The organism is Streptomyces sp. Tek67B01 (assembly GCF_055231995.1).
Genome location: NZ_JBUYUY010000001.1, coordinates 4,035,558 through 4,952,445 on the forward strand (window position 1 = coordinate 4,035,558; position 916,888 = coordinate 4,952,445).

Annotated in this window: 774 protein-coding genes, 19 tRNA genes, 6 rRNA genes, 1 other RNA gene, 11 pseudogenes and 2 riboswitches (2 of these 813 only partly in view); of the genes and pseudogenes, 479 read left to right on the forward strand and 332 right to left on the reverse strand. The window is 71.8% G+C overall.

Features of this window, described 5'->3' with window-relative positions; genetic code table 11:
• The 3 genes from ACV7NM_RS18195 to ACV7NM_RS18205 form a co-directional block, all read left to right on the forward strand.
• Positions 1-379, forward strand: the 3' portion of a protein-coding gene (locus tag ACV7NM_RS18195) for a BlaI/MecI/CopY family transcriptional regulator (protein WP_463411254.1). Its footprint begins 140 nt before the window's first position; the window shows 379 of its 519 coding nt (coding positions 141-519); the start codon falls outside the window, past its left edge; the stop codon is at positions 377-379.
• Positions 380-388: 9 nt separating this feature from the next.
• A complete protein-coding gene (locus tag ACV7NM_RS18200) occupies positions 389-919 on the forward strand; it encodes an amino-acid N-acetyltransferase (protein ID WP_463411255.1) in 531 nt (176 codons plus the stop codon).
• Between the two features lie 197 nt (positions 920-1,116).
• Complete coding sequence (locus ACV7NM_RS18205; RefSeq protein WP_463411256.1) at positions 1,117-1,452, forward strand: histone-like nucleoid-structuring protein Lsr2; 336 nt, start codon at positions 1,117-1,119, stop codon at positions 1,450-1,452.
• Here ACV7NM_RS18205 and ACV7NM_RS18210 read toward each other — a convergent pair.
• Entirely contained in the window at positions 1,434-2,039 is a 606-nt protein-coding gene (locus tag ACV7NM_RS18210; protein ID WP_463411257.1) for an SCO3374 family protein, read from the reverse strand. The genes ACV7NM_RS18205 and ACV7NM_RS18210 overlap by 19 nt on opposite strands.
• A 461-nt stretch (positions 2,040-2,500) precedes the next feature.
• Here ACV7NM_RS18210 and ACV7NM_RS18215 point away from each other — a divergent pair, with 461 nt between their 5' ends.
• Complete coding sequence (locus ACV7NM_RS18215) at positions 2,501-5,026, forward strand: ATP-dependent Clp protease ATP-binding subunit (protein WP_136216357.1); 2,526 nt, start codon at positions 2,501-2,503, stop codon at positions 5,024-5,026.
• Between the two features lie 414 nt (positions 5,027-5,440).
• The gene (locus ACV7NM_RS18220; RefSeq protein ID WP_463411258.1) at positions 5,441-6,055 is read left to right on the forward strand and encodes a M23 family metallopeptidase; all 615 of its coding nucleotides are present in this window, start codon (positions 5,441-5,443) and stop codon (positions 6,053-6,055) included.
• A gap of 64 nt (positions 6,056-6,119) precedes the next feature.
• Here the strand turns inward: ACV7NM_RS18220 and ACV7NM_RS18225 are convergent, their stop codons facing one another.
• From ACV7NM_RS18225 to ACV7NM_RS18250, 6 genes are all read right to left on the reverse strand, one after another.
• A complete protein-coding gene (locus ACV7NM_RS18225; RefSeq protein ID WP_463411259.1) occupies positions 6,120-7,301 on the reverse strand; it encodes a LamG domain-containing protein in 1,182 nt (393 codons plus the stop codon).
• Between the two features lie 69 nt (positions 7,302-7,370).
• Entirely contained in the window at positions 7,371-8,705 is a 1,335-nt protein-coding gene (gene cseC, locus ACV7NM_RS18230; RefSeq protein ID WP_463411260.1) for a two-component system sensor histidine kinase CseC, read from the reverse strand.
• A 13-nt stretch (positions 8,706-8,718) separates the two neighbouring features.
• Positions 8,719-9,426, reverse strand: coding sequence for a two-component system response regulator CseB (gene cseB / locus ACV7NM_RS18235; protein WP_463411261.1), 708 nt, complete (start codon positions 9,424-9,426; stop codon positions 8,719-8,721).
• Positions 9,427-9,439: 13 nt separating this feature from the next.
• Positions 9,440-10,081, reverse strand: a complete 642-nt coding sequence (locus tag ACV7NM_RS18240; protein WP_463413972.1) for a hypothetical protein — start codon at positions 10,079-10,081, stop codon at positions 9,440-9,442.
• 44 nt (positions 10,082-10,125) lie between these two features.
• The gene (locus ACV7NM_RS18245; RefSeq protein WP_136217549.1) at positions 10,126-10,686 is read right to left on the reverse strand and encodes a SigE family RNA polymerase sigma factor; all 561 of its coding nucleotides are present in this window, start codon (positions 10,684-10,686) and stop codon (positions 10,126-10,128) included.
• Between the two features lie 206 nt (positions 10,687-10,892).
• A complete protein-coding gene (locus tag ACV7NM_RS18250; RefSeq protein WP_463411262.1) occupies positions 10,893-11,798 on the reverse strand; it encodes an HhH-GPD family protein in 906 nt (301 codons plus the stop codon).
• A 328-nt stretch (positions 11,799-12,126) separates the two neighbouring features.
• On the opposite strand from ACV7NM_RS18250, the gene ACV7NM_RS18255 reads away from it, so the two are divergent.
• Positions 12,127-12,861 (forward strand): hypothetical protein, encoded by a 735-nt coding sequence (locus ACV7NM_RS18255; RefSeq protein WP_463411263.1) that lies wholly within the window; start codon positions 12,127-12,129, stop codon positions 12,859-12,861.
• Between the two features lie 57 nt (positions 12,862-12,918).
• Here the strand turns inward: ACV7NM_RS18255 and disA are convergent, their stop codons facing one another.
• Together disA and radA are read right to left on the reverse strand one after the other, a co-directional pair.
• Positions 12,919-14,043: a DNA integrity scanning diadenylate cyclase DisA gene (gene disA / locus ACV7NM_RS18260; protein ID WP_329196133.1), complete on the reverse strand. Its 1,125-nt coding sequence runs from the start codon at positions 14,041-14,043 to the stop codon at positions 12,919-12,921.
• Positions 14,044-14,217: 174 nt separating this feature from the next.
• On the reverse strand, positions 14,218-15,630 hold the full coding sequence (radA, locus tag ACV7NM_RS18265) for a DNA repair protein RadA (RefSeq protein WP_463411264.1): 1,413 nt from the start codon (positions 15,628-15,630) through the stop codon (positions 14,218-14,220).
• A gap of 147 nt (positions 15,631-15,777) precedes the next feature.
• On the opposite strand from radA, the gene ACV7NM_RS18270 reads away from it, so the two are divergent.
• Positions 15,778-17,505 (forward strand): BACON domain-containing protein, encoded by a 1,728-nt coding sequence (locus ACV7NM_RS18270; RefSeq protein ID WP_463411265.1) that lies wholly within the window; start codon positions 15,778-15,780, stop codon positions 17,503-17,505.
• Positions 17,506-17,520: 15 nt separating this feature from the next.
• Here the strand turns inward: ACV7NM_RS18270 and ACV7NM_RS18275 are convergent, their stop codons facing one another.
• Positions 17,521-18,330 carry a hypothetical protein gene (locus tag ACV7NM_RS18275; RefSeq protein ID WP_463411266.1) on the reverse strand — a complete coding sequence of 270 codons (810 nt, stop codon included), beginning with the start codon at positions 18,328-18,330 and terminating at the stop codon, positions 17,521-17,523.
• Positions 18,331-18,393: 63 nt separating this feature from the next.
• On the opposite strand from ACV7NM_RS18275, the gene ACV7NM_RS18280 reads away from it, so the two are divergent.
• The 4 genes from ACV7NM_RS18280 (at position 18,394) to ilvD (ending at position 23,736) form a co-directional block, all read left to right on the forward strand.
• A complete protein-coding gene (locus tag ACV7NM_RS18280) occupies positions 18,394-19,323 on the forward strand; it encodes a Ppx/GppA family phosphatase (RefSeq protein ID WP_463411267.1) in 930 nt (309 codons plus the stop codon).
• Between the two features lie 986 nt (positions 19,324-20,309).
• Positions 20,310-21,143: a sugar phosphate isomerase/epimerase family protein gene (locus ACV7NM_RS18285; RefSeq protein WP_463411268.1), complete on the forward strand. Its 834-nt coding sequence runs from the start codon at positions 20,310-20,312 to the stop codon at positions 21,141-21,143.
• Positions 21,140-21,760 (forward strand): TetR/AcrR family transcriptional regulator, encoded by a 621-nt coding sequence (locus ACV7NM_RS18290; RefSeq protein ID WP_463411269.1) that lies wholly within the window; start codon positions 21,140-21,142, stop codon positions 21,758-21,760. The genes ACV7NM_RS18285 and ACV7NM_RS18290 overlap by 4 nt, the downstream gene beginning before the upstream one ends.
• Before the next feature lie 125 nt (positions 21,761-21,885).
• Positions 21,886-23,736 carry a dihydroxy-acid dehydratase gene (ilvD, locus tag ACV7NM_RS18295; RefSeq protein ID WP_463411270.1) on the forward strand — a complete coding sequence of 617 codons (1,851 nt, stop codon included), beginning with the start codon at positions 21,886-21,888 and terminating at the stop codon, positions 23,734-23,736.
• Between the two features lie 46 nt (positions 23,737-23,782).
• Here ilvD and ACV7NM_RS18300 read toward each other — a convergent pair whose 3' ends face one another.
• Positions 23,783-26,005 (reverse strand): protein kinase domain-containing protein, encoded by a 2,223-nt coding sequence (locus ACV7NM_RS18300; RefSeq protein ID WP_463411271.1) that lies wholly within the window; start codon positions 26,003-26,005, stop codon positions 23,783-23,785.
• A gap of 106 nt (positions 26,006-26,111) precedes the next feature.
• Between ACV7NM_RS18300 and ACV7NM_RS18305 the strand changes: the two genes are divergently transcribed.
• The 5 genes from ACV7NM_RS18305 (at position 26,112) to proC (ending at position 29,501) form a co-directional block, all read left to right on the forward strand.
• Positions 26,112-26,411: a peptidase gene (locus tag ACV7NM_RS18305; protein ID WP_463411272.1), complete on the forward strand. Its 300-nt coding sequence runs from the start codon at positions 26,112-26,114 to the stop codon at positions 26,409-26,411.
• Between the two features lie 77 nt (positions 26,412-26,488).
• Positions 26,489-27,010, forward strand: a complete 522-nt coding sequence (locus ACV7NM_RS18310; protein WP_463411273.1) for a hypothetical protein — start codon at positions 26,489-26,491, stop codon at positions 27,008-27,010.
• A 75-nt stretch (positions 27,011-27,085) separates the two neighbouring features.
• Positions 27,086-27,880 (forward strand): ABC transporter ATP-binding protein, encoded by a 795-nt coding sequence (locus ACV7NM_RS18315; RefSeq protein ID WP_463411274.1) that lies wholly within the window; start codon positions 27,086-27,088, stop codon positions 27,878-27,880.
• The gene (locus ACV7NM_RS18320) at positions 27,877-28,614 is read left to right on the forward strand and encodes an ABC transporter permease (protein WP_463411275.1); all 738 of its coding nucleotides are present in this window, start codon (positions 27,877-27,879) and stop codon (positions 28,612-28,614) included. The genes ACV7NM_RS18315 and ACV7NM_RS18320 overlap by 4 nt, the downstream gene beginning before the upstream one ends.
• A gap of 77 nt (positions 28,615-28,691) precedes the next feature.
• Positions 28,692-29,501, forward strand: a complete 810-nt coding sequence (proC, locus tag ACV7NM_RS18325; protein ID WP_463411276.1) for a pyrroline-5-carboxylate reductase — start codon at positions 28,692-28,694, stop codon at positions 29,499-29,501.
• A 77-nt stretch (positions 29,502-29,578) separates the two neighbouring features.
• Here the strand turns inward: proC and trpS are convergent, their stop codons facing one another.
• Positions 29,579-30,577 (reverse strand): tryptophan--tRNA ligase, encoded by a 999-nt coding sequence (gene trpS / locus ACV7NM_RS18330; protein ID WP_463411277.1) that lies wholly within the window; start codon positions 30,575-30,577, stop codon positions 29,579-29,581.
• 914 nt (positions 30,578-31,491) lie between these two features.
• On the opposite strand from trpS, the gene ACV7NM_RS18335 reads away from it, so the two are divergent.
• From ACV7NM_RS18335 to ACV7NM_RS18385, 11 genes are all read left to right on the forward strand, one after another.
• Positions 31,492-33,016, forward strand: a 16S ribosomal RNA gene (locus ACV7NM_RS18335).
• Positions 33,017-33,299: 283 nt separating this feature from the next.
• Positions 33,300-36,423 (forward strand): 23S ribosomal RNA (locus tag ACV7NM_RS18340).
• A gap of 73 nt (positions 36,424-36,496) precedes the next feature.
• Positions 36,497-36,613, forward strand: a 5S ribosomal RNA gene (gene rrf, locus ACV7NM_RS18345).
• Together the 16S, 23S and 5S rRNA genes form the textbook arrangement of a ribosomal RNA operon.
• A gap of 159 nt (positions 36,614-36,772) precedes the next feature.
• A complete protein-coding gene (locus ACV7NM_RS18350; protein ID WP_463411278.1) occupies positions 36,773-37,426 on the forward strand; it encodes an HAD family hydrolase in 654 nt (217 codons plus the stop codon).
• Between the two features lie 115 nt (positions 37,427-37,541).
• The gene (locus ACV7NM_RS18355) at positions 37,542-38,789 is read left to right on the forward strand and encodes an MFS transporter (RefSeq protein WP_463411279.1); all 1,248 of its coding nucleotides are present in this window, start codon (positions 37,542-37,544) and stop codon (positions 38,787-38,789) included.
• Positions 38,761-39,909 carry an acetoin utilization protein AcuC gene (locus ACV7NM_RS18360; RefSeq protein WP_463413973.1) on the forward strand — a complete coding sequence of 383 codons (1,149 nt, stop codon included), beginning with the start codon at positions 38,761-38,763 and terminating at the stop codon, positions 39,907-39,909. Before ACV7NM_RS18355 ends, ACV7NM_RS18360 begins: the two co-directional genes overlap by 29 nt.
• 132 nt (positions 39,910-40,041) lie before the next feature.
• Positions 40,042-40,872 carry a phosphatase gene (locus ACV7NM_RS18365; RefSeq protein ID WP_463411280.1) on the forward strand — a complete coding sequence of 277 codons (831 nt, stop codon included), beginning with the start codon at positions 40,042-40,044 and terminating at the stop codon, positions 40,870-40,872.
• Between the two features lie 114 nt (positions 40,873-40,986).
• The gene (locus tag ACV7NM_RS18370; protein ID WP_008738568.1) at positions 40,987-41,196 is read left to right on the forward strand and encodes a helix-turn-helix domain-containing protein; all 210 of its coding nucleotides are present in this window, start codon (positions 40,987-40,989) and stop codon (positions 41,194-41,196) included.
• 140 nt (positions 41,197-41,336) lie between these two features.
• On the forward strand, positions 41,337-41,435 hold the full coding sequence (locus ACV7NM_RS18375) for a 30S ribosomal protein bS22 (RefSeq protein WP_003948845.1): 99 nt from the start codon (positions 41,337-41,339) through the stop codon (positions 41,433-41,435).
• Positions 41,436-41,530: 95 nt separating this feature from the next.
• The gene (locus ACV7NM_RS18380) at positions 41,531-42,604 is read left to right on the forward strand and encodes an NAD-dependent epimerase/dehydratase family protein (RefSeq protein ID WP_463411281.1); all 1,074 of its coding nucleotides are present in this window, start codon (positions 41,531-41,533) and stop codon (positions 42,602-42,604) included.
• Entirely contained in the window at positions 42,604-43,611 is a 1,008-nt protein-coding gene (locus ACV7NM_RS18385; protein ID WP_463411282.1) for a lysophospholipid acyltransferase family protein, read from the forward strand. Before ACV7NM_RS18380 ends, ACV7NM_RS18385 begins: the two co-directional genes overlap by 1 nt.
• An 81-nt stretch (positions 43,612-43,692) precedes the next feature.
• Here the strand turns inward: ACV7NM_RS18385 and ACV7NM_RS18390 are convergent, their stop codons facing one another.
• The 3 genes from ACV7NM_RS18390 to ACV7NM_RS18400 all read right to left on the reverse strand — a co-directional run bounded on the left by ACV7NM_RS18390 (position 43,693) and on the right by ACV7NM_RS18400 (position 47,291).
• Positions 43,693-44,898, reverse strand: a complete 1,206-nt coding sequence (locus ACV7NM_RS18390; protein ID WP_463411283.1) for a DUF5667 domain-containing protein — start codon at positions 44,896-44,898, stop codon at positions 43,693-43,695.
• Between the two features lie 256 nt (positions 44,899-45,154).
• Positions 45,155-45,964: an ECF subfamily RNA polymerase sigma factor, BldN family gene (locus tag ACV7NM_RS18395; RefSeq protein ID WP_463411284.1), complete on the reverse strand. Its 810-nt coding sequence runs from the start codon at positions 45,962-45,964 to the stop codon at positions 45,155-45,157.
• A 340-nt stretch (positions 45,965-46,304) separates the two neighbouring features.
• Positions 46,305-47,291 (reverse strand): HAD family hydrolase, encoded by a 987-nt coding sequence (locus tag ACV7NM_RS18400; RefSeq protein ID WP_463411285.1) that lies wholly within the window; start codon positions 47,289-47,291, stop codon positions 46,305-46,307.
• Positions 47,292-47,494: 203 nt separating this feature from the next.
• Between ACV7NM_RS18400 and ACV7NM_RS18405 the strand changes: the two genes are divergently transcribed.
• From ACV7NM_RS18405 to ACV7NM_RS18440, 8 genes are all read left to right on the forward strand, one after another.
• Positions 47,495-47,773, forward strand: coding sequence for a glutaredoxin family protein (locus tag ACV7NM_RS18405; protein WP_463411286.1), 279 nt, complete (start codon positions 47,495-47,497; stop codon positions 47,771-47,773).
• A 273-nt stretch (positions 47,774-48,046) separates the two neighbouring features.
• Positions 48,047-48,856: a redox-sensing transcriptional repressor Rex gene (locus ACV7NM_RS18410; protein WP_463411287.1), complete on the forward strand. Its 810-nt coding sequence runs from the start codon at positions 48,047-48,049 to the stop codon at positions 48,854-48,856.
• Positions 48,853-50,538 carry a glutamyl-tRNA reductase gene (locus ACV7NM_RS18415; RefSeq protein WP_463411288.1) on the forward strand — a complete coding sequence of 562 codons (1,686 nt, stop codon included), beginning with the start codon at positions 48,853-48,855 and terminating at the stop codon, positions 50,536-50,538. The genes ACV7NM_RS18410 and ACV7NM_RS18415 overlap by 4 nt, the downstream gene beginning before the upstream one ends.
• Positions 50,535-51,503: a hydroxymethylbilane synthase gene (gene hemC, locus ACV7NM_RS18420; protein ID WP_463411289.1), complete on the forward strand. Its 969-nt coding sequence runs from the start codon at positions 50,535-50,537 to the stop codon at positions 51,501-51,503. Before ACV7NM_RS18415 ends, hemC begins: the two co-directional genes overlap by 4 nt.
• Positions 51,500-53,167, forward strand: coding sequence for a bifunctional uroporphyrinogen-III C-methyltransferase/uroporphyrinogen-III synthase (locus ACV7NM_RS18425; RefSeq protein WP_463411290.1), 1,668 nt, complete (start codon positions 51,500-51,502; stop codon positions 53,165-53,167). Before hemC ends, ACV7NM_RS18425 begins: the two co-directional genes overlap by 4 nt.
• Positions 53,168-53,324: 157 nt before the next feature.
• Positions 53,325-54,326 (forward strand): porphobilinogen synthase, encoded by a 1,002-nt coding sequence (gene hemB, locus ACV7NM_RS18430; RefSeq protein ID WP_463411291.1) that lies wholly within the window; start codon positions 53,325-53,327, stop codon positions 54,324-54,326.
• A 129-nt stretch (positions 54,327-54,455) separates the two neighbouring features.
• Entirely contained in the window at positions 54,456-54,815 is a 360-nt protein-coding gene (locus ACV7NM_RS18435) for a hypothetical protein (protein ID WP_463411292.1), read from the forward strand.
• A gap of 84 nt (positions 54,816-54,899) precedes the next feature.
• Positions 54,900-55,172: a DUF1876 domain-containing protein gene (locus ACV7NM_RS18440; protein ID WP_389665602.1), complete on the forward strand. Its 273-nt coding sequence runs from the start codon at positions 54,900-54,902 to the stop codon at positions 55,170-55,172.
• Here the strand turns inward: ACV7NM_RS18440 and ACV7NM_RS18445 are convergent.
• Both ACV7NM_RS18445 and ACV7NM_RS18450 read right to left on the reverse strand, forming a co-directional pair.
• A complete protein-coding gene (locus ACV7NM_RS18445; RefSeq protein WP_463411293.1) occupies positions 55,154-55,336 on the reverse strand; it encodes a DUF397 domain-containing protein in 183 nt (60 codons plus the stop codon). The genes ACV7NM_RS18440 and ACV7NM_RS18445 overlap by 19 nt on opposite strands.
• A complete protein-coding gene (locus tag ACV7NM_RS18450; protein ID WP_463411294.1) occupies positions 55,333-56,118 on the reverse strand; it encodes a helix-turn-helix domain-containing protein in 786 nt (261 codons plus the stop codon). The genes ACV7NM_RS18445 and ACV7NM_RS18450 overlap by 4 nt, the downstream gene beginning before the upstream one ends.
• A gap of 151 nt (positions 56,119-56,269) precedes the next feature.
• Between ACV7NM_RS18450 and ACV7NM_RS18455 the strand changes: the two genes are divergently transcribed.
• Complete coding sequence (locus ACV7NM_RS18455) at positions 56,270-56,671, forward strand: ATP-binding protein (protein WP_463411295.1); 402 nt, start codon at positions 56,270-56,272, stop codon at positions 56,669-56,671.
• Here the strand turns inward: ACV7NM_RS18455 and ACV7NM_RS18460 are convergent.
• From ACV7NM_RS18460 to ACV7NM_RS18475, 4 genes are all read right to left on the reverse strand, one after another.
• Positions 56,668-57,141 (reverse strand): hypothetical protein, encoded by a 474-nt coding sequence (locus tag ACV7NM_RS18460; protein WP_463411296.1) that lies wholly within the window; start codon positions 57,139-57,141, stop codon positions 56,668-56,670. The genes ACV7NM_RS18455 and ACV7NM_RS18460 overlap by 4 nt on opposite strands.
• Positions 57,138-57,647, reverse strand: coding sequence for an RNA polymerase sigma factor (locus ACV7NM_RS18465; RefSeq protein ID WP_463411297.1), 510 nt, complete (start codon positions 57,645-57,647; stop codon positions 57,138-57,140). Before ACV7NM_RS18465 ends, ACV7NM_RS18460 begins: the two co-directional genes overlap by 4 nt.
• Positions 57,644-58,072 (reverse strand): DUF3995 domain-containing protein, encoded by a 429-nt coding sequence (locus tag ACV7NM_RS18470; RefSeq protein WP_463411298.1) that lies wholly within the window; start codon positions 58,070-58,072, stop codon positions 57,644-57,646. The genes ACV7NM_RS18465 and ACV7NM_RS18470 overlap by 4 nt, the downstream gene beginning before the upstream one ends.
• A 73-nt stretch (positions 58,073-58,145) precedes the next feature.
• Positions 58,146-59,060 (reverse strand): LysR family transcriptional regulator, encoded by a 915-nt coding sequence (locus tag ACV7NM_RS18475; protein WP_463411299.1) that lies wholly within the window; start codon positions 59,058-59,060, stop codon positions 58,146-58,148.
• Positions 59,061-59,130: 70 nt separating this feature from the next.
• Here ACV7NM_RS18475 and ACV7NM_RS18480 point away from each other — a divergent pair, with 70 nt between their 5' ends.
• Complete coding sequence (locus tag ACV7NM_RS18480) at positions 59,131-60,114, forward strand: NAD-dependent epimerase/dehydratase family protein (protein ID WP_463411300.1); 984 nt, start codon at positions 59,131-59,133, stop codon at positions 60,112-60,114.
• A gap of 18 nt (positions 60,115-60,132) precedes the next feature.
• Here the strand turns inward: ACV7NM_RS18480 and argS are convergent, their stop codons facing one another.
• A complete protein-coding gene (argS, locus tag ACV7NM_RS18485) occupies positions 60,133-61,914 on the reverse strand; it encodes an arginine--tRNA ligase (RefSeq protein ID WP_463411301.1) in 1,782 nt (593 codons plus the stop codon).
• Between the two features lie 181 nt (positions 61,915-62,095).
• Between argS and lysS the strand changes: the two genes are divergently transcribed.
• A complete protein-coding gene (gene lysS / locus ACV7NM_RS18490; RefSeq protein ID WP_463411302.1) occupies positions 62,096-63,823 on the forward strand; it encodes a lysine--tRNA ligase in 1,728 nt (575 codons plus the stop codon).
• A gap of 86 nt (positions 63,824-63,909) precedes the next feature.
• Here the strand turns inward: lysS and ACV7NM_RS18495 are convergent, their stop codons facing one another.
• The 3 genes from ACV7NM_RS18495 to ACV7NM_RS18505 all read right to left on the reverse strand — a co-directional run bounded on the left by ACV7NM_RS18495 (position 63,910) and on the right by ACV7NM_RS18505 (position 67,392).
• Entirely contained in the window at positions 63,910-65,268 is a 1,359-nt protein-coding gene (locus ACV7NM_RS18495; protein ID WP_463411303.1) for a DUF2637 domain-containing protein, read from the reverse strand.
• 217 nt (positions 65,269-65,485) lie between these two features.
• Positions 65,486-66,340, reverse strand: coding sequence for a DUF3558 family protein (locus ACV7NM_RS18500; RefSeq protein WP_463411304.1), 855 nt, complete (start codon positions 66,338-66,340; stop codon positions 65,486-65,488).
• A 194-nt stretch (positions 66,341-66,534) separates the two neighbouring features.
• Positions 66,535-67,392 carry a DUF3558 domain-containing protein gene (locus ACV7NM_RS18505; RefSeq protein ID WP_463411305.1) on the reverse strand — a complete coding sequence of 286 codons (858 nt, stop codon included), beginning with the start codon at positions 67,390-67,392 and terminating at the stop codon, positions 66,535-66,537.
• Positions 67,393-67,585: 193 nt separating this feature from the next.
• Here ACV7NM_RS18505 and ACV7NM_RS18510 point away from each other — a divergent pair, with 193 nt between their 5' ends.
• Positions 67,586-68,785 carry an RtcB family protein gene (locus tag ACV7NM_RS18510; RefSeq protein WP_463411306.1) on the forward strand — a complete coding sequence of 400 codons (1,200 nt, stop codon included), beginning with the start codon at positions 67,586-67,588 and terminating at the stop codon, positions 68,783-68,785.
• Between the two features lie 107 nt (positions 68,786-68,892).
• Here the strand turns inward: ACV7NM_RS18510 and ACV7NM_RS18515 are convergent, their stop codons facing one another.
• Positions 68,893-69,654, reverse strand: coding sequence for an SDR family NAD(P)-dependent oxidoreductase (locus ACV7NM_RS18515; RefSeq protein WP_463411307.1), 762 nt, complete (start codon positions 69,652-69,654; stop codon positions 68,893-68,895).
• Positions 69,655-69,827: 173 nt separating this feature from the next.
• Between ACV7NM_RS18515 and ACV7NM_RS18520 the strand changes: the two genes are divergently transcribed.
• Positions 69,828-70,343: a hypothetical protein gene (locus ACV7NM_RS18520; protein ID WP_463411308.1), complete on the forward strand. Its 516-nt coding sequence runs from the start codon at positions 69,828-69,830 to the stop codon at positions 70,341-70,343.
• Positions 70,344-70,411: 68 nt separating this feature from the next.
• On the opposite strand, the gene ACV7NM_RS18525 is transcribed toward ACV7NM_RS18520, so the two are convergent.
• Both ACV7NM_RS18525 and ACV7NM_RS18530 read right to left on the reverse strand, forming a co-directional pair.
• Complete coding sequence (locus tag ACV7NM_RS18525; protein WP_463411309.1) at positions 70,412-71,899, reverse strand: FAD-dependent oxidoreductase; 1,488 nt, start codon at positions 71,897-71,899, stop codon at positions 70,412-70,414.
• A gap of 21 nt (positions 71,900-71,920) precedes the next feature.
• Positions 71,921-72,679 (reverse strand): Mut7-C RNAse domain-containing protein, encoded by a 759-nt coding sequence (locus ACV7NM_RS18530; RefSeq protein ID WP_463411310.1) that lies wholly within the window; start codon positions 72,677-72,679, stop codon positions 71,921-71,923.
• Positions 72,680-72,932: 253 nt separating this feature from the next.
• Here ACV7NM_RS18530 and ACV7NM_RS18535 point away from each other — a divergent pair, with 253 nt between their 5' ends.
• Positions 72,933-73,958 (forward strand): serine hydrolase domain-containing protein, encoded by a 1,026-nt coding sequence (locus ACV7NM_RS18535; protein WP_463411311.1) that lies wholly within the window; start codon positions 72,933-72,935, stop codon positions 73,956-73,958.
• Between the two features lie 48 nt (positions 73,959-74,006).
• Here the strand turns inward: ACV7NM_RS18535 and ACV7NM_RS18540 are convergent, their stop codons facing one another.
• Positions 74,007-74,444, reverse strand: coding sequence for a hypothetical protein (locus ACV7NM_RS18540; RefSeq protein ID WP_136216611.1), 438 nt, complete (start codon positions 74,442-74,444; stop codon positions 74,007-74,009).
• Positions 74,445-74,739: 295 nt separating this feature from the next.
• Here ACV7NM_RS18540 and hemL point away from each other — a divergent pair, with 295 nt between their 5' ends.
• The 8 genes from hemL (at position 74,740) to ACV7NM_RS18580 (ending at position 83,746) form a co-directional block, all read left to right on the forward strand.
• On the forward strand, positions 74,740-76,062 hold the full coding sequence (gene hemL / locus ACV7NM_RS18545; protein ID WP_136216569.1) for a glutamate-1-semialdehyde 2,1-aminomutase: 1,323 nt from the start codon (positions 74,740-74,742) through the stop codon (positions 76,060-76,062).
• Positions 76,059-76,748: a histidine phosphatase family protein gene (locus tag ACV7NM_RS18550; protein ID WP_463411312.1), complete on the forward strand. Its 690-nt coding sequence runs from the start codon at positions 76,059-76,061 to the stop codon at positions 76,746-76,748. Before hemL ends, ACV7NM_RS18550 begins: the two co-directional genes overlap by 4 nt.
• A gap of 936 nt (positions 76,749-77,684) precedes the next feature.
• Positions 77,685-78,917: a polysaccharide deacetylase family protein gene (locus tag ACV7NM_RS18555; protein WP_463413974.1), complete on the forward strand. Its 1,233-nt coding sequence runs from the start codon at positions 77,685-77,687 to the stop codon at positions 78,915-78,917.
• Positions 78,918-78,983: 66 nt separating this feature from the next.
• On the forward strand, positions 78,984-79,616 hold the full coding sequence (locus tag ACV7NM_RS18560) for a TlpA family protein disulfide reductase (protein ID WP_463411313.1): 633 nt from the start codon (positions 78,984-78,986) through the stop codon (positions 79,614-79,616).
• Between the two features lie 4 nt (positions 79,617-79,620).
• On the forward strand, positions 79,621-80,400 hold the full coding sequence (locus ACV7NM_RS18565) for a cytochrome c biogenesis CcdA family protein (protein ID WP_463411314.1): 780 nt from the start codon (positions 79,621-79,623) through the stop codon (positions 80,398-80,400).
• 13 nt (positions 80,401-80,413) lie between these two features.
• Positions 80,414-82,141 (forward strand): cytochrome c biogenesis protein ResB, encoded by a 1,728-nt coding sequence (gene resB / locus ACV7NM_RS18570; RefSeq protein WP_463411315.1) that lies wholly within the window; start codon positions 80,414-80,416, stop codon positions 82,139-82,141.
• Positions 82,138-83,214 (forward strand): c-type cytochrome biogenesis protein CcsB, encoded by a 1,077-nt coding sequence (gene ccsB, locus ACV7NM_RS18575; RefSeq protein WP_463411316.1) that lies wholly within the window; start codon positions 82,138-82,140, stop codon positions 83,212-83,214. Before resB ends, ccsB begins: the two co-directional genes overlap by 4 nt.
• Positions 83,215-83,239: 25 nt before the next feature.
• A complete protein-coding gene (locus ACV7NM_RS18580) occupies positions 83,240-83,746 on the forward strand; it encodes an SRPBCC family protein (protein ID WP_463411317.1) in 507 nt (168 codons plus the stop codon).
• A 52-nt stretch (positions 83,747-83,798) separates the two neighbouring features.
• On the opposite strand, the gene ACV7NM_RS18585 is transcribed toward ACV7NM_RS18580, so the two are convergent.
• Complete coding sequence (locus ACV7NM_RS18585; RefSeq protein WP_463411318.1) at positions 83,799-84,119, reverse strand: PLD nuclease N-terminal domain-containing protein; 321 nt, start codon at positions 84,117-84,119, stop codon at positions 83,799-83,801.
• 90 nt (positions 84,120-84,209) lie between these two features.
• On the opposite strand from ACV7NM_RS18585, the gene ACV7NM_RS18590 reads away from it, so the two are divergent.
• The 3 genes from ACV7NM_RS18590 to mqnP are packed head-to-tail and all read left to right on the forward strand — an operon-like array spanning position 84,210 to position 87,063.
• Positions 84,210-85,667, forward strand: coding sequence for a menaquinone biosynthesis decarboxylase (locus tag ACV7NM_RS18590; protein WP_463411319.1), 1,458 nt, complete (start codon positions 84,210-84,212; stop codon positions 85,665-85,667).
• The gene (locus ACV7NM_RS18595; RefSeq protein ID WP_463411320.1) at positions 85,664-86,143 is read left to right on the forward strand and encodes a hypothetical protein; all 480 of its coding nucleotides are present in this window, start codon (positions 85,664-85,666) and stop codon (positions 86,141-86,143) included. The genes ACV7NM_RS18590 and ACV7NM_RS18595 overlap by 4 nt, the downstream gene beginning before the upstream one ends.
• Positions 86,140-87,063 (forward strand): menaquinone biosynthesis prenyltransferase MqnP, encoded by a 924-nt coding sequence (mqnP, locus tag ACV7NM_RS18600; protein ID WP_463411321.1) that lies wholly within the window; start codon positions 86,140-86,142, stop codon positions 87,061-87,063. The genes ACV7NM_RS18595 and mqnP overlap by 4 nt, the downstream gene beginning before the upstream one ends.
• Before the next feature lie 61 nt (positions 87,064-87,124).
• Here mqnP and ACV7NM_RS18605 read toward each other — a convergent pair whose 3' ends face one another.
• Positions 87,125-87,664, reverse strand: coding sequence for a rhomboid family intramembrane serine protease (locus tag ACV7NM_RS18605; RefSeq protein WP_463413975.1), 540 nt, complete (start codon positions 87,662-87,664; stop codon positions 87,125-87,127).
• Between the two features lie 193 nt (positions 87,665-87,857).
• On the opposite strand from ACV7NM_RS18605, the gene ACV7NM_RS18610 reads away from it, so the two are divergent.
• Positions 87,858-88,544 carry a UbiX family flavin prenyltransferase gene (locus tag ACV7NM_RS18610; protein ID WP_463411322.1) on the forward strand — a complete coding sequence of 229 codons (687 nt, stop codon included), beginning with the start codon at positions 87,858-87,860 and terminating at the stop codon, positions 88,542-88,544.
• Here the strand turns inward: ACV7NM_RS18610 and ACV7NM_RS18615 are convergent.
• On the reverse strand, positions 88,541-88,714 hold the full coding sequence (locus ACV7NM_RS18615; RefSeq protein WP_463414159.1) for a hypothetical protein: 174 nt from the start codon (positions 88,712-88,714) through the stop codon (positions 88,541-88,543). The genes ACV7NM_RS18610 and ACV7NM_RS18615 overlap by 4 nt on opposite strands.
• 84 nt (positions 88,715-88,798) lie before the next feature.
• On the opposite strand from ACV7NM_RS18615, the gene ACV7NM_RS18620 reads away from it, so the two are divergent.
• The 5 genes from ACV7NM_RS18620 to ACV7NM_RS18640 all read left to right on the forward strand — a co-directional run bounded on the left by ACV7NM_RS18620 (position 88,799) and on the right by ACV7NM_RS18640 (position 93,461).
• Entirely contained in the window at positions 88,799-89,254 is a 456-nt protein-coding gene (locus tag ACV7NM_RS18620) for an Lrp/AsnC family transcriptional regulator (RefSeq protein WP_073913168.1), read from the forward strand.
• Positions 89,255-89,362: 108 nt separating this feature from the next.
• Positions 89,363-90,526, forward strand: a complete 1,164-nt coding sequence (gene mqnE, locus ACV7NM_RS18625; RefSeq protein WP_463411323.1) for an aminofutalosine synthase MqnE — start codon at positions 89,363-89,365, stop codon at positions 90,524-90,526.
• A 155-nt stretch (positions 90,527-90,681) separates the two neighbouring features.
• Positions 90,682-91,206: an N-acetyltransferase family protein gene (locus tag ACV7NM_RS18630; protein ID WP_463411324.1), complete on the forward strand. Its 525-nt coding sequence runs from the start codon at positions 90,682-90,684 to the stop codon at positions 91,204-91,206.
• A gap of 109 nt (positions 91,207-91,315) precedes the next feature.
• Entirely contained in the window at positions 91,316-91,624 is a 309-nt protein-coding gene (locus ACV7NM_RS18635; protein WP_463411325.1) for a DUF4229 domain-containing protein, read from the forward strand.
• A gap of 499 nt (positions 91,625-92,123) precedes the next feature.
• Positions 92,124-93,461, forward strand: a complete 1,338-nt coding sequence (locus tag ACV7NM_RS18640) for a dicarboxylate/amino acid:cation symporter (protein ID WP_463411326.1) — start codon at positions 92,124-92,126, stop codon at positions 93,459-93,461.
• 97 nt (positions 93,462-93,558) lie between these two features.
• Here the strand turns inward: ACV7NM_RS18640 and ACV7NM_RS18645 are convergent, their stop codons facing one another.
• From ACV7NM_RS18645 to ACV7NM_RS18655, 3 genes and pseudogenes are all read right to left on the reverse strand, one after another.
• Positions 93,559-93,819, reverse strand: a complete 261-nt coding sequence (locus tag ACV7NM_RS18645) for a hypothetical protein (RefSeq protein ID WP_463411327.1) — start codon at positions 93,817-93,819, stop codon at positions 93,559-93,561.
• A gap of 59 nt (positions 93,820-93,878) precedes the next feature.
• Positions 93,879-94,064 carry a DUF397 domain-containing protein gene (locus ACV7NM_RS18650; RefSeq protein WP_463411328.1) on the reverse strand — a complete coding sequence of 62 codons (186 nt, stop codon included), beginning with the start codon at positions 94,062-94,064 and terminating at the stop codon, positions 93,879-93,881.
• A pseudogene (locus tag ACV7NM_RS18655) lies at positions 94,061-94,917 on the reverse strand (helix-turn-helix domain-containing protein). Before ACV7NM_RS18655 ends, ACV7NM_RS18650 begins: the two are co-directional and overlap by 4 nt.
• A 154-nt stretch (positions 94,918-95,071) precedes the next feature.
• Between ACV7NM_RS18655 and ACV7NM_RS18660 the strand changes: the two are divergent.
• Positions 95,072-95,523: pseudogene (locus ACV7NM_RS18660) on the forward strand (ATP-binding protein).
• Here ACV7NM_RS18660 and ACV7NM_RS18665 read toward each other — a convergent pair.
• A complete protein-coding gene (locus tag ACV7NM_RS18665; protein ID WP_463411329.1) occupies positions 95,468-95,848 on the reverse strand; it encodes a MerR family transcriptional regulator in 381 nt (126 codons plus the stop codon). The pseudogene ACV7NM_RS18660 and the gene ACV7NM_RS18665 sit on opposite strands and share 56 nt — an antisense overlap.
• A 140-nt stretch (positions 95,849-95,988) precedes the next feature.
• On the opposite strand from ACV7NM_RS18665, the gene ACV7NM_RS18670 reads away from it, so the two are divergent.
• The 4 genes from ACV7NM_RS18670 to ACV7NM_RS18685 all read left to right on the forward strand — a co-directional run bounded on the left by ACV7NM_RS18670 (position 95,989) and on the right by ACV7NM_RS18685 (position 100,497).
• Positions 95,989-96,654, forward strand: a complete 666-nt coding sequence (locus ACV7NM_RS18670) for a class II aldolase/adducin family protein (protein ID WP_463411330.1) — start codon at positions 95,989-95,991, stop codon at positions 96,652-96,654.
• Positions 96,651-97,121, forward strand: a complete 471-nt coding sequence (locus ACV7NM_RS18675; protein ID WP_463411331.1) for a carboxymuconolactone decarboxylase family protein — start codon at positions 96,651-96,653, stop codon at positions 97,119-97,121. Before ACV7NM_RS18670 ends, ACV7NM_RS18675 begins: the two co-directional genes overlap by 4 nt.
• A 356-nt stretch (positions 97,122-97,477) precedes the next feature.
• Complete coding sequence (locus tag ACV7NM_RS18680) at positions 97,478-98,419, forward strand: helix-turn-helix domain-containing protein (protein WP_463411332.1); 942 nt, start codon at positions 97,478-97,480, stop codon at positions 98,417-98,419.
• Positions 98,420-98,622: 203 nt separating this feature from the next.
• Positions 98,623-100,497 (forward strand): AMP-dependent synthetase/ligase, encoded by a 1,875-nt coding sequence (locus ACV7NM_RS18685; RefSeq protein ID WP_463411333.1) that lies wholly within the window; start codon positions 98,623-98,625, stop codon positions 100,495-100,497.
• 529 nt (positions 100,498-101,026) lie between these two features.
• On the opposite strand, the gene ACV7NM_RS18690 is transcribed toward ACV7NM_RS18685, so the two are convergent.
• Entirely contained in the window at positions 101,027-101,152 is a 126-nt protein-coding gene (locus ACV7NM_RS18690) for a hypothetical protein (protein ID WP_463413976.1), read from the reverse strand.
• Between the two features lie 65 nt (positions 101,153-101,217).
• On the opposite strand from ACV7NM_RS18690, the pseudogene ACV7NM_RS18695 reads away from it, so the two are divergent.
• Positions 101,218-101,565 (forward strand): annotated as a pseudogene (locus ACV7NM_RS18695) (AMP-dependent synthetase/ligase); the annotation flags it as partial.
• Positions 101,566-101,596: 31 nt separating this feature from the next.
• On the opposite strand, the gene ACV7NM_RS18700 reads toward ACV7NM_RS18695, so the two are convergent.
• Positions 101,597-102,799, reverse strand: a complete 1,203-nt coding sequence (locus tag ACV7NM_RS18700; protein ID WP_463411334.1) for an aminotransferase-like domain-containing protein — start codon at positions 102,797-102,799, stop codon at positions 101,597-101,599.
• A gap of 143 nt (positions 102,800-102,942) precedes the next feature.
• On the opposite strand from ACV7NM_RS18700, the gene ACV7NM_RS18705 reads away from it, so the two are divergent.
• The gene (locus ACV7NM_RS18705; protein WP_463411335.1) at positions 102,943-103,818 is read left to right on the forward strand and encodes a hypothetical protein; all 876 of its coding nucleotides are present in this window, start codon (positions 102,943-102,945) and stop codon (positions 103,816-103,818) included.
• 147 nt (positions 103,819-103,965) lie between these two features.
• Here ACV7NM_RS18705 and ACV7NM_RS18710 read toward each other — a convergent pair whose 3' ends face one another.
• The 3 genes from ACV7NM_RS18710 to ACV7NM_RS18720 all read right to left on the reverse strand — a co-directional run bounded on the left by ACV7NM_RS18710 (position 103,966) and on the right by ACV7NM_RS18720 (position 106,428).
• Entirely contained in the window at positions 103,966-104,178 is a 213-nt protein-coding gene (locus ACV7NM_RS18710) for a DUF397 domain-containing protein (RefSeq protein WP_136216547.1), read from the reverse strand.
• Between the two features lie 215 nt (positions 104,179-104,393).
• Positions 104,394-105,278, reverse strand: coding sequence for a helix-turn-helix domain-containing protein (locus tag ACV7NM_RS18715; RefSeq protein WP_136216546.1), 885 nt, complete (start codon positions 105,276-105,278; stop codon positions 104,394-104,396).
• A 382-nt stretch (positions 105,279-105,660) separates the two neighbouring features.
• On the reverse strand, positions 105,661-106,428 hold the full coding sequence (locus ACV7NM_RS18720; RefSeq protein ID WP_463411336.1) for a GOLPH3/VPS74 family protein: 768 nt from the start codon (positions 106,426-106,428) through the stop codon (positions 105,661-105,663).
• Between the two features lie 186 nt (positions 106,429-106,614).
• Between ACV7NM_RS18720 and ACV7NM_RS18725 the strand changes: the two genes are divergently transcribed.
• The 3 genes from ACV7NM_RS18725 to ACV7NM_RS18735 all read left to right on the forward strand — a co-directional run bounded on the left by ACV7NM_RS18725 (position 106,615) and on the right by ACV7NM_RS18735 (position 111,973).
• Positions 106,615-109,725 (forward strand): D-alanyl-D-alanine carboxypeptidase family protein, encoded by a 3,111-nt coding sequence (locus tag ACV7NM_RS18725; protein WP_463411337.1) that lies wholly within the window; start codon positions 106,615-106,617, stop codon positions 109,723-109,725.
• 245 nt (positions 109,726-109,970) lie between these two features.
• Positions 109,971-111,680, forward strand: a complete 1,710-nt coding sequence (locus tag ACV7NM_RS18730; RefSeq protein ID WP_463413977.1) for an MFS transporter — start codon at positions 109,971-109,973, stop codon at positions 111,678-111,680.
• 89 nt (positions 111,681-111,769) lie between these two features.
• Positions 111,770-111,973 (forward strand): hypothetical protein, encoded by a 204-nt coding sequence (locus tag ACV7NM_RS18735; RefSeq protein WP_463411338.1) that lies wholly within the window; start codon positions 111,770-111,772, stop codon positions 111,971-111,973.
• 84 nt (positions 111,974-112,057) lie between these two features.
• On the opposite strand, the gene ACV7NM_RS18740 is transcribed toward ACV7NM_RS18735, so the two are convergent.
• The 3 genes from ACV7NM_RS18740 to ACV7NM_RS18750 all read right to left on the reverse strand — a co-directional run bounded on the left by ACV7NM_RS18740 (position 112,058) and on the right by ACV7NM_RS18750 (position 115,935).
• Positions 112,058-112,130: transfer RNA gene (locus ACV7NM_RS18740), tRNA-Arg, on the reverse strand.
• A gap of 1,271 nt (positions 112,131-113,401) precedes the next feature.
• On the reverse strand, positions 113,402-113,905 hold the full coding sequence (locus ACV7NM_RS18745; protein WP_463411339.1) for a nucleoside deaminase: 504 nt from the start codon (positions 113,903-113,905) through the stop codon (positions 113,402-113,404).
• Between the two features lie 752 nt (positions 113,906-114,657).
• Complete coding sequence (locus tag ACV7NM_RS18750) at positions 114,658-115,935, reverse strand: M6 family metalloprotease domain-containing protein (RefSeq protein WP_463411340.1); 1,278 nt, start codon at positions 115,933-115,935, stop codon at positions 114,658-114,660.
• Positions 115,936-116,266: 331 nt separating this feature from the next.
• On the opposite strand from ACV7NM_RS18750, the gene ACV7NM_RS18755 reads away from it, so the two are divergent.
• The 4 genes from ACV7NM_RS18755 (at position 116,267) to ACV7NM_RS18770 (ending at position 121,026) form a co-directional block, all read left to right on the forward strand.
• Complete coding sequence (locus ACV7NM_RS18755; RefSeq protein WP_463411341.1) at positions 116,267-117,001, forward strand: TetR/AcrR family transcriptional regulator; 735 nt, start codon at positions 116,267-116,269, stop codon at positions 116,999-117,001.
• Positions 117,002-117,120: 119 nt separating this feature from the next.
• The gene (locus ACV7NM_RS18760; protein WP_463411342.1) at positions 117,121-118,653 is read left to right on the forward strand and encodes an MFS transporter; all 1,533 of its coding nucleotides are present in this window, start codon (positions 117,121-117,123) and stop codon (positions 118,651-118,653) included.
• A 167-nt stretch (positions 118,654-118,820) separates the two neighbouring features.
• Entirely contained in the window at positions 118,821-119,582 is a 762-nt protein-coding gene (locus ACV7NM_RS18765; protein WP_463413978.1) for a dioxygenase family protein, read from the forward strand.
• Between the two features lie 466 nt (positions 119,583-120,048).
• Positions 120,049-121,026: a sigma-70 family RNA polymerase sigma factor gene (locus tag ACV7NM_RS18770; protein ID WP_463411343.1), complete on the forward strand. Its 978-nt coding sequence runs from the start codon at positions 120,049-120,051 to the stop codon at positions 121,024-121,026.
• 186 nt (positions 121,027-121,212) lie between these two features.
• On the opposite strand, the gene ACV7NM_RS18775 is transcribed toward ACV7NM_RS18770, so the two are convergent.
• Positions 121,213-122,163: a helix-turn-helix transcriptional regulator gene (locus ACV7NM_RS18775; RefSeq protein ID WP_463411344.1), complete on the reverse strand. Its 951-nt coding sequence runs from the start codon at positions 122,161-122,163 to the stop codon at positions 121,213-121,215.
• A gap of 63 nt (positions 122,164-122,226) precedes the next feature.
• Here ACV7NM_RS18775 and ACV7NM_RS18780 point away from each other — a divergent pair, with 63 nt between their 5' ends.
• Positions 122,227-123,771, forward strand: a complete 1,545-nt coding sequence (locus ACV7NM_RS18780) for an MFS transporter (protein ID WP_463411345.1) — start codon at positions 122,227-122,229, stop codon at positions 123,769-123,771.
• Between the two features lie 118 nt (positions 123,772-123,889).
• Here ACV7NM_RS18780 and ACV7NM_RS18785 read toward each other — a convergent pair whose 3' ends face one another.
• Entirely contained in the window at positions 123,890-124,648 is a 759-nt protein-coding gene (locus ACV7NM_RS18785) for a DUF6227 family protein (RefSeq protein WP_463411346.1), read from the reverse strand.
• Between the two features lie 183 nt (positions 124,649-124,831).
• Here ACV7NM_RS18785 and ACV7NM_RS18790 point away from each other — a divergent pair, with 183 nt between their 5' ends.
• Positions 124,832-125,503 (forward strand): vitamin K epoxide reductase family protein, encoded by a 672-nt coding sequence (locus ACV7NM_RS18790; protein WP_463411347.1) that lies wholly within the window; start codon positions 124,832-124,834, stop codon positions 125,501-125,503.
• 155 nt (positions 125,504-125,658) lie between these two features.
• Here the strand turns inward: ACV7NM_RS18790 and ACV7NM_RS18795 are convergent, their stop codons facing one another.
• Positions 125,659-126,069, reverse strand: coding sequence for a rodlin (locus ACV7NM_RS18795; RefSeq protein WP_136217458.1), 411 nt, complete (start codon positions 126,067-126,069; stop codon positions 125,659-125,661).
• Positions 126,070-126,391: 322 nt separating this feature from the next.
• On the opposite strand from ACV7NM_RS18795, the gene ACV7NM_RS18800 reads away from it, so the two are divergent.
• Both ACV7NM_RS18800 and ACV7NM_RS18805 read left to right on the forward strand, forming a co-directional pair.
• Positions 126,392-126,856 (forward strand): hypothetical protein, encoded by a 465-nt coding sequence (locus ACV7NM_RS18800; RefSeq protein WP_463411348.1) that lies wholly within the window; start codon positions 126,392-126,394, stop codon positions 126,854-126,856.
• Positions 126,857-127,035: 179 nt separating this feature from the next.
• Entirely contained in the window at positions 127,036-127,278 is a 243-nt protein-coding gene (locus ACV7NM_RS18805; RefSeq protein WP_463411349.1) for a chaplin, read from the forward strand.
• 81 nt (positions 127,279-127,359) lie between these two features.
• Here ACV7NM_RS18805 and ACV7NM_RS18810 read toward each other — a convergent pair whose 3' ends face one another.
• From ACV7NM_RS18810 to ACV7NM_RS18825, 4 genes are all read right to left on the reverse strand, one after another.
• Positions 127,360-127,707, reverse strand: coding sequence for a hypothetical protein (locus ACV7NM_RS18810; protein ID WP_463411350.1), 348 nt, complete (start codon positions 127,705-127,707; stop codon positions 127,360-127,362).
• Positions 127,708-127,866: 159 nt separating this feature from the next.
• Positions 127,867-128,781, reverse strand: a complete 915-nt coding sequence (locus ACV7NM_RS18815) for a chaplin (RefSeq protein ID WP_463411351.1) — start codon at positions 128,779-128,781, stop codon at positions 127,867-127,869.
• A 122-nt stretch (positions 128,782-128,903) separates the two neighbouring features.
• Positions 128,904-129,137, reverse strand: a complete 234-nt coding sequence (locus tag ACV7NM_RS18820) for a chaplin (protein WP_136217442.1) — start codon at positions 129,135-129,137, stop codon at positions 128,904-128,906.
• 251 nt (positions 129,138-129,388) lie between these two features.
• A complete protein-coding gene (locus tag ACV7NM_RS18825) occupies positions 129,389-129,799 on the reverse strand; it encodes a rodlin (RefSeq protein ID WP_463411352.1) in 411 nt (136 codons plus the stop codon).
• A 371-nt stretch (positions 129,800-130,170) separates the two neighbouring features.
• On the opposite strand from ACV7NM_RS18825, the gene ACV7NM_RS18830 reads away from it, so the two are divergent.
• The 9 genes and pseudogenes from ACV7NM_RS18830 (at position 130,171) to ACV7NM_RS18870 (ending at position 141,758) form a co-directional block, all read left to right on the forward strand.
• Positions 130,171-131,292, forward strand: coding sequence for a DUF3344 domain-containing protein (locus ACV7NM_RS18830; protein WP_463411353.1), 1,122 nt, complete (start codon positions 130,171-130,173; stop codon positions 131,290-131,292).
• Positions 131,293-131,401: 109 nt separating this feature from the next.
• Entirely contained in the window at positions 131,402-132,598 is a 1,197-nt protein-coding gene (locus ACV7NM_RS18835; RefSeq protein ID WP_463413979.1) for a glycosyltransferase, read from the forward strand.
• Positions 132,595-134,100 carry a sugar transferase gene (locus ACV7NM_RS18840; protein ID WP_463411354.1) on the forward strand — a complete coding sequence of 502 codons (1,506 nt, stop codon included), beginning with the start codon at positions 132,595-132,597 and terminating at the stop codon, positions 134,098-134,100. The genes ACV7NM_RS18835 and ACV7NM_RS18840 overlap by 4 nt, the downstream gene beginning before the upstream one ends.
• 2 nt (positions 134,101-134,102) lie before the next feature.
• Positions 134,103-135,485, forward strand: coding sequence for an O-antigen ligase family protein (locus tag ACV7NM_RS18845; RefSeq protein ID WP_463411355.1), 1,383 nt, complete (start codon positions 134,103-134,105; stop codon positions 135,483-135,485).
• A gap of 98 nt (positions 135,486-135,583) precedes the next feature.
• Entirely contained in the window at positions 135,584-137,359 is a 1,776-nt protein-coding gene (murJ, locus tag ACV7NM_RS18850) for a murein biosynthesis integral membrane protein MurJ (RefSeq protein ID WP_463413980.1), read from the forward strand.
• A complete protein-coding gene (locus tag ACV7NM_RS18855; protein ID WP_463411356.1) occupies positions 137,349-138,125 on the forward strand; it encodes a polysaccharide deacetylase family protein in 777 nt (258 codons plus the stop codon). Before murJ ends, ACV7NM_RS18855 begins: the two co-directional genes overlap by 11 nt.
• Positions 138,122-139,231 (forward strand): annotated as a pseudogene (locus ACV7NM_RS18860) (glycosyltransferase); the annotation flags it as partial. The gene ACV7NM_RS18855 and the pseudogene ACV7NM_RS18860, both read left to right, overlap by 4 nt.
• Before the next feature lie 668 nt (positions 139,232-139,899).
• A complete protein-coding gene (locus ACV7NM_RS18865; RefSeq protein ID WP_463411357.1) occupies positions 139,900-140,619 on the forward strand; it encodes a YveK family protein in 720 nt (239 codons plus the stop codon).
• Positions 140,616-141,758 (forward strand): GNAT family N-acetyltransferase, encoded by a 1,143-nt coding sequence (locus ACV7NM_RS18870; protein WP_463411358.1) that lies wholly within the window; start codon positions 140,616-140,618, stop codon positions 141,756-141,758. Before ACV7NM_RS18865 ends, ACV7NM_RS18870 begins: the two co-directional genes overlap by 4 nt.
• A 59-nt stretch (positions 141,759-141,817) precedes the next feature.
• Here the strand turns inward: ACV7NM_RS18870 and ACV7NM_RS18875 are convergent, their stop codons facing one another.
• Positions 141,818-143,464 carry a glycoside hydrolase family 26 protein gene (locus ACV7NM_RS18875; protein ID WP_463411359.1) on the reverse strand — a complete coding sequence of 549 codons (1,647 nt, stop codon included), beginning with the start codon at positions 143,462-143,464 and terminating at the stop codon, positions 141,818-141,820.
• 293 nt (positions 143,465-143,757) lie between these two features.
• On the opposite strand from ACV7NM_RS18875, the gene ACV7NM_RS18880 reads away from it, so the two are divergent.
• The 4 genes from ACV7NM_RS18880 to ACV7NM_RS18895 all read left to right on the forward strand — a co-directional run bounded on the left by ACV7NM_RS18880 (position 143,758) and on the right by ACV7NM_RS18895 (position 149,164).
• On the forward strand, positions 143,758-145,053 hold the full coding sequence (locus ACV7NM_RS18880) for a carboxylate--amine ligase (protein WP_463411360.1): 1,296 nt from the start codon (positions 143,758-143,760) through the stop codon (positions 145,051-145,053).
• Positions 145,054-145,177: 124 nt separating this feature from the next.
• Positions 145,178-146,455 carry an NAD(P)-binding domain-containing protein gene (locus ACV7NM_RS18885; RefSeq protein WP_463411361.1) on the forward strand — a complete coding sequence of 426 codons (1,278 nt, stop codon included), beginning with the start codon at positions 145,178-145,180 and terminating at the stop codon, positions 146,453-146,455.
• A 359-nt stretch (positions 146,456-146,814) separates the two neighbouring features.
• Entirely contained in the window at positions 146,815-148,914 is a 2,100-nt protein-coding gene (locus tag ACV7NM_RS18890) for a SpoIIE family protein phosphatase (RefSeq protein WP_463411362.1), read from the forward strand.
• An 82-nt stretch (positions 148,915-148,996) separates the two neighbouring features.
• Entirely contained in the window at positions 148,997-149,164 is a 168-nt protein-coding gene (locus ACV7NM_RS18895) for a hypothetical protein (protein ID WP_463411363.1), read from the forward strand.
• A 108-nt stretch (positions 149,165-149,272) separates the two neighbouring features.
• On the opposite strand, the gene ACV7NM_RS18900 is transcribed toward ACV7NM_RS18895, so the two are convergent.
• Complete coding sequence (locus ACV7NM_RS18900; RefSeq protein ID WP_463411364.1) at positions 149,273-149,725, reverse strand: DUF6299 family protein; 453 nt, start codon at positions 149,723-149,725, stop codon at positions 149,273-149,275.
• Positions 149,726-149,886: 161 nt separating this feature from the next.
• Here ACV7NM_RS18900 and ACV7NM_RS18905 point away from each other — a divergent pair, with 161 nt between their 5' ends.
• A complete protein-coding gene (locus ACV7NM_RS18905) occupies positions 149,887-150,501 on the forward strand; it encodes a DUF4352 domain-containing protein (RefSeq protein ID WP_463411365.1) in 615 nt (204 codons plus the stop codon).
• A 68-nt stretch (positions 150,502-150,569) separates the two neighbouring features.
• Complete coding sequence (locus ACV7NM_RS18910; RefSeq protein ID WP_463411366.1) at positions 150,570-151,064, forward strand: DUF5949 family protein; 495 nt, start codon at positions 150,570-150,572, stop codon at positions 151,062-151,064.
• 135 nt (positions 151,065-151,199) lie between these two features.
• Here ACV7NM_RS18910 and ACV7NM_RS18915 read toward each other — a convergent pair whose 3' ends face one another.
• Together ACV7NM_RS18915 and ACV7NM_RS18920 are read right to left on the reverse strand one after the other, a co-directional pair.
• Positions 151,200-152,453, reverse strand: a complete 1,254-nt coding sequence (locus ACV7NM_RS18915) for a cytochrome P450 (protein ID WP_463411367.1) — start codon at positions 152,451-152,453, stop codon at positions 151,200-151,202.
• A 71-nt stretch (positions 152,454-152,524) separates the two neighbouring features.
• Complete coding sequence (locus ACV7NM_RS18920) at positions 152,525-153,679, reverse strand: low temperature requirement protein A (protein ID WP_463411368.1); 1,155 nt, start codon at positions 153,677-153,679, stop codon at positions 152,525-152,527.
• Positions 153,680-153,834: 155 nt separating this feature from the next.
• Between ACV7NM_RS18920 and ACV7NM_RS18925 the strand changes: the two are divergent.
• Both ACV7NM_RS18925 and ACV7NM_RS18930 read left to right on the forward strand, forming a co-directional pair.
• Positions 153,835-154,131 (forward strand): annotated as a pseudogene (locus ACV7NM_RS18925) (MFS transporter); the annotation flags it as partial.
• Positions 154,132-154,683: 552 nt separating this feature from the next.
• On the forward strand, positions 154,684-154,932 hold the full coding sequence (locus ACV7NM_RS18930; RefSeq protein ID WP_463411369.1) for a hypothetical protein: 249 nt from the start codon (positions 154,684-154,686) through the stop codon (positions 154,930-154,932).
• 10 nt (positions 154,933-154,942) lie between these two features.
• Here ACV7NM_RS18930 and mscL read toward each other — a convergent pair whose 3' ends face one another.
• From mscL to ACV7NM_RS18960, 6 genes are all read right to left on the reverse strand, one after another.
• Entirely contained in the window at positions 154,943-155,506 is a 564-nt protein-coding gene (gene mscL, locus ACV7NM_RS18935) for a large conductance mechanosensitive channel protein MscL (protein WP_463411370.1), read from the reverse strand.
• Between the two features lie 123 nt (positions 155,507-155,629).
• On the reverse strand, positions 155,630-156,148 hold the full coding sequence (locus tag ACV7NM_RS18940; RefSeq protein ID WP_463411371.1) for a hypothetical protein: 519 nt from the start codon (positions 156,146-156,148) through the stop codon (positions 155,630-155,632).
• Between the two features lie 144 nt (positions 156,149-156,292).
• Positions 156,293-157,126: an S-methyl-5'-thioadenosine phosphorylase gene (locus tag ACV7NM_RS18945; RefSeq protein WP_463411372.1), complete on the reverse strand. Its 834-nt coding sequence runs from the start codon at positions 157,124-157,126 to the stop codon at positions 156,293-156,295.
• A gap of 76 nt (positions 157,127-157,202) precedes the next feature.
• Positions 157,203-157,505: an FmdB family zinc ribbon protein gene (locus ACV7NM_RS18950; protein ID WP_463411373.1), complete on the reverse strand. Its 303-nt coding sequence runs from the start codon at positions 157,503-157,505 to the stop codon at positions 157,203-157,205.
• A 108-nt stretch (positions 157,506-157,613) separates the two neighbouring features.
• Positions 157,614-158,930, reverse strand: a complete 1,317-nt coding sequence (locus ACV7NM_RS18955) for an MFS transporter (protein ID WP_463411374.1) — start codon at positions 158,928-158,930, stop codon at positions 157,614-157,616.
• 401 nt (positions 158,931-159,331) lie between these two features.
• Positions 159,332-160,885, reverse strand: coding sequence for a potassium/proton antiporter (locus tag ACV7NM_RS18960; protein ID WP_463413981.1), 1,554 nt, complete (start codon positions 160,883-160,885; stop codon positions 159,332-159,334).
• Positions 160,886-161,070: 185 nt separating this feature from the next.
• Here ACV7NM_RS18960 and ACV7NM_RS18965 point away from each other — a divergent pair, with 185 nt between their 5' ends.
• Entirely contained in the window at positions 161,071-163,950 is a 2,880-nt protein-coding gene (locus ACV7NM_RS18965; RefSeq protein WP_463411375.1) for a penicillin acylase family protein, read from the forward strand.
• Between the two features lie 3 nt (positions 163,951-163,953).
• Here the strand turns inward: ACV7NM_RS18965 and ACV7NM_RS18970 are convergent, their stop codons facing one another.
• Positions 163,954-164,541 carry a 5-formyltetrahydrofolate cyclo-ligase gene (locus ACV7NM_RS18970; protein WP_463413982.1) on the reverse strand — a complete coding sequence of 196 codons (588 nt, stop codon included), beginning with the start codon at positions 164,539-164,541 and terminating at the stop codon, positions 163,954-163,956.
• A gap of 140 nt (positions 164,542-164,681) precedes the next feature.
• On the opposite strand from ACV7NM_RS18970, the gene galU reads away from it, so the two are divergent.
• From galU to ACV7NM_RS19005, 7 genes are all read left to right on the forward strand, one after another.
• Positions 164,682-165,584 carry a UTP--glucose-1-phosphate uridylyltransferase GalU gene (gene galU / locus ACV7NM_RS18975; protein ID WP_463411376.1) on the forward strand — a complete coding sequence of 301 codons (903 nt, stop codon included), beginning with the start codon at positions 164,682-164,684 and terminating at the stop codon, positions 165,582-165,584.
• A 4-nt stretch (positions 165,585-165,588) separates the two neighbouring features.
• On the forward strand, positions 165,589-166,926 hold the full coding sequence (gene glp, locus ACV7NM_RS18980; protein ID WP_463411377.1) for a molybdotransferase-like divisome protein Glp: 1,338 nt from the start codon (positions 165,589-165,591) through the stop codon (positions 166,924-166,926).
• A 74-nt stretch (positions 166,927-167,000) separates the two neighbouring features.
• Positions 167,001-167,513, forward strand: a complete 513-nt coding sequence (gene moaC, locus ACV7NM_RS18985) for a cyclic pyranopterin monophosphate synthase MoaC (RefSeq protein WP_453357683.1) — start codon at positions 167,001-167,003, stop codon at positions 167,511-167,513.
• 47 nt (positions 167,514-167,560) lie between these two features.
• Complete coding sequence (locus ACV7NM_RS18990) at positions 167,561-168,121, forward strand: MogA/MoaB family molybdenum cofactor biosynthesis protein (RefSeq protein ID WP_463413983.1); 561 nt, start codon at positions 167,561-167,563, stop codon at positions 168,119-168,121.
• 17 nt (positions 168,122-168,138) lie between these two features.
• Positions 168,139-168,828, forward strand: coding sequence for a GNAT family N-acetyltransferase (locus ACV7NM_RS18995; RefSeq protein ID WP_463411378.1), 690 nt, complete (start codon positions 168,139-168,141; stop codon positions 168,826-168,828).
• Between the two features lie 150 nt (positions 168,829-168,978).
• Positions 168,979-170,010 (forward strand): divisome protein SepX/GlpR, encoded by a 1,032-nt coding sequence (sepX, locus tag ACV7NM_RS19000; protein ID WP_463411379.1) that lies wholly within the window; start codon positions 168,979-168,981, stop codon positions 170,008-170,010.
• Between the two features lie 77 nt (positions 170,011-170,087).
• Positions 170,088-170,161 (forward strand) — tRNA-Ala (locus tag ACV7NM_RS19005).
• 117 nt (positions 170,162-170,278) lie between these two features.
• On the opposite strand, the gene ACV7NM_RS19010 is transcribed toward ACV7NM_RS19005, so the two are convergent.
• Positions 170,279-170,773 (reverse strand): GNAT family N-acetyltransferase, encoded by a 495-nt coding sequence (locus ACV7NM_RS19010; RefSeq protein WP_463411380.1) that lies wholly within the window; start codon positions 170,771-170,773, stop codon positions 170,279-170,281.
• 38 nt (positions 170,774-170,811) lie between these two features.
• Here ACV7NM_RS19010 and ACV7NM_RS19015 point away from each other — a divergent pair, with 38 nt between their 5' ends.
• A complete protein-coding gene (locus ACV7NM_RS19015) occupies positions 170,812-171,615 on the forward strand; it encodes an exodeoxyribonuclease III (RefSeq protein ID WP_463411381.1) in 804 nt (267 codons plus the stop codon).
• Here ACV7NM_RS19015 and ACV7NM_RS19020 read toward each other — a convergent pair.
• On the reverse strand, positions 171,597-172,271 hold the full coding sequence (locus ACV7NM_RS19020) for a MerR family transcriptional regulator (RefSeq protein ID WP_463411382.1): 675 nt from the start codon (positions 172,269-172,271) through the stop codon (positions 171,597-171,599). The two genes, ACV7NM_RS19015 and ACV7NM_RS19020, sit on opposite strands and share 19 nt — an antisense overlap.
• Positions 172,272-172,431: 160 nt before the next feature.
• Between ACV7NM_RS19020 and ACV7NM_RS19025 the strand changes: the two genes are divergently transcribed.
• The 4 genes from ACV7NM_RS19025 to ACV7NM_RS19040 all read left to right on the forward strand — a co-directional run bounded on the left by ACV7NM_RS19025 (position 172,432) and on the right by ACV7NM_RS19040 (position 176,163).
• Positions 172,432-174,027: a flavin-containing monooxygenase gene (locus tag ACV7NM_RS19025; protein ID WP_463413984.1), complete on the forward strand. Its 1,596-nt coding sequence runs from the start codon at positions 172,432-172,434 to the stop codon at positions 174,025-174,027.
• Complete coding sequence (locus tag ACV7NM_RS19030) at positions 174,024-175,007, forward strand: alpha/beta fold hydrolase (RefSeq protein ID WP_463411383.1); 984 nt, start codon at positions 174,024-174,026, stop codon at positions 175,005-175,007. Before ACV7NM_RS19025 ends, ACV7NM_RS19030 begins: the two co-directional genes overlap by 4 nt.
• The gene (locus tag ACV7NM_RS19035; protein WP_463411384.1) at positions 175,004-175,897 is read left to right on the forward strand and encodes an SDR family oxidoreductase; all 894 of its coding nucleotides are present in this window, start codon (positions 175,004-175,006) and stop codon (positions 175,895-175,897) included. The genes ACV7NM_RS19030 and ACV7NM_RS19035 overlap by 4 nt, the downstream gene beginning before the upstream one ends.
• Before the next feature lie 77 nt (positions 175,898-175,974).
• Positions 175,975-176,163 carry a hypothetical protein gene (locus ACV7NM_RS19040; protein WP_463411385.1) on the forward strand — a complete coding sequence of 63 codons (189 nt, stop codon included), beginning with the start codon at positions 175,975-175,977 and terminating at the stop codon, positions 176,161-176,163.
• A 79-nt stretch (positions 176,164-176,242) separates the two neighbouring features.
• Here the strand turns inward: ACV7NM_RS19040 and ACV7NM_RS19045 are convergent, their stop codons facing one another.
• Complete coding sequence (locus tag ACV7NM_RS19045) at positions 176,243-179,536, reverse strand: S41 family peptidase (RefSeq protein WP_463411386.1); 3,294 nt, start codon at positions 179,534-179,536, stop codon at positions 176,243-176,245.
• A gap of 152 nt (positions 179,537-179,688) precedes the next feature.
• Here ACV7NM_RS19045 and ACV7NM_RS19050 point away from each other — a divergent pair, with 152 nt between their 5' ends.
• Both ACV7NM_RS19050 and ACV7NM_RS19055 read left to right on the forward strand, forming a co-directional pair.
• The gene (locus ACV7NM_RS19050; RefSeq protein ID WP_463411387.1) at positions 179,689-180,279 is read left to right on the forward strand and encodes a TetR/AcrR family transcriptional regulator; all 591 of its coding nucleotides are present in this window, start codon (positions 179,689-179,691) and stop codon (positions 180,277-180,279) included.
• A 137-nt stretch (positions 180,280-180,416) separates the two neighbouring features.
• Positions 180,417-182,606, forward strand: coding sequence for an MMPL family transporter (locus ACV7NM_RS19055; RefSeq protein WP_463411388.1), 2,190 nt, complete (start codon positions 180,417-180,419; stop codon positions 182,604-182,606).
• Positions 182,607-182,699: 93 nt separating this feature from the next.
• Here the strand turns inward: ACV7NM_RS19055 and ACV7NM_RS19060 are convergent, their stop codons facing one another.
• Positions 182,700-183,086: an SsgA family sporulation/cell division regulator gene (locus ACV7NM_RS19060; RefSeq protein ID WP_463411389.1), complete on the reverse strand. Its 387-nt coding sequence runs from the start codon at positions 183,084-183,086 to the stop codon at positions 182,700-182,702.
• 181 nt (positions 183,087-183,267) lie between these two features.
• On the opposite strand from ACV7NM_RS19060, the gene ACV7NM_RS19065 reads away from it, so the two are divergent.
• Genes ACV7NM_RS19065 through ACV7NM_RS19080 form a run of 4 tightly spaced genes read left to right on the forward strand, consistent with a single transcriptional unit; the run spans position 183,268 to position 187,084 of the window.
• The gene (locus ACV7NM_RS19065) at positions 183,268-184,365 is read left to right on the forward strand and encodes an energy-coupling factor ABC transporter permease (RefSeq protein WP_463411390.1); all 1,098 of its coding nucleotides are present in this window, start codon (positions 183,268-183,270) and stop codon (positions 184,363-184,365) included.
• 1 nt (position 184,366) lies between these two features.
• Positions 184,367-185,128 carry a cobalt ECF transporter T component CbiQ gene (gene cbiQ, locus ACV7NM_RS19070; protein ID WP_463411391.1) on the forward strand — a complete coding sequence of 254 codons (762 nt, stop codon included), beginning with the start codon at positions 184,367-184,369 and terminating at the stop codon, positions 185,126-185,128.
• Positions 185,116-185,892, forward strand: coding sequence for an energy-coupling factor ABC transporter ATP-binding protein (locus ACV7NM_RS19075; RefSeq protein ID WP_463411392.1), 777 nt, complete (start codon positions 185,116-185,118; stop codon positions 185,890-185,892). Before cbiQ ends, ACV7NM_RS19075 begins: the two co-directional genes overlap by 13 nt.
• A gap of 28 nt (positions 185,893-185,920) precedes the next feature.
• Positions 185,921-187,084, forward strand: a complete 1,164-nt coding sequence (locus ACV7NM_RS19080) for a serine hydrolase domain-containing protein (protein WP_463411393.1) — start codon at positions 185,921-185,923, stop codon at positions 187,082-187,084.
• A 793-nt stretch (positions 187,085-187,877) separates the two neighbouring features.
• Here the strand turns inward: ACV7NM_RS19080 and ACV7NM_RS19085 are convergent.
• Positions 187,878-189,503 (reverse strand): penicillin-binding transpeptidase domain-containing protein, encoded by a 1,626-nt coding sequence (locus ACV7NM_RS19085; RefSeq protein WP_463411394.1) that lies wholly within the window; start codon positions 189,501-189,503, stop codon positions 187,878-187,880.
• A gap of 144 nt (positions 189,504-189,647) precedes the next feature.
• Positions 189,648-191,414 carry a dolichyl-phosphate-mannose--protein mannosyltransferase gene (locus ACV7NM_RS19090; RefSeq protein WP_463411395.1) on the reverse strand — a complete coding sequence of 589 codons (1,767 nt, stop codon included), beginning with the start codon at positions 191,412-191,414 and terminating at the stop codon, positions 189,648-189,650.
• Between the two features lie 78 nt (positions 191,415-191,492).
• Between ACV7NM_RS19090 and rsmI the strand changes: the two genes are divergently transcribed.
• The 12 genes from rsmI to ACV7NM_RS19150 all read left to right on the forward strand — a co-directional run bounded on the left by rsmI (position 191,493) and on the right by ACV7NM_RS19150 (position 206,422).
• Positions 191,493-192,389 (forward strand): 16S rRNA (cytidine(1402)-2'-O)-methyltransferase, encoded by an 897-nt coding sequence (gene rsmI, locus ACV7NM_RS19095; protein WP_463411396.1) that lies wholly within the window; start codon positions 191,493-191,495, stop codon positions 192,387-192,389.
• A 159-nt stretch (positions 192,390-192,548) separates the two neighbouring features.
• On the forward strand, positions 192,549-193,055 hold the full coding sequence (locus ACV7NM_RS19100) for a hypothetical protein (RefSeq protein ID WP_463411397.1): 507 nt from the start codon (positions 192,549-192,551) through the stop codon (positions 193,053-193,055).
• Between the two features lie 41 nt (positions 193,056-193,096).
• Positions 193,097-193,972, forward strand: a complete 876-nt coding sequence (locus ACV7NM_RS19105) for a TatD family hydrolase (RefSeq protein WP_463411398.1) — start codon at positions 193,097-193,099, stop codon at positions 193,970-193,972.
• Between the two features lie 727 nt (positions 193,973-194,699).
• Positions 194,700-195,875, forward strand: a complete 1,176-nt coding sequence (locus tag ACV7NM_RS19110) for a ubiquitin-like domain-containing protein (RefSeq protein ID WP_463413985.1) — start codon at positions 194,700-194,702, stop codon at positions 195,873-195,875.
• The gene (gene rsmA, locus ACV7NM_RS19115; protein WP_463411399.1) at positions 195,872-196,774 is read left to right on the forward strand and encodes a 16S rRNA (adenine(1518)-N(6)/adenine(1519)-N(6))-dimethyltransferase RsmA; all 903 of its coding nucleotides are present in this window, start codon (positions 195,872-195,874) and stop codon (positions 196,772-196,774) included. Before ACV7NM_RS19110 ends, rsmA begins: the two co-directional genes overlap by 4 nt.
• Positions 196,771-197,676 carry a 4-(cytidine 5'-diphospho)-2-C-methyl-D-erythritol kinase gene (locus ACV7NM_RS19120; RefSeq protein ID WP_463411400.1) on the forward strand — a complete coding sequence of 302 codons (906 nt, stop codon included), beginning with the start codon at positions 196,771-196,773 and terminating at the stop codon, positions 197,674-197,676. Before rsmA ends, ACV7NM_RS19120 begins: the two co-directional genes overlap by 4 nt.
• A gap of 78 nt (positions 197,677-197,754) precedes the next feature.
• On the forward strand, positions 197,755-199,551 hold the full coding sequence (locus tag ACV7NM_RS19125; protein WP_463411401.1) for an ABC-F family ATP-binding cassette domain-containing protein: 1,797 nt from the start codon (positions 197,755-197,757) through the stop codon (positions 199,549-199,551).
• 159 nt (positions 199,552-199,710) lie between these two features.
• Positions 199,711-201,393, forward strand: a complete 1,683-nt coding sequence (locus ACV7NM_RS19130) for an outer membrane protein assembly factor BamB family protein (protein WP_463411402.1) — start codon at positions 199,711-199,713, stop codon at positions 201,391-201,393.
• A 43-nt stretch (positions 201,394-201,436) separates the two neighbouring features.
• Entirely contained in the window at positions 201,437-203,182 is a 1,746-nt protein-coding gene (locus tag ACV7NM_RS19135; RefSeq protein WP_463411403.1) for an outer membrane protein assembly factor BamB family protein, read from the forward strand.
• A gap of 126 nt (positions 203,183-203,308) precedes the next feature.
• A complete protein-coding gene (locus tag ACV7NM_RS19140; RefSeq protein ID WP_463411404.1) occupies positions 203,309-204,001 on the forward strand; it encodes a response regulator transcription factor in 693 nt (230 codons plus the stop codon).
• 154 nt (positions 204,002-204,155) lie between these two features.
• On the forward strand, positions 204,156-205,115 hold the full coding sequence (gene galE / locus ACV7NM_RS19145) for a UDP-glucose 4-epimerase GalE (protein ID WP_463411405.1): 960 nt from the start codon (positions 204,156-204,158) through the stop codon (positions 205,113-205,115).
• Between the two features lie 533 nt (positions 205,116-205,648).
• Complete coding sequence (locus ACV7NM_RS19150) at positions 205,649-206,422, forward strand: LuxR C-terminal-related transcriptional regulator (protein ID WP_463411406.1); 774 nt, start codon at positions 205,649-205,651, stop codon at positions 206,420-206,422.
• Here the strand turns inward: ACV7NM_RS19150 and ACV7NM_RS19155 are convergent.
• Entirely contained in the window at positions 206,381-206,878 is a 498-nt protein-coding gene (locus ACV7NM_RS19155) for a MarR family winged helix-turn-helix transcriptional regulator (RefSeq protein ID WP_136213571.1), read from the reverse strand. The genes ACV7NM_RS19150 and ACV7NM_RS19155 overlap by 42 nt on opposite strands.
• 175 nt (positions 206,879-207,053) lie before the next feature.
• Between ACV7NM_RS19155 and ACV7NM_RS19160 the strand changes: the two genes are divergently transcribed.
• Complete coding sequence (locus ACV7NM_RS19160; RefSeq protein WP_463411407.1) at positions 207,054-207,911, forward strand: trans-aconitate 2-methyltransferase; 858 nt, start codon at positions 207,054-207,056, stop codon at positions 207,909-207,911.
• A 1-nt stretch (position 207,912) separates the two neighbouring features.
• Positions 207,913-208,275 (forward strand): VOC family protein, encoded by a 363-nt coding sequence (locus ACV7NM_RS19165; RefSeq protein ID WP_463411408.1) that lies wholly within the window; start codon positions 207,913-207,915, stop codon positions 208,273-208,275.
• Positions 208,276-208,352: 77 nt separating this feature from the next.
• Here ACV7NM_RS19165 and ACV7NM_RS19170 read toward each other — a convergent pair whose 3' ends face one another.
• On the reverse strand, positions 208,353-209,027 hold the full coding sequence (locus ACV7NM_RS19170; protein WP_463411409.1) for a TetR family transcriptional regulator: 675 nt from the start codon (positions 209,025-209,027) through the stop codon (positions 208,353-208,355).
• Positions 209,024-210,004 carry an acyl-CoA desaturase gene (locus tag ACV7NM_RS19175; protein WP_463411410.1) on the reverse strand — a complete coding sequence of 327 codons (981 nt, stop codon included), beginning with the start codon at positions 210,002-210,004 and terminating at the stop codon, positions 209,024-209,026. The genes ACV7NM_RS19170 and ACV7NM_RS19175 overlap by 4 nt, the downstream gene beginning before the upstream one ends.
• 347 nt (positions 210,005-210,351) lie before the next feature.
• On the opposite strand from ACV7NM_RS19175, the gene ppc reads away from it, so the two are divergent.
• Positions 210,352-213,045 (forward strand): phosphoenolpyruvate carboxylase, encoded by a 2,694-nt coding sequence (gene ppc / locus ACV7NM_RS19180; RefSeq protein WP_463413986.1) that lies wholly within the window; start codon positions 210,352-210,354, stop codon positions 213,043-213,045.
• A gap of 79 nt (positions 213,046-213,124) precedes the next feature.
• On the opposite strand, the gene pth is transcribed toward ppc, so the two are convergent.
• The 6 genes from pth to ACV7NM_RS19210 all read right to left on the reverse strand — a co-directional run bounded on the left by pth (position 213,125) and on the right by ACV7NM_RS19210 (position 218,260).
• A complete protein-coding gene (pth, locus tag ACV7NM_RS19185; protein ID WP_463411411.1) occupies positions 213,125-213,715 on the reverse strand; it encodes an aminoacyl-tRNA hydrolase in 591 nt (196 codons plus the stop codon).
• A 110-nt stretch (positions 213,716-213,825) separates the two neighbouring features.
• Entirely contained in the window at positions 213,826-214,410 is a 585-nt protein-coding gene (locus ACV7NM_RS19190) for a 50S ribosomal protein L25/general stress protein Ctc (protein WP_463411412.1), read from the reverse strand.
• A 213-nt stretch (positions 214,411-214,623) separates the two neighbouring features.
• Positions 214,624-215,601 carry a ribose-phosphate diphosphokinase gene (locus ACV7NM_RS19195; RefSeq protein WP_136213578.1) on the reverse strand — a complete coding sequence of 326 codons (978 nt, stop codon included), beginning with the start codon at positions 215,599-215,601 and terminating at the stop codon, positions 214,624-214,626.
• Positions 215,602-215,746: 145 nt separating this feature from the next.
• Positions 215,747-217,195, reverse strand: coding sequence for a bifunctional UDP-N-acetylglucosamine diphosphorylase/glucosamine-1-phosphate N-acetyltransferase GlmU (glmU, locus tag ACV7NM_RS19200; protein WP_463411413.1), 1,449 nt, complete (start codon positions 217,193-217,195; stop codon positions 215,747-215,749).
• A gap of 122 nt (positions 217,196-217,317) precedes the next feature.
• A tRNA-Gln gene (locus ACV7NM_RS19205) sits at positions 217,318-217,388 on the reverse strand.
• An 11-nt stretch (positions 217,389-217,399) separates the two neighbouring features.
• Positions 217,400-218,260: a hypothetical protein gene (locus ACV7NM_RS19210; RefSeq protein WP_463411414.1), complete on the reverse strand. Its 861-nt coding sequence runs from the start codon at positions 218,258-218,260 to the stop codon at positions 217,400-217,402.
• 131 nt (positions 218,261-218,391) lie between these two features.
• On the opposite strand from ACV7NM_RS19210, the gene ACV7NM_RS19215 reads away from it, so the two are divergent.
• Positions 218,392-219,639 carry a sensor histidine kinase gene (locus tag ACV7NM_RS19215; protein ID WP_463411415.1) on the forward strand — a complete coding sequence of 416 codons (1,248 nt, stop codon included), beginning with the start codon at positions 218,392-218,394 and terminating at the stop codon, positions 219,637-219,639.
• A gap of 87 nt (positions 219,640-219,726) precedes the next feature.
• On the opposite strand, the gene ACV7NM_RS19220 is transcribed toward ACV7NM_RS19215, so the two are convergent.
• On the reverse strand, positions 219,727-220,233 hold the full coding sequence (locus ACV7NM_RS19220) for an SUKH-3 domain-containing protein (protein ID WP_463411416.1): 507 nt from the start codon (positions 220,231-220,233) through the stop codon (positions 219,727-219,729).
• 5 nt (positions 220,234-220,238) lie between these two features.
• Entirely contained in the window at positions 220,239-220,769 is a 531-nt protein-coding gene (locus ACV7NM_RS19225) for a YwqJ-related putative deaminase (protein WP_463411417.1), read from the reverse strand.
• A gap of 228 nt (positions 220,770-220,997) precedes the next feature.
• Here ACV7NM_RS19225 and ACV7NM_RS19230 point away from each other — a divergent pair, with 228 nt between their 5' ends.
• The 3 genes from ACV7NM_RS19230 to ACV7NM_RS19240 all read left to right on the forward strand — a co-directional run bounded on the left by ACV7NM_RS19230 (position 220,998) and on the right by ACV7NM_RS19240 (position 225,531).
• Positions 220,998-221,993: an SMI1/KNR4 family protein gene (locus tag ACV7NM_RS19230; RefSeq protein ID WP_463411418.1), complete on the forward strand. Its 996-nt coding sequence runs from the start codon at positions 220,998-221,000 to the stop codon at positions 221,991-221,993.
• 7 nt (positions 221,994-222,000) lie between these two features.
• Positions 222,001-224,508 (forward strand): SUKH-4 family immunity protein, encoded by a 2,508-nt coding sequence (locus ACV7NM_RS19235; RefSeq protein WP_463411419.1) that lies wholly within the window; start codon positions 222,001-222,003, stop codon positions 224,506-224,508.
• 162 nt (positions 224,509-224,670) lie between these two features.
• A complete protein-coding gene (locus ACV7NM_RS19240) occupies positions 224,671-225,531 on the forward strand; it encodes a cellulose-binding protein (protein WP_463411420.1) in 861 nt (286 codons plus the stop codon).
• A 281-nt stretch (positions 225,532-225,812) separates the two neighbouring features.
• Here ACV7NM_RS19240 and ACV7NM_RS19245 read toward each other — a convergent pair whose 3' ends face one another.
• On the reverse strand, positions 225,813-226,709 hold the full coding sequence (locus ACV7NM_RS19245) for an alpha/beta fold hydrolase (RefSeq protein ID WP_463411421.1): 897 nt from the start codon (positions 226,707-226,709) through the stop codon (positions 225,813-225,815).
• Positions 226,710-226,789: 80 nt separating this feature from the next.
• Between ACV7NM_RS19245 and ACV7NM_RS19250 the strand changes: the two genes are divergently transcribed.
• Positions 226,790-227,356 carry a CGNR zinc finger domain-containing protein gene (locus ACV7NM_RS19250; protein WP_463411422.1) on the forward strand — a complete coding sequence of 189 codons (567 nt, stop codon included), beginning with the start codon at positions 226,790-226,792 and terminating at the stop codon, positions 227,354-227,356.
• Positions 227,357-227,372: 16 nt separating this feature from the next.
• On the opposite strand, the gene ACV7NM_RS19255 is transcribed toward ACV7NM_RS19250, so the two are convergent.
• Positions 227,373-228,335 carry a hypothetical protein gene (locus ACV7NM_RS19255; RefSeq protein ID WP_463411423.1) on the reverse strand — a complete coding sequence of 321 codons (963 nt, stop codon included), beginning with the start codon at positions 228,333-228,335 and terminating at the stop codon, positions 227,373-227,375.
• A gap of 140 nt (positions 228,336-228,475) precedes the next feature.
• The gene (locus tag ACV7NM_RS19260) at positions 228,476-230,146 is read right to left on the reverse strand and encodes an MFS transporter (RefSeq protein ID WP_463411424.1); all 1,671 of its coding nucleotides are present in this window, start codon (positions 230,144-230,146) and stop codon (positions 228,476-228,478) included.
• A 336-nt stretch (positions 230,147-230,482) separates the two neighbouring features.
• Here ACV7NM_RS19260 and ACV7NM_RS19265 point away from each other — a divergent pair, with 336 nt between their 5' ends.
• The gene (locus tag ACV7NM_RS19265; RefSeq protein WP_463411425.1) at positions 230,483-231,259 is read left to right on the forward strand and encodes an ABC transporter ATP-binding protein; all 777 of its coding nucleotides are present in this window, start codon (positions 230,483-230,485) and stop codon (positions 231,257-231,259) included.
• Positions 231,256-233,832, forward strand: coding sequence for an ABC transporter permease (locus ACV7NM_RS19270; protein WP_463411426.1), 2,577 nt, complete (start codon positions 231,256-231,258; stop codon positions 233,830-233,832). The genes ACV7NM_RS19265 and ACV7NM_RS19270 overlap by 4 nt, the downstream gene beginning before the upstream one ends.
• A 120-nt stretch (positions 233,833-233,952) precedes the next feature.
• Here the strand turns inward: ACV7NM_RS19270 and ACV7NM_RS19275 are convergent, their stop codons facing one another.
• Positions 233,953-235,440, reverse strand: a complete 1,488-nt coding sequence (locus ACV7NM_RS19275; protein WP_463411427.1) for a DUF2079 domain-containing protein — start codon at positions 235,438-235,440, stop codon at positions 233,953-233,955.
• 153 nt (positions 235,441-235,593) lie between these two features.
• Between ACV7NM_RS19275 and mfd the strand changes: the two genes are divergently transcribed.
• The 3 genes from mfd to ACV7NM_RS19290 all read left to right on the forward strand — a co-directional run bounded on the left by mfd (position 235,594) and on the right by ACV7NM_RS19290 (position 241,418).
• The gene (gene mfd, locus ACV7NM_RS19280) at positions 235,594-239,127 is read left to right on the forward strand and encodes a transcription-repair coupling factor (protein ID WP_463411428.1); all 3,534 of its coding nucleotides are present in this window, start codon (positions 235,594-235,596) and stop codon (positions 239,125-239,127) included.
• A 165-nt stretch (positions 239,128-239,292) separates the two neighbouring features.
• Positions 239,293-239,919, forward strand: a complete 627-nt coding sequence (locus ACV7NM_RS19285; RefSeq protein ID WP_463411429.1) for a hypothetical protein — start codon at positions 239,293-239,295, stop codon at positions 239,917-239,919.
• Positions 239,916-241,418 carry a protein kinase domain-containing protein gene (locus tag ACV7NM_RS19290; protein ID WP_463411430.1) on the forward strand — a complete coding sequence of 501 codons (1,503 nt, stop codon included), beginning with the start codon at positions 239,916-239,918 and terminating at the stop codon, positions 241,416-241,418. Before ACV7NM_RS19285 ends, ACV7NM_RS19290 begins: the two co-directional genes overlap by 4 nt.
• Before the next feature lie 16 nt (positions 241,419-241,434).
• Here ACV7NM_RS19290 and ACV7NM_RS19295 read toward each other — a convergent pair whose 3' ends face one another.
• Positions 241,435-243,804 (reverse strand): YfhO family protein, encoded by a 2,370-nt coding sequence (locus ACV7NM_RS19295; protein ID WP_463411431.1) that lies wholly within the window; start codon positions 243,802-243,804, stop codon positions 241,435-241,437.
• Between the two features lie 195 nt (positions 243,805-243,999).
• Between ACV7NM_RS19295 and ACV7NM_RS19300 the strand changes: the two genes are divergently transcribed.
• Positions 244,000-244,623 (forward strand): SurA N-terminal domain-containing protein, encoded by a 624-nt coding sequence (locus ACV7NM_RS19300; RefSeq protein ID WP_463411432.1) that lies wholly within the window; start codon positions 244,000-244,002, stop codon positions 244,621-244,623.
• Positions 244,624-244,683: 60 nt separating this feature from the next.
• Positions 244,684-245,700 (forward strand): nucleoside triphosphate pyrophosphohydrolase, encoded by a 1,017-nt coding sequence (locus tag ACV7NM_RS19305; RefSeq protein WP_463411433.1) that lies wholly within the window; start codon positions 244,684-244,686, stop codon positions 245,698-245,700.
• Between the two features lie 74 nt (positions 245,701-245,774).
• Here the strand turns inward: ACV7NM_RS19305 and ACV7NM_RS19310 are convergent, their stop codons facing one another.
• A complete protein-coding gene (locus ACV7NM_RS19310) occupies positions 245,775-246,983 on the reverse strand; it encodes a globin domain-containing protein (RefSeq protein ID WP_463411434.1) in 1,209 nt (402 codons plus the stop codon).
• A 130-nt stretch (positions 246,984-247,113) separates the two neighbouring features.
• On the opposite strand from ACV7NM_RS19310, the gene ACV7NM_RS19315 reads away from it, so the two are divergent.
• The 9 genes from ACV7NM_RS19315 to ACV7NM_RS19355 all read left to right on the forward strand — a co-directional run bounded on the left by ACV7NM_RS19315 (position 247,114) and on the right by ACV7NM_RS19355 (position 258,038).
• The gene (locus tag ACV7NM_RS19315) at positions 247,114-248,388 is read left to right on the forward strand and encodes a cytochrome P450 family protein (protein ID WP_463411435.1); all 1,275 of its coding nucleotides are present in this window, start codon (positions 247,114-247,116) and stop codon (positions 248,386-248,388) included.
• 114 nt (positions 248,389-248,502) lie between these two features.
• Positions 248,503-249,561 (forward strand): transglycosylase family protein, encoded by a 1,059-nt coding sequence (locus tag ACV7NM_RS19320; RefSeq protein WP_463411436.1) that lies wholly within the window; start codon positions 248,503-248,505, stop codon positions 249,559-249,561.
• A 276-nt stretch (positions 249,562-249,837) separates the two neighbouring features.
• Positions 249,838-250,009: riboswitch (cyclic di-AMP (ydaO/yuaA leader) on the forward strand.
• A gap of 3 nt (positions 250,010-250,012) precedes the next feature.
• Positions 250,013-250,735, forward strand: coding sequence for a transglycosylase family protein (locus tag ACV7NM_RS19325; RefSeq protein WP_463411437.1), 723 nt, complete (start codon positions 250,013-250,015; stop codon positions 250,733-250,735).
• 284 nt (positions 250,736-251,019) lie between these two features.
• The gene (gene eno / locus ACV7NM_RS19330) at positions 251,020-252,315 is read left to right on the forward strand and encodes a phosphopyruvate hydratase (RefSeq protein ID WP_463411438.1); all 1,296 of its coding nucleotides are present in this window, start codon (positions 251,020-251,022) and stop codon (positions 252,313-252,315) included.
• 163 nt (positions 252,316-252,478) lie between these two features.
• Positions 252,479-252,967, forward strand: coding sequence for an FtsB family cell division protein (locus tag ACV7NM_RS19335; protein WP_136213601.1), 489 nt, complete (start codon positions 252,479-252,481; stop codon positions 252,965-252,967).
• A gap of 57 nt (positions 252,968-253,024) precedes the next feature.
• On the forward strand, positions 253,025-253,564 hold the full coding sequence (locus tag ACV7NM_RS19340) for a DUF501 domain-containing protein (RefSeq protein ID WP_463411439.1): 540 nt from the start codon (positions 253,025-253,027) through the stop codon (positions 253,562-253,564).
• On the forward strand, positions 253,561-254,502 hold the full coding sequence (locus ACV7NM_RS19345) for a Ppx/GppA phosphatase family protein (RefSeq protein WP_463411440.1): 942 nt from the start codon (positions 253,561-253,563) through the stop codon (positions 254,500-254,502). Before ACV7NM_RS19340 ends, ACV7NM_RS19345 begins: the two co-directional genes overlap by 4 nt.
• Before the next feature lie 435 nt (positions 254,503-254,937).
• Positions 254,938-256,320, forward strand: coding sequence for an NAD(P)/FAD-dependent oxidoreductase (locus tag ACV7NM_RS19350; protein ID WP_463411441.1), 1,383 nt, complete (start codon positions 254,938-254,940; stop codon positions 256,318-256,320).
• Positions 256,321-256,643: 323 nt separating this feature from the next.
• Complete coding sequence (locus tag ACV7NM_RS19355) at positions 256,644-258,038, forward strand: class I SAM-dependent methyltransferase (protein WP_463411442.1); 1,395 nt, start codon at positions 256,644-256,646, stop codon at positions 258,036-258,038.
• 116 nt (positions 258,039-258,154) lie between these two features.
• Here ACV7NM_RS19355 and ACV7NM_RS19360 read toward each other — a convergent pair whose 3' ends face one another.
• Positions 258,155-260,707, reverse strand: a complete 2,553-nt coding sequence (locus ACV7NM_RS19360; RefSeq protein ID WP_463413987.1) for an ABC transporter permease — start codon at positions 260,705-260,707, stop codon at positions 258,155-258,157.
• 53 nt (positions 260,708-260,760) lie between these two features.
• Positions 260,761-261,522: an ABC transporter ATP-binding protein gene (locus ACV7NM_RS19365; protein WP_463413988.1), complete on the reverse strand. Its 762-nt coding sequence runs from the start codon at positions 261,520-261,522 to the stop codon at positions 260,761-260,763.
• Between the two features lie 451 nt (positions 261,523-261,973).
• Between ACV7NM_RS19365 and ACV7NM_RS19370 the strand changes: the two genes are divergently transcribed.
• Positions 261,974-262,058: transfer RNA gene (locus ACV7NM_RS19370), tRNA-Leu, on the forward strand.
• Positions 262,059-262,120: 62 nt separating this feature from the next.
• Here ACV7NM_RS19370 and ACV7NM_RS19375 read toward each other — a convergent pair.
• Together ACV7NM_RS19375 and ACV7NM_RS19380 are read right to left on the reverse strand one after the other, a co-directional pair.
• Positions 262,121-262,897, reverse strand: a complete 777-nt coding sequence (locus ACV7NM_RS19375) for a hypothetical protein (RefSeq protein WP_463411443.1) — start codon at positions 262,895-262,897, stop codon at positions 262,121-262,123.
• 72 nt (positions 262,898-262,969) lie between these two features.
• Positions 262,970-263,833, reverse strand: coding sequence for an immunity 49 family protein (locus ACV7NM_RS19380; protein ID WP_463413989.1), 864 nt, complete (start codon positions 263,831-263,833; stop codon positions 262,970-262,972).
• A 273-nt stretch (positions 263,834-264,106) separates the two neighbouring features.
• Here ACV7NM_RS19380 and ACV7NM_RS19385 point away from each other — a divergent pair, with 273 nt between their 5' ends.
• Complete coding sequence (locus ACV7NM_RS19385) at positions 264,107-264,259, forward strand: hypothetical protein (protein ID WP_463411444.1); 153 nt, start codon at positions 264,107-264,109, stop codon at positions 264,257-264,259.
• Positions 264,260-264,456: 197 nt separating this feature from the next.
• Here the strand turns inward: ACV7NM_RS19385 and ACV7NM_RS19390 are convergent, their stop codons facing one another.
• The 12 genes and pseudogenes from ACV7NM_RS19390 to ACV7NM_RS19445 form a co-directional block, all read right to left on the reverse strand.
• A complete protein-coding gene (locus tag ACV7NM_RS19390; protein ID WP_463411445.1) occupies positions 264,457-265,308 on the reverse strand; it encodes an immunity 49 family protein in 852 nt (283 codons plus the stop codon).
• Positions 265,309-265,384: 76 nt separating this feature from the next.
• A pseudogene (locus tag ACV7NM_RS19395) lies at positions 265,385-265,765 on the reverse strand (immunity 49 family protein); the annotation flags it as partial.
• Between the two features lie 320 nt (positions 265,766-266,085).
• Positions 266,086-266,859, reverse strand: a complete 774-nt coding sequence (locus ACV7NM_RS19400; protein WP_463411446.1) for a hypothetical protein — start codon at positions 266,857-266,859, stop codon at positions 266,086-266,088.
• Positions 266,856-269,324 (reverse strand): hypothetical protein, encoded by a 2,469-nt coding sequence (locus ACV7NM_RS19405; RefSeq protein ID WP_463411447.1) that lies wholly within the window; start codon positions 269,322-269,324, stop codon positions 266,856-266,858. Before ACV7NM_RS19405 ends, ACV7NM_RS19400 begins: the two co-directional genes overlap by 4 nt.
• Positions 269,321-269,761, reverse strand: a complete 441-nt coding sequence (locus ACV7NM_RS19410) for a DUF6507 family protein (protein WP_136213609.1) — start codon at positions 269,759-269,761, stop codon at positions 269,321-269,323. Before ACV7NM_RS19410 ends, ACV7NM_RS19405 begins: the two co-directional genes overlap by 4 nt.
• A gap of 33 nt (positions 269,762-269,794) precedes the next feature.
• A complete protein-coding gene (locus ACV7NM_RS19415; protein ID WP_136213610.1) occupies positions 269,795-270,106 on the reverse strand; it encodes a pore-forming ESAT-6 family protein in 312 nt (103 codons plus the stop codon).
• A 63-nt stretch (positions 270,107-270,169) separates the two neighbouring features.
• Positions 270,170-270,502: a hypothetical protein gene (locus ACV7NM_RS19420; RefSeq protein WP_463410678.1), complete on the reverse strand. Its 333-nt coding sequence runs from the start codon at positions 270,500-270,502 to the stop codon at positions 270,170-270,172.
• A 118-nt stretch (positions 270,503-270,620) separates the two neighbouring features.
• Entirely contained in the window at positions 270,621-272,039 is a 1,419-nt protein-coding gene (locus tag ACV7NM_RS19425; RefSeq protein ID WP_463411448.1) for a DUF6177 family protein, read from the reverse strand.
• Positions 272,040-272,120: 81 nt separating this feature from the next.
• Complete coding sequence (gene eccCa, locus ACV7NM_RS19430; protein WP_463411449.1) at positions 272,121-276,095, reverse strand: type VII secretion protein EccCa; 3,975 nt, start codon at positions 276,093-276,095, stop codon at positions 272,121-272,123.
• A gap of 58 nt (positions 276,096-276,153) precedes the next feature.
• Complete coding sequence (locus ACV7NM_RS19435; protein ID WP_463411450.1) at positions 276,154-277,536, reverse strand: MinD/ParA family ATP-binding protein; 1,383 nt, start codon at positions 277,534-277,536, stop codon at positions 276,154-276,156.
• 64 nt (positions 277,537-277,600) lie between these two features.
• Positions 277,601-278,956 (reverse strand): type VII secretion integral membrane protein EccD, encoded by a 1,356-nt coding sequence (gene eccD, locus ACV7NM_RS19440; protein ID WP_463411451.1) that lies wholly within the window; start codon positions 278,954-278,956, stop codon positions 277,601-277,603.
• Positions 278,957-279,156: 200 nt separating this feature from the next.
• Positions 279,157-279,480, reverse strand: a pseudogene (locus ACV7NM_RS19445) (hypothetical protein); the annotation flags it as partial.
• A 227-nt stretch (positions 279,481-279,707) separates the two neighbouring features.
• On the opposite strand from ACV7NM_RS19445, the gene ACV7NM_RS19450 reads away from it, so the two are divergent.
• Positions 279,708-280,556 (forward strand): Bax inhibitor-1/YccA family protein, encoded by an 849-nt coding sequence (locus ACV7NM_RS19450; RefSeq protein WP_463411452.1) that lies wholly within the window; start codon positions 279,708-279,710, stop codon positions 280,554-280,556.
• Between the two features lie 210 nt (positions 280,557-280,766).
• Here ACV7NM_RS19450 and ACV7NM_RS19455 read toward each other — a convergent pair whose 3' ends face one another.
• Positions 280,767-280,997, reverse strand: a complete 231-nt coding sequence (locus tag ACV7NM_RS19455) for a DUF4287 domain-containing protein (protein WP_136213617.1) — start codon at positions 280,995-280,997, stop codon at positions 280,767-280,769.
• A 98-nt stretch (positions 280,998-281,095) separates the two neighbouring features.
• On the opposite strand from ACV7NM_RS19455, the gene ACV7NM_RS19460 reads away from it, so the two are divergent.
• Positions 281,096-281,455, forward strand: coding sequence for a hypothetical protein (locus ACV7NM_RS19460; protein ID WP_463411453.1), 360 nt, complete (start codon positions 281,096-281,098; stop codon positions 281,453-281,455).
• Here the strand turns inward: ACV7NM_RS19460 and ACV7NM_RS19465 are convergent.
• The 3 genes from ACV7NM_RS19465 to ACV7NM_RS19475 form a co-directional block, all read right to left on the reverse strand.
• Positions 281,439-282,272: a hypothetical protein gene (locus ACV7NM_RS19465; protein ID WP_463413990.1), complete on the reverse strand. Its 834-nt coding sequence runs from the start codon at positions 282,270-282,272 to the stop codon at positions 281,439-281,441. The genes ACV7NM_RS19460 and ACV7NM_RS19465 overlap by 17 nt on opposite strands.
• Before the next feature lie 285 nt (positions 282,273-282,557).
• Positions 282,558-283,778 carry an acetyl-CoA C-acetyltransferase gene (locus tag ACV7NM_RS19470; protein ID WP_463411454.1) on the reverse strand — a complete coding sequence of 407 codons (1,221 nt, stop codon included), beginning with the start codon at positions 283,776-283,778 and terminating at the stop codon, positions 282,558-282,560.
• Between the two features lie 209 nt (positions 283,779-283,987).
• The gene (locus ACV7NM_RS19475) at positions 283,988-285,058 is read right to left on the reverse strand and encodes an SGNH/GDSL hydrolase family protein (protein ID WP_463411455.1); all 1,071 of its coding nucleotides are present in this window, start codon (positions 285,056-285,058) and stop codon (positions 283,988-283,990) included.
• Positions 285,059-285,188: 130 nt separating this feature from the next.
• Here ACV7NM_RS19475 and ACV7NM_RS19480 point away from each other — a divergent pair, with 130 nt between their 5' ends.
• Positions 285,189-286,574, forward strand: a complete 1,386-nt coding sequence (locus ACV7NM_RS19480; RefSeq protein WP_463413991.1) for a cystathionine beta-synthase — start codon at positions 285,189-285,191, stop codon at positions 286,572-286,574.
• Between the two features lie 527 nt (positions 286,575-287,101).
• Here the strand turns inward: ACV7NM_RS19480 and ACV7NM_RS19485 are convergent.
• Positions 287,102-287,497: a hypothetical protein gene (locus ACV7NM_RS19485; RefSeq protein WP_463411456.1), complete on the reverse strand. Its 396-nt coding sequence runs from the start codon at positions 287,495-287,497 to the stop codon at positions 287,102-287,104.
• Positions 287,498-287,642: 145 nt separating this feature from the next.
• Here ACV7NM_RS19485 and ACV7NM_RS19490 point away from each other — a divergent pair, with 145 nt between their 5' ends.
• Complete coding sequence (locus ACV7NM_RS19490; protein ID WP_463411457.1) at positions 287,643-288,485, forward strand: MurR/RpiR family transcriptional regulator; 843 nt, start codon at positions 287,643-287,645, stop codon at positions 288,483-288,485.
• Between the two features lie 77 nt (positions 288,486-288,562).
• Here ACV7NM_RS19490 and ACV7NM_RS19495 read toward each other — a convergent pair whose 3' ends face one another.
• Entirely contained in the window at positions 288,563-290,017 is a 1,455-nt protein-coding gene (locus ACV7NM_RS19495) for a type III PLP-dependent enzyme domain-containing protein (RefSeq protein ID WP_463411458.1), read from the reverse strand.
• A 104-nt stretch (positions 290,018-290,121) separates the two neighbouring features.
• Here ACV7NM_RS19495 and hutU point away from each other — a divergent pair, with 104 nt between their 5' ends.
• The 9 genes from hutU to ACV7NM_RS19540 all read left to right on the forward strand — a co-directional run bounded on the left by hutU (position 290,122) and on the right by ACV7NM_RS19540 (position 300,493).
• A complete protein-coding gene (gene hutU / locus ACV7NM_RS19500; RefSeq protein WP_463411459.1) occupies positions 290,122-291,786 on the forward strand; it encodes a urocanate hydratase in 1,665 nt (554 codons plus the stop codon).
• Between the two features lie 77 nt (positions 291,787-291,863).
• On the forward strand, positions 291,864-293,054 hold the full coding sequence (locus ACV7NM_RS19505; RefSeq protein WP_463413992.1) for an allantoate amidohydrolase: 1,191 nt from the start codon (positions 291,864-291,866) through the stop codon (positions 293,052-293,054).
• The gene (locus ACV7NM_RS19510) at positions 293,045-294,385 is read left to right on the forward strand and encodes a formimidoylglutamate deiminase (protein ID WP_463411460.1); all 1,341 of its coding nucleotides are present in this window, start codon (positions 293,045-293,047) and stop codon (positions 294,383-294,385) included. The genes ACV7NM_RS19505 and ACV7NM_RS19510 overlap by 10 nt, the downstream gene beginning before the upstream one ends.
• 17 nt (positions 294,386-294,402) lie before the next feature.
• Positions 294,403-295,578, forward strand: coding sequence for an imidazolonepropionase (gene hutI / locus ACV7NM_RS19515; RefSeq protein WP_463411461.1), 1,176 nt, complete (start codon positions 294,403-294,405; stop codon positions 295,576-295,578).
• 182 nt (positions 295,579-295,760) lie between these two features.
• Positions 295,761-296,453: an LPXTG cell wall anchor domain-containing protein gene (locus ACV7NM_RS19520; protein ID WP_463411462.1), complete on the forward strand. Its 693-nt coding sequence runs from the start codon at positions 295,761-295,763 to the stop codon at positions 296,451-296,453.
• A gap of 17 nt (positions 296,454-296,470) precedes the next feature.
• Complete coding sequence (locus ACV7NM_RS19525) at positions 296,471-297,550, forward strand: hypothetical protein (RefSeq protein WP_463411463.1); 1,080 nt, start codon at positions 296,471-296,473, stop codon at positions 297,548-297,550.
• A 13-nt stretch (positions 297,551-297,563) separates the two neighbouring features.
• The gene (locus tag ACV7NM_RS19530) at positions 297,564-298,673 is read left to right on the forward strand and encodes a hypothetical protein (protein WP_463411464.1); all 1,110 of its coding nucleotides are present in this window, start codon (positions 297,564-297,566) and stop codon (positions 298,671-298,673) included.
• Positions 298,674-298,687: 14 nt separating this feature from the next.
• Positions 298,688-300,016, forward strand: coding sequence for a hypothetical protein (locus ACV7NM_RS19535; RefSeq protein ID WP_463411465.1), 1,329 nt, complete (start codon positions 298,688-298,690; stop codon positions 300,014-300,016).
• Between the two features lie 249 nt (positions 300,017-300,265).
• A complete protein-coding gene (locus ACV7NM_RS19540) occupies positions 300,266-300,493 on the forward strand; it encodes a hypothetical protein (RefSeq protein ID WP_463411466.1) in 228 nt (75 codons plus the stop codon).
• An 81-nt stretch (positions 300,494-300,574) separates the two neighbouring features.
• Here ACV7NM_RS19540 and ACV7NM_RS19545 read toward each other — a convergent pair whose 3' ends face one another.
• Positions 300,575-302,101, reverse strand: coding sequence for a peptide MFS transporter (locus tag ACV7NM_RS19545; protein ID WP_463411467.1), 1,527 nt, complete (start codon positions 302,099-302,101; stop codon positions 300,575-300,577).
• Positions 302,102-302,602: 501 nt separating this feature from the next.
• Between ACV7NM_RS19545 and ACV7NM_RS19550 the strand changes: the two genes are divergently transcribed.
• Positions 302,603-303,280 carry a response regulator transcription factor gene (locus tag ACV7NM_RS19550; protein WP_136213631.1) on the forward strand — a complete coding sequence of 226 codons (678 nt, stop codon included), beginning with the start codon at positions 302,603-302,605 and terminating at the stop codon, positions 303,278-303,280.
• A 98-nt stretch (positions 303,281-303,378) separates the two neighbouring features.
• On the forward strand, positions 303,379-304,644 hold the full coding sequence (locus ACV7NM_RS19555; RefSeq protein WP_463411468.1) for an ATP-binding protein: 1,266 nt from the start codon (positions 303,379-303,381) through the stop codon (positions 304,642-304,644).
• 23 nt (positions 304,645-304,667) lie between these two features.
• On the opposite strand, the gene ACV7NM_RS19560 is transcribed toward ACV7NM_RS19555, so the two are convergent.
• Positions 304,668-305,213 carry a GtrA family protein gene (locus ACV7NM_RS19560; protein ID WP_463411469.1) on the reverse strand — a complete coding sequence of 182 codons (546 nt, stop codon included), beginning with the start codon at positions 305,211-305,213 and terminating at the stop codon, positions 304,668-304,670.
• Positions 305,214-305,485: 272 nt separating this feature from the next.
• On the opposite strand from ACV7NM_RS19560, the gene ACV7NM_RS19565 reads away from it, so the two are divergent.
• From ACV7NM_RS19565 to ACV7NM_RS19580, 4 genes are all read left to right on the forward strand, one after another.
• Positions 305,486-306,625, forward strand: a complete 1,140-nt coding sequence (locus ACV7NM_RS19565; protein WP_463411470.1) for a 5-(carboxyamino)imidazole ribonucleotide synthase — start codon at positions 305,486-305,488, stop codon at positions 306,623-306,625.
• Positions 306,622-307,170: a 5-(carboxyamino)imidazole ribonucleotide mutase gene (gene purE / locus ACV7NM_RS19570; protein ID WP_136213634.1), complete on the forward strand. Its 549-nt coding sequence runs from the start codon at positions 306,622-306,624 to the stop codon at positions 307,168-307,170. Before ACV7NM_RS19565 ends, purE begins: the two co-directional genes overlap by 4 nt.
• The gene (locus ACV7NM_RS19575; RefSeq protein WP_463411471.1) at positions 307,167-308,345 is read left to right on the forward strand and encodes a dipeptidase; all 1,179 of its coding nucleotides are present in this window, start codon (positions 307,167-307,169) and stop codon (positions 308,343-308,345) included. The genes purE and ACV7NM_RS19575 overlap by 4 nt, the downstream gene beginning before the upstream one ends.
• Positions 308,346-308,489: 144 nt before the next feature.
• A complete protein-coding gene (locus tag ACV7NM_RS19580; RefSeq protein WP_463411472.1) occupies positions 308,490-309,566 on the forward strand; it encodes a dipeptidase in 1,077 nt (358 codons plus the stop codon).
• Here ACV7NM_RS19580 and ACV7NM_RS19585 read toward each other — a convergent pair.
• Both ACV7NM_RS19585 and ACV7NM_RS19590 read right to left on the reverse strand, forming a co-directional pair.
• Positions 309,563-310,846, reverse strand: a complete 1,284-nt coding sequence (locus tag ACV7NM_RS19585) for a glycosyltransferase 87 family protein (protein WP_463411473.1) — start codon at positions 310,844-310,846, stop codon at positions 309,563-309,565. The two genes, ACV7NM_RS19580 and ACV7NM_RS19585, sit on opposite strands and share 4 nt — an antisense overlap.
• Before the next feature lie 216 nt (positions 310,847-311,062).
• A complete protein-coding gene (locus ACV7NM_RS19590; RefSeq protein ID WP_463411474.1) occupies positions 311,063-312,406 on the reverse strand; it encodes a UDP-glucose dehydrogenase family protein in 1,344 nt (447 codons plus the stop codon).
• Positions 312,407-312,646: 240 nt separating this feature from the next.
• Here ACV7NM_RS19590 and ACV7NM_RS19595 point away from each other — a divergent pair, with 240 nt between their 5' ends.
• The 5 genes from ACV7NM_RS19595 to ACV7NM_RS19615 all read left to right on the forward strand — a co-directional run bounded on the left by ACV7NM_RS19595 (position 312,647) and on the right by ACV7NM_RS19615 (position 318,536).
• Entirely contained in the window at positions 312,647-313,804 is a 1,158-nt protein-coding gene (locus tag ACV7NM_RS19595) for an acyl-CoA dehydrogenase family protein (protein ID WP_463411475.1), read from the forward strand.
• A 144-nt stretch (positions 313,805-313,948) separates the two neighbouring features.
• Complete coding sequence (locus ACV7NM_RS19600) at positions 313,949-314,614, forward strand: hypothetical protein (protein WP_463411476.1); 666 nt, start codon at positions 313,949-313,951, stop codon at positions 314,612-314,614.
• Positions 314,615-314,750: 136 nt separating this feature from the next.
• On the forward strand, positions 314,751-316,277 hold the full coding sequence (locus tag ACV7NM_RS19605; RefSeq protein WP_463413993.1) for an FG-GAP-like repeat-containing protein: 1,527 nt from the start codon (positions 314,751-314,753) through the stop codon (positions 316,275-316,277).
• Between the two features lie 345 nt (positions 316,278-316,622).
• Positions 316,623-317,705, forward strand: a complete 1,083-nt coding sequence (manB, locus tag ACV7NM_RS19610; protein ID WP_463411477.1) for a mannose-1-phosphate guanylyltransferase — start codon at positions 316,623-316,625, stop codon at positions 317,703-317,705.
• Between the two features lie 24 nt (positions 317,706-317,729).
• Positions 317,730-318,536 carry a polyprenol monophosphomannose synthase gene (locus ACV7NM_RS19615; protein WP_463411478.1) on the forward strand — a complete coding sequence of 269 codons (807 nt, stop codon included), beginning with the start codon at positions 317,730-317,732 and terminating at the stop codon, positions 318,534-318,536.
• An 87-nt stretch (positions 318,537-318,623) separates the two neighbouring features.
• Here ACV7NM_RS19615 and ACV7NM_RS19620 read toward each other — a convergent pair whose 3' ends face one another.
• Together ACV7NM_RS19620 and ACV7NM_RS19625 are read right to left on the reverse strand one after the other, a co-directional pair.
• Positions 318,624-319,760: an acyltransferase family protein gene (locus tag ACV7NM_RS19620; protein ID WP_463411479.1), complete on the reverse strand. Its 1,137-nt coding sequence runs from the start codon at positions 319,758-319,760 to the stop codon at positions 318,624-318,626.
• Positions 319,761-319,966: 206 nt separating this feature from the next.
• Positions 319,967-321,235: an LCP family protein gene (locus ACV7NM_RS19625; protein WP_463411480.1), complete on the reverse strand. Its 1,269-nt coding sequence runs from the start codon at positions 321,233-321,235 to the stop codon at positions 319,967-319,969.
• A 105-nt stretch (positions 321,236-321,340) separates the two neighbouring features.
• On the opposite strand from ACV7NM_RS19625, the gene ACV7NM_RS19630 reads away from it, so the two are divergent.
• From ACV7NM_RS19630 to ACV7NM_RS19655, 6 genes are all read left to right on the forward strand, one after another.
• Positions 321,341-321,877, forward strand: a complete 537-nt coding sequence (locus ACV7NM_RS19630) for an acyl-CoA thioesterase (protein WP_463411481.1) — start codon at positions 321,341-321,343, stop codon at positions 321,875-321,877.
• 190 nt (positions 321,878-322,067) lie between these two features.
• On the forward strand, positions 322,068-323,249 hold the full coding sequence (locus ACV7NM_RS19635; protein ID WP_463411482.1) for an acyltransferase family protein: 1,182 nt from the start codon (positions 322,068-322,070) through the stop codon (positions 323,247-323,249).
• Positions 323,250-323,395: 146 nt separating this feature from the next.
• Positions 323,396-324,910: a glycosyltransferase family 39 protein gene (locus ACV7NM_RS19640; RefSeq protein WP_463411483.1), complete on the forward strand. Its 1,515-nt coding sequence runs from the start codon at positions 323,396-323,398 to the stop codon at positions 324,908-324,910.
• A gap of 616 nt (positions 324,911-325,526) precedes the next feature.
• Positions 325,527-326,672: a transglycosylase family protein gene (locus ACV7NM_RS19645; protein ID WP_463411484.1), complete on the forward strand. Its 1,146-nt coding sequence runs from the start codon at positions 325,527-325,529 to the stop codon at positions 326,670-326,672.
• A 65-nt stretch (positions 326,673-326,737) separates the two neighbouring features.
• A complete protein-coding gene (locus ACV7NM_RS19650; RefSeq protein WP_463411485.1) occupies positions 326,738-328,150 on the forward strand; it encodes a hypothetical protein in 1,413 nt (470 codons plus the stop codon).
• A gap of 80 nt (positions 328,151-328,230) precedes the next feature.
• The gene (locus tag ACV7NM_RS19655; protein ID WP_463411486.1) at positions 328,231-329,871 is read left to right on the forward strand and encodes a GDSL-type esterase/lipase family protein; all 1,641 of its coding nucleotides are present in this window, start codon (positions 328,231-328,233) and stop codon (positions 329,869-329,871) included.
• 30 nt (positions 329,872-329,901) lie between these two features.
• Here ACV7NM_RS19655 and ACV7NM_RS19660 read toward each other — a convergent pair whose 3' ends face one another.
• Positions 329,902-331,476, reverse strand: coding sequence for an LCP family protein (locus ACV7NM_RS19660; protein ID WP_463411487.1), 1,575 nt, complete (start codon positions 331,474-331,476; stop codon positions 329,902-329,904).
• Positions 331,477-331,641: 165 nt separating this feature from the next.
• Here ACV7NM_RS19660 and ACV7NM_RS19665 point away from each other — a divergent pair, with 165 nt between their 5' ends.
• Positions 331,642-332,682, forward strand: coding sequence for a glycosyltransferase family 2 protein (locus ACV7NM_RS19665; RefSeq protein WP_463411488.1), 1,041 nt, complete (start codon positions 331,642-331,644; stop codon positions 332,680-332,682).
• Between the two features lie 121 nt (positions 332,683-332,803).
• On the opposite strand, the gene ACV7NM_RS19670 is transcribed toward ACV7NM_RS19665, so the two are convergent.
• From ACV7NM_RS19670 to ACV7NM_RS19685, 4 genes are all read right to left on the reverse strand, one after another.
• A complete protein-coding gene (locus ACV7NM_RS19670) occupies positions 332,804-334,348 on the reverse strand; it encodes an LCP family protein (RefSeq protein WP_463413994.1) in 1,545 nt (514 codons plus the stop codon).
• Positions 334,349-334,676: 328 nt separating this feature from the next.
• Positions 334,677-336,410 (reverse strand): LCP family protein, encoded by a 1,734-nt coding sequence (locus tag ACV7NM_RS19675; RefSeq protein WP_463411489.1) that lies wholly within the window; start codon positions 336,408-336,410, stop codon positions 334,677-334,679.
• A gap of 223 nt (positions 336,411-336,633) precedes the next feature.
• Entirely contained in the window at positions 336,634-337,848 is a 1,215-nt protein-coding gene (locus ACV7NM_RS19680) for an LCP family protein (protein ID WP_463411490.1), read from the reverse strand.
• A 159-nt stretch (positions 337,849-338,007) separates the two neighbouring features.
• Positions 338,008-338,757, reverse strand: a complete 750-nt coding sequence (locus tag ACV7NM_RS19685) for a TIGR03089 family protein (protein ID WP_463411491.1) — start codon at positions 338,755-338,757, stop codon at positions 338,008-338,010.
• 139 nt (positions 338,758-338,896) lie between these two features.
• On the opposite strand from ACV7NM_RS19685, the gene ACV7NM_RS19690 reads away from it, so the two are divergent.
• Positions 338,897-340,321, forward strand: coding sequence for a peptidoglycan recognition protein family protein (locus ACV7NM_RS19690; RefSeq protein WP_463411492.1), 1,425 nt, complete (start codon positions 338,897-338,899; stop codon positions 340,319-340,321).
• A 210-nt stretch (positions 340,322-340,531) separates the two neighbouring features.
• A complete protein-coding gene (locus ACV7NM_RS19695) occupies positions 340,532-341,527 on the forward strand; it encodes a DNA-3-methyladenine glycosylase family protein (protein WP_463411493.1) in 996 nt (331 codons plus the stop codon).
• A 73-nt stretch (positions 341,528-341,600) separates the two neighbouring features.
• On the opposite strand, the gene ACV7NM_RS19700 is transcribed toward ACV7NM_RS19695, so the two are convergent.
• Genes ACV7NM_RS19700 through ACV7NM_RS19710 form a run of 3 tightly spaced genes read right to left on the reverse strand, consistent with a single transcriptional unit; the run spans position 341,601 to position 344,500 of the window.
• On the reverse strand, positions 341,601-342,896 hold the full coding sequence (locus ACV7NM_RS19700) for a coenzyme F420-0:L-glutamate ligase (protein ID WP_463411494.1): 1,296 nt from the start codon (positions 342,894-342,896) through the stop codon (positions 341,601-341,603).
• Positions 342,893-343,852 carry a 2-phospho-L-lactate transferase gene (cofD, locus tag ACV7NM_RS19705; RefSeq protein ID WP_463411495.1) on the reverse strand — a complete coding sequence of 320 codons (960 nt, stop codon included), beginning with the start codon at positions 343,850-343,852 and terminating at the stop codon, positions 342,893-342,895. Before cofD ends, ACV7NM_RS19700 begins: the two co-directional genes overlap by 4 nt.
• A gap of 42 nt (positions 343,853-343,894) precedes the next feature.
• Positions 343,895-344,500 (reverse strand): cysteine dioxygenase, encoded by a 606-nt coding sequence (locus ACV7NM_RS19710; protein WP_463411496.1) that lies wholly within the window; start codon positions 344,498-344,500, stop codon positions 343,895-343,897.
• A 643-nt stretch (positions 344,501-345,143) separates the two neighbouring features.
• On the opposite strand from ACV7NM_RS19710, the gene ACV7NM_RS19715 reads away from it, so the two are divergent.
• From ACV7NM_RS19715 to ACV7NM_RS19725, 3 genes are all read left to right on the forward strand, one after another.
• Complete coding sequence (locus ACV7NM_RS19715) at positions 345,144-345,407, forward strand: WhiB family transcriptional regulator (RefSeq protein ID WP_003983763.1); 264 nt, start codon at positions 345,144-345,146, stop codon at positions 345,405-345,407.
• Positions 345,408-345,618: 211 nt separating this feature from the next.
• A complete protein-coding gene (locus ACV7NM_RS19720; RefSeq protein ID WP_463411497.1) occupies positions 345,619-349,275 on the forward strand; it encodes a glycosyltransferase family 2 protein in 3,657 nt (1,218 codons plus the stop codon).
• Entirely contained in the window at positions 349,272-350,744 is a 1,473-nt protein-coding gene (locus ACV7NM_RS19725) for a DUF5719 family protein (RefSeq protein WP_463411498.1), read from the forward strand. The genes ACV7NM_RS19720 and ACV7NM_RS19725 overlap by 4 nt, the downstream gene beginning before the upstream one ends.
• 31 nt (positions 350,745-350,775) lie before the next feature.
• Here ACV7NM_RS19725 and ACV7NM_RS19730 read toward each other — a convergent pair whose 3' ends face one another.
• A complete protein-coding gene (locus tag ACV7NM_RS19730) occupies positions 350,776-351,270 on the reverse strand; it encodes a metallopeptidase family protein (RefSeq protein ID WP_463411499.1) in 495 nt (164 codons plus the stop codon).
• Positions 351,271-351,442: 172 nt separating this feature from the next.
• Between ACV7NM_RS19730 and ACV7NM_RS19735 the strand changes: the two genes are divergently transcribed.
• From ACV7NM_RS19735 to ACV7NM_RS19770, 8 genes are all read left to right on the forward strand, one after another.
• Positions 351,443-351,817 (forward strand): DUF3499 domain-containing protein, encoded by a 375-nt coding sequence (locus ACV7NM_RS19735; protein WP_463411500.1) that lies wholly within the window; start codon positions 351,443-351,445, stop codon positions 351,815-351,817.
• 89 nt (positions 351,818-351,906) lie between these two features.
• Positions 351,907-353,277, forward strand: coding sequence for a phosphomannomutase/phosphoglucomutase (locus tag ACV7NM_RS19740; RefSeq protein WP_463411501.1), 1,371 nt, complete (start codon positions 351,907-351,909; stop codon positions 353,275-353,277).
• 115 nt (positions 353,278-353,392) lie between these two features.
• Positions 353,393-353,578: a Trm112 family protein gene (locus ACV7NM_RS19745; RefSeq protein ID WP_463411502.1), complete on the forward strand. Its 186-nt coding sequence runs from the start codon at positions 353,393-353,395 to the stop codon at positions 353,576-353,578.
• A 73-nt stretch (positions 353,579-353,651) separates the two neighbouring features.
• On the forward strand, positions 353,652-354,785 hold the full coding sequence (locus ACV7NM_RS19750; protein WP_463411503.1) for an SIS domain-containing protein: 1,134 nt from the start codon (positions 353,652-353,654) through the stop codon (positions 354,783-354,785).
• Positions 354,786-354,841: 56 nt separating this feature from the next.
• On the forward strand, positions 354,842-355,999 hold the full coding sequence (manA, locus tag ACV7NM_RS19755) for a mannose-6-phosphate isomerase, class I (protein WP_463411504.1): 1,158 nt from the start codon (positions 354,842-354,844) through the stop codon (positions 355,997-355,999).
• 95 nt (positions 356,000-356,094) lie between these two features.
• Positions 356,095-357,051, forward strand: coding sequence for a cation diffusion facilitator family transporter (locus ACV7NM_RS19760; RefSeq protein ID WP_463411505.1), 957 nt, complete (start codon positions 356,095-356,097; stop codon positions 357,049-357,051).
• Positions 357,052-357,319: 268 nt separating this feature from the next.
• Complete coding sequence (gene ahcY / locus ACV7NM_RS19765) at positions 357,320-358,756, forward strand: adenosylhomocysteinase (RefSeq protein WP_463411506.1); 1,437 nt, start codon at positions 357,320-357,322, stop codon at positions 358,754-358,756.
• A gap of 100 nt (positions 358,757-358,856) precedes the next feature.
• Positions 358,857-359,474 carry a hypothetical protein gene (locus ACV7NM_RS19770; protein ID WP_463411507.1) on the forward strand — a complete coding sequence of 206 codons (618 nt, stop codon included), beginning with the start codon at positions 358,857-358,859 and terminating at the stop codon, positions 359,472-359,474.
• Positions 359,475-359,521: 47 nt separating this feature from the next.
• Here the strand turns inward: ACV7NM_RS19770 and ACV7NM_RS19775 are convergent, their stop codons facing one another.
• Positions 359,522-360,472: an RDD family protein gene (locus ACV7NM_RS19775; RefSeq protein ID WP_463411508.1), complete on the reverse strand. Its 951-nt coding sequence runs from the start codon at positions 360,470-360,472 to the stop codon at positions 359,522-359,524.
• A gap of 134 nt (positions 360,473-360,606) precedes the next feature.
• Between ACV7NM_RS19775 and ACV7NM_RS19780 the strand changes: the two genes are divergently transcribed.
• From ACV7NM_RS19780 to rrf (ACV7NM_RS19795), 4 genes are all read left to right on the forward strand, one after another.
• On the forward strand, positions 360,607-361,614 hold the full coding sequence (locus ACV7NM_RS19780; protein WP_463411509.1) for a stage II sporulation protein M: 1,008 nt from the start codon (positions 360,607-360,609) through the stop codon (positions 361,612-361,614).
• Positions 361,615-362,221: 607 nt separating this feature from the next.
• Positions 362,222-363,746 (forward strand): 16S ribosomal RNA (locus ACV7NM_RS19785).
• Positions 363,747-364,029: 283 nt separating this feature from the next.
• A 23S ribosomal RNA gene (locus ACV7NM_RS19790) occupies positions 364,030-367,153 on the forward strand.
• A gap of 73 nt (positions 367,154-367,226) precedes the next feature.
• Positions 367,227-367,343 (forward strand): 5S ribosomal RNA (gene rrf / locus ACV7NM_RS19795).
• A gap of 96 nt (positions 367,344-367,439) precedes the next feature.
• On the opposite strand, the gene ACV7NM_RS19800 is transcribed toward rrf (ACV7NM_RS19795), so the two are convergent.
• From ACV7NM_RS19800 to ACV7NM_RS19825, 6 genes are all read right to left on the reverse strand, one after another.
• Positions 367,440-368,036 (reverse strand): Uma2 family endonuclease, encoded by a 597-nt coding sequence (locus ACV7NM_RS19800; protein WP_463411510.1) that lies wholly within the window; start codon positions 368,034-368,036, stop codon positions 367,440-367,442.
• Positions 368,037-368,098: 62 nt separating this feature from the next.
• A complete protein-coding gene (locus tag ACV7NM_RS19805; RefSeq protein WP_463411511.1) occupies positions 368,099-369,409 on the reverse strand; it encodes a DUF58 domain-containing protein in 1,311 nt (436 codons plus the stop codon).
• Entirely contained in the window at positions 369,409-370,371 is a 963-nt protein-coding gene (locus ACV7NM_RS19810; protein ID WP_463411512.1) for an AAA family ATPase, read from the reverse strand. Before ACV7NM_RS19810 ends, ACV7NM_RS19805 begins: the two co-directional genes overlap by 1 nt.
• Positions 370,368-371,603 carry a DUF4350 domain-containing protein gene (locus ACV7NM_RS19815; RefSeq protein WP_463411513.1) on the reverse strand — a complete coding sequence of 412 codons (1,236 nt, stop codon included), beginning with the start codon at positions 371,601-371,603 and terminating at the stop codon, positions 370,368-370,370. Before ACV7NM_RS19815 ends, ACV7NM_RS19810 begins: the two co-directional genes overlap by 4 nt.
• Positions 371,600-372,256 (reverse strand): DUF4129 domain-containing protein, encoded by a 657-nt coding sequence (locus ACV7NM_RS19820; RefSeq protein ID WP_463411514.1) that lies wholly within the window; start codon positions 372,254-372,256, stop codon positions 371,600-371,602. Before ACV7NM_RS19820 ends, ACV7NM_RS19815 begins: the two co-directional genes overlap by 4 nt.
• Positions 372,257-372,263: 7 nt before the next feature.
• Positions 372,264-373,568: a glycerophosphoryl diester phosphodiesterase membrane domain-containing protein gene (locus tag ACV7NM_RS19825; protein ID WP_463411515.1), complete on the reverse strand. Its 1,305-nt coding sequence runs from the start codon at positions 373,566-373,568 to the stop codon at positions 372,264-372,266.
• A gap of 233 nt (positions 373,569-373,801) precedes the next feature.
• Between ACV7NM_RS19825 and mtrA the strand changes: the two genes are divergently transcribed.
• From mtrA to ACV7NM_RS19855, 6 genes are all read left to right on the forward strand, one after another.
• On the forward strand, positions 373,802-374,491 hold the full coding sequence (mtrA, locus tag ACV7NM_RS19830) for a two-component system response regulator MtrA (RefSeq protein WP_189973359.1): 690 nt from the start codon (positions 373,802-373,804) through the stop codon (positions 374,489-374,491).
• 88 nt (positions 374,492-374,579) lie between these two features.
• Entirely contained in the window at positions 374,580-376,529 is a 1,950-nt protein-coding gene (gene mtrB / locus ACV7NM_RS19835) for an MtrAB system histidine kinase MtrB (protein ID WP_463413995.1), read from the forward strand.
• Positions 376,519-378,384 (forward strand): LpqB family beta-propeller domain-containing protein, encoded by a 1,866-nt coding sequence (locus tag ACV7NM_RS19840; protein ID WP_463411516.1) that lies wholly within the window; start codon positions 376,519-376,521, stop codon positions 378,382-378,384. Before mtrB ends, ACV7NM_RS19840 begins: the two co-directional genes overlap by 11 nt.
• Before the next feature lie 113 nt (positions 378,385-378,497).
• Positions 378,498-379,277 carry a ComF family protein gene (locus ACV7NM_RS19845; RefSeq protein WP_463411517.1) on the forward strand — a complete coding sequence of 260 codons (780 nt, stop codon included), beginning with the start codon at positions 378,498-378,500 and terminating at the stop codon, positions 379,275-379,277.
• A 384-nt stretch (positions 379,278-379,661) separates the two neighbouring features.
• Complete coding sequence (gene hpf, locus ACV7NM_RS19850) at positions 379,662-380,357, forward strand: ribosome hibernation-promoting factor, HPF/YfiA family (RefSeq protein WP_463413996.1); 696 nt, start codon at positions 379,662-379,664, stop codon at positions 380,355-380,357.
• Between the two features lie 227 nt (positions 380,358-380,584).
• Complete coding sequence (locus ACV7NM_RS19855) at positions 380,585-381,352, forward strand: response regulator (protein ID WP_463413997.1); 768 nt, start codon at positions 380,585-380,587, stop codon at positions 381,350-381,352.
• 24 nt (positions 381,353-381,376) lie between these two features.
• Here ACV7NM_RS19855 and ACV7NM_RS19860 read toward each other — a convergent pair whose 3' ends face one another.
• Together ACV7NM_RS19860 and ACV7NM_RS19865 are read right to left on the reverse strand one after the other, a co-directional pair.
• Positions 381,377-382,570 carry a winged helix-turn-helix domain-containing protein gene (locus ACV7NM_RS19860; protein ID WP_463411518.1) on the reverse strand — a complete coding sequence of 398 codons (1,194 nt, stop codon included), beginning with the start codon at positions 382,568-382,570 and terminating at the stop codon, positions 381,377-381,379.
• 9 nt (positions 382,571-382,579) lie between these two features.
• A complete protein-coding gene (locus ACV7NM_RS19865) occupies positions 382,580-383,161 on the reverse strand; it encodes a GNAT family N-acetyltransferase (protein ID WP_463411519.1) in 582 nt (193 codons plus the stop codon).
• Positions 383,162-383,387: 226 nt separating this feature from the next.
• On the opposite strand from ACV7NM_RS19865, the gene secA reads away from it, so the two are divergent.
• Positions 383,388-386,177: a preprotein translocase subunit SecA gene (gene secA / locus ACV7NM_RS19870; protein WP_463411520.1), complete on the forward strand. Its 2,790-nt coding sequence runs from the start codon at positions 383,388-383,390 to the stop codon at positions 386,175-386,177.
• A 384-nt stretch (positions 386,178-386,561) separates the two neighbouring features.
• Here the strand turns inward: secA and ACV7NM_RS19875 are convergent, their stop codons facing one another.
• Positions 386,562-386,954, reverse strand: coding sequence for an Rv3235 family protein (locus ACV7NM_RS19875; RefSeq protein ID WP_463411521.1), 393 nt, complete (start codon positions 386,952-386,954; stop codon positions 386,562-386,564).
• Positions 386,955-387,273: 319 nt separating this feature from the next.
• Here ACV7NM_RS19875 and ACV7NM_RS19880 point away from each other — a divergent pair, with 319 nt between their 5' ends.
• The 3 genes from ACV7NM_RS19880 to ACV7NM_RS19890 all read left to right on the forward strand — a co-directional run bounded on the left by ACV7NM_RS19880 (position 387,274) and on the right by ACV7NM_RS19890 (position 393,796).
• A complete protein-coding gene (locus ACV7NM_RS19880) occupies positions 387,274-387,774 on the forward strand; it encodes a DUF6912 family protein (protein WP_463411522.1) in 501 nt (166 codons plus the stop codon).
• Complete coding sequence (locus tag ACV7NM_RS19885; RefSeq protein ID WP_463411523.1) at positions 387,771-388,448, forward strand: HAD family hydrolase; 678 nt, start codon at positions 387,771-387,773, stop codon at positions 388,446-388,448. Before ACV7NM_RS19880 ends, ACV7NM_RS19885 begins: the two co-directional genes overlap by 4 nt.
• Positions 388,449-388,828: 380 nt before the next feature.
• Complete coding sequence (locus ACV7NM_RS19890; protein WP_463411524.1) at positions 388,829-393,796, forward strand: NAD-glutamate dehydrogenase; 4,968 nt, start codon at positions 388,829-388,831, stop codon at positions 393,794-393,796.
• Between the two features lie 127 nt (positions 393,797-393,923).
• Here the strand turns inward: ACV7NM_RS19890 and ACV7NM_RS19895 are convergent, their stop codons facing one another.
• Both ACV7NM_RS19895 and ACV7NM_RS19900 read right to left on the reverse strand, forming a co-directional pair.
• Complete coding sequence (locus tag ACV7NM_RS19895; protein ID WP_463411525.1) at positions 393,924-394,697, reverse strand: ABC transporter ATP-binding protein; 774 nt, start codon at positions 394,695-394,697, stop codon at positions 393,924-393,926.
• Positions 394,690-395,556 carry an ABC transporter permease gene (locus ACV7NM_RS19900; RefSeq protein WP_463411526.1) on the reverse strand — a complete coding sequence of 289 codons (867 nt, stop codon included), beginning with the start codon at positions 395,554-395,556 and terminating at the stop codon, positions 394,690-394,692. The genes ACV7NM_RS19895 and ACV7NM_RS19900 overlap by 8 nt, the downstream gene beginning before the upstream one ends.
• A gap of 189 nt (positions 395,557-395,745) precedes the next feature.
• Between ACV7NM_RS19900 and ACV7NM_RS19905 the strand changes: the two genes are divergently transcribed.
• Complete coding sequence (locus tag ACV7NM_RS19905) at positions 395,746-396,396, forward strand: TetR/AcrR family transcriptional regulator (protein WP_463411527.1); 651 nt, start codon at positions 395,746-395,748, stop codon at positions 396,394-396,396.
• Positions 396,397-396,435: 39 nt separating this feature from the next.
• Here the strand turns inward: ACV7NM_RS19905 and ACV7NM_RS19910 are convergent, their stop codons facing one another.
• From ACV7NM_RS19910 to ACV7NM_RS19925, 4 genes are all read right to left on the reverse strand, one after another.
• Entirely contained in the window at positions 396,436-397,302 is an 867-nt protein-coding gene (locus tag ACV7NM_RS19910; protein WP_463411528.1) for a carbohydrate ABC transporter permease, read from the reverse strand.
• Positions 397,299-398,612 carry a carbohydrate ABC transporter permease gene (locus ACV7NM_RS19915; protein WP_463411529.1) on the reverse strand — a complete coding sequence of 438 codons (1,314 nt, stop codon included), beginning with the start codon at positions 398,610-398,612 and terminating at the stop codon, positions 397,299-397,301. Before ACV7NM_RS19915 ends, ACV7NM_RS19910 begins: the two co-directional genes overlap by 4 nt.
• Before the next feature lie 4 nt (positions 398,613-398,616).
• The gene (locus tag ACV7NM_RS19920) at positions 398,617-400,017 is read right to left on the reverse strand and encodes an ABC transporter substrate-binding protein (protein ID WP_463411530.1); all 1,401 of its coding nucleotides are present in this window, start codon (positions 400,015-400,017) and stop codon (positions 398,617-398,619) included.
• 135 nt (positions 400,018-400,152) lie between these two features.
• Entirely contained in the window at positions 400,153-403,974 is a 3,822-nt protein-coding gene (locus tag ACV7NM_RS19925) for an FHA domain-containing protein (protein ID WP_463411531.1), read from the reverse strand.
• A 445-nt stretch (positions 403,975-404,419) separates the two neighbouring features.
• Here ACV7NM_RS19925 and ACV7NM_RS19930 point away from each other — a divergent pair, with 445 nt between their 5' ends.
• Complete coding sequence (locus ACV7NM_RS19930; protein ID WP_463411532.1) at positions 404,420-406,156, forward strand: serine/threonine-protein kinase; 1,737 nt, start codon at positions 404,420-404,422, stop codon at positions 406,154-406,156.
• A gap of 167 nt (positions 406,157-406,323) precedes the next feature.
• On the forward strand, positions 406,324-407,580 hold the full coding sequence (locus ACV7NM_RS19935) for a serine/threonine-protein kinase (protein WP_463411533.1): 1,257 nt from the start codon (positions 406,324-406,326) through the stop codon (positions 407,578-407,580).
• Positions 407,581-407,662: 82 nt separating this feature from the next.
• On the opposite strand, the gene ACV7NM_RS19940 is transcribed toward ACV7NM_RS19935, so the two are convergent.
• Positions 407,663-408,703, reverse strand: coding sequence for an isopenicillin N synthase family dioxygenase (locus ACV7NM_RS19940; protein WP_463411534.1), 1,041 nt, complete (start codon positions 408,701-408,703; stop codon positions 407,663-407,665).
• Between the two features lie 316 nt (positions 408,704-409,019).
• On the opposite strand from ACV7NM_RS19940, the gene prfB reads away from it, so the two are divergent.
• Positions 409,020-410,129 carry a peptide chain release factor 2 gene (gene prfB / locus ACV7NM_RS19945; RefSeq protein WP_463411535.1) on the forward strand — a complete coding sequence of 370 codons (1,110 nt, stop codon included), beginning with the start codon at positions 409,020-409,022 and terminating at the stop codon, positions 410,127-410,129.
• Positions 410,130-410,269: 140 nt separating this feature from the next.
• Here prfB and ACV7NM_RS19950 read toward each other — a convergent pair whose 3' ends face one another.
• Positions 410,270-410,458, reverse strand: a complete 189-nt coding sequence (locus ACV7NM_RS19950; protein WP_463411536.1) for a hypothetical protein — start codon at positions 410,456-410,458, stop codon at positions 410,270-410,272.
• A 222-nt stretch (positions 410,459-410,680) separates the two neighbouring features.
• Between ACV7NM_RS19950 and ftsE the strand changes: the two genes are divergently transcribed.
• From ftsE to ssrA, 5 genes are all read left to right on the forward strand, one after another.
• Entirely contained in the window at positions 410,681-411,370 is a 690-nt protein-coding gene (ftsE, locus tag ACV7NM_RS19955; protein ID WP_136214444.1) for a cell division ATP-binding protein FtsE, read from the forward strand.
• 9 nt (positions 411,371-411,379) lie between these two features.
• Complete coding sequence (ftsX, locus tag ACV7NM_RS19960; protein ID WP_463411537.1) at positions 411,380-412,363, forward strand: permease-like cell division protein FtsX; 984 nt, start codon at positions 411,380-411,382, stop codon at positions 412,361-412,363.
• An 87-nt stretch (positions 412,364-412,450) separates the two neighbouring features.
• Positions 412,451-413,638, forward strand: a complete 1,188-nt coding sequence (locus ACV7NM_RS19965; RefSeq protein WP_463411538.1) for a S41 family peptidase — start codon at positions 412,451-412,453, stop codon at positions 413,636-413,638.
• A gap of 18 nt (positions 413,639-413,656) precedes the next feature.
• The gene (smpB, locus tag ACV7NM_RS19970) at positions 413,657-414,142 is read left to right on the forward strand and encodes an SsrA-binding protein SmpB (RefSeq protein ID WP_463411539.1); all 486 of its coding nucleotides are present in this window, start codon (positions 413,657-413,659) and stop codon (positions 414,140-414,142) included.
• A 111-nt stretch (positions 414,143-414,253) separates the two neighbouring features.
• Positions 414,254-414,642: a transfer-messenger RNA gene (gene ssrA, locus ACV7NM_RS19975) on the forward strand.
• Between the two features lie 119 nt (positions 414,643-414,761).
• Here the strand turns inward: ssrA and ACV7NM_RS19980 are convergent.
• Positions 414,762-414,956, reverse strand: coding sequence for a type II toxin-antitoxin system Phd/YefM family antitoxin (locus ACV7NM_RS19980; protein WP_463411540.1), 195 nt, complete (start codon positions 414,954-414,956; stop codon positions 414,762-414,764).
• A gap of 81 nt (positions 414,957-415,037) precedes the next feature.
• The gene (locus tag ACV7NM_RS19985) at positions 415,038-416,294 is read right to left on the reverse strand and encodes an MFS transporter (RefSeq protein ID WP_463411541.1); all 1,257 of its coding nucleotides are present in this window, start codon (positions 416,292-416,294) and stop codon (positions 415,038-415,040) included.
• Positions 416,295-416,378: 84 nt separating this feature from the next.
• On the opposite strand from ACV7NM_RS19985, the gene ACV7NM_RS19990 reads away from it, so the two are divergent.
• The 8 genes from ACV7NM_RS19990 (at position 416,379) to ACV7NM_RS20025 (ending at position 426,426) form a co-directional block, all read left to right on the forward strand.
• A complete protein-coding gene (locus tag ACV7NM_RS19990; RefSeq protein WP_463411542.1) occupies positions 416,379-417,344 on the forward strand; it encodes a LysR family transcriptional regulator in 966 nt (321 codons plus the stop codon).
• Between the two features lie 96 nt (positions 417,345-417,440).
• Complete coding sequence (locus ACV7NM_RS19995; RefSeq protein ID WP_463411543.1) at positions 417,441-418,814, forward strand: nitrate/nitrite transporter; 1,374 nt, start codon at positions 417,441-417,443, stop codon at positions 418,812-418,814.
• A gap of 114 nt (positions 418,815-418,928) precedes the next feature.
• The gene (locus ACV7NM_RS20000) at positions 418,929-420,089 is read left to right on the forward strand and encodes a uroporphyrinogen-III synthase (protein WP_463411544.1); all 1,161 of its coding nucleotides are present in this window, start codon (positions 418,929-418,931) and stop codon (positions 420,087-420,089) included.
• 241 nt (positions 420,090-420,330) lie between these two features.
• Positions 420,331-420,855, forward strand: a complete 525-nt coding sequence (locus ACV7NM_RS20005) for a GNAT family N-acetyltransferase (RefSeq protein ID WP_463413998.1) — start codon at positions 420,331-420,333, stop codon at positions 420,853-420,855.
• Positions 420,856-420,918: 63 nt separating this feature from the next.
• Positions 420,919-421,488 carry a CGNR zinc finger domain-containing protein gene (locus ACV7NM_RS20010; RefSeq protein ID WP_463411545.1) on the forward strand — a complete coding sequence of 190 codons (570 nt, stop codon included), beginning with the start codon at positions 420,919-420,921 and terminating at the stop codon, positions 421,486-421,488.
• Positions 421,489-421,638: 150 nt separating this feature from the next.
• On the forward strand, positions 421,639-423,969 hold the full coding sequence (locus ACV7NM_RS20015) for a HelD family protein (RefSeq protein WP_463411546.1): 2,331 nt from the start codon (positions 421,639-421,641) through the stop codon (positions 423,967-423,969).
• A 443-nt stretch (positions 423,970-424,412) separates the two neighbouring features.
• Positions 424,413-425,837, forward strand: coding sequence for a malic enzyme-like NAD(P)-binding protein (locus ACV7NM_RS20020; protein ID WP_463411547.1), 1,425 nt, complete (start codon positions 424,413-424,415; stop codon positions 425,835-425,837).
• Between the two features lie 307 nt (positions 425,838-426,144).
• Complete coding sequence (locus tag ACV7NM_RS20025; RefSeq protein WP_214953953.1) at positions 426,145-426,426, forward strand: HU family DNA-binding protein; 282 nt, start codon at positions 426,145-426,147, stop codon at positions 426,424-426,426.
• Between the two features lie 138 nt (positions 426,427-426,564).
• Here ACV7NM_RS20025 and murA read toward each other — a convergent pair whose 3' ends face one another.
• The gene (murA, locus tag ACV7NM_RS20030) at positions 426,565-427,905 is read right to left on the reverse strand and encodes a UDP-N-acetylglucosamine 1-carboxyvinyltransferase (RefSeq protein ID WP_463411548.1); all 1,341 of its coding nucleotides are present in this window, start codon (positions 427,903-427,905) and stop codon (positions 426,565-426,567) included.
• A 351-nt stretch (positions 427,906-428,256) separates the two neighbouring features.
• On the opposite strand from murA, the gene ACV7NM_RS20035 reads away from it, so the two are divergent.
• The 12 genes from ACV7NM_RS20035 to ACV7NM_RS20090 all read left to right on the forward strand — a co-directional run bounded on the left by ACV7NM_RS20035 (position 428,257) and on the right by ACV7NM_RS20090 (position 443,368).
• Positions 428,257-428,817, forward strand: a complete 561-nt coding sequence (locus ACV7NM_RS20035; protein WP_463411549.1) for a YqgE/AlgH family protein — start codon at positions 428,257-428,259, stop codon at positions 428,815-428,817.
• Between the two features lie 29 nt (positions 428,818-428,846).
• Positions 428,847-429,131, forward strand: coding sequence for a DUF3039 domain-containing protein (locus ACV7NM_RS20040; RefSeq protein ID WP_007264396.1), 285 nt, complete (start codon positions 428,847-428,849; stop codon positions 429,129-429,131).
• Between the two features lie 253 nt (positions 429,132-429,384).
• Positions 429,385-431,010, forward strand: coding sequence for a beta-N-acetylhexosaminidase (locus ACV7NM_RS20045; RefSeq protein ID WP_463411550.1), 1,626 nt, complete (start codon positions 429,385-429,387; stop codon positions 431,008-431,010).
• Positions 431,011-431,317: 307 nt separating this feature from the next.
• Complete coding sequence (locus tag ACV7NM_RS20050) at positions 431,318-432,247, forward strand: FAD binding domain-containing protein (protein ID WP_463411551.1); 930 nt, start codon at positions 431,318-431,320, stop codon at positions 432,245-432,247.
• Positions 432,244-434,175: a (2Fe-2S)-binding protein gene (locus ACV7NM_RS20055; protein ID WP_463411552.1), complete on the forward strand. Its 1,932-nt coding sequence runs from the start codon at positions 432,244-432,246 to the stop codon at positions 434,173-434,175. The genes ACV7NM_RS20050 and ACV7NM_RS20055 overlap by 4 nt, the downstream gene beginning before the upstream one ends.
• The gene (locus ACV7NM_RS20060; RefSeq protein ID WP_463411553.1) at positions 434,172-436,508 is read left to right on the forward strand and encodes a xanthine dehydrogenase family protein molybdopterin-binding subunit; all 2,337 of its coding nucleotides are present in this window, start codon (positions 434,172-434,174) and stop codon (positions 436,506-436,508) included. The genes ACV7NM_RS20055 and ACV7NM_RS20060 overlap by 4 nt, the downstream gene beginning before the upstream one ends.
• A gap of 175 nt (positions 436,509-436,683) precedes the next feature.
• A complete protein-coding gene (locus tag ACV7NM_RS20065; protein ID WP_463411554.1) occupies positions 436,684-437,211 on the forward strand; it encodes a DUF2563 family protein in 528 nt (175 codons plus the stop codon).
• On the forward strand, positions 437,211-438,638 hold the full coding sequence (locus ACV7NM_RS20070; RefSeq protein ID WP_463411555.1) for a hypothetical protein: 1,428 nt from the start codon (positions 437,211-437,213) through the stop codon (positions 438,636-438,638). Before ACV7NM_RS20065 ends, ACV7NM_RS20070 begins: the two co-directional genes overlap by 1 nt.
• Positions 438,639-438,659: 21 nt before the next feature.
• Positions 438,660-439,826, forward strand: a complete 1,167-nt coding sequence (gene mycP / locus ACV7NM_RS20075) for a type VII secretion-associated serine protease mycosin (protein WP_463411556.1) — start codon at positions 438,660-438,662, stop codon at positions 439,824-439,826.
• 38 nt (positions 439,827-439,864) lie between these two features.
• On the forward strand, positions 439,865-440,287 hold the full coding sequence (locus ACV7NM_RS20080) for a hypothetical protein (RefSeq protein WP_463411557.1): 423 nt from the start codon (positions 439,865-439,867) through the stop codon (positions 440,285-440,287).
• A gap of 49 nt (positions 440,288-440,336) precedes the next feature.
• Positions 440,337-442,679, forward strand: a complete 2,343-nt coding sequence (locus tag ACV7NM_RS20085; RefSeq protein WP_463411558.1) for a hypothetical protein — start codon at positions 440,337-440,339, stop codon at positions 442,677-442,679.
• Positions 442,680-442,714: 35 nt separating this feature from the next.
• The gene (locus ACV7NM_RS20090) at positions 442,715-443,368 is read left to right on the forward strand and encodes a hypothetical protein (protein ID WP_463411559.1); all 654 of its coding nucleotides are present in this window, start codon (positions 442,715-442,717) and stop codon (positions 443,366-443,368) included.
• A 77-nt stretch (positions 443,369-443,445) separates the two neighbouring features.
• On the opposite strand, the gene ACV7NM_RS20095 is transcribed toward ACV7NM_RS20090, so the two are convergent.
• Positions 443,446-443,517: transfer RNA gene (locus ACV7NM_RS20095), tRNA-Cys, on the reverse strand.
• 180 nt (positions 443,518-443,697) lie between these two features.
• On the opposite strand from ACV7NM_RS20095, the gene ACV7NM_RS20100 reads away from it, so the two are divergent.
• The 4 genes from ACV7NM_RS20100 (at position 443,698) to ACV7NM_RS20115 (ending at position 449,384) form a co-directional block, all read left to right on the forward strand.
• Complete coding sequence (locus tag ACV7NM_RS20100; RefSeq protein WP_463411560.1) at positions 443,698-445,158, forward strand: MFS transporter; 1,461 nt, start codon at positions 443,698-443,700, stop codon at positions 445,156-445,158.
• A gap of 289 nt (positions 445,159-445,447) precedes the next feature.
• Complete coding sequence (locus ACV7NM_RS20105) at positions 445,448-447,232, forward strand: DEAD/DEAH box helicase (RefSeq protein ID WP_463411561.1); 1,785 nt, start codon at positions 445,448-445,450, stop codon at positions 447,230-447,232.
• A gap of 493 nt (positions 447,233-447,725) precedes the next feature.
• Positions 447,726-448,367: an IclR family transcriptional regulator gene (locus tag ACV7NM_RS20110; protein WP_463411562.1), complete on the forward strand. Its 642-nt coding sequence runs from the start codon at positions 447,726-447,728 to the stop codon at positions 448,365-448,367.
• Between the two features lie 219 nt (positions 448,368-448,586).
• A complete protein-coding gene (locus ACV7NM_RS20115; protein WP_463411563.1) occupies positions 448,587-449,384 on the forward strand; it encodes a YlbL family protein in 798 nt (265 codons plus the stop codon).
• On the opposite strand, the gene ACV7NM_RS20120 is transcribed toward ACV7NM_RS20115, so the two are convergent.
• The 3 genes from ACV7NM_RS20120 to ACV7NM_RS20130 all read right to left on the reverse strand — a co-directional run bounded on the left by ACV7NM_RS20120 (position 449,353) and on the right by ACV7NM_RS20130 (position 451,989).
• Positions 449,353-450,852, reverse strand: a complete 1,500-nt coding sequence (locus tag ACV7NM_RS20120; protein WP_463411564.1) for an MFS transporter — start codon at positions 450,850-450,852, stop codon at positions 449,353-449,355. The two genes, ACV7NM_RS20115 and ACV7NM_RS20120, sit on opposite strands and share 32 nt — an antisense overlap.
• Entirely contained in the window at positions 450,849-451,451 is a 603-nt protein-coding gene (locus ACV7NM_RS20125; protein WP_463411565.1) for an ArsR/SmtB family transcription factor, read from the reverse strand. The genes ACV7NM_RS20120 and ACV7NM_RS20125 overlap by 4 nt, the downstream gene beginning before the upstream one ends.
• A 67-nt stretch (positions 451,452-451,518) precedes the next feature.
• The gene (locus ACV7NM_RS20130; RefSeq protein WP_463411566.1) at positions 451,519-451,989 is read right to left on the reverse strand and encodes an Lrp/AsnC family transcriptional regulator; all 471 of its coding nucleotides are present in this window, start codon (positions 451,987-451,989) and stop codon (positions 451,519-451,521) included.
• A 133-nt stretch (positions 451,990-452,122) separates the two neighbouring features.
• Here ACV7NM_RS20130 and hppD point away from each other — a divergent pair, with 133 nt between their 5' ends.
• Positions 452,123-453,277, forward strand: a complete 1,155-nt coding sequence (gene hppD / locus ACV7NM_RS20135; protein WP_463411567.1) for a 4-hydroxyphenylpyruvate dioxygenase — start codon at positions 452,123-452,125, stop codon at positions 453,275-453,277.
• 126 nt (positions 453,278-453,403) lie between these two features.
• Here the strand turns inward: hppD and ACV7NM_RS20140 are convergent, their stop codons facing one another.
• Positions 453,404-454,915 (reverse strand): tetratricopeptide repeat protein, encoded by a 1,512-nt coding sequence (locus ACV7NM_RS20140; RefSeq protein WP_463411568.1) that lies wholly within the window; start codon positions 454,913-454,915, stop codon positions 453,404-453,406.
• 96 nt (positions 454,916-455,011) lie between these two features.
• Between ACV7NM_RS20140 and ACV7NM_RS20145 the strand changes: the two genes are divergently transcribed.
• Positions 455,012-456,505 (forward strand): FAD-binding oxidoreductase, encoded by a 1,494-nt coding sequence (locus tag ACV7NM_RS20145; protein ID WP_463411569.1) that lies wholly within the window; start codon positions 455,012-455,014, stop codon positions 456,503-456,505.
• 65 nt (positions 456,506-456,570) lie between these two features.
• On the opposite strand, the gene ACV7NM_RS20150 is transcribed toward ACV7NM_RS20145, so the two are convergent.
• Positions 456,571-457,050: an SsgA family sporulation/cell division regulator gene (locus ACV7NM_RS20150; protein WP_463411570.1), complete on the reverse strand. Its 480-nt coding sequence runs from the start codon at positions 457,048-457,050 to the stop codon at positions 456,571-456,573.
• Positions 457,051-457,322: 272 nt separating this feature from the next.
• On the opposite strand from ACV7NM_RS20150, the gene ACV7NM_RS20155 reads away from it, so the two are divergent.
• Positions 457,323-458,606, forward strand: coding sequence for an RDD family protein (locus ACV7NM_RS20155; protein ID WP_463411571.1), 1,284 nt, complete (start codon positions 457,323-457,325; stop codon positions 458,604-458,606).
• 68 nt (positions 458,607-458,674) lie between these two features.
• Positions 458,675-459,400 carry an RDD family protein gene (locus tag ACV7NM_RS20160; protein WP_463411572.1) on the forward strand — a complete coding sequence of 242 codons (726 nt, stop codon included), beginning with the start codon at positions 458,675-458,677 and terminating at the stop codon, positions 459,398-459,400.
• Between the two features lie 83 nt (positions 459,401-459,483).
• On the opposite strand, the gene ACV7NM_RS20165 is transcribed toward ACV7NM_RS20160, so the two are convergent.
• Positions 459,484-459,792, reverse strand: a complete 309-nt coding sequence (locus ACV7NM_RS20165; RefSeq protein WP_463411573.1) for a hypothetical protein — start codon at positions 459,790-459,792, stop codon at positions 459,484-459,486.
• Between the two features lie 434 nt (positions 459,793-460,226).
• On the opposite strand from ACV7NM_RS20165, the gene ACV7NM_RS20170 reads away from it, so the two are divergent.
• Positions 460,227-462,641 carry an immune inhibitor A domain-containing protein gene (locus ACV7NM_RS20170; protein WP_463411574.1) on the forward strand — a complete coding sequence of 805 codons (2,415 nt, stop codon included), beginning with the start codon at positions 460,227-460,229 and terminating at the stop codon, positions 462,639-462,641.
• Positions 462,642-462,754: 113 nt separating this feature from the next.
• Positions 462,755-463,060 (forward strand): hypothetical protein, encoded by a 306-nt coding sequence (locus ACV7NM_RS20175; protein ID WP_463411575.1) that lies wholly within the window; start codon positions 462,755-462,757, stop codon positions 463,058-463,060.
• Positions 463,061-463,078: 18 nt separating this feature from the next.
• On the opposite strand, the gene ACV7NM_RS20180 is transcribed toward ACV7NM_RS20175, so the two are convergent.
• The gene (locus ACV7NM_RS20180) at positions 463,079-463,681 is read right to left on the reverse strand and encodes an isochorismatase family protein (protein ID WP_463411576.1); all 603 of its coding nucleotides are present in this window, start codon (positions 463,679-463,681) and stop codon (positions 463,079-463,081) included.
• Positions 463,682-463,852: 171 nt separating this feature from the next.
• Complete coding sequence (locus tag ACV7NM_RS20185; RefSeq protein ID WP_463411577.1) at positions 463,853-465,181, reverse strand: nicotinate phosphoribosyltransferase; 1,329 nt, start codon at positions 465,179-465,181, stop codon at positions 463,853-463,855.
• 80 nt (positions 465,182-465,261) lie between these two features.
• Here ACV7NM_RS20185 and clpS point away from each other — a divergent pair, with 80 nt between their 5' ends.
• From clpS to ACV7NM_RS20220, 7 genes are all read left to right on the forward strand, one after another.
• Positions 465,262-465,576 carry an ATP-dependent Clp protease adapter ClpS gene (clpS, locus tag ACV7NM_RS20190; RefSeq protein ID WP_463411578.1) on the forward strand — a complete coding sequence of 105 codons (315 nt, stop codon included), beginning with the start codon at positions 465,262-465,264 and terminating at the stop codon, positions 465,574-465,576.
• Positions 465,573-466,184, forward strand: coding sequence for a DUF2017 domain-containing protein (locus ACV7NM_RS20195; protein ID WP_463413999.1), 612 nt, complete (start codon positions 465,573-465,575; stop codon positions 466,182-466,184). The genes clpS and ACV7NM_RS20195 overlap by 4 nt, the downstream gene beginning before the upstream one ends.
• Positions 466,185-466,509: 325 nt before the next feature.
• Positions 466,510-467,952, forward strand: a complete 1,443-nt coding sequence (locus tag ACV7NM_RS20200) for an amino acid permease (RefSeq protein ID WP_463411579.1) — start codon at positions 466,510-466,512, stop codon at positions 467,950-467,952.
• Between the two features lie 124 nt (positions 467,953-468,076).
• A complete protein-coding gene (locus ACV7NM_RS20205; protein ID WP_463411580.1) occupies positions 468,077-468,499 on the forward strand; it encodes a M67 family metallopeptidase in 423 nt (140 codons plus the stop codon).
• Between the two features lie 77 nt (positions 468,500-468,576).
• A complete protein-coding gene (locus tag ACV7NM_RS20210; RefSeq protein ID WP_329195557.1) occupies positions 468,577-468,687 on the forward strand; it encodes a putative leader peptide in 111 nt (36 codons plus the stop codon).
• A gap of 114 nt (positions 468,688-468,801) precedes the next feature.
• Positions 468,802-469,080: a MoaD/ThiS family protein gene (locus tag ACV7NM_RS20215; protein ID WP_463414000.1), complete on the forward strand. Its 279-nt coding sequence runs from the start codon at positions 468,802-468,804 to the stop codon at positions 469,078-469,080.
• The gene (locus tag ACV7NM_RS20220; protein ID WP_463411581.1) at positions 469,080-470,030 is read left to right on the forward strand and encodes a PLP-dependent cysteine synthase family protein; all 951 of its coding nucleotides are present in this window, start codon (positions 469,080-469,082) and stop codon (positions 470,028-470,030) included. Before ACV7NM_RS20215 ends, ACV7NM_RS20220 begins: the two co-directional genes overlap by 1 nt.
• A 296-nt stretch (positions 470,031-470,326) precedes the next feature.
• Here ACV7NM_RS20220 and ACV7NM_RS20225 read toward each other — a convergent pair whose 3' ends face one another.
• The gene (locus ACV7NM_RS20225) at positions 470,327-470,683 is read right to left on the reverse strand and encodes a DUF488 domain-containing protein (protein WP_463411582.1); all 357 of its coding nucleotides are present in this window, start codon (positions 470,681-470,683) and stop codon (positions 470,327-470,329) included.
• Between the two features lie 7 nt (positions 470,684-470,690).
• Complete coding sequence (locus ACV7NM_RS20230) at positions 470,691-471,098, reverse strand: hypothetical protein (protein ID WP_463411583.1); 408 nt, start codon at positions 471,096-471,098, stop codon at positions 470,691-470,693.
• Between the two features lie 195 nt (positions 471,099-471,293).
• Between ACV7NM_RS20230 and ACV7NM_RS20235 the strand changes: the two genes are divergently transcribed.
• A complete protein-coding gene (locus ACV7NM_RS20235; RefSeq protein WP_463411584.1) occupies positions 471,294-472,046 on the forward strand; it encodes an MBL fold metallo-hydrolase in 753 nt (250 codons plus the stop codon).
• 78 nt (positions 472,047-472,124) lie between these two features.
• Here ACV7NM_RS20235 and ACV7NM_RS20240 read toward each other — a convergent pair whose 3' ends face one another.
• Positions 472,125-473,381: a PTS transporter subunit EIIC gene (locus ACV7NM_RS20240; protein ID WP_463411585.1), complete on the reverse strand. Its 1,257-nt coding sequence runs from the start codon at positions 473,379-473,381 to the stop codon at positions 472,125-472,127.
• Positions 473,382-473,658: 277 nt separating this feature from the next.
• Complete coding sequence (locus ACV7NM_RS20245; RefSeq protein ID WP_463411586.1) at positions 473,659-474,960, reverse strand: PTS transporter subunit EIIC; 1,302 nt, start codon at positions 474,958-474,960, stop codon at positions 473,659-473,661.
• 254 nt (positions 474,961-475,214) lie between these two features.
• On the opposite strand from ACV7NM_RS20245, the gene ACV7NM_RS20250 reads away from it, so the two are divergent.
• The 4 genes from ACV7NM_RS20250 to rdgB all read left to right on the forward strand — a co-directional run bounded on the left by ACV7NM_RS20250 (position 475,215) and on the right by rdgB (position 477,531).
• Complete coding sequence (locus ACV7NM_RS20250; protein ID WP_463411587.1) at positions 475,215-475,448, forward strand: glucose PTS transporter subunit EIIB; 234 nt, start codon at positions 475,215-475,217, stop codon at positions 475,446-475,448.
• Positions 475,449-475,557: 109 nt separating this feature from the next.
• Positions 475,558-476,295: a ribonuclease PH gene (gene rph / locus ACV7NM_RS20255; protein WP_463411588.1), complete on the forward strand. Its 738-nt coding sequence runs from the start codon at positions 475,558-475,560 to the stop codon at positions 476,293-476,295.
• 152 nt (positions 476,296-476,447) lie between these two features.
• Positions 476,448-476,840: a hypothetical protein gene (locus tag ACV7NM_RS20260; RefSeq protein WP_463411589.1), complete on the forward strand. Its 393-nt coding sequence runs from the start codon at positions 476,448-476,450 to the stop codon at positions 476,838-476,840.
• Between the two features lie 88 nt (positions 476,841-476,928).
• Entirely contained in the window at positions 476,929-477,531 is a 603-nt protein-coding gene (gene rdgB, locus ACV7NM_RS20265; RefSeq protein ID WP_463411590.1) for an RdgB/HAM1 family non-canonical purine NTP pyrophosphatase, read from the forward strand.
• Between the two features lie 57 nt (positions 477,532-477,588).
• Here the strand turns inward: rdgB and ACV7NM_RS20270 are convergent.
• The 4 genes from ACV7NM_RS20270 to bcp form a co-directional block, all read right to left on the reverse strand.
• A tRNA-Leu gene (locus ACV7NM_RS20270) sits at positions 477,589-477,671 on the reverse strand.
• A gap of 52 nt (positions 477,672-477,723) precedes the next feature.
• The gene (locus ACV7NM_RS20275) at positions 477,724-478,206 is read right to left on the reverse strand and encodes an HNH endonuclease signature motif containing protein (protein WP_463411591.1); all 483 of its coding nucleotides are present in this window, start codon (positions 478,204-478,206) and stop codon (positions 477,724-477,726) included.
• The gene (locus tag ACV7NM_RS20280) at positions 478,203-478,850 is read right to left on the reverse strand and encodes an HNH endonuclease signature motif containing protein (RefSeq protein WP_463411592.1); all 648 of its coding nucleotides are present in this window, start codon (positions 478,848-478,850) and stop codon (positions 478,203-478,205) included. The genes ACV7NM_RS20275 and ACV7NM_RS20280 overlap by 4 nt, the downstream gene beginning before the upstream one ends.
• Before the next feature lie 141 nt (positions 478,851-478,991).
• Positions 478,992-479,459: a thioredoxin-dependent thiol peroxidase gene (bcp, locus tag ACV7NM_RS20285; RefSeq protein ID WP_463411593.1), complete on the reverse strand. Its 468-nt coding sequence runs from the start codon at positions 479,457-479,459 to the stop codon at positions 478,992-478,994.
• 139 nt (positions 479,460-479,598) lie between these two features.
• Here bcp and ACV7NM_RS20290 point away from each other — a divergent pair, with 139 nt between their 5' ends.
• From ACV7NM_RS20290 to ACV7NM_RS20300, 3 genes are all read left to right on the forward strand, one after another.
• Positions 479,599-479,919 (forward strand): DUF3618 domain-containing protein, encoded by a 321-nt coding sequence (locus ACV7NM_RS20290; RefSeq protein WP_463411594.1) that lies wholly within the window; start codon positions 479,599-479,601, stop codon positions 479,917-479,919.
• A gap of 52 nt (positions 479,920-479,971) precedes the next feature.
• Positions 479,972-480,316, forward strand: coding sequence for a GroES family chaperonin (locus ACV7NM_RS20295; RefSeq protein ID WP_361315292.1), 345 nt, complete (start codon positions 479,972-479,974; stop codon positions 480,314-480,316).
• A gap of 152 nt (positions 480,317-480,468) precedes the next feature.
• Positions 480,469-480,789: a DMT family transporter gene (locus ACV7NM_RS20300; RefSeq protein WP_463411595.1), complete on the forward strand. Its 321-nt coding sequence runs from the start codon at positions 480,469-480,471 to the stop codon at positions 480,787-480,789.
• Positions 480,790-480,799: 10 nt separating this feature from the next.
• On the opposite strand, the gene ACV7NM_RS20305 is transcribed toward ACV7NM_RS20300, so the two are convergent.
• Positions 480,800-483,265 (reverse strand): transglycosylase domain-containing protein, encoded by a 2,466-nt coding sequence (locus ACV7NM_RS20305; protein ID WP_463411596.1) that lies wholly within the window; start codon positions 483,263-483,265, stop codon positions 480,800-480,802.
• Between the two features lie 284 nt (positions 483,266-483,549).
• Here ACV7NM_RS20305 and ACV7NM_RS20310 point away from each other — a divergent pair, with 284 nt between their 5' ends.
• The 5 genes from ACV7NM_RS20310 to ACV7NM_RS20330 all read left to right on the forward strand — a co-directional run bounded on the left by ACV7NM_RS20310 (position 483,550) and on the right by ACV7NM_RS20330 (position 488,668).
• The gene (locus ACV7NM_RS20310; protein ID WP_463414001.1) at positions 483,550-484,365 is read left to right on the forward strand and encodes an ABC transporter permease; all 816 of its coding nucleotides are present in this window, start codon (positions 483,550-483,552) and stop codon (positions 484,363-484,365) included.
• A gap of 103 nt (positions 484,366-484,468) precedes the next feature.
• On the forward strand, positions 484,469-485,233 hold the full coding sequence (locus ACV7NM_RS20315) for an ABC transporter permease (protein WP_463414002.1): 765 nt from the start codon (positions 484,469-484,471) through the stop codon (positions 485,231-485,233).
• A 9-nt stretch (positions 485,234-485,242) separates the two neighbouring features.
• Entirely contained in the window at positions 485,243-486,223 is a 981-nt protein-coding gene (locus ACV7NM_RS20320) for an ABC transporter ATP-binding protein (RefSeq protein ID WP_463411597.1), read from the forward strand.
• Positions 486,224-486,330: 107 nt separating this feature from the next.
• Complete coding sequence (locus ACV7NM_RS20325) at positions 486,331-487,170, forward strand: DUF1707 SHOCT-like domain-containing protein (protein ID WP_463411598.1); 840 nt, start codon at positions 486,331-486,333, stop codon at positions 487,168-487,170.
• Positions 487,171-487,291: 121 nt separating this feature from the next.
• The gene (locus ACV7NM_RS20330) at positions 487,292-488,668 is read left to right on the forward strand and encodes a DUF445 domain-containing protein (RefSeq protein WP_463411599.1); all 1,377 of its coding nucleotides are present in this window, start codon (positions 487,292-487,294) and stop codon (positions 488,666-488,668) included.
• Positions 488,669-488,783: 115 nt separating this feature from the next.
• Here the strand turns inward: ACV7NM_RS20330 and ACV7NM_RS20335 are convergent, their stop codons facing one another.
• Positions 488,784-489,086, reverse strand: coding sequence for a hypothetical protein (locus ACV7NM_RS20335; RefSeq protein ID WP_463411600.1), 303 nt, complete (start codon positions 489,084-489,086; stop codon positions 488,784-488,786).
• A gap of 280 nt (positions 489,087-489,366) precedes the next feature.
• On the opposite strand from ACV7NM_RS20335, the gene ACV7NM_RS20340 reads away from it, so the two are divergent.
• From ACV7NM_RS20340 to ACV7NM_RS20350, 3 genes are read left to right on the forward strand one after another with little or no spacing between them, the layout of a single operon-like run.
• Positions 489,367-489,903 carry a GNAT family N-acetyltransferase gene (locus ACV7NM_RS20340; protein WP_463411601.1) on the forward strand — a complete coding sequence of 179 codons (537 nt, stop codon included), beginning with the start codon at positions 489,367-489,369 and terminating at the stop codon, positions 489,901-489,903.
• A gap of 40 nt (positions 489,904-489,943) precedes the next feature.
• On the forward strand, positions 489,944-490,945 hold the full coding sequence (locus ACV7NM_RS20345; protein ID WP_463411602.1) for a hypothetical protein: 1,002 nt from the start codon (positions 489,944-489,946) through the stop codon (positions 490,943-490,945).
• Between the two features lie 4 nt (positions 490,946-490,949).
• Positions 490,950-491,420: a very short patch repair endonuclease gene (locus tag ACV7NM_RS20350; protein WP_463411603.1), complete on the forward strand. Its 471-nt coding sequence runs from the start codon at positions 490,950-490,952 to the stop codon at positions 491,418-491,420.
• Here the strand turns inward: ACV7NM_RS20350 and ACV7NM_RS20355 are convergent.
• Entirely contained in the window at positions 491,381-492,391 is a 1,011-nt protein-coding gene (locus ACV7NM_RS20355; RefSeq protein ID WP_463411604.1) for an SEC-C domain-containing protein, read from the reverse strand. The two genes, ACV7NM_RS20350 and ACV7NM_RS20355, sit on opposite strands and share 40 nt — an antisense overlap.
• Positions 492,392-492,447: 56 nt before the next feature.
• Between ACV7NM_RS20355 and ACV7NM_RS20360 the strand changes: the two genes are divergently transcribed.
• The 4 genes from ACV7NM_RS20360 (at position 492,448) to ACV7NM_RS20375 (ending at position 495,698) form a co-directional block, all read left to right on the forward strand.
• Complete coding sequence (locus ACV7NM_RS20360) at positions 492,448-493,290, forward strand: class E sortase (RefSeq protein ID WP_463411605.1); 843 nt, start codon at positions 492,448-492,450, stop codon at positions 493,288-493,290.
• 171 nt (positions 493,291-493,461) lie between these two features.
• Entirely contained in the window at positions 493,462-493,767 is a 306-nt protein-coding gene (locus ACV7NM_RS20365; RefSeq protein WP_463411606.1) for a DUF6412 domain-containing protein, read from the forward strand.
• Between the two features lie 172 nt (positions 493,768-493,939).
• Positions 493,940-494,647 carry a YidC/Oxa1 family membrane protein insertase gene (locus ACV7NM_RS20370; RefSeq protein ID WP_463411607.1) on the forward strand — a complete coding sequence of 236 codons (708 nt, stop codon included), beginning with the start codon at positions 493,940-493,942 and terminating at the stop codon, positions 494,645-494,647.
• Positions 494,648-494,840: 193 nt separating this feature from the next.
• Positions 494,841-495,698: a fumarylacetoacetate hydrolase family protein gene (locus tag ACV7NM_RS20375; RefSeq protein ID WP_463411608.1), complete on the forward strand. Its 858-nt coding sequence runs from the start codon at positions 494,841-494,843 to the stop codon at positions 495,696-495,698.
• 132 nt (positions 495,699-495,830) lie between these two features.
• On the opposite strand, the gene ACV7NM_RS20380 is transcribed toward ACV7NM_RS20375, so the two are convergent.
• Positions 495,831-496,946 (reverse strand): Gfo/Idh/MocA family oxidoreductase, encoded by a 1,116-nt coding sequence (locus ACV7NM_RS20380; protein ID WP_463411609.1) that lies wholly within the window; start codon positions 496,944-496,946, stop codon positions 495,831-495,833.
• 50 nt (positions 496,947-496,996) lie between these two features.
• Here ACV7NM_RS20380 and ACV7NM_RS20385 point away from each other — a divergent pair, with 50 nt between their 5' ends.
• Both ACV7NM_RS20385 and ACV7NM_RS20390 read left to right on the forward strand, forming a co-directional pair.
• Positions 496,997-498,097, forward strand: a complete 1,101-nt coding sequence (locus ACV7NM_RS20385; RefSeq protein ID WP_463411610.1) for an ROK family transcriptional regulator — start codon at positions 496,997-496,999, stop codon at positions 498,095-498,097.
• Between the two features lie 440 nt (positions 498,098-498,537).
• The gene (locus ACV7NM_RS20390) at positions 498,538-499,308 is read left to right on the forward strand and encodes a hypothetical protein (RefSeq protein WP_463411611.1); all 771 of its coding nucleotides are present in this window, start codon (positions 498,538-498,540) and stop codon (positions 499,306-499,308) included.
• Between the two features lie 145 nt (positions 499,309-499,453).
• Here ACV7NM_RS20390 and ACV7NM_RS20395 read toward each other — a convergent pair whose 3' ends face one another.
• Positions 499,454-499,657 carry a hypothetical protein gene (locus ACV7NM_RS20395; RefSeq protein ID WP_463411612.1) on the reverse strand — a complete coding sequence of 68 codons (204 nt, stop codon included), beginning with the start codon at positions 499,655-499,657 and terminating at the stop codon, positions 499,454-499,456.
• A 1-nt stretch (position 499,658) separates the two neighbouring features.
• Here ACV7NM_RS20395 and ACV7NM_RS20400 point away from each other — a divergent pair, with 1 nt between their 5' ends.
• From ACV7NM_RS20400 to ACV7NM_RS20415, 4 genes are all read left to right on the forward strand, one after another.
• Positions 499,659-499,868, forward strand: coding sequence for a hypothetical protein (locus tag ACV7NM_RS20400; protein ID WP_463411613.1), 210 nt, complete (start codon positions 499,659-499,661; stop codon positions 499,866-499,868).
• A gap of 149 nt (positions 499,869-500,017) precedes the next feature.
• Complete coding sequence (locus ACV7NM_RS20405) at positions 500,018-500,797, forward strand: HAD-IIA family hydrolase (RefSeq protein WP_463411614.1); 780 nt, start codon at positions 500,018-500,020, stop codon at positions 500,795-500,797.
• 117 nt (positions 500,798-500,914) lie between these two features.
• Positions 500,915-501,517, forward strand: a complete 603-nt coding sequence (locus ACV7NM_RS20410; RefSeq protein WP_463411615.1) for a hypothetical protein — start codon at positions 500,915-500,917, stop codon at positions 501,515-501,517.
• Between the two features lie 10 nt (positions 501,518-501,527).
• A complete protein-coding gene (locus ACV7NM_RS20415; RefSeq protein WP_463411616.1) occupies positions 501,528-502,196 on the forward strand; it encodes a class F sortase in 669 nt (222 codons plus the stop codon).
• 55 nt (positions 502,197-502,251) lie between these two features.
• Here ACV7NM_RS20415 and ACV7NM_RS20420 read toward each other — a convergent pair.
• Positions 502,252-502,325: transfer RNA gene (locus ACV7NM_RS20420), tRNA-Lys, on the reverse strand.
• A gap of 186 nt (positions 502,326-502,511) precedes the next feature.
• On the opposite strand from ACV7NM_RS20420, the gene ACV7NM_RS20425 reads away from it, so the two are divergent.
• The 6 genes and pseudogenes from ACV7NM_RS20425 (at position 502,512) to ACV7NM_RS20450 (ending at position 510,313) form a co-directional block, all read left to right on the forward strand.
• Positions 502,512-504,116 (forward strand): peptidoglycan-binding protein, encoded by a 1,605-nt coding sequence (locus ACV7NM_RS20425; protein WP_463411617.1) that lies wholly within the window; start codon positions 502,512-502,514, stop codon positions 504,114-504,116.
• Positions 504,117-505,534: 1,418 nt separating this feature from the next.
• The gene (locus tag ACV7NM_RS20430; RefSeq protein ID WP_463411618.1) at positions 505,535-507,013 is read left to right on the forward strand and encodes an SPFH domain-containing protein; all 1,479 of its coding nucleotides are present in this window, start codon (positions 505,535-505,537) and stop codon (positions 507,011-507,013) included.
• Between the two features lie 213 nt (positions 507,014-507,226).
• Positions 507,227-507,817, forward strand: coding sequence for a lytic polysaccharide monooxygenase auxiliary activity family 9 protein (locus tag ACV7NM_RS20435; RefSeq protein WP_463414003.1), 591 nt, complete (start codon positions 507,227-507,229; stop codon positions 507,815-507,817).
• 26 nt (positions 507,818-507,843) lie between these two features.
• Positions 507,844-509,515: pseudogene (locus ACV7NM_RS20440) on the forward strand (AMP-binding protein).
• 49 nt (positions 509,516-509,564) lie between these two features.
• Positions 509,565-510,176 (forward strand): hypothetical protein, encoded by a 612-nt coding sequence (locus ACV7NM_RS20445; RefSeq protein ID WP_463411619.1) that lies wholly within the window; start codon positions 509,565-509,567, stop codon positions 510,174-510,176.
• A gap of 63 nt (positions 510,177-510,239) precedes the next feature.
• Positions 510,240-510,313, forward strand: a tRNA-Lys gene (locus tag ACV7NM_RS20450).
• Positions 510,314-510,451: 138 nt separating this feature from the next.
• Here the strand turns inward: ACV7NM_RS20450 and ACV7NM_RS20455 are convergent.
• Positions 510,452-511,210: an IclR family transcriptional regulator gene (locus tag ACV7NM_RS20455; RefSeq protein WP_463411620.1), complete on the reverse strand. Its 759-nt coding sequence runs from the start codon at positions 511,208-511,210 to the stop codon at positions 510,452-510,454.
• Positions 511,211-511,448: 238 nt separating this feature from the next.
• On the opposite strand from ACV7NM_RS20455, the gene ACV7NM_RS20460 reads away from it, so the two are divergent.
• Together ACV7NM_RS20460 and ACV7NM_RS20465 are read left to right on the forward strand one after the other, a co-directional pair.
• Complete coding sequence (locus ACV7NM_RS20460; RefSeq protein WP_463411621.1) at positions 511,449-512,651, forward strand: LLM class flavin-dependent oxidoreductase; 1,203 nt, start codon at positions 511,449-511,451, stop codon at positions 512,649-512,651.
• A gap of 253 nt (positions 512,652-512,904) precedes the next feature.
• On the forward strand, positions 512,905-514,599 hold the full coding sequence (locus ACV7NM_RS20465) for a glycosyl hydrolase family 18 protein (protein ID WP_463411622.1): 1,695 nt from the start codon (positions 512,905-512,907) through the stop codon (positions 514,597-514,599).
• 101 nt (positions 514,600-514,700) lie between these two features.
• Here the strand turns inward: ACV7NM_RS20465 and ACV7NM_RS20470 are convergent, their stop codons facing one another.
• Positions 514,701-516,458, reverse strand: coding sequence for a putative bifunctional diguanylate cyclase/phosphodiesterase (locus ACV7NM_RS20470; RefSeq protein ID WP_463411623.1), 1,758 nt, complete (start codon positions 516,456-516,458; stop codon positions 514,701-514,703).
• A 477-nt stretch (positions 516,459-516,935) separates the two neighbouring features.
• Here ACV7NM_RS20470 and ACV7NM_RS20475 point away from each other — a divergent pair, with 477 nt between their 5' ends.
• Positions 516,936-518,171: a M6 family metalloprotease domain-containing protein gene (locus ACV7NM_RS20475; RefSeq protein ID WP_463411624.1), complete on the forward strand. Its 1,236-nt coding sequence runs from the start codon at positions 516,936-516,938 to the stop codon at positions 518,169-518,171.
• A 100-nt stretch (positions 518,172-518,271) separates the two neighbouring features.
• On the opposite strand, the gene ACV7NM_RS20480 is transcribed toward ACV7NM_RS20475, so the two are convergent.
• The 7 genes from ACV7NM_RS20480 to ACV7NM_RS20510 all read right to left on the reverse strand — a co-directional run bounded on the left by ACV7NM_RS20480 (position 518,272) and on the right by ACV7NM_RS20510 (position 524,505).
• Positions 518,272-518,345: transfer RNA gene (locus tag ACV7NM_RS20480), tRNA-Lys, on the reverse strand.
• Complete coding sequence (locus tag ACV7NM_RS20485; protein ID WP_463411625.1) at positions 518,336-518,917, reverse strand: bifunctional DNA primase/polymerase; 582 nt, start codon at positions 518,915-518,917, stop codon at positions 518,336-518,338. The genes ACV7NM_RS20480 and ACV7NM_RS20485 overlap by 10 nt, the downstream gene beginning before the upstream one ends.
• A 178-nt stretch (positions 518,918-519,095) precedes the next feature.
• Positions 519,096-519,443 (reverse strand): hypothetical protein, encoded by a 348-nt coding sequence (locus ACV7NM_RS20490; RefSeq protein ID WP_463411626.1) that lies wholly within the window; start codon positions 519,441-519,443, stop codon positions 519,096-519,098.
• 156 nt (positions 519,444-519,599) lie between these two features.
• Complete coding sequence (locus ACV7NM_RS20495; protein ID WP_463411627.1) at positions 519,600-520,157, reverse strand: NADPH-dependent FMN reductase; 558 nt, start codon at positions 520,155-520,157, stop codon at positions 519,600-519,602.
• A gap of 264 nt (positions 520,158-520,421) precedes the next feature.
• The gene (locus ACV7NM_RS20500) at positions 520,422-521,753 is read right to left on the reverse strand and encodes an AAA domain-containing protein (RefSeq protein ID WP_463411628.1); all 1,332 of its coding nucleotides are present in this window, start codon (positions 521,751-521,753) and stop codon (positions 520,422-520,424) included.
• Entirely contained in the window at positions 521,750-523,318 is a 1,569-nt protein-coding gene (locus ACV7NM_RS20505) for a hypothetical protein (protein WP_463411629.1), read from the reverse strand. Before ACV7NM_RS20505 ends, ACV7NM_RS20500 begins: the two co-directional genes overlap by 4 nt.
• Complete coding sequence (locus ACV7NM_RS20510) at positions 523,306-524,505, reverse strand: hypothetical protein (protein WP_463411630.1); 1,200 nt, start codon at positions 524,503-524,505, stop codon at positions 523,306-523,308. Before ACV7NM_RS20510 ends, ACV7NM_RS20505 begins: the two co-directional genes overlap by 13 nt.
• Positions 524,506-524,706: 201 nt before the next feature.
• Between ACV7NM_RS20510 and ACV7NM_RS20515 the strand changes: the two genes are divergently transcribed.
• Positions 524,707-525,303, forward strand: a complete 597-nt coding sequence (locus tag ACV7NM_RS20515) for a histidine phosphatase family protein (protein WP_463411631.1) — start codon at positions 524,707-524,709, stop codon at positions 525,301-525,303.
• 166 nt (positions 525,304-525,469) lie between these two features.
• Here ACV7NM_RS20515 and ACV7NM_RS20520 read toward each other — a convergent pair whose 3' ends face one another.
• Complete coding sequence (locus tag ACV7NM_RS20520; protein WP_463411632.1) at positions 525,470-526,795, reverse strand: tetratricopeptide repeat protein; 1,326 nt, start codon at positions 526,793-526,795, stop codon at positions 525,470-525,472.
• Between the two features lie 244 nt (positions 526,796-527,039).
• On the opposite strand from ACV7NM_RS20520, the gene ACV7NM_RS20525 reads away from it, so the two are divergent.
• Positions 527,040-527,483, forward strand: coding sequence for a hypothetical protein (locus tag ACV7NM_RS20525; protein ID WP_463411633.1), 444 nt, complete (start codon positions 527,040-527,042; stop codon positions 527,481-527,483).
• Between the two features lie 76 nt (positions 527,484-527,559).
• Complete coding sequence (locus ACV7NM_RS20530) at positions 527,560-528,426, forward strand: spermidine synthase (protein ID WP_463411634.1); 867 nt, start codon at positions 527,560-527,562, stop codon at positions 528,424-528,426.
• A 16-nt stretch (positions 528,427-528,442) separates the two neighbouring features.
• On the opposite strand, the gene ACV7NM_RS20535 is transcribed toward ACV7NM_RS20530, so the two are convergent.
• Both ACV7NM_RS20535 and ACV7NM_RS20540 read right to left on the reverse strand, forming a co-directional pair.
• The gene (locus tag ACV7NM_RS20535; protein ID WP_463411635.1) at positions 528,443-529,945 is read right to left on the reverse strand and encodes a class I adenylate-forming enzyme family protein; all 1,503 of its coding nucleotides are present in this window, start codon (positions 529,943-529,945) and stop codon (positions 528,443-528,445) included.
• A gap of 46 nt (positions 529,946-529,991) precedes the next feature.
• Positions 529,992-530,540, reverse strand: a complete 549-nt coding sequence (locus tag ACV7NM_RS20540) for a hypothetical protein (protein ID WP_463411636.1) — start codon at positions 530,538-530,540, stop codon at positions 529,992-529,994.
• A 78-nt stretch (positions 530,541-530,618) separates the two neighbouring features.
• Here ACV7NM_RS20540 and ACV7NM_RS20545 point away from each other — a divergent pair, with 78 nt between their 5' ends.
• The 3 genes from ACV7NM_RS20545 to ACV7NM_RS20555 all read left to right on the forward strand — a co-directional run bounded on the left by ACV7NM_RS20545 (position 530,619) and on the right by ACV7NM_RS20555 (position 533,088).
• Positions 530,619-531,305, forward strand: coding sequence for a response regulator transcription factor (locus ACV7NM_RS20545; protein WP_463411637.1), 687 nt, complete (start codon positions 530,619-530,621; stop codon positions 531,303-531,305).
• A 10-nt stretch (positions 531,306-531,315) separates the two neighbouring features.
• Positions 531,316-532,692: a sensor histidine kinase gene (locus ACV7NM_RS20550; protein WP_463411638.1), complete on the forward strand. Its 1,377-nt coding sequence runs from the start codon at positions 531,316-531,318 to the stop codon at positions 532,690-532,692.
• 63 nt (positions 532,693-532,755) lie between these two features.
• On the forward strand, positions 532,756-533,088 hold the full coding sequence (locus ACV7NM_RS20555) for a DUF3303 family protein (protein ID WP_463411639.1): 333 nt from the start codon (positions 532,756-532,758) through the stop codon (positions 533,086-533,088).
• A gap of 74 nt (positions 533,089-533,162) precedes the next feature.
• On the opposite strand, the gene ACV7NM_RS20560 is transcribed toward ACV7NM_RS20555, so the two are convergent.
• From ACV7NM_RS20560 to ACV7NM_RS20575, 4 genes are read right to left on the reverse strand one after another with little or no spacing between them, the layout of a single operon-like run.
• Positions 533,163-534,491 carry a GH1 family beta-glucosidase gene (locus ACV7NM_RS20560; RefSeq protein ID WP_463411640.1) on the reverse strand — a complete coding sequence of 443 codons (1,329 nt, stop codon included), beginning with the start codon at positions 534,489-534,491 and terminating at the stop codon, positions 533,163-533,165.
• Positions 534,492-534,496: 5 nt separating this feature from the next.
• Complete coding sequence (locus tag ACV7NM_RS20565; protein WP_463414004.1) at positions 534,497-535,312, reverse strand: carbohydrate ABC transporter permease; 816 nt, start codon at positions 535,310-535,312, stop codon at positions 534,497-534,499.
• A 5-nt stretch (positions 535,313-535,317) separates the two neighbouring features.
• On the reverse strand, positions 535,318-536,271 hold the full coding sequence (locus ACV7NM_RS20570) for a carbohydrate ABC transporter permease (protein ID WP_463414005.1): 954 nt from the start codon (positions 536,269-536,271) through the stop codon (positions 535,318-535,320).
• 28 nt (positions 536,272-536,299) lie between these two features.
• Entirely contained in the window at positions 536,300-537,628 is a 1,329-nt protein-coding gene (locus ACV7NM_RS20575) for an ABC transporter substrate-binding protein (protein ID WP_463411641.1), read from the reverse strand.
• Positions 537,629-537,742: 114 nt separating this feature from the next.
• Between ACV7NM_RS20575 and ACV7NM_RS20580 the strand changes: the two genes are divergently transcribed.
• Complete coding sequence (locus ACV7NM_RS20580) at positions 537,743-538,768, forward strand: LacI family DNA-binding transcriptional regulator (RefSeq protein WP_463411642.1); 1,026 nt, start codon at positions 537,743-537,745, stop codon at positions 538,766-538,768.
• Positions 538,769-538,827: 59 nt separating this feature from the next.
• Here the strand turns inward: ACV7NM_RS20580 and ACV7NM_RS20585 are convergent.
• The 4 genes from ACV7NM_RS20585 to ACV7NM_RS20600 form a co-directional block, all read right to left on the reverse strand.
• Positions 538,828-538,900, reverse strand: a tRNA-His gene (locus tag ACV7NM_RS20585).
• Positions 538,901-539,037: 137 nt separating this feature from the next.
• Positions 539,038-539,640: an oligoribonuclease gene (orn, locus tag ACV7NM_RS20590; protein WP_190182571.1), complete on the reverse strand. Its 603-nt coding sequence runs from the start codon at positions 539,638-539,640 to the stop codon at positions 539,038-539,040.
• Between the two features lie 88 nt (positions 539,641-539,728).
• Positions 539,729-540,895, reverse strand: a complete 1,167-nt coding sequence (locus ACV7NM_RS20595) for a helix-turn-helix domain-containing protein (protein WP_136214349.1) — start codon at positions 540,893-540,895, stop codon at positions 539,729-539,731.
• Positions 540,896-541,271: 376 nt separating this feature from the next.
• Positions 541,272-541,592, reverse strand: a complete 321-nt coding sequence (locus ACV7NM_RS20600) for a hypothetical protein (protein WP_463411643.1) — start codon at positions 541,590-541,592, stop codon at positions 541,272-541,274.
• 426 nt (positions 541,593-542,018) lie between these two features.
• Here ACV7NM_RS20600 and ACV7NM_RS20605 point away from each other — a divergent pair, with 426 nt between their 5' ends.
• A complete protein-coding gene (locus tag ACV7NM_RS20605; RefSeq protein ID WP_463411644.1) occupies positions 542,019-542,549 on the forward strand; it encodes a universal stress protein in 531 nt (176 codons plus the stop codon).
• Between the two features lie 99 nt (positions 542,550-542,648).
• The gene (locus ACV7NM_RS20610) at positions 542,649-543,215 is read left to right on the forward strand and encodes an acetate uptake transporter (RefSeq protein ID WP_463411645.1); all 567 of its coding nucleotides are present in this window, start codon (positions 542,649-542,651) and stop codon (positions 543,213-543,215) included.
• Positions 543,216-543,315: 100 nt separating this feature from the next.
• Here the strand turns inward: ACV7NM_RS20610 and glmS are convergent, their stop codons facing one another.
• The 3 genes from glmS to ACV7NM_RS20625 form a co-directional block, all read right to left on the reverse strand.
• Positions 543,316-545,133 (reverse strand): glutamine--fructose-6-phosphate transaminase (isomerizing), encoded by a 1,818-nt coding sequence (gene glmS, locus ACV7NM_RS20615; protein ID WP_463411646.1) that lies wholly within the window; start codon positions 545,131-545,133, stop codon positions 543,316-543,318.
• Positions 545,134-545,195: 62 nt separating this feature from the next.
• Complete coding sequence (locus tag ACV7NM_RS20620) at positions 545,196-545,471, reverse strand: hypothetical protein (RefSeq protein ID WP_136214344.1); 276 nt, start codon at positions 545,469-545,471, stop codon at positions 545,196-545,198.
• 107 nt (positions 545,472-545,578) lie between these two features.
• Positions 545,579-546,499, reverse strand: coding sequence for a DUF4429 domain-containing protein (locus ACV7NM_RS20625; RefSeq protein WP_463411647.1), 921 nt, complete (start codon positions 546,497-546,499; stop codon positions 545,579-545,581).
• Between the two features lie 52 nt (positions 546,500-546,551).
• On the opposite strand from ACV7NM_RS20625, the gene ACV7NM_RS20630 reads away from it, so the two are divergent.
• The 7 genes from ACV7NM_RS20630 (at position 546,552) to ACV7NM_RS20660 (ending at position 553,106) form a co-directional block, all read left to right on the forward strand.
• Positions 546,552-548,141 carry a beta-N-acetylhexosaminidase gene (locus ACV7NM_RS20630; protein ID WP_463411648.1) on the forward strand — a complete coding sequence of 530 codons (1,590 nt, stop codon included), beginning with the start codon at positions 546,552-546,554 and terminating at the stop codon, positions 548,139-548,141.
• A gap of 98 nt (positions 548,142-548,239) precedes the next feature.
• A complete protein-coding gene (locus ACV7NM_RS20635) occupies positions 548,240-548,734 on the forward strand; it encodes a hypothetical protein (protein ID WP_463411649.1) in 495 nt (164 codons plus the stop codon).
• Complete coding sequence (locus tag ACV7NM_RS20640) at positions 548,731-549,366, forward strand: hypothetical protein (RefSeq protein ID WP_463411650.1); 636 nt, start codon at positions 548,731-548,733, stop codon at positions 549,364-549,366. The genes ACV7NM_RS20635 and ACV7NM_RS20640 overlap by 4 nt, the downstream gene beginning before the upstream one ends.
• Complete coding sequence (locus ACV7NM_RS20645; RefSeq protein ID WP_463411651.1) at positions 549,363-551,060, forward strand: putative T7SS-secreted protein; 1,698 nt, start codon at positions 549,363-549,365, stop codon at positions 551,058-551,060. Before ACV7NM_RS20640 ends, ACV7NM_RS20645 begins: the two co-directional genes overlap by 4 nt.
• A 22-nt stretch (positions 551,061-551,082) precedes the next feature.
• Positions 551,083-551,466 carry a hypothetical protein gene (locus ACV7NM_RS20650; RefSeq protein ID WP_463411652.1) on the forward strand — a complete coding sequence of 128 codons (384 nt, stop codon included), beginning with the start codon at positions 551,083-551,085 and terminating at the stop codon, positions 551,464-551,466.
• Between the two features lie 63 nt (positions 551,467-551,529).
• A complete protein-coding gene (locus ACV7NM_RS20655) occupies positions 551,530-552,663 on the forward strand; it encodes a YrhB domain-containing protein (RefSeq protein ID WP_463411653.1) in 1,134 nt (377 codons plus the stop codon).
• A gap of 23 nt (positions 552,664-552,686) precedes the next feature.
• Positions 552,687-553,106, forward strand: a complete 420-nt coding sequence (locus tag ACV7NM_RS20660) for a hypothetical protein (protein ID WP_463411654.1) — start codon at positions 552,687-552,689, stop codon at positions 553,104-553,106.
• A 63-nt stretch (positions 553,107-553,169) separates the two neighbouring features.
• On the opposite strand, the gene ACV7NM_RS20665 is transcribed toward ACV7NM_RS20660, so the two are convergent.
• The 10 genes from ACV7NM_RS20665 to ACV7NM_RS20710 form a co-directional block, all read right to left on the reverse strand.
• The gene (locus ACV7NM_RS20665; protein ID WP_463411655.1) at positions 553,170-554,951 is read right to left on the reverse strand and encodes an IucA/IucC family protein; all 1,782 of its coding nucleotides are present in this window, start codon (positions 554,949-554,951) and stop codon (positions 553,170-553,172) included.
• A complete protein-coding gene (locus ACV7NM_RS20670) occupies positions 554,948-555,526 on the reverse strand; it encodes a GNAT family N-acetyltransferase (protein ID WP_463411656.1) in 579 nt (192 codons plus the stop codon). The genes ACV7NM_RS20665 and ACV7NM_RS20670 overlap by 4 nt, the downstream gene beginning before the upstream one ends.
• A complete protein-coding gene (locus ACV7NM_RS20675) occupies positions 555,523-556,824 on the reverse strand; it encodes a lysine N(6)-hydroxylase/L-ornithine N(5)-oxygenase family protein (RefSeq protein WP_463411657.1) in 1,302 nt (433 codons plus the stop codon). Before ACV7NM_RS20675 ends, ACV7NM_RS20670 begins: the two co-directional genes overlap by 4 nt.
• Positions 556,808-558,298 (reverse strand): pyridoxal phosphate-dependent decarboxylase family protein, encoded by a 1,491-nt coding sequence (locus ACV7NM_RS20680; RefSeq protein ID WP_463411658.1) that lies wholly within the window; start codon positions 558,296-558,298, stop codon positions 556,808-556,810. Before ACV7NM_RS20680 ends, ACV7NM_RS20675 begins: the two co-directional genes overlap by 17 nt.
• A gap of 140 nt (positions 558,299-558,438) precedes the next feature.
• Positions 558,439-559,389 carry a siderophore-interacting protein gene (locus tag ACV7NM_RS20685; RefSeq protein ID WP_463411659.1) on the reverse strand — a complete coding sequence of 317 codons (951 nt, stop codon included), beginning with the start codon at positions 559,387-559,389 and terminating at the stop codon, positions 558,439-558,441.
• A gap of 49 nt (positions 559,390-559,438) precedes the next feature.
• Positions 559,439-560,479 carry an ABC transporter substrate-binding protein gene (locus ACV7NM_RS20690; RefSeq protein ID WP_463411660.1) on the reverse strand — a complete coding sequence of 347 codons (1,041 nt, stop codon included), beginning with the start codon at positions 560,477-560,479 and terminating at the stop codon, positions 559,439-559,441.
• Positions 560,480-560,628: 149 nt separating this feature from the next.
• Positions 560,629-561,789 (reverse strand): acyl-CoA dehydrogenase family protein, encoded by a 1,161-nt coding sequence (locus ACV7NM_RS20695; protein ID WP_463411661.1) that lies wholly within the window; start codon positions 561,787-561,789, stop codon positions 560,629-560,631.
• A gap of 8 nt (positions 561,790-561,797) precedes the next feature.
• Positions 561,798-562,715 (reverse strand): hydroxymethylglutaryl-CoA lyase, encoded by a 918-nt coding sequence (locus ACV7NM_RS20700; RefSeq protein ID WP_463414006.1) that lies wholly within the window; start codon positions 562,713-562,715, stop codon positions 561,798-561,800.
• Between the two features lie 11 nt (positions 562,716-562,726).
• Positions 562,727-564,814 (reverse strand): acetyl/propionyl/methylcrotonyl-CoA carboxylase subunit alpha, encoded by a 2,088-nt coding sequence (locus ACV7NM_RS20705; protein ID WP_463411662.1) that lies wholly within the window; start codon positions 564,812-564,814, stop codon positions 562,727-562,729.
• Between the two features lie 25 nt (positions 564,815-564,839).
• A complete protein-coding gene (locus tag ACV7NM_RS20710) occupies positions 564,840-566,471 on the reverse strand; it encodes a carboxyl transferase domain-containing protein (RefSeq protein WP_463411663.1) in 1,632 nt (543 codons plus the stop codon).
• Positions 566,472-566,583: 112 nt separating this feature from the next.
• Between ACV7NM_RS20710 and ACV7NM_RS20715 the strand changes: the two genes are divergently transcribed.
• Entirely contained in the window at positions 566,584-567,162 is a 579-nt protein-coding gene (locus ACV7NM_RS20715) for an SACE_7040 family transcriptional regulator (protein WP_463411664.1), read from the forward strand.
• A gap of 56 nt (positions 567,163-567,218) precedes the next feature.
• On the forward strand, positions 567,219-568,040 hold the full coding sequence (locus tag ACV7NM_RS20720; protein ID WP_463411665.1) for a phosphatase: 822 nt from the start codon (positions 567,219-567,221) through the stop codon (positions 568,038-568,040).
• A 113-nt stretch (positions 568,041-568,153) separates the two neighbouring features.
• Here ACV7NM_RS20720 and ACV7NM_RS20725 read toward each other — a convergent pair whose 3' ends face one another.
• Positions 568,154-569,002: an SDR family NAD(P)-dependent oxidoreductase gene (locus ACV7NM_RS20725; protein ID WP_463411666.1), complete on the reverse strand. Its 849-nt coding sequence runs from the start codon at positions 569,000-569,002 to the stop codon at positions 568,154-568,156.
• A gap of 102 nt (positions 569,003-569,104) precedes the next feature.
• On the opposite strand from ACV7NM_RS20725, the gene ACV7NM_RS20730 reads away from it, so the two are divergent.
• Positions 569,105-569,584 carry a MarR family winged helix-turn-helix transcriptional regulator gene (locus ACV7NM_RS20730; protein ID WP_463411667.1) on the forward strand — a complete coding sequence of 160 codons (480 nt, stop codon included), beginning with the start codon at positions 569,105-569,107 and terminating at the stop codon, positions 569,582-569,584.
• A 27-nt stretch (positions 569,585-569,611) separates the two neighbouring features.
• On the opposite strand, the gene ACV7NM_RS20735 is transcribed toward ACV7NM_RS20730, so the two are convergent.
• From ACV7NM_RS20735 to ACV7NM_RS20750, 4 genes are read right to left on the reverse strand one after another with little or no spacing between them, the layout of a single operon-like run.
• Positions 569,612-570,586: a cation diffusion facilitator family transporter gene (locus ACV7NM_RS20735; protein WP_463411668.1), complete on the reverse strand. Its 975-nt coding sequence runs from the start codon at positions 570,584-570,586 to the stop codon at positions 569,612-569,614.
• 19 nt (positions 570,587-570,605) lie between these two features.
• Positions 570,606-571,484 (reverse strand): acyl-CoA thioesterase, encoded by an 879-nt coding sequence (locus ACV7NM_RS20740; RefSeq protein ID WP_463411669.1) that lies wholly within the window; start codon positions 571,482-571,484, stop codon positions 570,606-570,608.
• A gap of 17 nt (positions 571,485-571,501) precedes the next feature.
• Complete coding sequence (locus ACV7NM_RS20745) at positions 571,502-572,659, reverse strand: acyl-CoA dehydrogenase family protein (RefSeq protein WP_463411670.1); 1,158 nt, start codon at positions 572,657-572,659, stop codon at positions 571,502-571,504.
• Between the two features lie 56 nt (positions 572,660-572,715).
• The gene (locus ACV7NM_RS20750; RefSeq protein WP_463411671.1) at positions 572,716-574,302 is read right to left on the reverse strand and encodes a helix-turn-helix domain-containing protein; all 1,587 of its coding nucleotides are present in this window, start codon (positions 574,300-574,302) and stop codon (positions 572,716-572,718) included.
• Positions 574,303-574,416: 114 nt separating this feature from the next.
• On the opposite strand from ACV7NM_RS20750, the gene speB reads away from it, so the two are divergent.
• The gene (speB, locus tag ACV7NM_RS20755) at positions 574,417-575,379 is read left to right on the forward strand and encodes an agmatinase (RefSeq protein ID WP_136216469.1); all 963 of its coding nucleotides are present in this window, start codon (positions 574,417-574,419) and stop codon (positions 575,377-575,379) included.
• 25 nt (positions 575,380-575,404) lie between these two features.
• Positions 575,405-577,072 carry a thiamine pyrophosphate-binding protein gene (locus tag ACV7NM_RS20760; RefSeq protein WP_463411672.1) on the forward strand — a complete coding sequence of 556 codons (1,668 nt, stop codon included), beginning with the start codon at positions 575,405-575,407 and terminating at the stop codon, positions 577,070-577,072.
• A 15-nt stretch (positions 577,073-577,087) separates the two neighbouring features.
• Here ACV7NM_RS20760 and ACV7NM_RS20765 read toward each other — a convergent pair whose 3' ends face one another.
• On the reverse strand, positions 577,088-577,360 hold the full coding sequence (locus ACV7NM_RS20765; protein ID WP_463411673.1) for a helix-turn-helix domain-containing protein: 273 nt from the start codon (positions 577,358-577,360) through the stop codon (positions 577,088-577,090).
• On the opposite strand from ACV7NM_RS20765, the gene ACV7NM_RS20770 reads away from it, so the two are divergent.
• The 4 genes from ACV7NM_RS20770 (at position 577,313) to ACV7NM_RS20785 (ending at position 584,061) form a co-directional block, all read left to right on the forward strand.
• Positions 577,313-578,014 carry a GntR family transcriptional regulator gene (locus ACV7NM_RS20770; protein ID WP_463414007.1) on the forward strand — a complete coding sequence of 234 codons (702 nt, stop codon included), beginning with the start codon at positions 577,313-577,315 and terminating at the stop codon, positions 578,012-578,014. The two genes, ACV7NM_RS20765 and ACV7NM_RS20770, sit on opposite strands and share 48 nt — an antisense overlap.
• A 123-nt stretch (positions 578,015-578,137) precedes the next feature.
• Positions 578,138-581,971: an ABC transporter ATP-binding protein gene (locus ACV7NM_RS20775; protein WP_463411674.1), complete on the forward strand. Its 3,834-nt coding sequence runs from the start codon at positions 578,138-578,140 to the stop codon at positions 581,969-581,971.
• A 146-nt stretch (positions 581,972-582,117) separates the two neighbouring features.
• Positions 582,118-582,537: a hypothetical protein gene (locus ACV7NM_RS20780; RefSeq protein ID WP_463411675.1), complete on the forward strand. Its 420-nt coding sequence runs from the start codon at positions 582,118-582,120 to the stop codon at positions 582,535-582,537.
• 90 nt (positions 582,538-582,627) lie between these two features.
• Complete coding sequence (locus ACV7NM_RS20785; protein ID WP_463411676.1) at positions 582,628-584,061, forward strand: S28 family serine protease; 1,434 nt, start codon at positions 582,628-582,630, stop codon at positions 584,059-584,061.
• Positions 584,062-584,135: 74 nt separating this feature from the next.
• Here the strand turns inward: ACV7NM_RS20785 and ACV7NM_RS20790 are convergent, their stop codons facing one another.
• Both ACV7NM_RS20790 and ACV7NM_RS20795 read right to left on the reverse strand, forming a co-directional pair.
• Positions 584,136-585,992: a glycoside hydrolase family 3 protein gene (locus ACV7NM_RS20790; protein ID WP_463411677.1), complete on the reverse strand. Its 1,857-nt coding sequence runs from the start codon at positions 585,990-585,992 to the stop codon at positions 584,136-584,138.
• A 10-nt stretch (positions 585,993-586,002) separates the two neighbouring features.
• On the reverse strand, positions 586,003-587,004 hold the full coding sequence (locus ACV7NM_RS20795) for a LysR substrate-binding domain-containing protein (RefSeq protein WP_463411678.1): 1,002 nt from the start codon (positions 587,002-587,004) through the stop codon (positions 586,003-586,005).
• Between the two features lie 105 nt (positions 587,005-587,109).
• Between ACV7NM_RS20795 and ACV7NM_RS20800 the strand changes: the two genes are divergently transcribed.
• The 3 genes from ACV7NM_RS20800 to ACV7NM_RS20810 all read left to right on the forward strand — a co-directional run bounded on the left by ACV7NM_RS20800 (position 587,110) and on the right by ACV7NM_RS20810 (position 592,078).
• Positions 587,110-588,081, forward strand: a complete 972-nt coding sequence (locus ACV7NM_RS20800) for an EamA family transporter (protein WP_463411679.1) — start codon at positions 587,110-587,112, stop codon at positions 588,079-588,081.
• Positions 588,082-588,362: 281 nt separating this feature from the next.
• The gene (gene recD2, locus ACV7NM_RS20805; protein ID WP_463411680.1) at positions 588,363-590,606 is read left to right on the forward strand and encodes an SF1B family DNA helicase RecD2; all 2,244 of its coding nucleotides are present in this window, start codon (positions 588,363-588,365) and stop codon (positions 590,604-590,606) included.
• Positions 590,607-590,788: 182 nt separating this feature from the next.
• Entirely contained in the window at positions 590,789-592,078 is a 1,290-nt protein-coding gene (locus ACV7NM_RS20810) for a citrate synthase (protein WP_136216460.1), read from the forward strand.
• Between the two features lie 403 nt (positions 592,079-592,481).
• Here the strand turns inward: ACV7NM_RS20810 and ACV7NM_RS20815 are convergent, their stop codons facing one another.
• From ACV7NM_RS20815 to ACV7NM_RS20835, 5 genes are all read right to left on the reverse strand, one after another.
• Positions 592,482-594,761, reverse strand: coding sequence for a heavy metal translocating P-type ATPase (locus ACV7NM_RS20815; protein WP_463411681.1), 2,280 nt, complete (start codon positions 594,759-594,761; stop codon positions 592,482-592,484).
• Positions 594,762-594,852: 91 nt separating this feature from the next.
• On the reverse strand, positions 594,853-595,086 hold the full coding sequence (locus ACV7NM_RS20820) for a heavy-metal-associated domain-containing protein (RefSeq protein ID WP_463411682.1): 234 nt from the start codon (positions 595,084-595,086) through the stop codon (positions 594,853-594,855).
• A 133-nt stretch (positions 595,087-595,219) separates the two neighbouring features.
• Complete coding sequence (locus tag ACV7NM_RS20825; RefSeq protein ID WP_136216457.1) at positions 595,220-595,420, reverse strand: helix-turn-helix transcriptional regulator; 201 nt, start codon at positions 595,418-595,420, stop codon at positions 595,220-595,222.
• Positions 595,421-595,710: 290 nt separating this feature from the next.
• Entirely contained in the window at positions 595,711-596,724 is a 1,014-nt protein-coding gene (locus ACV7NM_RS20830; protein ID WP_463411683.1) for a Gfo/Idh/MocA family protein, read from the reverse strand.
• Positions 596,725-596,781: 57 nt separating this feature from the next.
• Positions 596,782-597,750, reverse strand: a complete 969-nt coding sequence (locus tag ACV7NM_RS20835) for a sugar phosphate isomerase/epimerase family protein (protein ID WP_463411684.1) — start codon at positions 597,748-597,750, stop codon at positions 596,782-596,784.
• Positions 597,751-597,899: 149 nt separating this feature from the next.
• Here ACV7NM_RS20835 and iolC point away from each other — a divergent pair, with 149 nt between their 5' ends.
• From iolC to ACV7NM_RS20855, 4 genes are read left to right on the forward strand one after another with little or no spacing between them, the layout of a single operon-like run.
• Positions 597,900-598,811 (forward strand): 5-dehydro-2-deoxygluconokinase, encoded by a 912-nt coding sequence (gene iolC / locus ACV7NM_RS20840; RefSeq protein ID WP_463414008.1) that lies wholly within the window; start codon positions 597,900-597,902, stop codon positions 598,809-598,811.
• A gap of 20 nt (positions 598,812-598,831) precedes the next feature.
• The gene (iolB, locus tag ACV7NM_RS20845; protein WP_463414009.1) at positions 598,832-599,644 is read left to right on the forward strand and encodes a 5-deoxy-glucuronate isomerase; all 813 of its coding nucleotides are present in this window, start codon (positions 598,832-598,834) and stop codon (positions 599,642-599,644) included.
• Positions 599,641-601,518 carry a 3D-(3,5/4)-trihydroxycyclohexane-1,2-dione acylhydrolase (decyclizing) gene (gene iolD / locus ACV7NM_RS20850; protein ID WP_463411685.1) on the forward strand — a complete coding sequence of 626 codons (1,878 nt, stop codon included), beginning with the start codon at positions 599,641-599,643 and terminating at the stop codon, positions 601,516-601,518. The genes iolB and iolD overlap by 4 nt, the downstream gene beginning before the upstream one ends.
• Before the next feature lie 13 nt (positions 601,519-601,531).
• On the forward strand, positions 601,532-603,031 hold the full coding sequence (locus ACV7NM_RS20855) for a CoA-acylating methylmalonate-semialdehyde dehydrogenase (RefSeq protein ID WP_463411686.1): 1,500 nt from the start codon (positions 601,532-601,534) through the stop codon (positions 603,029-603,031).
• Between the two features lie 78 nt (positions 603,032-603,109).
• Here the strand turns inward: ACV7NM_RS20855 and ACV7NM_RS20860 are convergent, their stop codons facing one another.
• The 4 genes from ACV7NM_RS20860 to ACV7NM_RS20875 form a co-directional block, all read right to left on the reverse strand.
• Positions 603,110-604,144, reverse strand: coding sequence for a WxL protein peptidoglycan domain-containing protein (locus ACV7NM_RS20860; RefSeq protein WP_463411687.1), 1,035 nt, complete (start codon positions 604,142-604,144; stop codon positions 603,110-603,112).
• 86 nt (positions 604,145-604,230) lie between these two features.
• Positions 604,231-605,523, reverse strand: a complete 1,293-nt coding sequence (locus ACV7NM_RS20865) for a hypothetical protein (protein ID WP_463411688.1) — start codon at positions 605,521-605,523, stop codon at positions 604,231-604,233.
• Positions 605,524-605,731: 208 nt separating this feature from the next.
• A complete protein-coding gene (locus ACV7NM_RS20870) occupies positions 605,732-607,132 on the reverse strand; it encodes a S8 family peptidase (RefSeq protein ID WP_463411689.1) in 1,401 nt (466 codons plus the stop codon).
• Positions 607,133-607,888: 756 nt separating this feature from the next.
• Positions 607,889-608,590 (reverse strand): 4'-phosphopantetheinyl transferase family protein, encoded by a 702-nt coding sequence (locus tag ACV7NM_RS20875; protein WP_463411690.1) that lies wholly within the window; start codon positions 608,588-608,590, stop codon positions 607,889-607,891.
• Between the two features lie 90 nt (positions 608,591-608,680).
• On the opposite strand from ACV7NM_RS20875, the gene ACV7NM_RS20880 reads away from it, so the two are divergent.
• Complete coding sequence (locus tag ACV7NM_RS20880; RefSeq protein ID WP_463411691.1) at positions 608,681-609,451, forward strand: alpha/beta fold hydrolase; 771 nt, start codon at positions 608,681-608,683, stop codon at positions 609,449-609,451.
• A 72-nt stretch (positions 609,452-609,523) separates the two neighbouring features.
• Here ACV7NM_RS20880 and ACV7NM_RS20885 read toward each other — a convergent pair whose 3' ends face one another.
• On the reverse strand, positions 609,524-610,087 hold the full coding sequence (locus ACV7NM_RS20885; RefSeq protein ID WP_463411692.1) for a hypothetical protein: 564 nt from the start codon (positions 610,085-610,087) through the stop codon (positions 609,524-609,526).
• A 373-nt stretch (positions 610,088-610,460) separates the two neighbouring features.
• On the opposite strand from ACV7NM_RS20885, the pseudogene ACV7NM_RS20890 reads away from it, so the two are divergent.
• Positions 610,461-610,892, forward strand: a pseudogene (locus ACV7NM_RS20890) (phospholipase); the annotation flags it as partial.
• Between the two features lie 205 nt (positions 610,893-611,097).
• Here the strand turns inward: ACV7NM_RS20890 and ACV7NM_RS20895 are convergent.
• Positions 611,098-612,138 carry a hypothetical protein gene (locus tag ACV7NM_RS20895; RefSeq protein WP_463411693.1) on the reverse strand — a complete coding sequence of 347 codons (1,041 nt, stop codon included), beginning with the start codon at positions 612,136-612,138 and terminating at the stop codon, positions 611,098-611,100.
• A 266-nt stretch (positions 612,139-612,404) separates the two neighbouring features.
• Between ACV7NM_RS20895 and ACV7NM_RS20900 the strand changes: the two genes are divergently transcribed.
• A complete protein-coding gene (locus ACV7NM_RS20900) occupies positions 612,405-613,499 on the forward strand; it encodes a glycosyltransferase (RefSeq protein ID WP_463411694.1) in 1,095 nt (364 codons plus the stop codon).
• A gap of 38 nt (positions 613,500-613,537) precedes the next feature.
• Here ACV7NM_RS20900 and ACV7NM_RS20905 read toward each other — a convergent pair whose 3' ends face one another.
• Entirely contained in the window at positions 613,538-614,641 is a 1,104-nt protein-coding gene (locus tag ACV7NM_RS20905; RefSeq protein ID WP_463411695.1) for a DNA cytosine methyltransferase, read from the reverse strand.
• A 296-nt stretch (positions 614,642-614,937) separates the two neighbouring features.
• Positions 614,938-615,010: transfer RNA gene (locus ACV7NM_RS20910), tRNA-Arg, on the reverse strand.
• A gap of 332 nt (positions 615,011-615,342) precedes the next feature.
• Here ACV7NM_RS20910 and ACV7NM_RS20915 point away from each other — a divergent pair.
• The 5 genes from ACV7NM_RS20915 (at position 615,343) to ACV7NM_RS20935 (ending at position 622,593) form a co-directional block, all read left to right on the forward strand.
• Positions 615,343-616,950, forward strand: coding sequence for a dynamin family protein (locus ACV7NM_RS20915; RefSeq protein WP_463414010.1), 1,608 nt, complete (start codon positions 615,343-615,345; stop codon positions 616,948-616,950).
• Positions 616,951-616,954: 4 nt separating this feature from the next.
• Positions 616,955-618,772: a YfjP family GTPase gene (locus tag ACV7NM_RS20920; RefSeq protein WP_463411696.1), complete on the forward strand. Its 1,818-nt coding sequence runs from the start codon at positions 616,955-616,957 to the stop codon at positions 618,770-618,772.
• 99 nt (positions 618,773-618,871) lie between these two features.
• Positions 618,872-619,279, forward strand: coding sequence for a single-stranded DNA-binding protein (locus tag ACV7NM_RS20925; RefSeq protein WP_463411697.1), 408 nt, complete (start codon positions 618,872-618,874; stop codon positions 619,277-619,279).
• Positions 619,280-619,578: 299 nt separating this feature from the next.
• The gene (locus ACV7NM_RS20930; RefSeq protein ID WP_463411698.1) at positions 619,579-620,709 is read left to right on the forward strand and encodes a TQXA domain-containing protein; all 1,131 of its coding nucleotides are present in this window, start codon (positions 619,579-619,581) and stop codon (positions 620,707-620,709) included.
• A gap of 336 nt (positions 620,710-621,045) precedes the next feature.
• The gene (locus tag ACV7NM_RS20935) at positions 621,046-622,593 is read left to right on the forward strand and encodes a phosphatase PAP2 family protein (protein ID WP_463411699.1); all 1,548 of its coding nucleotides are present in this window, start codon (positions 621,046-621,048) and stop codon (positions 622,591-622,593) included.
• A 19-nt stretch (positions 622,594-622,612) separates the two neighbouring features.
• Here the strand turns inward: ACV7NM_RS20935 and ACV7NM_RS20940 are convergent, their stop codons facing one another.
• The gene (locus ACV7NM_RS20940) at positions 622,613-622,978 is read right to left on the reverse strand and encodes a hypothetical protein (protein WP_463411700.1); all 366 of its coding nucleotides are present in this window, start codon (positions 622,976-622,978) and stop codon (positions 622,613-622,615) included.
• A 115-nt stretch (positions 622,979-623,093) separates the two neighbouring features.
• On the opposite strand from ACV7NM_RS20940, the gene ettA reads away from it, so the two are divergent.
• The 3 genes from ettA to ACV7NM_RS20955 are packed head-to-tail and all read left to right on the forward strand — an operon-like array spanning position 623,094 to position 625,956.
• Positions 623,094-624,758: an energy-dependent translational throttle protein EttA gene (gene ettA, locus ACV7NM_RS20945; RefSeq protein ID WP_463411701.1), complete on the forward strand. Its 1,665-nt coding sequence runs from the start codon at positions 623,094-623,096 to the stop codon at positions 624,756-624,758.
• An 11-nt stretch (positions 624,759-624,769) separates the two neighbouring features.
• Positions 624,770-625,243 carry an acyl-CoA thioesterase gene (locus ACV7NM_RS20950; protein WP_463411702.1) on the forward strand — a complete coding sequence of 158 codons (474 nt, stop codon included), beginning with the start codon at positions 624,770-624,772 and terminating at the stop codon, positions 625,241-625,243.
• Entirely contained in the window at positions 625,240-625,956 is a 717-nt protein-coding gene (locus tag ACV7NM_RS20955; RefSeq protein WP_463411703.1) for a hypothetical protein, read from the forward strand. The genes ACV7NM_RS20950 and ACV7NM_RS20955 overlap by 4 nt, the downstream gene beginning before the upstream one ends.
• A 133-nt stretch (positions 625,957-626,089) precedes the next feature.
• On the opposite strand, the gene ACV7NM_RS20960 is transcribed toward ACV7NM_RS20955, so the two are convergent.
• On the reverse strand, positions 626,090-626,491 hold the full coding sequence (locus ACV7NM_RS20960) for a globin (protein ID WP_463411704.1): 402 nt from the start codon (positions 626,489-626,491) through the stop codon (positions 626,090-626,092).
• 126 nt (positions 626,492-626,617) lie between these two features.
• Here ACV7NM_RS20960 and ACV7NM_RS20965 point away from each other — a divergent pair, with 126 nt between their 5' ends.
• The gene (locus tag ACV7NM_RS20965; RefSeq protein ID WP_463411705.1) at positions 626,618-627,604 is read left to right on the forward strand and encodes a methyltransferase domain-containing protein; all 987 of its coding nucleotides are present in this window, start codon (positions 626,618-626,620) and stop codon (positions 627,602-627,604) included.
• 22 nt (positions 627,605-627,626) lie between these two features.
• Here the strand turns inward: ACV7NM_RS20965 and ACV7NM_RS20970 are convergent, their stop codons facing one another.
• The 14 genes from ACV7NM_RS20970 to ACV7NM_RS21035 form a co-directional block, all read right to left on the reverse strand.
• Positions 627,627-628,634, reverse strand: a complete 1,008-nt coding sequence (locus ACV7NM_RS20970; protein WP_463414011.1) for an FHA domain-containing protein — start codon at positions 628,632-628,634, stop codon at positions 627,627-627,629.
• A gap of 45 nt (positions 628,635-628,679) precedes the next feature.
• A complete protein-coding gene (locus ACV7NM_RS20975) occupies positions 628,680-630,008 on the reverse strand; it encodes a vWA domain-containing protein (RefSeq protein WP_463411706.1) in 1,329 nt (442 codons plus the stop codon).
• A gap of 36 nt (positions 630,009-630,044) precedes the next feature.
• A complete protein-coding gene (locus ACV7NM_RS20980) occupies positions 630,045-631,373 on the reverse strand; it encodes a PP2C family protein-serine/threonine phosphatase (protein ID WP_463414012.1) in 1,329 nt (442 codons plus the stop codon).
• 618 nt (positions 631,374-631,991) lie between these two features.
• Positions 631,992-634,688, reverse strand: coding sequence for a serine/threonine-protein kinase (locus tag ACV7NM_RS20985; protein ID WP_463411707.1), 2,697 nt, complete (start codon positions 634,686-634,688; stop codon positions 631,992-631,994).
• A complete protein-coding gene (locus ACV7NM_RS20990; protein WP_463414013.1) occupies positions 634,685-636,010 on the reverse strand; it encodes a hypothetical protein in 1,326 nt (441 codons plus the stop codon). Before ACV7NM_RS20990 ends, ACV7NM_RS20985 begins: the two co-directional genes overlap by 4 nt.
• An 88-nt stretch (positions 636,011-636,098) precedes the next feature.
• Complete coding sequence (locus ACV7NM_RS20995; protein ID WP_463414015.1) at positions 636,099-637,034, reverse strand: glutamate ABC transporter substrate-binding protein; 936 nt, start codon at positions 637,032-637,034, stop codon at positions 636,099-636,101.
• 137 nt (positions 637,035-637,171) lie between these two features.
• A complete protein-coding gene (locus tag ACV7NM_RS21000; protein WP_463411708.1) occupies positions 637,172-638,581 on the reverse strand; it encodes a hypothetical protein in 1,410 nt (469 codons plus the stop codon).
• A 240-nt stretch (positions 638,582-638,821) separates the two neighbouring features.
• Positions 638,822-639,940 (reverse strand): N-acetylglucosamine kinase, encoded by a 1,119-nt coding sequence (locus ACV7NM_RS21005; RefSeq protein WP_463411709.1) that lies wholly within the window; start codon positions 639,938-639,940, stop codon positions 638,822-638,824.
• Positions 639,931-641,211 carry a 6-phospho-beta-glucosidase gene (locus ACV7NM_RS21010; protein ID WP_463414016.1) on the reverse strand — a complete coding sequence of 427 codons (1,281 nt, stop codon included), beginning with the start codon at positions 641,209-641,211 and terminating at the stop codon, positions 639,931-639,933. Before ACV7NM_RS21010 ends, ACV7NM_RS21005 begins: the two co-directional genes overlap by 10 nt.
• 5 nt (positions 641,212-641,216) lie before the next feature.
• Entirely contained in the window at positions 641,217-642,128 is a 912-nt protein-coding gene (locus tag ACV7NM_RS21015) for a carbohydrate ABC transporter permease (protein ID WP_463414017.1), read from the reverse strand.
• A 7-nt stretch (positions 642,129-642,135) separates the two neighbouring features.
• A complete protein-coding gene (locus ACV7NM_RS21020) occupies positions 642,136-643,080 on the reverse strand; it encodes a carbohydrate ABC transporter permease (RefSeq protein ID WP_463411710.1) in 945 nt (314 codons plus the stop codon).
• Between the two features lie 5 nt (positions 643,081-643,085).
• On the reverse strand, positions 643,086-644,420 hold the full coding sequence (locus ACV7NM_RS21025) for an ABC transporter substrate-binding protein (RefSeq protein ID WP_463411711.1): 1,335 nt from the start codon (positions 644,418-644,420) through the stop codon (positions 643,086-643,088).
• A 108-nt stretch (positions 644,421-644,528) separates the two neighbouring features.
• Positions 644,529-645,812 (reverse strand): ROK family transcriptional regulator, encoded by a 1,284-nt coding sequence (locus ACV7NM_RS21030; protein WP_463411712.1) that lies wholly within the window; start codon positions 645,810-645,812, stop codon positions 644,529-644,531.
• Positions 645,813-645,932: 120 nt separating this feature from the next.
• Entirely contained in the window at positions 645,933-647,003 is a 1,071-nt protein-coding gene (locus ACV7NM_RS21035) for a mechanosensitive ion channel family protein (RefSeq protein ID WP_463411713.1), read from the reverse strand.
• A 260-nt stretch (positions 647,004-647,263) separates the two neighbouring features.
• On the opposite strand from ACV7NM_RS21035, the gene ACV7NM_RS21040 reads away from it, so the two are divergent.
• From ACV7NM_RS21040 to ACV7NM_RS21055, 4 genes are all read left to right on the forward strand, one after another.
• Positions 647,264-647,800: an HNH endonuclease gene (locus ACV7NM_RS21040; protein WP_136216423.1), complete on the forward strand. Its 537-nt coding sequence runs from the start codon at positions 647,264-647,266 to the stop codon at positions 647,798-647,800.
• A 981-nt stretch (positions 647,801-648,781) separates the two neighbouring features.
• Positions 648,782-649,009: a hypothetical protein gene (locus tag ACV7NM_RS21045; protein WP_463411714.1), complete on the forward strand. Its 228-nt coding sequence runs from the start codon at positions 648,782-648,784 to the stop codon at positions 649,007-649,009.
• A 30-nt stretch (positions 649,010-649,039) separates the two neighbouring features.
• A complete protein-coding gene (gene malQ / locus ACV7NM_RS21050; protein WP_463411715.1) occupies positions 649,040-651,076 on the forward strand; it encodes a 4-alpha-glucanotransferase in 2,037 nt (678 codons plus the stop codon).
• A gap of 20 nt (positions 651,077-651,096) precedes the next feature.
• Positions 651,097-651,336, forward strand: coding sequence for a hypothetical protein (locus tag ACV7NM_RS21055; protein ID WP_463411716.1), 240 nt, complete (start codon positions 651,097-651,099; stop codon positions 651,334-651,336).
• A 170-nt stretch (positions 651,337-651,506) separates the two neighbouring features.
• Here ACV7NM_RS21055 and ACV7NM_RS21060 read toward each other — a convergent pair whose 3' ends face one another.
• On the reverse strand, positions 651,507-652,004 hold the full coding sequence (locus tag ACV7NM_RS21060; protein ID WP_463411717.1) for a MarR family winged helix-turn-helix transcriptional regulator: 498 nt from the start codon (positions 652,002-652,004) through the stop codon (positions 651,507-651,509).
• A 140-nt stretch (positions 652,005-652,144) separates the two neighbouring features.
• Between ACV7NM_RS21060 and ACV7NM_RS21065 the strand changes: the two genes are divergently transcribed.
• The 3 genes from ACV7NM_RS21065 to ACV7NM_RS21075 are packed head-to-tail and all read left to right on the forward strand — an operon-like array spanning position 652,145 to position 655,018.
• Entirely contained in the window at positions 652,145-653,098 is a 954-nt protein-coding gene (locus ACV7NM_RS21065; protein ID WP_463411718.1) for an EamA family transporter, read from the forward strand.
• A gap of 41 nt (positions 653,099-653,139) precedes the next feature.
• Positions 653,140-654,090: a DMT family transporter gene (locus ACV7NM_RS21070; protein WP_463411719.1), complete on the forward strand. Its 951-nt coding sequence runs from the start codon at positions 653,140-653,142 to the stop codon at positions 654,088-654,090.
• A gap of 10 nt (positions 654,091-654,100) precedes the next feature.
• Positions 654,101-655,018, forward strand: coding sequence for a LysR family transcriptional regulator (locus tag ACV7NM_RS21075; RefSeq protein WP_463411720.1), 918 nt, complete (start codon positions 654,101-654,103; stop codon positions 655,016-655,018).
• A 154-nt stretch (positions 655,019-655,172) separates the two neighbouring features.
• Here the strand turns inward: ACV7NM_RS21075 and pepN (ACV7NM_RS21080) are convergent, their stop codons facing one another.
• The 5 genes from pepN (ACV7NM_RS21080) to pepN (ACV7NM_RS21100) all read right to left on the reverse strand — a co-directional run bounded on the left by pepN (ACV7NM_RS21080) (position 655,173) and on the right by pepN (ACV7NM_RS21100) (position 666,763).
• A complete protein-coding gene (gene pepN, locus ACV7NM_RS21080; RefSeq protein WP_463411721.1) occupies positions 655,173-657,770 on the reverse strand; it encodes an aminopeptidase N in 2,598 nt (865 codons plus the stop codon).
• 172 nt (positions 657,771-657,942) lie between these two features.
• Entirely contained in the window at positions 657,943-658,974 is a 1,032-nt protein-coding gene (locus tag ACV7NM_RS21085) for an aspartate-semialdehyde dehydrogenase (protein WP_463411722.1), read from the reverse strand.
• Positions 658,975-659,269: 295 nt separating this feature from the next.
• Positions 659,270-662,599, reverse strand: a complete 3,330-nt coding sequence (locus tag ACV7NM_RS21090; protein ID WP_463411723.1) for a S8 family serine peptidase — start codon at positions 662,597-662,599, stop codon at positions 659,270-659,272.
• Between the two features lie 472 nt (positions 662,600-663,071).
• On the reverse strand, positions 663,072-664,034 hold the full coding sequence (locus tag ACV7NM_RS21095; protein WP_463411724.1) for a hypothetical protein: 963 nt from the start codon (positions 664,032-664,034) through the stop codon (positions 663,072-663,074).
• 158 nt (positions 664,035-664,192) lie between these two features.
• Complete coding sequence (gene pepN / locus ACV7NM_RS21100; protein ID WP_463411725.1) at positions 664,193-666,763, reverse strand: aminopeptidase N; 2,571 nt, start codon at positions 666,761-666,763, stop codon at positions 664,193-664,195.
• A gap of 126 nt (positions 666,764-666,889) precedes the next feature.
• Between pepN (ACV7NM_RS21100) and ACV7NM_RS21105 the strand changes: the two genes are divergently transcribed.
• Complete coding sequence (locus ACV7NM_RS21105) at positions 666,890-667,537, forward strand: mycothiol-dependent nitroreductase Rv2466c family protein (RefSeq protein WP_463411726.1); 648 nt, start codon at positions 666,890-666,892, stop codon at positions 667,535-667,537.
• Positions 667,538-667,662: 125 nt separating this feature from the next.
• Here the strand turns inward: ACV7NM_RS21105 and ACV7NM_RS21110 are convergent, their stop codons facing one another.
• Both ACV7NM_RS21110 and ACV7NM_RS21115 read right to left on the reverse strand, forming a co-directional pair.
• Entirely contained in the window at positions 667,663-668,316 is a 654-nt protein-coding gene (locus ACV7NM_RS21110) for a superoxide dismutase (protein ID WP_463411727.1), read from the reverse strand.
• 173 nt (positions 668,317-668,489) lie between these two features.
• Positions 668,490-669,887 (reverse strand): amino acid permease, encoded by a 1,398-nt coding sequence (locus ACV7NM_RS21115; protein WP_463411728.1) that lies wholly within the window; start codon positions 669,885-669,887, stop codon positions 668,490-668,492.
• A 287-nt stretch (positions 669,888-670,174) separates the two neighbouring features.
• Between ACV7NM_RS21115 and ACV7NM_RS21120 the strand changes: the two genes are divergently transcribed.
• The gene (locus ACV7NM_RS21120) at positions 670,175-670,756 is read left to right on the forward strand and encodes a biotin transporter BioY (RefSeq protein WP_463411729.1); all 582 of its coding nucleotides are present in this window, start codon (positions 670,175-670,177) and stop codon (positions 670,754-670,756) included.
• 84 nt (positions 670,757-670,840) lie between these two features.
• On the opposite strand, the gene ACV7NM_RS21125 is transcribed toward ACV7NM_RS21120, so the two are convergent.
• Positions 670,841-672,286, reverse strand: coding sequence for an amino acid permease (locus ACV7NM_RS21125; protein WP_463411730.1), 1,446 nt, complete (start codon positions 672,284-672,286; stop codon positions 670,841-670,843).
• A 230-nt stretch (positions 672,287-672,516) separates the two neighbouring features.
• Here ACV7NM_RS21125 and ACV7NM_RS21130 point away from each other — a divergent pair, with 230 nt between their 5' ends.
• Together ACV7NM_RS21130 and ACV7NM_RS21135 are read left to right on the forward strand one after the other, a co-directional pair.
• Positions 672,517-673,002, forward strand: a complete 486-nt coding sequence (locus ACV7NM_RS21130) for a ribose-5-phosphate isomerase (RefSeq protein WP_463411731.1) — start codon at positions 672,517-672,519, stop codon at positions 673,000-673,002.
• A 154-nt stretch (positions 673,003-673,156) separates the two neighbouring features.
• The gene (locus tag ACV7NM_RS21135; RefSeq protein ID WP_463411732.1) at positions 673,157-673,963 is read left to right on the forward strand and encodes an Fpg/Nei family DNA glycosylase; all 807 of its coding nucleotides are present in this window, start codon (positions 673,157-673,159) and stop codon (positions 673,961-673,963) included.
• 13 nt (positions 673,964-673,976) lie between these two features.
• Here ACV7NM_RS21135 and ACV7NM_RS21140 read toward each other — a convergent pair whose 3' ends face one another.
• Positions 673,977-675,212 (reverse strand): GNAT family N-acetyltransferase, encoded by a 1,236-nt coding sequence (locus tag ACV7NM_RS21140; RefSeq protein WP_463411733.1) that lies wholly within the window; start codon positions 675,210-675,212, stop codon positions 673,977-673,979.
• Positions 675,213-675,329: 117 nt separating this feature from the next.
• Between ACV7NM_RS21140 and ACV7NM_RS21145 the strand changes: the two genes are divergently transcribed.
• From ACV7NM_RS21145 to ACV7NM_RS21160, 4 genes are all read left to right on the forward strand, one after another.
• Positions 675,330-676,472, forward strand: coding sequence for a SpoIIE family protein phosphatase (locus ACV7NM_RS21145; RefSeq protein WP_463411734.1), 1,143 nt, complete (start codon positions 675,330-675,332; stop codon positions 676,470-676,472).
• A gap of 555 nt (positions 676,473-677,027) precedes the next feature.
• Positions 677,028-678,413 carry a pyridoxal phosphate-dependent decarboxylase family protein gene (locus tag ACV7NM_RS21150; RefSeq protein WP_463411735.1) on the forward strand — a complete coding sequence of 462 codons (1,386 nt, stop codon included), beginning with the start codon at positions 677,028-677,030 and terminating at the stop codon, positions 678,411-678,413.
• A complete protein-coding gene (locus tag ACV7NM_RS21155; protein ID WP_463411736.1) occupies positions 678,410-678,865 on the forward strand; it encodes an HD domain-containing protein in 456 nt (151 codons plus the stop codon). Before ACV7NM_RS21150 ends, ACV7NM_RS21155 begins: the two co-directional genes overlap by 4 nt.
• A 166-nt stretch (positions 678,866-679,031) precedes the next feature.
• Entirely contained in the window at positions 679,032-679,226 is a 195-nt protein-coding gene (locus ACV7NM_RS21160; protein WP_136216973.1) for a hypothetical protein, read from the forward strand.
• A gap of 537 nt (positions 679,227-679,763) precedes the next feature.
• Here the strand turns inward: ACV7NM_RS21160 and ACV7NM_RS21165 are convergent.
• A tRNA-Gly gene (locus ACV7NM_RS21165) sits at positions 679,764-679,834 on the reverse strand.
• A gap of 178 nt (positions 679,835-680,012) precedes the next feature.
• Here ACV7NM_RS21165 and ACV7NM_RS21170 point away from each other — a divergent pair.
• The 5 genes from ACV7NM_RS21170 to clpX all read left to right on the forward strand — a co-directional run bounded on the left by ACV7NM_RS21170 (position 680,013) and on the right by clpX (position 684,764).
• Positions 680,013-680,089 (forward strand) — tRNA-Pro (locus tag ACV7NM_RS21170).
• Between the two features lie 211 nt (positions 680,090-680,300).
• Positions 680,301-681,695 carry a trigger factor gene (gene tig / locus ACV7NM_RS21175; protein ID WP_463411737.1) on the forward strand — a complete coding sequence of 465 codons (1,395 nt, stop codon included), beginning with the start codon at positions 680,301-680,303 and terminating at the stop codon, positions 681,693-681,695.
• Between the two features lie 287 nt (positions 681,696-681,982).
• Entirely contained in the window at positions 681,983-682,600 is a 618-nt protein-coding gene (locus ACV7NM_RS21180; protein ID WP_136216948.1) for an ATP-dependent Clp protease proteolytic subunit, read from the forward strand.
• Positions 682,601-682,648: 48 nt separating this feature from the next.
• Complete coding sequence (locus tag ACV7NM_RS21185; RefSeq protein ID WP_361310962.1) at positions 682,649-683,323, forward strand: ATP-dependent Clp protease proteolytic subunit; 675 nt, start codon at positions 682,649-682,651, stop codon at positions 683,321-683,323.
• 154 nt (positions 683,324-683,477) lie between these two features.
• Complete coding sequence (gene clpX / locus ACV7NM_RS21190; RefSeq protein ID WP_008738998.1) at positions 683,478-684,764, forward strand: ATP-dependent Clp protease ATP-binding subunit ClpX; 1,287 nt, start codon at positions 683,478-683,480, stop codon at positions 684,762-684,764.
• Between the two features lie 66 nt (positions 684,765-684,830).
• Here clpX and ACV7NM_RS21195 read toward each other — a convergent pair whose 3' ends face one another.
• On the reverse strand, positions 684,831-685,766 hold the full coding sequence (locus tag ACV7NM_RS21195; protein WP_463411738.1) for a hypothetical protein: 936 nt from the start codon (positions 685,764-685,766) through the stop codon (positions 684,831-684,833).
• A gap of 93 nt (positions 685,767-685,859) precedes the next feature.
• Positions 685,860-686,501 carry a hypothetical protein gene (locus tag ACV7NM_RS21200; RefSeq protein ID WP_463411739.1) on the reverse strand — a complete coding sequence of 214 codons (642 nt, stop codon included), beginning with the start codon at positions 686,499-686,501 and terminating at the stop codon, positions 685,860-685,862.
• 97 nt (positions 686,502-686,598) lie between these two features.
• Between ACV7NM_RS21200 and ACV7NM_RS21205 the strand changes: the two genes are divergently transcribed.
• A complete protein-coding gene (locus ACV7NM_RS21205) occupies positions 686,599-689,220 on the forward strand; it encodes a valine--tRNA ligase (RefSeq protein ID WP_463411740.1) in 2,622 nt (873 codons plus the stop codon).
• A 195-nt stretch (positions 689,221-689,415) separates the two neighbouring features.
• Positions 689,416-690,564, forward strand: coding sequence for a sensor histidine kinase (locus tag ACV7NM_RS21210; RefSeq protein WP_463411741.1), 1,149 nt, complete (start codon positions 689,416-689,418; stop codon positions 690,562-690,564).
• A 15-nt stretch (positions 690,565-690,579) separates the two neighbouring features.
• On the opposite strand, the gene ACV7NM_RS21215 is transcribed toward ACV7NM_RS21210, so the two are convergent.
• Positions 690,580-691,629 (reverse strand): rod shape-determining protein, encoded by a 1,050-nt coding sequence (locus ACV7NM_RS21215; RefSeq protein ID WP_463411742.1) that lies wholly within the window; start codon positions 691,627-691,629, stop codon positions 690,580-690,582.
• A 118-nt stretch (positions 691,630-691,747) separates the two neighbouring features.
• Here ACV7NM_RS21215 and folC point away from each other — a divergent pair, with 118 nt between their 5' ends.
• The 14 genes from folC (at position 691,748) to ACV7NM_RS21285 (ending at position 707,926) form a co-directional block, all read left to right on the forward strand.
• Positions 691,748-693,286, forward strand: a complete 1,539-nt coding sequence (folC, locus tag ACV7NM_RS21220; protein ID WP_463411743.1) for a bifunctional tetrahydrofolate synthase/dihydrofolate synthase — start codon at positions 691,748-691,750, stop codon at positions 693,284-693,286.
• Positions 693,287-693,289: 3 nt separating this feature from the next.
• Positions 693,290-693,640 carry a DUF4233 domain-containing protein gene (locus tag ACV7NM_RS21225; RefSeq protein WP_463411744.1) on the forward strand — a complete coding sequence of 117 codons (351 nt, stop codon included), beginning with the start codon at positions 693,290-693,292 and terminating at the stop codon, positions 693,638-693,640.
• A 62-nt stretch (positions 693,641-693,702) separates the two neighbouring features.
• On the forward strand, positions 693,703-694,113 hold the full coding sequence (gene ndk / locus ACV7NM_RS21230) for a nucleoside-diphosphate kinase (protein WP_463411745.1): 411 nt from the start codon (positions 693,703-693,705) through the stop codon (positions 694,111-694,113).
• 329 nt (positions 694,114-694,442) lie between these two features.
• Entirely contained in the window at positions 694,443-695,462 is a 1,020-nt protein-coding gene (locus ACV7NM_RS21235) for a rod shape-determining protein (RefSeq protein ID WP_008738981.1), read from the forward strand.
• 167 nt (positions 695,463-695,629) lie between these two features.
• Entirely contained in the window at positions 695,630-696,574 is a 945-nt protein-coding gene (gene mreC, locus ACV7NM_RS21240) for a rod shape-determining protein MreC (protein WP_463411746.1), read from the forward strand.
• Between the two features lie 13 nt (positions 696,575-696,587).
• On the forward strand, positions 696,588-697,283 hold the full coding sequence (gene mreD / locus ACV7NM_RS21245; protein WP_463411747.1) for a rod shape-determining protein MreD: 696 nt from the start codon (positions 696,588-696,590) through the stop codon (positions 697,281-697,283).
• Between the two features lie 13 nt (positions 697,284-697,296).
• Complete coding sequence (gene mrdA, locus ACV7NM_RS21250; RefSeq protein WP_463411748.1) at positions 697,297-699,474, forward strand: penicillin-binding protein 2; 2,178 nt, start codon at positions 697,297-697,299, stop codon at positions 699,472-699,474.
• Between the two features lie 7 nt (positions 699,475-699,481).
• Positions 699,482-700,684, forward strand: a complete 1,203-nt coding sequence (gene rodA, locus ACV7NM_RS21255) for a rod shape-determining protein RodA (RefSeq protein WP_463411749.1) — start codon at positions 699,482-699,484, stop codon at positions 700,682-700,684.
• 71 nt (positions 700,685-700,755) lie between these two features.
• Positions 700,756-702,408 (forward strand): CYTH and CHAD domain-containing protein, encoded by a 1,653-nt coding sequence (locus ACV7NM_RS21260; protein ID WP_463411750.1) that lies wholly within the window; start codon positions 700,756-700,758, stop codon positions 702,406-702,408.
• A gap of 74 nt (positions 702,409-702,482) precedes the next feature.
• Positions 702,483-704,408, forward strand: a complete 1,926-nt coding sequence (locus tag ACV7NM_RS21265) for a TIGR03960 family B12-binding radical SAM protein (RefSeq protein WP_463411751.1) — start codon at positions 702,483-702,485, stop codon at positions 704,406-704,408.
• A 567-nt stretch (positions 704,409-704,975) separates the two neighbouring features.
• Positions 704,976-705,500: a DUF6879 family protein gene (locus ACV7NM_RS21270; RefSeq protein WP_463411752.1), complete on the forward strand. Its 525-nt coding sequence runs from the start codon at positions 704,976-704,978 to the stop codon at positions 705,498-705,500.
• 18 nt (positions 705,501-705,518) lie between these two features.
• Positions 705,519-706,367 (forward strand): helix-turn-helix domain-containing protein, encoded by an 849-nt coding sequence (locus ACV7NM_RS21275; RefSeq protein WP_463411753.1) that lies wholly within the window; start codon positions 705,519-705,521, stop codon positions 706,365-706,367.
• Positions 706,368-707,156: 789 nt separating this feature from the next.
• Positions 707,157-707,381: a DUF397 domain-containing protein gene (locus tag ACV7NM_RS21280; protein WP_463411754.1), complete on the forward strand. Its 225-nt coding sequence runs from the start codon at positions 707,157-707,159 to the stop codon at positions 707,379-707,381.
• A gap of 80 nt (positions 707,382-707,461) precedes the next feature.
• Positions 707,462-707,926, forward strand: a complete 465-nt coding sequence (locus ACV7NM_RS21285; RefSeq protein WP_463411755.1) for a hypothetical protein — start codon at positions 707,462-707,464, stop codon at positions 707,924-707,926.
• 64 nt (positions 707,927-707,990) lie between these two features.
• Here the strand turns inward: ACV7NM_RS21285 and ACV7NM_RS21290 are convergent, their stop codons facing one another.
• Positions 707,991-708,824, reverse strand: a complete 834-nt coding sequence (locus ACV7NM_RS21290) for a recombinase family protein (protein WP_463411756.1) — start codon at positions 708,822-708,824, stop codon at positions 707,991-707,993.
• A 164-nt stretch (positions 708,825-708,988) separates the two neighbouring features.
• Here ACV7NM_RS21290 and ACV7NM_RS21295 point away from each other — a divergent pair, with 164 nt between their 5' ends.
• Together ACV7NM_RS21295 and ACV7NM_RS21300 are read left to right on the forward strand one after the other, a co-directional pair.
• Positions 708,989-709,579, forward strand: coding sequence for a hypothetical protein (locus tag ACV7NM_RS21295; RefSeq protein ID WP_463411757.1), 591 nt, complete (start codon positions 708,989-708,991; stop codon positions 709,577-709,579).
• 210 nt (positions 709,580-709,789) lie between these two features.
• Positions 709,790-710,353: a hypothetical protein gene (locus tag ACV7NM_RS21300; protein WP_463411758.1), complete on the forward strand. Its 564-nt coding sequence runs from the start codon at positions 709,790-709,792 to the stop codon at positions 710,351-710,353.
• Position 710,354: 1 nt separating this feature from the next.
• Here the strand turns inward: ACV7NM_RS21300 and ACV7NM_RS21305 are convergent, their stop codons facing one another.
• From ACV7NM_RS21305 to ACV7NM_RS21315, 3 genes are all read right to left on the reverse strand, one after another.
• Positions 710,355-710,957 (reverse strand): hypothetical protein, encoded by a 603-nt coding sequence (locus ACV7NM_RS21305; protein ID WP_463411759.1) that lies wholly within the window; start codon positions 710,955-710,957, stop codon positions 710,355-710,357.
• Between the two features lie 590 nt (positions 710,958-711,547).
• Entirely contained in the window at positions 711,548-711,907 is a 360-nt protein-coding gene (locus ACV7NM_RS21310; protein ID WP_463411760.1) for a hypothetical protein, read from the reverse strand.
• A 408-nt stretch (positions 711,908-712,315) separates the two neighbouring features.
• Complete coding sequence (locus tag ACV7NM_RS21315; protein WP_463411761.1) at positions 712,316-713,890, reverse strand: recombinase family protein; 1,575 nt, start codon at positions 713,888-713,890, stop codon at positions 712,316-712,318.
• A 218-nt stretch (positions 713,891-714,108) separates the two neighbouring features.
• Between ACV7NM_RS21315 and ACV7NM_RS21320 the strand changes: the two genes are divergently transcribed.
• From ACV7NM_RS21320 to galE (ACV7NM_RS21355), 8 genes are all read left to right on the forward strand, one after another.
• Positions 714,109-715,083, forward strand: a complete 975-nt coding sequence (locus ACV7NM_RS21320; RefSeq protein WP_463411762.1) for a hypothetical protein — start codon at positions 714,109-714,111, stop codon at positions 715,081-715,083.
• Between the two features lie 127 nt (positions 715,084-715,210).
• Positions 715,211-715,990, forward strand: a complete 780-nt coding sequence (locus ACV7NM_RS21325) for a TIGR03936 family radical SAM-associated protein (protein WP_463414018.1) — start codon at positions 715,211-715,213, stop codon at positions 715,988-715,990.
• Between the two features lie 233 nt (positions 715,991-716,223).
• On the forward strand, positions 716,224-720,231 hold the full coding sequence (locus ACV7NM_RS21330) for an Rne/Rng family ribonuclease (RefSeq protein ID WP_463411763.1): 4,008 nt from the start codon (positions 716,224-716,226) through the stop codon (positions 720,229-720,231).
• Between the two features lie 279 nt (positions 720,232-720,510).
• Complete coding sequence (gene rplU, locus ACV7NM_RS21335; protein WP_030159347.1) at positions 720,511-720,831, forward strand: 50S ribosomal protein L21; 321 nt, start codon at positions 720,511-720,513, stop codon at positions 720,829-720,831.
• A 13-nt stretch (positions 720,832-720,844) separates the two neighbouring features.
• Entirely contained in the window at positions 720,845-721,099 is a 255-nt protein-coding gene (gene rpmA / locus ACV7NM_RS21340) for a 50S ribosomal protein L27 (protein WP_048480572.1), read from the forward strand.
• Positions 721,100-721,278: 179 nt separating this feature from the next.
• The gene (gene obgE, locus ACV7NM_RS21345) at positions 721,279-722,724 is read left to right on the forward strand and encodes a GTPase ObgE (protein WP_463411764.1); all 1,446 of its coding nucleotides are present in this window, start codon (positions 721,279-721,281) and stop codon (positions 722,722-722,724) included.
• A 55-nt stretch (positions 722,725-722,779) separates the two neighbouring features.
• Complete coding sequence (locus tag ACV7NM_RS21350; RefSeq protein WP_463411765.1) at positions 722,780-724,399, forward strand: glycosyltransferase; 1,620 nt, start codon at positions 722,780-722,782, stop codon at positions 724,397-724,399.
• Between the two features lie 67 nt (positions 724,400-724,466).
• Complete coding sequence (galE, locus tag ACV7NM_RS21355) at positions 724,467-725,468, forward strand: UDP-glucose 4-epimerase GalE (protein ID WP_463411766.1); 1,002 nt, start codon at positions 724,467-724,469, stop codon at positions 725,466-725,468.
• Positions 725,469-725,537: 69 nt separating this feature from the next.
• Here galE (ACV7NM_RS21355) and ACV7NM_RS21360 read toward each other — a convergent pair whose 3' ends face one another.
• Positions 725,538-726,731: a glycosyltransferase gene (locus tag ACV7NM_RS21360; RefSeq protein ID WP_463411767.1), complete on the reverse strand. Its 1,194-nt coding sequence runs from the start codon at positions 726,729-726,731 to the stop codon at positions 725,538-725,540.
• A complete protein-coding gene (locus tag ACV7NM_RS21365) occupies positions 726,728-729,598 on the reverse strand; it encodes a bifunctional glycosyltransferase/CDP-glycerol:glycerophosphate glycerophosphotransferase (RefSeq protein ID WP_463411768.1) in 2,871 nt (956 codons plus the stop codon). The genes ACV7NM_RS21360 and ACV7NM_RS21365 overlap by 4 nt, the downstream gene beginning before the upstream one ends.
• A gap of 183 nt (positions 729,599-729,781) precedes the next feature.
• Here ACV7NM_RS21365 and ACV7NM_RS21370 point away from each other — a divergent pair, with 183 nt between their 5' ends.
• From ACV7NM_RS21370 to ACV7NM_RS21400, 7 genes are all read left to right on the forward strand, one after another.
• Entirely contained in the window at positions 729,782-730,777 is a 996-nt protein-coding gene (locus ACV7NM_RS21370; protein WP_463411769.1) for a glycosyltransferase family 2 protein, read from the forward strand.
• Positions 730,774-731,307, forward strand: a complete 534-nt coding sequence (locus tag ACV7NM_RS21375) for a GtrA family protein (RefSeq protein WP_463411770.1) — start codon at positions 730,774-730,776, stop codon at positions 731,305-731,307. The genes ACV7NM_RS21370 and ACV7NM_RS21375 overlap by 4 nt, the downstream gene beginning before the upstream one ends.
• Before the next feature lie 78 nt (positions 731,308-731,385).
• Entirely contained in the window at positions 731,386-732,513 is a 1,128-nt protein-coding gene (gene proB / locus ACV7NM_RS21380; protein WP_463411771.1) for a glutamate 5-kinase, read from the forward strand.
• Between the two features lie 96 nt (positions 732,514-732,609).
• Positions 732,610-733,020, forward strand: a complete 411-nt coding sequence (locus tag ACV7NM_RS21385) for a hypothetical protein (protein ID WP_463411772.1) — start codon at positions 732,610-732,612, stop codon at positions 733,018-733,020.
• A 797-nt stretch (positions 733,021-733,817) separates the two neighbouring features.
• Entirely contained in the window at positions 733,818-735,092 is a 1,275-nt protein-coding gene (locus tag ACV7NM_RS21390) for a glutamate-5-semialdehyde dehydrogenase (RefSeq protein ID WP_463411773.1), read from the forward strand.
• Positions 735,093-735,169: 77 nt separating this feature from the next.
• A complete protein-coding gene (locus ACV7NM_RS21395; protein ID WP_463411774.1) occupies positions 735,170-735,727 on the forward strand; it encodes an SCO2584 family spore wall biosynthesis protein in 558 nt (185 codons plus the stop codon).
• Positions 735,728-735,809: 82 nt separating this feature from the next.
• Positions 735,810-736,982, forward strand: a complete 1,173-nt coding sequence (locus tag ACV7NM_RS21400; protein ID WP_463411775.1) for an SCO2583 family membrane protein — start codon at positions 735,810-735,812, stop codon at positions 736,980-736,982.
• Here the strand turns inward: ACV7NM_RS21400 and ACV7NM_RS21405 are convergent.
• A complete protein-coding gene (locus ACV7NM_RS21405; RefSeq protein WP_463411776.1) occupies positions 736,979-738,127 on the reverse strand; it encodes a M48 family metallopeptidase in 1,149 nt (382 codons plus the stop codon). The genes ACV7NM_RS21400 and ACV7NM_RS21405 overlap by 4 nt on opposite strands.
• A gap of 150 nt (positions 738,128-738,277) precedes the next feature.
• Here ACV7NM_RS21405 and ACV7NM_RS21410 point away from each other — a divergent pair, with 150 nt between their 5' ends.
• The 14 genes and pseudogenes from ACV7NM_RS21410 (at position 738,278) to ACV7NM_RS21475 (ending at position 752,514) form a co-directional block, all read left to right on the forward strand.
• The gene (locus ACV7NM_RS21410; RefSeq protein WP_168714160.1) at positions 738,278-738,445 is read left to right on the forward strand and encodes a hypothetical protein; all 168 of its coding nucleotides are present in this window, start codon (positions 738,278-738,280) and stop codon (positions 738,443-738,445) included.
• A 128-nt stretch (positions 738,446-738,573) separates the two neighbouring features.
• A complete protein-coding gene (gene nadD, locus ACV7NM_RS21415; RefSeq protein WP_463411777.1) occupies positions 738,574-739,191 on the forward strand; it encodes a nicotinate-nucleotide adenylyltransferase in 618 nt (205 codons plus the stop codon).
• A 30-nt stretch (positions 739,192-739,221) separates the two neighbouring features.
• The gene (locus ACV7NM_RS21420; RefSeq protein WP_463411778.1) at positions 739,222-740,925 is read left to right on the forward strand and encodes an LCP family protein; all 1,704 of its coding nucleotides are present in this window, start codon (positions 739,222-739,224) and stop codon (positions 740,923-740,925) included.
• Positions 740,926-741,042: 117 nt separating this feature from the next.
• Positions 741,043-741,489 (forward strand): ribosome silencing factor, encoded by a 447-nt coding sequence (gene rsfS / locus ACV7NM_RS21425; RefSeq protein WP_136215683.1) that lies wholly within the window; start codon positions 741,043-741,045, stop codon positions 741,487-741,489.
• 116 nt (positions 741,490-741,605) lie between these two features.
• Positions 741,606-742,226 carry a histidine phosphatase family protein gene (locus tag ACV7NM_RS21430; protein ID WP_463414019.1) on the forward strand — a complete coding sequence of 207 codons (621 nt, stop codon included), beginning with the start codon at positions 741,606-741,608 and terminating at the stop codon, positions 742,224-742,226.
• Positions 742,227-742,338: 112 nt separating this feature from the next.
• Positions 742,339-742,411, forward strand: a tRNA-Ala gene (locus tag ACV7NM_RS21435).
• Between the two features lie 143 nt (positions 742,412-742,554).
• Positions 742,555-742,788, forward strand: a complete 234-nt coding sequence (locus ACV7NM_RS21440; RefSeq protein ID WP_136215681.1) for a hypothetical protein — start codon at positions 742,555-742,557, stop codon at positions 742,786-742,788.
• A 140-nt stretch (positions 742,789-742,928) separates the two neighbouring features.
• A tRNA-Ala gene (locus tag ACV7NM_RS21445) sits at positions 742,929-743,001 on the forward strand.
• Positions 743,002-743,251: 250 nt separating this feature from the next.
• Positions 743,252-746,122 carry a leucine--tRNA ligase gene (gene leuS / locus ACV7NM_RS21450; RefSeq protein ID WP_463411779.1) on the forward strand — a complete coding sequence of 957 codons (2,871 nt, stop codon included), beginning with the start codon at positions 743,252-743,254 and terminating at the stop codon, positions 746,120-746,122.
• A 189-nt stretch (positions 746,123-746,311) separates the two neighbouring features.
• Positions 746,312-747,025, forward strand: a complete 714-nt coding sequence (locus tag ACV7NM_RS21455) for a hypothetical protein (RefSeq protein ID WP_463411780.1) — start codon at positions 746,312-746,314, stop codon at positions 747,023-747,025.
• A gap of 132 nt (positions 747,026-747,157) precedes the next feature.
• Entirely contained in the window at positions 747,158-748,003 is an 846-nt protein-coding gene (locus ACV7NM_RS21460) for a DegV family protein (RefSeq protein ID WP_463411781.1), read from the forward strand.
• Positions 748,004-748,122: 119 nt separating this feature from the next.
• The gene (locus ACV7NM_RS21465) at positions 748,123-749,127 is read left to right on the forward strand and encodes a helix-hairpin-helix domain-containing protein (protein ID WP_463411782.1); all 1,005 of its coding nucleotides are present in this window, start codon (positions 748,123-748,125) and stop codon (positions 749,125-749,127) included.
• Positions 749,049-751,508: pseudogene (locus ACV7NM_RS21470) on the forward strand (ComEC/Rec2 family competence protein); the annotation flags it as partial. The gene ACV7NM_RS21465 and the pseudogene ACV7NM_RS21470, both read left to right, overlap by 79 nt.
• A gap of 124 nt (positions 751,509-751,632) precedes the next feature.
• The gene (locus ACV7NM_RS21475) at positions 751,633-752,514 is read left to right on the forward strand and encodes a YceI family protein (protein WP_463411783.1); all 882 of its coding nucleotides are present in this window, start codon (positions 751,633-751,635) and stop codon (positions 752,512-752,514) included.
• A 17-nt stretch (positions 752,515-752,531) separates the two neighbouring features.
• On the opposite strand, the gene ACV7NM_RS21480 is transcribed toward ACV7NM_RS21475, so the two are convergent.
• On the reverse strand, positions 752,532-752,774 hold the full coding sequence (locus ACV7NM_RS21480; RefSeq protein WP_463411784.1) for a hypothetical protein: 243 nt from the start codon (positions 752,772-752,774) through the stop codon (positions 752,532-752,534).
• Positions 752,775-752,853: 79 nt separating this feature from the next.
• On the opposite strand from ACV7NM_RS21480, the gene holA reads away from it, so the two are divergent.
• On the forward strand, positions 752,854-753,846 hold the full coding sequence (holA, locus tag ACV7NM_RS21485; protein WP_463411785.1) for a DNA polymerase III subunit delta: 993 nt from the start codon (positions 752,854-752,856) through the stop codon (positions 753,844-753,846).
• A 1,053-nt stretch (positions 753,847-754,899) separates the two neighbouring features.
• Here the strand turns inward: holA and rpsT are convergent.
• The gene (rpsT, locus tag ACV7NM_RS21490; RefSeq protein WP_030159297.1) at positions 754,900-755,166 is read right to left on the reverse strand and encodes a 30S ribosomal protein S20; all 267 of its coding nucleotides are present in this window, start codon (positions 755,164-755,166) and stop codon (positions 754,900-754,902) included.
• Between the two features lie 198 nt (positions 755,167-755,364).
• On the opposite strand from rpsT, the gene lepA reads away from it, so the two are divergent.
• The 3 genes from lepA to hemW all read left to right on the forward strand — a co-directional run bounded on the left by lepA (position 755,365) and on the right by hemW (position 760,621).
• Positions 755,365-757,230 carry a translation elongation factor 4 gene (gene lepA, locus ACV7NM_RS21495; protein WP_463411786.1) on the forward strand — a complete coding sequence of 622 codons (1,866 nt, stop codon included), beginning with the start codon at positions 755,365-755,367 and terminating at the stop codon, positions 757,228-757,230.
• A 239-nt stretch (positions 757,231-757,469) separates the two neighbouring features.
• Positions 757,470-759,356, forward strand: a complete 1,887-nt coding sequence (locus ACV7NM_RS21500) for an AMP-dependent synthetase/ligase (protein ID WP_463411787.1) — start codon at positions 757,470-757,472, stop codon at positions 759,354-759,356.
• A 32-nt stretch (positions 759,357-759,388) separates the two neighbouring features.
• Positions 759,389-760,621, forward strand: coding sequence for a radical SAM family heme chaperone HemW (gene hemW, locus ACV7NM_RS21505; RefSeq protein ID WP_463411788.1), 1,233 nt, complete (start codon positions 759,389-759,391; stop codon positions 760,619-760,621).
• 251 nt (positions 760,622-760,872) lie between these two features.
• Here hemW and ACV7NM_RS21510 read toward each other — a convergent pair whose 3' ends face one another.
• Positions 760,873-761,682 carry a DUF3097 domain-containing protein gene (locus ACV7NM_RS21510; protein WP_463411789.1) on the reverse strand — a complete coding sequence of 270 codons (810 nt, stop codon included), beginning with the start codon at positions 761,680-761,682 and terminating at the stop codon, positions 760,873-760,875.
• 28 nt (positions 761,683-761,710) lie between these two features.
• The gene (locus ACV7NM_RS21515; RefSeq protein WP_463411790.1) at positions 761,711-762,436 is read right to left on the reverse strand and encodes an MBL fold metallo-hydrolase; all 726 of its coding nucleotides are present in this window, start codon (positions 762,434-762,436) and stop codon (positions 761,711-761,713) included.
• A gap of 165 nt (positions 762,437-762,601) precedes the next feature.
• Here ACV7NM_RS21515 and hrcA point away from each other — a divergent pair, with 165 nt between their 5' ends.
• The 12 genes from hrcA to ACV7NM_RS21575 all read left to right on the forward strand — a co-directional run bounded on the left by hrcA (position 762,602) and on the right by ACV7NM_RS21575 (position 773,263).
• Positions 762,602-763,618 carry a heat-inducible transcriptional repressor HrcA gene (hrcA, locus tag ACV7NM_RS21520; protein ID WP_463411791.1) on the forward strand — a complete coding sequence of 339 codons (1,017 nt, stop codon included), beginning with the start codon at positions 762,602-762,604 and terminating at the stop codon, positions 763,616-763,618.
• Positions 763,619-764,758, forward strand: coding sequence for a molecular chaperone DnaJ (gene dnaJ / locus ACV7NM_RS21525; protein ID WP_463411792.1), 1,140 nt, complete (start codon positions 763,619-763,621; stop codon positions 764,756-764,758). It abuts the gene before it with no gap.
• 180 nt (positions 764,759-764,938) lie between these two features.
• Complete coding sequence (locus tag ACV7NM_RS21530) at positions 764,939-766,030, forward strand: nitronate monooxygenase (protein ID WP_463411793.1); 1,092 nt, start codon at positions 764,939-764,941, stop codon at positions 766,028-766,030.
• Positions 766,027-766,770: a 16S rRNA (uracil(1498)-N(3))-methyltransferase gene (locus ACV7NM_RS21535; RefSeq protein ID WP_463411794.1), complete on the forward strand. Its 744-nt coding sequence runs from the start codon at positions 766,027-766,029 to the stop codon at positions 766,768-766,770. Before ACV7NM_RS21530 ends, ACV7NM_RS21535 begins: the two co-directional genes overlap by 4 nt.
• A 126-nt stretch (positions 766,771-766,896) precedes the next feature.
• A complete protein-coding gene (locus ACV7NM_RS21540; protein ID WP_463411795.1) occupies positions 766,897-767,256 on the forward strand; it encodes a histidine triad nucleotide-binding protein in 360 nt (119 codons plus the stop codon).
• Between the two features lie 3 nt (positions 767,257-767,259).
• The gene (locus ACV7NM_RS21545; protein WP_463411796.1) at positions 767,260-768,165 is read left to right on the forward strand and encodes a ribonuclease Z; all 906 of its coding nucleotides are present in this window, start codon (positions 767,260-767,262) and stop codon (positions 768,163-768,165) included.
• 40 nt (positions 768,166-768,205) lie between these two features.
• On the forward strand, positions 768,206-769,426 hold the full coding sequence (locus ACV7NM_RS21550) for a PfkB family carbohydrate kinase (RefSeq protein WP_463411797.1): 1,221 nt from the start codon (positions 768,206-768,208) through the stop codon (positions 769,424-769,426).
• A gap of 188 nt (positions 769,427-769,614) precedes the next feature.
• Positions 769,615-770,673 (forward strand): PhoH family protein, encoded by a 1,059-nt coding sequence (locus ACV7NM_RS21555; protein WP_463411798.1) that lies wholly within the window; start codon positions 769,615-769,617, stop codon positions 770,671-770,673.
• A gap of 13 nt (positions 770,674-770,686) precedes the next feature.
• Positions 770,687-771,184, forward strand: coding sequence for an rRNA maturation RNase YbeY (gene ybeY / locus ACV7NM_RS21560; protein WP_463411799.1), 498 nt, complete (start codon positions 770,687-770,689; stop codon positions 771,182-771,184).
• A complete protein-coding gene (locus ACV7NM_RS21565; RefSeq protein WP_463411800.1) occupies positions 771,181-772,491 on the forward strand; it encodes a hemolysin family protein in 1,311 nt (436 codons plus the stop codon). Before ybeY ends, ACV7NM_RS21565 begins: the two co-directional genes overlap by 4 nt.
• Complete coding sequence (locus ACV7NM_RS21570) at positions 772,488-772,841, forward strand: MmcQ/YjbR family DNA-binding protein (protein WP_463411801.1); 354 nt, start codon at positions 772,488-772,490, stop codon at positions 772,839-772,841. The genes ACV7NM_RS21565 and ACV7NM_RS21570 overlap by 4 nt, the downstream gene beginning before the upstream one ends.
• A gap of 68 nt (positions 772,842-772,909) precedes the next feature.
• Positions 772,910-773,263 (forward strand): cytidine deaminase, encoded by a 354-nt coding sequence (locus ACV7NM_RS21575; RefSeq protein ID WP_463411802.1) that lies wholly within the window; start codon positions 772,910-772,912, stop codon positions 773,261-773,263.
• Positions 773,264-774,019: 756 nt separating this feature from the next.
• On the opposite strand, the gene ACV7NM_RS21580 is transcribed toward ACV7NM_RS21575, so the two are convergent.
• Positions 774,020-775,339 carry an MFS transporter gene (locus ACV7NM_RS21580; protein ID WP_463411803.1) on the reverse strand — a complete coding sequence of 440 codons (1,320 nt, stop codon included), beginning with the start codon at positions 775,337-775,339 and terminating at the stop codon, positions 774,020-774,022.
• A 71-nt stretch (positions 775,340-775,410) separates the two neighbouring features.
• Here ACV7NM_RS21580 and ACV7NM_RS21585 point away from each other — a divergent pair, with 71 nt between their 5' ends.
• Together ACV7NM_RS21585 and era are read left to right on the forward strand one after the other, a co-directional pair.
• Positions 775,411-776,460, forward strand: a complete 1,050-nt coding sequence (locus ACV7NM_RS21585; RefSeq protein WP_463411804.1) for a GlxA family transcriptional regulator — start codon at positions 775,411-775,413, stop codon at positions 776,458-776,460.
• A 607-nt stretch (positions 776,461-777,067) separates the two neighbouring features.
• Positions 777,068-778,018: a GTPase Era gene (gene era / locus ACV7NM_RS21590; protein WP_463411805.1), complete on the forward strand. Its 951-nt coding sequence runs from the start codon at positions 777,068-777,070 to the stop codon at positions 778,016-778,018.
• A gap of 100 nt (positions 778,019-778,118) precedes the next feature.
• Here era and ACV7NM_RS21595 read toward each other — a convergent pair whose 3' ends face one another.
• The 4 genes from ACV7NM_RS21595 to ACV7NM_RS21610 form a co-directional block, all read right to left on the reverse strand.
• Positions 778,119-778,820: an SAM-dependent methyltransferase gene (locus tag ACV7NM_RS21595; RefSeq protein ID WP_463411806.1), complete on the reverse strand. Its 702-nt coding sequence runs from the start codon at positions 778,818-778,820 to the stop codon at positions 778,119-778,121.
• 117 nt (positions 778,821-778,937) lie between these two features.
• Positions 778,938-779,759 carry a GNAT family N-acetyltransferase gene (locus ACV7NM_RS21600; protein WP_463411807.1) on the reverse strand — a complete coding sequence of 274 codons (822 nt, stop codon included), beginning with the start codon at positions 779,757-779,759 and terminating at the stop codon, positions 778,938-778,940.
• 56 nt (positions 779,760-779,815) lie between these two features.
• Positions 779,816-780,085: a protealysin inhibitor emfourin gene (locus ACV7NM_RS21605; protein ID WP_463411808.1), complete on the reverse strand. Its 270-nt coding sequence runs from the start codon at positions 780,083-780,085 to the stop codon at positions 779,816-779,818.
• Positions 780,086-780,095: 10 nt separating this feature from the next.
• Complete coding sequence (locus tag ACV7NM_RS21610; protein WP_463411809.1) at positions 780,096-781,160, reverse strand: M4 family metallopeptidase; 1,065 nt, start codon at positions 781,158-781,160, stop codon at positions 780,096-780,098.
• A gap of 376 nt (positions 781,161-781,536) precedes the next feature.
• On the opposite strand from ACV7NM_RS21610, the gene leuA reads away from it, so the two are divergent.
• From leuA to ACV7NM_RS21640, 6 genes are all read left to right on the forward strand, one after another.
• Complete coding sequence (gene leuA, locus ACV7NM_RS21615; RefSeq protein WP_463411810.1) at positions 781,537-783,300, forward strand: 2-isopropylmalate synthase; 1,764 nt, start codon at positions 781,537-781,539, stop codon at positions 783,298-783,300.
• A gap of 229 nt (positions 783,301-783,529) precedes the next feature.
• Positions 783,530-784,225, forward strand: coding sequence for a tellurite resistance TerB family protein (locus ACV7NM_RS21620; RefSeq protein WP_463411811.1), 696 nt, complete (start codon positions 783,530-783,532; stop codon positions 784,223-784,225).
• 499 nt (positions 784,226-784,724) lie between these two features.
• Entirely contained in the window at positions 784,725-786,341 is a 1,617-nt protein-coding gene (locus ACV7NM_RS21625) for a nucleobase:cation symporter-2 family protein (RefSeq protein WP_463411812.1), read from the forward strand.
• A 101-nt stretch (positions 786,342-786,442) separates the two neighbouring features.
• Complete coding sequence (gene recO / locus ACV7NM_RS21630) at positions 786,443-787,189, forward strand: DNA repair protein RecO (RefSeq protein WP_463411813.1); 747 nt, start codon at positions 786,443-786,445, stop codon at positions 787,187-787,189.
• An 11-nt stretch (positions 787,190-787,200) separates the two neighbouring features.
• The gene (locus ACV7NM_RS21635; RefSeq protein WP_463411814.1) at positions 787,201-788,025 is read left to right on the forward strand and encodes an isoprenyl transferase; all 825 of its coding nucleotides are present in this window, start codon (positions 787,201-787,203) and stop codon (positions 788,023-788,025) included.
• 75 nt (positions 788,026-788,100) lie between these two features.
• Complete coding sequence (locus ACV7NM_RS21640) at positions 788,101-788,628, forward strand: hypothetical protein (RefSeq protein ID WP_463411815.1); 528 nt, start codon at positions 788,101-788,103, stop codon at positions 788,626-788,628.
• 24 nt (positions 788,629-788,652) lie between these two features.
• On the opposite strand, the gene ACV7NM_RS21645 is transcribed toward ACV7NM_RS21640, so the two are convergent.
• From ACV7NM_RS21645 to ACV7NM_RS21660, 4 genes are read right to left on the reverse strand one after another with little or no spacing between them, the layout of a single operon-like run.
• Complete coding sequence (locus tag ACV7NM_RS21645; protein ID WP_463411816.1) at positions 788,653-789,075, reverse strand: Fur family transcriptional regulator; 423 nt, start codon at positions 789,073-789,075, stop codon at positions 788,653-788,655.
• A 50-nt stretch (positions 789,076-789,125) separates the two neighbouring features.
• Positions 789,126-789,992 carry a metal ABC transporter permease gene (locus ACV7NM_RS21650; protein ID WP_463411817.1) on the reverse strand — a complete coding sequence of 289 codons (867 nt, stop codon included), beginning with the start codon at positions 789,990-789,992 and terminating at the stop codon, positions 789,126-789,128.
• Positions 789,992-790,786, reverse strand: coding sequence for a metal ABC transporter ATP-binding protein (locus tag ACV7NM_RS21655; RefSeq protein ID WP_463411818.1), 795 nt, complete (start codon positions 790,784-790,786; stop codon positions 789,992-789,994). The genes ACV7NM_RS21650 and ACV7NM_RS21655 overlap by 1 nt, the downstream gene beginning before the upstream one ends.
• 32 nt (positions 790,787-790,818) lie before the next feature.
• Positions 790,819-791,784: a metal ABC transporter substrate-binding protein gene (locus ACV7NM_RS21660; RefSeq protein WP_463411819.1), complete on the reverse strand. Its 966-nt coding sequence runs from the start codon at positions 791,782-791,784 to the stop codon at positions 790,819-790,821.
• A 154-nt stretch (positions 791,785-791,938) separates the two neighbouring features.
• On the opposite strand from ACV7NM_RS21660, the gene ACV7NM_RS21665 reads away from it, so the two are divergent.
• A complete protein-coding gene (locus ACV7NM_RS21665) occupies positions 791,939-793,321 on the forward strand; it encodes a glycine--tRNA ligase (protein WP_136215641.1) in 1,383 nt (460 codons plus the stop codon).
• Between the two features lie 93 nt (positions 793,322-793,414).
• Here the strand turns inward: ACV7NM_RS21665 and ACV7NM_RS21670 are convergent, their stop codons facing one another.
• The 4 genes from ACV7NM_RS21670 to ACV7NM_RS21685 all read right to left on the reverse strand — a co-directional run bounded on the left by ACV7NM_RS21670 (position 793,415) and on the right by ACV7NM_RS21685 (position 797,519).
• Positions 793,415-794,128, reverse strand: a complete 714-nt coding sequence (locus ACV7NM_RS21670; protein ID WP_463411820.1) for a VC0807 family protein — start codon at positions 794,126-794,128, stop codon at positions 793,415-793,417.
• Positions 794,129-794,318: 190 nt separating this feature from the next.
• On the reverse strand, positions 794,319-794,912 hold the full coding sequence (locus ACV7NM_RS21675; protein WP_136215639.1) for a TetR/AcrR family transcriptional regulator: 594 nt from the start codon (positions 794,910-794,912) through the stop codon (positions 794,319-794,321).
• Positions 794,913-794,933: 21 nt separating this feature from the next.
• The gene (locus ACV7NM_RS21680) at positions 794,934-795,989 is read right to left on the reverse strand and encodes an aldo/keto reductase (RefSeq protein WP_463411821.1); all 1,056 of its coding nucleotides are present in this window, start codon (positions 795,987-795,989) and stop codon (positions 794,934-794,936) included.
• A 123-nt stretch (positions 795,990-796,112) separates the two neighbouring features.
• Positions 796,113-797,519 carry an MFS transporter gene (locus ACV7NM_RS21685; protein WP_463411822.1) on the reverse strand — a complete coding sequence of 469 codons (1,407 nt, stop codon included), beginning with the start codon at positions 797,517-797,519 and terminating at the stop codon, positions 796,113-796,115.
• A gap of 64 nt (positions 797,520-797,583) precedes the next feature.
• Between ACV7NM_RS21685 and dusB the strand changes: the two genes are divergently transcribed.
• The 4 genes from dusB (at position 797,584) to ACV7NM_RS21705 (ending at position 803,888) form a co-directional block, all read left to right on the forward strand.
• Positions 797,584-798,726, forward strand: a complete 1,143-nt coding sequence (dusB, locus tag ACV7NM_RS21690) for a tRNA dihydrouridine synthase DusB (protein WP_463411823.1) — start codon at positions 797,584-797,586, stop codon at positions 798,724-798,726.
• Between the two features lie 376 nt (positions 798,727-799,102).
• A complete protein-coding gene (gene ppdK / locus ACV7NM_RS21695; protein WP_463411824.1) occupies positions 799,103-801,811 on the forward strand; it encodes a pyruvate, phosphate dikinase in 2,709 nt (902 codons plus the stop codon).
• Positions 801,812-802,254: 443 nt separating this feature from the next.
• Entirely contained in the window at positions 802,255-803,307 is a 1,053-nt protein-coding gene (locus ACV7NM_RS21700; protein ID WP_463411825.1) for an ArsR/SmtB family transcription factor, read from the forward strand.
• 170 nt (positions 803,308-803,477) lie between these two features.
• A complete protein-coding gene (locus ACV7NM_RS21705) occupies positions 803,478-803,888 on the forward strand; it encodes a VOC family protein (RefSeq protein ID WP_463411826.1) in 411 nt (136 codons plus the stop codon).
• A gap of 22 nt (positions 803,889-803,910) precedes the next feature.
• Here ACV7NM_RS21705 and nirD read toward each other — a convergent pair whose 3' ends face one another.
• Genes nirD through ACV7NM_RS21720 form a run of 3 tightly spaced genes read right to left on the reverse strand, consistent with a single transcriptional unit; the run spans position 803,911 to position 808,087 of the window.
• Positions 803,911-804,249: a nitrite reductase small subunit NirD gene (gene nirD, locus ACV7NM_RS21710; protein WP_463411827.1), complete on the reverse strand. Its 339-nt coding sequence runs from the start codon at positions 804,247-804,249 to the stop codon at positions 803,911-803,913.
• Positions 804,246-806,834 (reverse strand): nitrite reductase large subunit NirB, encoded by a 2,589-nt coding sequence (gene nirB / locus ACV7NM_RS21715; protein WP_463411828.1) that lies wholly within the window; start codon positions 806,832-806,834, stop codon positions 804,246-804,248. Before nirB ends, nirD begins: the two co-directional genes overlap by 4 nt.
• A gap of 2 nt (positions 806,835-806,836) precedes the next feature.
• On the reverse strand, positions 806,837-808,087 hold the full coding sequence (locus ACV7NM_RS21720) for an NAD(P)/FAD-dependent oxidoreductase (protein WP_463411829.1): 1,251 nt from the start codon (positions 808,085-808,087) through the stop codon (positions 806,837-806,839).
• Positions 808,088-808,269: 182 nt separating this feature from the next.
• On the opposite strand from ACV7NM_RS21720, the gene ACV7NM_RS21725 reads away from it, so the two are divergent.
• Positions 808,270-809,046, forward strand: coding sequence for a sulfite exporter TauE/SafE family protein (locus ACV7NM_RS21725; protein ID WP_463411830.1), 777 nt, complete (start codon positions 808,270-808,272; stop codon positions 809,044-809,046).
• A gap of 26 nt (positions 809,047-809,072) precedes the next feature.
• On the opposite strand, the gene ACV7NM_RS21730 is transcribed toward ACV7NM_RS21725, so the two are convergent.
• A complete protein-coding gene (locus ACV7NM_RS21730) occupies positions 809,073-809,708 on the reverse strand; it encodes a class F sortase (protein WP_463411831.1) in 636 nt (211 codons plus the stop codon).
• A 130-nt stretch (positions 809,709-809,838) separates the two neighbouring features.
• Positions 809,839-810,381 carry a hypothetical protein gene (locus tag ACV7NM_RS21735; RefSeq protein WP_463411832.1) on the reverse strand — a complete coding sequence of 181 codons (543 nt, stop codon included), beginning with the start codon at positions 810,379-810,381 and terminating at the stop codon, positions 809,839-809,841.
• Positions 810,382-810,830: 449 nt separating this feature from the next.
• Between ACV7NM_RS21735 and ACV7NM_RS21740 the strand changes: the two genes are divergently transcribed.
• Positions 810,831-811,268, forward strand: coding sequence for a gamma-glutamylcyclotransferase family protein (locus ACV7NM_RS21740; RefSeq protein WP_463411833.1), 438 nt, complete (start codon positions 810,831-810,833; stop codon positions 811,266-811,268).
• Positions 811,269-811,296: 28 nt separating this feature from the next.
• Here the strand turns inward: ACV7NM_RS21740 and dnaG are convergent, their stop codons facing one another.
• The 4 genes from dnaG to ACV7NM_RS21760 form a co-directional block, all read right to left on the reverse strand.
• Complete coding sequence (gene dnaG / locus ACV7NM_RS21745; protein ID WP_463411834.1) at positions 811,297-813,195, reverse strand: DNA primase; 1,899 nt, start codon at positions 813,193-813,195, stop codon at positions 811,297-811,299.
• Between the two features lie 34 nt (positions 813,196-813,229).
• Positions 813,230-814,504 (reverse strand): NAD(P)/FAD-dependent oxidoreductase, encoded by a 1,275-nt coding sequence (locus tag ACV7NM_RS21750; RefSeq protein ID WP_463411835.1) that lies wholly within the window; start codon positions 814,502-814,504, stop codon positions 813,230-813,232.
• Positions 814,505-814,597: 93 nt separating this feature from the next.
• Positions 814,598-815,938 (reverse strand): deoxyguanosinetriphosphate triphosphohydrolase, encoded by a 1,341-nt coding sequence (locus ACV7NM_RS21755; protein ID WP_463411836.1) that lies wholly within the window; start codon positions 815,936-815,938, stop codon positions 814,598-814,600.
• A gap of 67 nt (positions 815,939-816,005) precedes the next feature.
• Positions 816,006-816,893: a sirohydrochlorin chelatase gene (locus ACV7NM_RS21760; RefSeq protein ID WP_463411837.1), complete on the reverse strand. Its 888-nt coding sequence runs from the start codon at positions 816,891-816,893 to the stop codon at positions 816,006-816,008.
• 182 nt (positions 816,894-817,075) lie between these two features.
• Between ACV7NM_RS21760 and ACV7NM_RS21765 the strand changes: the two genes are divergently transcribed.
• The 4 genes from ACV7NM_RS21765 to ACV7NM_RS21780 all read left to right on the forward strand — a co-directional run bounded on the left by ACV7NM_RS21765 (position 817,076) and on the right by ACV7NM_RS21780 (position 822,114).
• Positions 817,076-817,774: a SanA/YdcF family protein gene (locus ACV7NM_RS21765; RefSeq protein WP_463411838.1), complete on the forward strand. Its 699-nt coding sequence runs from the start codon at positions 817,076-817,078 to the stop codon at positions 817,772-817,774.
• Positions 817,775-817,815: 41 nt separating this feature from the next.
• A complete protein-coding gene (locus ACV7NM_RS21770) occupies positions 817,816-818,580 on the forward strand; it encodes a glucose 1-dehydrogenase (RefSeq protein ID WP_463411839.1) in 765 nt (254 codons plus the stop codon).
• 150 nt (positions 818,581-818,730) lie between these two features.
• Entirely contained in the window at positions 818,731-820,812 is a 2,082-nt protein-coding gene (locus ACV7NM_RS21775; protein WP_463411840.1) for a molybdopterin oxidoreductase family protein, read from the forward strand.
• Positions 820,813-820,986: 174 nt separating this feature from the next.
• Positions 820,987-822,114 carry an RNA polymerase sigma factor gene (locus ACV7NM_RS21780; RefSeq protein ID WP_463411841.1) on the forward strand — a complete coding sequence of 376 codons (1,128 nt, stop codon included), beginning with the start codon at positions 820,987-820,989 and terminating at the stop codon, positions 822,112-822,114.
• Positions 822,115-822,238: 124 nt separating this feature from the next.
• On the opposite strand, the gene ACV7NM_RS21785 is transcribed toward ACV7NM_RS21780, so the two are convergent.
• The 4 genes from ACV7NM_RS21785 to ACV7NM_RS21800 form a co-directional block, all read right to left on the reverse strand.
• Positions 822,239-824,161: an ABC transporter ATP-binding protein gene (locus ACV7NM_RS21785; protein ID WP_463411842.1), complete on the reverse strand. Its 1,923-nt coding sequence runs from the start codon at positions 824,159-824,161 to the stop codon at positions 822,239-822,241.
• Complete coding sequence (locus tag ACV7NM_RS21790) at positions 824,158-825,891, reverse strand: ABC transporter ATP-binding protein (protein WP_463411843.1); 1,734 nt, start codon at positions 825,889-825,891, stop codon at positions 824,158-824,160. Before ACV7NM_RS21790 ends, ACV7NM_RS21785 begins: the two co-directional genes overlap by 4 nt.
• Positions 825,892-826,011: 120 nt before the next feature.
• On the reverse strand, positions 826,012-827,475 hold the full coding sequence (locus ACV7NM_RS21795) for an FGGY family carbohydrate kinase (RefSeq protein ID WP_463411844.1): 1,464 nt from the start codon (positions 827,473-827,475) through the stop codon (positions 826,012-826,014).
• 121 nt (positions 827,476-827,596) lie between these two features.
• A complete protein-coding gene (locus ACV7NM_RS21800) occupies positions 827,597-827,899 on the reverse strand; it encodes a YtxH domain-containing protein (protein WP_463411845.1) in 303 nt (100 codons plus the stop codon).
• Positions 827,900-828,044: 145 nt separating this feature from the next.
• Between ACV7NM_RS21800 and ACV7NM_RS21805 the strand changes: the two genes are divergently transcribed.
• The 5 genes from ACV7NM_RS21805 (at position 828,045) to ACV7NM_RS21825 (ending at position 830,795) form a co-directional block, all read left to right on the forward strand.
• A tRNA-Asn gene (locus tag ACV7NM_RS21805) sits at positions 828,045-828,117 on the forward strand.
• Between the two features lie 5 nt (positions 828,118-828,122).
• A tRNA-Asn gene (locus tag ACV7NM_RS21810) sits at positions 828,123-828,195 on the forward strand.
• Between the two features lie 174 nt (positions 828,196-828,369).
• Positions 828,370-828,443: transfer RNA gene (locus ACV7NM_RS21815), tRNA-Ile, on the forward strand.
• Positions 828,444-829,566: 1,123 nt separating this feature from the next.
• Positions 829,567-829,980, forward strand: coding sequence for an SHOCT domain-containing protein (locus ACV7NM_RS21820; RefSeq protein ID WP_463411846.1), 414 nt, complete (start codon positions 829,567-829,569; stop codon positions 829,978-829,980).
• Between the two features lie 107 nt (positions 829,981-830,087).
• Positions 830,088-830,795: a GAP family protein gene (locus ACV7NM_RS21825; RefSeq protein ID WP_463411847.1), complete on the forward strand. Its 708-nt coding sequence runs from the start codon at positions 830,088-830,090 to the stop codon at positions 830,793-830,795.
• Positions 830,796-830,990: 195 nt separating this feature from the next.
• Here ACV7NM_RS21825 and ACV7NM_RS21830 read toward each other — a convergent pair whose 3' ends face one another.
• Positions 830,991-832,157 (reverse strand): carboxylate-amine ligase, encoded by a 1,167-nt coding sequence (locus ACV7NM_RS21830; RefSeq protein WP_463411848.1) that lies wholly within the window; start codon positions 832,155-832,157, stop codon positions 830,991-830,993.
• Between the two features lie 214 nt (positions 832,158-832,371).
• Between ACV7NM_RS21830 and ACV7NM_RS21835 the strand changes: the two genes are divergently transcribed.
• On the forward strand, positions 832,372-833,634 hold the full coding sequence (locus ACV7NM_RS21835; RefSeq protein WP_463411849.1) for an MFS transporter: 1,263 nt from the start codon (positions 832,372-832,374) through the stop codon (positions 833,632-833,634).
• A 48-nt stretch (positions 833,635-833,682) separates the two neighbouring features.
• Here ACV7NM_RS21835 and ACV7NM_RS21840 read toward each other — a convergent pair whose 3' ends face one another.
• The 3 genes from ACV7NM_RS21840 to ACV7NM_RS21850 all read right to left on the reverse strand — a co-directional run bounded on the left by ACV7NM_RS21840 (position 833,683) and on the right by ACV7NM_RS21850 (position 836,376).
• Positions 833,683-834,060 carry a hypothetical protein gene (locus ACV7NM_RS21840; RefSeq protein WP_463411850.1) on the reverse strand — a complete coding sequence of 126 codons (378 nt, stop codon included), beginning with the start codon at positions 834,058-834,060 and terminating at the stop codon, positions 833,683-833,685.
• Positions 834,061-834,146: 86 nt separating this feature from the next.
• Entirely contained in the window at positions 834,147-835,508 is a 1,362-nt protein-coding gene (locus ACV7NM_RS21845) for a carboxyl transferase domain-containing protein (protein WP_463411851.1), read from the reverse strand.
• A gap of 52 nt (positions 835,509-835,560) precedes the next feature.
• Positions 835,561-836,376 (reverse strand): LysE family transporter, encoded by an 816-nt coding sequence (locus ACV7NM_RS21850; protein WP_463411852.1) that lies wholly within the window; start codon positions 836,374-836,376, stop codon positions 835,561-835,563.
• Between the two features lie 69 nt (positions 836,377-836,445).
• Between ACV7NM_RS21850 and ACV7NM_RS21855 the strand changes: the two genes are divergently transcribed.
• Positions 836,446-836,880, forward strand: coding sequence for an Lrp/AsnC family transcriptional regulator (locus ACV7NM_RS21855; RefSeq protein ID WP_463411853.1), 435 nt, complete (start codon positions 836,446-836,448; stop codon positions 836,878-836,880).
• 42 nt (positions 836,881-836,922) lie between these two features.
• On the opposite strand, the gene ACV7NM_RS21860 is transcribed toward ACV7NM_RS21855, so the two are convergent.
• Entirely contained in the window at positions 836,923-838,536 is a 1,614-nt protein-coding gene (locus tag ACV7NM_RS21860; protein ID WP_463411854.1) for a sensor histidine kinase, read from the reverse strand.
• Complete coding sequence (locus ACV7NM_RS21865; RefSeq protein WP_136214205.1) at positions 838,533-839,570, reverse strand: rod shape-determining protein; 1,038 nt, start codon at positions 839,568-839,570, stop codon at positions 838,533-838,535. The genes ACV7NM_RS21860 and ACV7NM_RS21865 overlap by 4 nt, the downstream gene beginning before the upstream one ends.
• Before the next feature lie 223 nt (positions 839,571-839,793).
• On the opposite strand from ACV7NM_RS21865, the gene ACV7NM_RS21870 reads away from it, so the two are divergent.
• Positions 839,794-840,504 (forward strand): esterase/lipase family protein, encoded by a 711-nt coding sequence (locus ACV7NM_RS21870; protein WP_463411855.1) that lies wholly within the window; start codon positions 839,794-839,796, stop codon positions 840,502-840,504.
• An 18-nt stretch (positions 840,505-840,522) separates the two neighbouring features.
• Here ACV7NM_RS21870 and ACV7NM_RS21875 read toward each other — a convergent pair whose 3' ends face one another.
• Positions 840,523-841,116, reverse strand: a complete 594-nt coding sequence (locus tag ACV7NM_RS21875; protein ID WP_463411856.1) for a hypothetical protein — start codon at positions 841,114-841,116, stop codon at positions 840,523-840,525.
• Between the two features lie 78 nt (positions 841,117-841,194).
• Between ACV7NM_RS21875 and ACV7NM_RS21880 the strand changes: the two genes are divergently transcribed.
• On the forward strand, positions 841,195-842,151 hold the full coding sequence (locus tag ACV7NM_RS21880; RefSeq protein WP_463411857.1) for an SCO2400 family protein: 957 nt from the start codon (positions 841,195-841,197) through the stop codon (positions 842,149-842,151).
• A 6-nt stretch (positions 842,152-842,157) separates the two neighbouring features.
• On the opposite strand, the gene ACV7NM_RS21885 is transcribed toward ACV7NM_RS21880, so the two are convergent.
• Positions 842,158-842,580, reverse strand: a complete 423-nt coding sequence (locus tag ACV7NM_RS21885; RefSeq protein ID WP_136214201.1) for a MarR family winged helix-turn-helix transcriptional regulator — start codon at positions 842,578-842,580, stop codon at positions 842,158-842,160.
• 114 nt (positions 842,581-842,694) lie between these two features.
• Here ACV7NM_RS21885 and ACV7NM_RS21890 point away from each other — a divergent pair, with 114 nt between their 5' ends.
• From ACV7NM_RS21890 to ACV7NM_RS21900, 3 genes are all read left to right on the forward strand, one after another.
• Complete coding sequence (locus ACV7NM_RS21890; protein ID WP_463411858.1) at positions 842,695-843,717, forward strand: NADP-dependent oxidoreductase; 1,023 nt, start codon at positions 842,695-842,697, stop codon at positions 843,715-843,717.
• A 65-nt stretch (positions 843,718-843,782) separates the two neighbouring features.
• On the forward strand, positions 843,783-844,205 hold the full coding sequence (locus ACV7NM_RS21895; protein ID WP_463411859.1) for an organic hydroperoxide resistance protein: 423 nt from the start codon (positions 843,783-843,785) through the stop codon (positions 844,203-844,205).
• Between the two features lie 70 nt (positions 844,206-844,275).
• Positions 844,276-845,142: an EI24 domain-containing protein gene (locus ACV7NM_RS21900; RefSeq protein WP_463411860.1), complete on the forward strand. Its 867-nt coding sequence runs from the start codon at positions 844,276-844,278 to the stop codon at positions 845,140-845,142.
• Positions 845,143-845,178: 36 nt separating this feature from the next.
• On the opposite strand, the gene ACV7NM_RS21905 is transcribed toward ACV7NM_RS21900, so the two are convergent.
• Both ACV7NM_RS21905 and ACV7NM_RS21910 read right to left on the reverse strand, forming a co-directional pair.
• The gene (locus tag ACV7NM_RS21905) at positions 845,179-845,892 is read right to left on the reverse strand and encodes a carbon-nitrogen hydrolase family protein (protein WP_463411861.1); all 714 of its coding nucleotides are present in this window, start codon (positions 845,890-845,892) and stop codon (positions 845,179-845,181) included.
• Positions 845,893-845,977: 85 nt separating this feature from the next.
• The gene (locus ACV7NM_RS21910) at positions 845,978-846,559 is read right to left on the reverse strand and encodes a TetR/AcrR family transcriptional regulator (RefSeq protein WP_463411862.1); all 582 of its coding nucleotides are present in this window, start codon (positions 846,557-846,559) and stop codon (positions 845,978-845,980) included.
• Positions 846,560-846,735: 176 nt separating this feature from the next.
• Between ACV7NM_RS21910 and ACV7NM_RS21915 the strand changes: the two genes are divergently transcribed.
• The gene (locus tag ACV7NM_RS21915) at positions 846,736-849,189 is read left to right on the forward strand and encodes a beta-glucosidase (RefSeq protein WP_463411863.1); all 2,454 of its coding nucleotides are present in this window, start codon (positions 846,736-846,738) and stop codon (positions 849,187-849,189) included.
• A 111-nt stretch (positions 849,190-849,300) separates the two neighbouring features.
• On the opposite strand, the gene ACV7NM_RS21920 is transcribed toward ACV7NM_RS21915, so the two are convergent.
• Positions 849,301-850,197 (reverse strand): SGNH/GDSL hydrolase family protein, encoded by an 897-nt coding sequence (locus ACV7NM_RS21920; RefSeq protein ID WP_463411864.1) that lies wholly within the window; start codon positions 850,195-850,197, stop codon positions 849,301-849,303.
• 250 nt (positions 850,198-850,447) lie between these two features.
• Between ACV7NM_RS21920 and ACV7NM_RS21925 the strand changes: the two genes are divergently transcribed.
• Positions 850,448-850,942 (forward strand): DUF3145 domain-containing protein, encoded by a 495-nt coding sequence (locus ACV7NM_RS21925; protein ID WP_463411865.1) that lies wholly within the window; start codon positions 850,448-850,450, stop codon positions 850,940-850,942.
• Between the two features lie 59 nt (positions 850,943-851,001).
• Here ACV7NM_RS21925 and fabF read toward each other — a convergent pair whose 3' ends face one another.
• The 5 genes from fabF to ACV7NM_RS21950 form a co-directional block, all read right to left on the reverse strand.
• Positions 851,002-852,267 (reverse strand): beta-ketoacyl-ACP synthase II, encoded by a 1,266-nt coding sequence (fabF, locus tag ACV7NM_RS21930; RefSeq protein ID WP_463411866.1) that lies wholly within the window; start codon positions 852,265-852,267, stop codon positions 851,002-851,004.
• A gap of 81 nt (positions 852,268-852,348) precedes the next feature.
• Positions 852,349-852,597 (reverse strand): acyl carrier protein, encoded by a 249-nt coding sequence (locus tag ACV7NM_RS21935; protein ID WP_463411867.1) that lies wholly within the window; start codon positions 852,595-852,597, stop codon positions 852,349-852,351.
• 57 nt (positions 852,598-852,654) lie between these two features.
• Positions 852,655-853,659: a beta-ketoacyl-ACP synthase 3 gene (locus ACV7NM_RS21940; RefSeq protein WP_463411868.1), complete on the reverse strand. Its 1,005-nt coding sequence runs from the start codon at positions 853,657-853,659 to the stop codon at positions 852,655-852,657.
• Between the two features lie 19 nt (positions 853,660-853,678).
• The gene (locus tag ACV7NM_RS21945) at positions 853,679-854,596 is read right to left on the reverse strand and encodes an ACP S-malonyltransferase (protein WP_463414020.1); all 918 of its coding nucleotides are present in this window, start codon (positions 854,594-854,596) and stop codon (positions 853,679-853,681) included.
• An 89-nt stretch (positions 854,597-854,685) separates the two neighbouring features.
• Positions 854,686-855,855 carry a PucR family transcriptional regulator gene (locus tag ACV7NM_RS21950; protein WP_463414021.1) on the reverse strand — a complete coding sequence of 390 codons (1,170 nt, stop codon included), beginning with the start codon at positions 855,853-855,855 and terminating at the stop codon, positions 854,686-854,688.
• Positions 855,856-856,031: 176 nt separating this feature from the next.
• Here ACV7NM_RS21950 and ACV7NM_RS21955 point away from each other — a divergent pair, with 176 nt between their 5' ends.
• Complete coding sequence (locus ACV7NM_RS21955) at positions 856,032-856,688, forward strand: pirin family protein (protein ID WP_463411869.1); 657 nt, start codon at positions 856,032-856,034, stop codon at positions 856,686-856,688.
• 13 nt (positions 856,689-856,701) lie between these two features.
• On the opposite strand, the gene ACV7NM_RS21960 is transcribed toward ACV7NM_RS21955, so the two are convergent.
• Complete coding sequence (locus ACV7NM_RS21960; protein WP_463414023.1) at positions 856,702-857,514, reverse strand: serine hydrolase domain-containing protein; 813 nt, start codon at positions 857,512-857,514, stop codon at positions 856,702-856,704.
• A 70-nt stretch (positions 857,515-857,584) separates the two neighbouring features.
• Between ACV7NM_RS21960 and ACV7NM_RS21965 the strand changes: the two genes are divergently transcribed.
• A complete protein-coding gene (locus ACV7NM_RS21965) occupies positions 857,585-857,965 on the forward strand; it encodes a MerR family transcriptional regulator (RefSeq protein WP_463411870.1) in 381 nt (126 codons plus the stop codon).
• Positions 857,962-858,984 carry an aldo/keto reductase gene (locus tag ACV7NM_RS21970; RefSeq protein WP_463411871.1) on the forward strand — a complete coding sequence of 341 codons (1,023 nt, stop codon included), beginning with the start codon at positions 857,962-857,964 and terminating at the stop codon, positions 858,982-858,984. The genes ACV7NM_RS21965 and ACV7NM_RS21970 overlap by 4 nt, the downstream gene beginning before the upstream one ends.
• Positions 858,985-859,186: 202 nt before the next feature.
• Here the strand turns inward: ACV7NM_RS21970 and ACV7NM_RS21975 are convergent, their stop codons facing one another.
• The 3 genes from ACV7NM_RS21975 to ACV7NM_RS21985 form a co-directional block, all read right to left on the reverse strand.
• A complete protein-coding gene (locus ACV7NM_RS21975; protein WP_463411872.1) occupies positions 859,187-860,011 on the reverse strand; it encodes a DUF4429 domain-containing protein in 825 nt (274 codons plus the stop codon).
• Between the two features lie 76 nt (positions 860,012-860,087).
• Positions 860,088-861,254, reverse strand: a complete 1,167-nt coding sequence (locus tag ACV7NM_RS21980; protein ID WP_463414024.1) for an alpha/beta hydrolase — start codon at positions 861,252-861,254, stop codon at positions 860,088-860,090.
• Between the two features lie 220 nt (positions 861,255-861,474).
• Positions 861,475-862,128, reverse strand: a complete 654-nt coding sequence (locus ACV7NM_RS21985; protein WP_463411873.1) for a TetR/AcrR family transcriptional regulator — start codon at positions 862,126-862,128, stop codon at positions 861,475-861,477.
• Between the two features lie 142 nt (positions 862,129-862,270).
• Here ACV7NM_RS21985 and ACV7NM_RS21990 point away from each other — a divergent pair, with 142 nt between their 5' ends.
• Together ACV7NM_RS21990 and ACV7NM_RS21995 are read left to right on the forward strand one after the other, a co-directional pair.
• A complete protein-coding gene (locus ACV7NM_RS21990) occupies positions 862,271-863,878 on the forward strand; it encodes an MFS transporter (protein ID WP_463411874.1) in 1,608 nt (535 codons plus the stop codon).
• Positions 863,879-864,075: 197 nt separating this feature from the next.
• Positions 864,076-864,492: a peptidase inhibitor family I36 protein gene (locus ACV7NM_RS21995; RefSeq protein WP_463411875.1), complete on the forward strand. Its 417-nt coding sequence runs from the start codon at positions 864,076-864,078 to the stop codon at positions 864,490-864,492.
• Here the strand turns inward: ACV7NM_RS21995 and ACV7NM_RS22000 are convergent.
• Together ACV7NM_RS22000 and aceE are read right to left on the reverse strand one after the other, a co-directional pair.
• Positions 864,473-865,351, reverse strand: a complete 879-nt coding sequence (locus tag ACV7NM_RS22000) for a potassium channel family protein (protein WP_463411876.1) — start codon at positions 865,349-865,351, stop codon at positions 864,473-864,475. The two genes, ACV7NM_RS21995 and ACV7NM_RS22000, sit on opposite strands and share 20 nt — an antisense overlap.
• A gap of 70 nt (positions 865,352-865,421) precedes the next feature.
• Positions 865,422-868,154, reverse strand: a complete 2,733-nt coding sequence (aceE, locus tag ACV7NM_RS22005; RefSeq protein ID WP_463411877.1) for a pyruvate dehydrogenase (acetyl-transferring), homodimeric type — start codon at positions 868,152-868,154, stop codon at positions 865,422-865,424.
• A gap of 449 nt (positions 868,155-868,603) precedes the next feature.
• Between aceE and ACV7NM_RS22010 the strand changes: the two genes are divergently transcribed.
• The 6 genes from ACV7NM_RS22010 (at position 868,604) to ACV7NM_RS22035 (ending at position 873,224) form a co-directional block, all read left to right on the forward strand.
• On the forward strand, positions 868,604-869,029 hold the full coding sequence (locus tag ACV7NM_RS22010) for a DUF3052 domain-containing protein (RefSeq protein WP_030009300.1): 426 nt from the start codon (positions 868,604-868,606) through the stop codon (positions 869,027-869,029).
• A 170-nt stretch (positions 869,030-869,199) separates the two neighbouring features.
• Positions 869,200-869,658, forward strand: coding sequence for a peroxiredoxin (locus ACV7NM_RS22015; protein WP_463411878.1), 459 nt, complete (start codon positions 869,200-869,202; stop codon positions 869,656-869,658).
• A gap of 155 nt (positions 869,659-869,813) precedes the next feature.
• Positions 869,814-870,389, forward strand: coding sequence for a TerD family protein (locus tag ACV7NM_RS22020; RefSeq protein WP_136214179.1), 576 nt, complete (start codon positions 869,814-869,816; stop codon positions 870,387-870,389).
• 244 nt (positions 870,390-870,633) lie between these two features.
• Positions 870,634-871,209 carry a TerD family protein gene (locus ACV7NM_RS22025; RefSeq protein WP_136214178.1) on the forward strand — a complete coding sequence of 192 codons (576 nt, stop codon included), beginning with the start codon at positions 870,634-870,636 and terminating at the stop codon, positions 871,207-871,209.
• A gap of 25 nt (positions 871,210-871,234) precedes the next feature.
• Positions 871,235-872,353 (forward strand): DUF475 domain-containing protein, encoded by a 1,119-nt coding sequence (locus ACV7NM_RS22030; protein ID WP_401526675.1) that lies wholly within the window; start codon positions 871,235-871,237, stop codon positions 872,351-872,353.
• Between the two features lie 103 nt (positions 872,354-872,456).
• Entirely contained in the window at positions 872,457-873,224 is a 768-nt protein-coding gene (locus ACV7NM_RS22035) for a TerD family protein (protein WP_463411879.1), read from the forward strand.
• Between the two features lie 52 nt (positions 873,225-873,276).
• Here ACV7NM_RS22035 and ACV7NM_RS22040 read toward each other — a convergent pair whose 3' ends face one another.
• Positions 873,277-874,059: a TerD family protein gene (locus ACV7NM_RS22040; RefSeq protein ID WP_463414025.1), complete on the reverse strand. Its 783-nt coding sequence runs from the start codon at positions 874,057-874,059 to the stop codon at positions 873,277-873,279.
• 222 nt (positions 874,060-874,281) lie between these two features.
• Between ACV7NM_RS22040 and ACV7NM_RS22045 the strand changes: the two genes are divergently transcribed.
• The 4 genes from ACV7NM_RS22045 to ACV7NM_RS22060 all read left to right on the forward strand — a co-directional run bounded on the left by ACV7NM_RS22045 (position 874,282) and on the right by ACV7NM_RS22060 (position 879,705).
• Positions 874,282-875,448, forward strand: a complete 1,167-nt coding sequence (locus ACV7NM_RS22045; RefSeq protein ID WP_463411880.1) for an HpcH/HpaI aldolase/citrate lyase family protein — start codon at positions 874,282-874,284, stop codon at positions 875,446-875,448.
• Between the two features lie 125 nt (positions 875,449-875,573).
• A complete protein-coding gene (locus ACV7NM_RS22050; protein WP_463411881.1) occupies positions 875,574-878,222 on the forward strand; it encodes a phosphoribosyltransferase in 2,649 nt (882 codons plus the stop codon).
• On the forward strand, positions 878,219-879,049 hold the full coding sequence (locus tag ACV7NM_RS22055) for an HAD family hydrolase (protein WP_463411882.1): 831 nt from the start codon (positions 878,219-878,221) through the stop codon (positions 879,047-879,049). Before ACV7NM_RS22050 ends, ACV7NM_RS22055 begins: the two co-directional genes overlap by 4 nt.
• Positions 879,046-879,705 (forward strand): O-methyltransferase, encoded by a 660-nt coding sequence (locus ACV7NM_RS22060; RefSeq protein WP_463411883.1) that lies wholly within the window; start codon positions 879,046-879,048, stop codon positions 879,703-879,705. The genes ACV7NM_RS22055 and ACV7NM_RS22060 overlap by 4 nt, the downstream gene beginning before the upstream one ends.
• 102 nt (positions 879,706-879,807) lie before the next feature.
• Here the strand turns inward: ACV7NM_RS22060 and ACV7NM_RS22065 are convergent, their stop codons facing one another.
• The 3 genes from ACV7NM_RS22065 to ACV7NM_RS22075 form a co-directional block, all read right to left on the reverse strand.
• Positions 879,808-880,014: an FmdB family zinc ribbon protein gene (locus tag ACV7NM_RS22065; RefSeq protein WP_401526667.1), complete on the reverse strand. Its 207-nt coding sequence runs from the start codon at positions 880,012-880,014 to the stop codon at positions 879,808-879,810.
• Between the two features lie 115 nt (positions 880,015-880,129).
• Positions 880,130-880,723 (reverse strand): DUF4383 domain-containing protein, encoded by a 594-nt coding sequence (locus ACV7NM_RS22070; RefSeq protein ID WP_463411884.1) that lies wholly within the window; start codon positions 880,721-880,723, stop codon positions 880,130-880,132.
• 167 nt (positions 880,724-880,890) lie between these two features.
• Entirely contained in the window at positions 880,891-882,135 is a 1,245-nt protein-coding gene (locus ACV7NM_RS22075; RefSeq protein ID WP_463411885.1) for a hypothetical protein, read from the reverse strand.
• 105 nt (positions 882,136-882,240) lie between these two features.
• Between ACV7NM_RS22075 and ACV7NM_RS22080 the strand changes: the two genes are divergently transcribed.
• Together ACV7NM_RS22080 and ACV7NM_RS22085 are read left to right on the forward strand one after the other, a co-directional pair.
• A tRNA-Val gene (locus ACV7NM_RS22080) sits at positions 882,241-882,315 on the forward strand.
• A gap of 277 nt (positions 882,316-882,592) precedes the next feature.
• Positions 882,593-883,894: a restriction endonuclease gene (locus ACV7NM_RS22085; protein ID WP_463411886.1), complete on the forward strand. Its 1,302-nt coding sequence runs from the start codon at positions 882,593-882,595 to the stop codon at positions 883,892-883,894.
• 93 nt (positions 883,895-883,987) lie between these two features.
• On the opposite strand, the gene ACV7NM_RS22090 is transcribed toward ACV7NM_RS22085, so the two are convergent.
• Positions 883,988-884,593 carry a hypothetical protein gene (locus tag ACV7NM_RS22090; RefSeq protein ID WP_463411887.1) on the reverse strand — a complete coding sequence of 202 codons (606 nt, stop codon included), beginning with the start codon at positions 884,591-884,593 and terminating at the stop codon, positions 883,988-883,990.
• 144 nt (positions 884,594-884,737) lie between these two features.
• Here ACV7NM_RS22090 and ACV7NM_RS22095 point away from each other — a divergent pair, with 144 nt between their 5' ends.
• Positions 884,738-885,379 (forward strand): TRADD-N-associated membrane domain-containing protein, encoded by a 642-nt coding sequence (locus ACV7NM_RS22095; protein WP_463411888.1) that lies wholly within the window; start codon positions 884,738-884,740, stop codon positions 885,377-885,379.
• 93 nt (positions 885,380-885,472) lie between these two features.
• On the forward strand, positions 885,473-885,706 hold the full coding sequence (locus ACV7NM_RS22100; protein WP_463411889.1) for a DUF2277 domain-containing protein: 234 nt from the start codon (positions 885,473-885,475) through the stop codon (positions 885,704-885,706).
• A 60-nt stretch (positions 885,707-885,766) separates the two neighbouring features.
• On the opposite strand, the gene ACV7NM_RS22105 is transcribed toward ACV7NM_RS22100, so the two are convergent.
• From ACV7NM_RS22105 to ACV7NM_RS22120, 4 genes are all read right to left on the reverse strand, one after another.
• Entirely contained in the window at positions 885,767-886,261 is a 495-nt protein-coding gene (locus ACV7NM_RS22105) for a hypothetical protein (RefSeq protein WP_463411890.1), read from the reverse strand.
• A 351-nt stretch (positions 886,262-886,612) separates the two neighbouring features.
• The gene (locus ACV7NM_RS22110) at positions 886,613-887,245 is read right to left on the reverse strand and encodes a DedA family protein (RefSeq protein ID WP_463411891.1); all 633 of its coding nucleotides are present in this window, start codon (positions 887,243-887,245) and stop codon (positions 886,613-886,615) included.
• Positions 887,246-887,473: 228 nt separating this feature from the next.
• Positions 887,474-889,132 carry an alkaline phosphatase D family protein gene (locus ACV7NM_RS22115; protein WP_463411892.1) on the reverse strand — a complete coding sequence of 553 codons (1,659 nt, stop codon included), beginning with the start codon at positions 889,130-889,132 and terminating at the stop codon, positions 887,474-887,476.
• 160 nt (positions 889,133-889,292) lie between these two features.
• Positions 889,293-889,946, reverse strand: coding sequence for an HNH endonuclease family protein (locus ACV7NM_RS22120; RefSeq protein WP_463414026.1), 654 nt, complete (start codon positions 889,944-889,946; stop codon positions 889,293-889,295).
• A 497-nt stretch (positions 889,947-890,443) separates the two neighbouring features.
• Here ACV7NM_RS22120 and ACV7NM_RS22125 point away from each other — a divergent pair, with 497 nt between their 5' ends.
• Positions 890,444-891,025 (forward strand): TMEM165/GDT1 family protein, encoded by a 582-nt coding sequence (locus ACV7NM_RS22125; RefSeq protein ID WP_463411893.1) that lies wholly within the window; start codon positions 890,444-890,446, stop codon positions 891,023-891,025.
• Positions 891,026-891,255: 230 nt separating this feature from the next.
• On the opposite strand, the gene ACV7NM_RS22130 is transcribed toward ACV7NM_RS22125, so the two are convergent.
• Positions 891,256-891,951: an HAD-IA family hydrolase gene (locus tag ACV7NM_RS22130; protein WP_463411894.1), complete on the reverse strand. Its 696-nt coding sequence runs from the start codon at positions 891,949-891,951 to the stop codon at positions 891,256-891,258.
• A gap of 235 nt (positions 891,952-892,186) precedes the next feature.
• On the opposite strand from ACV7NM_RS22130, the pseudogene ACV7NM_RS22135 reads away from it, so the two are divergent.
• Positions 892,187-892,443 (forward strand): annotated as a pseudogene (locus tag ACV7NM_RS22135) (DUF5713 family protein); the annotation flags it as partial.
• Positions 892,444-892,483: 40 nt separating this feature from the next.
• Here ACV7NM_RS22135 and ACV7NM_RS22140 read toward each other — a convergent pair.
• On the reverse strand, positions 892,484-893,263 hold the full coding sequence (locus ACV7NM_RS22140; protein ID WP_463411895.1) for a peptidoglycan-binding domain-containing protein: 780 nt from the start codon (positions 893,261-893,263) through the stop codon (positions 892,484-892,486).
• Positions 893,264-893,629: 366 nt separating this feature from the next.
• On the opposite strand from ACV7NM_RS22140, the gene ACV7NM_RS22145 reads away from it, so the two are divergent.
• Positions 893,630-895,681, forward strand: a complete 2,052-nt coding sequence (locus ACV7NM_RS22145; RefSeq protein ID WP_463411896.1) for an MFS transporter — start codon at positions 893,630-893,632, stop codon at positions 895,679-895,681.
• 131 nt (positions 895,682-895,812) lie between these two features.
• Here ACV7NM_RS22145 and ACV7NM_RS22150 read toward each other — a convergent pair whose 3' ends face one another.
• A complete protein-coding gene (locus ACV7NM_RS22150; protein ID WP_463411897.1) occupies positions 895,813-896,361 on the reverse strand; it encodes a GNAT family N-acetyltransferase in 549 nt (182 codons plus the stop codon).
• A gap of 106 nt (positions 896,362-896,467) precedes the next feature.
• Here ACV7NM_RS22150 and ACV7NM_RS22155 point away from each other — a divergent pair, with 106 nt between their 5' ends.
• Complete coding sequence (locus ACV7NM_RS22155; protein ID WP_463411898.1) at positions 896,468-896,863, forward strand: nuclear transport factor 2 family protein; 396 nt, start codon at positions 896,468-896,470, stop codon at positions 896,861-896,863.
• 60 nt (positions 896,864-896,923) lie between these two features.
• On the opposite strand, the gene ACV7NM_RS22160 is transcribed toward ACV7NM_RS22155, so the two are convergent.
• Positions 896,924-897,259, reverse strand: a complete 336-nt coding sequence (locus ACV7NM_RS22160) for an antibiotic biosynthesis monooxygenase family protein (RefSeq protein WP_463411899.1) — start codon at positions 897,257-897,259, stop codon at positions 896,924-896,926.
• Positions 897,260-897,380: 121 nt separating this feature from the next.
• On the opposite strand from ACV7NM_RS22160, the gene ACV7NM_RS22165 reads away from it, so the two are divergent.
• Positions 897,381-899,423 carry a bifunctional glycosyltransferase 87/phosphatase PAP2 family protein gene (locus ACV7NM_RS22165; RefSeq protein ID WP_463411900.1) on the forward strand — a complete coding sequence of 681 codons (2,043 nt, stop codon included), beginning with the start codon at positions 897,381-897,383 and terminating at the stop codon, positions 899,421-899,423.
• Between the two features lie 206 nt (positions 899,424-899,629).
• Here the strand turns inward: ACV7NM_RS22165 and ACV7NM_RS22170 are convergent, their stop codons facing one another.
• On the reverse strand, positions 899,630-900,004 hold the full coding sequence (locus ACV7NM_RS22170) for a DUF6193 family natural product biosynthesis protein (RefSeq protein ID WP_463411901.1): 375 nt from the start codon (positions 900,002-900,004) through the stop codon (positions 899,630-899,632).
• A 159-nt stretch (positions 900,005-900,163) separates the two neighbouring features.
• Complete coding sequence (locus ACV7NM_RS22175) at positions 900,164-901,414, reverse strand: cytochrome P450 (protein WP_463411902.1); 1,251 nt, start codon at positions 901,412-901,414, stop codon at positions 900,164-900,166.
• A 244-nt stretch (positions 901,415-901,658) separates the two neighbouring features.
• On the opposite strand from ACV7NM_RS22175, the gene ACV7NM_RS22180 reads away from it, so the two are divergent.
• The gene (locus tag ACV7NM_RS22180) at positions 901,659-902,828 is read left to right on the forward strand and encodes a steroid 3-ketoacyl-CoA thiolase (protein WP_463411903.1); all 1,170 of its coding nucleotides are present in this window, start codon (positions 901,659-901,661) and stop codon (positions 902,826-902,828) included.
• 167 nt (positions 902,829-902,995) lie between these two features.
• Here ACV7NM_RS22180 and ACV7NM_RS22185 read toward each other — a convergent pair whose 3' ends face one another.
• The 7 genes from ACV7NM_RS22185 to ACV7NM_RS22215 form a co-directional block, all read right to left on the reverse strand.
• Positions 902,996-903,400 carry an aggregation-promoting factor C-terminal-like domain-containing protein gene (locus ACV7NM_RS22185; RefSeq protein WP_463411904.1) on the reverse strand — a complete coding sequence of 135 codons (405 nt, stop codon included), beginning with the start codon at positions 903,398-903,400 and terminating at the stop codon, positions 902,996-902,998.
• A gap of 390 nt (positions 903,401-903,790) precedes the next feature.
• Entirely contained in the window at positions 903,791-904,597 is an 807-nt protein-coding gene (locus ACV7NM_RS22190; protein ID WP_463411905.1) for an ECF transporter S component, read from the reverse strand.
• Positions 904,594-906,573 carry an ABC transporter ATP-binding protein gene (locus tag ACV7NM_RS22195; protein WP_463411906.1) on the reverse strand — a complete coding sequence of 660 codons (1,980 nt, stop codon included), beginning with the start codon at positions 906,571-906,573 and terminating at the stop codon, positions 904,594-904,596. Before ACV7NM_RS22195 ends, ACV7NM_RS22190 begins: the two co-directional genes overlap by 4 nt.
• Entirely contained in the window at positions 906,570-907,802 is a 1,233-nt protein-coding gene (locus ACV7NM_RS22200) for an energy-coupling factor transporter transmembrane protein EcfT (protein ID WP_463411907.1), read from the reverse strand. The genes ACV7NM_RS22195 and ACV7NM_RS22200 overlap by 4 nt, the downstream gene beginning before the upstream one ends.
• Positions 907,799-908,446, reverse strand: coding sequence for an SCO2322 family protein (locus ACV7NM_RS22205; RefSeq protein ID WP_463411908.1), 648 nt, complete (start codon positions 908,444-908,446; stop codon positions 907,799-907,801). The genes ACV7NM_RS22200 and ACV7NM_RS22205 overlap by 4 nt, the downstream gene beginning before the upstream one ends.
• Positions 908,446-909,696, reverse strand: coding sequence for a prenyltransferase/squalene oxidase repeat-containing protein (locus ACV7NM_RS22210; protein ID WP_463411909.1), 1,251 nt, complete (start codon positions 909,694-909,696; stop codon positions 908,446-908,448). Before ACV7NM_RS22210 ends, ACV7NM_RS22205 begins: the two co-directional genes overlap by 1 nt.
• 163 nt (positions 909,697-909,859) lie before the next feature.
• Positions 909,860-909,956, reverse strand: a riboswitch (cobalamin riboswitch).
• 117 nt (positions 909,957-910,073) lie between these two features.
• Positions 910,074-911,126 (reverse strand): MBL fold metallo-hydrolase, encoded by a 1,053-nt coding sequence (locus tag ACV7NM_RS22215; RefSeq protein ID WP_463411910.1) that lies wholly within the window; start codon positions 911,124-911,126, stop codon positions 910,074-910,076.
• Positions 911,127-911,335: 209 nt separating this feature from the next.
• On the opposite strand from ACV7NM_RS22215, the gene ACV7NM_RS22220 reads away from it, so the two are divergent.
• Entirely contained in the window at positions 911,336-912,808 is a 1,473-nt protein-coding gene (locus tag ACV7NM_RS22220; RefSeq protein ID WP_463411911.1) for an aldehyde dehydrogenase, read from the forward strand.
• Positions 912,808-913,041 carry a ferredoxin gene (locus ACV7NM_RS22225; RefSeq protein WP_463414027.1) on the forward strand — a complete coding sequence of 78 codons (234 nt, stop codon included), beginning with the start codon at positions 912,808-912,810 and terminating at the stop codon, positions 913,039-913,041. Before ACV7NM_RS22220 ends, ACV7NM_RS22225 begins: the two co-directional genes overlap by 1 nt.
• Before the next feature lie 503 nt (positions 913,042-913,544).
• Here the strand turns inward: ACV7NM_RS22225 and ACV7NM_RS22230 are convergent.
• Positions 913,545-914,168 (reverse strand): TetR family transcriptional regulator, encoded by a 624-nt coding sequence (locus tag ACV7NM_RS22230; RefSeq protein ID WP_463411912.1) that lies wholly within the window; start codon positions 914,166-914,168, stop codon positions 913,545-913,547.
• Between the two features lie 227 nt (positions 914,169-914,395).
• Between ACV7NM_RS22230 and ACV7NM_RS22235 the strand changes: the two genes are divergently transcribed.
• The 3 genes in view from ACV7NM_RS22235 to ACV7NM_RS22245 are tightly spaced (at most 54 nt apart) and all read left to right on the forward strand, a layout consistent with a single transcriptional unit that may run on beyond the window.
• Positions 914,396-915,706: a glycosyltransferase family 4 protein gene (locus ACV7NM_RS22235; protein ID WP_463411913.1), complete on the forward strand. Its 1,311-nt coding sequence runs from the start codon at positions 914,396-914,398 to the stop codon at positions 915,704-915,706.
• A 54-nt stretch (positions 915,707-915,760) separates the two neighbouring features.
• Entirely contained in the window at positions 915,761-916,495 is a 735-nt protein-coding gene (locus ACV7NM_RS22240; protein ID WP_136215595.1) for a class I SAM-dependent methyltransferase, read from the forward strand.
• Positions 916,492-916,888 carry the beginning of a prenyltransferase/squalene oxidase repeat-containing protein gene (locus ACV7NM_RS22245; RefSeq protein WP_463411914.1) on the forward strand. Its footprint extends 686 nt past the window's final position, so only the first 397 of its 1,083 coding nucleotides appear in the window; the start codon lies at positions 916,492-916,494; the stop codon falls past the right edge of the window. The genes ACV7NM_RS22240 and ACV7NM_RS22245 overlap by 4 nt, the downstream gene beginning before the upstream one ends.

Genomic DNA, 916,888 nt, shown 5'->3' on the forward strand with positions numbered 1-916,888 from the left:
GGACAATCTCCATCAGAAGGGCTGGGTGCGGCGGGAAGCCGAAGGCCGCGCCTATCGCTATACGGCGGTCTCCACCCGCGCCGCCTACTCGGCCGCACTGATGAACGAAGCGTGGTCGACCAGTGACAATCCCGCTGCCGCCCTCGTGGCCTTCTTCGGCATGATGTCCCAGGAACAGCGGGAAGCACTTCGCGACGCCGTACGGATCGTCGGCCACGACGACGAGGCACCCGCGGAAGTCCCGCAAGCCGCCGAAGCCGCGGAAGTCCCCCCAGCCGGCCAACCCGCCCAAGCCGCCGAAGCGGCCGAAGCGGCACCCGCGGAAGTGCCCGAAGCCGAAGGGCGGACCGGCGAGCGGCGGCCCGAGCCGGGGCGATAGCGTCGCCGCATGGGAGAGTTTTCCGCCGAAGACGCCAAAACAGTCACCATCCGCCGTGCGCGCACGGGCGATGTTCCCGCGCTGCGCCGCCTGCTCGACCAGTACGTGCAGCAGCGCATCCTGCTCGACAAAGCCCCTGTGGTCCTTTACGAGGACATCCAGGAGTTCTGGGTCGCGGAACGCGACTCCGACGGCCAGGTCGTCGGATGCGGCGCTCTCCACGTCATGTGGGAAGACCTCGCCGAGGTGCGCACTCTCGCGGTCGACCGCGCCTTGAAGGGCTCCGGCGTCGGGCATCGGGTGCTGGCGAAGTTGTTGGAGACCGCGCGCCGGCTCGGCGTGAGCCGGGTTTTCTGCCTCACCTTCGAAGTGGACTTCTTCGCGAAGCACGGCTTCGTCGAGATCGGCGAGACTCCGGTCGAGACCGATGTCTACATGGAGCTCCTGCGTTCCTATGACGAGGGCGTCGCCGAGTTCCTCGGTCTCGAACGAGTGAAGCCGAACACCTTGGGCAACAGTCGGATGCTTCTGCACCTCTGATCGGTGGGTGATCGGAGCGTGATCGGCGGGTGCTCGATCACAGCCGCTTTTACGGGCTCCGCAAGCCTGTGGCCTATGTCCGAATCGCGCACGTTTCCCGCTCCGCGGCGGTCCTGAACCTCACGACGGGGGTTTGTGTTTTCCCGGCAAAAGCGGTTTCCTTTCCGCGTACTGCATTTTCGATGAAAGGAAATCCGGTGGCACAGAAGGTTCAGGTCCTTCTTGTCGACGACCTCGACGGTGGCGAGGCGGACGAGACCGTGACGTTCGCTCTGGACGGCAAGACCTACGAGATCGACCTCACCGCCGCCAACGCTGAAAAGCTCCGCGGCCTGCTCGACCCTTACACCAAGAGCGGTCGCCGCACCGGTGGCCGTGCCGCCGCGGGCCGCGCCAAGGGCCGCACCGCCACGTCGTCCGGCAACCCGGACACCGCGGAGATCCGTGCCTGGGCGAAGGCGAAGGGCCTCACGGTCAACGACCGCGGTCGCGTCCCCGCCGAGATCCGCGAGGCCTACGAGAACCGCGGCTGACCCACGGCGCCGGCCCGGCCCGACAGGGTCGTACGCCGCCGCAGGCGCGTCCGGTGGCACTCCGTCGCCGCCGCGGCGACCAGGCGCACGAGATCGGGCCCGCCACCCTGCCCCGGACCGGGCAGGGCGGGCAGCGACGCCTCGCACCCCTGCTCGGGGGGCCGCAGCCACACCGCGGCCCCCCGAGGGTCGTGCGCGGCGGGCTGCCCGGGAGGTGCCGGGGCGGTGATCAGGCCACCCGCGCCGAGCGCGGTGAGGTCGAGTTCCACCCCACCCCATTCCAGCCAGTCCAGGAGCCCTTCCAGCTCCTCCGCGGTTCCCGGCGCCACGAGGAACCGCATCCGGTGGCCCTCGACGGCCACCGGCCCGGTGGCGACCCGGCGGCGCTGCACCCGCGCCCCCGCGTCGGCCGGCAGCTCCAGTACGTCGAAGGCGACCCCGGTGGCCAGCCGGGCGGGCGCCGCGCCCACGAGACTCCAGCCTGGTACGCGGGCGTACCAGGCGGCGGCCGGGTCCGCCTCGGGCGCGCTCCGGGGCGGTGGGACGGCGACGAGGCCGAGGGCTTTCCCGGCGGCGGTGAGTGCCATGTCCGGAGCAACTCCGGATTCGGCTTGGGGTTACGCGGTGCGTACGGAAGAATGCGGAACGTAAACAGCCGGCGCGTTCCGTGCCACATTCGACGACGGAAGTCTGTTCGCCCGTAGCGGAGGGACTCGTGTCCACCGGCATGGATCGTTCGTCCCCGGGGGTAAGACATTCCTAGTGGATAGGGGCGACACGCTGAGGTGGACGGCCTTCCGGGGGCTTCCGTTCGCCATCGGCGTACACGTGTGACGGGTATCTGCCTGGCCTGCGGGAACATCGTCTCGCACCATCGGGTTGGAGCAGTTGTCGGCTCTTACGGCCGGTTTCCCACAGAACGTGGGGGTGAGCCGCGGACGGATGTCGGCAGTTGGAATGAGCTGTCCCGCCCCGCGGGACTAGCATGCGGAAGGACAGGGCGGGGACCGACCCCGAACTGCCCGACCGCTCTGAGGAGCGATAAACGATGTTCGAGAGGTTCACCGACCGCGCGCGGCGGGTTGTCGTCCTGGCTCAGGAAGAAGCCCGGATGCTCAACCACAACTACATCGGCACCGAGCACATCCTCCTGGGCTTGATCCACGAGGGTGAGGGTGTCGCCGCTAAGGCCCTGGAGAGCCTCGGGATTTCGCTCGAGGCTGTTCGCCAGCAGGTTGAGGAGATCATCGGTCAGGGGCAGCAGGCCCCGTCCGGCCACATCCCCTTCACCCCGCGGGCGAAGAAGGTCTTGGAGCTCTCGCTCCGAGAGGCCCTCCAGCTCGGCCACAACTACATCGGCACCGAGCACATCCTGCTCGGCCTGATCCGCGAGGGCGAGGGCGTCGCCGCCCAGGTCCTCGTGAAGCTGGGCGCCGATCTGAACAGGGTCCGGCAGCAGGTCATCCAGCTGCTCTCCGGGTACTCCGGAGGCGGCAAGGAGTCGGCCACGGCAGGCGGCCCGGCCGAGGGGACCCCCTCGACCTCGCTCGTCCTCGACCAGTTCGGCCGCAACCTCACCCAGGCTGCCCGCGAATCCAAGCTCGACCCGGTCATCGGGCGCGAGAAGGAGATCGAGCGGGTCATGCAGGTGCTGTCCCGCCGGACCAAGAACAACCCGGTCCTCATCGGCGAGCCCGGCGTCGGCAAGACCGCCGTCGTCGAGGGCCTGGCCCAGGCCATCGTCAAGGGCGAGGTGCCCGAGACCCTCAAGGACAAGCACCTCTACACCCTCGACCTGGGCGCCCTGGTCGCCGGTTCCCGCTACCGCGGTGACTTCGAGGAGCGCCTCAAGAAGGTGCTGAAGGAGATCCGCACCCGCGGCGACATCATCCTGTTCATCGACGAGCTCCACACCCTCGTGGGTGCGGGCGCCGCCGAGGGAGCGATCGATGCCGCCAGCATCCTCAAGCCCATGCTGGCCCGTGGTGAGCTCCAGACCATCGGTGCCACGACGCTGGACGAGTACCGCAAGCACCTCGAGAAGGACGCGGCGCTGGAGCGCCGTTTCCAGCCGATCCAGGTGGCGGAGCCTTCCCTCCCCCACACGATCGAGATCCTCAAGGGCCTGCGCGACCGCTACGAGGCCCACCACCGCGTCTCCATCACGGACGAGGCCCTCGTGCAGGCGGCCACCCTCGCGGACCGCTACATCTCGGACCGCTTCCTGCCGGACAAGGCGATCGACCTGATCGACGAGGCCGGCTCCCGGATGCGCATCCGCCGGATGACCGCGCCGCCGGACCTCCGCGAGTTCGACGAGAAGATCGCGAACGTCCGTCGCGACAAGGAGTCGGCCATCGACTCCCAGGACTTCGAGAAGGCGGCCTCACTCCGTGATTCGGAGAAGCAGCTGCTGGCGGCGAAGGCCAAGCGCGAGAAGGAATGGAAGGCCGGCGACATGGACGTCGTCGCCGAGGTCGACGGCGAGCTCATCGCCGAAGTCCTCGCGACCGCGACCGGCATTCCCGTCTTCAAGCTGACCGAGGAGGAGTCCTCGCGACTCCTGCGCATGGAGGACGAGCTCCACCGTCGCGTCATCGGCCAGAAGGACGCCATCAAGGCCCTCTCGCAGGCGATCCGTCGTACCCGTGCGGGTCTGAAGGACCCGAAGCGTCCGGGTGGCTCGTTCATCTTCGCCGGCCCCTCGGGTGTCGGTAAGACCGAGCTCTCCAAGACGCTCGCCGAATTCCTCTTCGGCGACGAGGACGCGCTGATCTCCCTCGACATGTCGGAGTTCAGCGAGAAGCACACGGTTTCCCGTCTCTTCGGTTCGCCCCCCGGCTACGTGGGCTACGAAGAGGGCGGCCAGCTGACCGAGAAGGTCCGCCGGAAGCCGTTCTCCGTCGTCCTCTTCGACGAGGTCGAGAAGGCGCACCCGGATATCTTCAATTCCCTTCTCCAGATCCTGGAGGACGGTCGCCTGACCGACTCCCAGGGCCGGGTCGTGGACTTCAAGAACACGGTCATCATCATGACGACCAACCTGGGTACGCGGGACATCTCGAAGGGCTTCAACCTGGGCTTCGCGGCGCAGGGCGACACCAAGTCCGGATACGACCGGATGAAGGCGAAGGTCAACGAAGAGCTCAAGCAGCACTTCCGGCCCGAGTTCCTGAACCGTGTCGACGACACGGTCGTCTTCCACCAGCTCACGCAGGAAGACATCATCCAGATCGTCGACCTGATGATCGCCAAGGTGGACGAGCGCCTCAAGGACCGCGACATGGGCATCGAGCTCAGCGGCGAGGCGAAGCAGCTCCTGGCGAAGCGCGGTTACGACCCGATCATGGGTGCGCGCCCGCTGCGCCGGACCATCCAGCGCGAGATCGAGGACCTGCTGTCGGAGAAGATCCTCTTCGGCGAGCTGCGCCCCGGTCACATCGTGGTCGTCGGTGTGGAGGGTGAGGGCGAAGAGGCCAAGTTCACCTTCCGCGGCGAGGAGAAGACGGCTCTGCCGGACATGCCTCCGATCGAGGCGACGGGCTCCGGCCCGGACCTCTCCAAGGGCGCGTAGCACCGTCTGGCCATAGCGGTATCAAGGGCGGCCCCGGGATCGAAAGGTCCCGGGGCCGCCCTTTCGCGTGCCCGGGCATGAACTCGGCGCGCGTGCGTGGACCGATGCGCCCTGCCCCGGTCGGCCGGTCGTACGCGCCTCGCGGGCGGTGACAAGCCGCACAGGGCAAATCGGACCTCCTACCACCTTTCGTAGATCGAGTGTCCGTTTTGCCCACCGCTTCCCCCTGGTAGGGCACGGTCAACAGGCGCGGGGATCTTCGGTGCTTCTACGACCTTCGGTAGTAAAAGGGCGGTTTGGGGCAGGCCGGGGTGCCGGGTTACCAAAGTGGGCGAGCACCGCCCGGCACCCCTCGGCAGCCCCCGAGCGAGCCGGGCCGCTTGTTGCCCTGTTCCCGGCCCCGGAGGTCCCCACATGTCCGCGAAGCGCGTCAGCACCCGTCGTACCCGTCTCGCCCTCGTCGCCACCGGTCTCGGTGCGGCACTGGCTCTCGGGGCCGGGACGACCGCCGCCTTCGCCGACGAGGCCAACAGCGCCCTCACCGGTACCGCCGGGCTCGTGGCCGCCCAGGCGCAGGCCCAGACCCGGGCCGCCGCCGCGAAGCCGGCGCTCACCTGGCGCAAGCCGGTAGCGCGCTACACGCTCTCCGCGACCTTCGCCCAGGCCGGCGGCCTGTGGGCGCACAAGCACTCCGGTCAGGACTTCGCCTGCCCGATCGGCACCCCGGTGCACGCGGCGAGCGCGGGCGTGGTCGTGAAGGCCGGCCCCAATGGCGGCGGCGACGGCCCGGCGTACGGCAACGCCATCGTGATCCGGCACGCGAACAACACGTACTCGCAGTACGCGCACCTCTCGCGCATCCAGGTCAGGATCGGCCAGAAGGTCGCGATGGGCGCGCAGATCGGCCTGTCGGGCAACACCGGGAACTCCACGGGTCCCCACCTGCACTTCGAGATCCGCACGACCCCGAACTACGGCTCGGCCGTCAACCCGGTCGCCTTCCTGCGCAAGGTCGGCATCACCGTCTGAGTCCCGTTCCGCCCGGGCGGGGCGGCGGGGGAGGCCCCGCGCCGTCCCCACCCCGGGCGGGGGCTCAGTACAGGAGCCAGGAGGCCGTCGGGCGGGCCACCGGGTCGAGCTTGCCCGGCTTGAGGGCGTCGATGCGGTCCTGTGGCAGCGCCACGTCGTAGATCCGCAGGCTGTCCAGGGCGCCGTACCAGGGTGCCGTCCAGTTGTCCTGGTGGCGCGAGCGGCCGAGCTGGAGCGGGCCGGGCGCCGGGAAGACGGCGGAGGCCACCGACGCCTCGTCCTCCTTCTTGCCGTTCACGTACAGGGTGATCTTCTTCTTGGGCGCGTCGTAGGTCGCGGTCAGCTCTGAGAACGTCTTGTCCATCTTCGGGCTCACGCCGGAGACGGTCGTGGTGGTGTTCTCGGCGCCCTGGTCGCCGGTCTGCACGCGGAAGACCCAGGCCGGCTTGCCGTTCACCTCGTCCAAGCCCAGCTCGAAGGAGAACGACTTCTCGTTGCCCTGACTTATGGCGATCTGGCGTCCCTTGGGGAGCCGGTTCCAGACACGGGCCGAGACGGTGAAGCTCTTGGACGTGTCGACGACGCGCTGCTGGGACTCGGCGTAGGAGTTCGGGTTCCCCTTGAGGCGGACCTCGTAGCGCTTGTCGATGGGGAAGACCCCGGCGTCGGTGCCCATCTTGAGGTTGAACTTGCCGATCTGGTCCCGGATGGTCGTCTGGTCGCCCGGGACGGTCGGGGTGAGGTCGGTGGGCGCCTGGTTCTGAGAGGGGGAGGCGGCGGACGCCGAGGGATTGTCGGCGTCCTTCCGCGGTCCGTCGCCCTTGCCGTCACCCAGCAGCAGGAACGTTCCTCCGGTGGCGAGCAGCGCCACCACGGTCACCCCGCCCACGATCAGCCAGAGCCGCTTCTTGCGCCGCGCCGCCGCCGAACGGTCCGCGAGGGCGTCCCAGTCGGGCTGCGACGTCTGGGCCGGGATGGGCAGGGGCTGCTGCGGGGCGGGCTGCGGGGGCTGCGCCTGCTGGTAGGGGCCCTGCTGGTAGGGGCCCGGCGGGGGCTGCTGCGGGTAGCCGTACCCGCCCGTCTGCGGCGGACCGAAGCCGCCCGCCGCCTGGTGGCCGCCGGGAGCCCCGGGCGGGAAGCCGTAGCCGCCGGAGGCGGGAGTTCCCGGCGGGAACCCGTAGCCGCCGCTCCCCGGGGCGGGCTGCTCGGGCTGCGGGCTGCTGGGGGGATTCGTACCGTCGGTCATTCCACGGATGCTAAGACATGGGCCCCGCGGAGCGAACGCCCCCGTGTTCCGATCGGGAACCGATCCGGGTCAGGCGCCCCTGGTGCCCGGTCGCCCGGGCGGCAGGAGGATCGGGAAACTACCCGTCGCCGTCGGCGCGTGCTCCGGCAGCCACAGCACCGCCACCGCCCCGGCGGCCGCGCCCTCGCCCACCGCCCCGCCGCGCGCCGCCACGTTGCGGAACGTCAACCGGGCGCCCAGGACCCGCGCCTGGCCCTCCGCGATGGTCAGCCCCAGCCCGTGCCCGACCCCGGCCCGGTCCGTCGACCCCGTACGGAATCGGCTCGGTCCCTCGCGCAGCAGCGCCTCCGGGAAGCCCGGCCCGTGGTCCCGTACGCGGACGACCCGGCCCTCGATGTCGACCTGCACCGGGGGCCGCCCGTAACGTCCGGCGTTGGCCAGCAGGTTCCCCAGGATCCGCTCCAGCCGGCGCGGGTCGGTGCTGACGATCTCGTCCGCGACGACCCGTACGGCCGCCTCCGGCATCAGCGCCCTCACCCGCCGGGTCACGAACTCGCCCAGTGCCACGTCCTGGAGTTCGGCCCGCTCGGAGGCACTGTCCAGCCGGGCCACCTCCAACACGTCCTCGACCAGCGCGCGCATCGCCTGCGCCCGGTCGCGCACGAGTTCGGTCGGCCGACCCGAAGGCAGCAGTTCCGCCGCCGTGAGCAGACCGGTGACCGGGGTCCGCAGCTCGTGGGCGATATCGGCGGTCACCCGCCGCTCGGCCTCCACCCGCTGCTGGAGGGTGTCCGCCATGGCGTCCACCGCCCGCGCGAGGTCGTCCGTCTCGTCCCGTACGACGCCGCCCACCGCGTCCCGTACCCGTACGTCGGGATCACCGTGCGCCACCCGTTGCGCGGCGGCGGCCGCCTTGCGCAGCCGGCGCGAGATCTGCCCGCCGATGAGCACGCCGAGCGCCGAACCGGCGAGCACCACGGACACGGAGCCGACGACCAGTGCCCGGTCCAGGTCGCGCACCATGTTGGCGCTCTCGCGGAACTGGGTGTGCAGCGACACCACCTGGCCGTTGCCGAGCGGTACGGCGGCCCACACCTCCGGGAGCCCCCCCGGTTTCTCCTGGACGTACGTCCCCCGCCGCCCGCTGCGCGCCTTCTCGCGCAGCTCGGCGGGCAGGTCGGGGTCGTTGAGTTTGGCACCCATGGGGGGTTTGCGCCCGGCCTCGGCGTTGCGGGAGATGAACTGCACGCGGTCCAGCTGCACCTCGCGGGCGCTCTCCAACATCGACACGCGGGCGGCGCTGTGCACCACGAGGCTCAGCGCGACGGCGATCAGCGCGCCGACCGCGGCGACGGCGAGCGCGATCTTCCAGCGGATGCCGGTGCGCAGGGTGAACTGCTTCACTGCGTCGACCGTCTCATGCCTTGAGCTTGTATCCGAAGCCGCGGACCGTCTCGATCCGGTCCTGCCCGATCTTGGTGCGCAGGCGTTGGACGTGGACGTCCACGACGCGGGTGTCGCCGCCCCAGTCGTAGTCCCAGACCCGCTCCAACAGCCGGTCGCGCGAGAGGACGGTGCCGGGCGCGGAGGAGAACTCCAGCAGCAATCGCATCTCGGTGGGGGTCAGGGCCACGGGGGCGCCCCCCTTGCGCACCTCCATGCCCTCGGTGTCGACTTCCAGGTCGCCGAAGGCCAGGACGCCGCGCTCGCCGGAGTCCTCCTCGGACCCGGGACCACCGCCGTTCACCCCGTTGGCGTGCCCGAAGCGGCGCAGCACGGCGCGGATGCGGGCGACGAGGACGGAGCCGTCGAACGGCTTGGTGACGTAGTCGTCGGCCCCCGCCTCCAGGCCCAGGACGACGTCGATCGAGTCGGCGCGCGCGGACAGCATGATCACCGGGACGGTGGACTCGTCGCGGATGCGGCGGCACAGGCTCACGCCGTCCATGCCGGGCACCATCACGTCGAGCAGCGCGATGTCGGGGCGCTTCGCCCGGAAGGACTCCAGCCCGGCGAGGCCGTCGGGCACGGCGGTGACCACGAAACCGTCGCGTTCCAGCGCCAGCGTCGTGGCCTCGCGGATGACGTCGTCGTCCTCCACGAACAGCACATGGGTCTCGGCCATGCGGAGCCTCGCTTCAGTTCTTGGGTGTAACGGCCGGGGCGGGCTGGGTACCGCCGTCGACGTTGCTGTAGTCCGTGTGGACCCGGTCCTGCTCGGAGAACTTGTCCCCGGTCCACCGGTACGTGATCACGTCCTCGCCGGACGGGTAGGACAGCGCGTCGCTCTTCCCGTACACCGGCTTGGTGACCACGAGGTCGCCCCGGTCGATCTCCGCGTAGACGGGCGGCTGCTCGTCCGCGAACACATTCTCGTACGTCGCTCCCTCGGCGCGGTACACGTACGAGCCGCGCCCCAACGCGTCGGCGCACGACAGCACGTTCACCACGATGTCGACGACCGCGCCGCCGGTGACCTTCCCGTAACTGACGTCGACGGGGTACTCCTTGCCCGTGCAGGGCTTGAGGTCCCGCTTGACCTCTGGGCTGACCTTGGGGTCCGCCTTCAGCAGCGCGACCGGGTCCACCTTCGCGGCCGGCCGGCCCGAGGCCGCCGCGGAGGCCTCGGCGTGCGGGGACGCGGCCGAGCCGACCGGTCCGCCGGTGCGGGCCACGGTCTCGGTGCGGGCCGGGCCGCCGTCGCGCAGTCCCGTGCCGCCCGTGGCGCAACCGGCCGCGAGCAGCCCGGTGCCGACGAGGACGACCGTCCCCGCCGACATCAGCGCCAGCGGCCTTCTGCCGCCGGCTTCCTTGCCCTGGCCGTTCAGGCCGCGCACCGCTCCCGCCCCTCGTACCGCGCCGTGTGGTCGCCGCGCTCCAGCGCGCGCATGTCGAGGTCCCGGCTCTCCAGCTCCTGCCGGAGGCGGGCCAGTGCGCGGTGCAGGGTGCTCTTCACGGTTCCCGTCGACATGCCGAGCGCCGCCGCCGTCTCCTCGGTGCTCATCTGCTCCCAGTGTCGCAGCACCACGACGCTGCGCTGCTTGGGTGCCAGGACTTTGAGGATGTCCATCAGCAGGGCGCGGTCGGCACGCTGGTCGGAGCCGTCCTCGACGGAGGCGTCCGGGAGCTGCTCGGTGGGGACCTCGTCGAGCTTGCGGGCCCGCCACCACTCGGTACGGGTGTTGATCATGACGCGGCGCAGGTAGGCGTCGGCCAGCGCCTTGTCGGCGATGCCGTCCCAGCGGCCGTACGTACGCACCAGCGCGGTCTGGAGGAGGTCCTGGGCGTCGGTGGGGTCCGGGACGAGGCGCCGGGCGCTGCGCAGCAGCGCGTCCTGCCGGGTGCGTACGTACTCCTCGAATTCGAGTACCTCGCCGTGCGCCATCTCAGACCGCCTCCGTTCCGTCCAACCGTGCATCCGCTCGCTACGGTTCGAAGGTACGGAGGCGTTGTCACGGCATTGTGCGGGTCACCCTTCGGTGGGCGCACGGACACCCGTAGGTTGTGTAACAACGCCTTTGAGCTGCGGTTTCCGCCGCCTAAGCGGAGTCGCGGAGTCAACTTCGCGCGGCTCCGTGACCCGCTCGGGCGTCAGGTGCGCGGCAGCCGGTACATGCCCTGCGCGAGCGGCTCCACCAGCCCGTCGGAGACCAACCCGTCCAGCGCCCGCGCCCGCTGCACCGGTTCGTCCCACACGGTGTCGAGCACGGACTGCGGAACCGGGCCCACCGCCTCCCGGAGCACCGCGAGGAGCCTGCCGCGCACCTGGCGGTCCGTTCCGGCGTACGTCTGCCCCCGCCGCGGCGGCCCGTCGTGCGGCGGCTTCCCGGCGAGCAGCCACGCGCACTGCCCGGCCACCGGACAGCGGGCGCAGTCCGGGGACTTGGCCGTGCACACCAGCGCGCCGAGCTCCATCGAGGCCGCCGCCCAGCGCGCGGCGGTCGCCTCGTCGGCGGGCAGCAGGGCGCGGGCCAGGTGTCGTTCGGCGGCCGTGGTGGCGTTCGGCGGGTACTCGACGCCGGTCGTGGTGCGGGCGAGGACCCGGCGGACGTTGGTGTCCAGCACCGCGTGGCGCTGTCCGTACGCGAAGGAGGCCACCGCCGCCGCCGTGTACTCGCCGATCCCGGGCAGCGCGAGCAGTTGCGTGTGGTCCCGCGGTACGTCGCCCCCGTGCCGCTCCGTTATCGCGACGGCGGCGCCGTGCAGGCGCAGGGCCCGGCGCGGGTAGCCGAGCCGGCCCCAGGCCCGTACGGCCTCGCCGGGGGCGTCGGCGGCGAGGTCGGCGGGGCGGGGCCACCGGGCGAGCCACTGCTCGTACACCGGCAGGACCCGGCTGACCGGGGTCTGCTGGAGCATGAACTCGCTGACCATGACCCCCCAGGGGCCGGCCTCGGGGCGGCGCCAGGGCAGGTCGCGGGCGTGTTCGTCGAACCACGCGATCACGGGGGAGTGCAGCGCGTGGGAGACGTCGGGGGAGGGGGAGGTGGATGCAGTCATGGCACACGCATCCTGGCACGTTTCGCCCCCTTCGCGCCGGGCCCGGCACGGTGGACCGGCGGTTCCCGGAGCCGAAGGCCGTACCCGGCCGGGCGTGGCGGGCCCGCGATCACCCACCGTAGGCGTCACCCGCCGTGGGCCGGCCGCTCATATGGCCTGATCTTTGCGGCCGGATGGGGCCGGCAGGATGATCATCGGCAAAACAAGCCGGTTGCGCGGCATGTGGGGCGCTGATCGCGGTCCCCGTTCTCGTAAAGTTCCGTTCGTGGGATCACTGCGCAATCCGGTCGGGCCGCTTCCCTCCTCCATTTACTGGCGACGGAGGGCTGTGCTGGCGTCCGTCGCCGCGCTCCTCGCGCTCCTCGCCGTATGGACCGTCAGTTCCGGTGGGGGCAAGCCGGGTACGAACGGCGAGGGCAAGGGCGGCCCGCGTCCCGTCACCTCGATCACCCCCGGCCCCTCGGGCTCCGGCCCGGCGATCAGCCAGGCGCCGGGCGGCCGTGACCAGGGTTCCGGTTCCGGTGGAGGCGCCGGAACGGGTTCCGGTACGGGCGCCGGCGCCGGCGCGGGCAAGAACGGCGAGACCGGCGGCGGCGGTTCGGGCGACGGCGCCGGCGGATCGGGCGCCGGGGCACCGGTCCCCGCGGACGCCGCGCTGCCCGCGTGCGCGCCGAGCGTGGTGCAGTGGGAGGTCAAGAGCGTGAAGAACGAGTACGAGGCGAACGAGAAGCCCCGGCTCGAACTGATCGTCCGCAACGTGTCGGGTACCGCCTGCAAGGTCGGACTCGGCCCGAAACAGGCCGTCGTGACGATCACTCAGGCGAGCGGCAACAAGCCGGTCTGGTCGGGCGCGGACTGCCCGACGGGCGCGGGGAACGTCTTCTACCGGCTGCCGGCGCAGGGTGAGGCGAAGCAGTCGCTGGAGTGGGACCGCAAGCCGAGCGCCCCCGACCAGTGTCAGACGCCCCCGGCGGGTTCGGCGACCCCGGACACCTATGTGGTCGAGGTCAAGGCCCCGGGCATGCCGGTCGCCCGCACCTCGTTCGTCCTCAAGCAGGACTGAGCCGGCGGGAGGCGGCGCCGCAGCCGCCTCCCACGCCCACACGAGCGGTTCGAGTGCCTACACGTAGCGTTCGAGGATCGAGGACTCCGCCAGGCGGGACAGGCCCTCGCGGACGCTGCGCGCGCGGGCCTCGCCCACGCCGTCCACGGTCTGGAGGTCGTCCACGCTCGCGGCCAGCAGCTTCTGCAAGCCCCCGAAGTGCTCGACCAGCCGCTCGATGATCGCCCCCGGCAGCCGCGGCACCTTCGCCAGCAGCCGGTACCCGCGCGGCGACACCGCCGAGTCCAGGGTCTCCGGCGATCCGGTGTACCCGAGGGCCCGCGCGACGATCCCCAGCTCCAACAGCTCCGGGTGCGTCAGCGCGTCCAGCGCCGGCAGCGCCTCCTCCACCGTGCGGGAACGCTTCGCCGTCGGTTCCGGGACGTAGTCCCGGATCACCAACTCCCGTTCCTGCTCGATCCCGACCGTCAGCTCGTCCAACTGGAGCGACAGGAGCCGTCCGTCGGTGCCGAGTTCCACCACGTATTCGGCGATTTCCGTGGCAATACGGCGAACCATTTCCAGCCGCTGCGCGACCGCCGTCACGTCGCGCACCGTGACCAGGTCCTCGATCTCCAGCGCCGACAGCGTCCCCGCGACCTCGTCCAGCCGCAGCTTGTACCGCTCCAGCGTGGCCAGCGCCTGGTTCGCCCGGGACAGGATCGCCCCGGACTCCTCCAGGACCCGGCGCTCCCCGTCGACGTAGAGCGCGATCAGCCGCATCGACTGGGAGACGGACACGACGGGGAAACCGCACTGCTTCGAGACCCGGTCCGCGGTGCGGTGGCGGGTGCCGGTCTCCTCGGTCGGGATCGACGCGTCGGGGACCAGCTGCACGCCCGCCCGCAGGATCTTGGTGAGGTCCTTGTCGAGGATGAGGGCGCCGTCGAGCTTGCACAGCTCGCGCAGCCGGGTCGCGGTGAACTCCACGTCCAGCACGAAGCCTCCGGTGCACATCGCCTCGACCGACTTGTCCATCCCGAGGACGATGAGGCCGCCGGTGTTGCCGCGGACGATCCGTTCGAGGCCGTCACGCAGGGGCTGACCAGGTGCGACCGCGCTCAGCGAGGCACGCATCATGGCTTCCTGCCTGGAGCTCGCGCCCGACTTCCCGGATGCTGCTGCACCGTCCTTGGCTGCCACTGCACTCCTCCGGTCGCGGGTTGCGCCGCCTGCGTACGGCCGGGCGGACCAGCACAAAGTCTACCGGCGCGGTCTGTGCCTCCGCCGTGCCTTGTCCGGTATCGACGCGGAGGGCTTCCGGCGGGTGTCCCGGCGGGAGCCCGCGGACCGCGCTGCTCGGCCGCCCGGGCCGAGCTACTCGGCCGCCCGCTCCCGGACCGGCGTGCGGGACCGGCCGCGCGGCAGGACCCGTAGCGCGTCGCCCATGTCCGCGACCTCGATCACCTTCATGCCGGCCGGCACCTTCCCCGGATCGCCCGGGACCAGCGCGTGGGTGAACCCGAGCCGGTGGGCTTCCGCGAGGCGCCGCTGGACGCCGGTCACCCGCCGCACCTCGCCCGCGAGGCCGACCTCCCCGATCGCGACGAGGTTCTTCGGGAGCGGGACGTCGCTCGCCGCCGAGGCCAGCGCCAGCGCGATCGCCAGGTCCGCGGCCGGCTCGGTGAGCTTCACCCCGCCCACCGTGGCGCTGTAGATGTCCCGCTTGCCCAGAGCCGTGATCCGGCCGCGCTGCTCCAACACCGCCAGCATCATCGAGACGCGCGAGGTCTCCAGGCCCGAGGTGGTCCGGCGCGGCGAGGGGATCTGCGAGTCCACCGTCAGCGCCTGCACCTCGGCGACCAGCGGGCGCTTGCCCTCCAGCGTCACCGTCAGACAGGTCCCCGGCACCGCCTCCGCGCGGCGCGTCAGGAACAGCCCGCTCGGATCGGCGAGCCCGGTGATGCCCTCGTCGTGCAACTCGAAGCAGCCGACCTCGTCGGTGGCCCCGTAACGGTTCTTCACACCGCGCACCAGGCGCAGCCGTGCGTGCCGGTCGCCCTCGAAGCTCAGCACCACGTCCACCAGGTGCTCCAGCAGTCGGGGGCCGGCGATCGCGCCGTCCTTCGTGACGTGACCGACGAGCAGGGTCGACATCCCGCGCTCCTTGGAGGCCCGGATCAGCGCCCCGGCCACCTCGCGGACCTGCGCCATGCCGCCGGGCGCGCCGTCGATCTCGGGGGAGGCGACGGTCTGTACGGAGTCCAGGACCAGCAGCGACGGCTTGACCGCGTCCAGGTGTCCGAGGACGGCGGACAGATCGGTCTCCGCGGCGAGGTAGAGGTGGTCGTTGAGCGCGTTGATCCGGTCGGCCCGCAGGCGCACCTGGCTCGCGGACTCCTCACCCGTCACGTACAGGGTGCGGTGGTCGTCACTGGCCGCCTTCGCCGCGACGTCCAGCAGCAGCGTCGACTTCCCGACGCCCGGCTCGCCGGCCAGCAGCACGACGGCCCCCGGCACGAGCCCGCCGCCCAGGACCCGGTCCAACTCGTCGACGCCGGTGCTGCGGGCGGTCGCCGTACGGCCGTCGACCTGGGCGATCGGGACGGCGGGGGACGAGACCCGGCCGGCCGCGGTGGTCCGCACGGCGGGCGCGCCCGTCTCCTCGATGGTGCCCCACGCCTGGCACTCCGGGCACCGACCGAGCCATTTCGCGGTCGTCCAGCCGCACTCGGAGCAGCGGTAGGACGGCCGGTCCTTGGCGGATGAACGAGATGTACGGGCAGCCATGCGCACACCGTAGTCGCCGCCACCGACACCGCCGGTCGGTCGCCGCGTCAGGGGCGCTGTCAGCGCGAACCCGATCTGTTCACCCGTAAGGGCTAAAACCGCTGAAGGCTTCCGGACCGCCGGCGGCGCGCCGCCTACGGTCGCCGAGTGAACAGCAGCAACCAACCACAATCCCCGGCGCGCACCGGCGCACACCGGGCGCAGGGGCGCACGCCCTCCCGAGGACCCGAGCCGGCCCTCGCGGGCGAGCAGCCGCCCCCCTTCCGGCACGAGCCCTACCTCGACGGACTGTTCACCTACTGCCTGTCGGTGCTGTGTGACCACGACACCGCCACCGACGTGCTCGGTGACGTCCTCGCCGTCGCCGAGCGGTACCCCGGCCGGTGCCCCGACGAAGGGGACCGGCGCGCCTGGCTGTACGCCCTGGCCCGCTGGGGCTGCCTGACCCGGCTGGGCGAACAGCGGCGCACGCGCCAGGGGGCGCATTCCGCCCGGCGCACGCCGGAGCACACGGACGAAGAGCGTGCGCCCGAGGCATTGGACGTGAACGCCTACCGCCGTACCGAACTCGCCCGCCTCGCGTGGCCGGAAGCGGCCGGAACCACCCCCGAGCAGCGCGAGGCACTCGAACTCGCCGTCCGCCACCGTCTCGCCGTATCCGAACTGGCCGCCGTCCTCGGCACCCAGGCCGCCACCGCCCGGGAACTGCTCACCGGCGCCGCCTGCGAGGTGGAGCGCACCCGCGCCGCCCTCGCCGTCGTCGAGACCGGCAACTGTCCGGCCGTGTCCCGGCTCACCGGCGACGGCCAGGTATTGCTGTCCACCACCCTGCGCGCCGAGCTGGTGCGCCACGTCGACGACTGCCCGCGCTGCCGCCGGGTCGCCGAACGGGTGGGCGCCGCGTCCCCCTGGCCCGGCTCCGGCGGGGTCCACACCCCGGGCCTTCCCCTGGTCGCCGCCCCCCGCACCGCCGTCCACGCCGCGATGCTTCGCTCCGGCCGGCGCCGCCGGGGCGGCCCGGGCCCGCGCTTCGACCGCACCGGCTTCCCGATGGACCCCAAGGACCGCGCGGCCCGCCGCGACCGGCTCCGGGCGCGGGCGGTCACCACCACCGTCGTCGCCACCGTCGTCGCCGCGCCCGTCCTCGCGCTGTGGGCCGCGTACCGGGGCGCCCCCGACACCGGCGAACCCGTCGGGGGCAGCGCCGCCCGGATCTTCGCCGGCGAAGCGGACCTCCCGCCCGGGCACGTCGACGGCCACCCCCTCGCCGCCTACGAGAACGCGGGCAACACCGCCCACACCACCGGTGAGCCCGGCTTCGCGCGGGGCCCCGACGTCCCGGACGTCTCCGTCGAGGTGATCAGCCCCGGCGCGTCCGGCACCCCGGAGCAGGGGGGTCCGGGCACCCCGGGCCACATCGGCGTGACCGCCGCGACCCGCGGCGGCGCCACCCTGCTCACCCTCACCGCCTCCGGCGGCGCCCCGGTGGACTGGCGGCTGTGGTCGGACGCGCCGTGGCTCCGGGCGAGCCGGAGCGCGGGCACCCTGGCACCGGGAGAATCGGTCACCCTGTGGATCACCGTCGACACCGAGGCCCAGCCGGTCGGCCCCTGGACGGCCCGCGTCGGGATCGACCCCGACGGCGCGGTGGTCTCCGTACGGGGCCGCGGCCGCCCGGCGCCGACGCCCCCGCCGCCCACCCCGGACCCGACGCCGACCCCGACGCCGCCGAGCCCCACGCCCACTCCCACGCCGCCGTCCACCCCGGACCCGACGCCGACCCCGACGCCGCCGAGCCCCACGCCGACTCCGACGGCACCCGCAGGAACGGTTTCCCCGGACCCGGCCCCCGACCCCTCGGGTTCGGCGCCGTAGCGCGCGCCGGGGCCGCTACCGCGCCGCGGGCGGGTCCGCCGGGTGCGGCGCCATCGGCAGCAGCGACGCCAGCCGCGCCTCGCACAGCTTCACCAGCTCCGCGTACGCCGCCTCGCCCATCAGCTCCGTGAGCTCGGGCCGGTACGACACGTACACCGGCTCGCCGGCGCCGTGCGCGGAGGTGGCGGAGGTGCACCACCAGTGCAGGTCGTGGCCGCCCGGACCCCAGCCGCGCCGGTCGTACTCGCCGATCGACACCTGGAGCACCCGGGTGTCGTCGGGCCGCTCGATCCAGTCGTACGTACGCCGGATCGGCAGCTGCCAGCACACATCGGGCTTCGTCTCCAGTGGCTCCTGGCCGCTCTTGAGCGCGAGGATGTGCAGCGAGCAGCCCGCGCCGGCCGGGAAGCCGGGCCGGTTCAGGAAGATGCAGGCGCCGTCCCAGCGGCGCGTCTGCTTCTCCCCGTCGTCGTCCAGCTGCGTCCAGCCCGACTCGCTGCCGACGTCGTGGAACTGCCACAGCTCGGGCGTCAGCCGGGCCACGTGTCCGGCGACACGCTTCTCGTCGTCCTCGTCGGAGAAGTGCGCGCCGAGCGTGCAGCAGCCGTCGGAGGCCCGGCCGGTCTGGATGCCCTGGCAGCCGCTGCCGAAGATGCACGTCCAGCGGGAGGTCAGCCAGGTCAGGTCGCAGCGGAAGACCTGCTCGTCGTCGGCGGGGTCCGGGAACTCCACCCAGGCCCGGGGGAAGTCGATCCCCTTCTCGTCGGCCACGACCTTCGGCTTCTTGGGGGTCTTGGACATGTTGGCCTTCTTCGTATTTGGCACAAACCCAAGCCTAAGCGCCCCTTACCTCACCCATACGCGACGAGCCCAGTAGCGTTTCCGGTTATGAGACTCGGTGTCCTTGACGTGGGTTCGAACACGGTTCATCTGCTGGTGGTGGACGCGCATCCCGGCGCGCGTCCGTTGTCGGCGCACTCCCACAAGGTGGAGCTTCGGCTCGCGGAGCTGCTGGACGAGCGCGGCTCGGTCACGCCGGAGGGCATAGAACGGCTGGTGTCGGTGATCGGCGACGCGGTCGTGGCCGCCGAGGACAAGGGCTGCGAGGACGTGCTGCCGTTCGCGACGAGCGCGGTGCGGGAGGCGACGAACGCGGACGAGGTGCTGGCCCGGGTCAAGGCCGAGACCGGTGTCGACCTCCCCATCCTCAGCGGCGAGGACGAGGCACGCCTGACCTTCCTCGCGGTACGGCGGTGGTTCGGCTGGTCGGCGGGCAAGCTGCTGGTCCTGGACATCGGCGGGGGCTCGCTGGAGATCGCCTACGGCATCGACGAGGAACCCGACGCGGCGGTGTCCCTGCCGCTGGGCGCGGGCCGCCTCACCTCCGCGTGGCTGCCGGGCGACCCGCCGGCGCCTGCCGACGTGAAGGCGCTGCGCCGCCACGCGCGGGCGCGGATCGCCCGGACCGTCGGGGAGTTCAGCCGCTTCGGGACACCGAACCACGTGGTCGCGACGTCGAAGACCTTCAAGCAACTGGCCCGGATCGCGGGCGCGGCCCGTTCGGCGGAGGGGCTGTACGTACAGCGGTTCCTGACGCGCAAGGCGTTGGAGGAGTGGGTTCCGCGACTGGCGGCGATGACGACCGCCGAGCGCGCCGCCCTCCCGGGCGTCTCCGAGGGGCGGGCGCACCAACTGCTGGCGGGGGCGCTGGTGGCGGAGGGCGCGATGGACCTCTTCGGCGTGGACGAACTCGAAATCTGCCCCTGGGCCCTCCGCGAGGGCGTCATCCTCCGCCGCCTGGACCACCTCCCTACGTAAGGTTCCGGCGGCGGGCACAAGGACGATCCGGCCACCCGACCCCCGGGTGACCCGCCCCGCCGGCCCGGGCCCGGCGACCCGAGATCCCAGCCGCGGGGCTGGGACGCCCGGCCGGGGCCGCCCCGCCACGGCCCCAGCCGGCGCCCGAGCGCCCGGGCCGTGGGCGGGTCCGCCGCAGGCCGGAGCCCGCCACCCGCGGAGCGGAGGTGCTCGTGCCTTCGGCCGGGTGCCGGAGCGGGGGCCTTCGGGGTCGCATCCGCCCCGCCCGCCCGGGCCGCTTCCGGCGCCGCCGGTCTTCGAGCAGGGGTTTCCTGGATGGGCCCGGCGGGAGCGTGTCCGCGGGTTACCGCACGGCTCGACCCAGGCGACGACTCCGGTCGGCGTGTGAGCCGAAGGCCCGGCGGAGCCGGCTTCCTCGTGTCCGGCCGACCTGGCCCGGCCCGTAGCTCCGGCCGCATCGGTCGCGGGGGCCCCGAGGGTCGGTTCGCGTCCGGGCTCGCCCCCGACCCGGTCCCTCCGGTCCGGGCCCCTACCCTGCCCCTGCCGCGACTGTCTGTCCCTCCCCGGCTCGGTCATCGGGGTGGGTGGGCGGGCCGAGCCCCGGCCCGGCCCGGTCGGGGGCGGCCCCCGGGGGTCCGGGCGCGGCCCCGTGCCCGGGGCGCCCGGTCGGGGCCGGGTGCCCGAGCCCGCCACTCCCGCCCGATCCGGTCCGGTCGTGGGGGTGGTCCCCCGGGGGCCGGTTCGCGTCCGGGCGCGGTCCCGTGCCCGGGGCGCCGGGTCAGGCCGGGCCCCGCGGCATGCCACCCCCGCCGCAGGCGGCCCGCGCCGCCCGGCCGGTGGCCTTCGTACCCCGCCCTGGGGGCCGGTTCGCGTCCGGGCGCGGCCCCGTGCCCGGGGCGCTGGTCCGGCCGGGCCCCGTACCCCCGCTCCGCCCCGCGGCCCCCCACCCCGCCCGGCCTGGGCAGTGGCATCGGTAACCTGTCCCCGTGGCAAAACCACCCCGGACCCCGACTCCCAAGGTCGCCCTCTCCACTGCCTCCGTCTATCCGGAGTCCACGGCGACCGCCTTCGAGATCGCCGCGCGCCTCGGCTACGACGGCGTCGAGGTGATGGTCTGGACAGATCCGGTCAGTCAGGACGTCGACGCGCTGCGCCGCCTCTCCGACCGGCACGGCGTCCCGGTGCTCGCCATACACGCCCCCTGCCTGCTCATCACGCAGCGCGTGTGGTCCACCGACCCCTGGACCAAGCTCCGCCGCGCCCGCGCCGCCGCCGAGCGGCTCGGCGCGAGCACCGTCGTCGTGCACCCCCCGTTCCGCTGGCAGCGCCAGTACGCCCGCGACTTCGTCAGCGGCATCTGGCGCATGGCCGACGAGACCGACGTCCGCTTCGCCGTCGAGAACATGTACCCCTGGCGCTACCGCGACCGCGAGATGCTCGCGTACGCGCCCGAGTGGGACGTCACCAAGGACGACTACCGCCACTTCACCGTCGACCTCTCGCACACCGCGACCGCCCGCACCGACGCCGCCGCCATGGTCGACCGGATGGGCGACCGCCTCGCCCACATCCACCTCGCCGACGGCAACGGCTCCGCCAAGGACGAGCACCTCGTCCCCGGCCGCGGCACCCAGCCCTGCGCCGAACTGCTGGCCGGCCTGGCCCGTACGTCCTTCGACGGGCACGTGGTGATCGAGGTCAACACCCGCCGCGCCATGTCGTCCGCCGAGCGCGAGGCGGACCTCGCCGAGGCCCTCGCCTTCACCCGGGCCCACCTCGCGGCCGTCCCCGACGTGCCCAAGCCGGCCCGCCGCCCATGACCGAGCCCGCACCGCGCCGCCGCCGCGGCCCCGGCCGCCCCCGCCAGGACGAGGCCGACGAGGGGCCCGGCACCCAGGAGCGCATCCGCGTCGCGGCCCGCGCCGAGTTCGCGGCGCGCGGCTATGACAAGACCTCCGTACGCGGCGTCGCGAAGGCCGCCGGCGTGGACCCGGCGCTGGTGCACCACTACTTCGGGAGCAAGGACGACCTCTTCGCCGCCGCGATCGAGCTGAGCCTGGAGCCCGCCCTCGTCGTCCCGCAGATCCTCGGCGGCGGCCCCGAAGGCATCGGCGAACGCCTCGCCCGCTACTTCCTGGGCGTGTGGGAGAACCCCGTCACCCGGGTGCCGCTGCTCGCCGTCATCCGCTCGGCGCTCACCCACGAAGCGGCGGCGAAGGTGCTGCGCACGCTGATCCTGCGCCGGGTCCTGGAGCGGGTCGCGGCCGAGCTCAACGTGCCCGACCCCACCCTTCGCGCGGAACTCGCCGCCTCCCACATGGTCGGCATCGCGGTCCTGCGCTACGTCGTCCAGGTCGAGCCCCTCGCCTCCGCCGAACCGGAGTCCATCGTCGCCCTCGTAGCCCCCACGCTGCAGCGTTACCTGACCGAGGAGTGAGCCGCGCGTCCCGGCATCCGGACGCCTTGTCCGTATCCCGGGCGAGGGGCGTAGCCTCGTAACCGAGCCATATCCACAGTCGCGGAGGCGTGCGAGCGCCGCCGTACTCATGGGGAGTGAACCCGATGCCCGAGCTGAGGTCCCGCACCGTCACCCACGGCCGCAACATGGCAGGCGCACGCGCGCTGATGCGCGCCTCGGGCGTAGCGAGCGCGGACATCGGGAAGCCGATCATCGCGGTGGCCAACTCCTTCACCGAGTTCGTCCCCGGCCACACCCACCTGGCCCCGGTCGGCCGCATCGTCTCCGACGCCATCCTGGCCGCCGGCGCGATCCCGCGCGAGTTCAACACCATCGCGGTCGACGACGGCATCGCCATGGGCCACGCCGGCATGCTGTACTCCCTGCCGTCCCGCGACCTCATCGCGGACAGCGTCGAGTACATGGTCGAGGCCCACTGCGCCGACGCCCTGATCTGCATCTCCAACTGCGACAAGATCACCCCCGGCATGCTGATGGCCGCCATGCGCCTGAACATCCCGGTCGTCTTCGTCTCCGGCGGCCCGATGGAGGCCGGCCAGGCCACGCTCGTCGACGGCACCGTCCGCAAGCTCGACCTGATCGACGCCATGGTCGACGCCTCCAACGAGAACGTCTCCGACGAGGACGTGCTCCGCATCGAGGAGAACGCCTGCCCGACCTGCGGTTCCTGTTCGGGCATGTTCACCGCCAACTCGATGAACTGCCTCGCCGAGGCCATCGGTCTCGCCCTCCCCGGCAACGGTTCGGTCCTCGCGACGCACACCGCCCGCCGCGCCCTGTACGAGGACGCCGGCCGGACGATCGTGGAGATCACCAAGCGCTACTACGAGCAGGACGACGCGTCGGTCCTGCCGCGCAACATCGCCACCCGCGAGGCCTTCGAGAACGCCATGGCCCTCGACATCGCCATGGGCGGCTCCACGAACACGATCCTCCACCTCCTCGCCGCGGCGCAGGAAGCGGGCCTGGCCTACGACCTCAAGGACATCGACGCCGTCTCCCGCCGCGTCCCGTGCCTGTCCAAGGTCGCGCCGAACGTGGCGCCCGGCGGCACGTACTACATGGAGGACATCCACCGCGCCGGCGGCATCCCCGCCATTCTCGGCGAACTGCACCGCGGCGGCCTCCTCAACAAGGACGTCACCACCGTCCACTCCGAGAACCTCGAAGACTGGCTCGCCAAGTGGGACGCCCGCTCCGGCACGGCTTCCGACGAGGCCATGGAGCTGTGGCACGCGGCCCCTGGCTGCAAGCGCTCCGCGACCGCCTTCTCCCAGTCCGAGCGGTGGGAGACCCTCGACCTGGACGCCGAGGGCGGCTGCATCCGCTCCGTCCAGCACGCCTACTCCAAGGACGGCGGACTGGCCGTCCTGCGCGGCAACCTCGCGGAGGACGGCTGCGTGGTCAAGACGGCCGGCGTCGACGAGTCGATCTGGACCTTCGAAGGCCCGGCCGTGGTCTGCGAATCGCAGGACGAGGCCGTCGACAAGATCCTGCGCAAGGAGATCAAGGCGGGCGACGTCGTCGTCATCCGCTACGAGGGCCCGCGCGGCGGCCCCGGCATGCAGGAGATGCTCTACCCGACCTCCTTCCTCAAGGGCCGTGGCCTCGGCAAGGTCTGCGCGCTGGTGACCGACGGCCGCTTCTCGGGCGGCACCTCGGGCCTGTCCATCGGCCACGCCTCCCCGGAGGCGGCCTCGGGCGGCACCATCGCCCTGGTCGAGGACGGCGACCGAATCCGCATCGACATCCCCAACCGTTCGATCGAGCTGCTCGTCTCCGACGAGGAACTGGCGGCCCGCCGCGAGGCTTTGGGCGGCGTCTACGCCCCCAAGGACCGCGAGCGCAAGGTCTCGGCCGCGCTGCGCGCCTACGCCGCGATGGCCACGAGCGCCGACAAGGGCGCGGTCCGCGACGTGTCCCGCCTGGGCTGAGCCCCCGCCCCGTCCCCGCTCCACACCCGAACCCCGCCGGTCGTCCTCACCACCCGGCGGGGTTCGCCGCGTCCACGGCGAACACCGACCCGTCGGGCGCGGACGCGTACACCGCGCCGTCCGCGACGACGGGCGCGGGCAGCGACGCGGCGAAGGCGCCGGGGCTGGCGCCCATCCGCGGCCGGGTCTGCCCCACCAGCCGCCCGTCCGAGGCCCCCACCGCGAGCAGGCGCCCGTCCGGCGCGCTCAGGTAGACCCGCTCGCCGGCGACCGCCGGCCGGGACGCGACCGCCAATCCCGTCTCCAGCCGCCACCGCTCCCGCTCCGGGCCCACCGCGGTCAGCCCGCCCGCGGAACCCACGAGGTACACGACGCCGTCGGGGCCCGCCGTCGCCTGCGCCTCGTACAGGGGGACGGCCAGGGTGACCCGCCGCACCGAGCGCGTGGCCAGGTCCACGCGGACGACGGCGTCCGTCTTGCCCTGCGCGTCGTTGGCCAACAGGTACGCGCCGCCCTGCACGGTGGCGACCGGCTGGAGGAGCCCCGCCGTACGGAGCTGCCAGCGCACCGCCCCGTCGCCCGGGTCCACCGCCGCCACCTGGGTCCGCGAGCCGTCGGGTTCGCGCGTCGCCACGTACAGCGCGGACCGGCCCGACGCGTCGGCGCCGGTCCACCACACCGAGCCGGTCCCGCCGATCCGCCGGCTCCACTTCGGTGCGCCGGTCGCCGCGTCCAGCAGGGTCACGTTCCCGTCCGAACCGGCGGTCAGGACGTGCCCGGTCTCCGCGACCACCTGGGCCCCGCCGGGCAGGTTCCGCTGCCAGCGCCGCGCGCCGGTCGCCGGGTCCAGCGCCTGCAGTACGTCGCCGTCCGCCCCGGCGGTGAGTACGAGGCCGCCCGCGTAAAGGGGCGCCCGGGCGGATCCCGGCCCGGGTACCGCCTGCTCGGGGACCGTCCAACCGAGCGAGCCGTTCGCGGGATCCAGCCGGGCCGCCGCCAGCCCCTGCCCCGCGCAGTACAGCGCGACGGCCCCCCACGAGCACGCCCCGATCCGCTTCCCTCCGCCGGACCCGCCCAGGACCACCGACCAGGGCGCGAAGCCCTTCGCCGGACCGGCCTGTGCCTTCTTGGCGGCCGGTGAAGCGGGGGATTCCTCCCCCGTCGCGGAACCGAGGTAGCCGCCGACGGCGCCGCCCGCGAGCAGCACCACCAGCCCCACCGCCCACGCCGACCGGACCCGGCGGCGTGTCGGGCGGCCCGCGCCCGCGCCCCCGGGTACGGACCCATCGGCGGCCGGGGGAGGGTCGAGGCTCTCCCGCCGGTGCGTGTCGACGTCCGCACCCCCCGCCCCGGCGCCCCCCGCCCCGGCGCCCCGCGCCCCGAGGCCCCCCGCCCCGACGACCCCGGCGGCCCGGCACGGCTGCGGGGTGAACGTCTGGGTGTCCTCGCCCGTCGGGTAGGCCAGCTCCCGCATCCGCGCGATCAGCGCGTCGGCGGTCGGCCGCTCGGCCGGGTCCTTCGCCAGGCAGCGGGCGACCAGCGGGACGAGCGGCCCCGGCAACCCCGTCAGATCAGGCTCGCCGTGCACCACCTGATAGGCGACGAGATAGTGGCTGTCCGAGTCGAACGGACCGCGCCCGGTCGCCGCGTGCACCAGTACCGCCCCCAGCGCGAACAAGTCGGCGGCCGTGCCGACCTCGCGCGGCCGTTGGAACTGCTCCGGCGCCATGAACGGCGGCGTCCCGATCAGCTTGCCCGTCTCGGTCCGCAGGTCGCTGTCGGCGGGCCGCGAGATGCCGAAGTCGATGACCCGCACTCCGTCCGGGGCCATCAGTACGTTGCTGGGCTTGAGGTCCCGGTGCACCACCCCGGCCCGGTGGATGTCCCGCAGCGCCTCCGCCAGCCCGGCGGCGAGCCGCGTCAGCTCGGCGGGGTCCAGCACTCGTTCGCGTACCCGCTCGGAGAGCGTCGGCGCGTCGATGAACAGCGTTGCCATCCAAGGCCGTTCGGCATCGGGGTCGGCGTCCACCACCGGCGCGGTGAAGGCCCCGCTCACCCGCCGCGCGGCCGCGACCTCCTGCCGGAACCGCGCCCGGAACTCCGGGTCCACCGCGTGCTGCGCGTGCACCACCTTGACGGCGAGTTTCAGCCCCGAGCTGGAGGTGGCCAGGTGGACGACGCCCATGCCGCCGGAGCCGAGCACGGATTCGAGCCGGTAATGCCCGGCGTACTCGGGAAAGCCCGCGCAGTCCGCGCGCCGCGCATGCACCACTCACCACCCCCGCCGGAGCCTAGTCGATGGCCCGTGCGACCATCCAAGGGCTTGCCGCCCTGCGCGAGTTGCGCGGGGCAACACCCACGGGGGGAGTTTTCGCATGACGGCCCAGAACGATTCCAGCCAGGTCCAGAGCCTGTCCGGCTCCGGTTTCCCGACCTTTCCGGTAGCCCCGGGTTACCAGGTCAACGTCCGCACCGGCCCGGGTACCGGCTACTCGATCTCCCGGGTCCTGCCGCTCGGCGCGTACGTCTCCATCCACTGCCAGTGCGACGGCACCACGGTCTCCGGTCCTTACGGCACCACGGACATCTGGGACTGCGTCGGCAACGGCGAGTTCGTGTCGGACGCGTACGTGAAGACGGGCAGTGACGGGTACGTGGCCACCCGCTGCGGCTGACCCGCCGCGACCGTCCCACGGATCTGCCAGGTGAGACGCACCCGTCGGGTGCGTCTCCGGCTGGAATAATCGGCGGTGTGAGCGACGACCAGCGAGACCAGACCCCCACCGAGCCGGCCCCGACCGCCGCCGGACCGCGCCCCGAACCCCTCCGGTTCTTCGGCACGACCTGGGTCGAGCACGACGGCGGCTACGCCCTGCGCCGCGCCGGGGTCGCCGTCGGGTCCCTGGTCTCCGCCTTCGCCGCCGCGTACCTGCTGCGCTTCGCCTACGAGGGGCTGGAGATCGGCGACGTCGGCCCGTTCCTGAGCATCTCCGTCGTCGTCCTCTTCGCGATCGCCAGCGCCATCGCGTTCGTCAAGACCTGGGAGTCGTTCAGCCGCCGCCCCGGGCCGTCCTCCGACGAGGCCGCTCTCAAGGGCCTCAAGGCCATCGGTTTCATCGGCTCCCTCATCGCGTACTTCCTGCGCAGCCTGACCGAGGCCCCGGGCGAGAAGCTCGCCCGCGAGGAGTACGACAAGGCGCGCGCCGAGTTCGCCCGCCGCCGCGGCACCCGTACGGGCAACCCGGCCGCCCGTCGGCCCAAGCGCAAGAAGTAACAAGGCCACCCCCCCCAGCCGCCGTCCACCCGGCCCGGTTGACGCCCAGGCACCGCCAGGAGCATTATTCATCGCATGATGAATAAACCGCCCGACGACGGCGGTCCCGCCGTCCACGCCCAGCACCTCACCGTGCGCCGCGGAACCGGCCGCAACCCCCGCACCGTCCTGGACGACCTCGCCTTCGAGGTCCCCCGCGGCCGCATCACCGGCCTCCTCGGCCCCTCCGGCTGCGGCAAATCCACCCTCATGCGCGCCATCGTCGGCACCCAGGCCCACGTCACCGGCACCCTCGACGTCCTCGGCCGCCCCGCCGGCCACCCGGAGCTGCGCTCCCGCATCGGCTACGTCACCCAGGCACCCTCCGTCTACGACGACCTCACCGTCCGGCAGAACCTGGACTACTTCGCCGCCGTCCTCGACCCGGGTCGAGCGGCCACCGAACGCCGACGCGCCAACGTCACCCGCGCCATCGCCGACGTCGACCTCACCACCCACGCCACCGCTCTCGCCGGCAACCTCTCCGGAGGCCAGCGCAGCCGCGTCTCCCTGGCCGTCGCCCTGCTCGGCGCCCCCGAACTCCTGGTCCTCGACGAACCCACCGTCGGCCTCGACCCCGTCCTGCGCCGCGACCTGTGGAACCTCTTCCACGAGCTCACCGCCACCCGCGGCGCCACGCTCCTCGTCTCCTCCCACGTCATGGACGAGGCCGAGCGCTGCCACGACCTGCTCCTCATGCGCGAAGGCCGCATCCTCGCCCAGGACACCCCCGACGCGCTCCGCACCCGTACCCACTGCGCCACCGTCGAAGAAGCCTTCCTGCGCCTCGTCGACGAGGCCGACGCCCGAGCCAGGGAGCAGACCCGATGAACACCGCCCGCACCACCGCCACCGCCGGCCGCGTCCTGCGCCAGCTCGGCCACGACCCGCGCTCGATCGCACTGATGCTGCTGGTCCCCGTACTGATGCTGACGCTGCTCCGCTTCGTCTTCGACGGGAACGCACGCACCTTCGACAGCGTCGGGGCGTCCCTCCTCGGGATCTTCCCCCTCATCACCATGTTCCTGGTGACCTCCATCGCCACCTTGCGGGAACGCACCTCCGGCACCCTGGAGCGCCTCCTGGCCATGCCGCTCGGCAAGGGCGACCTCATCGCCGGCTACGCCCTCGCGTTCGGCGCCGTCGCCGTCGTCCAGTCCCTCCTCGCCACCGGCCTCGCCCTCTGGGTCCTCGGCCTGGACATCCTCGGCTCCCCCTGGCTGCTCCTGCTCGTGGCGCTCCTCGACGCGCTCCTCGGCACCGCCCTCGGCCTGTTCGTCTCCGCCTTCGCCGCCTCCGAGTTCCAGGCCGTCCAGTTCATGCCGGCGGTGATCTTCCCCCAGCTCCTGCTCTGCGGCCTCCTGGCGCCCCGCGCCACCATGCAACCCGTCCTGGAGGGCCTCTCCGACGTGCTGCCGATGTCCTACGCCGTCGACGGCATGACCCAGGTCCTCGGCCACACCGACATGACCGCCGACTTCGTCCGGGACGCCGTCATCGTCGCCGCCTGCGCCCTGCTCGTCCTCGCCCTCGGCGCGGCCACCCTGCGCCGCCGCACCCCTTAGGCCCTCCCGCGCTGACCACCCTGACCGCACTGCGGACACCAGGCCCCGCCGCCCCGCCCGGATGCAAGGATGAGGACATGACCCAGACAGTCGCCGTCCTCGGCACCGGAAAGATCGGCGAGGCCCTGCTCAGCGGGATGATCCGCGGCGGTTGGCCGGCCGGCAAGCTCCTCGTCACCGCCCGCCGTGCCGAACGGGCCGCGGAACTCCACGACCGCTACGGCGTCGAAGCCGTCAGCAACGCCGAGGCCGCGAAGCGCGCGGACACCCTCATCCTCACCGTCAAGCCGCAGGACATGGGCAAGCTCCTCGAAGAGCTCGCCCCGCACGTCCCCGCCGACCGCCTGGTCATCAGCGGCGCCGCCGGAGTCCCCACCTCCTTCTTCGAGGAACGGCTCGCCCCCGGCACGCCCGTCGTCCGCGTCATGACGAACACCCCCGCCCTCGTCGACGAGGCCATGTCCGTCATCTCCGCCGGCAGCCACGCCACCGCCGCGCACCTCGCCCACACCGAGGAGATCTTCGGCGGCGTCGGCAAGACCCTGCGCGTCCCCGAGTCCCAGCAGGACGCCGCGACCGCCCTCTCCGGCTCCGGCCCGGCCTACTTCTACTTCCTGGTCGAGGCCATGACGGACGCCGGCATCCTCCTCGGCCTGCCCCGCGCCCAGGCCCACGACCTGATCGTGCAGGCCGCGATCGGCGCCGCGGTGATGCTCCGCGACAGCGGCGAGCACCCCGTCAAACTGCGCGAGGCCGTCACCTCCCCGGCCGGCACGACCATCAACGCCATCGTCGAGCTGGAGAAGCACGGCGTGCGCGCGGCCCTGATCGCAGCCCTGGAAGCCGCCCGCGACCGCAGCCGCGAGCTCGCCTCCGGCAACAGCTGACGGCCGACGGCCGACAGCGGTACGGTCCCCGCCCCGGAGCGGGGACCACCGCCGCCTCCCCCGGAGAGCTCCGGCCTTCAGGGCTCCAGCAACCCGATGGCCCGGTATGCCCGGTCCACCACCGGCCGCGCCAGCCCGCGCGCCCGCTCCGCCCCGGCCCGCAACACCCGCTCCACCCAAGCGGGATCGGCCGCCAGCTCCGCGTGCCGAGCCTGCACCGGACGCAGCAGCTCGACCACGGCTTCGGCGACGTCCCGCTTGAGGGCCCCGTAACCTGTGTACTTCTCGGCCAGCACAGCCGGTTCGACGCCCGTACAGGCGGACAGCACGTCGAGCAGGTTCGCCACCCCCGGGCGCGTGGCCCGGTCGTAGACGACCCCGCCGTCCCCCCTGTCGGTGACCGCCCGCATCACCTTCTTGGTGATCACCGCCGGTTCGTCGAGCAGATAGACGATCCCCGCCCCGTTCTCGTGCGACTTCCCCATCTTGGACGTGGGGTCCTGGAGGTCCATGACCCGCGCGGCCACGGTGGGCAGCACCACCCGCGGCACCGTGAAGGTGTGCCCGTACCGCTGGTTGAACCGGACGGCCAGATCGCGCGCCAGCTCGACGTGTTGCCGCTGGTCCTCACCGACCGGCACCTCGGCCGTCTCGTACGCCAGGATGTCGGCGGCCATCAGCGCCGGATACGTCAGCAACGACAGCCGCACCCCGTCCCCGGCCGCCTGCGCCCTCGCCGCCTTCTCCTTGTACTGGATCATCCGCCGCATCTCACCGTCGCCGGCGGTGCACTCCAGCAGGTACGAGAGCCGGGTGTGCTCGTCCACGTGGCTCTGTACGAACAGCGTGCACTTGCGCTCGTCCAGCCCGGAGGCGAGGAACAGGGTGGCCGCCTGCCTGGTGAGCCGCCGCAGCCGCGCCGGATCGTGGTCGACGGTCAGCGCGTGCAGGTCCACCACGCAGAACAACGTGTCGTCCGGCTCCCCCTCGACCGCGACCCACTGCCGAACGGCGCCCAGGTAGTTACCCAGCGTCAGGTGCCCGCTCGGCTTGATCCCGCTGAAGATCCTCGTCATGTCCCGTCTCCCTGTGTGAGTGTCCGGTCGGCCGTGTGGCCGGCGGATCGGTGGCGCCGCGAGGGGCGACCGAGCCACTCCCAGGGGGAGAAACAGAAACGGCCGCCGAAGCGGCGGCCGTGAGCGCATGCGTGCTCGGGTACGGATCGGCCGCCGTCAGGCGGCCCACCAGCGAAGGTTGGGCGTGAGCGCATGCGTAGTCATGGGGGAGAGGCTAGCGGGAGAGCCGGCCCTCCCGCCAGGGTTGACACACCTGTGGCAGGTCCGTAAGGTTCTTCGAGTTGTCCGAAGTGAGCGCCGACCCCGGTCGGTCCCCGGACAGCCATCCCGCACTACACATTCGAACGAACGGCGCATTGTGTCGCCTTGTTTTCATGCGTATTTGCGAATGAGGAATCCGCGTCCGAGGACGCAGCCGCCGATTGGCTTCGGGGGCAGGGAATCCGCTACTGTCTCACTCGCCGCAAGGGCCCAACAGCCCACCCGGCACATCCCGCTGACCGGGAGTCAGGCCCGAAAGGATCTGATAGAGTCGGAATCGCCGGAAAGGGAAACGCGAAAGCGAAGAACTGGAAAGCGAACCCCGCTTCGACCGGGAATCGGACACGAGAGAGTCTGATAGAGTCGGAAACGCAAGAACAAAACGAAGAACAAAGGAAGCGCCCGGAGGAAAACCCGCGAGGGTGAGTACGAAGGAAGCGTCCGTTCCTTGAGAACTCAACAGCGTGCCAAAAATCAACGCCAGAAGTTGATACCCCGTCCATTTCGGTGGATGAGGTTCCTTTGAAAAAGTCCTGGCCCCGATTCGTTGGGGGCAGGCAATGAACACAGCGAGGACGTTGTGGTCGACCGGTCTTATTCCGACCTTGGTTGACCCGCTCTAAGTGTGTGTTTCACCCGATTACGGGTAAACATTCATGGAGAGTTTGATCCTGGCTCAGGACGAACGCTGGCGGCGTGCTTAACACATGCAAGTCGAACGATGAAGCCCTTCGGGGTGGATTAGTGGCGAACGGGTGAGTAACACGTGGGCAATCTGCCCTTCACTCTGGGACAAGCCCTGGAAACGGGGTCTAATACCGGATAATACTCCTGCCTGCATGGGCGGGGGTTGAAAGCTCCGGCGGTGAAGGATGAGCCCGCGGCCTATCAGCTTGTTGGTGGGGTAATGGCCCACCAAGGCGACGACGGGTAGCCGGCCTGAGAGGGCGACCGGCCACACTGGGACTGAGACACGGCCCAGACTCCTACGGGAGGCAGCAGTGGGGAATATTGCACAATGGGCGAAAGCCTGATGCAGCGACGCCGCGTGAGGGATGACGGCCTTCGGGTTGTAAACCTCTTTCAGCAGGGAAGAAGCGAAAGTGACGGTACCTGCAGAAGAAGCGCCGGCTAACTACGTGCCAGCAGCCGCGGTAATACGTAGGGCGCAAGCGTTGTCCGGAATTATTGGGCGTAAAGAGCTCGTAGGCGGCTTGTCACGTCGGATGTGAAAGCCCGAGGCTTAACCTCGGGTCTGCATTCGATACGGGCTAGCTAGAGTGTGGTAGGGGAGATCGGAATTCCTGGTGTAGCGGTGAAATGCGCAGATATCAGGAGGAACACCGGTGGCGAAGGCGGATCTCTGGGCCATTACTGACGCTGAGGAGCGAAAGCGTGGGGAGCGAACAGGATTAGATACCCTGGTAGTCCACGCCGTAAACGTTGGGAACTAGGTGTTGGCGACATTCCACGTCGTCGGTGCCGCAGCTAACGCATTAAGTTCCCCGCCTGGGGAGTACGGCCGCAAGGCTAAAACTCAAAGGAATTGACGGGGGCCCGCACAAGCAGCGGAGCATGTGGCTTAATTCGACGCAACGCGAAGAACCTTACCAAGGCTTGACATATACCGGAAAGCATTAGAGATAGTGCCCCCCTTGTGGTCGGTATACAGGTGGTGCATGGCTGTCGTCAGCTCGTGTCGTGAGATGTTGGGTTAAGTCCCGCAACGAGCGCAACCCTTGTCCTGTGTTGCCAGCATGCCCTTCGGGGTGATGGGGACTCACAGGAGACCGCCGGGGTCAACTCGGAGGAAGGTGGGGACGACGTCAAGTCATCATGCCCCTTATGTCTTGGGCTGCACACGTGCTACAATGGCCGGTACAATGAGCTGCGATACCGTGAGGTGGAGCGAATCTCAAAAAGCCGGTCTCAGTTCGGATTGGGGTCTGCAACTCGACCCCATGAAGTCGGAGTTGCTAGTAATCGCAGATCAGCATTGCTGCGGTGAATACGTTCCCGGGCCTTGTACACACCGCCCGTCACGTCACGAAAGTCGGTAACACCCGAAGCCGGTGGCCCAACCCGTAAGGGAGGGAGCTGTCGAAGGTGGGACTGGCGATTGGGACGAAGTCGTAACAAGGTAGCCGTACCGGAAGGTGCGGCTGGATCACCTCCTTTCTAAGGAGCACAGTACCGATTGCAGACAAATGTTCTGCACGGTCAGCTCATGGGTGGAACGTTGATTAGTTGGCACGGTTTCGGAAACTTCCTGTAAGTACTGCTTCGGCGTGGAACACAGTGACAGTGGACGGGATCGTGCTTGGCACGTTGTTGGGTGTCTGAGGGTACGGCCGTATGGCTGTCCTTCTGCGATGCCGGCCCCAGTGAACTTGTGCTTCGGTGCAGGGTGATGGGTGGCTGGTCGTTGCTTGAGAACTACACAGTGGACGCGAGCATCTGTGGCCAAGTTTTTAAGGGCGCACGGTGGATGCCTTGGCACCAGGAACCGATGAAGGACGTGAGAGGCCGCGATAGGCCCCGGGGAGCTGCCAACTGAGCTTTGATCCGGGGGTGTCCGAATGGGGAAACCCGGCAGTCGTCATGGGCTGTCACCCACTGCTGAACACATAGGCAGTGTGGAGGGAACGAGGGGAAGTGAAACATCTCAGTACCCTCAGGAAGAGAAAACAACCGTGATTCCGGGAGTAGTGGCGAGCGAAACCGGATGAGGCCAAACCGTATGCGTGTGATACCCGGCAGGGGTTGCGCATGCGGGGTTGTGGGAATTCTTTTGATCGGTCTGCCGGCCGGTCGGCGAGTCAGAAACCGTTGATGTAGTCGAAGGACATGCGAAAGGTCCGGCGTAGAGGGTAAGACCCCCGTAGACGAAACATCAGCGGCTTGCTTAAGAATCTCCCAAGTAGCACGGGGCCCGAGAAATCCCGTGTGAATCTGGCGGGACCACCCGCTAAGCCTAAATATTCCCTGGTGACCGATAGCGGATAGTACCGTGAGGGAATGGTGAAAAGTACCGCGGGAGCGGAGTGAAATAGTACCTGAAACCGTGTGCCTACAAGCCGTGGGAGCGTCGCGCATTGAGTTTACTCAATGCGTCGTGACTGCGTGCCTTTTGAAGAATGAGCCTGCGAGTTAGCGGTGTGTAGCGAGGTTAACCCGTGTGGGGAAGCCGTAGCGAAAGCGAGTCCGAATAGGGCGATTGAGTTGCACGCTCTAGACCCGAAGCGGAGTGATCTAGCCATGGGCAGGTTGAAGCGGAGGTAAGACTTCGTGGAGGACCGAACCCACCAGGGTTGAAAACCTGGGGGATGACCTGTGGTTAGGGGTGAAAGGCCAATCAAACTCCGTGATAGCTGGTTCTCCCCGAAATGCATTTAGGTGCAGCGTCGTGTGTTTCTTGCCGGAGGTAGAGCACTGGATAGGCGATGGGCCCTACCGGGTTACTGACCTTAGCCAAACTCCGAATGCCGGTAAGTGAGAGCACGGCAGTGAGACTGTGGGGGATAAGCTCCATGGTCGAGAGGGAAACAGCCCAGAGCATCGACTAAGGCCCCCAAGCGTACGCTAAGTGGGAAAGGATGTGGAGTCGCAGAGACAACCAGGAGGTTGGCTTAGAAGCAGCCACCCTTGAAAGAGTGCGTAATAGCTCACTGGTCAAGTGATTCCGCGCCGACAATGTAGCGGGGCTCAAGCGTACCGCCGAAGTCGTGTCATTGCAGCAATAAGCCCCAACGGGTGTTGTGATGGGTAGGGGAGCGTCGTGTGCCGGGTGAAGCAGCAGCGGAAGCTAGTTGTGGACGGTTCACGAGTGAGAATGCAGGCATGAGTAGCGATACACACGTGAGAAACGTGTGCGCCGATTGACTAAGGGTTCCTGGGTCAAGCTGATCTGCCCAGGGTAAGTCGGGACCTAAGGCGAGGCCGACAGGCGTAGTCGATGGACAACCGGTTGATATTCCGGTACCCGCTTTGAAACGCCCAATATCGAATCAGGCGATGCTAAGTCCGTGAAGCCGTTCCGGACCCTTCGGGGAAAGGAAAGTGGTGGAGCCGACGAACCAGACTTGTAGTAGGTAAGCGATGGGGTGACGCAGGAAGGTAGTCCAGCCCGGGCGGTGGTTGTCCCGGGGTAAGGGTGTAGGCCGAGGGGTAGGCAAATCCGTCCCTCTTTAAGGCTGAGACCTGATGCCGAGCCGATTGTGGTGAAGTGGATGATCCTATGCTGTCGAGAAAAGCCTCTAGCGAGTTTCATGGCGGCCCGTACCCTAAACCGACTCAGGTGGTCAGGTAGAGAATACCGAGGCGTTCGGGTGAACTATGGTTAAGGAACTCGGCAAAATGCCCCCGTAACTTCGGGAGAAGGGGGGCCATCACTGGTGAAGGAACTTGCTTCCTGAGCTGGGGGTGGCCGCAGAGACCAGCGAGAAGCGACTGTTTACTAAAAACACAGGTCCGTGCGAAGCCGTAAGGCGATGTATACGGACTGACGCCTGCCCGGTGCTGGAACGTTAAGGGGACCGGTTAGTGCGCTTTCGGGCGTGCGAAGCTGAGAACTTAAGCGCCAGTAAACGGCGGTGGTAACTATAACCATCCTAAGGTAGCGAAATTCCTTGTCGGGTAAGTTCCGACCTGCACGAATGGCGTAACGACTTCTCGACTGTCTCAACCATAGGCCCGGTGAAATTGCACTACGAGTAAAGATGCTCGTTTCGCGCAGCAGGACGGAAAGACCCCGGGACCTTTACTACAGTTTGATATTGGTGTTCGGTTCGGCTTGTGTAGGATAGGTGGGAGACTTTGAAGCCGTGACGCCAGTCATGGTGGAGTCGCCGTTGAAATACCACTCTGGTCGTGCTGGATGTCTAACCTCGGTCCGTGATCCGGATCAGGGACAGTGTCTGATGGGTAGTTTAACTGGGGCGGTTGCCTCCCAAAGGGTAACGGAGGCGCCCAAAGGTTCCCTCAGCCTGGTTGGCAATCAGGTGTTGAGTGTAAGTGCACAAGGGAGCTTGACTGTGAGACCGACGGGTCGAGCAGGGACGAAAGTCGGGACTAGTGATCCGGCGGTGGCTTGTGGAAGCGCCGTCGCTCAACGGATAAAAGGTACCCCGGGGATAACAGGCTGATCTTCCCCAAGAGTCCATATCGACGGGATGGTTTGGCACCTCGATGTCGGCTCGTCGCATCCTGGGGCTGGAGTCGGTCCCAAGGGTTGGGCTGTTCGCCCATTAAAGCGGTACGCGAGCTGGGTTTAGAACGTCGTGAGACAGTTCGGTCCCTATCCGCTGTGCGCGTAGGAATATTGAGAAGGGCTGTCCCTAGTACGAGAGGACCGGGACGGACGAACCTCTGGTGTGCCAGTTGTCCTGCCAAGGGCATGGCTGGTTGGCTACGTTCGGGAGGGATAACCGCTGAAAGCATCTAAGCGGGAAGCCTGCTTCGAGATGAGTATTCCCACCTCCTTGAGAGGGTAAGGCTCCCAGTAGACGACTGGGTTGATAGGCCAGATGTGGAAGCCCGGTAACGGGTGGAGCTGACTGGTACTAATAGGCCGAGGGCTTGTCCTCAGTTGCTCGCGTCCACTGTGTTAGTTCTGAAGTAACGACCGTGTTTTCATCCGGTTGGATATCTTCATAGTGTTTCGGTGGTCATAGCGTTAGGGAAACGCCCGGTTACATTCCGAACCCGGAAGCTAAGCCTTTCAGCGCCGATGGTACTGCAGGGGGGACCCTGTGGGAGAGTAGGACGCCGCCGAACAATCATTGTGGGAAAGCCCCGCACCTTATGGTGCGGGGCTTTTCTGCGTTCCGGACCCTTTTCGAGGCGACGGAAGCCACTCGGCCGTCCGCGAAACGTCCTACGGATGCGCGGCATGGGTCACGCAGCGGCCGAGCCCGCGACTCGTAGTGTGGTCGTATGGGCTATGACCTCGTCATCTTCGACAACGACGGCGTGCTGGTGGACAGCGAGCCGCTCGCCAATCGGATTCTCGCCGGGTACCTGACCGAGATCGGGCATCCGACCTCCTACGACGAGTCGCTCCGCGACTACATGGGCGGAGCCGTGCACCGGGTCCACGATCTCGTCGTGGAGCGGACCGGGCAGCGGTTGCCCGAGGACTTCGACGAGACGCTGCACTCCCGGACGTTCGAGGCGTTCGCGCGTGAGCTGCGACCCGTCCCCGGGGTGGAGGACGTGCTCGGGGCGCTCACCGCGCACGGGATCGCCTACTGTCTCGCGTCCTCCGGGAGCCATGAGCGCATCAGGGTCGGGCACCAGGCCGCCGGGATCGACGGGTGGTTCGAGGAAGAGTGGATCTTCAGCTCGCAGGACGTGGGCCGCGGCAAGCCCGCACCGGACCTGTTCCTGCACGCCGCCGACCGGATGGGCGTCGAGCCGGCGCGGTGCGTGGTCGTCGAGGACAGCCCGCTCGGGGTGGAGGCGGCCGTGGCCGCCGGGATGGACGTGTACGGGTTCACCGGGATGGTGCCCGCCGACCGGTTGGCCGGGGCGAAGGCCTGCTTCGGTGAGATGAAGGACCTGATCCGGTTGCTCGGCATCGAGGAGTGATCGGTGACCGGTTACCGGTGACTGGTAACCGATTGATCGGTGGGGATTGATCGGCGGGGGATTGGTGTGTGATCGCTCTACCCACCGGTAGCCGGTGCCCCTACGCTGAGCCGCCATGACAGATGACGTGCGGCTTCGCCGTGGCCGGTTGTCCCTGGGGTTCAGTTTCTTCGTGCAGGGCGTGACCTTCGCCCTGCTGGTGACGCGCATCCCCGCCATCCAGGACCAGTACGGGATATCCGACGGGCTGCTGCCCGCCTTCCTGGCCGCCGTGCCGATCCTCGCCGGAGTGGCCAGCGTGGCGACCGAGCACGTGGTGAAGCGGGTCGCGCCCAGCTTGGTCCTGCGCTGGGCCCAGCCGCTGGTGCTGCTCGCCCTCCTCGGGGTCGGGGCCGGCGGGCAGATGTGGCACGTGGCCCTGGCGCTCGGGGCGTTCGGGCTGTCGGTCGGGGCGCTCGACGCCTCCATGAACATGCTCGGGGTCAGTCTCCAGCGGACGTACGGCCGCAGCATCATGCTCGGGTTCCACGCCTCGTACAGCCTGGGCGGGATCGTCGGGGCCTCCGCCGCGTGGGCGGGGGCCCATTGGCATCTGGGGCTTTTCGTGAGTTACCTGCCGGCCGTCGTCCTGTTGCTGCCGGCGGCCTTGGCGGGCAGCCGGTTCTACGTGGACCAGGGCGGACCGGGGCCGGATGGGGAGACGGAGAAGGGCGGGGAAGCGGCCAAGGGCCTGGGGGTCGGCGGGTTCGGGCTGTTGCTGCCGCTGTGCCTGGTGATGGCGTGCGCGTACATCGGGGACTCGACCGTCTCCAACTGGAGCGCCAAGTACCTCCAGGACGTGCTGGGGAGTTCGGAACAGCTGGCGACGGTCCCGTACAACGTGTACATGGTGACCACTCTGCTGGGGCGGGCCGTCGGCGACCTTGGCGTGCGTCGTTTCGGGCCGGTCGCGGTGGTTCGGGCGGGGACGGTGGTCGCGGCCGGCGGGTTCGCGGTGGTGGCCGCCGCGCCCGGGGCGTGGACGGGGATGCTCGGATTCACGTTGCTGGGCATCGGGCTGTGCGTGATCGTGCCGCAGACCTTCGCGGCGGCCGGCCGCTTGTTCCCCGGGGCCTCGGACACGGCCATCGCCCGCCTGAACATCTTCAACTACGTGGGGTTCCTGGTCGGTTCGCCGCTGGTGGGCGGGATCGGGGACGCCTGGAGCTACCGGGGCGCGATGCTGGTGCCGATGGTGCTGGTGTTGGTGACGCTGTTCTATGCCCGTTCCTTCGGCGTCGGCGGCGCCCGATACGGTGTCGGGCATGAGCGGCGAGCCGGTGACCGGGCTGTTGATGTGGGACGAGGCGGTAACGAGGTATGACTTCGGACCGAGCCATCCGATGGACCCGGTGCGCCTGGCGCTGACCATGGGGCTGGTCCGGGCCTTCGGGCTGGATCGGGCCATGGAGGTGCGGGCGGCGCGCGCCGCGGGCGATTCGACGCTGCGGCTCGTGCACCGGGAGGACTACGTCGCCGCGGTGCGGGAGGTGTCGGCCGACCCCGGGGTGGCCGACGGTTCGTACGGGCTCGGGACCGTCGACGATCCGGCCTTCCGGGGGATGCACGAGGCGTCGGCGCTGATCGCCGGGCAGTCGGTGGCGGCGGCCGAGGCGATCTGGCGGGGGGAGGCCGGGCACGCCGTGAACTTCGCGGGCGGCCTGCACCACGCGATGCCGGGCGGCGCGGCCGGGTTCTGCGTGTACAACGACGCGGCGCTGGCGATCGCCCGGCTGCTGGAGCTGGGCGCCGAGCGCGTCGCGTACGTGGACGTGGACGTGCACCACGGGGACGGGGTGCAAGCCGCGTTCTGGGACGACCCGCGCGTGCTGACCGTGTCCCTGCACGAGCATCCGCGCACGCTCTTCCCGCAGACCGGATGGCCGCAGGAGACGGGCGGTCCGGCCGCCGAGGGCTCGGCGGCCAACGTCGCCCTGCCGGCGGGGACCGGGGACGAGGGCTGGCTGCGCGCCTTCCACGCGACGGTGCCGGAACTGCTCGCGGACTTCCGGCCCCAGGTGCTGGTGTCCCAGCACGGGGCCGACACGCACTTCGAGGACCCGCTGGCCCATCTGGCGGTGTCGCTGGACGCGCAGCGGGCCGTCCAGGAGGCGTGTCACCGGCTGGCGCACGAGCACGCGGACGGTCGGTGGCTCGCTCTGGGCGGGGGCGGCTACGCGGTGGTGGACGTCGTACCGCGCTCTTGGACCCACTTGGTGGGGATCGCCGCGCACCGGCCGGTCGATCCGGCCGAGGTCGTGCCGCAGGAGTGGCTGAGCGAGGTGTACGCGAGGACCCGGCAATCGGGTCCGGCGCGGATGACGGACGGCCGGACGGTCGAATGGCGGGGCTGGGAGGCGGGCTACGACCCGGCGGACGGTACGGATCAAGCCGTCCTGGCGACGCGGCGGGCGGTGTTCCCGTTGCGCGGGATGCTCGTGTAGGGGCGCGGGTCGCCCGGCGAGGGCGCGGGAGGCCCGGGGAGGGAGCTGTCGTGGCGAAGCATCGTTACGCCAACGGTGGGCCCGTTCGGCGGAATTGCCCATGCCCCGGGTTCCGTGCGGCAGCATCGGAGGGTGTTGAGCACCGGCGCGCTGCGTGCGCATCTGCTGGCTTCCCGGTTGGCCGGGCCCGTCGCCACCTCGCGTGAGGAGAGCCTGCGCAGTTACCGGCTGTTCGCGGCGGGTGATCCAAGGGTGCTGTTGGGGCTGGAGCCGCAGTGGCGTTGGGCGCAGGACGATCTGCTGCGGCTGATGGCGGAGCGGTGCGGGGTCTCGGCCGATCCGGCGCACGTCAGCGGGCCGGACGTGATCGATCCGGAGCGGACGCTGGCGGGGTTGGAGGCTTTCGCGGCGCGGCTGCGTCAGGCGGCGCGGCTGCGGTCGCCGGTGTTGTTGGGGACGGGGCATCCGCACCGGCTCCTGGACTTCTACGCCGGTTTGGCGTGGGCCCTGTCGGCGGCGGGCTGTGTTGTCCTCACCCCGGCGCAGGGGGTGCGTGTCGACATGGCGACCCGGTTCGGCGTACGGGCGCACCGCATCGATTACGTACGGGGGGTCGCACTGGTGCGGGAACCCGGCGCGCGGCCACCTGCGAGTGTCACCGGCGCGCACACCCATTCGCCGCTGCCGGTTCGGGTCGCCTTGGGGGCGTTGGCGGATGCCGGCGGGCCGTTGCCGGAATTGGTGGTGGGGGACCACGGGTGGGTCTGCGGTGCAGGTCAGTTGGGTGTGGATGCGATCGGGTTGGCGGATACGGACGATCCCGCGCTGTTCGTGGGGGAGGCCGAGGGACAGGTCGCGGTGACGGTTCCGGTTGACGACGGGGTGTCGGCGGACTTCTATGTGCCCCTCACTCGCTACGTCGTGGACCGGGCCGGTCTGCCGTGGCGTCAGGAGTGGCCGTAGCTCCTCTTCCCCACTCGTATCACACGCCCCTACTCTGGGGAGTGAGCGTGCGACGACGGGGCGTAACCGGAGGGGAAGCCGGTGCCCGTCATGCGCGGAAGGTCAAGGTGTGTCATGGCTGCTGGCGAGAGGCCTCTCAGTGAGGTTCAGTTCCTGACCGTGGCGGAGGTCGCCTCGGTGATGCGAGTGTCGAAGATGACCGTGTACCGCCTGGTGCACAACGGTCATCTGCCCGCCATTCGGGTGGGCCGGTCCTTCCGGGTCCCCGAGAACGCGGTGCACGAGTACCTCCGAGAGTCCTATGTGGGGGTGGAGTCGGCTTGAGATGACTCTCGGGTTGCCCTCGGATTACAAGCTCAGAGCTCGGGCGGGTAGGCTAGGCCGACGTAGGTCGTGTGGGCCCAGACGCCCCGCACCGATCCCCGCTGGCGCGGGGATGTTCCGAGAAGTGAGCGAGGGTAGTCGTGGGCTCTGTTATCAAGAAGCGGCGTAAGCGGATGGCCAAGAAGAAGCACCGCAAGCTGCTCAAGCGCACCCGCGTCCAGCGCCGTAACAAGAAGTAAACGGCAGCTGTACGTGTTCTCCGCAGCCCCTCCACCATCCTGGTGGAGGGGCTGCGGTGTAGCCGGGGGACTTCTTCGAGGGAGGCGCTGAACTCGTGGGCAAGGTCGTTCTCGTCACCGGGGCTGCCCGACAGTTGGGCAGCCGCTTCGTTCGCCGCATCCAGCGCGAGCCGGATGTCGAGCGGGTGATCGCGGTGGATTCGGTGGATCCCGCGCACCCGCTCGGTTCGGCCGAGTTCGTCCGTACGGACATCAGACAGTCGGCCATCGCCCGGGTGCTGGCCGAGCACGCCGTCGACACGGTGGTGCACCTCGCCGTGACGGGAGGCAGCGCGGGCAGTGGCGGTGCGCGCAGCACCGTGAAGGAAACGAACGTCATCGGGACGATGCAGCTGCTCGGGGCCTGCCAGAAGTCCCCGACGGTGCGGCGGCTCGTGGTGAAGTCCAGTACCAGTGTGTACGGGGGCACCTCGCGCGATCCGGCCGTCTTCACCGAGACCACGCAGCCGAAGTCGCTGGCGGCGGCCGGCTTCGCGAAGGACGCGGTGGAGGTCGAGGGGTACGTACGCGGGTTCGCGCGCAGGCGGCCGGACGTGGCGGTGTGCGTGCTGCGGTTCGCGAACATCTTGGGGCCGTACGCGGATTCGGCGCTGGCCGAGTACTTCTCCATCCCGGTGATGCCGACGGTGCTGGGGTACGACCCGCGCTTGCAGTTCGTCCACGAGGACGACGTGGTGGACGTGCTGCGGCTGGCGGCCGGCGAGCCCGAGCGTGGAAGGCTGAACAGCGGTACTTTCAACATCGCGGGTGACGGGGTGTTGCTGTTGTCGCAGTGTGCGCGGCGGCTGGGGCGGCCCACGGTGCCGTTGGTGATGCCCGCGGTGACGTGGGTGGGGTCGGCGCTGCGGGCGATCGGGGTGACGGAGTTCTCGCCCGAACAGATCCGGTTGCTGACGCACGGGCGGGTCGTGGAGACCACACAGATGAGGTCCACCCTAGGGTTCGAGCCGATGTACACGACGGCCGAGACGTTCGCGGACTTCGCGCGGAGCCGGGGGAGCGGGCTGTTGCCGCCGGAGCGGGTGGGGCGGGCCGTGGACCGGGTGGCCGGGATGGTGAACGTGGATCTGTCGGGTGTCGGGCCGGCGGCTGAGGGAGCGGAGCGATAGTGGCGGACGCGAAGGTCATCCCTTTCGACGAGGAGCGGCCGCGACGGCGGTCGCCGCGGCGGGTGCGGGTGGCTCCGCCGACCGGGGAGCCGGTGGCGCGGCCCGTGCCGGAGCGGGCCCAAGAGGCCGTGGAGGCAGTGGAGGCCGCCGCGCCCGGGGGGCGTTCGGGTGACTGGGACCGGCGGATCGCGGGTGGGCTGGCGTTCTTGCGCAGGCGGATCACCGGGGAGTACGAGGTCGACGACTTCGGCTACGACAAGGAGCTGACCGACCAGGTCCTGATGTCCTTGATGCGGCCGCTGTTCGACAAGTACTTCCGCGTCGAGGTCAAGGGCATCGAGAACATCCCCAAGGAGGGTGGTGCGCTGATCGTGGCGAACCACTCCGGGACGTTGCCGCTGGACGGGCTGATGCTCCAGGTGGCGGTGCACGACCACCATCCGGCGGAGCGGCACCTTCGGCTGCTGGCCGCGGACCTGGTCTTCATGCTGCCGGTGGTGAACGAGTTGGCGCGCAAAGCGGGTCACACGTTGGCCTGCTCCGAGGACGCGCAGCGGCTGCTGGAGGCCGGGGAGCTCGTCGGGGTGATGCCGGAGGGCTTCAAGGGGATCGGGAAGCCGTTCGGGGAGCGGTACAAGCTCCAGCGGTTCGGGCGCGGCGGGTTCGTGTCGACGGCGCTGCTGGCGCGGACGCCGATCGTGCCCTGTTCGATCGTGGGGGCGGAGGAGATCTACCCGATGGTCGGCAACGCGAAGACGCTGGCGCGGCTGCTGGGGGTGCCGTACTTCCCGGTGACTCCGACGTTCCCGTGGTTGGGGCCGCTCGGGCTGGTGCCGTTGCCGACGAAGTGGACGATCCAGTTCGGGGAGCCGATCTCCACGGAGGGGTATCCGGCGGAGGCGGCGGACGATCCGATGCTGATGTTCAACCTGACGGACCAGGTGCGGGAGCAGATACAGCACACCTTGTACCGGCTGCTCGTGCAGCGGCGGTCGGTCTTCTTCTAGATACGACCAGAGACGACTAGCGACGACGCGGACATGACGAAGCGGTGCCCGGCGGGATGGTCCGCCGGGCACCGCTTCGTGTTATTGCGTGTCCTCCGCCTTGAGGCCCAGGCCCGGGAGCAGGCCGGGCAGGAGGGGCGGGAGGGTGATGTCGGGCCGGGGCTGTTCCGGTGCCGCGCCCGAGGGAGGCGGCTCGGAGTGGCCGTCCGCCGGCGGGTGGAGCAGATCGCCGGTCCCGCCCAGGAGCCCGCCGGGTGTGGGGGGCTTGGAGGCCGCTGACGGGGGCGCGCTCGGGGGAGACGCCGCCGGGTGGCCTGCGGGGGGCTCGGACTGCTGCTTGCCGGGGGAGGCGCTGGGGTTCGCCTGGCCGCCCGTGGCACCTCGGGATTGCTCCGGTGGCTTGGGCAGCAGGTTCTGGATGGGCGCCACGTCTTCGTCTATGGCCCGGAAGACCGACTCGACCTCGCCCCCGACGTCGGTGAGCTGCGCCGGGAGCTTGTCCCGGAGCTTGCCCCACGCGTCGCGGTGGGAGCGGGAGAACGAGGACAGCATTTGCATCGGGCCGAGCGAGCCGTCCCGTTCGTAGGCCGCCTGGAGCAGCCGGTGGCCTTCCGCGGCGTCGTGGCTCATCCCTGCCAGGGCCCGGCGGATCGCGCCCAGGGACTCGTGGTCCAGGACGCCGGTCCGGCCGCGCTCCATGAGTCTGCGGGCCTCCGACAGCCGGTTCGAGGCCTGGTCGAGGTAGAGCACGCCCCGGTCCGAGTCCTCGTCGGCCATGCCCAGCTTGATGTCCTCCATGCCCCGCTTGACGGGGTAGAGGGAGTCACCGGGCAGGGCGTCGGTGCTGGCAGCGGCCACTCCGCCGAAGGCCCCCGCGGCCACACCCACGGTGAGGCCGCCCGCTGCGATGCCCTTGGACCAGCGGGAGCGGGGCCGCAATTTCCGGAGCGTGGTCGCCCGGTGGGCGCCGCGGCCGGTCCGCTGTTCGGGCACTTGAGGGTCCGGTGCGGCACCGCCCCCGGCCCTCTCCTCCATCACCAAGGCTTCCATGGCGGCGACGAGCTGTGCTCGTTGCACCACCTTGACCTCGGGGTCCAGCACCGGGCGCGGCATTCTCTCGCCGAGCACGTTCGCCAGGGCCAACAACCGGTCGTGGTCGGCAGATTCGGCAGGTGCCTCGGACTGCTCGGCCGCCGGGTCCGGTTCCGAAAGGTCGGACGGGGTCCGCTCCTCCAGGGCCTGGGCGAAGGCGTTCGCCCGCCGGTGCGGAGTCACGTTCGCGATCACTGGCGGCACCTCCTCTCGTCATGACGATCGACTCCCCCAGGTGTCCGGAAGGTTGCCTTCCTTGAGCACATCCACACTTTCGAGTGAGCGGCTTCGGGCAGGGCGTGTCCACAGGGAGCCTGCATTCCGCACAACGAGCGGCGCGGCACTTGGGTTACGGACGAAGGATGATCGGACCACAGCGGCATCGGAGTCATCAAGGGTGGCGGTGTCGGGGGCGGTGTCGGGAGGCGGTCAGCAGCTGGTCGGCGGGCGGTCAGCGGGCGTCGTCCGGGAGGAGGCGGGCCAGGGTGCGGACCGCCCGGTACTGGAGCGTTTTGATCGCCCCCTCGTTCTTGCCCATCACCCGGGCCGTCTCGGCGACCGAGAGGCCCTGCAAGAAGCGCAGGGTCACGCACTCCTGCTGCTGCGGGTTGAGTTTTCGCACGGCCTCCAGCAGGGCCGCGTTGGAGAGGGACTCCAGGACGGAGTCCTCGGGAGAGCGTTCCACCTCGTTGGCGTCCAGCATCTCGCCCGTGGTCACTTCCAGGCGGAAGCGGCTGGACTTGAAGTGGTCGGCGACCAGGTTGCGCGCGATCGTCACCAGCCAGGCCCCGAAGTCGCGGCCCTGCCAGGTGAAGGTGGAGATGCGGCGCAGCGCGCGCAGGAAGGTCTCGCTGGTGAGATCCTCCGCGGTCGCCTTGCCGCCGACGCGGTAGTAGATGTAGCGGTACACCGTGTCGCTGTACTGGTCGTAGAGCCGGCCGAAGGCGTCGGCCTCGCCGGCCTGGGCGCGTTCGACCAGGTCCATCATGCGGGCCTGGTCGCTGTCCGCGGTGGGGCGGCGGGCGGCGGGCGCGCTCGTGCCGGTGGCGGTGCCCGCACCGCTGGCGCGACCGCGTCTGCCCACCGTCGCCCCACCGTCGGTCAGGGCGTAGCAAGGACCGGCCGGGCCGAGGCCGGCAGGGACCGCGGCGGCGAGGGCGGGGACGGCGTACGCGGTGGGGACGAAGCCGCGCAGGTGGTCGAGGACCGTTGCGCGCAGCGTAGCCAGGCCCGAGGCGTCAACCCCGACAGGTGGGTACACGGGACTCCCAGAGGCAGAGCTTCCATCACGTGCAGTGCGGGACCGTTCACCCGTCGTGGCGACAGATGGTCGGTGGCATGCGTTTGAGGAGAATAACGCTTCGTACAGGCAGCACTACACCCAGTTGCTCAAATCACCGGTTCCGACACTTCTGTTGCGTACCGAGGGCATATTCAGTCGCAGTTGGTGATCGGTTCTTGATCGGTTGGATACGCGGAATGGGCGCTTCCATGGCGCTGCCCGACCGAGTCGGGCATGCCGGAGTGCCGCGCCGACGGCGCGGGTAGGGGTGCGTGATTGCGCGTGGGAGACCGCCCGGAGGGCGGTGGGCGCGGTGGGGCTACTTGCGGCGGCGGTGCAGGGCGATCGCCGCGACCGTGCCGCCCGCGATCGCGCCGACTCCGGCGGCCGCCGGGACGCCGACCTTCACGGCCTTGCGGCCGGTCCGATAGTCGCGCAGGCGCCAGTCGTGTTCCCGGGCATGCTTGCGCAGTTTTGTATCGGGATTGATCGCGTACGGATGCCCGACCAGTGACAGCATCGGGATGTCGTTGTGCGAATCGCTGTAGGCGGCGCAGTGTTCGAGATCGAGCCCCTCGGCGGCGGCCAGGGCGCGCACCGCCTCCGCCTTGGCGGGGCCGTGCAGCGGCTCGCCTACCAGGCGGCCGGTGTAGACGCCGTCGACGGACTCGGCGACCGTGCCCAGGGCGCCGGTGAGGCCGAGGCGGCGGGCGATGATCGTGGCGGTCTCGACGGGGGCGGCCGTGACCAGCCACACCTTCTGGCCGGCGTCGAGGTGGGCCTGGGCCAGGGCGCGGGTGCCCGGCCAGATCCGCTCGGCCATGTACTCGTCGTAGATCTCCTCGCCGATCGACATGAGTTCGCAGACCTTGTGGCCCTTGACGATGGAGAGCGCGCTGTCGCGGGCGTCCTGCATGTGCTCGGGGTCCTCGACGCCGGCGAGCCGGAACCAGGCCTGCTGCCAGGCGAAGCGGGCCAACTCGCGGCGGCGGAAGAACTCGCGCTTGTAGAGGCCGCGGCCGAAGTGGAAGATCGCGGCGCCCTGCATGACGGTGTTGTCGAGGTCGAAGAAGGCGGCGGCGAGGTCGTCGCCGCGAACGGGGAACTCGGGCTCGGCGGGCTTCTCGGGAGCCTTCTCGGCGGCCTTCTCCCGAGCCTTCCCCGGGGCTGCTTCCGGCCCTCGGGTGAGCGGTGGCGCCTCGTCCCGCGCGCTCTTGCGGGCGGCCTCGGCCGAGGCCTCGCCTGCCAGCACGCTCCGCGCGGTGGCGGAGCGCCTACGGGGGGTGAGCCATCCCAGAGCGGCCATGACGCGAGCATAGCCATTGTGTTCGGGAGTTCCCGAACCGGAGGGGAACGCGGGCGTGAACTCTGCGGAACGACCGCCTCCCCGCCGCTTCCCCGGCTGCCTTCCCCGCCGCTTCCCCTGCCGCTTTCCCCGACGCCTCCCCACCGCTTCCCCGGCCGTCCGCGGCGGTCCGCGGCGGTCGCGCGGCGCGGGACAATGACGGCATGAGTCCTCTGTTGCGCCGCAAGGAGAAGAAGCGCCCCGAGGAGCGGCTGGTCACGCTCATCGGGAAGCCGGGATGCCACTTGTGTGACGACGCCCAGGAGGTGGTGGAGAAGATCTGCGCCGAGACCGGGGCGCGGTGGGAGAAGAAGGACATCTCGCAGGACGCGGAGTTGTACCGGCTGCACTGGGAGCAGATCCCGGTGGTGTTGGTCGACGGCGAACAGCACACCTTCTGGAGGGTGAACCCCGAGCGTCTGCGGCGGGCGTTGGAGGGCTGACCGTCCGGACGGTTACCCTCATGGGCGATTTGTGGGGGCTCGGGTGTGTATCGATGAGGAGTGTGTACCGCTTTGTGCCCCTCCGTATTTGAACGGGTTCGGTCCGTTCCCGGTTCCGCCCCTTGGCGGCCGGACCGCGTGACCCCGGTCACTTTGGACGGACAAAGCGGACACAATCTTTGTGCACGCGTTCACAAAGACATAGCCTGCTTTCGACGGGGCGGTCTTGGGACAAGTGACCGCCTGCAGCCCCGCTCATCCCGCAGGAGCATCGTGGCAACTGGCCGAACTCACCGACCGGCGACCCGCAGCCGAGGTATTCCCGAGGCCACTGTCGCCAGGCTTCCGCTGTACTTGCGTGCCCTCACCGCGCTCTCCGAGCGATCGGTGCCCACGGTGTCCTCCGAAGAGCTCGCGGCCGCCGCCGGAGTCAACTCCGCCAAGCTCCGCAAGGACTTCTCCTACCTCGGCTCCTACGGCACGCGCGGGGTCGGCTACGACGTCGAGTACCTCGTCTACCAGATCTCCCGGGAACTCGGTCTGACCCAGGACTGGCCGGTCGTCATCGTCGGCATCGGCAACCTCGGCGCGGCCCTGGCCAACTACGGCGGTTTCGCCTCGCGCGGCTTCCGCGTCGCGGCGCTGATCGACGCCGACCCGGCGATGGCGGGCAAGCCCGTGGCCGGCATGCCCGTGCAGCACACCGATGAGCTGGAGAAGATCATCGAGGAGAACGGCGTCTCCATCGGGGTCATCGCCACTCCGGCGGGCGCGGCGCAGCAGGTGAGCGAGCGGCTCATCGCCGCCGGCGTCACATCCATCCTGAACTTCGCGCCGACCGTGCTGTCCGTGCCGGACGGCGTCGACGTGCGCAAGGTCGACCTGTCGATCGAGTTGCAGATCCTGGCGTTCCACGAGCAGCGCAAGGCCGGCGAGGAAGCGGCGGCCGCCGCTTCCGGGGCCGCCGAGAGCCCGGTGGCCGCCGCCGCGAACCCGGTGACCGCCGCCGCGGCCGCCGCCCCCTCTCCGACCGTCCGCAAGGGCGGTCCCGAGGGCGACGTCCCGGCGGTGATGCCGGCATGAGTCTGCTGGTCGTAGGGCTGAGCCACCGCAGCGCGCCGGTGAGCGTGCTGGAGCGGGCCTCGCTGTCCGCCGACGCCAAGGTCAAGCTGCTGCACGACACCCTCGCCGCCGAGCCGGCGACGGAGGCGACGGTGCTCGCCACCTGCAACCGCATCGAGCTGTACGCGGACGTGGACAAGTTCCACGCCGGTGTGGCCGAGCTGTCGACGTTGCTGGCGCAGCACAGCGGGGTGGCCCTGGAGGAGCTGACCCCGTACCTCTACGTGCACTACGAGGACCGGGCCGTGCACCACCTGTTCTCGGTGGCGTGCGGGCTGGACTCGATGGTGGTCGGCGAGGGCCAGATCCTCGGGCAGATCAAGGACGCGCTGGCGCTGGGGCAGGAGCAGCACACGGCGGGCCGGCTGATCAACGACCTGTTCCAGCAGGCGCTGCGGGTCGGCAAGCGGGCGCACTCGGAGACCGGGATCGACCGGGCCGGGCAGTCGCTGGTGACGTTCGGCCTGGAGCAGCTGTCGATGGGGACCGAGGTCTCCGCGTGGGCGACGGGCAAGCGGGCGCTGGTGATCGGCGCCGGTTCGATGTCGTCGCTGGCCGCGGCCACGCTGGCGCGGGTCGGTGTCGCCGAGATCGTCGTGGCGAACCGGACCGCGGAGCGCGCGGAGCGTTTGGCCGGGATTCTGGTTGCCTCGGGCACCGGGGTGGCGGCGCGGGCCGTTCCCATGGCTTCGGTCGCCGACGAACTGACGCGGGTCGACGTGGTCGTCTCCTGTACCGGGGCGACCGGGCTGGTGCTGACCGCCGACGACGTGCTCGCCGCCGTCTCCAGGGACGCCGCCCCCGACCCCGTGGCCCCCACCCTGCCCGCCGCCGTCGGCGCCGCCCCCGCCGGGCCGGACGTGGCCGGACTGGACCGGGACGTGCTCGCGCGGCTCGTGGCGGCCGCCGAGAGCGGGCGACGGCTCGCCGACGCCGGCGCCGTGCGGGTCCTCACCAGCGCTCCCGCCGAGGCGGACGAGTGCCCCGTGGGCCCCGACGGACGGTCCGCGCTGACCGGCGTGGACGCCAACTCCCTTGAACTGCACGGGACCTGGGCCGATCAGGGCGAGGCCGCCGCGCACCGGCAGCCCCGCAAGGGCGCCCGGAGCCAGGTCGACCTCCGGCCGGTCCGGCTGGCGCTGCTGGACCTGGCCATGCCGCGTGACGTCGACGCGGCCGCGCACCGGATTCCCGGCGTGCGGCTCGTCGACATCGAGTCGCTCGCCGAGGTCTCGGCGGACGCCCCGATGGCGGCCGACGTCGACGCGGTGCGCGCGATCGTCACCGAGGAAGTGGCGGCCTTCGGCGCGGCACAGCGGGCCGCGCACATCACGCCCACCGTCGTCGCGCTGCGCGCCATGGCCGCCGAGGTGGTGGCCATGGAAGTGGCGCGACTGGACGGACGCCTGCCGGATCTGGACGAGCGCCAGCGGGCAGAAGTGACGCAGACCGTGCGGCGCGTCGTGGACAAGCTCCTCCACGCGCCGACCGTGCGCGTCAAGCAGCTCGCGAGCGAGCCCGGCGGCGCCGGGTACGCGGAGGCGCTGCGTGAACTCTTCGACCTCGACCCTCAGACGGTGGCCTCCGTCAGCCGGGCGGACGCGGCCGATCCGAAGAACGACGACCCAGGACGGGCATCATGAACACACGTCCCGACCAGCCCCTCCGGCTTGGCACGCGACGCAGCAAGTTGGCCATGTCGCAGTCCGGGCACGTCGCCGAGGCGGTACGGGCGGTCACCGGCCGACCCGTCGAGCTCGTGGAGATCACGACCTACGGTGACGTGTCCCGGGAGCACCTCGCGCAGATCGGGGGCACCGGCGTATTCGTCACCGCGCTGCGCGACGCGCTGGCGCGGGGCGAGGTGGACTTCGCCGTCCACTCGCTCAAGGACCTGCCGACCACGCAGCCCGCGGAACTGGTGATCGCGGCCATGCCGAAGCGGGAGGACGCGCGGGACGCGCTCGTCGCCCGTGACGGCATGACCTTCGAGCAACTGCCCGACGGCGCGCGGATCGGTACCGGTTCGCCGCGCCGCACGGCGCAGCTGCACGCGTACGCCAAGAGCCTGGGCAAGGTCATCGAGACCGTGCCGATCCGCGGGAACGTCGACACCCGGATCGGGTACGTGCGCGCCGGTGAGCTCGACGCCGTCGTCCTGGCCGCCGCCGGTCTGAACCGGATCGGGCGCGGCGACGAAGCCACCGACCTGCTGTCCGTGGACAACGTGCTGCCCGCACCCGGCCAGGGAGCCCTGGCCGTGGAGTGCCTCGCGTCGGACACGGCCCTGATCGCCGCCCTCGCCGAACTCGACGACCCGTTCACCCGGGCCGCCGTGACCGCCGAGCGGTCCCTCCTCGCCGCCCTGGAGGCCGGATGCAGCGCCCCCGTGGGCGCGCTCGCCGACCTGCTGGCCGACGGGCAGATTGTCAATGAGATGCGCCTGCGCGGCGTCGTCGGAACCCTCGACGGCTCGACGCTGGTGCAGCTGTCCACCACCGGTCCCGTGCCCCAGTCTTACGACGAGGCCATGGCGCTCGGCCGCGAACTCGCGGACGAGATGCTGGCCAAGGGCGCGGCCGGTCTGATGGGGGAGCGATCGCTTTGAACCCCTCAAGTCCCACTCCCTCCGCTTTCGCGGCGGTCGCCGCCCACGGGCACGTCACGTTCCTGGGCGCCGGTCCCGGCGACCCGGGTCTGCTGACGCTGCGCGCCGTCGAGGCGCTCGCCTCGGCCGACGTGCTGATCGCGGAGCCCGAGGTGCTGGAGGTCGTCCGTACCCACGCGCGCGCCGGTGTCGACACGCCGCAGCTGACGGTACCTGACGCGATGTCAGCAGCCGCCGGGGTGCCGGTGATCCGCGACGCGACCAATCTTGTCATGGAGGCCGCGAGGGCCGGCAGGCGGGTCGTGCGTGCCGTCACCGGCGACCCCGGGCTGGACGGCAACGCGGCCGAGGAAATGCTCGTCTGCGCCACCGAGGGGATTCCCTTCGAGGTGGTGCCCGGTGTCGCGACCGCCGTCGGCGTGCCCGCGTACGCCGGTGTGCCGCTGCGCGGCCAGGGGGGCGCCGACGTGCGCTTCCTGGACGCGCGCACCGCCTCGGCGCGCTGCTGGAGCGAGGTCGGCGCGAGCGACGGTGTCCTCGTGGTCTCCGCGACGCTGGAGACGGTCTCGGCCGCCGCCGCCGAGCTGGTGGGCGCCGGACGCAAGCCCGACACCCCGCTGACGGTCACCGTGGCCGGTACGACGACCCGGCAGCGGACCTGGAGCGCGACGCTGGGTTCCATCGCTCAGGTCTTCAAGCAGGGCAAGGTGCTCCCCTCGCCCGAGGGCTCGCGCTCGGTCATAGCCGTGGTCGGCGAGCACGGCGCCACCGCGCGCCGCGAGGACCTGGCCTGGTTCGAGTCGAAGCCGCTGTTCGGCTGGCGGGTGCTCGTGCCGCGCACCAAGGAGCAGGCCGCCTCTCTCTCCGACCAACTGCGTTCGTACGGCGCGGTGCCGCACGAGGTGCCGACCATCGCCGTGGAGCCGCCGCGCACCCCGCAGCAGATGGAACGGGCCGTCAAGGGCCTGGTCACCGGCCGCTACGAGTGGATCGCGTTCACCTCCGTCAACGCCGTGAAGGCGGTGCGGGAGAAGTTCGAGGAGTACGGGCTCGACGCGCGCGCCTTCGCGGGCATCAAGGTCGCCGCGGTGGGCGAGCAGACGGCCGCCGCGCTGGTCGAGTTCGGTGTGAAGCCGGACCTGGTGCCGAGCGGCGAGCAGTCGGCCGCCGGGCTGCTGGAGGACTGGCCGCCGTACGACCCGGTCTTCGACCCGATCGACCGCGTCTTCCTGCCGCGCGCCGACATCGCGACCGAGACGCTGGTCGCGGGCCTGATAGAGCTCGGGTGGGAGGTCGACGACGTCACCGCCTACCGGACGGTGCGCGCGTCACCGCCGCCGGCGGACACGCGTGAGGCGATCAAGGGCGGCGGCTTCGACGCCGTTCTCTTCACCTCGTCCTCCACGGTGCGCAACCTCGTCGGGATCGCCGGCAAGCCGCACAACGTGACGGTGATCGCGTGCATCGGCCCGGCGACGGCCAAGACGGCGGAGGAGCACGGCCTGCGGGTCGACGTGCTCTCCCCCGAGCCGAGCGTGGGCAAGCTGGCGGAGGCCCTGGCCGAGTACGGGGCCGCGCGCCGCGAGGCGGCCAAGGAGGCCGGCGAGTCGGTGTACCGGCCGAGCGAGCGCCGCCCGGGCGCGCGCCGCCGCCGTACCACCTGACGGCGGGCAGCAGGTCCGACGGGGCCCGGACGCGACGCGTCCGGGCCCCGTGCCGTACCCGGGCGGGGCACGACGCGTGGTGCGGCGCGGGGGCGCGGGCGGGCACGGCCTACGCTGGATGCCGACTGTTCTCGATGCTCGAAGAGGCGACTAGAAGATGAGCACGTACGGATCCTTCCCCGGCTCGCGCCCCCGCCGGCTGCGCACCACCCCGGCGATGCGACGGATGGTCGCGGAGACCCGCCTGCACCCCTCGGACCTGATCCTCCCCGCCTTCGTGCGCGAGGGCATCACCGAGCCCCTGCCCATCTCGGCGATGCCGGGCGTGGTCCAGCACACCCGCGACACCCTGCGGAAGGCGGCCGTGGAGGCCGTCTCGGTCGGGGTCTCGGGGATCATGCTGTTCGGTGTCCCGGCGGACGAGAACAAGGACGCTCTGGGCACGGCGGGCACGGAGCCGGACGGCATCCTCCAGGTCGCGATCCGCGACGTGAAGGCCGAGGTGGGCGACGACCTGGTGATCATGTCCGACCTGTGCCTGGACGAGTACACCGACCACGGCCACTGCGGGGTCCTGGACGAGCACGGCCGCGTCGACAACGACGCGACGCTGGAGCGCTACGCCGAGATGGCGCAGGTGCAGGCCGACGCGGGTGTCCATGTGGTCGGGCCCAGCGGGATGATGGACGGCCAGGTCGGGGTGATCCGCGACGCGCTGGACGAGACCGGCCACGAGGACGTGTCGATCCTGGCGTACACGGCGAAGTACTCGTCGGCGTTCTACGGTCCCTTCCGCGAGGCCGTCGCCTCCTCCCTCCAGGGCGACCGCAAGACCTACCAGCAGGACCCGGCGAACGCGCGCGAGTCCCTGCGGGAGCTGGCGCTGGACCTTGAGGAGGGCGCCGACATGGTCATGGTCAAGCCCGCGGGCCCCTACCTGGACATCCTCTACCGGGTCGCGCAGGCGGTGGACGTGCCGGTGGCCGCGTACCAGATCAGTGGCGAGTACGCGATGGTCGAGGCGGCGGCCGAGAAGGGCTGGATCGACCGAGACCGGGCCGTCATGGAGACGCTGCTCGGCATCAAGCGGGCGGGCGCGGACACGATCCTCACGTACTGGGCGACCGAGGTCGCGCAGTGGCTGGGGCGCGAGCGCTGAGGCCGGGGCGGTAGGGGCGGGGCGGGGGTTCGAGGGCGGGGTCCCGGCCTCGCCGTCTGGGTGGGCCGGGCCGCCTCGATGAGTACGGGCACTCATGCGCCGGGGGCCGTGGGGTGGCTTGATGGGGGCATGACGCAGAACGCCACCGCCACCGGCACCGAACGCGACCGCCGCGCCTTCGTCGCGCCGCTGGTGACCACCCTGATCACGCTGCCCCTCGGCCTGGTGGCGCTGTTCTTCGCCGGCATGAGTCCGATGGCCTGCGACTCCTGCAACGGCGACGAGGCCCACCGTTTCGACGACAGCTTCGCCGCCGCCTTCACGGTGTTCCAGGTCGGGCTGGCCGTCACACTCGTGTTGCTGGTGACGGCCTGGGCGCTGCCCTGGCAGCGGCGCCACGCCGCGAAGCGCGTGGTCGTCGCCGCGCTCGCGCCCTCGGCCGTCGTCCTGGCGTGGGTCCTCTTCTACGGCATGGTCGACTGGCCGTAGGACCCCCGCCCGGCCGACTGGCCGCGGGCGCGGTGATGGGCGCACCCTGGGAGGGAAGAGGTCGACCTCTGGAGGTGATCCCTCATGGCCACGCTCGCCGGGTGGCATGTGGAACTGGAATTCACCGAGGAGGGCCACCGCACCAGCGCGGCAGCCCTGCTCAGGCTCATGGACGGCTCCGAACTGCGGGCGCACGGCTACGCCATGCGCCATCCGTCCGACACGGACCAGCTCCGCGTCGGTGAGGAGATCGCGGGCGCCCGGGCGCTCATGGATCTCGCGTCGCAGCTACTGGACAAGGCCCACACCGAGATCGACGCGGAGTCGGGCCGGCACTCCTACCCGCTGACCCAGTGAGCGAGGCGGGTCCACGAGGACGGTGAGAGGGTGAGGACGGGACCGTGCGGGACCTTCGAGTCCCGCACGTGCACCCGGTCGGCGGGGCAGGTGGCCATCTCGACGCACTGGCCGCCCTCGTCCCCGCTGTAGCTGGACTTGAACCACACGAGTTCGGTGCTCATCGCTCTCCCACCAGCCGGTCCAACAGGTCCTTTGTCCCTACGCAGTTCAGGGCCTGTGACCGCAGCATCGCATACTTCTGCGTGAGGATGCTGACCTCGTTGGGGTCCCGGACGAGGATGCTGCCGCGCTGGGTTTCCGAGTAGGCGAGGTGCTGGTGCTCGGGGGTTGCCAGCAGGGTGAACGGGCCGTTGAGACCCGCGTGGGCGGTGATGCCGAGGGGCAGCACCTGGACGGCGAAGGCCGGGCGGTCGGCGCAGGCCCGCAGGTGTCGGAGCTGGTCGCGGTGGACCTCGTCGCCGCCGATCCGGTCGCGCAGGGCCGCCTCCCAGATGACGAAGCTGAGGGTCGGCGGGGTCGGCCGGCGCAGTATCTCCTGGCGCTGGACGCGGCGGGCCGTCTGGAGCTCGATCCAGTCCTCGCCCGCGTACGGGACGCGGCAGCCGAGCACGGCGCGGGCGTACGCCTCGGTCTGGAGCAACCCCGGCACGGTCATCGTGTCGTACCAGGACAGCGCGAGGGCCTCCCGTTCGCGCTCCATGTACTCCTCGGCCCAGGCCGGGATGGTGTCGACCTCCGGCAGGCGGTTCGCCGCGACCGCCAGCAGACCGGGAAGCCCGAGGATGCGGTCCATCCGCTCGGCGACGTCCGGCATCAGGACGCGTCTGCCCTGCTCGATGGAGGCCAGGGTCTCGACGTCGATGACGACCAGTTCGGCCAGGGCACGCTGGGTCAGTCCTTTGGCTGCGCGGGCGGCGGCGACGAGCTCGCCGACCATCTTCATGGCCGTGGCGTTCGGCCGGACCCTTTTCCTTGGTGGCATGAAAGTGAACTCCCCACCTGAACGCGGTTGATGGTCGCGGCGACCCGTACTCAGTGAGGAGTACGGGTCGGTCGACTCCACGAACCTAGTCACGCAGCGCGACGCTCGTCAGGTGAACGTGACGAATGAACCCGCGCTGATGCGGGACCGGTTCTATCCGCGCAGCCGCCAAACCATCCGCGCCGCCAGGCGGTTCGCCGCCGCGACCCTCGACGCGTGGGGTGTCGTGGACCGCCTGGACGACGTGTTGCTGTGCGTGAGCGAGCTGGCCACCAACGCCCTCCTGCACGGTGTACCGCCCGGCCGGGGCTACCGCCTGCGGCTGCTGCGCTTCGGCGGGGTGGTCCGGGTGGAGGTGCACGACAGTGGCGGCGGCCGGCCGCGCGTCGCCGACCGGGACGCCGCCGCCGAGCGGGGGCGGGGGCTGTTGCTCGTCGCGGCCGTCGCCGACCGGTGGGGCGTCGGATTGCGCAGCCCCGGCAAGACGGTGTGGTGCGAACTGGACGTGTCCTAAGGGCACATCCGGTCGGGCTCGCCGAGTTCGGTGATCCGTCGTTCCAGGCGGGACATCGCCCGGGCCAGTTCGCCGGCCGTGCCCAGGGGGACGATCGCCGCGCGGCCCGGGACCCGCACTCCGCCCGTCAGGGCCACACGGGTGCCCCCGCCCGGTTCCGGGGCCGCCGCCATGCCGATGATCAGGAAGCGGCTCTGGAGCCAGCACCAGCCGGGGCGCAGGACCCCCCGGAAGTGGGCCCGCAACCCGTACTTGCTGCGGGCCAGCGCCTCCACCCGGTCGCCGCGCAGCCGCAGCACCCGTAGCGAGCGCATGTCCGGCTGGAAGCGGCCGAACTCGCCCTCCAGGTCCGCCATCACCGCCCAGACCGTCTCCGGGTCGGCGGCCAGCACCCGTTCGGCGACCCGCGCGCCCGGGACGCCGGCCGCCATCACCCGCAGCCGGGCGACCGTGTCGATCGCGTACGTCATGAGGACCACGCCTTCCGGAAACTCGTACGGGCCCGGTGCAGCCGGGACTTGGCGGTGCCGGGCGGTACCCCGAGGACGGCCGCGGCGGACTCCTCGTCCAGCCCCTCGACGTCCCGCAGCACCAGCACCGCGCGGTGGTCGGGGGACAGGCGGGCCAGCACGTCCTCGATGTCGGCGGCGAGTTGGGGGTCGCCGCGCTCGGGGACGTCGGCCAGTTCGGCGGGCCGGGCCCGGGTCGCGCGGCGGGCGGTGCGCACCGCCTCACGGACGGCGATGGCCCGCACCCAGCCGTACAGGGCCTCGGGGTCCCGCAGCGTCCTCAGCGCCCCGAAGACGGCGACGAGGGCCTCCTGAGTGGCGTCGGGCCCGTCCGTCAGGGCGATCGGGGCGCAGATCCGGGCGACGTACGGGGTGAGGTGGTCGAGGAGGTCGTGCATCGCGAGGGTGTTGCCGGCGCGGGCGGCCCGGGCGAGGGCGACTCCGCGCGCGCGTTCCTGCGGGGTCACCGGGCGCGTGCCAGGCGGACGGCGGCCCAGCCGAAGCCGAGGCAGGCGGGGGTGTAGAGGGCGAGGTTGAGTGCGTAGAAGGGCCCGGGTGGGCTGTCGATGACCTTGGTGGCCCATCCCAGGCCTGCGAGGCCGCGTACCGCGAGCCCGGCGGCGACCGCACCGGTCACGAGGCGGGTCGTCGGCCCGCCGCGGCGGTGGGTGTGGGCGAGGACGGCGGCGGCGCCGGTGAGGGTGAGGGCGGCGAGCGGCAGGACGACGGGCGGAGCGAAGGAGACCTCGGTGCCGAGGACGGCGAGGGAGAGCGCGTGCGCGTCGGGGGCGGGCCAGGTCCGGCCCGTGGCCCAGTACAGGTGGGCGAGGCCGTCCGCGGCCAGTAGGGCCGCGAGCGCGGCGCCCAGGCGGCGGCGGGTGGTGTCGTTCATGTGCTCCCCCTCGGTGTGCGTACCAACACCCTGGAGAGGAGCCGCCCGCGCGGAACGTTCCCTGTGTTCCGCGTCACATCGGGGGCTCGGTCGCCGCCGCTCGTTCCCGCAGGGCGCGGATCAAGGTGGCGATCTCCGGCTGGTCGCGGCGGTGGCCGATCGTGGCGACACCGATGTGCCGGGTCGGGGTCGGCGCCTCGACGGGGACGGCGAGCAGGCCCGGCACGCGCGGGGCGAGGGCGATGGAGGGGACCAACGAGAGGCCCAGGCCCGCGGCGACGAGGGAGCGGGCGAAGAAGTAGTCGGTCGTGGTGCCGTGCACCCGGGGGTCGAAGCCGGCGCGCTCGGCGTAACGGCGCAGGTATGCCTCGGTCTTCAGACAGCCGAGCACCCAGGGTTCGGCGGCCAGCTCGGCGAGGTCGAGCGCCTCGCGGGCCGCCAGCGGGTGCCCCTCGGGGAGGACGACGTAGAGGGGGTCCTCCATGAGGGGGGTCCACTCCAGGGATGGGCTCTGGCCCGGGCGCCCCGGCAGCGGGCCGTCGAAGTGGTAGGCGAGCGCGAGGTCCACGGCGCCCCGGCGGAGCAGGGCCAGGCTCTCCTCGGGCTCGCCCTCCCTGACGTGGACCACCGTGTCGGGGTGGGCCGCCGTCAGCTCGGCGAGGGCGGCGGGGAGCAGGAGCCTGCCGCCGCTGGTGAAGGTGGCGACGGTGAGCCGGGTGCGGCCGGTGCCGAGCCGGTCGACCTGCTGCTTGGCGTGGGCGAGTTCGGCGGCGACCGACTCGGCCGCGCCGAGCATGATCCGTCCGGCGGGGGTGAGGGTGACGCCGCGCGTGCTGCGCGCGACCACCCGCGCGCCGAGGCCGCGCTCCAAGGCGGCCATCTGTTGGGATACGGCCGAGGGGGTGAGGCGCAGGGCCGCTGCCGCCCGGTTGAAGCTGCCGTGCTCCGCCACCGCCCGCAGGACCCGGAGCCGCTGTACATCGATCAACAGTTTTCCTTTGCGGGCGTGCAGCAGGTGGGCACTTCTGCTGGTGACGGTACGTCTCCATGATGGCGGCATGATCAAGATCGGTACGCACAGGTTCGGTGCGCGCGAGTCCGGTACGCATCGGGTCCCGCAGCGCGTCTGCGTCATCGGCGGGAGCCGGTACTTCGGGAGGCTCCTGGTCGAGCTGCTCCACGCCGCCGGACACCGGGTCACGGTGATCAACCGAGGTTCCGTCCCGCCGCCCGACGGCGTCGAGCACCTCGTCGTGGACCGCGACGACGAGGCAGCCCTCACCGCCGCGCTCGCCTCCCGAGCCTTCGACGTGGTCGTCGACCAGGTCTGCTACACCCCCGTGCAGGCCGGGATCGCCGTCCGCGCCTTCTCCGGGCGCACCCGGCGGTACGTGATGACCTCCACGATCGAGGTGTACGACCCGGCGACCGCCGCGCCGGGCGCGGTGGCGACCCTCGCGCCCGGCACCCCCGTGCCGGAGGACCTCGTGGACCCGGCCGGCTGGCCGGTGCGGACGGACCTGCCCTGGCAGGACGCGGCCCACCGCGAGGCGCACTACGCCGAGGGCAAGCGCCAGGCGGAGGCGGTCTTCACCCGCGAGGGCCGGTTCGAGTTCGCTTGCGTGCGCAGCGCGCACGTACTCGGCGGCGGCGCGCGGGAGTTCACCGGGCGCCTGGCGCACTACGTCGAGCGGGTCGCCGGGGGCGGGGAGATCGCCGTGCACGCCGACGCGCTGCCCACGGTGTTCATCCACTACCGGGAGCTGGCGGAGCTGCTCCTGTGGGCGGCGACGGGCACCGGGTTCACCGGCGCGGTCAACGCCTGCTCCGACGGTCTGCTCGACGTGCGCGACCTGGTGGCCGTGATCGCCGGGCAGACCGGGCGGCGGCCCGTGTACCGGACCGTCGCGGCGGGCGGGGCGGCGAGCCCGTTCTCCTTCGAACGGCACTACGCCATGGGCAACGACAGGGCGCGGGAGCTGGGTTTCACCTTCTCCCGCACGGCCGACTGGCTGCCCGGAGTCGTCGCGGAAGCGCTCTGAGCGGCCCCCGGGGGCCGCTCAGAGGCGCTCGGGGGTGCGGATGCCCAGGAGCGCCATGCCCTTGGAGAGGGTGCGGGCGGTCAGGTCGCAGAGGAAGAGGCGGTTCTCCATCTGCTCGGCGGTGTCGGCCTTCAGGACCGGGCACTGGTCGAAGAAGGTCGAGTAGAGCGTCGCGAGCTGGAAGAGGAACGCCGCGACCTTGTGCGGGGCGTACTCGGCGGCCGCGTCCGCGATGACCTCGCCGAACTGGTCGATGTGCAGGCCCAAGGCGCGCTCGGCGGGGGCCAGCGCCAGCTCCGGGTGCGCGACCGGCCGGGTCTCGCCCGACTTGCGCAGGATCGAGCGGTTACGGGCGTACGCGTACTGGAGGTACACGGACGTGTCACCGGTCAGCGAGACCATCTGGTCGAGGTCGAACTTGTAGTCGCGGCCGGCGGAGGTGGACAGGTCCGCGTACTTGACCGCGCCGATGCCGACGTACCGGCCGTTGGAGACGATCTCCTCCTCGGTCAGGCCGACCTTCTCGCTCTTGTCGCGCACGACGGCCGTGGCCCGCTCGACGGCCTCGTCCAGCAGGTCCACGAGCCGGACGGTCTCGCCCTCACGGGTCTTGAACGGCTTGCCGTCCTTGCCCAGGACGGTGCCGAAGGCGAGCTGGACGGCCTTGACCCCGTCGTTCAGCCAGCCGGCGCGGCGGGCCGTCTCGAAGACCATCTTGAAGTGGAGCGACTGGCGGGCGTCCACCACGTAGATGAGGGTGTCGGCCTTGAGCTCGCCGACGCGGTTGCGGATCGCGGAGAGGTCGGTGGCGGCGTAGCCGAAGCCGCCGTCCGACTTCTGGACGATCAGGGGCGTCGGGTTGCCGTCCGGGCCCTTGTACTCGTCGAAGAAGACGCACAGCGCGCCGTTGGAGCGGACGGCGACGCCCGAGTCCTCCAGCAGCTTGCAGGTCTCGGCGAGCATGTCGTTGTAGCCGGACTCGCCCACGACGTCCGGGTCCTGGATGTCCATGTCCAGCTTGTCGAAGACGGAGTAGAAGTAGATCTTCGACTCGTCCACGAACCGCTGCCACAGGGCGAGGGTCTGCGGCTCCCCGGCCTGGAGGTCGACGACCCGGGCCCGGGCGCGCGTCTTGAACTCCTCGTCGGAGTCGAAGAGGGCGCGCGAGGCCTTGTAGAGGCGGTTGAGGTTGGACATGGCCTCCTCGCCGGAGACCTCCACGTCCCCGGCGGCGGCGTCGGCCTTGTGGTCCAGCTCGTGCGGGTGCTCCAGCAGGTACTGGATGAGCATGCCGAACTGGGTGCCCCAGTCGCCGATGTGGTGGCGACGGATGACTTTCTCGCCCGTGAACTCCAGGATCTCGACCATCGCGGCGCCGATGACGGCGGACCGCAGGTGGCCGACGTGCATCTCCTTGGCCACGTTGGGCTGCGCGTAGTCGATCACCGTGGTGCCGGCGTTCGCTGCGTGCGGGACGCCGAGGCGGTCGTCGGCGGCGCGGGCGGCCAGGGTCTCGATGATCGCCCGGTCGGTGATCGTGATGTTGAGGAAGCCCGGTCCGGAGACCTCAATCTCCTGGATCAGGTCGCCGGTGGGGATCGCGCCGACCACGTCCGCCGCCAGCTCGCGCGGGTTGGCCTTGGCCTTCTTCGCGAGCGCCAGGATGCCGTTGGCCTGGAAGTCGGCCCGGTCGCTACGTCGCAGCAGCGGGTCGGTGGCACCGGCCTCCGGCAGGGCGGAGGCGAGGGCGTCCGCGACGCGCTGGTTGACGGAGGAAGCGAGGGAAGGGACCGAGGCCATGAGCTGCCGTTCCTGTGAGGTCGCGCCCGGGGGCGCGCTGGGAGGTGAACTTGGGTGTTCCGACAAAGCCCGAGTATCCCACGGGAGGCCCTGCGGTTTCCCGGGAGAAAAGCAACCCCGGAGAGGCCTCTTCCGTCTGGGAGAATGGCGTAAGCCAGCATTCGAGATAGAAGGACGTGTCGTGGCTCAGAGCAGCACCGAGACCGACTGGGTCTCCCGTTTCGCGGACGAGGTCATCGCCGAGGCGGAGCGCCGAGCACCCGGCAAACCTGTCGTCGTCGCGTCCGGACTCTCCCCCTCCGGGCCGATCCACCTGGGCAACCTGCGCGAGGTCATGACCCCGCACCTGGTCGCCGACGAGATCCGCCGCCGGGGCATCGAGGTCCGGCACGTCCTGTCCTGGGACGACTACGACCGCTACCGCAAGGTGCCGGCAGGCGTCGAGGGCGTGGACGAGAGCTGGGCGCAGCACATCGGCAAGCCGCTGACCGCCGTCCCGGCCCCGGCCGGGTCCGCGTACGGCAGCTGGGCCGAGCACTTCAAGGCCGCGATGGTCGAGGCGCTGGCCGAGCTGGGCGTCGAGTACGACCCGATCAGCCAGACCGAGCAGTACACGAACGGTGTCTACCGCGAGCAGGTGCTGTTCGCGATGAAGCACCGCGGGGACATCGACGCCGTGCTCGACCAGTACCGCACGAAGCAGAAGCCGGGCGGCAAGAAGCCGCAGCAGAAGCCGGCGGACGCGGCCGAGCTGGAGGCGGCCGAGGGTTCGGGCGCCGCCGCCGAGGACGACGGCAGCGCCGAGGGCTCGGAGTACTTCCCGTACAAGCCGTACTGCGGCGCCTGCGGCAAGGACTTCACCAAGGTCACCTCGTACGACGACGCGACCACGGAGCTGACCTACGTCTGCACCGAGGACGAGTTCACCGAGACGGTCGCGCTCAACGAGTTCAACCGCGGCAAGCTGGTCTGGAAGGTCGACTGGCCCATGCGCTGGGCCTACGAGGGCGTCATCTTCGAGCCCTCCGGCGTCGACCACTCCTCGCCCGGTTCGTCGTTCCAGGTCGGCGGGCAGATCGTGCACATCTTCGGCGGCGAGCAGCCGATCGGACCGATGTACGCGTTCGTCGGCATCAGCGGCATGGCCAAGATGTCCTCCAGCAAGGGCGGGGTCCCGACCCCGGCCGACGCGCTGAAGATCATGGAGCCGCAGCTGCTGCGCTGGCTGTACGCGCGCCGCCGCCCCAACCAGTCCTTCAAGATCGCCTTCGACCAGGAGATCCAGCGGCTGTACGACGAGTGGGACAAGCTGGAGGCCAAGGTCGCCGACGGCTCCGTCCTGCCGGCCGACGCCGCCGCGCACACGCGCGCCGTGCGGACCGCCGCCGGAGAGCTGCCGCGCACCCCGCGCCCCATGCCCTACCGGACGCTCGCCTCGGTGGTCGACATCACCGCCGGGCACGACGAGCAGACGCTGCGCATCCTGTCCGACCTGGAGCCGGAGCGGCCCCTGGCCTCCCTGGACGAGGTGCGGCCGCGGCTGGACCGCGCCGAGAACTGGATCACCACCCAGGTCCCGGCCGACCAGCGGACCCTGGTGCGCGAGGAGCCGGACACCGAGCTGCTCGCCTCGCTGGACGACGAGGGCCGCGAGTCGCTGCGGCTGCTCCTGGAGGGGCTGGACTCGCACTGGTCGCTCGACGGGCTGACCACGCTGGTCTACGGCGTGCCGAAGGTGATGGCCGGGCTGGAGCCCGACGCGAAGCCCACGCCGGAGCTCAAGGTCGCGCAGCGCACGTTCTTCGCGCTGCTGTACCGGCTGCTGGTGACCCGGGAGACCGGGCCGCGCCTGCCCACGCTGCTGCTGGCGGTGGGGGCGGACCGGGTGCGCAAGCTGCTGGCGGCCTGAGCCGCGTAGCTTCGTAGGACGTGCGAAGGGCCCGTACCCCTGCTCTTGGGAGCTGGGTACGGGCCCTTCGGCGTGTCCGGGCGGGGTTACGCGATGTGCTCGTTCTCCAGGTCCCGCTGGTAGCGGAGCTTCAGCTCCGGCATCAGGCGGCGGATCATCGAGGCGCTGCGCGGGTGCACGATCCCGTGCCGGTCCGAGAGGTGTATGTCCACCTGCTCCGGGGTCGGGAACTGCGAGTACTCGTCGAGGAAGGCCCGGAAGACCTCGTAGGCGGCCTCCTCGAACTTCACCTCGTCGATCTCCGGGTCCGCGGCGATGTCGGAGTCCGGGGTGATGCCGGAGTTCGGGGCGTTCTGCGGGGCGGAGGCGTTCTGCGCGGCCTGCTCCTGCTGGTCCGGGCCGGCCGGGGCCATGACCGGGGTCGGCTCCAGGCCCTCGACGTACTGGGGGTTGTAGCCGCCCTCGTACGCCGCCTGGGGGGCCAAGGGCGCGGCGAACCAGGCGCTGTCGTGGGCCGCGGGCATGGCGGTCGGCTCCACCGCGAAGGGCAACTGCGCGGGGAGGGGGCCGGGGACCACCGGCTGGGGGGCGGGCTGGGGGGCCTGGGTGGTCTGGGCGGCGTGGGCGGCTTGCGCGGCCTGGGTGGTCGGGGTCGCGGGCCCGGCGGCTGCGGGGGCCGGTGTTCCGGGAGCCGCTTCGAGGGCGGGGGCGGCGGCCGGCGACTCCGCCCCGACCTCGGCCGGGGGCAGCAGCATCGGCTCGATGCCGGCGGCGGCGAGGCCCGTCGGGGCCGTCTGCGCGAGCGGCACCCCGATCCGGGCCAGGCGCAGCGGCATCAACGCCTCCACGGGGGCCTTGCGGCGCCAGGCGCGACCGTAGCGGGCCTGGAGGCGGGCCTGGTAGATCAGCCGGTCCTGCTCCATGCCGACCGCCTGCTCGTAGGAGCGCAGTTCCCACAGCTTCATCCGGCGCCACAGTTTGAAGGTGGGGACGGGGGAGAGCAGCCAGCGGGTGATCCGGACGCCCTCCATGTGCCGGTCGGCGGTGATGTCCGCGATCCGGCCGACCGCGTGCCGGGCCGCCTCCACGGTGACCACGAACAGGATCGGGATCACGGCGTGCATGCCGACGCCGAGCGGATCCGGCCACGCCGCCGCGCCGTTGAACGCGATGGTCGCGATGGTCAGCAGCCACGCCGTCTGGCGCAGCAGCGGGAACGGTATGCGGATCCAGGTCAGCAGCAGGTCGAGCGCCAGCAGCACGCAGATGCCGGCGTCGATGCCGATGGGGAAGACCAGCGAGAAGTTGCCGAAGCCCTTCTTCAAGGCCAGCGCGCGCACCGCGGAGTACGAACCCGCGAAACCGATGCCCGCGATGACCACGGCTCCGGCGACCACGACACCGATGAGTATCCGGTGCGTACGAGTCAGCTGCATCGCGGCCACCCGTGATCCCCTCCCCTTCGACGTGCTACGAGCTGCTGCCAGGACCTACGAGGAGCCCGGGCAGGCACAGAGTACGGGTGACTGGATGTCAGCCCCACCTCTGCCCCCGCTCCCGCCGATTCCCCCGTCCTGACGGGGCGCTTCCTGCCGTTTCCTACCGGTTTCCGGTGCTGCCGGCCTGCCGCTGCCCGCCTGGCGTCACCTACCGCCCGGTCGCCTACTGCTCAGGGGACTTCGAGGGCTCCGGGGACTTGGACTCCTGCGCCGACTGCGAAGGCGCCGGGGACTGCGGTGCCCCGCCCTGCGGCGCGCCCTGTCCGGAGGCCGGCTGGTCGGGCGCCGGCTGTCCGGTGCCCGCGGCCTCCACCGAGGCGGCCGTCTCCTTGGCGGCGGCGATGGCGTCCTGGAGCAGCTTGCCCTGGTCGGGGGCGGCGGCGCCCTCGTAGGCGGCCCCGTTGTAGTCGAGGGTGATCACGACGTTCTTGTCCCGTACGACGACGGTGGTGTTGAAGAAGTCGACGTCCTTCTTGACGCCGTAGACGATCGAGGTGCCCTGGTCGCCGATCCCGCCCGCCTGCTCCACCTTGACGTCGTGGGCGCCGTCGACCTTCTTCGCCGTCTCGACCTGCTTGTTGTACTGGTCCTCGGCGCGCTTGTTGCCGCTGCCGAGCGTGGCGTGGGAGTCGTAGCGGACCAGCGAGATCGACAGCCAGTGGTACTGCGAACCCTTGAGGCCGTCCTCGTCGAGGCCGTTCCAGGAGCAGCTGGCACGGCTGGAGAGGTCGTTCGACTTCGTCGCCGAGCCGTTCTTGTCCTTCGCCTTCGGCACGAGCGTGTCGATGGTCTTCGACTGGACGGCCTTGCAGGGCTCGGGCAGCGTGGCGAACGCCACCTTCTCCAGGGTGGGCGCCTTCTTCCCGCCCGGCTTGGAGGATGCGGAGGAATCGGACTTCTTGCCGTCCGAGCCCGAGGCCTTGCCGCCCGAATCGGAGGAACATCCGGCGACGGTGAGGATCACCGGGACGGCTGCGCAGGCGAGAACGCGGGTGAGGCGCGAGGCTGATCGGTGCATGGTTCCTTCAGTCGTTGGGGCCTTCTCACGGGCCTTTTCACGGGCCTTCGTGCGGGCCTTGCTGCGGCCCTGGTGCGGCCCTTGGTGTCGGCGCGTTGCGGGCGCGGGACTCGAACAACGGTAGCCCGCCCCGGCGCCCGGCCGCTGTGCGCGCCGTCACGCGGGCCGCGCGCGCCCCGTGGGGGCGCGTGCGGTCAGTCGTTGAACCGCTCGACGAGCGCCTGCGCCAACTGCCTGACCCTGTCCTGGGTTTCCACGCTGGAAGGGACGACGCCGGGCTGGGAGGGCTGGACGCTGTACTCGATGGTGACGATGACGTTCGAGGTGCGGAACACAGTGCGCACGGTGCGCGACTGCGGGGCGGTGGTGCCGGCCGGGCTCAGCTTGTCCTCGATGTAGGCCTCGTTGCCGAGCCCTTCCAGGACGCGGGAGCCGAGCTCGGGCCCGGCGGTGGGGGTGGGACTGGCGCTGGGACTGCCGGCGGGACTGTCGCCCGGGCTGCCGCCGGGGCTCGGGGGCGCGCCGGAGGCCCCGCCGGTCGCGGGGGACGCGGCCGGCGAGGAGGGCGTCGCCGAAGCCCCGGGGAAGGGCAGGTGCGCGTCGGTGAGTCGGCGCACGTACACCTGACGCGCCTTGTCGTCGTCGCTCGCGGTGGCCCGGTCGTAGGAGACCACCCGCTCGAAGCCGACGGACAACAGCCGGGTCTCGGAGGGCGTCTGAGCGGTCCAACGGCAGCCCACGCGCCGGTCCGCGTCGTAGGAGGCGTCCGCGGTCCCGGCGTAGAGCTGCTCGCGCTGTTCGTCGGTGAGGCTCTCGTCGGCGGGGAGCATGACCCGCAGCCGCTTGGCGTCGACGGCCTTGCAGGGCGCCGGGAGGTTGCGGTACTTCCCCGGCTGGGCGGGGGCGGCGGTGCTGCCGCCGGCCTTCGCGTCGGTGGTGGTCCCGGGTCCGCTCGACTCGGTGCACCCGGTGAGGCCGGTGACCCCGGCCACGAGCGCGGTGAGCATCGCGACACCTGGCAGGGCCCGCCCTCGTACCGCCTTGCGCTGCACGTCCCATGGCTCCCTTCGGCCGGCCGGCTGCCCGGCGGTCAGGAAATTGCTTTGCCGTGGCTGGGGCACGGCTGGACACAATGTCTATCGCACACGTTGGTGCCGGCGCCGGTTCCCTGCCCGCTATGGGGCCTTGAGCGAGGCTTTTTGCGTATTCCGACTTTCCTGTGCTTAACGGGGTTTTGAGGCTGTTATGTCGTATGTAGAGGTGCCCGGGGCGAAGGTCCCGATCCGGATGTGGACCGATCCCGCGTCGATCGAGGACCAGGCGATGCAGCAGTTGCGCAACGTCGCCACCCTCCCGTGGATCAAGGGCCTGGCCGTCATGCCGGACGTCCACTACGGCAAGGGCGCCACGGTCGGTTCGGTGATCGCGATGAAGGACGCCGTGTGCCCGGCGGCGGTGGGCGTCGACATCGGCTGCGGCATGTCGGCGGTGAAGACCTCCCTCACGGCGAACGACCTGCCGGGGGACCTGTCGGCGCTCCGGTCGAAGATCGAGCGGGCGATCCCGGTCGGGACGGGCCTCCACCGGGAACCGGTGGACCCGGCGCGGCTGTACGGGTTCGGGGTGAGGGAGAAGGCGTACGACGACCTGTGGCAGAGGTTCGACTACCTCACGGATTCGGTCAAATCCCGTCGCGAACGGGCCACGAAGCAGGTTGGAACCCTCGGAGGGGGAAACCACTTTGTCGAATTCTGTCTCGATGAGTCAGGTTCTGTCTGGCTGATGCTGCACTCGGGTTCGCGCAACATCGGCAACGAACTGGCCAACTTCCACATCGACGTGGCCCGCGGGCTCTCCCACAACGAGGGCCTGGTCGACCGGGACCTGGCCGTGTTCCTGGCGGCGACCCCGGAGATGGAGGCCTACCGCAACGACCTCTTCTGGGCGCAGGAGTACGCCAAGTTCAACCGCGCCGTGATGATGAGCCTGTTCAAGGAGGTCGTGCGCAAGGAGTTCCGCAAGGCCAAGGTCTCCTTCGAGCCGGAGATCAGCTGTCACCACAACTACGTGGCGGAGGAGCGGTACGACGGGATGGACCTGCTGGTCACGCGCAAGGGCGCGATCCGCGCCGGCAGCGGGGACTACGGGATCATCCCGGGTTCGATGGGGACGGGTTCCTACATCGTGAAGGGTCTCGGCAACGAGAAGTCCTTCAACTCCGCTTCGCACGGCGCCGGCCGGAAGATGAGCCGGACGGCGGCGAAGAGGCGGTTCTCGGCCCGGGACCTCGCGGAGCAGACCAAGGGCGTGGAGTGCCGCAAGGACTCAGGCGTGGTGGACGAGATCCCGGGCGCCTACAAGTCGATCGAGCAGGTCATCGACCAGCAGACGGACCTCGTCGCGGTGGTCGCCAAGCTCAAGCAGGTCATCTGCGTCAAGGGCTGAGGCCGCGCCGGCGCGCGAAGGGCGCCGGCGCCGTACGCGGCGGGGGCCGCCGGCTTTGGCCGGCGGCCCCCGGGTGCGTTCGCGGGCGCGGACTTCGACGGCAGGGCTCAGAGCTCGCGGTGGACCTTCGTGTTCGAGGCCTGGGCGCGGGGGCGGACCACCAGCAGGTCGATGTTGACGTGGCTGGGGCGGGTCACCGCCCAGGTGATGGTGTCGGCCACGTCGTCGGCGGACAGCGGGTGCGCGACACCCGCGTAGACCTTGTCGGCCTTCTCGGCGTCGCCACGGAAGCGGGTCTTCGCGAACTCCTCCGTCTTGACCATGCCGGGGGCGATCTCGATGACGCGGACGGGCTGCCCGACGATCTCCAGGCGGAGCGTCTCGGCGAGGACGCGGGCGCCGTTCTTGGCGGCCACGTAGCCGGCGCCGCCCTCGTACGTGGAGTGCCCGGCGGTGGAGGACAGGACGACCACCGTGCCGTCGCCCGAGGCGACCAGGGCCGGGAGGAGGGCCTGGGTGACGTTGAGCGTGCCGATGACGTTGACCTCGTACATCGTGCGCCAGTCGGCGGGGTCGCCGGTCGCGACGGGCTCGGCCCCGATGGCACCGCCGGCGTTGTTGACGAGCACGTCACAGCCCTGGAGGGAGGCCGCGAAGGCGTCCACGGCGGCGCGGTCGGTGACGTCGAGGGCGTGGGCGGTGGCCTGGTGCCCGGCGTCGGTGATCTCGGCGGCGAGGGCCTCGATGCGGTCCTTGCGGCGGGCGGTGAGGACGACGTGGTAACCGGCTGCCGCGAGCTGCCGGGCGGTGGCCGCGCCGATGCCGCTGCTCGCGCCGGTGACTACGGCGGTCCGGGTGGCGGGGCTCATGGGCGTGCTCCTCGTTCGTCGTTCGTTCGTACGGGCGATTACCGGCCAGCATAGGCGGATGACACGGCGGGGCCGGGTGGCCGCAGCGGGGAGCCGCGACCCGCCCTCGTTCGTGTGATGGTCCGACCGGCGGGTGTCCAGGCCGTCTAGCGTGCGCGCCGGAGGTGGTGGCGGTGCGCCGTGGTGCCGTACGGAGTGTGGTGGTGGCGGGCTTGCTGGTCGTGGGCGGTGCCTGGAACACGGGCGGTGCCTGGGGCGCCGGTGGCGCCTGGAGTGCGGGTGGCGCAGGGGCCCGGACGCTCGAGCCCGAGGCGGACGTCTCGTACCACGGCCGGGTCGCGCTGGACGAGGGGGAGCTACGCGTGTGGCTGGTCCCGCACAACGAGGGACCGAACGCGCTGGCCGACACCACGCTCCGGGTGCGGCTGTCGGAGGACCTCGCGGACCGGCAGGAGCCGGCCGAGGGCTGCGCGCGGGCGGGTCGGCGCGAGGTGGTCTGCGAGACCGGGCCCTTGCCCGCGCACGGGCAGGGCCGGCACATCGCGCTGGTCCTCGGGCTGCGGGAGCGGGTCGCGGAGGTGGTGGTGCGGGTCGACACGTTGTGGAACGGCGACGCCGCCGACCGCAACAGCGGCAACAACGAGCACACGGTGCTGGCGCTGGACACGGGGGACGCGTACGCCTTCTGACGCCGTGCGCCGGTGGGCCCGTGCGGTGGGCCGTGCGGTGGGCCGTGGGGGTGGGCCGCGCGGTGGGCCTACTCCTTCTTTCCCTGCGGCAGGAGCCAGGCCGCGACGGCGGACGCGGTCGTGGTGTCGTCGGCCCGCTCGGAACTCCAGGCGACGTACCCGTCGGGGCGTACGAGGACGGACGCCGTCCGCCGCCCGTCGGGCCAGTGGTGGTGGGCGAGCGGGCTGCCCGGCGGGGTGGGCCGGTCGGGAGGGGTGACGAGGACGAAGCCGCCGGTGCGCAGGGCCTCGTAGAGGCGCAGGCCGCCGGCGAGGGGCAGGTCGGGGGCGCGGCGGCCCGCGGTGGTCGGGCGGTGGGTGCCCGGCGGGGGCGGGTAGGCGATGCCGATGCCGGAGACCAGGCCGAGGGCGCGCTCCTGGGCGGGGTGGAACCGGGCGAGCAGCGCGGCGCCGAGGGCGCGGGCGGCGCGGCGGGCGGGGTCGCTGACCATGGCGGTGCGGACGAGGGCGCCGCTCGCGCGCAGGACGAGGCGGCCGACGGGGTGGCGCTCGCGGTGGTAGCTGTCGAGGAGGGCCTCGGGGTCGGGGCTGTGGCCGCCGAGGACGGAGGCGAGTTTCCAGGAGAGGTTGGCGGCGTCCTGGAGGCCGGTGTTCATGCCCATGCCACCGGCGGGGGAGTGGACGTGGGCGGCGTCCCCGGCGAGGAAGACGCGGCCGACGCGGTAATGGGGGACCTGGCGTTCGTCGCTGTGGAAGCGCGACATCCAGCGGGGGTCGTGCATGCCGTGGTCGGTGCCGAGGGCGGCGCGGGTGATGGTGCGCAGTTCTTCGAGGTCGACGGGGTCGGTGTCGGCGGCGCGGCCGTCGCGGTGCCAGGCGATGGCGCGGTACCAGCCGTCGCCGAAGGGGACGACGAGGGCGAAGGCGTCGTTGCTGCCGTTGACGGCGAGGAAGTCCTCGGGGGGCTCGGTCAGGCGTACGTCGGCCAGGACCATGGAGCGGACGACGGCTTGGCCGGGGAAGGGCAGGCCGAGGGCTCGGCGGACGGTGGAGCGGACGCCGTCGGTGCCGACGACGTGGCGGGCGGTCTGGCGCGCGGGGCCGGTGGGGGTGGTGATGTCGAGGGTGACGCTGTCGTCGTCCTGGTGGAGGCCGGTGACTTCCCAGTCGTATCGGATGACCGCCCCTGTGGACAGAGCTCGGCGCTCCAGCAGTTTCTCTGTCTCATATTGGGGGGTGATCAGTACGAAGGGGTAGCGGGAGCGCAGGCGTTGGAGGGAGAGGGCCATGCCACCGAAGGGGCGCAGGCGGTCGATTCGTCGGCCGGTGGAGACGAGTTGGTCGGCGAGGCCGCGCGCGTCGAGGAGTTCGAGGGTGCGGGCGTGGACGGCGAAGGCCCGGGTCAGATTGGCGGCGGTGCGGGGGCGTCGCTCGATGAGGGTGACGGAGAGACCGGCGGCGGCCAGGTCGCCGGCGAGCAGGAGCCCGGTGGGCCCGGCGCCCACAACGGCGACGTCGACAACGGCGTTGGGCGTGTGGTCCTCAGCGGCAGTCATGCCTCGGCAGTCTGCCGCAGATCAGGCGGCGGCGTCACCGTGGCCGAACTCGGCGAGGGCTTCGGAGACGATGCGCTCCAGGCGGGCGTGGTGGGCGCCGCGCCAGTACACGCGCTCGCAGTCGGTGCACTGGGCGAACACGTCGTAGGAGCGCTGCGTGCCGTGCTGGAGGCGGTCGCCCACGCTGTCCTTGTCGGCTTCGCGCAGAGGCCCGTTACAGGCTGTGCAGCGGGTCCAAGGCGCCAGGCGAGGGGCGAACCGGCTGAGTACGTCGCGCACTTGCTCGTCGGGGTTGTCGCTGTAGACGTAGGCGCCGGCGTAGATCTCGCGGCGGCGCAGGAGGCCGCGGTCGCGGGAGAGCAGGACGCGGTGCTCGGCGGCGGAGCGGGTGGCGAGGGCGGGGTCCCCGATGTCCTCGTTCTCGTAGGCGGCGTCGACACCGAGCAGGCGCAGGCGGCGGGCGAGCGTGCCGAGGTGGACGTCGAGGAGGAACCGGAGGGGGGTGGTGTCGTCGTCGCTCCGCCGCGGGACGCGCTGGGGGCGGTCGACGCCGAACACCTCGACCAGCTCGCCTGCTTGGGGCACGTACGAGACGGGCACCTCGTGCCCGTCCACGAGCAGCCGGCCGACTTCGGTGAGCGGAACGCCGGCGGACTCGACGACGTGCCCGAGGCTGGAGGCGCCGTCGGTCGCGGTGGGAACGCGTTCGGCGCGCCGACTGGGGGCGGCGAAGACGTGCAGTTCGGGCGCGAGGGTGAGCTGAATGCCGGGTCCGTTCACCCTGCCAGCATGCCATTCGCCTCCGGCGTCCCGGGGGGATTTTCGGCACCTGCCGGCCGGGACTCCCCGCCCCGCCCCGCCGGAGCGCCCCGCGTCGCTGAGCGGGCGGCCCGGAACGTCCTGGGGGCGTACGGGAACCACCCGCCCGAGGGACCCGGCGGACGGTCCGGCGCGGCAACGGGGCGGGCCGCGCCCGCTCTCGCCACGCTAAGCGCGGAGATCACCACCGCACGGCACCACCCCGGAGGCAGAGATGACCCAGGCCGTACCGTTCACGACCGCCGAGACCCACGGGCTGCGCGACGCGCTGGACGAGACCGTCGTCGCCCGCTCCACTCCCGGCGGGGTCATCGTCTGTGGAACGGCGGCGGGCGAGCGGACCGTGATCTCCGCCGGGGTGGTCTCCCCGTACACGAACCCCAAGGCCCCCGACGAGAACACCGTCTACGACCTGGCATCGCTGACGAAGGTCACCGCGACCTGGCCGCTCATCGGCCGCGCCGTCGCCGACGGGCTGCTCGACCTCGACACTCCGGTACGGGCGTACCTGCCGCCGATGGACGGCCACATGCCCAGCGGCGAAGCCACCGTGCGCCAGTTGCTGTCACACACCTCCGGCCTCCAGGCCGCAACCCGGCTCGACCTCTACGACCTCACCTCCCGGCCGCTGCACGAGCTGATCTGCCATGAGCTGATGGAGAACCTGCCCGGTACCCACCGCTACATCAACCGCGGTTACATCCTGCTCGGCCTGGCCCTCGCCCACATCGGCGGCCGCCCCCTCGACCGCGAGGCCGCGGACTTCTGGGCCGAGCTGGGCATGGGCCGTACCGGCTACGGCCCCGTCCCCCAGGCGCCCGACATCGCGCCGACCGAGCACCCCGACGGACACGACCGTCTCTGGGGCGTGGTGCACGACGAGAACGCGGCGACGATGGGCGGCGTCGCGGGCCACGCCGGGGTCTTCGCTCCGGCCGCCGACCTCGCCACGTACGCCGAACACCTGCTGGGCGGCCACGCGGGCCCGCTCTGCCGGTGGCTGCGCGAGAGCCTCGCCCCGCAGGCCGAGATCGAACCGGGTCTCTACCGAGGTCTGGGCTGGATCCTCGCCGCCGGGGGGACGGTGGCCTACCACCACGGCTTCACCGGAACGAGCCTCTACCTCGCCCCCGCGACCGGCCGCTACGTCGTCATCGTCACCAACGCCGTACACAACGGCGCCCCCCGCGTCCCGCTGGCCCCGCTGCGCGAACGCGCCCTCAAGACCCTGACGGGGTGAGGCCGGGCGTCACGGCCGGACGTCAGGGCCAGACGCGACGGCCGGACGTCACGGCCAGACGAGGCAGTACGCCTGGTGGCCCGCCTCGTGGAGGCGGTGGGAGAAGTCCTGCCATTCGTGCAGGAGCTGGTACACGTTGAACGCGTCGCTCGGGCCCCCGCGGTCCGGGACCGTGGACCAGATGAAGGCCGCCGCGCCGACCGACTCCTCGCCGACGCCGCGCAGCGGGTCGACCACCGTCATCGGGAGCTTGACCACGGCGTAGTCGGGGTGCAGGACGACCAGTTCCAGCGGGGGCACCTTGTGCAGGGGTATGCCTTCGATGCCGGTCAGGACCATGGCCGCCATGGTCTCCGGCTTGATCTTGGTGAACAGGCCGCCCATGCCCAACTCGTCGCCGCCGAGCTCCTCGGGCCGCATGGTGACGGGCACCCGCGCCGCCGTCGCGCCGTCCGGGGCGCCGAAGTACTTGTACGTCACCCCCATGCCACGTCCCTTGGGCGGGTCGTCCGGTGGGCGGACGGGTTCGGGTACCGCATCGGCGGCCTCGGTGCCGCGCCGCCGGTGCTTCCCGCGACGGCGGGCATCACGGGCGCGCTGCGGGTCCAGGCCGTCCGTACCCTCGCCCGGTCCACCACCGCGTTGCATATCTCCACCCGACTGGTATTGCCTGCCCCGGCCCCGCGGCCCCCGCCACGCAGCCTGATCATCATGGCAGTGACCTCCCCCGGGGCGGCGTGGTGAAACGCCCGTCCGCAAGTCCGTCGCGGCCTCTGAGACCATGGCTGGTGTGAGCTACCCGTATCCGTATGAAGCCCCAGTCTCGCAGAACCTGTTTACGCGCGCGTCCGTAGTGACGCCCGGCGGCGTGAACTCTCCCGTGCGCGCCTTCCGCGCCGTGGGGGGTACGCCCAGGTTCATGGTGTCTGGTACCGGTCCGTATCTGACCGATGCCGACGGCCGCGAGTACGTCGACCTGGTCTGCTCGTGGGGACCGATGATCCTCGGCCATTCCCACCCCGCCGTGATCGAGGCGGTCCAGGCCGCCGTCGCCCGCGGCACGTCCTTCGGTACGCCGGGCGAGGGCGAGGTCGCGCTCGCCGAGGAGATCGTCGCCCGCATCGAACCCGTCGAGCAGGTGCGTCTGGTGTCGTCCGGCACCGAGGCGACCATGTCGGCGATCCGGCTGGCCCGCGGTTTCACCGGCCGCGCCAAGGTCGTGAAGTTCGCGGGCTGCTACCACGGTCACGTCGACGCGCTGCTGGCCTCGGCCGGTTCCGGGCTCGCGACCTTCGCCCTCCCCGACACCCCGGGTGTCACGGGCGCGCAGGCCGGCGACACGATCGTGCTCCCCTACAACGACCTGGAGGCGGTCCGGGCGGCGTTCGCCGCGCACCCGGGCGAGATCGCCTGCGTGATCACGGAGGCCGCGCCCGGCAACATGGGCGTGGTCACCCCCGGCGAGGGCTTCAACCAGGGCCTGGCCGACCTGTGCCGGGAGAACGGCGCGCTGTACATCTCCGACGAGGTGATGACGGGCTTCCGCACCTCCCGCGCCGGCTGGTACGGCGTGGACGGGGTCAAGCCCGACCTGATGACCTTCGGCAAGGTCATGGGCGGCGGCTTCCCGGCCGCGGCGTTCGGCGGTCGCGCCGACGTGATGGGGCACCTGGCCCCGGCCGGCCCGGTCTATCAGGCGGGCACGCTCTCGGGTAACCCGGTCGCCACCGCCGCCGGTCTCGCGCAGCTGCGGCTGCTGGACGAGGCGGCGTACGAGAAGGTCGACGCGGTGTCGCGGCAGATCCAGGGTCTGGTCACCGAGGCGCTGACGAAGGAGGGTGTCGCGCACCGGCTGCAGACCGCCTCCAACATGTTCTCGGTGTTCTTCACCGAGGACGAGGTGAGGAACTACGACGACGCGAAGAAGCAGGACGCCTTCCGCTTCAACGGGTTCTTCCACTCGATGCTGGCTCAGGGCGTCTACCTGCCGCCGTCGGCGTTCGAGTCGTGGTTCGTGTCCACCGCCCACGACGAGCAGGCCGTCGAGCGCATCGCCGCCGCCCTGCCCGCCGCCGCCCGCGCCGCGGCGGAGGCCTCCGCATGAGCGGCGTCACGCGCGGTGAGATCACCGTCGTCCACCTGATGCGGCACGGCGAGGTGCACAACCCGGACGGGGTCCTCTACGGCCGCCGCTCCGGTTACCACCTCTCCGAGCTGGGCCGGCAGATGGCCGAGCGGGTCGCGGAGCACCTGCGGTCACGGGACATCACGTACGTCGTGTCCTCGCCGCTGGAGCGGGCGCAGGAGACGGCGGCTCCGGTCGCGAAGGCGCACGGCCTGGACCTGGCGACCGACGCGCGGCTGCTGGAGGCGGGGAACGTCTTCGAGGGCAAGACCTTCGGTGTCGGTGACGGGGCGCTGCGCAAGCCGGCGAACTGGAAGCACCTGACGAACCCGTTCAAGCCGTCCTGGGGCGAGCCGTACGTCGAGCAGGTCGTGCGGATGATGAGCGCGCTGGAGGCGGCGCGGGACGCGGCGCGCGGGCACGAGGCGGTGGCGGTGAGCCACCAGCTGCCGATCTGGATCGTGCGCAGCTTCGCGGAGAAGCGGCGGCTGTGGCACGACCCGCGCCGCCGGCAGTGCACGCTGGCGTCGCTGACCTCGTTCACGTTCCAGGGCGACGCGCTGGTGTCGGTGGGCTACAGCGAGCCGGCGCGGGACCTGGTTCCGGCGCATCTGCTGGCGGGGGCCAAGCCTGTGAAGGGCAAGTCGAAGGCCTTCGGCGCGTAGCCCCTGCCCGGCCGGCCCGGTACCGCGCACCCCGCCCGCCGCGGGGCCCGTCGCGGCCCGGCACCGTCCCGGTTCCGGGGCCGCGGGTCGGCCGGGCGCCGCAGTGCCGGCCCGCCGGTCGGCTTGGCGCCGCCGTTCCGGCGTCGCCTGCGTTCGAGGCGCGGGGCTTGGGGTGGCGCAGCGCGACACACGGGCCCCGGTTCCCGGCCCCGCCGCCCGCCTCGTCCCGCCGCCCGGCCCTGCATCGGCCCGGCTCCGGGTCCAGCCGTTCCGGCTCCGCCGATCGCCCGTCCCGCCGCCCGCCGGCCCGGCTACCCGCCGCCCGGCCACGCCGACCCGCCCCGCCCCGCCCCGCCCGGCCCTGCATCGGCCCGGCTCCGGGTCCAGCCGTTCCGGCTCCGCCGATCGCCCGTCCCGCCGCCCGGCGCCGTCCTGGTTCCCCGGCCCGCTGGCCCATCCGGCCGGGCCCGTCCCGTCCCGCCGCCCGGCACCGTCCGGGTTTCGGGCCCCGCCAGTCGGTCGGCGTCGCCCGCGTTCGAGGCGCGGGGCCCGGGGTGGTGCAGTGCGACACACGGACCCCGGTTCCCGGCCCCGCCGGTCGCCCGGCCCCGGCTCCCCACCCCGGGCGTCGCCACCCCGTCCCGGCCTGCCGCCCGGCTCCGCCACGCCGACCCGCTGGTCACCCGTCCCTGCGCGCGCCGGTCGTCCGTCCCGCCACGCGGCACCGTCCCGCTCCGCCTCGCCGCCCGTCCCGTCACGGCCCCGCCGGTCGCCCGGCCCGGCCCCGCCCCGGGCGTCGCCACCCCGCCCCGCCGGCGCCCGCGCGGCCTCGGATGTGCCAAGGATTGGCCTATTTTCGTACAAGTCACTCCATCGCAGCCGTGTCGCTCTCCCCCTCCGCCTGAATGTCGGTTTGTATGACATTTCATGAGCGATGTGCGCGACTTCAGCCGAAGGGCGTTGCTGGGCCTGGGACTTGGCGCCGTGACGGCCGGCATCGCCGGGTGTGGCGGCACGTCCGGTCCGGGCGGTGCGGGCGGTCCGGGGCCGGCGAGGCCCCGGGGCGGCGCCGAGCCCGACGCGCCCACCGTCAAGCCGATCGGCGACGGTTCCACCGCCGACACCGGTCCCCAGCCCCATCAGCCGGCGGCCCCCGTCCCGCTCCAGCCGGGCGAGATCCCGCCACAGTTCGTGGTGTTCAGCTGGGACGGCGCCGGCGAGGTCGGCAACGGTCTCTTCCCGCGCTTCCTGAAGGTCGCCAAGGACCACGGCGCGGCCATGACCTTCTTCCTCTCCGGGCTCTACCTGCTGCCCGAGTCCAAGAGGGACCTCTACCGGCCGCCCGGCAACCCCGTCGGCGCCTCCGACATCGGCTACCTGAACGACGACCACATCCGCGCCACCCTCACCCACGTGCGCCAGGCGTGGCTGGACGGCCACGAGATCGGCACCCACTTCAACGGCCACTTCTGCACCGGCTCCGGCTCCGTGGCCCACTGGAGCCCGGAGGACTGGCAGAGCGAGATCGACCAGGCCGTGTCGTTCGTCACCGACTGGCGGACCAACACCGGCTTCACCGACCTCCCCCCGCTGCCCTTCGACTACCGCAAGGAGCTGATCGGGGCCCGTACGCCCTGCCTGCTCGGCCAGGACAATCTGCTGCCCACCGCCCACAAGCTCGGCTGGCGCTACGACGCCTCCTCGCCCGGCGGCGAACAGCGGTGGCCGCGGAAGCGGGAGGGCCTGTGGGACCTGCCGCTGCAGTCGATGCCCTTCCCCGGGCACTCCTTCGAGGTGCTGTCGATGGACTACAACATCCTCGCGAACCAGTCCGTCAACACCACCCGGGGCGTTCCCGGCAACTACCCCGCCTGGCGCACCCAGGCCACCGCCGCCTATCTCGGCGGCTTCAAGCGGGCCTACGAGACCAACCGCGCGCCCCTGTTCATCGGAAATCATTTCGAGGACTGGAACGGCGGGATCTACATGGACGCCGTCGAGGAAGCCCTCAAGGGCATGTCGGACAAAAAGGACGTACGACTCGTGTCCTTCCGGCAGTTCGTCGACTGGCTCGACGTCCAGGACCCGCGCCTGCTCGCCAAACTGGGCGCCCTCACCGCCGGTCAGGAGCCGGCCGGTGGCTGGCGCACGTACCTCGTCTCCGGCTGACCAGCGGCTCGGTGCACGTCCGGGGGGCGCGGAAGATCCACAAATCGGTCATGCGAAACTTTTCACATGAGCCTTGGCCAAGCCCCCCGACGCCGCCGCTCGACCAGTGGCCGCGTCAGCCTGCTGACCGCGGTGACCCTCGCGAGCGCCCTGACCCTGACGGCGTGCGGCGATTCGGGCAGCAGCAAACCCTCCGGTTCCGCCGGCGGGAACTACGTCGCCGGCGCCGGCGGCATCTCCACCGTCGCCAAGGGCGAGCGCACCCAGGCGCCCAAGCTCGACGGCGAGACGGTCGACGGCAAGACGCTCGACACGACCACCCTCAAGGGCAAGGTCGTCGTCCTCAACGTCTGGGGCTCCTGGTGCCCGCCGTGCCGCGCCGAAGCCCCCTACTTCGCCAAGGTGTCGAAGGAGCTGGCGGACAGCGGCAAGGACGTCGCCTTCGTCGGGCTGAACATCAGGGACAACAGCAAGCAGAACGCCACCGCCTTCGAGGAGAACTTCGGGATCACCTACCCGAGCCTCTACGACCCCGACGGCCGGCTGATCCTCCGCTTCCCCAAGGGCACGCTGAACCCGCAGTCGATCCCCTCCACGGTCGTTCTCGACAAGGAGGGCAAGATCGCCGCCCGTACGCTGGTCGCGCTCAACGAGACCCAGCTGCGCTCGATGATCGAGCCGTTGCTCGCGGAGAAGTGACCCCGTGGTCACCGAGCTCCACCTCCTGGCCGCCGAGGCGACCGGCGTGAACACCACCGTCCTCAACGGGGCGCTGCTGCTCGCGCTGCCCCTCTCGCTGCTGGCCGGCCTGGTCTCCTTCTTCTCGCCGTGCGTGCTGCCCCTGGTCCCCGGCTACCTCTCCTACGTGACCGGGGTGGGCGGCGCCGACCTCGCCGACGCGCGGCGCGGTCGGATGCTGGCCGGGGCGAGCCTGTTCGTCCTCGGTTTCACGGCCGTCTTCGTCTCGACGGGCGCGCTCTTCGGCTACTTCGGGGACACCCTCGCCGAGAACAAGGACGTCATAGCGCGCGTCCTCGGCGGCCTGGTGATCCTGCTCGGCCTGTTCTTCATGGGGGCGATCCCCGGCCTGACGATGCGCGAGTTCCGCTTCCACAAGAAGCCGGCCGCCGGTCTCATCGGCGCGCCCCTGCTCGGCGTACTCTTCGGCGTCGGGTGGACCCCCTGTATGGGGCCCACCCTCGCCGCCGTCAACACGCTCTCCATCGACCAGGCGACCGCCGGCCGGGGCGCCCTGCTCACCACGGTGTTCTGCCTGGGACTCGGGGTGCCCTTCATCCTCACCGCTGTCGCCTTCCGCAAGGCGCTCGGCGCGTTCGGGTGGGTCAAGCGGCACTACGCGTGGGTGATGAGGATCGGCGGAGGGATGCTGATCGTCACAGGGCTGCTCCTCGTCACAGGTTGGTGGGGCACGCTCATCAGCGACATGCAGAGCTGGACCAACGGCTTCACGGTGGGGATCTGAGGACTACACGGACATGAGTACGACCGACAAGGCGCCCCCCGAGGCGTCCCAGCAGACCGAGGACGCCGCCGCCGGGGCGCAGCTGTCCACCGCCCCCCTGGAGGACGCCCCCGGCGCTCCCGTGGGGATCGGCGTGATCGGCTGGCTGCGCTGGTTCTGGCGCCAGCTCACCTCCATGCGGGTGGCGCTGATCCTGCTGTTCCTGCTCTCCCTCGCCTCCATTCCCGGCTCGCTCATCCCGCAGACCCAGGTCGACGCGATGAAGGTCGCCACCTGGAAGCGCGAACACGCCTCCTGGGTGACGGTCGCCGAGAAGCTCCAGCTGTTCGACGTGTACAGCTCGGTGTGGTTCTCCGCGATCTACCTGCTGCTGTTCGTCTCGCTGATCGGCTGCATCCTGCCCCGCTCCTGGCAGTTCGTGGGCCAGCTGCGCGGCCGGCCGCCCGGCGCGCCCAAGCGGCTCGACCGACTGCCCGCGTACACGACGTGGCGTACGGACAAGCCCGCCGACGAGGTCATCGCGGCGGCAGGGAAGGTGCTGGCGGGAAGCCGCTTCCGCACCGAGACGCGCACGGAGACGCGCACGGAGACGAGTGCGGAGCCGCGCGCCGGCTCCGTGGCGGGCGAGAAGGGCTACCTGCGCGAGGCCGGGAACCTGGTCTTCCACGTCGCCCTCATCGTGATGCTGGTGGCCTTCGCCTGGGGGCAGCTCTACAAGTCCGAGGGCGGCAAGCTCGTCCTGCGCGGCAAGGGCTTCTCCAACACGCTCACCCAGTACGACGACTTCAAGTCCGGGTCCTTCTTCACCCCCGACGACCTCCCGCCGTTCTCCTTCACCCTGGACCGGTTCGACGCCTCGTACGCGAAGACCGGCCCGCAGAAGGGCACCGCGCGCGACTTCAAGGCGCACGTCACCTTCCGCGACGGCGCGAACGGCGCACCGCACCAGCGCGAGATCGAGGTCAACAAGCCGTTGGAGGTCGACGGCTCCAAGGTCTACCTCCTGGGCCACGGCTACGCGCCGATCGTCTCGGTGACCGACCCCACCGGCAAGGTGATCTTCAAGGACGCGGTGCCGATGCTCCCGCAGGACTCCAACCTCACCTCCTCCGGCGCCATCAAGGTCACCGACGGCTACAAGGACAAGGACGGCAAGAAGGAGCAGCTCGGCTTCGGTGCCATGTTCGTGCCGACCTACGCGGGCGAGGGCAAGGGGACGATGTTCTCCCAGTTCCCCGACCTGGACTTCCCGGCGCTCATGTTGAGCGCCTGGCACGGCAGCCTCGGCGTGGACTCCGGTCTGCCGCAGAACGTCTACCAGCTCGACACGTCGAAGATGCAGATGTTCAAGGACGACTCCGGCCAGTTGTTCAAGCAGAAGATGCTGCCCGGGGAGACCATGACCCTGCCGGGCGGCGCGGGCACCGTGAAGTTCGAGGGCATCGAGCGCTGGGCCACCTTCTCGATCACCCACCAGCCCGGCAGCGGCCTCGCGCTCGCGGGCGCCATCGCCGCCATCGGCGGACTGGCCGGCTCCCTGTTCATCCAGCGCCGCCGGATCTGGGTCCGGGCGGTCACGGACGAGGACGGGGTGACCGTCGTGGAGATGGCCGGTCTCGGCCGCAGCGAGTCCACCAAGCTCCCCGAGGAGCTGGGAGCGCTCGCCGCCGCGCTCCACCAGCAGGCGCCCACGGCGCCCGACCAACCTGTCAAGGAAACCGTTGAAGGGGAGCGCGGATGACGCCGCTCGCAGCCGAGGCCAATGAGAACCTGGCCCAGATCAGCAACTACCTGGTCTATTCGTCGATGGCGGTCTACACGTTCGCCTTCCTCGCCCACATCGCCGAGTGGATCTTCGGCAGCCGCAGCAAGGTAGGCCGTACCGCCGCCGCGCTGACCGGGACCAAGGCCGCCGCCCCGGCGGTGCAGGTGCGCGGCAAGGGGGGCACCGCGGTCCTCGACCGGCCGCAGGTGGTCACCCGTTCCGCCGCCGGCACCCGTGACGTCCCGGACGGCCCCGGCGCCGCGGGCGGCACCGAGCAGGGCGACCTGTACGGGCGGATCGCGGTCTCGCTGACCGCGCTCGGCTTCCTCATCGAGGCGGCCGGTGTCGTCGCGCGCGCGACGTCCGTGAAGCGGGCCCCCTGGGGCAACATGTACGAGTTCTCGCTCACCTTCTCCACGGTGGCCGTCGCCGCGTACCTGATCCTGCTGCTGCTCAAGAAGAACGTCCGCTGGATGGGTCTGATCCTGGTCACGACCGTCCTGCTGGACCTGGGCATCGCCACCACCTGGCTGTACACGGCGAGCGACCAGCTGGTCCCGGCCCTGCACTCGTACTGGCTGTGGATCCACGTCTCCACCGCGATCATCTGCGGCGCGGTCTTCTACATCGGTGCGACGGGCACGCTGCTGTACCTGTTCCGCGACGGGTACGAAGCCCGGCTGGAGCGCGGCGAGCAGCCGGGCCGCTTCGCGACCTCGGTCATGGAGCGCCTGCCCTCGGCGGCCACGCTCGACAAGTTCTCCTACCGGATCAACGCGGCGTTCTTCCCGCTGTGGACGTTCACGATCATCGCGGGCGCGATCTGGGCGGGCGACGCCTGGGGCCGGTACTGGGGCTGGGACCCCAAGGAGGTCTGGTCCTTCGTGACGTGGGTGGCGTACGCCTGCTACCTGCACGCGCGGGCCACGGCGGGCTGGAAGGGCCGCAAGGCCGCCTACCTGGCGCTGTTCGCCTTCGCCTGCTGGATCTGGAACTACTACGGCGTGAACATCCTGCTCAACGGCAAGCACTCGTACGCGGGCGTCTGACCGGCGGTAGTGGGACGCTGGTGTCATGTCTCCCGTGAGCCATGGCACCAGCGAGAGCCCCGGTGGGGGCCGCCTGCTGATCCGCTTCGAGCCGCACTTGGCGCACTCCTACGAGGACCTCTGGCCCGCCCTGACCACGGCGGACGGGCTGAGCGGCTGGCTGGGCGAAGCGGACGTCCTGGAACGGCACCTCGACGGCGCCGTCACCCTGCGCCCCCTCGACGGCGGCCCGACGGCCTCGGGCCGGATCACGGCCTGGGACGTGGAGCGGGTCGTGGAGTACACGCTCGGCGGGCTCGGGCGGCTGCGCTTCCACCTGGAGCCGGTCGGTACGGACTCGACGGTGATCCGGTTCCTGAACGAGCGCGAGGGCCCGGGGCGCGAAGCCGGCGACCCCCTCGACGCCCTTGCGGACTGGCACCAGCACTTCGAGCTCCTCGAAGCCGCGCTGACGGACCCCACCGCGTGGACGCAGGCCCGCCGCGCCGAACTGCGCGACTCCTACGCGAGGCCCCTCACCGGACGGCGCTGAGCAGTCGCCCCCGAGCCGATCAGTCCCCCGAGCCGGTGAGTCCCCGAGCCGATCAGTCCTTGTCGGTGTCCTTGTCCCTGTCCCCGTTCTTGTCCGTGTTCTTGTCGTGCTCCTCGCGCAGGGACCGCAGGAACTCCGGGTTGTCGTCGGGCGCCACCCATTCGGTGCGGCGACCACGGCCGCCGCCGGCCGTGGTCCGGGTCCTGCCCGCGAACAACCACACCACCGGTCCGACGATCGAGAACAGCAGGATGATCAGCACCCACACCACCTTCGGCAGGTGCTTGACCTCCTCCTCCGGCGTGTTCAGGCAGTCGATGAAGGCGTAGATGGTCAGCGCGATGATCAGCAGGAACGGCAGGTAGCGCAGCACGGTGCGGGACCGACTCCCAGGCAGTGACGGCGGGCCCACGCGGAGCCCCGGTGACGTCCCCAGGGTAGTAGGTGACGGATACTGGGCCCCATGGCTTACGACGATCTCCGCTCGCTGCTCCGGGCTCTGGAGCGGGAGGGCGACCTCAAGCGCATCAAGGCCGAAGTCGACCCCTACTTGGAGGTCGGGGAGATCGTCGACAGAGTCAACAAGGCCGGTGGCCCCGCGCTTCTCTTCGAGAACGTCAAGGGCTCGGCCATGCCGCTCGCCATGAACGTCTTCGGGACCGACCGCCGGCTGCTCAAGGCCCTCGGCCTGAAGTCGTACGCGGAGATCAGCGACAAGATCGGCGGTCTCCTGAAGCCCGAGCTGCCCCAGGGCTTCATCGGCGTGCGCGAGGCGTTCGGCAAGCTCGGCTCGATGGTGCACGTGCCGCCGAAGAAGGTGAAGGGCGAGTCCGCCCCGGTCCAGGAGGTCGTCCTCACCGGCGACGACGTGGACCTCGACCGCCTCCCGGCCCTGTTCACCTGGCCCAAGGACGGCGGCTCCTTCTTCAACCTGGGCCTGACGCACACCAAGCACCCGGAGACGGGCGTGCGCAACCTCGGCCTCTACCGCCTCCAGCGCCACGACAAGCGCACCATCGGCATGCACTGGCAGATCCACAAGGACAGTCGCAACCACTACGCGGTCGCCGCCGCGCGCGGTGAGCGGCTGCCGGTCGCGATCGCCTTCGGCTGTCCGCCAGCGGTGACGTACGCGTCCACCGCGCCGCTGCCGGGCGACATCGACGAGTACCTCTTCGCCGGGTTCGTCGCGGGCAAGCGCATCGAGATGGTCGACTGCAAGACGGTCCCGCTCCAGGTGCCGGCCAACGCCGAAGTGGTCATCGAGGGTTGGCTGGAGCCGGGCGAGATGCTGCCGGAGGGGCCGTTCGGCGACCACACCGGCTTCTACACCCCGCAGGAACCCTTCCCGGCGCTGACGATCGACTGCGTGACGATGCGCAAGCGTCCGCTCCTCCAGTCGATCGTGGTGGGTCGCCCGCCGACCGAGGACGGGCCGCTGGGGCGGGCGACGGAACGCTTCTTCCTGCCCCTGCTCAAGATCATCGTCCCGGACATCGTGGACTACCACCTCCCCGAGTCGGGCGGCTTCCACAACTGCGCGATCGTCTCGATCGACAAGAAGTACCCCAAGCACGCCCAGAAGGTCATGCACGCCATCTGGGGCGCGCACATGATGTCGCTGACCAAGCTGATCATCGTGGTGGACAAGGACTGCGACGTCCACGACCTGCACGAGGTGTCCTGGCGGGCGCTCGGCAACACCGACTACAGCCGTGACCTCACCGTCGTCGAAGGTCCCGTGGACCACCTGGACCACGCCTCCTACCAGCAGTTCTGGGGCGGCAAGGCCGGCATCGACGCGACGAAGAAGCTGCCCGAGGAGGGCTACACCCGCGACGGCGGCTGGCCCGACATGGTGGAGTCCGACCCCGCGACGGCCGCCCTGGTCGACAGCCGCTGGAAGGAGTACGGCCTGTGAGCCCGATCGGCGTGAGCGGCCCCGAGCTCTTCATCGGCACCGACACGGCCTACGTGGCCTTGGTGCGGCCGCGGTTGGACCCCGCCGACCCGGAGGTCCGCGAGGCCGCCGAACAAGCGGGCGTCTCGGCGGAGGAGTTCGTGGGGCCCGGCAACGTCTGGGCGCTGATGTGGGAGGACGAGACCGGTGAGGGCGGCGGCTTCGAGCTGCCGGGCCTCAGGGACGCGGAGGCCGAGGACTTCGCCGCCCGCCTGCTGGCCGAGCTGTCCTTCGAGACCGGGCCGTTCATCGTCGGGGCGGGCGAGGTGCTGCGCCTCCAGGCCTACCCCGGAGAGGGTGGCGCGGACTGCCGTTTCCTGTCCACCATCACCCCGCCGGAGGGCGAGGAGCTGTCCCCGCTCACGCTGGAGATCCCGGCCGTGGACGCCGGCGCGCTGCGCGCCGATCTCGAAGACTTCCGCAGGAGCCTCGCATGATGACGACAGCCGACGGGGTGGTCGGTCCCGGCTCCGCGCCGCAGGCCCCGGGCAAGGTCAAGGCGTTCCTGCGGCTCGTGATGATCGAGCACTCGGTCTTCGCGCTGCCCTTCGCCTACATCGCCGCCCTGACCGCCATGTTCCGGCTCGACCAGACGATGCACTGGCTGAAGCTGCTGCTCGTCACGGTCTGCATGGTCGGCCTGCGGACCTTCGCGATGGCCGCCAACCGGATCATCGACCGCGAGATCGACGCCCGCAACCCCCGCACCGCCGGGCGCGAACTCGTCACCGGCGCGGTTTCCGTACGCTCCGCCTGGACGGGGGCCGGCGTGGCGCTGGCCGTGTTCCTGGGCTCGGCGGCGCTGCTGAACCCGCTGTGCCTGGCGCTCGCGCCGCTCGCCGTGCTCCCGATGGTGGTCTACCCGTACGGCAAGCGGTTCACGAACTTCCCCCACGCCATCCTCGGCCTGGCCCAGGCGATGGGTCCGATCGGGGCCTGGCTGGCCGTCACCGGCGAGTGGTCCTGGGACGCGGTGATCCTCGGCCTCGCCGTGGGTGTGTGGATCGGCGGCTTCGACCTGATCTTCGGCTGCCAGGACGTGGCCGCCGACCGCGCGGAGGGCGTGAAGTCGGTCCCGGCCCGCTTCGGCATTCCGGCGGCGCTGTGGGGCGCGCGCGGCGCGCACGTCGTGACCACCGGCCTGCTGGCCTGGTACGCGGTGGCCACGCACGCCGGGGTGTTCTTCTGGATCGGCCTGGTCATCGTCGTGGCCGCCTTCCTCTACGAGCACACGATCGTCACGCCGCACGACCTGTCCCGGCTGAACCGCGCCTTCTTCACGGTGAATGGTTTCATCGGGATCGCGCTCTTCGTGTGCGCCGTACTGGATCTCGCCGTGCGGGGCCTGACCCTCTAGCCGTCAGCTCGTCAGCTCGTCAGCTCGTCAGCCCGTCAGACGGCCAGGTACGGGCTGCCCGTCAGACGGCCAGGGCCGGTCGCTCCGGGCGGCGGAAGAGGAACGCCGTCGCCACGCCCGCGAGGAGTCCGAAGAGGTGCCCCTGCCAGCTGATCATCGAATCGGTGGGCAGGACGCCCGACAGGAACGTGGTGCCCCAGACGGCGGCGATGGCGAGCCCGACCACCACCCCCAGCGGTCGGCGTTCCACGAAGCCGCGCACCAGCAAGTACCCGAAGAGTCCGAAGATCAGGCCCGACGCGCCGGCGGTGACGGAGTGCGAAGGGGACGTCAGCCACACCGCGAAGCCGTCGGCCAGGATGATCACCGCCGACACCGCGAGGAAGCGGCGTATCCCGCCGAGGGCGGCGACGAAGCCCAGCACCAGCAGCGGGAGACTGTTGGACGCCACGTGGTCGAAGCCGAAGTGCAGGAACGGGGCCAGCGGTATCCCGCCCAGGCCGTCGCTCTCGCGGGCGGTGATCCCGTACGCGTCCAGCGCGTGCCCGGTGGCGTAGTCCACGGCCTCGATCACCCACAGCAGCGCGACCCAGCCCAGCATCAGCTTCGCGGCGGCCTTGGCCCGGTCGGCACGGCCCCATTCCCCGCCCGGCCGTACGGCCCGCTCCGCATGCCCTTCCCGCCCCGCGCGCACCTGCTCCACGGCGAACGCCCCCCGTCTTTCGTGTCCACCCCTTGAACGTCCGGGCACCTTACTCCGTGCCCGCTCGCGGTGGCCGGATAGTCTCGGAGTCATGACTGACGGCAAGCGCACCCCGTGGGTGGTCGGGGTTTCCGGGGCGTCCGGGACGCCGTACGCGGGGGCGGTGCTCCGGGGGCTTCTCGCGGCGGGCGAAAGCGTCGACCTGGTGGTGAGCCGGGCGTCGCGCCTCACCCTGCTGGACGAGACCGGCATCGCGTTCCGTGACGCGCACTGGCGCGAGGACCTCGCCCGGTGGCTGGAACGCGGCGCGGACGGCAAGCCGGGCAGTTTCGCGACGCCCGCGCTGGACGACGTGCGCCACTGGGGTGCGGGGGACCTGGCCGCCGGGCCGAGTTCGGGTTCGTACCCGGTGAAGGGGATGCTGATCGTGCCCGCGTCCACGGCGTGCGTCGCGGGCGTGGCGCTGGGACTTTCGAAGGACCTGCTCCAGCGCGTCGCGAGCGTGACGCTCAAGGAGCGGCGCCGGCTGGTGGTCGCGGTGCGGGAGACTCCGCTGAACGGTCAGACCTTGAAGCACTTGGTGGCGCTGGACGAGGCGGGCGCGGTCGTGCTGCCCGCCTCTCCGGCGTTCTACGCGGGTGCGACGCACATCCAGGATCTGGTGGACTTCGTCGCGGGGCGGGTGCTCGATGCGGCGGGTGTGCCGCACCGGCTGTACCGCAGGTGGGAGGGGGAGCTCGGACGTTCCCGTGCTCCCCGGGAGGCGAGCGGTGCTTAGCGCTTCTTGTCGGTGCGCGGCTTGCGCATCTTGTCGACGCGGTGCGCGGCGGACGGCTGGTCGGTGCGGGATCGGTTGGCCAGCTCCTGAAGCTGTCGCATGTGCGCGTAGGCCATCTCGATCGTGTACACGGTGAACCACTCCTGAAGATCGTCTTTGATCTGTTGCAAGTTTTCACAGGGAGTTGACCCCTGTGTGCCTTAGATTCTATACCTAGACTCGCAGAATCGCCGAATAATGGAAGGCTCCACGTAATGGACACGGTGGACAGGCAGCTCATCCAGGCACTCCGGGAAAACGGCCGTGCCTCGTACGCGGAGCTGGGCCGTCTCGTGGGCCTCTCCGGCCCCAGCGTCACCGACCGCATCAACCGTCTGGAGACGGCGGGCGTGATCACGGGCTACCGCGCGACCGTGGACGCGGCCTCGCTCGGTCTCGGCGTAACGGCGCTGATCGGCATCTCGCTCTCCGACGCCGCCGACCACGAAGACGTGGCCCGCCGGCTGCGCGACCTCGCCGAGATCGAGGACTGCTGGTTCATCGCCGGCGACGACTCCTTCATGTTGAAGGTGCGCGCCAGCGACGTGGACGGCCTGGAGAAGATCATCCGTAGGCTCTCCGGCACCAAGGGCGTCTCGCGCACCCGCACCACCATCGTGCTCTCCACGAAGTGGGAGAACCGGGTCGGGGAACTGCCCGAGGAGGGCTGAGAGTACGGTGGGTGGCGGTTGCGGCCACCCGGACCACGGGTCGAGGCGGCAACGCGCAGGGCACGGGCAGTGCAGGACAGATCAGGACAGGCAGAGGAGAGGACCGGCATGGACGCTGGGCTCAAGCGTGAGCTGGAGGAGAAGGTCCGTTCCGGCGAGCGGCTGACCCGTGAGGACGGCATCGCCCTCTACGAGTCCGACGACCTGGCCTGGCTGGGCGGCCTCGCCCACGAGGTGCGCACGCGCAAGAACGGTGACGTCGTCCACTTCAACGTCAACCGTCACCTCAACATGACCAACGTGTGCACCGCGTCCTGCGCGTACTGCTCGTTCCAGCGCAAGCCGGGCGAGAAGGACGCGTACACGATGCGCATCGAGGAGGCCGTCCGCCTGGCCAAGGCCATGGAGAACGAGAACCTCACCGAGCTGCACATCGTCAACGGCCTGCACCCGACCCTGCCGTGGCGCTACTACCCGCGCTCGCTCTCCGCCCTCAAGGAGGCGCTGCCGAACGTCTCGCTGAAGGCGTTCACGGCCACCGAGATCCACCACTTCGAGACGATCTCCGGCATGTCGGCCTCCGACATCCTGGACGAGCTGATCGAGGCCGGCCTGGAGTCGCTGACCGGCGGCGGCGCCGAGATCTTCGACTGGGAGGTCCGCCGGCACATCGTGGACCACCGCACCCACTGGGAAGACTGGTCGCGCATCCACCGCCTGGCGCACTCCAAGGGCCTCAAGACCCCCTCGACCATGCTCTACGGGCACATCGAGGAGCCGCGCCACCGCGTGGACCACGTGCTGCGGCTGCGCGAGCTCCAGGACGAGACCGGCGGCTTCCAGGTCTTCATCCCGCTGCGCTACCAGCACGACTTCGTGGACATGCAGGACGGCAAGGTCCGCAACAAGCTCCAGGCGCGCACGACGATGGCGACCGGGGCCGAGGCGCTCAAGACCTTCGCCGTCTCCCGGCTCCTCTTCGACAACGTGCCGCACGTGAAGGTCTTCTGGGTGATGCACGGCGTGCAGACCGCCCAACTCGCGCTCCAGCACGGCGCCGACGACATGGACGGCTCGGTCGTCGAGTACAAGATCACGCACGACGCCGACAACTACGGCACCCCGAACAAGCTGGGCCGTGACGACCTCCTGGAGCTCATCCGGGAAGCCGGTTTCCGCCCGGTCGAGCGCAACACGCGGTACGAGATCATCCGCGAGTACCCCGGCCCGGAAGCGGACCTGCGCGAGTCGCCGCAGGCGATGCGCGTCTGACGCTCCGCGCGCCGCACGACGGAGGCGAGCCCCGGTCCTGGTGGACCGGGGCTCGCGCCGTTCCGGGGAGGCGGAGGCGAAGGCGGAAGCGAAGGCGAAGGCGAAGGCGGGGAAAATGGTTGCCGAGCCACATAGGTAATAGATACTCTTCGGGTATGATCCTTACTTTCACCCTGGACCCCGTCGTCGATCCGGCCCTGCGCGACGGACTCCTCGACCTCTGGACGGAGGTCAGCAACGCGGGTGGCGCGGTCGGCTTCGTCCCGCCCGTCACCGCCGAGGACGTGCGGCCCGCGCTGGTCAAGCACCTCGTGGCGATGGCGGAGGGAAGCCACCGTCTGATCGTGGGCCACGACGGGGAGGGCCGGGTCGTCGCCGCCGCCGTCCTCGCCCTCAACCAACACCGGCTCATGCGGCACTGGGTCATGGCCTACACCGTGATGGTCGCCCCCGACCTCCAGGGCCGGGGCGCCGGCCGCGCCCTGATGGCGGCCGTCGCCGACGCCGCCCGCGCCCTGGACGGCATCGAGGCCGTCCGCCTGAGCTGCCGCGGCGGCCTCGGCTTGGAGCACTTCTACGCCGCCTGCGGCTACAAGGAGGTCGGCCGCGTCCCCGACGCCATCCGCGTCGGCCCCGGTGACGACCGCGACGACATCACGATGCTGCTCCCGCTGCACTGACGGCGGAGGGGCGCGGGGCCGGCGACCCCGGCGGACCGGAGCCGGGCCGCGGCGTGCTTCACTGGATGGGCACGTGCCGCCGTACGAAGACGAGAGAGAAGGGGTCACCGTGTCCCTCAAGCCGAGCGCGACGATCCGCTACACCGCGATGCGCCTGAGCATCTTCGTCGGGTGTCTGGTGCTCGTCGCCGTATTCGTCCGCCTGGGCTGGGTGCCCTCCGCGTTGGGCGACGCGAACTTCGCCTGGATCGTGCTCCTCGCCCTCGTCCTCTCCGCCCCGCTGTCCTTCGTGCTCCTGCGCAAGCAGCGCGACGAGATGTCCGCGCAGATCTCCGGACGCGTCGCGGGTGCGAAGCAGAAGCTCGCCGAGAACCGTGGCCAGGAGGACGCCGCCGACGACGCCGCCCGCGTCGGCTAGCGCGCCCCCGGGCCCGGCCCGGTTAGCTTCATCACACATCCAAACGCATCCGCGAACGCCCCAGCGACGGGAACACCACCCGTGCCGCTGGGGCGTTCGTGCGTACCGGCACGGCCATGGCCGCCACCTTGGCTCAAAGGGCGCCTTTGAGATTCTCAAAGGAGAAGTGTTAGCGTGTTCAACATGTTGACCACAGTTGCGCACCAGATGACCGCGAGCGTTCCGCTCGTGGCGCGCCTGCACGTCGACCTCTGCCGCCGCGTGTCCGCGGCCTGTTGCTGTTGTCGCTGACGCCGTCGCGGTAGACGTCGTCACGGTCGACGTCGCCGTCGCCCCGACCGACCCAGCAACGGTCCCGGCCGGCCTGGCACCTTCCGGGTGCTGCCGCACCGTGTCCCCACCGCGTTGTCACACCGCCGCAGGAACCTTTCGCCCCGTCCCTGCGCGTCCCCGATCCCCACGACTTCACGCGTCGTCCTCTACGCGTCACCCCCGGAGAGTGTCCGTGTCCGCCACCCCCCAGGCCCCGGCCCCCGCCGCCAAGGCCTCGTTCAAGTTCCCGTTCTGGGCCCAGATCGTCACCGGTCTCGCGCTCGGCGTGCTGTTCGGCTGGCTCGCCAAGAGCCAGGACATCAGCTGGCTGGGCACCACCCTGGAGAAAATCGGCGACATCTTCATCCAGCTGCTCAAGCTGGCCGTCGCCCCCCTCGTCTTCTTCGCGATCCTGGTGTCCATCACCAACCTGCGGAAGGTGAACAACGCCGCGCGCCTGGCCTCCCGCACCCTGCTCTGGTTCATGATCACCTCGCTGATCGCGGTCGGCATCGGCCTCGCCATCGGCCTGCTGACCAACCCGGGCGCCGGTACCGGGCTTACCCCGCAGGACGGCAAGCTGCCCAAGCACCACGGTTCGTGGATCGACTTCCTGACCGGCATCGTGCCGAAGGACATCATCACGCCGTTCACCGAGCTGAACGTCCTCCAGATCGTCTTCCTCGCCGCCGTCGCCGGTATCGCCGCCCTCAAGCTCGGCAGCAAGGCGCAGCCGGTCCTCACCCTCGCCGAGTCCGTTCTGGAGCTGCTCCAGAAGGCCCTGTGGTGGGTCATCCGCCTCGCGCCCATCGGCACCGTCGGGCTCATCGGCACCGCGATCGCCACGTACGGCTGGGACCTGATCGGCAAGTACGCGACCTTCACCGCGGACGTCTACATCGGCTCCGCCCTGGTGATGTTCGGCGTGTACCCGTTGCTCCTCGCGACGGTCGCCAAGGTCAACCCGCTCCAGTTCTTCAAGGGCGCCTGGCCGGCCATCCAGCTGGCCTTCGTCTCCCGCTCCTCGGTCGGCACCATGCCGGTCACCCAGAAGGTCACCGAACGCCTCGGCGTCCCCAGGGAGTACGCCTCCTTCGCCGTCCCGTTCGGCGCCACGACCAAGATGGACGGCTGCGCCGCGATCTACCCGGCGCTCGCGGCGATCTTCATCGCGCAGATCTTCGACGTCCAGCTGGGCATCAAGGAGTACCTGCTCATCGCGTTCGTGTCGGTGGTCGGTTCCGCCGCCACGGCGGGTCTGACCGGCGCCACGGTCATGCTGACGCTGACCCTCTCCACGCTCGGCCTGCCGCTGGAGGGCGTGGGCCTGCTGATGGCGATCGACCCGATCCTGGACATGATGCGCACCGCCACCAACGTGGCCGGCCAGGCCGTCGTCCCGGTCATCGTCTCGGCGCGCGAGGGAATCCTGGACAAGAAGGCCTACGCGGCCGCCTCGTCCTCCCCGCTCGAAGAAGTGACGCCGGAAGACCCGGCCCGCACCCCGGTGGCCGTCGCCGCCTGACGCCCCGTACGCACGAACACCGCGGCCCCCCGCCCCATAGGGCGGGGGGCCGCGGTGTTCGCCGTGGCCGAGAAAGTGGCCGAGACCGCGGTGCGGCTCAGGCGGTGAGCGCCCGGACGTAGGCGACGAGGCCGAGCGCGAGAGGCACGAGGTACCACCACCGGCTCATGGTGCGGCGGTACACCGGGAGGAGCGAGAGCAGCAGCCCGAGCAGGCTGACGCACAGCGCCGCGACGGTGCACGCCTCGATGTCGGCGCGGGTGTGGTCGTCGTGGGGCCCGTCGGGCCGCATGAGCAGGGCGATCCCGCAGAAGTACGCCGCCGCCAGGTAGACGAGCCCGAGCGGCACCCCGAGCACCCACCGCAGACACCCCTGGTCCTCGGGCAGGTCGACGACCTCGCGCCGCGCCGTCCGGCTCAGCGTGCGAAGGCCACGAACCCCGCCCAGGCGGCGGGGCCGAAGGCGAGGTGGGGGATGTCGGTGTCCTTGGAGTCCCGGACGAGGACGGCGGCGGGGGTGGCGGCGACCTCGACGCAGTCGTTGATGTCACTGCTGTCGCTGTAGCTGCTCTTGAACCATTGCAGCTCGGACTTGGGGATCATATTTCTCGCAGCAATTGCTCGATGAAGGCCCGGGATGCCCGTGGTGAGAGAGCCTGCGCCCGGATCATGCCATAGCGCAGCTCCAAGATCTGAAGCTGCCGCGGCTCGGATACCGGGCGGCCGTTGAACACGCCTTCAGAGCGTCCGACCGCCGTACCGTCACCGAACTTCAGCACCTGGATCAGGCCCCCCATCCCGGCGTGGTCATCGCAGTTGGTAGGCATCACCTGAATCGTGACGTTCCGCAACTGAGCTAATTCCAGTAGGCGTTCAAGCTGCCTACGCAGAACCATTGTGCCTCCGATGGTGCGCCGAAGGGTTACCTCTTCTTGGACGAAGCTGAGCGCAGGCGCCGGCACGCGCTCGAAGATCGACTGGCGTGCCAAACGCCCCGCCATGCCTCGCTCTACTTCTTCGTGTGACTGAGGAGGTTGCGCCATCTCGAACAGCGCCCGTGCGTAGCCGTCGGTCTGGAGCAGACCGTGCAGGTTGTGGTTGCCGTAGGCCGACAGCTCCACCGCCCGGGCCTCCAGCTTCGCCAGGTCCCGCACCTTCTTCGGGTACCGGACCTGCTCCGTTCCGGCTTCATCGCGCGGATCTTCCCGCACGCCCCCAACGCCTCGTCCGCCTTGTCCAGGTACTCCGGGCGCGGGATGCGCTTGCCCGACTCGACCTTGCGGACCAGGTCCTCCCCGTACCCGATCTCCACGCCCAGGTCCGAGGCCCGCTTCCCCGCCTGCTCCCGCCAGGTACGGAGCTGGCGGCCCAGCGCGGACAGGACCGCGACCCCCTGTTCGTCCTCGGGATCGACGTCCCAGCCGGCGTCTTCCGTACCGTCACTGTCCACGCCCATGCGCACTACCGCCGACGAGCCGATGTCCTCAACGCCCCCTACCCGGGGCAACGGTCCGGACCGACCGGACAGCACCGGACAACGTCCGGACAAACCCCGGACGCAAGGGCGTTGTGCCTTCTCACGCTACGCACGCACCGCCACGCTCTGTGAGGTGAACAGCGAACTCGCCGGAACCGCGCTCGACGCCCGGCACTATGACGTCCTCCTGTCCTCAACCCCCCGAGGGGCGCGCCTCGCCCGGCTGCTGGCCGTCGAGCAACTGCGCGGTTGGGGGCTGCCCTTGGACGCGCCCCGCGCCATCGTGGCCGAGCTCGCCGCGAACGCCGTCACCCACGGCCGGGTGCCGGGGCGGGGGTTCCGGCTGGAGCTGGTCGCGCGTCCGGGGCTCTTGCGGATCGAGGTGGCCGACACGCGGGTGACCGGCTGCCCGAGCTGCGCGCCCCCGGGCGGGGGCTGGTGCTGGTCGACGCGTACGCCGACCGGTGGGGCGTACGGGAAGGGCCCGCGCCCGGGAAGGTGGTGTGGGCGGAGGTCTCGTGGGCCGGGGCTAAGGCGACTGCGTCTCCCAGGCGGCCATCTGCTCGCGGAACTTGGGGCAGCTGACGATGTCCTCCTCGCCGCACTGCAAGGCGTGGACCAAGAGCTGATGGGCGTGGTCGAGGTCGATCATGCGCTGCTCGACCTCGGCGATCTTGGCGCGGATCATCGCCTGCCTGCGCGGTTGGTCCTCCTGGAACTCGCCGATCTCCGACAGGGTCAGCCCGGCCTGCTGGCACTTGCGCAGCACCACGATCCGTTGCGCGGCCTCCGGCGGGTAGCGCCGCTGCCCGCTCTGGCGCTCGGGCGTGGGCAGCAGGCCGTGGCGTTCCCAGAACCGGATGGCCGACGCCGGCACTCCGGTGATCTCCGCGAGCTGTCCGATGGTCATGCGCACGTAGCCACTCCTCCCGTTCCGGCTCGGTCCGGCCCTTCGACCGCTTGACTTGAACCTGAGTTTAAGTTGAAGAGTGGGGTGTGCGGGCACGGCGGCGATCGAGAGCCGCCGGCAGCGGACTTCGGAGGTGCCGGATGGCAACCACACAGGCGGCGAACGAGCGGGCTGACGAGCTGGTCGCGGCGGCGGAGACGCTCTTCGCGGCGGGGGTGATGTCCCACTCGGGGCACGCCAACCTCAGCGCCCGGCTCGACGCCGACAGCTTCCTGCTGACGCCGGGATTCGTCCGCGGGCTGCGGCCCGAGGACCTGGCGACCGTCAGCCTCGACGGCGAGATCCTGGAGGGCGAACTGCGGTCGGTCAGCACTGAGATCATCTCCATGCACAGTGCCGTCTACCGGGCCCGCCCGCAGGTGGGCGCTGTCATCCACACCCACTCGCCCTCCGCGACGGCCTTCGCCGTCGCGCACCGGCCGCTGCCGTGCCGGACCGAGCCCATGCTGCGCTTCGGGCAGCCCGAGGAGGTTCCGGTGGTGCCGTGGGGGCCGCGCGGGTCCGACGTATCCGTGCGCGGCATGGTCGACGTACTGGAACGGCGCCCCACGACCTCGGCGGCCCTGCTGGCCAACCACGGCCTCATCGTGTTCGGGTCGGACTCGGCGGCCACCGCCCACCTGGTGGTGGCCATCGAGGAGAGCGCCGAGGCGGAGCTCGCGGCGGCGGCGATCGGCGGGGCCGTGGACTTCCCCGAGGGCGCCCTGGCCGCCGTACGCGCCTCGATCGCCCGGGTCGCCTCATGACCGCCGACGCGACGGCCGACGACACGACGGGCGACGACACGACGGGCGACGGCGCGACGGGCTACGGCGCGCCGGGCGACGATGCCCTCGCCCGGCGCACCGAGGCGGTGCGCGCCCGTTACCGCTCCACCCTCGGGGGCGTTCCGGGCGGTGTGCAGGACCGACTGCGCCTGGCGCGGGACTTCGACCGGCTGCCCACCGAGGAGGCACTCGCGGCGCTGCGGCACATCGTGCTGACCGACAACCCGCTGGGCGCGCGCGTGCAGCAACTCGTCCACTTCGGTCAACTCCTTTCCCTGGGGCGGGAACACCCCGCCCGCATCCACGCCCAGGGCGCCCTCCACGCCGGCGCCACCGTCGCCGACCTCATCGGAGTCGCCGAGACGGCCCTCATCACCTCGGGCGTCCCGGCGTACGCCTTGGGTGCGGAGATCGTCATCGACCTCCTGGCGGCCACCGCCCCCTGACGCCCCCCGTGCCGGGGCGGGTCTGGTAAGGGGCGCGGTGCCGACCGGGGGGCAGGTCGGTGGGGTGGTTTGGGGGTAAATGTCGACAGGGGAGCGGGGGTGGTTCACCGGGTCGTCGTGGACCGGGACCCGGTGGCGTTAGTCCCTGTACTACCAATGACGAAGAGGGTGAATGACCCCCGACCAACCCTCCCGGCCTCCCATCGCTCGGATGGGTGAACTGTGCCAACTGGGCTGGATTTGGTGCGGGTTGCCTGGCATATGCTCATGCCGACAACCTCAGACATGAGACGGCCCCCGCCGGGACTGGCATCCCGGGCGAGGGCCTGACCAACTAGGAAGTAAACGGCTTCCCAATGGCTCTCACGCAGTCTAGTGCGCTGCCCCGCGCCGCAGCCCGGGTTACGCCCGGGAATCACCGGTCCGGCGTCATTCACGTCAAGTCCCGTCACCGCAACCGCTTCACGATCGTCGGCAACCACCTCTCCCAGCACGCGGGGCTGTCCGCCACGGCCATCGGCGTCGCGGTGTACATCCAGTCGCTGCGGGACGGCGCGCTCGTCGGCATCAAGGCGCTGGCCGCGCGCTTCCCCGAGGGGGAGATCCGGCTGGCCGCCGCACTGCGGGAGTTGGAGGAGTTCGGCTACGTCGAGCGGCGGGTCGTACGGCTCGACAGCGGGCGCATGGTCACCCGGACGTACTACTACGAACAGCCGGGCGCCGACCCGGACGAGGCCACGACACCCCGCCAGAGGCGCGTGCGGCCCGTCCCCGTCCCCGTCCCCGTGACGGAACGCGAGCCGGAACCGGGGCCGGAGCCCGCCCCGGAGCCCGTGGCCGAGCCCGTATGGGAATCCGGGGTGCCGGACCCCGAGGCCCAAGAGCCCGTCCCGGAGGCCGAGGAGCAGAACCCGCAGGCCGCTACCCCGCCCCACCCGGCCGCCCTCGACCTGTTGGCGGGCCTGCGCGCCCTCGATCCCGGAGTGCTCCTGTCCGAACGGGACATCCTGCGTCTCGCGCCCGGCACCTCCGCCTGGCTTGAGCGCGGGATCGCCCCCGAAGTCATCGCGCGGAAGTTGATCGCCGAACTCCCGGACCACATGCGCCACCCTGCGTCCGTCCTGGCCTACCGGCTCACCGCGATGCTCCCGCCGCCCCTCCCCGCGGTCCCGCCCGAGCAGTCGAACGGCCCCCGCCCCGACCCGTTGCAGAACTGCGACGGCTGCGAACGCGCCTTCCGCGCCCAGGAACCGGGCCACTGCCGCGACTGTAGGGTCACCGCCGCCGCCGCCGCGTAGGGCGAAGCGGCTCCCGGTCGACAGGTCCGCAGGGGCGGCGCACGCGTCGGCCTGCGCCCCCTCCCAGGTGCGTGACCTGCGTGCGCGCCCGGTGGAGGAGTCGTGTTCGCGGTGGTCAGGGCCTGTTCAGGGGGTGGCCGGCAGCTATTACTCACGCGTAGATTACCGGCGGTAACTCCGGAGTCGAGCCGAGGAGAACGCCCGTGCATCCCGAGCCGAAGCAGGCCGCGCCCAGACCGGCCGCGCCGAGACTGGTCGAGCCCGTCAAGACCGTGATCGACGGGGTGGTGCGGCAGGTCGCGGTGCCCGCGCTCGTCCGGCCGCCCGTGCGCGGATCGCTCGGAGACATCCCGTTCGACAACGCGGCCCATGCGCCCGGCGAGGCCGTACTCGCGCGCAAAGAGCCGGACGGCACCTGGCGTGACGTGAGCGCCGCCGAATTCGCGGCCCAGGTGCTGGCCGTAGCCAAGGGGCTGATCGCCGAGGGACTGCGCGCGGGGGACCGGCTCGCCATCATGGCGCGCACCACCTACGAGTGGACCCTCCTGGACTTCGCGGGCTGGGCGGCCGGATTGGTCACCGTGCCGATCTACCCGACCTCCTCTGCGGCCCAGGCCCGGTGGATCATCCATGACTCGGGGGCGGTGGCCTGCGCCGTCGAGGACACCACGCAGGCCCGCATCATCAGCGCCGAACGGGTGAACCTGCCCGGCCTCGCCCACCTGTGGGAGTTCGACACGGGTGCCGTGGCACGGCTCGTCAAGGCCGGGGAGCGCATCCCGGAGGCGCTGGTGCACGAGCGCAGGCGGGTCCGTACGCCACAGGACGTCGCGACCCTCGTCTACACGTCCGGGACCACCGGACGGCCGAAGGGGTGCGTGCTGACGCACGCGAACTTCTTCGCGGAGGTGGACAACGCGGTGGAGCTGTTGCACCCGGTGTTCCGCGCGGGCGGCGACGAACCCGCCTCCACCCTGCTGTTCCTCCCGCTGTCGCACGTCTTCGGGCGGATGGTCGCCGTGGGATGCATGCGGGCGCGGGTGAGGCTGGGCCACGCGCCGAGCATCCGTACGGAGGACCTGCTGGCGGACCTGGCCGGGTTCAGACCGACGTTCCTGCTGGCCATCCCGTACGTCCTGGAGAAGGTCTACAACACCGCGCGGGCGACGGCGGAGCAGATGGGCCGGGCGGCGTCCTTCGACCGGGCGGCGAGGATCGCCCGGAAATACGGGGAGAGCGGCGGGTCGGGGTGGGGGCTGCGGGCGGCGCGGGCCCTGTACGACCCGCTCGTGTACCGGCGCATCCGGGCGGCGCTGGGCGGACGCGTGCGGTACGTCCTCAGCGGCGGATCGCCGCTGGGGGCGAGGCTGTCGGCCTTCTACACCGGCGCCGGCGTGGAGGTCTTCGAGGGCTACGGCCTGACGGAGACGACGGCGGCCGCGACCGTTACGCCCCCGCTGAAGCCGAGGCTGGGCACGGTCGGGTGGCCGCTGCCGGGAACGGCGGTACGGATCGCGGACGACGGGGAGGTGCTGCTGTACGGGCCGCACGTCTTCGCGGGCTACTGGAACGGCGGGGCGGTGGAGCCGGGCGGCTGGTTCGCGACCGGCGACATCGGGGAGCTGGACGCGGACGGGTACCTGACGATCACCGGCCGCAAGAAGGACATGATCATCACCTCCGGGGGCAAGAACGTCGCCCCGGCGGTCCTTGAGGACGCGTTGCGGGCGCACCCCTTGGTGGCCCAGTGCCTGGTGGTCGGCGACAACCGGCCGTACGTCGCCGCGCTGATCACCCTGGACGGGGAGGGGTTGGCGCACTGGAGGCAGATACACAAGAAGGTCGGGGTGCCGGTCGGGGAACTGCTGGAGGACGAGGAACTGCGGGCGGACGTGCAGAGGGGCGTGGACGAGGCGAACGCGTTGGTGTCGCGGGCGGAGTCGATCCGCCGGTTCGCGCTGCTCGCGGGGGAGTTCACGGAGGAGCGGGGGCAGGTGACGCCGTCGTTGAAGCTGAGGCGGGGGGTCATCGTGCGGGAGTTCGCGTCGGAGATCGACGCGCTCTATCGGGGGCGGTAACCTGTCCGGCGCCCCGACGCCGGCGGCCCGTCCGGGGCGGCGCCCCATGCGGTCGCGGCGCTGCCCCGCCGGTGCGGAGCGGCGCGAGTGGCGCGCACCGGCGGGGCGGACGGTTCCGTACGCCTAGCAGTTGGGGTGGGTGGTGCGGCCCGCGAAACGGTCCGCGAGCTAGTTGCCCGCCTCCAGGGAGTGGGTGATGACCCGCTGACGTGCTCACCGACCCATACGGTGTCGAACTCGACGTCCGCGCCCCGCGCGCACCACTCGGACGCAGCTCGCGGCCGACGGCGTACGGGATCAACTCGTCGCCGAGCGCGTGGTACTGGTACACGGGCGCGGCCGGGGCGGTCCCGCCGAGCCTGCTCTGGCCGAGCCGGGCCCGCCAGTCGGGCTGGGCGAGCGGGTCGCGGGTGGTCAGGTCGGAGATCCGCATGAAGGAGCCGGCGATGGCGTCGATGGCGATACAGCCCTCGCGCAGGCCGTCGATTAGGGCCTTGCCCGCCGGGTTGAGGTAGGAATCGAGCTTCAGCTAGGGGAAGGCGCCGTCCTGCCCGGCGGCGGCCATGAAGATCAGGCCGGAGCCGTAGGAGCCGTTGTTGAAGTCGGCCACCTTCATCAGGTCGGCCGGGACACCGCCGGTCGCCGTGCCCTTCACCCGCAACTCGGGGGCGTAGGAACCCTGGGAAGAACATCACCCCGACCTAAGTCGAGTTCGCTCTCCAGGCCTCGCGGTACGTCTCGCGCGCGGTGTTGATCGGGGACCGCCGCCCCCATCCCGTGGCCCTGATCACCCTGGACGCGGACGAGGTCGCGGCCTGGGCGGCCCGGGAGGGCATCGCCCCGGACGCCCTGGGCCGGCCGGAGGAGCACCCGGCGGTACGGGCGCTGGGGGCGCGGGCCGTCGAGGAGGCCAACGCCGGCGTCTCCCGCCCGGCCCGGGTGCGGGCCTTCCGCCTGCTCCCCGAGGACTTCTCGGTCGAGGCGGGCACCTTGACGCCGACCCTGAAACTGCGGCGGGCGGTGGTGGCCGAGCGGTACGCCGCCGAGATCGAGAAGTTCTACGGCTGAGCGTGGAGCTGCTGAACGTGGAGCCGGGGGGCTAACGCAGGGCGCGGCCCAGCCGGCGCAGGCCCTCGGTGATCTCGGACGGGGTGTGCGTGACGAAGGACAGTCGCAGGGTGCGGTGGTCCGGGGTGCCGGTGTGGAAGGGCGCCCCGGGGACGTAGGCCACGTCGCGTGCGACGGCGGAGGTGAGGCGGGCCGTCGCGTCGTACCCGGCCGGCAGCCGGACCCAGACGAACATGCCGCCTTCCGGCCGGTTCCACTCCGAGCCCGGCGGGAGCGCCTCGGGCAGGCCGGCGATCAGCGCGTCCCGGCGGACGCGGTAGGCCTCGCGGACCGCGGCGACGTGGGCGTCCAGGTCCACCGAGGCCAGGTAGTGGGTCGCGGCCAACTGGTTCACCGTCGAGGTGTGCAGGTCGGCCGCCTGCTTGGCGACCACCACGGCCCGCAGCAGGGCCGCAGGGGCGCGGAGCCACCCCAACCGCAGGCCGGGCGCCATGACCTTGGAGAAGCTGCCGAGCAGGGCGGTACGGTCCTCCGCCCCGGGATGCGCGGCGAGCCACGGCTCGTGGGACCCCTCGTAGCGGAGTTCCCCGTACGGGTCGTCCTCCACCAGCCACAATCCGAGCCGCCCGGCGACTTCCGCGACGGCCTTGCGGCGGGCTCCGGGGAGGGTGCGGCCCGTCGGGTTCTGGAAGGTGGGGATCGTGTACAGCAGCTTGGGCCGCTCGCGCCGGACGATCTCCTCCAGGGCGTCCGGGAGGAGGCCGTCCTCGTCGCAGGGGAGGGGCACGACCCGCGCGCCGGCCAGGCCGAAGCCCTGGAGCGCCGCCAGGTAGGTCGGGTTCTCCACCAGGACCACGTCGCCCGGGTCCAGGAGGGCGTCGGCGAGCAGGGAGAGCGCCTGCTGGGAACCGGTGGTGACGCACACCTGGTCGGCGGTGGTCTCCAGCCCGCGGGCGGTGACCCGCGCGGCGATCGCGGCGCGGAACTCCGGCACGCCCTCGGTGGTCGAGTACTGCAGGGCCCGCGCGGCGGAGGTGCGATCGCAGAGGGTCGCGTCGAAGGCCGCGCGCAGACCGGCGGTGTCGAAGAGCCCGGGCGCCGGGTAGCCGCCGGCGAAGGAGACCACCTCGGGGCGGTCGGTGAGGGAGAGGATGTCGCGGATGGGCGAACCCCCCACCGAGGCGGTCCTGGCGGCGAAGGCGGGCAGCGGCAGGGCGGTGGCGGGAGCGGGCACGGGAGCTCCTTCGGGAGGCGGGTGCGCGCAGCCTAACCACGAAAGGTGCACAGGGCACCTACCTGTCCGCCGGGTGGACGGGAGGCGCGCGTACCGACGTCCGCCCCCTCCCCAACTGACGCTGCATCAGATAGACCGGTCCCATGACGACAGACGAGACATCGACGCGGCGGCAGCCGGGCGGCGAGGACGACACCCGGGTCGAGGAGTACGCGGCGCTCGCCGCGGCGGGACCGTACGGCGTCCGCCCCGGCCACGCGCTGATCACCATGGTCGAACCGCACCCGGGCCACGAGTTCGCGTACAACCGCTGGTACGAGGACGACCACTACTACGCCGGCGCCATGGCCATGCCCTGGATGTACGCGGGTCGCCGCTGGGTGGCCACCAGGGACCTCCAGGAGCTGCGCTACCCGGAGAAGTCGGCCGTCGCCCGGCCCGTCACGGCCGGCTGCTACCTGTCGACGTACTGGGTGACCGAAGGCCGCTACGACGAGCACATGAAGTGGACCGTCGGGATCAACAAGCGGCTGAACCGCGACGGCCGCGTCTACCAGGACCGTACGCACGTCTTCACGGCGTTCCAGGACCACGAGGCCACCGTCTACCGCGACGGCGCCGCCGGGCCGCGGGACTTCCACGCCCTCGACCACCCTTACGCCGGGCTGGTCCTCCAGGTCATCGATGCCGACGGCCCCGAGGAGCGGGCGCGGCTGCTGGAGTGGCTGCGCTCACAGGCCCTCCCGAAGCGGCTGGCGGGCGGCCCCGCGGCGATCGTGACGGTCTTCCGGCCGACGCCACTGCCGGGTGACCGGATGACGTACGTCAAACAGGTGGAGGGCCTCAACACCCGGTTGACGCTGCTGTGGTTCCTGGAGGCCGATCCCCGAAGCTGCTGGGACCGGTTCGAGGGGCTGGACACCGAGGTCGCGGAGGCAGGTCTGGGGCGGGTGGAACTGGTGGCGCCGTTCATCCCGACGGTGCCGGGGACGGACCGTTACGTGGACCGACTGCGCTGAGGGCGGCCGGGTCCGGAGCGACGTCGGGGGCGTGGCCGCTGCGGGCACGGCCGAGCCCCCTCGGCCAGGACGGCGACCGGTCGAGAGGGCTTCAATCTGCGGCCGTCATCGTGGTGCGGACGGTCGGGGCGGACGTCGTAGGCACGCTCAGACGAGGCGTCCCAGCCGTCCCTCGGTGACATCGGTGACGAAGGAGTTCCAGGACCCGGGCGCGAAGGTGAGGGACGGACCGTCCTGCACCTTCGAGTCGCGGACCGCGATGGCGTCCATGACGGGGGACTTGACTTCGACGCAGGCGCCGTTTCCGCCGGAGTAGGAGGACTTGGTCCAGTTTTCCGTAGCGCCCTGACGAATAGCCATGTTTCTCTCCGGTTCAGCGAGTAGTTCCGGGTCTCGCCAGCCATTACTCCGGCTGACGTGATCGACGCTACCTGCCCCGCCCGATGGCTGAAGTGGGCATTCACTCGACCGGGTGGCATATTCCATTCAGGCCTTCTGCGGTCGGGGAGTGACGGTGTACCGTACCGGCCCCTTCGCCACCCGCCCAACCCGTGGCGTGCCCGCTGCCTCCCGTTTTACTTCCCCTTGCCCGCATAGTGCTCGATGATCTCGGCGATGAACTGCCGTGTCTGGTCGACATTGAGCGCCTGGGCGCGCAGGTGCTCGTACATCACGCTGTACTTCTGAACGTCGTTCGCCTTCTCCAGGTACAAATCGCTCGTCACGCCCTCGATGTAGACCACCGTCGAGTCGGAGGCGTCCGGGAATTCCAGGATCGCGTACTGACCGTTGACGCCCGGATGGGCGCCCATCGAGAACGGCATCACCTGCACGGTGATGTACGGCTGTTCCGATTGCTCTATCAGGTATTCCAGCTGTCGGATCATCAACTGCGCGTCGCCCACGTGCCGGCGCAACGCAGCCTCGTCGATCACCGCCCACAGGCGCAGCGGCCCGACCTCCGGGTTGTTGTTGTCGGTCTCGGAGAGCCGCTTCTGGCGGTGCATGCGGACCTGGACGCGCTTGTCCACGTCGGCCGGTGCCGTCTCCGGGAGCGCGCCGCGGATCAGGGCCTGGGCGTACTCGGGGGTCTGGAGCAGGCCGGGGACCATCTGGGGCTCGTACGTGCGCAGACTGGCCGCGTCGGTCTCCAGGCCGATGTAGACGCTGTACGGGATGTCGCCGAAGGCGTGCCACCAGCCCTGCTGGCGCGAGTCCTTGGCCATCTGCATGAGGGAGTCGACGAGCCGGCGGTCCTCGACCTCGTACACGTCGCAAAGGTCACGGACGTCCCGCTGGCTGATGGAACGACGGCCGTTCTCCAGCCGGCTGATCTTGGACTGGGACACGAGCAGGCGCTCGGCGACCTGCTCGGCCGTCATGCCCTTGTCCTCGCGCAACTTGCGCAACTCCATGCCCAGTCGGCGGCGTCGGACGGTGGGATTGACATTGGACGCCACGTGGACGGCACCTCCGCCTTCTTCTTTGGATCTGTCTCTCTGCGTGTCTGATGTTCAGCAGACTGCCACCGAAGGGTGTGGCGGCGCTGGGGAACGGACCGGAAAGACAGAAGCGCGGGGCGGCGGGACCGGTGAACCGGCCCCGCCGCCCCGCGCACCGGCGGCTACCGAACCGGGCCTTTGGGGGGACGACCGGTTGCGGCAGTGGCGGTGTTGCGCTGCTGTGCGTGGTGCGTGCGTGGCGGCCCGCCGGTGGGTCAAGGGGTGTGGCGGGCTGCGGCGCGGGTGGTGTCTTTGGTGCGGGTGGTGCCTGTACTGCGTGCCGTGCGTGCCGTGCGTGCTGTCCGTTCGGTGCGTTCAGTGCGTTCCGTGCGTGCCGTGCTCAGTGCGCGGCCACCCGGGCCATCGCACCCGTACGGCGTGGCTGCATCGGTACGCCGCCGGCCCGGGCGGTGGGTGCCGCCGAGGTCGAGGACGAGGCCGTCGCCGACGCGGTGGCCGGGGCACGGTCGCGCCTCGGCTGTGCCGCCACCCCGTTCTGGACGTCCATGACGGCGTGCGCCACGAGACCGCCCATGGGGTCGTGCCGGATCAGGTCCCGCAGTCGGGATCTGGACGACCGCCCCTCGTTGCCGGGGTACAGGTGCTTGCCGAGTCCGACCGCGTGGGCCAGCGCGGCGAGCGCCGCGGTCCGCGGGTCCGGCGGTACGCCGGTGCGGATCGCACTGTCGAGCCGGGCACGGATCTCCCGGCTGATCGCCGTGTCCGTCGCCTGGTAGCGAGTCGTCGGCAGCACCCCGCACATCTGTCCCGCGACGGCATGCACCATGCCGCAACGCTCCAGGTGAGCGAGGTAAATCTGACGGAGCCCCAGCCGGGGTCCGCCGATCCAGTGAACGGCCCGGACCGGGCTGCCGCGCCTGCGCAGCAGTTCCAGTGCGGAGTCCAGAGTCGGATCTCCTGTCGGCCGTGGCATCACCACGGCGATACGATCCCCGTCAGGGGCTATCCGTCCTGCCAGAGCCAGCTCTACTAGCTGTGCCCCGGCCAGGCCGAGGTCGAGCGACTGCGGCTGCGCCGTGGTTCCCGTGGTCGGGTCCAAGGCGAGCAGCAGAAGCTCCTCCGGAATTGTTCTGCGGCTCCTGCCCATCCATGCCTCCCCGCGTGGATGAGTGACAGGGTGACGCCTCTCACATTCATCTGTCGAGAGCGCCTGGACGCTTTGTGGGGGAACCGGCAGCTATGTCGTTCTCGTCTAGCGGGTGGGCGATGCCCCCGAGACGGGACACTGTTAGACGGTTCGGACAGCGGCCGGACGGCGAACGAGGAGGAACTGGTGGCGGGCGAGTCCCCCGACAAGTCGGTTGATGAAGGTGCGTCGGGAACGGCGGAGTCCGCCGCGCCGTCTGCGGAACGGGACCCGAGGCTGTCGGTCCTGCGCCCGCGCGATGCGGGGTCCGGGGACCGGGACGCGTTGAAGGAAGCGGTCGCGGCGTGGGTCGCCACCAGCGCCTCCGACGGTTCGGCGGACTCGCGTTCGGGTGCGGGCTCGGAGTCGGGCGCGGAGTCGGATACGGGCTCGGGCTCGGAGTCGGGTACGGGCTCGGGGTCGGGTTCGCGTTCTGCCGCGTCCGAGGCTCCGGCCGACCGGGGGTCGGCGGCCCCCGAGGACGAGAAGTCGGGTTCCGCTTCGGCGCAGGACGAGCCGCAGCGCGCTTCGGGCGACAATGACCGTGATTCGGCCAAGGTGTCCCGCTCGGCGGAGTCGGGGAAAACGGCGTTCGGTGTGTCGAGGTCGGGCTCCGCTTCGGGTGCGGCTTCGCGGGCTGAGTCGCGTGGCGATGGGGCGGACTCGGCGGAGCGTCGGTCGGCCGGGCCGGAGGTCGAGGAGCCGAAGGGCGCCGCCTCCGGGAAGCCGTCGGCCCCCGCCGACCAGCGGACGACCGCCTTCGGAGTGGTGAAGCCGGGTTCGGGTTCCCCGACCGGGGACTCCGCGACCAAGGCGTCCGACGCCGCCGCGTCGGAGAAGCAGCCGGCCGCACCGGAGAAGCCGGTGACGGGCGCCGACAGCGAGCGCACCGCCGTCTTCCGCACGGTCGGGGCGGAGCGCGCTTCGGGCGACCGTGACCGTGATTCGGCCAAGGTGTCCCGCTCGGCGGAGTCGGGGAAGACGGCGTTCGGTGTGTCGAAGTCGGGCTCCGCTTCGGGTACGGCTGCGGACGCGGACGCGGCTTCGGGTGCGGCTTCGGGTGCGTCTTCGCGGGCTGAGTCGCGTGGCGATGGGGCGGACTCGGCGGAGCGTCGGTCGGCCGGGCCGGAGGTCGAGGAGCCGAAGGGCGCCGCCTCCGGGAAGCCGCCGGCCCCCGCCGACCAGCGGACGACCGCCTTCGGAGTCGTGAAGCCGGGTTCCGCTTCGGCCGCCGATGGTCGAGATTCGGCCAAGGCGCCGGCCGAGGAGCCGCGTACCGCCACCCCGACCGACCCGGCGCCGGGCGCGGACAGCGAGCGCACGGCCGTCTTCCGGGCGGTCAAGCCGGAGACCGCCGCGCCCGAGAAGCAGCCGGCCGCACCGGAGAAGTCGGCGCCGGTCGCCGACAGCGAGCGCACCGCCGTCTTCCGCACCGTCAAGCAGGACGCCGTCGCGCCGGAGAAGAAGCCGGCCGAGGAGTCGCGTACCCCCGAGAAGAAGCCCTCCGGGGACCCCCGTACCGCCCCGGGCAAGCCGGCGGCGGCCGATCCCGGCGGGGACAGTGAGCGCACGGCCGTCTTCAGGGCGGTCAAGCCGGGCACGGCCGCGCCCGAGAAGAAGCCGGCCGGGGAGCCGGACACCGCCACCCCCAAGACGAAGCCCTCCGGGGACGCCCGTACCCCCGCCCCCGAGAAGAAGCCCTCCGGGGACCCCCGCACCGCCCCGGGCAAGCCGGCGGCGGCCGATCCCGGCCGGGACAGTGAGCGCACGGCCGTCTTCCGGGCGGTCAAGCCGGGCACCGCCGCGCCCGAGAAGAAGCCGGCCGCACCCGGACCGCAGGGCCGCGGCAGCGCCTTCGTACCGCTGGGCGGCGACGGGCCCAAGCCTCCCGCGCCGGCCCCGCAGCCGACGGGCCGGCCCACCCGGCCTCAGCCCTCGCCGGACGCCGAGCGGACCACCCAGCAGCCGCTGCCCCCCAAGCCGCCGCTCGACATGCTGGCGGACCTCACCAACAACCCGCCCCCGCCGCCGACCCCCCTGCGCACCGCGCTCCGGCGGGTCAAGATCTACGCCCCGATCGTCGTGCTCCTCGCGGTGGTCCTGGCCGTCGTGCAGCTCGTACGCCCGCTGCCCGCGCCCCGGCTCGCCATGAGCGCGAAGGCCTCCTACACCTTCGACGGTGGCGCCCCCACCCTCCCGTGGCCGAAGGAGGGCCAGGGCTTCATGGCCGCGGCCGGCCTCGGCACCGTCGGCACCTTCGGCGAGCAGAAGCCGATCGCCATCGGCAGCGTGGCCAAGACCATGACGGCGTACGTGATCCTCAAGGACCACCCCCTCAAGCCCAAGGAAAAGGGCGCGATGATCGACGTCGACAAGACGGCGGTCGACGACGGTCGCAAGGAGTCCGAGGGCGAGTCGACGGTCACCACGTTGAGGGAAGGCGACAAGATCTCCGAGTACGACGCCCTCGCCGCGATCATGATCCCGTCCGCCAACAACGTGGCGCGCCTGCTCGCGCGCTGGGACTCCGGCGGTGACCAGGCGGCGTTCGTCAAGAAGATGAACGACGCCGCCCGGGACCTGGGCATGACCAACACCACCTACACGGACCCGTCGGGCCTGGACGCGACGACGGTCAGCACCGCCGAGGACCAGGTCAAGCTGGGTCTGAAGGTCGTCGAGATGCCGGAACTGCTCGCGATCACCAAGCTCCCGAACTGGACCGACCCCTACGGCAAGACCTGGCGGAACTACAACGACCTCGTCCCGTACAACGGCGCCGTCGGCATCAAGACCGGCTCCACCACCAAGGCCGGCGGCAACCTGCTCTTCGCCGCCGAGAAGAAGGTCGGCAAGACCAACCAGCTGATCGTCGGCGCGGTGCTCGGCCAGTACGGCGTCCCCATCCTCGGAACCGCCATCGCGGCCAGCAAGGACGTCATGATCGCCACGCAGAAGGCGCTGACGAACGCGACCGTGGTCAAGAAGGGCGATGTCGTCGGATACGTGGACGACGGGCTCGGCGGGCACACCCCGGTCGTCGCCACCGCCGACGTGCAGGCAGTCGGCTGGCCCTCCCTCACGATCACCGTGAAGCTGGGTGACGGCGGAGCCAAGCTGCCGGCGACCGCGAAGGCGGGGACCGAGGTCGGGGTGCTGACCGTGGGCGAGGGTGCCAGTCAGGTGAAGGTGCCGGTGGCGTTGCAGAGCGATCTCGTCGCGCCCGGCATCGGCAGCAAACTGACTCGCGTCGGCTGATCCGCCCCCGACCCGCGACCCGCGCAGGCGCCCCGGACGACCCCGGGGCGCCTGAGCGCGTCTGTGAATCCGGGCGCCGCGGGGAGCCGCGGGAGCCGGAGGGAGCCGTGGACCGGGAAGCTCGGACGGACCGGGAGGGCCGGAATGCGTGAACGCGACGGAAGAGGGCGTCGGCAGTGACCACCGCTGAGGAGTACCGGCGACCGGAGGGCGCCCGCGACACCGGACCGCGCGAAGCGACCGGCATGAGCCTGGCGCAGCGGCACCCGGTGGTCGTCGCCACCGTCCTCGCTGCCGTCCTGCACGTCGTCTGGTTCTTCTGCTTCGCCAACAGCGGCGGCGACCTCGCCGCGCAGGACGCGTGGGCGGAGTTCGTCGGCCGCCACCCCGACACGGCGTACAACCTCGCCTGGTACGGGGGCATGCACCCGGTCTCGTACAGCGTGGTCTCGCCGTACCTCATGCACGTGCTCGGCGTCCGCACCACGATGATGCTCGCCGGTACGGCCTCGGCGGGGTTGCTCGCGCTGATCCTGACCCGGTGCCGCGGCGCCGTGCGGCGTCCGCTGTGGCCCGCCCTGGCAGGGGTGTACGGGCTGCTGTGCAACGCCCTGTCCGGCCGTGTCACCTTCGGGCTCGGCGCCATGTTCGCGCTGGCCGCTGTCGCGGCCGTCTTCTGCTGGCCGCGCAAGTGGTCCCAGCGGCGCTGGGCCAAGGCCGCCGTCGCCGCCCCGCTCGCCGGGCTGGCCACCGCCTCCAGCCCGGTGGCCGGCCTCTTCCTCGGGGTGGTCGCGGCCGCGCTGTTCCTGAGCGGGCGGCGGCCGGGGGCGTACGCGCTGGGACTGGCGCCGGTGGCCGTGGTCGGATTGTCGGCCTGGCTGTTCCCCTTCTCGGGGACGCAGCCGATGAAGCTGGGTTCGGCCTGGCTGCCGTTCGTGTTCGGGCTGGCGATCCTGTTCCTGGTGCCGAAGGGGTGGAAGACGGTCCGGATCGCCTCGGCCGTGTACACGGTGGGGGTGTTCCTGACCTGGGCGATCGACTCCCAGGTGGGGTCGAACGTCACCCGTCTGGTGATGCTGTTCGGCGGGGCGGTGCTGCTCGCGGCGCTCCCGTACACGGTGCCGCGCTCGCGGCGCTGGTACGCGGTGGTCGTCGCCTTCGCCGGGCTGACGGCCTGGATCACCGCCAACAGCATCACCGACATCATCCGCACCACCCCGCTGGCCGCCTGGAACCGGGAGCTGGCACCGCTGGTCGACCAGCTCCAGAAGGTGGGCGCCGACCGGGGGCGGGTGGAGGTGGTCCCGGCCAGCAGCCACCGCGAGTCGTCGGCCTTCCCGTCGTACGTGAACCTCGCGCGCGGTTGGAACCGGCAGGCGGACCTGGAGCGCAACCCGATCTTCTACGACGACACCCTCACGGCCGACAGCTACCGGTCCTGGCTGGAGCGCTGGGCCGTGCACTACGTGGTGCTGCCCGCCGACAAACCCGACTCGGGCGGGGCGGACGAGGCGAAGCTCGTGCGGGAGGGGCTGCCGTACCTCCAGCAGGTGTGGGGCGACGCGAACTGGCAGCTGTACAAGGTGCTCGCCCCGACGGACCTGGTGGCCGGCCCCGCGACGGTGCTGCGGGCGGGCGCCGACCAGCTGGTCATCGAGGTGCGGGAGGCCGGGCGGGTCCTGGTGCGCATCCCGCACTCGCCCTGGCTGGGGCTCCTCGACGCGGCGGGCAAGGCGGTGCCGCCGCCGCAGGAGACCTTCGCGTCGAGGGCGGCGGCCACGACGCCCAAGCAGTACGCGAACTCGGCCGGCTGTCTGTTCAAGGCCCCGGTGGACGCCGACGGGGACGTCTGGACGGAACTGCTCGCCCCGGCGCCGGGGCAGTACCGGGTGGCGGCGAAGTACCAGCTGCCCCGGGGCACGCCGTGCCCGGAGGAACTCCTGCACGGCCCTTGATCGGCGTGCGCCGCCCCCCATACCTGCATACGATCCCGTTAGACCGATTGGCAGACCTATGGGGTGCTTCCCGAGGGAGTGACGACGGGATGAACAAACAGCACAAGCAGGACGTGCGGGCGGCGATCACGAAGGCCGCGGACCAGACCCACCTGCCCCGCACGCCGGGTCACGGCTTCGAGGGGCCGGTCCCGACCAAGGTCAAGGGCGGAGCGCACACGAAGGCGGCCCTCAAGCGTTCCGGCTCCCCCCAGGGCGACCGCATCGGCGAACGCAGCAAAGGCCTGAGCTGACGCCCGAGCCGCCCTCCCCTCGGGCCCGCGAAAACCCCGAAGGCCCCCCACCATCACCCGGCGGGGGGCCTTCTTCGGTTCACGTGCCCTCGGCAGGATTCGAACCTGCGACACCGGCTTTAGGAGAGCCGTGCTCTATCCCCTGAGCTACGAAGGCGGGGGCTTGACGAAACCGAGAGGAAGATCCCCAGTGGGGGGTTCGCCACCCTCGGCGAGTCAAACATGCTGATCAGCCGGCCCTGTCCGCGTGCCGGGTGAGATGTCCTGACGGATACATTCCCCGGCGTGCGCCCAGTAGCCAACTGGCCACCGACAGCCTAGCGGATCGTGTCGCACGGATGCGCCCCCATTGGCGCACGGTTCATCGGAAGTGGGTGGCCGAAGAGCCGCCTGTAGCCGGCGGTACAGGAACGGCGCGACGCGGCGGCCACTCGCAGGAGTCCTGGGGTGCGACTCCTGGCGCGACAGAGGGGGGCGATCGGGGCGAGGGCGACGGCGGGTGCCACCTGAGCGTCCCACCGAGGGACTGACCAGGCGGCCGCCGGGGTCGCGCCGGGGGCAGGCTCCCAGGGGGCTCCGTCGATCCGCAGACGCGAGTGGGCGGCGACGGCAAGTCGAGTGGCCTGCGGCCGACGTCGGCAAACTGCGCAACATCGCGAGTGCCTGGTGCGCGTTCGCCGGCGACATGGAAGACATGGCGGCAGCCGCCAACAAGGCGGCGCAGACGCTGATCCGAAGAGGAAACTCGACCGGGAATTGGAAATTGCCGGAAGCGTCATCGTCGCCGGTACGACCCTGGCGTTCTTGCGAAGCCGCTCTCACTCTCGGAGCCACCGAAGTCGCAGCGGCGGCCGCCACGGCCACCACCGTCGAGCTCGCCGCGACCGTGGGCGTGGCAGGAAAGGAGCTCAAACCACCCAACGCGCGGCACACCGTCTCGGGGTCGGCCGGTGGCGAGGTGAAAAAGGACAACTTCCCTCGACGACGGCACCGGCAGCCCCCTCTGGACCGCGAAGGGCAACCTGGTGGTGTGGGAGAGGGTCATCACGCAAATGGAATCCGCGTGGGCGCCATCGGGGTGGTACCCGGCCGACCTCTACCGGGAGCGGCTGGAAGCTCGCGACGAGCTGGACGGAATCGGTGTCCGCCTGCCTCGTGACGTCACCGAGCTGCTCGACGAGGCTTTGGAGCAGTTGGACAAGCGGTTTGTCGCTGCGACAGAGGATGACCCGTCAGGGAGCCTCCGCAGAGGACTGGCGGGAGAATCCGCAGAGCGTGCCGCGGTCGGATTGGTGGTGGAACCGCCACCCGAACCCCGCACCTTGGGAGCAAGACTGACTGACGGGGGCGGACGAACTCGGCTCGGCCTGTGCCCGTCGCCGTCGGGTACAGGCCGAGCCGCCGTCGGTCCTTTGCGCGTGGCGCCGGTCAGTAGTCGATGCGGTCCGACTTGGCCAGCCACGCGTCGAACGGCTGCGTACGGTTCGGCAGGTGCAACTGCTCGACCGACATCGGCCACATCGACGCGGGCGTCTTCTCGAACAGGTCGTAGAACTTGCGGTCGTCGAAACCGGCCACCGCGGCATCGTGCCGGTCGGCCGCGAAGACGATCCGGTCGACTCGCGCCCACAGCGCGGAGGAGAGGCACATCGGACAGGGCTCACAGGAGGTGACGAGGACACAGCCCGCGAGGGAGAAGTCGCCCAGTTCCTTGCAGGCGGCGCGCATCGCGCTCACCTCGGCGTGGGCCGTCGGGTCCAGGCTCGCGGTGACCTGGTTGTTGCCGAGCGCGACGATCTCGCCGTCCTTGGCGATCAGGGCGCCGAACGGACCGCCGCCGTTGGCCACGCTGTTCGTGGCCAGTCTGACGGCCTCTTCGATCCAGGCGTTCTCAAGGTCCTGGATGCTCGCTTCTTGGATGTGCGCGGTCACGTTCACTCCTCTTGGAGACGGTGGGGGTTTCCCGGTTGCGCCGCCCGTGCGGGGCACGCACCCGGGACAACAAGTGGCCCCCGCGGGGTGCCGCTTCGAGCTGAGCGCTCTCGGCGGCACCCGGGGAAGATCATCTGGGCTGGGTACCGACGGTGTGTTCCGGCGCGGCCGGGGAGTGGGGCAGGCTCGACCCCGTCGCGTTGCGGATGGCGTTCACGACCGCCGGCCTGGCGGAGATGCTGGGCGGTTCGCCGACACCCCACACGCCATTGGGAGAGCCCGGGGCGGCCCGCTCGACCCCGGCGACCCGCACGGCGTGTCGGCCGGTGCGGGGGTGCCGTCGTGGGGTCCAGCGGTGACGGCGGTACGCGGATCGGGGCAGGCGATCTCGACATTCCGACCGGATGACGTCCCGGTCACGGCTTTCTCCTTCCTTCGGCAAGAGGTCAGGAGAGCCGATGTCGTGACCGGCGATCCGGCACCACGCGACTTCCTCACGGAGCGTGGTGGCGGCGCGGACACGGCAAATACAATCCCCCGCTTGGTTGCGACTTGTGATGAGTACACAGGCAACGGGGGGGAGACAGGTAGGGGTGGAAGGTATGAAAACTCCGCCGGCTGAAACCGGCTCTTCGTAGACTTCTACGAGAGCCGGTTCGTCCTGGATGTCACCCCTGGTTGATACTCCAGATGCACCGCGTGATCAGGGCGGCGGAGGGGGAGGGGAGGTGGCGCCGCAGGGATGGCCGGTGCTACTTGCGCGTCACCCGGACCTTGAAGTTCCCGGTGCGCGGTTCGCCCACCACCGCGATGGTGACGCCCGCCTTCCCGTCGGTGAAGGTCTCGCCCGGCCGGTACGGCGCGTCCGACAGCTCCGAGTGGACGTTCGGCCGCCGTGTGCACCCCCCGCTGGCGCTCGTGCTGTCGGACACCGTCACCGGCCCGCGCCCGGTGTCCACCTGCGAGTCGACCTTGTAGATCAGTACGCCCGGCTTGCACACGGCCTCGTCGTTCCCGGCCTGCGTCCGCACCTCCACCGCGTACCCGCTGTTCTCCGTCAGCGGTACGAAGGTCAGCTTCATGCCGCCCTCCGCCCCCAGCGGCGTCAGCACCTGCTCCGTGACCCCGGCCTTGGCCGCACAGCCGATCTGGTCGCTGTCCAGCCAACCCAGCTTCCACTTGTGCCAGCCCAGCAGATCGTTGTTGGAGCCCCAGTCCTCGCTCATGATGTCCCAGTGCCCGACCGCGCCGCCCCCGTCGGAGGTGTACAGGTCCGGCAGCCCGAAGACGTGGCCGTTCTCGTGCGGCAGCACCCGGTAACCGGTCTCGCGGTAGGAGCCCGAGCCGTCGTCCTGTCGGCTGTACACGAAGGACGTGTTGGCGAGCGGGACCCCGTCGGCCATCGGCGCCTCGCCGTTGCCGGAGAACGTCACCGACAGGACGGTGTCCAGGGCGGAGGGCCCTGCGTTCGGCGTGACGAGTACGTTGATCAGGTCGTACCTGCTGAAGTCCACCTCGGAGTCGGCGGCCTGCGCGATGTGCTCGACCAGCTGCCGGTAGCCGGGTTCGTACGCGGACCCGCGCCCGATCCCGTACGCCGCGAACGGCATCGGCATCCTCAGCCAGTTCCGGATGGGCGCCTCGGCCCGGTAGGTGAGCCGGCCGTACGAGCTGGTCCGGAACCAGTCCGAGGTCTGGGGGAAGAACTCCGCCAGCCGGTCCATCGCCGAGCCCTCGCCCTTGGCGTCGGGGAAGTCGATCATCAGGTTCAAGGCCCGGACCTCGCCGGTCGACCGTGAGTAACCGGGCGGCGTCGGAATTCCCTCGGACATCTGGACGCCCATCGTGCTCGCGATCCGGCAGGGCGCGAGAGCGGAGTCGACGCTCGTGGCCGAGGGGCCGGCGGTCGAGTGGCCACGGCTGGATATCCCGGCGCCGGCGGTCGCCGTGACGCCGATGGCCAGCGCGGCGATGCCGACGTACGCGCAGGTGCGGCGTGGACTGCGTATCCGGTGGCGGGTCTGCGTCATGGAGCTCGCCTTCGGGCCGCGGCAGCCGGCCGGGCCCGGTCTGCTCTGTGCGCTCACCCTCCGACGGCTGCGGCGCGCCCGCGCGCCGGGCACGGCCAAACGGGAACACCGGGCCGCGATGGTGTGACCCGAGTCACACGTGCGAGTGAAATAACCGGGGAGTCGATCCCCGTTTGCACAGAGGTCCGCCAAACGGGGACGGCTTCCCCGTTTGGGGCAGCGCATCGAACCCCGACCACCACGTCCCCATGATCACCAGCCGACATGATCACGCCGGAGCGATCACGTCCCGACGATCAGTCCCCGAGTCCCGCGCCAAGGAGGCACCGCGATGAAGCGCCCCACCACCGCCACGGCGGCCCCGACCGCCCCCCGGGCGTCGGTGGACCTCACGGGCCCGGCGCCGCACCCGGCCCGGCCCGACGTCGACGGCAAGGGCGGGCGGCTCCCGCGCCCCCGCGCCGACGCCGTCCGCAACCGGGAGCGCATCCTGGCGGCGGCCCGGGAACTCTTCGTCGAGTTCGGCTCGGCCGCCCCCTTCGACGAGGTCGCCCGCAGGGCCGGCGTCGGCAACGCCACCCTCTATCGGCACTTTCCCGACCGGGCCGCGCTGGTGCACCACGTCGTGCTCTACGTCATGGACCGGGTCGTCCTCCACGCGGAGGAGGCCCTCGCCCGGGAGCCCGACGCCTTCGCCGCGCTGTGCCGGTTCACGCACGCGGCGGCGGACGAGCGGTTCGGCGCCCTGTGCCCGATGCTCTCCGCGGACTTCGACCACGACCACCCCGAACTCATCGCGGCGCGCGGCGCGTTGGCGGAAGCCATCGAGAGCCTGCTGGCCGCGGGCCAGGACGGCGGACTCGTCCGCACCGACATCGGCGTCGGTGACCTGATGGTCGCCCTCTCCCAACTCGGCCGCCCCCTCCCGGGGACCGGCTGCCCGGACGCGGACCGTTTCGTCCACCGTCATCTCCAGGTGTTCCTCGACGGGTTGCGTGCTCCGGCCCGCTCCGAGCTGCCGGGCGCCGCGACCACCCTGGACGACCTGCGGCGGACCGCCATGTGACGCCCCGAGCCCGGATCGCGGCGCCGTCGCCCCGAACGCCCCGGCGGCGGCCGCCCGTTGACTTCAAACATGCCTTCAGTAGCAATTCCGTCATTTCGCACAGTGAAGTGGGTACCCCCATGTCCAAAACAGCCGCGACACCTCCGTCGACCGCGGACCCCAGCCGCTGGAAGGCCCTCGTCTTCATAGCCCTGGCCCAGCTGATGGTCGTCCTCGACGCGACCATCGTGAACATCGCCCTCCCGTCCGCCCAGACCGACCTCGGCATCTCCGACGGCAACCGCCAGTGGGTCATCACCGCCTACGCGCTGGCCTTCGGCGGGCTCCTCCTCTTCGGCGGGCGCATCGCCGACAAGTGGGGTCGCAAGAAGACCTTCATCACCGGCCTCACGGGCTTCGCCCTGGCCTCCGCGCTCGGCGGCGCCGCCACCGGCGAGGCCATGATGCTGGGCGCCCGCGCGCTCCAGGGCGCCTTCGGCGCGTTGCTGGCGCCCGCCGCCCTCTCGCTGCTGGCCGTCATGTTCACCGACGCCAAGGAGCGGGCCAAGGCCTTCGGCATCTACGGCGCGATCGCGGGCGGCGGCGGCGCCGTCGGCCTCATCCTCGGAGGCTTCCTCACCGAGTACCTGAACTGGCGCTGGACGTTCTTCGTCAACATCCCGTTCGCGATCATCGCGGCCGCGGGTGCCTGGTTGGTCATCCGCGAGCCCGCCGGCGGACGCAACCGCGCCAGGCTCGACGTCCCCGGCGTGGTCCTGTCGACCCTCGGTCTGGTCTCGCTGGTCTACGGATTCACGCGCGCCGAGTCCGCGGGCTGGTCGGACGGTCTCACCGTGGCCATGTTCGTCTCCTCCGTGGTGCTGCTCGGCGGCTTCGTCCTCACCGAGCTCAAGGTGAAGTCCCCGCTGCTGCCGATGCGCGTCGTGCTGGACCGCAACCGCGGCGGCGTCTACCTCTCCCTCGGTCTGGCCGTCATCGCGATGTTCGGCCTGTTCCTCTTCCTCACCTACTACCTCCAGGTGGTGAAGGGCTTCTCACCCGTCAAGACCGGTTTCGCCTTCCTGCCGATGATCGCGGGCATGATCACGGGCTCCACCCAGATCGGCGCCCGTCTGATGACCCGTGTTCCGCCGCGGCTGCTGATGGGCCCCGGCTTCCTGCTCGCGGCGACCGGCATGCTCCTGCTCACCCAGTTGGAGGTCGGCTCCTCCTACCCGGCTCTGATCCTCCCGGCGCAGCTGCTGCTCGGCCTCGGCATGGGTTCGGCGTTCATGCCGGCGATGTCCCTGGCCACGCACGGGGTGAACCCGGCCGACGCCGGCGTCGCCTCCGCCATGGTGAACACCTCGCAGCAGGTGGGCGGCGCCATCGGTACCGCGCTGCTGAACACCATCGCCGCCTCGGCGACGACCGCGTACCTGACCGACCACGCGGCGCAGGCCGCCGCGGGCGGTGCGGCGGCGAAGCTGATCCAGGCGCAGGCCATGGTGCAGGGGTATTCCTCGGCCATCTGGTGGGCCGTCGGCATCCTGGTGACCAGCTCGCTCATCGCGTTCACGCTGATCAACACGGGCCGGCCCGGCTCGGGTGGTCCGGTGGCCTCGGGCGGCGGGGTCGCGGACGAGGTGAAGGTGCCGGTGCTCGCCCACTGACGGGCCCACACGCTGTGCGGGAATGACGGTCGACCCCGCTTCGTTCAAATTTGAACGAAGCGGGGTTAGTCTTTTCACGGGACCGCGTACGAGGACGTACGCCGGCCCCCCGCACCGGCCACGAGGAGCGCGCTGTGTCCACGAACACCACCCCGGCGACGGGCCGCATGCCCGCCCTGTACCTCAGCCACGGCGCCCCGCCGCTGGCCGACGACCCGATCTGGCCGGGCGAACTGGCCGCCTGGTCGGCCCGCCTGCCCCGCCCCCGCGCGATCCTGATGGTCTCCGCGCACTGGGAGGAGGCCCCGCTGGCCCTCGGGGCCACCGAGCCGGCCCCGCTCGTGTATGACTTCTGGGGCTTCCCCGAGCACTACTACCGGGTGCGCTACGACGCCCCGGGCGCCCCGGAGCTCGCCGCCTCGGTACGCAAACTGCTGCGGGCGCCCGGTACCCCCGTCCAGGACATCCCGGACCGGGGGCTCGATCACGGGGCGTACGTCCCGCTCGTGGAGATGTTCCCGGAGGCCGACATACCGGTGCTCCAGATATCCATGCCCACGCTGGACCCCGTGCGCCTCATGGGCATCGGCCGCACCCTCGCCCCTCTGCGGGACGAAGGCGTCCTCATCGTGGGCAGTGGCTTCTTCACGCACAACCTGGCCGCGCTGCGGCACGGCGGCGTGCCCGGCTGGTCGACGGAGTTCGACGCCTGGGGCCGCGAAGCGCTGGCCGCCGCCGATGTGGACGCCCTGCTCGACTTCGAGGCCAAGTCCCCGGCCGGCCGGCTGGCCCATCCCCGTACGGAGCACTTCGCGCCGCTCTTCGTCACCCTGGGCGCGGCGGAGGCCTCCGGCGACCTCACCACCCCCGCCACCTCCGTGGACGGCTTCTGGATGGGCCTGTCCAAGCGCTCCCTACAGTTCGGCTAGACCGGTTCCGGGTGAAACGGCCCGTTTGTCGCGTCTTCGGTCATTCACGGTCATTCGCTCACCAGTCCAGGCAACCGTGAGCCCGCCGGGGTCGTCCTCGCGGTTGGGAAGCACAGCCTGGGCGGCGCCGTCGTGGCGTGACGGGCGTCTCACGGGGCGCAGTGGTGGCGGATGTCCGTCAAAGCCAGGGAACGGCGTCGGCACCGGCCCTGACCTGCACCTCCGCCGGCTCATGCGGCGCCGCTCCGCGTCCCGTCGGCCGGGGACGACGGGGCAGGATACTGCAAGATCTGAAAAAAGAGCGGACCGCGTGGGAATTCTGTCCCGATTCCAGTCGTTGTTTCCTTCGGAAGCGGGCACTCGGGAGAGTGTCCGAAGGACGCGTCGACCGTGCCGCACCTCTCGCAGCCGAGGCGTCCGGCAGCCGCACCGCGACCGAAATCCATCGCATCGCAAGGGAGCACGCATGGCAACCCGCGCCGTCGCCCGCAGTCAGTCCACGGGCAGTGCCCGCGCCGCGGGCGGCGAGATCGCCGACCGCGACCTGGTCGGAATGTACCTGGACGAGATCGCGCGCACCCCCCTGCTCGACGCGGCCAAGGAAGTGGAGCTGTCGCAGATCATCGAGGCGGGCGTCTACGCCCGGCAGATCCTCGACGGCGCGATAGAGCCCGCCGGGGAGAGCCCCACGCGCGAGGAACTGGAAGCCCTGGCGGCCGAGGGAGAGCGCGCCAAGGAAGTCTTCATCCGTTCCAACCTCCGCCTGGTCGTCGCCGTCGCCCGCCGCTACCCGCGCAGCGGGCTCCCGCTGCTCGACCTGATCCAGGAGGGCAACGCGGGCCTGGTCCGCGCGGTCGAGAAGTTCGACTACACCAAGGGCTTCAAGTTCTCCACGTACGCCACGTGGTGGATCCGCCAGGCCATCACCCGCTCGATCGCCGACCAGTCCCGCACCATCCGTCTGCCCGTCCACCTGGTCGAGGAGCTCGGCCGCATCCGCCGCATCCAGCGCGAGTTCAACCGGCAGAACGGGCGCGACCCGGAGCACGCGGAGATCGCCGCCGAGTTGGACACGACGGAGAAGCGCGTAGGCGACGTACTGGACTGGGCGCGCGACCCGGTCAGCCTCAACATGGGCGTCGACGACGAGGGCGACACCCAGTTCGGGGACTTGCTGGAGGACACCTCCGCGATCTCCCCGGAGCAGTCCGTGCTCTCGCTGCTTCGCAGCGAGGAGCTGGAGGACCTGCTCGGCAAGCTCGACCAGCGCACCGCGTCGATCATCAAGATGCGGTACGGGATCGAGGACGGCCGCGAGCGCACGCTGACCGAGGTCGGCAAGCAGCACGGGCTGACCCGCGAGCGCATCCGGCAGATCGAGAAGCACGCGCTGCTGGAGCTGAAGCGGATGGCGCGTGACACCGGCTTCGACGCCGTGGCCTGATCGGCCCTCGGCGCGCGACGAAGCCCCCCGAACGAGCCCCCGGTGCCTATCCCCCCCAGGCGCCGGGGGCTCCCCGCTGTCCGGGACCGGCCGACCGGGACCACCCCGGCCCGGCTCCCATGAACCGGCATCCCCGCCCGGGGTCCGCCCCCACCCCCAGGCCCCCCGGGCCCGCCCCCCCGGGCCTCACGCCCCGGCGGGGCTCGACCTCACCAACCGCGCGGCCAGGACGCGGGCCGCCTCCGCGAGGGCCGGCGGAGTGTGGACCGTGAATTCCTCTCCCGTCAGGGCGAGCCGGGCCGCCAACCATTCCGGCGCGTCCCCGCTCTCGAACCGCACCCGGCAGCCCCCCGCCACCGGCACCTCGTTCCCCCGCAGCCAGCCCGGCAGCGCCTGCGCCGGCGCCGCGAAGGTCACCTCCACCGCGTACGTCTGCGCTCCCCGCAGCCCCCGCCGCACGAACTCGGCCGCGTCCACCGGCAGCGCCCGCGGGGTGAACCGCGCGCCCGTCGGGAACGGATCGCCGACCCGGTCCACCCGGAAGGTCCGCCAGTCGTCCCGCTCCAGGTCGTACGCGACCAGGTACCACCGGCTCCCCGTGCTCACCAGCCGGTAGGGCTCCACCAGCCGCCGGGACTCCGCCCCGTCCCGTGCCCGATAGGCGAACCGCAGCCTCTCCGGGCCCGCCACCGCCGCCGCCATGGTCGTCAGGGTCCGCGGGTCCACGCTCGCCCCGTCGCCGCGGGTCACCGCGACCGTGGCCGACTGCAACGCGCCCACCCGGCGCCGCAGCCGCGCCGGCAGCACCTGCTCCAGCTTCGCGAGGGCCCGTACGGAGGCCTCGTCGACCCCCTCGATCGCGTGCCCGGCCCCCGCCCGCAGGCCCACCGCGATCGCCACCGCCTCCTCGTCGTCCAGCAGCAGCGGTGGCATCGCCGCGCCCGCCACCAGCCGGTACCCGCCCTCCGACCCCAATGTGGCCTCGACCGGGTACCCCAGCTCGCGCAGCCGCTCGATGTCCCGCCGGATGGTGCGGGCACTCACCCGCAGCCGCTCGGCCAGCTCGCTGCCCGGCCATTCGCGCGGGGTCTGGAGCAGGGAGAGCAGGGTGAGCAGCCGGGCTGGAGTGTCGTTCATGAGAACCAGGCTGCCAGGGAAATAGGACACCAACTGACCTACATGGGGTCTAGGTTTCATCCCATGAGCACCGAGACAGCCCAGACATCGCCCGAAAGAGAGAACGGGCCCGTACGAGAAGAGCGGAACCACACCCTCGACGACGACACGAGCAGCAGCTCACCCGCCGACCGCCGCCGCTGGCTGGCGCTCGCCATCGTGATGACCGCGGCGTTCATGGACCTGGTGGACGTCACGATCGTCAACATCGCGATACCCAGCATGCGCGCGGACTTCGGCGCCTCCACGAGCGCGATCCAGTGGATCACCGCCGGGTACGCCCTCGCCTTCGCCGCCGGTCTGATCACGGGCGGCCGTCTCGGTGACATCTACGGCCGCAAGCGCCTCTTCCTCATCGGCATAGCCGGGTTCACCGCCGCCTCGGCGCTCTGCGGCATCGCCGCCAACCCCTCCGTGCTCGTCGCCTCCCGCATCCTCCAGGGCGGTATGGCGGCGATGATGGTGCCGCAGGTGCTGGCGATCATCCACGTCACCTTCCCGCCCCGAGAACGCGGCAAGGTCTTCGGCATGTTCGGCGCGATCGTCGGTCTCGGCGCGGTCTCCGGCCCGATGCTCGGCGCGCTGCTCACCGAGTGGAACCTGCTGGGCCTCGAATGGCGCCCGATCTTCCTGATCAACCTGCCCGTCGGCATCGCGGGTGTGATCCTGGGCGCCAAGTTCATCACCGAGTCCAAGGCTCCCAAGGCGCTGCGGCTCGACCTGATCGGCGTCGTGCTCGCCACGCTCGCCCTCGTCATGTTGATCTTCCCGCTGACGCACGGCCGGGAGAACGACTGGCCGCTGTGGGGCTTCGTCTGCATGGGCGCCGCGCCGTTCCTCTTCGTCGGCTTCATCGCCTACGAGAAGTACAAGATCCGCAAGGACGGCTCGCCGCTGGTGGAGCTCTCCCTCTTCTCGATCAAGAGCTTCGCGGGCGGCATCGCCGTCCAGCTCACCTTCGGCATCGCGACCGGCATCTTCTTCCTGGTCTGGACGCTCTACATGCAGATGGGCCTCGGCTGGACACCGCTGCGCGCGGGCACCACCGGCATCCCCTTCTCGATCGCCGTCTCGGCGGCCGCGGGCATGTCCGTCCAGAAGCTCGTACCGCGCTTCGGCCGCAAGGTGCTCCAGGCGGGCGCGCTGACCATGGCCGCGGGTCTGCTGCTCTACATCTGGGAGTCCTCCCACTACGGAATGGCGATCGCCTCCTGGCAGATGGCGGCGCCCCTCGTCGTCATGGGCATCGGCATGGGCCTGATCGTGGCCCCGCTCACCGACACGGTGCTCTCCCAGGTCCCGCGCGAGCACGCCGGGTCCGCCTCCGGCCTGATCAACACCACCGGGCAGATGGGCAACGCCCTGGGCCTGGGCCTGACGTCCGTCGTCTTCTTCGGCGTGATCGATGACGACATGGTCTACGGGGCCCCGTACGTGGAGGCCTTCCGCAGCGCGCTGTGGTGGGTGGTGGCGGTCCTGGTCGTGATCTTCGCGGTGATGTTCATGCTGCCGCGCAAGCAGGTCCCGATGGCCGAGCGCGAGGGCGCCGAGGTCGCCGAGGTCGTCTGAGCTGCATGCCCCTCGGGCGCGTCCGCCTCCCGGCGGGCGCGCCCGTTCGCGCTTTCCGAGGCCGGCCGGGCGTACGTTGCCTCCCGCGCCCGCGCCGCCGCACGCCCTCGCCGGTGCGTCAGCGGACCCGGGCGCGCAGCTCCATTGCCTCGCGCGCGGCTGCCTCGCTCTCGTACACCTCGCACATGTGGCGGCCGTCCGGCGTGGCCGTGTGCTCGACCTCCCACAGGCTCAGCTCGCTGCCGTCCACCAGCACGAACGCGTGCTCGTACAGGGTGAATCCGACGCCCCGCCCGTCCCACAGCCGCGGCCGTCCGCCGAACGCCTGGGTGATCTGGTGCGCGTACGCCGAGCGCAGGCGCAGCGCCACCCCCTCGCCGGGTCGGTCCGCGTTCTCCGCGCGCCGCAGGACCCGCCGGGCGTGGTCGGCGGACTGCTCCACCGTGTACTCGCGGTGCGGCGCGGGGGCCGGGTCCGCGAACAGGGCGCTCAGCGCGGCGGCCTCGTCCTGCGGCTCCGCCCCCGTGAGGTCGTCCCGCGCCGACTGCGCGGGGACCTCCCCGAAGACCCGGGCCACAGCCAGGCAGAGCTCGGACCGATCGGTGAACAGCTCGTGCCGCACGACCCGGTCGCCCTGCTGTCGGTAGACCAGTTCCCACAGGGATACCGCTCCTCCGTCGGCCAGGAGGTAGGTGTGCCGGTGGGTTTCCCGCCACAGTCCCGCCCTCGGGCTGTGGTGGGTGGTGTGCAGCGAAGAGCTGTGGGCGAGCGCCGTACGCAGTCGCCCGACCAGCCGGTCCGGCAGGTCGAAGGAGTTCAGGGCGCGGCCCAGGAGTCGATCGAGGTGGGCCTCGGTTGTCTCGTACGGATCGCTCAAGGTGGGTCTCCAGGCCGTCGCAGCTTGTCACTTCGCGGAAGCACAACGTAGCCCCTGGCACTGACATCACGTCCGGGATTCGTTAAAACGTCCGGGAAGTATCAGGGGTTCCCGCCATCCCTTCAGGTCAACTTGCGTACACCTGGGTACGGTTGGGCCCGGTCTGCGGTGGAGCGCGGGACTATGGGCCCCATGGCAACGAACGGCATGGCCCCCGACAGCACCACAACCGCCCCAGTGGACCTCCCCCGTCAACAGGACCGCTCCAGACGGGCCGAGGACGAACCCGCACGCGCCCCGAGGCGGTTGGCCTGGTTCCTGATCCTCACCGGAGCCGCCGGGGTGCTGGCCTCATGGGTGATCACCCTCGACAAGTTCCTCTTGCTGGAAGACCCGTCCTTCAAGCCCGCCTGCAGCCTCAACCCCGTGGTCTCCTGCGGCAGCGTCATGCTGAGCGAGCAGGCGCAGGCCTTCGGCTTCCCCAACCCGATGCTGGGCCTGGTCGCCTACGGGGTCGTCGTCTGCGTCGGCGCCGGCCTGCTCGCCGGCGCCCGCTACCGGGGTTGGTTCTGGCTCGGACTGAACGCCGGCATGCTCTTCGGCACCGGCTTCTGCACCTGGTTGATGGTGCAGTCCCTCTACGAGATCAACGCGCTCTGCCTGTGGTGCTGTCTGACCTGGGCGGCCACCCTGCTGATGTTCTGGGCGGTCACCGCGCACAACGTCACCGCGAGCGCGGCCCCCGGCCCGCTGCGGCGGTTCTTCGCCGAGTTCGGCTGGGCCCCGCCCGCCCTGCACCTGGGGATCATCGGGATGCTGATCCTCACGCGGTGGTGGGAGTTCTGGACGAGTTGAGGCCGAGGCCTCCCGGCCACGCACGAGGGCCCCGGCAGCTGGAGGCTGCCGGGGCCCTCGTCACGTCACACACCACGTCGACCGCGTCACCGCGTCGCTCCACGGGCACCGGGGCCCGGGCCGTACGGCCCGTCAGGACGCCGGGGGAACGCCGATCAGCTGCCGTTGGAGAGGTTGCCGGACAGGACCGGGATGTTGTCCAGGATGTGCGAGAGCGGCTCGTCGCCCTTGGCCTGGGTGGAGTTCTCGGTGCACTGCTGGTTCTGCGGGTTGGACAGGACGTTGATGTCCTGGACGCCGACGTTGATCAGGGCCAGGATCGACTGGGCGTTGACCTTGACCGGCAGGCCGATGCAGGGCTTGTTCAGCGTGCCCTGGACCAGGCCGAGCTGCGGGCTCATGGCGCCCTCGGTCTTCTGGTTGCCGTAGATCTGGGTGGCACCGTTGCCGTTGACGGTGTTGATCCCGTTGTCGTTGCCGATGGCCATGGCCGGGGCCGCGACAGCAGCGCCCGCGCCGACGGCAGCGGCGGTGACCGCGGCAGCAGTCATGATCTTCTTGAGCATCATTGGTCCTTTTGTCGCACGAGTGCCCGCTAGTGGAGCGCCCTGATCAACTGACTCCCCGGCGGGTTGGTTCCGCTGCTTCACTCAAACGGCCCGTTCGGCGGAGCGTGTTTACCCGGCCCGGGTGATGAGGCCCCGGACGTCTGCGCGAGATCCGTACGCAACGCGGACGGCGTGCCGGAGCGGGCGACCCGCGGGTGGGGGCCGTCCGGGGCGCCGCCGTCCGTGGCGCTCCGGTTGCGCTCCGTACAAGGTGTTCGCACGGTGGGTAAGGAGGGGGATCGCCCAGGTCCACTTCTGTGCCACCACTGTGAGGAAACCCATGCGCACGAAGCCGTTCCGCACCCGCGTCCTTGTCCCGTCGGCCCTCGCCGCCGTCATACTGGCCGGCGCGGCGGCCCCCGCGGGCGCCGCGGGCGGCGACAGTTCCGCCTCGCTCACGCGTCGAGTGGCGGCGGTTCAGCAGCAGATCCAGGGGATCGAGGCCCAGGCCGCGGCGGCCGGTCCGGTCGACGACCTCCTCGCCGGCCTGCTCAAGACGCTGCAGGACCTGCTCAAGTCGTTGACGGCCCTGCTGCCGGCAGGGGTGACGCTGCCGCCGATCGAGCTGCCGAAGCTCCCGACGCTGCCGGAGATCCCCGGGCTGCCGACCCTGCCGGTCACCACGCCCAAGAAGAACCCGTCCGTCTCCGTCCCCTCGGTCCCCGCCAATCCGGCGGCGGCGAGTCCGGTCAAGCCGTCGACCGACCTGGTCCCCGACATCCCCGACGTGCCCGACCTTCCCTGAGGGGCGCGAAGGGTCGTCGCCCGGCGGTGGAGTGCGGCCGTGACGCGGCGCGAGGTTACGACTATTGGGCTGAACAGGTCTGATCCCGTCCGTACCCGTGTCGTCGGGGAACCAGAACCGTTTCGCTCGATGTGAGCCCCGAGATCGGGGCAGGACGTCGAAGAGAAGGTGCACTTCCCATGAACTCTGCTGCCAAGAAGGCCGCCGTGGCCCTGGCCTCCGCTGGTCTCGCCGTGGCCGGTGCCGCGGGCGCCGCCTCCGCCGACGCCTCGGCCGAGGCTGCGGCCGTGGGTTCCCCCGGTGTCCTCTCGGGGAACCTGGTCCAGGTCCCGGTCCACGTTCCGATCAACCTCTGTGGTAACTCCGTCAACGTCATCGGCGCGCTGAACCCGGCGTTCGGCAACGTCTGCGTCAACGACTGACGTCGGCACATCCGACTGTGGGCGCCCCGGCCTCGCCGGTGGCGCCCACAGTCATGTCCGGACCGGGTCGGTCCGGTCGGCTCAGTTGGCCCCGCCGTTGAGGTGGACGCCGCCGAGCATCGGGGTCGCCTGGGCGGCGCCGTCCGCGAGCTTCATCACCTCGCCGGGAGCGTCGTTGCGGACCTTGTTGACCGTCTGAACGGTGCCGACGACCTTGCCCACGCTGTCGCCCTGCTCGGCCAGGGCGTTGCCCGCCGTCTGGGGGAGCGCCTCGGAGACGGGGTTGACCGCGTTCAGGGTCTCCGTCACCCCGCCCGTCAGGCTCATGGGCGGCAGCGCGGCCGGCGTCTGAGCCGCGAAGGCTGGAGCGGTGGCGGCGAGAGCGGCGACGGAGCCGGCGACGACAGCGGCGACCTTCGTGAACTTCATTTTTCGAAATCCTTTTCCAGCGGCGACCGTCGCGCCGCTTTCGGCCTGACTAACGAGTCCGGGTGGATACGGAAACGCGCGAGCGAACGACGCGACGGCCGGAGAATCCAAACAATGGATTCTCCGGCCGATATTTCTTCTGATTACCGGTATTGCCGGTCAGGCGGCACGCGAGCGCCGGTAGAGAATGGCGCCGCCCAGGACCAACGCCGCGGCGAGCGCCGCCGCGGCTCCGGGCCGGCCGGCTCCCGTGGCCGCCAGCTCCGGCGCCCGTACCTGTGGCTGGGCCACGACGGGCGCGGGCGCCGGGGCGGGTGCCGGGGCCGGTGCGGGGAGCACGTGGACGGGGACGTCGCCGGCGGGGGCGGCCGGCGGCTGGTCGGCGGGCCGGACCACCTCGGGTGCGGGCGCCGGAGCGGGCCGCTCCACGACCCGGCTGCCGTGCGGCGGGCCGGAACCCTCGTCCACCGGAGCGGGGAGGGTGTGCGGGGACTCGTCCACCGGAGCGGGGAGGGTGTGCGGCGCTTCCTCTACGGGACCGGGCGGTGCCGGGTGGGGGGCGGGGTGCGCGGCGCGGGGGTGGTCGTCGCACTCCTCCTCTTCCCGGCTCCCGCCGGTACCGGAGCCGCCGTAGCCGTCCTCGTGCGGGGCGGCGTGGCGGGGCGCGTGCGGGCGGGGCGCCTCCTCCTGCCGCTCCTCCTCGTGCTGTGGGCGGGGCAGCGCGTGGCGCCCCTGCCGCTCGTCGAGGTGGTGCTCGAAGGCCTTCGCGTGCTCGGGGCTCAGGTAGCGCCCGTAGTCGAAGTCGGAGTCAGATCCCGTGGTGGTGGCGCAGGTGTTCCCGAACGCCGGGTTGAGGGCCGCACCCCCGTCCACGCTGTTGCCGCAGACGTTCGGCGCGAAGGTGATCGGTACCGAGACGCTGTTGCCGGACGCCACACCCGGCGAGTGGGCGGCTTCGGCCATCGCTCCCGGGTACGCGTAGGCAGCGCCGGTGGCGATCGACAGCAGGCTGGAAGCGGCCGCCGCCGTGAGCACCCCCTTGCCCAGTACCTGTCGGCTCAGTACCTGTCGCATGGGCCCTTCCCTGTTCTACCGGCGCTCTCGCCGGTGCTGATTCGAAGCGGCCCCGGAGTGCACCGCCGTGCACTCCGAGGCCACTGACGAGGAGGTGTGCCCTTGCGGGCGCGCGCGCTCCGTCAGTCGTTGACGCAGACGTTGCCGAACGTGGGGTTCAGCAGCGCGATCACGTTGACGGTGTTGCCGCAGACGTTGACCGGGACGTGCACGGGGACCTGGACCAGGTTGCCCGAGAGGACACCCGGGGAGCCCACGGCCGCGCCCTCGGCACTCGCGTCGGCCATGGCGGGAGCGGCAGCACCGGCGGCCATCAGAACGCCGGCGGCCAGCACCACTGCCTTCTTGTACGTCATTTGTTTTCGATCCTTCCTGCAGAGGCGTATCCACTGCGAAATGAACAACGAGTGGCTTCGGAAAAAGAAACCGGATATTTCCCGGCGGGGCCGTTTATTTCACCCCGATGCCCGCCGCGCGACGTCCGGACGTCGAATTGTCCGCGTGGAATAGGCGGGGTCCGGGTCGGGCCGCGAAATAGCGGGCCCATAAGCGGCGGGGCCGCCGCGACCCGAAGGTGCGGCGGCCCCGTCCCCGGCGCGGGGCGCGGTCAGCTGCCGGCGGAGACGTTGCCGGAGAGGATCGGGATGTTGTCCAGGATGTGCGAGAGCGGCTCGTCGCCCTTGGCCTGGGTGGAGTTCTCGGTGCACTGCTGGTTCTGCGGGTTGGACAGGATCGGGACGTCCTGGACGCCGACGTTGACCAGGGCGAGGACCGACTGCACGTTGGCCTTGGCCGGCAGGGCGATGCAGGGCTTGTTGAACGAGCCCTGGATCAGGGCCATCTGCGGGCTCATGTTGCCGTAGGTGGCCTGGTTGCCGTAGATCTGCGAGGCGCCGTTGCCGTTGACGGTGTTGATGCCGTTGTCGTTGCCGATGGCCATCGCCTGCGGCGCCATGGCGGCACCAAGGCCCACGACGGAGGCGGCAACCGCTGCGCCGGCCACAAACTTCTTGATCATTGTCGTCCCTTTTTTGCAGGATTGCCCGTTACTTGGAGCACTCGGCTCAACGGCGCCGTCCCGGCTCGGGTTGCGTGTGTTCACCCGGATGCCGAAGTTTCGGCCGTCACGGTTGACGCCGGGCGTTGACCCGGTGATGTCGAACCCGGGGGTCGGGGGCGGTGACGGCGTGGACGTCGGGGTCGCACGCGTGCATCCGCTTTTCCCTTTCGGTTCGAACAATGGTGCACCCGCATAACGACCCGCCCGCTCCGAGGGTGCGTGTTATCGCCCAAAAGGCCGTACGAGCGAGTCCCGCGTGATTTCAGCCCTGATTTCTGACAAAGTTCACTCCTGTTTTGTCCCCTTGGTCGAAAATAGGAGGCAGGGTCATGGGTTCCCCCCGAAGAATCCTCGGTGCGCTCGGTCTTCTGTCCTGCCTCGTGCTTTCGGCGAACGTCCCCGCGGCCGGTGCCGCCGCCGCGCCGGCCGGGGCGACGGCCGCCGCGTTCAGGGAGCTGCCCAGCGTCCCGTTCACCCAGCGCTACCAGGCCGTGCAGCACGGCGGCCTCGTCCGTGCCTCCAACTCCTCGATCACCTGTCGCAAGGAGGAGGCCCCGCAGGCCGAGCCGTGTGCCGAGGTCAAGCGCGGCGCGGGTGGGGTCAACGGCGACTACGACATGTTCTACACGGAGGTCGACAAGGACCCCGACACCTACAACTCGACCCGTGCCGAGCTCAAGATCCCGCAGGGGGCGAAGGTCTCCTACGCGCGGTTGTACTGGGGCGGGAACCTGCGGGTGGGCGAGCAGAAACCGCCGGAGGACAGCGGCCGGGTGCTGGTCGCCGAACCGGGCGGCGCGTACAAGGAGGTGCTGGCCGACACCGTGGTGGGGCACCGCACCGACGCGGCGAGCGATGCCTACCAGGCCTCGGCGGACGTCACCCCGCTGGTCCGCAAGGGCGGCACGGGGATGTGGACGGTCGCCCAGCTGAACATCGCCATGGGCCGCTCGGAGGCGGGCGCCTGGGGTGGCTGGACGCTCGTCGCCGCGTACGAGCAACCGCAGGAACCGCTGCGCCGGGTGTCGCTGTGGGACGGCTTCGAGGGTCTGGCGGCGGGGGCGGCCAGGGAGGCCGCGCGGACGGTGGAGCTGGCGGGGCTGAACGCGCCGGCGGGGTCCGCGGGGCGGGTCGGGGTGGTCGCGTACGACGGGGACCGGGGAGTCCTCGGGGACTCGCTCACGGTGACCGCCGACAGTGGCCGCCGGGTCAGCATCAGTGATTCAGAAAATCCTTTTAATGATGTCATGAATTCCACCATCACGGAATTCGGTCAGGCGCCGTTCGTGCGACAGCCTGAATATATGAATAATCTCGGATACGACGCGGACGTGTTCGATCTGAGCCCCGCCCTGTCCGGTGGCGCCCGCAGTCTGGACTTCACGTTCACGGGCGAAAGTCAGGGCCAATTCCTCGGTGTGCTCTTCGTTCAGACAGACGCGCGCCGCTGAACGCAGGAGACCACTCCACGTGCCGACACATCGTTCGACAGCACAGTCCCCGCACCAGCCCCCGCACCCGCCCACCGAGCCGGTCACCGAGCCGGTCACCGTCCTCCACCTGGCCCAGCCCGTCGACGGCGGGGTCGCCCGGGTCGTCACCGACCTCGTGCGGGCCCAGTCCGCCGCCGGGCTGCGCGTCGTCGTCGGCTGCCCTGACGGCGGACCCCTGGGGGAGGCGGCCCGCGACGCCGGGGCCGAGGTCCACACCTGGCACGCGAGACGTTCCCCCGGACCGGCCCTGCCCGCCGAAGTCCTCGGCGCGCTACGGCTGGTGCGCCGCGTCCACCCCGACCTCCTGCACGCCCACAGCGCCAAGGCCGGCCTCGCCGGACGGCTCGCCGTGCGCGGTTCGCTGCCCACCGTCTTCCAGCCCCACGCCTGGTCCTTCGACGCCGTCGGCGGGGCCACCGCCGCACTCGCGCTGCGCTGGGAGCGGTTCGGGGCGCGCTGGGCCGACCGGGTGCTCTGCGTCAGCGAATCGGAGCGTCGTGCCGGGGAGTCGGAGGGCGTCACCGCCCGCTGGTCGGTGATCCGCAACGGCGTGGACCTCTCGCACTTCCGCCCCGGCCGAGCCGACCGGGACGAGGACCGGGCCCGCGCGCGCGCCGGACTGCCCGTGCCGGCCGCCTTCCGGGGCGACGGGCCGCTGGCCGTCTGCGTGGGACGGCTCTGCCCGCAGAAGGGACAGGACATCCTGCTCCGCGCCTGGTCGGAGGTGCTGGGGACGGTCCCGGACGCTCGGTTGGTCCTGGTCGGCGACGGCCCCGACGGCGAGGCACTGCGCCGCGCCGCGCCGTCCGGCGTGCACTTCGCGGGAACCGCCGCCGACATCCGACCGTGGCTTCGGGCCGCCGACATCGTTGTACTGCCGTCGCGGTGGGAAGGAATGGCGCTCGCCCCGCTCGAAGCCATGGCCTGCGGTCGTCCGGTCCTGGTCTCCGACGTCAGCGGTGCCCGGGAAAGCCTGCCGCCGGGCCAGGCACGGCTGTGTCTGGTGCCCGCGGAGGATCCGCCGGCGCTGGCCAAGGCCCTCGGACGGCTGCTCGCCGAGCCGCGGCTGCTCACCGAACTGGGGGAGCAGGCCCTGCGACACGCCCGGACCGAGTTCGACGTGCGGCGGACCGCGGACGCGGTCACCGGCCTCTACCACGAACTGCTGGGCAGGGCCGCCCCCTCGCCCCGCCCGGGGGACTCACCCCCCGGTTCAGCCGGAGGGACCCCCGAGCCCTTGAACATGGAGCGCATCAGCCGATGACGATGGACAGCGCACCCGCCCGGCACACCGGGCAGAGCGGCACGGGGCCCGCCGGCGGCACCACCGCCGTCCGCCGTGCCGTGACCGCCATCCACCCCCCGCGCCGGCCCAAGATCGATCAGGCCCGGCCCGCCGTCCGGCCGCAGCGGGCCCGGCGCGGCGACGGGAACCTCCCGCTGCTGACCGTCGACGCGCTGGCCGCCGTACTCACCACGGTGGCCCTACCCCGCCTGGACATCGGCGGTGCGCTCGCGGCTCCCCTCGCGGTCCTGGTCACCGCGCTGCACGCGCAGGCCGGGCTCTACCGGCCCCGGCTCGCGCCGTCCGCGTTGCGCGAACTGCCCGCATTGGCCGGGCGGGCCGCCGTGCTGTGGTGCGGCGCCGCCGCCGTCCTGGCCGCCGTCCGGCCGGAGGAGGCACTCGTATGGCAGGCACTGCTCGGCGCCCTGTGCCTGCAGACCGTACTGGCCTGCGCGGGGCGGGGGCTGGTCAACCAGCTCCGCCGCCGGGCGGCGGTGCGCAGACCCTGCTCCGCGCTGGTCGTCGGGCGCGGCGAGGGCGCCAGCGCCGTCGCCGCGGCCCTGCACGGCCGACGCGAGTACGGGCTGCGCCCGGTCGGGATCGCCGACACCGGCTCCGCGCCCGACGCCGAGAGCGGCGCGCTGCCCCTGCTGTGCACCCACGAGGACGTCCGGCGGGCCGTCATCCAGAACTCCGTCCGCCACGCGGTGTTCACCCGGCCGCCCGAGGCCGACGAACGCACCGCCTCGCTGGTCAGGCTCTTCCACGACCACGGCTGCCGGCTGTGGCTCGCCGATCCCGCCGGCACCGCCAAGGTCACCGGCATGCGGGTGGCCGAGCCCGCCGACCAGCTGTGGGGGTACGCCGTACAGCCCCTGCTACCGCGTCCCGCCCGGCCGCTGGAGCGGTACGCGAAACGGGTCATCGACTCCTCGCTCGCCGCGGTCGCTCTGTTGGCCGCCGCGCCCGTGATGGGCGCCTGCGCGCTGGCCGTACGGCTCTCCGACGGCCCGGGGGTGATCTTCCGCCAAGAGCGCGTCGGCCTGTACGGGCGGCCCTTCACCCTGCTGAAGTTCCGCACCCTGAGCGCCGACGCGCACGAGTCCGCCACCCGGTGGACCGTCGCCGGGGACCGCCGGATGAGCCCGATCGGCTCCTTCCTGCGCAAGTCCTCGCTGGACGAGCTGCCGCAGCTGTGGAACGTCGTACGGGGTGACATGAGCCTGGTGGGGCCGCGCCCCGAGCGGCCTTTCTTCGTCGCGAAGTTCGCCACCCTGCACCCCGGCTACGAGGCGCGGCACCGGATGCCGGTGGGGATCACCGGGCTCGCGCAGATCAACGGCCTGCGGGGGGACACCTCCATCGAGGACCGGGCCCGCTTCGACAACCACTACATCGACACCTGGTCGCTGTGGCAGGACCTGTGGATCCTGGCCCGGACCGCGGCCTCCTTCTTCCGTTTCCGGCTCGGAGGCAGCTGAGCATGACCCTCGCCGTATCGAACTCCCGCCCGCGGGGCCGCCCGTTCCCCTGGCAGCCGCTGCGCCGGCACTGGCCGCTGCTGCCGCTGGCCGCGACCGTCCTGATGCTGCTCGCCCCGCTGCCCGCGGGGGACGCGAGCACCTCCGGCAAGGTCGGGCCGGCCGACGCCGCCTCACTGCTGCTCGTGGCCGTCTGCGCGCTGCGGGCCCTGCGGGGCCGGGTGCGCCCGCTGAGCCCGCTGGGCGCCGTCGTCCTCGGGATGCCCGCGGTGGGGCTCGCGGTGGCGACGGTGACGGCCGGGGACCCGTACGCGGCCCTGCCCGGGTTCGTGCGCTACCTCCAGGTCTTCGTACTGGTCCCCGCGGCGATCGTGCTGCTGGTGCGGGACGCCGGGGAATTCCGCTTGGCGGCGGGGTGCTTCGTGGTCCTGGCGCTGGTCCAAGGAGCCTTGGGCGTCGTCCAGTTCGTCACCCACACCGGCGCCTCGTACCAGGGAGCCGACATCCGGGCGGTGGGGACCTTCGGCCCGGGCGACGTCATGGGCATGGCCACGGTCGTCGCGTACGGGCTGGTCGTGGCGACCGCCGCCGCCCTCGCGCCGGGACTGCCCGGGCGTGTCCGGCGGATCGCGGCCGGCTGCGCGGCGGGCCTGACGGTGCCGCTGGTGCTGTCGTTCAGCCGGGGCGCGTGGATCGCGACGGTCGGCGCGGCGGTCCTGGTGATGGTGCTGGCCGGTGTCCGGCGGGCGCTCAAGGTCGTGGTGGCTCTGGCGGCCGTGGGCGTGGTGCTGGTCGGCGGGTTCGGCGTCGGCTCCGAGATGGTCACCGAACGCCTGACCTCGATCACGCAGGTCTCCGACGCCCCCGACCAGTCGGTCACCGATCGGTACACGATGTGGGCCGCCGCCGAGTCGATGTGGCGGGAGCGGCCGGCCGCCGGGGTGGGCCTCAAGGGCTTCCCCGCCAACCGGGACGGCCACTCCTCGCTGGCGCTGTCCTCCGGCAGCGACACCGCCGGCGCCGGCCAGGCCTTCGTCAAGCAGCCGCTGCTGTCCCCGCACAACATGTACCTGCTGGTGTTGAGCGAGCAGGGACTGATCGGGCTGACCGCGCTGGCGGGCGGCTGGGCCGCGCTCGTCGTAGCGGGGCTGCGCCGGTACGCGGCCGGCGGTGAACACGGCGTGCGCGACTGCGGGCTGATCGCGGTCGGACTGCTCGTGTGGCAGCTGACCGACTTCCTGTACGCCGACATCGGGGGGCCGTCGACCGTGCTGACCGGAGTGATCATCGGACTCGCGGCGTGGTGGGCCCTGCCGTCCGGGACCGGGGGTGTCACCGCCGTGCTCCCGGCCCGGCCCGCCCCCGAGGGGCCGGCCGGCCGGTGACCGACACGACGCCGTGGCGGCCCGCGGCCGCGGCGACCGACCTCGCCGCGGCCGCGGGCCGTCCGCCGGAGCCGACGCCCCCGACGCCCCGCGCGCCCGTGCCTCCCGCCGAGCCGACCGGGGAGCGCGTCCGCCTGCCCAGGTCCGGCGGGACCGAGCCGGCGGCGACCGAGACGGACCCGGCGGCGCCGGGCGGCGCGGTCGGGAGCGACCCGGCGGGCGAGGCCGGCGGGCGGGAGGCGAGGCGCGGCGGGAGCGGACCGGCCCCCCTCGGACGGTTCCTGGCCAAGGCCGCCGCCGTCACCGCCGGACTCACCGCGGCGGGCGCGGTGTTCGGCCTCGTACGGGACCAGACCATCGCGCACCTCTTCGGCGCCGGCCACGACAGCGACGCCTTCCTCATCGCCTGGACCGTTCCCGAGATGGCCTCCACGCTGCTCATCGAGGACGCCATGGCACTGCTGATGGTGCCCGCGTTCAGCCACGCCCTGGCCCGCCGGGCCGCCAGCCGGGCCGGGCTCACCCGCAAGGAGGCCCGCAGCCAGGACCCCGTACGGCTGCTCGTCGGCGCCACCCTGCCCCGACTCGCCGTGTTCCTGGCCGCCGTCGCCTCCGTGCTCATCCTCGCCGCGCCGCTCGTGGTGAGCGTGCTCGCACCCGGTCTGCCCGATCCCGAACTCGCCGTCCAGTGCACCCGGATGACCGCACTCACGGTGCTCACCTTCGGGGTCGCCGGGTACTTCAGCGCCGCGCTGCGCGCACACCGCTCGTTCCTGCCACCCGCCGCGATCTACGTCTCGTACAACGTCGGCATCATCGGCACGATGATCGTGCTGCACGCCGTCTGGGGGGTGCGCGCGGCGGCCGCCGGAGTCGCCGTCGGCGGCGCGCTGATGGTCCTCGTCCAACTCCCCGCGTTCATCCGCAACGTGGGCTTCGGGCCCAACCGCGTCAAAGCGGCAATGCGCAGCCAGCGCGACCGGGACCGGCCGACGCTGATCGCCTTCGGACTGATCGCCCCCGTCATCTTCTTCGCCGTGTTCCGCCAGTCACAGGTGCTCGTGGAACGCTTCCTCGCCGCTTCCCTGCCGCCCGGCGCCATCTCGCACCTCAACTACGCGCAGAAGGTCGCGCAGATGCCGATGGTGCTGTCCCTGATGATCTGCACCGTCACCTTCCCCGTCGTCGCCCAGGCCATGGCGGGCGGCGAGCGCGAGAAGGCCCGCCGGCGCGTGGAGCAGGACCTGGCACTGGCCTCGCTCGCCGTCCTGATGGGCACCGCCCTCGTCATCGGGTACGCGCCCCAGATCATCCAGGTCCTCTTCGAGCGGGGCGCGTTCACCCACCTCGACACCGTGGCCACCGCCTCCGTCATGCGCGTCTACGGCCTCGGGCTGCTGGGCCACTGCCTCGTCGGGGCGCTGAGCAGGCCGTTCTTCTCCACCGACCGGCCCACCTGGTTCCCCGCGCTCGCGATGGGCGCGGGGCTCCTCGTCAACATCGTGGCCGGTGCCTTCGCCGTCGGCTGGTGGGGCACCTACGGCATCGCCGCCGCCAACGCCGCCGGCATCACCACCACCGCCGTACTCCTCCTCACCGGACTCGGCTCCCGGATCGTCCCCATCCAGGTCCGGCGGGTCGCCGTCAGCATCGGCCGGCTCGCCGTCGCCGCCTTCGCGGCCTGCGGCACCGGGTGGATCGCCGGACCGATGATCCCCGACCCGCTGCTCAGCGCCGCGCTCGGCTGCCTGCTCGTCCCCGCCATGTTCGGGGCCACGGGGATGGCCATGCGGGCCCTGGAGATCACCGCCCTGCCCGAACAGATCAGCCACCTCACCTCCCAGCTCACCCAGAGGTTCCGTCATGCCCGCTGACACCGACACGGCGCCCGTCGCCTCGGTGGTGCCCACCCGCCGGACCGCATCACCGTGGGTCCTGATGTACCACTCCGTCGCCGAGTTCACCGACCCCGCCGAGGACCCGTACGGGATCACCGTCACCCCGCGCGCCCTGGAGGCCCAACTGCTCTGGCTGCGCTCGCGGGGCCTGCGCGGGGTGTCCGTCGGCGAACTGCTCCGGGCCCGCGACGCCGGGCGTGACGCCGGACTCGTCGGGCTCACCTTCGACGACGGCTACACCGACTTCCTGACCCGGGCGCTGCCCCTGCTGCGCCGCTACGACTGCACTTCCACCCTGTTCGTGCTGCCCGGCCGGCTCGGCGTCGACAACGTGTGGGACCCGCTGGGACCGCGCAAGCCGCTGCTCACCGCCGAGGGCATCCGCGAAGTCGCCGCGTCGGGTCAGGAGATCGGCTCGCACGGGCTGCTGCACCAGGACCTCACCACCACGACCGACGACGTGCTCCAGCAGGAGCTGCGCGGCAGTCGGGAGTTGATCCGCGAGCTGACCGGGACCCTGCCAGAAGGGTTCTGCTACCCGTACGGGCACCTCGACGCCCGGGTCGTGGCGGCGACGGAGGCCGCCGGGTACGGGTACGCCTGCGCCATCGATCCCGGCCGACTCGCGGGACGCCACGCCATGCCGCGCACGCACGTCAGCCAGGCCGACGGCGGGGCCCGGCTGCGGGTCAAGCAGCTGCGCCACCAGGGCCGGCAGCTGGTGCGCGGGGTGCGGTGGTGAAGGCACTGCACGTCATCACGGGACTGGGCGTGGGCGGCGCCGAACAGCAACTGCGGTTGCTGCTGCGGCACATGCCGATGCGCTGCGACGTGCTGACGCTGACCAACCCGGGTCCGGTGGCCGAGGGGCTGCGGGCCGACGGGGTCCGGGTCGTGCACCTCGCCATGAACGGCAACCGGGACCTGGCCGCGCTGCCGAAGCTGGTCCGGTTCATCCGGCGCGGCCGCTACGACCTGGTCCACACGCACCTGTACCGGGCCTGCCTGTACGGGCGGCTCGCGGCCCGGCTCGCGGGGGTCCGGGCGATCGTCGCCACGGAACACTCCCTGGGCGCGGCCGAGATCGAGGGCCGGCCGTTGTCCGGCGGGGTACGGGCCCTGTACCTGGCCGGTGAACGGCTCGGCGCGGCGACGGTGGCCGTCTCGGAGACGGTGGCCGCCCGGCTGGAGGCCTGGGGGGTGCCGGCCGAGCGGGTGCACGTCGTACCGAACGGGATCGAAGCCGTCCGCTTCCGCTTCGACGAGGGCGTACGGCGCTCCACGCGGGTCCGGACCGGGCTGCCCGAGCGGGCGTTCGTGGTGGGCGGGGTGGGCCGGCTGGTGCCGGGGAAGCGGTTCGACGTACTGGTACGGGCCGTGGCCGCGCTGCCGGGAGCGCACCTGGTGCTGGTCGGGGACGGTCCGGAGCGGTCCGCGCTGCGGCGGCTGGCCGGGGAGCTCGGGGCGCAGGGCCGAGTCCACCTGCTGGGGGAGCGGGATCCGCTGGGGGACGGCTCGGACGGGCGCACGCCCGGGGTCGCGGCCCTGCTGGCGGCGATGGACGTGTTCGTCTCGCCGTCGCGGGAGGAGGCGTTCGGGCTGGCGGTGGTCGAGGCGCTGGCCGCCGGCCTGCCGGTACTGCACGTCACCTGCCCGGCGATCGACGACCTCCCGGCGGCGCAGGCGCCGGGGGCGCGGCGCATCGGCACGGGCACGGAGGGGCTGGTCGCGGCGCTGCGCGGCCACATGGAGGCGGGGGCGCGTCGTCTGCCGGTACCTCCGGTGGTGCGGCGGTACGACATCGCGCGCAGCGCGGAAGAACTCCTGGCCGTCTATGCGACGGCCCTGTCCCCCCGGGGCGCCGTGCCGGTCCCGGTGCCGGGCACCGCACAGGTCCCCGCGCCGGTCCTCCCGCCGGGCCCCGTGCCGGTCCCGGTGCCGGGCGCCGCAGAGGTCCCCGCGCCGGTCCTCCCGCCGGGCCCCGTGCCGGTCCCGGTGCCGGGCGCCGCAGAGGTCCCCGCGCCGGTCCTCCCGCCGGTCCCCGCGCCGGGCTCGGTGCCGGGCGCCGCACAGGTCCCCGCGCCGGTCCCCGCCCCAGGCCGCGGGCCGGGCGCCACGCCGCGATCGCCGGGGGAACTGGACGCGCCGGCGCCCGGTGGGTCGAACGGGCGGGGGGCCGGCTCTGGGCCGGATGCGCCGAACAGCGCCCCGCCCCCCGCGCAATCGCCGGTGGGACCCGGCTTGTCGCAGCTCGGTGGGTCGGACGGGCGGGGGGCCCGCCAGGAGCCGGGGGCGGCGGCCCGTCAGTGCGCCGGGGTCGCACCGGAGCCGCAGGCTCCGCAGTGCGCGGGCACGGGCCCCGAAGCGCCCGGCACCGTCCCCGCCGAAGCCCCCTGGCTCTCCGCGCCCGACCAGGGCAAGGGCGCCGGCGGACACGCCGGGTGAACAGTCCCCCCGCAAGGCTCCCCGTTGGGGGGCCGAAGGAAGTCCCCTCCACTCAGGAAGCGAGCACGCACATGGCCGACACCGCCGATCAGAAGAAGTCCGACCACCGCCGCAGGGTCCGGGTCCCGCGCCCGCCCGCCTGGTGGCCGTTGCCCGCCTGCGCGCTGCTGGGGCTGCTGGCGGGCGGGGCGTACGGGGTGCTCAAGGCGCCCGAGTACGCCGCCACCAGTTACGTCGTCGCCGTACCCAACGAGGCCACCGAGCCCGCCACCGCACTCGGCTTCGCCCAGGCTTACGCCCGCATCGCCACCAGCAGCTCCACCCTCGCCTACGCCCAGCCCCGCGCGGGAATCGGCGCCCGGCAACTGCGCACGCAGGTGCGCGCGGAGACCTCGCCCGACTCGCCGATGATCGCCATCACCGGCACCTCCAAGAGCCCGGCGGAGGCCGCCGACATCGCCAACGCGGTCGCCGACGCCCTCTCCCTGAGCAGCAATCAGGCCGCCAAGAACACCGGCGTACAGCTGATCCTGTTCAACCAGGCCGTCGCCCCGGCCGACCCCGCCTCGCCGTCCGCGCCCGTCAGTGGCGCCGTCGGCCTGTGCGCCGGCGGCCTGCTCGGCGGGTTGTGGCTGCTGGCCAAGCCCGCGCGGCGACGGCGCGGGACACCCGCCGCCGAGGTTGTCGGCGCCGGCGCCGAGGCCACCCCCGAGACCGTCGTGGAGGAGTACGCCTCGCTGCCCGCTCAGGGCGAGCCCACCCCGGTCAAGGAGAAGGAGCCCGTGCGATGACCTCGGGCTCCACGGGGGCCCTGGCGGTGACGCTGTGCCGCGATCCCCGGCAGTTCGCCGCGCTGGAGGAGCAGTGGAACCGACTCCTGCGCGCCTGCCCCACCGCCACCCCTTTCCAGAGCCACGCCTGGCTGCACTCCTGGTGGCTCTCCTACGGCCGTGAGGGAAGGCTTCGGCTGCTCCTCGTACGGCGGGGCGAGGAACTGGTCGGCGCGGCCGCCCTGACCCTCGTACACCGGCCGCTGCCGCTGCTGGTGCCGCTCGGCGGCGGGATCACCGACTACTTCGACATGCTCGTGCACCCGGACCACGCCGACCAGGTCGTCCCGGCGCTGGCCCACGGACTGCACCGGGCCGCCCGCGGCGCCGTGGTGGACCTCCGCGAGGTCAGGCCCGGCGCCGCGGCCGAGGCCGTCTTCGAGGCGTGGACCGGGGCCCGGGCCAAGCTGGCCGACTCCACCTGTATGGAGTTGCCGACGCTGCCCTTCGACGAGCTCGTCAAGCGCATGCCCGCGTCCGGCGCCCAACGGGTCCGGGCCAAGCTCCGCAAGACCGACGCCGCCGGGATCGAGGAGCACGAGGTCACCGAGGACGAGGTGCCGGACGCCGTGCGGACGCTGCTGCGGCTGCACGAGAAGCAGTGGCGCGGCCGCGGGGTGACCCCCGAACACCTCAAGCCGCGCTTCGCCGAACACCTCACGCGGGCGACCCGACGGATGGTCCGGGCGGGCGAGGGGCGGCTGACCGAGTTCCGGCTGGACGGGAAGGTGGTGGCCGCCAACGTCACGCTGCTGTCCGCGGCGCTGAGCGGCGGCTACCTCTACGGCGCCGACCCGGACCTCCGGGACCGGAAGGTGGACATCGCCACCCTGCTGCTGCGCTACGAAACGGGACGCGCCGTCGCCGAGGGCCGTCCGGTGGTGAGCTTCCTGCGCGGGAACGAGCCGTACAAGAACCACTGGCGGCCCGAGAGGGTCGTCAACCAGCGGCTCCTGCTGTCCACCAACGCCCTCGCGCCCCTGCTGCGACTGCACGAGTCGCAGGTCACGGGGCGCGAGCGGGCGGTGGGCGCGCTGCGCGAGGCGCTGCCGGCCGCCAGGGACTGGCGGGCGCGGCTGAACGAACTGCGAGTGCGATGACAGGAGGTACGCGCCCGAGCCCGTGCCGGTGGTGCCCCGGCCGGGGCCGGGGCGGACGGCTAGAACGGCCAGAGCGAGATCTTGCTCCAGTCGATCTTGATGCAGACGGCCTGGTTGCCGACGAGCTTGGAGAGCCACTCGCCGAAGTTGATGGGCACGCACCACTGGGTGCTGTTGGCGGCGGGCGGCTTCGGCTTGGGCACCACGGGCACGACGGGCACCGCGGGAGCCGTCGGGCGCGGCACGGCCGCGGACGGCTTGGGCGTGGGCTTGGGCTTGGGCGTCGGTGTCGGTGTCGGTGTGGGCGTGGGGGAGAGGTCGGGCTCGGGGACCGCCGGGACGACCGGCGGGACGGCGGGGCTCGTCGGGGTGGGATCCGGTGTGCTCGGCAGCGGGACCGGAGCCTCGGACACCGGAGCCTCGGGTGTGGGGACGACCGGCGTGACGGCCGGAGCGGGGACGGCGGGGGTCGGGGTGGGAGTGGGTGTGGGAGTCGGGGTGGGAGTCGGGGTGGGGCTCGGCGACGGCACCTGTGGGCTCGGCGTCTGCGGCTCGGTCACGGCGGGCGTCGGGACGGCGGGGCTCGGGACCACCGGTGGCGTCGGAACGACGGGTGGCGACGGGACGGCGGGCGGGGTGGGGACGACGGGTGGCGTCGGGACGACCGGCGGGGTCGGGACCACGGGCGTCGGGACCACCGGCGTCGGGGTGACCGGGGCCGGCTTGCGCGGGGTCAGGGCGGCGCGGAAGGCCTTGGCCGACTGCGGGTTCGCCTTGCACTGCCAGACGCCGTGCGGGCAGTAGTCCGTGATGGTGTGGTAGAGCGGCTTGTGCTGCTCGATCCACTTGAGCATGCGGCGTACGTACTCGGGGTTGTCCCCGCGCCGGAACAGTCCCCACTCCGGGTACGAGATCGGCTTGCCGTGTGCTTTGGCGAAGTCGACGTGCTGCTGGAGCCCGTACGGCTGGGTGACCTGGTCGTCGAACGTCCGACCGGGGGACTGGTCGTACGAATCCATCCCGATGATGTCGACCACGTCGTCACCCGGGTAGCACCGGGTCCAGCCGATCGCGTCCGAACCCCGGTTCGGGGCGAAATCGAACTTGAACTTCTGTCCGGGCACGGCGCGCATGGCCTTGACCACGCGCTTCCAGTACGCCTTCCAGTTCTCGGGGTCGGGGCCGCAGCGGTGGGTGTACGTGGACCCGTTCATCTCCCAACCGAGCACGATCACGGTGTCCGGCGCGTCGAGCTCCACCAGCCGCTCGGCGAGCTTGCGGAAGTGGCCGTCGTAGTCGCCCCGCGCGCCCGCCTTGATCAGCCGGGCCACCTGCCAGTCGGACACCCGGTCCTCGTTGCGCGCCTGCATGGGCACGTTGAGGACCAACATCCGGTCGTCCCGGGCCCGGCGCCACTCGGCCCAGTCGTCCAGGAAGTCGACGGAGCCCTCGATCCCGGCCCACCGGTCGCCGGGCAGATAGGTGTGCCCGACGCGGATCTCCTTGCCGCCCAGCCAGCGGGACAGGTACGGGATCCGGGCGACACCCGGCGGCCCGAAGTCGAGGTAGGCGCCCATGGCGATGTCGGAGCCGGAGCCGGCCGGCGGATGCGGCTCCGGCGCCGCCAGGGCGGCACCCGACGCGAGGAGTCCGGCCGTGACCGCACCGACGCAGGTGCTCGCCAGTCGGCGGTGTGGTCTGCGCATGGCGTCTCCCGAGCTTCCTGAACCGGTGTGGTCACCAACGACGTTAGACATCACATCCGACGAATGGCCTGTCCGATGACCCATCAGTAGCCCATTCGCAGGTGCGTACCCTTCCCGCTTGGTCCGACTAGGTGAAAGACACCGCTGCCATGCACGCGTTCGCCAACCATGTGCCCGCTGTTCTGCTCAGACTCGATCGCAATCCGTTCCATCACGGAACCCTTGGGGCCGTCAGATCCCTCGGGCGCAAGGGCGTGGAGGTCCATGCCGTCGTCGAGGCCGGGGGAGGTCCCATGGCACGTTCGCGGTATCTGCGCGCCGCGCATCCGGGGCCCGAGGGCGGGCTGGACCCCGAGGCGCCGGAGGCGTTGTCGGAGTGCCTCATCGGGGTGTCCGAGCGGATCGGACGCCCGGCGGTCCTGGTCGCGATGGACGACCTGAGCGCCATCGCCGTGGCGCGGACGGCGCCGACCCTGACCGGGCGCTACCGGATTCCCCATCAGCCCGACGGCCTGCCCGCCCGGGTGGCCGACAAGGCGGAACTGTCCGCCCTGTGCGCGCGCTGGGACATCCCGCACCCCGAGACGGTGATCCCGGCGAGCGGGACCGAGGCGGCGGAGGCCGCGTGGCGGCTCGGCCTGCCGGTGGTCGCGAAGTGGAGCCGACCCTGGCTGCTGCCCGCGGGCGCCGGACTGCGGAGCACGACGCTGGTGCACGGCGCCGCCGAGGCGCGGCGGCTGTACGAGCGCTCGGCGGAGGCGGGGAGCCGACTGCTCCTCCAGCGGTTCCTGCCGGCCGGGACGGACACCGACTGGTTCTTCCACGGCGCCTTCGCCCGGGGCGGTCACCCGCTGCTGGTCGGCTCGGGCCGCAAGGAGCTGTCCTGGCCGGTACGGACCGGGCTGACGGCGGTGGGGCGGTGGCTGCCCGACCCGGAGGTCGAGGAGGCGGGGCTGCGGCTCGCCGAACGGCTGGGCTACCAGGGCATCCTGGACCTCGACTTCCGCCGCGACGAGCGGGGCTGCTTCCGGTTGGTGGACTTCAACCCGCGTCCCGGCGCGCAGTTCCGGCTGTTCACGGACGCGAGCGGGCTGGACGTGGTCCAGGCGATGTACATGGACCTGACGGGGCAGCGGGTGCCGGAGCCGTCCGGCGGTCCCGGCCGGGTCTTCGTCGCCGAGAACTACGCGCTGCTGGCGGCCGTACGGGGGCGGCGCCTGCCGTTCAGCCCGGGTGGGGCACGGGAGGCGGCGAAGGTCGACCCGACCGCCCCCGCCGCGCCGCGGCGGGACCCGGGTCCGGGACGGGTACGGGGTTCCGGGCGGGGACGGGTGGAGGCGGCCTGGTTCGCCGCAGACGACCCGAGGCCGTTCCTGGCGATGCTGGCCGCGTTCCTCGGGCGGGGCGCGGACAAGGGGGCGGGGTTGCTGCGCGGGGTTCCGGCGCGGGGCCGGCGCACCGCCCGCGCCGTGGTCCGGGCGCCCCGTCAACGCGACCGTCAGCCTCCGGCGGCTTCGGGCGGCCCGGCCGCCCGCACCGCCCCGCCGCCGGAGGCCCCGGCGGAACCGGACGAGCTGGTGACCCGGTGAACCGGTGAGACCGCCCGGGCCCCGCCCCGCCCCGCGCGGGGCGTTCCGGGGCCGGGGCGAGGGCCGCGCGCCCGGACGATGCGGCCGGGTATCCATGGGACTGGGAAGGACATCGATGACGCGGATGGACGATCTCGTGGTGGTCGGCGCGGGACCGTACGGGCTGTCGATCGCCGCGCACGCGGCGGCCGCGGGGCTCGGGGTGCGGGTCCTGGGACGGCCCATGGCGTCCTGGCGGGACCACATGCCCGCCGGCATGTACCTCAAGTCGGAGCCCTGGTCCTCCAACCTGTCGGCGCCCGGCGGGCGGTACACCCTCGCCGAGTACTGCGCCACCCGGGGTCTGGTCGCCGAGCACGGCGGCCCGCTCCCGATCGGCACCTTCAGCGCGTACGGGCTCTGGTTCGCCCGGCACGCCGGCGGTCCCGAGGTGGAGGAGGCCACCGTCACCGAGGTGGCGCCGCGCGGGGACGGGTTCGTGGTCAGGACGGCGCAGGGGCCGCCGAGGCTCACCCGTGCGGTCGCGCTCGCCGTCGGCGTGATGCCGTTCGTGAACTTCCCCCCGGCCCTGCGCGACCTCCCGCCCACCCACTACTCGCACAGCAGCGGCCACCGCGACCTGACCCGTTTCGCCGGCCGGGAGGTCGCCGTCCTCGGCGCCGGGCAGGCCGCCCTGGAGACCGCCGCGCTGCTGGCCGAGGCGGGGGCCCGGCCGTGTCTGGTGGCCCGGCGGTCGAGGCTGAACTGGAACACCGCCCCGCAGCCCCTGGAGCGGCCCCTCGCCCGCGCCTTGCGCGATCCGCACAGCGGCCTGGGCACCGGCTGGCGCAGCTGGGTGTGGTCGGAGCTGCCTTGGGCGGTACGGAGGCTGCCCGCGCCGACCCGGGAGCGGATCGCCGCCACCGCGCTGGGACCGGCCGGGGCGTGGTGGTTGAGGGACCGCTTCGAGCAACGCGTCCCCGTACTGCTCGGGCACCACCTGCACCGGGCGGTCGCGGTCGGGGAGCGGACCCGGTTGGGGCTGACCACGGCGGCCGGGGAGTCCGTCGTCCTGGATGTCGCGCACGTCATCGCCGCGACCGGCTTCGTCCCGGAGCTGCGCCGACTGGAACTGCTCGACGCGGGGCTGCGGGCCGCGTTGGCGACCGTGGGCGGGGGCGATACGCCGGAGTTGGACCCCCGCTTCGAGTCGTCGTGGCCCGGTCTGTTCTTCGCCGGTTTGCTGACCGCTCCCTCGTTCGGCCCTTCCATGCGATTCGTGCACGGCGCCGGCTTCACGGCGGGGAGACTGGTCAAGGGAGTCCTCAGGCGCCTCGCCGGCCGGGGGGCCTTGTCCGGCTCCTGCGGCGGTTCCCGGGTCGACCGGGCGGACGTGGGGTATCCCAAGACGTATCTGCGGTGAACGACGTCAGTGCGCTGAGAAGGGGTCGTGATGGGCGCGGAGCGAGCACAGGGCGGCGGCCGTGGCTGGGTCCGGATTCCGGCGAGCCGCGGGGAACAGTCCCCGGCCGGGGCCGCCGGTCCGGGCTTCGGTCCCGGTCCCGGCTTCGGTCCGGGTTCCGGCTTCGGTCCCGGTTCCGGCTCCAACGCCGGTGCCGGTGCGGGTGCCGGTCCCGGTTCCGGCGAGCAGTACACGATCTACCTTTCCCTCCTCTCGCGCTGGCGGGAGGCCGGGCGGACCCTTCCGGGGCATCCTGACGAGGAGTGGGAGCGGCTCATTTCCCAGCCGTGCTGGCCAGGCCGTTAGGTGGTGTGTGTCTCTTGGCAGCGGCGGAGCGATCCGACGGACCCGGGCCGGACGGCCCGGAAGCACGGGAGTCCCTGACCGGGCCCGGGGAACGGCTTGCCTTGAACGGCATGGGCAGCTTCGACTGGAACCTGGGCACCGGTGTCCTGGTGCTGGACGACCCCGGTCTGGTCGTCTTCGACCTGGAACGGGACGAGTTCGACGACACGCCAGAGGGCCTCGGGCTGCGGATTCCGGCCGATGACAGCGCGCGGCTGGCGGACACGGTGCAGGGTGTCCTGGCCGGCGGGGAGGAGACGTACGGCGCCTACTTCACCGTGCGCCGGCGGGACGGCCGCGACCAGTGGACGCACACGCAGGGCCGGGTGCTGCGCGATCCGGGCGGCGGCCCCTCGCGGATCGTCGGGATCGTCCGGGACGCGACGGCCGAACTCGCCCACCTGTCCGCGCTGCGGAAGTTGGAGACGGCGCGCGCCCATCAGGCGACCATCGTGCAGCGCACCACGGAGGCCCTGTCGCGGGCGGTGACGGTCGACGACGTGACGGCGAGCCTGACCGGCGCCGGCGCGCTGGAGCGGCTCGGCGCGGACGGACTGGCGCTGGGGCTGGTCGAGAACGACGCCATCAAAATCATCGCGTTGAGCGGGGAGCGGCTGGAGATCCTCAGCGAGAGGCAGTTCACCCGGCTGGACGGTTCGCTGCCGCTCTCGCACGCGGTGATCACGCGGCAGGCGCGGTTCGCCACTTCGCTGGCCGAGGTCGCCACCGAGTTCCCGTTGCTCGCCGACTACCTGCTCCGGATCCCGTACGGCGCCGCCGCCTACCTGCCGCTGATCGCGCAGGCCAAGGCCATCGGCGGGCTGGTGCTGTTCTACCGGCGGCGCAGCGAGTTCAGCCCCGAGGAACGGAACCTCTGCCTGGGCCTGGCCGGCATCGTGGCCCAGTCCCTCCAGCGGGCCCTGCTCTTCGACCAGGAACGGGAGTTCGCCACCGGACTCCAGGCCGCCATGTTGCCGCGCCGGATCCCCGAGATCAGCGGCGGGGAGATCGCCGTGCGCTACCACTCTGCCTGGAGCGGGCGCGAGGTCGGCGGGGACTGGTACGACGTGATCGCGCTGCCCCGCGACCGGGTCGGCATCGTCGTGGGTGACGTACAGGGCCACGACACCCACGCGGCGGCGATCATGGGCCAGCTGCGGATCGCGCTGCGGGCCTACGCGGGCGAGGGGCACCCGCCCTCCACCGTCCTGGCCAGGGCCTCCCGCTTCCTCGCCGAACTGGACACGGAACGCTTCGCGACCTGTATGTACGCGCAGGTGGACCTGGAGACGGGAGGTGTACGGGCGGTCCGCGCGGGCCACCTCGGACCGCTGATCCGGCACACGGACGGCCGTACCGGCTGGCCGAACGTGCGCGGCGGCCTGCCGCTCGGCCTGGCCTCGGTGTTCGAGCAGGAGGAGTTCCCCGAGACCCGCCTCGACCTGGTGCCCGGCGAGACGCTCGTACTGTGCACCGACGGGCTCGTGGAGGAGCCCGGGACCGCCATCACGCAGGGCATGGAGGCGCTCGCGCACGCGGTGCGCAGTGGCCCCGAGGACGCCGAGGCCCTCGCCGACCACCTCTCGGACCGGCTCTGGGAGCGCTGGGGCTCCGGCGACGACGTGGCCCTGCTGGTGCTGCGGCGGGCCCCCGACCCGGGCACGCACCGCGCGCCCCGCATCCACCAGTACATCCACCAGGCCGACCCGGAGGGGCTCTCGGAGGCCCGCTACGCCCTGCGGCAGGCGCTGCGCGACTGGGGGATGCCGGAGCTCGCCGACGACGTGGAGCTGGCGGCCGGGGAGCTGTTGGTCAACGCCCTGCTGCACACCGACGGCGGCGCGGTGCTGACGATGGAGGTGCTGCCGGAGCCGGTCCGGCGGATTCGGCTGTGGGTCAAGGACCGCTCCAGCGTGTGGCCGCGCCGGCGTACCCCGGGGGAATCGGCGACCACGGGGCGCGGGCTCCTCCTCGTGGACGCGCTGGCCTCGCACTGGGGGGTGGAGTCCCGCGGCGAGGGGAAGGCCGTCTGGTGCGAGTTCGAGGCGACGGGGGTCCGGCGCGGCGGAGCGTGACCGATCGGTCACCGGTTGTGCGTGAGGGGGTGTGGGGTGATGATGCGGCCATGGAACCGACGTGTGACGCGGGGATCGTGACGTGCGCCGCCTGAACGGGCGGGTCGCCACCGCCGTCTTGGCCCTGCTCCTGCTGGTGGCCGGCGTTCCGGCCGTCGTGGACTGGACGACGGGGCTCCCGCACGCCGACCCCGGCTGCCAGACGGTGGCGTTCATGTCGATGACCGGCGTCGCGCCCCATTGCCGTTGACGACCCGTGGCCGCGGGCCTTGGGCGAAAGGCAAGACGCGGCGGCCCCGCCCGGTAGCGGCGGCTACCGGACCGGCCGGCGCTATGTCTCCCGGGGTCGCGGTCCCGGTCACCGGTGGTCGACCACCTCGGCGCCGCGCACGTCCTGCGCGAGCGTGTCGACCGACTTGGGCATGATGCCGCCGGCCCGGTTGGCCCGCTGGAGCCTCGCCTCGACGTTCGCGTCACCGGCGTGCAGCCCCGGCGTCCAGGCGAGCCTGGCGTGGCTGTGCCACCGGTGCTTCGCGCCGTCGCAGACGGGCTCCTCGTCCGCGGTGCTGCCGAGGCGGACGGAGTCCTGGACGATCACGGCCGTCAACTGAACCGCCCCCGCGGGTGACGGGTCGTCGCAGACGTACGTCCCGGAAAGGGTGATCGTGCCTTCCGGCGTGATGTGAGCGTACGGCTGTACGGAAATGGAATTGTTGTATGAGGTGGCTGCGGCGGGGGCGGCGAATACCGCTGCGGCGGCCAGTGCGGAGAACGCGGACAGGGCCATTCGGGAGCCGGTCGGGGCCATCATTCCTCCAGGTGGATGCGGGTGACGGAATTCCGCCGGAACGCATTGTGCTGGCAGTTGGGCCCCCACGCGCTGTGCGGGATCGTGTCGGTGTGTGCAATTTCCCGGTCGGGGGCGTGAAACTGGCCGGAATACATCCCCGGAGATCCCCGAAGGGATCACGCATGCGCAGCCACTCCGCTCCCGCCCTCGTCGTCGTCGCACTCCTGCCCTGCCTGCTGTTCGGTGCCACCGCCTGCCAGAGCGCGCCCGCGGGGGACGCCCCGGTCCCGGCGGGGGCGGCCGCCGTCCCGGTGGACGACGGGGCGCCCGGGGCCGGTGAGGACCCGGCCGAGTCCGCGCGCCAGGCGCCGCCCGGCGCCGCGAAGGACGCTCATGTGGGTGAGTCCGTACGGGTGCGGGGGCGCCAGGTGGGACGCCACCTCCAGGTGGTGCTGAACGCGTTCGTGGACCCCGCCGTCAGCGTCGACAAGAACTTCGCGCCGCCCGCCGGGACGCGCTGGGTGGCCGCCTCGATGTCGTTCGTCAACGTGGGCGGCGCTTCGTACGGGGCGCTCGGGCGCATGTGGGCGTACGACAGCGCCGGAGGGCGGCACGCGGTGGTGCCCGCCGGCGAGCTGACGACGGGCAAACCGCTCGTCTTCGATTCCCTGGAGGTCGGGGAACGGGCCGAAGGGTGGGTGGTGTTCGAAATCCCGGAAAAGGTGCGCGTCGTACGGATCCAGTACCAGGACGCGAACATCCAGTCGAATTCGGGTGGGGGTTTCTGGGCGGTGTAGCGCCGCCGTAGCCCGCCTGGGTGAAAGGCCGTGAAAGGGTCGCGGGAGAGAGCACTAAGGTGCGGCGCATGACTTCAACCCAAGCCGAAATCGACCGGACCGAACTCGGCACCCTCTCGGTGCTCGCCTGGATCGGCGACCCTTCCGAAGGCCACGACATCCCGTACCTCCTCGCCTACACCCTCGGCGACGGCCCGAAGGGCAAGGATGCCGGCGAGGCGGCGGCCCGCGGGCTGCTGGAGGAGATCGGGCTGCCCATCGGCGACGTGGTCATGGACGGTACCCGCAACCCCTCCACCTTCGCGGTGCAGATCCTGCTGGCGGGCAACCAGGTCGCGCTGACCCTGCCCGGCCTGAACGCCACCTGCACCGCCCCCGACGAGTGGGTGGCGGCGGCGAACGAGAGCGGACAGGCGTACTTCCTCTTCGCGACCACCGCCTGGCCCGAGGCCGTCCCGGGCCGGCCGGTCAGCCCGGAGCTTCTCCAGGCGTTCGCGGGCGACGAGGCGGTGCTCACCAGTAGCGCCCACTGCGTCATCACGGTGCAGAGCCTGCGCCAGTAGCGGCGCGCGCCCCCCTCCCCGGCCGCCGGGCCCCCAGCCTGCCCGGTGGCCGGCCCCGCCCCGAGTGGCCGGCCCCGGCCGGCCCCGGCCGAGATCCCCCCGTCCCGACCGCCCGGGCCTCTCCTCGGGGACCCGTCAGGGCCGGTCGAAGGCGAACCGGAGCGAGCGGACCCGGTTGTCGAAGTTGGAGCCCGCCAGATCGGGCAGACCCACCGCCCGCAACCCCACCGGCCGCGTCAGCAACTCCCGGAACAGCGCCTTCATCTCCACCCGGGCCAGGTGCGCGCCCAGGCAGAAGTGCGGGCCACCGCCCCCGAACCCCAGGTGAGGGTTGGGCGATCGGGTGATGTCGAAGGCGTCCGGGTCGGGGAAGACCGCCTCGTCGCGGTTGGCGGAGGCGTAGTACAGCACCACCTTGTCGCCCGGCCCGAACGCGTGGCCGCCCAGCTCGTGTTCGGCGGTAACCGTCCGGCGGAACTGGATGATCGGCGTCGAGTGGCGGATCATCTCGTCCACCGCACCGTCGGCGTACGTCTCGAAGTCGCCGACCAGCAGGTCGCGTTGGTCGCGGAAATCGGTCAGCAGCGTCAGACCGTGGGTGATCGCGTTACGGGTGGTCTCCACCCCTGCCACCATCAAGAGCGAGAAGAAGGCGCCCAGCTGCCGGGCGCCGAGCGCCTGGCCGTCCACGTCCGCCCGGACCAGCGCGGAGATCAGGTCGTCCTGCGGGCTCCTGCGCCGCTCGCGCCCGATGCCCGCGACCATCCGCTGCATCCGGGCCAGCGCCCGCAGCCCCCGCCCGGGCATCCGCAGCCGCGCCGCCAGGCCGCGCTCCACCCCGATGTTCTCCGAGGCGTGGTTGACCCGGTCGGCGATCTCCGAGCGGTAGTGCTCCGGGATGCCCATCATGTTGCAGATGACCTCCAGGGGCAGCCGGGAAGCCACCGCCGAGACGAACTCGTCGGGCCGGTCGGCCAGCACGTCGTCCACGATCCGGGCCGCCACCGCGTGGATGTCGGCCTCGGCCGCCGCCAGCAGCCGCGGTGTGAAGGCGCGCTGCACGATCTTGCGCAGCCGCGCGTGGTCCGGCCCGTCCAGATTCACCATGGAGTCCCCGAACAGCGCCCGTACCCAGCGGGCCGGTTCGGGGGTCGTCACCCCGGGCGCGCTGGCGAACACCTTCGGCAGCCGGCTCGCCTCCTGCACGTCCGCGTGCCGTACGAGCGCCCAGTGGCCGCGCCCGCGGCCCTCCGCCACGAACACCGGGGCGTCGAGCGCCCGCAGCCGCGCGAAGGCGGCCAGCCGCTCACCGGGGGGCAGTTGCCAGAAGGCCGGATCGGCCAGCTCCTGCCCGGGCCGGTCCGTGTACCGCTGTGTCGGGACCGTCATGGCCCGCACCTACTTCCTCGTCGTCGGCGCAGTCGCCCTACCGCCCGCCGACCGTCCGTACTCGTCTGTACTCACGCACCAGAACGCGTCCGCTCGGTCAAGGTCACGCCCACCGCCACCGAGGCCGTCATGACCAGGCCGGCCCACAACACCGCGTACTCACCGGTCCAGGCGCAGGCCAAGACCGCCACCGCGGAGAGCGGCAGCAGCATCTGCTGGGCCGTGGTGCGCTTGAAGTGACGGGCGTGCAGGAACCAGACGGCCGCGAGGTAGAGGGCGGTGGGTACGGTGACCGACAGATCGGCCGCCAACCGCGAGATGTGCGCCTTGCCGACCGCCTGCTCGACGGCCACTTCGATCCCCGCGCCGATGGCCGCCGCCGATCCGAGGATCACGTAGTGCCCGTACCCCCACGGGATCGCCTGGCGATTGGTGGACAGTCGCTCGTGCGCGGGTACCGCGAAGTAGATCCACCAGGCGCCGAACACGGTCAGCAGGCCGCCCGCGGCGATCGGCAGCAGCACGCCGAGCGCCTCGTGCTCGTCGAGGGCGGACTGCACTGCGACGGTGCTCGCCGAGATCGTCTCGCCGAGGACGATCAGCGTGAACAGGCCGTACCGCTCCACGATGTGGTGCGGGTGCCAAGCCGTCTGGTGGTGGTTCTCGGCGATCACGGGGACGGAGATCTCGGCCAGTACGAGCACCAGGAACAGCCAGCGGCGCGCCCCCACCGGGGCGGCGAGCAGGGCGATCCACCCTGCCTGGCACACCAGCAGGCCGACGGCGTAGAAGAGCGCCGAGCGGCGGGCCGGGCCGCTCTCGCCCGCGGCGGCGCGCAACCACTGTGCGGTCAGCGCCACGCGCATCACCACGTAGCCGAGGACCGCGATGGTCCAGTCCTGGCTGTCGAAGGCGCGCGGCACCCCGGCCGCGTAGATCAGCACGCCGGTGATCTGGACGAGGGTCGCCAGCCGGTAGGGGATGTCGTCACAGTCGTAGGCGGAGGCGAACCAGGAGAAGTTGAGCCAGGCCCAGAAGACTCCGAAGAAGACGAAGAGGTAGCCGGTGATGCCGGCGCCGACATGGCCTTCGGCGAGTGCGTGGACCAGCCGCGCGCCGGCCTGCGCGACGGCGACGACGAAACAGAGGTCGAAGAAGAGTTCCAGCGGCGTCGCGGTCCGGTGGGGCTCGTCCGGGCGCCGGGCGGTCATTTGTACGTAGATCATGGCGCCAGAACAGCAGGCGTACGCCGGGCGACCGCCGAGGCGCGCGGGCTCCCGGGAAACGGGTGCTCCGCGCGACGCTCGCGGCCTCACCCGGGTGGCGCATCCAGTCCGCCCCCATATCGCCCCAAAAGGGGCGAATCATCTAGCGTGGGACTGTGTCCGAGCCCTCCGAGGTACTCGCCGCGGCCCCGCCGCCTCCCCTTCCGGCCACGGCTGACACGCCCGGAACACCGACGCCGGGCGAGCGGTGGTCCGTCACCACCCGGGCGACCCTGGTCGGTACGGCGGTGTCGCTTCTGCTCGTCGCCGCGATCGTGTCGGGCAGCCGGCTGCCGCGCGACTTCGACCCCGCCCTGCTGCCGTGCGCCGTCGCCACCGTCTTCCCGGCCTTCGGCGGGGCCTACCGGTACGTCGTGCGGGACTCCGCGTCCGGCGCCCGCGGACTCTTCCGGCACCGGTCGCCCACGCCCAGGCCCATTGCCCACGCCCCGCCGCGCTGGGCCGGCGGCCGGCTCTCCGGCAGGTTCGGGGCGCCAGAGTGACGATGCTGTCCTTCGTCGGCATGGCCGGGGCATTGATCGTGGTGATCTTCGCGCTGCCGTCCGGCGGCTACCAGGGCGGCTTCCGGGTGTTTTTCTCCGGCTTCCCGGCGGCCTTCGCCTTCTGCGGCTCGGGCAACGGCTCGACCTCCCGGCAGATCCCGGTGATCTTCCGGGACGGGCGCGTGCGGGCGGCCGAGGGGCAGGGCGCCGAGGCGCGGCCCGCGGCCATGAAGCAGTCGGAGATGGAGGCGGGCGCCGGCGCCGGCTTCTCGTCCGCCGTCGCCGCCTACGGCTTCTTCTTCCCCGCGATGTTCGCGGGGACGGGCTTCACCGGCGCGCTGTGGCTCCGCGTCGGTTTCCACGCCGGCTGCCCGGCCGGGTGCCGGTGGTTCTACGCCCGCCAGGGCGGGCAAGCCCCCCGCCGGCCGGGGGCGCCGGCTGGGGCGCCCGTACCCTGGAGGCATGAGCACCGCTCCCGCTTCCGACAGCCAGGACCCCGCGGACCCGTCGGGTTCCACGACCGGACCCGGGGCCGCCGCATCCGACACGCCGGCAAAGCCCAAGGCCAAGCCGAGGCTCGACTTCGGCGACCCGCTGGACCAACAGTCCTCGGACGACACGGACCGGGGCTGGGGCGAGCGGCCCCCCGCCGGCGGGAGCGCGGCCGATTTGGCCCGCTTCCTCGACGAGAAGCCCCCGCACCACGTCTGAGGGCGGCCGATCAGACCGAGCTGTCGCGCCCCTGGCCGTAGCCCGAACCCTGGCCGTAGCCCTGCGCCTGCCCGTAGCCGTGTCCCTGGACCCCCTGTACGTGCCCACCGGCCGACCCGGAGCCGTTTCGCTGGGCGACCAGGTTGTCGCGGATCTCCTTGAGGACCTCCAGCTCGGTGATCTCCATGGTTTCCTGGACGCCTTCCCGGGCCTTGCGCCGCTGTTCCATCCGGGCCAGGTACTTGGCCATCGGCAGCACCATCAGGAAGTAGACGACCGCCGCCGTGATCAGGAAGGTCAGCGTGGCGTTGAGCACCGCTCCCCACATGATGTTCACACCGGTCGGCTCCCCCTTCGCGTCGACGCCGCACGGGGCCTTCAGGCAGGACGAGTAGCCCTCCAGGCTCTTGGTGCCGACGGCGCCCACCACCGGGCTGATGATCCCCTTCACCACGGAGTTCACGATGTTGCTGAACGCGGCGCCGATGACCACGGCCACCGCCAGGTCGACGACGTTGCCGCGCATCAGGAAGGCCTTGAAGCCCGCCAGGACGCTCTCGTTCTTCTTGCTCACGACTGAGCCTCATCTCGCATCTACGGAACACGGAGCCGACGGTTCCGAAAACTACGGCAGTCGGGGCCCCGTGTGTCCAATCGGTGCCCGTTCCAAGGCCCTGTGACAGGTCACTTGTTCGATTCAACACAACGTCACCGCCAGCCGGGACACGCTGCCCGCGCCCACGAGGGCCCGCGCGGTCTCCCGGGGCACTGACAGGACCACCAGGGCCCCGCCGTCGCCCGGCGTCTTATCCGGCTCCGGGACCTCTGCGACCCGGGCCGCGACCGCCACCACCCGGGGCGGCCCCGCCCGCTCCGCCGCCACCACGTCCACCCGGTCCCCGGGCCGCAGCAGCCGCACCGTCGCCCCGTCCGCGATGCGTACGGGCGCCGACACCATCCGCACCACCGCCGGCGGCGGTTTCTCCGGCGGCGGGGCGCCCCGGGAGGCCCGCGCCTCCGTCCCGCCCACCGCCAGCGCGGCCGCCACCACGGCCAGCCCGGCCGCCCCGGCCCGCCGCCGGCGTCGCAGGGCGCGCCTGAGGCGGTCCCCGCCACGCCCCACCCGCAGCGGAGGAAAGAGCGGTACGGGACGCGCGGGCAGCGGCGTCGGAGCGGACGGGGGAGTGGGGCAGGTGGGGGAAAGGAACCCGGACATGCTGAACACCGCCTGGAAGTGAGTTCGGTGTCCGGACCCGGCGTCCGGACACCCCTCACGATCCGCCCGCGCCGCGAATCCCGCTCGCGCCTGTGGACGGTCCCCAGGTTGTGGATAACGCCGTCACCCCCGGGGGTGACAGGACTACGGCAGCTCGATGCCCAAGTCCCAGCCGTCGTGCGCGTGGGTGCACAGGCAGTCCCGGGACTCCGTCTCCGGCAGGGCCGCGACCGCGTCGAACAAGACCTCGCGCAGTCGCCCGACGTTCTCGCCGAACACCCTCAGCACCTCGGTGTGGGAGACGCCCTCGCCCGTCTCGGCGCCCGCGTCCAGGTCCGTGACCAGGGCCATCGAGGTGTAGCAGAGCCCGAGCTCGCGCGCGAGGACCGCCTCCGGATGCCCCGTCATGCCGACCACCGACCACCCCATGGCCGCGTGGAAGTGCGACTCGGCGCGCGTCGAGAAGCGGGGGCCCTCCACGACGACCATCGTCCCGCCGTCCACCGGCTCCCAGCCCCGCCCGCGCGCCGCGCCCATCGCGACCGCCCGGCCGACCGGGCAGTACGGGTCGGCGAAGGTGGTGTGCACGACGTTGGGCACCGAACCCCCGGGCAGCGGCTCCCCGTCGAAGAAGGTCTGCGTCCGGGACTTCGTACGGTCCACCAACTGGTCCGGCACCAGCAGCGTGCCCGGCCCGTACTCGGCCCGCAGGCCGCCCACCGCGCAGGGGCCCAACACCTGGCGCACGCCTACCGAGCGCAGCGCCCAGAGGTTGGCCCGGTAGTTGATCTTGTGCGGGGGGACCGTGTGGCTGCGCCCGTGCCGCGGCAGGAAGGCCACCGACCGGCCGGCCAGCTCGCCCAGGTACAGGGAGTCGCTCGGGGGCCCGTAAGGGGTCTCCACCTGGATTTCGGAGACGTCTTCCAGGAAGGAGTAGAAGCCCGAGCCGCCGATGACACCGATCTCTGCGTTCGCCATACGGTCACACTAGCCGGGCACGCGTAAGGCCCCGCCGCCCAGGAGGGCGGCGGGGCCTTACGGAAAGCGGACGGCGTCAGGCGGCCGAGCTGGAGCTGCTGCTCGCGCTCGAGGTGGACGACGACGAGGAGGCCGGGGCGGCGGCGGGGGCGGCCGTGGACGACGCGGCCGGCTTGGAGGCCGGCGTGCTGCTCGACGAGGCGCCACGGCTGTCGTTCCGGTAGAAACCGGAGCCCTTGAACACGATGCCGACCGCTGAGAACACCTTCTTCAGGCGTCCTTCGCAGTTCGGGCACACGGTCAGCGCGTCATCGGTGAACTTCTGCACGGCCTCAAGGCCCTCACCGCACTCGGTGCACTGGTACTGGTAGGTCGGCACGAATTTCCTCCTGGCACTCTCACTCAATGAGTGCTAACGACGCTCCATGGTGACGTATTCCGGCGGAACAGTCCACCGATCTCGGCCGCGCGGTGACCGATACCACCCTCAGACGGTGCTGAGGTCCCGCTGCCGGCCCCGGTTCTCCCGGCTCTCCCGGGCGTCCCGGTTCTCCGGGGTGGCCGACGAGCTCACGATCCGGCCGCCGGTCCTCGGGGCGAGCTTGGCCCGCAGCGAGAGCAGTGTGATCAGCGCCAGCGCCGTGGCGGCGGCCGGCACGAGGAAGCCGTACGCGGACCCGTGCGCGTCCGTCAGACGGCCGGCCACGATCACCGCGATGGCCTGTCCGAAGGCGACCGCGCCGGTCAGCCAGGTGAAGGCCTCGGTGCGGGCGTTCGCGGGGATCAGCGACTCGATCATCGTGTAACCGGTGATCAGGGCCGGGGCGATGCACAGACCGACGAGCAGGCCGAGCGCGGCGAGCAGGATCATCGAGTCGGCGGTCCACAGCAGGGCGGCGGTGGCGGTCAGACCGATGTAGCCGAGCAGCAGCCGGCGGCGCGGGCCGATCTTCCAGGCGATGGCCCCGCAGGCGATGCCGGCGACCATGTTGCCCGCCGCGAAGACGCCGTACAGCAGGCCGTTGGCTCCCGGGTTGCCCATCTCGTTGGAGAAGGCGGCCATCGACACCTGCATGCCGCCGAAGACGGCGCCGATCCCGAGGAAGGCGACGATCAGGACGCGCAGGCCCGGGAAGGACAGGGCCGACGCGCGCCGGGTGCCGGTGGAGGCCTGGGCGTGCGCCTTCGGCTGGGTGGCGCGCTGGGCGGCGAAGAAGAGCCCGCCGATCAGCGACAGGGCGGCTTCGGTGATGAGACCGGCCGAGGGGTGCAGGCCGGTGCACAGCGCGGTGGCGAGGACCGGGCCGACGACGAAGGTGAACTCGTCGGTGACCGACTCGAACGCGGCGGCGGTCGGCAGCAGCGGCGAGCCCTCCAGCTTGGCGGCCCAGCGGGCCCGGACCATCGGGCCGACCTGCGGCACCGAAGCGCCGGCGGGGATCGCGGCGGCCGCGAGGGCGAGGACGGGGGCGCCGAGCAGCGCGAGCGCGGCCAGGGCGCTCACGGCGGTGGCGTGGACGAGTACGACCGGCAGCAGGACGGCGCTCTGGCCGTGCTTGTCGGTGAGGTTGCCCATCACGGGGGCGCACAGCGCCATGGAGATGCCGGTGACGGCGGCGACGATGCCGGCGTTGGCGTAGGAGCCGGTGGTGTGCTGGACGAGCAGCAGGATGCTGATGGTCAGCATTCCGAAGGGCAGCCGGGCGGCGAAGCCCGGGAGCAGGAAGCCGAGGGCGCCGGGCGTGCGCAGGAGCTGCCCGTAGCCGGGGCGGGCGGACGTGTCGGTCGTGACCGCGGATGTCACGGCCTTGCCTTTCCGCTGCCTGGTAGAACTCCCCGTCTGCGGACGGTGCATCGCCTTGTGAGCGAGTCGCACCCGTACATGTGGGAGCCCCGAGAGCTGTCCTCTTGCGCAGAACCGAGTGATACCTGGGCGCCCACTGCGGGAGGGAGCCACGGCCGCTTTGCGGTCGCGCCAGCTCTGCGTCAGGCAGAGTTGGTTCGATGTGGTGTGCCTTTATCGTACAGGGAGAGTGGCTACTGCGCCCTGTGATTCCGACGACAAGGAATGTCTTCACCTGCGATTAACCGGAATTTCGCATTCCATGTGCCCCCAAAGCGGGGCAGAGACCCCCACCGGGCCGCGAAATCACAGATTTAGAACGTTGCTCTAACGCTCTGTTCGCCCTGTTCGCGCCGCCCCGACTACGTCCCGTTGGGACCCGTACCCAGCCAGCCGGCGAGCTTGCCGCCCCGCGCGACCGCCCGCAGCCGCGCCTCCGCCGCGTCCCGCACCTGGTCCGTCGCCACGACCAGCAGCTCGTCCCCCCGGCGCAGCACCGTGGACGGCGCCGGTACGAAGCTCTTGGCGTCCCGGACCACCAACGTCACCGAAGCCCCGGCCGGGAGTCGCAGCTCGCCGACCTCCACGCCGTGCATCCGCGAGGCCGGGGGTATGGCGAACGACAACAGGTGTCCGCGCAGCTTCTCCAGCGGAGCGGACTCGATGCCCAGGTCCGCCGCGCCCTCGCCCGCGTCGCCCAGCTCCAGCTTGCGCGCCAGCCACGGCAGCGTCGGCCCCTGGACCAGCGTGTAGACGACGACGAGCACGAAGACGATGTTGAAGACCCGGTCGCTCCCCTCGATACCGGTGACCATCGGGATCGTGGCCAAGATGACGGGCACGGCGCCGCGCAGGCCCGCCCACGACATCAGGGCCTGCTCCTGCCAGGGGATGCGGAAGGGCAGCAGGCTGACGAAGATCTCCAGCGGCCGCGCCACCATCGTCAGCACCAGCCCGATGATCACCGCCGGCCAGAAGTCGCCCGCCAGCTCGTGGGGGGTCACCAGCAGTCCCAGCAGGACGAACATGCCGATCTGGGCGATCCAGCCCAGTCCGTCGGCGAACCCCCGCGTGGCGGGCCAGTGCGGCAGCTTCGCGTTCCCGAGCACCATCGCCGCCAGGTACACCGCGAGGAAGCCGGAGCCGTGCGCCAGCGCGCCGGCCGCGTACGCGGTGATGGCGATGGCCATGACGGCGATCGGGTAGAGACCGGAGGCGGGCAGCGCCACGTGCCGCAGGCCGTACGCGCCGAGGAAGCCCACCGTCAGTCCGATGGCGACGCCGATGGCCAGTTCCAGGGCGATCTTGCCGATCAGGACGTACCAGTCGTCCACCGGGCCGACGGTCGCGAAGGACACCACCAGGATGACCACCGGGGCGTCGTTGAATCCGGACTCCGCTTCCAGCACACCCGTCACCCGGGAGGGGAGCGGCACCTTGCGCAGGACCGAGAAGACGGCCGCCGCGTCGGTCGAGGAGACGACCGCGCCGATCAGCAGGGCCTGGCGCCACTCCAGCCCGACCAGGTAGTGCGCCCCCGCCGCCGTGACCCCCACGCTGATCGCGACCCCGACGAGGGAGAGCATGATCGCCGCCGGCAGGGCCGGCTTGATTTCTTTCCACTTGGTGCCCAGACCACCCTCGGCGAGGATCACGACGAGTGCGGCGTAGCCGATGACCTGCGTCAGCTCGGCGTTGTCGAAGACGACGTTGCCTATGCCGTCCTGGCCTATCGCTATGCCTATGCCGAGGTAGATGAGCAGGCTGGGCAGACCGCTGCGCGAGGAGACGCGTACCGCCGCTACCGCGACGAGCAGCACGAGCGAGCAGACCAGCAGGAGCTCATTGAGCTGGTGGACGGTCAGCGGGCGGCCCTTTCCCTCATGTGCCCTGACGGATCGTTCCTCCGAGAGCACGTACGACAAGCACTTTCGTTACCTTACCTAATCTTTGACGGAGTCTTTACTCGACAACCACATTGTGAAACGCCGGTCCGGCCCTGTCCTTCGGACCTCGACCCCTGGCGGATCACCGGGGGTGGTCCTGCGCCTATGGTTGCTTCCAGCAATCCCAGGACCACCCTGCCCCTCTAAGGACAGCGATGCCCGCCAACTCATCCGGCCCTTCCGTCAAGAAGAAGGGACGACGCGCACGTCTGATCGTGCTCGTCATGGTCCTGGCGCTCTTGGCGGGACTCGGCTACGGGGCGTACTGGAGCGTCGACGGCGTCCGTGCCTCCCATCCCCAGACCACCGGCTCCCTCAAGCTGCCCGGCCTGACCGGGACCGTCGACGTCAAACGCGACGAGCACGGAATCCCGCAGCTCTACGCCGACAACGACGAGGACCTCTTCCGCGCGCAGGGCTTCGTCCACGCGCAGGACCGCTTCTGGGAGATGGACGTCCGCCGCCACATGACCTCCGGGCGGCTCTCCGAGATGTTCGGCTCCGGCCAGGTCGAGACCGACGCCTTCCTGCGCACGCTGGGCTGGCGCCAGGTCGCGCAGGCCGAGTACGACACCAAGCTCTCACCGGAGACCAAGAAGTACCTCCAGGCGTACGCCGACGGGGTCAACGCCTACCTGAAGGGGAAGTCCGGCAAGGACCTCTCCGTGGAGCACGCGGCCCTCAAGCTGACCGGCGACTACACGCCGGAGCCGTGGACGCCGGTGGACTCGGTGGCCTGGCTCAAGGCGATGGCCTGGGACCTGCGCGGCAACATGCAGGACGAGATCGACCGTTCCCTCATGGCGGGCAAGCTCTCGCCGCAGCAGATCGAGGACCTCTACCCGCCGTACCCCTTCGACCGGAACAAGCCGATCGTCGAGGGCGGCTCCGTCTCCGGCGGCAAGTACGCGCCCCAGGGCACGGCGTCCGCGGGCTCCACGGGCGCGGGCACGACGGGTACCGGCACCGGTACGAGCGGCACGGGCACGACCGGCACGGGCTCCACCGGTACGACCGGCACCGGCTCCCAGGCCACCCCGAACGGCGGTATCAGCACCGGCCTCGCCGACAACACCTCCGCCCAGGGCGCGAGCGTCGGCCTGCGCACCCAGCTGTCCTCCCTCGCCAAGACCCTGGACGAGATCCCGGCGATCCTCGGCCCCAACGGCAGCGGCATCGGCTCGAACTCCTGGGTCGTGGCGGGCAAGTACACGACCACCGGCAAGCCGCTGCTCGCGAACGACCCGCACCTCTCGCCCCAGCTGCCCTCCGTCTGGTACCAGATGGGCCTGCACTGCCGCGCGGCCTCGCCGCGCTGCCAGTACGACGTCGCCGGCTTCACCTTCTCCGGCATGCCGGGCGTGGTCATCGGCCACAACGCCGACATCGCGTGGGGCATGACCAACCTCGGCGCCGACGTCACCGACCTCTACCTGGAGCAGGTCAAGCCCGACGGTTACGTCTACGACAACAAGGTGGTCCCCTTCACGACCCGTGAGGAGGAGATCAAGGTCGCCGGCGGCAAGAGCAAGCGGATCACGGTCCGCACCACCAACAACGGCCCCCTGATCTCCGACCGCAGCGACGAACTCGCCACCGTCGGCTCCCGCGCCCCGGTCTCCGGCTCCGCCCCCGACCGCGGCGACGGCTACGGCGTGGCCCTGCGCTGGACGGCGCTGGACCCGGGCAAGTCGATGGACGCGGTCTTCAAGCTCGACCGGGCCAAGGACTTCACCGGATTCCGCGCCGCCGCGCGCGACTTCGAGGTCCCGTCCCAGAACCTGATCTACGCCGACAACAAGGGCCTCAACGGCAACATCGGCTACCAGGCCCCGGGCCGCATCCCGATCCGCGGCGCCGGCGACGGCCGCATGCCGGCGCCCGGCTGGGACTCGAAGTACGCCTGGAAGGGCGGCAAGGACGGCACGACCGGCTACGTCCCGCAGGACGAGATGCCGTACGACCTCAACCCCGCGCGCGGCTACATCGTGACGGCCAACCAGGCCGTCACCGAGAGCGGAACGGGAGCGGGCAAGTACCCGTACGTGCTGACCACCGACTGGGGTTACGGCGCCCGCAGCCAGCGGATAAACGACCTCATCGAGGCGAAGACCAAGGACAACGGCAAGATCTCCACCGATGACATGCGCACCATGCAGATGGACAACAGCAGCGAGATCGCCGCGCTGCTGACCCCGATGCTGACCAAGATCGCGGTCTCCGACCCGGACGTGCGCTCGGCGCAGAAGCTGCTGGACGACTGGAACTACACCCAGGAGCCCGACTCGGCGGCCGCCGCCTACTTCAACGCGGTGTGGCGCAACATCCTCAAGCGGGCCTTCGGCGACAAGATGCCGAAGGAGCTGCGCGTCACCAACAGCTGCATGAACGTCCAGGACAGCGGCAACGGGCCCGCCGACGACCTCGCCGCCGTCGTGCGCGAATGCGGTACCCGCGGCTCGGACTCGGCGCAGCCGGACGGCGGCGACCGCTGGTTCGAGGTGGTCCGCCGGCTGGTCAAGGACGAGAAGTCGCCGTGGTGGAAGTCGCCCGGCACCGTCCGGGAGAAGCCGACCACGACCCGCGACGAGCTGTTCGCGCGGGCCATGAAGGACGCCCGCTGGGAGCTGACCGCCAAGCTCGGCAAGGACCAGTCCACCTGGAGCTGGGGCCGACTGCACCAGTTGACGCTCAGGAACCAGACGATCGGTACCGAGGGCCCCGGCTTCATGCGGTGGCTGCTGAACCGCGGTCCGTGGAACCTGGGCGGCGGCGAGGCCACCGTCAACGCCACCGGCTGGAACGCCTCCAGCGGGTACGGGGTCACCTGGGTGCCCTCGATGCGGATGGTCGTGAACCTCAACGACCTCGACAAGTCCCGCTGGATCAACCTGACCGGCGCCTCGGGGCACGCGTACGACGCCCACTACACGGATCAGACCACGCTGTGGGCCAAGGGCGAGCTGCTGGACTGGCCGTTCGGGAAGGAAGCCGTGGACAAGGCCACGGTCGACACCCTGACGCTCAAGCCGTAAGGCTCAGAAGCGGACCGCCCCGGACGGGGTGGCCACCGCCCTGACGGGGTGGTCGTGCGGTTCCTCCGGGACCCGCGCGACCACCTCTTCGTCGTAGAGGAGCACCACCAGCGCCGGATGCGCCCCAGCGCGTTCCAACCGTTCCAGCACCCTGTCGTACGAACCCCCGCCGCGGCCGAGCCGCATCCCGCGCGCGTCGACCGCCAGGCCGGGCAGCAGGACGGCGTCCGCCCCGGTCACCGCGTCCGGGCCGAGGGGCCGACCGGAGGGCTCCAACAGCGCCATCTTCCCCGCGTGCCCGGTCTCGGTGAGGCCTTCCGGGCCTTCGTACAGGGCCCAGTCGAGGTCGTTGTCGGGCAGGAGCAGCGGCAGCAGCACACGCTTACCGGCGGCCCGCAGCGCGTCGAGCAGTTCGCGGGTGCCGGGTTCCGTGCCGACGGAGACGTACGCCGCGACCGTTGCCGCGCCGGCCAGCTCGGGCAGCGCCAGGGCGGAGCGGGAGAGCGCGCGGGCCGCCGTACGCCGCGACTCGGGGGACCGGGCCCGGCGGGCGGAGAGCAGCTCGCGGCGCAAGGCCGCCTTCTCGGCCACGCGGGCCGCCCGGCCGCCGGACGGGTCCGACTGGTTGCCTACCACAGCTGAATCAGATTTCCTTCCGAAACGGTTCAGACCGGGAGCTTCTCCCCGGAATCTGACCTGGCGTTTGCCCGTAACCCACTATCGTTCTGCGCATGAATCAGTTGCACCCCGTGATCAAGAAGGCCGTCATCCCGGCCGCGGGCCTCGGCACTCGCTTCCTCCCGGCGACCAAGGCGACCCCGAAGGAAATGCTTCCGGTCGTGGACAAGCCCGCCATCCAATACGTGGTCGAAGAGGCCGTGTCGGCGGGACTCGACGACGTACTCATGATCACAGGACGTAACAAGCGCGCGCTCGAAGACCACTTCGACCGCAATTACGAGCTGGAGTCCGCGCTCATCGCCAAGGGCGACGACGACCGGCTCAAGAAGGTCCAGGAATCCAGCGACCTGGCCACCATGCACTACGTCCGCCAGGGCGACCCGCGCGGCCTCGGCCACGCCGTGCTGTGCGCCGAGCCGCACGTCGGCGACGAGCCCTTCGCGGTCCTGCTCGGCGACGACCTCATCGACCCCCGCGACCCCCTGCTGCGCCAGATGGTCGACGTCCACGGCCGCACCGGCGGCACCGTCATCGCCCTGATGGAGGTCGACCCGGCGAACGTGCACCTCTACGGCTGCGCCGCCGTCGAGGCCACGGACGAACCGGACGTCGTGCGGATCACCGGACTCGTGGAGAAGCCCGAGCCCGCGGACGCCCCGAGCAACTACGCGGTCATCGGACGCTATGTCCTCAACCCCGCGATCTTCGGCATACTGCGGGAGACCGAGCCGGGCCGCGGCAACGAGATCCAGCTGACCGACGCCCTGCAGAAGCTTGCCGCCGACGAGAGCGTGGGCGGACCGGTGCACGGCGTGGTCTTCCGGGGCCGCCGCTACGACACCGGGGACCGCGGCGACTACCTGCGGGCCATCGTCCGACTCGCGTGTGAGCGGGAGGACCTGGGCCCCGAGTTCCGTACCTGGCTTCACCGTTACGTCACGGAGGAGATGTAGGACCTTGAGCAGTCCCGACGCACCGCAGGAAACCGGCACGCACCGCCTGTGGTCGGTGGACGAGCACCTCGCGGACGTCCTCGCCGCCGTCCGACCGCTGGAGCCCATCGAGCTCCAGCTGCTCGACGCCCAGGGCTGTGTCCTGGTCGAGGACGTCACCGTGCCCGTCGCCCTGCCGCCCTTCGACAACAGCTCCATGGACGGTTACGCCGTCCGGGTGGCCGACGTCCAAGGGGCGAGCGAGGAGTTCCCCGCGGTGCTGACGGTGATCGGGGACGTCGCGGCGGGCAGCGGTGAGCTGCCCACCGTCGGACCCGGTCAAGCCGCCCGCATCATGACCGGCGCCCCGCTGCCGCCCGGCGCGGAGGCCGTCGTACCGGTCGAGTGGACCGACGGGGGCACGGGGGGCGGCGCGGCCTCGGGGATGACCCCGGCCAGCGCCGCGCCCGAGGGAGCGGGCGGCGAGGTACGGGTGCACCGGGCCGCCGCCGCCCGGGCGCACGTCCGCTCGCGCGGCAGCGACGTACAGGCCGGCGACCTGGCGCTGGCCACCGGTACGGTGCTCGGCCCGCCCCAGATCGCGCTGTTGGCCGCCATCGGACGGGGCAGCGTACGGGTCCGGCCGCGACCGCGGGTGGTCGTCATGTCCACCGGCAGCGAACTCGTCCAGCCGGGGGAGTCGCTGACCGCCGGGTCGATCTACGACTCCAACAGCTTCGCGCTGGCGGCGGCCGCGCGGGACGCCGGGGCCATCGCGTACCGGGTGGGCGCCGTCGCCGACGACGCCGAGACGCTGCGCGCCACCATCGAGGACCAGCTGGTCCGGGCCGACCTGCTGGTCACCACGGGCGGGGTCAGCGTCGGCGCGTACGACGTCGTCAAGGAGGCGCTGACCTCGGTCTCCACCGGCGCCGACGAGATCGACGGCGGAGGGATCGACTTCCGCAAGCTGGCCATGCAGCCGGGCAAGCCGCAGGGCTTCGGCACCATCGGCCCCGACCACACCCCGCTGCTGGCCCTGCCCGGCAACCCGGTGTCGTCCTACGTCTCCTTCGAGCTGTTCGTCCGCCCCGCGATCCGGGCGCTGATGGGCCTGCCCGACGTCAGCCGTCCGGCCGTACGGGCCGTGCTCAAGGCGGACCGGGCGATCGGCTCCCCGGCCGGCCGCCGTCAGTTCCTGCGCGGCGCGTACGACGCGGAGAGCGGGACGGTCAGCCCGGTCGGCGGATCGGGGTCCCACCTGATCGCCGCCCTCGCGCACGCCGACTCGTTGATGGTCGTACCGGAGGACGTCACGACGCTGGAGCCGGGGGCCGAGCTGGAAGTGATCCTGCTCGGCTGAGGACCGCCCGGTGCGGGTAGCGTGTTGCACCACACAGGCCCTTGCGGGGCCCGGAGCGGGAGCGGCACGAACCTATGGCAGCGTTTTCCCCGGGGGAGCCCCCCCGACCCCCTCAGCACAGCAGGCTGACGCACATCGACGAGGCCGGGGCGGCCCGGATGGTCGACGTCTCGGCGAAGGACGTCACCACCCGGACGGCCCGCGCCAGTGGGCGCGTCCTCGTCTCCCCCCGGGTGATCGAGCTGCTGCGGGGCGAGGGCGTGCCGAAGGGCGACGCCCTCGCCACCGCGCGGATCGCCGGGATCATGGGGGCGAAGAAGACCCCCGACCTGATCCCGCTCTGCCACCCGCTGGCCGTCTCCGGCGTGAAGGTCGACCTGTCGGTCGCCGACGACGCCGTGGAGATCCTGGCCACCGTAAAGACGACCGACCGCACCGGCGTGGAGATGGAGGCGCTGACCGCGGTCGCCGTCGCCGGGCTCACCGTCATCGACATGGTCAAGGCCGTCGACAAGGGCGCGGTCATCACGGACGTCCGGGTGGAGGAGAAGACCGGCGGCAAGTCAGGCGACTGGAGCCGCGCGTGAACGCCCCGCGCGGCGGTGAGGCGTTCAGCCACAGCCATGTCCCGCCGGTGGCGGGCGAGGCGTGGGCGGCCGAGCCGGGTGCCGCGGAAAAGCCGGTGCGCACCCCGCGCGCGCTGGTGGTCACGGCCTCGAACCGCGCCTCGGCGGGTGTGTACGCGGACAAGGGCGGTCCGTTGCTGGCGGAGGGCCTCGGCCGGATGGGCTTCGCCGTGGACGGGCCGCGCGTGGTGCCGGACGGCGACCCCGTCGAAGAGGCGCTGCGCGAGGGCGTCGCCGCCGGGTACGACGTCATCTTGACCACCGGCGGCACCGGCATCTCGCCGACCGACCGCACCCCCGACGTCACCGCCCGGGTACTGGACTACGAGGTCCCCGGCATCCCGCAGGCCATCCGCGCCGAGGGCCTGGCCAAGGTGCCGACGGCCGCGCTGTCCCGGGGCCTGGCGGGCGTGGCGGGCCACACCCTGATCGTGAACCTTCCCGGTTCGACGGGCGGGGTGCGCGACGGCCTCGCGGTGCTGGAGCGCATCCTGGCGCACGCCGTCGACCAGATCCGGGGCGGCGACCACCCCGCGCCCCCCGGCAGACCCTCCGGGAGCGCGAGCTGAACGGCCCGTCCTGGCCCGTGGTGCTGACGGACGGCGATGTCACGCTCCGGCCGATAAAGCTGCGCGACCAGCGCGCCTGGCGCGAGGTCAACCGCCGCAACCGCGACTGGCTTCGCCCGTGGGAGGCGACGATCCCACCGCCCGCGCCGTGGGGGCCGGTGGTCCACCGGCCGACGTACCGCCAGATGGTGCGTCACCTGAGGGCGGAGGCGAACGCGGGGCGGATGCTGCCGTTCGTCATCGAGTACCAGGGGCGGCTGGTCGGCCAGTTGACGGTCGCCGGGATCACCTGGGGGTCGATGTGCGCGGGGCACGTGGGCTACTGGGTGGACCGCGACGTCGCCGGGCGCGGGGTGATGCCGACGGCCGTCGCGCTCGCCGTGGACCACTGCTTCACGAAGGTCGGGCTGCACCGGATCGAGGTGTGCATCCGGCCGGAGAACGGCCCGAGCCGCCGGGTGGTGGAGAAGCTCGGGTTCCGAGAGGAGGGGCTGCGTCCGCGCTACCTCCACATCGACGGGGCCTGGCGGGACCACCTCGTCTTCGCGCTCACGGCGGAGGAGGTGCCGCAGGGGCTGCTGCGCCGCTGGCACCGCACGGTGGCGGCGAGGCACGGGGAAAGACCTCCGGGTGGCGCGGGACCTACGGGGACCGCGGGACCTTCGGGCCCCACGGGCTCGCAGGGACCCCGGGGGCTTCCGAAATAGCGAAATCGCAAAAGCGTTCGAATTCTTGGCCGATTCGCCCATAACCTGATCCGAAGAATCACAAAAAAAGTCCGTGATATCAGCGAGATCGTGCGACACGCCGGCTCAATTGGCCGATCCCCGCGGCCGCGTCCCTCTACGGTGTGGGGTGTGAGCAGCAGCGGCCTCATCTACGCAGTCATTGTCGGGGCCTGGGCCGCCTACTTGGTGCCCATGTGGCTCCGGAGGCAGGACGAGCTGAACGAGGCCCGTCCGACGGAACGCTTCTCCACTGCCATCCGGCTGCTTTCCGGCCGGGCGGGAATGGAGCGCCGTTACGCCAAGGGACTGCGTGAGCGCGGTGCCGAAGAGGCGGAAGCCCAACCCCACGCGGACCCGGACGCGGCGACCGAAACGGTGAATTCCGTGGACGCCGACGCCCGGGCTTTCGTCGTGCCCCCGACCCGGGCGGAACCGAGGTCGGCCGGCGCGCAGCGCGCGGAGCGCGCCCGGCGCGAGCAGCGCCTCCAGGTCCTCGCCCGCCGCAGGCGCACCACCGCGCTGCTCTTCCTGATCTTCACGCTGGGCGCGGTCGTCGCCGCCGTCGGCGGCCTGCGCTTCCTGTGGGCGCCGGCCGTCCCCGCGCTGCTGCTGAGCGCGTACATCGTGCACCTGCGGGTCCAAGAACGCCGCCGCTACGAGTTCACCATGGACCGCCGGCGCGCGGAGGCGGCCGCCCGACGGCTGCGCGAACACCACTCGCGCCGCCGGGAGTCCGAGGCGCAGGCCGGCGTCGAACCGGACCCCGCGCCGCCGGTGTCTCCGCAGGAGGCCGGGCGGCGCGCCGTGGTGGAACAGACCGACCACGCCGAGTGGGTGGACCAGCAGCGCGAGCGGGAGCGGGGTCCGGCGCGGGGCGACAGCTGGGAGCCCGTCCCGGTGCCGCTGCCGACCTACGTGACGGCCCCCGTCGCCCCCCGGGCCACCGGCCCGGCGGCCCCCGACGCCTGGAGCGCGACCCGCTCCAGCACCGCGGAGCCGACGGAACCCCGGCTGCGCGCCCAGCCGGGCCCCCCGAAGGCCGCGGCCGAGCAGAAGTCCCCGGCCCCGTCCACCCCGCGCCCCCGCGGCCGTGATCGCGGGCGCACCCCGCTCTTCGACCAGTACGAGGGCGAGTCCCGCCCGCGCGCCGCGAACGAGTGATCGGTGACCTGCGCTGACGCTCCGGTAACCGGTTTTGGAGCACCAGCGCGGGGATGCTAATGTTTCACACGTCGCAAGGGCCTGTGGCGCAGTCTGGTAGCGCACCTCGTTCGCATCGAGGGGGTCTGGGGTTCAAATCCCCACAGGTCCACAAACGACAGTTCCCGGGTAGCTCCCGAGAGCGTCAAGAGATCCCGTCCGGTCGCAAGACCGGGCGGGATCTTCTGCGTTGCGGGCCGGATCGTTCCCCGACCGACCCCGCCCCCCGTTACGGGGTCAGGGGCTTGGACATGCAGACGCTGGACTCGTACGCGCGGTAGTAGCCGAACTTGGCGCAGTCCGCGTACCCGGAGGAGCGGTACAGGGCTATCGCCTCCGGCTGTCGGTCGCCCGTCTCCAGGACCATGCGGCGGCGGCCCGCCGTGCGGGCGTCGGCTTCGAGGACTGAGAGGATGCGGCGGGCCAGGCCCAGGCCGCGGGCCTCGGGTATGACGTACATGCGCTTGAGTTCCGCGTCGCCGTCGAGGTAGCCCTCCGGGCTCTCGTCCCGGGCGCGCCAACCGCCGCTCGCGATCGGGGCGTCCGATGTGTCGTACGCCACGTAGTACAGGCCGTTCGGCGGGGCGAACATCAACGGGTCGAGGACGGTGGCGTCGCCGTCGCCCTCGTAACGGGCCTGGTATTCGAGCTGGACCTGGTCGTTGAGCTTGATCGCGTCCGGGTGGTCGTACGGCACGGCGCGGAGGGTTATCCCGTGAGACATCGGAACATCGTACGGAACGCTCCCGCTATCGTGCGGGGATGCTCACCGTGACCACCGTGAATGTGAATGGGATCCGCGCCGCCGCGAAGAAGGGCTTCGTCGAATGGCTCGCCGGGTCCGACGCCGACGTCGTGTGCCTCCAGGAGGTACGGGCCGAGGAGGGGCAGATTCCGGTGGAGGCGCGGGAGCCCGAGGGGTGGCACACCGTGTTCGCGCCGGCCGCCGTCAAGGGGCGGGCCGGGGTCGCGCTCTACACGCGCCGGGCGCCCGAGCGGGTGCGGATCGGCTTCGGGAGCGCCGAGTTCGACGGCTCCGGCCGGTACGTCGAGGTGGACCTGCCCGGGGTGACCGTGGCGAGCCTGTACCTGCCGTCCGGCGAGGCGGGGACCGTGAAGCAGGACGAGAAGTACCGGTTCATGGAGGAGTTCATCGCCCACCTCGCCGAGCTCAGGGTGCGGGCCGCCGCCGACGGGCGCGAGGTCGTGGTCTGCGGTGACTGGAACATCTGCCACCGGGAAGCCGACCTCAAGAACTGGAAGACCAACCGCAAGAACGCCGGGTTCCTCCCCGAGGAGCGGGAGTGGCTCGGCAAGGTGTACGACGAGGCCGGCTACGTCGACGTGGTGCGGGTGCTGCACCCGGACACCGACGGGCCGTACTCCTGGTGGTCCTACCGCGGCCGGGCCTTCGACAGCGACGCCGGCTGGCGCATCGACCTCCAGGTCGCCACTCCGCGACTCGCGGAACGGGCCGTCAAGGCGTGGGTGGAGCGCGCCGAGACGCACCCCGAGCGGTGGTCCGACCACGCCCCGGTGACGGTCGTCTACGAGCTGGGCTCCTGACCCCTGTCGTAGGCCTGTCGGCGGTCCATCGCCATGGTGAGCTCCGCCTCGACCACGCTCTTCGCGAGCGGACGCAGCCGGGACAGCGCGTCCTGCGGCAGGTGCGCGGAGATCAGCTCCGTGAAGAGGGCCGCCATCGCGTCGGCGTGTTCGCGCACCCGGCGGCCCGTCTCCAGCACCGCCGCCAGCGGCACGCCCTCGCGGACCAGCGCGGAGGAGACCTCCAGCAGGCGGCGGCTGACGTGCACGATCTCGTCGCCGTCGACGGCGAGGTAGCCGAGGTCCAGGGAGGCCGCCAGGTTCTCGGGCGTCACCTCCCCCTCGAAGTAGTCGGCGAGCGCCTCGGGCGTCAGCCGTACGGGGGTCTCCTCGGACGAGCCGATGCCGAGCAGCTCACCGAGCTGGCCGACGTCGCGGCCGTTCTCGAAGGCGGCCGTCAGTTCGGCGATCCCGCCGAGGGTGTGGCCGCGTTCCAGGAGGGCGGCGATGGTGCGCAGCCGGGCGAGGTGGTGCTCGTCGTACCAGGCGATCCGGCCCTGACGGCGCGGTGGTGGCAGGAGCTTGCGCTCACGGTAGAAGCGCAGGGTGCGAACCGGGATGCCGGCCGCCTCGGCCAGCTCCTCCGTACGGTATTCATGTGTCTTTTCTTCCGCCACATGCGCAGCGTAGGGCGTACCCCCGGTAACTTTCCCGCCGCGACCCCTACCCATGGGTACGGCGCTGCTCTACTCTCCCGATTGTGCCAGTGATTGCTGGCAGTGTTCGTTGAGGTGCGGCTGGGACAGTGGAAGCGGAAGGCGGGCGGGCATGGGCGGCATGGACGGGCGCGAACACGTACGGGTGGCGGTGATCGGCTCCGGGTTTGGCGGGCTGGGCGCGGCGGTACGGCTGCGGCGCGAGGGGATCACCGACTTCGTCGTACTGGAACGGGCCGACTCGGTCGGCGGGACGTGGCGCGACAACAGCTACCCCGGGTGCGCGTGCGACGTCCCGTCGCACCTGTACTCGTTCTCCTTCGCACCGAACCCGGACTGGCCCCGGACCTTCTCCGGGCAGCCCGCGATCCGCGCCTACCTGGAACACGTCGCCGACACCTTCGGGCTGCGCCCACACATCCGGCTGCGGTCCGAGGTGCGGATGATGCGCTGGGACGCCGAGGAGCTGCGCTGGGAGATCGAGACCTCCGGCGGGGAGCTGACCGCCGACGTGGTGGTGTCGGCGACCGGGCCGCTGTCGGACCCCAAGATGCCGGAGATCCCGGGGCTGGCCGACTTCCCCGGCAAGGTCTTCCACTCGGCGCGCTGGGACCACGACTACGACCTGCGCGGCAAGCGCGTCGCGATGGTCGGCACCGGCGCCTCCGCCATCCAGATCGTCCCCGCCATCGCCCCCGAGGTGGAGCGCCTGACACTGTTCCAGCGCACCCCGCCGTGGGTGATGCCCCGCACGGACCGGGCGATCTCCACCGCCGAGCGCTGGCTGCACCGACAACTGCCCTTCACCCGGGCCGCGCGGCGCGGGCTGCTGTGGGGCATCCGGGAACTCCAGGTCAGCGCCTTCACCAAGCGGCCCAACCAGCTCGGGCTGATCGAGTCCCTGGCCAAGGCCAACATGGCGCGCTCGATCAAGGACCCCGCGCTGAGGGCCAAGCTGACCCCCTCCTACCGGATCGGCTGCAAGCGCATCCTGCTCTCCAGCGAGTACTACCCGGCGCTCGCCCGGCCCGATGTGGACGTGGTCGCCTCCGGTCTGACGGAGATCCGCGGGAGCACGCTGATCGCGGCGGACGGGACCGAGACCGAGGTCGACGCGATCATCTTCGGCACCGGCTTCCACGTCACCGACATGCCGATCGCCGACCGGGTGGTGGGCGCCGACGGCGAGACGCTCGCGGACGCGTGGAAGGACGGGATGCGGGCCCTGCGCGGTGCGACGGCGGCCGGCTTCCCCAACTGGATGACGATCATCGGACCCAACACCGGGCTCGGCAACAGCTCGATGATCCTGATGATCGAGTCGCAGCTCAACTACATGGCGGACTACCTGCGCCAGTTGGACGTGCTCGGGGGTCGGGCCGCCCTCGCCGCCAGGCCCTCGGCGGTCGGCGCCTGGAACCGGCACGTCCAGGACCGGATGAAGCGGACGGTCTGGAACACCGGCGGCTGCACCAGCTGGTACCTGGACGCCAATGGCCGCAACACGACCGTCTGGCCCGGCACGACGGGCGAGTTCCGGCGCGAGACGCGGTCGGTCGACCTCGCGGAGTACGAGGTCCTGCGCGTCCGGGAGCGGGAGCGCGTCACCGCCGGGGCCGCCGTTCCGACGCCCGCGCCACCGGCCGCCGTTCCGGCCCCCGCCCAGGCTCCCGAGGCCGCTCCCGCCTCCGCCTCCGTCGAGGAGGGCGCGGCATGAGGCGCTCCGCGTACGTCACCTCCGGCCGGTACGCGCCCCCGGCCGCCCGGCGCGAGCTGGTCGCCGTCTCCGCCGACGGGGCCCGACTGCACGTCGAGGTCCACGGCGACGAGGACGCGCCGCCCGTGGTCCTGTCCCACGGCTGGACCTGCTCCACCGCGTTCTGGGCCGCCCAGGTGCGGGACCTGGCCCGGGACCACCGGGTCATCGCCTACGACCAGCGCGGGCACGGACGCAGCCCCGCCGGGCGCTGGTACACCACCGGCGCGCTCGCCGACGACCTCGTCGCGGTCCTGGAGGCCACCCTCGCCCCCGGCGAGCGGGCGGTCGTCGCGGGCCACTCCATGGGCGGGATGACGATCATGGCCGCCGCCGGGCGGCCCGGGTTCGCCGAGCACGTCGCCGCCGCCCTGCTGTGCAGCACCGGCAGTGCGCGGCTGGTCGCGGAGGCGCTGGTCCTGCCGGTGCGCGCCGGGCGCGCGCGGACCCGTATCACCGGCGCGATCCTCGGATCACGCGCTCCCCTCGGGCCCGTCACGCCCCTGGGCAAACGGGCCTTGAAGTACGCCACCATGGGCCGCCGTGCCACGGCCGACCAGGTCGAGGCCTGCGCCCGCATCGTGCACGGCTGCCCCACCGGCGTCCGGTACGCCTGGTCGCAGGTGCTCGCCGGGCTGGACCTGGAGGCGAACCTGTCCGGGCTGGACGTGCCCACCGCCGTCATCGGCGGCACGGACGACCGCCTGACCCCGATCCCGCACGCCCGCGCCCTCGCCGCGGCGTTGCCGGACTGCGCCGGTCTCACCGAGCTGCCCGGCGCGGGCCACATGACGCCGATCGAGGAGCCGGAAGCCGTCACCCGCGTGATACGGGAACTGGCCGCCCGGCTCCCCGCACCACGACGACCCGACACCACGCCGCTCGACACCACCCCGCTCGGCACCGCCCCGCTCGACACCCCGAAGGAGAAGACGCCGTGAGCGCTCGCAGGAGTCTGGAAGGCCAGGTCGCCGTCGTCACCGGCGCCGCCCGCGGGGTCGGGGAGCTGCTGGCCCGGAAACTGTCCGCGCGCGGTGCCAAGGTCGCCCTGGTCGGGCTGGAGCCGGAGGCCCTCAAGGAGGTCTCCGAACGGCTGCACACCGACAGCGGCCACTGGCACGCCGACGTCACCGACCACGAGGCCATGGCCCGCGTCGCTCGGGAGGTCAAGGAGCGCTTCGGCAAGGTGGACGTCGTCGTCGCCAACGCGGGCGTCGCAGCCGGCGGCCCGTTCGTCGACTCCGACCCGGACGCCTGGCGCCGGGTGATCGAGGTGAACCTGATCGGCGGGGCCGTGACCGCCCGCGCGTTCCTGCCCGTGCTGACGGAGAGCCGCGGTTACTTCCTCCAGATCGCCTCCCTCGCGGCGATCACCCCGGCGCCGATGATGACGGCGTACTGCGCCTCCAAGTCCGGGGTGGAGGCCTTCGCGCACTGCCTGCGCGCCGAGGTCGGCTACAAGGGCGTCAAGGTGGGCGTCGGATACCTCTCCTGGACCGACACGGACATGGTGCGGGGCGCCGACCGGGACGAGGTCATGCGGGAGTTGCGCGGTCGGCTGCCGTGGCCGGCCAACCGCACGTACCCGCTGGGACCGGCCGTCGACCGGATCGTGGCCGGCATCGAGCGGCGCTCGCCGCACGTGTACGCGCAGTGGTGGCTGCGGGGCATGCAGGGCGTACGGGGCTACCTGCCGGCGGTCATAGCGGCCGGCGGGCAGCGGGAGATGCGGCGCTTCGAGCCTCGGCTGGCCGGTGTTCCCCGGGGTCTGGTGGGCGCCGGGGGAGCCGCCGACGAGCAGGAGCGGACGGCGGGAACCCGGCGCGACTGACTCGAAATGCGGCCTTTGTGCGCCCGTGCCAGTCTGGTCGGTGCCCGACCACCGACACCCCTCACGGAGCGGACAGCATGGGCATCGAGGACCGGTTCCACGACGAGGCGAAACGGCGCGGGGAGCAGGAGCAACCGCGCGAGCGGGAGGAGACGTCTCAGCCCGGCGGGAAGTCCCGGGACCCGATGGAACAGAACCTAAACGCCCAGGGGCGGCGCCGGGTGGACAGGGTCCGCGACGAGTTCGACGACCCCTGGGACGCCTAGCCACCGAGCGCTGGCGAGGCGCCCCGAGACGCGCCGAGGGGCGCGGCCCGTTCCGGCGGGTCGCGCCCCTCGCGCATGCCTACGGCCTCGGCGGCAGCTTCGGGCGGCGCAGGTCCGGGACGTCCTCGTAGCCGGGGGGGACCGCCGCCGGGTCCTGCTCCAGCAGCTCCAGCGCCAGGTGAACGGCGTCGTCCAGCTGCGCGTACCGTCCCTCCGCCCAGTCGAGCGGGGTGCGCAGGATCGCCAGGTCCGGCTCCACGCCGTGGTTCTCCACCGACCAGCCGTACTCCGGGAACCAGGCCGCGTTCATCGGCACCGTGATGACCGTGCCGTCGCCCAGGGTGTGCCGGCCCGTCATCCCGACCACGCCGCCCCAGGTGCGCTGGCCGACGACCGGCCCCAGCCCCAGCAGCTTGAACGCCGCGGTGATCATGTCCCCGTCCGAGGAGGTCGCCTCGTCGGCCAGGGCCACGATCGGTCCCCGGGGCGCGTTGGAGGCGTAGGACACCGGCTGCGCGTTGCGGGTGAGGTCCCAGCCGAGGATCGAACGGGTCAGCTTCTCCACCACCAGCTCGCTGATGTGCCCGCCCGCGTTGCCGCGCACGTCCACGATCAGCGCGGGACGGGACATCTCCATCCGCAGGTCCCGGTTGAACTGGGCCCAGCCCGAGCCGCCCATGTCGGGGATGTGGAGGTAGCCGCACATGCCGCCGCTGAGCTCCCGGACCACGGCCCGCCGCTTGGACACCCAGTCCTGGTAGCGCAGCGGCCGTTCGTCGATGAGCGGGACGACCGCGACCCGGCGGGAGGGGCCCCCGCCCTCGGCCGGCTGGAAGGTCAACTCCACCGTGGTGCCGCCCGCCGCCGACAGCAGGGGGTAGGGACCCGTCACCGGATCGACCGCGCGGCCGTCGACGTGGGTCAGGGCCGCGCCCTCGCGGATGCCGGTGCCGGCGAGCGGGGAGCGGGCCTTGGAGTCCGAGGACTCGCCGGGCAGGATGCGCGAGACGGTCCAGGCGCCGTCGCGCGGGACGAGGTTGGCGCCGAGCAGGCCGATGGCCCGCTGGTAGTGCGGGGGGCCCTCGTTGCGGCGCGCGGGTGAGACGTAGGCGTGCGAGGTGCCGAGCTCGCCGAGCACCTCGCGCATCAGGTCGGCGAACTCGTCGGGGGAGGCGACCCGTTCGACCAGGGGGCGGTACTGGCGCAGCACCCCGTCCCAGTCGATGCCGCACATGTCCGGCTCCCAGAAGTAGGCGCGGATCAGCCGGCCCGCCTCCTCGAAGGCCTGGCGCCACTCGGCAGCGGGGTCGACCTCGTGCAGGATGCGCCGCAGGTCCAGGTAGACGGTGGAGTCGCTGTCGCCCGACTCGGTCGCCGGGACCGCCCGCAGGTCGCCGTCGTCGTTGACGACCAGCCGGGTGCCGTCACCGCTGACCGCGAACCAGTCCAGCCCGGAGGCCAGTTCGGTCTTGCGGGCCTTGGTGATGTCGAAGTACTCCAGCGTCGGTTTGCCCGTCATGTCCGCCGGGTTGGCGAAGGTCTCTCCGAGCGCGCCCGAGATCGGCCAGCGCAGCCAGACCAGTCCGCCACCGTGCACGGGGAAGAGGGCGGAGTACTTCGACGCCGACACCGGGAAGGGCGTCACCCGGCTCTCCAGCCCCTCGACCTCCACCGTGACCGCGCCGTCGCCCTCGCCGGACTCGCCCTCCACCGGGTCCAGTCCGCCGGCGGCGGGCCTGCCGTCGGGGGTGAAGGCGAAGGGCGAGGGGGTCGCCGAGGACAGCGGCACCAGGTACGGGCGGCAACCCAGCGGGAAGGACAGGTCGCCGGTGTGCACGTCGTACACGGGGTCGAAGCCGCGCCAGGAGAGGAAGGCGAGGTAGCGGCCGTCTCGGGTGAAGACCGGGTTCTCGTCCTCGAAGCGGCCGTTGGTGACGTCGACGATCGTGTGGGGGCCCGGGCCGGAGATCCGCGCCATCTTGATCTGGCGCAGCGAACGCCCGATGCCGGGGTGCGACCAGGTCAGCCAGCAGCCGTCGGGGGAGAAGGCCAGGTCGTTGACGGGCCCGTTGAGGGACCGGATCAGTTCGGTGACCTCGCCATCGGACTCCTCGGTGGCGTCGAGGAGGAGCAGCCGTCCGTCGTTGGAGGCGATGGCGAGCCGCTCGCCGTCCGGGTCGGACAGCAGTTCCAGGACGCGGCCGAGCTTCCCGGAGGCCAGCCGGCGCGGCTGCCGCGGCCCGGAGGCGCGGGGCAGGTAGGCGATCTCGACGGCGTCCTCGCCCTCGGCGTCGGTCACGTACGCGACCTGCCCGGCGCTGCCGAGCATCTCGGGCAGTCGCACGCGCACGCCCGGGGTGTCGGCGATGGTGCGGGCCGGCCCGTCGCGGTGGGTGAGCCAGTACAGGCTGCCGCGTACGACGACGGCGCTGGCCCGCCCGGTCGTGTCGACGGAGAGCGAGTCGACGTGGCTGGCGGCCGGGACCTGGTACGAGCGCCGGCCGGCGCGCGGGCCGCCGAGGCGGACGTCGAGCCTTCGCGGGGCGGCGTCGGCGGCCAGGGAGTCGACGAGCCAGAGGTCGCCCGCGCACTGGTAGACGACCCGGGTGCCGTCGCTGGAGGCGTGCCGGGCGTAGAACTCCTCGTGGTCGGTGTGGCGCCGCAGGTCGGTGCCGTCGGGCAGGCAGGAGTAGAGGTTGCCGGTCCCCTCGTGGTCGGAGAGGAAGGCGATCCGGCCGTCCACGAACATGGGGGAGTCGAGGTGGCCCTCGATGTCCTCCAACAGGCGCGTGCCGTGCAGCCAGAGCCGGCCGGTGGCGCCGCCCCGGTAGCGCTTCCAGGCCGCGGGCTCGTGCGGCGGCTTGCCGGTGAGCAGGAGGGTGCGCCGCTCGGGGGCGCCGTTCCCGTTGGGGACGTCCTGGACCGCGATGTCGGAGACCGGGCCCCAGGGGAGCCGACCGCCGGGGCTGCCGTCGGTGGGCAGGCAGTAGGCCCAGGAGTAGTAGGAGAAGGGCTGGCCGTGCGAGGAGACGGCCAGGATGTCGCTGCGGCCGTCCTTGTCCGGCGGGGTCCAGCCGCAGACACGGGTGTCGGTGGAGCCCCAGTAGCTCAGTCTGCGGGCGGGCCCGCCGTCCACGGGGGCGAGGTGGATCTCGGGGTCGAGGCTGCGCCAGGTGGTGAAGGCGATGTGGCTGCCGTCGGGGGAGAAGCGCGGGTGCCCGACCCGCGTCCGGTCGACGGTGATGCGCCAGGCCCGTCCGGCGGCGGCGCCGGGTGGGACGAGGGGCGCCACCCAGAGGTCGTCTTCCGTGGCGAAGCACAGGAGGTCGTCGTGCAGGTGCGGATATCGGAGGTACGCGCCGTCGTGACTCACCCCCCAATGCTTTCCGCGCGGAGGGGCCCTGGCAACTCGTACAGGTGATCCATGCCACGCGGCCGATCGAAACGGAACGGTTTCGTTTCGATGGCGTCGGGGGTATGGTCTGAGGAGTACGAAACCGTTTCGTTCGGATGGGAGGCCCGGAGATGATCGAAGAGGTCGCGTCGCGGCGCACCCGGATCAGCCCCGAACGGGAAGCCGAACTCCACGGGGCGGTCCTCGACCTCCTGCGCGAGGTCGGCTACGAGGCGCTGACCATGGACGCGGTCGCCGCCCGTACGAAGTCCAGCAAGGCGACCCTCTACCGCCAGTGGGGGAGCAAGCCGGAGCTGGTCGCGAAGGCCCTGCGGTGCACCCAGCCGGTCTCCCTCCGGGAGATCGACACCGGCAGTCTGCGCGGGGACTTCGCCCTCATGGTCGAGCACTCCGACGACGCGCAGATGGCCAAGGACACCGCCCTGATGCGGGGCCTGGCCCACGCCGTCCACGAGAGCCCGGAGCTCCACAAGGCGCTGCGGGACCTGTTGGTGGACCCCGAGATCAACGGCCTGCAGGCGATGCTGCGGCGCGCGGTGGACCGCGGGGAGATCGAACCGGACTGTCCGGCGCTCGATTTCGTACCGCACATGCTCATCGGGGCGTTCATCGCGCTCCCGCTGATCGAGGACCGCTCGGTGGACCGGGCTTTCCTCGGTTGCTTCATCGATGCCGTGGTGTTCCCCGCCCTCGGCGTCTGATCCCTCCCCACCCTCCCCGGGGTGGGTCCGCTGCTCCTGACACGCCGCTCTCGTCGTCGGGCCGGCTCTCCATGCCCTCGGGGGGTGCCTCACGGCGCCCCCACCCATTCCACGACCCGAACGGGAGAACCACCGACGTGGCCACCTTCCTCTACCGACTCGGCAGGGGCGCCTTCCGGCGCCGTCGCTTCGTCGCCCTCGTCTGGGTGGCACTGCTGTTCGCCGCCGGCTTCGGCGCGGCGTCGGCGTCCGCCCCCACCTCAGGCTCGTTCTCCATACCCGGCACGGAGGCCCAGAAGGCCTTCGACCTGCTGGAGCAGCGCTTCCCGGGCATGACCGCCAATGGCGCGACCGCCCGCATCGTCATCAAGGCACCGGACGGCGCCAAGGTCACCGACCCGGCTCCCAAGGCCCAGGTCGAGAAGATCGTCTCAGACCTCAAGGGCGGCGCCGGCGCCTCCCAGATCGCCTCGGTGGACGACCCGTACCAGTCCAAGGCGATCAGCAAGGACTCCCGTACCGCCTACATCAGCGCCAAGTACAAGGTCAGCGGCATGGAGCTGACCGACGCCACCCGCGACTCGCTCAAGGAGTCGGGCCACGCCGCCCAGGCCGCCGGGCTGACCGTCGAGATCGGTGGCGACGCGCTGATGACGGCGCCCGAGACCGGCTCCGGCGAGGTCATCGGCATCCTGATCGCGGCCGTCGTGCTGGTCGTCACCTTCGGTTCGCTGATCGCGGCCGGGTTGCCGCTGCTGACCGCGCTGATCGGCGTGGGCATCGGCGTCTCCTCCGTCACCGCGCTCGCCAACGTGCTGGACCTCGGCTCCACCACCTCCACCCTCGCGATGATGATCGGCCTCGCCGTCGGCATCGACTACGCCCTCTTCATCGTCTCCCGCTACCGCGCGGAGCTCGCCGAGGGACGCGAGCGCGACGAGGCCGCGGGCCGGGCCGCCGGAACCGCCGGCTCCGCGGTGGTGTTCGCCGGTCTGACCGTGGTGATCGCCCTGGTGGGGCTGGCCGTCGTCAACATCCCGATGCTGACGAAGATGGGCTTCGCGGCGGCCGGCACCGTCGTCATCGCGGTGCTCGTCGCCCTGACCCTGGTCCCCGCCATCCTCGGCTTCGCGGGCAAGAAGGTCCTGCCGGCAGGGACCAAGAGCAGGCTGTTCGGCAAGGGCAAGCCGGCCGGCGCCGAGCCCAAGGCCAACGGCGGCACCCGCTGGGCCCGCTTCGTCCTGCGCCGCCCGGTCCTGGTGCTGCTGGCCGGTGTGATCGGCCTCGGCGCGATCGCGATCCCGGCTGGCAAGCTGGAGATGGGCCTGCCGGACGACGGCGCCCAGCCGGTCTCCACCACCCAGCGTCGGGCCTACGACCTGCTGTCCGACGGCTTCGGCCCGGGCTTCAACGGCCCGCTGATGGTGGTCGTGGACGGCGACAAGGCGCTCGCGGACAAGACGGTCGACCGGATCAAGGGTCTGGACGGCGTGGCCGTGGTCACCCCGCCGATGCCCAACAAGGCGGGCGACGCGGCGATCATCAACGTGATCCCGAAGGACCGCCCGTCCTCCACCGAGACCGAGAAGCTGGTCCACACCATCCGCGACGGCAGCGGAGACGACGTCCTCGTCACCGGCGCGACCGCGATGAACATCGACTTCTCGCAGAAGATGAACGACGCGCTGGTGCCCTACCTCGCGCTCGTCGTCGGTCTCGCCTTCCTGCTGCTGATGCTGGTGTTCCGCTCGATCCTCGTTCCGCTCAAGGCGGCCCTCGGGTTCCTGCTGTCGGTCGTCGCGGCCCTCGGCGCGGTCGTCGCGGTCTTCCAGTGGGGCTGGCTCGGCTCGCTCTTCGGGGTGCAGCAGACCGGTCCGATCATGTCGATGATGCCGATCTTCATGGTGGGCGTCGTCTTCGGCCTGGCGATGGACTACGAGGTCTTCCTGGTCACCCGGATGCGTGAGGCGTACGTCCACGGCGAGCGCCCCGGGCAGGCCGTCGTGACCGGCTTCCAGTACAGCGCGCGGGTGGTCGTGGCCGCCGCCGTCATCATGATCGCGGTGTTCTCCGGCTTCATCGGGGCAAGCGAGCAGATGATCAAGATGATCGGCTTCGGTCTCGCCGTCGCGGTGTTCTTCGACGCCTTCGTGGTCCGCATGGCCATCGTCCCGGCGGTCCTGGCGCTGCTCGGACACAAGGCCTGGTGGCTGCCGAAGTGGCTCGACCGGCTCCTGCCGAACGTCGACGTGGAGGGCGAGAGCCTGCGCAAGCACCTCGGGGAGCCCGCCGGTCCCGACAAGGACCGGGAACTCGTCAACGCCTGACCCGGCCTTCCGCCGCCCGGGTGAACGAACGGCCCCGCCCCGCCTGGCGATCAGGCGGGGCGGGGCCGTTCCGCTCTCGGCGGCCGGCGCGGCCTAGCGTGCCGACGCGAACGTACGGCGCAGGAAGCGGCGCAGCGCGGCGCTGTCGAACTGGACGACGGCCACCCCCTCGGGCGCGTGGAACTCGACGATGACCTGCACCCGGCCGCAGGGCCAGATGCGTACGTCGCCGGTCCCGCTCGGGGCCAGCAACCCGGCCTCCAGCAGGGCTCGCGGGAAGACCCACTCGTTGTCAGTGCCTTCGGGGGAGACCCCTGCGGGGAAGACGATCCGGACGGCGAGCGGCTCGTGGGGTACGAAGCGCAGGGCCACCGGAACGGCGCGGTAGAGCGGATCGTCGGTGATGACACGGGCGCGGACCCGTTCCTCGACTGCGGTCGTGGTGACGGTGGCGTGGGGATTCTCGGCGGTGGCTGACATCTCCAAGACTCCTCCATATCGGGACATATGGGTCCGTACGCCCTCCAGCCTCGCACATTCCCACGAAACCGCTCGCTTCTACTTGTGCGGTGAGCGCTCTTGCCAACGGTTTGCAACAGGGCACTATTCTTGAACGGCTAAAGAGTGTTGCGAGTCAACCGCAGGAAGCGGAGCGAAACCCATGCACGTGCCCGACGGCTTCATCGATGCCCCCGTCTCCGTAGCCGCCGGTGTAGCGGCCGCCGGAGCCGTGGCGATCAGCCTCCGCGGCGCCCGCCGGGAGCTCGCCGGCCACTCGGGGGCGGCGGGCTCCGCCGGAGAGCGGGCCGCGCCGCTCGCCGGATTGGTCGCGGCGTTCATCTTCGCCGTGCAGATGCTGAACTTCCCCGTCGCCGCCGGCACCAGCGGACACCTCCTCGGCGGCGCACTCGCCGCGATCCTCGTCGGCCCCTACACCGGCGTGCTGTGCGTGTCCGTGGTGCTGCTCATGCAGGGCGTGCTGTTCGCGGACGGCGGCCTGACCGCCCTCGGCGTCAACATCCTGAACATGGCCGTCGTCACCGTCGTCGTCGCCTACGCGGTGTTCCGCGTCCTGGTGAAGGTCCTGCCCAAGAGCCGGCGCTCGGTCACCGTCGCCGCGTTCACCGGCGCCCTGCTGTCCGTGCCCGGCGCGGCCGTCATGTTCACCCTCCTGTACGCCCTCGGCGGCACCACCGACGTACCGCTCGGCAAGGTGTTCACCGCCATGGTCGGCGTGCACGTCCTGATCGGCATCGGCGAGGCCGCCATCACCGCCGCGACGGTGGGGGCGGTGCTCGCCGTACGCCCCGACCTGGTGTACGGCGCGCGCGGCCTGAGCACGCCGCTCAAGCTGCGCGTCGGCGGTGAACTGGTCGACGCCCCCGCCGCCGCGACGCCCGCCGCCGGACGCCGCTCCACCAAGCCCGTGTGGATCACCGGCCTGGTCACCGCCCTCGTACTCTCCGGCTTCGTCTCCTACTACGCCTCCGCCAGCCCGGACGGTTTGGAGAAGGTCGCCGCCGACAAGGGCATCGACCGCAAGGTGGGGCAGCACGCCGCCGCGAACTCCCCGCTGGCCGACTACAGCGTCAAGGACGTCACCGACACCCGCCTCTCCGGCGGTCTCGCGGGCGTCATCGGCGTCGGCGCGACCGTCGTCGTCGGCACCGGGATCTTCTGGACCGTGCGCCGCCGGCGCGCCGAGGACCTGACGGCCACCTCCACCACCCCCGCCCCGACCGCCCCCGCGGCGAACTGACATGGGCGCCGGACACAGCCACAAGCTCTACCGTCACGGCCACTCGGCCGTGCACGCGCTGCCGCCGCAGTGCAAGCTCGCCGCCGCCTTCGCCTTCGTGGTGGTCGTCGTCTCCACACCGCGCGAGGCCGTGTGGGCGTTCGCGCTCTACGCCGCCCTCCTCGCCGCGGTCGCGGCGGTGGCCCGTATCCCCGCCGGTTTCCTGCTGCGCCGGCTGCTGATCGAGGTGCCGTTCGTCGCCTTCGCGGTCCTCATGCCCTTCGTGGCACAGGGCGAACGGGTCGAGGTGCTCGGCATGTCGCTGAGCGTCTCCGGCCTTTGGGGCGCCTGGAACGTGCTCGCCAAGGGCACCCTCGGCGTGGCCGCCTCCGTACTGCTCGCGTCGACGACCGAACTGCGTGCGCTGCTGCTCGGCATGCAGCGGCTGAAACTGCCGCCGCTGCTGGTCCAGATCGCCACCTTCATGATCCGGTACGGCGACGTGATCACCGGTGAGCTGCGGCGGATGTCCATCGCCCGCCGCTCGCGCGGCTTCGAGGCGCGCGGCGTCCGGCACTGGGGGGTGCTGGCGAAGACCGCCGGCTCGCTCTTCATCCGTTCCTACGAGCGCGGCGAGCGGGTCTACCTCGCGATGATCAGCCGCGGCTACACCGGCTCGATGCCGGTGATCGACGACATCGCGGCCTCGCGCGCCCAGTGGGCGTACTCGGCCGCACTCCCGGTGACGGCACTCGCCGTCTGCCTGATGGGATGGACGCTGTGACCACCGACGCACCCTCTCTGCACGTCTCCGGCCTCGCGTACGCCTACCCCGACGGGCACCAGGCCCTGTTCGGCGTGGACCTGACCGTCGGGCGCGGTGAACGGGTGGCACTGCTCGGCCCCAACGGCGCGGGCAAGACCACCCTCGTCCTCCACCTCAACGGCATCCTGGGCGGTGGCGTCGGCGCGGTGACGGTGGCGGGGCTGCCCGTGGAGAAGCGGAACCTCGCCGAGATCCGACGGCGCGTCGGGATCGTCTTCCAGGACCCCGACGACCAACTGTTCATGCCGACGGTGCGCGAGGACGTGGCCTTCGGCCCGGCGGCGGCCGGGATGCGGGGCGCGGAACTCCAGGCACGGGTGACGGAGGCGCTGGAGCAGGTCGGCATGGCCGCCTTCGCCGACCGTCCGCCGCACCACCTGTCGTTCGGGCAGCGCCGCCGGGTGGCGGTGGCGACCGTGCTCGCGATGCGGCCGGAGATCCTCGTCCTGGACGAGCCCTCCTCCAACCTCGACCCGGCCTCGCGCCGCGAACTGGCGGACATCCTGCGCTCGCTGGACGTGACGGTGCTGATGGTGACGCACGACCTGCCGTACGCGCTGGAACTGTGCCCGCGCGCGGTGGTCCTCAGCGAGGGGGTCATCGCGGCCGACGGACGCACGCAGGACCTGCTGTGCGACGAGGAGCTGATGCGCGCCCACCGGCTGGAGCTGCCGTTCGGCTTCGACCCTCGGTCGGTGACGCTGCCGGCCGCCGTGGCATAAGTACCTTCGACCGATTGTTGGACCGCTCGTGAACATCCAGGGTGAGGTGGCGGAGGGCTTCGAGCCCGTCCGGGAGGCTTTCGTACGCAACTTCGAGGTGCTCGGTGACCGGGGCGCGGCCGTCGCCGTGTACCGGGACGGGCGCCGGGTCGTCGACCTTTGGGCCGGGACGAAGGACGCGGAGGGGACCGAACCCTGGCGGGCGGAGACCGCGCAGGTGGTGCGGTCCGCGACCAAGGGCGTGGCGGCGGCGGTGCCGCTGCTGCTGCACCAGCGGGGGTTGCTGGACCTGGACGCGCCGGTCGGGGCGTACTGGCCGGAGTTCAAGGCGGGCGGCAAGGAGCGCGTACTCGTACGGGACCTGCTCGCCCACCGCGCCGGGGTACCGGCGTTGGACCGGCCGCTGAGCCCGGCCGAGGCCGTCGACGGGGTCTCGGGGGCGCGGGCGGTCGCCGAGCAGCCGGCGTTCTGGGAGCCCGGCACCGAGCACGGCTACCACGCGCAGACCTACAGCTGGTTGCTCTGGGAGCTGGTGTTGAGGGTGACCGGGGAGTCGATCGGCGCCTGGCTGGCCCGGGAGGTCACCGGCCCGCTGGGGCTGGACTTCTGGATCGGCCTGCCCGAAGCGGAGGCGGCGGCCGGCCGGGTGGGGCGGGTGGCGGCCGTGGAGCCGCCGGAGTCGGCGGGCGCGCTGCGGACGCGACCGCGCAGGAACGTTTCTCAGGCGTACGCAGACCCGGAGTCGCTGACGCGGCGCGCCTTCTCGGCGATCGACCCGCTGCCGGACGAGAACGCCCCCGAGTACCGGGCGGCGCAGCTTCCGGCCTCGGCGGGGATCGGGACGGCACGGGCGCTGGCCGGGTTCTACGCGGCGCTGCTCGGGGACACCGAGGACGGCGCCCGACTCTTCGACCCGCGGACGACGGCGCTGGCGTCCCGCGAACTGTCGTCGGGCCCGGACCGGGTGCTGGTGGTGAACACCCGCTTCGGGCCGGGGTACATGCTGCACGGCCCGGCCTCGCCGCTGCTGTCCCCGGCGTCGTTCGGCCACCCGGGGCGGGGTGGCTCGCTGGCGTTCGCGGACGCGGAGGCGGGCATCGGCTTCGGCTACGTCACGAACGCCCTGGCCAAGTCGGTCACGGCCGACCCCCGCGCCCAAGCGCTGCTCCGCGCCCTGCGCCTGGCCCTTTGACCTTTTCCGCCGCGTCCCTCGCACCGCTCGGCCCTGGCGGGGCACCGTCCTTCTTGACGCGCCTCTCGCACCGCTCGGCCCTGGCGGGCCTCACGGGCTTCGGGTCGCTGCGCCGGACTCCGTCCGGCGGACGCCGGGGCGGAGCCGGGCCCCGGTGGCTGGGCGGGCCCCCGCCGGTTGGAAGGCCGGGCCTCCGGTTGCAAGGCCGGGCCCCAGGTCTCCGGGCGGGCTCCCGGTCCCGTTCGGGCCCCGGCCCGGTGGCCGGGCGGGCTCCCGGTGACACCCGTTCCCGGCCGGGCCTCTGGGGGCGCCGGGCGGGGCCCGGCGGCACCCCGTGCCCAAGCGCTGCTCCGCGCCCTGCGCCTGGCCCTTTGACCCTTCTCCGCCGCGCCCCTCGCACCGCTCGGCCTTGCGGGCTCTCTCGGGCCCCGACGGCCGGGCTCCCGGTGACACCCCGCTTCCCGGGCGGGCTTCTCCGGGTACCCCTGGTCCCCTGGACGGCCCCCGGGGAGGGCCGGTGGTCCGGTCGCTGCCCCGGGAGTACGGCGGCCCGGGGTCGCGGCGCGTGACCCGGATCGCGCCGGGAGGCGTGACTTCGGCCCACCGGCCCCGAGGAGGGCACCGGGGGGATGCGGGCCGCGCCGCGTGCCCGGCACGCCGCGTGGCCGACCGGCCCGAGGGGCCGATCGGGGTCAGCACGGCTGCGAGGCTCCGCCAGGGGCAGCAGGCCCGCGGCCGGGCCCACCCCGGCTCCGGCGGCGGACCATGGCCGGGCCGGGCAGAGGACGGGACGTCAGGAGTGGACGCGCAGAACGGCGGCCACGATGGGGCCCGCCGCGTCCGCGCCGTGGCCGCCCGATTCGACCATGGCCGCCGCCGCCACGTCGTCGCTGAAGCCGGTGAACCAGCTGTCCGGGCTGACGCCGTCCACCTCCGCCGACCCCGTCTTGGCGCCCTTGTCGCCGCCGACGGAGGACATGACCCCCGAGGCCGTCCCGTTCGAAGCCGTCAGCCGCATCATCGACACCAACTGTTGCCGCACCGACGGCTTCATCCCCCGCGCCGCCGCGGCTATCGGTCGGCCGTCCAGCTCCGCCGGGACCAGCAGCGGCTGCTGGAACCGGCCGCTGCGCGCCGTGGCCGTGAGGGACGCGACGTTCAGCGGGTTCATGGTGATGTCGCCCTGGCCGATGTACTCCGCCGCCGCCTCCGCGCCCGTCGCGACGGGGACCTTGCCGTCGACCGACTTGATGCCCGTCTTCCAGTCCAGCCCGATGCCGAAGACCTCCTTGGCCTCCTTCGACAGCGCCGCGTCGTCCTTGACGTCGTCGATCTGCTTGATGAAAGCGGTGTTGCAGGACTTGGCGAAGCTGGTCGCGAAGCTCGCGCCGGGCAGCGCGAAGTCGTTCAGGTTGTGGAAGGCGCGGCCGCCCCAGACCGCTTCCTTGACGCACTCCGCCGGCCGGTCGGCCGCGGCCTTGCCCCGGTCGAGCAGCATCTCCGCCGTCACGATCTTCATCGTCGAGCCGGGGGCCCGGGCGCCCCGCATGGCCGCGTTGAAGCCGTCCTTGCGGTTGTTCGCCACGGCCAGGACGTGTCCGGTGCTCGGCTGGACGGCGACCACCGAGGATTCCGGGTAGCCGGCGACGGCTTTCTCCGCCGCCGCCTGCACCCGTGCGTCCAGGTACGTCGTCAGCGTGGCGGGCTCGCCCTCCGCAAGGGTGAGCAGGGGCCGCTTCGGCGCGCCCGCTTCGGCCGGCTCGATCCACAGCTCCGTGCCGGGTTTGCCGCCCGCTTTCGCGCCGTAGGTCTGTCGCAGTTCGGCGAGGACCGGCCCCAGCGAGGGGTACTTCTCCGCCGTCAGCTCCTCGCCGGTGTGGTCCACGGCCTTGACGGGCGCGCTCGCGGGCGCCCCGGCGCGCAGCCGTTCGCCCTTCCGCAGCTGCGGGTGGAGGACCGAGGGCTGCCAGTCGACCAGCGGTTTCCCGCTGGTTAGACCGCGTACGACGGTCAGCTGTGAGTCGTACGCGAGGGGCTTGGTGGCGCCCTCGTACGTCACCTCGGCCTCGACTTTGAAGGGCACGGTGGCGCCGTTCGGCGTGCCGGGGGTGATCACGGCCTTGGACACGTACGCCTTGGTCTTGAACTCGGCGACCGCCCCCTGGGCTTCCTGCGCGTTGTTCGTCAGGTCGGCTGCCGCGCGCTCGTCCCCCGAGGCCCAGGCGGCGAGGAAGGCCTTCGCGGTCTCCGCGGTTTCCTTCCCCGTCGGCGGCCCGCTGTCCTTGGCGGCGGCAGCGACGCCGGTCGCCCCGCCGTGGCCCGCGTCCTCCCCGACCAACATGTACAAGCCGTACCCGCCACCGCCGACCACCGCGAGGAACACCCCGCCGACGATGGCACCCTTCGCCGCCCCGTTCACTTGCGTCCCCTCCCCGACCACCGTCCCTGAACATGTTCAAGAACTCTTTGGTGTGGACCTTACGCGGTGCGCGACGGCGAGACCCGTCTCGTTACCGGACCGCGATGTCGTGGCCGGTTCCGGCCCCCGTGCGGAATCGGGGCCTCACACCCAGGTGTCCAGCCACATCCGGCCGCGCCAGGAGTCCATCGGGAGGGCGCCGCCGGTGTAGATCGGCCAGAAATAGATGAGGTTCCAGATGATCAGCAGGACCAGGACGCCCGCTCCGATCGCGCCCAGGGCCCGGCGTCGCTCCGACGACCCGGCCGGTCCCAGCAGTGCGCCGATCATCATCGTCACCGCCAGGCACAGGTACGGGACGAAGACCACCGCGTAGAAGTAGAAGATCGTCCGCTCCTGGTAGTTGAACCAGGGCAGCAGACCCGCGGCCAGCGCGCACGCGATCGCGCCCGCCCGCCAGTCGCGGCGGAAGAACCAGCGCCACAGCACGTACAGCAGCGCGAAACAGCCCGCCCACCACAGCAGCGGCGTCCCCAGGGCCAGCACCTCGCGGGCGCACTTGCCCGTCTCGGTCGCCGGGCAGCCGTCCGTACCGGGCGCGGGGGACTCGTAGAAGTAGGAGACGGGCCGGCCCAGCACCAGCCAGCTCCACGGGTTCGACTCGTACGTGTGACCCGAGGTCAGGCCCACGTGGAACTTGTACACCTCGGTCTCGTAGTGCCACAGGCTCCGCAGCCACTCCGGCAGCCAGGACAGGGAGCTGTGCCGGTCGTTCTTGGCGGCCCAGTCGCGGAAGTAGGCGCCCCTGCCGTCGTCCGGGCTCAGGAGCCAGCCCGTCCAGGACGCCAGGTAGACGGCGATCGCCACCGGCACGGTCGACAGGAACGCGGGCAGCGCGTCCCGGCGCAGCATCGCCGCGTACGGGGCGCCCGCGCCCGCCGTGCGGCGCGCGGCCGCGTCCCACAGCACCGTCAGGACGCCGAAGAAGGCCAGTACCACCAGGCCGTTCCACTTGGTGCCGAACGCCAAGCCCAGACAGACGCCGGCCAGGAGCCGGTACGGGCGCCATCCCAGGCGCAGCGTCTGCGCGACGAGCGCGTCCGGCCGGGGGCGGCCCTCGCCGTCCACCGGCAGCGCCGCCGCGAGCCGTGCCCGGGTCCGGTCCCGGTCGATGACCAGCGCCCCGAAAGCGGCCAGCACGAAGAACATCAGCACCAGGTCGAGCAGCGCCGTCCGGCTCATCACCAGGTGCAGACCGTCCACCGCCAGCAACGCGCCGGCGAGGCAGCCCAGGAACGTCGAGCGGAACAGCCGGCGGCCGATCCGGCACAGCATCAGGACCGACAAGGTGCCCAGCAGGGCGGTCATGAACCGCCAACCGAACGGATCGAAACCGAACATCCACTCGCCGAGCCCGATCACCCACTTCCCGACCGGCGGGTGCACGACGTAGCCCGGCTCCAGCGGCAGCGCCACCCCGTTCGGGTCGGCGAGGATCGACTTGTCGATGTCCTTGGGCCAACTCGCCTCGTACCCCTGGCGGATCGTGGCCCAGGCGTCCTTCGCGTAGTACGTCTCGTCGAATATCACCGCCTTCGGGCTGCCCAGGTGCACGAACCGCAGCACCCCCGCCACCAGCGTCACCAGCAGCGGCCCCACCCACGCCATGACGCGCTGCCACCGCTCGCGCGCGGCGACGGGCACACCGAGCGCCGTCCACAGCTGCTCGGAGGGGCGCGCGTACGGCGGCACGAGGCGGGTGCCGACGTCCGCGCCCCGGGTGCGCGGGGCGTAGCCGAAGCCGCGCAGGCGACGGAGCCAGACGGGCGGCTCGGGTTCGGAGCCGTGGCCGCCCGGCGGGACGGGCGGGGCCCCCGCGGGGCTGGGCGGCGGCGTCGCGGTACTGGTCACCGGGTCATCGTAGGGAACTCCTCTGTGGGAACCCCAGTGGCTGCGCGAGTCAGGTGGGACGGCTGAGAGGATGGACGGGTGACGACTGACCAGCCCCGCGCCGCCGAAGCCCCCTCCACCTCCGGCGTGCTCGTGCTCGCCGGGACCCCGATCGGCGACCTCGCCGACGCCCCGCCGCGCCTGGGGGCCGAGCTGGAGCGGGCCGACGTGATCGCCGCCGAGGACACCCGGCGGCTGCGCCGGCTCACCCAGGGCATCGGCGTGCACACCACCGGGCGCGTGCTGTCGTACTTCGAGGGCAACGAGTCCGCCCGCACCCCCGAACTGGTCGAGGCCCTGGAGTCCGGCAAGCGGGTGCTGCTGGTCACCGACGCCGGGATGCCCTCGGTCTCCGACCCCGGTTACCGGCTCGTCGCCGCCGCCGTGGCCAAGGACATCAAGGTCACCGCCGTCCCCGGCCCCTCCGCCGTGCTGACCGCGCTCGCGCTGTCGGGGCTGCCCGTGGACCGGTTCTGCTTCGAGGGGTTCTTGCCGCGCAAGGCCGGCGAGCGCCTCGGTCGGCTCCGCGAGGTCGAGGGCGAACGGCGCACGCTCGTCTACTTCGAGGCCCCGCACCGGCTCGACGACACCCTGGCCGCGATGGCCGAGGTGTTCGGCGAAGATCGACGGGCCGCGGTGTGCCGCGAGCTGACCAAGACCTACGAAGAGGTCAAGCGCGGCGGTCTCGGCGAGCTGGCGGCCTGGGCCGCCGAGGGCGTGCGCGGCGAGATCACGATCGTCGTCGAGGGCGCACCGGCCGCCGCGCCGGGAGATGTGGACGACGAGGAGCTGGTGCGCAGGGTGCGGGTGCGAGAAGAGGCGGGGGAGCGGCGCAAGGAGGCCATCGCGGCGGTCGCCGCCGAGGCGGGCGTACCCAAGCGCGACGTCTTCGACGCGGTGGTCGCGGCAAAGAATGCGGCTCAAAAGGTGCCGTAGATCGGTAAAGGGATAACCTGAAAAGCAAAGCTCAGACCGGGTACCGGGCGCTTTTGGCATGAGTGGACCAAAGTCCGCCCAATACTGGACAGGGCCTGATGCGCTCCCGCCCGAAGAGGCGTCCACTGGCAATGCACCAGTGGAACAAGAGGAGCTGGCATGAGTGAGATCGCTGAGACCCCGGCACCCGCTACGACCGCAGCCACCGCCATACCCACCGCCCCGTCGAGGCCGGCCGTGCACACCGTGCACGAGGCGTACTCGTTCGCCTGCATGAAGTGCGGATTCGGCTGGGAGCAGGGGTACGAGATCGAACACCACGTGAACGGCCAAGGCGAGCCGTTCATCGTGTACACGGTCAACAGCGAGCGGGTTCCGTCCCCCCTGTCCAACCCGACGTGCATGAACTGCGGCGGCCACGTGGTCCGCATCATGCGCGAGGGACAGGTCAAGTCGGTCCTCGGCATGCTCGACCAGCTCTACCAGCACGCCATCAACCCGGCCATCGCCGGCCCGCCCCCGGCCATGTACGACGCCCCCCGCCCGCCCAGGCAGCGCAGGAGCGCCGTCCCCGACCACGCCGCTCCCGGCCCGGTCGTCGCCGAGGAAGCCGAAGGCCGGCGCGTCGGGCCGCTGGCCCGGCTGCGCAGGCGCTTTCGCAAGTGAGCGGCGGGACCCCCCGCCCGACCGGTCATAAGATCGGCCTCATGAGCCGTACCTCGAACGACGCGCCGCCCCCGCTGCCCGAACCGCTGCGGGTGGCGGTCGCCGATTCCCACACCCACCTGGACATGCAGTCCGGAACCGTCGAAGAAGGCCTGGCCAAGGCCGCGTCCGTGGGCGTCGCGACCGTCGTCCAGGTGGGCTGCGACGTGAAGGGTTCGCGCTGGGCCGCCGAGACCGCCGCCGCGTACGAGAACGTCCACGCGGCCGTCGCCCTTCACCCGAACGAAGCGCCCCGCATCGTGCACGGCGATCCTGACGGTTGGTCGAGGCAGGGCGCCCGGGCCGGTGGCGGGGACGACGCGCTGGACGACGCGCTGGCCGAGATCGACGCCCTGGCCGCGCTCCCGCACGTCAAGGCGGTCGGCGAGACCGGACTCGACTACTTCCGCACCGGACCCGAGGGCATGGCCGCGCAGGAGCGTTCGTTCCGCGCCCACATCGAGATCGCCAAGCGCCGGGGCAAGGCCCTGGTCATCCACGACCGCGACGCCCACGCCGACGTGCTGCGCGTCCTGCGCGAGGAGGGCGCCCCCGAGCGGACCGTCTTCCACTGCTACTCCGGCGACGCCGACATGGCCCGGGAGTGCGCGGCCGCCGGCTACTACATGTCCTTCGCCGGGACCGTCACCTTCAAGAACGCCGCGTCGCTGCGCGAGGCGCTCGCCGTGGCCCCCTCGGAGCTGGTGCTCGTCGAGACGGACGCCCCGTACCTCACACCCGCGCCGTATCGCGGTCGGCCCAACGCCCCCTACCTCATTCCCTTGACGGTACGGGCGATGGCGGCGGTGCGCGGCATCGACGAGGACGCGATGGCCACCGCCCTGGCCGCCAACACCGCCCGCGCCTTCGGTTACTGAGGCGTCCGTACGAATCCCCGTACGAATCCGCGTACGACTCCCCGCGCCCCGACACGCTCGGTAGCCGCCCGACTTTGGTGAGTGACGGGCGTTCCCGCTAGGGTGCCGTGCCCGAACCAGCGGGTGCCGGACACGTGGAGCGAGCGTCGTGAGCGAGACACAGGGCAGTGGCGGACACCGCCGTGGCGGCCGCGCCGTGCAGACGGCCGCTCCCCGGCCGGCCGGCGAGCGGGACGGATGGGGCACCGACGCGGAGCAGCCGATGGCGTGGCCGACCGCCGCCACCCTCGCCCCCGACCCGACGTGGGCCGACCCCGGGCCCCGGCTGCCCGACGGGCACCCCGGCGCCCCGTACGGGCACCCCGGCGCCCCGTACGGCGACCCGTTCCCCGATCCGTATGACGGCCGCGGCGGCGTCCCCTACGGGAGCCACCTCGGCGGCCCGCTCGACAGTTTCCTCGGCCCCCGGGCCGATCCCGAACCCCCCGCGCCCCGGGAACCCGACCCGGGCAGCGGTCCCCGCCCCGAGCCCGATGCCGCCGTCCCCGCCCCCCGCCCCGCCCGGCGCCGCAAGGGCCACGGCCACACCGTCGCCCCGCACGAGGCCCCGTACCGTACCCCGCCGGAGGAGCCCCCCGGACCCGGCCGGCGCCGCCGCCCGGAGGCCGGCCCCACCGTCCGGCTCCCCGCCGGTCCCGGCCCGTCCGAGACCGGGCGCCGGCGCCGCGTGGAGAGCCCACCGGCCGACCCCGCGCCCGCCCCGGCGGCCGGCGCAAGACGCCGCGCGGCCCCCGCCCCCGCCCCGGCCGGCCCCGACCACTGGCGCCGCATCATCCCCCAGGCCCTGGTCGTCGCCTTCCTCGCGGGCGGCACCACCGCGTTCGTCGCCGCCGACAAGACGGTCCGCCTCACCGTCGACGGCGTACCCCGCACCCTCCACACCTTCGCCGGCGGAGTGGACGAACTGCTCGCCGCCGAACGCCTCGGCGTCGGCCCCCACGACCTCGTCGCCCCCGGCCGGGACACGGAACTCGAAGACGGCGAAGACATCGTCGTCCGCTACGGGCGCCCCCTCCACCTCACCCTCGACGGACAGCCCCGCCAGGTGTGGACCACCGCCCGCACCGTGGACGGCGCCCTGCGCCAGCTCGGCGTCCGCGCCGAGGGCGCCTACCTCTCCGCCGCCCGCACCACCGCCGTACCGCGCGCCGGGCTCACCCTGACCGTCCGCACCGAACGCGGCGTCACCTTCATGGCCGACGGACACGAGACCACCATCCGCACCAACGCCGCCACCGTCGGGGAAGCCCTCGGCCAGGCCGGCATCACCCTGCGCGGCGAGGACACCACATCAGTCCCGCCGGACTCCTTCCCCCGCGACGGACAGACCGTGACCGTGCTGCGGATCGCCGGCACCCGGGAGGTCCGCGAGGAACGCATCCCGTTCGAGACCGAGAAGGCGCAGGACGACAGCCTGTTCGTCGGCACCGAGGTGGTGGAACGCGCGGGCCGGGCCGGCGCCCGCCGGGTCACCTACAGCCTGCGCACCGTCAACGGCGTACGGGAGAAGCCCCGCCGGATCGCCGACGAGGTCGTCCGCGAACCCGTCACCCAGCTCGTCAAGGTCGGCACGAAGCCGCTGCCGACCTCCGTCGCGGGCGCGGACGACCTCGACTGGGACGCGCTGGCCCAGTGCGAGTCGGGCGGCCGGCCCTCGGCGACCGACGCGTCGGGCACCTACGGCGGCCTGTACCAGTTCGACGTGACCACCTGGCAGAGCCTGGGCGGCAGTGGCCGCCCCCAGGACGCCCCTGGCGCGGAGCAGACGTACCGGGCCAAGAAGCTCTACGTGCAGCGGGGGGCGACTCCCTGGCCCCACTGCGGCCGTAGGCTTTACCGGTGAGCACCGCAGAGCAGCAGCCCCACGAGACCCCTTCCGACGCCCTCCTCGGCCCGGCCGACATCCGGGAACTGGCCGCCGTCCTCGGCGTCCGGCCGACGAAGCAGAAGGGCCAGAACTTCGTCATCGACGCCAACACGGTCCGCCGGATCGTCCGCACCGCCGAGGTGCGGCCGGACGACGTGGTCGTGGAGGTCGGTCCGGGTCTGGGCTCGCTCACCCTCGCGCTGCTGGAGGCGGCGGACCGGGTCACCGCCGTCGAGATCGACGACGTCCTCGCCGCCGCGCTGCCCGCCACCATCGAGGCGCGGATGCCGCAGCGCAAGGACCGCTTCGCGCTCGTGCACTCCGACGCCATGCTCGTCACCGAGCTGCCCGGCCCCGCGCCGACCGCGCTCGTCGCGAACCTGCCCTACAACGTGGCCGTGCCCGTCCTGCTCACCATGCTCGACCGCTTCCCCAGCATCGAGCGGACGCTCGTGATGGTGCAGGCGGAGGTCGCCGACCGGCTCGCCGCCGAGCCGGGCAACAAGGTGTACGGGGTGCCGTCGGTCAAGGCCAACTGGTACGCGCACGTCAAGCGGGCCGGCTCCATCGGCCGCAAGGTGTTCTGGCCCGCCCCCAACGTCGACTCCGGTCTGGTCTCGCTGGTCCGCCGCGCCGAGCCGATCAAGACCACCGCCTCCAAGGCGGAGGTCTTCGCGGTCGTCGACGCGGCCTTCGCGCAGCGCCGCAAGACCCTGCGCGCCGCCCTCGCCGGCTGGGCGGGCTCCGCGGCCGGCGCCGAGGCCGCGCTGGTCGCCGCGGGCGTCTCCCCGCAGGCCCGCGGCGAGTCCCTGACGGTGGAGGAGTTCGCGGCCATCGCCGAGCACAAGCCGGCCGCCGAGAGGCCCGCGCTGTGAGCCGCCCCGTGACCGTACGGGTCCCCGCGAAGGTCAACGTGCGGCTGGCGGTCGGCGCCGCCCGGCCCGACGGATTCCACGACCTGGCGAACGTCTTCCTCGCCGTGTCCCTCTACGACGAGGTGACCGCGGCCCCAGCCGACGAGCTGACGGTGACCTGCGAAGGACCCGACGCCGACCAGGTGCCCCTGGACCGGGGCAACCTCGCGGCCCGCGCGGCCGAGATCCTCGCCAAGCGCAGCGGCCTCCTGCCGTCCGTGCACCTCCACATCGCCAAGCGCATCCCCGTGGCGGGCGGCATGGCCGGGGGCAGCGCGGACGGCGCGGCGGCCCTGTTGGCCTGCGACGCCCTGTGGGGGCTGGACACCCCCCGCGCCGAACTGCTGGACATCTGCGCCGAGCTGGGCAGCGACGTCCCGTTCAGCCTGATCGGCGGGGCGGCGCTCGGCACGGGACGCGGGGAGATCCTCACACCGGTCCCGGCGGGAACCTTCCACTGGGTCTTCGCGGTCGCCGACGGCGGACTGTCGACCCCGGCCGTGTTCCGCGAGTTCGACCGGCTCGCCGCCGGGCGGGACATCCCCGCCCCCCAGGCCTCCCCGGCGCTGCTGGACGCCCTCGCCTCGGGTGACCCCGACGCGCTCGCGGCGACCGTGGCCAACGACCTCCAGCCCGCCGCGCTGTCGCTGCGACCCCGGCTCGCCGACACCCTCGCGGCGGGCACGCGCGCCGGAGCCCTGGCCGCCCTGGTCTCGGGCTCCGGCCCCACCACCGCGTTCCTGGTGCGTGACGCGGGGTCCGCCGCGAGGGTGGCCACCGCCCTGGAGGCCTCCGGGACCTGCCGCACCACCCGCGTGGCGACCAGCCCCGCCCCCGGAGCCACCGCCCTCCCGGAGGGTTAGGCTGAGGGGCTGATCCACAGCTGATCCACACCCTCTCCCGGACACCGGCCGGGGGGACCCCCACCTGGAGCGCGTCTGATGGCCGTCAATCTGGTCAATGTCGAGGCAGTCAGCAAGGTGTACGGCACCCGTACCCTGCTCGACGGCATCTCCCTCGGCGTGTCCGAGGGAGACCGCATCGGCGTCGTCGGCCGCAACGGCGACGGCAAGACCACCCTCATCCGGTTGCTGGCCAAACTGGAGGAACCCGACACCGGACGCGTCACCCAGTCCGGTGGGCTGCGCATGGGTGTCCTCACCCAGCACGACTCCCTCGACCCCCAGGCCACCGTCCGCCACGAGATCATCGGCGACATGGCCGACCACGAGTGGGCCGGCGACGCCAAGATCCGCGACGTGCTGACCGGTCTCTTCGGCGGCCTCGACCTGCCCGGCTTCGGGCAGGGCCTCGACACCGTCATCGGCCCGCTCTCCGGCGGCGAGCGCCGCCGTATCGCCCTGGCCAAGCTCCTCATCGCCGAGCAGGACCTCCTCGTCCTCGACGAGCCGACGAACCACCTCGACGTCGAGGGCATCTCCTGGCTCGCCAAGCACCTCCAGGAACGCCGCTCCGCACTCGTCTGCGTCACCCACGACCGCTGGTTCCTCGACCAGGTCTGCACCCGCATGTGGGACGTCCAGCGCGGAGCCGTCCACGAGTACGAGGGCGGTTACAGCGACTACGTCTTCGCCCGCGCCGAACGCGACCGGATCGCCGCCACCGAGGAGTCCAAGCGGCAGAACCTCATGCGCAAGGAGCTCGCCTGGCTGCGCCGCGGCGCCCCGGCCCGCACCTCCAAGCCGCGCTACCGCATCGAGGCCGCCAACGAGCTCATCGCCGACGTGCCGCCGCCGCGCGACACCTCCGAGCTGATGCGCTTCGCCAACGCCCGTCTCGGCAAGACCGTCTTCGACCTGGAAGACGTCACCGTCCAGGCCGGCCCCAAGATCCTTCTCAAGCACCTCACCTGGCACCTCGGCCCCGGCGACCGCGTCGGCCTCGTCGGAGTCAACGGCGCCGGCAAGACCTCCCTGCTGCGCGCCCTCGCCGCAGCCGCCCGCACCCAGGGCGAAGAACAGCCCGCGGGCGGCAGCGTCACCGTCGGCAAGACCGTGAAGCTGGCCTACCTCTCCCAGGAGGTCGGCGAACTCGACCCGTCGCTGCGCGTCCTGGAGGCCGTCCAGCGCGTCCGCGACCGCGTCGACCTCGGCAAGGGCCGCGAGATGACCGCCGGTCAGCTCTGCGAGCAGTTCGGGTTCACCAAGGAGAAGCAGTGGACGCCGGTCGGGGACCTCTCCGGCGGCGAGCGGCGACGACTGCAGATCCTGCGCCTGCTGATGGACGAGCCCAACGTCCTGTTCCTCGACGAGCCGACCAACGACCTCGACATCGAGACGCTGACCCAGCTCGAGGACCTCCTCGACGGCTGGCCCGGCTCGATGATCGTCATCTCCCACGACCGGTTCTTCATCGAGCGCACCACCGACACCGTGATGGCGCTCCTCGGTGACGCGTCCCTGCGGATGCTGCCGCGCGGCCTGGACGAGTACCTGGAGCGCCGGCGGGCGATGATCGAGGCCGCCGCACCGGCGCCCGCCCCCGCGGCCGTCAAGTCGTCGTCCTCGGGCGACGCGCGCGCCGCCAAGAAGGAGCTCCAGAAGATCGAGCGGCAGCTCAACAAGATGTCGGACCGCGAGTCCAACCTGCACGCGCAGATCGCCGAGAACTCCACCGACTACGACAAGGTCGCCAAGCTCGACGCGGAGCTGCGCGAACTCATCGCAGAACGGGACGAGTTGGAAATGCGCTGGCTGGAGCTGGCCGAAGAGGCCTGATCCGCGCGGCGCACGGCCGCCCGCCGGCCGGATAACGACCACGTCACGGGCCGGTCCTCCCTTGGGAACAGGGAGCGGACCGGCCCGTTGCGCGCGCGGCGTCAGTGATAGAAAGGTCATCCTCCCGTCACGACCGTCCGACGCCGAAGGTATGCGCTGATGACCGAGCCGCCCCAGCCGCCGCCGAACCAGCCGCCACCGCCTTCCGGTTACGGCCACCTGCCCGGGCCGCCGCAGCCCGGTCACGTACCCCCGCCGGGCGCGAACCCGTACGCCCAGCAGCCCCCGACGGTCCCGCAACCCCAGGCCCCGCAGCAGCCGTTCCCGCCGCAGCAGTTTCCGCAGCCCGGCTACGGCTACCCGCCGTCGCCGCCCACGGTCCCCGGCGGATCCGGCGTCCCCGGTGACCCCGCCGGACAGCGCAGACGGAAACTGGTCGTCACGATCGCGGCCGTCGCGGCCACCGCGATCGTCCTGGGCACCGGCGCGTACTTCGCCTTCGGTCGGGACGGCGGCGGCTCCCCCAAGCCCCCTGTCGCGCAGAGCAGTACGCCCACCGACGACAAGCCCTCCGACTCGCCCTCCGTCGACACGGGCGACGGGAGCGGCAACGGCAGCGGCGACCAGGACGACCTCAACGCGGGCCGCAAGCCCGGCGAGGACAAGGTCCTCTGGTACAAGAGCGCCAACATCGACGGACCCGGCGCGGGCGTCCCCACGCGGGGCCAATGGGTCGTCGGCGACTCCGTCGTCAAGGCGGTGGGCAAGTCCCTCGTCGGCTACCAGGTCACCGACGGCAAGCAGAAGTGGAAGCTCGACCTCCCCACCGAGATGTGCGGCAGCACCGACCAGACCACCGGCGACGGCAAGACCGTCGTCGTGCTCAAGGACAGTGACGCCGACGGGTTCGACTGCAATGTGGTGAAGCTGATCGACCTCAAGACGGGCAAGGAGGGCTGGACGAAGACCGTCGAGAAGCAGAACATCTTCGACACCTCCATCGACGGCTACCCGAGCATCGTCGGCGACACGGTCGCCATCAACCGGAACATCTCCACCACGGCCTACAAGATCAGCACCGGTGACAAGCTCTTCACGGGCGACGTCCCCGAGGGCTGCAAGCCGCGGACGTACCTCGGCGGCGGCAACGCCAAGATGATCGGCATCGCCACCTGCGAGGACGCCGACCGCATCGTCGAGGTCCAGGGCACCGACGCGACCACCGGCAAGAAGAGCTGGACCTACCGGCTGCCCAAGGGCTACGACGTCAGCAGCGTCTACTCCGTCGACCCCCTCGTCCTCGACCTCGGCAACCGCGACACCAAGCAGCGGGCCATCCTCTCCCTCGGACCCGACGGACAAAAGCGGGCCACCATGTCCGCCGAAGGCTCCTTCACCAGCTGTGCGCCGGGCATGGAAAGCCGGCAGGGCTGCGGCACCACCGTCGTCGCCGACGACACCCTCTACCTGACGACCGGCAGCGAGACCGGGAGCCTCAAGTCCAACGAGATCGTCGCCTTCGACCTGGGCACCGGGAAGGCGAAGTGGCGCACCTCCGCCGGGGACAACGCCCTGATCGCCCCGCTCGCCGCGGAGAAGGGGCGACTCGTCGCCTACCGCAAGAGCCTGTCCTCCGACAAGGGCGGCGAGGTCATCGCCGTCCCGGCCGCCGGCGGCAACCCCACCGTGCTGCTGCACAATCCCTCGGGACCCGCCTCGAAGGTCGAGAGCGCGTTCTACTCCCCGGAACTCGGCTACGTGGACGGCCGGTTCTTCCTGTCCGTCACCCGGCTACAGGCCAACGGCAAGGACGAGAAGCTCCTGATGGCCTTCGGCAAGTGAACGAGTCCACCGAGCCGCCCACCGAGAGGCAGTAGATCCCCCCATGAGCACGCCGAACACCCCGCCCCCGCCGAACCAGCCGCCCCCCGGCGGCTACGGCGCGCCCCCGCCGCCGAACCAGCCGCCTTCCGGCGGCTACGGGGCGCCGCCGCCGGTCCCGCCCGTGCCTCCGCAGGCCCCGCAACAGCCCCCGACCGTCCCGGTGGCCGCGCCCGGGCAGCCCTCCTACGGATACCCCCCGCAGGCACCGGCCGGCTACGGCTACCCGCAGCAGCCCGCCGGCTTCCCCACCGCGCCGCAACCGGCCGCCGGCCAGGTCGCAGGCTCGGGCGGCGGCGGGGACAAGCGCACCCAACTGATGATCGTCGGCGCGGCGCTGCTGGCCATGGTCCTCATCATCGGCGGCGGCTTCTGGTACGTATCCGACGAGGGCAAGGGCGGCGGCACCAAGCCCGTCGCCGGCGGCGACCCCAGCGCCTCCCCCGGCAACAACAAGGGCGGCGACCCCGCACCCAAGGGCGGCACGGAGAAGGTGCCGGCCAACCCCAAGTCGCGGACCCTGGTCAACGTCCCCAGCCCGGCGCCCGACGACGTCGTCTCCGTCGACGGCTCCTGGCTCACCGACACCACCTACGCCAAGTCCGACTTGGCCAAGGTCGTCGGCTACAACCTCGTGGACGGCGGCAAGAAGTGGGAGATCCCGCTCCCCGCCCAGATCTGCGGCGCGACCAAGCACGTCAGCGGCAACAAGACGGCCATCCTCTTCCAAGAGGGCATGGCCAACGACAGCAACAAGTACCCCCGGTGCACCCAGGTCGGCGTCATCGACCTCGACGCCGGCAAGCTCCTGTGGTCCGGCACCGCCAAGTCCCAGACCAACGGTGACAAGCCCGTCCCCTTCACCGAGGTCACCCTCAGCGGCCAGACCGTCGCCGCCGGCGGCCTGGGCGGCGGCGCCGCCTGGAACCTCACCGACGGCAAGTCGCTGTGGACGCCCAAGGCCGACGCGGACGGCTGCTACGACCTCGGCTACGCGGGCGGCGAAGCCCTCGCCGTGCTCCGCAAGTGCGGCCACGACCCCAACCAGACCCTCTCCGCGCAGTCCCTCGACCCGGTGACCGGCGCGCCCAAGGCCTCGTACAAGCTCGCCCCCGGCATCGAGTGGGCGGGCATCATCTCCACCAAGCCGCTCGTCGTCGCCGCCAACGTCGGCAACACCGCCAAGAACGCCACCAACGTCAGCGACCTCTTCGTCATCGACGACGCCGGCCAGCTCAAGTCCCGCATCGGGCTCTCCAGCGGCAACTACGGGCCCGACTGCCCCGCCACCGAGGTCGAACAGTGCACCGGCATGGTCGTCGGCAACGGCAAGGTCTACCTCCCCACCTACGAGCACCAGGGTGCGGCCAACTCCGTCGGCCGCACCAACGAGATCGTCTCCTTCGACCTGGAGACCGGCAAGGGCACCACCGACCGCGCCGACGCCGGTGAGCGGTACACCGTGTACCCGCTGCGCATGGACGGGTCGAACATCATCGCCTACAAGGAGCCCCCGTACGACGGAGGCGGCCAGATCGTCAGCATCGACGGCAAGACGATGAAGCAGACCATCCTCATGCAGAACCCGTCGGACAAGAGCACCCACAGCGCCGAGACCCAGTTCGTGGTCGACCACTCGGAGTTCCGCTACCACAACGGGCACCTGTTCATCGCCCGCACGATGGTCCGCAAGCCCTACTCCAGCAGCAGCGACCCGGAGCACCTCTTCGTGTCCTTCGTCGCCAACTGACCGCCCCTCCCCGCACGCGAGCCCCCGGACGATCCAACGCTTCCGGGGGCTTTCGCGCGGTAACCGGGACGCCCCGTCGAACAAGCGTGTAGCTTGCCGGGTCAGGAGGAACGGGAGGGTGCCCTGATGGGCGTACGGGTCATGGTGGTCGACGAACACCGCCTGCTGGCCGAGGCGCTCGCCTCGGCCCTCAAACTGCGCGGCCACCGGGTCCTCGCCGCGGCCGCGCCGGCCGCCGGCGCGGCCGAACTGGTCATCAGCCGTGCCCCCGAGGTGTGCCTCTTCGGTACCGCCACGCCCGCCGAGCCGGCCGTCTTCGAACCCGTCGTCCGCATCCGGCGCGAGCGCCCGCAGATCGCCGTCGTGGTCCTCGGCCCGGTGCCGAACCCGCGTGGGATCGCCGCCGCCTTCGCCGCCGGGGCGTGCGGTTACGTACGCCACGACGAGCGCATCGAGGGCGTGGAACGGGCCCTGGCCAAGGCGCGGGCGGGAGAGGTCGCCATCGCCCCGCAGCTGTTGCAGGGCGCCTTCGCGGACCTGCTCAACCCCGCCGCCCAACCCGACGACGAGGGAAGCCGGCTGCTGCGCCTGCTCACCCCGCGCGAGGTGGAGGTCCTGGTCCGGGTCGCGGAGGGCGAGGACACCCGGCTCATCGCGGCGGGCATGGCGATCGCGCCCAGCACGGCCCGCACACACGTCCAACGGGTCCTGATGAAGATGGGCGTGGGCTCGCGGTTGGAGGCGGCCGCGCTGGCCGCCCGTACCGGCCTCCTGGACCGGGCGGCGCCGCCCGTGTGGCCCCCGGCCGGCCAGGACTGAGGGCAGGGCCCGCGGGAGTCCGGTGGGCGGGGGGTCCGCCTTCCGGGGGAGTGGGGCAGGATGTCCGGGGCGGATTTCCCCGGAGGCCCCCGATCCGGTAATCCGGACCCAGCACGCGGTCCCGCGTGCGTCACCCCGCGAGAGGCAGCAGCAAGTGAGCAAGTACCTGGTCACGGGCGGCGCCGGATATGTGGGCAGCGTCGTCGCCGCCCACCTCCTGGAAGCCGGCCACGAGGTCACCGTCCTCGACAACCTTTCCACCGGCTTCGGCGAGGGCGTCCCCGCGGGCGCCACCCTGATCAACGGGCGCATCCAGGACGCCGCCGAGTACCTGGACCCCTCCTTCGACGCCGTACTGCACTTCGCGGCCTCCTCGCAGGTCGGCGAGTCCGTCACCAACCCCGGCAAGTACTGGGACAACAACGTCGGCGGCACCCTGGCCCTGCTGACCGCCATGCGCGGGGCGGGCGTGCGCAAGCTCGTGTTCTCCTCCACCGCCGCCACCTACGGCGAGCCCACCGAAGGCCTGTTGACGGAAGCGTCGGTGACCGCGCCGACCAACCCCTACGGTGCCTCCAAGCTGGCCGTCGACCAGATGATCGCGGGGGAGTGCGTGGCACACGGCCTGGCCGCCGTGTCGCTGCGCTACTTCAACGTGGCCGGCGCGTACGGGGAGTTCGGCGAGCGGCACGACCCCGAGACGCACCTGATCCCGCTGGTCCTCCAGGTCGCGCTGGGGCAGCGCGAGTCCATCTCCGTGTTCGGTGACGACTATCCGACCCCCGACGGCACCTGCGTCCGCGACTACATCCACGTCGCCGACCTCGCGCAGGCGCACCTGTCGGCGCTGCGCGTCGCGACCGAGGGCGAGCACCTGATCTGTAACCTCGGCAACGGCAGTGGCTTCTCGGTCCGCGAGGTCATCGAGACCGTCCGCAAGGTCACCGGCCGGGAGATCCCCGAGATCGTCGCCCCGCGCCGCGCGGGCGACCCGGCCGTCCTGGTGGCCTCCGCCCGCACGGCGCACGAGCGCCTCGGTTGGACCCCCACCCGCTCCGACCTCACCGGCATCGTGACCGACGCCTGGAACTTCGCACGCCGCCACAACTCCTGACCGACCCGCACGTCCTGACCGGTCCGCGCACTCCCGACCGGTTCGCGCCCCCCCTGCCCCGCGGGGCGCTCCCGGCCGCGCCGGTGGCGCCCGGCAGCGGGGGCGCGTGCCACTGGCGCGCGCGCCATGGCAGGGCGCCCTGCGCGGGCGCCCTGCGCGGGCGCCCGGCGTGCGTACGCCGGGTGAGCCGAGCCGCGTGCAACTGCCCGCGGCACGCGCCGGACCCCCAACCGCCGCCGGGCCGACCGGGCCGGTGATATCCGGCCACGCCAACGGCCGTTCGGGGCCGTCGGGCCGGAAAATCGCTCTAAAAACTTCCGCTATTCGGCCAACCACCGGACCCCACCCGCTCTACGCTGATGCGTGACACCGGTGGGGGCCGGTGTCGATTCAGGGGTCGAGATACGCCGGGTACGGCGTCCGCTCCGGGGTAGTGCAGAGATGTCTCGGCGGCGGCCGCGGCTGCTGCGGATCACCACCCGGTCCGGGCGCCGTACCCGCCGTCGTCCGTTCCCCGACCCGTGGGGGTTTTCGTGGTCCGTATCCGCGTTCTCGTCGTCGACGATCACCGCATCTTCGCCGAATCTCTCGCGGCCGCGCTCGCGGCCGAGCCGGACGTGGACGTGTCCGCGGCCGGCAGTGCTCCCGCAGCCGCGCGCTGCCTCGAACGCGCGGCGGCCGAGGGCCGCCGCTTCGACGTCATGCTCGTGGACGCCGACCTGGGCGCCGCGGCGGGGACCGTGCCCGCCCAGCGCGCACCGGGCTCGGGGTCACCGCCCGCGCCCCCCGCCGCGGACGGGATCGCGCTGGTCGCGAACGTACGCACGGCCCACCCGGGGGTGCGCACGGTGGTGCTCGCCGAACGCGACGACCCCCGCCGGGCCGCGCTCGCCCTCCAGGCGGGGGCGTCGGGCTGGGTCGCCAAGGACTGTTCGCTCTCGCGGTTGCTGTCCGTCATCCGAGGCGTCCTGCGGGAGGAGACCCACCTTCCGCCCGCGCTGCTGACCGGGGTGCTGCGGGAACTGACCGCGGCGCGCAAGCACCGTACGGACAGCGAACGGCTGGTGGAGTCGCTCACGCCGCGAGAGCACGAGGTGCTGCGCTGCATGGTGGCCGGGCTGGGCCGCAAGGAGGTGGCCGCGCGGCTGTTCCTGTCCCCGCACACCGTCCGCACCCACATGCAGAACGTCCTGGGCAAGCTCGGGGTGCATTCCACGCTCGCGGCGGTGGCACTGGCCCGGCGGGCCGGGGTGCGGCCGGCGGAGCTAGCCGGGGATGTTGTCGAACGGAGCGGTCAGCCTGCGTAGCAGCGCGGCGAGGTCACCGCGCTGGCCCTGGGAGAGCTGGGCGAGGATGGCGCGTTCCTGCGCCAGCAGCCCGGCCAGGGACTGGTCGGCGCGGTCGCGGCCCTCGGGGGTCAGCCGGACCAGTACGCCGCGCCGGTCGCTGGGGTCGGGAAGCCGCTCCACCAGGCCTTTCTTGGCGAGCCGGTCGATGCGGTTGGTCATGGTGCCGGAGGTCACCAGCGTCTGGGTGAGCAACTGGCCGGGGGAGAGCTGGTACGGGGCGCCCGCGCGGCGCAGCGACGTGAGGACGTCGAATTCCCAGGGCTCCAGGCCGTGCTCGGAGAAGGCGAGCCTGCGGGCGCGGTCGAGGTGGCGGGCGAGCCGGCTCACGCGGCTGAGCACCTCGAGCGGTTCCACGTCGAGGTCAGGGCGTTCTCGCCGCCATGCCGCGACCAGTCGGTCGACCTCGTCCTCCATGCCGATCAGTGTAAGGGGTCTGTCGATGTGAAGTCTCTTCAATTCAAGGATCTTGGGCCCTGGATATCTCGATCTCGTGCATCTTGACGTCAAGATATATATTCGGCCAGGATGGGAATGGACGGGCCGGACGGCTTCCGCTTCCAACCGCCCCATCAGCAGGGAGGCTTCGCATATGCATTCCGACACCGCCTCGGTTCCGACGCCCGTCGCCACCGCTCCCGTGGCGCCGGTCTGGGACCCCCAGCAGTACCTCCGACACGCCGGGCACCGCACACGCCCCTTTCTCGACCTGCTGACCCGCATACCCGAGCTCCCCACCGCCCCCGCACGCATCGCCGACCTCGGCTGCGGCCCCGGCAACGTCACCGCGCTGCTCGCCGACCGGTGGCCCGATGCCCGCATCACCGGCTTCGACCTCTCCCCGGACATGCTCCGCCGCGCCGGCCACGACCACGCCGGACCCACCCCCGGCGGCGGACACCTCGACTTCGCGCGGGCCGACCTCGCCGACTGGCACCCGGAGGAGTCCTACGACCTGATCGTCTCCAACGCGGCCCTCCAATGGGTGCCCAACCACCCCGGCTCCTTCGCGGCGTGGATCACCGCACTGCGACCCGGGGGCACCTTCGCCTTCCAGATCCCCGGCAACTTCACCGCGCCCAGCCACCGGATGCTCGCCGACCTCTGCGACACCCCCCGCTGGCGCGACCGCCTCGCCGGCCACGGCGCGCGCTACGTCCACATCCTCGAACCCGCCGAATACCTCGCCCGTTTCACCGAACTCGGCTGCGTCGTCGACGTATGGGAAACCACCTACCACCAGTTGCTGTCCGGCCCCGACCCCGTACTCGACTGGGTCAAGGGCACCGCCCTGCGGCCCGTTCTCACCGAACTCGGCGACGACAAGGAGGCCGTCGACCGCTTCCTCGACGAATACCGGGAAGCGCTGCGCGCCGCCTACCCGCCCGGCCCGCGCGGCACGGTGTTCCCCTTCCGCCGCATCTTCGCCGTCGCCCGCAAGGAGGCCTGACGTGCTCACCGCCCTCGACCACGTCCAACTCGCCGCCCCACCCGGCTCCGAGGACCTCCTGCGCCGCTATTACACCGACGCCCTCGGCATGACCGAACTGCCCAAGCCGGCCGCCCTCGCCGCACGCGGGGGCTGCTGGTTCGCCGCCGGACCGGTACAACTCCACGTCGGGATCGAAGACGGCTTCCGGCCCGCCGGCAAGGCCCACCCGGGCCTGCGCGTCACCGACATCGAGGCCTACGCCCGCAGACTGCGCGAGCACGGCGCCGAGGTCCACTGGGACGCCGACCTGCCCGGACACAAGCGGTTCTACTCACACGACCCCGTCGGCAACCGCCTGGAATTCCTCGAACCCCTCACCTGACCACACGACCGCGCCCCGCCACCGGACATCCGGTGACGGGGCGCCGTCGCGCGTACGGGTGCGGGGCGCCGGCCGCGTCAGCTCCTGCGGTGTCCCACCAGACGGGGACGGGCCTCCAGGTTCTCCAGGCCGTGCCAGGCCAGGTTCACCAAGTGCGCCGCCACCTCCGCCTTCTTCGGGCGCCGCGTCTCCAACCACCATTGACCGGTCAGCGCCACCATGCCCACCAGCGCCTGCGCGTACAGCGGAGCCAGCTTCGGATCGAAACCCCGGGCCTTGAACTCCAGGCCCAGGATGTCCTCGACCTGCGTGGCGATGTCACTGATCAGCGACGCGAAGGTGCCCGTCGACTGCGCCACCGGCGAATCCCGCACCAGGATGCGGAACCCGTCCGTATAGCTCTCGATGTAGTCCAGCAGCGCGAAGGCCGCCTGTTCCAACAGCTCGCGCGGGTGCCCGGCCGTCAGCGCGCCCGTCACCCCGTCCAGCAACTGCCGCATCTCGCGGTCCACGACCACCGCGTACAGGCCTTCCTTGCCGCCGAAGTGCTCGTACACCACCGGCTTGGACACCCCGGCCTTCGCCGCGATCTCCTCCACCGACGTGCCCTCGAAGCCCTTTTCGGCGAACAGCGCCCGACCGATGTCCAGCAACTGCTGACGCCGCTCCGCACCCGTCATCCGCACCCGGCGACCCCGCCGGGGTTTGTCACCGCTGGAACTGCTGCCGTCGATCGCCACGTCCCCCATCATGCCGCGTTCGAAGACATTTCCTTGCGGCGGGCATCGAGGCGGGACTCCGACGGCCACCGCACGTCCGAAGCCCAGCCCAACCGCTCGAACCAGCGGATCAGCCGCGCGCTGGAGTCGACCTGCCCGCGCAGCACGCCGTGCCGCGCCGACGTCGGATCGGCGTGGTGCAGGTTGTGCCACGATTCGCCGCACGACAGCACCGCGAGCCACCACACGTTCCCCGAACGGTCCCGAGACTTGAACGGACGCTTGCCCACCGCGTGACAGATCGAATTGATGGACCAGGTCACGTGGTGCAACAGCGCGACCCGCACCAGCGAACCCCAGAAGAACGCCGTGAAGGCCCCCCACCACGACATCGTCACCAGACCACCGACCAGCGGCGGGATCGCCAGCGACACCACCGTCCACAGCACGAAGTCCCGGGAGATCCGCCGGATCGCAGGGTCCTTGATCAGGTCCGGCGCGTACTTCTGCTGGTCCGTCTGCTCCTCGTCGAACAGCCAGCCGATGTGCGCCCACCACAGGCCCTTCATCAGAGCCGGCACCGTCTCACCGAACCGCCACGGCGAATGCGGGTCACCCTCGTGATCGGAGAACTTGTGGTGCTTGCGGTGATCCGCCACCCACCGCACCAGCGGCCCCTCCACGGCCATCGACCCCATGACCGCCAACACGATGCGCAGCGGACGCTTCGCCTTGAAGGAGCCGTGCGTGAAGTAGCGGTGGAAACCGATCGTGATGCCATGGCACGCCAGGAAGTACATGAACACCATCAGGCCCACGTCGAGCCAGCTCACCCCCCACCCCCACGCCAGCGGGACCGCCCCCGCCAGCGCCACGAAGGGGACGGTGATGAACAAAAGCAGGGCGATCTGCTCGACAGACCGCTTGTTCTCGCCGCCGCGCGTCGCGGACGGCCCTGAGGCATGAGACGGCGCCGAAGCGCCCTCGATCAGATCGTCGGTGGTGGTCACAGGTGATCCCCTGGGGGGTGAGGAGACGAGGGGCGCGTGATCACGGACCCTACGGTCCCGTAACCTACGGCAACGTAAGTATGGCAAAGCTCGCGCCCACGGCAAGAGGAGCACGCCCGCGCTGCCGTGACCCGAGCACCGGCCGCCTATCCTGGTCACGTCGGACAGCGCGGTCCGCACGGGCAGCCCGAGCTGCGCAGCGGCACCGCCGCGCCCACCCCGGGAGCCCACCGCCCAGTAGCGCTCGAACACTGCAAGGAGCCGCACCTGTGAGCAGTGCTGACCAGGCCGCCCAGGCCCCCGTCACCCAGGCCACCCTCACGCAGGCCGCCACCGCCAACGCGGAGCTGCGCGCCGACATCCGCCGCCTCGGCGACCTCCTCGGCGAAACCCTCGTACGCCAAGAAGGCCAAGACCTCCTCGACCTCGTCGAACGCGTCCGCGCCCTCACCCGCACCGACGGCGAAGCCGCCGCCCGGCTCCTCGGCGACACCGATCTCGAAACCGCGGCCAAGCTCGTCCGCGCCTTCTCCACCTACTTCCACCTCGCCAACGTCACCGAACAGGTACACCGAGGCAAGGAACTGCGCGCCCACCGCGCCGCCGAAGGCGGCCTGCTCGCCCGCACCGCCGACATGCTCAAGGACGCCGACCCCGCGCACCTGCGCGAAACGGTCAAGAACCTCAACGTCCGACCCGTCTTCACCGCACACCCCACCGAAGCGGCCCGCCGCAGCGTCCTCAACAAGCTGCGCCGCATCGCCGCCCTCCTCGAAGAACCCGCCACGGGCGCCGGCGAACGCCGCCGCCACGACCTGCGGCTCGCCGAGAACATCGACCTCGTCTGGCAGACCGACGAACTGCGCGTCGTCCGTCCGGAGCCCGCCGACGAAGCCCGCAACGCCATCTACTACCTCGACGAGCTGCACGCCGGCGCCGTCGGGGACGTACTCGAAGACCTCGCCGCGGAACTGCAGCGCGTCGGCGTGGAGCTGCCCCCCGGCACCCGCCCCCTCACCTTCGGCACCTGGATCGGCGGCGACCGCGACGGCAACCCCAATGTCACCCCCGACGTCACCCGCGACGTCCTGATCCTCCAGCACGAACACGGCATCACCGACGCCCTCGCCGCCATCGACGAGCTGCGCGGACTCCTGTCCAACTCCATCCGCTACACCGGAGCCACCGAGGAACTCCTGACCTCGCTCCAGGCCGACCTCGAACGCCTGCCCGAGATCAGCCCGCGCTACAAGAGGCTCAACGCGGAAGAGCCCTACCGCCTCAAGGCCACCTGCGTCCGTCAAAAGCTCCTCAACACCCGCGAGCGCCTCGCGAGCGGCACCACCCACCAGGACGGCCGCGACTACCTCGGCACCGCCGAACTCCTCGCCGACCTCACCCTCATCCAGAACTCCCTGCGCGAACACCGCGCGGTCCTCTTCGCCGACGGCCGCATGGACCGCACCATCCGCACCCTCGCAGCCTTCGGCCTCCAGCTCGCCACCATGGACGTCCGCGAACACGCCGACGCCCACCACCACGCCCTCGGTCAGCTCTTCGACCGCCTCGGCGAGGAATCCTGGCGCTACGCCGACATGCCCCGCGACTACCGCGGCAAGCTCCTCGCCAAGGAACTCCGCTCCCGCCGCCCCCTGGCCCCCACCCCGGCACCCCTCGACGCGGCCGGCGCCAAGACCCTCGGCGTCTTCTTCGCCATCAAGGACGCCTTCGAGAAGTTCGGCCCCGAAGTCATCGAGTCCTACATCATCTCGATGTGCCAGGGCGCCGACGACGTCTTCGCCGCCGCCGTCCTCGCCCGCGAGGCCGGCCTCATCGACCTGCACGCCGGCTGGGCCAAGATCGGCATCGTCCCGCTCCTGGAGACCACCGACGAGCTCAAGGCCGCCGACGTCATCCTCGACGCCATGCTCGCCGACCCCTCCTACCGCCGCCTGGTCTCCCTGCGCGGCGACGTCCAGGAGGTCATGCTCGGCTACTCCGACTCCTCCAAGTTCGGCGGCATCACCACCAGCCAGTGGGAGATCCACCGCGCCCAGCGCCGGCTGCGCGACGTCGCCCACCGCTACGGAGTGCGCCTGCGCCTCTTCCACGGCCGCGGCGGCACCGTCGGCCGCGGCGGCGGCCCCTCCCACGACGCGATCCTCGCCCAGCCCTGGGGCACCCTCGAAGGCGAGATCAAGGTCACCGAACAGGGCGAGGTCATCTCCGACAAGTACCTCGTACCGTCCCTCGCCCGCGAAAACCTCGAACTGACGGTCGCGGCGACCCTCCAGGCCTCCGCCCTGCACACCGCCCCCCGCCAGTCCCACGACGACCTCGCCCGCTGGGACGCGGCCATGGACACCGTCTCCGACGCCGCCCACGCCGCCTACCGCGCCCTCGTCGAAGACCCCGACCTCCCGGCCTACTTCTTCGCCGCCACCCCCGTCGACCAGCTCGCCGACCTCCACCTCGGCTCCCGACCCTCCCGCCGCCCCGACTCCGGCGCCGGCCTCGACGGCCTCCGCGCCATCCCGTGGGTATTCGGCTGGACCCAGTCCCGCCAGATCGTCCCCGGCTGGTACGGCGTCGGCTCCGGCCTCAAGGCCCTGCGCGAAGCCGGCCGGGACGACGCCCTCGCCGAAATGGGCAAGCGCTGGCACTTCTTCCGCAACTTCCTGTCCAACGTCGAGATGACCCTCGCCAAGACGGACCTGCGGATCGCCCGCCACTACGTCGACACCCTCGTCCCCGACCACCTCAAGCACGTGTTCGACCGCATCCAGGCCGAACACGAACTCACGGTCCGCGAGGTCCTGCGCATCACCGGCGGGGAAAAGCTCCTCGACTCCCACCCCGTCCTCCAGCAGACCTTCGCCGTCCGCGACGCCTACCTCGACCCCATCTCCTACCTCCAGGTCTCCCTCCTCGCCCGCCAGCGCGCCGCCGCCGAACGCGGTGAAGAGCCCGACCCGCTCCTCGCCCGCGCCCTCCTCCTCACCGTCAACGGCGTCGCCGCCGGCCTGCGCAACACCGGCTGACCGACAACCGGCCCACACGAAAAAAAGGGGGTCCTTCCGTGCCCGACGGCACGGAAGGACCCCCTTCCCGTACGACCCGCTACGCGTTGTACGCCGACTGAGCCCGCTCCAAGCCCTCCTGGATCAGACACTCCACCGCATCCGCGGACCGGTCCACGAACCAGTCCAGCTCCTTGCGCTCCGTCGACGAGAAGTCCTTCAACACGAAGTCCGCCACCTGCATCCGGCCCGGCGGCCGCCCGATCCCACACCGCACCCGGTGGTAATCCGGCCCCATCGCCTTCGTCATCGACTTCAACCCGTTGTGCCCGTTGTCCCCGCCACCCAGCTTCAACCGCAGCGTCGGGTAGTCGATGTCCAACTCGTCGTGCACGGCGACGACCCGCTCCAACGGCACCTTGTAGAAGTCCCGCAACGCCGACACCGGACCCCCCGACAGGTTCATGAACGACATCGGCTTCGCCAGAACCACCCGCCGGTTCGCCGGCCCCGGAGGACCGATCCGGCCCTCCACCACCTGCGCCCGCGCCTTGTGCGCCTTGAACTTCCCGCGCATCCGCTCCGCCAGCAGGTCCACCACCATGAACCCGATGTTGTGGCGGTTGCCCGCGTACTCCGCCCCGGGATTCCCGAGACCGACGATCAGCCAGGGCGCCGCGTCGTCCGACATCAAAAGCTCCTTCAAGTGCCTGGAACGAAGACGACCGCCGTCCCGCTCCAGTGGAGCCGGACGGCGGTCGTTCAGCAAGTGCTGCGCATGCCGAGAGGCAGAGGCGTGGATCAGGCCTCGGTGCCCTCGGCGGCCTCGGCGGCCGGCTCCTCGGCCTGCGGGGCGACGACCTGCAGGACGGCGATGTCACCGTCGACGGCCAGCGTGGTGCCCTTCGGCAGGACCAGGTCGGAGGCGTGAATGGTCGCGCCGGCCTCCAGACCCGCGATGGAGACGGTGACCTCGGTCGGGATGTGCGTGGCCTCGGCCTCGACGGAGATGGTGTTCTGGAGGGTCTCCAGCATGTTGCCACCGGGGGCCAGCTCGCCCTCGGTGACGATCGCGACGTCGACGGTGACCTTCTCGCCCTTCTTGACGATCAGGAAGTCGACGTGCGAGATCGAACGCTTCAGCGGGTGCTTCTGCACGGCCTTCGGGATGACCAGCTCGGTGCCGCCGTCCTTGATGTCCAGGGAGATCAGGACGTTCGGGGTGCGCAGCGCCAGCTGAAGGGCGTGGGCGTCGACGTTGACGTGCTTCGGGTCGGTGCCGTGGCCGTAGATGACGGCGGGGGTCAGGGCGTCACGACGGGCCTGACGGGCGGCACCCTTGCCGAAGTCGGTACGGGACTCGGCGGAAAGCTTGACCTCGGACATGCTCACTCCTCGTGGGGTGACGGAAAAAGGACGACAGTCACCCGGCCGAAACGGCCTGCTACGAAGAGCGCGTCGATAACGGAGCATCCGCACCCGAAAACAGGTACGGCCTCCCTCGCCGAGCAACTCGGAGAGTCTACCCGGCCGGGAGGCCTTACCCAAAAGGATCAGCGGCGGGGCCGCCACCGGCTCCTCAACCCACTGCTACTGCTGCTACTGCTGCTCTTCGAACAGGCTCGTGACCGAACCGTCCTCGAAGACCTCGCGCACCGCACGCGCGATCATCGGAGCGATCGACAGCACCGTGATCTTGTCCAGCTCCAGGTCCGACGGGTCCGGCAGCGTGTTCGTGAACACGAACTCGCTGACCTTCGAGTTCTTCAGACGGTCGGCGGCGGGACCCGACAGGATGCCGTGCGTCGCCGTCACGATCACGTCCTCCGCGCCGTGCGCGAACAACGCGTCGGCCGCGGCGCAGATGGTGCCACCCGTGTCGATCATGTCGTCCACCAGGACGCAGACCCGACCCTTGACCTCACCCACGACCTCGTGGACGGTCACCTGGTTCGCCACGTCCTTGTCACGACGCTTGTGCACGATCGCCAGCGGCGCGTCCAGACGGTCACACCAGCGGTCCGCCACGCGCACCCGGCCGGCGTCCGGGGACACGATGGTGAGCTTCGACCGGTCCACCTTCGCGCCCACGTAGTCCGCGAGGACCGTCAGCGCCGACAGGTGGTCCACCGGACCGTCGAAGAAGCCCTGGATCTGGTCCGTGTGCAGGTCCACCGTCAAGATCCGGTCCGCGCCCGCCGTCTTCAGCAGATCCGCCACCAGACGCGCCGAGATCGGCTCACGGCCCTTGTGCTTCTTGTCCTGACGGGCGTACCCGTACGACGGCACGATCACCGTGATGGAACGCGCCGACGCACGCTTCAACGCGTCGATCATGATCAACTGTTCCATGATCCACTTGTTGATCGGAGCCGTGTGGCTCTGGATCAGGAAGCAGTCCGCACCACGAGCCGACTCCTGGAAACGAACGTAGATCTCACCGTTCGCGAAGTCGAAAGCCTTCGTCGGCACCAGGGCGACGCCCAGCTGATGCGCGACCTCCTCGGCCAGCTCGGGGTGGGCGCGGCCGGAGAAGAGCATCAACTTCTTCTCGCCGGTCGTCTTGATCCCGGTCACAGCACAGTCTCCTCAGACGTGTTGAAAGCTGCTCGCCCCCGTGTGCGTCCGTCCCGCACACGGTGAGCCAGCCGAATTTCGTGCACCTATCACGGTACGCCGTCACGGACGCACCTGTTTCCGGTCAGTTCACCCGGACAGCCGCTCAACGCGACCCCGAGTCCTCCCCGACCGCCGACTCGGCCGCCGCGGCGGCGGCGCTCCCCGGACGCTTGCGAGCCACCCAACCCTCGATATTCCGCTGCTGACCACGGGCCACGGCCAGCGCACCCGCCGGCACGTCCTTCGTGATCACGGACCCGGCCGCCGTGTAAGCACCGTCCCCGACCGTGACGGGCGCCACAAACATGTTGTCCGAGCCCGTCTTACAGTGTGAACCGATCGTCGTGTGGTGCTTGTGCTCGCCGTCGTAGTTCACGAAGACGCTCGCCGCACCGATGTTGGAGTACTCACCGATCGTCGCGTCCCCGACGTACGACAGGTGCGGCACCTTCGTACCCTCACCGATCGTCGCGTTCTTCATCTCGACGTACGTGCCGGCCTTGGCCTTCGCCCCCAGATTCGTCCCCGGACGCAAATACGCGAACGGGCCGACGCTCGCCGACTCCCCGATCACCGCGGAATCCGCGACCGTGTTGTCCACCCGGGCCCCCGCACCGACCCGCGTGTCCGTCAGCCGGGTGTTCGGACCGACCTCCGCCCCCTCGGCGACATGCGTGCTGCCCAACAACTGCGTACCCGGGTGGACCACCGCGTCCTGCCCGAAGGTCACCGTCACGTCCACGAACGTGCTCGCGGGGTCGACCACGGTCACCCCGGCGAGCATCGCGCGCTCCAGCAGCCGCGCGTTCAGCAACGCCCGCGCCTCCGCCAACTGCACCCGGTTGTTGATCCCGAGGATCTGCCGGTGGTCCGCGCCCACGGCCGCGCCCACCCGGTGCCCGCTCTCGCGCAGGATGCCGAGGACGTCGGTCAGGTACTCCTCGCCCTGGCTGTTGTCGGTACGGACCTTGCCGAGCGCATCGCTCAACAACGCCCCGTCGAACGCGAAGACCCCGGAGTTGATCTCACGGATCGCGCGCTGGGCGTCGGTGGCGTCCTTGTGCTCGACGATGGCCGTCACGGCGCCGGTCGCCGCGTCCCGGACGATCCGCCCGTAGCCGGTCGAATCGGGGACCTCGGCGGTCAGCACGGTCACGGCGTTGCCGTCGGCCCCGTGGGTCGCGACCAGCGAGGCGAGGGTCTCGCCGGTCAACAGCGGGGTGTCCCCACAGACGACCACCACGGTGCCGGCGATCTCGCCGTCGAGCTCTTCGAGGGCCATCCGGACGGCGTGCCCGGTGCCGTTCTGCTCGTACTGGACGGCGGTGCGGACACCCGGGTCGATCTCGGCGAGGTGCGCGGCGACCTTCTCGCGGGCGTGGCCGACGACGACCACGAGGTGTGCGGGGTCCAGCTCGCGCGCGGCGGCGACGACGTGGCCGACGAGCGAGCGCCCGCCGATCTCGTGCAGAACCTTGGGAGTGGCCGACTTCATGCGGGTGCCTTCACCCGCTGCGAGTACGACGACGGCTGCCGGGCGGGTTGCGCTCACGGGTGTGCCCTTCGGCTTCGGGGGTGGACCCGTGAAGGATACCGGTGGGCCGGGGGCCGGAAACGAGGCCGGGTCCCGACCGCGGAGGTCGGGACCCGAACGTCAGAACGGTGTTCTGTGAGCTCCCGGAGAAGGATTCGAACCCTCATTCAATGGACCAAAACCATTTGTCCTGCCCTTAGACGATCCGGGATGGTTCGCCCGTCATGTCCCATTTTGTTGATCGGGAAATGGCGCAGCCCCTACTATGCCGCACCACCAGCCTTCGACGCGACGGTACAACTCGGCGCTTTGTAGGACGCGGACCGCCAGGCAGCCGTAGTAGGCCTCTCCGGTGTTCTTCCGGACCGTCCGGGGGTTATGCCGCTTGAGGGTCGTCTTGAGGAAGTCGGAAACGTCCGTACCGACCAGGTCGGCCCAGAACTTCTCCGCGCCGGAGACGTCCGCCGACTCGTGGATCATGACGGCGTAGCGGATTCGGTCGCTGTCGACGCCCAGTAGCCGGAGCCAGGTGACGTACAGGCGCACCATGTCGGGGTCGCTGTTCACGAAGATCAGACGCTCCCGGCGGGCGTACGTCTTGTCCTTGCTGCCTTCCGCCCAGTAGAGGCCGACGCCGATGAGGAAGAGCTCGCGATCCGACAGGGCGCCGACCTCGCGGGCTGCTTCCTGTTTGATCTGGCGCCTCGTCTCGTCCCGCAGCTCGAGCTTCTGCGCCCAGCCCCGCTTGGCTATGGCCGCCGCTTCGGCGGTAGTCCGTCGCCGTTCCGGTTTCGGGAGGTCGCGGACCCAGAGGGAGATGGAGCTCTTCGAGCAGCCGAGCTCGACCTGGATCTGGTCGTAGGTCATGCCTTGGAGGCGGAGTTCGCGGGCGCGGGCGCGGAGGTCGTCCTTGGCGTTGGGGCGCTTCGTCCATTCGGGCGCCGGTTCGCCCTCAAGCAGGCGGTTGAGGATGTCGTTGTTGTGGACGTGCAGGCGGTCGCGGATCTCGCGGCGGCTGAGGCCCTCGCGGCGCAGGGCGAGGGCTTGGGTGCGGAGACCTTCGAAGTCGGTGTATTTGGTCATGGACCCAGGTTGGTCCGGAATGTGGGATTCAGGTCTCGATGGCCGGCACATTCAGTCGTACGTGCGATTACCGGCGGTTCCCCGGAAAATCCGGCGGGTCCGTGGTGGGGGCGCTGCGTACGCTGGACGGCATGACCAGTACGGGGGAAGAGCAAGGCCGCGCTGGGCCGCCTTGGTGGTGGGAGCGGCGGCGGGACGTCGTGGTGGACGTGGGGATCGGGGCGGTGTCCGCCCTGGAGTGTGCTTGGGAGGGTGTGGGGTTCGCCCGCGAGGCCGGGGTGCCGGTGACGCTGGGGGTGGTGTTCGGGTTCGTGGTGGGGGCCACGCTCGTGCTGCGGCGGCGGTGGCCGGTGGCCGTGGTGATGGTGGCGATCGCGGTGACACCGGCGGTGATGGGGTTCCTGCTGGGAGTGGTGGGGCTCTACACGCTGGCCGCGTGCGAGGTGCCCCGGCGCGTCACGGCGACCCTGACGTCGATGTCGCTCGTGGCGACGCTGGTGGTGATGTACCTGAGGACCGACGGCGAGACGGGCGTGACTGCGACCCTGGTGATCTCGCTGTCGGTGTTCGTCGCGGTGGCGCTGACCGTGCCGCCGGTGTTGCTCGGCATGTACGTCGGGGCGCGGCGCCGGCTGATGGAGAGCCTGCACGAGCGGGCGGATTCGCTCGAGCGCGAGTTGTCGCTGCTGGCGGAGCGCGCCGAGGAGCGGGCGGAGTGGGCGCGTACGGAGGAGCGGACGCGGATCGCGCGGGAGATGCACGACGTGGTGGCGCACCGGGTGTCGTTGATGGTGGTGCACGCGGCGGCGTTGCAGGCGGTGGCGGTGAAGGATCCGGTGAAGGCGGCGCGGAACGCGGCGCTGGTGGGGGACATGGGTCGGCAGGCGTTGACGGAGTTGCGGGAGATGTTGGGGGTGTTGCGGGCGGAGGCGCCGAAGCGGGTGGAGCCGGTGGCGTCGGTGGCTGTCGCGGTTTCGGAGGAGGGGCCGTCGCTGGCGGAGCTGGAGGCGCTCGTGGGGCAGTCCCGGGCGGCGGGGATGGTGGTGGAGCTGACCGTGCGGGGGGAGTGGCCGGGGTGTGCGGCGGAGGTGGAGCAGACGGCGTACCGGGTGGTGCAGGAGGCGTTGACCAACTGCCACAAGCACGCGCCGGGGGCGGTGGTGGCGGTGCGGCTGGCTCACCGGGAGGGTGAGGTGGCGATGCAGGTGGAGAACGGGCCGTGTGACGGGGAGGCGGGCGGGGCCGGTCTGCCGAGCGGGGGGAACGGTCTGGTGGGGATGCGGGAGCGGGTGCTGGGGCTGGGCGGGGTGTTCGTGGCGGGGGCGACGGACGCGGGTGGTTTCCGGGTGTCGGCCGTGTTGCCGTGCGCGCGGGTTTGAGCCTCCTGTCCGGGTGGTCTTCCGGGGTGGCTCCGGGAGGGATCGCCCGGGCGGGGGGCGGGGTGGGGGCTGGGGTGGGGGCCTTGGCTAGCCGGTGGTGAGGCGGGTGGGTTGGAGGCCGGTGAGGAGGAGGGTGAGGGCCTCGTCGAGGGATGCGCCGAGGTACCAGTCGCCGGTGTGGTCGATGCCGTAGACGCGGCCTTCGCGGTCGATGGCGAGGTGGGAGCCGGTGTCCGCGTCGACGCCGAGGGGGCTGAGCTCGGTGGAGAGGGCGCGGCCGAGGTCGGCGAAGGTGCGGGCGAGGTGGAGTCCGGTGAGCGGGTCGAGGTGGACGGGGGTGGGGGCTATCTGGCGGCCGGGCCCGGGGGCGGTGAGGGTGAGTCCGCCGAATTCCGCCCAGGCCTCGACGGCGGCCGGGAAGACGGTGTGGCGGTGTCCGGCCGGGGTGGTGTGGTCGCGCAGGGCGTCGGCCCAGTACTCGGCCTGTTTGATGTCCCAACGTCCCGGTTCCCATCCGGCGGTGCGCAGGGCGGCGTCGATGGCGGTGGGGAAGCGGGTGGCTGAGGAGCGGTCGTAGGACGCGGAAGTGGTCATGGCGGCTACTCGGTGTGGGAGAGGTCGACGGGGCGTACGCCGAAGTGGGCGAGGAGGGCTTCGCAGGAGCGGCAGGGGGGTGCGTAGCTGCCGTGGAGGGGGTCGCCGTCCTCGCGGATGTGGCGTGCGGTGATCTTGGCGTGTTTCAGGGAGCGGCGGGCTTCGCTCGCGCTGAGGGGCTTGCGGGAGGCGCGTCTGCTGCGGGCGGCTTCGGTGGCGGTGATGTGGCGGGAGAGGAGTATCGCCTCGGGACATCGGCCGGTGAAGCGTTCGCGTTGGCTGCTGGTGAGGGTGTCGAGGTAGTCCTGGACGAGCGGGTGCAGGGTGGGGGGCTGGTCGGCTTTGCCGGCGGTGCCGGTGAGGGTCTCGCCGCGTACGGAGAGGGCCGCGGCGATGGTGGGGAGGATGCCGTCGCGCCGGAAGCGCAGGACGGGGACGGTGTGGCCGTCGGCGCTGCTCCAGCGCAGGCGGGGGTCGCCGGTGGCGCCGGTGGGTGCCGGTTCGGCGTGGTCCGTGCGTGTTGCGGTGTGCTGCATGTCGCTCTTCCCTCCCGTGGCGGCGGTGGTGGCCGCTGTCGCGCACGCCCCCGTGCTGAGGGGACAGCCTGTCAAATGTCCCGTGTGGTGTGGAAGCGGGGTCGAATTTTCGTATCAATTCGGATGTTGCGGGTCGTGGTGCGGGTGCGGGGCCGGTGGGCGGGTGTCGCTCTTGCGGGAGCACATAGGCTGTGCTGAACCAGCCAGATCCAGCAGGGGGCTACCGCCATGACGACAGGTCGGCTCGGGCAGCAGGCCCCGCCACCCAACGCCGCTTATTCGGGGCAGGTCGTGCATTTTCCGGACCCGGTCCGGGCTGCCCGTCATCCTCACGGGGTCCGGATGGGTGGTGAGGGGCATCCCGATTTCTCTCCCTACGCGCGGGCGGCGGTGGAGATCGCGGAGCCGCCGGAGGGCTTCGGCGTGGACGAGCTGCGCCTGACGGACTACGTGTCCGCGAACGCGGCGATGCGTGCGGTGGGTCACGAGCTGTGGGACACGGTGGGCGCGGTGTCGACGCCGCACGGGTGGACGTGGCACCACGTGGCCGGGTCGCGCCGGTTGGAGCTGGTGCCGGTCGAGGTGAAGGCTTTGTTGCGGCACCACGCGGGGTTGGCGACGGCGCCGGTGGACCACGACAAGCGTGGTACGCGACCCTTGCAGGAGGCGCGGCCGGCGCACCTGGAGCTGCCGAAGTCGGTGGTTTCGGTGTCGGAGCGCCAGGTGCAGGGGGTCGAGGAGGACCTCGGGTACCGGTTGCCCGAGGCGTACCGCTCGTTCCTCAAGGCGGCCGGGGGCTGCGCGCCGATGGGCACGGGCTTGGACGTGGAGCTGGGTCTGCTGGTGGACCAGCCGTTCTTCACGGTGCGTGAGGAGGCGGCGGTCAACGACCTCGTGTACGTCAACAAGTGTCTGCGGGACCATCTGACGAAGGACTACCTGTGTGTGGCCTTCGTGCAGGGCGGGTTGCTCGCGGTGAAGGTGAAGGGCGAGGGGATCGGCTCCGTGTGGTTCTCTCCGTACGACGACGCGCGGGACCGGGACGGTTGGTCCGTGCAGGAGCGCGTGGAGCGGCTGTTGTTGCCGTGCGGTGCTGATTTCGACGCCTTTCTGGAGCGGTTGGCGGGCAATCCGCCGGAGTTGGAGACGGTGGCCGGTCTGATGGTGGACGGCGGATTCGCACGCTCGGTTCCCGTGGCGGGTGCCGCTCCGGTGGAGGGGTGACGGCGCGGTGGTGACGTTTGCGCAGGCGCAGGAGCGCGCCGAGGAGTGGATCAACGGGGACGTGCCCGCCTATCAGCACCGTGAGGTGCGGGTACGGGAGTTCGGGCTCGGGTTCGTGGTGTGGTCGGAGGACCGGGCGGGCGGTCCGGTGTCCGGTGGTGGTCGCCAGCGTCTGGTCATCGCGCGGGACAGCGGTGAGGTGACGCTGTGGCCCGGGTTGCCGGTGGGTGAGGTGATCCGGCGGTACGAGGAGGAGTACGGGGTGGCGTCCGCGCCGGTGGCGGAGGCTTCGGTGCCGTCGCCGCGGATCGACGCGGAGCAGACGTCGTTCATGTTGAGTCCCCCGGAGTGGTTGCAGGAGGCGGCGGACCGCGCGGGGATTCCCCCGGTGGGCGCCGGTTCCTCGGCGGGCGGTGTTTCCGGGGCGCCGGAGGTGGCCGACGGCGCCGCCGGTCCGGGTGCCTCCGCCGCGGCCGCGGTGCCTTCCGCTCCGGCCGGCCCCGCCGGGCCTGCTGCTCCTGCTGGGCCTGCCGGGCCTGCTGCCTCCGGCCGCGTTTCCGACGCGGTGCCGCTCGGCCGCGGGGGCGAGGTGCCGTACGAGCCGACCGCCAATGACGGGGTGCCGGCGGGGGCGACGCCGTGGGCGGGGACGGATGTGAATTCCGGCGCGGACGAGCTGTCGGTGCCGCTGCCGGCGACGGTGTTCGCGCCGCCGCTGTCGGGCTCGGACCTGGAGGAGGGGGCCGGGGCGCCTTCGGGGGTGGCTCCGGAGGCGAAGACGACGTTGATGTCGGGTGGCAGCCAACTGCCGAGGACGGCCATAGCGCCGGCCCTGGCGGAGGGTGCCGGGGACATCGCCGACGCGCCGACGAGCAAGGCGCAGGTGTCACGACCGGGGGTTTCCAGGGCAGCGGCCGGTGCGCCGGCCGACGTGCCGTCCGCGCCTCCCGCGCTGCCGGGGGCTTCTGGTGCGCCGGGTGGTGGACTTGATCATGCCGCGACGATGTTGGCGGGTCCTGCTGTGGTGGGGCCGCCGGTTCCGCCCGGGCCGCCGCCTGCTCCTGGTGTGCCTGCGGGGCCTGGTGTGCCTGCGGGGCCGCCCGGGGTTGCGGGTGCCGGTGGTCGGTCGGGTGGTGGGCTCGATCATGCCGCGACGATGTTGGCGGGTCCTGCTGTGGTGGGGCCGCCGGTTCCGCCCGGGCCGCCGCCTGCGCCTGGTGTGCCTGCGGGGCCTGGTGTGCCTGCGGGGCCGCCCGGGGTTGCGGGTGCCGGTGGTCGGTCGGGTGGTGGGCTCGATCACGCTGCGACGATGTTGGCGGGTCCTGCTGTGGTGGGGCCGCCGGTTCCGCCCGGGCCGCCGCCTGCTCCTGGTGTGCCTGCGGGGCCCGGTGTTCCCGCGGCTGCTGGTGTGCCTGGTGGCGGGGCGCACCACGCCGCGACGATGCTCGCGCATCCCGCGGCACCGCAGCCGCCCGGCCCTCCCGGCCCCGCGCCCGCGGGGCCGCAGCACGGGCCCGCTCCGGTGGCGCAGCCCGGGGTCCCCACCGTGGGTCCCGGATACCAGGCGGTCTTGCGCTACCGCGCGCCCGACGGCTCCGAACAGCAGCTGATCCGTCGTTCCGCGCCGGGCACGCCGCACCCCGAGTGGCAGATCCTGTACGAGCTGCGCGCGATGAACGTGCCGCCGCAGCAGGTACTGGAGCTGCACACGGAGCTGGCGTCCTGTGAGCTGCCCGGTGGTTACTGCGCGCGGATGATCCGGGAGACCTGGCCGCAGGTGCGGATCACGAGCGTGGCCCCGTACGGGACGGATCACGCGAGCCGTCAGCAGGGCATGCGGCATCTGATCACCCACCAGAGCGAGCTGCACCAGGTGGCGGACGGTCCGGCGCGTCCCGCGCCGGTGCGGGCGCCGCTGCCGCAGGTCCCGCTCCAGCCGGCGATCCCGTTGGACGCGATCGCCCAGGAGCTGGCGGGGGCGTTCGGGCCACAGGGCGTGTTCCGTTTCGACCAGCGGGCGGTGTCCCGTCAGGGTGTGCCCGAGATCGTGGCGCAGACGCTGATGTGGTCGGGTCTGCCGGTGGACTTCGGGCCGTTCTTCTGGGCGCAGGCCGTGCCGGGGCAGCCGTTGCCGACGCTGGCGGAGCTCGCGGCGCAGCGGCAGGTGCAGCCGGCGTCGGACGCGGGTTCGTACCTGGTGGTCGGCAGCGACTTCGGCAAGGCGCTGTGCGTGCAGTACGGGACGGCGCACATCGTGGCGGTTCCGGTGGAGGCCGGGCCGGGCGGGGCTCCGGTGCCGCCGCAGTTCGTGAATTCGAGCCTGCCGCAGTTCGTGCGCTCGCTGGCGATGCTGGGTCAGATGTGGCGGCTGCGCCAGCATCTGACGCCGGAACAGGCCGGTCGGTGGACCGTCGATTTCCAGGCGAATCTGGCGGGGCTGGACAGTGCGGCGCTGGCTTCGCCGGAGAGCTGGTGGTCGGTGGTGCTGGAGCAGATGTGGGACGGGCTGCTCTGATCGCACCCGTCGGCAGGGATGGCCGGGCCGGAACCCCCCGCTGGGGGTTCCGGCCCGGCCATTCCGGCTTCTGGGAGCAAATGACGCATCCTTGACGGGAATCCCCGCGAGAGAGGCGCTTCCAGGATGAGTGCACCGATGTCACCTCAGGGACCTCAGGTTTTGGCGACCGCGCGCGGTCGCGGGTACCGGACGGATCAGGTCGACCGGTATCTCGCGCGGCTGTCGGGCAGCCGGGACGAGGCCTGGGAGCGGGTGGCGCGGCTGACGGTCCTCGCGAAGCGGATGGAGGCGGAGGCCGACCGGTTGCGGGAGGCGGTGGCCGCGCTGGCGCCGCAGACCTACGACGAGCTGAGCGAGCGGGCGCGGCGCATCCTGGCGCTGGCGCAGGAGGAGGCGGAGGCCGTAGGGGGGGACGCGCGCGCGGACGCGGCGGCGACGCTGGGCGCGGCGGACGCGTACGCGGACCGGGTGGCGGAGCTCGCGCGGCAGGACGCGCACGCGGTGGTGGAGCAGACCGAGGTACGGGCGCGGCAGGGGCTGGAGCGGGCGCAGCGCGAGGCGGACGAGGCGCGGGCGGAGGCCCGGGACGACGCGGCGCGGTGGCGGGCGGAGGCGCACGCGACGCTGGTGGAGACGCGCCGTCGGGCGGACGTGTTGGTGGCGGAGCGGGAGCAGGAGCAGCGGGAGCGTCGGGAGGCGGCGGAGCGGGAGATCGCCGCGCGGGAGGCTGACCAGGAGGCGCGGCTGTCGGAGCTGGAGCGGCACGCGGAGGCGCGGCTGTCGGAGGCGCGGCGGGGCTTCGCGGAGGCGCAGGAGACGGCTCGGCACGGGCAGGAGGACGCGGAGGCGCGGGGCGCGGAGTTGGTCGCGGCGGCCCGGGCGCGGGAGGAGCGGGTGGGGCGGGAGACGGAGCGGGTCCTGCGGGAGCACGCGGAGGCGCAGGAGGATATGCGGGCGCACATGAGCCATGTGCGGTCGAGCCTGGCGGCTTTGACGGGGCGGGCTCCGGCGGAGGGCTGACGTCGGCCCCCGGCCGGGCTCGGTATGGCTGCGCCCCGTGCCCGCCCCGTGCCCGGTCCGTGCCCGGTCCGTGCCCGCCCCGTGCCCGGTCCGTGGCCGCCCCGGTCTGACCGGGGGCCGTCCGGGACGGTGTGCGGCGCCGTTGCGCGGAGCGGCCCCGGCTGCGCCGGGCATTGCGGGGCTCCGCCCCGCACCCCGCGCCTCAACCGCCGGCGGGGCTGGAAAATGCGCCTCGAACGCCGGCGGGGCTGGAATGGCGGGGGCGGTCCGGAAGGGGTGTCTCAGGTGCCGGTGGGGTCGGAGGGGCCCGAGGTCAGGAAGCGGCGGATCAGCGGGGCGATCTCGGGGAGATGGGTCTCCAGGGCGAAGTGGCCCGCGCCGTCGAAGAGGTGGAGTTCGGCGTCGGGGGCGTCGCGGAGGTAGGCCTTGGCGCCCGCCGGGGTGAAGAAGGGGTCGCCCGCGCCCCAGAGCACCAGCACCGGAATGCCCGCCGAGCGCAGCCAGGCCTGCCAGGTGGGGTAGTGGCCGAGGTTGGAGCCGTAGTCGAAGGCGAGGTCGGTCTGGGCGTCGGCGCGGCCGGGCAGGCCGAGGTAGTGGACGTCCAGGGTCCGGCCGTCGGGGGAGACCAGGCTCGGGTCGGCGACCCCGGTCTCGTACTGGGACCGGATGGCCTCGGGGGTGAACAGGGACCGGACCTTGTCCTCGGCGCCGGGGACTTCGCGGCGCAGCGCGGTCAACTCCCGTGCCGCGTCGGACAGTCCCTCCTCGTAGGCGTTGCCGTTCTGGACGATGAGCGCGGTGATGCGTTCCGGCCGGCGCACCGCGATCCGCAGTCCGACGGGGGCGCCGAAGTCGAAGGCGTAGAGCGCGAAGCGGTCCAGTCCGAGGGCGTCGGTGAAGCCCTCCACGACGTCCGCGAGCCGGTCGAAGGTGTACGAGAAGCCCGGCGGGGTCTCGGTCCGCCCGAAGCCGGGGTAATCGGGGGCGATGAGGCGGTGGGGAACGTCGCCGAGGGCGTCCATCAGGCGCGTGAACTGGTGGGAGGAGGTGGGGAAGCCGTGCAGGAGCAGCAGGGCGGGGGCGTCGGCGGGGCCGCTTTCGCGGTACGCGACGGTGACGCCGTCCACCTCGACGGTGCGGTGGCGGAGCGGGTGGTGGATGCGGGGGCCGACGCTCATCACATGCCTCCAAGGCGGGGAGTGACATTAGTCTGCTGAGTGATCCTTAATGGGTCAAGCGGCATAGATAGCATTAGTGCGTGACAGAGACCTTTCCCCTCGTCGGGGAGCCGCTCGCTTTGGACCTGCTGAACACCTGCCCCGTGGATGGGGATCTGATCGCCGATCCGGAGGGTCTGGCCGACTGGCTGGCCGCGCAGTCGGGCCGGCTGGGACCGGTCGACGGGGCGGTGGGTGCGGCGGAGGTCGCCGCCGTGCGGGGCGTACGGGAGGCGGCGCGGGCGGCGCTGGAGGCCGTACGGGGCGGCGGGCGCCCCCCGGCCAAGGCGCTGCGGGCGCTGAACGAGGCCATGGCGGCCGCCCCGGCCCACCGCGAGCTGCTCCGCGCGGAGGGGGGTGGCGTGGAGGCAGCGGCGCGCCGGGCCGGCGGCACGCCCGCGCGGCGCCTCGCGGCGGAGCTGGCCGAGGCGGTGGCCGACCTGCTGACGGACGCCCGGGTGGGGCAGGTGCGCCGGTGCGAGGGGCCGGGCTGTGTGCTGCTGTTCCTCCCCGCGAACCCCCGGCGGCGCTGGTGCGTGGCGACGGCGTGCGGCAACCGGGCACGCGTGGCCCGCTATTACGCCCGCCACCGCCCGGACGGGGCCTGACGCCCGACCGCGCCGGCTACCGCTGCGCGGAGTCCCTCACCGGAGCCGGTGCCGGGGCCGCGGGCAGGGCCGGTGTCGGCACCGCGGCCGGGGCCGGTGTCGGGGCGGGAGTCGGGGCCGGGGCGGGGGCAGTGGCCGGCGTACGGGCCGGGACCGTCGGGGACGATGGGGCGGCGGTGACGAGGTACGGGTCGCTGCGCAGGCCGCGGGCGGTGACCACCACCGGGAACGGGGTGGCCGGGAGGACGGGGACGGAGGCGGTGAGGCTGCCCGTCAGGGGGTCGAAGGCGGCGGGGACCACGGTGTCGGCCACCGTCACGCGGGCCTGGTCGAAGCCGCCGCCCTCGATGACGAGGGCGCCGTCCGCGAGGGTGACGTGAGTGATCACCGGATTGGCGCGGGTGGCCAGCTTGTTGACCAGGTACGCGCCCGCCGGCGCCCCGGTCAGGGCCCAGATCTCCCCGGGCAGGCGCGGCAGCCCGCCGCCGACGTCGGTGAGGAAGAAGAGGACGACGTAGAGCATCGTGACCGCGCTCAGCGCCACGTACTGGAGGTCGACCAGGTCCGTACGGCCGCTGTCGTTCGCGATCAGTTCCCGCAGCGGCCGGCGGCCCGTGGTCGAGGGCTTGGGGGCCGGTTTGGCGAGGCTGCCGTTCTCGACGCGGATGCCGACGACCGTCTTCGCGCCGATCAGCGCCAGGTAGGGGCCGCCCAGCAGCGGCAGGTAGACCGAGTCGAGGTTGGACAGCGGGCCGTGTTCGCCCTGGAACCAGCCGATGCCGCCCCCGGCCGTCAGCCCGTAGGCGAGGCAGGTGAGCAGCAGCCAGATCAGGATGACGGTCCAGGCCAGGGCGAGGGTGGTGGAGGTGGAGAGCCGGCCGTCGCGGCCGGTGATGAAGCCGGGGTGGTGGTAGAGCCGCAGGGCGGTCGGGCCGGCCAGGACGGCGAGTAAGGCCAGGGCGAGCAGAGCGGAAGTCATGGGTCCCCCGTGTGGTGTTCCAGGGGCGGCGATCCGCCCCTGGAAGAGATACCCGCCCGCCCGGAGCATGACAACTCGCGTGGACTACTCCCGGCCCGGCCCGGTGGGCGGGGTGCGGCGTGGCGGTACGGGGCCGGGGGCTACTCCTGACCCGGCAGGACGGGGAACCTGCGCGGCGCCACCGTCAGCAGGATCAGCAGCGCGGCCACGGCGGCCAACGCCGCACCGAGGAAGATGTGGTGCACGGCGGCGTCCACGGCGGCCCGCAGATGGTCGGCGGCGGCCCGGGGGAGGAGTTCCGGCCGGTCCAGTGCCTTCGACACGCCGTCCAGGTGGTCCGGCAGTCCGGGAACGGGGGCGTGCGTCAGCCGGGCGGCGATGGTGGCGTTGGCGACGGCCCCCATGAGGGCCGCTCCCACGCTCTGGCCGACCTGCCGGGAGAACAGGACGGATGCCGTCGTCGTACCCCTTTCCGACCAGACCACCGTGGACTGGACCCCGGCGATCAGTGGGAGTTGGAACAGCCCGAGGGCGGCGCCGAGCAGCAGCATGATCGTCGCCGCCTGCCAGGGCCGTGCCGGGTAGGGGAGCAGGGTGAAGGAGAACAGCACCAGGGCGGCCAACCCGACCCCGGTGGCGGCGGTGTCGCGGAAACCGATGCGCCGGTAGACGTGCTGCGCCAGGGAGGCGGTGATGGGCCAGGTCAGGGTCATGGCGGAGGCGACCAGCCCGGCGTTGACCGCGCCGAGGCCGAGCACGGCCTGGGCGTAGGTCGGCATGAACACCTGCGGGGCGGCCATGAGCAGGCCGAGGGCGGCCATGGCGAGGTTGACCGCCGCTATGGTGCGCCGGCGCCACACCCAGCCGGGCAGGATCGGTTCCTCCGCCCGGCGTTCCACCCGGACGACCAGGGCGGCCAACAGGGCGCCGGTGGCCAGCAGCCCGAGGGAGGGCGCGGAGAGCCAGGGCCAGGCGACGCCGCCTTGGACCAGGGCGAAGAGCAGCACCCCGCCGCAGGCGAACACGCCCAGTGCGCCCGCCCAGTCGACGCGCCCCCGGCGCCCCGGTGACCTCAGGGGTTCGGTGAGATGGCGGACGATGATGACCAGCGCGGCGAGGGCGAGCGGCAGGTTGAGCAGGAAGACCCAGCGCCAGTCCGCGTAGGTGGTGATGACCCCGCCGACCGCAGGGCCGCCGACGGCGGAGGTCGCCCACACGACGGTCATCCGGGATTGGATGCGGGGCCGGTCCTTGAGGGGGTAGAGGTCGGCGGCCAAGGTCTGGACCGTGCCCTGGAGGGCGCCGCCGCCGAGCCCTTGGAGGATGCGGAAGGCGATGAGGGCGGCCATGTTCCAGGCGGCGGCGCACAGCAGCGAGCCGAGCAGGAACAGGCTTATGCCGATGAGCAGGACGGGCTTGCGGCCGTAGGTGTCGGAGAGCTTCCCGTAGACGGGCAGGGTGACCGTGCCGGCGAGCACGTAGCCGGCGAAGATCCAGGAGAAGACGGAGAAGCCGCCGAGGTCGCCGACGATCTGGGGGACGGCGGTGGAGACGATGGCGCCGTCGAGGGCGACGAGGCCCATGGTCAGCATCAGCGCGGCGACGACGACGGGCTTCGGACGACCGGGTGGCGCCCCGGCCGCCTCCGCCCCGCTCGACCCCGCCGCGTTCGTCGTCGCCGCGTTGGACCCCGCCTCGGCCGCCTCCGCCCCCGTCTTCCCCGGCCCGACCTTCCCCGAGTTGGCTGAAACGTTTCGTCTACCCCGGTTCCGCGCACCCTTCCCAGGGCGGCTCCCCGCTCTCTCCCCCATGGCCACCGAAGTCCCCTCCACCGTGCCCGCGTGTGCGGGGAACACCTTCTCACCGCAGGCGCGGCCGGCGGTATCCCCGAGGCCCGCCGTCCCGAAAGGTGGAGACCCGTAGGGGTTCCTCCACACAAAGGGCGAGGGGCCTTTCGTCCTGGCGGAGGAGGTGGCGGGGTCCGGCGGGTCCTTAACTGGTTCATATGAGCGGGCCCGTCCGGGGGTGGGGGTAACCCCCGGACGGACACGGCCACGGGCACCAGTGCGCCGCGCACCCCCGCTCAACAGACTTCGAGCGGCGATACGCGCCGACCACCGACGAGGGGAAGCACCGTGACAACGGCCATGACCGAAACCAGGCAGGGGGGCACTGGGGGGCATTCCGCCGTCGCGGCCCGGGCGCGCGAGGTCGTCAAGGCGTACGGCTCGGGGGAGACCCGGGTCGTCGCCCTCGACCGGGTCGACGTGGACATCCACCGCGGCCGGTTCACCGCGATCATGGGCCCCTCCGGCTCCGGCAAGTCCACCCTGATGCACTGCCTGGCCGGTCTGGACACCGTCACGAGCGGCCACATCCACCTGGACGACACCGAGATCACCGGCCTGAAGGACAAGAAGCTCACCCAACTGCGCCGTGACAAGATCGGCTTCATCTTCCAGGCGTTCAACCTGCTGCCGACGCTGAACGCCCTGGAGAACATCACGCTCCCCATGGACATCGCCGGCCGCAAGCCAGACGCCCAGTGGCTGGCCCGGGTGGTGGAGACCGTGGGCCTCGCGGGCCGGCTGAAGCACCGTCCGACCGAGCTGTCCGGCGGCCAGCAGCAGCGCGTGGCGGTCGCCCGCGCCCTCGCCTCCCGGCCGCAGATCATCTTCGGCGACGAGCCCACCGGAAACCTCGACTCCCGCGCCGGGGCCGAAGTCCTGGGCTTCCTGCGACAGTCGGTGGACGAACTGGGCCAGACCATCGTGATGGTCACCCACGACCCGGTCGCCGCGTCCTACGCGGACCGCGTCATCTTCCTCGCCGACGGCCGGATCGTCGACGAGATGGCGAACCCGAGCGCCGACCAGGTCCTCGACCGCATGAAGGACTTCGACGCACGCGGGCGGACCTCGTGACCGTCATGAAGACCGCGCGGCGCAACTTCGTCGCGCACAAGGGGCGCATGGCCCTCTCCGCCGTCGCCGTACTGCTCTCCGTCGCCTTCGTCTGCGGCACGCTGGTGTTCACGGACACCATGAACGCCACCTTCGACAAGCTGTTCGCGGTCACCAGCTCCGACGTCACGGTGAGCCCGAAGGAGGTCGACGCGCAGCGGGCGCCCGGCGACAGCGGCAAGCCCGAGGTGCTCGCCGGCGCGGTCGTCGAGCGGATCTCGAAGATCGAGGGCGTCAAGGCCGCCGAGGGCGGGGTGATCTCCTCGTCGGTCACCGTCGTCGACTCCCACAACGAGAACCTCGGTTCCGACGGCGGCGCCCCCACCCTCGCGGGCAGTTGGACCGAGAACGAACTCAAGTCCATGAAGATCACCTCGGGTCACGCCCCGCGCGGCCCGACCGAGGTCATGATCGACGCCGACACCGTCAAGAAGCACCACCTCGCGCTCGGGGACGACGTCCGCACGATCGCCGTCACCGGGGACAACCGGGCCAAGATCGTCGGCATCGCGTCCTTCACCGTGACCAACCCCGGCGCCACCGTCGTCTACCTCGACACCGCCACCGCCCAGCGACTGCTGCTCGGCGCCCCGGGCGGCTTCACGCACGTCAACGTCACCGCCAAGGACGGGGTCGGCGACGACCAGCTCAAGCAGAACATCGCGAAGGCCGTGGGCGCGGACACCTACAAGCTGCAGACCGCGAAGGAAGCCGCGGACGCCAACCGCAAGAGCGTCGGTTCGTTCCTCGACGTGATGAAGTACGCGATGCTCGGCTTCGCCCTGATCGCCTTCCTCGTCGGCATCTTCCTGATCTTCAACACGTTCTCGATGCTGGTCGCCCAGCGCACCCGCGAGATCGGCCTGATGCGTGCCATCGGCGCCGACCGCAAGCAGATCAACCGCTCCGTCCTCGTCGAGGCGTTCCTGCTCGGCGTCGTCGGCTCGCTCCTCGGCGTCGGCGCGGGCGTGGGCCTGGCCGTCGGCCTGATGAAGCTGATGGGCCAGATGGGCATGGACCTGTCCACCGACGATCTGACCGTCGCCTGGACCACGCCCGCCGTCGGCCTGTTCCTCGGCATCCTCGTCACCGTCGTCTCCGCCTACATACCCGGCCGCCGCGCCGGGAAGGTCTCGCCGATGGCCGCGCTTCGCGAGTCCGGCACCCCCGGCGACAAGCGGGCCGGTCGCGTCCGGGCCGGCTTCGGCCTGATCCTGACGGCGCTCGGCGGCGCCGCGCTCTACCTGGCCTCGGCCGCCGACAAGGCCACCCAGGGCTCGCTGTGGCTGGGGCTCGGCGTCGCCTTGACCCTCATCGGGTTCATCGTGATCGGCCCCTTCCTCGCCGGGATCGTCGTACGGGTGCTGTCCGCGCCGGTGCTGCGGCCCTTCGGCTCCGTCGGCCGGCTCGCGGAGCGCAACGCGCTGCGCAACCCGCGCCGCACCGGCGCCACCGCCGCCGCGCTGATGATCGGTCTGGCGCTGGTCGCCTGCCTGTCGGTGGTCGGCTCCTCGATGGTCGCCTCCGCCACCGCCGAGCTCGACAAGTCGGTCGGCGCGGACTACATCGTCAACTCCCCCTCCGGCCAGCCCGTCGTGCCGCAGGCCGAACAGGCGCTGCGGGCCGCCGCGAACCTGGACCACGTCACCGCGTACCGCGAGGTCCCGGTGAAGATCACCGCCCCCGACGGCTCCGGTGTCGACGACGTCCTGGGCGCCCAGGACCCCACGTACGCCAAGGACATCCGGCGCACGATGACGGCCGGGGAGCACGCGGCCGCGTACGGGCCGAACGCCATGTCGGTCGGCTCCCTCTACGCCGCCGAGCACCACCTGAAGCTCGGTGACGAGCTGACGGTCGCCTTCAACGGCGGCAAGACGGCCAAGCTGAGGATCGCGGCGATCACCAGCGACGAGGGCAACCTCGACAAGGGGATGAAGTACATCAGCACCGCCGTCGCCGAGGCGAACCTCCCGGCCGACCGGCTGCCGCGCCCCTTCATGCTGCTGGCCACCGCCAAGTCCGGGCAGGCGGACGCCGCGTACGACGGGGTCAAGGCCGCGCTGGCGCAGTACCCGCAGTACAAGGTGCTCAACCAGGCCGACTACAAGCAGGTCCTGCGCGACCAGGTCGGCCAGCTGCTGAACATCGTCTACGGGCTGCTCGCCCTCGCGATCATCGTCGCGGTGCTGGGTGTCGTGAACACGCTGGCGCTGTCGGTGGTCGAACGGACCCGGGAGATCGGCCTGATGCGCGCCATCGGTCTCTCCCGGCGCCAACTGCGCCGCATGATCCGTCTGGAGTCGGTGGTCATCGCCCTGTTCGGCGCGCTCCTCGGGCTGGGCCTGGGCATGGGCTGGGGCGCGACGGCGCAGCGGCTGCTGGCCCTGGAGGGCTTGAAGGTGCTGGAGATCCCGTGGCCGACGATCCTCGGGGTGTTCGCCGGCTCGGCCCTGGTGGGCCTGTTCGCCGCGCTGGTCCCGGCCTTCCGGGCGGGGCGGATGAACGTACTGAACGCGATCGCCACCGACTAGTCGGGCGGCGGTTCTCATGAACGCGATCGTCACCGACCAGTCGGGCGGCGGTCGTAACGGGGGTATACCGGCCCCGGTCCTGCCCGTGGGGGCGGGGCCGGGGCCGGTGTCGTGCCCGGGTCACAGCCGCTGGAGGACGGTGATCCCGCCGGCCTCGCCGAGCACCCCGAACCGCGCGCCGGGATGCAGGCGCACGGCGTAGGCGACCGGGTCGTCGCCGGGCCGGCCGGAGGAGGTGTCCAAGGCGACGAAGGCCGGGAGCACGCCCTTGGCGGAGCCGATCCAGTACACCCGGCAGCGCGAGGTGAGCCGGGACAGCGGCGGGATGTCGGCCTCCACGCTCACCCCGTCGGGGATGCGGGCGAGGAGCCGGTCGGCCTCGGTGACCCGGGCGGGCGTGGTGTAGGTGGACGCGTGCCCCAGCCGCTCCAGGGGGAGGGTCGTGGCACTGAGGGCGAGGGCGGCGGCGAGGACGGCGCCGGGCAGCTGGAGGGCGTAGGCGCGCAGCCACGGCCGGGCGGAACGTCCGCAGGTGTCGAGGGCATCGACCAGGGCGAGGGCGGCGATCGGCATGAGGACGGCGCTGTAGTGCCAGTCGGTGGACCAGTAGTGGTCGTCGCCGGACAGGAACCGCCAGCCCAGGGTGGGCAGCGCCACCAGCAGCAGCGGGGAGCGCACGGCCAACAGACCGGTGGTGGGGATCAGCACCCAGGCGAGCGTGTCGAGTTTGGTGGCGAGCCCGGCGGTCGGCGAGGCGCCCCCGACCTTCTCCCAGTAGGCGTAACCGTCACCGAAGGCCGGTATCACCACGGTGAACAGCAGGGCGGCCACCAGCACGGCCGAGGCCGCGGTCGCGACGGCGGCCAGGGCGGCCCGCCGGTCGGTGCGCCGGGCCTGTCGGGCGATGAGCAGGGCCAAGACGGCGAGGGTGAGACCGAGGTCCTCCTTGACGAGCAGCAGCGGCAGCCCCCACAGCAGCGCGGCGCGCGGACGCCGGGCGAGCAGCGCCTCCAGTGCGAAGGCGAGCAGCGGGACGGCGAAGCAGATCTCGTGGAACTCGAAGTCGACGGCCCGCTGGATGCCCCAGCCGAGCCCGTACGCGGCGCCCAGCGTCAGGCCCCGGGCCCGCCCGAGCAGGCGGGTCGCGGCGCGGGTGACGGGGACCGAGGAGACGGCGAACAGGGCGGCCTGCGCGAGGAGCAGCGTGGCGGGGCCGGGGAACAGTCGGTAGAAGGGCGCGAGGAGGGCGATGACGGGGCTGAAGTGGTCGCCGAGGATGTCGGCGCCGGGCCCCTTGAGGTCGACGACGGGCGCCTGGAGGTGCGCGTACGCCCTGACCGCCTGCTCGAAGATGCCCAGGTCCCAGGAGAGGGCCTCCATCCGCCGGTTCCGGGAGAGGGAGAGCACGGCGTAGGCGACGAACAGCAGGGCGGCCGGTGCGTACGGCTCCGCCCGGCGCAGGCGCCGGCCCGCCGCGCCCCGGTGGGCGGCGGCGGGCCCGGCTATGGCGTCAGTCGTCACGCGGTGGTGCTCCCTCTGCCGGTCGGGTGAGGGGGTGAACCCTTGCGGCGGGGCGACTCGGCACGCTCGGTCGGTAGGTCCGGACATCGTAGAGCGGTGGGGACGGGGCTCGGCCGCCCGGGGCCCGGGGCGGCAATCCCTCGCGCAGGTGTCGGCCCCGCGTCGTACGCTGGGAGCCCCCGGCCCGTTCACGTGTCGGGCCCTTCGCGTTGCCCCTTCACCGGACGGAAAACCTCCTTCATGAGCCTGCACGGACTGCTCGACGCCGTCACCCGGGACCCCGCGCTCGCCGAGGCGGTCGCCGCGGCCGGGGACGGCAACCGGATGCACGTCGACCTGGTGGGGCCGCCCGCCGCGCGGCCCTTCGTGATCGCGGCGCTGGCCCGGCGCACGGAGCGGACCGTCCTCGCGGTGACCGCCACCGGGCGCGAGGCGGAGGACCTGGCGGCCGCGCTGCGGTCCTTCCTGCCGCCCGACGAGGTGGCGGAGTACCCCTCCTGGGAGACGCTGCCGCACGAGCGGCTCTCGCCGCGCAGCGACACCGTGGGCCGCCGGCTGGCGGTGCTGCGCCGGCTCACCCACCCCAGCAAGGACGACCCGGCGGCGGGTCCGGTCAGTGTCGTCGTCGCACCGATCCGCTCGGTGCTCCAGCCGCAGGTCAAGGGGCTGGGCGAGCTGGTCCCGGTGAGCCTGCGGCAGGGGGAGAGCGTCGATCTGGGGCAGGTCACCGAGGCACTGGCGGCCGCCGCGTACGCGCGGGTCGAGCTGGTGGAGAAGCGCGGCGAGTTCGCGGTGCGCGGCGGCATCCTCGATGTGTTCCCGCCCACCGAGGAGCACCCGCTGCGCGTGGAGTTCTGGGGCGACGAGGTCGAGGAGATCCGCTACTTCAAGGTCGCCGACCAGCGGTCCCTGGAGATCGCCGAGCACGGTCTGTGGGCGCCGCCGTGCCGGGAGCTGCTGCTGACCGACCAGGTGCGAGAGCGGGCGGCGGCACTGGCCGAGGAGCACCCCGAGCTCGGCGAACTGCTGCACAAGATCGCGGAGGGCATCGCCGTCGAGGGCATGGAGTCCCTCGCGCCCGTCCTCGTCGACGACATGGAACTGCTGATCGACGTCCTGCCGGCCGGGTCCATGGCGGTGGTCTGCGACCCCGAGCGGGTCCGGACGCGGGCCGCCGACCTGGTGGCGACCTCGCAGGAGTTCCTGCTGGCGTCCTGGGCGGCCACCGCCGGCGGCGGCGCGGCGCCCATCGACGTCGGCGCGGCCTCGCTGCGCGGCATCGCGGACGTCCGCGACCGGGCCCGTGAGATCGGCATGATGTGGTGGTCGGTGTCCCCGTTCGCCGCCGACGACACCGACCTGAGCGCCGACACCCTGGGGCTCGGCATGCACGCCCCCGAGGCGTACCGCGGCGACACCGCGCGCGCCCTCGCCGACACCAAGGCCTGGATCGCCGACGGCTGGTACACCGTCTACCTGACCGAGGGCCACGGCCCGGCCGCCCGCACCGTCGAGGTGCTCGGCGGCGAGGGCATCGCGGCCCGTCTGGAGGCGGACCTGCGCACCCTGGAGCCGTCGCTCGTGCACGTGTCGTGCGCCTCCCTCGACCAGGGCTTCGTCGACCCGGCCCGCAAGATCGCCGTCCTGACCGAGACCGACCTGACGGGCCAGCGCACCGCCAGCAAGGACCTGGGCCGGATGCCGACCCGGCGCCGCAAGACCATCGACCCCCTCACGCTGGAGACCGGCGACTACATCGTGCACGAACAGCACGGCGTCGGCCGCTACATCGAGATGGTGCAGCGCACCGTCCAGGGCGCCACCCGCGAGTACCTCCTCGTCGAGTACGCGCCCGCCAAGCGCGGCCAGCCCGGTGACCGGCTGTACATCCCCACCGACCAGCTGGAGCAGGTCACCAAGTACGTCGGCGGCGAGGCCCCGACGCTGCACCGGCTCGGTGGCGCGGACTGGACGAAGACGAAGGCGCGAGCGAAGAAGGCCGTCAAGGAGATCGCCGCCGACCTGATCAAGCTCTACAGCGCGCGGATGGCCGCCCCCGGCCACACCTTCGGCCCGGACACGCCCTGGCAGCGGGAGCTGGAGGACGCCTTCCCGTACGCCGAGACCCCCGACCAGCTCACCACCATCGCCGAGGTCAAGGAGGACATGGAGAAGTCCGTCCCCATGGACCGCCTGGTGTGCGGCGACGTCGGCTACGGCAAGACCGAGATCGCCGTGAGAGCGGCGTTCAAGGCGGTCCAGGACGGCAAGCAGGTCGCCGTCCTCGTCCCCACCACGCTCCTGGTGCAGCAGCACTTCGGTACCTTCTCCGAGCGCTACAGCCAGTTCCCCGTCAACGTGCGGGCCCTTTCGCGCTTCCAGTCCGACACCGAGTCCAAGGCCACCCTGGAGGGGCTGCGCGAGGGCTCGGTGGACGTGGTCATCGGCACGCACCGGCTGTTCTCGCAGGAGACGAAGTTCAAGGACCTGGGCCTGGTCATCGTCGACGAGGAGCAGCGCTTCGGCGTCGAGCACAAGGAGCAGCTGAAGAAGCTGCGCGCCAACGTCGACGTGCTGACCATGTCCGCGACGCCGATCCCGCGCACCCTGGAGATGGCGGTGACCGGCATCCGCGAGATGTCGACGATCACCACCCCGCCGGAGGAGCGGCACCCGGTGCTGACCTTCGTCGGCCCGTACGAGGAGAAGCAGATCGGCGCGGCCATCCGGCGCGAGCTGCTGCGCGAGGGCCAGTGCTTCTACATCCACAACCGGGTCGAGTCCATCGACCGGGCCGCCGCGAAGCTGCGGGAGATCGTGCCCGAGGCGCGGATCGCGACGGCGCACGGCCAGATGTCCGAGCAGGCCTTGGAGCAGGTGGTGGTGGACTTCTGGGAGAAGAAGTTCGACGTGCTCGTCTCCACCACGATCGTCGAGTCGGGCATCGACATCTCCAACGCCAACACCCTCATCGTGGAGCGCGGAGACAACTTCGGCCTGTCGCAGTTGCACCAGTTGCGCGGTCGCGTCGGCCGCAGCCGTGAGCGCGGGTACGCGTACTTCCTCTACCCGCCGGAGAAGCCGCTGACCGAGACCGCGCACGAGCGGCTCGCGACGATCGCCCAGCACACCGAGATGGGCGCCGGCATGTACGTGGCGATGAAGGACCTGGAGATCCGCGGCGCGGGCAACCTGCTGGGCGGTGAGCAGTCCGGCCACATCGCGGGCGTCGGCTTCGACCTCTACATCCGCATGGTCGGCGAGGCCGTGGCCGACTACCGGGCCGCGGTGGAGGGCGCCGTGGAGGAGGAGCCGCCGCTGGAGGTGAAGATCGAGCTGCCGGTCGACGCGCACGTGCCGCACGACTACGCGCCCGGCGAGCGGCTGCGCCTTCAGGCGTACCGGTCCATCGCGTCGGCGAACTCCGAGGCCGACATCAAGGCCGTACGGGAGGAGCTGACCGACCGCTACGGAAAGCTGCCCGAGCCGGTGGAGAACCTGCTGCTGGTGGCGGGGCTGCGGATGTTGGCCCGGGCCTGCGGGGTCGGCGACATCACCCTCCAGGGCAACAACGTCCGCTTCGGGCCGGTGGAGTTGCGCGAATCGCAGGAGCTGCGCCTCAAGCGGCTCTACCCGGGGGCGGTGCTCAAGCCCGCCACCTCGCAGGTGCTGATCCCGCGGCCGAAGACCGCGAAGGTGGGCGGGAAGCCGCTCGTCGGGCGGGAACTGCTCGGGTGGACGGGCGAATTCCTCACCACCATCCTCGGCTCGTAACACGCGTGACAGGGGACGCGCTGCGGCCGGAACGCCCTGTTCCGGCCGCTTCGCCGGGGATCGTGCGGCGACCGTACAACGGTTGGGCACATCCCCTCACCATGGCCGGAAACGCTGTATACGCTCATACCCGCAACCCTTCCGCACGGCCCGTCAGGAGCACCGATGCACGCCCCCGGCATCCCGCCGCAGCATCAACACCAGCCCCGTAACGAGGGCGTGGTGGCGCTGCGCGTGCTGTTCGCGCTGCTGCCGGTCCTCAGCTGCGGCTTCCTGGCCTGGGGCTCGATGCTGCGGCTCGCGATCGTGACCCGCGCCGCCCGTGACTGGACGCTGCTCGCGCTCAGCTGCGTGCTCTCCGTCGCGTGGATCGCGCTGATCGGCGCGGACCCGACCCCGGACACCAGCGGCTGGCAGGGCAACGCGGGCGCCGGCGGCACCCTCCTCACCGGCTTCGCCACCTGCGTCTACTTCCTCGTCGCCGACATCCGCCACCACGAGAAGCGGGCGCTCGCGCCCGCCGCGCACTGGTACGCGGCCCAGACCCCGCCCTACCCGGGCCCGCAGCAGGCCACGCCGGCCTACGGCTACCCGCCCGCGCAGTCGCCCGTCCAGACGCCCCCGCCCCCGCACGTTCCGCCGCAGCCCACCCCGCCGCCGCGCATCGGGCAGGTCCGCGCCGAGCTCGACGAGCTCAGCGAGCTGCTGCGCAAGCAGACCCCGCACCCGCCGCGCCCCGGCGGCCCCTACCAGGACCCGAACCCGACCGCCGTCCAGGACCCCCAGCAGTGACCGACCGGCTGATCGGCGAGCGCTACCAGCTCGCCTCCATCCTCGGCCAGGGCGGCATGGGCCAGGTGTGGACCGCCTACGACCGGCGCCTGGACCGCCGCGTCGCCGTCAAGCTGCTGCGCCCCGACAAGGTCGCCGGCCCCGGCACCGTCGCCGAGGAGCTGCGCCGCCGCTTCGTGCGCGAATGCCGGGTGACGGCGCAGGTCGACCACCCCGGCCTGGTCACGGTGCACGACGCCGGTGACGACGGAGACGAACTCTTCCTGGTGATGGGGCACGTCGAGGGCTCCAACCTGGCCGACCACCTCGTCGAGCACAGCCCGTACCCGTGGCAGTGGGCCGTCGCGGTGGCCGCGCAGCTGTGCGCCGTGTTGTCGGCGGTGCACGCGGTGCCGATCGTGCACCGCGACCTGAAGCCCCGCAACGTGATGGTCCGCCCGGACGGCACCGTGCTGGTGCTGGACCTCGGCGTCGCCTCCGTGATGGACACCGACACCACCCGCCTCACCAGCACCGGCACGCCCATCGGCAGCCCCGCCTACATGGCCCCCGAGCAGGCCATGGGCGGCGCGGTGGGCCCGTACACCGACCTGTACGCGCTCGGCGTGCTCCTGTACGAACTCCTCAGCGGCAACGTCCCCTTCGCCGGGTCGACCGCGCTGGGCGTCCTGCACCGGCACCTGTACGAGCCCCCCGCCCCGGTGCGCCGCACCCGGCCGGAGATCCCGCACGCGTTGGAGGCCGTACTCCTGCACCTGCTGGCCAAGGACCCGCAGGACCGGCCCGACTCCGCGCAGGCGGTCTACGAGGCCCTCGCGCCGCTGCTGCCCCGCCAGGGCGGTGCCCCCGCCGGGCCGCTCGACCCGACCCGGCCCTTCCTGCGCCCCCAGGCCCCCTGGCCCGACCGTGCCACCGCTCCCCAGCCCCCGCCGCAACCCCCGGCCGCGCCCCGGCCCGACATCCCGGGAGCGGTGGACGAGGCGCGCGAGCTGCTGGACCAGGGGCGGCTCACCCAGGCCGTGGACATCCTCGGCGGCATCCTCCCGGCGGCGGCAGCCGAGCACGGGGAGCACTCACCGGTGGTCCGATCGCTGCGCAAGCAGTACGCGGCCACCCTGATGGACGACGGCCAGTACCGCCGCGCCCTGCCCGAACTGCGCCGGCTCGCCGAGGAGTTCCCCGCCGGGGACGCCCAGTCGCTGCGGTTCCGCTACGACGCGGCGCAGTGCCTCGAACAGCTCGGGGAGCCAGCGGCGGCCCTCGCCGAGTACCGCTCCCTGCTCCCCCTGTTCGAGAACCACTACGCGAACCCCGACCCGGGACTTCCGCTGGAGGTCCGGCGCCGAATAGCGCACCTGCTGCTGTCCATGGGCGACCGGGCGTCGGCCCACGACACCCTGGTCCGCCTCCTGTTCGACGCGGACCGCCTCCACGGGCCGAACCACCCCCTCCCGTCGGAGATCCGCCGCACCCTCCAGTGGCTCGGCCAGGTCCGCTGAGTCACCGTCCGCCGAGTCACCCCCGGCGGCGCCGCCGGACCCGTACCGCCACCGCGGGCACGACTGCCACCAGCAGTGCCGCCACCGCCAAGGCCGCGCCCGGCAAGAGCCCCGGGGGCCGGAACGCGCAGCTCACCGTGGTGCGGCCGTCCAGCGGGACGGCGACGAGCCCCAGGCGCGCCCCGGCCGGACGCCCGTCGCAGGTCCAGCCGGCGATGGCGGGCGCGGCGAGGACGGCGGTGCCGGTGGCGCCGGGACGGAACGTGGCGTCCACCCCGGACGCGCCGACCCGCACCCGCACCGGCGCGGAGGCGCGCAGCGCCGCCACCGCCGTGTCCAGGCGGGCCCGGTCCAGGCAGGACAGCAGCCACCGCGCGGGCGCCGGGCCGTCGAAGACCAGGGTCGAGGCGGCGCCCCGGGAGGGGCCCATCGGCTGGAGGGCGGCCCGGTTGCGCGGGGGAGTGGAGTTGAAGCGGAACGCGGGCCCGTCCGCGAGGCGGGCGGTCGCGTTGTACCGCGGCGCCCAAAGGAAGGCCTCCGTGCCCGCCCGGCACACCCCGGGGGCGACGGGATCCTCGTAGACCCGGGCGCCCAGCAGGAGCTCCTGGTTGGCGAAGGGCGACTCCCCGTAGGACGGCGGGGGCCCCGGTGGGCGGAGCGTGACCAGCGGAAGGGCTTCGGCGCGCGTGAGCGTGCCGTCGGGCCGCAGTCGGGCGCCGACCGCGAAGAGGGCGTCCGTCACCGGGTTGTCGAGGCTCTGGACGTTGCGGCCCCGCGAGGTCCAGCCGGCGCCCAGGGCGACCATCGTGCGGGTGAACACGGCCGGGGTGTGGCTGCTGTAGTAGGCGCCGCCCTCCCCGCCCAGCAGCAGGGGATCGTTGCCCGTCAGGGCGGGCCTGCCCGGGTCGGTCCGGTAGGCGGGCCAGCCGTCGGCGCCGGCCAGCGCGTCGGCGCGGGCCGTGTGGGCGGGCCCCCAGGAGGGGTAGTCGTCCAGGCCGCGCAGGGTGCCCTGGTGTCCGTACGCGATCGTCGCCGCGGCCTGCGCCACCAGGACCAGCGCCAGCGCGGAGGCAGCCCACACCGACGCCGCCGGCCACGCGGGCCGCCTCCCACGGCCGAGCACCCCCCAGGCGGCCACCGCCAGGGCGGCCCCGGCGCCGTACAGGGCGTACCCCCAGCCCGTCGCGAGCCCGCTCGCGGCCGCCCCGAGCGCGACGACGGCCAGCACCCCAGCCCCCGCGGCCAGGGCCGAGAGGCGGGGCGGGCCCGCCGCCAGCGCCGTCCAGGCGGCGATCACCACGATCCCGGCGAGGACGAAGGTCTGCCGGTACGGGCTGCCGTTCGGCGTCGCGAAGACGTGCCAGACCAGATGGGTCGGCGCCCACTGGAGCGACAGCAGCACGGCCACCACCAGGCCCGCCCACCACAACCGGACCCGCGGTGACAGCGCCCGGTGGAACGGCAGCGCCGCCACCAGGAGCAGTGTCCCCGTCCCGACGAACAGCGCCGGGGAGGAGAAGGAGTAGGTGGCGGGCAGCAGCCGCGCCAACAGATCGGGCGTCGGTACGGGCCGGAACTGCTTGGACCAGCCCGGGTAGGCCTGCTTCGAACTCAGGAGCACCGGCAGCAGCACCGGCGCGGACAGGGCCACCCCCAACACGGTCGTCCCGGCGGCCCGCCCGCCCACCCGCAGCCGTTCGCGCACACCGTCCCGGGTCAACACCACCCGTACCAGCAGCACCAGCGCGGCGCCGAGCGTCGCCATGTAGGCGGTGTAGAAGTTGGCCGTCCAGCAGAGCGCCGCCACCGCCACCGCCGCCACCGGCCGCCGCCCGCGCAGCGCCCACTCACCCGTCAGACACAGGAGCGGGAACGCGATCAGGCCGTCCAACCACATCGGGTTGTAGGACGCCTCGATCACCGACCAGCCGCACAGCGCGTACGAGGCGCCCAGCAGCCCCGCCGCCCACCACGGCCCGGGCCGCTGCGTGCGCAGCAGCCAGGCCGTCGCCGCGCCCGCCGCCGCCGTCTTCAGCACGGTGACGACGTACACCGCCAGATCGATGTCCGTGCGCGGGAAGAGCGCCACCAGCACGGCGAACGGGCTGCTCAGGTAGGTCCCGTAGTCGGGCAGGAAGCTCGTTCCGTACCCGGACTGCCAGTTGAGCAGCAACCCGCCCTCGGCGCGGCCGTGCAGCAGGTCCCACAGGTGCGCGTGGAAGGGCACGAACTGGTTGCCGAGGTCGTTGACGCTGCGGTGGCGGTGCCCGTACGGGAACACCCGCGCGACGGCGTCCCCCGCGCACACGGCCGTCGTCGTCAGCAGGGCGGCGAACGCGGCACCCAGGAGCGAGGTGCGGCGCCGGGAGCGGTGCGGTGTCGACATGGTGGGCCGACCCTGACAGCGGCACCGGTCCGCGGGATGACCGCGGGATGGCGGTGGCGCGAACACGCGCCGCACCCCGACACCCCGGTAATCGTTGGTCGAACCGGTGGCTCGGAACCCCCCGACTGCATACCATCGATCACCGCACGGCCTTCTTGTGCATTGCCGCACAATCTCCCGGCCCTGGAGGCTCCTTTGCACCGTCGCACAGCGCTCTCCGTCTCCGCCGCCCTGCTCGCGGCGGCCCCCCTGCTGTCCGCTTGCGCCGGCGGGGCACATCCCGGCACGGCGGCCGTCGTCGGCGGCGAACGGATCACCACCTCAGCGCTTCAGGCCCAGGTGAACGACGTCCGCAGCGCGCAGAACCGTTCCGAGCAGGGCGCCCAACTGATCGAGGCGACGCCCCGCCTGGACCGGTCCAAGCTGAACCGGATGATCCAGACCGCCGTCCTGGAACGCGCCGCGAAGGACGCCGGGATCACCGTGACGACGCGGGAGATCGAAGACGTCCGCAAGGCCCAGCTCCAGCAGGCGGGCACCCCCGCGGCACTGGAGACGGCGGCCCTCCAGCAGGCCCAGCTGGCGCCGGCCCAGATGGACGCGGACACCCGCTTCAAGCTGCTGCGCGACAAGCTGTTCGAGCACTACGGCAACCAGGACAAGGCGCTGGAGAAGCTCGGCGCGGCCGCGAACGCCCTGCACGTCCAGGTGAACCCGCGCTACGGCCGCTGGGACGCGCGGCAGATCCTGCTCGGCGACGAGACGACCCCGTGGATCAACCGGCAGACCCGGCCCGAGCAGGCCCCGGCCGGGGCCTGAGCCGTACGCGGGCACGCCCCGCCGGGGCCCCGGTCGTACGGACGGAGGTAGGTTCGGAGGGTGACTGAGCACGCGCCGCCCTCCGAGCCCACCGGCCGCATCGTCCTGCTGACCACCAGCCACCGGGTCGCCCCCGGCCTGCTGTCCTGGTCCGCGTGGCAGACCTTGCGGGCCGCCGACCGGGTGCTGTGCGCCGACCCCGGCCACCCGCAGCTGCCGTACCTGCGCGAGGCGGGCGTGGAGGTGGCGCACGAGAGCCCCGACGCCCACAGCCTCGTCGAGGCGTGCGCCGGCGGCCACACCGTCGTGGTCCTGCCGACCGGCGAGGGCGACCGGCGGCTCACCGACGGGCTGGCCCGCCTGGCCGGCTCCGGCCGCCTCGCCATGCCCGACCTGGAGTTGCTGCCCGGCTCCTACGACCTGCCCGGCGCCCGCCTCCTCGACCTGGTCCAGGTGATGGACCGGGTGCGCCGCGAATGCCCCTGGACCTCGCGGCAGACCCACGAGGGGCTGGTGAAGTACGCGCTGGAGGAGGCGTACGAGCTGGTCGAGGCGATCGAGACGGGTGACCGGGAGGAACTGCGCGAGGAACTGGGCGACGTGCTGCTCCAGGTCGTCTTCCACGCGCGGATCGCGCAGGAGGGCGGCCCCGAAGAGGACGACGAGCCGTTCTCCATCGACGACGTGGCCGGGGACCTGGTCGAGAAGCTGATCCGGCGGCACCCCCACGTCTTCGGAGACGAGGCGGCCGAGACGCCCGAGGACGTCAGCGCGCACTGGCAGCGCACCAAGGCGGTGGAGAAGCAGCGGGAGTCGGTCACCGACGGCATCCCGCCGTCCCAGCCCGCTCTCGCGCTCGCGGCCAAGTTGGCGGGCCGCGCCCGGGCGGGCGCGCCGGACGTGGAACTGCCCCGCGGTGAGGGGGTCGGGTACGAACTGCTCGAACTGGCCGCGCGCGCCGAGGCGGAGGGCATCGATCCCGAGACGGCGCTGCGCGCGGCGGCCCGCGCCTACCGGGCGGCGATCCGCGCGGCGGAGGGCCTCGGGGAGCAGCGGGGCGCGGCGGCGGCGGAGTAGGGAAGCAGGGAAAAAGGGGAGCGGGGATGTAGGGGAGTACGGGAGTAGGGGAGCGGAGAAGAAAGGGAGCGGGGTCAGGGCCGGCGGGGCGCGCGGGCCGCCGGGTCGAACCAGTGCGGTGACGGGCGGCCGAGGAACCATTCGCCGAAGCCGAGGGGCCGCCCGTTCGGGCCGTTCCCGCCGCCGGTCCCGACGGCGGGCACGGTGTCGTGGAAGACGTGCCCGGGGTGCGCGCCCAGCCGCTCCAGGAGGCGGGCCGTCGACTCGATGAACGGCGCCGGCCCGCTGAGGTAGACGTCCTGCTCCCACCACAGCCCGCGGTGCCCGAGCGCGGTCGCGAGCCGGTCGGTGGCCTCGATGCGGTGCTGCCCGGGGGCCGGGGTGATGTAGGTGACGGCGAGCCACCCGAAGGCGTCGGCGTACGCGTCGATGAACGGGCGGTCGTAGAGGTGCGCCGCGTCCCGCGCGACCACGAAGAGCCGTACGTCCCGATCCGGCGGGTGCTGCGCGAGCTCCTCCAGCAGGGCCCGGACCGGTGCCCAGCCGGTGCCGGCGGCGATGAGGGTGACGGGGCGGCCGTCACGGCGCAGCGTCAGAGCGCCGCCGGGCGCCCCGAGGCGCAGCGTCTCGCCCGGGTCGGCGGCGCCGACCAGGACGGTGCTGAGCCGGCCCCCCTCGATCCGGCTCACGTGCAGGTCGACCGTCCCATCGGGGCGGGGCGCGTTGCCCAGCGAGTACGTGCGCCAGGTCGCCGGGGCGCGGTCGCTGCTCACGCTCACGTACTGGCCCGGCCGGTAGCCCAGGGGGGCGTGCGGATGCAAGGTCAGCACGGCGACGTCCCGCCCGTACCGCAGGTGGCGCACGATCCGAGCGTCCCACCAGGGCGGGTCCTCGCTCTGCGCGGCCGCGGCGGTCATCACGCCGGCGATCACCCGGTACGCCTCGGCCCAAGCCCGCGCCACGGCCGGGGTCCACGCCTCGCCGGCGGCCTCGGCCAGCGCGGCGAGGAGACTGGCGCCGACGGCCTCATACTGCTCGGGGCCGGCCAGGAACTTGCGGTGGTCCCGTCCGAGGTCGCGGAGATAGGGGAGGAGCGACTCGCTCTCCAGATGCGCGACGACGTGGGCGAGGGCGGCGAACAGCCGGTCGCGCTGCCGCTCCATCTCCTCCCGGGAGGCGGGGAAGAGGGCGCGGATCTCGGGGTGGTGCCAAAAGAGGTGGGAGTAGAAGAACCTGGCCGCGTGCTCGGCGCGTCTCTCCACCACGGCGAAGCTGCTCTTCAAGATCCTTACGTCCACAGCACCGAAGTAGGAACGGCGAACGCGGGCCGGGTCAAGGGTTGGCGTATCTACGGCCAGCCCCGACGAACCGCTCATAGCGGATGGCGGTCGGCGGTCGGGATACGGTCGGCGGGTGCACGAGCCGACTCCCGCAGCCCCCGAAGACCCCGCCTCCCCCCAGGGACCCACCCTGTTCGACTGGGAGTTCGCCACCGATCCGTACCCGGCGTACGCCTGGCTGCGCGAGCACGCGCCCGTGCACCGGACCAAGCTGCCCAGCGGGGTCGAGGCCTGGCTCGTGACCCGGTACGCCGACGCCCGCCAGGCCCTCGCCGACCAGCGGCTCAGCAAGAACCCGGCGCACCACGCGGAGCCCGCGCACGCCAAGGGCAAGACGGGCATCCCGGGCGAGCGCAAGGCCGAGCTGATGACGCACCTGCTGAACATCGACCCGCCGGACCACACCCGGCTGCGGCGGCTGGTGTCGAAGGCCTTCACCCCGCGCAGGGTCGCGGCGTTCACCCCGAGGGTGCAGGAACTGACCGACCACCTCATCGAGCGGTTCGAGAGCAGGGGTGAGGCGGACCTCATCCACGAGTTCGCCTTCCCGCTCCCCATCTACGCCATCTGCGAGATGCTCGGCGTCCCCCGCGAGGACCAGGACGACTTCCGGGACTGGGCCGGGATGATGATCCGCCACGGCGGTGGGCCGCGCGGCGGTGTGGCCCGCTCGGTCAAGCAGATGCGGACGTACCTCGGTGAACTCATCCACCGCAAAAGGGACGATCTGGGCGATGACCTGATCTCGGACCTGATCCGTGCCAGTGACCACGGCGACCACCTGACGGAGGCCGAGGCCACGGCCATGGCTTTCATCCTGCTTTTCGCCGGTTTCGAGACCACGGTCAATCTGATCGGGAACGGGCTGCACGCCCTGTTCATGAACCCCGGTCAGCGCGAGTGCCTACAGGCCTCACTGGCCGCCGGGGAGAGCGCCCTGCTGGCCACGGGCGTCGAGGAACTCCTGCGCTACGACGGCCCGGTGGAGTTGGCGACCTGGCGCTTCGCCACCGAGTCGTTCGTCCTGGGCGGGCAGGAGATCGCCGTGGGGGACCCGGTCCTCGTGGTCCTCGCGGCGGCGGACCGGGACCCCGAGCGGTTCGCGGAACCGGACACCCTGGACCTCTCCCGAAGTGACAATCAGCACCTCGGGTACGGCCACGGCATCCACTACTGCCTCGGTGCCCCGCTCGCCCGGCTCGAAGGTCAGACCGCGCTCGCGAGTTTGCTGATGCGTCTGCCAGATCTGGAACTGGCCGTTCCACCTGCGGACCTGCGGTGGCGCGGCGGACTGATCATGCGTGGCCTGCGCACGCTTCCGGTCCGCTTCACACCCCGAAACACGTGAGGGCGCGACCGGGCACGAGCTGACCCGAAGTCAGTTACCGGTCGAACTTGTGACATGCGTTCGAAGGGGGCTAGGTTCTGCCGTTACCCCGCCGTTATGCGAAAGGTGCACTACATGCGTTCCGGGAACGGCCGCCACAGACGCCCCCGCCAGGTACCCGCCCTTGTCGTCACCGCCGGAGTCACGGGCTCCGCGTTGGCGCTCCCGCTGCTCGCGGCCACCAACGCCTCGGCCGCCGACACGTCCACGTGGGACAGCGTCGCCGAGTGCGAGAGCGGCGGTACCTGGAGCGCCGACTTCGGCAGCGGGGCCTACGGCGGACTCCAGTTCACCCAGGAGCAGTGGAACAACGCGGGCGGCCTGGAGTACGCGAAGCGCCCCGACCTCGCCAGCCGGTCGCAGCAGATAGCCGTCGGCGAGCGGGTCCTGGCCTCGCAGGGCCCCCAGGCCTGGCCGCTGTGCGCCGCGTCGTCCGGGCTGGTCAAAGACGGCCCCGCCGCCGACGTGGACCCGGGCGCGCTGGGCACCCCCCGGAAGGTCGCCCCCAGCCCCTCCCGCCCCGACGCCGCCGTTCCGGACGCCGACCCGGGCGACCCCGCCACAGACTTCGGCGCGCCCACCCCGACCCCCGGTGCCCCGAGCCCGTCCGCCACGGCGCCGTTCACGCTGCCCATCGCGCCGCTCGCGCCCAACAGCGGACTGCCCGTCATGCCCGACCCGGACCTGCCGACGACGCCGACACAGCCCGGCGACCCGGCCACCACCGCCCCGGTGACCCCGACGTCGCCGACGACCCCGGCCACGCCGACGACGCCGACCACCCCCGGCGCCCCCACGACCCCGGCCACGCCGTCCCCGTCCGGGACGCCCACGACGCCGGCCGCGCCGACCACCGGGACGCCGTCCGCGCCTTCGAACGCGCCCACCACGGACTCCGCGACGGAGGGCGGCGGCAAGCACCGCGGTCCGGCGGCGGTCGAGACGCCCGCGACGCCTGACGTGGCGTCGGAGCCCACGTACACGGTGAAGGCGGGCGACAGCCTGACCGCCATCGCGAACGCCCAGGGGCTCAAGGGGGGCTGGAACGCGCTCTACCAGGCCAACGAGCAGGTCATCGGCAACGACGCCGACCTCATCAAGCCCGGTCAGAATCTGGATCTAACCAAGAAATAACGGGCACTTCGGGCAGCCGTAAAGAGCTGAATGCCCGTTATCCGCAAGTGAGACATGCGTCTCTTCCGGTCAACTGGCGTGTCTCGTACCGAAGCTCCCGCAAACCCCGCCCTCACCTGCGAAAACGCCCCTAAGCGGAACGCAAGCAGGTCGATTTCTCCCCGATGTCCCTCGTTGAACATCGGGGAGAGACCTGTCTACCTTCTGAATCGCTCGTCACCGCGAGCCTCTTCGACCGCATCGCCGAATCCTGCCGGCGGACGGAGAGAACAGTCGTCGCGTCAAGCGCCGAAGGCAGGAGCGGGGGAACCAAGGTAGGTGCCGGGAAAGGCCGTTGAGAGACGGTCACACAACCGGCTAGGGGTTAAGCCGCGCGCTGGTCGCGCGGCCGGGCAACTCACTCGCCCGAACCCGACAGCTCACCTCGCAGGCGTCGGTGAGGAGAAACTCCATGCTGCTTTCCGGCAAGGGCAAGCACCGCCGCGCCACGGCCATCGAGCGGACCACCCGCATCGTCACGCTCGCCGGTGTCGCCGGCGTCGCCGTCGCCGCGCCCCTCATGGCCGCCGGCTCCGCGAGCGCCGCGTCCGCCTCCGAGTGGGACCACGTCGCGGCGTGCGAGTCCGGCGGCAACTGGGCCATCAACACCGGCAACGGTTACTACGGCGGCCTGCAGTTCTCGTCCTCCACCTGGGCCGCCTACGGCGGCAAGGCGTACGCCTCCCAGGCGAACCAGGCCTCCAAGTCCCAGCAGATAGCCGTCGCCGAGAAGGTCCTCAAGAGCCAGGGCAAGGGCGCGTGGCCGTCCTGTGGCGTGGGCCTGTCGAACTCCTCGTACAGCGGTGGCGGCTCGGCCCCGGCCGCCAAGCCCGCCCCGAAGGCGGAGACCAAGACGAAGGAAGCCGCCCCGGCGCCGAAGACGGCGACCAAGCGCGCCGAGGCCCCGGTCACCCGCTCCGAGCGCTCCACCGAGGCCGTCCCCAAGACCTCCCCGAAGACCGAGGCCCCCAAGACGGGCAACGGTTCGTACGAGGTCAAGGAGGGCGACACGCTGGGCACCATCGCCCAGGTGAACGGCGTCAAGGGCGGCTGGGAGAAGCTCTTCGAGCTGAACAAGGACATCGTCCCCGACGCCGACCTGATCTTCCCGGGCCAGAAGCTGAAGCTCAGCTGAACCATCGGGTAACCCCCGAGTCCGACCACCGCCCGGCGCGTACCCCTCCACGCGCCGGGCGGTGGTGCGTCCGCGGCCGGAAGGCGGGCGGCGCCACCGGGTCGCGGCCGTACGGCGGTCGAAGGGCACTCCCTTTGTCCGGGAAAGCAGGCGTACGGCCGCTTTTTCGTCCCAGGACCCGGGCGGTCGGCCGGTCCCGTGCCCGGAGCCGGTTAGGCTCTAGTCGGCAGGGCCGTCCCATCGGCCCCTGCCATCGCACACCCAGCGTCACATCCCAGAAGGAGATGCTCGTGCCGTCCATCGACGTCGTCGTAGCCCGGGAAATCCTGGACTCCCGAGGCAACCCCACGGTCGAGGTCGAGGTGGGCCTCGACGATGGCAGCACCGGCCGTGCTGCAGTCCCGTCCGGCGCCTCCACCGGAGCGTTCGAGGCCATCGAGCTCCGTGACGGTGACCCCAACCGTTACATGGGCAAGGGTGTCGAGAAGGCCGTCCTCGCCGTCATCGAGCAGATCGGCCCGGAGCTCGTCGGCTACGACGCCACCGAGCAGCGGCTGATCGACCAGGCCATGTTCGACCTGGACGCCACCGACAACAAGGCCTCCCTCGGCGCCAACGCCATCCTCGGCGTCTCCCTCGCCGTGGCGCACGCCGCGTCCGAGGCCTCGGACCTGCCGCTCTTCCGCTACCTCGGCGGCCCGAACGCGCACCTGCTGCCCGTTCCGATGATGAACATCCTCAACGGTGGGTCGCACGCCGACTCCAACGTCGACATCCAGGAGTTCATGATCGCCCCGATCGGCGCGGAGTCCTTCTCCGAGGCGCTGCGCTGGGGCGCGGAGGTCTACCACACCCTCAAGAAGGTCCTGCACACCAAGGGCCTCTCCACCGGCTTGGGCGACGAGGGCGGCTTCGCCCCGAACCTGGAGTCCAACCGCGCCGCGCTCGACCTCATCCTCGAGGCCATCAAGCAGGCCGGTTACACCCCGGGCAAGGACATCGCGCTCGCGCTCGACGTCGCCGCGTCCGAGTTCTACAAGGACGGCAAGTACGAGTTCGAGGGCCAGTCCCGCTCGGCCGCCGAGATGACCGACTACTACGCCGAGCTCGTCGAGGCGTACCCGCTGGTCTCCATCGAGGACCCGCTGTTCGAGGACGACTGGGCCGGCTGGAAGACCATCACCGACCGCCTGGGCGCCAAGGTCCAGATCGTCGGCGACGACCTCTTCGTCACCAACCCCGAGCGTCTGGCCCGCGGCATCGAGGAGGGCTCCGCGAACGCCCTGCTCGTCAAGGTCAACCAGATCGGTTCGCTGACCGAGACCCTGGACGCCGTCGAGATGGCCCAGCGCAACGGCTTCAAGTGCATGATGTCGCACCGCTCCGGCGAGACCGAGGACGTCACCATCGCCGACCTCGCCGTCGCCGTGAACTGCGGCCAGATCAAGACCGGCGCCCCGGCCCGCTCGGACCGCGTCGCCAAGTACAACCAGCTGCTGCGCATCGAGGAGATCCTTGACGACGCCGCCGTGTACGCGGGTCGCTCCGCGTTCCCGCGGTTCCGCCCTGCGGACCAGTAGGCACAGCGCTCCGCGGACCCATAGGCACAGCGCTCCGCGGAGCGGTAAGCGCGGCACGGGCCAATAACCGCCTCGCGGCGCCGGCCTCCGTACGTCCCCGCACTCGGTCCCGTACCGTGTGCGGGGACGTATTGCGTAGCGCGTGCTAAGGGGAGGCGGGGCCATGGCCGGGAACCGGGATCGGTTCTCCACCTTCTCGACGGCGACCAGGCTCAAGCAGCTCGGTGAGCGGACCGCCGCGCACGTCTACCGCTCGCAGTCGCGCCGCCAGGTCCGCCGCAGTCGGCTCACCGGCCGGGCGGCGCTGCTCGTCCTCGTCCTCTGTACGCTGGTCGTCGCCCTGGCGTATCCGATGCGCCAGTACGTGTCCCAGCGCTCGGAGATCGCGGACCAGCAGCGGGCCGCCGACGGCGCGCGCAAGCGCCTGGAACAACTGCGCGACGAGAAGGCACGCTGGCAGGACCCGGCCTACGCCGAGCAGCAGGCGCGCAAGCACCTGCACTTCCTGCGCCCGGGCGAGATCGGCTACATCATGAACGACCCCGGGGCCGAGGCCGCCGAGCACCGCCGCACCGGGCAGGCCGGTTCCGACCGGCCCTGGTACTCGAACGTCTGGGACGGCGTCGACAAGGCCGACCGGCCCGGCGACTGACCCAGACCGACGACCGACCCAGACCAACCACACGAAACGAAGAGACGTACCCCAGGCATGCAGACGCCCCCGCCCCAGACCGACCGCACCGAGCCGACCGCCGCGGACATCGAGGCGTTCGAGCAGCAGCTCGGCCGCCCGCCGCGCGGCCTGCGCGCCATCGCCCACCGTTGCCCCTGCGGGCAGCCGGACGTCGTGGAGACCGCGCCCCGGCTCCCCGACGGCACCCCCTTCCCGACGCTGTACTACCTGACCTGCCCGCGCGCCGCCGGTGCGATCGGCACGTTGGAGGCCAACGGCGTCATGAAGGAGATGCAGGCCCGGCTCGCCGAGGACCCGGAGTTGGCCGCCGCCTACCGGGCCGCGCACGAGGACTACATCACCCGCCGCGACGCCATCGAGGTGCTCCAGGGCTTCCCGAGCGCCGGCGGCATGCCGGACCGGGTCAAGTGCCTGCACGTCCTGGTCGGCCACTCGCTGGCGGCGGGGCCCGGGGTGAACCCCTTCGGCGACGAGGCGTTGGCGATGCTGCCCGAGTGGTGGGCCAAGGGGCCCTGCGTCACGCCGTGCTCGGGGGAGAAGGAGTCGTCGCGGTGACCCGGGTGGCGGGCATCGACTGCGGTACGAACTCCATCCGCCTGCTGGTCGCCGACTGCGACCCGGCCACGGGTGACTTCGTGGAGCTGGACCGCCGGATGATCATCGTCCGGCTCGGCCAGGGCGTCGACAAGACGGGCCGGCTGGCCCCGGAGGCGCTGGAGCGCACGTTCGCGGCCTGCCGCGAGTACGCGGCGGTGATCAAGGAGCTGGGCGCCGAGCGGGTGCGTTTCGTGGCCACCTCGGCCTCGCGGGACGCCGAGAACCGCGAGGAGTTCGTCCAGGGCGTCCTGGACATCGTGGGTGTGGAGCCCGAGGTGATCACCGGGGACCAGGAGGCCGAGTTCTCCTTCACCGGTGCGACCAAGGAGCTCACGGGCCGCGCCGACCTGGAGCGGCCGTTCCTGGTCGTGGACATCGGCGGCGGTTCCACCGAGTTCGTGGTCGGCTCGGAGCACGTCGAGGCGGCGCGCTCCGTGGACGTGGGATGCGTCCGGATGACCGAGCGCCACCTGGTGGTGGACGGGGTCGTGAGCGATCCGCCGACCGAGGCGCAGATCGCCGCCATACGGGCCGACGTCGAGGCCGCGCTGGACCTGGCCGCCGAGACGGTCCCGCTGGGGCGCGCCCGCACCCTGGTCGGCCTCGCGGGCTCGGTGACCACCATCGCCGCCATCGCGCTCGGCCTGCCGGAGTACGACTCGCCGGCCATCCACCACTCCCGGATCCCCTACGAGGAGGTCCGTGAGATCGCCGAGCGGATGCTGACCTCCACCCACGCCGAGCGCGCGGCCGTCCCGGTGATGCACCCGGGCCGGGTCGACGTGATCGGAGCGGGCGCCCTCGTCCTGCTCGCGGTCATGGAACGCGTCGGCGCCTCGGAGGTCGTCGTCTCGGAGCACGACATCCTCGACGGCATCGCCTGGTCCGTGGCCTGAGTGGGCCTGGTTCGCGGGTCGTTCGGGCCTGGAGCGGGCGTGGACGGGACCTTGTGGGCGCCTGTTCGAGAGCCGGAAGAACCTTCGAATGCACGAGCTTCGTGAAGTTCTTCACAAGGAAAAAAGGCCCGCAGGGTGAAGCGGGGGGTCCTGCGGGGCGCTCCGGGCCCCTGCGGGCCCTTTTTATGCGAGCGTTCGTGCGATTGTCGGAGGCGTGCGGGGCGGCCCGGTAGGTATCCACGAACCCGGTGGTCTACTCCGTTTTCGGCCCAGGAGGCCAGTTCAGGACGGGTGAACAACGACTCCCGTTACACGGTGGTTCCCGTTCGGCGCCATGACCTGGGTCACGTGGGCGGCGCAGTGTAGCAGAGGGTGCCGAGCACCTTGTGAAGGGGCTCACGAGCGTCACCCCTGGGGGTGCTGGATACTCGTTCCATGAGCACCACGGAGCGTCCCAGGATCCTCGTTGTAGGAGGTGGGTACGTAGGCCTGTACGCAGCCAAGCGCATCATGAAGAAGATGCGCTACGGCGAGGCGACCGTCACGGTTGTCGACCCGCGCTCGTACATGACCTACCAGCCCTTCCTCCCCGAAGTGGCCGCAGGCAGCATCTCGCCTCGGCACGTCGTCGTCCCGCTGCGACGCGTGCTGCCCAAGGCAGAGGTTCTCACCGGCCGGGTCACCAGCATCGACCAGGACCGCAAGGTCGCCGTCGTCACGCCGCTGGTCGGCGAGGCGTACGAGCTGCCCTTCGACTACCTGGTGATCGCGCTCGGCGCCGTCTCCCGCACCTTCCCGATCCCCGGCCTCGCCGAACAGGGCATCGGCATGAAGGGCGTCGAAGAGGGCATCGGCCTGCGCAACCACGTACTCGAGCAGCTCGACAAGGCCGAGTCCACGACGGACGAGAACGTCCGCCGCAAGGCCCTCACCTTCGTCTTCGTCGGCGGCGGCTTCGCCGGCGCGGAGACCATCGGCGAGGTCGAGGACATGGCCCGCGACGCGGCCAAGTACTACTCCAGCATCAAGCGCGAGGACATGCGCTTCATCCTGGTCGACGCGGCCGACAAGATCCTCCCCGAGGTCGGGCCCAAGCTCGGCACCTGGGGCAAGGAGCACCTCGAGTCCCGCGGCATCGAGATCTACCTCAACACCTCCATGGACTCCTGCGTGGACGGCCACGTGGTGCTGAAGAACGGCCTCGAGGTCGACTCCAACACCATCGTCTGGACCGCCGGCGTCAAGCCGAACCCGGTCCTGGCCCGCTACGGCCTCCCGCTGGGCCCGCGCGGCCACGTCGACGCCGCCCCGACCCTCCAGGTCACCGGCACCGACTACATCTGGGCCGCGGGCGACAACGCCCAGGTCCCGGACGTCGCCGCCCGCAAGGCCGGCGTCGAGAACGCCTGGTGCCCGCCGAACGCCCAGCACGCGCTGCGCCAGGCCAAGGTCCTCGGCGACAACGTCATCTCGGGCATGCGGGGCTTCCCGCAGCACGAGTACGCGCACTCCAACAAGGGTGCGGTGGCGGGTCTCGGCCTCCACAAGGGCGTCGCGATGATCGTCATGGGCAAGATGAAGATCAAGCTCAAGGGCCGGCTCGCCTGGTACATGCACCGTGGCTACCACGGCATGGCCATGCCGACCTGGAACCGCAAGATCCGCGTCTTCGCCGACTGGACCCTCGGCATGTTCCTCAAGCGCGAGGTCGTCTCCCTCGGTGCGCTGGAGTCCCCGCGCGAGGAGTTCTACGAGGCCGCCAAGCCGGCGCCGGCCCCGGCCGCCCAGGCCCCGGCCCAGAAGGCGAAGGCCTCCTGACGCGGCGCGAGCCGCGTCACGCCTGAGTACGACCAGCACGTCCCCGAAGGGGTCGCCCGCCATCCGTGGTGCGGGCGGCCCCTTCGGCGTTCCCGTGCGCCCCTGTGCCCTTCCCCTTCACGCTCCCTCTCGGCGCCGCTGCCGCCTCCCTCGGCGCTCCTGCCCCTTCCACCCCTCCCGTCACGCCGACGGCCCCTCGCACCGTGTCCTCGTGTCGTCCTGGGGTGTTCCTTGAGCCGCCTCCGTGAAGATCGTCGGGACAGGGCCTAACCGTTGCCGCAAATGGGTAGGCCGTTCGGTCGGAACTTATGGAGGTGCCTGCCATGACCGACGCCGCGCCGCGGCTGGCCGCTCTCACCGAAACCCTGCTGGGCGCCCCCGTGCCCGTGCGCATACGTGCCTGGGACGGCAGCGAGGCCGGCCCGTCCACCGGACCGACCCTGGTCCTGAACCGCCGTCGGGCGCTGCGCCGCATCCTGTGGAAGCCGGGCGAGCTGGGGCTGGCCCGAGCCTGGGTCTCCGGGGACCTGACCGTCGAAGGCGACCTGTTCGAGCTGCTGGACCGGGTGGCCGGACTGCTCTGGGAACGCCCGGCCGCTCCCGCGTCGGCCCCGGCGGCCGCAGGCCTCGCCAGACGAGCCGCCCTGCGCTCCGCCCTGCGTTCCTACCTGCCCGCCGCCGCCTCCGGCGCCGCCGGAACGGTCGAGCAACTGCGCGACCCCGGGGTGCGGGCCGCCGTACGTGAACTCATCGCCCTGGCCCGGCCCTGGCCGGCGCCCGCGCCGCCCCCGGAGGAGGCCGTCCGCCGCGGGGGCGCCATCCACAGCAAGGGCCGCGACCGCCAGGCCATCAGCCACCACTACGACGTCGGTAACGCGTTCTACGAGCAGGTTCTGGGCCCCTCGATGGTGTACTCCTGCGCGTACTGGAGCCCCGGTGGCACCCTGGAGGACGCCCAGCGGGACAAGCTCGACCTGGTCTGCCGCAAGCTCGACCTGACGCCGGGACAGCGCCTGCTCGACGTGGGCTGCGGCTGGGGCTCCATGGCCCTGCACGCGGCGCGCGAGTACGGGGTCCAGGTCGTCGGCATCACCCTCTCCCAGGAGCAGGCCGCCTACGCCCGCAAGCGGGTCGCCGAGGAGGGCTTGGCCGACCGCGTCGAGATCCGGGTCCAGGACTACCGGGACGTGAAGGACGGTCCGTACGACGCGATCTCCTCGATCGGTATGGCCGAGCACGTCGGGGCCGCCCGCTACCGGGAGTACGCCCACACCCTGCACCAACTGCTCGGCCCGGGCGGCCGGTTGCTGAACCACCAGATCGCTCGCCCGCCGGAGCCCGACGAGAACGCCCACCGGATCGACGAGTTCATCGACGCCTACGTATTCCCCGACGGGGAGCTCTCGCCGATCGGCACCACCGTCGGCGAACTGGAGCGGGCCGGCTTCGAGGTCCGCGACGTGGAGGCGCTGCGCGAGCACTACGCCCTCACCCTGCGGGCCTGGGTCGCCCGGCTGGAGCGGCACTGGCACGAGGCCGTCCGGCTGACCTCGCCCGGCCGTGCGCGGGTGTGGCTGCTCTACATGGCGGCGTCAGCGCTCGGCTTCGAACACAACCGGCTCGGAGTCAACCAGGTGCTCGCGGTCCGCCCGGGGAACGGCGGGGTTTCCGGGATGCCGCTGCGGGCCCGCCAGTGGGGCACGCCGCCGGCCCCGTAGACGCGTACGCGTGACGAGAAGCGGGACACGGGACCCGCGACACGGGGCACGAGATGGGGGAAGGGCCCCGCGACCGACTTCCGGTCGCGGGGCCCTTCCCGTGCGTGGTGGCGGGGCTACTCGGTCTTGATCGCGGTCAGCATGTTGAGCCGCGCGGCGCTGCGGGCCGGCCACATGGCCGCCAGGGCGCCGACCACACCGGCCAGCAGCAGGAAGATCGCGATCCGGTCGAAGGGGACGACCAGCGCGTAGTGCGGCACCCCGTCCTTGATGGTCTGGCCGACGGCCCAGGCGATGAACGTGCCGAGGGCGACACCGATGACCGCGCCGAACAACGAGATCACGATGGCTTCCAGGCGGATCATGTTCTTGACCCGGCCCCGGTCCAGGCCGATGGCGCGCAGCATGCCGATCTCCTGCGTCCGCTCGTAGACGGACATGGCCAGGGTGTTGACGACGCCGAGCACCGAGATGATCAACGCCATGCCCAGCAGGCCGTACATGATGTTCAGCGCGGTGTTGATGGCGCCGCCCAGCTCGTTGCGCATGTCCTGCTGGGTGGCGATGTTCATCGCCGGGTTCTTGCCGAGGGCGTCGACGAGGGTCTGCTGGGCCTTGGCCGAGGGGCCGCCGTCCATCTTGACGAAGACCTCGGGCAGGTACGGCTTCTCCTCGTGCGCGGAGAGGATCTTGTAGTCGAGCACGTAGGGGGAGAGCATGCCGTCCATCTCCTTGTAGACGGCGCCGACCACCAGATCGGCCTTCTTGTTGTCGTCGAAGGCGACCTTGAGCACCGAACCGACCTTGAGGTTCTGGGACTTCGCCGTCGTGTCGGCGACCGCCACCTGGCCCTTGCCGAGGCTGTCCAGCGAACCGGTGACGACGTCGATGTTGAGGAGCGATCCGATCGTGGCCGGTTCGACGCCGGAGGCGGAGCCGAACTGCTTGCCGCCGCCGAAGCGCAGGTAGCCGGCCTGCTGCGGGGAGACCGCCTTGACGCCCGGCGCCTTGGCCAGCGCTGCGATCACGCTCTGGTCGAGGCCGCCGAAGCCGCCGGAGAGGGAGACCTTGTAGTCGGCCTTCAACTTGTCCGTGGTCATCCGGTCGACTGCCTTGCCCATGGTCATGCCCAGCACCGACAGGGCGGTGACCAGGGTCAGGCCGATGGCCAGCGAGGCCGCGGTGACGGCGGTGCGGCGCGGGTTGCGCACGGCGTTCTGCGCGGCCAGCTTGCCGGCGACGCCGAAGGCCTTGCTCAACGCCGGGCGCAGGGTCGCGATGACCGGGCGGGAGAGCGCGGGCAGCAGGACGATGATGCCGATCATCGTGAGGAAGGCGCCCCCACCGATGATCATCTTGCCGTCCTTGCCGACGAGCGCGCCGCCGAGGATCCCGGCCAGGCCGAACAGGGTGAGCGCCCCGCCGATGCTGTTGCGCAGCACCAGGGACTTGGCGGTGGCCGGCAGGTGGGCGCTGCCCATGGCCGCGACCGGGGCGATCTTGGCGGTGCGGCGGGCCGGCAGCCAGGCCGCGAGCAGAGTGACGAGGACGCCGATGACGATCGCGATCGCGATGGTCCCGGGGCTGACGACCAGCGGGCCGGCCGGGATCTTCGCGCCGATGGAGTCCATCAGGGAGCGCATGCCGACCGCGAGACCGACGCCGGCCAGCAGACCGACGGCGGAGGAGACCACACCGACGACGAGGGCCTCGGCCAGGACGGACCGCTTGACCTGGCCGCGGTTGGCGCCGATGGCGCGCAGCAGGGCCAGTTCCCTCGTGCGCTGGGCGACCAGCATGGTGAAGGTGTTGTAGATCAGGAAGACGCCGACGAAGAGCGAGATCAGGGCGAAGGTCAGCAGCATCTGGTTGGTGCTGTCCATCTGCTTCTCGATGTTCTTGGCCTGTTCGGCGGCCAGTTCGGCGCCGGTCTTGGCCGTGGCGTCCTTGCCGACGAGCGGCTTGACCTCGGACAGCAGCCGGTCGGCGGTGGTGCCGGGCTTCGCGCTGACCGAGAGCTCGTCGTAGAAGCCGGGGACCAGGTAGAGCTTCTGCGCGGTGGCGGTGTCGAACAGCACCAGCGAGCCGCCCGCGTTGACCTGGCCGTCCTCGGTGGTGAACACACCGGTCAGGGTGTACTCGGAGGCCAGGCCGTTGGAGGCCACCCGGACCTTGTCACCGACCTTGTACTCGCCGCGCCGGGCGGTCTCCTTGTCGAGGGCGACCTGGTCGGCCTTCGAGGGGCCGTTGCCCTCGGTGAAGGCGTAGCGCGGGTCCTTGCCCTTGTCGACGGGGGCGAAGTTGGAACCGCGGTTGGCCCAGCCGCTGCCGATCAGCTTGCCGTGGGGGTCGGCGACACCGGCGAAACCGGAGACGCGGCCGGAGACGGTGTCGACGCCCTGGAGCGCCTTGACCTTGTCGAGGGTCTGCGCGCTGATGCCCGGCTCGCCCTCCTTGGTCCCGTCGTCGTTGCGGGAGGGGCCTTGGGCGGTGACGGAGACGGCGATGCCCTCGAAGCTCTTGGCGGACTGGCCGGACAGGGCCTTGCCGACGGTGTCGGTGAAGACGAGGGTGCCGGAGACGAAGGCCACGCCGAGGACGACGGCGAGCACCGTCATCAACAGCCTGGCCTTGTGCGCGAGGACGTTGCGCAGGGCGGTACGGAACATGGTGGAGGTGTCCAGGGGGTCGGGGGTCAGCGGGGACGGGGAGGGCAAGTCCCTCAGCTGGTACGGCCCTTGGCGTCGAAGGCCTTCATGCGGTCGAGGACGCCGTCGGCGCTCGGGCTCAGCATCTCGTCGACGATGCGGCCGTCGGCGAGGAAGATGACGCGGTCCGCGTAGGAGGCGGCGACCGGGTCGTGGGTGACCATCACGACGGTCTGGCCCATTTCGCGGACGGAGTTGCGCAGGAAGCCCAGTACCTCAGCGCCGGAGCGGGAGTCGAGGTTGCCGGTGGGCTCGTCACCGAAGATGATCTCCGGCCGGGAGGCGAGGGCACGGGCGACGGCCACGCGCTGCTGCTGGCCGCCCGACAGCTGCGTGGGGCGGTGGCCGAGGCGGTCGGAGAGGCCGACCATGCGGATCACCGAGTCCAGCCACTGCTGGTCGGGCTTGCGGCCCGCTATGTCCATGGGGAGCGTGATGTTCTCCAGGGCCGTCAGCGTCGGCAGCAGGTTGAAGGCCTGGAAGATGAAGCCGATCTTGTCTCGGCGCAGCTGGGTCAGCTGCTTGTCCTTGAGGGAGCCGAGCTCGGTGTCGCCGATGCGCACGGAGCCGCCGGAGAAGGTGTCCAGGCCCGCGACGCAGTGCATCAGCGTGGACTTGCCGGAGCCGGAGGGGCCCATGATCGCGGTGAACCGGCCCTGGCCGAAGTCGACGGAGACGTTGTCGAGTGCGACCACCTGGGTCTCGCCCTGGCCGTACACCTTGGACAGCTGCGTGGCGCGGGCGGCCACCGCCTGGGTGGTGGGGGCGTAGTTCATGGCGGTCACGGGGACTCCTGTCGAGCGGGATGCTGCGCTGTGGCGGGACCCTTCCATCCTCGCCGCGCGCACCCCCGCCCCGGATCAGCCGCGGTGCCGGTTCCGCGGCCCACTGAAGGCTGACCACGAGCGTGGCCGCCTCCTCCTTTGGTATGACTCCGCCCCCGTGGAGCCCCCATGGAGCTCCTTCGGATGCCGCCGCGGACGCCCCCGTGGACGACGCCGAGCCCGGGGTGGCGGGTGGGGTGGCGTGGGGAGGCGAAATCCCGTCAATTGCTCGCGGGGGAGATCACCGTCAGCAACGTGCCGACCGCGCGTTATCGCACCTGACGGCTACTCAAGCGTCAATAAAATCAGACAACATCGGACAGACGCCCAGGTGGGGGCGCAGATACTACGGATAAGCTCACCTGTAGCGTTCACGGCTTTTCAACGGGGGCCGCCACGCCCTGCCCGGATGGTGGAATGCAGACACGGCGAGCTTAAACCTCGCTGACCTTCGGGTCGTGCCGGTTCAAGTCCGGCTCCGGGCACCACGCACGCAGGGCAGGGGCGCGCCGGTGACCACGGCCGCCCCGGCGGACACGATCGCATCAGCTCACCGAGAGCCCGTGAGCTTCGTCGTCACCGACTCGATGAAGGCGGCCGCCTCGTGTTCGGAGACGGGGACGTGGTCGATGTCGTCGTGGCCGAGGGCGTGGCGCCTGAGATATTCGGTCGGTTCCCATTGCAGGTTGCGCGTGAAGGCCTCGTCGTGGGCCCCGTCCTCGTCGACCCGACGTCGGACGACGCCGCGGGGGCTGCGCCGGGGGTGTCGTTCGTCGACCTTCGCGAAGTACGTGACCTCGGCGCCGGCGTCGGGGACATCGAGCGCGTCGAGGGTGGCGGACGCGAGGCTGAGGAACGGGGCCGTGGCCGCGTTGGTCCCCACGGTTCCCAGTGGGATCATCACCCCTTTGAGATCGAGGTACTCCTCCAGGTAGAACCCGCCGCCGCGTTCGAACATCAGCAGGAGCGGCTCGTACGGATCGGGCAGACCGGTTGCCGGCTCGTGGCGGCCGTCGCGCAGGGCCGCCCAACGTACGGCCGCACGGCACAAGGTCCGCAGCGATTCGGGAGCGATCCCCTTCACGAGGTCCTCCACCCCGGCGGCCACGCCGGGCGGCGTCCGCACGTCGGCGTCGACGTGCTGCGCGACATCGAAGAAGGGCCAGGACGCCTCGGCCCCGCAGGCCCGGGCCCACAGGGCCGAGCGGCGGAGGAACTCGCGCATCAGGAGCACCCGCGAACGCTCGTGGCCCGTTGCGCGGGTGTCGTCGTGCCAGTCGACAGCCCGGAGCCGGTCCAGCACCGTCCGGGACGGATGGCGGGTCATGCGAGTACGGCTCCTCGGATCGGGGGCGAGACGACGGGCGTCCGGCCACGCCTCCTCGGCACCGTACGCCTTTCAGGCGTCCACCTCACCGGCCCAGCCGAATTCCAGTAGCTCCTTGGGCAGGTACTCGGACTCGACCTCGATCGGCATGCCGGCGTCACGGGCCATGCATGCGATGGCGAGCGGGCCGAGCGCGACCAAGCCCTCGCCGCTCTTCGCACGGGCCTCGTTCGCGGTCCAGAACTCCTTGTGCCAGGTGAGCGCTTCGGCCAATGCCTCATTGAACAGTGCGTTGTCCCGAGTCACATAGCGGTGGAAGAGATTGATCGGCGGGTAGAGGATTTTCGGCATCAGCTCTTTGCCGGCGATCCGCACCATCGCCGGCGCCGTGGCGTCCATGGCACGGACCAAGGTGTCCCAGGTCTCCTGGCGGCCGAACCAGTGGTTCTGGATCGTCTCGATCCACGCGTAGGCGTAATCGTCGAACTCGACACCGGACGCCCGCAGGAAGGAGGTGGGAATCCGCGCCAGTTGGTGCACGCGGTCGTTCGCGCGGCAGATGGCGGCCAGGTAGAAGGATGTGAGCCAGTTCCCCGCGTGCAGATACTCCTGCGGCCCGGTGGCAGGCAGTTCCCGTTCTTCTCCGTTGACCCCGATCCGGCAGGTGACGGTGCCCTCGGTGGCCCGGCCCGCGGCGAACAGCGCGGAACCGGTCTGCATGGCGAAGATCCATGCTTCCCACGTGGTGAACCGGTCCGCGACGGGGTCGGCGGCACAGTGCCACTTCGCTGCGGCCAGTGTGAGCATGAGCGCGTCGTAACGGTCGTTCTCGGACGTCGCGAGCCCTGCCAACGCCTCTTCGGCACTGCCGATGACCGGCGCCATGGTCTCGGCCACGTTGTCCGTACGGAACTCGTGGCGGGCAATGTTCGTCATCACGTGCTGTGCCCTCTCTTTGGCCTCGTTCACGCGCGGGCCCGCTACGCGTCGAATACGCCGCGCCAGGCGAAGTCCAGCACCCGCCGAACATCGTGATCGGTGGGCACTGCAAGTTGCCATTGTCTCCGCGTCGAGGATGCGGGCGGCTTCGGGGGCGCTGGGGTCCCGCGCGCACCAAGTGCTCGCGGAGGTTCTCACGGCGCAGCCAGAAGCTCTGCAGGTCTCCAACCCACGCGTACACGTACTCGTCCATCACACCGCCGCAGCGCGGTGGCCGCGAACACCGCGGAGTGCACCTGCATCGCCGGCATCCAGGACTCCCAGGTCTCCGGCATGACCGCGCCGGGGTCGCCGATGCACCGGACGCGCGCCACGTTCGGGGACGTCATCACCGCGCCCATCCTGGCGCTGTGCGATGCCTAGATGGATGCCGGCGACCGGGACAGAGACTTTTCCATGAGCAGTGACACCGGCACCAAGGCCGGCATGTCGACGCGGGCGGTCTCCCGGCAGACCAGGGCGAGGTAGAAGGTCTGGACTCAGGTACCGGCATTCAGGTGGAACTGCGGCCCGCTAGTCGCGAGTTCCCGGCCCTGGATCCCCGTCGTTCGGTGAGCCACTTACGTGGGGAATTCGCCGCACCAGTTGCGGCCCAGGATGGTGGCGGGCAGGTAGTCGGACTCGACCTCGATGGGCATGCCGGCGTCGTGGGCGAGGCAAGCCATGGCGAGCGGCGCGAGCGCGACCAGGCCCGGAATGGTGGTGTCCCGGCCCTCCTCGCTCCAGTACTCCTTGTGCCACTGAAGGGCAGCCGCGAGGGCCTTGTTGAAGCCTTCGTTGTCGTTGCGGACGATGCGGTGGAACATTTCCATCGGCGGGTACAGCAGCTTGCTCACTGCCTCCGGGTCGGTGACGGCTGCCGGATCCGTGCCGTCGACCGCGGCTACCAGCTTCCGGCCGAGCTCCGGGCCGCCGAGCCAGTAGGTCTGGAGGGTATCGATCCAGGCGAAGTGGAATTCGTCGAAGCGTGAACCGTTCTCGCGGAGCAGGGACAGCGGCACCTGGCACAGGGCCGTGATCCTGTCCCGCTCCCGGCATGCCACGGCGAGGTAGAAGGCGGTCAGCCAGGTGTTCGGGTGTAGGTACCACTGGGGGCCGGTAGTTTGCAGCGTCCGGTCCTTGTGCGCGATGCGGCACTGCACGTGCTCCCCGCCATTGGTGGCGGCGGCGAAGGCAGCCGAGCTCACCTGCATCGCGTTCACCCAGGCATCCCAGGTCGGGTAGATCGAGCCCTTGGGGTCCATCAGGCAGTGGGCCTTGGCCAGCATGAGCGTGGTGTCCAGGGCTTCGCCCAGACCCGTGGAACCGCCCTCCAGGCCGTCGATCCGCCCTTCGGCACTCTCCTGGAGAACGGCGACTCCCGCTTCCGCGTTCCCCGTGCGGAAGGGATGGCGGGAAATGATCGCGACCAACGAACTGCTCCTCCGTGGCTCGACGTGCGTGGGGACGGCCCTGGTGCGACCAGGACCGACGGGTGTGGTCCGCCCATCAGATGGGGAACTCGCCGAGCCACCCACGGGTAAGCAGGTGGTGCGGGAGGAACTCGATTCGACCCAGGTGCCCGTACCTCTGCAACGTGTCGACCCAGTGTCGGACGAACTCGTCGAACCCGCCGCCATGGAGGCGGCCGAGGGGGAAGCGGACCAGTTCGGTGATACGCGCCTGATCCCGGCACACCACGGCGAGCCAGAACGTGGTCGTCCACGTCCCGAGGTCGGTGAGGCCCCGATCCTCGCCCGCGGCCGGTAGCGTTCGCATCCGACGGTTGATCCGGCACTCCACGGCCGGCTCGGTCACGGAAGCCGTGGCGAAGATGGCGGACCCCACCTGAAGGGCGCCCACCACCGCTTCCCAGGGCTCCAGCTTCGCCGCACGGGGATCGACGGTGAAACGTGCTCCGAGATGGAGGAGCGCTCTTCCGTCTCGGCGGCAACGTCGGGGGCGTCTGAACCTCGGATTCGACGTGTTCTGCCACGTCGAAGAAGGGCCAGGCTTCCTCGGCCCCGCACGCCCGGGCCCACAGCGCCGAGCGGCGCAGGAACTCGCACATCAGCAGCGCCCGCGAGTGTTCCCGCCCAAAGCAGAGGTTTCGTCACTCCAGCCAACCGCCCGCAGCCTGTCCAGCACGGTAGGGGGAAAATGGCAGGCCAAAGTCATGATGCGATCGAAAGCCCCTCTTGCGGGTGGTATCAAGCATTGTGCTGGGCGGAGTCGCGCATGGCTGTCTCGAGAAGCCGGGCCGCCTGGCTGTCGTCGATCCGAGTGGCTCCGGATTCGGCAACCTCCGAGGCGGACAACCTGCTCGTGGGCTCCCACCGCAAGAGCCTGCCGAATTCCTCCATCTTCTCCACATTATCCGGCAGTTGGCGACGCCTCAGGATGACTCCTGGGCTGTCGGACATGGAGTAGAACGTGACCCGCCCCTCGGCGTCCAGTGCGTCCAAGACGCCTTTATCGAGCGCGACGACTGGTGTACCGCTCAGGTTGTCCCGCAAGGTCCCGGTACGGAACCTCACGCCCGTCAGATCGAGCGCGCCGGCATTGTCCCTCATGAAGTCGCCGCCCCGCTCGTACAAAAGCACCAGCGGCTCGTAGAGGTCGGGAAGCTCTCCGGACACGGTCGCCGGGCGCTGCGCCCGGAGCTCCGCCACGCGTACGGCGCCGGCGCATGTGGCCTCGACGATTCCGTTCAGCCGGGTGCTCAAGAAGGCGCCCAGCTCCCGGTCCAGGTCCGGCGAAAGCCGGAACTCCGGGTCGATGTACTCCGTCACGTCGAAGAACGGCCATGCGCTCTCGGCCGAGTAAGCCTCGGCCCACAGAGCGGCTCGCCGCAGATACTCCCGCATCAGCAACCGCCGCGACATCACGTGCCGGAAGGCATCGTCCCAGTCGCAGTCCCACTCCACCGTGCGGAGCCTCTCCAGCATGGCGGTCGATACCCCGTCGTCTCGGCCCTCGGTCACTTGAGCTCAATTCCTTTCGAACGCAGCTCCTGCTTGAGAGCCGACACCACTTCATCGATGTTCGTGAGGTTGGTAGCCACCTCAACATGCGCCACGTCCATGCCCAAACTACGCCAATGCCCGAACCCGCCCCTGCCTTCGTTCAGTGAGAGTTCATGGGCGCCTGCATCGGCGGCACTCCGCGGCCACGTATGATAATACTCAAGTCGTCCACCATCGTTGGTGAAGGTGTCCCAAGCATCCGGGTAATCGCGGAGATAGGGAATCCCTGCCTCGATGAGCGCGTTCTCGACATATTCGTGGGCAATGTAGCGCTCGAACTTCACCACTTCCGCCGGCTCCAGGCTCCGATGGCTTGCGGCTTCCCAAATGTCGGCGATGTCATTCCGTGGCGTGAAATACGCCTTGCGCGCGACACCCGGGCGCTCCAGCACGATATGTTCGGTGAGGAAGAAATGACTCCTGACCCGATCCAGCACTTCCGTGCTCACACCGGTGTTCTCGGAGATGGCGGCGATGTCCAGCGATTCCGGGTTGGCCCGCACGCGGTCGTAAAAATCCGCCGCCACGACATCCTCGGGTGCAGGCTCCTCGACGTATCGGGCGCCGTCAGGCCGGGCCTCGGAACCGCCCTCCAGCAACGGTTGCTCAGGGCCGTCTCCGAGTACGTCCGTGCCGCTGTTGCGGTGGCCACCTGTAGCGGTGTCCGGGTGGGACCCGCCGCCGGGGCCCTCTCCGTGGCCTCCGCTCCCCGTGTCCGAGTGGCTCCCGTGGGACGGGCCGTCCGGGTGGCCGCCGGTTGGGGTGGTGTCGTGGGAGTGGGGGGTGTTGTCGCCTGCGCCGCCGGGAGTGTCGTGGCTGTTGCGTGGCATGCCGTCCGGGGCGTGGCCGCCGGGGGTGTGGTTGCCGGTGTGGGCGGCGTTGTCGGCCGCGTGGACCGGGTCGGACATGTCGGAGCCGAGGCGGATGGCGTTGTCGGCGTTGTGGGCGCCGACGCCCACCAGGACGGGGGCCTCCACCTTCGGGGCGTGGGCCGTGGTCGGGCCGGTATCGACCTTGGCGTCCTCGGCGCGCTGGAAGAGGCTGCCGTCCTTCTTGTAGAGGTTGCCGTCCGCGTCCATGTATTTTGCGGGGCTGTCGTCGAAGGGCAGCTTGACGGTGCCCGGGGGCAGGGTCGCGGTGCCCTCGGGGAGTTTGATGGTGTCGTCGGGGAGCTTGATCGCGCCCTCGGGGATCGCGGTGCCGGACGGGAGGTGAATCGTTCCGTCAGGCAGCATCGTCGAGCCGTCGGGCAGGGCGAACGCGCCCTCGGAGATCTTCGGTATCTCGATCTTGCCGATGCCCTTGAGGCCGGCCATCACATCGCCGATCTTCGACAGGCCGGCGCCCGCGCCCTTGAACACGTACGTCATCGGGTCGATGGCCCGTCCGGCCTTGCCCGCGAAGGACAGTGCCTTCGCCGCGATGCCCGCCTTACCGGCGCCCGAGGCCGCCGCGCCGGCGCCGTCGGTGAAGATGGCGGTGACCACGTTGAAGGTGACCGCGCCGGCCGCCCGCGAGGGGTTCTCGCTCCATTGGTCCCACGCCAGCATGGCCTTGCCCGTCTCCTTCATCGCCGTACGCGAATCACGGAGCCAGGACGGGAGGTACTTGCCGGGCATCGCCATGTACACCGAACCGACGCCCGGGATGATGGCGATGGACACACCGGTGGCCAGCTTCGCCAGGCCCGTCCACGCCTGCTTCGTGGCGTCCCAACCGTCGAAGCCGACCAGTGTGCCCAGGCCCTTGATGGTGCCCCACACGCCGTCGACGATGACGCCCTTGCCGAAGTCGTAGGCGTGCTCCCACACCTGCCACCACGGCACCGACTCCTCGACCGCGTCACCCCACGGCAGCGACTTGGAGTGCTTGAGCGCCTCCGCGTCATAGCCGTACATGTTCGCGCCGTGCGAGCCGTCGTCGACCTTCAGCGGCGTCCCGCACACCAACGCCACGATCTTGTCGTACGCGGTGCGCTCCGCCGCCTGGAACTGCGACCATACCTCCGCGATCTTGTTACGCCGGTCGAGGTTCTCGTCGACCAGGTCGCCGTCCTCGTTCCACTTGTGGTCGCCGGAGACCTTCGACTTGAACGAAGCCGCCTCGATCTTCAAATCGTCGAGTTGCTTGACGAGCGGACGGATCTCGTTCGCGTACGAACCGAGCGCGCCCGCGATGGTGCACATGTCGCCGCTGAAGGACATCGTGATGTCCGCGACCGGCTTCGTCACGGCGAAGAGCTGCTCGGCCTCGGGCGCCTTGTAGTACGCCGACAGGCCACCGAACGTGGTGTGCACCGACGAGCCGGCGTTCGCCAGCGCCCCGCCGTCCCCCGACAGCGCCTTCACCTTCTCGTCCAGCACCGCCAGTTCACCGGTGAACACCGGCACCTCGGCCGGATTGACGGGATCGTTGTTGCTCACTTGCCACCCCCCGTGGCGTCCCGCAGCTCGTCCAACCGCACGTTCTTCGCCGCGTCCTGGGCGTGCTTGGCCGCGTCCAAGTCACCCTCGATGTACTCGTTCGTCGCCTTCGCCGCACCCAGCACCGCGGCCTGGATCCGGTCGACCATCGCCTTCACGTCCGGCTGGCGCTTCTCCAGGTACTGCGACAACGCCGCACCCACCGGACCCATCGTCCCCCGGTGCGCCAACGGCACCTGCCCCGTCGCCACCGGACCCTGCCGCGCCGCGTTCGGCACCGTCGCCGCCGAGCCGGGCACCGCCGTACCCGCCGCGTACGCGGCCTCCGACATGTGCCCCATCAACGCGTTCAGCGCCTTCTCCAGATCACCCGCCCGCTCACCGGTGAGCTTCAACTGCGACTGCACACCCTGCGGCTTGATGTCCCACGACGTCATGCTTCCCCCGTAAAACCGTCCGGCCCGACCGACTCAGCCGATGTTGTCGACCGCGGCCTTCGCCCGCGCGATCGTCTGCGCCGCCGTCGCGTCGTTCTTCTCCAACGTCGACTTCAACAACCGGATGATGTTCTTCACCTCTTGCGACGCGTTCTTCCACCGCAGTTCCTTGCCGTGGTACTCGTCCGCCACGCCATCCGCCGCGAAGTCCGACATCGCCGCCTTCACCTGCGCGTCACGCGCCGCGATCACCTGCTCCAACTGCCCGATCACGACCTGGATGTTGCCCTGCGCCTCGGTCGACGCCCCCGTGTCATACGAACGACGGTCCGTGCCACCGGCCATCACACATCACACTCCCCGTGTGGTTGAAAAGACTTACGACCCTCAGCGATCAGCGATCAGCGATCAACGGCCGGCGAAACGCGCCGCGTCGAAGTTCGCCGCCGACATCTGCTGCCGCGCGTTGTCACCCTGCTCGTGGTCACCGGTGCCGAAGGCCTGCTCCATCCCCGACTGACCACCCAAGATCGCCGACAGCGCGGCGTTCAGCTCCTTCGTGATCCCGTCCGAGTGCTCCTTGAACGAGTCGAACGCGACCTTGCCCTGACCGTTGAACTTGCCCTCCAACGGATGCGCCGCCGCGATCAACTGCCGGATCAACGTCCCCAGATCCGTACTCGACGTCCGCGACCCCGACATCAGGCTCGTCAGGACCTGCGTCCCCATGTCGAACTTCATCCCACACCCCCGTCACGATAGAACGACCATCAGTATGGTCAATTCTCTCAATCCACGTCGCTCTTGCAACCGGCAATCTGCCGGTTGTGACCAAAGCCGAACATCTCAACGGGGCCCGTCAAGCGCCCTTCAGATGCCGCATCAGCAGCTCGAAGTCCTGCCAGCCCGCCAGGTCCGACGGGTCCCCGGGCAGCGGGTAGTACAGCGCGGGCCGGGTCTTGGGGCCCAGCGGCACGGGTCGTTCGGCCAAGGGCGTGTTACGGGCGCGGTCGCCGGGCATGGCGCGGACCTCCTCCGCCCCGAGGACGAAGGCCACCGGCACGCCCGGCCCCTCGAAGCGGGGCGGAACCGCCAGGTCGCGCCGGGCTTTGCGGAGCTGTACGAGCATCGACTGGAGGTGGTGGCGGGTGGCGAGCACCTCCGCGGCCCTGGTCAGGGCATCCAAGGGGGGTTCCTCGCCGGCGCCGTAGCCGAACGCGAGGGTGACCTCCTCCTCGACGCCCGCTTTCGTGCGGCGCACCCGTACGGTGGCGAGGCCGGGGCGCTCGGGGCCGCCGACCACCACGAACCAGGTCGGCTCCGGGGCCCGCGCGTAGGCGACGTCGGTGAGGCGGGCCGGCGACCACGGCAGGTTCGCCGGCTCGGCCGTGCCCCATCCGGCCGGCGGCCCGCCCGTCAGCTCCCGCCACACCGCCTCCAGGGCTCCCCCCAGGACGAGCCGGTCGTCGGCGGGGTGGACCGTGCGGAAGGTGACGGCCAGCTGTCGCTCCGCGGTCTCCGCGGCCTCCCGGAACGCGGCGGCCACGGGGGTGCGCGGGTCCTCGGGCGTCGCGTCGAGCGCCTCGACCGGGGCGAAGAGGCCGCCCTGCCAGCGCAGGACGGCTCCGGTGAGGCCGTCGTAGTAGCCGTCCCGCTCGTCCTGCACCACCCAGCGCGAGGGCCAGCCGCTCAGGTTCTCCCGGACGGCGGGGGAGAGGGTGGTGCCCGGCGGGGTGACGATCTGCAGGCCCAGTTCGGCTTCGGCGGCGGCCCGGAAGGCCTCCGAGAGCCATGCGGTCATGGCCACCACGGGGCGGTCCTGGATGACGACCGCCACCCGGTCGGTGAGCACGTCGACGGCGGCCTGCGCGGCGGCCGGCTCCGGCGCCACGCTCACTCCCTCGGTCCGCACCACGGCCAGCGAACGCCCCGGCTCGCGCGGCCAGGAGGAGCCGCCGGCCAGGGCGGCCAGTCGGGCCGCGAAGGTACCCGCGAGCCGGGCGGCGTCCGCGACGCCGGTGGTCGCGCGGGCCTCCGTCCACCAGAACGGGACCGGCGGCGCGGTGGCCCCCAGCAGCCGCTCGGCCTCGCCCTCGACCTGGACGAGCAGCGGCGCCTCGATGGAGACGAGCGGGCGGCCCTCCTCGTCGCACAGTTGCACGACGGCCCCCTCGGCCGCCGCGTTCACCAGCTTGTCGGGGCCCCCGGAGAGCAGTCCGGCGAGCACGGTCCACGGGTCGGGCATCCGCTCGGTGAGCGCGACGACGTCCTTCGTCATGTGCTGGTCAGGTCCTTCGGTGGGGAGGCGAGAGGGAGGCGAGGGGCGTACGCGATGAGTGATGAGTGGGTGCGAGGGCGCTCATCCGTGGGTGTACACGGTCTGGATCAGGCGGCTCGACTGGCCCCGGCGGACCAGCACCCCCCGACCGGCGGGCTGCTGGGCGGCGTACACCCCGGGCAACAGCTGGCCCTCGCTGCGGTCGCCCGCCATGACCAGGGCGGAGGCCCCCGACTCGCGCAGCCCCTGCACCAGGGGCTCGTACATGCCGCGCGAGGCGCCGGCGACCCGGCGGGTGAGGACGAAGTGCAGGCCGATGTCGGCGGCCGAGGGCACGTACGGCAGGAACGGCGCCAGCGGCGACTGTCCGGCGGTGGTCAGCACGTCGTAGTCGTCGACGAGTACGACGATCCGCGGCCCGCCGCCCCAACTGCCCGGCTCCAGCTCCTCCAAGGGCATGCTGTCGTCGGGCATCCGCCGCTCCAGCTCGGTGGCGATGCCGGCCGAAAGCCCCGCGCACAGCTTGGCGTTGTACGCGTACCCGCCGTTGAACTCCTCCGGGACCACCCCGCGCAGGCCGCGCCGGGGGTCCATGATGGCGAAGACCAGCTCCTCCTCGCCGTAGCGTTCGATGAGCCCGCCGGCGATGGTCTTGAGCAGGTTGGTCTTCCCGCACTCGCTGTCGCCCAGGACCAACAGGTGCTGGTCGTGGCGGAACAGGTCGATCAGGACCGGCGCCAACGCCGTCTGGTCCAAGCCGATCGGCACCCGCTTCGGCTCCGCCGCCGGGCCGGGCAGCAGGTGCGGCTCCAGGACGTGCGGCAGCACCCGTACCGGCTGGGCGGTCTCCCCGCTCCAGGTGGCGCGCACCGTACGGGCCGTGCGCTCCAGCACCGAACCCAGCTGCGAGGCGTCGGTGAGCCCGTCCGTCCGGGGCAGCGCGACCTGCGCGAAGAGCTTGCCGTCGGTCAGTACGCGGCCGGGTTCCTCGGGCGAGAGGGTCTCGGCCAGCTTGCGGTCGACGCTGGACTCGCTGGGGTCGTTGAGCCGCAGCTCGACCCGTGTGCCGAAGTTCGACTGGGTGGCGATCCGTACGTCGTTCCAGCGCGACATGCCGGCGACGACGTGGATGCCGTAGCCGCTGCCGCGCTTGAGGATGTCCACGACGGCGTCGTCCAGGCTCTCGAAGTCGTCGCGCAGCGCCCCGAATCCGTCGATGACCAGGATGATCTCGGCGGAGGCGAGCCGCGGCAGCCGGCCCGCCGCGTGCAGGGTGCGCAACTGTTCGACGGAGTCGATGCCGTGCTCGCGGAAGAGGTCCTCGCGGGTCGCGAGCATCGTGCGTACTTCCTCGACGGTCCGCGCCGCCCGCTCGCGGTCCGCCCGGCCCGCGATCCCGCCGACGTGCGGCAGCCCGGCCAGGGCCTGGAGGCCGCCGCCGACGAGGTCCAGACCGTAGACGCCGACCTCCTGCGGGGTGTGGGTCAGCGCGAGCGACAGGACCAGGGTGCGCAGCAGGGTGGTCTTGCCGGACTGCGGTCCGCCGATGACGGCGGCGTGTCCGCCCGCGACGGTGAGGTCGAGGAACCACTCGCCCTGCCACTGCTTCGTCGGGTCGTCGAGCACGCCGAGCGGCACCATCAGCCTGCCCCGCCGCTTGGCGAGCTGCATTCCGCGCGGGCCCACGTCGAGCGGGCCCGCGACGGTGTCCAGCGCGACCGCGCCGGGCAGCGGGGGGAGCCAGATCCGGCGGACCGGCGCCGCGGCCCGCTCCAGTTGGCCGACGACGACGCCCAGCTCGGTCGGACCGGTCTCCCGGCGTCGGGTCGCCTGTTCCTGTGCCTGCGCGTTCTCCGGCTCCGCCAGGGTGTTGAACGCCTCGTACGGCAGGGCGAGTGGCCCCGAATCCCGCTCGTCGGCGCGCTCGACGGGGCCCCGGTAGGCGCCGGAGACGTAGCTGGCCTTGAAGCGCTCGTAGTGGCTGGTGTCCACCTTGAGGTAGCCGAAGCCGGGCAGCGGCGGCAGGTGGAAGGCGTCGGTGGTGTCCAGGACCGTACGGGACTCGTCGGCGGAGAACGTGCGCAGGCCCAGCCGGTAGGAGAGGTAGGTGTCCAGGCCCTTGAGCTTGCCGCCCTCGATGCGCTGGCTGGACAGCAGCAGGTGGACGCCGATGGAGCGGCCGATCCGGCCGATGGACAGGAACAGATCGATGAAGTCGGGTTTGGCGGTGAGGAGTTCGCCGAATTCGTCGATGACCACGAACAGGTGCGGCAGCGGGTCCAGGTCGGGGCGCCGGTCGGTGCGCAGCGCGTTGTAGTCGCCGATGTCGGCGATGTTGCCCGCGTCCTTGAGGACCTGCTGGCGCCGCTTGACCTCGCCCGCGAGCGAGGCGTGGACGCGCTCGACCAGACCGGCCTGGTTCTCCAGGTTGGTGATGACACCGGCGACGTGCGGCAGGCCGGCGAACGGCGCGAAGGTCGCACCGCCCTTGTAGTCGATCAGGACGAGCGCGAGGTCCTCCGGCGGGTGCGTCGCCACCAGCGCGAGGACGAGGGTGCGCAGCAGCTCCGACTTTCCGGAACCGGTGGCGCCGACGCACAGGCCGTGCGGGCCCATGCCCAGCTCGGACGACTCCTTCAGGTCCAGCAGCACCGGCTCGTGGGAGTCGCTGATGCCGATGGGCACGCGCAAGAAGGCCCGCTCGCCGCGGGGCGCCCACAGGCCGTTGACATCGAGTTGGGCCACGTCCTCGATGCCGAGCAGGCCGGCGAAGTCCACGGGGCCCGACAGCGGGGCGTCGATCAGCGACTCGGCGGACAGGCGCAGCGGCGCGAGCATCCGGGCCAGGCCCTCGGCGAAGGCAACCCCGACCTCGTCCACCGTGCCGTGGGCGCTGACCGGTTCCTCGTCGCGCAGGTCCTCGATGAGTACGCGGTCGCCCTCGACGGTGATCCGCACCCCGACGTGGCCGGGCTCCTGGACGCGCTGGTCAAGGAGGTGCAGGACGGTGACGCCCATCTCGCGCAGCCCCACGGCGTCGTCGGGACGCGGAAGTTCGACGGCGTCCTCCCCGTGTCCGTCGGCGACGACGAGCAGCCGGGAGCTCATCGACAGGGCGTCCTTGCCGGACAGTCCCCGGCGCACCTCGGCGGCGTAGGAGGCGCGGCGTCGCAGTTCGGGGCCGAGTAGGCGGGCGAGCTGCGTCGTGGACGGGGCGATCCGGCGTGCGGCGACCGGACCGTCGAGCTGCTCGGTGTCCAGCAGGTGCGGCAGCCACTTGGCCCACTCCCAGTCCGCGAGCCGGTCACCGGGCACCGCCAGCGCGATGGCCACGTCGTCCGGGGCGTGGGTGGCGGCGGCCTGCACCATCAGCGCGCGGGCGACGCGCAGGCCGTCCTCGCGCGGGCCGATCACGGTGACGTTGCCGACCCGGTCCAGCGGGACGGTCAGCGGGAGTTCGGTGCCGGTGCGGAAGCGGGCGGTCAGCGCCGAGGCCTCGTTGAGCATGAAGCGGTCGGGCGGGGTGAGGACGGTGGAACCCTGATCGGCGATCCGCAGTTCGCGGACCGGCATCTCGCCGGTCCCGACGCGCACGCGCAGGAAGTCCCCGTCGACGCGGCGGCGTTCCCACAGCCGGGCCGGGTCGCGCACGATGTCGTACAGGGCGCTCGGCGGCGGGTTGAGCACGCCCGCGTGCTCGGCCCGCTCGCGCTCCTCGGCGGCGAGCTCCTCCCGCAGGTCCTCCAGGTAGGCGAGGTACGCCTCCCGCTGGGTGCGGCGGGTGCGCTGGGCCTTGCCGCGCTGCGAGAAGACGAGGCCGACCGAGCCGACGACGGTGACGACGAGGATGAGGGCGCCGAGCGCCGCGAACTGGCTGTTGCGGACGACCGTCATCATCACGACCGACGACATCACGCCGGCCACGGGCAGCAGCGACATCGCGATGTTGCCCGCCTTGCCCTCGGGGAGGTTGGGCGGCGCCTCGATGGTGCGGGCCTCGGAGGCGGCCGGGGGCCTGACCGTCCTGGCGGGGCGGTGGATCAGTCGCGTGCTCATCTTCGTCGTCCGTCGTCCGTCGTCGTCGTGGTCGTCCGTGGTCGTCCGTGGTCGTCCGTCAGTGGCGCTTCTGGGAGAGCTGGAACGCGTCCGCGGCGATCCGGGTGGCGGCCGTCCTCGTGGCCCGGGCGAGCAGATCGGTACGGATCGGGCCGCCGTCCGCCAGGTGGCGGTCGTGCGGCAGTACGTGGACGCTCGCCCCGGTGGTGCGCAGCGTGCGCACCGCCTCGTCCACGTCGATGCCCGCCTGCGGGGCCTGCTCCGTCAAGGCGACGACCGTGCCGGCCATCACGTACGGGGGCAGGCCCTGCATCCACTGGAGCACCGCGTACGTGCTGGCGACGCCGTCGAGGGTCGCGGGGGTGGTCAGGACCCGGGCCTGGGAGGCGGAGAGCGCGACGCGGGCGACCTCGGCGGGCAGCGTCTCGCAGTCGACGACCGTCACGCCGAAGTAGCGGCGCAGCGCGACCATGGCCCGTTCGTAGGACCGGGTGTCGAGCATGGCGCCGATCTGGCCCTGACTGCCCGGCAACAGCCAGGCGTTGTCGCGGAGCTGGACGAGGTAGCCGGTGACGTCGAGCAGCGACATCTGGGGCTCGATGATGTCGGCGACGTCACCGGTGGTCCAGCGCAGGGATTCGGCGCCGAGCCGGATGGGCAGCGAGCCGAGGGCCGGGTCGGCCTCGACGAGGAGCACCGGGTCCTGGCGGTAGTGCGCGAACGTCGTTCCCAGCAGGGCGGCGACCGTGGACTTGCCCGCGCCGCCGCGGATGGAGGTGACGGCGATCTGGCGGCCGGTGGTCACCGGCTGCTGGAGCAGCTCGGCGGTGCCGGAGGCTTCGGCGACCTCGCGGGCGACGGATGACGAAACGGTTCGCCAGAGCGCGCCGGCGGCACGGGCCAGGAAGGGTTCACCGTTACGGGGCTTGCGGCGCGCGCCGACCAGGCCGGGGTCGACCGCGGGACGGGAGTCGAGGGCGCGCGCCGGGCGGACCCCGGCGTCGGCGGGGTGACCCTGCGGAGGCTGCGGGGCCCGGTGTTGCGGGGCGGGCTGTTGCGGGGTCAGGGCCTGCGGGACGGGCGGCTGGGCGGCCGGCGGCTGCCCGCCCGGGACCTGCGGGGGCGGGGCGTACGGTGCCGGAGCCTGGGCGGGCGGCGTCGGGGCGGGCGGCGTCGGGCTGGGCGGGGCCTGGTACGGGTACCCGTACGCGCCGTCCCCGGCGCCCGTGACGGGCTGCTGGTGGGGGCCGGCCGCGGGCACCGGCCGCGCGGGGTCCCGGCCGTCGGGCGACGGCAACTCCCCGCCTGGCCCCGGCCCCCGGGCCGCGGTCGCGCCCTGTGGGTCGGGCCCGACCGGCCCCTGCCCCTCGGACAGCGGCTGCCCCCCGGCGCCCCTCAGGTCGCGCAGGACGTCGCCCTGCCAGTTGTCTCCGCTCGGCATCCCTGCCCCTACCCCTCTTGTACCGACGACCTGCCGCCCCGCCCGGAGCCGCCTGCGAGTTGACTCAGAACTTGTCGAGCAGCTGCCCGTAGATGCCGAACACCCCGACGGCCAACGGGAACAGCCCCACCACGCCGACGGATTCGACGAAGTCGGCCGTGCGCCGCAGCCGCACCTGCACGTGCTCGGGCGGCTGTACGGCGAGCCCGAGCAGCGGCAGCAGCGCGGCCACGCACAACGTGACCAGCGCCCCGGTACCGCCGCCGTGACCGATCCACAGCAGCACGAGGCGCACGAGGAGGACGGCCGCCGCGGCGAGCAGCGCCACCACCTCCGCGACCAGCGGGAACGCCCGCGCCCGCGACAGCAGAACCACGGCGACGAGCGACGGCAGCACCACGGTCCACACGTTCGGCTCCGCGGCCAGCGTGAGCAGCCAGCCCGCGGCGGCGGCCGAGACGGCGGTCGCGATCGTCGCGAGGGCGAGGCCGCGGTGCGTGGCGGCGAGGGCGTTGCCCACCTGGTGGCGGCTGACGGAGGCGCCGCCGGAGCGCGTGTCGTCCAGCGCCGTCAGACCCGACGCCATCAGCGCGAGCCGCGGCAGCATCCCGAGCAGCATCACCGAGAACAGGGCCATGACCGTACCGAGGCGCGCGGGCTCGCCCTGGACGGCGGCGACCGCCTCCCACACGAGCGTGATCCCGGCGACCGCCCCGGCGCCGATGAGTCCGCCGCGCCCGAGCGGCGAGAAGTAGCCGAGCATGACCAGCGTCACGACCAGCGCCCCCGCGACGGCGGCGAGCCGCAGGACCCACGCCCAGTGGTGGGCGTCGGCGGCTGTCCACGCCGTCAGCCCGCCGAGTCCCCCGGAGGCGAAGAGCAGCGCGGTGGCCAGGCCCCGGTTGCCCTGCCCGAGCCGTGCGCCGAGCGCGCCCGCGGCGAGCAGGACGAGCGTGACGACCAGCAGGGCGCCGGCCAGGGTGTCGAGGGCGACCTCGCGCCGGGCGAGCAGGGCGGCGGTCATCGTGAAGAGGACCGTCGCGACACCCGCACTGCCCCGCCGGGCGGCGGGACGCCAGCGCCAGGCCCGCAGGTCGAGGTCGTCGGCCACCAGGTCGGTCACGTCGTGGACGACGGGGGCGGGCGGCGCCGAGTGGATCCTGACGAGGCGCAGGACGGCGCCGTCGGCTATGCCGGCCGAGGCCAGCGTGCTGTCCTGCGGGAGCGCCGAGCCGTCCGAGGTCAGCAACTGGCGCGTCATCGGCCGCGAGGCGGCCCGGTCGTCGAGCAACTGGAGTATGTCCGGGAGCAACTGCCCGATCGGCGTATCGGAGGGCAGGACCATGTCGGCCCGGCGCCGCTCGCCGACCAGGGTCACCCGGGACAGCTGTGCTCGGGAAGTCGTTGCTGTGCTCACCACTTGCAGGAACCTACCATCGCGGTGTCGCGGGCCTTCGGGGACGAGATCTCGGCGAGGTGCCGGTGGGATGTCTACGAGTGGGATGCCTGAGAGCCGCCGGGCGGCGGCGACTTCGACACCGGCGCGGACGGCGCCTTGGACGGCTTCGGGGATTTCGACGGGTGCCCCGTCGCGGCCGGGGCCGCCTCCTGTGACGCGCCCGGGACGGCGGCCTTCGACGCGGCCGGCGCGAGCGACGGTGCGGGCTGTTTCGGCGGCTGCCCGAACTGTTGCATCTGGCTCTGCTGTTGCTGCTGCTGTTTCTGCTGCTCCGCCTTCTGCTTCGCCAGCGTCGCCTGGATGAAGGACCAGCCGACGCACCCCGCGCAGAGGACGGCCGCGATCGCGACGCCCGCGAACAACTTCCCGAGCCGCTCGTCCGCCGTGCGCCGCGCCCGCTGCGCGCCGAACAGCAGCGCGTCACGCATCCTGCGCCGGCGTACCGCCACCGACTCCAGCAGCTGACTGTCGTAGTCCCGTGCCATGTGCCGACCGCCGCCTCCCCCGTGTTTTGCCTGTGCAACATAGAGCATTTATCAGCTTTGAACACAGCGTGGCGGCTCGTCCGCGCGCCGCGCGGACACGGTCGCGACATCTCCCGCGCGGTCCGCCACGCCTTCTCCTAAGATCCTCCTCCAGCAGTAGGGTGGTTTCTTTGCGAACGCATTACTCTTGAGGCGACGGCCGCGTCCCGCGGCCACGGAGGAGTGAGATGAGGAGCAGTAACCCGGTCTTCTCGCGACGGGGGTTCAGCCGCGACACCGGCGGCTACGCGGGCTTTGACGCGCAGCAGGCCGGGACCGCGACCAACCCGTACGCGACGAACCCCTACGCAGCGGACCCCGTCACCGGGATGCCGCAGGCGCCGGCGCGCGGCCACGCGATGACCATGGACGACGTCGTGAGCCGTACGGCCATGACGCTCGGCACCGTGGTGCTCACGGCGGTCATCTCCTGGATCGCGCTGCCCGTCGACCCGGCCAACATCAACAAGTCGTACGGCATCGCCATCGGAGCCGCGCTCATCGCGATGGTCCTGGCGCTCGTCCAGTCGTTCAAGCGCAAGCCCGTCCCCGGGCTGATCCTGGGCTACGCGGCTTTCGAGGGCGTGTTCCTCGGCGTCATCAGCTCGGCCACCAGCACCTACTTCGGTGGGGGCGTGGTCATCCAGGCCGTGCTGGGCACGATGTGCGTCTTCGCCGCCGTGCTCTTCGCGTACAAGATGCGCTGGATCCGGGTCACGCGCCGCTTCACCGGCTTCGTGATGGCGGCGGCCATGGGCTTCATGCTCCTCATGGTCGTGAACCTGCTGTTCTCCCTCTTCGGGGGCGGCGACGGCCTCGGCTTCCGCAGCGGCGGCCTGGGCATCCTGTTCGGCGTCGTCGGCGTGATCCTCGGCGCGTGCTTCCTCGCCATGGACTTCAAGCAGGTCGAGGACGGCATCGCGTACGGCGCCCCGCGCGAGGAGTCCTGGCTGGCGGCCTTCGGCCTCACCCTGACCCTGGTGTGGATCTACCTGGAGCTGCTGCGGCTGTTCCAGATCCTCTCCGGCGACGACTAGGTCGTCGGTTCCCGGCCGGCAGGTCCCCGGCCGGGAGGTCCGGCGTGGGCAAGGCCCCGCGAGCGATTGCGCTCGCGGGGCCTTCCCGCGTCGTGGGGCGGTACGGATCAGCGGTGCGGATCAGTCGTACGGATCAGTCATGTGGATCGGGGTAGGTCGGGGGACTCGGCCGGTCGGGGGACCTCGTGCGGTGCGGGCAGCGGCAGGGGCTCAGCCCAGTCTGCGGGCGGCTCGGCGCAGGTCGTACTCGTGGATGATCGCCTTGGCCTGGCCGTACGAGAGGTCGTGCGCGCCGCGCAACCAGCTGACCTTCTCCTCGAACCGGACGAGGGAGGGGCCGTCGTCCACGGTGCGCAGCCAGTCGGACACTTCACGACCGGTGGTCAGGGGAATTCTGTCGATCATGTTGCGGTGTGTCTGCTCCGAGAACTCTACGGACATGGGCGCCTCCGGAGGTATCGCCTTGTTCTCTTCACGACACCGTGCCTCAGCGTTCGCCCGTTGGCAATGGCGCCGGGGCGGCGCGTAAGGTCGGCCAGGTGCTTGATACTTCGCCCCTGACCGCCGCCGTCGAACGTTTCGCCGACCGGCTGAGGTCCGCTCCGCAGAGCCGGCTCCGGCGCGGCGCCGCCGCCGAGGCGCTGGAACTGGCCCGCGAGCTCGCGGTGCGGGCCCAGCGGCTGGAGGACGTGGCCCGGGACCCGAGGGGGGCGGCTCCGGCGCGCGTCGTGCCGGACGCGGGCGTCTTCGTCGTCGGCGACCAGGTCGCGGTGACCGGTCAGGACCTCGCCGAGGCGCTGCGCGCACTGCCCGCACAGGACGGCGGAACGGCCCCGTCCGAGATGCTGGACGAGGCCGTGCGGCTGGTGGAGCAGGCGGAACTCAGAGCGATGCGATGACGCGGTCCGCGAGGATGTAGACGTTGCTCTCCGGGTCCTCGGCGTCACCGCAGGAGAAGGTCAGGGCGTAGGCGCCGGAGATCCCCGAGCCACCCAGCAGCACCGGGGCGGTACCCGAGCGCAGGGCCTGCGCCAAGCGCTCCGCGGTCTCCCGGTGGCCCGGGGTCATGCACAGCGTGGTGCCGTCGGTGAAGACGTACACGTCCAGGGTGCCCAGCGGGCCGGGGCGGACGTCCGCGAGGGCCGTACGGGCCTCCGCGAGCTCTTCCAGGCGGCTGACGGTGCGCTCGTGGTCCACGCCCGGATGCGGGGCCTGGGCCGGTACGAAGTCGGGGTGCGAGGGGTGGCGCCTGCGGGCGGCGGCCAGCTCGGCGGAGTCCTCCGGGTAGTCGTCCAGCAGGTCCTCGCCGAGAACCGGCTCCAGACCCACGAGATCGGCCTGCCGGGGCAGGAACACCGGGCTGTCCTCGCCGAGACCGGGCAGACCGCCCAGCAGCGAGCCCGGGGCCTCCCCGGCGAAGCTGGGAGAGGCGTCGGCGGCGTCGCGGGCCTCCTGCGCGGCCCAGAAGGCCCGCGCTTCGGCCAGCTCCCGCTCCCGCTCCTCCGCGAGGGCTTCGGCGACGGCGGCTCGTATCTCGGCGGCGGGGGACTCCACGGCGCTGCGGGCGTGCGGGACGGCCGCAGCGCGCCGGGGGGCCGGCATCGCCAGCTCGCCGCGCAGGGCCGTGACCTGCTTACGCAGTCCGTGTACGGCGTGCAGCGCAGCGGCGCCCACGGCCGTGGCAGCGGCCGTGGTCAGCAGCAGGGCAAGAGACATGGCGCTCACTGACTAACTCCTGGTTGATTCGATCCCCCGACTTCCTACATCAGCTTGACGTGTGCTGGGAATGGCATGCAGTGCATTACGTCATGAATTGGACAGGCCATTGGTCCCTCGCCGCCCCCACGCACCTCCCTGACCTGGGCAAATGCCGATCCCCCAGGACATAGGTCACATCCTGGGGGAGATTCGGTCACAGCTCGGCCGCGACGGGGTTGAACCGACTACGGAGAGTCGACGGGGCCGGAGCCCCCGCCGGGCACCGTTACCCTCCGCTACGGCTCAGCTCAGCCGCTCGATGACCATGGCCATGCCCTGGCCGCCGCCCACGCACATCGTTTCGAGGCCGAACTGCTTGTCGTGGAACTGGAGGCTGTTGATCAGGGTGCCGGTGATGCGCGCACCGGTCATCCCGAACGGGTGACCGACGGCGATGGCGCCGCCGTTGACGTTCAGCTTCTCCAGCGGGATCTCCAGGTCCCGGTAGGACGGGATGACCTGGGCGGCGAACGCCTCGTTGATCTCGAAGAGGTCGATGTCGCCGACCGTCAGGCCGGCCCGCTTCAGGGCCTGCTTGGACGCCTCGACCGGGCCCAGGCCCATGATCTCGGGGGAGAGGCCGGTCACGCCCGTGGAGACGATCCGGGCCAGCGGGGTCAGGCCCAGCTCCCGCGCCTTCGTGTCGCTCATGATGACCAGCGCGGCGGCGCCGTCGTTCAGCGGGCAGCAGTTGCCCGCCGTCACGAGGCCGTCGGGGCGGAAGACGGGCTTGAGGCCTTGGACGCCCTCCAGCGTGACGCCGGCGCGCGGGCCGTCGTCGGTGGAGACGACGGTGCCGTCCGGGGTGGTGACCGGGGTGATCTCGCGCGCCCAGAACCCGTTCTTGATCGCTTCCTCGGCGAGGTTCTGCGAGCGGACACCGAACTCGTCCATGTCCTGGCGCGTCACGCCCTTGAGCCGGGCCAGGTTCTCGGCGGTCTGCCCCATCGCGATGTACGCGTCCGGGATCAGGCCGTCCTCGCGCGGGTCGTGCCAGGACGCGCCCTCGCTCTGCGCCACCGCGACCGTACGGGCCTCGGCGTCGGCGAAGAGTGGGTTGTGGGTGTCCGGCAGGCCGTCGGAGGAGCCCTTCACGGAGCGGGAGACCATCTCGACGCCCGCCGAGATGAAGACGTCACCCTCGCCCGCCTTGATGGCGTGCAAGGCCATGCGGGAGGTCTGGAGGGACGAGGAACAGTAACGGGTGATCGTGCAGCCCGGCAGGTGGTCCATGCCCATCTGCACGGCCACGATGCGGCCCAGGTTGTGGCCCTGCTCGCCGCCCGGCAGGCCGCAGCCCAGCATCAGGTCGTCGATGTCGCGCGGGTCCAGCTCGGGGACCTTGGCGAGGGCGGCCTGGATGATCGTCGCGGTCAGGTCGTCCGGGCGGATGTCCTTCAGGGACCCCTTGAAGGCGCGCCCGATGGGCGAGCGGGCGGTGGAAACGATGACTGCTTCGGGCATCGGGGCTCCAAGGGGGTGCGTTGCGGCTCGTACCGGACCAGCATGTGAAGTTACCGGCCCGTACCGTCGAGGTCACCGGCCTCGCGGTGTGATGAGGACCGCACCGGGGCGGCGGGCCCGGCGGCGGGCCCCGACGCGGGACGCCGGCCGCGCCCGCGGTGACCCCCGGTAGCCCTCCGGCGGCCGGGCCGGGCCGGACCGGGCCGCCGTCAGGGGCCGGGCACCGGGGCGTCCGTACTCCCGGCGTTCCCGGCGGTCTCACCCGTCACACCCGCGTCGTGCGCCTCGGCCGGCTGGCCGATCGGCTCGGACTCCGGGACCCGCCGGCGCCGCCGGTGCTTGAGCAGCGCCCACGGCCCGCGGGCCGGGGTGACCTCGGTGCCCGCCTCGCCCGCCGCCGCGGAGGCGGCCTTCGCCACCGGCAGCAGGTCCTCGTCCCGGGACACGTCGAGGCGGTCCGATCCGGGCCACAGCCCGAGCGCCGCGCACAGGGTGGGCAGGACGGCCATGGCGGCCGTCGCGTACCCCTCCGCGGACGGGTGGTAGGAGTCCGGGCCGAACATCTCGCGGGGGTTCGCCGCGAACTCCGGCCCCAACAGGTCGCCCATCGAGACCGTACGGGCCCCCAGCGCCACCACGCCGATCGTCTGGGCCGCCGCCAGTTGGCGCGACACCCGGCGGGCCAGCATCCGCAGCGGCTGGTAGACCGGTTCGATCGTGCCGAGGTCCGGGCAGGTGCCGACGACGACCTCGGAGCCCGCGAGCCGCAGCCTGCGTACCGCCGAGGTGAGCAGCCGGACCGACTGGGTGGGCGGCATTCGGCGGGTCACGTCGTTCGCGCCGATCATGATCACGCAGACGTCGGGCGCCGGGGCGTCCGCGTCCAGCAGCAGGTCCGTCTGGCGGTCGAGGTCGTCCGACATGGCCCCCGAAAGGGCTACGTTGCGCAGCTCGACCGGCCGCTCGGCCACCGCCGCCAGGCCGGAGGCGAGCAGGGCGCCCGGCGTCTGCCGCGCCCGCCGGACCCCGAGGCCGGCGGCCGTGGAATCGCCCAGCATGCCCAGCCGCAGGGGACCGGGACTAAGCTCGGGACCACCGAACTCGCTCCCGTAGACCCCGTCGGCGCGGGGCGGGTCGGGCAGGCCGGTGCCCACCGTGCGCTTGGCGAACTGGACCTCCGCCAGCACCAGTCCCACCGCGGCGACCCCGAGCAGCCCGAGCCCGCCTCCGCCGTACGCCGCGCCCGCCGCGATCCGGCGGGCCGTCCTCGCCCTGGACACTCTCGGGCACCTCGCTTTCCTGCTGCCCCGATGACCTTCCTGCCCCGTAGAGCCGGTCCGTCAATCCCTTACCGCATACTCTGGCCGGACCTCCCGGAGAACCCGTGGAGTCCCCTCCTTGGAGAACATGGTGCAATTCCACGACTCGATGATCAGCCTCGTCGGCAATACCCCGCTGGTGAAGCTCAACCGTGTGACCGAAGGCCTGCAGGCCACCGTCCTTGCGAAGGTCGAGTACTTCAATCCCGGCGGATCCGTGAAGGACCGGATCGCCGTCCGGATGATCGAGGCCGCCGAGCAGAGCGGTGCCCTCAAGCCCGGCGGCACCATCGTGGAGCCGACCAGTGGCAACACCGGCGTAGGACTCGCCATCGTGGCCCAGCAGAAGGGCTACAAGTGCATCTTCGTCTGCCCTGACAAGGTGTCCCTGGACAAGATCAACGTGCTGCGCGCGTACGGCGCCGACGTGGTCGTCTGCCCGACCGCCGTCGATCCCGAGCACCCGGACTCGTACTACAACGTCTCCGACCGCCTCGTGCGCGAGACGCCCGGCGCCTGGAAGCCCGACCAGTACAGCAACCCGAACAACCCCCGTTCGCACTACGAGACCACCGGTCCCGAGCTGTGGGAGCAGACGGACGGGAGGATCACCCACTTCGTGGCGGGCGTCGGCACGGGTGGAACGATCTCGGGCACCGGCAACTACCTCAAGGAGGTGTCCGGCGGCAAGGTCAAGGTCATCGGCGCCGACCCCGAGGGTTCCGTCTACTCGGGCGGTTCCGGCCGTCCGTACCTGGTCGAGGGCGTCGGTGAGGACTTCTGGCCGACCGCCTACGACCGCAACGTCACCGACGAGATCATCGCGGTGTCCGACAAGGACTCCTTCCAGATGACGCGTCGCCTCGCGAAGGAAGAGGGCCTGCTGGTCGGCGGCTCCTGCGGCATGGCGGTCGTCGCCGCGCTCAAGGCCGCCGAGGGCCTGGGCCCGAACGACGTGGTCGTCGTCCTGCTGCCCGACAGCGGCCGCGGCTACATGAGCAAGATCTTCAGCGACGAGTGGATGGCGGGTCACGGCTTCCTGGAGGAGGCCGGGCCGTCGGCGCGCATCGGTGACGTGCTCGGGGACAAGGAGGGCGCCATGCCGTCCCTGGTCCACATGCACCCCGAGGAGACGGTCGGCGAGGCCATCGAGGTGCTCCGCGAGTACGGGGTCTCGCAGATGCCGATCGTCAAGCCGGGCGCCGGTCACCCGGACGTGATGGCGGCCGAGGTCATCGGTTCCGTCGTCGAGAAGGAGCTGCTGGCGGCGCTGTTCGCGCAGCGGGCCTCGCTGGGTGACCCGCTGGAGAAGCACATGAGCCCGCCGCTGCCGCAGGTCGGCTCCGGCGAGCCGGTCGCCGAGCTGATGGCGGTGCTGGGCGAGGCCGACGCGGCGATCGTGCTGGTCGAGGGCAAGCCGACGGGTGTCGTCAGCCGCCAGGACCTGCTCGCCTTCCTGGCGAAGTCGGGCAAGTAGCCCGACCGGGCCGGGTCCATCGGCCGGCGGTCGGTGGGCCCGGGCGGTCGGCCATGGGGTCGCGGGTCGGTAGGCGGGTTGACGCCGGTCTGTCGGCTGGGCGGTCGCGGGTCCGTCGGCCGGCTGTCGCGGGGCCGTCGCCGGGTGGGCCCGGGTCCGTCGGTCCGTCGCCGGGTGGGCCCGGGTCCGTCGGTCCGTCACCGGGTCGGCCGCGGCCCGTCGGCCCGTCGGTCCGTCGCTCGATCGGTACGGGCCCGACACGTGACGGCAGCACCGGCTTAACACGGCTCCGGCACAGTGGTGGTTGTCGGCGGGGAGCGGTGCAGGCCCCGCCCGACACCACCGAACGGCGTTGCGTACTTCCGGAGCGGCTCCCGGACCGCGTGAACGCCCCGGACGCGGCCGGCCCTGACCCGGCCCGTGTCCTGCGCGGGGACCGCCGTCGTCCCGCCCCCCGGGCAACCGGGGGTGCGGCGGTCCCCGCGCCCGTCTCCTTCCGGGCTCGGTCCGGTTCCGCCGGCTTCGACTCAGGCCGGGCGGTCGCCGGGGTCGCGGTGGTCGCCGGGGTCGCGGCGCGGGAGGCGCTTGGCGGCGTGGGCGAAGTTCACCGCGACGATCCCCACCCAGGAGATCAGCAGCCCGGTGAGGTGCGCCTGGGCCGCGGCGATGGCCGTCAGGGGGATCGCCAGCACCAGCGTGATGATGGCGAAGCCGAACCGCTCGCCGAAGTTCCCGTCGTCCGCCGAGCTCCCGGGACGGTCACCGCGGGCCGCCGCCAGCCGTTCCTCCGCCAGTCGGCGTCTGACCTGCGTGTGGATCGTGTCGACGAACGAGTCCACCAGCGCGGGCTCGTACTCCGGCCCCAACTCCCTCCGCGCGTCCAACGTGGCGTCGAGTTCCTTCTTCAGCTCCTGGCGGTCCATGCGCCCACCGTAGGAACCCGCGCCCGCCCGGACACTGGGGCTAACCCCCGTCTCGCGAAGCGGTCCGCGGCTTGCCGTCCTGCATAACCACATGCAGAGTGCTCGGTGACTGAATATTCACCGGTACGGGGACGGAGGGGACGGGATGAGCGACAGCCCGGCCGCGAGGCTGCAGAAGCTGTTCGAGGGGCACCGGTTGACGCCGACGCAGCGGCGGATCGCGCACTGCATGGTGCGGGGAGCCGCGGAAGTGCCCTTCCTGTCGAGCGTGGAGCTCGCGGAACTGGCCGGGGTCAGTCAGCCGTCGGTGACCCGCTTCGCGGTGGCGCTCGGCTTCGACGGCTACCCGGCGCTCCGCCGCCACCTGCGCGAGGTGGCGCCGGCCGAGCGGCCGGAGGGCGGGCAGCAGGACCCGTACAACGAGTACCAGCAGGCCGTCCAGGGGGAGATCGAGAACCTGCGCAGGCTCTCGGCCATGCTCGCCGACCCCGCACCCGTCCAGGAGGCGGGTCGGGTGCTGGCCGGGTCCCGACCGCTGCCGGTGCTGGGGCTGCGCGCGGCGTCCTCGCAGGCGCGGGGCTTCGCGTACTTCGCCGCCAAGGTCCATCCCGACGTACGGCTGCTCGACGAGGGCGGCTCGATGCTCGCCGACCGGATCGACGCGGCGGTGGCGGCCGGGGCCACGGCGCTGCTGTGCTTCGCGCTGCCCCGGCACCCGCGGGAGGTCGTGGAGGCACTGGACCACGGGCGGGCGGCAGGGCTGACGGTGGTGACCGTCGCCGACTCCGCCTTCGCCCCGGTGGCACGCCACTCGGACCTGTTGATCCCGGCGCCGGTGGGCACGGGGTTGGCTTTCGACACGGCGTGCGCGCCGATGTTGCTGGGCCGGGTCCTGCTGGAGGCCATGGCCGACGCCCTGCCCGACGCGCAGTCCCGGCTCGAGGCCTTCGACGCCCGCGCCGCGTCCCGCGGCCTGTTCGTGGAGTGACGGTACGTGGAGTGACGGTACGTGGAGTGACGCCGGCGGGCGCCGGCAGATCCGGCCCCGCCGGCACGGCGCTCCCGCTACCGCTCCCGGAGGGCGTCCCGGAGGTCGCCGCCCGCCTCGCTGACGATCGAGGCCGGTGACTGCGCCGGGCGGGCCAGGGTGAAGCGGACGTCGCCGGCGGGGGTCACCGTGAACCCGTGGATCGCCGGCCGCGGGAGGCTGTTGTAGCCGTAGTGGGCGGTGAAGAAGTAGGCGCCGGTGTCGGGGACCCCGATCATGTCCCCCGCCGAGAGCTCCGGCAGTTCCCGCGCCGTCGCCAGCAGGTCGCCGGCGAAGCACGCCGGGCCCGCGATGTCCTGGGCGAACGGGGGGCCGGTCAGCGGGGAGCCCTTCGGGTCGTACGGGAGGACGCGCAAGGGCCAGGACGCCGGTGCGTACACGGTGCGCGTGGCCAGTTGGACGCCCGCGTGGGTGACCGCGATGCGGCGCCCGCCCGTCGCCTTCGCGTACTCGACCCGCGCCAGGATCAGTCCGTGCTTGGCCAGCAGGGACCGCCCGAACTCGGTGACCAGGCCGTAGCCGCCGTCGAACAGGGCCGGGACGGCCTCCCGCAGGGCCGCCACGTACTGCGCGTACGTCGGGGTGGCCGCGTCGGAGGCGAAGTTCACCGGGAGGCCGCCGCCGATGTCGAGGGTGTCGACCTGGCGGCGTCCGGCCGCCGCGTTGATCTCCTCCGCCAGCGCGTGCAGTTCCCGTACGCCCTGCGCGATCAGCGCCAACGGCACGCCCTGAGAACCGGAATGGGCGTGCAACCGGGTCAGCCACGGCCGGTCCAGGTAGGCACCCACCAGCCACGCCCGGGCCCCCGGGTCGCGCAGCGGGACCCCGAACTTGGAGGTGGCGGTCGCGGTCGAGAGGGCGTCGATCGTGCCGGCGCCGGTCTGCGGGTTGACCCGTACGCCGATCGGCGAGCGGGGCGGGCCGGCGGACACCAGGGCGTCCAGCCGCTCCAGTTCCTGCCGGTTGTCCACGTTGACGGCGATCCCGAGGGCGAGGGCCTCGCGCAGCTCCGCCGGCGTCTTGGCGGGGGAGTCCAGGACGGTGTCCGCGGGCGCCACCCCGGCCGCCCGGGCCAGTGCCAGCTCCCCGGGGCTCGCCACCTCGCAGCCGATCCCTTCGTCCGCGAGCAGCCGCAGCACCGGGACCAGCGGGGCGGCCTTGACCGCGAAGGCGTGCAGGACGGGGGTGCCCGGCGCGAGCGCGGAGGCGAACGCGCCGGTCAGGGCCCGGGCGGAAGCGCGGATGCCCGCGGTGTCCAGGAGGCAGACCAGCGGCTCGCCCGACTCCGCCCCGCCCACCAGCCCCTGCGCCACGGCCGCCCGCACGGCCAGGTCCCGCCGGCGGGCGGCGGCCCGCGCCTCTTCGTCGGTCGCCCGGTCCCATGCCCCGGCCGCTGCCCTGCCCGATGCCCCGGCCCATGTCTCGGCCGATGCCTCGCCCGATGTCCTGTCCGCTGCCTTGTCGGAAGCCATGTCCGCCATCCCATCATCCGGCGCGATGGCCCGCAGCTGTTGACTGGATCTATTCATGCAGCGAGGATGTGAATGGATTGACCAACATCGGAGGAGGCACCGTCATGTCAGGACCCCGCCCCGTACGTGCCGCGCGAGGCACCGAGCTCAGCGCCCTGGGATGGCAGCAGGAAGCCGCCCTGCGCATGCTCCAGAACAACCTCGACCCCGAGGTCGCCGAGCACCCGGACAAGCTCGTCGTCTACGGCGGCACCGGCAAGGCCGCCCGCGACTGGCGCTCGTACGACGCGATGGTCCGCACCCTGCGCACGCTCAAGCAGGACGAGACGATGCTCGTCCAGTCCGGCCGCCCGGTCGGCGTGATGCAGACCCACGAGTGGGCGCCGCGCGTCCTGCTCGCCAACTCCAACCTGGTCGGCGACTGGGCCAACTGGGAGGAGTTCCGCCGCCTGGAGCACCTCGGCCTGACCATGTACGGGCAGATGACCGCCGGCTCCTGGATCTACATCGGCACCCAGGGCATCCTCCAGGGCACCTACGAGACCTTCGCCGCCGTCGCCGCGAAGAAGTTCAACGGCACCCTCGCGGGCACCATCACCCTGACCGCCGGCCTCGGCGGCATGGGCGGCGCCCAGCCGCTCGCCGTGACGATGAACGACGGCGTCGCGATCTGCATCGACGTCGACCCGCGCGCCATCGAGCGCCGCATCGAGCACCGCTACCTGGACGTGAAGGCCGACGACCTGCGGCACGCGCTCCGGCTCGCGGTCGAGGCGCGCGACGCCCGCAAGCCGCTCTCCATCGGCCTGCTCGGCAACGCGGCGGACCTGCTCCCGCAGATGCTCGCCGAGGGCGCCCCGATCGACATCGTGACGGACCAGACCTCCGCCCACGACCCGCTCGCCTACCTGCCCACCGGCGTCGCCTTCGACGACATGGCCGACTACGCGGCCAAGGACCCGGCGGGTTTCACCACCCGCGCCCGCGAGTCCATGGCCAAGCACGTCGAGGCCATGGTCGGCTTCATGGACGCCGGCGCCGAGGTCTTCGACTACGGCAACTCCATCCGCGGCGAGGCCCAACTGGCCGGCTACGAACGCGCCTTCGCCTTCCCCGGCTTCGTCCCCGCCTACATCCGGCCGCTGTTCTGCGAGGGCAAGGGCCCCTTCCGCTGGGCGGCGCTGTCCGGCGAGGCCTCGGACATCCACAAGACCGACAAGGCGATGCTCGAACTCTTCCCCGAGAACGAGTCCCTGCACCGCTGGATCAAGATGGCCGGCGAGCGCGTCCACTTCCAGGGTCTGCCCGCGCGGATCTGCTGGCTCGGTTACGGCGAGCGCGACAAGGCCGGCGAGCGCTTCAACGACATGGTCGCCTCCGGCGAACTGGCCGCCCCGCTCGCCATCGGCCGCGACCACCTCGACTGCGGTTCCGTCGCCTCCCCGTACCGCGAGACCGAGGCCATGCTCGACGGCTCCGACGCGATCGCCGACTGGCCGCTGCTCAACGCCATGGTCAACGTCGCCTCCGGCGCGTCCTGGGTCTCCATCCACCACGGCGGCGGCGTCGGCATGGGCCGCTCGATCCACGCGGGCCAGGTCTCGGTCGCCGACGGCACCAAGCTCGCCGGCGAGAAGATCCGCCGCGTCCTGACCAACGACCCCGGCATGGGCGTCATCCGCCACGTCGACGCCGGCTACGACATCGCCGAGACGGTGGCGGACGAGCGCGGCGTGCGCGTCCCGATGCGCGAGGGCGACGACGCGTGACCTCGCACACCTCCGACCACGGCGCCGCCGGAGCCCCGGCCCCGGCGGCGTCCGGCGGCGCCCGCTCCTTCCACGGCATGTGGGGCGATCTCGCCCCCGTCGGCCGCCACCCGGACACCGGCGGATACCGCAGGTACGCGTGGACCGGCGCTGACGCCGACTGCCGGACCTGGTTCCGGGAGCAGGCGCTGGCCCGCGGGCTCACCTACGAGACGGACCGCAACGGCAACCAGTGGGCCTGGCTCGGCGACCCCCTCGCGGGCGACGCCGTCGTCACCGGCTCGCACCTGGACTCCGTCCCCGACGGCGGCGCCTTCGACGGCCCCCTCGGCGTGGTGTCCTCCTTCGCGGCCCTGGACGAACTCCGCCACAGGGGTGCGGAGTTCTCCAGGCCGCTGGCCATCACCAACTTCGGTGACGAGGAAGGGGCCCGCTTCGGCCTCGCCTGCGTCGGCTCCCGCCTCACCGCGGGGCAGCTGACCAAGGAGAAGGCGTACGAGCTGCGCGACGCGGACGGCGTGAGCCTGCCCCGTGCCATGGAAGCCGCCGGATACGATCCCGAGGCGATCGGGGCCGATCCCGAACGCCTCGCCCGGATCGGCGCCTTCGTCGAGCTGCACGTCGAACAGGGACGGGCGCTGGACCTCTCCGGCGACCGCGTCGGCATCGCCTCCGCGATCTGGCCCCACGGGCGCTGGCGCTTCGACTTCCGAGGCGAGGCCAACCACGCGGGCACCACCCGTCTCGTCGACCGGCGCGACCCGATGATCACGTACGCGGCGACCGTCCTGGCCGCCCGGACCGAGGCGGCCCTCGCCGGCGCCGTCGCCACCTTCGGGAAGATCGCGGTCGAACCCAACGGGGTCAACGCCATCCCCTCGCTCGTACGGGGCTGGCTCGACTCCCGCGCCGCCGACCAGGCCACCCTCGACACGGTCGTCACGGCCATCGAGAAGGCCGCCCACGAGCGCGCCGACCAGGACGGCATCGACCTGGCGGTGATCCGGGAGTCCTTCACCCCGGTCGTGGAGTTCGAGCACGCGCTGCGCGACGAACTGAACCGCATCCTGGGCGGGGCCGTCCCCGTCCTGGGTACCGGGGCGGGACACGACGCCGGAATCCTCTCCGCCGCCGTCCCGACCGCGATGCTGTTCGTACGCAACCCCACCGGCGTCTCCCACTCGCCCTCGGAGTTCGCCGCCGAGGACGACTGCGTCGCCGGAGTCCTCGCCCTCGCCGACGTACTGGAAGGTCTCGCGTGCCGTTGAAGACGTACTGGCTGGAACACGCCTGGCTCGGCGCCCACGTCGAGCCGGGCGTCGCCCTGGAGGTATCCGAGGACGGCCGGATCGCCGCGCTGACCTCCGGGGTCCACGCCCCGCCGCGTGGCGCGGAGGTCCTGCGCGGCCTCACCGTCCCGGGCCTGGCCAACGCGCACAGCCATGCCTTCCACCGGGCCCTGCGCTCCCTCGTCCAGGTCGGCAGCGGCACCTTCTGGACCTGGCGCGAGTTCATGTACCAGGTCGCCCAGAACCTCACCCCCGACACGTACTTCGCGCTGGCCCGCGCGGTGTACGCGGAGATGGCCCTCGCCGGCATCACCAACGTCGGCGAGTTCCACTACCTCCACCACGCGCCCGGCGGCGCCCCCTACAACGACCCGAACGCCATGGGCGAGGCCCTGATCGAGGCCGCGGCCGCCGCGGGCATCCGGATCACCCTCCTCGACACCGCCTACCTCTCCGCCGGCTTCGGCCAGGAGCCGAGCGCCCACCAGCGCCGCTTCTCGGACGGCACCGCCGACGCCTGGGCCGAGCGCGTCAGCGCCCTGCGCCCCCGCGAGCACGCCCTGATCGGCGCCGCCGTCCACTCCGTCCGCGCCGTCCCCGCCGGCCAGCTCGCCACCGTGGCCCGCTGGGCCGACGAACAGTGCGCCCCCCTGCACGTCCACCTCTCCGAGCAGACCGCGGAGAACGAGGCCTGCCAGGCCGCCCACGGGTGCACCCCCACCGAGCTCCTCGCCGAGAACGGCGTGCTCGGCCCCCGCACCACCGGCGTCCACAACACGCACCTCACCGACCTGGACATCGGCCTCCTCGGCGGAACCCGCACCGGCACCTGCATGTGCCCGACCACCGAACGCGACCTCGCCGACGGCATCGGCCCCGCCCGCCGGCTCCAGCAGGCCGGCAGCCCCCTGTCCCTCGGCAGCGACAGCCACGCGGTGATCGACCTGCTCGAAGAGGCCCGCGCGATGGAGCTGAACGAGCGCCTCAGCAGCCGCACCCGCGGTCACTGGACGGCGAACGCCCTGCTCACCGCCGCCACCGCCGACGGCCACGCCGCCCTTGGCCTCCCCGACGCGGGCCGCCTGGAGACGGGCGCCCTCGCCGACTTCACCACGATCGCCCTGGACTCCGTCAGGACCGCGGGCCCGCTGCCCCGACTGGGCGCCGAGACGGCCGTATTCGCCGCCTCCGCGGCGGACGTGCGCCACACGGTCGTGGGCGGGCGTCACCTCGTGCGGGACGGGGCGCACACCCTGGTACCGGACGTCCCCGCAGCCCTCGCCGAGTCGATCGCGGCCGTACGCGGCTGAAGGAGCCCCTGAACACCATGAGCACCACGGTCATCACCAACATCGCCAACCTGGTCACGAACGACCCCTCCCTCGGTGACGCTTCCCCCCTCGGACTGATCCAGGACGCGGCGGTCGTCATCGACGGCGACCGCATCGCCTGGGTCGGTGAATCCAGCAAAGCACCCGCCACCGACAACGCCTTCGACGCCGCCGGCCGGGCCGTGATCCCCGGCTTCGTGGACTCCCACTCCCACCTCGTCTTCGCCGGCGACCGCACCGCGGAGTTCAACGCCCGCATGTCGGGCCGCGCCTACTCCGCGGGCGGCATCCGCACCACCGTCGCCGCCACCCGCGCCGCCACCGACGCCCAACTCGAAGCCAACCTGCTGCGCCACCTCGACGAGGCCCGCCGCCAGGGCACCACCACCCTCGAGACCAAGTCCGGCTACGGCCTCACCGTCGAGGACGAGGCCCGCGCGCTGCGCATCGCCGCCGCGCACACCGAGGAGGTCACCTACCTGGGCGCGCACATCGTCTCCCCGGACTACGCCGACGACCCCGCGGGCTACGTCGCGCTCGTCACCGGCGAGATGCTCGCGGCCTGCGCCCCGCACGCACGGTGGGTCGACGTCTTCTGCGAGAAGGGCGCCTTCGACGGCGACCAGGCCCGCGCCATCCTCACCGCCGGCGCCGCGGCCGGACTCATCCCGCGCATCCACGCCAACCAGCTCTCCCACGGCCCCGGCGTCCAGCTCGCCGTCGAGCTCGAAGCCGCCTCGGCCGACCACTGCACCCACCTCACCGACGCCGATGTCGACGCCCTCGCCCAGAGCACCCGCACCGTCGCGACGCTGCTCCCCGGCGCCGAGTTCTCCACCCGCGCCCAGTGGCCCGACGCCCGCCGGCTCCTCGACGCGGGCGCCACCGTCGCCCTGTCCACCGACTGCAACCCCGGCTCCTCCTACACGAGTTCCATGCCGTTCTGCATCGCGCTCGCCGTCCGGGACATGCGGATGACCCCCGACGAGGCCCTGTGGTCGGCCACCGCCGGAGGCGCCCGCGCCCTGCGCCGCACCGACATCGGCGTGCTCACCCCCGGCGCCCGCGCGGACCTGGCCCTGCTGGAAGCCCCCAGCCACGTCCACCTCGCCTACCGGCCCGGCGTCCCGCTGGTCTCCGCCGTCTGGCAGCGGGGAGTGCGCGCCGCCTGAAAGCCGGTACGACGCCCCGTCCACGGACGGCCCGGAGCCGGTACGACGCCCTGCTTGCACCCGGTACGACGCCCCGCCCGAACACCCGCGTCCTTTGTCTTCCCTCCATAAGGCCCCGGGCGTACCTTGAGCCACCGATCTGATGTTCCGTCAGTAACTTGTGGTCCGAGGGGAAGACGAAGGTGTCCAACCGGAAACGTTCCACCACGCTCGCACCGGTCCCCGCCCTGCTCTGCGCGGTGGCCGGATCGGCGGCCGCCCTGCTGGCGGCCGCCCCCGCGGCCCACGCCGATGTGGTCGACGTCGCGTACAACTGCCAGACGCCGATCGGGGACAAGTCGGCGGTCTCGCCCATCGACGTCAAGGCGGTCAAGGACGGGGACGCGTACAAGCTGACGATGTCCTTCCAGAAGGGCGTCTCCTCCAGCCCCATCGAGCTCGGCAAGGGCGCGATGAACCCCAGCGCCGTGCTTCAGGCCGACGGCGCCGAGAAGGTGTCCGTACCCGTCTCCGGCCCCGCGAACTCCGAGGCCGTCCCCGCCGACACCCCCATCAAGATCTCCGACCTCTCGGGCACCTACACCCCGAAGAAGAGCGGCAAGGTCACCTTCACCGCCGGTGTGCTCACCATCAAGGCGATGGGCACCACGACCACCTGCACCCCGGGCAACGATCCGAGGCCGTCCCTGGAACTCGACGTGACGGCCGCCGGCGGGGGACCGCAGGAGGCCGCCCCCGAAACCCTCCCGCAGACCGGCCCCGCCGACTCCGCCCTCGCGCTGGGCACCCTCGGCGCCACCGTGCTGCTCTCCGGCGCGGCCGGCGTCCTGTGGCTGACCCGGCGCGGCGAGCGGGCCCAGCAGACCCGGTCCTGAACGGAGCGGCCCCGCCCATGCCCGTGCCCCACACCCGCCGGCCGCACCCGCCCCGGCGCCGCGCCCCCAGGAGGCTCTGCCTCGCCCTCTTGGCTGCGGCCGCGCTGCTGAACGGGGTCCCTGCGCAGGCCGCCGTCGCCGACGACGCTCCCGACGCGCCGGGCTGGACCGCCGAGCCCGCCGCGGGCCGCGCCGGCGCCGCCGCACGCCCGTACTTCTACCTCTCCGGCGCCCCAGGCACGGCCTTGGAGGACAGCCTCGCCCTGGCCAATCCCACCGACCGGGAGCACACCGTCACCCTGCGCGGAGCCGACGCCTACAACACCGCCGACGGCTCCCTCGCCGTACGCCCTGCGGCCGGCCCCGGCACCACCTCCGGCGCCGCCCCCGGCCCGGGCCCCGGCTCCTGGATCAGCTTCGGCCGGAGCGCGATCGTCCGGCTCCCCGCCCACACGCGCGCGGTGGTGCCCTTCACCGTCACCCTCCCGGCCGCCTCCGCGCCCGGTGACCACTCGGCCGCCGTCGTCGCCACCGAAGCCGGCCACGAAGCGGGCGTACGGGTCCACCTGCGCGTCAGCGGCCCGACCGTGGCGGCCCTCACCGTCGAGGACGTGGCCGTACGGGGCCGGGGCGGGGCGGTGGTCATCGCGTACACCCTCGTCAACCGGGGCAACGTCGCCCTCGCCCCCACCCTCGCCGTCCGCGCCGACGGCCGCTTCGGCTCGGTCCCCGGGCGCGGCCCCCACGTCCTGCCGGTGGAACTGCTGCCCGGGCAGCGGGTCGAGCTGACCGAACCCTGGCCCGGGGCCCCGGCGTTCGACCGCGTGCGCCTCACGCTCACCGCCACCGCCCCCGGCGCCGCCCGCGCCACGGGCACCACCTCCGTGTGGTGCGTGCCGCGGTCCCCGATCGGCCGGCTCGGCCTCGGCCTCGTCGTCCTGGGCGGTGTCGCCGGGGCCGCGCTGTTCCTCGTACGCAGGCGCCGCGCCGCACACACCCGCCGGTCGCCGGACCCGTACGAGGAACAGGAGCGGGAGCAGGACAGGAGCGGGAGCATGGCCCGGGGCGCCAACCACGCCCCGATCAAGACCAGTTGACGGGGGCGTCCAGGTGAACGTCGACACCGGCGGGACAGCCCGCGCGCGGATCGCGGCCCTGCTCACGGCCGGGCTCGCGGTGTTCGCCCTGGCGTTGCTCCCCGCAGCCCCGGCCGCCGCGGCCCCGGCCGCCGTGGCCCCGGCCGCCGTCACCGACGAGGCAAAACCCACCGCCACGCTCTCGCTCCAGGAGGTGGCCAAGGGCGCCGGCATCACCGTCACCGGCGCCGGCTGGCGGGCCAAGACTCTGGTGATGCTGCTGGTCTGCGGACAGAACATGATCGGCGGCACCAACAGCTGCGCCAACGCCGACGGGGTCGCCGTCGCGGTCGGCGACGACGGGCACTTCACCGCCGCACTGCCCGTCGTCGGACCACCCAAGCCGTGCCCCTGCGTGGTGAACGTGGCCTCCGTCAACGGGGACCGGTCCACCGTCGCCCTCCCGATCAAGATCACCGGTCACCCCGTGGCCGAGTTGCCCGCCGAGTCCGGAAGCGGCCGCCTCGCGCTGCTCACCGGGGTCCGGCTGGAGGGCGACGACGGGGTCCTGACCTGGTTCGGGGCCCCGCCCACGCGCAAGTTCACGGTCACGGTCGGCAACCTGGGCTCGGCCCCGGTCCGGGACCCGGTCTTCCAGCTCGGCACCTCGCACGGGGTGTACGCGCCCCAGTGGGAGGAAGCCCGCTGGAAGGGCACCATCGCGCCCGGCGGCAAGGCGGAGGTCCGGCTGGACGTGACGCTGGCCGCGGGAGCCCACGGGGACTACACGGTCTCGCTCAAGTACGGGGACAAGGTGGTGGCCACGCAGCCGTGGGGGGTGGGGCGCCCGTACGGCGTGCTGCTGTTCTGGGCCCTGCTGCTGGTGGTGATCCCGACCGCCGTCTTCCGCCTCGGCATGGCCGTCGTCGACCGCGTCCGCCCGCGCCCCGCCTCCGCCCCGCCGGCGGCGGACCCCGAAGCCTCCACGGCGGTACTGCCGTGGTTCACCCCGGACACCGCGCCGGAACCCGACGCACCACCAGAACCGCAGAAACCAACCACACCATCCGCACCACCCGCACCACGTACACCGCAGACATCCGCACCGTCTGAGAACCGTCCGACGACGAAGGGACATTCGTGAAGACCCAACGGAGGGTGAGCGCGGCCGCAGTCGCGCTGCTGTTCGGCGGCGCGGGCATCCTGCTGGCGGCCGCCCCCGCCCAGGCGGCCGACGTCTCCTACAAGGTGGAGTGCATCCCGCCGGCGGGAGGTGGCGGCCCGGTCCAGGGCACCACCACCGTCTCCATCACCGCGCCCGCCACGGCGAAGGTCGGCGACGAGGTCGAGGTGGTCTGGAAGACCGTCAAACCGGCCTCGAACAACACCGACCTGATGGACCTGGGCAAGGACACCGTCAAGCCCACCGGCTACGTCAAGCTCGGCGGCGCGCTGGCTTCCGAGGTCAAGTTGGAGGGGGAGCGGAAGAACCCGCCCATCCCGAAGAAGGCCCCCATGGTCATGTCCGACATGAAGGGCAAGGTCAAGCTGACCAAGGCGGGTGACGTCACCATCACGCCGGGCAAGTACGACGTGGACTTCAGTGGCTTCATCACGAAGTGCACCCCGCAGGAGACGGTCGGGGTCGGTGCCACCATCAAGGTCACCGAGGGCGGCGGCGCCACGACGGGCGGCACCACCGGCGGCACCGCGACCGGCGGCACCGCGACCGGCGGGACCACGGGAGGCTCGACAACCGGCGGCTCGACCACCGGCGGCACCGCGACCGGCGGAACCACCGGCGGCTCGACCACCGGTGGCACCGGCGCCCAGACCGACTTCCCCGGCAAGCCGATCGAGGTCGCCTACGACTGCGGCGCCGTCGTCCCCGGCGGCATCAAGACCCCGGTCACCATCAACGCGAAGAAGAACGGCGGCGGCTACGACCTGACGGTCAAGACCGCCAAGGGCGCCATGGCCAGCCCCATGGCCCTCCCGGCGGGGGCGCTCAAGCCCTCGATGGACATCAAGCTCGGCGGCGCCGACAGCGGCACGGTCAAGGTCACCGGACCGGCCAACGCGGAGCCGATCCCGGACAAGGCCCCGGTCAGCCTCAGCGACATGACCGGCACATACAAGCCCGGCAAGACCGGCAAGGTGACGCTCAGCCCGGACCAGCTGACGATCGACGTCACGATGGCCCCGGGCTCCACACCGATCAACGTGCCCTGCAAGGCCACCAGCAGCGGCGTCTCGCTGGAGCTGGACACCGCCGCCCAGCCGGGCGGCTCCGGCTCGCCGTCCACCACCGGCAGCACCACCGGCGGCTCCACCGGCGGCTCCGCCGCGTCCGGCGGCCTCGCCGAGACCGGCGCGCAGGACGGCGGCGGCCTCAAGGCCCTGGGCCTCGTCGCCGGCACGGTCATCCTGCTCGGCGCGGCGGTCTTCACCTTCACCCCCTGGCGCCGCCTGCGCGGCAACCGCTGACCTCGCTGTCCGCCCTTCGTGTCATGCCCGACGGAACCCCTTGGGGGTGATCGTTCCTGCTTGCTAGCGTCCGGTTCGGCGGATATGCGGTTTTCATCCGCCGAACCGGCGAACAATGGGGCAGCTCATGAAATTCACGTCCGTGCTCGTGACAGCGGCCGCCGCTTCGGCGTTCGCCATGGCCGGTGCCGCGCCGGCGGTCGCCGTGCCGGCCGGCGCGGCCAAGAGGGCTGCAAGGCGACCGCCGACATGGACCGCTGGGGCCGTCCGAACGTCACGTCGGCCTGTTCGGGACGGCTGCCTTCCGGCGCGCGCCACCGCGCCGTGATCATCTGTGACACGGTCCAGGGCGTGCGCGAGCACGTCGTCCGCCGCACCTACCACAGCCACTGGACCCCGACGGGAAGCAAAGCCGAGGTGGGCTGCGGATTCAAGTCGTTCCTCGTGGGCTTCAAGTCCGAGACGCGGGGCGTCTGAGCGCCGAAGCGGCCCGGGGACGCCGAAGGGCCCGGCACACCTTCCGGTGTGCCGGGCCCTACACATGCGCGGGAGGGTGCGTCAGCGCACGTCGCCCATGAGGTCCTTGACCTTCTTGCGGTACATGAAGACCGCCAGGGCGGCCAGCGTGGCCAGGGTGGCCTCGATCGCCACGGCGCCGGTGCCGTTGAGGTCCACACCGAAGACGGACGGGTCCGACAGGAGGCTGGTGATCGAGTCACCCGCCGTCACCGCGAGGAACCAGACGCCCATCATCTGCGACGCGTACTTGCGCGGGGCCATCTTCGTGGTGACCGACAGGCCGACCGGGGAGATGCACAGCTCGCCGACCGTCTGGATCAGGTAGATGCCCACGAGCCACATCGGGCTGACCAGCTGGCCGTTGGAGGACATGGCTACCGGCAGCAGGAAGAAGAAGAACGAGACGCCGATGAAGAACAGGCCGGCGGCGAACTTCCCGACGGTGGTGGGCTCCTTGCCCTTGCGGTTCAGCCACAGCCAGATCCAGGCGAAGACCGGGGCCAGCGCCATGATGAAGACCGGGTTCAGCGACTGGTACCAGGAGGAGGGGAACTCGAAGCCGAGCAACGAGCCGGAAGCCTTGGTCTCGCCGAACGCCTGGACCGTCGAAGCACCCTGGTCGTAGATCATCCAGAAGGCGGCGGCAGCCACGAAGAACCAGATGTAGCCGGTCATCTTCGACTGTTCGCCGCGGTCGAGTTCCTTGTCCCGCTTGATGCGCACGAGCACGGCGGTCGGGACGATCAGACCGATCAGCGTGAGCGGGATGGTCGCCCAGGCCTTGGTGAACATGCCGGCGACACCGATGACGGTGTAGAAGACCGCCACGACGGCGACCGCGACGGCGACCTTGCGCAACCACGAGGTGCGCTCTTCGGCCGACAGCGGCTTGGGAACGACCGAGCTGACGGGGTTCAGGTGCTTGGTGCCCAGCAGGAAGACGGCGAGGCCGATGCCCATACCGACGGCCGCCATCGCGAAGCCGAGGTGCCAGTTGACCTTCTGGCCCACGGTGCCGATGGCCAGCGGGGCGAAGAAGGCACCCGCGTTGATGCCCATGTAGAAGATCGTGAAGCCACCGTCACGGCGCGGGTCGTCCGCGTCCTTGTACAGCTGGCCGACCATGGTGGAGATGTTGGCCTTGAGCAGGCCCGAGCCGATCGCGACGAGCGCGAGACCGACGTAGAAGGTCGCCTGCCCGGGCAGTGCCAGGATCACGTGACCGGACATGATCGTCACGGCGGCCACCGTCACGGTCTTGCGCGGACCCCAGACACGGTCGCCCAGCCAGCCGCCCGGCATGGCGAGCAGGTAGACCATGGAGACGTAGATGGAGAAGACGGCGATCGCCGTGCCCTCGTCCATGCCGATGCCGCCGCCCAGGCTGCCCTTCTTGGCATCCGGGCCACCCGAGATCAGGTAAACGAGAAGAAGGGCCTTCATGCCGTAGAAGCTGAAGCGCTCCCACATCTCGGTCATGAACAGAGTGGCCAGGCCACGGGGGTGGCCGAAGAAGGTCTTCTCGGCGGCCGGAGCCACCGGTTCCTTCGTCAGGCTGGAAGCCATGGTCGATCCTTGCTTGATCGGGACGCTTCGCTTCGTGAGCGGGACAGCGCCCTGTGGGGGGTGGCCGGCACCGGCGACGGGCCGCCCACCCCACGCCTCGGGGTCTCGCCCCACGGGTGGGGGCGAAGGAAGGTCCGTAACCGGGATCCACGCCCTCCGCGCAGCTTCGCGCGCAGGGCCCGGCCCCTAGGTCATTCACTTCATCCAAGGCGGACGGGGCAGTCCTTGACACGTGTACGCATCAAGGCGCCGATCCGCCCGGAACAGAAGGAGAGACCCTTGGCTCGTTTTTCGGCACAAAGGTCCCCTGGGTAGTGCATCAGGCGTCTCGCCACCATACGACACGACACTGCGGCATATGGAAGGACTTGAGATATGGATCACAGGCGCCGTGGGAACCGTTCGACCATATTCGAAGGCGCGTAGTAGTCCATAAGCCCAGATCGGCAGGGGTATGCGGGCTGGCCCACGATTCGGTCGCCGCGGACTACCATCACCCACATGACGCGTGTACTGCTCGCCGAGGACGACGCATCCATCTCGGAGCCCCTGGCCCGCGCCCTGCGCCGGGAGGGGTACGAGGTCGAGGTCCGGGAGGACGGCCCCACCGCTTTGGCCGCGGGGCTGCAAGGCGGCGTCGACCTCGTCGTCCTGGACTTGGGCCTGCCCGGCATGGACGGCCTGGAAGTGGCCCGACGACTGCGCGCGGAGGGGCACGGCTTCCCGATCCTGGTGCTGACCGCCCGTGCGGACGAGGTCGACACGGTCGTCGGCCTGGACGCGGGCGCCGACGACTACGTGACGAAGCCGTTCCGGCTCGCCGAACTGCTGGCCCGCGTCCGGGCCCTGCTGCGGCGCGGCGCGAACGAGGCCTCGCAGGCGCCGGCCACCCACGGGGTGCGGATCGACGTCGAGTCGCACCGCGCCTGGATGGGAGAAGAGGAGCTCCAGCTCACCGCCAAGGAGTTCGACCTCCTGCGGGTCCTCGTCCGGGACGCGGGCCGGGTCGTGACCCGCGATCAGTTGATGCGCGAGGTCTGGGACACCACCTGGTGGTCCTCCACCAAGACGCTCGACATGCACATCTCCTGGCTCCGCAAGAAGCTGGGCGACGACGCCGCGAATCCCCGCTACATCGCGACGGTGCGGGGCGTCGGCTTCCGTTTCGAGAAGAGCTGAGCGAAGAACCAGGTGAACGACCGGGTGGACGACCGGGTGGACGAACGAGTGAACGACCGGGTGAGTGACCGGGTGAAGATCCGAGTGCGGACTGAGCCGTGCGCCGCCGACTGATCAACTCCACGCTCGCCGTGGTGCTCGTCGTGATCGCCGTGTTCGGGGTCTCCCTCGTCATCGTGGAGACGCGGACCATCACCAGCAGCGCCCAGGAACGGATCGGGTCCGAGGCGCTGCGGCTGGTGGGCGTCGTCGAGACGGACGTGCTGGAGGGCAAGCCGGTCGACTCGTTCGCGCTGGGCGAGCAACTGGACGAGGGACGGTACGCCCGCATCACCGTCCCCGGCCGGCCGGCCGTCGAAGTGGGCGACCGCATCCCGGGCAGCGTCATCCGCGGCACCGCCCGCGGGGAGCAGGGCGAGGTGGTGGTGATCGAGGAATCCCGCTCCACGGTCACCAAGGAGGTCGGACGGACCCTCGTCGTGGTCGGCGCGGTGGCGCTGCTGGCCGTCGTGGCGGCCGTACTGCTCGCCGTACGCCAGGCGAACCGGCTGGCCTCGCCGCTCACCGACCTCGCCGAGACGGCGGAACGCCTCGGTTCGGGCGACCCGCGGCCCCGCCACAAGCGCTACGGGGTCCCCGAGCTGGACCGGGTGGCGGACGTACTGGACTCCAGCGCGGAGCGGATCGGCCGGATGCTGACGGCCGAGCGGCGCCTCGCCGCCGACGCCTCGCACCAGCTGCGGACCCCGCTGACGGCCCTGTCGATGCGGCTGGAGGAGATCACGGTCACCGACGATCTGGAGACCGTACGGGAGGAGGCGAGCATCGCCCTGACCCAGGTGGAGCGGCTCACGGACGTGGTGCAGCGGCTCCTGACGAACTCGCGCGACCCCCGGACCGGCTCGGCGGTCCCCTTCGACCTGGACGAGGTCGTCAAACAGCAAGTGGAGGAGTGGCGGCCCGCCTACCGCAGTGCCGGTCGGGCCATCGTGCGCTCGGGCAGGACGGGCATGCGGGCCGTGGGCACGCCGGGGGCGGTCTCGCAGGTGCTGGCCACCCTCGTGGAGAACGCGCTGATGCACGGTGGCGGCACGGTCGCGCTGCGTACGCGGGTCACCGGCAACCAGGCGGTGCTGGAGGTCACGGACGAGGGACCCGGCGTGCCGCCCGACCTCGGCAACCGGATCTTCGAGCGCGCCATCAGCGGCCGCAATTCGACGGGCATCGGCCTCGCCGTCGCCCGCGATCTCGCGGAGGCGGACGGCGGCCGGCTGGAGCTGCTCCAGACCCAGCCGCCGGTCTTCGCCCTGTTCCTCAGCCGGACGGCGCCCGATCCGACGGAGCCGGAGCGGCCCCTCCGCTAGCGGGGGAGCCGCAGCAGCCCCTCCTAGCGGGCCGGGGTCGCGGCCGGCTCGGGCGCCAGGGGCGCGGCGGCGGAACTTTGCCCGTCGCGCTGCTCGACGACCAGGGACGGGGCGGCGGGCGCGGGCAGCGCCTTGAAGACCCACGTCCGGTAGGACCAGAAGCGGAAGATCGTGGCGATGCCGATGCCGGCGAACTTGAAGAAGTTCGTCGCGAGGGAGCCGTCCCAGCCGAGCCCGTACGTCGCGGTGTACAGCACGCCGTTCTCGATGACCAGGCCGATCACGCTGAAGGCGGCGAACAGCACCAGCTCACGGGTGCGGGTGTGACTGCTGTTGTTGGCGCGGTCCCGGTAGGCGAAGTAGCGGAACCCGATGTAGTTCGACGCGATGGCCACCACGGTCGCTATGACGCTCGCGCGCACCACCTGGAGGTCGGTCGTGCTGCGGATCAGGTTGAACACACCCATGTTCACCAGCACGCCCAGCCCGCCGACCGCCCCGAACTTGGCGACCTCCCGTGCCATGCCGCGTATGCGTTCGAGGGCGGATACGTTCTTCGGCGTGCTCATGTGATGGCTCAGTCCCTGTCCGTCGTCGCCGCCCCCGGTCCGGGAGGCGTCACTCGTCGTCGACGACCATGTCTCGGCGCACACGTCTTCGCACACGTCTTCCGCGTCACACGCATCCGTCAACCGAATCTCGTCGCCCCTCCATGGTAAGTGTCGCCCCACGGGTCCGTCTGCGCCTGGTACCCCGTGCGACACACGGCACACGGCGCGCCCGGCGAGTCCTCGCCAGGGCCGCGTCCGGATGGCGGAATACCGACGGATACCCTGGAAGCGTGACGTTCCCGGTAGTCGGCATGGTCGGCGGCGGACAGCTCGCCCGCATGACCCACGAGGCGGGTATCCCCCTCGGCATCAGATTCAAGCTCCTCAGTGACACCCCACAGGACTCGGCGGCCCAGGTCGTGAACGATGTCGTCATCGGCGACTATCGCGACCTGGAGACGCTGCGTGCCTTCGCGCGCGGCTGTGACGTGATCACTTTCGACCACGAGCATGTACCCATCGAACACCTGCGGGCCCTGGAAGCGGACGGCATCCCCGTCCGCCCGGGGCCCGACGCGTTGATGCATGCCGCCGACAAGGGGGTGATGCGCGCCAGACTCGACGAGATCGGCGCGCCCAGCCCCCGCCACCGGATCGTCCGCGATCCGGCGGACGCGGTGGCCTTCGCGAAGGAGGTCGGCGGGTTCCCCGTCATCCTCAAGACGGTGCGCGGCGGCTACGACGGCAAGGGCGTGTGGTTCGTCCGCACCCCCGAGGACGCGGAGGCGCCCTTCAAGGCGGGCGTCCCCGTCCTGGCCGAGGAGAAGGTGGACTACGTCCGCGAGCTCGCGGCCAACATCGTCCGCTCCCCGCACGGCCAGGCGGTGGCCTACCCCGTCGTCGAGTCCATCCAGGTCGACGGCGTCTGCGACACGGTCATCGCGCCCGCCCCGAACTTGTCCGAGGAGCTGGCGGGCGAGGCCCAGGCCCTGGCCCTGCGCATCGCGCGCGAGCTCGACGTGACCGGCCACCTGGCCGTCGAACTCTTCGAGACCACCGACGGCCGCATCCTCGTCAACGAACTGGCCATGCGCCCGCACAACAGCGGCCACTGGACCCAGGACGGCGCGATCACCTCCCAGTTCGCCAATCACGTCCGGGCGGTCTTGGACCTGCCGCTGGGCGACCCGCGCCCGCGCGCCCGCTGGACCGTCATGGCCAACGTCCTGGGCGGTGACTACCCCGACATGTACGCGGCCTACCTGCACTGCATGGCCCACGACCCGCAGCTCAAGATCCACATGTACGGCAAGGACGTGAAACACGGCCGCAAGGTCGGCCACGTCAACACCTACGGCGACGATCTGGACGATGTGCTGGAGCGCGCACGTCACGCAGCCGGCTACCTCAGAGGGACGATCACCGAATGAGCACCAGCTCTACCGCACGCCCCACCGGCCCCGTCATCGGCATCGTCATGGGCTCCGACTCGGACTGGCCGGTCATGGAGGCCGCCGCCCAGGCGCTGGACGAGTTCGAGATCCCCTACGAGGTCGACGTCGTCTCCGCGCACCGGATGCCGCGCGAGATGATCGCGTACGGGGAGCAGGCCGACGCCCGCGGCCTCAAGGCCATCATCGCGGGCGCCGGCGGAGCCGCCCACCTGCCCGGCATGCTCGCGTCGGTCACCCCGCTGCCCGTGATCGGCGTCCCGGTCCCGCTCAGGTACCTCGACGGCATGGACTCCCTGCTGTCGATCGTGCAGATGCCCGCCGGCGTTCCCGTCGCCACCGTCTCCGTCGCCGGGGCGCGCAACGCGGGCCTGCTGGCCGTACGGATGCTGGCCGCCCACGACACCGAGCTGCTGGCCCGGATGCGCGACTTCCAGCAGGAGCTGAACGACCAGGCCACCGAGAAGGGCAAGCGGCTGCGTACGAAGGTCGCAGGCACGGAATCGTTCGGATTCGCCAAGTGAGCGCCGACGAGCGCCTGGCCGAGGCGCGCGAGCTGCTGGCCGAGCACCCCGTGGTGGACGGGCACAACGACCTGCCCTGGGCGCTGCGCGAGCAGGCCCGCTACGACCTCGACCGGCTGGACGTCGGTGGCGACCAGCGCGGCACCCTGCACACCGACATCCCCCGGCTGCGCGCCGGCGGGGTCGGCGCGCAGTTCTGGTCCGTCTTCGTACGGTCGGACTACGCGGGCGACACGGCGGTCAGCGCCACCCTCGAACAGATCGACGGCGTGGACCAGCTGATCGCCCGTTATCCGGAGGCCTTCGCCCGGGCGCTGACGGCGGACGACATGGAGGCGGCCCGCGCCGACGGCCGGATCGCCTCGCTGATGGGCGCCGAGGGCGGCCACTCCATCAACAACTCGCTCGCCACCCTGCGCGCCCTGCACCGGCTGGGCGTGCGGTACATGACGCTCACGCACAACGACACCATCGACTGGGCGGACTCGGCGACCGACGAACCCCGGCACGGCGGCCTCACCGACTTCGGCCGCGAGGTCGTACGCGAGATGAACCGCGTCGGAATGCTCGTGGACCTCTCGCACGTCGCCGAGACGACGATGCGGGACGCCATCGAGGTGTCCACCGCGCCGGTGATCTTCTCGCACTCCTCCGCGCGGGCCGTGTGCGACCACCCGCGCAACGTCCCGGACGACGTGCTGGCCCTGCTCCCGGCCAACGGCGGGGTGGCCATGGCCACCTTCGTGCCGAAGTTCATCCTCCCCGCCGCCGTCGAGTGGACGCTGGCGGCCGACGAGAACCTGCGCGCCCACGGCTTCCACCACCTCGACACCACCCCCGAGGCGATGGCCCTGCACCGGGCCTTCGAGGCGGGGCGCCCGCGCCCGGTCGCCACGGCGGCCACCGTCGCGGACCACCTCGACCACATGCGCGAGGTGGCGGGCGTCGACCACATCGGCATCGGCGGCGACTACGACGGCACGGCCTTCACCCCTTCCGGCCTGGAGGACGTGTCGGGCTACCCGAACCTGATCGCGGAGCTGCTGACGCGCGGCTGGTCACGGGCCGACCTGGCCAAGCTGACCTGGTCCAACGCGGTCCGCGCGCTGCGCGACGCCGAGGCGGTGGCCCGCGACCTCTCGGCCTCCCGCGGCCCCTCCAACGCGGTGATCTAGCCGCCACGGCGTTTCGGCGTTCGGGTGTCCGCCCCAGGCGACACCCGAACGCCACACCCGCCGTGAACCCGTGCGCCCCGCGTGTCACCGTGGCCAGACGAACCCCGCTTCTCTCCCTGCTGCGCCGAGACCGGAGCGAACGCCATGGCCGACTTGCAGGACGAACCCCTCCAGAGCCCCGGCACCGACGTGGGCCCCGGCTGCCTGGGATCCGAGGACCCCGCCCCGGGTGCGGCGCCCGGAGCCCTGGACCGGGCCATGGAGCTGCTGTCCGAACATCCCGTGGCCGACGGGTGCAACACCTTGGTCTGGACGCTGCGCCAGAGTCCGTACCACGACATCGACACCCCCGACCTCGGTGTGGACACCGACATCCCGAGACTGCGCGCCGGCGGGGTCGGCGCCCAGTTCTGGTCCCTGCTCACGCCGAGCGAGGCACCGGCCGTCGACCAAGTGGTCTCCGACACCCTGGAGCAGATCGACGTGGCGCTGTCCCTCGTACGCCGCTACCCCGACAGCCTGTGTCTCGCGCTCACCCCCGACGACATGGCGGACGCCCGCAACCGGGGTCGTATCGCCGCGTTCCTCGGCCCGGTGCCCGGCCGCACGCTGAGCGGCTCCCTGGGGGCGCTGCGCGCCTTCCACGCGCTGGGCGTGCGCATCCTGGCACCCGCCGGGGCGCCCTGGGCACGCGAAGGCCTCACGGTCTTCGGCCACGAGGTGGTCAAGGAGATGAACCGCCTGGGCATGCTGCTCGACCTGGCCGGCTGCCCCTCGGCGGTGGCCTGTCAGCTCGCGGGCGCGTCCAAGGCGCCGGTCATCATCTCCAACACCGGGGCCGCCGCCCTCAACCCGCACCCGGGGAACGTGACCGACGAGGTGCTGCTCGCGCTGCGCGCGGCGGGCGGCGTGGCGATGGTCACCTTCGACACGGAGCGGACCGGGGACTCGCTGCACGCGGTGGCGGACCACGTGGACCACGTGAGGGCGCTCGCGGGCCCCGACGGCGTCGGTCTCGGCGCCGCGTTCGGAGCCGAACCGGGCAGTCCCCGCCCGGCCGGCCTGACCGACCCCTCCGGCTACCCGAGGCTGGTCGCGGAACTGCTGGAACGGGGCTGGACGGAGCCCGATCTGGCACTGCTCACCTGGGGCAACGCCCAACGGGTGCTGCGCGACGCGGAGTTCACCGCCCGCGCCGCCCAACACCGCCGTACGGTCTAGGCGCGCGGCCCGGGTCCGGGTACGGTCGCGCGCCACAGCCGGACGCCGGACCAGACGGTGGCGTAGAGCAACATGCCGTTACGGGCGCACAGCAGGATCGTGCCGGTCCAGGTGTTCTGCAACACGTCGCCGTACCAGACGGGGAAGATCAGCGAGGTGAGCAGCGTGGCGGCGGCCAGCAGCCACGCGATCGGGCGCTGGGTGGTGTTCCTGGAGGTCAGGCAGACGGCCGCCAGGCCGAGCAGCCAGATCATGTACTGCGGGCTGATGACGCGGCTGGTCACGGTGAACACCATGATCGCGCAGAGCGCGGCGTCCAGCGGCGTCGCGGTCGTCCAGCGACGGGCCCGTACGCGCCACAGGACCAGCAGCACGAAGCCGATCACGGTGAGCGCGATCGAGGCCCGCGCGATGGCCGGGACGTACGGGCCGACGTACTCGAAGGCGCCGTACTGGAAGGTGATCCGGCCCGGCCAGATCCCCGTCCGCATGGCGAGCATCAGCGCAGACCCGCCGACGGACTCCACCTGCACGCCCCGGTCGCCCTGGTTGCCGAGGAAGCCGAGGGAGTCCCGGAAGAGCGCCGCGAAGACGGCGAGCAGCGCGACACACGACAGCGCGGCCGCGATGACGGCCTCCCGCGTCGACTTGCCGCGCGGAGCACCCAGCAGGGTGAGCAGCGGCCACACCTTGACCATCGCGCCGATGCCCGCGATCACCCCGCCGAGCCTCGGCCGGTGGCGCAGACACAGCAGCGAACCGACCGCGAGCAGCGTCACCTGGACGTCGTAGCGCGCGAAGGGCGTCGCCATCAGCAGCGGCAGCGCGAGCAGCCAGAACAGGGCGCCGGCCCGGCTCCCGTCGCGGCGGCGGGCGGCCCGGAGCAGACCGACGAGGATCACGCCGTCACAGAGCACCGTCAGCGCGACGAAGGCCTGGAAGTAGGTGAGGAACGGCAGCAGATCGGGCGAGAGGAAGATCGCCGCGGCGGCGGGCGGATACTGCCACGTGATGTCGTCGTGCGGCATCGACCAGGTGACCAGGACGTCGTACCAGTTGTGGTAGGTCCCGCTGACGTCCACCCGTACGAGGTTCGAGCTGTGGAAGTCGTGCACGAGCATCCAGAGCATCAGCGCCCGGCTCGCCGTCCAGAGACCCGCTATGGCCGGCAGCGCGCCCCGTCCCCGCACGGCTGCTGCCAAGGCTCCACGGCCGCGCGTGGCGGGCGCCGTCGTCGCGGAGGGGGTGGGGGCGCTCGGTGGGCTGCTGGTGGCGGTCATCGGCCGCCACTCTACCGACCGCGTCCGGCGGCCACGGCGGTCGCGGACGCCGGCCGCTCGCGCCCCTCCCGGGGCCGCGGCGGCTGAGTCCGCGACCCGTCCAGGCGGGGCGACCCCGTCCCGCGCGTACGGGAGCCGTCAGGCGGGGCGTGACCCGTCACGCGCTTACGCGACGTTCACGCGCGGGGGCGCCCCGTCACGCGCGGCCCGGACCCGTTACGCGCGGGGGCGGCCCATCGCGCGGTAGGTCCAGCCGGCACCCCTCCACAGGTCGGGGTCGAGGGCGTTGCGGCCGTCCAGGACCAGCCGGTCGGTGACGACCTCGCCCAGCGCCGCCGGGTCCAGCTCGCGAAACTCCCGCCACTCGGTGAGGTGCAGGACGACCTCCGCGGCCCGGGCCGCCTCGACGGCGGAGTTCGCGTACCCGAGGGTCGGGAAGACGCGTCGCGCGTTCTCCATGCCCTTCGGGTCGTAGACGGTGACCTGGCCGCCCTGGAGGTGGATCTGGCCGGCCACGTTGAGCGCGGGGGAGTCGCGCACGTCGTCGGAGTCCGGCTTGAAGGTGGCGCCGAGCACCGCGACGCGCTTGCCGAGGAAGGAGCCGCCGACCGCCTCGCGCGCCAGCTCCACCATGTGCCCGCGGCGGCGCATGTTGATGGAGTCGACCTCCCGCAGGAACGTCAGCGCCTGGTCCGCGCCCAGCTCGCCCGCCCGCGCCATGAACGCCCGGATGTCCTTGGGCAGGCAACCGCCCCCGAAGCCGATCCCGGCCCGCAGGAACTTCGAGCCGATCCGCTCGTCGTAGCCGATCGCCTCCGCCAGCTTCACCACGTCACCACCGGCCGCCTCGCACACCTCGGCCATCGCGTTGATGAACGAGATCTTCGTCGCGAGGAAGGAATTGGCGGCCGTCTTGACCAGCTCCGCGGTCGGGAAGTCCGTCACCACCAGCGGCGTGCCCTCCGACATCGGCGTCTCGTAGACCTCCCGCAGCACCTTCTCGCCGCGGTCGCCCTGGACGCCGATCACGATGCGGTCCGGGTGCAGGGTGTCCTGCACCGCGAAGCCCTCGCGCAGGAACTCCGGGTTCCACGCCAGCTCCGCGTCCGCGCCCACCGGGGCCAGCGCCGCCAGCTTCGCCGCGAGGCGCTCCGCCGAACCGACCGGAACCGTGGACTTGCCGACGACCAGCACGGGCCGGGTCAGGTGCGGGGCCAGTGACTCCAACGCGGAGTCGACGTAGGACATGTCGCAGGCGTACTCGCCGTGCTTCTGCGGCGTGTTCACGCACAGGAAGTGGACGTCGCCGAAGGCGCCGACCTCCTCCCAGGAGCGGGTGAAGCGCAGCCGCCCGGAGGAGCCCGGCAGCCCGGCCACGTGCGCGCCCAGCAACTCCTCCAGCCCCGGCTCGTACATCGGGACCCGGCCCGCGGCCAGCATCTCGATCTTCTCCGGCACCACGTCCAGACCCAGCACCTCGAAGCCCAGCTCCGCCATGGCGGCGGCGTGCGTCGCACCGAGGTAACCGGTGCCGATCACGGTGATCTTGAGGGGGGCCATGGGTGCTCCAGAGGTGCGGGGCCGTTTGCGGCCACTGAGCATAGTCGGGCCCGCCCCGGGGGACGCTCCCCGTGCGCGCACCGCGCGCCTCCGCTGTCACGCAGCTCACGTACGCCGTACATATCGCTGCCCGGACGCCGGAGACTAAGCTTCGGGTTACTTAACGGTAGTTAGCATCACGGATCGCGCTCCGACATCACGCGGCGCGCACCACGCATCACACCTGGGGAGTGAGAGATCTTGGCGGGTTCTGCCGACTTCGACCTGTACCGCCCGGCCGAGGAGCACGACATGCTCCGCGAGTCCGTCCGCTCGCTCGCCGAGGCGAAGATCCTGCCGTTCGCCGCGGCGGTCGACGAGGAGTCGCGCTTCCCGCAGGAGGCCCTCGACGCGCTGGTCGCCAACGACCTGCACGCCGTCCACGTGCCCGAGACCTACGGCGGCGCCGGCGCCGACGCGCTCGCCACCGTGATCGTGATCGAGGAAGTGGCCCGGGTCTGCGCCTCCTCCTCCCTCATCCCGGCCGTGAACAAGCTCGGCTCGCTCCCGGTGATCCTCTCCGGTTCCGAGGAGCTCAAGGCCAAGTACCTCGGCCCGCTGGCCAAGGGCGACGCGATGTTCTCGTACGCCCTCTCCGAGCCCGACGCGGGCTCCGACGCGGCCGGCATGAAGACCCGCGCGGTGCGCGACGGCGACTTCTGGGTCCTCAACGGCGTCAAGCGCTGGATCACCAACGCGGGCGTCTCCGACTACTACACGGTCATGGCCGTGACCGACCCTTCGATGCGATCCAAGGGCATCTCCGCCTTCGTCGTCGAGAAGTCCGACGAGGGCGTCTCCTTCGGCGCCCCGGAGAAGAAGCTCGGCATCAAGGGCTCCCCGACCCGCGAGGTCTACCTCGACAACGTCCGCATCCCCGCGGACCGCATGATCGGCGCCGAGGGCACCGGCTTCGCCACCGCGATGAAGACCCTGGACCACACCCGCATCACCATCGCCGCCCAAGCCCTCGGCATCGCCCAGGGCGCCCTGGACTACGCCAAGGGCTACGTCCAGGAGCGCAAGCAGTTCGGCAAGCCGATCGCCGACTTCCAGGGCGTGCAGTTCATGCTCGCGGACATGGCCATGAAGATCGAGGCCGCCCGCCAGCTCACCTACTCGGCGGCCGCCAAGTCCGAACGCGTCGACGGCGACCTGACGTTCTTCGGCGCCGCCGCCAAGTGCTTCGCCTCCGACGTGGCCATGGAGGTCACCACGGACGCGGTCCAGCTGCTCGGCGGCTACGGCTACACCCGCGACTACCCGGTCGAGCGCATGATGCGCGACGCCAAGATCACCCAGATTTACGAAGGCACGAACCAGGTCCAGCGCATCGTCATGGCGCGCAACCTGCCCTGACTCCGGTGCGCGTAAAGGCCCGGCTGGAGCCACCAGTCGGGCCTTTTTCATGGCGGAGGTCCGACGGATTTGAGTTAATGTCAGATAATCATCAAGATCCTTGTGATTCTGACTGCTGTTTCCGTCCTCGAAAGGACCTGCACGGTGTTCTCCCGCGCGCGTCAACCCGTCATCGCCGCCATAGCGGTCACTTCGCTCTGCGCTTTCGGCGCCTACGCGGCTGCCGCCGACGTGAAGGGTGGCGTCTCCGAGGCGGGTCCGGCGGCCCCCGGGAAGCCCTCGGGCCCAGCGTCCGTGTCGGCGCCGGTTTCCGCGTCGCCTTCGGCGTCCGCCCCGGCCTCGCCGTCACCTGCCGCCTCGGCCTCGGCCTCGCCGTCGCCCTCTGCTCCGGTCTCGCCCTCGGTCTCGTCGTCCCCTTCGGCACCCGTCGCAGCGGCGGAGTCCCCGTATCCGAATTCCGCCGAAATCCTGGCAAAGGACGGAATCAAGCTGGTTCGCGGGGACGGCGGAATCACCCTCGCGGAATGCGGAATCAGTGCTTCCCAGGTCCGGGTTTACAGCTATGAGGACTCCGCCGCCAAGCGGAAGCCGATGTATTGCTTCAACGTCCGTTCGCAAACCGGACGGGTCACCTTTGAATTGGACCGGGTCTTCGCCCTCGACGCCGGCGCCCGCCCCGTGAGCGCCAAGGTCGTCTCGGGCGCTTCCACCACGACCGTCGACGTCGGCAAGAACAGCTACGCGAGAGCGGTCGAAAAGCCGCTGGAGGCCACGGGGCACGTCGTCGTCGAGCTCCGCGTGACCGGCTGACCCTGCCGCGGCAGTCAGGTTTTCCCGGGTTCTGCGAAGCCTCTGGTTTCCCCGGTCTCCTCGCCGCGCGTTCCGCCCTGTCATGCGAAGACGCCCCGCGTCGCAGCCCCTCCCCACCGAAGGTCCCAGACCCGTGATGAAGCGCACCGCGCACCTCAGCCTCGCCCTGCTCGCAGGCACCGCCCTCATCGGAATCGGCGCCACCCCGGCCCTCGCGGCCCCGAAGCCCTCCCCGTCGCTCCTGCGCATCATGCCGCTCGGCGACTCCATAACCGAGGGCGCGGGCAGCGCCCGCGGCGACGGTTACCGGCTGCCGCTGTGGAACCTCATGGCGGGTCAGTCCCGCTACCTCCCCGACTTCGTCGGCAGCGATGTCGACGGCACCTTTGCCGATCCCGACCACGAGGGGCACAGCGGGCAGACCATCGAGCAGATACGCCCGTATACGGCCCAATGGCAGGCCGCCGCCAATCCGGACGTCGTCCTGCTCCACCTGGGCATCAACGACCTGCGTGAAGCGGGCACCGACCCGGTCGACGCGGCGAACCGGCTGGGCACGCTCGTCGACGGAATCCAGGCACGAAAGCCCGGAGTCACGGTCATCGTCCAAGGTCTGCTGACCGAAACCGTGGATCAGGGGCAGCGCACGGCCACCTTCAACTCCGTCATCCGCGGCCAGGAAGCCGCCCGCCGGGCGGCCGGCCAGCACTTCCGCTACGTGGAACCGCCCACCATGGACGTCGCGACGGACCTGAACGCCGACCGCCTGCACCCCACTGATGCGGGCTACGCCAAGATGGCCCGCGTCTTCGACGACGCCCTCGAACAGGCCGTCACGGACGGCTGGACGCAACACGCGCTGCCGCGTGCCGGTAACGAATCCGGCGGCGACGCCCGCGTGCGCTGGGCCGACTGGGACGGTGACGGCAAGACCGACCAGGTCCTCGTCGCCGACAACGGCGCCGTCACCGTCAAGCTGAACCGCGGCGGGAACGCCGGTGGCGGCTGGCAGAGCCTCGGCCAAGTCGCGGGCGGCCTGACGACCGACCGCTCCCGGGCCCGGTTCGCCGACTGGGACGGTGACGGGAAGGCCGACTACATCCTTCTCAACACCAACGGAAGCGTCCTCGTCTACCTCAACCGCGGCGGCGACGGGCACGGCGGCTGGCAAAGCATCGGGCAGGTCGGCACGGGCGCCTCCACCAACCAGGACCAGGTCCGCTTCGCCGACTTCGACGGCGACGGCCGGGCCGATTACACCGTCGTCGCCGACAGCGGCTCCGTCGACGTCTACGCCAACCGCGGCGGCGACGGCGGTGGTGGCTGGAACGTGCTGTCAAAGGTGGCCAGCGGCACCACGACGGACCGCTCCCGCCTTCGCCTCGCCGACATCGACGGCGACGGCCGGGCCGACTACCTCACGATCGCCGCCAACGGTTCCGTCAGCGCCTACGCGAACCGCGGCGGCGACGGACACGGCGGCTGGAGCTCCCTCGGGCAGATCGCGAACGGTGTCACGACCACGCAGGGCAGGGTGCAGTTCGCCGACTTCAACGGCGACACCCACGCCGACTACTTCCTCTCCGGTACCGGCGACAGCGTGGCGGTCTACCTCTTCAACGGCTTCGGCGTCAGCTGGCTCAACCAGGGCACCGTCGTCTGACGCAGCGGGCTCGTCCGACGCAGCCACGAAGAAACACCCGTAGTGCGCACAAAAGCAGAGGGAGGGGACGAAGGCCCCGTGCGGCCGAGCGCGGCAACGGCATCGACGCGGAGACGTACCAAATCCGCAACAACGTCAGGGCCTTCCGTCCGCCCCGCCCGCGCGGGTGCCAGGGTCGGGCGCCGCCGTGGACCCCGACCCGCCACGTGAGCACCGGTGTTCCGCGCGGCAGGCCCTCCGGCCGGCGCCGCGTCCCGCTTCCGCACGGCTCACCTCCGGCCTTCGCGTGCCCCCGCATGGGCTAAATTTGGACCTTCGTACGCCCGACCGGTTGGGGAGAAAGCAATGACGGAAGCGATCCTGCTGGTTGGCGGGCAGGGGACGCGGCTGCGTCCCGTGACGGTGAACACCCCCAAGCCGATGGTTCCGGCCGCGGGTGTTCCGTTCCTCGCCCACCAGATAGCCAGGGCCGCTGCCGCCGGTGTCACGCACATCGTGATGGCCACCTGCTACCTGGCCGAGGTCTTCGAGCCCTACTTCGGCGACGGCTCCGCCTTCGGCCTCACCCTTGAGTACGTGGTCGAGGACGAGCCCCTCGGTACCGGCGGCGCCATCCGCAACGCCGCCCAGCGGCTGACGGGCGGCCCGGACGCCCCCGTCCTCGTCTTCAACGGTGACATCCTCACCGGCCTGGACATCGCCGGCCTGGTCGATTCCCACCAAGCGGCCGATGCCGACGTCTCCCTGCACCTGGTGCGCGTCGAGGACCCGCGCGCCTTCGGCCTGGTCCCCACCGACCCCGAGGGGCGGGTGCTGGCCTTCACCGAGAAGCCGCAGACCCCCGAGGAGATCGTCACCGACCAGATCAACGCCGGCTGCTACGTCTTCCGCCGCAGCGTCATCGACGCCATCCCGGCCGGTCGACCGGTATCCGTCGAGCGCGAGACCTTCCCCGGGCTCCTCGCCTCCGGTGCCAAGCTGCACGGCGTCACCGAGGACACGTACTGGCTGGACCTCGGCAAGCCCGAGTCCTTCGTCCAGGCCTCCGCGGACCTCGTGCGCGGAATCGTCTCCTCCCCGGCCGTCCCCGGCCCGCGCGGTGAGGCCCTGGTCCTCCCCGGTGCCGAGGTGGCGGAAGGCGCCAAGCTCTCGGGCGGTACCGTTGTCGGGGCCGGCGCCCGCATCGGGACGGGAGCGGTCGTCCAGGGCTCCATCGTCCTGGACGGCGCGATCATCGGTGCCGACACCCACGTGAGCGCCAGCCTGATCGGCGCCCGCGCTTCGGTGGGCACGCGCACGGTGCTCGACGGCGCGGTCATCGGCGACGGCGCCGTCGTAGGGGCCGACAACGAACTTCGCGCAGGGGCGCGGGTGTGGTGCGAGGCGGAACTGCCGTCCGCCTCCGTCCGCTTCTCCTCTGACCGGTGACCAACTTCAGTGAGGCGTAACCCTGTGATAGGCGAGCAGCAGACTCCCCGCGCGACCGACGTCGCAACCACGAAGCTCCCCGACAGCTGGGCGCACACCCCGCTCACCGTGGTCATGCCCACGTACAACGAGGCCGGCAACCTGCCCGGGATGGTCGAGCTGCTGATGGGCCTCGACCAGCCCGGCCTGCGCCTGCTCGTCGTCGACGACTCCTCGCCGGACGGCACCGGCAAGATCGCCGACGAGCTGGCCGAGGGCTTCCTCACCAAGGACGGCAAGCCGCGCATGTCGGTCCTGCACCGCACCGCCAAGGACGGCCTCGGCCGCGCCTACGCGGCCGGCATGGCCAAGGCCGTCGAGGACGGCGCCGAGTACGTGCTCCAGATGGACGCGGACGGTTCCCACCCCGCCGGCAAGATCGCCGAGATGCTGGGCGTGGCCCGCTCCACCGGCGCCGGCCTCGTCGTCGGCAGCCGCTACGTCCCCGGCGGCACCCTCTCCGACGCCTGGGGCGCGCACCGCAAGCTGCTCTCCCGCTGGGCCAACGCCTACGCGAGCACCATCTTGGGCACCCGTGTACGCGACATCACGGGCGGCTTCAACCTGTGGAGCGCCGATGCGCTGAAGTCGATCGACCTGGCGTCCATCGGCAGCGCAGGCTACAGCTTCCAGGTGGAGATGAAGTTCAAGGCACTGCGCCGCGGCTTCCAGGTGATGGAGGTCCCGATCCACTTCGAGGACCGCACCGTCGGCGAGTCCAAGATGAACCTCGCCGTCCAGCTGGAGTCCATCGCCATGCCGTGGAAGCTGCGCGCCCGCGCCGGCAAGTGACAGTCGAACGCAAGTAGCCGTAGACGTACGGAAGGGGCGCCTCCGCAGGGGCGCCCCTTTGCCGTGTCAGCTTTGCCGTGTCAGCGGTCAGGCGCGCGCCGGCCGGTTCTCCAGCCACCGCCTCAGCAGCCGGGCGGCCGGTCGTTCCACGTAGCGTTGGATCAGCCAGGACGCCGCCAGTATCACCGCGACCGCCGACAGCAGCAGCGTCCACGGTTCGACGTGACGGTGCCACTGCCGCAGCAGGGTGATGCCGATCTGCTGGTGCAGCAGGTACAGCGGGTACGACATGGCGCCGCCGACCGACAGCCAACGCCAGTCGATCCGGTCGAGCCGGCGCAGGGCCACGGCGGCCATCAGGAGGTAGCAGGCGGTCACGACGGCCAGGCACGTCTCCCAGGACAGCCGATCGCCCTTGACGGTGTTCCAGGCGACGATGTCGTTGAGCCAGCGCTGCGTCAGCAGCCAGGAGAAGCCCAGCAGCGCCCACGGCTCGCCGGCGCGCGGGCCCTCCCGGCGGATCAGGTGGAAACAGATCCCGGAGACGAACAACGGCGAGTAGACCGGATTGGCCAGGGTCTCGAAGAGCGGCACTCCGGACGTCGGCGCGAGGAGGGAGGCGACGGTCCAGATCCAGCAGAAGTTCAGGACCTTGCGGTAGGTCAGTCCCGTCCAGGCGACCAGGGCGAAGAGCAGGTAGAACCGGACCTCGGACCACAGCGTCCAGTAGGACATGTCCAGTTGGGCGCTCCCCAGGGGGGTCTGGAACATGCTCAGGTTGGTCAGGACCTGACTCAGGCCGGGCCCGGCGCCGCCGAACGGCTTGCCGTCGACGAGCAGGACGACCGCGGTGACCAGCACGCAGAACCAGTAGGCCGGCCCGAGGCGGACCACCCGGCTGCGCAGGTAGCCGCCCAGCGGCCGGCCCCAGGCCGACATGCAGATGACGAAGCCGCTGATCATGAAGAACAGCTCGACGCCGAGCCAGCTGTAGCGACCGACCGCGGTCAGCCACCCGAAGGCGTCGTGCCCCCAGATGTCCTCGCGGGTGTAGTGGTGGAAGAGCACGGCCGTCGCCGCGACGACGCGCAGCCCGTCCAGGACGCGCAGTCGCGCTCCCGGCGCCGCCGTGGCGGCCGCCTGTCCCGGGATGGCGCGTTTCGCTAGGTGGTCACCGTCTGGCTGCGGCCTGGCGAAGGCCCGCGGGGACGGGTGCAGGGACATGGACGCTCCAGAGGCAGGAAGGACGCCCGTCCGGTTCCGTGCCGCACCGAAGGCACGGGCTCCCCGGACCGCCCCCCGGCGCGTGAGCCGCAACAGTTGCACGGCAACCTACCGGACCTGCCCCGTGGACCCGGCGCGCGCTGTGCCCGCGCGCCGCCCCGCGCGCCGTTCCCGCAGGGCGCCCCGCCCAGTGCTCCCGCGCGCCGTCAGCGGCTCTGCACGGTCACCTTCTCGTCGTTCTGGATCTGCTTCACCAACTGCTGCATCTTGGCCTTGTCCCAGATCAGGTTGCCGCCTCGCTCACCGGAGATGGGCATGTTCATCGACACGCCGTCACCGCCGTTGACGCCCTTCATGGCGAAGAACATCTGACCCATGTCCCACAGGCCCATGTCCTTGTCCACGATCACCGTGTCCAGTCCGGCGCCCATCACCGGGTACAGGGCGAAGGGGTTGAGGATCGTGGACGGTGTCGCGGCCTGACTGGCCAGCGCCGAGAGGAACTTCTGCTGGTTCTTGGTCCGTTGCAGGTCGGACTCGGCGAAGGCGTAACGGGTGCGTACGAACGCCAGCGACTGGCTGCCGTTCAAAGTCTGCCGGCCGGCCTTGAAGTCGGCTCCGGACTTCTCGTCCTTGAACCCCTTCTCGATGTCCAGCTCCACGCCGCCCAACGCGTCCACGATGTTCGCGAAGCCGGCGAAGCCGATCTCCGCGTAGTGGTCGATGCGCAGGCCGGTGTTGAACTCGATCGTGCGGACCAGCAGTTCCGGCCCGTCCTCCGCGTACGCCGCGTTGAGCTTGACCCGGCGGCCCTGGGCGGGGAACTTCTTCCCGGACTGGGAGCCGACGAAGGACGGGACCTCCACGTCCGAGTCGCGCGGCAGCGAGATCATCGTGTTCCCGCTGGAGCACTTGGCGAGGATCATCATCGAGTCGGTGCGCTTGCCCTCGGCCGAGCCCGTGTGGAGCTTCTTCTTCTCCTCGTCGGACATGCCCTCGCGGCTGTCGGAGCCGACGATGAGGTACGTCGTGCAGTCGCCTTCCTTCGGGCGCTCGATGACCTTCGAGAGGTCCACCTCGCGGCGCACCTTGGAGTCGGCCCAGAAGTAGGTGCCGATCGTGGTCACCAGCAGCGCCGAGACGAGGACGATCGAGCCGATCTTGATCCGCTTGCGCCAGTCGACGACGACACGGACGGGTACGGGGCCGTCGCCGCCCCGGCCGGGCCCTCCCGGGCCCGCCGGCGGCCGAGCGCCGCCGCCTCCGCCCGCGCGCGTCCCGTACACCTGTCCGGTGTTGTAGCCACCGTCGTAGCCGCTGGGGCTCTGGGCCTGCTGCGGCGGCACGCCGTACGTGGGCTGCCGCGCCGGCGGGTCGACGGGCCGCCGCGGCGGACCGGGCTGCCGGACGGGCGGCTGCTGCCGCTGGATGTGCCGCATCCGCTGCGGACCCTCGGGCTCGGGCCAGTCATTCATGTGCCCAAGGATGCCTTCCCGGCCGAGTCCGCCGACAGCCCGGTGGGGATTCGTACCGGTGCTGTTGCAGAGCTGATGCTTCCGAGACCGCTTTAAGGTGTCCGTATGACAGACATAGCGGGCGATCCCGCGGGCAAGCCGACCTCGGCCTCCCGGACCACCCTCAGCCACATCATGACCGCCAACGACACGAACCTCCTGGGCACGGTCCACGGCGGGGTGATCATGAAGCTGGTGGACGACGCGGCGGGCGCCGTGGCCGGCCGGCACTCGGGCGGTCCCGCGGTCACCGCGTCGATGGACGAGATGGTCTTCCTCGCCCCTGTCCGCGTCGGCGACCTCGTCCATGTGAAGGCCCAGTGCAACTGGACCGGTCGCACCTCCATGGAGATCGGCGTACGCGTCCTCGCCGAGCGCTGGAACGAATCCACCCCCGCCACCCAGGTCGGCAGCGCCTACCTCGTCTTCGCGGCGGTCGACGCCGAGGGCAAGCCGCGGGTGGTGCCGCCCGTCCTCCCGGAGACGGAGAAGGACGAGCGGCGCTTCCAGGAGGCCCAGATCCGCCGCACCCACCGCCTCGCCCGCCGCCAGGCGATCATGGTGCTGCGCGAGGAACGGGCCGCCCAGGGGTTCGATGAGTGACGCCGCGGAGGTCCCGCGCCGACCCCGTGCCGGCCGCGCCCGTACTGAGTCCTGCCTCACTCTCGGCCACCGGCAGCCGGCCCGTCCACGGGCCCGACGTAGACTCATCCGCTGACGTTCGGCTTGGCTCGGCTTGCCGGGCGGAACGACGTGGCCCTTGAACCCGGCTCTGCTGCGGAGAAACCCCCCTATGTCAACGGTCGTACCGCCCCACCCGGCGACCAGCACGCACGCGCCCCCCACCCCGCGTCCCCAGTCGACGGCCGCCCCGTCCGGCGGTGGCCCCCGACCGCGACTGAGAGCCCTGGACGGTCTGCGCCTGGTGGCCGCGCTCATGGTGGTCTCGTTCCACTGGACAGGCGTCAACCGCGTGCCCGAGGTGTGGCACGGCAGACCGGCCAAGTTGATGCCGGGGCTGCACCTGTACACCGCGTACGGCTTCCTCGGCGTACAGCTGTTCTTCCTGATCAGCGGCTTCGTCATCTGCATGTCCTGCTGGGGCAAGACACCCCGGCAGTACTTCACCTCGCGCGTCGTGAGGCTCATGCCGGCCTACTGGGTGGCCGTCATTCTCACGGCGCTGGTGGTGGACTTCGTGGCGACCGCGCGCCACCGCGTCCATCTCCGCTTCAGCGACGTGCTCTCCAACCTGACGATGCTCCAGCAGCCGATGGGTGTCGCAGAGGCCGACACCGTCTATTGGACCCTCTGGGTCGAGCTGCGCTTCTACCTGCTTTTCGCCGTCGTCGTGGCGCTGGGTCTCACCTACCGCCGGGTGCTGGTCTTCTGCGGTATCTGGATGTTCCTGTCGGTGATCGCGATCAAGGGGGACAACGGGCTGCTGCGGACGTTCGTCATGCCCGAGTACGCCCCGTACTTCATCGCCGGTATCGCCATGTTCCTGATCTACCGGTTCGGCACCAACTGGATGCTCCTGGGCGTCGTCGGGTTCTCCTGGCTGGTGGCCCAGAACCAGCTGTTGGGCACGAAGGGCAGTTATCAGTACGGCGTCATGCACTCCCTGAGCTGGGACGTGATGGCGTGGTTCTCCGTCGCGGCCTTCGGCGTGGTGCTCGCGGTGGCGATGGGCGCCTTCGACCGGGTCCAGTGGAAGTGGCTCACCGTCGCCGGCGCGCTCACCTACCCCGTCTACCTGCTGCACCAAGAGATCGGTTACGCCTTGATCCGCTGGGCCCGCAACGAGGGCATGGACCTCCCGGTGACCCTGCTCGGCACGCTCGCCGTCGTACTCCTGCTCGCCTGGATCGTCCACCGCTACGCGGAGCGGCCGCTGTCGGCGCTGCTCAAGCGGTTGCTGGACGGTGCCAGGGTCTCGCTCCCCAAGAGTGATCCGCCGGTCCTTTCCAGGTGACCCCGGGGCGGCGCCGCGTCGGCGGCGCCCAGTGAATTGGTTGCGTACCCGGGCACTGATCTACCCTGACACGTCGAGCCCGGTCCGGATTCCCCTTGTGCCGGCGCACCGCGGCCGTCCCGATGGACCCGGAAGGTACGAGCTAGATGACGAGCAGGAGCACGGCTGCCATACCGCAGGCCGGCTCGGCGCACCGCGTGCCGCGGACGGTGCCGGGCGGGTCACGGGCTTCACGAGCGGCGCGTGTCGACTGGCTGTGGGCAGCCGTGCTGACCTTCGTCGTCGCCACCGTGGGCAGCGGCACTCCGCAGTTGTGGCGCGACGAACTCGCCAGTTGGAACGCCGCCATCCGCAGCACCGGCGACCTGATCGCGATGCTGGGTCACGTGGACGCCGTCTCCGGCCTCTACTACCTGCTGCTGCACGGCTGGGTCTCCGTCTTCGGTGACTCCGCGACCATGTTGCGGATGCCCTCGGCGTTCGCCATGGCGGGCGCCGCCGCCTTCGTCGTACTGACCGCCCGTACGCTCTTCGACCGCCGCACCGCCGTCTTCGCCGGCCTGCTCTTCGCGCTGCTCCCGTCGGTCTCCCGCTACGGGCAGGAAGCGCGGTCGTACGCCTTCGTCGTGCTGGCGGTCACCGCCGCCACCTGGTTGTTGATACGGGCGCTGGACCGTCCGACCCCGCGCCGCTGGGCGCCGTACGCCCTCGCGGTGGCGGCGGCCGGGTTGTTCCACATCGTCTCGCTGCTCTTCCTGCTGCCGCACGCGCTGATCGTGGTGCTGCGCTGGTGGGGGGACCGACGCGGGCGCACCGTCGTCGCCTTCGTGGTGACGGCCGCCGTGGCCCTGGTCCCCGTGATCCCGCTGGTACTGCTCGGGCAGCGCCAGGTGGGCCGGCAGATCAGTTGGATCAAGACGCCACACCTGCGGAGCATCGCGGACATCTGGGACTCCCTCTTCGGCTCTCCGCTCGTCTCCCTCGCCCTCGCCGCCTTGGCGCTGCTCCCGCTCGCGTGGAGCCGCGGCCGCCGGCCCGCCGTCGAGCTCGTGCTGGTCGGAGCGGTCCCGATCGTGGCCGCCTGGGTGGTATCGCAGGGCAGCACCTCGTACTTCATGGACCGCTACCTCCTCTTCACCGTGCCGGCCTGGGTGGTCGTCGCCGCTGCGGGCCTCGCGGCCCTGCGGCCCCGGCCGCTCGGGGTGGCGGGTCTGGCCGCGGTGATCCTGCTGGGCCTGCCCGACCAGCGTCAGCTCCGTACGGAGACGGCCAAGGCCGGCCGTGACGGGGAGGAGGCCGCGGCGGTCATCGCCAAGGGCTACCGGCCCGGCGACGGCTTCGTACCGGTGCGGGGCGACGACCGCGTCTTCATGACCGACTTCCAGGTCGAGTACTTCCTGCCGCCGCGGGTCAAGCTCCGCGACGTGTTCGCGCAGCGCTCGGCCGTCGCGAACGACGACCTCTTCCCGGTCGAGTGCGCACAACCCGAGAAGTGCCTCGGCGCCACCCGGCGGGTGTGGGTGGTCACCTGGAGCGGTACGCAGAACCCCTACCACAAGCTCCCGAAGGAGCAGGCCGAGGCGCTGGAGAAGCACTACAAGCCGGTCCGGAAGACCAAGGTCCACGGCTTGCAGGTGTCCCTGCTGGAACGCGTCCGCTAGCGGACGTCCCCGGGGCCCGCGCCCGGGCGGGCCAGCCGGGCTGTCGGAGCCGGCCGTGCCGACCGTACGCACACCCGCTTCGAAGCGGCCGCGCCCGTCCAGGCGCTCCATCAGGTCCGACGCGGTGCTCCGGGCCGTGCGTCGGGAGACGCCTGGGCGTTCGGCGAGGCCTCATCCGCAAGCGGTCGATGCCATGACGGTCGCACCGAGGCCGACTCGCCCGGTAGGGGCAGGGCTCGGGCCCCCTCGCTTCCCTTCCGCGAGTCACCGCTGTCCGCTTCCGGCCTGGTGAGGCCGGCGCTGGACGGAATGGTCCAAGGCCGTTTCGGTCCAGCCGAAGATCCTTCCACCTTGTCTGATCAGCGGCGAGAGTAGTTCTTGCCGGTAGGGGCACCGCCCGGCAGGCCAGAGCACGGAAGGCATCACCGCGTGATGCCGGCCGGTTCGGGGCAGCGGCCGCAGCCGTTTCCAAAAGTCGTCATCGATACCCGTACCAGCAGGGGGACCTGTCATGTTCATGTCATTCCAAGGGCGTACCGTACTCACTCTTTCCCTTGCCGCACTCGTTACGTGTGCGGCATCCGGCGCCCTGGCCGGACCCGCCAGCGCCGCTTCGGTGAGCACCTGGGACAAGGTCGCCGAGTGCGAGAGCGGGGGCAATTGGAGCATCAACACGGGCAACGGGTTCTACGGGGGCCTCCAGTTCACCCCCAGCACCTGGAGTGCCTACGGCGGTACGGAATACGCGTCCAGGGCGGATCTCGCGACCAAGAAGCAGCAGATACTCATCGGCGAGAAGGTGCTCGCAGGCCAGGGGCAGGGTGCGTGGCCGAGCTGCGGTCCTGCGTCCGGTCTCGGGGCGGACCACACGAGTCCGTACCCGGACCCGGTTCCTGTATCGGTGAAGGACACGGTGCACTTGCAGCGGATCGTTTCGGGTGGGGACCTGTTCAACGCCGAGGGTGATTTCGCGGCGGGGAAGTGGAGTGGTTGGAGCAATCAGGGTGCTTCGCAGTTGAAGGAGGTCGCCAGCGCGGGTACGGGTTCGGTGAATCGGGTGTTCGCCATCGGTGGTGACAGCAAGATCTACGAGAATGACGGTGATTACGCGTCGGGTAAGTGGTCGGGTTGGTTCGCGCCCGCCATCAACAACTCGACGACGTTCACGGCGCTCGCGGCGTCGTCGTACGGCAACACGGTGCACTTGGTCGCGGTCGGTGCGGACGGGCACTTGTACAACACCGACGGTGACTTCTCGGCCGGCAAGTGGAACGGCTGGAGCGATAAGGGGGGTACGGGCCTCAAGCACGTCGCCAGTGCCACCACCGCCGACCAGGTCAACCACATCTTCGCCACCGACGCGACCGGTCAGGTAATGGAGTTGGACGGGGACTACGTGGCGGGCAAGTGGGGCAGCTGGAGCGTCGCCGGCCCCAACGGTGGCTTCAAAGCCCTCGACGTCACCGCTTCCGCGAGCGACAAGACCGTGCACCTGGGTGCCATCAGCTTGGCCGGCCAGTACTTCAACACGGACGGTGACTTCACTGCCGGGAAGTGGAACGGCTGGAGCAACATGGGCGGCGACAACCTCAAGCGCGTCGCCAGTGCCGCCGCGAACGGTGTCAACCACGTCTTCGCGACCACCGGTGCCAACCGGCTGATCGAGCGCGACGGCAACTACAACACCGGCTCCTGGAACGACTGGGCCGACGCCGCGGGCGGCGCCGACGCCACCTCCGCCACCGCCAGCTTCACCAACTGAGCCCGACCAGCTTCTGGGGCCGTCCCCCTCTCTCCGCTCGCACACGAACCTTCTGGAGCTCTGCCATGCCCGCACGCCGCCGTACCGTCAAGATCGCCCGCTTCGCTCTGGCCGCCGCACTCGTCACCGGTGTCACAGCGACCGCGACCATCGTGGACCAGCCCGCGGCTCATGCCGCCGCCACATCGTCGGTGGGGGGCAAGATAAGCCGCTCGGAGATCATCGGTAGAGCCCAGTACTGGATGAACAAGGGCCTGCCCTACGACCAGGGCGGCTCGTACACGGACTCCAGCGGCAGGAGCTACCGCACCGACTGCTCCGGGTACGTCTCCATGGCATGGCACCTGGCAAGTTCGCCCAACACGATTGCCCTGAACGACTACTCGTACGAGATCAACATGTCGGACCTGCGGCCCGGGGACATCCTTAACAGCGACGCGCACGTGTTCCTGTTCGACAAGTGGGAGGACGCGGCGAAGACGAAGTTCTCCTACTACACCTTCGGCTCCACTCCGGTCGCACACCGCACGGTCTCCGTGGGTGCCTCGTCCTGGGACGGCCACCCGGTCAGCACCTACACCCCGCGGCGCTACACCAACGTCATCGACGACGTATCGGTGAAGGACACGGTGCACTTGCAGCGGATCGTTTCGGGTGGGGACCTGTTCAACGCCGAGGGTGATTTCGCGGCGGGGAAGTGGAGTGGTTGGAGCAATCAGGGTGCTTCGCAGTTGAAGGAGGTCGCCAGCGCGGGTACGGGTTCGGTGAACCGGGTGTTCGCCATCGGTGGTGACAGCAAGATCTACGAGAACGACGGTGATTACGCGTCGGGTAAGTGGTCGGGTTGGTTCGCGCCCGCCATCAACAACTCGACGACGTTCACGGCGCTCGCGGCGTCGTCGTACGGCAACACGGTGCACTTGGTCGCGGTCGGTGCGGACGGGCACTTGTACAACACCGACGGTGACTTCTCGGCCGGCAAGTGGAACGGCTGGAGCGACAAGGGGGGTACGGGCCTCAAGCACGTCGCCAGTGCCACCACCGCCGACCAGGTCAACCACATCTTCGCCACCGACGCGACCGACCAGATCCTCGAACTCGACGCTGACTACGCGGCGGGCAAGTGGGGCAGCTGGGGCATCGCCGGCCCCAACGGTGGCTTCAAAGCCCTCGACGTCACGGCCTCCACGAGTGGAAACACGGTTCACCTGGGTGCCATCAGCCTCGCGGGTCAGTACTTCAACACGGATGGTGACTTCGACCGCGGGGCTTGGAACGGCTGGAGCAACATGGGCGGCGACAACCTCAAGCGGGTCACCAGCGCCGCGGCGAACAACGTGAACCACGTCTTCGCGACCACCGGTGCCAACCGGCTGATCGAGCGCGACGGCAACTACAACACCGGCTCCTGGAACGACTGGGCCGACGCCGCCGGTGGCGCCGACGCCACCTCCGCCACGGCCAGTTTCACCAACTGACCACCGGTTTCGCTGCCGCCCGGCCCGGCCTGCCCGGCACGACTACGTGCCGGGCAAGACCGTTTCCACAAGGAGAACTCGTGCACCGCCTCCGTACCCTGACCTCCGTCGCTGCCGTCGTGGCCGCGGCCACCGCCCCGCTGCTGGGGGCGACCCCGGCCTCCGCCACATCGTCGTCGCCCATGGTCCGCGTCATGCCTCTGGGCGATTCGATCACCTACGGCCAAGGCAGCTCCGACCTGTCGGGCTACCGCTTGCCACTGTTCGGGCTCGCCGCCAAGCAGTCCCGCTACGCCGTCGACTTCGTGGGGTCCCTGGAGCACGGAGCGATGGCGGACTCCGCGCACGAGGGGCACGCGGGCTACACCATCGAGCGCGTACGTGCCAGCGTGAACCGCTGGCTCGCGGCCGCACAGCCCGACGTAGTCCTGCTCCACATCGGGATCAACGACCTCAGCCAGGGCGCGGACCCAGGCCGGGCCGCAGACCAGGCCTCCGCCCTCGTCGACCAGATCTTCGCCGCCCGGCCCGGCGTCACCGTCATCATGGAAGGTCTTGTCCCGACCACCCCAGGGTGGAACTACCAGGACCTGTCCCAGCCCGCAGCACAGTACAACCAGCGGCTCAGACAGCTGGAACCCGCAGAGCAACATGCCGGAAAGCGTTTCCGGTTCGTCGACGCACCCGCCCTGACGCCGACGAACCGTGCCGACGCCATGCATCCCGCCCAGATGTCGGACGGCCTGCACCCCAACGACGCCGGCTACGCCCAGGTGGCCCAGGCCTTCTTCACTCCCTTGGACGAGGCCTATTCGGCACACTGGTTCACCGGCGGCCCGGCCCGGCCAGATCAGCCCCGGCTCAGGAACACGGTGCACTTGCAGCGGATCGTTTCGGGTGGGGACCTGTTCAACGCCGAGGGTGATTTCGCGGCGGGGAAGTGGAGTGGTTGGAGCAATCAGGGTGCTTCGCAGTTGAAGGAGGTCGCCAGCGCGGGTACGGGTTCGGTGAACCGGGTGTTCGCCATCGGTGGTGACAGCAAGATCTACGAGAACGACGGTGATTACGCGTCGGGTAAGTGGTCGGGTTGGTTCGCGCCCGCCATCAACAACTCGACGACGTTCACGGCGCTCGCGGCGTCGTCGTACGGCAACACGGTGCACTTGGTCGGGATCGGTGCGGACGGGCACTTGTACAACACCGACGGTGACTTCTCGGCCGGCAAATGGAACGGCTGGGGTGACAAGGGGGGTACGGGCCTCAAGCACGTCGCCAGTGCCACCACCGCCGACCAGGTCAACCACATCTTCGCCACCGACGCGACCGACCAGATCCTCGAACTCGACGCTGACTACGCGGCGGGTAAGTGGGGCAGCTGGAGCGTCGCCGGCCCCAACGGTGGCTTCAAGGCACTCGACGTCACAGCTTCCGCGAGCGACAACACCGTGCATCTGGGTGCCATCAGCCTCGCCGGCCAGTACTACGACACCGAAGGTGACTTCGACCGCGGGGCTTGGAACGGCTGGAGCAACATGGGCGGCGACAACCTCAAGCGCGTCACCAGCGCGGCGGCCAACAACGTGAACCACGTCTTCGCGACCACCGGTGCCAACCGGCTGATCGAGCGCGACGCCAACTACAACACCGGCTCCTGGAACGACTGGGCCGACGCCGCCGGCGGCGCCGACGCCACCTCCGCCACCGCAGGCTTCACCAACTGACGTCCGGGGCCGCGCAGGGCCCTCCGGGCGTTATCCGGCGCAGTTGACCTGGTCGCCCGTGGCCACCGAGAACTGGCCCTGGTAGGGGTCGTCCGCGCGAACCGCGATCACCTTCTCGTAGTCCGTGCCCGCCGTCACCAGGACCGTGCGGCCCTGGCCGGGGACGGCGCGCAGTTCGCTGCCCGGCAGCGCCGTCGCGACGGTGCGCGCCGAGCGGTCCCAGCGGGGGTCGTAGGTGATCACCGTGCGCTTGACGTCGCGGCGGGCGCCGACGCCCGGGCGCCCGGTGGTGTCGAAGCCGGTGGCTCGCAGCGCGGAGTCCACGCGGCCGCCGAGCCCGGCGATCCGGGTGCCGTTCTCGACCTGGACCAGGATCTCGTCGGGCGGCACGTCGACCGCGACCGCCGCCGGGGGCCGGTTGCCGGGCCGCTCGGGCTGTCCGGGCCGTCCCGGCTGACCGGCGGGGGCGTCCGCGAGGGGCCGGTCCTCGCGGAGCGACTCGAAGAGCTTGGCCGCCTTGGGCTCGTCCCACTTCACGGTCGAGCCGATCCCCTTGACCTCGTAGGCGGTATCGCCGACCGGCACCGAGGCGAACTCCGAGGAGGAGGGGGTGAAGCCGCGCATCGCCTGCCCCAGGGCCAGCATCTGCTCCGAGCCGAAGTCCCGGTCGGCCCGTACCGATCCCAGCAGCGTCGAGCTGACCTGCTTGAACTTCACCGGGTTCAGCAGCACCCCGCTGCCGGTGGCCTGCTTGATCAGGGCGGCGATGAACCGCTGCTGGCGCTGCATCCGGCCGAGGTCCGCGGCCCCGTCGACGTGGCGGGAGCGTACGTACTGAAGCGCCTGGCCGCCGGTGAGGCGGTGGGTACCGGGCAGCAGTTCCAGGCCGGTGTAGCTGTCGCGCATCGTCTTGGCGGTGCAGATCTCCACGCCGCCGACCGCGTCGACGGTCTTCATGAAGCTGGTGAAGTCGACCTCCAGGTAGTGGTCGATCTTCACCCGGGTCATGTTCTCCACGGTGCGCACGGTCAGGTTGGGGCCGCCCTCCGAGTACGCGGCGTTTAGCTTCATGGGGTGCGGTTTGTGCGGCTTGCCGGTGTTCTGGTCCTGGTGGGCGGGGACCTCGGCGTAGCTGTCCCGGGGCAGGCTGATCACGCTCGCGCGGTCCCGGTCGGCGGACAGGTGCACCAGCATGATGGTGTCGGTGCAGTGACAGGGCGCCCCGCCGAGGCGGTACTCGCGCTTCTCCTCCGGCGTGATCTTGTCGCGGCCGTCGGTGCCGACGAGCAGGAAGTTCATCCCGTGCCCGGCCTGGGGGCGGTTCTTCATGTCCTTGAAGGGGTCCACCCGGTCGATGCCGGTGTCCAGGCCCGTCATCACCGCGTGCCCGACGGCTCCGGAGGCCAGCACCACCACCGCCAGGCCGCCCGCGAGCCGCACTCCCCACCGGGGCTGGTCGCCGGGCCGCCGGACCGGGCCGCCACCGCCACCCGTCCCGCCACCCCCACCGCCGCCTTGCGGCGCGCGCCGGGGCGGCCGTGACCTGGCGGGACGGGTGGGACGATGCGGCTGGGGCACGGGGGAGACCTCCGCGGGGAACGGCAAGGACGAATGGGCCGATTTCGGCGGGTATGTCGGCTATGAGGGATTGGCTGATCGTCAGAACAGTAGGCCCATACGATCGGCGTCCGTCCGTACCGCTCGTCCGCCGCGCACCCGGTTCCCCCGTACGCGGTAACGTGACACCGATACCCGACCGTGAAGGACCACATGCCCGCCCAGCAGCCCGCAGTCTCGGTGATCATGCCGGTGCTCGACGAGGAACGCCACCTGCGTGACTCCGTCCGGCACATCCTCGGCCAGGAGTACGCAGGCGAGATGGAGGTGGTGATCGCGCTCGGGCCGTCCACGGACCGCACCGACGAGATCGCCGCCGAGCTCGTGCGCGAAACCGCGTCCAACGAACGAGCCCGCGTCCACACCGTCCCCAACCCCACCGGCCGCACCCCGGCCGCCCTCAACGCCGCCATCAAGGCCTCACGTCACCCCATCGTGGTACGCGTCGACGGCCACGGCATGCTCTCCCCGAACTACATCGCCACCGCCGTCCGCCTCCTGGAGGAGACCGGCGCGCAGAACGTCGGCGGGATCATGCACGCCGAGGGGGAGAACGCCTGGGAGGACGCCGTCGCCGCCGCGATGACGTCGAAGATCGGCGTCGGCAACGCGGCGTTCCACACCGGTGGCGAGGCCGGCCCGGCCGAGACCGTCTACCTGGGCGTCTTCCGCCGCGAGGCGCTGGAGCAGCAGGGCGGTTACAACGAGGAGTTCATCCGCGCCCAGGACTGGGAGCTGAACTTCCGCATCCGCGAGGCCGGCGGACTCATCTGGTTCTCGCCCGAGCTGAAGGTCCAGTACCGCCCGAGGCCCTCCGTACGGGCGCTCGCCAAGCAGTACAAGGACTACGGGCGCTGGCGCCACGTCGTGGCCCGCTACCACTCGGGCTCCATCAACCTGCGCTACCTGGCCCCGCCGACCGCCGTCTGTGCCATCGCGGCCGGACTGGTGGCGGGCGTCGCCCTCACTCCGTGGGCCTTCGCCGTCCCGGTGGGCTATCTCGCGGCGATCACCGCGGGCTCGATCCCGGCCGGCAAGGGGCTCTCGCTCAAGGCCCGGGCGCAGATCCCGGTGGCCCTGGCCACGATGCACATGTGCTGGGGCTTCGGCTTCCTGACGAGCCCGCGCTCGCTGGCGGACAAGGTCATCGCCAGCCGGCGCCCGTCGGTGCGACGGGACACCTCGGGAGTCTGAACACCTCGGGAGCCTGAACGAGACGCATGCGAAAGGGGTGGCCCGGTCCGTAACGGACCGGGCCACCCCCTTTCGTCCGGCTCACCGCCGGCAGGTCCGGCTCACCGCCGGCGGGTTCGGTTCACCACCGGTAGGGCTTGTACACGTCCATGCACTGACCGCTGTCCGCGCCGTTGATCGCCTCGGCCGTGTCCGGGACCGACCCGGCCGCCGGCGGGGCCTGCTGCGGGTACGCGGTCCCCTCGCGCCAGTCGGCGCCCACGATCAGCGTGATCCGGGAGACGTCGGCCGACTGCCGCACCGCGCTCGCGGGGATGCCCAGCGCCGCCGCGACGCTCTGCGCCTCGTCGGCCAGATCCGCGCTCGGGTAGCGGATCACGGTGGTCTTCTCCGGGATCAGCGCGCTGTCCGCCTTGGCCCCCGTGAAGCCCTTGCCGATCAACGCCCCCGCGACCACCGACGCCCGCTGCGGCGCGAGCGGCATCCCGGCGGCGGTGCCGTTGACCACGTGCACGGTGATCTTGTCGGGCGTGGTGACCGGCTGCTTCGTCGCGTCCCCGCCCGCCGCGTCCCCGCCCGCCGCGTCCCCGCCCGTCGCGGGCGGGCTCTGCCCGCCGGCCGGCTCGCTCGGCTGCGGGCTCTGCGAAGCCTGCGGATCGCCGTTCTTGTCGAAGGCCACGTCCTTGCGGACCATCGTCCACAACTTGTCGGCGTCGCCCGGGTTCACGATCAGCCGGTCCCGGTCCCGGGGGTCCTGGAGCGTCGGCATGGTCGTCATCGTGATGCGGTTGATCGGTACGTCCTTGAGCTGCATCGTCAGGCCGTACAGCTTCTTGACCGAGCCGATCTCCTCGGAGACCTCCAACGCCTTCGTGCCCGCCTCCGCCAGTGCCGTGATCCGGCCGACGTCGGTGAAGGCGTTCTGGCTCTTCAGCTCGCGCATCATCGAGTTCATGTACATGTGCTGCGCCTGCGCGCGGCCCAGGTCGCTGCTGAACGCGTGCCGGGTGCGCAGCCACTGGAGCGCCTGCTCGCCCTTGACCTTGGTGACGCCCGCCCTGAGCTTGAGGCCGGAGCCGCCGCTGGACGTGGGCAGCGGACGGTCCCACACGTTGTCCTTCACGCAGACGTCGACGCCGCCGATCGCGTCCGCCATCTGCACGACCCCGGAGAAGTCGATCATCATCCAGTGGTCGATGTAGATGTTGGTCAGCTTCTCCCAGGTGGCCAGCGTGCAGCCGGGGCCCCCGCGCCCGAGGGACTCGTTGATCATGGCGTTGGTCTTCTTGAACTTCTCACCGGTCTTCGGGTCCGTGCACTCGGGTATGTCCACCACGGTGTCGCGCGGAATGCTCACCACCGAGGCGTTCCGCCGGTCCGCGGAGACGTGCAGCAGCATCTGGACGTCGGCGAGCGGAGGCGACCCGACGGTGTCCCGACCGCCGCCGAGTTCCAGGTTCTCCGGCTTGTTCCGGCTGTCCGAGCCGAGCAGCAGGATGTTCAACGGACGCTGGCCCTTGGCGTTCGCCTCGGACTTGGCCACACCGCTCTCACCGCTCAGCCGCTGGCCGCTGCGGATGTTGCCGTCGAGGTGCCGGTAGTAGAGGTACCCGGCCGCCGACGTCGAAAGGATCAGGAACGCCAGGACCGACGCCACCCAGAACAGCGCCCGCCGCCGGCGCCTGCGTACGGGCCTCTCGCGGCCACCCGGGCCACCCGGGCGACCCGGGCGACCCGGGGGCCGGCGCCCGGCGGAACCCGACCGCGGTGGGGGCACGACGCCGGACGTGCGCGCACCGCCGCCGGGTATGCCGTCGCCGGTGGCCTGGTCGGGCGCCCCCTCCCCACGCACGCTGCTGTGCCTCACGCGTATCCCCCTCAAGATCACATCGATCGGTGTGCTGCCGGTCCTACCGGCCACCGGCCGCCGTTGGGCGGCCGGTCGACGAGCACGGCGGCTGACCACCGCCCCCCACGACGCCCTTCGGGCACCGTCACTTGGCGCAGATCGCCTTGTCCGCCTCTACCCGCTGAAGCCCTTCGGGCGCCTGTTCCGGTACGGGGCCCGAGATCGGGACACCCGGTTCCTTGAAGTCGGCGCCGAGCGTCAGTTTCATCGGGGTTCGCGGCGCCGCGTCCCCCGGCCCCACCTTCAGGGCCGAACCCGCGAGGCCCATCATGTCCGCCAACGCCCGGGCCTGGTCGGCCTGGTTGGGCGCGTACTCCAGCTGCGTCGTGTCGACCTTCACCGGGGCGTTGCCGAGGTTGCTGGCCTTGCCCACGCCCTTGCTGTTCTGCAACCAGGTCAAGGTGGTCGAGGCCGACCCGGCGGGACCACCACCGTTGAGGACGTTCACCCTGACGTCCCCCGCGGGCGCCCGGTTGCCCTGGAGCTGCGCGTCCTGCTTGTTCTTGGCGTCCTGCGCCGCCGCCTTCTCCTTCTGCTCGACCTCCGTGAGCGAGACGTCGCCCCGGATCATCCGCAGCAGCGGATCGGCCTGCGCGGGGTTCAGCACGACGGTGATGTGCTTGCCCGGGGGGTCGTTCGGGTTGTCGACCACCGGAAGCGTCGTGAAGGTGATGTTCTTGAGGTTTATGTTCTTCAACTCGCCCGCGAGCGAGGTGAGCTGCTTGATGGACCCTATTCCCTGGTCGACGCTCAGCGACTTGGTGGCCGCCTCGGCCAGGGAGAGGAACTTCTTCGGACTGGTCAGGGTCTCCTTGGACTTCATCTCGCGCATCATCGAGCCGAGGAACTGCTGTTGCGTCTTGATGCGGTCCAGGTCGCTCGCGTTGCCGAAGGCGTGCCGGGTGCGTACGAAGGCCAACGCCTGCTCGCCCTGCAACCGGCTCTCGCCCGCCGGCAGGTCGAGTTTGGAGTCCTTGTCGTGGACGGCCTTCTCCACGCACACCGGCACACCGCCGACCGCCGTGCTCAGGTTCTTCACCGCGTTGAAGTCGACCATCATGAAGTGGTCGACCTGGATACCGGTGATCTGCTGGACCGTGCGCATCGTGCAGCCCGGGTCGCGGCCCTCCTGGCCCAGGCTCTCGTTGAACCGGACCGCGTGCTGGCCGGGAATGTCCTTGACCGCGCCGTCCTGCTTTGTCGGGCACACCGGGATGTTGGTGATCAGGTCGCGCGGGATGGACAGCGCCGTCGCGTTGCTGCGGTCCTTGGAGACGTGGAAGAGGATCGTCGTGTCCGCGTGGCCGACGCTGTTCGCGTCCCCGTAGCCCTCGTTGCCCTCGCCGCTGCGCTTGTCGGTGCCGATGACGAGGATGTTGATGGGCTGGTCCTTCTTGAAACCGCCCGTGCCCGCGGAACCGGTGTCGATCACGTTCAGATTGCTGTTGAGGTGCTCGTAGTACAGGTACGCGCCCAACGAGCCGGCGACGAGGACGAACGCGAGGGTTCCGCCACCGACGACCAAGGCCTTCTTGCCCCGGAAGGGACGCTTCCCGCCACCCTTGCGCGAACGCCCGGGCCGCCGTCCGCCGCCTCCGGGAGGCGCGTCGCCACGCCGGGGCCCCGGCACCGCCGGGGACGCGGGGGACGGGGCGGGGGGAGCCGTACGCGAGGTGCGCGCTCTGCGGGGGGTGGCGACGGACGGCCGCTGCGCAGCGGAATCGCCCGGTCGCAGTTCGTAGTTGCCGGTGCGGGGGTTGAGAACCCACTGGTCAGCGGGGTCGATTTCGTCCGCCCGCCCACGGCTTTGCGCATCCACGGTTGCTCGAATCCTCCGTCGGTGCCTCGCGACGCGCCTCCCCCAAGGCGCACGGTCAACGTCCGGCTGCTGGTGTCCGGCGTCCTTAGCGGCCTGGGCACCGGATCGCTCACCTTATCCGGCCATGTCGTCCTCAAACCATGGCGGTGATAAAACCCACCCCCCGCATAACATGCCAAACCGCCCAACCGGAGCGGTTGGACCACTCGCCTTTTGGATTGCTTTACCGGCAGTCCGGGGTGTCGGCCGTGGTGCCGGTGAAAGTGGGGACGGGTGAGGGCGACACCCCGGTTCCGATGAGCCACGGATAACCGCTCCGGGGCCCGTCCGTCGGGGACGGTCCCGCGGGGGGCTGCTCGGTGGCCGCGGGGGGCGGGGTGACCGTCAGCGGCTGGTCCGTCCGTAGCTGGAGGAAGAGCCGGGTCGCGTCCGGCTCGACCAGTTCGTCCCGGTTCGGGTCGGCGGCGTTCGGCCGGCGCGGCACCGTGAGGAACCGGACCTGGTCCGTCGGTATGTCCCTCACGCCGCGCGCCAGTTCGTACAGCCCGCGCAGCGAGGCCAGCCCCGGGTCCGTGGTCACCGAGGACGTCGCCGCGTCCAGCAGCGGGTAGAGCCGTCCCGGGTTCAGCAACACCCCGTTGCTCTGCACCTTGTTCACCAGGGCCGCGAGGAACTGTTGCTGGCGTCGCATCCGTTCGGTGTCGCTGCCGTCGCCCAGGCTGTAGCGGGCGCGTACGAAACCGAGGGCCTGCTCCCCGTGCAGCAGTTGGCGCCCGGCGGGCAGCCGCAGCTTCGCCTCCGGGTCGTCCATCGGCTGCTTGACGCAGACCTCGACCCCGCCCACCGCGTCGACCATCTTCTTGAACCCGCCGAAGTCCAACACCATGTGGTGGTCGATCCTGATCCCGGTCAGCTTCTCCACCGTACGGATCGTGCAGGCGGCCCCGCCCCACTCGTACGCCCAGTTGAACTGGGCCCGCTGCTCCCCGGTGCGATTCCCGTCCGCGGTCAGGCAGCCCGGGATGTCCGTCACCAGGTCGCGGGGTATCGACACGGCGGTCGCGCTCCGCCGGTCCGCCGGCAGGTGCAACAAAATCGCGGTGTCCGAGCGCTGGGTGCCCCGGTCCTGACCGTAGCGGGCGTTGTCCTTGCCCGAACGGGTGTCCGAACCGATGATCAGGATGTTCTGGGCGCCGTCGGTGAGGTGCGCCGGCCGCTCGCGCTCGTAACGCCCCAGCTCGGCGGCCGCGGAGGTGTCCTCCCGGATGTTGCCCTCCAGCTTCCGGTACAGCGACCACCCGGCCGCCGCCCCCACCAGCACCAGCAGGGCCATCCCGAGCGCGACCCAGCGCAGCAGACGGCTCCGGCGGCCGTGCGGGGGCGTGGGAACGCCTCCGCCGACTCCGGTGCCACCTGGTATGCCCGCGCTGGCCCTCACTCGCGCACCGTCCCCTCACCGAACCGGCGGCCGCACGGGTCGCCACGGCCTGTGCCGATCCTGCCCCCGGGCAGCCGAAGCGGCCCGGGGGCAGGCCCTTGTAAAGGGCCGTGTGGGTGACAAATGGCGGTAGTGGGGGCGGTACGGGCGCGACCGCCGTCAGACGGTGTGCGTGACCCGCTCGCTCTCGACCCGCTGGGCCAGCCCGGCCTCGGGCAGCCGGTGCAGGTTCCGGCAGAGCACCACCGAGCCGCCCGAGGCGAGCGCGGCGAACAGTCCCGCCGAGAGGCCCTCCCAGGAGTCGTAGCCCAGCCCGGACAGCACCCGCGAACCCTCACCGAGGCCCCGCTCCGCCGCGTCCTCGCGGGCGCGCGCGACGACCTGGGCGTACGAGAGCTCCTCGCCGCCCACCACCAGCCCAGGGGCGTCCGCGTCGACGGGCTGGAAGGGCGCGAACCGGTCGCCCTGACCCGGCACCTCCACCGCGTAGTCCGCGAACCCGGTCGGCGGCTGCGGGAAGCGCCCGCCCAGCGGCCGCAGGGCGAGCGCCACCCGTTCCCCGGTGCAGGCGGCGGCCTCCTCCAGGGTGTCCGGACCGCTCACCACCACATCGGCCGCGGCCGGGTCGCCGTCCACCTCGGCGACGACCCCGACGGAGGCGCAGGCGAGCAGCCAGACCGCGCTCTGCCAGTGCGCCGGGAGCAGCAGCGCGAGCCGGGTCCCCGGCTCGGCGCCCAGGTCGCCCTGGAGCAGGTTGGCGGTCTTGGCCACCCAATTGGCGAAGGTGGCGACGGACAATTCGACGCGCTCGCCCGTGGCGTCGTCGTAGAAGGTGACGAGGGGGCGGCCCGGATCGGCGGCGAGCGCGGATCGCAGCAGGTCGGCAGGGGTGCGGTCAGTGGCGTTCACCCGCACCAGCGTACGCGGCGCCCTCCGCCGGACGGCGGCCCGCGGCTCCCCCGTACGGGGGAGGGGTATGGGCGTTCCAGCGGACGGGGCGTCAGTTTCCCGTTGGCGGTTCGCGATGCGGCTGCCCAGCATCTTTTCCATGCGTGGATTCCTTGCTTCCTCGATCGGCGTCGCGACGGCTGCCGCACTGGCCCTGCCGCTCGCGCTGACCACTCCGGCCCTGGCGGCCGCGCCCGGCGGCGCGGCCGTCCCCGTGAACCCAGCCGGGTCCACCCAGTCACTGCCGCTGGTCCCCCTGGGACCGGCCGCGGACCGCACGCCGGGCGTCCCCGGCATGAGCGCCACCCCCCGCCTGCCCGAGACGCGGGGCCTGACCGCACGCGAGGTCAAGAGGTTCTCCTTGGTCGGCGTCGTCTGGGACGACGCGAACACCCGGCTCCTCGGCCGGGTCCAGGTCCGTACCCGCTCCGCCCGCACGGCGACCTGGTCCGACTGGCAGGACGTCGAGACCCACAACGGCGACCACGCGGCCGACCCCGACGCGGCCGAACGCGGCTCGGGACGGGTCCGAGGCAGCACCGCCCCACTGTGGGTCGGCGAGTCGGACGGAGTCGAGGTGCGCGTCCGGGCCGAACCGGGCACCCGGGCCGCCGCCGCGCCGCTGCCGGCGGGCATGCGGCTGGAACTCATCGACCCCGGCACGCAGAGCCGTACGACGGGCACCGACGGCAAGAACCCCGGCAAGAGCTCCGGGCGCGCGGCGGCGGGTCCGCGGGACGACGACAAGGGGGACGCGGAACTGGCCCCCGGCATGACCATGGAGATGGCGGAGTCCTCCTCCGCCAACGTCCCGCTGGCCGCGCTCGGCGCCGACGAGATCACCGCGCTGGACAAGGCCGACTCCACCGCCGACGCGATCGCCGCGAGCGACGGCAGCATCAGCGCGGCCGCCCGCCCCTACATCGGGCCGCGGCCCCGGATCGTCACCCGCAAGGGGTGGGGCGCGGACGAGAGCCTGCGCGAGTCCGGGTTCGTGTACACGAACACCGTGAAGGCGGCGTTCGTCCACCACACCGCCTCCGGCAACAACTACGCCTGCCAGGAAGCCCCGTCGGTGCTGCGCAGCCTGTACCGCTACCACGTGATCAGCGAGGGGTGGCGGGACATCGGCTACAACTTCGCGGTCGACAAGTGCGGCACGGTGTACGAGGGCCGCGCGGGCGGGGTCGCCAAACCGGTGCTCGGCGCGCACACCATGGGCTTCAACACGAACAGCATGGGCGTCGCGGTGATCGGCACCTTCAGCTCCACGGCCCCGCCCGCGGCGGCGGTGAGGGCGGTGGCCGGCCTCACGGCGTGGAAGCTCGGCCTCTTCGGCGCGGACCCCCGGGCGAAGACGACGCTCACCTCGGGAGGCGGCAACCGGTACCCGAAGGGCACCCAGGTCCGAATGAACGTCATCTCGGGCCACCGCGACGGCTTCGCCACGGAATGCCCGGGCCGCCTCCTCTACAACCAACTCCCCCCGACCCGCACGACATCAGCCAAACTCCAGGGCCGCTGACCGGGGCGTGCCCGGCCGGCCAAATCCAGCCTCGCCGGCGTTTGAGCGCGGGGTGGCGCGGGGTGGGGGGCGGAGCCCCGGAAGGCTCGGCGAAGCCGGGGCCGCTTGCGCGGCGGCGCCCCACCGCACCCCCGCCCCGCGGGCCGGCCCCACCGCACCCCCGCCCCGCGGGCCGGTTCCGCCCCCCGCGCCGCGGGATAGGCTCGGGGCGTGGCCGGCCGCTTCGATCCCCTCACCCCCACCGCAGCCCGCGGCGGGCGCACCGGCGTGCCCGCAGGCACCGGGCGCCGGGCCGGAGCCGGCGGGCGGAGCAGGGTCTGGGCCCCGCCCGGCCCCCTCGACCTAGGCCTCACCCTCGGCCCCCTCCGCCGCGGCCCCGCCGACCCCACCTTCCGCACCACCCCCGACGGCTCCGTCTGGAAGACCAGCCGCACCCCCGACGGCCCCGCCACCCTCCGCGTCGCCGCTGCCACCCACGAGGTGCACGCGGAGGCCTGGGGCCCCGGCGCGGCCTGGGCCCTGGACACCCTCCCCGCCCTGCTCGGCGCCGACGACGACCCCGCCGTGTTCGTCCCCCGCCACCGCCTCCTGCACACCAGCCACCGCCGTCGCCCCGGCCTGCGCCTGACGCGCACCGGCCTGGTGCTGGAGTCCCTCGTCCCGACCGTGCTGGAGCAGAAGGTCACCGCCGACGAGGCCTACCGCGCCTGGCGCCGCCTGGTCCGCCGGTACGGCGAGCCCGCTCCCGGCCCGCGCCAGGACCTGTACGTGATGCCCTCCGCCCGGACCTGGACCCTCATCCCCTCCTGGGACTGGCACAAAGCCGGCGTCGACATGAAGCGCTCCGCCACCATCCTGCGCGCCGCCCGCGTCGCGAACCGGCTGGAGGAGGCCGCGGCCATGGAACCCCTCGCCGCCGCGCGCCGCCTTGAGGCCGTCCCCGGCATCGGCCCGTGGACCTCCGCCGAGACCCTCCAGCGCAGCAACGGCGCCCCCGACGCCGTCACCACCGGCGACCTCCACCTGCCCGGCATCATCGGCTACGCCCTGGCCGGGGACCGGGACGCCGACGACGCCGCCATGCTGGAGCTCCTCGCCCCGTACGCGGGCCAGCGCCACCGCGCCGCCCGCCTCGTCCTGCTCGCCGGACACGCCCCGCCCCGCCGGGCCCCGCGCATGTACCGCACGGACATCGGCAAGCTGTAGCGCGACCCGGCGACCCGGCGACCCGGCGACCCGGCGACCCGATCCGCCCCGCCCTCGCCCCGCCCCCGGCCCGTCACCGGACCTCGATGAACGCCTCCGCATCCCGCGCCGGGCGCTCGGCCGGGGCCGCCGCGGGGTGGCCCACCGCCACCGCCCCCATCGGGTCCCACCCCTCGGGCAGCGCCAGCACCTTGCGCACCACGTCCTGGCAGAACATCGTCGAGGACACCCACGCCGAGCCCAGCCGCTCCCCGGCCAGCGCGACCAGGAAGTTCTGCACGCCGGCGCCCATGGCGACCACGAACATCTCGCGCTCCGCCGCGTCCCGCCGCGCGTGCCCGTACTCGTGCGCGCCGTCCGTCACCATGCACGGCACCACCAGGTACGGGGCGCCCCGCAGCACGTCCCCGCGCCGCACCCGCTTGGCGATGGAGTCCTGCGACTTCCCGTCCCGCCGCAGGTCGGCGATCCACGCGTCCCGCATCGCGTCGAGCAGCTCCCCGCGCGCCGCGGCCGACTCCAGCAGCACGAACCGCCACGGCGTCGTGTGGTGCGGCGCGGGGGCCGTCACCGCCGCCGCCACCGCGCGCCGGACCGCGCCCGGGTCCACCGGCTCCGCCGTGAAGGCCCGTACCGTACGGCGCTGCGTCACGGCCTCCCGTACCGCCTCCGAGGTCCCGAGCCGGAACATGTCGTCGGCCGCCGCCCGGACGAGGTCCGCCGCCGAGGCGCCCTCGCCCAACAGGTGGGGCAGTCCGCGTACGACGGCCACGGGCAGCCCGGCGGCCTTGCCCTTGACGAGGTCGCCGGCCGCGGCGAGTTCGTCCGCCGTGGCGACGACCGTCGCGCTCAGCGGGTTGCCCTGCGCGTCGAAGCCGCCCCGCAGGTCGTCCAGTACGCGCACCCCGGCCGCGCCGATCGCCACGTCCGTCAACCCGCTGCGCCAAGGCCGCCCGAAGGTGTCCGTCACGATGACGCCGACGTCCACCGCGAGAGCCTCCCGCAGCCCCTCCCGGATCGCGGCCGCGGAGGCGTCCGGGTCCTCGGGCAGGAGCAGCACCGTCCCGGGCTCAGTGTTCGAGGCGTCCACGCCGGCGGCCGCCATCACCAGGCCCCGACGGTCCTCGACGATCCGCAGGGCGCCCCGGCGGGCGACGATCCTGACCGTCTCGGCGTCTATCAGCTCCTCGCGCGAATCGGCCCGTACGATCCGGCCCTCCGCCTTGGACACGATCTTCGAGGTGACCAGCAGGACGTCGCCGTCCCGCAGCCCGGGTTCCGCGGCGGCGATCAGCCGGGCGAGGTCGTCGCCGGGTCGGACCTCCGCGATCCCGGGGACCGCGCGCACCTCGTAGGAGGGGGCACTCACCGGGAGGCCTCCGCCAGTTCCAGCGCCGCCCGGGCCATCTCGGCCGTGATGGCGGTGTCGGTCATCATCAACGGCACCGCGCGGCAGGTGATCCCGGCGGCCTCCACCTCCGCGACGGCGTCCGCGTCGGCGGTGTCGACGAGCCAGCCGTCCAGCAGCCCGGTCCCGTAGTGCAGGGCGACGGCGGCGGCGGTGGACTCGACGCCGACCGCGGCCAGCACCTTGTCGGCCATCCCGCGCACGGGGGCGCCCCCGACGATGGGGGAGAGGCCGACGACCGGCGCCCCGGCGGAGGCCACGGCCTCCCGGATGCCGGGCACGGCGAGGATGGTCCCCACCGAGACGACGGGGTTGGACGGCGGGAAGAGGATCACGTCGGCGGCCGCGATGGCCTCCAGCACGCCGGGCGCGGGCTTGGCCTGCTCGGCGCCGACCGGCACCACGGCCTCCGCGTCGACCGAGGCGCGCATTTTGACCCAGTACTCCTGGAAGTGGACGACCCTGCGCTCACCGGTCTCGGGATCGGTGAGGGCGACGTGCGTCTCGACGCGGTCGTCCGACATGGGCAGCAGCCGCACGCCGGGCTGCCAGCGGTCGCAGAGGGCCTCGGTGACGGCGCTGAGCGGGTAGCCCGCGCCGAGCATCTGCGTACGGACGATATGGGTCGCGAAGTCGCGGTCGCCGAGGCCGAACCAGGCGGGTCCGACCCCGTACGCCGCGAGTTCCTCCTTGACGGTGAAGGACTCCTCGGTGCGGCCCCAGCCCTGGTCCTCGTTGATGCCACCGCCGAGGGTGTACATCACCGTGTCCAGATCGGGGCACACCTTGAGCCCGAACAGGTGAATGTCGTCACCGGTGTTGCCGATGACCGTGATGTCCGCTTCGGGGACGGCTGACTTGAGTCCGCGGAGGAAACGGGCGCCGCCGATACCGCCGGCCAGAACAACAATGCGCATGCAGCGCAGTCTGTCAGGCGCCGCGGTCCCCACGAGGGCCGGTCAGACGGAGAGCGCCTCGGGCCGGGCCGGGGAGCAGCCGTGCATGGGCATCTCGGTCAGGCCGGGGAAGTAGACGTGCAGGCTGACCGCGCCGTCGAGGGTGTCGTTGACGACGTCGTGGGCGTAGCCGGGGGCGAAGACGCGCTGGGCACCGGCGGCGAGGGCGAGCGGGCCGCGCGGGCCGTGCTCGGTGAGCTCGCCCTCCAGGACGGTCAGGACGCCGGAGGAGCCGCCGTGGTCGTGCAGGCCGCTGCCCTGACCGGGGACCCAGCTGAGCAGCCACACCTCGTAGCCGGGGCCGGTGCGCAGGCGGTGGTACCAGCGGGTGGTGGCGTCGTACCGGACCAGGTGCTCCCACTGGGTGCGGTCCGAGGCGATGGAGCGGGCGAGGCCCACGAACTCGGCGACGGTGGCCGGGTGCTCGCGGGCGGGCTGGAGCAGGTGCTGTACGGAGAGGATGTCGCCGGCGATCTGGAGGTCGCTCTCGACCGGGGCGGGGGCGGCGGCACGCGCGGCGTCGGCCCGCGCGGCGCTCGTCCGCAGGGCGCCGGCGCTGGTCTTCGGGGCGCTCGGCTTCGCGGCGCTGGTCTTCGGGGTGCTGTTCATCGGGGGAGTCCTCGACGGATGTCAGTCGTGCTGGCGGTCGCTGTGGGGGGTAGCCGGATTGCTCGGGGGAGCCGGGGCTCCGGAGGCATCAACAGCAGCAACAGCGACAGCGAACCTGGGCAGCGCACAGGAACCCACGAATGGGGGTCCGGGTGGCGGCTGCGGGCGCTGACATGCGTACAAGGAGAACGGGCAGCGGGCGCGACTGTCAACCCGGTGTCCAGAATGGCCGAAAAGATTCACCTCATCCGGTTACTGCGCCCGGAGAAAGGTTTGTGCAGTCCGGACCAGGGCATGTGGCGCTGGGTATGGCCCTTCCGCACTACCTCAAACCTCATGGCGTCACTCGTGACCGGAATGTGATCCCCGCCGCATCTTCGGCCGGATCGCAACCACACGCCGGAGTGACGCGTGGGCTACGAGTGAGAGCGGTAGCTTCGCGGCACCTGTGGCATGTGTCACGATTTTTGGCGATATGAACACTTAATGCATTCGCTTGGTTCCGCAGAGTGAATAAGGGGCCCAATAGCAGACCCCGGCTTGACTGCTCCGGAGCCGCGCACTTGTAATTTCACTCGTGTCGTTACGTAGCGATCAGTGACGGCAACACCACGGGGACGCACAGACAGAGCGAGGGGCGCACATGACCGAGCTGTTTCAGGAACTGCTGGTCGAGGAGGCGGACGAGGAGCTCGGATGGCAGGAGCGCGCTCTGTGCGCCCAGACCGACCCCGAATCCTTCTTTCCCGAGAAGGGCGGCTCCACCCGCGAAGCCAAGAAGGTCTGCCTCGCCTGCGAGGTCCGCTCCGAATGCCTTGAGTACGCCCTCGCCAACGACGAGCGATTCGGCATCTGGGGCGGCCTCTCCGAGCGCGAGCGCCGCCGCCTGAAGAAGGCAGCCGTCTGAGCCTGCTCCACGCCCGGACGGACGCGGTCAACCGCATAGCGAACCAACCCAACGGTCCGCCTCCCGCACCTTCCCCGCAGGAGGCGGACCGGTGTGTTCCCAGCCGTTAGTGTGGGGCGCTGTCCAGCAGCCTCCGAGGGCACACCACCCCCGGACCTCCCCCAGGACCCGTCCCGGGGGAACCCCCCACGGTCGGAGGGCCCGTACCGCGATGTCCCCGCACAGCAGCTCGACGGCCTCCCATCAGGCGGCCGGCGCACCCGAGTTCCCCCGGCACGTCGTCACCGCCGTCCTCGTCACCCATGACGGCGCCCGCTGGCTGCCCCGCACCCTCGCCGGCCTCCTCGCCCAAGAACGCCCCGCGCAGCGCCACGTAGCCGCCGACACCGGCAGCTCCGACGACTCCGCGAGCCTGCTCACCGAAGCCCTGGGCCCCGACAACGTCCTCCACCTCGCCCGCCGCACCGGGTTCGGCACCGCCGTGGACGAAGCCGCCCGCACCGCCGGCGCACCCACCCTCGACGACCTCCCCTACCTCACGCGCCCCAGCGGCTGGGACCCCGTCAGTCGCACCTGGCGCGACGACGCCTACGACCTCCCCGAACTCCCGCACGGCGAGCCCGTCCAGTGGCTCTGGCTGCTCCACGACGACAGCGCCCCCGAACCCGACGCCCTCACGGAACTGCTCCGCGTCGCCGACGAGAACCCCGACGTCGCCGTCATCGGCCCGAAACTGCGCGGCTGGTACGACAAGAGACAGCTCCTCGAAGCCGGCGTCACCATCGCCCGCAGCGGACGCCGCTGGACCGGCCTCGACCGACGCGAACAGGACCAGGGCCAGCACGACCAGATCCGCCCCGTCCTGTCCGTCTCCACCGCCGGCATGCTCGTGCGCCGCGACGTCTACGACGCCCTCGGCGGCTTCGACCGCAGGCTGCCGCTCATGCGCGACGACGTCGACCTCTGCTGGCGCGCCCACAGCGCCGGTCACACCGTCCTCGTCGCCCCCGACGCCGTCATGCGGCACGCCGAAGCCGCCGCCCGCGAACGCCGCACCGTCGACTGCGCCGGGCGCTCCGCCGTCAGCCCCCACCGCGTCGACAAGGCCGGCGCCGTCTACACCGTGCTGGCCAACTCCTCCGGCCGCGCCCTGCCCTACGTACTCCTGCGGCTGATCGTCGGCACCCTGCTGCGCACGCTCGGCTACCTCATCGGCAAGGCCCCCGGCCAGGCCGTGGACGAGTTCACCGGCCTGCTCGCCACCCTGCTGCGCCCCGGCCGCGTCCTCGCCGCACGCAAGGCCCGCCGCCGCCCCGCCGTCCCCGCCGCCGAGCTGCGCCCGCTCTTCCCGCCGCCCGGCTCCACCGTGCGCGCCAACGCGGAACAGCTCGCCGGGTACTTCGGCGCGGACGGCGCCACCGACACCGCCGGCGCGAGCCGGCACGGCGCCGCCACCGCCCCCCTCGAACCGGGCTCCGAAGACGCCGACTACCTGGAGATCGAACAGTTCGGACGGCTCAAGCGGCTCGCCCGCAACCCCGCCCCCGTCCTGTTCGCGCTGCTCCTGCTCGTCTCCCTCGTCGCCTGCCGCGCCCTGCTCTTCGGCGGCTCCCTCATGGGCGGCGCCCTGCTGCCCGCCCCCGACCGGGGCCTCGACCTCTGGCGCGCCTACACCTCCGACTGGCAGCCCGTCGGCACCGGAACCACCGCCGGAGCCCCGCCCTACCTCGCCGTCCTCGGCGCCGTCGCCACCCTGATGTTCGGCTCCGCCCAGGCCGCCCTCACCCTGCTGCTCGTCTGCTCGGTGCCCCTGGCCGGACTGACCGCCTACTTCGCCTCCCGACCGCTGGTCGAATCCCGGCTGCTGCGCGCCTGGGCCGCCGTCGCCTACGCCTTCCTGCCCGCCGTGACGGGCGCGCTCGCCGCCGGCCGCCTCGGCACCGCCGTCCTCGCGATCCTGCTCCCGCCCCTCGCCCGCTCCGCCGCCACCGCCTTCGGCCTCGGCGCACCCGCCGGGACCCCCGAGGGCAGCGAGGGCAACGACGGCGCCGGCGGCAGCCGGCGCGCGGTGTGGACCACCACCCTCCTGCTGACCCTGGTCACCGCCTTCACCCCCGCCGTCTGGCCGCTCGCCGTGGTCCTCGGCGCCGCCGTACTCCTCACCCGCCCCGCACGCCGCGCGGCGTACGCGTTCCGGTTGCTCGCCGTCCTCGCCGTACCCCTCCTCGCCCTCGCGCCCTGGTCCCTGGACCTGCTCACGCACCCCGGCCGCTTCCTGCGGGAGGCCGGCCTGCCCTACGGCTCCGGCTCCGCCACCGCCCTCGACCTGCTCGGAGCCGGTCCCGGCGGCCCCGGCACCCCCGGCGCCACCCTGCTGCTCGGCGTCGTACTCGCCGCGCTCGCCGCCCTCCTGCGCGCCGACCGGCGCCTCGCCGTCATGGCCGCCTGGACCACCGCCCTGGCCGCCCTGCTCCTCGCCGTCCTGGTCAACCGCGACGCCTGGGCCGGCCCCGCCACCCTCCTGTACGGACTCGCCCTGCTCACGGCCGCCGTGGTCGGCGCGGACGGCGCCAAGGAACGCGTGGCCGCCCGCAGCTTCGGCTGGCGCCAGCCCGTGGCCGTCCTCATCGCGCTCGGCGCCGTCACCGGCCCGCTGCTCGCCGCCGCCGGCTGGATGGTCTCCGGCGCCGACGGACCCCTCCGGCGCCGCGACCCCGTCCAGGTCCCCGCCTTCGTCGCCGCCCAGGCCGACGACAGCAACCGCAGCCGCACCCTGGTGCTGGGCGGCACCTCGCCCGCCACCGTGTCCTACGCCCTGGTCCGCGGCTCCGGCGCCCGCCTGGGCGACGCCGAACTCCTCGCCGAGGCGGGCGCCGAACCCCGCCTGTCGAAGGTGGTGTCCAGCCTGGTCTCCGGCTCCGGCGCCGACCAGTCCGCGCAGTTGGGTGGCTTCGCCATCCGCTACATCGTCCTGCCCGCCGACGGCCCCCGACCGTTCCGCCAGGTCCTCGACGCCACCCCCGGGCTCAAGTCCGGCCGTCAGGACGACGGCACCGCCGTCTGGGAGGTCGAACGCTCCCTCGCCCGCGCCGTCATCGTCCCCGGCAAGCAGGGACAGGCGCCCATCGCCGTCGAGGCGGAGCCCGTCGAGGCCCACACCAAGATCCCGGCGGGGGACGAGGGCCGGGTGCTGCGGATCGCCGACCGGGCCGCCCCCGGCTGGCAGGCCACCCTCGACGGCAAGCCCCTCAAGGCCAAGACCCTGGACGGTTGGGCGCAGGGCTTCGAACTCCCCGCCAAGGGCGGCCGCCTGGACCTCGTCTACCAGGACTCCCTCGCCCGGAACGCCTGGCACTGGGCGCAGGGCCTGCTCGCCCTGCTGCTCCTGGTACTGGCCCTCCCGGGCCGCCGGGCCCGGCTCGACGACGACCTCCCGGAGGAAGGGCCCGCCGCCCCGGACCAGGCCGGCCCGGGCGAGGGCCGACGCGCGCGCCGGTTGCGCGCCGGAGCGGAGACGGGGACCGAAGCACCGGCACCCGCCGAAGCCGCCGACCCGTACGCCCAGATCCCGGCGCAGCCGACGTACGCGGACCGGGGGTACGGGGACCAGCCGTACGGGGACCAGGCGTACGCGGACCAGCCGTACGGGGAGCCGACGTACGCGGAGCAGGCGCCCGGGGAGGACCCGTACGCCTACCAGGCCTACCCGTACGAACAGCAGCAGCAGCCGTACGCGGAGCCGTACCCGTACCCCCAGCAGCCCTACGACCCGTACCAGCAGCAACAACAGCAACAGCAACAGCGGGAACAACCGCCGTACACCTACGGACAGCACGACCCGCGTCCGGACGGGAGCTCCCAGCAGTGAAGCAGCGCGCCCCCCTCACGCTGGCGGCCGTCGCGGCGGCACTGGCCGCCATCACCGGCCTCGCCTCCCTCACCGCCCCGGCGGCCGCCCCGGCCGACGGCAAGCGGGCGGCCGCGTCCCGGATGCCGGTGGAGCAGTCCGTACTGGTGTGCCCCGCGCCCAGTTCCTCCGACATCGCGGAGACCACGTACACCTCGATCACCCCCGGCGCGGCCGGCGGCAAGGGCGCGGCCCGGCTCGCGACCAAGGACGGCAGGACGGTCCTGGAGCCGAAGGAGCCGGGCAAGCCCGTCGGCGCGACCGCCTCCGGCGCCGAGGCACCCGCGCTGACCGGCACCGCGAGCGGGAACCTCGCCCCCGGGTGGACCGCCCAGCAGACGACGAAGGTCGCGGTCGGCCAGGCGCGGGGCCTGCTCGGAGTCGGCTGCACCGCGCCCGGCACCGACTTCTGGTTCCCCGGCGTGAGCACCGCCAAGGGCCGCCAGGACTACATCCACCTCACCAACCCCGACGACACCGTCGCCGAAGTGGACATCAAGCTCTACGGCCCGGACGGGCTGCTCAAGGACAAGCCGGGCACCCCCGACCGCGTCTTCCAGGTCGACCCCCACTCCACCGCCCGCGTCCTGCTCTCCCCCCTCGTCCCCGATACGCAGGTGGCCGACGTCACCGCACACGTCACGACCGGCTCGGGCCGGGTCGGCGCCTCCGCGCAGATCTCCGAGGACGGCATGGGCGCCGACTGGCTGCCGGCCTCCACCGACCCGGCCGGGTCGCTGGTCCTGCCCGGCATCCCGGCCGACGCCACCTCCGTACGGCTGATCGCCTACGCGCCCGGCGCGGACGACGCGGACCTGAGGCTCCGCCTCGCGGGACCGGGGGGCACCCTCACCCCGGCCGGCAACGAGCAGTTGCACGTCAAGGCCGGCATGACGGCGAGCGTGGACCTCAAGGACGTGACGCGCGGCGAGGCGGGTTCGCTGCTGCTGGCCCCGGCGGACCCGAAGAAGCCCGTACCGGTCGTCGCGGCGGTACGGGTGGTGCGCGGCGCCGGCACCAAGCAGGAACTGGGCTTCGTCCCGGCGACCTCCCCGGTCGGCACTCGGGCGACGGTCGCGGACAACCGCGCCGACGACAAGGCGACCGTCCTGGCCCTCACGGCGGTCGGCGCCGACGCGAAGGTGCGGGTCACCGCCTCACCGGGCACCGAGGGCGGCCAACCGGCCGTCCGGGAACTCACCGTCAAGGCCGGCACCACGCAGGCCCTCTCCCCGCCCCCCGCCCCGACGGGCGGCAAGGGGGCGTACGCCCTGACGCTCGAGACCCTCTCCGGCGGCCCGGTCCACGCCTCCCGGACCCTGACCCTGCCGCAGGACGGCATCCCGATGTTCACCGTCCAGCCGTTCTCCGACGACCGCTCGACGGTGGCCGTGCCGAAGCCGTCACAAGACCTGGGGGTCCTGTTCTAGGAGCGGCCCCTCCCGGGGCCCGTTCCGGGGGTCAGTCCTGGCCGTAGCGCGGGTCGACGATCTCCGGGGAGAGCCCCAGCAGGTCCGCCACCTGTTCCACCACGATCTCGTGGACCAGCAGCGCCCGCTCGTCCCGTGACTTCGCGCGGATCTCCACCGGTCGCCGGAACACCACGATCCGCGCCGGCCGGCCCTCGGCCGCCTCGGCGATGCCGCCCAGAGGCACGGCCTCGTCGTTCCAGCCGCCCTCCGGACCGCCCGGCGGCCCCGGTACGTCCGCGACCACGAACTCCACCTCGGCGAGCTGCGGCCACCGCCGCTCCAGCCGCTCCACGGAATCCCGCACCAGGTCGCCGAAGAGCTCCGACCGGCTCGCGGCCAGCGGGACCTGAGGGGGCGCCACCGGCCCCCGCATGCCGCGCCCGTGCCGGTCGCGCCGGCGCGGACGCGGCTCGGCGGGAGGGGGCGGGGAACCGGCGGAGGAGGGGCCAGGAGGGCTCGGGGGAGTCAGCGGGCTGTCCGTCACCCCCGCAGGGTAGCCCTCGCCCGCGCGCCCGGCCGGGCCCCCGCCCTGTCACGGACCGATGTCGTACCGCGAACGATCCGGCCAAGGTTGCGGCCCGTTCGGGGCGACACGGCCGGGTGGCCGAGGGTGGAGTCGTCGCGGCCCGGTCAAGAGTGCGGTACCGTCCAACGTCGTGAGCCTTGTACGTCGCTGTTCGCGCACCGCGTGCGGCCGCCCTGCCGTCGCCACACTGACGTACGTCTACGCCGACTCGACCGCAGTTCTCGGCCCGCTCGCCACCTACGCCGAACCCCACTGTTACGACCTGTGCGCCGAGCACTCCGAGCGCCTGACCGCCCCCAGGGGTTGGGAAGTGGTGCGCCTGACGGACGGCGGTCCCCCTTCGCGGCCCAGCGGTGACGACCTCGAAGCGTTGGCCAACGCCGTGCGGGAAGCCGCCCGTCCGCACGACCGCGCGGCCGAGGCCGGCACGTCCGTACCGGGACCCCAGGGCACCGGCGAGACCCGTCGCGGACACCTGCGCGTCCTGCGCTCGCCGGAATCCTGACGCCCGCCCGCCACCCGCCTCGTCTGAAACGCGGTACTCCGTTCAGGGTAGGTTTGCTCCACCGCACAGATCCTCAGGAGGGGCAGGCAGTGGCCGCAGATCTTTCGAACATCGTCAAGGCGTACGACGTACGAGGCGTCGTGCCGGACGAGTGGGACGAGCCGCTGGCCGAACTGTTTGGTGCCGCCTTCGTCGAGGTGACCGGGGCGACGGCGATCGTCGTCGGACACGACATGCGTCCCTCCTCGCCCGGCCTGTCCGCCGCCTTCGCCCGCGGCGCCGCCGCCCGCGGGGTCGACGTCACCCTGATCGGCCTGTGCTCCACCGACCAGCTGTACTACGCCTCCGGCAAGCTCGACCTGCCCGGCGCGATGTTCACCGCCTCGCACAACCCGGCCCAGTACAACGGCATCAAGCTGTGCCGCGCGGGCGCCGCCCCGGTGGGCCAGGACACCGGACTGGCCACCATCCGCGAGCTGGCGGAGAAGTGGTCCGACGAGGGCGCCCCGGAGATCCCCGCCGGCACCGTCGCGGGCACGATCACCGAGCAGGACACCCTCACCGGGTACGCCGAGCACCTCAAGTCGCTGGTGGACCTGCGCGGCATCCGTCCGCTCAAGGTGGTCGTGGACGCCGGCAACGGCATGGGCGGCCACACCGTCCCCACCGTCTTCGAGGGCCTGCCGCTGGAGCTGGTCCCGATGTACTTCGAGCTGGACGGCACCTTCCCCAACCACGAGGCCAACCCCCTCGACCCGAAGAACATCGTGGACCTCCAGGCCCGGGTGAAGGCCGAAGGCGCCGACCTGGGCCTCGCCTTCGACGGCGACGCCGACCGCTGCTTCGTCGTCGACGAGCGCGGCGAGGGCGTCTCCCCGTCGGCCATCACCGCGCTGGTCGCGGCCCGCGAGCTCGCCCGCAACGGCGGCAGCGGCGTCGTGATCCACAACCTGATCACCTCCTGGTCCGTCCCGGAGGTCGTCAAGGAGAACGGCGGCACCCCGGTGCGCACCCGCGTCGGCCACTCCTTCATCAAGGAGGAAATGGCCACCTCCGGAGCCATCTTCGGCGGCGAGCACTCGGCGCACTACTACTTCAAGGACTTCTGGAACGCGGACACCGGCATGCTCGCCGCGCTCCACGTCCTGGCGGCCCTGGGCGGCCAGGACGGTCCCCTCTCCGACCTGGTGTCCTCCTACGACCGCTACGTCGGCTCCGGCGAGATCAACTCCACCGTCGCCGACCAGGCGGCCCGCACCGCCGCCGTCAAGGACGTCTACGCCCCCCAGGACGGCGTCGGCGTCGACGAACTCGACGGCCTCACCGTCACCACCGCCGACTGGTGGTTCAACCTGCGGCCCTCCAACACCGAGCCGCTGCTGCGGCTCAACGTCGAGGCCCGCGACCTGGCCACCCTCAGGAAGGTCCGCGACGAGGTCCTCGCGCTCGTCCGCGCGTAACGCGCGACGCCGTCGCCCCACACCCCCTGTGTCACCGTCACCGCCGGGCCGCGATCCAAGCGACCCGGCGGTACGCTGACCTCGCCCAAACCGCATGTTCGAAGGGAAGCGCACCATGCCGCTCGAAGCCGGCCTTCTGGAGATCCTCGCCTGCCCCGCCTGCCACTCGCCCCTTGAGGACAAGTCGGCCGACGCGGACGCCCCCGAGCTGATCTGCACCGGCCAGGACTGCGGTTTCGCCTACCCGGTCCGTGACGGCATCCCGGTCCTCCTCGTCGACGAGGCCCGCCGGCCCGCCTGAGCGCCACGCCGCTCCACCGCACCACGACACCCCGCGCAGACCGCACACGCCGTCAACCCCGCCGGAGGCCGCCATGCTCGACGAGTCCATCCTCGACGCACCGGAGGAACTCGCCCGCGCCGACCGCCGGGGCCTCCTGCGCGGCGCCGCCGACGCCGGGGCCCGCGTCCGCACCGCCGCCCGGCACGCCACCGAGGCCGGCCTCGGCGACCTGCGGCCCGAAGGCCGCCCCCGCGCCGTGCTGATCGCCGGCCCCGGCACCGCCGCGACCGGCGTCGCCGACCTCCTCGGCGCGCTCGCCGGAGCCTCCGCGCCCGTCGCCCGCCTGCACCCCACCGGCGTCGCACACGCCGCCGGCGCGCTGCGCTGGGGCCTGCCCGGCTGGGCGGGCCCCGTCGACCTGCTGCTCATCGCCACCACCGACGGCACCGAACCCGGCCTCGCCGTCCTCGCCGAGCAGGCCTACCGGCGCGGCTGCACCGTCGTGGCCGTCGCCCCCGAGCGGTCCCCGCTGAGCGAGGCCGTGGACGGAGCGCACGGAGTCCTCGTACCGATGGCCAGGGCCCCCTACCAGGAGTACGACGAATCGGCCGCCGCCGGCCCCGGAGCCCTGTGGGCCCTGCTCACCCCGCTCCTGGTACTGCTCGACAAGCTCGGCCTCGTCGCGGCCGCCCCCGACGCGCTCCAACTCGTCGCCGACCGGCTCGATCGCACCGCCGAACGCTGCGGACCCGCGATCGCCACGTACTCCAACCCGGCCAAGACCCTCGCCACAGAGCTCGCCGACTCGCTCCCGCTCATCTGGAGCGAGGGCGCCGCGGCCGGGCCCGCCGGACGCCGCTTCGCCGCCACCCTCGCCGAGCTCGCCGGCCGCCCCGCGCTCGCCGCCGAACTCCCCGAAGCGCTGCCCGCCCACGGCGTCCTGCTCGCCGGGGCCTTCGCCGCCGGCGCCGACCCCGACGACTTCTTCCGCGACCGCGTCGAAGAACCGCAGGCCCTGCACGCCCGCGTCGTCCTGCTGCGCGACCGGCCCGCCGGCGGCCTCAGCGCGGCGCCCGCCGCCCGGGAACTCGCCCTCGGCCACGGCACGGCCATCAGCGAACTCGAACCGGAGGAAGGCGGCGAACTGGAACAGCTCGCCGAACTCCTCGCCGTCACGGACTTCGCCACCGCCTACCTCGCGCTGGCCTCCAGGGCACACGGCTGAGGCACCCACAGGGGCCTCCACACAACCCAGATCCACAGCGCAGGAAGACGACGACGATGGACCGCCTCACGAACCCGATCCGCCCCTACGCCTGGGGATCGACCACCGCGATCCCGGCGCTCCTCGGGGTGGAGCCCACCGGTGAGCCGCAAGCCGAGATGTGGATGGGCGCCCACCCCGGCGCGCCGTCCCGGCTGGACCGGGGCGCGGGCGAGCTGCCCCTGTCGGACGTCATCGCCGCCGACCCCGAGGGCGAGCTCGGCGCCGCCGCCGTCGCCAAGTTCGGCCCCAGGCTGCCCTTCCTGTTCAAGATCCTCGCCGCGGGCGCGCCGCTCTCCCTCCAGGTCCACCCCGACCTCGCCCGCGCCAAGCAGGGCTTCGAGGACGAGGAGCGCCGCGGCGTCCCCATCGACGCCGGCCACCGCAACTACAAGGATCCCAACCACAAGCCCGAACTGATCTGCGCCCTCACCCACTTCGACGGGTTGTGCGGTTTCCGGCCGCCGCTGGAGGCCGCCGACCTCCTCGAAGGCCTCGGCGTCGACTCCCTCAAGCCCTACGTCGACCTGCTGCGCGCCCACCCCGTCGACGCGGCCCTGCGCGAGGTCCTCACCGCCGTCCTGACCGCGGACCGCGCCGAGATGGCCCGTACCGTCGCCGACGCGGCGGCCGCCGCCGAGCGCCTCGGCGGCCCCTACGCGCCGTACGCCGGACTCGTCCACCACTTCCCCGGCGACCCCGGCGTCATCGCGGCGATGCTGCTCAACCACGTACGCCTGCAGCCCGGTGAAGCCATGTTCCTCGGCGCCGGCATCCCGCACGCCTACCTCGACGGCCTCGGCGTCGAGATCATGGCCAACTCCGACAACGTGCTGCGCTGCGGGCTCACCCCCAAGCACGTCGACGTCCCCGAACTGCTCGAGGTCGTCGTCTTCGAACCCGGCGAACCGGGCGTCCTTCGCCCCGAGGACGAGGGCGAGGAGGTCTACGAGACCCCCATCGACGAATTCCGGCTCTCCCGGTACGTCCTGGCGCCGGGGGCCGCCCCCCACGCCCTCCCCGACACGGCCCCCCAGATCCTGCTGTGCACCGCCGGCCGGCCGCGGGCCGGTGAACTGACCCTCGCCCCCGGGGAGTCGGTGTTCGTCCCCGCCGGCGAGAGAGCCGTCCTGTCCGGAGCCGGCACCGTCTTCCGCGCGACCGTCGTCGTCTGACGTACCGTCCCTGGGGGCGGCTCCTGCAACAATGTGCCGCCGTAGCGCGGGCCCCGGCCGGGCGGGCCGCACCGAGGAAGGGACATCCTGCACCCATGAGCGCGTCGGGCGGTACCAGGGCGATCGTGGCGGCACTCGCCGCCAACCTCGCCATCGCCGTAGCCAAGTTCGTGGCCTTCGTCTTCAGCGGCTCGTCGTCGATGCTCGCGGAAAGCGTCCACTCACTGGCGGACTCCGGCAACCAGGGGTTGCTGCTCCTCGGCGGCAAGAAGGCCCAGCGCGAAGCCACGCCCCAACACCCCTTCGGCTACGGGCGGGAACGCTACATCTACGCCTTCCTCGTCTCGATCGTCCTGTTCACCGTCGGTGGCATGTTCGCCCTCTACGAGGGCTACGAGAAGGTCAAGCACCCGCACCCGGTCGAGGCCTGGTACTGGCCGATCGGCGTGCTCGTCTTCGCCATCGTCGCGGAGGGCTTCTCCTTCAAGACGGCGATCAAGGAGTCGAACGAGCTGCGCGGCTCACAGACGTGGGGCCAGTTCATCAAGCGGGCCAAGGCTCCCGAACTCCCGGTCGTCCTCCTCGAAGACGCCGGCGCACTGGTCGGTCTCGTCCTCGCGCTGGGCGGCGTCGGTCTCGCCCTCGCCACCGGCGACGGCGTCTGGGACGGCGTCGGCACCCTGTGCATCGGCAGCCTGCTGATCGCCATCGCCGTCGTGCTCGCCGCCGAGACCAAGTCGCTGCTGCTGGGTGAGGCGGCCGGCCCCGAGCAGGTGGAGCAGATCCTGGCCGCCGCGGTCGACGGGGACACCGTCACGCGCGTGATCCACATGCGCACCCTGCACCTCGGCCCCGAGGAACTGCTCGTAGCCGCCAAGATCGCCGTCCGGCACGACGACACGGCGACCGAGGTGGCCCAGGCCATCGACGCCGCCGAGGCCCGCATCCGCGAGGCCGTCCCGATCGCCCGCGTGATCTACCTGGAGCCGGACATCTACCAGGCCGACGCCGCGCGGGCCGGCGCCGACCCCGCCGCCGGCAAGAGCCTCTGACCGTCCGGCCCCACTCGCTCCCGAGCCCCGCGCCGAGGCCCGGGAGCGAGCGATCCGGACACCGGTTCGTCCGGCGACCCACTGGGGTGCGCGGCCCTGATCGGGTAGATTCGTCATCAGTGTCAGGCGTCGCTGCTGATGGCGGTCGGGCGGTCCTCGTGACCGGCCGAGGGGAGAGAGGGCCCCCGACGGACTGTGCTCAGTGCTCTGGTGCGCCAGCGCACGGCCCAGCCGTACCCACCCTCTCGAACCATGAGGAGCAGCACCCATGGACTTCAAGGTCGCAGACCTCTCCCTTGCCGCGTTCGGCCGCAAGGAGATCACCCTGGCCGAGCACGAGATGCCGGGCCTGATGTCGATCCGCGAGGAGTACGCGGCGACGCAGCCCCTGGCCGGTGCCCGCATCACGGGCTCCCTGCACATGACCGTGCAGACCGCCGTGCTGATCGAGACCCTCGTCGCGCTCGGCGCGGACGTCCGGTGGGCCTCCTGCAACATCTTCTCCACGCAGGACCACGCGGCCGCCGCCATCGCGGTCGGCCCGAACGGCACCCCGGAGAACCCCCAGGGCGTCCCCGTCTTCGCCTGGAAGGGCGAGACGCTGGAGGAGTACTGGTGGTGCACGGAGCAGGCGCTGACCTGGCCGAACACCCCCACCGGCGGCCCGAACATGATCCTCGACGACGGTGGTGACGCCACCCTCCTCGTCCACAAGGGCGTCGAGTTCGAGAAGGCCGGCGCGGCCCCGGACCCGGCGACCGCCGACTCCGAGGAGTACGCCCACATCCTCACCCTGCTGAACCGCACCCTCGGCGAGTCCCCGCAGAAGTGGACGCAGCTCGCCTCCGAGATCCGCGGCGTGACGGAGGAGACCACCACCGGTGTCCACCGCCTCTACGAGATGATGGCCGAGGGGAACCTGCTGTTCCCGGCGATCAACGTGAACGACGCGGTGACGAAGTCGAAGTTCGACAACAAGTACGGTTGCCGGCACTCGTTGATCGACGGCATCAACCGTGCGACGGACGTGTTGATCGGCGGCAAGGTCGCGGTCGTGTGTGGCTACGGCGATGTCGGCAAGGGCTGCGCGGAGTCGCTGCGCGGTCAGGGTGCGCGGGTGATCGTCACCGAGATCGACCCGATCTGCGCGTTGCAGGCGGCGATGGACGGGTACCAGGTCGCGACGCTGGACGACGTGGTGGAGATCGCGGACATCTTCATCACGACGACGGGCAACAAGGACATCATCATGGCCTCGGACATGGTCAAGATGAAGCACCAGGCGATCGTGGGCAACATCGGTCACTTCGACAACGAGATCGACATGGCCGGTCTGGCGAAGATCGAGGGCATCGTCAAGGACGAGGTCAAGCCGCAGGTCCACACCTGGAAGTTCCCCGACGGCAAGGTCCTGATCGTGCTGTCGGAGGGTCGTCTGCTGAACCTGGGCAACGCGACCGGACACCCCTCCTTCGTGATGTCGAACTCCTTCGCGGACCAGACGCTGGCCCAGATCGAGCTGTTCACCAAGCCCGAGGAGTACCCGACCGACGTGTACGTGCTGCCCAAGCACCTCGACGAGAAGGTCGCCCGCCTCCACCTCGACGCGCTGGGCGTCAAGCTCACCACCCTGCGCCCGGAGCAGGCCGCCTACATCGGCGTCAAGGTCGAAGGCCCGTACAAGCCCGACCACTACCGCTACTGATCCCCACGGATCACGCGACACCCTTGGCAGGCCCCCGGCACACCGCCGGGGGCCTGCCCCGTACCCGAGACGCCTCCTCCCAGAAACGAAACGTGCGCCCATGCCCCGCGGCCGCTACTCGCTCCACGACCCGCACGACCACACCCCGCTCGGCGAGGAGCACTTCCACTGCGCCCCCGGCCCCAGCGGCTGGCGCTACGTCTCCCAGCTGACCGCCCCCAACGGCGACCACCGCGGCTCGGTTGACCTGGCCATCGACGAACTCGGCCGCCCCATCCGCATGGAGGTCAACGCCGCGAGCTGGCAGGTCCGCGGCGCCGCCATCGACGGCGTCACCTGGGTCCGGACCGACCCCACCGGCACCGAGGCCACCGAGGGCAACGTCCACGCCCCCGGCTTCACCGGCACTTCCCCGGCCTTCCTCATCGCGACCGCCCGCCTGCTGCGCCTCACCCCGGGCGCCCCCGCCACCCGCGTCAGGCTCGTCGCCCTCACCGACCCCGTCCTCGCCCCCCGGACCGTCGACCAGGCCTGGGCCCTGACCGGCCGCACGGAACACGCCACCGACAGCGGCCCGCTCCAGGTGGACGAGTACCGGGTCAGCGCCCTCGACACCGGCGAGGTGCACACCCTCCACATCGCCGGCGACGTTGTCCTCTCCGCCCCCGGCGTCGAACTGGAACACCTGGAGACCCCGCCCTCCACCTTCACCGACTGACCCCGGCCGGGTCCTACGCCGCCCAGGGGCAGTCGGTGAGGGTGGAGTCAGGCGGGCGGCGCGAACCCGGTCCCGCCGCCGCGCGCGGGCGGCGACACGGGCGGCGCGTAGGGGGCGGGTGCCACAGGAGGCACCGGCCCCGCCGCGGGCGGCGCCGCGGCCGCGGGACCGTACGGACCGTACGCCGGGGGCGCCGAGTGAGGAGCGGGCTGCCCCCCGTACGGAGCGGGCTGGCCCCCGTACGGCGCTACGGGCCGGAACGCCCGGGCCGCGTCCCGCGTCTGCCGCTCGTGCACCACCGCCATCAGGAACGCGGCGGCCGGCACCCCGGCCGGCGGCGGGGTCCCCGTCCGCGCCACCACATCGTCCGCCAGCTTCGCCGCCATCGCGGCGCCCGTCGCCGGGTCCAGCTGGTTCATCCGCGTCAGGTACTGCCGCACCGCCAGCCACAACCCGTCGGGCACCGCCGACAGGTCCAACGCCGAGAAGCGCCCGGCCAACCACGGCGGCGGCGGGGGCACCGGCATCACCCGCGCCCCGGGCACGCGCTCCCGTACCACCAGCGTTCCCGCGAACACGTCCCCGAGCCGCCGCCCCCGCTGCGACACCAGCGAGGCGATGCACGCGACCACCCCGAAGGTCATCTGGAGCTCGACGACCCCCATGGCACCCCGCACCAGCGCGTGCCGGAACCGGATCGGCCCGCCGTCCTCGCGCACCACCCGCAACCCACAGGCGAGCTTCCCCAGCGACCGCCCCTGGCTCAGCGTCTCCACCGCGACGGGCACTCCGACCAGCACCAGCAGGAACAGCGCCACCGCCACGGCCGTCCGCGCCGCCTCGTCCAGCGACGCCGTCGCGAACACCACCCCCAGCGACACGACCACGTACCCGAGGACGTAGACGAACGCGTCCAGCAGTATCGCCAGCGCCCGGCTCGGCACCCTCGCCGGCCGCAACCCCAGGACGACCGCGTCCCCCGTCACCAGATCGCTCACTGATGCGCACCCTTCCCGTGACCTGACCCACCCCTGCGCCGATCAGTCTGCCAAGCTGACCACGGCAGCAGTAGTCGGCGGTGGTCGGCAGTGGTCAGCAGCGGCCGGCCTGGGGCAGGGGAGCGGAAAACCGGATGGATGTCGACGTCTTCGTGGCGGCCCACCAGGCACAGTGGGCCCGACTGGAACAGCTCCTCGGCCGCGGCCGACGGCTCACCGGAGCGGAGGCCGACGAACTCGTCGCGCTCTACCAGCGCACCTCCACCCACCTCTCGCTGATCCAGTCCAGCGCCCCCGATCCCATCCTCATCGGCCGCCTCACCCAGCTCGTCGCCCGCGCCCGCGCCACGGTCACCGGCGCCCGCCGGGCCGGTTGGCGCGACGCGGCCCGCTTCTTCACCGTCGGCTTCCCGGCCGCCGTCTACCGCAGCCGCCGCTGGTGGATACCGACGGCGCTGCTGTCCGTCGCCGTCGGCGTCCTCATCGGCTGGTGGATCGCCACGCACCCCGAGGTGCAGGCCACGCTCGCGGCGCCGGCGGACCTGAAGAAGATGACCCGCCCCGGCGGTGAGTACGAGACGTACTACTCCAGCCATCCCGCGGCGTCCTTCGCGGCGCAGGTCTGGACGAACAACGCCCAAGCCGCGGCGGTGTGCCTGGTCCTCGGGGCGTTCCTCGGGCTCCCCGTGCTGTGGATCCTGTTCCTGAACATGGCGAACCTCGGGGCCGGAATCGGGTTGATGGCCTCCGCCGGCCGCCTCGACGTCTTCCTCGGCCTGATCCTTCCGCACGGCCTGCTGGAACTGACGGCGGTCTTCGTCGCGGCCGGCACGGGCCTGCGACTCGGCTGGACGGTCATCGACCCCGGCCCCCGCACCCGCCGTACCGCCCTCGCCGAACAGGGACGAGCCGCGCTGGGCATGGCCCTCGGCCTGGCTGTCGTCCTCTTCGTCTCGGGCCTGATCGAGGGCTTCGTGACCCCGTCGGGCCTGCCCACCTGGGCCCGCGTCACCATCGGCGTTGCCGCCGAGGCCGCCTTCCTGACCTACGTCTACGTACTGGGCGGACGCGCCTCGCGGGCGGGCGAGGTGGGCGACGTCGAGGCGGCGGACCAGACGGCGACGCTCCCCACCGCGGCCTGATGTGCGCGGGGGCCCCGGGAGCTGCTAGTCTCCTCGCCTGTCCCGCAAACACTGTTGACACGGTGCGAGCGGGGAGGTAGATTCAAACGGTTGCCCGAGCCGGTCAGGTTCGGACGTGATGGTTTAAAATCTCTCTCGCCCCAGGAATTGAATTCCAAGTGGGCACATCCGCCTCATCACTCAAGCTTCGAAGCCGGGAAATCCGGTGGAAAAGTTCTGATAGAGTCGGTCTCGCCGGAAAGGGAAACGCGAAAGCGAAGAACTGGAAAGCGAACCCCGCTTCGACCGGGAATCGGACACGAAAGAGTCTGATAGAGTCGGAAACGCAAGAACAAAACGAAGAACAAAGGAAGCGCCCGGAGGAAAACCCGCGAGGGTGAGTACGAAGGAAGCGTCCGTTCCTTGAGAACTCAACAGCGTGCCAAAAATCAACGCCAGAAGTTGATACCCCGTCCATTTCGGTGGATGAGGTTCCTTTGAAAAAGTCCTGGCCCCGATTCGTTGGGGGCAGGCAATGAACACAGCGAGGACGTTGTGGTCGACCGGTCTTATTCCGACCTTGGTTGACCCGCTCTAAGTGTGTGTTTCACCCGATTACGGGTAAACATTCATGGAGAGTTTGATCCTGGCTCAGGACGAACGCTGGCGGCGTGCTTAACACATGCAAGTCGAACGATGAAGCCCTTCGGGGTGGATTAGTGGCGAACGGGTGAGTAACACGTGGGCAATCTGCCCTTCACTCTGGGACAAGCCCTGGAAACGGGGTCTAATACCGGATAATACTCCTGCCTGCATGGGCGGGGGTTGAAAGCTCCGGCGGTGAAGGATGAGCCCGCGGCCTATCAGCTTGTTGGTGGGGTAATGGCCCACCAAGGCGACGACGGGTAGCCGGCCTGAGAGGGCGACCGGCCACACTGGGACTGAGACACGGCCCAGACTCCTACGGGAGGCAGCAGTGGGGAATATTGCACAATGGGCGAAAGCCTGATGCAGCGACGCCGCGTGAGGGATGACGGCCTTCGGGTTGTAAACCTCTTTCAGCAGGGAAGAAGCGAAAGTGACGGTACCTGCAGAAGAAGCGCCGGCTAACTACGTGCCAGCAGCCGCGGTAATACGTAGGGCGCAAGCGTTGTCCGGAATTATTGGGCGTAAAGAGCTCGTAGGCGGCTTGTCACGTCGGATGTGAAAGCCCGAGGCTTAACCTCGGGTCTGCATTCGATACGGGCTAGCTAGAGTGTGGTAGGGGAGATCGGAATTCCTGGTGTAGCGGTGAAATGCGCAGATATCAGGAGGAACACCGGTGGCGAAGGCGGATCTCTGGGCCATTACTGACGCTGAGGAGCGAAAGCGTGGGGAGCGAACAGGATTAGATACCCTGGTAGTCCACGCCGTAAACGTTGGGAACTAGGTGTTGGCGACATTCCACGTCGTCGGTGCCGCAGCTAACGCATTAAGTTCCCCGCCTGGGGAGTACGGCCGCAAGGCTAAAACTCAAAGGAATTGACGGGGGCCCGCACAAGCAGCGGAGCATGTGGCTTAATTCGACGCAACGCGAAGAACCTTACCAAGGCTTGACATATACCGGAAAGCATTAGAGATAGTGCCCCCCTTGTGGTCGGTATACAGGTGGTGCATGGCTGTCGTCAGCTCGTGTCGTGAGATGTTGGGTTAAGTCCCGCAACGAGCGCAACCCTTGTCCTGTGTTGCCAGCATGCCCTTCGGGGTGATGGGGACTCACAGGAGACCGCCGGGGTCAACTCGGAGGAAGGTGGGGACGACGTCAAGTCATCATGCCCCTTATGTCTTGGGCTGCACACGTGCTACAATGGCCGGTACAATGAGCTGCGATACCGTGAGGTGGAGCGAATCTCAAAAAGCCGGTCTCAGTTCGGATTGGGGTCTGCAACTCGACCCCATGAAGTCGGAGTTGCTAGTAATCGCAGATCAGCATTGCTGCGGTGAATACGTTCCCGGGCCTTGTACACACCGCCCGTCACGTCACGAAAGTCGGTAACACCCGAAGCCGGTGGCCCAACCCGTAAGGGAGGGAGCTGTCGAAGGTGGGACTGGCGATTGGGACGAAGTCGTAACAAGGTAGCCGTACCGGAAGGTGCGGCTGGATCACCTCCTTTCTAAGGAGCACAGTACCGATTGCAGACAAATGTTCTGCACGGTCAGCTCATGGGTGGAACGTTGATTAGTTGGCACCGGATGGTCTGATGGTTCTCGAGTACTGCTTCGGCGTGGAAAGAGGAGACGGAAGGTCTTCGGTGCTTGGCACGTTGTTGGGTGTCTGAGGGTACGGCCGTATGGCTGTCCTTCTGCGATGCCGGCCCCAGTGAACTTGTGCTTCGGTGCAGGGTGATGGGTGGCTGGTCGTTGCTTGAGAACTACACAGTGGACGCGAGCATCTGTGGCCAAGTTTTTAAGGGCGCACGGTGGATGCCTTGGCACCAGGAACCGATGAAGGACGTGAGAGGCCGCGATAGGCCCCGGGGAGCTGCCAACTGAGCTTTGATCCGGGGGTGTCCGAATGGGGAAACCCGGCAGTCGTCATGGGCTGTCACCCACTGCTGAACACATAGGCAGTGTGGAGGGAACGAGGGGAAGTGAAACATCTCAGTACCCTCAGGAAGAGAAAACAACCGTGATTCCGGGAGTAGTGGCGAGCGAAACCGGATGAGGCCAAACCGTATGCGTGTGATACCCGGCAGGGGTTGCGCATGCGGGGTTGTGGGAATTCTTTTGATCGGTCTGCCGGCCGGTCGGCGAGTCAGAAACCGTTGATGTAGTCGAAGGACATGCGAAAGGTCCGGCGTAGAGGGTAAGACCCCCGTAGACGAAACATCAGCGGCTTGCTTAAGAATCTCCCAAGTAGCACGGGGCCCGAGAAATCCCGTGTGAATCTGGCGGGACCACCCGCTAAGCCTAAATATTCCCTGGTGACCGATAGCGGATAGTACCGTGAGGGAATGGTGAAAAGTACCGCGGGAGCGGAGTGAAATAGTACCTGAAACCGTGTGCCTACAAGCCGTGGGAGCGTCGCCGTTGTTCTTCGGAACAACGGTCGTGACTGCGTGCCTTTTGAAGAATGAGCCTGCGAGTTAGCGGTGTGTAGCGAGGTTAACCCGTGTGGGGAAGCCGTAGCGAAAGCGAGTCCGAATAGGGCGATTGAGTTGCACGCTCTAGACCCGAAGCGGAGTGATCTAGCCATGGGCAGGTTGAAGCGGAGGTAAGACTTCGTGGAGGACCGAACCCACCAGGGTTGAAAACCTGGGGGATGACCTGTGGTTAGGGGTGAAAGGCCAATCAAACTCCGTGATAGCTGGTTCTCCCCGAAATGCATTTAGGTGCAGCGTCGTGTGTTTCTTGCCGGAGGTAGAGCACTGGATAGGCGATGGGCCCTACCGGGTTACTGACCTTAGCCAAACTCCGAATGCCGGTAAGTGAGAGCACGGCAGTGAGACTGTGGGGGATAAGCTCCATGGTCGAGAGGGAAACAGCCCAGAGCATCGACTAAGGCCCCCAAGCGTACGCTAAGTGGGAAAGGATGTGGAGTCGCAGAGACAACCAGGAGGTTGGCTTAGAAGCAGCCACCCTTGAAAGAGTGCGTAATAGCTCACTGGTCAAGTGATTCCGCGCCGACAATGTAGCGGGGCTCAAGCGTACCGCCGAAGTCGTGTCATTGCAGCAATAAGCCCCAACGGGTGTTGTGATGGGTAGGGGAGCGTCGTGTGCCGGGTGAAGCAGCAGCGGAAGCTAGTTGTGGACGGTTCACGAGTGAGAATGCAGGCATGAGTAGCGATACACACGTGAGAAACGTGTGCGCCGATTGACTAAGGGTTCCTGGGTCAAGCTGATCTGCCCAGGGTAAGTCGGGACCTAAGGCGAGGCCGACAGGCGTAGTCGATGGACAACCGGTTGATATTCCGGTACCCGCTTTGAAACGCCCAATATCGAATCAGGCGATGCTAAGTCCGTGAAGCCGTTCCGGACCCTTCGGGGAAAGGAAAGTGGTGGAGCCGACGAACCAGACTTGTAGTAGGTAAGCGATGGGGTGACGCAGGAAGGTAGTCCAGCCCGGGCGGTGGTTGTCCCGGGGTAAGGGTGTAGGCCGAGGGGTAGGCAAATCCGTCCCTCATTAAGGCTGAGACCTGATGCCGAGCCGATTGTGGTGAAGTGGATGATCCTATGCTGTCGAGAAAAGCCTCTAGCGAGTTTCATGGCGGCCCGTACCCTAAACCGACTCAGGTGGTCAGGTAGAGAATACCGAGGCGTTCGGGTGAACTATGGTTAAGGAACTCGGCAAAATGCCCCCGTAACTTCGGGAGAAGGGGGGCCATCACTGGTGAAGGAACTTGCTTCCTGAGCTGGGGGTGGCCGCAGAGACCAGCGAGAAGCGACTGTTTACTAAAAACACAGGTCCGTGCGAAGCCGTAAGGCGATGTATACGGACTGACGCCTGCCCGGTGCTGGAACGTTAAGGGGACCGGTTAGTGCGCTTTCGGGCGTGCGAAGCTGAGAACTTAAGCGCCAGTAAACGGCGGTGGTAACTATAACCATCCTAAGGTAGCGAAATTCCTTGTCGGGTAAGTTCCGACCTGCACGAATGGCGTAACGACTTCTCGACTGTCTCAACCATAGGCCCGGTGAAATTGCACTACGAGTAAAGATGCTCGTTTCGCGCAGCAGGACGGAAAGACCCCGGGACCTTTACTACAGTTTGATATTGGTGTTCGGTTCGGCTTGTGTAGGATAGGTGGGAGACTTTGAAGCCGTGACGCCAGTCATGGTGGAGTCGCCGTTGAAATACCACTCTGGTCGTGCTGGATGTCTAACCTCGGTCCGTGATCCGGATCAGGGACAGTGTCTGATGGGTAGTTTAACTGGGGCGGTTGCCTCCCAAAGGGTAACGGAGGCGCCCAAAGGTTCCCTCAGCCTGGTTGGCAATCAGGTGTTGAGTGTAAGTGCACAAGGGAGCTTGACTGTGAGACCGACGGGTCGAGCAGGGACGAAAGTCGGGACTAGTGATCCGGCGGTGGCTTGTGGAAGCGCCGTCGCTCAACGGATAAAAGGTACCCCGGGGATAACAGGCTGATCTTCCCCAAGAGTCCATATCGACGGGATGGTTTGGCACCTCGATGTCGGCTCGTCGCATCCTGGGGCTGGAGTCGGTCCCAAGGGTTGGGCTGTTCGCCCATTAAAGCGGTACGCGAGCTGGGTTTAGAACGTCGTGAGACAGTTCGGTCCCTATCCGCTGTGCGCGTAGGAATATTGAGAAGGGCTGTCCCTAGTACGAGAGGACCGGGACGGACGAACCTCTGGTGTGCCAGTTGTCCTGCCAAGGGCATGGCTGGTTGGCTACGTTCGGGAGGGATAACCGCTGAAAGCATCTAAGCGGGAAGCCTGCTTCGAGATGAGTATTCCCACCTCCTTGAGAGGGTAAGGCTCCCAGTAGACGACTGGGTTGATAGGCCAGATGTGGAAGCCCGGTAACGGGTGGAGCTGACTGGTACTAATAGGCCGAGGGCTTGTCCTCAGTTGCTCGCGTCCACTGTGTTAGTTCTGAAGTAACGACCGTGTTTTCATCCGGTTGGATATCTTCATAGTGTTTCGGTGGTCATAGCGTTAGGGAAACGCCCGGTTACATTCCGAACCCGGAAGCTAAGCCTTTCAGCGCCGATGGTACTGCAGGGGGGACCCTGTGGGAGAGTAGGACGCCGCCGAACAATCATTGTGGGAAAGCCCCGCACCTTATGGTGCGGGGCTTTTCTGCGTTCCGGACCATTTTGCGGGCGAGCGCAAGGCCCCCTCCCCCCGGTGCTTCACCAGTCGGCGGGATAGCTCTTGAGACCGCTCGTGTCGAGCGTCCATCGGCCGGCGGTGACGGTATCCCCGAAGGCGTAAGGGACCTTTTTGCGGTAGCGGACGCCGTCTGGACCGTGCGAGGGGTCGCTGTGCACCGTGACCGTCTTCTTGTCCTTGCGGGGGTCCACGACTACGTACAGGGGCACCCCCATCCTCGGATAGTCGTGCAGCTTGTCGCGGATGTCCGTGAGGGAATTCGTGCGGCTCACCACCTCCACGACCATCAGCACATCGCGGGAGTTGACGACCTTCGCCGTGTCGTCGGTGTCCTCCTCCGGAATGACCATGAGGTCGGGGACCTTGGTCAAGCCGGTGACCGGATCGCCCATATTCGTATCGTTGAGGGCCATGACCTCGGGTGACTGGGCCTCGATCTGCCGGCGCAGCCGCACCACGTTCAGTCCGTGGGGAGCTGTGGGGCTCATCATCGTGAGGAAGATTTGACCGTCGGTGGTTTGCACCTTCCACCGGTCTTCTTGGTGCTCGGCCAGCTCCGCGAGTTGCTCCGCGAACGCGTGCATGCGCCGCATCTGTTCGGGGGTGATGTCGGCCATGGGGCCCTCCTGACGGGGTACTCCGACCAGGGTATCCAGCCGGCTGGGTGTGGCCGGGGAGGTTACAGGCGCCCGGCGGCCTTGAGGGTGAGGTAGGCGTCCGCGAGAGCGGGGGCGAGGGTGTCCGGGGTGGCGTCGACGACGTGGACGCCGAGGCGGGTGAGGTGGTCCGCTGTGCGGCGGCGTTGGGACTGGGACTGGGTGGCGGCCGCGGCGTCGTAGACGGAGTCGAGCGTGCCGCGGGACCGGGCCATCTCCGCGACGCGGGGGTCCGCCACGGAGGCGAGCAGCACAGTGTGGCGCTGGGTGAGCTGGGGCAGGACCGGCAGGAGGCCCTCTTCGACGGGGGCGGCGTCCAGGCTCGTCAGGAGGACGACCAGGGAGCGGCGCGGGGCGCTGCGCAGGATGGTCGAGACGAGGGCGCGGGAGTCGGTCTCGACGAGCTCCGGCTCCAGAGTGGCCATGGCGTTGACGAAGGCGGGGAGGGTGTCGGCGGCCGAGCGGCCTTGGACCTGCGCGCGGGGGCGGCGGTCGTGGGCCAGCAGGTCCACCCGGTCGCCGGCGCGGGTGGCCAGGGCGCTGAGGAGCAGGGCCGCGTCCATGGCGGAGTCCAGGCGGGGCGCGTCCGCGACCCGGCCGGCGGACGTGCGACCGGTGTCGAGGCAGACGAGGATGTGGCGGTCGCGTTCGGGGCGCCAGGTGCGGACGGCGACCTTGTGGCCGCGGGCGGTGGCGCGCCAGTCGATGGAGCGGGTGTCGTCGCCGGGGAGGTAGTCGCGGAGGCTGTCGAACTCGGTGCCCTCACCACGTGTCAGGAGGCTGGTGCGGCCGTCGAGTTCACGGAGCCGGGCCAGGCGTGACGGCAGGTGCTTGCGGCTCGTGAACGGGGGCAGGACCCGGACCGTCCAGGGCACGGTGTGGGTGCCCTGGCGGGACAGGAGCCCGAGGGGGCCGTAGGAGCGGATCGTGACGCGGTCGGCCCGGCGGTCTCCGCGGCGGGTGGGTCGCAGGCGGGTGGTGAGGCGGCGGCGTTCCCCGGCCGGGACGAGCAGGTCGTGGCGCGACGCGGAGGGTTCGGTGTCGGGGAGCCAACTGCTCGGGGGCCAGGCGTCGCGGACGCGGGCCCGCAGGGTGCGGCCCCCGGGGTTGGTCACCGTGAGGTGTACGTCGGCCGGCTCGCCCAAGCGGACCGAGGTGTCGCCGGAGCGGGTCAGCCGGAGTGTTCGGACGGGCGCGGCCAGGGCGTAGTCCACGGCGCAGGCCAGGCCGATGGCGCCGTTGACCGCGAGCAGGCCCGTCCAGCCCGGTTCGAGGAGGCCGACGGGGAGGCTGCCGAGGGCCGCCAGCAGGGCGGCGCGTCCGGTGAGCGCCATCAGCGGGGGACGGGGACGTGGGACAGGATCGCGGAGATGACCGCGTCGGCCGAGACGCCTTCCATCTCGGCTTCCGGGCGCAGTTGGACGCGGTGGCGCAGGGTCGGCAGGGCGAGGGCCTTCACGTCGTCGGGGGTGACGTAGTCGCGGCCGGTGAGCCAGGCCCAGGCGCGGGCGGTGGCCAGCAGGGCGGTGGCGCCGCGCGGGGAGACGCCGAGGGTCAGGGACGGCGATTCGCGGGTGGCGCGGCAGATGTCGACGACGTAGGCGGCGATCTCGGGGGAGACGGTGGTGCTCTCGACGGCCTTGCGGGCGGCTTCGAGTTCGTCGGGTCCGGCCACCGGGCGGATGCCCGCGGCGTGCAGGTCGCGCGGGTTGAAGCCGGCGGCGTGCCGGGTCAGGACGCCGATCTCGTCCTCGCGGGACGGCAGGGGGACCGTCAGTTTGAGGAGGAAGCGGTCCAGTTGGGCTTCGGGGAGGGGGTAGGTGCCCTCGTACTCGACGGGGTTCATGGTGGCGGCGACGAGGAAGGGCTCGGGGAGCTTGCGGGGGACGCCGTCGACGGTGACCTGCCGCTCCTCCATGGCCTCCAGGAGGGAGGACTGGGTCTTGGGGGGCGTCCGGTTGATCTCGTCGGCCAGGAGGAGGTTGGTGAAGACGGGGCCGTTCTGGAAGGAGAACTCGGCGGTCCGGGCGTCGTAGACCAGGGAGCCGGTGACATCCCCGGGCATCAGGTCGGGGGTGAACTGGACGCGCTTGGTGTCGAGTTCGAGGGACGCGGCCAGCGCCCGCACGAGGAGGGTCTTGGCGACGCCGGGGACTCCTTCGAGCAGGACGTGGCCCCGGCACAGGAGTGCGACGACGAGACCGGTGACGGCGGAGTCCTGGCCGACCACGGCCTTCGCGATCTCGGTGCGGAGCGCTTCCAGGGAGGAACGGGCGCTGTCCGTGGTGGCCGTCATGAAATGCGGACCTCTCTTTCGAGGGCGTCGAGGTGGTCGGCGAGCGCGACGAGTGCCGCGTCGTCGGAGGGGGTGGTGCCGAAGAGCAGGGTGGCGAGGTCCGTGGCGCGGTCGGCGGTGAGCCGGGCGGACACGGCGGGGAGCAGGGAGGCGGGTTCGTGGGCGCGGCCGGCCGGTACGCCGACGAGCACGGCGAGGCGTTCGCGGGTGGCGGTGCGCAGCACGGTGGCGGCGCGGTCGCGGGCCCCGGCCTTGCGGTAGAGGCGGGCGCGCCCCTCGGTGGCCTCCGAGGCGCGGACCGCGACGGGGAGGTTCTCGCTGACGAGGGGGCCGAGGCGGCGGGCGCGCCACAGGGCGGCGAGGGCGGCGGCCACGAACAACTGGAGCAGGGCCCAGGTCCAGCCGGAGGGTACGAGGTCGAGGAGGCTCTTTCGCTCGGGGGCGTCCGGGCCGGTCTGCTCGGCGGGGTCGGGCAGGTACCAGACGAGTTCGGGGCGGGAGCCGAGGAGCTGTAGGGCGAGGGAGGCGTTGCCCTCCTTGGACAGGGTCCGGTTGAGCAGGATGCTCTCGGAGCCGAGGAGGACGGTGTCGCCGCCCTTGGCTATGGCGGGCAGCACGAGGAGGGTGGGGTGGCCGCCGTCGGGGTAGCAGGCGGTGGCCCCGGCGAGGTCGGTGCTGTAGCGGGGGCCGCCTCCGGTGGTGGCGCGGCCGGCGGAGCGGGCGGCGGGCAGCGCGCAGGCCGGGTCGAGGGTGGCGCGGTCGGAGAAGGCGCGGGCGGTCGCGGCGGGGGCCAGGTCGGTGAGGCCGGTGCCGGTGGGCGCGAGGAGGACGGTGCGTCCGCCGGAGGTGTTGGCGGCGGAGCGCAGCGTGCGCCGGCGGGTGTGGTCGAGGGCGTCGGGGTCGGTGACCAGGAGGGTGGTGCGGGGGCCGGTGGCGGCGGCCGCTTCGTCGGCGCTGGTGACGACCCGGCTGGTGACGCCCCGGGCCTTGAGGAGCTCGGCGACGGCGCGGCTGCCGTACGGGTCGGCGGACCGGGGGTCGAGGTAGCCGTGGTGTCCGTCGGAGTGGAGGGCGGCCACGGTGACGCCGCCCACGAGGAGGACGCCGAGGGCGGCCAGGAAGCCCCGGGAACGGACCCACAGGGTGGTGGCCCGGGTGGTGGCCGGGGGCGCGGGAGGCGCCGTCGTGGCGGGGTCCTGGGGCGCCGTGGCGGTGGACGTGGGGCCGGTCATGCCGTGGGTCCCGTCAGGAGCGGCGTGGCGCGCTCCAGGGTGAGGTCGAGGGTGCGCAGGCGGTCGTAGGTGTCGGCGTCGCCGGTGCGTCCGCCGTAGGTGACGTCGTCGAAGGCGCGGGCCGCCGCGCGCAGGTCTTCGGCGTGCCCAGGGAGGCAGGCGGACGCTTCGGCGGCGGCCTCGTCGGCGGTGCGGCCGGGGCGGGGGTCGAGCAGGGCGCGTTCCTCCAGCGAGCGGACGACGGCGCGCATGCGTTCCCGGACGGCTTCGGTCCAGCGGCCGGCGCCGGCGTGGGCGTCGGCGGCGGCCCGGTGGTCGGCCGCGGTGCGCGCGCCCTCGTCGAAGAGGGTCCCGGCGGCGGCGACGGCGCGGCGGGGGCTACCGAGCCGCCACCACAGGGCGCCGATGGCCAGGGCGGCGAGGAGCACGACGGCGACGAGGCCGACCGTGCCCCCGGGGGTCGCCCCGGCGGCACGGTCGAAGAAGTCGCCGAGCCACTCCCAGAGCCGGTCCAGGACGCGCTGGATCGGGCTCGGGTCGTTCTGGTGGTACATCCGCTTGGACAGTTCGCGTTCGGCCGCCTCGCGGGCGGCGTCGCGCGGAGTCGTCACCGGCGGTGTGGCGGCGGTGACGACGGGTCCCCCCGTGCTCATCGGTGTGTCAGCCTCCGTAGCCGGCGCCGGCGCTTCCGTAGTCCTGAAGGCCGGCGGCCCGGGCGAGTTCCAGGTCGAGGGCCTCGCGGCGGATGCGCTGGTCGATGTACAGCAGGACGGTGATGCCCGCCGAGATCGGCAGGACGACCGTGAAGCTGATGATCGAGCCGATGCCGTTGATGAGCAGGAACGACCAGGAGACGGCGAAGGAGCCGTCGGTGAAGGAGCTGAGGTCGCCCACGCCGCTGAGCACCGCGATGAGGGTGAACGGCATGGCGATCAGCATCGACACGAGGCCGGTGATGAGCCCGGTCAGGAGCGTGATGCCGAAGATGCGCCACCAGGAGCCCCGGACGAGCTTGGCGGACCGCCTGAGCGCCGCGAAGACCCCGGCCCGCTCCAGCATCAGGGCCGGCGAGGCCAGCACGAAGCGGAACCAGAGCCAGACGAAGAGCGGCAGGGCGACGAGCGTGCCGAGGAGGGCGACGCCGATGTTCTCCATGAGCACGCCCGGCAGGAGCAGCACTCCGAAGAGGAGGACCGCGCCGACCGCGAGGAGCAGAGTCATTCCGGCGAGGGGCAACAGGCGGGGCCGCGCCTCCCGCCACGCTTCGCCGACCGTGACCTGCCGGCCGATCACGGCGCGGCTGTAGATGACGGTGAGCAGCGCGCTGGCGATGATGCCGAGGACGAGCTGGAGGAACGCGTTGGCGAAGACGGGGACGACGGCGTCGCGGAGGCCGCGGAGCGCCTGTTCCGGGTCGTCGCCGGTGGTGGTCGAGGTGGTGAGTCCCGCCAGGGCGAACTTGTTGATCAGTACGTTGCCGGCCTCGATGAGGACGCCCACGACGAGGCTGATGGACAGCACCGAGCGCCAGTGGGTGCGCATGGTGGAGACCGCGCCGTCGAGCAGCTCGCCCAGGCCGAGGGGGCGCAGCGGGATCACGCCGGGCTTGGCGGCCGGGGGCCGGCCCCAGGGGCCGCCGGGGTGGCCGTACTGGCCGCCGTAGGGCGATCCGTACTGCGGGGGCTGTCCGGGCTGTCCGGTCGGGGGCCCGTACGATCCCCAGCCCGCGCCCTGCTGCGGCTGCTGCGGGGCGGCGTCGGCGGGGCCGGGTGCCGGGGCCGGGTGGCCGGGGTCGGCCCACTGGCCGGGCGGCGGTTGGGCGGCGGACCACTTGGAGTCCGCGGCCGGCTGTGCGGGAGGCTGTATGCCCTCCGGCGTGCCCTGGCCGCCCGTGCCGCCGGCTTGGCCGCCCTCGCCTTCCGACGGGGAGGACCCGGGCGAAGCCCAGCCCGGAGAGTCGTTCATTTCGCTCCTTCACGTGCGTCTGCTGCGGCGGGGGCGCTGGTCGGCTGCCATCGTGCCACGTGGGAGCGGGGAGCGGACGGGGTGTTCCGCGAGATCGGGTCTCTTCCCGCCTTCGATTGTCGCGAGAATCCGGGGCAGACTGGTCGGCCTGATCGCCACGCAGGTTCGGGGGGCGATTTCCAGCCCTTTTGGCTGTGGGACAGCTCACCGCCAGGTAACGATTAGCTAATGGGATGATGTCAAGCATGAAGGGACGAGTCCTTGTCGTCGACGACGACACCGCGCTGGCCGAGATGCTCGGCATTGTGCTGCGTGGAGAAGGTTTTGAGCCGTCGTTCGTAGCGGACGGTGACAAGGCACTGGCTGCTTTCCGGGAGGCGAAACCGGACCTGGTACTGCTCGACCTCATGCTGCCCGGACGGGACGGCATAGAGGTCTGCAGGCTGATCCGGGCCGAGTCGGGGGTGCCGATCGTCATGCTCACGGCGAAGAGCGACACCGTCGACGTCGTCGTGGGTCTGGAGTCCGGGGCCGACGACTACATCGTCAAGCCGTTCAAGCCGAAGGAGCTGGTGGCGCGCATCCGGGCCCGCCTGCGCCGCTCGGAGGAGCCGGCGCCCGAGCAGCTGGCCATCGGTGACCTGGTCATCGACGTGGCCGGGCACTCCGTCAAGCGCGACGGTGCCTCCATCGCCCTGACCCCGCTCGAGTTCGACCTGCTGGTCGCCCTCGCGCGCAAGCCCTGGCAGGTCTTCACCCGTGAGGTGCTGCTGGAGCAGGTCTGGGGATACCGGCACGCGGCGGACACCCGGCTGGTCAACGTGCACGTGCAGCGGCTGCGCTCCAAGGTCGAGAAGGACCCGGAGCGCCCCGAGATCGTCGTGACGGTCCGCGGTGTCGGCTACAAGGCCGGACCGAGCTGACGTGCAGCCCGGCAAGCCCCGGGGCGGCTCCCGCAGGGGAGCCCTGCGGGGCGGCCGGTCGCTCAAGGAGCGACTGGCCGGCAGCCCCGTGCTGCGGCTGTGCGTACGCCTCGTACGCCGGCCGCTGCTTCCGGCTGTCCGGCTCTGGCGGCGCAACATCCAGCTGCGGGTCGTCGCGGCAACCCTGTTGCTCTCGCTCACCGTCGTGCTCGCCCTGGGCTTCGTCGTCATCGCGCAGGTCAGCAAGGGTCTCCTCGACGCGAAGGAGGAGGCCGCCCAGAGCCAGGCCGCGGGCGGTTTCGCGGTCGCCCAGGAGAAGGCCAACACCCCCTTCGCCGCCGACGGCTCCGACGTCACCGACAACAAGATCGGCCGTGACGCCAGCACCTGGATGAACTCCCTCGTCAAGCAGCTGGCCAGCGGCGGTCAGACCGCCTTCGAGGTGGCCGCGCTCGGCGCGGGGGCGGGTGAGCCGGCCGCGCCCGGTGCCCAGGGCGTCAAGGGCGCCCGCGCCTCCGGCAACGTCGATCCGACCGCCAGCGTCCCCATCACGCTGCGCCGCGCCGTCAACCACGCCACCGGCACCTTCAAGACCTTCTCCGAGATCCGCTACACGGCCGGCTCCGGGGAGAAGGCCCCCGCGCCGGCGCTGGTCATCGGCAAACGGCTCACCGACATCAACGGCGACCCCTACGACCTGTACTACCTCTTCCCGCTGACCCAGGAAGAGGAGTCCCTCAACCTCATCAAGGCCACCATCGCCACCGCCGGCCTGTTCGTCGTCGTCCTGCTCGGCGCGATCGCCTGGCTCGTCGTGCGCCAGGTGGTCACGCCCGTCCGGATGGCCGCCGGGATCGCCGAACGCCTCTCCGCGGGACGGCTCCAGGAGCGGATGAAGGTCACCGGCGAGGACGACATCGCCCGGCTCGGCGAGGCCTTCAACAAGATGGCCCAGAACCTCCAGCACAAGATCCAGCAGTTGGAGGACCTGTCGCGGATGCAGCGCCGGTTCGTCTCCGACGTCTCGCACGAGCTGCGGACCCCGCTGACGACCGTCCGCATGGCCGCCGACGTCATCCACGACGCCCGCGTGGACTTCGACCCCGTCACCGCCCGCTCCGCCGAACTCCTCGCCGGACAGCTCGACCGCTTCGAGTCGCTCCTCGCCGACCTGCTGGAGATCAGCCGCTTCGACGCGGGCGCCGCCGCCCTGGAAGCCGAACCCATCGACCTGCGCGACGTCGTACGCCGCGTCATCGACGGAGCCGAACCGCTGGCCGAGCACAAGGGCACCCGCATCCGGGTCCTCGGCGACACCCAGCCCGTCATCGCCGAAGCCGACTCCCGGCGCGTCGAGCGGGTGCTGCGCAACCTCGTCGTCAACGCCGTGGAACACGGCGAGGGGCGCGACGTGGTGGTCCGGCTCGCGTCCGCCGGCGGAGCCGTCGCCGTCGCCGTACGGGACTACGGGGTCGGGCTCAAGCCCGGCGAGGCCACCCGCGTCTTCAACCGGTTCTGGCGCGCCGACCCCGCCCGGGCCCGGACCACCGGCGGGACCGGCCTGGGCCTGTCCATCGCCGTCGAGGACGCGCGGCTGCACGGAGGCTGGCTCCAGGCGTGGGGCGAGCCCGGCGGCGGCTCCCAGTTCCGCCTCACCCTGCCCCGCACCGCCGACGAACCGCTGCGCGGCTCCCCGATCCCGCTGGAACCCGAGGACTCCCGCTCCAACCGGGTCAGGGCCGCCGCCGAGGCGGCGGCACGCGCCGGCTCCGGCAACGGCGCCGGTGGACCCGGCGGCGACCGGCCCCGGCCGGCCGGCCGCTCCCCGATACCGCCGCGCCCGGCGGTGACCACCGCGATGCCGGTCCCCGCGGACCCGACGGCGCTGCCCGGGAACGGGGCCCGGGTCGTGGCGCGCCCCGCCGAGCAGTCCGTGGTCAACCAGTCGGCGGCCGAGCAATCCGCGGCCGACCAGTCGGCGGCCGAGCAGTCCGCGGCCGGCACGTCAGCACAGGAGGATGGACCCGGTGGACGCTGAGCGCGGGCCGGCACACGTACAGGCCCGGCGGGAGGGCAGGCCTCGGCGCGCGACCCTGCGGGTCCACGCCGTGCTCGGGGCGGCCGCGCTGCTGCTCGCCGGCTGCGCCTCCATGCCCGACAGCGGGGAGATCCGGCAGGTCCAGGCCTCGCAGGGCGTCGACTCCCAGGTGCGGGTGTTCGGCGTACCGCCCGCCGACAAGGCCGGGGCGGCCGACATCGTCGACGGCTTCCTGGAGGCCATGACCAGCGACGACCCCCAGCTGGAGACGGCCCGCAAGTACCTCACCGAGGACGCCGCGAAGAACTGGAAGCCCGGCTCGGCCGTCACCGTGCTCTCCTCCGGCCTCGACCGCTTCCCCGTGCAGGGCTCCAAGGAGCCCGACGACACGCGGTGGAAGGTCACCGGCAAGAAGCTCGCGACGGTGGACGAACGCAGCGCCTACCAGCCGGAGACCGGCGGCGGGCGCTACGAGGAGTACCTCCAGCTGGTGCGGGAGAAGGACCAGTGGCGGATCGCGACCCCGCCGAGCAGCCTCGTCCTCAGCGAGTCCGACTTCCAGCGCATCTACAAGCCCGTCAACAAGTACTACTTCGCGGGCGGCACGCTCGTCGCCGACCCGGTGTACGTGCGCCAGCGCAGCGACCCCGACTCGCGGATGGACCCCACCACCCAGACCGTGCAGTCGCTGCTCGCCGGACCCTCCAAATGGCTGGCCCCGGTCGTCACCTCCAGTTTCCCCACCGGGACGGAACTGCGCGCGGGCACCAAGACCTTGTCCTACGACGGCCAGAACACGCTGCGCGTACCGCTGAACGACAAGGCGAAGAACGTCGCGCAGCCGCAGTGCCAGAAGATGGCCACCCAACTCCTGTACACCATCCGGGATCTGACGGCCTCCCGGCTCGACCGCGTCGAGCTGCTGCGCCCCGACGGCAAGACGTCGTTGTGCTGGATCACGCGCTCGGCCGCGGTGGCGATCGCGAACCCGGCGCAGTCCCCCGAGCACCAGTACTACGTCGACAAGGACTACCGGTTCGTACGGATGTCCCTCAACGTCAACGCCGAGGACCAGCAGCAGGACAAGCCGGAACCCGTTCCCGGGCCGCTGTCCACCGCCACCGGGTTCAAGGTGGGCTCGGCCGCCGTCACCTACGACGAGAAGCGCGCCGCGGTCGTCTCGGACGACAGGCACGGGCTGTACGTGGTGACGCTGACGACGGCCGGGCCGATGCCCCAGCCGTTGCAGTTCCCGGGGGGCAGGGCCGGCAAGCTGACCGCGCCCAGCTGGGACACGCACGGCGACCTGTGGATCGCGGACGTCGACCCGCCGAACCAGGGGTTGTGGCGGGTCCCCGGCGGCACCGGGACGCCGCAGAGGGTGGAAGTGGCCGGGCTGGACGGCGGCCGGATCACCGCGCTCAAGGCCTCGCCCGACGGGGTGCGCATCGCGCTGCTCGTCGAGAAGGACGGCAGCCGCAAGAACCTGTACACCGGGCGGATCGAGCGGCCCGACGGCAAGGCGGACGCCTCGCCGGTGGCGGTGCGCGAGCTGCGGCCCGCGGCCCCGCAGATGGCCGACGTGATGGCGATGAGCTGGGGGCCGCGGGGCCGCCTGCTCGTGGTGGGCCGGGAGAGCGGCGGGGTCATGCAGGCCCGCTACATGCTGTCCGACGGCTCCACGGCCGCCGCGAGCCTGCCCGGAGCCTCCGGGCTGGCCGGGGTCGCGACGACCGAGGACGAGGAGAAGCCGGTCGTGGCGTTCTCCGACGAGGACGGCATCGTGTGGCTGCCGCCGGGGGCGCAGTGGCGCACGGTGGCGGCGGGCGGCCGGGAGCCGGTCTACCCGGGCTGAGCGGCGGCTGCGGCGGCGGGTCGTCCGCGGACAGGTTTTCCGGGACCGGTTTTCCACCGGCGGGTTTTCCACAGGGGTGGCGGGCGGCCCCGGCCGGGAGGCAGGGTCGTCCCATGCGGGGGTGGTGGCAGGAGCTGGCGGGGCTGGTACTGCCGGCCGACTGCGCCGGGTGCGGGGCGCCGAGGGTGGTGCTGTGCGCGCGGTGCCGGGCCGCCTTGGGCGGTGGCGGAGCCGGGCGGGCCCGGCCCACCGCGCCGCCGTCCGGCCTGCCGGTGGTCCACGCGGGCGCGCGGTACGGGGGCGCGGTACGAGCCGTGGTGCTGGCCCACAAGGAGCGCGGCGCGCTCCCGCTGGCGGGCCCCCTCGGCGCCGCGCTGGCGGCCGCGGTCCTGGCGGGTGGTGCGGGGTGGGGCGGGGAGGGGGAGGTGGGGGAGCGGGCCGCGCTGGTCCTCGTACCGGTACCTTCCGCCCGCCACCGGGTCCGGGCGCGCGGGCACGACCCGGCGCGCAGGATCGCGCTGGCCGCCTCGGCGCGACTGCGTCGGGCCGGGGTGCCCGCGCGGGTGGCCCCCGTACTGCGGTTGCGGCGGCGGGTCGCGGACCAGGCGGGCCTGGGGGCCCGGGAGCGGCGGGAGAACCTGGCCGGGGCCCTGGAGGCGCGTCCGGCGGGGGTGCGGTCGGCGGGCGGTGCCCGGATCGTGGTGGTGGACGACGTGATGACCACCGGTGCCACGCTGGCGGAGGCGGCGCGGGCGCTGCGGGCGGCCGGGCTGCGCGTGGCCGGCGCGGCGGTGGTGGCGGCGCCCGCGGACTCCTTCCGGGCCGCCCCGCCCGCCGCCGCCCCGCCCGCCGGACTCCCGCGCGAGTGGGGAAATCGGCGACGGACCGCATAGACGTGGAACCCCGGGGGAAGGCGCATCGTTACCGGTGACAAGAGATGCCCACGAAGTGCACAAGAGGAAGAATCCGACTGAACGGAACCGAACGGAGGTTTGTTCCGGTAGCGGGTGCCGACAACCGGCATTGAGAGATATGTTCGGTTGTGAGGACTGGCGATCCTTGGGCCCCACGTCATCGGAGCACCGACCCGCCCGTTTTTGGAATCTTCGTGTCAGAGGGTGTCTCTCTGCTCCGAAGTCGGTGGGATGTGGATCTTGCCGGCGGGGGAGGAGGAGGTGAAAGTCGCCAAGTCCGAGGCTCTGGTGCTCACCGGAGCCTGGTGCGAAAGGGAGACGCTTCGCCCCAAGAGGCGGAGCTATCCGGGAACGGAGTTCTGCGTGGACATCGTCGTCAAGGGCCGCAAGACCGAAGTGCCCGAGCGGTTCCGCAAGCACGTGGCAGAGAAGCTGAATCCCGAGCGGATCCAGAAGCTCGACGCCAAGGTGATCAGCTTGGACGTCGAGGTGTCCAAGGAGCACAACCCGCGCCAGGCCGACCGTTCCGACCGCGTGGAGATCACCCTGCACTCGCGGGGCCCGGTGATCCGGGCCGAGGCGGCGGCAGCGGACGCGTACGCGGCGCTGGACCTGGCTCAGGACAAGCTGGAGGCCCGGCTGCGCAAGCAGCACGACAAGCGTTACACCCGCCGCGGCAACGGCAGGCTCTCGGCGGCCGAGGTCGCCGACGTGGTGCCGGGCGTCGCGCAGCTCAACAGCAACGGGGAGCCGGTCTCCGAAGAGCAGACAGACGGGGTCCCCACCACCCGGATCGGGCCCCTTGAGGTGCAGGGCGACGGCCCCCTCATCGTCCGCGAGAAGACCCACTCCGCCGCACCCATGTCGCTCGACCAGGCGCTGTACGAGATGGAACTGGTCGGCCACGACTTCTACCTGTTCGTCGACGCCGACACCAAGCTGCCCAGCGTCGTCTACCGACGTCACGCCTACGACTACGGCGTCATCCACGTCAATCCCGACGGCGCCTCCAGCACGGAGGAGCCGCGCGGCGGCGCCGGCGGATCGCTCGGCGGCTGAGTGTTCGAACCCTGCCCCCGTGGAGCGCCGTCCCGGCCTCCGCGGGGGCATTCGTATGACGCGTATGAGCCAGTCGGCCTCCCCATGAGGCCCCTCCCCGAGCCCCGGGCATGGAATCATGGCGGGCAGTCAGGCGGCGGCCCGGTGCGTCCGGTTGGCCCAACAGGCAGCACGAGCGGTCAGCGGATGAGCAGGTCAGCAGCTCGGCACATGCAGGGGGAGGAATGATGGCGGACAGCTTCGGGCCGGTACGCGGTGACGACGGCGCGGGCTGTCGCGAGGCGGGGCGCGTGGCCGGCGGCCAGGCGGACGCCCCGCGTGACGGGTCGGCCGGGGAGCCGATCCGGGTGCTCGTGGTCGACGACCACGCCCTCTTCCGGCGCGGGCTGGAGATCGTCCTCGCCCAGGAGGAGGACATCCAGGTCGTCGGTGAGGCCGGGGACGGGGCGGAGGCGGTGGACAAGGCCGCCGACCTGCTGCCGGACATCATCCTCATGGACGTACGGATGCCCCGGCGCGGGGGTATCGAGGCGTGCACCTCGATCAAGGAGGTGGCACCTTCCGCGAAGATCATCATGCTGACGATCAGCGACGAGGAGGCAGACCTCTACGAAGCGATCAAGGCGGGCGCCACGGGATACCTCTTGAAGGAGATCTCCACGGACGAGGTCGCGACGGCGATCCGGGCGGTCGCGGACGGCCAGTCGCAGATCAGCCCTTCGATGGCGTCGAAGCTGCTGACCGAGTTCAAGTCGATGATCCAGCGGACGGACGAGCGCAGGCTGGTGCCGGCGCCCCGGTTGACCGACCGGGAGCTGGAGGTCCTCAAGCTGGTGGCCACCGGGATGAACAACCGTGACATCGCCAAGGAGTTGTTCATCTCCGAGAACACGGTGAAGAACCACGTGCGCAACATCCTGGAGAAGCTGCAACTGCACTCCAGGATGGAGGCCGTGGTGTACGCGATGCGCGAGAAGATCCTCGAGATCAGGTGACCGGGGACGCCCGGGCGGGCGGCGTCAGGTCAGCGCGGCCAGTTCCGCCGTGACCGCCGCCGCTTCGGCCGGGGTGGTGGCGCGGTCCACGCGGACGCGGTCGCAGCCCACCCAGGACGCCGCCTCCAGCAGGGCCTCGGCCATGGGCCGGGCGTCCTTGGGGGTGGTCAGGGAGAGTTGCCGGGCCACCAGCGTGGTGCCCTCGCGGGCCGGGTCGACCCGGCCCCGGAGCCGGCCGCCGGTCAGTAGCGGCATCGCGAAGTAGCCGTGTATCCGCCGGGGCTTGGGGACGTACGCCTCCAGCCGGTGCGTGAAGCCGAAGATCCGCTCCGTTCGCGGCCGGTCCCACACCAGCGAGTCGAACGGGGACAGCAGCGTCGTGCGGTGGCGGCCGCGCGGGGCGCTCGCCAGCGCCGCGGGGTCGGCCCACGCGGCCCCTCCACGGCGGTCGCGTCCCCAGCCCTCGACGGTCACGGGGACCAGCCCCGAGTCGGCGATCACCGCGTCGACCTGGTCGCCCTTCAGGCGGTGGTAGTCCGCGATGTCCGCGCGGGTACCGACGCCCAGGCTGTGCCCGGCGAGGGCGACGAGCCGGCGCAGGCACTCGCGGTCGTCCAGGTCGTCGTGGAGCAGCGCGTCCGGGACGGCCCGCTCGGGCAGGTCGTAGACGCGCTTCCAGCCGCGCCGCTCCGAGCACACCACCTCACCGGTGTCGAGCAGCCACTCCACCGCGATCTTGGTCTCGGACCACTCGAACCACTCCCCGCCGTTCTTGGCGCCGCCGAGCTCGGTCGAGGTCAGCGGGCCGTCGGCCTCGAGACGGTCCAGGACGGCCCGCGTCGAGCGTTCCTTGTCCTGTAGGACGTGCCAGCGGTGGCCCCGCGCCCGGCGGGCGCGGCGGCGGAAGGCGAAGTGCGGCCACTCCTCGATGGGCAGGACGCAGGCCGCGTGGGACCAGTACTCGAAGGCGTGACGATCGGACCAGTAGGCCTTCTCGACGGCTTCGCGGCCCACCGCGCCCAGGCGCGCGTACGGGATCAGTTCGTGCGAGCGGGCCAGCACGGAGATCGTGTCCAGTTGTACGGCGCCCAGGTGGCGCAACACGCCGCGCACCCCGCCCTTGCGGTCGGGAGCGCCCAGGAAACCCTGCGCGCGCAGGGCGATCCGGCGGGCGTCGTCCGCGGACAGGGACACGATCGGCGGCGGTGTGCTCGTCATGGCCGCACCTTAGGGCGTGGTACTGACAGCGGGCAGGTACGGGAGTACCGACGGCAGGCCCACGTCCGAGGGGAGCAGGGCGCCGACCCAGCAGTCGCGGGCGGTGCCGTTGCGGACGAGGGCGGCGCGCAGGAGGCCCTCGAAGCGGAAGCCGGCCTTCTGTGCGACGGCCCGGGAGCCGTGGTTGCCGACCTCGGCGCGCCATTCGACCCGGACCGCGCCGAGTTCGGTGAAGGCCCAACGGGCGACGGCGCGCACGGCCTCGGTCATGTAGCCGTGACCGCGGTGCTCCTTGGTGGCCCAGTAGCCGATCTCGAACGCGTCGGGTCCGCGCACGTGCACGCCGACGGCCGCGACCAGCGGGCCCTCGGCGCCCAGGCGTACGGCGAAGCTGTAGCCCGTGTCCTCGCGCCATCCGGCCGGGACGATCTCGCCGACGAAGGCGCGGGCGTGCGCGCGCTCGTACGGGGAGGGGACCATGGTCCAGCGCTGGATGTCCGGGTCCTGGGCGGCGGCGTGGACCTCGTCCTCGTCGGCGGGGGTGAAGGGACGCAGGCTCAGGCGCTCCGTGCTCAAGGTGGTGGGGTCCATGGACGGATTCTGCTGCCGGCGCGCGGCGCGGGCGAACAGTTTTCGCTCACACCGGCACCTTCCGTGCCCCCCATCCGTTCTCATTCCGGGCGCCCGCGCCCTGCGGATAGTGCGGACCTCCCGACGCGACCGCGTCCTCGCTTACGATGGCCGTTGCGGTGGGGCCCACCCTCCGTGCCCGTGTACGAACCAGTGCCAGGCCCGACCGGCAAGGAGACAAACCTCGGTGTCCGTCTTCAACAAGCTCATGCGTGCAGGCGAAGGCAAGATCCTGCGCAAACTGCACCGCATCGCGGACCAGGTCAACTCCATCGAAGAGGACTTCGTCAACCTCTCCGACGCCGAGTTGCGGGCGCTCACGGACGAGTACAAGCAGCGTTACCAGGACGGCGAGAGCCTGGACGACCTGCTGCCCGAGGCCTTCGCGACCGTTCGCGAGGCGGCGAAGCGCGTCCTCGGCCAGCGGCACTACGACGTCCAGATCATGGGTGGCGCGGCGCTGCACCTCGGCTACGTGGCCGAGATGAAGACCGGTGAGGGCAAGACCCTCGTCGGCACGCTGCCCGCTTACCTGAACGCCCTGTCCGGCAAGGGCGTCCACCTGATCACGGTGAACGACTACCTCGCCGAGCGCGACTCCGAGCTGATGGGCCGGGTGCACAAGTTCCTCGGCCTGGAGGTCGGCTGCATCCTGGCGAACATGTCGCCGGCCCAGCGCCGCGAGCAGTACAACTGCGACATCACGTACGGAACGAACAACGAGTTCGGCTTCGACTACCTGCGCGACAACATGGCGTGGTCGAAGGACGAGCTGGTGCAGCGCGGCCACAACTTCGCCGTGGTCGACGAGGTCGACTCGATCCTGGTCGACGAGGCCCGTACGCCGCTGATCATCTCCGGCCCGGCCGACCAGGCGACGAAGTGGTACGCGGACTTCGCCAAGCTCGTCACCCGCCTGACCAAGGGCGAGCCCGGCAACCCGCTCAAGGGCATCGAGGAGACCGGCGACTACGAGGTCGACGAGAAGAAGCGCACCGTCGCCATCCACGAGGCGGGCGTGGCGAAGGTCGAGGACTGGCTCGGCATCGACAACCTGTACGAGTCGGTGAACACCCCGCTCGTCGGTTACCTCAACAACGCCATCAAGGCGAAGGAACTGTTCAAGGTCGACAAGGACTACGTCGTCATCGACGGCGAAGTCATGATCGTCGACGAGCACACCGGCCGCATCCTCGCCGGCCGCCGCTACAACGAGGGCATGCACCAGGCGATCGAGGCGAAGGAAGGGGTGGACATCAAGGACGAGAACCAGACCCTCGCCACGATCACCCTGCAGAACTTCTTCCGCCTGTACTCGAAGCTGTCGGGCATGACCGGTACGGCCATGACCGAGGCCGCCGAGTTCCACCAGATCTACAAGCTCGGTGTCGTCCCGATCCCGACCAACCGCGACATGGTCCGCAAGGACCAGCCGGACCTGATCTACCGCACCGAGGTCGCGAAGTTCTCCGCCGTCGTCGACGACATCGCGGAGAAGCACGAGAAGGGTCAGCCGATCCTCGTCGGCACGACGTCGGTCGAGAAGTCCGAGTACCTCTCCCAGCAGCTCTCCAAGCGCGGCATCCCGCACGAGGTGCTGAACGCGAAGCAGCACGAGCGCGAGGCCTCGATCGTCGCCCAGGCCGGCCGCCGCGGCGCGGTCACCGTCGCCACGAACATGGCCGGCCGCGGTACCGACATCAAGCTCGGCGGCAACCCCGACGACCTCGCCGAGGCGGAGCTGCGCCAGCGCGGCCTGGACCCGGAGGAGCACATCGAGGAGTGGGCGCACGCCCTTCCCGAGGCGCTCAAGCGGGCCGAGGCGGCGGTGAAGGCGGAGTTCGAGGAGGTCAAGGAGCTCGGCGGGCTGTACGTGCTGGGCACCGAGCGGCACGAGTCGCGCCGTATCGACAACCAGCTGCGAGGCCGCTCCGGCCGACAGGGCGACCCGGGCGAGTCCCGGTTCTACCTCTCGCTGGGTGACGACCTGATGCGCCTGTTCAAGGCGCAGATGGTCGAGCGGGTCATGGCGATGGCGAACGTGCCGGACGACGTCCCGATCGAGAACAAGATGGTGACGCGCGCGATCGCGTCGGCCCAGTCGCAGGTCGAGACCCAGAACTTCGAGACGCGCAAGAACGTCCTCAAGTACGACGAGGTCCTCAACAACCAGCGCGAGGTCATCTACCGCGAGCGCCGGCGCGTCCTGGAGGGCGAGGACCTCCAGGAGCAGGTCCGCCACATGATGGACGACACCATCGACGCGTACATCGCGGCCGAGACGGTGGAGGGCTTCGCGGAGGAGTGGGACCTGGACCGGCTGTGGGGCGCCTTCCGGCAGCTTTACCCGGTGAAGGTCACCGTGGAGGAGCTGGAGGAGGCCGCGGGGGACCGGGCGGGCATCACGGCCGAGTTCATCGCCGAGTCCGTCAAGGACGACATCCACGAGCAGTACGCGGAGCGCGAGAAGGCGCTCGGCTCCGACATCATGCGCGAGCTGGAGCGGCGCGTGGTGCTGTCGGTGCTGGACCGCAAGTGGCGCGAGCACCTGTACGAGATGGACTACCTGCAGGAGGGCATCGGCCTGCGGGCGATGGCCCAGAAGGACCCGCTGGTCGAGTACCAGCGCGAGGGCTTCGACATGTTCAACGCCATGCAGGAGGGCATCAAGGAGGAGTCCGTCGGCTACCTGTTCAACCTGGAGGTCCAGGTCGAACAGCAGATCGAGGAGCTCCCGGTGCAGGACACCGTGCCGGCGCCGGCGAAGCCGGAGATCCGGGCGAAGGGACTGGACGCCCCGCAGCGGCCGGACCGGCTGCACTTCTCGGCGCCGACGGTGGACGGTGAGGGCGGGGTCGTCGAGGGCGACTTCGACGCCGACGCCGATGTGGACGGCGAGGAGGCCGGGGTCGGGATGACGCGGGCGGAGCGGCGCAAGGCGCAGAAGGCCTCCGGCGGGCGGCGCCGGAAGAAGTAGCCGCCGCCGTTGCCGGGGCCGGACACCGCTGTACGGGTGTTCGGCCCCGGCGGCGTTTGCGGGCGGTGCCGGGGCGGGGGTCCCGGCTGCGCCGGGGCTTTGCGGGGCTCTGCCCCGCGCCCCGCGCCTCAATCGCCGGCGGGGCTGGGTTTGGCTGCGGTGCGGGATTGGCGCGGCGCCGTGGGTGGCCCCGGCTGCGCCGGGGCTTTGCGGGGCTCTGCCCCGCGCCCCGCGCCTCAATCGCCGGCGGGGCTGGGTTGGCCCGCGCCTCAATCGCCGGCGGGGCTGGGTTGGCCCGCGCCTCAATCGCCGGCCGGGCTGGGTTTGGCCCGTGCGTCGATCGGCGTCGAGGCTGGGTTTGGCCCGCGCCTCGATCGGCCGCGATCAGACGCGGGGGCCGTGGATTTCGATCGCCGCGCAGCGCCAGCGGAGGTCGGGGCCCTGTTCGAGGCGGAAGGCCATCGCCGAGACGCGGTCACCCGTCGCGATGCGGGCGAAGGCCTCGATGACGCCCGGGCCCGGGTAGAAGCGGCCGCAGTGGCGCAGGACCGGGGTGAGGCGGTCGCGGAAGGGGTCCGCGGGGGCCAGGGTGACCAGCTGTTCGTACGCGGGGCCGACCGTGTGGCCCAGGAGCGAGTGGACCGGGCGGCGGCCGCTGAGAACGGCCAGGAGGCGTTCCGCGAACCAGTCGTGCGGGCCGCGCGGGCGGCGCCGGACGCCGGGGGCCCGCTCGTCGCGGCGGCCCGGCGGGCGGGTGGTGGTCCTGGTCCTGGTCATGGCGGTCGTCCCCGGGAAGGCCGGGCCCGGTCCCTGCGGATGCCGGGCGGTCACTAGGTACGGGGAAACTTGTACGGGTCGCTCGTAACGCTCCGCAATCGCGCGAGGGGCGGGTATTCGGCGGCTCCGGCGTTCACCTATCAGGGGGGACACCTGTGGCGGCGCGGGCGGCGAGGTCGGCGCGCGGAGGCGTCGGGTGGACGCGGCGCCGGCGGCGGATCGCGCCCGAAGGGCGACAGGAGTCGTCCCCCGGTCGGACGCGTAGGGCGACCGTCGCCGTATCCTGAGGGGGTTTTCCGACTAACGAAAGCGGCCGGCCATGCGCGTGTACGTCCCCCTGACCCTCTCCGGGCTCGCCGAGGTGTACAAGGCCGGCGAGCTGGGCCCCGCGCCGCTGCGCGCGTACGCGGTCACGCCCGGACTGCGGGAATGGTACGTCTCGGACGACATCGAGGAGTTGGAGTACGCCGCCCTCAGCCAGGCCGCCGAGGCCTCGCTGCGGTTGCTCGCCGCCGACCCGTCCGCCCCGCGCAAGCGCGTCGTCGTGGCGGTCGACGTCGACGACAAGGCGGCCACCGCCGTCCCCGGCGTGGACGAGGCCACCCTCGGGGAGGTCGGTCTGGCCGGCGCCGTTCGGTTGACGGTCGCCGCCGCGGTGCACGTCGACGCCGACGACGCGCTGGCCGACGTCGAGGCCGCCGCCGGCGCCGTGGAGGCCGCCGACCGGGGGGACGACGACGCCCGCTTCGTCGTGGACGGCGCCGAGGACCACGAGCTGCTGTGGTTCGGCGTGCAGGAGATCCCGGGGCTGCTCCCGTGAGCCGGGGTCCGCACGCGCACCCGCACCTGGTCTGGGATTGGAACGGGACCCTCCTCCACGACGTGGACGCCGTCCTGGCCGCCACGAACGCCTCCTTCGCCGAGTTCGGGTTCGACCCGATCACCCTGGATACGTACCGCGAGCTGTACGTCGTACCGGTCCCGAAGTTCTACGAGCGGCTGATGGGCCGCATGCCCACGGACGCCGAGTGGCTCGTCATGGACGAGACCTTCCACCGGCACTACTGGTCCGCGGCGGACGCCGTGGGGCTCGCCGTGGGCGCCCTGGAGCTGCTCCGTGACTGGGAGGGGGCCGGGGCCACGCAGTCCTTGCTGTCGCTGGCGCCGCACGAGAAGCTGGTTCCGCTGGTGCGCACCCTCGGCATAGAGCGGCACTTCCTCCGCGTCGACGGGCGCACCGGGCCCTCGCACACCACGAAGGCGGGCCACCTCGTACGCCATTTGGCCGCTTTGGAGTCGGACGGTGTGACCGCCGCCCGCTGCGTGCTGATCGGGGACGCCCTGGACGACGCTCTCGCCGCTGCCCACGTGGGCGCGCGGGCGGTCCTGTACACGGGTGGTTCGCACAGCCGCCGCAGTCTGGAATCGGCCGGTGTGCCCGTGGTCGACACGCTCGCCGAGGCCGTGACCATAGCGCGGGAAATGGCCGGATAACGCCTTGATCCGGTCGGCGGTCGGCGCTCTGCACGAACCCGACCGTCCGTCGCTGTCCACAGCGGCAAAAATCCACCCCCCGATTTGTACAGAAGCCGCTCGTGACGAGTCGGGGGTCAGGGGGGATAGCCTGGTACTCGTGATCAGCGCGATAACCATCGGGGGCATCGATGCCCCCGGCACTCGCCCGGCGCACGACCGTGCCCGGGCTTTCGCTGATCCCCGCTGCCGGGACGTGCCGCCGATCATGGCCGATTCCCTCCCGGTCGCCGCTCTCCACGACATAGCGTCGATCCCGAACGGACATCCCGCCTCGCGGCGCTACGTCATTCCTTCCTTCACCTACGTCACGCAATGGCGCGCGACAGGAGCCAGAGGACATGCAGACCAAGCTGGACGAAGCAAAGGCCGAGCTGCTCGCGCGGGCGGCACGGGTAGCTGAGAACAGCCCGGCCGGGGGGCTACTTCCGACTGGGTCCGAACAAGGGGAGCGTCCCGACCCGGGTACGACGCTCGCCTACCTCCAGCGCTATTACCTGCACACCGCCCCCGAGGACCTGCTGGACCGCGATCCGGTCGACGTGTTCGGCGCCGCGCTCTCCCACTACCGGCTGGCCGAGCAGCGCCCGCAGGGCAAGGCGAACGTGCGCGTGCACACGCCCACCGTCGAGGAGAACGGCTGGACCTCCAGCCACTCGGTCGTGGAGGTCGTCACCGACGACATGCCGTTCCTCGTGGACAGCGTCACCAACGAGCTGTCGCGCCAGGGCCGAGGCATCCACGTCGTGATCCACCCGCAGGTCGTCGTCCGTCGTGACCTGACCGGCAAGCTCATCGAGATCCTCGGCCCGGACTGCGACGCCCACGGCCCCCGCACCGCGCGCCCCCACGACTCCCTCGTCGAGTCCTGGATCCACGTCGAGATCGACCGCGAGACCGACCGCGCCGACCTCAAGCAGATCACCGCCGACCTCCAGCGCGTCCTGTCCGACGTGCGCGAGGCCGTCGAGGACTGGGAGAAGATGCGCGACGCGGCGCTGCGCATCGCGGACGAGCTGGCGGGCGAGCCGACCGCGCCCGACCTGCGCGAGTACGAGCTCGAAGAGGCCCGCGAGCTGCTGCGCTGGCTCGCCGACGACCACTTCACCTTCCTCGGCTTCCGCGAGTACAACCTGGTCGACGGCGACGCGCTGGCCGCCGTGCCCGGTACCGGCCTCGGCATCCTGCGCTCCGACCCGGTCCACCACGGCCAGGAGGACACGCACCCCGTCTCGCCGTCCTTCAACCGGCTGCCCGCCGACGCGCGCGCCAAGGCCCGCGAGCACCGGCTGCTGGTGCTGACCAAGGCCAACAGCCGCGCCACCGTGCACCGCCCCTCGTACCTGGACTACGTCGGCGTCAAGAAGTTCGACGCCGAGGGCAACGTCGTCGGCGAGCGCCGCTTCCTCGGACTGTTCTCCTCCGCCGCGTACACCGAGTCGGTGCGCCGCGTGCCCGTGATCCGCCGCAGGGTCGCCGAGGTCCTCGAAGGCGCCGGGTTCTCGCCCAACAGCCACGACGGCCGCGACCTGCTGCAGATCCTGGAGACCTACCCGCGCGACGAGCTGTTCCAGACCCCGGTCGACAAGCTCCGGGAGATCGTCACCTCGGTCCTGTACCTCCAGGAGCGCCGCCGACTGCGGCTGTACCTGCGTCAGGACGAGTACGGGCGCTACTACTCCGCGCTGGTCTACCTGCCGCGCGACCGGTACACCACCGGGGTCCGGCTGCGCCTGATCTCGATCCTCCAGGAGGAGCTGAACGGCACCAGCGTCGACTTCACCGCCTGGAACACCGAGTCGATCCTCTCGCGCATCCACTTCGTCGTCCGCGTCCCGCAGGGCACCGAGCTGCCCGCGCTGACCGACGCCGACGTCGAGCGCATCGAGGCCCGGTTGGTGGAGGCCGCCCGCTCCTGGGCCGACGGCTTCGGCGAGGCACTGATCGCCGAGACCGGCGAGGAGCGCGCCGCCGAGCTGCTGCGCCGCTACGGGAACTCCTTCCCCGAGGGCTACAAGGCCGACCACTCGCCGCGCGCCGCCGTGGCGGACCTGGTCCGCCTGGAGCGTCTGTCCGAGAGCGACCGGGAGTTCGACCTCTCCCTCTACGAGCCGGTCGGCGCGGGCCCCGGCGAGCGCCGCTTCAAGATCTACCGACAGGGCGAGCAGGTCTCCCTGTCCGCCGTGCTGCCGGTGCTCCAGCGCCTGGGCGTCGAGGTCACCGACGAGCGGCCGTACGAGCTGCGGTGCAGTGACCGTACCCACGCCTGGATCTACGACTTCGGCCTGCGGATGCCCCTGTCGTCGGGCAACGCCGACAGCCACCTCGGCGACGACGCCCGCGAGCGCTTCCAGGAAGCCTTCGCGGCGGTCTGGCAGGGGCAGGCGGAGAACGACAACTTCAACACCCTGGTGCTGAGCGCCGGGCTCACCTGGCGGCAGGCCGTGGTGCTGCGCGCGTACGCCAAGTACCTGCGCCAGGCCGGTTCCACGTTCAGCCAGGACTACATGGAGGACACCCTCCGCAACAACGTCCACACCACCCGGCTGCTGGTCTCGCTCTTCGAGGCGCGGATGTCCCCGGCCCGGCAGACCGCCGGCACCGAGCTCGTCGACGCGATGCTGGAGGAGCTGGACGGGGCCCTGGACCAGGTCGCCTCGCTGGACGAGGACCGCATCCTGCGCTCCTTCCTGACCCTCATCAAGGCGACGCTGCGCACCAACTTCTTCCAGATGAACGACGCGGGCGAGCCGCACGCGTACGTGTCGATGAAGTTCGACCCGCAGGCCATCCCGGACCTGCCGGCGCCCCGCCCGGCCTTCGAGATCTGGGTCTACTCGCCGCGCGTCGAGGGTGTCCACCTGCGGTTCGGCAAGGTCGCCCGAGGCGGCCTGCGCTGGTCCGACCGGCGTGAGGACTTCCGCACGGAGGTTCTCGGCCTGGTCAAGGCGCAGATGGTCAAGAACACCGTGATCGTGCCGGTCGGCGCGAAGGGCGGCTTCGTCGCGAAGAACCTGCCGGACCCGTCGGTGGACCGCGACGCCTGGCTCGCCGAGGGCATCGCCTCGTACAAGATCTTCATCTCGGCGCTGCTCGACATCACCGACAACATGGTCGCCGGCGAGGTCGTGCCGCCGAAGGGCGTGGTCCGTCACGACGAGGACGACACCTACCTCGTCGTCGCCGCCGACAAGGGCACCGCGACCTTCTCCGACATCGCCAACGGTGTCGCGCAGGCCTACGGCTTCTGGCTCGGCGACGCGTTCGCCTCGGGCGGCAGCGCGGGCTACGACCACAAGGGCATGGGCATCACCGCCCGCGGCGCCTGGGAGTCCGTGAAGCGGCACTTCCGGGAGCTGGGTCACGACACGCAGACCGAGGACTTCACGGTCGTCGGCGTCGGCGACATGTCGGGTGACGTCTTCGGCAACGGCATGCTGCTCTCCGAGCACATCCGCCTGGTCGCGGCCTTCGACCACCGGCACATCTTCATCGACCCGAACCCGGACGCGGCGACCTCCTACGCCGAACGCCGGCGCCTGTTCGACCTGCCGCGTTCCTCGTGGGCCGACTACGACACCGCGCTGCTCTCGGCGGGCGGCGGCGTCCACCCGCGTACGGCGAAGTCCATCCCGGTCAACGCGCACGTCCGCGAGGCCCTCGGGATCGAGGCCGGCGTCACCAAGATGACCCCGGCGGACCTGATGAAGGCCATCCTGCATGCCCCGGTGGACCTGCTGTGGAACGGCGGCATCGGTACGTACGTCAAGGCGACGGCCGAGACGCACGCCGACGTCGGCGACAAGGCCAACGACGCGATCCGCGTCAACGGCGCCGACGTGCGCGCCCGGGTCATCGGCGAGGGCGGCAACCTGGGTCTGACCCAGCTCGGGCGCATCGAGTTCGCCCGCGTCGGGGCGGGCGGCGAGGGCGGCAAGGTCAACACCGACGCCATCGACAACAGCGCCGGCGTGGACACCTCCGACCACGAGGTGAACATCAAGATCCTGCTCAACTCGGTGGTCGCCGACGGCGACATGACCGTCAAGCAGCGCAACGCGCTGCTCGCCGAGATGACCGACGAGGTCGGCGGCCTGGTGCTGCGCAACAACTACGCGCAGAACGTCGCGCTGGCCAACGGCGCGGCGCAGGCCCCCAGCCTGCTCCACGCCCAGCAGCGCTTCATGCGCCGCCTGGGCCGGGACGGGCTGCTGGACCGCGCGCTGGAGTTCCTGCCCAACGACCGGCAGATCCGCGAACTGCTGAACAACGGCAAGGGCCTGACCCAGCCGGAACTGGCCGTCCTGTTCGCCTACACCAAGATCACGGTGGCGGACGAGCTGATCCACACGGTGCTGCCCGACGACCCGTACCTGCGCCGCCTGCTGCACGAGTACTTCCCGGCCCCGCTGCGCGAGAAGTTCGGCGAGCAGATCGACGCGCACGCGCTGCGCCGGGAGATCATCACCACCCTCCTGGTCAACGACACCGTCAACACCGGTGGTTCGACGTTCCTGCACCGCCTGCGCGAGGAGACCGGGGCCGCCACGGAGGAGATCGTCCGGGCGCAGCTCGCGGCCCGTGAGATCTTCGGCCTGGCCGAGGTCTGGGACGCGGTGGAGGCGCTGGACAACAAGGTCGCGGCCAGTGTCCAGACCCGGGTACGGCTGCACTCGCGGCGGCTCGTCGAGCGCGGCACCCGCTGGCTGCTCAACAACCGGCCGCAGCCGCTGGCGATCACGGAGACCATCGAGCTCTTCGGCGAGCGGGTGGGCCACGTCTGGGCGGAACTGCCCAAGCTGGTGCGCGGCGCGGACCTGGAGTGGTACCAGTCGATCATGGACGAGCTGACCGGCGAGGGCGTGCCGCAGGAGCTGGCGGCCAAGGTGGCCGGCTTCTCGTCCGCGTTCCCGACGCTGGACGTCGTCGCGATCGCCGACCGCACCGGAGTCGACCCGCTGGACGTCGCCGAGGTCTACTACGACCTCGCCGACCGCCTGGACATCACCCAGCTGATGGACCGGATCATCGAGCTGCCGCGCGCCGACCGCTGGCAGTCCATGGCCCGTGCCTCCATCCGCGAGGACCTGTTCGCGGCGCACGCGGCGCTGACCGCCGACGTGCTGGCGGCCGGCAACGGCGACGCGACTCCCGAGGAGCGCTTCAAGGCGTGGGAGGAGCGGAACGCGGCGATCATCGGCCGGGCTCGGACGACCCTGGACGAGATCCGCGGGTCGGACGACTTCGACCTGGCGAACCTGTCCGTGGCGATGCGGACGATGCGGTCGCTGCTGCGCTCGCACGCGTGAGCGCGACGCCCCGCGTGAGCGGATAGAAACGGCGGCCCCGGGACGAAAGTCCCGGGGCCGCCGTTCTCATCGGGTGCGTCGCGGCCCGCGCGTACGCCGACGCCCTGCCCGGCGCCCGGGCGGCGTCTCAGCCGGACCGGGTGAAGGCCTCGTAGGCGTCGCAGACCTCCTGCGCGGGGCCGTCCATGCGCAGCACCCCCGACTCCAGCCAGATCGCCCGGTCGCAGGTCTCGCGGACGGTGCCGATGGAGTGGCTGACGAGGAAGACGGTGCCGGCGCTCTGGCGCAGCTCCCCGATGCGGTCCTGGCTGCGGCGCTGGAAGGCGGCGTCGCCGGTGGCCAGGGCCTCGTCGATCATCAGGACGTCGTGGTCCTTGGCCGCGGCGATGGAGAAGCGCAGCCGGGCGCCCATGCCGGACGAGTAGGTGCGCATGGGCAGGGAGATGAAGTCGCCCTTCTCGTTGATGCCGGAGAAGTCGACGATGTCCTGGTAGCGCTCGTGGATCTGTTGCTTGGACATGCCCATCGCGAGGCCGCCGAGTATGACGTTGCGTTCGCCCGTCAGGTCGTTCATCAGGGCGGCGTTCACCCCGAGCAGGGACGGCTGGCCGTGGGAGTAGACGCGGCCGCGGGCCACGGGCTGGAGCCCGGCGATGGCCGCGAGCAGGGTGGACTTGCCCGAGCCGTTGGAGCCGATGAGGCCGATGGCCTCACCCTTGTACGCGGTGAAGCTGACGCCCTTGACGGCGTGCACCTCGCGGACGCCGGGGGCGGGCTTGCGGGAGATGATCCGGCTCAGGGCGGCGGTCGCGCCGCCTTTGCGGGTGCCGGTGCCGTACACCTTGTAGATGACGTGAACCTCGTCCGCGATGACGGTGGGGATGGCGTTCTTGTCAGCCACGTCCGTACTCCTCTTCCGCCTTCCAGAAGAAGACGAAGCCGCCGAGGCCCGCGATCAGGGCCCAGCCGACGGCGATCGGCCACACATGGTGCGGGAGCGACCCCGCCTTGAAGCTGTCGATGAGCGCGAAGCGCATCAGGTCGATGTAGACGGCCGCCGGGTTGAGCTGGAGGGCCGTGGTCACCCAGTGGGGCAGGTGGTCCGACTTGAGCGTCTGCTCGATGGACCACATCACGCCCGAGGAGTACATCCAGGTGCGCAGGATGAACGGCATCAGCTGGCTGACGTCCGGGTTCTTGCTGCCGATCCGTGCCATGGCCAGGGCGCAGCCGGCGCAGAAGACGGCGCACAGCAGCAGGGCCGGCGCCGCGAGGAGCCAGGACGGGCCGGGTGTCTGGCCGAGCGCGAGCAGCAGGATGACCAGGGCGCCCACGGTGACCAGCAGCTGCTGGAAGAGTTGGATGACCGTGGACAGGGGCAGGGCCGCGCGGGGGAAGTGCAGGGCGCGGACCAGGCCCAGGTTGCTGTGGACGGCGCGGGTGCCCGCGTTGATGGAGCTTCCGATGAAGTCCCACACGAACACGCCGGTGATCAGGAAGGGGATGTAGTCCGCCACCTGGTGCCCGGCGTTCATGATCACGCCGAAGATGAAGTAGTAGACGGCCGCGTTGAGCAGCGGGGTCGCCAGGTGCCAGACCTGGCCGAGGCGGGCCGTGCTGTACGTGGCGTGCATGCGGGCTGTGGCGTACGCCGTCACGAAGTGGCGACGCTCCCACAGTTGCGCGACGTAGCGGGGGAGGGAGGGGCGGGCGCCACTGAGGGTCAGGCCGTGGGCGGCGGCCAGCTCTGCCGGTGTCATCGGTACCACTGCCGGCGGCGGCGGTGCGGTCACGGGGGGCACGGTCACGGTCACGGGGTCGCTTTCGACGGGGAGACACGTCGGACGTCCGACGGAACGGTTACGTATCGTCGTGACGCCGAGAGTAGGTGCCATCACGTCGAGACGCAACCGTGTCGTCGCGACGGGGTGGTGGCGGCCTGCGCCGTTATGCTCTGTTCCATGACCTCCGAGCCCGCCGCGCATGTCTCCGAGCCCGCCGCCCCGACCCGCCGCGCCCCCGCAGGGGCCGCCGTCCTGCGCGAAGACGTGACCCGGGCGATCCGGGCGGCGGTCCTGGAGGAACTGGCGACGGTCGGCTTCGCCCGGATGTCGATCGAGGGCATCGCGCGGCGCGCGGGCGTCGGCAAGACGGCCGTCTACCGGCGCTGGAAGTCCAAGCTCCACCTCGTGCTGGACCTGGTCGGCGCCTTCGCGACCGACGGGCTCCCGGTGCCCGCGACGGGCTCGCTCTACGGGGACGTACGGGCCCTGCTGGAGGTCATGTCCCACGTGCTGCGCCACCCCGTGGCGTCGGCGGTGATCCCCGACCTGCTGGTGGAGGCGGCGCGCCAGCCCGAGATCGCCGACGCGGTGCGCGGCGCGCTGCTGGCGGGCGAGCGGGGCATGGCGGAGGGGATCGTCTCCGAGGCCGTCGCCCGCGGCGAGCTGGTGGCGGCCACGGACCCGGGCCGGGCGCTGGACCTGGCCATCGGCCCCTTGTACTGGCGTCAGGTCGTGGTCCGCGACGAGGTACCCGCGTCGTACCTCGACGAGCTGGCGCGCTCGGTGGTCGCGGGCCTCAAGGCCGCCGCCGGATAAGGCGCCACTGCGCCGCCCGGTCACCGCCCCGACGACGGGTCATTTGATCGCCCCGGCCGTCACCCCCGACACGAACTGCCGCTGGAAGGCGAAGAAGACGACCAGCGGCACCACCATCGACAAGAACGCGCCCGGCGCCAGCACGTCGATGTTGTTGCCGAACTGCCGCACCTGCTGCTGGAGGGCCACCGTGACCGGCGGATGCGTCGAGTCCGCGAACACGAGCGCCACCAGCATGTCGTTCCACACCCACAGGAACTGGAAGATGGCGAGCGAGGCGATGGCCGGACCGCCCAGCGGCAGCACCACCCGTGCGAACAGTCGCAGTTCGCCCGCGCCGTCCAGCCGCGCCGCCTCCAGCAGCTCGCGCGGGATCTCCGCGAAGAAGTTGCGCAACAGGAACACCGCGAACGGCAGCCCGAAGGCGGTGTGGAAGAGCACGACCCCGGCCGTCGTCTCGAACAGCCCGATCGCGCCGAACAGTTGCGACACCGGGATCAGCGCCACCTGAACGGGGACCACCAGCAGCCCGACGACGATCAGGAACAGCCAGTCCCGGCCGGGGAACTCCAGCCAGGCGAACGCGTACCCCGCGAGCGCGCCCAGCGTGACCACGAGCAAGGTCGCCGGAACGGTGATCGCGACCGTGCTCAGCAGCGACCCGGTGATCGTCTCGTTGGACAGCAGGTGCGCGTAGTTCTCGGCCGTCAGCCGTGAGGGCGCGCTCAGCGCCTGCCACCAGCCGCCCTGGTTCAGGTCCGTGGGCGAGAGGAACGAGGAGATCAGCAGTCCCAGCGTGGGCAGCAGCCAGAACAGGCCCGCGAGGACCAGGAAGACACGCAGTGCCCCGCCGGCCACCCTGGCGACCGTGCCCTGCGGGGACCAGGACCACGGTGCGGCGCTCATCGGCGGGCCTCCCGGCGCATCCGGCGGATGTTGTACAGCATGACGGGCAACACCAGGACCAGCAGCAGCACGGCGATCGCGCTGCCCAACCCCTGATCGGCGTCCGTGCCGAAGGACGTGCGGTACAGCTGGAGCGCGAGCACGTTCGCGTCGTCCTGCACCGCGCCCGGCGCGATCACGAACACCAGGTCGAAGATCTTCATCACGTTGATGACGAGGGTGACGAGGACGACCGCCAGGACGGGCGCCAGCAGCGGCACGGTGATCCGGCGGAACACCTGCCACTCGTTCGCCCCGTCCACCCGCGCCGCCTCCAGCAGCTCCCGCGGTACCGAGGCCAGTCCCGCCCCGATCAGCACCATGGCGAACCCGGCCCACATCCACACGTACGCCCCGATCACCGCCGGGGTGACCAGCGTCGGACCGAGCCACTCCACGCCCGAGTACGCCTCGCGGAAGTTCGACGCGGGCAGCCGCAGCCGCGCCCCGTCGGCCTTCGCGGACAGCGTGAAGGTGCCGTCGGAGCGGGCGGTGGTCCGCTCGACCACGCGGCCGTCCTTGACCGCCTCGATCCGCATCCCCGAGAGCGCAGACTCCGTGGGGTCGACGGTGTTCGTCCGGCCGCCGCCGCCCCGGGTGAAGTCCTGCCAGACCGTCCCGGTGACCTTGCCGGACTCGGCGGCGGGCGCCTTGGCGGTACGGGTCCCCTTCGGCAGGGCGTCGGGGGCCACGCCGACCAGCGGCACCGGTACGACGGTGCCCGCCCGTACCGGGTCACGGGTCTCGAACGCGCCCCCCGCGACCTCCTCCAGCGGCGAGTCCCGACCCGGGCGGGCCTTCGGGAAGGCCGAGGATTCGGCGAAGGTGTCGTGCACCCCCACCCATACGGCGTTGGCGACACCGCGATGGGGGTCCTGGTCGTAGACGAGCCGGAAGATGATGCCCGCCGCCAGCATCGAGATCGCCATCGGCATGAACACCAGCAGCTTGAACGCCGTCCCCCAGCGCACCCGTTCGGTGAGCACCGCGAAGATCAGCCCGAGCGCGGTGGCGGTCGTCGGGGCCAGCACCACCCACAGCGCCGTGTTCTTCAGCGCCGTTCGGATCGTGGCGTCCCGCATTATCTCCGTGTAGTTGGCGCCGCCCACGAAGGTGTCGCCCGAGCGGTCGAAGAAGCTGCGGTACAGCGAGTAGCCGATGGGGTGCACGACGAGCGCACCCAGCAGGACCAGGGCGGGGAGGAGGAACGCCGCCGCTATGAGACGGCGGCGCCTGACCTCCCCCGCCCGTGAGACGTGGGGGGCGGGCACCGGGTCAGTTCCCGAACGCCTTGGCCGCGTCCGCCTCCAGCTTCGCCTGCGCGCCCGCCACGTCCGACGGGTTCGCCAGGAAGTCCTGGAGGTCCTTCCACTCACCGGCGCCCGGCGTCCCGCCGAAAGCCGCCGGAGCCTGGTCCGACATGTCGAAGCGGAAGTCGTCGCCCGCCGCGATCAGCGCCTTCGCGATGCCCCGCTGGATGTCGTTCGGGTACGCCGCCAAATCCACCGACTTGTTCGGCGAGATGAAACCGCCCTCGCGGGCCTGGATCTCCGCCGCGTCCGGGGAGGCCAGGAAGGTCAGCAGCGCCTGCGCGCCCTTGGACGGCTTCAGCGCGACCGCCACGTCACCGCCCGAGACGACCGGCGCCTTGCCGGCGCCGACCGCCGGGAACGGGAAGACGAGGGCGTCCTTGCCGACCTTCGCCTCCGTCTGAGCGATGTTCACCGCCACGAAGTCACCCTCGAAGACCATCGCGGCGGCCGGTCGGTCGCCACCGGTGAAGGTCTGCGTCACCGACTTCGGGAACTCGGTCGCCAGGGCGCCGCTCTGCCCGCCCGCCAGGTAGTCCTTGCGGCCGAACAACTCGGCGAGCGTCGTCAGCGCCTGCTTGACGCTGTCGTCCGTCCACTTGATCTCGTGCTTGGCGAGCTTGTCGTACTTCTCCGGCCCGGCCTGGGACAGGTAGACGTTCTCGAACCAGTCCGTCAGGGTCCAGCCGTCCGCGCCGGCCACCGAGACCGCGGGGGTGCCCGACGCGGAGAGCGTGTCCGCCGCCGCGATCAGGTCCTTCCAGGTCTTCGGCGGCTGCACGCCCGCCGCTTCGAAGGCCTTCGCGTTGTACCAGACCAGCGACTTGTTGGCCGCCTTGTAGTACACGCCGTACTGGGTGCCGTCGACCGCGCCCAGCGTCTTCCAGCCCTGCGAGTAGTTCTTCTCCAGCTGGTCCTTGGCCTCCGGGCCCACCGGCTGCGCCCACTTGTTCCGCACCGCCGAGACCAGCGCCCCGACCTGCGGGAGCAGCGCCACGTCCGGCGGCTGTCCGCCCGCGATCTTCGTACCGAGGAAGGTGACGATCGGGTCCTGGGCGGGGACGAAGGTGACGGTGGCGCCGGTGCGCTTCTCGAACTCCTTGAGGACCTTCGTGAAGTTGGCCTGCTCCGGGCCCGTCCAGACCGCAGCGACCTCCAGCTTCTCGCCGGACAGCTGCGGTAGCGCCACGCGCGGGCTCGCGGACGGCCCGGAGCCCGCCGGGGGGTCCGCCTTGTCGCCGCCGCCGCACGCGGTGAGCGCGAGCGCGCCCGTCGCCAGCAGGGCCGCCCAGGCGTGTGCCCTCGTACGGGTCTCCTGGCGCCCTCCGCGGGCTTCCTTGTGGCCGGTTCCGTGCTCCCTGCGCATGCGTGTGCCCCCGATGCCGGTGTGCTCGTGGTGTGTTCCGTGCCACAAGGTCTACGCCGAGCGGCGCACCCCCGCAATACCGCCTCACGGCCTCGCGGGGCTCCGACGGGGTGTTCCGGGCGGGGCGCGGTGGGCTCAGGGGGCCGCCGGGAACAGGACGGGTATCGCGGAGACCAGGTGCGAGGCCCGGTCCAGGGCACTGGCCAGCAGCGCCAGGTCCGTCGGGCCGTTGCCCAGCTCGCGGACCGGCCGACGGGCCGGTGGATCACCCATCCGTTCCCACTCCACCGGAACCACGGTCGGCCTCGACGTGGCGGTCCGGGGAATCCGTCCGGTGACGCGGCCGCCCTGGAAGGGGATCGTCCGGCCGTCGCCGTAGTGGAGCAGACCCCGGCCGGGTCCCGGCTGGTCGGGGGCGTCGAGTTCGACCCGCAGGGTGGCCAGGCGCGCCGGTTCGGTGCCGGCGGTACGGTCCGGGCGGGCGCTGGTGGCCACCAGGTGCACCCCGAGCCGGGCGCCCTCCCGGGCCAGACCCTCCAGGATGCGGACCACCGAACCGGCCGCCGGCCGGCCCGGACTGCCGAGGCCGGGCGCCACCAGCGCGTCGAAGTCGTCCACGAGGACCACCAGGCGCGGCAGCGGGCCGGGCCCTGCGGCCGCCCCGGTACGGGGGGCGGAGGCGCGCAGCCGCAGGGTCCCGGTCCGCTGGGATTCCTCGCCGCCGATCGTGCCCGAGGCCCGGTCCGCGCCCTGGCTCTCCTGCGGGACGGGCCGGCGGGGCGACACCATCCGGTCCGAGACCTCGCGCCGGGCGTGCCACTCGGCGAAGGTGACGCCGTCCAGCAGCTCGTGACGACGCTTGAGCTCGGCACCCAACGCCTGGGCGAACTCCCGCATGCGCAGCGGGTCGGAGGCGACGAGGTGCGCCGACACGTGCGGCAGCTCGGTGCAGGGCAGCAGCCCCTCGCCGCGCTCGCCGCCGGCCCCGTCGATCAGCAGGAGACCGAGCCGGTCGGGTCGGGCCGCGGCGCACAGGGAGGCGGCCACGGAACGCAGCAGCTCGGTACGGCCGCTCCCCGGCGGCCCTTCGATGAGCAGGTGCGGTCCGTCGTGGACCAGCTCCACGCCGACGGGGCCGCGCCGGCCGGCTCCGAGCACCACCTCGGCGAGACCGCCGACGGTCTGCCCCTGCCCGGTGGCGGTCGCCCAGCGGGCCATCAGGGAGGCCGGGGTGGCCCGGGCCAGGCCGAGCTCGTCGAGCAGGCGGGACGTCTGCGGCAGGTTGGCGGCGGCCGGACGGTAGCCGCCCGAGACGGCCGCCTCGGCGCGCAGGGGGGCCAGGGCGCGGGCGAACCGCTCCGCCCAGGCGGCGGAGACGGCGTCCGCTACGGCCGTCTCGCCGGGGCGGACGGGCATGCCGCCGCTGACCGGGAAGCTCCGCACCGCGGTGGCGACCTCGCCGCTGAGCACGGCGACCGCCCCGCAGGCCCGGAAGGCGGGGGCGCTCGCGCCGGCGGCCTCGTACGTGTCGGCGAGGGGGCTCGCGGGGGTGGCGGCCGGGGCCTCGGCGAGCACCAGGAGGTGGATGCCGGAGGCGGGCCCGTGCGAGGCGAGCCGCGCGGTGACCTCGCGGAGGGCGCCGGTGCCGGGGTCGCCGTCGAGGACGACGAGGGTGTACGGGCCCTCGTACGCGGACGCGGCCCGGCGGATGGCGTCGGGCCCGGCGGTGGCCCAGCCGGTGCCGAGGGGGCTGTCGTCGAGGCGCCGGGTCAGCTCGCCGGTGCGGGCGGCGGCCTGCTCCCGGTCGTGGGCGAGCAGGAGGCGGCAGTGCTGGCCGTGGGCCGGACGGACGTGCGGGAGCCAGCCGAGCCAGTTCCAGTCCGTGGCCGGGTCCATCGCGAGAAGCACGATCTCCAACTGCGCGGGGGAGTGGAGGGCGGCGAGCTGGGCGATCACTGAGCGGGCCACGCCGGTGAGACGGGGACGCGGCCCGGCGATGCCGAGCGCGCCGACCTCGCGCAGGTCGACGCGACTGCCGGCGCCGAGCCCGACGTCGAGGGCGCCGGGCGGGCGGGACCAGAGTCGGCCGGTGGGCCCGAGGGCGGCGAGCAGCAGCGCGGCGGGGTCGTCGGCGGCGGGCGGTGCGACGGGTGGCGCCTCGGCCTCGACTGCGGGCTCGGTGATGTCCTCCCCGCGCACCCACTTGCGCGCCCAGGCCCCGATGCCCCGCCGCCGGCCGCCACCGGCGGGAACGGCGGAGCCGGGGGGTGCGGGCCACACCGCTGCGGGAGCCCCCACCCGGGGCGCCCCCCCTGCGACGGGCGCCGGGTGCGACCGGCCGTCGCCCCCCTCCGGGCCGGCGACCCGGGAGCCGTGCGCGGGGGTGGAGTGCGGTGCGCCGGGGCGCCCCCCTCCGGTGCGGGGCCCGTCGGGGGCGGGGTAGGCGGGTGCGTCGCCCGGGCCGTGTGCGGGGGTCGCCGTTCCGGCGCGGGGGGCCTGGTGGCGCGGGTCGCCGCCGGGGCGGGCCGCGGGCCCGTCGGGGGCGGGGGCCGGCCAGGTGGTTGCGGGGGTGCCCGGTCCGGCAGGGGTGTGGGCGTGCCTCGCCGTGTGGTCGGGGTAGCCGGTCCCCGTGTCCTGGCCGGCGACGGGCCATGCCGTGCCGTGGGTTCCGGGGTGGCTTCCGGCGGCGGGGGGCTGTGCGCCGGGGGCCGGGTGGCCGTGGGCGCTGCCGCCCTGGGTGCGCCCGGCGCGCGGGCCCTCGGGCGCGGGGCCGGGCCGGGTTCCGCCGGGGCGGGTGTCGGGGGTCCCGGTGTCCTGGCCTGCGGCGGGCCACGCGGTGGCGGGGGCGCCGGGGTGGGCGCCGGCGTCCCGGGCGCGCGCGCCGTGCCGGGTTCCGGTGGCGGGGCGGAGCCCCGGGACGGGGTCGGGGGCGGAGCCCCCGGTTCGGGAAGGGGCGGGGTGGGGGACCGGCCCCTGCGGGCCACCCGGGCCCGCGCTCCCAGACGCCCCCGAGCGGTGGCCGTACGCGTCGGCGCCGAAGTCGTCATGGCGGCCGGCCGCCCCCGCGCCCGGGACCCCCTGACCGCCCGGAGCCGACCGGGCCCCGCCCGATCCGCCCGCACCGCCGCTGTGGCCGGCCGCGGCCGGGCCGTCGTGTCGGCCGGTTCCCCCGCCCGCGTCCCCGCCGGCCGCCCGGGCGCCGTAGCGCCCCGCGCCGTCGGACGCCCCCGCTGCGGGGTCGTCGTAGCCCGCCGCCCCGAGGCCGGCGCCCGCGCCCGCCGTACGCCCGCCGTCGCGGGCCCCCGGCAGGGCCAAGTGCCCCTCCATGTCCGGCGTCAGCGGCAGGATGGACTCCGTGTCCCCCGCGGCCAGCCGGAGGGTCGATTCGCCTACGCGCAGCAACGCGCCGGGCGCCAGGGACACCGCCCGCGCCCCCACCGGCACCCCGTCCAGCGTCGTGCCGTTCGTCGAGCCGAGGTCCGCCACCGTCACGCGCCCGTCCGGCAGCACCGTCACCGTGCAGTGCAGCCGCGACACGTCCGGGTCGTCCAGCGGTACGTCCGCCTCCGAGGACCGCCCGATCCGGACCGCTCCCGGGTGCAGCAAATGCACCCCGCCCGCGTCCGGTCCGGCCACCACCCGCAGCTGTGGGGCGTCCAGGCCCTCCTCGGGCAGGCTCGGCACGACGTCCGCTACCGGCACGTGCAGCGCGAGCACGGCCCCGTCCACCAGCGGCGGTTCGCCCAGCATCCGGCGCTGGGGGTCCAGCCGCTCGGCGCCCGCGTACAGCACCACCGTGCCGCCCGTGTCGGGTCCGCCCACGGTCGCCGCGAGCGCCGAGGCCACCGCGGCCAGCGCGGTACCGGCGGGCGCGGTGACGAGCACGTCACAGCCGGCGGGCGCGGTCGCGGTCTGGTGGCCGCTGCGCGACCCGAGGACGGTCAGCCGGATCTGCATCGCCGTCAGCGGTCCCTTCTGCGCGGAGCGCAGTGCACGGTGCGCGCGCCCGGGAAAGGGAACGGTCGGGCGAGACCGCCCGATCACCCCCCGCCCGGCACGGACGCGTCGTCCGGTCAGGTCTGCCGGAAGGCAGGGCTCCCGTCCCGGCCGTTCCGTACGGGTGCATCCTCGCACCTGTCACGGACAACACGCCCGGACCCCGGCAATAAATGATCTTGATTGATCATCGCCCCGCGCGCCCGTCGCGCACATATGGTCAACGGCCTGCCGAAAATCGCCTCCGGCATACCCCGCAAACCTCACCCTTCGCACATATGTGCGGCAACCAACCTCCGCCGCCCGGCGTCTTCTCTCCGGACACCCCCTAGAGTGGGCCGGAAAACACAGCTCGGAATCATCCGAAACCAGACGACAGAAACACGACAGCAGGGGAGCGCGAGACGTGCGGCCAGTGGGCAGCAAGTACCTGCTTGAGGAGCCCCTCGGGCGCGGCGCCACGGGTACCGTCTGGCGTGCCCGCCAGCGGGAGGCGGCCGGTGCGGAGGCGGCCGTCGCCGGACAGCCCGGCGAGACGGTGGCCATCAAGGTCCTCAAGGAGGAGCTGGCCCAGGACCCGGACATCGTCATGCGCTTCCTGCGCGAGCGCTCCGTCCTGCTGCGCCTGACGCACCCCAACATCGTCCGCACGCGCGACCTCGTCGTCGAGGGCGATCTGCTGGCCCTCGTCATGGACCTGATCGACGGTCCCGACCTGCACAGGTACATCCGCGAGAACGGCCCCTTCAGCCCCGTCGCCGCGAGCCTGCTGACCGCCCAGATCGCGGACGCGCTCGCCGCCAGTCACGCCGACGGCGTCGTGCACCGCGACCTGAAGCCCGCCAACGTCCTCCTCGACGAGCGCCACGGCCAGATGAAGCCGATGCTCACCGACTTCGGCATCGCCCGCCTCGCCGACTCCCCGGGGCTGACGCGCACGCACGAGTTCGTCGGCACTCCCGCCTACGTCGCGCCCGAGTCCGCCGAGGGCCGCCCGCAGACCTCCGCCGTCGACATCTACGGCGCCGGCATCCTGCTCTACGAACTGGTCACCGGACGCCCGCCGTTCGCCGGCGGCACCGCGCTCGAAGTGCTCCACCGCCACCTCAGCGAGGACCCGCAGCGCCCGCCGAACGTGCCCGAGGCGCTCTGGATCGTCATCGAGCGCTGCCTGCGCAAGGAGCCGGACGAGCGCCCCAGCGCCGAGAGCCTGGCGCGCGGCCTGCGCGTGGTCGCCTCCGGCATCGGCGTGCACTCCTCGCCCGCCGAGGTGGAGGCCGCGCTCGGCGTCGGCGCGCTGCTCGCGCCCGACCCCTCGCCCGCGCCGGTACCGGCGGCGCCCGGGTCCTCGGACGCGACCCAGGTACTGCCCGCCGGGGCGTCCTCCCCGACGGGCGCCTACGACCCCAACGCCATGACCAGCGTGATGCCGCCCGTCGGCGGGGCCGACGCGACGACCGTGCTGCCGAACACGGGGGCGCCGGCCGCGGACGCGACGTCCGTCATGCCGCCGGTGGAACGGCCGGACCAGCCGCACCCGTGGCAGTCGCAGATGCGGGCGGCCCGGGACCGCAACGAGCAGACGCAGATGCACTACCTCAGCCCCGACGAGGACCCCCTGCGCCGCCGTCCGCAGCGGCAGGCACCCCCGCCGCCCCAGCAGCCCCCGTACCGGCAGCAGCCGCCGCAGCAGCAGCAGTACCAACAGCCGCAGCAGTACCAGCAGCAGCAGTACGCGCCGCAACCTCCGCCGCAGCCCCAGTACCGCCAGCCGCAGCCGCAGCCGCAGCCGCAGCCGCAGCCGCCGCAGCCCCAGTACCGCCAGCCGCCGCAGCAGCAGCCGTACCAGCCGCCGGTCCGGCCCCAGGCCCCGCCGCCGCAGCAGCCGGCCCCCCGGGAGCCGCGCGAGCCGCGCCGCCGCAGCGCCAACCCGGTCCGCATCCCCGGGCTCGGCTGCCTCAAGGGCTGCCTGGTGATGATCCTGCTCTTCTTCGTGGCGGGCTGGCTGGTGTGGGAGCTGACCCCGCTCCAGGAGTGGATCGGCACCGGCAAGGGCTGGTGGGACCAGCTGTGGACCTGGGGCCAGGACGCCGCCGACTGGGTCTCCACCCTCGGCGACTCCACCGGGAGCGGAGGCTCCTGAGGCACCGTCACGACGGGCTTGGCACTCAGTTCGTGGATTTGTCGACTTCTGGGACGCGTTTTCGCCCGCAGAAGTGAAGGTCGCCGCGAATCGGACCCCCTACTGGCCTAAAACCCGCACCCGGCCGCGTAGCTTTGGTGCGTACGCCAGCCGCTGAGGGAGCAGTCGTGGCACGGAAGATCGGCAGCCGGTACACCGCGCACCAGATCCTGGGGCGCGGCAGCGCGGGCACGGTGTGGCTGGGCGAGGGGCCGGACGGGCCCGTCGCCGTCAAACTGCTGCGCGAGGACCTCGCGTCCGACCAGGAGCTGGTCGGACGCTTCGTCCAGGAGCGCAGCGCGCTGCTCGGCCTGGACCACCCGCACGTCGTCTCCGTCCGCGACCTCGTCGTGGACGGCAACGACCTCGCCCTCGTCATGGACCTCGTGCGCGGTACGGACCTGCGCACGCGCCTCGACCGGGAGCGCAGGCTGGCCCCCGAGGCGGCCGTGGCCATCGTCGCGGACGTCGCCGACGCGTTGGCCGCCGCCCACGCGGCGGGCGTCGTGCACCGCGACGTGAAGCCCGAGAACGTCCTGCTGGACATGCAGGGGCCGCTCGGCCCGGGCGGCGCCCACCCCGCGCTGTTGACCGACTTCGGTGTCGCCAAGCTGATCGACTCGCCGCGGCGGACCGTGGCGGGCCGGGCGTCGGCGCCCAGCACCCGGATCATCGGCACGCCGGACTACTTGGCCCCGGAGATCGTGGAGGGGCTGCCCCCACGGGCGGCCGTCGACATATACGCCCTGGCCACGGTGCTCTACGAGCTGCTGGCCGGGTTCACCCCGTTCGGGGGCGGCCACCCCGGCGCGGTACTGCGCAGGCACGTCACCGAGACCGTGGTCCCGCTGCCCGGTATCCCGGACGAGCTGTGGCAGCTGATGGTGCAGTGCCTGGCCAAGGCACCGGCGTCCCGGCTGCGCGCCTCCGAGCTGTCGACCCGGCTGCGGGACCTGTTGCCGCTGCTGACCGGGATGCCGCCACTGGACGTGGACGAGCCGGACGACGCGGAGCAGGAGGCCGCGCCGGCCGAGGAGAGCGTCCCCGCCGAGCTGACGCGGCGGCGGGGCGTGGTGCCGCTCGTCCCCGGCTCGGCCACCGACTCCAACCGGGACACGCACACCTCGATGCGGGTACCCGGACCGGACGAGCTGGCCGGCGGCGCGCTGGGCACGGCCCGGGTGCCCCGCCCGGCCGGCGGCCACCGACCGGGCTCGGCGCGGCACCGGGCCGAGGCGGTGCGCAAGCGCCGGCTGATGCTGTCGGTGTCGGCGGTGACGCTGGCCGCGGCCGTCGGTGTCGGCACCTGGCTCGCGGTGTCGGGCGACTCCGACGGCGCCCCGCCCCCGAGGGACGCCAAGCACTCCGCCCCGGCCCAGCCCTAGCGGGCCCCGCGCCGCCTTGCCCGGGGCCCGGCCCGACCCTGGCGGGCCCGGACCGGCCCGGTTCCGGCCGCCCGCTCGGGCGCTACGCCCGGACCAGCTCCGGGTGCCAGCGGCGTGCCACCTCGGGGTGGGCGCGGACCCAACCCTTGAGCTCGTTGCGGCCGTACTCCGCGTGCAGCGGGTTCGACGCGTCGTGGGCCACACCCGGCGCCGCCCGCAGGTAGTCGCCCGGCACCGTCTCCACCACCGCGTCCAGCCGCGGGTTGTAGAAGAACGGCACCGAGAACCGCTCCACCGCCCCCGGCGGGCTCACCACCCGGTGGTCGGTGGCCGTCAAGTAGCCCTCCGTCGCGATCTCCAGCAGCTCGCCCAGGTTGACGACGAACGCCCCCGGCCGCGGCGGGATGTCGACGTAGCCGCCGTCCCGCACCACCTGGAGCCCGCCCACCGAGTCCTGGAGCAGCAGCGTCAGGAAGCCGTAGTCCTTGTGCGCGCCGACGCCCTGGTCCGTGCCCGACGGTGCCGATCCCGGGTAGCGGATCAGCTTCGTGTGTAGGTGGGGCCGGTCGGCGAAGGCCGCGTCGAAGAAGTCCGGCGGGGCGCCGATCGAGGCCAGCAGCTCCCGGAGCAGCCGGTGGGCGACCGAGGCGAGTCGCGCCTGCCAGTCCAGCACCACCTCGCGCAGCTCCGGCAGCGCCTTCGGCCACTGGTTGGGCCCCTCCAGCCACAGGTACGCCGGGTCGTCCGGGCCCGGCTCCGTCGCGGGCCGCTCCGCGCCGACGTCCAGTTGGTCCCGCCAGTCCGAGGCCCCGCCCGTCAGCTCGTGCCCGATCCGGGTGTAACCGCGGAAGTGGGGCGAGTTCAGGTTGCTGACCGCCAGCCGGTCCGCCTCGGGGAGGTCGAAGAAGGCCCTGGTCAGCTCAAGGATGCGGGCGGTTTCGGCCTCGCTGATCCCGTGTCCGGTCAGATAGAGGAACCCGGTGTCGCGGGCGGCGGCGTGCAGCCGCTTGAGGAAGTCGGCCCGCTCGGCGGGATCGTCCGCCCGGGACAGGTCGATGACCGCGAGCGAGGGGACGGCGGAGGCGAGCGGAGAGGAGGAGGGAGAAAGGTGCGCGGACGGCATGACGGCTCCGTTTCGGATGTCACGGGGTCCTGTTCCCCGGAGGTGGCGGGGCAGCGGGTGGGGAAGGCCGTCGGCAAGGGTGGCGCCGGGAGGCCGCGTAGCCGCGTACAGGACCGAAGTCGGATCGGGTTTGATCAGGCTTGTGCGAGGTCCGGCGGCAGACAGCTCGTGGTGGTGGCACGCATGTGATCCACATGGCGACGCTTCACGAGTAGAACGGTCATACGGTGAGCGTACGCCCGTACCCACCGTGATCTGTAAGGGCCGATCCGGCCTGGCCGGAGAGTGCCACCGGAGGACCGGCTACGCTGGACCCGTGGCAGTCGTCGATGTTTCCGAAGAGCTGAAGTCCCTCTCCTCGACCATGGGGTCGATCGAGGCCGTCCTGGACCTCGACAAGCTGAGGGCAGATATCGCCGTGCTCGAGGAGCAGGCAGCCGCGCCGTCCCTGTGGGACGACCCGGAGGCCGCCCAGAAGATCACGAGCAAGCTTTCGCACCTCCAGGCCGAGGTGCGCAAGACCGAGACGCTGCGCGGGCGCATCGACGACCTCGCCGTGCTCTTCGAGCTCGCGCAGGAGATGGACGACGCGGACACCCTCGCGGAGGCGGAGGCCGAGCTGGTCTCCGTGCGCAAGGCCCTGGACGAGATGGAGGTCCGGACCCTGCTCTCCGGCGAGTACGCCGAGCGCGAGGCCCTGGTCAACATCCGCGCCGAGGCCGGAGGCGTCGACGCCTCCGACTTCGCCGAGCGCCTCCAGCGCATGTACCTGCGCTGGGCCGAGCGGCACGGCTACCAGACCGAGGTCTACGAGACCTCGTACGCGGAAGAGGCCGGCATCAAGTCGACCACCTTCGTGGTCAAGGCCCCGTACGCCTACGGCACCCTCTCCGTCGAGCAGGGCACCCACCGCCTCGTGCGGATCTCGCCCTTCGACAACCAGGGCCGCCGCCAGACCTCCTTCGCGGGTGTCGAGGTGCTGCCCGTCGTCGAGTCCAGCGACCACGTCGAGATCGACGAGGGCGAGCTGCGCATCGACGTGTACCGCGCCTCCGGCCCCGGCGGCCAGGGCGTCAACACGACCGACTCGGCGGTGCGCATCACGCACCTGCCGACCGGCATCGTGGTCTCCTGCCAGAACGAGCGTTCGCAGATCCAGAACAAGGCCAGCGCGATGAACGTGCTCCAGGCCAAGCTGCTGGAACGGCGCCGCCAGGAGGAGCAGGCCAGGATGGACGCCCTCAAGGACGGCGGCAGCTCCTGGGGCAACCAGATGCGGTCCTACGTCCTGCACCCGTACCAGATGGTCAAGGACCTGCGGACGGAGTTCGAGGTCGGCAACCCGCAGGCGGTCCTCGACGGCGAGATCGACGGCTTCCTTGAGGCCGGCATCCGCTGGCGCAAGCAGCAGGAGCAGACGGCGTAACCCCACCCGGATGTGGGAAGGGCCCGGACACCCTCAGGTGTCCGGGCCCTTGCCTTTCGCATGGGACGCGTCGGAGAAACCGCGCCGGGGAACCGCGCCGGACACGCCTCGCGGTCCGGCTGAGCGCGGCCCACGGCTGTCTACGCGGCCTTGGCCACCACCGCGAGGGCCGCGACCAGCACCACCATCAGCGCGATGAGCGCCATCGGGTTCAGGCCTGCGAAGGGGCTCTCCTGCTGGAGGCGCTCCCGATTCGCCCGGCACACAGGGCAGCGGCCCTGGCTCACGGGTGCGGCGCAGTTCGCGCACACGAGCCGGTCATATGTCATGCGCTCCTCCTCTCGTCCCCTGGTACAACGGCGTGGGGAACGAGTCCGTTCCCCCTACCACTGTGCCGGCTTCGGCGACATTCGGCGCGGCCCGTCCGGGCAATCACCGTCCGGTCCTCCGGGACCCCGGGACATATCGGGCAACTGCGGATGCCGGGCCCACACCCCGCGCCCGTTCGCGTATGGTCACGCACACCTACTCCCGGCGACCGTGGTGCACCCGTGATCCGATTCGACAACGTCTCCAAGTCCTACCCGAAGCAGAGCCGCCCCGCACTCAGAGATGTCTCGCTGGAGATCGCGAAGGGCGAGTTCGTCTTCCTCGTCGGCTCCTCCGGCTCCGGCAAGTCCACCTTCCTGCGGCTGGTCCTGCGCGAGGAGCGGGCCAGCCACGGGCAGGTCCACGTCCTGGGCAAGGACCTCGCCAAGCTCTCCAACTGGAAGGTCCCGCACATGCGGCGCCAGCTGGGGACCGTCTTCCAGGACTTCCGGCTGCTGCCCAACAAGACGGTTGCGGAGAACGTCGCCTTCGCGCAGGAGGTCATCGGCAAGCCGCGCGGCGAGATCCGCAAGGCCGTCCCGCAGGTCCTGGAGCTGGTGGGCCTGGGCGGCAAGGAGGGCCGGATGCCCGGTGAGCTCTCCGGCGGTGAGCAGCAGCGCGTCGCCATCGCGCGCGCCTTCGTCAACCGCCCCGCCCTGCTGATCGCGGACGAGCCGACCGGCAACCTCGACCCGCAGACCTCCGTAGGCATCATGAAGCTGCTCGACCGCATCAACCGGACCGGTACCACGGTGATCATGGCGACGCACGACCAGCAGATCGTGGACCAGATGCGCAAGCGCGTCATCGAACTCGAACAGGGCCGTCTCGTGCGCGACCAGTCGCGCGGCGTCTACGGCTACCAGCACTGAAAGGACGCCATGCGCGCCCAGTTCGTCATGTCGGAGATCGGCGTCGGTCTCCGTCGCAATCTCACCATGACCTTCGCGGTCATCATCTCCGTGGCCCTGTCGCTGGCCCTGTTCGGTGGCTCCCTGCTCATGCGCGACCAGGTCAGCGCGATGAAGGGGTACTGGTACGACAAGGTCAACGTCACCGTCTACCTGTGCAACAAGAGCGACGCGCAGGACGCCGCCGAAGCCGCCGAAGCCGCCAAGAACGACGCCGCGGGATCCGGGGGCGGTGGGGGCGGCGCCGGCAAGGCCTGCGCCAAGGGGGCGGTGACCCCCGAGCAGAAGCAACAGATCGAGGCCGACCTCAAGAAGCTGGACCTCGTGCAGAAGGTCACGTACGAGTCCTCCGACGAGGCGTACAAGCACTACAAGGAGCGGTACGGCCAGACCGCGCTGGCCTCGGTCGTCACCCCCGACCAGATGCCGGACTCCTTCCGGGTCAAGCTCAAGAACCCGGAGAAGTACCAGGTCATCACGTCCATGTTCGCCGGCCGCGACGGCGTGCAGTCGGTGGCCGACCAGAGCTCCGAGGTCGACAACCTGTTCAGCCTCCTCGGCACGCTCAACTGGGCGGCCCTCGGCATCATGATGATCATGTTGATCGTGGCGCTGCTGCTGATCGTCAACACGGTGCGCGTCTCGGCGTTCAGCCGTCGGCGGGAGACCGGCATCATGCGGCTCGTCGGGGCGTCCGGCTTCTACATCCAGGTCCCCTTCATCATGGAGGCGGCCGTCGCCGGCCTGATCGGCGCGGGCCTCGCCTGCGTGATGCTGGGCACCGGGCAGTACTTCGTGATCGACCACGGGGTGGACCTGCGGCACAAGCTGGAACTGATCAACTTCATCGGCTGGGACTCCGTCCTCACCAAGCTGCCGCTGGTGCTGGTCGTCGGCCTGCTCATGCCGTCCCTGGCGGCCTTCGTCGCGCTGCGCAAGTACCTCAAGGTGTGACCGGCCCCCGAGAGGTGTGACGAGAACCCCGTGTGAGCTGCGCCCAACCTCCCGTGGCTACGCGGGCCTTGTCCTAGACTCGGCGCCATGCCGGGTCTCCCCGTCCACTGTCTCCGGCCCCGCGACCTGCGTCGCGGGGCCGCTTTGACGTTCGCCTTCCTCGCGGCGGTCACGGCGGGCGCCGGTACCGGCTGCTGGGGCGCGGACGACGACGCCCCGCGGGTACCGGCCGCCCGTGCCGTGGCCGGCGCGGCCCGAGCCACCGGCGGCGGGGCGGCCACCGTCGACCGGGACGCCGTGGCCCGGGCCGTCGCCGACGCCGTGGCGGAGGGCAAGTCGGGCAAGAGGGCCGCCGAGGAGGAGGTCAGCCGCAGCGGCGACCGCTGGGCCGCCGTCTACGACCCGGCCGAGTACGCCGCCTTCACCGAGGACCTCGACGGGCACTGGACCGGCGTCGGGGTGTGGACCGGGCGCCGCCGCGACGGGCGCATCGAGGTCGACAGGGTCCAGCCCGACGGCCCCGCCGCCCGGGCCGGCCTGCGGGCCGGGGACCTGTTGCTCGGTGTGGACGGCCAGGACGTCAGGGGGCGCTCCGTCACCGATGTGGTGGCGATGCTGCGCGGCGCGGCCGGCACCCCGGTGGTGCTGCGCATCGGCCGGGACGGCGTAGACCTCACCGAGACGGTCCGCCGCGAGGAACTGAGCGCCGACCCGGTGACCGTACGCGGCCTCCCCGACGGCACCACCGTGATCAAGGTCGCCTCCTTCACCCGGGGCTCGGGGCAGCGCGTGCGGGACGCCGTCCGCGCGGCGCCGCCGGGCGCGGGCATCCTGCTGGACCTGCGCGGCAACCCGGGCGGGCTGGTCACCGAGGCCGTGACGGCCGCCTCCGCCTTCCTGGACGGGGGGCTGGTGGCGACGTACGACGTACGCGGTTCCGAGCGCGCCCTGTACGCCGAGCCGGGCGGCGACACCGCCCGGCCGCTGGTGGCGCTGGTCGACGGGGGCACGATGAGCGCGGCCGAACTGGTCACCGGCGCCCTCCAGGACCGGGGCCGCGCGGTCACGGTCGGCACCCACACCTTCGGCAAGGGCGCGGTGCAGATGCCGACGCGGCTCCCGGACGGCTCGGTGGCGGAGCTGACGGTGGGCACGTACCGCACCCCGGAGGGCCGCAGCATCGACGGGAGCGGCATCACGCCCGACCTGACGGCGGGCGACGGCGCCGAAGACCGGGCCCGGCGGGTATTGGGTGGCCTCGGGGTGGGTCCGTAGTGCGAAAATGACCGCACTATGGCTAAGGAAAAAGGGCGGAAGCTGATCGCCCAGAACAAGAAGGCGCGGCACGACTACACGATCATCGACACCTACGAGTGCGGTCTCGTGCTCACGGGCACCGAGGTCAAGTCCCTGCGCCAGGGCCGGGCGTCCCTCGTGGACGGCTTCGTGTCGGTGGAGAACAACGAGGCCTGGCTGTACAACGTGCACGTGCCGGAGTACAGCCAGGGGACGTGGACGAACCACAGCGCCCGGCGCAAGCGCAAGCTCCTGATGCACCGGGAGGAGATCGACAAGCTGGAGCGCAAGGCGGACGAGTCGGGTCACACGATCGTGCCGCTGACGCTGTACTTCAAGGACGGTCGGGCGAAGATCGAGATCGCGCTGGCGAAGGGCAAGAAGGAGTACGACAAGCGTCAGACGCTGCGCGAGAAGCAGGACACCCGCGAGACGAACCGTGCGATCTCGGCGATCCGCCGCAAGCAGCGCGGGACGGTGTAGGCGGCGCGGCGGCCACGCCGTTTAATCGCCTGGCATCCCGTGGCCCACTTCGCGTACCATGGGGTTCAGCACCGCACCGCCCCCGGGTGGCGCGGTTTGTCAAAAAAACATGGGGATGATCGGTTTCGACAGCGGATGTCGATGCAGGGGAAGCGAGCCGAGGAAGCGGCAATGATCTCGTAAACCCTATGTCGCAAAAAATAATCGCCAACACCAAGAGCGATAACTCCCGCTTCACCCTCGCTGCCTAATAACAGTGAGCTGAAGCCTCTGTGAGGAGCGTCAGCCCGGAAGTGGTCCCGGTCCGGATCCTGGCGTCAATTAGGGATCTAAACCTCTAGCCCCGGTCACGGGGGCCTGAGGGAAATCAAACAGTGACTGAGCCCGTCGGAGACTTGTCCGTGTGATCTCCGGGGCCGAGAAAAGCGCAGCGGACTGCGCTCGGAGAAGCCCTGCTTCTGCACCGTTGGACGCGGGTTCGATTCCCGCCATCTCCACAAACCCCATGTGGGCGAAGGCCCCGCAGTCGTCAGACTGCGGGGCCTTCGTCATGCCAGGACCCGGCGGAACCGGTGCGCCGCGTGTCGATCCGACCGGGCCGCCCCGTCCGCGACGGACGTCAGTGGTGGAGAAATCCTCGCAGGCCGGCATCGAAATGCAGGTAGACAGCCTCCTGCCACCAGTCGTAGTCATCGGCGGACATCAGGACGACGTCCCCGTGACGAGAGGTGATCCGGACGGGGTCGTGGTCCGTGTTCACCCGCTCGATGAGCGGAAAGAGGCTCGCTTGTGCCTCGCCGGCGCCTATCGACATGCTCCACTCCCGGTTTCGTCCCACGTCCCCCGTGACTCGTACCTGGTTACGTACCGACGCGGTACATAAAAATCAATACGACTACCGGCCCCGGACGGTGGTGATGAGCAGGGCCAGGAGGGCGGCTGCCGCCGGGAGGGCGTAGGCGGTCGGGGGGCCGAAGTGGTCGATCAGTTGGCCGGCGCCGGCCGAGCCGGCGGCGATGCCGGCGAGGATCGCGGTGACGGCGACAGTCATGCCCTCGTTGAGCCGGCCGGCCGGGGTGACGGCGTGGACGCGGGACATCGCCGTCACCATCGTCGGGGCCGTCGCCATGCCCGCCGCGAGCAGCGCGACGGCCAACAGCGGCAGCGAGCCAGTCCAGGCCGCCGCCCAGGGCAGGGCCATCGCCGCGGCCAACGCCACGAGGCAGGTGGTCAGTCCCCGCGGGCGCAGGGCGCCGTAGAGCAGCCCGGCCGCGCAGGAGCCCAGGGCCTGGAGCGCCAGGACCGGCCCGGACGCGGCGCCGAGGCCCAGGGCGCCGAGGTGGGCGATCGAGGTGACCTCCATCGCGCCGAACATCGTGCCGAGGGCGGCGAACAGTGGCAGCAGCGCAGCCACGGCGCGCAGCGCCGAGCCGGGCGGGCGCAGCGGGGACACCGGGGGCTCGGTGGCACGCCGGGACGTGAAGAGCAGCATTCCCGTGAGCAGCAGGGCGGCCGCCGTGAGGGTGCCCGCCTCGGGGAAGACGGCCGAGCACAGGAGCGCCGCCAGGACCGGGCCGAGCATGTAGCACAGTTCGTCGGCGGCCTGTTCGAAGGACATCGCCGCGTGGTGCTCGGCCGGGCGGTCGCGCAGGAGGTGGGTCCAGCGGGCGCGGGACATGCCGCCGATGTTGGGGGTGGTGGCGGTCGCCGCGTACGAGGCGAACAGCGTCCAGGCCGGTGCGTGGGCCCGGACGCTCAGCACCAGGGCCAATGAGCCGAGCACCGCGATCACGGTGGCGGGGACGGCGATCCGGGCCTGGCCGTGGCGGTCGACCAGCCGGGCCGTCCAAGGCGCCACCATCGCGGTGGCCGCCATGCCGGTCGCGGTGACGGCGCCGGCCAGGGCGTACGAGCCCCGCTGCCCGGCGATCATCATCACCGCGCTGATGCCGAACATCCCCATGGGGAGGCGGGCGAGGAGGTTCCCGGCGGTGAAGGCGCGGGCCCCGGGCACGGCGAACAACCGCCGGTAGGGGCCGCCCCCGCGAGCCGCCCGGGAGGGCGAGGGGCGATAGGAGAGGGGCGCGGCGTGGACGAGGGTGGAGCCGGAGACGGTCATGAGGGGGCTGCGGGAGGAGGTCGCGTACGGCATGGGAACAGCCTCCGGCCGGCCGGCCCACAGGGTCCAACACCTGTTCCGGGGCCATTCACCGCTTTGCGTTGTTAGTCTCCCCGGGTGATCCCCCGCGATGTGGAACCCCGGCTGCTGCGCGGCTTCGTCGCCGTCGCCGAAGAGCGCCACTTCACCCGCGCCGCGGGCCGCCTGTACGTGGCGCAGCAGGCGCTGAGCAGGGACGTACGACGGCTCGAACAGCTCCTCGGCGCACCCCTGTTCCTGCGCACCACCCGCGCCGTGGAACTGACCGCCGAGGGGGAGCGGCTGCTGGCGCCCGCCCGCAAGGTGCTCGCCGCGCACGAAGAGCTGGCCGCCGCCTTCGCCGGGCCCCGGGCGCTGCTCGTCGACCTGAACACCGACGGCCCGAGCACCGCCCGCACCGTACTCGAACACGCCCGCGAACTCGCCCCCCAATGCGAGCTGATGGCCCGCTTCGAGAGCGGGCTCACGCATGCCGCCGCCGAGATGGCCGCCGGGCGCCTGGACGTGTCCTTCGGGTACGCCGACGGTCTGGCCCCCGCGCTGCGCGCCCGTCTCGCGCACCGGCCCGTACGGTACGAGCCGCTGGCCGTGCTGCTGCCCGAGGGACACCCGCTGGCCGCGCGCGACGACGTACCGCTGGCGGCCCTGGCCGGGGAGACCGTGTACGCCGGGGCCGGGAACCCGCGGACCCTGGAATGGACCGGGCTGGCCCGCGAACTCTTCGCCGGCCGCGGCATCGCACTGGCGCCGCCCGCGCCCGTGGCCGTCGGCAAGGACGAGTTCCGCCGGGTCATGGCCAAGACCCGCAATCCGGTCCTGGTCACCGTCGACTTCCCCGACCTGCCGGGCTGTGCGAAACGGCCGCTCGTCGACCCGGTGCCGTTGTCCCCGCTGTCGATGGTGTGGCGCGAGGGGCTCGTCCACCCCGGCCTCGACGCCCTCCTCGCGGCCGCTTCCGCCGGCGCGGCCGCCCGCGGCTGGCTGGACCCGCCCCCGGACGCCTGGCGTCCGGCCGCGCTCACAGACGCACCCGGCGGCGGGTGAGAGCAAGGTTTCCCGGCGGTCATCAGCCGGGGACCGGAGTCGAAACGCGCCGTTCCTACGGTCTTCCCACGGACGCGACAGCTGTGGAGGCGTGTGATGAGCACCGGTACGACCGCACCGCGCGAAGGGGGCCGCTGGATCGAGCGGTGGGACCCCGAGGACGAGACGTTCTGGAAGGAGACCGGGGAGAAGACCGCCAAGCGGAACCTGCTGTACTCCGTGCTCTCCGAGCACATCGGGTTCTCCATCTGGTCGCTCTGGTCCGTGATGGTGCTCTTCATGGGCCCCGGGTACGGCATCGACCCCGCCGGGAAGTTCTTCCTCATCGCGACCGCCACCGCCGTCGGCGCCGTCGTGCGCATCCCGTACACCTTCGCCGTCGCCCGTTTCGGCGGCCGCAACTGGACCGTCGTCAGCGCCCTGTTGCTCCTCGCGCCGACCGTGGCAGCGCTCGTGGTGATGGAACCCGGCACCCCGTACGGGGTCTTCGTCGCCGTCGCCGCCCTGACGGGCGTGGGGGGCGGCAACTTCGCCTCGTCCATGACCAACATCAACGCCTTCTTCCCGCTGCGCAAGAAGGGCTGGGCGCTCGGGCTGAACGCGGGCGGCGGGAACATCGGCGTACCGGTGGTGCAGCTCGTCGCCCTGCTGGTGATCGGGACCGCGGGGGCCGGGCACCCGCGGCTGCTGCTCGCCGCGTACGTCCCGCTGATCGTCGCCGCCGCGGCGCTGGCCTTCCTGCGCATGGACAACCTGGCGCCGGTGCGCCAGGACGGGGGCGCCGTACGGGACGCGGCACGCGACCCGCACACCTGGATCATGGCGTTCCTCTACGTGGGCACCTTCGGCTCCTTCATCGGCTACAGCTTCGCCTTCGGGCTGGTCCTTCAGACCCAGTTCGGCCGGACCCCGCTCCAGGCCGCCTCCCTCACCTTCATCGGACCGCTCCTCGGCTCGCTCGTCCGTCCGGTGGGCGGGGCGCTCGCCGACCGGCTGGGCGGGGCGCGGATCACCCTGGCCGCGTTCGTAGCGATGGCGGCGGCGACGGGCGTGGTCGTGGCGGCCTCGGTCCGCGAGTCGCTGCCGGTCTTCCTCGTCGGGTTCGTGGCCCTGTTCGCGCTGAGCGGGCTCGGCAACGGCTCGACGTACAAGATGATCCCCGGGATCTTCCAGGCGAAGGCGCTGGCCCGAGGGATGACCGGCGAGGACGCCGCGGCCTGGGGACGCAGGCTCTCCGGGGCGTCCATGGGGCTGATCGGCGCCGTGGGAGCGCTCGGCGGGCTGGGCATCAACCTGGTGTTCCGCCAAGCCTTCACGGACGCCGGGTCGGGCACCGCCGCCTTCGTCACCTTCCTCGGCTTCTACGCCGTGTGCTGCGCCGTCACCTGGGCGGTATACCTTCGCCGGCCGGCCCCCGGGGAGCGGCCGGTGGCCGGGCCGACGGCGAAGCGGCAGCTCACCTCGGTGTAACGGGGGTTAACGGCAGCGAAATACGATGGAACCGAGCCCGTCACGGCGATTTGGCAGGCTCGGTTCCCGTTGAGCGACACACGTGAGAACCCATGCGCGAGGCAGGACACCACTATGGACGACGACGCCGCCACGGAAACGGCCACCGGCCCCCTCTCCGGGTTCACCGTCGGGGTCACCGCCGCCCGCCGCGCCGACGAGCTGATCGCCCTGCTGCGCCGGCGCGGGGCGACCGTGCTGCACGCCCCGGCCCTGCGGATCGTGCCCCTGGCCGACGACGGCGAACTCATGGCAGCCACCAAGGAGTTGATCCGACGCACCCCGGACGTGGTCGTCGCCACCACCGCCATCGGCTTCCGTGGGTGGATCGAGGCCGCCGACGGTTGGGGGATCGGCGAGGAACTGCTCGACCGACTGCGCACCACGGAGCTGCTGGCGCGCGGGCCGAAGGTCAAGGGCGCCGTACGGGCCGCCGGGCTGGTGGAGGCCTGGTCGCCGGGGTCGGAGTCCCTCGCGGAGGTACTGGACCGGCTGCTCGCCCAGGGAGTGGCCGGGCGGCGCATCGCGCTCCAGCTGCACGGCGAGCCGCTGCCGGGGTTCGTCGAGACGCTGCGCGCGGGCGGGGCGGAGGTGGTGGTCGTACCGGTGTACCGGTGGATGCCGCCGGAGGACCCGGGCCCGCTGGACCGGCTCCTCGACGCAGTCGCCACCGGCGGGGTCGACGCCCTCGCCTTCACCTCCGCCCCGGCGGCGGCCTCGCTGCTGTCCCGGGCGACCGAACGGGGGATGCGGGAGGCGGTGCTGGAGGGGCTGCGCGGGGACGTGCTGTCGGCGTGCGTGGGCCCGGTGACGGCGCTGCCCTTGCAGGCGGAGGGAGTGGCCACGGTGCAGCCGGAGCGGTTCCGGATCGGGCCGCTGGTGCAGTTGCTGTGCCAGGAGTTGCCGGGGCGGGCCAGGGTCCTGCCGGTGGCGGGACACCGGTTGGAGATCCGGGGGCACGGGGTGCTCGTCGACGCGGAGCTACGGCCGGTGCCGCCGGCCGGGATGGCGCTGCTGGGGGCGCTGGCGCGGCGGCCGGGGTGGGTCGTGGGGCGGGCGGAGCTGCTGGGGGTGCTGCCGGGGGCGGGGCGGGACGAGCACGCCGTGGAGACGGCGATGGCGCGGCTGCGGGCGGCGCTGGGGGTGCCGAGGCTGATCCAGACGGTGGTGAAGCGGGGGTACCGGCTGTCGCTGGACCCGGGCGGGGACGGGTGCGGGGTGCCGCCGGGGGTGTAGGGGTTCGGCGGGGGCGGTGCCGGTGCCTGCCCGGGCGGGGCGGGGCCGGCGGGGGCGGGTGCGGCGCCGTCGCGCTGCGCGGCCCCGGCTGCGCCGGGCTTTGCGGGGCTCCGCCCCGGGCCCCGCGCCTCGAACGCCGGCGGGGCTGGATTCGGCTGCGGTGCGGGGTTGGTGCGGTGCCGTGTGGTCATCGGGGCCGGGGGAGGGTTAGCGTGCCGTCGTGGTGATCGACGGGGTGGAGATGAGGGGCGTCACGGTCGATGACGCCGAAGGGCTGGCCGGGGCGTTGGCGCGGAACCGGGCCCACATGGCGCCGTACGAGCCGCGGCGGCCCGAGGAGTTCTACACCGGGGCCGGGCAGCGCGAGCGGATCGGGGCGCTGCTGGCCGACCGGGACGGCGGGCGGCTGTTGCCGTTCGTGCTCGTCGCGGGCGACACGCCCGTCGGCGCCATCAACCTCGGCGGCATCGCGCTCGGCCCCTTCCGCAGCGGCGGAGTGGGTTACTGGGTCGACCGGGCGTGGGCCGGGAAGGGGCTGGCCACCGCCGCCCTGCGGGAGGTCTGCCGGATCGCCCGCGACGAGGTCGGGCTGCACCGGATCGAGGCGGGCACCCTCGTCGACAACGTGGCCTCCCAACGGGTCCTCGCCAAAGTCGGCTTCGAGCAGATCGGATTCGCGCCGCGCTACCTGCACATCGACGGAGCCTGGCGCGACCACCGGCTGTTCCAACTGCTGCTGCACGACAACCCGCCGGACGGGGTCTAGCCGACCGGGCACCTGACGGGCACTCTGGGGAGGCGGCCCACGGCAACCGAGGCGGTGACCGGTATGTGGTTCGACTCCGGGCGGGTCTGCCTGGACCTGCTGGCCACCTTCGCCCCACGGCGGGACACCGAAGGCATCCGGGACGGCGACGAGCTGAGGCTGTGGCTCGTCGGGGCCGGGCTGGTCCCCGACCGCACACCCCTCGGGCGGGTCGGACCCGACTGGGTCGGCGCCTTCCGGGAGCTGCGCGGCGATGTGGAGAGCCTCGTACGGGCCGAACTGCACGGGGCCGCGCCCGAGGGGGACGCCTTGGCCCGGGTCAACGCGGCGGCGGCCGGTCCACCCCCGGGGCTGTGTGCGGTGCGGGACCAAGAAGGGCATCTCGTACGGGAGTTGTGCGGGGCGGTGGAATGCGCCGGGCTGCTCGCCGCGGTCGCCCGGGACGCCGTCGAGCTGCTCACCGACCCCGGCGACCGGGCGCTGCTGCGTGCCTGCGAGGGCGAGGGCTGCGCCCGCGTCTACCTCGACACCTCGCGCGGCCACCGCCGGCGCTGGTGCTCCAGCGAGCTGTGCGGCAACCGTGAACGGGTCGCCCGCCACCGCCGGAGGGTCCTGGCGGCCGGATCGTCCTGACGCCGACCTCGACCCCGATGTCGTTCGACCGCGACGCCCTTCGCGGTGATCTTCGTAGCGATCCGCGAACGGTCTCGGAACGGGCGTGCGGACCCGGCCCGGATTCGCGTACGGTTGACGGTCGCCCATGCACGTCAGAAGGGGGCCTTGGTGGCCGCGCAGAATGCCGCTGTCGACAGCACGGCGGATTCCGTCCGCGATCGTGAGATCGCGGTCGAGCAGACGCATCTCGACCGGGTGTACCAACGCCTAGAGGAGAAGATCCACGAGGCCGAGTTCCTGATGAACGACGCCGCCAAGCGCGGGCAGGTCGGCACGCCCGGCGCGCTCGCCGAGCGCGACGCGCAGGTCTTCCGCGCCGGGATCCACCTCAACCGATTGAACAACGAGTTCGAGGACTTCCTGTTCGGCCGCGTCGACCTGGTCCTCGGCAAGGACGGCGAACGCGGCCCCGACGGGGCGTACACCTCCGTCGAGCCCGCCGACGACGCCATCCGCGCCGACCTCACCGCCGACATCGCCGAGACCCTGCACATCGGGCGCATCGGCGTGCTCGACTCGGACTACGCGCCGCTGGTGATCGACTGGCGGGCCCCGGCGGCCGCGCCGTTCTACCGGTCGACGCCGAAGGACCCGGGCCGCGTCGTACGCCGCCGGGTGATCCGCTCCAAGGGCCGCAAGGTGCTCGGCGTCGAGGACGACCTGATGCGCCCCGAGGTCACCGCCTTCCTCGACGGCGAGGAACTGCCCGTCATCGGCGACGGCGCCCTGATGGCCGCGCTCGGGCGGGCCCGTACGCACTCCATGCGGGACATCGTCTCGTCGATCCAGGCCGAACAGGACCTGGTGATCCGGGCTCCCGCCGCGTCCGTCGCGGAGGTGGCGGGCGGTCCGGGCACCGGGAAGACGGCGGTGGCCCTGCACCGCGCCGCCTACCTCCTCTATCAGGACCGGCGGCGCTACTCGGGCGGCATCCTCATCGTCTCGCCGACGCCGCTGCTCGTCGCGTACACCGAGGGTGTGCTGCCCTCCCTCGGTGAGGAGGGGCAGGTCGCCATCCGCGCGCTGGGCTCGCTGGTCGACGGCGCGGAGGCGACCACGTACGACGAACCCGCCGTGGCCCTGATCAAGGGCTCGTCCCGGATGCTCAAGGTGCTCCGCAAGGCGGTCCGGGGCGCGCTGGAACTCGGCGGTGCCGGTGGGGGCGGGGCCCCGGACCGGCTGCGGGTCGTGGCCTTCGGGCGGCGCCAGGAGCTGGAGGCCGGCGAACTGAACCGCATCCGGCAGAACGTGCTCGGCGGTACCGCGCCGGTCAACCTGCTGCGTCCGCGCGCCCGCAAGCTGCTGCTCGACGCCCTGTACGCGAAGTCCGGGGCCAACGGGCGGCACAGCGACCCGGAGCTGGCCGCCGAGCTGCGCTCCGCGTTCGACGAGGACGTCTCCACGGAAGACGCCTTCATCGACTTCCTGAACGCCTGGTGGCCCGAGCTGACCCCGCGCGGGGTGCTGGCCGCGATGGCCGACGAGCGCAGGCTCGGCCGTTGGTCGCGCCGGGACCTGAACCCGCGCGAGGCCCGCCGGCTCGCGCGCTCGCTGCGCAGGATCGGCCCGGAGGGCAAGGGGCCGCTGTCGGTGCACGACGTGGCGCTCCTGGACGAGCTCCAGCAGCTGCTGGGCGCGCCCGCGCGGCCCCGCCGCAGGCGGGAGTTCGATCCGCTGGACCAGCTGAGCGGGCTGGAGGAGCTGATGCCGACCCGCGAGGAGACCCAGTGGGAGCGGGCGGAGCGGATCGCGGCGGAGCGGACCGAGTACGCGCACGTCATCGTGGACGAGGCGCAGGACCTGACGCCGATGCAGTGGCGGATGGTCGGTCGTCGGGGCCGGCACGGCACCTGGACGGTGGTCGGGGACCCGGCCCAGTCCTCCTGGACGGACCCGCAGGAGGCGGCGGCTGCGCGTGACGAGGCGTTGGGGTCCCGGCCGCGCCGCCGGTTCACGCTGACCGTGAACTACCGCAACCCGGCGGAGGTCGCGGAGGTCGCCTCCCGCGTGCTGCGCCGGGCGATGCCGGGGATGGAACCGCCGCGGGCGGTCCGCTCGACGGGCCTGAAGCCCCGTTTCACGGCCGCCGAGGGCGATCTGGGCGGTGCGGTGCGGGAGGAGACCCGCAGGCTGCTGGAGCAGGTGGACGGCACGGTCGGCGTGGTCGTGGCCATGGACCGGCGCGCGGAGGCCGCCGGCTGGCTGGCGGAGCTGGGCGGCCGTGCGGTGGCGCTGGGCAGCCTGGAGGCGAAGGGGCTGGAGTACGACGCCACGGTGGTCGTCTCCCCGGCGGAGATCGCCGAGGAGTCGCCGGCCGGGCTGCGGGTGCTGTACGTGGCGCTGACGCGCGCGACGCAGCAGCTGACGGTGGTCTCCACCGCCCGGGACGACCCCGACGCCTCGGGCGTTGCCTCGCTGCTCGCCCCGGACGCGGGCTGATCCGGGGGCCTGCTGGGCCGGATGGCCCGCCGCCAGAGGTGTGGTGGCGGGGACGACTGCCGGGAGGGGGATCGCTTTCGGCGATCCTTTGTTAGCCTGGTTACGACACCGGCTCGATCCAAGCCCCCGGGCCCAACCTTCGTCGCCTAGAGCGACCACTTGCCGCGAGGCGAGCATGGCGGGTCGGTGTTCAAACGTGAAGACAGGTCTGCCCCTCCGCCGTCGCGGAGGGGCAGACCTGTTTTGCGTGGCCCATACAGGGTTCCGCGCGGCTGGGAAATCTCGTATGGTGGAAGAGTTCTTCCGAAATTTGTAGCTGGTTACCTTGTACCGGCTGGTAGGTGGGACGATCGGACAACAGGTCCTGGCGCACCCGCCGTCTTCGGTGGCGCCGCGCGGGGCCCTGTGTACAGAAAAACCAGGGACAGAAGAGGAACACGGCCATGGCAACGGCGCCCAGCGTCTCGTACTCGATGACGGTCCGCTTGGAAGTGCCCGCGAGCGGAACCGCGGTCTCCCAGCTCACCACCGCCGTGGAGTCGTCCGGAGGATCGGTCACCGGTCTCGACGTCACCGCGTCCGGTCACGAGAAGCTCCGAATCGACGTCACCATCGCCGCGACCTCCACCGCGCACGCCGACGAGATCGTCGAGAAGCTGCGCGGCATCGAGGGCGTCAGCCTGGGCAAGGTCTCCGACCGCACCTTCCTGATGCACCTCGGCGGCAAGATCGAGATGTCGTCCAAGCACCCCATCCGCAACCGCGACGACCTCTCGATGATCTACACCCCGGGCGTCGCCCGCGTCTGCACGGCCATCGCCGAGAACCCCGAGGACGCGCGCCGCCTGACCATCAAGCGCAACTCCGTCGCAGTCGTGACGGACGGCTCCGCCGTGCTGGGCCTGGGCAACATCGGCCCGATGGCCGCGCTGCCCGTCATGGAGGGCAAGGCGGCCCTCTTCAAGCGCTTCGCCGGCATCGACGCGTGGCCGATCTGCCTCGACACGCAGGACGCCGACGAGATCGTCGCCGTCGTCAAGGCCATCGCGCCCGGCTTCGCCGGCATCAACCTGGAGGACATCTCCGCGCCGCGCTGCTTCGAGATCGAGGCCCGCCTGCGCGAGGCCCTCGACATCCCCGTCTTCCACGACGACCAGCACGGCACCGCCATCGTCGTCCTCGCCGCCCTGACCAACGCGCTTCGCGTGGTGGGCAAGGCAGTTGGCGACATCAAGGTCGTCATGTCCGGCGCCGGCGCGGCCGGCACCGCCATCCTCAAGCTGCTCCTCGCGGCCGGGGTGAAGAACGCCGTCAGCGCCGACATCAACGGCGTGGTGCACGCGGGCCGCCCCGACCTGGTCGACGCGGCGCCCGACTCCCCGCTGCGCTGGATCGCCGACAACACCAACCCCGAGGGCTACACCGGCACCCTCAAGGAGGCCGTGGTCGGCGCCGACGTCTTCATCGGCGTCTCGGCCCCGAACGTCCTGAACGGCGACGACGTGGCCGCCATGGCGGAGGGCGCGATCGTGTTCGCGCTCGCGAACCCCGACCCGGAGGTGGACCCGGCCGTCGCCCGTCAGACCGCCGCCGTCGTGGCCACCGGCCGCTCCGACTTCCCCAACCAGATCAACAACGTCCTGGTCTTCCCGGGCGTCTTCCGCGGCCTGCTGGACGCCCAGTCCCGGACCGTGGACACGGGCATGATGCTGGCCGCCGCCACCGCGCTGGCCGACGTCGTCGGCGAGGAAGAACTCAACGCGAACTACATCATCCCGTCGGTGTTCAACGACAAGGTCGCGGGCGCGGTCGCCGGCGCCGTCCGCAAGGCCGCCTCGGCCTCTGTGACGGCAGCCACCTCCGCCTGATCCCGGCGCGTCGCGGGATGCGGGCCCGGCCGGGCGCCTCTAGGGTTGCGGGGATGCCCGCGGGGCCCGCGATCCGCATCCACCGGTACGACGGGTGCGGACGGAGCGTCACCGCGGCGTGACTGTGGCGCTTTTCGTGTGACCCTGGCGGGTGCCGGATTGGCTTTCCCGCCGCTGGTGGGGGCAGGATGCGTAACCGGGCGAGAGGGTCTGACGTTCAGACCCGGGTCCGGGGACTGTCCGAGGGCCCTGGCAGCATCGGCTTCGATCTCACGCCTCTAAGGCAAGTTGAACACGGGAGTACAACATGAACCGCAGTGAGCTGGTGGCCGCTCTGTCCGAGCGCGCCGAGGTGACCCGCAAGGACGCCGACGCCGTTCTGGCCGCGCTCGCCGAGACCATCGGCGAGATCGTCGCCAAGGGCGACGAGAAGGTCACCATCCCCGGCTTCCTGACCTTCGAGCGCACCCACCGTGCCGCTCGCACCGCGCGCAACCCGCAGACCGGCGACCCCATCCAGATCCCGGCCGGCTACAGCGTGAAGGTCTCCGCGGGCTCCAAGCTCAAGGAAGCCGCCAAGGGCAAGTAGTACCGCCCTTGTGCCGAGGGCCGCGCAGGCCCTCGGGACGGCAGTGGTACGTAGAACGACGAAGGGCGGCCACCCCAGTGCGGGGTGGCCGCCCTTCGGCCTTCCCGGGGCCCTTGCGGACCCCGGGAACGGTGGGTACTAGACGAGGTCGCCGTTCGGCAGTTCGACCTTGGCGCCGAGCTCCACGAGCTTCTCCATGAAGTTCTCGTAGCCGCGGTTGATGAGGTCGATGCCGTGCACCCGGGAGGTGCCCTCGGCCGCCAGCGCCGCGATCAGGTACGAGAACCCGCCGCGCAGGTCGGGGATGACCAGATCGGCGCCCTGGAGCCGGGTGGGGCCGGACACGACGGCCGAGTGCAGGAAGTTGCGCTGCCCGAAGCGGCACGCCGAGCCGCCGAGGCACTCGCGGTACAACTGGATGTGCGCACCCATCTGGTTGAGCGCGGAGGTGAAACCGAGCCGCGACTCGTACACCGTCTCGTGCACGATGGACAGGCCGGAGGCCTGCGTCAGGGCGACGACGAGCGGCTGCTGCCAGTCGGTCTGGAAGCCGGGGTGCACGTCCGTCTCCAGCGCGATGGCCTTCAGCGGACCGCCCGGGTGCCAGAAGCGAATGCCCTCGTCATCGATCTCGAACGCGCCGCCGACCCGCCGGAAGGTGTTCAGGAAGGTCATCATCGAGCGCTGCTGCGCGCCGCGGACGTAGATGTTGCCACCGGTGGCCAGCGCCGCGGAAGCCCAGGAGGCGGCCTCCAGGCGGTCGGGGAGCGCCTTGTGGTTGTAGCCGGTGAGTTCGTCCACACCGGTGATCCGGATGGTCCGGTCGGTGTCGAGGGAGATGATCGCGCCCATCTTCTGCAGGACGCAGATGAGGTCTTCGATCTCGGGTTCGACGGCGGCGTTGCTGAGCTCGGTCACGCCCTCGGCCAGGACGGCCGTCAGGAGCACCTGTTCGGTCGAACCGACCGACGGGTAGGGCAGCCGGATCTTGCAGCCGCGCAGGCGCTGCGGCGCCTCCAGGTACTGGCCGCCCTCGCGCTTCTCGATGGTCGCGCCGAACTGGCGGAGCACGTCGAAGTGGAAGTCGATGGGACGGCCGCCGATGTCGCATCCGCCGAGGCCGGGGATGAAGGCGTGGCCGAGGCGGTGCAGCAGCGGGCCGCAGAACAGGATCGGGATCCGCGAGGATCCCGCGTGCGCGTCGATGTCGGCGACGTTGGCGGCCTCGACATACGTGGGGTCGAGGATCAGCTCGCCCGGCTCCTCGCCGGGGCGCACGGTGACGCCGTGCAGCTGGAGCAGACCGCGGACGACCCGGACGTCTCGGATGTCGGGCACGTTGCGCAGCCGGCTGGGCGAGCTGCCGAGCAGAGCGGCCACCATGGCCTTCGGCACGAGGTTCTTCGCGCCGCGGACACGGATCTCGCCCTCGAGCGGGGTACCGCCGTGGACAAGCAGGACATCGTCAGTGCCGGTCATGGATCTCGCGTTCCGAAGAGGGACTCCCCGGCGAACAGGGGAGTGTGGGCAGGGGCCAGTGAAAAGGGTAAGGGGCACCACCCCCTTATTCGTATGGCTGACGCGGCCGTAGGACTGTCATCCATTAGGCATGGCACCCGCTTGGCACCCACCGTGCGCGCCGCGTTGCGGAGTGTCGCCTTCCGGGCCCTTCGGAGCCCTTCGGAGCCCTTCGGGACCGTTCGCGGCCGTCGGCGTCGGCTCGCGAACGACGCCCGCCGGGGGGTTCCCGGCGCGCGTGCGGCGACCCCGGCGCGATCCGATGCGTCCCCCGGGTCCCCCTCGGGAGCCGAAATGCGGGATCATGTCCGCATGACCGAGGTGTCCTCCCTCACAGGGCGGCTGCTCGTGGCCACCCCCGCCCTCGCGGACCCGAACTTCGACCGCGCGGTGGTGCTGCTGCTCGACCACGACGAGCAGGGCTCGCTCGGCGTCGTCCTCAACCGGCCCACCCCGGTGGGCGTCGTCGACATCCTGCTGCCCTGGGCGCCGCTGGCCGGCGACCCCGGGGTGGTGTTCCAGGGCGGACCGGTGGGACTGGACTCGGCCCTCGGGATCGCGGTGATCCCGGGCGAGGAGGGGCCGCTGGGGTGGCGGCGGGTGCACGGGGCGATCGGGCTCGTCGACCTGGAGACGCCGCCGGAGTTGCTGGCCGCGGCCCTGGGCTCGCTGCGGATCTTCGCCGGCTACTCCGGATGGGGCCCCGGCCAGCTGGAGGCGGAGCTGGGCGAGGGCGCCTGGTACGTGGTCGACTCCGAGCCCGGCGACGTGTCCTTCCCGGACCCCGAACGGCTCTGGCGGGCGGTGCTGCGCCGCCAACGCGGCGACCTCGCGATGGTCGCCACCTATCCGGACGACCCGTCGCTCAACTGACCCGCGCCGGGGTCGGTACCCTGGATTTCATGAGCACTCTTGAGCCCGAGCGCGGGACTGGTACGGGGACCCTCGTAGAGCCGACGCCGCAGGTGTCCCACGGCGACGGCGACCACGAGCGCTTCGCCCACTACGTCCAGAAGGACAAGATCATGGCGAGCGCGCTCGACGGGACCCCCGTCGTCGCGCTGTGCGGCAAGGTCTGGGTCCCGGGTCGCGACCCGAAGAAGTACCCGGTCTGCCCCATGTGCAAGGAGATCTACGAGTCCATGGGCGCCGGCGGCGACAAGGACAAGGGCGGCAAGGACAAGTAGGCCCCCGCGCGCACGCCCCGGCGCGCCGGCCGGGAGCGTGCCGCGCCGGGCGGCTCCGGGCGGCTTCGGGGGGCGTACGGACGTGACCCGGAGCCACCCGCGCACCCGCGTGCTCGACGGCACGAGCCCCGCCGGGCCGGGTCGCGTCCGGGCGCTTCCGGGGGCGCGACGCGTACCAGTAGGGTCGGCCCGACGGGCGCCGCGCGGAACGGGTGTTGCGCGGGGCGCGACGCGCTGTCGCGAAGGGCCGAGCATGGACCTGATCCCCGAACCCCGGCGTGCCGAGTTCCGCGAGGGCGCTGCGAGACTGAGGCTGGGGCCCGCCACGGCGTTGGCCGCCGGGCCCGGGACCGAGGGTGTGGCGGGCTGGCTGCGGCGGGAGCTGGGGGCCGCCACCGGATTCGCCTTCCCGGACGCGGCGCCGGGCGCGCGCGGCGACGTACGGCTCGCGCTGGACGCGGGCCTGGCGGGCGAGGAGTACCGGCTCGCGATCGCCGGGGACGGGGTGGAGCTGGCGGGCGGGTCGGCGGCCGGCGTGTTCTGGGGCGCCCAGACGCTGCGCCAACTGCTCGGCCCAGACGCCTACCGTCGGGCCCCGCTGCCGGGACGGGTCTGGGAGCTCCCGTACGGGGTGGTGGACGACGGCCCCCGCTTCGGATGGCGCGGGATGATGCTCGACGTCGCCCGGCACTTCATGCCCAAGGACGGCGTACTGCGCTACATCGACCTGCTGGCGGCACACAAGCTGAACGTCCTGCACCTGCACCTGACCGACGATCAGGGTTGGCGGGTGGAGATCAAGCGCCACCCGCGGCTCACCGAAGTCGGCGCGTGGCGGCCGCGCAGCCGCTGGGGCCACCGCGCCTCACCGCTGTGGAACGAGACGCCGCACGGCGGCCACTACACCCAGGACGACATCCGCGAGATCGTCGCCTACGCGGCGCAGCGGCACGTACGGGTGGTTCCCGAGATCGACGTGCCGGGGCATTCCCAGGCGGCCATCGCGGCCTATCCCGAGTTGGGGAACACCGACGTCGTGGACACGGCCGCGCTGGGCGTGTGGGACGACTGGGGCGTCAGCGAGAACGTGTTGGCGCCCTCGGAGGCAGTACTGCGCTTCTACGAAGGGGTTTTCGAGGAACTGCTGGAGCTGTTCCCGGCGGAGGTCTCGCCCTTCGTGCACGTGGGCGGCGACGAGTGCCCCAAGGCGCAGTGGCGCGCGTCCGCGGCGGCGCAAGCACGCATCCGCGAGCTGGGGCTCGACGGGGAGGACGGCCTCCAGTCCTGGTTCGTCCGGCACTTCGACCGCTGGCTCGCCGAGCGCGGCCGGCGCCTGATCGGGTGGGACGAGATCCTGGAGGGCGGCCTGGCACCCGGCGCGGCGGTGTCCTCCTGGCGCGGTTACGCGGGCGGCGTCGCCGCGGCCGAGGCGGGCCACGACGTGGTGATGTGCCCCGAGGAGCACGTGTACTTGGACCACCGCCAGGCGGCCGGCCCCGATGAGCCGATGCCGATCGGATACGTGCGGACCCTGGCCGACGTGTACCGCTTCGAGCCGGTTCCCCCGACGCTGTCACCGCAGGCGGCGGCGCACGTTCTGGGCGCGCAGGCCAACGTGTGGACCGAGGTGACGGAGAACCAGAGCCGCGTCGACTACCAGGCCTTCCCCCGGCTGGCGGCCTTCGCCGAGGTGGTGTGGTCACGACTGCCGGAGCCGGCGGAACGGGACACGGAGGCCTTCGAGGCGCGGATGGCCGGCCACTACGCGCGGCTCGACGCGCTCGGCGTGGACTACCGGCCGCCCGGCGGGCCGTCGCCCCGGCAGCGGCGCCCGGGTGTACGCGGACGGCCTATCGAAGGGGAGCCCCCGATCGTGTGACCCGGGCAACCGGTTCGCGGTGGAGTGCCGCACGGGGTGCTTCGCAGGGGTTCGCAAGTGTTCCGACGGGTTCGGAAACCTTGCGGGGTTTGTCGGAATTCTTTGTTGATTCGGCCGAAACCCGGCGAAACCGGGGGACTTGGGCGGGCAGGGCGAGGGTGGTGGGGGCGCGCGTGGTGCGAGGGCGACCCTCGCGCCGGGAGACCCGGAAGATGTGCCAGAGTTGCCACGTCCCGGCGGTGAGCACGTACCGTACGGCGGACAGGCGTGAGCGCCGGGACCGGGACATCGGGAAGGGGCAGCTGGGTTGACCACGCACGCACCGCATGCACTGCACACACCGCATTCACCTCAGGGGCCTCAGGCGGTGCAGTCCGTCACGCTGCCGACCTCGCTCGACGAGGCCGTAGCGGCACTCACCGCCATGCCCGCCGCCGTTCCCGTGGCCGGCGGCACCGACCTGATGGCCGCCGTCAACGCGGGCCTGCTGCGCCCCGCCGCGCTCGTGGGCCTCGGCCGGATCAACGAGATCCGCGGCTGGCAGTACCAGGACGGCCACGCGCTGCTCGGCGCGGGGCTCACCCACGCCCGGATGGGGCGGCCGGATTTCGCCGCTCTGATCCCGGCCCTGGCGGCGGCCGCCCGGGCCGCCGGACCGCCGCAGATCCGCAACGCGGGCACCCTCGGCGGGAACATCGCCTCGGCCGCGCCGACCGGTGACGCGCTGCCGGTGCTGGCGGCGCTGGAGGCGGTCCTCGTCATCGTCGGGCCCGGCGGGCTCGGCGACCCGGGTGTGAGCCGCCGGGAGATCCCGGTCTCCCACCTGCTGGCCGGGCGCGAGATGCTCCGGCCGGGCGAGTTGATCGGCTTCGTGCGCGTGCCGCTGCTGCACGCGCCACAGGTGTTCTTGAAGGCGACGGGACGCACCGGCCCCGGGCGCGCGGTGGCGTCCGTGGGGCTCGTACTGGACCCCGCGCGCCGGGGTGTGCGCTGCGCGATCGGCGCGGTCGCGCCGATGCCGCTGCGGCCGCTGGAGGCCGAGCAGTGGGTGGCCTCGCTGATCGACTGGGACGGCGAACGCGGCCTGGCCCCCGAGGCGCTGGAGGCGTTCGGCGAGTACGTCGCCGCCGCCTGCGTGCCCGACCAGGGCGAACCGGTGGCCGCCGGGGTACTGCATCTGCGGCGGACGGTGGCCGTACTGGCACGGAGGGCCCTGGGGAGGGCGCTGAGCGCATGAGTGAGAACGAGAACGTGAGCGGAACGAACGGGGGCGTGGGCTCCGCGGGCACCGCAGGGGCGGACGCCGCGGGTCACGCCGGGGCCGCCTGGGGCTGGGAGCCGGTGCCGCAGGGCGGCGAGTACGACTCCGAGGCCACGGCCTTCGTGAAACTGCCGCAGGACATGCTGGACGCCCTCGACGGCGGGGAGCCGCTGGCCGCGCCCGGGCACGGGTACGTGCCCCCGCCGATGATCGTGCCGCTGGGCTCGGCCAGTACGGACCCCTCGGCCACCGGCACGTGGACGATGCCGACGTCGTGGCCCGAGGCGCCAGGCACGGGCGGTGGTGCGGGTTCCGGTGCCGGTGCCGCACCGGCGCGCGCGCCGATCCCCGCGTCGATCCCGCTCCCGGCCTCGGTGGCGGCGGCGTTCGCCGACACCGCGCCGGGTGGGGCGGGGCCCGAGCAGGCCGCAGGACACCAGGCGGACGGGCACTGGTCGGACGGACACCGGTCGGACGGGCACCAGGCGGACGGGCACCAGCCGGACGCCGGACACGAGCCCGACCCTAGGTCCACGGCCGAGTGGCACTTCCCGGGGGCGGAACCGGCCGAGGAGCCGCAGGCCACGGGCCAGTGGGCGTTCGGGGCCGGTACGGCGTCCTCCGACTGGAGCCAGGCCCCGGCGACCCTGCCGGGCGGCGCCGCGGCGCCCTGGGCGACGGCGACGTACGACACCTCGATGAGCTCCGGCGTGTTGCCGGGCCCGGAAGACCCGGGCGCGACCGCGGGTGCCCCGGCGCGCGGTCCCCGCGTGCTGGGCGGCCCCGGCGTCGGCACGCCGCTGCCGGAATCGGTCTCGATGCCGGGGGCGGAGCCGGTCTCGATGTCGGGGGCGGGGTCGATGGGGGAGCCGGAGCCGGAGCCCGCCGTGTACGCCGCTCCGGACATCGACGCGGCCCACGGGGCGGCGCGGATGCCGGTCGAGGAGGAACGGCCGCGTCCGGTGGGCGCGGAGGCCGGGCCCGGGCCCGGGGACGGGCACGGGTTCGCGGAAGCGATGGCGGAGCCCGGCGCGGGGCAGGAGCCTGAGCCGGGGCACGGGTTGGAGCCGGAGGCCGGGCACGGGTTCGGCGCTCCCGGACCCGAGCCGGAGCCCGGGCACGGGCCTGAGCCGGAGCCCGAGCCGGAGCCCGGGCACGCCTTCGGCGGGGCCGCGCAGGGGTCGGCGGACGAAGCCGCCGGGGCGTACGCGCCGGGTGCGGGAAGCGCCGACAGCGGCGAGGCACTCCCGGGCGCGGACACCACCGCCGGTTTCCCGGCCGGGGACGCGACGTACGACGAAATGCTCATCGACACCCCCGCCCCGCATCACGAGCACCCCCTCGCCTCGTACGTGCTGCGCGTCAACGGGGCCGACCGGCCCGTCACCGGTGCGTGGATCGGCGAATCCCTCCTCTACGTGCTGCGCGAACGCCTCGGGCTGGCCGGCGCCAAGGACGGCTGCTCGCAGGGCGAGTGCGGGGCCTGCGCGGTGCAGGTCGACGGACGCCTCGTCGCGTCCTGCCTGGTCCCGGCCGCGACGGCCGCGTCCAGCGAGGTCCGCACGGTCGAAGGCCTCGCGACGGACGGGGAACTCTCGGACGTGCAGCAGGCGTTGTGCAGGTCGGGTGCGGTGCAGTGCGGATTCTGCGTACCGGGCATGGCCATGACCATCCACGACCTGCTGGAAGGCAACCACGCCCCCAGCGAGCTGGAGACCCGGCAGGCGCTCTGCGGCAACCTCTGCCGCTGCTCCGGCTACAAGGGCGTCATCGAAGCGGTCCGCGAGGTCGTGGCCGAGCGCGAGGCCGTCACCGCGGACGGATCGGCGACCGCCGAGCCGCGCATCCCGCACCAGGCCGCACCGGGCGAGGGCGGCATCCACCACAACGGAGGCATGGCGTGAGCGGGCACGACGCGGCCACGACCACCCTGATCACGACGACGGTGGCGACCGGCGGCAGCGGCGGGGAGGAGACCCCCGAAGTCCTGCGCGGCATCGGCGTCTCCGTCCCCTCCGCGCACGCCCGCGCCAAGACCGAGGGCACCTTCCCCTACGCCGCCGACCTGTGGGCCGAGGGCCTGCTCTGGGCCGCCGTGCTCCGCTCCCCGCACGCCCACGCGCGCATCCTCTCCATCGACACCACGGCCGCCGCCGCCATGCCCGGCGTGCGCGCCGTCGTCACCCACGCCGACGTCCCCGGCGCCACCACCCACGGCCGCCGCATCGCCGACCGGCCCGTCTTCGCCCACGACGTGGTCCGCCACCACGGCGAGCCCATCGCCGCCGTCGCCGCCGACCACCCGGACACGGCCCGCCTCGCCGCGGCCGCCATCACGGTCGAGTACGAGCTGCTGGACGCGGTCACCGACCCCGAGCACTCCTTCGGCGCCCCGCCCCTGCACCCCGACGGCAACCTGATCCGGCACATCCCGCTGCGCTACGGCGACCCCGAGGCGACCGGCGAGGTGGTCGTCGAGGGCCTGTACCGGATCGGCCGCCAGGACCCCGCGCCCATCGGCGCCGAGGCCGGGCTGGCCGTGCCGCGACCCGACGGGGGCGTGGAGATCTACACCGCCTCCACCGACCCGCACACCGACCGCGACCTGGCCGCGGCCTGCTTCGGGCTGGAGCCGGACCGGGTACGGGTCGTCGTCACCGGCGTCCCGGGCGCGACGGCCGACCGCGAGGATCCCGCCTTCCAACTCCCGCTCGGGCTGCTGGCGCTCCGTACGGGCTGCCCGGTGAAGCTGGCCGCCACCCGCGAGGAGTCCTTCCTCGGCCACGCCCACCGCCACCCGACGCTGCTGCGCTACCGCCACCACGCGGACGCGGAGGGCCGACTGGTCAAGGTCGAGGCCCAGATCCTGATGGACGCGGGCGCCTACGCCGACGCCTCCGCGGAGTCCCTCGCGGCGGCCGTGGCCTTCGCGTGCGGCCCGTACGTCGTGCCGCACGCCTTCGTCGAGGGCTGGGCGGTGCGCACCAACAACCCGCCCTCCGGACACGTGCGGGGCGAGGGCGCGATGCAGGTGTGCGCGGCGTACGAGGGCCAGATGGACAAGCTGGCCGCCGCGCTCGGCATCGACGGCGCGGAACTGCGGATGCGCAACGTACTGGCCACGGGCGACCTGCTGCCGACGGGCCAGACGGTGACCTGCCCGGCGCCGGTCGCGGAACTCCTGCGCTCCGTACGGGACTTCCCCCTACCGTCACTCCCGAAGGACACCCCGGAGGAGGAGTGGCTGCTGCCGGGCGGCCCGGAGGGCGCGGGCGAACCGGGCGCGGTCCGGCGCGGGGTCGGGTACGGCGTGGGCATGGTGCACATGCTCGGGGCGGAGGGGGCCGACGAGGTCTCCACCGCCACCGTGAAGGTCGTCGACGGCGTGGCCACCGTCATCTGCGCGGCCGTCGACACCGGCCAGGGCTTCTCGACGCTCGCCCGCCAGATCGTCCAGGAGATCCTGGGCGTTGAGGAGGTCGTGACGGCCCCGGTCGACACCGACCAGCCGCCGGCCGGACCGGCGGCGCACGGCCGTCACACCTGGGTGTCGGGGGGCGCGGTCGAGCGGGCCGCGAAGATGGTCCGTACCCAACTCCTCCAGCCGATGGCCCACAAGCTGGGCATGTCGACGGAACTCCTCCAGATCCAGGACGGCCGGATCACGTCGTACGACGGCGCGTTCTCCACCACGGTGGCGGAGGCGATGACCGGCAAGGAACTCTGGGCGACGGCCCAGTGCCGCCCCCACCCGACCGAACCCCTGGACGAGCAGGGCCAGGGCGACGCCTTCGTAGGCCTCGCGTTCTGCGCGGTCCGCGCGGTGGTGGACGTCGACGTGGAGCTCGGCTCGGTGCGCGTGGTCGAACTGGCCGTGGCGCAGGACGTGGGCCGCATCCTCAACCCCGCTCAGCTGGAGGCCCGTATCGAAGCGGGCGTCACACAGGGCGTGGGCGCGGCGCTGACCGAAAACCTCCGCTCGGTGGCGGGGGTGATCCGCCACCCCGACCTGACGGGCTACGCCCTGCCGACGTCGCTGGACGCCCCGGTGGTGCGGATCGTCAAGCTGGTCGAAGAGCGCGACGTGCTGGCCCCGTTCGGCGCGAAGGCGGCCAGCGCGGTCCCGGTGGTGACGACCCCGGCGGCCATCGCCTCGGCGGTCCGATCGGCGACGGGCCGCCCGGTGAACAGGCTCCCTATCCGGCCATCGGCGGCGGTTGCGGTACCGAACTCCTGAGGATGTGACCGGGGTTGGGGCCCGGTCGACCCCTGCTTGCAGGTGCAACCCGGCGCTTGGGGCTGTCGGCGCCGGTCGCTAGAGTGATCGGAGCGGGGGCGGGAACGCGATGCGGGCGCCGCTCCCGAAGGGGTTTACGGGGCAACGGGGATGACGGGGAGTCGGGGAGGCCATCGTGGCAGAGGAGAACGGCGGACTGGCAGGCATTGTCGGCGCGAGCAACGGCCTGGCAGACGCGATCATGCGCCAGGCGAAGGCGCTGGAAGTCGAGTACGAAACGCTGAACGGCTTCAAGAAGCTGGTCGACGCCCAGCTCAAGAAGCTCGGCGGCTCCCAGGCGGACCCCGCCAAGCTTCAGGACGGCACGCTGCCCGCGGGAACGCTGGGCACGGGGTTCGCGGAGGCGGATGCGCTGTTCAAGGCGTACGGGACGGTGCACACGCAGCTGACGGCCCTGTCGAAGGGCCTGGCGGACCAGATCGAGGGTCTTGGGATCGCGATCCGCATGGGTGGCAAGGGGTTCGCGGAAGTGGACGAGGAGACGCGGCAGCGGATGCTGGCGATCGCACAGCGGGCGAAGAAGGAATACGACGTGACCCGCGACCCGTCGGCAAAGCACGAACAGCCGCAGCAGCCGCAGGGCGCAGGTAAGCCGTCCGGCACTCCCGCCCCCGCTCCGAGCACGTCTGGGGGCCACATCTGATGGCGACGGACTTCGAGGGTTACAGCCACGAACAGCTGATGGCGATGATCGCCTCGATCAAGCCGGAGGTGGTCCGCGCCCGGGCGATCCAGCTCGAGGAAGCCGCCATCGCGATCAAGGAGATCGGCGAGAACCTCAAGAACCACAAGGTGTCGGGCTGGGAGGGCGAAACGGCGCAGGCCTACCAGACCTGGGTCAACTCGGCGGCCAACGCGACGCTGCGTCTGGCGGACTACAGCAAGGACGCCTCGAAGTGGATGACGATCGCGACGCAGCACATGTTCGAGGCCGCGACCACGCCGGGCGTCGATATGTCGGCCAAGGAGAACCTGGCGGCCGCGCGCAAGTTCCACAACGACCCGGACTCTGCGAAGATCGGCTCACTGGCGGCGCAGAAGCTTGAGGCGGACCGGCTGCAGGCGGTGCAGCAGCTGAAGAAGCTGGCGGAGTCGTACGACGAGTCGTCGCGCAACATGAGCGCGGCGCCGGTCCCGACGTTTCCGCCGCCGCCGGCGAGTTTTGTCCCCATGGACCGTGGCGAGGACCTTGCGAGGCCGCAACCTGCCGGTGGTTCTGGCTTTGGAGCTGGAGGAGCGAGCGACGGGACTACGGTGCAGCCCTCCGGCCCTGGAACCTCGTCTAACGGGTACCAACCGATGGCAGGGGACCCAGCGCAGGCTGGCTCGTCCTCGTCCCCTGCCGCCGGGACAGCCTCAGTGGCGCTACCGCCTCTCCCGGACCGCAACGTCGGTGTGGACCTGAACACGGTCGGGACCTTGCCCGACAAGACGGTGCCCACTCCTTCGGGTATTCCGGGTACTGGACCGGTTGCCCCGGTCGGTGGTGGCCCCAGCCCCATACCGGTGGTTCCTCGGCTGACGCTTCCCGCAACCACCACCTCCTCCCGCCCGGTTGGCGGCGGCGCATTCCAGCGCCCCACCCTGCCTCCTGGCAAGGTCGGTGCCACGCCCGCACTGCCCCCGCGCGAGACCGGCATCGTCGGCGGACGCCCGGTGACTCCCCGCGGGCCTAGCGCGGGCATCCCGCGCGGTACGGTCATCGGCGCGGAAGGGCCCCAGACTGGTGGACGCGGAATGATGGGCGGTGGCCTGGGGGGTGGCGTGGGTGGTCCCCACGGCGGCCCTGGCTCGTTCGCGGGCCGTCGACTGGCCATGGAGCCGGGCGGAGTCGTCGGGGGCCGTCAGACCGGAGTCGGCGGTCAGTCGGCCGCGGGCGGTAGGCCGTTCACGCAGGGCGGTTCAGGCCTCGTACGCAACGGGACGGGAGCCGGTCCGGTCGGAGGCGCGGGGAGCCATGCCCCGGGTAAGCGGCGTGATGGCCGTGGGGGCGAACGCCCCGATTACCTGGCCGAAGACGAAGAGACCTGGCAGGCGGATCGTCCTGTTGTGCCGCCAGTGATCGACTGAGCAGAACGGACGTTGCACGGGATGCGCATGCGGAAGGCGACCTCAGCCCTGGTGGGTCTGCTGCTGGCCGGGGTCGCCGCGACCCCGGCCCACGCGGAAACCGTCCGAGACCAACAGTGGCACCTTGACGCGATGAAGGCCAACGACATCTGGAAGGTCAGCACGGGCAAAGGCGTGACAGTCGCAATCATCGACAATGGAGTTGGCAGTCTCCCGGAGCTGGAAGGGCAAGTCGTTCCCGGAAAGAACTTCGCCACCTCAAATTCTGGGGATGAGCGCACTCCGCTTGGTAATCACGGCACTACCATGGCTGCCCTGATCGCTGGCTCTGGTAAGCGTCAGGGAGATAATGGCGCTTTTGGCCTTGCTCCTGGCGCCAAAATTCTCCCAATCCGTGTCCCGCACGAGTTTAACTCAACTAGTCCGGTATGGACGGAGGCTATCCGCTTTGCAGCTGACTCTGATGCAAAGATCATCAACATTTCTATGGGGGCTGAGAAGGATGATCCTGCGCGAGCGGAAGCAGTGAAATATGCGCTGTCCAAGGGTAAGTTGATCTTTGCAGCAGTCGGCAATTCTGGCGATTCCACGAATGAGGTCGAGTACCCGGCCGCGACACCTGGCGTAGTGGGAGTTGGGGCGGTCGACGCCAACGGCATTGCGACCAAGGAGTCTGAACACAACGCGTATGTCGACCTGTCTGCTCCTGGCATCGACCTGGTCACGGCTTGTCTCAGTGAGACCGGACTCTGCACCAGCCACGGCACCAGCGACGCCACCGCCCTCGTCTCCGCCTCCGCCGCGCTGCTCTGGTCCGCACACCCCGACTGGACCAATAATCAGATCCTCCGCGTCCTCCTGAACACCGCCGGGAAGCCCACGGACGGCGTCGAGCGCAACGACTACGTCGGCTACGGCGTCGTTCGTCCGCGCATCGCGGTGCCCACGCCTGGCGATCCCGGGCCGGCCGACGTGTACCCGTTGCCCGACCTCGCGGCGGCCGCGTCTCCCAGCCCCGCGCCCGGCGGCAAGGCCTCACCCGCGCCCGGCAAGTCCGCCCCGCAAGCCCAGGCGAAGAAGGACGACACCGGCAGCGCCCTGCCCTGGATCGCCCTTGGACTCGGAGCCTGCCTGATCATCGGCGGTGCCGTCACGGCAGTCGTCATCCAGCAGCGCTCACGACGCTGAGGGCCCCCGACACTCCACCCACCCAAGGAGAGCACCGCATGTCCTTCGACGAAGAGTGGGCCACCGCGCGTGCCACGGCCGCGGCCAACGTGTCCATGCGGCTCAACCGTGTCCCCACCGAACCCGGCGGCGCCGGTGGCGGGGACTTGGAGCTCCACCAGGACCACATCGGCGCCATCGGCACCGAAGCCTTCACACTCCACTCGCGGCTCTCCACCGACGGCAAGCACGCCGACACCTCCACCGCCGCGGTCGCCGCGGCGCTGTCCAAGGAGGGTTTCGCCACCGGGGGCGCCCTGCTCAAGGCGGCGCACCGCTGGGAGAGCCAGGTGAAGACCCTCGTCGCAGCCTGCGCCACCATCTCCAACGGCCTGAACTACTCCCTTTCCTCGCACAACAAGGACGAGAAGCAGCTCTACGCCGAGTTCACCAGCTCCAAGATCGACGAGTACCTCAAGTAGACGAGTACTGACGTAGTGGCCCTGGCACGCTGGAAGGCGGCGTAGACCCGTGTTGTCGTACGAGAACGTCCTGAACGCCCCCATCGACCAGCTCGCGACCGCGATAAGCGACTGGGCGGCGATGGTCAGCAAGCTGGACGAACTCGCCGAGGCGGCCCGTAACGGCATGAAGGCGAAAGCCGACAAGGCCGAGTGGCGCGGGGTCACCGCCAGTGTGGGGCGGTCGTTCGTCGACAAGACGGCCAAGGAGTTCGAGGACGCAGCCAAGGAGGCCAAGGGCATTCACCAGGCCCTGGTCGAAGGGCACGCCACCTTCAAGTCCTCCCGCGAGCGTCTGAAGAAGATCGCCGACGAAGAGGCCCCCGCCGCCGGCTTCCGGGTGGACGGCAGGGGGAAGGTCACACCGGGACCGCTTCCCGAAGCCGAGCGCGGTGCCGCGCTGCACGACCCCGACTACCAACAGTCCATCCGTGAGAACCTGCCGCTCTGGCAGGCGAGGATCGACGAGGTCATCGACACCTGCGACGACGTCGACCAGTCACTGGCCCGTCTGCTCAACGCCAACGTCGCCGAGGACCACAACTTCAGCGGCCCCAAGTACGCCGACCTCACCGCCGAACAGGCCGGCCACGCCGTCGACCTGGCACACAAGGGCCGTGCCCTCTCCCACGCCGAGCTGGCGGAACTGAACGAGCTGCTGGCGGACAACGCGAAGAAGGCAGAATTCTCCACCGCGTTCTACGGGGCGCTCGGCCCCAAGGGCACGCTGGAGTTCTACGGGCAGATGTCCACGGACACCTACGACTACGCGAAGCAGGACCCGCAGCGCCTCAAGGACGTCCAGCAGCTCCAGCAGAACCTGGGCCTGAACCTCGCGACCGCCACCCGCTCCACGTCCGACCCGAGCCTCCCGCCGAGCTTCGCGCTGGAGTTGCGCAAGCTCGGCACCGAGCGCATTCCGCTTGGGAAGTACGAGCAGAACCCGCCCTTCGGCTACCAGCTGCTCGGCGGCATCATGCGGTACGGGAACTACGATCCCAAGTTCCTGCTGCCGATCGCGGAGCACGCGACCCAGATCCACGCCAAGGATCCCGACTTCTTCAACCAGTCGCGGCAGCTCAACGGCTACGGCAAGAACATGCTCAACCCCTCCGGCATCAACGGCGCGGGCTACGACCCGGTGGTCAGCTTCCTGGAGGCGCTGGGCCACAGCCCCGACGCCGCGTCCCAGTTCTTCGACCCGGAGCGCGAACCGCACGCCTACGACCGGGACGGCACGGAGAAGTCCGGCCACCCGGACCTGGGTACGGGCGCGGACAAGAAGCCGATCAAGAGCTACCTCGACTTCTTCGGCCACGCGAAGTACGACGCCACCATCGACATGGAGGGGTTCAACCCCGACGACTTCCCCAAGATCCAGAAGTACATGCCGGACGCCTTGGGCCACGCCCTGGAAGCCGCCACCCTCGGCCACGCCTGGGACGACCCGGCGCCCCACCTCGTCCGCAGCGAAGCGGGCTCGCGCATCATGCAGGACGTGGTGCTCAAGTACGGCGGGGACGCGGAGCTGCTCAAGAACCAAGAGACACTCGCGGACAGCCTCGGACACATGGGTGCGGGGTACATCGACGACCTCAACCACGCGCTGCGGGACAACAAGGAGCACAGCGTTTTTGCCGCCGGTGCCGAGAAGAATGCTGCGTTCGATCAAGTCGCTGCGCGTAAGTTCCTCAGCAGTCTGGGGCAATACCCCGACTCCTACCTCACGATGTCCCGTGCGGAGTCGGTCTTCTCGGCCTCGATGCTGGAAGCCCAGGTGGGGCCTGATGGCAAGATCAACGAGAGCAGTCTGAGGGAGATCGCTCGGACAAGCGGCGAGTTCCAGGGCACCCTCGATGAATCCCGCGCGAAGCAGATTCAGCAGGACGCCGACAAGTGGAACGACGACTACGAGAAGGCTTTGGAGAAGCGGTCCGGCTGGGTGGAGTTCGCCGCGACAGGGGCGATTGCCGCTGGGGTCGCCTTTCTACCGGCGACGGCTGCCGCCGCAGGCGCGGCGGCTGTCCTGGTGCCACTAGGAGTGGACCTGAGCACAGGGGCGCTGGAGCAAGTGGCTGGAGATCTTGTTGGTGACTGGTCTCACGACGAGGCCGAGCGGCAGAAGGACCTCAAGGACGGCGAGGCCCATGACGCCAAAGCGACCGTCTACCGGCAGGGCGAGCAGATGGCGTCCGGTCCGGTCGAAGCCTTCTTGGTGCGGCACCCAGTGGGTGAATTCGACACCTTCGATGAGGATTTCCGACAGGCGCTCATCGTCGGCTACGGCAACGGCTGGGGCAACGAGCAGCACATGGGCAATGACCCAGTGAAGCCGAAGAAGGCAGGCGAATGATTAGGGGCCGCCCGAAAGGCCACATACTGTCGAGCTTGCTTGTCGTGGGGTTGCTTGTTGCCGGGTGTAGTGGTGGTGAGGAGCCGGACTCCGGGCCAAGTGAAGTGTTCGCCGCCGAGGTCTGTTCCCCGGGTTTGCTCGACCCGAATGCCGTGCGCGCTCTGGAGCAGTTGACCGGCGCCGGCACACCGCTCAAACCGCCCAAGGACGTCGGCGACGTGGCTTGGGTAGCGGGCGTGCTGGAGCGTGGCTATGCGAAGAACCGTGCGTCGCTGGGCGGGGAGGTATGCAGTGCCCGTCCGGTTGACCGCAAGAAGGCTCGTGATCTCTCGGTGTCGTTCGAGATCGAGCACGAACTCACGCGGACGGGTGAGCAGTCCGAAAGCGGCAAGGGTTACTACTGGGAGTACGACTTGGGCCGCAATGCCTTCGCCGACGCGAAGCAGGCTCGGCTCTTCTTCGACTGCGCGAGCGACCGGCTCCTGGGACCGGACAAGGCTGTTCCGATTGCAGCGAATGTGAGCACCATCGGGCCGCCGAACGCCGCCGACCCCCGCTTGCTCCGCGAAGCGAACCTCACCATCGTTCACTCCGCCGCCCGGGCCATGGCCAAGGAGCTGGGGTGCAAGAACGGTGGGAACCTGCCTGAGCAGCTGGTGATCAAGGAGAAGGCCGCGCCCACGCGGTAGGGCCTACGCAGTAACGCCCCCACACGACAGCGGCCGCTCAGGGGAGCTGTGGAGCCTCCCCCGAGCGGCCGTTCTCGAAGCCGTGACCGGAATCGAACCGGCGTAACTCGCTTTGCAGGCGAGTCCCTCAACCACTCGGGCACACGGCTGGGTGGTGGTGATGGATCGACCGTACGAGGGGCGGGGGAGGCGGGGAAGAGGGAGGGCCGGGGTGCAATGGGACTGTCATGCGGCGTTCACAAGGGGCCGGGGGCGTAGGTCTGGGGGAGGAGGGTGAGTCGGTCCGAAAGACAGGGGCGAGAGCCGGGGACGCGCCTTACTCTGGGGCGATGAGTGTCCTGAAGCCCCGTGTCCCCCAGACGGCCGACGCGTCCGTTCCGCCCCCGTCGCAGGGCGGGGTCCTCGCACCGCCGTACCGGACGCTGAGCATCGGGATGGTCTCCGTCATATTCCTGATCGCCTTCGAGGCCACCGCCGTGGGCACGGCGATGCCCGTCGCGGCCCGCGAGTTGGACGGGATCGGGCTCTACGCCTTCGCCTTCTCCGCCTACTTCACGACCAGTCTCTTCGGCATGGTGCTCGCAGGCCAGTGGGCCGACCTCCAGGGTCCGTTGCGGCCGCTCGCCGTCGGGATCGGGGCCTTCGCCGCCGGGCTGGTGGTGTCGGGGACCGCCGGTGTGATGTGGGTGTTCCTGATCGGGCGGGCGGTGCAGGGGCTCGGGGGAGGGTTGGTGATCGTCGCCCTGTACGTCGTCGTCAGCCGGGCCTACGAGGAGCGGCTGAGGCCCGCCATCATGGCGGCCTTCGCCGCGAGCTGGGTTGTGCCGTCGATCGTGGGGCCGCTGGCCGCCGGGACGGTGACCGAGCGGCTCGGGTGGCGCTGGGTGTTCCTGGCGATCCCGGTGCTGGTCGTCGTACCGCTGGTCGTGGCCCTGCCGGCGATCCGCCGGACCGCGGGCGGCCCCGTGGGGACGGCGGACGGCCCGGAGCCGTTCGACCGCCGCCGTATCCGGCTGGCCCTCGGCATCTCTGCGGGCGCGGGGCTGCTCCAGTACGCGGCACAGGACCTGCGGTGGCTGTCGCTGCTGCCGGGCGTCGTGGGCGCGGCCCTGCTGGTGCCGGCGGTGCGGGGGCTGTTGCCGCGCGGGACGTACCGGGCGCGGCGGGGGCTGCCGTCGGTGGTGCTGCTGCGCGGGGTCGCGGCCGGGGCGTTCATCGCGGCGGAGAGCTTCGTGCCGCTGATGCTGGTCACCCAGCGGGGTCTGAGCCCGACCATGGCGGGGTTCTCGCTGGCGCTCGGCGGCCTGACGTGGGCGGTCGGCTCGTGGGTGCAGTCCAAGGGGCGTGTGGAGCCGTACCGGCAGCGGCTGATGGTGGCGGGGATGGTGATGGTGGCCGTGGCCATCGCGACGGCGCCGGCCGTGTTGGTCCCTTGGGTGCCGGTGTGGACGCCGGCGCTGGCCTGGGGCCTCGGCTGTTTCGGCATGGGCCTCGTCATCGGACCGACGGGTGTGCTGTTGATGAAGTTGTCCCCGCCGCAGGAGGCCGGGGCCAACTCCGCGGCGCTGCAGATCTCGGACGCGCTGGCGAACGTGGTGCTGCTGGCGGCCGGCGGCGCGGCGTTCGCGGCGCTCGGCGGTGGAGCGGTCGGCGCCGGGCACGGCGTCGCGGAGGGCGCGAGCGCCTCGCACCCCACCGCGTTCGTGGCCGTGTTCCTGCCGATGGCCGCCGTGGCGCTGCTGGGCGCGTGGGTCGCGACCCGGCTGGACCCCGTCCCGGCCAAGTCCTGACCCCGTCCCGGCCAGGCCTGACCCCGCCGGACCTCGACCCGGCCTGACCCCGCCCCCGGTTCGCCCCGCACCCGGCCCCGGGCCCCGCGCCAAGCCGGCCCCGGGCCCCGCGCCAAGCCGGGCCCGGGCCAAGCCGGGCCCGGGCCAAGCCAGGTGAGCACCGAGCCCGTGTGACGCTCGCCGCACCCGCCGAGGTCGCGGGCCTGTCCCTCGTCGAGGGGTGGCCCCGCACCGGTAGGGTGGCCCGGTTGTCCTACGTACGACTGCCGAGAGCGACGAACCGGAGACCGTGACTACTACCGCCTCCCACCACCTCTCACCCGCCTTCCCAGGCCGCGCGCCGTGGGGTACCGCCGGCAAGCTGCGTGCCTGGCAGGAGAGTGCGATGGGCCGATACCTGGAGACGCAGCCGCGCGACTTCCTCGCCGTCGCGACCCCCGGGGCGGGCAAGACCACCTTCGCGCTGACGCTCGCCTCCTGGCTGCTGCACCACCACGTCGTGCAGCAGGTGACCGTCGTCGCGCCGACCGAGCACCTCAAGAAGCAGTGGGCCGAGGCCGCCGCCCGGATAGGCATCCGGCTCGATCCGGAGTACTCCGCCGGACCGCTGAGCAAGGACTACCACGGCGTCGCCGTCACCTACGCGGGCGTCGGCGTACGCCCGATGCTGCACCGCAACCGGTGCGAGCAGCGCAAGACCCTGGTGATCCTCGACGAGATCCACCACGCGGGCGACTCCAAGTCCTGGGGCGAGGCCTGCCTGGAGGCGTTCGACCCGGCCACACGCCGGCTCGCGCTGACCGGTACGCCCTTCCGGTCCGACACCAACCCGATCCCGTTCGTGACGTACGAGGAGGGCAACGACGGCATCCGGCGGTCGTCGGCCGACTACACCTACGGCTACGGGAGCGCGCTGGGCGACGGCGTCGTGCGGCCCGTCATCTTCCTCTCCTACAGCGGCAACATGCGCTGGCGCACCAAGGCGGGCGACGAGATCGCCGCCCGCCTCGGCGAGCCGATGACCAAGGACGCCATCTCGCAGGCCTGGCGCACCGCGCTGGACCCGCGCGGCGACTGGATGCCGAACGTACTGCGCGCCGCCGACCAGCGGCTGACGGAGGTAAGGAAGGGCATCCCCGACGCGGGTGGCCTCGTCATCGCCTCCGACCAGGACTCGGCGCGTGCCTACGCCAAGCTGATCCGGGAGATCACCGGGAGCAAGGCGACCGTCGTCCTGTCCGACGACACCGGGGCCTCGAAGCGCATCGACGACTTCAGCGCGGGGGACGACCGCTGGATGGTCGCGGTGCGGATGGTGTCGGAAGGCGTCGACGTACCGCGCCTCGCCGTGGGGGTTTACGCCACCACCATTTCGACGCCGCTGTTCTTCGCGCAGGCCGTCGGCCGTTTCGTACGTTCGCGCAGGCGCGGCGAGACCGCTTCCGTGTTCCTTCCGACGATTCCGTACCTGCTCGGATTCGCCAATGAGATGGAAGTCGAGCGGGACCACGTTCTCGACAAACCGAAGAAACAGGGTGAGGAAGACCCTTATGCCGAGTCCGAGAAGGAAATGGACGAGGCGAACAAACTGGAGGACGAGGACACCGGCGAGGACGAGCAGATGTCCTTCGAGGCGCTGGAGTCCGACGCCGTCTTCGACCGGGTGCTCTACGACGGCGCCGAATTCGGTATGCAGGCGCACCCCGGCAGCGAGGAGGAGCAGGACTACCTGGGCATCCCCGGACTCCTGGAGCCCGACCAGGTGCAGATGCTGCTCCAGAAGCGGCAGTCACGGCAGATCGCGCACAGCCGGCGGAAGCCGGACAGCGAGGCGGACCTGCTGGAGCTCCCCGCCGACCGGCGTCCTGTGGTTTCGCACAAGGAGCTGTTGGAGCTCCGCAAGTCGCTGAACACGATGGTCGGCGCGTACGTCCACCAGAGCGGCAAGCCGCACGGGGTGATCCACACGGAGCTGCGCCGGGTGTGCGGCGGGCCGCCGAGCGCGGAGGCGACGGCGGGGCAGTTGCGGGAGCGCATCAAGAAGGTCCAGGAGTGGGCCACCCGGATGCGGTGACCACGGGTCGTCACCGGGGCGCCGCGCGGGAACGAGGACCGATCCGCATGTGATCGGTCCTCGGCCGGGAGTCGACTTCGAAGTACCGGCAGCCGACTCCGGAGTACCGGCAGTCGACGTCGGATTCGAAATGGGGGCGTTCGTCCCATAGTCCGTCGCTTGACGCCGCTCCGATCCGCTCGGCGCGCGAGGGCGGGGCCGTGGTTGTCACTCGAAAGAAATTCGGACGCAAGAACATCACGAATTGACACACGGGCCGGAAAAAAACGGAACAAACCGGCGCTAGGCGCCCGGATTGTGGACGAGGTCTTCCGCTAAGCGGACCTGCTCGCTACTGTCCCCGCATCGAACGCCCCGTGGCAGCGCCGCCGCGGGAGCGCAGCCGGAGCCATGCCATGGCCGCAACCGGCGGCCTCTCCGTGCGTCGCCGAGGGACCGGCAGCGCTCCACCCCGCGAGAGTCACCGCCGCCCAGTGAAAGAGGGAGAGGCGTCGTGACTGCGGAAACCTCCCAGACCCTCGACCGAGGGCTCAGGGTTCTCAAGCTGCTCGCGGACACCGACCACGGTCTGACCGTCACCGAGCTCTCCAACCGCCTCGGTGTCAACCGCACCGTCGTCTACCGCCTGCTCGCCACGCTCGAACAGCACGCCCTGGTCCGCCGCGACCTCGGCGGCCGGGCCAGGGTCGGGCTCGGCGTGCTCCGGCTGGGACGTCAGGTCCACCCGCTCGTCCGTGAGGCGGCCCTGCCCGCGCTGCGCTCCCTCGCCGAGGACATCGGGGCCACCGCGCACCTGACCCTCGTCGACGGCACCGAGGCACTCGCGGTGGCCGTCGTGGAGCCGACCTGGACCGACTACCACGTGGCCTACCGGGCCGGCTTCCGCCACCCGCTGGACCGCGGGGCCGCCGGCCGGGCCATCCTGGCCGCCCGTCAGGGCGCGCTGACCGAACCCGGGTACACCTTGACCCACGGGGAGCTCGAAGCGGGCGCCAGCGGCGCCGCGGCGCCCCTCGTCGGTATCACAGGGCTGGAGGGCAGCGTCGGCGTCGTCATGCTGGCCGACGCCGTGCCCGAGCGGGTGGGACCGCGCGTGGTCGACGCGGCCCGCGAGATCGCCGACGCCCTGCGCTGAGCACCCCCAAGCCGACGATCCCGGCGCCGAGCCCCCCGCGCCGACGCTCCCGGCGTCAACGATCCGCGCGGATGAGTCGGCGCCGATGAGCCGTCGCCTACGGGCTCGCGCCGATGGCCACGGGCTCGCGCCGACGCCTCATGCGGCGGCGGGCCCGCCGGGGCGCGGCGCCTGGCGTGCGCACGATGGCGTTCCGCACGCGCCCGATAGATTGACCGGGTGCTCTCTCGCCTCACACGTCTGCCGCGTCCCGCCGCCCTGGGCATCTGCGCCCTGCCCGTCCTCGGGCTGTTCGTCGCGGCGGCCTTCGCGCCGCTGCCCTTCGTGATCGCCCAGCCGGGGCTCACCGCCGACGTGCTCGGCGCCCGCGACGGCAAGCCCGTCGTCGTCGTCACGGGCGCCCCCACCCGAGAGACCAAGGGCCAGCTGCGGATGACCACCATCCAGGCCACCGGCCCCTCCTCGACGGTGCGGCTGCCCGAACTCGTCTCCCGCTGGTTCGACCACACGCGGGCCGTCATGCCCCGGGAGTCCGTCTACCCGTCGGGCGGAAGCGACAAGGAGATCGAGCAGCACAACCTGGAGGAAATGGCCACGTCCCAGTCGAGCGCCTCCGAGGCAGCCCTCGGTTTCCTGCACAAGGACCCCAAGACGGTGAAGGCCGAGCTCCACCTCGCCGACGTCGGCGGTCCCAGCGCCGGCCTGCTGTTCTCCCTCGGCATCGTCGACAAGCTCGACGGTGACGGCAGCGGCGGCGACCTCACCGGAGGCCGCGTCATCGCCGGTACGGGAACCATCAACGCCGCGGGCGAGGTCGGCGCGGTCGGCGGGGTCGCCCTCAAGACGCAGGCCGCCAGGCGCGACGGGGCGAGCGTGTTCCTCGTCCCGAAGGCGGAGTGCTCCGACGCCCGCTCCGAACTCCCCGAGGGACTCCGGTTGATCCCCGTCACCTCGCTGACGGGCGCGGTGGACGCCCTTCGCGCGCTCAACCGGGGGGAGCAGGTTCCGTCCTGCTGACCGGCGCGGGCGGACCGGCCGACACGGGCGGGCCCGCAGGCACGGGCGCACCGGCCGGCGCCCGCGCGCCCTCCCGACTTCCCGGCACCGCGGGACCCTGCGGTACGGGACCCTGCGGTACCGCCGGACCTCCCGACACCGCCGGACCTCCCGACACCGCCGGACCTCCCGACACCGCCGGACCTCCCGACACCGCGGGACCTTCCGGCAGCACAGGACCTCCCGGCGGCACAGGACCTCCCGGCACCGCCGGACGGTCCATGCCGCGCCAGGCCGGGAACACCAGAGGGCTCAGCGTCGCCAGCAGGTAGACGCCGCCGAAGGCGAGGAGCGCCGGGGTGGCGCCGAAGCCGTCGACCAGCATGCCCGCCGCGAGACCGCCCAGCGGCATCGTCAACTCGCATCCCGCCGTGGTCACTCCGGCGACCCGGCTGCGCAGCGCGTCCGGCACCTGCTCGTAGACCACCGTCGACAGGATCGGGTTGAGCACGCCCGCGCCCAGCCCCGACAGCGCCAGGGTCACCGCCAGCGGTAACGGGGTGCCGGTGACGGCGGCCACCACGTACCGGGGCGCCCCGCACAGCAGGAACGCCACAGCGAACACCGTCCGGCGGCTCAGCCGCTCTCCCCACATCCCGTAGAGCAGCGCGCCGAGCAGCGCGGAGCCGCCGAAGAGGGAGACCATCAGGCCGATGGCGGCGGGTCCGCCGAGGGCTTCGCGGCCGTGCACGGGCAGCAGGACGGAGGACCAGCCCTGGTCCAGGCCGTTGGTCGTCATCACCATCAAGGTGATGCCCAGCAGCAGCCGCGACCGGATCACGAAGCCCCAGCCTTCCGCGAGTTCGGCCCGGTAGCCGGCGAGCGAGATCTTCCCGGCGGCCCGCTGCGGTTCGGCCGCCGGTACGCCCCGCAGGAAGGCGGTGACCAGCAGCGCCGACGCGGCGAAGGTGGCGGCGTCCACGAGCAGGATCGACTCGGTCCCGAACGCGGCGATCAGCAGCCCGGCCAGGGCGGCCCCGATCATGCGGGCCCCGCGCGAGACGGCGTCGTAGAAACCAGCCGCGCGGGCGAGGGGGGTACCGGCGTGCTCGGCGAGGTCGGGGAGCAGCACGCCGCGGGCGGTCAGGCCCGGGGTGTGCACGAGGCCGCCGAGCGCCATCAGGGCGCACAGCATCCAGAACTCCAGCAGCCCCGCGTAGTGCAGCAGCGGGATGGCGCCGACGGACAGCGCGCAGATCAGGTCGGAGGCGGCGGACACCCGGCGGCGCCCGATCCGGTCGATGACGGGGCCGCCGACGAGGGCCGCCACGACCACGGGCAGGGTGGCGCAGAAGGCGACGACCCCGGCCCGGCCGGCGCTTCCGGTGGTCTGGAGCACGAACCAGGGCACGCCGATGAGGGTGAGGGAACTGCCCGCTATGGAGATGGTGTTGGCGGTCAGGACCGCGGCGAAGGGGCGTTTGCTCATGACGTGCGCCGGACGCGGGCGTCCTGGCGGGGGAACGCGTGGGTGTGGACGCGGACCGGCAGTCGGCCTTCGGCGGGCGGCAGGTCGCGGAAGCTGTTGACCAGGTCGTGCATCTTGTGGATCAGGTCGAGGCTCTCCTCGGCAGTCAGGTGCAGCGTGAAGTCGCTGAGGTCGGAGCCGTGTCGCCACGCGGCCGACCAGGTGTGGGCGTTGCCGAGCCAGGTGTTCACCTCCTGCGCGTGGATCGTCGCGACCTCGTGCAGGAAGAAGTCCGCCGCGCCGCGGGTGGCCGGGTCGTCGTCGTAGAGCAGCGATTCGTCGAACCGCATGCCGTCGTGGGATGCCTTCCACCACCGCTCGCGGCCCTTGCCGTGCTCGGGTGCGTCCTCGACGAACCCGTAGGCGGCGAGCTGACGCAGGTGGTAGCTGGTGGACCCGCTGGACTCGCCGAGCCGTTCGGCGAGCCGGGAGGCGGTGGCCGGCCCGTCGTGGCGCAGGGCGGCCAGCATGCGCATGCGCAGCGGGTGGGCGATGCCGCGCAGTGAGCGGGCGTCGAGGGTGCGGACCTGGGGCTCTGGGACTTCCGGCGTCTCGGGCACGGACCAACCGTAGAGTTGCAAAGACTTCTATGCAAGGGTTTCTTTGCAACTCGCCCTACGGGCTCAATCAGTCGTCCGCCGCCGCCTGTTCGACCAGCGGGATGATCCGCAGGGGCACCGGGTTCTCCATCACGATCGCCGTGGAGGCCCGCACGATCCCCTCGAAGCCGACCACCCGGTCGATCACCCGCTGGAGGTCCGCGTTGGAGCGGGCCACCAGCCGGCACAGCATGTCCCCCTGGCCGGTCGTCGTGTGGAGTTCCAGCACCTCCGGCACCCCGTCCAAGTGGGTCCGTACGTCGGCCCCTTGCCCCTGTTTGATCTCCAGCGTGGCGAACGCGGTCACCGGATAGCCGAGCGCCGCCGGATCGACCTGTGGACCGAAACCGCGGATGACCCCCTTCGACTGGAGCCGGTCCAGGCGCGCCTGCGCCGTGCCGCGCGCCACGCCGAGCCGCCGGGACGCCTCCAAAACCCCGATCCGGGGCTCGCGCGCCAGCAGCACGATCAGACGCCCGTCCAGTTCGTCGATTCCCATGGCTTCCTCCGGACCGCGCGGGGGGTGGTCATACTGCACAGATCTCTCAGTCAGTCTCCGGCGGTGCTGGGCATTGTGTACAGCGGAAATCGAAACTATTGCGCAGCTTGTGGATCGGCGGGACTCTGCGCTCATGACTGAGTCTCTGGCGAACCTCGAAACCACCCCGGCCACCGCGCGTGAGGCGGACCCCTTCCCGGTGAAGGGCATGGACGCGGTCGTCTTCGCCGTCGGCAATGCCAAGCAGGCCGCGCACTACTACTCCACCGCGTTCGGCATGAAGCTCGTCGCCTACTCCGGACCGGAGAACGGCGTCCGCGAGACGGCCAGCTACGTCCTGACCAACGGCTCCGCCCGCTTCGTCCTGACCTCCGTCATCAAGGCGGCCACGGACCACGGCCGGTTCCTCGCCGAACACGTCGCCGAGCACGGCGACGGCGTGATCGACCTCGCGATCGAGGTCCCGGACGCCCGGGCGGCGTACGCCTACGCCGTCGAGCACGGCGCGCGCGGGCTGGACGAGCCGTACGAGGTCAAGGACGAGCACGGCACGGTCGTGCTCGCGGCGATCGCGACCTACGGCCAGACCCGCCACACGCTGGTGGAGCGCAAGGAGTACTCCGGGCCCTACCTGCCGGGCTACGTCGCCGTCGACCCGATGGTCGAGCCGCCGGCCAAGCGCACCTTCCAGGCGATCGACCACTGCGTGGGCAACGTCGAGCTCGGCCGGATGAACGAGTGGGTGGCGTTCTACAACAAGGTCATGGGCTTCACGAACATGAAGGAGTTCGTGGGCGACGACATCGCGACCGAGTACTCGGCGCTGATGTCCAAGGTGGTCGCGGACGGCACCCTCAAGGTGAAGTTCCCGATCAACGAGCCGGCGATCGCGAAGAAGAAGTCGCAGATCGACGAGTACCTGGAGTTCTACGGCGGTGCGGGCGTCCAGCACATCGCGCTGGCCTCCAACGACATCGTGGCGACGGTGCGGTCCATGCGGGCGGCGGGCGTGCAGTTCCTGGACACCCCGGACTCGTACTACGACACGCTGGGCGAGTGGGCCGGCGAGACGCGGGTTCCCGTGGAGACGCTGCGCGAGCTCAAGATCCTCGTCGACCGCGACGAGGACGGATACCTGCTGCAGATCTTCACCAAGCCGGTGCAGGACCGGCCGACCGTGTTCTTCGAGATCATCGAGCGGCACGGGTCGATGGGGTTCGGCAAGGGCAACTTCAAGGCGCTGTTCGAGGCGATCGAGCGGGAGCAGGAGAAGCGCGGCAACCTGTAGGGCGACCGTCGCCGCGGCCCCGCCGGCCCCTCAGGGGGGCGGCGGGGCCGCGGCGTGACCCGGGCAGGGCCGGGCCGTGGCGCGCGGGGCCGGGGCGGGAGGGCGGTTCGGGTCGGGAGGGGCGCCTCAGGTGCCCGTCGTCGGGCCGGCTTTGGCGGCGCCGGATTGCGAGGGCTTCGGCTTGGGGGCGGCCTTCGGGAGGTCCGGGGCGACCCAGGGGGTGGTCGGCTGCATGTTCTCCGGGCCGCCCGGCGGGGGCTGGGCCAGGGCGGCGAGGGTCTCCTTCGCCAGCGGCCCCCGCAGCGGTGAGAAGCCCGGGTTCGTCCGCAGGGCCTCCTGCAAGTGCCGCCGCGCCCCCGCCTCGTCGCCCAGGCCGCGCTCGATCATCGCCCGGTGGTAGGAGAACTCGGCGCTGCGCAGCCCGGGTTCGGTCGCCTTCTTCGCGTACTCCAGCGCCATCGCGTCGTCGCCCGTACGGTGCAGCGCCCACCCCAGCGCGTCGGCGACCTCCATGCCCTTGTGCCGCCCCCATTCCTGCGTCAGCCGACGCACCGCCGCCTCCGGATCGCGGTGGTCGGCCTCGTAGAGCCCGAGCACCACGTTCTCGTCCACCGGCTGCGCCGCCTCCACCGCCGCCAGCGCCCCGAGCGCCTCGTACGGCACCCGTGCCTCCTCCGCCCGCCCCATCGACTCCAGCAGCTCGCCCAGCTCCAGTTGCAGGCGCGGTACCGCCGCCCGCCCCAGCGCCATCCGGTAGTCCCGGACCGCCTCACCGCCCCGCCCCAGCGAGGCCAGGGCCCGGGCCCGGCCGCCCAGGGCCTCCGCCTGCGCCGGGTCCGTCCGCAGGGCCGCCTCGTACTGGCTCAGCGCCTCCTCCGGGTCGCCCCGCTCCCAGGACAGCTCGCCGAGCCGGAACAGCGTGTACGCCTTCTCCGCCGGGGCCTTCGCCGCGCCGGCCGCGTGTTCCATCGCCATCACCGCGTCCTCGCGCCAGCCGCGGTCCCGGTACACCTGGGAGGCCTTGACGTACGCCGCCAGCCCCGAGTGCAGCTCGTCCAGCCGCTCCAGCGCCTTCTGCGCGGCCTTGTAGTCGCCGAGCCCGGAGTACGCGTCCACGAGCACCGGGTACGCCGTCCAGCGCCGCGGCGCCTGCGCCCGTACCAACTCGCCCCACTTCTTCGCGGTCCCGAAGTCGCGCCGGGCGTTGGCCAACGCGCCCATGCCCGTCATCGCGTCGAAGTTGCCCTTCTCGGGGGGCCGCAGCTCCAGAGACCGTTTCAGGGCGCCCTCCGCCTTCGGGAACCAGTCCGCGGCGGCCGTGCGCCGCGCCTGCTCCAAGTAGGCCGATCCGAGCACCGCCCACGAGGCCTCGTCGTCGGGGTGCTTCGCGAGCCACTTCTCCCGGTCCGTGACCAGCGCCGTCAGGTCCACGGCCGCCGCCGGGGCGCCCAGGCCCATCGCCGATGCCGCCCGTTGGCTCGGCCCGGGCGGGCGCGCGTCGTCCCCGGTGCGGGCGGGCCTGATCACCAGGGCCCCGACGATCAGGACCACCGCGACCGCGGCCGCCACGAGCGTCTTGCGGCCGGTGAACGTCACGGCCGGCTCGGCCTGCTCCGATGCGTAGTCGATACGGTCCATGCGTTCACTGTGCGTCAATATGAAGAGTGCGCCGGGGTGTCCGAAGAGGGTCGCGTCCGTGTTCACACCTATGGCCCCAGGTGCCACGCTGAACCCATGGATGATGACCTCTCCACCTCACCCCGCGCGAACCTCCACGACACCACCCGCGCGAACCCCCACGACGCGGCGCCCCAGGAGGGACCCCGGCAGGAACCCCACGAGGCACGCCGCGAAGCGTCCCGCGAGGCCCTCCTCGAAGCGCTCCTCGACGGGCTGCCCGCGGCAGCGGTCCTGTCCGACCCCCAGGTGACCGCCTCCTACGCCACCGACATGGCGAGCTTCTGCGCCGCCGGCACACCGGCCGCCGTCGTCCTGCCCCGGACCGTGGAGCAGGTACAGCACGTGCTGCGCACCGCGACCGCCCTGCGCGTCCCCGTGGTTCCCCAGGGCGCCCGTACGGGCCTGTCGGGCGCCGCCAACGCCTCTGACGGCTCCATCGTGCTCTCCCTGGTGAAGATGGACCGCATCCTGGAGATCTCCGCCGTCGACCGGATCGCCGTCGTCGAGCCGGGCGTGGTCAACGCCGTCCTCTCCCGCGCCGTCGCCGCACAGGGCCTCTACTACCCGCCCGACCCCTCCAGCTGGGAGCAGTGCACCATCGGCGGCAACATCGGCACCGCGTCCGGCGGCCTGTGCTGCGTCAAGTACGGCGTCACCGCCGAGTACGTCCTCGGCCTCGACGTCGTCCTCGCCGACGGGCGGCTCCTGCGCACCGGCCGACGCACCGCCAAGGGCGTCGCCGGGTACGACATCACCCGCCTGTTCGTCGGCTCCGAGGGCAGCCTAGGCGTCGTCGTCCGGGCCGTGCTCGGACTGCGTCCCGCGCCGCCCCGGCAGCTCGCGCTCGCCGCCGAGTTCCCCTCGGCCTCGGCCGCCTGCGCGGCCGTCTGCGCCGTCATGGAGGCCGGTCTGACGCCCTCGCTGTTGGAACTCATGGACCGTACGACCGTCAGGGCGGTCAACGCCCTCGGGAAGATGGGCCTGCCGGAGAGCACCGAGGCGCTGCTGCTCGCCGCCTTCGACACCCCGCACGCGCCCGACGACCTCGCCGCCGTCGCGGAACTGTGCACGGCCGCCGGGGCCACCGCCGTCGTGCCGGCCGAGGACGAGGCGGAGTCGGAACTGTTGCTCCAGGCCCGGCGGATGTCGCTGACCGCGTTGGAGGCGCTGCGGCCCGCGACGATGATCGACGACGTGTGCGTCCCGCGCTCGCGGCTCGCCGAGATGCTGGACGGGACCACCGAGATCGCCCGTACGCACGATCTGCTCATCGGGGTCTGCGCGCACGCGGGCGACGGCAACACCCACCCGGTGGTCTGCTTCGACCCGGCCGACGAGGACGAGGCGCGCCGGGCCCGCGCGTCCTTCGAGGCGATCATGGCGCTCGGACTGTCCCTGGGCGGCACCATCACCGGCGAGCACGGCGTCGGCGTCCTGAAGAAGGACTGGCTCGCCCGCGAGCTGGGACCCGTGGGGCTGGAGGTGCAGCGCAACGTGAAGCGCGCCTTCGACCCGCTGGGCCTGCTGAACCCCGGCAAGCTGTTCTGACACCGGTTGTTCCGCGCGCCCGGTCGAGGCCCGGTCGGCGCCAGGTCGGCACACCCCGGCGGCCCTCAGGAGTCCCCGTCCGGCGACTCGTCCGAGGGCCACGGGTCCCGCAGCCACAGGTCGTCCGCCGGGGTCGGGGTGAGCAGCTCCGCCAGCGCGGCGTCCAGGCCGAGCCGCTCGGCCTCCGTCCCCGGCGGGACCACGCGCAGGGTCCGCTCCAGCCACGCGGACACGCAGGCGGCGGGGGCCTCCAGCAGGGCGTCGCCGTCGGGGGAGCTGAGCGCCATGGACAGCACGGACCTGTTGTCGATCTTCGTGGGCCAGATCCGGACGTCCCCGTGGCCGCACGGACGGAACACCCCCTCGACCAGCAGCTCGCGCGCGAAGGTCCAGTGCACCGGGGCGCTGGAGCCGGCGTGGAAGGTGATGTGCACGGCGTACGGGTCGTCCGTCAGGTAGAGCAGCCTGGCGGGGACGGGGATGGTGCGCTCGGGGGACATGACCAGCTTGAGTTCCAGCTCGCGCTCGATGACGGGGTGGTGCATGACGGCCTCACTTCGTTGCGGATCTCGCGTCCGGTGCGCGGGGCCGGGATCGAGCCCCACGTCCGGAAAGAGCCCCGATCTGCCGGGGTATGACGCGACTTCGCGGGGTCAAGCGGAGATTGGCCGGAATCTGTCGGATGACCGAAACCAGGCAGCTGGGGAAAGGGTTCGCTCGAAGGCTTGGATTCTCCCGTTACCGGACCTGTCGGAGGGAGGTTCTTCGCTATGGTCCTGCCCTTCACAGCCTCAAGCCACGATCGGAGTTGGGGACATTGACGGCCTCCCCTGGTGACGGCGAGCACGCCCGCGAGGGCTACTACCCCGATCCCTCCATCCCCGGGTACGTGCGGTACTGGAACGGCTCGGCCTGGGTTCCGGGTACGAGCCGGCCCGCCACGCCCGCGGACGAGACGGGTCCGGTCTTCCTGGACGACACGTCGATGACCGAGGCGCTGCCCGACCCCGACCCCGACCCCGGCATCGACCCGGAGCCGGACCCGACCCGGGAACCCGAGCGCGCATCCACCCGCGACCGCGAGCCGGTGGTGGCCGCCGCCGTGGCCGAGCAGGCGGCGTGGCAGGCGGACCCCGCGCACCAGGCGGGCTTCGGCGGCCCGCGCGACGTCCGGGTGTCCTGGGGCCACTCCGAGGAGCCCGCCGGGGCGCTGCCCGCCCGCGCGGCGCTCGCCGCGCCGCCCGTGGACCGGTACCCCGCGGAGGCGGTGGGCATCCTGTCGGCCCGCTCACCGGTGGCCGCGCCCGCCGCCCCCGAGCCCCCCACCCCCGCCGCGCCCGCCCCGGCTCCCGAGTGGCCCGCGGCTCCCGGCGGCGGCGACGCGCCTTCCGGGGTCACCTCCTCCTGGCCCGAGGCGGCCTCCCCCCGGCCCGCCCCCGCCCGGCCCCGCCCGGCGGTGTCGGCGCCCCGGCCAGCCCCCGAGCCGGCGCGACCCGAGCCCCCCGCCGAGCACACCCCACCGAGCCCGCCGACCCCGCCGCAAGCCCCCGAACGAGCGGCCGCCCCCGCCGCCCCGCTCCCCGCCGCACCGCTGCCCACCGCGCACGCCGTCTTCGAGCGCATGGCCGAGGGCGCGGTCCGCCCCTCTGGCCTCTTCCGCCGCGCCCTGGCCCGCCTCCTCGACTCCCTCGTCCTCGGGGGCGTCGCGACGGCGGTCGCCCGGCCCCTCGTACCCCGGGTCACGGCCCACGTCCAGGCCAAGGTCGACGCCGCCCGGGCGATCGGCCGGCACACCACCGTCTGGCTGCTCGACGCCACCATCACCGGATACCTGGGCCTCGTACTCGCCGCCGTCCTGCTCTTCGGAGTCCTCTACGAGGTCCTGCCCACCGCCCGTTGGGGCCGCACCCCGGGAAAGAAGCTGCTCGGCGTCCGCGTCCTGGCCACCACCACCTGTCGGCCGCCCACCTTCGCCGCGGCCCTGTGCCGCTGGCTGGTGTACGCGACCCTCGGCATCCCGGGCAGCCTCTGGTGCCTGGTCGACCGACCCCGCCGCCAGGCCTGGCACGACAAGGCGGCGAAGACGTACGTGGCCCGCTAGCTGACCGTCGCCCCCCGGACGGACGCCGTCCCGTTGCGGGGTTCGCGCGCCCGGGGTCGACTCGGGCCATGAGCACCGATCAGCCGCCGCCGGACCAGCCGCCCGAGGACGACCCGTTCCGCAAGAGGCCCCAGGAACCGACGCCGCCGTCGGGCGGTTCGCCGTACGGTTCGCCGCCGCCCGGCAGCGGCGGGTACCCCCCGCCCCCCGGCGGACCGGGCGGACCCGGCGGCGGGGGCTATCCGCCCCCGCCGCCCCCGTACAACGGCAGTGGCGGCGCCGGGCACCCGTACGGGATGCCGGACCCCCTCGCGGGCATGCCCCCGCTCGCGGACTTCGGCAAGCGGCTCGGCGCGCGGATCATCGACCTGATCATCGTCGCGGTCCCGCTGTTCCTCATCCAGTTGCCGTTCGGCTCGCGGAGGTACGCCGTCGACACGGGCAAGGGCGAGGACGTCACCGAGGTCATCACCAAGTCGTACAACGGCACAGGTCTGCTCTGGACTCTGATCTCGATCGTCGCGTACGTCGGCTACGACTGGTGGTTCACCAAGAAGAACGGCCAGACCGTCGGCAAGCGGCTGCTGGGGCTGCGCGTCGCGATGCTCAACGACGGCAGCATGCCGCCCTCCGGGGCCGCGCTCAGCCGTGGCGCGGTGCTGTGGGTGCCGACGCTGATCTGTTGCTTCTGCCTGTGGCCGCTCGCGCTGATCGTGTCGATGCTGATCGACAAGCCGTACAAGCAGGGGCTGCACGACAAGGTGGCGAAGACGGTGGTGGTCCGCACGACCTGATTCCTCCCGGGCCGTAACGGCGACAGGTGCGGGCGGCCGTCCCCCCGGGGGATGGGTCGTCCGCACCGCCGTACGCCCGGGGCTCAGTGGTGCACGGGGTGCACGGGGTGCTCGGCGGCGGCCCGCGGCTCGGGGACCCGAGCCTGCGACGGCACGCCGAGGGGGAGTTCGGTCACGGCCGGCGCCGCGGCGGACCGTCCGGCGGCGTGCCTGCCGCGCCGGCGCGGGATCGGCACGGTGAGTGCGACGAGGAGTCCGAGGGCGAGGGCGGCCGCGGAGATGACCGCGATGCCGATCCCCGTGCTCGTCTGCGACAGCAGCAGCATGGCGATCGTCGACACGATGACGGTGGCGGAGCCGTAGGCGAGCTGTGCGGCGGTCGGACGCGGCATGGCGGTTTCCGTCCTCAAGGAGGTGAGGGAGAGTCGGCTCAACTCGTCGCGCGTCAAGAGACTCTACGACGGGGCATGCCCGAGAGGAACCGTCAGTAAGCGTGCCCTAACCGGAGGACGGCTTCGCGCGGGAGCACGGGGGGCGCACGGCGTCATTTCCCGTGCATCCTCGGGTGGTTCTCCGGCCGTCTTCCGGTATGACCCCAGGGGGCGAGGGGGTCGGCAAACACCCCTTCGCCCCGACTGGCGACGTACGTCCGAATAACGGAACTCGCTGCCCGCATAGTGCACTTGTAAGGAACAAGTCAAGGTCTGTCTTTTCTCGCGTCTCTCCGGTCAAATGTCGTCACTTGAGACGCGTGCCGCGCGGAACCCCCCACTCCTTTGGAGACGTTCCGACCAACGCTGCGGCCGCGGGAGGGGAACGACATCAAGTGACCGGCAACTCCAAGGGAAGGCGCGCGCTGCGCGGCGCGGCAATCGCCGTGACGCTGGGCGCCACCGCGGCCGCGGGCGCCTTCCTCACCACGGCACAGGCCGCCGACGCGAGTCGGGGTGACGCACCCGCAGTGGAGCGTCAGGACCCGACCGCCGCGGCGAAGGAGCAGGTCCAGCACGACCTGCCCGGCCCGTTCAGCAAGCAGCAGGCGCAGGCGCGCGAGGCGGCCCTCGACCAGGTGCTGAGCGGCAAGAAGGCCGTCGAGCAGCGCGGGGCCTCCAAGGTCGTCAAGCTGGACGACAAGAAGTACGTCGAGCTGGGACGCGAGAAGACCGACAAGATCTTCACGATCCTCGTCGAGTTCGGCGACCAGGTCGACAACACGACCATGTACGACCCGGACGGCCCGAACGGCCCCAAGCCGCCGGCGCCGAAGTACGGCGGCACCCCCGGCCCGGCGCACAACACGATCGCGCAGCCGGACCGCGCGACGAACAACAGCACGGCCTGGCGCAAGGACTTCAGCCGGGACTACTTCCAGGACCTGTACTTCGGTACCGGCCAGGGCAAGAACTCGCTGAAGACCTACTACGAGAAGACCTCCTCGGGTCGCTACTCGGTCGACGGCCAGGTCGCCGACTGGGTCAAGATCCCGTACAACGAGGCCCGTTACGGCTCGAACTACTGCGGCCAGACGAACTGCTCGAACGTCTGGGACACCGTCAAGGACGGCGTCAACGCCTGGGTCGACGCCCAGAAGAAGGCCGGCAAGACCGACGCCGAGATCAAGGCGACCCTGGCGCAGTACGACCAGTGGGACCGCAACGACTACGACGGCGACGGCAACTTCAACGAGCCCGACGGCTACATCGACCACTTCCAGATCGTCCACGCGGGCGAGGACGAGTCGGCCGGCGGCGGCGTGCAGGGCACCAACGCCCTGTGGGCGCACCGCTGGTACGCCTACGGCACCGACGCCGGCAAGACCGGTCCGGCGAACAACAAGGCCGGCGGCACGCAGATCGGCGACACCGGCATCTGGGTCGGCGACTACACGATGCAGCCGGAGAACGGCGGCCTCGGCGTCTTCGCGCACGAGTACGGCCACGACCTCGGTCTGCCCGACCTCTACGACACCTCCGGTGGCGGCGACAACAGCGTCGGCTTCTGGTCCCTGATGTCGGCGGGCTCCTGGCTCGGCGACGGCAAGGACTCCATAGGCAACCTCCCGGGCGACATGGACGCCTGGAGCAAGCTGCAGCTGGGCTGGCTGAACTACGACAAGGCCAAGGCCGCGACGAAGTCCACCCACAAGCTGGGCGTCTCCGCGTACAACACCAAGGACAAGCAGGGTCTGCTCGTCGAGCTGCCGAAGAAGCAGGTCAAGACGGACATCGTCGCTCCCGCCGAGGGCTCCTCGCAGTGGTGGAGCAACATGGGTGACGACCTCAAGAACACCCTGACCCGCTCGGTCGACCTGACCGGCAAGTCCTCCGCCGCCCTGTCCCTCAAGGGCTGGTGGGACATCGAGGAGGGCTACGACTTCCTCTACACCGAGGTGTCCACGGACGGCGGCGCCACCTGGACGCCCCTCGCCGGCACCGCCGACGGCGCGGCCCTCCCGGCCGACTCCTCCGGCGCCCCCTCGCTGACCGGTGTCTCCGGCGCCTGGAAGCAGCTGAACTTCCCGCTCGACGCCTACGCGGGCAAGAAGGTCGACCTCCGCTTCCGCTACCAGACGGACGGCGGCGCGGGCGGCAAGGGCTTCACGGCCGACGCCATCACCCTCACCGCGGACGGCTCCGCGCTGTTCACCGACGGCGCCGAGAACGGCGACAACGGCTGGACCGGCAAGGGCTTCTCCCGGGTCGGCGCCGGCTTCACCAAGGAGTACGCGCAGTACTACCTGGCGGAGAACCGTCGCTACGTCTCGTACGACTCGACCCTCAAGGTCGGCCCGTACAACTTCGGCTTCGCCAACACCAAGCCGAACTGGGTGGAGCACTACCCCTACCAGGACGGTCTGCTGATCTGGCTCTGGGACACCTCCCAGAAGGACAACAACACGAGCCAGCACCCGGGCTCGGGTCAGATCCTGCCGATCGACGCCAACGCCAAGCCGATGAAGTGGGCGGACGGCACCCTGCTGCGGAACAAGATCCAGCCGTACGACGCGACGTTCAGCGCCTACTCGACGGACGCCTTCACGCTGCACAAGAACGGTGAGGCGCTGTTCCTCAAGCCGAAGCCCGCGAACCTGGTCTTCGACGACCACAAGGGCAAGTACTTCTACGACGAGAACCCGACCGGTTCGGTGAAGACCACTGACACCAACACCAAGATCAAGATCGTCAAGGAGCCGTACGACGGTCTCCAGATGACGGTCGAGGTCGGTCCCGCCGTTAAGTAATCCGGCAAAACCGCAGGTCAAAACATGATCGGCCGTCGCCCTCTAGCGGGCGGCGGCCGATCGCGTTTAGATGCGGGTCGGAAGTTGTCTTATTGACGGGGGAGCTGAAGATCATGCCCGGTGGAGGTTTCGTGAGACTGCCCGGCGGCAGCGTGGTGGTCGCGCTCATGCTGCCCAGGCCCTCCGGCGAGGACGGAAACGTCCGGGTGCTCGTGCACGCCGCGAACCGGGCCCGCGCCCTGACCAGGCTGCGGAACCTCGGCATGCGCGCCGTCTACCTCCGCGGCAACGCCCACCCGCCGACCCCCGACGAGGTCACCGCCGTCCTCCACCACCCGGACGGCCTCCTGTGGCGCTGCACCCCCGACCGGGCCCAGGAGCTCTGGCACCCGATCCGCGCCCTGCTGCGGGGCGCGTAGGGCCTCGACCCCGCCCTCCTAGGCGCCCGCGACCACCGGGGTACCGGTCAGCCGCACACCGGCCGCGCGGAGGTCCTCCAGGGCGCGTGCGGTGGTGTGCGGGGCCACGCCCGCCGTGAGGTCGAGCAGGACGTGCGTACGGAAGCCCTCGCGGGCCGCGTCCAGGGCAGTGGCCCGCACGCAGTGGTCGGTGGCGATGCCCACCACGTCGACCTCCGTGACGCCCCGCTCCCGCAGCCAGTCGGCGAGGCCCGAGTCGTTCTCGTCCCGGCCCTCGAACCCGCTGTACGCGGCCTCGTACGCCCCCTTGTCGAAGACGGCGGCGACGGCGCCGGAGGCCACCGCCGGGGCGAAGTTCGGGTGGAACCCGACGCCCTCGGTCCCGGCGACGCAGTGCACCGGCCAGGACGTCTCGTAGTCGGGCTCCGCCGGTGGGTGGGCGAAGTGCGGACCGGGGTCGACGTGGTGGTCGCGCGTGGCGACGACGTGCCGGTAGCCCGGCGTGGCCTGTCCGATCAGTTCCGTGATGGCGGCGGCGACGTCCGCCCCGCCGGTGACCGCGAGGCTGCCGCCCTCGCAGAAGTCGTTCTGTACGTCGACGACGATCAGTGCGCGGTGCATGTCGCGTGCCCTTCGCTGTGATGTGTGGTGGGGCGGGACCCCGCGGGGGCTCTTCCCCCACCGTGCCGGTGCCCTGCCCCCGTACCCCCGCGCCCCAAACGCCGCCGAGGTCGCGGTCGCCCCGCGCGTCCCGGGCCGGGGACGGGGCCCCCGGCCCGGTACGCGCGGCGACTACACGTACTCCGTGGGGAGCACGGCCTCGCCGCGCGAGAGCTGCGTCGCGGACAGCGGCAGGCCCGAGCGGGCCGCGAGGTGGCGCTCTCGCGCCGCCTCCAGGGGTTCCCGGGTCACGACCTCCCCGCCCTTGACCAGCTGGACCAGGAGCTGTCGGTCCGCGAGGGCCGTCGGCACGGGGCCCACGCCCACGACCTCCGCCTCCGCGACGCCCTCCGAGTCCAGCCGGCGGGCCGCCCATTTGCGGCCCCCGAGCGAGGTCTTGCCGCCCGAGGACTTCTTCGCGACCGGCAGCAGCGGCGCCTTCGGGTCCGCCGACGTGGCCCGCGCCACCAGCTTGTAGACCATCGAGCACGTCGGGTGCCCGCTGCCGGTCACGAGCTGGGTGCCGACGCCGTACGCGTCCACGGGCGCCGCGGCGAGCGAGGCGATCGCGTACTCGTCCAGGTCGGAGGTGACCACGATCCGCGTGCCCGTCGCGCCCATCTCGTCCAGCTGGTGCCGCACCCGGTGCGCCACCAGCAGCAGGTCCCCGGAGTCGATGCGCACCGCGCCCAGCCCCGTCCCGGCGACCTCCACGGCAGTGCGCACCGCCTCCGCGACGTCGTACGTGTCCACCAGCAGGGTGGTGCCGCTGCCCAGCGAGGCCACCTGCGCGGTGAAGGCGTCGCGCTCGCTGTCGTGCACCAGGGTGAAGGCGTGCGCGCTCGTGCCGACCGTGGGGATCCCGTAGCGGAAGCCCGCCGCCAGGTCCGAGGTGGAGGCGAAGCCGCCGACGTACGCGGCGCGCGAGGCCGCGACGGCCGCCAGCTCGTGCGTGCGCCGGGCACCCATTTCGATCAGCGGCCGGCCGGCCGCCGCCGAGGCCATCCGGGAGGCGGCCGCGGCGATCGCCGAATCGTGGTTGAGGATCGACAGGACGACGGTCTCCAGCAGGACGCACTCGGCGAAGCTGCCCTCGACGCGCAGGATGGGCGAGCCGGGGAAGTAGACCTCGCCCTCCGGGTAGCCCCAGATGTCGCCCGAGAAGCGGTACGAGGCCAGCCAGTCCAGCGTCGGCGCGTCGATGACGGCCCGCTCGCGCAGGAACTCCAGGACCGCGCCGTCGAAGCGGAAGTTCTCGACCGCGTCCAGCACCCGCCCGGTGCCCGCCACCACGCCGTAGCGCCGCCCCTCGGGCAGCCGCCGGGTGAAGACCTCGAAGACCGAACGCCGGTCGGCGGTGCCGTTCGCCAGCGCTGCCTGGAGCATCGTGAGCTCGTAATGGTCCGTGAAGAGCGCTGTCGACGGCACGTCCACCGGCAGGCCCAGGTCCGCAGGGTTCATGTCACGGATGCTAGCGCACATCTCGTCAAAGTGACGAGATGTAGGGCCGGTTTGTGCGACGGACCCGTCACAGTGGCAGCATGGGACGGGTGAGTGTTGCTCCCATTGAGATCGAACGCACCGAATCGGCCGAAGAGACCTCCGCGGTCCCCGAACCCGACGTCCCGTGGGTGACCCTGGTGCACAACGACCCGGTCAACCTCATGAGCTACGTGACGTACGTGTTCCAGGCGTACTTCGGCTACCCCAAGGACAAGGCGAACCGGCTGATGCTCGACGTCCACCACAAGGGCCGGGCCGTCGTGTCCAGCGGCACCCGCGAGGAGATGGAACGGGACGTGCAGGCCATGCACGGCTACGGGCTCTGGGCGACGCTGTCGCAGGACCGCAACTGATGGGCACCTTCGAGTCCCGCAAGGGCGGCGGCGCGGCGATCGCGCTCGACGACATCGAGATCTCCATCCTGCGTTCCCTGGCCGTGCAACTGCTGGAGCTGATCGGCCCGGGGGAGCCGGAACCCGCGGCGGACGCCGACCCGCTGGCCGTGCTCTTCGCCTCGGACGGCCCGACCGAGCCTCCGGCCGACCCGGCCCTCGCCCGCCTGTTCCCCGACGCGTACGGGGCCGGTCCGGACGCGGGGGACGATCTGCGGCGCGCCGAGGCCGAGGAGCTGAGGGCCCGCTCGGCCGAGTTCCGCCGCTTCACCGAGAACGACCTGCGCACCCGCAAGCGCGAGGACGCCCTGGCGGTCGTCCACAGCCTGAACGACCTCGCCCCGGCCGGTGACGGGGCTGCCGTGCTGGAACTCACCGGGGAGCTGCCGCTGCGCTGGCTCGGCGCGCTCAACGACCTGCGCCTGACCATCGCGGCGCGGCTGGAGATCACCGAGGACGACGAGGGCGCCGCACTGTTCCGGCTGCCGGACGACGATCCGCGCAAGCCGATGGTGATGGCGTACCTGTGGCTCGGCGGTCTCCAGGAGAGCCTCATCGAGACCCTCTGAGCCGGCCGTCCGGCCGCCCCCACATGTTGTTCGCTCAGCGGACGCTCAAATCCGGATAACGATCAGATCACCGCGATGCGGTGATCTGATCCGTTTCAGGACCCATGTCCCGATTTATCTGTGCCGTGCGCCACATTCCGGCCTCTCGATCACCCGTAAGCCCGTGATAAATCTTCACGACTGCCGCCGGGACGCCACCCATGTCCCCCGGCTCGCTTGAACCGGCTGATCGCCGGCGTGCAACTCCATCCGTATCCGGGGGGATCGAGGACCCGATCCGCAGCCATCGAAGGCGCGGGTCGGCGTGGAGAAAGGCGCACCAGACATGACCTCTGTGCAGGTCGAGCAGCACGACAAGAAGCCCGGCGAGGCCGCCGGGCCCGAGGGTGGCGGCGAGGGGTACCACCGCGCGCTCGGAGCCCGCCAGATCCAGATGATCGCGATCGGCGGCGCCATCGGCACCGGCCTGTTCCTGGGCGCGGGCAAGGCCATCTCCAAGGCCGGCCCCAGCCTGATCCTGGCCTACGCCATCGCGGGCCTGGTCATCTTCTTCATCATGCGGGCCCTGGGCGAGCTGCTCATGTACCGCCCGGTCTCCGGCTCCTTCTCGGACTACGCACGCGAGTTCCTCGGCCCCTTCTGGGGCTACGTGACCGGCTGGACGTACTGGCTGTTCTGGGTGGTCACCGGCATCACCGAGGTCACCGCGGCCGCGCAGTACATGTCGTACTGGACCCACGACAGCTTCCCGCAGTGGGCGTACGCGCTGATCTTCACCGTCGTGCTCTACGCCGCCAACCTGATCTCCGTGAAGCTCTTCGGTGAGCTGGAGTTCTGGTTCTCCATGGTCAAGGTCACCGCCATCGTCGGCATGATCCTGATCTGCGCCGGCATCCTCACCATCGGGTTCTCCGACGCCGCCGACACCGCGACCGTCGCCAACCTCTGGAACGACGGCGGCTTCTTCCCCAAGGGCATCGGCGGCACGCTGATGACCCTGCAGATCGTCATGTTCGCCTTCCTCGCGGTCGAGCTGGTCGGCGTCACCGCCGGCGAGTCCAAGGACCCCGAGAAGACCCTCCCCAAGGCCATCAACACCGTGCCGTGGCGGATCGCCGTCTTCTACGTCGGCGCGCTGATCATGATCCTGTCGGTCGTCCCGTGGCACGAATTCCAGCCCGGCGTCAGCCCCTTCGTCGCCGCCTTCGAGAAGATGGGCCTCGGCGTCGGCGCCGCCATCGTCAACTTCGTGGTGCTCACCGCCGCCCTCTCCTCCTGCAACTCCGGCATGTACTCCACCGGCCGCATGCTGCGCGACCTCGCGCTCAACGGCCAGGGCCCGAAGGTCTTCACCAAGCTGACCAAGAGCGGCACCCCGCTCGTCGGCACGACCGTCTCCGCCGCCCTGATGCTGGTGGGCGTCTGGATCAACTACGTCGCCCCGGGCAAGGCCTTCGACTACGTAGTCTCCTTCGCCACCATCTCCGGCATGTGGGCCTGGATCATGATCCTGGTCTGCCAGATCCGCTACCGGGCCGCCTCCGACCGAGGCGCCCTGCCCAAGTCCCCGTTCCGGGCGCCCGGGGCCCCGTACACCAGCTGGTTCGCGCTGCTGTTCATCGGCATGGTCATCGTGATGATGGGCGCCGACAAGGACGCCCGCGTCTCGCTGTACTGCGCACCCCTGTGGGGCGTGATCCTGGGCGTCTCCTACCTGGTCATGAAGTCCCGCAACCCGCGCGGTGCGGCCTTCACCAAGGCCCAGTAGACCCCTCGCGGACCACGGCTCCCGGCCGGCCGCCTCGGCCGGGACCCGGACCGTCCGTCCACCATTCGGGCCCTCCCGTACCACTCCTCGGTACGGGAGGGCCCGTCTGTTTATCCTGTCGCTCATGCTGACCCTCACCCAGGCCCTGTACGACCAGATCGTGGAACACGCCCGCAAGGACCACCCCGACGAGGCCTGCGGGATCGTGGCCGGCCCGGCCGGCACCGACCGACCCGAGCGCTTCGTCCCGATGCTGAACGCGGCCCGCTCTCCCACGTTCTACGAGTTCGACTCCAAGGACCTGCTCAAGCTCTACCGCGAGCTGGACGACCGGGACGAGGAACCCGTGATCGTCTACCACTCGCACACCGCGACCGAGGCCTACCCCTCGCGCACCGACATCACCTACGCGAACGAGCCCGGCGCGCACTACGTACTCGTCTCCACCGCCGACCACGACGGCCTCGGCGAGTTCCAGTTCCGCTCGTACCGCATCGTCGACGGCGTGATCACCGAGGAAGAAGTGCGGGTCGTAGCGGCCTACTGACCAACATGTGAGCGCCAGGGGTCCACGATGCGGGATCACACTCCAAACAGGGGACCGGGAATCGTTAACATGACCGCATGGTTTCCCACGACGTGAGCAACGAGACGCCCGGCAGGCCGCTGCTGCTCGTGGCGCGGCTGCACGTCGACCTGTGCCGCCTCGCAAGCGCCATCTGTCCCGCTGCCTGAGCACGAGCACCACAGCCCCGCCGCGCGGGGGGCACCACGCGCGCTGCCCTACCCCGCACGCCCCTTCACGCTTCCAAGCTTCCACGCTTTGACTTGACGACACTGGAGCCCGCCATGGCCATCGAGGTCCGCATCCCCACCATCCTCCGCACCTACACCGACGGCGAGAAGGCCGTGACGGGCGAAGGCAGCACCCTGGCCGACCTGTTCGCGGACCTGGAATCCCGCCACAAGGGCATTGAGGAGCGCATTGTCGACGGCGGCCAGCTGCGCCGCTTCGTCAACGTCTACCTCAACGACGAGGACGTCCGCTTCCTGGACGGCATCTCCACGGCGCTCAAGGACGGCGACAGCGTCACCATCCTCCCGGCCGTGGCCGGCGGATCGAAGTAATGCGCTACGACTCCCCCCTCGCGGCGGTCGGGAACACCCCGCTCGTCAGGCTGCCCCGCCTCTCGCCCTCCGACGACGTACGGATCTGGGCGAAGCTGGAGGACCGCAACCCCACCGGCTCGATCAAGGACCGCCCCGCGCTCCACATGGTCGAGCAGGCGGAGAAGGACGGCCGGCTGTTCCCCGGCTGCACCATCTTGGAGCCCACCTCCGGCAACACGGGCATCTCACTCGCGATGGCCGCGAAGCTCAAGGGCTACCGGATCGTGTGCGTGATGCCCGAGAACACCAGCCAGGAGCGCCGTGACCTCCTGACGATGTGGGGAGCCGAGATCATCCCGTCCCCGGCGGCGGGCGGCTCGAACACCGCGGTCCGGGTGGCCAAGGAACTCGCGGCCGAACACCCCGACTGGGTCATGCTCTACCAGTACGGCAACCCGGACAACGCCGGCGCGCACTACGCCACGACCGGCCCGGAGATCCTGCGCGACCTGCCGTCCGTGACCCACTTCGTGGCGGGCCTGGGCACCACGGGCACGCTCATGGGCGTCGGCCGCTACCTGCGCGAGCACGTACCCGGCGTCAAGATCGTCGCGGCCGAGCCGCGCTACGACGACCTCGTCTACGGGCTGCGCAACCTGGACGAGGGCTTCGTCCCGGAGCTGTACGACGCCTCGGTGCTCACCACCCGCTTCTCGGTGGGCTCGGCGGACGCGGTCACCCGCACCCGGGAACTCCTGCGCGAGGAGGGCATCTTCGCAGGCGTCTCCACGGGCGCGGCCCTCCACGCGGCGATCGGCGTCGGCCGCAAGGCGGTGGCGGCGGGCGAACAGGCGGACATCGTGTTCGTGGTGGCCGACGGCGGCTGGAAGTACCTCTCGACGGGCGTCTACACGGCGGCCACGACGGAAGAGGCCATCGAGGCCCTCCAGGGCCAACTCTGGGCCTGACCCGGTCAGGCACAGCCGGCCCGTCGGGCCACCTTCCAGCGGTAGCGACTGGGGGAGTTCGAGCGCGGGTCCGGGCGGCGCGTGGCCCGGTACTTCCAGCCCCCGCCGGCGTTTGAGGCGCGGGTCCGGGCGGAGCCCGGTTTCGGGAAGGGGGGGGTGGGGGAACGGCCCCGCGCAGCGGCCCCCCGCCCCCGCCCGGCAGCCCGCACGCCCCGCCCGGGCCCTGCCCCCCGCCCGGGCCCCGGCCGGCCCTTCCCCCCCCGGGCCCCGGCACGGTCACCGGCACCCGCCCCCGCTCACCGCGCCAGCAGCTCCGCCAGCACCGCCGCGTGGCTGCCCTCCGGGTCCTTGACCGCCGTCAGCAACGTCACCGGCCCCGCCCCGGCCAGCGCCCGCAGCCGGTGCAGCTCCGCCACCGCCTCCGGCGCCGCCAGCTCCGCCTCGTACCGGGCCCGGAACTCCTCCGCCGTACCCCCACCCCCGTGGAACCACTGCCGCAGCTCCGCCGACGGCGTCACCGCCTTCGGCCACTCGTCCACCGCCGCCCGCGCCTTCGCCAACCCGCGCGGCCAGAGCCGGTCCACGAGGACCCGTACCCCGTCGCCGTCGGCCCCCGGCTCGGGCGGATCGTAAACCCGCCGCACCCTGATCACCGGTCGCTCACCCGTAGCCTCCGCCCAGCCCTCTGACCTCGTCCCACACCGTCGGGTCCAGCATGCCCAGCCGCCTGTCGAACTCGGCCGACGACACCTCCGCGGGCCGGTCCGCTTCCAGATAGCCCGTACGCCCCGGCCGCCCGCCGGCCCCGGGGGGCAACGGGATCACCCCCGCGCGGCGGTCGTCGTACTTCCCGGTGATCCACGCCACCCGGGCCTGCCCCCGCGCCCCCACCGCCAGCACCAGGCACGACCGCCCGTCCGCCAGACACCACACCTCACCCGGCCGCGCCCGCGTCGCCGACCCCGGCCCGCGCCGGCGAGCCGCACCCCGTCCCGTCGGCCGGGGCAGCAGCACCAGCACCACGACGGCGACCACCGCCACGGCGGCAGGCCACCACGACGTGTCCATAACCCGACGGTAGCCGCGGCCCCCGCCCCCGGCACGACAACGCCCGTACCCCCCGTCGCTCCCCCGAGTGACAGCACAGGTGATTCCCCCCACAACGGCCCGCCGCGGAGGAGCGACCGGAGGTTTCGCGCCTTACGCTCGACGCACGCTCGGCCCGCATTCCGTCCACGGACCGTCCACGGAGGTTCACGCTCCATGAAGCTCACCGTCGTCGGCTGCTCGGGGTCGTTCCCGTCCGCGGAATCGGCATGTTCGAGCTATCTCGTCGAGGCCGACGGCTTCCGGCTGCTCCTCGACATGGGCAACGGCGCCCTCGGCGCCCTCCAGCGCCACATCGGTCTCTACGACCTCGACGCGATCTTCCTGAGTCATCTGCACGCGGACCACTGCATCGACATGTGCGCGTACTTCGTCGCCCGCTACTACCGGCACGAGGGCGGCCGCTGCGGCACCATCCCCGTCTACGGCCCCGAGGGCACCGAGCAGCGGCTGACGACGGCGTACGACGACGTGCCCGACGCGCGCTCGATGAGCGAGGTCTTCGACTTCCGCACCCTGAAGTCCGGCTCCTTCGAGGTCGGCCCGTTCCAGGTCCGCACGGAGCGGGTGTGCCACCCCGTCGAGTCGTACGCCATCCGCGTCGAGCACGGCGGCCGCTCGCTCACCTACTCCGGGGACACCGGCCTCTGCCCGGAGCTGGCCGCGCTGGCCGACGGCGTGGACCTGTTCCTGTGCGAGGCCTCCTTCACGCACGGCAAGGAGGACATCCCGGACCTCCATCTCAACGGCCGCGAGGCGGGCCGGTACGCGGCCGCAGCCGGAGCCGGCCGGCTGATCCTGACGCACGTCCCGCCGTGGACGGACGCCGCCCGCAACCTCGCCGACGCCCGCGCGGTCTACGACGGCCGGGCCGAGCTGGCCCGCCCGGGCGCGGTCTACGAGATCTGACGGCCGGCCGGCACACGAAGGAGCCCCCGCCCTCCCTTGGGGAGAGCGGGGGCTCCTTCGCGCGTGAGGGGGCCCGACCTACTTGGCCTCGGCCTTCTCCATCTCCGCGATCTCCTCGTCGGACTCTCGGCCCGGGGTGGGGAGGTTGAACTTGGTGATCGCGAACCGGAAGATCACGTAGTACACGACCGCGAAGCACAGGCCGACCACGGCCAGCCCGAAGGGGTTGGTGGCCTTGCCCAGGTTCAGCAGGTAGTCGATGGCGCCGGCGGAGAACCCGAAGCCGTCCTTCATGCCAAGCGACCAGGTCAGCGCCATCGAGACACCGGTGAGCACCGCGTGGACCGCGTACAGCACCGGGGCTATGAACATGAACGTGAACTCGATCGGCTCGGTGACACCGGTGACGAAGGAGGTCAGCGCGAGGGAGAGCATCATGCCGCCGACGACCTTGCGGCGCTCGGGGCGGGCGCAGTGGACGATGGCGAGGCAGGCCGCAGGGAGGGCGAACATCATGATCGGGAAGAAGCCGGTCATGAACTGTCCGGCGCTCGGGTCACCGGCGAGGAAGCGGCCGATGTCGCCGCTCTTGCCGTGGTAATCGCCGGCCTGGAACCACGGGAAGGAGTTCAGCAGGTGGTGCATGCCGACTGGGATCAGCGCGCGGTTGAAGACGCCGAAGATGCCCGCGCCGACCGCGCCCGAACCGACGAGCCACTCGCCGAAGTTGTGCAGGCCCGTACCGAGGACCGGCCAGATCAGGCCGAAGACGATGCCGATCAGCAGACCCGCGAAGGCGGAGAGGATCGGGACGAGGCGGCGACCGCCGAAGAAGCCCGCCCACTCGGGCAGCTTGGTCCGGTAGAACTTCTGGTAGATCAGCGCAACGACGATGCCCATGACGACACCGCCGAGCACCTTGGCGTCGACCGGAGCGTCGATCATGACGACCTTGCCGTCGACCGCCTTGGCGATCTTCGGGAGGTTGGAGTCGGTGAACGTCGCGAGCACGCTCTTGAAGACCAGGTAACCGGTCACCGCGGCGAGCGCCGTCGAGCCGTCCGACTTCTTGGCGAAGCCGATCGCGATGCCGACGGCGAACAACAGCGCCATGTTGTCGAGGATCGCGCCGCCGCCGGCGGACATGTACCCGGCGATCGTGGTGAGGAAGCCCGGCAGCGACGGATCGCCGAGCATGTCCTTGTCACCGAGGCGGGTGAGCAGTGCGGCGGCCGGCAGCACGGCGACGGGGAGCATGAGGCTCCGGCCGATGCGCTGCATGACGGCCATCACGCCCGCGCCCTTCTTCTTTTCCGCAGCGGTGGCTGTGGACATGAGCTTCCTCCAGAAGGCAAGGCGCCGCCAGGGGTGGAACCAAGGGGGACGGCGGCGTCTCGAAAAGGGGGCACACGCCGCCGGGGGGAAGCGGTCGTGGTCTACACCAATGCGTGGTGTAGACCAGTTGTAACACGGTCGGGGTTAGATAAGGAACCTTCAATTTTTTGTTGTAGGGCCCACGCTCCGCGCGCGCAGCGCGAAGCCCCCGACTCCGTGGAGCCGGGGGCCTTTCCTCCGTCGAAGCGGAGGACGGAACGGCTTGCCCAAGGTCGCCTCAGGCCTTGGTGGTCTCCCCCTGCATCGCCTCGATCTCCTCGTCCGACTCCCGCCCGGGCGTCGGGATGTCGAACTTCGTGATCGCGAACCGGAAGATCGCGTAGTAGACCACCGCGAAAACCAGGCCGATCGGGATGATCAGCCATGGCTTGGTCGCCAACCCCCAGTTGATGACGTAGTCGATCAGGCCCGCCGAGAAGCTGAACCCGTCGTGGACCCCGAGCGCCCACGTCACCGCCATCGACACCCCCGTCAGCACCGCGTGGATCGCGTACAGGGCCGGCGCGACGAACAGGAACGAGTACTCCAGCGGCTCCGTGATCCCGGTGACGAACGACGTCAGCGCCACCGACAGCATCAGGCCCCCCACTTCCTTGCGCCGCCGCGGCTTCGCACAGTGCGTGATCGCCAGCGCCGCCGCGGGCAGCGCGAACATCATGATCGGGAAGAAGCCGGAGAGGAACAGGCCCGCGTGCGGGTCGCCCGCCAGGAACATGTTGATGTCACCGTGCACGACCACCCCGTCCGGCTTGGTGAAGCTGCCGAACTGGAACCACACCGGCACGTTCAGGAACTGGTGCAGGCCGATCACCAACAGCGCGCGGTTCGCGACACCGAAGATGCCCGCACCCCACGACCCCAGCCCCACCAGCCAGTCCGAGAAGCTCTCCAGCGCGTCACCGACCGGCGGCCAGACCCACAGGCACAGCACGGCGAACCCGATCGCGACGAATGACATGACGATCGGGACGAGCCTGCGGCCGTTGAAGAAACCGAGCCAGTCCACCAGCTTCACCCGGTGGAACCGCTGCCAGAACCAGGCCGCCAGCAACCCCATCACGATGCCGCCGAACACCCCCGGGTTCTGGTAGGTGTACCCGGCGAACGTGTCCGTCGACGTCAGGCAGCCGCCCCCGATGTCCTTCGTCCCCGGCGGACAGGGCTTGTGGAAGGCGTGCAGCACCCCGCGGTAGACGAGGAACCCCGCCACCGCCGCCAGCGCCGTCGAACCGTCCGCCTTCTTGGCCATCCCGATCGCGACACCCACGCAGAAGAGCAGCGGAAGGCCCAGGTCCGGATCCAGCAGCGCGCCGCCCGCGCCCGCCATGACGTTGGCGACGTCGGTCCAGTCCAGACCGTCCTTGCCGAACACGTCGGGCTGGCCGAGCCGGGTGAGGATGCCGGCCGCCGGCAGGACGGCGATCGGCAGCTGGAGACTGCGCCCCATCTTCTGTAGCCCCTGGAACAAGCCGTTCCACCACTGCGGTCGCGGCCTGGCTGCGGCGCTGTCCGCGCTCATCGGCGTCCTCCCTGACCGGCCCGTTTTGGCAGGTGCGTCACATACGGCACACTGGTGTAGACCACTTGTCACATGGTCACGTGCACCGGCCCGCAAGGCGGGTGGATGCTGATCGTTATCATTCGGCAGGTGCCGGGCACGTGCTCGTATAGATGGGCCAACCGTGAGCTACCGTGACAAAGCGGACCTCCGGGTGGGCAGACCAGGCGTCCGGCCGCCGAGACTCGTTCTTCGTCATACGCAGGGAGACACACATGGCCACCAAGGCTGAGAAGATCGTCGCCGGGCTCGGCGGTATCGAGAACATCGAAGAAGTCGAAGGCTGCATCACCCGCCTGCGCACCGAAGTCATCGACCCCGACAAGGTCGACGAGGCAGCCCTCAAGGCCGCCGGCGCCCACGGCGTCGTCAAGATGGGCACCGCGATCCAGGTCGTCATCGGCACCGACGCCGACCCCATCGCCGCCGACATCGAAGACATGATGTGAGCTGAGCCACCCGCTCACCCCACCCGCCTCACGGCAGGACCACGGACCCCGTACCGGAACCACCCGGACGGGGTCTTCCCGTACCCCCACACCGACTAGGCTCGACAACATGTCTCGCATCGACGGCCGCACGCCCGATCAGCTCCGCCCGGTCACCATCGAACGCGGATGGAGCAAGCACGCCGAGGGCTCCGTCCTCATCTCCTTCGGAGACACCAAGGTCTTCTGCACCGCCTCCTTCAGCGAAGGCGTCCCCCGCTGGCGCAAGGGCAGCGGCGAAGGCTGGGTCACCTCCGAATACTCGATGCTGCCCCGCTCCACCAACACCCGCGGCGACCGCGAATCCGTCCGCGGCAAGATCGGCGGCCGCACCCACGAGATCTCCCGACTCATCGGCCGCTCCCTGCGCGCCGTCATCGACTACAAGGCCCTCGGCGAGAACACCATCGTCTTGGACTGCGACGTCCTCCAGGCCGACGGCGGCACCCGCACCGCCGCCATCACCGGCGCCTACGTGGCCCTCGCCGACGCCGTGGCATGGGGACAGAGGAAGAAGCTGATCAAAGCCGGCCGCAAGCCCCTCACCGGGACCGTCGCCGCCGTCAGCGTCGGCATCGTCGACGGCGAACCCCTCCTCGACCTCTGCTACGAGGAAGACGTCCGCGCCGAGACCGACATGAACGTCGTCTGCACCGGCGACGGCCGCTTCGTCGAGGTCCAGGGCACCGCCGAAGGCGAGCCCTTCGACCGCAAGGAACTCAACGCCCTCCTCGACCTCGCCGCCGGCGGCTGCTCCGACCTCCAGGCCCTCCAACTGAGCGCGCTGGACCTCGCCGCACCCCAGTAGGCCCCGCCAGGGCAACCGCCGGGACGGGCCCGGCGTCTACGCCGGTACGGGCGCACGGTGTCAAAGCCGTGCGCCCGTCCACGTACCCGCGCCAGGCACCCGCGCCCACACGCCGCGGCGCCCACGCACCCGAGCCCTTGGGGGGACCCCGAATGAAGCCCTACCGGAACCACCGCATCGCGGCCCTCACCCTGGCCGCCACCCTCACCGTCCCGGCGCTCTCGGCCTGCGACACGCTCTCCACCGCGATGGACTGCGCCAACACCGCCGTCGCCATAACCAACGGGGCCAACGACCTCCAGCAGGCCGTCTCCCAGGCCGGCAACAGCCCCCAGGACGCCCAGAACGCCCTCAACCAGATCGACACGAGCCTCAAGAAGATCGGCGACCAGACGGACAACGCCGACCTCGGCAAGGCCATCGACTCCATGAAGACGGCCGTCACCAACGTCCGCACCTCGATCGACAACGGCAACACCACCCCGGACATCACCCCCGTCGGCAACGCCGCGAAGGAGATCTCCAAGGTCTGCACCCCGGGCTGACGCCCACCGGCGCGCCCGACCGCCACGCCCGACCGGCGCGCACGACCGGGCGGAACGACCGGGGGAACACTGCCCGATACTGGTCGCCATGACCCGCCTGATCCTCGCCACCCGCAACGCGGGCAAAGTCACCGAACTCCGCGCCATCCTGTCCGACGCCGGCCTGCCGCACGAACTGGTCGGCGCGGACGCCTACCCCGAGATCCCGGACGTCAAGGAAACCGGCGTCACCTTCGCCGAGAACGCCCTCCTCAAGGCCCACGCCCTGGCCCGCGCCACCGGCCTGCCCGCCATCGCCGACGACTCCGGCCTGTGCGTCGACGTCCTGAACGGCGCCCCCGGCATCTTCTCCGCCCGCTGGGCCGGCTCCCACGGCGACGACAAAGCCAACCTGGACCTCCTGCTCGCCCAGCTCTCCGACATCGACGACCCCCACCGCGGCGCCCACTTCGCCTGCGCCGCCGCGCTCGCCCTCCCGGACGGCACCGAACGCGTCGTCGAAGGCCGCCTGCGCGGCACCCTGCGCCACGCCCCGTCGGGCACGGGCGGCTTCGGCTACGACCCGATCCTCCAACCGGAGGGCGACACCCGCACCTGCGCGGAACTCACCCCGGCGGAGAAGAACGCCATCTCCCACCGCGGCCAGGCCTTCCGCGCCCTGGTCCCGTTCATCCGCGCCCTGACGACCTGACGGCCTGACACGCCGAAGGCCCGGCTCTCAGAGCCGGGCCTTCGATTCTCAGGTCAGTGCGGCCGATGGGATTCGAACCCACATGAGCTTTCGCTCAGAGGCACCTAAAACCTCCGCTTATACCATTCAGCAACGACCGCTCGCCTGCCAATCCTAGCGGGAGACTGCCGTTGTGTGCTCCGTGTTCGGGATCTAACGGCGGCGCTTCCCTCCTCGGCACCATGTTCCGGTGGTGCTATGGCAGTTGGGGCAGAGCAGCCGCAGGTTCTCGCGTCGGTCGTCGCTCCAGTCGCCGTTGATGTGATCGACCTCCAGCGTCATGGGAAGCCCGCGCCACTGTGGGGGTGCGCCGCAGCGTGCGCACCGGTGAGGGATCCCGACTTCGCGGAGGGCTCGGCTCAGGAGCCGTGTCGCGGTCCTCCTTTTGCCGCCGTGCTTGACCAGGATGTCATCAGCCGATTTGCGAGGAGTGGTCCCAGGCTTGCCACGCCGGTGTGACTGCCCCAAAAAGTGCGACGTGTCGTGCCCTTCGTCGGCGATCCAGCGCCGCAGGTGTACGCGCTGACCGCCGTTGTCGGCCATCCCCAGGCGTCGGAGGGTTTCGGCGGTACTGGCCGACTCGGCTATCGCTCTCCCGAGTTCGTCACGAGATGGCCGATCGAGGCGCCCGCTCATCGACGTCCCTTGCCGCGCCCTCGGTACGTGTCCGTGGTGGAGTGGCAGTTGGGGCAAAGCAGCCGTAGGTTTTCCGCGCGATTGTCGCGCCAATCGCCGTTGATGTGGTCGACCTCAAGCGGGAGTGGTTCTCCGAGCCAGATGGGCGCGGTGCCGCAGTCGGCACAGCGGTCCTCGACACCCAGCTCCAGCATCGCGCGCCGGAGCATCGCGCTCGGGGTGCGCCTCGCACGCGGTGAGCGTTCCTCACGGAGGATCTCGGCCGCCGAGCGTCGCCGATGGTTCTCCCGCATTCGGTCGGTTCGGGTGGGGCCGCTGAAGTGGGAGGTATCGATGCCCAGGGCGCGCACCCGTCGGCTGATGTGGGCGTGCTGTCCTCCCACAGCCTCGATGCCCAACCGGCGCAACACCTCGTACATGTTGCCGGAAGCCTTTACGGCTTCCTCCAACATGGTCCGCGTCCAGCGGTTCCCGTCCCGCTCGAAGTGGGACGTGTCCACCCCCAACCGGCCCAAGCGCTTGCGGATGTACTCACGCGAGCCGCTCTGTGGGTCCACCCCCAGTCTTAGCAGCGCCTCCGTCAGGGTCCGCGATCCCCTCGCCGCTTCCGCCAGGCGTTCTCTCGTGTACGGGCTGATCGGCATCCCCGCCCCCTCCGTTCCGGCCGCGTGTGCGGCTCTCGTACGGAGTAACGGGGTGGTGGTCGGGCGGTTACGGGTGGTTTCGTCCGATAAGCGGAGTGGCCCGCACCGGTTGGTGCGGGCCACTCCGAGGGGGCGTGGGGGTCAGATGCCGAGGTCCTTGATGATCTTGGCTACGTGGCCGGTCGCCTTCACGTTGTAGAGGGCGCGCTCGACCTTGCCCTCCTCGTCCACGATCACCGTCGAGCGGATGACACCGGTGACCGTCTTGCCGTACAGCTTCTTCTCGCCGAACGCGCCGTACGCCGTCAGGACCTCCTTGGAGGGGTCCCCGACCAGCGTCACCTTCAGGTGCTCCTGCTCGCGGAACTTCGCCAGCTTCTCCGGCTTGTCCGGCGACACGCCGATGACGTCGTAACCCGCCTGGGCCAACACCGACAGGTTGTCCGTGAAGTCGCACGCCTGCTTGGTGCAGCCCGGCGTCAGGGCGGCCGGGTAGAAGTACACGATCACCTTGCGGCCCTTGTAGGCGGCGAGCGAGACCTCGTTGCCGTCCGCGTCGGGCAGGGTGAAGGCGGGGGCGATGTCGCCCGGCTCAAGTCGCTCGCTCATGTCAGCAGTCTCCTCGGGAGGGGATCGGTACGGTCCGAGACTAAGCTGACAGACTGTCCATGGTGGTCCGCGTCCGAAGGGCCGACCACGACCGACCAGGACCGATCACGACCGACCATGACGATGACGGAGGCGCGCGGTGCCGGAAGCCAGGACCCCCGCACAGATCGAGGCGGACATCGTCCGCCGCCGTGAGCAGCTCGCCGAGACGCTCGACGAGATCGGTGTGCGCATGCACCCGAACACGATCGTCGGGGACGCGAAGGCCAAGGTCGCCGCGAAGGTCGACCACACCGCCGGGCGTGCCGTCGTGGCCGTGAACCGGCTGGTGACCGATGTGCAGAGCGGGTTTCGCCATGAGGACGGGTCGCTGCGCGTCGAGCGGATCGTGCCGGTCGCGCTGGTCGCGGCGGGGCTGGCCGGGCTGCTCGTGCTGACGGCGCGCCGCAAGCGCGGATGAGCTGGGTGACCCTGCGGGGTGCCGGCCGGGCGGGGGCGGGTAGGTTCGGGTCGTGAGCGAGAACACCACCACCCACGACAAGTTGCCCATCCGGATGTTGCACGACCGTGTGCTCGTGCGTTCGGACGTGCCGGAGGGCGAGCGCCGCTCGGGCGGCGGCATCCTGATTCCGGCGACGGCCGCCGTCGGCAAGCGGCTGGCCTGGGCCGAGGTGGTCGCGGTCGGCCAGAACGTGCGTAGCGTCGAGCCGGGGGACCGGGTGCTGTACGACCCGGAGGACCGGGCCGAGGTCGAGGTGCGCGGGGCGACGTACGTGCTGATGCGCGAGCGGGACCTGCATGCCGTGGCCGCGGAGCGGCTGGAGGGGTCGAAGGACTCGACCGGGCTGTACCTCTGATTCGTAGCTGGATCGGGCCGGTGACCGAGGTCACCGGCCCTTTTGTATGCCTTTTGCTACGGTGATGGGGAACCCCGACGAGACGCGCCGTACCGGGTGGTTGGACGCAAAGACGACGCACCCGTTTCCGCTCTCGTCCGGAGGTGCCTGTCATGGCCTGGGTTCTGCTTCTCGTAGCCGGTCTGCTCGAGGTCGGCTGGTCGATCGGTATGAAGTTCACGGAGGGTTTCACCCGGCTGTGGCCGAGTGTGTTCACGGGCGCCGGCGTCGTGGCCAGCATGGTGTTGTTGTCGTACGCGGCGAAGACGTTGCCGATCGGTACGGCGTACGGCGTGTGGGTGGGTATCGGCGCGGCGGGGGCGGCGGTGCTCGGCATGGCGGTGTTGGGGGAGCCGGTGACCGCCGCGCGGATCTTCTTCATCTGTCTGTTGCTGGTCGCGGTGGTGGGGTTGAAGGCCACCTCCGGTCACTGACCCGTCCCGTTCATTCGAGGTAGCGCGACGGCGGGCGGGGGCGGCCGCCGTCGGCGCCGCCCAGGACGCCGCCGGTGGTGAGCCCCGCTCCGCCCGTGGTGGTGCCGGTGGTCGTGGTGCCGCCTTCCGTGGTGGTCCCGGTGGTGGTTCCGCTGTCGGTGCCCGCGTCGCTCTGGCCGTCGGTCGTCTGTCCGCCCGTGTTCCGGCCGCCCGTGTCCTGTCCTGCCGTGTTCTGGCCGCCGTTGGTCTGTCCCCCCTGGTTGCGGCCGCCGGTCGGTGGGGTGGGGCGGTGCGGGCGGCCCGGTCGGTTGGGTGGGACGGGCGGGAGCGGGGTGGTGCCCGGGGATTGCTCGGGGGTGCTCGGGGTGAAGGGCGGCGGGGAGGGGGCGGCGGCCGGCTGGAGTTCCAGGTCGAAGTCGAGGGGGTCGCTGCCCGCCAGTGCCGCCTTCGTGTACTGGGCCCAGACGCGGGCCGGGTATCCGCCACCGCCGAGACGGTCCTCGCCGAGGGCCCCGTACAGGGATTCCAGGGCGCCGGTGTCCGGGTCCTGGCCCATCACGGAGATCACCGTCACCAGGTCCGGGGTGTAGGCGGCGAACCAGGCGGAGCGGTCGAGTTCCGCGGTGCCGGTCTTGCCGGCGGCCGGACGGCCGGCTGCCAGGGCGGCGGTGCCGGTGCCGTTGTCGACGACGCTGACCAGCATGGAGGTGGTGGTGTCGGCAGCCTCGCGGCTGATGGCCTGGCGTGGGGAGCGGTCGGGCAGCGGGAGGCTCTCGTCGCCCTTGGTGACGTTGTCCACGAGGGTGTAGGGGGTGTGGCGGCCGTGGTCGGCGAGGGTCGCGTAGGCCTGGGTCATGTCCAGCACGCTCGCCTGGAGGGTGCCGAGTGCCATGGCCGGGCCGGGGCCGAAGTTGGGGGTGTCCTCGGGGATGCCGAGTGCGACGGCGGTCCGTTTGACCTTGTCGGTGCCGACGTCGACGACCATCTGGGCGAAGACGGCGTTGACGGAGAGGTCGGTGGCGGTGTTGACGGTGATGTCCCCGTAGGACTGCTGCCCCTCGTTCTCCGGTGCGTAGGGGACGCGGGTTCCGACGACGCGGCGCTTGTTGTCGCCGTTGTAGAGGGTGTTCGGTGTGATGAGGCGGCCGTCTTGGGTGCGGGAGTCGTTGTCGACGGCGGACGCGAAGACGAACGGCTTGAAGGTGGAGGCCACTTGGTAGTCGTGCCGGGTGGCGTTGTTGACGTACTGCTTGGTGTAGTCGAGGCCGCCGTACATCGCGACGACCTTGCCGGTGGTGGGGTCGATGGATGCGCCGCCGGCCCGGACGACGCGGTCGGCCTTGTGGGTCTGCGGGTCGAGTTTGCCGATCAGTTGTTTGTCGGTGGCGGCGACGAGGGCGTTCTGGCGGCGTTTGTCGATGGTGGTGGTGATGCGGTAGCCGCCTTCGGAGAGGGTCTTGTCGTCGACGATCTTGCGCTCGACGATGTACTCCTTGACGGCTTCGACGAGGTAGCCGCGCTGTCCGGAGAGGCCGGCGGCGGGGCGGACCTTGCCGGGTTCGGGGAAGCGGGCGGCCGCGCGGTCGGCGGCGGTCATCCAGTTCTTCTTGACCATGCCGTCGAGGACGTAGTTCCAGCGGGCGAGCGCGCGGGCGCGGCTCTGGGGGTGGGCGACGACGTCGAAGGTGCTGGGGGAGTTGAGGAGGGTGGCGAGGTAGGCGCCCTCGGTGGTGGTGAGCGCGCCGACGTCCTTGCCGTAGTAGGCCTGGGCGGCGGCCTGGATGCCGTAGGCGTTGCGGCCGAAGTAGCTCGTGTTCAGGTACCCCTCCAGGATGTAGTCCTTCGACTTCTCCCGGCCGAGTTTGATCGAGATGAAGAACTCCTTGGCCTTGCGTTCGACCGTCTGTTCCTGGCCCAGGTAGTAGTTCTTGACGTACTGCTGGGTGATGGTCGAGCCCGACTGGGTGCCCTTGCCGGCGAGCGTGTTCCACGCGGCGCGCAGCATCGCCTTCGGGTCCACCGCCCGTTCGGAGTAGAAGTCCCGGTCTTCCGCCGCGAGGACCGTCTCCTGCACTGCTCGGGGGATTTGGGAAAGCGTGACGTTGACGCGGTTGATCTCGCCGTCGCGGGCGAGCTGGGTGCCGTCGGCGTAGAGATACAGGTTGGACTGCGCGGTCGCGGTTGTGTTGGCGGGCGGGATGTCGACCAGGAGGTAGCCGGCGATCAGGGCGCCGCCGATCAGGAGGGCGACGAGCAGGACGCAGCCGAGGAGCATGCGCCAACTGGGGAGGGCCCTGCGCCACCCGGTCCGCTTCCGGTTGCGCCCGGCCTGTCCCCGCGTCTGTTCCCCTGCCTGCGCCTGGGCGGGTGCCCGCACCTGCGGCGGTTCCTGTCCGGGCGGTCGTGACCGCGCGTTCGGGCCGGGGGTGTCGGGGTCGCGAGGGGTCCAGCCCGGGGGTGGTGACTGGTCGTTCATCTCCGGGACTCCTCGACGGTGTACGACATATCCGTATCTGCACCAATGGTGTCTACCTGATGGCGGATGGGCGCGCTTCGGGCGGGCGTAAATCCGTCGCGTGGCTCGCCCCTCCGCACTAAGCTCGCGCGCTTTGGCCGACGTAGGAACGACTTGGGAAGGGGAGGGATACGGTGCGCCGACAAGTGGGCCCACAAGCGCCGCCGGGCAAGAGCGGGGGCTTGAGCGGGAGCTTGAGCGGGGAGGCGGGCGAGGGCGGCCCGGGGAGAGTGGCGGTCGGGGAGGTGGTCCACCGCTTACGGCTCTACGCGGCCGTCGCGTCCGGCGGCTTCCGGCGCTACGCCACCTACGGGACGGCGACGGCGGCCGGCGTGTTCACCAACACGGTGTTCGGCTTCGTCCTCGCGTACACCTTCATCGCGCTGTGGGACGAACGGCCCCACCTCGGCGGCTACGACCAGGGGCAGGCCCTGGCCTTCATCTGGGTCAGCCAGTCGCTGCTCGCCGCCGCCGCGCTGCTGGGCGGCGGGTTCCAGGAGGAGCTCCAGGAGCGCATCCGTACCGGGGACGTCGCCGTCGACCTGTACCGCCCGGCAGACCTGCAAATGTGGTGGCTCGCGGCCGATCTGGGCCGGGCGGGCTTCCAACTGCTGGGGCGCGGGCTGGTGCCGGTGCTGGCCGGCGCGCTCGCCTTCCCGTTGGCGTTGCCCGTCGACCCGGTGCGGTGGTTGCTGTTCCTGCCGGCGGTACTGCTCGCCCTGGTGGTGAGTTTCGCGGTGCGCTTCCTGCTGGGCTTGGCCGCGTTCTGGCTGATGGACGGCGCGGGGATCAACATGGTGGCCGGCCTGGTGTCGATCTTCTTCTCCGGGATGCTGCTGCCGCTGACCGTCTTCCCCGGCGGCTTCGGGGACGTGGTCCGCGTGTTGCCGTGGGCGGCGATGCTCCAAGTGCCGGTGGACGTCCTGTTGGGCAAGGGTGCGGGGGCGGGCGGCGCGGTGCGGGCGTTGGCGTTCCAGGCCGGGTGGGCGCTGGCGCTGTTGGGCGCCGGCCGGTTGTTGCAGTCGGCCGCGACGCGGAAGGTGGTGGTCCAGGGTGGCTGAGGCGACGCTTGGGCGCGAGCGGCCCCCGGCCGTGGTGTGGGAGCGGGAGCCGGGGCGCCGGCGCGTTCTGGAGGGGTTGCGCGGCTACCGGCTGATCGTCGCGATGTGGCTCCGTTCCACGATGACGTACCGGATGTCCTTCCTCCTGTCGGCCTTCGGGAACGCGGCGATCACGGTCCTCGACTTCGCGGCGATCTACATCATGTTCACGCACGTGGACGCCCTGGGCGGCTTCTCGCTCCCCGAGATCGGCCTGCTGTACGGGTCCTGCTCGACCTCGCTGGGCCTGGCCAACCTGCTGCTCGGCAACACCGACCGGATCGGCACGCGCATCCGCGACGGCTCGCTCGACACCATGCTGGTGCGCCCGGTCCCGGTGCTCGCACAGGTGGCGGCGGACCGGTTCGCGCTGCGCCGGTGCGGGCGGATCGGGCAGGGGGTCGGGGTGCTGGTGTGGGCGGTCGTGGTGCTCGACGTTGACTGGACGGTCGGCAAGGTGCTGCTGGTGCCGGTGATGGTACTGGCGGGGGCAGTGATCTTCGGGGCGGTGATGGTGGCCGGGGCGGCGTTCCAGTTCGCGGCCGGGGACGCGGCGGAGGTGGTCAACTCCTTCACCTACGGCGGCTGCACGATGTTGGAGTACCCGCCCACGGTCTTCGCGAAGGAGCTGCTGCGCGGGGTGACCTTCGTCGTCCCGCTGGCATTCGTCAACTGGCTGCCCGCGCTGTACGTGTTGGGGCGGCCCGATCCGCTGGGGCTGCCGGGCTGGGTCGCGTACCTGAGCCCGCTCGTGGCCTTCGCGGTGTGCGTGCCCGCGTCGCTGGCGTGGCGTGCGGGACTTCGTTCGTACCGGAGCACGGGGAGCTGAGGGCAGGACATGGGAGAAGCAGTGGGAGACGTACTGATCGAGCTGGACGGGGTCGAGAAGGTCTTCGCCGTCCGGCGTCGGGTGGGCCTGGTGCGGCGCGAGAAACGGCAGGTCAGGGCCGTGGACGGGATCAGCTTCACCGTCGGCAGGGGGGAGATGGTCGGCTACATCGGGCCCAACGGGGCGGGGAAGTCCACCACGATCAAGATGCTGACCGGGATCCTCACCCCGAGCGGCGGCCGGCTGCGCGTGGCGGGCATCGATCCGGCCCGGGAGCGGATGCGGCTGGCGCACCGGATGGGGGTGGTGTTCGGGCAGCGCACCACGCTGTGGTGGGACCTGCCGCTCAAGGACTCCTACGGGCTGATGCGGCGGATGTACCGGATTCCGGAGGCGAGGTACCGGGCGAACCTTGAGCGGTGCGTGGACCGGCTGGGTCTGGCGGAGCTGCTGGACGTACCCGTACGGCAGCTGTCGCTGGGGCAGCGGATGCGCGGGGACATCGCGGCGGCGCTGCTGCACGACCCGGATGTGCTGTACCTCGACGAGCCGACGATCGGGCTCGACGTGGTGAGCAAGGCGAAGGTGCGGGGCTTCCTGCGACAGCTGAACGAGGAACGCGGGACGACGGTGCTGCTGACCACGCACGACCTCCAGGACATCGAACAACTGTGTGAGCGGGTAATGGTGATCGACCAGGGGCGGCTGATGTACGACGGGCCGCTGGGCGGGCTGCACGCGTCCGGGGCGGCGGGGGAGAGCGAGCGGACGCTGGTGGTGGACCTGGAGCGGGAGCTGCCGCCGCTGGAGGTGGCGGGCGCGCGGGTGGTCCGGGTGGAGGGGGCGCGGCAGTGGCTGGCGTTCCCGGCGCAGGCGTCGGCGGCGCCGCTGGTGGCGGCCGTGGCGGCGGGCTATCCGCTGCTGGACCTCTCGGTGCGGGAGCCGGACATCGAGGAGGTCATCGCGCGCATGTACGCGGGGCGGGGGTAGCGGGACGCGGGCGGGGGCGGACGTAAGGGGGAAATCAGGGTCGGTCCCGGGGTCCGGTTCGGGGGCGATCCGTACCGCGTGCCGGGCTCGGTACATAGTCTGGTCGCATGAATGACGAGCGGCCGGAGAAGCCGTTGACGGAGGGGTCGTTGCCGGAGAAGTCGTCCCCGCAGAAGCCGGTGTTCGAGAAGCCGGTGATCGAGAAGCCGGTATCGGCGAGGCCGGTGTTCGAGAAGCCGGTGCCCGAGGTTGCGCTGCCGCAGCTACGGGCCTCGGACGCCGACCGGGAACGGGTGGTGGAGCGTCTGCGGGACGCCGTGGCCGAGGGTCGGCTCGACATGGACGAGTTCGAGGAGCGGCTGGAGGCGGCCTACACCTCGCGGACGTACGCGGAGCTGGAGCCGCTGACCCGCGACCTGCCCGCGGTGGGCGCGGCCGCGCCGTTGGCATCGGCGCCGTCCCCGCCCCCGGTGGAGCGGGCGGGGTCCGGTGCGGCGTGGGCGGACCGCATCGGGGGCGAGGCCACCTGGTCGACGGGGATCGCCGTCATGTCCGGGTTCCAGCGCAAGGGCCGCTGGACCGTACCGGCGCGGTTCGACGCGTTCGCGTTCATGGGCGGCGGCGAGCTCGACCTGCGCGAGGCGAACTTCGCCCAGTCCGAGGTCGTGATCAACTGCGTCGCCGTGATGGGCGGCATCGAGATCACCGTGCCGCCGGGCGTGGAGGTCGATGTGCGGGGCATCGGGTTCATGGGGGCGTTCGACCAGCGCGAGAGCCAGGACGCGCCGGAGCCGGGCGCACCGCGCGTGGTGGTGACGGGTCTGGCCCTGATGGGCGGGGTCGAGGTCCGGGTCAAGGAGCCGAAGGCGCCCAAGGGGCTGAAGGGGGCCAAGGGGTCCAAGGGAGCCGGGTCCGTCGACGGGCCTTCGCTTCGGAAGGAGCTGTAAGGGGCTCCCGGAGGCCGCCGGCGCGCCGGGAACTCCTCGGACCTTCGGCAGCCGGATGCTGTGCACACAAAACCGGCCATCGGGGGAAGGCAGGAGCTACGTGGAAGACGTGGACCATCGCATGGACTCGAAGACGGGTACCGGGACCGGGACCGGGACCGGCGCCGGCGCCGGCACCGGCACCGGCACGGACAGCGGTAGCGGTACGGCTGCCGGGCCCGGTGTCGCGCGGGGCGCATTCGTGTTCAGCGCGGCGGACGAGGAACGGCGACACGGCGTCCGCCGGATGAAGGCCACCGCGACCGGCCTGCTGACACTGGTGGCGCTGGTCTACGTACTCGCCAAGTGGGCGCAGCACACCGGCGCCGGCGGCTGGGCCGGCTACGTCGCCGCCGCTGCCGAGGCGGGCATGGTCGGCGCGCTCGCGGACTGGTTCGCGGTCACGGCCCTGTTCCGGCGTCCGCTGGGACTGCCCATCCCGCACACCGCGATCATCCCGACGAAGAAGGACCAGCTCGGCGTGTCGCTGGGTGAGTTCGTCGGCGAGAACTTCCTCTCCCCGGAGGTCGTCAAGGCCCGGCTGCACGCCCTGGGCATCGGCGGACGACTGGGCTCCTGGCTGGCGGACCCCGCGCACGCCGAGCGGGTCACGGCGGAGATGGCGACCGCCCTGCGCGGCGCCCTGACGGTACTGCGGGACTCCGACGTCCAAGCCGTGGTGGGCGAGGCGATCACGAGACGGGCCGAGGGAGCAGAGATCGCGCCGGGGCTCGGCAAGACCTTGCAGAAGGTCGTCGCCGACGGCGGTCACCACCGCGCCGTGGACCTCGTCTGCGCCAAGGCCCACGACTGGCTCGTCACGCACGGGGACTCGGTCATGGACGCGGTCCAGGGCGGCGCCCCCGGCTGGACCCCGCGCTTCGTGGACCGCAAGGTGGGCGAGCGCGTGTACAAGGAACTGCTGCGCTTCGTCACCGAGATGCGGGACATGCCGGAGCATCCGGCGCGCGGCGCGGTGGACCGGTTCCTCACGGACTTCGCCGCCGACCTGCAGTCGGACACGCGGACCCGCGAGCGGGTGGAGCGGCTCAAGTCCGAGATCCTGGCGAGGGGCGAGGTGCAGGACGTCATCGCCTCGACGTGGGCGGCGGTCCGGTCGATGATCATCGCGACGGCGGAGGACGAACGCAGCGAGCTGCGGCTGCGGGTCAGGGGCTCCCTGATGTCCCTGGGCGCGCGGCTGGCGACCGACGGGCGCCTCCAGGACAAGGTGGAGGGCTGGATCGAAGGGGCGCTGGTGTACGTCGTCACCACCTACCGGACGGAGATCACCTCGCTGATCACCGACACGGTGGCGGGTTGGGACGCCGAGCACACCTCCCGCAAGATCGAGGCGCACATCGGCCGCGACCTCCAGTTCATCCGCATCAACGGCACGGTGGTGGGCGCCTTGGCGGGCCTGCTGATCTACACGGTCTCGAAGGCTCTGGGCGCGTGAAGCCCGGGGCGGCCGGGGCGGCCCCGCGCGACGGCGCCACACCGACCCGCCGCACCGGCCGCACCCGGCCCACCCGCCTCGCGGGCCACCGCCACCCCAGCCAGCGGTCTGGTCGCTAGCCGTTCCGGTCGGCCACGACCCAGGCCGCACCCGCCACGATCCCCGCCGCGCCGAAGACGGCCGGCCACGCGCCGACCTTCTTGGCCAGCGGGTGCGCCCCCGCGAAACCGGCCAGGTACAGCGCGCCGAGACCGGCGGCCGCCGGGGCGCCGCCGCGCCGGTGCCACTCCCGCCCCGCCGCGACCCCTGCGGCGCCCAGTACGACCCCGCCCAGCGGGCGCTTCTTGGTCCAGCGGGCCACGGCGTACCCGCCCACCAGTCCGGCCGCCGCCACCATCGAGGTCGGTACCCGCTCCATGTCCACCGCGTCCACTCCCTATGTCCCCAAGCGCGTCGTATCCGTCCGGCTTACGAGGCTAACGCGGCCCTCTGACACCCCGACGGGCATCCATGCCGGCCAGTGCGCCCACGCTGCTCAACGCGACCGCCGGGCCCACGACACGGAGCGGGCTGAGGGGATTTGTCGCACACTCGCCGGATCCGCCTGATACGCCGCGCAGGGAACCCGGACCGCATAAATTCACTCTCCCAAGACAAACAGGAAAATTTCCGCCAACGCGTCCAGGAGCCCGGACATCGTGATCTGCTACGGACAGGCCGTCCTCGACCTCGTGGACGAACTGGTCGACGCCTACGCCGACGTCTTCTCCGCCCCACCGTGGAACGAAGACGAAGAAACCATTCGCCAGTTCGCGGCCCGCCTCCCCGCCGACGCCCGGCGCCGTGGTTTCCGTACCGCCCTAGCCCAGTCCCCGGCCGGCATCGACGGGTTCGCCACCGGCTGGCTCACGCCGGCCGCCTTCCCGAAGAACCGCGCCTACGGCCAGGTCGCGGCGCAGCTCGGCCCCGCCCGGGTGAAGGCTCTCCTCATCGGCGCGCTGGAGATTGACGAACTCGCCGTACGCCCCTACGCGCGCGGCCGGGGCACCGGACGCGACCTCCTCACCGAGATCACGGCCGACGCCCCCGACCGGCGCGCCTGGCTGCTGACCTCCCGGCTGGCCCGGGACACGGTGGCGACGTACCGCCGCCTGGGCTGGCACGAGGTCGCCGCCCTGCCCGGCACCGAGACGGGCGTGATCGTGTTCCTGGCCCCGGACCACCCGAGCCGCTGACCCGGGGGTATCACGTCCCGCGGCCGGGCATATCCGCGCCATGATCACCACGACGCCCCAGCGGCTGGCCCGGCGCCGGCTCAACATGGCCACCCGGCACCAGCTCACGACCGCCGCGGGAGTACCGGGCGGCACCGTCACCTCCCGCACCCGCCCGGGCGGGCCCTGGCGGCGCTTACTGCCCCGGGTCTACCTCCTCCAGACCGGGCCCCCGGACCAGCGTCAACGCGCGCTCGCCGCGGTCCTGTACTCCGCCGAGCCCACGGCCGACCCACTCTCCGGCGACACGGCCGCCCTGACCGGCGGCGCCGCGCTCGCGCTGCTCGGCATCCGCGAAGCCCCGTACACCCCCGCCGACGTATTGATCCGCGCCCCGCGCCGGCTCACCGCCACCGCCGGGGTCCGTCCGCTGGCCACCTCCCGCTGGCCGCGCACCATCACCGTGCGCGGCATCCCGAGCACCCGGCCGGTGCGCGCCGCCGCCGACTACGCCGCCCGCGCCGACGACCCCGACCGCATCCGGTCGACGCTCGCGCAGGTCGTCCAGGCCGGCTGGTGCCACCCGCACGACCTGCACGCGGAACTGCGCGCCTCCCGCCTCCTGGGCCGCCCGGCGGTCCGTTCGGCGGCGTCGGAACTCCTGGCCGGCGTCCGCTCGATCGCCGAGGCCCGGGCCCGCGACACCCTGATGGCGACCGGCCTGCCGACCCCGCTGTGGAACGCCCGCCTCCACACCCCGGACGGCACCTTCCTGGCCAGCCCGGACGCCTACTGGCCCGACGAGGGCGTGGCCCTGGAGATCGATTCGGCCGAGTACCACTACGCGCGCGACGCTTGGCACGCCACCCTCCGCCGCCGGCTGCGCCTGGAGGCCCACGGCATCCTGGTGGTCAGCGCGACGCCCTCCATGATCCGTGACACCCCGGCGGAGGTCCTCGCCGCGCTGCGCACCCTCCTCGCCCTCGCCGCCCACCGCCCCCTGCCCCCGACCGCCCGGGCCCGCGGACACGTCCAGTTGGAGCTGCCCGTTCCGGGAGAATGACGGTGTGGAACCCCTTGAGAGCACCCCGGCCGTGCGGGCCCGGATGAGTCGGCAGAAGAGCAAGGATACCGGGATCGAGCTCGCCCTGCGGCGGTCGCTGCACGCCGCGGGACTGCGGTACCGGGTGCACCGGCGCCCTGTGAAAGGGGTGCGCAGGGAAGCCGACATCGTGTTCGGCCCGGCGCGGGTCGCGGTCTTCGTGGACGGCTGTTTCTGGCACGGCTGTCCCCTGCACGCCACCTGGCCGCGCAACAATCCCGAGTTCTGGCGCGCCAAGATCGAGGGGAACCGGGCCCGAGACCGCGACACCGACGCCCGCCTGGCGGAGGCCGGTTGGTTGGCCGTGCGGGTCTGGGAGCACGAATCGGCGGGGGAAGCGGCCCTGCGCGTGGCGGCGGCGGTCCGGGCCCGCCGCCCGCGTGCGTCTCCTGCGGGTCAGACGATCGGCGTGTCGCCGCCGTGGCACTCCGGGTAGGGCTTGCCCGAAGCGCACCAGCAGGGGGAGGTGGGGGTCGGGGGCCAGGGGGTGGCCTTGCCGCGGGCGGCGAGGGTGGTGGCGTACTCGGCCAGGAGGCTGGGGGAGGCCGGGGAGGTCTTCTCGGAGGCGGCGAACGCCTCGTAGGAAGGGACGCTGGCCGTGACGATGCCCAGGTTGGTGGTGCCGGAGGCGGCCAGGGCGCGGAGGGACGCTTCGATCCGGTCCAGGTGCAGCGCGTGCGAGGGGTACTCGGCGGCGAGGGTCGGGTAGCTGGTCAGGAGTTCGGCGAGTTCGCGCTGGGGCCAGTGGAGGATCGCGACCGGGAAGGGGCGGGAGAGCGCGGCCCGGCGGTCGCCCAGTTCGGCGCGCAGGCGGGCGATCTCGGCGCGGAGCTCGGCCGGGTCGTCGGAGCCCAGGGCCCAGATGCGCTTGGGGTCGTGGAGTTCGTCCAGCGGGATGGGGCCGATGTGGCGGGTGTCCGCGACCATGTCCCAGTCGTCGTGCGGGCGGCCGAGGAGGCGGCGGACGCGGTGGCGGCCCGTGAGGAGCGCGGTGGTGGCCCGGGTGAGGGGGGCGTTCTCCGGGATCAGGAGGGTGACCGCCTGGGTGAAGCACTCCTCGGAGGCGGTCAACTCGTCGTGGTTCTCCAGGGCTTCCGCGATGACCTCCCAGGGGGCCGGGTCCGCGGGGGCCGCCGTACGGATGCCCTGGATCAGTGCGCGGGCCTCGGCCTCGTGGCCGTACTCCCACAGGTTCGAGGCCTGGAGCGCCTTGATCAGGTGCGGGTCGTCGGGGTCGGAGGCGAGGAGTTGGTCGTAGAGCGCGCTTGCCCGTTCCCGTTCGTCGGCCAGTTCGAGGTGGGCCGCGGCCTGGAGGAGCAAGGGCTCCTGGTCCTCGGGGTAGCGGGTCGCCGTGCGGATGAGGCGCTCGGCTTCGGCGATGTGCTCGGCAGGCGTGTCGGGGCGCATGGTTCACACCGTACTGCCGCTGGTCAGTTGACGGGGGAGGTCTTAAGGTGCCGCCCGTGCGGGATCACATACCTGTGGTGGTGCAGGGGCGCGGCCGGCGGGGGCGCCGAGCCGGTCTCACGGGGGTGCTGTGGGGGGTCGCGGAAGTGACCGTCACGGTGGGGGTGGTGGTGTTGTTGCTGGTGGTGCACCAGGTGTGGTGGACCAACCGGCAGGCCCTGGCGGGCGCGCGGGAAGAGGTCCGGGCGCTGGAGCGGGGGTGGGCGGCGCCCGAGCAGGCCGCCCCGCGGTCGCCCGAGGAGGATTCGGGGCCGGAGCCCGGTCGGCGGGCGTCGGACGCGCCGGACGCTCAGTCGGGGGCCGGACCGCAGCCGTCGCCGTCCGCCGCCCCGGTGGGCGGGCCGGCTTCCGCTTCCGGCGGCCCGGTCCGGGGGGCCCGGCCGGCGCCGGCGCCCGAGCGGGACCAGTCGTACGCCGTACTGCGCATCCCGCGCCTCGGGCTGGTCGTGCCCGTCGCGCAGGGGGTCGACAAGAAGGCCGTCCTGGACAAGGGGTACGTCGGGCACTACCCCGGGACCGGGCAGCCGGGCGCCGAGGGGAACTTCGCGCTGGCCGGGCACCGCAACACGCACGGGGAGCCGTTCCGGTACCTGAACCGGCTCAGGGCGGGGGACGAGGTGACGGTCGACGTGCGGGGCCAGAGGTACACGTACGTGGTGGGGCGGGTCCTGCCCGAGACCACCGCGCGGGACACGGGTGTGGTGGCTCCCGTGCCGCGCAGCGTGGTGAAGCCGGAGTACGGGTACAGCGCGCCCGGCGCGTACATCACGCTGACCACCTGCACGCCCGAGTACACCTCGACGTACCGGCTGGTGGTGTGGGGGACGCTGAGGCGGTGACGGGAGGCGGTGGTGCGAACCGGGGACGCGAACCGCTGACGTGCGGGGATCCGGGAAATCAAGAGATCCGCGATGCCGGGAACCGGGGCGTGGGCCGGGCCGTTGTGTCGGTACGGGAGTTCGTGACTTGAGTTCGTGCGGGTGGGCGGCGGAGCGGAAGGGGTGGGCGGCATGTTCGGGCGTTTCTTCGGGCGTTTCCTCGGGCTGTTCGTGACGCTGCTGCTGCTCGGGGGCTTCCTGGCGCCGCTGCTCGGGGAGAGCGGACCGGTCGGCGTGGTGGCGGTCCTCGCGGCCGTCGTCGCGGTGGGCGCCGCCGCCTTGGCGGCGGGCCGTGTCCGCCTCGTGCCGCCGCACCGAATACGTACCGCGATCCGTGATCGCGAGCAGCGCACGGCGTTCCTGCCGCAGCGTGACCCCGACGCCTCGGGCCGGTCGCGGCCCCGGGCTCCCGGCCGCCTCGTCCCGACGGCCGCGTAGGGGCGCGCAGTACAGGGCCGGGCCGGCAGGCCTCGGCCGGTGGTACGGCCGGGTGGTAGCCGGTTGCCGGTACCCGCCTTCCGCTCATTGATCATCTGTCGTCGCCCCTCGCGGGTCGTCACGCCGAAACGCATCACTTTCGACGTTGGACGAGACCCCTCGGAGGGCCCGCGTGTCCGTTTTCACCCATCTTGTTGCCGAGTTGGGCCGGCTGTTGGAGCCGGTACTGGCCGAGTCCGCGACCGCCGTGGCGATCGTGTTGTTCACCGTGCTCGTACGCCTCGCGCTGCACCCGCTGAGCCGGGCGGCCGCACGCGGTGCGACGCCGATGGCCGGCTGCCTGCCCCTGCTGTTGCAGCTGCCGGTGTTCTACGTCATGTACCGCGCCTTCTCGTCGGCGGAGGTCGGCGGGACGGTCAACGAGTTGCTGGGGCACCGGCTGCTCGCCGCGCCCCTGGGGGACCGGTGGGCCGACGCGCTCGGTGAGGGCGGGGTGTTCGGGGCGCCGGGGCTCGTCTTCCTCGGGCTGTTCGCGGCGATCGCGGCGGTGGCGGCTTGGAGCGCGGTCCGGGGGCGTCGGGCGGCACGGGTGTCGGCCCTGGTGGGGGCCGGTTCCGTCGGTGGTTCCGGTTCCGGTTCCGGGGCGAAGGCGGCGGTCGCGGGTCGCGGCCTGCCGGGTGGGGGCGCGGGGGCGTTGACCGCGGAGCAGGAGGCGGCGATGCGGAAGCTGGGTGGCGTACTGCCCTTGCTGTCGTTCGGGACGCTGATCACCGCCGCCGTCGTACCGCTCGCCGCCGGGCTCTACCTGCTGACCACCACGGCGTGGTCGGTGGCCGAGCGCGCCTGGCTGCAACGGCGTCCGGCACCGGTCCGCGGCTGAGCGAGAGCCGCTGCGGGGCGGCCGGGGCGGCCGGGGCGGGCGACTGACGGAGGGCGCGTTCCAGTCCGTGAACAGGGTCTTGCGGATTGGCCGGACATCTTGGAGGATCGGCCAATCCTCCGATGGCCGCAACCCATCGTCCGGCCCGGGGCATGCCCATGGGTCGACCACCCTCGACCACGGGAGAATGCCCATGAAGCTGCTGCGTGTCGGACCCGTCGGGTCGGAGCGCCCCGCGCTGCTCGACCAGGACGGAACCCTGCGGGACCTGTCCGGGCTGATCACGGATGTGGACGGCGCGCTCCTCGCCGACGACTCCGCGCTGTCCCGGATACGCGACGCGGCGGCGCCCGGGGAACTCCCCGCGCTCGACGCCGAAGGGCTGCGCATGGGTTCGCCGATCGGCCGCATCGGCAAGGTCGTGGGCATCGGACTGAACTTCTTCGGGCACGCCGCCGAGATCGGCGCCGAGCCGCCGGCCGAACCGATCCTGTTCCTCAAGGCGCCGGACACGGTCGTCGGCCCGGACGACACGGTCCTCATCCCGCGCGGCAGCGTGAAGACCGACTGGGAGGCCGAGCTCGGCGTCGTCATCGGCGCCACCGCCCGCTACCTCGCCTCCGCCGAGGAGGGTCTGGCGCACGTGGGCGGGTACACGCTGGTCAACGACGTATCGGAGCGCGAGTTCCAGACGGAGCGCGGCGGTACCTGGGACAAGGGCAAGAACTGCGAGACGTTCACCCCGCTCGGTCCCTGGCTGGTGACCGCCGACGAGGTCGCGGACCCGCAGGACCTCGGCGTCCGGCTCTGGGTCAACGGCGAGCTCAAGCAGGACGGCAACACCTCGGACCAGATCTTCCCGGTCGGGGAGGTCGTCCGGTACCTGAGCCAGTTCATGACCCTCTACCCCGGTGACGTCATCGTCACGGGCACCCCGGCCGGCGTGGCCATGGGTCAGCCCGAGCCCAAGCCCTACCTCCGCGCCGGTGACGTCGTGGAGGTCGAGATCGACGGTCTCGGGCGCCAGCGCCAGGAGTTCAAGGGCGCCTGACCGGGCCGGCGGTCGGATCGACGGTCGGATCGGCGGCGCGGGAGGGGCGGGCCCCCGGGGGGCGGCCCGCCCCTCCCGCCTGCCCGCCGGGGCGGCGGTCGGGCCGGGGCCGTCCCTCCCGCGTCGGAGCCCTTACGCCGGGTCGGCGAGTGCGAGCGTCACCGTGACGCCCTCGTTCGACGACCGGCGGGCCGCCTCCAGTACGGCCAGGCAGTGCGCCGCCTCACGCGCCGTCACCGGGGCCGGGCCGCCCTCGCGCAGGGCGGCGGCCACCGCCGCGTAGTACGCCGGGTAATCGCCCGGCGCAGTCGGCAGGGGGGTTCCTCCGCCGGTCAGCGGGGATTCCCCCGCGCCCAGCCGGCCCCACAGGTGTTCCGGCTCCACGCCCCACGCCCTGCCGTCGTCCGCCCTCGGCCGCAGCCCCTCGCGCAGCGCCGCCTCCTGGGGGTCCAGGCCGTACTTGACCCAGCCGGCGCGCGAGCCGAGCACACGAAAGCGCGGACCGAGCTGGGCGGTGGTCGCGCTGACGTACAGGTGCGAGCGGACGCCGCCCGCGTGCGTGATCGCGATGAAGGTGTCGTCGTCCGCCTCCGCGCCCGCACGGCGCACGTCGGTCTCCGCGTAGACCCGTACGGCCGGGCCGAAGAGCACCAGCGCCTGGTCCACCACGTGGCTGCCGAGGTCGTACAGCAGCCCGCCGATCTCCTCCGGCGCCCCCGACTCCCGCCATCCGCCCTTGAGCTGCGGCCGCCAGCGCTCGAAGCGGGACTCGAAGCGCTGGACATCGCCGAGCTCGCCGTCGGCCAGGAGCCCGCGCAGGGTGAGGAAGTCGTTGTCCCAGCGGCGGTTCTGGAAGACGGACAGGAAGGTGCCGGTGCGCTCGGCCAGTGCGGCCAGTTCCTCGGCCTCGGCGGCGGTGGCGGCCAGCGGCTTGTCCACGACGACGGGGACACCGGCGGTGAGGGCGGCCCGGGCGAGGGGAACGTGCGTCTTGTTGGGGGAGGCGATGACGACGAGGTCCACGGGATCGGCCCCGTCCCCGCCCTCCCAGAGCTCGGCGGCGGATTCGGCGATCCGGACGCCGGGGTACGCCTCGCGCGCTCGGGCTTGGCGCTCGGGGTCGGAGGTGACGACCGCGTCGAGGACGAGTCCTTCGGTGGCGGTGACGAGGGGCGCGTGGAAGACGGAACCGGCCAGTCCGTAGCCGACGAGTCCGACGCGCAGGGGGGAGGTGGCGTTCAGGGGCATGGGTCATACTTTGGCAACAGTGTTGTGGAAGTGCAAGGAGAGGCGGCGGGGTGAACCGGGGCAATCGGGACGGCGGGGGCCGCGGCGGGGTCAACCTGCCCGCGGTGCGCGGGCACAACGAGGCGCTGCTCCTCGGCCTGCTGCGGGGCGCGGGGCCCGGTGGGCTGGGCCGCGCCGACCTCGCGGACCGTACGGGGCTCACCCCGCAGGCCGTCAGCAAGATCACGGGGCGGCTCGCGGCGGAGGGCCTGGTGGCGGAGGCCGGCCGGAGCGCGTCGACGGGCGGCAAGCCGCGGACCCTGCTGCGGCTGGTGCCGGACGCCCGGCACGCGGTGGGCGTGTACCTGGACCGCGACGAGCTGACGGCCGTACGGGTCGACCTGGCGGGCGGGGTCGTCGCGCGGTGGCGCGGCCCGCTGGACTTCGCGGCGGGACCGGACGCGGCGGTGGAGGCGGTGCTACGGGCACTCGATCGGGTTTCCGTCCCGGGCGGGGCGGGGGCGCCGCTGCTGGGGGTGGGCGTCGCGGCGCCGGGCCCGCTGGACTGGCGGGACGGGGTGCTGGGGCGGGTGACGGGGTTCCCGGAGTGGGCGGGGTTCCCGCTGCGGGAGGCGCTGGCGGGGCGGCTGTCGGAGACCGCGCCGGTCGTGGTGGTGGACAAGGACACCAACGCGGGGGTGGCGGCGGCGGCCGGGCGCGAGCCGGGCAACTGCGCGTACCTGCACCTCGGGACCGGTCTGGGCGCGGGGCTCTGGCTGGAGGGTGCGGTGTTCCGGGGGCCGCGCTCGCTGGCGGGGGAGTTCGGGCACCAGGTGTTGGAGCTGGACGGACCGCCGTGCCGGTGCGGGGGGCGGGGCTGCGCGGAGGCGCTGTGCCTGGCGGCGCTGGAACGGGGGGACCTGGCGGGGGCCGCGCGGGTGCTGGGGGAGGGGGCGGCGAACGTGGTGGCGCTGCTGGACGTGGACCGGGTGCTGCTGGGCGGCCGGGTGGTGGAGGCGGAGCCGGGGGTGTTCGTGGAGGGGGTACGGGCGGTGCTGGGCCGACGTCGGACGGGGGCCGCGCCGGTGGTGGCCGCGGTCGGGGCCGGGGCCGGGGTGTCGGAGGGGGCGGCGGAGCTGGTGCTGGGACCGGTGTTCGGGCGGGGGGTCTGACGAGGCGCCGGTGCGGCCGGTGGGCCGGGACGGGCGGGGCGGTCCGGCGCGGTTCGGGTGCGGCGCCGTCGCGCTGGGGCGGCCCCGGCTGCGCCGGGCTTTCCGAGGCTCCGCCCCCGGACCCCGCGCCTCGAACGCCGGCGGGGCCGGTGTTGGTCCCGCGCCTCGAACGCCGGCGGGGCTGGTGTTGGTCCCCCGCCTCGAATGCCGGCGGGGCTGACGTTGGCCCCGGGCCCCGCGTCTCAATCCGCAGCGGGGCTGGAGCTCTCCGCCCCGGGCCGGTGTGGTCGGCCCGCGTCCGATCAGGCGTAAAGGGGGGTGCCGTGCGCGCGGCTGGGGATCGGTGGGGTGGGGGCGTGGGAGAGTGCCGGGCGGGGCGGGGTGATTTTCACCTCGTCCGATCATCAACGTTTCCGTCCGGCGAGCTGCGAAGGTCCTCCATGCGACTGCGCGAAGCCCTTGCCCCTCCCGCCCTGTTGGCCGCCGCGTTCCTCTGCCTCCTCGCACCCGGCTCCGCCGCCGCCGACATCGGCAACGGCGGCGGTGCCCGCCCCGCCCCCGCGCTGCCCTCGCGCGCGAAGGCCACCTGCGGGGACGCCAAGAGCAGCGCCTTCCCCATCGGCGCCCGCATCCGCGGCGGCCCGGCCGTGTACCGCACCGGCGGCGGCCCGCAGACCTGGTTCCTGGACCTGACCAACACCACCGCCGGCACGTGCACCGCCATCCACCCCGTCCTCGTCTTCACCGACAAGGCCCGCACCCTGCGTCCCGCCCACCTCCGGATGGACTTCGAGACCCCCGACGGCCCCCACCCCGTCACCCTCGAACGCAGCGACCGCGACGAGATCATCGCCGTGTTCGACGGCGGCGAGGCGTTCACCGGGTTCACCATCGGCGCCGGCGGCTCCCGTACCGTCCGCGTCTCGCTCGCCTTCGCCGCCGACGCCCCCCACGGGGAGGTCCTCGCCGACGCCGCCGTCGTCCAGCGCAAGGGTGACGACGGGGACTGGGTGGGCGAGGCGGGCGGCTACCGGTTCTCCGTCGAGGGACCGGAGGACGAGGCCGTCGAGGCGGGCTCGCTCGCCCACACCGGCCCCCGCCCCTGGGTGTCCGCCGCGGCCGCCGTGGCCACCCTCGGCACCGGCGGTACGCTGCTGCTCGGCGCCCGCAGGCTGCGCGCCCGTACCGAAGGCTCCCGCGCCGAGGGCTGACGTACCGAAGGCGCCCGCACCGAAGCCTGACGTACACCCGGCCGACGTACAGTCCGAGGGTGGAACACCAGAGCCAGAGCCAGCCCCACCGCCCCGGACAGGCCGTGCGGTCCGGCATCCCCGAGCACGGGCGCATCCCCAAGTACTAGTGGGCCGGCTGGGCCTTCACCACCGACGAGTTCTGGACCCAGTCGCAGCGCGACCAGTGGCGCGAGCTGAACGTCCGCTCCCGTGACGTCTTCGCCGTCGCCGACTCCGACGAATGGGACGACAAGAGCCACACCGGCTCCTTCGACTCCACGCTGATCACGCCCAAGTGGCCGGTCACCGGCGGCTCGACCGGTTCCACGGTGAACCTCACCTACCGGACCCACTACCGCCACGAGGCCGGCCAGACCGCCCAGGTCCTGGTCTCGTACGACGGAGGTACGCCGACGGTCGTCAAGACGTACGCCGCCGACGCCGTCGCGAAGAGCGAGTCGCCGGCCCTCCAGGTCCCCGCCGGAACCACCGACGTGCAGGTCCGCTTCCGCTACAGCGGGACCAACAACTGGTATTGACGGTCGACAACGTCAAGCTCGGCTGACGCCGATCTCCCCGTCCCTGTCCGGGCCGTGGACGCGCCCCGCGTCCACGGCCCTTCCCCGTTAGGGTGGTACAGACCAGAGGCCCCCGAGGTCAGAGGCCCCGCAGAGCGGAGAACAGTCCCGTGGCAGAGCGCAAGCCGATCGAATCCTGGCTCACCGACATGGACGGGGTCCTCATCCACGAGGGCACGCCGATCCCCGGCGCCGATGCCTTCATCAAGCGGCTGCGCGAGTCCGGCAAGCCCTTCCTGGTGCTGACCAACAACTCCATCTACACCCCGCGCGACCTGCACGCCCGCCTCAACCGGATGGGCCTGCACGTCCCCGTCGAGAACATCTGGACGTCGGCGCTCGCCACCGCCAAGTTCCTCGACGACCAGCGCCCGGGCGGGACGGCCTACGTCATCGGCGAGGCCGGCCTGACCACCGCCCTGCACGACATCGGCTACGTCCTGACCGACCACGAGCCGGACTACGTGGTCCTCGGCGAGACCCGTACCTACAGCTTCGAGGCCATGACCAAGGCCGTCCGCCTCATCAACGGCGGCGCCCGCTTCATCTGCACCAACCCGGACGAGACCGGCCCCTCCGTCGAGGGCCCGCTGCCCGCCACCGGCGCCGTCGCCGCACTGATCACCAAGGCGACCGGCAAGCAGCCGTACTTCGCGGGCAAGCCCAACCCGCTCATGATGCGGACCGGTCTGAACACCATCGGAGCGCACTCCGAGAGCAGCGCCATGATCGGCGACCGGATGGACACCGACGTACTCGCCGGCCTCGAGGCGGGCATGCAGACCTTCCTCGTCCTGACCGGCCTGACCTCGGTCGAGGACACCGAGAAGTTTCCCTACCGTCCGACGAAGACCGTCGACTCGATCGCCGACCTGGTCGACCTCGTCTAGCCCGCGAGGCCGCCGACCCGCCGGGCGGGTGCGGCTGACTCGTACGGTCCAAGAGTGCGCCGCTCCGGATGCGGAGCGGCGCGCCGCGCGTGAACCTCCTTGATGAGGAGGTTCACCATGCGCAGTGCTCTGATCGCTCTCCGTGCCACCGGGGTGGCCGTCGCCCTGACGGCCCTCACCGCGGTGACCGCGCCCGCGGCCGTCGCCGAGGACTGGGGTCGCGGTGGCGTCTCGGTCCGGCCGGACCCCGCCGAGCCCGGCGATCTGGTCAAGCTGGAGGTGCGGGGCTGTGACGGCGGCTGGGCGTCGGCCAGATCCTCCGTCTTCGTCTCCGAGGTCCACCTTTCCCCCGGACACGACGACCGCCACGCCCTGTGGGGTGACGCGCTGATCGCCTCGCACGCCCAGGCGGGCTCGCACGAGATCCACGTCAAGTGCGATGGCCGCGACGACCGGGTCAGCGGCTCGGTCCGCATTCGCGAACGCCACCACCCCGACCCGCACCACTCGCCCGTCTGGCCCGTCCACGCGGGTGGCGGCGCGATGGCCGCCGAGGTCGCCAAGACGACCGAGCTGGCGGCGGCGCCCGCGAAGAAGAACCACGGTGGCGACGGGCCGGGGCTGCCCCAGACGGTGATCGGCGCCGTCCTGGCCGCCGTCGCCACCCTCGCCGTCACGGGCAGGGCGCTGGCGCTGCGCCGCCGTCGCGGCAGCGAGTGAGGGACCGCCGGTGAGCGAGGAGCCCCGCGGCTCCGGCGGCTCCCGCCTGCTGACGTTCGCCGCGTGGACGGTGTTGGTGCTCGGGCTGTGGCTGTGGGGGCGGGAGATCACCGGTGTCCCCGTACCGCCCGGGGGGCAGGCGGGGGGCGGCGGGGCGGCGGCCCCCGGCCTGCCCGTGGCACACGCCCCGCTGGCGGCGGCCCCGCCCGCGCGGCTCGACGTCCCGTCCCTGGGCATCCAGGCGCCGGTGATCTCGCGCGGCCTGGACCGCGAGGGGGCGATCGAGCCGCCCCCGTACGAGAACCCGGGCACGGTCGGCTGGTGGAGCGGCGGCACCCAGCCGGGCAAGGCCGGGACCGCCCTGCTGGTCGGCCACGTCGACACACGGGCGAAGCCGGCGGTGTTCTACGGGCTGAGCACGGTCGGGCGGGGCGACAAGGTCGGCGTGGTCCGGGCGGACGGTTCCGTGGCCGAGTTCACGGTCGAGGACGTACGGGTCTACGAGCGGGCCGGCTTCGACCCGCAGAAGGCGTACGGCCCCAAGGTGGCGGGCCGCGCCGAGCTGCGGCTGGTGACCTGCGGCGGAACCTACGACAAGACGGCCAAGGAGTACTCGGCCAATGTGGTGGTCTCCGCCTACCTGACGGGGGTGAGGACGAGACCCGGTACGGCGGTTTGAGGGACGGGAACGAAGAAACCCCCGCAGCTTTCGCTGCGGGGGTTTCTCCCGTCTGTGCGCCGCCAGGGACTCGAACCCCGGACCCGCTGATTAAGAGTCAGCTGCTCTAACCAACTGAGCTAGCGGCGCTTGGTGACAGGCAAAACTCTACCCCACCTGCGGGAGTGCTCGTGACCAGCCGCGCCCGTGCTGTCCGATTAACCCATGTTTGGGGGGTTTGTCGTGCACGATATGTCTGGGCCGACGCGAATCTGATGCCCCGCCAGACGCGTGCCCGGCGGACGAGTGGACGAGCAAGGGGAGTGGACGGAACGCATGACGACGCAGCCTCCGGTGCATGTGCAGATGGCGCCATCGATGCGGATGCCGGTCTTCGAGGAGTACGAGCCCGGGGGCGATTGCGTCTGCCTGGGCTGCGTGCAGCGGCGGCGCGCCCTGGCCCGCGCGCGGGCCATACCGCTCCGGGACGGCGGACACCCCGCCGCGCGCGGCGCCCGACGCGCGCTGGTACTGGCCACGGCGGCCGGTGTGGTGCTGAGCGGTGGCGGCGCGACCGCCCTGGCGACGGCCCGTCCGGCACCGGGCCCGGGCCCGGTGAAGCCGGCCGGACCCGATCCGACGCGTCCGACGGCGCCACCGGGACACGCCAAGCCGGGCGGCCCGGGACACGGCAGGCATGACGGGCCGGGGTCTGTGAGACCGACCGGGCCGGTGCACGTGACGCCCGACGCGCCGGGACACGGGAGGCCGACCGGGCCGGTACACGTGGCGCCGGTCGCGCCGGGGCGCGCGCCGGGGCACGGGAAGCCCGACGCGCCGGGGCCCGGACATTCGGACGTACCCGGGTCCCCCCAGGGCGGGCGGGCGCCGCTGCACGGACCGAAGGGGACACCCGCCAAGCCGCCGGGCCTGCCCGGCGCGCCCACGGCGGTGCGGCGGATCGACCGGGCGACGATCATCAACCGGGCGAAGGTGTGGCTGGAGGAGCAGGTCCCGTACAGCATGTCCGACTACTGGTCGGACGGATACCGCCAGGACTGCTCGGGCTTCGTCTCCATGGCCTGGAACCTCGGCTCGAACGAATGGACCGGCAGCCTCGACAAGTTCGCCAAGAAGATCACCAAGGAGGAGTTGCTGCCGGGGGACATGCTCCTCTTCCACAACCCCTCCGACCCCAACAACGGCTCGCACGTCACCCTCTTCGGAGGCTGGGTCGACGAGACGCGCACGCACTACATCGCCTACGAGCAGACGCGCCCGACCACGCGCAAGCTGGCGACCCCCTACGGGTACTGGAACAACGCGACGAAGTACCTCCCGTACCGGTTCACCGGAGTGACCGGCGGCCTCGTGGCGGACGGGACGGGAACCGACCCGAAGCCGACGGCTCCGTCCGCCTTCCCCGGGGCGGGAATGTTCGGGCCGGGCGCGAACAACGAGTACGTGGCGCGCCTGGGCCGGATGCTGATCGACCGGGGCGGGCGCCGCTTCTACCCCAAGGGCCCGAGCACGAAGTGGAGCGAGTCCGACCGGTCGGCGACCCAGGCTTTCCAGCAGGCGCAGGGTTGGACGGGCGCCGAGGCCGACGGCATCCCGGGCGCGCACACCTGGCGGCTGCTGGTCGAGGGGCAGGGCAACGACATCGTGCCCCTGCCCGACGCCGCGCCGGGCCCCGGCGGTCACCCCGCCTACCCGGGACCGGCGGCCTTCCGGCCGGGGCAGTCCGGCCCGGCCGTCGCCGCCCTCGGCCGCCGGTTGGTGGCGAAGGGGTTCGGCAAGCACTACCCGTCCGGCCCGGGCTCGGTCTGGAGCGAGGCCGACCGCCGCAACGTCGAGGCGTTCCAGCGCGCGCAGGGCTGGCGCGGCTCCTCGGCCAACGGCTATCCGGGCCCGGAAACCTGGCGCCGGCTGTTCGCATGACGGAGGCAACGATGTACCCCACGCGCACGACGACCACGACGGGCACCTTCCCCGTCCCCCCGTTGCAGACGGCGACCGCGACGCCGCCGCCGTCGACCGACCCGCGCCGGACGCCGCGCCCGGGCCGTTGGACCACCCGACCCCACTCCCACCCCACGGCCGTTCCCCCACCTCCGGGCCCCCCTGCCCGTCCGGCGGTGACGGCCTGGCCGCCGCCTCCGCCCCCGATGGTGGTGGCTCCGAGCCAGGCGACGACGTCGAGCGGGCCCGCCGCCCCGACGCCGCCGGCCCGCCCGGCGGCCCCGCCGGTGACCGCGCCTCAGGCCGCGCCCCCGTCCGGGAACCCGAGCCCGGGTGCGTCCTGGTCCGTGGCGTCACCTCCGACCCGTGGCCCGGACCCGACCGCCCCGCTCCCTCCCACCCGGCCGACGCCCCCGCCGCGGGAGTCGGCTCCGTCCCAGGCCGCGACCTGGACGGCGGCCCCGGACCTGAATCCGGCGCAGGACCCGACCTGGGAGCCGAGCCCGGCCCGGATCGCGCCGGCCGGTCCCGGCGCGGCTGCGGCCCCGTCCCAGGACCCGACCGATGCGAACCCCGGCCGGACTCGGGCAGCGGGGTTCGATGCGGCCCCGCCGCCGTCCCCCGCCTCCGCACCGGCAGAAGACCGGCCCACGGCCCCGAAGGGGACCCCGGTCGCGGTGCCGCAGGCGGCTTCGACGGCAGAACCGGCCGCGCCTGTTCCTCCCACCCGGCCGACAACCCCGTCCTGGGACCCGAGCCCTGCGCAGCACCCGGGCCGGGAACCGGGCGCGGCTACGGCAGTGGCTTCGCCGGCGCTCTCGACTGCGCCCCCGGCCCGGGGCCTGAGCCCCGCTCAGGAGGAGGCATCCATCTCTGAGCCGGTCGCGTCCCAGTCCTTGGCCCGGTCGGGAGCCCCGAGCCCGGTGCAGGAGGCGGCTCCGGTGGCGGATCCGCGGGAGGCCTTCCGGCCGGAGCCCGTCGCGCCCCTTTCTTCCACCCGGGCGGGAGCTTCGGCTGTGGCTCCGGACTCTGCTACGTCAAGGACCCCGGCCCCGAAGCAGGCCCCGAATCCGACAACGGGTCGCGACTCGTTGTCGGCGGTGGTGCCCGGTCCGGCCGTGACACCGGCGGCGGCGCCGCAGGCGGCTTCGGCTCCGGTTCCCGCGCCCGCCGCGCCCGCCACACCCCCGTCCCCTGCCCGTGCGGCGACCCCGGCCCCGCAGGCGAGTCAGTTCCCGGCTCGGGGCGTGGCCCCGTACCCGGCGCCGGCAGCGGTCTCGAACGCAGAGCCCCCGTCCCCTGCCCGGGCGGTGGCGGCGCCGGCCCCGCACGCCGTCACACCCCCGGCGGCTTCCGTCCCGGCCTCGTGCGCCGCGCCCCCCGCCCCCGCTCGGGCAGTGGCTCCGGACGCCGTCCCGAGCGGGGGCGGTGTCGCGCACTCCGCCACCGCCGTGCCCCCGCACCCGGGTACCGCTCGGGAGAACGAGGCCGCCCGGGTGCCGGTGCCGGCAGTCGGCGAGCGGCACGACCGGTCGGAGGTCGACGCCCCCGACGCGGAGCCGGTGCTCGCCGCGGTGGGCCGGTCCGGACCGGCCCACGACGCACCCCACGATCCGCAGGCCGAACACCCGCGTCCGCACCCGGACGGCATCCCGGCCGCCCGGGCACAGGGCGAGCCCGGTTCGTACATCCCCCATCCCCAGGACGAGCCGGACCCCGCAGCCTCCCGCCAGGGGATCGTCGCGGACCTCGTCGGCCGTGCCGTCGCCCGCGTGCTGGACCCCGGCGCCAAGGAGGACCGGGGCGACACCGTCGATCTCCCGCGCGTCGAACCCGTAGGCGGCGCCGCCGTCACCGCCATCCCCGTACACCTGCCGTTCCTCGGGCAGTTGCGCCAATCGCCCCCGGCCGCCGGCCCCCTGCCGCAGCCCTCGACCCCCGGGGCCAAGCCGTACGCCGCCGGCCGCCGCGTCCCCAGGGGCGACGACAGCCTCCGCGAGCACCGCGGACCCGTCCTGCCCGGCTGGTTCGCCGTCGGCATCGGCGCTCTTGCCCTCACCGGCTGCGCGGCGGTGCTCTGGCGGGCCGGCGCCGTCCCCGACGTCCTCGCCGTCGCCTTCGGGGCGCCCCCCCGCGCCTACCACGGGCTGCCCGCCACCTCCTGGCCCCCGCTCGCCTTCCTCGGCGTCGTCGCGCTGCTGGCCCTCGGCGGGCTCGGCCGCGCCAAGGCCGGCCACGCCTGGGTGCTCACCCTCTTCGGCCGTTACCGCGGCACCGTCCGCCGGACGGGGCTGACGTGGGTCAGCCCGCTCCTGCTGCGCCGCCGGGTCGACGTACGGCTGCGCCACTGGCGCAGTGAGCCCATGCCCGCCGTGGACGCCGGCGGCCTCGCGCTACAGGCCGTGGTGCAGGTGGTCTGGCAGGTCAAGGACACCGCCCGGGCCACCCTCGCCGTTGCCGACCACACCGAATACCTCGCCGAGCAGGTGGAATCGGCCATGGCCCGGGTCCTGTCCCAGTTGCCCGCCGACGCCTTCCACGAGGGCGCCCCCACCCTGCGCGACGCGGAGGCCGTCGGCGACGCGCTGACCCGGATGGTGGCGGCCGAGACGGAGGCCGTCGGGATCGAGGTGTTCTCCGCCCAGCCCACCCGCATCGAGTACGCCCCCGAGGTCGCCGAGGCCATGCGCCGCCGTCGGGTCGCGGCGATCGACGCCAGGCACCGGGACACCGTCTTGACCTCGGTCGTCGACGCCGTCGACGACACCGTCCACCGGCTCACCTCGCGCGGGATCGTCGAGCTGGACGACTACGAGCGCAAGGCCCTGGTGAAGGACCTGACCGTCGCCTTCTACACGGGGCGCGGGGACCAGTAGCCGTCGCGCGGGGGAGCGACGAACAGGGAACGGGTGGCCGGTCATGACCGGACCACCCGTTTTCCCGTTGGTATGGACATGGCCAACTCCCGTCAATAACCTGGAACTTGGTCTAGACCTGAACGCCATCCCCATCGCACTCGACCCCACGCGTGCGCACGCTCTCCCGTCTGACTCCCCCCACGTCCAAGGAGCATCATGCGTCTCCTCCACATGCCCAAACGGTCCGCCACCGCGCTCGCCCTCGGCGTCCTGGCCACCGTCACCTTCGCCGGCGCCCCCACCGCCAGCGGTCACGGCTACACCGACACCCCCATCAGCCGCCAGAAGCTCTGCGCCAACAAGAGCGTCCCCGACTGCGGTCCCATCCAGTGGGAGCCGCAGAGCGTCGAGGGTTACAAGGGCTTCCCGGCCGCCGGCCCCGCCGACGGTCAGATATGTTCCGGCGGCCACAGCGAGTTCGCCCAGCTCGACGACCCGCGCGGCGGCACCTGGCCCGCCACGAACGTCACCGCCGGCCAGAGCTACTCCTTCCGGTGGCAGTTCACCGCCAACCACTCCACCACGGACTTCAAGTACTACGTCACCAAGAACGGCTGGGACCCGACGAAGCCCCTCACCCGGGCTTCGCTCGACCCCCAACCCTTCCTCACCGTCGCCTACAACGGCGCCCGCCCCGCCATGACCACCGTCCACCAGGGCACGATGCCCAGCGGGAAGACCGGCCGCCACATGATCCTGGCGGTCTGGACCGTGAACGACACCCCCATGGCCTTCTACGCCTGCTCCGACGTTCAATTCTGACGCAACGTCAGCTAATCTCCGGCGGCATGCGGACGACACCCGAAACCGTCGCGGAGCTCATAGCGCGCCAATGGGGCGACCACCGGCCCGGGCTGAAGTACGAGCACACCGTCCTCACCCACCACGAGAGCGCCCAGCGGGCCGCCGCGCGCGCCGCGCTGCTCGTCGACCTCCTGCCACCGGGGGCCGAGCCGCACATCGGGGTGCTGCTCGACAACACCCCCGAGTTCCCCTCCTGGCTCGGCGCGGCGGCCCTCGCGGGGGCCGCCGTCGCCGGGATCAACCCCACCCGGCGCGGGCCCGAGCTGGCCCGCGACATCCTGCACACCGACTGCCGCGTCCTGGTCACCGAACCCACCCACCTGCCGCTGCTGCGCGGCCTCGACCTGCCCGGGGTGCGCATCCTGGTGACCGGCGGCGAGGAGTACGCCGACCTCCTCGCCCCCTACGCCGACGCCGCCCCCGGCGAGGCGACGCTGGGCGGCGGCCCGACCCCCGGCTCCCGCCTGCTCCTCTACTTAACCTCCGGCTCGACCGGCGCCCCGAAGGCGGCGGTGTGCGGCCAGGGCCGCCTGGCGGCGGCCGGGGCCTCCCTGGCCGACACGCTCCGGGTCACCCCGGACGACGTCCACTACATCTGCATGCCCCTCTTCCACGGCAACGCCGTCATCGCCGACTGGCTGCCCGCCCTCGCCGGCGGCGCCTCGGTGGCACTGCGCCGTCGCTTTTCGGCCACCGCGTTCCTGGACGACGTACGGACCCACGGAGCGACGTACTTCACCTACGTCGGCCGGGCCGTCCAGTACATCCTCGCCACCGAGCCCCGCCCCGACGACCGCGACCACACCCTGCGCCTGGGCTTCGGAACCGAGGCCGGCGCGGTGGACGCGGCCCGCTTCGCCGAGCGGTTCGGGGTCCGGCTGGTCGAGGGCTACGGGGCGACGGAGGGCGGCGCCTCCGTCCAACGCACCCCCGACACCCCGGCCGCCGCCCTGGGCCGGGCAGCGCCCGGCGACGACCTCGCCGTCATCGACCCGGAGACGGGCAAGGAGTGCCCACCGGCCCGACTGGACGGACGGGGTCGCCTCCTCAACGGGGAGGAAGCCATGGGCGAGCTGGTCAACCGGGGCCGCAACCTCTTCGAGGGCTACTGGCGCAACCCCGACGCGCAGGCGGCCCGTACCCGCGGAGGCTGGTACTGGACCGGTGACCTCTTCTTCCGCGACCCCGAGGGCTTCCTCTACTTCGCGGGGCGCACCGACGACCGGCTGCGGGTCGACAGCGAGAACCTGGCAGCGGCGGTGATCGAGAACGTCCTGGCCCGCTGGTCCGACGCCTCGGCGGTCGCCGTGTACGCGGTCCCGGACGAGGTCGCGGGGGACCAGGTGATGGCAGCCGTCGCCCTGCGCGAAGGCGCGGCCTTCGACCCCCGAGCTTTCGCCGCCTTCCTCGCGGCCCAACCCGATCTCGGCACGAAGATGGCCCCCCCGCTACGTCCGCGTCCTCGCCGCCCTGCCCGTGACGGCGACCAACAAGATCCACCGAGTCGCCCTGCGCCGAGCCGGGTTCCTCGTCCCCGACCCGGTCTGGTGGCGCCCGCCGGGCACCGACGACTACCGGACCCTGGACGAGGACGACCTGCGCACGCTGCTGACCACGTACGAGACCCAGGGCCGCCGGGACCTCCTGGACCGCTGAGGCAACCCCCTGGCGCGGGCATTCGTCTTGCAGACCGAAGGGGGGTGCGATGAACGCGAAGACGACGGTCGCCCTCGGCCGGTCGGTGGCGGCCGGGGCGCTGTGCGCGCTGCTCGCCGCATGTGGCACGCACGTCGCGGGCCGGTCGGCCGGTCCGCCGTCCGGCGTCTCGGCGCCACCGACCTGCGCGCCCGAACTTCCCACCGAGGAGGACACCGGCGGTACGCCGAACATCCCCACCGAGGAGGAGACGGGCGGCGTCCCCAACATCCCCACCGAGGAGGACACGGGTCCGCCGAACCCGCCGACCGACCAGGACGCCGGGGCTCCGGGGCCGCCCACCGACGGTGAGACGCCCTGCCGGGTGGTCGACGGCTGGTACGACATGACCCGCGACTTCAACGAGTACTACGCCCATCACCGCACGGACGAGGACACCCTCATGCCGGCGGGCAGCGTCAGCCGGGTACGCATCCGGAAGACGGCCGGAGCCAACGAGGCCTGGATCACGTTCTCCACCGGATCGGTCGGCAAGGGCGAGGGGGAGGACGCCCGCCGGGTGGCCCGGGTCTTCGGCGCCTGGAGGCACGAGGTGTTCGGCGACCGGGGCACGGTCGGGGTGCGGACCGAGCAGGACGTCAAGGTCACCACTTCCTGGTGATCGGTGGGGGCCCGCTATTGGTTTTGAGCACCCTCGGGGACCAGGTAGTATTTTCTCTGTCAGGCGCCGCTAGCTCAGTTGGTTAGAGCAGCTGACTCTTAATCAGCGGGTCCGGGGTTCGAGTCCCTGGCGGCGCACCTGTACTTCGGGCGGTTCCCGGTTCACCGGAAGCCGCCCGAAGTGTTTTCCGGCCTCGTGCCCGCGTTCCCTTACCCCCCGCCCCCGAGGCCCGCGATCCCCGGTCCGCGGCCGGCCCTCGGGTCCCCCGCTCCCGGTCAGAGCGTGAGCGACAGCAGCAGCGGCGCGGCCCTGCGGTTCAGCGCGTCGGCCGCGGCCCGCAGCCGGTGGGCGTGCTCGACCGGCATGGACAGGGCCAGGCAGCCGACGGACGCTCCGGCGGTGATCGGGACGGCCGCGCAGACCGTGCCGACGGCGTACTCCTGGAGGTCGAGCACCGGGACGGTGGCCGGCTGGCTGTCGAGCTTCGAGAACAGGATGCGTTCGTTGACGATCGTCTTCGACGTGAGCCGGGCGATCTTGTGCCGGGCCAGGTGGTCGCGGCGCCCGTTCTGGTCGAGTTGCGTGAGCAGACACTTGCCGACCGCGCTGGCGTGCGCGGCGGAGCGGAAGTCGACCCACTCGTGCACCTTCGGGGTGCGCGGGCTGTCCGCGAACTGTGTGATGCGGACTTCGCCGTCCACGTACCGGCTGATGTAGACGGCCGCGCCGACCGAGTCCCGCAACCGGTCCAGGGTCTCCTGGAGCTTCTCCTGCAACGCCTGTTTCCGGTCCGTCCCCGAGCCGAGCAGGACCAGTGAGTCCCCTATGGCGTAGGCACCGTCGGACACCTGTAGGACGTAACCCTCCCGGCGCAGCATGAGGAGCATCGGCGTGAGATGGGCCGCGGGCAGGCCGGTCTCACGCGCGATCTGTGCGTCCGTCACGCCACCGGTGTGGCGCGCGATCGTTTCGAGTACGCGAAGGGCGTACTGCACCGAATGGAACGGCGCGGTCGGCTCGGGCTTCAGCGCCACGGTTTCCCCCTACCAGGTTGTTACCGCTTGCCCTACCACGATAGCCATCAAGCGGCCCATCCGGAGCGCCTGTTGAAAAGATTGATGGCTCAAATAAGTCGCTTCGCCAGCAGGTATCCGACTGGCATATGCCCCAGGCAAGAACTTCTTTCCGGTCTGCCGGGAATGCCCGGCCTCGACCCACGGTTCGACTTCTTCGTACGGACGTGAAGGAGAGCGGCATGGGACGGGAGCGACGATGAGTGACGCCAGGGACGCCGGGGAGAACCGGACGGGCGTGGGCGCGACCGCGGGCGCGAACGTGCGTACGGGGGAGGTGCCGGGCGCACGCGCGGGCGCGGGCGCCGAAACCGGCAAGGCCCCCGCGGACCCGGTCCGCGGCGTGGCAAAGGGCCGGGCGCCGGTGCCGCTTTCGGTGCTCGACCTCGTCACCGTCGGGGCGGGCGGCACCGCGCACGAGTCGCTGCGCACCAGCGTGGCGATCTCCCGACTGGCGGAGTCCCGCGGCTACCACCGGCACTGGGTCGCGGAGCACCACTCCATGCCCGGCGTGGCCAGCTCCTCCCCGGCGGTGATCCTCGCCCATCTCGCCGCCCACACCTCCCGCATCCGGCTCGGATCGGGCGGCGTCATGTTGCCCAACCACGCCCCGCTCGCCGTCGCCGAGCAGTTCGGGACCCTGGAGGCCTTCGCCCCGGGCCGGATCGACCTCGGCCTCGGCCGCGCCCCCGGGACCGACGCCGGCACGGCCGCCGCGCTGCGCGGACCGGCGCGGGCGGAGGAGGCGCACGACGAGTTCCCGCGCCGCCTCGGGGAGCTGATCCGCTTCCTCGACGACAGCTTCCCGGACGGGCACCCGTACGCCAGGGTGCACGCCGTACCCGGACCGGTCCAGGGCCCCACGGGTCGACCCCCGGTGTGGTTGCTCGGCTCCTCCGGGTTCAGCGCCCGCCTGGCCGGCGAGCTGGGCCTGCCCTTCGCGTACGCCCACCACTTCTCGGCCGCGGGCACGCTGCCCGCGCTCGACCTGTACCGGCAGAGCTTCCGCCCCTCGGCGGTGCTGGACGCCCCGTACGCCGTGATCGGGGTCTCGGCGCTGGCCGCGGACACCGAGGAGGAGGCCAGGGCGCAGGTGCTCACGGGCGCGCTGTCGATGCTCCGGCTGCGCTCCGGTCGGCCCGGTCTCGTCCCGACGCCCGAGGAGGCGGCCGCGTACCCCTTCTCGGCCCCGGAGAAGGAGTTCGTGGACGGCTGGACGGCGAACATCGTGCACGGCACGCCGGATCGGGTCCGTTCCGGGCTCGACGCGCTGGTCGCGCGGACCGGTGCGGACGAGCTGATGCTGACGGTCAACGCCCACGGCGGGGCGGCCCGGTTGCGCTCGTACGGTCTCGTAGCAGATGCGTACGAGATGCCGGTGGAGGGCTCGCTTCCGGCTTGAGCGGAGGTGAACCGGGTTCGGCTGGTTTGTTGCCGAAACCTTGCGGAAGCATGGCTTAGGAGAGGCTTAAACCGCTCGTCACCCGGGGTGGCGGGCGGGTTTTGATGTGTGCTCAGGTCTCTGACGAGCGGGTTTGACCGTCGAGTGGTCTAGTCCTTGTTTGGTCCAAACCATTGACTGGGGCGCGGAGTGATCGCTATCACTTCTCTCACCCGAAGCTGACGATCCCCTCCCACCCCCACGGAGTCAGTTCATGCACATCCGTAAACCCCTCATCGCGGCCGCCGCCACGGCCGCGCTGGCAGCCGGAGCGGCGGCCACCTTCGCGGGACTCGGCACCGCACAGGCCGCGGCCGCCACCACGGCGACCGCGGGCAACGTCAAGATCGCGTACTACGACCAGTGGAGCGTGTACGGCAACGCCTTCTACCCCAAGCAGCTCGACACCCGGGGCATAGCGGGCAAGCTGGACGTCATCAACTACTCGTTCGGCAACATCCACCCCACCGACCTCACCTGCTTCGAGGCCAACAAGGCGGCGGGCGACGACAACAACGCCAGTGCCGGTGACGGCGCGGGCGACTCGTACGCCGACTACCAGAAGTCGTTCGGCGCGGCGGACAGCGTCAGCGGGGTCGCCGACAAGTGGGACCAGCCGATCGTGGGCGTCTTCAACCAGTTCAAGCAGCTCAAGGCGAAGTACCCGAACCTCAAGATCAACATATCCATCGGCGGGTGGACGTACTCGAAGTACTTCAGCGACGCGGCGAAGACCGACGCCTCCCGCAAGAAGCTCGTCTCCTCCTGCATCGACCAGTACATCAAGGGCAATCTGCCCGTCGAGGGCGGCTACGGCGGCCCGGGCAGCGCGGCCGGGATCTTCGACGGCATCGACATCGACTGGGAGTACCCCGGCTCGGCGGGCGGCCACCTCGGCAACCACTACGCCCCCGAGGACAAGCAGAACTTCACGCTGCTGCTCAAGGAGTTCCGTACCCAGCTCGACGCCTACGGAGCGGCGAACGGCGGCAAGAAGTACCTGCTGACCTCGGCGCTCCCGGCCGGCCAGGACAAGATCAAGTACATCGAGACGGACAAGATCGGCGCGTACCTCGACTACGCGAACATCATGACCTACGACATGCACGGCGCCTGGGACGGCGACGGGCCGACGTACCACCAGTCACCGCTCTACCCCTCGGCGGCCGACCCGACCGACCCGATCGCGCCCGGCACCGAGAAGTACAGCATCAAGAACGCCATCGACTCCTGGCTGGACGGGAACCCCGCCTACGGCATCACGGGCGGCTTCCCCGCGAACAAGCTGACGCTGGGCTACGAGTTCTACTACCGCGGCTGGAAGGGCGTCCCCGCCGGGGCCACCAACGGCCTCGCCCAGACGGCGACCGGCCCGTCCGCCGCCCGGCCCACCAGCCAGCAGGCCGGCATCGCCAACTACAAGGAACTCGGCGGCATCGTCGACAACCCGGCCGTCACCTTCTGGGACGACCAGGCGAAGGCCTCGTACTTCTACAAGGACGGCGAGTTCTTCACCGGTCTGAACCAGAGGTCCATCCAGGCCCGGGTCGACTACGGCAAGCAGCGCGGCCTGGCCGGCGCGATGATGTACTCCCTGCTCGGCCTGGACGACAAGGCCACGCTGCTGAACCAGATCTCCACCGCCCTCGGCGGCTCCACCCAGCCGCCCGCCACCCCGACCGCGACCCCCACGCCGACCTCCACCCCCAGCCCGACCGCGACCCCGACCCCCACCGCCACGCCCACGACGGGCTGCACCGCCCCCGCCTACGTCGCGGGCACGGTCTACACCGGCGGAACCGAGGTCTCGCACAAGGGCCACAAGTGGAAGGCCCAGTGGTGGACGCAGAACGAAGAACCCGGCACCACCGGTGAATGGGGTGTCTGGAAGGACCTCGGCGCCTGCTGATCTCCCCCCACCCCGCGCCGAGCGACCCTCCGCCCCGCCCCCGCCAGGGGTGCGGGGCGGAGGCGTGCCCGGGTCGAGCGGACCCGGGCGTGAAAGGTCCCCTAGCGGTGGTCCCCGGTCTGCGGGCGGGTGCCGATCATCTCCGCGATGCGCTCGGGGGCCACCGCGCGGGAGTAGAGCCAGCCTTGGCCCGTGTCGCAGCCGACGCGGCGCAGACGGGCCGCCTGGCCCGCCGTCTCCACGCACTCCGCCGTCACCGTCAGGCCCAACCGGTGCGCCAGCTGGACCAGGGCTTCCACGATGGTCTCGTCGGCCGGGTTGGGGTGGGCGCCCTCCTCGTAGCGGAAGCCGCGCACGAAGGAGCCGTCCAGCTTGAGCACCGACACCGGCAGCCGACTCAGGTAGGCCAGGTTCGAGTACCCGGTGCCGAAGTCGTCGATGGCGATCCGCACGCCCATGTCGCTCAGCGCCTGGAGGGCCTGCAACGGCCGGCCCGCCGAACCCATCACCGCCGACTCCGTCAGCTCCAGTTGGAGCAACTGCGGCGCCAGCCCCGTCTCGGCGAGGATCTCCGCGACGTCCCCCACCAGGTCCGAGTCCCACACCTGCCGCACGGCCACGTTCACCGACACGAACACCGGCGCGTCGCTCGGCTGCTCGATCTGCCAGCGCCGCGCCTGCCTACAGGCGGTCCGCAGCACCCACTGGCCCAACTGGACGATCGAACCGTCCTCTTCCGCGATTCCGATGAACCGATTCGGCGTCAACGTCCCGAACTGCGGGTGGTTCCAGCGCACCAGCGCCTCCACCCCGCGCACCGCGCCGCTCTCCAGGTCCACCAGCGGCTGGTACTCCAGCTCGAACTCGCCCCGCTCCACGGCCGGCCGCAACGTGGACGAGAGCGCCTGCCGGGTCATCCGGTGCGCGTTGCGCTCCGGGTCGAACAGCGTCCAGCGGGCCTTGCCGTCCGCCTTCGCCCAGTACAGGGTCGTGTCCGCGGCCTGCATCAGCCCGGTCGCCGAGGTGCCGGCGGCGGCGCGTTCCACCACGCCGATGGACGCCGACACCGACAGCCGCTGCCCGGCCAGGTCGAACGGCTCCTGCACGGCGGCCAGGACGCCGCGCGCCAGCTCCGCGAGTTGCTCCGTCCCGGTGGAGTCCTCGACCAGCAGGGCGAACTCGTCCCCGCCGAGCCGCGCCACGAGGTGCCCGCTGGTGCGCCCGTAACCGGACTGGTCGGCGCACTGGGTCAGCCTGGCCGCCACGGCGGTCAGCAGTCGGTCGCCGACGCGGTGGCCGAGGGTGTCGTTGACCGCCTTGAAGCCGTCGAGGTCCAGGTAGCACAGGCCGATCCGGCCCGTGCCGCCGTTCTCGTACGAGGCTGCTTCCAGGGCGGCGGAGAGCCGCTCGAAGAACAGCGCCCGGTTGGGCAGGCGGGTCACGGGGTCGTGCATCTGGAGGTGGCGCAGCCGGGCCTGGAGGTCGCGCCGGTCGCTGATGTCGGCGACGGACAGCAGGACGTCCCGGGTCCCGGGCACCGGCCCCAGAGTGACCTCCGTCCACAACGAGTGCCCGTCGGGGTGCTTGAGCCGGCGCGTGCAGCGCAGCCGGGCCTGGCGGCCGCGGAGCACCTCCTGGTACGCCTGCCGGGTACGGGCCTCCGCGGTCAGGTCGACCAGCTCCGCCGCGGCCCGCTCGACGAGTTCGTGCGGGGTGGAGCCCAGCAGCGCGGCCAGGGCCTGGTTGGCGGCGACGACGTAGCCCTCGCGGTCGACGACGGCCATCGCGAGGTGGGCCGCGTCGAAGGCGGCCCGGAAGTCGCGTGCTCCCGGCGCGGGCCGGGAGGGCGAGGTCGGCATCGACGGATCCTCCGGCTCGCTCGACATGCCCGGCAGGGCCGGCACTGCTGGGTGACGCTCCGTGACGGCCGATCGGATGCGGTCGGCCGCCGAACCGGTTCCCTCTGAGGTTCCGCTCACCGTTGGCTCCCGCAGTGCTCGTGAGTGTCCGTGCAGGAAAGTGTGCCGATCATAGAGGCTGCCGGACGGCCCCATCCAGCGGCGGCGCCGGTCGGAGGGACGTACTTCGGCGGGCTGACGCCATGATGACGGTCCGTCGGCCCCCTGTCGGCCGATCGTTTCTGCGCGCCTGTGAGCATGCGGGGCCCGCTGCTGATCTCGGGTGATCAGTCGTGACGGTCCGTAGACAGGTCCGTGAAGTCCAGGGGTCACCGACTTGCCCGAGCGCTCACTCATGTGGGGCACCGGAACAGGGCATAAGTAAGACAATCGCCTCAAGGTGGATGGAAGGGTACGAATCCATCACCGGAGGTCGATGTGCCGCCCCATCAGACACCCGGGGGAGTGGACCATCCCGGCATCCGAAGTGCCGCGGCGGTCCTCACCTCCATGGCGGCCGTCGCCGCCATGTCGCTCGTCGCCACCCCCACCGCCGCCGCGTCCGGCACCGGCCCCTGCGCCCTGACCCGTACGGCCGCGCACCACTCCCTCGGCCTGGACACCTGGAACCGCGCCTACCCGAGGCCGGTCCGCACCCTGAACGCGGTCATGGTCTTCCTCTCCTTCCCCGACCACCGCGTCGCCGTCACCCCCGACGAACTGACCGGCGACTACTTCCCCGCCACCAGCAACTTCTTCGAGCGCGCCTCCTACGGGCGGTTCCGACTGGTCCCGCACCCGCAGAAGCGGTGGATCGCGATGCCCAAGCCGTCCACGGCGTACGGGATGCAGCGCGACTGGGCCCCGGAGGCCCGGGCCAGCTACCTGCGCGACGCCGTGGCGGCCGCCGATCCCACGGTGGACTTCAGCAAGTACGACGTCGTGTACTTCGTCGCCGACCCCAACGCGCCCGGAGTGGACTCGGACGCCACCAAGGTCGTCAACTTCGATCGGCCCCTGATCGCCGACGGTGCGGAGCTGAGGCGGATCGTGACCGTCTTCGAGCGGCACCCGCCGGACCGCAACGTGCTGGCGCACGAGACCGGGCACGTATTCGATCTGCCCGACCTCTACCACCGACCGACGGACGGCAAGGGCGACTGGGACACCTACGTCGGGGACTGGGACGTCATGGGCAGCCAGTTCGGGATGGCCCCGGACCTGTTCGCCTGGCACAAGTGGAAGCTGGGCTGGCTCGACGCCTCCCAGGTGGACTGCGTTGCGTCCGGGACCTCCCTGCACACCCTCCAGCCGATCGCCGAAGGCGTCCCGCGGGGCGGCTCCGGCGGGACCCGGCTGGCGGTGGTCCGCACCGGACCGGGCAGCGCCATCGCCATCGAGGCCCGCGGCTCCGCCGGGAACGACGGGGACACCTGTACGGAGGGCGTCCTGGTCTACCGCGTCCGCAACGAGCCGGCCTCGGGCGGCGGCCCGATCGAGGTGTTGGACGGTCACCCGCGCACGGAGGCGTGCTGGGACCGCTCGGTCTACCCGCCGCTGGCGGACGCCCCGCTGGAAGTGGGGGAGGCCTTCACTGTGCCGGGCGAGCGCATTCGGATCGAGGTGGCGGACCGCACCCCGTCGGGCGCGTACACCGTCAAGATCACGACATAGCGGTCCCCGACAGGGCGGTCCCGACTCGGCGGTCCCGGGGCGACGCCGGCGTGGGCACACGAAAGAGGCCCCCACTCGCGTGGAGGCCTCTTCCCGTCTGTGCGCCGCCAGGGACTCGAACCCCGGACCCGCTGATTAAGAGTCAGCTGCTCTAACCAACTGAGCTAGCGGCGCCTGCTGACGTCGTAGACATTAGCATCCCGATCGGCGGAACGAAAAATCGATACCTGCAGGCGGGCGGCGTGCAGGAACGCCCAGAGCAGGGCGTCCGGCCCGGGCAGCCAGGGCCGTCGGGAGTCCGGGGCCACCAGCCAGCGCGACGGTCCGGGCGTCGCGACGAGCGGCGGCACGGTGACGGCGTCGCCGAGACCGTGACAGATCGGGGCCGCGGTGTCCGGGCCCCACTCTTCCCAGGCGAGCAGGGCGGGCAGCCGCTGGGCCGTGCCCGGCGCGGTGAAGAGCAGCATCCGGCCGCGGTGCACGGCGGCGGGGCCGCAACCGGGGCCCTCGGCCCACAGCAGGTCCAGCATCCGCCGGCCGAGCACGAGCGGGACGTTGACGACGTCGAAGGCCGTACCGCACGGCAGCACCGCCGGAGCGGAGGGCCGCTCCTCCCACACCGCGAGGGCGCTGCGCGGGTGGTTGCACACCGAGGCCAGCCAAGCGGCGCCCTCGTGGGTGACCTGGGTGGCGGGTGCGGAGCGGACGTCGAGGGCGGGAGCGGGGCAGCCGGTCAGGGTTGTCATGCCCCAGGTCTACCGCCGGTAGTGGCGCGACTCCCCGGAGTTACCGAATTCCGGGACAACGCGAGGGGAACCGGAGTATGGTGCGCCCCGCATATGCCACGGGCCCCGGCCCCCGGCGTGCGCCGTCCCCTGCCCGCGGTCCCGCCCTCGCCCGGTCGGCGGCGGTCACCCCGGGGGCCTACACCTCGTCCGGGCCGCCGCCGCGCAGCAGGCTCTCGCCGAACTCGATCATCTTCACGGCGTAGTCCTCGGTCCACTCCGCCCGTTCCGCGATCTCGGCGGCGGGCAGTCGGTCGAACCGGCGCGGATCGGCCAGCTGCGCCGCCGCCAGCGCCTGGAACTCGACGGCCCGGTCCTGCGCCGCCCGGAAGGCCAGCGTCAGCTCGGTGGCGCGGGCCAGCAGCTCCCGCGGGTCCTCTATCGACTCCAGGTCGAAGAAGTGCTCGGGGTCCGAGGCCGCCTCCGAGGGCTCGAAGAGCAACGGTGCGGGCCGCAGCCTCCGCTCGGTCCGCTCGGGCTCTGCCATGCCTGTCCTCCAGTGTGCTGCGCGGGAAAGCTTCCGGGCCACCCTCCATTGTCCAACGCCCCGCAAGGGCGCACTCGCGCCCGCGCGCCCCGGAGCGGCCGGAGCGGCCGAAGCTGCCGGAGCCGCCGGCGACCGTCGGCCGTCGCGCCGCGCGGTCTAGACGGCGACGCGCTGCGACGCGAGGGCCGCGACCTCGTCCAGCTGCGCGGTCACTTCGTCGGCCAGGCCCTCGGGGGCCTGGAAGCCGTCCGGGCCGATGAGGGCGTTGATGCCGGGAACGGCCACGCGTCGCTCGGTGGGGAGCATGCCGATGCGGGTCAGGACCGGCAGCAGCATCTCGGCGGCGGGGGCGCCGCCCGTGGGACCCGCGCTGTAGCTGAGGAGGGCGACCGGCTTGCCGCTCCACTCCTTGTAGAGGAAGTCGATGGCGTTCTTGAAGGGCGCGGTGAAGCCGCCGTTGTACATCGGCAGGACGAAGACGAACGCGTCGGCGGAGTCGACCAGGGCGCTCCACTCCAGGGTGTGCGGGTTCGTGTAGACACCGCTGGAGGCGTACTCGGGCTCGTCGAGGAAGGGCAGGGCGATCTCGGCGAGGTCGACGGGGGTGACGTCGAAGCCGCCGTGGGCGCGGGCCTGTTCGCTGACCCAGGCGGCGAGCGGGCGGCCCGAGGAGGTGGGGCGGGTGGCGGCCGAAATGACGTGCAGGCGGGTCATGTGTCGAACTCCCGTGGGGCGTGGGTGTGCTGTGTCGGGCGACAGTCTGGTCGTTGCCGCGCCCCGAAGGAAAGCCGCGGCCGCCCGCTGTGTCACACCCCGCCCGGACAACCCTCGGGTGAGGGCCGGGGCCTTCACGCCCGAGAGCACGGGGATCGCGTCGTGGTTCCCCGTCCCGAGCGCACGCTCGACGGCCGTGGGTCGGCGGTCGAGCGCGCCTTCCAACGGGAGGGGTGCGGCGCCCCCGTGCACGCGCTCCGAGGCTCAGGGCCGCCAGGGGATGCGGTGGTCGGACCAGAAGTCCCAGGTCGACATCATGGCCTCCCAACCGTCCGGGAACTTGACCGTGACGCCCAGTTGGACCGGTTCCGTCGACGGGTGGTCGTCCAGGAGGGACGCCACGCCCGCGCGGGCCACGATCACGCAGGCGTGCCGGTGGCGGGAGGCCAGCACGCACAGGCGGCCCGTCTCCAGGTGGAAGGCCGTGGCGTCGGGGCGGCCGGAGAGGGGATGGAGGACCACCGTCAGGTCGTACTCGCGGCCTTGGAGACGGTTCGCGGTGTCCACGGTGACGCCCGGCACGCCCAGGCCGGCCAGCGCCGCGCGGACGGCCGCCGCCTGGTCGCGGTGGGCGGTGCCCACCGCGATGCGGTCCGGCGTCAGCGGGGTCGGGCCGCCCGGGTGCTCGTCCTGCGTCACCGCCCCCCGGTCCAACGCCCGGCGGACCACCAGCGCCACCGCCGCGACCGCCTCCGGGTCGGTGCGCGGGGTGTGCCGCGCGGGCAGCTCCAGCAGGCCCCACCCCGACGCGGCGGCCTCGTCCAGCACCCGGTCCGGGCCCGACCGGTCGGAGGCGACCCCGTACGACAGTCGCCGCTCACCCGGGCCCGTACCGCTGCGGAACCGGCTGTACGGGTAGAAGGCGCGCGAGACCAGCGGCGCCGCCGACGCCGGGAGCCGCCACGACACCGGCAGCCGGTGCTGCGGCAGGTGCGGGTTGTGCGCCAGCAGGGTGGACACCGCCGACGCCGAAGGGTCGTAGGACAGCCCCGCCCACTGCTCCGCGCCGACCACGCTGAACGGGTCCAACTGCCCCGGGTCGCCCACGAACAGCGCCCGCTCGAACAGTCCCGCCACGGCCAGCAGCGCGTCCGAGCGCATCTGGTACGCCTCGTCCACGATGGCGTGCTCCCACGGCTCGGCGTCCTGCACGTACGCCCACTTCGCCGCCGTGGAGACGGTGATCGGCAGCTCCGCCAGGTCCCCGGGCTTGGCCGAGAGGGTGACCGAGGGCAGGGCGCGCAGCGCGGGGTCGTAGGCGTCGCCCTCACTGCTGTGCAGCCGGCCGACCTTCAACTCCGGGTCCTTGTCGTGGAGCCGCAACACCAGGTCGTCCACCTGGGCGTTGGTCTGCGCCACCACCATCAGCCGGCGTCCGGCGGCGGCCAGTTCCCGGGCTGCCCGTACCACCAGCGTGGACTTCCCGGCCCCGGGCGGCGAGTCCACGACGACACCGCGCTCGGTGCCGTGCAGGGTGTCGTGCAAGATGGCGGCGGTCGCCCGGGCGGCCTCCGCCCCCGGGTCGAAGGCGGTCAAAGGACGTCTCCGTCGGTGACGGGGTCGGGGAGGGGGAGCGTGGCGGTCGCCGATCCGGGCGGGCCGCCGTGGGTCCACGGGGTCCGCTCCGGGTCCGGCAGTTTCGGGCCGCCGCGCGCGTCGTGCTCGAACAGCGTCCAGCAGAGCCGGTCGCCCTTCTCCGGCACCGTGCCCGGCGCCGGTTCCCGGCCCGAGCCCATCTTGTCGAGCAGTCGCAGCACGATCCCCCCGGCCTCGTCGAAGCGTACGAACTCGGCGGCCTGGGGGCGCCCGTCCAGCGAACGGAACACCTTCCCGCCCACCCCGTCGGCCAGTTGCGGCCGGTCCTCGGTGACCACGGTGACCAGCGGTCTCGGGCGCGGACGCGCCGACTCCGTCCATTCCATGGCCACTTCGGTCACCTCGCCGGCGAACGCCTCGCCCGCGAGGCGTCGCCCCGCCATCACCAGCGGGTCGTCCAGCGCCTCCTGCGCGTCGAGCCGCACCTGCTCCGTCTCCCGCGTGGCCAGCTTCTGCGCCGCCGTCACCGCGTCGTCGCGGCGCGGCTGCGGCGGCTCGCCCGCCCGCACGCGGTCGCGGTGGCCGGTGTACGACCAGCGGTCGCGGGTCCAGCGTTCCCCGGTCCGCTCGCCGGCGGGCAGGGCGCGCAGCAGGTCCAGCGAGCGCCACACCGCGTCCCAGGTGGGACGCAACTGTCCGTCGACCAGCTCGCGCACGGTCCGCTCGGCCCGTTCGACGGCACCCTGGTCGTCGGCGGCGCGCGCCGCGTCGTAGCGGGCCATCGCCGGGGCCAGCAGCTTGTTGTCGAAGTTGGGGTCGGTGGCCGGGCCGGCCGGCGGGACCAGCAACCGACCCTCCCGGTCGCGGGCCAGTTCGGCCCGCAGGGCGGCCTGCGCGCCGGTCTCCCCCTCGGGCGGGGCGATCCAGGCCAACAGGGCCCCCAGGTGCTGGTCCTCGACGCTGCTCTGTCCGGTCGCCCAGTGCCGGGACAGCAGATCGGTCGCCGACAGCAGCAGGGAGGAGCCGGGCACGCGGGAGCGTTCGGCGAAGTGCGTGAACCAACGGCCCAGCAGCGGCACCTGCGTCGGCACGGGATAGGGGTTCTCGGGGTCTTCCTCCGCCGTGCGTCGGAAGCGCATCGACCGCCCGAGCAGCCGGACGTACTCCACGCCCGCCCGGCTCGGCACGATCAGCTGTGGCGCGTCCACGCACAGCTCGGTCTCCACCTTGACCCTCTTGCCCGTCTCCGGGTCGGTCTCGGTGCGCTCGGCCGGCTCGACGACGTCCGCGTACCCGTCGATGTACGGCATCACCTGCCGCGCCAGCTCCGCCAGGAACTCCCAGCGCAGGTCCCGGTCGCGCGGCTGCGGTATGACCAGGAGGCGGGGGTCGTCCCGGTCGGTGCCGACCAGCGCGCCGAGCGGGGCCCCGGCCTCGCCGGAGGTCGTCAGCGGTACGAGGACCAGCGGGCGTTCGCTCAGGTGCCGGTGCCGTACGGTCGCCAGGGCCCCGGCCCGGCCGGAGCGGATCGCCTCCAGCCGCGCGAGCGTGTTCAGCAGGGGCATGCGGAGCCCTCCGGGTCCTGCGACGACGGGGTGCGGGACGGTGCCGGTGCGAGTGCCAGCGCCTCGGCCCGCAGCCGGGCGGCCCGGCCCAGCGCCGCCGCGGTCGGGTCATCGGCGGGCCCGGCCCCGGCGGCCGCGGCCAGGGCCTCCTCGACGGTGCCCAGCCCGCCCAGTTCGGCCCGCAGGGACCGGCCGAGGGCGCCCACCTCGTCGGCGGCGCGGGCCCGCTGCCGGCAGTGGAAGGCCAGCTCGCAGGCGGCCAGGCACTCGGGGGCGTAGGAGGCGGGGACCGCCGAGACGGCCTCGGTGAGCTCCTCGGCCGGCCGGGCGGGATCGAAGCACAGGTTCTCGGGCAGCAGGGCCGCCAGCTCCTCGACCCGGGTCAGTCGCTCCAACTGGCGTCGGGTGACGGCCCGCTCCCGGCGTACGTCGACCAGCGCGGCGGTCGGCAGGTTGGAGAAGTCCTTCGGGCAGACCAGCACCACCTCGTGGCCCACCGTGGCCCCGGGCAGCTTCTCGGCGGTGCCCTCAAGGGCCAGGACGTACACGGCGGCCTGGCGGGCGGCGGCGCCGACCTTCGCCGGGTCGGCGCTCCCGTCGATCATCGGGAACGACTTGATCTCCACGACCGTCCAGCGGCCGTCGGGGTGCACCACCACGGCGTCCGGCTCCAGGTAGGCGGGGGAGCCCGCCACCTCCAGGGCCAGCATCGGGTGGTCGAGCAGCGTCCAGGTGCCGGCGGTGCTCGCCTCGCGCAGCGCGAGGGCGGTACGGGCGGCGCGGCCCTGGGGGCCGGCGGCGGTGAGGTCGGGCACGAGGGCGGCCGGCCCGGGCGGGCCGGGCGGCTCGGCTCCGGCGCCGAGGCGTTCGTACACCAGGCGCAGCAGCTCCGCGCCGCCGTCGCCCTTGACCTTGGCCTCGAAGGAGTTGCCCCGGATGATGGCGAACTGCGACTGTCCGAAGGCGGAGGGCGAGCCGAGGGCCGCCGCGAGGGCCGTCTTGTCCACGCCGGCGCCGTCGAGCAGGGCCCGTCTGCCGCAGCCGGGATTGGCTGCCAGGGCGGCGAGCGCGCGGGCGTCGAGCGGGCGGGGCGGCACGGCGGGGCCGCGCAGGTCGGCGAGCCGCTGCCGCAGGGGGGTCGTCTGCGGTGTCGTCTGCGGAGGGACGCTGGGCGGGTAGGAGCTCACGGGCGGAAGTGTCCCATCCGCCACTGACAATCGTGGCCCTCCGTCCGAAATCCGGCTGCGTCGGCCGGGAGGACGGTCGGTGGGACGGAGGCGGCGCGGTGCCGCGTCGCGGCGTCGTGGATGATGGACGGACGCATCCGTGCCGATTCGGGCATTCCCTGGCATCGGCGTATCCATCCACCCGGACCGGGAGAAAAGCATATGGCCCCCCGTATCCTGCTGGCCCGCCACGGACAGACGGCGTGGTCCCGGCTCGGCAAGCACACCGGACGCACGGACGTGCCGCTGCTGGAGGAGGGCCGGCAAGGCGCGAAACTGCTCGGCGAGCGGCTGGCGCGGGACCCGTGGGCGGGCCTGCGCGGCCTGGAGGTGCGCACCAGCCCACTGCTTCGCGCCGCCGAGAGCTGCGACCTGGCCGGCTTCGGGGTACGGGCGGAGCCCTGGGACACGCTGATGGAGTGGGACTACGGCGACTACGAGGGCATGACGCCGGCCGAGATCCAAGCGGTCCGGCCGGGCTGGCTCATCTGGCGCGACGGGGCGGCCGGCGGGGAATCCGTCGCCGACGTCGCCGCCCGCGCGGACGAGGTCGTCGCCTGGGCCCGGTCGGCGGAGCGGGACGTCCTCGTCTTCGCGCACGGACACATCCTGCGCACCCTCGCCGCCCGCTGGCTCGGCTTCGAGGCGTCCTTCGGCGCCCGTATCCGACTGGACCCCACCTCCCTGTCGGTCCTGGGCTGGGCGTACGGCGCCCCGGCGCTGGAACGCTGGAACGACACGGGGCACCTGGACGGCTAGGGCGCGCCGGGCCGCGCTGGTCGGGGCGTCGACGGACACGTCCGACGGGCGGCGGGCGGTCCCGCGCCGTCCCCACGGCGCGGTGTACGAGTACGTCGGCACCCGATCCGGGCGCCGCCGCGTCAGAAGGGCGCCGCGTCAACGCCGCCGCGTCAACGGCGCCGCGTCAGAACGGCGCCGCCTGACGGGACAGGAACGCGGCCACGCGCGGGGAGCGCTGGTGGGGGAGCAGGGTGCGGGCCGTCGTCGCCAGCATGGAGCGCACGCGCGTGGACTGGACCTCGGTGAGCAGGTCCAGCACCCGGCCCCCCGCCCAGGCGGCCTCGTCGGGCGCCCCGGCGTGGGCCAGGTCGCCGGCGAGTTCGGCGGTGTAGAAGGCCACGTTCCGCGCGAAGTGGGGGTCTTGGAGGTCCGCCGCCCGCCGGGCGTGCCGGGCCGCGCGCGCGTGCTCCCCCAGAGCGGCCCAGCACCGCGACTCCAGGGACTCCAGTTCGGCCTCGCCGAAGAAGCTCATCCACTCCGGGTCGTCGCTCGTCTCGCCCCGGGCGAACTCCGTGTGCGCCCGCGTCAGCGCCTCCTCGCAGGACTTCCGCTCGCCCAGCCCCGCCCAGCCGCCCGCCTCCCGCAGTGCGAGGAGCGAGAGCAGCCTCGGGGAGCCCAGTGAACGCGCGGCGCGGCGGCCCGCCTGGGCGGCGCGCACCGACTCGCGCGGCCGGCCGCAGTCGCGGGCCAAGAACGCCATGTTGCTGAAAGCGTGCGCCTCCAGGGCCGCGTTCCCCGCCACCCGGGCCGTCGCCAGGGCCTCCGCGTAGTGCGAGCGGGCGTCCTCGAAGCGGCCCGAGTCGTGAGCCAACCAGCCCACCGAGACGGCCAGTTCCCCGGCGCCCGCGTGCAGCCGGTCCTCGGTCGACTGGCGGGTGGCCCCGGCGTCGAGCAACGCGTATGCGGCGCGCAGCGGTTCGGCCGCCCTGCGGTACAGGGCGTCGGCGCCGTGCCGGTCGTCCAGCAGCCGGATCTGGCGTACGGCGTCCTCGACGGCGGCGACCTCCGTCGCCCCGGCCCGGGACGGTGGCCGGCGCGAGTCGCCGGGCACGGTGAAGCCGAGCGTCGCGGCCGCCACGGTCGCGGAGCCGCCGGCCATGAACGCGCGACGCAGCACGTCACTCTCCTTGGAACGTGGGACGAGGTGGACGGGGACGGGCGGTGCGGGGGCGGTGCGCCGTCCCGAGCGGCCGCGCACCGACTCGCGCGGGAAGAAGCCCAGATCGGCCGCCGTACGACCGGGGAACATGTGCAGGAACACCCGCTCGTAGGCGTAGTTGGGGCAGCGGATCTCCCCCGACTCGACCCGGCCGATGTAACGGGCGTCGCAGGAAACCGTTTCGCCGATCTCGCGTGCCGCGCGCCGCACCATGGCCGCGAACTCCGCGGGGGAGTGGGCGCCGCGCAGCCGCCGGAAGGCGGTATTGGGTGAGTGGGGGGACGCCGCCATGGACGTGGCCTCTCTGGACTTCGGGCTTTGTACTCACTCGTGCCCGGCGGGCACGAACGTACCGCCGCTGGAGGACCGTTCACCCGATGTTTGCCTACAAAACGGATATCTCACCCACGATCTGCCATGAACTGCCATCCTTTGCGGCAACGTTGCGCCGCACCCGTTGACGTTCCGCCGCGTTGAACCCATGCGGAGTGGCTCGTACGCGGATCGAGGAGGGGTTCCCTTGATGGAGGGCGGCATGGAGAGCACAGGAACGAACACCGCGCCCCGGCCGGGCGCGGCCCTGACGGCGGGAGGACCGGCCGACGCGCCCGACCTGGTGACCGTACCCACCCGACAGGGCTTGGAGGCGGTCGACATCATCCGCCGGGCCACCGGCCACACCACCCCCGGCGTCGGCCCTGTCCTGCACGACGGATCGGGCGACACCCTGGGCTTCCTCGTCCCGCCCGGCACGGCGGACGCCTGGGACCTGCCGGGCAGCGCCTGTACGCAGTCCAACGGGCGGGGCATGCGCTTCGGCGACCTGGCCGGCGGCGCCGCGGACGCGCCACCGGCAGCCGGGGACACCGCCTGGCTGCTGCCGCCGGACGCCGTGGGGCCGGTCACCGACCCCGACGTGCTGCGCGCCGCGCTCGGCGAGGCCGCCCGGCTGATCGAGGCGGCGGACAACTGCCGCTGACGCGCTGGCGCGCTGACCAGCCAAGACGGCAGGGAGGCCATGCGCGCCGACCGTGCGCTGCGGTCATACTGGGGCCATGGCCGGTAAGAGCAGGGACAAGCGGCGCGGGACCGGTGAGGCGGTCGTCGGGCAGGTGGACGGCGGTCGGGCGGAGCTGGCACCCGACCGCGAGCGCGCGCGGGCGTGGACCCTGCTCATCGACGGGGCGCCGCAGTCACACGTGGACTTGGCCGACCCCCTGTACCTGGACTTCGCCTACCAGCGGCGGATCGGCCACCTCATCGACCTGGTCGCGCCCGCCCGCCGCCCCCTGAACGTCGTGCACCTGGGCGGCGGGGCCCTGACCCTGGCCCGCTACACCGCCGCGAGCCGCCCCCGCTCCACCCAGCAGGTGGTGGAGATCGACTCCGCCCTGGTGGCCTTCGTACGGGAACACCTGCCGCTGGACCCCCAGGCGCGGGTCCGCGTCCGGGCGGTGGACGCGCGGGCCGGGCTGGCCAAGGTGCCGGACGGCTGGGCGGACCTGGTCATCGCGGACGTGTTCAGCGGCTCCCGCACCCCGGCCCACCTGACCAGCGCCGAGTTCCTGGACGAGGTGCGCCGGGCGCTCGTGCCCACCGGGTGGTACGTGGCGAACCTGACGGACGGTCCTCCGCTCACCCACCTGCGGGGCCAGATCGCCACCGCCGGCTCCCGGTTCGCCGAACTGGCCTTGGCCGCCGACCCTGTGGTGTGGCGGGGGAAACGTTTCGGCAACGCGGTGCTCGTCGCCGCCGACCGGGAGCTTCCCGTCGCCGAGTTCACCCGACGGGTGGCGAGCGACCCGCATCCGGGGCGGGTCGAGCACGGCCGGGCCCTGGTGGACTTCGCCGGCGGCGCGGTCCCGGTCGCGGACGCCTCGGCGGTGGCCTCGCCGGAGCCCCCGCCCTCGGTGTTCCGCTGAGTCCCGCCGCGTCCCGCTAAGCGGCGGGCGCGGCAGCGGCTGCGGCCGCGCGCAGGCGGCGCTTGTCCGGCTTGCCGCGGTCAGTCAGGGGCAGGGCCGCCACCCAGAACACCGCCGTCGGCCGGTGGTCGGGGGCCAGTTCGGCGGCCACCAACGCGCACGCCCCGGCGGCGGCCTCCTCGGTGGGGGCGTGCCCGGCCGCCGGGACCAGGAAGGCGCACACCTGCTCGCCGGTGACGGCGTCCGGCCGCCCGACCACCGCCGCCTCGGCCACGGCGGGGTGCCGGGTCAGCGCCGCCTCGACCGGGCCGCAGTAGATGTTCTCCCCGTCCACCATCACCACGTCCTTGACCCGGTCGACGAGGTACAGGTACCCGTCCGCGTCGAGGTGCCCGAGGTCGCCCGTCCGCAGCCATCCGTCGCGCAGCACCTCCGCCGTCAGCCCGGGCCGCTTCCAGTAGCCGGCCATCACCGTCGGGGAACGCACCCACACCTCGCCCGTGGTCCCGGCGGTGAGGGCCCCCGTCCCGTCCGCGCCCCGGACCTCCACCCGAACCCCGGGCGCGGGCCGCCCGACCGACGCCGCCAACTCCGGCCGGGCGGCCCGGGCGGCGTCGTGATCGGCCGCCGAGAGACGGCAGATCACCCCGGCCTCGTTCATCCCGTACCCCTGACGCCAGCGCACCCCGGGGCCCCAGCGGGTCAAGGCCCGCCGCAGCCGTTCGGGGGCGATGGGGGAGTCCCCGTACGAGACGCGCGCCAGGCCGGGCACGCCCGCGGCGGTCACCGGGTCGTCCAGCAGCCGGTACACCATCGAGGTCGTCAGGTACGTGGAGACGGGCCCGAGCCGCCGGCAGGCGGCGGCGAACCGGCCCGGGTCGAAGGGACCGCCCAGGATCTCCGAGCGCCCGCCCGACCGCAGTTGCTCCAGGCAGCGGCCCCCCGACCGCTGGGCCAGGGAGGTCACCGACAGGTACACCGCGTCCGCGCTCCGGGCGGCGTCACGGGCCGCCAGCGCGGCGAACGTGGAGGTGACGCCCTTGGGCCGTCCCGTCGTGCCGCCCGTGTAGGTCACCCGGGCCGGGTCCTCCTCGCGCGCCCGCACCGGCACGGGACGCGCCTCCCGGGCGGCGGCCCGCTCAAGCAGCGCCGCGAGGGTGATCCGCGGGGCGCCCGTGTCCGGGACCGGGGTGTCGTGGACCACCAGGGCCGGCTCGCAGTCCCGCAGCAGGAAGTCCAGGCCGTGGGTGGCCGGGCCCACGCTCACCTGGGTCAGCCGCGCCCCCAGTACGTGGACGGCCAGCCGCACCGGCAGCGCCTCGTACGGGTTCCCGGCCGTCACACAGGCCGCCCCCGTCCCGCGCCGCACGCCGAGCTCCTCCAGGGCGCCCGCCAACCGGTAGGTGAGCGCCAGTACCTCCGCGTACGACAGCAGTACCGGGCCGGCGCCGATCGCGGGCCGGTCGGCGTACCGCTCGCACGCCCCGACCAGGTCCGTGACGTACCGCGCCCCGCCCATGCCCGCCCCCTCGCGTCGTCCGTCCCGTCCGGGGGTGACCGTATCCCTACCGGTCGTCGACCTGCACGCGCGGCGCCTCGTTGTACCAGGTGCAGAACACCGACACCTCGCGGCCGTCCCGGGTGAAGGTGACGCGTATCCAGTAGTCCTGCTTCCACACCTGCATGCGCCAGCCGCCCGCGGGGGTCGCGGAGACCAGTTCGGCCGAGCCGGCGCCGAGGTCGAAGACCACCCGGCCGCCCGCGACGGTGTAGCCCTTCACGTCCCCGGACTCCTCGCCCGCCGCCCGGCTGGGCGGCGGCGGGGACTTCGGCTTGGCGACGGAGGGCGGGGGCGTCGCGGAGGCCGACGAGGGGTCGGACACGGACGGCGAAGGGGAACCGGGTGGCGCCGGCGTCGGGGTGGACGAGCTCGGGGCCGTGGGCGCCCCCGAGCCCTGTGTGGAGGAGGACAGGGGCAGCCCGGCCAGCGGAACGGCGCGCGGGGGATCGTAGGCCGTTCCGGACATGACGGTGTGGACGCCCCACCACGACAGCGTCACCGCCGCCCCAGTGGCGAGCGTCCAGGCGAACGCGTGCAGAAGTCCCCGGTGCATGAGGGCACATACTGCACCACCCGCCCCGAGAGTGGACCGACACCCCGCCCGGTCGCCCCGATGGACTACGGTGCGGCCATGGCAAGTGTGCTCGTGGTCGAGGACGACCAGTTCGTACGTTCCGCCCTCATCCGGCACCTGACCGACGCCTCCCACGCCGTGCGCAGCGTCGGAACGGCCCTGGAGGCCCTGCGCGAAGTCGCCCACCACCGCTTCGACCTGGTCATCCTGGACCTGGGCCTGCCCGACCTCGACGGGTCCGAGGCGCTCAAGATGCTGCGCGGCATCACCGACGTACCGGTCATCATCGCGACCGCCCGGGACGACGAGGCGGAGATCGTGCGCCTGCTCAACGACGGCGCCGACGACTACCTCACCAAGCCCTTCTCAGTGGAGCACCTGTCCGCCCGGATGGCCGCCGTCCTGCGCCGCGCCCGCGCAGTCGGCGGCGAACCGCCCTCGCGCGTCCTGCGGGTGGGCGGCCTCGCCATCGACCCCCTGCGCCGCCAGGCCGAGCTCGACGGGGCGGTACTGGACCTGACCCGCCGGGAGTTCGACCTGCTGGCCTTCCTCGCGGAGCGGCCCGGGGTCGTCGTGGCCCGGCGCGAGCTGCTCGCCGAGGTGTGGCAGCAGGCGTACGGGGACGACCAGACCATCGACGTCCACCTGTCCTGGCTGCGCCGCAAGCTCGGCGAGACCGCCGCCAACCCCCGCTACCTGCACACCCTGCGCGGGGTCGGGGTCAAGCTGGAGCCACCGCGGTGAGGCGGCTGCCGTGAGGTGGGCACTGGTCAAGGTGTGCCTCGCCGTCACCGCGATGGTGGTCATCGCCTTCGCCGTCCCGCTGGGGCTGGTGGTCCGGGAGATGGCGAGCGACCGGGCCTTCTCCAACGCCGAGCGGCAGGCCGCGAGCATGGCGCCGACCCTGTCCATCACCACCGACCCGATGCAGCTGCGCAAGGCGGTCGAGTCCACGCAGATGGGCGCCGCCCAGCGGATGGCCGTCCACGTCCCGCCGATCGGCGACCGGACGGCGGTCGACATCGGCGCGGGCTGGGCCGGTCCGCACGCCGTGGAGGAGACCCGGCGGATGGGCCGGGCCACGACCGCCTCGGTGGCGGGCGGCGGAGCGGCGCTGCTCCAGCCGACCGCGCTCGGCTCCGGCGACATCGCGGTGATCGAGATCTACGTACCGGAGAGCGAGGTCAGCAACGGTGTCACCACCGCGTGGCTGGTGCTCGCCGGGGTCGGGCTCGCCCTGATCGTGGGCTCGGTGGCGGTCGCGGACCGGCTCGGTGCCCGCCTGGTACGGCCGGCGGAACGACTCGCGGACGCCGCGCACCGGCTGGGCCAGGGGCGACTCGGGGTGCGCGTACCGGAACAGGGCCCGAAGGAGCTGCGCTCGGCGGCCGCCGCGTTCAACGCGATGGCGGACCGGGTCGTGGAACTCCTGGCCAACGAGCGGGAGCTGGCCGCGGACCTCTCGCACCGGCTGCGGACACCCCTGACGGTTCTGCGGCTCAACGCGGCCTCCCTCGGGGACGGCCCGGCCGCCGAGCAGACGCGGGAGGCCGTCGAGCAACTGGAGCGGGAGGTCGACACGATCATCCGTACCGCCCGCGAGCAGCGTGCCCCGGCCGTCCCGGGCGGCCCCGGGGCGGGGGCGGGCTGCGACGCCTCGGAGGTGATCCGCGACCGGATGGCGTTCTGGTCGGCGCTGGCGGAGGACGAGGGGCGGGAGGTCCGTCTCGCCGGGGTGGACCGTCCCGTACGCATTCCCGTGGCCCGGCCCGAGCTGGTGGCCGCCCTGGACGCGCTGCTGGGCAACGTCTTCCGGCACACCCCCGAGGGGACCCCCTTCGCGGTCGACGTGCACGACGCGGGGGACGCCGTGATCGTCCTGGTCTCGGACGCCGGTTTCGGGATCGCCGACCCCGACGCGGCCCTGAGGCGCGGCAACGACGGCGGCCGGGACGGCTCCACGGGGCTCGGCCTGGACATCGTGCGCCGGGTCGCGGAGTCCACGGGCGGTGACGTCCGGCTGGGCCGCTCCGTGCTCGGGGGCACCGAGGTCCGGATGTGGATCGCGCTGGACGACCGGACACGAGGCGAGGACCGCCGCAGCCGCCGCAAGGGGCGCGGAGCCAAGTAGGCGGTGCGCGCCCGGACGGCGGACCACCGGTTGCCGCCCCCGCCCGGGACCCCGAGGGTGGCCGTGAAGGACCGATCCGTCACCACCACCGAAGGGGCCCCGATGCGCGTCATGCTCCGCGCCCACATGGACACCGCCGCCACCAACGAATCGATCAAGAGCGGCGCGCTTCCCCAGGCCATGCGCAAACTCATGGAAACCCTCAAGCCCGAGTCCGCCTACTTCGGTCTCTCCGAGGGCGTCCGCTCCTGCTGGATCGTGTTCGACATGCAGGACAGCTCACAGCTGCCGGCGATCGGCGACGAGCTGTTCAGCCAGCTGGGCGCCGAGATGGAGATCTGTCCCGTCATGACCGCCGACGACCTGACCAAGGGCCTCCAGGCCATCGGTCGCTGACGCCCCGCCCCGCCCCGCCCCGCCCCGTCCCGACGGGCGGCGGCGGGGGCGGGGCCGCCCGCCGAGGGGCCCGCTCAGTCGAGCCGGCCGCTGCGGGCCACGGCCGCGTACCAGCGGGCGCTGGAGCGCGGGGTGCGGGCCTGGGTGTCGTAGTCGACGTGGACGATGCCGAACCGCTTGGCGTACCCGTAGGCCCACTCGAAGTTGTCCATCAGCGACCACAGGAAGTAGCCCTCGACCGGGGCCCCGTCCGCGATGGCCCGGTGCACCGCCGCGAGGTGCTCGCGCACGTACTCGATGCGCTGGGGGTCGTGCAGGTCGGGGGCGTAGGCGGCGCCGTTCTCGGTGACCAGCAGCGGCAGGCCCGGCGCCTCGCGGGCGAAACGCACCAGCAGGTCGTGGAGGCCGCTCGGGTCGATCGACCAGCCCATGTCGGTGCGTTCGCCCGGCGGCTGGTGGAAGGCGACCCCGTCCGCGCCCGGCCAGGGGGAGTGGTCGCCCGCTCCGTGGCCGTCGGCCCGGGGGGCGCCGGGGGCGGCGGACGCCGACACCACCGCCGGGGTGTAGTAGTTCACCCCGAGGAAGCCCAGCGGCTGCCGGATCAGCGCCTCGTCGCCGGGCCGCAGGAACGCCCAGTCCGTCACCTTCGCGGTGTCCTCCAGCAGGTCCTGCGGGTACGCGCCGTGCAGCAGCGGCCCGGTGAAGATCCGGCTCGCCAGCGCGTCGACCCGCCGCGCCGCGTCCGCGTCGGCCTCGGAGCCGGTCAGCGGCCGCACGGCGCTCGGATTGAGCGCTACGCCGACCCGGGCCGACGAGGGCAGGACGGCCGCCGCCAGACCGTGCGCGAGGTTCAGGTGGTGCGCGGCGCGCAGGGAGTCGGCGGGGGAGGTACGACCGGGGGCGTGGACCCCGGAGGCGTAGCCCAGGAAGGCGCTGCACCAGGGCTCGTTGAGCGTCGTCCACATCCCGACCCGGTCGCCCAGCACCCGCCCGACCTGCTCGGCGTACGCGGCGAAGGCGTAGGCGCTCTCGCGCTGCGGCCAGCCGCCCGCGTCCTCCAGTTCCTGCGGCAGGTCCCAGTGGTAGAGCGTCGGGCAGGGTTGGATGCCGTACGAGAGCAGCTCGTCCACGAGCGCGTCGTAGAACCCGATACCGCCCGAGCGCACCCGGGGCCACGACACCGAGAACCGGTAGGCGGACAGGCCCAGTTCGGCCATCAGCGCCACGTCCTCGCGCCACAGCCTCAGGTGGTCCGTCGCCACGTCCCCGGTGTCACCCCCGTGCACCTTGCCCGGTGTGCGGCAGAAGGTGTCCCAGATGGAGGGAGCGCGCAGCTCGGCGCCGCCCTCGATCTGGAACGCCGCCGTGGCCGCGCCCCACAGGAACCCCTCGGGGAACTCCATCGCGTTCAACCCTTCACCGCCCCCTGCATGATGCCGCCGACGATCTGGCGGCCGAAGATCAGGAACACCAGCAGCAGCGGGAGCGTGCCCAGCAGCGCACCCGCCATGATCACGGACTGGTCGGGGATGTAGCCGCGGCCCAACCCCGTCAGGGCCACCTGCACCGTCGGGCTGCCGTTCTGCGTCAGCGCGATGATCGGCCAGAAGAAGTCGTTCCAGGTCATCACGAAGGTCAGCATCCCCAGCACCGCCATCGCCGGGCGGGCGGCGGGGAAGACCACGTGCCACACGATCCGCAGCGAACTCGCCCCGTCCGTGCGCGCCGCCTCCACCAGCTCCACCGGCAACGCCTGCGCCAGGTACTGCCGCATGAAGAACACCCCGAAGGCGGACACCAGCGCCGGCAGGACCACCGCCTGGAGCCGGTCCGTCCAGGACAGCTCGGCGATCAGCATGTACAGCGGCACGACGCTCAGCTGTGGCGGGATCAGCATCGTCGCCACCACCAGCGCCAGCAGGCCCCGGCTGCCCCGGAACCGCAGCCGCGCGAACGCGAAGCCCGCCAGGGTGGAGAGCAGGACGGTGCCCGCCGCGACCGTTCCCGCGACCACCAGCGTGTTCAACAGGGCCGTCCCCATGTGGGCGTCGGTCCATGCGATCGACAGGTTCCGCCCCAGGTTCCCGCCGAACCAGAACGGCGGCGGGGTCTGCGCGAGCCGGGTGTTGGTGCGCGAGGCCGCGATCGCCGTCCACACCAGGGGGAAGAGGGAGCCGGCCGTGAACAGTGCCAGGACGAGGTACGTGGGCTTCCCCGCACGCATGACCTTCACCGGGAGCCTCCCCGCACCAGCCGGGCCGCGCCCGCGACCAGCAGCAGCATCAGGAACATCGCCCACGCGATCGCCGAGGCCCGCCCCAGGTGCAGGTTCACCCACCCCTGCTCGTACAGGTACAGGCCCAGCGTCTGGAACTGGTGGTCGGAACCGCCGGTCGCGCCCGAACCGCCGTTGAACAGCAGCGGCTCGCCGAACAACTGAGTGGCACCGATCGTGGACACGACACAGGTGAAGAAGATCGTCGGCCGCAGCGAGGGCACCGTGACGTGCCGGAACTGCTGCCACCGCGAGGCGCCGTCCAGCGCGGCGGACTCGTACAGGTCGCCGGGGATGGCCTGCATGGCCGCCAGGTAGATCAGCGCGTTGTAGCCGGTCCACCGCCACACCACGATCGTGGACACCGCCAGCTGGGAGGCCAAGGGGCCGTTCTGCCAGTCGACGGCCCCGAACCCGACGGTCGACAGGGCCCAGTTGACCATGCCGTGGTCCCGACCGAAGAGCAGCACGAAGACGAGCGTGGCCGCGGCCACGGAAGTCGCGTACGGCGTCAGCACGGCGACCCGGAAGAACGCCGAACCCCGCAGCCGGTAGTTCAGCAGGTGCGCCAGACCCAGCGCGATCAGCAACTGCGGCACCGTCGACAACAGCCCGATGGTGACCGTGTTGCGCAGCGCGTTCCAGAAGAAGGCGTCGTCCCACAGCCGGGTGAAGTTCCGCAGCCCCACCCACGTCATCGAATCCGGGTCGGTCAGCTCCACCTGGTGCAGCGCCGCCCACCCCGTGTACAGCAGCGGGAAGAGCCCGAAGGCGGTGAAGAAGAGGAAGAAGGGCGCCACGAAGGCGTAGGGACTGAAGCGCAGGTCCCACCGGTAGCGGCGCGAGCGCCACGCCTGGCGCCGGCCGCCCGCGTCCGCCCCCGCCGAGGGGGAGGACGCGGGCGACAGGAGGACGGTCTCGTCGGTCACCGCCGCCTCACTGGTCCAATGCGTTGTCGATCGCCGCCACCGCGGCGTCCCAGCCCTCCTGCGCCGACCGGCCCTTCTGGTCGACCTGGAGCATCCCGATGTCCGCCAGGTTCTGCGCGATGACCAGGTCCTTCGGCCCCACCACCGTCACCGGCACGCCCTCGGCCGCCCGGGCGAAGATCTCCCCGATCGGGGCCTCGCCGAAGTACGGGTGGTGCGCCCCCGCCACCGCCGGCAGCTTGTACGCGGCGCTCGCGCTGGGGAAGCTACCGCGCTTCTCGAACAGCTTCGCCTGCTGCGCGGGGGCCGTCAGCCAGGCGGCCAGCTTCGCCGCCTCCTGCGCGTGCTTGCCCGCCTTGGGCACCACCAGGAACGAGCCGCCCCAGTTGCTCGGCTTCGGGGCCGCCGCCACGTCCCACTTGTCCTTGCCCTCGGGGCCCGCCTTGTCCTGGATGTAGCCGAGCATCCAGGCCGGGCAGGACACGGTGGCGAAGTTCCCGTTGGAGAAGCCCTGGTCCCAGGCCGGGGTGAACTGCTGGAGCTTCGCGCTCAGTCCCTCGGAGGCGAACCGGGCCGCCAGGTCGAAGGCCCCGCGCACCGCCGGGTTCGTCTTGTAGACGACCTTGCCCTGGTCGTCGTAGAACCGCTGGGCGTTGCCGGCGGTGACGGCCGCCATCACACCGGACGCCGAGTCGACGAACGCCTTGCCCTCGCCCGCCTTCGCCTTGTAGGCCTTGCCCGTCTCCAGGTACTTGTTCCAGTCGCCCGCCCAGAGCGCGCCGACCGCGGCCCGGTCGGTGGGCAGCCCCGCGGCCGCGAAGAGGTCCTTGCGGTAGCAGATGCCCTGCGGGCCGATGTCGGTGCCGAGCCCGACGGTCGCACCGCCCTTGGCGGTGCCCTGCGCCCACTTCCACGGCAGGTACGCCGCCTTGTCCACGCCCGGCGCCTTGCCGAGGTCGACCAGCTTGTCCGCCTGTGTCGCGGTGATCTCCGCGATGTTGTTGACCTCGACGGCCTGGACGTCGGCGAGGCCGCTGCCCGTGCCCAGATGGGTGAGGAGCTGCGGGTAGTAGTTCTCGTTGCGCTCGATCGAGGTCTGCTCGATCCGCACGTCCGGGTGCTGCGCCATGTACTCGTCGTACAGGCCGGCCTCCTTGAGCCCGAACGCGCCGAACACCCCGACGGTGAGGGTCGTCGTCGCCTTGCCGCCGGCCGGGGCGCCCTGCCCGGAGGGTTCGGCGGGGTCCTGGGAGCAGCCCGCGAGGAGCAGCGCCGCGGCGGCGACGGCCAGGGCTCTGAGGGACGTGGGGGAGTGGGGCCGGGATCGGGCTCGCATCGGGATCCTCCTGGGAAGGGCAGGACGTGCCGGGTGTCGTGTGCCACAGTGTGGGAGCGCTCCCACTGACGTCAAGAGGCGGTCAAGAGGTAGATTCAGAGCCGGGAGGAAGCCATGAGCGGGCAAGGGCGCAGCGGGGGACGGCCGACCCTGGAAGAGGTGGCGGTACGGGCCGGGGTGGGACGCGGCACCGTCTCCCGGGTGATCAACGGCTCCGCCAAGGTCAGCGAGCACACCAGGGCCGTCGTGGAGGCCGCCGTGGCCGAGCTGGGGTACGTACCCAACCGCGCGGCCCGCGCCCTCGCCGCCAACCGCACGGACGCCATCGCCCTCGTCATCCCCGAGCCCGAGGCCCGCTTCTTCGCCGAGCCCTACTTCTCCGACGTCGTGCGCGGCGTCGGCGCCACCCTCGCCGAGACCGACGTCCAGCTGGTGCTCACCCTCGCCGGCGGCGAGCGGGAGCGCCGGCGGCTGGCCCAGTACCTGTCCGGGCACCGCGTCGACGGGGTGCTACTGGTCTCGGTGCACGCCGGGGACCCGCTGCCGGGGCTGTTGGCCGAGCTGGGCATACCGGCGGTGATCAGCGGGCGCCGTTCGGCCGACGAGACGCTGCCCTGCGTGGACTCCGACAACCTGGCGGGCGCCGCCGGGGCCGTACGCCACCTCTTGGGACGGGGCCGCCGGGCGATAGCCACCATCACCGGGCCACTGGACGTGTACGGGGCCCAGTGCCGCCTCGACGGCTACCGCGAGGCCCTCGCCGTCGCCGGGCACCCCGCGGACGAGCTGCTGATAGCCCCCGGGGACTTCACCGAGGAGGGCGGCCGCCGGGCCATGCGGGAGTTGCTGGAGCGCCGCCCCGCCCTGGACGCCGTCTTCGCCGCCTCGGACGTCATGGCTGCGGGCGCCCGGCTGGAGCTGCGGGCGGCGGGCCGCCGGATACCGCAGGACGTGGCCCTGGTGGGCTTCGACGACTCGGTGGTGGCCCGGCACATGGACCCTCCGCTGACCAGCGTGCGCCAGCCGATCGAGGAGATGGGCCGGACCATGGCGCGGGTGCTGCTGGAGCGGATCGCGGGCGGCCCCGCGGACGCCGCCGTGGTGCTGCCGACCGAACTGGTGGTCCGGGAGTCCTCCTGAGGCGTGCCCGGACACGCGGAAGGCCCCGGCCGCTTTCGCGTACCGGGGCCTTCCCGCAGGGTGAGTGACGGGACTTGAACCCGCGGCCACCTGGACCACAACCAGGTGCTCTACCAACTGAGCTACACCCACCATGTCCGGTCGCGTGAGCGACCGGCCGAAGAAAAGGGTACAGGGTCCGGAAGGGTGCTCGCTCCCCCCTTTCCCCGCGCCCCCCTCCGGCACACCCTTGAGGCCCCTTTCAGTGGCCCCGAGCGCCGGACCGGCCCCTATTCGCCGGCGACGACGTACTTCGCGGCGATCGTGCGCGCCGTGTCCGAGTCGGGCCCGGGCTGCGGGACGAAGACCGCCTCGCGGTAGTAGCGCAGCTCGGCGATGGACTCCTTGATGTCCGCGAGCGCCCGGTGGTTGCCGTTCTTCGGCGGACTGTTGAAGTAGGCCCGCGGGTACCAGCGGCGCGCCAGCTCCTTGACCGAGGACACGTCCACGATCCGGTAGTGCAGGTAGGACTCCAGCGCGGCCATGTCCCGCAGCAGGAAACCTCGGTCGGTGCCGACCGAGTTCCCGCACAGCGGCGCCTTGCCGGGCTCCTTGACGTGCTCCCTGACGTACGCCAGGACCTGCGCCTCGGCGTCGGCCAGGGTGGTTCCGCCGGCCAGCTCGTCGAGCAGGCCGGACGCCGTGTGCATCTGGCGCACCACGTCGGGCATGGTCTCCAGGGCCGCGTCCGGCGGGCGGATCACGATGTCCACGCCTTCGCCGAGCACGTTGAGCTCCGAGTCGGTGACCAGTGCGGCCACCTCGATAAGTGCGTCGTCCGTCAACGAGAGCCCGGTCATCTCGCAGTCGATCCACACCATGCGATCGTTCATGGGCCCCAGCTTAAGCGTCGCGACACGAAGGTCCCCCACATCGGGGACGGCCGATGTGGGGGACCTTGTGTCGATCTCGCGGTCCGGGCTACGCGTGCTCGCGCAGGACCCGGCCAGGGGAGTACAGCTCGGTGACCGTCGGACCGGCCGCGGCCAAGGCCGCCGCCGCCCGCTGCGGGGTGCGCTGGTGCGGCACCGGACCACCGGACAGCTCGGCCACGTGAGGTACGTCGGCCTGCGGCCGGCGCGCCCGGTAGGCGGAGCGGTAGGCGGCCGGGGACGACCCCAGCTGACGCCGGAAGTGACCGCGCAGCGCCACGGGCGAACGGAACCCGCAGCGCCCGGCCACCTCGTCGACCGAGTAGTCGGAGGTCTCCAGCAGCCGCTGCGCCTGGAGCACCCGCTGGGTGATCAGCCACTGGAGCGGCGCGCTGCCGGTGAGCGAACGGAACCGCCGGTCGAAGGTGCGCCTGCTCATGTAGGCGCGGGCGGCCAGCGTCTCCACGTCGAACTGCTCGTGGAGGTGTTCCAGCGCCCAGGCGACGACCTCGGCCAGCGGGTCGGCGCCGATCTCCTCCGGCAACGACCGGTCGAGGTAGCGCTCCTGGCCGCCGGTGCGGCGCGGCGGGACGACGAGCCGGCGGGCCAGTGCCCCGGCCGCCTCGCTGCCGTGGTCCGTGCGCACGATGTGCAGGCACAGGTCGATTCCGGCCGCGGTGCCCGCCGAGGTCAGTACGTCGCCGTCGTCGACGAACAGCTCGCGCGGGTCGACGTGGACGGACGGGTACCGCTTGGCCAGCGTCGGCGCGTACATCCAGTGCGTCGTCGCGGGCCGGCCGTCGAGCAGACCGGCGGCGGCGAGCACGAAGGCCCCCGTGCACAGTCCGACGATCCGGGCCCCCTCCTCGTGCGCCAGACGCAGTGCGTCGAGCGCCTCGGGCGGAGGCGGTGAGGTGATGGACCGCCAGGCCGGAACGACGACCGTGCCTGCCCGGGCGATCGCCTCCAACCCGTACGGCGCGGTCAGTTCGAGTCCGCCGGTGGTCCGCAGCGGACCGTCCTCACCTGCGCACACGAGTAGTCGGTAGCGTGGAACTCCCGCGTCCTGCCGGTCGATGCCGAACACGGAAAGTGGAATGGAACTCTCGAAGATCGGTCCGCCGCTGAACAGCAGCACCGCGACGATCTCCCTGCGGCGACGCCCCGCGAGCTTCCGGCCCGCGTCCGCGACGACTGCGGTGGAATCCTGGCTCATGGCGCTAAGCCCCCCTTGGGTGTCGCGACTCCTTGGTCTGGTCGCACCTGCACGTTTCCCCTCGGCCTTGCACGTGGATCCCCCGCCGTAAATACATGATCGAATCTACTGCGTCCCGTGGTGTCGGCGTGACAAGTTCAGCACGCAGCGCTATGTCGACTTGGCAACTTGGCGAAAAGCATTCGATCAGTAAGCGTTCCACTCCGCTACCCGTTCAGGAAGCGCGCGGTTTGGCCATGGCCAGTACTCACGGGGTCGAGAGCGCACCGACGCTCCGTCGTCGCTGGTGGTAGGGGGGTCGGGCGGACATTCCGGCAAGGAACGGACCCTGCCGGGAAGTTGGCCGAAAACAGGTGGGTGTGTACGTGCGAACCGGTCAGTCGTGTGGGGAGATCCCGCCGCGACCGTGACAGCCGCGGTGCGAACCGGACCCGCCGCGTGAGTGCCGGCCGCGGTGGACGGAGCCGGAGGCCCCCTCGGCGCGGACCCGGGCGGCGGCCCGCTCCGCCTTCTCCGAGTGCCGCAGCAGCACCCGGCAGGCGGCGGTGACGGCGGCGAGGCCGAGCGTGGTGACGGCGGCCCCGCCGAAGGAGGTCCCGTAGACGACGAGGATCACGGGGACGAGCAGACAGCTGAACGCGGCCCAGCGCACCACCTCACCCGAGGGGTCGACATGGGAGTGCCGCGCGGAACGCACGGACGGGTGAACGGGGGAAGGGACGAAAGGGGCTCCCGCTCCGGCGGGCCGGGTGGACTGCGTCGACGGAGCGGGCTGGACGGGGTGATCCGGATGGCCGGGCACGTCGTACTCCCTGCGGGCTCTTCCTGGACGGTCGGACCGTTGTCCAACGGCGGGCGGTGCGGCTCGGTCACTGCGCGCACGGGTGGCTCGCCGCGCTTCGGTCACTGGCTGTAGGGGACAGCCGCCATTGCCAATGCGCCTCCCCTCGGGCATGCTCCCTGGGACGCTCCTCAGGGGCGGCAAGCCCTGTGCAGGACAAGGGTGTCGCCGTACCCTGAGAGGTGAAGGCCCGGGAAGACGTGTCCCGGACAGAGCCCCGTCACAGTGCGTCGCCGAATTCCCCCCCCGTCGCTTCCCCGAGGACCCTTCGCCGAGACATCGATGGCCGGTCACGAATACTCCGAACCCGCGGACCGCAAGCGCAAGCGCCTCGCCGACCCCGCGTCGGCGGACCTGCGCGCGGTGGAACAGGCGCGCCTCCCTTGCGACCCGGCCTTCCGGCACGGCGTCGTGGTCGGCTTCGACGGCTCCACGTCGAGTGAGCGCGCCCTCGCGTACGCCATCGGCATGGCCCGGCGCTCCGGTTCCGGTCTGATCATCGTCCACGTGGCCAACCGACTGCCCACCACCGTGTGGGCGGGCTGCGAGCCGCCGGTCTTCGTGGACGTCCCCGACCACCGCACGGAAGTGCTGGGGCTGGAGCTCGCCTGCGCCGACTATCTCGCCGAGGTCCCCTGGATCCTGGTCGAGCGGGGTGGCGACATCTGCCACGAGTTGGAGGAGGTCGGCCGCGAGTACTCGGCGGACGCCATCGTGGTCGGCTCCACGCACGGGGTCGTCGGCCGGATCTTCGGCTCGGTGGCGGGACGCCTGGCCAAACGGGCGCAGCGACCCGTTGTTGTGATTCCGTAACACTCCGTTCGCCGGTTGTGCGGTTGTGAACCCCCTTGTAAGGGGTAGATAAATGCTGCTGGGACGCAGCAAACAACTGCAGATCGAAGGGAGCCCGCCGTGGACAATGGTGTCTCTGCGGGAAGCACGGCCTCGACTTCGACCCTCGGGCACATAGCCCTGGGTCTCACCCTTCTCGCATTCGGTATCGGCCACACCGGCATCATCGGCGGCGTGAGCGCGGCGGACTCCGTATCCCTCGCGATGTACGTGGGCGGTCTCGCCCTGTTCGTCCTCGGACTCCTCGAGTTCCGCGGCGGCAACGGCTTCAACGGCACCGCGTTCGCGGGCCTCGGGGCCTTCTGGTTCACCTGGGCCGGCGGAGCCGACGCCAAGGTCTCGGCCCACGCGGCCGGCCTGTTCCTGGTCCTCTTCGCCCTCCTCGCCCTCACCCTGACGGTGGGCGCGGCCGGCGGTCTCTTCGGGCAGGGCGTCTACGGGCTGCTCACCCTCTCCCTGGTGCTCCTCGCGGTGGGCACCTTCGCCGGCAGCGGCGGACTGGGCAAGGTCGCCGGCTGGGTGGCGGCGGTCGCGGGCCTGCTGGCCTGGTACGGGGCGACGGCCGCCCTGGCCCACTGGCCGATGGCGGTCGGCCGGGGCTCCCGGCGCGGCGCCGTCGCCGCCTGACGGACGCGTGCGCGGCCTGACGCGGGCGCGCACGCGGATGAGAACGGGCCCCGGGGGCAATCCCCCGGGGCCCGCCGCCGTTCGTCCGTGGACGGTGTGACTACTCGACCGTGACCGACTTCGCCAGGTTGCGCGGCTTGTCGATGTCCCGGCCCAGGGCCAGGGCGGTGTGGTACGCCAGCAGCTGGAGCGGGATGCCCATCAGGATCGGGTCCAGCTCGTCCTCGTTCTTCGGGACCACGATCGTGTGGTCGGCCTTCTCCTGCTCGCGGTGGGCGACCGCCAGGATGCGGCCGCTGCGGGCCTTGATCTCCTCCAGCGCCGCGCGGTTCTTGTCCAGCAGGTCGTCGTCCGGGACGATCGCGACCGTCGGCATCGCCGGCTCGATGAGCGCGAGCGGACCGTGCTTGAGCTCGGAGGCGGGGTAGGCCTCGGCGTGGATGTAGGAGATCTCCTTCAGCTTGAGGGAGGCCTCCAGGGCCACCGGGTAGCCGCGCACCCGGCCGATGAACATCATCGACTTGGCCTCGGCGTACTCGGCCGCCAGCTTCTTGATGTCCTCCTCGCCCTCCAGGATCTCCTGGATCTGGGCGGGCAGCTTGCGCAGGCCCTCGATGATCCGCTTGCCGTCGGTCACCGACAGGTCCCGGATGCGGCCCAGGTGCACGGCGAGCAGCGCGAACGCCACGACCGTGTTGGTGAAGCACTTGGTGGACACCACGCAGACCTCGGGTCCGGCGTGCACGTACACGCCGCCGTCCGCCTCGCGGGCGATGGCGGAACCGACCACGTTGACCACGCCGAGGACGCGGGCGCCCTTGCGCTTGAGCTCCTGCACGGCCGCGAGGACGTCGTACGTCTCACCCGACTGGGAGACCGCGATGTAGAGGGTGTCCGGGTCCACGACCGCGTTGCGGTAGCGGAACTCCGAGGCCGGCTCGGCGTCGGCCGGGATGCGCGCCATGCCCTCGATGAGGCCGGCGCCGATCAGACCCGCGTGGTACGAGGTGCCGCAGCCCAGGATCTTGACCCGGCGGATGCCGCGCGCCTCGCGCGGGTCCAGGTTCAGGCCGCCCAGGTGGACGGTGGAGAAGCGGTCGTCGATCCGGCCGCGCAGCACGCGGTCGACGGCTTCCGCCTGCTCGGAGATCTCCTTGTGCATGTACGTGTCGTGGCCGCCCATGTCGTAGGAGGCGGCCTCCCACTCCACGGTCTCCGGGGTGGCGGTGGTCGTCGTGCCGGAGGTGGTGTAAGTACGGAAGTCGTCGGCCTTCAGGGTGGCCATCTCGCCGTCGTCCAGGGTGACGATCTGGCGGGTGTGGGCGACCAGCGCGGCGACGTCCGAGGCGACGAACATCTCCTTCTCGCCGATGCCGAGGACGACCGGGGAGCCGTTGCGGGCGACCACTATGCGGTCGGGGAAGTCGGCGTGCATGACGGCGATGCCGTAGGTGCCCTCGACGACCTTGAGCGCCTCGCGGACCTTCTCCTCCAGGGAGTCGGCCTGGGAGCGGGCGATCAGGTGGACGAGCACCTCGGTGTCGGTCTCCGAGACGAAGACGACGCCGTCGGCCTCCAGCTTGGCGCGCAGCTCGGAGGCGTTGTCCACGATGCCGTTGTGGACGACCGCGACCTTGTTCTCGGCGTCGAGGTGCGGGTGGGAGTTGATGTCGCTCGGGGCGCCGTGGGTGGCCCAGCGGGTGTGGGCGATGCCGGTGGTGCCGGTGAAGCGCTTGGGTACGCGGGACTCGAGCTCACGGACCCGACCCTTGGCCTTGACGACCTTCAGGGCCGCGGACTTCGGGCTGTTGACGACGATGCCCGCGGAGTCGTAGCCGCGGTACTCCAGACGCTGGAGACCCTCCAGCAGCAGCGGTGCGACGTCACGCTTGCCGATGTAACCCACAATTCCGCACATACGGTCTTGCCCCTCCTGAAGTCCGGTGGATCGTGCTCGTACCTGGCCCTGTAGGGCTCTGCTCAGCCGTAGACGATGCGGCGCAGCTGCCGGAGCGAGAGCTCCGGGGGCGCCACGGCGCGGTGCGGCAGTTCGGCCGCGATGCGTTCGAAGATCTCCGCGTTGACGGAGCCGCCGGACTGCAGTTCGCGGTGGCGGCGGCGGACGAACGCCTCGGTCGTCTCGTCGAAGTAGGCGAGCACGTCGAGTACCACCCGGGCGGCTTCGCCTCGCTGGAGCGAGGTGCTGCGCACCAGGTGGTCGACGAGGTCGTCATGAGACGGGCGGCGGTCGAGCACTCGTAGATATTGACGGTCCGCGCGGCGGAACGCAAAGATCCTGCCCGGAATCGGGCAGGATCACGTTGGTCTGGACCAGAGGAATGCGCGATTCCGGTCGCGATTGGCTAGAAATGCCCCAAAATAGCAGTTTTCGCGGTGAGGAACTCATCGGCGGTGAGGATGCCGTCCTTGTACAGCTCGCCGAGCTCGCGCAGCCGGCGCAGCAGCACGTCGTGGTCGGGGGCGGCGGGAGGGGGGATCGCGGCCGGGGCGGTGGGCGCGGTCGGGGCGCTGGGGGCGGCGAGGCCGGCGAGGGTGGCCGGGGCGGTCGCCGTGGCCCGGGCGCCGGGGTGGGGGAGGCGTACCGTCACGGCCGCCGCGACGAGCGCGGTCAGCAACTCCTTCTTGCCGAAGCCGAAGAGTTCCGCCGCGTACGGGTCGTACTTGGGCGCCGGCGCCGCCTGCGCGCCCGCCAGGGTGAACCGGAGCCGGCCGTTCGAGAGGCCCTTCGCCGGGACCCAGTCCACCGCCCGCACGTCCGCCACCCGGAACCGGCTCGGGCCGACCGAGTGCTTGGCGTCCTCCGCCGTCCAGTTCCAGTCCAGCGTGATCGTGTCGCCGTCGAAGGACACGGTCGCGTCGCCCGCCTCGGCCGTCAACGGCACGGGCGGCCCGGGCAGCAGGTACGCGTCCGCCGGGCCGGGATCGACCTGGTCGAGCAGCAGGGCGCTCCGCACCTCGTCCACGAAGTACTCCGCGACCGCGGCCCGGGCCGGGTCCACGGTCAGCTTGTACGGGTCGGCGGTGTCGGGAAGCCGGCCGGCGGTGCCCTGGGTCAGCGGGTCCGCGCCGTCACGCGGTCGCAGGCGCAGCCGGCCCGCCTTGCGGCCCGGCTCGTAGGAGATCCCGGCGATGGCGTGGAGCGGTACCGACAACTCCCCGAGGGATTGGCGCAGCGGGCCGACGTCCTTGTCCCGGCCCGGCACGACGCGTACCGCGTCACCGTCGAAGGTCCATGTGCCGTCCTTCTGGATGATTTCCGCCATCTTGTCATTCTGTCACCGGTGTTGACGGTCCCCGTGGCCTATACCTGGGCGCATGAGAGTCCTGCGACGCACGCTCGGCACCCTCCTCGTCCTCGGCGGCGCCACGCTGTCCTGTGCCACCGCGCAGGGCGTCGACGCCAAACCCGGGGACGTCCGTGCCCGTCCCGCCGCCGCGCCGGCCCCGTACGAACGGCTGCTGCCGGCGCCGGTCTCCGTGCGGGCCGCCGGCGCCGGCTACCGCTTCGGGGCGGGCACGGTGATCCGTACCTCCGGTTCGGCCGAGGAGGTGCGTCGGGTCGGGGAGCTGCTGGCGGACCAGTTGCGCGGACCGAGCGGGCTGCCGCTGCCGGTGGTCGACGGCGCGGGTGGGGACGGGGTCCGGCTGCGGCTCGACGCGGCGGCGCCCGGGCTCGGCGCGGAGGGCTACCGGCTGGAGACCCGCGCGGACGGGATCACCCTCACCGCCCGGACCCCGGCCGGGCTGTTCCACGGGGGCCAGACGCTGCGGCAACTGCTGCCGGTCAGAGGGCCCGGGACGGTGCCGGGCGGGACGGTCACGGACGCGCCGAGGTTCGCGTACCGCGGGGCGATGATCGACATCGCGCGGCACCACTTCACGGTCGAGCAGGTCAAGCGGTACGTGGACCAGCTCGCCCAGTACAAGGTGAACACGCTGCACGTCCACCTCACCGACGACCAGGGATGGAGGCTGGAGTCCACGTCCTGGCCGAGGCTCGCGCAGCACGGCGGCGGCAGCGAGGTGGGCGGCGGTCCGGGCGGCCACTGGACGAAGGACGAGTACCGGGACCTGGTCGCGTACGCGGGGGAGCGGTACGTGGACGTGGTCCCCGAGATCGACATGCCGGGCCACGTGAACGCGGCGCTGGCCTCGTACGCGGAGCTGAACTGCGACGGCAAGGCACGGGAGCGGTACACGGGAACGAAGGTCGGCTTCAGCTCGCTGTGCGTCGCCAAGGAGCGGACGTACGAGTTCGTCGACGACGTGCTGGGGGAGGTCGCCGAGCTGACCCCCGGCAAGTACCTGCACATCGGCGGCGACGAGGCGCACGCGACACCGGCGGCGGACTACGCGGCCTTCATGGACCGGGCGCAGGCGGTGGTGGGGAAGTACGGCAAAACGGTGGTGGCCTGGCACCAGCTGGCGGCGGCAAGGCCGGCCCCGGGGGCGGTGCTCCAGTACTGGGGCCACGGCGGGACCCCGGCGAAGGAGAAGGAGCGGCTCGCGCAGGTGGCCAAGGCGGGCCACCCGCTGATCCTGTCCCCGGCGGACCGGTTGTACCTGGACATGAAGTACGACGCCACGACGAAGCCGGGCCTGGCGTGGGCGGGCTACGTCCCGGTGAAGCGGTCCTACGACTGGGACCCGGGGACGTTCCTCCCCGGGGTCCCGGAGTCGTCGGTGCTGGGCGTGGAGGCCGCGCTGTGGACGGAGACGATCGGGACCCGGGCCGACTGGGAGTTCATGGCCTTCCCGAGGATGCTGGGCCTCGCGGAGCTCGGCTGGTCCCCGGCGGCGGCCCACGACTGGCCCGCCTACAGCCGCCGCCTGGCAGCCCAGGCCCCCCGCCTGGAAGCCCAGCGCGTCACCTACTACCGCGCGCCGGACGTCCCTTGGTCGTAGCGGCACCGGGCCCGGGAGCATCGGGCCCGGTGTGACTTCGTGCGACGATTTCTCCAGCCGGGGGGCCGGACGGTGGACCACAAGAGGGGGAGTTCGAGGTGGGGTTCGACGAGGAATGGGCACAACTGCGCGCGGCGGCGGCCGAACGCGCGGCGTCGGCGGCCGTCGGCATGCCGCTCGACGCGCCTGCTGTTCCGACCGCGCCTGCTGTTCCGACCGCGCGGGTTGATCCGCTCGACGCGGCCCGGGAGGCGGCGCAAACGAGGTTGGCGGATCTGCGGGGCCGGGTCGTGTTGGTGCCGCTGGACGACCAAGGCGGGTTGTGGGCCGCCGAGCTCGGCGGTCTGGACTGGATCTGCGCGTTCTCGGACGAGGAGGCGTTGGCCCGGTTCGCCGAGGCACGGGGAGAGGCCGGGCGGGAGTGGCCGTACCGGCGGGTGGCGGGGGCGCGGCTGTTGGACGAGGTGGTGCCGGCGCTGGACTTCCCCTGCGGGGTCGCGTTGGACGCGGCCGGACCTGACGGGGCGGTGTTCCCGCCGCTGCGCGGCATCGTGCCGGACACGGCGGCGCTGGACGGGGAGGTGGCGGCGTGAGCGGGGACGGCGCCGATCTGGACGTTTCGAAGCAGGCGTTGGGGCAGATCGCCGAGGGGATCACGAAGGCGTTGGCCGAGTTGAGGGAACTCGGGATGGTGGGCTCGGCCGGCATGGGACGCGGCTTCTCGGATCTGTCGCTGTCCGGGATGGAAACGGGTCACGACGGCCTGACGTCCTCGTTCGGGTCGTTCTGCGAACGCTGGGAGTGGGGTGTGCGCTCCCTGGTGCAGCAGGGCAACGACTTCGCGGCGAAGGTCGGCCTGTCCGCCGGTCTGGTGCACGAGCAGGAGCAGTACATCCAGGGCGGTTTCAAGGTGCTGGCGAACTCGGCGATGGGCAACCCGTACGCGTCGGAGGACGAGATCACCAAGAAGAGCTGGGGCGACGTCCTCGCCGACAACCCGTACACGCAGGTGAGGGACGCGGACTACAGCCCGGAGTCCTTCGAACAGGCCAACGAGAACAGCAAGGAAGCCTGGAAGAGCGCCGTCCGGGACGTCAACAGCTCCAAGATCCTCCTGCCCAACCAGATCATCGATGCCGCCGGCCTACGGGACGAGGTGGACGCGGCGGTCGACGACATGGTCGGCCCGGCGCCCGAGCCCCCTGCGGGCGGTGAGCGCGGATGACCGACTGGGGCAAGCTGGCCGACACGGGACTGGACAAGCTGGGGCGCGGCTGGGACGCCACCAAGAAGGCGGTCGGGCAGGGCGTGGACCAGGTCGCCCACGGCGTCGGCGACGTTCTGGACCAGGTGGGCGCGCACGGCTGGGCGGACAAGGTCGACGACTGGGGCGACGACATTGCCTCGGACCTCGGCGCCTCCATAGCCGAGCAGCAACTCGGCCAGACGCAGCAGGCCAACGAACTGATCCACGGCAAGGCGTCGGCGATCCTGGAGTCGGCGGGACACCTCGCCGACTTCCGGGCCGCGTTCGACCGGGTCGGCCAAGGCATGAAATCCCTGGACTCCGGCCACTGGAAGGGGGTCGCGGCCGACACCTTCCGCGAGAAGTTCGCGATGCACCCCGCCGACTGGCTCCACGCCTCCGATGCGTGCCAGGCGGCGTCCGACGCCCTCAAGCACTACGCGGACACCGTGACGTGGGCGCAGCAGCAGGCGCAGCAGGCCATCGACCTCTACCGGCAGGGCCTGGAGGACACGAAGGCGGCGGCCGAGGCGTACAAGGCCAAGGCGGATGCGTACGAAGCCGCCGCCCGGGCGGGCCGCGACCCGGGCTCCTGCCCGACACCCGGTGCCGACCCGGGCGAGCCGGTCCGCCGGCGGGCGCAGGAGATCCTGGCCGAAGCCCGCCGTCAGCGCAACGACGCCGCCGGTACGGCCCAGCGGGCCATCGACGCGGCCACCGCAAAGGCCCCGGCCCTGCCGTCGGCATCCGACCGGGCATGGGACAACTTCGTCGACTACGAGGCCGGCCAGGCCGTGGAGCTGAACCATTTCGTCGGCGGCGTCCTCAAGGGCACGGCGGGAACCCTCGACTTCGCCCGCGGCCTGAACCCCTACGACCCGTACAACCTCACGCATCCCGCCGAGTACTCGCAGCACGTCAACATGACCCTGGCGGGCCTCGTCTCCACCGCCGCCCACCCCGAACGCGTCCCCGCCGCGCTGCTGGACTCCTTCAAAGACGACTTCAGCGAGGGTGCGGGCCGTCTCCTCCCGGACTTCCTCGGTACCAAGGGATTTGGTGGCGTCAAGGCGGGAGTAAGGCTTGCCGAGCGGGGAGGCGTCGAGGGGGCTTTCAAAGCAGGGCTGTCTGATGCCATGGCCACGCGGAGGGACTGGCGGTCGTGGAATTCGCCGAAATCGACCAAACCTGTAGCCCCCGAAATACCCGGAGATCTTTACCTTTCCACCGGAGACCCGGTGTACTACAGGGCCGGATCCACCGCTATCGGCTATGATTCCAGCACCTTGGTAAACTTTGATCTCGTCAAGCCGAAACTCGGCTACCACGACGTGGTCATTCATGGTAACGCCGATGGTTTCTTCGAGCCGGGTAGGGTGAATGCTTCAGGGAAGGGCTTCTCGGCGGGAGATACGAACCCCTCTCATGTTGTCGATGCCATCCGCAATAATCCGCACTACACCGGTGGGCCTATTCGGCTGATCTCATGTCATACGGGAACTGTGGGGGAGGGGGTGGTGGAAGTGCCGGCGGCGCAAAGCGTGGCAAACCAGCTCGGCGTACCGGTGATGGCCCCCACCAACAAGGTGGGGGTGAGCCAGGCGCTGGGCGCCGGGCAGGCTCCTGAAATATTCGGCGGGGGCTACTGGCGAATTTTCCTTCCGGTGGCCTAGGGATTGCATTCAGGAGAGAAACGTGAAGATTCTTGGTTTTTATGAAGAGTTGTGGCCTGTGGCCGCAGGAGTGCCGGACGGTTCGGTCAGGGATTTTGTGGGAGAGTCCGCGCAAACTGACGAGGCTGACATCTTCAGCTATCTCGACAGTGGGTGCGAGATCCTCACCTTCATGGGGTCGGTGAAGGACGTCCTGGGATCGGATGAAAGGATTGTGGGCGGCGACAACATCCTCACCGACGGGGAGTGGGTCTGGCGAGGGGATCTGTGGTTCTACCTGGTGACATACCACGTCACCTTGCCGGATGAATTCCTGCAACAGGTTCGAGGGCGCAGGTATGTCGTGCCGGAGGTGGACCGTGAACGGCGTGTCGCCATCTACGAACAAGCGCGGCGCATTCTGTAGCGCGTTCTGTAGCGCGAGGGTCGCGGCATCCGGGCCGAAGGGGTGGGGATCGGATTGCGGACGTTGAACGAGGCCATCGAGGTGGCTAGGCCATATCTCGAGCGGGCATTCACCTACGAGCCCTGGACGCTCGTCGTTCAGCCGGAGCTCAGCGAGGAGCACGAGCTGGCGTGGCTTATCAGAATCGACACACAGGAGAGCATCGACGCGGACGATCCGTGGGTGGGACCCATGGAAAAGATGGTGCTCGTGCCCAAGGACGGCACGGCGGTGCGCTTTCCACCGACGCACCTGCCGTTGGAGGAGTACCTCGTGTACGTCCGACACGGCGGCTGGGACGCGGCGACCAAAGCGAAGACCCGTAAGGCCGAGCCGTGGCAGAAAGCGTTGGAGTGGCTCCTCGAGACCTATCACGGGCTGGTCGAACTGGTGGGGATCGGGCCGGTCGCCGAGGACGCGGGTACCTGGTTGTTCGCGTGCCGGACCATCGCGCAGCCCGGTTGCCCGCGGACGCCCATGTTGGCAGCCTCCGTGGTGGTACCCAAGAGCCCCGGCCGGCCCTTCCATCCGGCCGCGAACGACCCGTGGGGGGACGCGGCGGACTACACCCGGACCCGGGAAGGGAGGGACCCCGAGGCGCAGGCGCGGCGGTTGAACGCGCGCGGGTGCGTCGTCACGGTGGCCGCCATGATCGCCGGGGCGCCGTCGTCTCCGTTGCCCTGGCAGCCGGTGCACGAGGCGCCGGGGTGGTGGGAGCTGCTGCTCAAGCGGTACTTCCCGACCGCCGAGCAGCTGCGGTGCGCGAGCTGGGACGAGGTGATCCAACGCGCCGAGGAGACCGGACCGGACACCCAGGGTGTGGTGTGGGTGCGCCGCGCGATCGGAGGCACCGAGGTCAGCGGGCACCTGCTGTACGTGCACAACAACAACGGCAGCGTCGTGTTCCTGGACGGCATGACCGGCGGGCTGGCCCGGCTGGACACCGTCGGTGTGCCGGCGCTGGTGTTCGCGCGGTTCCGCCCCGGGGCGCCACAGTCCGCCGAGGATTTCGGGGCGGCCCGGCTCAAGGCCGAGGAGTGGTTGCGGCGGACGTATGAGGAGCCGGTGGAGCTGGTGGCGCCGGACCCGGCGGACGAGACCGCTCGCGGTTGGCTGTTCGCTTGTCAGACCACGGCTGTCAGACCACGGCCGCGCTGAGGGGCGAGGACTGGCGACACTCGATGATCGACGCCGCGGTGGTCGTGCCGAAGGGACCGGGGGAGCCGTTCCTGCTGCCCAACTCAGACCCGTGGGGATTCTTCGCCCGCTGGGACCGGGGTGAGCAGGCGGGCCCCACCCCCGCGCCGGGCAAGGCCGACTGGTTCACCTCCACGATGAGCCAGTTGGGTCCGATCATGGAGGTGTCCGAGTTCCCGACCGTCGCGGCTTCGGTCCAGGCGATCGCGGCGCTACCGGCCGGAGGCCGCGCCCTGGTGTGGGTGCGCCGCCTGGACGGCCGGGGTCGGGAGTCCACGGGGCTGCTGCTCACCGGTCTGCGCTCCGAGGCCGGGATCGTGGGACTCGTGGACGGTTCCGCGGCCGAGTTCACGAGGCTGGACACCCTGCGGGAGTCCGGGGTCCGGGTCATCCGGTACCGCTGACGCCGCCGGGCCCCGGGCCGGGCGGGGGTCGAGGGACCGTGTCGACGCCCGCCCCGCCCCCGGTCAGTGGCGGGCGAAGGGGGTGAGGGGGTTTTTGAGGGTGCCGACCAGTTGGAGGGCCGACGAGGGGTCGCCGAGGTCGACCATCTGGCGGTTGTCGCGCAGTTGGAGGCGGTTCAGGCAGGACAGCTGGAACTCCGGTGCGAAGAGGTCGTAGCGGGTGAAACGGTCCGCCAGCTCGGGGACGGAGTCCTGGTAGGCCTGGGCGCAGTCGGCCACCGCCCGCCAGAAGGTCTCTTCCTCGCAGATGCCCTCCGAGGCCAGGATGGGGCCCAGGAAGCGGAAGAAGCAGTCGAAGACGTCGGTGAAGATCGACAGCAGCTTCATGTCCTCCGGCACGTCCGCCCGGACCCGCTCCACCTCCGGTGGCAGGACCGCGTCCGGGTCCATCACCACGATCTCCTCGGCGATGTCCTTGAAGACCGCCCGCTTCACCACGCCGCCCTCGATGACGAGGATCGTGTTCTCGCCGTGCGGCATGTACGCGAGGTCGTACGCGTAGAAGCAGTGCAGGAGGGGGACGAGGTACGCCCGGAGGTACGAGCGGAGCCATTGCGCGGGGGGCAGGCCCGATTCCGCGATCAGGGCGCCGACGAAGGACTCGCCCTCCGCGTCGACGTGGAGGAGCGAGGCCATCGTCGCCAGGCGCTCGCCGTCCTTCAGGGAGGCCACCGGGGACTCGCGCCAGAGCGCGGCCAGCATCTTGCGGTACGGCGAGTGGCGGTCCGTCGCGCGCTCGTACTGGCGGTGGTGGTAGCCGATCGCCGCCCGCTCGCGGATGATCGAGAAGTCCACGGACCGCAGTACCAGGTCGGACCCGATCAGCTGGTGCAGCCAGTCGTTGATCGCCGGGGTGGCCTCCATGTACGCGGCGGACAGACCGCGCATGAAGCCCATGTTGAGGACCGATATGGCCGTCTTGACGTAGTGCTTCTCGGGGGCGCTCGTGTTGAAGAACGTGCGGATCGACTGCTGGGCGAGGTAGGCGTCCTCGCCCTCGCCCAGGAGGACGAGGCGGCGGTTGGCGATCTCGGCCGCGAAGGTGACGGTGGTCTTGTTCCACCACTGCCAGGGGTGGACCGGGAAGAGGTGGTAGTCCGCCGGGTCCAGGCCCAGGGCGGTCAGCTCGGCCGAGAACGCCGCGACGGTCTCCTCGCCCAGCTCCTCGCGCATGAAGGAGTCGTGGTCCAGGCCCGCGCCCGCCGTGAAGGTGGAGACGTCCTTGTGGGCCGCGACCCACACGAGGCGGACCGGGCTCGCCGCCTCCGGGGCGTACGCGCGGTAGTCGTCCACGCCGAAGCCGAGGCGGCCGTTGTTGGCCACGAAGCAGGGGTGGCCCTCGGTCATGCCCGTCTCGATGTCCTGGAATGAGGACTTGGCGAGGACGGCGGCCGGGACCGGGGGCTTGGCGTACTTGAAGCCCGCGCCCGCCAGGGTTGAGGAGATCTCCTCCAGGTACACCGGCAGGACCTCCGCGCTCAGGCCCAAGGTCTCGCGCAGCTCGATGTGGAAGTCGAGGGCGTCCGGCGGGAGCTCGGCGCCGTCCCGCCTGCGGGAGATCGAGGACTCGTCCACCGACCAGTGGTCCAGGGCGTGGAGGGTGGCCTCGAAGCGGTACTCGACCGAGGCGTCGTCGCTCAGGACGCGGTAGCGGTCGTCACCGAGGGGCTGCGGGGTCAGCAGGCGCTCGTGGGAGAACTCCGCGAGGGCTTTGCGGACCAGGGCGCGGTTGGCCCGTGCCCATAGCTCGGGCGTGAGGTGGGAGACGGCGTCGGCGAGGCTCATATCGAGGCCTCCCGCATGGCCGCTTCGAACCGGGCGCGGGTGCAGAAGCTCAGCAGGGCTTCCTTCTCGGGCTTGCGGACGGGGCCGTCCGGCAGGAAGCCGACCGCCTCGTTGAGGGCGTGGACCGCCGTGTTGCGGATGTCCGGTTCCACCACGACGCGTTCCGTCGCCGGGTCCGCGAACAGGGCCGCCATGACGGTGGTGATCACCGCGCGGGTGAAGCCGTGGACGGGCGTGTCACTGGGCGCGACCAGGAAGTGCATGCCGACGTCGCCCGGCCGGGCTTCGTACAGGCCGACCAGCTCCAGCCGGCTCGGGTCGTACTTCTCCATCAGGAAGGCCGGGCGGCCGTCGTGGAGGCCGATGAAGGCCTCGTGGTGCTCGGCCGCCGCGATCCGCATGTACTCGCGCTCCACGTCCGGGAGGGAGGCGTCGCCCATCAGCCAGAAGGCCGCCTTGTGGTGCGTGACCCAGCCGTGCAGAAGCTCCGCGTCGGAGAACGGGTCCAGCGGGCGCAGGGCGAAATCGCCGAGGGCCGGATCGGTACGGGTGAAGAGGAGTTCGGTGGTGCTCATACCAGGGTGCCTTCCGGGGCGGCGAACTGCTGGAACGCGATGGACTTCTCGACCTTGTAGTGCTCGCGGCCGAGGAGCTCTCCGATGATGTAAGCGTTGCGGTAAGCGGCCATGCCCAAGTCGGGTGAGGTGACGGAGTGGTTGTGGACGGTGCCGTTCTGCAGGAAGATCCCGCGCCCGGTCACGTCGATGCTGTAGTTGCGGGCCGCGTCGGGCCGGCCGTGACCGTCGAAGTTGAGGCGGTCGCGGACGGGGGCGAGGAAGGAGGGGAGGGCGTACTTGTAGCCCGTCGCGAGGATCAGGCCCTCGGTGGTGAGGGAGAAGTCGCGCTCCTGCTCCTCCTGGCGCAGGCCCAGCGTGTACCGGCCCGAGGTGGTGTCGTACGCGGCGGAGTTCAGCGAGGTGTTGGTCAGCAGGGTGGTCGGTACCGGGCCGGGCGAGGAGATCTTCTTCTGGTAGAGCAGGTCGAAGATGGCGTTGATCAGCTCGCCGTCGATGCCCTTGAACAGGTTCTTCTGCTGCGTCTCCAACCGGTAGCGGGTCTCCTCGGGCAGCGCGTGGAAGTAGTCCACGTACTCGGGGGACGTCATCTCCAGGGTCAGCTTGGTGTATTCCAGCGGGAAGAACCGGGGGGAGCGGGTGACCCAGTCGAGCCGGTAGCCGTGTACGTCGATCTCGCCGAGGAGGTCGTAGTAGATCTCGGCGGCGCTCTGCCCCGAGCCGATCAGGGTGATCGACTCCTTCCGTTGGAGCTCCGCCTTGCGGTCCATGTAGGAGCTGTTGTGGGTGAAGTCGCCGCCGAGGCCCGCGCAGGCGGGCGGGACGAACGGCGGGGTGCCCGTGCCGAGCACCAGCCGGCGGGCGCGGTGGGTCTCACCGCGGTCGGTGTGCACCTCGTACAGCCCGGCCCGTTCGTCGTAGGTGACCTCGGTGACGGAGGTCGAGTACAGGACGTTGTCGAGGCGGTCGGCGGCCCAGCGGCAGTAGTCGTTGTACTCGGCGCGCAGCGGGTAGAAGTTCTCCCGGATGTAGAAGGAGTACAGCCGCTCCTTGTCCTTCAGGTAGTTCAGGAAGGAGAAGGACGAGGTCGGGTCCGCGAGGGTGACCAGGTCCGACATGAACGGCGTCTGGAGGTGCGCGCCGTCCAGGAACATCCCGGCGTGCCACTCGAAGTGCGGCTTCGACTCGATGAAGAGTCCGTCGAGCTCGTCGATCGGCGCGGTCAGGCAGGCGAGTCCCAGGTTGAAGGGGCCGAGGCCGATACCGATGAAGTCACGGGGTTCACGAGTGGACGGCAAGGGATTCTCCCAGGAACTGCTCGGCGTGCGCGGCGAGGAGGTCGAGGACGGCCGCGATGTCGGCCGTCGTGGTCTGCGGGTTGAGGAGGGTGAACTTGAGGTACTGCCTGTCGTCGACCTTGGTGCCCGCGACGACGGCCTCGCCGGAGGCGAACAGGGCCTTGCGCGCGTGGAGGTTGGCCTCGTCGACCAGGTCGGGCCGCAGGTCCCCCTCGGGGACGAAGCGGAAGACGAGGGTGGAGATCCGGGGGCGTACGACGACCTCGAAGCGCGGGTCGGCGTCGAGGAGTCGCCAGCCGGCCGCGGCGAGGTCGATGACCTCGTCGAAGAGCGATCCGATGCCGTCGGCCCCCATCACGCGCAGCGTCATCCACAGCTTGAGGGCGTCGAATCGGCGCGTGGTCTGGATGGACTTGTCGACCTGGTTCGGGATCTTCTCCTCCGCCATGCGACGGGGGTTGAGGTAGTCCGCGTGGTACGTGGCGTGCCGCAGGGTGTCGCGGTCGCGGACCAGCATCGCGCTCGAACTGACGGGCTGGAAGAAGGACTTGTGGTAGTCGACGGTGACCGAATCGGCGTGCTCGATGCCGTCGAGGAGGTGCCGGCGCGTCGGGGAGACCAGTAGTCCACAGCCGTAGGCGGCGTCCACGTGCATCCAGGTGGAGTGCTCGGCGGCCAGACGGGCGATCTCGGGGAGGGGGTCGATGGACCCAAAGTCGGTGGTGCCGGCGGTGGCGACGACGGCCATCGGGACCAGGCCGTCGCGGGCGCAGCTCTCCAGTTCCAGGGCCAGGGCGGAGGTGTCCATCCGGCGGGCGCGGTCGACGGGGACGGAGACGACGGCCTCGTAGCCGAGTCCGAGCATGGCGGCGGATTTGCGGACGCTGAAGTGGCTCGCCTCGGAGGCCAGGATGCGCAGCCGGGGCAGGAGCGCGGCCTTGGTGAGGTCGCGGCCCTCGGCGCGGGCCCGCTGCACGGCGATCCGGCAGGCCTCGTCGCGGGCCAGCAGTAGGGCGTGGAAGTTGGACTGGCTGCCCCCGGAGGTGAACACGCCGTCCGCGCGCGGGCCGAGGCCGATGCGCCGGGCGGTCCAGTCGATCAGTCGGCGCTCGATGAGGGTGCCGCCGATCGACTGGTCCCAGGTGTCCAGTGAGGAGTTGACGGCCGAGAGGATCGCCTCACCCAGCACGGCGGGGATGACGACGGGGCAGTTGAGGTGCCCGAGGTAGCGGGGGTGGTGGAAGTACACCGCGTCCCGCAGGTAGACCTCTTCGAGCTCGTCGAGGGCGGCGGCCGGGTCTTCGAGGGGCTTGTCGAGGTCGATCGCGTCGATGACCGGGGCGAGTTCGTCGACGGAGACACCGGTGTGGGGTCGTTCCGTGGTGGCCAGTTTGGCGGCGACGCGGTCGACGCCCTCGGTCACGGAACGCCGGTAGAGGTCCGCGGTCGTCTCGTTGAGCAGATGCGAACGCATCAACTTTCCTCCGGGCAGGGGGAGCGGTGGTGGGGTGATGCTTAGGTTAGCCTAACCTTACTTACTCGCCAAACAGCGAGGGCCCCGGCCGATCGGCCGGGGCCCTCGCTGAAATGAGGTCTGTCCAGGGGTTGTTGGGGTTACAGCTCCGCGCTCGGGTCCTCGCTGGGAGCCTGCCCCGAGTACGCCTCGGCGAGGAGTTCCTCCTCGCTCGCGCCGAGGCGCCAGTAGCCGGTGAAGCGCACCCGGCGCCGGTCGACGCCGCGTTCGCGCACCAGGTGGCGGCGTACGGCGCGGATCGTGCCGGACTCGCCGGCGATCCAGGCGTACGGGGCCTCGCAGGCGGGCGGTTCGCTCGCGCGGACCGCTTCCACCAGTTGCTCGGTCCGCTCCCGGCCCGCGCCCGCGCCGCGCACCACCCAGGTGACGTCCGTGTCCGCGCGGGTGTCGAGGCGGAGGCGGTCGTCCTCGTGCGGGACCTCGAACCAGGCCGTGACGCGGGTGCCGGAGGGGAGCCGGTCCAAGATCGCGGCGGCTGCCGGCAGGGCGGTCTCGTCCGCGTACATCAGGACGAGGTCGGTGTCCGCCGGTGGTGCGAACCGTACGGACTTGTTCTCCGCGACCGCCGGCCCGATCGCGAGGACACGGCGGCCGGTGACCGCCCGCCCCGCCCACGCGGACGCCGGACTCCTGTCCCCGTGGAGCACGAAGTCGATGTCGACCTCGTCCACGCCCTCGGGCGTACGCCGCTGCTCGCGCACGGTGTACGAGCGCATCACCGGGCGCTCGGCCTCGGGCATGGCGCGCCAGGCCCCGAACCAGGTGTCCTCATCGGTGGACGGCAGCACGGTGTGCTCGCGGTGCGGGGGTGGGAGGAAGAGCGAGAGGCTCTGGTCGTAGCCGCCCGAGCGGAACCCGGCGAGGGACTCGCCACCGAAGGTCACCCGCAGGAACGAGTGGCCGAGGCGGCGGGTGCGGAGCACTTCGAGGGCGAAGAAGCGGAAGTGGGCGACGACGCCGGTGTCCGAGGCGGTGGCACCGGTCGTGGCGGTGGCGGTGGCGCCGGTGGCGGTCGTGTCGGTGGCGGTCATGCGCGGGGTCCCCCCGGGAGTGGATCGGCGGCGCCGGAAGAGGGCGGGGTCAGCTGACCTTCTTGGCGCTCTGGATCGACTTCGCGAGGTCTTCCAGGATCTTGGCGCACTTGTCGTACGAGTAGATCGGCTCGGTGACACGCGGGGTGATCTGGCCCGCCTTGACGGCGGGCAGCTCGGCCCAGGTCGGCTTGGCCTTGAGCTCCTCCGGCTGGAGGGTGCCGGTGCGGTTGTCGAGGAGGATGACGTCGGCCTTGTACTTGCCGGCGTTCTCCCAGCTCAGGCTCTCGAAGAAGCCGCCCTTGTCCAGCTTCTCCGGGGTGACGAACTCGACGCCGAGCGACTCGAAGTACTTGAGGTCGGCGGAGGTCTTGGGGGTGGAGACGTAGAACAGGTCGGCGGAGCCGGAGCCGACGAGCACCTTGATGCCCGGGTTGGCCTTGGTGGCCTCGCGGACCTTGGCCGAGGCGGCCTCGAAGCGGGCCTTGGCGTCGACGGTGGCCTTGGAGTTCAGGTCGGCGCCCAGTGACTTGGCGAGGGCGGCCGTGCGCTCCAGCGACTTGTCGAGGGTGGCGTCGCCGCCCACCGAGATCGCGGCGGCCGGGGCCAGCTTGAGGATCTTGTCCTTGGACGCCTCGGGGAGGTACCAGTAGCTGCCGTCCCAGGTGTTGGTGACGAGCAGGTCGGGCCGCAGGGCCGCGTACTTCTCGACGTTGAACTCGTCGTAGACGTTGCCCAGGATCTCGACCTTGGAGATGTCCATGGTGCCGGCCTGGACGTCGGGCTTGCCGTCGGCGGTCTTGGTCGGGCCGAACACGCCCTTGACCTTGACGCCGTAGTCGGAGAGCGCGGCCGCCGTGCCGGTGAAGGCGACGATGTTCCTCGGCGTCGACTTGGCGGTGACCTCCTTGCCGAGGTCGTCCTTGAAGCTCCAGGGGCCGGAGGCCGCCGCGCCCTTGTCCGATCCGCCCGTCGCGCCCTCGGTCTTGTCGGCGCCGCCGCAGGCGCAGAGCGCCGCGACGAGGCCGAGGGCGCCGCCCGTCGCGAGGAGACCGCGGCGGGTGAAGGGGGAGGTTCGGGACTTGGGCATGGCGGTGTCCGCTTTCGTGCGTGGTGCGTTCAGTGCGGCCACGGGGCCGTTCGAAGGAAGGTTAGCCTAACCTTGCTCGAAATGAGTAAGGGGACCCTGACTTCCTCCGGGCCCCCTTGCCCGTCACGCGTCCACGAGCGGACCGACCGTCAGCCCGCGAAGCCCAGTTCGCGGGCGATGAGCATGCGCTGCACCTCGCTCGTGCCCTCGCCGATCTCCAGGATCTTGGAGTCCCGCCACATCCGGGCCACCGGGTACTCGTTCATGAAGCCGTACCCGCCGTGGATCTGCGTCGCCTCACGGGCGTTGTCCACGGCGACGGTGGAGGAGTACAGCTTCGCGATCGCCGCCTCCTTCTTGAACGGCTCGCCCGCCACCAGACGTGACGCCGCGTCGCGCCAGCCGACGCGGGCCATGTGGGCGCGCATCTCCATGTCGGCCAGCTTGAACTGGATGGCCTGGTTGTCGCCGATCGGCCGGCCGAAGGACTGCCGCTCCCGCGCGTACTTCACCGACTCGTCCACGCACCCCTGCGCCAGCCCGGTGGCGAGCGCCGAGATCGCGACCCGGCCCTCGTCCAGGATGCGCAGGAACTGGGCGTACCCGCGCCCCTCCTCGCCCACCAGGTTGGCGAGCGGGACGCGCACGTCGTCGAAGGCCAGCTCCCGCGTGTCCGAGGAGTTCCAGCCGACCTTGGAGTACGGGGCCGCGACCGTGAAGCCCGGGGTGCCGGACGGAACGATGATCGAGGAGATCTCCGGGCGGCCGTCCGCCTTGCGGCCGGTGACGGCGGTGACGGTGACCAGGCCGGTGATGTCCGTACCGGAGTTGGTGATGAAGCACTTCGAGCCGTTGATCACCCACTCGTCCCCGTCCTTGACGGCGGTGGTCCGGCTGCCGCCCGCGTCCGAGCCCGCGCCCGGCTCCGTCAGACCGAAGGCGCCGAGGACCTCGCCGGAGCACATGCGCGGCAGCCACTGCCGCTTCTGCTCCTCGGTACCGAACCGGAAGATGGGCATGGCGCCCAGGGAGACACCGGCCTCCAGGGTGATGGCGACCGAGGAGTCGACACGGGCCAGCTCCTCCAGGGCGATGCCCAGGGCGAGGTAGTCACCGCCCATGCCGCCGTACTCCTCCGGGAAGGGCAGGCCGAACAGGCCCATCCGGCCCATCTCGCGGACGATCTCGTACGGGAACTCGTGCCGCTCGTACAGGTCGCCGATCTTGGGCGCGATGACGTCGTGGGCGAACTCCTCCACGGTACGGCGGAGTTCCTCGTGCTCGGGAGTGAGCCGGTGGTCGAGGGACATGGTTCTCGTTACTCCTTGTGGGAGAGGGCGCGGACGGTACGGGAAGGGCTCGGTCGGCCCAACTGCTCGGCCATCCACACGCTCGTGGCGGTGAGGGCGGCCAGATCGACCCCGGTCCCGATGCCGAGACCGTCGAGCATCCACACCAGGTCCTCGGTGGCGAGGTTGCCGGTGGCGCTCTTCGCGTACGGGCAGCCGCCGAGTCCGCCGGCGGAGGCGTCGACCGTGGTCACGCCGTGCTGTAGCGCGGCGAGGGTGTTGGACAGGGCCTGCCCGTAGGTGTCGTGGAAGTGGACGCCGATCCGCTCGGTGGCGACGCCCTCCTCGTTCAGCGCGGACAGCAGCGCCCGGACGTGGCCCGGGGTGGCGACGCCGATGGTGTCGCCCAGGCTGAGTTCGTCGCAGCCGAGGTCGAGCAGCGCCTTGGCGGTGCGCACCACCTGAGGGACCGGGACCGCGCCCTCCCAGGGGTCGCCGAAGCACATGGACAGATAACCGCGTACGTGCGCCCCCCGCTCCTTGGCGCGGGCCACGACGGGCTCGAACATGGCGAGGGACTCGGCGACGGTGCGGTTCAGGTTTCGGGCGGCGAAGGTCTCGGTGGCCGAGCCGAACACCGCGATGCGGGTCGCCCCGAGGGCGAGCGCGCGGTCGAGCCCGCGCTCGTTGGGGACGAGGACGGGCAGGGCCGCCTCGATGTCGGTGAGGAGGGGGAACAGCTGCTCGGCGTCCGCCAGCTGCGGCACCCACTTGGGGTGGACGAAGCTGGTGGCCTCGATGGTGGTGAGCCCGGCCTGCGCCAGGCGGCGGATGAACTCGGCTTTGACCTCCGTCGGGACGGCGGTCCGTTCGTTCTGCAGGCCGTCGCGGGCGCCGACCTCGTGGATTCGGACGCGGGCGGGAAGGCCGGTGTCGGGGACGGTCATGGGGAGGCCGTTCACGCGCTCTCTCCCTCCGCTTCGGGGGTGACGACGGCCAGGACCTGGTCCATGGCGACGGTGGTGCCGGGGGAGACGTCGAGTTCGGTCACGGTGCCGGCGTGCGGGGCGGAGATGACGTGCTCCATCTTCATCGCCTCGACGACCAGGAGGCTCTGACCGGCCGTGACGTGGTCGCCGACGGCGACCTTGACGACGGTGACGGTGCCGGGCATGGGCGCTGCGAGGGTGTCGGCGCCCGCGCGGCCCGCTCCGCCGAGGTTCGCGGTGACGGGGTCGTGGGTCTGGAGGTGCCAGGTGTCGCCGTCGCGGCCGAGCCAGGTGCCCTCCGGGGAGCGGGCGTAGGAGAAGCGGTGGGTGACGCCGTCGAGTTCGACCGTCGCGAAGTCGGGGGTGCGGCTCACGATCCGACCGCGGGCGGCGGGGCGTTGCGCCGCGCCGCCGTCGTCGGCCGGGAGAAGGACCTCCGTCTCGGCGCCCAGCGGTCGGGTGCGGACCTCCACCGGGTCCTGGCCGGGGAGGCGGAAGTGGTGCACCGTCCAGGCCGGGGTTCCGCCGAGGCGCCAGCCGTCGGCGGCGTCGAAGGGGCCGACCCACGTCGCCGGCCCGTCCGCCGCCCCCGGACCGGGTGCGGCGGAGCCCCGGTTCCGGGCATGGCCCGGGTGGGGGACGGACAGCAGTGCGGCAGCCGCGTACACCTCGGGCGGGACGCCCTCCGGCAGCAGGGACGCCAGGTCCCGCTCCACCAGCCCCGTGTCCAGGTCGCCCGACACCACGTCCGGGTGGGCCAGCAGCCTGCGCAGGAAGCCGGCGTTCGTCTGGACGCCCAGGATGACCGTGTCGGCCAGCGCGCCGCGCAGCACCCGCAGGGCCGCCGCGCGGTCGGGCCCGTAGGCGATGACCTTCGACAGCATCGGGTCGTACGTCGAGCCCGTGTCCACCCCCGCCACCAGGCCCGAGTCGGTACGTACCGCCCCGTCCGACGGTTCGGACAGCGCGAGCACCGTCCCGCCCGACGGCAGGAACCCGCGCGCCGGGTCCTCCGCGCAGATCCGGGCCTCGATCGCGTGGCCGGTGAGGGTGACGTCGGCCTGTGTGAAGCCCAGTTCGGCCCCGGCCGCCACCCGCAGCTGTTGCTCCACCAGGTCCAGGCCGCCACCCGCGATGGATACGGCCAGCTCCGTCACCGGGTGCTCCACCTGGAGCCGGGTGTTCATCTCCATGAAGTAGTACGAGGACGGGTCACCGCCCGGCACGATGAACTCCACCGTGCCCGCGCCGACGTACCCGCAGGAGCGGGCCGCCTCCACCGCCGCCGCGCCCATCGAGGCCCGCAGCTCCGGCGTCAGCAGGACGGACGGCGCCTCCTCGATGACCTTCTGGTGGCGCCTCTGAAGAGAGCACTCGCGCTCGCCCAGGTGCACCACGTTGCCGTGCGCGTCCGCCAGCACCTGGATCTCGATGTGCCGCGGCCGGTCCACCCACCGCTCCACGAGCAGCGTGTCGTCGCCGAAGGAGGACCGGGCCTCGCGGCGGGCCGCCGCGATCTCCTCGCCGAGCAGCTCCGCGTCCCGCACCAGGCGCATGCCCTTGCCGCCGCCGCCCGCCGAGGGCTTGAGCAGCACCGGCATGCCGATCTTCTCGGCGGCGGAGGCGAGTTCGGCGTCGCTCAGGCCGCTCCCGGACGAGCCGGGGACGACCGGGACGCCGGCCGCCTTCACCGTCTCCTTCGCCCGGATCTTGTCGCCCATCAGGGAGATCGCGCTCGCGGGCGGTCCGATGAAGGCGAGGCCCGCCTCCTCGCATGCCGCCGCGAACCCGGCGTTCTCCGCGAGGAAGCCGTAGCCGGGGTGGACGGCCTCGGCGCCGGTGCGGCGGGCCGCGTCGAGCAGCCGCTCCACCGACAGGTAGCTGCCGGCGGCGGCCGCCGGGCCGATCCGTACGGCCGTGTCGGCCTCCCGGACGTGGCGCGCGTCCGCGTCGGCGTCGCTGAAGACGGCCACGGAGCGGATGCCGAGCTGCCGCAGCGTGCGGATGACCCGTACCGCGATCTCGCCCCGGTTCGCGACCAGAACAGTGCTGAACATCAGTGAGGTCCTCACGTCACATACGTCACATACGGAAGATGCCGAAGCCCGGCTGAGTCTGATCCTTTTGGGCCAGCGGGGCGTTCGCGCACGCGGTCAGGGCCAGTCCCAGCACCTGTCGGGTCTCCAGCGGGTCGATGACCCCGTCGTCCCACAGCCGAGCGGTGGCGTAGTAGGCGTTGCCCTGCTCCTCGTACTGCGCGCGGACCGGGGCCTTGAACGCCTCCTCGTCCTCGGCGGGCCACTCCTGGCCCGCGCCCTCGATCTGGTCGCGCTTGACGGTCGCGAGGACGGAGGCCGCCTGTTCGCCGCCCATCACCGAGATCTTGGCGTTGGGCCACATCCACAGGAAGCGGGGGGAGTACGCACGGCCGCACATGGAGTAGTTGCCCGCCCCGTAGGAGCCGCCGACGACCACGGTCAGCTTCGGGACCCGGGTGCAGGCCACTGCCGTGACCATCTTCGCGCCGTGCTTGGCGATGCCGCCGGCCTCGTAGTCGCGGCCGACCATGAAGCCCGAGATGTTCTGGAGGAAGAGGAGCGGGATGCCGCGCTGGTCGCACAGCTCGATGAAGTGGGCGCCCTTCTGCGCGGACTCGGAGAACAGGATGCCGTTGTTGGCGACGATCCCGACGGGGTGGCCGTGGATCCGGGCGAAGCCGGTGACCAGCGTCTGCCCGAACTCCGCCTTGAACTCCTGGAAGCGGGAGCCGTCCACGATGCGGGCGATGATCTCGCGGGCGTCGTAGGGCGTGCGGGAGTCGACGGGGACCGCGCCGTACAGCCCGTACGGATCGACCTTCGGCTCCTGCGGCGCCTCCACCGACCAGGGCAGCGCACCGCGCTCGGGCAGGGTGGCCACGATGTTCCGTACGATCCGCAGCGCGTGCGCGTCGTCCTCCGCGAGGTGGTCGGTGACGCCGGAGGTCCGGGAGTGGACCTCGCCGCCGCCGAGCTCCTCCGCCGTGACGACCTCGCCGGTGGCGGCCTTCACCAGCGGCGGGCCGCCCAGGAAGATCGTGCCCTGGCCGCGGACGATGACGGCCTCGTCGCTCATCGCCGGTACGTAGGCACCGCCCGCGGTGCAGGAGCCGAGGACGGCGGCGATCTGCGGGATGCCGGCGCCCGACATACGGGCCTGGTTGTAGAAGATGCGGCCGAAGTGGTCCCGGTCGGGGAACACCTCGTCCTGCATCGGGAGGAAGGCGCCGCCCGAGTCGACCAGGTAGAGGCAGGGGAGACGGTTCTCCAGGGCCACCTCCTGGGCGCGCAGGTGCTTCTTGACGGTCATCGGGTAGTACGTGCCGCCCTTGACGGTGGCGTCGTTCGCGACGATCACGCACTCGCGGCCGCTGACCCGGCCGATGCCCGCGATGACGCCGGCGGCGGGGGCCGCGCCCCCGTACATGCCCTCCGCGGCCAGCGGGGCCAGCTCCAGGAACGGGGAACCCGGGTCGAGGAGGGTGTCCACGCGCTCGCGCGGGAGCAGCTTGCCCCGGGCGGTGTGGCGGGCGCGGGCCTTGTCGCCGCCGCCGAGGCGGGCCGCTTCCAGCCGGGCGCGCAGGCCCTCCGCGAGTTCCCGGTGGGCGGCCTCGTTGGTCCGCCAGGCCTCGGACGCCGGGTCCGCGGCGCTCGTCAGCACTGGTGCCTGCTGCATCGGTCGAGCTCCCTTGCTCGGTCCACGTAAACCGGTCACGCTGTTAATGAGCGTTAACGCTTGTGGGGCTTAGGTTAACGAGCGCTAACGGCCCTGTCTAGAATGGATTCCCATGAGCACCAGAGCGGCCGCCCCGACCCGTCGCGAGCAGATCCTCAGTGAGGCCGCTCGACTCTTCGCCGAGCGCGGCTTCCACGGCGTCGGCGTGGATGAGATAGGGGCCGCGGTGGGCATCAGCGGACCCGGCCTGTACCGCCATTTCGCGGGCAAGGACGCGATGCTCGCCGAGCTGCTCGTCGGGATCAGCGAACGCCTCCTGACCGGGGGCCGGCGCCGGGTGGAGGAGGCGTCCGGGGACCCCGCCGCCGTACTGGCCTCCCTCGTCGAGGGCCACATCGACTTCGCGCTCGACGACCGTGCGCTGATCACCCTCCACGACCGCGAGCTGGACCGGCTGCGCGAGGCCGACCGCAAGCTCGTGCGCCAGCTCCAGCGGCAGTACGTCGAGCTGTGGGTGGAGGTCGTCCGGCAGCTCCACCCGGAGGTGGGGGAGTCGGAGGTGCGGATCTCCGTGCACGCGGTGTTCGGCCTGCTGAACTCCACTCCCCACCTGGCGGCCCTGGGTCGGGAGGCGACGGAGTCGCTGCTGCGACGGCTGGCCAACGGGGCCTTCGGGGCGCTGTCGGGGTGACGCCGGGTGTCCGCTGGTCGGGATGGAACAGACGGCTCCGCCCGGGCGGCGGCAGAATGAACCGTATGCCGAAGCCGATAGAGACGCCCGCCCCGCCCGTGGGAACGCCCAGCCGCACCGAACTCATCGACCACCTGGTCCGTACGCGGATCGCGGGCGACGTGGCGACGGCGCGCGAGAACAACCTCTCCCACTACCGCAAGCTCGCCAACGGCGACCGGCACTACTGGCTCGGCCTGGAACTCGGCGACCGCTGGACGGACGAGCAGGACGTCCTGGCCGTGATGGCCGAACGCTGCGGGGTCGTGGACGACGCGGAGCACCGGCACGGGCAGGACACCATCGACCCGGAACTGACCATCGCCGCCCTGGACCGGATGGCGGCGCGGCTGCGCAAGGCGGCGCTCGACCGGCAGAGCGTCCTCCTGGCCACCGGTCACCCGGGCGGCCTCCTGGACGTGCACCGGGCGACGGCGGCCGCGCTGCGGGAGGCGGGCTGCGGGATCGTGGTGATCCCGCGGGGCCTGACGGCCGACGAGGGCTCGGTGTGGCAGTTCGCCGACGTGGCCGTACTGGAGCGCGGGGCCACCTTGTGGCACACGCACTCCCCGGCCCCGATGGCGGCGATCCTGGACGGCCTGGCGGCCGAAGGGCGCCCGCAGCCGGACCTGGTCGTGGCCGACCACGGCTGGGCGGGCTGCGCGGCCCAGCGGGGGCTGGACGCGATGGGCTACGCGGACTGCAACGACCCCGCGCTGTTCCTCGGCGAGGCGGAGGGCACCCTCCAGGTCGCCGTCCCGCTGGACGACCACGTCCGCGACCCGAGGTACTACGACCCGATGGTGGCGTACCTGCTCTCGGCGGCGGGCATGCGGTAACCGGCGGCGGGCCTGGGGTGAGCGGTGGGGCCCTGGGGTGACCGGCCCGGGACTTGTGGTGAGCCACGGCGGGCGGGCCGCTGTCGAGGCCCGGCGCTGCCCCCCGGCTCCCGTCAGCGGAGCCAGTCGCCCGTCATGCCCTGGACGGCCGAGCCGTCGAGGTCGGCCAGCTTCGTGGCGACGAAGTCCCGGGCCCAGCCGGAGGTCTGGACCCGGAAGGGCACCTCGGCCGCGTCCAACAGGGCGACCACGGGCTCGGCCGCCTCCGCCGAAGTCTGCGAGGTCTCGGCCCCGTACGACTTCATCGTGCGCTCGACGTACGCCTGGAGCGCGCCGCCGTACGGCCCCGCCGCCTCCACCATCGCCGGTACGTCGATCTGCTGGTTGGCCACGAACTCGCTGGTCACGGCGCCCGGTTCGACGACCGCCACTCGGACCCCGACGCTCGCCGCCACCGGTGCGAACGACTCCATGAACCCTTCCACGGCGAACTTGGCGGCGCAGTAAGCCTCGTTGAAGGGCTGGCCGACCACCCCGCCGACGCTGGTCACCGTGATGATGCGGCCGCCTGACTCCCGCAGGTGCGGCAGCGCGGCGAGCGTGAGCTCCACGACCCCGAAGTAGTTGACCTCCATCGCGGCGCGGATCGGCCCCATGCCCTGCTGCTCGATGGTCCCGGCGAACCCGGCGCCCGCGTTGTTCACGACCGCGTCGAGGTGCCCGTGCTCGGCGACGACCTCCGCCACGCAGGCGGCCACCGACGCGGCGTCGGTCACGTCCAGCCGCTTGACCTGGACCCGGCCGGCTACGCCGGCCTCGCGGGCGGCCTGGAGCAGCGAGTCCGCCCGGCCCGGGTCGCGCATCGTGGCGACGGTGTGCCAGCCGGCCCTGGCCGCGGCGACGGCTGCGGCGAGGCCGATGCCGGAGGACGTGCCGGTGATGAGAACGGTCTTGGTGGTCATGCAGATCTCCGTTGCGGGGGTGGCGATGTCGCTAAGTGCGTGTGCACACACATTACATTTGTGTGCGTGTGCACGCAACCTTCCTCCCGGTAGGCTGCTCCCATGGCGCAGAACAACCTCACCCTGGGCGACCTCACCCCTCGCGACCACGCTTTCTACGGCCTCGTCTGGGCGGGCTCCACGCTCGCCGCCCGCGTGGACCAGGCGCTCGCGCGCCGCCACGACCTCCCGCTCTCGTGGTTCGAGGTCATGCTGTGGCTGCGCGCGCAGAAGGAGCCGGTCGCCGCCTCCGAACTGGGCGCGATGACCCTGCTCAGCCGCAGCCAGGTCTCCCGGGTCGCAGACTCGCTCCAGGCGCGCGGCCTGGTCGAGCGGATACCGTCCCCGACCGACGCCCGCTCGGTCCGCATCGCCCTGACCCCGGCGGGCCACCGCGCCTTCGAGGAGGCCGACGCCACCCGCCGCGAAGTCCTCGCCGAGGTCTTCGACGACCTCCTCGACGACGCGGACATCGCCGCTCTGGAAGGCATCTGGGCCAAACTCAAGTCCCGTCCGGCGCCGCCCGGCAATTCCAAGGGCTGACGAAGCAGCGCACGCGTGGCGCGGGGCCTACGGCTCCGTGCGGGGCGCCCCGCCACGTCCGGGCGGGGTCGGGTCCAAGTAGACGCGGCGGATCGACGGCCAGCGTTCGCGCAGTTGCGACTCGGCGTCCTCGCACGCAGCCTCCACCTGTCGGGCCGACGCCAGGTCATGGAAGTCGATCTTCGCCGCGATCAGTACCTCGTCCGGCCCCTGGACCAGCGTGGTCAGCTCCAGCACGCCCTCGATGTGCGGCACCGAGAGGAGTTCCTCCCGTACCTCCGCGCGCGTCGCCGCCGGCAGCGGTCGCCCGATCAGGTACTGCGCGTTCGAGCGGCCCAGTTCCCAGGCCACCCACACCAGCAGCAGCCCGATCAGCAGCGACGCGACGCCGTCGTACACGCCCGAACCCGTCAGCTGCGCCCCCAGCAGTCCGCCGGCCGCCAGGACCAGGCCGATCAGCGCCGCCACGTTCTCCAGCAGGACGGCCTTCACCGCGGTGTCCGGGGTGTGCTTCACGTAGCGCCCCAGCGGCGCGCGCAGCCGCTCCGCCTCCCCCCGCACCTGCCGCCAGGCCACGAGCAGCGAGTAGCCCTCCAGCAGGAAGGCGACCGCGAGGATGATGTACGAGACGGTGGGGTCGCCCGGGTCCTCGCCGTGCAGCAGCGTGTGGACGCCGTCGTACACCGCGAAGACCGCGCCGCCGACGAAGGTGGCGATCGAGGCGAGCAACGCCCAGATGTAGCGCTCCGGCCCGTAACCCAGCGGGTGCGCCTCGTCCGCCGGCCGTGCGCTGCGCTTCAACGCCGCCAGCAGCATCACCTCGGTGACCGTGTCGGCCACCGAGTGCGCGGCCTCCGACAGCATCGCGCTCGATCCGCTGACGATCCCGCCGACGGCCTTGGCGGCGGCGATGCCGAGATTGGTGACGACCGCGACGACGACCGTCCCGACGCTCTCGGAGCCTTCGGGTGCGCCGGGTGGCCCGGGTGCTTCTGAGGTCATGCGGCGACGGTAGGCGCGGCTATCCGCGCGGGACGCGTACGACACCCTCCTGGATGACCGTCACGGCCAGCCGGCCGTCCTGCGTCCAGATGCGGGCCTGCCCGAGCCCGCGGCCCGCGGCCGCCGAGGGGGACTCCTGGTCGTACAGCAGCCACTCGTCCGCGCGGAAGGGCCGGTGGAACCACATGGCGTGGTCCAGGGAGGCGCCGACCACGTCGCCCACGGCCCAGCCGCCCCGGCCGTGCGCGAGCAGCACGGAGTCGAGGAGGGTCATGTCGGAGACGTACGTGGCCAGGCAGGTGTGCAGCAGGGCGTCGTCCGAGTCGAGCTTGTCGGCGGTTCGGAACCACACCTGCGAATGCGGCTCGCGCGGCTGCCCGACCGACCCCCACGGGGGAGTCGTCGCGTACCGCAGGTCCACCGCGCCACGGGCCTCGATCAGCCGTTCCACCGTCCCCGGGTCACGGAAGACCTCCCGGTAGAGCGGGAGCGACTCGGCGGCCGTCGGCAGGGTTTCCGGGTCGGGCGCGTCCGGCATCGCGCTCTGGTGGTCGAGCCCCTCCTCGTACGTCTGGAAGGACGCCGAGAGATGGAAGATCGGCTGCCCGTGCTGGACGGCGACGACCCGGCGCGTGGTGAAGGAGCGCCCGTCGCGGATGCGGTCGACCGAGTACACGATGGGCGCGCCGGGGTCGCCGGCGCGCAGGAAGTAGGAGTGCAGCGAGTGCGCGGTGCGGTCCCCGGGCACGGTGCGGCCGGCCGCGACCAGTGCCTGGGCCGCGACCTGACCGCCGAAGACCCGCGGTACCAGCGACGTACGGCTGGTACCGCGGAAGATGTCCTCCTCGATCTGTTCCAGGTCGAGCAGATCGAGGAGTGTCGTCAGTGCCTCGTTCATGGAGTGGGACTGGGTCCTCAAAGTCCCATGGACTTGGCGATGATGGACTTCATGACCTCGCTGGTGCCGCCGTAGATGCGGTTCACGCGGTTGTCGGCGTACAGACGGGCGATCGGGTACTCGTTCATGTAGCCGTACCCGCCGTGCAGCTGGAGGCACTTGTCGATGACGCGGTGCGCGACCTCGGTGCAGAACAGCTTCGCGGAGGCCGCCTCGGCGGCCGTCAGCTCGCCGGCGTCCAGGGCCTCCAGCGCGCGGTCGGCGACGGCCTCGGCCGCGTCCACCTCGGCCTGGCAGGCGGCCAGCTCGAACTTGGTGTTCTGGAAGTGGGCGACCGGCTTGCCGAAGACGGTGCGCTCCGTCACGTACTGCTGGGCGAAGCGTATGGCGGCCTTGGCCTGCGCGTAGGCGCCGAAGGCGATGCCCCAACGCTCGGAGGGCAGGTTCGCGCCGAGGTAGTAGAAGCCCTTGTTCTCCTCGCCGAGCAGGTCCTCGACCGGGACCTTGACGTCGACGAACGCGAGCTCGGCGGTGTCGGAGGTGCGCAGGCCCAGCTTGTCCAGCTTGCGGCCGACGGAGTAGCCCTCGGACTTGGTGTCGACGGCGAAGAGGGAGATGCCGAAGCGGCGGTCGTCCTCGCGCGGGGCGGAGGTGCGGGCGCAGACGATCACGCGGTCGGCGTGCACGCCACCGGTGATGAAGGTCTTGGCGCCGTTGAGGACGTAGTGGCTGCCGTCCTCGGAGAGCTTGGCGGTGGTCTTCATGCCCGCGACGTCGGAGCCGGTGCCGGGCTCGGTCATGGCGAGGGCCCACATCTCCTCGCCGGTGACGAACTTCGGCAGGTAGCGCTTCTTCTGCTCGTCGCCGGCCAGCATCTTGATGTAGGGGAGGGCGAGCAGCACGTGCACGCCGGAGCCGCCGAAGTTGACGCCCGCGCGCGAGGTCTCCTCGTACAGGACGGCCTCGAACTTGTGGGTGTCCAGGCCCGCGCCGCCGAACTCCTCGGGCACGTTGATCCCGAAGACGCCCAGCTCGCCGAGCTTGTAGTAGAACTCGCGGGGCGCCTGGCCTGCGGCGAACCACTCGTCGTAGACGGGGACGACCTCGGCCTCGATGAAGGCACGGATGGTCTCGCGGAATGCCTCGTGGTCCTCGTTGAAAACGGTACGGCGCACGGCCGGACTCCCTTCGTCGCGGCGGTCCGCCGCCCTTGGCTAAGCGCTTGCTCAGATTAAGTTACCGGCGAGTTGCCACCGCTGTCCAGGGCGCGTAGCGCGAACCACAGTTCCATCCTGACGTCCGGGTCGTCGAGGTCGCGTGCGAGGAGGACCGCGCAGCGGGCGATCCGCTGGCGGACCGTGTTGCGGTGGACGCCGAGGGCGGCGGCGCTGCGGTCCCAGCTGCCGTGGTGGGCCAGCCAGCCGCGCAGGGTCGCCGCCTGGGCCGGGGTGAGCGGCGCGAGCAGCGCCTCGGCGTGCGCGCGGGCCTCCGCCGGGTCCAAGAGGCCGGACAGGCCCGCCTCGGAGTGGCGGGCCAAGGGGGTCCGGGCCGCCTCGGCCCGCTCCAAGGCGCGGCGGGCCTGGGCGTCCGCGGTCCGCAGCGCCCCGGGGTGGGTGGGTGCGCTGACCCCGAGGCGCCATCCGGGCTGGGGGGCGGGGTCCCGGTCGGTGAGCAGGCGCGGCTGCGGCCCGTTCGGGTCGAGCAGTACGGTGCCCAGCGCGCCCGCGAGGGCCTGGGGATCTCCCGCACCCCGGGCGTGGACCACCCGCCAGGGCCCGGCGCCGGCCAGCGCCTCGGCCGGGTCGCCGTCCAGCAGCAGCCGGGTCAGCGCGGCGGCCTCCGCGCCGGCCGGGCGGCGCGTGGTGAGCAGGCCCAGCAGGACGGCGGCGATGGCGGTGATGGCGTGGTCCCCGGCGGTCCGCACCGGGACGGCGACACCGAGCACCGGGGCGGCGTCGGGAGCGGGACCGGCGTCCGGGGCGGGGACGTTGCCCGGGGCGATGCCTGGGGGGCGGGTGGTGCCCGGGCCGGTGTCCGGGCCGGTACTCGGGCCGAGGGTGGTGCTCGGGCCTCCTTGGCCCGCCGCCGGGCCGGTGCCGGGGCCGCCGGGGTGCCGGCCCCGGCCGCCGCCCAAGGCGTAGGCCGCCAGCTGCCAGCCCTCGGCGGAGTCCGTCGCCGTCGCCGGCCCGCCCGGGGCGGCGACCCGCGCGAGCAGCGCCTCCTGCGCGGCGGCGGCCCCGGCGGGCACCGCGCGGCCCGCCTCCCGGGCCGCACCCGACCCGGCTCCGGGGCCGCCCGGCAGCAGGATCACCCGACCCCCCAGGCTCGCCGCCAGCCGGCGCAGCACCGCCGGGACCGGCTCCGGCCGGGCGGCGGCCGCGGCCAGCGCCTGCTGCGCCTCGGTGACCCGGCGCAGCTCGCGCGTGCGGGCCTCCGCCATCAGCCGCCACACGGTACGGGCGACCGCGGTGAACGGAGTCCCCGGCGGCACTTCCAGCAGCGGCAGCCCGTGCCGCGCGCAGGCCGTCACCAACTCCGGCGGCACCTCCTCGTGCACCGGCGCCACCCCGAACCCGAGCGCCGCCGCGCCCGCCGCGACGAGCCGGGCCACGTACCCGTCGGCGTCCGGCCCGAGCTGTGCCCCGGCGGTCAGCAGCAATTCCCCGCCCAGCAAGTACGGCGACGGGTCGGCCATCTCGGAGGCGTGGACGGCGTGCACGGCGACCCCCTCCACCGCGTGCAGCCCGCGCAGACCCAGCTCCCGGTCGGCGAGCAGGGCGGAGAGGGCGACGCCCGGGGTCGGTGGCTGGTCCGGCATGGATACTCCGTATATATGTGGGCTGCCCGATGGAGGAAACGTACACTTCGCACCTCCCGGCCGCCGCCTTACGCTCGAAGGACCGCACACCCCCCTCCGGAAGGCACCCCCCCCATGAGCACGCAGCCGCGCGGACCCGTCGACTCCTCCCGCATCCCGCGCTACGCGGGCCCGGCGACCTTCGCCCGGCTGCCGCGCCTGGACGAGGTCGGTTCGGCCGACGTGGCCGTCGTCGGCGTCCCGTTCGACTCGGGTGTCTCCTACCGGCCGGGCGCCCGCTTCGGCGGCAACGCCATCCGCGAGGCCTCGCGCCTGCTGCGTCCCTACAACCCCGCGCAGGACGCCTCCCCGTTCGCGCTCGCCCAGGTCGCGGACGCCGGTGACATCGCCGTGAATCCCTTCAACATCAACGAGGCCGTCGAGACGGTCGAGGCCGCCGCCGACGAACTGCTCGGCGCCGGCTCCCGCCTGATGACCCTCGGCGGCGACCACACCATCGCGCTGCCGCTGCTGCGCTCGGTCGCCAAGAAGCACGGCCCGGTGGCGCTGCTGCACTTCGACGCCCACCTGGACACCTGGGACACCTACTTCGGCGCCGAGTACACGCACGGCACCCCGTTCCGCCGCGCCGTGGAGGAGGGCATCCTCGACACCGAGGCGCTCTCGCACGTCGGCACGCGCGGCCCGCTCTACGGCAAGCAGGACCTGGACGACGACGCCAAGATGGGCTTCGGCATCGTCACCTCGGCCGACGTCTACCGGCGCGGCGCCGACGAGGTCGCGGACCAGCTGCGCCAGCGCATCGGCGACCGCCCGCTGTACATCTCCATCGACATCGACGTCCTGGACCCGGCGCACGCGCCCGGCACCGGCACGCCGGAGGCGGGTGGCATGACCTCCCGCGAGCTCCTGGAGATCATCCGCGGTCTGTCCTCCTGCAACCTGGTCTCCGCCGATGTGGTCGAGGTCGCCCCGGCGTACGATCACGCCGAGATCACCTCGGTCGCGGCCTCGCACACCGCGTACGAGCTGACCACGATCATGAGCCGTCAGATCGCGGCGTCGAAGACGAAGTAGGACCTGAGAAGGGCGAGTAACCGACGTGACGCACGACCACGACCTGGTACTCCGTCCCACCGAAGCCCAGACGGCGGCAGCGCTCGCGCCGCCGCCCGGGCGGACGGGCGGGGACCTGGTCGTGGAAACGCTGCGCTCGCTCGGCGCCACCACCGTGTTCGGGCTTCCCGGGCAGCACGCGCTGGCCGTCTTCGACGCGGTGGGCCGCTCCGACCTGCGGTTGGTCGCCCTGCGTACGGAGAACAACGCCGCCTTCGCGGCCGACGCCTACGGCCGCCTCACCGGTGAGGCCGTCCCGCTGCTGCTGTCCACCGGCCCCGGCGCGCTGATGGCCCTGCCGGCGCTGGCGGAGGCGGCCGCCGCCTCCGCGCCGGTGCTCGCCATCTCCTCGCAGGTGCCGAGCGCGGGCCTCGGCGGCGGCCGGCGCGGGCACCTGCACGAGCTGCGGGACCAGTCGGCCTCGTTCCGGGACGTGGTGAAGTCCGTCCACACCGCCCGCACCCCGTCCCAGATCCCGTCCGTCATCGCCGAGGCCTGGGAGTCGGCGCTCAGTGCGCCGCACGGGCCCGTCTGGATCGAGATCCCGGAGGACGTCCTCCGCGCGCAGACGATGGTCCCCCAGGTCACGGGCGTGGACGCGACCCCGCACGAACTCGTCCCGCGCCCGGAGCTGACGGCGCTCGCGGCGCACTGGTTGTCGGAGGCCGCCCGCCCGGTGATCATCGCGGGCGGCGGGGTGGTGCGCGCGGACGCGGCGGGGAAGCTGAGGCAGCTCGCGGAGCGCCTGAACGCGCCCGTCGTCACCACCTTCGGCGGAAAGGGCGCCTTCCCCTGGACCCACCCGCTGTCCCTCCAGTCCTGGCTGGAGGACCGCCACATGACGGACTTCCTGGAGGACGCGGACGTCCTGCTGGTAGTGGGCTCCGGGCTCGGGGAACTCTCCTCGAACTACCACACGTTCCTCCCCACGGGCCGGGTCGTCCAGATCGAGGCGGACCTCGGGAAGCTGGAGTCCAACCACCCGGCCCTCGGCATCCACGCGGACGCCCGGTTGGCCCTACAGGCCCTGCTGGAAACCGTTCCGGAACGGGAGGACCCCTCGGCCCCCGCCCGTGTCCGACTGGTCCTGGACGAGATCGCGAATCGTCTGGCCGACCAGGACGTGGCGCTGGAGCAGGAGCTGCTGGCCTCCATCAGGTCGGCCCTGCCGCCGCGCTCGCCGTCGTTCTGGGACATGACGATTCTGTCCTACTGGGCGTGGTCCGCCTTCGACGCGAAGCACCCCAACACCATGCACTCGGCGCAGGGCGCGGGCGGCCTCGGCTACGCCTTCCCGGCGGCCCTCGGTGCGTGCGTCGCGGAACCGGGCCCGCCGGTGCTGGCCGTCTCCGGCGACGGCGGCGCGATGTACTCGATCGCGGAGCTGGCCACGGCGAAGCAGCACGAACTGGACGTGACCTGGCTGATCGTGGACGACGGCGGCTACGGCATCCTGCGCGAGTACGGCTGCGCGACGGGTACGGACCTGACCGGCCCGGACTTCGTCGCCCTGGCCGCCTCCTTCGGCGTCCCGGCCGCGATCACCTCGGCGGCCACCCTCCGCGAGGACCTCACCACGGCCCTCACCTCCCCGGGCCCCTCGGTCCTGGTCCTCCCCACCACCCTCAAGATGTTCGCCCCGACCCACCTCTGACCTCGACGCCCGACCTCACGCGACCTCGTGCTGCTGTGAGGTGAAGACGACCACGGACGTCTCGCCGACGAGTCGGAGGGTCAGCTCGGACTCCATCGCCCGCGCCGGCCGCGCGAGCAGCGGCACGGTCGGCACGGTCCCGCCCAGCTCCAGCTCGGACACCTGCGGCTGCGTCATCCCGGCCCGCCGCGCCGGCTCGGTCTGCGAGATCCCCGGCTCGGTGCGCCGGTCGTACACGGCCTGCCCCAACTCGAACGCCAGCCGGATCTCCTCGCGGAGCCTTTCCACGCCGGGGTTCTCGGAGAACCTTACGGAGTCGCCCGGATGACCGCGCGGCAGGCGCTCGGCGTGCTTCGGGCCGAGGGGCTGACCGACGCCCGGAAGGGTGCGGGTGTCTTCGTCCGGGAGTTTCGGCTCATCCGGCGGCGGGGCATTCAGCGGCTGGGCGCCGACGTGTGGGGCGAGGGCCGGTCCATCTGGGCAGCGGACACCGAGGACCGTGAACCCGAGGTCGAGCTGCTCGGGGTCACCGAGGAGGCTCCGCCTGAGGCCGTCGCCGGGGTGCTCGCGCTGACCGAAGGCGCGGCGGTCTGTGTGCGCCGCCGCAGGTTCCTGCTCGACGGGAAGCCCGTCATGCTGGCGACTTCGTACCTCGACGCCGAGCTCGTCGCCGGCACCCCCGTCACGGAGCCCGACACCGGACCGGGCGGGATCTACGCCCGTCTCGCCGAGCTCGGCGTCGGCCCCGCCCGGTTCCGCGAGGAGGTCCGCTCACGGATGCCGAGCCCCGACGAGGCCGCCCGGCTCGGGCTCGGAGCCGGGACCCCCGACGTGCTGGTCTGCCGCACCGCCTTCGCCGCAGACGGGCGGGTCGTGGAGGTCAACGAGATGGTGCTCGGCGCCTCCGCCTACGTCCTGGAGTACGACTTCGACGCGCCCTGACCCGGACGGCGCAGCCGGGTCGTCCCCGGGCGCGGAAAGCCGTTCGATTGTTGCCGCGGGATGAAATCCGCCGGTCGGAGCGTTGGCGCTTCCGGCAGGACAGGACCGACGGGGAGGCACGACGTGGCGGCGGCGGAGACGGAAGCAGGCGGAAAACAGGGCTGGGGCAGGCGGCTGGCCGCGTACACCTGGCGGTACAAGGCCAACGTGCTCCTCGCGCTCGGGTCCTCGCTGGCCGGCATGGCCGTCATGGCGCTCGTGCCGCTCGTCACCCGCACCATCATCGACGACGTCATCGGTGACAAGAGCAAGCCGATGGGCCCCTGGGCCGGGATGCTCATAGGCGCCGCCCTCCTCGTGTACGCGTTCACCTACATACGCAGGTACTACGGCGGGCGCCTCGCCCTCGACGTCCAGCACGACCTGCGCACCGACATGTACGGCGCCATCACCCGCCTCGACGGCCGCCGCCAGGACGAGCTCTCCACCGGCCAGGTCATCGGCCGGGCCACCAGCGACCTCCAGCTGATCCAAGGCCTGCTCTTCATGCTCCCGATGACCATCGGGAACTTCCTGCTCTTCGGGATATCGCTGGGCATCATGCTGGCGCTGTCCCCGCTGCTGACCCTCGTCGCCCTCCTGATGGCCCCCGCCCTCTGGTACATCGCCAAGCGCAGCCGCAAGAAGCTGTTCCCCGCCACCTGGTACGCCCAGAGCCAGGCCGCGGCCGTCGCCGGCGTCGTCGACGGGGCCGTCACCGGCGTCCGCGTCGTCAAGGGCTTCGGGCAGGAGGAGCAGGAGACCGGCAAGCTCCGCGAAGCCGGTCGCCGGCTGTTCGCCGGGCGGATGCGGGCCATCCGGCTCAACTCGAAGTACACCCCCGCCCTCCAGGCCGTGCCGGCGCTCGGTCAGGTCGCGATGCTGGCCCTCGGCGGCTGGATGGCCACCCGGGGCCAGGTCACCCTCGGTACCTTCGTCGCCTTCTCCACCTACCTCGCCCAGCTCGTCGGGCCCGTCCGCATGCTCGCCATGGTGCTCACCGTCGGACAGCAGGCCCGCGCCGGCGTCGAGCGCGTCTTCGAGCTGATCGACACCGAGCCGGTGATCGAGGAGGGCACGACCGAGCTGGCCCCCGACGCGCCCGCCACCGTCGAGTTCGAGGACGTCCGCTTCGGCTACGACCCCGAGAGGCCGGTCCTCGACGGGTTCTCGCTGCGGATCGAGGAGGGCGAGACCGTCGCCCTCGTCGGCTCCTCCGGCAGCGGCAAGTCCACCGTCTCGCTGCTCCTGCCCCGCTTCTACGACGCCGACGGCGGCGCCGTCCGCGTCGGCGGCCACGACGTGCGCGAGCTGACGTACGCCTCGCTGCGCGGCGCGATCGGCCTGGTGCCCGAGGACTCGTTCCTCTTCTCCGACTCCATCCGCGCCAACATCGCCTACGGACACCCCGGGGCCGACGAGGAGCAGATACGGGCCGCCGCCCGCGCCGCCCAAGCCGAGGGGTTCATCGAGGCGCTGCCCGCCGGGTACGACACCAAGGTGGGCGAGCAGGGCCTGACCCTGTCCGGCGGCCAGCGCCAGCGCATCGCGCTCGCCCGCGCCCTCCTCACCGACCCCCGGCTGCTGCTCTTGGACGACGCGACCTCCGCCGTCGACGCCCGCGTCGAGCACGAGATACACGAGGCCCTGCGCGCCGTCATGGCCGGCCGCACCACCCTCCTCATCGCGCACCGCCGCTCCACGCTCGCCCTGGCCGACCGGATCGCCGTACTCGACCGCGGACGCCTCTCCGACATCGGCACCCACGACGAGCTCCAGCGCCGCTCCGCCCTCTACCGCAGGCTGCTGACCGACCCCGAGGCCCTCGGCGCCGCCTCGCCGCGGGTCCCCGAGGCCGCCGCGATGGCCGAGTTCGAACGGGACATCGAACAGGACATCGAGATCGAGGCGGAGATCGACTCCGAGCCGGTCAACGCCAAGCGCCGGGTCTCCGGCGGGATCACCCCCGAGCTCTGGCGCCGCCAGGACGAAGCGGAGGGCGACGCCGCCCCCGCCCCCGCCACACCGGTTGTCGCGGCTGTCCCCGTCGCCGGGCCCCCCGCCGCCGGTGGCCCCGCCACCCCCGAACTGCTCGCGCAGGTCGCCGCCCTGCCGCCCGCGGACGACCTGCCCGAGGTGGACGAGGACCGGGCCGCCTCCGCCGAGGAGAGCTACGGCCTGCGCCGGCTGCTCCGCGGCTTCTGGGCGCCGCTCGCCATCAGCCTCGCCCTGGTCGCCGTCGACGCGGGCTCCGGCCTGCTGCTGCCGATCCTGATCCGGCACGGCATCGACAAGGGCGTCGAACAGGCCGCGCTCGGGGCGGTCTGGGTGGCCGCCGCGCTGGCCCTGGCCGTCGTCGTCGGGCAGTGGGCCGCCCAGTTCGCCGAGACCCGGATGACCGGGCGGACCGGCGAGCGGGTGCTGTACGCCCTGCGCGTGAAGATCTTCGCGCAGCTCCAGCGCCTCGGGCTCGACTACTACGAGCGCGAGCTGACCGGCAAGATCATGACCCGGATGACCACCGACGTGGACGCGCTGTCCAGCTTCCTCCAGACCGGGCTGGTCACCGCCGTCGTCTCCGTCTTCACCTTCTTCGGCATCCTGATCGCCCTGCTCGTCCTCGACGTGGAACTGGCCCTGATCGTCTTCGCGACGCTCCCCCTGCTGGTCCTCGGCACCGTCGTCTTCCGCCGCAAGTCGGTCGCCGCGTACGAACTCGCCCGCGACCGGGTCAGCGCCGTCAACGCCGACCTCCAGGAGTCCGTGGCCGGACTGCGCATCGTCCAGGCCTTCCGCCGCGAGGGCGACGGCGCGGTCCGCTTCGCCGGGCGCAGCGACTCCTACCGCCAGGCCCGGGTCCGCGGCCAGTGGCTGATATCCGTCTACTTCCCCTTCGTGCAACTGCTGTCCTCGGGCGCCGCTGCCGCCGTGCTGATCGTCGGCGCGGGCCGGGTGGAAGCCCAGACGCTCACCACGGGCGCGCTCGTCGCGTACCTGCTCTACATCGACCTGTTCTTCGCGCCCGTCCAGCAGCTCTCCCAGGTCTTCGACGGGTACCAGCAGGCCACCGTCTCCCTCGGCCGTATCCAGGACCTGCTGCGCGAGCCGACCAGCACCCCCCGGCCCGCCGATCCGCGCCCGGTGCCGCAGCTGCGGGGCGAGGTCGCCTTCGAGGACGTGCGGTTCGCCTACGGCACCGCCGAGGAGCGCGGCGAGAAGGGGGAGGCGCTGGCCGGGATAAGCCTGCGCATACCGGCCGGACAAACCGTCGCCTTCGTCGGAGAGACCGGCGCCGGAAAGTCCACACTGGTCAAGCTGGTGGCCCGGTTCTACGATCCGACCTCCGGCCGGGTCACCGCCGACGGCGCCGACCTGCGGGAGCTGGATCTGACGGCCTACCGCCACCGGCTGGGCGTCGTCCCCCAAGAGGCCTACCTCTTCCCGGGTACGGTCCGCGACGCCATCGCCTACGGGCGGCCGGAGGCGAGCGACGCCGAAGTGGAGGCCGCCGCGCGCACGGTCGGAGCGCACGAGATGATCGCCACCCTCGACGGCGGTTACCTGCACACCGTCGCCGAGCGCGGACGAAACCTCTCCGCCGGTCAGCGCCAGCTGATCGCGCTCGCCCGAGCCGAACTCGTCGACCCTGACGTCCTGCTGCTGGACGAGGCCACGGCCGCACTCGACCTGGCCACCGAGGCGCAGGTCAACCTGGCCACCGACCGGCTCGCCGGCAAGCGCACCACCCTCGTGGTGGCCCACCGCCTGACGACCGCCGCCCGCGCCGACCGCGTGGTGGTCCTCGACCGGGGCGCGGTCGTGGAGGACGGCACGCACACCGAACTCCTGGCGCGCGGGGGCCGTTACGCCGAGCTGTGGCGGACCTTCGCCGGAGAGGACGAGCGGGCCGCCGCCTGAGCCGACCGGGCCGCGCGGGCAGCCGCCCGAGTCCGCGGCCCGCGCAGGCCGCCGCCCGAGTCCGGTGCAACCTTCAGGGTGACCGGGGCGTCGTACTGGCGTACGTGTTACGTACGACGGATCGGGGGGTCGGGGTGGCGACACAGGTGAGGAAGAGGCGGTGGGAGGGGCTCGGTCGGGGGCGCGCCCGGGCCCTGGGGGTGTTCGCGGCGGCGCTGTGGCTCGCGGGGGCCGCGCTGTCGACGGCGCCCCCGGCGCGGGCCGCCGCCGAGGACGACCTCTGCACGGGCCGGCTGGTCAAGGTGATGCCGTTCCCGGCCGGCGAGGGGGAAGTGCGCGTGTACAAGAGCCGCGCCCGGGTGTGCGCCCTGGCCCTCGCGTCGCGGCCGGGTGACCGCCGCCGGATGGCGGTGAGCGTTCAGCCGCGTGGGGGTGTCCCGGTCGCCGATGCGGGGCGGTTCACCCGTTACGCGGGCCCTGTCACCGTGGGCGCGATCAGCCGGTGCGTGTATGTAAGGGGGAACGTAGCGGCCGGATCGGCCGATTCCGGCTGGATTCTGTGCTGACGACTTCCCCGCGGCCCAACTTGGTCTGTTCAGAGGCGCGTTGGCCCCGCTAGGTTCACGGCGACCGAAGTGAACGCAAGGGGAGGGCGAATGCGCAAGACGCTCGGATGGCTGCTGTCGCTCGTGGTGCTCATCGGCACCATGGGCGCGGCCGGCGCCACGGCACACGCGGCCACCGCCGCGGGGCCGGCCGCCGCCGCGGACATCAAGGACCAGATCCTCGGCATCCCGGGGATGAGCCTGATCGAGGAGAAGCCGTACCCCGGGTACCGCTTCTTCGTGCTCGAATACGAGCAGCCGGTCGACCACCGTCAGCCCTCGAAGGGCACCTTCAAGCAGCGGCTGACCCTGCTGCACAAGGACACCTCCCGGCCCACGGTCTTCTACACCTCCGGCTACAACGTCAACACCAGCCCGCGCCGCAGCGAGCCGACGACCATCGTCGACGGCAACCAGGTGTCCCTGGAGTATCGATTCTTCACACCCTCCCGGCCCGACCCCGCCAACTGGGCGAACCTGGACATCTGGCAGGCAGCCAGCGACCAGCACCGCATCTTCACCGCCCTCAAGAGGATCTACAGCAAGAACTGGATCGCCACGGGCGGCAGCAAGGGCGGTATGACGGCGACGTACTACGAGCGCTACTACCCGCGTGACATGGACGGCGTCGTCGCCTACGTCGCGCCGAACGACGTCAACAACAAGGAGGACTCGGCCTACGACCGGTTTCTCTCCAAGGTCGGCACCAAGGAGTGCCGCGACAAGCTGAACGCCGTCCAGCGCGAGGCGCTCGTGCGCCGCGAGCCGCTGGAGGCCAAGTACGCGGCCTCGGCCGCCGAGAACGGCTGGACCTTCACCACCGTCGGTACCCTCGACAAGGCCTACGAGGCCGTGGTGCTCGACTACACCTGGGCCTTTTGGCAGTACAGCCTGCTCGCCGACTGCGCCGCGATCCCGACCGCGGCGACCGCCTCCGACCAGGAGATCTGGGACACCGTCGACACCATCTCCGGCTTCTCGGCCTACACCGACCAGGGACTGGAGACGTACACGCCGTACTACTACCAGGCGGGTACGCAGCTTGGTTCGCCCGACATCAAGCAGCCGCACCTCAAGGGGCTGAGCCGCTACGGCTACCAGCCGCCGCGCGACTTCGTGCCGCGCGACATCCCGATGACCTTCCAGCCGGGGGTCATGGCCGACGTCGACGCCTGGGTACGGACCCACGCGGACCGGATGCTGTTCGTGTACGGGCAGAACGACCCCTGGGGCGCCGAACCGTTCCACCTCGGCTACGGCGTGAAGGACAGCTACGTGATGATCGCGCCGGGCGCCAACCACGGGGCCAACGTCGCCAAGCTCCAGGACGGCGAGCGGACCCTCGCGACCGCGCGCATCCTCCAGTGGGCCGGCGTGGCGCCGACCGCCGCCCTCGCCGACGCGGGCCGCGTGACGCCGCTGGCCAAGCCCGACCCGACGCTCGACCAGCAGGACCTCCCGCGCCAGGCCCAGCTGCGTCCGTAGCTCCCGGGTCCTCGGCATTCCGGTAGCAGGGCCGCAGGCCGGCGTACGGCTCGGTCGTCGACTCGATCGGCGACTCAGTCGTACGTCAGCCCGTGGCCCAGGGGGTAACGGCCCGGGACCGGGACCGGCAGGCGGCCCGAGGGCCGTCGCGCCCCGGTGATCACCCGGGCGGCCGCCCGCATCTCCACGTCCGTCCAGGAGTACGTGGCCACCTCCGCGGCGCACTGCGGCAGTCGGGTGCCGTCGTAGGGGTTGCGGATCGCGACCGCCACCACCGGCACCCCGGTTGCCAGCAGGTCCGCCACCAGCGTCCGCTGCGGGCCATCGCCCTCGGGGACGTTGTACGTGCACACCAGCACCGCCGCGTGACCCGGCGCCGCCGCCGGCGCCCCTTCGGGAGCCACCGCCGAGGCCCGGCAGCCCAGGGCCGTCAACTCCCGCGCCAGAACCTCCGTAGGGGGTCCGGTGGTACCACTGGGGGAGGGCGGGGCGGCCCCCGTCACCAGCACCCGGGGCGCGGCCGAGGCGTCCAGCGGCAGCAGCCCGGCCGGGTTGGCCAACAGGGTCGTCGTACCGGCCGCGATCTCGTCGGCGGCCGTCAGGTGGTCGGGCGCGCCGACCTCCGCCAGGTCCGATCCCGAGCTGTAGGGACCGGCGAACAAGCCCCGCTTGGCCTTGAGTTCGAGGATGCGCAGCACCGACTCCTCGATCCGGGCCGTGGCCAGTTCGCCAGACTCGACGGCGGCCAGCACGCTCCGGTAGGCCAGCGCCAGGTCCGGCGGGTTCAGCAGTTGGTCGCAGCCCGCCTTGAGCGCGAGGACCGGAACCCGGTCGTCGCCGTACTTCTGACGTACCCCGGCCATGTCCAGCGCGTCGGTGACCACCACGCCGCCGAAGCCGAGGCGTTCGCGCAGGGTGCCGGTCACGATCGGCCGGGAGAGGGTCGCCGGGTCCCCCGAGGGATCGAGCGCGGGGAAGACGATGTGCGCCGTCATGACGGCGTCCACGCCCGCCGCCACGGCCGCCCGGAACGGCGGCTCGTCCAGCTCCTCCCACTGGGCACGGGTGTGCCGCATCAGCGGGAGCCCCACATGGCTGTCGGTCTCGGTGTCCCCGTGTCCGGGGAAGTGCTTGGCGGTGGCGGCCACTCCCGCGGCCTGGTAGCCGCGCACCTGGGCGGCGACCAGCGCGGCCACCGCCCGCGGGTCGGCGCCGAAGGACCGTACTCCGATCACCGGGTTCGCCGGGTTCACGTTCACGTCCGCGACCGGCGCGTAGTCCTGTCGGATGCCCATCGCGGCCAACTCCGCACCGGCGATCCGCGCGGCCCGGCGGGCCTCGGCGGTCGAGCCCGTCGCGCGGTGGCCGGCACCCAGCGCCATCGCCCCAGGCAGCAGGGTCGCGGGCTTGCCGATGCGGGCGACGGCGCCGTGCTCCTGGTCCGTGGACAGCAGCAGCGGCACGCCGGCGCCCGAGCCGACGGCCGCCAGCTGGAGCTCCTGCGACAGGGCGGCGATCTGGTGCGGGGTACGGGTGTTGTGGGCCCACGCGAAGTAGATGACCCCGCCCAGGTGATAGCGGGCGACGAGTTCGGCGGCGGTGCGCACCCCGAACTGCGCCTGGTTCAGCCCCGCGTCCGCCGGGTCGGGGGCGGTCGCCGAATGCCCGTAGGCCCGGGACACGAACAACTGCCCGACCTTTTCGGCGAGGCTCATCGCGTCCACCAGCCGGCGCAGCTCCGCCCGGTCGGGGTATCGCCCCCGGCTCCCCCCGGGCCCCGAGCCCGGCGGATGCGGGTCGTCCGGGGCGCGGTCGCGGGCGCCGTCCGGGGCGTGGGGGACACCCGAGGCGGACGAGGCCGCCCCGGTGGCCGTGACGGCGGCCAGGGCGGCCGCGGTGAGCAGGGTCCGGCGGGAGGCTTGGTTCGGCACGCGCCGGACCCTACTGCCGGGCCACGTCCCCGGAGCCACGGACACTCGCGCGGTCCCCCGGAAGTGGCCCTTCGGGAGCAGTGGTTGCGCCCGAGGCCGGTGTGGCCTCGCCGGCTCGGGCCGCCCAGTGCGTCCGCAGGGTGCGGACCGCCGCCGTGATGGCGGGGCGGCGGGCGGCGCCCGTACGCCACAGCGCGTACAGCCGGCGCACCGGCCCGGGCTCCAGCGGCACGGCCACCGCCCCCTCGGGCAGCGCGCCAGTGCCCAGGCGCGGCACGACCGCGACCCCGAGCCCTGCCGCCACCAGGGCGACGATGGTGTGGTTCTCCTCGGCGACGTGCGCGATGTCGGGCTCGAAGCCGGCCGTGCGCAGGGTCCGCACCAGCCAGTCGTGGCAGACCCGCCCGGGGGGCTGGCACACCCACCGCTCGCCGCCGAGATCAGCCCGGCGGATCACGGCGCGCGCGGTGAACGGATGCCCCGCCGGTACGACGAGGTCGCAGTGGTCGTCCCCGATCACCGCCTGCTCGATGCCCTCGGGGGCCGGGAGCGGGGCGATGTCCCAGTCGTGCGCCACCGCCAGGTCGGTGACCCCGCGCGCCACGAGGTCCACCGACAGGTGCGGGTCCACCTCCGTCAGGCGGACGTCCAGCGCCGGATGGCGCGCGGCCAGTTCCGCCAGCACACCGGGCAGCAGCCCGCGCGCCGCCGAGGCGAAGGCGGCCACCGTCAGCAGTCCGCTCGGCTGTCCGCGCCGCTCCTCCAGCGTCGTCTCGGCCCGCTCCACGATCGCCAGCAGCTCCCGCGCCGTGTCCGCGAGGTGGCGCGCCTCCTCGGTCAGGGCGACCCCGCGCCCGCGCCGCTCCAGCAGCGTGGTGCGGGTCTCGCGCTCCAGTTTGGCGATCTGCTGCGAGACGGCGGAGGGGGTGTAGCCGAGGGCGGCCGCCGCGCCCGCGACCGAACCGTGGACGGAGACGGCGTGCAGGGCGCGCAGCCGGGACAGGTCGAGCATGCCGCGATGGTAGCCCCGGGCGGCCATGACACGTAAGCATCGCTTCATCCATCCCGGAAGAGATCCGCGCTGGTGCTACACGTTCGGGCGGTCGATGCTCGGAGCATGCGTCCCGTACACACCGCACTCGCCGTACTCGTGACCGCCGTCTGGGGGTTCAACTTCGTCGTCATCCAGATCGGGCTCGGCCACTTCCCGCCGCTGCTCCTGTCCGCGCTGAGGTTCCTCGTCGCCGCGCTGCCCGCCGTCTTCTTCGTCGGGCGGCCCAAGGTGGCCTGGAAGTGGATCGTCGGAGTCGGCGTGGCCCTGGGCATCGCCAAGTTCGGCCTGCTGTTCACCGGCATGGCCGCCGGGATGCCCGCCGGTCTGTCCTCCCTCGTCCTCCAGATCCAGGCCGTCTTCACCGCCGTCCTCGCCGCCGTCGTCCTGCGGGAGCGGCCCGGCCCGCTGCGGGTGCTCGGCATGGCTGTGGCGCTCGCCGGGATCGCGGTCGCAGCCGTGGACGAGGGCGCTTCCGGGCCGGCCGCCGGCTTCACGCTCGTCGTGGCGGCCGCCGCCTGCTGGGGCGTGTCCAACGTGCTGACCCGCAAGGCCGCCCCGCCCGACGCGCTGAATTTCATGGTGTGGGTGTGCACCGTCCCGGTGTTGCCGCTGGTCGGTCTGTCGCTGCTGTTGGAGGGCCCCGATCGGGACCTGGCCGCCCTGCGGGCCCTGGATTGGTCCGGGGTCGCCGTCATCGGTTACGTCGCGTGGGTGTCGACGGTGTTCGGGTTCGGCGCCTGGGGTTACCTGCTGCGGCGCTACCCGGCCTCCGCCGTGGCCCCCTTCTCGCTGCTGGTTCCCGTGTTCGGCATGTCCTCGGCCGCGCTGGTGCTGGGGGAGGGCGTCTCGGGCGCGCGGTGGCTCGCCGCCGCCCTGCTCGTCGGCGGGGTGGGGCTGACGTCGTTGGCGCCCGGGCGCGCGAAGTCCCGTACGGGGAGGGCTCGTACGGGGAAGCCCCGTACGGCACAGGCCTACAGGGCACCGGTCGGTCCTCCGGGTCCGACCGAAGCGGCGGCCGTCAGTCCTGCCCCGTGAGGGTGACGCCGTAGGAGCGGTGCGGGCGCTGCCCGAGCAGGCCCCCCTCGGGTAATGGAAAAGTAAAGACCTGTGGTCGGCTGCAACCACCGGAGGCGGTGGCGGGTCGTATGAGACGTCGGTACTTCCGGGAGGGGATCTGGGGGGATCGGGAAGGCCGACACGGGAGGGGTAACCGTGAGGGGGTCCGGCCGGAAGGCCGGGCCCCTTTTCGGTTCGTCCCCGTTTCGGTTCGTCCACAGGCGCGGCGCGCTGTCGGCGGCGGCCGGTACGTTCTAGGCATGACGAGCAACGGGGCAGTGCAACTCGCGGTGGTCGAGGGGGTGCTGGAACGCATCACCTACGCCAACGAGGAGAGCGGCTACACGGTCGCCCGGGTCGACACCGGCCGGGGCGCCGGAGACCTGCTGACCGTCGTCGGCTCCCTGCTCGGCGCGCAGCCCGGCGAGTCGCTGCGCATGGAGGGCCGCTGGGGCTCCCACCCCCAGTACGGCAAGCAGTTCAGCGTCGAGAACTACTCCACCATCCTGCCCGCCACCATCCAGGGCATCCGCCGCTATCTGGGCTCCGGCCTCATCAAGGGCATCGGGCCGAAGATCGCCGAGCGCATCGTCGACCACTTCGGCACCGACACCCTGGAAGTGATCGAGGGCGAACCGAAGCGGTTGATCGAGGTGCCCGGCCTCGGACCCAAGCGGACCAAGCTGATCGGCGCCGCCTGGGAGGAGCAGAAGGCCATCAAGGAGGTCATGGTCTTCCTCCAGGGCGTCGGCGTCTCCACCTCCATCGCGGTCCGCATCTACAAGAAGTACGAAGACGCCTCCATCTCCGTGGTCCGCAACCAGCCCTACCGGCTCGCCGCCGACGTCTGGGGCATCGGCTTCCTCACCGCCGACCGGATCGCCCAGGCCGTCGGCATCCCGCACGACAGCCCGGAACGGGTCAAGGCCGGGCTCCAGTACGCCCTGTCGCAGTCCACCGACCAGGGCCACTGCTTCCTTCCCGAGGAACGGCTGATCGCCGACGGGGTCAAGCTCCTCCAAGTGGACACCGGGCTCGTCATCGACTGCCTGGCCGAGCTGGCGGCGGACCCGGAGGGGGTCGTCCGGGAGTCCGTGCCGGACCCCCAGGGCGGCCCGCCGATCACCGCCGTGTACCTGGTGCCCTTCCACCGGGCCGAGCTGTCGCTGGTCGGCCAGGTGCGGCGGCTGTTGTACGCCGAGGAGGACCGGATGCCCGGCTTCCAGGACGTGGACTGGGACAAGGCGCTGACCTGGCTTGCCGGCCGCACCGGGGCCACGCTCGCCCCGGAGCAGCGGGACGCCGTCCGATTGGCCCTCACCCGCCGGGTCGCGGTCCTCACGGGAGGGCCCGGCTGCGGCAAGTCCTTCACCGTCCGCTCGATCGTGGAACTGGCCCGGGCCAAGAAGGCCAAGGTGGTCCTGGCGGCGCCCACCGGCCGGGCGGCGAAGCGGCTCTCGGAGCTGACGGGGGCCGACGCCTCGACCGTGCACCGGCTGTTGGAACTCAAGCCGGGCGGGGACGCGGCCTACGACCGGGACCGCCCCTTGGAGGCGGATCTCGTCGTGGTGGACGAAGCCTCGATGCTGGATCTGCTGCTGGCGAACAAACTGGTGAAGGCGGTGGCCCCCGGCGCGCACCTCTTGTTGGTCGGGGACGTGGACCAGTTGCCGTCCGTGGGCGCGGGCGAGGTGCTCCGGGATCTGCTCGCGGAGGGAGGGCCGGTGCCCGCCGTCCGTCTGACCAGGATCTTCCGCCAGGCCCAGCAGTCGGGCGTGGTCACCAACGCCCATCGGATCAACACCGGCGTGCCGCCCATCACCGACGGGCTGCCGGACTTCTTCCTCTTCCCCGAGGAGGACACGGAGGAGGCCGGACGGCTCGCCGTGGACGTGGCCGCACGGCGGATTCCGGCCAGATTCGGCCTCGATCCGCGCCGTGACATCCAGGTGCTCGCGCCGATGCACCGGGGCCCCGCCGGGGCGGGGAACCTCAACAACCTGCTCCAACAGGCGGTGACGCCCGCCCGTCCCGGCCTGCCCGAGAAGCGGTTCGGCGGCCGGGTCTTCCGGGTGGGTGACAAGGTCACCCAGATCCGGAACAACTACGAGAAGGGCGCCAACGGCGTCTTCAACGGCACGGTCGGCGTCGTCACCGGCCTTGACCTGGACGAACAGCGCCTGACAGTGCGGACGGAGGAGGACGAGGAGGTCGCCTACGAGTTCTCCGAGCTCGATGAGCTGGCCCACGCGTACGCCGTCACCATCCACCGGTCCCAGGGCAGCGAGTATCCGGCGGTCGTGATCCCGGTCACCACCGGGGCCTGGATGATGCTCCAGCGGAATCTGCTCTACACGGCGGTGACCCGGGCGAAGAAACTGGTCGTTCTGGTCGGGTCCCGCAAGGCACTCGGCCAAGCGGTGCGTACCGTTTCCGCAGGCAGGAGGTACACGGCTGTGGCCCCCAGGCTGTCCGGCCGGATACCGGTGGGAAACATCACCTAAATGATCGATCATTTGGGGTTCCCGGCAGTGCGCACAGGGGGCAGGATGTTCAGATTGAAGGCACTCAGTGCCGTCAGAAGCACCAAAGGCCGACCCCGAGTGCACTCTCCTGCGCCAAATGGGGGAAGGTAGAGGCAGTCAGGGCACCTCGAAGAAGAGGCACTACGTCGGTGAGGGATGACGTGAGCGACAACTCTGTAGTACTCCGGTACGCGGACGGTGAATACACCTACCCGGTGGTCGAGAGCACCGTCGGTGACCAGGGCTTCGACATCTCGAAGCTGCGGGCCCAGACCGGGCTCGTCACCTTGGACAGTGGCTACGGCAACACCGCCGCCTACAAGTCCGCGATTACCTACCTCGACGGCGAGCAGGGCATCCTGCGCTACCGCGGCTACCCGATCGAGCAGCTGGCCGAGCGTTCGACCTTCATCGAGGTCGCCTACCTGCTGATCAACGGGGAGCTGCCGACCGTCGACCAGCTCGCGTCGTTCCGCAACGAGATCACCCAGCACACGCTGCTGCACGAGGACGTCAAGCGGTTCTACGACGGCTTCCCGCGCGACGCGCACCCGATGGCGATGCTCTCCTCCGTGGTCAGCGCGCTGTCGACGTTCTACCAGGACAGCCACAACCCGTTCGACGAGAAGCAGCGCCACCTCTCGACGATCCGGCTGCTGGCCAAGCTGCCGACGATCGCCGCGTACGCGTACAAGAAGTCCGTCGGCCACCCGGTGGTCTACCCGCGCAACGACCTCGGCTACGTCGAGAACTTCCTGCGCATGACCTTCTCCGTGCCGGCCCAGGAGTACGACCTGGACCCGGTCGTCGTCTCGGCGCTGGACAAGCTGCTGATCCTGCACGCGGACCACGAGCAGAACTGCTCGACCTCCACCGTGCGTCTGGTCGGTTCCTCGCAGGCGAACATGTTCGCCTCGATCTCCGCCGGCATCTCGGCCCTGTGGGGCCCCCTGCACGGTGGCGCCAACCAGTCGGTGCTGGAGATGCTGGAAGGCATCAAGAACGACGGCGGCGACGTCGACGCCTTCATCCGCAAGGTGAAGAACAAGGAAGACGGCGTCCGCCTCATGGGCTTCGGGCACCGCGTCTACAAGAGCTTCGACCCCCGGGCGAAGATCATCAAGGCGGCGGCGCACGATGTCCTCTCGGCGCTCGGCAAGAGCGACGAGCTGCTCGACATCGCGCTCAAGCTGGAAGAGCACGCGCTGGCCGACGAGTACTTCGTCGCGCGCAACCTCTACCCGAACGTGGACTTCTACACCGGTCTCATCTACCGGGCCATGGGCTTCCCGACCGAGATGTTCACCGTGCTCTTCGCGCTCGGCCGGCTCCCCGGCTGGATCGCCCAGTGGCACGAGATGATCAAGGAGCCCGGCTCCCGCATCGGTCGCCCGCGCCAGATCTACACCGGCGAGGTCCTGCGCGACTTCGTCCCGGTCGAGGCCCGCTGACCCGAGGCTTCCGGGCCCGTCAGGGCCCGCGCACACGAAAAGCGCCCCGCCGTCGATCCCCCCACGGGTCGACGGTCGGGGCGCTTTCCTTTCCCCGGAACGGATTCCCCCCACGGGACCCGAACCGGGGTGTCGGCGAGGAGTGCGGCCGTGAAAGCACACACTCCAGTGGGGTTCTTGCCGGGACCCGTACAGGTCGGGAGGGCCGCTCAAAGCTCCCCGGGGCGCACGTGTCCCGGCCGGCTGATGCCCGGGACGTCCCCCAAGACCTCCCGCGAACGTCCCCCAAGACGTTCCTGGCATCACCCCATTAGACCCGCGCATCCGCCGGATGGTTACGTTCGAATCACTGTGATCTGCGTCTCCTGTGAAGGACTTGTGCGTGCGGTGCGAAGGGAATCCTCTAGCGGAAGGATCGCAACCGCAGGCTGTTGGTCACCACGAAGACCGAAGAAAAGGCCATGGCCGCTCCGGCGATCATCGGGTTGAGCAGCCCGGAGGCCGCCAACGGCAGCGCGGCCAGGTTGTAGCCGAAGGCCCAGAAAAGATTGCCCTTGATGGTGGCCAGGGTCCGCCGGGAGAGACGGATCGCGTCCGCCGCCACCCGCAGGTCTCCCCTTACGAGCGTCAGATCGCCGGCCTCGATGGCCGCGTCCGTACCGGTCCCCATGGCCAGACCCAGGTCGGCCTGGGCGAGGGCGGCCGCGTCGTTGACGCCGTCCCCGACCATGGCCACCGTCCGGCCCTCGGCCTGCAAGCGGCGTACGACCTCCACCTTGTCCTGCGGGAGCACCTCGGCGATCACCTCGTCGATGCCCACCTCATGGGCCACCGCCTCGGCCACGGCCCGGTTGTCGCCGGTCAGCAGCATCGGGGCGAGGCCGAGCGCCCGCAGCCGCGCCACCGCTTCGGCGCTGGTCGCCTTCACCGCGTCGGCGACGGCGAGCACCCCGCGCACCTCCCCGTCCCAGGCCACCAGCACCGCCGTGGCGCCCGCGGCCTCGGCGTCCGCCTTGGCCCCGGCCAGGGCGGACGGCAGGGCGGCGACGCCCCGCTCCGCCAGGAAGCCCTCCCGGCCCACCAGTACGGAGCGCCCGTCCACCACGCCCCGTACGCCGAGTCCGGCGAGGTTCTCGAAGCCCTCGGGGACCGGCAGGGCCCCCGCCCGCTCGGTGGCGCCCACCGCGATCGCACGGCCGATGGGGTGCTCGGAGGCGTGTTCCAGGGAACCGGCCGTGCGCAGCAGCTCCAGCTCGTCCACGCCCGGCGCGGGGTGCACCCCGGTCAGGGTCATCCGCCCGGTCGTGACGGTGCCGGTCTTGTCCAGGACGACCGTGTCCACCCGGCGGGTCGACTCCAACACCTCCGGCCCCTTGATCAGGATGCCGAGCTGGGCGCCCCGGCCGGTGCCCACCATCAGGGCGGTCGGGGTGGCCAGCCCCAGGGCGCACGGGCAGGCGATGATCAAGACGGCCACCGCGGCGGTGAACGCGGCCGTCGCGTCGTCGGTGATCAGCAGCCAGGTCACCCACGTCCCGAGCGAGAGCAGCAGGACGACCGGCACGAACACCGCCGAGATCCGGTCCGCGAGGCGCTGCACCTCGGCCTTGCCGTTCTGCGCCTCCTCGACCAGCCGGGCGATCCGGGCCAGCCGGGTGTCCGCGCCGACCCGGGTCGCCTCGACGACCAGCCGCCCGGACGTGTTGACGGTGGCGCCGGTGACCGGGTCGCCGACGCCCACCTCCACCGGCACGGACTCACCGGTGAGCAAGGAGACGTCCACGGCGGAGCCGCCCTCGACCACCGTGCCGTCGGTGGCGACCTTCTCCCCGGGGCGGACCACGAACCGGTCGCCCACGACGAGCGCCCCCACGGGCACGCGTACCTCGAGTCCGGCGCGCAGGACCGCGACGTCCTTGGCGCCCAGCTCCAGCAGCGCCTTGAGGGCGGCGCCCGCCTTCCGCTTGGATCGGGCCTCCAGGTAACGGCCCAGCAGGATGAAGGTGACGACGCCGGAAGCCACCTCCAGGTAGAGGGAGTCCCCCGTCCGGGACGCGGTGAGGGCGAAGTCGTGCCGCATCCCGGTCACGCCGGCGTCACCGAGGAACAGCGCCCACAGCGACCAGCCGAACGCGGCGAGCGTGCCGAGCGAGACCAGGGTGTCCATGGTGGCCGCGCCGTGGGTCGCGTTCGTCCAGGCGGCCCGGTGGAACGGCAGGGCGCCCCACACGGCGACCGGTGCGGCCAGGGTCAGCGAGAGCCACTGCCAGTTGTCGAACTGGAGGGCCGGGACCATGGCCAACACCACGACCGGCAGCGCCAGGGCGGCGCTGACCAGCAGCCGCCCGCGCAGCGCGTCGAGCGCCGGGTCCGCCGGGACCGCATCCGGCGCGGCGGTGGCGCGGGCCGGGGGCTCCGGTACGGGCGGGGGCGGGGGCTCCTCGGCGGTGTAGCCGGTCTTGACGACGGTCGCGATCAGGTCGTCCACCCGTACGTCACCCGAGTAGGAGACCTTGGCCTTCTCGGTGGCGTAGTTCACCGTGGCGCTGACCCCGTCCATCCGGTTCAGCTTCTTCTCGACGCGGGCCGCGCAGGAGGCGCACGTCATCCCGCCGATGGTCAGTTCGACCTCCGCGGCGCCGGCCACCGCCACCGGCCCTTCGTGCACTGCGCTGCCGCTCATCTCCGGCTCCAAACGGGAAGGCCGGGCCGTACGGGACCAGTATGAGCGGTCCCGGACGACCCGGCGGGGTCCTTCGCAGTTCTACCCGCCCTCAGGCCCGGCCCGCCAACTCGTACCCGGCCTCGTCCACGGCGGCGCGCACGGCGTCGTCCTGGAGCGGGGCGGCGGAGACCACGGTGACCTCACCCGTCGCGGCGACGGCCTTGACCGAGCTCACGCCCGGCAGCGCCGAGATCTCGGCGGTCACGGCGCCCTCGCAGTGCCCGCAGGTCATGCCGGTCACCCGGTAGACGGCGGTGGTCTGGGTGTCCGTGTCGGCGCTCATGTCGTTCTCCTCTTCGAGGGCGTGTCGGTCGCGGGCGGGGAGGTGTGTGACACCATCCTCCCCGACTCACGTCCAGTGTACCCCCAGGGGGTATTCCGGGAGGCGCGGCGCGGCGCGGTTCGGGTCGCGCCGTTCAGCCGTCGCGGCGCCCCCGGTTGCCCGGCCTGCGGGCCACCCAGGCGCGGATCGTATCGTCGTACCAGTAGGGCTTGCCGTGCTCCACATGGTCGGGGGCGGGCAGCAGTCCGTGCTTGCGGTAGGAGCGCACGGTGTCCGGCTGGACCCGGATGTGGGCGGCGATCTCCTTGTACGACCACAGCTGTCGGTCGCTCATGCACGACACCTCCTTGTCCACGGCACAGGGGTCGGCCGGGAGGCCGTCGGGGGAGCCGGCGCGTGGACGGACGATCACTCGGGGTTGTGCCCGGGGAACGACGCTCGGTGAGGGCAGGGGAGGGCCTGTCGACCGGCTGTGACGGAAAACCCGCGTAACGCGGACATGCGTGACACTGCGGCGACTTCTGTGACGGATGTGGTACGGCGGATATGGCACACCGGTGGTGGGGGTTCAGCGGTGCAGGCGGTGTCAGTGGTACCGGCGGTGCCAGTGGTGCCGGCGGTGGCTCAGCGGTAGAGCGCGGGCCGTTCCACCAGCTCCACGGGCGTCCGGGCGCCGCCGCGCGCGGCGGCGAGGCCGGCCTCGGAGACGGCCGCGGCCGCGTAGCCGTCCCACACGTCGGGCCCGTCGATCCGTCCGCGCGCGGCTGCCGCCACCCACCGCCGCACCTGGCGGTCATAGGCGTCGGCGAACCGGGTGAGGAAGTCCTGGGCGATCTCCCCGCCCCACCGGCCCCGCGTCTGTACGACCATCGCGTGACCGTCCCCGATCCGGGCGCTGCCCGCCTCGCCGACCGCCTCGCACCGCACCTGGTAGCCGAAGCCGCAGTTGACGAAGATCTCGACGTCGACGATCGCCCCGCCCGAGGTCTCCAGCAGCACGAAGCGGGGATCGCTCAGCCCCTGCGGCGCCGCCGCGGACGGGGTGGGCGAAAGGACGGTCACCGCGGTGATCTCCTGCCCCAGGAGCCAGCGCGCCGCGTCCACCTCGTGCACCACGGAGTCGCTGATCAGCATGTCGCTGGTGAAGAAGGACGGAGAGGCGGCGTTGCGGTGTCGGCAGTGCAGGAACAGCGGCCTGCCGATCCCGCCCGCGTCCAGCAGTCCTTTCAGTCCCTCGTACTCGGCGTCGAAGCGTCGCATGAAACCCACCTGGACCAGCTTGCGGCCGAGCTTGAGCTCCGCCTCCAACACCCGCAGGGCGCCCGCCGGATCGGGGGTCAGCGGCTTCTCGCACAACACCGGCAGCTCCCGCGCCAAGGCGTGCAGGAGAGCTTCCTCGTGGGCGGGCCCGGGCGAGGCGATCAGTACGGCGTCCACCCCCGGCGCTGCCATCGCCGCCGCGGCGTCGGTGTGCGCGCTCACGCCCTCCAGGTCGGCCACGACCTCCTTGACGCGGTCGCCGTCCGGATCGGCCACGGCCACCACCCGCGCCCCGCCGACCGTCCGGCCGATCCGGCGGACGTGGTCGGCGCCCATCCTCCCGGTGCCGATGACGGCGATACCGAGCGTGCTGGTCATGTGGAAGTCCCCCTTGAGGTGGCGGGCCTGAGGTGGCGGGCCTCAGGCGGCGAGTGGTCAGCGGGCGCCGCAGGAGCGCAGATAGGACCGGGTCCGGCGGGCGATCGGCAGCGGCCGGTCCGGCGGGCACGGGTACATGTCCTGCTCGACGATGGCGAACAGGTCCACGCCGAGCGCCTGCGCGGCGGCCAGTACGGGTTCCAGCGCGGGCACCCCCGAGGGCGGCTCGCACATCACCCCGCGCGCCACGGCCGGTCCGAACGGCACCTGCCCGGCCACCACTTCGGCCAGGACGCGCGGGTCCACCTGCTTGAGGTGCAGGTAGCCGATCCGCTCGCCGAAGGTCTCGACGGCGCGGACGCTGTCCCCGCCGCAGTACGCGTAGTGGCCGGTGTCCAGGCAGAGCGAGACCAGCTCCGGGTCGGTGGTGTCGAGGAACCGGGCGACGTTCTCCGGGGTGTCGATGTGGGTGTCCGCGTGCGGGTGGACCACGATCCGCAGCCCGTACCGCTCGCGCACCTCCCGCCCCAGGCGCTCGGTCTGCGTGGTCAGTTCGCGCCAGCCCAAGGCCGTGAGGGTCGGGTCCTCCAGCACCTCGCCGGTCTTGTCGTCGCGCCAGAACGACGGGATGACCACGAGGTGCGCCGCGCCCATGGCCCGGGTGAGTTCCGCGATCCGCGACACGTGCTCCCAGGTCTGCTCCCACACGCCCGGCCCGTGATGGAGTCCGGTGAAGACGGTGCCCGCGGACACGCGCAGGCCGCGCCGGGCGGTCTCGTCGGCGAGGCGGGCCGGATCGGTGGGCAGGTAGCCGTACGGGCCGAGCTCGATCCACTCGTACCCGGCGTCCGCGACCTCGTCCAGGAAACGCTCCCACGGCGTCTGGCGGGGATCGTCCGGAAACCAGACCCCCCACGAGTCCGGGGCGGAACCGACGCGGATACGGGTCAGCGTGGCTGGGGAGGACGAGGGAGTGGAGGGCGAGGAAGTGGAGGGTGGGGGAGCGGAGGACGGCGAGGACGTCATGGCGGCCACCTTAGGGTGCGAGGCTCGAAAGGGGACGGGGAAGAGCAGTGGGAGAGGAAGTGGGAGCAGTGGCACCGAACAGCGGGGACGGGGACGCGTTCGACCCGGCGCGGGCCACCGGGGACGGGGACGCGTTCGATCTGATCACGATGGGGCGCATCGGGGTTGATCTCTACCCGCTGAGAACCGGCGTACCGCTCGCCGAAGTGGAGACCTTCGGCAAGTTCCTGGGCGGTTCCCCGACGAACGTCGCGGTGGCGGCGGCCCGCCTCGGCCGCCGGGTGGCCGTGATCACCCGGACCGGGGCCGACCCCTTCGGCGCGTACCTGCGCGGGGAGCTGCGGGCCTTCGGCGTCGACGACCGGTGGGTGCGCGAGGTGGCCGCCTACCCGACGCCCGTCACCTTCTGCGAGATCTTCCCGCCGGACGACTTCCCGCTGTACTTCTACCGCTTCCCGAAGGCGCCCGACCTGGAGATCGCGGCCGATGAGATCGACGCCGACGCGGTGCGGGCCGCCCGGGTGTTCTGGATGACGGGCACGGGCCTGAGCGCGGAGCCCAGCCGCAGCGCCACCCTCGCCGCGCTCGAAGCCCGCTCGAAATCCGGGACCACCGTCTTCGACCTCGACTGGCGGCCGATGCTGTGGGGCGACGAGCCGGGGCCCTGGTACGAGCGGGCGCTCGGCAGCGCCACGGTCGCCGTCGGCAACGCCGAGGAGTGCGCGATCGCGACGGGTGAGCGGGAGCCGTACGCGGCGGCCCGGGCGCTGTTGGCGGCCGGGGTGGAGCTGGCCGTCGTCAAACGCGGCCCGGCCGGTGTCCTCGCCGTCCACCGTGACGGGACGGCCGTGGAGGTGCCGCCGGTACCGGTTGAGGTCGTCAACGGACTCGGCGCGGGCGACGCCTTCGGGGGCGCGCTGTGCCACGGGCTGCTCGCGGGCTGGGACACGGGCCGCGTGCTGCGCTTCGCCAACGCGGCGGGCGCCATCGTCGCCTCCCGGCTGGCCTGCTCGACGGCGATGCCCTACGTGAAGGAGGTCGAGGAGGTGCTGGAACGGTGACGGTGACCGCCTCCCACGCGATGGCCTCGACGGCCCTGCGGGTGCTGGAGCTCGCCCCCGGCGAGTCGTACGCGCACACCTGCGGCGACCACGAGTGGATCGTCCTGCCCCTGGCCGGCTCCTGTGTCGTCGACTGCCGTGCGCCCGACCCACAGCTGATCGAACTGAGGGGCCGCGACGACGTGTTCACGTCGGTGACCGACTTCGCCTACCTCCCGCGCGACGGCCGCGCCGACATCCGCTCCCGGGCCGGCGGCCGGTTCGCGCTGGTCGGGGCGCGCTGCGAGCGGGCGTTGTCCGCCCGGTACGGGCCGGCGGACCGGGTGCCCGTCGAGCTGCGCGGCGCCGGGCAGTGCTCCCGCCAGGTCAACAACTTCGCCGCCGCCGACGCGTTCGCCTGTGACCGGCTCATCGCGGTCGAGGTGCTCACCCCCGGCGGCAACTGGTCCTCGTACCCGCCCCACAAGCACGACGAGCACCGCCCCGGCGAGGAGTCCCGGCTGGAGGAGATCTACTACTTCGAGATCGCCCCCCACGACGGCACGCCGGGCCGCGGATACCAGCGTGTCACCCCCTCCCCGGCGGGGAAGACCGACATCCTCACGGAGGTGAGGAGCGGGGACGCGGTGCTCATCCCGGACGGCTGGCACGGGCCGTCCATCGCGACGCCCGGGCACGACATGTACTACCTCAATGTGATGGCCGGACCGGAGGGCCCCCGGGAGTGGCTGATCCGCGACCACCCCGACCACGGATGGATCCGTTCCACCTGGGCCGACGGCGAGGTCGACCCCCGGTTGCCCTTCTACCGAGCGGAGGACCGCCGCCCATGACCACGATCAGGCTCACCGTGGCGCAGGCCCTCGTACGGTTCCTCTCCCGCCAGTACACCGAGCGCGACGGAACCCGCCGGCGGCTGGTCGCCGCCACCTGGGGGATCTTCGGACACGGCAACGTCGCCGGGATCGGGCAGGCCCTGCTGGAGAGCGGCCGGGAGGAGATGCCCTTCCTCCAGGGACGCAACGAACAGGCCATGGTGCACGCGGCCGTCGGGTACGCCCGCCAATCGGGGCGGCTGTCGACGCACGCCGTGACGACCTCCATCGGGCCCGGCGCGACCAACCTCGTCACCGGGGCCGCCCTCGCGACCGTCAACCGGCTGCCGGTGCTGCTGCTGCCGGGGGACACCTTCGCGACCCGGCCCGCCGACCCGGTGCTCCAGCAACTGGAGGTGCCCCATGCCGGTGACGTCTCCGTCAACGACGCCCTGCGGCCCGTGTCCCGCTACTTCGACCGGGTCACCCGCCCGGAGGCGCTGATCCCCGCCGCCCTCCAGGCGGTACGGGTGCTCACCGACCCCGTCCAGACCGGCGCCGTGACCCTCGCGCTGCCGCAGGACGTACAGGCCGAGGCCCACGAGTGGCCCGAGGACTTCTTCGCCGAACGGGTCTGGCGGGTGCGCCGGCCCCGGCCCGACCGGGACGAGCTCGCGGCAGCCGCCGAAGCGGTACGGGCCTGCGCGCGCCCCCTGATCATCGCCGGCGGCGGCATCCGGCACGGCGCCGCCCAAACCGCCCTCGCCGAGTTCGCCGGGGCCACCGGCATTCCCGTCGCGGCGACCCAGGCGGGCAAGGGCGCACTTCCCTTCGACCATCCCGCCGAGGTGGGCGGCGTCGGGCACACCGGTACGGCCACCGCCGACGCCCTCGCCCGCGAAGCCGACCTGGTGATCGCGGCGGGCACCCGGCTGACCGATTTCACCACCGCCTCCGGGACCCTGTTCCAGAACCCGGCCGTCCGTTTCGTCGGCCTCAACCTCGACCCGTACGACGCCCACAAGCTCGCCGCCCGGCCGCTGGTCGGCGATGCGAGGGAGTGCCTGGAAGAACTCCGCGTCGCGGTCGGCGGATACCGCGTGGACCCCCTGTACGAGGCGACGTACACGAAGGGGAAACGCGACTGGGAGCGGCTGGTCGAGCAGGCCCTCGCGAGCGACGACGAGGACGCCGCCCCGACACAGGCGCAGGTGCTCGGTCTGCTCGACGGCGTCGTCGACGCCTCCGACATCCTGATCAACGCGGCCGGCTCGCTCCCCGGGGACCTGCACAAGCTGTGGCGCCCGCGCTCCGCCGACCAATACCACGTCGAATACGGCTACTCCTGCATGGGCTACGAGATCCCCGCCGCCATCGGGACGGCGCTGGCCGCGCCCGGACGGCCCGTGTGGGCGCTCGTAGGGGACGGCACGTACCTGATGAACCCGACCGAGATCGTCACCGCCGTACAGGAGGGCGTCCCGATCAAGGTCGTCATCCTCGACAACCACGGCTACGCCTCGATCGGCGGCCTGTCGGGGGCGGTGGGCGGCGAGGGCTTCGGGACGGCCTACCGCTTCCGGGCGGCCGACGGCGCGTACACCGGTGCGCCGCTCCCGGTGGACCTCGCGGCGAACGCGGCCTCCCTCGGGATGTCGGTCATCCGCGCCGAGACCGTCCGTGACCTGCGAAAAGCCCTGGTGGAGGCGCGGGCATCGGACCGTCCCACATGTGTCTACACGCAGACCCGAACACCCGACACTGTGTCGGGCCCACCCCCGCCGCAGGCGTGGTGGGATGTTCCCGTGGCCGAGACCGCGAGCCGTGCGGCGGCGGCCTCGGCCCGCGAAGAGTACGACCGGCAAGCCGCGCAGCGACGTCGCCATCTGTGAAGGAGCAAGGCACATGAAGACCGTCAACCACTGGATCGGTGGCAAGACCGTCGAGGGCGCGTCGGGCAACTACGGCCCGGTCACCGACCCGGCCACCGGCGAGGTCACCACGCAGGTCGCGCTCGCCTCCGCCGAGGAGGTCGACGCGGCCGTACAGGTCGCCGCCGAGGCGTTCCGCAGCTGGGGCCAGTCCTCGCTCGCCGCCCGCACGAAGGTGCTGTTCGCCTACCGCGCGCTGCTGGACGCCAACCGCGACGCGATCGCCGAGCTGATCGTCGCCGAGCACGGCAAGGTGCACTCGGACGCGCTGGGCGAGGTCGCCCGCGGCCTGGAGATCGTCGAACTGGCCTGCGGGATCACCACGCAGCTCAAGGGCGAACTGTCGACCTCGGTCTCCAACCGCGTCGACGTCTCCTCCATCCGCCAGCCTCTGGGCGTGGTCGCGGGCATCACCCCGTTCAACTTCCCGGCCATGGTCCCGATGTGGATGTTCCCGCTGGCCGTCGCCTGCGGCAACACCTTCATCCTCAAGCCGAGCGAGAAGGACCCGTCGGCCGCCAACAAGCTCGCCGAGCTGGCGACGGAGGCAGGCCTCCCGGCCGGCGTCCTGAACGTCGTCCACGGCGACAAGGTCGCCGTCGACGCGCTGCTCGCGCACCCCGGCGTCGCGGCCGTCTCCTTCGTCGGCTCCACCCCCATCGCCCGCCACATCCACACCACGGCCTCCGCCAACGGCAAGCGGGTCCAGGCGCTGGGCGGCGCCAAGAACCACATGCTGGTGCTGCCGGACGCCGACCTCGACGCCGCAGCCGACGCCGCCGTCTCGGCCGCGTACGGTTCGGCGGGCGAGCGCTGCATGGCGATCTCGGCGGTCGTCGCGGTCGGCTCGATCGCCGACGAACTGGTGGAGAAGATCCGCGAGCGCGCCGAGAAGATCAAGATCGGCCCCGGCAACGACCCGACCTCCGAGATGGGCCCGCTGATCACCGCCGCCCACCGCGACAAGGTCGCCTCCTACGTGAAGGGCGCCGCCGACCAGGGCGCGGACGTGGTCCTGGACGGCACCGGATACACCGTCGAGGGCAACGAGAACGGCCACTGGATCGGCCTGTCCCTCCTCGACAACGTCAAGACCGACTCCGACGCCTATCGCGACGAGATCTTCGGGCCGGTGCTGTGCGTGCTGCGCACCGAGACCTACGAGGAGGGCGTGGCGCTCATCAACGCCTCGCCGTTCGGCAACGGCACCGCGATCTTCACCCGCGACGGCGGCGCCGCCCGCCGCTTCCAGCTGGAGATCGAGGCGGGCATGGTCGGCGTGAACGTACCGATCCCCGTGCCGGTGGGCTACCACTCCTTCGGTGGCTGGAAGGACTCCCTCTTCGGGGACCACCACATCTACGGCAACGACGGCATCCACTTCTACACCCGCGGCAAGGTCGTCACCACGCGCTGGCCGGACCCGTCCGAGGCCCCGCTGGGCATCGACCTCGGCTTCCCGCGCAACCACTGACGTCACACTTTCTCGCCGGACCGCTCGCCCCCGCAACCCTCACGCGGGGGGCGAGCCCCGTTTCACCACATCCTCCCGTCAGTGGGCCTCGGCCAGGTCCGCTGCCGGCTCGGCCGGTCGGGGCTCGTCCCGGTGACGGCGTCGGCGCAGGACACGGAGGGCGACGGCGGCGCCCGCGAGGAGGAGGACGGCGCCGGCGGCCGGCCAGGGGACGGCGAGGAACTCCGTACCGGCCTGCGCGCGCAGGTCCGGGTAGGCGGACGCGGCCTTGACGCGTACGTGCACCCAGTCGGACTGGGGGGCGTCCGGCCAGGGTTCGGTCAGTTCGATCCGCTGACCCGGGAGCAGCACCAGCTTGAGGTCGCGGGTCGGCCGGTCCAGCACCGTACGCCCGAACAGGCCCCGGGCGGAGACCGTCACCCGCGGCCGGACCACCACGTTGCCCCGGTTGACCAGGGAGTACGAGATCGTCGCGGAGGCGCTCCCGACCCAGGGCAGCGGCGGCGCGTGCCGCTCGACCCCGACGTCTTCCACGGACAGCCCCGGAGTCGCCTGCCCCGGCACCCGCACGTAGAGGCGGGCGCCCACCGAACGCTTCACCCCGACCTGCACCTTGCCGTCCTGGCGCACCCCCTCCACCGCGGTGTTCAGCGCCACGATCCCGCCGACGTGGTCACCCGGAGAGGCGTCCTCGGGGACCTTCAAAGTGAACGGGACGTCCTTGCGGCCCCTGGGCGGGACGGTGACCGTGGGCGCCGTCCCGGGTGCCAGGGTGATCCAGGCGCCGACGTCCTCGGGTTTCGTCTCCACCGGCAACAACGCGAAGGCGCCGCCGACCGGGGTGTTCACGGCGTCGGTGGCGAAGACCCGGAAGGTCAGCTCCCTGTCGGAGGAGTTCAGGATCGTCACGCTGTCGGTGACGGTGGTCCCGGCGGCGCCCTGGTGGAAGAAGTACGCCCGGTCCGTCATCGCCGCTCCGGGCGGCGGTGTCGGGAAGACCCCCCAGGTGCCGTTGTCGGCGGCGCCGGCGGTGGGCGCGCCGAAAAGGAGCGAGGCGACGGACAGCACCAGGGCGAGAAGGAGGCGATAGCGGGAAGGGGGGCGGGGGCGCATGTCGGTTCTCCAGTCACGCCACGACTACGGGCGGGGCACCGGGAGGGCGGCACGGAGCTCGGCCGCGCCACCCTCCCGGTGGTGGGTCAGGCGATCGAGAAGGTCACGACCGACTCGTAGGTGTCGGCGAACATGAACGGCGGGAGCTGGAGCATCGCCGCGCCGCCCACCGCGAACTCGCCGCCGGTCAGCTCGTCACCGGCGGCCGCCTGTGAGGCGATCTTCATCGGGGTGTCCGTGATCGCCCCGGGCGCACCGGCGGTGCAGGTGCTGGGGCTGTCCGGGTTGGTCACCGTGCAGGACGGCTGGATGCCGATCTGCGCCTTGGCCAGGGAGTGGCCCGTGGCCGAGTTCAGGAACGGTGTACGGGTCGCCGTGACGTCCCAGCCGAGCGAACCGCCTCGGAAGTCCTGCACGGTGGCCGCGTTGAACGCGCCGAACACTGACTGCGCCTTGCCGTTGATGGTGACCGCGCCGAAACTGACCGCCGGCTGACCGTCCTTCGGCCCGATGCCCAGAGGCCCGGGCAGCACCTCGACGTCGACGGGGTTCTTGACGCCCGCTTGGTCCTCGACGAACACGAACGACTTGTACGGGGAGACCGAGCCGTCGATCCTGACCGCGTCGGCCTTCTTGGTGACCGTCAGGCCGCAGGTCGCGGCGCCGGACGCGTCCGCCGTGCCGCTGCCGGTGTCACCCGTGGCAGCGCCCGCGAGGAGCGCGGAGCAGCTGACCGGACCCGCCGGGAAGTTGGCACCCGTCACGGCGACGGCCGTGCCCGCCTTGCCGCTGTTGGGCGTGACCTTGGTCGTCACCGGGTCCTTGGGCAGCGCCTCGACCGCGATCGAGCCGACGGGGGTGCTGGGGCGGGGGTCCGGCGTACAGGTCGTGGTGTAGACGGTGCCGCCGAGGTCGGCGTCCGTGACCACCTGGTCGATGGTGATCTGCAGCGTCGTGCCCTCGCTGCCGTCCGGGATGGTGACGGTCCCGCTGAAGGCGGGCGGGTCGGACTTCTTGCCGGCCTCTTGGTGGCTGGGGACGGCCGGGCCGGTGACCGTCTGGGCGACGCCGCCGACGAGGAGCTTCGCCTTGATGGTGTTGACCGTGTCGATGGTGAACATCGGGACCACCGGGGTCTCGCCCGGGTCGATGGTGATGGGCACGCTCTGACCGGCCTTCGCCGTGTCCGGCACCGTGATCGTGTAGTCCTGGGTGCCGTTGGCACCCGGCTGGGGAGCGGGGGCGACACACTTCACCGGCACCGGGGTGGTCTTGGTCGCGGCCTGGGCCGTCCCCGTCATGGCCACGACGCCGCCCGTCAGGGCCAGGGACAACGCGCCCGCCCCGGCCAGCACTCTTCGTCGGAACGTTGTACTCACTGGGTCGCGACTCCTTCGTCAGACGAACCCTCCCCCCACCCGCTGTGAGGGGGAGGCCGAGCCGGTGCGGAGGCCGACATTGACGCGTCGCGGTGATGAGAAGTCAATGACTTGCCTCTGGCCGAAGCGCCCAGACATTGATGTCCCATCAGGCCGGGTGAGGGCCGGGGTGAGGGCCGGGTGAGGACCGGTGGAAGCCGGGCGGTCCTCAGTGGGTGGTCGGGGTGTGCAGGAGGAGGTTCGGGGTGCCGGTGGGAAGGCCGGTGATCCGGTCGGGGACGGCGCTGAGCAGGAGGGCGCGGGTGACTTGGGCGGGCGTCTTCGGGGTGCCGTCCGCCAGGACGAGCGCGGCGACGCCGGCCGCGTGCGGGGCGGCCATGGAGGTGCCGGTGGCCCGGGCGAGGGCGGTGGCGGAGCCCTTCCAGGCCGAGGTGATTGCGACCCCGGGGGCGGAGAGGTCGACGCACCGTCCGTACGCGGAGAAGGCGGCGCGGTGGTCGTTGGTGTCCGTGGCACCGACGGTGACGGCCTCGGGGACGCGGGCGGGGGAGCCGGTGCAGGCGTCCTTGCCGGAGTTGCCGGCGGCCACGGTGAAGGTGATCCCGGCGGCGACGGCCCGGCTGACGGCCGCGTCGAGGGCGTGGCTGCGGGTGCCGCCCATGCTCATGTTGGCGATGGCGGGCGCGGCGGCGGTGGCGGTGAGGGGTGCGGAGTCGGCGACGGGGTCCTTGGGTGTGGGTGAGGTGGCGGCGGGGTCCTTGGGTGTGGGTGAGGTGGCGGCGGGGGGCGCCGGCGTGCTGGTGGTGGGCGCGAGCCAGGTGGCGGGTGTGGGGGTGGCGGGGGCGGGGTCCTCGGCTGTGCCCTTGGCCGCTGCCTCCTTGGCGGCCCCTGCCTCCTTGGCCGCCGCGGCCTTCGCCGCAGCCGCCTTGGCCGCCTTGGTGGCGTCCTTCACCATCCAGTCGATGCCGTTGACGAGGGACGACAGGCGTCCGCTGCCCCGGCAGTTGGCCACCTTCACCGAGACCAGCGAGACTCCCTTCGCCACCCCGTACGTCGCTCCGCCGATGGTCCCCGCCACGTGCGTACCGTGGCCGTTGCAGTCGTCGGAGCCCTCCAGCCACACGGTGTTGACACCGGCCCGCGCGCGGCCCCCGAACTCCTGGTGCGAAGTGTTGATCCCGGTGTCGACGACGTAGACGGTGACGCCCTCGCCCTTCGTGGCGTAGGTGTAGGAACCGTCGAGCGGGAGGTCGCGCTGGTCGATCCGGTCCAGGGACCAGGGAGCCGGCGACTGGGCGGTGTCCTCGATCCGGAACTCCGTGTCCGGCTCGACGGACGCCACCCGCGGGTCGGCGGCGAGCTCGGAGGCGCGGGCCGCGGTGGTGCGAACGGCGAAGCCGTTGAGGGCGGTGTCGTACACGGCCATGACCTCGTCGCCCGCCTCCGCCGCCTCCGTGGCCATGGCGCGGCCCGCGGCCAGGGCGCGGCCTGCGCCGTCCTTGAGGACCACGACGTAAGGGGCGGTGGGAGCTTCGGTGGCCGGGGCCGTGGACAGGGCGGCCGTCGCCAGGAGTGCGGTGGCCGGGAGCAGCGTGGTGAGTGCGGTCATGCGGCGATGCTCGGCCGGGTGGGGGGCGTCCGCGCGGGGGGTGCGCCGACTGGCCCCCGACACGCCGTCGCACGGGTTACGGGGCGTCAGGCGCGCCGGACGCCGGAGAGGCCGGTCGGCCGCGCATCGAGCGGACACCCACGTGGCGGGTGCCGGCGGAGGCGTACGCCGCGTCGGCGAGGGCCGGGGCGAGTCGTCTGCCGCTGCCGGGGCGCCGGCGGTCCTGGACCACCGTCAGCTGGCGGGGACACCTCTTGGCGAGCACCAGGTGCCGGCGCGGCCGGGAACCGAGTGGCCCACTCGTCCCGGGCGGGCGCAACGCATAGCACCGTGACGGCGCGGTCTTGGGCAACCGTACGGGCGGCCGAGGGGTCTCCATGGCGGCGGTTGAAGGGCGCCCGGCGGCTCGCAGGACACCGCTGTCCTCCTCGGCTCCGGCCCGGCACCGGACACAGCCGGTCGACGCCGGGTACGTGGCCCGAGGCCCCGCGGACGCGGTCCGTCGGCCCGATCGGGGATCGGGATTCGACCCCGAACCGGTCCGGGCGCGGCGGGTGCGGTGCGGTGCGGCCGGACATCGCCGCCCGCGCGATCGTTGGCCCCTGGTCCCGCAACGCTTCACCGCCCGGGCGGGCGGTGAATGTCCCGTGGAGCCGAGGCGGGCCGGGATCGCCCGGGGGTTCGGCGGCGGGCCCGTTCGCCACGGGGCCGGGGCGTTCCTTCACCGTCCGGCCCAGGGCGGTGACGGGCATGTGGTTACCGACTGGCCAGGGCCACGGCCGCCGCGTAGCCCGGCGGCGCCGTCAGGTCCCGCAGGGTCCACCCCGCCACCTGGGCGGGGGTCGGGCCCGAACCGACGTACGGCTCGGCCACACCCCGCGCGAGCCCCGCGCCCGTCGCCTTGAGGACGGCCTCCTTGCGCGCCCACAGACGGCCCAGCGCCACCGGTCGGTCCGCCTCGGCCAGCGCGGTGAGTTCCGCCGTCTCCGCCGGGTGCAGGGTGCTCAGCAGGTCCGTGACCACCGACGCGTCCGGAGTGGCCTCCACGTCCACCCCGACCGGCAGCGCGGCGAACGCCAGGTACGCCACTCCCGCGGTGTGCGACAGCGAGAAGTGCACCCCGCCGCCCGCCACCGCCGGGCGCCCGTGCGGACCGCCACAGCACGGGCACTCCTCGCGGATCAGCGAGACGTCCGCCGGATCCGTCCCGAGGTACCCGCCGAGCAACGCGCGCAGCCCCAGATGGGAGGCGAGGTAAACGTGCCGGTCGGCAGGCCGCACCAGCCGTCCGGCGCGCTCCCGCTCCGCCGCGTCGAGCACCGCCGCGGCCTCCTCGACCGCGTGCCCGGCCACCACGCTCCGCCCCGTTTCCAAGGTCCACACGATCACGGCCTCGCCCTCGGGCGGCGGGCCGACGCGTGGGCGGTCACCGTCGAGTTGGTTCACGTACACCGTCACCTGACGAGGGTAGACGAGACGATCATCGCCCTCTACGGCCCGGTTACGCTCCTACCAAGTTCACCGCGCCACCATTCCAGGGGGAACACCGTGCACAGTGCCGTCGTTACGCCGCGGGACGACCGCATCCGCTGGGTAGAACTGCCCGGGGAGGAGCCCTCGCGGGTGTACCTGCACGGGCTGGGCGCCACCTCGCCCGCCTACTTCGCGGCCGTAGCCGTGCACCCGCTGCTGACCGGACGCCGCTCGCTGTTCGTCGATCTGCTCGGCCACGGGCACAGCGACCGCCCCGAGGAGTTCCCCTACACCCTTGAGGCGCACGCCGACGCCCTCGCGAGCGCCCTCCACCAGGCCGGCGCCCATTGCGCCGAGGTGATCGCCCACAGCATGGGCGGTGCCGTGGCCGTCGTGTTGGCCGTACGCCACCCCGCGCTGGTCTCCCGCCTCGTCCTGGTCGACGCCAACCTGGACGCGTTGCGGCCGGACCGGCGCACGGTGGGCAGCGCCGGCATCGCCTCCTACACCGAGGAGGAGTTCCTTGCCGACGGCTGGGCCCGGATCGCCGACCGGGTGGGCCCCCACTGGTGGTCCACCATGCGGCTGACCGGCCCCACCGCCCTCTACCGCTCCGCCGTCCACTTGGCGGCGGGCACCACACCCGGCATCCGTGAACTCCTGTCCGCTCTGGAGATTCCGCGCACCTACCTGCTCCCCGAGGCGGACGGGCCCCTGCCCGGGGCCGACGAGCTCAAGGCCTCCGGCGTCACCGTCGTCCCGATCCCCGACTGCGGGCACAACATCATGCTGGACAACCCCGACGGCTTCGCCCGGGCCACCGCCGAGGCCCTTCGAGCCGCCTGACGGATCGGTGCGCCGTGCCCGCCGGCCCTGGTGGGTCGTGGGTCACCGCAGCGGCTGTCGCGAAGGACCCGCCTACCGCCGGCTGGACGCCCGCACCACCGGGGTCGACCGCTGCGGTATGAGGCCGCCCGGCGACGGCGTCCCATCGGTCCAGGCGTAGACCCGCTTGCCGCGCACCGCGACCTGGTACTGGTAGTGGTCCCGGCACTCGGGCCGCGCACCGTCCCGGGCGTCACCCGGCCACCACCGGGCGTTCAGCCCGGGTCCCCGGACCCGGTGGGGCGCCGTCCCGGCGGCGCACTGCGGGCCGTCCAGCGGGGTGGCGCCGAGCGTGAACCGGATCAGTCGGGCCTTGCCGTCGGTGCGCACCCGCACCCGTATGTCGGTGGCGTCCTTGGGTACCCAGCTCGGCAGGGCGAACGCCCGGTCCCCGCGCACCTGCGCGTCCTTCTGCACCGGCGCGTCCCCGCGCGCGGGCGCGTCGGCGGCGGTCGCGAAGTGCTTCCCCTTCTCCTTGAACACGCTCGCGTTGAAGGAGTCGGAAAGAGGGTTCGGCGGAAGGTGGGGCAGGGCGAGGGCGGCGGTGGTCAGGACTCCCGCTGTGGCGGCGACGATTACGAGCGGACGGCGGTTCATGACGACAAGTGTTCGCCTGGGGGGCCGCTCGCGCGTCCCTCCGCAGAACGAATCAAAAATCTGCCGGAAGTCTGACAGGACTCATACCTGAGAGCGGTGTGCGTCCGCCGGGCTGCCTCCGCCCCGCCGTGGAGCGCCCGTCCTCCGCCGCTCCGCGGCGCGTCATCGACACCCGCGCCATGCGAACGGGCCCGGTCAAGGCCCCGGAGCCCTACGTCGCCCCAACCACCCACACTCGCGACGGTGTTCCGCCGTCAAGCGTCCCGGTGTCATACCTGAGGCGTACGCACCCCGTCGTCGGCCCCCGACACCTGTGGGCTCGCGCCGCGTTAGAGGACCGTAACCACCGGCGTCGCCCCCCCGGAGGACCGCCTTGCGCCTCTTCGCCCCGTTCCTCGCCACCGCGGCGGCCGGTCTGCTGGCCGTCGTGCCTCCGTCGGACAAGCCACGGATCCTGAGTGACTGGACCCAGACCAGCGCCGCGAGTTACGACGCCTGGGCCGACGCGCGCGCCAACCGGCGCGACTGGGCGGCGTACGACTTCGACTGGACGACGGACTACTGCACCACTTCCCCGGACAACCCGTTCGGCTTCCCGTTCCGGATGGCCTGCGCCCGCCACGACTTCGGCTACCGCAACTACGGGGCGGCGGGTCTCTTCCGCGCCTACAAACCGCGCCTGGACGACGCCTTCCACTCCGACTTGAAGCGCGTGTGCGCCCACTACGCGGGGGCGCGCAAGGCCTCCTGCCTCAGCACCGCGTGGACCTACTACCAGGCCGTCAAGACGTTCGGCGTCGGCCCGACCACCGCCGCCCCGGGTGCCGCCGCCCCGACCACGACCACCGCCCCGACCACCACCGCCCCGACCGGCGGGGCCCTGACCACGGTCACCCCGTCCGCCCCCTGAGCCACCCCGGACGCGACAGCGTGCTGTGCCCCGCGAACCGGCGGACACAGCACACATCACCGCACTACATCGGTACTTCCCTACGCCAAGACCCCCAGGGTCAGGGGCGCTTCATCCCCTGCGGGGCGACCTTGGGGCTCGCGACCCCCTTGGGGCCCGCGGCCGGCCTCATGGCCGTCGCGGACTTCTTGCCCCGGAGCACCACCGGCGCCGGGGTAGTCGTCTGGAACCAGCCCTCGTCCCAGACGAACGTGTTGCTCTCGATGTCGCCGTGCGTCTGCCACACGGTCCCGCTCACCGTCACGGCCTTGACGTAGGCGTTGTTGCCCCGTGCCTCGATGGCGATGCCACAGACACCGGAGGGGTAGTTCGGGTTCGCCGGGTCGGTCGCCGTGGCCGTGGTGTTGGTGAGGTCCTGCCAGGCGATCGTCCCGCCCAGCGAGGTGGCCTTACCGACGTACGTCTTGCCGCCCGTGAGCACGGCCTGGAAATCTTCGCTGAGCGAGGGAGCGTAGGCGTCGATGTCGGAGCACGGGCCCGCCGGACCGACCGGTCCCGCAGGTCCCACGGGTCCCGCCGGCCCCGCCGCGCCCGCCGGTCCTGCGGGTCCCGCCGGTCCGGCCGCGCCCGCCGGGCCGGCCGGTCCCGCCGCGCCCGCAGGCCCTGCCGGTCCCGCCGCACCAGGCTCGCCGGCCGGTCCCGGCGGGCCGGCCGGTCCGGGGTCGCCCGTCGGCCCGGTGTCACCCGTCGGTCCGGGGGGACCCTCGGGACCGGTCGGTCCGGTCGGACCTTCGCACTTGTCCCCGTGGGCCGGGGTCTTGGCCGGCTGCGCGCCCGGCACCACCTTCTCCGGGCCCGGCTGCCCGAGTCGAGCCTGCCCGTTCTCCTCTTGCTGACCGCCGTCCTCCGGACGCCCGTCGTGGTGGTGGGGCCTTCCCTGGCAGTGGTCGTCGTCGCCACCCATCATCGGACCCGACAGGCGGATGTCGGTTGTGGTCACGGCGTGCGGCGCCATGGCGATCGCGGGACTCGCGATTCCCGTGAGCAGCAGGGCGAGCGACGCGACGACGCCGCCTTTCAGCCGGCTGCCGCGTTGGGGAAGGGGTCCGAGGTAGGACCGGTTCGTGGGCCCAGAACTCATTCGTGTGCTCCTTGTCGAGCAGGATCAGGTGTGATGCCGGAAGCGGATTTCACGCTTCCCCTGCCGTCATCGGAGCCGGGATGTGACGGCTTGAGGTTTTTGCCTGCCTATTAACGGATTGGCCTACAAGACGAGCCCCAACGGACGTGTGCTCCAGGCGAACCCGACCGTGTGCGTCGGCGTGCCGCCCGCCGACCCCTCGAAGCGGTCCATAAGGTCGCATGTCGCCAGGTCGCCCGGCCCGACCCGCACGAAATGGTGATGCCGTGAAGCCGTCCGTCTGCCTCTGCATGATCGTCAAGAACGAGTCGAAGGTGATCGGACGATGTCTCGCGTCCGTCCGTGACCTCGTCGACACCTGGGTCATCTCGGACACCGGTTCGACCGACGGAACCCAGGAGCTGATCCGCTCGGCGCTCCACGGCATCCCGGGCGAACTCCACGAGGAACCCTTCCGCGATTTCGGCCACAACCGGAGCCTGAACATCGCCCACGCCCTAGGCCGCGCGGACTACCTGCTCCTCTTGGACGCCGACCTGGTCATCCGGCGCGACGGCCCCCTCCCACCGCTGACGGCCGACGCCTACATGCTCCGCCACGAGGGTCCGACCGAGTACCGCATCAAGCGCCTGGTCCGGGGCGACCTCCCTTGGCGCTACCAGGGCGTCACCCACGAGTTCCTGACCGCCGACCAGGGCCATTCCCAGGAGAACCTGGACGCCCTCGTCATCGAGGACCACGGCGACGGCGGCTCCAAGCACGACAAGTTCGAACGCGATGAGAGGCTGCTGAGCGCCGAGCTGGTACGCGATCCCGACAACGCCCGTACCGTCTTCTACCTGGCCCAGACCATGCGCGACATGGGCCGCACGGACGAGGCGATCGCCCTCTACGAGCGGCGCGCGCGCCTCGGCGGCTGGGCCGAAGAGGTGTATTTCGCCCTGCTCCAATCCGGGATCCTACGGGCCGAATCCGGCGACTGGCCGTCCGCCATGGACGCCCTCTCACGCGCCTGGGAGACCCGCCCGGAGCGCCTCGAAGCCTGCTACGAACTGGTCACCCGCTTGCGCCGGATGGGCCGCTACCACTCGGCGCACGCGTTCGTCCGACCCGTGCTCGGCCGGCCCCGCCCGGACGACCTGCTCTTCACCCAGCCGTGGGTGTACCGCTGGGGGCTGCTGTTCGAGTACTCGATCACCGCCTACTGGGTGGGTGACCACGCCGCTTCGCTCGAAGCCTGCGACCGTCTGCTCGCCCTGCCGGACCTCCCCGAGGCCCATCGCGAGCAGACGCTCGTCAACCGTGAATTCGCCGTCAGTCGACTCGTCCCGATCCCCGAGCCCGCCGGGGCGACGACCTGAAGCGCGCCGCGCCCAGGAAGCGTTCGCTCCCGTCTCGCTCAGACGTACTCCGCCACGCTCGCGGCCTCGGGCTCTCGGACCCGGGCGTCCGGCACGAACGCCGGTTCCGTCTGCCACGTTTCGAGCGACCCGAGCATCGCGTCGGAGGGAGGAGCCCAACCGAAGGCGGCGCAGAGGACGTGCATGGCCAGGCGGGGCGGGACGGCGTTGCCGATCTGCTGGCCGACGTCGCGCCCCAGCCACGGGTAGTCCTTCGGGAAGGTCTGCAATCGGCCGGCTTCCGAGGGGGAGAACCGGTCTTCGCCACCGTCACGCCCCAGCACCCGATTGCGTGAGATCTTGCCCGTGACGGTGGCCGCCGGCTCCGAAGAGCTGCGCCGTCCACGCGCCTTGGGGTCTCCCCCCGTCCCGTAGTTCGACACCACGTGGAAGGGGGACTCGCGCTCCGGCAGCACTTCTCCCATGGTCCGCCACGGCCGCAAGGCGCTGTCGCCGGCGCTGCGGGGGAGGCCCTTGCGGTACGTACGGTGCGTCGGCGCGGGAAGCCTCACGTCCTCACCGCCCATCCGGGCGATGAGAACGGCTCTTCTGCGCGTCTGGGGAACGCCGTACGCCTCCGTCCGCAGGAGCCCGCAGTCGACGGAGTAACCCTCGCCCCGAAGGGCCTGCGCGTACGCCTCCCAGACCGGCAGCACCGCCGGAACCTGCTCCAGAACGATCGCGCGGTAGGGGGCGTCATGGACGTCGATCGCTTCGAGCGCCCACCGGAGAGGCTCCAGGACCAGGCCGGTTCGCTCGTCCTCCATCTTCGAGAGGTCTTTCGCGATCTCCTCGCGCTCCTCCCGGGCGACCATGCGCGCGACGAAGGCGAGCACGTCGTCCAGCGCCCTGCGGCCCGCCCCGCCGCCCGCGACGGTGAAGGTCTGGCACGGAGGCCCACCGGCCAGCACGTCCGCGTCGGGGAAGTGGGAGGGGCCGTAGCGCCGTACGTCCCCTTCCACCGTGACGAGGCCCGCGGCCCGGCGCGTCGTGCAGGCCGCGGAGTCCCATTCCACGCCCGCCGCGGCCACACCGAGCTTCGTGGCGGCCACGTCGAGTCCGCCGGGGCCCGCGAACAAGTCCACGATCTGGACCGGATGCACCTGATCTCCAGTGAGTTGATGGGGACGGCTGCCGGTGCTTGGACCGGCTCGGGGCGCGGTCTTCCAGGGCTCGGCAGCGCCCCAGGGTATCGCGCGCCCTATGGCGGCCCTTCCCCACGGACGTGTGAGGAGGATGCGATCGCGGCTCGGCCTCGTGGGCGACGAAACGCGTCTTCGGCCATCCGCGGACAGGGCTTCGGCGGAGCCGGCCGGGGTGGCCCGGGGGCCGGTGGCGCCCTGGTTGCCGGCGCGAGAGCCCTCCCCCGGGGGGAGGGCTTCGGGCGGTGTGGAAAGAGTGCCCCCGGCAGGACTCGAACCTGCGGCCAAGTGCTTAGAAGGCACCTGCTCTATCCACTGAGCTACGGGGGCCGGAAGGTGGCCGTGGTGGCCTGGAGCCCCTGGTTGGGGGTGGGACTGTGGTCCGTGCCGGGTCAAGGATAGGGCTCCGGTCGCCTTGTCCCGGTTGCTTCACCCGCGTGCCACGATGTGGAGGTTCGGTGAAGCGGTCCGATAATCGCAGGCAGGTGCGATTCTCGCATCGCTTTTGCGCCGCGGCGCCCCTGGGTGTTGTGCACTCGTTATGCCTGCGTCCCACTCGTCCGCCGTGTCCATGATGTCCCGCTGGAGTCGCGGTCGGCGCGCAGAGGGCGTATAAGCTTCAAAAATGGCCCCAAATTGGGCATTCTTCGCATGTGGTGACCTTGGATGTTCGGCCTCAGCTGCTCGATGCCCTGTCCGCCCTGCGCGACCGGGTCGCGTCCGTGCGTCTGCCGCTGCCCCTGCCCGGCGCCCCGCGCGCCCGTCAGACGAGAGCCGAGTTGCTGGCGCAGCTCGACGACTACCTCGTACCCCGGCTCAAGGCGCCCGAGGCGCCGCTCCTCGCCGTCGTCGGCGGGTCCACCGGGGCCGGTAAGTCCACTCTCGTCAACTCTCTCGTGGGCCGCCAGGTGAGTGAAGCCGGCGTCCTGCGCCCCACGACCCGCATCCCCGTGCTCGTCTGCCACCCGGACGACCACCACTGGTTCGCCGGCATGCGGGTCCTGCCCGACCTGACCCGCGTATGGGCGCCCCAGGACGAGGAGGACGTACGCCCCACACCCAGAAGGACGCATCCGCGCGGGCCCCTTCACATCACCCGCGAACTGAGGATCGAGACCGTCTCCACCCTGCCGCGCGGTCTCGCCCTGCTCGACGCCCCCGACATCGACTCCCTCGTCGTCGAGAACCGGACGCTCGCCGCCGAACTCATCTGCGCCGCCGATGTCTGGGTCATGGTCACCACCGCCTCCCGGTACGCCGACGCCGTCCCCTGGCACCTCCTGCGCACCGCCAAGCAGTACAAGGCCACCCTCGTCACCGTCCTCGACCGGGTCCCGCACCAGGTGCTCGCCGACGTCTCACGGCAGTACGGGGCCCTGCTCACTCGGGCAGGGCTCGGCGACGTTCCGCGTTTCACCGTCCCCGAGCTGCCCGAATCGGCCGGCGGGGGCGGGCTGCTGCCGGCCAGTGCCGTCGCGCCGCTGTTCGAGTGGCTCAGCCACCACGCCACGGACCCGGCCGCCCGCCAGTACGCCGTGGGGCGCACGGCGCTCGGCGCGCTCGACTCCCTCGGCCGCCGGATGCCGGAACTCGCCTCCGCCGTGGCCGCCCAGCACGCCGCCGCCGTACGGCTGACCGCGGCCGTCGAGGACGCGTACAAGCGCGAGGGCAGGCGGGTGCGCAACCGGCTCGACCGAGGGGCCGTACTCGCGGGTGACGCCCTGACCCGCTGGCGCGGCTACCCCCTCGACACGAGCGCCGACGAACTGCTCGACTCGCTGGCGGAATCCCTCGCCGCGCTGTTGCAGTGCGCCGTCGCCGCCGCGGACGAGCGGATCGCCGACGCCTGGCGGCGCGAACCCGCCGCCGCGGCCCTGCCCGTGCCGGCCCCCGACCGCGAGGCGGCGGAACGTATCGGCATGGCCGTACGCCGCTGGCGGCGGGTCCTGGAGGAACTCGCCGAGGAAGAGGTCGCGCAGCTCGACCGGCAGCCGCCGCCGGACCCCGACGGCGTCGCGGCCCTCCTCGTCTCCGCCCTCCTGGGCGGCAAACGGGCCCGGCCGGCCGGGGAGAAGCTCGCCGAGAGGATCGGCGCGCAGGCCGCCCTGCGCCTGCGCGACCGGGGCGGGGAACTCGTCGCCGAACACCTCGACCAGGTGCTGCGCGCCGAACGGGACCGCCGGCTCGCCCCGTTGGAAGCCCTCGAAGTGACCCCCGAACCACAGGCCGAGCTGATCGCCGCGTTGTCCGTACTGCAGAAGGAGAGGTGACACGGTGAGCGCCTTGACCGACCGCAGCGAGGAACGTTGGGACGACGGCTTCATCGCACGCTCGCGCCCCAAGCCCACCGGCGAGGGCCCGGAAGGCGACGACAGCGACGAAGCGCTCGTCCGGGCCGTCTCCGGAGCCGGCGGTGACGGCGGCAAGGTGCCCGCGCCCCCGATCAGCCCCGAGGCGCAGGCCCTGCGGACCCGTCTGGACGCGCTGCGCCAACTGGTCGGCCTGTCACGCACCCGCATCCTCGACGGCACCAGCCTCGCCGAGGCCGGTCGGGTGCTCGACGAGGCGGCGGCGCGGCGTGGACTGTCCCCCCAGCACACGGTCGTCGCGATCGCCGGAGCCACCGGAAGCGGCAAGTCCACTCTCTTCAACGCCCTCGCGGGAGTGCAGATCTCCGAGACGGGGCTGCGCCGCCCGACCACCGCCGCGCCGATCGCGTGCAGCTGGTCCGACGGGGCCGCCGGGCTGCTCGACCGGCTGGAGATCCCGGGACGGCTACGGCGCCGCCCCCGGGAGACCTCGGAGGCCGAGGCGCTGCGCGGGATGGTCCTCGTGGACCTGCCGGACCTGGACTCGGCGGTCGTCGCGCACCGCGAACACGTGGATCGGGTACTGGCGCTCGTCGACGCCGTCGTGTGGGTGGTGGACCCGGAGAAGTACGCCGACGCCGTGCTGCACGAGCGGTACCTGCGACCGCTGGCCGGGCACGCGGAGGTGACCTTCGTCGTACTGAACCAGGTGGACCGGCTGCCCGGGGAGGCCGCCGACCTGGTCCTGGACGACCTGCGACGGCTGCTCGACGAGGACGGCATGGCGCTCGGCGAGCACGGCGAGCCCGGCGCCACCGTCCTCGGGCTGTCCGCGCTGACCGGGGAGGGGGTCGGGGAACTGCGCGAGCTCCTCGGACAGTTCACCCAGGAGAAGGGCGCCGCGACGCGGCGGATCTCCGCCGATGTCGACAAGGCCGCGGCGCGCCTGCATCCGCTGTACGTCGCCGACGGACACTCGGGGCCCGAGATCGGGGAGGCGGCGCGCGCCGCCTTCGAGGACCGGCTCGCGGAGGCGGTCGGGGCGTACGCCGCGGGGCTCGCCGCCGAGCGGGCCTGGCGGCGCAACGCCGGCAAGGCGTGCGGGACGCCATGGCTGCGACTGTGGCGCTGGTACGAGAGCAGGCGCGCCCCGCGCACCCTGTCGGGGCTGGCCGCCCTCGCGGCGATCGGGCGTGCCCCGGGGGCCTTGGCGGCGCCGGCCGAGGAGGAGGTCACGGCCCGGCAGCGAGTGGAGCAGGCGGTGCGGATCGTCGCGGACGAGGCGGTCGTCGGGTTGCCCGATCCGTGGGCGCAGGCGGTACGCGAGACGGCGGTGCGCGGGGCCGAGCGACTGCCGGAGGCGCTGGACGAGATCGCGGTGACACTGGGCGCGGCCGTCGCCGTGCCCAAAACCAAACCGCCGCGGCCCAAGTGGTGGCCGGCGGCCGTACTGGCGCAGGCCGCCATGACACTGCTCCAGATCTTCGGCGGACTGTGGCTGACCGGGCAGATCATCGGTGTGCTGGAGCCGCGCCTGATGCCGCCGGTGCTGCTGATGATCGCGGGCATCGTCGGCGGGCCGCTCGTCGAATGGGCCTGCTCGATGGCGGCGCGCGGCCCGGCGCGCCGGTACGGGCAGGACGCGGAGCGACGGCTGCGGCAGGCGGCGGCCGGCTGCGGCCGGGCGCGGGTGCTGGAGCCGGTCGCGGCGGAGTTGCTGCGGTACCGGGAGGTGCGCGAGCAGTACGCGACGGTGGCGAGGTTGTCCACAACCCGTCAGTAATCCACAGGCCCGAGCGGGACGGGGAGCGGCGGGCCAGCATGGTCGTACCCCGTGCGGATGGTCCGGGCGGGGGGTGCGAGGCGGGGAGGGGAAACGGGGATGAACGACACCCTGGTGACGCTGGTGGGCCATGTGGCGACCCAGATCGACTTCAAGGAGACGCCCGCGGGTCCGTCGGCGAGGTTCCGGTTCGCGGTGACGCCGCGGTACTTCGACCGACGCAAAGAAGTGTGGGCCGACGGGTCCACCAGCTTCTACACGGTATGGGCACGGCGGGCGCTCGCGGTCCACCTGGCGAGTTCCGTTTCGGTGGGGGAACCGCTGGTGGTGCACGGGCGGTTGCGGGTCCGTGAGGGGCCGCCCGACGGGGAGGGCGCCCGCTGGTTCTCGGCGGACATCGACGCCGTCACCATCGGACACGACCTCAACCGCGGGACGGCGGCCTTCCGCCGGGTCGTCAGAACGGACGTCCCGCTGATGCCCCCTCAGAAGGCGCCGGTGGGCTGAATGTTCGAGGCGGCTAAGATCGCCCGGTACTCACGGGCACCTGGGCCTTCGGCCCGAAGGGGAAGACTGTGTCGATCGCTGTTCCCGCATCCTCCGTACCTGCTCCCGCCGCTGTTCCCGCTTCCGGCCCACCGCCGGTCCCGCCCGTCACCGGGGCCGATGGTGTTCCGCTCCTGCCCGACGGCCCTCCAGCGGTGCCTGACGGCCTTCCGGTTCTGCCTGACGGTCTGCCGGATCAGGTTCCGGTTACGGTCGCCGGGCGTGCTTCCCCAAGGGTCTGCGCGCGGCGTCCGCTGGCGGTGGCCCTGCTGGCCGCGGCCCTCGCCGCCGCGCCCGGAGCGCAGGCCGCGGCCGACTCCGGTTCGGCGTCGGACCGGGCGGCGCCGGGGGGCGCGAGCGCCGTGCTGGACGGGCTGAAGACGTACGGGCAGGCGGTCCTGCACGGCGGGGACGGCACGGTCCGGCGCATCCCGGCCGGGCTGTGCGAGATGCGCGTCGACGGCGGCGGCATGCTCCAGACGTACGGGGTCGGGGCGGCGGGCTACGCGCAGCCCGAGGCCCGGTACACCGAGAGCGGGTGGGGCGGGACTCCGCTCGCCGCCAACCAGGACGCGGGCCGGATCCGCTGGGTGCTGGAGCACTCCTACCCGCAGCTCAACGATCTGGCAGGGCTCGCCAAGGCGGCCGGAGCCGGTTCCCTCACCGCCGAGAGCGCGGCGGCCGGGACCCAGGTGGCGATCTGGCGGCTGGCCGACGGCTCGCAGGTCGAGGCGGCGGACCCGGAGACGGAGAAACTGGCCGACTACCTCCAGCGGGAAGCGGGCCGGCTGCCGGAGCCGCCCGCGTCGCTGGGACTGGAACCCGCCGAGGTGTCCGGTCCGGTCTCGGGGCCGACGGGCGCCCGGTTGGGGCCGATCACGGTGCGGACGGGCGCGCAGAGCGTGACGGTCGCCCCGGACGCGGCGGCCGTGGCCATGGGCGTGCGGGTGGTGGACGCCGAAGGGCGGCCGCTGACCACCGCCGGCAACGGGACCCGGCTCTACTTCGAGGTGCCCCCGGGCACACCGGACGGGCATGCCTCGGTCGTCGTCCGGGGCTCCACCAGGGTCCCCGTCGGACGGGCCTTCGCCAACGGCATCCCGGAGCAGACGCAGATCGTGGCCGGCTCCAGCGCCGTCGCGACGGCCGCCACCGGCACGGCCGTCTGGCCCGCGCCCGGGGCCGCGCCGATGGGCGGGGTGGCGGCGGTGCCGCTGTCCTCGCCGGACGGTCCCGCCGACCCGGAACGCCTCGCCACCAGCGGCAGCTCGGCGGCGACCCCGGTGATCGCCGCGCTCGCGGTCGGCCTGGTGGTGTTGGGCGGCATGGTGGTCCTGCTGCTGCGCAAGCGCCCGCTGGAGGACGAGCCGGGGGTGGGGGAAGACCTGTAGAAGAGGACCCGCCCCGCCGGCCTGGTCCGGCCCGGTCCTGGGTGGTTCGGGGTGTTTCGGGGTGGTTCGTCGAGGCGAGGCGAGGCGCGGCGTGGTGCGGTGCGCGGCGGGCCGGGCGGCCCCGGGCCACGGGCGGCGACGGGTCCGGGCGGGGCGGCGGGGCGGGCCGCGGCGCCGCAGCGGAGAGCCCCACGGGCGCCCGGGAGCTGCGAGGTCGGGAGCCCTGCCGCCGGGCGGCCATGCGGGTATCGCGTCCGGCGCCGGGCGGCGTGGACGCGCGTAGCCCGGGCACCGGGATGGTTGATTCGGATCACGCTCTCGGGGTAGGCGGTGGCAATGGCTGATCAGGAGCTGACCTGGCAAGGCGCGCTCGCGCGGTGGGACCGGCGGCTGTTCGACGCGGTGGCCCGAAGGCACTGGCCCGGGGCCGACAAGGTGTTGCCCCGCCTCGGGCGGGCCGCGAACCACGGCGTGCTGTGGGGCGGGGCCGCCGCGACCATCGCCGTGTTCGGCTCGACCCGGTCCAGGAAGGCCGCGGTGCGCGGCGCGGCCTCGCTCGCGCTGGCCTCTGCGACCATCAACACCGTCGGCAAGTGGTCGGTGCGCCGCGCCCGTCCGCTGCTGGACGGCGTCCCCGCCGTACGCCGACTGAACACCCAGCCCTGGACCACCTCGTTCCCGTCCGGCCACTCCGCCTCCGCCTTCGCGTTCACCACGGGGCTCGCCCTGGATGCCCCCGGATGGGGCGCGCTCCTCGCACCGGTGGCCGCCTCCGTGGCGTTCTCCCGGGTGTACACAGGCGTCCACTACCCCTCCGACGTGGTCGCGGGCGCCGCACTCGGTGTCGCCGCCGGGCTGGTCGTGCGCCGGCTCGCGCGGGACGTGGAGGAGGCGCGGGTCGTGCCCGGCGACGAACGGAAGGTGGTCGGGGCGCCCGCCCTGCCCGACGGGGAGGGGCTCACCGTCGTGGTGAACACCGACTCGGGCACGGCCGCGCGCGCCGGGCTGGACTCCGTATTGGACCGGCTGCCCAAGGCGGAACTGGTCGAGTGCGCGGCCTCCGACCTGCCCGCGGAACTCGCCGCGGCGGCCTCCCGCGCCACGGTGCTCGGAATCTGCGGCGGTGACGGCACGATCAACGCCGCCGCCACGGCCGCCCTGCGCGCAGGGAAGCCCCTGGCGGTGTTCCCCGGTGGCACCCTCAACCACTTCGTCCTCGACCTCGGGCTTGCCGGCGCCGAGGACACCTGCCGGGCCCTGGCCGCCGGGCACGCGGTCCGCGTCGGTGTCGGCCGCTTCACCCCCGGCCCGCACCCCGCCCCGCGGTCCCACCGTTCCGAGGACATCCCCGACGAGGGCCCCGATGGCCGCCCCGACGAGGGCCCCGCCGAATCCGGCTACTTCCTGAACACCTTCAGCATCGGCGCCTACCCCGAGCTGCTACGGCACCGGCTGCGCTGGGCGCCCCGGATCGGCGGCGGGCCCGCCGCCCTGCTCGCGGCCTGGCGGGTGCTGCGCGCCGAGCACCCCGTGGCGCTGCGCCTGGCCGGCCGGCCCCGTAAGGTCTGGCTGCTCTTCGCGGGCAACGGCACCTACCACGGCACCGGCCCCACCCCCCGACGCCGCGACGGCCTCGGCGAGGGGCTGCTCGACGTACGGATGGTCTACGGCGGCGGCCGCCCCGGCCCCCGCCTCCTCGCCGCCGCCTTCGCCGGCCCCCTCACCCGTTCCCCCGTCCACGCCGCGACGAAGCTGCGCAGCCTGCGCGTCGGCGACATCCCCGAGGGAACGCCCCTGGCCTACGACGGCGAGTACGCGCACGCCCCCTCCGCCCTCGTCCTCGACGCGCTGCCCCACGCCCTCACCGTCTACCGCCCCCACTGAGGTCCCCGCCGCGCCCCGTTCAGCCGGCCGGGTCCGCCGGCGGCGCGGCCACGCCCAGGTCGGACCGCATGGCGCCGCGCATGACCACCCACTGCTCGTTGGCCCGTAGGAGGCCGGTCCGCATCTCCTCGAACGACCCGTCGGACTTCATGAGTTCGATGCGGTATCGGCGGTAGCCGGAGTTCGAGGTCACGTAGCACGCCCGCCGTTTGTCCGACTCGGCTGCCCGCTGCTCGCGGGCCCACTGGGTGGCCGCCGCGCGTTCCTGACGTTCGAAGCGGTGGGACTCGGCGCGTGCGACGAGCCGCTGGGACAGGACGGGCGCGATGAGGGTGCCCGCCACCGCGATCGACGTGCCGGCGAGCGCCACCAAGGCGTTGTCCACGTTTCCTCCTCCACCCCAGCTCAGGGGGGTCTGAACCTACCCATTCGCCCCGGGCTATGGACGACTGGCAAGATGGGGTGTATCTGCCCACCATCGATCTGCCGGACGGTTTCTCTTGGCTGAGTTCATCTACACCATGCGCAAGACGCGCAAGGCGCACGGCGACAAGGTGATCCTCGACGACGTCTTCCTGAACTTCCTGCCGGGGGCGAAGATCGGCGTGGTCGGCCCGAACGGCGCCGGTAAGTCCACCGTCCTGAAGATCATGGCGGGCATCGAGCAGCCGTCCAACGGCGAGGCCTACCTCTCGCCCGGTTACAGCGTCGGCATCCTCATGCAGGAGCCCAAGCTCGACGAATCCAAGACGGTCCTGGAGAACGTCGAGGACGGCGTCGCCGAGATCAAGGGCAAGCTCAACCGGTTCAACGCGATCGCCGAGGAAATGGCGACGAACTACACCGACGAGCTGATGGAGGAGATGGGCAAGCTCCAGGACGACCTGGACCACGCCAACGCGTGGGACCTCGACGCCCAGCTGGAGCAGGCCATGGACGCGCTGGGCTGCCCGCCCGGCGACTGGCCGGTCATCAACCTCTCCGGCGGTGAGAAGCGCCGCGTGGCCCTCTGCAAGCTGCTGCTGGAGGCCCCCGACCTGCTGCTCCTCGACGAGCCCACCAACCACCTCGACGCCGAGTCCGTGAACTGGCTGGAGCAGCACCTCTCGAAGTACGCGGGTTGCGTCATCGCCGTGACCCACGACCGGTACTTCCTGAACAACGTCGCCGAGTGGATCCTCGAACTCGACCGCGGCCGTGCCATCGCCTACGAGGGCAACTACTCCACGTACCTGGAGAAGAAGGCCGCCCGCCTCAAGGTCGAGGGCCGCAAGGACGAGAAGCGCCAGAAGCGCCTCAAGGAAGAGCTGGAGTGGGTGCGGTCCAACGCCAAGGGGCGTCAGACCAAGTCCAAGGCTCGACTCGCCCGCTACGAGGAAATGGCGGCCGAGGCGGACAAGATGCGCAAGCTGGACTTCGAGGAGATCCAGATCCCGCCGGGCCCGCGTCTGGGCTCGATCGTGGTCGAGGTCAACAACCTCTCCAAGGCGTTCGGCGACAAGGTCCTCATCGACGACCTGTCCTTCACGCTGCCCCGCAACGGCATCGTCGGCATCATCGGACCGAACGGCGCCGGCAAGACCACGCTCTTCAAGATGATCCAGGGCCTGGAGACGCCGGACTCCGGCAACATCAAGGTCGGCGAGACCGTCAAGATCTCGTACGTCGACCAGAGCCGCGCCAACATCGACCCCAAGAAGACCCTCTGGGCGGTCGTGTCGGACGAGCTGGACTACATCAACGTCGGCCAGGTCGAGATGCCGTCCCGCGCGTACGTCAGCGCCTTCGGCTTCAAGGGCCCGGACCAGCAGAAGCCGGCCGGCGTGCTGTCCGGCGGTGAGCGCAACCGCCTGAACCTGGCGCTGACCCTCAAGGAGGGCGGCAACCTGCTCCTCCTCGACGAGCCCACCAACGACCTCGACGTCGAGACCCTGTCTTCGCTCGAGAACGCGCTGCTGGAGTTCCCCGGTGCGGCCGTGGTCATCTCCCACGACCGCTGGTTCCTCGACCGCGTCGCCACGCACATCCTGGCGTACGAGGGCGAGTCCACGTGGTACTGGTTCGAGGGCAACTTCGAGTCGTACGAGAAGAACAAGATCGAGCGTCTCGGCCCGGACGCGGCCCGTCCGCACCGCGCCACCTACAAGAAGCTGACCCGAGGCTGAGGTCCTAGGTCATGGCCAGACACCACTACCGGTGCCCGCTGCGCTGGGCGGACATGGATGCCTTCGGGCACGTCAACAACGTCGTCTTCCTCCGCTACCTGGAGGAGGCGCGCATCGACTTCATGTTCCGCTTGGCGCCGGGGGAGGGCAGCGAGTCCTTCACGGGCGGCTCCGTCGTCGCCCGGCACGAGATCGACTACAAGCTGCCCCTCGTGCACCGGCACGAGCCGGTCCTCATCGAGAGCTGGGTGACCCGGATCGGCGCCGCGTCCCTGACCATCCGCTACGAGGTCAAGGACGAGGCGACCGAGGACGCGCCCGAGACGGTCTACGTGCGCGCCGAGACCGTGGTCGTGCCCTTCAACCTCGCCGAGGGGCGGCCCCGCCGCATCACGGCCGAGGAGAGGCGCTTCCTCGAGGAGTACCTCGACGAGCCCGTGGCGGCCGGGGCCCCGAAGCACCGTGAAGGACGCGTCGCGGCATGAGTGAGCAGTTGCGCCTCGCCGATTCCGGGGAGGCGGCGGACCTCGCCGCCTTCCTGGGCCGGCTGGTGCACTACGACCGCGCCGCCGCCGTCCGCCTGCAAGCCAGGACCGACGGCGGCGCGCTCGCCGTCTTCGGGCGGCCCCCGTCCTTCGACGTCCTGGCCGTCCGCACCGTGCGGCTCGCCGTACCCGTCGGCAGGCCGCTGGACCTGACGGTGTCCGCCGGGGAGCTGCTGGAGTCCGTGGACGAGGCCGCCGCCGGCGCCGTCGTGCCCCGGCCCGTGACGGGACCGCCGTGGGCCGGTGTGCTGCCGCCGCGCGGCGGCTGGGAGCAGGTGCCCGGGCTGCCCGGCGCCGAGACGATGCGGGCCGCCGTGGCCGGAGCCGTCGCGGAGTTCCGCTCCCGTGACGCGGCGCTGCCCCCGCAGCACCGGACCCGGTCCGAACGCGACCGGATCGGCCGCGACATCTGGTCCCGGACCCTGGGCGACACCGAACTGCCGCTGCGCGCCGTCCACGCGGCGCAGTCCCTCGGCTTCCTGCGGCCGGTCCGTACCACCGTCCCGGCCCGGGCGTCCCACGAGCGGCCCGAGCCGGTGGCGCTGTTCACCTCCGGGGGCTGGCTGCGGCTGAGCACCCCGTACGGGTCGGTCGCCATGCGGCGCCCCGGACGGACCGAGGGGATCGGCGCCCTGCTCGTCCGGCCCGTGTGAGCCCCTGGGCCGAGCCGCACCGACCGCCGGGTGATCCGCACCGGGTGATCCACGCCGAGTGCTTCACGCGGTGGTGACGGCGCCGGATCGGTCACGCCGTGTCGGTCACGCCGTGCCGGTCAGGCCGTGCCGGTCACGCCGAGTTGATCATCGAGGCGGCCGCGTAGGTCAGGTACCGCCACAGCTGCGCCTCGTGCTCCGGCGCCAGTCCCAGCTCCTCCACGGCCTCGCGCATGTGGCCCAGCCACGCGTCGTGCGCGGCCGCGTCCACCCGGAACGGCGCGTGCCGCATGCGCAGGCGCGGGTGCCCGCGGTTGTCGCTGTACGTGGACGGGCCGCCCCAGTACTGCATCAGGAACAGCGCGAACCGCTCCTCGGCCGGGCCGAGATCGCCCTCCGGGTACATCGGGCGCAGCAGCGGGTCTTCGGCGACGCCCTGGTAGAAGCGGTGGACGAGCCGGCGGAAGGTGGCCTCGCCGCCCACCAGCTCGTAGAAGGTCTGCTCCTGGACCGTGCCCTGCGGATTGTCATTCACCCGACCATCGTCTCAGACACCCGGACGGAGGACCGGGGTCCTAGGACCACGCCCGCGGGTACCGGCCGGTAGCCCGGCCGACGACCACCGCTCGCCTTCGCCGCGCCCCGGTTGGACAGTGGAGACATGGGAGCACACGCCGCAGGACGGGACCTGCGCGAGGTCGCGCACGCCGCCCAGGTGCGGGAGCTGACCGCCGCCGGGGTCCTGCAGGACCCGGCCTGGCGGGCGGCCTTCGCCGCCGTGCCCCGGCACGTCTTCGTGCCGTACTTCTGGACCGGCCGCGGCGCCGGGCACGAACGGCTGTGGGGCGAGGACCCGGACCCCGAGCGGCGGGCCCGCTGGCTGCGCGGTGTGTACACGGACACACCGCTCGCGACCCGGATGCGCGACGGCGAGCTGCTCTCCTCCAGCAGCCAGCCCTCCCTGATGGCCAGGATGCTGGAGGCGCTGGAGGTGCGGGACGGGGACGACGTCCTGGAGATCGGCGCGGGCACCGGTTACAACGCGGCCCTGCTCTGCCACCGGCTCGGCGACGACCACGTCACCACCGTGGACCTCGACGAGGAGATCACCGAGTCCGCCCGGGCCCACCTGGCCCGGCTCGGCTACCGGCCGACCGTGGTCACCGGCGACGGGGCGCGCGGCTGCCCGTCCCGCGCCCCCTTCGACCGGATCCTGGTGACCTGCACGCTCCCGCTGATCCCACCCGCTTGGCTCGGGCAGTGCCGCCCGGGCGCCCGCGTCCTGGCGCCCCTGTCGACGGGCCTGATCGCGCTCACCGTGCGCGACGCGGCCTTCGCCGAAGGCCGCTTCCTGCACACCCCGGCCTACTTCGTCCCCCTGCGCGGGGCCACCGCGGCCACCCCCGGCTCCGCCGCGGCGCAGGACGGGCTCCCGTACGAACTGGTGGAGAACGAGCGCTTCCAGTTCATGCTGATCCTCAGCGGTGGCGCGCTGCACCCCCGGGAGGCGCTGGACCTCTGGCGCGGCGAAGGCCGCCCGGGCCGCGAGCGGTTCGGCGTGACGGTCACCCCGGAGGGCCAGTGGTCCTGGTTGGACGACCCCCGGGGCCCGTACGTGTGGCCCCTGGGGGAAGCCGCGCCGGTGTGAGGTCCCGCCCCGGGGGCGCGCCCTAGCCGCGCCGGACGGTGATCGTCGTCCAGGCGCCGACGTGGACGCGGTCGCCGTCGGCGAGGGGGACGGGGACGTACGGCTGGATGGGGTCCTCGCCGCCGTTGATGGTGGTGCCGTTGGTGGAGTTCTGGTCCACCACCGCCCAGTTGCCGTCGGGCTGCTGGACGAGGACGGCGTGCTGGTGCGAGACGCCCGGGTCCTCCGGGGGCACCGAGAGGTCGATGTCGGGGGACTCGCCCGTGGAGGCACGCCGGCGGCCGATGGTGATCTGGCCGCCGGAGAGCGGCAGGTGCTGCTCCGGGGAGTAGGCCGGGAGGTTGAGGGCCGCCGCCTCGGGACCGCTGCGCTGCATCATCGCCATGAAGTACGAACGGTCCGGGCCGATCGTCGCGCTCCACGACCCGCCGCCGCCCTGGGAGGGGAACGGCTGTTGCTGCGGTTGCTGCGGTTGGTGTTGCGGCTGCTGGTGCTGCTGCGGGGGTGCGTACTCCTGCTGCCGGTACTCCTGCGGCGCCTGCTGCTGGTACTGCGGCTGCTGCGGGGCGTACTCCTGCCGCAAGGGCTGCTGCTCGTGCGCCGGCGGCGGGAGCAGCCAGTCGTCCTCGCGCTGGAGCGGCTCGGCCGGGCGGTTGACCCGGGACGGCCGGGAGCCCTGGTAGTCGAAGTGGTCCTGGGAGAACGTCGGCGGAGCCGGTACCGGGGGCGGAGGCGGGGACACGGGCGCGTGGCCCGGGCCGCCCGGCGCCTCGGGCGCGAAGGAGGCCGGCGTCGGCGTGCGCGTCAGGAAGTTGAACCGGCACTCCTCGCAGAACGGCGCCATCGCCTCGCGCGGAGTGCGGCACTGCGGGCACAGCTCGGCCTGGGCGGTCGGCTCACCGGCCGTGGGAGGGTAGCCGTAGCCGTAGGAGGGCGCCGCGGGAGCGCTCGTAGCGGCAGCCATGCGGTGGCCGCAGACCTCGCACCAGTCGTCGGAGGCGGACTGGTGTCCGTTCGGGCAGGTCGGCATGGCGACGCTTCCCCCTTCTCCCTGCGTCATCGCGTCAGGTTCTTCTCAGGTCTTCTTCACTCGGACGGTCTGCGTCGAACGCGTTTCAAGGGTCATCTCGTCGGCATCGGCGACCTTCGCTTTCAGCCGCACAGTACCCGCCGCCGCATCCACGACATCCACCACCTTCGCCAGAAGTCTGGCGGTGTCGGCGTTTCCGGACGCGCTCGCCAGTTGCACGGCGCGCCCCAGCTTGGCGGTGGCGCCGTCGACATCGCCCAGTTTGCGGGCTTCCAACCCCTGCTGGATAGCCTGCGCCAGCTCCGCCTGGCCCGAGTAGTGCGCCACCTGCGGACTGATGGCGGTGGACGCGGCCAGGTCGTCCGTCCACACCGCCCGGACCAGACCCTGGGCGAGCGTGGTCGACGGCTCCCCGGGGGCCCCCGGCATCACGAGCATGGCGCGCGCCGCCAGCATTTCCTGGCCGACCGACGCCCCCGGCACGCGTACGCACACGTGGTACTCGCGGGACTCGTCGCCCCACGAACCCGTCGGGTAGTCGCCCGCGCGCGGCCCGGCCCCGGTGCGGCGGTCGGTGAGGTCCTGGACGGAGGGCGCGACCTGCTTGACGTACTGGATCTCCGCGCCGACGGGGGTCCACAGGCGCAGTGAGACGTCCGCGACCTCCTTGCCCATGACCTTCTCCATCATGCGCGTGAAGTCCTCGCCGAGGTTGGCCGGATCGGCCACGATGTCGGCGGTGCCGAGCAGCGCGCTCGCGATGCCCGTGACCTCCTTCACCTCCCAGTCGGTGCCGACGCCGCGTGCGTCGCAGGTGAAACGGCCCGCGCAGGCGTCGAGGGTGGCACGCAGCGCGGCCGGCTCCTCGTGCTCGTTGCGGCCGTCGGTGAGGAGGATGCCGTGCCGGATGGTGGCGGCGGACCCGCGCAGCAGGCCGTCGGCGAGGCGCAGCCAGGTGCCGATGGCGGTCCCGCCGCCGGAGCTGAGGCCGCGCAGTGCCTCCTTGGCCTGGGCTCGGGTGGCGGGGTCGGCGGTGGCGAGCCGGCCCTGGCCGGGGTAGACCTCGCGGGCCACGTGCGTACCGGCGATCACGGCGAACGAGGTGCCGTCGCGCAGGGTGTCGATGGCGGCGGCGGTCGCCTCGCGGGCGCCGCGCATCTTGGCCGGCGGGTACTCCATCGAGCCGGAGCAGTCGACCATGATCACGACGGCGGCGCCGCCCGGAGCGAGGGCCGTCGAGCGGGTGGCGGTGGCGCCGCCGGTGGAGGTGACCGTGACGATGGCGTGGACGTCGCGCCCGCCTTCGGGAAGGAACTCGTTCTGGTACACCTCCACGCTGAAGCGCGGGGCGCTCGGCTTGGCGAAGTTCGCCATCGGTGGGACTCCTAGGAGGTCGGTCGAGGGGCGGCGTCAGGCCTGCGGGCGGGGTTCCGCTTCGGGTTCCGGTTCCGCGTGGGCCACGGGCCGCGGCGCGGCGGAGGCGAAGGGGACGACTGCCACGGTGACGTTGTCGTGGCCACCCCCGTCGAGGGCGTGACCCACCAGGACCTGCGCGCTGTGCAGGGGCCGGGTCGCCGCGTCGGGGGGCAGGACCTGGGCCATCTCCCGTGCGGACTCGGCGTAGTTCCAGAGGCCGTCGGTGCAGACGACGACCACGCCGGGGTGGTCCGGCTTGAAGCTGGCGGTGTGCGGTTCGAGGTCGTAGGCGTCGGCGCCGAGCCAGCCGGTGATGGCGTGGGCCCGGACGTCCGCGTAGGCCTCGGCCTCGCCCATCAGTCCGGCCGCGACCATCTGGGCGGCCCAGGAGTCGTCCTCGGTGAGGCGGCGCGGAAGGGCGGCGCGGTCGTCGGGGACCCAGTAGGCGCGGCTGTCGCCGACCCAGCCGATGGTGAGTACGCCCCCGCTGACGACGGCGCCGACGAGGGTGCAGGCGGGGGCGTTCTGGGCACCGGGGACCTCCGGGGCCAAGGCGTTGACGGCGGAGGCCGCGGCCAGGATCGCCTCGTGCATGGCCTCCTGGGGGTGGGCGCCGCGGGGGAGGGCTTCGAGCAGTGCCTCGTTGGCGGCGCCGGCGGCGGCGGCCGAGGCCTCGTCGGGGCGGCTGGCGGAGGACACGCCGTCACAGACGATGGCCACGGTGGCGGCGGAGCCGTCGGGGAGGGCGGTGGCGGCCACCGCGAAGGAGTCCTCGTTGCGGTGGTGGCGCAGCCCGCGGTCGCTGACGGCGGCGACGCTCCCGAGCTCCTCTTCGAGGTGGTCCCGCTCCCGGGGTTGCGCGTGGCCGCAATGCTCGCAGTACCCGTCGGTGTCGACGCGCCCGGCGCGGCAGGCGACGCACGTCTTGCCGTCGCCCTGCGGGGGGCCGTACGCGGATTCCTGGGCGGCGGCCCCGTCGTTCTGCGTGGTGTCGTACGCGGGCTCCTGGGCGGGGTCGGAGCCTCGCGGGGTGTCGTACGCGGGCTCCTGGGCGGGCGTCGACCGCCAGGAGGCGGCTTCGCCCTGCTCGGCCGGGGCGGCGGACCAGTCGCCCGCGTCCCCGACCAGCGTCGGGGCGGCGCTGGTCACACTGCCCCACCCGGGCGCGGGCACACCGGAGCCGTACCCGCCCGAGGGCGCGGTCGCCTCGGGGTGATCGGCGTACGGCCGGCCCTTGCCGGACGCGGAGGCCGGGACCGCCGGCGCGGGGTACTCCCCGGCGGGCCCCTGCTGCTCCCGGTCGGCCCCGGGGTGGCCGGGCATTTCCCGGTCGCCGCCGGGTTGGCCGCCCTCGGGGGCCTCGGGCTGGTCGGGGCGGCCACGGACGGGGGCGTCGTACCCGCCCGAGCCGGCCGCGGTCGGCCCGTCGGGAACGGCCACACCCCAGGGCGCCGTTCCGCCGGGGCCGGTCGGGAAGGCTCCGCTCGGCACGGTCGAGCCGACCGGCGCCGGGTAGCCGCCCCCGTCGGAGTCGGCCCCGGCGGAGCCGTGTTCGGTCGCCCTCTGGCCGCCCGGGCCGCCGCCCCCGCCGGGGCCGCCGCCCCCGCCGGGGCCGCCGCCCCCGCCCGGGCCGCCGCCCCCGCCCGGGCCGCCGCCCCCGCCGGGGCCGGGCGGGAGCCCCGAAGCCCTCCCGTCGGGGTCGGCCGGGGCACCCCCGCCCGAGCCGGTCGGTGTGGGGTAACCGCCGACGGGGCCGTCCCCGTCCCGGGTTTCGGCCCGGAGGTGGCCGCCCCGGTCCGGGCCGGGCGCGGCGGGGGCCGGCGCGGCCGAGTCGTCGCGGGCGGCGGAGACCGCGTAGCCGCAGACTCCGCAGAAACGGTCACCCTCTTCCAGGGGCTCCGCGCAGCTGGGGCAGCCCGACAGCCGATGCATCGACATCAATCACACCCACGTCCGGGGACGGAAACGGTTTGCCCGCTCCACCAGTTCGATCCTCTCCTCGCCCCGCTGCGCCAGCCGAGCGAGGACGCGGTACGAGCGCTCCAGGCCGAAGCGCAGCCCCCGCTCGTCCAGTTGACTGCCGAGCAGCGAGGTCCGACCGGGGTCGGCACCCCGGCTACCCGACAGTACCCAGTCCAGGGCCGAGCCCAGAACCTCCACCGACAGCCGTTCCCGCCGCACCGAGTCCAGGCCGAAGCGCCCCAGTGCCTCCACCTGGGCGGCAGCCGCCATCAGGTCGGGCAGCAGGGGCTCCTCCGGGGACCGGTCGCGCAGGCGTGCCCGTACTGCCGCCACCCGGGCGGCGGTGTAGTGGATCGACACCTCCGGCACCGACTCCAGCGTCAGCACCGCCGCATCCCGTTCGCCGGCGGCCAGTTGCACCCGGGCGAGCCCGAACGCGGCGCTCACGAAGCCGGGGTCGGTGATCCAGACGAGCCGGTAGTACTCGGCGGCGTTGTCCAACTGCCCCAGGATCTCCGCGCACAGGCCCAGCGCCAGCTTCGGCGCCGGCTCGCCCGGGAAGGCGTCGTACACGGCGTCGAAGGACAGGGCTGCCACCTCGTCGTCCCCGGTGGCCAGGGAGGCGATGCCGCGCGCCCACACCACCCGCCAGTCGTCGGGGTGGCGGATCTCCAGCTCGCTCAGCGCCCGCCCGGCCACGGCGAGTTCGCCGAGCTCCAGTCGGGCCCGCAGCTCCCGCAGCCGCAGTTCGGCGGAGTCCGACGGGGTCGACCCCAGCGCCCCCAGGAGTTCGGCGGGGGCTGCGGTCAGCAGTCCGGCCAGGAATCCGGCGTTGGGGTCGGCCGCGTCCACCAGCGGAACCGGCAGCGCCAGCGCCGTGTCCCTGGCGTCCAGCGCCGCGAGGCCGCTCCCGCCGGTCCGCTCCCGAGGTACGACCGGCGGCGCGGGGGCGGCCCCGGTCACCACCGCGCCCCGTCTGGGCGCCGGGACCACTGCCGCGATGCCGCCGGCCCGGATGCCGCTCGCTCCGACACCGCTCGCCGTGAGACCGCTCGCTCCGACACCGCTCGCCGTGAGACCGCTCGCCGTGACCCCGGCCGGCGTGACCGCGCGCCGACCGCCCGGCCCGATCCGGCCGGGCAGTCGGGGCCATCCCGTCCCGGCATGGACGCGCACGCCCAGCCCGGACACCTCGGTCCCCGGCTCGTCCGCGTACAACCGGGTGTCCGGCACCCGAAGCTCCGGTCCGAACAGCGTCGACAACTGGGGATGCGGCCGGCCCGTCTGGAGCGCCACGACCTCCCGCAGCACACCCGTCAGCTGGTCCGCCATCTCCTGCGCGGACGCGAACCTGCGCCCCGGATCGGGGTCCGTCGCCCGGACCAACAACCGGTAGAACGACTCGTACCGCCTGAACACCTCGATGTGTTCCGGCTCCGGCAGCGAATCCACGAATACGTTCGTGTAGCCCTGGAAGTCGAAGGTCAGCACCGCCAGCGTGCGCGCCACCGTGTACAGGTCCGACGCCACCGAGGGCCCCAACTCCGCGACCTCCGGCGCCTGGTAGCCCACCGTGCCGTAGATGGCCGACTCCTCGTCGTCCATCCGCCGCACCGCGCCCATGTCGATCAGCTTCAGCTGGTCCTGCTGCTGGATCGCGTTGTCGACCTTGAAGTCGCAGTACAGGAGGTTCCTGCTGTGCAGGTGGCCGAGCGCCTCCAGCGCCTCGATGCCGTACGCACACGCCTGCTCCACCGGCAGCGGGTCTCGTCGTCCGTCCGGCCGGCGCCGTTCGTTGGCGATCTCCTTGAGCGACTTGCCGCCGACGTACTCCATGACGATGTACCCGTCCAGCGAACCCGTCCGCTGGTCCAGGTGCTCCACGAAGTTGTAGATCCGCACGATGTTGGAGTGCTCGATCTCCGCGAGGAAGCGCCGCTCGGAGATCGCCGCCTCCATCGCGTCCTGGTCGCCGGTGTCCAGCAGACCCTTGAGCACCACCCACCGGTCGGAGACCGCCTTGTCCACGGCCAGGTACACCCAGCCGAGGCCGCCGTGCGCGAGGCAGCCCGCCACCTCGTACTGGCCGCGCACCACGTCGCCCGGGTTCAGCTTGGGCACGAAGGAGTACGGGTGCCCGCACTTGGTGCAGAACCCTTCCGTCCTGCCCGGCCGGTCGCCCCGCGCCCGACCCACGGGCGCCCCGCAGTCCGAGCGGGAGCAGAACCGCTTTCGCTCGGGGACCTCCGGGTTCTCCAGCACCGCCGCCGAAGGGTCCGGACGCGGCACCTGCGGCACCCTGACCAGTCCCGCGCCCAGTCGCCCGCGTCCCGAGGTCGAGCCGGCCGAGCCCGAACTGCGGACCGACACCGACCGGCTGGAGGCCGCACCCGGCAGGGAACGCGACAGCCGCCCGGACACCGAGCGCCGTGACGAGGACGAGCGGGAGGAACGGGAGGAGCGGGCCGACGACGAAGATCGCCCCGAGCCCCGGGAGTCACCGTGCCGCGCGGCGCTGGTCATGCCCGTGGGCGGTGACACCAGTTCCTCGGCGCCGGCGGAGACGGCCCCGATCGGCGCCAGCCCGCAGGTGTCGCAGTAGACCTCGCCGCCCCCCATGTCCTCGTACGCCCCCGGACAGCCGGGGCGCACGCACGCGGTTCCGATCAGGCTCATCCGTCTTCCCTCTCCGCCCCGTCCGCGGCGGGGGACGTCTCGCGCGACTGCGACTGTGGCTGTGAATTCGTCTGTGGCGCCGGCGACTCGGCCGCCGCCCACTGGTAGCGCAGTACGGCCTGCTCGGCGGCCCGCAGATCGCAGGGCGCGCTCCACAGCATCCGCCGGGCCGTGTCGTAGCGCTCCATCAACAGCGGGTCCTCCGCCATGCCGTGCCGGGCTACCTTCGCCCTGTACGCGTCGAGCCGCCCGCGCAGCTCCGCCCGTACCGCGAGCGGCGCCGTCACCGCTGTCAACGACTCCCGGGCGCGCCGCAGTTCGTCCTCGGCCCGGTCCTCCAGGGAGTCCAGCAGCGGGGACAGCCGGTGCCACTGGGCCTGACGGCGGTACTCGGCCGCCGCCGCGAGCTGTTCCTGCAACGCCGTCGGCGGTCCGCTGACCGCCGGGACCTCCGAAGCGGCGATCTTCGCCAGCACCTCGACGCGGGCCGTCCGAGCCTCCGCGAGGGTCCGGTCGGCCCGCGAGAGCACGTCCCGCACGCCGATCAGCCGCTGTTCGGCGTCCTGCCGTACCGCGAGGACCGCCTCGATCTCGCGTCGTACGTCGTCCAGGGCGCGCGCCGCCCGGTCGTAGCGGGTGGTGTCCGGCCGGCCGCCGCCCGGGGCGGAACTCCCCGCCACCGACACCCAGAACGCCAGCGGGTCCGCGATCACCTGCTCACGCAACTGCGCCAGCTCGGCGGTGATGTCCTCCAGGTCGTCCCCGGAAGGGTGTTCCCCGGGACGGACGCCCACCGAGCGCGCCAGCGAACGCGTCCGGTGCAACTCGGCGGCGAGCAGGTCGATCCGCGCGGGAAGCGCCGACCAGACCGCGTCCGCGGCGACCACCACGTCCAGGGAGCTCGCGTACAGCTCGTTCATCCGCACCACCAGCTCCGCGAGCGAGAACCGCTCCGCGAGCCCGGCGCCCTCCGCGCCGGCGCCGGCGATCACCACTCCGGGCCCGCGCAGCCGGTCGGTCAGCTCGACGAGGTCCTCGCGGCTCGGCCAGCGCCGACGCTCACGGATCTGCCGGGCGGCGGTCAGCGCGCCGCTGTAGGCGTCGAAGTACGTCCAGAGCCGGGTGATCGCGGCGTCGGTCGCCGTCCACCGTTCCTTGGTGACCCCGGTCAGTCCGGCGCCCTCCAGCAGCCGCCGCCCGGCGTGGTCCTGGAGCGCGAGCAGGGAGGTCTCCACGGCCTCGTGCTCCGCGCCCAGGCGGGCCAGCGCGCGGTCGACCTCGTCCCGGTCCATCACTGCCGATCCCGTCCGCGGACGGCCCATACGGCTCTCCCCGATCTCCCCGCTCACGTACGGTCCGGATCCCGATCCGGACCCTGATGCCGATCCCGACGCCGATGCCGCCACGGCCTCAGCCGTCCCGGTACTTGGGCGCGGGCGGTGCGGTGACGTTCGGCAGTACGGCCGCCAGGTGGGTGCGGTAGGCCTGCATCCAGGGGCTGTCGTTGCCGCCCGCGCGGTAGTCCTCCAGCACCTTGTTGACGCGGCGCACCAGATCGCTCGCGTCCTTGTTCATCGCGACCCCGTAGAACTCCCGGGTGAACGGCGAACCGACCAACTGCACGGACGGGTCCTGTGCAGCTTGGCCCGCCGCGAGGGCGTTGTCGGTGATGATGCCGTCGACCTCGCCCAACTGGAGCCGGACCAGGCAGTCCAGCTGGTTGGCCACGGAGACGGGGACCGCACCGTACGGCTGGGCCTTGAGGGCCGCCTCCGCGGTGGAACCGGTGGCCGTGCAGATCCTGCGGCCGCTCAGCGACGCGTCGTACCCGGTGATCGGGGAACCCTTGGGGGCCAGTACCTGCTGGCCGGCCTCGAAGTACGCCGTCGAGAAGGCGACGTCCTCCAGCCGCTCGCAGTTGATCGTCATGGCCCGCACCACGATGTCGACGCGGTTCTCCTTGAGCGCGGGGATGCGCTGACTGGTCGGGATGGCCCGGTAGATGACGGCGTTCTCATCGCCCAGGATGTCCTTCGCGATGGCCTTGACGAGCGCGATGTCGAAACCGTCGAGGTGACCGTCCGGCTTGCGGTACCCCCACTTGAAGCTGTTCTGGTCCACGCCCGCGACGAGCTTGCCGGCCTTGCGGATGCGTTCGACGGTCGGTCCGTCCACGCCGGAGGGGCGCAGACTGGCCTCCGGGTCCTGACAGGTGTCGGCCGGGGCCGCCGGGGCCAGCGCCATCGTGGCGGGCGGGCGGATCGCACCGGGTCGGACGCTGTCCGGCGCCGCCTGGGCCAACGGCAGCAGCACGGCCGTCGCGGTGAGCGCGCAGGCCGCCGCCATCGCGGCGACACCGCCCCAGCCGCGCAGCCGGCCCGCGGCCCGCCGCGCCCCGGCGTCTCCCGCCCGCCCGGCCCCGGCGTCCGGGTTCCCGTCGGAGCCGTACCCCTGGTCCCGTCCCGCGCCTATCCGCATCGATCTCACCTGTACTCCGAAAGCCTGCGACCGATGCCGAGCAGTGCCGCCGCCGCGCCGACGACCGCCAGGGCCGCCGAGCCCGTCACCAGACCGCCCAGCGCCCCGAGTCCGCCCCGGGCCGCCTGAGTGAACTGCTTCTGCTCGTGGGTCACGGCCTGCTCCAGTGACGCGTCCACCGTGTCGAACGAGGCCCCGCTGCTGTCCTTGTGGTCCTTGTCGCCGATGACCTGCGGCAGCGCCAGCTCGTAGTCGCCGCGCATGTCGGTCTCCCGGGCCGCCGCGTGCCGCTGCTTCCACTGCGCCACGCCCGCGATGGCCTGCTGGACGGGCCGGCGGCCACTGCTGTCATCGGCCAGCCGCAGCGCCGTCGCCAGTCCCGCGTCCAGCTCCTTCATGTTCTTCGTGAACTCCACGTCGTACTTGTCGGACGTCTTGTCCTCGGCCAGTACGGCGCCGCGCGCGATCAGCGTCAGGTTCTCCCCGGCCCGCGCCTGGAGCGAGGCGATCCGAGCGTCGTTCAGCACCTTCAGTGACTCCTGCCCGCCCGAGCGGGCCTCACTCAGGTCCGAACGCGCCAGCGTCTGCCCGACGGTCAGCCACAGCAGCACGACCACCGCGGCGGTCGTCGCCGCGACGAGACCGTGGTTGAAGACGCGGTTGGTCCGAAGGTAGTTGCGCCGCTGCGCCCACACCAGGGCGCCGAGGGCCAGCAGACCGGTGACCGTCGCGGCCGGCGGCCAGGATCGGGCGTCGTCGTAGTCCTGGTAGAGCCGTCCGGTCTCCGCCTCGTAGAGCCGCTGGGCGGCCGGCAACAGCACGGTGCTCATCTGCTCGTTGGCGTAGCGCAGGTACGCGCCGCCGAGCGGCAGGCCCTGTCGGTTGGTGGCCCGCGCCTGTTCGATCAGGCCCGTGTAGCGCGGCAACTGTTGCCCGAGGAGCGCTATCTCCTTGCGGGAGTCACCGCCGGCGTTGGTGTTGGCGGCCGCGTTCACCAGCAGACGGGACGCGTTGGCGATGTCCTTCTCGTACCGCTCGCGGACCTCGCGCGGCTCCTGGGCACCCGCGAGGAAACCGCTGGAGGAGGCCGTGTCGGCGTCCGCGAGGGAACGGTAGATGCTCGCCGCGTCGGCGCTCAGCGGCTGGCTGTGGTCCACCACGTCCTCGGCGGCGGTCACCCGGTCGGAGACCTCCCACACCGCCGCCGTGCCGAACAGCAGAACCAAGGCCGCGAGGACCGCCCCGATGATGCGCAGCCGGCCCGGTTCGGTGGTCGCGGCGGCGCGCAGCCGCTCGACGCCCTCGGCCCACGCGGTGCCCCGCCCGGGCGGGGCGGGTTCGGGCGCGGGCGGTCCGGCGGACGGCGTCGTGGAGACACCGCCGCCATGCGCGGGCGCGCGTGATGTGATGGCCACCGTGACCTCCCCCTCGGTCGTGACTTCCCCCGGCTGCCGGGTGGGGACGCCCCCGGCTGTCACCGGGGGAGTGCCCGTCGCAGCAGTATGGCCGCATCCGGGGTCAACCACAGCACCCGGTACCGGATCTTGGACGAACCTTCCCCCGGTCCGGCGCCGCGGCCGCTCCCGTCTCCCCTTCACCGTCAATACGTCCGCACTGCCGCCACGGTTCCGGACCGGCCGCCCCCGCGGGCAGGTTCACCCGAAATGGGCACGGAGTTTGCCGTACGCCTCGGGCGACGCACCCACCGCGTCCAGTCCCGCCAGCCCCGCGCCCAGCACCGGTGGGGCCGCCACCACCGACACCCGTGCCCGCGGTGCCACTTCGGCCAGCCCCGCCCCGATCGCCCCGTTCAGCCGCGCGTGCCCGGCGGCGAGCACCCCGCCGCCCAACAGGACGGGCACGTCCTCGCCCAGCAGCCCGAGCCGCCGCAGCGCCACCGACGCCATGGCCACCACCTCCCCGGCCTGCCGCTCCACGATCGCCGATGCCACCGGATCGCCGGCCTCGGCCACCGCGAAGAGCACCGGCACCAGCTCGTGCGTGCGCTCGTACGCCACCGTGCCCAGGTGCAGGGCCTCGATCAGGGCGGCCATCGAGGCGAACCCGAAGTGACCCGGCACCGCCGACGCCAGCTCCGTCGGGCCGCCCCGTCCGTCCTCGGCCCGGGCCGCCCACCACAGGGCCTCCCCGGCCAGGCCCGAACCGCCGCCCCAGTCGCCGGAGATCCGCCCGAGCGCCGGGAACCGAGCGGTCCGGCCGTCGGGAGCCACCCCCACGCAGTTGATCCCGGCCCCGCACACCACGGCGACGCCGTACGGGGTCCCGGTGTCCGCCAGCCCGGCCCGCAGGACGGCGAAGGTGTCGTTGCGCACCTCGGACGTCCCGCCCCAGCCGCGGGCTCCGATCGCGTCCGCGAGCCGCCGTTCCTCCACCGGCAGGTCGGCGTTGGCCAGGCAGGCCGACACGTGCGCCGCGTACGGACCGCCGGGGAGCGGCCCGGGCAGCCCTGCGGCCTCGGCCGCCTCGGCGACGGCCCGCCCGAGTACGTCCACGGCGGCCTCGACCCCGCTCCGCGGCGGCTGGAAACCCCCGGACCGGCCGGTGCCGAGCACCGTGCCGTCCGTGCCGATCAACGCCGCGTCCGTCTTGCTGTTGCCGGCGTCGACGGCCAGCACGGCGGCGGGGAACGGGCCGGCGGCCGGCACGGCGGGGAGCGCGGCCTCCCGGAGCGCGGCGTCCGGGAGCGCGGCGTCCGGGAGCGCGGCGTCGAGGGACAGCGAGGCGCGCGCCTCGGCGCCCCGGTTCAGGCCCATGCCAGGTGCTCCTTGTTGTGCGCGAGCAGCCGGTCCGTCAGCCCCTCGGCGAGATCGAACTGCCCGACCAGCGGGTGCGCCAGCAGCGCCCGGAACACCCGCTCGCGGCCGCCGCGCAGCGCGGCGTCCAGGGCGAGTTCCTCGTACGCGCTCACGTGCGAGATCAGCCCGGCGTAGAGGGGGTCCAGCCGGGGCGCGGCCAGTGGCACCGGGCCCGCGCCGTCGGTGTCCCGGACGCGGGCCTGCACCTCGATGACGGCGTCGTCGGGGAGGAACGGCAGCGTCCCGGCGTTGCGGGTGTTGACCACCTGGACGGGGGAGGCGCCGGAGCCGTCGCCCAGCAGGGCCGCCGCCAGGTCCACGGCCGCCTCCGAGTAGAAGGCCCCGCCCCGCTTGCCCAGCAGGGCGGGCTTCTCGTCCAGTTCGGGGTCCGCGTACAGGGCGAGCAGTTCGCGCTCCATGGCGGCGACTTCGGCGGCCCGCGAGGGTTTCGCGCCGAGTTCCCGCACCACCTCGTCGTGCGCGTAGAAGTAGCGCAGGTAGTACGACGGCACCACGCCGAGCCGGTCCAGCACCGCCCGCGGCAGCCTGAGGTCGTCGGCGACGGTCCCGCCGTGCGCGGCGAGCAGCCCGGGCAGCAGGTCTTCCCCGTCGGGGCCGCCCTCGCGCACGCCCAGCTCCCACGTCAGGTGGTTGAGCCCCACGTGGTCGAGGTGGATCTCGGACGGGCCCACGTCCAGCAGGGCCGCGAACTTCCGCTGGAGGCCGATGGCGACGTTGCACAGCCCTACCGCCTTGTGCCCGGCCGCCAGCAGGGCCCGGGTGACGATCCCGACGGGGTTGGTGAAGTCGATGATCCAGGCGTCGGGGCTCACCCGTCGGACCCGTTCGGCGATGTCCAGGACGACCGGGACCGTGCGCAGGGCCTTGGCGAGCCCACCCGCCCCGGTGGTCTCCTGGCCGACGCAGCCGCACTCCAGCGGCCACGTCTCGTCCTGGAGCCGGGCCGCCTGTCCGCCGACCCGCAGCTGGAGGAGGACCGCGTCGGCGCCCGCGACGCCCGCGTCCAGGTCGGCGGTGGTGGTGATCTTGCCGGAGTGGTCCTGCTTGGCGAAGATCCGCCGGGCCAGGCCGCCGACCAGCTCCAGCCGCTCGGCGGCCGGATCGATCAGCACCAGTTCGCTGACGGGCAGGGTGTCGCGCAGCCGCGCGAAGCCGTCGATCAGCTCTGGGGTGTAGGTGGAACCGCCGCCCACCACTGCGAGTTTCATCATCGCTAGCCTTTCACTCCGGTCAGGGTGACTCCCTCGACGAACGCCTTCTGGGCGAAGAAGAAGAGGACGATCACGGGCGCCATGACCAGCACGGTCGCCGCCATGGTCAGGTTCCAGTTGGTGTGGTGCGCCCCCTTGAAGGACTCCAGCCCGTAACTGAGCGTCCAGGCGCCCGGATTGTCGGAGGCGTAGATCTGCGGGCCGAAGTAGTCGTTCCAGGCGTAGAAGAACTGGAACAGCGCGACGGCGGCGATCCCGGGCCTGGCCATCGGCAGGACGACCCGCAGCAGGGTGCGGACTTCGCCGCAGCCGTCGACGCGGGCCGCGTCCAGGTACTCGCGGGGGATCGTCAGGAGGAACTGGCGGAGCAGGAAGATGGAGAACGCGTCGCCGAACGCCATGGGGACGATCAGCGGCCACAGCGTGCCGGACAGGTCCAGCTGCTTGGCCCAGAACAGGTACATGGGGATGACCACGACCTGCGGCGGCAGCATCATCATCGCGATCACCAGGAGCAGCGACAGCCGTCGCCCGCGGAAGCGGAACGTGGCGAGCGCGTAGGCGACGGGCACCGAGGAGACCACGGTCAGCAGTGTGCCGAGTCCGGCGTACAGCAGCGTGTTGCGCCACCAGGTCAGGAAGCCGGGGGTGTGCCACACCCTGGCGTAGTTGCCCCACTGCCAGGCGTGCGGCCACAGGTCGCGGGTCAGGGCCTGCCGGTCGTCCATCAGGGAGGTCAGGAAGAGGAAGACGAAGGGCATGACGAAGAACAGGCCGGCGGCCACCCCCAGGCTGTGCACGGCCACCCAGTGCAGCAGGGCCCTGCGCCCGCGCCGGCGCGCCGGGCCCGTGCCGGAATCCGCCGGCGGGCGCGCGGCCGGTGCGGTGGGGGCGCCCGACGGCCTCGTGGTCACGGCCATGTCAGTCACCTGATCCGATCAGTCCGCCACGGCGCCGCATCAGCAACGCGGTGAAGGCCATGGAGAGGGCGAAGAGGACGAGGGCGACCGCGCACGCGGTGCCGTAGTCGAAGCGCTGGAAGCCCAGGTTGTAGACGACCTGCGGCAGGGTCAGCGTGGACTTGTCCGGATAGCCGGGCTCGAACTGCTCGCCCGAGCCGCCGATCACCCCGGCCGCCACCTTCCCGGCCACCAGGGGCTGCGTGTAGTACTGCATGGCCTGGATGACCCCGGTGACCACCGCGAACAAGATGATCGGGGAGATGTTCGGGAGGGTGATGTGCCGCAGCCGCGCCCACGCCCCGGCCCCGTCCAGCTCGGCGGCCTCGTACTGCTCCTTCGGTACGTCCAGCAGCGCGGCCATGAAGATGACCATCAGATCGCCCACCCCCCACACCGCGAGCACGGTCAGCGCCGGCTTGGACCAGTCGGCGTCCGTGAACCAGCCGGGCGAGCGCAGCCCCATGCCCTCCAGCAGGACCCCGACCGGGCCCGTGCCCGGATTGAGGAGGAAGACGAACGCCAGCGTCGCGGCCACCGGAGGGGCCAGGTAGGGCAGGTAGAAGAGTGTCCGGAAGAGGCCGGGCGCCGTCTTGATCCTCGTGATGAGCAGCCCGGTGCCCAGACCGAAGACGACCCGGCAGCCGACCATCACCACGACCAGCCACAGCGTGTTGCGCATCGCCGGCCAGAACAACGGATAGTCGGTGAACAGGTAGGTCCAGTTGTGCAGGCCGTTGAAGACGGGCGGACGGAAGCCGTCGTACCTGGTGAAGGAGAAGTACACGGTGGACAGCAGCGGGTAGGCGAAGAAGAGCGCGAACCCGATCAGCCAGGGCGACATGAAGGCGACGGTGCGCAGCGCCGAACGGCGCCGCTTCGCCCGCGCGGTGTACGGGGCGGCCATCGCGGCTACTCGGCCTTCGCGATGTCGGTGTCGATCTGCCGGTCGGTACGGGCGAGCCCGGCCGGTATGTCGGCCACGTCGCCCTTCTCGACCCCGTACGCGAAATCCTCGAAGGTCAGCTGGTAGGTGCCGCCGTCCGCCTGGGCCGGGGTGGTGGCGGACTTCGGGTGCCGGGCGATGTCGATGAACGTCCGGAACTCCGGGGTGACCTGGAGCCGCGGCGATATCAGCGCCTCCAGCGTGGAGGGGACGTTGTGGATGGCGTTGGCGAAGGCCACCACCGCTTCGGTGTCGGTGGTCATGTACTTCACCAGCTCCCAGGCGGCGTTCTGCTTGCGGCTCGCCGAGGAGATGCCCATGATCGTGCCGGAGACGTAGCCCTTGCCGTAGTCGGCCACCTGCCCGTCCGGCACGGGCAGCGGGGCGGTGCCGATCTCGAACGCGACACCGGCCTCCTTGGCCATCGCGGGCCGCCATTCGCCGTCGATCTGCATGGCGACCTTGCCGGTGTGGAAGGGATGCTCGGCGCTCCACTCGTCGCCGAAGGTGGTGCGGTACTTCTCCAGCTTCTCGTAGCCGCCGAGCTTTCCGACGAGGTCCTTCTGCGCGGCCAGCATGTCCGCGAAGGCCGGGTCCTTCGCCAGGTTCGACTTGCCCTGGGCGTCGAAGTAGGTCCCGCCCCACTGGGCGGCCAGCCGGGTCGGTTTCGTCTCGTAGCCGTGGAAGGTGGGCATCACCCCGAGCCGGTCGTACGTGTCACCGCGCGCCACCGTGAGCTTCTGGGCGTCTTCGGTGAACTGGCTCCACGTCTTGGGCGGTTCGGTGATCCCGGCCTCCGCGAAGGCGGTCTTGTTGTAGACGAGGCCGTACGCGTCGCTCAGCAGCGGCAGGGTGCACTGGTCGCCGTCGAACTGCGTGTACTCCAGCAGCGTCCTGGGGAACACCTTCGCCTTGTCGACGCCGGACTTCTTCAAGAAGGGATTGAGGTCCGCGAAGGCGCCGGAGTTGCAGAACTTGCCGACGCTGTCGGTGGTGAAGGAGGAGACGACGTCGGGCGCCTTGTCGCCGCCGGTGCGCAGCGCCTGGTTGATCTTGTCGTCGGTCATGTTGGCGGTGACCCGGACCGTGATGTTCGGGTGGGCCTTCTCGAACCGGGTGATGTTCTCCTCGATCGCCTTGACCTCTCCGGGCGCGGACCAGCCGTGCCAGAAGGTGAGCGTGACGGGCGCCTTCGGGTCGTCGTCGGCGGAGGCGCCGCTTTGGCCCGTACACGCGGTGGCGAGGGCGGCCGTGGCCGCGAGGAGGGCGAGGGCGGTGGTCGTTCGTCCGGATCTGGGCATGGCGGGGCTCGCTCTCTGGGTGAGGAACTTCCGTGGGGGGTGCCGTGGACGGTGCGGGGGCGTGGGCGCGTGTGGGGAGGTGGGGGGTGTGGGTTCGGGCCCGGGGGGTCAGCGTCGGCGGGAGGTGTCGAAGACCTCTTCGCGGGTGGTGATCAGGGCGCTCTCCAGCGCGCCGCGCAGGACGGGCCGTTCGCGGACCTCACCGGGGACCAAGCGGGGCCGGGAAGGCGCCAGTTCGGCCAGTTCGGACTCCAGCAGCACGCGCAGCGGCTCGCCGCCCGCGCCGATCGCGGCCCCGGACAGCACCACGATCTCGGGGTCGAGTACGGCGACCAGGGAGGCCAGACCGGTGGCGAGGACGGTGGCGTACGACTGGAGGAAGCGCAGGTACGCGCCCTCGGGCCGGGCGGCGGCCCGCTCCAGCAGCGCGACCCCGGCGGCGACCTGCGGGCCGGCGGCCCCGGCCCCGGCGGCCCCGGCCCCGTCCGGGCCCCGGAGCCCGTCCCCGGCGTCGGTCCCGTCCGCGGTGCCGGTCCCGTCCGGGTCCTCGATCCCCGACTCCCGGGCGAGGCGGGGCAGCACCTGCACCCCCGCCAGCTCCTGGTAACCGCCGGTGTTGGCGCGGGTGACCTGCCGGACGAGGGGGTGGCCGGGCACGGGCAGGAAGCCGACCTCACCCGCGCCGCCGGTCCAGCCCCGGTGCAGCCGGCCACCCAGCACCAGCGCGGCGCCCAACCCCTCCTCGTTCCACAGCAGGACGAAGTCCTCGTGGCCGCGGGCCGCGCCGAGCCGCTGTTCGGCGATCGCGGCGAGGTTCACGTCGTTCTCGTACTCGACCGGTATCGGCAGCGCCGCCGCCAGCTCGTCGAGGAGCGTGGGGGAGTGCCAGCCGGGCAGGTGGCCGGCGTAGCGCAGCCGGCCGGTCTGCGGGTCGAAGGCGCCCGGCGTGGCGATGACCAGCCGGTGTACGTCCGCATGCCCCAGTCCTGCCGCCTTGACCGCCTCGTCGAGCGCCTCGGTGACCTGCCGGACGGCGTCGCTGCCCTCCGCGTAGGGGAGTTCGAAGCTGCCGACCACCTGACCGGTGAGGTCGGCGACGGCCGCGGCGACCCGTTCGGGGGTCACGTCGAGTCCGGCCACGTGGGCGGCGCGCGTGTTGAGGGCGTAGAGCTGGGCGTTGGGGCCGGGCCGGCCGCCGTCGGTGCCGGTGGCGACGACCAGTCCGCAGGCCTCCAGCCGGGCCAGGAGTTGGGAGGCGGTGGGCTTGGACAGGCCGGTCAGGTGCCCGATCCGGGTCCGGGACAGCGGTCCGTGCGTCAGCAGGAGCTCCAGCGCGGCGCGGTCGTTCATGGCGCGCAGCAGGCTGGGCGTTCCGGGGGTGGCGGCGGGCATGGGGCTGGTCTCTCCCTCACCGAAGCGAACTGTTAGGTAAGTTTCCTATTGCTCTCCGAGTCGTGTCAATGCCGCTGCCCCGCAGGTTGGGACCTGCGGGGCAGCGGGCGGGGCCGGGGGCTACTTGGTGATGCGGGGGTTCCCCTGCGTGGTCTGGGGCGGGATCGGGCTGGTGGCCAGGGACTGGACCGAGGAGGGGTTGGCGAGCACCGAAGGCGGCGCGACGGCGGCCGCCGGGTCGGCGGCGGTCTCCTCGGCGTCATCGGCGGCCGGCAGACCGCCGATGATGCCGATGTCCGCGGCGTCGAAGGCCTCCTTGATCCGCCAGCGCAGTTCCCGCTCCACGGCGAACTGCTTGCCGGGCATCGTCTTCGCCGACACCTTCACCGTCATCGAGGCCAGCAGCACCTCGTCCAGGCCCAGCACTTCCACCGGGCCCCACAGCCGCTCGTCCCAGGGCGACTCCTTCGCCATGGCGTCGGCGACCTGCTGGACCACCTCACGCAGGCGCGAGAGGTTCTCCGTCGGCTTGACCTGGATGGCGACGGCCGCCGTGGCCCAGCCCTGGCTGAGGTTGCCGATGCGCTTGATCTCGCCGTTGCGCACGTACCAGATCTCGCCGTTGTCCCCGCGCAGCTTCGTCACGCGCAGTCCGACCTCGACGACCTCGCCCGAGGCCACGCCGGCGTCGATCTTGTCGCCGACGCCGTACTGGTCCTCAAGGATCATGAAGACGCCGGACAGGAAGTCCGTCACCAGGTTGCGGGCACCGAAACCGATCGCCACACCGGCCACACCGGCGCTCGCCAGCAGTGGCGCGAGGTCTATCCGGAGCTGGGAGAGCACCATCAGCACGGCCGTGCCGAGAATCAGGAACGAGGCCACCGAGCGCAGCACCGAACCGATCGCCTCCGAGCGCTGGCGTCGCCGCTCCGCGTTGACGAGCAGCCCGCCCAACGCCGTCCCCTCGACGGCCTCCGCGCCCCGGTTCATCCGACTGATCAGCTTGGTCAGCGACTTGCGGATGACGGAGCGCATGGCGAAGGCGATGACCAGGATCAGCAGGATCCGCAGGCCCATCGCCAGCCAATCGGCCCAGTTCTTCTCGATGAAGTCCGCGGCGTTCGTCACGCTCTGGGTCGCGTCGTCGGTTGTCGCTGCCGTCGGTAGCAGGGTGGCGGGCGAGGGCACGGCGGGGAACCTCCAGGCATAGCGGTCCGCCCGAAAGGGAAATACGGGCGACCCAACCACACTAACGGTGGAGCCGCCCCGACCCCGGTGCCGCGTCGGGGGGAGAGACCGGGCTCACGTGGGGACGAAGCGGGTGTGGTGGAAAACACCTCCGACCCGTTACGAGCGCGTGGTGGCGCTTCGACCAGCCGTAAGGGGAGACTGGAGAGCAGATCGTCCCGGCGCGAGCCACGCGCCGCCGGCGTACAAGGAGGCAGTCCGTGCCGCACGTCCTGGTCCTCAACGCGTCGTACGAGCCCCTCGGCGTCGTACCGCTCCGCCGCGCGCTCGTCCTCGTCCTGGAGAACAAAGCGGTCTCCCTGGAGGAATCCGGCGCCTTTCTGCACAGCGCGACCAGAGCCGTCCCCGCGCCCAGCGTGGTCAGGCTCAAGCGCTTCGTGCGGGTCCCCTACCGGGGGCCCGTTCCACTCACCCGCCGCGCGCTCTTCGCCCGTGACGGCGGCCGCTGCATGTATTGCGGGGCGGTCGCGACGAGCGTCGACCACGTCGTCCCGCGCAGCCGGGGCGGCCAGCACGCCTGGGACAACGTGGTCGCCGCCTGCCGGCGGTGCAACCACGTCAAGGCCGACCGGCACCTGCTGGAACTCGGGTGGCGGCTGCGCCACCAGCCGGCCCCGCCTTCGGGCCTGGCCTGGCGCATCATCGGAACGGGCCACCGCGACCCCCGCTGGATGCCGTACCTGGAGCCGTACGGGGCGGAGGCCGCGCTGGACCGGATCGGGGTGGCGGCGTCATAGGCGACCGGTACGGTCCCGGCCCGGTCGGGGTGTGACGGCGTAGGCCGTCGCCGACCGGCAGCCGCGTGCGCGACGGCCCGCCCGTCCTGCGGCGCGTGTCCGGTACGCAGGCGCGTGTCCGGTACTCCCGAGCGCGCGGGCCCGGTCGTGGTGCGGGCACGGGTCCCGACGCGTCGGGGCTGTCGCGGGGCGCCGGGCTCGGCCGACGCCGATGACCTGCCGGCCGGGGCCACCCGCTCACGGCGGGCCGACCGGTGACGTTCCGGCCCTTCGGCGCGCCCGCTCGTCCGGCGTGGCCGCGCCTGTGGCCGATGCAGGCGGAAGACGGGCCCGGCGGGTGCCGCCCGGCTCGCGGTCGGGGCGGTCCCGCAGGGCGCCGGGGGCACCCTCGTCCGAGCCGTCCGGCGTGCCCCGCCGGATGCCGGCCGCCGCCTCCGGTCGACCGGGCTCCCGGCGCCCGGTCGTTCGGGGTGGTCACGCCCGCTTCGCGCGACCCGACGCGCACCACGTCGACGGCGTACGGGTCCGCGTCCGCCCGGCGCGATCGGTTCGGCCGCGCCCCAACGGCACACCGCGCGCCGGGTCCGGGTCGTCGCCCACCGGCCACGCCCCCACGCGCGGCTCCTCGACGGCGGGTCGGGGCGCGTCGTAGCGGTGGTCCGGGACCCGTCCGGCGCGGGCCGCCCCGACCGGCCCCCGGCGGGCCGGCGACGGTCTAGCCCCCCGAGCAGCGCCCCGACGCATACGACCGTCGCCGGGGCGACCGGCTTCCCGCCCCTGAGCTGCACGGACCCCTCGCGCCCCGAGTCGCCCCCGCCCCTGCGCATCCACCGGATCCGGCTCCCCGGGGCCGGGGCGCCGGCGCCTGCGGGTGATCTTGCGCGGATACGCCAGGAATGCCGGGCGCCCCACGGGGTAGTGCTGCGGTGTTCGCCGGGCGTGTTACATCGGTCCCACGAACCCGCGCGAAGGAGTGCTTCCATGAAAGCCCGACCCGTCGGCACCCCCACCGTCCACGCCTCGACCACCCGAGCCCCCCTCCGCCACCTGGGCGCCCAGAGCGGCCCGGCGGACGTGCCCGGTACACCCCTCACCAGCGAACCCCCGCTCGCCTGCGCCGCGTACGCACCACTGACCAGCGAACCCCCGCTCACCCACGAGACGGCGCTGACGAGCGAGCCCACCGTGCCCACCCGCGCGGGCGACTGACCCCGACCCAGCGATCAGACAGGGACTCACATGGACGACCTCGACCGGCTCGCGGCCCTGCACGGCGTCGCCACCTCCTACCAGCCCGCCGAGGACGTCGATCTGCGGGTGCCGGAGGCCACCGTCGTCGCCGTGCTCGACCGGTTGGGAGTGGCCGCCGGGGACCCGGAGGCCGTACGGGGCGCGCTGGCGGAGGCGGAGCGGGCCTCGGCGGACCGGCTGCTGCCGCCCGTCCTCGTCAGTTGGGCGGGTGCGACCCCGGACGCGCTGGACGGCCTACCGCCCGGCACCGGTCTGCGCGTCGCCCTGGAGGAGGGCGGCGAACTGCCCTGGGGGCCCGGACTGCCGCCGGGCGTACACCGCCTGACGGCCGAAACCCCCGACGGCCGCACCGCCACCGCGACCCTGATCCTGGCCCCCGACCGGGCCCCGGCCGCGCCCGACCGCACCCACGGCCTCCTCGTCCAGCTGTACTCCCTGCTCTCCGAACGCTCCTGGGGCATGGGCGACCTCGGGGACCTGGCGGACCTCGCCGACTGGGCGGGCCGTACGCACGGCGCCGGGTTCCTCCAGGTCAACCCGCTGCACGCGGCCGTTCCCGGCGACCCGACCGACCCCTCCCCCTACCGGCCGTCCTCCCGCCGCTTCCCCGACCCGGTCTACCTGCGCGTCGAGGACGTCCCCGAGTACGCCCTCTGCCCCGACCGGGAGGCATTGGCCGCGCTGACCGCCCGGGCCGGTGAGCTGCGCCGCGCGGTCCTGGAGAAGGGCGCCCTCATCGACCGGGACGCGGTGTGGGAGCTCAAGCGCGCCGCCCTGGAACTGCTGTACGCGGTGGCGCGCGAGCCCGCCCGCGACGCCGCGTTCCGCGCGTTCCGGGAGGCGGGCGGCGCCGAGCTGGACCGGCACGCCACCTGGTTCGCGCTGACCGAGCGGTACGGGACCGAGCCCGCGACCTGGCCCGAGGACGCCGCGGACGCGCCGGAGACGGCCCGGGCCGCCGAGTTCCACCGCTGGCTGACCTGGCTGACCGACGCTCAGCTGACCGCCGCCCAGCGCGCCGCCAAGGACGCCGGTATGACGGTGGGCCTGGTGCACGACCTCGCCGTCGGCGTGCACCCGCAAGGCGCGGACGTCTGGGCCGCGCCGGACACGCACGCCGCGGCGGCCACCGTGGGCGCCCCGCCGGACGCCTTCAACGCGCGCGGCCAGGACTGGGGCCTGCCCCCCTGGCGCCCGGACGTGCTCGCCGCCCGCGGCTACGCCCCCTTCCGGGCCCTGCTGCGCGGGGTGTTCCGGTACGCGGGCGCGCTGCGGATCGACCACGTGATGGGCCTGTTCCGGCTCTGGTGGATTCCGGGGGACAGCACGCCCGCCGAGGGGACGTACGTCTCCTACGACGGGGAGGCGATGCTGGCCGTGCTGGTCCTGGAGGCCCACCGGGCCGGGGCCCTGGTCATCGGCGAGGACCTCGGCACGGTCGAGCACGGCGTGCGCCGGGCGCTCGCCCGGCGCGGGGTGCTCGGTACGTCCGTGCTGTGGTTCGAGCGCGACTGGCAGGGCGGGGGACAACCGCTGGAACCGGCGCGGTGGAGGGCGGACTGCCTGGCCACCGTCACCACCCACGACCTGCCGCCCACTGCCGCCAAGCTGGCCGGCAGTCACGTCGAACTGCGCGACCGGCTCGGGCTGCTGACCCGGCCGGTGGACACGGAGCGGGCCGAGGACGCCGCCGACACCGCCGAATGGCTGGCCGTGCTCGACCGGCTGGGTCTGGAGGCGAAGGGTGAGGAGGCCGCCGTACGGGGCCTGTACGCCTTCCTGCTGCGCACGCCCGCCCGACTGGTCGGCGTGTGGCTGCCCGACGCGGTGGGGGACCGGAGGCCGCAGAACCTGCCGGGCACCTGGGACCAGTACCCCAACTGGCGGCTTCCCGTCGCGGACGCGGCGGGCCGGCCGGTGACGTTGGAGGCTTTGATGGCCTCACCCCGCGCGAACGCCCTGCTGAGCGCCGTGCGGGAGGGCGCGCGCACCCGTACGGCACCCCCGGGCGCGCGCCCCCTTTAGGTGTTCGCTACGTTTGCACCGTGGACAAGAAGAACGCTCTGCGCGCCGGCGCCGTCACGGCCGGAACGACGCTGATGATGCTGCTGATGACGTCTCCCGCCCTCGCGGCGATCCGCGACGACGGCGACGACCCGGGCCCGGGCCTGAGCATCGGCGAGACCATCGGCCTGTACGTGGCCCTGCCGATCGCCCTGTTCCTGATCATCGCCGGTCTGGTGGTCGTCACCGACAAGTCGCGCAAGCAGCGTCCGACCGGCTGATCCGGCCGCCTCGGTCGACGCCTGCGGTCAACGCGTGAGGTCGACTGAACCGACCGCCCCCGCGGGGGCGGTCCCATAGAACTTCCGGGGCGCCGGGGGTCCGCACACCGACACGGTCGGTGCGCACCGGACCCCCGGCGCCCCGTCGTGCCCGGCGCCGGCGGGCGGACTCAGGGGGCGCCGGCCATGAGCTTGCGCAGCAGCCCGCTGAGCGCCGCCACTTCGTCGCCGTCCAGCCCCGAGAGCGCGGCGCGCTGTACCTCCAGGCCCGCGGCGACGGCCTCGTCGATGAGCCCCAGACCCCGCTCGGTGATCGTCACCTGGAGCCCGCGCCGGTCGTTGGGGTCGGGGTTGCGGCAGAGCAACCCGGCCTTCTCCAGCTTGTCCAGCCGCCCCGTCATGCCGCCGCTGGTGAGCATCAGCGTGGCCGACAGTTGGCGCGGCGAAAGGGTGTAGGGGGCTCCGGAGCGGCGGAGCGTGGCCACCACGTCGAACTCGCCGAGGGAGACCCCGTAGCGGTTGTAGGTCCGTTCCATCTCTTCGCTGACGGCCCGGGCGATCCGGTTGATACGGCCGAACACGGCCATCGGGACGGTGTCCAGGTCGGGTCGCACCGCGTGCCACTGGTCGGTGATCGCGTCGACGGCGTCCTTGTTGGCCTCGGTCATGAGCACAGTATCCGGCCTCCACTTGTTGGATCACCAAAAGTTGCTTGACGAAAAGTAGCTTAGTGCTAAGCTACTTACAAGCAACCTAAATTGGCTGCGGGGCCGCCACCCCTCATCGCCGTCCGTCCCGAGGAGTCGTCGTGAACCGCCTCACCACCGTCGCCCTGACCGCCCTGGCCCCCATCTCCTGGGGCTCCACCTACGCCGTCGCCACCGAACTGCTGCCACCCGACCGGCCGCTGTTCACCGGCGTCATGCGGGCCCTGCCCGCCGGGCTGTTGCTCACCGCCATGTCCCGCCGGCTCCCCAAGGGCGAGTGGTGGTGGAAGTCCGCCGTCCTGGGAGCCCTCAACATCGGAGCCTTCTTCCCGCTCCTCTTCCTCGCCGCCTACCGGCTGCCCGGCGGCGTCGCGGCCGTCCTCGGCAGCGCCGGCCCCCTGTTCGTCGTCGGGCTCGCCGCCCTGGTCCTGGGCGAGCGGGCGAGCCTGCGCACCGTACTGGCCGCGGTCGCCGGCGCGTTGGGCGTCAGCATGGTGGTCCTCACCGCCGCCGCCCAACTCGACCTCGTCGGCATCATCGCCGGTGTGGTCTCCTCCGCCTCCATGGGTGCGGGCACCGTGATGACCAAGCGTTGGGGACGCCCGGACGGCGTCGGACCGCTGGCCATGACCGGCTGGCAGCTCACCGCCGGCGGACTGATCATCATCCCGATCGCCGCCCTCGTCGAAGGCGCCCCGCCCGCGCTCGACGGCAAGGCCTTCCTCGGCTACGGCTACATGATGCTCATCAACACCGGCACCGCCTACTGGCTCTGGTTCCGCGGCATCGGCAAGCTCTCCGCCACCTCCGTCACGCTGCTCGGCCCGCTCTCCCCGCTCACCGCGGCCGTCATCGGCTGGGCGGTCCTCGGGCAGGCGCTCTCCCCGGTCCAGCTCGTGGGCATGGCGATCGCGTTCGGGGCCACCGTCGCGGGTCAGCTGTTCGCCGCCCGAGCCGCCGCCCGAGCGGTCGGCACCCCCGAACCGTTCACTTCTGCTGAAAAGACCGATCGAAACATTTCGATGGACCTGACGGCTGAGCCGGTGCGACCGTAGCCTCACGAACCATCGACCGAATCCCGAGGGGGAGACACCCAGTGGCAGTCCTGGACCGCACACCGACCGCTTCACACGCCGAGCAGCCCGCCGGCGCCCGGCAGCCCACCGGGCCCGGGAAGAAGGGGGCCGCCGGACTCGGTGTGCTCCTGGCCCTGGTCGCGACGGTCGTCTGGTCCGGCAGCTTCGTCGCCACCCGGGGAATGGCCGAGACCGTACCGCCCGTCCAGGCCGTCTTCTGGCGCTGGGTCATCGCGTCCGTCGCCGTCGCCCCCCTCGCCGCCCGCCAGGCCTGGCAGCAGCGGGCCCTGATCCGGCGCCACCTGCGCTACATCGCCCTGGCCACCCTCTTCGGCGTCACCCTCTACAACACCCTCGTGCACCAGGCGGGCCTGACCACCTCGGCCTCCAACATGGGCATGATCATGGCGGCCTCGCCGATCATCATGGCGCTCTACGCCCGCCTCGGCGGCGAACGGCTCGGCGTCCGCCGCGTCCTCGGCATGCTGCTCGCCGCCTTCGGGGTACTGCTCCTGGTCGGGAACGGCTCGCTCGGCTTCGACTTCACCGCCGGCGACCTGTGGATGTTCGCCGCCGCCCTCTCCTTCGCCACCTACAGCGCCCTGCTCAAGCGCAAGCCCGCCGAGCTGGGCGGCCTGGCCTTCCTGCTCACCACCTTCGTGCTCGGCGCCCTGATGCTGGCGCCCGCCTATGCCGTGTCCGTCACCGTCCAGGGCGGCTTCCGGCTCACCCCCGGCACCGGCGGCATGCTGCTCTACGTCGGCGTGATGTCCTCCGCCGTCGCCTTCTTCGCCTGGAACAGGGCCATCTCCCTCATCGGCGCCGCCCGCGCCGGCATCGTCTACTACCTCCAGCCGGTCTGCGTCGCCGGTCTCGGCCTGCTGCTGCTGGGCGAGCGGACCGGTCCGACGCAGTTGCTGTGCATGGCGCTGATCCTCGTGGGCGTGGGGCTGGGGAGTGCCCGCCGGTAGGTTCGGTCCCATGACCGAGTGGGACATCAAGAAGCTGCGCATCCTGCGGACCCTGGCCGACCGGGGAACCGTGACCGCGACGGCCGGAGCCCTGCACATGACGCCCTCGGCCGTCTCGCAGCAGCTGACCAACCTGGGCCGGCAGCTGGGGGTGCCGCTGCTGGAGGCCCAGGGCCGGCGGGTACGGCTCACGGACGCCGCCCACCTGGTCCTGCGGCACGCCGAGGCCGTCTTCGCCCAACTGGAACGGGCCGACGCCGAATTGGCCGGGTACCTGTCGGGGGAGGTGGGCGAGGTACGAATCGGTGCCTTCTCCACCGCCGTGCCCGCCCTGGTGGTGCCGGCCGTCGCGGCCCTGCGACGGACGCGGCCCGGGGTGGAGGTACGGGTGCGGGAGACCGAGGCCGCCGAGTCCTACGAGCTGCTCTCCGCCGGGGTCGTCGACCTCGCCCTCTCCCTCGCGGCCCACGCCCCGACCGCCCGCGACCCCCGCTTCACCCGGGTCACGCTGCTGGAGGACCCGCTGGACGTGGCGCTCCCGCCCGACCATCCCCTCGCGGCCGCCCCGGACCTGCGGCTGGCCGACCTGTCGGGGGACCGGTGGATCTACGGCGGCAGCGGCCCCTGGTCGGAGATCACCCGCTCCGCGTGCGAGGCGGCCGGGTTCGTGCCGGAGCAGGCGCACTCGGCGTCCGGCTGGAGCGCGATCCTGGCCATGGTCGAAGCGGGCATGGGGGTGGCCCTCGTACCGCGCATGGTGACGGAACGGGCCTCCGGCATCGCGGTCCGCGTCCTGGCCCACGACCGCCCGGCCCGGCACGTCATCGCCGCGACCCGCAGCGGCGCCGAGTCGGCCCCCGCGCTGGCCCCCGTCCTGGCGGCCCTGTGCGACGCGGCGAACCAGCGCACCGCTGCCCCCTCCGCGTAGGCACCGAGACGGCCGAGCGCAGCGTCTCCGGCCGCCGTGGCGCCCGGGGCGGGCCGTGCCCGGACAGGGGTGTGCCGGACAGGGGTGTGCCGGACAGGGGTGTGCCGGACAGGGGTGTGCCCCGGCCGCCGGGGGCGGGCCGGGGCACACGGGCTCAGGACGCGGCGTTCGCGTCCGCGGCCTGGGCCTTGAGGGCACGCTCGACACCCGCGCGCGCCTCGGAGACCAGACGGCGCAGACCCGCGTTCGGCTCGGCCGAGGCCAGCCAGGCGTCCGTCGCGTCCAGGGTCTCGCGCGAGACCTGGAGGGACGGGTACAGCCCCACCGCGATCTGCTGCGCGATCTCGTGGCTCCGGGTGTCCCAGACCTCCTTGACCACCGCGAAGTACTTCTCGGTGTACGGCGCCAGCAGCTCACGCTGATCCATCTGGACGAAGCCGCCGATCACCGCCTCCTGCACCGCGTTCGGCAGGTCCCCGGAGCCCACGACCGAGGCCCACGCCTCAGCCTTGGCCTCCGCCGTCGGGCGCGCCGCCCGGGCGGTGGCCGCGTGGCGCTCGCCCGCCGCCGTGGCGTCCCGCTCCAGCTCGGCCGCGATGGCGTCCTCGCCGGTCACGCCGGTCGCCACCAGGCGCTCCAGGAACGCCCACCGCAGCTCGGTGTCCACGACCAGGCCCTCGACCTGCGCCGAGCCGTCGAGCAGCGCCGACAGGTAGGTCAGCTGCTCCTCGGTCCGGGCCGTCGCCGCGAAGGCCCGCGCCCACGCCAGCTGGTGGTCGCTGCCCGGCGTCGCCGCCCGCAGGTGCTCCAGCGTCGCCTCGGTCCAGGTGGCCAGGCCCTGCTCGCGCCACGCCGGGTCGGCGTACAGGTCGACCGCCAGCTTCACCTGGCGGTGCAGCGACTGCACGACGCCGATGTCCGACTCCTTGCCGATGCCCGACAGGACGAGGGAGAGGTAGTCGCGGGTCGCCAGTTCGCCGTCGCGCGTCATGTCCCACGCCGACGCCCAGCACAGCGCGCGCGGCAGCGACTCGGTGAAGTCGCCCAGGTGCGCGGTGACGTTCGCCAGCGAGACCTCGTCCAGGCGGACCTTGGCGTACGACAGGTCGTCGTCGTTCAGCAGCACCACGGTCGGACGGGCGCGCCCCACCAACTCGGGCACCTCCGTCAGACCGCCGTCGATGTCCAGCTCGATCCGGTCCGTGCGCACCAGCTTGCCGTCGACCAGGTCGTACAGGCCGACCGCGATGCGGTGCGGACGCAGGACGGGCTCGCCCTTGGCGCCCGCCGGCAGGGCCGGGGCCTCCTGGCGGACGGCGAAGGCCGTGATCACGCCCTGGGTGTCCGTCTCGATCTCCGGGCGCAGGACGTTGATGCCGGCCGTCTCCAGCCACGCCTTCGACCAGGCGGTCAGGTCACGACCCGAGGTCTCCTCCAGGGCGCCCAGCAGGTCGGACAGGCGCGTGTTCCCGAAGGCGTGCGCCTTGAAGTACGCCTGCACGCCCTTGAAGAAGGCGTCCATGCCGACGTAGGCGACGAGCTGCTTGAGCACCGAGGCGCCCTTGGCGTACGTGATCCCGTCGAAGTTGACCAGGACGTCGTCCAGGTCACGGATGTCCGCCATGATCGGGTGCGTGGACGGCAGCTGGTCCTGCCGGTACGCCCAGGTCTTCATCGAGTTGGCGAAGGTGGTCCAGGCGTGCGGCCACTTCGAGCCCTCGGCGTAGGCCTGGCAGGCGATCGAGGTGTAGGTGGCGAACGACTCGTTCAGCCACAGGTCGTTCCACCACTCCATGGTGACCAGGTCGCCGAACCACATGTGCGCCAGCTCGTGCAGGATCGTCTCGGCGCGCACCTCGTACGCCGCGTCCGTCACCTTCGAGCGGAAGACGTACTGGTCACGGATGGTGACCGCGCCCGCGTTCTCCATCGCGCCCGCGTTGAACTCCGGCACGAAGAGCTGGTCGTACTTGGCGAACGGGTAGTCGTACGCGAACTTCTCCTGGAACCAGTCGAAGCCCTGCCGCGTCACCTCGAAGATCGCGTCCGCGTCGAGGAACTCGGCGAGCGAGGGCCGGCAGTAGATGCCGAGCGGGACGGACTGGCCGTCCTTGCCCTCGTAGGAGCTGTGCACCGCGTGGTACGGGCCGGCGATCAGCGCCGTGATGTACGTCGAGATCCGCGGGGTCGGCTCGAAGCGCCAGACGTTGTCCTTGACGTCCTCGGGCCGCGCCCCTTCCGGCACGTGCCGCGGGGAGTTCGAGATGACCGTCCAGCCCTCGGGAGCCGTCACGGTGAACCGGAAGGTGGCCTTCAGGTCGGGCTGCTCGAAGTTGGCGAACACCCGCCGCGCGTCCGGCACCTCGAACTGGGTGTACAGGTAGGCCTGCTGGTCGACGGGGTCGACGAACCGGTGCAGGCCCTCGCCGGTGTTGGTGTACGCGCAGTCCGCGACGACGCGGAGCTCGTTGGCGCCCCCCGCCAGCTGCTCCAGCGCGATCCGGGAATCGCGGAAGACCGCGGCCACGTCGAGGGCCTTGCCGTTCAGGACGACCTCGTGAACGGACGGCGCGACGAGGTCGACGAAGGTGCCGGCGCCCTCCTCGGCCGACTCGAAGCGCACGGTGGTCACGGACCTGTAGGTGCCGCCCTCCTGCGCACCGCTGAGATCGAGTTCGATCTCGTACGAGTCGACGGTGAGCAGCTTCGCCCGCTGCTGAGCCTCTTCACGGGTGAGATTCGTGCCTGGCACGCGGTCATCTCCTTTGATGGTGACGTTGCCGCCCCATCCTTCCACGCGCCCCGGCTCACCGCGCCGGACTAATCCACGGGCGAACAGGCGCGGGCCGGGGCCGCCTCGCGGCACGCCGAAGGGGCGGCACCGGCGCGGTGCCGCCCCTTCGGCGCGTGTGGGCCGGGTCGGATCAGCCCTGCCGCAGCTCCTCGGCGACGAGCTCCGCGATCTGGACCGCGTTCAGCGCGGCGCCCTTGCGCAGGTTGTCGTTCGAGAGGAACAGCGCCAGGCCGTTGTCCACCGTCTCGTCCACGCGGATGCGGCCGACGTACGAGGCGTCCTGGCCCGCCGCCTGGAGCGGGGTCGGGATCTCGGAGAGCTCGACGCCCGGGGCGTCCCCGAGCAGCTCGTAGGCGCGCTCCACGCTCAGCGGACGCTCGAAGCGGAGGTTGACCTGGAGCGAGTGGCCGGAGTAGACCGGCACGCGCACACAGGTGCCGGAGACCTTCAGCTCGGGGATCTCCAGGATCTTGCGGGACTCGTTGCGGAGCTTCTGCTCCTCGTCGGTCTCGAAGGAGCCGTCGTCCACGATCGATCCGGCGAGCGGGACCACGTTGTAGGCGATGGGGCGCTTGTAGACGGCCGGCGCGGGGAAGTCCACGGCGCCGCCGTCGAAGGTCAGCTGGTCGGCGGCCTCGGAGACCGCGCAGGCCTGGCCCTTGAGCTCGGCGACGCCGGCCAGGCCCGAGCCGGACACGGCCTGGTAGGTGGTGGCGATCAGCGCGGTCAGGCCGGCCTCGTCGTGCAGCGGGCGCAGGACCGGCATCGCGGCCATCGTGGTGCAGTTCGGGTTGGCGATGATGCCCTTGGGGCGGTTCTTGATCGCGTGCGGGTTCACCTCGGAGACGACCAGCGGGACCTCCGGGTCACGACGCCAGGCCGAGGAGTTGTCGATCACGACGGCGCCCTGGGAGGCGACCTTCTCCGCGAGGACCTTGGACGTGGCGCCACCGGCGGAGAAGAGCACGATGTCCAGGCCGGAGTAGTCGGCCGTGGAGGCGTCCTCGATGGTGATCTCGCGGCCCTCCCACTCCAGGGTCGAACCGGCCGAACGGGCCGAGGCGAACAGCCGCAGCTCGTCCACCGGGAACTTCCGCTCGGCGAGGATGCCGCGCATGACTCCGCCGACCTGTCCGGTGGCTCCGACGATTCCGACCCTCACGGTGACTCCCTCATGTGTGCTTCGACGCGGGCGCGCGTAAGGCCATCATGCGTTCGACCCCACGAGCCTTGTCCAATCCATTGTCCGAGGACCGGACGGTGTCCCGGGCGCGCACCTGCGAGGCATGTCCCGAATGGGCGTGCCGCAACCGCCACGGGCATCCGTTTTGCCTGGTCAGAGGGGGTCGGGAGGCGCATGGGGGAGGAATGCCCGAAGGGGCGGCGCTCGACCGAGCGCCGCCCCTCCGGTTTCGTGCCTACTTCGACAGGACCAACAGGACCACGGGACTACCGGACTACGGCAGGACCTTCTCGATCTGCACGCTGCCGGTGCCCGCGGCGGTGCCGCGGCCGTTCAGCAGCTGGACCTGGCCGAAGAACTGCCGGCCCTCGGGGGCCGCGCTGCTGACCAGGACGTTCGCCGAGACCTGCGCGCTCGCGCCGGTGGCCAGGTTCACCGCGGCGGCCTCGTCGACCTGGACGGAGCCCAGGGCGGCCGAGAAGTACACGTCGCGGTAGTCGTAGGTGGTGCTGCCGGACGGCACGGCGTAGCCGATCACCTTGATGCTGTAGGTGCCGGCGGCCGGGTTGAGCAGGCTCACGGCCTCCTCGGAGTCGCCGTCGGCGGAGGAGCCGACCTTGACGCCGTCCTTGTAGACCTCCAGGTCGAGGTCGGCGGCCGCGTCGGAGACCTTGCCGATCGCGACGTCGAGGCGCGAGACGCCCTCGCCGAGCGTGACCTCGGTGGTCTGGGTCTCACCGGCGGCGATGGTCGGCTTGGCGACCTTCGCGGAGCCGAGCGGACCGCCCTTGAGCTTGCCGCCGCTGATGGCCGCGGCGTCGTTCTTGATGTTCCACTGGACGGGCGCCGGGGTGCCCTGCTTGACCTCGGGGAGCACCTTGACCGCGGGGTCGAAGGAGGCGCCGAGGACCGAGACGTCCAGCTTGTACGGGTTGTCGAGCAGCGGCGACGTACGGCGCGACTCGACCTCGATCTCCCAGACGCCCGGGGTCGGGTCGGCGTAGGAGCGCAGGTCGGGGCGGCAGGTGTTCGCCGGGTTGTCGTAGTTCGGGTAGCACTGGGTCGTCGCGCTGTCCTCGACGCCCACACCGTAGGGGTGGATCGAGATGAAGCGCGTCTGGCTGCCCGCCGCGAGACCGCCGAGGGCGACCTCAAGGGTCTTCGCTCCCTGCGGGACGGTCACGAAGTACGACTTGGTGCTGTTGCGCTGCACCGAAGAGGTCTGCGACAGCGCGAACGAGGGGCTGCTCAGCGGGGTCGACGCGACGACCGTGGCGAGGATCTGCTTGTCGATGCCCTCGGTGGTCTCGTCGTCCAGCTGCAGGATGCCGCTGTGCACGCCGGCCGACTTGACGTTGGCCTCGACCTTGATGGTGACGGGCTTGTTCAGCGGCAGGGTGACGTAGTCGTAGCCGCCGACCACCTTGAAGGTGCCGTCGTCGTTGCGCCACGTCAGGTTGTGACGGGTGCCGTACTTGACGCCGGTGGTGCGGGTGACGACGACGTCGTACACCTTCTTCTGGCCGACCTTGAGACCGCCCTCGCGGTCGTAGAGGCCGGTGCCGAAGCCCGGGGTCTTGAGGAACTGGTCGATCGCGGTGTCGACCGGGGCCTTGACGGTGAACTCGTTCGCCTTGGCGCCGCGCTGGAGGGACTCCCACGCGCCGGGGACGTTGATCAGGCCCGCGCCCTGCGCGTGCGCCGGGACGTCGGCGATCTTCTTCGCGGTGCTGGTGAGCGCCACGCGCAGGCTCGCCGGGGTCACGGCGAGGTGCTGCTGCTTGGCCGCGGAGAGGAGCAAGGCGCTCGCGCCCGTCGCCTGCGGCGAGGACATCGAGGTGCCCTGAAGCATGGAGTAGCCGGCCGGCAGGCTGTAGCCGGCCTCCTTCACCGGGGAACCGGGCAGCCAGGTCTGCGTGGTGTTGATGGCCGCGCCGGGGGCGGTGATGGTGGGCGTGAACCCGCCGTCCTCACGCGGACCGCGCGAGGAGAAGGGGAACATGTCGTACTTCTTGGTGACGCCGGAGCCGTAGTTGGCGGCCCAGGTCTCCTTGGAGACCGCCGCGCCCACGGAGATGACCTTGTCCGCGAGGCCGGGGTCGCCGATGGTGTTCAGGCCGGGGCCCTCGTTGCCGGCCGAGATGACCAGCTGCACGCCGTAGGTGTCGATCAGGTTCTTGTAGAGCTCGGCGCGCGCGTTGTTGCCGTCGTTCAGCGCCGGCAGACCGCCGATGGACATGTTCACGATGTCCACGCCGCGGTTGGCGACCAGGTCGATCATGCCCTCGGTCAGGGCGACGTTGGTGCAGCCGCCGGACCAGGAGCAGGCGCGAGAGGAGACGATCTTGGCGCCGGGCGCCTCGCCGCTCATCTTGCCGCCGAAGAGGCTGTTGGCGGCGGTGATGCCCGCGACGTGCGTGCCGTGCTCGGACTCGATGATGCCGATGTTGACGAAGTCGGCCTTCTTGCCGACCCAGTCACCACCCAGCGGGTCCATCGGGACGTCCTTGCGGATCTGGATCACGAACGGGACGCGCTCGACGACGTCGGTCGCCGGGTTGTCCGTGCCGAAGTAGCCGATCTGGTAGCCGTCCTTGTACGGCTTCATCGGCTCGTTGTTCGTGAAGTCGCCGTCCTGGTCGGTGTCGACGCGGACGGTGCCGGCAACCGGGTCGTAGAGCATGCCGAACTTGTCGGTCGTGTCCCCGTCGCGGTTGACGTCGCCCTTCTCGTCACCGGGCGCGGTGATCGACTCGCTGAAGCGGCTGAACTGGAACGAGCCCTCGGGGGCCTTCCAGCTCTGACCGCCGGCGGTGAAGGTGGTGCCGGAGACCGGGGTGATCTGGGGGCGCCAGGTGGCGTCGTTGTCCGTGATCGGGTCGGTCGCGGTGACCCAGTCGACGATCTTGCGCTCGCCGGTGGTGGTCTTCTGGAGCGCCGGGTGACCGAGGTCGACGCCGGAGTCCAGGATGCCGATGGTCACACCGCGGCCGTCGGCCTGCGGGTTCTTGGCGACGAAGTCCACCGCGCCCGTCTCGAAGGACGGGTTGTACGGGTTCTTCGCGGGGGTGTCCTTGCCAGGGCCGGGGTAGGTCTCGGCCGCGGTCTTCTGGCTCGCGCCCGCGTCCTTGCCCGAGTCCGGCCGCGGGTCCGGCAGCTGGATCTCGTGCTTGAGGTCCATCGCGTGGACCGAGGAGAGCTTGCCGGCCGCCTTCAGCGCGGCTTCGGCCTTCGCGGTGGGCAGCGTGGCGCGCACGTAACCGAGCTTGTCGTTCGTCTGGCCCACCGAAGCGCCCTGGACGGCGCCCAGCTGGTCGGCGACCTGCTTGGTCTGACCGGGCGCGGTGGCCACCATGACGGTGACGGTCGCGTCACCCTTGGCCTTGGCGTCCTGGAGCAGCTCCGCGTCGGACGAACCGAGCTTCTGGTCAGCGGACTTGACCGCCGCCGGGGCTCCGGGGTCGGTGGCCGTGGTGGCGGCGAAGACGGGCATCGCCCCGGACGCGCAGAGCGCGGCCACCAGGCCTGCGGCCGCCGCGACGCGGGCGACGCGTCTGGAGGCCGGTATTGCCCCGGATATGGAGCTGGGGGATTCGAGGGTCATCAGCATCCCTGGCTAAGTGAAAGATACGGTCCGGATTTCGGTGCCGGATGACCGGTCAGCCTTGCGCAAGTGACCACTGTTTGGGGAGACATGTCATTGACCGAGACCTGACATGGCGGACACTCGCCACCGTGGAGTATGTGCCAGTGGGGACGCATCGGGGCATAGGCGGGCGACTCGCGGAGATCAGCGAGTGGGTTTATCGACTTCTCGACGGCGTGTCAGGGCCGCGTGGACGTTCGGCCGCGCCGTAGGTGTGACATCTTTCGCCCGTTCAGCGCTCGCGCGTGCGCGCGTTGTGTCGTGAGGTCTTCGCCCGGTTTCCTCGGGCGCGGCGCGGCGCCTCCTTGCCGGTCGAGGGCCTGTTCGTCACGCCTTCGCCGGCCCGTGGAGCGTACGCGACCGGTGGGCGTCGACCGGCCGGGGCTGGTCGGCGCCCTCCAGGAGGGGCCGGCGGTGACGGCGCGGGGTTTCACCGGGGCAGCACGACCAGGTAGGCGGCGGGTTCGTGGTCGTCGGAGGCCGTCAGGGCGGTCCGGACGACCGCGGCCTGCTGCTCGGGCCAGTCGCGGAGCTTGCGCGGGGTGATGTGAATGACGGTCACCCCGAGCCGCTCCAGGGCGTCCCGCTTGCGGACGGCCTCCGACCACTGCTCGTCCTCGCCCTGGCGGGGCGCCCGGGTGTCGATCTCGACGGCCACCGCGTGCTCGGGCCAGAACGCGTCCACCCCGCCGAGGTGGGGGCCGCCCGGCAGGCGCAGGTCCACGTTCCAGACCGGCTCGGGCAACTCGTAGCCCCGTACGAGTTGGTACAGCCGGTCCTCGGCGATGGCGCGCCCCTCGGCGAGGAGGGACTCGACGGCATCGACCACGTGTGGCCGGTTCAACAGTCGGGCCACCGTCAATTCCCGTACTAGCGCAGCCGGTTCGCAGTGTCCGGCGCGGACGGCCTCGCTCAGGACGCGGCGCACGGTGCCGGCGTCGGAGAGTTGGCCCACGGCGTCGGCGACGGCGCGCGCCACCGGGGCGACGGGCAGGCCGGTCACCTCCATCGACCGGGGCGGGGTGTGCGTGCGGATGATCCGGACGCCGCCGGTCGACCGGAGCCGGCGGGTGTTGGAGACGAGTACGTCGATGTGCGAGAGCGCCGTGAGCGCGGGGACCGCGCCGAACCGGTACAGCGCGAGGGCGGCGAGCCCGGTGATCATGGCCTCGTCGCCGGCGCGGCGTCCGGCGTACAGCAGGGCGGCGTGCAGCCGCTCCTCGCTGGTCGCGGGGCCGGAGTGGAGCAGGAAAACCCCGGGCAGGATCTGCTGCCAGGGCCGGCCCGCGGCGTCGGAGGCGCTGACGCCGTGCTCGCGGAGCTGAGCGAGGGTCAGTACGCGGGGGCGGCTACCGGTGAGGTGGGTGAGGGGCAGGGGCGCGTTGTGGTTCATGTCGCGGAGCTTCCCGCACGGCGGAGGCCCGCTAACCCCTGTTACACACCCGTCGACAAATCGGGACAAGGCCGCACTAAAGTACGGCCGTTCGAAGACCGATACCGCCGTTCGCCTCCCGCCCGCACCCGGGGCCCGGGCGGGAGGCGAACGAGGCCCTATCCGGCGCTGCGGCCGGTGGTGGCGCCCGCGTCACAGGCCTGCGCGCGCAGCGCGCGGGCCAGGTCGTCGCGGGACTCGATCACCAGCCGCCGGAGCGCCGGCGCGGCCGACTCGTGCGCGGCCAGCCACGCGTCCGTGGCGTCCAACGTGGCCCGCGAGTCCTGGAGGGCCGGGTAGAGGCCCTTCACCACGTCCATCCCGATCTGGATCGACCGCTGGGCCCACACCCGCTCGATCGCCTCGAAGTACCGCTCGGCGTAAGGCGCCAGCAGGGCCCGCTGCGAAGGCTGTTGCATCCCCGCGATCGTGGCTTCGACCAGCGCGTTCGACAGGGCGTCCGACTCCACGACCGCCGCCCACGCCTGGTCCTTCACCGCCGCCGACGGCCGGGCCGCCAGGCACCGCACGTGGTGGCGGCGGCCCGACGCGGTGTCGTCGCGCGCCAGTTCCGCGGCCAAGGCGCCCTCGTCCACCGCCCCGTGCGCGGCCAGCGGCAGCAGGAAATCCCAGCGCAGCTCCTGGTCGACCTCCAGCCCGTCGATGTGCGCCGAACCGTCGAGCAACCCCAGCAGCAGCTGGAAATCGCCCTCCGTCGTGGCGCCCGCCGCGAAGAACCGCGCCCAGATCAACTGGTGCTCGGACGCCGGCTCCGAGAACCGCAGTTCCTGGAGCGCCACCGCCGACAGCACCCGGCCGCCCTGCTCGCGCCACTCGGGCGCCGCGTAGTGGGTGACGGCCGTCAGGGCCTGGGCGTGCAGCATCTGGAGCACGCCGAGGTCGCTCTCCCGGCCGGAGTGGGCCAGGACCAGGGAGACGAAGTCGCGGGCCGGCATCAGGGCGTCGCGGGTCAGGTTCCACAGCGCCGACCAGCACAGCGCACGGGCCAGGGGGTCCCGTACGTCGCCCAGGTGGGTGCGCAGCGTCGCCAATGAGCCCTCGTCGAAGCGGATCTTGCAGTAGGTGAGGTCGTCGTCGTTGACCAGGATCAGGTCGGGCCGCTCCCGCCCGGCCAGATCCGCCACCGTCGTGCGCGCCCCGGCGATGTCCGCCTCGGTCCGCGCGTACCGTACGAGGGCGCCGTCCTCCAGCCGGTACAGGCCCACCGCGACCCGGTGCGGGCGCGGCGTCTCGCCCTCCTGCACCACCGCGAGTTCGGCGATCCGTCCGTCCGCGCCGTAGGTCACCACCGGCGCCAGCGCGTTCACCCCGGCCGTTTGGAGCCAGGCCCGCGACCACGCGGCCATGTCCCGGCCCGAGACCTCTCCGAGCGCCGACAGCAGGTCGTCCAGGGTGGTGTTCCCGTACGCGTGGGCCTTGAAGTAGCGTCGGGCGCCCTCCAGGAACGCCTCCCGCCCGACGTACGCGACGAGCTGCTTGAGCACGGCGGCGCCCTTGGCGTAGGTGATGCCGTCGAAGTTCAGCTTCGCGGCCTCCAGGTCACGGATGTCGGCCGTGATCGGGTGCGTCGAGGGCAGTTGGTCGGCCCGGTAGGCCCACGCCTTGCGGTTGTTGGCGAAGGTCACCCACGCCTGGTCGAAGCGGGTCGCCTCGACCAGTGCGAACGAGCCCATGAAGTCGGCGAAGGACTCCTTGAGCCACAGGTCGTCCCACCACTTCATGGTGACCAGGTCGCCGAACCACATGTGCGCCATCTCGTGCAGGATGACGTTCGCGCGCCGCTCGTAGGAGGCCCGCGTGACCTTCCCGCGGAAGATGTACTCCTCCCGGAACGTCACCATCCCCGGGTTCTCCATCGCGCCCAGGTTGTACTCCGGCACGAAGGCCTGGTCGTACTTGCCGAACGGGTACGGGTAGTCGAACAGCTCGTGGAAGAGGTCGAAGCCCTGCTTCGTGACGAGGAAGACGTCGTCCGCGTCGAAGTGCTTCGCCAGGCCCTTGCGGCACATCGCGCCGAGGGGGATCGTCAGGTCCCCGCGCGTGTAGGTGTCCGTGACGTAGTGGTACGGACCCGCCACCACACAGGTGATGTACGTCGAGATCGGGGCGGTCTCGGCGAAGCGCCGGGTCTGCCCCTCCCGGGACTCCTCGACCCCGTTGCTCCACACCTGCCAGCCCTCGGGGACGGCGACCTCGAAGCGGTAGGGCGCCTTCAGGTCCGGCTGCTCGAAGTTCGCGTACACCCGCCGGGCGTCGGCCGGCTCGTACTGGGTGTAGAGGTAGACCTCGCCGTCCTCCGGGTCCACGAAGCGGTGCATGCCCTCGCCGGTGCGGCTGTACGCGCAGTTCGCGTCGACCACCAGGACGTTCTCGCCGGCCAGGCCCTCCAGGGCGATCCGCGAGCCGTCGAAGACGGCGGCCGGGTCCAGCGCGCGCCCGTTCAGGGTGATCGCGTTGACGGAGGGGGCGATCAGGTCGGCGAACGTGGCGGCGGCGGGATTCGCGGCCCGGAAGCGGATCGTCGTCACCGAGCGGAAGGTCCGCGGGCCCTCGGCCGGTTCGGCCTCGTCCACCGCCGACCTCAGGTCGAGGGACACCTCGTACCCGTCGACGGACAGCAGCTCGGCCCGTTCGCGGGCCTCGTCACGGGACAGATTCTCTCCGGGCACCTGCACTCCTTCGTGCGTGATCGCGGTCTTGCGTCGAATCCTCGCACGGGGGGAATGGGGGCGGCCCGGAGCTGGTTGGCCAGGGGGCAAGGTGACCGGATACGGGTGAACGATTTGAGGAGAGACATGGCCGACACGCAGGTGAGCGGGAAGACCCCGGTCGATTTCTGGTTCGACCCGATCTGCCCCTGGGCGTGGATGACCTCGCGTTGGATGCTCGAAGTCGAGAAGGTGCGCGACGTCGAGGTGCGCTGGCACGTGATGAGCCTTGCCGTCCTCAACGAGAACAAGCTGGAGGACCTGCCCGAGCGCTACCGCGAGATCCTCGGCCCCAAGGGCTGGGCTCCGGTGCGCGTGGTGATCGCCGCCCAGCAGAAGCACGGTGACGAGGTCACCGGCAAGCTCTACACGGCCCTCGGCACCCGCATCCACAACGAGGACAAGGGCGCGACCCGCGAGGTCATCGCGGAGGCGCTGGCCGAGGTCGGCCTCCCGGCCGAGCTGCTCGCCTACGCCGACTCCGACGAGTACGACGAGGTGCTGCGCGCCTCGCACGACAACGGCATCGACCGCGTCGGCCAGGAGGTCGGCACCCCGGTGATCTCCGTACCCGGCGCCGACGGCGACGAGGTGGCGTTCTTCGGTCCGGTCGTCACGCCGACCCCGCGGGGCGAGGCCGCCGCCCGACTGTGGGACGGCACGCTGCTCGTCGCCTCCACCCCGGGCTTCTACGAGATCAAGCGCACCCGCACCCGGGGCCCCGTCTTCGACTAGGCATCGCAATACCCCGGGTACACGAGACCCCCGTGAGTCCTGTCCTCACGGGGGTCTCGTGCTGTACACGCCCGCCGGTGAAGGTTGAGAAGACGATCACGAGGCGGACGGGCCGGTGGCGCCGATCAACCCTCGACGGGGATCAGCAGCGGGGTGTTGGCCTTGGCGTCGGCGTAGCGCTTGGCCACGTCCTGCCAGTTGACGACCTTCCACATGGCCTCGATGAAGTCGACCTTCTGGTTCTTGTACTGCAGGTAGAAGGCGTGCTCCCAGGCGTCGAAGACGAGGACCGGCACCGAGGCCTGGCCGACGTTGCCCTGGTGGTCGTAGACCTGCTCGACGATCAGCCGCCCGCTGATCGGCTCGTACGCGAGCACGCCCCACCCGGAGCCCTGGGTGGCCGACGCCGCGAAGGTCAGCTGCTTCTTGAACGCGCCGAAGGAACCGAAGGATTCGGTGATGGCGTCGGCCAGGTCGCCCAGGCCGTCGGCGGCGGTGGGCTCGCCGCCCCCGCCGGTCTTCGGGCCGGCCATGTTGTGCCAGTAGATGCTGTGCAGGATGTGGCCGGAAAGGTGGAACGCGAGGTTCTTCTCCAGGCCGTTCAGCGCGCCCCAGTTCTCCTTGTCGCGGGCCTCCTCCAGCTGTTCCAGCGTGGTGTTGGCGCCGGCGACGTAGGCCGCGTGGTGCTTGTCGTGGTGCAGCTCGACGATCTGCGGGTTGATCACCGGTTCGAGTGCCGCGTAGTCGTACGGAAGCTCGGGAAGCGTGTAGATGGCCATGCGTGTATCCGGTCCCCTCGGCGTGCCAACTGCTTATTGCAATCAATGCGCAACTGCACGCTAACAGTATCTAGATCCGAGCACACGTAAGGGTCGGCTGTCTTCCCCCGGCCATACGAAAGGCGCGCCCCGTGCTGTCGCACGGGACGCGCCTGGGAAGCGATGGGGACGGCTCAGGCCCGGCGGGCCCGCAGCTCCCGTACGCCCGCGATCGCCAGCACCACCGCGGCCGCCCCGGAGGACCACAGCAACTGCGGCCGCGCCGAATCGTCGAACAGCATCAGCACCAGAACGGCCGCCATGCCCGCCAGCGCCGCCCAGGTCAGGTACGGGAAGCACCACATCGGCAGCGTCAGCCGCTCCGGCATCTCCCGCTCGATCCGCCGGCGCAACCGCAACTGCGAGACCGCGATCAGCGCCCACACGAACAGCAGCACCGCGCCGACGGCGTTGAGCATGTAGAGGAACACCGTGTCCGGCCACAGCAGGTTCAGCACCACCGATACGAACCCGAAGGCCACCGAGGCGAACACCGCGCGGCGCGGCACACCGCCCCCGGACACCTTCAGCAGCCCCTTGGGCGCGTCACCCCGCTCGGCCAGCGAGAAGACCATGCGGGAGGACCCGTAGAGATTGGCGTTCAGTGCGGACAGCAGGGCCACGAACACCACGATCTTCATGATCTGACCGGCCGACGGGATGCCGATGGAGTCGAGGACGGCAACATACGGGCTCTGCCCCGGCTCCAGCGAGTCCCACGGCAGCAGGGTCACGATCACCAGCATCGAGCCGACGTAGAAGAAGAGGATGCGCCACACCGCGCTGCGCACCGCGCGGGCGACCGAGCGGGCCGGGTCGTCGGACTCGGCGGCGGCGATGGTGACGACCTCCAGGCCGCCGAAGGCGAAGACGACCGCGAGCATGCCGGCGACCACGCCGTCGAACCCCTTGGGGAAGAACCCGCCGTGCCCGCTCAGGTTCTGCACGCCCACGGAGTCGGTGTCGGGCAACAGCCCGAAGGCCGCCAGCGTGGCGAGGGCCAGGAACAGCACGATGGCGCCGACCTTGAGGGCCGCGAACCAGAACTCGAACTCGCCGAAGTTCTTCACCGCGGTCAGGTTGGTGACGGTGAAGACCACCATGAAGACCAACACCCAGACCCACTGGTCGACCGACGGCACCCAGCCGTTGGCGATCTTCGCGGCGCCGGTCGCCTCCACGGCCAGCACCACGACGAGCAGGAACCAGTACAACCACCCCGCCGAGAAGCCGGCCCACCGCCCCAGCGCCTTCTCCGCGTAGACGGAGAACGAGCCGGACGCGGGCATCGCGGCCGACATCTCGCCGAGCATCCGCATCACCAGCATCGCGAGGACGCCGGCGAGCAGGTACGAGCAGATGATCGCCGGTCCGGCGATGGAGATGCCGGCGCCGGAGCCGACGAAGAGCCCGGCGCCGATCACTCCGCCGAGGCCCAGCATGGTCAGGTGGCGCTGCTTGAGGCTGTGGCTCAGGGGTTCGGGGGGAAGCCCGTCCGCGGGGGCGGGCTTGTCGGTCAGGCGGTCGCGCATGAGGGTGGGCTCGTACTCTCGTTCGGCCTGGCGGCGATGGGGGTTCGCGCAGATTGGAGGGACCCTACAGTCTCGCCGGAGGGCGTCCGTCTACGCAAAGCGGACGTGAAGTCTCTAGTGGGTCGTGACGGGGATCACTGCAACTCCGGTGTCGAGGAGGGTCTTTGTCCACTCCCCACCAAACCGGGCAGTATGGCTTGTCTCTGGCGGCGGTGGGGCGGCGACCGGCCCCGGACTAACGTCGATGATCGTCCCGTCATCCGTTCGTCCCCCCGCGGAGTCCCCTGATGAGCACTGCTTCCGTCTCCTCCCGACCCGGCGCCGTCCTCGCCGACCTGCTGCCCGCGAGCCGCGTCCGCGATGTCGCGCTCGTCGTCGGCGGAGCCGCGCTCATGGGCGTGGCCGCCCAGATCGCGGTCAAGGTGCCGGGCCTGATCGTGCCGATCACCGGCCAGACCTTCGCCGCGTTGCTGATCGGCGCCGCGCTCGGCCCGGCCCGCTCCTTCCTCTCCATGACGCTGTACACGCTCGTCGGCATGGCCGGAGTGCCGTGGTTCGCCCACGGCGCCTCGGGCGCGGGCGGCGCCACCTTCGGCTACGTGCTCGGCATGCTGCTCGCGTCCACCGTCGTCGGCGCCCTCGCCCGGCGCGGCGCCGACCGCTCCGTCCCGCGTACGGCGGCCACGATGGTCCTCGGCTCGGCCCTCGTCTACGCGGTGGGCGTCCCGTACCTGGCCCTCGCCACCGGCATGTCCTTCGGCGCGGCGGTCGCGGGCGGCATGACCCCGTTCCTGATCGGCGACGCCGTCAAGGCGGCTCTGGCGATGGGCCTGCTGCCGACCGCGTGGAAGCTCCTCGACCGCGGCTGACCGGCCCTAGGCCCGTACGCGAAGCGAAGCAGCCCCGGGACCACGAGCGTGGTCCGGGGCTGCTTCGTGGGAGATGTCCCGGGACTACGCGGGCGTGACGGCCTCGGTGGCCTTGCGGCGGCGCCAGTCGCGGACCGCGCCGACCACGAGGACGACCGCCGCGACGAGCAGCGACAGCGTCACGGTCTCGCGGTTGTCCTTGTCGTAGACCATGTAGGCCAGCACGAAGGCGATCATCCCGGCGGTGAGCCAGGTCAGACCCGGGAACAGCCACATCTTGACCGTCAGCTTCTCCGGCGCCTCACGCTCCAGGATCCTGCGCATCCGCAGCTGGGTCAGGCAGATCACCAGCCACACGAAGAGCGCGATGGCACCCGAGGAGTTGAGCAGGAAGTTGAAGATCGTGTCCGGGAAGGCGTAGTTGAAGTACACGGCGAGGAAGCCGAAGACCACGGACCCCAGGATCGCGGCCGTCGGCACGCCGTTCTTGCTCACCTTGGCGAACGCCTTCGGGGCGTCACCGCGCTCGCCCAGCGAGAACGCCATGCGCGAAGCGGTGTACAGGCCCGAGTTCAGGCAGGACAGCACGGCCGTCAGGACGATCACGTTCATGATCTGACCGGCGTGCGCGATGCCGATCGAGTCGAGGGCGGCGACGTACGAGCCCTTGTCGACGATCGACTTGTCGTTCCACGGCAGCAGGGTCAGCACGATGAAGATCGAGCCGAGGTAGAAGACGCCGATGCGCCAGATCACCGAGTTGGTGGCCTTGGTGACCGCGCGGCGCGGGTCCTCGGACTCGCCGGCGGCCAGGGTGACGATCTCACTGCCCATGAACGAGAAGACGACCATCAGCACACCGGTGAGGATCGAGCCCCAGCCGTTGGGCATGAACCCGCCGGCGTCGGTGAGGTGGGCGAAGCCCGCGCCCGGGTTGTCCGAGCCCGGCAGCACGCCGAACACGGCGAGCATGCCGACGATCACGAAGGCGCCGATGGCGACGACCTTGATGCCCGCGAACCAGAACTCGAACTCGCCGTAGGAGGCGACCGAGCCGAGGTTGGTGACGGTCAGGACCGCCATCACGATCAGGGCCCAGCCCCACTGCGGGACGGCCGGGATCCAGCCTTCCAGGATCTTCGCGCCGGCGGTGGCCTCCACGGCCAGGACGACGACCCAGAAGAACCAGTACAGCCAGCCGATGGAGAAACCGGCCCAGCGGCCGAGCGCGCGGTCGGCGTACGCGGAGAAGGAGCCCGAGTTCGGGCTCGCGGCGGCCATCTCGCCGAGCATGCGCATCACGAAGACGACCATCGCGCCGACGAGTGCGTACGACACGAGGATGGCGGGACCGGTTTTGGCGATGCCGCCGCCGGAGCCGACGAAGAGTCCTGCGCCGATGACACCGCCGATGGCGATCATGGACAGGTGGCGGTTCTTGAGACCGGCCTTCAGACCATCGGAGGGCTTGGCGTCGCCGGGGGTGCCGGAGGGGTCGCCTGCCTTCTGAAGGGTCGTCGTGGAGCTCATGGACGATTCCTTAGGTTCTCGGGTTGCGAGTCCCGGCATTGAAACCTGAGATGAACGCCAGACGGAAGACCTCGTTCCGGAAGGTTGCCCGGGGCTAAAGTCCGGGACCTTCGTCCCACCCCGTCCCGTCTGGGTTGTTGGGGATAATTTGAGCTTGGCGAGTGACCCATGCCACACTCCGCCCGGTACCCTCCGGCAGGACTCGGGGGCAGCCGTGCCACACTCGACCCATGCGCGTGTACCTCGGATCTGACCATGCCGGCTTTGAGCTGAAGAACCACCTCGTGGACTGGCTCAAGAACAACGGCCACGAGCCCGTCGACTGCGGGCCCCACATCTACGACGCCGTCGACGACTACCCGCCGTTCTGCCTGCGCGCCGCGGAGAAGACCGCCGCGGACCCCGACGGCCTCGGCATCGTCATCGGTGGTTCCGGCAACGGCGAGCAGATCGCCGCGAACAAGGTCAAGGGCGTCCGCGCCATCCTGGCCTGGAGCGTCGAGACCGCGAAGCTCGGCCGTGAGCACAACAACGCCAACGTGATCTCCGTCGGCGGCCGCATGCACACCCAGGACGAGGCCGTCGGCTTCGTCGAGGCCTTCCTGGCGACCCCGTACTCCGGCGAGGAGCGCCACACCCGCCGCATCGACATGCTCACCGCCTACGAGACCACCGGCGAGCTGCCCCCGATTCCGGCCCACCACCCCCAGGGCTGATCCGCCCGCTCAGCCGGGCCGTGCCGCCGGACCACCGGCGGCGCGGCCGTTTGCTGTCTACCCGCGCGTGTCCACGCCTGCCCGCGCCTGCCCGCGTGTCCGCGCCTGCCCGCGTGTCCGCTGTTTCCCGCCTGTCGCCGTGAGGAGCCTCGCCGTGCCCGAGGGGCATACGATCCACCGCCTCGCCCAGGACCACACCGAGCGCTTCGCCGGGCGTACGGTCCGGGTGAGCAGCCCGCAGGGCCGGTTCGCCGAGAGCGCCGCCCTGCTCGACGGACGCACCCTGGAGAGCGCCGAGGCTCACGGCAAGCACCTCTTCCTGGAGCTGGGCGACGCCTGGGTCCACATCCACCTCGGCCTCTTCGGCAAGCTCGGCTTCGGCCCCGCGCCCGCCCCGCCCGCCACGGACACCGTCCGGCTGCGCCTGGCGAACCCGGACCACTGGGCCGACCTGCGCGGACCGACCGCCTGCGCACTGCTGGGCGACGGCGAGAAGAAGGCGATACACGAGCGCCTCGGCCCCGACCCGCTGCGCCCGGACGACGACCCCGACCGGGCGTGGAAGCGGATCTCCCGCTCCCGTACCACCGTCGCCGCGCTCCTCATGGACCAGAAGGTGGTCGCGGGCGTCGGCAACGTCTACCGCGCCGAGGTGCTCTTCCGGCACGGCATCGACCCGTACCGGGCCGGCAAAGACCTGACGCGGGCCGAGTGGGACGCGATCTGGGCCGATCTGGTGCTGCTCATGCGCGAGGGCGTACGGAACAACCGGATCGACACCGTCCGCGACGAGCACCTCCCGGAGGCCATGGGCCGCCCGCCCAGGGTGGACGACCACGGCGGCGAGGTGTACGTCTATCGGAGGGCGAACATGCCCTGCCACATCTGCGGGGGCGAGATCCGCACCGCCGGTCTCGCCGCCCGCAACCTCTTCTGGTGCCCCGGCTGCCAGAGCCGCTAGCGGTACCGCCTGCCTAGAACCCGTGGGGGAGCCAGGGGGCGACGTCGCCGGCGAAGGCACGCGAGGCACGGGTCAGGGCGCCCGGGCGAAGCTCGCGGACGCGTCCGGCGCCGGCCAGCGCGGTCAGCGTGATGCCGCCCAGGTACGCCGAGCCCAGGTCCCGTACCGACAGCTCCAGGTCCACCGGGTCCGCGCTGCGCACGCAGGACGCCGCCCCGTCCGGCCCGACGCGCAGCCGCCACCGGCCCTCGTTCCACGGACAGAAGGCGTCCTCGACCTCCAGGACCACGTCCAGCGGCGCCCCGTACCGCCGAGCCTCCAGCGCCGGCCCCAGGTCCACGAGTCGCAGGTACAGCGCGTCACGCGGGTTCGGCCGGGACCGCCGTACGTCGCTCACCAGGTGCAGCACCGGATCGTCCGCGGGACGCCGGGCGGCCCGCACGGTCCAGGTCAGGTCGATCTCGCACAGGTAGCGCCACAGCGCCGCGTACGCCGCCGGCTCCAGCGCGTCGAGGTCCGCCACCTCCACCGTCCCGGCCGAGCCGGTGGGCTCCCAGTCCGCCTTCACCCGGTAGCGGGCGTACCCGACCACCTGGCCGTCCGGCCCCTCGGCGACCACGCACTTGAGCGGCGAGGCGCCCGCGCGCAGCGATTCCGGGTCGAGCAGCGCCTGCCGCTCCCAGCCCGGCTGCCGCGCCGGCATCCCCGGCCGCCCCGCCACCAGCGCCGCGTAGACCCGCTCACAGTCGGCCAGGGCCTTGTCCGGGTCCACGAGGCGGAGCCGGACGCCGTCCGTCCCCGGCGGCACGCGCAGCCGTACGCGACTGGTGTCGATCTCCAGGGCCAGCCCGTAGGTGGCGGTGCCGTAGCCGAACCGCCCGTAGATCTCCGGCTCCGAGGCCGTCAGCACGGCGAGCGGTTCACCACCCGCCCGGATGTCGTCCATTTGGCGGCGCATCAGCGACGTCAACACTCCGCGCCGGCGGTGGGTCGGCGCGACCCCCACCATCGTGACCCCCGCCGCGGGCACCAGGGGACCGCCCGGCACGGACAGCCGGAAGCTGAACGCGCCCGCCGACCCCACGCAGTCCTCGCCGTCCCACACGCCCAGCGAACGCCGCAACTCCGTGAGGGACTTGTAGAGTTCACGCTCCTCGGGGGATTCGGGCACACCGCCGAACGCCAGTTCAAGGTGGTCGTACCAGACATCCCACTCATCAGCCTGCAATACCCGCGTCTCAAGAGCCATATGGGCATCCTTACCAGGGCATTCCCATCCAGTCGAGGAGATTTCGACCTCCGGCGGCTTTCAGGTCCGGGGGTACCCCTGCGCGCGCACAGCCCGGATGGATAGGGTCCCGAAGCAATGGCCGGAGCACACGTGGAGACGCTCATGGCCCGGACGCGCATGCTGTCGCACCGGGCGCGCACCGGCCTGCGCAAGTCCGCCGTCGACTACTTCCGCGGCGACGCCTCCGACTGGCTCGCTTTCGGGGGCCTGCTCCTCACCGTGCCCGCGATCGCCTTCGGCACGCTGATGATGCCCGTCTGGTTCTCGTCGTCGGCGCTCGTCTTGCCGATCGTGGCGGGCGGCCTGCTGCTGCGGCCGGCCAGCCTGCTGGCCCTGTACGCCGCTTCCGCCGTCGCCCTGATCGTGGAGGCCCTCGTACTCGGTCCGTACACGGAAGGGCCCGCCCGGGTCACGCCCGGCACGGTGCTGGTGGTCGCGGCCTGCGGGTTCTTCGGGCTGGTCATCGCCCAGTTCCGCAGCCGGGTCGGCGTGCCGTGGCGGCGCGGCGGCACCATGCTGTTCGACCTGCGCGAACGCATCCGGGTGCAGAGCAAGCTGCCGTCCTTGCCCACCGGGTGGCACCGCGAGATGGCCCTGCGGCCGGCGGGCGGCCAGTCCTTCTCCGGGGACTTCGTCGTCGCCGCGCGCACCAACGGCGGGCGCACCCTGGAGATCGTGCTGACCGACGTCTCCGGCAAGGGCATGGAGGCGGGCTCGCGCGCCCTGCTGCTCTCCGGCGCCTTCGGGGGCCTGCTCGGCGCGCTGCCCCCGCACGGGTTCCTGCCGGCCGCCAACGGCTACCTGCTCCGCCAGGACTGGGAGGAGGGCTTCGCCACCTCCATCCACCTCGTCCTGGACCTGGAGACCGGTGACTACGAACTCCTCTCCGCGGGCCATCTCCCCGCCCTGCAGCTCTCGGCGGGCACCGGCCGCTGGCGCGAGGTCTCCGGCGAGGGACCGCTGCTCGGCGTCTACGACGGCGTCGACTTCACCCCGGCCCGCGGGAACCTGCGCCGCGGGGACGTCCTGATGCTCTTCACCGACGGCCTGGTCGAGACCGCGGACCGCGACATCAGCGAGGGCATCGACCGCCTGACGGGCGAAGCGGACCGCTACGTCGCCGCCGGCTGGGACGGCGCCGCCTGGCACCTCATCGAGAAGGTCGCCAAGGACGTCAACGACGACCGCGCCCTCCTCCTCATCCGCCGCTCGTCCTGACCGTCACCGTCACCCCTCCCGCCACCTGCCGGGCCCGCGGCGTTCGGGGCGCGGCCCCGCGCGGGCCGGTGCCGCTGCGGCAGATCCAGCGTTGCCGGCGCTGAGGCGCTGAGGCGCGGGGCCCGGGGAGCGCCTGGGCGCCGTCCGTGGCCGTCCGCGCCGCGCCGTCCGGGCCGTCCGCGGGTCCGGGAGCCCCGGGGCACCATCCGCGCCGTGCCCGTCTGCGCCGCGCCTGTCCGCGCCGTGCCTGTCTGCGCCGTGCCTGTCTGCGCCGCGCCGTCTGCGCCGTGCCTGTCTGCGCCGCGCCCGTCCGCGCCGTCCGCAGGTCTGGGGAGCCCCGGGCACCGCCCGCGGCCGTCCGCGTCGTCTGCGCCGTGCCCGTCTGCGCCGTGCCCGTCTGCGCCGTCCGCGGGTCCGGGAGCCCCGGGGCACCATCCGCGCCGTGCCCGTCTGCGCCGCGCCCGTCCGCGCCGTCCGCACTGTACCGCCGCGGCACCGGCCACCCGCCCGGGATTGGCCCGCCCCCACCACCCCCGCGCCGCCTACCGTGCCCCCATGGACCCCACCCTCGCCGCCGACCTCGCCCGCCTCCCCGACCTCCTCGACGCCACCCGCCACGCCGCCGCCGAGACCCTCGCCACCCTCCACGCCCGGCCCGTGATCCCCCGGGTCACCCCCCTCGTCCCCGAACCCCTCCCCGAGCACGGCTCCGGCACCGAAGCCACCCTCGCCGCCTTCCGGCAGCGCTGGGCGCCCCGCCTCTCCGCCTCCGCCGGCCCCCGCTACCTCGGCTTCGTCACCGGCGGCGCCACCCCCGCGGCCCTGGCCGGCGACTGGCTGACCGCGGCCCACGACCAGAACAGCAACTCCGCCCTCGACGGAGCCGGCCAAGACCTCGAACGCGAAACCGTCACCTGGCTCCGCGACCTCTTCGGTCTGGGCCCCGACCACACCGGGACCTTCGTGAGCGGCGCGACCATGTCCAACACCGCCGGGCTCGCCATCGCCCGCGAGTGGCTCGGCGAACGGGCCGGCGTCTCACCCTCGGACGACGGGGCGGCCGCCCTCGGCCCCGTCCGCGTCCTCTCCGGCGCCCCGCACTCCTCCATCGCCAAAGCCCTCTCGCTCCTCGGCCTCGGCCGGAACGCCCTGGTCGCGGTCCCCACCCTGCCCGGCCGGGAGGCCGTCGACCCCGCCGCCCTCGACCGCGCCCTGGCCGACACCCCCGGCCCCGCCGTCGTCGTCGCCAACGCCGGAACCGTCAACACCGTCGACTTCGACGACCTCCGCGCCGTCGCCGCCCTCAAGGATCGGCACGACTTCTGGCTGCACACCGACGCCGCCTTCGGCGCCTTCGCCGCGCTCTCGCCCGAGCACGCCCACCTCACCGCCGGCCTCGACGCCGCCGACTCCGTCTGCGTCGACCTGCACAAGTGGCTCAACGTCCCCTACGACAGCGCCGTCCAGTTCACCCGCCGCCGCGACCTGCAGGCCCGCGTGTTCCAGAACGCCGCCGCCTACCTCGGCCCCCTCGGCGATCACCCCGACCTGGTCCACCTCACCCCGGAGAACTCCCACCGGCTGCGCGCCCTCGCCGCCTGGTTCACGCTCCGGGCGTACGGCCGCCAGGGCCACCGGGAGATCGTCGAGCGCGACATCTCCTGTGCCCGTGCGTTCGGGGCCGACCTGGCCGGGGACCGGACCTTCGCCGTCCTCGCGCCCGTCCGCCTCAACGTCGTCTGCTTCACCCTCGCCGACGCACCCACCCCGGCCCGGCTCACGGCGCTGCGGGAGGCCGTCCGGCAGGAAGTGTTCGTCACCCCCACCGTCTACCGGGGAACCGCCGCCCTGCGCGCCGCGTTCTCCAACTGGCGCACCACCGAGGCGGATGCGCGCCGGGCCGCGAAGGCCCTCCGGACGGCGGCAAGGGAGCTCATGTGACGGACCGGGACCTGACCCTCCTCGAAGTGGAGGCCCTCGCCCGAGCGGCGCACGAGGGCCAGACCGACAAGGCCGGCCGGCCCTACGCCGAGCACCTCGCCGCCGTGGCCGAAGGCGTCCGTCTGCGCGGCGGCACGCCCGAGCAGCAGGCCGCCGCCTGGCTGCACGACGCGATCGAGGACGACGCCCTCACCCCCGCGTGGCTCGAATCGGCCGCCCTGCCCGACGGGGTCAAGGCCATGGTCCGCGCGCTGACCAAGGTCCCGGGCGAGCCGGTCGAGGAGTACGCGGCCCGCATCCTCGCCACTCCGGGCGCCCGGTTGGTCAAGGAGGCGGACCTGGCGCACAACGCCGACCCCGCCCGACTCGCCGTCCTGGAGGGCCCCACCCGCGACCGCTTGTCCGCCAAGTACGCGTATGTCCGCTCCCTTCTCGGCCTGCCCACCCCTTGACCCCCGTCCCGCGCCCGAAATCGGCGGCCCGCACGTCCGGTTGCTGCGAAACGAGCGATGGCGATTCGTCACGAGACGGATAGCCGGGCCCGGTTGGTGGGAGGATGGTCCTTGTGGGGGCATGCGCCCCGGGCCGGCCGAGGGACGACAGAAGGTGTGATCAGTAGTGGCCATTTCGCTGTCAGTGGTGGTTCTGTTGGCGATCATTTTGGTGGTGCTGATCCGTGGCAGCCACATCAAGGCCGGCCCCGCGATCGTCGCGGTCCTCTTCGGCTTCTTCCTCGCGTCCAGCTCCATCGCCCCGGACGTCAACCGCTTCCTGAACTCCCTGGCGGACACCATCGCGGGGATCAAGCTCTGATCCCTCCCCGTCGATCGACGAGCCGCTCGGCAGCCCCGGCGCGGGCCGAGCGCGCCCGCCGTCGCCCCGGACGGCCCTGACCGGGCCCCTCCGCCCTCCGCCGGGCACGCGCAGGCGCGGGCTCGTCGTGCGTTCGCGACACGTCCTCGGCGGCCTCCACCACCGCGTGGCTCAGCACGCCGCGCGGCAGCGTGGTGCCCCACGAGAGGCTGCCCGCGTCGTCGGCTTGGAGCTCCTCGTCGAGTCCGGAAAGCGATAGCCGCCGACGCGTACGTCCGCACCCTGACACCGCAGTCGCCACCGCGCCTCGGCCGGTTCGAGCGCGAACGAGATCCGCTGGACGGCTGAGGCCCCGTACAGCCCGACCATCGCGTGCGACGTGTCGGCCCAAGGCATCCGTGATTCAGCCGACGACCTCCGCCCCCGGCCCGACCACGCGCGCCGCCCGCCGCATCCCGGACGACTGATCGGAGCCCCCGGGAACGCATCAGGGCCAGGTCGAGGAAACATCCTCCGACCTGGCCCTAAGCCATCAAGAGCGGGTGACGGGAATCGAACCCGCGTAGCTAGTTTGGAAGACTAGGGCTCTACCATTGAGCTACACCCGCATCGCGCGCGCCGCAGGTCCGGGGACCGCGGCACGGACAGCATCCTAGCGGGTCGCGCGGGGGGACCGCACACCGCATTTCGGTCCGCCGCCGCGCTCGTGTCCGCCGGCAGGGCCCGATCCCCGGGAAACCCGCGTGTCGGACCGTCCTCGGGCATGTACCCTACGTGTCGCACCGACGGGGTGTGGCGCAGCTTGGTAGCGCGTCCGCTTTGGGAGCGGAAGGTCGTCGGTTCGAATCCGGCCACCCCGACCAGTAGCACCTTCTCCACGCAGTGTCCCGGGGCGTGCCCCCCGGGCCCCCTCGCCGATGATCGCCGCGGTGATCGCGTTGTGGGCTGATTGCCGCTTGCGGTTACTATGCAAGCTGCGTGCCCGTGTGTCTGATGCCGGGCCGAATCCGCCGAACCGCTGAATCACAGCGTGACGGCAGAACCCCCAGCAGTCAGCCACAAGGAGACCGAACCGTGAAGAGCGCCGTGGAGACCCTGAACCCGACTCGGGTTCGGCTCACTGTTGAGGTGCCCTTCGAGGAGCTCAAGGACAGCCTCGACGCGGCCTACAAGAAGATCAACCAGCAGGTCACGGTGAAGGGCTTCCGCAAGGGCAAGATCCCGGCCCGCGTCATCGACCAGCGCTTCGGCCGCGGTGCGGTGCTGGAGGAGGCCGTCAACGACGCCCTCCCGAAGTTCTACACCGAGGCGGTCAACGAGGCCGACCTGAACCCGCTGGGTCAGCCCGAGGTCGACATCACGGAGCTGAAGGACGGCGAGCTGCTGGCCTTCACCGCCGAGGTGGACGTCCGCCCCGAGATCGAGATCCCGGACTACTCCGGCATCGAGGTCACCGTGGACGCCGTCGAGGTCACCGACGAGGACGTCGAGAAGTCGGTCGAGCAGCTGCGCGGCCGTTTCGCGTCCACGAAGGACGTCGAGCGCGCCGCCCAGGACGGCGACGTCGTCACCATCGACCTGGAGGCCAAGGTCGAGGGCGAGGTGCTGGAGGACGGTGTCGCCCAGGACGTCTCCTACACCATCGGCTCGGGCGAGCTCCTCGACGGCATCGACGAGGCCGTCAAGGGCCTGGAGGCCGGTGGCGAGGCCACCTTCACCTCCCAGCTCAAGGGCGGCTCCGCCGAGGGCAAGGACGCCGAGGTCACCGTCAAGGTCACCAAGGTCTCCGCTCGCGAGCTGCCGGAGCTGGACGACGAGTTCGCGCAGATGGCGAGCGAGTTCGACACCCTCGAAGAGCTCAAGGCGGACAGCCGCAAGCGCCTCGAGAACATGAAGCAGTACGACCAGGCCACCCAGGCCCAGGAGCGTGTCCTGGAGAAGTTCCTGGAGCTCGCGGAGATCCCCGTTCCCGAGAAGCTGCTCGCGGACGAGGTCCAGACCCGCAAGCACAACCTGGAGCACCACCAGCTCGGCCAGATGGGTCTGAACCTCGAGAAGTTCCTGGAGATCCAGGGCAAGACGGTCGAGGAGTTCGACGCCGAGACCGCCGAGCAGGCCGTCAAGGGCATCAAGACCCAGTTCCTGCTGGACGCCCTCGTCAACAAGGAGAAGCTGGGCGTCAACCAGGAGGAGCTCACCGAGCACCTCATGCGCCGCGCGCAGTCCTCCGGCATGTCCCCCGACCAGTTCGCCCAGGCGGTCGTCGAGGGCGGCCAGGTCCCGATGCTGGTCGGCGAGGTCGCCCGCGGCAAGGCCCTCGCGGTCGTCGTCGAGGCCGCCAAGGTCGTCGACACCAACGGTGAGGTCGTAGACCTCTCCGACGACGAGGACGAGGTCGAGACGGCCGCCGAGACGGTCGAGGCGGCCGTCGAGGCCGACGCCGAGACCGAGGGCGACGAGGCCAAGTAACACCCCAGGGCGGGCCGCGGGCGCGGCCCACCCGGCAGTGCCCCGAAGGGCCCGGACGCAGTCGCGTCCGGGCCCTTCGTCGTACGGCGCGAAGGGCCCCGGACCTTGCGCTCCGAGCGAACAGTTCGGGAAGCGGGATGGCGTTGTCCGACCTGCGCGTTAGGGTCCATGAATACGAGGGCACGGGAGTACCCGACGCCGGCGGACATCGTTCGCACCGGCTGGTCCGCGCCCCAGAACGAGACGCTGAGACGGCATGTGGCCGTCGGAGACGAGCAGGTGGATACGTGACGAATCTGAAGCCTTACGCCGCGGGTGAGCCGTCCATCGGTGGTGGCCTCGGCGACCATGTCTACAACCGGCTGCTCAGCGAGCGCATCATCTTCCTCGGCCAGCAGGTCGACGACGACATCGCCAACAAGATCACCGCGCAGCTCCTCCTCCTGGCCGCCGAGCCGGAGAAGGACATCTACCTGTACATCAACAGCCCCGGCGGCTCGGTGACGGCCGGCATGGCGGTCTACGACACCATGCAGTACATCAAGAACGACATCGTCACCATCGGCATGGGCATGGCGGCCTCGATGGGCCAGTTCCTGCTCACCGGCGGTACGGCCGGCAAGCGCTTCGCGCTGCCGAACACCGACATCCTGATGCACCAGGGCTCCGCCGGCATCGGTGGCACCGCTTCGGACATCAAGATCCAGGCCCAGTACCTGCTGCGCACCAAGCAGCGGATGGCCGAGATCACCGCTCACCACTCCGGCCAGACCGTGGAGGCCATCATCCGCGACGGCGACCGCGACCGCTGGTTCACGGCGGAGGAGGCCAAGGAGTACGGCCTCATCGACGAGATCATCTCCGCCGCGTCCCTGGTCCCCGGCGGTGGCGGCACCGGGGCCTGATCCCCGGCACCGCACCAGGCAAGCCTCAGCCCGCAGAACGCCACCAGGATGGTGAACACCCAGATGCACATGAACAACCTCTCTCCCGCGAGCGGCCTCTACACCGGCCCTCAGGTGGACAACCGGTACGTGATCCCGCGTTTCGTCGAGCGCACCTCGCAGGGTGTGCGCGAGTACGACCCGTACGCGAAGCTCTTCGAGGAGCGCATCATCTTCCTCGGCGTGCAGATTGACGACGCGTCGGCCAACGACGTCATGGCGCAGCTGCTGTGCCTGGAGTCGATGGACCCGGACCGCGACATCTCGATCTACATCAACAGCCCCGGTGGCTCCTTCACCGCGCTGACGGCGATCTACGACACGATGCAGTTCGTGAAGCCGGACATCTCGACGGTCTGCATGGGCCAGGCGGCCTCCGCCGCCGCGGTCCTGCTCGCCGCCGGTACCCCCGGCAAGCGTCTGGCCCTGCCGAACGCCCGTGTCCTGATCCACCAGCCGTCCGGCGGTACCGGCCGCGAGCAGCTCTCCGACCTGGAGATCGCGGCCAAGGAGATCCTGCGCATGCGTGACCAGCTGGAGACCATGCTGGCCAAGCACTCGACCACGCCGATCGAGAAGATCCGCGATGACATCGAGCGCGACAAGATCCTCACTGCCGAGGACGCACTGGCGTACGGCCTGATCGACCAGGTCGTCTCCACCCGCAAGAGCACCGCGGTCTGATCCTTGCCGCGAGTTGGCGTGGTCACGCTGTCGCATTCGGCGATGTGAACCACGTCAAGGGGGCCCCGTTGGGGGCCCCCGGCAAGGTACCGTCGGATATGAGGCACCAGGAGCCGCTGAACCAGGCGTCTCCCAGGCGAAGGGGAAGCACCTCGTGGCACGCATCGGTGACGGCGGCGATCTGCTCAAGTGCTCGTTCTGCGGAAAGAGCCAGAAGCAGGTGAAGAAGCTCATCGCAGGACCCGGTGTGTACATCTGCGACGAGTGCATCGACCTCTGCAACGAGATCATCGAAGAGGAACTCGCGGAGACCTCCGAGGTCCGGTGGGAGGAACTCCCCAAGCCCCGTGAGATCTACGAGTTCCTGGAGAGCTACGTCGTCGGCCAGGAGCCGGCGAAGAAGGCGCTCTCCGTGGCGGTCTACAACCACTACAAGCGGGTCCAGGCCGGCGAGAACGGCGGCGCGCAGGGCCGGGACGACGCGATCGAGCTCGCGAAGTCCAACATCCTGCTGCTCGGCCCCACCGGCTCGGGCAAGACCCTGCTGGCGCAGACGCTGGCCCGCATGCTCAACGTCCCGTTCGCCATCGCCGACGCGACGGCGCTGACGGAAGCCGGTTACGTCGGCGAGGACGTCGAGAACATCCTGCTCAAGCTGATCCAGGCGGCCGACTACGACGTCAAGAAGGCCGAGACCGGGATCATCTACATCGACGAGATCGACAAGGTCGCCCGCAAGAGCGAGAACCCGTCGATCACGCGCGACGTGAGCGGCGAGGGCGTCCAGCAGGCGCTCCTCAAGATCCTGGAGGGCACGACGGCCTCGGTTCCGCCGCAGGGCGGGCGCAAGCACCCGCACCAGGAGTTCATCCAGATCGACACGACGAACGTGCTCTTCATCGTGGGCGGCGCCTTCGCCGGCCTGGAGAAGATCATCGAGTCGCGTGCGGGCGCCAAGGGCATCGGCTTCGCGGCGACCATCCGCTCGAAGCGGGAGATCGAGGCGAGCAACCAGTTCCAGGAGGTCATGCCGGAGGACCTGGTGAAGTTCGGGATGATCCCCGAGTTCATCGGCCGTCTCCCCGTGATCACCTCGGTCCACAACCTGGACCGCGAGGCGCTGCTCCAGATCCTCATCGAGCCGCGCAACGCGCTGGTGAAGCAGTACCAGCGGCTGTTCGAACTCGACGGCGTCGAGCTGGACTTCGAGCGCGAGGCGCTGGAGGCCATCGCGGACCAGGCGATCCTCCGCCAGACGGGCGCGCGCGGCCTGCGCGCCATCATGGAAGAGGTCCTGATGTCGGTGATGTACGAGGTCCCGTCCCGCAAGGACGTGGCCCGCGTGGTCATCACCGCCGATGTGGTCCGCTCCAACGTCAACCCGACGCTGGTCCCGCGCATCGTCCCGAAGGACCAGGGCCCGCAGGAGAAGTCGGCCTAGCCGCAACGGACATACGCGAAGGGGCGCCCCGGTACTCCGGGGCGCCCCTTCGCGTATGCGCCGGCGTCAGGCCTTGACGCGGGCGGTGTTGTAGAGCTTGGCGGCCAGCTGGGACAGCTCGTCCTGGGTGCCGCTGCTGCCGCCCACGGTGACGGCGGCAGCGTCGATCACGTTGACCGCGACAACGGTGGAGCGGTCACCCCAAGCGCACTGGGGAATTGTGACCGAGCTGGGTTCGCCGGGCTTGGTGGGCTTGATGGCGGTCGCCTTGAGGTCGGCGCACTTCATCACGGCGCCCTTGAAGCCCGCCGGGGTGTAGGCCTTGGGGGTGCCGACCACTTCGTACTTGAAACCGAGCGCCGCGGTGTCCTTGTTGCTCGCGCTGATGTTGGCGAAGTAGGCGTCCACGGACTTCTCCGGTGAGCCGACGTCACCCCACATGCCGTTGGCGCTGAGTACCTTGCCCTTGCCACCGGGGCCGGTGGCGTACGAGGCGATCGCGTTGTGCGGGTTCATGACGCCGAGCGCCTCGGCCTTGGTCTTCTTCTCCCCCTCCAGGGGGGCGTTCGGGTCCGGTGCGCCGGTCGTCGGCGGCTGCAGCTGGTACGCGTCCACCGACGCCGGGAAGGCCAGCTTGTAGCCCTTCGTGTCCGCCGCCACCGTGCCCGAGGCGCCGCCGCCCTTGGTGAAGTACCAGCCGGCGCCCGCGATCACGCCGAGGACCACCACGACCGCGATCACCGCGCCCGCCTTGGACTTCTTCGGCTGCTGCTGCGGGGGCATCCCGCCGTACGGGGGCTGCGGGGGCATGCCCGGCTGCTGGTAGCCGTAGGCGGGCTGCGGGGGCTGCTGGGGGTAGCCCGGCGGCGGGGCCTGCTGCGGGTAGCCGTAGCCGGGCTGCGGCGCGGGCTGCCCGTACGGGGCCGGCTGCGGCGGCGGGCCCCCGTACGGTCCGGGCTGCTGCGGCTGCTGACCGTACGGTCCCGGCTGGTTGTAACTCATGACCCGCGTCCCCCTTTAGGAACTTCTTATGTTGGTCATATCTTGACCGAAGTTCCCGCTGGTCCTGGCTCCGGGGCCCCAGGCGTTACCGAACTACGACGCCCGGACCTCCGTCACGCCCCGCAGCGCCCGGGTCTGTTCGGCGAGCGCGGCGAGCGTCACCGGCTCGTTCTCCACCGGGACGGTCACCGTCACCAGTGAGCTGTGGTCCGCCCACATGCACACCGGGAGCGTGCCGGCGGCGACGTGGACCGTGCCGCACCGCATGGCGGCGTCCTCCGGCGTGCCGGCCGGCTCCGGGGCCGCGTCGGCCGCCCCCATCTCGTGGAGGCCTCGGGTCAGCACCGAACCCGGGTCCCCGTCGTCGAACCGGCCGGCCGCCCCGCTGACCACCAGCCGCGCGGTGCCCGACGCGTCGGCGTAGACCACGGCGACCTGCTCGGTGCCCGGCTTCCGCGGGCCCTGGCCCAGCTTGATCGCGTCGACGCGCGGTCCGGAGTCCTGGAGCGTCAGGCCCTGGAAGGAGGCGGGCGGCGCGAGCCGGTACCGTCCGGCGTCCGACGGGCCGCCGTCGAGGACCGCGGTCACGGCCGCCTTGCCGGCGACCACGCCCACGATGGCCCCCAGCGCCACCCCGACCTTCACCAGCACGCGCTTCTTCGGCGGGACGTTCGGGATGGACGCGTAGGGATGTACCGAAGGGGCGGCGGTGGGCTGCCCGGTGATCTCGTTCATGCGCCCAGTCAGGCCGATCGGTCATGGCCCCGTCAAGGCAAGCCGGAGGGTGGAACGGATTCGTGACGCGGGCGGGGCCGCCCGTATCCTGTGGTGCGTGACCGAGAACACGCAGACACCCAGCAGCCCCAACTCCGAACTGCCGACCCAGTACGCGCCGGCCGAGGTAGAGGGGAAGCTCTACGAGCGCTGGGTAGAGCGTGGGTACTTCACGGCCGACGCGGCGAGCGAGAAGCCCTCGTACACCATCGTCATCCCGCCGCCGAACGTCACCGGCTCCCTCCACCTGGGGCACGCCTTCCAGCACACGCTGATGGACGCCCTGACCCGCCGCAAGCGGATGCAGGGCTACGAGTCGCTGTGGCTGCCCGGCATGGACCACGCCGGCATCGCCACCCAGAACAAGGTCGAGCAGCAGCTCGCCGAGGAGGGCAAGTCCCGCCACGACCTGGGTCGCGAGGAGTTCGTCGAGCGCGTCTGGCAGTGGAAGGAAGAGTACGGCGGCAAGATCCTCGGCCAGATGCGGCGCCTCGGTGACGGCGTCGACTGGTCCCGTGAGCGCTTCACCATGGACGAGGGCCTGTCCAAGGCCGTCCAGACGATCTTCAAGAAGCTCTACGACGACGGTCTGATCTACCGCGCCGAGCGCATCATCAACTGGTGCCCGCGCTGTCTCACCGCCATCTCCGACATCGAGGTGGAGTACCAGGAGGACGCCGGCGAGCTCGTCTCCATCCGGTACGGCGAGGGCGAGGACAGCCTGGTCGTGGCCACGACCCGCGCCGAGACGATGCTCGGTGACACCGCGGTCGCCGTCCACCCGGACGACGATCGGTACAAGCACCTCGTGGGCCGACAGATCAAGCTGCCGCTGACCGACCGCACCATCCCGGTCGTCGCCGACACGCACGTCGACCCGGAGTTCGGCACCGGCGCCGTCAAGGTGACCCCGGCGCACGACCCGAACGACTTCGCCATCGGGCAGCGCCACGGCCTGCCCAACATGACGATCATGGACGAGCACGGTGTCATCACCGTCCACGGGCCCTTCCTCGGCCAGGACCGTTTCGAGGCCCGCTCCGCGGTCGTCGGGGCGCTGCGCGGGCAGGGTCGGATCGTCGCCGAGAAGCGCCCGTACCTGCACTCCGTCGGGCACTGCTCGCGATGCAGCACCACCGTGGAGCCGCGCCTGTCGCTCCAGTGGTGGGTCAAGGTCGAGACCCTCGCCAAGGAGGCCGGTGACGCGGTCCGCGACGGCCGGGTCGCGATCCACCCCGAGGACATGTCGAAGCGCTACTTCGACTGGGTCGACAACCTCAACGACTGGTGCATCTCGCGCCAGCTGTGGTGGGGCCACCGCATCCCGGTCTGGTACGGCCCGGACGGCGAGGTCGTCTGCGTCGGCCCGGACGAGGAGGCGCCGACCGGCGAGGGTTGGAAGCAGGACACCGACGTCCTCGACACCTGGTTCTCGTCCGGCCTGTGGCCGTTCTCCACGCTCGGCTGGCCGGAGCGGACCCCGGACCTGGAGAAGTTCTACTCCACCGACGTCCTGGTCACCGGCCACGACATCATCTTCTTCTGGGTCGCCCGGATGATGATGTTCGGTCTGTACGCGATGGACGGGAAGGCGCCGTTCAAGACGATCGCGCTGACCGGTCTGGTCCGTGACGAGCGCGGCAAGAAGATGTCGAAGTCCTTCGGCAACGTCGTCGACCCGCTGGACTGGATGGACAAGTACGGCTCCGACGCCGTCCGCTTCACCCTGGCCAAGGGCGCCAACCCCGGCACCGACGTGCCGATCGGCGAGGACTGGGTCCAGGCCTCCAGCAAGTTCGCGAACAAGATCTGGAACGCCACCCGCTTCGCGCTGATGAACGGCGCCACCATCGAGGGCGAGCTGCCGGCCCCGGAGGAGATGTCGGCGACGGACCGCTGGATTCTGTCCCGCCTGAACAAGACGGTCGCGCAGGTCGACGCGTACTACGACGACTTCCAGTTCTCGAAGCTCAGCGAGGCCCTCTACCACTTCGCGTGGGACGAGGTCTTCGACTGGTACGTCGAGCTGTCGAAGACGACGTTCTTCGCGGGCGGGGAGCAGGCCAAGGTCTCCGGCCGGGTCCTGGGCGAGGTCATCGACGTCATGCTGCGGCTGCTGCACCCGGTGGTCCCCTTCGTCACCGAGACGCTGTGGACCACGCTGACCGGGCGCGAGTCCCTCGTGATCGCCGAGTGGCCCAAGGACAGCGGCTTCCGCGACGAGGCCGCCGAGGCCGAGATCCTGAGCGTCCAGTCGGTGGTCACGGAGGTCCGCCGCTTCCGCAAGGAGCAGGGTCTCCAGGACGGGCAGAAGGTCCCGGCCCGCCTGGACCTCGCCGGTACGGCGCTCGCCGCGCACGAGGCCGCCATCCGCCAGCTCCTGCGCCTCCAGCCGGAGGGCGAGGAGTTCAACGCCACCGCGACCCTGCCGGTCGCCGGGGCCACCGTCGCCCTCGACCTGTCGGGGACCATCGACGTGGCGGCCGAGCGCAAGCGCCTCACCAAGGACCTCGGCGCCGCCGAGAAGGAGAAGCAGCAGGCCGAGGCGAAGCTCGGGAACGAGGCGTTCATCGCCAAGGCGCCCGACAACGTCGTGGACAAGATCAAGGGCCGTCTCGCCAAGGCCGAGTCGGACATCGCCCGCATCCAGGCCCAGCTGGCCGGGCTCCCGGCCGCGTAGCCGCCGGGCCCCGTCAGGGGTGACCCGCCAAGGCCCCCGCACCGTCCCTCGGTGCGGGGGCCTTCGCCGTACGCCCTTCCGACCGAGTACGCCTACCGACCGGAGTGCGCCCTCCCGACCGGAGTGCGGCATCTCACCCCCGCGCCCCCGCAGCCCCGATCCGATCGCCGGAGCCGACCACGCATGATGGGGGACATGCACGTCAAGCCCGTCGCCTCGGCGCTCCACCGGGTCGTGTCCGCCGGTCGCCGGGTCGCCGAGGGCCGGGCCGGGTCACCGCGGGCGCTGGACGTCCTGACGGCGCTGGGCTGCCTCGCTCTGATGGCGCTGGACCTGCCGGGACTCGCCGCCGCCGACCACTCCCCGAACGGGCCGGCCGCCGCCGCCGTCCTGACGGCTGGCTGCGCGAGCCTGCTGGTACGGCGCCGGCTGCCCTGGGCCGCGTACCTCACCGCGCTGTTGTTCATCGGCTGGCTGCACGAGCTGACGCTGATCCAGTTCGCCCTGTACTCCGTCGGCCGTTACCGGGGCCGCCGGGCCGGAATCCTCGCCACCACCGGCTACGTGGTCTTCGCGCTCGCCGTGTTCAGCCTGCCGGGCTGGCCCGAACCGAGGGCGGAGACCCTCAGCGCCTTCCTCAGCCTGGTGGTGCCGATCGGGATGCTCGCCTCCGCCGTCGGCATCGCCGCCTACCGGCACGACCTCGTGCGCGAACTCGACACCCGCCGGGCCGAGTCCGCCGTACTCCAAGCCGTCCAGGACGAGCGGACCTCCGTCGCGCGCGACGTCCACGACTTCGTCGGCCGGGAGCTGACCCTGCTGACGGTGCGCTCGGAGGTGCTGGCGGTGCGGGCCCGCGAGAGCGCGTACGCGAAGGAGTTCGAGGAGCTCGCCGACACGGCGCGCCGCGCCCACCTCGTGCTCAACGAGATCATCGTGCAGCGCGGGGAGCGGGCGGCGACCCCGGGGATCGACGGACTCGAAGAGCTCGCCGGACGGAGCGGGCAGGCGGGCTCCCCCGTACGGCTGGTGATCGACCCTCAGGCGCGTGAGGTGTCGCCGTTGCGCCAGGCGGCGGTCTACCGGGTGGTGCAGGAGTGCCTGACCAACGCCGCCAAGCACGCCCGGGGCGAGACCATCGAGGTGTCGGTCACGGCCGACGGACGGTGTCTGCGCATCCGCGTCGCCAACGGCCTCCCCGACCGGAACCCGGCGCGCGCGCCCGTCTCGGCCGGCTCGGGGACGGCGAGCATGGCCGAACGAGTCCACAGCCTGGGCGGAACCCTGACGGCGGCCCGCACCGAGGACGCGTACGTCGTCGAGGCGACCTTGCCGCGCGGCTGAACGCCGTGGCGGGGCCTACGCCTTCGCCGGGGCGAGCACGCTGCCGAGCGTGTCCATGTCCTCCACGCAGCGGCCCGAGCCGAGCACCACGCAGTTCAGCGGCGCGTCCGCCACGAACACCGGGATGCCGGTCGCGGAGGCGATGCGCAGGTCCAGGCCGGGCAGCAGCGCCCCGCCACCCGTCAAGACGATGCCGCGCTCCATCACGTCACCGGACAGCTCGGGCGGACACTCCTCCAAGGTGGTGCGCACGGCGGCGATGATCGCCTCCACCGGCTCGTCGAGGGCGGCCCGTACGTCGCGCGCCGTCAGCTCCAGCGTCTTCGGCATGCCGCCGACCTTCTCGCGCCCGCGCACGGTGTGGGTGCGGCCCTCCAACTCGGGCAGGCCCGGGACCGGCCAGGCCGAGCCGATGGCGACCTTGACGTCCTCGGCGGTGCGCTCGCCGAGGAGCAGCGCGTGCTCCTTGCGCACGTGGTCGGTGATCGCGGTGTCCATCCGGTCGCCACCGACGCGCAACGACCGCGAGGTGACGATGCCGCCCAGCGAGATGACGGCGACCTCCGAGGTGCCGCCGCCGATGTCCACCACCATCGAGCCGCGCGCCTCCGAGACCGGCAGCCCCGCCCCGATCGCCGCCGCCATCGGTTCCTCGATCAGGTGCACGGACTTGGCGCCGGCCCGGGTGGAGGCCTGGATGATCGCCCGCCGTTCGACCTGGGTGACGCCCGACGGTACGCAGATCACCATCCGGGTGCGCTGCCGGCGACCGGGGACCGCCTTGCGCACGAAGTGCCGGATCATCTCCTCGGCGGCCTCGAAGTCGCAGATCACCCCGTCCCTCAGCGGGCGGATCGCGGTGATGGAGCCCGGGGTGCGGCCGAGGGTCTCCTTGGCTTCCGTCCCGACCGCCAAGGCCGTCGTCGTACCGGTCCTGACCGCCACCACGGACGGCTCATCGAGGACGATCCCGTGCCCCCGGGCGTAGACGAGGGTGTTCGCGGTTCCCAGGTCGATCCCTATGTCACGGCTGGACGCCGTCTTGTCGGTGCTGGCCTGCGGCATTCGTTCCCCTATCTGCTGCCCGCAAGGCTTGCATAACGAAACGGTCGCGACGGCGGCCGAAGGTCCCGAAACGGCCGGGCCGAAGGTCCCTGCGCCCCTCGTCCGTAGACTGGTCCCCGTGAGTGAGCAGCAGCCCGACAGCCACGGCCCCGACGACCTCGGCCGACCCTTCGACGCGAGCGACGAGTTCGAGCGGATCGTCTCGGAAGAGTCCGACCGCGACCCCGACCTGGCGGTGATCGAGGCCGGCAGCCGCACCCTGCGCGCGCACGGCGGAGCGCCGCAGGACGAGCAGGTGCCCGCCGCGCCCGCCGACCCGGAGGTGGCCAAGGCGCTGCAGGAGGTGGAGCAGGAGCTGGCCGGCCGCTGGGGCGAGACCAAACTGGAGCCGTCCGTCTCGCGCATCGCCGCGCTGATGGACGTCCTGGGCGAGCCGCAGCGCGCGTACCCCTCGATCCACATCACCGGCACCAACGGCAAGACCAGCACCGCCCGTATGGTCGAGGCGCTGCTGAACGCCTTCGACCTGCGCACCGGCCGCTACACCAGCCCGCACGTGCAGTCGATCACCGAGCGGATCAGCCTGGACGGGGCGCCGATCAGCGCCGAGCGGTTCGTCGAGACCTACCACGACATCAAGCCCTACGTGGAGATGGTCGACGCCTCCGAGGAGTACCGGCTGTCCTTCTTCGAGGTGCTCACCGGGATGGCCTACGCGGCCTTCGCGGACGCGCCCGTGGACGCGGCGGTGGTGGAGGTCGGCATGGGCGGCTCGTGGGACGCGACCAACGTGATCGACGGCGCGGTGGCCGTGATCACCCCGATCAGTCTCGACCACACGGACCGGCTCGGCTCCACGACGGCCGAGATCGCCCAGGAGAAGGGCGGCGTCATCAAGCAGGGCGCGACCGTGATCCTGGCGCAGCAGCCGGTGGACGCGGCGCAGGTGCTACTCAAGAAGGCCGTCGAGGTCGACGCGACCGTGGCCCGCGAGGGCATGGAGTTCGGTGTCGTCTCCCGCGAGGTGGCGGTCGGCGGACAGATGCTGACCCTGCGCGGCATGGGCGGCGAGTACGACGGCATCTTCCTGCCCCTGTACGGCGCCCACATGGCGCACAACGCGGCGGTGGCCCTGGCCGCGGTCGAGGCGTTCTTCGGCGTCGGCGGCGAGCACGCCCGGGAACTGGACGCCGACACGGTCCGCCGGGCCTTCGCCTCGGTGACCTCGCCGGGCCGTATGGAGGTCGTCCGGCGCAGCCCGACCGTGGTCCTGGACGCCGCGCACAACCCGGCGGGGGCGCGGGTCACCGCGGAGGCGGTCACCGAGGCGTTCGGCTTCAGCCGGTTGATCGGCGTCGTGGGCGCCAGCGAGGGCAAGGACGTGAAGGGGGTCTTCGAGGCCTTCGAGCCGATCTTCGCGGAGGTCGTCGTCACGGAGAACACCAGCCACCGGGCGATCTCGGCCGACGAGCTCGCCGCCATCGCGGTCGAGGTCTTCGGGCCGGACCGGGTGCAGGTGGAGCCCCGGCTGGACGACGCGCTGGAGGCGGCCATCACCCTGGCGGAGGAAGAGGCCGAATACGGTGGGGCCGGGGTCCTGGTGACCGGCTCCGTGATCACGGTGGGCGAGGCCCGCCTGCTGCTGAAGAGGGGCTGAGGAATGCGCACGCTGTGTGCTTCGACGCTGATCGGCGAGTTCTTCGTGATCGGTTTCGCGGGTCTGGTGGCGATGAAGGACCCGGACCTGACCCAGGCGACCGTGTGGACGGTGTGCGGCATCGCGATGCTGCTGTCCGTGCTGCTGTGCGGGATGTTGTCGCGCCCCGGCGCGGTACAGCTCGGCTGGGCCCTGCAGATCGGGCTGGTCCTCAGCGGGTTCGTCGTCCCGACCATGTTCTTCCTCGGAGCGGTCTTCGCCGGCCTGTGGTGGTGCTCGGTGCACTACGGGCGCAAGGTCGACGCCGCGAAGGCCCGCTGGGCGGCGCAGAACGAGGCGCCGGCCGAGGCGTAAGGCGCCCCGGGGCCCCCTGTAGCCTCGTCGGACCGCACCCGTATGCCGCAAGGAGTTTCCACATGACCCAGCGCACGCTCGTCATCCTCAAGCCCGACGCCGTCCGTCGTGGCCTGATCGGCGAGATCATCGGCCGCATCGAGCGGAAGGCCGGCTGGACCGTTCCCGCGCTGGAGCTGCGCACGCTGGACCAGGAGACCCTGGAGACCCACTACGGCGAGCACAAGGGCAAGCCCTTCTACGAGCCCCTCATGGGCTTCATGGCGAGCGGGCCGGTCGTCGTCCTGGTCGTCGAGGGCGAACGCGTGATCGAGGGCGTCCGGCAGCTGGCGGGTCCCACCGACCCGATCGCCGCGGCGCCCGGCTCCATTCGGGGTGACTACGGCACCATCACCCGGGAGAACCTCATCCACGCCTCGGATTCCGAGGCTTCGGCGGAGCGCGAGCTGAAGCTCTTCTTCCCCGCCCTCTGAACCGAAGCGGAACCCGTGCCGCGCCGCGCGAGCACCCGTCGCCCCGACGCGACATCAGCCATATAGCGCTCATGACCTGGGGCGACCGAAGTAATTTCGGTCGCCCTTCGGTATGACGGGCGGCGAGCGGGAACGCATGTGCAGGACACGACGTCACCACTAAGGGGGCGGGTATCCGTTCCGGCGGGATTGCCGGAGTCCCGTCGCGCGATGTCCGTACCCGCGGCACTACGATGGGGCCTCCACCCACACACCCACCTCGCCGACCTGACAGCAGCCGCTATCAACTGGAAGGCCAGACGCTCCTCATGGGGAACAAGGGGAACAACATGTCGTTCATCGGCCGTGACATGGCGATCGACCTCGGGACCGCCAACACGCTGGTGTACGTGAGGGGCCGGGGGATCGTCCTGAACGAGCCGTCCGTGGTCGCCATCAACACGAACACCGGTGGAATCCTGGCGGTCGGCTCCGAGGCGAAGAAGATGATCGGCCGGACGCCCGGCAACATCGTCGCCGTACGGCCCCTCAAGGACGGCGTGATCGCCGACTTCGAGATCACCGAGCGCATGCTCCGGTACTTCATCCTCAAGATCCACAAGCGCCGCTACCTGGCTCGTCCGCGCGTCGTGGTCTGCGTCCCCTCCGGCATCACCGGAGTGGAGCGCCGCGCCGTCATCGAGGCGTCCACCCAGGCCGGCGCCCGCCAGGTACACATCATCGAGGAGCCGATGGCCGCCGCCATCGGCTCGGGCCTGCCCGTCCACGAGGCCACCGGCAACATGGTCGTGGACATCGGCGGCGGCACCACCGAGGTCGCCGTCATCTCCCTCGGCGGAATCGTCACGGCGCAGTCCATCCGGGTCGCCGGCGACGAGTTGGACAACGCGATCATCCAGCACATCAAGAAGGAGTACTCGCTCCTCCTCGGTGAACGCACCGCCGAACAGATCAAGATCACGATCGGGTCGGCGTACGACCTCGACAAGGACGAGCACACCGAGATCCGGGGCCGCGACCTCGTCTCCGGTCTGCCGAAGACGGTCGTCATCTCCGCGGCGGAGGTGCGCAAGGCCATCGAGGAACCGGTCAACGCCATCGTGGACGCGGTGAAGACCACCCTCGACAAGTGCCCGCCGGAACTCTCCGGCGACATCATGGACCGCGGCATCGTCCTCACCGGCGGCGGCGCCCTGTTGCGCGGACTCGACGAACGGCTGCGCCGCGAGACGGGCATGCCGATCCACATCGCCGAGGACCCCCTCGACTCCGTGGCACTCGGCTCCGGCAAGTGCGTCGAGGAATTCGAAGCACTCCAGCAAGTCCTGGACGCCCAGCCCCGGCGTTGATCGAAATCCCCGTATCGGGGCATGTGGAACACAAGGATCCGCCGTACGGGTGCTACCGCGCCTGTGCGGCGGATCGTTGATATACAGGCACAGTCCGGTGCGAGCCCCGGCTCCGTCGGAGCGGCTCCGGCACCGCGAATACCTACGAGGAAGGCACGCCGCCGCACGTGAGGGACACACGAGAGAGCCGGCTGCTCCTGGTGCTTCTGATCGCCATCGCGTTCGCATTGATCACGGTGGACATCAGGGCGGGCGAGGAGTCACCGGTCGACGGCGCCCGGCAAGCCGCCGCAGCGGTCTTCGGCCCCGTGGAGAAGGGCGTCGCGACCGCGGTCGACCCGGTCGCCCACGCCATAGGCGCCGTACGGGACTCCGACGAGCGCCACAACCGGATCAAGACGCTCGAACGCGAGAACACCGCGCTGAAGGCGAAGCTGGGCAGCGACGACCAGACCCGCAGCCGGATCCACGAACTCGACGCGATGCTCAAGCGGGCGGGCGCCGGACAGTACGGCATCAAGGGCGCCGAGGTCATCGGGATAGGAGCGGCCCAGGGCTTCTCCTGGACCGTCACCATCGACGCCGGCAGCAAGGACGGCATCGAGCGCGACATGACCGTCCTCAACGGCGACGGCCTCGTCGGCCGCGTCACGACCGTCGGTCCCGACACGTCCACCGTGGTCCTCGCCAACGACCCCGACTTCACCGTGGGCACCCGCCTGGAGAAGACCGGGGAACTCGGCTTCGCCACCGGCCAGGGCGACCGCGCCCTGTCGGTGCAGATGCTGAACGGCAAGGCCAAGATCGCCCCCGGGGACCGGCTCGTCACCTTCGGCTCGCGCGGCAACAAGCCCTTCGTGCCGGGCGTCCCCATCGGCGAGGTGGTCAAGGTCGACCCCTCGCGCGGCGACCTCACCCGCACCGTGTGGGTGCGTCCGTTCGTCGGCTTCTCGCGCCTGGACATCGTCGGTGTCGTGGTGATGCCGCCGCGCGAGGACCCGCGCGACGCCGTCCTGCCGCCCAAGCCCGAAGTGAAGCCCACCCCGACCGTCACCGTCACCGTGACCCCGTCGGCGTCCGCCAGTGCCCCCGCCAAGCCGGCCGACGAGTAGGAGCCGACCGCCCATGCGCTTCAACCGGATGCTGCTCTCCGCCACGCTGATCGTGGTCGCCCTCGTCATCCAGGTCACCGTCCTCGGCCGGCTGCAACTCCCCGGCGCCGTACCCGATCTGCTCCTGCTCACCGTCGTCGCCCTCGCCCTGGTCTACGGACACCTCAGCGGAGCCTTCGTCGGCTTCGGCGCGGGCCTCCTCGCGGACCTCGCGCCGCCCGCCGACCACGCCGCCGGCCGGTACGCCCTCGTGCTCTGCGTCATCGGCTACCTCGTCGGCCTGGCCCGCCCCGACAACGGGCGCTTCCGCTCCGCCTGGGGGCCGCTGACGGCCGTCGTCGCCGCCGCGATCGGCTCCACCCTGCTCTACGCGGGCGTCGGCGCACTCGTCGGCGACACGGCCGCCCGACACGTCGGCCTCACCGAACTGCTTTTCACCGCCATGCTCTACGACCTGCTCCTCGCGCCCTTCACCGTGCCGCTCGTCATGGCGCTCGCCCGCCGCGCCGAGAACGACCCGATGGCCGTCGAAGCGGGCGGCGGACCCCCCAAGGGCAAGGACCTGTCCTCCGGCTGGCTCACCGGCGGAACAGGGCTGCGGATCGGCAGTCAGCGCGGCGGGCTGCGGCTGAAGACCGCGCGGGGACGCGCGAACCGGGCCGGCCGCATAAAGGGCGTCAAAGGCGTGAAGAGCGTCAGGAAGCTGTGACGGGGGACCAGGCGTGACCAACATTCCGGAGACCGGCCGCACCCCCCGGGTGCAGATCCGGCTCGTCATCATCCAGGTACTCGTCTTCTCGCTGCTGTTCACACTCGGCGGTCGCCTCTGGTACCTCCAGATCCGCAACGGCTCCGAGTACGCCGACGAGGCCAAGAACAACCACGTCCAACAGGTAGTCCAACCCGCCGTGCGCGGCTCGATCCTGGACGACCGCGGAGTGCCGCTCGCCGACAACGAGACCCGTCTGGTCGTCTCCGCCAGCCGCACCGAGCTGATGAAGATAAAGGACAAGGGCAAAGGCGTCCTCACCCGGCTCGCCGACGTACTGGACATGAAGCCGCAGGACGTCATGGACAAGGTCCGGCTCTGCGACTCCAAGACCCCGCAGCCCTGCTGGAACGGCTCCCCGTACCAGCCGATCCCGGTCACCCTGGAGGCCACCACCCAGCAGGCCCTCCAGATCCGCGAACGCCCCGAGGACTTCCCCGGCATCACCGCCGAACCCACCGCCGTGCGCCGCTACCCGGCCCCCGGCGGCGCGAACACCGGCCAGGTGCTCGGCTACCTCTCCCCGGTCACCGACGACGAGATCCAGAAGGCCAAGAACACCAACTCGCCGTTCCTGCGCTCCGACCAGGTCGGCCGCTTCGGCCTTGAGCGCACCTACGACAAGGAGCTGCGCGGCAAGTCCGGCGTCACCCGCTACGAGGTCGACAACCTCGGCCGGGTCATCGGCGAGGCGAAGAACGACCCGGCCGTCCCCGGCGCCCACGTCGTCACCAGCATCGACGCCCGGGTCCAGGCGGTCGCCGAGTACGAGCTGAACAACGCGATGGTCCAGGCGCGCAAGGAGGTCGACCGCAACACCGGCGTCCCCTACAAGGCCGACGCCGGCGCCATCGTCGTCCTGGAGGCCAAGACCGGCCGCGTCGTCGCCATGGCCTCCAACCCCACCTACGACCCGAACGTCTGGGTCGGCGGGATCTCCGGCAAGGACTACGCCAAGCTCACCTCCAAGGAGTCCAACGTCCCGCTGATGAACCGGGCGATCCAGGGCCAGGCCGCCCCCGGCTCCATCTTCAAGGTCATCCCCACCACCGCCGCGGTCAACGCCGGGTACAAGTTCGACGGCAGCTACCCCTGCCCCAGCTCGTACTCCATCGGCGGCCAGGTCTTCAAGAACTTCGAGTCCCAGGGCCACGGCTCGATCACCCTCGGCCAGGCCCTCGAAGTCTCCTGCGACACCGTCTTCTACGGCCTCGCCCACCAGCAGTGGCTCAAGGACGGCGGGCTCAAGCCCGTCAAGCAGCCCGGCGACATCTTCTTCAAGACCGCCCACCAGTTCGGTCTCGGCGCCGAGACCGGCGTGGACCTCCCGGGCGAGGAGAAGGGCCGCGTCCCCGACCGCCAGTGGAAGCAGCGGTTCTGGGCGGCCAACAAGGACCAGTGGTGCAAGACCGGCAAGAAGGGCGGCACCTACATCGAGCTGCTCAACTACGAGAACTGCCTCGAAGGCAACATCCTGCGCGCCGGTGACGCCGTCAACTACTCCATCGGACAGGGCGACACCCTGGTCACCCCCATCCAGATGGCCACCATCTACGCCGCCATCTCCAACGGCGGCACCATGTGGAACCCGACCATCGGCAAGGCCATCGTCAGCGCCGACGGCAAGAGCGTCCAGGAGATCCAGCCCAAGGCGCACGGCAAGCTCCCCATGGACGAGAAGACCAGGCAGCAGATAGGAGAAGCGCTGGAGGGCGTCGCGACCCGCGGTACGGCCGCCTGGCGCTTCGGCGGCTGGCCGCAGAAGCAGATCCCGATGCACGCCAAGACCGGTACCGCCGAGGTCTACGGCAAGCAGACGACCTCCTGGTTCGCCACCTACACCGACGACTACACGATCGTGATGACGATCTCCCAGGGCGGCACCGGCTCCGGCGCGTCCGGTCCCGCCGTGCGCAACGTCTACAACGCCATCTACGGCCTCGACATGGCCGGCAAGCAGGACCTGTCGAAGGCCCTGCTCCCCAAGCCGCAGGCGACGCTGCCGACCATCCAGCCGGACGGCTCCATCGACGCCCCCGAGATCAAGCCGTACGTGCCGCCGTCCCCGGAGGACGCGCCACCACCGGCCCTCGCGGGACCGCCGGCCCCGCCCGTCGCGAAGCAGGACTGAGGACCCGATGCAGACCGCGAACAAGTTCTCCGTCTCCCGCTACGCGCCCCGGCAACGCGGGACGCTGACCAGGCTCACCGCACGGGACTCGGTACTGCGCCGACTCGACTGGCCGATACTGCTCTCCGCGATCGCGCTGTCCTTCATCGGCTCGATGCTGGTGTGGTCGGCGACCCGCAACCGCACCCACCTGAACCAGGGCGACCCGTACTACTTCCTGGAACGGCACGCCCTGAACACCGGGATCGGCATCGTGCTGATGATCGGCACCGTCTGGCTCGGCCACCGCACCCTGCGGGGGGCGGTGCCGATCCTGTACGGGCTCTCGCTCGTGCTCGTCCTCGCCGTCCTCACGCCGCTCGGCGCGACCATCAACGGCGCCCACGCCTGGATCGTGATCGGCGGCGGGTTCTCGCTCCAGCCCTCCGAGTTCGTGAAGATCACGATCATCCTGGGCATGGCGATGCTGTTGGCGGCCCGCGTGGACGCCGGTGACCTGGAACATCCCGATCACCGCACCGTCGTGAAGGCCCTGTGCCTGGCCGCCGCCCCCATGGGCATCGTCATGCTGATGCCCGACCTCGGCTCGGTCATGGTCATGGTCGTCATCGTGCTCGGCGTGCTGCTCGCCTCCGGCGCCTCCAACCGCTGGGTGCTGGGCCTGATGGGCGCGGGGGCGGCCGGAGCCGTCCTGATCTGGCAGCTCGGCATCCTGGACGAGTACCAGATCAACCGCTTCGCGGCCTTCGCCAACCCCGAGCTCGACCCGGCGGGCGTCGGCTACAACACCAACCAGGCGCGGATCGCGATCGGCTCCGGCGGACTGACCGGCTCAGGACTCTTCAAGGGCTCCCAGACCACCGGCCAGTTCGTGCCCGAGCAGCAGACCGACTTCGTCTTCACGGTGGCGGGGGAGGAACTGGGCTTCATCGGGGCCGGACTGATACTGGTCCTGCTCGGCGTGGTGCTGTGGCGCGCCTGCGTGATCGCCCGGGAGACCACCGAGCTGTACGGCACGATCGTGTGCGCCGGGATCATCGCCTGGTTCGCCTTCCAGGCCTTCGAGAACATCGGGATGACGCTCGGCATCATGCCGGTGGCGGGCCTGCCGCTGCCGTTCGTGTCCTACGGAGGGTCGTCGATGTTCGCCGTGTGGGTGGCGGTGGGGCTCTTGCAGTCGATCAGGGTCCAGCGGCCGATATCAGCCTGATCCGGCCGATCGGCGGGGCGATTCGTGGCTTTCCGTTCATGTTGTGATCCCTTCAGGGCTACGTTCGAAGCATGGCGGACACGAAGCGAGAGATCGAACGGAAGTTTGAGTTCACCTCGGCCGTGGGGGAGGCCGAGGGTGGAGCCCGGGGAAAGGCGGCGGGGAAAACCGCGGGAAAGACGGCAGGGAAGACCGCGGGGAAGGCGGCAGCGAAGGCCGCGGGAAAGAGCGTCGGAAAGGCGCAGGGGAGGGCCGCGAAGAAGCGGTTGCCGGACCTGACGGGCACGGCCGCGATCACGGCCATGCGCCGTAGGGGCACCGCGACGCTCGACGCCGTCTACTACGACACCCCCGACCTGCGGCTCGCCGCCGACGGCCTGACCCTGCGCCGCCGGACGGGCGGCGCCGACGAGGGCTGGCACCTCAAACTGCCCGTCGCCCCGGGCGTCCGCGACGAGCTCACGGCCCCGCTCGGCGACGACACCGTTCCCGGGCCCCTCGCCTCACTCCTGCGCTCCCGGACCCGCGAAGCCGAACTGATGCCCCAGGTACGGCTCGTCTCCCGGCGCAAGGTCACCCACCTCCTCGACGCCCAGGGCGCCCTGCTGGCCGAACTGAGCACCGACACCGTCACCGCCGAGCGCGGCCGGGCCACCACCGCCTGGACCGAAGTCGAAGTCGAACTCGCCGACGGCGTCGACCCGAAGCTCCTCGACGCCGTCGAGAAGACCTTCCGCAAGGCCGGCCTCAAGGTCAGCGACGCCCCCTCCAAACTGGTCCGCGCCCTCGCCGAGACGGGCGCCACCCCGCCCGCCCGGCCCGCACCCGGCCCCGCCGACGACACCGCGGGCGCGCACGTCCTCGCGTACCTGCGCGAACAGCGCGAGGCCCTCATCGCCCACGATCCCGCCGTACGCCGCGACCTGCCCGACTCCGTCCACCAGATGCGCGTCGCCACGCGCCGCCTGCGCAGCGCCCTCGCCACCTTCCGCACGGTGCTCGACCGGACGGCCACCGACCCGCTGCGCGCCGAGCTGCGCTGGCTGGCCACCGAACTCGGAGCCGACCGCGACCAGGAAGTCCTCCGCGAACGACTGCGCACCCGGCTCGACGAAGTCGACGTCGCCCTCCTGCTAGGCCCCGTCCGCGCCCGCCTGCGTGTCTGGGACACCACCCGCAGCGCCGAGACCCGCCAGAGGGTGCTCACCGCGCTCGACAGCGAGCGGTACCTGGACCTCCTCGACTCCCTCGACGCCCTGCTCACCACTCCGCCGCTGCGCAAGGCCGCGTCCCGCCCGGCGGCGAAAGTCCTGGCCAAGGCCGTACGACGCGACCACGACCGGCTCGCCCACCGGGTCGAACGCGCCCTGGCCCTGAGCGCCGGCCACCAGCGGGACCTGGCCCTGCACGAGGCCCGCAAGGCGGCCAAACGCGCCCGCTACGCGGCCGAGGCCGCCGCCCCCGCGATCGGCAAACCCGCCGAGCGCCTCGCCAAGGCCACCAAGAAGGTGCAGACCCTGCTCGGCGACCACCAGGACTGCGTCGTCGCCCGCGACGCCCTGCGCGCACTGGCCGTCCAGGCGGCCGGCGCCGGCGAGACCTCCTTCACCTGGGGCCTGCTCCACGGCCGCGAGGAAGCCCTCGCGAAGCGCTATGAACGGGAGCTGCCGCGGGTATGGGCGAAGACCTCCCGCAGGAGCGCCTCCTTCGCCCGCGGTCGGTGATCACCGCGGCGGGGGGCGACCGAGCCGCGCGGTACGCTTGAGAGTCGCCCCCCTGCCCGCTTCACGAAAGTCGCGTGATGTCCGAGTCGGTCTTCCCACAGCTCGAAGCGCTGCTCCCGCATGTGCAGAAGCCCATCCAGTACGTCGGTGGTGAGCTCAACTCCACCGTCAAGGTCTGGGACGAGTGCGACGTCCGCTGGGCGCTGATGTACCCGGACGCGTACGAGGTCGGTCTGCCCAACCAGGGCGTCATGATCCTCTACGAGGTGCTGAACGAGCGGGAGGGCGTGCTCGCCGAGCGCACGTACAGCGTGTGGCCGGACCTCGAGGAACTGATGCGCGAGCACAAGGTCCCTCAGTTCACCGTCGACTCCCACCGCCCCGTCGGCGACTTCGACGTCTTCGGGCTCTCCTTCTCCACCGAGCTCGGCTACACCAACATGCTGACGGCCCTGGACCTCGCGGGCATCCCGCTGGAGGCCCGCAACCGTACGGTCGACCACCCCATCGTGCTCGCCGGCGGCCACGCGGCCTTCAACCCCGAGCCGATCGCGGAGTTCATCGACTGCGCGGTCATCGGTGACGGTGAGCAGGCCGTCCTCGACATGACCGAGATCATCCGGACCTGGAAGGCCGAGGGCCGCCCGGGCGGGCGCGAGGAAGTCCTCCTGCGTCTGGCCAAGACCGGCCAGGTCTACGTCCCCGGCTTCTACGACGTCGACTACCTGCCGGACGGCCGCATCGCGCGCGTGGCCCCGAACCGGTCGGGCGTCCCGTACCGGGTCTCCAAGCACACCGTCATGGACCTCGACGAGTGGCCGTATCCCAAGCAGCCGCTGGTCCCGCTCGCCGAGACCGTCCACGAGCGGATGTCCGTCGAGATCTTCCGCGGCTGCACCCGCGGCTGCCGTTTCTGCCAGGCCGGCATGATCACGCGCCCCGTGCGGGAGCGAAGCATCACCGGCATCGGCGAGATGGTCGAGAAGGGTCTCAAGGCCACCGGTTTCGAGGAGGTCGGCCTCCTGTCGCTGTCCTCCGCGGACCACACCGAGATCGCGGACATCGCCAAGGGCCTGGCCGACCGCTACTCGGACGACAAGGTGGGGCTGTCCCTGCCATCGACCCGCGTGGACGCGTTCAACGTGGACCTGGCCAACGAGCTGACCCGCAACGGCCGCCGCTCCGGACTGACCTTCGCCCCCGAAGGCGGCTCCGAGCGGATGCGCAAGGTCATCAACAAGATGGTCTCGGAAGAGGACCTCATCCGTACCGTCGCCACCGCGTACGGCAACGGCTGGCGCCAGGTGAAGCTGTACTTCATGTGCGGCCTGCCGACGGAGACCGACGAGGACGTCCTCCAGATCGGCGACATGGCGGTCAACGTCATCGCCAAGGGCCGCGAGGTCTCCGGCCAGAACGACATCCGCTGCACGGTGTCGATCGGCGGATTCGTACCGAAGCCGCACACCCCCTTCCAGTGGGCCCCGCAGCTGTCGGCGGAGGAGACGGACGCCCGCCTGACGAAGCTGCGCGACAAGATCCGCGGCGACAAGAAGTACGGCCGCTCCATCGGTTTCCGCTACCACGACGGCAAGCCCGGCATCGTGGAGGGCCTCCTCTCCCGCGGCGACCGCCGCATCGGCGACGTCATCCGGGCGGTCTACGAGTCCGGCGGCCGCTTCGACGGCTGGCGCGAGCACTTCTCCTACGACCGCTGGATGCAGGCGGCGGAGAAGACCCTGCCGGCCTACGGCGTGGACGTCGCCTGGTACACCACCCGCGAGCGCACCTACGAGGAGGTCCTCCCCTGGGACCACCTCGACTCCGGCCTGGACAAGGACTGGCTCTGGGAGGACTGGCAGGACGCCCTCGACGAAACGGAGGTCGAGGACTGCCGCTGGACGCCGTGCTTCGACTGCGGCGTGTGCCCTCAGTTCGACACATGGCCACAAGTAGGACCGACGGGTAAGAAGCTGCTCCCGCTTGAGGTCAAGAAGTAGCCGTGACCAGCGGCGATGCCGTCCAGAGGATGGCTGAGACGCTCGCTGGCATGAGCGAGGCGGAGCGTACCGAGATCCTTCGAGGGCTCGGGACGAGGGAGCGTGAGCAGGCTTCCCGCCCTGTGCGGCGTACGCCGCTCCCTGCTCCTCGGCAAGATCCGGGCATCGTCTCGGCGGTCGAGTGGGTGTAGCTGACGAGAGGCGTCCGGGCCGTAAGGGTCCGGGCGCCTTTTGCGTGGCGCCGATGGACAGCATCGGGTCGGATCGGGGTGAACATGCCCTCTTGACCCGCAGGTTCCGACAGAGTGAAGGTCGTGCAACCAGGCGCAACGCGCTCGACAGGGAGGGACACCATGGCCTTACGGTTCGTCGGTAAAGATCCCGAGTCCGGAGATCACGGATCACCCGCTGTGTGGGTGGACCAGGAGTCGAAGGATCTTGTGATCCAGGGGTGGACGGCAGACGAGCGGACCACGGGCGAGAGCTCGCGAGATGTGCCGATCCCCGGGCACGAGTCGGTGATCAGGGTTCCGAAGCGGATGATCCCGCTTCTCAGGGAGGCGCTCCGTGTCGCAGAGTCTGACTGACTTCTCTGACCTCATCAGGTCAGTGCAGGAGTCAGCCGTGCATCTTGAGATGCGCGACACGTACGGCGTCGAGAACGAGATCGAAGGCTTCGCCGCGTGGAAGCAAGGGCGCCGGCTCGACCCTGAGGACCGGGGTTCGTGGTGGCGTCCCTGGCTCGACCTCGTTCAGGAGGTCACGGCCAAGGGCGTGGTCATCCGACGTGCCCGCATCGTCTCGGAGCCGGTCAGCGATTACATCGCCTTCGAGCACTCGGGCACCTTTACGAACGTGGCGGCCGGAGAGCAGATCCGTTGGCTGCCCCGTCGCAACGCCTCGGACCTTGCCCTGCCGGGCAACGACTTCTGGTTGTTCGACGGCCGCCTTGTCCAGTTCAACGTCTTCGACGGCGTCGGCCGGTGGGTCCACACTGACCAGACGGAAGACCCTGCCGCAGTTGATCTGTGCGCGTCGGCGTTCGAAGCGGTGTGGGAGCGAGCCGTCCCGCACGAGAAGTACGCCGTCTGATTCCTGACCGGTCAGCTCATGCCTTCCTCTCCACTCTCCAGCGCCCAAGCGGCACGAGCCGCTGTGGCTGCCCGCTTGCAGGGCCTCATGCAAGACGCTGGCCTGACAGGGCATGAGCTGGCCGCTCTGTGCGGCTGGCACAAGTCGAAGTCATCCCGGATCGCGCGGGGCAAGACGCCGCCCTCGGACGCAGACATCCGTGCCTGGTGCGCTGCCTGCGGGGCCGACGATTACGCAGCCGATCTGATCGCTGCGTCCCGAAACGCAGAGTCAATGTACGTCGAGTGGCGGCAGATCCACCGTGACGGGATGCGGCGCATCCATGAGCAGACCGTCCCGCTGTACCAGCGGACCCGCTCCTTTCGCGTGTACGCCTCGAACGTCATGCCGGGGATGCTCCAGACCCCCGGCTACGCGACAGGGCTCCTACGGTCCATCACGGCCTTTCAGGGGACACCGGACGATGTGACGGACGCCGTGCAGGCTCGGACCCAACGGTCCCGCGTGATCCGAGAGGGGGACCATCGGTTCGCCCTGGTGCTCGAAGAGACGGTTCTCTACTACCGGGTGAGCGACGATGCCGCGATGGCGGCACAGCTTGAGCACGTGCTCGCGGTGATGGGACAGCCGAACGTATCCCTCGGCATCATCCCCGCGCGGGCCCGCCGGACCGTCTGGCCGCTCGAAGCCTTCTACGCCTTCGATGATCGACAGGTGGCAGTGGAGACCCTCACCGCAGAGATCAACCTGACCACGCCCGGCGAGATCCGTACGTACCTCCGGGCCTTCTCCGAGCTGTCCCGATCCGCCGTGCGCGGAGCCGAAGCCCGCGCCCTGATCACGATGGCTCTCGCTGCCCTGGGGTGAATCCGTGCAACCGCGTGCAACAGCGTGGACCCCTCACAAGCCCGCTCCCTACGGTCTGTTCATCGACCTCGGAAGCGACAGGGAGGGCGCGACGGTGACGAAGACGGAACCCACGCGGTGGCAGGAAGCGCCGGTAGAGCTGCCGATCCGGGAGGAGCGCCCTGCGCCCCGTCCTGTGCCCGGCTGCCCCGAGTGCGCGCGGCTCGGCCAGCTCCGGAAGGCGGCTGGGATGGAGCACGACAGCACCACGGTCGCTGACTGCAACATCCTGCTCCGGATGCACGGGACCGGCCACTGATGGACATGCAGACGTGGAGGGACGCCAGGACTCTGGCGACGGACGCGACGGAATCCATACGTGCGGCACTCGCTGCGCTCGGAGTTCCCGAGTCCGCGTGGAGCAGCGTCCGACCCGTGGTGACGCACAGCGGGCAGGCGTACGTCCATCTCGGGATGATCCGCGCTGATGCGGTCGAGCAGATCGCAGAGGCGCTGCGGGTGCCCTCGGCTCCTTGAGCCGCTCACAGAATCCTGTCACCGCCACCCTCCCGGCGGGGGACAGGTAGACCCCCGACCGGACAAGGCTTGAACAGGGACAGGACGTGTCCCGTCTGAGTTGACGTGCTCAGGTTCTCCCCCCGGTCCGCCCCTTGGCTGGGGTGCCGCCCTGGGCGGTGAGGGCGCCGCTCCGGACCCAGGGAAGCCGGGGCGTCCACTCCAAGACTTCCGTCCGCTACGGGCGGGGGACGGCCCTCTCTGGGCCGTCAGCAGATCAGGAAGGGCACAACGATGACCGACCTGTACGGGCTCCCCATCGAGGGAGCCGAGTTCTCGAAGGCGTGCGGCGGCAGTACCCACCCGGACGGCGAGGCGTGCGTGATCCTCGCGAAGATCGGGCCGGACGCGTGGGCCATGGGCGACAGCAAGCGCCCGGACGCTGAGCCGCTGCGCTTCACCACGGCCGAGCTGGACGCGGCGGGTATCGACCCCGCGCGCTTCGACCTCTCCGCCTGATCCACGGCACCACCTGAACTGACGGCCCTGCCCTCACGCCGACGAGCGGGGCCGTCGTCATCTCTCGGAACGGAGCAGCGGTGCACCACCACGGTTACGCATGGGTGGGGGAGAAGAAGACGTTCGACAGGGAGAGCGTCCGCAGACCGCCCGGCCAGGCTCCGGCGGCTACCAGTGAGCAAGAGGTGCACGACCGGTACCGGGAAGCCGTGGCAGTCTTCCCGACTACCGACCTCCCTCCGATCCAGACGGCGCACTGGCTGATGAAACCGCCCTCGACGATCCGAGGGACGTGGGCGGAGCCCAAGGAGGCCGGCGAGTGGCTGGGCCTTCAGCTCGCAGAGTTCGCACCCCGGTTCGCCTCTGAGCAGGATCGGGAAGTGACCAGGCTGGTTCTCCTGGTGAAGAGTGCGGTCGAGCGGCTGACGTGGGGAGGGGACGTGTCCCTCGGCCACTACCTGAAGGGCACTGTCTTCCACTCCGTCGCTCTTGTGACGTGCTCACCGAACCGCTCAGCTCCGGACCTGGCCTGTCCCGCCCGGTAGGCCAGTGCATGACAGCGGCCCCCGGCGTATGCCGAGGGCCTGTCTGTGTCCGTGTGCGCCTGTCTCAGGCGCTCTCGCCGAGGTGGCGGTACAACGTGGCACGACCGATCCCCAGGGCCTTGGCGATGGCCGTGACGCTGTCTCCCTTGGAGTGCCGGGCACGGGCTACGGCAAGCGTGTCGTCGTCCACTACGGACGGCCGCCCACCGACGTTGCCCTTACGGGCCGCAGCCTCCAGCCCTTCCAACGTCTTCTCTCGGATGCCTTCCCGCTCCACCTCGGCACTGACGGCGAGCACGGCGAACACGATGGCACCTGCCCCGTTGGGGTCGTACACCCCCTGAAGGGGACCGGACAGGAGTTCAAGTTGGATGCCGTCCGCCTGAAGGGTGGAAGACAGCGTCATCAGCTCCGCCGCACTGCGGGCAAGCCGCTTCATCTCGACCACGGTCAGGATGACCGGCTGATTTGGTGCGGCTGCCTTGATCTCCCGTGCCAGGGTGAGCGACTTTTCCAGCTCCGGCCGCTCCTTCACGCGGGTACTGATCTTCTCCGAGAACACGCGGGTGCAGTCGGCACGGGCAAGCATGTCCAACTGCGACTGAAGTTCCTGTCCGACGGTTGAGCAACGGGCGTAGCCCAGTCGGATCGCTGCGCCCGGTACCGCGTCGGGCACCTGTGTGACAGGAGCGCCCTGTGTCCACGCCTTACCGGGGTTGCGGTCGGCCGGAGTCTTCACGGTCAGTTCTGCCTTGAGCGCGGGCACCAGGGCGAAGCGGCCCGTGTGGTAGTTCGCCGCCACCTTGCCCGTGGTCGTACGGCAGGGGCTGCCGGCGGGGGCATCGCACTTCGGGCAGGCGTGACGTTCGACCTGGGCGGCCGGGGTGCTCGTGGTCATGACGAGACCGTCTCACAAACGTGTCCCGAAAGCCAGTCTTGAGGGAGATGTTTCGGGACGGGTTATGAGACGTCCGAGCGTGGGTGAAACGGACACGCGCCGAGTCCGGCCCGGCCGTCCCGAAAACGAAGGTTTGTGAGACGCGTCTCGGTACGCTCTTCGTCATGTCTGACGAAGCGGTCCTGCCAAGCCATCTCGATGGGCTTCCGATCCTCCGATCGGAAGAGGAGATGGAGGAGATACAGCGGCACATGTCTCTCCTGGTGGGTGAGGTGGCGAGGCAGAGTGCTGCGCTGGAGTACTACCTGCGCCAACTGATGACCCGCCTCATCGACAGCAAGTACGCCGAGGTTGTGGCTGCGGGACTTGGAGCGTATGAGCTGATCGATACGTGTACGGCGCTCGTGAAGATCAATCGGGAGATCACGGAAGCGCAGCGCACCGAGTGTCGCTCCACACTTGCGACCCTCAAGCCCCTGCTCGCCCGACGGAACCACTTGGTGCACGGCATGTGGTCGCCGGAGCATGTGCTGGAGACTGAGTCGCTACCCAGCGCAGCGTGGGCGCTTGTCAGCAAGAGGCGTACGGCTGCGGCCTCCATCGAGATCTCCTACGAAGAAGCGGAAACCTTGGCCTACGAGTTGAGTCGGGCGGGCTCCGGAGTCTTCGACTGGATCTGCCGCTCCCTTCTTGTGCAACTGAGGAGAGAGCAGGTAACCGAGCCCCCCGAGGGCGCGAACGGGGGTGGGGTGTGACCCCTGGCGCGAAAATCCGGACCGCCTCGTCTTACCGGCCAAGATCGCGCCACAGTTTCAGGGTTGACGAAGGTGCGACGGGGACCTCGGAGCCGGCGTCCGCGGGGCGCCGACGGTGGTGGCGCGAATCGCGGCATCAAGATCGACACGAAGGGGCGCAATGGTCTCCTCCCAAATGGTGCGCCGCCGTGTCGCGTGCACGTAAAGCCCGTGGCAGTGGCGGCGGATGAGGCCAGCGCAGTTCGCGACCTCATCCGGACCGACCTCTCGAATCCGGTGACAACTGTCGTGCACCTCCTCGTACAGCTCGCGCAGCATTCCGCTGTGGGCATCGGGCGAGTAGACCGCTCGACGAAGTTGTCCCAACGCATTCTGGAGGTTGCGATACTCGGCGCGTCGGGCCTCAAGGAGCCATCGATCACGTTCGGCCTCGGCTGCACTGCGAGCCAGCTCCAAGGCGCCCCGATGGTTCGCCTCAGCAAGCTCCATGGCCGCTCGATGGCTCTCCCTTGCCTGCGCCAGGGCTGTGCGCATCTGCCACCGGGCCACGAGCACACTGACAGGAATGCCTGCAAGGGCGAGGACTGCCGTAATGCCAGCAAGAGTCACGGCGGCAATGGTGCATTACAGATCGCCCCGGCGGGCTCGATTGAAATGCTCGTCGGTCACAGCCTTGCACCCGCGCGCAGCGGCGACGGTCAGGATGCGGGTGAGCGGAGTGTCCGGGGCCAGTGGCTCGGTGTCGATGATCTGAAGAGCAAAGCAAACACGTGAATCAGGCCGAACCTTCCCCAGCCGTGAACGCCTCGGTCTCGTAGCGCGCCATCGCCTCGCGGCGTTCCTTCGCGTACTGCGCTTCAACGTCCTCAGCCGTGATCCCCATGCCCTCCATGATGGGGTTCAAGACCCTCTCGCTGAAGCGTTCGTCGGTCTGCGTGAAGAGCCGACAGTCCGCCTTCAGGTCCGCGCACAGCCGGCCCCGGCCAGTGTCGCTGATCATGTCCTGGATGCGCTCGCGCCAGAAGTTGTGAACCAGGTCGTTACGCCGCTTCAGGCTCCTGGTGAGATCGTCGATGACCTCTGGGTAGGCGCTGGTGTGCGGCTCGACGCGTTTGATGAGCTTGCCCATCATGTCCTTGAAACCTTGAGTCCAGGGGTCGCGGATGAGCTGCTCTCCCTGCTCCCTCGCCGTGATGATTCTGGTGAACGCGAGCAGGTTGACGAGAGAGTGTTCGAGGCAGTTGGCCTTGTAGATGGCCAGCCCGAAGAGGGCGTACACGGTTTTGTGGTCCGTGTCGTTGTCGTACTCATCGTCCGGCTCAGGCGCCGCTTCCTCGCGCCAGGTTGGCTCGTGCCTGACGACGTACAGTCCATCCATGACTGCCAGTGTGCTGGCAAGGCGAGCCAACGCGTAGCGAATTTGGCGTTCACCACTGGCTCCCCTGAGCCAACCGAGTCGGTTGACCTGTGGGGGTGGGGGATGACCCCTTGCGCCCTTCAACGGCGACCGCCATGTCATACCGGCCAAGATCGTGCCACGGTTTCAGGGCTCTCTGGCTGGCCTGTACTCCAGTCGGCGGCGGCGTAGCGCCTGGTCACAGGCTTGCGCTGCCTCCTTGGTGACGGCGGAGGAGTGCGCAGAACGGAGCCTTACGTCCTGTGGGGCGCGGCAGCGCCCCCTTGGGCTTGATCCTGTCGGCCCCCTTCGGGGCCGCTCTGCCGTAGAGGCTTCGGACTGTAGCGGCCGTCCGGCCGCCCATGCTGCTTACTGCTTCGCCGCCTGCCACTTGGGGCGCTGCCGCGCCCCACTTCGCTTGCCGTAGGCCGAAGATGCCTTCCTCTGTCGGCCCCTTCGGGGCCGCAACTGTGAGGACAAAAAGAAGAGAGAGGAGACGAACGTTTCCGCAGGTGAGGTGCCGACCCGCTACACGTGAGGCGTGTGCTGGCTACATGCGACGGATGCAGTAATCACCGGTCGAGGTGAAGGCGGCACGGTACCGGTGCGCCCTTCCTCTTCTGGAAGAGGTGGTAGGGGAGGAGCAGCCAAGCGGCCCCCGACCGGGGAGAGACAAGGGCGAGTTGCCTGGCGCGGGCCAGAGCGTTGTTCGTGCTCTGATCGGACAAGGGCTTGCCCTCCTTGCCCAGCAGTGCTGCGAGCTTGCCGGGACCAAAGCTTGCGTGTCCCTGGCGGTCGGCCCACCCGAGGGCTGCGAAGTGGATGCGGTAGGCGAGGGGGTGCCGGGGGTCTCGGGCCATCCGCTGGTACTCCTGTTGGGAGACGCCGCCCCAGGTGCGGCCCTGTCCGAAGTCGATGCTGCTCGTACTCATCGGCCGGTCGCCTCGGCGCCGGCGCAGTCGTCGTGCGTCTCCCCGTTGGCGAGCGGTGATGCGCAGACCTCACAGGTCCAGACGATTTCGATGGTGATGTTCAAGGGGTGGCGACCTCCTGGCGGCGGCCGAGAGCAGCGCGTAGCTGTACCTCGGCGGGTGAGTGGAAGTCGCGCAGTACCGTCCTGCGCTTCGGGGTGCCCTCGGCTTCCCCTGCCAGCCCCTTGGGATGGCGGCCCCTTCACGGAGTGGCCAGCTCTACCGCCGTCACGCGACGGGAGCTACGGTGTCCGCTCCTCGAAGAAGCGGGAGGATCTTCTTACACGGCAGGTTGTTCGGTCGTCAACCTGATCGGAGGAGCCCCCGCCCTTCGTCCGGCGGGCGAGACAGGGCAGGGGCAGGGGTCCGTCAGAGCTTGGCGGCGAACTCGTCGCTCTTGATGACGAGACGCTCGCGCACATCGCGAGGGATCTTCAGCCGCAGGTGCACGGAGGGAGCGCGCACGCCCTTGACCTTGGTTCGAGTCACCTCGCACGTGACGCCGACGCGGCGCAGATCCTCGGCCATGGCTTCCATGCCTCCCGACTCCCACACTTCGCGGAACGTCTTCCCGTTGTGGACGAGCGTCCAGCGGTCCTGCGTGGTCTCGGGGTCGATCGCGCTCAGTTCGTCGGTGAGCTTGTCGAGCGTCTTCTCCGCCTGCTGCTGAGTGAACCGCGTCTTCGTGTAGCGGGCTCCCGGCTCAAGGCCCGTCATGTAGTAGGCGATGGCCTCTTCAAGTCGCTTCACCTCGGCCCGAGCCTCCGCCCCCTGCGCGTACTCCCGAACCTGTACGGGGAAGTCGCCGAGGACTCTCAGTACGTCGTTCACGAGCACGTCGTACACACCCTGTGGATCGGGTGCGCCGAGCCCCCCGCTCTTGCACTTCTGGCACCGGAGGTACTGGTACTGGCCGAACTTGTTGGTCGTGACGTGCACGGTCATGTTCGACGTGCAGTCGACACAGGTGAGGACTCCCAGGAACTGTGTCGCGCCGTGCGTCTGGCGCTGGGGCTGGTTCTTGCCGCGCCGGTCGATGGCCTCCTGGAGTTCCTCGTACTCCTCCTTGGTGAAGATGGGATCGGCCACCCTGATCGGCTTGCCGTCGTGTCCGAGTATCAGCTTCGAGCGGCGTACGCCGCCGTTCATGTTCTCCTCCACCCGGTAGCCCATGAGCGCCGGGTTACGGAGGCGCCGGAGGAGAGTCGAGGTAGTGAGCCCTGGGGACATGAGCCCGGAGCGGACGAGGCACAGAGCCATGCGCCGGGCAGACACTCCCCGAAGTGCCATGCGGCGAGCCCAGTGCAGCGCCTTGTGTGCGTTCGGCTCGATGGCAAGGGAGGGCTTTCCGTTCGCCTTCGTGGTGACGAAGCCGTACGCAGGCTTGCCGACGAACCACGCGTCCTGAGTCCGCGTGTAGTCCCACAGCGACGCGACCCGTGTCGACGTGTTCGCCGCCTCGATCTCGGCGATGCCACCGATGAGCGTGACCATCATCCGGCCCACAGTCGATTCGAGGTCGATGCTGTCGTTCTTCGACACGAGGTTCTTCCCGTACCGCTCGCACCACTCGATCATGGTCGAGAGATCCGACATGCGGCGGATGAACCTGTCGAGCTTCCAGAAGAGCAGGACATCGAACTCCGGGGCCCGGTTGTTGAGCCACTCGCCCAGCTCCTTCCGCTTCCACGGCGGAACCTTCGTCGCCGACACGTTGAGATCAGAGGCGACGCCGACGACGCGGCACCCCTTCTCTCTTGCCAGGAGGCGGAGGTCCAGTTCCTGACGGACGGGGGACGTCGTGTCCTCAGTCAGTACAGACAGGCGGATGGACAGCAGGGCGCGCGGAGCGTCCGCAGGGAGTAGTGCCTCCGCCTTCTTCAGGTCCTCCAAGAGGGCCAGGTCTGAGGCAGTCCACTCCGTCTCGACGGCATACGTCTTCATGAGCCGGAGGGTATGTGTGGATGTGGACCTGTGTCCATCTGCCCTCAGATGGACAGCCACATCCAGATCGGCCCCACGGGCCAGAAGCTGCTCCCGCTCACGGTCGTGAAGTGACCTGAGCCCGCGCTCCGTGACGTGCCCCCACCCGATCCGGTGGGGGCACGTTCATTGGGCCCCCTCGCCGCAACGGTCGGAGGGTTTCGCGTGTCCTTACAGGTATGGAATTCGACAAGCGGCAGCACGCGGAGCCCGGTGACGGTTGCCTCGTGGGGGTTGTCCGGGTACCCGTCAAGATCGTGGCGTTGATCGTCGTACTGCCCGTACGGGTGGTGTGGGATCTGCTCGTCGCCTTCGGGCGGGCCGTGCGGCGGCATGTGCTGGGGCCCCTTTACGCGTACGTCCTCCAGCCGGTGCTACGCGGGATCGGGTGGGCGCTGACCGTGCTGCTCAAGCTCGTGTTCGTCTGGCCGTGGGTCGGGTTGTGGCGGTTCGTGGTGGAGCCGGTGTACCGCCATGTGCTCGCGCCGGGCGGCCGGTTGTTGTACGCGTACCTGCTCCGTCCGTTGGGGACGGCGCTCTCCTGGATCGTGCGCGGCGGCATGCGCTACCTGCTCGCCCCGCTGGCCAAGGGTGTGGCGTGGGTCGTGTGGGCGCTCGCCATGAGCCTGTTCGTCTGGCCGTGGGTGGGGCTGTGGCGGTACGTGCTGGCGCCCGTCGGCCGGGGTCTGCTGTGGCTCGGCGGAGTCCTCCACCGGTATGTGCTCACCCCCGTCGGGCACGCGTGCGCGTGGACCGGCGCGGTGCTGTGGCGGTATCTGCTGCGGCCCGTCGCCCACGGGGTGTACCGGTACGTGCTCGTGCCGCTCGGCCGGGCGCTCGTCCGGGCGTGGCACGTCGCCGGCCGGATCGTACGGACCGCGTGGCGGGCGTTCCGGTTGGTCGGGTGGGTGCTCGTGGGATGGCCCGCGTCGCAGGTGTACCGGCACGTGCTGACGCCGGTCGGACATGTCGTACGCGAGGTGTGGCGCACCGTCCGCGTCACCGTCCGCGAGGTCCGGGCCGACGTGCGGAAGATGCTGTTCGGGGCCCCCGGCCGGGAACCGGGGAGGTCACGGGCGCGTACTCTGGGTAGTACGACAGCCGTGGGCGACACGCCCGCCCGCGAGACCTCCCTGCGCGCGCCGCAGGGGTGAGCCGCCGGGCGGAGAGTGGCCCGCCGGCTCACCAGACCTCAGGGCGACGCGCGAGCCGCGGAGCCCCGCACAAGGAGAAGAACCACTGGGCAAGCGACAGCCCGAAGGCCCGCCTCCCGCACCGGTGGTGCAGCGCATCCGACTGCGCTACACCAAGCGCGGCCGCCTCCGGTTCACCAGCCACCGGGACTTCCAGCGTGCCTTCGAGCGGGCCCTGCGCCGCTCCGAGGTACCCATGGCGTACTCGGCAGGCTTCACCCCGCACCCCAGGGTCTCGTACGCGAACGCCGCGCCCACAGGCACCGGCAGCGAAGCCGAGTACCTGGAGATCGCCCTCGCCGAGCCCCGCGACCCCGCGACGCTCCGCGAGCTGCTCGACGAGTCGATGCCGGTCGGGCTCGACATCGTCGACGCCGTCGAGGCCCGGACCTCCGGGCTGGCCGAGCGGCTCACGGCCTCCGTGTGGGAGCTGCGCCTGGACGGCGTGGACCTCGCGGACGCCGAACGGGCCGTGAGCGCCTTCCTCGCCGCCGAGACCGTCGAGGTCCAGCGCCGCACCAAGAACGGCATGAGGACCTTCGACACCCGAAGTGCGGTGGTCACCCTCGAAGCGCGTCCCGCTCCGGTTGATAGGCCACTGGACAATGCCTGTGCGATACTGCGGCTGGTTGTTCGGCATCTGACACCTGCCGTGCGACCCGACGACGTCCTGTCTGGTCTCCGAGCTGTGGCCGACCTGGCGCCGCCGGTCCCCGCAGCGGTGACCAGGCTGGCGCAGGGGCTCTTCGACGAGGAGTCCGGCACGGTGACCGACCCGCTCGCGCCCGACCGCGAGGCTGACACGGCCGCCCCATCCACGGCCGCCGTAGCAGCCGACGCGAAGGCTCTGGAAGGTCCCGCCGCGTAAGGAACGCCGTTGTCGCGCCGCCCTGGCACCCGGGAGCCAACCGGGTCGGGCAGCGCACAGACCTGAAGACTTCCGCCAGGCCGTACCGACAACGCGTACGGAACCGGCGGCCACGAACTGAGCTCCCGTGTGGCGAACGCGCCCCGGAGGCCGGCTCCACGCCCATCGCGCGAAGCCGTGCCGGACCGGATGTCAGCCGCGGCGCCCGGGAGCGTGACGGGAGAACCGCCCGCATGCTCGACAACGAAACCGAGAACACCAATCCCACCGCCGCCGGCAACGCCGACAGCGGAACCCCGAGCGACAGCCTGCCGCCGCGCAGGCGTCGTCGTGCCGCTTCCCGGCCCGCCGGCCCGCCCGGTGCCGCCGAGGCCGCTCCGGCCGCCGCCGCACCGGCTCCGGCCGAGGAGGCCGCCCCGGCCGCCGCTCCCGCCCCGCGTGCCCGTCGCCGCGCGACCCGCGCCGTGGCCGCCCCTGCCGCCGACACCGTGGCCGAGGTGGTGGTCGAGGCTCCGGCCCCCGCCGCCGCCGTGGAGGTTCCCGAGGTGGAGGAGCCGGCCGCTCCCGCCCCGCGTGCCCGTCGCCGCGCGACCCGCGCCGTGACCGCCTCCGAGGCCCCGGCCCCGGCCCCGAAAGAGTCCGCTCTTGTGGTGGAGGAGCCGGCCGCTCCGGCCCCGCGTGCCCGTCGCCGCGCCACCCGCGCCGTGACCGCCCCCGAAGCCCCCGCCGCAGCCCCCGCGGTCGAGGCGCCCGCGGCCGAGGCCCCCGCTCCGGTCGCCGAGGAGGTGTCCGTCGTGGAGGAGCCCGCCGCTCCCGCGCCCCGCGCCCGTCGCCGGGCCACCCGCGCCGTGTCCGCCCCGGAGGCCCCGACCGCCGAGGCTCCCGCCGCCCCCGCGGTCGAGGAGCCGGTCGCCGCCAAGGCCACCGTCACCGTCGCCGACGCCGTCGACTCCCCGAAGCGCGGCGGACGCCGCCGCGCCACCCGCTCCGCCGCGGCCCCGGCCGCCCCCGCGCAGCCCGTCGCCGCGGCCGAACCCGAGGCGCCCGCCGCCCCGGCCCCGTCCCGTGGCGGCCGTCGCGCCGCGCGTCCCGCCGTGGCCGTGTTCCAGGCCCCTGTGTTCGCCGAGCCGATGTTCCAGACCCCGGAGACCGCGGCCATGGCCGCCGCAGCCGCTGCCGCCGCCTCCCGCGCCGAGGAAGCCGAGGAGGAGGACGAGACCGAGACCGAGGCCCCGGCCGCCGCGGCCCCCGCCGCGCAGCCGGCCGGACGTCGCCGTCGCCGTGGCCGTGGCGCCGTCGAGGCCGCCCCGGTCGCCGAGTCGGCGCCCGTTTCGATGGCCGACGTGGAGATGCACGAGGCCGAGGAGCCCGAGGCGGAGGCCGAGGCCGCCGACCTCGACGACGAGGACCTCGACGGCGAGCGTCCGTCGCGTCGCCGCCGTCGCGGTGGCCGTCGCCGTCGCCGCGGTGAGGCCGCGGACATGGACGAGTCCGCCGACGAGGACGCCGAGGCCGAGGCCGCCGAGCAGGAGACCGACGAGGAGGCGGAGGAGGACGAGTCCGACGAGTCCGGCGCCCTGGGTTCCAGCTCCAGCCGTCGTCGCCGTCGTCGTCGCCGCCGCAGCGGTGACGGGGGTACGGACGTCGAGGCGTCCGAGGAGGACGGGGTCCGTACCGTCGTCAAGGTCCGTGAGCCGCGTCCGGCCCGCGAGAAGGCCGAACCCGGTACGGGCGCGGACGAGGTCCAGTCCATCAAGGGCTCGACCCGTCTGGAGGCGAAGAAGCAGCGCCGCCGCGAGGGCCGCGAGCAGGGTCGCCGTCGGGTCCCGATCATCACCGAGGCCGAGTTCCTGGCCCGCCGGGAGGCCGTCGAGCGCGTGATGGTCGTCCGCCAGGCGGGCGAGCGCACGCAGATCGGCGTCCTCGAGGACAACGTGCTCGTCGAGCACTACGTGAACAAGGAAGAAGCCACCTCCTACGTCGGCAACGTCTACCTGGGCAAGGTCCAGAACGTGCTGCCGTCGATGGAGGCCGCCTTCATCGACATCGGCAAGGGCCGCAACGCCGTCCTGTATGCCGGTGAGGTCAACTTCGAGGCGCTGGGCATGGCCAACGGCCCGCGCCGCATCGAGTCCGCCCTCAAGTCGGGCCAGTCGGTCCTGGTGCAGGTCACCAAGGACCCGATCGGTCACAAGGGTGCCCGTCTGACCAGCCAGGTGTCGCTGCCCGGCCGGTACCTGGTCTACGTGCCCGAGGGCTCGATGACCGGTATCAGCCGCAAGCTGCCCGACACCGAGCGCGCGCGTCTGAAGACCATCCTCAAGAAGATCGTCCCCGAGGACGCGGGCGTCATCGTGCGCACCGCCGCCGAGGGCGCGAGCGAGGACGAGCTGCGCCGTGACGTGGAGCGTCTGCAGGGGCAGTGGGAGGACATCCAGAAGAAGTCGAAGCAGATCACGACGTCTTCGCCGAGCCTGCTGTACGGCGAGCCGGACATGACGGTCCGTGTCGTGCGCGACATCTTCAACGAGGACTTCTCGAAGGTCATCGTCAGCGGTGACCAGGCGTGGGAGACCATCCACGGCTACGTGTCCCACGTGGCGCCGGACCTCGCGGACCGGCTGTCGCGCTGGACCTCCGAGGTGGACGTCTTCGCGACGTACCGGATCGACGAGCAGCTCGCCAAGGCGCTCGACCGCAAGGTGTGGCTGCCCTCGGGCGGTTCCCTCGTGATCGACAAGACCGAGGCGATGATCGTCATCGACGTCAACACCGGCAAGTTCACCGGTCAGGGCGGCAACCTGGAGGAGACCGTCACCAGGAACAACCTGGAGGCGGCCGAGGAGATCGTGCGCCAGCTGCGGCTGCGCGACCTGGGCGGCATCGTCGTCATCGACTTCATCGACATGGTGCTTGAGTCGAACCGGGACCTGGTGCTGCGCCGGATGCTGGAGTGCCTGGGCCGGGACCGGACCAAGCACCAGGTGGCCGAGGTCACCTCGCTGGGTCTGGTGCAGATGACCCGCAAGCGGGTCGGCCAGGGTCTGTTGGAGTCCTTCTCCGAGACCTGTGTCCACTGCAACGGTCGCGGTGTGATCGTCCACATGGACATCCCGACGGCGGCCGGCGGCGGTGGCAACGGCAAGCGTTCCAAGCGTCGCGCCGGTCGCGGTCACGAGCACGACCACGAGACCGAGGCCGTCGAGACGGTCGAGGCCGTCGACGTCGAGGAGTACGAGGCCGAGACGGAGGCGGAGGTCGCGGCCGAGATCGCGGCTCCGCGCGCGCTGCCCGAGCCGGAGTTCGTCGCGGGCGAGGAGCTGTACGGCAGCCCGGCCGAGGCGGAGGCCGCCGCGGGGATCAGCGGTCGGCGCAACCGTCGCCGTGCGACCCGCAAGGCGACCGCTCCGGCGGGCGCCCCGCGCGGTGCCGCCGCCGTCCCGCCGCGGGCTGCGGCCGAGCCGGCCCCGGTGACCCCGGTCATCGAGGAGGAGCCGGTGACGGCGCCCGCCGACACCGTCCTGGAGCCGGCCGCCGAGGTCGTCGAGGAGGCCGTGGAGGCCGCCGAGACGGTCGTGGCCGCGCCGGTGGAGGAGGCGCCGAAGGGCCGTACGCGTCGCCGTGCGACCCGTAAGGCGACCGCTCCGGCGGGTGCCCCGGCGGCTTCGGTCGAGCCGGAGGTGGTTGAGACGGTGGTCGAGGCCGTGGTCGAGCCGGCGCCGGTCCCCGTGGTGGAGGCCGTCGTCGCGGCCGAGCCCGAGCCGGTCGTCGCGGAGGAGGCCCCGCAGGCCCCGACCGAGGCCGCTCCGCCCCGCGCGCGCCGCCGTGCCACCCGTAAGGCCACCGCTCCGGCCGGTTCCCCGGCGGGGGCGGCCGAGGCGGCCGTCCTGGTCGTCGAGACGCCGTCGGCGGAGCCGCAGGCCCCCGCCGAGGCGCCGGTGGAGGCGGAGCGGCCCGCGGCCGAGGCCGAGGAAGCCGCTCCGGTCGTCGCCAAGAAGGCCGTGCGCAAGACGGCCGCGAAGAAGGCGACCACCACCGCGGCCAAGAAGGCCCCGGCGAAGAAGGCCCCGGCCAAGAAGGCGGCGGCCACCAAGACCGCCACCGCGAAGAAGACGGCCGCCAAGAAGGCCACCACGGCCACCACGGCGGCCAAGAAGGCCCCGGCCAAGCGGGTGACGAAGAAGACCGCGGCGGCCGAGCAGCAGACGCCGCCGTCGGTCTCGGCTCCCGCCGAAGGCTGATCCGTCGTAACGACCGTGGGCCCCGCCTCTCGGCGGGGCCCACGGCCTTGCGGAGGCCGGTTTGACCCCCCGGAACCAGCCCCGTAACCTAGACCGTCGGCATGTCCTAGATGATTTCCACGTCTAGTGCGCGTCGCGCTCCTGAGCACCTTCCTCCCATTCGCTGCGTCTGTGCGCCGCGCGGGAGAGGCCGCTCGTCCAATCCGGATCACCGTGGGCCCCGGCCCATGTGAGCGGCTGGCTTCAGGAGCATCCGTCCCGAGTGAGAGAGAGATCCGCGTGTACGCCATCGTGCGCAGCGGTGGTCGCCAGCACAAGGTTGCTGTTGGTGACATCGTTGAGGTTGACAAGATTTCCACTGCCAAGGTTGGCGACACGGTCGAGCTCTCGACCCTGCTCGTTGTCGACGGCGACGCCGTGACCAGCGACCCGTGGGTGCTGGCCGGGATCAAGGTCCAGGCCGAGATCGTGGACCACCACAAGGGCGCCAAGATCGACATCCTGCGCTACAAGAACAAGACCGGCTACCGCCGTCGCCAGGGTCACCGCCAGCAGTACACGGCGATCAAGGTCACCGGTATCCCCACGGCTGCGAAGTAAGAGGGACTGAGACATGGCACACAAGAAGGGCGCATCGTCCACCCGGAACGGGCGCGATTCCAATGCCCAGCGGCTCGGCGTGAAGCGCTTCGGCGGTCAGGTCGTTTCCGCCGGCGAGATCCTCGTCCGCCAGCGCGGCACCCACTTCCACCCGGGTTCGGGTGTGGGTCGTGGTGGCGACGACACGCTGTTCGCGCTGCAGGCCGGTGCTGTCGAGTTCGGCACGCACCGTGGCCGCAAGGTCGTCAACATCGTTCCGGCCGCCTGATCTCAGCTCTGCTGAACCGGCGTACGTAACTTCCCGAGGGCGGATCTCAGCTCTTCCCGGCGCGAGCCGGGAAGAGAGGTCCGCCCTCGGCGCGTTGGTCATATAGACCACGTTTAATGGGCAGTGGTAGCAATACGGACTGTCCGGGACATTTCCCGTATGTATCTGGAGGAACACCCATGACCACCTTCGTGGACCGCGTCGAGCTGCACGTCGCCGCGGGTAACGGGGGCCACGGCTGCGCCTCCGTTCACCGGGAGAAGTTCAAGCCGCTCGGCGGCCCCGACGGCGGCAACGGCGGCCGTGGCGGCGACGTCATCCTGGTGGTGGAGCAGGCGATCACGACCCTGCTGGACTACCACCACAGCCCCCACCGCAAGGCCACCAACGGCAAGCCCGGCGAGGGCGGCAACCGCTCCGGCAAGGACGGCCAGGACCTGGTCCTGCCCGTGCCGGACGGCACCGTCGTCCTCGACAAGGAGGGCAACGTCCTCGCCGACCTCGTCGGTCAGGGCACCACGTACGTCGCCGCCGAGGGCGGCCGCGGGGGCCTCGGCAACGCCGCGCTGTCCTCGGCCCGCCGCAAGGCGCCCGGCTTCGCGCTCCTCGGCGTCCCGGGCACCACCGGCGACATCGTCCTGGAGCTCAAGACCGTCGCCGACGTGGCGTTGGTCGGCTTCCCGAGCGCCGGCAAGTCCTCGCTGATCTCGGTGCTCTCCTCCGCCAAGCCGAAGATCGCGGACTACCCCTTCACCACCCTCGTCCCGAACCTGGGCGTCGTCACGGCCGGCTCGACCGTCTACACGATCGCCGACGTCCCGGGCCTGATCCCGGGCGCCAGCCAGGGCAAGGGCCTGGGCCTGGAGTTCCTGCGCCACGTCGAGCGCTGCTCGGTGCTGGTGCACGTACTGGACACCGCCACCCTGGAGTCCGACCGCGACCCGATCGCCGACCTCGACGTCATCGAGGAGGAGCTCAAGCTCTACGGCGGCGGCCTGGAGAAGCGCCCGCGGCTCGTCGTCCTCAACAAGGTCGACATCCCGGACGGCCAGGAGCTCGCGGACATGGTCCGCCCGGACCTGGAGGCGCGCGGCTACAAGGTCTTCGAGGTCTCCGCGGTCGCCCGTACGGGTCTCAAGGAGCTCTCCTACTTCCTCGCCGAGGTCATCGCGAAGGCGCGCGCCCGCAAGCCGAAGGAGGAGGCGACCCGCATCGTCATCCGCCCGAAGGCCGTGGACGACGCCGGCTTCACCGTCACCTACGACGAGGTCGAGGACGTCTACAACGTGCGCGGCGAGAAGCCCGAACGCTGGGTCCGTCAGACCGACTTCAACAACGACGAGGCCGTCGGTTACCTCGCGGACCGGCTCAGCCGACTCGGTGTCGAGGAGGCCCTGAAGAAGGCAGGCGCCCGCGCCGGTGACGGCGTGGCCATCGGTTCCGACGAGAACGCCGTCGTCTTCGACTGGGAGCCGACCATGATGGCCGGCGCCGAGATGCTGGGACGTCGTGGCGAGGACCACCGCATGGACGCCCCGCGTCCCGCGACCCAGCGCCGCAAGGAGAAGGACGCCAAGCGCGGCGACTCGGCGCAGCAGGAGTACGACGAGTTCCGCCCGTTCTGAGGGGTGACCGGTCCTGTTGAGGTGACCTTTACCCGGGTCGCCTAGGATCAACTGGGTGACCAGCACCAATGCCGCCACCGTATCCATCGTGGTGATCGCTTACAACGACGCCGGGCTCGTGGGCGAGGCCGTTACCTCGGCTCTCGCCCAGGGCCCGGTGGTCGCCGAGGTCCTCGCCGTCGACGACGCCTCCTCCGACGACACCGTCAGGGTGCTGGACGAGCTGGCCGCCCTGCACCCCAAGGTGAGGGTCCTGCGCCGCACCGAGAACAGCGGCGGCTGCGGAACCCCGCGCAACGACGGGATCGCCGCCGCGACCGCCCCGTACGTCCTGTTCCTCGACAGTGACGACGTCCTGCCGCCGGGTGCGGCCGACGCCCTGGTGAGCGCCGCGCGGGAACACAAGACGCCGGTGACCGTGGGCGCGTGCGTGCGGCGCGAGCTGCCGCAGTACCAGGACGTGCCGTGGGTGCCCGGGCTGTACACCGCCGGTGACGTGATCGAACGTCCCGCCGAGCGCCCCGAGCTGGTCCGCGACACCCTGTGCGTCAACAAGCTCTACGAGCGCGCATTCCTGGACGAGCACTCCATCCGGTTCCCCGACGGCCGCTTCCGCTACGAGGACTTCGTCTTCACCGCCCGCGTGCTGGCCGCCGATCCCCGCGTCGCGGTGATCGACGACCTCGTCTACGTCTGGCACGTGCGCCGCGACGCCGCACAGGTGTCGATCTCCCTGGACCGCAAGGACGTCGGCAACTGGCGTTCGCGCATCGAGGCCCACCGCACCGCCTCCCGTGTCCTGGCCGAGTCCTCGCCGGATCTGGGACACGCCTGTCAGGTCAAGTTCCTGGAGTACGACCTGCGCATGTACCTGCGCGAGATCGGCCGGGACCCCGAGTACCAGGCCGCTTGGTGGACCTTGACGCGGGACTACCTGGCCGGTTTCGCCGACGCCGACATCGAGGCCGCCGGGGCGCACGCGCGGTGGATCGTACGGGTGTTGCGGGCCACCGCGACCCCGCCCGCCGACCTCGCGCGTCTCGCCCGTTTCGCCGCCGAACCCCCGCGCCTGGAGCCCCCGTACGCGACCGCCCCGGACGGGCTGCCGGTGTGGAGCGAGGAACTGCCGGTGGAGCTGGACCGGCTCGCGGAACTGCCGATCGCGGGGCTGCCCGTCACCATCGACGCCCGGGCGGCGGGCGTCGCGACGCTGCGCCTGCGGGTGCGCGACCTGTACGGGCGGCTCGCCGCGGCCGGGCCGCGGACCGCCCGGCCGCTGTTCCTGCCGCGTTCGGGCGGGGAACCCGTACGGGGGGAGCCGGTGGAGTTGCGCCCGGCGGCCGACGGCGACGGCTGGGTCTGCGACGTGCCGTTCCGCCTCACCACGCTCGCGGAGGCCGGACGGCGTCAGGGCCGGCGAGGGATGCAGGCCTGGGGCGTGCAGATCGGCGTGGAGTGTGCCGACGGGAGCTCCCTGGTCACCTCCCCGCGCCCCCTCGATGACCTGCTGCGCCGACGCGCCCTGCTCAGTAGCCGGTACGGTGTTCTGTTGGCGCAGCCGTACCGCACGGCCGGCGGGTCGCTGGCGGTCCGGCTCGCGCCGGGCGCGGCGGGTGCGCTCAGCTTCGTGCGCAACCGGCTCGGCAGGGCCAAGGCGGCGCTGCGGTCGGGCTGAGGGCCGAGTGCCCTCCGCCGCCGGCACGGGGCAAGACCACAGGACAGACAGGACTCGGGAGCTAGGCATGACATTTCTGATCACCGGTGGCGCCGGGTACATCGGCGCGCACGTCGTCCGCGCGATGCTGCTCGCCGGCGAGAAGGTCGTCGTCCTCGACGACCTCTCCACGGGCGACGAGAGCCGCGTCCCCGAGGGCGTCCCGCTGGTGATCGGCTCGGTCCTGGACCGGCTGACCCTGGACGAGACCATCGCGCGGCACGAGATCACGGGCGTGGTGCACCTCGCGGGCAAGAAGCAGGTCGGCGAGTCCGTCGAGAAGCCGCTGTACTACTACCACGAGAACGTGCAGGGCCTGACGGTGCTGCTCCAGGCCGTGGCCGCCGCCGGGATCCGCAACTTCCTGTTCTCCTCCTCCGCCTCCGTCTACGGGATGCCGGACGTCGACCTCGTCACCGAGGACACCCCCTGTCTGCCGCTGAGCCCGTACGGCGAGACCAAGCTGGCCGGCGAATGGCTGGTCCGCGCCGCGGGCAAGGCCCACGGCATCTCCACCGCCTGCCTGCGCTACTTCAACGTGGCGGGCGCCGCGACGCCGGAGCTCGCCGACACGGGCGTCTTCAACCTCGTCCCGATGGTCTTCGAGCGCTACAGCGCCGGTGAGGGCGCGCGGATCTTCGGCGACGACTACCCGACCCCGGACGGCACCTGCATCCGCGACTACATCCACGTCGAGGACCTGGCGGACGCCCACGTGGTGGCCGCCCGCAGGCTCGCCGAGTGGGGCGCGCAGGGCCAGTACCAGGACCTCACCGTCAACATCGGCCGAGGCGAGGGCGTCTCCGTCCGCGAGATGGTCGAGTTGATGAACGCCCACACCGGGCACGACCTCGCGCCCGTGGTCACCCCGCGCCGCCCCGGTGACCCGGCGAAGGTGGTGGCCTCGGCCGACAAGATCGCCGCCGAGCTGGGCTGGAAGGCCAAGCACGACGTCCGCGAGATGATCACCTCGGCCTGGGCCGGCTGGGAAGCCAACCGCAAGGGCGCCCTCGACCCCGCCGGACGCTAGCCGACACGTACGAAGCCGCCCGCCCCGGACCAGGTCCGGGGCGGGCGGCTTCGTACGCGCGGGGGAAGGTCAGCGCTCCAGGAAGGAGAACAGCTCTTCCCAGCGGTCGGTGATCTCGGCGCTGGAGTAGCGGCGGACCTCGCGGAACGCGGTGTCGCCCAGCCGGTCGCGCAGGCCGCCGTCCGTCATCAGGACGTCAAGGTGCCCCGCCAGCTCCATCGTGTTGCCGAGCCGGCCCAGCAGGCCGTCCTCGCCGTGCCGCACGATCTCCCGCACACCCGGCGCGCAGTCGAAGGCGACCACCGGCAGGCCCGCCGCCATCGCCTCCAGCAGCGTGATGGGAAAACCCTCGGCCCGCGAAGCCTGCGCGAAGACCGAAGCCCCGCGCAGCGCGCCCAGCACGTCGTCGGTGCTGCCCATCCACTGCACGGACTCCTCGACGCCGAGGTCCGCGGCGTGCGCCCGCAGCTTCGGTTCCTCCACGCCCGCGCCGTAGATCCGCAGCACCCAGTCGGGGTGGCGCGGCGCCGCGTCCGCCCAGGCGTCGAGCAGCAGGTCCATGCCCTTCTCGAAGGCGAGGCGGCCCACGCTCGCGACGACCTTCTCGGTGCGCGGAGCGGGGGAGTCCGGCATGAACGGCAGCGGGTTCGGCATGCTGTCCACGTTCTGCACGCCCGCCCGGATCCAGAGGTCCGCGTCCTCGGGCGTCAGCACCAGCAGCCGGTCGGCGTCCTGGTAGAAGCGGCGTACCCGCTCGCCCCGGGAGGACTTGTGGCTCGCCTCGTAGGACTCGTGGCTCATGCCGATGAGGGTGAGCCCCTTGGTGTCGGCGAGCGCCACCCACTCCATCGCCCACACCTGCGTGACGATGACCACGGCGCCCGGGCGGGCGGCGCGGAACAGGGAGCTCAGGGTCTCGGCCTTGGCGCGCATCCCCGCGCGGCGGGCCGCCTGGCGGCGCCGTTCGGGGGCGTTGAGCCGGCCCTTGAGGCCGGTCAGCCGGCGCGCGCTCGGCGGCCGGGACGCGTACAGGGTGGTCGTCTCGTACGGGAGGTCCTGCGGGAACTTCTGCCGCAGCTCCTCGGCGACCGGCGCGATGCCGATGACGTGCACCCGGTGCCCGCGCTCGGTGAAGAGCCGGGCCATCTGGTGCGACCAGGTGGTCACACCGCCGAGCTCGTCCACGCTGTTGGACACGAGGAAGATGTCACGGCCGTCCGGCGTCGACGCGGCGGCCGGTTCGGCGGCGCTCTGCTGGCTCACTTGCCGCTCCTGGTGAAGAACTTCTCGACGATCTGGCGGGCGGCGTCCCCGCGGTCGTACTCGCCGAACTCGGTGAGGAAGCGCCGGCGCGCTCCCGCGTACTTGGCGTCGGCCTCGTCGAAGGCGGAGACGGCCTGCATCAGCTCGTCGGCGGTGGCCACCACCGGCCCCGGCGCCTTCTCCTTGAGGTCGAAGTAGGTGCCGCGGATGTCCGTCGCGTACGCCTCGTAGTCGTAGGCGAAGAACAGCATCGGCCGGTCCAGGACCGCGTAGTCGAACATCACCGACGAGTAGTCGGTGATCAGACCGTCGGCGAGCGCCAGCAGCGGGGTGATGTCGTGGTGCCGGGAGACGTCGATCACCCGTCCCGCGACCGACGGCGGAAGCGAGACGCTGTTGAGGTAGTGCGTGCGCACCAGCAGGACGAACCTGTCACCCAGCCGGTCCGCGAACTCCTCCACGTCGAACGGGAAGACGAAGTTCTCCACCGTGCCGTCGGCGCCGGCCCGGAAGGTCGGCGCGTACAGCAGCACCCGCTTGTCGGGGTCGATTCCCAGCTCGGCGGCGAGCGGCCCGCGCACCCGCTCCCCGCTCTGAACCTCGGCGCCGTGCGCCTCGACCAGGGCGTCGTTGCGCGGGTAGCCGCTGCGCACCAGGACCTCGTCGCGCAGCCGGAAGCCCTTGGCGAGGGTCCGGGCGTCGTGCTCGGAGCGGATGAGGAAGTGGTCGAAGCGGTCCACGGCCGCCTGGAAGCGGTCCTGGCCGGCCTTGCCCTGGGCCTTGGTGCGGGGTTCGTGGAAACCCATCCGCTTGAGCGCGGAGCCGTGCCAGGTCTGGATGTAGGTGGTGCCCGCGCGCTTGGTCAGCGCCAGCGGGAAGCCCTGGTTGTCGACCCAGAACTCGGCCTGTGCCAGCGCTCGCAGGTACGGCCAGCTCCAGCGGCGCACCAGTGTGGCCTCCTTGGGGAAGCCGGTCGGCTTGGCGCCCGCGTAGGACCAGATCGCCTCGAAGGGCACGCCTTGGCGCACCATCTCCTCGTAGATCGCCTTCGGGCTGTCGCTGTACTGCTTGCCCATGTGGCTCTCGAAGACGACGGTGCCCTTCTTGAGGGGCAGCTTCGAGAAGACCTCGTGGTAGACCTTCACCTTCTGCTCGCCCGAGCCGATGTTGCGGCGGGCCCGCAGGGCCTTGCGCAGACCGCGCTTGACCACGCCGGCGGCCTTGCCGTGCATCGCGCTGTCGATGAGCGTCCGGGTGCGCACGGCGGCGGCGCCCTCGGCGGTCAGGACGTAGGAGAGGTTGCCCTTCTTGGTCACCTCCGGCTCGAAGCGGTCGGAGACCAGTCGGGTCAGCCGGGGACGCACGCGCAGCCGGGCGGCCGACTCCAGGTCCACCCCGCCGACCGAGACGCGCGTGGTGATCCGCTCGCCGCCGGCCGTCAGCTTCAGCCGGACGTCCCAGACGGCGTCGATGATGCCCAGCGGACGGACGGTGCTCGCGACATCGGCGGTCGCGGTCCACTCGATCGTGTCACCCGCGTGGCGCACGGTTGTCGCCGGGAAACTGAACGAGCGCACGCCGATCTGGCGGCGGGCGCGGAATTCGAGAGTGGCCTTGAGCTCCTGCCCATCCCGGATGCGGCCGAGCGGGTTGACGACGGCGCCGGACAGGGTGACCGTGCCACGCCCGTCGTCCTCATAGGAGGTGAGGCGGTTGCCGAGCGACAGCGAGTGGAGCGCGGTGGTGTGGAAGCCCTGCTCGGTGACGTCCAGTATCCGGCGGCCCTCGGCGTCGTCGAGGTGCGGGGCGCACCAGTAGACGCGGCCGTCGCGTTCGGCCAGCGGGGACGTGAGACGGCCCTTGTTGGTCATCGCGTCCGCCGCCGGGAGCAGGTTGTCCCAGTCCTCCTTGCCGAGCAGGTAGGCGCAGATGGCCTGGAGGTGGTTGACGCTGTCGTAGGCGGCCGGGTCGATGCCGGCCAGGTAGCCGTTGGCCAGGCGGGCGAACTCCTGGCGGTACGCGTCGCCCAGCAGGGGCAGGTCGCGCAGGTGGAGCACCAGGTCGTGCTTGAGGAACTTGGCGTCCTTGGCGGTCTTGATCTCGGTGTGGCCCTTGGAGGCCAACAGCTCGTCGACGCGCCGGTGGATCTCCATCCGGTGGACGAAGTTCGCGATCTCGTGGCGCCGGTTGCTGATCGACTTCGCCGCGGCCTTCTCGGCCACGTTCCAGAAGTAGACGTGGTTGGGGATCAGCGTGATGCGGCGCGCGGCGACGTACGCCTGCGCGGAGAACAGCAGGTCCTCGTAGTGGATGCCGACCGGGAACTCCAGGCCCTGCTCCAGCAGGAAGGCGCGCCGGTAGCACTTGTTCGTGGAGAGAGTGTCGTACACCAGCAGGTCCGGGTACTCGGTGATCGACTCCAGCGTGCGGGTGCGGGAGTAGATCCAGGGGTACCACTCGGTGGTCTTGCCCCACCGGTTGTCCAGGTGCACGCGCACGCACATGCCCGAGACCAGGTCGGAGCCCGTCCGCTCGGCCGCGGACAGCATGTTGCGGCAGGCGTTTCGTTCCAGCACGTCGTCGCTGTCCAGGAACATGACGTAGGTGCCGGTGGCCTGCTTGATGCCGTGATTGCGGGGCGCGCCGCAGCCACCGCTGTTCTCCGGCAGCCGGAAGGCGCGCACCCTGCCCGGATGGGCGGCCTCCAGTTCCTGGGCGACCGCGTAGGACCGGTCCTTGCTGCAGTCGTCCACGATCACGACTTCGACCCCGTGAAGGGTTTGGTCCAAAACCGACTGGACGGCTGTCGACAGACGCTCTGCGTCGTTATAGACGATGACGACCACGGAGACGTCAGGCACGTGCACCTCGATCCCTTTGTTCCATTCCGCCCTCGGACTCCGTCCGAGGGGACCCCCCGCCCGTCAAAGCTACCGTGTGTCACGCGCGACTCCGGCAGGCCGGCCCCGGCCGTGCATACTTCTAAGCAAGAGGTGTGTGGCGGGTCCGGTCGCCGACAATCACCCGTTCGGACCCAGCAGGAAGTGTTCATGACCAAGCTGTCGGTAGTTGTCCCTTGTTACAACGAAGAAGCAGTCATCGACAGTTTCGACGTCGAGATCCGCAGGGTCTTGGACGCGCTGCCCGTCACCTATGAGGTGTGTTACGTCGACGACGGCAGTCGCGACGGGACCCTGGACAAGCTCCGCAAGATCGCCGCGGAACACGGCGAGCAGACGCGCTACGTCTCCTTCAGCCGCAACTTCGGCAAGGAGGCGGGCATGCTCGCCGGTCTGCGCGAGGCGACCGGTGACGCTGTGGTGATCATGGACGCCGATCTCCAGCACCCGCCGGAGCTGATCGCCACCATGCTCGACTACCACCGGCAGGGGCACGACCAGATCATCGCCCGGCGCACGCGCGAGGGGGACAAGAAGGTCCGCTCCGCGCTCAGCCGGCTCTACTACCGAGGCGTCAACCGCTGGGTCGACGTCGAGCTCACCGACGGGGTCGGCGACTTCCGGCTGCTGTCCCGCGCGGCCGTCGACGCCCTGCTGTCGCTTCCGGAGTACAACCGGTTCTCCAAGGGGCTCTTCTCCTGGATCGGCTTCGACACCGTCCACTTCGACTACCGCAACGCCCAGCGCGAGGCCGGCGAGACGAAGTGGAAGTTCGGCTCCCTGCTGAACTACGCCATGGACGGCCTGATCTCCTTCAACAACCGGCCGCTGCGGATCGGGATCTGGCTCGGCGTGTCCCTCGTGGGCCTCACCGGGCTCTACGCGCTGTGGATCACCGTCATGGCGATCACCCACGGTGTCGAGTCCCCCGGGTACGTCACCCTCGTCGCGCTCATCACGGGCCTCGGCGGCGTACAGATGATCATGCTGGGGCTGATCGGCGAGTACATCGGCCGCATCTACTACGAGACCAAGCGCCGGCCGCACTTCCTGGTCAAGGAGGCGCACGGCGCGGGCCGGGACGGCACCGCGGCCCGAGGCGCGGACGCGACCGAGGCCGTGATCGTGGAGCGCAGTCGAGGATGACGGGCGACGACACCGCCGGTACTCCCGGCACCACCGGTACTCCTGATACAGGTGGTACGGGCGGTACGGGCGACAGCCGCGCCACACGGCGCGAGCAGCTCGGGCAGATCCTCCGCTTCGGCCTCGTCGGCGGGGTGAACACCGGCACCTTCTTCGGCATCTATCTGCTCCTGCACCCGTGGATGCCGTATTTCGCCGCGTACACCCTGGCCTTCCTGCTCTCGATGGTCGGCTCGTTCTTCATGAACACCTACTTCACCTACCGGACCCGGCCGACCTGGAAGAAGTTCGCGCTCTTCCCGCTGACCAACGTCACCAACTACGTGATCCAGTCGGTCGGCCTCTACGCGCTCGTCACCTGGGCCGCGATGGACACCCGGATCGCCCCGCTGGTCGCGGCCGTCGTGGCGATCCCGTTCACCTTCCTGATCTCGCGCAAGATCCTCATGCCCGGGGCGGCCCGGGCGGGCGCCGGCCAGGACCCGGCCGCGGCCGGTCAGGACCCGGCCCGCAGCTCGTCCACGCTCTGAAACCGCCGCGCGGCGCCGTCCGGCCACCCCGTAGATTGAGGGCGCAAGGATCAGGCAGGCAAGGGGCAAGGGGAAGACGTGTCAGCGGCTAGGCAGAGCGTCGTGGACGCCCGCAGGATCGTCGTCAAAGTCGGCTCCTCCTCGCTGACCACCGCGGCGGGCGGTCTCGACGCCGACCGGGTGGACGCGCTGGTCGACGTACTGGCCAAGGCCCGCAGCGGCGGCGAGAAGGAGATAGTCCTCGTCTCCTCCGGAGCCATCGCCGCCGGGCTCTCCCCCCTCGGACTGCGCCGCCGGCCCAAGGACCTGGCCCGCCAGCAGGCCGCCGCGAGCGTAGGACAGGGCCTGCTCGTCGCCCGCTACACCGCCTCCTTCGCCCGCTACGGCATCCGGGTCGGCCAAGTCCTGCTCACCACCGACGACACCAGCCGGCGCGCGCACTACCGCAACGCCTACCGGACCCTGGACCAACTCCTCGTCATGGGGGCCCTGCCCGTCGTCAACGAGAACGACACCGTGGCCACGGACGAGATCCGCTTCGGCGACAACGACCGGCTGGCGGCCCTCGTCGCACACCTCGTCCGCGCCGACCTGCTGGTACTGCTGTCCGACGTCGACGGCCTCTACGACGGGGACCCGTCGCTGCCCGGCACCACCCGCGTCGAGGAAGTGCGCGGCCCCGAGGACATCGCCCACGTCTCGATCGGCAGCGCGGGCAAGGCCGGTGTCGGCACCGGCGGCATGGTCACCAAGGTCGAGGCCGCCCGGATCGCGGCGGCCGCCGGCGTCCCGGTGGTCCTGACCTCCGCCAGCCAGGCCGCGGACGCCCTCGCCGGGCGCGCCACCGGCACCCTCTTCCACGCGACGGGCCGCCGCTCGGCGGACCGGCTGCTGTGGCTCCAACACGCCTCGACCCCCCAGGGGCACCTCGTACTCGACGACGGCGCGGTGCGCGCGGTCACCGAGCGCGGCAGTTCGCTGCTGCCCGCGGGGATCGCCGCGGTGGAAGGGGAGTTCGTGGCCGGTGATCCCGTGGAGCTGCGCTCGGTGGACGGCCGCGCGGTGGCCCGGGGCCTGGTCAACTTCGATGCCAAGGAACTCCCGAGACTGCTGGGGCGCTCCACCCGCGAGCTCGCGCGAGACCTCGGACCCGCGTACGAGCGGGAGGTCGTCCACCGGGACGATCTGGTGCTGCTGGAGGGCTGAGGTTCGGTAAAACCGCCGCATGGCAGGCCAAGGACTGGTCAACTGTGAGAGGCAGACGGACGCGCGGGGCGTGGTGGAGCGGACAGGAGGCGGCTGGTGAGGCGAGCGCTGACCAGCGTCGGCACCGGGGACGGTGACGGCGGCGGAGGCGGGGATCAGGGCGACACCTCCCGTCTCTGGCACGTGACCCTGAGCGTCTCCGGCAAGCCGGCCCCGCTGTGCGAGGTGCGGCGCGGGCTGGAACAGCTCGCGCATGATCATCCATTTCTGCTGACCAGCCGGTATGCCGACGACCATGCGGAGATCCGGTACTGGGAGGAGGCCCGCGACCTCCACGACGCGGCGGCCGTCGCCCTGCGGCTGTGGGGCGAGCACCGCTCCTCGGCGCGGCTGCCCCCGTGGGAGATCGTCGGCCTGGAGGTCATCGACCGCGCGACCTACCACCAGCGCGTGGCGGAAGGCTACGGCCCACCCCCGGCCCACCCGGTCGGCGTACACCCTTACTAGCCGCAGCCCTTGGCGCGGTTCGCCGCGCGGGCGCCATCCCTTTTGACGCGCGCCTCGCTCGATTCGGCCCGGGGGCGCCCCGGGCTCGGGGCCGCCTGGCCCGTCCGGCGTTGAGGCGGTGCCGCGGCGGGTCCGGGCGGAGCCCGGGTCACCCAGCCCGTCCGGCGTTTGAGGACCGCGTCCGGGTCGAGCCCGGGGAACGGTGGAAGGGCGGGACGGGGCAAATGCTCCGCGCGGCGGCCGGCCCGGCCGTGACGGGCCGCATCGGAGCGTCCCGCTCCGCCTGGTGGCCGCCGAGTTGCTTCGCGGGCGCTCGGACCTCTTGGGTCGTACCGGCTTGGGCCGCCGAGGTCCGAGCGGCCTGGGCGCCCGGCCGCTGGGCCTGGGCGGAGGCCGGGTTACGGGGCCCGCCCCGGCCCCGGCCACGGCCACCCCGCGTTGGAGTTCAGGGGCCGCTCCCCGGGACCTCGTCCGACCGGTACGTCACCGGGCACCCCGCCCCCGCCCGCGCAGGGGTACAGGTCCGCGCCCCGGCCGCCCGGCACGGCACCGGCACCCGTCCGAGCCCGCGCCGGCGCACGGCCTCGGCCGCCCCGCCCGCGGGGTACAGGCCCCGGCCGGCCGGCCGCCCGCCCGGCCGCCCGCCCGGCCGCCAGGCATGGCACGGGCACCCCGGGTACCGGCGCACGGCCCCGGCCGCCCGGCACGCACCCCGCCCCCGTCTCCGCCCGCGCGGGCGGCGTCTCGCGGGGTGAAACCCCGTCCGGCGGCGGTCGGTCGGGGATTACCCTGGCCGCATGACCTCGTACGACGCCCCCAGCCCCGTCACCGTCACCGCGCGAGCCGCCCGGACCGCCGCCGCGGCCATCGCCCCGCTCCCGCGGTCCGCCAAGGACGCCGCCCTCCTGGCCATCGCGGACGCGCTGGAGGCCCGTACGGCCGAGATCGTCGAGGCCAACGCCGTCGACACCGCCAAGGCCGCCGCGGCCGGCACGAGCGAGACCGTCATCGACCGCCTCACCCTCACCCCCGAACGCGTCCGCGCCATCGCCTCCGACGTGCGCGACGTCGCAGCCCTCCCCGACCCCGTCGGCGAGGTCGTCCGCGGCTCGACCCTCCCCAACGGCATCGACCTCCGCCAGATCCGCGTCCCGCTCGGCGTCGTCGGCATCATCTACGAGGCCCGCCCCAACGTCACCGTCGACGCCGCCGCCCTCTGCCTCAAGTCCGGCAACGCCGTTCTCCTGCGCGGCAGTTCCTCCGCCTACGCCTCGAACTCCGCCCTCGTCGGCATCCTCCGCGACGCCATCGTCTCCGCCGGCCTCCCCGCGGACGCGATCCAGCTCGTCCCCGGTGAGTCCCGCGACTCCGTCCGCGAGCTGATGCGCGCCCGCGGGCTCGTCGACGTCCTCATCCCGCGCGGCGGCGCCTCGCTCATCAAGACCGTCGTCGAGGAGTCCACCGTCCCGGTCATCGAGACCGGTACCGGCAACTGCCACGTCTACGTCGACGCCCAGGCCGACCTCGCCATGGCCGTGGACATCCTCGTCAACTCCAAGGCGCAGCGTCCTTCCGTCTGCAACGCCGCCGAGACGCTCCTGGTCCACCGGGACATCGCCGCCGCCTTCCTGCCCCTGGCCCTGGACGCCCTCGCGGACGCGGGCGTCACCGTCCACGGCGACGGCGAGGTCCTCTCCTACGCCGAAGACACGAAGGTGACCGCGCTGCCCGCCACCGACGAGGACTGGGCCGCCGAGTACCTCTCCTACGACATCGCCGCCGCCGTCGTGGACTCCCTCGACGACGCCGTCACCCACATCCGCCGGTGGACCTCCGGGCACACCGAGGCGATCGTCACCACCTCGCAGGCCGCCGCCCGCCGCTTCACCCAGTTGGTGGACTCGACCACGGTCGCCGTGAACGCCTCCACCCGGTTCACCGACGGTGGTCAGTTCGGCTTCGGCGCGGAGATCGGCATCTCCACCCAGAAGCTGCACGCCCGGGGCCCGATGGGTCTTCCCGAGCTGACCTCCACCAAGTACATCGTCACCGGCGACGGTCACATCCGGTAGCCGGCCAGGCAACGCGGTGTGGCCGGATTTCCGCTTACACCCTGCCCAAAGCAGCCCCCCAGGTCTACGCTGTCCCCGTGCCGGACGACGTGGGGGGCAAGCCGTTCCCGGACGACGGTGAGCCCGACGACGACCGCGGAGGCGCGGATCAGGACTTCGCCTCCGTGGTGTTCGACGAGGACTTCGTCCGGAACGCCGAGATTCACGAACCGAGCGCCGCCGAGCGCCAGTGGGCCGCCGACCGGGCCCGTGCGGAGGCCGCCGAGGCCGCGCGCGTGGCCGGCGGCCGGACCGGCGAGGACGAGCACGACGGCTACGGATACGGGCCGCCGGGCGCCTTCGGCCTCGACGAACCCGGCTGGGAGTACGGCGGCTACGGCCACGGCTACCCGGAAGGCCCCTACGGCGCCTACGGGGGGCGCCTGCGGCCCTACCGAGGCCGCTCGCCGTGGCTGCGCCCGGTCGCCTGGGTGCTCGCCGTCGTCATGGGCCTGGGCATGGTCGCCCTGGCGTTCAGCGCGGTGTACCGCAGTGCCGAGGGCGACCCGGACCCCGCTCCCGCCCCGGCCAGCACCCCCTTGCGGGAAGTCACCGGCGCCGGGGCGTTTACGTACCCCGCCGGCCGCCAACCCTGAGAGTACGACCCCTTGAACACGACCCCACTCGCGTGACCGGAGCCGGGGGCTTCTCTGAAGCGGGGGACAGCGGGGAGAAGCGATGGCCGTTCCAGGAGACCCACCCAACGGCACCCCCGACGGCATGGGCGGGGGCGATGACGACTTCCGGCAGGACGAGTACCGGTCCGTGGTGTTCGACGAGGACTTCGTCCGCGCTGCCCGGCTCCAGGAGTACTCCGCCGAGGAACGCATGGGCGAGCACGCCCGCGCCGTACGCAGCCGCTCCCTGTGGTCCGGCGGCGGCGTCGGGCACCGCACCGGCACGCCCGGCCGGGGCGCCCGGCAGGGCATGCTGCTCGTGCTGCTCATCGCCACGGCCTTCGCGGTCGCCGTGTACATGGGCTTGCGCAACCCGTACGTCCCCACGCCCGAGGGCGTGGTCCGGCCGTTCGGCAGCGTCGTCGTCCCGCTCGCGCCGACCGCCCCCGTGCCCGGTGGACGCCCCGCCGACCTGTTCGCGCAGAGCCCCGCGGCGCAATACGCCGTCGGGGCGGCCGGGATCACCTTGCCCGCGCTGCGCCGTACCGCGCACTTCAGCGAGAGCGAGATCGTATCGGCGCTGTCCATCGCGAAGGACTACCTGGTGCAGTCCTCGCTGGACCCGGACGTCCTGGCCGGCTCCGCCTCCCGGCCCGTACGGGTCCTGCTCGACCCGGGCCAGGTGGCGCAGTTCGACCAGAGCATGACCTCGCCCTCCGGGGACGGCCGGCACGCCGCCACCGGTTGGCTGGTCCGCTTCGACCCGAGCACCGCTGTGGTCGTCGATTCGCGCGTACGGGTCAGCGGCACCCTCGCCTTCGACGAGGTGACGCCTGACGCGTTGCAGGTGACCACCGACCACACCTTCGTGTACGCGGTCGGCCCCGCGACCGGGTCCCCGGCAGCCGCCGCCGGGGCCTCCCTCTTCACCGTCCGGCGCGAGCTGCAACTGCGCTTCGACCGCGCCGACCTAGCGGCCCGTCGCGCGGAGCTGGTCTCGGCCTACGTGATGGCCGGACCGCAGGACTGTGCCGGCGACCCGGCGGCGGGTTTCCGCCCGCTGCTCGCCGGGGCCGGACCGACCACCGTCGGCCCGCCCGCCAGCGATCCGTACGCCGCCGGCGAGCCGAGGCGCACGGCCGGGCTGTGCGGCGTACTGGCGGCGCCGTCCTCCCCGGACACTCCCGCCCCGCCGCCGGACGGCGCGACCACCCCTGCCCAGCCCCAGCCCTAACCCTCGCCCTTGCCGCCGTCATCCTTTGCCGGGCCCTCGCCGCCGCTCTCCCCCTTGCCGCCGTCCCGGGCGCCCTTCGGGTCCCGGCCGGCTCCATCCGCCGCCCCCGCGCCCGCGTTGGAACCGGAGCCGGTGAACACGACGCGGAGCTTGCCGCCGAGGTCGCCCGCGCCGCCGGCGAGGTCGCCGACCAGCTTCATCAAGGGGTCCTTGCTGTTGCGCACGGTGTCGGCGTAGTGCGAGGCGGACTCGCGGAAGGAATCGCTGACCGGGGTGTCCTTGTCCTCGTCCCGCCGCGGGTAGTGGCCGTCCATGATCCGCTGGTAGTCCCGGTGCTGCGACCACTTCTTCAACTCCGCCGCACGCACCGTGGTGAAGGGATGCGTACGCGGCAGCATGTTGAGGATCTTCAGCACGGAGTCGCGCAGATCACCGCTCGCCTCGTACTCCTCGGCCTGGGCCAGGAAGGCATCCACATTCATCTCGTGCAGATGGTGGCCGCCCGCCAGCTTCATCAGCCCGCGCATCGAGGCGTGCACGTCCTGTCCCACCAGCAGTCCCGCCCGGTCGGCGGACAGCTCCGACTTGCGGAACCACTCCCGCAGCGCCGTGACGATCGCCGTGATCGCCACATTGCCCAGCGGGATCCAGGCCACCTTCACCGCCAGGTTCGTCAAGAACAGCAGGACCGTGCGGTACACGGAGTGCCCGGACAGCGCGTGGCCCACCTCGTGGCCCACGACCGCGCGCATCTCCTCCTCGTCGAGCAGCTCGATCAGGCCCGTCGTCACCACGATGATCGGCTCGTCCAGCCCGATGCACATGGCGTTCGGCTTGGGGTCCTGCTGCACGTACATCTGCGGGACCCGCTCCAGGTCCAGGACGTAACAGGCGTCGAGCAGCATGGCGTGCAGGTGGGGGAACTGCGTCTCGCCCACCCGGACCGAATCGGAGAGGAACAGCAGCCGCAGGCTCCGCTCGGGCAGCAGCCCGCTGAGGACCTTGAACACCGTGTCGAAGCCGCTGAGCTTGCGCAGGGCGACGAGCGCCGAGCGGTCCGCCGGATGCTCGTACGCCCGCGAGGAAATGCCGGGGAACCTCCTGCGGTTCCGGGCCGGTACCTTCTCGGTTCCGGTGTTCGTCATAGCGCCCTCCCCCTGGATAGACCTGGACAGACCCGTCTGCGTGCGCGTCCATCCTCTCCAACGCCTGAGTCGGCGTGAGGGTGCCCCGGGCCCCCGCATACGATGTGAGGGAAGTCTCCGCTCCCTCCCGACTCGATAGGTATCTGCCTGATGAGCCTCTCCACCACCACCCACAACCTGGTCGTTCTCGCCTCGGAGGGTGCCGAGCAGCACGGCGGCAACCACGACAGCCTGAGCCCCTACCTGACCGGCGGCGGCGCCTTCTGCGTCCTGCTGCTCCTGCTCTGGATGACCACGCGCCTCAACCGCGACCGCTAAGCCCCGTCGTTCGCCAGGGCCCGTCGTCCTCCGGGCCCCGTCGTCCTCGGGCGGTGCCCGGCCGCGCGTATCCGGACCGCTCGCCCGCGGGTCGGGGACGGGCCACCGGGCCAGTAGGCTCTGCGCTCATGGGAGAGCAGGGAACGCCTACCGGCCCGGTCAAGCGCCGCCTCGGCGTGATGGGCGGGACATTCGATCCGATCCACCACGGACACCTGGTGGCCGCCAGTGAGGTGGCCGCCCTCTTCCACCTCGACGAGGTGGTCTTCGTACCGACCGGCCAGCCGTGGCAGAAGTCGCACAGCGTCGTGTCCCCGGCCGAGGACCGCTACCTCATGACGGTCATCGCGACGGCCTCGAACCCCCAGTTCTCGGTGAGCCGCATCGACATCGACCGCGGCGGGCCGACGTACACCATCGACACGCTGCGGGACCTCAGCGCCCTCAACCGCGACTCGGACCTGTTCTTCATCACCGGTGCCGACGCCCTCGCGCAGATCCTGACCTGGCGCAACGCCGAGGAGCTGTTCTCCTTGGCGCACTTCATCGGTGTGACCCGGCCGGGCCACGTACTCACCGACGACGGGCTGCCCGAGGGCGGTGTCTCCCTGGTCGAGGTGCCCGCGCTCGCGATCTCGTCCACCGACTGCCGGGCGCGCGTGGCGCAGGGCGATCCCGTCTGGTATCTGGTGCCGGACGGTGTGGTGCGCTACATCGACAAGCGTGAGCTGTACCGGGGAGCCTGAGCTTCCGGTTCCGGAGAGAGGGGCCCCGCGGTGAACGACCGACAGGACGCGTACGACCCGTACGCCGCCCAGGAGCAGCAGCTCATCGGCTACGACCCGTACGGTCGGCCGGTGTACGGGCAGGCGCCGGCCCAGGCCCCCGCCTACGGGGCGTACGAGCAGCCGTACGGGTACGAGTACGAGGCGAACGCCCCCGAGCAACACCCCTACCCGCAGGCCCCGGCCGCTGCGGACCACGGCACGCGGGACGCGGCGTACGGGCAGGACGCGGCGTACGGCCAGGAGCAGTACGGCCCCGGCGCGGGCCACGGGTACGACACGCGGCAGACCCAGCAGTGGATCCCCCACCAGCAGGCCCCGCAGCCGGCCCCCCATCCACAGGCCCCGTCACCCGCACCCGCACCCCAGGTCCCCGAGCCGCGCCGGGCCGAACCCCGGGCCGCCGCTCCCGAGGCCGGGGCCGTCCCCGAAGCCGGCCGGGACTACCGCACGGAGATGTTCGCGTTCATCGACCAGCCGGACGAGGAGTCCGAGGACGTCATCGACTGGCTCGCCTTCACCGAGAGCCGCACCGAACGCCGCGAGGAGGCTCGCCGCCGCGGCCGCAACCGGATCGTCGCGCTGATCGTCGTCCTCGCCCTGGTCGTCGTCGGCGGCGCCGGATACCTCTGGTACGCGGGTGACCTGCCCTTCCTCGACGGGCCGGGCGCGCAGAAGAAGCCGGCCGCCGCCGGGGCGCAAAAACGCGACATGATCGTCGTCCACGTGCTCAACACCAAGAAGGGCGGCTCTTCCACGGCGCTGCTCGTCGACAACGTGACCACGAAGCAGGGAGCCACCGTCCTGCTGCCGAACACCCTGACCGTCCCCGGACAGGACGGCACCGGCCGGCCCCTGTCCAAGGCGGTCGAGGACGGCGGCCTCGGCACCCGCGAGGCACTCGACTCGGTCCTCGGCACCCGGATCGGCGGGACCTGGCGCCTGGACACCCCCTTCCTGGAGCGGCTCGTCGAGTTGGTCGGCGGCATCGTCGTCGACACCGACACCGCCGTCCCCGCCGACGACCAGGCCAAGACCCCGGCCGTGTCCCAGGGCGCCAAGCAGAACCTGACCGGCGCGATGGCCGTCGCCTACGCCACCTACCGCGCCCAGGGCGAGCCGGAGAGCAAGCAGCTGCAGCGGCTCGGCACGGTGCTGTACGCCGTCCTGCGCAAGATCCCCGGCGACCCGAAGGCGGCGGCGGTGACCGTCGACAGCATGGGGCAGATCCTGGACCCGGCGCTCAACGCGCAGAACCTGGGCGCACTGCTGTCGCGGATCGGCGAGCACGCCAAGGCGGGCGCATACCGCACCGAGGTGCTCCCCGTGAAGCCGGACGGCGGCCTCGCCGACGGCGCGGGGAAGAAGGCCGTCGACGACATCCTCGGCGGTTCCGTCACCGCCGTCCCCGGCGCCGCGCCCCGGATCGGCCTCAAGGACGCCACGGGGGACGAGAAATCCCAGCTCGCGGCGAAGGCGGCACTGCTGAACGGCGGCTACACGCTCGTGGAGGGCGGCAAGGCCGACAAGACCGGGACCGTCACGCAGATCACCTACCGGGACGACGCGCTGCGGGCCAAGGCGATCGAGGTGGCCAAGACCCTGGGACTGCCGGAGACGGCCGTCAAGAAGGCCGACAGCGCGGTGAACGCGGACGTCGTGGTGCTCCTGGGCAAGGACTACAAGGCGTCCTGAGCCCTCGCGCCGGCCCGTGAACTGCGTGTTCGCCCGCGCGGAACCTACCGCGCGGGCGGTGTCGGCGGTACGTGAGACCCTTGAGAGGATCTGCCCGCCAACCCGAAAGCATGGCCAGTGACCGCCACGGACCGCTCCATCGAGCTCATCACCGCCGCCGCCCAGGCCGCGGCCGACCGGCTCGCGCACGACATCATCGCGTACGACGTCAGCGACGTGCTGTCGATCACCGACGCCTTCCTCCTCGCCTCCGCGCCCAACGACCGCCAGGTCAAGTCGATCGTGGACGAGATCGAAGAGCGCCTGCTCAAGGAACTCGGCGCCAAGCCGGTGCGCCGCGAGGGCGACCGCGACGCCCGCTGGATCCTCCTCGACTACGTCGACATCGTCGTGCACGTCCAGCACAGCGAGGAGCGGGTCTTCTACGCGCTGGAGCGCCTGTGGAAGGACTGCCCCGAGATCGAGCTTCCCGAGGACGCCAAGCTCACCATCGGCAAGGCCGAGGAGCACGCGAAGCTGCGCGAGGCGCAGGGAGACGACGAACTGGACGGTGATCTGTTCTGAGCACGACCGACACGGGCACGACCGGTACGACCGCCTCCACCGCGCCGACCGCCTCCGCGACACCGGCCGCATCGGCCGCCGCATCGGAGGGCAAGAACGGTCGGACCGGCCGGAAGATCGTCCTTTGGCGGCACGGACAGACCTCCTGGAACCTGGAGCGCCGCTTCCAGGGCTCCACGGACATAGAGCTGACCGAGGCCGGTGTGGCGCAGGCGCGCCGCGCCGCCCGGCTGCTCGCGTCGCTGAATCCGGACGCCATCGTCGCCTCCGACCTCCGCCGCGCCTCTGCCACGGCCGCCGAGCTGGCCACCGTCACCGGTCTCCCGGTGGCGCACGACGAGGCGCTGCGCGAGACGTACGCGGGCGAGTGGCAGGGGCTCACGCACGAGGAGATCCTCCACAAGTACGGCGAGCAGTACGCGGCGTGGAAGCGCGGCGAGCCCGTACGACGCGGTGGCGGCGAGCTGGAGACCGAGGTGGCCGACCGGGCCGCGCCGGTGGTGCTGCGCCACGCCGACCTGTTGCCCGAGGGCGGCACGCTCGTCGTGGTCAGCCACGGCGGGACGATCCGTACGACCATCGGCCGCCTGTTGGGGCTGGAGGCGTCCTCCTGGGAGAGCCTGGGCGGGCTCTCCAACTGCTGCTGGTCGGTCCTCGGTGAGGGCGCGCGCGGCTGGCGCCTCATGGAACACAACGCCGGCACGCTGCCGGAGCCGGTGCTCGGCGACGACGACTGAGCACCGCCCGTGCGGGCCCCCGGCCGGATTTCACTTTCCGGCTGGTCACAGGCTAGAGTTCTTCTTGTTCGCAGCGCGGAACGCCGGAAACGGGGGCAGCGCGGCGGAGAGCGGGGCTATAGCTCAGTTGGTAGAGCGCCTGCATGGCATGCAGGAGGTCAGGAGTTCAATTCTCCTTAGCTCCACAATCGGTATCCCGTCCCCAATAGGGGGCGGGATACTTGCGTTTGTTCCGTTTGCGCTTGCTGACCCGGCCCGTACCGGCATGGCAGAATCGGACGGCCGGAGGGGGACACGACGGCCCGACGCGGGAGGGAGTCGCTGACGGATGGGTGCACACCGGCGGCGGTGCGACTGGTGCAACAACGGCACGCCGATCGTGCGGGACATGGAGCCGGTCAACCCCGACTACCAGTACTGGTGCGAGGAATGCGCACGGGCGCTGATCATAAAAGGCGACCCCATCGAGACGTACCGCGAACTGGAGGGCGAGCCGATCTACGGCCGGCTGCTCGACGAGCACTGCACGCTCAAGCGCTTCTACCAGTTCGCGAAGGCGTGATGAAACGGACGTAGTGGTATACATCGGGCATGGCCTCGGGGTCACGGAAATCGATTTTTGGACCAGGGCCATGACCGTGTAATGTTTGGGACGTCGCCAAGGGGAACCAGCAAGGGAAACCCAAGCGGCAGGCAGTACGAGGGGCTATAGCTCAGTTGGTAGAGCGCCTGCATGGCATGCAGGAGGTCAGGAGTTCAATTCTCCTTAGCTCCACAGTGAAGAGGAAGCGGGCCACCCGGATCGGGTGGCCCGCTTCTCGTTGTGCGGAACGACCGAGCGGGTGTCGGGGCCGCTGCGGTACCCTGACGCCATGCGTGCCGTACGCCTTCTGCTTACCGAGCCGCGCTGATCAGACCGACCTTTCGAGACGGTCGGCATCGGCGCGGCGTCCCCTCCTGTGCGAGGGGTTTTTTCGTTTGGGCAGGCAGAGACGGCAGAGACGATCGATGGAGCTTCAGAAATCATGAGCGAGACGAACACCCCGGCCCCCGAGGCGGCCGAGGCGCACCGCTACACGGCTGCCATGGCCGCCGACATCGAGGCACGCTGGCAGGACGTATGGGACGCGGAGGGCACCTACGAGGCCCCCAACCCGACCGGTGACCTGGCCGGAGACCCCGCGGTCGTCGCGCGACCCGGCATGTTCATCATGGACATGTTCCCGTACCCGTCCGGTGCGGGCCTGCACGTCGGCCACCCGCTCGGGTACATCGCCACGGACGTCTTCGCCCGTCACCAGCGGATGTCCGGCCACAACGTCCTGCACACCCTGGGCTTCGACGCCTTCGGCCTGCCGGCGGAGCAGTACGCCGTGCAGACCGGCACGCACCCGCGCGTGTCCACCGAGGCCAACATCGAGAACATGAAGGTCCAGCTGCGCCGGCTGGGCCTGGGCCACGACAAGCGCCGGTCGTTCGCGACGATCGACCCGGACTACTACAAGTGGACGCAGTGGATCTTCCTGCAGATCTACAACTCCTGGTACGACACCGACGCCAAGAAGGCCCGCCCGATCGCCGAGCTGGTCGCCGCCTTCGAGGACGGCTCCCGTGAGGTCCCCGGCGGCCGTGCCTGGGCGGAGCTGGACGCGGGCGAGCGGGCCGACCTGCTCAACGAGTACCGGCTGGCCTACGCCTCGGACGCGCCCGTGAACTGGTGCCCGGGACTGGGCACCGTACTGGCGAACGAGGAGGTCACCGCCGACGGCCGGTCCGAGCGCGGCAACTTCCCCGTCTTCAAGGCGAAGCTGAGCCAGTGGAACATGCGGATCACGGCCTACGCCGACCGCCTGCTGGACGACCTGGACGCGCTGGACTGGCCCGAGGCCATCAAGCTCCAGCAGCGCAACTGGATCGGTCGCAGCGAGGGCGCGCGCGTCGACTTCCCCGTCGGCGACGACGCCATCACCGTCTTCACCACCCGCCCCGACACCCTGTTCGGCGCCACTTACATGGTGCTGGCGCCCGAGCACGAGCTGGTCGAGAAGATCGTCCCGGCCGTGTGGCCGGAGGGCACCCACCAGGTGTGGACCGGCGGCGCAGCGACCCCGCGCGAGGCGGTCGACGCGTACCGCAAGCAGGCCGCGGCCAAGTCGGACGTCGAGCGCCAGGCCGAGGCCAAGGACAAGACCGGTGTCTTCACCGGCGCCTACGCCACCAACCCGGTCAGCGGCGACCAGGTCCCCGTGTTCATCGCCGACTACGTCCTGATGGGCTACGGCACCGGCGCGATCATGGCCGTCCCGGCGCACGACAGCCGCGACTTCGCCTTCGCCCGCGCCTTCGAACTGCCCATGCGCTGTGTCGTCGAGCCCTCCGACGACCGTGACGCCGACCCGGCGGAGTGGGACGACGCGTTCTCCTCCTACGACGGCACGATCGTCAACTCGACCGGCCAGGGCGTCTCCCTGGACGGCCTGGGCGTCGTCGAGGCGAAGGCCCGCATCACCGAATGGCTGGCCGGCCGCGGCATCGGCGAAGGCACCGTCAACTTCCGCCTGCGCGACTGGCTGTTCAGCCGCCAGCGCTACTGGGGCGAGCCCTTCCCGATCGTCTACGACGAGGACGGCGTCGCGCACCCGCTGCCCGAGTCGATGCTGCCGCTGGAGCTGCCGGAGGTCGAGGACTACTCGCCGCGCACCTTCGAGCCGGACGACGCCGCCTCGAAGCCCGAGACCCCCCTGTCGCGCAACGCGGACTGGGTCCACGTCGAGCTGGACCTGGGCCGCGGCGAGGGCGTCAAGCGCTACCGCCGCGAGACCAACACCATGCCGAACTGGGCCGGTTCCTGCTGGTACGAGCTGCGCTACCTGGACCCGCACAACGACTCGGCGCTGGTGGACCCGGCCATCGAGCAGTACTGGATGGGCCCGCGCGACGGCGCCCCGCACGGCGGCGTCGACCTGTACGTGGGCGGCGCCGAGCACGCCGTGCTGCACCTGCTGTACGCGCGGTTCTGGTCCAAGGTGCTGTTCGACCTGGGCCACGTCTCGTCCGCCGAGCCGTTCCACAAGCTGTTCAACCAGGGCATGATCCAGGCCTACGCGTACACCGACGCGCGCGGCGTGTACGTGCCGGCGGCCGAGGTGGAGGAGCGCGACGGCGGCTACTTCCACCAGGGCGAGCCGGTCAAGCGTGAGCACGGCAAGATGGGCAAGTCCCTGAAGAACGCCGTCACGCCGGACGAGATCTGCGAGGAGTACGGCGCCGACACGCTGCGCCTGTACGAGATGGCGATGGGTCCGCTGGACGTGTCGCGTCCGTGGGACACGCGGGCCGTGATCGGCCAGTACCGGCTGCTCCAGCGCCTGTGGCGCAACATCGTGGACGAGGAGACGGGCGCGGTGACCGTCGTCGACGCCGAGCCGGCCGAAGACACCCTGCGCGCGCTCCACAAGGCCATCGACGGGGCCGGCGCGGACATGGCGGGGCTGCGCTTCAACACCGCCATCGCGAAGATCACCGAGCTGAACAACTTCCTGACCAAGGCCGGCCGGCCGCTGGAGCGCTCGGTCGCCGAACGGCTGGTGCTGCTCGTCGCCCCGCTCGCGCCGCACATCGCGGAGGAGCTGTGGCACCGGCTGGGGCACAGCGATTCGGTGGTCTACCAGGACTTCCCGGTCGCGGACCCGGCGTACGTGGTCGACGAGAGCGTGACGTGCGTCGTCCAGGTCAAGGGCAAGGTCAAGGCCCGCCTGGAGGTGTCGCCGACGGTCTCCGAGGGTGAGCTGGAGCAGCTGGCTCTGGCCGACGAGGCGGTCGTGGCGGCGCTGGGCGGGGCGGAGATCCGCAAGGTGATCGTCCGCGCGCCGAAGCTGGTGAACATCGTCATCTGAGCGCTGTCACCGAGCGCCGTCGCCGAGTGTTGTCGTACGCCGCTCGGCGTGGCCGGGCTCTGGGGCCGGGCCGTGGGGCCGGGTGTAGGGGTCTTCCCGTACGGGCAGGTTGGGGGTTCGAATGGAACCCCCGGCCTGCCCGTTGCGTTTACGGTGGAGGGGACGGAATAGGCAGGGGAAGGGAGCCTCATGGAGGCGGGCGCGTTGGTCATCTTTGCCCTGTTGGTGCTGTTCGCCTTCTTGGGGCTGGGTGTGTGGGCCACGGTGAAGGCGGTCGGCGCCGCGAAGCGCGGCGTGGATCGGACGATCACACAGGCCCGGCGGACGGTGGAGGACACGACCCTCAGGGCCCGGAGCCTCGGCCAGGTGGGCGTCACCGCGGGGCTGGCGCAGCTACGGCTCGACCTGCGGACCTCGATGCGGGCGACGCAGCAGACGCTGTACCAGGGCGTGCAGACGGACAGCTCGCTGAGGGAGTCGATCGGTCTCTTCGAGAGGCTGAGCGAGCACGGTCACGACCTGGACGCCGAACTGAAGCGGCTGGAACAGGAGCCCGACCGCAAGCGGATCGCCGCAAGCCTGCCCGACCTGCGGGAGCGCACGCGTAAGATCACGGAGTCGGCCGACTCCTTGCGGTGGGCGGCGCGGGAGCGCGCCCGGCGTTTCGCGGAGGACGAGCTGTCCGCGCTGTCTGAGCAGATCGAGGTGGAATCGGGCGCCCTGCGCGACTGGTCGCGGGAGTCGGTGGACGACCTGACGGCGGCGGCGGCCTCATGGGACGCGGCCGCGTCGGAGAGCCGCCCCGGCGGCTCCGAGGAGCACCGCCCCGCCGCTCTGAAGCCCGCGTCCCCGCCTGTGCGTCACCCGTGGCAGAAGACGCCGCGACCGGAGACGACGGCGTGAGGCCGGCGGCAGCCTGACGACTCGGGCCGAGGTTCGTGAGAGGTCCGCGCCGGTCGTGTGCGGGCTTCCCGCCGGGTGCTCGTGAGGGGGCCAAGCTGCCGGAGGGGGCTCGCTGGCGGTAACCTCCCGCTCATGTCCCGCCATGTCGCGATCGTCACCGATTCCACGGCCTACCTGCCCCCACCGGCGATGGTGCGGCATCGGATCACCGCTGTCCCCCTGACCGTGGTGCTCGGCGACGAGGCGCTCGAAGAGGGCACCGAGATCTCGGCCCGCAGCCTCGCGCTGGCCCTGCAGAAGCGCCGCTCGGTCACCACGTCCCGCCCCAGCCCGGAGGACTTCGCCCGCGCCTACCAGGCGGCGGCCGACGCCGGCGCGACCGGCATCGTCAGCCTCCACCTCTCCGCCGAGTTCTCCGGCACCTGCGACGCCGCCGTGGTAGCCGCCAAGACCGCACCCGTCCCCGTCAGGGTCGTCGACACCGGCATGGTGGCCATGGCCCTCGGGTTCTGCGCGCTCGCCGCCGCCGAGGTGGTGGAGAGCGGCGGGTCGGCCGACGAGGCCGTGGCCGCGGCGGAGAAGCGGGCCGCCGACGTGTCGGCGTACTTCTACGTCGACACGCTCGACTACCTCCGTCGCGGCGGCCGCATCGGCGCCGCCCAGGCCATCCTCGGCTCGGCGCTCGCCGTCAAGCCGCTGCTCACGCTGGACGGCGGGCGGATCGAGATGCTGGAGAAGGTGCGTACGGCGTCCAAGGCCATCGCCCGCCTGGAGGAACTGGCCGTCGAACGCGCCGGCACGGGCAGCGTCGACATCGCGGTACACCACCTCGCCGCGCCGGAGCGGGCCGAGGCGCTGGCGCAACGGCTCCGGGAGCGGATTCCCGGGTTGGTCGAGCTGCACGTCAGCGAGGTCGGCGCGGTCATCGGCGCGCACACCGGGCCGGGGCTGCTGGCGGCCGTGGTATCGCCTCGCTGATCCCCGCTGCGATCGGGCGGGTCACCGGAACGAGTGGCCGCGTTATCCACAATGGGCTTGTCATCCACAGGAATTGAGGCCTCCGAACGAAGATCGGGAGGGGCCCCTACCGTCGTGGCATGACTCTACGAACGCGTACTTCGTCCCTTTCCCGAGCCGGCGCCACCAGTGGCCCCGGCCGCTCCCGACGGTCCGACGGCCGGTTCCGCGACGGCCGGCGGCGACCGCCCGCCGATCCCGTGACGGTGCGGCGCCGGGCCGAAGCCATCCTGACGGCGCCACCCCCCGGACCTCTGCCCGGACCCCTCCCCGGACCTCTGCCCGGACCTCTGCCCGTCCGGGGGGCCGTACCCGGCCCCGCGCCCGAGGTCCCGGCCTCCGGTCCCGCCCCCGAGGTCCCGGCCTCCGGAGCGGTCGTCGGCCGCGAGCCGGTGGCCGTGGAGGAGGCGGCCCCGCCGGACCGGCGGGACGCGTGGCGGCTCGCGGTGCGGGAGCGGCTGCCGGTGTGGGTGCAGGCGCGGTGCGGGGTCGAGCCGCGGACGGTGGCGGCGCTCGCTGTGGTGCTGGTCGCCGGGGTGGGTTTCGCGGGGCAGCAGTACTGGTCGGCCCGGCCGGGGCCGGTGACCGCGCCGGCCGTCGTCGCCCCCGCTTCGCTACCCGCACCCGTCCCCGCCCCGGCGGCCCCGCCACCCACCGGCGGTACCAGGGTCGTGGTGGACGTCAGTGGCAAGGTCCGGGAGCCCGGGGTACGAACCCTGCCCGCCGGGGCGCGGGTGGAGGACGCCCTGGCCGCCGCCGGGGGAGTGCGGCCGGGCACCGACACGAGCGGGCTGAACCGGGCCCGGGTGCTGGTGGACGGCGAACAGGTGGTGGTGGGCGCGCCCGCGCAGCCCCCGGCGGGCGGTGGCGGCCCGGGTTCCGGGTCGGCCGGCGGCCCGTTGAGCCTCGGCACCGCCACCGTCGCACAACTCGACGGGTTGCCCGGGGTCGGTCCCGTGCTCGCACAGCACATCGTCGACTTCCGGACCGCCCGGGGCGGTTTCCGATCAGTGGAGGAACTCCGGCAGGTCAACGGGATCGGCGAACGCCGGTTCTCCGACCTGCGCAAGTTGGTGCGGCCGTGAACCGCCCTGGGGAGGCCGGGCCGATGGACCTGCGGCTCGCCGTGCCGGCGCTCGCCGCGTCGGCGGCGGCCGCCGTCGCCCTCGACGCACCGGCCGGGTGGACCGCCGCCGGAGTGGGTCTGGCGGTGGCCGCGGCGGGGCTGTCACTCCTGGCCGGCCGCCGAAGGCCGCGTCCGCTGTGGAGGCTGGGTACGGTCGCTGCCGCCGGGTTGCTCTGCGCGGGCGCCGGCGCCGGGGTGGCGGGGCTTCAGCGGGTCGAGGCGCGGGCAGGTCCCGTCGTGGGCCTGGCCGACGAGCACGCCCGGGTCTTGGCGGAGGTCACCGTCGGCTCCGATCCCCGCGCTGTCGGGCCGGGGAGCGGGCCGCCGATGGTGACGCTGGACGCGGTGGTGACCCGGGTGACCGGCCCCGACGGGGCGCGGAGCAGGGTCGAGACGCCGGTGCGGGTGTTGGCCGGGCACCCGGCATGGGCGGCATTGCAGCCCTCGACACGGGTCGAGGTGGTGGGGCGGCTGTCACCGGGCCGGGGTGGGGAGCGGGCGGTCGCCTTGCTCCGCCCGGCCGGGGACGCGCCGCCGAGGGTGATCCGTGGCCCCGGTGCGGTGCAGCGGTTCGCCGGAACGCTGCGGGCGGGGCTGCGGGAGGCGACGCGGGGGTTGCCGCCCGACGCCGGGGCGCTGCTGCCGGGGCTGGTGGTCGGCGACGTGTCCCGGGTTCCGCCCGATCTGCGGGAGGCGTTCCGGGCCACCGACCTGCTGCACCTGCTGGCGGTGTCCGGCTCCAACCTCACCGTGGTGCTGTTCCTGCTCATCGGCTCCCCGGCCGCCGCGCAGCACGCCGAGCGGCGCGGGTTGGCCCCTCGCCTCGGGCTCTCGCTGCGGGCGACGGCTCTATGCGGGGCGGCGCTGACGCTCGCCTTCGTGGTGGTGTGCCGGCCCGAACCGAGCGTGCTGCGGGCCGCCGCCTGCGGAGCCGTCACCCTGCTCGCCCTGGCCACCGGTCGGCGCAGATCGTTGGTTCCGGCACTGGCCGCGGCTGTGCTGCTGCTGGTCCTGTACGACCCCTGGCTGTCCCGTAGTCCCGGGTTCCTGCTGTCCGTGCTGGCGACCGGAGCGCTGTTGACGCTGGCGCCGCGGTGGGGCGAGGTTCTGCGCAGGCGGGGCGTGCGGCCCGGCCCCGCGGATGCGTTGGGGGCCGCCGTGGCCGCCCAGGCGGTGTGCGCCCCGGTGGTGGCGGTGCTCTCCGCCCGGGTGAGCCTGGTGGCCGTGCCGTGCAACCTGCTGGCCGAACTCGCGGCGGGTCCCGCCACGGTGCTGGGTTTCGCGACGCTCGCGGTGGCACCGCTGTACATGCCGGCGGCGGAACTCCTCGCCAGGTGTGCGGGCGTGCCGGCCGGGTGGATCGCGGGAGTGGCCCGCGCCGGCGCGAGGCTGCCCGGGGCGGAGCTCGCCTGGCCCGGCGGGTTCGCGGGCGGCGCGCTGCTGGTGGCGGCCACCGCCGGTGTGCTCGGCCTGTGCGTCCGGTGGGGGCGCAGGTGGTGGTTCTGCTCAGCCTTGGCCGTGGCGCTGCTCGCCGCCGTACTCAGGCCGCCTCTGCTCATCCGTACGTTCAAAGGATGGCCGCCGCCCGACTGGAGTTACGTCCAGTGCGCGGTGGGGCAGGGCGACGCGGCCGTCATCGCCGTGGGACCGGGAACGGCGGTCGTCGTGGACGCGGGACCGGAGGCCGGGCCGGTGGACGCCTGCCTGCGGAGCCTTGGTGTGCGCAAAATCCCATTGCTCGTCCTGACGCACTTCCACGCCGACCATGTGGGCGGGCTGGCGGGTGTGCTTCGCGGTCGGGCCGTTGGGTCGATCCAGACGACGACATTGGAGGAACCCGCGCCCCAGGCTGAGTTCGTCCGGCGCACGGCGGCCGGAGCCGGGGTGCCCGTGGTCGCCGCCGTGGCGGGTGAGCGGCGCCGGACCGGGCCGCTGGAGTGGCGGGTGCTGTGGCCGCCGCCCGGGGGGCCGCCGACGGAAGGTCCGAACGACGCGAGCGTCACCCTGCTGGTGCGAACCTCCGGCTTGACCCTGCTCCTCCTCGGTGATCTCGAACCACTCGCCCAGCAATCGCTGTTGAGGGATCACCCCGAACTCGGACCCGTGGACGTGTTGAAAGTCGCCCACCACGGCTCCGCGCACCAGGACCCCGACCTTCAGGCGCGGGTCAGGCCACGGATCGCGCTCGTCCCGGTGGGCGCCGGAAACCGGTACGGTCACCCCGCGTCCGTGACCCTCGCCAGGCTGCGGGCGATGGGTACGCTCGTTTTGCGCACCGACACCGACGGCAGCGTGGCCGTCGCGGGAAGCGGTCCCGGGCTACGGGCGTTTCCGGCCGGCCGCCGACGAGAGCGGCGCGGGCTTACCGGGCGCGACCCTTCTGTTTGCCCCCAACCCGGCAGCATGATCGAATGCGTCTTCGCCAGAACGGTCCAAGTCCACACTGCACGGGGGTGCATCAACCATGTTCGGACGCCGACGGGGGATGGAGACGGGCGGCAGCGCCGCCTCTCACACGGCCGCGACGCTGACGCTGCCACACACGGCCCGGTTGCTCAGCTGCCGGGTGCTCGACACGGTGCACCAGCCGGTGCGCCAAGCGAAGTTCGAGGTGACCGACCCGATAGGCCGTCGGGTCGTCAGCGGGGAGACCGACCCGTACGGCGGGTTCACCGCAGCCGTGCCGGAGGGGGAGTACCGGCTTTCCGTCACCGCGGAGGGCTTCGCGCCCTTCCACGGGGCGACGCTGGTGGGGGACCCGGCGCAGCGCGGCACGGCGGAGATCGTCCTCGATACGGTGGAACCTCCACTGCTGCCCGCGCCCGGGCACTGGGAACTCGATCCGACGCACTCGTCGATCGGCTTCACCGCACGGCACATCGGCTTCGCCCGGATCCACGGCCGGTTCACGACCTTCGCCGGCGCGGTACGGATAGCGGAGCGGATGGAGGACTCCTCGATGCGCGTCATCATCGACGCGGGGAGCATCGACACGGGACTTCGGATGCGGGACGACCACCTGCGTTCCGCGGACTTCCTGGACGCGACGCGCCATCCCACGGTGGAGTTCTACAGCGAGCGCTTCATCCACCGAGGCGGCAGCCGTTGGGCCGTCGCCGGCGCCCTGACCCTTCACGGTGTCAGCCGTTCCGTCACCCTGGACACCCAGTACCTGGGCAACGGCACGGGCCTCCAGGGCGAACCGCGGGCCGCGTGCCGGGCCACGACCGAACTGAACCGCGAGGACTTCACACTGAACTGGCAGTCGGTGCTGGCGCACGGGGTCGCGGCGATCGGTGCGAGCGTCGAGGTCGAGCTGGACATCCAGATCGTCCACAAGGCCTGAGGAGGTCGGGGCGGGGCTCAGGGAGCCTCCAGCCACCCCTCGTAGGCGGCGGCCAGGTCGTCCATCGATCCGGAATCGAGCCTGCCCTGCGGGTCCTCGACCACCACCAGCCACTGGGCGTCCTCCGCGTCGTCCTCACCGGCGAGGGCGTCGCGGACCAGTTGGGGCTCCTCGGGCAGGCCGAATCGGTCCACGATCTCGGCCGCCACCTCCTCGGCCGCGTCGCGGTCGGGCAGGACCAGTACATGTCGCACGTTCACCCGACCATTCTCCGGGACGGTGCCGCTCCGGTGGATCGGGGGAGGGGGGTTGTCGGTGGGGCGTGGGATGCTGGAGGCGATGGCCACCAGGAAGAACCCCACCGACGATCCGCTCGCCCCGCTCACCCTTGCGGTGGGACAGGAGGACCTGCTGCTCGACCGCGCCGTACGGGAAGTGGTGACGGCGGCGCGTGCCGCCGATGTCGACACCGACGTCCGGGACCTCGCCTCCGAGCAGCTCCAGCCCGGCACGCTGGCCGAGCTGACCAGTCCCTCGCTCTTCTCCGAGCGCAAGGTCCTGATCGTGCGCAACGCGCAGGACCTGTCCGCCGATTCGGTGAAGGAGGTCAAGGCGTACCTCGCGGCGCCGTACGAGGAGATCATCCTCGTCCTCCTGCACGCCGGTGGCGTCAAGGGCAAGGGCCTGCTGGACGCGGCGCGCAAGGCCGGTGCCCGGGAGGTCGCCTGCCCGAAGATGACGAAGGCGGCGGACCGGCTGTCGTTCGTGCGGGGGGAGTTCCGCACGCTGGGGCGTTCGGCCACGCCCGAGGCGTGCCACAGCCTGGTCGACGCGATCGGCAGCGACCTGCGGGAGCTGGCGAGCGCGGCGGCGCAACTGTGCGCGGACGTCGAGGGAACCATCGACGAGGCCGTGGTGGGGCGTTACTACACCGGCCGGGCGGAAGCCTCCAGCTTCACCGTCGCCGACCGGGCCGTGGAAGGACGGGCGGCGGAGGCCCTCGAAGCCCTGCGCTGGTCACTGTCCACGGGTGTGGCGCCGGTTCTGATCACCAGCGCCTTGGCCCAGGCGGTCCGGGCCATCGGGAAACTGGCCTCGGCTCCGAGGGGGGCCCGTCCGGGCGACCTCGCGCGGGACCTGGGCATGCCGCCGTGGAAGATCGACCGTGTCCGGCAGCAGATGCGGGGCTGGTCGGCGGACGGCGTCGCGGAGGCGTTGCGCGCGGTGGCGCTGGCCGACGCGGGGGTGAAGGGCGGCGGCGACGACCCGGCGTACGCCTTGGAGAAGGCGGTCGTAGCGGTCTCCCGCGCGGCCCGCCCGGCACGCCGCTAGGCCTGTCGCCAACCGAGGCACCGCAAGGCGGAGGACCGCCCGTCCGTGTACTGAACGTGGTCGGGGCCCCGATGCCGTCGGAGGCGCCGGGGGCGCGGTGTGAGGCCGTGGCCGGGGGAAATCCGACAGGGACGGCCTGGCCTCCCGGCGGGGCGGTGTCAGAGGCCTTGCGCCTCCCGGCGCTCCTTCCGGTCCGCCCGGGGACGGTGACGGGCCGGCCGACGGGAAAGCCGGCGTGCGTGCGCACAGCACCTCCGCGCGGTGCCCGCAGGCGCGCGGGCCGCCCAGTGGAGCTGCGGGACAGGGCCGCGGGACGAACTGCCCCCCGCCATGCCTGCCGGTCACGGTTGCGCCGTGAGCCTCGCGCAGCTCGGTGCTGCCGGCCGTGCGTGCGCTGCGCGAGACGGTCCGGCGGTCGCGGCCCGTCGCCCGGCGTCCGCGCTTGCCTCGCGGGCAGCCGGTGAGTAGAGCCGAGGCTGACCGAGGGGACGGGGGCGTCGTCGCTGGCGCCGGTCGGTGTGCGGACCCCCGGTCGCCGACAGGTCCGCTCGCTTGGCGGGGTGGGGTGACCCGCGCGTGGGTCCGGCAGGGCGGTCGGGTGGCCGTGCCGGGTGATCCGCACGGGAGGTGGGTCGGGCCGGCCTACGGCGGGCCCGCAGCGGGGGTCGTCACCGGCAGCAGCCCGACGGCGGCCGGCTCGGCGACCGAGTCCCGATGCGGTCTCGCGGCGTCGGCGCGGACGGGCACGTCGCCCGTCCACGGCGCCGGCCGGGGCAGCTCCTGGCCCCCGGGGTGGGCCGGGGCGGCTCCCGACCCGGGGTGGCCCCGGGCCGGCTCCTTGTGCCGGGGTGGGCGTGGGCGTATGGCTTCGCAGGTGGTGGTGGGGATGACGAAGGCCCCGGTCGCACCCTGGGGAAGGGTGGCGGCCGGGGCCTTCGGATACTTCTGGGTGCGCCGCACCCGCGTGGCGAACGCTTCGCGTGCGGCGCGGTTGCCGGTCGGGAGCGGGAGAGAGGGCCCGCTTGATCCCTACCCGGCGATCACATCAGGAGCTCAGCCCTGGAGGGTGGCAACCTTGGTGGCCAGCGCCGACTTCTTGTTGGCGGCGGCGTTCTTGTGGATGACACCCTTCGAGACAGCCTTGTCGAGCGCGCGCGCGGCGGCACGGGAAGCCACGGTGGCCTTCTCGACGTCACCGGCGGCCACGGCCTCGCGGGCCTTGCGGATCGCGGTCTTGAGCGAGGACTTGACGGCCTTGTTGCGCAGGCGCGCCTTCTCGTTCGTCTTGTTCCGCTTGATCTGGGACTTGATGTTCGCCACGAAAGAGCCTTTTCAGGTTCAGAGTTTGATCTTCGGATTGCGCCCCGGACGGTGAGAGGCCGTACGAGACACAGCTGCCCAGGCTACCAGGCACGCTCCGGGCGGCCCAAACCGGGCGCACTGCGCCGGCCATGGGACCATGGGACTCTGCATATACGAGACCACGTTCCGACTGCGACCCGAGAATCAGGACACTGCGTGCCCGCGATCCCCAGCCACGTGCCCGAGCCGAGCCGTACCGACCCGGCGCTGATCCGCAATTTCTGCATCATCGCGCACATCGACCACGGCAAGTCGACCCTCGCCGACCGGATGCTCCAGCTGACCGGCGTCGTCGACCAGCGGCAGATGCGCGCCCAGTACCTCGACCGCATGGACATCGAGCGTGAGCGCGGCATCACGATCAAGTCGCAGGCGGTCCGCCTGCCCTGGGCGCCCACCGAGGGGCCGGGCAAGGGCAGCACGCACATCCTGAACATGATCGACACCCCCGGTCACGTCGACTTCACGTACGAGGTCTCGCGCTCCCTCGCCGCGTGCGAGGGCACGGTCCTCCTCGTCGACGCCGCCCAGGGCATCGAGGCGCAGACCCTCGCCAACCTGTACCTGGCGATGGAGAACGACCTCGCGATCGTCCCGGTCCTGAACAAGATCGACCTGCCGGCCGCCCAGCCGGAGAAGTTCGCCGAGGAGCTCGCGAACCTGGTCGGCTGCCAGCCCGAGGACGTGCTACGGGTCTCGGCGAAGACCGGTCTGGGCGTGGAGGCGCTGCTGGACAAGGTCGTCGCCACCGTTCCCGCCCCGGTCGGCGTCAAGGACGCCCCCGCCCGCGCGATGATCTTCGACTCGGTCTACGACTCGTACCGCGGCGTCGTGACCTACGTCCGTGTCGTCGACGGCCAGCTCAACAAGCGCGAGCGCATCCGGATGATGTCCACCGGCGCCACGCACGAACTGCTGGAGATCGGTGTCTCCTCGCCCGAGATGACCCCGGCCGACGGCATCGGCGTCGGCGAGGTGGGCTACATCATCACCGGCGTGAAGGACGTCCGTCAGTCCAAGGTCGGTGACACGATCACCAGCCTGCACAACGGCGCGACGGAGGCCCTCGGCGGCTACAAGGACCCGAAGCCGATGGTGTTCTCGGGCCTGTACCCGCTGGACGGCTCGGACTACCCGGACCTGCGCGAGGCCTTGGACAAGCTCCAGCTCAACGACGCCGCGCTCGTCTACGAGCCGGAGACCTCGGCGGCGCTCGGCTTCGGCTTCCGCGTCGGCTTCCTGGGCCTGCTGCACCTGGACGTGGTCCGCGAGCGCCTGGAGCGCGAGTTCGGCCTCGACCTGATCGCCACCGCCCCGAACGTGGTCTACCGCGTCGTCCTGGAGGACGGCAAGGAAGTCACCGTCACCAACCCGAGCGAGTTCCCCGAGGGCAAGATCTCGGACGTGTTCGAGCCGGTCGTGCGGGCCACGATCCTGGCGCCCAGCGAGTTCATCGGCGCGATCATGGAGCTGTGCCAGACCCGCCGCGGCACCCTGCTCGGCATGGACTACCTCTCCGAGGACCGGGTCGAGATCCGCTACACGCTCCCCCTCGCGGAGATCGTCTTCGACTTCTTCGACCAGCTGAAGTCCAAGACGCGCGGTTACGCCTCCCTCGACTACGAGCCCACCGGCGAGCAGTCCTCCAGCCTGGTCAAAGTCGACATCCTGCTGCACGGCGACAAGGTCGACGCCTTCTCCGCCGTCTGCCACAAGGACGCCGCCTACGCCTACGGCGTGCGGCTCGTCGCCAAGCTGCGCGAGCTCATCCCGCGGCAGGCCTTCGAGGTGCCGATCCAGGCGGCCGTCGGTTCCCGCGTCATCGCCCGCGAGACCATTCGCGCCATCCGCAAGGACGTCCTCGCGAAGTGCTACGGCGGTGACATCTCCCGTAAGCGGAAGCTGCTGGAGAAGCAGAAGGAAGGCAAGAAGCGGATGAAGATGGTCGGCTCCGTGGAGGTCCCGCAGGAGGCCTTCATCGCCGTCCTCTCCAGCGACGAGTCCGGCGGCAAGAAGAAGTAGCCGGCGGGCGACCCCGGTCGTGACAAACGGGCCCACATGCGGACGCATGTGGGCCCGTTTCGTTATGAACCGGCCGCCCGCCGCCCCTTACGCGAGGGCCGGGCGGCCTTTAGTCTGATCACTGCTCGATGGTTACTCGCCAGTCACAAACTCGCCAACAGCACGTGCGCAGGTCCCCACCCCGCCAGCCCCAAGCGCCCCACGCCCACGCTGTCGCGTGGACCGGTCCGGAGGATGTCGTGAGCGACACACAGACCTTGATCGAGAACCGCCCGCCCACCGTGGCGGCCCTCTTCCTGGAGCGTGTCGCCGCCACGCCGGACGGGGAGGCCTACCGGTACCCGGTCCCTTCGGCCGACGGCGCGCCCGACGACTGGAAGTCGCTCAGCTGGGGCCAGGCCGCCGACCGGGTGTTCGCCATCGCGGCAGGCCTGGCCGACCTCGGCCTCGGCCCCGAGGACCGGGTCGCGCTCGCCTCCAACACCCGGGTCGAGTGGATCCTGGCCGACCTCGGAGTGATGTGCGCCGGCGCCGCGACCACCACCATCTACCCGAGCACCAACGCGGAGGAGTCGGCGTTCATCCTGGCCGACTCCGAGAGCCGGGTGCTGATCGCCGAGGACGCCAAGCAGCTCGCGAAGGCCCGCGCGCACCGCGCCGACCTGCCGCGCCTGGCCCACGTCGTCGTCCTGGACGCCGCGGACGCGCTGGAGGCGGACGGGGACCCCGAGGGTTGGGTCCTGTCCCTCGACGCCCTGGAGGCGCGCGGCAAGGAGTACCTCGCCAAGCACCCCGAGGCGGTCAAGGAGCGGATCGCCTCCATCACCGCGGACCAGCTCGCCACGCTGATCTACACCTCCGGCACCACCGGCCGTCCCAAGGGCGTGCGGCTGCCGCACGACAACTGGTCGTACATGGCCAAGGCGACCGTGGCCACCGGCATGATCCACGCGGACGACGTCCAGTACCTGTGGCTGCCGCTGGCCCACGTCTTCGGCAAGGTGCTCACCTCCGGCCAGATCGAGGTCGGTCACGTCACCGCCGTCGACGGCCGCATCGACAAGATCATCGAGAATCTGCCGGTGGTGCAGCCGACCTACATGGCGGCCGTTCCGCGCATCTTCGAGAAGGTCTACAACGGCGCCGCCGGCAAGGCCCGGGCCGCGGGCGGGGCCAAGTACAAGATCTTCAAGTGGGCCGCCGAGGTGGCGCGCGAGTACGCCAAGACCCGCCAGGACAACTACCGCCGCACCGGGAGCACCAAGGTCCCCGCCGGACTCGCCGCCAAGCACAAGATCGCCGACGCGCTCGTCTACTCCAAACTCCGCGACGCCTTCGGTGGCAAACTGCGCGCCGCCGTCTCCGGCTCCGCCGCACTCGCACCCGAGATCGGCTACTTCTTCGCGGGCGCCGGCATCCACATCCTGGAGGGCTACGGGCTCACCGAGTCCAGCGCCGCCTCCTTCGTCAACCCCGGCGAGGCCTACCGCACCGGCACCGTCGGCAAGCCGCTCCCCGGCACCGAGGTCCGCATCGCCGAAGACGGCGAGATCCTGCTGCGCAGCCCCGGCATCATGCAGGGCTACCACCGGCTTCCCGACAAGACCGCCGAGGTGCTGGAAGCGGACGGCTGGCTGCACACCGGCGACATCGGCGAACTCTCGCCGGACGGCTACCTGCGCATCACCGACCGAAAGAAGGACCTGATCAAGACCTCGGGCGGCAAGTACGTCGCCCCGGCGGAGGTCGAAGGCCAGTTCAAGGCGATCTGCCCGTACGTCTCCAGCATCGTGGTGCACGGCGCGGACCGGAACTTCTGCTCGGCGCTGATCGCGCTCGACGGCCCGGCGATCTTGACCTGGGCGGCCGAGCACGGCCTGGAGGGCAAGACGTACGCCGAGGTCGCGGCGGCGCCCGAGACGAACCGGCTGATCGAGACGTACGTCCAGACCCTCAACGAGGGCCTCCAGCGCTGGCAGACGATCAAGCAGTTCCGGCTGCTGCCGCGTGACCTGGACGTCGAGCACGGTGACCTCACGCCGAGCCTGAAGCTGAAGCGGCCGGTCGTGGAGCGCGAGTTCAAGCACCTCATCGACGAGATGTACGTCGGGGCCAACGAGGCGTAAACGACCTTGGGGCAGTGCGGGACAATGGGCGCATGCCTTCCGCACTGCCCGACGGTGAACCCATGCCCGAAGACGGCTCCCTGCCGGCGCACGCCCTCGCGGGTGCCGGGGAGCGGCCGCTCGGGTTCTACCTGCACGTCCCGTACTGCGCCACGCGCTGCGGCTACTGCGACTTCAACACCTACACGGCGACCGAGCTGCGGGGTACCGGGGGCGTGCTCGCCTCCCGCGAGAACTACGCCGACACCCTGATCGACGAGGTCCGCCTCGCCCGCAAGGTGCTGGGGGAGGACCCCAGGGCCGTGCGGACGGTGTTCGTGGGCGGCGGCACGCCGACGCTGCTGCCGGCCGCCGACCTCGTACGGATGCTCGCCGCGATCCGCGACGAGTTCGGTCTGGCGCCGGACGCCGAGATCACGACGGAGGCCAACCCCGAGTCGGTGAACCCCGAGTACCTCGCGGAGCTGCGCGCGGGCGGGTTCAACCGGATCTCCTTCGGCATGCAGAGCGCCAAGCAGCACGTCCTGAAGGTGCTGGACCGTACGCACACCCCCGGGAGGCCGCAGGCGTGCGTCGCGGAGGCGCGGGCGGCGGGCTTCGAGCACGTGAACCTGGACCTGATCTACGGCACCCCGGGGGAGTCGGACGACGACTGGCGGGCGTCGCTGACGGCCGCGCTGGGAGCCGGTCCCGACCACATCAGCGCCTACGCGCTGATCGTGGAGGAAGGGACGCAGCTGGCGCGGCGGATTCGGCGCGGCGAGGTCCCGATGACGGACGACGACGTGCACGCCGACCGGTACCTGATCGCGGACGCGGTGATGGCGGAGGCCGGGTACCACTGGTACGAGGTGTCGAACTGGGCCACCTCCGAGGCCGGGCGGTGCCTGCACAACGAGCTGTATTGGCGCGGGGCCGACTGGTGGGGCGCGGGGCCGGGCGCGCACTCGCACGTGGGCGGGGTGCGGTGGTGGAACGTGAAGCACCCGGGGGCGTACGCCGCCGCGCTGGCCGAGGGCCGCTCCCCCGGGGCCGGGCGGGAGCTCCTGTCGGAGGAGGACCGGCGGGTGGAGCGCATCCTGCTGGAGCTGCGGCTGGTGGACGGCGTGCCGTTGTCGCTGCTCGCGGAGGCGGGGGTGGCGGCGTCACGGCGCGCCTTGGCGGACGGGCTCCTGGAGCCGGGCCCGTACGAGGCGGGCCGCGCCGTGCTGACGCTGCGGGGGCGGTTGCTGGCCGATGCCGTGGTCCGGGACCTGGTCGACTGACGTCGGGCGGCGGGGTGCGGGGTTGCCGGGTGCGGCGCCGTTGCGCTGCGCGGCCCGGCTGCGCCGGGCTTTCCGGGGCTCCGCCCCGGACCCCGCGCCTCAAACGCCGGCGAGGCTGGATCTACCGGACCCCGCGCCTCAGTCGCCGGCCGGGCTGGATTTGCCCGGCCCGTGCCTTGAACGCCGGTGGGGCTGGATTTGCCCGGCCCGTGGCTCGAACGCCAGGGGGCCGGGTTTGCCCGGCCCGTGCCTCAAGCGTCGGCGGGGGTCGTGACGTGGTCGATGAGGTGTTCCACCGCGCCCAGGAGGGTGGGTTCGAGGTCCTTGTAGGACGTCACGCGGGAGAGGATGTGCTGCCAGGCCGCTCCCGTGTTCGGGGGCCAGCCCAGGGCGTCGCAGATGCCCGTCTTCCAGTCCCGGCCCGGTGGGATCACCGGCCAGGCGGGGATGCCCAGCGCCGACGGTTTCACCGCCTGCCAGACGTCCACGTACGGGTGGCCCACCACCAGGACGTGCGGCGACGTCACCGACGCCGCGATGCGGGACTCCTTCGAACCCGGCACCAAGTGGTCGACCAGCACGCCCAGGCGGGCGTCCGGCGCGGGCGCGAAGTCCGCGACGATGGCGGGGAGGTCGTCGATGCCCTCCAGGTACTCCACGACGACGCCCTCGATCCGCAGGTCGTCGCCCCAGACCCGCTCCACCAGCTCCGCGTCGTGGCGGCCCTCGACGTAGATCCGCCCCGCCCGCGCCACCCGCGCCCGCGCCCCGGGGACCGCCACCGAGCCCGACGCCGTACGGGCGGGAGCCGCCGCCGCGCGGGCCGGGCGGGTCAGGGTGACCACCGCGCCGTCCAGCAGGAACCCGCGCGGCTCCAGGGGGAAGGCGCGGCGCTTGCCGAAGCGGTCCTCCAGGGTCACCGTGCCGGCTTCGCAGGCCACCACCGCGCCGCAGAAGTCGGTGGTGGCCACCTCCACCACCAGGCCCAGGTCCGCCGACACCTCCGGAACGGCCTTGGCGCGCTTCCACTGCGGGGTCAGATCGGGGGAGTACTCACGCATCCGGCCGACGCTACGAGAGAGCCCGCGCTCACGCGTCCGACACGCCGAACCGCCCGGCGAGTGTGGCGCGTTGCGCACGCACGAAGCCCGCGTCGACCACCGCTCCGTGACCGGGCACGTACAGCGCGTCGTCCCCGCCGAGCGCCAGCAACCGGTCCAGCGCGGCGGGCCACCGCGCCGGGACCGCGTCCGGGCCGGCCTGGGGTTCGCCCGACTCCTCCACGAGGTCCCCGCAGAAGACGACCTCCCGCTCACCGGGCACGAAGACCGCCAGATCGTGCCGCGTGTGCCCCGGCCCGACGTTCGCCAGCAGCACCTGCACCCCGCCGAGCTCCAGCGTCCACTCGCCCGACACCAGGTTCCGCGGCGTCGCAAGCAGCTCCGCGGCCTCGGTGGCCTCCGCCTCCGCCAAGCCGTGCCGGACCGCGTCCTCCCGCAGGGCTTCCCGGTCACTGGCGAGGTGGGCGTCCAGCCCGACCGCGCCGTAGAACTCGGCCCCCGAGAAGGCCGAGCCGCCCAGCACGTGATCGAAATGTCCGTGCGTGAATGCGATATGGGTCACGTGCCGGCCGGTCAACCGCTCGGCCTGGGCCCGCACGTCCACGCCTTCGCGGACGCACGAGCCGGGGTCGATCAGAAGGACCGACTCGTCCCCAACCACCAGCCCCACCGTGCAGTCCCACACCGGTAGTCGGCGCCGCCCGGCCCGCCCGGTCAGCCGCTCCCAGCCCGCCTCTTCCCAACGCACGTCCATGCGGGGACGCTACCCTGACGGGCCGCCCTTGCCTCCGGCGTACTGCCCGGCCGTACACTGACCGGGGGATCTCTGGCACTCGGATACGCAGAGTGCCAACACGGCCGCCCCGGGCCGACCGGAATCGACCGCAGCGACGACCCACCGCACTGGAGGTGTGCACGAGTGCTCAGCGAACGCAGGCTCGAGGTGTTGCGCGCCATCGTCCAGGACTACGTGGGGACGGAGGAACCGGTCGGGTCCAAGGCGCTCACCGAGCGCCACCGGCTCGGCGTCTCCCCGGCGACGGTCCGCAACGACATGGCCTTGCTGGAGGAGGAGGGCTACATCGCCCAGCCCCACACCAGCGCCGGACGCATCCCCACCGACAAGGGCTATCGGCTCTTCGTCGACAAGCTGGCGGGGGTCAAACCGCTGTCGACGCCCGAGCGCCGGGCCATCCAGAACTTCCTCGACGGCGCGGTCGACCTCGACGACGTCGTCGGGCGCACCGTGCGACTGCTCGCGCAGCTCACCCGGCAGGTGGCCGTGGTGCAGTACCCGAGCCTGACCCGCTCCACCGTCCGGCACGTGGAGTTGCTGTCGCTGGCACCCGCGCGCCTGATGCTGGTGCTGATCACGGACACCGGGCGGGTCGAGCAGCGGCTCGTCGACTGCCAGACCCCCTTCGCGGAGACGTCGCTCGCCGACCTGCGGGCACGCCTCAACAGCAGGGTCGTCGGCCGTCGGTTCACCGACGTACCGCCGCTCGTGCAGGACCTTCCGGACTCCTTCGAGGCCGAGGACCGGGCGACGGTCAAGGCCGTCCTCGCGACCCTGCGGGAAACGCTGGTGGAGGAGGCGGAGGAACGGCTGATGATCGGCGGTACCGCCAACCTCACGCGCTTCGGACATGATTTCCCCCTGACGATCAGGCCGGTGCTGGAAGCGCTGGAGGAGCAGGTCGTGCTCCTCAAGCTGCTGGGCGAGGCCAGTGAGTCGGGGATGGCCGTGAAGATCGGGCATGAGAATGCCTACGAGGGACTGAACTCCACGTCCGTCGTCTCGGTCGGTTACGGTTCGGGCGGCGAAGCAGTCGCCAAACTCGGCGTGGTCGGACCGACCCGCATGGACTACCCCGGAACGATGGGAGCGGTACGCGCAGTGGCACGTTACGTCGGACAGATCCTGGCGGAGTCGTAAGTGGCCACGGACTACTACGCCGTTCTCGGCGTGCGCCGCGACGCATCGCAGGACGAGATCAAGAAGGCCTTCCGTCGCCTGGCGCGCGAACTCCACCCGGACGTGAATCCGGACCCGAAGACGCAGGAGCGCTTCAAGGAGATCAACGCGGCCTACGAGGTCCTCTCGGACCCGCAGAAGAAGCAGGTCTACGACCTCGGCGGCGACCCGCTGTCCTCCTCGGGCGGTGGCGGCGGCGCGGGCGGATTCGGTGCGGGTGGCTTCGGCAACTTCTCCGACATCATGGACGCCTTCTTCGGCCAGGCCTCGCAGCGCGGGCCGCGCTCGCGCACCCGCCGGGGCCAGGACGCCATGATCCGCCTCGACCTGGAACTGGACGAGGCGGCCTTCGGGACCACCAAGGACATCCAGGTCGACACGGCCGTCGTCTGCACCACCTGCTCCGGTGAGGGCGCCGCACCCGGCACCTCCGCGCAGACGTGTGACATGTGCCGCGGACGCGGCGAGGTGTCGCAGGTCACCCGGTCCTTCCTGGGCCAGGTCATGACCTCGCGGCCCTGCCCGCAGTGTCAGGGCTTCGGTACCGTCGTCCCCACCCCGTGCCCCGAGTGCGCGGGCGACGGCCGGGTCCGCTCCCGCCGCAGCCTCACCGTCAAGATCCCGGCGGGCGTCGAGAACGGCACCCGCATCCAGCTGGCGGGCGAGGGCGAGGTCGGCCCCGGCGGCGGCCCTGCCGGCGACCTGTACGTGGAGATCCACGAGCTGCCGCACCCGACCTTCCAGCGGCGCGGCGACGACCTGCACTGCACGGTCACCATCCCCATGACGGCGGCGGCCCTGGGCACCAAGTGCCCGCTGGAGACGCTCGACGGCATGGAGGAGATCGACATCCGGCCCGGCACCGGGTCCGGCCAGGCGATCCCGCTGCACGGCCGCGGCGTCACGCACCTGCGCGGCGGCGGTCGCGGCGACCTGATCGTCCACGTCGAGGTCACCACCCCCGGCAAGCTCGACGCGCAGCAGGAGGACCTGTTGCGCCAGCTGGCGAAGCTGCGGGGCGAGGAGCGGCCGATGGGCCAGTTCGCACCGGGCCAGCAGGGTCTGTTCAGCCGCCTCAAGGACGCGTTCAACGGCCGCTGACCGGCCCGCCGCACCTCGTACGAGCTCGGCCCGGGGACTGCCCCGGGCCGGGCTCGCGGTCTTCGCGGACCCGGGCCCGCGAGGGCCCCGCGGTGGCGTCGGGCCGTCGCCGGGAAGCGGACTATGCCAGGCGAATGCCGTGATTCGGCCCGGTGCGCCGGACGTGGCACGATGCAGGGCATGTCCACCGCGCCGAACGGTCTCTCCCCGTACCCGATCGTGCAGGCCCCCATGGCGGGCGGTGCCTCCTGTCCGCCGCTCGCCGCCGCCGTGTGCGAGGCGGGCGGCCTGGGGTTCCTGGCCGGCGGCTACAAGACGGCCGACGGGATGTACCAGGAGATCAAGCAGGTACGCGCCCTCACCCGGCGGCCCTTCGGTGTCAACCTGTTCATGCCGCAGACCGGCTACGTCGACCCCGCGGCCGTCGAGACCTACCGGGGGCAACTGGCCGGCGAGGCGACCTGGTACGAGGTGTCCCTCGCGCCGGACGACACCGTCGGCACCTGCGACGACGGCTACGACGCCAAACTCGCCATCCTCCTGGAGGACCCCGTCCCGGTGGTCTCCTTCACCTTCGGCTGCCCGCCGGCGGGCGTCTTGACCAGGCTCCGCGAGGTGGGCACGTACACCGTCGTCACCGTGACCGCCGTCGACGAAGCCCGCGCCGCCCAGGCCGCGGGCGTCGACGCGGTCTGCGTCCAGGGCGTCGAGGCGGGCGGTCACCAGGGCACCCACCGCGACGACCCGGAGACCGACGGCACGGCCGGCGTCGGCCTGCTCGTCCTCGTCGCGGCGGTGCGCGAGGCGGTGGCCCTTCCGATCATCGCGGCGGGCGGGGTGATGCGCGGCGCGCAGATCGCGGCTTTGCTCGCGGCGGGCGCCGACGCCGCCCAGCTCGGCACGGCCTTCCTGCCCTGCCCGGAGTCGGGCGCCGACCCCCTGCACAAGAGGGCGCTGACGGACCCGCTGTTCCCGCACACCGAACTCACCCGGGCCTTCTCCGGCAGGCCCGCCCGGGGCCTGGTCAACCGCTTCATGCGCGAGCACGGCCCGTACGCCCCGGCCGCGTACCCGCAGGTCCACCACCTGACCTCGGGACTGCGCAAGGCGGCGGCCGCCGCCGGCGACCCGCAGGGCATGGCGCTGTGGGCGGGTCAGGGACATCGGCTGGCGCGGGCGCTGCCGGCCGGGGAACTGGTGGAGGTGCTCGCGGCGGAACTCGTCGGGGCACAGAGCGCGTTGAAGGTCATGCAGATGAGGAGAGCGTCATGACGGCCCCGGTGTTCGTGGTCGAGAAGGTCCCCGCGGGGCCGGAGTTCGTGCTGGACGGCCCGGAGGGGCGGCACGCGGTCTCCGTCAAGCGGCTGAACCCGGGCGAGGCGGTGGTCCTCGCGGATGGCCGGGGCCGCTGGGCCGAGGGCGTCGTGAAGTCGGCGGAGGGCAAGGACCGGCTGGTCGTCGCCGTGTCGGGGGTCTTCGAGGAGCCGGAACCGGCCGTCCGGATCACCGTCGTACAGGCCCTGCCCAAGGGCGACCGGGGCGAACTCGCGGTCGAGACGATGACCGAGACCGGGGTCGACGCGATCGTGCCCTGGCAGGCGTCCCGGTGCATCACCCAGTGGCGCGGCGAGCGCGGCGCCAAGTCCCTGGCCAAGTGGCGGGCCACCGCCCGGGAGGCGGGCAAGCAGTCCCGTAGGGTGCGCTTCCCCGAGGTCGCCGAAGCCCTGTCCACGAAGCAGGTGGCGGCGCTGCTGGCCGGCGCCGACCTGGCCGTGGTCCTGCACGAGGACCGCGACACCCCCTCGGGCGCCCTGGCCACGGCCCCGTTGCCCACCGCCGGCTCCGTCGTGCTGGTGGTCGGCCCGGAGGGTGGGGTCTCGCCCGAGGAACTCGCCGTCTTCGCGGCGGCCGGCGCCCACCCGTACCGCCTGGGCCCCTCGGTCCTGCGCACCTCCACCGCCGGTACGGCCGCGACGGCGGTCCTGCTGGCGCGGACGGGCCGCTGGTCCTGACCCGGCCCGTCCCCCGTGCGGGAGCGGGGGATCGAGCCGGCCCCGAGCCGGTGGATCACCGCGCCGGTTACGATGCCCCGACCGACTGGATGTCTTGAACCGAGGCACGTCACGAGAGGCGCAGCAATGGCCGGGGAACCGCAGGCGGACTGCCTGTTCTGCAAGATCGTGGAGGGGAAGATCCCGGCGACGATCGTCCGCGAGTCCGAGACGACCGTCGCCTTCCGGGACATCAACCCGCAGGCGCCCACGCACGTCCTCGTCATCCCGAAGGCGCACTACCCCGACGCCGCGTCCCTGGCAGCCGCCGAGCCGACGCTCGCCGCCGACGTGCTGCGCGAGGCCGGGCAGATCGCCGCCGGCGAGGGCATCGACGACCACGGCTACCGGATCGTGTTCAACACCGGCGCCGGCGCCGGCCAGACCGTCTGGCACGCGCACGCGCACGTCCTCGGCGGTCGCGGCCTCCAGTGGCCCCCCGGATAAGACGTGTCCGTACGGGAGTTCGTGGTCCTGGGGACCGCAAGCCAGGTCCCCACCCGGGCCCGCAACCACAACGGCTACCTGCTGCGCTGGGACGGCGAGGGCATCCTCTTCGACCCGGGCGAGGGCACCCAGCGCCAGATGCTGCGCGCCGGGGTCGCCGCGCACGACATCGACCGGATCTGTGTGACCCACTTCCACGGTGACCACAGTCTCGGCCTCGCCGGGGTGATCCAGCGGATCAACCTCGACCAGGTGCCGCACCCCGTCACCGCGCACTACCCGGCCTCGGGGCAGAAGTTCTTCGACCGGCTCCGCTACGCCACCGCCTACCGCGAGACGGTGCGGCTGCGCGAGGAGCCGGTCGCGGGGGACGGCACGCTGGCGGTCGGGCCCTCGTACACCCTGGAGGCCCGGCGGCTCTCGCACCCGGTGGAGTCCTTCGGCTACCGGATCACCGAGCCGGACGGACGCCGGATGGTGCCGGAGCTGCTGGCGCGGCACGGGATCAAGGGACCGGACGTGGGTCGGCTCCAGCGCGAGGGCGGCCTGGGCGGCGTCGGTCTGGACGAGGTCAGCGAGCACCGGCCGGGGCAGCGGTTCGCCTTCGTGATGGACACCCGGCTGTGCGCGGGCGTGGACGCGCTCGCCGAGGGCTGCGACATGCTGGTGATCGAGTCGACGTTCCTGGACGAGGACGTGGCGCTGGCCGGCGACCACGGCCACCTCACCGCCGGACAGGCCGCGCGGGTGGCCAGGGACGCGGGCGTCCGACACCTGGTGCTGACGCACTTCTCGCAGCGCTACCCCGACCCCGCCGAGTTCGAGCGGCAGGCACGGGCGGCCGGCTTCGAGGGTGAACTGACGATCGCCGCGGACCTCGTACGGGTTCCCCTCCCGAAGCGCGGGTAGCGGGAGCCGGCTCAGGCCGAACCCGAGCGCCCGCACGGTGATGTGGGTCACACTGGGTTTCGGTTCGTCCGCGCTCGGGCATCCACGACGGCTGTCCGCCGCGGGGCCAGGGCGCGGGGGCGAACCGTCCACCTCGGGCGCACACAGGAAGCGGGGAGCACACGTGACCAGTCGGGACAGCCGCACCAGCCCCGAATCGAGACTGGACCCGCTCGGTCCGGTGCGCGATCCCCACGAACCGGGCTGCGACGTCTTCCTCACGGGCACCGTCTTCCTCGACATCATCTTCACGGGCCTCGACTCGGCCCCCGTCCGCGGTACGGAGTCCTGGGCGCGCGGCATGGGCTCCAGCCCCGGCGGAGTGGCCAACATGGCCGCCGCGCTGGCCCGCCTCGGCCTGCGGACCTCACTGGCCGCGGCCTTCGGGGACGACCACTACGGTGAGTACTGCTGGGACGCGCTGGAACAGGGCGAGGGCATCGACCTGACGATGTCCCGCAAGATCCCCGGCTGGCACAGCCCCGTCACCGTCTCCATGGCGTACGAGGGCGAGCGCACGATGGTCTCCCACGGGCACGAGGCCCCGCTCCCGGCGGGCCCCGGCCGGTTCCCGCAGTGCCCGCCGCGCGCCCGGGCGGCCGTGGCCTCGCTGGGCCCGGGCGCGGGCGAGGAGTGGATCGCGCAGGCGGCCCGGCAGGGGTCACGGGTCTTCGCCGACGTGGGCTGGGACGAGAGCGGTCGCTGGGACCTCGGGGCGCTGGCGGACCTGGAGCACTGCGAGGCCTTCCTGCCGAACGCGGGCGAGGCCATGCGGTACACCCGGACCGACTGCCCGCGCGCGGCGGCCCGGGCGCTGGCGCGGAAGGTGCCGGTCGCGGTGGTGACCATGGGCGCGGAGGGCTCCTGCGCGGTGGACGGCCGCACCGGGGAGACGGCGGAGGTCCCCGGGATCACGGTGGACGCGCTGGACCCGACGGGAGCCGGTGACGTGTTCGTGGCGGGTTTCGTCACGGGCACCCTGGCCGGGTGGCCGTTGGCGGACCGGCTGGCCTTCGCCGGGCTCACGGCGGCCCTGTCGGTGCAGGAGTTCGGCGGTTCCCTGTCGGCCCCGGGCTGGCCGGAGGTCTCCCACTGGTGGCGCGCCGCCCCGGTGTGTCTGCGCGACCGCTACGCCTTCCTGGACGCCCTGGTGCCCCCGGGCGCGCCGCCGGGCCCACGCCGTCGCGCCGTCCCGACGATCGGCTTCCGACCGTCCCTGTAGGCGGGCGCCGCGACCCGGGGCAGCGGCCGGGGCGGTGGCATGGGGGCGGTGGCCGGGGGGCGCAGCGGAACGGGCCGACGGAAAAGGCCTCGGGGATGGCGCCGGGGAGTCGTACCCTTGGTAGTCCGGAGGTCGACGATCGGCGCGACCCCTCAGTGGGAGGTATGCGCAGGCCACAGTGCCGGCCCATGACTCAGACACCGACAGCCCGTACCCCAGCGCCGGGGCAGGCGCGAGCCCATTTCACCGTTCCGGCCACGCACCCGATGGTGACCGTGCTGGGCTCTGGTGACGCCCTGCTGCGCGTCATCGAGAACGCCTTCCCGAAGGCTGACATCCATGTTCGGGGCAATCAGGTCAGCGCGATCGGCGACGCGGTGGAAGTCGCCCTGATCCAGCGCCTGTTCGACGAGATGATGCTGGTGCTCCGCACCGGGCAGTCGATGACGGAGGACGCAGTGGAACGCTCGATCGCCATGCTCAAGGCGAACGGCAAGGCGGGAGGCGGCGACGGCGGCCCCGAGGAGACACCGGCCGAGGTGCTCACCCAGAACATCCTCTCCAACCGCGGCCGGACCATCCGTCCCAAGACGCTCAACCAGAAGCGTTACGTGGACGCGATCGACAAGAACACCATCGTCTTCGGCATCGGCCCGGCCGGTACCGGCAAGACCTACCTCGCCATGGCCAAGGCGGTCCAGGCGCTCCAGTCCAAGCAGGTCAGCCGGATCATCCTGACCCGCCCCGCCGTCGAGGCCGGCGAGCGCCTCGGCTTCCTGCCGGGCACCCTGTTCGACAAGATCGACCCGTACCTGCGTCCGCTGTACGACGCCCTGCACGACATGCTCGACCCGGACTCCATCCCCCGCCTGATGGCCGCCGGCACCATCGAGGTGGCACCCCTGGCGTACATGCGCGGCCGTACGCTCAATGATGCTTTTGTCGTATTGGACGAGGCGCAGAACACCACCGCCGAGCAGATGAAGATGTTCCTGACCCGGCTCGGCTTCGACTCGAAGATCGTCGTCACCGGTGACGTGACACAGATCGACCTGCCGGGCGGGGCCAAGAGCGGCCTGCGCCAGGTGCAGGAGATCCTCGACGGGGTGCCGGACATCCACTTCTCACGGCTCACCTCCGAGGATGTCGTCCGGCACAAGCTGGTCGGCCGTATCGTCGACGCGTACGAGAAGTACGACGACAGCCAGGACTCCCCGCAGTCCCGGAACGGCTACCAGCGGAAGTAGAACTCAGCGCACCATGTCGATCGACGTCAACAACGAATCCGGGATGGAGGTCGACGAGCAGGCGGTCCTCGACATCGCCCGCTACGCGCTCACCCGGATGCGTATCCACCCGCTGTCCGAGCTGTCCGTCATCGTCGTCGACGAGGAGGCGATGGAGCAGCTCCACATCCAGTGGATGGACCTGCCAGGACCCACCGACGTCATGTCCTTCCCGATGGACGAACTGCGTCCCCCGGCGAAGGACGACGAGGAGCCCCCGCAGGGGCTCCTCGGCGACATCGTGCTGTGCCCGGAAGTCGCCAAGCGTCAGGGCGAGGAAGCGCCGACGCGGCACTCCATGGACGAGGAACTCCAGCTCCTGACCGTCCACGGGGTGCTGCACCTGCTCGGGTACGACCACGAGGAGCCGGACGAGAAGGCCGAGATGTTCGGCCTCCAGGCGGCCATCGTCGACGGCTGGCGCGGTGAGCGCGGCCTGACCGGCCCGTCCCCCGCCCCCACCGTCTCGTGACCGGCGCACCGCAGCTGATCAGCGGCGCGGTGCTGCTGGTCGTCGTGGCGTGGTTCGCGGCCTGCGCGGAGTCCGGGATCGCCCGCGTCTCCAGCTTCCGTGCCGAGCAGGCCGTACGGGAGGGCCGGCGCGGCAGTGCCAAGCTGGCGCAGGTCACCGGGGACCCGACCCGCTACGTCAATGTGGCGCTGCTCGTCCGGGTCACCTGCGAGATGGCGGCGGGCGTGTTCGTCACCTACGTCTGCCTGGACGAGTTCGGCGAGAACTGGACCGCGCTGCTCGTGGCCATCGCCGTGATGGTGCTGGTGTCGTACGTGGCGGTGGGGGTGTCCCCGCGCACCATCGGCCGCCAGCACCCGCTGAACACGGCGACCGCGGCCGCGTACGTACTCGTCCCGCTCGCCCGGGTCATGGGGCCGATCCCGCAGCTGCTGATCCTCCTCGGCAACGCGCTCACCCCGGGCAAGGGCTTCCGCAAGGGGCCGTTCGCCTCCGAGGCCGAGCTGCGGGCCATGGTGGACCTGGCGGAGAAGGAATCGCTGATCGAGGACGACGAGCGCCGGATGGTGCACCAGGTCTTCGAACTCGGCGACACCCTCGTGCGCGAGGTGATGGTGCCCCGCACCGACCTCGTGTGCATCGAGCGGTACAAGACGGTCCGGCAGGCGACCACGCTCGCGCTGCGCTCCGGCTTTTCGCGCATCCCGGTGACCGGGGAGAACGAGGACGACATCGTCGGGATCGTCTACCTGAAGGACCTGGTCCGCAAGACGCACATCAGCCGGGAGGCGGAGTCCGACCTCGTCTCGACGGCGATACGGCCGGCCGTCTTCGTGCCCGACACCAAGAACGCCGGTGACCTGCTCCGCGAGATGCAGTCGGTACGCAACCACGTGGCCGTCGTCATCGACGAGTACGGCGGTACGGCGGGCATCGTGACGATCGAGGACATCCTGGAGGAGATCGTCGGCGAGATCACCGACGAGTACGACCGCGAACTCCCGCCGGTCGAGGAGCTCGGTGACGACCGGTACCGGGTCACCGCCCGCCTCGACATCACCGACCTCGGGGAGCTGTTCAAGGTCGAGGCCTTCGACGACGAGGACGTGGAGACGGTCGGCGGCCTGCTCGCCAAGGCGCTGGGCCGGGTGCCGATCGCGGGCGCGTCGGCCGTGGTCGAGCTGCCCGACGGCCGGCCGCTGCGGCTGACCGCCGAATCCCCCGCCGGCCGCCGGAACAAGATCGTGACGGTGTTGGTGGAGCCCGTGGTGACGGAGCCGGACGAGGGCGCGGTGGTGCCCGAATGACCCCCGCGGAGCTGCGCGCGTTCTGCCTTGGCTTCAACGCGGCGGTGGAGGAGTTCCCCTTCACGCCGGAGACCTCGGTGTTCAAGGTGCTCGGCAAGGTGTTCGCGCTGACGGCGCTGGACGCCGAACCGTTGAAGATCAACCTCAAGTGCGAGCCGGAGGCGGCGGTGCGGCTGCGGGCGGAGCACGAGGCGATCGCGCCGGGCTGGCACATGAACAAGCGGCACTGGAACACGGTGACGGTCGCCGGGCTGCCGGACGAGATGGTCCGGGAGCTGGTGGAGGACTCGTACGACCTGGTGGTCGCCGGGCTGCCGAAGGCCGAGCGGTTGCGGCTGGACCGGCCCTGACCGGTCGGGGCGGCGGCTCGGCGGGGCCGTCCCCCGGACCCGCCGGGGCGCTCCCTATGCTTTCGCCCATGAGCGACGACACCGGGATCGACCCCGAGGACAGCAAGATCATCACACTGGCGCGCAGCGCCCGCGCCCGCAACGGCGTGCCGGAGGGCGCGGCGGTGCGCGACGAGACGGGCCGCACGTACGTGGCCGGGACCGTGGAGCTGGACTCCCTCAAGCTGAGCGCGCTGCGGACGGCGGTCGCGATGGCGGTGGCCAGCGGGGCCCGGTCGCTGGAGGCCGCCGCCGTGGTGAGCGCGGCGGACGCCCCGGCCGACGCGGACCGCGCGGCCGTCCGCGACCTCGGCGGCCCGGACACCCCGGTCCTCCTGGCGGCCCCGGACGGCACCCTGAAGTCCACGACGCCGGCGGGCTGACGGGCCCGCCCGGCCGGCGCCTGCGGGTCGGACCGGCGCGGGCGCCGCGGGCGGGCCGGGGCCCGCGTCCAGGCGGGCCGGGCGGCCGGGGGTGCCGGTCTCAAGTCCGCCGTCCCGGCGGCGGTGCCGGACGAGCGCGGGGCGCGCGGGAACATCGGCGCGGCCGGGCGGACGCGGCGCAATCCGTTGAGCGGCGGGGCGGGCCGGGCCGGAACAGTCGGTGACGCCGGCGGGGCGGGGTGGCCTCGGTCGGTGGCCGCAGGTCCACCGTCCCGGCGGGCTGGACGCCTGGCAACGGGCTCACACGGGCCGCTGACGCCGGAGCAACCGTCGGCGAGACCCATGACCGGCCGGCGGGCCCGGGACCCCAGCCACCCGCGGACCGTGTTCCACGCGCTCGCGGCGGCGCCGAGCAGGCAGGCCGCCGGGGGTGTCGGCCGGCGCGACGCCGACGACCACCAGGGTGCCGCCCGCCGTCCGCCGCCCGCCGCCCGGCCCCGGCAGCCGTGCCGGCACACCCGCGCCGCGCCGGCCGGCCCGCCGGCATCGCGGTCGGCGCGTGGGTTGGCCGGCGGCCGGGGCCGGGCGGCGGGCGATACGGGCGGGTCGGTGCCGACCCGGGCGTCGTAGCAGCCCGGCCGGCCAAGCGGACGCCCGGACCGGCCTCAGCGCACCGCCGCGGGAGCTACCGCTGCCCACCGGGCGCCAGGCGCCCCCGGCGACGAGCGTCCGGGGCCCGGGGCGACCGGCGCCGCGTCAGGCTGTGGCCGGGGTGGCGGAAGGGCGGCGGCGGATGACCATGGCCATCAGGGCGGCCACCGCGCACAGCGCGCCCGCCGCGTACCAGACCAGGTCGTACGAGCCGAACGCGTCCCGTGCCAGGCCGCCCAGGAAGGCCACCAGGGCCGCGCCCACTTGGTGCGAGGCCAGGACCCAGCCGAAGACGATGGCGCTGTCCTCCCCGTACTGCTCGCGGCACAGGGCGATGGTGGGCGGGACGGTCGCGACCCAGTCCAGGCCGTAGAAGACGATGAAGAAGACCATCGGCGGGTGCACGGACGGCGCCATCAGCATCGGCAGGAACAGCAGCGAGATGCCGCGCAGGGCGTAGTACACCGCCAGCAGTCGACGGGCTTCGAACCGGTCGGTGAACCAGCCGGAGGCGATCGTGCCGAGCACGTCGAACACGCCGACCACCGCGAGCAGCCCCGCGGCCGCCGTCACCGGCATGCCGTGGTCGTGCGCCGCGGGCACGAAGTGGGTCCGCACCAGCCCGTTGGTCGAGGCGCCGCAGATCGCGAAAGTGCCGGCCAGGAGCCAGAAGGGGCCGGTCCGGGCCGCCTTGAACAGCACCGACACCGCTCGCCCCGCCGCCCCGCGGGACGGCGCGGGCTTGGCAGCGTACGTGCCCCCGTACGGCGCGAGCCCCACGTCCGCGGGGTGGTCGCGCAGCAGCAGCCACACGAACGGCACCACGACCAGTGCGGCCAGCGACACGGTGACCGCGCCGGGGCGCCATCCGTGGCGTTCCACCAGCCAGGACAGCAACGGAAGGAAGATCAACTGTCCGGAGGCGCCGGCCGCGGTCAGGACGCCGGTGACGAGTCCGCGGCGGGCGGTGAACCAGCGGTTGGTCACGGTCGCGGCGAACGCCATGGCCATCGAGCCGCTGCCCAGACCGACCAGCACCCCCCACAGCAGCACCAGTTGCCAGGCCGCGGTCATCCAGACCGTGGCCACCGCCCCGACGGATATGACGAGCAGGGCCCCCGCCACGACCCGGCGCATGCCGAAACGGTCCATCAGCGCGGCCGCGAACGGTGCGGTCAGCCCATAGAGGGCGAGGTTGACGGAGACGGCGAAGCCGATGGTGCCGCGCGACCAGTCGAACTCCTCGTGGAGCGGCTCGATGAGCAGCCCGGGCAGGGAGGCGAAGGCGGCGGCGCCGACGATCGTCACGAAGGCGACGGCCGCGACGAACCAGGCGCGGTGGACGCGACCGGGTGTGCGCGGGGCGGGCGGGGGAGCGGGATCGGCGGCGGGCGTGGGTGCGGGCGTGGGTGCTGTCTGGGTCACCCCGAAAGCTTCGGGCCGCAGGGGCACCCGGCGACAGTGGCCTGAACGACATGCTTCGGTACGATCGGGCCATGGAGCCCCCCATACAGGTCCCGTCGAGAACCGCCGCCCACCGGGTCGTCGTCCTCGCCCTCGCCGGACTGCTGCCCTTCGAACTCGGCATTCCGCACCGGATCTTCGGCCGGGCCAAGGACCGTACGGGGCAGCCGCTGTACGAGATCCTCACCTGCGGACTTGCCGCGGGGCAGGTGCCCACCGACGCGGACTTCGCGATCCGCGTCGAACACGGCCCGGAGCTGCTCGCAACGGCCGACACGGTCGTGGTGCCGGCTTCGTACGAGCTCGGGCCGGTGTACGAGTACGGCGGGCTGACGGACGAACTCGCCGCCGCCCTGACCCACATCCGCCCCGGCACCCGGCTCGTCTCCATCTGTACGGGTGGTTACGTGCTGGCCGCCGCGGGGTACCTGGACGGCCTTCGAGCGACGACCCATTGGGCCCACGCCGAGCACTTCCAGCGGCTGTTCCCCCGGGTGCTCGTCGACGCCGACGTGCTCTACACCGACGAGGGGGACGTACTCACCTCCGCCGGAGTCGCGGCCGGCATCGACTTGTGCCTGCACATCGTGCGCCGCGACCACGGCGCCGCCGTCGCCAACGACGTGGCCCGGCGGACCGTGGTGCCGCCCCACCGGGAGGGCGGGCAGGCCCAGTTCATCGAACGCCCCGTCCCCGAACCGCAGCGGACCGGCACCGCTTCCGCGCGGGCCTGGCTGCTGGAGCGACTGCACGAGCCGATCAGACTCAGCGACCTGGCCCGCCAGGAGGCCGTGTCCGTACGGACGTTCACGCGCCGGTTCCGCGAGGAGGTCGGGGTGAGCCCGGGCGAGTGGATCGTCGCGCAACGCGTCGAGCGGGCCCGACGGCTGCTGGAGCTGACGGAGCTCCCGATGGAACAGGTGGCGCGGGAGAGCGGGTTCGGGGCGGCCCAGTCACTGCGCAAGCACGTACAGACCGCGCTGGGGGTGAGCCCGACCGGGTACCGCAGGACGTTCCGGGCGGTCGGCGGCTCATCGCTGTTGCCTGACGGGTCGTCAGCCGAGGCGGATTCCGTGCATTGACCTCTCCCGCCCCCGGCTTGTGAATGCCCCCCGGTCGGACGCAACCCCAGGGGGCGGGTACCGCGGCGCCGGGGTCCGGTCACCGGCTCGGGCTTCTCCCCGGCCGCGGGCGCGGGTGTGACGGTGGCGGGCGGACCGGAGCCGCCGAGACCGCGGACCGGGATCGGCGTCCGGCCGGCCGCCTCCACCTCCGGGTCACCGGTCCCACCGCCCCCGCGCTCGCCGTCCGGGACGTCCGGGACGTCCGGGTCCGCGCCGACGGCAACGGCGCGGAGGTCACGTACACCCTGCGCAACCTCGGCAACGTCACCCTCCGGCCGCGCGCCTCCCTCACCGCTCCCTCACCGCGACCGGTCTGGCCGGCCGCACCCTGGCCGACCGTCCACTCACCGGCCTGCCGGCGGAGCTGCTGCGAGGCCAGGAGGTGCGTCCGCGCGGCCCGGGGGCCGATCCGCCGGCCTTGGAGTGGGCCCGGCCGACCGTGCGCGCCGGGGACGCCGGGGCGAGCGCCGAAGGCACCGCCGACCGCGCGAGGCGGCCCCGGCTCACGACCGCGTTGGCCCTCGCGACCGTGGCCTGGTCGGCGCTGGGAGCGGCATCGGGGAGAATGGCCCGTATGAGCGATCGTTCCCCCGAGCCCACCGCCCCGCACCGCGCGGGCTTCGCCTGTTTCGTCGGCCGTCCCAACGCGGGCAAGTCGACCCTGACCAACGCGCTCGTGGGCACCAAGGTCGCGATCACCTCGAGCCGGCCGCAGACCACCCGCCATACCGTTCGCGGCATCGTGCACCGCCCCGACGCCCAACTGGTGCTGGTCGACACCCCCGGCCTGCACAAGCCGCGCACCCTGCTCGGCGAGCGCCTGAACGACGTCGTACGGACCACCTGGGCCGAGGTCGACGTCATCGGCTTCTGCCTGCCGGCCGACCAGAAGCTCGGACCCGGGGACAAGTTCATCGCGAAGGAACTCGCGGCGATCAAGAAGACCCCCAAGATCGCCATCGTGACCAAGACCGACCTGGTGGAATCGAAGCAGCTCGCCGAGCAGCTCCTCGCCATCCACCAGCTCGGCGCGGAGCTCGGCTTCGAGTGGGCCGAGATCGTCCCCGTGTCGGCGGTCGGCGACAGCCAGGTCCAACTGCTGGCGGACCTGATCGCGCCGCTGCTGCCGGAGAGCCCGCCGCTGTACCCCGAGGGTGACCTCACCGACGAGCCCGAGATGGTGATGGTCGCGGAACTCATCCGGGAGGCCGCGCTGGAGGGCGTACGCGACGAGCTGCCGCACTCGATCGCTGTGGTCGTGGAGGAGATGATCCCGCGGGAGAACCGTCCGGCGGACCGCCCGCTGCTCGACATCCACGCGAACGTCTACATCGAGCGGCCCAGCCAGAAGGGCATCATCATCGGCCCGAAGGGCTCCCGTCTCAAGGAGGTCGGGATGAAGTCGCGCAAGCACATCGAGGCGCTCCTGGGCACCCCCGTCTTCCTGGACCTCCACGTGAAGGTGGCCAAGGACTGGCAGCGCGACCCCAAGCAGCTGCGCAAGCTCGGATTCTGATCTTGCTGGGGGTCGGGTCGGCTCCGCCGGTCTCGGCCGCGCGAAAGACGGGGCCGGCCGGACGAGAGACGGGGCCGGCCCTCCGGGGCGTTTTGGCGCGCTAAGGCAGCCGCAAGACCTTCACCGCGTTGTCCGTGCGGGGCGCGGGCCGGCCGTCGGGCCGGGTCTGGATCCGCTCGTGTTCCTCCGCGAGCAGCACCTCCCACTCGCCCTCCGGCAGCTCCAGTTGCGCCACCACCTCGTCCGGGGTCGGGAAGTGCACCGAGTGGTCCGGGTGGTCGTGCCAGGCGGGCCACCCCGCGTGGCCGACGACGAGCAGGACGCCGCCCGGGGCCACGGCCGCGGCGGCCCTGCGCAGGACCCGCTCCCGCGGGAAGTCCCCGTAGGTGTGCAGGAAGCACGCGGAGACCAGGTCGAACTCGCCGTCCGGGAAGGACCGGGCCAGGTCGTGGCGCTGCCAGTCGACCCGGTCGCCGACCCCGGCCTCCTTCGCGTGCGTCTGCGCCCGTTCCAGCGCGACACCGGAGATGTCGGTCGCGGTGACCCGCCAGCCCTGCCGGGCCAGCCACACGGCGTCGCCGCCCTCGCCGCAGCCGAGGTCCAAGGCGCGGCCGGGGGCGAGCCCCTCGGCCTCACGGACAAGCACGGCGTTGGCGTCGCCGCTCCACACGCGATCGCTCTCGCGGTAGCGGGAGTCCCAGTACTCCTCGCCGCCCTCCGGGACGGCGTGCGAGGCGTGTTCGGCGTGTGAGACGGCTTCTGCGTGTTCTGCGTGTTCGGTGGACGGGGCTTCCTCGGGCATCGGGATCTCTCTTCCTGCGCGGTCGTCGATATGCCGATCGTCGGCCCGGCCGCCGCGCGGGCGCAAACAACCTTGCCGATCCGGCAAAATGCCGCCCGTGCTCCGGGGGGGCGGGCCTCAGACGCCGTCCGCCGCCGGGGGTTCCGCGATCAGGGCCGTCCCCACCCGGCGGAAGCCGGCCCGCCCGTAGATCCGGGCCACGTCCTCGTCGCCCGCCGAGAGGAACACCGTACGGACGCCCCGCGCGAGCGCCTCGGTGACCAGTGCCGCCGTCACGGCGAGGGCCAGTCCCTGGCGGCGGGCCGCCGGGAGGGTGCCGACGGCGACGATCTCGGCGACCTCGCCGACCGGGTTGTACTGGCCCGAGCACAGCACGACCCCGTCCCGGACGGCGGCGGCCAGTGCGGTGCGGCCCGACGCGATGTTCTCCGCGACAGCGGCGCGACGCACCTCCACCGCCGCGTCCGCGGTCGCCGCCGCGAGTTCCGCCGGACCGGCCTCGCCCAGACCCGTGCCCGGTGTCGCGAAGGCCAGCATCGGTACCGTCACCGCGGCCCTCAGGAAGGGGTCGTCCGCGCCGAGCACCCGCGCCGCTGCCGGCGGCGTCGGGAGCGGAGCCGAAGTGTCCAGCACCATGAGCGGGTGGGCGTGGACGTGGAGCCCCGCGGCCTCCACCGAAGCGCGGAGCGAGGGGCTGTTTTCGGCCACCCATTCGAAGGCTTCGGGCAGTTTGAGCTCCCGCTGGCGGGCCAGGACCCGCTCGACGTCCGCGACGCGGGCCTCGGAGCCGCCGAGCGTGGGCCGCGCGTAGTACGCCCAGCCGTCGCCCTCCTGTACGAAGAGGGTCAGCGGCCCGAAGTCCTCCGCCCGGGCGCCGCCCGCGCGCGGCACGGCGTCGTAGTACTGCTCCAGCGAAGCCAAGATCGTTTGGATGGTCATCCGGTCATCCAAACAAAGCCGCCGGCGCCGGTCATCCGATTTCCGGCCCGGCGCCGCTACGCACCCTCCTTCAGCACGCGCGTGATCAGGCTCCGCTGGGCCTCCGACAGGTACGGCTCCGAGCAGGCCACGGTCCGCCCGTCCACCGTGATCCGGTACGAGAACCCGTCCCGCACCCGGTCCGGCCCGTGCCCCGGGGGGCCGGGGCGCAGCGCCAGCAGCGCCAGCGCCTGCCACTCGTCCTCGTCGGGCCGGCCCGAGGTGTCCACCTCGACCCGGCGCTCGATGCCCGTGAAGCCGCCCGTCCGTACCACCAGAATCCGCATGTCGGCCCTTCTACCCCAAGCCGACCGCCGACCACGCCTTCTGCATCGCCTGGTGCTCCGCGCCGCCTTCCCCGTACCGGGCGACGGCCGCCGCGACCGAGAGCCGGGCGAAGTCCGCGAAGTCGGCGTCGGGGGCGAGCGCGCCGCCGGTCAGCGTGTCGTACCAGATCCGCCCGGCCCGCTCCCAGGCCTTGCCGCCCAGCTCGGTCGCCACGATGTAGAACGCGTGGTTGGGGATGCCGGAGTTGATGTGCACGCCGCCGTTGTCGCCGTGCGTGGTCACGTAGCCGTCCATCGTCGCGGGCTGCGGGTCCTTGCCGAGCTCGTCGTCGTCGTACGCCGTCCCCGGTGCCTTCATCGAGCGCAGGGCGACCCCGGTGACGGCCGGTCCGAGCAGGCCCGCGCCGATCAGCCAGTCCGCCTGGTCGGCGGTCTGCCCCAGCGAGTACTGCTTGATCAGCGAGCCGAACACGTCCGACATCGACTCGTTCAGCGCGCCCGACTGGCCCCGGTACTCCAGGTTGGCCGTGTACTGGGTGACGCCGTGGGTCAGTTCGTGCCCGATCACGTCGACGGACACCGTGAAGTCGAGGAAGAGGTCGCCGTCGCCGTCCCCGAAGACCATCTGGCGGCCGTCCCAGAAGGCGTTGTCGTAGTCCTCGCCGTAGTGGACGCTCGCGTCCAATGGCAGCCCCGCGTCGTCGATCGAGTGGCGCCCGAAGCCCTTGAGGAACAGTTCGTACGTGGCTCCCAGACCGGCGTACGCGCGGTTGGCGCTCGCGTCGCCGGTCGGTTCGTCGCCTTCGCCGCGCACCCGGGTGCCCGGCAGCCGGGTGCTGTGCCCGGCGTCGTACACCGTCCGCCGCGGCTCGTCGGTGACGGGCGTCGTCGGCGCCGGGACGATGCCGCGGACGGTGGTGACCCGGCGGCGGGTGCGCAGGGCGGCGTCGTGTTCGAGGGTGCGCTGGGCGGTGTCGGCGCGGCGCTCGTCCCGCGATCGGGCGATGCGGTCGAGCAGGTGGGGAGGGACGACCGTGCAGAAGACGGGCCGGCCGGGGCGAAGAGTGGCATCCATGTGCGCAATGTGGCAGTGCGTGACGGCGCTGTCACCAATCGCGACCATGATTCATTCGGTTGTCTGAAAGGTGTCGCGCCGCGTTGACGGATCGACCGGAGATGTCCGGCCATTGCAGATCCAAAGCGAGTCTTAATTCACAAAGGGGTATAAAACGGACCAGGAGGTCTTGCATACTGAAACAGGTCCTCGCGTTACGGCGCGGCTCGGCTAGGCTCGGCCCATCATGCGTTTCGGGCTGCTTCTCCTTAGCTGCCGCGGCGAGGGTCTGTAGTCGTAGGCCGGCCCCCTCCCCGCGGAGTTTGGTGTTGCGGATTTACGACCGCCGTCGGCCGTCCCAGCGAACTACACGCGGACACGCGAGGAGCCCCACGCCATGAGTCAGCACACTTTCGCAGGTCGCCCCACGCCCATCACGAACGCGACCCATACGCAGAAGCCGTCCGGGATGCCCATCCACAAGTACGGCTTCTACGAGCAGGTGGAGATCCCGGACCGCACCTGGCCGGACGCCCGCGTCACCAAGGCCCCCCGCTGGCTGTCCACCGACCTGCGCGACGGGAACCAGTCGCTGATCGACCCGATGACCCCCGCCCGCAAGCGCGAGATGTTCGACCTGCTGGTGCGCATGGGCTACAAGGAGATCGAGGTCGGCTTCCCCTCCTCCGGTGACACGGACTTCGCCTTCGTCCGCTCCATCATCGAAGAGGGCGCGATCCCCGACGACGTCACCATCTCGGTACTGACGCAGGCCCGCGAGGACCTGATCGAGCGGACCGTGGAGTCGCTGGTCGGCGCCAAGCGCGCCACCGTGCACCTGTACAACGCGACCGCCCCCACCTTCCGCCGGGTCGTCTTCCGCGGTTCCAAGGAGCAGATCAAGCAGATCGCCGTGGACGGCACCCGCCTGGTCATGGAGTACGCCGACAAGCTGCTGGGCCCCGAGACGACCTTCGGCTACCAGTACAGCCCCGAGATCTTCACCGACACCGAGCTGGACTTCGCCCTGGAGGTCTGCGAGGCGGTGTGTGACGTGTGGCAGCCCGGCCAGGGCCGCGAGATCATCCTGAACCTGCCCGCCACGGTGGAGCGCTCGACGCCGTCCACCCACGCGGACCGCTTCGAGTGGATGGCACGCAACCTGACCCGCCGCGAGCACATCTGCATCTCCGTCCACCCCCACAACGACCGCGGCACCGCCGTGGCGGCCGCCGAACTGGCCCTGATGGCCGGCGCCGACCGCATCGAGGGCTGCCTGTTCGGGCAGGGCGAGCGCACCGGCAACGTCGACCTGATCACGCTGGGGATGAACCTGTTCTCACAGGGCATCGACCCGCAGATCGACTTCTCGCAGATCGACGAGATCCGCCGCACCAGCGAGTACTGCAACCAGATGGAGGTCCACCCGCGCCACCCCTACGCGGGCGACCTGGTCTACACCGCCTTCTCCGGCTCCCACCAGGACGCCATCAAGAAGGGCTTCGACGCCATGGAGGCCGACGCGGCCGCCCAGGGCAAGACCGTGGACGAGATCGAGTGGGCCGTGCCGTACCTGCCGATCGACCCGAAGGACGTCGGCCGTTCCTACGAGGCCGTCATCCGCGTCAACTCGCAGTCCGGCAAGGGCGGCATCGCCTACGTCCTGAAGAACGACCACAAGCTGGACCTGCCGCGCCGCATGCAGATCGAGTTCTCGCGGATCATCCAGGCCAAGACCGACGCCGAGGGCGGCGAGGTCACCCCGAAGGCGATCTGGGGCGTCTTCCAGGACGAGTACCTGCCCAACCCCGAGAACCCGTGGGGCCGCATCCAGCTGCGCTCGGGCTCCACGGCCACCGACAAGGACGGCACCGACACGCTGACCGTCGAGGCGGTGGTCGACGGCGTCGAGACCGTCCTGACCGGTACCGGCAACGGTCCGATCTCGGCCTTCTTCGACGCGCTGGCCGGCATCGGAGTCGACGCCCGCCTGCTGGACTACACCGAGCACACGATGAGCGAGGGCGCCTCGGCCGTCGCCGCGTCGTACATCGAGTGCGCGATCGACGGCCGCGTCCTGTGGGGCATCGGCATCGACGCCAACACGACCCGCGCCTCGCTGAAGGCCGTCATCTCCGCCGTCAACCGCGCGGGCCGCTGATCCCACCGGCTTCGCACGGCGAACCCCGCACCCCCTCGGAGAGGTGCGGGGTTCCGCTTTTCCCGGGCGTGGCCGTGCCCCCGGCACGCGCAGCGGCGGGGGCGCAGATCGGCCAACTCCGGTTCCGGGACCAGGTTGTCTCGTCACACGCCTGACACACACTCACGGATGTGGCTAACATCACGCCCACCCGGCGATGGTGCCATGGGTCCGTATACGGAGGTGCGACGTGCTGCCAGTTCGGGGTGGGGACGGCCGAAAGCTGACCGTATGGGGCATCCGTACCACCTGGAGCACCGTGGCCGACGGGGAGTTCTTCTGCCCGGGCTGCGGTGGTGACCGCAACTACCGCCGGCGCACCGGCCGACGCCGGTTCGCGGTCCTCGGGGTGCCGCTGCTGCCGCGCGGGTCCGCCGGGCCCGTGGTCGAGTGCCAGGCCTGCAAGGAGCGCTTCGACACCGACGTGCTGGACCACCTGACCACCACCCGCTTCTCGGCGATGCTGCGCGACGCCGTGCACACCGTGACGCTCGCCGTCCTCGCCGCAGGCGGGACCGCCTCCCGCAGCGCCCTGGAGGCGGCCGTGGTGGCCGTACGGGGCGCCGGGTTCCAGGACTGCACCGAGGAGCAGTTGGAGGCCCTGGTGGACGCCCTGGCGACCGATGAGGGGCGGCTGGGCCTGTACGACGGGCCCGAGTGCCGCGGGGCCGCGCTGTCCATCGAGCTCCACGAGGCGCTGGAACCGCTCGCCCCGCACCTGGCCGGCCCGGGTCGGGCGTCGCTGCTGCTCCAGGGCGCCCGGATCGCCCTCGCCGACGGGCCGTACATCCCGGCCGAGCGCGAGGTGCTGGCCACCGTGGGCGCCGCGCTGCGCATGGGCGCCGACGAGGTCACCCGCCTGCTGTCGGCGGTCCGAGCCCCGTAACGATCCGGCCACGTCAGGCCGGAACCGGCCCCTCCGTCATCCGCGTCACCGACGGAGGGGCCTTACCGTGCGCGGCGGCGTGTCCACCCCTCGGACGGCCTCGAACGTGCGCTCGACGACGGGCGCGCCCACCGCTTCCCGGCGTCGCGCCGCAGGTCAGAGCCGTGACGCCGGGCAAGGCGACGTGGCACCGGGGACGGCCGCGAGTCGGCGCCTTTACGCCAGGCGACCGCTTTCGCACCAGTGGAGAAACCTCCTGATCGAGCGCCCCAAAGCGTCAACACTTTGTCGAAGCCGACGATATCTGTGAGCCCACCCACAGGCGTTCAATTCCGGTCACACGACGAGACGCCGCCGGTAACACAGCGGGGCTTCGATTCACGTGAACTCCACTGAAACCCCGCCGGATCAACGGAGCCCAGCACGCGCTGGGGGAGACCACTTCGGCCGGGACAACCAGATCTCCTCTCACTTACCTACCTTGAAGGGCAAGGCAGAGATGGCACGTGTCGCCGCCCGGCTCCCCGTCGACGGAGAGCAGAGCACGCACCCGGTCGACGAGGTGCTCCCCCTCCCCAAGCTCGCGCTGTACGGCTTCCAGCACGTACTCGCCTTCTACGCCGGCGCGGTGATCGTTCCGATCCTCGTCGGCAGTGCGCTCAAGCTGAGCCCCCAAGACCTGATCTACCTGATCAACGCGGACCTCTTCACCTGCGGAATCGCCTCGATCATCCAGGCGTGGGGCATCGGCCGCGTCGGCTCCCGGCTGCCGATCATCCAGGGCGTCACCTTCACCGCCGTCTCCCCGATGATCGCCATCGGGCTCGGCGCGGGCGGCGGGACGGCCGCCCTGCTCGTCATCTACGGCGCGGTCATCACGGCCGGACTCGCCACGTTCGCCTTCGCCTGGATGCCCGCCCGGGTCTTCCGCGTCGTGATGTCGCTCTTCCCGCCGGTCGTCACCGGCACGGTCATCACCATCCTCGGCATCGTCCTGCTCCCCGTCGCCCTCAAGGACGCCGTGGGCGGAGCACCGCTCGTGGGCGACGGCGGCGACCCGAGGCAACTGGCCTACGCCGTCGGCACGATGCTGTTCGTCCTGGTGGTCATGCGGCTGCGCCGACCCTTCCTGTCCAGCATCGCGGTCCTGCTGGGCCTGGTCGCCGGCACCCTCCTCGCGTTCGTCCTCGGCGACGCGAAGCTCGACGCGGTCAAGACCTCCGACTGGGTCGGGGTGAGCACCCCCTTCCACTTCGGCGCCCCCAAGTTCGAGTGGTTCCCGATCCTCCTCATGCTGATCGTCATGTTGATCACCATGGTGGAGACCACCGGTGACACCTACGCCATCGGCGAGATCGTCGGCAAGGACATCGACAGCGAGACCGTGGCCCGCGCCCTGCGGGCCGACGGCGCCGCCACCGCCATCGGAGGTCTGCTCAACTCCTTCCCGTACGTGGCCTTCGCCGAGAACGTCGGCCTGGTCCGCGTCACCAAGGTCAAGAGCCGGTTCGTGGTGGTCGCCGCCGGCGTCGTCATGATCGTCTTGGGCCTGCTGCCCAAGGCGGCCGCCGTCGTCGCCGCGATCCCGCCCGGCGTACTGGGCGGCGCCGCCACCGTCATGTTCGGCATGGTCGCGCTGGCCGGTATCCAGACGCTGGGCAAGGTGGAGCTCCGGGAGGAGAAGAACGCGCTCATCGTCGGTGTCTCCCTCGCCTTCGCGCTCTTCCCCGCCACCGTCCCGGCGTACTTCGACAAGCACCTGAACGCGGACCTGTCCTCGCTGCTCAACAGCGGTGTCACGCTCGGTGCCACGGCGGCGATCGTCTTGAACCTGCTCTTCAACGGACTGGCCAAGGGCGACGCGCACAACGTCCCGCAGCTCGCCCTGCCGGCCCGGGCGGCGGTGGACGGGTCCGACTCCCCGGTCGACGCGGCAACCGAGCCGGAGGCCCGCTCCGGGTCCGAGACCGCCGCGCAGACCGACGCGCAGACCGACGCGGAGGTCGTGGCGAAGGACGTCGCGGAGCCGAAGGCCGAGGCCGCCGAGGGGCGGGAACCGGTGGCGGTCGCCGCCGCCCCGGAGCCGGCGGACGAGGCCGCGGCCCCCGCCTCCTGACCCCTCCCGAAAGCCGAGGGCCTCCTCCTTCCCCCGGAGGAGGCCCTCACCCTCCTTCCCGCCGGCCCCGACCGGGTCCCCGCACGGGGGACAATGGGGCCATGAGTCTGTTCCGCGACGACGGCATCGTGCTGCGCACCCAGAAGCTGGGTGAGGCGGACCGCATCATCACGCTCCTCACCCGAGGCCACGGCCGGGTGCGGGCCGTCGCGCGCGGGGTGCGGCGTACGAAGTCCAAGTTCGGCGCCAGGCTGGAACCTTTCTCCCACGCCGACGTGCAGTTCTTCGCACGCGGCAGTGACCTGGTCGGCCGCAGCCTCCCGCTGTGCACCCAGACCGAGATCATTGCCCCGTACGGCAACGGCATCGTCACCGACTACGCCCGCTACACCGCCGGCACCGCGATGCTGGAGACCGCCGAGCGCTTCACCGAGAACGAGGGCGAGCCGGCCGTCCAGCAGTACCTGCTCCTCATCGGCGCCCTGCGCACGCTCTCGCGCGGCGAACACGACGCCCACCTCATCCTGGACGCCTTCCTGCTCCGCTCGCTGGCCGTCAACGGCTACGCGCCGAGCTTCGAGGACTGCGCGAAGTGCGGTATCCACGGCCCCAACCGGCACTTCTCCGTCGCCGCCGGCGGCGTCGTATGCGGGGACTGCCGGGTGCCGGGCAGCGTCGTACCCTCGTCGGAGGCCATCGCTCTGCTCAGCGCGCTGCTGACGGGCGACTGGGGTCACGCGGACGCCTGCGAGGCGCGTCACGTGCGGGAGGGCAGCGGGCTGGTCTCGGCCTATTTGCACTGGCATCTGGAGCGCGGGCTACGCTCCCTGCGATACGTCGAGAAATAGGAGCTGGGCACATGGCACGACGCGGGATTCTGGGACGCTCTCGCCGCGAGTACAAGGTTCCCGAGCCGCACCCGTCCGGTGAGCGCCCGCCGAAGATCCCCGGCGAGCTCGTCCCCAACCACGTCGCGGTCGTCATGGACGGCAACGGCCGCTGGGCCAAGGAGCGCGGCCTGCCGCGCACCGAGGGCCACAAGGTGGGCGAGGGCGTCGTGCTCGACGTGCTCAAGGGCTGCCTGGAGATGGGCGTCAAGAACCTGTCCCTGTACGCCTTCTCGACGGAGAACTGGAAGCGCTCGCCCGACGAGGTCCGCTTCCTGATGAACTTCAACCGGGACGTCATCCGCCGTCGCCGGGACGAGATGAACGAGCTCGGCATCCGCATCCGCTGGGTCGGCCGGATGCCGAAGATGTGGAAGTCGGTCGTCCAGGAGCTCCAGATCGCGCAGGAGCAGACCGTCGACAACGACGCGATGACCCTGTACTTCTGCGTCAACTACGGCGGCCGCGCCGAGATCGCGGACGCGGCGCAGGCCATCGCCCGGGACGTCGCCGCAGGCAAGCTGGACCCCGCGAAGGTCAACGAGAAGACCTTCGCGAAGTACATCTACTACCCGGACATGCCCGACGTGGACCTGTTCCTGCGACCGAGCGGCGAGCAGCGCACCTCCAACTACCTGATCTGGCAGAGCGCGTATGCCGAGATGGTCTTCCAGGACGTGCTGTGGCCGGACTTCGACCGCCGCGACCTGTGGCGCGCCTGCCTGGAGTACGCCCAGCGCGACCGCCGTTTCGGCGGCGCCGTCCCCAACCAGCCGGCCCCGAACACCCCCCGCTGACCCGGCCGCCCCGTCCGTGCTCCGGGCGGGGGCCCGGTCTGGCCCGGAGCACCCCCGGCCGTAGGGTTCGGTGTCATGGACATAGCAGCAGATCAGGCGGTCGAGCTCGTCTACCGGACCACCACGACGGACGTCGCGGAGGTACTGCGCGCCCGCAGGGCGCGGACCACATCGGGTCGCGTCAACCGGTGGGTGATCCTGGCGATCGGGACGACGGCGGTGCTCTTCGCCGTCCTGCTGATCAGGCAGGGCGGCCACCTCCCCGCCGCGATGGGCTTCATCACGGGCGGGGTGACGATGTGGGTGATCACGCTGTTCAACCCCCGGCTCACCGCCCGTGCCTTCGGCGGGCTGCTGGAGAAGGCGGGGGAGACGCGGGCCGTCATCGACGATTCCGGGGTCCACGTGGTGGCGGCGACCTGCGACACCCACGTCCGCTGGGTCGCGCAGCCGACGTACGTGGAGACGGACGGGGTGTTCGCACTGCTCAGCGACACCAAGAGGGCCGTCGCGTTCACCATCCTGCCCAAGCGGGGCGCCCAGGACCCGGCCGACATCGACCGGCTCCGGGCGATCCTCGACCGGAACCTGCGGCGGATCTAGCCGGGCCCCGCCGGCCGTGCCCCGCTAGCCGGCGGCCGCGCAGTCCGAGCAGGTGCCGAAGATCTCCACCGTGTGGGCGACGTTCACATAGCCGTGCTCGGCCGCGATGGCTTCCGCCCACTTCTCCACCGCCGGGCCCTCGACCTCGACCGCCTTGCCGCACTTGCGGCACACCAGGTGATGGTGGTGGTCGCCCGTGGAGCAGCGCCGGTAGACGGATTCGCCGTCGCTGGTGCGCAGCACGTCCACCTCGCCGGCGTCGGCGAGGGACTGGAGGGTGCGGTAGACGGTGGTCAGGCCCACGGAGTCGCCGCGGTGCTTGAGCATGTCGTGCAGCTCCTGGGCACTGCGGAACTCGTCCACCTCGTCCAGGGCCGCCGCCACGGCGGCACGCTGCCGGGTGGATCGTCCTCGTACTGGCGCGGTCTCGCCAGGCGCAGTCGCCACCGGTTCCTCCTCGTGTCGGCCTCGCCCCATTGTGCCAGGCCGCCGAACGGCTAGACCTTCACGTCGTCGCGTGTGCAGACCTCTTCGGCCGCCCTGGCCGCCTTTGCCCGGCGCCGCGCGAGCGGCGTCGACAGCGCGGTCATGACCATGAAGACGCCGATGGCGAGCAGCACGATCGTGGCGCCCGAGGGCACGTCGATGTAGTACGTCGCCGCCGTTCCGGTCAGGGACACGGTCAGGCTGATCGCGATGGCCAGGCCCAGCGTGGCGGCGAAACCGCGCGTCAGGCGCTGCGCGGCGGCGACCGGGATCACCATCATGGCGCTGACCAGCAACAGGCCGACGATGCGCATCGCGACGGTCACGGTGATCGCGGCGGTGATCGCGATCAACAGGTTCAGGGCGCGCACCGGCAGGCCGGTCACGCGGGCGAACTCCTCGTCCTGGCAGACGGCGAAGAGCTGCCTGCGCAGACCGATGGTCACGGCGATGACGAACGCCGCCAGGATCACGACGGCGGTCACGTCCTGGGGCGAGACCGTGGTGATCGAGCCGAACATGGCGCTGACCAGGTTGGTCGTGGAGCCGCCGGGAGCCATGTTGATGATCAGGACACCGCCGGCGAGGCCGCCGTAGAAGAGCATCGCGAGCGCGACGTCGCCGCTGGTCTTTCCGCGCGAGCGGATCATCTCCATGGCGACGGCGCCCAGGACGGCGACCGCCGTCGCCATCCACACCGGGCTGGTGTCGAGCAGGAAGCCGAGGGCGACGCCCGTCATGGCGACGTGGCCCAGGCCGTCGCCCATGACGGCCTGGCGGCGCTGGACGAGGTACGTGCCGATCGCGGGGGCGGTGATGCCGACCAGGGCGGCGGCGATCAGGGCCCGCACCATGAAGGGGTAGTGGAGGAGGTCCATCAGCTCAGCAGTCCCGTCCGCAGGGGCTCGGCGTCGTGCGCCGCGTGGGGGTGTACGTGGTCGTGGCCGGGCAGGGCGTGCTGACCGACCGCCTGCGGCGGCGGGCCGTCGTGCACGACGCAGCCGTCGCGCAGGACGACGGCCCGGTCGATCAGCAGTTCCAGGGCGCCCAGCTCGTGCAGGACGAGCAGGACGGTCGTACCGGCGGCCACCTGGCGGCGCACGGCCTTGGCGAGGACCTCCTGGTTGGCCAAGTCGACGCCGGCCATCGGCTCGTCCATGATCAGCAGCTCGGGCTCGACCGCGAGCGCGCGGGCGATGAGCACGCGCTGGTGTTGCCCGCCGGAGAGGGCGTTGACGGAGGCGTCGACGTACGGACCCATGTCGACGAGGTCGAGCGCGCGTTCCACGGCGATCCGGTCGGTCTTGCGCAGGATGCCGAAGCGGGAGCGGGCCAGCCGGCCGGAGGAGACGACCTCCCGGACGGTGGCGGGGACGCCGCCGGCGGCGGTGGTGCGCTGGGGGACGTAGCCGATGCGCGACCACTGGCGGAAGCGCTTGAAGTCGCTGCCGAAGAGCGAGAGCTCGCCGTCGGTGAGCGGGACCTGACCGACGACGGCGCGGACGGCCGTGGACTTGCCCGAGCCGTTGGCGCCGAGGAGGGCGACGACCTCGCCGCGCCGGACGGTGAGGTCGACCCCGCGCAGCACGGTGCGCGAGCCGAGCGAGGCCGTGGCCCCGCGCAGGGATATGACGGGCTGCTCGATCGCCGATGCGGCTGTGCCGGACTCCATGGCTCGCGCCTCCGTTGCTGCTACTGCTGTCATTACTTGGTGCCGAGCGCCTTCTGCAGGTTCTTGAGGTTCGACCGCATGACCTCGAAGTAGTCAGCGCCCTGCGACTTGTCGGTGATTCCCTCGAGGGGATCGAGGACGTCGGTCTTGAGGCCGGTGTCGGAGGCGAGGGTCTTGGCCGTCTTGTCGCTGGCCAGGGTCTCGAAGAAGACGGTGGACACATTGTCCTTCTTCGCGATGGCCTGGAGGTCCTTCATCCGGGCCGGGCTGGGCTCGGACTCGGGGTCGACGCCGGAGATGCCCTCCTGGTCGAGGCCGTAGCGCTCGGCGAGGTAGCCGAAGGCGGCGTGGGTGGTGATGAAGGTCTTGGAGGCCACGTTGCCCAGGCCGTTCTTGTACTCGCCGTCCAGCGCGGTCAGCCTGGTCACCAGGTCGTCGGTGTTCTTCGCGTAGTCGGCGGCGTGGGCGGGGTCGGCCTTCCGCAGCGCGGCGCCGACGCCCTTGGCGATCTCGGCGTACTTGATCGGGTCGAGCCACACGTGGGGGTCCGCGCCGGCCTCGCCGTGTTCGTGGCCGCCCTCCTCGCCCTCGACCGCGTGGTCGTCGTGGCCGGAGGCGGCGTGCTTCTCCAGCTTGGTGAGGGTGGCGGCGTCGACGGTGTTCTTCACGCCGGCTTGGGCCACGGCCTTGTCGACGCCGGGCTGGAGCGACTTGAGGTACAGCACCACGTCGGATTCGCCGAGCCGGGCGGTCTGCTTCGGGCTGATCTCCAGGTCGTGCGGTTCGACGCCCGGCTTGGTCAGGGTGTCGACCTTCACATGGTCCTTGCCGATCTGTTCGGCGAGATACTGCAGCGGGTAGAAAGACGCCATCACACCGAGCTTGCCGTCCTTGCCGCCGTCCGCGACGGCGGCGCCGGAACAGGCGGTGAGTGCCGTCGCCGCGAAGGCCACGGCTCCCGCGAGGGCGGCGGTCGGTATGAGTCGTCGTACGTTCATGACATCCATTTTCATCAAAGATGGAAACGATTGTCAAAAAGCCTGGTGGGTGGCCCGCGGGAGGCCGTTGAAGGGGTCCCCGATTTGAACCGGGGGGTGCGGGCGCCGGTAACCTAAAGGCTTCGCCGTTCGTCCTCGTAATGAAGAGAGCACCGTGGCCGCCGACAAGATCGAAACCATCGTCAGCCTGAGCAAGCGCCGTGGCTTCGTTTTCCCGTGCAGTGAGATCTACGGCGGCTCCAGGGCTGCCTGGGACTACGGCCCGCTCGGTGTCGAGCTCAAGGAGAACATCAAGCGCCAGTGGTGGAAGGCCATGGTCACCGGGCGTGAGGACATCGTCGGCCTCGACTCCTCCGTCATCCTCGCCCCCGAGGTCTGGCAGGCCTCCGGTCACGTCGCGACCTTCTCGGACCCGCTGACCGAGTGCACCGCCTGCCACAAGCGTCACCGCGCGGATCACCTGGAAGAGGCGTACGAGGCCAAGCACGGCCGTCCGCCGGCCAACGGTCTCGCCGACATCAACTGCCCCCACTGTGGTGTGAAGGGTCAGTTCACCGAGCCGAAGCAGTTCTCCGGCATGCTGGAGACCCACCTCGGCCCGACCCAGGACACCGGCTCCAAGGCGTACCTGCGCCCCGAGACCGCCCAGGGCATCTTCACCAACTTCGCCACGGTGCAGACCACCTCGCGCAAGAAGCCCCCCTTCGGCATCGCGCAGATGGGCAAGTCCTTCCGCAACGAGATCACCCCCGGCAACTTCATCTTCCGCACCCGCGAGTTCGAGCAGATGGAGATGGAGTTCTTCGTCAAGCCGGGCGAGGACGAGCAGTGGCAGGAGTACTGGATGGCCGAGCGGTGGAACTGGTACCGCGACCTCGGCATCCGCGAGGAGAACATCCGCTGGTACGAGCACCCGAAGGAGAAGCTGTCCCACTACTCGAAGCGCACCGCCGACATCGAGTACCGCTTCAACTTCGGCGGCAATGAGTTCTCCGAGCTGGAGGGCGTGGCCAACCGCACGGACTTCGACCTGAAGGCCCACTCCGCCGCCTCCGGCCAGGACCTGTCGTACTTCGACCAGGAGGCCGGCGAGCGCTACACCCCGTACGTCATCGAGCCGGCGGCCGGTGTCAACCGCGCCATGCTCGCCTTCATGCTCGACGCGTACAACGAGGACGAGGCCCCCAACGCCAAGGGCGTCATGGAGAAGCGCACCGTCATGCGCCTCGACCCGCGCCTGGCCCCGATCAAGGTCGCCGTCCTGCCGCTGTCCCGCAACGCGCAGCTGTCGCCGAAGGCCAAGGGCCTCGCCGCCGACCTGCGCAAGAACTGGAACATCGAGTTCGACGACGCGGGCGCCATCGGCCGCCGCTACCGCCGCCAGGACGAGGTCGGTACGCCGTTCTGCGTCACCGTCGACTTCGACACCCTGGACGACAACGCGGTGACCGTGCGCGAGCGCGACACCATGAAGCAGGAGCGCGTCTCCCTGGACCAGATCCAGAGCTACCTCGGCAGCCGCCTGCTCGGCTGCTAGTTCCCGGCCTGTAAGGCCGGTGGCCCGGTGCGCTGTGCGCACCGGGCCACCTTCGTTTTCCGTACGGCTGTCCGCCGGCGCCGGCCTTCGCTGTCAGACGGCCCGCGCGTGGGCGGCGGCGGCCGCCTGCGCCGCGCGGCGTTCGCCCTCGGCCTGGGAACGCTTGCCGTAGCGGGCGGTCCACAGGGCCAGCACTCCGAGCACCGTGTAGATCATGATCGGGCTGACCGTGACCATCGTGTCGGTGTCAAGGATGTACGTCAGCGCGACGCGCACCCCGGCCTCGGCCAGGTACGCCACGCCCCAGACCGTGGTCATGACGGTCATCGTCCGGCGGAAACCCTCGTACTGCCACAGGCCGTTCCACCAGGCGGTGCTCTCCGGGGTGCCGTCGGTGGCGAACTTGCGGCCGAAGTAGAACATCAGCGGCCGCGGGGTGAGCAGGGTGACCAGGCACAGCAGCCCGAACAGCCCGGTGACGCACGAGTCCTTGATCAGCAGCGCGCGGGCGGAGTGCGCGCCGACCAGGGAGACCACGGCCGTGATGACCAGGAACACCAAGGTGACGATGGCGAACTCGTCGAGCTTGCGGCGCCAGGCCACGCTGATCGCACTGTCGAGCACCGGCCAGGCGCCGCTGACCAGCAGCGCGCTGAACTCGCTCCAGCCGTGGTCCTGAAGCTGGTTGTAGGTGATGATCGGTGCGACCACGTTGAGACCGATGGTCAAGATCCAGCCGATCGCGGCGGCGCCGGTCGACCGTGCGGGTGGCGCCGGGCGACTGACCTGCGGCTCCGATGTGGACATGCTTCCCCCTGAGGATCACTGATGGCGTGTTCGGGGGGAGCCCAGGGCAGGGCGTGCGGGCCGTGACAGAGCCCCCCGGCCCAAATGATCACCAAGTCGGGCCGGAATGAGCCAGTCCGGCCCAGGCGGACGATCGGCAGGTGGGCGGTACGGGTCGGTACGGGTCGGTACGGCAGGCCAGGGCGCTGATTCAGGCCCGCAGACCCCGGATGACCAACGAGGTGACCGCCTCGAACTCCGCGATGATCGTGGGCGAGAGCCAGTCGGCCGCGTACTGCGGATCATGGAAACGCCCGGTGGCGTCGAAGACCGCGCGAGCGGCGGCCGGAACGTCCCGCGCGGCCAGCGTCCCGTCCGCGACCCCCTCGGAGATGATCCGGGTCAACTGTCCGATCAGCTCGCTCAGATGGTGGTCCACCACCCCGCTGTTCTCGGCGAGGAGCACCGTGTACGTCGCGAACAGCTCCGGGTCGTCGCCCGCCTTGTGCCGCTTGGCTTCGAAGAGCGCCTCCAGCCAGGCCTCCAGCTTGGAGGGCGCCGGCTCCGCCGGAGCCGAGGCGATCTCCTCCAGCCGGACGACGCTCTTGGCGAGCCAACGGTCCGTGACGGCCTCGCGCAGCGCCGCCTTCGACGGGAAGTGCCGGTAGACACTGCCGTGGCTGACACCCAGGGCGCGCGCCACGTCCACCACCGTCGCCTTGGTCGGGCCGAAGCGCCGCAGCACCTCCTCGGTGGTCGCGAGGATGCGCTCGGGGGTCAGGGGTTCGGCAGCAGCGGAGGGCATGAGTACGACCGTACCGCCCGGTCAGCGCTCGCTGTCGAGGTGGGCCATCTGCGCCGCCGGGTAACGCTCGCCGGCGGCGGCCCCGGCGGGTATCGCAGCCTCGATGGCGGCCACATCGGCCGCGCTCAGCCCCACCTCCAGGGCGCCCAGCGCCTCCTCCAGCCGGTCCCGGCGCCGGGCACCCACCAGCGGGACGATGTCGACCTGATGCCTCGGGCCCTGGGCGAGCACCCACGCGATGGCGGTCTGCGCGACGCTCACTCCCTTCTCCTGCGCCACCTTGCGCAGGGCCTCCACCAGATCGAGGTTCCGGTCGAGGTTCTCGCCCTGGAAACGGGGGCTCATCCCGCGGAAGTCGCCGGGTGCCAGCCGGCGGTCGCGGCTGAAGTGACCGCTGATCAGACCCCGGGAGAGCACCCCGTACGCCGTGATGCCTATGCCGAGTTCACGCGCGGTCGGCAGGATCTCCGCCTCGATCCCGCGCGAGATCAGCGAGTACTCGATCTGGAGGTCGGCGATCGGGGCCACCGCGGCGGCCCGACGCAGGGTGTCCGCACCGACCTCCGAGAGCCCGATGTGCCGCACGTGCCCGGCTTCGACCGCCTCGGCGATGGCGCCGACCGTTTCCTCGATCGGCACGTTCGGGTCCAGGCGGGCGAGCCGGTAGATGTCGACGTGGTCCCGGCCCAGCCGCTGGAGCGAATAGGCCAGGAAGTTCTTCACGGCCTCCGGCCGACCGTCTATCCCCGTGAAGCCACCCTCGACCGTCCGCAGGGCGCCGAACTTCACGCTGGTCAACGCCCGCGCGCGCAGCGCGGCGGGCGCGGTGCGCAGGGCCTCGCCGATCAACAGCTCGTTGTGGCCCATGCCGTAGAAGTCGCCCGTGTCGAGCAGCGGGTCCGTCCCCTCGGGGGCGGCGTCCAGGTAGGCGTGGATGGTCGCGATCGACTCGGCCCGGTCGGCCTCCCCGTACAGCGCGGACATGCCCATGCAGCCGAGCCCGAGCGGAAAGACGGCGGGGCCGGTGGCCCCGAGGGTCGTCGTGGCGGTTGTCCGGGTGTTCTCGTTGGTGGTCATGCAACGAGAATGGCATGACGAGTGACAGATTTCAATATCTGTCACTCGTCAGGGTTGTTAGGCGGCGGCGGGGGCGCGGTGTCGCGGGTCGCCGCGGGTCGGGGACGGCCCGAAGGAGACGCTCTAGCCCAGGGCGTGGGCCGTTCGCTTCGCCGTGCGCAGCGCCCAGCCGCCGGTCGTGGCAACGCCCACCCCCAGGACCAGCGCCCCGCACAGCGTGATGATCCACCAAGCCGGCAGGGCCGCCGCGACGAAGCCGCCCCCGCCGGAGAGTCCGGCCGCCAGCACCGCGCCGATCACCGCCACGCCCAGCGTCCCCCCGGTCTGCCGGCTGGTCGACGCCACCGCCGCCGCCACCCCTGCCTGGGCGCGCGGCATCCCGGACACCGCCGTGTTGGTGATCGGCGCGTTGACCATGCCGAACCCGATCCCGAAGAGCACGTACCCGGCGAACATCAGCGGGTCCGACCCCTCCGCCGAGAACACCGCGAAGAGCAGCCCGCTCGCCCCCATCGCGGTCCCCGCGACCACCAGCGGCAGCCGCGGCCCCACGGCGCCGACCAGCCGCCCCGACAGCGGCGCGCAGAAGAAGGCCGGCGCCGCCATCGGCAGCATGTACAACCCGGCCTCCAGCGCGTCCAGCCCGCGTACCTCCTGGAGGTAGAGGGTGTTCAGGAACAGGAACCCCGACAGGGCGGCGAAGGCGCTCACCGCGATCACGGTCGCCCCGCTGAACGGGGCGCTGCGGAAGAACCTCGGGTCGATCAACGGCTCGTCCCGCCGCGGCTCGTAGACGAGCAGCCCCACCAGGGCCGCCACCGCGATCACCGCGCACCCGAGGACCGTCGGCGAGCTCCACCCGGCCGACGGGGCCTCGATGATCCCGTACGTCACCGACCCCAGCAGCGCCACGACCAGCAGCTGACCGACCGGGTCCGGGCGGCGGGGGTGCTCGGCGCGGGACTCGGGGATGTAGCGCAGGGTCAAGGCGAGGGCCGCGAGCCCGACGGGCAGGTTGACCCAGAAGATGGACCGCCAGCCGACCGAGTCCACCAGCAGGCCGCCGATCAGCGGCCCGGCGGCCATGGAGATGCCGACGACCCCGCCCCACAGGCCGATGGCGCGGGCGCGCTCCTTGGGCTCGGTGAACGTGTTGGTGATGATCGACATGGCCACCGGGTTGAGCATCGACCCGCCCACGGCCTGGACCATCCGGAACGCGATGAGCCACTCCAGGCTGGGCGCCAACGAACACAGCACCGAGCCCGCCGTGAAGACGATCAGCCCCGTGGCGAACACCTTGCGACGCCCGATCCGGTCGCCGGTGGACCCCGCCAGCATCAGCAGCGATGCCAGGACCAGCGTGTACGCGTCGATGGTCCACTGCATCCCCGCGACCGAGGCGTGCAAGTCCTCCCTGATGGAGGGGAGCGCGACGTTCAGGACGGTGGTGTCCAGGCTGACTATCAGCAGGCTCATGCAGCAAATGGCCAGCACGAGACCGCGACGCCTGGGGCTCAGGGTGCGCATGACTCAGATAGTACGCCTAACTAATGAAATGCGGGACGCGGCCCGGCTGGGCCACAATGGGGGGATGACCACGCTCCCCCCGCCCCTCGCGATCGGCCCGCACACCGTGCAGCCCCCGGTGGTGCTCGCACCCATGGCCGGTATCACCAACGCCCCCTTCCGCACCCTGTGCCGCGAGTTCAGCGGCGGCAAGGGGCTGTTCGTCAGCGAGATGATCACGACGCGCGCCTTGGTCGAGCGCAACGAGAAGACCATGCAGCTGATCCACTTCGACGAGACCGAGAAGCCCCGCTCGATCCAGCTGTACGGAGTCGACCCCGCGACGGTCGGCAAGGCGGTCCGCATGATCGTCGAGGAGGACCGCGCCGACCACATCGACCTCAACTTCGGCTGCCCGGTCCCGAAGGTCACCCGCAAGGGCGGCGGCTCGGCCCTCCCCTACAAGAGAAACCTGCTGCGCGCGATCCTGCGCGAGGCCGTGGCCGGCGCCGGCGACCTGCCCGTCACCATGAAGATGCGCAAGGGCATCAACGACGAGCACCTCACCTATCTCGACGCCGGCCGGATCGCTGTCGAGGAGGGCGTCACCGCCATCGCCCTGCACGGGCGCACCACGGCCCAGCACTACGGCGGTACCGCCGACTGGGACGCCATCGCGCGCCTGAAGGAGCACGTGCCGGAGATCCCGGTGCTCGGCAACGGCGACATCTGGTGCGCCGAGGACGCGCTGCGCATGGTCCGCGAGACCGGTTGTGACGGTGTGGTCGTCGGGCGCGGCTGTCTGGGGCGGCCGTGGCTGTTCAACGACCTGGTCGCGGCCTTCGAGGGGCGCCCCGAGGACTTCCACAAGCCCACGCTGCGCGAGGTCGCGGCCACCATGCACCGCCATGCCCAGCTGCTGGGCGAGTGGATCGGCGACGAGGCGCGCGGGGTGATCGACTTCCGTAAGCACGTGGCCTGGTACCTCAAGGGCTTCTCCGTGGGATCGGAGATGCGCCAGAAGCTCGCGGTGACCTCTTCCCTCGCCGAACTGGACGCTCATCTGAGCGAGCTTGATCTGGATCAGTCCTGGCCCGAGAGCGCCGACGGTCCGCGGGGCCGGACGTCCGGAAACAACCGAGTTGTCCTGCCCGAGGGCTGGTTGAAAGATCCGTACGACTGCGCCGGTGTGACCGAAGACGCCGAGCTGGACACTTCCGGAGGCTGACGGCAGCCGACAAATCGCCCTCGGTGTAGCGTGATATACGCCACGCATGGGAGAGGTTTCGCTCAGATGAGCACTTAAGTCACGGGTATGACTTCCAAAGGGTGGCACTGGGTGCCACCCTTTGTGCGTTCAAGTGGTGAACGCAAATGTATCGATGATCGCTCATTCGAGCACAGGAAGGCCTCAAGAGCCCCTCCCCCCTTCGGGATGTGAACGCTGCGCGCCGGTCGGCATTACTTATCGGTTACTTTCGATTGGCTGGCACACGGGTGGTTACAGCCGCATGACGCCTAAGTGGACATACCCAGACGCCTTCGATCTGGGTATGTTCCTGGCCGTCAGGGCAGCCACCCGAGTCCTCGAGGAGTCGAGACCCGTGTCGGAAAACAAAGATCAGAAGTTCGTCTACGACTTCACCGAGGGAAACCGCGACCTCAAGGACCTTCTCGGCGGCAAGGGAGCCAACCTCGCCGAGATGACCAACCTTGGCCTCCCGGTGCCTCCCGGCTTCACCATCACCACCGAGGCCTGCAAGGTCTACCTCGAAAGCGGTGAGGCCCCGGCCGCGCTGCGCGACGAGGTCAGCGCCCACCTGGCGGCCCTTGAGGCGAAGATGGGCAAGAAGCTCGGCCAGTCGGACGACCCGCTGCTGGTCTCCGTGCGTTCCGGCGCCAAGTTCTCGATGCCCGGCATGATGGACACCGTCCTCAACATCGGCCTCTCCGACGAGTCCGTGGTCGGTCTCGCCACCCAGGCCGGCGATGAGCGCTTCGCGTGGGACTCCTACCGCCGCCTCATCCAGATGTTCGGCAAGACCGTTCTGGGCGTGGAGGGCGAGCTCTTCGAGGACGCGCTCGACGACGCCAAGGCCGCCAAGAAGGTCACCGTCGACACCGACCTCGACGCCGCCGACCTCAAGAAGCTCGTCAAGGTCTTCAAGAAGATCGTGGCGAAGGAGGCCGGCCGCGAGTTCCCGCAGGACGCCCGCGAGCAGATGGACCTAGCCGTCGAGGCGGTCTTCGACTCCTGGAACACCGACCGCGCCAAGCTCTACCGCCGCCAGGAGCGCATCCCCGGCGACCTGGGCACCGCCGTCAACATCTGCTCCATGGTCTTCGGCAACCTCGGCCCGGACTCCGGCACCGGTGTCGCCTTCACCCGCGACCCCGCCACCGGCCACCAGGGCGTCTACGGCGACTACCTGCAGAACGCGCAGGGCGAGGACGTCGTGGCGGGCATCCGCAACACCGTCCCGCTGGCGGACCTGGAGGGCATCGACAAGGCCTCCTACGACCAGCTCATGACGATCATGGAGACGCTGGAGACCCACTACAAGGATCTCTGCGACATCGAGTTCACCATCGAGCGCGGCCAGCTGTGGATGCTCCAGACCCGCGTCGGCAAGCGCACCGCGGGCGCCGCCTTCCGCATCGCGACGCAGCTCGTGGACCAGGGCCTGATCGACGAGGCCGAGGCCCTCCAGCGCGTCAACGGCGCCCAGCTCGCGCAGCTGATGTTCCCCCGCTTCGACGAGGACGCCAAGACCACGCTGCTCGGTCGCGGTATCGCCGCCTCCCCGGGCGCGGCGGTCGGCAAGGCCGTCTTCGACTCGTACACGGCCGTCAAGTGGTCCCGCTCCGGCGAGAAGGTCATCCTGATCCGCCGTGAGACCAACCCGGACGACCTGGACGGCATGATCGCCGCCGAGGGCATCCTGACGTCCCGCGGCGGCAAGACCTCCCACGCCGCCGTCGTCGCCCGCGGCATGGGCAAGACCTGCGTCTGCGGCGCCGAGGACCTCGAAGTCGACACCAAGCGCCGCCGCATGACGGTCGGCGGGACGGTCATCGAAGAGGGCGACGTCGTCTCCATCGACGGCTCCACCGGCAAGGTCTACCTCGGCGAGGTACCCGTCGTACCGTCCCCCGTGGTCGAGTACTTCGAGGGCCGCATGCACGCCGGCGCCGACGACGCCGACGAGCTGGTCGCCGCCGTGCACCGGATCATGGCCTACGCGGACCGCGTGCGCCGGCTGCGGGTGCGCGCCAACGCCGACAACGCCGAGGACGCCTCGCGCGCCCGTCGTTTCGGCGCCCAGGGCATCGGCCTGTGCCGCACCGAGCACATGTTCCTCGGTGAGCGCCGCGAGATGGTCGAGCGCCTGATCCTCGCCGACACCGACGACGAGCGCGAAGGGGCACTCAGTGCCCTCCTCCCGCTGCAGAAGAAGGACTTCGTCGAGCTGTTCGAGGCGATGGACGGGCTGCCCGTCACCGTCCGTCTCCTGGACCCGCCGCTGCACGAGTTCCTGCCCGACATCACCGAGCTGTCGGTGCGCGTCGCCCTCGCCGAGTCCCGCAAGGACGCCAACGAGAACGACCTGCGCCTGCTCCAGGCCGTGCACAAGCTGCACGAGCAAAACCCGATGCTGGGTCTGCGCGGTGTCCGTCTCGGCCTGGTCATCCCCGGCCTGTTCGCCATGCAGGTCCGGGCGATCGCCGAGGCCGCGGCCGAGCGCAAGAACGCCAAGGGCGACCCGCGCGCCGAGATCATGATCCCGCTCGTAGGCACCGTCCAGGAGCTGGAGATCGTCCGCGAGGAGGCCGACCAGGTCATCGCCGAGATCGAGGCCGCCACCGGCACCAGCCTCAAGCTGAGCATCGGCACGATGATCGAGCTGCCGCGCGCCGCGCTGACCGCCGGTCAGATCGCCGAGGCCGCGCAGTTCTTCTCCTTCGGCACGAACGACCTGACCCAGACGGTGTGGGGCTTCTCCCGCGACGACGTCGAGGCCAGCTTCTTCACCGCCTACTTGGAGAAGGGCATCTTCGGGGTCTCGCCCTTCGAGACCATCGACAAGGACGGTGTCGGCTCACTGGTCCGCAGCGCGGTCGAGGCCGGCCGGGCCACCCGCCCCGACCTCAAGCTCGGCGTCTGCGGCGAGCACGGCGGCGACCCCGAGTCGGTGCACTTCTTCCACGAGGTCGGCCTCGACTACGTCTCCTGCTCGCCGTTCCGGATTCCGGTGGCGCGCTTGGAGGCCGGCCGCGCGGCCGCCGAGTCGAAGGGCTCCGACAGCCGCTGAGCCCCCCCGTGCCGGGTTCCGGCGCGGCTCGGCCGGGCACGAACCCGGCCGGGCGGCACCGGTTCCTGAGGCTGCGCCTGCTTCCGGTTTCCCTGACCCCCGGAAGCGGGCGCAGCCTGCTTTGCGTTCAAGGACCGTATTCAACCAAGTCGCCTTTACGGCACCAGGCGGTGGACGGATCCCCACCCGTCCACCGCCTGCCGCCTATCGCCAGGCACGTCGGCGCTTCCCTGTGCGACCGACCGCCAGGCCCCGCAAAGCCCCCCACGGCCTTCACGGAGCGTTTCGGTCGCACTGGAGTGTGCCCGGCGGAGTACAGGATTTCGGTTGTCACGCTCCTGCCGAAAGGGGTTTCAACTGTGGCTGAAAGGGCGTGGTGACCACGTGTGACGGCGTGCATACTCATGGGGCGGGGGGATTGCGGTTGCACAGGTGGGGGTTCGGTGCTTCGTATCCATTTCACGGGAGTGGACCTCGCACGCGTACGGATGGCAGCACGTCCCGATGCGTTGTGGGAAACGATTCTCAGCTTTCACCGCTTAAGGGATCGGCGAGATGCCCGGTTGTTCGGTGAATGGCGTACGGAAACCCGTACCCGGTTGAATAGTGAAACAAGGCTCCTCGGTGCGCTGATACCGGGTCGCGGCTATTTCCCCGATTTCCTGACCCCGGTCGAGGGGCAGTACGGGTGGGACGTCGGCCTCGACGCGCTGCGCGGCATACGCCCCGAGCGGGTACGGCGCGAGCTGTCGCTGCTCGGCGCGGGAGCGCGCGTCGGCGCGGCGTTCGGCATGCCCGCGGGCGCGAGCGGCGGGTGCGACACCCTCGTCCCGCGCCGACTGCGCGAGTTCATGGACGACGCGGCCAAGCACATGCCGAGGGTGCTCGCCGAGCTACGCGCGTATCACCGGGTGGCCGTGGAGCCCTACTGGACGCACATCCAGGCCCAGATCGAGGCCGAGCGGGCCGCCCGGGGCCGCGCGCTGCTGGACGGCGGCGCGGACGAGTTGCTCGCGTCGCTGCCGCCGATGCTGCGGTGGCGGGCGCCGGTCCTGGAGTGCGACTACCCGGTGGACCGGGACGTGCGCCTGCGGGGACGCGGACTGCTGCTCCAGCCGTCCTTCTTCTGCCGCCGCACCGCCGTCACCCTGCACGACCCGGAGTTGCCGCCGGTCCTCGTGTACCCGGCCGCGGCGCAGCTCGCCTCGGCCCCCGCCCAGGGGGAGGCCGCCCGCCCGGCGGAGGAGCAGCGTCAGCGGACGTTGGGCAAGCTCGTCGGACACACACGCTCGGTGGTGCTGCGGGCCATCGGTGACGGAGCCACCACCAGCGAACTCGCCCGCCGGGCCGGGGTGTCGCTGGCCTCCGCGAGCCAACACGCCTGCGTGATGCGGGAGGCGGGCCTGGTCACCACCCTGCGCCGGGGCAACGCCGTCCTGCACACCGTGACCCCGCTGGGGGCGGCACTGCTGAAGGGCGGTGCGGTGGCGTCCTGAGCGCGGTGGCGTCTTGAGCGCGGTGGCGTCCTGACGGTGGTGGCGGGGAGCCCGGGGGAGAGGAGCGACGGAGGAACGGGCCGGAGAAACCTTTCCCGGTGGCGATGAGTTTCGCGGGGCGGCCCGGTCTACCCCTTCGCACGCACCACCACGACAGAAGAGGAACCGAGATGTCCGCCACCATGATCTTCGTCAACCTGCCCGTCAAGGACCTGGAGGCGAGCAAGGCCTTCTGGGGCAAGCTCGGCTACTCCTGCAACGCGCAGTTCAGCGACGAGAACGGCGCTTGCCTGGTCATCAGCGACACCATCTGCGCGATGCTGCTGACCGAGGCCCGCTTCAAGGACTTCACCCACAAGGCCATCGCGGACACCTCCACCACCACCGAGGCCCTGCTGTGTCTGAGCGCCGAGAGCCGCGACGCGGTGGACGCGCTCGTCGACGCGGCCGTCGGCGCGGGCGGCACCGAGCCCCGCGCCGCGCAGGACCACGGTTTCATGTACGGGCGCGCCTTCGAGGACCTGGACGGCCACACCTGGGAGATCATGTGGATGGACCCGGCGGCGGTCCAGGGCCAGTAGTCCCGACCCGCGAGGGGGGGGCTCAGGCGGGCGAGGTCACGGCGGTCCGCACCGGGTAGGTCCGGACCGCCACCGCGTCGTCGTCCAGGCAGCGCCCCGACTCCAGGTCGAACCGCTGCTTGAGCAGCGGAGAGGCCACGAAGGGGCGTCCCGTCACCGCGCCCACCAGCCCCCGGGCGAGCACTTGGGCGCCGGTGAAGGGGTCCCGGTTGCCGATGGCGTACGCGCGACCCGCGCGGTCGACGAACACCGCGGCCTGACTCCCGTCGGGCAGCAGGGCCGCGACCCCGCGCCCCGGGGTCAGCTGCGACAGCTCGCACACCGTCAGCCAGCCGCCGTTCACTTCCAACTCGATGGTCACCGGTTGCCTCCCACGGGCTCAAGGGTCAAAACGGTCAGGTCGGGCTTGACCTGGTCGCGTTCCGGCACGAACCGCACGGTCGGGTCGGGGGCGCCGGGCGCGTTGACGAAGGACACGAACCGGCTCAGCCGCTCGGGGTCCTGGAGGGTCTCGGCCCATTCGTCGCGGTAGTGGGCGACGTGGTCGGCCATCAGCGACTCCAGCTCCGCGCACAGGCCGAGCGAGTCGTGCACGATCACGTCCCGCAGGTGGGGCAGGCCGCCCTCCAGCCGCTCCAGCCAGGTCGAGGTTCGCTCCAGGCGGTCTGCGGTGCGGATGTAGAACATCAGGAACCGGTCGATGAGTCGGACCAGTTCCGCGTCCGACAGGTCCTGGGCGAGCAGGTCGGCGTGGCGCGGGGTGGCTCCGCCGTTGCCGCCGACGTAGAGGTTCCAGCCGTTCGCCGTCGCGATGACCCCGAAGTCCTTGCTCTGCGCCTCCGCGCACTCGCGGGTGCAGCCGGACACCGCCGACTTCAGCTTGTGCGGTGAGCGCAGGCCCCGGTAGCGCAGCTCCAGGTCGATGGCCATGCGCACGCTGTCCTGCACCCCGTAGCGGCACCACGTCCGGCCCACGCAGGACTTCACCGTGCGCAGTGCCTTCCCGTAGGCGTGCCCGGACTCGAAGCCGGCGTCCACCAGCCGCGCCCAGATGCGGGGGAGCTGGTCGACCGCGGCCCCGAAGAGGTCGATCCGCTGGCCACCGGTGATCTTCGTGTAGAGGCCGAAGTCGCGGGCCACCTCGCCGATCACGATGAGCTTCTCGGGGGTGATCTCACCGCCCGGGATGCGGGGCACGACCGAGTACGAGCCGTTGCGCTGCATGTTCGCGAGGAAGTGGTCGTTGGTGTCCTGGAGGGCGGCCTGCTCCCCGTCCAGCACGTAGCCGCTGGCGCCCAGCGTCGCGGCCAGCGAGGCGATGATCGAGGCGACGGCCGGCTTGCAGACCTCGCAGCCCTCGCCGCCCCGGGCGCCGTCGCGGCCGTGGCCGTCGAGGATCTCGCGGTAGGAGGTCAGGCGGCGGGTGCGGACGATCTCGTACAGCTCGGCGCGGGTGTACGGGAAGCAGCCGCACAGCCCCTTGTCGGCCGCGGCGGGCAACAGTTGGCCGATCACCTTGAGGCAGCCGCCACAGCCGGTACCGGCCTTGGTGCACTTCTTGACCTCGGGGAGCGAGGAGCAGGCGGTGATCTCCTTCTTGGTCACGTTGTGGCAGGAGCAGATCACCGCCGTGTCGGGCAGTGCGGACGGCCCGAGCTGGGCGGCCGGGCCGATGCCCGCGGGCAGCACCAGCTGCTCTGGGGTGACGGGCGGAACGCTGCCCGTGAGCGGGCGCAGCAAGCCGTAGGAATCGGCGTCACCGACGAGGACCCCGCCGAGCAGCACGCCGTCGGGGGAGACGACCAGCTTCTTGTACACGCCCGAGCGGGAGTCGGAGTAGACGACGTCCAGGGAGTCGGGGGTCGCGCCGTGGGCGTCGCCGAAGGAGGCCACGTCCACGCCGAGCAGCTTGAGCTTGGTGGACAGGTCGGCCCCGGTGAACTCCCGGTCGCGGCCCAGCAGGTCGTCGGCGGCCGTCTCGGCCATCTCGTAGCCGGGGGCGACCAGGCCGTAGACCCGGCCGTCGGCGGCCAGCGCGCATTCGCCGATGGCGTACACCCGGGGGTCGGAGGTGCGGCAGCGGGCGTCGACGGAGATCCCGCCGCGCTCGCCGACCGTCAGGCCGCACTCTCGGGCGAGCTGGTCGCGGGGGCGGACGCCGGCGGAGAAGACGACCAGGTCGGTGCTGACGGTCGAGCCGTCGGACAGGCGCATGCCGCTCACCGAGCCGTCCTCGCCGGTGAGGACCTCCTGGGTACCGACGCCGGTGTGGACGATCAGGCCCATGGACTCGATGGTCCGCAGCAGCGCGGCGCCGCCGCCGTCGTCGACCTGCACGGGCATCAGGCGCGGTGCGAACTCCACGACGCGGGTGGCCAGTCCCAGCCCTTGCAGCGCGCCGGCCGCCTCCAGGCCCAGGAGCCCACCGCCGACGACGGCGCCGTCGGTGCGGCCCTTCCCGTACGCCTCGATCGCGAGGAGGTCCTCGATGGTGCGGTACACGAAGCAGCCGGGGGCGTCCTTGCCGGGCACGGGCGGCACGAAGGGGTAGCTGCCGGTCGCGAGGACGAGGACGTCGTACGGGAACACCCGCCCGGAGCGGGACGTGACGGTGCGGGCCTCGCGGTCGACGGTCTCGGCGGGGTCGCCGAGGTGCAGGTCGATCCCGTGCCGGGCCATGAAGTCGTCCGGGGTCAGCGACAGGTCCTCGGGGGTGCTGCCCGAGAAGTAGGAGGTCAAGTGGACCCGGTCGTAGGCCGGGCGGGGCTCCTCGCACAGGACGGTGACGCGGTGCGTGCCGGTGATCCCGCGCTCGGCGAGGGCCTCCAAGTAGCGCTGGCCGACCATGCCGTGGCCGACGAGCACGAGGGCGGGGCCGGCGGCGGGCGCGGGCGCGGGACCGGCGGGGCCGGCTGCGGGGGTGGGCGTGGGCGGGACTGCGGCCATGATCAGGAGCCTCCGTCGTCGGTGAGCAGGTGCGAGAAGTCGGTCAGGGCTTCCCCGTCCTCCCAGGAACGGGCCAGGGCGCCCACGGTGGACAGTTCGCCGAGCAGGACCCCGCCGACCAGGCGGTCGCCGCGCACGACGACCTTCCGGTAGGTCCGGCGGGTGGCGTCGGCGAGGCGGATGACGTCGTCCCCGGGCAGCGGGGTCGCCTCCCCGAAGGCGGCGAGGTCCAGGGGGCCGTCGTCGCCGGAGGTGAGGGTGAGGCGGGTCAGCGCGCGGGTGCCGGTGTAGGGGGAGGCGCCGGCGGGCGCGCCGGCACCGGTGAGGAAGGCCGCCACGGCGTCGGCCTGCTCCAGCGCGGCTCCGGCCAGCCCGTACACACGGCCGTCGTGCTCGGCGCAGTCGCCGATGGCGTGGATGTGTGGGTCCGAGGTGCGCAGCCGGTCGTCCACGACGACGCCCTCGCGCACGTCGAGCCCGGCGGCCCGCGCCAGCCCGGTGCGCGGACGCACGCCGCAGGCGAGCACCACCAGGTCGGCGTCGAGCCGGTACCCGTCGGCGAGTTCGACGCCGGTGACGCGGGTTCCGCCGCCCTGGGCGTGCGCGGTGCTGGTCAGGCCGCGCACCCGGCACTCGGTGTGGATCTCGACGCCGAGAGCCGTCAGGTGGGTGTGCAGGAGGGCCGAGGCGTCCGCGTCCAACTGGCGTTCCATCAGCCGCTCGGCCTGCTGGGCGAGCACCACCTGGGCGCCGCGGGCGACGAGGGCGCGGGCCGCCGAGACCCCGAGGAGACCGCCGCCGATCACCACGGCGCGCACGCCGGGCCGTACGGCCGCCGAGAGGGCCAGGCAGTCGTCCATGGTGCGGAACGCGTGGACCCCCTCCGGCAGTTCCCGCCCGTCCGGCTCGAACAGACCCCGCAACGGGGGCAGGACGGGGTTCGAGCCGGTGGCCAGGACGAGGGTGTCGTACCCGACCACCGTCCCGTCGTCGCAGCGCACCGTCCGGTCGGCGCGGTCGACACGGACCGCGCGCACGCCCCGGCGCAGCGCCGGGCCGGGGTCCGGGAGCGCTGTCACCTCGGGGGCGTAGCGGCCGGCCAGGATCTCGGCCAGCAGCACCCGGTTGTACGGGGCGTGCGGTTCCTCGCCCAGGACCGTGACCGTCGCCGCGCCACCGGTGGCCAGCCGCGCGGCGCACCGCAGGCCCGCCAGGCCGCCGCCGATCACCACCACACGCCGATTCGAGGTCATGGCACGAGCCTGCGGGCCCGCTGTTTCCCCGCCGCATCGCCGTTGTTACCCGGACGGAACGCGCGCCTCAGCACCCGGCCCGGCGGCCCGTGAGGCCCCCGGACCCGCCCGAACCTCAACCTTTGCGCAAGTTTCCGGGTATCCGTGCCCGTTGCAGCCAACTGCTCCATAGGGTCGGGGCCGTGCCTGACATATCAACCGCGATGATCATCGTGCTGTGCGTGGCCGCGGCGGCGGCCGGCTGGATCGACGCCGTGGTCGGGGGCGGCGGCCTGCTGCTCCTGCCCGCCCTGCTGCTCGGTCTCCCGCACACGCCCCCCGCCGCCGTCCTCGGCACCAACAAGGCGGTGGCCATCGTGGGCACCACCGGAGCGGCCGTGACCTACGCCCGCAAGGCGCCGGTGAACGTGAAGCTCGCCGTCCGCATCGGCCTGGCCGCGCTCGTCGGGTCGATGGGCGGCGCCGCGCTGGCCGGGGGGATCAGCAAGGACGCCCTGCGCCCACTGATCATGGGGGTGCTGGTGGTGGTCGCCGCGGTGGTGATCCTCAAACCCGGTTTCGGAGCTGCCCCCTCCACCGCGCCCGTCAGCCGTCGCCGCGTCCTGCTCGCCATCGGCTTGGCCGGACTCGGCATCGGCTTTTACGACGGCCTCATCGGCCCCGGCACCGGCACCTTCCTCGTCCTCGCCCTCACCGCGCTGCTCCACCTCGACCTGGTGACCGCCTCCGCCACCGCCAAGATCGTCAACTGCTGCACCAACGCCGGGGCGCTCGCGATGTTCGCCTACCAGGGGATGGTGCTGTGGCAACTGGCCGCGCTGATGGCGGCCTTCAACCTGGCCGGGGGCATGATCGGGGCCCGGATGGCGCTCACCAAGGGCAGCGCGTTCGTCCGGACGGTCCTGCTGACGGTCGTCGGGGCGCTGGTGGTGAAGCTCGGCATCGAGCAGTGGGGCTGAGCCGGTCCCGCCCGTCCGGGAGGGTTTCAGTACGTCCCCGTCAGGTGGGCGAAGACGACCACGTTGCCCTCGTAGCCGGTCCGGGGCGAGAAACCGCCCCCGCAGGTGATCACCCGCAGCTCCGCGCGCGGTGAGGGGCCGTACACCCGGGAGTCGGGGAAGGCTTTGGCGTCGTACACCTCGACGGCGTGGACGGTGAACACGGCGGTCCGTCCGTCCGCGCGCACCACCTCGATCGAGGCACCGCGGCGCAGGGCGCCCAAGTGGTAGAAGACGGCCGGGCCGGTGGCGTGGTCGACGTGTCCCGCGATGAGCGCGGTGCCGGTGGCGCCCGGGGTGGTGCCGTCGCGGTACCAGCCCGCGAGGTCGCGCCGGGCCGGCGGTGGGACTTCGAGACTGCCGTCGGGCTGGAGTCCCAGCCCGGTGAGCGGGGCGTCCACGCGGATCGACGGGATGCGCAGGCGGGTGGGTGGCGAGCCGGGCAGCGGGGCGATGCTCCCGGCGTACGTGGCCTGGCCGCTGAGCGCGCTCAGCGCCTCGGCGGGGGACGGCAGCGGCGGCCCGACGGTCTCCGAGGAGCCGCTGCCGACGAGCCAGATCCCCACGCAGGCGGCGAGGGCCAGGAGCCCGCCGCGGCCGGCGACGCCGGAGGTGCCCACCATGCCTGCCCCCTCGTGCTCGCTTCCCGTGCGTATGACTGGCCGTCGCCCGGCCCCGCGAACGGGGGGACCTCGCGGGGCGGGCGACGGGGACGGTACCGCTCGGACCGCGGCTGGGGGCCGCGGGGGTCCGTCAGCCCCGCGTGCCGCTCGCCCGGCGACGCAGGAGCCAGGTACCGCCGACGGCGACCGCGGCCAGCAAGACCGCTCCCGCCGTGACTTTGGCGGGGTCGGTGGTGGTGGTCGTGCCACCACCGACCCCGGTCCGTACGTGGCCTTGGGGGCCACGGTCGGTGACGATCAGGTCGCCGGTGGCGAACTTGCCGTTCGCACAGGTCGCGCCGATGTCGTAGGTGCCGGGCCGCAGGTCGTGGGCGACCTGGAACTGTCCCGTGACCACCTCTTTGCGGGTGCTCGGCGTCAGTTTGAAGCGGCCCCCGCCGACGGTGGTGGCATCGCCCTCGGCGCGGCCGGACGGGCCGCAGGCGCTCGTGTTCACCGTCACGGTCACGCCCGGGGAGGCGGACTTCGGCCAGACCTCCAGCGTGGCGAAGTCCCCCGGTGCGAATCCGGGCATGCCGAGTTCCGCGGCGGCGACCGCACCGGCGACCGGGCCGGCGATGGCGACGGCGGTCAGCGCGGTGGCGGTCAGCACGTGGGCGGTGCGGCGGCGCATGGGGGCTCCAGGGAACGCGGGGTCGTGGTCCCGAGATAACCGGTCCCGGCCGCGCGCCGCCTCCTGATGCCCTGTCAGCTTTGCCGGGCGGCCCGGTGTTCCCGCAGCTCACACCGGCCCGCTTGGGCCGTCCGGGGGACCCTGCCCGTCCGGGTGAAACAGCCGGCGGCCCGTACCGTGTCGGGCCGTGCCTTCACGCGTCGATCCGGGCCGGCAAGCGCCGGTCCGCCCGCTGCCGCGGGGGCGGGCGCGGGGGCGGCCCGGTACGTCCGGGGGCGGCCGCCGTGATGGGGCCGGCCTCCGCGCTCGCGCCCAGCGGGCGAGCCGCGTGGCTCGGGCACAGCACGTGCGGAACGGGGTTACGCAGGCCGCCGCGTGGTGCGTACCGTGGAGGGCCGCGCGGGCGGGGGGTGAGCCCGTGGCCCGCGGCCAAGTCCTGGGAGGGCCTCGTGGCACCGCTCGACCGGCCCCTGCCGTTCTTCGTGTACGGGACCCTGCGGCCCGGCGAGGTCAACCACGACCTGTTCCTCCGGGGCCGCACGGCCGCCGAGGAACCGGCCCTGCTGCCGGACGCCGCGCTGTACGAGGGGCCCGGATACCCGTACGCCGTCGCGCACCCCGGCCCCGGCGTCCGGGGGGAGCTGATCACCCCCGCCCCCGAGGCCTACGACGAGTTGCTGGTCGCCCTCGACCTGCTGGAGGAGTACCGGGGTCCGGGCCGCCCGGGGAACGTGTACGACAGGGTCGCCCGCCGAGCCCTGCGCCCCGACGGCACCCCGGTCCTGGCCTGGGTGTACCTGGCCGCCCCACCGCTGGCCCGCGCCCTCGCCCGCTCCGGGACCGAGATCCCGGGCGGGGACTGGCTGGGCCGCGGCCGGCCCGGGTGAGCGCCCGGTACAGCCCCTCGGCCGCCCGCTACAGCCCCTCGGCCCCGCGGTTGCGCAGCCGCTGCCCGTACTGCTGGAGGACCCACAGTTCCTCCTGCACCGCCGCCAACTGCTCCGGCGGAGCCTGCGGGCCCAGGCGCGAGAGGGTGCCCTGGATCTCGTGCACCCGGCGATCCACCGCCCGCAGCCGCACCTGCACCAGCTGGACGCCCGCGTAGACCTCGTCCACCGTCTTCGCGTGGATGGCTTCGACCGCCAGTTCCGTGACCAGCGCGCGCACGGTGTCGTTGGGCGCCGCGGCGCGGACCCGGGTCAGGTAGTCCTCGGTGCCCAGGGAGGCGCCCCCGGCGTCCTGGATGGCCTGGCGGACCGCCGCGTAGGGCGGGGCGGTGAACTCGTCCATCCCGTACGCGTCGAAGGCGGGGGAGACCAGCGCCGGCCGCTGCAGGGCCAGCTTGAGCAGCTCGCGTTCCGTGCGGTGGGCGGGGCTGCGCAGGTTCAGCGCCGGGCCACCCGCCACCGCGGGCGCGGGCGTCGGGGCGGCCTCGTACGCACGGCCGCGTCCGCCCTGCTCGGGCCGGCCGCCCCGATCGCGCGCCCAGCGGGCGAGCTGCGCGACCCGCTTGACCACGAACTGTTCGTCGCGGATGCCCAGCATCCCGGCCAGCTGGACCGCCGACTCGTGCTGGATGGCGATGTTCTTGATGTGGGCGACGACGGGGGCCGCCTCGTCGAGCGCTGCCGCGCGGCCCGCCGGGTTCTCCAGGTTGTGCCGGGACACGATGTGCCGCAGCGCGAACTCGAACAGCGGGGTCCGGGACTCCACCAGCCCCGAGACGGCGGCGTCGCCCTGCGCGAGCCGCAGGTCACAGGGGTCCATGCCGCCCGGGGTGATCGCGATCGAGGTCTCCGCGGCGAACTTCTGGTCGTCCTCGAAGGCGCGCAGCGCGGCCTTCTGGCCCGCCGCGTCCCCGTCGAAGGTGAAGATCACCTCGGCCGTGGCGTTGTCCATCAGCAACCGGCGCAGGATCTTGATGTGGTCGCCGCCGAACGCGGTGCCGCAGGTCGCGATGGCGGTGGTCACCCCGGCCAGGTGGCAGGCCATCACATCGGTGTAGCCCTCGACCACGACCGCCCGCGAGGTCTTCGCGATCTCCTTCTTCGCCAGGTCGATGCCGTACAGCACCTGGGACTTCTTGTAGATCGCCGTCTCGGGGGTGTTCAGGTACTTGGGGCCGTTGTCGTCGTCGCGCAGCTTGCGCGCGCCGAAGCCGACGACCTCGCCGCTGATGTCCCGGATCGGCCACATCAGCCGGCCGCGGAAGCGGTCGATCGGCTTCCCGCTGCGGCTGTCCTGGGCCAGGCCCGAGGTGATCAGCTCCTTGTCGCTGAAGCCCTTGCCGCGCAGGAACCGGGTCAGGTGGTCCCAGCCGGCCGGGCTGTACCCCACGCTGAAGTGCGCGGCCGCGGCCTGGTCGAAGCCGCGCTCCGCCAGGAACTTGCGGCCGATCTCCGCCTCGGCGCCGCCCAGCTGGTCGATGTAGAACTGCGCGGCGGCCTTGTGCGCCTCGACCAGCCGGATGCGCTCGCCGCGGCCGCTGGTACCGGCGGTGTAGCCGCCCTCCTCGTACCGCAGGGTGATGCCCGCCTGGCCTGCGAGCCGCTCGACCGCCTCCGAGAAGGAGAGGTGGTCGATCTTCATGACGAAGTCGAGGGTGTCCCCGCCCGCCTGGCAGCCGAAGCAGTGGTACAGCCCCTTGCCGGGGCTGACCTGGAAGGACGGGGACTTCTCGTCATGGAAGGGGCAGAGGCCCTTGAGGTTGCCGCCACCGGCGTTGCGCAGCTGGAGGTAGTCGGAGACCACGGCGTCGATCGGGACCGCGTCCCGTACCGCCTTCACGTCGTCGTCGTTGATCCGTCCTGCCACGCGTGAAGTCTACGGTGGGGCGCCGACAAACCCGTCAGGCGCCCTCCGCCGCCACCAGGGAGGAAAGCGGAACCGACGGGTCCGAGAGTTTCTCCCGGTCCACCGGCGCGTGGGAGCGGATCAGGGCCTGGATGTGCTCGGTGACGTCCCACACGTTGACGTTCATCCCGGCCAGGACCCGCCCCTGCGACAGCCAGAACGCGATGAACTCCCGCTTGCCCACGTCCCCGCGGATCAGCACCTGGTCGTAGCCGCCCACCGGCGCGTACCCGGAGTACTCCAGGCCCACGTCGTACTGGTCGGAGAAGAAGTAGGGAACCCTGTCGTACGAGACCTCCTGCCCCAGCATCGCCTTGGCGGCGGCCGGGCCGCCGTTGAGCGCGTTGGCCCAGTGCTCGACCCGCAGCCGGGTCCCCAGCGCCGGGTGGTGGGCGGCCGCCACGTCCCCGACGGCGAAGACGTCCGGATCGGATGTCCGCAGCGACGCGTCCACGGCGATCCCCCCGCCGTGCTCCCGGTCGACCAGGGCCAGCCCCGAGGACTCGGCGAGCGCGGTACGGGGCGCGGCGCCGATCGCGGCGAGCACCGCGTGCGCCGGGTGCTCCTCGCCGTCGTCGGTCCGGGCGGCCAGCACCATCCCGTCCTGCCCGACGATCTCGGTGAGCCGCGCGCCGAAGTGGAAGCGGACCCCGTGCTCGGCGTGCAGGTCCCCGAAGAGCCGGCCGATCTCCGGCCCCAGCACCGCGTGCAGCGGCGTCGCCAGCGGCTCGACCACCGTCACCTCGGCGCCGTACCCGCGGGCCGCCGCCGCGACCTCCAGGCCGATCCAACCGGCCCCCGCGATCAGCAGGTGGCCGTTGTCCCGGCCCAGCCCGGCTAGGACCCCCTTGAGTCGCTCCGCGTGCGCGAGCCGCCGCAGGTGGTGCACCCCCACCAGGCCGGTGCCGGGGACGTCGAGGCGGCGCGGCTCGGCCCCGGTGGCCAGGAGCAGCTTGTCGTAGTGCAGCGCCGTGCCGTCGCCGAGGACGACCTTCTTCGCGTCCCGGTCCAGTTGGACGGCGGGCTGGCCCAGGTGCAGCTCGATGTCGGCGCGCGCGTACCAGGACGGCTCGTGGACGAAGACGCTCTCGCGCTCCTCCTTGCCCGTCAGGTACCCCTTGGACAGGGGAGGGCGTTCGTAGGGATGGTCACGCTCGTCCCCGATCAGGATCACCCTGCCCGTGAACCCCTCGGACCTCAGGGTCTCGGCCGCCTTGGCCCCGGCGAGACCCGCGCCGACGATGACGAACGTCCGGTGTGCGTCGACCACCTGATGCCTCCTCATAACCTCTGCGCCACATGCGGCCACATGCGAGCGTCCCGCACCGAGCCTGCCCCGGGAAGGGGGAGTGGCCCGATCAGCTCACCCTTCGGCGCGTCGCGACCGCCTGGTGAGACGGCTGTGCAACGAGCGGGCCGAGGCGTCGGTGAGGGCCGCGATCTGGTCGATGACCGCGCGCTTCCTGGCCTTGTCGTCCGGCGCGGCCTCGAAGATGGCCCGGAACTGGGGGTCGAGGCCCTCCGGTGCGCGGGCGCTGAGGGCCTCGGCGAGTTCGGCCAGGACGATGCGCTGGTCGGCGCGGAGCCGCTCCTGCTCGTCGCGCTGCATCACGTACAGGTCGGCGACCGCCTTGAGGACGGCGCACTCGTTGCGTGCCTCCCGGGGGACCATCAGCTCGGCCGCGTACCGGGTGAGTCGGCCGGTTCCGTACGCCTCGCGCGTCGCCCCCTCCGCGGCCAGGCAGAAACGGCCGATCAGTTGGCTGGTGGCGTCCTTCAGCCGGGCCTGGGCGACGGCCGATCCGTCGTAGCCGTGCGGCCACCACTCCTGCCCCATCAATCGGTCCAGGGCCTCCCGCAGCTCCTCCGGCGCGGTGTCCGCCGGCACGTACCGGCCGATCGCGACCCGCCAGATCGCCTCGCGGTCCGGCTCGGCGAAGAGCATGTTGGGATCGAGGTGCCCGGCGTGCAGACCGTCCTCGAAGTCGTGGACGGAGTACGCGACGTCGTCCGCCCAGTCCATGACCTGCGCCTCGAAGCACTTGCGGTCCTCGGGCGCGCCCCGGCGCAGCCAGGCGAAGACCGGCAGGTCGTCCTCGTACGCGCCGAACTTCACCGAGTCGGGGTCGGTGGGGTGCCCGCCGCGCGGCCAGGGGTACTTGGTGGCGGCGTCGAGCGAGGCCCGGGTGAGGTTGAGGCCGACGCTGACGAGCTGACCCGTGGCCGGGTCGGACACGAACCGCTTCGGCTCCAGCCGGGTCAGCAGGCGCAGCGACTGGGCGTTGCCCTCGAAACCGCCGCAGTCCTTGGCGAATTCGTTGAGGGCTTCCTCACCGTTGTGCCCGAAGGGCGGGTGGCCCATGTCGTGGGAGAGGCAGGCGGTCTCGACCAGGTCCGGATCGCAGCCGAGGGCCCAGCCCAGCTCGCGGCCCACCTGGGCGCATTCCAGGGAGTGGGTCAGGCGCGTACGGGGGCTGGCGTCCCAGTCGTAGGAACGGGTCCCGGGGGTGACGACCTGCGTCTTGCCGGCGAGGCGGCGCAGCGCGGCGGAGTGCAGCACGCGGGCACGGTCGCGCTGGAAGGCGGTGCGGCCGGGCCGTTTGTCGGGCTCGGCGGCCCAGCGCTCGGTGTCGGCCGGCTCGTAGGGGGTGGGGTGCCCGGTGGCGCGGGGGGTGGTGCGGGGGGTGCCTTCCATGCCTTCCATGTATCAGACGTTAACCGGAAGAGCCGACAAGGCGGGTGATCCGGGCGGCCCCGATCCGCGAGCTGTCCTACGCGGTGGCCAGTGCCGGCGGGGTCCGCCGCCGGGCGAGGGCCTCGTCGTAGCGCAGGAGGACGAGCCGGGCGAGGGCCGGGTGGTCGCCGAGCGGCGCCGCGGCCGGCCCGGGCGCGGCCGCGGCGCTCTGGGTGGCGAAGCGGCCGGGGGCGGTGAAGTACGAGGCCACGGCGGTGCGGTGGTGGCCGCGGGCGGCGAGGGCGCGCAGGGCGTCGGGGACCCCGGGGGCGGCGGCGGAGGCGTAGGCGGCCACGACGGGCACCCCGCCGAGGCGCTCGGACAGCAGGGCGGCGGTGCGGCGGGTGTCGTCCGCTGCGTCGCGGTCGCGGGAGCCGGCGGCGGCCAGTACGACCGCCGTCCCCGAGGCCCAGGAGGCTTCGAGGAGGCGCTCGTAGAGGGCCTCGACCAACAGTGGGTGCGGGCCGAGCGGGGCGGCGATCCGGGTGTTCAGGTGGTCGGCGCGGGCGGCTGCCGCGGGGAGGTCCCGCTTGACGTGGTGCCCGCGGCTCAGCAGCAGGGGGACGAGGACGGCCGAACCGGTGGCCCCCTCCAGCGTCTCGTCGAGCAGCGGCCGGTTCAGCTCGATGTGCCCGAGGCGGACGTCGAGGCGGGGGCGGAGCTCGCGGACCCGGTCCAAGAGGGCCCGGACGCTGCGGAGGGCGCGGGGGTCGCGGCTGCCGTGGGCGACGGCGACGAGAGTGGGCTGCATGCGTGGCTCCGTGGGACCGGGCCCCGGCCAACGCGCGGTGTCCGGGCTGTGGCCCGGGCCGGGCGGCGGTCCCGGGTCGGCAGCGCGCCGGTGGTGGCCGGGGGAAACGGGAGGGACGGGGTTCGGGAGGGGTGGGGCGGGGGTTCGGGAGAGTGCGCGGCCTCCGTCACACACCGATCCTGCGGGCCGCAGATTGCCGCCGCGTTGCGACCGCGGTGACGGGTCTTTTCCGGGTGCTCACAGTCCACGGGCCGGCCCCGCCGGGCGGCGGGTGAAACCGCACCGGCCCCGTCCGCGTCCTGACCAGCGGAGACCCGGCGACGACAGGAACCGGGCGACGGGCAGGGGGGAACGTCATGCGCGGAGCGCGCCTGAGCCGGATCGCCGGCGGGATGCGCGGGCTGCTGCCCCGTACCGTCCGGGCCAGACGGCGCGCGGTACGGGTCGTGATGACGCTGTGCGTGCTGGCGCTGCTGCCCTCGGCGTGGACCCACGCGGTGGCCGCCGACCGGCTCGGCAGCACGGCCCGGGCGCCGGCCGCCCCGGTGGCCGTGGTGTTCGGCGCGGGCCTGCTGGGCGCCCGTCCCACCCCCTACCTGGCCGACCGGCTCGACGCGGCCGCCGAGTTGTACCGCGCCGGGAAGGTCAAGGTCGTCCTGGTCACCGGGGACAACAGCCGCACCGAGTACTCGGAGCCGGCCGTGATGCGCGCCTACCTGACGCGGCACGGGGTCCCGGACGACCGGATCGTCAGCGACTTCGCCGGGTTCGACACCTGGGACTCCTGCGTCCGGGCCCGCCGGATCTTCGGGGTGGAGCGCGCGGTGCTGATCAGTCAGGGCTTCCACATCCGGCGGGCCGTCGCCCTGTGCCAGGCGGCGGGGGTGGACTCGTACGGGGTCGGGGTGGAGGACGTACACGACGCCACCTGGTACTACGGCGGCGTCCGCGAGGTCTTCGCGGCCGGTAAGGCGGCGCTGGACGCGGCGTTCAAGCCGAAGCCCACGTTCCTCGGGCCCAAGGAGGACGGGGTGTCGAGGGCCCTGACGCTCTGACAGACTGGCACGGATTGTCAGACTCGGGGAGTGGGGGCACCGTGGTGGACCTGGAGGACAAGGCCGTCGTCATCACCGGAGGGGCGCGCGGCCTCGGCGCCGCGACCGCCCGAGCCGTCGTGGAGGGCGGCGGCCGGGTGCTGATCACCGACGTGCTGGAGGCGGAGGGCGCCCGGACGGCCGCGGAACTCGGGGACGCCGCGCGCTTCCTGCGCCACGACGTCACGAGCGAGGAGGACTGGCGGGCGGCGCTCGAGTACGCGACCGGCGCCTTCGGCCGGGTGGACGGCCTGGTGAACAACGCGGGCATCGCCTCGGGCCGGCTGCTGGAAGAGGAGAGCGTCGAGCACTTCCGCCAGGTCCTGGAGATCAACCTGGTCGGCGTGTTCATCGGGGTCAAGGCGGCCGTGCCCCTGATGCGCGCGGCCGGCGGCGGCTCCATCGTCAACATCTCCTCGGCCGCCGGGCTCACCGGGCTCCCGCTCACCGGCGGGTACGGCGCCTCGAAGTGGGGCGTACGAGGCCTCTCCAAGATCGGGGCGGTCGAACTGGCCGAGTCCCGGATTCGCGTCAACTCCGTACACCCCGGCATGACGTACACGGAGATGACCGCCTCCGTCGGCATCCGCACCGGCGAGGGCAACCACCCCGGCACCCCGATGGGCCGCGTCGGCGTTCCGGACGAGATCGCCGCCGCCGTCGCCTTCCTGCTCTCCGACGCCGCCGCCTACGTCACGGGCGCCGAACTCGCGGTCGACGGCGGCTGGACGGCGGGCCCGACCCTCAAGCAGCTGACCGGCGGATGACCGGGGCGGCGCCCGGTGGGGTCGACCCGCGCGGTGGGCCTACGGCGGTCCCGGTCCTCACCGGGCCCCCACGGGCGCGCTGAGGTCGCCGTACAAGAGGCGTAACCGGACGCGGCGGCCCGTGTAACACCGGCGGCGCACCGTGGCCGTATGAGCACCGAGGACACCGCCGGCCCCGTCACCGCCACGCACTGCCCCTACTGCGCCCTGCAGTGCGGCATGAACCTGCGCGCCGGGGCGGCCGGCGGCGTCGTCGTGGAGGAACGGCCCGACTTCCCCGTCAACCGGGGCGCGCTGTGCGGCAAGGGCCGCACCGCCCCCGCCGTGCTCTCCTCGCGGGTGCGCCTGACGCAGCCGCTGGTACGAGCTCGCTCCGGACGACTGGAACCGGCCGGCTGGGACGACGCCCTCGACGCCGTCGCCGAGGGGCTCTCCCGCACCGGCCGGGCCCACGGGCGGGACGCGGTCGGCGTGTTCGGCGGCGGCGGGCTGACCAACGAGAAGGCCTACGCCCTGGGCAAGTTCGCCCGCGTCGCCCTGCGCACCTCCCAGATCGACTACAACGGCCGCTTCTGCATGTCCTCGGCCGCCGCGGCCCACCAGCGGGCCTTCGGCCTCGATCGGGGCCTGCCGTTCCCACTGGAGGACGTCCCGCGCACCGGCTGCGTGATCCTCGTCGGCTCCAACCTGGCCGAAACCATGCCGCCGGCCCTGCGCTTCCTGCGGGAACTCAAGGACAACGGCGGCACGTTGATCGTGGTGGATCCGCGCCGCACGCGCACCGCCGAACAGGCCGACCTGCACCTCGCCCCCCGCCCCGGGACGGACCTCGCCCTCGCCCTCGGCCTGCTGCACCTCGTCGTCGCCGGCGGGCACACCGACGAGGCGTTCATCGCGGAGCGCACCGGCGGCTGGCCCGACGCGCGGGCCGCCGCGATGGCGCACTGGCCGGAGTTGGTGGAGCGGATCACCGGAGTTCCCGTGCCCCGGCTGAGGGAGGCGGTACGGATGTTCTGCGCCCCCGAGTCCGCCATGGTGTTGACCGCCCGCGGCCCCGAGCAGCAGTCCAAGGGCACCGACACCGTCGGCGCGTGGATCAACCTCTGCCTGGCCACGGGCCGGGCCGGACGCCCGCTCTCCGGATACGGCTGCCTCACCGGCCAGGGCAACGGCCAAGGGGGCCGCGAGCACGGCCAGAAGGCCGACCAGCTACCCGGATACCGCAAGCTGACCGACCCGGCGGCGCGCGCCCACGTCGCCGGGGTCTGGGGCGTCGACCCCGACAGCCTCCCCGGCCCGGGCCGCAGCGCCTACGAACTCCTCGACGCCCTCGGCACCGAGGTGAAGGCGCTCCTGCTCATGGGCTCCAACCCGGTGGTCTCCGCCCCCCGCGCCGCCCACATCGAAGGTCGCATCCGCTCCCTGGACTTCCTCGCCGTCGCGGACGTCGTCCTCTCCGAGACGGCCGAACTCGCCGACGTGGTGCTCCCCGTCACCCAGTGGGCGGAGGAGTGCGGGACCACCACCAGCCTGGAGGGCCGCGTCCTGCTGCGCCGCCGGGCCCTCACCCCGCCGCCGGGCGTCCGCACCGACCTGGAGGTCCTGCACGGGCTGGCCGCCCGCCTCGGGGTCGAGAAGGGCTTCCCCGCCGACCCCGAGGAGGTGTTCGAGGAGCTCCGCCGCGCCTCGCAAGGCGGTCCCGCCGACTACTCCGGGATCTCCTACGCCCGCCTCGAAGCCGAACAGGGCGTCTTCTGGCCCTGCCCGGACGGCTCGCCCGGGACGCCCCGCCTCTTCCTGGACCGCTTCGCCACCGACGACGGCCGGGCCCGCTTCGTGCCCGTCGCGCACCGGGACGCGGCCGAGGTCCCCGATGCCGAGTACCCACTGCTGCTCACCACCGGCCGGGTCGTGGCCCAGTACCAGTCCGGGGCCCAGACCCGGCGGGTCGCGGAGCTCAACGCCGCCGCACCCGGCCCGTTCGTGGAACTCCACCCCCGGCTCGCCGCCCGCCTGGGCGTGACCGAGGGGGCACCGCTGGCGGTGGTGTCCCGGCGCGGGCGCGCCGTGGCCCCGGCCCGCATCACCGACACGATCCGGGCGGACACGGTCTTCATGCCGTTCCACTGGCCGGGGGAGGGGCGCGCGAACACCCTCACCAACCCCGCCCTGGACCCGACTTCCCGGATGCCGGAGTTCAAGGTCTGCGCGGTCCGCGTCGAAGCGGCCTGAGCCGCGGGTCCGCTCGGACATGCGTCCGGGCGGCTTCGGGCCTCCCGGCGAGGGGTAACCATCCGGTCACGCACCGGACTCAGAAAGTGCTCGCACGCCCCTCGTGGCCGCGATGTGCCGTACCCCACACTGAAATCCGGTGCCCCCGTCCTCGGAGCCCTGGAGGTCGCCCCCGTGCAGACCCAGACCCTGACCGCGAACGTGAGTCACCCCGCCCAGGCCGACGAACCCGCCGACGCGGAGGCCGAAGCCGTGGACACGGAGCCGGAGGAGGCGGAGGAGCGGGAGGAGCCCGAGGCGCTCGACCTGCTCGGGCAGGTGCCCGAGCAGCGCGGGCGCGGCGGCGACCGGGCGGGCGGATCGGGCGGATCGGGGGGGTCGGCCGGGTCCGGTCCGTCAGCGGACCTCTTCCGGCAGTACCTGCGCGAGATAGGCAGGATTCCGCTGCTGACCGCCGCCGATGAGGTCGAACTCGCCCGGCGCGTCGAAGCGGGACTCTTCGCCGAGGAGAAGCTGGCCACCGCCTCCGGACTCGACCTCCAGCTCACCCTCGACCTGGACAAGCTCGTCGTCATGGGCCGCATGGCCAAACGCCGACTCATCGAGTCGAACCTGCGCCTCGTCGTCTCCGTCGCCAAGCGGTACGTGGGCCGCGGGTTGACCATGCTCGACCTCGTCCAGGAGGGGAACCTCGGGCTGATCCGGGCCGTCGAGAAGTTCGACTACGCCCGCGGCTACAAGTTCTCCACCTACGCCACCTGGTGGATCCGGCAGGCGATGTCCCGGGCCCTCGCCGACCAGGCCCGGACCATCCGAGTGCCCGTACACGTCGTCGAACTGATCAACCGCGTCGTGCGCGTACAGCGCCGCATGCTCCAGGAGCGGGGGTACGAGCCCACCGCCGACGAGGTCGCCGCCCACCTGGAGCTGACCCCCGAGCGGGTGCTGGAGGTGCTCCGCCTCGCGCAGGAGCCGGTCTCGCTGCACGCGCCCGTCGGTGAGGAGGACGACGTCGCCCTCGGGGACCTCATCGAGGACGGGGACGCCGCCTCACCCGTCGAGTCCGCCGCGTTCTTCCTGCTCCGCGAGCACCTCGAAGCGGTGCTGTCGACCCTCGGCGAACGCGAACGCAAGGTCGTCCAGCTCCGCTACGGCCTCGCCGACGGCCGCCCGCGCACCCTGGAGGAGATCGGGCGGATCTTCGGCGTGACGCGCGAGCGCATCCGGCAGATCGAGTCCAAGACGCTCAACAAACTGCGCGACCACGCCTTCGCCGACCAACTGCGCGGCTACCTCGACTGAGTGGCCCCGCCGACCGAGCGGCGGCCGATCGGGCGGGGACGCGAAAGGGGTGCCCCCGTACGAGGGCACCCCTTGTGGCCGATGGCCGACCGGGCCGGTGAGTTGAGGTACTAGTCCACGTCGGCTAGTCCACCTCGGCGACCGCCTGCGCGAACTGGGCCGTGTACAGCCGGGCGTAGGCGCCGTCCGACTCCAGCAGCTCCTCGTGCGTGCCCTGTTCCACGATCGAACCGTTCTCCATCACCAAGATCACGTCCGCGTCGCGGATGGTGGAGAGCCGGTGCGCGATCACGAAGGACGTACGGCCGTGCGCCAGGCGCGCCATCGCCTTTTGGATCAGCACCTCGGTACGGGTGTCCACCGAGCTCGTCGCCTCGTCCAGCACCAGGATCACCGGGTCCGACAGGAACGCCCGCGCGATCGTGATCAGCTGCTTCTCGCCCGCGCTGACGCCCGCGCCCTCGTCGTCCAGCACCGTGTCGTAGCCGTCCGGGAGGGTACGGACGAACCGGTCCGCGTGCGCGGCGCGCGCAGCCTCCTCGATCTCCTCGCGGGTGACCTCGCGCGAGGCCCCGTAGGCGATGTTCTCCGCGATGGTGCCGCCGAACAGCCAGGTGTCCTGCAACACCATGCCGATGCCCGTGCGCAGTTCCTCGCGGGTCATCTTCGCGATGTCCACGCCGTCCAGGGCGATCCGGCCGCCCGTGACCTCGTAGAACCGCATCAGCAGGTTGACGAGCGTGGTCTTGCCGGCGCCGGTCGGGCCGACGATCGCGACCGTCTGGCCCGGCTCGACGCTCAGCGAGAGGTTCTCGATGAGCGGCTTGTCCGGCTCGTAACGGAACGCCACCTTGTCGAGGGTGACCTGGCCCCGCAGCCGCTCCGGCCGCTCGGGGACCTCCGCGTCCGGCTCCTGCTCCCGGGCGTCCAGCAACTCGTACACCCGCTCCGCCGAGGCGACACCGGACTGCACCAGGTTCGCCATCGACGCGACCTGCGTCAGCGGCATCGAGAACTGGCGCGAGTACTGGATGAAGGCCTGCACGTCACCGATCGACAGGGTGCCCGAGGCCACCCGCAGACCGCCGACCACCGCGATCAGCACGTAGTTGATGTTCGAGATGAAGAACATCACCGGCTGCATGACGCCGCTGACCAACTGTGCCTTGAACGAGGCTCGGTACAGCTCCTCGTTCTGCTCGGCGAAGACCGCCGCCGACTCCTTCTGCCGCCCGAAGACCTTGACCAGCGAGTGCCCCGAGTACATCTCCTCGATGTGCGCGTTGAGCGCGCCGGTGGTCTTCCACTGCGCCACGAACTGCGGCTGCGACTTCTTGCCGATCTTCGCCGCGACGAAGATCGACACGGGTACGGTCGCCAGCGCGACCAGCGCCAGCAGCGGCGAGATCCAGAACATCATCGCCAGCACACCGACGATCGTCAGCAGCGAGTTCAGCAACTGCCCCATCGTCTGCTGGAGCGTCTGCCCGATGTTGTCGATGTCGTTCGTCGCCCGGCTCAGCACCTCACCGCGCTTCTGCTGGTCGAAGTACGACAGCGGCAGCCGCGAGAGCTTCCCCTGGAGCTCCTCGCGCATCCGGTACACGGTGCCGTTCATGACGAGGTTGGACAGCCGCGTCGCGACCAGCATCAGCAGGCCCGCCAGCAGGAACACCAACAACGCCCACAGCGCCACGACCCCGACGGCGCCGAAGTCGATGCCCTCGCCCGGGGTGAAGTCGGTGCCGGACAGCATGTCCGCCATACCGCCCTGGCCCTTGGCCCGGAGACCGTCCAGCGCCTGCGCCTTGGTGATCCCGGCCGGCATCGCCCGCCCGACGATCCCCGCGAACACCAGGTCGGTGGCGTTGCCGAGGATCTTCGGCCCGATCACCGAGCAGGCGACGCTGCCGACGACGGCGGCGACCATGCCCCCGATCTTGGCGCGGTCCTGCGCGATCTGGCCCAGCAGCCGCTTGCCCGACCCCTTGAAATCCATGGACCGCTGGACCGGCCCCACCATCATTCGTCCTCCGGGCCCGCTCATGCGGCCTCCGCCTCCGTCAGCTGGGAGAGCACGATCTCCCGGTAGGTCTCATTGCCGGCCATCAGTTCGTGATGGCGTCCCTCGCCCACCACCTGACCCTCGTCCAGGACGATGATCCGGTCGGCGTCGCGGATCGTGGACACCCGCTGGGCGACGATGACGACGGTCGCGCTCTGCGTCTCCTGGGCCAGCGCGGCGCGCAGAGCCGCGTCCGTCGCGTAGTCCAGGGCCGAGAAGGAGTCGTCGAACAGGTAGATCTCCGGCCGCTGCACCAGGGTGCGGGCGATCGCCAGGCGTTGGCGCTGGCCACCGGAGACGTTCGTGCCGCCCTGGGTGATCGGCGCGTCCAGACCGCCTTCGAGTTCGGAGACGAAGCCGCGGGCCTGCGCCACCTCCAGGGCCTGCCACAGCTCCTCGTCGGTCGCGTCGGGGCGCCCGTAGCGCAGGTTCGAGGCGACGGTGCCGGAGAACAGGTACGGCTTCTGCGGAACCATGCCGACCGTCTTGGCCAGCAGCTCCGGGTCGAGCCGGCGCACGTCCTCCCCGTCGACGAGCACCTCGCCGCCGGTCGCGTCGAACAACCTGGGGACCAGACCGAGGAGTGTGGACTTGCCGCTGCCCGTGGAACCGATCACGGCGGTCGTCTCGCCCGGTCGGGCCACCAGGTCCACCCCGCGCAGCACCGGCGCCTCGGCGCCCGGGTAACGGAAGTCGGCGCCGCGCAGTTCGAGCTGCCCGTGGCGCAGGAGTTCGCGGACCGGATCGGTGGGCGGCACCACGCTGGAGTCCGTCTCGAGGACCTCTTGGATGCGCTCGGCGCAGACCTCGGCGCGGGGCACCATCATGAACATGAAGGTGGCCATCATCACGGACATGACGATCTGCATCAGGTAGGCGAGGAAGGCCGTCAGTTGGCCGATCTCCATGCCCCCGCTGTCGATGCGCATCGCGCCGAACCAGATCACGGCGACGCTGGATATGTTCACGACGAACATGACGACCGGGAACATCAGCGCGAGCAGCTTGCCGGAGGCCAGCGACACCCCGGTGAGTTCCGCGTTCGCCTCCCGGAAGCGCTCCTTCTCGTAGCCGTCGCGGACGAACGCGCGGATGACCCGGTTGCCGGTGATCTGCTCGCGCAGCACCCGGTTCACGACGTCGAGCCGCGTCTGCATCTGCCTGAACAGCGGGCGCGTCTTGTAGACGATCGCGCCGACGGAGAGGCCGAGGGTGGGGACGACGGCGAGCAGCACCCCGGACAGCTTCACGTCCAGCGACAGCGCCATGGCGATACCGCCGACGCACATGATCGGCGCCGAGACCATCAGGGTGAAGGTCATCAGCACCAGCATCTGGACCTGCTGGACGTCGTTCGTCGTACGCGTGATCAGGGACGGGGCGCCGAACTGGTTGAGCTCCCTGGCGGAGAAGCTCTGCACCCGGTCGAACACGGCGGCCCGGACGTCCCGCCCCACCGCGGCCGCGGTGCGGGCGCCGAAGTAGACGGCGCCGATGTTGCAGGTGAGCTGGACGAGCGAGATGCCCAGCATCAGTGCGCCGAAGCGCAGGATGTAACCCGAGTCACCGTTGACGACACCGTTGTCGATGATGTCCGCGTTGAGCGTGGGCAGGTAGAGGCTCGCGCTGGTCTGCAGCAGTTGCAGCAGGACCAGGAGGGCGATGGGTTTCCGATACGGACGCAGGTGCGTCCCCAGCAGTCGTATGAGCACGCGCAGGCTCCGGTCGGCAAGATCGAGGGGGGTTCACCCCATCTTCCGCCAACCGGCGGCCCGAACCCCAACGCTTTTCGCAAAGCCCGGTCAAAAGGAGTAGTCCTCCGGTCGGGGGTCCTACGCCACGGGCCCCTGGAACGCCCCGGGATGGATCTGCTCCCGCGTCGCGACGTACTGCTGGCGCACCGCCTGCCACGCCGCGAACTCCTCGCCCGGTTCGAAGGTCTGACCTGCCGGGGCCGGCCACACCGGCGGGGAGTGCGGGGTCGGCGTGCCCTGCACCACACCGAGCGCCCACGCCGCCTGGCGCGCGGAGCCCAGCGCGGCGTAGTCGGCGGGAGCCGGGACGACGACCTGCGTACCGAACAGGCCCGGCGCGGCGGCCTGTACGGCGGGCAGCTCGGCTGCCGCCCCCAGCAGGAACACCCGGCGGATCTCCACCCCGCGGTGCCGCAGCACGTCGAGGGCGTCGACCAACCCGCACAGCATGCCCTCGAACGCGGCCCGCGCCAGGTGCTCGGGCTTCATCGAGTCCCGGCGCAGCCCGGACAGGGTCCCCGCGCTGAGCGGCAGGTTCGGCGTCCGCTCCCCTTCGAGGTACGGCAGGAGCACGAGGCCGTGCGCGCCCGGCGTCGACTTCAGCGCGAGCGCGCTCAGCCCCTCCAGGTCGGTGCCCAGCAACTCGGCGGTGCCGCGCAGGGCCCGTACGGCGTTGGAGGTGTTCACCACTGGCAGGTGCATGCCGCTGGCGTCGGCGAGCGAGGTGATCAGGCCGCCCGGGTCGAAGACCGCCTGGTGGTGCACGGCCATCACGGACCCCGAGGCGCCCAGCGAGACCACCGCGTCGCCGGGGACCAGCCCCAGCCCGAGCGCGGCGGCCATGGTCTCCCCGGTCCCGGCCGAGATCAGCAGTCCCTCGGGGGTGGTCCCGGCGGCGTCGGCCGGGCCGAGCACCTCGGGCAGCAGCGCCTGGTGGCCGAGCGCCAGCTCGACCAGGTCGGGTCGGTAGGTGCCGGTGGCCGGCGACCAGTACCCGGTCCCGGAGGCGCCGCCGCGGTCGGTGGTGCGGCGCGCGGGCCGGCCCAGCAACTGCCACACCAGCCAGTCGTGCGGGGACATCAGTACGGCCACCCGCCGGGCAGCCTCCGGCTCGGTCCGGGCCAGCCAGGCGAGCTTGGCCAGCGGCTGCGCCGCGTGCGGGACCGAACCCACGGCCTCCGCCCACGCCTGCCGGCCGCCCAGCGCCTCGATCAGGTCGGCCGCCGCGACCTGGCCGCGCTTGTCGTTGCCGACCAGCGCCGGCCGGACCAGGGCGCCCTGCGCGTCCAGCGGGAGCAGGCCGTGCTGCTGCGCGGAGACGCCGATGGCCTGGACCCCTTCGAGGAGTCCGTTGCCGGCCGCCTCCCCGAGCGAGAGCAGCCACGCCTGCGGATCGGTCTCGTGGGGATTCGCCCCGGCGGCCTCGCCGGTCGGCTGCGGGTGCGGGGCGTAGCCCTGGCGCAGCACGGCCCCCGTGTCGGCGTCGCAGACGACGATGCGAGTGAAGGCGGAAGAGCTGTCCAGCCCGGCGACTATCCCCATGCGGAGAATTCTGCCGCACCGCGCGCCGGTCGTGACCGCCGAGTAGGCGCCCGACCGCCGCGGGCCCCGGAAAGCCCCGGGGCCCGCGGTGTTTCGCCGTCGGCGTCAGGCGGCGTCGACGTCAGGTGTTGCTCGTACCCCACTCGTCCTCGCCGCCGGAGCCGCGGCGACCGCGCAGCGTCCGTACCCGTCCCGTGAGGGACTCGGGCATCGCGTCGCCGACCTTGTCGCCGACGACGGCGAACGCCTTGCCCGCGTAGGCGCGCCCGGCCTGCCCGGCGGTCTCGGCCGCGTTGCGCACCGCCGGGGTCTGCGCGACCTGGCGTGCGGACTTCTTCAGCTGCTCGTACCGCTCGCGCCCGGCCCGGGTCCCGAGCACGTACCCGACGGCCAGTCCGATCACGAACGTGACCTTGTACCGCATGCTTGCCACCCTTCGTCGTGTGGTGCCCGGCCCACTGCCGATACCGATTGGCGGAGCACCCCCCTGCTTGCGCTAATCTATGACTCGCAACGGGCGCTCGCCCCCCGGCAAGGCCGGAGGTGGGCTGTTCGGCGCACCGCAGCAATCCCCTGTAGCTCAATTGGCAGAGCAGCCGGCTGTTAACCGGCAGGTTACTGGTTCGAGTCCAGTCGGGGGAGCGCGATCCCCTGTAGCTCAATTGGCAGAGCAGCCGGCTGTTAACCGGCAGGTTACTGGTTCGAGTCCAGTCGGGGGAGCACCGAAGACGAGGACCCCGGGTGGGTCCTCTTCTTTTTTGCCCCGAACCGGAACCGGGCAGCGCTCGGCACGGTCTCTTTGGGCAGGCGAAGCCGATCATGCGAGGCAGCAGATCGTATGAGCGGCTATGCTGCGGCAGACGGCGCGCACACATGTACGCGCCACGCCGTAGAGGGGCGGTAGCTCAGCCGGTTAGAGCAGCGGACTCATAATCCGTCGGCCGTGGGTTCGAGTCCCACCCGCCCCACTGCGCACCAGGTGTGCAGAAACGATCTGACCGGCATCTTTGTCGGCGACGTGAGTCACTTTGGTGATCTTGGCGGCCCCTCGGGGCCGCCTTTCGCGTCTCAGGGGGACAGTCAGGGGACGCGCGGGTGTCCGATCTGCTGCCCGTTGGGTGGGTGGCGTCTTGGTGTGTGTCTAGAGTCTGGGTCGGCCCGTGCCGGCCGTGGCCGGCGGTCTGGCGTCGCCTGTCGAGCAACCCGGCTACGTGAGGTTACGTAGGAGAGGGTGCTCGTCTACGTCGTGGGCGACGGAAGGCTCCTGGCGCCCCCTCACGCCGGCTGCTCCCAAGAGGTCGGGCATGGCGAGAACCCCCCCTGGAACAAGGACCGAACCGAGGTCGTCCCCGCCTGGAAGCTCCCTGCCGTCGGACGCCGCCGCTCTCATGCGGCGACTTCGGCTGTCGCCTGCCGGGCCGCCACTGGCAGCCCGATCAGCGCCAAGCCGGGTCCACGGTCTGGAGCCCCGCCGTCATCTGAAGCGGGGGGTTGTGGAGCCGTTGATGTACTCGAAGTGCTTCTTTGGGCCAGTGAACGGGGCAACGTGCTTGCTCACCGCTGCTCGTGTCGGTGCGTCAGCGGCTCCCCTCCCAGTGGGCGGTATCGCGGTATGCCGCGCGTTCGATGGCGCCGCTCGGTGGCGGTGCGCGCGGGAACTTCTTCCGGTTCGTGGTGCTCGCCGTGCTCACGTCATGAACCGGGCCGACGGGAGAAGACCCTCGCGCATGACTGCGTGGCCCGCGGGTGGCCCGTCGGGGCGGAAGTCCTGTCACGAGCGGGCGCTGTCTGTTCTCTGGCGGTCCTCTTCGCGCCCGCGTGGCGATCACCCGGGGATGGGTTGACCATGAAACTGCCGTCAGGTCCGGTCGGCGTCATTCTCGGCTCGGCTGCCGGGGAACGGCCGGGAGAGGAGGGGAGTGCGGGGCTCTCGCACGAGGCGTTCGGCTGCCCGGCCGGCGCCCGCGGCCGGCCCCCGGAGACGACTAGCGGTGTCGCGGAACCGCGGGCGGACGGGAGTTTCCCCTCCGTCCATTGAGCGGCCTGATCCGCGCTGGATGTCTGTGCCCACAGCAGAGTAGGAGACGGGCCATGAACGAGTCGATGGTGAACCTGGCGGTGGACTACCCGCTGCTGAACCTGTTCTGGACCATGATGATGATCTTCCTCTGGGTCCTCTGGTTCATGCTGCTGTTCCGCATCATCGGCGACATCTTCCGCGACGACGGCCTGGGCGGCTGGGGCAAGGCAGGGTGGACGATCTTCGTCATCCTGCTGCCCTTCCTGGGCGTCTTCGTCTACCTCATCGCCCGCGGACGCGGCATGGGTGAACGAGAGCTGCTGCGCGCCCAGCGCGCCGAGGAGGACTTCCGCTCCTACGTGAAGCAGAGCGCCGGAAGCGGCAGCGCGTCGGAGGAACTGGCCCGGCTGGCCGAGCTCAAGAACCGGGGCGACATCTCGGCCGCCGAGTTCGAGCAGGCCAAGGCGAAGGTCCTCGCCGGATAGGCCCGATAAGCCCGATAAGCCGGACAGGCAGGATCGGTCGGAGCGCCCGGGAGACCGCGATGAGTGCGGCAGCGGTAGCCGCCGCACCAGGATGAAGGTGCGTCGCCATGGTGCTCGACCTGCTCCTCATCGGCCTCGCCATCACGATCTACCCGTTGCCTATCCTGGCCTTCGTGCTCGTGGTGTCCGCCCCGCGCGGCGTGTGGAAGGGGCTGGCGTTCATCCTCGCCTGGCTCGCCTGCCTGGTGACCGTCATCGCCATCGTCCTGCTCGTCACAGACGGTCAGCCGCCACCGCCGCGCTCGCCTCCCTCCACCGCCGTACTCGCGCTCAAGCTGGCCCTCGGGCTGGGACTGATCGTGTACAGCGAGCACCGGAGGCGCCGGCGGCGCCGGCACACGGCTGACGGCGCCGGCCCTGCGGGGGACGGCGCCGGCCGCGTGGCGGACGGGGAACCGGAGGCTTCCGGGTCCTCGATCACCTCCAGGACGGACGAGGCCACGGTGTGGTCGGCGGCCTCGCTCGCCGTGCTCCTACAGCCGTGGGGCATGGTGAGCCTCGCCGCCACCACCGTGGTGGAGGCCGACCTCTCCCACAGCGCGTCGTTCGTGGCGCTCCTGGCCTTCTGCGTCCTGGCCACTTCCACCCTGCTGGCCATGGAGCTGTACACGGTGTTCGCGCCGGAGAAGGCACACGTCACACTGGCGAACCTGCGGGCGTGGCTGGACCGCCACAAGGATCCGGCGATCGTCGTCACTTGCCTCGTGCTCGGCCTGTGGATCGTGGGCAGGAGCCTGTACCAGCTCACCGCCTGAGCCCTGGCGGCCACCGGCTCAGGGGTAGGCGGCGGCCGGGTCGGGGAGTGCGGCCCGGGTGAGATCGGGCCGGGCTCGGGTGATCGTGCGGGCTCGGGTGATCGTGTCCCGTGCCGCCCCGGGCACCACCTCCGCGCCGGGGTCCGCGGGGCCGACCCGCCCGGCAGCCGGCCGGGGCGGGGCGGCCTTCCGGCGCTAGAAGTTCTCCGTTTCGTCCGCCAGGTAGCGCAGGACGTCGTTCAGGTCCTGGCGCCGGGCGAAGGCCGCACGTTGGCGGTGGGCGCCCGAGCCGTCGCGCAGGAGGCCGCCCAGGGTTTTGGCCGCGTGGTCGAGTTCGCCCGCCGCCGCCAGTTCCGGGGCGACCAGGTCCAACAGGGCCTCCGCCAGGTCCGCCGCCGGGAGTTCCGCCCCCGTGTACGGGTCGAGGCCGAACCCTTCCAGCCCGTCGTGCGCCGCCCGCCAGCGCGCGAGGCGCAGTACGTCGTCACGCGCCGCCGGTTCGGGACGCTGCTCCGCGATCTCCCGCATGACGGTGGCCACCAGGGCGCGGACCAGCTCGGCCTGGAGGATCGCCGTGTCGATGTCCGGTGACATGTCGGGTGCCCGGATCTCGAGCGTCGGCCAGTGTCCGGACGGGCGGAGGTCCCAATAGACCATCTTGGTGTCCAGGGCCGCCCCGGAGCCGAGCAGGGTCTGCACCGAGCGCCGGAAATGGGCGGTGGAGGTGAAGTGCGGAGGCAGGCCCGCCGAGGGCCAGCCCGACCAGGCCATCGCCCGCCAGCTGGCGTGCCCCGTGTCCCGGCCGCCCCAGAACGGCGAGTTCGCGGCCAACGCGATCAGCGTGGGCAGCCACGGTCTGACCCGGTTCGACACCGCCACCGCCGTGTCCACGTCGAAGGTGCCGATGTGGATGTGGCGGCCGCAGCTGACCAGGGTGTCGGTGAGCGCGCCGAACCGGCGGTGCTGCTCCCGCTGGCGCGGTTCGTCGTCGGTCAGGTGCAGCGGTCCCTCCACGGCCACGACCGGCGAGGGAGCGGCGAGCAGCCGGCAGCCGTGGGCGCGGGCCGCCCGGGCGAGGGTGCGCCGCAGGGTGGCGAGCTCCTCGCGCACCACGGGCGCCGAATCGGCGACCGGGGTGGAGATCTCCACCTGGTAGCGGGTGCCCTCGGGGTGCACTTCGTGGGGCAGACCCGCGGCGGTGGCCAGGACGAGCGGGGCGGCCGGGACCACCCGGAAGGTGCTGGCGTCGACGAGGAGGAACTCCTCCTCGACACCGACGGTCAGCGGGGCCGTCACAGGGACCGCGCGGACTCCGTCGTCCGCGCTGCCGGTGCTCGCGGTGCTGTTGCCAGGTTCGATCACTACGCCTCCCTGGACATACGAGTCTTTTCATCATGAGCTGAGCCGGAGGCGTGACGGCTACGCCGATTCGGTCAAATGTCCGGTCAGCGTGGCGGGTTAGCGGCAAGGGTGGAGGAAGGCCGGGGCGCGCGGGATGCGAGGGGCCGCCGTTGCGGGGGTGTGAACGGGTGTCCGAGTCCGGCGATCCTCGACCGCAGGGTGGTTATCATCCGTTGTGACCGCTACGACGACCCCGCCCCGACCCCGGCGGCGCATATTCGCCGACCTGACCCCCCTGCGCACCTCCCCGCACTACCGACGGCTGTGGGTGGGCAACACCGTCTCCTGGGTCGGCCAGGCGATGACCACTCTCGCGATCTCGCTCCAGGTCTACGAGATCACCGGCTCCAGTTTCTCGGTCGGGCTCGTCGGACTCTTCTCCCTGGTCCCGCTCCTCGCCTTCGGTCTCTACGGCGGCGCGATCGCCGACACCGTCGACCGGCGCAAGCTCGGTCTGTACAGCTCGCTGGGGCTCGCCGTACTGTCGATCGGCCTGGCGGCAGCCGCGTTGCTCGACTACGACCGGGTCTGGCTGCTGTACTCGGTCGTCGCGCTCCAGGCGGTCTGCGGCGCGCTGAACGGCCCGGCCCGGTCGGCCATGATCCCCCGACTGCTGCCGGCCGAGCAGCTGCCCGCCGCCAACGCGCTGAACTCCGTCACCATGACCTCCGGGATGATGGCCGGCCCCATGCTGGGCGGCCTCGCCGTCGGATGGTGGGGATACCAGGCCGCGTACCTGATCGACGCCGTCACCTTCGTCGCCGCGCTCTACGCGATGTGGCGACTGCCCTCGATGGCGCCGGAGCGGAGCGAGGACAAGCGGGGCCGGGCATCGGTCATGGACGGCCTGAGGTTCCTCGGGACGCGGCCCAACATCCGGATGACCTTCTTCTCCGACATGGCGGCCATGGTGCTGGCCCAGCCGAAGGCACTGTTCCCGGCGATCGCCGTGCTCTGGTACGGGGGAGACGCCAAGACCGTCGGCCTGCTGGTCGCCGCGCCCGCCGTCGGGGCGCTGCTGGGCGGCCTGTTCTCCGGCTGGCAGGGGCGGATTCGGCGGCACGGGCTGGCGATCTTGCTGTCCGTCGCCGCGTGGGGGCTCGCGATCGCCGTCTTCGGACTGACCCGGAACCTGTGGCTCGGCCTCCTCTTCCTCGCGCTGGCCGGATGCGCCGACACCGTCTCCATGGTGTTCCGCTCGACGATGATGCAGGCCGCGACCCCCGACGAGATGCGCGGCCGGCTCCAGGGCGTCTTCATCGTGGTCGTCGCCGGTGGCCCCCGGCTCGGGGACTTCCTCGCCGGGACCGCCGCCGACCTCAGCTCGCCCGCCGTCGCGATCACCGGTGGGGGCCTCGGGTGCGTGCTGGTGGTGGGCCTACTGGCGGCCCGCTGGCGCGGCTTCGCCCGCTACGACGCGCGCTCGCCGCAGGCCTGACCCCCGCCGGGCGGCGCCGTACGTCCGCGCCGGCACGATCAGGCGCGATCAGGCGAGCCAGAGCGCGGCCCGGCGGTGCCGGGCGGGCCGGATCTCCGCCTCATCGGCCCCGCGTAGGTCGAGCCGCGCGCCTCGGCCGCGGTCCGTGAGTCGGAGCAGCGTACGGACGTCCGCGCGCAGTCGCTGCCGCGCGCGGCGTTCCTCCTGTGCGGCCCAGCAGGGCACCGACCGGTCGCGTCCCACGCGCGGGAAGTGCCGGATGACGGCGCGGCGGCGTACGGCCTGCGGGCGGGGGCGGTGGCCGCCGAGCGCGGCCTCGGCGCGGCAGCGGGCGCTGTGACGCAGGTCGCGCACGAGCACGCTGAACACCGCCGCCGTGAGGTCGGTTCGGCGGCGGGAGCGGACGTGGTGGGCGGTACGGGACATGGACGGCTCCGAGTTCGGGGCGCCGCCGGGGGATCGCGGCGGTCACTACCCGAAGCCGTACGGGCCCGCTCCGCGGGAGCGGTGGGTCACGGGCGCGCCCGCGGGGCCACGACGCCGCGCGCGACCCCGAGCGATACCAGGTCGTGGGGGCGGATACGGAGCTGCTCCGCCGTGGCGGGTGCCTCGGATGCGGGGCGCTTGAGGATGGCCGCCGCCAGTTCGGGGGCGATGACCGAGAAGTAGCTGTCCGGGGTGACCCAGGTGTTCCCCGGCGCGGCCAGCGCGAGGGCGCCGCCCGAGCCGCCCTCGCCGATCAGGAGCGTGGTCACCGGGACTCCGGCCGCGGCCACCGCCGCGAAGGCGTCCGCGATGGCCGCCCCCGCCCCGGCCCGTTCGGCGGCGGCGTCGTTGGCCGCACCCGGGGTGTCGACGAGGGTGAGCACCGGGATGCCGAGCCGGTCCGCGAGGCGGATCACGCGGGCCGCCGTACGGTAGCCCGCCGGAAGGGTGGCGGTGCCGCACTGGGCGACGTAGGCCACCACCGACCGGTCCCCGCCCGCCCGCAGCCCGAACCCGCACAGCATCCCCGGATCGGTGCCGCCCGCCCGGTCGCCCCACAGGGGCAGCCGGAGTCCGAAGTACGCGTCCAGGTACGCGCCGGCGCGCGGACGGTCCGCGTGGCGGGCCCGTCGGACGGCGTCCCAGCCCGTCGCCGGCGCCGCCGCGTCGGCCTGCGCGGCCGGCGGCGGGACCGGTTCGGCCGAGCGGGGTGCGGCCAGCAGCCGCAGCCAGTCGGTCACGGTCCGGGCGAGCTCCGGCGCGGGCACCACGGCGTCGACGTGCCCGGCCGCGTACTGCCCCTCGGCGGTGTAGGCCGCCGGGTCCGCGTCCGGCGGGCGTACCCGGGACCCGGCGAAACCGACCTGGGCCCCCGGGAGGGCGAGCACGATGTCGGCTCCCGCCCCGAGGGTGGCCCAGCCGCCGCCGGTGGTGGGGTCGCGCAGGACGGCGATCTGGGGCAGCCCGGCGGCCCGGGTCAGGGCGGACTGCGCCGCCACGCGCTGGAGTTGGGTCAGCGCGAGCATCCCCTCCTGCATCCGGGAGCCACCGGTGGCGATCAGCGAGACCAAGGGGAGCCGGTGCTCGCGGGCGTGCCGGTACGCGGCCTCCAGCCGGTCCCCGGTGCGCAGCCCCAGCGAACCGCCGAGGAAGCCGAACTCGAAGGAGATGACGGCGGCTTCGTAGCCGCCGACGCGGGCGGTGCCGACGACCACGGACTCCGTCTCCCCGGTGGCGGCGGTCGCCCGGCCACGCGCGCCGTCGTACCCGGCCCAGGCCAGCGGGCCGTCGGGAACCGACTCCCTTTCGGAGACGGGGAGTTCGGCGAAGCTGCCGGGGTCGGCGAGGGAGGCGATGGCCGCGCGGGCCGACAGGCGGGTCGTGGTCACGGGGTCACCTTAGGGCGTGCCGGCGCGGCGGTGGCCCGGCGTGTGGGGCGGCTCACGGGAGCGGGAACACGACCTTGAACGCGTAGGCGGCGACCAGTCCGTAGCCGAGGCGGAAGGTCCAGACGCGGACCGCGGGGGAGATCCGGGCGGCGGCGAGGGAGCCGACCAGGACGAGCAGTTGCTGCCAGACGAGGGAGGCGAGGCCGACACCGACGAGGAAGGCGGCGCCGGCCGCGCCGGCGCGCAGGGTCGCACCCTGGGCGGTGGTGAGGGCGGCGAAGTAGAGGGCGGTGGTGGGGTTCACGGCGGTGAGGCCGACATAGCGTGCGAACGCCGCCCGCGCCGACCCGTGGAATTCTTGCCGGGCGGCCGGCTCCGGCGCCGGGGCCGCCCCGTCGCCGGCGGGGGCGATCGCGCCGGCGAAGGGCGGGTCAACAGCCGCCGGGGCCGCTCGACCGGGGAGCACCCGCCGGGCCTCGGTCGCGGTCGGGACTGAGGGCGGGGCGGCGGGGGCGACGGCGCGGCTGCGGCGCGTGGCCTGGAAGCCGCGGGCGGCGATCGTGAGGAGGACTACCCCGGCCGCCAGGCGGACCCAGGCCTCGACCGGGCCGACGCGCGCGGCCACCCAGGGGCCGAGCGCGGTGGCCAACGCCGCGTAGCCCAGGTCCACCGCGGCGATGCCCGCGGCCGCGGCCACCGCCGTACGGCGGCTCCGCATCGCCTCCTGGAGCAGCAGGACGCTCATCGCACCCATCGGCATCGCCACGCCCAGGCCGGCGACCGCCCCCGAAACGGCGGGCGTCAGCAGCCCGCCCAGCCCGCCCACGTCTGACGAGCTCAGTGCGCTCAATGCGCTCGGATCACTCATGCGAGCAGCCTTGTCCGGGCGGCCACCACCACGGCGGTGAATAACGGCCCCGACTGCGATAATCGCGGAATGGACCGCCTGGACAGGGACATCCTCGGAATCCTGCGTGAGGACGCGCGGATCTCCTACCGCGACCTCGGTGTGCGCGTCGGACTCAGCGCCAACGCCACGGCGGACCGGGTCCGCCGGATGCGGCGGGACGGTGTGATCCTCGGCTTCACCGTGGTGGTCGACCCGGCCGCCGACACGCGCGGAGGGCTCGTCGTGTTCATCGACCTGACGCTGCGCGAGGGCGTCACCAACGACGAGTTCGAGGAGCGGGTGGTCCGACTGCCCGGGATCACCGAGGTCGTCCACGTCACCGGCGCCTACGACTACCTCGTACGGGCCCGCGCCGCCGACGCCACCGCGCTCGACGCGCTGCTGCGCCGCCTGAAGCGGGAGGCCGGGGTCGCCCAGTCCAGTACGAGGATCGCGCTCCGGGCCGCGAACACCCCGGGGTGACGCGGGCGTCGCCCGCCGGCGGCGGTGTGACGGCGGGAGCCCTCAGAGCGGTGACTCCCAGGTGAGCGTCGTCCCCCTGGCGCCGGCCTGCGTCCGGCCGTCGTCAAAGACCGTCAGGCGGACCCGGCCCGGGACCGCGTCCACCTCCACCTCGATCGAGGAGACGTCCGTCCGGCGGTGGGCCGCGGCCAGGGCGCCCCGGAGGGCGGACAGCAGATCGGCCGCCACCGGCTCCGGAAGCAGTGCGTCGACGGCCCCGGCGAACCGCACCGACGGCTGGAAGCCCAGCAGTACCGCCGCACCGCCCGTCTCGCGCAGCACCCGGCCCCGGAAGGTCGTCGGGGCGGCCGTCGGGGGCTGCTGGAGCGCGAAGATCGCGGTGCGGACGTCTTGGATGGTGGAGTCCAGTTCGTCGACGGCCCGCCCGAGTTCGGCGCCGATCGTGTCCCCGGCGGCGGCGGACGCCGAGCGCTTCTTCGTGCTCTCCAGCATCATCTCCGTCGCGAACAGCCGCTGGACCACCAGGTCGTGCAGGTCGCGCGCGATCCGGTCGCGGTCCTCGTAGACGGCCAGTTGCTCGCGGTCGTGCTGCGCGTCCGCCAGTACGAGGGCCAGCGCGGCCTGCGAGGCGAACTGCGAGGCCAGCAGCCGGTCCACGGCGTCGTACGGGCGTCCGCCCCGCGCCCGCGGCAGGGCGAGGGTGCCGATCAGCCGGCCACCGCTCTGGAGCGGGAGCATCATGCTCGGGCCGAACCGTTCCCGCACGTGGGTCGTCATCCGGGGGTCCGTCGCCGAGTCCTCTATGAAGACGGGTTCACCGCCGAGGAGTTGCTCCAGGACCGCTGAACCGGGGGCGATGGTGGTGCCGACGAGGTCCCCGGGGTCGCCGTGCGTCGAGGCGGCGACGATCTCCATACCGCCCTCGGGGGTCGGCTGGAGCACCACGCCCGCCGTCGCGTCCGCCAGCAGCCGGGCCCGTTCGGCGACGCACATCAGCGCGTCGGCCGCCGGACGGCCCGCCAGCAGGGCGGTGGTCACCGCGGCGGCGCCCTCGATCCAGCGCTCACGGCGGCGGGCGGTGTCGTAGAGGCGGGCGTTGCCGATCGCTATCCCGGCCTGGGAGGCCAGGACCCGCAGCAGGGACAGGTCCTCGTCGGTGAAGGGGCCGCCGCCGCGCTTCTGCGTGAGGTAGAGGTTCCCGAAGACCTCCGTGTGCACCCGGATGGGGACGCCGAGGAAGCCGCGCATGGGGGGATGCCCGGGCGGGAAGCCCGCCGAACGGGGGTCCTGGGCGAGGTCGTCGAGCAGCAGCGGGCGCGGGTCGCTGATGAGCGCGCCGGGCAGACCCGTGCGGCCGTCGGGCAGCCGAGGGATCGCGGCCCGTTGGGCCGCGGTCAGACCGGAGGTGAACAGTTCGGTCAGTCGGCCGCGCTCGGGGTCGACGACTCCGAGCGCGGCGTAGCGCGCCGCGCACAGATCGGCGGCCGAGTCCACCACGTGCTGGAGGGTGCTGTGCAGCTCCAGCTCCGACCCCACGGCGAGCACCGCCTCCAAGAGCACGGGCAGGCTCGCCGACTCCGTCGGGCCCGGGGCCTGCGGCCCGCCGGATTCCCGACCGGGCGGGCCCCCGGGGCGTTCGTGTGCGGGTGGTGTCATTCGGTCAGGGGGTTGAGGACCATGGGGGCGATCTTTCCTTCCAGCATCGCGCCCAGACCCAGCACGGCGCACACGTCGGGGCGTTCCGCGATGGCCACGGGCATCCCCGTCGCGTCGCGCAGCATCTGGTCCAGGCCCGGCAGCAGGGCGCTGCCGCCGACCATCATGATGCCCCGGTCCGTCAGGTCGGCCACCAGGTCCGGCGGGCAGTCCCGCAGAACCTTGCCGATGCCGTCGAGCACCGCCGTCAGCGGCGTGTGGATCGCGTCGCGCACCGCCGCGGTGTCCACGTGCACGGAGCGGGCCAGGCCGGTGGCCACGTCCCGGCCGTGGATGAGGGTGGAGGCCGGGCCCTCGGCGGTGATGCCGTTGCCGTGCAGCGCCAGCTGGAGCGGCCGGACCGCCTGGCTGGGGAGCATCAGCTCGTGCGCGTGGCGCAGGTGTTGCACCACGGCGTGGTCGATGGCCTCGCCGCCGACCGGAATCCGCTCGGCGGTGACGATGGACCCCAGGGAAAGCACCGCCACCTGGGTCGCCGCGGCTCCGCACACCATGATCATGGTCGCGGTCGGCTGCTCCACGGGCAGGCCGCAGCCGACGGCCGCCGCGATCAGGGTGTCGACCAGTTCGACGCGCCGGGCGCCGAGGCCGACCAGCGTCTCCACCGCCGCCCGCTGCGCGAGCGGATCGGCGTCGTGCGGGGTACAGGCGGCTGCCCGCAGTCGAGGCTTGCGCCGCAGGGCGCGGCGCAGCTTCTCGCCGAGCAGGTGACGCAGCATCCGCTGCGCCATCTCGATGTCGACGACGGTGCCGCCGGAGACGGGGCGCACCACCCGGATGTAGTCGGGCGTGCGACCCGTCATCCGTTCGGCGAAGGTGCCGACGGCGATGAGTGCCCCCGTACGGGTGTTCACCGCGGCGACGCTGGGCTCGTCGACGACCAGGCCGGCGCCCTTCACGTAGACGCGGGTCCTGGCCGCCCCCAGGTCGACAGCGACGTGGCAGCGGCGCAACTGCTCAAGACTGACGGTCACGGCAGATCCCTCCGAGAGCGCTGACGCAAGAAGACCGGCGACTGCCGGTCGGACAACTCATATCTTCTCGGGTCAACAGGGTCATGCGCCTGTTGAGATGCTCCGGCCGGGGTGGGTCGCTTGTGCCGGACGGTGCTGCACAGGGGTGGTCTTCTGTACCGACAGGCGCCACGATGCGCGCACTGTCCGCGCTACCGGCGCGTAACAAGGTAAAGGGGAACCGATGCTGACGCCGCGCCAGGGACTGCCGGCCCTCCTGACGCTCTGCCTGACCCTGTCCGTCACCCTCCTGGCGCCCGCACAGGCCCGGGCGGTCGGCGGGTCCGCCGAGCGGGCGGCCCCCCGCGACCCGGTGGTCTTCGTGCACGGTTACAACGCCGATCCCGGGGTGTGGGGGTCACTGCGCGAGGACATGCGCGCGGACGGGTACACCGATGACCGGCTCTTCTCCTGGGGCTACGACACCCACCAGTCGGTGAACGAGGTGCTCGCCGGACAGCTCGGCGCCTACGTCGACCAGGTCCGCCGGCAGACCGGAGCGGCCAAAGTGGACATCGTCGGGCACTCCTTCGGTTCGCTCGTCAGCCGCTGGTACGTGAAGTACGGCGGCGGTACGGCGGCCGTCGCCCACTGGGTCTCGCTCGCCGGCCCGAACCACGGCACCTCCACCGCCTGGGCCTGCGCCCTGTGGGACCAGGCGTGTCGGGACATGACCCCGGGGTCGTACGTGGTGAAGAACCTGGCCGCCGGCGACGAGACGCCGGGGGCGGTCGCGTACGCCACCTTCCGGTCGGACTGCGACGAAGTGGTCAATCCGGACGACAGCGTCGTGCTGACCGGGGCCACCAACGTGGCCGCGGGCTGTCTGAAGCACAACGACCTGCTCGGCGATGACGCCACCTCGGCCGGCGTACGGGCCTTCCTGGCGTCCTGAACCGGCGCCCGGAAAGCCTCAGGCCGTCCCCGGCCGGACCTCCTGGAGGAGGCCGTACGTGAACTCCGCCACCAGCGCCTCCCCCGACACGGTGAAGGCCAGCCGCCACCGCGTCGGCGCCGTGCCCTCCATCGGGCGGACCGGCGCGAAGGCCCGCGCCACCTCGTCCACCGTCGCCGACCAGGGCCGAAGGTCCCGCGCCGCCTCCAGTACGGGCCCCCGCGTGCCCGGAGCCCGCACCAGCCACTCGTTCCACACCGCTCCGTCCGGCCCGGCCAGCACCTCGAAGCGCAGGTCGGGCCAGAGGGGGACCGGCCAGAGCAGCGCCTGGCACTCCAGGTCGCCGATCCGCCGGGGCGCGGTGGACTCCGGCGGGCCGAGCACCGAGCGGTAGCGGGCCAAGGCGCCGCGGGACCGGGACGAGCGCACCATGGCCTGCCAACGCTTGTTGGCCTGCCGCTGCTCGGCGAGCGAGGCGCCCAGGCGGAGCCGGGCCCGCTCGGCGAGGTCCGGCCGGAAGTCCGCCATCCTGCGCAGCAGCACCAGTTGGAAGGCGGCCGGGCCGAAGGCTCCCGAGCCGGCCGCCGGCGGGGTCGGCGGGGTCGCGGTCATGGAAGACACGATTCCACACAGGATCCTTACGTTCCCGGAATCCCGCTGTTGCCGATCACCACGTAGCCTGCGGGCCCTATGAATTACTGCCCTGCCTGCCGGAGGTACCTCAACGGCGCGCTCGCGTGCGCCGGATGCGGAACCCCGGCCGAGTACCTCATACCCGCCCCGCCGGCCTCCGCCGCGGCGCCCGGCCATGAGCAGTACGGCCATGGGCAGCCCGGTCCCGCGCAGCCGGGGTACGCGCAGTCGGCGTTCGCGCCGACGCAGCCCCCCGGCTACGCGCCACCGGGGTACGGGGGCCAGGGCGACCCCGGACACGCGGGCCAGGCGGGGTACGCCGACCTCGGGTACGCCGAGGCGGGCTACTCCGAGGCCGGATACGCGGGCCGGGACGGGTACGCCGAGTCCGGGTACGGCGACCACCCCGCCCCCCGGCCCGCCCCCGAGCCCGAGCCGGCGGACCCGTACACCGAGTCGATCGTGCTGCTCTCCGGGCCGGTGGACGGCCGTTCCCGGTCGCGCGGCCGGGGCGCGGCCCGGGGCCGCCGGACCCTGCTCAGCGTCGGGCTCGGGCTGGCCCTGGCCACCGGCGGTTCGGTGGCCCTGGCCCGTATGACGACGGACGACGAGGGCGGCGGCCGGGCCGCCAAGGTGGTGCTGACCGACGAGGACGGCCCCGAGAAGCCGGAGCCGGCGCCGGACGCGCCGAGCGGGGCCGCGCGCTCCGGGGCGACGGGCACGGGCAAGGGCAACGGCGCCGGGGGCGCGAAGGCCTCCGCGAGCGCCACGAAGTCGGCCGGACCGAGCGGGAGCCCGAGCGGGTCCGCGCAGCCGGGCGCCGGGGTGGGCGCCTCCGCCTCCGGGGCCCCGGGGCCGACGCCCACCGCTTCCGGGCCGGGGTCATCCGTACAGCCCACCAAGCCGGGACAGCCCGAGCCCAGCACCTCCGGCACGGCGCAGCCGCCCGTGCCGGTGCCCACGCCCACCAAGACGAAGAAGCCCAAGCCGACGTGCTGGTTCATCTTCTGCTAGATCGGCTCAGCCCAGCATTCGCCTGAGCAGGTCCCGCAGCATCCCCCGCTCGGCGTCGGACAGCCCGGCCAACGGTTCGCGCGCGAAGTCGAGCGACTCGCGCAGCCGATCCGCGGTCTGTAGGCCCTCCTCCGTCGGGGCGGCCAGTTTCACCCGGCGGTCCGCCGGGTCCGGCCGGCGTTCGACCAGGCCGCGGGACTCCAGCCGGTCCACGATGCCGGTGATGTTGGACGGCTCGCACTTGAGCTTCTGCGCGATCCGGCGCATGGGCATCGGTTCCAGGGACAGCAGGTTCAGTACGCGGGCCTGGGCGCCGGTGAGCTGGTGGCCCGCGGCCGCGTGCTCGTACTCCTGGTGGTAGCGGGCCACGACGTCGCCGATGAGCTCGACGACCTCAAGGGTCAGTGGGTCTGTGCGACGACTGGGCATGGAACCAGCGTACCCATTTACTTGACAACATGAAATATCCAGGAGCATGGTTGTTTCAGGTAGTGAAGTATTTCGCCGCCGGGTTCCGTTTCCCTCATGCCTCAGGAGCACCCCATGTCCCAGATTCCCGCCGTGAGCCGCGAGTGGCACCTCGTCCGCCGCCCGCAGGGCTGGCCCGTCGCCGAGGACTTCGCCCTGCGCGAGGTGCCGGTGAACGCCGAGCCCGCCCCGGGACGGATTCTGGTGCGCAACCTCCACATGTCCGTAGACCCTTACATGCGCGGCCGCATGAACGACGTGAAGTCCTACGTACCGCCGTTCCAGCTGGACCGGCCGATGGACGGCGGCGCGGTCGGCGAGGTCGTCGCCTCCGCGGCCGAGGGCATCGCGGTCGGCGACCACGTCCTGCACGGCCTGGGCTGGCGCGAGTACGCCGAACTGGACGCCAAGCACGCCACCAAGGTCGATGCCTCGCTGGCCCCGCTCTCCGCCTACCTCGGCGTGCTCGGCATGCCGGGCCTGACCGCCTACGCGGGTCTCTTCGAGGTCGCCTCCTTCAAGGAGGGCGACGCCGTGTTCGTCTCCGGCGCCGCCGGCGCGGTCGGCAGCCTCGTCGGCCAGTTCGCGAAGATCAAGGGCGCGTCCCGGGTGATCGGCTCGGCCGGCTCGGACGAGAAGGTGACGCTCCTCACGGAGAAGTACGGCTTCGACGCCGCTTTCAACTACAAGAACGGCCCCGTCGCCGAGCAGCTCAAGGACGCCGCGCCCGAGGGCATCGACATCTACTTCGACAACGTCGGGGGCGACCACCTGGAAGCCGCGATCTCCTCCCTCAAGGTGCACGGCCGCGCCACCCTGTGCGGTGCGATCGCCCAGTACAACGACACCGAGCCGGCGGCCGGCCCGCGCAACCTCGTGCAGGTCATCGGCAAGCGGCTGCGCCTCCAGGGCATCCTCGTCGGCGACCACGCCGGCATCCAGAACCAGTTCGTCCAGGACGTGGCCGGCTGGCTGCGCTCCGGTGAGCTCCGCTACGACGAGACGGTCGTCGAGGGCGTGGAGAACGCCGCCGACGCCTTCCTCGGAATGCTGCGCGGCGAGAACACCGGAAAGATGATCGTTTCGTTCACCCGTTAGGCTCACTCCACACCGTCGTGATCGTGGGCGCGAGTCACGGCGATTCCTATGGAGGATCCACTTTCATGTCCATCACGCAGTCCGATGTCGCGTACACCGCCGTTGCCACCGCAGAGAACGGCCGTGACGGTCGCGTCGCCACCAACGACGGCAAGCTCGACGTCGTCGTGAACCCGCCGAAGGAGCTCGGCGGCAGCGGCGCCGGCACCAACCCGGAGCAGCTGTTCGCCGCCGGTTACAGCGCCTGCTTCCAGGGCGCCCTCGGGGTCGTCGCGAAGAACGAGAACGCCGACATCTCCGGCTCCACCGTCACCGCCGAGGTGGGCATCGGCAAGAACGACGAAGGTTTCGGCCTGATCGTCAAGATCTCCGCCGTCATCCCGAACGTGGACGCCGCCACCGCCAAGGACCTCATCGAGAAGGCCCACCAGGTCTGCCCGTACTCCAAGGCGACCCGCGGCAACATCACGGTCGAGCTGGCCGTCTGATCCCGCACCGCGCCGAAACGAAGGCCGCACTCCCTCCGGGGGGTGCGGCCTTCGCCGTAAACTGGGCCGCATGAGTGATCTTGTGGGGGGCTTCCGGTTCCTGCTGGCCGGACAGCGGTGGGTGTTCTCCAACGGCCGTTGGCTGGGCGTCGGCCTGTTGCCGGGGCTGGTCTCGCTCGTGCTCTACGCCGGCGCGCTGGTCGGCCTCGGGTTCGGCGCCGACGACCTGACCGCCTGGGCCACGCCCTTCGCCGACGACTGGTCCGCGCCGTGGCTGGGGCTGTTCCGGGGCTTCCTGACGGCCCTGGTGTTCGCCCTCGGACTCTTCCTCGCGGTGATCACCTTCACCGCCGTGACCCTGCTGATCGGCCAGCCGTTCTACGAGTCCCTCTCCGAGCAGGTCGACCGGACCGAGGGCGGCGAGGTGCCCGAGTCCGGGCGGAGCCTGTGGCTGGACCTGTGGATCTCCGGCCGCGACAGCGTGCGCCTGCTGCTGCGTGTGGCGCTGTACGGGGTCCTGCTGTTCGCCCTCGGATTCGTTCCCGTGATCGGGCAGACGGTGGTCCCGGCGATCGGGTTCTGCGTGTCCGGGTACTTCCTCACCCAGGAACTCACCTCCGTCGCCCTCCAGCGGCGCCGCGTCGACCTCGACGAGCAGTTGGCACTGCTGAAGGCGCGGCGGGCGTTGGCACTCGGGTTCGGAGTGCCGCTGGTGCTCGCGTTCCTGGTGCCGCTGGTGGCGGTGTTCCTGATGCCGGGCGCTGTGGCGGGGGCGACCCTGATGGCGCGGCACCTGGTGGGGGCGCAGACCGAGGGCGCGGCCGAGGACACGGAGCAGGACCCGGCGGGCCGGTGCGTGGGGCAGGACGCCGGGGCGTCGGGAGCCGGCGCGCGGACCGTCCCGGCCGGGGAGTTCGGGCCGCCGAAGTCCTGGTAGGCGGCTTCGGTCAGGCCCCGACGGCGGCGATACCGGTCAGGCCTCGACGGCGGCCGTCACCACGGACGGCGTGCGGCCGTCCGCCTCGACCATCGGCGTGCCGTCCGGCGCCCATACGGCGGCGCCGCCGCAGCCGGTCCACGGGCCCGCCGGGCCGACGTGGTTGGCCAGCACCACGTACAACCCGTGGTCCCGGGCGATCCCGGGGTAGATGCCGGCCCGCTCCCGGACGCCGTCGCCCGTCCCGTAGAGCGAGCTCGCCAGGTGCACCCGGCAGCCGTCGGCCGCTCCCCGCGCCGCCAGGTCCGGGAAGTGGTTGTCGTAGCAAACAGCGAGGCAGAAGCGGACGCCGCCGAGGGTGAAACGGCCGTCGGCGGTGCCCGCCGCGAAGGCGCCCCGCTCGTGCCCGTAGAGGTGCTGCTTCGCGTACGTCGTCACGTGCGCGCCGGCCGCGTCGTGGACCAGCGTGGCGATGGCGGGGAGCGGCCCGTCCGTACGCAGGGCGACGTTGACGGCGGTGGCGATGCCGGCGGAACGCAGCGGGTCCAGTCGGGGGTCGTCGGCGCCCGCGAGCCACAGACCCGGGTCCGAGGCCAACGCGTCCAGTTCGTATCCCGTCAGGGCGAGTTCGGGGAACACCACGAGTTCGGCGCCCTGCGCCCGGGCGTCGGCGGCGAGTGCGACGGCCGCGGCGACATTGGCCGTGACGTCGGCCGGGACACAGGTGAGCTGGGCTGCGGCGATCTTCACCGAGTCAGGATGCCGGCCGCCGACCTCGGGGCCGACGGCGGGGTGGCGCCGCCCGCCGCGCGCGGTCCACGACCCCTGTCGCCCCCTAGACGGCCGCGTCGGGGCCGCGCAGCAGGGTCAGGAAGGAGCGGAAGGCGGCCGGCATGTCCACCGACTGCGGGGCGAGCAGCCACTGGTACTGGAGGCCGTCCATCACCGCCGTCAGGAGCGGGGCCGCCTCCTCGGGGGTGAGGCCGGACGGGAGTCGGTCGCCGAACTCCGCGCGCAGCACCGCCGCCATCTCCGCGCGGACCTGCGCGTAGCGGTCGGTGAAGAACTCCCGGGCCGGGTGGCCGTCGGTGACGCTCTCGCCCAGCAGCGCGGAGAAGGTCTGCACGATGCCCGGGCGCATCGCGTTGTAGTCGACGAGGGACGCCAGCAGGTCGAGCCGCCAGGTGTCCGCCGAGGCGCGCGAGCCACCGCCGGTGTCCCAGCGGTCGCGCTCCTCCAACACCGCGACCAGCAGGGCCTCCTTGGTGGGGAAGTAGTGCAGCAGTCCCTGCTGGGTCAGGCCGACGCGTTCGGCGACCGCGCCCAGGGAGGCGCCCCGGTAGCCGCGCTCCGCGATCACCTCGACCGCGGCGCGCACGATCTCGCCCCGCCGCTCCTCGCTCCTCGCCCTGACCATCGCCCCGGCTCCCCTTCCGTCCGCACCCTGCCAGCAGGACCGTACGGCATACGGATATCACGAAAAGATAACAACGCCTACCGGTCCACAAGGATCGGGTCCACGATGGGCGCACCGCGCCGCACCCCGACACACCGCCCCGCACCCCGCACGCACTCAGACGAGGAGGCACGGCCGTGACCGATGCCGATCAGGCCCGCGAGGACGCCGTAGAGGCCGCGCTCGACAAGCTCGACCTCGACTCCAAGGCCCGGCTGCTCGCGGGCCGGGACATGTGGTCCCTGCCCGCCGTTCCCGAGATCGGATTGGCTTCCGTGGTCATGTCGGACGGCCCCATCGGCGTCCGCGGCGTGCGCTGGAGCGCCGACGACCCGTCCGTGGCGCTGCCCTCACCGACGGCGCTCGCCGCCACCTGGGACCCCGCGCTCGCCCGCCGCGCCGGCCGGCTCCTCGCCCAGGAAGCGCGCCGCAAGGGCGTCCACGTCCTCTTGGCCCCGACCGTCAACCTGCACCGTTCCCCGCTCGGCGGCCGGCACTTCGAGTGCTACTCCGAGGACCCGTACCTCACCGGCGCCATCGGCACCGGCTACGTCAGCGGCGTCCAGGACGGCGGCGTCGGCACCACCGTCAAGCACTTCGTCGGCAACGACGCCGAGACCGACCGGTTCACCGTGGACAACGTCATCGCGCCGCGCCCGCTGCGCGAGCTGTACCTGGCACCCTTCGAGGCCATCGTCAAGAACGCCCGCCCCTGGGGCATCATGACCGCCTACAACCAGGTCAACGGCGCCACGATGACCGAGCACCGGTACCTCGTCAACGACGTGCTGCGCGTCGAGTGGGGCTTCGACGGCTGCAACGTCTCCGACTGGATGGCCGCCCGCTCCACCGCCGGCGCCCTCCTCGGCGGCCTGGACGTGGCCATGCCCGGCCCGCGGACCGTCTACGGGACCGCCCTCGCCGAAGCCGTCCGCGCCGGGGAGGTCCCGCCGGAGGCGGTGGACGGCGCCGTGCGCAACGTCCTGCGTCTCGCCGCCCGCGTCGGTGCCCTGGAAGGCGCGCCCCCCGTCGTCACCGACCCTCCGTCCGGGATCGACGGCGGGGCGCTGGCCCGGGAGATCGCCGCCCGCGGCTTCGTACTCGCCCGCAACGAGGCCGTGTCCGGCGAGCGGCGCGCCCTGCCGCTCGACACCGCTCCGGGTCGCACGGTGGCCCTGATCGGCGCCGCCGCCCGCGACGCCCGCGTCCTCGGCGGCGGCTCCGCGACGGTCTTCCCCGAGCGGGTCGTCTCCCCGCTCGACGGCCTGGCCGCCGCGCTGCCCGCCGACTCGCTGACCTTCAGCGTCGGCGCCGACCCCAGCGACGAACTCGTCCCCGCCGACAAGGGCTTCGAGCTGCGCGCGATCTGCCGGGACGCCTCCGGCGCCGTCCTCGGGGAAGGCGTCCTCCCCTCCGGCCTGGTCCAGTGGATCGGGGAGGACCTGCCCGCCGGCGCCACGTACGAGACGATGGCGACCATCGAGGTCACGGGGACGTTCGTGCCGCGCGAGAGCGGCGAGCACGCCTTCGGTACCCGGGGGCTGGGCGCCTTCGCCCTCGCCGTGGGCGGGCGCACGCTCTGGGAGGGCGTCCAGCGGATGGGCGAGGAGGCAGATCCGTTCGAGGCCTTCTCCGGCGCCCCCAGCGAACGCGCCCGGGTCACCCTTACCGCGGGGGAGCCCGTCGAGGTGTCCCTGACCTTCCGGGTGCCCGACGTGAGCGCCCTGCCGCTCAAGGCGATCATGTTCTCGCTGCTCCACCTTGAGCCCCGGCGGGACGCGGACGAGCTGATCGAGGAAGCGGTCGCGGCCGCCCGGACCGCCGACACCGCCGTGGTCGTCGTAGCCACCACCGAGCGCGTCGAGTCCGAGGGCTTCGACCGCGAGGACCTTGGGCTGCCCGGGCGCCAGGACGACCTGGTCCGGGCCGTCGCCGCCGTGAACCCGAACACCGTGGTCGTCGTGAACGCCGGCTCCCCGGTGGAACTGCCCTGGCGCGACGGCGTGGCCGCCGTACTGCTGACCTGGTTCCCCGGGCAGGAGGGCGGGGCCGCGCTGGCCGACGTACTCCTCGGCGAGGCGGAGCCGGGCGGCCGGCTGCCCACCACCTGGCCCGCCGTCCTCGCCGACGCCCCCGTCACCGAGGTGGCGCCCGCCGAGGGGCGGCTGGAGTACCGAGAGGGCCTCCTCGTCGGCCACAGGGCCTACGAGGCCCGGGGCGTGGCCCCCGCCTACCCGTTCGGGCACGGCCTCGGCTACACCACTTGGGCGTACGCGTCGCTGGAGGTCACCGGGTCGGTGGCGCGGGTACGGCTCACCAACACCGGGTCCCGGCCGGGCCGGGAGGTCGTCCAGGTCTACCTGGCGCCGCTCGCCGACACGGCGGAGCGCCCGGCGAGTTGGCTGGCCGGCTTCGCGTCCGTCGCGGCGGCCCCCGGGGAGAGCGTCGAGGCGGAGATCGACCTGCCCGAGCGGGCCTTCGAGGTCTGGGACGAGGCGGCCGGGTCGTGGCGGCGGATCGGCGGCGAGTACGAGGTGCGCGCGAGCCACGCGCACGGCGACACGCGGCTGACGGCCACACTGCGCGTGTGATGGCCGGAAATCTCCCCTGAAACCGGACCGTGGAGGCCCCTGACGGCCTCCACCGGTCCTCTCCGTCGGCCCGGGGGTTCGGCGCGTCGGCCCGGGGCTTGAGCCCGGGGTTCAGCGCGGCGGCGCCGGCGCCGTCACCTGCCGGTGCGCCAGTTCCGCGAGCCGGGCCTGACCCGCCTTGCCCGGGTGGAACCAGTCCCAACGGCTCAACTGCGCGGTCCCGAAGGGGTACTGGAACACGGCGCCGCCGTCGTAGCGGCACAGGGGGTCCTTCGAGCAGACGGTGCGCAGCACCTCGTTGTACTCGACCACGCGCGCCCGGACCCGTTCGCGCCGGGCCGTCGCCTCCTGGGTGGACGACAGCGGCTCGGCCAGCATCGACTGGCAGATGCCGAGCTTCCAGACCTGCCGCACCATCGGGGCGTCCTTGCCCTGCTCCCACAGCCGCTGGAGGTCCGGCACGGAGGAGACGTACACCTGGGTCGTGGGGGACGCGGTCCTGAGGTCGGTGAGGGCCTTCTCGAAGCCCGCCTTGAATGCGGCCACCGAGGTCATCGAGGAAGTGGTGGGCCGGCAGGCGTCGTTCGAGCCGACCATCACCGTGACCAGGTCGGGCTTGTGCGAGGCCGCCGAGGACAGTTGGACCGGCAGGTCCGCCATCCGGGAGCCGGTCACCGCGTAGTTCCAGCTGTGCGCGGGCGCGTCGGCCTGGCCGAGCAGCCGGGTGGCGAGCGAGTCGACCTCGGGGTCCTGGCCGGTGGCCCACGAGACCTCGGGGCAGTCCGCCAGCACCGAACAGGCGTCGAACCCGCGGGTGATGGAGTCACCCACAGCGGCGATCGACTTCGGGGCGGTGTTCCAGCGGGGTCGCGCCTGCGATCCCCGTCCGCCTCCGGTCCCCGGGTCGCCAAACTCGCAGGCCGTCACCGCCCCTGCCAGCAGGGCGGCCGTCGCGACCGCCGCCGCGAGGGTCCTGCGGGTGCGTCGGCGCGGAGCGGTGGTGCCCATCGGGGTGGTCCCTCCCTCGTCGCCCCCCGTCCCGCGGGGGCGTCCTGCTGAGTGAATGCTCTGTGTTCACGGGGTTCCGAGCGACCGTACGTCACACCAGGACCCCTGGCGCACGGTAGCTTTTTCCCGTGGCGTTTCGGCCGCAGGTCCCGCGACGCAATGTCAGATAATTTCCGTTACATTACATCTCGTCACATACTGTCCGTTTTCTGGAGTTTATTCCCGACCTCGTCCCACACTGGAGGTCCCGGTGACGACACGTGGAGTCCTGTACGTGCATTCCGCACCGCGCGCGCTCTGCCCGCACGTGGAATGGGCTGTTGCGGGCGTGCTGGGGGTGCGGGTGAACCTCGACTGGATCAGGCAGCCCGCCTCCCCCGGAACCTGGAGATCCGAGTTCTCCTGGCAGGCCGAGGTGGGCACCGCCTCGAAGCTCGCGTCCGCGCTGCGCGGCTGGCACCTGCTGCGCTTCGAGGTGACGGCCGAGCCCTGCCCGACCGCCGAGGGCGAGCGCTACAGCTCCACCCCGGAGCTCGGCATCTTCCACGCCGTCACCGGCCTGCACGGCGACATCATGATCCCCGAGGACCGGCTGCGCGCCGCCCTCGCCCGGTCCGCGAGCGGCGAGAGCGACCTGGAGACGGAGATCTCCACGCTGCTCGGCAAGCCCTGGGACGACGAGCTGGAGCCCTTCCGCCACGCGGGCGAGGGCGCCCCCGTGCGCTGGCTCCACCAGGTGGTCTGAGCCCGTCACGCGAAAAGCCCACCCGGTGACCGGGTGGGCTTCATGCGCTGTCCGGGGTGTCAGACCGTACGGAACGCCAGCGTCACGTTGTGGCCGCCGAAACCGAACGAGTTGTTGATCGCCGAGATCGGGCCTTCCACCGGCAGCTTGCGCGGCTCGCCGCGAACGATGTCCGCGTCGATGTCGTCGTCCAGCTCGTCGACGTTGATCGTCGGCGGGGCGATGCGGTGGTACAGGGCCAGTACGGTCGCGACCGTCTCGATGCCGCCCGCGCCACCCAGCAGGTGACCGGTCATCGACTTCGTCGCCGAGATCGCGATGTGGTCGAGGTCGTCACCCAGGACCTGGCGCAGCGCCTTCAGCTCGGCCGTGTCACCCTGCGGGGTGGAAGTTGCGTGCGCGTTCAGGTGCACGAGCTCGGCCGGGTCGAGCCCGGTGTTGTCCAGCAGGTTGCGCACCGCGGCCGCGACACCGCGGCCCGTGGGCTCGGGCTGCGCGATGTGGTGGCTGTCCGCGGACAGGCCCTGGCCCAGCACCTCGCAGTAGACCCGGGCGCCGCGCGCGGCGGCGTGCTCGGCGGACTCCAGGACCACGACGCCGGCGCCCTCGCCCAGGACGAAGCCGTCACGGGCCTTGTCGTAGGGGCGGGAGGCCTCGGTGGGGTTCTCGTTGTTCTTGGACATCGCCATCATGTTGGCGAACGCGGCGATCGGCAGCGGGTGGATGGCCGCCTCGGTGCCACCGGCGACGACCACGTCGGCGCGGCCGGTACGGATCATCTCGACGGCGTAGCCGATGGCCTCGGCGCCCGACGCGCACGCGCTGACCGGCGTGTGCACACCGGCGCGGGCGTTGACCTCCAGGCCGACGTTGGCCGACGGGCCGTTCGGCATGAGCATGGGGACGGTGTGCGGGGAGACCCGGCGCACACCCTTTTCCTTCAGTACGTCGTACTGGTCGAGCAGGGTGGTGACGCCGCCGATGCCGGAGGCGATCACGGTACCCAGCCGCTCGGGGACGATCGACTCGTCCTCGCCGGCCGGGGCGGTGTAACCCGCGTCGGCCCAGGCTTCACGGGCCGCGATCAGCGCGAACTGCGCCGAACGGTCGAGCTTGCGCGCCAACGGCTTGGGCAGGACCTCACTGGGGTCCACGGCGGCCTGAGCGGCGATGCGGACCGGGAGTTCGGCGAAACGTTCGCCCTCCAGGGGCTTGACGCCGGAACGGCCGGCAAGCAGACCTTCCCAGGTCGAAGCGCTGTCGCCACCCAGCGGAGTGGTTGCGCCGATACCGGTGACGACCACGGTGCGATTGGTCGGGCTCACAGGAATTCTTTCTCCACGTCTCAGGGGGTGCTGAATTGTCACGGCGCCACCGCGGGGTGGCGACAAACGCTCGGCAGGCTCTTAGGCCTGGTGCTTCAGGATGTAGTCCGCGGCGTCGCCGACCGTCTTGAGGTTCTTGACGTCCTCGTCCGGGATCTTGACGTCGAAGCGCTCTTCGGCGGCGACGACGACCTCGACCATGGACAGGGAGTCGACATCCAGGTCGTCGGTGAAGGACTTGTCGACCTGGACGTCCTCGGTCGGGATACCGGCGATCTCGTTGACGATCTCCGCGAGACCCTCGACGATTTCTTCCTGGGTGGCGGCCATGAGGCGCTCCTTCTCTAGCTAATTGAATGATCAGGGAGGGAAAAAACGATCCCGGCCCTAGGGGAGGGTAACGACCGTCGCGGCGTAGACGAGCCCCGCCCCGAAGCCGATGACGAGCGCGGTGTCGCCGCTCTTCGCCGCTCCGGTCGCCAGGAGCCGCTCCATAGCGAGCGGAATCGAGGCGGCCGACGTGTTGCCGGTGGTTTCCACGTCACGGGCGACCGTGACGTGCTCCGGCAGCTTGAGAGTCTTCACCATCGAGTCGATGATCCGCATATTGGCCTGGTGCGGAATGAAGACGTCCAGGTCAGCGGCGGTGATCCCGGCCGCGTCGAGCGCCTGCTGGGCCACCTTGGCCATCTCGAAGACGGCCCAGCGGAAGACCGCCTGGCCCTCCTGGGTGATGGCAGGGAACTTCTCGCCGCCGCCCTTGCCGAGGTACTCGTCCCACGGCACGGTCTGCTTGATCGTCTCGGACTTGTCGCCCTCCGAACCCCACACCGTGGGGCCGATGGCCGGCTCGTCAGAAGGGCCGACGACCACCGCGCCGGCGCCGTCACCGAACAGGAAGGCCGTCGCGCGGTCCTCCAGGTCGGTCAGGTCCGACAGCCGCTCGACACCGATGACGAGGACGTACTGCGCCGACCCCTCGACCACCATGCCCTTGGCCAGCGTCAGGCCGTAACCGAACCCGGCGCAGCCCGCGGAGATGTCGAACGCGGCCGGCTTGACCGCGCCGACCCGGTGCGCGATCTCCGTCGCGACGGCCGGAGTCTGCTTGAAGTGCGAGACCGTGGAGACGATCACGGCGCCGATCTGCTCGGGCGACACGCCGGCATCGGCCAGCGCCTTGCCCGACGCCTCCACCGACATCGCGGCGACGGTCTCCTGGGGCGAGGCCCAGTGCCGGGTCGCGATGCCGGAGCGCGAACGGATCCACTCGTCGGACGAGTCGATCGTCTCCAGGATGACCTCGTTGGGCACCACACGGGTCGGGCGGTACCCGCCGACACCGAGGATGCGGGCGTACGGGGAGCCCTTGGCAGGCTTGATCTTCGACATGCTGAGGGGGCTCCTTCTCTCAGGCCGCGTGCTCGGCGAGCAGCGCCGCGGCCTTCTGGAGATCGTCCGGGGTCTTGAGGGCCACGTTCGGAACGCCCTTGAGCGCGCGCTTGGCCAGACCCGTCAGGGTCCCGCCAGGGCACAGCTCGATGATCCCGGTGACGCCCAGCTCGGCGAACGTCTCCATGCACAGGTCCCAGCGGACCGGATGGGCGACCTGGCCGACCAGGCGGGCGACGACATCGGCGCCCGAGGTGACGACCCCGCCGTCCTTGTTCGACACGTACGTCAGCGCCGGGTCCGCCGGGGTGAGGGCCTGCGCGGCCTTCTCCAGCGTGGCGACCGCCGGTGCCATGTGGGTCGTGTGGAAGGCGCCCGCGACCTTGAGGGCGACGACCTTGATGGAGCCTTCGGGCTTGTCGGCCTCCAGAGCGGCGATCTGCTCCAGGGTGCCGGCCGCCACGATCTGGCCCGCCCCGTTGATGTTGGCCGGGGTGAGCCCCAGCTTCTCCAGGTGCGCCACGACCACGTCGCGGTCACCGCCCAGCACCGCTGCCATGCCCGTCGGGGAGACGGCGGCGGCCTCGGCCATGGCCAGGCCCCGGGTCCGTACGAGCGACAGCGCGTCGGCCTCGCTCAGTACACCGGCGTACGCGGCGGCGGTGATCTCACCGACGCTGTGACCCGCGACCGCGCCGAAAGCGGCGGGCGAACCCAGCGCCGAAGCGGACAGCAGACCGGCGGCGACCAGCAGCGGCTGGGCCACGGCCGTGTCACGGATCTCGTCGGCGTCGGCCTTGGTGCCGTAGTGGGCGAGGTCGAGCCCGAGAGCGTCGGACCACCCCGAGACGCGCTCGGCGGCGCCGGGGAGTTCGAGCCAGGGAGTCAGGAAGCCGGGCGTCTGAGCGCCTTGGCCTGGAGCGACGAGTACGAGCACCCTCACACTCTCTCTTGTATCCGGCCCGCGCCGCCCGTGGGGACAGGGACGAAGAACCGTCGGGGTAATTGTTGATGTCCGACAAAAGTCTAGGACTGGGGATCGCCGTCGGCCAGACGCCCCAGGATGAGGGCGATCCGGAGCGTGAACGCCGAACGGACATCGGAGGGTGACCAGCCGGTGACGTCGGTCACACGTCGGAGCCGGTAGCGCACCGTGTTGGGGTGGACGAACAGCATCCGCGCCGCCCCCTCCAAGCTGCTCGCCTGCTCCAAGTAGACGCTCAAGGTCTCCAACAGCGCCGAGCCCGCCTCCTCCAGCGGTCTGTAGATCTCCTCCACCAGCTGCTCCCTCGCCGAGGGATCCGCCGCGATGGCGCGCTCGGGAAGGAGATCGTCCGCGAGCACCGGACGCGGGGCGTCCTGCCAGGCCGTGCACGCCTTCAGTCCCGCCGCGGCGGCCTGCGCGGACTTCGTCGCGTTCAGCAGGTCGGGTACCACCGGCCCGGCCACCACCGGACCGGCCGCGAACGGTCCGATCAGCGACTTCGCCACCTGCATCGGGTTGTCACTGCCGCCCGCGACGACCACGAGGCGGTCGCCCAGCACACCCGTGAGCACCTGGAGCTTGTGGTGGCGGGCCGCACGCCGGATCGCCTCGACCGTCAGCTCGCTGTCGCCGTCCGGGGCGGTGCCCAGCACGACGCACACGTGCTCCGGCGAATTCCAGCCGAGCGCCGCCGCCCGCGACAACGCGCCCTCGTCCGCCTCACCCGACAACACCGCGTTGACGACGAGGGACTCCAGGCGGGCGTCCCACGCCCCGCGCGCCTCGGCCGCCTGCGCGTACACCTGGGCGGTCGCGAAGGCGATCTCCCGGGCGTACACGAGCAGCGCCTCGCGCAGCACCGACTCGTCGCCCGGGGCGGCCACCTCGTCGATCGCGGTCTCCATGACCTCGATCGTCGTACGGACCATCTCCACCGTCTGGCGCAAGGTGATCGCCCGGGTGAGCTCCCGCGGAGCCGTCCCGAACACGTCCGTGGAGATCGCCTGCGGGGTCTCCGGGTGCCGGAACCACTCCGTGAACGCGGCGATGCCGGCCTGGGCGACCAGGCCGATCCACGACCGGTTCTCCGGCGGCATCGCCCGGTACCACGGCAGGGTCTCGTCCATGCGCGCGATCGCGTTCGCGGAGAGCCGACCGGCGGACTTCTCCAGCCGGCGCAGAGTCGCGGGATGCGGGTGCGCGGGTTGCACGCCGTGCGCGGGACGCGCCGGGCCGGTCTCGGGGGAATGCTCACGTTCGGGTTGGGGCACGGGACAAGACTGCCTTATCGGCGCCCGGGCGCGGAGCCGGGTCCGGGGCCACCCGTCCGCGGGCCCGCCGCAGCCGTCCCGGAACCACGCGCCCCCGGGGGTCTACGGTGGCCACCATGATTGATGTACGCCGAGCCGCGGACCGGTACGAGGGCGGGAACCCGGCCGCCGGGATCGCCACCCGGCACGCCTTCTCCTTCGGGTCCTTCTACGACCCGGACAACATCCGCTTCGGACCCGTCCTGGCCTGCAACGAGGAGCTCCTGCGGCCGGGCTCCGGGTTCGACGAGCACCCGCACAGCCAGACCGAGATCGTCACCTGGGTGGTGGAGGGCGAACTCACGCACAAGGACAGCACCACCGGCCACACCGGCCTGGTCCGCGCCGGCGATGCACAGCACTTCGCCGCCGGATCGGGCGCGCGGCACATCGAACGCAACGACGGCCCCGCGCCGCTGCGCTTCGTCCAGACCTGGCTCGCCCCGCTCGCGGCGGGCGGCGAGCCCTCCTACCACCTCGTCCCGGGCCTCGCCGACGGGGAGCCGTACGAGATCCCCGCCGCCGGGGCCGTCCTGCACGTGCGCCGGCCCGGCTCGGGCGAGCGGATCACCGTACCGGCGGCGCCCCGGGTCTACCTGCACGTGGTGCGCGGCGACCTCCGCCTGGACGGCGAGGAGCTGGGCCCCGGCGACTCGGCGCGGATCACCGACGAGCCGGGACTGGCCGTCGTCGCCGGCTCCCCGGGCGAACTGCTGATCTTCGAACTCCCCTGAGCGCCGACACGCCCTAGCGGAGTTCGGCGAGGACCGCGTCGGTGAACGGGGTCCAGGCCTCCACGGCCCACGGGCCGAAGGCGCGGTCGGTCAGTGCCACGCACGCGGCGCGCGCGTCCGGGTCGACCCACAGGAAGGTGCCGGACTGGCCGAAGTGCCCGAAAGTGCGCGGCGAGGACGTGGTGCCCGTCCAGTGCGGGGACTTGCCGTCGCGGATCTCCAGGCCGAGCCCCCAGTCGTTGGGGGACTGGTGCCCGTAGCCCGGCAGGACGCCCTTGAGGCCCGGGTGCACGACGGAGGTGGCCTCGGCGACCGTGCGGACGTCCAGCAGCCGGGGCGCCTGGAGTTCGGCGGCGAAGCGCACCAGGTCGCGGACGGTCGAGACGCCGTCCTTGGCGGGGGAGCCCTCCAGCGCGCTCGACGCCATGCCCAGCGGCTCGAACACGGCCTGGTGCAGGTACTCGGCGAAGGGGATGCCGGTGGCCTTGGCGATGTGGTCGCCGAGCACCTCGAAACCCGCGTTGGAGTACAGGCGGCGCTGTCCGGGCGGGCTCGTCACACGGTGCTCGTCGAACGCCAGCCCGCTGGTGTGGGCGAGCAGGTGACGGACCGTGGCACCCTCAGGCCCGGCCGGCTCGTCCAGTTCGACCGCGCCCTCCTCGTACGCGACGAGCGCGGCGTACGCGGTGAGCGGCTTGGTGACCGACGCCAGGGCGAAGCGGTGGTCCACGGGCCCGTGGGAGCCGGCGACGCTCCCGTCGGCGCGCACCACGGCCGCCGCGGCCGTCGGTACCGGCCAGCTCTCGATGGTCCGTAGGGTCTGCAAGGTCTCCGGGCTCTCCATGCGGCCGAGCCTACTTGCTTGGAGTGCACTCCAAGGTTTTAGCGTGGTCGCCATGAGCCTGACGCAGACGCGGTACACGATCAGCGAAGTCGAGGCACGGACCGGTCTGACCCAGCACACCTTGCGCTGGTACGAGCGGATCGGCCTGATGCCGCACGTGGACCGCTCGCATTCGGGACAGCGCCGGTTCACCGACAAGGACCTCGACTGGCTGGCCTTCGTCGGCAAGCTGCGCACCACCGGGATGTCGGTGGCGGACATGGTGCGGTACGCGGAGCTGGTCCGCGAGGGCGAGCACACCGTCGACCAGCGACGGGAGCTGCTGGAGCGGACGCGCCGCGAGGTGCGGGCGAGGCTCTCGGAGATGAAGGACGCGCTCGCCGTGCTGGACTACAAGATCGATCTCTACGCGGGGAAGGCTGTACGGCAATGACGAAGAGCACGACGAAGATCGAGCGGGTCGAACTCGGCAAAGGCGGCCCCCTGGTCGGTGTGCAGGGCCTCGGCTGCATGGGCATGAGCGAGTTCTACGGGGACACGGACGAGACGGCCGCCCGGCAGACCCTTGACGCGGCACTGGCCGCCGGGGTCACCCTCTTCGACACCGCGGACGTGTACGGGCGCGGGGCGAACGAGGAGTTCCTCGCCCCGTTCGTCGCCGCGCACCGGGACGAGATCACCCTCGCGACCAAGTTCGCCATCGAGCGCACCGACGACCCGCGGTACCGGGGCATCCGCAACGACCCCGCCTACATCCGCGAGGCGGTCGAGGGCAGCCTGCGGCGGCTCGGCACCGACGTGATCGACCTGTACTACATGCACCGGCGCGACCCGGCCGTGCCCTTGGCCGAGTCGGTGGGCGCGATGGCCGAACTCGTGCGGGAGGGCAAGGTGCGCCACCTGGGCCTCAGCGAGGTCACCGGGGCCGAGCTGCGCGAGGCGTACGCCGTGCACCCCATCGCGGCGCTCCAGTCGGAGTGGTCGCTGTTCAGCCGGGACGTGGAGCGCAGCGCGGTCGGCGCGGCGGCGGAGCTGGGGGTGGCGTTCGTGCCCTACTCCCCGCTGGGCCGCGGGTTCCTCACGGGCGCGTTCGCGGACGCGGCGACCGAGCTGTCCGAAGGCGACTTCCGCAAGCACCAGCCGCGCTTCACGGGCGACAACGCGAAGGCGAACGCGGCGCTGCTGGCGCCGGTGCGGGAGATCGCCGCCGCGCACGGGGCGACGCCGGCGCAGATCGCCCTGGCGTGGGTGCAGCAGCGGTCGGCGGTGCACGGGCTGACGGTGGTGCCGATCCCGGGGACCCGCAAGCCCGGGCGGCTCGCGGAGAACACGGCGGCGACGCGGATCACCCTCACGGAGGCGGAGCTGGCCCTGCTGGAGCCGATCGCCGCCCAGGTCTCCGGCGACCGCTACCCGGACATGTCCTCCACGTCGGCGTCCCGCGAAGCCTGACAACGCCGCCACCACCGCCGGGCAAACCCAGCCGCGCCGGGGTCGGCGGTGCGGCCAACTCCAGCCTCGCCGGCGTTTGAGGCGCGGGGTGTGGGGCGGAGCCCGGCGCAGCCGGGGCCGCTCGCGCGACGGCGCCGCACCCGGGCCGGGCTACGGGCCCGGCCGGGTGCGACCCCCGCTACGGGCCCGGCCGCGGCCCCGGCTACGCCAGCCGGTCCCGCAGCGCCGAGTACTCGGCATCCGTGAGCAGCCCCGCGCTGAGCAGTTCCCCCAGGTGGTGGAGCCTCTCCCCGCCGGAGGCCTTCGGCGCGGCCGCCGTCACCGGCGTACGCCGCTCCCGCACCGCCGCCAACACGGCCGCGGCGAACGGCAGAGACTCGTGCACCGCCCCGTACCCCACCCCGAACACGGCCGCCGCCAGGTCGTGGTCGGGCCGGCCCTCACCGGCGGCGGCGTCCCGCGGCAGCAGCCGCAGGTGGCCCTCCGGCCCCTCGGGGGAGCGCCACACCACCCCCGTGACCTCCGCCAGCGGATACCGTTGGTCGCCCGCCTTCCACTTCGTGCTGCTGGCTCCGGTGCGCGACCAGTGGAAGGTGACGGCCGTCCCGTCGAACCCGACGCGCGCGTCGTACGCCTTGAGGTACGCGCTCGCCTCAGGGGCCGCGACCAGGAACCGCTCCGCCGCCGTCGCCGGTCCGAACCGATCCCGTACGGCGTCCGCGAGCGCCTCCGCCCGCGGGGCCGACTCGCCGGACAGCACCAGCCGGTACGGGTCGCAGCTCTCCTTGAGCTGTCCGGCGGCGACCTCCATCAGCGGATCGGCGCCGGGCCGTGGCACGGCGCGCAACACCACGGTGTCCCGTTTGCCCCCGGTCAGGCTCATCCCGGAGAGCGCGTCCAGCGGAATTCGGCGCTCCCTGAGGGCGTGCCAAAGCCGTGGCGTCCGCAGCCCCCGCGCGAAACGGATGATCATCGAGTCGGAGTCGAACTCCCAGACAGCATGGTTTCCGGCCAGTACGTCCCCCATGCGGCTCATGGTAAAGGGACGTGCCCCCGCTCGTCCCCCTCACCGCAGAGACGGTTCTGCGGGGCCCGCGGCCCCGTCAGTCCCCGGAGAATCCCTGCCGGCACGTGTCGTCCCCGGTCACGCACGCAACGGAACCGAACGCGCCGGTTCCGATCTTCGCGAAGTTGTCCAGCGACGCGGTCCCTGGCTCGAAGTAGCCGGTGTGGCTCCGGGCCCCCGCCGATGACAGCAACCGTGCTCCGAAGTCCGGCGACACGGGGTCGGCCCCGTGCCCCAGGCCGCCCAGTTCCAGGTGCGGCACATCGGCGATCCAGTCACCGGAGTCCCGCATCGCCCATACCCGGGCCGCCGTGTGAAGCTCGGCGGCGTTCGACACGCGCATCCCGGGGCTGCCGGCCACCACCACGTCGGTCACCCGCGACGGCAGCTCATGGGCGGCGACCCCGCACACCACCGACCCGTAGCTGTGGCAGATCAACGCCACGCTGGACTGCCCGGGCAGGGCGGCGGCCAGCGCCCGGAGCCGTACGGAGCCCTCCACCGCGAGCTTCCCCGTGGCGGCGTCCATGCCGACCCCGGTGGGCGCGGTGTAGCCGGCCCAGGCGATCACGGCGGTCCTGCCGTCCGGCGTGGCCGCCTGCTCGGCCTCGTAGAGGGAGCGGGCCATGCCGGAGGGCGCGGTCAGGCGCCGCTGAGTCCGCTCGAAGGTGAGCAGGTCGGTGTCGACGCCGGGCACGATCACCGACACCCGGCGGGCCTGGTCGAGGTCGCCGAACACCTCCGCGACGAGTCCGTCGCCGGTGGGATCGAACAGGAGGATCTGCCGCCCCGGTTCGGCGAGCGATTCGAGGCGGTGGGCGCGCCTGAGCGCGGTGGCGCGGTCGGCCGGGGTCAGGGCCACGTCCTTGCTGCGGGCCTCCTCCACGCGCCGGGCTTGGTCCAGTGAGTGCAGGTTGGCCCGGTAGCGGGTGGTGGCGGGCACCCCGTCGAGGTTTCCGACGACGAGCGGGTAGCCGTCCGCGAGCCGGGCCCGCTGGGCGCCGTCGAGGCCGGAGAAGAAGCGCGAGACGGCGGCGGCGGGGGCGTCGGCGGAGGGCAGGGCCCGCCCGTCGATACGGGCCAGCGCCCAGGCGGAGAGGGCGGCGGCCCGTGGAGAGATGCCCGCCTCGGGCCGGTGCACCGAGGTCCAACCGGTGATCACCAACATGACGAGGACGACCGCGAGCGCGAGCAGGGTGCGCATTGCGGCGGGGGGCGCTGTGGCGCCGGCGGTGTGGTGGACGGAGCCGGGCAGTTTCACTGGAACCAGCCTAGGAGACCGCCGGAGTACCTGGCACTCCGGGTGACGGGTCTCACCGCCGATCGCGTCACAGGCAGCCGAAACGCTCACGGTCGGCTACGGCTACGGCTACGGCTACGGCCACCCGCCACCCGCCACCCGCCGGGACCGCGTACGCCGACGCTCAGCGCCAGTCCGAGGCCAGCGCCGGGCCGATCTGGTCGAGGTAGGCCTCCGTCATCCGCCGGATCGCCGCCACGCTCGTGTCGTGGCCCTGGCCCCACAACCGCCCCGTCACCCGCATGACGCCGGAGAAGGCGGCCACCACCACCCTCGGTCGCGGGTCCGCGTCCACGTCCAGGCCCTCGCGGTCGGCGACCAGCCGGGCGATGCGCTCCTCCAGCTCGGTGGAGCGCCGCAGGTGTACGGCGAGCAGCGCCGGGGTCGACTCGATGAGCTGGTAGCCGCGCATGTAGAGGTCGACCGGCACCACGTCGGAGATCGCCTCGTCGACGGTGTCCCAGGCGACGAGCACCGCGTTCCGCATGGCCACGAGCGGCCCCTCGGCGGCCGGCCGTGCCCGCAGCGCCGCCACGAAGTGCGATTCGACCAGGTCCTGGACGGCGAAGGCGACCTCTTCCTTGTTGGCGAAGTAGCGGAAGAAGGTGCGCTGGGAGACCTCGACGGCGTCGGTGATCTCGTCGACGGTCGTCTTGTCGTAGCCCTGGGAGAGGAAGAGGAGGAGCGCCGCGCGCAGCAGCGCGTCCCTGGTGCGCCGCTTCTTTCGTTCGCGCAGTCCGGCCGCCGGGACGGCCGGCGCGGGCCGTTGCTCGGTCATCACCGCGGTGTCCCCTTCCGGTGTGCTGCCGTCGGTCTGTTCTGACGCTGAGTGAGCGGTCAGGGTACCTGTGACCCACCTGACAGCGACTGTCTTGTTAAGCCGTCTGTGAAGTGTCAGTCGCTGTCATTAGCCTGTTCGCATGACTAGTCAGATCACCGCCGACGGTCGGGTGAACCTGAGGAAATCCGGCCCGGCGCCGTCTGGTTCAGGACTGCGCGGCCATCCCTGGCTCACCCTCTTCGCCGTCGCGATCGGCGTCATGATGGTGGCCTTGGACGGCACGATCGTCGCGGTCGCCAACCCCGCCATCCAGAAGGACCTGGGCGCCACCCTCGCCGAGGTGCAGTGGATCACCAACGGCTACCTCCTGGCCCTCGCCGTCTCCCTCATCACCGCGGGCAAGCTCGGTGACCGCTTCGGCCACCGGCAGACCTTCCTCGTGGGCGTCGCCGGCTTCGGGCTCTCCTCGGCCGCCATCGGCCTGTCCAGTGGTGTCGAACTCGTCATCGGCTTTCGTGTGGCCCAAGGCCTCTTCGGCGCACTGCTGATGCCCGCCGCGCTCGGTCTGCTGCGCGCCACCTTCCCCGCCGAGAAGCTGAACATGGCCATCGGCATCTGGGGCATGGTCATCGGCGCCTCGACCGCCGCCGGGCCCATCGTCGGCGGTCTGCTCGTGGAGCACGTCAGCTGGCAGTCCGTCTTCTTCATCAACGTGCCCGTCGGGATCGTCGCGCTCGGCTTCGGCCTGTTCATCCTGCTCGACCACCGGGCCGAGAACGCCCCGCGCTCCTTCGACCTGCTGGGCGTCCTGCTGCTGTCCGGCGCGATGTTCTCCCTGATCTGGGCCCTGATCAAGGCCGCCGAGTGGGGCTGGGGCGACACCAAGACCCTGGCTTTCCTCGGAGCCTCGGCGGTCTGCTTCGCGCTCTTCGCCCTCTGGGAGGGCAAGGTCGCCGAGCCGCTCGTCCCGCTCGGGATGTTCCGTTCGCTGCCGCTGTCCGCCGGCACCGTGCTGATGGTGCTGATGGCCTTCGCGTTCATGGGCGGCCTGTTCTTCGTCACCTTCTACCTCCAGAACGTCCACGGCATGAGGCCCGTCGACAGCGGCCTGCACCTGCTGCCGCTCACCGGAATGATGATCGTCGGCTCGCCGCTCGCGGGCGCCGCGATCACCAAGGTCGGCCCGCGGATACCGCTCGTCGCCGGCATGGTGGCCACCGCGGTGGCCTGCTTCGGGATGGCCCGGCTCACCCCGGGCACCGGCACCCTCGTCATGTCGCTCTGGTTCGCCCTGCTAGGCCTCGGTCTCGCGCCCGTCATGGTCGGTGCCACCGAGGTCATCGTCGGCAACGCCCCGCTGGAGCTGTCCGGGGTGGCCGGCGGGCTCCAGCAGGCCGCCATGCAGGTCGGCGGCAGCCTGGGCACCGCGGTGCTCGGCGCCGTCATGGCGGGCACCGTCCGTGACTCGTTCGGGGACAACTGGCGGGCCGCGGGGTTGCCGCCGATCAGCCCCGAGCAGCTCGACCTCGCCGAGAAGGGTGTGCAGGTCGGCCTCGCACCGGTCCCGCCGGGCGTCCCCCCGCAGGTCGCGCAGACGATCACCACCGTCGCGCACGACACCTTCGTCTCGGGCATGAGCACCGCCTTCTCCGTCGCGGGCGTGGTCGCGGTGCTCGCCGCGGTCGTGGCCGGCTTCACCAAGCGGGGCGAGAACGCCGGCGCGGGCGTGGGCGCGGCCCACGTCTGAGCGGGCCGGTCGCCTGCCGCGCGGCGTCAACCCCGTACGTACGACAGCCCCGCCGGACGGTTCCGGCGGGGCTGTCGCCTATCCGGGTGGAGCCGGCCGCAGCCCCTTCCGTACGCACGTCGCCGCAGGTCAGCGTGGGGTCGTCGGAGCTCTGGAAACGGTCCGGGGCCCGTCCGTCCACAAGGAGTTGACCCGTCATGCGTACGAGTTACCCCGCGCGCCCCGGTACTTTCCCCGCGCGCCCCAGCACCTTCCTGGCCGCCGTCGCCCTGGCCGCGGCGGCCCTCGTCCCGGGCACAGCCGGCCCCGCGCACGCCGCCGGACCACCGACGCTCGGCGCCTGCGCCACGGGGCAGCTATGCCTGTGGGCGAAGCCGGAATTCAAGGGCACCCGGCTGACCTATGAGCTCAGCACCCTCGACATCAACAGCTGCACCGCGCTGCCCGCCGGTACCACCGCCCAAGCCCTCACCAACCGGACGGGCCGCCCGGTGACCACCTACCAGTCGGCGGAGTGCCAGGAGACGGGCGAGTTCCAGACCTACCCCGGAGACGGTGTCTGGCTCCCGCAGTCGCCTTACCAGGTCCGCGCGTTCAAGGTCTGGGAGCGCTGACCGGCGCGGCGGACAAGGAGCGGTCGTCCACCGGCTCATCCGCCGACTCGACCGCCGCCGCGTCCGCCGCCCCGGCCGGGGCCCCGGCACGGTCCTCCCGTGCCGGGGCGCCGTCCGGCCCCGGCCCCGGGCCGGCCGCGCCGCCGAGCCGGGCGACCTCGACGCGCAGCGCCAGTACCTCCCGCGTCAGTTCGGCGATCGCGGCGGTCTGCGCCCGCTCCACCTGGTCGTCTCGCTCGAACCGGGAGATGAACCAGGCGGCGATGTTGGCGGTGACCACACCCAGCAGCGCGATCCCCGACAGCATCAGCCCGACCGCCAGCAGCCGCCCCAGCCCGGTCGTGGGGGAGTGGTCCCCGTACCCGACCGTCGTCATGGTGGTCACCGACCACCACAGGGCGTCCCCCAGGCTCTTGATGTTCCCGCCGGGCGCGTCCCGCTCGACGCTCAGCACCGCCAGCGAGCCGAACATCAGCAGCCCCACCACCGCGCCCGCCACGTACGTGGTGAGCCGGACCTGCGGCGCCATCCGGGCCCGCCTGCCCACCAGCAGCAGCGTCGACACCAGCCGCAGCAGCCGCAGCGGCTGGATCATCGGCACCAGCACCGCCGCCAGGTCCAGCCAGTGGCCCCGTACGAACGCCTTCCGCGACGGCGACAGGGTCAGCCGGACCAGGTAGTCGGCGGCGAAGGCGGCCCAGACCACCCACTCGGCGTGCGTGCACGCCCGGTGCACCGCGGGACTCGCGTCCGGCGCCACGATCGGCACGGCATACGCGACGGCGAACGCCACGGCGAGAACGAGCAGCGGGGTCTGGCTCCGCCGCTCCCACCTGGCCTGGCGGGAGGGTTCCTTCATGCCAGCATGGTAAAGAACGGGTAAGGGGCGTTGAGACAACTGTCCCAACGCCCCCTCGGAAGAGTGACTGCTATGCGTCGCCGCCCGCCGCGCCCGGGTCGGCCGCCGAGACGTCCAGCAACTGGTACCGGTCGATCGCCTGCTTCAGCACCGAGCGGTCGATCCGACCCGCCTTGGCGAGCTCGGTCAGCACGGCCAGGACCACCGACTGCGCGTCGATGTGGAAGAATCGGCGGGCCGCGCCACGGGTGTCCGCGAAACCGAACCCGTCGGCGCCGAGCGAGGTGTACGGGCCGGGCACCCAGCGCGAGATCTGGTCCGGCACCGAGCGCATCCAGTCCGAGACCGCCACGAACGGCCCCTCGGAGCCCGAGAGCTTGCGCGTCACGTACGGGACGCGCTGCTCCTCCTCCGGGTGGAGCAGGTTGTGCTCCTCCACCTCCACCGCCTCGCGGCGCAGTTCGTTCCAGGAGGTCGCCGACCAGACGTCCGCCTTCACGTTCCACTCCGCGGCCAGGAGCCGCTGCGCCTCCAGCGCCCACGGCACGGCCACGCCGGAGGCCATGATCTGCGCCCCGACACTGCCCTCGGTGCCCGCCGACACGCGGTGGATGCCCTTGAGGATGCCGTCGACGTCGACGTCGGCGGGCTCGGCCGGGTGCTGGATCGGCTCGTTGTAGACGGTCAGGTAGTAGAAGACGTCCTCCGCGTCGGGGCCGTACATGCGCCGCAGGCCGTCCTTGACGATGTGCGCGATCTCGTACCCGTACGCCGGGTCGTACGCCACGCAGCCCGGGTTGGTCGACGCCAGCAGTTGGGAGTGACCGTCGGCGTGCTGGAGGCCCTCACCCGTGAGGGTGGTCCGCCCGGCCGTCGCGCCGAGGACGAAACCGCGCGCGAGCTGGTCGGCCATCTGCCAGAACTGGTCACCGGTGCGCTGGAAACCGAACATCGAGTAGAAGACGTAGACCGGGATCAGCGGCTCGCCGTGCGTCGCGTACGCCGAACCCGCCGCGATCAGCGAGGCCGTGCAGCCGGCCTCGGAGATGCCGTCGTGCAGCATCTGGCCGGTCGGCGACTCCTTGTACGCGAGCAGCAGCTCACGGTCGACCGCCTCGTACTGCTGCCCCAGCGGGTTGTAGATCTTGGCGCTCGGGAAGAAGGCGTCCATACCGAAGGTGCGGTACTCGTCGGGCGCGATCAGCACGAACCGCTTGCCGATCTCCTTGTCCCGCATCAGGTCCTTCAAGATGCGCACGAAGGCCATCGTCGTCGCGATCGACTGGTGGCCCGAGCCCTTCTTGGCCGTCGCGTACGCCGTGTCGTCGGGCAGCGCGAGCGGCTTCGCGCGCACCACGCGGGTGGGCACGTAGCCGCCGTGGGCGTTGCGCTGGTCGTGCATGTACTGGATCTCGGGGGAGTTGCGGCCCGGGTGGTAGTACGGCGGGGCGCCGCTCTCCAGCTGGGCGTCCGTGATCGGGATGTGGAGGCGGTCGCGGAAGCGCTTGAGGTCGTCGACCGTCAGCTTCTTCATCTGGTGCGTCGCGTTGCGGCCCTCGAAGTTCGGGCCGAGCGTCCATCCCTTGACCGTCTGGGCCAGGATGACCGTCGGCTGGCCCTTGTGGGCCTTGGCCGCCGCGTAGGCCGCGTAGACCTTCTTGTGGTCGTGACCGCCGCGCCCGAGGTGCTGGATCTGCTGGTCGCTCATGTTCTCGACCATCGCGCGCAGTCGCTGGTCACCGCCGAAGAAGTGCTCGCGGATGTAAGCGCCCGACTCGGTGGCGTACGTCTGGAACTGCCCGTCGGGGGTGGAGTTCATCTTGTTGACCAGGATGCCGTCGCGGTCCTGGGCCAACAGCGGGTCCCAGGAGCGGTCCCAGATCAGCTTGATGACGTTCCAGCCGGCGCCGCGGAAGATCGACTCCAGCTCCTGGATGATCTTCCCGTTGCCGCGGACCGGGCCGTCGAGGCGCTGGAGGTTGCAGTTGACGACGAAGGTCAGATTGTCCAGACCCTCGCGCGCCGCGATGGACAACTGGCCGAGCGACTCCGGCTCGTCCATCTCGCCGTCACCGAGGTACGCCCAAACGTGGGACTTGGAGGTGTCCGCGATCCCGCGCGCCTCCATGTACCGGTTCATCCGCGCCTGGTAGATCGCACCGAGCGGGCCGAGGCCCATCGAGACGGTCGGGAACTCCCAGAAGTCGGGCATCAGCCGTGGGTGCGGGTAGCTCGACAGGCCGTACGGCGCCTTCGACTTCTCCTGGCGGAACGCGTCGAGCTGCTGCTCGGAGAGCCGGTCCAGGAGATAGGCGCGGGCGTAGATGCCGGGAGAGGCGTGGCCCTGGAAGAAGATCTGGTCGCCGCCGTCGCCCTCGTCCTTCCCGCGGAAGAAGTGGTTGAAGCCCACGTCGTAGAGGGAGGCGGAGGAGGCGAAGGTCGCGATGTGCCCGCCGACGCCGATCCCCGGGCGCTGCGCGCGGGAGACCATGACGGCCGCGTTCCAGCGGGTCGCGTTGAGGACCTTGCGCTCGATCTCCTCGTTGCCGGGGAAGAAGGGCTCGTCCTTGGTCGCGATCGTGTTGACGTAGTCCGTGCTGCGCATCTCGGGCACGGCCACGCGCTTCTCGCGCGCCCGCTCGATCAGGCGCAGCATGAGATAGCGGGCGCGTTCACGGCCGCGTTCGTCGACGGCCGCGTCCAGGGAGTCGAGCCACTCCCGCGTCTCTTCCGGATCGAAGTCCGGGACCTGGCTCGGCAGGCCGCCAATAATGATCGGATTGCGATCGGATGCGGAAGCCACGCTGTTCCTTCGCTGTCGGGGGGAGTCGTGCCTTGGGTCGCCGCCTCCCATGGTCTAACGCTCGGCCGAAATCTTCACCTATACCACTGGGTAACCCCTGGAAAGTCCGGGCACCGTCGGTGGAGCGGGCGCAAGGTTCGGCAGAACGGGTCCAGCCGGACCGCCACACTACGCCCAAGTCGATCAACGCCTCCGTAAAGCCGTTCGTCCCTCAAACAGGTGGGAAGTCCCGACCGATGCCGAATGAGCGGGAATCGTGTGGGATGAATCACCACAGGCCCGTACGGGCAGGCTCAAAGTTGCGGCGAGACGGCCGCAATCGTCACCGTTTCGACGGTCTCGGCGGCCGGGTACTTGCGCGATCCGCCGCGCCCGTGTGGACTACGCCCAATGCTGCGCGTACGCGCGCCGCCGAAAGACATTCACCGAACATGAGCAGGAGGCACCCCGTGAGCGCGACCGCGGACCACGCGGAGAGCCTGGCCGCCCGGCTGGGTTTCCAGTCCGAACAGGTGGTCCAGGAGATCGGCTACGACGACGACGTCGATCAGGAATTCCGTGACGCCGTCGAGAAGCTCGTCAGCGAGCTCGCCGACGAGGACTACGACGATGTCGCCGACGCGGTGCTGTTGTGGTTCCGCGACGAGGACGGCGATCTGACGGACGCCCTGGTCGATGCGACCGAGCTGGTCGAGGACGGCGCACTGATCCTGCTGCTGACCCCCAAGACGGGCCGTGACGGCTACGTCGAGGCCAGTGACATCAGCGAGGCCGCCGAGACGGCCGGCCTCTCTCTTGCCAAGGGCCTGCCCGTCGGCAAGGAGTGGACCTCCACCAAGCTGGTGACGCCGAAGGCCGCCAAGGCCAAGCGCTGAGCCGCGCCCCACAGCCGAGCGGACACACCCCGCCGACCGGAATCACCCCGGTCGGCGGGGTGCGCGCTTTCCGGCGGCGCACGCGCGTTCCCCTCCCGGAGGCAATACCCCATAGGCTGGCCGCACCCGAACAGCGCAACGCGGACATGCAGAACGAAGGGATGCGAGAGATGGCGATCGAGGTCGGCGACAAGGCCCCGGACTTCGAGCTCAAGGACAACCACGGCGCCACCGTGCGGCTGTCCGACTTCCGGGGGGAGAAGGCCGTCGTGCTGCTCTTCTACCCGTTCGCCTTCACCGGCGTCTGCACCGGCGAGCTGTGCGAGCTGCGCGACCAGCTGCCCCGGTTCCAGAACGACGAGGTCCAGCTCCTCGCCGTCTCCAACGACTCGGTGCCGACCCTGAGGGTCTTCGGCGAGCAGGAGAACCTGGACTACCCGCTGCTCTCCGACTTCTGGCCGCACGGCGAGACCTCCCGCGCCTACGGCGTCTTCGACGAGGACAAGGGCTGCGCGGTCCGCGGCACCTTCATCATCGACAAGGACGGCGTCGTGCGCTGGACCGTCGTCAACGGGCTGCCCGACGCGCGTGACCTGAACGAGTACATCGAGGCACTCGAAAGCCTCTGAAACCTCTGAAGCCTCTGACGAGCCTGTGACGCGCACGCCGTCCGATCCACGGGAAATTCGCTGACGGGCGGGAACCCGTCACTAGGATCGAGACGTTGATCGGACAGCAACCGCACGAAGGGGCGCAGCCCCACATCGAACCCAATGGAGGACACGTGGGAGTCAGCCTCAGCAAGGGCGGCAACGTCTCGCTGACCAAGGCCGCGCCCAACCTGACGGCGGTCATCGTCGGTCTGGGCTGGGACGCTCGCACCACCACCGGTGTCGACTTCGACCTCGACGCCAGCGCGATCCTGACCAACGACCAGGGCAAGGTCGCCAACGACTCGAACTTCGTGTTCTTCAACAACCTGAAGAGCCCGGACGGCTCGGTCGAGCACACCGGTGACAACACCACCGGTGAGGGTGAGGGCGACGACGAGGCCATCAAGGTCAACCTGTCCGGCGTCCCGGCCGATGTGCACAAGATCGTCTTCCCGGTCTCGATCTACGAGGCCGAGACCCGTCAGCAGAGCTTCGGCCAGGTGCGCAACGCCTACATCCGCGTGGTGAACCAGGCCGACAACAGCGAACTCGCCCGCTACGACCTCTCCGAGGACGCCTCGACCGAGACCGCCATGGTCTTCGGCGAGCTGTACCGCAACGGCGCGGAGTGGAAGTTCCGCGCGATCGGCCAGGGCTACGCCTCCGGCCTGCGCGGCATCGCCCAGGACTTCGGCGTCAACGTCTGAGCCCTGGTCCCAGCCAGCCGGCTGCGTCCAACAGCCGCTTCCTGTCCGGCGCCGTGCACTGTGTGTACGGCGCCGGACCGGCTTTACCGGCCCCACCGGAACCCCCGGTTCAGCCGGCAGCGCAACCCGCCCCACCGCGGTACCCGCCCCCACCGAGGCATCCTCGGACCGGAGCGCCGGCACCACCGCAGCACTCAGCACCACCAGCACCACCATCACCACGTCGTCCGGGGAGGACCACAACATGGGCGTCACACTCGCCAAGGGGGGCAACGTCTCCCTGTCCAAGGCCGCACCGAACCTCACCCGGGTCCTGGTCGGTCTCGGATGGGACGCGCGCTCCACCACGGGCGCCGACTTCGACCTCGACGCCAGCGCGCTGCTGTGCCGCGACGGCCGGGTGCTCGGCGATTCGTACTTCGTCTTCTACAACAACCTCAAGAGCCCCGAGGGCTCCGTCGAACACACGGGGGACAACCTCACCGGCGAGGGCGAGGGCGACGACGAGTCGATCATCATCGACCTCACCAAGGTCCCGGTGGAGGTCGACAAGATCGTCTTCCCCGTCTCGATCCATGAGGCGGAGGCCCGACGGCAGAGCTTCGGCCAGGTCAGCAACGCGTTCATTCGTGTCGTGAACCAGGCCGACGGACAGGAGCTCGCGCGCTACGACCTCACCGAGGACGCCTCCAGCGAAACCGCGATGATCTTCGGCGAGGTCTACCGGTACGGCGGCGAATGGAAGTTCAGGGCGGTGGGGCAGGGGTACGCGTCGGGGCTGCGGGGCATCGCTCTAGACTTCGGGGTCAACGTTTCGTAAAGCCGTACAAGACGATGGGGTGCCAGTGGTTCTCAAAACCTTCGGCTGGTCGTTCGCAATCACTGCGCTCGGTCTGGCCGCAGCGGTGTTCTACGGGGGGTGGACCGCTTTTGGGATCGTGGCGATCCTGTCGATCCTCGAAATCTCGCTGTCCTTCGACAACGCGGTGGTCAACGCCGGAATCCTGAAGAAGATGAATGCCTTCTGGCAGAAGATCTTCCTCACGGTCGGTGTTCTGATCGCGGTCTTCGGCATGCGGCTGGTGTTCCCCGTCGTCATCGTCGCGATCACCGCCTCGCTGGGGCCGATCGAAGCCGTCAATCTGGCATTGACCGACAAGGACCGATACCAGCAGCTGGTCACGGACGCCCACCCGGCGATCGCGGCCTTCGGCGGCATGTTCCTGTTGATGATCTTCCTCGACTTCATCTTCGAGGACCGGGACATCAAGTGGCTCGCCTGGCTGGAGCGGCCGCTGGCCAAGCTCGGCAAGATCGACATGCTGTCGGCGTGCATCGCCCTGATCGCCCTGGTCATCACCTCGGCCACCTTCGCGACCCAGGCCCACCAGCACGGCGGCGCGCACGTCGACAAGGCCCAGACCGTCCTGGTGGCCGGCATCGCCGGCCTGATCACCTACATGATCGTCGGTGGGCTCTCCGGCTACTTCGAGAACAAGCTCGAAGAGGACGAGGAGGCCGAGCACGAGGCCGAGGAAGAAGCGAGGAAGAGCGGCAACCCCGTCTCCGCCGTCGTCATGGCCGGCAAGGCCGCGTTCTTCATGTTCCTGTACCTCGAAGTCCTCGACGCCTCGTTCTCCTTCGACGGGGTCATCGGCGCCTTCGCCATCACCAACGACATCGTGCTCATGGCCCTCGGCCTCGGCATCGGTGCCATGTACGTCCGGTCGCTGACGGTCTACCTGGTCCGCCAGGGCACCCTCGACGACTACGTGTACCTGGAGCACGGCGCGCACTACGCCATCGGCGCGCTCGCCGTGATCCTGCTCGTCACCATCCAGTACGAGATCAACGAGGTCATCACCGGCCTCGTCGGCGTCGTGCTCATCGCCTGGTCCTTCTGGTCCTCCGTGCGCCGCAACAAGCGCCTGGCGGAAGTGGAAGGAGTTCCCGTCGAGGCATGAGCCCGGCGGTAACGCGGAACGCTCCATGTGCGGGGTGGCCTCGGGGGTTCCCCAAGGCCGCCCCGCTTCCGTACGTGTGTGGGTCTCAGGGGGGTAAGGGGAAATGGGTCTCTTCGGCAGCGTTTTCGACAGCGGCTTCTTCGACGGCATCAGGGGCGCCCGGGCCATGCGCTTCGACTCGGGCAGCGCCTCGTCCAACGCGATCGAGCTGACCAGGCGACACCCGACGGTGTCGCTCACCAAACAGGGGGCGGTCCACGGGAACCTGCGGGTCAACCTCTCCTGGCGGATGCGCAGCTCTGACATCGGCGGCCGCTCCGGCCAGAGCGGCCGGCTGCTGCGCCACCCGTTCAAGCTCTTCAAGCCCGACATGGTGCAGGCGCACACCCAGGGCGTGGTCAACGTCGACCTCGACATCGGCTGCCTGTACGAGCTGACCGACGGCACCCGGGGCGTCGTCCAGCCCCTGGGCAACCTGCACGGCGACATCAACAGCCCGCCGTACGTCAAGCTCAGCGGCGACGACCGGTTCGGCGCCCCCTCCGGCGAGACGATCTTCATCAACCTCGACCACGCCGACGAGATCAAGCGACTCCTGGTCTTCGTCTACATCTACGACCAGACCCCCGCCTTCGACCGAACGCACGCCCTGGTCACCCTGTACCCCAGCACGGGCCCGCGGATCGAGATCCAGTTGGAGGAACGCCACCCCCAGGCCCGGTCCTGCGCCGTGGTGTCCCTGGAGACCGTCAAGGGCGAGCTGACTGTGCGCCGCGAGGTGAAGTTCGTCTACGGGTTCCAGGCCGAGCTCGACCGGCTGTACGGGTGGGGGCTCCAGTGGGGCCGCGGCTACAAGAGCACCAAGGCCTGACCGGCAGCTCGTACGGGCTCCCCGTCAGGCCTCGGGCGGGTTACCCCCGGGGTCAGCGGCGGATGAACTGGGGGCCCTGCGCCGGCAGCCGGAAGGCGGAGTCGCCGCCCGGGCCGGGAACCGGGGAGACGGGCTGCGGATAGCCGTAGGCGGGTTCGACGGCCGGCGGGGCCTGCGTCGGGGGCGCGGGGGCCGGGATCACCGGCGCCGCCGAGGGCGCGGGCGGCATCATGGCGGCCGTCTGCTCGTCGGTCGGTCCGGGCGCGGCGCTCGCCGCCTGGTCGGGGGCGTTCTCGTCGACCGAGATCCCGTGGTCGGTCGCCAGCCCCACCAGGCCGTCCGAGTACCCCTCGCCCAAGGCGCGGAACTTCCAGCCCTCGGCCCGGCGGTAGAGCTCGCCGCAGATCAGCGCGGTCTCGGCGCCCGTCTCCGGGTGCACGTCGAAGTACGCCAGCGGTTCGGAGCCACCGGTGGGGGTGGCGTCGTACAGAAGGATGCGCAGGTCACGGACCTGCTGGAACGGTACGTCCTCGGCGGAGGCCACCACCAGGACGCGGTCCACCACGGCGGGCACGGCCCGCAGATCCGCCTGCACGGCGTCGGTGATCGCGTCCCCGATCTGCTTCTTGCCCAGGCGCCACACCGCCCCCGAGGGGTGGCGGGGCTGGTTGTAGAACACGAAGTCCTCGTCGGAGCGCACGCGCCCGTCCACCGCCACCAGGAGCGCGGACGCGTCGACGTCCGGTACCTCGGGTCCGGTGGTCCAGCGCAGCACCGCCCGGACCGCCACGGCGGCCACCGGGATGTTCGAGCCCTTCTGCATCGCGTGCGTCATGCCGGTCATCCTGCCCTCCCGGCCATGACCTGGACAATGCGGCCCCCCGTAGTCACTTGCCCGTAGTCACTTGCCCGTAGCCACTTGTACGGAACCCAGGACGTGGGCATGGTGCAAGAGGGTTACCTGAACTTCATGTGCTTGAGGAACTCTTGACTCTCATTCGTACGTACTATTACCGGCCACGCCAGTTGGGCCGCCGAGGCAGTACGGGGGAAGCACATGCGTCACTTCGGGCACATTTCGCCCAGCGTCCGCAAGGACCTCTTCCACCAGGAGCCAGCAGAGTTCACCGCCGCCTCCCCCGCCCGTACGCTCGCCGCCGCCCTCGGCGCCACCCTCTACAGCCCGGCGATCCGGCCCCGCCTCGCCGACGACATCCGCAAGCAGGCGGCCCGCGGAGTCGTCTCCATGGTCCTCTGCCTGGAGGATTCCATCGGCGACGGCGAGGTGACGGCCGGCGAGGCCAACCTGATCCGTCAGTTCGCCGCGCTCGACGAGGACGCCGCGGAGCCCCCGCTCCTCTTCATCCGGGTGCGGACGCCCGAGCAGATACCCGACCTCGTACACCGCCTCGGGAGCTCCGGCCGTCACCTGGCCGGATTCGTACTGCCGAAGTTCACGGAGAGTCGCGGAACGGCGTTCCTGGACGCGGTCGCCGAGGCGGAGCGGGAGAGCGCCACCGCCCCCCTGTACGCCATGCCCGTCCTGGAGACCCCCGAACTCCTCCACCTCGAAACCCGGGTCGAGGCCCTCGCCGGGATCTCCCGGACGGTGAACCGCTACCGCGAGCGCGTCCTGGCCCTGCGCCTCGGCGTGACGGACTTCTGTTCCGTATACGGACTGCGCCGCACCCCCGACATGACCGCCTACGACGTCAAGATCGTCGCCGGTGTCATCGCCGACGTCGTGAACGTCCTCAGCCGCGCCGACGGCACCGGCTTCACCGTCACCGGCCCCGTCTGGGAGTACTTCCGCAGCCAGCAGCGCCTCTTCAAGCCGCAACTGCGCCGCAGCCCCTTCCTGGCGGAAGGCGCCGAGGAACTGCGCACCACGCTCATCGAGCACGACCTCGACGGGCTGCTGCGCGAGATCGAACTCGACCGGGCCAACGGACTGCTCGGCAAGACCTGCATCCACCCCGCCCACGTCACACCCGTCCACGCGCTGTCGGTCGTCTCCCACGAGGAGTTCAGCGACGCCCAGGACATCCTGCGCCCCGAGCGCGGCGGCGGCGGTGTCATGCGCTCGGCCTACACGAACAAGATGAACGAGGTGAAGCCCCACCGGGCCTGGGCCGAGCGCACCATGCTGCGCGCCGAGGTCTTCGGCGTGGCGAGGGAGGAGGTCGGCTTCGTCGACCTCCTCACGGCCGGGCTCGGGGTATGAGCGGGGCCTCGGGCATGAGCGGGCCGTCAGGTGTGACCCGGCCGTCAAGCATGAGCCGGGCGTCGGGTGCGAGCCGGGCGTCGCACACTGGGATTCCGGAGCCAGCGGAGCTCTCGGAGCCCGCCATGGAGAAGGGGAAGACGATCGAAGAGGTGTGGTCGGGAACCTGGGTCGCGGACCGGCTGGGCGTGCGCCTGGAGCAGGCGGCGGCGCCCGGGCAGTCGGCGGGCGCGCAGCCGCCGCTGCGGGATTTGCTCGGGCTCGCCCTGCGGCGCAACCCCAAACGGGCCCACCTGCTGGTCTCCCGCATCCTGGGCAAGCACGTCCCACAGTCCCCGGCGACCGTCCACGCCGCCGGCCGCGGGCTCGGCGAAAGCGTCGCGGACCTGCTGGGCGAGGAGGCCGCCGACGCGGTCGTCCTCGGGTACGCGGAGACCGCCACCGGCCTCGGCCACAGCGTCGCCGACGGCCTGCGGGTCGCCCCCTACCTGCACTCCACCCGCCGCCCCGTGCCCGGCGTCGAGCCGGCGGGTGGCTTCGAGGAGGCCCACTCGCACGCCACCTCGCACCTGCTGCTCCCCGAGGACCCGAAGCTGCTGACCGGCAGCGGACCGCTGGTGCTCGTCGACGACGAGTTCTCCACCGGCAACACCGTCTTGAACACCATCCGCGACCTGCACGCCCGCCATCCCCGCCCGCGCTACGTCGTGGTCGCCCTCGTGGACATGCGTTCCCCGGCCGACCGCGAGCGCCTCGACGCCTTCGCCGCCGAACTCGGGGCCCGGATCGACCTCGTCGCCCTCGCCCGCGGCACGGTCTCCCTCCCCGAGGACGTCCTGGCCAAGGGGCAGGCGCTGGTCGAGGAGTACGAGTCCGGCGTCGCCCGCGCCGACAGGGGCCCGGCCGGCCCGGCCGACTTGGGCCCGGCCGACACGGGCCAGGCCGCCCCGGTGCGGCGCGTCGGCCTGGACTGGCCCGCCGGACTGCCCGACGGAGGCCGGCACGGCTTCACCCCGGCGCACCGGGCCCGGCTGGAGGAGGCGCTGCCCGCGCTGGCCGCCCGCGTCGACGCCGAACTGGGGGCAGGTCCCCGACGGGTCCTGGTCCTGGGCAACGAGGAGCTGATGTACGCGCCTCTGCGGCTCGCGCGCGCCTTGGAGGAATCCGGGGCGCCCGCCGGACGCGAGGTCCGCTTCTCGACCACCACCCGTTCGCCGGTGCTCGCCGTGGACGACCCCGGCTACGCGATCCGGACGCGGCTGGCCTTCCCGGCGCACGACGAACCCGCCGACGGGCCGGGGGAGCGGTACGCGTACAACGTCGCGGGCGCCGGCTTCGACGCCGTCGTCACCGTGGTCGACTCCCGTGCGGACACCGACGCGCTGCACGCCCCCGACGGCCTCCTCGCGCGGCTCGCCCCGCACACGGGGCAGGTGCTGCTGGTGGTGGTGCCGTCGTACGTACCGGGATCGGCGGAGGTCGGATCGCCCGGAGAACCGCGGCCCTCCGCGGCCGAACGGTCCTCCGCGGCAGCGCGCCCCGCGGCGGCCGAACGACCCGCCGCGGACCAACGCCCCGCCGCGGAGGCGCGTCCGGCCACCCGCTCCGCCCCCTCCGACCGGCAGGAGCCGATCATGACCGAGCCCCTGCGCGGGCCCGCCTTCTCCTCCTACGCGCCCGAGGACGTCGGCTGGCTGCTCCAGGACCTCTCGGACGTGGAACTGGAGGCCCCGACCGAGGAGCGCGAGGAGGCCATCCAGGCCGGTGGGGCGCACTACGCCGAGTCGCTGCCCGTCGAGTACCAACCGTCGCCCGAGTACCAGCGGCTCTACCAGAGCGCGCTGGACGCCTCCGCCGCCCGAATAGCCCGCGCCGTCGGCACCGTCACCGAAACGGTGCTCGCCGAACGGTCGCCGTCCCCCGTGCTGGTCTCCCTCGCCCGCGCCGGCACCCCCGTCGGTGTGCTGATGCGGCGCTGGGCGCAGGCCCGGCACGGCCTGGACCTGCCGCACTACGCCGTCTCCATCGTGCGCGGACGCGGCATCGACGCCAACGCGCTGCGTTGGCTGGCCGCCCACCACGACCCCGCCGACGTCGTCTTCGTCGACGGCTGGACGGGCAAGGGGGCCATCACCCGGGAGCTGCGGGACGCCCTGGCCGAATTCGACGGCTTCGACCCGGAGATCGTCGTCCTCGCCGACCCCGGATCGTGCGTGTCCACGTACGGCACCCGCGAGGACTTCCTGATCCCCTCCGCCTGCCTCAACTCCACCGTCTCGGGCCTCGTCTCGCGTACGGTACTCAGGTCCGACCTGGTCGGGCCGGCCGACTTCCACGGCGCGAAGTTCTACCGCGAACTCGCCGTCGCGGACGTGTCCGTCGCGTTCGTCGACGCCGTCGCCGCACGCTTCGAGGAGGTGGCCGAGGCGGTCGACGCCGACGTCAAGGAACTGTTGGCGGCAGACCGGACACCCACCTGGGAGGGCTGGGCGGCCGTCGAGCGGATCAGCGAGGAGTACGGCATCCACGACGTGAACCTGGTCAAGCCCGGTGTCGGCGAGACCACGCGGGTGCTGCTGCGCCGCGTGCCGTGGAAGATCCTCGCCCAGCGCGGCGTCGGCGCGGACCTGGACCACGTACGCCTGCTCGCGCAGCAGCGCGGAGTGCCGGTCGAAGAGGTCGACGGGCTGCCCTACACCTGCGTGGGACTCATCCACCCCCGCTTCACGCGCGGCGCCACCGGCGCCGACGGAAAGGCCGTGGCCTCCCAGTGACCGTCCTCGTAGCCAGCGACCTCGACCGCACGCTCATCTACTCGGCGGCGGCCCTCGGCCTGACCATGCCCGACCCGGTGGCACCCAGGCTGCTGTGCGTGGAGGTCCACGAGAGCAAGCCGCTGTCGTACATGACCGAGGCCGCGGCGGGACTGCTGGCGGAGCTGACCGCGGACCCGGGCGTCGTCTGGGTCCCCACGACGACCCGTACGCGCAAGCAGTACCAGCGCATCCGATTCCCCGGCCGCCAGGCGAAGTACGCGATCTGCGCCAACGGCGGGCAGTTGCTCGTGGACGGCGTGCCGGACCGGGACTGGCGGCGTCAGGTCGCGGCGCGGCTCGCCGAGGAGTGCGCCCCGCTCGCCGAGGTGTACGAGCACCTGCTGGCGACGGCGGACCGGGCATGGCTGCGCAAGGCGAGGGTGGCGGAGGACCTGTTCACGTACCTGGTCGTGGAGCGGGCGCTGGTCCCGGACGAGTGGCTCAAGGCGCTGGTGTCCTGGGCCGAGCCGCGTGGCTGGACGGTTTCCCTCCAGGGCCGCAAGATCTACGCCGTCCCGCGGCCGCTGACCAAGAGCGCCGCCATGCGGGAGGTGGCCCGCCGGACCGGGGCCGGCACGACCCTGGCCGCCGGAGACTCCCTGCTGGACGCCGACCTGCTGCTGGCGGCTGACCGGGGCTGGCGGCCGGGCCACGGCGAACTCGCGGACGCCGGCTGGACCGCCGGGTCGGTCACGGCCCTGGCACAGGTCGGGGTCCTGGCGGGCGAGGAGATCGTGCGCCGGTTCCGGCGAGCGGTCGGGGAACTCGGCACACTGGGCGCATGACCAAGGGCAACAGCACCAAGATCACTGACGAGCTCTACCAGTACATGCTCGACCACAACCCCCCGCTGGACGCGATCCAGCGGGGGCTCGTGACGACGACGTACGAGAAGTTCCCGGAGTCGGCGGGGATGCAGTCGGCGCAGGAGCAGGGGCCGCTGCTGGCCTTCCTGGTCCGGCTGACGGGGGCCCGCCGCATCGTGGAGATCGGCACCTTCACCGGTTTCTCGACGTTGTCCATGGCGCAGGCGCTGCCCGCGGACGGCGCGCTGATCGCCTGCGACATCTCCGAGGAGTGGACGGCGTACGGCATGCGGGCCTGGGAGGCGGCGGGCGTCGCGGACCGCATCGACCTGCGGCTCGCCCCGGCACTGGAGACGCTGCGCGCGATGCCGGGAGAGCCGCACATCGACATGGCCTACGTCGACGCCGACAAGGAGAACCAGATCGCCTACTGGGAGGAGCTCGTCCCGCGCATGCGGCCGGGCGGGCTGATCGTCAGCGACAACACCCTCTTCCACGGGCGCGTGCTCGACGAGGCGGCGACCGGCGCGGCGGCGGCCATCCGCGCGTTCAACGACCACGTGCTGGCCGACGACCGCATGGAGTCGGTGCTGCTCGCCATCTCGGACGGCCTGACCCTGTCGCGCAAGCGGTAATGGTCGTCCAGGCTCTCCAGGCTCTCCAGGCTGTCGAGGCCGTGGCTGCGCGTGGCCCTCGCGGCGGCGTGGCCCTCGCGGCGGCGTGGCCCTCGCGACTGCTCAGCCGCAGCCGCCTCCGCCGCAGCAGCCGCCGCCCATGGCGGGGGCCGGGGCGGCCGCGCCACCGCCGACGGCGACCGCGGAGAGCAGCTTGACGGTGTCGGCGTGACCGGCCGGGCAGTCGGCGGGCGCGGAGGACTCGGCCATCGGACGGCTCACCTCGAAGGTGTCGTCACAGGTGCGGCAGCGGTATTCGTAACGAGGCATGCGGACAGGCTAGCCGCACCGCGCCCGCACGGGGCCCATCGCACAGGGCCCGACCCCGTCACGGTAGGGCGGCGCGCGGGGCCCGTCACGGTGGCGGTAGGGCGCGCGGGTGCCGTCACGGGTAGGGCGCGCGGCGGGTGCCGAGCGGCCGCCGCTCCGCAGCCCGCGCCGTCGCCCTCGCCGCCGCCCGGTCCTCCCGGGCCGCCTCCTCGGGGTGGCGGGCACGCCAGTACGGGTTGTCGTGCGAGAGGCCGCCGCCGACCCGCCCGTACATGCCGAACCACATCAGCATCACGCCGACGACGAAGCTGAACAGTACGTTCGGGACGTGGAACGCCAGGTAATTGAGCCCGGTGTCCAGCAGCGCGAGGTTCACGAACCCGCTCGCGATGAACAGCAGGCCCAACGCGATGTTCAGGGTCGACGCGAAGTTCCCGCCCACCACCATCCCGTAGAACAGCAGCGCGCCCATGCAGATCGACAGGACGCTCAGCGCCCCGTTGGTGTTCAGCGCCAGCACCGTCGCCCCGCCCGTGTCGAAGAACCCGATCCGGTGCACCAGCCCGAGGATTCCGAACACGACCAGCAGCAGCCCGGTCAGGCCCGCGCCCACCCGGTACACCCGGCTGAGCTTGTGATCGACCGGCAGGTGCTCGTCGAGCCGGGCGCCGACCGGCCGCCGCAGGTGCGAAGTCGCGTGAGTGGCCATGGCGGCCTCCTCTGCCTGACGTCTGCCTGACGTCTGCCTGACATCCCTCCCAGCATCCGCCGCGGCCCCCGCCCGGACAACCCCGGCCGACCCTTGGCCCGCGGACCGGTCCCGGGCCGGCGTCCTGCCGGGTCAGGCGTGGCACCGCCCGTGGACCGGTTGCCGGGTCAGGCGTGGCCGCGCTCCGCCCGGATGTCGTTCACCACCCGGTTCACGGACGCCCGTACGCCCTCCATCTCCTGGAGGAACTGCCAGTAGTCGGGGTGGCGACCCTCCAGCCCCGCCAACGCCCGCTCCACCCGCGCCACCGCGTCGTCCAGCGGCCGGGCGTGGCGCGGATCGGGCACGGTTCGGCCCTCCATCGCCAGCCGCTGCGCGTCCCGGATCGCGAAACGGGTACGGCGCACCTCGTCCTGGGGGTCCCGCGCCACCGCCTCCAGCCGCGTCAGCCGGTCCTGCGCCGCCGACACCGCCTCGTCGGTGGCGTCCAGACCCGCGCGGACCTCCTCGATCAGCGTCCCCACCTCGGCCCAGCGCTGCGCCTCCCGGGCCCGGCCGGCCTCCGCCAGCTTCTCCTCGGCCCGCGCGACATCGCGTACCGCCTGGTCGGGCACGTGCTGCAGGTCCTGCCAGCACGCCGCGCTGAACCGCCGGCGCAGCTCGCTGAGGACCGGATCGACCCGGTCGGCCCGGTTGCGCAACGCCTGCGCACGGGTCCGCAGGCTCACCAGTCGCCGGTCGACCTCCGCCGCGCGCTCCGGAAGCCTGGCGGCCTCGGCCCGTACCGCCTCCGCGTCACGCAGGATGCGGTCGGCGCGCTGCACCGTCTCCTGCACCCCGTGCCGGGCCGCGCCCTGGTTCAGCTTGGTCAGCTCCGGCCCCAGCGCGGCGAGGCGCGCCGCCAGGTCGTCGGCCCGCATCCCCTTCGCCCGGACCGCGTCCAACGCGTCGCTCGCCGCCAGCAACGCCGCCTTCGCCCGTTCCCGAGCCGGCGCGACCCGGGCCAGCTGAGTCTCCGCCTTGTCCAGCAACGGCTGCAGCCCCTGCTGGAACCGGTCCAGCTCGCCCTTGACCCGTACGAGCTCGTCACGCGCCCGCGTCAGCTGCTGCCGGGCCTGCGCCGCGACCGAGCCCTCCAGGTCGACGCGGTCCAGGTCGTGCGCGTCGACGGCCTCGATGTACACCTGGCTGACCTGGTCGATGCGCCGGCCCAGCGCCATGAACCCCTCGGCCGCCTGCCGCGCGGCGGGCGACCCGTCCGCCGCGGCGATGGTCTCCATCGAGATCCGCAGGTCCCGCTGCGCCGTGTCCAGCTCGTAGAACGCGGCCGCGGCGGCATCCTTCGCCGCCTGCGCGTCCGCCCGCCGGCTCTCGTCCCGCCCACCGAACCACCGCCGGGATGCCGTTGTCACAATCCCTCTCCCGTGCCGCGTCCGCCATGCCCCGCTCCATTCTCCCCTACGGGAACGGGTTTGCGCCGGGGGTGCGCCCTCCATGTAGGCTGTCCACTCATCCACGGGTGCGTAGCTCAGGGGTAGAGCGCTGCTCTTACAAAGCAGATGTCGGCGGTTCGAAACCGTCCGCGCCCACCAGCACAAAGGCCCCCCGCCGATCACGGCGGGGGGCCTTTTGGCGTCTACGAGTGACACCCGGGTCAGTGATGCCCCCCGTCGCCCCGATGGTCTTTCCGCCGTGTACGGCGAGAAGGATCGCGGCGGGTCCCGCTCCTTGCGTTCGCCGCGGACGCGCTGCCGTCGGCCCGCCTCGCCGCAGGCCGAGGCGGCCGGACGTGAGGTTATCGGCGGCAGCCGGTGCCGCCGCGGCGCCGTGCGATGATCACCTCTTCGTGGGTCCTTGGGAGGGGTTGCCATGGGGGAGATGCTGCGCGTCGGACAGGTGCTGCGCTATGCGAGTGCCAAGGACCCGACCGAGCCAGTGCTCGACGGATACCCGAACTTCCACTACCTGACAGATGCTCCCGGTCACAAAAGGGCGCTTCTCGAATCCGGTATCAACGGCATGGCGAAAGTCTCGGCGGGCGGACGTCTGCGACGGCCGGCGATCCTGGTCCGCTCCAGCCCCTGGAAGGCGGGCAGTGAGCAGACGCCGTGGCATGACGTGTTCGACATGGACAACGGTCACGTGCGGTACTTCGGGGACCACAAGGCCGGCCTCACCAAACCACCCGGAACCACTACCGGGAACGCTGCGCTCCTCGACGCTTTTGCAGAGCACCAGGCACCCACGCCGGAGGAGCGATCCGGCGCAGCCCCGCTTCTGCTATTCCGCGCCGTGTCACGCAATGGCAGGGTCAAGGGCTACGTCGAGTTCTGTGGTCTCGGGGTCATAGAACGAGCCGAACGGATCGTTCAGTGGGCAGGGCATGAGCACACCACTTTCACCAACTACGTGTATGACATCGCCTTGCTCGACCTGGCCACCGAGAACGATCAGGTCGACTGGGACTGGATCACCGCGCGTCGCAGTCCGGTCGTTTCGGATCAGGAGACCCTCGCCAAGGCACCTCGTGCCTGGCGGGAATGGGTCAAGCGCGGACACTCCGCCCTGCCACGCGTTCGCCGGCGCGTTGCTCGGGCGCGCGTCACGAAGGTGCGTGATCAGCGTCCTGCGCCGAGCAGCCGGCGAGACAAAGACCTCCAGTGCATCTACGAGCACTTCGACGGTCGCAAACACGATTTCGAGGCCGTCGCTTCTGCTGTTGCCGCTCGCGTGCTGAAAGGCTCAGGGCACAACTACCGGGAAGGATGGATCACCCGTCGCTCAGGAGACGGCGGCGCGGATTTCGTGGGGCGAATCGATCTCGGAACAGGCCTTGCCGGCACCAGCCTTGTCGTCCTGGGCCAGGCCAAGTGCGTACGCCCTGACGGCCTCGTGTCTGCGGAACAGATCGCGCGGGTCGTCGCACGTCTGCGCCGTGGCTGGATCGGCATCTATGTGACCACCGGAGCCTTTTCCGAGCCGGCTCAGCTGGAGATGGTAGAGGACCAGTACCCGATCGTCCTCGTCAACGGCCTGGACCTGGCCCGGGAGTTGCGCAGTATGGCCCGAGACGATCACGGCGACGACCTAGCCGCTTGTCTGCAGCACATCGTCTACGCCCAGGGAGTACCGATCACCAGCCGGCGACCCGAAGAGATTCTTCTCGAGTAAGCCCGGTGGTTCGGACCTCTCCGTGGGCCGGCGGACATATCGGTGGAGACGACCGGAGCGGAGACGGCGGTCCGTGGACCGATGGCGTCGCCGTCAGGCGGCCCGGTGGTCGGCAGTGGGGATCAGCGGTTCGTGGTGGTGCCACAGGAGGTAGCGGTCCTCGCGGCGGAGTTCGGCCGAACCCCACTCGGCGCGCATGACGCCCCGTTCCATCGAGCACGCGTACGCCACGATGACGAGCCGCAGTTCCGACGGAAGCAGGGCGATGTCCGGATGTACTTCCGGCTCGCCCAGGTCGTCGAGTCCGAGGTCGAACTCCTGCTGCATCGGTTCGGGGCCGTGGCGCCGGATCAGGTCCGCGCGGAAGCCGACGGCCCGCCGTAGCCGGGCGGCGGTCACCGGTACGTCCTTCTTGGCGTAGCGGATCGGATAGATGACGTTGCGGTCGATCACCGTCACCGTGCGGCCTTGGAGCCGCCGTGCCGTGGAACCGTCGAGGTGCGCGAGGCCGGCGGCCAGTGCCTCGTACTGGGCCGCGTGGAGACCGTGTCCGTATGCCTCCAACGTTTGGGTGTGCACCCCTTCGTGGCCGTGGCGCGCCCTCTCGTGGGCCTCAACCAGGCAAGCGGGGATCGTGACGGCCAGCCGCTCCGCCAGGGCTCCGAAGGTCTCCCTGGCCCATGGACTCGTCGCACCCATGACTGATCGCCCTCCCCGTTGAGGCAGCACCCGCCCTCAAAGGTCCGCCCCTGAGCCCCGGCACACAAGAGGGCACGGGCGCACGCCCCGCGCGCCCGCTCCCGGGGGCTTGGCCGTGGGGGTGGGGCGTGGGATGGTCGGGGGATGGGGGAGTGGGGTGCGGGGCTGGTAGGTCTGGTCGGGGTGCTCGTCGCCGGGGCGGCGTACGTCGTGCTGGAGCGGCGGGCCGCGCAGGGGTTCGAGCGCCGACGGGAGGCCGAGCGGCAGCGGTTGCTCGCGCTGCTCCCCGGGCCCGGGGTGGAGGCGGACGATCCGAAGTACGCCGACGTCGGTGGCGTGCCGCCGCCTGTCGGGCGGGGGGACGACTTCACGGCCCTCCTCGTCGAGTACTACGCCTACGGGCTCACCCAGGCGCGCAGCAGCTTCGTGACCAGCCAGCGCTTCGCCGGTGCCGGGGCCGTGATCCTGCTGGGCGGGGTGGCGCTGGCGGTGTGGAAGGCCGAGAGCAGCGGCGACCTGTACCTCGGGGTCGTCACCAGCTCCGTGGGACTGGTCGTCACCCTCATCGGGCAGCTCTTCCACCGCAGGGCCGACGTCGCGCTGCGCCACATGGCCGGGCAGACGGCCTCGCTGCGCGACGATCGGCGGTCGGCGGAGTCGATGGCGCAGGCGGTCCGGCTGCTGGACGAGGTCACGGATCCGGAGCTGCGCGGACGGCTACAGGCGGGGCTGATCATGAAGCTGTCCGGCGCCGGGTTGCCGGAGTACGGGCGGTCCACCGGCTGAGGCCCCGCCCGGACGATCATCCCGGGCCCGCGCCGTGGGCCGCCGGTCCTCGAAGACCGCCCGAACGGGTCTCGGCGGAGCCATAGTGGAGGTATGTGCCGTTCCATCAAGACCTTGCGTCCGCCCGCCATCCCCGAGAAGGCCACGGAGGAGGAGATCCGCGCCGCGGCCCTCCAGTACGTACGGAAGGTGTCCGGGTTCCGGGCGCCCGCCGCGCACAACCGGGAGGTTTTCGACGCCGCCGTGGACGCCATCGCCGAAGCGACGGCGGCGCTCCTCGACGGGGTGCACGTACGGGGCCGGGAGCCGGTCGCGCAGGTCCGGTGAGACAGACCGTCCGGTGCGGCAGACCGTCCGGTGAGACAGACCCCCATGCGTGTGACTCCCTCAGGCGTGCGACTCCCTGCGCCGGCGCATCACCCACAGCCCGGCGCCCAGGGCACTCGCCACGAGCGCGCCGCCGATGGCGACCGGGCCCGTACTCATCGAGCCCACGCTGCCGCCCAGCCCGCCACGGGCGGCGCCGAGGCTGACGGTCAACGACACCGTGACCCGCTCACCTCCGGAGCCACCGCACTCGAACGTGACGGGGTGCGAACCGGTCGTGGCGCCGCCGAAGACGATGGCGCTGCCGGACAGTCGGGTGGCCTGCGCGTTGCCGGGCGCCAGTTGGACGTCCCCGAACGCGGGCGAGGACGCCTTGGCGGTCCGGGTGCCGCAGCCCGTGACGCTGAGGTTGACCCGGCTGCCCGGGGCGACGACACCGGGCGAGACGGACGCTGACGCGTTGGCTTGGGCGAGGGTGGCGGGCGTGACGGCGGTGATGACGAGCGCCGCGGCGGCGGCCCCGGTCAGGCGGTACCGCTTACGGGTAGCGGGCATGGAGTGAACTCCTCGGGCTCCTCGAAACGGCGCGGCCAGGACACGGGTGTGACGCGGATTCGGTCGCGCTCCCTGCCCAGGACGCTAGGAGCCCGGGGCCGACCCGGCGATCGCAGCCGGGTGAACGGGTGACCCACTGCCCCGACCGGCCTACGTCCGGCCCGCGCGCGAGCGGCGAAGGGCCGCGGCCGTACGAGGCCCGCACGACCCCTGGACGAGTCCGGTCCCGGCTTCCGTGCGAGTCACGTACCAGTCCAGTACGAGTCCGGGCCCGGCCTCCGTGCGAGTCCCGTGCGAGCGCCCCGTACAGCACCTCACCGCCCCGTACGGGTTCCGTCCGCCAGGCGCGTCCTACGTGGCCGGCGCCGCCGCCGGTATCGGACGGCGCAGCAGGAACACCGCGAGGGAGCCCGCCGCGAACAGGGCGACGACGGACACCGCCGTGCCCAACCAGGCCGCGCCCAGCCACCGCGTGCCGAAGTAACCCAAGGCCACGCTGTAACCGGCCCACGCCATGCCCGCCAGCACCGACCACGGCAGGAACTCGCGCACCTCGCGCTGCGTCTTGCCCGCACCCAGCGACACCACCGAGCGGCCCGCCGGCGCGAAGCGGGCGATCACCACCAACGCCCCGCCACCACGCGCCAGGGCCACGCCCAGCCGCTCGTGCGCCCGGGTCAGCCGGCGCGAGCGGGCGATCGCCCGGTCCAGCCGGGCACCACCGCGACGGGCCAGCCGGAACGCGGCCATGTCGCCCAGCACCGAAGCCGTCGTCGCGATCACCAGCAGCGCCATGATGTCCGGCACCCGCGCGGGCACCGGCGCCGGGGAACCCGCGGCCCCGGCCGCCGCCGCGGCGGCCGCCGAGGTGATCACCAGGACACCGCTCGGCAACACCGGCACGAACACGTCCAGCACCACGGACACCGCCACCACGGCATAGATCCAGGGGCTCGTGGTCAGCGAACCCAGAGTCTCAAGCAAGGCGGACTCCCCAGTCCGAAGCGCCGCGTCGTCGCGGGGAGCGGCAGGGGCGGCTTGACAGCCATACAGCGTACGCCCGACGCCGACGCCCCGGAGCCCCGGGGCAGCCGGTCCGTCAGCCGCCCTGCCCGGCCCGCCACATTGTGGAGCCGACAGCCGCGCCCCGTCCCGGCCGGACCACACCGGCCGCACCACGCCGGCCACGCCACCCCGGACCGCCCGTACGCGTTACTCCGGTTCGGTGAGCCACCGGTCCGACACCGTCACCAGCCGGGCCCCCGAGCCGCCCGAACGGGCCTGGTCGAGCCACAGCCTGGCCGTCCGCCCCGCCAACGACAGCGTCATCAGCTGATTGCCGAACCACGGTCCGCCCGTACGCCGCCAGCTCAACGGAGGCCGACCCGTGCGACCGTGCCGGGAGAAGCCGCGCCCCAGCCACCGCCCCACCCGAGACCAGCCCAGACGGAAGCCGAACTTCACCGCCACGTGGATCGAGTTGTGGACCGGCGAGCAGGTCAGCTGGAACACCCGGGCCGTACTGGGTATTCGGGGCTCGGCCACATACGCGTGGTGCACGTCCCCGGACAGGACCATGACGGTCGCGGGCGCCCGCGGGCCCGTCCCCACCTCCTCGATCAGGTCGCTCAACGCCGCGAACGAGGCCGGGAACGCCGCCCAGTGCTCCAGATCGGCGCGCCGACGCAGGTCCTCCCCGATCCGTGCCCACCGCGGCCCGCGTTCCCCACGGCACAGCGCCGCGTCCCACACCTCCGCGTCATGGATCAGCGGCGGCATCAGCCACGGCAGCGAGGACCCGATCAACAGATGGTCGTAACCCCCGTGCCCGGCCAGGGCGTTCTCGCGGAGCCACTGGTGCTCCGCCGGATCGAGCATCGCCCGGCCCTCCTCGGCCAGCACCCGCGCCGCCCGGGTGTCCACCATCAGCAGCCGCGAACGGCCGAAGTCCCGTCGGTAGCTCCACCGCACCGAACCGGGGTCGGTGTCCGCTCGGGCCGCGAAGGCGCGCAGGGCCTCCGTACCGTCCGGGGAGGCCCGTACCGCCGCGTACAGTTCATCGGTTTCGAGCTCGGCGGGGGAGAGGTTGCCGAGGTGCTGGTACACCCAGTACGACATCAGCCCGCTGAGCACCCGCTCCCGCCACCAGGGCGTCGCCCGCATCCCCGCCAGCCACGCCGCGCTGGTGTTCCAGTCGTCCACCACGTCGTGGTCATCGAATATCTGCAGGCTGGGCACGGTCGACAGCAGCCAGCGGATCTCCGGGTCCAGCCAGGACTCGTAGTAGAGCCGCGTGTACTCCTCGTAGTCCGCGACCTGTGCGCCCGGCGCCTCCCGCAGGTCCCTGCGGGCCGCTAGCCACCGCCGGGTCTCGCGCGACAACTGGTCCGCGTACACCTGGTCGCCCAGCAGGAGCAGTACGTCCGGCCGCACCGCCTCCGGTTCGGCGGCCAGCCGCGCCGCGAGGGTGTCGAGCGCGTCCGGCCCGTGCGGCCCGCGCCGGCCCGCGGGCGGCGCGGCCTGCCGGCAGGAGCCGAAGGTCACCCGTAGCTCCGGCGCCGGCCGGCCGGGTCCGGAGACCGCGGGCGTGGTGATGGTGCTCGGTGGGAAGTCCCCGCCGGACGGCGGCCATACGCGGACACCGTCGAGCAGCACCTCGTACGCCGTGGTCGTGCCCGGTGCCAGGCCCGTCACCGGGACCAACGCGTAGTGGTGGCCGGCTATCTGGAAGGTGCGCACGCTTCCGGCGGCGCCGTCCGCGCACCGCACCTCGGCGGTGCACGGACGGTCCGCCTCGACCCAGACCGTCGCCGAACCGCCCCGGTCCCAGTCGACGTGGCGCAGCAGCGGCCCCAGACGCAATCCGGCCATCGAACTCCCCCTCCCGCTCATCCCCTTCGATCACGGTACGGGGTGCGGGGTGCGCCTGGCCTCCCCCTGGCGGGGGAGAAAGATCGGCCTGGCGGGGGAGGGGGACCGGCGTCCGCTTCCGGTGGCCGGGGCGGTGGGGGAGGTGCGGGGGGAGTGGGTGTCAGCAGCCGTTGAGGACGCCGACCAGGGCCGTCTTCTCGGCGGAGTTCATGCTCAGACCCCAGTACTGCTTCACCTCGACCCACATCCGGGCGTACGTACAGCGGTAGGCGGTCCGCGGCGGCAGCCACGTGCCCGGGTCCTGGTCGCCCTTGGACTGGTTGACGTTGTCGGTGACCGCGATGAGCTGCGGCCGGGTGAGGTCGTTCGCGAACTGCTGGCGCTTGGCGGTGGTCCAGGAGGCGGCGCCCGAGCGCCAGGCCTCCGCGAGCGGGACCACGTGGTCGATGTCGACGTCGGAGGCGGCGGTCCAGGTGGCGCCGTCGTACTCGGAGTACCAGCTTCCGCTGACGGCCGAGCAGGAGGAGGAGACGACCACGCCCGAGCCGTCCCGCTTGAGGACGGTCTCACGGGTGTCGCAGGTGCCGGAGACGGTGCTCCAGTGGGGGAAGAGGGTACGGCTGTAACCGCTGAGGGAACCTTCCGCCACCGGGGTCACCGTGGCCAGGTACGAACGTGCCGCGGCGGCGCTGATGGGGGCGGGCGGGGAGGCCTGGGCGGCGGGAGCGCCTGCGAGGGAGGTGAGGGCGGCGAGCGCGACGGCCGAGGCGAGGACGCCGATCCGACCGGTTCGACGCGCGTAGATGGAAGGTATGAGCGCCATGGGGGCTCCCTTGATGTGTGGGGGGCGGTGGCCGTGCGACCCCGGCGGGTCGCGGCCATGGTGGCGGCGCCAGATGTCCGGCGGGTGGGCGCCAGGTGACAGCGTGCCGACATGGGCACGTCACATCAAGGAGCTCAAGAGACTTGGTGTGAAAGGAAGTTGGGAAATCGCGCGAGGCGGGCGGGCGAGCTGGGGTCAACGTCACATTCCGGACGCCCTTGGCCCGGCGGCCATCGCGTACCCTGATGGAGCAGAAGGGGAGTAGCTCTTCGCCGGACCGTCGACATACTGCTGGGTCACACCAGCCGGCGCCCGGAGGCAGACCGCGCAGGTGGTCGGCCAGCGAGACCTTCGGCCGCAGTGTCCCGGCGCCACGCATCCCGCGTGGCAACACATCCGGGGCGCCGCCGAGCCGAAGCGACCCCTCGTACATCCCAGGTCTCTCGGTACCGACGGCGTCCCGCCCGACCGATTGAGGTTCTGCCCCCGTGTTCAGCTTCACCGTCACGGCGATCGCCTTCGGCGTCGTCTTCCTCGCCGAACTCCCCGACAAGACGGCCCTGGCCGGGCTGATGCTCGGCACCCGCTACCGCGCGTCCTACGTCTTCGCGGGTGTCGCCGCCGCCTTCGCCCTGCACGTCGGGCTCGCCATCGCGGCCGGCAGCGTGCTCACGCTGCTCCCGCACCGGCTGGTACAGGCCGTCGTGGGCGTGCTCTTCCTCGCGGGCGCGGCCATGCTGCTCCTCAAGAAGAGCGACGACGAGGAAGAGGTCAAGCCCCCCGCGGACCAGTCCTTCTGGAGGGTGGCGGGGGCCGGCTTCATGCTGATCCTGGTCGCGGAATTCGGTGACCTGACCCAGATCATGACCGCCAACCTCGCCGCGCGGTACGACAACCCGGTCTCGGTCGGCGTCGGAGCCGTGCTGGCGCTGTGGGCGGTCGCGGGCATCGGCATCCTGGGCGGGCGCACGCTCATGAAGCACGTGCCGCTGAGGCTGATCACCAAGGTGGCGGCCGCGGTGATGGCGGCGCTGGCCGGGTTCTCGCTGTACGAGGCGATCGCGGGTTGAGGTGATCGCCTGCTGACCGCGGGCTTGCGGCGATCGCGGGTCAGGCGGGGGTCGCGCGGGTGGCGCCGCTCGTGGCCCGGAACGGCCGGCCCGCCCGCGCGTCGCCTTCACGTCCGAGCGGCGGCCGATGGTGGCCCCGGACGCCGGTGGGCGCCGATCTCGCTGTGGCCGCCCGTGCCGCCGGCGCCGGATACGGACCGGGCGCGGGCAGGGGCGCGGGCCGGTGGGGCTCAGGCAGGCGTGGTGAGGGTGAGGCGGAGGGTGCCGTCGGGGGTGGAGTCGACGCGTACCGACCTCAAGTCCGGGACATGGGCGGTCGGGGCGTGCGCAGCCGCGCGGGGACCGATGCCGATCACACGCATACCGGCGGCGTGACCTGCGGCGATACCGGCGCCCGAGTCCTCGAACACGATGCAGTCGGCCGGGTCCACCCCCAGCTCGGCGGCGCCCTTGAGGAACCCCTCGGGGTCGGGCTTGCTCGCGCCGACCGATTCGGCGGTCACCCGCACGCGGGGCATCGGCAGTGCGGCCGCGGTCATGCGGGCCCTGGCCAGCGCGGCGTCGGCGGAGGTGACCAGCGCGTGCGGCAGGTCGGCGATCGCCGCCATGAAGTCCGGGGCGCCTTCGACGGGGACCACGCCGTCGGTGTCGGCCGTCTCACGGGCGAGCATCTCGGCGTTCTCGGCGTGGTTCTGCTCCATCGGGCGCCCGGGCAGCAGGATCGCCATCGTGGCGTAGCCCTGGCGGCCGTGCACGACCTTGAGGGCCTCCCGCGGGTCCAGCCCGTGCTCCACCGCCCATTCGCGCCAGCACCGTTCGACCACCGCGTCGGAGTTGACGAGGGTGCCGTCCATGTCCAGGAGCAGGGCCTTGGCGGAGAGGACGACGGTGGTGCGGGCGGCGTTGTTGGTGGTGCTGGCCGACATCGGCGGGGCTCCAGACGCGGGGACAAAAGAGAACAAGTGGTTCCGTCCACCGGTCAGGGAGTGAGGACGGAACCACTTTGTTCCTGCACTATACAAAACCGGGAGGGGTTCGCGCCACCGCGGACTCCGAGGGGGGTGGGGGCGGGAGCCCATGAAGGCGCGCGCACGGCGGGGCACGGCGGGGCGCGGCGGAGTTCCCGGTGCCTGAGGGCACCCGCCAACGCCGCCCGCGCCGCGTCGTCGAGCGGTCCTCGTGCGGTTGTGCGAGCGAATAGAGGCCGAGCCGCCGCCCGACCGGGCGGCCCTGAACGTGTTCACCCGCGCGGCGACGGACGCGTGCAACCTGCCGGAGGTCGACTTCGAGGCAGTCGGGAGCGAGATCGAGACAGTCTCGCGCGCGAGGAGATCGCCCAGGACTTCCGGCTCGTGGCGGCGGCCTACGAGTTCACGGGCGCGGACATCGAGGAACTCACCGCCACCCCGGAGCGGTGACTACCGGTCGCGGGGCTCCGCTTCCGGCCCCACAGGCAACTCAGCCCTCCAGGGCCTTGCGGGTCGCGGGACCGTAGACGCCCCAGGGGTCCTCGGTGATGTTGTTGTCCCACTGGAACTCCGACACCGCGTCCTCCGTGGACTTGCCGTACCTTCCGTCGGGCTTGCCGCGGTAGAGGCCCTGTCCGGCCAGGAGCTGCTGGAGCCTCTTCACGTCCGGGCCCGAATCCCCGTAGCGCAGGCTCGGACCCTGGGCGGCGGGCGGCGGCGGGGCGGTGGTGCGGCTCGGCGTGGGCGAAGGGCTCCGCGATGGGGGCGCCGAGGAACGGGACGCGCTCGCGGACGCGGACGGCGACGGCGAACGCGACGCGCTGGGCGAGACGGAAGCCGAGACGGACGCCGAAGGCGACGGGCCGGCCGGCGCGCTGGGCGATCCCTGCGACGGCCCGGCCGGGGATATGCCGACCGTCGACGCGGACGGCTTCGTGTCGAGGAGCGTCGCCTCACCCGACCCGGAACCGCCGGACACCCCGACGGCCACACCGCCGACGGCGACGAGGGCGGCGGCCCCGGCCAGCAACAGGGGCAGCTTTCGCCGCTTCTCGGGGCCCCCGCCCCCGCCCTCCCCTCCCGCCGTGATGTTCGTGGTGGCCGGTGCCGGGCGGACCGCGCGGAGCGGGACCGTGTGGTCCGGCCAGGGATGCGCCGGCGGCACGGGGGTTCCGTACGCCGGAGTGTCCTCTCCGCTCGCGGGCGCGGGCGGGACCTTCGGCAGCAGCTCCGTAGCGTCGGCGTCGGCGGGCGCGACAGGCTGCGCCATCGCGCCCAGGACCGGCTGCGGGGACGACCCGGCGTCACCCGCCCGGCCGGTTTCGGACAGGCTGACGTACGGACGGATGCGCAGGGGGTCGAAACCCGCCGCCGGAGCACACCCGCAGCCGGCGCCCGGGGCGCCGCAATCTGGACAGCGCTCAGCGCTCACTGGAAACCCTCCCTGGCCAATGCCAGCGATTATGCAGACCCGCCAGGCCGCACCCAACCTCCCGAGAGGCCATAACCGGACACACCGCTCAGGATGGAGATGTTGATCCCACCCGAGGGGGCTCGACGAGGGAAACAGGCCGTTCGCGTGACAGACGGCCGGACCTTCCGGACGCCCGAGCCCCCGACACCTACGGAGGAGCCGATGGCACAGGAAGTGACCACGTCGACCGTGGGCCCCCGGCCCGGCTCGGAGCGCACTTCCCGGGAGGCACTCGTCGCCATCGGCGCGCTGCTGCTCGGACTGCTCATCGCGGCGCTCGACCAGACCATCGTCTCCACCGCCCTGCCGACGATCGTCAGCGACCTGGGCGGTATGGAGCACCTGTCCTGGGTCGTCACCGCCTACATCCTGGCGTCCACCGCAGCCACGCCGCTGTGGGGCAAGCTCGGTGACCAGTACGGACGCAAAAAGCTGTTCCAGGCCGCCATCGTCATCTTCCTCATCGGTTCGGCACTGTGCGGGCTGGCGCAGAACATGCCGCAGCTCATCGGGTACCGGGCGCTGCAGGGCCTGGGCGGCGGCGGGCTGATCGTGCTGTCCATGGCGATCGTCGGCGACCTCGTCCCGCCCCGCGAACGCGGCAAGTACCAGGGCCTCTTCGGTGCCGTCTTCGGCGCCACCAGCGTCCTCGGCCCGCTGCTGGGCGGCCTGTTCGTGGACCACCTGTCCTGGCGCTGGGTCTTCTACATCAACCTCCCCATCGGTCTGGTCGCGCTCCTCGTCATCGCGGCCGCCCTGCACATCCCGGTGCGCTCCTCGAAGCACACCATCGACTACATCGGCACCTTCCTGATCGCCTCCGTCGCCACCTGCCTCGTGCTCGTCGCCTCCCTGGGCGGCACGACCTGGCCCTGGGTCTCGGCGCAGGTCATCGGTCTCGTCGTGCTGGCCGCCGTGGTGCTCGTCGCCTTCATCGCCGTCGAACGGCGGGCCACTGAACCCGTCCTGCCGCTGGGTCTGTTCAAGATCCGCACCTTCGCCCTCTGCTCGGTGATCAGCTTCGTCATCGGTTTCGCGATGTTCGGCGCGATGGTCTACCTGCCCACCTTCCTCCAGGTCGTCCGGGGCGTCTCACCGACGATGTCCGGTGTCCACATGCTGCCGATGGTGGTCGGCCTGCTGATCTCCTCCACCGGCTCCGGCCAGATCGTCAGCCGGACCGGTCGCTGGAAGGTCTTCCCGATCGCCGGCACCGCCGTCACCGCCGTCGGGCTGCTGCTCCTGCACCAGTTGCAGCGCACCAGTTCCGATCTGGTCATGAGCGTCTACTTCTTCGTCTTCGGCGCGGGTCTCGGCCTGGTGATGCAGGTGCTGGTGCTCGTGGTGCAAAACGCCGTCCGGTACGAGGACCTGGGGGTCGCGACCTCGGGCGCCACCTTCTTCCGTTCCATCGGGGCCTCCTTCGGAGTGGCCATCTTCGGCACGATCTTCAACAGCCGTCTGGGCGACGAGCTGACCGCCGCCCTCGCCGGGGTGCCGCTGCCGCCCGGGGTGAGCGTCAACGGCCTGGAAGCCGACCCGCGGGCGGTCGCGATGCTGCCGGCTGATCTTCAGCCGCGCGTGCTCGACGCCTACGCGTCCTCCATCACGGATGTCTTCCTATACGCCGTGCCGTTGGTCCTCGTCGCGTTCGTCGTCGCCTGGTTCCTCAAGGAGGACAAGCTGCGCGGCTCGGTCACCGCACCCGACGGCAGCGAGACCCTCGCCACCAATCCCGTCCAGCGTTCCTCCCGGGACGAGGTGGCCCGGGCACTGTCGGTGCTCGGGACCCGCGAGGGTCGTCGCCACGTCTACGAGAAGATCACCGCAAAGGCCGGCGTCGACCTGCTGCCCGCCGCCAGCTGGATGCTGCTGCGGATCAACAAGTACGGGTCGGTGGAGCCGGCGGTCCTGGCGGAACGCACCACCGTGCCGATCAAGACCATCACGGAGGCCGCCCGCCAGATCGAGGAGCGCGGGCTCGCGGTCCGCGACGGGCTGCCCTTGATCCTGACCGACCGGGGCCGCGAGGTCGCGGCCCGGCTGGCCCGGGCCAGGGAGGAGTCGCTCGCCCAGCTGCTCGGTGATTGGTGGGGTCCTGAGCGGCCGACCGACCTTGCCGACCTGCTCAAGGAACTCAACGAGGAACTCTGCGGATCCGACGCCGAGGAGCCCTACGACACCTTCTCGCGCCGGGACCACTCCAACCACTGACCGGCGCCCGGCAGGACGCGCCGTCGGCTGTGCCGCAGCTCCGCCCAGGTCGCGGCGTCGATCACGCCCGCCCGGGGAAGCCCCCACAGCCCCTGAAAGGACCGCGCCGACGACGCCGTGCACGCGCCGACTCATGGATTTATTCGAGCCGTTCGGGACGGATCACGGCCCGTCCCCGATATCCGCTTCTCGAACCAGTGCTCCGCGTACGGGCCGGAGTTGTAGGCGGGTATCTCCGCGTACCCCTGCCGCGCGTACAGGCGCCGGGCCTCCACGAGATCGGAACGCGTGTCCAGCCGCACGCGCTCGGCGCCCAGTTCCCGGCCCGCGTCCTCAAGGGCCCCGAGGAGGGCCGCCCCGCCGCCGGTACCCCGGGCGCGGGGGTCGACGTACACCCTCGTGAGCTCGGCGGTGGTCGCGTCGAGGAGACGGATGCCGCCGCAGGACAGCGGCCGGCCGTCGTACCGGCCGACCACGAAACAGCCCGTCGGCGCGGCGAGCCCGTCGGCCGGGTCGTCACGCAGACCCTGGTCGATCTCGGCCTCGGTGACGGACCTGTGCCAGTACCGGCCGGCGACCTCGGCGTAGTAAGCGCGGCGCAGGGCGGTGGCCTCGGGAGTGGTGAACGGTTCGGGGGCGACCTGCCAGGTGCCCGTGGCGGTGATCTGTTCGCTGGTCATGGCGTCATTCTGAGACGAACGCCGGGCGGCCGCGTTGGAATATCCACAGGGGCGGCCTGATGATGTGAAAAGGGGTAAATCGCTTCGATCAGAGGATGTGGGCGCCATGTCCGAACACCCCGACGCCGCCTTGGTCCGCCGCGGCTACGAGGCCTTCACCAAGGGCGACATGGAGACGCTCGGTTCGCTCATGACGGCCGACGTCATCCACCACATGCCCGGAGACAACCCGCTCTCCGGTCACCACAAGGGCCGCCAAGCCGTCCTCGACCTCTACCGGGCCCTGGGCGAGGAGACAGGCGGCACCATGCGGGTCGAGTTGCAGTCGGTGCTCGTGGACGGCCGCGGCCACGCCATGGCCTTCCACACCACCCGCGCCGACCGGGCCGACCGGGGGATCGAGATCCACCAAGGCCTCTTCTTCACCCTTGTCGGCGGGAAGATCAGCGACATCGACCAGTGCACCCAGGACATCGACGAGGAGAACACCTTCTGGGGCTGACCAGGCCGACAGGTGCCCCCGGGCGGCCGCCGGAGCGGGAGCGGAGGCCGCCGATCCGCCTCAGCCCCGCGGCTTGGGCGCCGCCTGCTGCACGACCTCGAACGACCACACCGACGACCCCGACGCCGCGGGCTTCGGCCGCTCGCCGCCCTCGCCGCCCGCCCCGCCTTGGTGCGCCGCCTTCATCGGGCCCTCCATCCACGCCTGGAAGTCCTCCTCGGAACGCCACCGCGTGTACACGAGGTACTGGTCCGTGCCCTCCACGGGACGCAGCAGCTCGAACCACTCGAACCCGTCCGAACCCTCCACGGCCCCCGCACGCGAGGCGAAACGCCGCTCCAGCAGCTCCCGCTGCTCGGCGGGAACGGTCAGTGCGTTGATCTTCACGATGCTCATGCCCGCCATCCTAGGGATCGCGCGCGGGATATCGTCGTCCCCAGGTAATCAAGTGGTGCATGAAGCGCGGCAGCCAGGCGAAGTCGGGGTTGCGTTCAACAGGGCGGGAGGCCGGCGAGGCGTGGCTAACGCGGCGGAGCACAGTGGTGGACCGGGACATGCCGGGGTCATAGGCGATGGCGGAAGGCCCGGGGCGGCGCGTCTGCTGCTGTGGGCGCTGGCGGCGGTGCTCGCCGTCAGACAGGCCGCCGTCGTACTGCGCGTCCCACCCGGGGAATGGCTCAGCGCCTTCCACCTCCCCGGCAGCCTGCCCGGCTCGCTCTACGACAGCGGGTCCGGCCAGTTCACGGGCACGCCCTTCGCGGGGTTGGTACTCAAGCCGTTCGTCGGCTTCGCCGCGCCCTCGTTGGAGGTGGCGTGGACCTGCGTCACCCTCCTCTTCGTCGCCGCGATCGGACTGGTGGCCGCCCGGGCGCTGCCCGACCCCGTGCCGCGCCGCACCGCGCTGCCGGCCGCGCCCGTGCTGGTCGCGCTGATGATGGTCTCGCTGCCCGTGCGCGAGGCCGCCTCGCCGGGGCAGACCGCGGTGCTGCCGGTCCTGCTGGTGCTGCTCGCCGTGTTCCGGGTGCCGGCCGAGCGCCCCGCCGGGTTCCTCGTCGGCCTCGCCGCCGGGCTACAGCCCGGGCTGTTGCTGTTCGCCCCGCTGTTGTGGCTCACCGGCCGCCGCGCCGGCGCCAGGACCGCCGCCGTGACCTTCGCCGGCGCCACCGCGATCTCCTGGGCGTCCCTGCCGCGCGACTCGTGGACGTACTGGGTGCACGACATCGCGGGCACCGGCCTCGGCGGAGCGCCCGACAGCCTCGCCAACCAGTCCCTGCACGGCGCCCTGCTGAGGCTCGGCCTGAGCGGCCCCGGCGAGATCGTCCTCTACATCGCCCTGGCCGCCGCGGTCCTGTGGACCGGCCTGCGCCGCGCGGCGCGCTACGCCCGTGACGGACAACTGCTGCTCGCCGTCGCCATCACCGGATGCGTGGCCGTCGCCGTCTCACCGGCCGGCTGGCGCCACCAACTGCTGTGGGTCCTGCTCGCGGTCGCGGGCAAGGTCGGCAAGCGGGCCGCCGACCGCACCGTGTGGCCGGTGGCCGTGGTGCTGGCCATGACCCTCTCCGCGGACGTGCTGCTGCCGAACCTGGCCGCGCTGGCCCCCGTACGCGACAACGTGCTGCTGCTGACCGCGCTGGCCGCGGCCTGCGCCGTACCGTTCCTGCCGCGGTCGTCCCCGTACTGGCGCGAGCCCGTCCCGACGGCGTACGGCCGCCCCTCCGCCGCCCGCTGGTCGCGCGTGCCCCTGATGCCGTTCTGGAGGCGCGTACTGTCGCGCCCCAACCTGTTGCTGGAGCTGCTGCTGATACGGGTGGGGTACTCGCTCTACTCGCACATCCGAGCAGCGGCGCCCACCAGCCGCAGCCTCGCCGAGAGCAACGGCAGCCTCATCCACGGCGTGGAGAAGGCGCTCGGCATCGACATCGAGCACGCAGTGAACCACGCCGTCGTGAACGCGCCCCCGGTGAAGGCGTTCTTCAACTTCTACTACACCTCCTTCCACTTCGTGGTCCCCCTGACCATCCTGGCCGTCCTGTACTGGCGCCGTCCCGGCGACTACCGCTGGGCGCGCGCCTCCCTGGGCCTGGCCACCGTCCTCGCGCTCATCGGCTTCTGGTTGTTCCCGCTCGCGCCGCCGCGCCTGATGCCCGACCTCGGGTTCGTCGACACCGTGCACGGGGCGCAGGACCTGGCGCACCCCCAGTACGGGGCCATGACCGCCATCTCGAACCAGTACGCGGCGATGCCCTCGCTGCACTTCGGCTGGTCGCTGTGGTGCGGGATCGTCATCATCGTGCTCGCGCCCAAGACCTGGCAGAAGCTGCTGGGGGCGCTGCACCCGCTGATCACGGTGTGTGCGATCGTCGCCACCGCCAACCACTGGGTGCTCGACGCGGTCGGTGGGGCCCTGGTCGTCACAGCCGGGTTCGGGCTGGTCTACGTGCTCTCCGGGCCGCGCGGCGCGTCGGCGCCGGCCGACGTCAGCCTGACGATGCCGCGCCCGCGCACGCCGGAGCGGGTGAGCAGCGCGAGCCCGTCCGGGGAGCGCACCAGCGCCTGACGCCCCGCGTTCCCGCCGCGGCGCGCGGCGGGGTCACGCGGCGGCGCGCAGGCCGAGGGCCGTCCGGGGCAAGGCGGCGGCGCGCAGGCCGAAGGGGTGCCGGAGCGGGGATCGAGCCCGCTCCGGCACCCCTTCCCCGTATCGCCGCGTCCGCCCGGAAGGGGTCCGCGCCGGGTCCGCGCCGCCGCCCCGCCACTCGGGACGCCCTACTGCCGCCCGTCCGCCGGGAGATGCGCCACCACCAGCGCGATCGCGGCCTCGGCGGTGTCGGTCTCCCCGACCACCTGCCCCGCACGCGGGCCGCGCACCCGGAACCGGCCGTCGGGCAGCGGCTCGGCCGTCGGCACGTCGACGTTGAACGGGGGGCTCGTACGGGAGCTGAACCACAGCGTCCACTGCTTGGTGAACGGGTACAGCCGGCGCAGCCGCGGCTCGGCGGAGGCCGCCTCCAGCAGCGACAGGACGCCCTGACTCAGCGTCTTGGACTCGGCCCGGTCCCGTACCAACCGCCACGTCAAGGGCATCCGCTGCCAGCGGGCTTCCACCGCGTCGGCGGCCCCGCGTTCCTCCTGAAGGTTCATCCGCGCAGTGTGCTGCCCCGGCGCCGCCAGGACAACGGTTCGGCGGGTCACGAACCGGTAGAGCAGTGGCAGGCAGGCGCGAGACCAGCGGACGGCAGGGGCCGGGGCGTGGGCGGGAGCGGCCCCTGCCGCCCTGGATCACGGGTCAGCCGCGCGCGGTCAGCCGCGTCCGTGACTGACCCGGAGCTCCTTGATGCCGTTGAGCCAGGCCGCGCGCAGCCGTCGCGGACCCGGCCCGGCGAGGCGCAGGTCGGGCAGGGAATCGGCGAGCGCGTTGAAGATGAGGTCGATCTCCATGACGGCGAGGGACTTGCCGAGGCAGAAGTGCGGTCCGCCGCCGCCGAACCCCAGGTGGGGGTTGGGGTCGCGGGTGATGTCGAAGACGTCCGGGTTCTCGAACACCTCGGGGTCGTGGTTGGCGGAGGAGTAGAACAGCCCCACGCGGTCGCCCGCTTTGATCTTCTGGCCGCCGAGTTCGGTGTCCTGGGTCGCGGTGCGCTGGAAGGACACCACCGGCGTGGCCCAGCGCACGATCTCCTCCGCCGTCGTCGAGGGGCGGGTCGCCTTGTACAGCTCCCACTGCTCGGGGTGGGTGAGGAAGGCGTGCATGCCGTGGCTGATGGCGTTGCGCGTGGTCTCGTTGCCCGCGACCGCCAGCAGCAGCACGAAAAAGCCGAACTCGTCGGAGCCCAGGTTGCCCTGCCCCTCGGCGGCCACGAGCTGCGTCACGATGTCCTTCGCCGGGCACTCCTTGCGCGCGGCGGACAGGTTCATGGCGTAGCCGATGAGTTCCATCGCCGCGTTGGCGCCGACCTCCTCGGTGATCGCGTACTCCGGGTCGTCGTAGGCGATCATCTTGTTCGACCAGTCGAAGATGCGGGAGCGGTCCTCCTGCGGCACGCCGATCAGTTCGGCGATCGCCTGGAGGGGCAGTTCGCAGGCGACCTGGGTGACGAAATCGAAGCTGCCGTCGGCGGAGGCGGAGAGCGCCTCCTCGACGATCGTCCGCGCCCTCTCGCGCAGGGCCTGCTCCAGGCCGCGGATCGCCCGGGGAGTGAAGCCGCGCTGCACGATCTGGCGCACGCGCGTGTGTTCCGGCGGGTCCATGTTCAGCATGATGAGGCGCTGTGCATCAATGGCATCGCGCGGGATGTGTTCGTTGAAGCGGATGATCGCCGTGTTGAGCGTCGAGGAGAACAGCTCGGGGTGCGTGGAGACGTACTTGACGTCCGCGTGCCGGGTGACCGCCCAGTACCCCTCGTCGTCGAAACCGGTCACGCCCCGCCGCTGGGCGCACCACCACACGGGTGCCGTCTGCCTGAGCCGCGCGAACTCCGGGAAGGGGACCCGGTCGTGGAGGAGGTCGGGGTCGGTGGCGTCGAAGCCTTCGGGCAGCGCGGGACACGACATCGGGCGACTCCAGAATCGATCTGATGGTGCATCAGAGATGGCTCGAAGGTAGTAACGAGTTCTAGAAGTGACAAGGGTCGCGGCGCCGGCTGTTGCGTGTGGAATCCGTGTAAGCCGCGTGCAAGACCCTTGCGTGCCGGGCCCCCGGGTCATAAGACTGCGCAGAGAAGTAGAACGCGTACTAGTTCGGGCGGGGCGCCGGGACGGCCCGCCGCGCCGGCACCGTGCAGGAGAGGACGAGCTCATGGCCGCGGAACCCGTCATCGTCGAAGCCGTACGCACCCCCATCGGAAAGCGCGGGGGCGCGCTCGCCAACCTCCACCCCGCCTACCTGCTCGGCGAGACGTACCGCGAACTGCTGGCCCGGACCGCGATCCAGCCCGACTGCGTCGAGCAGATCGTCGGCGGCACCGTCACCCACGCCGGCGAGCAGTCGATGAACCCGGCCCGCAACGCCTGGCTGGCCATGGGCCTGCCGTACGAGACGGCGGCCACCACCGTCGACTGCCAGTGCGGCAGTTCGCAGCAGGCCAACCACATGGTCGCCAACATGATCTCCGGCGGGGTCATGGACATCGGCATCGCCTGTGGCGTCGAGGCCATGAGCCGCGTCCCCCTCGGCTCGGGCTCCAAGCACGGCCCCGGCAAGCCCTTCCCCGACGAGTGGAACGTCGACCTGCCCAACCAGTTCGAGGCCGCCGAGCGGATCGCCCGCCGCCGGGGCCTGACCCGAGAGGACGTCGACCGGCTCGGCCTGCTGTCCCAGGAGCGGGCCGCCACCGCCTGGGCCGAGGAGCGCTTCAAGCGCGAGACCTTCGCCGTGCAGGTGCCGACCACGGAGGCGGAGCAGGCGGCCGGACAGGGGATGTGGCGTCTGGTCGACCGGGACGAGGGGCTGCGGGACACCTCCATGGAGGCGCTGGCGCGGCTGAAGCCGGTCATGCCGACCGCCGTGCACACCGCCGGGAACTCCTCGCAGATTTCCGACGGCGCCGCCGCCGTGATGTGGGCCTCGCGCAAGATGGCCCGCGCACTCAAACTCAAGCCGCGGGCCAGGATCGTCGCCCAGACCCTGGTCGGCGCGGACCCGCACTACCACCTGGACGGGCCGATCGACGCGACGCGGGCCGTCCTCGGCAAGGCCGGGATGTCCCTGGGGGACATCGATCTCGTGGAGATCAACGAGGCGTTCGCGTCGGTCGTCCTCAGCTGGGCCCGGGTCTTCGAACAGGACCTGGAGAAGGTCAACGTCAACGGCGGGGGCATCGCGATCGGCCACCCCGTCGGCGCCACCGGCGCCCGGCTGATCACCACCGCGCTGCACGAGCTGGAACGGCGGGACAAGGAGTTCGCGCTGATCACCATGTGCGCGGGTGGCGCGCTGGCGACCGGCACGATCATCCAGCGGCTGTGACGGCGCGCGCGTCCGGTCCGCCGCGACGGGCGGCGGCGCCGCGCGGCCACTGAAACCCAATGGGATGGGGAAAGTCGAAGGCCCCGGTGGCCGGCCTGGGGAGGCCGGCCACCGGGGCCTTCGCACGCACTCGGGTGCGTCATGCGGCGTCTGCTGCCACTGGTGGCTTAGTACCAGTGGTGCGACTGCCAGAAGTTCCAGGCGCCTACGGGGCTGCCGTAGCGGGAGTTCATGTAGTCCAGGCCCCACTTGATCTGGGTGGCCGGGTTCGTCTTCCAGTCGGAGCCCGCGGACGCCATCTTCGAGGCCGGCAGGGCCTGGACCAGGCCGTACGCGCCGGAAGAGGCGTTCGTGGCGGTGTGGTCCCAGCCACTCTCACGGGAAACGATCTGATTGAAGGCAGCGAACTGCGCCGGGTCCTTGATCATCTGGCGCGCGATGGTCTTGGCGTCCATCGGGGCCGCCTGGGCGGGGACCGTGGCGAGCATGGAACCGGCGACGCCCAGGGCGAGGACGGAACCCGCGAGGGCCTTCTTCGAGGCGGCGATGCGACGGATGACAGCGTTGGACACGGAGGGAACCTTCCGAAGGGGACAAGGGCGGTCGCGGTGCATGCCGAAGCACGCGTGAGCCACTCACGCGAAGGAGAGGGGTTCGTCGGGCGGGGGGCGAAGACCCCTGCCGCCCTGGCGACATCACCCAGTTAGCCAGGTCCGAGCCGCCCTGGCAACGACCCCTGTTACTAGGCACTTTCATAGCGGCCACCCTCCGGCCTCCCTCAGCCGGAAGGGGTATCCGCGCAGGTCGAGGTGGGTTTGGGTGGGTCGGGAAAGGACCCCCAAAGGCTACTAAAGACCGCCGTATGTGACGTGGGTCCTGTGGGCCGCCTCACCCCGACAAAGGCCGAATCTCACGCAGAGTGACGGTGCGTGCAACGAAATAGGGTGTGTTCGCGACCACTTTCAACGCATATCGAAGCAAATCGGGACATCGAACGCCGCTTTCCGCGTCGCCCGGCGGAGAGCCTTCAACAGGGTCCCGCCGAGCGAGAGGGTCAGTACGACCGTCAGGACGGCCCGGCCCAGGTCCCAGCCGACCGACGTGGCGAGGCAGTACGCGAGGAAACGGGTCAGGTTCGCGGGCACCGGGTCCCCGGGGTGGAAGGACACCCCCTGACCCATGCCCTGGAGGAGCACCCAGCCCTGAAGGTTCATGACCGTGCCGTACGCGAACGACCCGACGAACCCATAGGCGGCGAGCATCCACAGCTCGGACCGGCCGCGTATCCGCCCGGGACCGGGCAGCAGCCCGGCGCCCAGCGAGAACCAGCCCAGCGCCAGCATCTGGAACGGCATCCACGGCCCCACACCACCCGTGAGCAGTGCCGACGCGAACATCGTGACCGAGCCGAGGACGAAGCCGAAGCCCGGACCGAGGACGCGCCCGCTGAGCACCATCAGGAAGAACATGGGCTCCAGGCCGGCCGTACCGGCGCCCAGCGGTCTGAGCGCGGCCCCCACCGCGGCAAGCACGCCCAACATGGCGACGGCCTTGGAGTCCATCCCCTGATCGGCGATCGTCGCGACGACCACCGCCACGAGGAGCGGCAGGAGCGCCGCGAAGAGCCAGGGGGCGTCCTGGGAGTGGGAGAGACCGGAACGGCCGTCGGCGAGCAGGGGCCAGCCGAAGGCGGCGATGCCGATGAGGGTGACGAGGACCAGCGCGGCGGCGGCGCGCGGGCCGATGCGCAGGGGGCGGGCGGGGATCATGCGGGGCGGCCCTCCCGGGACAGGGCGGCGGCGACCTGGGACACGGTGAGCCAGTGGCCCGGTGCCAGGACCTTGGCCACCTGTGGGGCGAAGGCGGGCGAGGAGACGACCACCTCGGCGGTCGGACCGTCCGCGACGATCTCGCCGCCGGCCAGGATCACCACGCGGTGGGCCAGCTCGGCGGCGAGCTCCACGTCGTGGGTGGCCAAGATGATGGCGTGGCCGTCTCGGGCGAGGGCGCGCAGGAGCTCGACGAGGCGGGCCTTGGCGGCGTAGTCGAGGCCGCGGGTGGGCTCGTCGAGCAACAGCAGGGCCGGTTCGCCGGTCAGGACCAGGGCGAGGGCCAGGGCCAGGCGCTGGCCCTCGGACAGGTCGCGGGGGTGGGTGTCGTCGGGGACACCGGGGAGGAGGGAGGTGACCAGGGCGCGGCAGGTGCCGGGGGCGGCGCCGGCGTCGGCGTCGGCGGCGGCGCACTCGGCGGCGACCGTGTCGGCGTAGAGGAGGTCGCGGGTGTCCTGCGGGACCAGCGCGACGCGGCGGATCATCTCGGGGGGCGGCGTGCGGTGGGGGGCGAGGCCGCCGACGAGCACCTCGCCGGTGGTGGGGGCGAGGGTGCCGGCGAGGGTGGCGAGGAGGGTGGACTTGCCGGCGCCGTTGCGGCCCATGAGGGCGATGGTCTCGCCGGGTGCGACGGTGAGATTGATGCCGTGGAGGATCTCGGCGCGGGCGCGGCGGAGGGAGAGGGCGGTGACGCGGGCCGGTTGCTCCGCCGCTTGCTCCGCCGGTTTCGTGGTGGGGGGCCGGGCGGGGTCGCGTCGGCGGAGGCGGGCCCAGAGGGAGGCGTGCGGCGCCGTCGCGCGAGCGGCCCCGGCTGCGCCGGGCCGTGCGGGGCTCCGCCCCGCGCCCCGAGCCTCAAACGCCCGCGGGGCTGGAAAACCGGCGTCACGGGCCGGCGGGGTCGGGGGTGCCGAAGGGGTCGGTAGGGCTGAAAAACCGGCGTCACCGGCCGGCGGGGTTAGGGGTGCCGAAGGGGTCGGTAGGGCTGGAGGTGCCGGGGAGGCGGGGCAGGCCGGCGGGGTCGGGAGATCGGGGCTCCGCCCCGCGCCCCGCGGCTCGAACGCCGGCGGTGCTGGATTGGGCGGGTTGGGCGGGGGTGGTGGCGTTGTCAGGCGGGCTTTGAGGGGGGTGGCGAGACGGCGGGCGTCGCGGATCGAGAGGGGGAGGGGGGACCAGCCCGCCAGGCGGCCGAGGGAGACGACCGGGGGGTGGACCGGGGAGACGGCCATGATCTCGGCCGGGGTGCCGAGGACGGGGGCCGCGCCCGGGGCGGCCAGCAACAGCAGGCGGTCGGCGTACTGCACCACCCGCTCCAGCCGGTGCTCCGCCATCAGCACGGTGGTGCCGAGGTCGTGCACCAGTCGTTGGAGGACCGCCAGCACCTCCTCCGCCGCCGCGGGGTCCAGCGCGGACGTCGGCTCGTCCAGCACCAGCACCCGCGGGTGCGTGGTCAGCACCGAGCCGATCGCGACCCGCTGCCGCTGGCCACCGGACAACGTGGCCAGGGGGCGGTCCCGTAGCTCGTTGAGGCCCAGCAGGTCCAGCGTCTCCTCGACCCGGCGGCGCATCACCGCCGCCGGCAGCCCCAGGGACTCCATCCCGTAGGCCAGCTCATCCTCCACCACGTCCGTCACGAAGTGGGCCGACGGGTCCTGACCGACCGTGCCCACCACGTCCGCGAGCTCCCGCGGCCGGTGCGTGCGCGTGTCCCGGCCCGCTACGGTGACCCGGCCCCGCAGCCGGCCGCCCGTGAAGTGCGGCACCAGCCCCGAGACGGCCCCCAGCAGGGTCGACTTGCCGACCCCCGACGGGCCGACCAGCAACGTCAGTTCCCCCTCCGGCACGGTGAAGTCCGCGTCCCGAAGGGCAGGGGCCGTCGCTCCCTCGTACGTCACCGACACCTGCTCGAACCGGATCACAGCGACGACGCCTCCTTGGGCGGTACGGGTGCCACGAAGGCGGGGAGCAGGCCGATGAGGATCGCCGCCGCGGGCCACAGAGGCAGAGCCGGGGCGACCAGCGGCACCACTCCGGGGCGCAGGCCTTCCGGGTCCAGCGTCCCGGCGTAGGAGAGCAGGGCCGCCACCGCCGCCCCCGACCCGGCGACCAACCAGGCCCGGCCGCCCCACCGGTCGGGCCGGTACCGGGTGCGGACGCTGCGCCGCCCGCCCAGGCGCAGCCCGGCCAGGGCCAGGGCGAGCCCCAGGAAGAGGAGGGGCAGGCCGAACACGGCGCCCTCCGCCGCGAGCAGCCCGTACGTACCGGCGCAGATGCCGAGCAGCCCGCCCAGGGTGAGGGCGCTCGTGGTGCGGCGGACGGCGGGCGGGACCTGCGCGGTGCGGCCGTAGCCGCGCGCGTCCATCGAGGCGGCCACCGCCACCGAGCGTTCCAGGGCGCCCTCCAGGACCGGCAGACCGATCTGGAGGACGGCCTTCACCCCGCCCGTGGGGCGCCCGCGCAGCCGGCGGGCGGTGCGCAGGCGGGCCACGTCGGCCACCATGTTCGGCGCGAAGGTCATCGCGACGACCACGGCAACACCCGCCTCGTACAGGGCGGCGGGCAGCGACTTGAGCAGCCGGGCCGGGTTCGCCAGCGCGTTCGCGGCCCCGACGCACACGAGCAGGGTGGCCAGCTTCGCGCCGTCGTAGAAGGCGAAGACCAACTGTTCGGCGCTGACCCGGCCGCCGAGGCGGATGCCCTGCGCCCACGCGGGCAGGGCGATCTCGGGCAGCGTGAGGAGGGTGTGCGCGCCGGGGACGGGTGAGCCGAGAAGGGTCGAGAAGACCAGGCGCAGGCCGATGACGACGAGGCCCAGCCGCAGGAACGCGCCGTACGAACGGGCCCAGGGCGCGGCGGTGCGGCGGGCGGCGACGACGTAACCGGCGACGGCGACGATCAGCCCGAGCAGGAGCGGGTTGGTGGTCCGCGAGGCGGCGGTGGCGAGCCCGAGCGCCCACACCCACCAGGCCCCCGCGTGCAGGGCGTTGCCGCGACGCGCCTCGGGGGCTCCGCGCAACCCCTTCCTTTCGTACGTCGCCGCCCGCGACCCCCGACCGGCCGCGACCGCGCCGCCCCGGGCCGGGGTCGCGTGGTCGGGTGCGGCGGCGTGCGTGGTCGCCGTGGCCGGGACCCGGCGGCCCGGGGTCATCGGGAGCGGCGGCGGGACCGCAGGACGGCGGCCACCGCGAGGACGGCTACCGCCGCGATGCCCGCGAGCAGTCCCGCGGAGGGGCCGCCGTCCTTGACCGGGGCGGTCTTCGGCTCCTGGTGCGCGCCGTCGGCGAGCGGCTCGCCGCAACCCAGCTTCGGGTAGCCGGAGATCGCGCACAGCAGCGCGGCGCTGTTGTAGCGCAGCGGCTTCGCCACCGAGGCCAGTGCCTCGGCGGTGGTGGCGTCCGGGGCGACCTGCGCGCAGGCGGTGCGCGGGCCGGCCTGCGGCGGCGCCTCGCCGGAGGGCGAGTCCTCGGGGAGACCGAAGTCGATGACCAGGGCAACCCGCTTCTTGCCGTCCACCGCCGGGGTGCCCGCGCAGAGCGCCGCGAAGTCGGCGTCCGTACGCGGCCGGGACGCCTTGTCCCCGGCGTCCTTGCTCACCGCGAAGCGGAAGCCCTGGACGGTCCCGTCCGCCGGGCGGGCCGCCGTGCCCTGGGTGGCGTAGGCCCAGGGGCCCTTGGCGCCGCCGTCCCAGAACGACCAGTAGCGGTAGCTCGATGCCGATGCCAAGGCGGGCGATGCGGCGAGGAGGGTGAGGAGGACGCCGAGAGCGACGGCGTAAGCGGGCAGCCTGCGCATCAGGCCTGGTTCTTCTTCCGGCGGCCGCTCAGCAGGAAGCCGATGCCGATGCCGGCGGCGGCGCCCGCGCCGATGATCCAGCCGAGGGCGCCGTTGCCGGAGCCGTCCTTGCTGTCGGCCTTCGTCATGCCGCCCGTCGCCGGGGTCTGCGCGGCCGGGCCCGTCGCGTTCAGCGCCGCCACCAGGTCGGTACCGCCGAAGGCGCGCGGGTCGGTGCCCGTGGCGTGCGCGGTGAGGACCAGGGTGGCGAGGGCGGCCGGGTTGCCCTTGGCCCACTGCGCCGAGTTGGCCTTGAGCCACTCCAGCGCGCCGGCCGCCGACTGCTTGTGGCCGGCCGCGGCGAGGGCGATGACGGCGTCGGCCGTGTTGCCGGTGTCGGGGGTGGGCTGGTCGGCGCCGGGGGTGGCGGCGGTGAGGTGGCCGTCCTTCTTCAGGGCCTCGGCCAGGTATCCGGCCGCGCCCTGGGCGGCGGCCGCCGGGTCGCCGGTGGCGGGGTCGTCGGCGCCCGCCGGGCAGGCCGGCGCGGTCGCGGGGGTGTCGGCGCCGGCGGGGGCGACGACCGCTCCCTTGCCGAGGCCGGCCAGGGTCGCGGCGGCCGTCGCGTCGGCGTTGGCGGGGAGCTTGCCGTCGGTCGGCTGGTAGCCGAACGCGCCCCGGTCGGAGGCCGGCTCGGCGGCGCAGCCCAGCCGGAAGGAGAGCAGGCCGTCGTACGCGGACTTGCCCGCCTTGGACTTGACGTCGGCCGGCTTCTGGCCCGCCACGGCGAGCGCGCTGATGACGACGGAGGTGGAACTCGCCTCGCTCGGGGAGCCCGGGACGTACGCCCAGCCGCCGTCCTCGTTCTGGACGGACTTGAGCCAGTCCACGCCCTTCTCGACCGCCGCGTCGTGACCGCCGAGCGCCTTGAGGGCCTGTAGGGCCACGGCGGTGGCGTTCGTGTCCAGCGGCGTCGCCGGGTCGCACGGCTTCGTCGCGTCCGCGCGGAAGGAGGCGAAACCGCCGTCGGCGCACTGCTGGCCGGCGAGCCAGGCCACGGCCTGCGGGGAGGGGTTCAAGCCGATCGTGTCCTGGGCGAGCAGCGCGAACGACTGGCGCCACACACCGTCGTAGGTGGGGTCGGCCTGACCGAACAGCCCGGAGGGGACGACCGGCGCCGGGGAGGGGGAGGGGGCGGCGAGGGCCGCGGGGGCGGCGCCCGCGCAGAGCACGGCGGAGGCGGCGAGCGCGGCGGCGCTGCGGCGGACGTTCATGGCGGGGCGGGTGCCTCTCGTGCTGGGGAGCGGAGGCAGGCCCACGCGAGCACACGCGGTACCGGGCTCCGGCTCCGTATACCTCGACGGTGCCGGCCGCCGGGGACCCGGCGGCACGAGCCGCGCACTCCCGACGGGGCATCCCGGCTCCCCGCCGGCGGCGCCGGGAGGGGCGCCGGGTGCGGGTCACGGTTGCGGGTCAGCGCCGGATTCGCACCGGCTTCCCCCCGCACGGAAGTGTGGACGACGGCCTTACTGTACCGGCCCCGAACGGGCGCACCGGGTGGCCCCTGCGGGGGGCGCCGGCCGGGAGTGCCCCTTACGCCTCGTCCGGCGCGCGCGTCACACCCGCTACACCCGGCCCGCCACCCCGCGCGTCACACGGCCCGGTACGTCACCGGGTCCGTGCCCGGTACCGCCTCCGCGCGGCCCTGCTTCACCAGGCGGCGCAGGTGCGCTTCCGCTTCGGAGACGGCGATGTTCCGGGAGCCGTAGGGGATCTGCTCCCAGGGCCGGTTCCACTCCATCCGCTCGGCCAGCGCCCACGGGGTCAACGGCCTCGCGAGCAGCTCCCACAGCCCGGCCAGCCGCTCCTCGTGGTGGGCCAGCAGCTCGCGCACCCGGGCCGGGGCGTCGGTGAAGGGGTGCTGGTGCGCGGGGAGCACCTCGGCCGGGCGCAGCCGGCCGACGCGTTCGAGGGAGGCGAGGTAGTCGCCGAGGGGGTCGGTGACCCGCTCGTCCTGCGGGTCCTCGTAGAGCCCGATGTGCGGGGAGATGCCGGGCAGGAGGTGGTCGCCGGAGAAGAGACGGCCGTTGCCCGGGAGGTTGTCCGGGTGGGCCTCCTCCAGGTGCAGGCAGACGTGGCCGGGGGTGTGGCCGGGGGTCCAGATCGCGCGCAGCGCGCGTCCGGCCAGGGGCAGCAACTCGCCGGGGACGATCTCCCGGTCGGGGACGGCGGCCCGCAGCCCGGGCAGGGTCCGCGTCCGGCCGCCCGCCCGGGCCGCCCGCAGCGGGGCGATGTGTTCCTCGGGGGCGCCGGCGCCGGCCAGCTTCTCGCTCATGTAGTCGTACCAGACGCCCGGTTCGGCGGAGCGGGTCCGTACGACGACCTCGGTGTCGGCGGCGTGCATGGCGATCCAGGCGCCCGACACGTCCCGGACCCGCCCCGACAGGCCGTGGTGGTCGGGGTGGTGGTGGGTGATGACGACGCCGTGGAGGTCGGTGACGGCGATGCCGAGCGCGGCGAGCCCGGCCACGAGGGTGTCCCAGGAGTCGGGGTCGTCCCAGCCGGTGTCGATCAGGACCGGTCCGCGGTCGGTGTCGAGGACGTGGACGAGGGTGTGCCCGAGCGGGTTGTCGGGGATGGGGACCTTGATGCCCCACACGCCTCCGCCGTGGTCGGTGACCTGAGGTGGGGCGAGGGGTGTCATGCGGGCTCCCAGGTGAACGAGAACGTGTTGCATTGGTCGCCCCAGTCCACCATCTGTGGAACGGTTCTGACTAGTCGTCGGCTCCGCGCCCCCCGGCGGACGTCCCGCTCCCGACGATCACGTCCGAGCCGTGGACTCCTGGAACTAGAACTGGTATCAGTTCCGGGACGCCCAGCCCGCTGGTAGCCGTAGCCGCAGGAGGCCTTGCCATGACCGAGCTCGTGCAACACGGACAGCTGTTCATCGGCGGGGAATGGACCGATCCGCTGGGCGAGGCCACCATCTCCGTCGTCTCACCCCACACCGAGCAGGTCATCGGCAGCGTCCCGCACGCCTGCGCCGCGGACGTGGACCGCGCCGTCGCCGCCGCGCGCAAGGCCTTCGACGAGGGGCCCTGGCCCCGGATGACCCTGGAGGAGCGGATCGCCGTCGTCTCCAGGATCAAGGACGCCATCGCCGTCCGGCACGAGGAGATAGCCCGCTCGATCAGCTCCCAGAACGGGTCCCCCTACTCCTGGAGCGTCCTCGCCCAGGCGCTCGGGTCGATGATGGTCTACGACGCGGCGATCACCGTCGCGCGCGACTACCCGTACGAGGAACACCGCCAGGGCGCGCTCGGCCCCATCCTCGTGCGGCGCGAGCCGGTGGGCGTCGTCGCCGCCGTCATCCCCTGGAACGTCCCGCAGTTCGTGGCCGCGGCCAAACTCGCGCCCGCGCTGCTCACCGGGTCGGCGGTGATCCTCAAGCCCTCGCCGGAGTCCCCGCTCGACTCCTACATCCTGGCCGACATCGCGCGGGAGGCCGGCCTGCCGCAGGGCGTGCTGTCGATCCTGCCCGCCGACCGGGAGGTCAGCGAGTACCTCGTCGGCCACCCCGGAATCGACAAGGTCGCCTTCACCGGGTCGGTGGCGGCCGGCAAGCGCGTCATGGAGGTGGCCGCGAGGAACCTGACGCGGGTGACCCTCGAACTCGGCGGCAAATCCGCCGCCGTGATCCTGCCGGACGCCGACCTGGAATCGACCATCGCCGGGATCGTCCCCGCCGCCTGGATGAACAACGGGCAGGCCTGCGTGGCCCAGACCCGGGTCCTCGCACCGCGCGGCCGCTACGGGGAGATCGCGGAGGCCCTCGCCGCCGCCGCGGGGGCGCTGGTCGTCGGAGACCCGTTGGACCCGGCGACACAGCTCGGGCCGTTGGTGGCCCGCCGGCAGCAGCAGCGCTCGCTGGACTACATCCGGATCGGGCAGGAGGAAGGCGCCAAGATCCTCACCGGTGGCGGCCGCCCGGCGGCGCTGGAGCGGGGCTGGTACGTGGAGCCCACCCTGTTCGGGGACGTGGACAACTCGATGCGGATCGCCCAGGAGGAGATCTTCGGGCCCGTCGTCTGCCTCATCCCGTACGGGGACGAGGCCGAGGCGGTACGCGTCGCCAACGACTCGGAGTTCGGCCTCAGCGGCAGCGTCTGGACCGGCGACGTCGAACACGGCCTCGACTTCGCCCGCGCCGTCCGCACCGGCACCTTCAACGTGAACACCTTCAGCCTGGACATGCTGGGACCGTTCGGCGGCTACAAGAACAGTGGTGTGGGGCGGGAGTTCGGCCCCGAGGGGCTGAGCGAGTACCTGGAGCACAAGATGATCCATCTGCCGGCGGGATACGAGGCAACCGGGGCCGGTGCGTGATGGGGGACCGCTGGCAGATCGAGGTGGACCGGGGCGTCTGCATCGGCTCGGGCATGTGCGTGAACCACGCCCCGACGGGCTTCACCCTCGACTCGGCGCGCCAGTCACACCCCCGCGAACCGGAGACGGACGCCAACGAGCCGGTCCTCACGGCGGCCGAGGGCTGCCCGGTGGAGGCCATCACCATCACCCTGCTCACCACGGGCGAAGCGGTGTTCCCGCCGGAGGAGTAGGCGGGGCGGGGGCCTTCGGGAGGGCGGGGTGCCGGTGGGACGGGATCAGGGATGGCACGGGGGCTTCCTCCTCCACCAGCCCCTCACGGCAGGCAGGGCGGCGCCCCGGTGAACAGGCCCACGCGACAGATCGCTACGCGCCTGGTGTGCCCTTGCGTTGTCTGGGGCGCTCTCTGGTGTGGTCTGGGCCTGCCCGGTGCGGAATCCGCGTGCAAAGGGGCCGGGCCTTGGTGTGGCTGGTCCTGGGGCGCCCTGACGGTCCCTGAGAGGGCCGTTCCTGCGCCTCTCCGCCCCGTGACCGTTCCTTTGGGGGTTTCTCGGCAGTCTTCGTTGATCCGGGGCGGGTCGGTCGGCCAAGGGTGGCCGAAGGCCATCGCGTAGCGACGCGACGAAGGAGCGCCCTTGAGGGACCGGCGCGACCCGGAGAGACGATGGGACTGACGGGAAACCCCCATACCGTCCCTGACACCGCCCCGCCGACACCCAGCCCCACAGGGGCGGGTTCAGGCCCTTTCCGGGTCCGTCAGGTCGATCAGGCGGCAGACCGTCTCGATGTCGATCTTCACTTGGGCGATCGAGGCGCGGCCCGAGAGCCAGGTGATCAGTGCCGAGTGCCAGGTGTGCTCGATCACCCGGACCGCCGAGAGCTGTTCCGCCGTCGGAGCGGACTCCAGGCCCATCGCGTCCAGGATGATCGCCGTCGTCAGCCGCGAGACCGTGTCCACCTCCGGGCTCACGCTGCGGTCCGCGAAGGTCAGGGCACGGACCATCGCGTCCGCCAGGTGCGGCTCCCGCTGGAGGGCCCGGAACGCGCGCATGAGGGTTTCGGCGACGCGGGCCGCCGGGTCCTGCGCCGCGGGGGGCCGCTTGCGCAGCGTCATGTGCATGTGCTGGAGCTGGTCCTGCATGGTGGCGACCAACAGGTGGATCTTGGAGGGGAAGTACCGGTACAGGGTGCCCAGCGCCACGCCCGCCGCCTCCGCGACCTCGCGCATCTGGACCGCGTCGAAACCGCCCCGCCCGGCCAGCTGCGCGCTGGCGTGCAGAATCCGCCGTCGCCGCGCCTCCTGGCGTTCCGTCAGGGGTGGGGACGCCGGCGTGGTCACGGCCTTCGCTTCCACTGTCATCTGTCCTGTTCCAAGGCGTTCCGTGTCGTTGGCGGGGGCTGTTCGCGTCGGGTTCGCCCTCAGCATGTCAGCCGCCGGAGCCGTGGCGTGAATCACCTGCTCCGCCTCTTACGGTGTGGTTTCCGGCCGGTAGATTCAATGCTCTTCGACGGATCAAGTCTGAAACTTGTTCTACATTATGCGAGCGGTTACGCTCCGGCGAAAGTGCAGGGAGAAGGGGGCCGAGAGTGACCGCAGAGGCCATGGTGACGAGCCCTTTCGCGGGTTCCGTCGCCGACGGCGACCGCCCGTTGCGCATCGCACTCCTCACTTATAAGGGGAACCCGTTCTGCGGTGGCCAGGGCGTCTACGTCCGGCACCTCTCGCGCGAGCTCGTGCGGCTGGGCCATTCGGTGGAAGTGATCGGCGCGCAGCCCTACCCGGTGCTCGACACCGGCGCCACCCTCACCGAGCTGCCGAGCCTGGACCTGTACCGCAGCCCCGACCCCTTCCGTACGCCGTCACGCGACGAGTACCGGGACTGGATCGACGCCCTTGAGGTCGCCACCATGTGGACCGGCGGTTTCCCCGAGCCGCTGACGTTCTCCCTGCGGGCCCGGCGCCACCTCGCCGCCCGCGCCGGTGACTTCGACGTCATCCACGACAACCAGACCCTCGGCTACGGCCTGTTGGGCGAGTTGGGCGCGCCGCTCGTCACCACCATCCACCACCCGATCACCGTCGACCGGAAGCTGGACCTGGCCGCCGCCAAGGACCGCAAGAAGCGCCTGTCCGTCCGCCGTTGGTACGCCTTCACCCGCATGCAGGGCCGCGTCGCCCGCCGCCTGCCCTCCGTCCTCACCGTCTCCGGTTCCTCCCGGCAGGAGATCGCCGAGCACCTCGGCGTGCGCGACGAGCGCATCCATGTCGTACACATCGGAGCCGACACCGACCTGTGGTCGCCCGACGCCTCGGTGGCGGAGGTCCCCGGGCGGATCGTGACGACCTCCAGCGCCGACGTGCCGCTCAAGGGGCTCGTGCACCTCGTCGAGGCGCTCGCCAAGCTGCGCACCGAACGGCCCGAGGCGCACCTGGTCGTCGTCGGCAAACGCGCCGAGAAGGGCCCGGTCGCCCGCGCGATCGAGGCGTACGGGCTTCAGGACGCCGTGCGTTTCGTCAAGGGCATCACCGACGCCGAGCTCGTGGACCTGGTGCGCGGCGCCCAGGTCGCCTGCGTGCCCTCCCTGTACGAGGGCTTCTCGCTGCCCGCCGCCGAGGCCATGGCGACCGGCACCCCGCTCGTCGCCACGACCGGCGGGGCGATCCCCGAGGTCGCCGGACCCGACGGGGAGACCTGCCTGGCCGTGCCGCCCGGCGACGCGGGCGCCCTGGCCGCCGCGCTGGGCCGGTTGCTGGGTGACGAGGGGCTGCGCGCCCGGCTCGGCGCCGCCGGACGCGAGAGAGTCCTGGCCCGGTTCACCTGGGCGAAGGCCGCCGAGGGGACCGTGGTCCACTACCGGGCCGCCATCGAGCAGGCCCGTGCCCGCCGCTCGCGCTGACACCGTTCCACCCATCACCCCCGTACACCCCGCGACCCGCGAAGGCAGGACCCCGTGCTGACCGTCGATTTCTCCCGGTTCCCGCTCGCCGCCGGCGACCGCGTTCTCGACCTGGGCTGCGGCGCAGGCCGGCACGCCTTCGAGTGCTACCGGCGCGGAGCCCAGGTGGTCGCCGTGGACCGCAACGGCGAGGAGATCCGCGAGGTCGCCAAGTGGTTCGCCGCCATGAAGGAGGCCGGCGAGGCCCCCGCGGGCGCCACCGCCACCGCGATGGAGGGCGACGCGCTGGCCCTGCCCTTCCCCGACGAGTCCTTCGACGTCGTCATCATCTCCGAGGTGATGGAGCACATCCCCGACGACAAGGGCGTGCTCGCCGAGATGGTGCGCGTGCTCAAGCCGGGCGGCCGCATCGCGATCACCGTGCCGCGCTACGGCCCGGAGAAGATCTGCTGGGCGCTGTCCGACGCCTACCACGAGGTCGAGGGCGGCCACATCCGCATCTACAAGGCGGACGAGTTGCTCGGGAAGATGGAAGCCGCGGGACTCAAGCCGTACGGCACGCACCACGCGCACGGCCTGCACTCCCCCTACTGGTGGCTCAAGTGCGCGTTCGGCGTCGACAACGACAAGGCGCTGCCGGTGAAGGCCTACCACAAGCTCCTGGTCTGGGACATCATGAAGAAGCCGCTGGCCACGCGGCTCGCCGAGCAGGCCCTCAACCCGGTCATCGGCAAGAGCTTCGTCGCCTACGCGACCAAGCCCCACCTGCCCCTCGGCGCGGCGCAGTGAGCACGCCCGGACGCACCGAACACCTGGTCTTGGACGGCGTACTGACCGCCGAGCAGGCGGCGGGCACGGTCGCCGGGATCCTCGCGGCGCAGCGCGCCGACGGCGCCATCCCGTGGTTCCGCGGCCACCACCTGGACCCGTGGGACCACACCGAGGCCGCGATGGCGTTGGACGCGGCCGGGGAGCACCGGGCCGCGGAGCGGGCGTACGAGTGGCTGGCGCGGCACCAGAACCAGGACGGCTCCTGGTACGCGGCCTACGCCGACCGGCCCGACGGCGTGGACACCGCCGAGCCGCAGGACGCGAGCCGCGAGAGCAACTTCGTCGCCTACATAGCGGTCGGTGTCTGGCACCACTACCTCGCCACGGGCGACGACCCGTTCCTGGACCGCA

Coding starts and splice junctions, on each gene's coding strand:
- ACV7NM_RS18200 (WP_463411255.1), top strand. CDS start 389: ATGGGAGAGTTTTCCGCCGAAGACGCCAAAACAGTCACCATCCGCCGT.
- ACV7NM_RS18210 (WP_463411257.1), bottom strand. CDS start 2,039: ATGGCACTCACCGCCGCCGGGAAAGCCCTCGGCCTCGTCGCCGTCCCA.
- ACV7NM_RS18215 (WP_136216357.1), top strand. CDS start 2,501: ATGTTCGAGAGGTTCACCGACCGCGCGCGGCGGGTTGTCGTCCTGGCT.
- ACV7NM_RS18220 (WP_463411258.1), top strand. CDS start 5,441: ATGTCCGCGAAGCGCGTCAGCACCCGTCGTACCCGTCTCGCCCTCGTC.
- ACV7NM_RS18225 (WP_463411259.1), bottom strand. CDS start 7,301: ATGACCGACGGTACGAATCCCCCCAGCAGCCCGCAGCCCGAGCAGCCC.
- cseB (WP_463411261.1), bottom strand. CDS start 9,426: ATGGCCGAGACCCATGTGCTGTTCGTGGAGGACGACGACGTCATCCGC.
- ACV7NM_RS18240 (WP_463413972.1), bottom strand. CDS start 10,081: ATGTCGGCGGGGACGGTCGTCCTCGTCGGCACCGGGCTGCTCGCGGCC.
- ACV7NM_RS18245 (WP_136217549.1), bottom strand. CDS start 10,686: ATGGCGCACGGCGAGGTACTCGAATTCGAGGAGTACGTACGCACCCGG.
- ACV7NM_RS18250 (WP_463411262.1), bottom strand. CDS start 11,798: ATGACTGCATCCACCTCCCCCTCCCCCGACGTCTCCCACGCGCTGCAC.
- radA (WP_463411264.1), bottom strand. CDS start 15,630: ATGGCTGCCCGTACATCTCGTTCATCCGCCAAGGACCGGCCGTCCTAC.
- ACV7NM_RS18280 (WP_463411267.1), top strand. CDS start 18,394: ATGAGACTCGGTGTCCTTGACGTGGGTTCGAACACGGTTCATCTGCTG.
- ACV7NM_RS18290 (WP_463411269.1), top strand. CDS start 21,140: ATGACCGAGCCCGCACCGCGCCGCCGCCGCGGCCCCGGCCGCCCCCGC.
- ilvD (WP_463411270.1), top strand. CDS start 21,886: ATGCCCGAGCTGAGGTCCCGCACCGTCACCCACGGCCGCAACATGGCA.
- ACV7NM_RS18305 (WP_463411272.1), top strand. CDS start 26,112: ATGACGGCCCAGAACGATTCCAGCCAGGTCCAGAGCCTGTCCGGCTCC.
- ACV7NM_RS18315 (WP_463411274.1), top strand. CDS start 27,086: ATGATGAATAAACCGCCCGACGACGGCGGTCCCGCCGTCCACGCCCAG.
- ACV7NM_RS18320 (WP_463411275.1), top strand. CDS start 27,877: ATGAACACCGCCCGCACCACCGCCACCGCCGGCCGCGTCCTGCGCCAG.
- proC (WP_463411276.1), top strand. CDS start 28,692: ATGACCCAGACAGTCGCCGTCCTCGGCACCGGAAAGATCGGCGAGGCC.
- trpS (WP_463411277.1), bottom strand. CDS start 30,577: ATGACGAGGATCTTCAGCGGGATCAAGCCGAGCGGGCACCTGACGCTG.
- ACV7NM_RS18350 (WP_463411278.1), top strand. CDS start 36,773: ATGGGCTATGACCTCGTCATCTTCGACAACGACGGCGTGCTGGTGGAC.
- ACV7NM_RS18355 (WP_463411279.1), top strand. CDS start 37,542: ATGACAGATGACGTGCGGCTTCGCCGTGGCCGGTTGTCCCTGGGGTTC.
- ACV7NM_RS18360 (WP_463413973.1), top strand. CDS start 38,761: ATGTGGGACGAGGCGGTAACGAGGTATGACTTCGGACCGAGCCATCCG.
- ACV7NM_RS18370 (WP_008738568.1), top strand. CDS start 40,987: ATGGCTGCTGGCGAGAGGCCTCTCAGTGAGGTTCAGTTCCTGACCGTG.
- ACV7NM_RS18400 (WP_463411285.1), bottom strand. CDS start 47,291: ATGGCCGCTCTGGGATGGCTCACCCCCCGTAGGCGCTCCGCCACCGCG.
- ACV7NM_RS18405 (WP_463411286.1), top strand. CDS start 47,495: ATGAGTCCTCTGTTGCGCCGCAAGGAGAAGAAGCGCCCCGAGGAGCGG.
- ACV7NM_RS18415 (WP_463411288.1), top strand. CDS start 48,853: ATGAGTCTGCTGGTCGTAGGGCTGAGCCACCGCAGCGCGCCGGTGAGC.
- hemC (WP_463411289.1), top strand. CDS start 50,535: ATGAACACACGTCCCGACCAGCCCCTCCGGCTTGGCACGCGACGCAGC.
- hemB (WP_463411291.1), top strand. CDS start 53,325: ATGAGCACGTACGGATCCTTCCCCGGCTCGCGCCCCCGCCGGCTGCGC.
- ACV7NM_RS18435 (WP_463411292.1), top strand. CDS start 54,456: ATGACGCAGAACGCCACCGCCACCGGCACCGAACGCGACCGCCGCGCC.
- ACV7NM_RS18440 (WP_389665602.1), top strand. CDS start 54,900: ATGGCCACGCTCGCCGGGTGGCATGTGGAACTGGAATTCACCGAGGAG.
- ACV7NM_RS18445 (WP_463411293.1), bottom strand. CDS start 55,336: ATGAGCACCGAACTCGTGTGGTTCAAGTCCAGCTACAGCGGGGACGAG.
- ACV7NM_RS18450 (WP_463411294.1), bottom strand. CDS start 56,118: ATGAAGATGGTCGGCGAGCTCGTCGCCGCCGCCCGCGCAGCCAAAGGA.
- ACV7NM_RS18460 (WP_463411296.1), bottom strand. CDS start 57,141: ATGACGTACGCGATCGACACGGTCGCCCGGCTGCGGGTGATGGCGGCC.
- ACV7NM_RS18470 (WP_463411298.1), bottom strand. CDS start 58,072: ATGAACGACACCACCCGCCGCCGCCTGGGCGCCGCGCTCGCGGCCCTA.
- ACV7NM_RS18480 (WP_463411300.1), top strand. CDS start 59,131: ATGATCAAGATCGGTACGCACAGGTTCGGTGCGCGCGAGTCCGGTACG.
- argS (WP_463411301.1), bottom strand. CDS start 61,914: ATGGCCTCGGTCCCTTCCCTCGCTTCCTCCGTCAACCAGCGCGTCGCG.
- ACV7NM_RS18500 (WP_463411304.1), bottom strand. CDS start 66,340: ATGCACCGATCAGCCTCGCGCCTCACCCGCGTTCTCGCCTGCGCAGCC.
- ACV7NM_RS18510 (WP_463411306.1), top strand. CDS start 67,586: ATGTCGTATGTAGAGGTGCCCGGGGCGAAGGTCCCGATCCGGATGTGG.
- ACV7NM_RS18515 (WP_463411307.1), bottom strand. CDS start 69,654: ATGAGCCCCGCCACCCGGACCGCCGTAGTCACCGGCGCGAGCAGCGGC.
- ACV7NM_RS18525 (WP_463411309.1), bottom strand. CDS start 71,899: ATGACTGCCGCTGAGGACCACACGCCCAACGCCGTTGTCGACGTCGCC.
- ACV7NM_RS18535 (WP_463411311.1), top strand. CDS start 72,933: ATGACCCAGGCCGTACCGTTCACGACCGCCGAGACCCACGGGCTGCGC.
- ACV7NM_RS18540 (WP_136216611.1), bottom strand. CDS start 74,444: ATGGGGGTGACGTACAAGTACTTCGGCGCCCCGGACGGCGCGACGGCG.
- hemL (WP_136216569.1), top strand. CDS start 74,740: ATGGCTGGTGTGAGCTACCCGTATCCGTATGAAGCCCCAGTCTCGCAG.
- ACV7NM_RS18550 (WP_463411312.1), top strand. CDS start 76,059: ATGAGCGGCGTCACGCGCGGTGAGATCACCGTCGTCCACCTGATGCGG.
- ACV7NM_RS18560 (WP_463411313.1), top strand. CDS start 78,984: ATGAGCCTTGGCCAAGCCCCCCGACGCCGCCGCTCGACCAGTGGCCGC.
- resB (WP_463411315.1), top strand. CDS start 80,414: ATGAGTACGACCGACAAGGCGCCCCCCGAGGCGTCCCAGCAGACCGAG.
- ccsB (WP_463411316.1), top strand. CDS start 82,138: ATGACGCCGCTCGCAGCCGAGGCCAATGAGAACCTGGCCCAGATCAGC.
- ACV7NM_RS18580 (WP_463411317.1), top strand. CDS start 83,240: ATGTCTCCCGTGAGCCATGGCACCAGCGAGAGCCCCGGTGGGGGCCGC.
- ACV7NM_RS18590 (WP_463411319.1), top strand. CDS start 84,210: ATGGCTTACGACGATCTCCGCTCGCTGCTCCGGGCTCTGGAGCGGGAG.
- mqnP (WP_463411321.1), top strand. CDS start 86,140: ATGATGACGACAGCCGACGGGGTGGTCGGTCCCGGCTCCGCGCCGCAG.
- ACV7NM_RS18605 (WP_463413975.1), bottom strand. CDS start 87,664: ATGCTGGGCTGGGTCGCGCTGCTGTGGGTGATCGAGGCCGTGGACTAC.
- ACV7NM_RS18610 (WP_463411322.1), top strand. CDS start 87,858: ATGACTGACGGCAAGCGCACCCCGTGGGTGGTCGGGGTTTCCGGGGCG.
- ACV7NM_RS18620 (WP_073913168.1), top strand. CDS start 88,799: ATGGACACGGTGGACAGGCAGCTCATCCAGGCACTCCGGGAAAACGGC.
- mqnE (WP_463411323.1), top strand. CDS start 89,363: ATGGACGCTGGGCTCAAGCGTGAGCTGGAGGAGAAGGTCCGTTCCGGC.
- ACV7NM_RS18630 (WP_463411324.1), top strand. CDS start 90,682: ATGATCCTTACTTTCACCCTGGACCCCGTCGTCGATCCGGCCCTGCGC.
- ACV7NM_RS18650 (WP_463411328.1), bottom strand. CDS start 94,064: ATGATCCCCAAGTCCGAGCTGCAATGGTTCAAGAGCAGCTACAGCGAC.
- ACV7NM_RS18665 (WP_463411329.1), bottom strand. CDS start 95,848: ATGACCATCGGACAGCTCGCGGAGATCACCGGAGTGCCGGCGTCGGCC.
- ACV7NM_RS18670 (WP_463411330.1), top strand. CDS start 95,989: ATGGCAACCACACAGGCGGCGAACGAGCGGGCTGACGAGCTGGTCGCG.
- ACV7NM_RS18675 (WP_463411331.1), top strand. CDS start 96,651: ATGACCGCCGACGCGACGGCCGACGACACGACGGGCGACGACACGACG.
- ACV7NM_RS18680 (WP_463411332.1), top strand. CDS start 97,478: ATGGCTCTCACGCAGTCTAGTGCGCTGCCCCGCGCCGCAGCCCGGGTT.
- ACV7NM_RS18705 (WP_463411335.1), top strand. CDS start 102,943: ATGACGACAGACGAGACATCGACGCGGCGGCAGCCGGGCGGCGAGGAC.
- ACV7NM_RS18710 (WP_136216547.1), bottom strand. CDS start 104,178: ATGGCTATTCGTCAGGGCGCTACGGAAAACTGGACCAAGTCCTCCTAC.
- ACV7NM_RS18720 (WP_463411336.1), bottom strand. CDS start 106,428: ATGGGCAGGAGCCGCAGAACAATTCCGGAGGAGCTTCTGCTGCTCGCC.
- ACV7NM_RS18730 (WP_463413977.1), top strand. CDS start 109,971: ATGAGCCTGGCGCAGCGGCACCCGGTGGTCGTCGCCACCGTCCTCGCT.
- ACV7NM_RS18735 (WP_463411338.1), top strand. CDS start 111,770: ATGAACAAACAGCACAAGCAGGACGTGCGGGCGGCGATCACGAAGGCC.
- ACV7NM_RS18750 (WP_463411340.1), bottom strand. CDS start 115,935: ATGACGCAGACCCGCCACCGGATACGCAGTCCACGCCGCACCTGCGCG.
- ACV7NM_RS18755 (WP_463411341.1), top strand. CDS start 116,267: ATGAAGCGCCCCACCACCGCCACGGCGGCCCCGACCGCCCCCCGGGCG.
- ACV7NM_RS18760 (WP_463411342.1), top strand. CDS start 117,121: ATGTCCAAAACAGCCGCGACACCTCCGTCGACCGCGGACCCCAGCCGC.
- ACV7NM_RS18765 (WP_463413978.1), top strand. CDS start 118,821: ATGCCCGCCCTGTACCTCAGCCACGGCGCCCCGCCGCTGGCCGACGAC.
- ACV7NM_RS18770 (WP_463411343.1), top strand. CDS start 120,049: ATGGCAACCCGCGCCGTCGCCCGCAGTCAGTCCACGGGCAGTGCCCGC.
- ACV7NM_RS18775 (WP_463411344.1), bottom strand. CDS start 122,163: ATGAACGACACTCCAGCCCGGCTGCTCACCCTGCTCTCCCTGCTCCAG.
- ACV7NM_RS18780 (WP_463411345.1), top strand. CDS start 122,227: ATGAGCACCGAGACAGCCCAGACATCGCCCGAAAGAGAGAACGGGCCC.
- ACV7NM_RS18790 (WP_463411347.1), top strand. CDS start 124,832: ATGGGCCCCATGGCAACGAACGGCATGGCCCCCGACAGCACCACAACC.
- ACV7NM_RS18795 (WP_136217458.1), bottom strand. CDS start 126,069: ATGCTCAAGAAGATCATGACTGCTGCCGCGGTCACCGCCGCTGCCGTC.
- ACV7NM_RS18800 (WP_463411348.1), top strand. CDS start 126,392: ATGCGCACGAAGCCGTTCCGCACCCGCGTCCTTGTCCCGTCGGCCCTC.
- ACV7NM_RS18805 (WP_463411349.1), top strand. CDS start 127,036: ATGAACTCTGCTGCCAAGAAGGCCGCCGTGGCCCTGGCCTCCGCTGGT.
- ACV7NM_RS18810 (WP_463411350.1), bottom strand. CDS start 127,707: ATGAAGTTCACGAAGGTCGCCGCTGTCGTCGCCGGCTCCGTCGCCGCT.
- ACV7NM_RS18815 (WP_463411351.1), bottom strand. CDS start 128,781: ATGCGACAGGTACTGAGCCGACAGGTACTGGGCAAGGGGGTGCTCACG.
- ACV7NM_RS18820 (WP_136217442.1), bottom strand. CDS start 129,137: ATGACGTACAAGAAGGCAGTGGTGCTGGCCGCCGGCGTTCTGATGGCC.
- ACV7NM_RS18825 (WP_463411352.1), bottom strand. CDS start 129,799: ATGATCAAGAAGTTTGTGGCCGGCGCAGCGGTTGCCGCCTCCGTCGTG.
- ACV7NM_RS18830 (WP_463411353.1), top strand. CDS start 130,171: ATGGGTTCCCCCCGAAGAATCCTCGGTGCGCTCGGTCTTCTGTCCTGC.
- ACV7NM_RS18840 (WP_463411354.1), top strand. CDS start 132,595: ATGACGATGGACAGCGCACCCGCCCGGCACACCGGGCAGAGCGGCACG.
- ACV7NM_RS18845 (WP_463411355.1), top strand. CDS start 134,103: ATGACCCTCGCCGTATCGAACTCCCGCCCGCGGGGCCGCCCGTTCCCC.
- ACV7NM_RS18855 (WP_463411356.1), top strand. CDS start 137,349: ATGCCCGCTGACACCGACACGGCGCCCGTCGCCTCGGTGGTGCCCACC.
- ACV7NM_RS18865 (WP_463411357.1), top strand. CDS start 139,900: ATGGCCGACACCGCCGATCAGAAGAAGTCCGACCACCGCCGCAGGGTC.
- ACV7NM_RS18870 (WP_463411358.1), top strand. CDS start 140,616: ATGACCTCGGGCTCCACGGGGGCCCTGGCGGTGACGCTGTGCCGCGAT.
- ACV7NM_RS18875 (WP_463411359.1), bottom strand. CDS start 143,464: ATGCGCAGACCACACCGCCGACTGGCGAGCACCTGCGTCGGTGCGGTC.
- ACV7NM_RS18880 (WP_463411360.1), top strand. CDS start 143,758: ATGGCACGTTCGCGGTATCTGCGCGCCGCGCATCCGGGGCCCGAGGGC.
- ACV7NM_RS18885 (WP_463411361.1), top strand. CDS start 145,178: ATGGACGATCTCGTGGTGGTCGGCGCGGGACCGTACGGGCTGTCGATC.
- ACV7NM_RS18900 (WP_463411364.1), bottom strand. CDS start 149,725: ATGATGGCCCCGACCGGCTCCCGAATGGCCCTGTCCGCGTTCTCCGCA.
- ACV7NM_RS18905 (WP_463411365.1), top strand. CDS start 149,887: ATGCGCAGCCACTCCGCTCCCGCCCTCGTCGTCGTCGCACTCCTGCCC.
- ACV7NM_RS18910 (WP_463411366.1), top strand. CDS start 150,570: ATGACTTCAACCCAAGCCGAAATCGACCGGACCGAACTCGGCACCCTC.
- ACV7NM_RS18915 (WP_463411367.1), bottom strand. CDS start 152,453: ATGACGGTCCCGACACAGCGGTACACGGACCGGCCCGGGCAGGAGCTG.
- ACV7NM_RS18920 (WP_463411368.1), bottom strand. CDS start 153,679: ATGATCTACGTACAAATGACCGCCCGGCGCCCGGACGAGCCCCACCGG.
- ACV7NM_RS18930 (WP_463411369.1), top strand. CDS start 154,684: ATGAGCACCGCTCCCGCTTCCGACAGCCAGGACCCCGCGGACCCGTCG.
- ACV7NM_RS18940 (WP_463411371.1), bottom strand. CDS start 156,148: ATGTCCGGGTTCCTTTCCCCCACCTGCCCCACTCCCCCGTCCGCTCCG.
- ACV7NM_RS18945 (WP_463411372.1), bottom strand. CDS start 157,126: ATGGCGAACGCAGAGATCGGTGTCATCGGCGGCTCGGGCTTCTACTCC.
- ACV7NM_RS18965 (WP_463411375.1), top strand. CDS start 161,071: ATGCCCGCCAACTCATCCGGCCCTTCCGTCAAGAAGAAGGGACGACGC.
- galU (WP_463411376.1), top strand. CDS start 164,682: ATGAATCAGTTGCACCCCGTGATCAAGAAGGCCGTCATCCCGGCCGCG.
- moaC (WP_453357683.1), top strand. CDS start 167,001: ATGGCAGCGTTTTCCCCGGGGGAGCCCCCCCGACCCCCTCAGCACAGC.
- ACV7NM_RS19010 (WP_463411380.1), bottom strand. CDS start 170,773: ATGTCTCACGGGATAACCCTCCGCGCCGTGCCGTACGACCACCCGGAC.
- ACV7NM_RS19015 (WP_463411381.1), top strand. CDS start 170,812: ATGCTCACCGTGACCACCGTGAATGTGAATGGGATCCGCGCCGCCGCG.
- ACV7NM_RS19025 (WP_463413984.1), top strand. CDS start 172,432: ATGGACGGGCGCGAACACGTACGGGTGGCGGTGATCGGCTCCGGGTTT.
- ACV7NM_RS19030 (WP_463411383.1), top strand. CDS start 174,024: ATGAGGCGCTCCGCGTACGTCACCTCCGGCCGGTACGCGCCCCCGGCC.
- ACV7NM_RS19040 (WP_463411385.1), top strand. CDS start 175,975: ATGGGCATCGAGGACCGGTTCCACGACGAGGCGAAACGGCGCGGGGAG.
- ACV7NM_RS19050 (WP_463411387.1), top strand. CDS start 179,689: ATGATCGAAGAGGTCGCGTCGCGGCGCACCCGGATCAGCCCCGAACGG.
- ACV7NM_RS19060 (WP_463411389.1), bottom strand. CDS start 183,086: ATGTCAGCCACCGCCGAGAATCCCCACGCCACCGTCACCACGACCGCA.
- ACV7NM_RS19065 (WP_463411390.1), top strand. CDS start 183,268: ATGCACGTGCCCGACGGCTTCATCGATGCCCCCGTCTCCGTAGCCGCC.
- cbiQ (WP_463411391.1), top strand. CDS start 184,367: ATGGGCGCCGGACACAGCCACAAGCTCTACCGTCACGGCCACTCGGCC.
- ACV7NM_RS19075 (WP_463411392.1), top strand. CDS start 185,116: ATGGACGCTGTGACCACCGACGCACCCTCTCTGCACGTCTCCGGCCTC.
- ACV7NM_RS19100 (WP_463411397.1), top strand. CDS start 192,549: ATGAGTGAGATCGCTGAGACCCCGGCACCCGCTACGACCGCAGCCACC.
- ACV7NM_RS19105 (WP_463411398.1), top strand. CDS start 193,097: ATGAGCCGTACCTCGAACGACGCGCCGCCCCCGCTGCCCGAACCGCTG.
- ACV7NM_RS19125 (WP_463411401.1), top strand. CDS start 197,755: ATGGCCGTCAATCTGGTCAATGTCGAGGCAGTCAGCAAGGTGTACGGC.
- ACV7NM_RS19130 (WP_463411402.1), top strand. CDS start 199,711: ATGACCGAGCCGCCCCAGCCGCCGCCGAACCAGCCGCCACCGCCTTCC.
- ACV7NM_RS19135 (WP_463411403.1), top strand. CDS start 201,437: ATGAGCACGCCGAACACCCCGCCCCCGCCGAACCAGCCGCCCCCCGGC.
- ACV7NM_RS19140 (WP_463411404.1), top strand. CDS start 203,309: ATGGGCGTACGGGTCATGGTGGTCGACGAACACCGCCTGCTGGCCGAG.
- ACV7NM_RS19155 (WP_136213571.1), bottom strand. CDS start 206,878: ATGGAGGACGAGGTCGACCGACTGGTCGCGGCATGGCGGCGAGAACGC.
- ACV7NM_RS19160 (WP_463411407.1), top strand. CDS start 207,054: ATGCATTCCGACACCGCCTCGGTTCCGACGCCCGTCGCCACCGCTCCC.
- ACV7NM_RS19170 (WP_463411409.1), bottom strand. CDS start 209,027: ATGATGGGGGACGTGGCGATCGACGGCAGCAGTTCCAGCGGTGACAAA.
- pth (WP_463411411.1), bottom strand. CDS start 213,715: ATGTCGGACGACGCGGCGCCCTGGCTGATCGTCGGTCTCGGGAATCCC.
- ACV7NM_RS19190 (WP_463411412.1), bottom strand. CDS start 214,410: ATGTCCGAGGTCAAGCTTTCCGCCGAGTCCCGTACCGACTTCGGCAAG.
- ACV7NM_RS19210 (WP_463411414.1), bottom strand. CDS start 218,260: ATGACCAAATACACCGACTTCGAAGGTCTCCGCACCCAAGCCCTCGCC.
- ACV7NM_RS19215 (WP_463411415.1), top strand. CDS start 218,392: ATGACCAGTACGGGGGAAGAGCAAGGCCGCGCTGGGCCGCCTTGGTGG.
- ACV7NM_RS19220 (WP_463411416.1), bottom strand. CDS start 220,233: ATGACCACTTCCGCGTCCTACGACCGCTCCTCAGCCACCCGCTTCCCC.
- ACV7NM_RS19225 (WP_463411417.1), bottom strand. CDS start 220,769: ATGCAGCACACCGCAACACGCACGGACCACGCCGAACCGGCACCCACC.
- ACV7NM_RS19230 (WP_463411418.1), top strand. CDS start 220,998: ATGACGACAGGTCGGCTCGGGCAGCAGGCCCCGCCACCCAACGCCGCT.
- ACV7NM_RS19245 (WP_463411421.1), bottom strand. CDS start 226,709: ATGAGCGTCGGCCCCCGCATCCACCACCCGCTCCGCCACCGCACCGTC.
- ACV7NM_RS19255 (WP_463411423.1), bottom strand. CDS start 228,335: ATGACTTCCGCTCTGCTCGCCCTGGCCTTACTCGCCGTCCTGGCCGGC.
- ACV7NM_RS19260 (WP_463411424.1), bottom strand. CDS start 230,146: ATGGGGGAGAGAGCGGGGAGCCGCCCTGGGAAGGGTGCGCGGAACCGG.
- ACV7NM_RS19265 (WP_463411425.1), top strand. CDS start 230,483: ATGACCGAAACCAGGCAGGGGGGCACTGGGGGGCATTCCGCCGTCGCG.
- ACV7NM_RS19275 (WP_463411427.1), bottom strand. CDS start 235,440: ATGTCCGGACCTACCGACCGAGCGTGCCGAGTCGCCCCGCCGCAAGGG.
- mfd (WP_463411428.1), top strand. CDS start 235,594: ATGAGCCTGCACGGACTGCTCGACGCCGTCACCCGGGACCCCGCGCTC.
- ACV7NM_RS19285 (WP_463411429.1), top strand. CDS start 239,293: ATGCACGCCCCCGGCATCCCGCCGCAGCATCAACACCAGCCCCGTAAC.
- ACV7NM_RS19295 (WP_463411431.1), bottom strand. CDS start 243,804: ATGTCGACACCGCACCGCTCCCGGCGCCGCACCTCGCTCCTGGGTGCC.
- ACV7NM_RS19320 (WP_463411436.1), top strand. CDS start 248,503: ATGCGTTCCGGGAACGGCCGCCACAGACGCCCCCGCCAGGTACCCGCC.
- ACV7NM_RS19325 (WP_463411437.1), top strand. CDS start 250,013: ATGCTGCTTTCCGGCAAGGGCAAGCACCGCCGCGCCACGGCCATCGAG.
- eno (WP_463411438.1), top strand. CDS start 251,020: ATGCTCGTGCCGTCCATCGACGTCGTCGTAGCCCGGGAAATCCTGGAC.
- ACV7NM_RS19335 (WP_136213601.1), top strand. CDS start 252,479: ATGGCCGGGAACCGGGATCGGTTCTCCACCTTCTCGACGGCGACCAGG.
- ACV7NM_RS19340 (WP_463411439.1), top strand. CDS start 253,025: ATGCAGACGCCCCCGCCCCAGACCGACCGCACCGAGCCGACCGCCGCG.
- ACV7NM_RS19350 (WP_463411441.1), top strand. CDS start 254,938: ATGAGCACCACGGAGCGTCCCAGGATCCTCGTTGTAGGAGGTGGGTAC.
- ACV7NM_RS19355 (WP_463411442.1), top strand. CDS start 256,644: ATGACCGACGCCGCGCCGCGGCTGGCCGCTCTCACCGAAACCCTGCTG.
- ACV7NM_RS19360 (WP_463413987.1), bottom strand. CDS start 260,707: ATGTTCCGTACCGCCCTGCGCAACGTCCTCGCGCACAAGGCCAGGCTG.
- ACV7NM_RS19365 (WP_463413988.1), bottom strand. CDS start 261,522: ATGAACTACGCCCCCACCACCCAGGCGGTGGCCGCCCGCGCCACGCAG.
- ACV7NM_RS19375 (WP_463411443.1), bottom strand. CDS start 262,897: ATGACCCGCCATCCGTCCCGGACGGTGCTGGACCGGCTCCGGGCTGTC.
- ACV7NM_RS19380 (WP_463413989.1), bottom strand. CDS start 263,833: ATGACGAACATTGCCCGCCACGAGTTCCGTACGGACAACGTGGCCGAG.
- ACV7NM_RS19410 (WP_136213609.1), bottom strand. CDS start 269,761: ATGACGTCGTGGGACATCAAGCCGCAGGGTGTGCAGTCGCAGTTGAAG.
- ACV7NM_RS19415 (WP_136213610.1), bottom strand. CDS start 270,106: ATGGCCGGTGGCACGGACCGTCGTTCGTATGACACGGGGGCGTCGACC.
- ACV7NM_RS19420 (WP_463410678.1), bottom strand. CDS start 270,502: ATGAAGTTCGACATGGGGACGCAGGTCCTGACGAGCCTGATGTCGGGG.
- ACV7NM_RS19425 (WP_463411448.1), bottom strand. CDS start 272,039: ATGACGAAGGACGTCGTCGCGCTCACCGAGCGGATGCCCGACCCGTGG.
- eccCa (WP_463411449.1), bottom strand. CDS start 276,095: ATGAGCACGCGACTGATCCACCGCCCCGCCAGGACGGTCAGGCCCCCG.
- ACV7NM_RS19435 (WP_463411450.1), bottom strand. CDS start 277,536: ATGCCGAGCGGAGACAACTGGCAGGGCGACGTCCTGCGCGACCTGAGG.
- ACV7NM_RS19450 (WP_463411452.1), top strand. CDS start 279,708: ATGAGGAGCAGTAACCCGGTCTTCTCGCGACGGGGGTTCAGCCGCGAC.
- ACV7NM_RS19455 (WP_136213617.1), bottom strand. CDS start 280,997: ATGTCCGTAGAGTTCTCGGAGCAGACACACCGCAACATGATCGACAGA.
- ACV7NM_RS19465 (WP_463413990.1), bottom strand. CDS start 282,272: ATGTCTCTTGCCCTGCTGCTGACCACGGCCGCTGCCACGGCCGTGGGC.
- ACV7NM_RS19470 (WP_463411454.1), bottom strand. CDS start 283,778: ATGCCCGAAGCAGTCATCGTTTCCACCGCCCGCTCGCCCATCGGGCGC.
- ACV7NM_RS19485 (WP_463411456.1), bottom strand. CDS start 287,497: ATGGACCGCCAGGAGCTGAAGAAGGAACTCGACGCCACGTTGGACGCG.
- ACV7NM_RS19490 (WP_463411457.1), top strand. CDS start 287,643: ATGAGCGACAGCCCGGCCGCGAGGCTGCAGAAGCTGTTCGAGGGGCAC.
- ACV7NM_RS19495 (WP_463411458.1), bottom strand. CDS start 290,017: ATGGCTTCCGACAAGGCAGCGGACAGGACATCGGGCGAGGCATCGGCC.
- hutU (WP_463411459.1), top strand. CDS start 290,122: ATGTCAGGACCCCGCCCCGTACGTGCCGCGCGAGGCACCGAGCTCAGC.
- ACV7NM_RS19505 (WP_463413992.1), top strand. CDS start 291,864: ATGTGGGGCGATCTCGCCCCCGTCGGCCGCCACCCGGACACCGGCGGA.
- hutI (WP_463411461.1), top strand. CDS start 294,403: ATGAGCACCACGGTCATCACCAACATCGCCAACCTGGTCACGAACGAC.
- ACV7NM_RS19525 (WP_463411463.1), top strand. CDS start 296,471: ATGCCCGTGCCCCACACCCGCCGGCCGCACCCGCCCCGGCGCCGCGCC.
- ACV7NM_RS19540 (WP_463411466.1), top strand. CDS start 300,266: ATGGACCGCTGGGGCCGTCCGAACGTCACGTCGGCCTGTTCGGGACGG.
- ACV7NM_RS19545 (WP_463411467.1), bottom strand. CDS start 302,101: ATGGCTTCCAGCCTGACGAAGGAACCGGTGGCTCCGGCCGCCGAGAAG.
- ACV7NM_RS19550 (WP_136213631.1), top strand. CDS start 302,603: ATGACGCGTGTACTGCTCGCCGAGGACGACGCATCCATCTCGGAGCCC.
- ACV7NM_RS19560 (WP_463411469.1), bottom strand. CDS start 305,213: ATGAGCACGCCGAAGAACGTATCCGCCCTCGAACGCATACGCGGCATG.
- purE (WP_136213634.1), top strand. CDS start 306,622: ATGAGCACCAGCTCTACCGCACGCCCCACCGGCCCCGTCATCGGCATC.
- ACV7NM_RS19580 (WP_463411472.1), top strand. CDS start 308,490: ATGGCCGACTTGCAGGACGAACCCCTCCAGAGCCCCGGCACCGACGTG.
- ACV7NM_RS19585 (WP_463411473.1), bottom strand. CDS start 310,846: ATGACCGCCACCAGCAGCCCACCGAGCGCCCCCACCCCCTCCGCGACG.
- ACV7NM_RS19590 (WP_463411474.1), bottom strand. CDS start 312,406: ATGGCCCCCCTCAAGATCACCGTGATCGGCACCGGTTACCTCGGTGCG.
- ACV7NM_RS19605 (WP_463413993.1), top strand. CDS start 314,751: ATGAAGCGCACCGCGCACCTCAGCCTCGCCCTGCTCGCAGGCACCGCC.
- manB (WP_463411477.1), top strand. CDS start 316,623: ATGACGGAAGCGATCCTGCTGGTTGGCGGGCAGGGGACGCGGCTGCGT.
- ACV7NM_RS19620 (WP_463411479.1), bottom strand. CDS start 319,760: ATGTCCCTGCACCCGTCCCCGCGGGCCTTCGCCAGGCCGCAGCCAGAC.
- ACV7NM_RS19625 (WP_463411480.1), bottom strand. CDS start 321,235: ATGAATGACTGGCCCGAGCCCGAGGGTCCGCAGCGGATGCGGCACATC.
- ACV7NM_RS19630 (WP_463411481.1), top strand. CDS start 321,341: ATGACAGACATAGCGGGCGATCCCGCGGGCAAGCCGACCTCGGCCTCC.
- ACV7NM_RS19635 (WP_463411482.1), top strand. CDS start 322,068: ATGTCAACGGTCGTACCGCCCCACCCGGCGACCAGCACGCACGCGCCC.
- ACV7NM_RS19640 (WP_463411483.1), top strand. CDS start 323,396: ATGACGAGCAGGAGCACGGCTGCCATACCGCAGGCCGGCTCGGCGCAC.
- ACV7NM_RS19650 (WP_463411485.1), top strand. CDS start 326,738: ATGCCCGCACGCCGCCGTACCGTCAAGATCGCCCGCTTCGCTCTGGCC.
- ACV7NM_RS19665 (WP_463411488.1), top strand. CDS start 331,642: ATGCCCGCCCAGCAGCCCGCAGTCTCGGTGATCATGCCGGTGCTCGAC.
- ACV7NM_RS19690 (WP_463411492.1), top strand. CDS start 338,897: ATGCGTGGATTCCTTGCTTCCTCGATCGGCGTCGCGACGGCTGCCGCA.
- cofD (WP_463411495.1), bottom strand. CDS start 343,852: ATGCGCATTGTTGTTCTGGCCGGCGGTATCGGCGGCGCCCGTTTCCTC.
- ACV7NM_RS19710 (WP_463411496.1), bottom strand. CDS start 344,500: ATGAACAGCACCCCGAAGACCAGCGCCGCGAAGCCGAGCGCCCCGAAG.
- ACV7NM_RS19715 (WP_003983763.1), top strand. CDS start 345,144: ATGACCGAGCTGTTTCAGGAACTGCTGGTCGAGGAGGCGGACGAGGAG.
- ACV7NM_RS19720 (WP_463411497.1), top strand. CDS start 345,619: ATGTCCCCGCACAGCAGCTCGACGGCCTCCCATCAGGCGGCCGGCGCA.
- ACV7NM_RS19745 (WP_463411502.1), top strand. CDS start 353,393: ATGCCGCTCGAAGCCGGCCTTCTGGAGATCCTCGCCTGCCCCGCCTGC.
- ACV7NM_RS19750 (WP_463411503.1), top strand. CDS start 353,652: ATGCTCGACGAGTCCATCCTCGACGCACCGGAGGAACTCGCCCGCGCC.
- manA (WP_463411504.1), top strand. CDS start 354,842: ATGGACCGCCTCACGAACCCGATCCGCCCCTACGCCTGGGGATCGACC.
- ACV7NM_RS19760 (WP_463411505.1), top strand. CDS start 356,095: ATGAGCGCGTCGGGCGGTACCAGGGCGATCGTGGCGGCACTCGCCGCC.
- ahcY (WP_463411506.1), top strand. CDS start 357,320: ATGGACTTCAAGGTCGCAGACCTCTCCCTTGCCGCGTTCGGCCGCAAG.
- ACV7NM_RS19770 (WP_463411507.1), top strand. CDS start 358,857: ATGCCCCGCGGCCGCTACTCGCTCCACGACCCGCACGACCACACCCCG.
- ACV7NM_RS19780 (WP_463411509.1), top strand. CDS start 360,607: ATGGATGTCGACGTCTTCGTGGCGGCCCACCAGGCACAGTGGGCCCGA.
- ACV7NM_RS19800 (WP_463411510.1), bottom strand. CDS start 368,036: ATGGCCGACATCACCCCCGAACAGATGCGGCGCATGCACGCGTTCGCG.
- ACV7NM_RS19805 (WP_463411511.1), bottom strand. CDS start 369,409: ATGGCGCTCACCGGACGCGCCGCCCTGCTGGCGGCCCTCGGCAGCCTC.
- ACV7NM_RS19810 (WP_463411512.1), bottom strand. CDS start 370,371: ATGACGGCCACCACGGACAGCGCCCGTTCCTCCCTGGAAGCGCTCCGC.
- ACV7NM_RS19815 (WP_463411513.1), bottom strand. CDS start 371,603: ATGACCGGCCCCACGTCCACCGCCACGGCGCCCCAGGACCCCGCCACG.
- ACV7NM_RS19820 (WP_463411514.1), bottom strand. CDS start 372,256: ATGAGCACGGGGGGACCCGTCGTCACCGCCGCCACACCGCCGGTGACG.
- ACV7NM_RS19825 (WP_463411515.1), bottom strand. CDS start 373,568: ATGAACGACTCTCCGGGCTGGGCTTCGCCCGGGTCCTCCCCGTCGGAA.
- mtrA (WP_189973359.1), top strand. CDS start 373,802: ATGATGTCAAGCATGAAGGGACGAGTCCTTGTCGTCGACGACGACACC.
- ACV7NM_RS19845 (WP_463411517.1), top strand. CDS start 378,498: ATGCGGGGGTGGTGGCAGGAGCTGGCGGGGCTGGTACTGCCGGCCGAC.
- ACV7NM_RS19855 (WP_463413997.1), top strand. CDS start 380,585: ATGGCGGACAGCTTCGGGCCGGTACGCGGTGACGACGGCGCGGGCTGT.
- ACV7NM_RS19860 (WP_463411518.1), bottom strand. CDS start 382,570: ATGACGAGCACACCGCCGCCGATCGTGTCCCTGTCCGCGGACGACGCC.
- ACV7NM_RS19865 (WP_463411519.1), bottom strand. CDS start 383,161: ATGGACCCCACCACCTTGAGCACGGAGCGCCTGAGCCTGCGTCCCTTC.
- ACV7NM_RS19875 (WP_463411521.1), bottom strand. CDS start 386,954: ATGACCAGGACCAGGACCACCACCCGCCCGCCGGGCCGCCGCGACGAG.
- ACV7NM_RS19880 (WP_463411522.1), top strand. CDS start 387,274: ATGCGCGTGTACGTCCCCCTGACCCTCTCCGGGCTCGCCGAGGTGTAC.
- ACV7NM_RS19890 (WP_463411524.1), top strand. CDS start 388,829: ATGCAGACCAAGCTGGACGAAGCAAAGGCCGAGCTGCTCGCGCGGGCG.
- ACV7NM_RS19900 (WP_463411526.1), bottom strand. CDS start 395,556: ATGACACCGGCAGAGCTGGCCGCCGCCCACGGCCTGACCCTCAGTGGC.
- ACV7NM_RS19905 (WP_463411527.1), top strand. CDS start 395,746: ATGCTCTGTTCCATGACCTCCGAGCCCGCCGCGCATGTCTCCGAGCCC.
- ACV7NM_RS19910 (WP_463411528.1), bottom strand. CDS start 397,302: ATGAGCGCCGCACCGTGGTCCTGGTCCCCGCAGGGCACGGTCGCCAGG.
- ACV7NM_RS19920 (WP_463411530.1), bottom strand. CDS start 400,017: ATGCGCAGGGAGCACGGAACCGGCCACAAGGAAGCCCGCGGAGGGCGC.
- ACV7NM_RS19925 (WP_463411531.1), bottom strand. CDS start 403,974: ATGCAGATCCGGCTGACCGTCCTCGGGTCGCGCAGCGGCCACCAGACC.
- ACV7NM_RS19940 (WP_463411534.1), bottom strand. CDS start 408,703: ATGCCGTCCGCGCACCTTTCTCCCTCCTCCTCTCCGCTCGCCTCCGCC.
- ACV7NM_RS19950 (WP_463411536.1), bottom strand. CDS start 410,458: ATGACATATGACCGGCTCGTGTGCGCGAACTGCGCCGCACCCGTGAGC.
- ftsX (WP_463411537.1), top strand. CDS start 411,380: ATGCGCGCCCAGTTCGTCATGTCGGAGATCGGCGTCGGTCTCCGTCGC.
- ACV7NM_RS19965 (WP_463411538.1), top strand. CDS start 412,451: ATGCCGGGTCTCCCCGTCCACTGTCTCCGGCCCCGCGACCTGCGTCGC.
- smpB (WP_463411539.1), top strand. CDS start 413,657: ATGGCTAAGGAAAAAGGGCGGAAGCTGATCGCCCAGAACAAGAAGGCG.
- ACV7NM_RS19980 (WP_463411540.1), bottom strand. CDS start 414,956: ATGTCGATAGGCGCCGGCGAGGCACAAGCGAGCCTCTTTCCGCTCATC.
- ACV7NM_RS19985 (WP_463411541.1), bottom strand. CDS start 416,294: ATGCCGTACGCGACCTCCTCCCGCAGCCCCCTCATGACCGTCTCCGGC.
- ACV7NM_RS19995 (WP_463411543.1), top strand. CDS start 417,441: ATGAGCACCGGTACGACCGCACCGCGCGAAGGGGGCCGCTGGATCGAG.
- ACV7NM_RS20000 (WP_463411544.1), top strand. CDS start 418,929: ATGGACGACGACGCCGCCACGGAAACGGCCACCGGCCCCCTCTCCGGG.
- ACV7NM_RS20005 (WP_463413998.1), top strand. CDS start 420,331: ATGAGGGGCGTCACGGTCGATGACGCCGAAGGGCTGGCCGGGGCGTTG.
- ACV7NM_RS20010 (WP_463411545.1), top strand. CDS start 420,919: ATGTGGTTCGACTCCGGGCGGGTCTGCCTGGACCTGCTGGCCACCTTC.
- ACV7NM_RS20020 (WP_463411547.1), top strand. CDS start 424,413: ATGGCAACGGCGCCCAGCGTCTCGTACTCGATGACGGTCCGCTTGGAA.
- ACV7NM_RS20025 (WP_214953953.1), top strand. CDS start 426,145: ATGAACCGCAGTGAGCTGGTGGCCGCTCTGTCCGAGCGCGCCGAGGTG.
- murA (WP_463411548.1), bottom strand. CDS start 427,905: ATGACCGGCACTGACGATGTCCTGCTTGTCCACGGCGGTACCCCGCTC.
- ACV7NM_RS20035 (WP_463411549.1), top strand. CDS start 428,257: ATGACCGAGGTGTCCTCCCTCACAGGGCGGCTGCTCGTGGCCACCCCC.
- ACV7NM_RS20040 (WP_007264396.1), top strand. CDS start 428,847: ATGAGCACTCTTGAGCCCGAGCGCGGGACTGGTACGGGGACCCTCGTA.
- ACV7NM_RS20045 (WP_463411550.1), top strand. CDS start 429,385: ATGGACCTGATCCCCGAACCCCGGCGTGCCGAGTTCCGCGAGGGCGCT.
- ACV7NM_RS20055 (WP_463411552.1), top strand. CDS start 432,244: ATGAGTGAGAACGAGAACGTGAGCGGAACGAACGGGGGCGTGGGCTCC.
- ACV7NM_RS20070 (WP_463411555.1), top strand. CDS start 437,211: ATGGCGACGGACTTCGAGGGTTACAGCCACGAACAGCTGATGGCGATG.
- mycP (WP_463411556.1), top strand. CDS start 438,660: ATGCGCATGCGGAAGGCGACCTCAGCCCTGGTGGGTCTGCTGCTGGCC.
- ACV7NM_RS20080 (WP_463411557.1), top strand. CDS start 439,865: ATGTCCTTCGACGAAGAGTGGGCCACCGCGCGTGCCACGGCCGCGGCC.
- ACV7NM_RS20100 (WP_463411560.1), top strand. CDS start 443,698: ATGAGTGTCCTGAAGCCCCGTGTCCCCCAGACGGCCGACGCGTCCGTT.
- ACV7NM_RS20120 (WP_463411564.1), bottom strand. CDS start 450,852: ATGAGCAAACGCCCCTTCGCCGCGGTCCTGACCGCCAACACCATCTCC.
- ACV7NM_RS20130 (WP_463411566.1), bottom strand. CDS start 451,989: ATGGGAATCGACGAACTGGACGGGCGTCTGATCGTGCTGCTGGCGCGC.
- hppD (WP_463411567.1), top strand. CDS start 452,123: ATGACTGAGTCTCTGGCGAACCTCGAAACCACCCCGGCCACCGCGCGT.
- ACV7NM_RS20140 (WP_463411568.1), bottom strand. CDS start 454,915: ATGGACCGTATCGACTACGCATCGGAGCAGGCCGAGCCGGCCGTGACG.
- ACV7NM_RS20145 (WP_463411569.1), top strand. CDS start 455,012: ATGGATGATGACCTCTCCACCTCACCCCGCGCGAACCTCCACGACACC.
- ACV7NM_RS20150 (WP_463411570.1), bottom strand. CDS start 457,050: ATGCACCACCCCGTCATCGAGCGCGAGCTGGAACTCAAGCTGGTCATG.
- ACV7NM_RS20160 (WP_463411572.1), top strand. CDS start 458,675: ATGAGCACCGATCAGCCGCCGCCGGACCAGCCGCCCGAGGACGACCCG.
- ACV7NM_RS20165 (WP_463411573.1), bottom strand. CDS start 459,792: ATGCCGCGTCCGACCGCCGCACAGCTCGCCTACGGCTCCGCCACCGTC.
- ACV7NM_RS20175 (WP_463411575.1), top strand. CDS start 462,755: ATGCCCGGTGGAGGTTTCGTGAGACTGCCCGGCGGCAGCGTGGTGGTC.
- ACV7NM_RS20180 (WP_463411576.1), bottom strand. CDS start 463,681: ATGCACCGCGCACTGATCGTCGTCGACGTACAGAACGACTTCTGCGAG.
- ACV7NM_RS20185 (WP_463411577.1), bottom strand. CDS start 465,181: ATGAACCCTGCGGACCTGGGCCTGCCGGTGGACGTGCCGTCGACAGCG.
- clpS (WP_463411578.1), top strand. CDS start 465,262: ATGGGACGGGTGAGTGTTGCTCCCATTGAGATCGAACGCACCGAATCG.
- ACV7NM_RS20200 (WP_463411579.1), top strand. CDS start 466,510: ATGACCTCTGTGCAGGTCGAGCAGCACGACAAGAAGCCCGGCGAGGCC.
- ACV7NM_RS20205 (WP_463411580.1), top strand. CDS start 468,077: ATGCTGACCCTCACCCAGGCCCTGTACGACCAGATCGTGGAACACGCC.
- ACV7NM_RS20210 (WP_329195557.1), top strand. CDS start 468,577: ATGGTTTCCCACGACGTGAGCAACGAGACGCCCGGCAGGCCGCTGCTG.
- ACV7NM_RS20215 (WP_463414000.1), top strand. CDS start 468,802: ATGGCCATCGAGGTCCGCATCCCCACCATCCTCCGCACCTACACCGAC.
- ACV7NM_RS20220 (WP_463411581.1), top strand. CDS start 469,080: ATGCGCTACGACTCCCCCCTCGCGGCGGTCGGGAACACCCCGCTCGTC.
- ACV7NM_RS20230 (WP_463411583.1), bottom strand. CDS start 471,098: ATGGACACGTCGTGGTGGCCTGCCGCCGTGGCGGTGGTCGCCGTCGTG.
- ACV7NM_RS20235 (WP_463411584.1), top strand. CDS start 471,294: ATGAAGCTCACCGTCGTCGGCTGCTCGGGGTCGTTCCCGTCCGCGGAA.
- ACV7NM_RS20240 (WP_463411585.1), bottom strand. CDS start 473,381: ATGTCCACAGCCACCGCTGCGGAAAAGAAGAAGGGCGCGGGCGTGATG.
- ACV7NM_RS20245 (WP_463411586.1), bottom strand. CDS start 474,960: ATGAGCGCGGACAGCGCCGCAGCCAGGCCGCGACCGCAGTGGTGGAAC.
- ACV7NM_RS20250 (WP_463411587.1), top strand. CDS start 475,215: ATGGCCACCAAGGCTGAGAAGATCGTCGCCGGGCTCGGCGGTATCGAG.
- rph (WP_463411588.1), top strand. CDS start 475,558: ATGTCTCGCATCGACGGCCGCACGCCCGATCAGCTCCGCCCGGTCACC.
- ACV7NM_RS20260 (WP_463411589.1), top strand. CDS start 476,448: ATGAAGCCCTACCGGAACCACCGCATCGCGGCCCTCACCCTGGCCGCC.
- rdgB (WP_463411590.1), top strand. CDS start 476,929: ATGACCCGCCTGATCCTCGCCACCCGCAACGCGGGCAAAGTCACCGAA.
- ACV7NM_RS20275 (WP_463411591.1), bottom strand. CDS start 478,206: ATGAGCGGGCGCCTCGATCGGCCATCTCGTGACGAACTCGGGAGAGCG.
- ACV7NM_RS20280 (WP_463411592.1), bottom strand. CDS start 478,850: ATGCCGATCAGCCCGTACACGAGAGAACGCCTGGCGGAAGCGGCGAGG.
- bcp (WP_463411593.1), bottom strand. CDS start 479,459: ATGAGCGAGCGACTTGAGCCGGGCGACATCGCCCCCGCCTTCACCCTG.
- ACV7NM_RS20300 (WP_463411595.1), top strand. CDS start 480,469: ATGGCCTGGGTTCTGCTTCTCGTAGCCGGTCTGCTCGAGGTCGGCTGG.
- ACV7NM_RS20305 (WP_463411596.1), bottom strand. CDS start 483,265: ATGAACGACCAGTCACCACCCCCGGGCTGGACCCCTCGCGACCCCGAC.
- ACV7NM_RS20315 (WP_463414002.1), top strand. CDS start 484,469: ATGTGGCTCCGTTCCACGATGACGTACCGGATGTCCTTCCTCCTGTCG.
- ACV7NM_RS20320 (WP_463411597.1), top strand. CDS start 485,243: ATGGGAGAAGCAGTGGGAGACGTACTGATCGAGCTGGACGGGGTCGAG.
- ACV7NM_RS20325 (WP_463411598.1), top strand. CDS start 486,331: ATGAATGACGAGCGGCCGGAGAAGCCGTTGACGGAGGGGTCGTTGCCG.
- ACV7NM_RS20330 (WP_463411599.1), top strand. CDS start 487,292: ATGGACTCGAAGACGGGTACCGGGACCGGGACCGGGACCGGCGCCGGC.
- ACV7NM_RS20335 (WP_463411600.1), bottom strand. CDS start 489,086: ATGGAGCGGGTACCGACCTCGATGGTGGCGGCGGCCGGACTGGTGGGC.
- ACV7NM_RS20345 (WP_463411602.1), top strand. CDS start 489,944: ATGATCACCACGACGCCCCAGCGGCTGGCCCGGCGCCGGCTCAACATG.
- ACV7NM_RS20355 (WP_463411604.1), bottom strand. CDS start 492,391: ATGCGCCCCGACACGCCTGCCGAGCACATCGCCGAAGCCGAGCGCCTC.
- ACV7NM_RS20365 (WP_463411606.1), top strand. CDS start 493,462: ATGTTCGGGCGTTTCTTCGGGCGTTTCCTCGGGCTGTTCGTGACGCTG.
- ACV7NM_RS20375 (WP_463411608.1), top strand. CDS start 494,841: ATGAAGCTGCTGCGTGTCGGACCCGTCGGGTCGGAGCGCCCCGCGCTG.
- ACV7NM_RS20380 (WP_463411609.1), bottom strand. CDS start 496,946: ATGCCCCTGAACGCCACCTCCCCCCTGCGCGTCGGACTCGTCGGCTAC.
- ACV7NM_RS20390 (WP_463411611.1), top strand. CDS start 498,538: ATGCGACTGCGCGAAGCCCTTGCCCCTCCCGCCCTGTTGGCCGCCGCG.
- ACV7NM_RS20410 (WP_463411615.1), top strand. CDS start 500,915: ATGCGCAGTGCTCTGATCGCTCTCCGTGCCACCGGGGTGGCCGTCGCC.
- ACV7NM_RS20425 (WP_463411617.1), top strand. CDS start 502,512: ATGACGACGCAGCCTCCGGTGCATGTGCAGATGGCGCCATCGATGCGG.
- ACV7NM_RS20435 (WP_463414003.1), top strand. CDS start 507,227: ATGCCCAAACGGTCCGCCACCGCGCTCGCCCTCGGCGTCCTGGCCACC.
- ACV7NM_RS20445 (WP_463411619.1), top strand. CDS start 509,565: ATGAACGCGAAGACGACGGTCGCCCTCGGCCGGTCGGTGGCGGCCGGG.
- ACV7NM_RS20460 (WP_463411621.1), top strand. CDS start 511,449: ATGAGTGACGCCAGGGACGCCGGGGAGAACCGGACGGGCGTGGGCGCG.
- ACV7NM_RS20465 (WP_463411622.1), top strand. CDS start 512,905: ATGCACATCCGTAAACCCCTCATCGCGGCCGCCGCCACGGCCGCGCTG.
- ACV7NM_RS20470 (WP_463411623.1), bottom strand. CDS start 516,458: ATGCCGACCTCGCCCTCCCGGCCCGCGCCGGGAGCACGCGACTTCCGG.
- ACV7NM_RS20485 (WP_463411625.1), bottom strand. CDS start 518,917: ATGACAACCCTGACCGGCTGCCCCGCTCCCGCCCTCGACGTCCGCTCC.
- ACV7NM_RS20490 (WP_463411626.1), bottom strand. CDS start 519,443: ATGGCAGAGCCCGAGCGGACCGAGCGGAGGCTGCGGCCCGCACCGTTG.
- ACV7NM_RS20495 (WP_463411627.1), bottom strand. CDS start 520,157: ATGACCCGCCTGCACGTCATTTCGGCCGCCACCCGCCCCACCTCCTCG.
- ACV7NM_RS20505 (WP_463411629.1), bottom strand. CDS start 523,318: ATGCCCCTGCTGAACACGCTCGCGCGGCTGGAGGCGATCCGCTCCGGC.
- ACV7NM_RS20515 (WP_463411631.1), top strand. CDS start 524,707: ATGGCCCCCCGTATCCTGCTGGCCCGCCACGGACAGACGGCGTGGTCC.
- ACV7NM_RS20520 (WP_463411632.1), bottom strand. CDS start 526,795: ATGGCGGCGTCCCCCCACTCACCCAATACCGCCTTCCGGCGGCTGCGC.
- ACV7NM_RS20525 (WP_463411633.1), top strand. CDS start 527,040: ATGGAGAGCACAGGAACGAACACCGCGCCCCGGCCGGGCGCGGCCCTG.
- ACV7NM_RS20530 (WP_463411634.1), top strand. CDS start 527,560: ATGGCCGGTAAGAGCAGGGACAAGCGGCGCGGGACCGGTGAGGCGGTC.
- ACV7NM_RS20535 (WP_463411635.1), bottom strand. CDS start 529,945: ATGGGCGGGGCGCGGTACGTCACGGACCTGGTCGGGGCGTGCGAGCGG.
- ACV7NM_RS20540 (WP_463411636.1), bottom strand. CDS start 530,540: ATGCACCGGGGACTTCTGCACGCGTTCGCCTGGACGCTCGCCACTGGG.
- ACV7NM_RS20545 (WP_463411637.1), top strand. CDS start 530,619: ATGGCAAGTGTGCTCGTGGTCGAGGACGACCAGTTCGTACGTTCCGCC.
- ACV7NM_RS20560 (WP_463411640.1), bottom strand. CDS start 534,491: ATGGAGTTCCCCGAGGGGTTCCTGTGGGGCGCGGCCACGGCGGCGTTC.
- ACV7NM_RS20565 (WP_463414004.1), bottom strand. CDS start 535,312: ATGCGTGCGGGGAAGCCCACGTACCTCGTCCTGGCACTGTTCACGGCC.
- ACV7NM_RS20575 (WP_463411641.1), bottom strand. CDS start 537,628: ATGCGAGCCCGATCCCGGCCCCACTCCCCCACGTCCCTCAGAGCCCTG.
- ACV7NM_RS20580 (WP_463411642.1), top strand. CDS start 537,743: ATGAGCGGGCAAGGGCGCAGCGGGGGACGGCCGACCCTGGAAGAGGTG.
- orn (WP_190182571.1), bottom strand. CDS start 539,640: ATGAACGATCGCATGGTGTGGATCGACTGCGAGATGACCGGGCTCTCG.
- ACV7NM_RS20595 (WP_136214349.1), bottom strand. CDS start 540,895: ATGAGCCAGGATTCCACCGCAGTCGTCGCGGACGCGGGCCGGAAGCTC.
- ACV7NM_RS20605 (WP_463411644.1), top strand. CDS start 542,019: ATGGCCGGTCACGAATACTCCGAACCCGCGGACCGCAAGCGCAAGCGC.
- glmS (WP_463411646.1), bottom strand. CDS start 545,133: ATGTGCGGAATTGTGGGTTACATCGGCAAGCGTGACGTCGCACCGCTG.
- ACV7NM_RS20625 (WP_463411647.1), bottom strand. CDS start 546,499: ATGGCGGAAATCATCCAGAAGGACGGCACATGGACCTTCGACGGTGAC.
- ACV7NM_RS20630 (WP_463411648.1), top strand. CDS start 546,552: ATGAGAGTCCTGCGACGCACGCTCGGCACCCTCCTCGTCCTCGGCGGC.
- ACV7NM_RS20645 (WP_463411651.1), top strand. CDS start 549,363: ATGACCGACTGGGGCAAGCTGGCCGACACGGGACTGGACAAGCTGGGG.
- ACV7NM_RS20660 (WP_463411654.1), top strand. CDS start 552,687: ATGATCGACGCCGCGGTGGTCGTGCCGAAGGGACCGGGGGAGCCGTTC.
- ACV7NM_RS20665 (WP_463411655.1), bottom strand. CDS start 554,951: ATGAGCCTCGCCGACGCCGTCTCCCACCTCACGCCCGAGCTATGGGCA.
- ACV7NM_RS20670 (WP_463411656.1), bottom strand. CDS start 555,526: ATGAGCACCACCGAACTCCTCTTCACCCGTACCGATCCGGCCCTCGGC.
- ACV7NM_RS20680 (WP_463411658.1), bottom strand. CDS start 558,298: ATGCGTTCGCATCTGCTCAACGAGACGACCGCGGACCTCTACCGGCGT.
- ACV7NM_RS20685 (WP_463411659.1), bottom strand. CDS start 559,389: ATGACCGCCACCGACACGACCGCCACCGGCGCCACCGCCACCGCCACG.
- ACV7NM_RS20690 (WP_463411660.1), bottom strand. CDS start 560,479: ATGCCCAAGTCCCGAACCTCCCCCTTCACCCGCCGCGGTCTCCTCGCG.
- ACV7NM_RS20695 (WP_463411661.1), bottom strand. CDS start 561,789: ATGTCCCTCGACCACCGGCTCACTCCCGAGCACGAGGAACTCCGCCGT.
- ACV7NM_RS20700 (WP_463414006.1), bottom strand. CDS start 562,715: ATGACCGTCCCCGACACCGGCCTTCCCGCCCGCGTCCGAATCCACGAG.
- ACV7NM_RS20705 (WP_463411662.1), bottom strand. CDS start 564,814: ATGTTCAGCACTGTTCTGGTCGCGAACCGGGGCGAGATCGCGGTACGG.
- ACV7NM_RS20710 (WP_463411663.1), bottom strand. CDS start 566,471: ATGCAGCAGGCACCAGTGCTGACGAGCGCCGCGGACCCGGCGTCCGAG.
- ACV7NM_RS20715 (WP_463411664.1), top strand. CDS start 566,584: ATGAGCACCAGAGCGGCCGCCCCGACCCGTCGCGAGCAGATCCTCAGT.
- ACV7NM_RS20720 (WP_463411665.1), top strand. CDS start 567,219: ATGAACCGTATGCCGAAGCCGATAGAGACGCCCGCCCCGCCCGTGGGA.
- ACV7NM_RS20725 (WP_463411666.1), bottom strand. CDS start 569,002: ATGACCACCAAGACCGTTCTCATCACCGGCACGTCCTCCGGCATCGGC.
- ACV7NM_RS20730 (WP_463411667.1), top strand. CDS start 569,105: ATGGCGCAGAACAACCTCACCCTGGGCGACCTCACCCCTCGCGACCAC.
- ACV7NM_RS20735 (WP_463411668.1), bottom strand. CDS start 570,586: ATGACCTCAGAAGCACCCGGGCCACCCGGCGCACCCGAAGGCTCCGAG.
- ACV7NM_RS20740 (WP_463411669.1), bottom strand. CDS start 571,484: ATGAACGAGGCACTGACGACACTCCTCGATCTGCTCGACCTGGAACAG.
- ACV7NM_RS20750 (WP_463411671.1), bottom strand. CDS start 574,302: ATGCCGGACCAGCCACCGACCCCGGGCGTCGCCCTCTCCGCCCTGCTC.
- speB (WP_136216469.1), top strand. CDS start 574,417: ATGAGCACGCAGCCGCGCGGACCCGTCGACTCCTCCCGCATCCCGCGC.
- ACV7NM_RS20785 (WP_463411676.1), top strand. CDS start 582,628: ATGCGCAAGACGCTCGGATGGCTGCTGTCGCTCGTGGTGCTCATCGGC.
- ACV7NM_RS20795 (WP_463411678.1), bottom strand. CDS start 587,004: ATGCTCGACCTGTCCCGGCTGCGCGCCCTGCACGCCGTCTCCGTCCAC.
- ACV7NM_RS20800 (WP_463411679.1), top strand. CDS start 587,110: ATGCGTCCCGTACACACCGCACTCGCCGTACTCGTGACCGCCGTCTGG.
- recD2 (WP_463411680.1), top strand. CDS start 588,363: ATGACGAGCAACGGGGCAGTGCAACTCGCGGTGGTCGAGGGGGTGCTG.
- ACV7NM_RS20815 (WP_463411681.1), bottom strand. CDS start 594,761: ATGAGCGGCAGCGCAGTGCACGAAGGGCCGGTGGCGGTGGCCGGCGCC.
- ACV7NM_RS20820 (WP_463411682.1), bottom strand. CDS start 595,086: ATGAGCGCCGACACGGACACCCAGACCACCGCCGTCTACCGGGTGACC.
- ACV7NM_RS20825 (WP_136216457.1), bottom strand. CDS start 595,420: ATGAGCGACCGACAGCTGTGGTCGTACAAGGAGATCGCCGCCCACATC.
- ACV7NM_RS20830 (WP_463411683.1), bottom strand. CDS start 596,724: ATGACCAGCACGCTCGGTATCGCCGTCATCGGCACCGGGAGGATGGGC.
- ACV7NM_RS20835 (WP_463411684.1), bottom strand. CDS start 597,750: ATGACGTCCTCGCCGTCCTCCGCTCCCCCACCCTCCACTTCCTCGCCC.
- iolC (WP_463414008.1), top strand. CDS start 597,900: ATGGGGCGCATCGGGGTTGATCTCTACCCGCTGAGAACCGGCGTACCG.
- iolB (WP_463414009.1), top strand. CDS start 598,832: ATGGCCTCGACGGCCCTGCGGGTGCTGGAGCTCGCCCCCGGCGAGTCG.
- iolD (WP_463411685.1), top strand. CDS start 599,641: ATGACCACGATCAGGCTCACCGTGGCGCAGGCCCTCGTACGGTTCCTC.
- ACV7NM_RS20855 (WP_463411686.1), top strand. CDS start 601,532: ATGAAGACCGTCAACCACTGGATCGGTGGCAAGACCGTCGAGGGCGCG.
- ACV7NM_RS20860 (WP_463411687.1), bottom strand. CDS start 604,144: ATGCGCCCCCGCCCCCCTTCCCGCTATCGCCTCCTTCTCGCCCTGGTG.
- ACV7NM_RS20870 (WP_463411689.1), bottom strand. CDS start 607,132: ATGACCGCACTCACCACGCTGCTCCCGGCCACCGCACTCCTGGCGACG.
- ACV7NM_RS20885 (WP_463411692.1), bottom strand. CDS start 610,087: ATGAACCGCCGTCCGCTCGTAATCGTCGCCGCCACAGCGGGAGTCCTG.
- ACV7NM_RS20895 (WP_463411693.1), bottom strand. CDS start 612,138: ATGAGTTCTGGGCCCACGAACCGGTCCTACCTCGGACCCCTTCCCCAA.
- ACV7NM_RS20925 (WP_463411697.1), top strand. CDS start 618,872: ATGAACGACACCCTGGTGACGCTGGTGGGCCATGTGGCGACCCAGATC.
- ACV7NM_RS20935 (WP_463411699.1), top strand. CDS start 621,046: ATGGCTGATCAGGAGCTGACCTGGCAAGGCGCGCTCGCGCGGTGGGAC.
- ACV7NM_RS20950 (WP_463411702.1), top strand. CDS start 624,770: ATGGCCAGACACCACTACCGGTGCCCGCTGCGCTGGGCGGACATGGAT.
- ACV7NM_RS20955 (WP_463411703.1), top strand. CDS start 625,240: ATGAGTGAGCAGTTGCGCCTCGCCGATTCCGGGGAGGCGGCGGACCTC.
- ACV7NM_RS20965 (WP_463411705.1), top strand. CDS start 626,618: ATGGGAGCACACGCCGCAGGACGGGACCTGCGCGAGGTCGCGCACGCC.
- ACV7NM_RS20970 (WP_463414011.1), bottom strand. CDS start 628,634: ATGCCGACCTGCCCGAACGGACACCAGTCCGCCTCCGACGACTGGTGC.
- ACV7NM_RS20975 (WP_463411706.1), bottom strand. CDS start 630,008: ATGGCGAACTTCGCCAAGCCGAGCGCCCCGCGCTTCAGCGTGGAGGTG.
- ACV7NM_RS20980 (WP_463414012.1), bottom strand. CDS start 631,373: ATGCCCGGCCACCCCGGGGCCGACCGGGAGCAGCAGGGGCCCGCCGGG.
- ACV7NM_RS20985 (WP_463411707.1), bottom strand. CDS start 634,688: ATGAGCCTGATCGGAACCGCGTGCGTGCGCCCCGGCTGTCCGGGGGCG.
- ACV7NM_RS20990 (WP_463414013.1), bottom strand. CDS start 636,010: ATGGGCCGTCCGCGGACGGGATCGGCAGTGATGGACCGGGACGAGGTC.
- ACV7NM_RS20995 (WP_463414015.1), bottom strand. CDS start 637,034: ATGGCGGCGGCCTGCGCGCTCACCGCGACGGCCGTGCTGCTGCCGTTG.
- ACV7NM_RS21005 (WP_463411709.1), bottom strand. CDS start 639,940: ATGGGCCTGAACCGGGGCGCCGAGGCGCGCGCCTCGCTGTCCCTCGAC.
- ACV7NM_RS21010 (WP_463414016.1), bottom strand. CDS start 641,211: ATGAAACTCGCAGTGGTGGGCGGCGGTTCCACCTACACCCCAGAGCTG.
- ACV7NM_RS21020 (WP_463411710.1), bottom strand. CDS start 643,080: ATGGCCGCCCCGTACACCGCGCGGGCGAAGCGGCGCCGTTCGGCGCTG.
- ACV7NM_RS21025 (WP_463411711.1), bottom strand. CDS start 644,420: ATGCCCAGATCCGGACGAACGACCACCGCCCTCGCCCTCCTCGCGGCC.
- ACV7NM_RS21030 (WP_463411712.1), bottom strand. CDS start 645,812: ATGCCCGCCGCCACCCCCGGAACGCCCAGCCTGCTGCGCGCCATGAAC.
- ACV7NM_RS21045 (WP_463411714.1), top strand. CDS start 648,782: ATGAAAGCCCGACCCGTCGGCACCCCCACCGTCCACGCCTCGACCACC.
- malQ (WP_463411715.1), top strand. CDS start 649,040: ATGGACGACCTCGACCGGCTCGCGGCCCTGCACGGCGTCGCCACCTCC.
- ACV7NM_RS21060 (WP_463411717.1), bottom strand. CDS start 652,004: ATGACCGAGGCCAACAAGGACGCCGTCGACGCGATCACCGACCAGTGG.
- ACV7NM_RS21075 (WP_463411720.1), top strand. CDS start 654,101: ATGACCGAGTGGGACATCAAGAAGCTGCGCATCCTGCGGACCCTGGCC.
- ACV7NM_RS21090 (WP_463411723.1), bottom strand. CDS start 662,599: ATGACCCTCGAATCCCCCAGCTCCATATCCGGGGCAATACCGGCCTCC.
- ACV7NM_RS21095 (WP_463411724.1), bottom strand. CDS start 664,034: ATGAACCACAACGCGCCCCTGCCCCTCACCCACCTCACCGGTAGCCGC.
- ACV7NM_RS21105 (WP_463411726.1), top strand. CDS start 666,890: ATGGCCGACACGCAGGTGAGCGGGAAGACCCCGGTCGATTTCTGGTTC.
- ACV7NM_RS21110 (WP_463411727.1), bottom strand. CDS start 668,316: ATGGCCATCTACACGCTTCCCGAGCTTCCGTACGACTACGCGGCACTC.
- ACV7NM_RS21115 (WP_463411728.1), bottom strand. CDS start 669,887: ATGCGCGACCGCCTGACCGACAAGCCCGCCCCCGCGGACGGGCTTCCC.
- ACV7NM_RS21120 (WP_463411729.1), top strand. CDS start 670,175: ATGAGCACTGCTTCCGTCTCCTCCCGACCCGGCGCCGTCCTCGCCGAC.
- ACV7NM_RS21125 (WP_463411730.1), bottom strand. CDS start 672,286: ATGAGCTCCACGACGACCCTTCAGAAGGCAGGCGACCCCTCCGGCACC.
- ACV7NM_RS21130 (WP_463411731.1), top strand. CDS start 672,517: ATGCGCGTGTACCTCGGATCTGACCATGCCGGCTTTGAGCTGAAGAAC.
- ACV7NM_RS21140 (WP_463411733.1), bottom strand. CDS start 675,212: ATGGCTCTTGAGACGCGGGTATTGCAGGCTGATGAGTGGGATGTCTGG.
- ACV7NM_RS21145 (WP_463411734.1), top strand. CDS start 675,330: ATGGCCGGAGCACACGTGGAGACGCTCATGGCCCGGACGCGCATGCTG.
- ACV7NM_RS21150 (WP_463411735.1), top strand. CDS start 677,028: ATGGACCCCACCCTCGCCGCCGACCTCGCCCGCCTCCCCGACCTCCTC.
- ACV7NM_RS21185 (WP_361310962.1), top strand. CDS start 682,649: ATGGTGAACACCCAGATGCACATGAACAACCTCTCTCCCGCGAGCGGC.
- ACV7NM_RS21195 (WP_463411738.1), bottom strand. CDS start 685,766: ATGAGTTACAACCAGCCGGGACCGTACGGTCAGCAGCCGCAGCAGCCC.
- ACV7NM_RS21200 (WP_463411739.1), bottom strand. CDS start 686,501: ATGAACGAGATCACCGGGCAGCCCACCGCCGCCCCTTCGGTACATCCC.
- ACV7NM_RS21210 (WP_463411741.1), top strand. CDS start 689,416: ATGCACGTCAAGCCCGTCGCCTCGGCGCTCCACCGGGTCGTGTCCGCC.
- ACV7NM_RS21215 (WP_463411742.1), bottom strand. CDS start 691,629: ATGCCGCAGGCCAGCACCGACAAGACGGCGTCCAGCCGTGACATAGGG.
- ACV7NM_RS21225 (WP_463411744.1), top strand. CDS start 693,290: ATGCGCACGCTGTGTGCTTCGACGCTGATCGGCGAGTTCTTCGTGATC.
- ndk (WP_463411745.1), top strand. CDS start 693,703: ATGACCCAGCGCACGCTCGTCATCCTCAAGCCCGACGCCGTCCGTCGT.
- ACV7NM_RS21235 (WP_008738981.1), top strand. CDS start 694,443: ATGTCGTTCATCGGCCGTGACATGGCGATCGACCTCGGGACCGCCAAC.
- mreD (WP_463411747.1), top strand. CDS start 696,588: ATGCGCTTCAACCGGATGCTGCTCTCCGCCACGCTGATCGTGGTCGCC.
- rodA (WP_463411749.1), top strand. CDS start 699,482: ATGCAGACCGCGAACAAGTTCTCCGTCTCCCGCTACGCGCCCCGGCAA.
- ACV7NM_RS21260 (WP_463411750.1), top strand. CDS start 700,756: ATGGCGGACACGAAGCGAGAGATCGAACGGAAGTTTGAGTTCACCTCG.
- ACV7NM_RS21275 (WP_463411753.1), top strand. CDS start 705,519: ATGCCTTCCTCTCCACTCTCCAGCGCCCAAGCGGCACGAGCCGCTGTG.
- ACV7NM_RS21280 (WP_463411754.1), top strand. CDS start 707,157: ATGACCGACCTGTACGGGCTCCCCATCGAGGGAGCCGAGTTCTCGAAG.
- ACV7NM_RS21290 (WP_463411756.1), bottom strand. CDS start 708,824: ATGACCACGAGCACCCCGGCCGCCCAGGTCGAACGTCACGCCTGCCCG.
- ACV7NM_RS21295 (WP_463411757.1), top strand. CDS start 708,989: ATGTCTGACGAAGCGGTCCTGCCAAGCCATCTCGATGGGCTTCCGATC.
- ACV7NM_RS21305 (WP_463411759.1), bottom strand. CDS start 710,957: ATGGATGGACTGTACGTCGTCAGGCACGAGCCAACCTGGCGCGAGGAA.
- ACV7NM_RS21310 (WP_463411760.1), bottom strand. CDS start 711,907: ATGAGTACGAGCAGCATCGACTTCGGACAGGGCCGCACCTGGGGCGGC.
- ACV7NM_RS21315 (WP_463411761.1), bottom strand. CDS start 713,890: ATGAAGACGTATGCCGTCGAGACGGAGTGGACTGCCTCAGACCTGGCC.
- ACV7NM_RS21320 (WP_463411762.1), top strand. CDS start 714,109: ATGGAATTCGACAAGCGGCAGCACGCGGAGCCCGGTGACGGTTGCCTC.
- ACV7NM_RS21330 (WP_463411763.1), top strand. CDS start 716,224: ATGCTCGACAACGAAACCGAGAACACCAATCCCACCGCCGCCGGCAAC.
- rpmA (WP_048480572.1), top strand. CDS start 720,845: ATGGCACACAAGAAGGGCGCATCGTCCACCCGGAACGGGCGCGATTCC.
- obgE (WP_463411764.1), top strand. CDS start 721,279: ATGACCACCTTCGTGGACCGCGTCGAGCTGCACGTCGCCGCGGGTAAC.
- galE (WP_463411766.1), top strand. CDS start 724,467: ATGACATTTCTGATCACCGGTGGCGCCGGGTACATCGGCGCGCACGTC.
- ACV7NM_RS21370 (WP_463411769.1), top strand. CDS start 729,782: ATGACCAAGCTGTCGGTAGTTGTCCCTTGTTACAACGAAGAAGCAGTC.
- ACV7NM_RS21375 (WP_463411770.1), top strand. CDS start 730,774: ATGACGGGCGACGACACCGCCGGTACTCCCGGCACCACCGGTACTCCT.
- ACV7NM_RS21390 (WP_463411773.1), top strand. CDS start 733,818: ATGACCTCGTACGACGCCCCCAGCCCCGTCACCGTCACCGCGCGAGCC.
- ACV7NM_RS21400 (WP_463411775.1), top strand. CDS start 735,810: ATGGCCGTTCCAGGAGACCCACCCAACGGCACCCCCGACGGCATGGGC.
- ACV7NM_RS21405 (WP_463411776.1), bottom strand. CDS start 738,127: ATGACGAACACCGGAACCGAGAAGGTACCGGCCCGGAACCGCAGGAGG.
- ACV7NM_RS21410 (WP_168714160.1), top strand. CDS start 738,278: ATGAGCCTCTCCACCACCACCCACAACCTGGTCGTTCTCGCCTCGGAG.
- nadD (WP_463411777.1), top strand. CDS start 738,574: ATGGGAGAGCAGGGAACGCCTACCGGCCCGGTCAAGCGCCGCCTCGGC.
- ACV7NM_RS21440 (WP_136215681.1), top strand. CDS start 742,555: ATGGGTGCACACCGGCGGCGGTGCGACTGGTGCAACAACGGCACGCCG.
- leuS (WP_463411779.1), top strand. CDS start 743,252: ATGAGCGAGACGAACACCCCGGCCCCCGAGGCGGCCGAGGCGCACCGC.
- ACV7NM_RS21455 (WP_463411780.1), top strand. CDS start 746,312: ATGGAGGCGGGCGCGTTGGTCATCTTTGCCCTGTTGGTGCTGTTCGCC.
- ACV7NM_RS21460 (WP_463411781.1), top strand. CDS start 747,158: ATGTCCCGCCATGTCGCGATCGTCACCGATTCCACGGCCTACCTGCCC.
- ACV7NM_RS21465 (WP_463411782.1), top strand. CDS start 748,123: ATGACTCTACGAACGCGTACTTCGTCCCTTTCCCGAGCCGGCGCCACC.
- ACV7NM_RS21475 (WP_463411783.1), top strand. CDS start 751,633: ATGTTCGGACGCCGACGGGGGATGGAGACGGGCGGCAGCGCCGCCTCT.
- holA (WP_463411785.1), top strand. CDS start 752,854: ATGGCCACCAGGAAGAACCCCACCGACGATCCGCTCGCCCCGCTCACC.
- hemW (WP_463411788.1), top strand. CDS start 759,389: ATGCCTTCCGCACTGCCCGACGGTGAACCCATGCCCGAAGACGGCTCC.
- ACV7NM_RS21510 (WP_463411789.1), bottom strand. CDS start 761,682: ATGCGTGAGTACTCCCCCGATCTGACCCCGCAGTGGAAGCGCGCCAAG.
- ACV7NM_RS21515 (WP_463411790.1), bottom strand. CDS start 762,436: ATGGACGTGCGTTGGGAAGAGGCGGGCTGGGAGCGGCTGACCGGGCGG.
- ACV7NM_RS21530 (WP_463411793.1), top strand. CDS start 764,939: ATGTCCACCGCGCCGAACGGTCTCTCCCCGTACCCGATCGTGCAGGCC.
- ACV7NM_RS21535 (WP_463411794.1), top strand. CDS start 766,027: ATGACGGCCCCGGTGTTCGTGGTCGAGAAGGTCCCCGCGGGGCCGGAG.
- ACV7NM_RS21540 (WP_463411795.1), top strand. CDS start 766,897: ATGGCCGGGGAACCGCAGGCGGACTGCCTGTTCTGCAAGATCGTGGAG.
- ACV7NM_RS21550 (WP_463411797.1), top strand. CDS start 768,206: ATGTGGGTCACACTGGGTTTCGGTTCGTCCGCGCTCGGGCATCCACGA.
- ACV7NM_RS21555 (WP_463411798.1), top strand. CDS start 769,615: ATGACTCAGACACCGACAGCCCGTACCCCAGCGCCGGGGCAGGCGCGA.
- ybeY (WP_463411799.1), top strand. CDS start 770,687: ATGTCGATCGACGTCAACAACGAATCCGGGATGGAGGTCGACGAGCAG.
- ACV7NM_RS21570 (WP_463411801.1), top strand. CDS start 772,488: ATGACCCCCGCGGAGCTGCGCGCGTTCTGCCTTGGCTTCAACGCGGCG.
- ACV7NM_RS21575 (WP_463411802.1), top strand. CDS start 772,910: ATGAGCGACGACACCGGGATCGACCCCGAGGACAGCAAGATCATCACA.
- ACV7NM_RS21585 (WP_463411804.1), top strand. CDS start 775,411: ATGGAGCCCCCCATACAGGTCCCGTCGAGAACCGCCGCCCACCGGGTC.
- era (WP_463411805.1), top strand. CDS start 777,068: ATGGCCCGTATGAGCGATCGTTCCCCCGAGCCCACCGCCCCGCACCGC.
- ACV7NM_RS21595 (WP_463411806.1), bottom strand. CDS start 778,820: ATGCCCGAGGAAGCCCCGTCCACCGAACACGCAGAACACGCAGAAGCC.
- ACV7NM_RS21600 (WP_463411807.1), bottom strand. CDS start 779,759: ATGACCATCCAAACGATCTTGGCTTCGCTGGAGCAGTACTACGACGCC.
- ACV7NM_RS21605 (WP_463411808.1), bottom strand. CDS start 780,085: ATGCGGATTCTGGTGGTACGGACGGGCGGCTTCACGGGCATCGAGCGC.
- ACV7NM_RS21610 (WP_463411809.1), bottom strand. CDS start 781,160: ATGGATGCCACTCTTCGCCCCGGCCGGCCCGTCTTCTGCACGGTCGTC.
- leuA (WP_463411810.1), top strand. CDS start 781,537: ATGAGTCAGCACACTTTCGCAGGTCGCCCCACGCCCATCACGAACGCG.
- ACV7NM_RS21625 (WP_463411812.1), top strand. CDS start 784,725: ATGGCACGTGTCGCCGCCCGGCTCCCCGTCGACGGAGAGCAGAGCACG.
- recO (WP_463411813.1), top strand. CDS start 786,443: ATGAGTCTGTTCCGCGACGACGGCATCGTGCTGCGCACCCAGAAGCTG.
- ACV7NM_RS21635 (WP_463411814.1), top strand. CDS start 787,201: ATGGCACGACGCGGGATTCTGGGACGCTCTCGCCGCGAGTACAAGGTT.
- ACV7NM_RS21640 (WP_463411815.1), top strand. CDS start 788,101: ATGGACATAGCAGCAGATCAGGCGGTCGAGCTCGTCTACCGGACCACC.
- ACV7NM_RS21650 (WP_463411817.1), bottom strand. CDS start 789,992: ATGGACCTCCTCCACTACCCCTTCATGGTGCGGGCCCTGATCGCCGCC.
- ACV7NM_RS21655 (WP_463411818.1), bottom strand. CDS start 790,786: ATGGAGTCCGGCACAGCCGCATCGGCGATCGAGCAGCCCGTCATATCC.
- ACV7NM_RS21660 (WP_463411819.1), bottom strand. CDS start 791,784: ATGAACGTACGACGACTCATACCGACCGCCGCCCTCGCGGGAGCCGTG.
- ACV7NM_RS21670 (WP_463411820.1), bottom strand. CDS start 794,128: ATGTCCACATCGGAGCCGCAGGTCAGTCGCCCGGCGCCACCCGCACGG.
- ACV7NM_RS21675 (WP_136215639.1), bottom strand. CDS start 794,912: ATGCCCTCCGCTGCTGCCGAACCCCTGACCCCCGAGCGCATCCTCGCG.
- ACV7NM_RS21680 (WP_463411821.1), bottom strand. CDS start 795,989: ATGACCACCAACGAGAACACCCGGACAACCGCCACGACGACCCTCGGG.
- ACV7NM_RS21685 (WP_463411822.1), bottom strand. CDS start 797,519: ATGCGCACCCTGAGCCCCAGGCGTCGCGGTCTCGTGCTGGCCATTTGC.
- dusB (WP_463411823.1), top strand. CDS start 797,584: ATGACCACGCTCCCCCCGCCCCTCGCGATCGGCCCGCACACCGTGCAG.
- ACV7NM_RS21705 (WP_463411826.1), top strand. CDS start 803,478: ATGTCCGCCACCATGATCTTCGTCAACCTGCCCGTCAAGGACCTGGAG.
- nirB (WP_463411828.1), bottom strand. CDS start 806,834: ATGGCCGCAGTCCCGCCCACGCCCACCCCCGCAGCCGGCCCCGCCGGT.
- ACV7NM_RS21720 (WP_463411829.1), bottom strand. CDS start 808,087: ATGACCTCGAATCGGCGTGTGGTGGTGATCGGCGGCGGCCTGGCGGGC.
- ACV7NM_RS21730 (WP_463411831.1), bottom strand. CDS start 809,708: ATGGTGGGCACCTCCGGCGTCGCCGGCCGCGGCGGGCTCCTGGCCCTC.
- ACV7NM_RS21735 (WP_463411832.1), bottom strand. CDS start 810,381: ATGCGCCGCCGCACCGCCCACGTGCTGACCGCCACCGCGCTGACCGCC.
- ACV7NM_RS21755 (WP_463411836.1), bottom strand. CDS start 815,938: ATGGAAGGCATGGAAGGCACCCCCCGCACCACCCCCCGCGCCACCGGG.
- ACV7NM_RS21765 (WP_463411838.1), top strand. CDS start 817,076: ATGCGCGGAGCGCGCCTGAGCCGGATCGCCGGCGGGATGCGCGGGCTG.
- ACV7NM_RS21775 (WP_463411840.1), top strand. CDS start 818,731: ATGAGCACCGAGGACACCGCCGGCCCCGTCACCGCCACGCACTGCCCC.
- ACV7NM_RS21785 (WP_463411842.1), bottom strand. CDS start 824,161: ATGAGCGGGCCCGGAGGACGAATGATGGTGGGGCCGGTCCAGCGGTCC.
- ACV7NM_RS21795 (WP_463411844.1), bottom strand. CDS start 827,475: ATGGGGATAGTCGCCGGGCTGGACAGCTCTTCCGCCTTCACTCGCATC.
- ACV7NM_RS21800 (WP_463411845.1), bottom strand. CDS start 827,899: ATGCGGTACAAGGTCACGTTCGTGATCGGACTGGCCGTCGGGTACGTG.
- ACV7NM_RS21820 (WP_463411846.1), top strand. CDS start 829,567: ATGAACGAGTCGATGGTGAACCTGGCGGTGGACTACCCGCTGCTGAAC.
- ACV7NM_RS21825 (WP_463411847.1), top strand. CDS start 830,088: ATGGTGCTCGACCTGCTCCTCATCGGCCTCGCCATCACGATCTACCCG.
- ACV7NM_RS21840 (WP_463411850.1), bottom strand. CDS start 834,060: ATGTCCCGTACCGCCCACCACGTCCGCTCCCGCCGCCGAACCGACCTC.
- ACV7NM_RS21850 (WP_463411852.1), bottom strand. CDS start 836,376: ATGAGTGATCCGAGCGCATTGAGCGCACTGAGCTCGTCAGACGTGGGC.
- ACV7NM_RS21855 (WP_463411853.1), top strand. CDS start 836,446: ATGGACCGCCTGGACAGGGACATCCTCGGAATCCTGCGTGAGGACGCG.
- ACV7NM_RS21860 (WP_463411854.1), bottom strand. CDS start 838,536: ATGACACCACCCGCACACGAACGCCCCGGGGGCCCGCCCGGTCGGGAA.
- ACV7NM_RS21870 (WP_463411855.1), top strand. CDS start 839,794: ATGCTGACGCCGCGCCAGGGACTGCCGGCCCTCCTGACGCTCTGCCTG.
- ACV7NM_RS21875 (WP_463411856.1), bottom strand. CDS start 841,116: ATGACCGCGACCCCGCCGACCCCGCCGGCGGCCGGCTCGGGAGCCTTC.
- ACV7NM_RS21880 (WP_463411857.1), top strand. CDS start 841,195: ATGAATTACTGCCCTGCCTGCCGGAGGTACCTCAACGGCGCGCTCGCG.
- ACV7NM_RS21885 (WP_136214201.1), bottom strand. CDS start 842,580: ATGCCCAGTCGTCGCACAGACCCACTGACCCTTGAGGTCGTCGAGCTC.
- ACV7NM_RS21890 (WP_463411858.1), top strand. CDS start 842,695: ATGTCCCAGATTCCCGCCGTGAGCCGCGAGTGGCACCTCGTCCGCCGC.
- ACV7NM_RS21895 (WP_463411859.1), top strand. CDS start 843,783: ATGTCCATCACGCAGTCCGATGTCGCGTACACCGCCGTTGCCACCGCA.
- ACV7NM_RS21900 (WP_463411860.1), top strand. CDS start 844,276: ATGAGTGATCTTGTGGGGGGCTTCCGGTTCCTGCTGGCCGGACAGCGG.
- ACV7NM_RS21910 (WP_463411862.1), bottom strand. CDS start 846,559: ATGGTCAGGGCGAGGAGCGAGGAGCGGCGGGGCGAGATCGTGCGCGCC.
- ACV7NM_RS21920 (WP_463411864.1), bottom strand. CDS start 850,197: ATGGGCACCACCGCTCCGCGCCGACGCACCCGCAGGACCCTCGCGGCG.
- ACV7NM_RS21935 (WP_463411867.1), bottom strand. CDS start 852,597: ATGGCCGCCACCCAGGAAGAAATCGTCGAGGGTCTCGCGGAGATCGTC.
- ACV7NM_RS21940 (WP_463411868.1), bottom strand. CDS start 853,659: ATGTCGAAGATCAAGCCTGCCAAGGGCTCCCCGTACGCCCGCATCCTC.
- ACV7NM_RS21955 (WP_463411869.1), top strand. CDS start 856,032: ATGATTGATGTACGCCGAGCCGCGGACCGGTACGAGGGCGGGAACCCG.
- ACV7NM_RS21965 (WP_463411870.1), top strand. CDS start 857,585: ATGAGCCTGACGCAGACGCGGTACACGATCAGCGAAGTCGAGGCACGG.
- ACV7NM_RS21970 (WP_463411871.1), top strand. CDS start 857,962: ATGACGAAGAGCACGACGAAGATCGAGCGGGTCGAACTCGGCAAAGGC.
- ACV7NM_RS21975 (WP_463411872.1), bottom strand. CDS start 860,011: ATGGGGGACGTACTGGCCGGAAACCATGCTGTCTGGGAGTTCGACTCC.
- ACV7NM_RS21980 (WP_463414024.1), bottom strand. CDS start 861,254: ATGCGCACCCTGCTCGCGCTCGCGGTCGTCCTCGTCATGTTGGTGATC.
- ACV7NM_RS21985 (WP_463411873.1), bottom strand. CDS start 862,128: ATGACCGAGCAACGGCCCGCGCCGGCCGTCCCGGCGGCCGGACTGCGC.
- ACV7NM_RS21990 (WP_463411874.1), top strand. CDS start 862,271: ATGACTAGTCAGATCACCGCCGACGGTCGGGTGAACCTGAGGAAATCC.
- ACV7NM_RS21995 (WP_463411875.1), top strand. CDS start 864,076: ATGCGTACGAGTTACCCCGCGCGCCCCGGTACTTTCCCCGCGCGCCCC.
- ACV7NM_RS22000 (WP_463411876.1), bottom strand. CDS start 865,351: ATGAAGGAACCCTCCCGCCAGGCCAGGTGGGAGCGGCGGAGCCAGACC.
- ACV7NM_RS22015 (WP_463411878.1), top strand. CDS start 869,200: ATGGCGATCGAGGTCGGCGACAAGGCCCCGGACTTCGAGCTCAAGGAC.
- ACV7NM_RS22025 (WP_136214178.1), top strand. CDS start 870,634: ATGGGCGTCACACTCGCCAAGGGGGGCAACGTCTCCCTGTCCAAGGCC.
- ACV7NM_RS22035 (WP_463411879.1), top strand. CDS start 872,457: ATGGGTCTCTTCGGCAGCGTTTTCGACAGCGGCTTCTTCGACGGCATC.
- ACV7NM_RS22040 (WP_463414025.1), bottom strand. CDS start 874,059: ATGACGCACGCGATGCAGAAGGGCTCGAACATCCCGGTGGCCGCCGTG.
- ACV7NM_RS22045 (WP_463411880.1), top strand. CDS start 874,282: ATGCGTCACTTCGGGCACATTTCGCCCAGCGTCCGCAAGGACCTCTTC.
- ACV7NM_RS22050 (WP_463411881.1), top strand. CDS start 875,574: ATGGAGAAGGGGAAGACGATCGAAGAGGTGTGGTCGGGAACCTGGGTC.
- ACV7NM_RS22060 (WP_463411883.1), top strand. CDS start 879,046: ATGACCAAGGGCAACAGCACCAAGATCACTGACGAGCTCTACCAGTAC.
- ACV7NM_RS22065 (WP_401526667.1), bottom strand. CDS start 880,014: ATGCCTCGTTACGAATACCGCTGCCGCACCTGTGACGACACCTTCGAG.
- ACV7NM_RS22070 (WP_463411884.1), bottom strand. CDS start 880,723: ATGGCCACTCACGCGACTTCGCACCTGCGGCGGCCGGTCGGCGCCCGG.
- ACV7NM_RS22085 (WP_463411886.1), top strand. CDS start 882,593: ATGGGGGAGATGCTGCGCGTCGGACAGGTGCTGCGCTATGCGAGTGCC.
- ACV7NM_RS22090 (WP_463411887.1), bottom strand. CDS start 884,593: ATGGGTGCGACGAGTCCATGGGCCAGGGAGACCTTCGGAGCCCTGGCG.
- ACV7NM_RS22095 (WP_463411888.1), top strand. CDS start 884,738: ATGGGGGAGTGGGGTGCGGGGCTGGTAGGTCTGGTCGGGGTGCTCGTC.
- ACV7NM_RS22100 (WP_463411889.1), top strand. CDS start 885,473: ATGTGCCGTTCCATCAAGACCTTGCGTCCGCCCGCCATCCCCGAGAAG.
- ACV7NM_RS22105 (WP_463411890.1), bottom strand. CDS start 886,261: ATGCCCGCTACCCGTAAGCGGTACCGCCTGACCGGGGCCGCCGCCGCG.
- ACV7NM_RS22115 (WP_463411892.1), bottom strand. CDS start 889,132: ATGGCCGGATTGCGTCTGGGGCCGCTGCTGCGCCACGTCGACTGGGAC.
- ACV7NM_RS22130 (WP_463411894.1), bottom strand. CDS start 891,951: ATGTCGGCCAGCACCACCAACAACGCCGCCCGCACCACCGTCGTCCTC.
- ACV7NM_RS22140 (WP_463411895.1), bottom strand. CDS start 893,263: ATGGCGCAGCCTGTCGCGCCCGCCGACGCCGACGCTACGGAGCTGCTG.
- ACV7NM_RS22145 (WP_463411896.1), top strand. CDS start 893,630: ATGGCACAGGAAGTGACCACGTCGACCGTGGGCCCCCGGCCCGGCTCG.
- ACV7NM_RS22150 (WP_463411897.1), bottom strand. CDS start 896,361: ATGACCAGCGAACAGATCACCGCCACGGGCACCTGGCAGGTCGCCCCC.
- ACV7NM_RS22155 (WP_463411898.1), top strand. CDS start 896,468: ATGTCCGAACACCCCGACGCCGCCTTGGTCCGCCGCGGCTACGAGGCC.
- ACV7NM_RS22160 (WP_463411899.1), bottom strand. CDS start 897,259: ATGAGCATCGTGAAGATCAACGCACTGACCGTTCCCGCCGAGCAGCGG.
- ACV7NM_RS22170 (WP_463411901.1), bottom strand. CDS start 900,004: ATGAACCTTCAGGAGGAACGCGGGGCCGCCGACGCGGTGGAAGCCCGC.
- ACV7NM_RS22175 (WP_463411902.1), bottom strand. CDS start 901,414: ATGTCGTGTCCCGCGCTGCCCGAAGGCTTCGACGCCACCGACCCCGAC.
- ACV7NM_RS22180 (WP_463411903.1), top strand. CDS start 901,659: ATGGCCGCGGAACCCGTCATCGTCGAAGCCGTACGCACCCCCATCGGA.
- ACV7NM_RS22190 (WP_463411905.1), bottom strand. CDS start 904,597: ATGATCCCCGCCCGCCCCCTGCGCATCGGCCCGCGCGCCGCCGCCGCG.
- ACV7NM_RS22200 (WP_463411907.1), bottom strand. CDS start 907,802: ATGACCCCGGGCCGCCGGGTCCCGGCCACGGCGACCACGCACGCCGCC.
- ACV7NM_RS22205 (WP_463411908.1), bottom strand. CDS start 908,446: ATGCGCAGGCTGCCCGCTTACGCCGTCGCTCTCGGCGTCCTCCTCACC.
- ACV7NM_RS22210 (WP_463411909.1), bottom strand. CDS start 909,696: ATGAACGTCCGCCGCAGCGCCGCCGCGCTCGCCGCCTCCGCCGTGCTC.
- ACV7NM_RS22215 (WP_463411910.1), bottom strand. CDS start 911,126: ATGACACCCCTCGCCCCACCTCAGGTCACCGACCACGGCGGAGGCGTG.
- ACV7NM_RS22220 (WP_463411911.1), top strand. CDS start 911,336: ATGACCGAGCTCGTGCAACACGGACAGCTGTTCATCGGCGGGGAATGG.
- ACV7NM_RS22225 (WP_463414027.1), top strand. CDS start 912,808: ATGGGGGACCGCTGGCAGATCGAGGTGGACCGGGGCGTCTGCATCGGC.
- ACV7NM_RS22230 (WP_463411912.1), bottom strand. CDS start 914,168: ATGACAGTGGAAGCGAAGGCCGTGACCACGCCGGCGTCCCCACCCCTG.